Source organism: Pectobacterium cacticida, from assembly GCF_036885195.1.
GTDB lineage: Bacteria > Pseudomonadota > Gammaproteobacteria > Enterobacterales > Enterobacteriaceae > Pectobacterium > Pectobacterium cacticida.
In genome coordinates this window covers 1,787,816-2,710,561 of the sequence record NZ_CP133656.1, presented here as the reverse complement: position 1 = coordinate 2,710,561, position 922,746 = coordinate 1,787,816, and the positions used below count along the sequence as shown (strand labels likewise).

The 922,746-nt window shown below is 50.7% G+C and carries 783 protein-coding genes, 11 tRNA genes, 1 other RNA gene, 30 pseudogenes, 2 riboswitches and 3 other annotated features (2 of these 830 only partly in view); of the genes and pseudogenes, 441 read left to right on the top strand and 384 right to left on the bottom strand.

Features of this window, described 5'->3' with window-relative positions:
• On the bottom strand, nt 1-220 hold the beginning of the coding sequence (gene dgcN / locus RFN81_RS12520; protein ID WP_264496156.1) for an N-acetyltransferase DgcN. Its footprint begins 782 nt before the window's first position; only the first 220 of its 1,002 coding nucleotides appear in the window; the start codon lies at nt 218-220; its stop codon lies off the left edge, out of view.
• Between the two features lie 675 nt (nt 221-895).
• Here dgcN and RFN81_RS12515 point away from each other — a divergent pair.
• The 6 genes from RFN81_RS12515 (at nt 896) to RFN81_RS12490 (ending at nt 7,816) form a co-directional block, all read left to right on the top strand.
• Entirely contained in the window at nt 896-2,002 is a 1,107-nt protein-coding gene (locus RFN81_RS12515; RefSeq protein WP_378929207.1) for an ABC transporter substrate-binding protein, read from the top strand.
• A gap of 24 nt (nt 2,003-2,026) precedes the next feature.
• Nucleotides 2,027-2,926 (top strand): branched-chain amino acid ABC transporter permease, encoded by a 900-nt coding sequence (locus tag RFN81_RS12510; protein ID WP_264496154.1) that lies wholly within the window; start codon nt 2,027-2,029, stop codon nt 2,924-2,926.
• Nucleotides 2,926-3,975, top strand: coding sequence for a branched-chain amino acid ABC transporter permease (locus RFN81_RS12505; protein WP_264496153.1), 1,050 nt, complete (start codon nt 2,926-2,928; stop codon nt 3,973-3,975). The genes RFN81_RS12510 and RFN81_RS12505 overlap by 1 nt, the downstream gene beginning before the upstream one ends.
• Entirely contained in the window at nt 3,962-4,744 is a 783-nt protein-coding gene (locus RFN81_RS12500) for an ABC transporter ATP-binding protein (RefSeq protein WP_264496152.1), read from the top strand. Before RFN81_RS12505 ends, RFN81_RS12500 begins: the two co-directional genes overlap by 14 nt.
• Nucleotides 4,737-5,432: an ABC transporter ATP-binding protein gene (locus tag RFN81_RS12495; protein ID WP_264496151.1), complete on the top strand. Its 696-nt coding sequence runs from the start codon at nt 4,737-4,739 to the stop codon at nt 5,430-5,432. The genes RFN81_RS12500 and RFN81_RS12495 overlap by 8 nt, the downstream gene beginning before the upstream one ends.
• Nucleotides 5,433-6,145: 713 nt before the next feature.
• The gene (locus tag RFN81_RS12490; protein WP_264496150.1) at nt 6,146-7,816 is read left to right on the top strand and encodes a methyl-accepting chemotaxis protein; all 1,671 of its coding nucleotides are present in this window, start codon (nt 6,146-6,148) and stop codon (nt 7,814-7,816) included.
• A 178-nt stretch (nt 7,817-7,994) separates the two neighbouring features.
• On the opposite strand, the gene ybfE is transcribed toward RFN81_RS12490, so the two are convergent.
• Nucleotides 7,995-8,279, bottom strand: a complete 285-nt coding sequence (gene ybfE, locus RFN81_RS12485; RefSeq protein WP_264496149.1) for a LexA regulated protein — start codon at nt 8,277-8,279, stop codon at nt 7,995-7,997.
• A 290-nt stretch (nt 8,280-8,569) separates the two neighbouring features.
• Entirely contained in the window at nt 8,570-9,337 is a 768-nt protein-coding gene (gene ybfF, locus RFN81_RS12480) for an esterase (RefSeq protein WP_264496148.1), read from the bottom strand.
• A gap of 275 nt (nt 9,338-9,612) precedes the next feature.
• Here ybfF and seqA point away from each other — a divergent pair, with 275 nt between their 5' ends.
• Both seqA and pgm read left to right on the top strand, forming a co-directional pair.
• Nucleotides 9,613-10,131, top strand: coding sequence for a replication initiation negative regulator SeqA (gene seqA, locus RFN81_RS12475; RefSeq protein ID WP_264496147.1), 519 nt, complete (start codon nt 9,613-9,615; stop codon nt 10,129-10,131).
• A gap of 67 nt (nt 10,132-10,198) precedes the next feature.
• Nucleotides 10,199-11,842 (top strand): phosphoglucomutase (alpha-D-glucose-1,6-bisphosphate-dependent), encoded by a 1,644-nt coding sequence (gene pgm / locus RFN81_RS12470; RefSeq protein WP_264496146.1) that lies wholly within the window; start codon nt 10,199-10,201, stop codon nt 11,840-11,842.
• A 201-nt stretch (nt 11,843-12,043) separates the two neighbouring features.
• On the opposite strand, the gene RFN81_RS12465 is transcribed toward pgm, so the two are convergent.
• The 4 genes from RFN81_RS12465 to RFN81_RS12450 form a co-directional block, all read right to left on the bottom strand.
• Nucleotides 12,044-12,472: an EamA family transporter gene (locus RFN81_RS12465; protein ID WP_264496145.1), complete on the bottom strand. Its 429-nt coding sequence runs from the start codon at nt 12,470-12,472 to the stop codon at nt 12,044-12,046.
• A 161-nt stretch (nt 12,473-12,633) separates the two neighbouring features.
• Nucleotides 12,634-14,289, bottom strand: a complete 1,656-nt coding sequence (locus tag RFN81_RS12460; protein ID WP_264496144.1) for an ABC transporter permease — start codon at nt 14,287-14,289, stop codon at nt 12,634-12,636.
• A gap of 199 nt (nt 14,290-14,488) precedes the next feature.
• Nucleotides 14,489-15,469: an ABC transporter substrate-binding protein gene (locus RFN81_RS12455; RefSeq protein WP_264496143.1), complete on the bottom strand. Its 981-nt coding sequence runs from the start codon at nt 15,467-15,469 to the stop codon at nt 14,489-14,491.
• Between the two features lie 17 nt (nt 15,470-15,486).
• Nucleotides 15,487-16,179 carry an ABC transporter ATP-binding protein gene (locus RFN81_RS12450; protein WP_264498959.1) on the bottom strand — a complete coding sequence of 231 codons (693 nt, stop codon included), beginning with the start codon at nt 16,177-16,179 and terminating at the stop codon, nt 15,487-15,489.
• 411 nt (nt 16,180-16,590) lie between these two features.
• Here RFN81_RS12450 and RFN81_RS12445 point away from each other — a divergent pair, with 411 nt between their 5' ends.
• The 8 genes from RFN81_RS12445 (at nt 16,591) to nei (ending at nt 23,755) form a co-directional block, all read left to right on the top strand.
• Nucleotides 16,591-17,550, top strand: coding sequence for a YbgA family protein (locus RFN81_RS12445; RefSeq protein WP_264496142.1), 960 nt, complete (start codon nt 16,591-16,593; stop codon nt 17,548-17,550).
• 18 nt (nt 17,551-17,568) lie between these two features.
• Nucleotides 17,569-19,029, top strand: coding sequence for a deoxyribodipyrimidine photo-lyase (phrB, locus tag RFN81_RS12440; RefSeq protein WP_264496141.1), 1,461 nt, complete (start codon nt 17,569-17,571; stop codon nt 19,027-19,029).
• The gene (locus RFN81_RS12435) at nt 19,022-19,765 is read left to right on the top strand and encodes a type 2 GTP cyclohydrolase I (protein ID WP_264496140.1); all 744 of its coding nucleotides are present in this window, start codon (nt 19,022-19,024) and stop codon (nt 19,763-19,765) included. The genes phrB and RFN81_RS12435 overlap by 8 nt, the downstream gene beginning before the upstream one ends.
• 156 nt (nt 19,766-19,921) lie before the next feature.
• Complete coding sequence (gene pxpB, locus RFN81_RS12430) at nt 19,922-20,575, top strand: 5-oxoprolinase subunit PxpB (protein ID WP_264498958.1); 654 nt, start codon at nt 19,922-19,924, stop codon at nt 20,573-20,575.
• Nucleotides 20,569-21,513 carry a 5-oxoprolinase subunit PxpC gene (pxpC, locus tag RFN81_RS12425; RefSeq protein ID WP_264496139.1) on the top strand — a complete coding sequence of 315 codons (945 nt, stop codon included), beginning with the start codon at nt 20,569-20,571 and terminating at the stop codon, nt 21,511-21,513. The genes pxpB and pxpC overlap by 7 nt, the downstream gene beginning before the upstream one ends.
• A complete protein-coding gene (gene pxpA / locus RFN81_RS12420) occupies nt 21,503-22,240 on the top strand; it encodes a 5-oxoprolinase subunit PxpA (protein ID WP_264496138.1) in 738 nt (245 codons plus the stop codon). The genes pxpC and pxpA overlap by 11 nt, the downstream gene beginning before the upstream one ends.
• Nucleotides 22,241-22,266: 26 nt before the next feature.
• Nucleotides 22,267-22,914, top strand: a complete 648-nt coding sequence (gene pcp, locus RFN81_RS12415; protein WP_264496137.1) for a pyroglutamyl-peptidase I — start codon at nt 22,267-22,269, stop codon at nt 22,912-22,914.
• A gap of 49 nt (nt 22,915-22,963) precedes the next feature.
• Nucleotides 22,964-23,755, top strand: a complete 792-nt coding sequence (gene nei / locus RFN81_RS12410) for an endonuclease VIII (protein WP_264496136.1) — start codon at nt 22,964-22,966, stop codon at nt 23,753-23,755.
• A 58-nt stretch (nt 23,756-23,813) separates the two neighbouring features.
• Here nei and RFN81_RS12405 read toward each other — a convergent pair whose 3' ends face one another.
• Both RFN81_RS12405 and RFN81_RS12400 read right to left on the bottom strand, forming a co-directional pair.
• Complete coding sequence (locus RFN81_RS12405; RefSeq protein ID WP_264496135.1) at nt 23,814-25,100, bottom strand: citrate synthase; 1,287 nt, start codon at nt 25,098-25,100, stop codon at nt 23,814-23,816.
• 51 nt (nt 25,101-25,151) lie between these two features.
• Nucleotides 25,152-25,337: a hypothetical protein gene (locus RFN81_RS12400; protein ID WP_264496134.1), complete on the bottom strand. Its 186-nt coding sequence runs from the start codon at nt 25,335-25,337 to the stop codon at nt 25,152-25,154.
• Between the two features lie 426 nt (nt 25,338-25,763).
• On the opposite strand from RFN81_RS12400, the gene sdhC reads away from it, so the two are divergent.
• The 33 genes and pseudogenes from sdhC (at nt 25,764) to aroG (ending at nt 59,074) form a co-directional block, all read left to right on the top strand.
• Nucleotides 25,764-26,153 (top strand): succinate dehydrogenase cytochrome b556 subunit, encoded by a 390-nt coding sequence (gene sdhC / locus RFN81_RS12395; RefSeq protein WP_264496133.1) that lies wholly within the window; start codon nt 25,764-25,766, stop codon nt 26,151-26,153.
• Complete coding sequence (gene sdhD, locus RFN81_RS12390; RefSeq protein WP_264496132.1) at nt 26,147-26,494, top strand: succinate dehydrogenase membrane anchor subunit; 348 nt, start codon at nt 26,147-26,149, stop codon at nt 26,492-26,494. The genes sdhC and sdhD overlap by 7 nt, the downstream gene beginning before the upstream one ends.
• On the top strand, nt 26,494-28,260 hold the full coding sequence (sdhA, locus tag RFN81_RS12385; RefSeq protein WP_264496131.1) for a succinate dehydrogenase flavoprotein subunit: 1,767 nt from the start codon (nt 26,494-26,496) through the stop codon (nt 28,258-28,260). Before sdhD ends, sdhA begins: the two co-directional genes overlap by 1 nt.
• Nucleotides 28,261-28,276: 16 nt before the next feature.
• Nucleotides 28,277-28,993: a succinate dehydrogenase iron-sulfur subunit gene (locus RFN81_RS12380; RefSeq protein WP_264496130.1), complete on the top strand. Its 717-nt coding sequence runs from the start codon at nt 28,277-28,279 to the stop codon at nt 28,991-28,993.
• Between the two features lie 270 nt (nt 28,994-29,263).
• Nucleotides 29,264-32,071, top strand: a complete 2,808-nt coding sequence (gene sucA / locus RFN81_RS12375) for a 2-oxoglutarate dehydrogenase E1 component (RefSeq protein WP_264498957.1) — start codon at nt 29,264-29,266, stop codon at nt 32,069-32,071.
• Nucleotides 32,072-32,086: 15 nt separating this feature from the next.
• Nucleotides 32,087-33,313, top strand: a complete 1,227-nt coding sequence (gene odhB, locus RFN81_RS12370; RefSeq protein WP_264496129.1) for a 2-oxoglutarate dehydrogenase complex dihydrolipoyllysine-residue succinyltransferase — start codon at nt 32,087-32,089, stop codon at nt 33,311-33,313.
• 192 nt (nt 33,314-33,505) lie between these two features.
• Nucleotides 33,506-34,672 (top strand): ADP-forming succinate--CoA ligase subunit beta, encoded by a 1,167-nt coding sequence (gene sucC, locus RFN81_RS12365; protein WP_264496128.1) that lies wholly within the window; start codon nt 33,506-33,508, stop codon nt 34,670-34,672.
• Nucleotides 34,672-35,544 carry a succinate--CoA ligase subunit alpha gene (gene sucD, locus RFN81_RS12360; protein ID WP_264496127.1) on the top strand — a complete coding sequence of 291 codons (873 nt, stop codon included), beginning with the start codon at nt 34,672-34,674 and terminating at the stop codon, nt 35,542-35,544. Before sucC ends, sucD begins: the two co-directional genes overlap by 1 nt.
• A 711-nt stretch (nt 35,545-36,255) precedes the next feature.
• Nucleotides 36,256-37,824, top strand: coding sequence for a cytochrome ubiquinol oxidase subunit I (cydA, locus tag RFN81_RS12355; RefSeq protein WP_264496126.1), 1,569 nt, complete (start codon nt 36,256-36,258; stop codon nt 37,822-37,824).
• Nucleotides 37,825-37,837: 13 nt separating this feature from the next.
• The gene (cydB, locus tag RFN81_RS12350; RefSeq protein WP_264496125.1) at nt 37,838-38,977 is read left to right on the top strand and encodes a cytochrome d ubiquinol oxidase subunit II; all 1,140 of its coding nucleotides are present in this window, start codon (nt 37,838-37,840) and stop codon (nt 38,975-38,977) included.
• Between the two features lie 16 nt (nt 38,978-38,993).
• Nucleotides 38,994-39,110, top strand: coding sequence for a cytochrome bd-I oxidase subunit CydX (cydX, locus tag RFN81_RS12345; protein ID WP_015839522.1), 117 nt, complete (start codon nt 38,994-38,996; stop codon nt 39,108-39,110).
• Nucleotides 39,107-39,400: a cyd operon protein YbgE gene (gene ybgE / locus RFN81_RS12340; RefSeq protein WP_264496124.1), complete on the top strand. Its 294-nt coding sequence runs from the start codon at nt 39,107-39,109 to the stop codon at nt 39,398-39,400. The genes cydX and ybgE overlap by 4 nt, the downstream gene beginning before the upstream one ends.
• Nucleotides 39,401-39,538: 138 nt before the next feature.
• Complete coding sequence (gene ybgC / locus RFN81_RS12335) at nt 39,539-39,943, top strand: tol-pal system-associated acyl-CoA thioesterase (RefSeq protein WP_264496123.1); 405 nt, start codon at nt 39,539-39,541, stop codon at nt 39,941-39,943.
• Nucleotides 39,940-40,626 carry a Tol-Pal system protein TolQ gene (gene tolQ, locus RFN81_RS12330; RefSeq protein ID WP_264496122.1) on the top strand — a complete coding sequence of 229 codons (687 nt, stop codon included), beginning with the start codon at nt 39,940-39,942 and terminating at the stop codon, nt 40,624-40,626. The genes ybgC and tolQ overlap by 4 nt, the downstream gene beginning before the upstream one ends.
• A 12-nt stretch (nt 40,627-40,638) precedes the next feature.
• Nucleotides 40,639-41,064: a colicin uptake protein TolR gene (gene tolR, locus RFN81_RS12325; protein WP_264496121.1), complete on the top strand. Its 426-nt coding sequence runs from the start codon at nt 40,639-40,641 to the stop codon at nt 41,062-41,064.
• A 64-nt stretch (nt 41,065-41,128) separates the two neighbouring features.
• Nucleotides 41,129-42,301: a cell envelope integrity protein TolA gene (tolA, locus tag RFN81_RS12320; protein ID WP_264496120.1), complete on the top strand. Its 1,173-nt coding sequence runs from the start codon at nt 41,129-41,131 to the stop codon at nt 42,299-42,301.
• Between the two features lie 138 nt (nt 42,302-42,439).
• Nucleotides 42,440-43,732 (top strand): Tol-Pal system beta propeller repeat protein TolB, encoded by a 1,293-nt coding sequence (gene tolB, locus RFN81_RS12315; protein WP_264496119.1) that lies wholly within the window; start codon nt 42,440-42,442, stop codon nt 43,730-43,732.
• Between the two features lie 40 nt (nt 43,733-43,772).
• Entirely contained in the window at nt 43,773-44,282 is a 510-nt protein-coding gene (gene pal / locus RFN81_RS12310; protein WP_264496118.1) for a peptidoglycan-associated lipoprotein Pal, read from the top strand.
• A gap of 9 nt (nt 44,283-44,291) precedes the next feature.
• Nucleotides 44,292-45,059 (top strand): cell division protein CpoB, encoded by a 768-nt coding sequence (gene cpoB, locus RFN81_RS12305; protein WP_264496117.1) that lies wholly within the window; start codon nt 44,292-44,294, stop codon nt 45,057-45,059.
• A 175-nt stretch (nt 45,060-45,234) separates the two neighbouring features.
• Nucleotides 45,235-45,310, top strand: a tRNA-Lys gene (locus tag RFN81_RS12300).
• Between the two features lie 51 nt (nt 45,311-45,361).
• Nucleotides 45,362-45,437 (top strand) — tRNA-Lys (locus tag RFN81_RS12295).
• Nucleotides 45,438-45,488: 51 nt separating this feature from the next.
• Nucleotides 45,489-45,564, top strand: a tRNA-Lys gene (locus RFN81_RS12290).
• Nucleotides 45,565-46,404: 840 nt separating this feature from the next.
• Nucleotides 46,405-47,481 carry a 3-isopropylmalate dehydrogenase gene (gene leuB / locus RFN81_RS12285; RefSeq protein ID WP_264496116.1) on the top strand — a complete coding sequence of 359 codons (1,077 nt, stop codon included), beginning with the start codon at nt 46,405-46,407 and terminating at the stop codon, nt 47,479-47,481.
• Nucleotides 47,482-47,516: 35 nt separating this feature from the next.
• The gene (locus RFN81_RS12280) at nt 47,517-48,665 is read left to right on the top strand and encodes an aconitase family protein (RefSeq protein WP_264496115.1); all 1,149 of its coding nucleotides are present in this window, start codon (nt 47,517-47,519) and stop codon (nt 48,663-48,665) included.
• Nucleotides 48,666-48,685: 20 nt separating this feature from the next.
• Nucleotides 48,686-49,198 carry a 3-isopropylmalate dehydratase gene (locus tag RFN81_RS12275; protein WP_264496114.1) on the top strand — a complete coding sequence of 171 codons (513 nt, stop codon included), beginning with the start codon at nt 48,686-48,688 and terminating at the stop codon, nt 49,196-49,198.
• A 2-nt stretch (nt 49,199-49,200) separates the two neighbouring features.
• Nucleotides 49,201-50,463 (top strand): annotated as a pseudogene (locus RFN81_RS12270) (3-isopropylmalate dehydratase large subunit).
• Between the two features lie 27 nt (nt 50,464-50,490).
• Complete coding sequence (locus RFN81_RS12265; RefSeq protein ID WP_264496113.1) at nt 50,491-51,771, top strand: 2-hydroxycarboxylate transporter family protein; 1,281 nt, start codon at nt 50,491-50,493, stop codon at nt 51,769-51,771.
• A 25-nt stretch (nt 51,772-51,796) separates the two neighbouring features.
• Nucleotides 51,797-52,783 carry a D-isomer specific 2-hydroxyacid dehydrogenase family protein gene (locus tag RFN81_RS12260; protein ID WP_264496112.1) on the top strand — a complete coding sequence of 329 codons (987 nt, stop codon included), beginning with the start codon at nt 51,797-51,799 and terminating at the stop codon, nt 52,781-52,783.
• A 537-nt stretch (nt 52,784-53,320) separates the two neighbouring features.
• On the top strand, nt 53,321-54,340 hold the full coding sequence (locus tag RFN81_RS12255; RefSeq protein WP_264496111.1) for a LacI family DNA-binding transcriptional regulator: 1,020 nt from the start codon (nt 53,321-53,323) through the stop codon (nt 54,338-54,340).
• A 494-nt stretch (nt 54,341-54,834) separates the two neighbouring features.
• On the top strand, nt 54,835-55,551 hold the full coding sequence (locus RFN81_RS12250; RefSeq protein WP_264496110.1) for a DUF554 domain-containing protein: 717 nt from the start codon (nt 54,835-54,837) through the stop codon (nt 55,549-55,551).
• Nucleotides 55,552-55,862: 311 nt separating this feature from the next.
• Entirely contained in the window at nt 55,863-56,924 is a 1,062-nt protein-coding gene (gene nadA, locus RFN81_RS12245; protein ID WP_264496109.1) for a quinolinate synthase NadA, read from the top strand.
• A 53-nt stretch (nt 56,925-56,977) separates the two neighbouring features.
• Entirely contained in the window at nt 56,978-57,697 is a 720-nt protein-coding gene (gene pnuC, locus RFN81_RS12240) for a nicotinamide riboside transporter PnuC (RefSeq protein ID WP_264496108.1), read from the top strand.
• A gap of 321 nt (nt 57,698-58,018) precedes the next feature.
• A complete protein-coding gene (aroG, locus tag RFN81_RS12235) occupies nt 58,019-59,074 on the top strand; it encodes a 3-deoxy-7-phosphoheptulonate synthase AroG (RefSeq protein WP_264496107.1) in 1,056 nt (351 codons plus the stop codon).
• An 88-nt stretch (nt 59,075-59,162) separates the two neighbouring features.
• Here aroG and gpmA read toward each other — a convergent pair whose 3' ends face one another.
• The 10 genes from gpmA to modE all read right to left on the bottom strand — a co-directional run bounded on the left by gpmA (nt 59,163) and on the right by modE (nt 71,668).
• Entirely contained in the window at nt 59,163-59,915 is a 753-nt protein-coding gene (gene gpmA / locus RFN81_RS12230) for a 2,3-diphosphoglycerate-dependent phosphoglycerate mutase (protein ID WP_264496106.1), read from the bottom strand.
• Nucleotides 59,916-60,052: 137 nt separating this feature from the next.
• Nucleotides 60,053-63,190 carry an efflux RND transporter permease subunit gene (locus RFN81_RS12225; protein WP_264496105.1) on the bottom strand — a complete coding sequence of 1,046 codons (3,138 nt, stop codon included), beginning with the start codon at nt 63,188-63,190 and terminating at the stop codon, nt 60,053-60,055.
• On the bottom strand, nt 63,187-64,674 hold the full coding sequence (locus RFN81_RS12220; RefSeq protein WP_264496104.1) for an efflux RND transporter periplasmic adaptor subunit: 1,488 nt from the start codon (nt 64,672-64,674) through the stop codon (nt 63,187-63,189). The genes RFN81_RS12225 and RFN81_RS12220 overlap by 4 nt, the downstream gene beginning before the upstream one ends.
• Nucleotides 64,671-65,930: a TolC family protein gene (locus RFN81_RS12215; protein WP_264496103.1), complete on the bottom strand. Its 1,260-nt coding sequence runs from the start codon at nt 65,928-65,930 to the stop codon at nt 64,671-64,673. The genes RFN81_RS12220 and RFN81_RS12215 overlap by 4 nt, the downstream gene beginning before the upstream one ends.
• 12 nt (nt 65,931-65,942) lie before the next feature.
• Nucleotides 65,943-66,296, bottom strand: a complete 354-nt coding sequence (locus tag RFN81_RS12210; RefSeq protein ID WP_264496102.1) for a copper-binding protein — start codon at nt 66,294-66,296, stop codon at nt 65,943-65,945.
• 75 nt (nt 66,297-66,371) lie between these two features.
• On the bottom strand, nt 66,372-66,824 hold the full coding sequence (locus RFN81_RS12205) for a hypothetical protein (RefSeq protein WP_264496101.1): 453 nt from the start codon (nt 66,822-66,824) through the stop codon (nt 66,372-66,374).
• Between the two features lie 152 nt (nt 66,825-66,976).
• Complete coding sequence (gene galM, locus RFN81_RS12200; RefSeq protein ID WP_264496100.1) at nt 66,977-68,020, bottom strand: galactose-1-epimerase; 1,044 nt, start codon at nt 68,018-68,020, stop codon at nt 66,977-66,979.
• A 126-nt stretch (nt 68,021-68,146) separates the two neighbouring features.
• The gene (galE, locus tag RFN81_RS12195; protein WP_264496099.1) at nt 68,147-69,160 is read right to left on the bottom strand and encodes a UDP-glucose 4-epimerase GalE; all 1,014 of its coding nucleotides are present in this window, start codon (nt 69,158-69,160) and stop codon (nt 68,147-68,149) included.
• Between the two features lie 196 nt (nt 69,161-69,356).
• The gene (gene modF, locus RFN81_RS12190) at nt 69,357-70,835 is read right to left on the bottom strand and encodes a molybdate ABC transporter ATP-binding protein ModF (RefSeq protein WP_264496098.1); all 1,479 of its coding nucleotides are present in this window, start codon (nt 70,833-70,835) and stop codon (nt 69,357-69,359) included.
• A 41-nt stretch (nt 70,836-70,876) separates the two neighbouring features.
• Entirely contained in the window at nt 70,877-71,668 is a 792-nt protein-coding gene (gene modE / locus RFN81_RS12185) for a molybdenum-dependent transcriptional regulator (protein WP_264498956.1), read from the bottom strand.
• A 198-nt stretch (nt 71,669-71,866) separates the two neighbouring features.
• Between modE and RFN81_RS12180 the strand changes: the two genes are divergently transcribed.
• The 4 genes from RFN81_RS12180 to modC all read left to right on the top strand — a co-directional run bounded on the left by RFN81_RS12180 (nt 71,867) and on the right by modC (nt 74,694).
• Nucleotides 71,867-72,016 (top strand): AcrZ family multidrug efflux pump-associated protein, encoded by a 150-nt coding sequence (locus tag RFN81_RS12180; RefSeq protein ID WP_264496097.1) that lies wholly within the window; start codon nt 71,867-71,869, stop codon nt 72,014-72,016.
• A gap of 160 nt (nt 72,017-72,176) precedes the next feature.
• Nucleotides 72,177-72,947 carry a molybdate ABC transporter substrate-binding protein gene (modA, locus tag RFN81_RS12175; protein WP_264496096.1) on the top strand — a complete coding sequence of 257 codons (771 nt, stop codon included), beginning with the start codon at nt 72,177-72,179 and terminating at the stop codon, nt 72,945-72,947.
• Nucleotides 72,947-73,636, top strand: coding sequence for a molybdate ABC transporter permease subunit (gene modB / locus RFN81_RS12170; protein ID WP_264498955.1), 690 nt, complete (start codon nt 72,947-72,949; stop codon nt 73,634-73,636). The genes modA and modB overlap by 1 nt, the downstream gene beginning before the upstream one ends.
• Nucleotides 73,636-74,694, top strand: coding sequence for a molybdenum ABC transporter ATP-binding protein ModC (modC, locus tag RFN81_RS12165; protein WP_264498954.1), 1,059 nt, complete (start codon nt 73,636-73,638; stop codon nt 74,692-74,694). Before modB ends, modC begins: the two co-directional genes overlap by 1 nt.
• 129 nt (nt 74,695-74,823) lie before the next feature.
• Here the strand turns inward: modC and RFN81_RS12160 are convergent, their stop codons facing one another.
• Nucleotides 74,824-75,645: a pyridoxal phosphatase gene (locus RFN81_RS12160; protein ID WP_264496095.1), complete on the bottom strand. Its 822-nt coding sequence runs from the start codon at nt 75,643-75,645 to the stop codon at nt 74,824-74,826.
• A gap of 255 nt (nt 75,646-75,900) precedes the next feature.
• Between RFN81_RS12160 and RFN81_RS12155 the strand changes: the two genes are divergently transcribed.
• Together RFN81_RS12155 and RFN81_RS12150 are read left to right on the top strand one after the other, a co-directional pair.
• A tRNA-Ser gene (locus RFN81_RS12155) sits at nt 75,901-75,988 on the top strand.
• Nucleotides 75,989-76,157: 169 nt separating this feature from the next.
• A pseudogene (locus RFN81_RS12150) lies at nt 76,158-76,579 on the top strand (IS1 family transposase); the annotation flags it as partial.
• Between the two features lie 41 nt (nt 76,580-76,620).
• Here the strand turns inward: RFN81_RS12150 and RFN81_RS12145 are convergent.
• The gene (locus RFN81_RS12145) at nt 76,621-76,932 is read right to left on the bottom strand and encodes a hypothetical protein (RefSeq protein ID WP_264496094.1); all 312 of its coding nucleotides are present in this window, start codon (nt 76,930-76,932) and stop codon (nt 76,621-76,623) included.
• Nucleotides 76,933-77,008: 76 nt separating this feature from the next.
• Nucleotides 77,009-77,769: pseudogene (locus RFN81_RS12140) on the bottom strand (tyrosine-type recombinase/integrase); the annotation flags it as partial.
• Nucleotides 77,770-78,055: 286 nt separating this feature from the next.
• Here RFN81_RS12140 and RFN81_RS12135 point away from each other — a divergent pair.
• From RFN81_RS12135 to RFN81_RS12120, 4 genes and pseudogenes are all read left to right on the top strand, one after another.
• Complete coding sequence (locus RFN81_RS12135; RefSeq protein WP_264496093.1) at nt 78,056-78,214, top strand: hypothetical protein; 159 nt, start codon at nt 78,056-78,058, stop codon at nt 78,212-78,214.
• A 131-nt stretch (nt 78,215-78,345) separates the two neighbouring features.
• Nucleotides 78,346-79,701 (top strand): annotated as a pseudogene (locus tag RFN81_RS12130) (methyl-accepting chemotaxis protein); the annotation flags it as partial.
• Nucleotides 79,702-80,158: 457 nt separating this feature from the next.
• Nucleotides 80,159-82,081, top strand: coding sequence for a putative bifunctional diguanylate cyclase/phosphodiesterase (locus RFN81_RS12125; protein WP_264496091.1), 1,923 nt, complete (start codon nt 80,159-80,161; stop codon nt 82,079-82,081).
• A 96-nt stretch (nt 82,082-82,177) separates the two neighbouring features.
• Nucleotides 82,178-83,023, top strand: a pseudogene (locus RFN81_RS12120) (IS5 family transposase).
• 277 nt (nt 83,024-83,300) lie between these two features.
• On the opposite strand, the gene RFN81_RS12115 reads toward RFN81_RS12120, so the two are convergent.
• Entirely contained in the window at nt 83,301-83,522 is a 222-nt protein-coding gene (locus tag RFN81_RS12115; RefSeq protein ID WP_264496090.1) for a hypothetical protein, read from the bottom strand.
• Between the two features lie 361 nt (nt 83,523-83,883).
• Between RFN81_RS12115 and RFN81_RS12110 the strand changes: the two genes are divergently transcribed.
• Nucleotides 83,884-84,369: an Hcp family type VI secretion system effector gene (locus tag RFN81_RS12110; protein ID WP_014699424.1), complete on the top strand. Its 486-nt coding sequence runs from the start codon at nt 83,884-83,886 to the stop codon at nt 84,367-84,369.
• Between the two features lie 439 nt (nt 84,370-84,808).
• On the opposite strand, the gene RFN81_RS12105 is transcribed toward RFN81_RS12110, so the two are convergent.
• The 4 genes and pseudogenes from RFN81_RS12105 to RFN81_RS12090 all read right to left on the bottom strand — a co-directional run bounded on the left by RFN81_RS12105 (nt 84,809) and on the right by RFN81_RS12090 (nt 87,966).
• Complete coding sequence (locus RFN81_RS12105; protein WP_264496089.1) at nt 84,809-85,441, bottom strand: hypothetical protein; 633 nt, start codon at nt 85,439-85,441, stop codon at nt 84,809-84,811.
• A 249-nt stretch (nt 85,442-85,690) separates the two neighbouring features.
• Nucleotides 85,691-86,701 (bottom strand): annotated as a pseudogene (locus RFN81_RS12100) (tyrosine-type recombinase/integrase).
• Between the two features lie 179 nt (nt 86,702-86,880).
• Nucleotides 86,881-86,955 (bottom strand) — tRNA-Arg (locus RFN81_RS12095).
• A gap of 138 nt (nt 86,956-87,093) precedes the next feature.
• A complete protein-coding gene (locus RFN81_RS12090) occupies nt 87,094-87,966 on the bottom strand; it encodes a formate/nitrite transporter family protein (RefSeq protein WP_264496088.1) in 873 nt (290 codons plus the stop codon).
• A 351-nt stretch (nt 87,967-88,317) separates the two neighbouring features.
• Between RFN81_RS12090 and mlaA the strand changes: the two genes are divergently transcribed.
• Together mlaA and mqo are read left to right on the top strand one after the other, a co-directional pair.
• Entirely contained in the window at nt 88,318-89,079 is a 762-nt protein-coding gene (gene mlaA, locus RFN81_RS12085; protein ID WP_264496087.1) for a phospholipid-binding lipoprotein MlaA, read from the top strand.
• 378 nt (nt 89,080-89,457) lie between these two features.
• Nucleotides 89,458-91,059 (top strand): malate dehydrogenase (quinone), encoded by a 1,602-nt coding sequence (gene mqo / locus RFN81_RS12080; RefSeq protein ID WP_264496086.1) that lies wholly within the window; start codon nt 89,458-89,460, stop codon nt 91,057-91,059.
• Between the two features lie 180 nt (nt 91,060-91,239).
• Here mqo and fadL read toward each other — a convergent pair whose 3' ends face one another.
• Nucleotides 91,240-92,523 carry a long-chain fatty acid transporter FadL gene (fadL, locus tag RFN81_RS12075; protein ID WP_264496085.1) on the bottom strand — a complete coding sequence of 428 codons (1,284 nt, stop codon included), beginning with the start codon at nt 92,521-92,523 and terminating at the stop codon, nt 91,240-91,242.
• A 384-nt stretch (nt 92,524-92,907) separates the two neighbouring features.
• Between fadL and RFN81_RS12070 the strand changes: the two genes are divergently transcribed.
• Nucleotides 92,908-93,204 (top strand): YfcZ/YiiS family protein, encoded by a 297-nt coding sequence (locus tag RFN81_RS12070; protein ID WP_264496084.1) that lies wholly within the window; start codon nt 92,908-92,910, stop codon nt 93,202-93,204.
• A 54-nt stretch (nt 93,205-93,258) separates the two neighbouring features.
• Here the strand turns inward: RFN81_RS12070 and RFN81_RS12065 are convergent, their stop codons facing one another.
• From RFN81_RS12065 to RFN81_RS12050, 4 genes are all read right to left on the bottom strand, one after another.
• Nucleotides 93,259-93,909: a fimbrial biogenesis chaperone gene (locus RFN81_RS12065; RefSeq protein ID WP_264496083.1), complete on the bottom strand. Its 651-nt coding sequence runs from the start codon at nt 93,907-93,909 to the stop codon at nt 93,259-93,261.
• Nucleotides 93,910-93,930: 21 nt separating this feature from the next.
• Nucleotides 93,931-94,467, bottom strand: a complete 537-nt coding sequence (locus tag RFN81_RS12060) for a spore coat U domain-containing protein (RefSeq protein ID WP_319800204.1) — start codon at nt 94,465-94,467, stop codon at nt 93,931-93,933.
• Between the two features lie 80 nt (nt 94,468-94,547).
• Nucleotides 94,548-95,096: a Csu type fimbrial protein gene (locus RFN81_RS12055; protein WP_264496081.1), complete on the bottom strand. Its 549-nt coding sequence runs from the start codon at nt 95,094-95,096 to the stop codon at nt 94,548-94,550.
• A 739-nt stretch (nt 95,097-95,835) separates the two neighbouring features.
• Nucleotides 95,836-95,976 (bottom strand): hypothetical protein, encoded by a 141-nt coding sequence (locus tag RFN81_RS12050; RefSeq protein ID WP_264496080.1) that lies wholly within the window; start codon nt 95,974-95,976, stop codon nt 95,836-95,838.
• A gap of 17 nt (nt 95,977-95,993) precedes the next feature.
• Between RFN81_RS12050 and sixA the strand changes: the two genes are divergently transcribed.
• Nucleotides 95,994-96,476 carry a phosphohistidine phosphatase SixA gene (gene sixA, locus RFN81_RS12045; protein WP_264496079.1) on the top strand — a complete coding sequence of 161 codons (483 nt, stop codon included), beginning with the start codon at nt 95,994-95,996 and terminating at the stop codon, nt 96,474-96,476.
• Nucleotides 96,477-96,548: 72 nt separating this feature from the next.
• Here the strand turns inward: sixA and smrB are convergent, their stop codons facing one another.
• Nucleotides 96,549-97,091 carry an endonuclease SmrB gene (smrB, locus tag RFN81_RS12040; RefSeq protein WP_264496078.1) on the bottom strand — a complete coding sequence of 181 codons (543 nt, stop codon included), beginning with the start codon at nt 97,089-97,091 and terminating at the stop codon, nt 96,549-96,551.
• A gap of 212 nt (nt 97,092-97,303) precedes the next feature.
• Here smrB and prmB point away from each other — a divergent pair, with 212 nt between their 5' ends.
• The 6 genes from prmB (at nt 97,304) to RFN81_RS12010 (ending at nt 101,940) form a co-directional block, all read left to right on the top strand.
• On the top strand, nt 97,304-98,236 hold the full coding sequence (gene prmB / locus RFN81_RS12035) for a 50S ribosomal protein L3 N(5)-glutamine methyltransferase (protein WP_264496077.1): 933 nt from the start codon (nt 97,304-97,306) through the stop codon (nt 98,234-98,236).
• 84 nt (nt 98,237-98,320) lie between these two features.
• Nucleotides 98,321-99,406, top strand: coding sequence for a chorismate synthase (gene aroC, locus RFN81_RS12030; RefSeq protein WP_264496076.1), 1,086 nt, complete (start codon nt 98,321-98,323; stop codon nt 99,404-99,406).
• 4 nt (nt 99,407-99,410) lie between these two features.
• Entirely contained in the window at nt 99,411-100,256 is an 846-nt protein-coding gene (gene mepA, locus RFN81_RS12025) for a penicillin-insensitive murein endopeptidase (protein WP_264496075.1), read from the top strand.
• 9 nt (nt 100,257-100,265) lie between these two features.
• Nucleotides 100,266-101,066 carry a sulfite exporter TauE/SafE family protein gene (locus RFN81_RS12020; protein ID WP_264496074.1) on the top strand — a complete coding sequence of 267 codons (801 nt, stop codon included), beginning with the start codon at nt 100,266-100,268 and terminating at the stop codon, nt 101,064-101,066.
• A 14-nt stretch (nt 101,067-101,080) separates the two neighbouring features.
• A complete protein-coding gene (locus RFN81_RS12015) occupies nt 101,081-101,626 on the top strand; it encodes an elongation factor P hydroxylase (RefSeq protein ID WP_264498953.1) in 546 nt (181 codons plus the stop codon).
• A 32-nt stretch (nt 101,627-101,658) separates the two neighbouring features.
• Complete coding sequence (locus RFN81_RS12010; protein ID WP_264496073.1) at nt 101,659-101,940, top strand: YfcL family protein; 282 nt, start codon at nt 101,659-101,661, stop codon at nt 101,938-101,940.
• A 66-nt stretch (nt 101,941-102,006) separates the two neighbouring features.
• Here the strand turns inward: RFN81_RS12010 and mnmC are convergent, their stop codons facing one another.
• On the bottom strand, nt 102,007-104,034 hold the full coding sequence (gene mnmC, locus RFN81_RS12005) for a bifunctional tRNA (5-methylaminomethyl-2-thiouridine)(34)-methyltransferase MnmD/FAD-dependent 5-carboxymethylaminomethyl-2-thiouridine(34) oxidoreductase MnmC (protein WP_338539428.1): 2,028 nt from the start codon (nt 104,032-104,034) through the stop codon (nt 102,007-102,009).
• Nucleotides 104,035-104,205: 171 nt separating this feature from the next.
• Between mnmC and fabB the strand changes: the two genes are divergently transcribed.
• The gene (gene fabB / locus RFN81_RS12000) at nt 104,206-105,423 is read left to right on the top strand and encodes a beta-ketoacyl-ACP synthase I (RefSeq protein WP_264496071.1); all 1,218 of its coding nucleotides are present in this window, start codon (nt 104,206-104,208) and stop codon (nt 105,421-105,423) included.
• A 93-nt stretch (nt 105,424-105,516) separates the two neighbouring features.
• On the opposite strand, the gene flk is transcribed toward fabB, so the two are convergent.
• Complete coding sequence (flk, locus tag RFN81_RS11995) at nt 105,517-106,782, bottom strand: flagella biosynthesis regulator Flk (RefSeq protein ID WP_264496070.1); 1,266 nt, start codon at nt 106,780-106,782, stop codon at nt 105,517-105,519.
• A gap of 134 nt (nt 106,783-106,916) precedes the next feature.
• Nucleotides 106,917-107,795, bottom strand: coding sequence for a DMT family transporter (locus RFN81_RS11990; RefSeq protein ID WP_264496069.1), 879 nt, complete (start codon nt 107,793-107,795; stop codon nt 106,917-106,919).
• 323 nt (nt 107,796-108,118) lie between these two features.
• On the opposite strand from RFN81_RS11990, the gene pdxB reads away from it, so the two are divergent.
• The 14 genes from pdxB to hisP all read left to right on the top strand — a co-directional run bounded on the left by pdxB (nt 108,119) and on the right by hisP (nt 121,777).
• Nucleotides 108,119-109,255, top strand: coding sequence for a 4-phosphoerythronate dehydrogenase PdxB (gene pdxB, locus RFN81_RS11985; protein WP_264496068.1), 1,137 nt, complete (start codon nt 108,119-108,121; stop codon nt 109,253-109,255).
• A 108-nt stretch (nt 109,256-109,363) separates the two neighbouring features.
• Nucleotides 109,364-110,374 (top strand): aspartate-semialdehyde dehydrogenase, encoded by a 1,011-nt coding sequence (locus tag RFN81_RS11980; RefSeq protein ID WP_264496067.1) that lies wholly within the window; start codon nt 109,364-109,366, stop codon nt 110,372-110,374.
• A gap of 44 nt (nt 110,375-110,418) precedes the next feature.
• Nucleotides 110,419-111,225, top strand: a complete 807-nt coding sequence (gene truA / locus RFN81_RS11975) for a tRNA pseudouridine(38-40) synthase TruA (RefSeq protein WP_264498952.1) — start codon at nt 110,419-110,421, stop codon at nt 111,223-111,225.
• Between the two features lie 337 nt (nt 111,226-111,562).
• A complete protein-coding gene (locus RFN81_RS11970; RefSeq protein ID WP_264498951.1) occupies nt 111,563-112,225 on the top strand; it encodes a DedA family protein in 663 nt (220 codons plus the stop codon).
• Nucleotides 112,226-112,449: 224 nt separating this feature from the next.
• On the top strand, nt 112,450-113,364 hold the full coding sequence (accD, locus tag RFN81_RS11965; RefSeq protein ID WP_264496066.1) for an acetyl-CoA carboxylase, carboxyltransferase subunit beta: 915 nt from the start codon (nt 112,450-112,452) through the stop codon (nt 113,362-113,364).
• Between the two features lie 111 nt (nt 113,365-113,475).
• A complete protein-coding gene (gene folC / locus RFN81_RS11960; protein WP_264496065.1) occupies nt 113,476-114,744 on the top strand; it encodes a bifunctional tetrahydrofolate synthase/dihydrofolate synthase in 1,269 nt (422 codons plus the stop codon).
• The gene (gene dedD / locus RFN81_RS11955) at nt 114,734-115,447 is read left to right on the top strand and encodes a cell division protein DedD (RefSeq protein ID WP_264496064.1); all 714 of its coding nucleotides are present in this window, start codon (nt 114,734-114,736) and stop codon (nt 115,445-115,447) included. Before folC ends, dedD begins: the two co-directional genes overlap by 11 nt.
• A gap of 91 nt (nt 115,448-115,538) precedes the next feature.
• Nucleotides 115,539-116,039 (top strand): colicin V production protein, encoded by a 501-nt coding sequence (gene cvpA / locus RFN81_RS11950; RefSeq protein WP_264496063.1) that lies wholly within the window; start codon nt 115,539-115,541, stop codon nt 116,037-116,039.
• 21 nt (nt 116,040-116,060) lie between these two features.
• A complete protein-coding gene (purF, locus tag RFN81_RS11945; protein WP_264496062.1) occupies nt 116,061-117,578 on the top strand; it encodes an amidophosphoribosyltransferase in 1,518 nt (505 codons plus the stop codon).
• 154 nt (nt 117,579-117,732) lie between these two features.
• Nucleotides 117,733-118,305 (top strand): UbiX family flavin prenyltransferase, encoded by a 573-nt coding sequence (locus RFN81_RS11940; RefSeq protein ID WP_264496061.1) that lies wholly within the window; start codon nt 117,733-117,735, stop codon nt 118,303-118,305.
• Between the two features lie 388 nt (nt 118,306-118,693).
• Nucleotides 118,694-119,473 (top strand): lysine/arginine/ornithine ABC transporter substrate-binding protein, encoded by a 780-nt coding sequence (locus RFN81_RS11935; protein ID WP_264496060.1) that lies wholly within the window; start codon nt 118,694-118,696, stop codon nt 119,471-119,473.
• A 116-nt stretch (nt 119,474-119,589) separates the two neighbouring features.
• On the top strand, nt 119,590-120,279 hold the full coding sequence (locus RFN81_RS11930) for a histidine ABC transporter permease HisQ (protein WP_264496059.1): 690 nt from the start codon (nt 119,590-119,592) through the stop codon (nt 120,277-120,279).
• The gene (locus RFN81_RS11925; RefSeq protein WP_264496058.1) at nt 120,272-120,988 is read left to right on the top strand and encodes an ABC transporter permease; all 717 of its coding nucleotides are present in this window, start codon (nt 120,272-120,274) and stop codon (nt 120,986-120,988) included. The genes RFN81_RS11930 and RFN81_RS11925 overlap by 8 nt, the downstream gene beginning before the upstream one ends.
• A gap of 15 nt (nt 120,989-121,003) precedes the next feature.
• The gene (hisP, locus tag RFN81_RS11920) at nt 121,004-121,777 is read left to right on the top strand and encodes a histidine ABC transporter ATP-binding protein HisP (RefSeq protein WP_264496057.1); all 774 of its coding nucleotides are present in this window, start codon (nt 121,004-121,006) and stop codon (nt 121,775-121,777) included.
• Between the two features lie 44 nt (nt 121,778-121,821).
• Here the strand turns inward: hisP and RFN81_RS11915 are convergent, their stop codons facing one another.
• Nucleotides 121,822-122,727 (bottom strand): TIGR01777 family oxidoreductase, encoded by a 906-nt coding sequence (locus tag RFN81_RS11915; RefSeq protein ID WP_264496056.1) that lies wholly within the window; start codon nt 122,725-122,727, stop codon nt 121,822-121,824.
• Nucleotides 122,728-123,064: 337 nt separating this feature from the next.
• Here RFN81_RS11915 and yfcE point away from each other — a divergent pair, with 337 nt between their 5' ends.
• Both yfcE and yfcD read left to right on the top strand, forming a co-directional pair.
• Nucleotides 123,065-123,616, top strand: a complete 552-nt coding sequence (gene yfcE / locus RFN81_RS11910) for a phosphodiesterase (RefSeq protein WP_264496055.1) — start codon at nt 123,065-123,067, stop codon at nt 123,614-123,616.
• Nucleotides 123,617-123,755: 139 nt separating this feature from the next.
• Nucleotides 123,756-124,403: an NUDIX hydrolase YfcD gene (gene yfcD / locus RFN81_RS11905; protein WP_264496054.1), complete on the top strand. Its 648-nt coding sequence runs from the start codon at nt 123,756-123,758 to the stop codon at nt 124,401-124,403.
• A gap of 137 nt (nt 124,404-124,540) precedes the next feature.
• Here the strand turns inward: yfcD and pta are convergent, their stop codons facing one another.
• Both pta and ackA read right to left on the bottom strand, forming a co-directional pair.
• Entirely contained in the window at nt 124,541-126,679 is a 2,139-nt protein-coding gene (pta, locus tag RFN81_RS11900) for a phosphate acetyltransferase (protein ID WP_264496053.1), read from the bottom strand.
• A gap of 79 nt (nt 126,680-126,758) precedes the next feature.
• The gene (gene ackA, locus RFN81_RS11895; protein ID WP_264496052.1) at nt 126,759-127,961 is read right to left on the bottom strand and encodes an acetate kinase; all 1,203 of its coding nucleotides are present in this window, start codon (nt 127,959-127,961) and stop codon (nt 126,759-126,761) included.
• A 320-nt stretch (nt 127,962-128,281) separates the two neighbouring features.
• Between ackA and yfbV the strand changes: the two genes are divergently transcribed.
• The 4 genes from yfbV to RFN81_RS11875 all read left to right on the top strand — a co-directional run bounded on the left by yfbV (nt 128,282) and on the right by RFN81_RS11875 (nt 132,295).
• Nucleotides 128,282-128,737 (top strand): terminus macrodomain insulation protein YfbV, encoded by a 456-nt coding sequence (gene yfbV, locus RFN81_RS11890; RefSeq protein ID WP_264496051.1) that lies wholly within the window; start codon nt 128,282-128,284, stop codon nt 128,735-128,737.
• Between the two features lie 168 nt (nt 128,738-128,905).
• Nucleotides 128,906-129,400, top strand: a complete 495-nt coding sequence (locus RFN81_RS11885) for a YfbU family protein (protein WP_264496050.1) — start codon at nt 128,906-128,908, stop codon at nt 129,398-129,400.
• A gap of 20 nt (nt 129,401-129,420) precedes the next feature.
• On the top strand, nt 129,421-130,077 hold the full coding sequence (locus RFN81_RS11880; protein WP_264496049.1) for a sugar phosphatase: 657 nt from the start codon (nt 129,421-129,423) through the stop codon (nt 130,075-130,077).
• Between the two features lie 385 nt (nt 130,078-130,462).
• Complete coding sequence (locus RFN81_RS11875; protein ID WP_264498950.1) at nt 130,463-132,295, top strand: SLC13 family permease; 1,833 nt, start codon at nt 130,463-130,465, stop codon at nt 132,293-132,295.
• A gap of 19 nt (nt 132,296-132,314) precedes the next feature.
• On the opposite strand, the gene yfbR is transcribed toward RFN81_RS11875, so the two are convergent.
• Both yfbR and RFN81_RS11865 read right to left on the bottom strand, forming a co-directional pair.
• Nucleotides 132,315-132,914 (bottom strand): 5'-deoxynucleotidase, encoded by a 600-nt coding sequence (yfbR, locus tag RFN81_RS11870; protein ID WP_264496048.1) that lies wholly within the window; start codon nt 132,912-132,914, stop codon nt 132,315-132,317.
• Nucleotides 132,915-133,055: 141 nt separating this feature from the next.
• Nucleotides 133,056-134,270 carry a pyridoxal phosphate-dependent aminotransferase gene (locus tag RFN81_RS11865; protein WP_264496047.1) on the bottom strand — a complete coding sequence of 405 codons (1,215 nt, stop codon included), beginning with the start codon at nt 134,268-134,270 and terminating at the stop codon, nt 133,056-133,058.
• Between the two features lie 495 nt (nt 134,271-134,765).
• Here RFN81_RS11865 and lrhA point away from each other — a divergent pair, with 495 nt between their 5' ends.
• From lrhA to elaB, 16 genes are all read left to right on the top strand, one after another.
• Entirely contained in the window at nt 134,766-135,701 is a 936-nt protein-coding gene (gene lrhA, locus RFN81_RS11860; protein WP_264496046.1) for a transcriptional regulator LrhA, read from the top strand.
• Between the two features lie 63 nt (nt 135,702-135,764).
• Nucleotides 135,765-136,043, top strand: a complete 279-nt coding sequence (locus tag RFN81_RS11855) for a hypothetical protein (protein ID WP_264496045.1) — start codon at nt 135,765-135,767, stop codon at nt 136,041-136,043.
• A 341-nt stretch (nt 136,044-136,384) separates the two neighbouring features.
• Nucleotides 136,385-136,825 (top strand): NADH-quinone oxidoreductase subunit A, encoded by a 441-nt coding sequence (locus RFN81_RS11850; protein ID WP_264496044.1) that lies wholly within the window; start codon nt 136,385-136,387, stop codon nt 136,823-136,825.
• Between the two features lie 17 nt (nt 136,826-136,842).
• Nucleotides 136,843-137,517 (top strand): NuoB/complex I 20 kDa subunit family protein, encoded by a 675-nt coding sequence (locus RFN81_RS11845; RefSeq protein ID WP_005969846.1) that lies wholly within the window; start codon nt 136,843-136,845, stop codon nt 137,515-137,517.
• Between the two features lie 98 nt (nt 137,518-137,615).
• Nucleotides 137,616-139,415, top strand: a complete 1,800-nt coding sequence (gene nuoC, locus RFN81_RS11840) for an NADH-quinone oxidoreductase subunit C/D (RefSeq protein ID WP_264496043.1) — start codon at nt 137,616-137,618, stop codon at nt 139,413-139,415.
• A gap of 2 nt (nt 139,416-139,417) precedes the next feature.
• Nucleotides 139,418-139,978, top strand: a complete 561-nt coding sequence (gene nuoE / locus RFN81_RS11835; RefSeq protein ID WP_264496042.1) for an NADH-quinone oxidoreductase subunit NuoE — start codon at nt 139,418-139,420, stop codon at nt 139,976-139,978.
• Nucleotides 139,975-141,324: an NADH-quinone oxidoreductase subunit NuoF gene (gene nuoF, locus RFN81_RS11830; protein ID WP_264496041.1), complete on the top strand. Its 1,350-nt coding sequence runs from the start codon at nt 139,975-139,977 to the stop codon at nt 141,322-141,324. Before nuoE ends, nuoF begins: the two co-directional genes overlap by 4 nt.
• A 181-nt stretch (nt 141,325-141,505) precedes the next feature.
• Nucleotides 141,506-144,232: an NADH-quinone oxidoreductase subunit NuoG gene (gene nuoG / locus RFN81_RS11825; RefSeq protein ID WP_264496040.1), complete on the top strand. Its 2,727-nt coding sequence runs from the start codon at nt 141,506-141,508 to the stop codon at nt 144,230-144,232.
• The gene (gene nuoH / locus RFN81_RS11820; protein ID WP_264496039.1) at nt 144,229-145,203 is read left to right on the top strand and encodes an NADH-quinone oxidoreductase subunit NuoH; all 975 of its coding nucleotides are present in this window, start codon (nt 144,229-144,231) and stop codon (nt 145,201-145,203) included. Before nuoG ends, nuoH begins: the two co-directional genes overlap by 4 nt.
• Before the next feature lie 17 nt (nt 145,204-145,220).
• Complete coding sequence (gene nuoI / locus RFN81_RS11815) at nt 145,221-145,763, top strand: NADH-quinone oxidoreductase subunit NuoI (RefSeq protein WP_264496038.1); 543 nt, start codon at nt 145,221-145,223, stop codon at nt 145,761-145,763.
• A 9-nt stretch (nt 145,764-145,772) separates the two neighbouring features.
• On the top strand, nt 145,773-146,333 hold the full coding sequence (nuoJ, locus tag RFN81_RS11810; protein ID WP_264496037.1) for an NADH-quinone oxidoreductase subunit J: 561 nt from the start codon (nt 145,773-145,775) through the stop codon (nt 146,331-146,333).
• Nucleotides 146,330-146,632, top strand: a complete 303-nt coding sequence (gene nuoK / locus RFN81_RS11805; RefSeq protein ID WP_264496036.1) for an NADH-quinone oxidoreductase subunit NuoK — start codon at nt 146,330-146,332, stop codon at nt 146,630-146,632. Before nuoJ ends, nuoK begins: the two co-directional genes overlap by 4 nt.
• The gene (gene nuoL, locus RFN81_RS11800) at nt 146,629-148,476 is read left to right on the top strand and encodes an NADH-quinone oxidoreductase subunit L (protein ID WP_264496035.1); all 1,848 of its coding nucleotides are present in this window, start codon (nt 146,629-146,631) and stop codon (nt 148,474-148,476) included. Before nuoK ends, nuoL begins: the two co-directional genes overlap by 4 nt.
• Nucleotides 148,477-148,570: 94 nt before the next feature.
• On the top strand, nt 148,571-150,106 hold the full coding sequence (nuoM, locus tag RFN81_RS11795) for an NADH-quinone oxidoreductase subunit M (protein WP_264496034.1): 1,536 nt from the start codon (nt 148,571-148,573) through the stop codon (nt 150,104-150,106).
• Nucleotides 150,107-150,112: 6 nt separating this feature from the next.
• Nucleotides 150,113-151,570 (top strand): NADH-quinone oxidoreductase subunit NuoN, encoded by a 1,458-nt coding sequence (gene nuoN / locus RFN81_RS11790; protein ID WP_264496033.1) that lies wholly within the window; start codon nt 150,113-150,115, stop codon nt 151,568-151,570.
• A 191-nt stretch (nt 151,571-151,761) separates the two neighbouring features.
• Nucleotides 151,762-152,073 (top strand): stress response protein ElaB, encoded by a 312-nt coding sequence (gene elaB / locus RFN81_RS11785; protein WP_264496032.1) that lies wholly within the window; start codon nt 151,762-151,764, stop codon nt 152,071-152,073.
• 436 nt (nt 152,074-152,509) lie between these two features.
• On the opposite strand, the gene RFN81_RS11780 is transcribed toward elaB, so the two are convergent.
• Both RFN81_RS11780 and RFN81_RS11775 read right to left on the bottom strand, forming a co-directional pair.
• Nucleotides 152,510-153,076, bottom strand: coding sequence for a GNAT family N-acetyltransferase (locus tag RFN81_RS11780; RefSeq protein WP_264496031.1), 567 nt, complete (start codon nt 153,074-153,076; stop codon nt 152,510-152,512).
• An 11-nt stretch (nt 153,077-153,087) separates the two neighbouring features.
• The gene (locus tag RFN81_RS11775) at nt 153,088-153,984 is read right to left on the bottom strand and encodes a PhzF family phenazine biosynthesis protein (RefSeq protein WP_264496030.1); all 897 of its coding nucleotides are present in this window, start codon (nt 153,982-153,984) and stop codon (nt 153,088-153,090) included.
• A gap of 117 nt (nt 153,985-154,101) precedes the next feature.
• On the opposite strand from RFN81_RS11775, the gene RFN81_RS11770 reads away from it, so the two are divergent.
• Both RFN81_RS11770 and RFN81_RS11765 read left to right on the top strand, forming a co-directional pair.
• Complete coding sequence (locus RFN81_RS11770; protein WP_264496029.1) at nt 154,102-155,694, top strand: ABC-F family ATPase; 1,593 nt, start codon at nt 154,102-154,104, stop codon at nt 155,692-155,694.
• Between the two features lie 123 nt (nt 155,695-155,817).
• Nucleotides 155,818-156,051 carry a hypothetical protein gene (locus tag RFN81_RS11765; RefSeq protein WP_264496028.1) on the top strand — a complete coding sequence of 78 codons (234 nt, stop codon included), beginning with the start codon at nt 155,818-155,820 and terminating at the stop codon, nt 156,049-156,051.
• A 156-nt stretch (nt 156,052-156,207) separates the two neighbouring features.
• Here the strand turns inward: RFN81_RS11765 and RFN81_RS11760 are convergent, their stop codons facing one another.
• Both RFN81_RS11760 and RFN81_RS11755 read right to left on the bottom strand, forming a co-directional pair.
• Nucleotides 156,208-156,417, bottom strand: a complete 210-nt coding sequence (locus tag RFN81_RS11760) for a hypothetical protein (RefSeq protein WP_264496027.1) — start codon at nt 156,415-156,417, stop codon at nt 156,208-156,210.
• Nucleotides 156,418-156,485: 68 nt separating this feature from the next.
• Nucleotides 156,486-157,022 (bottom strand): annotated as a pseudogene (locus RFN81_RS11755) (TetR/AcrR family transcriptional regulator); the annotation flags it as partial.
• 87 nt (nt 157,023-157,109) lie between these two features.
• On the opposite strand from RFN81_RS11755, the gene RFN81_RS11750 reads away from it, so the two are divergent.
• Complete coding sequence (locus RFN81_RS11750) at nt 157,110-158,141, top strand: NADP-dependent oxidoreductase (RefSeq protein WP_264496026.1); 1,032 nt, start codon at nt 157,110-157,112, stop codon at nt 158,139-158,141.
• 436 nt (nt 158,142-158,577) lie between these two features.
• On the opposite strand, the gene RFN81_RS11745 is transcribed toward RFN81_RS11750, so the two are convergent.
• Nucleotides 158,578-158,712, bottom strand: a complete 135-nt coding sequence (locus RFN81_RS11745) for a hypothetical protein (RefSeq protein ID WP_264496025.1) — start codon at nt 158,710-158,712, stop codon at nt 158,578-158,580.
• Nucleotides 158,713-158,789: 77 nt separating this feature from the next.
• A complete protein-coding gene (locus tag RFN81_RS11740) occupies nt 158,790-159,197 on the bottom strand; it encodes a TonB-dependent receptor plug domain-containing protein (RefSeq protein ID WP_264496024.1) in 408 nt (135 codons plus the stop codon).
• A gap of 407 nt (nt 159,198-159,604) precedes the next feature.
• Here RFN81_RS11740 and hutW point away from each other — a divergent pair, with 407 nt between their 5' ends.
• The 7 genes from hutW (at nt 159,605) to fdhE (ending at nt 167,565) form a co-directional block, all read left to right on the top strand.
• Entirely contained in the window at nt 159,605-160,936 is a 1,332-nt protein-coding gene (hutW, locus tag RFN81_RS11735) for a heme anaerobic degradation radical SAM methyltransferase ChuW/HutW (protein WP_264496023.1), read from the top strand.
• Complete coding sequence (gene hutX / locus RFN81_RS11730) at nt 160,933-161,427, top strand: heme utilization cystosolic carrier protein HutX (RefSeq protein ID WP_264496022.1); 495 nt, start codon at nt 160,933-160,935, stop codon at nt 161,425-161,427. Before hutW ends, hutX begins: the two co-directional genes overlap by 4 nt.
• Entirely contained in the window at nt 161,424-162,053 is a 630-nt protein-coding gene (locus tag RFN81_RS11725) for an NAD(P)H-binding protein (protein ID WP_264496021.1), read from the top strand. The genes hutX and RFN81_RS11725 overlap by 4 nt, the downstream gene beginning before the upstream one ends.
• 151 nt (nt 162,054-162,204) lie before the next feature.
• Entirely contained in the window at nt 162,205-162,681 is a 477-nt protein-coding gene (locus RFN81_RS11720) for a YlaC family protein (RefSeq protein WP_319800178.1), read from the top strand.
• Between the two features lie 388 nt (nt 162,682-163,069).
• Entirely contained in the window at nt 163,070-165,499 is a 2,430-nt protein-coding gene (locus RFN81_RS11715; protein ID WP_264496019.1) for a membrane-bound PQQ-dependent dehydrogenase, glucose/quinate/shikimate family, read from the top strand.
• A gap of 227 nt (nt 165,500-165,726) precedes the next feature.
• Nucleotides 165,727-166,455, top strand: a complete 729-nt coding sequence (locus RFN81_RS11710; protein ID WP_264496018.1) for a glutamine amidotransferase — start codon at nt 165,727-165,729, stop codon at nt 166,453-166,455.
• A 180-nt stretch (nt 166,456-166,635) separates the two neighbouring features.
• A complete protein-coding gene (gene fdhE, locus RFN81_RS11705; RefSeq protein ID WP_264496017.1) occupies nt 166,636-167,565 on the top strand; it encodes a formate dehydrogenase accessory protein FdhE in 930 nt (309 codons plus the stop codon).
• A 57-nt stretch (nt 167,566-167,622) separates the two neighbouring features.
• On the opposite strand, the gene RFN81_RS11700 is transcribed toward fdhE, so the two are convergent.
• Both RFN81_RS11700 and RFN81_RS11695 read right to left on the bottom strand, forming a co-directional pair.
• A complete protein-coding gene (locus tag RFN81_RS11700) occupies nt 167,623-167,943 on the bottom strand; it encodes a DUF202 domain-containing protein (RefSeq protein WP_264496016.1) in 321 nt (106 codons plus the stop codon).
• A 3-nt stretch (nt 167,944-167,946) separates the two neighbouring features.
• Nucleotides 167,947-168,312, bottom strand: a complete 366-nt coding sequence (locus tag RFN81_RS11695) for a YidH family protein (RefSeq protein ID WP_264496015.1) — start codon at nt 168,310-168,312, stop codon at nt 167,947-167,949.
• A 181-nt stretch (nt 168,313-168,493) separates the two neighbouring features.
• Between RFN81_RS11695 and RFN81_RS11690 the strand changes: the two genes are divergently transcribed.
• The 8 genes and pseudogenes from RFN81_RS11690 to RFN81_RS18775 all read left to right on the top strand — a co-directional run.
• A complete protein-coding gene (locus tag RFN81_RS11690; RefSeq protein ID WP_264496014.1) occupies nt 168,494-169,783 on the top strand; it encodes a nitrate regulatory protein in 1,290 nt (429 codons plus the stop codon).
• Nucleotides 169,784-170,262: 479 nt separating this feature from the next.
• Entirely contained in the window at nt 170,263-171,552 is a 1,290-nt protein-coding gene (locus tag RFN81_RS11685) for a CmpA/NrtA family ABC transporter substrate-binding protein (RefSeq protein ID WP_264496013.1), read from the top strand.
• 12 nt (nt 171,553-171,564) lie between these two features.
• Nucleotides 171,565-172,470, top strand: coding sequence for a nitrate ABC transporter permease (gene ntrB / locus RFN81_RS11680; RefSeq protein ID WP_264498949.1), 906 nt, complete (start codon nt 171,565-171,567; stop codon nt 172,468-172,470).
• Nucleotides 172,471-172,480: 10 nt separating this feature from the next.
• Nucleotides 172,481-173,275: an ABC transporter ATP-binding protein gene (locus RFN81_RS11675; protein ID WP_264496012.1), complete on the top strand. Its 795-nt coding sequence runs from the start codon at nt 172,481-172,483 to the stop codon at nt 173,273-173,275.
• A gap of 16 nt (nt 173,276-173,291) precedes the next feature.
• Nucleotides 173,292-173,417: a hypothetical protein gene (locus RFN81_RS11670; protein WP_264496011.1), complete on the top strand. Its 126-nt coding sequence runs from the start codon at nt 173,292-173,294 to the stop codon at nt 173,415-173,417.
• A pseudogene (nirB, locus tag RFN81_RS11665) lies at nt 173,395-176,385 on the top strand (nitrite reductase large subunit NirB); the annotation flags it as partial. The gene RFN81_RS11670 and the pseudogene nirB, both read left to right, overlap by 23 nt.
• 118 nt (nt 176,386-176,503) lie before the next feature.
• The gene (gene cobA / locus RFN81_RS11660) at nt 176,504-177,337 is read left to right on the top strand and encodes a uroporphyrinogen-III C-methyltransferase (RefSeq protein WP_264496009.1); all 834 of its coding nucleotides are present in this window, start codon (nt 176,504-176,506) and stop codon (nt 177,335-177,337) included.
• A 24-nt stretch (nt 177,338-177,361) separates the two neighbouring features.
• Nucleotides 177,362-177,610 (top strand): annotated as a pseudogene (locus tag RFN81_RS18775) (transposase); the annotation flags it as partial.
• Between the two features lie 144 nt (nt 177,611-177,754).
• Here the strand turns inward: RFN81_RS18775 and RFN81_RS11650 are convergent.
• The 9 genes from RFN81_RS11650 to RFN81_RS11610 all read right to left on the bottom strand — a co-directional run bounded on the left by RFN81_RS11650 (nt 177,755) and on the right by RFN81_RS11610 (nt 187,232).
• Nucleotides 177,755-178,219, bottom strand: a complete 465-nt coding sequence (locus RFN81_RS11650; RefSeq protein ID WP_264496007.1) for a DUF1456 family protein — start codon at nt 178,217-178,219, stop codon at nt 177,755-177,757.
• Between the two features lie 141 nt (nt 178,220-178,360).
• Nucleotides 178,361-179,764, bottom strand: a complete 1,404-nt coding sequence (locus RFN81_RS11645; RefSeq protein ID WP_264496006.1) for an EmmdR/YeeO family multidrug/toxin efflux MATE transporter — start codon at nt 179,762-179,764, stop codon at nt 178,361-178,363.
• 372 nt (nt 179,765-180,136) lie between these two features.
• Nucleotides 180,137-181,117: a mannonate dehydratase gene (locus tag RFN81_RS11640; RefSeq protein ID WP_264496005.1), complete on the bottom strand. Its 981-nt coding sequence runs from the start codon at nt 181,115-181,117 to the stop codon at nt 180,137-180,139.
• Between the two features lie 38 nt (nt 181,118-181,155).
• On the bottom strand, nt 181,156-181,893 hold the full coding sequence (locus tag RFN81_RS11635) for an ABC transporter ATP-binding protein (protein WP_264496004.1): 738 nt from the start codon (nt 181,891-181,893) through the stop codon (nt 181,156-181,158).
• Nucleotides 181,890-182,738: an ABC transporter ATP-binding protein gene (locus tag RFN81_RS11630; RefSeq protein WP_264496003.1), complete on the bottom strand. Its 849-nt coding sequence runs from the start codon at nt 182,736-182,738 to the stop codon at nt 181,890-181,892. Before RFN81_RS11630 ends, RFN81_RS11635 begins: the two co-directional genes overlap by 4 nt.
• Nucleotides 182,725-183,606, bottom strand: coding sequence for an ABC transporter permease (locus RFN81_RS11625; RefSeq protein ID WP_264498948.1), 882 nt, complete (start codon nt 183,604-183,606; stop codon nt 182,725-182,727). Before RFN81_RS11625 ends, RFN81_RS11630 begins: the two co-directional genes overlap by 14 nt.
• 14 nt (nt 183,607-183,620) lie before the next feature.
• Nucleotides 183,621-184,649: an ABC transporter permease gene (locus tag RFN81_RS11620; RefSeq protein ID WP_264496002.1), complete on the bottom strand. Its 1,029-nt coding sequence runs from the start codon at nt 184,647-184,649 to the stop codon at nt 183,621-183,623.
• A gap of 14 nt (nt 184,650-184,663) precedes the next feature.
• Complete coding sequence (locus RFN81_RS11615; RefSeq protein WP_264496001.1) at nt 184,664-186,259, bottom strand: ABC transporter substrate-binding protein; 1,596 nt, start codon at nt 186,257-186,259, stop codon at nt 184,664-184,666.
• Nucleotides 186,243-187,232 carry an N-acetylglucosamine kinase gene (locus RFN81_RS11610; RefSeq protein WP_264496000.1) on the bottom strand — a complete coding sequence of 330 codons (990 nt, stop codon included), beginning with the start codon at nt 187,230-187,232 and terminating at the stop codon, nt 186,243-186,245. Before RFN81_RS11610 ends, RFN81_RS11615 begins: the two co-directional genes overlap by 17 nt.
• A 208-nt stretch (nt 187,233-187,440) precedes the next feature.
• On the opposite strand from RFN81_RS11610, the gene RFN81_RS11605 reads away from it, so the two are divergent.
• Nucleotides 187,441-188,631: an ROK family protein gene (locus RFN81_RS11605; protein ID WP_264495999.1), complete on the top strand. Its 1,191-nt coding sequence runs from the start codon at nt 187,441-187,443 to the stop codon at nt 188,629-188,631.
• A gap of 30 nt (nt 188,632-188,661) precedes the next feature.
• Here the strand turns inward: RFN81_RS11605 and btsR are convergent, their stop codons facing one another.
• Nucleotides 188,662-189,378 carry a two-component system response regulator BtsR gene (gene btsR / locus RFN81_RS11600; RefSeq protein WP_264495998.1) on the bottom strand — a complete coding sequence of 239 codons (717 nt, stop codon included), beginning with the start codon at nt 189,376-189,378 and terminating at the stop codon, nt 188,662-188,664.
• 242 nt (nt 189,379-189,620) lie between these two features.
• On the opposite strand from btsR, the gene RFN81_RS11595 reads away from it, so the two are divergent.
• Both RFN81_RS11595 and tyrA read left to right on the top strand, forming a co-directional pair.
• Entirely contained in the window at nt 189,621-190,694 is a 1,074-nt protein-coding gene (locus tag RFN81_RS11595) for a 3-deoxy-7-phosphoheptulonate synthase (RefSeq protein WP_264495997.1), read from the top strand.
• A 6-nt stretch (nt 190,695-190,700) separates the two neighbouring features.
• On the top strand, nt 190,701-191,822 hold the full coding sequence (gene tyrA, locus RFN81_RS11590) for a bifunctional chorismate mutase/prephenate dehydrogenase (RefSeq protein WP_264495996.1): 1,122 nt from the start codon (nt 190,701-190,703) through the stop codon (nt 191,820-191,822).
• A 75-nt stretch (nt 191,823-191,897) separates the two neighbouring features.
• Here tyrA and pheA read toward each other — a convergent pair whose 3' ends face one another.
• The 3 genes from pheA to RFN81_RS11575 all read right to left on the bottom strand — a co-directional run bounded on the left by pheA (nt 191,898) and on the right by RFN81_RS11575 (nt 194,190).
• The gene (pheA, locus tag RFN81_RS11585; protein WP_264495995.1) at nt 191,898-193,058 is read right to left on the bottom strand and encodes a bifunctional chorismate mutase/prephenate dehydratase; all 1,161 of its coding nucleotides are present in this window, start codon (nt 193,056-193,058) and stop codon (nt 191,898-191,900) included.
• A gap of 28 nt (nt 193,059-193,086) precedes the next feature.
• Nucleotides 193,087-193,207: a sequence feature (Phe leader region), on the bottom strand.
• A 301-nt stretch (nt 193,208-193,508) separates the two neighbouring features.
• Complete coding sequence (locus RFN81_RS11580; protein WP_264495994.1) at nt 193,509-193,847, bottom strand: DUF1869 domain-containing protein; 339 nt, start codon at nt 193,845-193,847, stop codon at nt 193,509-193,511.
• A gap of 10 nt (nt 193,848-193,857) precedes the next feature.
• Entirely contained in the window at nt 193,858-194,190 is a 333-nt protein-coding gene (locus tag RFN81_RS11575) for a DUF1971 domain-containing protein (protein WP_264495993.1), read from the bottom strand.
• Nucleotides 194,191-194,651: 461 nt separating this feature from the next.
• Here RFN81_RS11575 and RFN81_RS11570 point away from each other — a divergent pair, with 461 nt between their 5' ends.
• Nucleotides 194,652-195,074, top strand: coding sequence for a DoxX family protein (locus tag RFN81_RS11570; protein ID WP_264495992.1), 423 nt, complete (start codon nt 194,652-194,654; stop codon nt 195,072-195,074).
• A gap of 258 nt (nt 195,075-195,332) precedes the next feature.
• Complete coding sequence (gene cysS, locus RFN81_RS11565) at nt 195,333-196,718, top strand: cysteine--tRNA ligase (RefSeq protein ID WP_264495991.1); 1,386 nt, start codon at nt 195,333-195,335, stop codon at nt 196,716-196,718.
• Between the two features lie 120 nt (nt 196,719-196,838).
• Here cysS and ybcJ read toward each other — a convergent pair whose 3' ends face one another.
• The 4 genes from ybcJ to RFN81_RS11545 form a co-directional block, all read right to left on the bottom strand.
• Nucleotides 196,839-197,051 carry a ribosome-associated protein YbcJ gene (gene ybcJ / locus RFN81_RS11560; RefSeq protein ID WP_264498947.1) on the bottom strand — a complete coding sequence of 71 codons (213 nt, stop codon included), beginning with the start codon at nt 197,049-197,051 and terminating at the stop codon, nt 196,839-196,841.
• Nucleotides 197,052-197,085: 34 nt separating this feature from the next.
• Nucleotides 197,086-197,949, bottom strand: a complete 864-nt coding sequence (gene folD, locus RFN81_RS11555) for a bifunctional methylenetetrahydrofolate dehydrogenase/methenyltetrahydrofolate cyclohydrolase FolD (protein ID WP_264495990.1) — start codon at nt 197,947-197,949, stop codon at nt 197,086-197,088.
• Nucleotides 197,950-198,205: 256 nt separating this feature from the next.
• Nucleotides 198,206-199,228, bottom strand: coding sequence for a sugar kinase (locus RFN81_RS11550; RefSeq protein ID WP_264495989.1), 1,023 nt, complete (start codon nt 199,226-199,228; stop codon nt 198,206-198,208).
• Between the two features lie 532 nt (nt 199,229-199,760).
• Entirely contained in the window at nt 199,761-200,474 is a 714-nt protein-coding gene (locus RFN81_RS11545) for a 4'-phosphopantetheinyl transferase family protein (protein WP_264495988.1), read from the bottom strand.
• Nucleotides 200,475-200,880: 406 nt separating this feature from the next.
• Between RFN81_RS11545 and RFN81_RS11540 the strand changes: the two genes are divergently transcribed.
• From RFN81_RS11540 to RFN81_RS11440, 21 genes and pseudogenes are all read left to right on the top strand, one after another.
• Nucleotides 200,881-210,459 carry a non-ribosomal peptide synthetase gene (locus RFN81_RS11540; protein ID WP_264495987.1) on the top strand — a complete coding sequence of 3,193 codons (9,579 nt, stop codon included), beginning with the start codon at nt 200,881-200,883 and terminating at the stop codon, nt 210,457-210,459.
• Nucleotides 210,456-215,873, top strand: coding sequence for a non-ribosomal peptide synthetase (locus RFN81_RS11535; RefSeq protein WP_264495986.1), 5,418 nt, complete (start codon nt 210,456-210,458; stop codon nt 215,871-215,873). The genes RFN81_RS11540 and RFN81_RS11535 overlap by 4 nt, the downstream gene beginning before the upstream one ends.
• A complete protein-coding gene (locus tag RFN81_RS11530) occupies nt 215,873-217,000 on the top strand; it encodes a saccharopine dehydrogenase NADP-binding domain-containing protein (RefSeq protein WP_264495985.1) in 1,128 nt (375 codons plus the stop codon). Before RFN81_RS11535 ends, RFN81_RS11530 begins: the two co-directional genes overlap by 1 nt.
• Nucleotides 216,997-218,088, top strand: coding sequence for a Gfo/Idh/MocA family oxidoreductase (locus RFN81_RS11525; protein ID WP_264495984.1), 1,092 nt, complete (start codon nt 216,997-216,999; stop codon nt 218,086-218,088). Before RFN81_RS11530 ends, RFN81_RS11525 begins: the two co-directional genes overlap by 4 nt.
• Nucleotides 218,085-218,849: a thioesterase II family protein gene (locus RFN81_RS11520; protein ID WP_264495983.1), complete on the top strand. Its 765-nt coding sequence runs from the start codon at nt 218,085-218,087 to the stop codon at nt 218,847-218,849. The genes RFN81_RS11525 and RFN81_RS11520 overlap by 4 nt, the downstream gene beginning before the upstream one ends.
• Nucleotides 218,850-218,852: 3 nt before the next feature.
• Complete coding sequence (locus RFN81_RS11515) at nt 218,853-219,557, top strand: class I SAM-dependent methyltransferase (protein WP_264495982.1); 705 nt, start codon at nt 218,853-218,855, stop codon at nt 219,555-219,557.
• Nucleotides 219,550-221,154 carry a (2,3-dihydroxybenzoyl)adenylate synthase gene (locus RFN81_RS11510; protein ID WP_264495981.1) on the top strand — a complete coding sequence of 535 codons (1,605 nt, stop codon included), beginning with the start codon at nt 219,550-219,552 and terminating at the stop codon, nt 221,152-221,154. The genes RFN81_RS11515 and RFN81_RS11510 overlap by 8 nt, the downstream gene beginning before the upstream one ends.
• A 15-nt stretch (nt 221,155-221,169) precedes the next feature.
• Nucleotides 221,170-222,486, top strand: a complete 1,317-nt coding sequence (locus RFN81_RS11505; RefSeq protein WP_338539426.1) for a salicylate synthase — start codon at nt 221,170-221,172, stop codon at nt 222,484-222,486.
• A gap of 296 nt (nt 222,487-222,782) precedes the next feature.
• Nucleotides 222,783-223,730 carry a helix-turn-helix transcriptional regulator gene (locus RFN81_RS11500; protein ID WP_264495979.1) on the top strand — a complete coding sequence of 316 codons (948 nt, stop codon included), beginning with the start codon at nt 222,783-222,785 and terminating at the stop codon, nt 223,728-223,730.
• A gap of 131 nt (nt 223,731-223,861) precedes the next feature.
• On the top strand, nt 223,862-226,060 hold the full coding sequence (locus tag RFN81_RS11495; RefSeq protein ID WP_264495978.1) for a TonB-dependent receptor: 2,199 nt from the start codon (nt 223,862-223,864) through the stop codon (nt 226,058-226,060).
• A 57-nt stretch (nt 226,061-226,117) separates the two neighbouring features.
• Nucleotides 226,118-227,197: pseudogene (locus RFN81_RS11490) on the top strand (ABC transporter substrate-binding protein); the annotation flags it as partial.
• Between the two features lie 404 nt (nt 227,198-227,601).
• Nucleotides 227,602-228,549: an ABC transporter permease gene (locus tag RFN81_RS11485; protein ID WP_264495976.1), complete on the top strand. Its 948-nt coding sequence runs from the start codon at nt 227,602-227,604 to the stop codon at nt 228,547-228,549.
• Nucleotides 228,546-229,298 carry an ABC transporter permease gene (locus RFN81_RS11480; protein ID WP_264495975.1) on the top strand — a complete coding sequence of 251 codons (753 nt, stop codon included), beginning with the start codon at nt 228,546-228,548 and terminating at the stop codon, nt 229,296-229,298. The genes RFN81_RS11485 and RFN81_RS11480 overlap by 4 nt, the downstream gene beginning before the upstream one ends.
• Nucleotides 229,298-230,773, top strand: coding sequence for an ABC transporter ATP-binding protein (locus RFN81_RS11475; protein ID WP_264495974.1), 1,476 nt, complete (start codon nt 229,298-229,300; stop codon nt 230,771-230,773). The genes RFN81_RS11480 and RFN81_RS11475 overlap by 1 nt, the downstream gene beginning before the upstream one ends.
• Nucleotides 230,751-232,514 carry an ABC transporter ATP-binding protein gene (locus tag RFN81_RS11470; RefSeq protein WP_264495973.1) on the top strand — a complete coding sequence of 588 codons (1,764 nt, stop codon included), beginning with the start codon at nt 230,751-230,753 and terminating at the stop codon, nt 232,512-232,514. The genes RFN81_RS11475 and RFN81_RS11470 overlap by 23 nt, the downstream gene beginning before the upstream one ends.
• Nucleotides 232,505-234,241 carry an ABC transporter ATP-binding protein gene (locus RFN81_RS11465; RefSeq protein ID WP_264495972.1) on the top strand — a complete coding sequence of 579 codons (1,737 nt, stop codon included), beginning with the start codon at nt 232,505-232,507 and terminating at the stop codon, nt 234,239-234,241. The genes RFN81_RS11470 and RFN81_RS11465 overlap by 10 nt, the downstream gene beginning before the upstream one ends.
• A 15-nt stretch (nt 234,242-234,256) precedes the next feature.
• Nucleotides 234,257-235,540, top strand: a complete 1,284-nt coding sequence (locus tag RFN81_RS11460) for a cytochrome P450 (RefSeq protein ID WP_264495971.1) — start codon at nt 234,257-234,259, stop codon at nt 235,538-235,540.
• A 178-nt stretch (nt 235,541-235,718) separates the two neighbouring features.
• Nucleotides 235,719-235,868 (top strand): annotated as a pseudogene (locus tag RFN81_RS11455) (IS630 family transposase); the annotation flags it as partial.
• Nucleotides 235,869-236,116: 248 nt separating this feature from the next.
• Nucleotides 236,117-236,359, top strand: a complete 243-nt coding sequence (locus tag RFN81_RS11450) for a hypothetical protein (RefSeq protein ID WP_264495970.1) — start codon at nt 236,117-236,119, stop codon at nt 236,357-236,359.
• Nucleotides 236,331-236,729, top strand: a complete 399-nt coding sequence (locus tag RFN81_RS11445; RefSeq protein ID WP_264495969.1) for a hypothetical protein — start codon at nt 236,331-236,333, stop codon at nt 236,727-236,729. The genes RFN81_RS11450 and RFN81_RS11445 overlap by 29 nt, the downstream gene beginning before the upstream one ends.
• An 81-nt stretch (nt 236,730-236,810) precedes the next feature.
• The gene (locus tag RFN81_RS11440; protein ID WP_264495968.1) at nt 236,811-237,332 is read left to right on the top strand and encodes a GNAT family N-acetyltransferase; all 522 of its coding nucleotides are present in this window, start codon (nt 236,811-236,813) and stop codon (nt 237,330-237,332) included.
• A 206-nt stretch (nt 237,333-237,538) separates the two neighbouring features.
• Here RFN81_RS11440 and RFN81_RS11435 read toward each other — a convergent pair whose 3' ends face one another.
• Together RFN81_RS11435 and RFN81_RS11430 are read right to left on the bottom strand one after the other, a co-directional pair.
• Nucleotides 237,539-238,729 carry a hypothetical protein gene (locus RFN81_RS11435; protein ID WP_264495967.1) on the bottom strand — a complete coding sequence of 397 codons (1,191 nt, stop codon included), beginning with the start codon at nt 238,727-238,729 and terminating at the stop codon, nt 237,539-237,541.
• A gap of 290 nt (nt 238,730-239,019) precedes the next feature.
• Nucleotides 239,020-239,517, bottom strand: a pseudogene (locus RFN81_RS11430) (IS256 family transposase); the annotation flags it as partial.
• Nucleotides 239,518-239,992: 475 nt separating this feature from the next.
• Between RFN81_RS11430 and RFN81_RS11425 the strand changes: the two are divergent.
• The 5 genes from RFN81_RS11425 to RFN81_RS11405 all read left to right on the top strand — a co-directional run bounded on the left by RFN81_RS11425 (nt 239,993) and on the right by RFN81_RS11405 (nt 244,075).
• Complete coding sequence (locus tag RFN81_RS11425; protein WP_264495966.1) at nt 239,993-241,642, top strand: S-type pyocin domain-containing protein; 1,650 nt, start codon at nt 239,993-239,995, stop codon at nt 241,640-241,642.
• A 2-nt stretch (nt 241,643-241,644) separates the two neighbouring features.
• A complete protein-coding gene (locus tag RFN81_RS11420) occupies nt 241,645-242,154 on the top strand; it encodes an Imm15 family immunity protein (RefSeq protein ID WP_264495965.1) in 510 nt (169 codons plus the stop codon).
• A 163-nt stretch (nt 242,155-242,317) separates the two neighbouring features.
• Nucleotides 242,318-242,515 carry a CPCC family cysteine-rich protein gene (locus tag RFN81_RS11415; protein WP_264495964.1) on the top strand — a complete coding sequence of 66 codons (198 nt, stop codon included), beginning with the start codon at nt 242,318-242,320 and terminating at the stop codon, nt 242,513-242,515.
• Nucleotides 242,516-242,532: 17 nt separating this feature from the next.
• Nucleotides 242,533-242,742, top strand: a complete 210-nt coding sequence (locus tag RFN81_RS11410; RefSeq protein ID WP_264495963.1) for a DUF4926 domain-containing protein — start codon at nt 242,533-242,535, stop codon at nt 242,740-242,742.
• 124 nt (nt 242,743-242,866) lie between these two features.
• Complete coding sequence (locus RFN81_RS11405) at nt 242,867-244,075, top strand: IS256 family transposase (RefSeq protein ID WP_264495962.1); 1,209 nt, start codon at nt 242,867-242,869, stop codon at nt 244,073-244,075.
• Between the two features lie 139 nt (nt 244,076-244,214).
• On the opposite strand, the gene RFN81_RS11400 is transcribed toward RFN81_RS11405, so the two are convergent.
• Complete coding sequence (locus tag RFN81_RS11400; protein WP_264495961.1) at nt 244,215-244,394, bottom strand: hypothetical protein; 180 nt, start codon at nt 244,392-244,394, stop codon at nt 244,215-244,217.
• Between the two features lie 555 nt (nt 244,395-244,949).
• Between RFN81_RS11400 and RFN81_RS11395 the strand changes: the two genes are divergently transcribed.
• Complete coding sequence (locus RFN81_RS11395; protein WP_264495960.1) at nt 244,950-245,759, top strand: hypothetical protein; 810 nt, start codon at nt 244,950-244,952, stop codon at nt 245,757-245,759.
• A gap of 120 nt (nt 245,760-245,879) precedes the next feature.
• Here the strand turns inward: RFN81_RS11395 and RFN81_RS11390 are convergent.
• The 9 genes and pseudogenes from RFN81_RS11390 to RFN81_RS11350 form a co-directional block, all read right to left on the bottom strand.
• Nucleotides 245,880-247,092: pseudogene (locus tag RFN81_RS11390) on the bottom strand (tyrosine-type recombinase/integrase).
• Nucleotides 247,093-247,271: 179 nt separating this feature from the next.
• A tRNA-Asn gene (locus RFN81_RS11385) sits at nt 247,272-247,347 on the bottom strand.
• Between the two features lie 275 nt (nt 247,348-247,622).
• Nucleotides 247,623-248,681, bottom strand: coding sequence for a ferric ABC transporter ATP-binding protein (gene fbpC / locus RFN81_RS11380; protein ID WP_264495959.1), 1,059 nt, complete (start codon nt 248,679-248,681; stop codon nt 247,623-247,625).
• Nucleotides 248,682-248,686: 5 nt separating this feature from the next.
• Nucleotides 248,687-250,765, bottom strand: a complete 2,079-nt coding sequence (locus tag RFN81_RS11375) for an ABC transporter permease (RefSeq protein WP_264495958.1) — start codon at nt 250,763-250,765, stop codon at nt 248,687-248,689.
• Nucleotides 250,766-250,946: 181 nt separating this feature from the next.
• Nucleotides 250,947-251,978, bottom strand: coding sequence for an ABC transporter substrate-binding protein (locus RFN81_RS11370; RefSeq protein WP_264495957.1), 1,032 nt, complete (start codon nt 251,976-251,978; stop codon nt 250,947-250,949).
• Between the two features lie 37 nt (nt 251,979-252,015).
• Nucleotides 252,016-253,341: an MFS transporter family glucose-6-phosphate receptor UhpC gene (gene uhpC, locus RFN81_RS11365; RefSeq protein WP_264495956.1), complete on the bottom strand. Its 1,326-nt coding sequence runs from the start codon at nt 253,339-253,341 to the stop codon at nt 252,016-252,018.
• 89 nt (nt 253,342-253,430) lie between these two features.
• A complete protein-coding gene (locus tag RFN81_RS11360; protein WP_264495955.1) occupies nt 253,431-255,008 on the bottom strand; it encodes an MASE1 domain-containing sensor histidine kinase in 1,578 nt (525 codons plus the stop codon).
• A gap of 3 nt (nt 255,009-255,011) precedes the next feature.
• Complete coding sequence (locus RFN81_RS11355; protein WP_264495954.1) at nt 255,012-255,641, bottom strand: response regulator transcription factor; 630 nt, start codon at nt 255,639-255,641, stop codon at nt 255,012-255,014.
• 346 nt (nt 255,642-255,987) lie between these two features.
• Nucleotides 255,988-256,704 (bottom strand): aspartate/glutamate racemase family protein, encoded by a 717-nt coding sequence (locus tag RFN81_RS11350; RefSeq protein WP_264495953.1) that lies wholly within the window; start codon nt 256,702-256,704, stop codon nt 255,988-255,990.
• 201 nt (nt 256,705-256,905) lie between these two features.
• On the opposite strand from RFN81_RS11350, the gene hypT reads away from it, so the two are divergent.
• Complete coding sequence (gene hypT, locus RFN81_RS11345) at nt 256,906-257,805, top strand: hypochlorite stress DNA-binding transcriptional regulator HypT (protein ID WP_264495952.1); 900 nt, start codon at nt 256,906-256,908, stop codon at nt 257,803-257,805.
• A gap of 74 nt (nt 257,806-257,879) precedes the next feature.
• On the opposite strand, the gene RFN81_RS11340 is transcribed toward hypT, so the two are convergent.
• The 3 genes from RFN81_RS11340 to RFN81_RS11330 form a co-directional block, all read right to left on the bottom strand.
• Nucleotides 257,880-259,184 carry a dicarboxylate/amino acid:cation symporter gene (locus tag RFN81_RS11340; protein ID WP_264495951.1) on the bottom strand — a complete coding sequence of 435 codons (1,305 nt, stop codon included), beginning with the start codon at nt 259,182-259,184 and terminating at the stop codon, nt 257,880-257,882.
• A gap of 517 nt (nt 259,185-259,701) precedes the next feature.
• Entirely contained in the window at nt 259,702-261,852 is a 2,151-nt protein-coding gene (gene fdhF, locus RFN81_RS11335) for a formate dehydrogenase subunit alpha (RefSeq protein ID WP_264495950.1), read from the bottom strand.
• A gap of 196 nt (nt 261,853-262,048) precedes the next feature.
• Nucleotides 262,049-262,294 (bottom strand): hypothetical protein, encoded by a 246-nt coding sequence (locus tag RFN81_RS11330; protein WP_264495949.1) that lies wholly within the window; start codon nt 262,292-262,294, stop codon nt 262,049-262,051.
• A 64-nt stretch (nt 262,295-262,358) separates the two neighbouring features.
• Between RFN81_RS11330 and RFN81_RS11325 the strand changes: the two genes are divergently transcribed.
• The 8 genes from RFN81_RS11325 to RFN81_RS11290 all read left to right on the top strand — a co-directional run bounded on the left by RFN81_RS11325 (nt 262,359) and on the right by RFN81_RS11290 (nt 272,225).
• Complete coding sequence (locus RFN81_RS11325; protein ID WP_264495948.1) at nt 262,359-264,038, top strand: methyl-accepting chemotaxis protein; 1,680 nt, start codon at nt 262,359-262,361, stop codon at nt 264,036-264,038.
• A gap of 461 nt (nt 264,039-264,499) precedes the next feature.
• Nucleotides 264,500-266,398, top strand: a complete 1,899-nt coding sequence (locus RFN81_RS11320) for an FTR1 family iron permease (protein WP_264495947.1) — start codon at nt 264,500-264,502, stop codon at nt 266,396-266,398.
• A 127-nt stretch (nt 266,399-266,525) separates the two neighbouring features.
• Nucleotides 266,526-267,053: an iron transporter gene (locus tag RFN81_RS11315; protein ID WP_264495946.1), complete on the top strand. Its 528-nt coding sequence runs from the start codon at nt 266,526-266,528 to the stop codon at nt 267,051-267,053.
• Between the two features lie 148 nt (nt 267,054-267,201).
• Nucleotides 267,202-268,599, top strand: coding sequence for a Fe-S-containing protein (locus RFN81_RS11310; RefSeq protein WP_264495945.1), 1,398 nt, complete (start codon nt 267,202-267,204; stop codon nt 268,597-268,599).
• Between the two features lie 2 nt (nt 268,600-268,601).
• Complete coding sequence (locus RFN81_RS11305; protein ID WP_264495944.1) at nt 268,602-269,891, top strand: ABC transporter permease; 1,290 nt, start codon at nt 268,602-268,604, stop codon at nt 269,889-269,891.
• Nucleotides 269,881-271,020: an ABC transporter permease gene (locus RFN81_RS11300; RefSeq protein ID WP_319800176.1), complete on the top strand. Its 1,140-nt coding sequence runs from the start codon at nt 269,881-269,883 to the stop codon at nt 271,018-271,020. Before RFN81_RS11305 ends, RFN81_RS11300 begins: the two co-directional genes overlap by 11 nt.
• A gap of 4 nt (nt 271,021-271,024) precedes the next feature.
• Nucleotides 271,025-271,741: an ABC transporter ATP-binding protein gene (locus RFN81_RS11295; protein ID WP_264495942.1), complete on the top strand. Its 717-nt coding sequence runs from the start codon at nt 271,025-271,027 to the stop codon at nt 271,739-271,741.
• On the top strand, nt 271,728-272,225 hold the full coding sequence (locus RFN81_RS11290; RefSeq protein WP_264495941.1) for a TlpA family protein disulfide reductase: 498 nt from the start codon (nt 271,728-271,730) through the stop codon (nt 272,223-272,225). Before RFN81_RS11295 ends, RFN81_RS11290 begins: the two co-directional genes overlap by 14 nt.
• A 35-nt stretch (nt 272,226-272,260) precedes the next feature.
• Here RFN81_RS11290 and RFN81_RS11285 read toward each other — a convergent pair whose 3' ends face one another.
• Nucleotides 272,261-273,238, bottom strand: a complete 978-nt coding sequence (locus RFN81_RS11285) for a DMT family transporter (protein ID WP_264495940.1) — start codon at nt 273,236-273,238, stop codon at nt 272,261-272,263.
• A 369-nt stretch (nt 273,239-273,607) separates the two neighbouring features.
• On the opposite strand from RFN81_RS11285, the gene cbl reads away from it, so the two are divergent.
• A complete protein-coding gene (gene cbl / locus RFN81_RS11280; RefSeq protein ID WP_264495939.1) occupies nt 273,608-274,561 on the top strand; it encodes an HTH-type transcriptional regulator Cbl in 954 nt (317 codons plus the stop codon).
• A 118-nt stretch (nt 274,562-274,679) separates the two neighbouring features.
• Here the strand turns inward: cbl and RFN81_RS11275 are convergent, their stop codons facing one another.
• Both RFN81_RS11275 and RFN81_RS11270 read right to left on the bottom strand, forming a co-directional pair.
• Nucleotides 274,680-275,783: an iron-containing alcohol dehydrogenase family protein gene (locus RFN81_RS11275; protein WP_264495938.1), complete on the bottom strand. Its 1,104-nt coding sequence runs from the start codon at nt 275,781-275,783 to the stop codon at nt 274,680-274,682.
• A 117-nt stretch (nt 275,784-275,900) separates the two neighbouring features.
• Nucleotides 275,901-276,272: pseudogene (locus tag RFN81_RS11270) on the bottom strand (ABC transporter permease); the annotation flags it as partial.
• Here RFN81_RS11270 and RFN81_RS11265 point away from each other — a divergent pair.
• Together RFN81_RS11265 and RFN81_RS11260 are read left to right on the top strand one after the other, a co-directional pair.
• Nucleotides 276,268-277,056, top strand: a pseudogene (locus RFN81_RS11265) (D-cysteine desulfhydrase family protein); the annotation flags it as partial. The pseudogenes RFN81_RS11270 and RFN81_RS11265 sit on opposite strands and share 5 nt — an antisense overlap.
• Nucleotides 277,053-277,769, top strand: a complete 717-nt coding sequence (locus RFN81_RS11260; protein ID WP_264495937.1) for an aspartate/glutamate racemase family protein — start codon at nt 277,053-277,055, stop codon at nt 277,767-277,769. The pseudogene RFN81_RS11265 and the gene RFN81_RS11260, both read left to right, overlap by 4 nt.
• A 151-nt stretch (nt 277,770-277,920) precedes the next feature.
• On the opposite strand, the gene RFN81_RS11255 is transcribed toward RFN81_RS11260, so the two are convergent.
• From RFN81_RS11255 to RFN81_RS11220, 8 genes are all read right to left on the bottom strand, one after another.
• A complete protein-coding gene (locus RFN81_RS11255; RefSeq protein WP_264495936.1) occupies nt 277,921-279,261 on the bottom strand; it encodes an anaerobic C4-dicarboxylate transporter in 1,341 nt (446 codons plus the stop codon).
• A gap of 522 nt (nt 279,262-279,783) precedes the next feature.
• Complete coding sequence (locus tag RFN81_RS11250) at nt 279,784-281,139, bottom strand: TolC family outer membrane protein (protein WP_264495935.1); 1,356 nt, start codon at nt 281,137-281,139, stop codon at nt 279,784-279,786.
• 2 nt (nt 281,140-281,141) lie between these two features.
• The gene (locus tag RFN81_RS11245) at nt 281,142-282,500 is read right to left on the bottom strand and encodes an HlyD family type I secretion periplasmic adaptor subunit (protein WP_264495934.1); all 1,359 of its coding nucleotides are present in this window, start codon (nt 282,498-282,500) and stop codon (nt 281,142-281,144) included.
• A 65-nt stretch (nt 282,501-282,565) separates the two neighbouring features.
• Entirely contained in the window at nt 282,566-284,416 is a 1,851-nt protein-coding gene (locus RFN81_RS11240) for a type I secretion system permease/ATPase (RefSeq protein ID WP_264495933.1), read from the bottom strand.
• Nucleotides 284,417-284,585: 169 nt separating this feature from the next.
• Nucleotides 284,586-285,206: a heme acquisition protein HasA gene (locus RFN81_RS11235; protein WP_264495932.1), complete on the bottom strand. Its 621-nt coding sequence runs from the start codon at nt 285,204-285,206 to the stop codon at nt 284,586-284,588.
• A 117-nt stretch (nt 285,207-285,323) separates the two neighbouring features.
• Nucleotides 285,324-288,002, bottom strand: coding sequence for a TonB-dependent receptor (locus RFN81_RS11230; RefSeq protein ID WP_264495931.1), 2,679 nt, complete (start codon nt 288,000-288,002; stop codon nt 285,324-285,326).
• A 255-nt stretch (nt 288,003-288,257) separates the two neighbouring features.
• Nucleotides 288,258-289,211 (bottom strand): FecR family protein, encoded by a 954-nt coding sequence (locus tag RFN81_RS11225; RefSeq protein ID WP_264495930.1) that lies wholly within the window; start codon nt 289,209-289,211, stop codon nt 288,258-288,260.
• Nucleotides 289,212-289,310: 99 nt separating this feature from the next.
• Nucleotides 289,311-289,820 (bottom strand): RNA polymerase sigma factor, encoded by a 510-nt coding sequence (locus RFN81_RS11220; RefSeq protein ID WP_264495929.1) that lies wholly within the window; start codon nt 289,818-289,820, stop codon nt 289,311-289,313.
• Between the two features lie 262 nt (nt 289,821-290,082).
• Between RFN81_RS11220 and RFN81_RS11215 the strand changes: the two genes are divergently transcribed.
• The 4 genes from RFN81_RS11215 (at nt 290,083) to proP (ending at nt 295,449) form a co-directional block, all read left to right on the top strand.
• On the top strand, nt 290,083-290,250 hold the full coding sequence (locus tag RFN81_RS11215; RefSeq protein ID WP_264495928.1) for a hypothetical protein: 168 nt from the start codon (nt 290,083-290,085) through the stop codon (nt 290,248-290,250).
• A gap of 102 nt (nt 290,251-290,352) precedes the next feature.
• The gene (gene patD / locus RFN81_RS11210; protein WP_264495927.1) at nt 290,353-291,777 is read left to right on the top strand and encodes an aminobutyraldehyde dehydrogenase; all 1,425 of its coding nucleotides are present in this window, start codon (nt 290,353-290,355) and stop codon (nt 291,775-291,777) included.
• Between the two features lie 290 nt (nt 291,778-292,067).
• Nucleotides 292,068-293,477, top strand: a complete 1,410-nt coding sequence (ygjG, locus tag RFN81_RS11205) for a putrescine aminotransferase (RefSeq protein ID WP_264495926.1) — start codon at nt 292,068-292,070, stop codon at nt 293,475-293,477.
• Between the two features lie 469 nt (nt 293,478-293,946).
• Nucleotides 293,947-295,449 carry a glycine betaine/L-proline transporter ProP gene (gene proP, locus RFN81_RS11200; RefSeq protein WP_264495925.1) on the top strand — a complete coding sequence of 501 codons (1,503 nt, stop codon included), beginning with the start codon at nt 293,947-293,949 and terminating at the stop codon, nt 295,447-295,449.
• 59 nt (nt 295,450-295,508) lie between these two features.
• On the opposite strand, the gene RFN81_RS11195 is transcribed toward proP, so the two are convergent.
• The 10 genes and pseudogenes from RFN81_RS11195 to RFN81_RS11150 form a co-directional block, all read right to left on the bottom strand.
• On the bottom strand, nt 295,509-296,963 hold the full coding sequence (locus RFN81_RS11195) for an AMP nucleosidase (RefSeq protein ID WP_264495924.1): 1,455 nt from the start codon (nt 296,961-296,963) through the stop codon (nt 295,509-295,511).
• Nucleotides 296,964-297,121: 158 nt separating this feature from the next.
• Entirely contained in the window at nt 297,122-298,900 is a 1,779-nt protein-coding gene (locus RFN81_RS11190; protein WP_264495923.1) for an ABC transporter permease subunit, read from the bottom strand.
• Between the two features lie 38 nt (nt 298,901-298,938).
• Nucleotides 298,939-300,450, bottom strand: a complete 1,512-nt coding sequence (locus RFN81_RS11185) for an ABC transporter substrate-binding protein (protein WP_264495922.1) — start codon at nt 300,448-300,450, stop codon at nt 298,939-298,941.
• 10 nt (nt 300,451-300,460) lie between these two features.
• Entirely contained in the window at nt 300,461-301,708 is a 1,248-nt protein-coding gene (locus tag RFN81_RS11180; RefSeq protein WP_264495921.1) for an MDR family MFS transporter, read from the bottom strand.
• 81 nt (nt 301,709-301,789) lie between these two features.
• Complete coding sequence (locus RFN81_RS11175; RefSeq protein ID WP_264495920.1) at nt 301,790-302,626, bottom strand: ABC transporter ATP-binding protein; 837 nt, start codon at nt 302,624-302,626, stop codon at nt 301,790-301,792.
• Nucleotides 302,623-303,450 carry an ABC transporter ATP-binding protein gene (locus RFN81_RS11170; RefSeq protein ID WP_264498946.1) on the bottom strand — a complete coding sequence of 276 codons (828 nt, stop codon included), beginning with the start codon at nt 303,448-303,450 and terminating at the stop codon, nt 302,623-302,625. The genes RFN81_RS11175 and RFN81_RS11170 overlap by 4 nt, the downstream gene beginning before the upstream one ends.
• 183 nt (nt 303,451-303,633) lie before the next feature.
• Nucleotides 303,634-304,029 (bottom strand): annotated as a pseudogene (locus tag RFN81_RS11165) (transposase); the annotation flags it as partial.
• 383 nt (nt 304,030-304,412) lie between these two features.
• The gene (locus RFN81_RS11160) at nt 304,413-306,203 is read right to left on the bottom strand and encodes an aryl-sulfate sulfotransferase (protein WP_264495919.1); all 1,791 of its coding nucleotides are present in this window, start codon (nt 306,201-306,203) and stop codon (nt 304,413-304,415) included.
• A 16-nt stretch (nt 306,204-306,219) separates the two neighbouring features.
• Nucleotides 306,220-307,029 carry an ABC transporter ATP-binding protein gene (locus RFN81_RS11155; RefSeq protein ID WP_264495918.1) on the bottom strand — a complete coding sequence of 270 codons (810 nt, stop codon included), beginning with the start codon at nt 307,027-307,029 and terminating at the stop codon, nt 306,220-306,222.
• Complete coding sequence (locus tag RFN81_RS11150; RefSeq protein ID WP_264495917.1) at nt 307,026-308,639, bottom strand: ABC transporter permease; 1,614 nt, start codon at nt 308,637-308,639, stop codon at nt 307,026-307,028. The genes RFN81_RS11155 and RFN81_RS11150 overlap by 4 nt, the downstream gene beginning before the upstream one ends.
• Nucleotides 308,640-308,876: 237 nt before the next feature.
• On the opposite strand from RFN81_RS11150, the gene RFN81_RS11145 reads away from it, so the two are divergent.
• Nucleotides 308,877-310,022, top strand: coding sequence for an ABC transporter substrate-binding protein (locus tag RFN81_RS11145; RefSeq protein ID WP_264495916.1), 1,146 nt, complete (start codon nt 308,877-308,879; stop codon nt 310,020-310,022).
• 12 nt (nt 310,023-310,034) lie between these two features.
• Here RFN81_RS11145 and RFN81_RS11140 read toward each other — a convergent pair whose 3' ends face one another.
• Both RFN81_RS11140 and RFN81_RS11135 read right to left on the bottom strand, forming a co-directional pair.
• Nucleotides 310,035-310,973, bottom strand: coding sequence for a LysR family transcriptional regulator (locus tag RFN81_RS11140; protein WP_264495915.1), 939 nt, complete (start codon nt 310,971-310,973; stop codon nt 310,035-310,037).
• Between the two features lie 197 nt (nt 310,974-311,170).
• Complete coding sequence (locus RFN81_RS11135) at nt 311,171-311,908, bottom strand: LuxR family transcriptional regulator (RefSeq protein WP_264495914.1); 738 nt, start codon at nt 311,906-311,908, stop codon at nt 311,171-311,173.
• A gap of 957 nt (nt 311,909-312,865) precedes the next feature.
• Here RFN81_RS11135 and RFN81_RS11130 point away from each other — a divergent pair.
• The gene (locus RFN81_RS11130; protein WP_264495913.1) at nt 312,866-313,837 is read left to right on the top strand and encodes a chemotaxis protein; all 972 of its coding nucleotides are present in this window, start codon (nt 312,866-312,868) and stop codon (nt 313,835-313,837) included.
• 127 nt (nt 313,838-313,964) lie between these two features.
• On the opposite strand, the gene yghU is transcribed toward RFN81_RS11130, so the two are convergent.
• Nucleotides 313,965-314,804 (bottom strand): glutathione-dependent disulfide-bond oxidoreductase, encoded by an 840-nt coding sequence (gene yghU, locus RFN81_RS11125; RefSeq protein WP_264495912.1) that lies wholly within the window; start codon nt 314,802-314,804, stop codon nt 313,965-313,967.
• 180 nt (nt 314,805-314,984) lie between these two features.
• On the opposite strand from yghU, the gene RFN81_RS11120 reads away from it, so the two are divergent.
• Together RFN81_RS11120 and RFN81_RS11115 are read left to right on the top strand one after the other, a co-directional pair.
• Nucleotides 314,985-315,467 carry a cold-shock protein gene (locus RFN81_RS11120; RefSeq protein ID WP_264498945.1) on the top strand — a complete coding sequence of 161 codons (483 nt, stop codon included), beginning with the start codon at nt 314,985-314,987 and terminating at the stop codon, nt 315,465-315,467.
• Nucleotides 315,468-315,529: 62 nt separating this feature from the next.
• Nucleotides 315,530-316,069: a DUF2058 domain-containing protein gene (locus RFN81_RS11115; RefSeq protein ID WP_264495911.1), complete on the top strand. Its 540-nt coding sequence runs from the start codon at nt 315,530-315,532 to the stop codon at nt 316,067-316,069.
• Between the two features lie 99 nt (nt 316,070-316,168).
• Here RFN81_RS11115 and RFN81_RS11110 read toward each other — a convergent pair whose 3' ends face one another.
• The 3 genes from RFN81_RS11110 to RFN81_RS11100 form a co-directional block, all read right to left on the bottom strand.
• Nucleotides 316,169-316,714, bottom strand: coding sequence for a LuxR C-terminal-related transcriptional regulator (locus tag RFN81_RS11110; protein ID WP_264495910.1), 546 nt, complete (start codon nt 316,712-316,714; stop codon nt 316,169-316,171).
• Nucleotides 316,715-317,046: 332 nt separating this feature from the next.
• The gene (locus RFN81_RS11105; RefSeq protein ID WP_264495909.1) at nt 317,047-317,265 is read right to left on the bottom strand and encodes a KTSC domain-containing protein; all 219 of its coding nucleotides are present in this window, start codon (nt 317,263-317,265) and stop codon (nt 317,047-317,049) included.
• A gap of 274 nt (nt 317,266-317,539) precedes the next feature.
• Complete coding sequence (locus RFN81_RS11100; protein ID WP_264495908.1) at nt 317,540-318,955, bottom strand: diguanylate cyclase; 1,416 nt, start codon at nt 318,953-318,955, stop codon at nt 317,540-317,542.
• 350 nt (nt 318,956-319,305) lie between these two features.
• On the opposite strand from RFN81_RS11100, the gene dsrB reads away from it, so the two are divergent.
• Nucleotides 319,306-319,518, top strand: a complete 213-nt coding sequence (dsrB, locus tag RFN81_RS11095) for a protein DsrB (protein WP_264495907.1) — start codon at nt 319,306-319,308, stop codon at nt 319,516-319,518.
• Between the two features lie 56 nt (nt 319,519-319,574).
• Here the strand turns inward: dsrB and RFN81_RS11090 are convergent, their stop codons facing one another.
• Nucleotides 319,575-321,287, bottom strand: coding sequence for a methyl-accepting chemotaxis protein (locus RFN81_RS11090; protein WP_264495906.1), 1,713 nt, complete (start codon nt 321,285-321,287; stop codon nt 319,575-319,577).
• 1,147 nt (nt 321,288-322,434) lie between these two features.
• Between RFN81_RS11090 and flhD the strand changes: the two genes are divergently transcribed.
• From flhD to RFN81_RS11020, 14 genes are all read left to right on the top strand, one after another.
• On the top strand, nt 322,435-322,785 hold the full coding sequence (gene flhD / locus RFN81_RS11085; RefSeq protein WP_264495905.1) for a flagellar transcriptional regulator FlhD: 351 nt from the start codon (nt 322,435-322,437) through the stop codon (nt 322,783-322,785).
• A 2-nt stretch (nt 322,786-322,787) separates the two neighbouring features.
• Nucleotides 322,788-323,366, top strand: a complete 579-nt coding sequence (gene flhC, locus RFN81_RS11080) for a flagellar transcriptional regulator FlhC (protein WP_264495904.1) — start codon at nt 322,788-322,790, stop codon at nt 323,364-323,366.
• A 137-nt stretch (nt 323,367-323,503) separates the two neighbouring features.
• Nucleotides 323,504-324,391: a flagellar motor stator protein MotA gene (gene motA / locus RFN81_RS11075; RefSeq protein ID WP_264495903.1), complete on the top strand. Its 888-nt coding sequence runs from the start codon at nt 323,504-323,506 to the stop codon at nt 324,389-324,391.
• Complete coding sequence (gene motB, locus RFN81_RS11070) at nt 324,388-325,437, top strand: flagellar motor protein MotB (protein ID WP_264495902.1); 1,050 nt, start codon at nt 324,388-324,390, stop codon at nt 325,435-325,437. Before motA ends, motB begins: the two co-directional genes overlap by 4 nt.
• Before the next feature lie 39 nt (nt 325,438-325,476).
• A complete protein-coding gene (cheA, locus tag RFN81_RS11065) occupies nt 325,477-327,474 on the top strand; it encodes a chemotaxis protein CheA (protein WP_264495901.1) in 1,998 nt (665 codons plus the stop codon).
• Between the two features lie 32 nt (nt 327,475-327,506).
• A complete protein-coding gene (gene cheW / locus RFN81_RS11060; RefSeq protein WP_264495900.1) occupies nt 327,507-328,004 on the top strand; it encodes a chemotaxis protein CheW in 498 nt (165 codons plus the stop codon).
• 134 nt (nt 328,005-328,138) lie between these two features.
• A complete protein-coding gene (locus RFN81_RS11055; protein ID WP_264495899.1) occupies nt 328,139-329,824 on the top strand; it encodes a methyl-accepting chemotaxis protein in 1,686 nt (561 codons plus the stop codon).
• Between the two features lie 335 nt (nt 329,825-330,159).
• Nucleotides 330,160-331,032: a protein-glutamate O-methyltransferase CheR gene (cheR, locus tag RFN81_RS11050; protein WP_264495898.1), complete on the top strand. Its 873-nt coding sequence runs from the start codon at nt 330,160-330,162 to the stop codon at nt 331,030-331,032.
• Entirely contained in the window at nt 331,032-332,084 is a 1,053-nt protein-coding gene (locus RFN81_RS11045; RefSeq protein ID WP_264495897.1) for a protein-glutamate methylesterase/protein-glutamine glutaminase, read from the top strand. The genes cheR and RFN81_RS11045 overlap by 1 nt, the downstream gene beginning before the upstream one ends.
• A 36-nt stretch (nt 332,085-332,120) precedes the next feature.
• Entirely contained in the window at nt 332,121-332,510 is a 390-nt protein-coding gene (gene cheY, locus RFN81_RS11040) for a chemotaxis response regulator CheY (RefSeq protein ID WP_264495896.1), read from the top strand.
• A 9-nt stretch (nt 332,511-332,519) separates the two neighbouring features.
• Nucleotides 332,520-333,164, top strand: coding sequence for a protein phosphatase CheZ (cheZ, locus tag RFN81_RS11035; RefSeq protein WP_264495895.1), 645 nt, complete (start codon nt 332,520-332,522; stop codon nt 333,162-333,164).
• 232 nt (nt 333,165-333,396) lie between these two features.
• Nucleotides 333,397-334,548, top strand: coding sequence for a flagellar biosynthesis protein FlhB (gene flhB, locus RFN81_RS11030; protein ID WP_264495894.1), 1,152 nt, complete (start codon nt 333,397-333,399; stop codon nt 334,546-334,548).
• Entirely contained in the window at nt 334,541-336,625 is a 2,085-nt protein-coding gene (gene flhA, locus RFN81_RS11025) for a flagellar biosynthesis protein FlhA (protein ID WP_264495893.1), read from the top strand. Before flhB ends, flhA begins: the two co-directional genes overlap by 8 nt.
• Nucleotides 336,622-337,041 (top strand): flagellar protein FlhE, encoded by a 420-nt coding sequence (locus RFN81_RS11020; protein ID WP_264495892.1) that lies wholly within the window; start codon nt 336,622-336,624, stop codon nt 337,039-337,041. Before flhA ends, RFN81_RS11020 begins: the two co-directional genes overlap by 4 nt.
• Before the next feature lie 60 nt (nt 337,042-337,101).
• Here the strand turns inward: RFN81_RS11020 and RFN81_RS11015 are convergent, their stop codons facing one another.
• The 3 genes from RFN81_RS11015 to flgA form a co-directional block, all read right to left on the bottom strand.
• A complete protein-coding gene (locus RFN81_RS11015; RefSeq protein ID WP_264495891.1) occupies nt 337,102-337,536 on the bottom strand; it encodes a flagella synthesis protein FlgN in 435 nt (144 codons plus the stop codon).
• Between the two features lie 5 nt (nt 337,537-337,541).
• Nucleotides 337,542-337,832, bottom strand: a complete 291-nt coding sequence (flgM, locus tag RFN81_RS11010) for a flagellar biosynthesis anti-sigma factor FlgM (RefSeq protein ID WP_264495890.1) — start codon at nt 337,830-337,832, stop codon at nt 337,542-337,544.
• A 140-nt stretch (nt 337,833-337,972) separates the two neighbouring features.
• Nucleotides 337,973-338,647, bottom strand: coding sequence for a flagellar basal body P-ring formation chaperone FlgA (gene flgA / locus RFN81_RS11005; RefSeq protein WP_264495889.1), 675 nt, complete (start codon nt 338,645-338,647; stop codon nt 337,973-337,975).
• A 179-nt stretch (nt 338,648-338,826) separates the two neighbouring features.
• Here flgA and flgB point away from each other — a divergent pair, with 179 nt between their 5' ends.
• The 11 genes from flgB to flgL all read left to right on the top strand — a co-directional run bounded on the left by flgB (nt 338,827) and on the right by flgL (nt 349,046).
• The gene (gene flgB / locus RFN81_RS11000) at nt 338,827-339,243 is read left to right on the top strand and encodes a flagellar basal body rod protein FlgB (RefSeq protein ID WP_264495888.1); all 417 of its coding nucleotides are present in this window, start codon (nt 338,827-338,829) and stop codon (nt 339,241-339,243) included.
• Nucleotides 339,244-339,276: 33 nt separating this feature from the next.
• The gene (gene flgC, locus RFN81_RS10995; protein ID WP_264495887.1) at nt 339,277-339,681 is read left to right on the top strand and encodes a flagellar basal body rod protein FlgC; all 405 of its coding nucleotides are present in this window, start codon (nt 339,277-339,279) and stop codon (nt 339,679-339,681) included.
• Nucleotides 339,682-339,696: 15 nt separating this feature from the next.
• Nucleotides 339,697-340,371 carry a flagellar hook assembly protein FlgD gene (gene flgD, locus RFN81_RS10990; protein WP_264495886.1) on the top strand — a complete coding sequence of 225 codons (675 nt, stop codon included), beginning with the start codon at nt 339,697-339,699 and terminating at the stop codon, nt 340,369-340,371.
• A gap of 74 nt (nt 340,372-340,445) precedes the next feature.
• Nucleotides 340,446-341,663: a flagellar hook protein FlgE gene (gene flgE / locus RFN81_RS10985; RefSeq protein WP_264495885.1), complete on the top strand. Its 1,218-nt coding sequence runs from the start codon at nt 340,446-340,448 to the stop codon at nt 341,661-341,663.
• A gap of 21 nt (nt 341,664-341,684) precedes the next feature.
• Nucleotides 341,685-342,440: a flagellar basal body rod protein FlgF gene (locus RFN81_RS10980; RefSeq protein WP_264495884.1), complete on the top strand. Its 756-nt coding sequence runs from the start codon at nt 341,685-341,687 to the stop codon at nt 342,438-342,440.
• Nucleotides 342,441-342,467: 27 nt separating this feature from the next.
• Complete coding sequence (flgG, locus tag RFN81_RS10975; RefSeq protein WP_264495883.1) at nt 342,468-343,250, top strand: flagellar basal-body rod protein FlgG; 783 nt, start codon at nt 342,468-342,470, stop codon at nt 343,248-343,250.
• Between the two features lie 172 nt (nt 343,251-343,422).
• Entirely contained in the window at nt 343,423-344,136 is a 714-nt protein-coding gene (gene flgH, locus RFN81_RS10970) for a flagellar basal body L-ring protein FlgH (protein WP_264498944.1), read from the top strand.
• Between the two features lie 16 nt (nt 344,137-344,152).
• Nucleotides 344,153-345,268 carry a flagellar basal body P-ring protein FlgI gene (locus tag RFN81_RS10965; protein ID WP_264495882.1) on the top strand — a complete coding sequence of 372 codons (1,116 nt, stop codon included), beginning with the start codon at nt 344,153-344,155 and terminating at the stop codon, nt 345,266-345,268.
• Nucleotides 345,268-346,230: a flagellar assembly peptidoglycan hydrolase FlgJ gene (gene flgJ, locus RFN81_RS10960; RefSeq protein WP_264495881.1), complete on the top strand. Its 963-nt coding sequence runs from the start codon at nt 345,268-345,270 to the stop codon at nt 346,228-346,230. Before RFN81_RS10965 ends, flgJ begins: the two co-directional genes overlap by 1 nt.
• 124 nt (nt 346,231-346,354) lie before the next feature.
• Nucleotides 346,355-348,061, top strand: a complete 1,707-nt coding sequence (gene flgK, locus RFN81_RS10955) for a flagellar hook-associated protein FlgK (RefSeq protein WP_264495880.1) — start codon at nt 346,355-346,357, stop codon at nt 348,059-348,061.
• A 31-nt stretch (nt 348,062-348,092) separates the two neighbouring features.
• Nucleotides 348,093-349,046: a flagellar hook-associated protein FlgL gene (gene flgL, locus RFN81_RS10950; protein WP_264495879.1), complete on the top strand. Its 954-nt coding sequence runs from the start codon at nt 348,093-348,095 to the stop codon at nt 349,044-349,046.
• A gap of 235 nt (nt 349,047-349,281) precedes the next feature.
• Here the strand turns inward: flgL and fliR are convergent, their stop codons facing one another.
• The 13 genes from fliR to fliF all read right to left on the bottom strand — a co-directional run bounded on the left by fliR (nt 349,282) and on the right by fliF (nt 360,170).
• Nucleotides 349,282-350,067 carry a flagellar biosynthetic protein FliR gene (gene fliR / locus RFN81_RS10945; protein WP_264495878.1) on the bottom strand — a complete coding sequence of 262 codons (786 nt, stop codon included), beginning with the start codon at nt 350,065-350,067 and terminating at the stop codon, nt 349,282-349,284.
• Between the two features lie 2 nt (nt 350,068-350,069).
• On the bottom strand, nt 350,070-350,339 hold the full coding sequence (fliQ, locus tag RFN81_RS10940; protein WP_264495877.1) for a flagellar biosynthesis protein FliQ: 270 nt from the start codon (nt 350,337-350,339) through the stop codon (nt 350,070-350,072).
• A gap of 19 nt (nt 350,340-350,358) precedes the next feature.
• On the bottom strand, nt 350,359-351,135 hold the full coding sequence (fliP, locus tag RFN81_RS10935) for a flagellar type III secretion system pore protein FliP (protein WP_264495876.1): 777 nt from the start codon (nt 351,133-351,135) through the stop codon (nt 350,359-350,361).
• Entirely contained in the window at nt 351,132-351,566 is a 435-nt protein-coding gene (gene fliO / locus RFN81_RS10930; RefSeq protein WP_264495875.1) for a flagellar biosynthetic protein FliO, read from the bottom strand. Before fliO ends, fliP begins: the two co-directional genes overlap by 4 nt.
• The gene (gene fliN / locus RFN81_RS10925) at nt 351,566-351,979 is read right to left on the bottom strand and encodes a flagellar motor switch protein FliN (RefSeq protein WP_264495874.1); all 414 of its coding nucleotides are present in this window, start codon (nt 351,977-351,979) and stop codon (nt 351,566-351,568) included. Before fliN ends, fliO begins: the two co-directional genes overlap by 1 nt.
• Nucleotides 351,972-352,985: a flagellar motor switch protein FliM gene (gene fliM / locus RFN81_RS10920; RefSeq protein WP_264495873.1), complete on the bottom strand. Its 1,014-nt coding sequence runs from the start codon at nt 352,983-352,985 to the stop codon at nt 351,972-351,974. Before fliM ends, fliN begins: the two co-directional genes overlap by 8 nt.
• Before the next feature lie 5 nt (nt 352,986-352,990).
• Entirely contained in the window at nt 352,991-353,467 is a 477-nt protein-coding gene (fliL, locus tag RFN81_RS10915; protein WP_264495872.1) for a flagellar basal body-associated protein FliL, read from the bottom strand.
• A gap of 154 nt (nt 353,468-353,621) precedes the next feature.
• Entirely contained in the window at nt 353,622-354,923 is a 1,302-nt protein-coding gene (locus RFN81_RS10910) for a flagellar hook-length control protein FliK (RefSeq protein WP_264495871.1), read from the bottom strand.
• Nucleotides 354,920-355,366 carry a flagellar export protein FliJ gene (fliJ, locus tag RFN81_RS10905; RefSeq protein WP_264495870.1) on the bottom strand — a complete coding sequence of 149 codons (447 nt, stop codon included), beginning with the start codon at nt 355,364-355,366 and terminating at the stop codon, nt 354,920-354,922. The genes RFN81_RS10910 and fliJ overlap by 4 nt, the downstream gene beginning before the upstream one ends.
• 8 nt (nt 355,367-355,374) lie before the next feature.
• Nucleotides 355,375-356,745, bottom strand: a complete 1,371-nt coding sequence (gene fliI / locus RFN81_RS10900) for a flagellar protein export ATPase FliI (RefSeq protein WP_264498943.1) — start codon at nt 356,743-356,745, stop codon at nt 355,375-355,377.
• Entirely contained in the window at nt 356,745-357,476 is a 732-nt protein-coding gene (gene fliH, locus RFN81_RS10895) for a flagellar assembly protein FliH (RefSeq protein ID WP_264495869.1), read from the bottom strand. Before fliH ends, fliI begins: the two co-directional genes overlap by 1 nt.
• Nucleotides 357,469-358,464 carry a flagellar motor switch protein FliG gene (gene fliG, locus RFN81_RS10890; RefSeq protein WP_264498942.1) on the bottom strand — a complete coding sequence of 332 codons (996 nt, stop codon included), beginning with the start codon at nt 358,462-358,464 and terminating at the stop codon, nt 357,469-357,471. The genes fliH and fliG overlap by 8 nt, the downstream gene beginning before the upstream one ends.
• Nucleotides 358,458-360,170, bottom strand: a complete 1,713-nt coding sequence (gene fliF, locus RFN81_RS10885) for a flagellar basal-body MS-ring/collar protein FliF (RefSeq protein ID WP_264495868.1) — start codon at nt 360,168-360,170, stop codon at nt 358,458-358,460. The genes fliG and fliF overlap by 7 nt, the downstream gene beginning before the upstream one ends.
• Before the next feature lie 256 nt (nt 360,171-360,426).
• Between fliF and fliE the strand changes: the two genes are divergently transcribed.
• Nucleotides 360,427-360,741 (top strand): flagellar hook-basal body complex protein FliE, encoded by a 315-nt coding sequence (gene fliE / locus RFN81_RS10880; RefSeq protein ID WP_264495867.1) that lies wholly within the window; start codon nt 360,427-360,429, stop codon nt 360,739-360,741.
• Between the two features lie 188 nt (nt 360,742-360,929).
• Here fliE and fliT read toward each other — a convergent pair whose 3' ends face one another.
• The 3 genes from fliT to fliD are packed head-to-tail and all read right to left on the bottom strand — an operon-like array spanning nt 360,930 to nt 363,123.
• The gene (gene fliT, locus RFN81_RS10875; RefSeq protein WP_264495866.1) at nt 360,930-361,298 is read right to left on the bottom strand and encodes a flagella biosynthesis regulatory protein FliT; all 369 of its coding nucleotides are present in this window, start codon (nt 361,296-361,298) and stop codon (nt 360,930-360,932) included.
• The gene (gene fliS / locus RFN81_RS10870) at nt 361,298-361,708 is read right to left on the bottom strand and encodes a flagellar export chaperone FliS (protein WP_264495865.1); all 411 of its coding nucleotides are present in this window, start codon (nt 361,706-361,708) and stop codon (nt 361,298-361,300) included. The genes fliT and fliS overlap by 1 nt, the downstream gene beginning before the upstream one ends.
• Before the next feature lie 26 nt (nt 361,709-361,734).
• Entirely contained in the window at nt 361,735-363,123 is a 1,389-nt protein-coding gene (fliD, locus tag RFN81_RS10865) for a flagellar filament capping protein FliD (protein WP_264495864.1), read from the bottom strand.
• Nucleotides 363,124-363,408: 285 nt separating this feature from the next.
• Between fliD and RFN81_RS10860 the strand changes: the two genes are divergently transcribed.
• From RFN81_RS10860 to RFN81_RS10750, 25 genes and pseudogenes are all read left to right on the top strand, one after another.
• Nucleotides 363,409-364,296: a flagellin gene (locus RFN81_RS10860; RefSeq protein ID WP_264495863.1), complete on the top strand. Its 888-nt coding sequence runs from the start codon at nt 363,409-363,411 to the stop codon at nt 364,294-364,296.
• Nucleotides 364,297-364,324: 28 nt separating this feature from the next.
• The gene (locus RFN81_RS10855; RefSeq protein ID WP_319800175.1) at nt 364,325-365,212 is read left to right on the top strand and encodes a flagellin; all 888 of its coding nucleotides are present in this window, start codon (nt 364,325-364,327) and stop codon (nt 365,210-365,212) included.
• A 28-nt stretch (nt 365,213-365,240) separates the two neighbouring features.
• Entirely contained in the window at nt 365,241-366,143 is a 903-nt protein-coding gene (locus RFN81_RS10850; protein ID WP_319800174.1) for a flagellin, read from the top strand.
• 249 nt (nt 366,144-366,392) lie between these two features.
• Nucleotides 366,393-370,076: a glycosyltransferase gene (locus tag RFN81_RS10845; protein ID WP_264495862.1), complete on the top strand. Its 3,684-nt coding sequence runs from the start codon at nt 366,393-366,395 to the stop codon at nt 370,074-370,076.
• Between the two features lie 143 nt (nt 370,077-370,219).
• Nucleotides 370,220-373,720 carry a glycosyltransferase gene (locus RFN81_RS10840; RefSeq protein ID WP_264495861.1) on the top strand — a complete coding sequence of 1,167 codons (3,501 nt, stop codon included), beginning with the start codon at nt 370,220-370,222 and terminating at the stop codon, nt 373,718-373,720.
• Nucleotides 373,721-373,745: 25 nt separating this feature from the next.
• Nucleotides 373,746-374,903: a DegT/DnrJ/EryC1/StrS family aminotransferase gene (locus tag RFN81_RS10835; RefSeq protein WP_264495860.1), complete on the top strand. Its 1,158-nt coding sequence runs from the start codon at nt 373,746-373,748 to the stop codon at nt 374,901-374,903.
• Nucleotides 374,900-375,547 (top strand): NeuD/PglB/VioB family sugar acetyltransferase, encoded by a 648-nt coding sequence (locus RFN81_RS10830; RefSeq protein ID WP_264495859.1) that lies wholly within the window; start codon nt 374,900-374,902, stop codon nt 375,545-375,547. Before RFN81_RS10835 ends, RFN81_RS10830 begins: the two co-directional genes overlap by 4 nt.
• Before the next feature lie 43 nt (nt 375,548-375,590).
• Nucleotides 375,591-376,682, top strand: a complete 1,092-nt coding sequence (locus tag RFN81_RS10825; RefSeq protein ID WP_264495858.1) for an FkbM family methyltransferase — start codon at nt 375,591-375,593, stop codon at nt 376,680-376,682.
• Nucleotides 376,683-376,712: 30 nt separating this feature from the next.
• Entirely contained in the window at nt 376,713-376,949 is a 237-nt protein-coding gene (locus tag RFN81_RS10820; protein WP_264495857.1) for an acyl carrier protein, read from the top strand.
• A gap of 9 nt (nt 376,950-376,958) precedes the next feature.
• Nucleotides 376,959-377,702: an SDR family NAD(P)-dependent oxidoreductase gene (locus RFN81_RS10815; protein ID WP_264495856.1), complete on the top strand. Its 744-nt coding sequence runs from the start codon at nt 376,959-376,961 to the stop codon at nt 377,700-377,702.
• A 15-nt stretch (nt 377,703-377,717) separates the two neighbouring features.
• Nucleotides 377,718-378,461: an SDR family NAD(P)-dependent oxidoreductase gene (locus RFN81_RS10810; protein WP_264495855.1), complete on the top strand. Its 744-nt coding sequence runs from the start codon at nt 377,718-377,720 to the stop codon at nt 378,459-378,461.
• Entirely contained in the window at nt 378,458-379,285 is an 828-nt protein-coding gene (locus RFN81_RS10805) for a transketolase (protein ID WP_264495854.1), read from the top strand. Before RFN81_RS10810 ends, RFN81_RS10805 begins: the two co-directional genes overlap by 4 nt.
• A complete protein-coding gene (locus RFN81_RS10800; protein WP_264495853.1) occupies nt 379,279-380,244 on the top strand; it encodes a transketolase family protein in 966 nt (321 codons plus the stop codon). The genes RFN81_RS10805 and RFN81_RS10800 overlap by 7 nt, the downstream gene beginning before the upstream one ends.
• 8 nt (nt 380,245-380,252) lie before the next feature.
• Nucleotides 380,253-381,665, top strand: coding sequence for an AMP-binding protein (locus RFN81_RS10795; protein ID WP_264495852.1), 1,413 nt, complete (start codon nt 380,253-380,255; stop codon nt 381,663-381,665).
• Entirely contained in the window at nt 381,652-382,734 is a 1,083-nt protein-coding gene (locus RFN81_RS10790; protein WP_264495851.1) for an acyl-protein synthetase, read from the top strand. Before RFN81_RS10795 ends, RFN81_RS10790 begins: the two co-directional genes overlap by 14 nt.
• The gene (locus tag RFN81_RS10785; protein WP_264495850.1) at nt 382,718-383,920 is read left to right on the top strand and encodes an acyl-CoA reductase; all 1,203 of its coding nucleotides are present in this window, start codon (nt 382,718-382,720) and stop codon (nt 383,918-383,920) included. Before RFN81_RS10790 ends, RFN81_RS10785 begins: the two co-directional genes overlap by 17 nt.
• A gap of 75 nt (nt 383,921-383,995) precedes the next feature.
• Entirely contained in the window at nt 383,996-384,835 is an 840-nt protein-coding gene (locus RFN81_RS10780; protein WP_264495849.1) for a class I SAM-dependent methyltransferase, read from the top strand.
• Nucleotides 384,836-385,017: 182 nt separating this feature from the next.
• On the top strand, nt 385,018-385,515 hold the full coding sequence (locus RFN81_RS18770) for a transposase (protein WP_378928429.1): 498 nt from the start codon (nt 385,018-385,020) through the stop codon (nt 385,513-385,515).
• The gene (locus RFN81_RS18765) at nt 385,512-385,649 is read left to right on the top strand and encodes a hypothetical protein (RefSeq protein ID WP_378928427.1); all 138 of its coding nucleotides are present in this window, start codon (nt 385,512-385,514) and stop codon (nt 385,647-385,649) included. The genes RFN81_RS18770 and RFN81_RS18765 overlap by 4 nt, the downstream gene beginning before the upstream one ends.
• Nucleotides 385,650-385,685: 36 nt before the next feature.
• Entirely contained in the window at nt 385,686-386,462 is a 777-nt protein-coding gene (locus tag RFN81_RS18760) for a transposase (protein ID WP_378928425.1), read from the top strand.
• A 113-nt stretch (nt 386,463-386,575) separates the two neighbouring features.
• Nucleotides 386,576-387,372: pseudogene (locus tag RFN81_RS10770) on the top strand (IS5 family transposase).
• Between the two features lie 621 nt (nt 387,373-387,993).
• Nucleotides 387,994-388,590 (top strand): hypothetical protein, encoded by a 597-nt coding sequence (locus RFN81_RS10765; protein ID WP_264495847.1) that lies wholly within the window; start codon nt 387,994-387,996, stop codon nt 388,588-388,590.
• Between the two features lie 711 nt (nt 388,591-389,301).
• Nucleotides 389,302-389,502: a hypothetical protein gene (locus tag RFN81_RS10760; protein ID WP_264495846.1), complete on the top strand. Its 201-nt coding sequence runs from the start codon at nt 389,302-389,304 to the stop codon at nt 389,500-389,502.
• Complete coding sequence (gene tnpB / locus RFN81_RS10755) at nt 389,496-389,831, top strand: IS66 family insertion sequence element accessory protein TnpB (protein WP_264495845.1); 336 nt, start codon at nt 389,496-389,498, stop codon at nt 389,829-389,831. Before RFN81_RS10760 ends, tnpB begins: the two co-directional genes overlap by 7 nt.
• A gap of 167 nt (nt 389,832-389,998) precedes the next feature.
• Nucleotides 389,999-390,619 carry a flagellin gene (locus tag RFN81_RS10750; protein ID WP_264495844.1) on the top strand — a complete coding sequence of 207 codons (621 nt, stop codon included), beginning with the start codon at nt 389,999-390,001 and terminating at the stop codon, nt 390,617-390,619.
• A 95-nt stretch (nt 390,620-390,714) separates the two neighbouring features.
• Here the strand turns inward: RFN81_RS10750 and RFN81_RS10745 are convergent.
• Nucleotides 390,715-391,406 (bottom strand): annotated as a pseudogene (locus tag RFN81_RS10745) (IS1 family transposase); the annotation flags it as partial.
• A gap of 166 nt (nt 391,407-391,572) precedes the next feature.
• Here RFN81_RS10745 and RFN81_RS18755 point away from each other — a divergent pair.
• A pseudogene (locus tag RFN81_RS18755) lies at nt 391,573-391,980 on the top strand (flagellin FliC); the annotation flags it as partial.
• Between the two features lie 1,001 nt (nt 391,981-392,981).
• On the opposite strand, the gene RFN81_RS10735 reads toward RFN81_RS18755, so the two are convergent.
• Together RFN81_RS10735 and RFN81_RS10730 are read right to left on the bottom strand one after the other, a co-directional pair.
• A tRNA-Ser gene (locus RFN81_RS10735) sits at nt 392,982-393,071 on the bottom strand.
• 204 nt (nt 393,072-393,275) lie between these two features.
• A complete protein-coding gene (locus tag RFN81_RS10730) occupies nt 393,276-393,914 on the bottom strand; it encodes an RpiB/LacA/LacB family sugar-phosphate isomerase (RefSeq protein ID WP_264495842.1) in 639 nt (212 codons plus the stop codon).
• Nucleotides 393,915-394,293: 379 nt separating this feature from the next.
• Between RFN81_RS10730 and RFN81_RS10725 the strand changes: the two genes are divergently transcribed.
• Complete coding sequence (locus RFN81_RS10725; RefSeq protein ID WP_264495841.1) at nt 394,294-394,944, top strand: tellurite resistance TerB family protein; 651 nt, start codon at nt 394,294-394,296, stop codon at nt 394,942-394,944.
• 83 nt (nt 394,945-395,027) lie between these two features.
• Here the strand turns inward: RFN81_RS10725 and fabA are convergent, their stop codons facing one another.
• Nucleotides 395,028-395,546, bottom strand: coding sequence for a bifunctional 3-hydroxydecanoyl-ACP dehydratase/trans-2-decenoyl-ACP isomerase (gene fabA, locus RFN81_RS10720; protein ID WP_264495840.1), 519 nt, complete (start codon nt 395,544-395,546; stop codon nt 395,028-395,030).
• A 91-nt stretch (nt 395,547-395,637) separates the two neighbouring features.
• The gene (locus RFN81_RS10715) at nt 395,638-397,407 is read right to left on the bottom strand and encodes a Lon protease family protein (protein ID WP_264495839.1); all 1,770 of its coding nucleotides are present in this window, start codon (nt 397,405-397,407) and stop codon (nt 395,638-395,640) included.
• Between the two features lie 165 nt (nt 397,408-397,572).
• On the opposite strand from RFN81_RS10715, the gene matP reads away from it, so the two are divergent.
• Nucleotides 397,573-398,031: a macrodomain Ter protein MatP gene (matP, locus tag RFN81_RS10710; RefSeq protein WP_264495838.1), complete on the top strand. Its 459-nt coding sequence runs from the start codon at nt 397,573-397,575 to the stop codon at nt 398,029-398,031.
• 75 nt (nt 398,032-398,106) lie between these two features.
• Here the strand turns inward: matP and ompA are convergent, their stop codons facing one another.
• Both ompA and sulA read right to left on the bottom strand, forming a co-directional pair.
• On the bottom strand, nt 398,107-399,186 hold the full coding sequence (gene ompA, locus RFN81_RS10705) for a porin OmpA (protein WP_264495837.1): 1,080 nt from the start codon (nt 399,184-399,186) through the stop codon (nt 398,107-398,109).
• Between the two features lie 363 nt (nt 399,187-399,549).
• Nucleotides 399,550-400,056: an SOS-induced cell division inhibitor SulA gene (sulA, locus tag RFN81_RS10700; protein ID WP_264495836.1), complete on the bottom strand. Its 507-nt coding sequence runs from the start codon at nt 400,054-400,056 to the stop codon at nt 399,550-399,552.
• A gap of 224 nt (nt 400,057-400,280) precedes the next feature.
• Here sulA and RFN81_RS10695 point away from each other — a divergent pair, with 224 nt between their 5' ends.
• On the top strand, nt 400,281-400,901 hold the full coding sequence (locus tag RFN81_RS10695) for a TfoX/Sxy family DNA transformation protein (protein ID WP_264495835.1): 621 nt from the start codon (nt 400,281-400,283) through the stop codon (nt 400,899-400,901).
• A gap of 16 nt (nt 400,902-400,917) precedes the next feature.
• Here RFN81_RS10695 and yccS read toward each other — a convergent pair whose 3' ends face one another.
• On the bottom strand, nt 400,918-403,053 hold the full coding sequence (gene yccS, locus RFN81_RS10690) for a YccS family putative transporter (RefSeq protein ID WP_264495834.1): 2,136 nt from the start codon (nt 403,051-403,053) through the stop codon (nt 400,918-400,920).
• Nucleotides 403,054-403,073: 20 nt separating this feature from the next.
• Nucleotides 403,074-403,520 carry a YccF domain-containing protein gene (locus RFN81_RS10685; protein WP_264495833.1) on the bottom strand — a complete coding sequence of 149 codons (447 nt, stop codon included), beginning with the start codon at nt 403,518-403,520 and terminating at the stop codon, nt 403,074-403,076.
• Between the two features lie 194 nt (nt 403,521-403,714).
• Between RFN81_RS10685 and helD the strand changes: the two genes are divergently transcribed.
• The gene (gene helD / locus RFN81_RS10680) at nt 403,715-405,769 is read left to right on the top strand and encodes a DNA helicase IV (RefSeq protein ID WP_264495832.1); all 2,055 of its coding nucleotides are present in this window, start codon (nt 403,715-403,717) and stop codon (nt 405,767-405,769) included.
• Nucleotides 405,770-405,860: 91 nt separating this feature from the next.
• Here the strand turns inward: helD and RFN81_RS10675 are convergent, their stop codons facing one another.
• Both RFN81_RS10675 and RFN81_RS10670 read right to left on the bottom strand, forming a co-directional pair.
• Entirely contained in the window at nt 405,861-406,319 is a 459-nt protein-coding gene (locus RFN81_RS10675; protein ID WP_264495831.1) for a methylglyoxal synthase, read from the bottom strand.
• 137 nt (nt 406,320-406,456) lie between these two features.
• Complete coding sequence (locus tag RFN81_RS10670; RefSeq protein WP_264495830.1) at nt 406,457-406,981, bottom strand: DUF2057 family protein; 525 nt, start codon at nt 406,979-406,981, stop codon at nt 406,457-406,459.
• A gap of 339 nt (nt 406,982-407,320) precedes the next feature.
• Here RFN81_RS10670 and RFN81_RS10665 point away from each other — a divergent pair, with 339 nt between their 5' ends.
• Nucleotides 407,321-407,734, top strand: a complete 414-nt coding sequence (locus RFN81_RS10665; RefSeq protein ID WP_264495829.1) for a CoA-binding protein — start codon at nt 407,321-407,323, stop codon at nt 407,732-407,734.
• Between the two features lie 62 nt (nt 407,735-407,796).
• Here RFN81_RS10665 and hspQ read toward each other — a convergent pair whose 3' ends face one another.
• Nucleotides 407,797-408,105: a heat shock protein HspQ gene (gene hspQ, locus RFN81_RS10660; protein WP_264495828.1), complete on the bottom strand. Its 309-nt coding sequence runs from the start codon at nt 408,103-408,105 to the stop codon at nt 407,797-407,799.
• A gap of 210 nt (nt 408,106-408,315) precedes the next feature.
• On the opposite strand from hspQ, the gene yccX reads away from it, so the two are divergent.
• Nucleotides 408,316-408,594 (top strand): acylphosphatase, encoded by a 279-nt coding sequence (gene yccX / locus RFN81_RS10655; protein WP_264495827.1) that lies wholly within the window; start codon nt 408,316-408,318, stop codon nt 408,592-408,594.
• 12 nt (nt 408,595-408,606) lie between these two features.
• Here the strand turns inward: yccX and tusE are convergent, their stop codons facing one another.
• Together tusE and yccA are read right to left on the bottom strand one after the other, a co-directional pair.
• A complete protein-coding gene (gene tusE, locus RFN81_RS10650; protein WP_264495826.1) occupies nt 408,607-408,936 on the bottom strand; it encodes a sulfurtransferase TusE in 330 nt (109 codons plus the stop codon).
• A gap of 131 nt (nt 408,937-409,067) precedes the next feature.
• Complete coding sequence (gene yccA, locus RFN81_RS10645) at nt 409,068-409,727, bottom strand: FtsH protease modulator YccA (protein ID WP_264495825.1); 660 nt, start codon at nt 409,725-409,727, stop codon at nt 409,068-409,070.
• A 301-nt stretch (nt 409,728-410,028) separates the two neighbouring features.
• On the opposite strand from yccA, the gene RFN81_RS10640 reads away from it, so the two are divergent.
• The 20 genes from RFN81_RS10640 to RFN81_RS10545 all read left to right on the top strand — a co-directional run bounded on the left by RFN81_RS10640 (nt 410,029) and on the right by RFN81_RS10545 (nt 429,775).
• Nucleotides 410,029-410,116 (top strand) — tRNA-Ser (locus RFN81_RS10640).
• Nucleotides 410,117-410,506: 390 nt separating this feature from the next.
• Nucleotides 410,507-411,382 carry a nitrogenase iron protein gene (gene nifH, locus RFN81_RS10635; RefSeq protein WP_264495824.1) on the top strand — a complete coding sequence of 292 codons (876 nt, stop codon included), beginning with the start codon at nt 410,507-410,509 and terminating at the stop codon, nt 411,380-411,382.
• A gap of 74 nt (nt 411,383-411,456) precedes the next feature.
• Nucleotides 411,457-412,905 carry a nitrogenase molybdenum-iron protein alpha chain gene (gene nifD, locus RFN81_RS10630; protein WP_264495823.1) on the top strand — a complete coding sequence of 483 codons (1,449 nt, stop codon included), beginning with the start codon at nt 411,457-411,459 and terminating at the stop codon, nt 412,903-412,905.
• Nucleotides 412,906-412,961: 56 nt separating this feature from the next.
• Nucleotides 412,962-414,530: a nitrogenase molybdenum-iron protein subunit beta gene (nifK, locus tag RFN81_RS10625; RefSeq protein WP_264495822.1), complete on the top strand. Its 1,569-nt coding sequence runs from the start codon at nt 412,962-412,964 to the stop codon at nt 414,528-414,530.
• A gap of 75 nt (nt 414,531-414,605) precedes the next feature.
• The gene (gene nifT, locus RFN81_RS10620) at nt 414,606-414,821 is read left to right on the top strand and encodes a putative nitrogen fixation protein NifT (protein ID WP_264495821.1); all 216 of its coding nucleotides are present in this window, start codon (nt 414,606-414,608) and stop codon (nt 414,819-414,821) included.
• 14 nt (nt 414,822-414,835) lie between these two features.
• The gene (locus RFN81_RS10615; protein ID WP_264495820.1) at nt 414,836-415,510 is read left to right on the top strand and encodes a NifB/NifX family molybdenum-iron cluster-binding protein; all 675 of its coding nucleotides are present in this window, start codon (nt 414,836-414,838) and stop codon (nt 415,508-415,510) included.
• A gap of 170 nt (nt 415,511-415,680) precedes the next feature.
• Nucleotides 415,681-417,054 (top strand): nitrogenase iron-molybdenum cofactor biosynthesis protein NifE, encoded by a 1,374-nt coding sequence (gene nifE, locus RFN81_RS10610; protein WP_264495819.1) that lies wholly within the window; start codon nt 415,681-415,683, stop codon nt 417,052-417,054.
• 50 nt (nt 417,055-417,104) lie between these two features.
• Nucleotides 417,105-418,490: a nitrogenase iron-molybdenum cofactor biosynthesis protein NifN gene (gene nifN, locus RFN81_RS10605; protein WP_264495818.1), complete on the top strand. Its 1,386-nt coding sequence runs from the start codon at nt 417,105-417,107 to the stop codon at nt 418,488-418,490.
• The gene (locus tag RFN81_RS10600) at nt 418,477-418,932 is read left to right on the top strand and encodes a NifB/NifX family molybdenum-iron cluster-binding protein (protein ID WP_264495817.1); all 456 of its coding nucleotides are present in this window, start codon (nt 418,477-418,479) and stop codon (nt 418,930-418,932) included. Before nifN ends, RFN81_RS10600 begins: the two co-directional genes overlap by 14 nt.
• A gap of 162 nt (nt 418,933-419,094) precedes the next feature.
• Nucleotides 419,095-419,430, top strand: coding sequence for a hypothetical protein (locus RFN81_RS10595; RefSeq protein WP_264495816.1), 336 nt, complete (start codon nt 419,095-419,097; stop codon nt 419,428-419,430).
• Between the two features lie 16 nt (nt 419,431-419,446).
• Nucleotides 419,447-420,274, top strand: a complete 828-nt coding sequence (gene nifU, locus RFN81_RS10590) for a Fe-S cluster assembly protein NifU (RefSeq protein WP_264495815.1) — start codon at nt 419,447-419,449, stop codon at nt 420,272-420,274.
• 59 nt (nt 420,275-420,333) lie between these two features.
• On the top strand, nt 420,334-421,539 hold the full coding sequence (nifS, locus tag RFN81_RS10585) for a cysteine desulfurase NifS (RefSeq protein ID WP_264495814.1): 1,206 nt from the start codon (nt 420,334-420,336) through the stop codon (nt 421,537-421,539).
• Between the two features lie 14 nt (nt 421,540-421,553).
• Nucleotides 421,554-422,756 carry a homocitrate synthase gene (gene nifV / locus RFN81_RS10580; RefSeq protein ID WP_264495813.1) on the top strand — a complete coding sequence of 401 codons (1,203 nt, stop codon included), beginning with the start codon at nt 421,554-421,556 and terminating at the stop codon, nt 422,754-422,756.
• 1 nt (nt 422,757) lies between these two features.
• Nucleotides 422,758-423,096 (top strand): nitrogenase-stabilizing/protective protein NifW, encoded by a 339-nt coding sequence (locus tag RFN81_RS10575; RefSeq protein ID WP_264495812.1) that lies wholly within the window; start codon nt 422,758-422,760, stop codon nt 423,094-423,096.
• On the top strand, nt 423,093-423,536 hold the full coding sequence (locus RFN81_RS10570) for a nitrogen fixation protein NifZ (protein WP_264495811.1): 444 nt from the start codon (nt 423,093-423,095) through the stop codon (nt 423,534-423,536). The genes RFN81_RS10575 and RFN81_RS10570 overlap by 4 nt, the downstream gene beginning before the upstream one ends.
• A complete protein-coding gene (gene nifM / locus RFN81_RS10565; RefSeq protein ID WP_264495810.1) occupies nt 423,533-424,327 on the top strand; it encodes a nitrogen fixation protein NifM in 795 nt (264 codons plus the stop codon). The genes RFN81_RS10570 and nifM overlap by 4 nt, the downstream gene beginning before the upstream one ends.
• A gap of 303 nt (nt 424,328-424,630) precedes the next feature.
• Nucleotides 424,631-426,118 (top strand): nitrogen fixation negative regulator NifL, encoded by a 1,488-nt coding sequence (gene nifL, locus RFN81_RS10560; RefSeq protein WP_264495809.1) that lies wholly within the window; start codon nt 424,631-424,633, stop codon nt 426,116-426,118.
• Entirely contained in the window at nt 426,115-427,671 is a 1,557-nt protein-coding gene (nifA, locus tag RFN81_RS10555) for a nif-specific transcriptional activator NifA (RefSeq protein ID WP_264495808.1), read from the top strand. Before nifL ends, nifA begins: the two co-directional genes overlap by 4 nt.
• A gap of 194 nt (nt 427,672-427,865) precedes the next feature.
• On the top strand, nt 427,866-429,260 hold the full coding sequence (gene nifB / locus RFN81_RS10550) for a nitrogenase cofactor biosynthesis protein NifB (RefSeq protein WP_264495807.1): 1,395 nt from the start codon (nt 427,866-427,868) through the stop codon (nt 429,258-429,260).
• Entirely contained in the window at nt 429,260-429,775 is a 516-nt protein-coding gene (locus RFN81_RS10545) for a nitrogen fixation protein NifQ (protein WP_264495806.1), read from the top strand. Before nifB ends, RFN81_RS10545 begins: the two co-directional genes overlap by 1 nt.
• Nucleotides 429,776-429,911: 136 nt before the next feature.
• On the opposite strand, the gene RFN81_RS10540 is transcribed toward RFN81_RS10545, so the two are convergent.
• The 8 genes and pseudogenes from RFN81_RS10540 to RFN81_RS10505 form a co-directional block, all read right to left on the bottom strand.
• A complete protein-coding gene (locus RFN81_RS10540) occupies nt 429,912-430,445 on the bottom strand; it encodes a flavodoxin (protein ID WP_264495805.1) in 534 nt (177 codons plus the stop codon).
• 64 nt (nt 430,446-430,509) lie between these two features.
• Nucleotides 430,510-434,034, bottom strand: coding sequence for a pyruvate:ferredoxin (flavodoxin) oxidoreductase (gene nifJ / locus RFN81_RS10535; protein ID WP_264495804.1), 3,525 nt, complete (start codon nt 434,032-434,034; stop codon nt 430,510-430,512).
• A gap of 383 nt (nt 434,035-434,417) precedes the next feature.
• Nucleotides 434,418-435,215, bottom strand: coding sequence for an N-formylglutamate deformylase (gene hutG, locus RFN81_RS10530; protein ID WP_264495803.1), 798 nt, complete (start codon nt 435,213-435,215; stop codon nt 434,418-434,420).
• 3 nt (nt 435,216-435,218) lie between these two features.
• Nucleotides 435,219-436,597, bottom strand: a pseudogene (locus tag RFN81_RS10525) (formimidoylglutamate deiminase).
• A 31-nt stretch (nt 436,598-436,628) separates the two neighbouring features.
• On the bottom strand, nt 436,629-437,405 hold the full coding sequence (locus RFN81_RS10520; RefSeq protein ID WP_264495801.1) for an amino acid ABC transporter ATP-binding protein: 777 nt from the start codon (nt 437,403-437,405) through the stop codon (nt 436,629-436,631).
• A complete protein-coding gene (locus tag RFN81_RS10515; protein ID WP_264495800.1) occupies nt 437,405-438,076 on the bottom strand; it encodes an amino acid ABC transporter permease in 672 nt (223 codons plus the stop codon). The genes RFN81_RS10520 and RFN81_RS10515 overlap by 1 nt, the downstream gene beginning before the upstream one ends.
• Before the next feature lie 38 nt (nt 438,077-438,114).
• A complete protein-coding gene (locus RFN81_RS10510) occupies nt 438,115-438,867 on the bottom strand; it encodes a transporter substrate-binding domain-containing protein (protein WP_264495799.1) in 753 nt (250 codons plus the stop codon).
• A 5-nt stretch (nt 438,868-438,872) separates the two neighbouring features.
• Nucleotides 438,873-439,667 (bottom strand): IclR family transcriptional regulator, encoded by a 795-nt coding sequence (locus RFN81_RS10505; protein WP_264495798.1) that lies wholly within the window; start codon nt 439,665-439,667, stop codon nt 438,873-438,875.
• Between the two features lie 375 nt (nt 439,668-440,042).
• Here RFN81_RS10505 and RFN81_RS10500 point away from each other — a divergent pair, with 375 nt between their 5' ends.
• Nucleotides 440,043-440,780: a phosphatase gene (locus tag RFN81_RS10500; RefSeq protein ID WP_264495797.1), complete on the top strand. Its 738-nt coding sequence runs from the start codon at nt 440,043-440,045 to the stop codon at nt 440,778-440,780.
• Nucleotides 440,781-440,808: 28 nt separating this feature from the next.
• Nucleotides 440,809-441,390 (top strand): TorD/DmsD family molecular chaperone, encoded by a 582-nt coding sequence (locus RFN81_RS10495; RefSeq protein WP_264495796.1) that lies wholly within the window; start codon nt 440,809-440,811, stop codon nt 441,388-441,390.
• A gap of 54 nt (nt 441,391-441,444) precedes the next feature.
• On the opposite strand, the gene RFN81_RS10490 is transcribed toward RFN81_RS10495, so the two are convergent.
• Together RFN81_RS10490 and mdtH are read right to left on the bottom strand one after the other, a co-directional pair.
• Entirely contained in the window at nt 441,445-442,011 is a 567-nt protein-coding gene (locus RFN81_RS10490; protein WP_264495795.1) for a lipoprotein, read from the bottom strand.
• Nucleotides 442,012-442,227: 216 nt separating this feature from the next.
• Nucleotides 442,228-443,433, bottom strand: coding sequence for a multidrug efflux MFS transporter MdtH (mdtH, locus tag RFN81_RS10485; protein WP_264495794.1), 1,206 nt, complete (start codon nt 443,431-443,433; stop codon nt 442,228-442,230).
• 314 nt (nt 443,434-443,747) lie between these two features.
• Here mdtH and rimJ point away from each other — a divergent pair, with 314 nt between their 5' ends.
• Nucleotides 443,748-444,332, top strand: a complete 585-nt coding sequence (gene rimJ / locus RFN81_RS10480) for a ribosomal protein S5-alanine N-acetyltransferase (RefSeq protein ID WP_264495793.1) — start codon at nt 443,748-443,750, stop codon at nt 444,330-444,332.
• A gap of 137 nt (nt 444,333-444,469) precedes the next feature.
• Nucleotides 444,470-446,005, top strand: coding sequence for a murein biosynthesis integral membrane protein MurJ (gene murJ / locus RFN81_RS10475; protein WP_264495792.1), 1,536 nt, complete (start codon nt 444,470-444,472; stop codon nt 446,003-446,005).
• A 93-nt stretch (nt 446,006-446,098) separates the two neighbouring features.
• On the opposite strand, the gene argS is transcribed toward murJ, so the two are convergent.
• Nucleotides 446,099-447,829, bottom strand: coding sequence for an arginine--tRNA ligase (gene argS, locus RFN81_RS10470; RefSeq protein WP_264495791.1), 1,731 nt, complete (start codon nt 447,827-447,829; stop codon nt 446,099-446,101).
• Between the two features lie 658 nt (nt 447,830-448,487).
• Between argS and RFN81_RS10465 the strand changes: the two genes are divergently transcribed.
• Together RFN81_RS10465 and cutC are read left to right on the top strand one after the other, a co-directional pair.
• The gene (locus RFN81_RS10465; protein ID WP_264495790.1) at nt 448,488-449,036 is read left to right on the top strand and encodes a VOC family protein; all 549 of its coding nucleotides are present in this window, start codon (nt 448,488-448,490) and stop codon (nt 449,034-449,036) included.
• Between the two features lie 283 nt (nt 449,037-449,319).
• Nucleotides 449,320-450,078: a copper homeostasis protein CutC gene (cutC, locus tag RFN81_RS10460; protein WP_264495789.1), complete on the top strand. Its 759-nt coding sequence runs from the start codon at nt 449,320-449,322 to the stop codon at nt 450,076-450,078.
• 205 nt (nt 450,079-450,283) lie between these two features.
• Here the strand turns inward: cutC and cmoB are convergent, their stop codons facing one another.
• From cmoB to RFN81_RS10435, 5 genes are all read right to left on the bottom strand, one after another.
• Nucleotides 450,284-451,267 (bottom strand): tRNA 5-methoxyuridine(34)/uridine 5-oxyacetic acid(34) synthase CmoB, encoded by a 984-nt coding sequence (cmoB, locus tag RFN81_RS10455; RefSeq protein ID WP_264495788.1) that lies wholly within the window; start codon nt 451,265-451,267, stop codon nt 450,284-450,286.
• The gene (gene cmoA, locus RFN81_RS10450) at nt 451,264-452,007 is read right to left on the bottom strand and encodes a carboxy-S-adenosyl-L-methionine synthase CmoA (protein ID WP_264495787.1); all 744 of its coding nucleotides are present in this window, start codon (nt 452,005-452,007) and stop codon (nt 451,264-451,266) included. The genes cmoB and cmoA overlap by 4 nt, the downstream gene beginning before the upstream one ends.
• A 122-nt stretch (nt 452,008-452,129) precedes the next feature.
• On the bottom strand, nt 452,130-452,525 hold the full coding sequence (locus tag RFN81_RS10445) for an MAPEG family protein (RefSeq protein WP_264495786.1): 396 nt from the start codon (nt 452,523-452,525) through the stop codon (nt 452,130-452,132).
• Nucleotides 452,526-452,677: 152 nt separating this feature from the next.
• Nucleotides 452,678-453,490: a DUF72 domain-containing protein gene (locus RFN81_RS10440; RefSeq protein WP_264495785.1), complete on the bottom strand. Its 813-nt coding sequence runs from the start codon at nt 453,488-453,490 to the stop codon at nt 452,678-452,680.
• A gap of 90 nt (nt 453,491-453,580) precedes the next feature.
• Complete coding sequence (locus tag RFN81_RS10435; RefSeq protein ID WP_264495784.1) at nt 453,581-454,798, bottom strand: EAL and HDOD domain-containing protein; 1,218 nt, start codon at nt 454,796-454,798, stop codon at nt 453,581-453,583.
• Between the two features lie 528 nt (nt 454,799-455,326).
• On the opposite strand from RFN81_RS10435, the gene aspS reads away from it, so the two are divergent.
• The 6 genes from aspS (at nt 455,327) to ruvB (ending at nt 460,640) form a co-directional block, all read left to right on the top strand.
• Complete coding sequence (aspS, locus tag RFN81_RS10430; protein ID WP_264495783.1) at nt 455,327-457,123, top strand: aspartate--tRNA ligase; 1,797 nt, start codon at nt 455,327-455,329, stop codon at nt 457,121-457,123.
• Nucleotides 457,101-457,568 (top strand): dihydroneopterin triphosphate diphosphatase, encoded by a 468-nt coding sequence (nudB, locus tag RFN81_RS10425; RefSeq protein ID WP_264495782.1) that lies wholly within the window; start codon nt 457,101-457,103, stop codon nt 457,566-457,568. Before aspS ends, nudB begins: the two co-directional genes overlap by 23 nt.
• 22 nt (nt 457,569-457,590) lie before the next feature.
• Complete coding sequence (locus tag RFN81_RS10420) at nt 457,591-458,334, top strand: YebC/PmpR family DNA-binding transcriptional regulator (protein WP_264495781.1); 744 nt, start codon at nt 457,591-457,593, stop codon at nt 458,332-458,334.
• A 63-nt stretch (nt 458,335-458,397) separates the two neighbouring features.
• On the top strand, nt 458,398-458,919 hold the full coding sequence (ruvC, locus tag RFN81_RS10415; RefSeq protein WP_264495780.1) for a crossover junction endodeoxyribonuclease RuvC: 522 nt from the start codon (nt 458,398-458,400) through the stop codon (nt 458,917-458,919).
• A 91-nt stretch (nt 458,920-459,010) separates the two neighbouring features.
• Entirely contained in the window at nt 459,011-459,628 is a 618-nt protein-coding gene (gene ruvA / locus RFN81_RS10410; RefSeq protein WP_264495779.1) for a Holliday junction branch migration protein RuvA, read from the top strand.
• Between the two features lie 7 nt (nt 459,629-459,635).
• Nucleotides 459,636-460,640, top strand: a complete 1,005-nt coding sequence (gene ruvB, locus RFN81_RS10405; RefSeq protein ID WP_264495778.1) for a Holliday junction branch migration DNA helicase RuvB — start codon at nt 459,636-459,638, stop codon at nt 460,638-460,640.
• Between the two features lie 77 nt (nt 460,641-460,717).
• Here the strand turns inward: ruvB and znuB are convergent, their stop codons facing one another.
• Nucleotides 460,718-461,503 (bottom strand): zinc ABC transporter permease subunit ZnuB, encoded by a 786-nt coding sequence (gene znuB / locus RFN81_RS10400; protein WP_264495777.1) that lies wholly within the window; start codon nt 461,501-461,503, stop codon nt 460,718-460,720.
• Complete coding sequence (gene znuC / locus RFN81_RS10395) at nt 461,500-462,258, bottom strand: zinc ABC transporter ATP-binding protein ZnuC (RefSeq protein ID WP_264495776.1); 759 nt, start codon at nt 462,256-462,258, stop codon at nt 461,500-461,502. Before znuC ends, znuB begins: the two co-directional genes overlap by 4 nt.
• A 76-nt stretch (nt 462,259-462,334) precedes the next feature.
• Here znuC and znuA point away from each other — a divergent pair, with 76 nt between their 5' ends.
• From znuA to lpxM, 3 genes are all read left to right on the top strand, one after another.
• Nucleotides 462,335-463,339 (top strand): zinc ABC transporter substrate-binding protein ZnuA, encoded by a 1,005-nt coding sequence (gene znuA, locus RFN81_RS10390; RefSeq protein ID WP_264495775.1) that lies wholly within the window; start codon nt 462,335-462,337, stop codon nt 463,337-463,339.
• Nucleotides 463,340-463,351: 12 nt separating this feature from the next.
• A complete protein-coding gene (mepM, locus tag RFN81_RS10385) occupies nt 463,352-464,674 on the top strand; it encodes a murein DD-endopeptidase MepM (RefSeq protein WP_264495774.1) in 1,323 nt (440 codons plus the stop codon).
• A 155-nt stretch (nt 464,675-464,829) separates the two neighbouring features.
• Nucleotides 464,830-465,801, top strand: a complete 972-nt coding sequence (gene lpxM / locus RFN81_RS10380; protein ID WP_264495773.1) for a lauroyl-Kdo(2)-lipid IV(A) myristoyltransferase — start codon at nt 464,830-464,832, stop codon at nt 465,799-465,801.
• 300 nt (nt 465,802-466,101) lie between these two features.
• On the opposite strand, the gene pyk is transcribed toward lpxM, so the two are convergent.
• Complete coding sequence (pyk, locus tag RFN81_RS10375) at nt 466,102-467,544, bottom strand: pyruvate kinase (RefSeq protein ID WP_264495772.1); 1,443 nt, start codon at nt 467,542-467,544, stop codon at nt 466,102-466,104.
• A gap of 252 nt (nt 467,545-467,796) precedes the next feature.
• Nucleotides 467,797-468,669: a MurR/RpiR family transcriptional regulator gene (locus RFN81_RS10370; RefSeq protein ID WP_264495771.1), complete on the bottom strand. Its 873-nt coding sequence runs from the start codon at nt 468,667-468,669 to the stop codon at nt 467,797-467,799.
• 380 nt (nt 468,670-469,049) lie between these two features.
• On the opposite strand from RFN81_RS10370, the gene zwf reads away from it, so the two are divergent.
• The gene (zwf, locus tag RFN81_RS10365; protein WP_264495770.1) at nt 469,050-470,525 is read left to right on the top strand and encodes a glucose-6-phosphate dehydrogenase; all 1,476 of its coding nucleotides are present in this window, start codon (nt 469,050-469,052) and stop codon (nt 470,523-470,525) included.
• 167 nt (nt 470,526-470,692) lie between these two features.
• Nucleotides 470,693-471,334 (top strand): bifunctional 4-hydroxy-2-oxoglutarate aldolase/2-dehydro-3-deoxy-phosphogluconate aldolase, encoded by a 642-nt coding sequence (locus RFN81_RS10360; RefSeq protein WP_264495769.1) that lies wholly within the window; start codon nt 470,693-470,695, stop codon nt 471,332-471,334.
• A gap of 85 nt (nt 471,335-471,419) precedes the next feature.
• Here RFN81_RS10360 and purT read toward each other — a convergent pair whose 3' ends face one another.
• Nucleotides 471,420-472,598, bottom strand: coding sequence for a formate-dependent phosphoribosylglycinamide formyltransferase (gene purT / locus RFN81_RS10355; RefSeq protein ID WP_264495768.1), 1,179 nt, complete (start codon nt 472,596-472,598; stop codon nt 471,420-471,422).
• Nucleotides 472,599-472,794: 196 nt separating this feature from the next.
• Between purT and RFN81_RS10350 the strand changes: the two genes are divergently transcribed.
• A complete protein-coding gene (locus RFN81_RS10350) occupies nt 472,795-474,849 on the top strand; it encodes a S9 family peptidase (RefSeq protein ID WP_264498939.1) in 2,055 nt (684 codons plus the stop codon).
• Between the two features lie 355 nt (nt 474,850-475,204).
• On the opposite strand, the gene RFN81_RS10345 is transcribed toward RFN81_RS10350, so the two are convergent.
• Nucleotides 475,205-475,435 (bottom strand): DNA polymerase III subunit theta, encoded by a 231-nt coding sequence (locus RFN81_RS10345; protein WP_264495767.1) that lies wholly within the window; start codon nt 475,433-475,435, stop codon nt 475,205-475,207.
• 362 nt (nt 475,436-475,797) lie between these two features.
• On the opposite strand from RFN81_RS10345, the gene ftnA reads away from it, so the two are divergent.
• The 5 genes from ftnA to RFN81_RS10320 all read left to right on the top strand — a co-directional run bounded on the left by ftnA (nt 475,798) and on the right by RFN81_RS10320 (nt 479,647).
• Nucleotides 475,798-476,304 carry a non-heme ferritin gene (gene ftnA, locus RFN81_RS10340; protein ID WP_264495766.1) on the top strand — a complete coding sequence of 169 codons (507 nt, stop codon included), beginning with the start codon at nt 475,798-475,800 and terminating at the stop codon, nt 476,302-476,304.
• A 277-nt stretch (nt 476,305-476,581) separates the two neighbouring features.
• The gene (locus RFN81_RS10335; protein WP_264495765.1) at nt 476,582-476,947 is read left to right on the top strand and encodes a YebY family protein; all 366 of its coding nucleotides are present in this window, start codon (nt 476,582-476,584) and stop codon (nt 476,945-476,947) included.
• Between the two features lie 378 nt (nt 476,948-477,325).
• Entirely contained in the window at nt 477,326-477,580 is a 255-nt protein-coding gene (locus RFN81_RS10330; RefSeq protein WP_264495764.1) for a hypothetical protein, read from the top strand.
• 464 nt (nt 477,581-478,044) lie between these two features.
• Nucleotides 478,045-478,257 carry a transcription antiterminator/RNA stability regulator CspE gene (gene cspE / locus RFN81_RS10325; RefSeq protein WP_264495763.1) on the top strand — a complete coding sequence of 71 codons (213 nt, stop codon included), beginning with the start codon at nt 478,045-478,047 and terminating at the stop codon, nt 478,255-478,257.
• A gap of 322 nt (nt 478,258-478,579) precedes the next feature.
• Complete coding sequence (locus tag RFN81_RS10320) at nt 478,580-479,647, top strand: malate/lactate/ureidoglycolate dehydrogenase (RefSeq protein WP_264495762.1); 1,068 nt, start codon at nt 478,580-478,582, stop codon at nt 479,645-479,647.
• 214 nt (nt 479,648-479,861) lie between these two features.
• On the opposite strand, the gene RFN81_RS10315 is transcribed toward RFN81_RS10320, so the two are convergent.
• Together RFN81_RS10315 and rsmF are read right to left on the bottom strand one after the other, a co-directional pair.
• Complete coding sequence (locus RFN81_RS10315) at nt 479,862-480,053, bottom strand: YebW family protein (RefSeq protein WP_264495761.1); 192 nt, start codon at nt 480,051-480,053, stop codon at nt 479,862-479,864.
• Between the two features lie 124 nt (nt 480,054-480,177).
• Nucleotides 480,178-481,632, bottom strand: a complete 1,455-nt coding sequence (gene rsmF / locus RFN81_RS10310) for a 16S rRNA (cytosine(1407)-C(5))-methyltransferase RsmF (RefSeq protein ID WP_264495760.1) — start codon at nt 481,630-481,632, stop codon at nt 480,178-480,180.
• Nucleotides 481,633-481,998: 366 nt separating this feature from the next.
• Here rsmF and RFN81_RS10305 point away from each other — a divergent pair, with 366 nt between their 5' ends.
• The 3 genes from RFN81_RS10305 to prc all read left to right on the top strand — a co-directional run bounded on the left by RFN81_RS10305 (nt 481,999) and on the right by prc (nt 485,359).
• Nucleotides 481,999-482,505, top strand: coding sequence for a GAF domain-containing protein (locus RFN81_RS10305; protein WP_264495759.1), 507 nt, complete (start codon nt 481,999-482,001; stop codon nt 482,503-482,505).
• Between the two features lie 84 nt (nt 482,506-482,589).
• Nucleotides 482,590-483,324 carry an RNA chaperone ProQ gene (gene proQ / locus RFN81_RS10300; RefSeq protein ID WP_264495758.1) on the top strand — a complete coding sequence of 245 codons (735 nt, stop codon included), beginning with the start codon at nt 482,590-482,592 and terminating at the stop codon, nt 483,322-483,324.
• Between the two features lie 19 nt (nt 483,325-483,343).
• Nucleotides 483,344-485,359, top strand: a complete 2,016-nt coding sequence (gene prc, locus RFN81_RS10295) for a carboxy terminal-processing peptidase (protein ID WP_264495757.1) — start codon at nt 483,344-483,346, stop codon at nt 485,357-485,359.
• Between the two features lie 168 nt (nt 485,360-485,527).
• Here prc and potD read toward each other — a convergent pair whose 3' ends face one another.
• From potD to potA, 4 genes are all read right to left on the bottom strand, one after another.
• Nucleotides 485,528-486,571 (bottom strand): spermidine/putrescine ABC transporter substrate-binding protein PotD, encoded by a 1,044-nt coding sequence (potD, locus tag RFN81_RS10290; protein WP_264495756.1) that lies wholly within the window; start codon nt 486,569-486,571, stop codon nt 485,528-485,530.
• A 93-nt stretch (nt 486,572-486,664) separates the two neighbouring features.
• Nucleotides 486,665-487,441, bottom strand: a complete 777-nt coding sequence (potC, locus tag RFN81_RS10285; RefSeq protein WP_264495755.1) for a spermidine/putrescine ABC transporter permease PotC — start codon at nt 487,439-487,441, stop codon at nt 486,665-486,667.
• On the bottom strand, nt 487,438-488,298 hold the full coding sequence (potB, locus tag RFN81_RS10280; RefSeq protein ID WP_264495754.1) for a spermidine/putrescine ABC transporter permease PotB: 861 nt from the start codon (nt 488,296-488,298) through the stop codon (nt 487,438-487,440). The genes potC and potB overlap by 4 nt, the downstream gene beginning before the upstream one ends.
• Nucleotides 488,282-489,397 (bottom strand): spermidine/putrescine ABC transporter ATP-binding protein PotA, encoded by a 1,116-nt coding sequence (potA, locus tag RFN81_RS10275; protein ID WP_264495753.1) that lies wholly within the window; start codon nt 489,395-489,397, stop codon nt 488,282-488,284. Before potA ends, potB begins: the two co-directional genes overlap by 17 nt.
• A gap of 380 nt (nt 489,398-489,777) precedes the next feature.
• Here potA and pepT point away from each other — a divergent pair, with 380 nt between their 5' ends.
• On the top strand, nt 489,778-491,010 hold the full coding sequence (gene pepT, locus RFN81_RS10270; protein WP_264495752.1) for a peptidase T: 1,233 nt from the start codon (nt 489,778-489,780) through the stop codon (nt 491,008-491,010).
• A 78-nt stretch (nt 491,011-491,088) separates the two neighbouring features.
• On the opposite strand, the gene RFN81_RS10265 is transcribed toward pepT, so the two are convergent.
• The 8 genes from RFN81_RS10265 to rluE all read right to left on the bottom strand — a co-directional run bounded on the left by RFN81_RS10265 (nt 491,089) and on the right by rluE (nt 499,115).
• On the bottom strand, nt 491,089-492,210 hold the full coding sequence (locus tag RFN81_RS10265; protein WP_264495751.1) for a cupin domain-containing protein: 1,122 nt from the start codon (nt 492,208-492,210) through the stop codon (nt 491,089-491,091).
• Between the two features lie 134 nt (nt 492,211-492,344).
• Nucleotides 492,345-493,799 carry a two-component system sensor histidine kinase PhoQ gene (gene phoQ, locus RFN81_RS10260; RefSeq protein WP_264495750.1) on the bottom strand — a complete coding sequence of 485 codons (1,455 nt, stop codon included), beginning with the start codon at nt 493,797-493,799 and terminating at the stop codon, nt 492,345-492,347.
• A complete protein-coding gene (gene phoP, locus RFN81_RS10255) occupies nt 493,796-494,485 on the bottom strand; it encodes a two-component system response regulator PhoP (RefSeq protein ID WP_264495749.1) in 690 nt (229 codons plus the stop codon). Before phoP ends, phoQ begins: the two co-directional genes overlap by 4 nt.
• Before the next feature lie 228 nt (nt 494,486-494,713).
• Nucleotides 494,714-496,084, bottom strand: coding sequence for an adenylosuccinate lyase (gene purB, locus RFN81_RS10250; RefSeq protein WP_264495748.1), 1,371 nt, complete (start codon nt 496,082-496,084; stop codon nt 494,714-494,716).
• Between the two features lie 82 nt (nt 496,085-496,166).
• The gene (gene hflD, locus RFN81_RS10245) at nt 496,167-496,805 is read right to left on the bottom strand and encodes a high frequency lysogenization protein HflD (protein ID WP_264495747.1); all 639 of its coding nucleotides are present in this window, start codon (nt 496,803-496,805) and stop codon (nt 496,167-496,169) included.
• Nucleotides 496,806-496,807: 2 nt separating this feature from the next.
• A complete protein-coding gene (gene mnmA / locus RFN81_RS10240; RefSeq protein WP_264495746.1) occupies nt 496,808-497,914 on the bottom strand; it encodes a tRNA 2-thiouridine(34) synthase MnmA in 1,107 nt (368 codons plus the stop codon).
• 135 nt (nt 497,915-498,049) lie between these two features.
• A complete protein-coding gene (locus RFN81_RS10235; RefSeq protein ID WP_264495745.1) occupies nt 498,050-498,496 on the bottom strand; it encodes an NUDIX domain-containing protein in 447 nt (148 codons plus the stop codon).
• Entirely contained in the window at nt 498,489-499,115 is a 627-nt protein-coding gene (gene rluE, locus RFN81_RS10230) for a 23S rRNA pseudouridine(2457) synthase RluE (RefSeq protein ID WP_264498938.1), read from the bottom strand. Before rluE ends, RFN81_RS10235 begins: the two co-directional genes overlap by 8 nt.
• A gap of 131 nt (nt 499,116-499,246) precedes the next feature.
• On the opposite strand from rluE, the gene icd reads away from it, so the two are divergent.
• A complete protein-coding gene (icd, locus tag RFN81_RS10225; protein WP_264495744.1) occupies nt 499,247-500,500 on the top strand; it encodes an NADP-dependent isocitrate dehydrogenase in 1,254 nt (417 codons plus the stop codon).
• Nucleotides 500,501-500,944: 444 nt separating this feature from the next.
• Here icd and RFN81_RS10220 read toward each other — a convergent pair whose 3' ends face one another.
• Complete coding sequence (locus RFN81_RS10220; protein WP_264495743.1) at nt 500,945-501,298, bottom strand: YebF family protein; 354 nt, start codon at nt 501,296-501,298, stop codon at nt 500,945-500,947.
• Between the two features lie 174 nt (nt 501,299-501,472).
• A pseudogene (locus RFN81_RS10215) lies at nt 501,473-501,609 on the bottom strand (IS5 family transposase); the annotation flags it as partial.
• A gap of 382 nt (nt 501,610-501,991) precedes the next feature.
• On the opposite strand from RFN81_RS10215, the gene RFN81_RS10210 reads away from it, so the two are divergent.
• The 8 genes and pseudogenes from RFN81_RS10210 to kdgR all read left to right on the top strand — a co-directional run bounded on the left by RFN81_RS10210 (nt 501,992) and on the right by kdgR (nt 512,512).
• Nucleotides 501,992-502,249, top strand: coding sequence for a hypothetical protein (locus RFN81_RS10210; RefSeq protein ID WP_264495742.1), 258 nt, complete (start codon nt 501,992-501,994; stop codon nt 502,247-502,249).
• Nucleotides 502,250-502,603: 354 nt separating this feature from the next.
• On the top strand, nt 502,604-504,772 hold the full coding sequence (locus RFN81_RS10205) for a sensor domain-containing phosphodiesterase (protein WP_264495741.1): 2,169 nt from the start codon (nt 502,604-502,606) through the stop codon (nt 504,770-504,772).
• 150 nt (nt 504,773-504,922) lie between these two features.
• Complete coding sequence (locus tag RFN81_RS10200) at nt 504,923-506,665, top strand: sensor histidine kinase (protein ID WP_264495740.1); 1,743 nt, start codon at nt 504,923-504,925, stop codon at nt 506,663-506,665.
• Nucleotides 506,662-507,411 (top strand): LytR/AlgR family response regulator transcription factor, encoded by a 750-nt coding sequence (locus tag RFN81_RS10195; RefSeq protein ID WP_264495739.1) that lies wholly within the window; start codon nt 506,662-506,664, stop codon nt 507,409-507,411. Before RFN81_RS10200 ends, RFN81_RS10195 begins: the two co-directional genes overlap by 4 nt.
• 182 nt (nt 507,412-507,593) lie before the next feature.
• A pseudogene (locus RFN81_RS10190) lies at nt 507,594-508,818 on the top strand (L-lactate MFS transporter).
• A 298-nt stretch (nt 508,819-509,116) separates the two neighbouring features.
• Nucleotides 509,117-509,998, top strand: a complete 882-nt coding sequence (gene htpX / locus RFN81_RS10185) for a protease HtpX (protein WP_264495738.1) — start codon at nt 509,117-509,119, stop codon at nt 509,996-509,998.
• Nucleotides 509,999-510,346: 348 nt separating this feature from the next.
• On the top strand, nt 510,347-511,513 hold the full coding sequence (ogl, locus tag RFN81_RS10180; protein ID WP_264495737.1) for an oligogalacturonate lyase: 1,167 nt from the start codon (nt 510,347-510,349) through the stop codon (nt 511,511-511,513).
• Nucleotides 511,514-511,720: 207 nt separating this feature from the next.
• Nucleotides 511,721-512,512, top strand: coding sequence for a DNA-binding transcriptional regulator KdgR (gene kdgR, locus RFN81_RS10175; protein ID WP_264495736.1), 792 nt, complete (start codon nt 511,721-511,723; stop codon nt 512,510-512,512).
• A gap of 251 nt (nt 512,513-512,763) precedes the next feature.
• On the opposite strand, the gene RFN81_RS10170 is transcribed toward kdgR, so the two are convergent.
• A complete protein-coding gene (locus RFN81_RS10170; RefSeq protein WP_264495735.1) occupies nt 512,764-513,597 on the bottom strand; it encodes an AraC family transcriptional regulator in 834 nt (277 codons plus the stop codon).
• A gap of 232 nt (nt 513,598-513,829) precedes the next feature.
• On the opposite strand from RFN81_RS10170, the gene RFN81_RS10165 reads away from it, so the two are divergent.
• The 10 genes from RFN81_RS10165 (at nt 513,830) to ihfA (ending at nt 522,487) form a co-directional block, all read left to right on the top strand.
• The gene (locus RFN81_RS10165; RefSeq protein ID WP_264495734.1) at nt 513,830-514,459 is read left to right on the top strand and encodes an FMN-dependent NADH-azoreductase; all 630 of its coding nucleotides are present in this window, start codon (nt 513,830-513,832) and stop codon (nt 514,457-514,459) included.
• 302 nt (nt 514,460-514,761) lie between these two features.
• Nucleotides 514,762-515,022, top strand: a complete 261-nt coding sequence (locus RFN81_RS10160; protein WP_378928391.1) for a YebO family protein — start codon at nt 514,762-514,764, stop codon at nt 515,020-515,022.
• A gap of 311 nt (nt 515,023-515,333) precedes the next feature.
• Nucleotides 515,334-517,262 carry a threonine--tRNA ligase gene (gene thrS / locus RFN81_RS10155; protein WP_338539422.1) on the top strand — a complete coding sequence of 643 codons (1,929 nt, stop codon included), beginning with the start codon at nt 515,334-515,336 and terminating at the stop codon, nt 517,260-517,262.
• Between the two features lie 2 nt (nt 517,263-517,264).
• On the top strand, nt 517,265-517,807 hold the full coding sequence (gene infC, locus RFN81_RS10150) for a translation initiation factor IF-3 (RefSeq protein ID WP_107170606.1): 543 nt from the start codon (nt 517,265-517,267) through the stop codon (nt 517,805-517,807).
• A gap of 92 nt (nt 517,808-517,899) precedes the next feature.
• Complete coding sequence (rpmI, locus tag RFN81_RS10145) at nt 517,900-518,097, top strand: 50S ribosomal protein L35 (RefSeq protein WP_264495732.1); 198 nt, start codon at nt 517,900-517,902, stop codon at nt 518,095-518,097.
• Nucleotides 518,098-518,139: 42 nt separating this feature from the next.
• Nucleotides 518,140-518,496: a 50S ribosomal protein L20 gene (gene rplT, locus RFN81_RS10140; protein ID WP_005968887.1), complete on the top strand. Its 357-nt coding sequence runs from the start codon at nt 518,140-518,142 to the stop codon at nt 518,494-518,496.
• Nucleotides 518,497-518,588: 92 nt separating this feature from the next.
• Nucleotides 518,589-518,712, top strand: a sequence feature (Phe leader region).
• Nucleotides 518,594-518,638 (top strand): pheST operon leader peptide PheM, encoded by a 45-nt coding sequence (gene pheM, locus RFN81_RS10135; RefSeq protein ID WP_106120997.1) that lies wholly within the window; start codon nt 518,594-518,596, stop codon nt 518,636-518,638. Its footprint overlaps the feature before it by 45 nt.
• 88 nt (nt 518,713-518,800) lie before the next feature.
• Nucleotides 518,801-519,784 carry a phenylalanine--tRNA ligase subunit alpha gene (gene pheS, locus RFN81_RS10130; protein ID WP_264495731.1) on the top strand — a complete coding sequence of 328 codons (984 nt, stop codon included), beginning with the start codon at nt 518,801-518,803 and terminating at the stop codon, nt 519,782-519,784.
• 14 nt (nt 519,785-519,798) lie between these two features.
• A complete protein-coding gene (pheT, locus tag RFN81_RS10125) occupies nt 519,799-522,186 on the top strand; it encodes a phenylalanine--tRNA ligase subunit beta (protein ID WP_264495730.1) in 2,388 nt (795 codons plus the stop codon).
• 4 nt (nt 522,187-522,190) lie between these two features.
• Nucleotides 522,191-522,487 carry an integration host factor subunit alpha gene (gene ihfA / locus RFN81_RS10120; RefSeq protein WP_009112984.1) on the top strand — a complete coding sequence of 99 codons (297 nt, stop codon included), beginning with the start codon at nt 522,191-522,193 and terminating at the stop codon, nt 522,485-522,487.
• Between the two features lie 60 nt (nt 522,488-522,547).
• Here ihfA and RFN81_RS10115 read toward each other — a convergent pair whose 3' ends face one another.
• The 4 genes from RFN81_RS10115 to nadE form a co-directional block, all read right to left on the bottom strand.
• Entirely contained in the window at nt 522,548-522,958 is a 411-nt protein-coding gene (locus tag RFN81_RS10115; protein WP_264495729.1) for a nitrous oxide-stimulated promoter family protein, read from the bottom strand.
• A gap of 136 nt (nt 522,959-523,094) precedes the next feature.
• Nucleotides 523,095-524,813 carry an ABC transporter ATP-binding protein gene (locus RFN81_RS10110; protein ID WP_264495728.1) on the bottom strand — a complete coding sequence of 573 codons (1,719 nt, stop codon included), beginning with the start codon at nt 524,811-524,813 and terminating at the stop codon, nt 523,095-523,097.
• Between the two features lie 126 nt (nt 524,814-524,939).
• Nucleotides 524,940-525,827, bottom strand: coding sequence for an aromatic amino acid DMT transporter YddG (gene yddG / locus RFN81_RS10105; RefSeq protein ID WP_264495727.1), 888 nt, complete (start codon nt 525,825-525,827; stop codon nt 524,940-524,942).
• Between the two features lie 83 nt (nt 525,828-525,910).
• Nucleotides 525,911-526,735 carry an ammonia-dependent NAD(+) synthetase gene (nadE, locus tag RFN81_RS10100; RefSeq protein ID WP_264495726.1) on the bottom strand — a complete coding sequence of 275 codons (825 nt, stop codon included), beginning with the start codon at nt 526,733-526,735 and terminating at the stop codon, nt 525,911-525,913.
• Nucleotides 526,736-526,960: 225 nt separating this feature from the next.
• On the opposite strand from nadE, the gene osmE reads away from it, so the two are divergent.
• Entirely contained in the window at nt 526,961-527,290 is a 330-nt protein-coding gene (osmE, locus tag RFN81_RS10095) for an osmotically-inducible lipoprotein OsmE (protein WP_264495725.1), read from the top strand.
• Nucleotides 527,291-527,371: 81 nt separating this feature from the next.
• Here the strand turns inward: osmE and RFN81_RS10090 are convergent, their stop codons facing one another.
• The 10 genes from RFN81_RS10090 to kduD form a co-directional block, all read right to left on the bottom strand.
• The gene (locus RFN81_RS10090; protein WP_264495724.1) at nt 527,372-528,766 is read right to left on the bottom strand and encodes an L-cystine transporter; all 1,395 of its coding nucleotides are present in this window, start codon (nt 528,764-528,766) and stop codon (nt 527,372-527,374) included.
• A gap of 169 nt (nt 528,767-528,935) precedes the next feature.
• Nucleotides 528,936-529,511, bottom strand: coding sequence for a metal-dependent hydrolase (locus RFN81_RS10085; RefSeq protein ID WP_264495723.1), 576 nt, complete (start codon nt 529,509-529,511; stop codon nt 528,936-528,938).
• A 109-nt stretch (nt 529,512-529,620) separates the two neighbouring features.
• A complete protein-coding gene (gene paeX / locus RFN81_RS10080) occupies nt 529,621-530,583 on the bottom strand; it encodes a pectin acetylesterase PaeX (protein WP_264495722.1) in 963 nt (320 codons plus the stop codon).
• Nucleotides 530,584-530,900: 317 nt separating this feature from the next.
• Nucleotides 530,901-531,623 (bottom strand): oligogalacturonate-specific porin KdgM family protein, encoded by a 723-nt coding sequence (locus RFN81_RS10075; RefSeq protein WP_264498936.1) that lies wholly within the window; start codon nt 531,621-531,623, stop codon nt 530,901-530,903.
• 271 nt (nt 531,624-531,894) lie between these two features.
• Nucleotides 531,895-533,184: an ABC transporter substrate-binding protein gene (locus tag RFN81_RS10070; RefSeq protein WP_264495721.1), complete on the bottom strand. Its 1,290-nt coding sequence runs from the start codon at nt 533,182-533,184 to the stop codon at nt 531,895-531,897.
• Between the two features lie 12 nt (nt 533,185-533,196).
• Nucleotides 533,197-534,324: an ABC transporter ATP-binding protein gene (locus tag RFN81_RS10065; RefSeq protein WP_264495720.1), complete on the bottom strand. Its 1,128-nt coding sequence runs from the start codon at nt 534,322-534,324 to the stop codon at nt 533,197-533,199.
• A 13-nt stretch (nt 534,325-534,337) separates the two neighbouring features.
• Nucleotides 534,338-535,243, bottom strand: a complete 906-nt coding sequence (locus RFN81_RS10060) for a carbohydrate ABC transporter permease (protein ID WP_264495719.1) — start codon at nt 535,241-535,243, stop codon at nt 534,338-534,340.
• Entirely contained in the window at nt 535,236-536,126 is an 891-nt protein-coding gene (locus tag RFN81_RS10055; RefSeq protein WP_264495718.1) for a carbohydrate ABC transporter permease, read from the bottom strand. The genes RFN81_RS10060 and RFN81_RS10055 overlap by 8 nt, the downstream gene beginning before the upstream one ends.
• Nucleotides 536,127-536,172: 46 nt before the next feature.
• Complete coding sequence (pelW, locus tag RFN81_RS10050; RefSeq protein ID WP_264495717.1) at nt 536,173-537,804, bottom strand: pectate disaccharide-lyase PelW; 1,632 nt, start codon at nt 537,802-537,804, stop codon at nt 536,173-536,175.
• A 272-nt stretch (nt 537,805-538,076) separates the two neighbouring features.
• Nucleotides 538,077-538,838: a 2-dehydro-3-deoxy-D-gluconate 5-dehydrogenase KduD gene (gene kduD, locus RFN81_RS10045; RefSeq protein WP_264495716.1), complete on the bottom strand. Its 762-nt coding sequence runs from the start codon at nt 538,836-538,838 to the stop codon at nt 538,077-538,079.
• A gap of 601 nt (nt 538,839-539,439) precedes the next feature.
• On the opposite strand from kduD, the gene RFN81_RS10035 reads away from it, so the two are divergent.
• A complete protein-coding gene (locus RFN81_RS10035) occupies nt 539,440-539,772 on the top strand; it encodes a cupin domain-containing protein (protein ID WP_264495715.1) in 333 nt (110 codons plus the stop codon).
• Nucleotides 539,773-539,846: 74 nt separating this feature from the next.
• Here the strand turns inward: RFN81_RS10035 and hxpB are convergent, their stop codons facing one another.
• Nucleotides 539,847-540,518 carry a hexitol phosphatase HxpB gene (gene hxpB / locus RFN81_RS10030; RefSeq protein WP_264495714.1) on the bottom strand — a complete coding sequence of 224 codons (672 nt, stop codon included), beginning with the start codon at nt 540,516-540,518 and terminating at the stop codon, nt 539,847-539,849.
• 223 nt (nt 540,519-540,741) lie between these two features.
• On the opposite strand from hxpB, the gene RFN81_RS10025 reads away from it, so the two are divergent.
• Entirely contained in the window at nt 540,742-541,290 is a 549-nt protein-coding gene (locus RFN81_RS10025; RefSeq protein ID WP_264495713.1) for a YniB family protein, read from the top strand.
• A gap of 49 nt (nt 541,291-541,339) precedes the next feature.
• Here RFN81_RS10025 and RFN81_RS10020 read toward each other — a convergent pair whose 3' ends face one another.
• The 5 genes from RFN81_RS10020 to RFN81_RS10000 all read right to left on the bottom strand — a co-directional run bounded on the left by RFN81_RS10020 (nt 541,340) and on the right by RFN81_RS10000 (nt 545,992).
• Nucleotides 541,340-542,200, bottom strand: coding sequence for a fructosamine kinase family protein (locus RFN81_RS10020; RefSeq protein ID WP_264495712.1), 861 nt, complete (start codon nt 542,198-542,200; stop codon nt 541,340-541,342).
• Nucleotides 542,201-542,473: 273 nt separating this feature from the next.
• Nucleotides 542,474-543,301, bottom strand: coding sequence for a metal ABC transporter permease (locus tag RFN81_RS10015; protein WP_264498935.1), 828 nt, complete (start codon nt 543,299-543,301; stop codon nt 542,474-542,476).
• Nucleotides 543,302-543,327: 26 nt separating this feature from the next.
• Complete coding sequence (locus tag RFN81_RS10010) at nt 543,328-544,191, bottom strand: metal ABC transporter permease (protein ID WP_264495711.1); 864 nt, start codon at nt 544,189-544,191, stop codon at nt 543,328-543,330.
• Entirely contained in the window at nt 544,191-545,081 is an 891-nt protein-coding gene (locus RFN81_RS10005; protein ID WP_264495710.1) for a manganese/iron ABC transporter ATP-binding protein, read from the bottom strand. Before RFN81_RS10005 ends, RFN81_RS10010 begins: the two co-directional genes overlap by 1 nt.
• Nucleotides 545,078-545,992 (bottom strand): metal ABC transporter substrate-binding protein, encoded by a 915-nt coding sequence (locus RFN81_RS10000; RefSeq protein WP_264495709.1) that lies wholly within the window; start codon nt 545,990-545,992, stop codon nt 545,078-545,080. The genes RFN81_RS10005 and RFN81_RS10000 overlap by 4 nt, the downstream gene beginning before the upstream one ends.
• A 948-nt stretch (nt 545,993-546,940) precedes the next feature.
• Here RFN81_RS10000 and RFN81_RS18750 point away from each other — a divergent pair.
• From RFN81_RS18750 to rlmA, 3 genes are all read left to right on the top strand, one after another.
• Nucleotides 546,941-547,075 carry a DUF2627 domain-containing protein gene (locus tag RFN81_RS18750; protein ID WP_334585370.1) on the top strand — a complete coding sequence of 45 codons (135 nt, stop codon included), beginning with the start codon at nt 546,941-546,943 and terminating at the stop codon, nt 547,073-547,075.
• 46 nt (nt 547,076-547,121) lie between these two features.
• On the top strand, nt 547,122-547,331 hold the full coding sequence (gene cspE, locus RFN81_RS09995) for a transcription antiterminator/RNA stability regulator CspE (RefSeq protein ID WP_005968829.1): 210 nt from the start codon (nt 547,122-547,124) through the stop codon (nt 547,329-547,331).
• A gap of 106 nt (nt 547,332-547,437) precedes the next feature.
• Entirely contained in the window at nt 547,438-548,268 is an 831-nt protein-coding gene (gene rlmA, locus RFN81_RS09990) for a 23S rRNA (guanine(745)-N(1))-methyltransferase (RefSeq protein WP_264495708.1), read from the top strand.
• A gap of 123 nt (nt 548,269-548,391) precedes the next feature.
• Here the strand turns inward: rlmA and mntP are convergent, their stop codons facing one another.
• The 5 genes from mntP to manX all read right to left on the bottom strand — a co-directional run bounded on the left by mntP (nt 548,392) and on the right by manX (nt 552,695).
• Nucleotides 548,392-548,964, bottom strand: coding sequence for a manganese efflux pump MntP (mntP, locus tag RFN81_RS09985; protein ID WP_264495707.1), 573 nt, complete (start codon nt 548,962-548,964; stop codon nt 548,392-548,394).
• Between the two features lie 426 nt (nt 548,965-549,390).
• Nucleotides 549,391-549,849, bottom strand: a complete 459-nt coding sequence (locus tag RFN81_RS09980) for a DUF986 family protein (RefSeq protein WP_264495706.1) — start codon at nt 549,847-549,849, stop codon at nt 549,391-549,393.
• A gap of 70 nt (nt 549,850-549,919) precedes the next feature.
• Nucleotides 549,920-550,762, bottom strand: coding sequence for a PTS mannose transporter subunit IID (locus RFN81_RS09975; RefSeq protein ID WP_264495705.1), 843 nt, complete (start codon nt 550,760-550,762; stop codon nt 549,920-549,922).
• A 14-nt stretch (nt 550,763-550,776) separates the two neighbouring features.
• On the bottom strand, nt 550,777-551,574 hold the full coding sequence (locus RFN81_RS09970; protein WP_264495704.1) for a PTS mannose/fructose/sorbose transporter subunit IIC: 798 nt from the start codon (nt 551,572-551,574) through the stop codon (nt 550,777-550,779).
• A gap of 155 nt (nt 551,575-551,729) precedes the next feature.
• Nucleotides 551,730-552,695, bottom strand: coding sequence for a PTS mannose transporter subunit IIAB (gene manX / locus RFN81_RS09965; protein ID WP_264495703.1), 966 nt, complete (start codon nt 552,693-552,695; stop codon nt 551,730-551,732).
• 565 nt (nt 552,696-553,260) lie between these two features.
• On the opposite strand from manX, the gene RFN81_RS09960 reads away from it, so the two are divergent.
• On the top strand, nt 553,261-554,820 hold the full coding sequence (locus RFN81_RS09960) for a TerC family protein (protein WP_264495702.1): 1,560 nt from the start codon (nt 553,261-553,263) through the stop codon (nt 554,818-554,820).
• Between the two features lie 164 nt (nt 554,821-554,984).
• Here RFN81_RS09960 and RFN81_RS09955 read toward each other — a convergent pair whose 3' ends face one another.
• Both RFN81_RS09955 and pabB read right to left on the bottom strand, forming a co-directional pair.
• Nucleotides 554,985-555,575: a CoA pyrophosphatase gene (locus tag RFN81_RS09955; RefSeq protein WP_264495701.1), complete on the bottom strand. Its 591-nt coding sequence runs from the start codon at nt 555,573-555,575 to the stop codon at nt 554,985-554,987.
• A gap of 5 nt (nt 555,576-555,580) precedes the next feature.
• Nucleotides 555,581-557,011 carry an aminodeoxychorismate synthase component 1 gene (gene pabB / locus RFN81_RS09950; RefSeq protein WP_264495700.1) on the bottom strand — a complete coding sequence of 477 codons (1,431 nt, stop codon included), beginning with the start codon at nt 557,009-557,011 and terminating at the stop codon, nt 555,581-555,583.
• Nucleotides 557,012-557,150: 139 nt separating this feature from the next.
• On the opposite strand from pabB, the gene RFN81_RS09945 reads away from it, so the two are divergent.
• The 6 genes from RFN81_RS09945 to rnd all read left to right on the top strand — a co-directional run bounded on the left by RFN81_RS09945 (nt 557,151) and on the right by rnd (nt 564,138).
• The gene (locus tag RFN81_RS09945) at nt 557,151-557,393 is read left to right on the top strand and encodes a YoaH family protein (RefSeq protein WP_264495699.1); all 243 of its coding nucleotides are present in this window, start codon (nt 557,151-557,153) and stop codon (nt 557,391-557,393) included.
• A 113-nt stretch (nt 557,394-557,506) separates the two neighbouring features.
• Nucleotides 557,507-559,426 carry an ATP-dependent DNA helicase gene (locus tag RFN81_RS09940; RefSeq protein WP_264495698.1) on the top strand — a complete coding sequence of 640 codons (1,920 nt, stop codon included), beginning with the start codon at nt 557,507-557,509 and terminating at the stop codon, nt 559,424-559,426.
• Between the two features lie 95 nt (nt 559,427-559,521).
• Nucleotides 559,522-560,223 (top strand): tRNA (adenosine(37)-N6)-threonylcarbamoyltransferase complex dimerization subunit type 1 TsaB, encoded by a 702-nt coding sequence (tsaB, locus tag RFN81_RS09935; protein WP_264495697.1) that lies wholly within the window; start codon nt 559,522-559,524, stop codon nt 560,221-560,223.
• A 99-nt stretch (nt 560,224-560,322) separates the two neighbouring features.
• Nucleotides 560,323-560,949, top strand: coding sequence for a Slp family lipoprotein (locus RFN81_RS09930; RefSeq protein WP_264495696.1), 627 nt, complete (start codon nt 560,323-560,325; stop codon nt 560,947-560,949).
• A gap of 207 nt (nt 560,950-561,156) precedes the next feature.
• Nucleotides 561,157-562,875, top strand: coding sequence for a long-chain-fatty-acid--CoA ligase FadD (fadD, locus tag RFN81_RS09925; RefSeq protein WP_264495695.1), 1,719 nt, complete (start codon nt 561,157-561,159; stop codon nt 562,873-562,875).
• A 138-nt stretch (nt 562,876-563,013) separates the two neighbouring features.
• Nucleotides 563,014-564,138 carry a ribonuclease D gene (rnd, locus tag RFN81_RS09920; protein ID WP_264495694.1) on the top strand — a complete coding sequence of 375 codons (1,125 nt, stop codon included), beginning with the start codon at nt 563,014-563,016 and terminating at the stop codon, nt 564,136-564,138.
• Between the two features lie 206 nt (nt 564,139-564,344).
• Here rnd and minE read toward each other — a convergent pair whose 3' ends face one another.
• From minE to minC, 3 genes are read right to left on the bottom strand one after another with little or no spacing between them, the layout of a single operon-like run.
• Complete coding sequence (gene minE / locus RFN81_RS09915) at nt 564,345-564,614, bottom strand: cell division topological specificity factor MinE (protein WP_264495693.1); 270 nt, start codon at nt 564,612-564,614, stop codon at nt 564,345-564,347.
• Between the two features lie 3 nt (nt 564,615-564,617).
• Entirely contained in the window at nt 564,618-565,430 is an 813-nt protein-coding gene (gene minD, locus RFN81_RS09910) for a septum site-determining protein MinD (protein ID WP_264495692.1), read from the bottom strand.
• A 20-nt stretch (nt 565,431-565,450) separates the two neighbouring features.
• Nucleotides 565,451-566,137 (bottom strand): septum site-determining protein MinC, encoded by a 687-nt coding sequence (minC, locus tag RFN81_RS09905; RefSeq protein WP_264495691.1) that lies wholly within the window; start codon nt 566,135-566,137, stop codon nt 565,451-565,453.
• 136 nt (nt 566,138-566,273) lie between these two features.
• On the opposite strand from minC, the gene RFN81_RS09900 reads away from it, so the two are divergent.
• The 4 genes from RFN81_RS09900 (at nt 566,274) to RFN81_RS09885 (ending at nt 568,433) form a co-directional block, all read left to right on the top strand.
• Nucleotides 566,274-566,543 (top strand): YcgL domain-containing protein, encoded by a 270-nt coding sequence (locus RFN81_RS09900; protein WP_264495690.1) that lies wholly within the window; start codon nt 566,274-566,276, stop codon nt 566,541-566,543.
• A gap of 326 nt (nt 566,544-566,869) precedes the next feature.
• Nucleotides 566,870-567,526 carry a fumarylacetoacetate hydrolase family protein gene (locus RFN81_RS09895; RefSeq protein ID WP_264495689.1) on the top strand — a complete coding sequence of 219 codons (657 nt, stop codon included), beginning with the start codon at nt 566,870-566,872 and terminating at the stop codon, nt 567,524-567,526.
• Nucleotides 567,527-567,626: 100 nt separating this feature from the next.
• Complete coding sequence (locus tag RFN81_RS09890; RefSeq protein WP_264495688.1) at nt 567,627-568,073, top strand: YcgN family cysteine cluster protein; 447 nt, start codon at nt 567,627-567,629, stop codon at nt 568,071-568,073.
• A 162-nt stretch (nt 568,074-568,235) separates the two neighbouring features.
• Nucleotides 568,236-568,433, top strand: a complete 198-nt coding sequence (locus RFN81_RS09885) for a DNA polymerase III subunit theta (RefSeq protein ID WP_264495687.1) — start codon at nt 568,236-568,238, stop codon at nt 568,431-568,433.
• A 64-nt stretch (nt 568,434-568,497) separates the two neighbouring features.
• Here RFN81_RS09885 and dsbB read toward each other — a convergent pair whose 3' ends face one another.
• Both dsbB and nhaB read right to left on the bottom strand, forming a co-directional pair.
• The gene (gene dsbB, locus RFN81_RS09880) at nt 568,498-569,028 is read right to left on the bottom strand and encodes a disulfide bond formation protein DsbB (RefSeq protein ID WP_264495686.1); all 531 of its coding nucleotides are present in this window, start codon (nt 569,026-569,028) and stop codon (nt 568,498-568,500) included.
• A gap of 255 nt (nt 569,029-569,283) precedes the next feature.
• A pseudogene (gene nhaB / locus RFN81_RS09875) lies at nt 569,284-569,642 on the bottom strand (sodium/proton antiporter); the annotation flags it as partial.
• A gap of 227 nt (nt 569,643-569,869) precedes the next feature.
• Here nhaB and fadR point away from each other — a divergent pair.
• Nucleotides 569,870-570,589: a fatty acid metabolism transcriptional regulator FadR gene (gene fadR, locus RFN81_RS09870; protein WP_264495685.1), complete on the top strand. Its 720-nt coding sequence runs from the start codon at nt 569,870-569,872 to the stop codon at nt 570,587-570,589.
• Between the two features lie 96 nt (nt 570,590-570,685).
• Here fadR and RFN81_RS09865 read toward each other — a convergent pair whose 3' ends face one another.
• The 5 genes from RFN81_RS09865 to yeaG all read right to left on the bottom strand — a co-directional run bounded on the left by RFN81_RS09865 (nt 570,686) and on the right by yeaG (nt 577,513).
• The gene (locus tag RFN81_RS09865; RefSeq protein ID WP_264495684.1) at nt 570,686-572,224 is read right to left on the bottom strand and encodes a SpoVR family protein; all 1,539 of its coding nucleotides are present in this window, start codon (nt 572,222-572,224) and stop codon (nt 570,686-570,688) included.
• A 138-nt stretch (nt 572,225-572,362) separates the two neighbouring features.
• Nucleotides 572,363-573,562 carry a multidrug effflux MFS transporter gene (locus tag RFN81_RS09860; RefSeq protein ID WP_264495683.1) on the bottom strand — a complete coding sequence of 400 codons (1,200 nt, stop codon included), beginning with the start codon at nt 573,560-573,562 and terminating at the stop codon, nt 572,363-572,365.
• A gap of 173 nt (nt 573,563-573,735) precedes the next feature.
• Nucleotides 573,736-574,146, bottom strand: a complete 411-nt coding sequence (locus RFN81_RS09855) for a hemerythrin domain-containing protein (RefSeq protein WP_264495682.1) — start codon at nt 574,144-574,146, stop codon at nt 573,736-573,738.
• A 121-nt stretch (nt 574,147-574,267) separates the two neighbouring features.
• Entirely contained in the window at nt 574,268-575,542 is a 1,275-nt protein-coding gene (locus RFN81_RS09850) for a YeaH/YhbH family protein (RefSeq protein WP_264495681.1), read from the bottom strand.
• 36 nt (nt 575,543-575,578) lie between these two features.
• The gene (gene yeaG / locus RFN81_RS09845; protein ID WP_264495680.1) at nt 575,579-577,513 is read right to left on the bottom strand and encodes a protein kinase YeaG; all 1,935 of its coding nucleotides are present in this window, start codon (nt 577,511-577,513) and stop codon (nt 575,579-575,581) included.
• A 447-nt stretch (nt 577,514-577,960) separates the two neighbouring features.
• Between yeaG and RFN81_RS09840 the strand changes: the two genes are divergently transcribed.
• Together RFN81_RS09840 and RFN81_RS09835 are read left to right on the top strand one after the other, a co-directional pair.
• Nucleotides 577,961-578,710, top strand: a complete 750-nt coding sequence (locus RFN81_RS09840; RefSeq protein ID WP_319800173.1) for a MipA/OmpV family protein — start codon at nt 577,961-577,963, stop codon at nt 578,708-578,710.
• Nucleotides 578,711-578,826: 116 nt separating this feature from the next.
• A complete protein-coding gene (locus tag RFN81_RS09835) occupies nt 578,827-579,714 on the top strand; it encodes an aldo/keto reductase (protein ID WP_264495679.1) in 888 nt (295 codons plus the stop codon).
• Between the two features lie 64 nt (nt 579,715-579,778).
• On the opposite strand, the gene RFN81_RS09830 is transcribed toward RFN81_RS09835, so the two are convergent.
• Nucleotides 579,779-580,648 (bottom strand): D-hexose-6-phosphate mutarotase, encoded by an 870-nt coding sequence (locus RFN81_RS09830; RefSeq protein WP_264495678.1) that lies wholly within the window; start codon nt 580,646-580,648, stop codon nt 579,779-579,781.
• A 104-nt stretch (nt 580,649-580,752) separates the two neighbouring features.
• The gene (gene gapA / locus RFN81_RS09825) at nt 580,753-581,748 is read right to left on the bottom strand and encodes a glyceraldehyde-3-phosphate dehydrogenase (protein WP_264495677.1); all 996 of its coding nucleotides are present in this window, start codon (nt 581,746-581,748) and stop codon (nt 580,753-580,755) included.
• 350 nt (nt 581,749-582,098) lie between these two features.
• On the opposite strand from gapA, the gene msrB reads away from it, so the two are divergent.
• Nucleotides 582,099-582,518 carry a peptide-methionine (R)-S-oxide reductase MsrB gene (gene msrB / locus RFN81_RS09820; RefSeq protein WP_264495676.1) on the top strand — a complete coding sequence of 140 codons (420 nt, stop codon included), beginning with the start codon at nt 582,099-582,101 and terminating at the stop codon, nt 582,516-582,518.
• Between the two features lie 133 nt (nt 582,519-582,651).
• Nucleotides 582,652-582,930, top strand: a complete 279-nt coding sequence (locus RFN81_RS09815; protein WP_264498933.1) for a YeaC family protein — start codon at nt 582,652-582,654, stop codon at nt 582,928-582,930.
• A gap of 37 nt (nt 582,931-582,967) precedes the next feature.
• On the opposite strand, the gene pncA is transcribed toward RFN81_RS09815, so the two are convergent.
• Both pncA and sppA read right to left on the bottom strand, forming a co-directional pair.
• The gene (gene pncA / locus RFN81_RS09810; protein WP_264495675.1) at nt 582,968-583,615 is read right to left on the bottom strand and encodes a bifunctional nicotinamidase/pyrazinamidase; all 648 of its coding nucleotides are present in this window, start codon (nt 583,613-583,615) and stop codon (nt 582,968-582,970) included.
• Nucleotides 583,616-583,707: 92 nt separating this feature from the next.
• Nucleotides 583,708-585,558, bottom strand: coding sequence for a signal peptide peptidase SppA (gene sppA, locus RFN81_RS09805; protein ID WP_264495674.1), 1,851 nt, complete (start codon nt 585,556-585,558; stop codon nt 583,708-583,710).
• Nucleotides 585,559-585,831: 273 nt separating this feature from the next.
• On the opposite strand from sppA, the gene RFN81_RS09800 reads away from it, so the two are divergent.
• The 3 genes from RFN81_RS09800 to RFN81_RS09790 all read left to right on the top strand — a co-directional run bounded on the left by RFN81_RS09800 (nt 585,832) and on the right by RFN81_RS09790 (nt 588,692).
• Nucleotides 585,832-586,383, top strand: a complete 552-nt coding sequence (locus RFN81_RS09800) for an NAD(P)H nitroreductase (protein WP_264495673.1) — start codon at nt 585,832-585,834, stop codon at nt 586,381-586,383.
• Between the two features lie 93 nt (nt 586,384-586,476).
• Nucleotides 586,477-588,399, top strand: coding sequence for a DNA topoisomerase III (locus tag RFN81_RS09795; RefSeq protein ID WP_264495672.1), 1,923 nt, complete (start codon nt 586,477-586,479; stop codon nt 588,397-588,399).
• Nucleotides 588,399-588,692 carry a YnjH family protein gene (locus tag RFN81_RS09790; protein ID WP_264495671.1) on the top strand — a complete coding sequence of 98 codons (294 nt, stop codon included), beginning with the start codon at nt 588,399-588,401 and terminating at the stop codon, nt 588,690-588,692. The genes RFN81_RS09795 and RFN81_RS09790 overlap by 1 nt, the downstream gene beginning before the upstream one ends.
• A 114-nt stretch (nt 588,693-588,806) precedes the next feature.
• On the opposite strand, the gene xthA is transcribed toward RFN81_RS09790, so the two are convergent.
• Entirely contained in the window at nt 588,807-589,613 is an 807-nt protein-coding gene (xthA, locus tag RFN81_RS09785) for an exodeoxyribonuclease III (RefSeq protein ID WP_264495670.1), read from the bottom strand.
• Nucleotides 589,614-589,906: 293 nt separating this feature from the next.
• Nucleotides 589,907-590,001, top strand: a riboswitch (glycine riboswitch).
• Between the two features lie 21 nt (nt 590,002-590,022).
• Here xthA and RFN81_RS09780 point away from each other — a divergent pair.
• Nucleotides 590,023-590,649, top strand: coding sequence for a trimeric intracellular cation channel family protein (locus RFN81_RS09780; protein WP_264495669.1), 627 nt, complete (start codon nt 590,023-590,025; stop codon nt 590,647-590,649).
• A 110-nt stretch (nt 590,650-590,759) separates the two neighbouring features.
• Here the strand turns inward: RFN81_RS09780 and RFN81_RS09775 are convergent.
• The 4 genes from RFN81_RS09775 to RFN81_RS09760 all read right to left on the bottom strand — a co-directional run bounded on the left by RFN81_RS09775 (nt 590,760) and on the right by RFN81_RS09760 (nt 592,566).
• A non-coding RNA gene (locus RFN81_RS09775) (RtT sRNA) lies at nt 590,760-590,889 on the bottom strand.
• Between the two features lie 43 nt (nt 590,890-590,932).
• Nucleotides 590,933-591,017 (bottom strand) — tRNA-Tyr (locus tag RFN81_RS09770).
• Between the two features lie 152 nt (nt 591,018-591,169).
• On the bottom strand, nt 591,170-592,018 hold the full coding sequence (gene purU, locus RFN81_RS09765) for a formyltetrahydrofolate deformylase (RefSeq protein WP_264495668.1): 849 nt from the start codon (nt 592,016-592,018) through the stop codon (nt 591,170-591,172).
• An 80-nt stretch (nt 592,019-592,098) separates the two neighbouring features.
• Complete coding sequence (locus RFN81_RS09760; RefSeq protein ID WP_264495667.1) at nt 592,099-592,566, bottom strand: YchJ family protein; 468 nt, start codon at nt 592,564-592,566, stop codon at nt 592,099-592,101.
• 128 nt (nt 592,567-592,694) lie between these two features.
• Between RFN81_RS09760 and rssA the strand changes: the two genes are divergently transcribed.
• From rssA to galU, 3 genes are all read left to right on the top strand, one after another.
• On the top strand, nt 592,695-593,600 hold the full coding sequence (gene rssA / locus RFN81_RS09755; protein WP_264495666.1) for a patatin-like phospholipase RssA: 906 nt from the start codon (nt 592,695-592,697) through the stop codon (nt 593,598-593,600).
• A gap of 112 nt (nt 593,601-593,712) precedes the next feature.
• Nucleotides 593,713-594,729, top strand: coding sequence for a two-component system response regulator RssB (rssB, locus tag RFN81_RS09750; protein WP_264495665.1), 1,017 nt, complete (start codon nt 593,713-593,715; stop codon nt 594,727-594,729).
• A 204-nt stretch (nt 594,730-594,933) separates the two neighbouring features.
• Nucleotides 594,934-595,845 (top strand): UTP--glucose-1-phosphate uridylyltransferase GalU, encoded by a 912-nt coding sequence (gene galU, locus RFN81_RS09745; RefSeq protein WP_264495664.1) that lies wholly within the window; start codon nt 594,934-594,936, stop codon nt 595,843-595,845.
• A gap of 144 nt (nt 595,846-595,989) precedes the next feature.
• Here galU and hns read toward each other — a convergent pair whose 3' ends face one another.
• Nucleotides 595,990-596,397, bottom strand: coding sequence for a histone-like nucleoid-structuring protein H-NS (hns, locus tag RFN81_RS09740; protein WP_264495663.1), 408 nt, complete (start codon nt 596,395-596,397; stop codon nt 595,990-595,992).
• A 394-nt stretch (nt 596,398-596,791) separates the two neighbouring features.
• On the opposite strand from hns, the gene RFN81_RS09735 reads away from it, so the two are divergent.
• Entirely contained in the window at nt 596,792-597,388 is a 597-nt protein-coding gene (locus tag RFN81_RS09735) for a thymidine kinase (protein WP_264495662.1), read from the top strand.
• A gap of 140 nt (nt 597,389-597,528) precedes the next feature.
• Here the strand turns inward: RFN81_RS09735 and adhE are convergent, their stop codons facing one another.
• Nucleotides 597,529-600,204 (bottom strand): bifunctional acetaldehyde-CoA/alcohol dehydrogenase, encoded by a 2,676-nt coding sequence (adhE, locus tag RFN81_RS09730; RefSeq protein WP_264495661.1) that lies wholly within the window; start codon nt 600,202-600,204, stop codon nt 597,529-597,531.
• Nucleotides 600,205-601,212: 1,008 nt separating this feature from the next.
• Between adhE and oppA the strand changes: the two genes are divergently transcribed.
• The 5 genes and pseudogenes from oppA (at nt 601,213) to oppF (ending at nt 606,778) form a co-directional block, all read left to right on the top strand.
• Complete coding sequence (oppA, locus tag RFN81_RS09725; protein ID WP_264495660.1) at nt 601,213-602,850, top strand: oligopeptide ABC transporter substrate-binding protein OppA; 1,638 nt, start codon at nt 601,213-601,215, stop codon at nt 602,848-602,850.
• A 54-nt stretch (nt 602,851-602,904) separates the two neighbouring features.
• Nucleotides 602,905-603,825 carry an oligopeptide ABC transporter permease OppB gene (gene oppB, locus RFN81_RS09720; protein ID WP_264495659.1) on the top strand — a complete coding sequence of 307 codons (921 nt, stop codon included), beginning with the start codon at nt 602,905-602,907 and terminating at the stop codon, nt 603,823-603,825.
• Nucleotides 603,826-603,836: 11 nt separating this feature from the next.
• Entirely contained in the window at nt 603,837-604,745 is a 909-nt protein-coding gene (oppC, locus tag RFN81_RS09715; RefSeq protein ID WP_264495658.1) for an oligopeptide ABC transporter permease OppC, read from the top strand.
• Nucleotides 604,746-604,756: 11 nt separating this feature from the next.
• Nucleotides 604,757-605,753, top strand: a pseudogene (locus RFN81_RS18745) (ABC transporter ATP-binding protein).
• Nucleotides 605,750-606,778 (top strand): murein tripeptide/oligopeptide ABC transporter ATP binding protein OppF, encoded by a 1,029-nt coding sequence (oppF, locus tag RFN81_RS09700; protein WP_264495656.1) that lies wholly within the window; start codon nt 605,750-605,752, stop codon nt 606,776-606,778. Before RFN81_RS18745 ends, oppF begins: the two are co-directional and overlap by 4 nt.
• 205 nt (nt 606,779-606,983) lie before the next feature.
• Here the strand turns inward: oppF and RFN81_RS09695 are convergent, their stop codons facing one another.
• Both RFN81_RS09695 and cls read right to left on the bottom strand, forming a co-directional pair.
• Nucleotides 606,984-607,307 carry an HI1450 family dsDNA-mimic protein gene (locus tag RFN81_RS09695; RefSeq protein ID WP_264495655.1) on the bottom strand — a complete coding sequence of 108 codons (324 nt, stop codon included), beginning with the start codon at nt 607,305-607,307 and terminating at the stop codon, nt 606,984-606,986.
• Nucleotides 607,308-607,396: 89 nt separating this feature from the next.
• Complete coding sequence (gene cls, locus RFN81_RS09690) at nt 607,397-608,857, bottom strand: cardiolipin synthase (protein WP_264495654.1); 1,461 nt, start codon at nt 608,855-608,857, stop codon at nt 607,397-607,399.
• Nucleotides 608,858-609,119: 262 nt separating this feature from the next.
• Here cls and RFN81_RS09685 point away from each other — a divergent pair, with 262 nt between their 5' ends.
• Complete coding sequence (locus RFN81_RS09685) at nt 609,120-609,296, top strand: YciY family protein (RefSeq protein ID WP_264498931.1); 177 nt, start codon at nt 609,120-609,122, stop codon at nt 609,294-609,296.
• A 70-nt stretch (nt 609,297-609,366) separates the two neighbouring features.
• Here the strand turns inward: RFN81_RS09685 and RFN81_RS09680 are convergent, their stop codons facing one another.
• Together RFN81_RS09680 and RFN81_RS09675 are read right to left on the bottom strand one after the other, a co-directional pair.
• On the bottom strand, nt 609,367-611,040 hold the full coding sequence (locus tag RFN81_RS09680; RefSeq protein ID WP_264495653.1) for a Tar ligand binding domain-containing protein: 1,674 nt from the start codon (nt 611,038-611,040) through the stop codon (nt 609,367-609,369).
• A 127-nt stretch (nt 611,041-611,167) separates the two neighbouring features.
• The gene (locus RFN81_RS09675) at nt 611,168-611,464 is read right to left on the bottom strand and encodes a YciI family protein (RefSeq protein WP_264495652.1); all 297 of its coding nucleotides are present in this window, start codon (nt 611,462-611,464) and stop codon (nt 611,168-611,170) included.
• A 245-nt stretch (nt 611,465-611,709) separates the two neighbouring features.
• Here RFN81_RS09675 and RFN81_RS09670 point away from each other — a divergent pair, with 245 nt between their 5' ends.
• A complete protein-coding gene (locus tag RFN81_RS09670) occupies nt 611,710-612,501 on the top strand; it encodes an energy transducer TonB (RefSeq protein WP_264495651.1) in 792 nt (263 codons plus the stop codon).
• A 125-nt stretch (nt 612,502-612,626) separates the two neighbouring features.
• Here RFN81_RS09670 and yciA read toward each other — a convergent pair whose 3' ends face one another.
• From yciA to RFN81_RS09650, 4 genes are all read right to left on the bottom strand, one after another.
• Nucleotides 612,627-613,049, bottom strand: coding sequence for an acyl-CoA thioester hydrolase YciA (gene yciA, locus RFN81_RS09665; protein WP_264495650.1), 423 nt, complete (start codon nt 613,047-613,049; stop codon nt 612,627-612,629).
• A gap of 118 nt (nt 613,050-613,167) precedes the next feature.
• Complete coding sequence (locus RFN81_RS09660) at nt 613,168-613,734, bottom strand: septation protein A (protein ID WP_264495649.1); 567 nt, start codon at nt 613,732-613,734, stop codon at nt 613,168-613,170.
• 195 nt (nt 613,735-613,929) lie between these two features.
• Nucleotides 613,930-614,682: a YciC family protein gene (locus RFN81_RS09655; protein WP_264495648.1), complete on the bottom strand. Its 753-nt coding sequence runs from the start codon at nt 614,680-614,682 to the stop codon at nt 613,930-613,932.
• 57 nt (nt 614,683-614,739) lie between these two features.
• Entirely contained in the window at nt 614,740-615,144 is a 405-nt protein-coding gene (locus RFN81_RS09650) for a YkgJ family cysteine cluster protein (RefSeq protein WP_264495647.1), read from the bottom strand.
• 272 nt (nt 615,145-615,416) lie between these two features.
• On the opposite strand from RFN81_RS09650, the gene ompW reads away from it, so the two are divergent.
• A complete protein-coding gene (ompW, locus tag RFN81_RS09645; RefSeq protein WP_264495646.1) occupies nt 615,417-616,052 on the top strand; it encodes an outer membrane protein OmpW in 636 nt (211 codons plus the stop codon).
• Between the two features lie 156 nt (nt 616,053-616,208).
• Here the strand turns inward: ompW and trpA are convergent, their stop codons facing one another.
• The 6 genes and pseudogenes from trpA to RFN81_RS09620 form a co-directional block, all read right to left on the bottom strand.
• Complete coding sequence (gene trpA, locus RFN81_RS09640; RefSeq protein ID WP_264495645.1) at nt 616,209-617,015, bottom strand: tryptophan synthase subunit alpha; 807 nt, start codon at nt 617,013-617,015, stop codon at nt 616,209-616,211.
• A complete protein-coding gene (gene trpB / locus RFN81_RS09635) occupies nt 617,015-618,205 on the bottom strand; it encodes a tryptophan synthase subunit beta (protein ID WP_264495644.1) in 1,191 nt (396 codons plus the stop codon). The genes trpA and trpB overlap by 1 nt, the downstream gene beginning before the upstream one ends.
• Before the next feature lie 16 nt (nt 618,206-618,221).
• Nucleotides 618,222-619,589 carry a bifunctional indole-3-glycerol-phosphate synthase TrpC/phosphoribosylanthranilate isomerase TrpF gene (gene trpCF / locus RFN81_RS09630; protein ID WP_264495643.1) on the bottom strand — a complete coding sequence of 456 codons (1,368 nt, stop codon included), beginning with the start codon at nt 619,587-619,589 and terminating at the stop codon, nt 618,222-618,224.
• Nucleotides 619,590-619,595: 6 nt separating this feature from the next.
• Nucleotides 619,596-620,591, bottom strand: a pseudogene (gene trpD, locus RFN81_RS18740) (anthranilate phosphoribosyltransferase); the annotation flags it as partial.
• 75 nt (nt 620,592-620,666) lie between these two features.
• Nucleotides 620,667-621,238, bottom strand: a pseudogene (locus tag RFN81_RS18735) (glutamine amidotransferase-related protein); the annotation flags it as partial.
• Complete coding sequence (locus tag RFN81_RS09620; protein WP_264495642.1) at nt 621,238-622,800, bottom strand: anthranilate synthase component 1; 1,563 nt, start codon at nt 622,798-622,800, stop codon at nt 621,238-621,240. The gene RFN81_RS09620 and the pseudogene RFN81_RS18735, both read right to left, overlap by 1 nt.
• Before the next feature lie 30 nt (nt 622,801-622,830).
• Nucleotides 622,831-622,935 (bottom strand) — a sequence feature (Trp leader region).
• 211 nt (nt 622,936-623,146) lie between these two features.
• On the opposite strand from RFN81_RS09620, the gene rnm reads away from it, so the two are divergent.
• The 3 genes from rnm to rluB all read left to right on the top strand — a co-directional run bounded on the left by rnm (nt 623,147) and on the right by rluB (nt 625,848).
• Entirely contained in the window at nt 623,147-624,019 is an 873-nt protein-coding gene (gene rnm / locus RFN81_RS09615) for an RNase RNM (protein WP_319800172.1), read from the top strand.
• 134 nt (nt 624,020-624,153) lie between these two features.
• Nucleotides 624,154-624,774: an L-threonylcarbamoyladenylate synthase gene (locus RFN81_RS09610; protein WP_264495640.1), complete on the top strand. Its 621-nt coding sequence runs from the start codon at nt 624,154-624,156 to the stop codon at nt 624,772-624,774.
• Between the two features lie 189 nt (nt 624,775-624,963).
• Nucleotides 624,964-625,848 (top strand): 23S rRNA pseudouridine(2605) synthase RluB, encoded by an 885-nt coding sequence (gene rluB / locus RFN81_RS09605; protein ID WP_264495639.1) that lies wholly within the window; start codon nt 624,964-624,966, stop codon nt 625,846-625,848.
• A 42-nt stretch (nt 625,849-625,890) separates the two neighbouring features.
• Here the strand turns inward: rluB and cobO are convergent, their stop codons facing one another.
• Nucleotides 625,891-626,481: a cob(I)yrinic acid a,c-diamide adenosyltransferase gene (gene cobO, locus RFN81_RS09600; RefSeq protein WP_264498930.1), complete on the bottom strand. Its 591-nt coding sequence runs from the start codon at nt 626,479-626,481 to the stop codon at nt 625,891-625,893.
• Between the two features lie 18 nt (nt 626,482-626,499).
• Nucleotides 626,500-627,261 (bottom strand): YciK family oxidoreductase, encoded by a 762-nt coding sequence (locus RFN81_RS09595; RefSeq protein ID WP_264495638.1) that lies wholly within the window; start codon nt 627,259-627,261, stop codon nt 626,500-626,502.
• A gap of 366 nt (nt 627,262-627,627) precedes the next feature.
• Between RFN81_RS09595 and sohB the strand changes: the two genes are divergently transcribed.
• Entirely contained in the window at nt 627,628-628,674 is a 1,047-nt protein-coding gene (sohB, locus tag RFN81_RS09590; protein ID WP_264495637.1) for a protease SohB, read from the top strand.
• A 51-nt stretch (nt 628,675-628,725) separates the two neighbouring features.
• Here the strand turns inward: sohB and RFN81_RS09585 are convergent, their stop codons facing one another.
• A complete protein-coding gene (locus RFN81_RS09585; RefSeq protein ID WP_264495636.1) occupies nt 628,726-628,995 on the bottom strand; it encodes a YciN family protein in 270 nt (89 codons plus the stop codon).
• A 373-nt stretch (nt 628,996-629,368) separates the two neighbouring features.
• Between RFN81_RS09585 and topA the strand changes: the two genes are divergently transcribed.
• Both topA and cysB read left to right on the top strand, forming a co-directional pair.
• Nucleotides 629,369-631,966: a type I DNA topoisomerase gene (gene topA / locus RFN81_RS09580; protein WP_264495635.1), complete on the top strand. Its 2,598-nt coding sequence runs from the start codon at nt 629,369-629,371 to the stop codon at nt 631,964-631,966.
• Between the two features lie 254 nt (nt 631,967-632,220).
• Nucleotides 632,221-633,195, top strand: a complete 975-nt coding sequence (gene cysB / locus RFN81_RS09575; RefSeq protein ID WP_264495634.1) for an HTH-type transcriptional regulator CysB — start codon at nt 632,221-632,223, stop codon at nt 633,193-633,195.
• Here cysB and nth read toward each other — a convergent pair.
• The 8 genes from nth to ydgT all read right to left on the bottom strand — a co-directional run bounded on the left by nth (nt 633,176) and on the right by ydgT (nt 639,804).
• A complete protein-coding gene (gene nth, locus RFN81_RS09570) occupies nt 633,176-633,826 on the bottom strand; it encodes an endonuclease III (RefSeq protein WP_264495633.1) in 651 nt (216 codons plus the stop codon). The genes cysB and nth overlap by 20 nt on opposite strands.
• Nucleotides 633,823-634,530 carry an electron transport complex subunit E gene (locus tag RFN81_RS09565; RefSeq protein WP_264495632.1) on the bottom strand — a complete coding sequence of 236 codons (708 nt, stop codon included), beginning with the start codon at nt 634,528-634,530 and terminating at the stop codon, nt 633,823-633,825. Before RFN81_RS09565 ends, nth begins: the two co-directional genes overlap by 4 nt.
• A complete protein-coding gene (gene rsxG / locus RFN81_RS09560) occupies nt 634,527-635,156 on the bottom strand; it encodes an electron transport complex subunit RsxG (RefSeq protein WP_264495631.1) in 630 nt (209 codons plus the stop codon). The genes RFN81_RS09565 and rsxG overlap by 4 nt, the downstream gene beginning before the upstream one ends.
• A 10-nt stretch (nt 635,157-635,166) precedes the next feature.
• Nucleotides 635,167-636,222 (bottom strand): electron transport complex subunit RsxD, encoded by a 1,056-nt coding sequence (rsxD, locus tag RFN81_RS09555; RefSeq protein WP_264495630.1) that lies wholly within the window; start codon nt 636,220-636,222, stop codon nt 635,167-635,169.
• Nucleotides 636,223-638,220, bottom strand: a complete 1,998-nt coding sequence (gene rsxC, locus RFN81_RS09550; RefSeq protein WP_264495629.1) for an electron transport complex subunit RsxC — start codon at nt 638,218-638,220, stop codon at nt 636,223-636,225.
• Entirely contained in the window at nt 638,213-638,791 is a 579-nt protein-coding gene (gene rsxB / locus RFN81_RS09545; protein ID WP_264498929.1) for an electron transport complex subunit RsxB, read from the bottom strand. The genes rsxC and rsxB overlap by 8 nt, the downstream gene beginning before the upstream one ends.
• Nucleotides 638,788-639,369 (bottom strand): electron transport complex subunit RsxA, encoded by a 582-nt coding sequence (gene rsxA / locus RFN81_RS09540; protein ID WP_264495628.1) that lies wholly within the window; start codon nt 639,367-639,369, stop codon nt 638,788-638,790. The genes rsxB and rsxA overlap by 4 nt, the downstream gene beginning before the upstream one ends.
• 219 nt (nt 639,370-639,588) lie before the next feature.
• Nucleotides 639,589-639,804, bottom strand: a complete 216-nt coding sequence (gene ydgT, locus RFN81_RS09535; protein ID WP_264495627.1) for a transcription modulator YdgT — start codon at nt 639,802-639,804, stop codon at nt 639,589-639,591.
• Between the two features lie 329 nt (nt 639,805-640,133).
• Between ydgT and RFN81_RS09530 the strand changes: the two genes are divergently transcribed.
• Together RFN81_RS09530 and RFN81_RS09525 are read left to right on the top strand one after the other, a co-directional pair.
• On the top strand, nt 640,134-641,180 hold the full coding sequence (locus RFN81_RS09530; protein ID WP_264495626.1) for an oxidoreductase: 1,047 nt from the start codon (nt 640,134-640,136) through the stop codon (nt 641,178-641,180).
• Nucleotides 641,181-641,292: 112 nt separating this feature from the next.
• Nucleotides 641,293-642,285 carry a bile acid:sodium symporter family protein gene (locus RFN81_RS09525; protein ID WP_264495625.1) on the top strand — a complete coding sequence of 331 codons (993 nt, stop codon included), beginning with the start codon at nt 641,293-641,295 and terminating at the stop codon, nt 642,283-642,285.
• Nucleotides 642,286-642,418: 133 nt separating this feature from the next.
• On the opposite strand, the gene RFN81_RS09520 is transcribed toward RFN81_RS09525, so the two are convergent.
• The 3 genes from RFN81_RS09520 to manA form a co-directional block, all read right to left on the bottom strand.
• Entirely contained in the window at nt 642,419-643,396 is a 978-nt protein-coding gene (locus RFN81_RS09520; protein WP_264495624.1) for an arsenic resistance protein, read from the bottom strand.
• A gap of 119 nt (nt 643,397-643,515) precedes the next feature.
• Nucleotides 643,516-645,066 carry a YdgA family protein gene (locus RFN81_RS09515; RefSeq protein ID WP_264495623.1) on the bottom strand — a complete coding sequence of 517 codons (1,551 nt, stop codon included), beginning with the start codon at nt 645,064-645,066 and terminating at the stop codon, nt 643,516-643,518.
• Nucleotides 645,067-645,151: 85 nt separating this feature from the next.
• Nucleotides 645,152-646,324 (bottom strand): mannose-6-phosphate isomerase, encoded by a 1,173-nt coding sequence (manA, locus tag RFN81_RS09510; RefSeq protein WP_264495622.1) that lies wholly within the window; start codon nt 646,322-646,324, stop codon nt 645,152-645,154.
• Between the two features lie 242 nt (nt 646,325-646,566).
• On the opposite strand from manA, the gene fumC reads away from it, so the two are divergent.
• Nucleotides 646,567-647,964, top strand: coding sequence for a class II fumarate hydratase (gene fumC / locus RFN81_RS09505; RefSeq protein WP_264495621.1), 1,398 nt, complete (start codon nt 646,567-646,569; stop codon nt 647,962-647,964).
• A 256-nt stretch (nt 647,965-648,220) separates the two neighbouring features.
• A complete protein-coding gene (gene tnpA, locus RFN81_RS09500; RefSeq protein WP_039509114.1) occupies nt 648,221-648,658 on the top strand; it encodes an IS200/IS605 family transposase in 438 nt (145 codons plus the stop codon).
• An 83-nt stretch (nt 648,659-648,741) separates the two neighbouring features.
• Here the strand turns inward: tnpA and tus are convergent, their stop codons facing one another.
• Together tus and RFN81_RS09490 are read right to left on the bottom strand one after the other, a co-directional pair.
• The gene (tus, locus tag RFN81_RS09495; protein WP_264495620.1) at nt 648,742-649,677 is read right to left on the bottom strand and encodes a DNA replication terminus site-binding protein; all 936 of its coding nucleotides are present in this window, start codon (nt 649,675-649,677) and stop codon (nt 648,742-648,744) included.
• A 162-nt stretch (nt 649,678-649,839) separates the two neighbouring features.
• Nucleotides 649,840-651,108, bottom strand: coding sequence for an MFS transporter (locus RFN81_RS09490; RefSeq protein WP_264495619.1), 1,269 nt, complete (start codon nt 651,106-651,108; stop codon nt 649,840-649,842).
• A 113-nt stretch (nt 651,109-651,221) separates the two neighbouring features.
• On the opposite strand from RFN81_RS09490, the gene RFN81_RS09485 reads away from it, so the two are divergent.
• From RFN81_RS09485 to bioD, 3 genes are all read left to right on the top strand, one after another.
• Nucleotides 651,222-652,118, top strand: coding sequence for a LysR family transcriptional regulator (locus tag RFN81_RS09485; protein ID WP_264498835.1), 897 nt, complete (start codon nt 651,222-651,224; stop codon nt 652,116-652,118).
• A 178-nt stretch (nt 652,119-652,296) separates the two neighbouring features.
• Nucleotides 652,297-653,514 carry a sugar metabolism global transcriptional regulator Mlc gene (gene mlc, locus RFN81_RS09480; RefSeq protein WP_264498834.1) on the top strand — a complete coding sequence of 406 codons (1,218 nt, stop codon included), beginning with the start codon at nt 652,297-652,299 and terminating at the stop codon, nt 653,512-653,514.
• A gap of 133 nt (nt 653,515-653,647) precedes the next feature.
• Complete coding sequence (bioD, locus tag RFN81_RS09475) at nt 653,648-654,313, top strand: dethiobiotin synthase (protein WP_264498833.1); 666 nt, start codon at nt 653,648-653,650, stop codon at nt 654,311-654,313.
• Nucleotides 654,314-654,423: 110 nt separating this feature from the next.
• Here bioD and RFN81_RS09470 read toward each other — a convergent pair whose 3' ends face one another.
• The 6 genes from RFN81_RS09470 to RFN81_RS09445 all read right to left on the bottom strand — a co-directional run bounded on the left by RFN81_RS09470 (nt 654,424) and on the right by RFN81_RS09445 (nt 660,130).
• Complete coding sequence (locus RFN81_RS09470; RefSeq protein ID WP_264498832.1) at nt 654,424-654,717, bottom strand: DUF1161 domain-containing protein; 294 nt, start codon at nt 654,715-654,717, stop codon at nt 654,424-654,426.
• 186 nt (nt 654,718-654,903) lie between these two features.
• A complete protein-coding gene (locus tag RFN81_RS09465) occupies nt 654,904-655,254 on the bottom strand; it encodes a DUF1283 family protein (protein ID WP_264498831.1) in 351 nt (116 codons plus the stop codon).
• 320 nt (nt 655,255-655,574) lie between these two features.
• Nucleotides 655,575-656,324: a bifunctional NADP-dependent 3-hydroxy acid dehydrogenase/3-hydroxypropionate dehydrogenase YdfG gene (ydfG, locus tag RFN81_RS09460; RefSeq protein ID WP_264498830.1), complete on the bottom strand. Its 750-nt coding sequence runs from the start codon at nt 656,322-656,324 to the stop codon at nt 655,575-655,577.
• A gap of 254 nt (nt 656,325-656,578) precedes the next feature.
• Complete coding sequence (locus tag RFN81_RS09455) at nt 656,579-657,763, bottom strand: pyridoxal phosphate-dependent aminotransferase (RefSeq protein WP_264498829.1); 1,185 nt, start codon at nt 657,761-657,763, stop codon at nt 656,579-656,581.
• Nucleotides 657,764-658,057: 294 nt separating this feature from the next.
• Nucleotides 658,058-659,275 (bottom strand): glycosyl transferase, encoded by a 1,218-nt coding sequence (locus RFN81_RS09450; protein WP_264498928.1) that lies wholly within the window; start codon nt 659,273-659,275, stop codon nt 658,058-658,060.
• Nucleotides 659,276-659,305: 30 nt separating this feature from the next.
• Complete coding sequence (locus tag RFN81_RS09445; protein ID WP_264498828.1) at nt 659,306-660,130, bottom strand: mannosyl-3-phosphoglycerate phosphatase-related protein; 825 nt, start codon at nt 660,128-660,130, stop codon at nt 659,306-659,308.
• Between the two features lie 193 nt (nt 660,131-660,323).
• Between RFN81_RS09445 and pptA the strand changes: the two genes are divergently transcribed.
• On the top strand, nt 660,324-660,554 hold the full coding sequence (pptA, locus tag RFN81_RS09440) for a tautomerase PptA (RefSeq protein ID WP_338539458.1): 231 nt from the start codon (nt 660,324-660,326) through the stop codon (nt 660,552-660,554).
• An 86-nt stretch (nt 660,555-660,640) separates the two neighbouring features.
• Here the strand turns inward: pptA and RFN81_RS09435 are convergent, their stop codons facing one another.
• The 4 genes from RFN81_RS09435 to RFN81_RS09420 form a co-directional block, all read right to left on the bottom strand.
• Nucleotides 660,641-662,113 (bottom strand): pyridoxal phosphate-dependent decarboxylase family protein, encoded by a 1,473-nt coding sequence (locus tag RFN81_RS09435; RefSeq protein ID WP_264498826.1) that lies wholly within the window; start codon nt 662,111-662,113, stop codon nt 660,641-660,643.
• 18 nt (nt 662,114-662,131) lie between these two features.
• On the bottom strand, nt 662,132-663,517 hold the full coding sequence (locus RFN81_RS09430; RefSeq protein WP_264498825.1) for a diaminobutyrate--2-oxoglutarate transaminase: 1,386 nt from the start codon (nt 663,515-663,517) through the stop codon (nt 662,132-662,134).
• A 266-nt stretch (nt 663,518-663,783) separates the two neighbouring features.
• A complete protein-coding gene (locus RFN81_RS09425; protein WP_264498824.1) occupies nt 663,784-665,070 on the bottom strand; it encodes a glycoside hydrolase family 10 protein in 1,287 nt (428 codons plus the stop codon).
• Nucleotides 665,071-665,075: 5 nt separating this feature from the next.
• On the bottom strand, nt 665,076-665,363 hold the full coding sequence (locus RFN81_RS09420) for a VF530 family protein (protein ID WP_264498823.1): 288 nt from the start codon (nt 665,361-665,363) through the stop codon (nt 665,076-665,078).
• Between the two features lie 197 nt (nt 665,364-665,560).
• Between RFN81_RS09420 and yjjJ the strand changes: the two genes are divergently transcribed.
• A complete protein-coding gene (gene yjjJ, locus RFN81_RS09415) occupies nt 665,561-666,865 on the top strand; it encodes a type II toxin-antitoxin system HipA family toxin YjjJ (RefSeq protein ID WP_264498822.1) in 1,305 nt (434 codons plus the stop codon).
• Nucleotides 666,866-666,969: 104 nt separating this feature from the next.
• Here yjjJ and RFN81_RS09410 read toward each other — a convergent pair whose 3' ends face one another.
• The 4 genes from RFN81_RS09410 to fhuE all read right to left on the bottom strand — a co-directional run bounded on the left by RFN81_RS09410 (nt 666,970) and on the right by fhuE (nt 671,521).
• Nucleotides 666,970-667,356: a type II toxin-antitoxin system death-on-curing family toxin gene (locus tag RFN81_RS09410; protein ID WP_264498821.1), complete on the bottom strand. Its 387-nt coding sequence runs from the start codon at nt 667,354-667,356 to the stop codon at nt 666,970-666,972.
• Nucleotides 667,353-667,574 carry a type II toxin-antitoxin system Phd/YefM family antitoxin gene (locus RFN81_RS09405; protein ID WP_142501959.1) on the bottom strand — a complete coding sequence of 74 codons (222 nt, stop codon included), beginning with the start codon at nt 667,572-667,574 and terminating at the stop codon, nt 667,353-667,355. Before RFN81_RS09405 ends, RFN81_RS09410 begins: the two co-directional genes overlap by 4 nt.
• A 525-nt stretch (nt 667,575-668,099) precedes the next feature.
• Nucleotides 668,100-669,107 (bottom strand): hypothetical protein, encoded by a 1,008-nt coding sequence (locus tag RFN81_RS09400; RefSeq protein WP_264498820.1) that lies wholly within the window; start codon nt 669,105-669,107, stop codon nt 668,100-668,102.
• A gap of 230 nt (nt 669,108-669,337) precedes the next feature.
• Nucleotides 669,338-671,521 (bottom strand): ferric-rhodotorulic acid/ferric-coprogen receptor FhuE, encoded by a 2,184-nt coding sequence (fhuE, locus tag RFN81_RS09395; RefSeq protein ID WP_264498819.1) that lies wholly within the window; start codon nt 671,519-671,521, stop codon nt 669,338-669,340.
• A gap of 378 nt (nt 671,522-671,899) precedes the next feature.
• Here fhuE and RFN81_RS09390 point away from each other — a divergent pair, with 378 nt between their 5' ends.
• From RFN81_RS09390 to RFN81_RS09375, 4 genes and pseudogenes are all read left to right on the top strand, one after another.
• Nucleotides 671,900-672,589, top strand: coding sequence for an expansin EXLX1 family cellulose-binding protein (locus tag RFN81_RS09390; RefSeq protein WP_264498818.1), 690 nt, complete (start codon nt 671,900-671,902; stop codon nt 672,587-672,589).
• Between the two features lie 290 nt (nt 672,590-672,879).
• Entirely contained in the window at nt 672,880-674,304 is a 1,425-nt protein-coding gene (locus RFN81_RS09385) for an SrfA family protein (protein WP_264498817.1), read from the top strand.
• A gap of 2 nt (nt 674,305-674,306) precedes the next feature.
• A pseudogene (locus RFN81_RS09380) lies at nt 674,307-677,295 on the top strand (virulence factor SrfB).
• On the top strand, nt 677,292-679,736 hold the full coding sequence (locus tag RFN81_RS09375) for a putative virulence factor (protein ID WP_264498816.1): 2,445 nt from the start codon (nt 677,292-677,294) through the stop codon (nt 679,734-679,736). Before RFN81_RS09380 ends, RFN81_RS09375 begins: the two are co-directional and overlap by 4 nt.
• A gap of 185 nt (nt 679,737-679,921) precedes the next feature.
• Here the strand turns inward: RFN81_RS09375 and RFN81_RS09370 are convergent, their stop codons facing one another.
• Nucleotides 679,922-681,217, bottom strand: coding sequence for a Gfo/Idh/MocA family oxidoreductase (locus tag RFN81_RS09370; RefSeq protein ID WP_264498815.1), 1,296 nt, complete (start codon nt 681,215-681,217; stop codon nt 679,922-679,924).
• Between the two features lie 84 nt (nt 681,218-681,301).
• On the opposite strand from RFN81_RS09370, the gene RFN81_RS09365 reads away from it, so the two are divergent.
• The 4 genes from RFN81_RS09365 (at nt 681,302) to uspE (ending at nt 684,314) form a co-directional block, all read left to right on the top strand.
• On the top strand, nt 681,302-681,511 hold the full coding sequence (locus tag RFN81_RS09365; protein WP_264498814.1) for a hypothetical protein: 210 nt from the start codon (nt 681,302-681,304) through the stop codon (nt 681,509-681,511).
• A gap of 91 nt (nt 681,512-681,602) precedes the next feature.
• A complete protein-coding gene (gene ogt / locus RFN81_RS09360) occupies nt 681,603-682,136 on the top strand; it encodes a methylated-DNA--[protein]-cysteine S-methyltransferase (RefSeq protein WP_264498813.1) in 534 nt (177 codons plus the stop codon).
• A gap of 269 nt (nt 682,137-682,405) precedes the next feature.
• On the top strand, nt 682,406-683,152 hold the full coding sequence (gene fnr / locus RFN81_RS09355) for a fumarate/nitrate reduction transcriptional regulator Fnr (RefSeq protein ID WP_264498812.1): 747 nt from the start codon (nt 682,406-682,408) through the stop codon (nt 683,150-683,152).
• 211 nt (nt 683,153-683,363) lie between these two features.
• Complete coding sequence (uspE, locus tag RFN81_RS09350) at nt 683,364-684,314, top strand: universal stress protein UspE (protein WP_264498811.1); 951 nt, start codon at nt 683,364-683,366, stop codon at nt 684,312-684,314.
• Nucleotides 684,315-684,451: 137 nt separating this feature from the next.
• On the opposite strand, the gene pntB is transcribed toward uspE, so the two are convergent.
• Together pntB and pntA are read right to left on the bottom strand one after the other, a co-directional pair.
• Complete coding sequence (gene pntB, locus RFN81_RS09345) at nt 684,452-685,840, bottom strand: Re/Si-specific NAD(P)(+) transhydrogenase subunit beta (RefSeq protein ID WP_264498810.1); 1,389 nt, start codon at nt 685,838-685,840, stop codon at nt 684,452-684,454.
• A 10-nt stretch (nt 685,841-685,850) separates the two neighbouring features.
• Complete coding sequence (pntA, locus tag RFN81_RS09340) at nt 685,851-687,380, bottom strand: Re/Si-specific NAD(P)(+) transhydrogenase subunit alpha (RefSeq protein ID WP_264498809.1); 1,530 nt, start codon at nt 687,378-687,380, stop codon at nt 685,851-685,853.
• Nucleotides 687,381-687,951: 571 nt separating this feature from the next.
• On the opposite strand from pntA, the gene ydgH reads away from it, so the two are divergent.
• Entirely contained in the window at nt 687,952-688,905 is a 954-nt protein-coding gene (ydgH, locus tag RFN81_RS09335; RefSeq protein WP_264498808.1) for a DUF1471 family protein YdgH, read from the top strand.
• 73 nt (nt 688,906-688,978) lie between these two features.
• Here ydgH and kdsA read toward each other — a convergent pair whose 3' ends face one another.
• Genes kdsA through hemA form a run of 6 tightly spaced genes read right to left on the bottom strand, consistent with a single transcriptional unit; the run spans nt 688,979 to nt 694,330 of the window.
• Entirely contained in the window at nt 688,979-689,833 is an 855-nt protein-coding gene (gene kdsA / locus RFN81_RS09330; RefSeq protein ID WP_264498807.1) for a 3-deoxy-8-phosphooctulonate synthase, read from the bottom strand.
• A gap of 56 nt (nt 689,834-689,889) precedes the next feature.
• Entirely contained in the window at nt 689,890-690,699 is an 810-nt protein-coding gene (gene sirB1, locus RFN81_RS09325) for an invasion regulator SirB1 (RefSeq protein WP_264498806.1), read from the bottom strand.
• Nucleotides 690,700-690,701: 2 nt separating this feature from the next.
• Nucleotides 690,702-691,097: a SirB2 family protein gene (locus tag RFN81_RS09320; RefSeq protein ID WP_264498927.1), complete on the bottom strand. Its 396-nt coding sequence runs from the start codon at nt 691,095-691,097 to the stop codon at nt 690,702-690,704.
• Nucleotides 691,098-691,112: 15 nt separating this feature from the next.
• Nucleotides 691,113-691,958, bottom strand: coding sequence for a peptide chain release factor N(5)-glutamine methyltransferase (prmC, locus tag RFN81_RS09315; protein ID WP_264498805.1), 846 nt, complete (start codon nt 691,956-691,958; stop codon nt 691,113-691,115).
• The gene (gene prfA / locus RFN81_RS09310; protein ID WP_264498804.1) at nt 691,958-693,040 is read right to left on the bottom strand and encodes a peptide chain release factor 1; all 1,083 of its coding nucleotides are present in this window, start codon (nt 693,038-693,040) and stop codon (nt 691,958-691,960) included. Before prfA ends, prmC begins: the two co-directional genes overlap by 1 nt.
• 33 nt (nt 693,041-693,073) lie before the next feature.
• On the bottom strand, nt 693,074-694,330 hold the full coding sequence (gene hemA, locus RFN81_RS09305) for a glutamyl-tRNA reductase (RefSeq protein WP_264498803.1): 1,257 nt from the start codon (nt 694,328-694,330) through the stop codon (nt 693,074-693,076).
• 232 nt (nt 694,331-694,562) lie between these two features.
• Here hemA and lolB point away from each other — a divergent pair, with 232 nt between their 5' ends.
• The 3 genes from lolB to prs all read left to right on the top strand — a co-directional run bounded on the left by lolB (nt 694,563) and on the right by prs (nt 697,147).
• Nucleotides 694,563-695,186, top strand: a complete 624-nt coding sequence (gene lolB, locus RFN81_RS09300; protein ID WP_264498802.1) for a lipoprotein insertase outer membrane protein LolB — start codon at nt 694,563-694,565, stop codon at nt 695,184-695,186.
• Nucleotides 695,187-695,189: 3 nt separating this feature from the next.
• Complete coding sequence (gene ispE / locus RFN81_RS09295) at nt 695,190-696,062, top strand: 4-(cytidine 5'-diphospho)-2-C-methyl-D-erythritol kinase (protein ID WP_264498801.1); 873 nt, start codon at nt 695,190-695,192, stop codon at nt 696,060-696,062.
• Nucleotides 696,063-696,199: 137 nt separating this feature from the next.
• The gene (prs, locus tag RFN81_RS09290; protein ID WP_264498800.1) at nt 696,200-697,147 is read left to right on the top strand and encodes a ribose-phosphate diphosphokinase; all 948 of its coding nucleotides are present in this window, start codon (nt 696,200-696,202) and stop codon (nt 697,145-697,147) included.
• A 128-nt stretch (nt 697,148-697,275) separates the two neighbouring features.
• On the opposite strand, the gene ychH is transcribed toward prs, so the two are convergent.
• Nucleotides 697,276-697,545 carry a stress-induced protein YchH gene (gene ychH / locus RFN81_RS09285; RefSeq protein ID WP_264498799.1) on the bottom strand — a complete coding sequence of 90 codons (270 nt, stop codon included), beginning with the start codon at nt 697,543-697,545 and terminating at the stop codon, nt 697,276-697,278.
• 323 nt (nt 697,546-697,868) lie between these two features.
• Here ychH and pth point away from each other — a divergent pair, with 323 nt between their 5' ends.
• Together pth and ychF are read left to right on the top strand one after the other, a co-directional pair.
• On the top strand, nt 697,869-698,456 hold the full coding sequence (gene pth / locus RFN81_RS09280; RefSeq protein WP_264498798.1) for an aminoacyl-tRNA hydrolase: 588 nt from the start codon (nt 697,869-697,871) through the stop codon (nt 698,454-698,456).
• 129 nt (nt 698,457-698,585) lie between these two features.
• On the top strand, nt 698,586-699,680 hold the full coding sequence (gene ychF, locus RFN81_RS09275; RefSeq protein WP_264498797.1) for a redox-regulated ATPase YchF: 1,095 nt from the start codon (nt 698,586-698,588) through the stop codon (nt 699,678-699,680).
• Nucleotides 699,681-699,867: 187 nt separating this feature from the next.
• Here the strand turns inward: ychF and RFN81_RS09270 are convergent, their stop codons facing one another.
• From RFN81_RS09270 to RFN81_RS09260, 3 genes are all read right to left on the bottom strand, one after another.
• On the bottom strand, nt 699,868-705,783 hold the full coding sequence (locus RFN81_RS09270) for a DUF3320 domain-containing protein (protein ID WP_264498796.1): 5,916 nt from the start codon (nt 705,781-705,783) through the stop codon (nt 699,868-699,870).
• A 756-nt stretch (nt 705,784-706,539) separates the two neighbouring features.
• Nucleotides 706,540-707,934 (bottom strand): amidase, encoded by a 1,395-nt coding sequence (locus RFN81_RS09265; RefSeq protein ID WP_264498795.1) that lies wholly within the window; start codon nt 707,932-707,934, stop codon nt 706,540-706,542.
• On the bottom strand, nt 707,934-708,719 hold the full coding sequence (locus RFN81_RS09260) for an MBL fold metallo-hydrolase (protein WP_264498926.1): 786 nt from the start codon (nt 708,717-708,719) through the stop codon (nt 707,934-707,936). Before RFN81_RS09260 ends, RFN81_RS09265 begins: the two co-directional genes overlap by 1 nt.
• A gap of 180 nt (nt 708,720-708,899) precedes the next feature.
• Here RFN81_RS09260 and RFN81_RS09255 point away from each other — a divergent pair, with 180 nt between their 5' ends.
• On the top strand, nt 708,900-709,820 hold the full coding sequence (locus RFN81_RS09255) for a LysR family transcriptional regulator (protein ID WP_264498925.1): 921 nt from the start codon (nt 708,900-708,902) through the stop codon (nt 709,818-709,820).
• Nucleotides 709,821-710,689: 869 nt separating this feature from the next.
• The gene (locus tag RFN81_RS09245) at nt 710,690-711,697 is read left to right on the top strand and encodes a DMT family transporter (protein WP_264498794.1); all 1,008 of its coding nucleotides are present in this window, start codon (nt 710,690-710,692) and stop codon (nt 711,695-711,697) included.
• Nucleotides 711,698-711,819: 122 nt separating this feature from the next.
• Here RFN81_RS09245 and urtE read toward each other — a convergent pair whose 3' ends face one another.
• The 8 genes from urtE to atzF form a co-directional block, all read right to left on the bottom strand.
• Complete coding sequence (gene urtE / locus RFN81_RS09240) at nt 711,820-712,518, bottom strand: urea ABC transporter ATP-binding subunit UrtE (protein WP_264498793.1); 699 nt, start codon at nt 712,516-712,518, stop codon at nt 711,820-711,822.
• 1 nt (nt 712,519) lies between these two features.
• Complete coding sequence (gene urtD, locus RFN81_RS09235) at nt 712,520-713,341, bottom strand: urea ABC transporter ATP-binding protein UrtD (RefSeq protein WP_264498792.1); 822 nt, start codon at nt 713,339-713,341, stop codon at nt 712,520-712,522.
• Nucleotides 713,334-714,410, bottom strand: coding sequence for an urea ABC transporter permease subunit UrtC (gene urtC, locus RFN81_RS09230; RefSeq protein ID WP_264498791.1), 1,077 nt, complete (start codon nt 714,408-714,410; stop codon nt 713,334-713,336). The genes urtD and urtC overlap by 8 nt, the downstream gene beginning before the upstream one ends.
• Entirely contained in the window at nt 714,410-715,999 is a 1,590-nt protein-coding gene (gene urtB, locus RFN81_RS09225) for an urea ABC transporter permease subunit UrtB (RefSeq protein ID WP_264498790.1), read from the bottom strand. Before urtB ends, urtC begins: the two co-directional genes overlap by 1 nt.
• A 50-nt stretch (nt 716,000-716,049) precedes the next feature.
• Nucleotides 716,050-717,318: an urea ABC transporter substrate-binding protein gene (urtA, locus tag RFN81_RS09220; RefSeq protein WP_264498789.1), complete on the bottom strand. Its 1,269-nt coding sequence runs from the start codon at nt 717,316-717,318 to the stop codon at nt 716,050-716,052.
• Between the two features lie 11 nt (nt 717,319-717,329).
• Nucleotides 717,330-718,088 carry a GntR family transcriptional regulator gene (locus RFN81_RS09215; RefSeq protein ID WP_264498924.1) on the bottom strand — a complete coding sequence of 253 codons (759 nt, stop codon included), beginning with the start codon at nt 718,086-718,088 and terminating at the stop codon, nt 717,330-717,332.
• 106 nt (nt 718,089-718,194) lie between these two features.
• Nucleotides 718,195-721,809 carry an urea carboxylase gene (uca, locus tag RFN81_RS09210; protein ID WP_264498788.1) on the bottom strand — a complete coding sequence of 1,205 codons (3,615 nt, stop codon included), beginning with the start codon at nt 721,807-721,809 and terminating at the stop codon, nt 718,195-718,197.
• Nucleotides 721,802-723,604: an allophanate hydrolase gene (gene atzF, locus RFN81_RS09205; RefSeq protein ID WP_264498787.1), complete on the bottom strand. Its 1,803-nt coding sequence runs from the start codon at nt 723,602-723,604 to the stop codon at nt 721,802-721,804. Before atzF ends, uca (RFN81_RS09210) begins: the two co-directional genes overlap by 8 nt.
• A gap of 834 nt (nt 723,605-724,438) precedes the next feature.
• Here atzF and RFN81_RS09200 point away from each other — a divergent pair.
• The 4 genes from RFN81_RS09200 (at nt 724,439) to RFN81_RS09185 (ending at nt 728,192) form a co-directional block, all read left to right on the top strand.
• A complete protein-coding gene (locus RFN81_RS09200) occupies nt 724,439-725,257 on the top strand; it encodes an oligogalacturonate-specific porin KdgM family protein (protein ID WP_264498786.1) in 819 nt (272 codons plus the stop codon).
• Between the two features lie 132 nt (nt 725,258-725,389).
• Nucleotides 725,390-726,142, top strand: coding sequence for an oligogalacturonate-specific porin KdgM family protein (locus RFN81_RS09195; RefSeq protein ID WP_264498785.1), 753 nt, complete (start codon nt 725,390-725,392; stop codon nt 726,140-726,142).
• An 84-nt stretch (nt 726,143-726,226) separates the two neighbouring features.
• Entirely contained in the window at nt 726,227-727,933 is a 1,707-nt protein-coding gene (locus RFN81_RS09190; protein WP_264498784.1) for a pectate lyase, read from the top strand.
• A gap of 67 nt (nt 727,934-728,000) precedes the next feature.
• Complete coding sequence (locus tag RFN81_RS09185) at nt 728,001-728,192, top strand: type I toxin-antitoxin system SymE family toxin (RefSeq protein WP_264498783.1); 192 nt, start codon at nt 728,001-728,003, stop codon at nt 728,190-728,192.
• Between the two features lie 51 nt (nt 728,193-728,243).
• Here RFN81_RS09185 and RFN81_RS09180 read toward each other — a convergent pair whose 3' ends face one another.
• The 3 genes from RFN81_RS09180 to RFN81_RS09170 are packed head-to-tail and all read right to left on the bottom strand — an operon-like array spanning nt 728,244 to nt 745,195.
• On the bottom strand, nt 728,244-728,501 hold the full coding sequence (locus tag RFN81_RS09180) for a hypothetical protein (RefSeq protein WP_264498782.1): 258 nt from the start codon (nt 728,499-728,501) through the stop codon (nt 728,244-728,246).
• The gene (locus tag RFN81_RS09175; protein ID WP_338539457.1) at nt 728,488-743,472 is read right to left on the bottom strand and encodes a hemagglutinin repeat-containing protein; all 14,985 of its coding nucleotides are present in this window, start codon (nt 743,470-743,472) and stop codon (nt 728,488-728,490) included. Before RFN81_RS09175 ends, RFN81_RS09180 begins: the two co-directional genes overlap by 14 nt.
• A 58-nt stretch (nt 743,473-743,530) precedes the next feature.
• Complete coding sequence (locus tag RFN81_RS09170; protein ID WP_264498780.1) at nt 743,531-745,195, bottom strand: ShlB/FhaC/HecB family hemolysin secretion/activation protein; 1,665 nt, start codon at nt 745,193-745,195, stop codon at nt 743,531-743,533.
• 330 nt (nt 745,196-745,525) lie between these two features.
• Here RFN81_RS09170 and RFN81_RS09165 point away from each other — a divergent pair, with 330 nt between their 5' ends.
• A complete protein-coding gene (locus RFN81_RS09165; protein ID WP_264498779.1) occupies nt 745,526-746,191 on the top strand; it encodes a GntR family transcriptional regulator in 666 nt (221 codons plus the stop codon).
• Between the two features lie 9 nt (nt 746,192-746,200).
• Here the strand turns inward: RFN81_RS09165 and RFN81_RS09160 are convergent, their stop codons facing one another.
• The 13 genes from RFN81_RS09160 to RFN81_RS09100 form a co-directional block, all read right to left on the bottom strand.
• Nucleotides 746,201-746,623 (bottom strand): type III secretion system chaperone, encoded by a 423-nt coding sequence (locus tag RFN81_RS09160; protein WP_264498778.1) that lies wholly within the window; start codon nt 746,621-746,623, stop codon nt 746,201-746,203.
• Nucleotides 746,624-746,658: 35 nt separating this feature from the next.
• Nucleotides 746,659-751,542: an AvrE-family type 3 secretion system effector gene (locus RFN81_RS09155; RefSeq protein ID WP_264498777.1), complete on the bottom strand. Its 4,884-nt coding sequence runs from the start codon at nt 751,540-751,542 to the stop codon at nt 746,659-746,661.
• 204 nt (nt 751,543-751,746) lie between these two features.
• A complete protein-coding gene (locus RFN81_RS09150; RefSeq protein WP_319800198.1) occupies nt 751,747-752,805 on the bottom strand; it encodes a type III secretion protein HrpN in 1,059 nt (352 codons plus the stop codon).
• A gap of 144 nt (nt 752,806-752,949) precedes the next feature.
• Nucleotides 752,950-753,297 carry a type III secretion protein gene (locus RFN81_RS09145; protein WP_264498776.1) on the bottom strand — a complete coding sequence of 116 codons (348 nt, stop codon included), beginning with the start codon at nt 753,295-753,297 and terminating at the stop codon, nt 752,950-752,952.
• Nucleotides 753,290-753,481, bottom strand: coding sequence for an HrpT family type III secretion system protein (gene hrpT, locus RFN81_RS09140; protein ID WP_015840420.1), 192 nt, complete (start codon nt 753,479-753,481; stop codon nt 753,290-753,292). The genes RFN81_RS09145 and hrpT overlap by 8 nt, the downstream gene beginning before the upstream one ends.
• Nucleotides 753,482-753,618: 137 nt before the next feature.
• Nucleotides 753,619-755,688, bottom strand: coding sequence for a type III secretion system outer membrane ring subunit SctC (gene sctC, locus RFN81_RS09135; RefSeq protein ID WP_264498775.1), 2,070 nt, complete (start codon nt 755,686-755,688; stop codon nt 753,619-753,621).
• Nucleotides 755,681-756,115, bottom strand: a complete 435-nt coding sequence (locus RFN81_RS09130) for a type III secretion system chaperone (protein WP_264498774.1) — start codon at nt 756,113-756,115, stop codon at nt 755,681-755,683. The genes sctC and RFN81_RS09130 overlap by 8 nt, the downstream gene beginning before the upstream one ends.
• Nucleotides 756,102-756,326 (bottom strand): type III secretion protein HrpF, encoded by a 225-nt coding sequence (locus tag RFN81_RS09125; protein ID WP_264498773.1) that lies wholly within the window; start codon nt 756,324-756,326, stop codon nt 756,102-756,104. Before RFN81_RS09125 ends, RFN81_RS09130 begins: the two co-directional genes overlap by 14 nt.
• Before the next feature lie 139 nt (nt 756,327-756,465).
• Nucleotides 756,466-757,065: a type III secretion system stator protein SctL gene (gene sctL, locus RFN81_RS09120; RefSeq protein WP_264498772.1), complete on the bottom strand. Its 600-nt coding sequence runs from the start codon at nt 757,063-757,065 to the stop codon at nt 756,466-756,468.
• A 36-nt stretch (nt 757,066-757,101) separates the two neighbouring features.
• On the bottom strand, nt 757,102-757,734 hold the full coding sequence (locus RFN81_RS09115; RefSeq protein ID WP_264498771.1) for a type III secretion protein: 633 nt from the start codon (nt 757,732-757,734) through the stop codon (nt 757,102-757,104).
• Nucleotides 757,731-758,498, bottom strand: a complete 768-nt coding sequence (gene sctJ / locus RFN81_RS09110; RefSeq protein WP_264498770.1) for a type III secretion system inner membrane ring lipoprotein SctJ — start codon at nt 758,496-758,498, stop codon at nt 757,731-757,733. Before sctJ ends, RFN81_RS09115 begins: the two co-directional genes overlap by 4 nt.
• 6 nt (nt 758,499-758,504) lie before the next feature.
• Nucleotides 758,505-758,876 carry an EscI/YscI/HrpB family type III secretion system inner rod protein gene (locus RFN81_RS09105; protein WP_264498769.1) on the bottom strand — a complete coding sequence of 124 codons (372 nt, stop codon included), beginning with the start codon at nt 758,874-758,876 and terminating at the stop codon, nt 758,505-758,507.
• Between the two features lie 66 nt (nt 758,877-758,942).
• Entirely contained in the window at nt 758,943-759,149 is a 207-nt protein-coding gene (locus RFN81_RS09100; RefSeq protein WP_009112561.1) for an Hrp pili protein HrpA, read from the bottom strand.
• Nucleotides 759,150-759,513: 364 nt separating this feature from the next.
• Here RFN81_RS09100 and RFN81_RS09095 point away from each other — a divergent pair, with 364 nt between their 5' ends.
• Nucleotides 759,514-761,094, top strand: coding sequence for an EAL domain-containing protein (locus RFN81_RS09095; protein ID WP_264498768.1), 1,581 nt, complete (start codon nt 759,514-759,516; stop codon nt 761,092-761,094).
• An 81-nt stretch (nt 761,095-761,175) separates the two neighbouring features.
• Here RFN81_RS09095 and RFN81_RS09090 read toward each other — a convergent pair whose 3' ends face one another.
• The 4 genes from RFN81_RS09090 to RFN81_RS09075 all read right to left on the bottom strand — a co-directional run bounded on the left by RFN81_RS09090 (nt 761,176) and on the right by RFN81_RS09075 (nt 765,521).
• Nucleotides 761,176-762,231: a sigma 54-interacting transcriptional regulator gene (locus tag RFN81_RS09090; RefSeq protein WP_264498767.1), complete on the bottom strand. Its 1,056-nt coding sequence runs from the start codon at nt 762,229-762,231 to the stop codon at nt 761,176-761,178.
• A 366-nt stretch (nt 762,232-762,597) separates the two neighbouring features.
• A complete protein-coding gene (locus RFN81_RS09085; RefSeq protein ID WP_264498766.1) occupies nt 762,598-763,239 on the bottom strand; it encodes a response regulator transcription factor in 642 nt (213 codons plus the stop codon).
• 36 nt (nt 763,240-763,275) lie between these two features.
• Nucleotides 763,276-764,745, bottom strand: a complete 1,470-nt coding sequence (locus RFN81_RS09080) for a PAS domain-containing sensor histidine kinase (protein WP_264498765.1) — start codon at nt 764,743-764,745, stop codon at nt 763,276-763,278.
• A gap of 242 nt (nt 764,746-764,987) precedes the next feature.
• On the bottom strand, nt 764,988-765,521 hold the full coding sequence (locus tag RFN81_RS09075; RefSeq protein WP_264498764.1) for an RNA polymerase sigma factor: 534 nt from the start codon (nt 765,519-765,521) through the stop codon (nt 764,988-764,990).
• A gap of 329 nt (nt 765,522-765,850) precedes the next feature.
• Here RFN81_RS09075 and sctW point away from each other — a divergent pair, with 329 nt between their 5' ends.
• Genes sctW through sctU form a run of 11 tightly spaced genes read left to right on the top strand, consistent with a single transcriptional unit; the run spans nt 765,851 to nt 776,407 of the window.
• Nucleotides 765,851-767,059 carry a type III secretion system gatekeeper subunit SctW gene (sctW, locus tag RFN81_RS09070; protein ID WP_264498763.1) on the top strand — a complete coding sequence of 403 codons (1,209 nt, stop codon included), beginning with the start codon at nt 765,851-765,853 and terminating at the stop codon, nt 767,057-767,059.
• Entirely contained in the window at nt 767,056-769,158 is a 2,103-nt protein-coding gene (gene sctV / locus RFN81_RS09065; protein WP_264498762.1) for a type III secretion system export apparatus subunit SctV, read from the top strand. Before sctW ends, sctV begins: the two co-directional genes overlap by 4 nt.
• Before the next feature lie 9 nt (nt 769,159-769,167).
• Nucleotides 769,168-770,097, top strand: coding sequence for an FHA domain-containing protein (locus RFN81_RS09060; protein WP_264498761.1), 930 nt, complete (start codon nt 769,168-769,170; stop codon nt 770,095-770,097).
• Nucleotides 770,097-771,464 carry a type III secretion system ATPase SctN gene (gene sctN / locus RFN81_RS09055; RefSeq protein ID WP_264498760.1) on the top strand — a complete coding sequence of 456 codons (1,368 nt, stop codon included), beginning with the start codon at nt 770,097-770,099 and terminating at the stop codon, nt 771,462-771,464. The genes RFN81_RS09060 and sctN overlap by 1 nt, the downstream gene beginning before the upstream one ends.
• Nucleotides 771,454-771,891, top strand: a complete 438-nt coding sequence (locus RFN81_RS09050) for a type III secretion protein (protein WP_264498759.1) — start codon at nt 771,454-771,456, stop codon at nt 771,889-771,891. The genes sctN and RFN81_RS09050 overlap by 11 nt, the downstream gene beginning before the upstream one ends.
• Complete coding sequence (locus RFN81_RS09045; protein ID WP_264498758.1) at nt 771,888-772,433, top strand: type III secretion system HrpP C-terminal domain-containing protein; 546 nt, start codon at nt 771,888-771,890, stop codon at nt 772,431-772,433. Before RFN81_RS09050 ends, RFN81_RS09045 begins: the two co-directional genes overlap by 4 nt.
• Nucleotides 772,430-773,590, top strand: a complete 1,161-nt coding sequence (sctQ, locus tag RFN81_RS09040; RefSeq protein ID WP_264498757.1) for a type III secretion system cytoplasmic ring protein SctQ — start codon at nt 772,430-772,432, stop codon at nt 773,588-773,590. Before RFN81_RS09045 ends, sctQ begins: the two co-directional genes overlap by 4 nt.
• Nucleotides 773,587-774,240, top strand: coding sequence for a type III secretion system export apparatus subunit SctR (gene sctR / locus RFN81_RS09035; RefSeq protein ID WP_264498756.1), 654 nt, complete (start codon nt 773,587-773,589; stop codon nt 774,238-774,240). Before sctQ ends, sctR begins: the two co-directional genes overlap by 4 nt.
• Before the next feature lie 7 nt (nt 774,241-774,247).
• Entirely contained in the window at nt 774,248-774,508 is a 261-nt protein-coding gene (sctS, locus tag RFN81_RS09030; protein ID WP_015840440.1) for a type III secretion system export apparatus subunit SctS, read from the top strand.
• A 6-nt stretch (nt 774,509-774,514) separates the two neighbouring features.
• Entirely contained in the window at nt 774,515-775,315 is an 801-nt protein-coding gene (gene sctT, locus RFN81_RS09025) for a type III secretion system export apparatus subunit SctT (RefSeq protein WP_264498755.1), read from the top strand.
• Between the two features lie 12 nt (nt 775,316-775,327).
• Nucleotides 775,328-776,407: a type III secretion system export apparatus subunit SctU gene (gene sctU / locus RFN81_RS09020; RefSeq protein ID WP_264498754.1), complete on the top strand. Its 1,080-nt coding sequence runs from the start codon at nt 775,328-775,330 to the stop codon at nt 776,405-776,407.
• Between the two features lie 10 nt (nt 776,408-776,417).
• On the opposite strand, the gene RFN81_RS09015 is transcribed toward sctU, so the two are convergent.
• On the bottom strand, nt 776,418-777,344 hold the full coding sequence (locus tag RFN81_RS09015) for a LysR family transcriptional regulator (protein ID WP_264498753.1): 927 nt from the start codon (nt 777,342-777,344) through the stop codon (nt 776,418-776,420).
• A gap of 143 nt (nt 777,345-777,487) precedes the next feature.
• Here RFN81_RS09015 and RFN81_RS09010 point away from each other — a divergent pair, with 143 nt between their 5' ends.
• From RFN81_RS09010 to RFN81_RS08995, 4 genes are all read left to right on the top strand, one after another.
• The gene (locus RFN81_RS09010) at nt 777,488-778,906 is read left to right on the top strand and encodes a M20 family metallopeptidase (protein ID WP_264498752.1); all 1,419 of its coding nucleotides are present in this window, start codon (nt 777,488-777,490) and stop codon (nt 778,904-778,906) included.
• A gap of 267 nt (nt 778,907-779,173) precedes the next feature.
• Nucleotides 779,174-779,449 carry a formaldehyde-responsive transcriptional repressor FrmR gene (gene frmR, locus RFN81_RS09005; RefSeq protein WP_264498751.1) on the top strand — a complete coding sequence of 92 codons (276 nt, stop codon included), beginning with the start codon at nt 779,174-779,176 and terminating at the stop codon, nt 779,447-779,449.
• A 34-nt stretch (nt 779,450-779,483) separates the two neighbouring features.
• Nucleotides 779,484-780,593, top strand: coding sequence for an S-(hydroxymethyl)glutathione dehydrogenase (gene frmA, locus RFN81_RS09000; RefSeq protein WP_264498750.1), 1,110 nt, complete (start codon nt 779,484-779,486; stop codon nt 780,591-780,593).
• A gap of 46 nt (nt 780,594-780,639) precedes the next feature.
• Nucleotides 780,640-781,038: a VOC family protein gene (locus RFN81_RS08995; RefSeq protein WP_264498749.1), complete on the top strand. Its 399-nt coding sequence runs from the start codon at nt 780,640-780,642 to the stop codon at nt 781,036-781,038.
• Nucleotides 781,039-781,146: 108 nt separating this feature from the next.
• Here the strand turns inward: RFN81_RS08995 and RFN81_RS08990 are convergent, their stop codons facing one another.
• The 12 genes from RFN81_RS08990 to RFN81_RS08935 form a co-directional block, all read right to left on the bottom strand.
• Nucleotides 781,147-781,971 carry a MetQ/NlpA family ABC transporter substrate-binding protein gene (locus tag RFN81_RS08990; protein WP_264498748.1) on the bottom strand — a complete coding sequence of 275 codons (825 nt, stop codon included), beginning with the start codon at nt 781,969-781,971 and terminating at the stop codon, nt 781,147-781,149.
• 166 nt (nt 781,972-782,137) lie between these two features.
• Nucleotides 782,138-783,250 carry an o-succinylbenzoate synthase gene (gene menC, locus RFN81_RS08985; protein WP_264498747.1) on the bottom strand — a complete coding sequence of 371 codons (1,113 nt, stop codon included), beginning with the start codon at nt 783,248-783,250 and terminating at the stop codon, nt 782,138-782,140.
• 38 nt (nt 783,251-783,288) lie between these two features.
• Nucleotides 783,289-783,948, bottom strand: a complete 660-nt coding sequence (locus RFN81_RS08980) for a methionine ABC transporter permease (RefSeq protein WP_264498746.1) — start codon at nt 783,946-783,948, stop codon at nt 783,289-783,291.
• On the bottom strand, nt 783,941-784,963 hold the full coding sequence (locus tag RFN81_RS08975; protein WP_264498745.1) for a methionine ABC transporter ATP-binding protein: 1,023 nt from the start codon (nt 784,961-784,963) through the stop codon (nt 783,941-783,943). The genes RFN81_RS08980 and RFN81_RS08975 overlap by 8 nt, the downstream gene beginning before the upstream one ends.
• 363 nt (nt 784,964-785,326) lie before the next feature.
• A complete protein-coding gene (locus RFN81_RS08970) occupies nt 785,327-786,616 on the bottom strand; it encodes an aspartate aminotransferase family protein (protein WP_264498744.1) in 1,290 nt (429 codons plus the stop codon).
• Nucleotides 786,616-787,737 (bottom strand): phosphotransferase, encoded by a 1,122-nt coding sequence (locus tag RFN81_RS08965; RefSeq protein ID WP_264498743.1) that lies wholly within the window; start codon nt 787,735-787,737, stop codon nt 786,616-786,618. The genes RFN81_RS08970 and RFN81_RS08965 overlap by 1 nt, the downstream gene beginning before the upstream one ends.
• Nucleotides 787,730-788,464 carry an SDR family NAD(P)-dependent oxidoreductase gene (locus tag RFN81_RS08960; protein WP_264498742.1) on the bottom strand — a complete coding sequence of 245 codons (735 nt, stop codon included), beginning with the start codon at nt 788,462-788,464 and terminating at the stop codon, nt 787,730-787,732. The genes RFN81_RS08965 and RFN81_RS08960 overlap by 8 nt, the downstream gene beginning before the upstream one ends.
• Nucleotides 788,465-788,654: 190 nt before the next feature.
• The gene (locus RFN81_RS08955) at nt 788,655-789,473 is read right to left on the bottom strand and encodes an ABC transporter permease (RefSeq protein WP_264498741.1); all 819 of its coding nucleotides are present in this window, start codon (nt 789,471-789,473) and stop codon (nt 788,655-788,657) included.
• A gap of 36 nt (nt 789,474-789,509) precedes the next feature.
• Nucleotides 789,510-790,778 carry an ABC transporter permease gene (locus RFN81_RS08950; protein WP_264498740.1) on the bottom strand — a complete coding sequence of 423 codons (1,269 nt, stop codon included), beginning with the start codon at nt 790,776-790,778 and terminating at the stop codon, nt 789,510-789,512.
• Between the two features lie 42 nt (nt 790,779-790,820).
• Nucleotides 790,821-791,837, bottom strand: a complete 1,017-nt coding sequence (locus tag RFN81_RS08945) for an ABC transporter substrate-binding protein (RefSeq protein ID WP_378929180.1) — start codon at nt 791,835-791,837, stop codon at nt 790,821-790,823.
• 415 nt (nt 791,838-792,252) lie between these two features.
• Nucleotides 792,253-793,725 carry an NAD-dependent succinate-semialdehyde dehydrogenase gene (locus RFN81_RS08940; protein ID WP_264498738.1) on the bottom strand — a complete coding sequence of 491 codons (1,473 nt, stop codon included), beginning with the start codon at nt 793,723-793,725 and terminating at the stop codon, nt 792,253-792,255.
• A gap of 10 nt (nt 793,726-793,735) precedes the next feature.
• On the bottom strand, nt 793,736-795,001 hold the full coding sequence (locus RFN81_RS08935; protein WP_264498737.1) for a 4-aminobutyrate--2-oxoglutarate transaminase: 1,266 nt from the start codon (nt 794,999-795,001) through the stop codon (nt 793,736-793,738).
• A gap of 149 nt (nt 795,002-795,150) precedes the next feature.
• Between RFN81_RS08935 and RFN81_RS08930 the strand changes: the two genes are divergently transcribed.
• Nucleotides 795,151-796,644, top strand: a complete 1,494-nt coding sequence (locus RFN81_RS08930; RefSeq protein WP_264498736.1) for a PLP-dependent aminotransferase family protein — start codon at nt 795,151-795,153, stop codon at nt 796,642-796,644.
• Between the two features lie 190 nt (nt 796,645-796,834).
• The gene (locus tag RFN81_RS08925; RefSeq protein ID WP_264498735.1) at nt 796,835-797,929 is read left to right on the top strand and encodes an ABC transporter ATP-binding protein; all 1,095 of its coding nucleotides are present in this window, start codon (nt 796,835-796,837) and stop codon (nt 797,927-797,929) included.
• 69 nt (nt 797,930-797,998) lie between these two features.
• Here the strand turns inward: RFN81_RS08925 and RFN81_RS08920 are convergent, their stop codons facing one another.
• From RFN81_RS08920 to RFN81_RS08880, 9 genes are all read right to left on the bottom strand, one after another.
• On the bottom strand, nt 797,999-798,247 hold the full coding sequence (locus tag RFN81_RS08920) for a GlsB/YeaQ/YmgE family stress response membrane protein (protein WP_264498734.1): 249 nt from the start codon (nt 798,245-798,247) through the stop codon (nt 797,999-798,001).
• Between the two features lie 137 nt (nt 798,248-798,384).
• On the bottom strand, nt 798,385-799,227 hold the full coding sequence (gene cho, locus RFN81_RS08915) for an excinuclease Cho (RefSeq protein WP_264498922.1): 843 nt from the start codon (nt 799,225-799,227) through the stop codon (nt 798,385-798,387).
• On the bottom strand, nt 799,227-800,492 hold the full coding sequence (gene umuC, locus RFN81_RS08910; RefSeq protein ID WP_264498733.1) for a translesion error-prone DNA polymerase V subunit UmuC: 1,266 nt from the start codon (nt 800,490-800,492) through the stop codon (nt 799,227-799,229). The genes cho and umuC overlap by 1 nt, the downstream gene beginning before the upstream one ends.
• Nucleotides 800,492-800,911: a translesion error-prone DNA polymerase V autoproteolytic subunit gene (umuD, locus tag RFN81_RS08905; protein WP_264498732.1), complete on the bottom strand. Its 420-nt coding sequence runs from the start codon at nt 800,909-800,911 to the stop codon at nt 800,492-800,494. The genes umuC and umuD overlap by 1 nt, the downstream gene beginning before the upstream one ends.
• A gap of 273 nt (nt 800,912-801,184) precedes the next feature.
• A complete protein-coding gene (gene narI, locus RFN81_RS08900; RefSeq protein WP_264498921.1) occupies nt 801,185-801,862 on the bottom strand; it encodes a respiratory nitrate reductase subunit gamma in 678 nt (225 codons plus the stop codon).
• 26 nt (nt 801,863-801,888) lie between these two features.
• Nucleotides 801,889-802,608, bottom strand: coding sequence for a nitrate reductase molybdenum cofactor assembly chaperone (gene narJ / locus RFN81_RS08895; protein WP_264498731.1), 720 nt, complete (start codon nt 802,606-802,608; stop codon nt 801,889-801,891).
• Nucleotides 802,601-804,166, bottom strand: coding sequence for a nitrate reductase subunit beta (narH, locus tag RFN81_RS08890; protein WP_264498730.1), 1,566 nt, complete (start codon nt 804,164-804,166; stop codon nt 802,601-802,603). Before narH ends, narJ begins: the two co-directional genes overlap by 8 nt.
• Nucleotides 804,166-807,942 carry a nitrate reductase subunit alpha gene (locus RFN81_RS08885; RefSeq protein ID WP_264498729.1) on the bottom strand — a complete coding sequence of 1,259 codons (3,777 nt, stop codon included), beginning with the start codon at nt 807,940-807,942 and terminating at the stop codon, nt 804,166-804,168. Before RFN81_RS08885 ends, narH begins: the two co-directional genes overlap by 1 nt.
• 712 nt (nt 807,943-808,654) lie before the next feature.
• Nucleotides 808,655-810,043 carry a NarK family nitrate/nitrite MFS transporter gene (locus RFN81_RS08880; protein ID WP_264498920.1) on the bottom strand — a complete coding sequence of 463 codons (1,389 nt, stop codon included), beginning with the start codon at nt 810,041-810,043 and terminating at the stop codon, nt 808,655-808,657.
• 332 nt (nt 810,044-810,375) lie between these two features.
• Between RFN81_RS08880 and narX the strand changes: the two are divergent.
• From narX to RFN81_RS08860, 4 genes and pseudogenes are all read left to right on the top strand, one after another.
• A pseudogene (gene narX, locus RFN81_RS08875) lies at nt 810,376-812,185 on the top strand (nitrate/nitrite two-component system sensor histidine kinase NarX).
• Entirely contained in the window at nt 812,178-812,828 is a 651-nt protein-coding gene (gene narL, locus RFN81_RS08870; RefSeq protein WP_264498728.1) for a two-component system response regulator NarL, read from the top strand. Before narX ends, narL begins: the two are co-directional and overlap by 8 nt.
• A gap of 277 nt (nt 812,829-813,105) precedes the next feature.
• The gene (locus RFN81_RS08865; protein WP_264498727.1) at nt 813,106-814,374 is read left to right on the top strand and encodes an acyltransferase family protein; all 1,269 of its coding nucleotides are present in this window, start codon (nt 813,106-813,108) and stop codon (nt 814,372-814,374) included.
• A 293-nt stretch (nt 814,375-814,667) separates the two neighbouring features.
• Nucleotides 814,668-815,711, top strand: coding sequence for a DUF481 domain-containing protein (locus tag RFN81_RS08860; protein ID WP_264498726.1), 1,044 nt, complete (start codon nt 814,668-814,670; stop codon nt 815,709-815,711).
• Between the two features lie 95 nt (nt 815,712-815,806).
• On the opposite strand, the gene RFN81_RS08855 is transcribed toward RFN81_RS08860, so the two are convergent.
• The gene (locus RFN81_RS08855) at nt 815,807-816,487 is read right to left on the bottom strand and encodes a gamma-glutamylcyclotransferase (protein WP_264498725.1); all 681 of its coding nucleotides are present in this window, start codon (nt 816,485-816,487) and stop codon (nt 815,807-815,809) included.
• Between the two features lie 290 nt (nt 816,488-816,777).
• Between RFN81_RS08855 and RFN81_RS08850 the strand changes: the two genes are divergently transcribed.
• The 3 genes from RFN81_RS08850 to dauA all read left to right on the top strand — a co-directional run bounded on the left by RFN81_RS08850 (nt 816,778) and on the right by dauA (nt 820,873).
• Nucleotides 816,778-817,578: a siderophore-interacting protein gene (locus RFN81_RS08850; RefSeq protein ID WP_264498724.1), complete on the top strand. Its 801-nt coding sequence runs from the start codon at nt 816,778-816,780 to the stop codon at nt 817,576-817,578.
• 331 nt (nt 817,579-817,909) lie between these two features.
• On the top strand, nt 817,910-819,004 hold the full coding sequence (gene chaA, locus RFN81_RS08845) for a sodium-potassium/proton antiporter ChaA (RefSeq protein ID WP_264498723.1): 1,095 nt from the start codon (nt 817,910-817,912) through the stop codon (nt 819,002-819,004).
• Between the two features lie 165 nt (nt 819,005-819,169).
• On the top strand, nt 819,170-820,873 hold the full coding sequence (dauA, locus tag RFN81_RS08840; RefSeq protein WP_264498722.1) for a C4-dicarboxylic acid transporter DauA: 1,704 nt from the start codon (nt 819,170-819,172) through the stop codon (nt 820,871-820,873).
• A gap of 32 nt (nt 820,874-820,905) precedes the next feature.
• On the opposite strand, the gene RFN81_RS08835 is transcribed toward dauA, so the two are convergent.
• Nucleotides 820,906-821,316 (bottom strand): hypothetical protein, encoded by a 411-nt coding sequence (locus RFN81_RS08835; RefSeq protein ID WP_264498721.1) that lies wholly within the window; start codon nt 821,314-821,316, stop codon nt 820,906-820,908.
• 254 nt (nt 821,317-821,570) lie between these two features.
• Here RFN81_RS08835 and rstA point away from each other — a divergent pair, with 254 nt between their 5' ends.
• The 3 genes from rstA to asr all read left to right on the top strand — a co-directional run bounded on the left by rstA (nt 821,571) and on the right by asr (nt 824,003).
• Complete coding sequence (gene rstA, locus RFN81_RS08830; protein WP_264498720.1) at nt 821,571-822,308, top strand: two-component system response regulator RstA; 738 nt, start codon at nt 821,571-821,573, stop codon at nt 822,306-822,308.
• Entirely contained in the window at nt 822,305-823,612 is a 1,308-nt protein-coding gene (gene rstB, locus RFN81_RS08825; protein ID WP_264498719.1) for a two-component system sensor histidine kinase RstB, read from the top strand. The genes rstA and rstB overlap by 4 nt, the downstream gene beginning before the upstream one ends.
• 154 nt (nt 823,613-823,766) lie before the next feature.
• The gene (asr, locus tag RFN81_RS08820; RefSeq protein WP_264498718.1) at nt 823,767-824,003 is read left to right on the top strand and encodes an acid resistance repetitive basic protein Asr; all 237 of its coding nucleotides are present in this window, start codon (nt 823,767-823,769) and stop codon (nt 824,001-824,003) included.
• Nucleotides 824,004-824,243: 240 nt separating this feature from the next.
• On the opposite strand, the gene hrpA is transcribed toward asr, so the two are convergent.
• Nucleotides 824,244-828,131 (bottom strand): ATP-dependent RNA helicase HrpA, encoded by a 3,888-nt coding sequence (hrpA, locus tag RFN81_RS08815; protein WP_264498717.1) that lies wholly within the window; start codon nt 828,129-828,131, stop codon nt 824,244-824,246.
• Between the two features lie 311 nt (nt 828,132-828,442).
• Between hrpA and RFN81_RS08810 the strand changes: the two genes are divergently transcribed.
• From RFN81_RS08810 to RFN81_RS08800, 3 genes are all read left to right on the top strand, one after another.
• Entirely contained in the window at nt 828,443-829,048 is a 606-nt protein-coding gene (locus RFN81_RS08810; RefSeq protein WP_264498716.1) for an FMN-dependent NADH-azoreductase, read from the top strand.
• 542 nt (nt 829,049-829,590) lie between these two features.
• Nucleotides 829,591-831,144, top strand: coding sequence for a methyl-accepting chemotaxis protein (locus tag RFN81_RS08805; protein WP_264498715.1), 1,554 nt, complete (start codon nt 829,591-829,593; stop codon nt 831,142-831,144).
• A 111-nt stretch (nt 831,145-831,255) separates the two neighbouring features.
• Nucleotides 831,256-832,248, top strand: coding sequence for a 2-hydroxyacid dehydrogenase (locus tag RFN81_RS08800; RefSeq protein WP_264498714.1), 993 nt, complete (start codon nt 831,256-831,258; stop codon nt 832,246-832,248).
• Nucleotides 832,249-832,282: 34 nt separating this feature from the next.
• Here the strand turns inward: RFN81_RS08800 and RFN81_RS08795 are convergent, their stop codons facing one another.
• Nucleotides 832,283-832,570 (bottom strand): DUF333 domain-containing protein, encoded by a 288-nt coding sequence (locus RFN81_RS08795; protein WP_264498713.1) that lies wholly within the window; start codon nt 832,568-832,570, stop codon nt 832,283-832,285.
• A gap of 221 nt (nt 832,571-832,791) precedes the next feature.
• Nucleotides 832,792-833,715, bottom strand: a complete 924-nt coding sequence (locus RFN81_RS08790; protein WP_264498712.1) for a GntR family transcriptional regulator — start codon at nt 833,713-833,715, stop codon at nt 832,792-832,794.
• A gap of 151 nt (nt 833,716-833,866) precedes the next feature.
• Between RFN81_RS08790 and RFN81_RS08785 the strand changes: the two genes are divergently transcribed.
• From RFN81_RS08785 to RFN81_RS08775, 3 genes are all read left to right on the top strand, one after another.
• The gene (locus tag RFN81_RS08785) at nt 833,867-834,880 is read left to right on the top strand and encodes a zinc-binding alcohol dehydrogenase family protein (protein WP_264498711.1); all 1,014 of its coding nucleotides are present in this window, start codon (nt 833,867-833,869) and stop codon (nt 834,878-834,880) included.
• Nucleotides 834,881-834,938: 58 nt separating this feature from the next.
• A complete protein-coding gene (locus RFN81_RS08780; protein ID WP_264498710.1) occupies nt 834,939-836,225 on the top strand; it encodes an ABC transporter substrate-binding protein in 1,287 nt (428 codons plus the stop codon).
• A 101-nt stretch (nt 836,226-836,326) separates the two neighbouring features.
• A complete protein-coding gene (locus RFN81_RS08775; RefSeq protein WP_264498709.1) occupies nt 836,327-837,442 on the top strand; it encodes a glycoside hydrolase family 88/105 protein in 1,116 nt (371 codons plus the stop codon).
• Here RFN81_RS08775 and RFN81_RS18730 read toward each other — a convergent pair.
• Nucleotides 837,391-837,669: a hypothetical protein gene (locus RFN81_RS18730; protein WP_378929175.1), complete on the bottom strand. Its 279-nt coding sequence runs from the start codon at nt 837,667-837,669 to the stop codon at nt 837,391-837,393. The genes RFN81_RS08775 and RFN81_RS18730 overlap by 52 nt on opposite strands.
• A gap of 50 nt (nt 837,670-837,719) precedes the next feature.
• On the opposite strand from RFN81_RS18730, the pseudogene RFN81_RS08770 reads away from it, so the two are divergent.
• Both RFN81_RS08770 and ttcA read left to right on the top strand, forming a co-directional pair.
• A pseudogene (locus RFN81_RS08770) lies at nt 837,720-837,989 on the top strand (tyrosine-type recombinase/integrase); the annotation flags it as partial.
• Nucleotides 837,990-838,037: 48 nt separating this feature from the next.
• Nucleotides 838,038-838,973: a tRNA 2-thiocytidine(32) synthetase TtcA gene (gene ttcA, locus RFN81_RS08765; protein ID WP_264498708.1), complete on the top strand. Its 936-nt coding sequence runs from the start codon at nt 838,038-838,040 to the stop codon at nt 838,971-838,973.
• 375 nt (nt 838,974-839,348) lie between these two features.
• Here ttcA and zntB read toward each other — a convergent pair whose 3' ends face one another.
• Nucleotides 839,349-840,332, bottom strand: coding sequence for a zinc transporter ZntB (gene zntB, locus RFN81_RS08760; RefSeq protein ID WP_264498707.1), 984 nt, complete (start codon nt 840,330-840,332; stop codon nt 839,349-839,351).
• Nucleotides 840,333-840,438: 106 nt separating this feature from the next.
• Complete coding sequence (locus RFN81_RS08755; protein WP_264498706.1) at nt 840,439-842,055, bottom strand: peptide ABC transporter substrate-binding protein; 1,617 nt, start codon at nt 842,053-842,055, stop codon at nt 840,439-840,441.
• A 294-nt stretch (nt 842,056-842,349) separates the two neighbouring features.
• On the opposite strand from RFN81_RS08755, the gene tpx reads away from it, so the two are divergent.
• Nucleotides 842,350-842,853, top strand: coding sequence for a thiol peroxidase (tpx, locus tag RFN81_RS08750; RefSeq protein ID WP_264498705.1), 504 nt, complete (start codon nt 842,350-842,352; stop codon nt 842,851-842,853).
• Nucleotides 842,854-842,926: 73 nt separating this feature from the next.
• Here the strand turns inward: tpx and RFN81_RS08745 are convergent, their stop codons facing one another.
• The 8 genes from RFN81_RS08745 to pspA form a co-directional block, all read right to left on the bottom strand.
• Nucleotides 842,927-843,535, bottom strand: coding sequence for a glutathione S-transferase family protein (locus RFN81_RS08745; protein ID WP_264498704.1), 609 nt, complete (start codon nt 843,533-843,535; stop codon nt 842,927-842,929).
• 273 nt (nt 843,536-843,808) lie between these two features.
• A complete protein-coding gene (gene tyrR / locus RFN81_RS08740; protein WP_264498703.1) occupies nt 843,809-845,377 on the bottom strand; it encodes a transcriptional regulator TyrR in 1,569 nt (522 codons plus the stop codon).
• Between the two features lie 136 nt (nt 845,378-845,513).
• Nucleotides 845,514-847,058 carry a M20/M25/M40 family metallo-hydrolase gene (locus tag RFN81_RS08735; RefSeq protein ID WP_264498702.1) on the bottom strand — a complete coding sequence of 515 codons (1,545 nt, stop codon included), beginning with the start codon at nt 847,056-847,058 and terminating at the stop codon, nt 845,514-845,516.
• Between the two features lie 140 nt (nt 847,059-847,198).
• Complete coding sequence (locus RFN81_RS08730) at nt 847,199-848,242, bottom strand: YcjF family protein (protein ID WP_264498701.1); 1,044 nt, start codon at nt 848,240-848,242, stop codon at nt 847,199-847,201.
• Nucleotides 848,239-849,636 (bottom strand): YcjX family protein, encoded by a 1,398-nt coding sequence (locus RFN81_RS08725; RefSeq protein WP_264498700.1) that lies wholly within the window; start codon nt 849,634-849,636, stop codon nt 848,239-848,241. Before RFN81_RS08725 ends, RFN81_RS08730 begins: the two co-directional genes overlap by 4 nt.
• Before the next feature lie 137 nt (nt 849,637-849,773).
• A complete protein-coding gene (pspC, locus tag RFN81_RS08720; protein WP_264498919.1) occupies nt 849,774-850,139 on the bottom strand; it encodes an envelope stress response membrane protein PspC in 366 nt (121 codons plus the stop codon).
• Nucleotides 850,139-850,363, bottom strand: coding sequence for an envelope stress response membrane protein PspB (gene pspB, locus RFN81_RS08715; RefSeq protein WP_264498699.1), 225 nt, complete (start codon nt 850,361-850,363; stop codon nt 850,139-850,141). Before pspB ends, pspC begins: the two co-directional genes overlap by 1 nt.
• Before the next feature lie 89 nt (nt 850,364-850,452).
• On the bottom strand, nt 850,453-851,118 hold the full coding sequence (gene pspA, locus RFN81_RS08710; protein WP_264498698.1) for a phage shock protein PspA: 666 nt from the start codon (nt 851,116-851,118) through the stop codon (nt 850,453-850,455).
• Between the two features lie 224 nt (nt 851,119-851,342).
• Between pspA and pspF the strand changes: the two genes are divergently transcribed.
• Nucleotides 851,343-852,332: a phage shock protein operon transcriptional activator gene (gene pspF, locus RFN81_RS08705; RefSeq protein WP_264498697.1), complete on the top strand. Its 990-nt coding sequence runs from the start codon at nt 851,343-851,345 to the stop codon at nt 852,330-852,332.
• A gap of 70 nt (nt 852,333-852,402) precedes the next feature.
• Here the strand turns inward: pspF and RFN81_RS18725 are convergent, their stop codons facing one another.
• Complete coding sequence (locus RFN81_RS18725) at nt 852,403-852,849, bottom strand: cellulose binding domain-containing protein (RefSeq protein WP_378929172.1); 447 nt, start codon at nt 852,847-852,849, stop codon at nt 852,403-852,405.
• A gap of 204 nt (nt 852,850-853,053) precedes the next feature.
• Nucleotides 853,054-853,926 (bottom strand): annotated as a pseudogene (locus RFN81_RS18720) (glycoside hydrolase family 5 protein); the annotation flags it as partial.
• Between the two features lie 488 nt (nt 853,927-854,414).
• Between RFN81_RS18720 and sapA the strand changes: the two are divergent.
• The 6 genes from sapA to fabI all read left to right on the top strand — a co-directional run bounded on the left by sapA (nt 854,415) and on the right by fabI (nt 860,724).
• Nucleotides 854,415-856,103, top strand: a complete 1,689-nt coding sequence (gene sapA / locus RFN81_RS08695) for an ABC transporter substrate-binding protein SapA (RefSeq protein ID WP_264498696.1) — start codon at nt 854,415-854,417, stop codon at nt 856,101-856,103.
• Entirely contained in the window at nt 856,100-857,065 is a 966-nt protein-coding gene (gene sapB / locus RFN81_RS08690) for a putrescine export ABC transporter permease SapB (RefSeq protein WP_264498695.1), read from the top strand. Before sapA ends, sapB begins: the two co-directional genes overlap by 4 nt.
• Entirely contained in the window at nt 857,052-857,942 is an 891-nt protein-coding gene (gene sapC, locus RFN81_RS08685; RefSeq protein ID WP_264498694.1) for a putrescine export ABC transporter permease SapC, read from the top strand. Before sapB ends, sapC begins: the two co-directional genes overlap by 14 nt.
• Before the next feature lie 16 nt (nt 857,943-857,958).
• Nucleotides 857,959-858,951 carry a putrescine export ABC transporter ATP-binding protein SapD gene (gene sapD, locus RFN81_RS08680; protein ID WP_264498693.1) on the top strand — a complete coding sequence of 331 codons (993 nt, stop codon included), beginning with the start codon at nt 857,959-857,961 and terminating at the stop codon, nt 858,949-858,951.
• Complete coding sequence (gene sapF, locus RFN81_RS08675) at nt 858,951-859,766, top strand: putrescine export ABC transporter ATP-binding protein SapF (RefSeq protein WP_264498692.1); 816 nt, start codon at nt 858,951-858,953, stop codon at nt 859,764-859,766. Before sapD ends, sapF begins: the two co-directional genes overlap by 1 nt.
• A 169-nt stretch (nt 859,767-859,935) precedes the next feature.
• Entirely contained in the window at nt 859,936-860,724 is a 789-nt protein-coding gene (gene fabI / locus RFN81_RS08670) for an enoyl-ACP reductase FabI (RefSeq protein ID WP_264498691.1), read from the top strand.
• 52 nt (nt 860,725-860,776) lie between these two features.
• Here fabI and RFN81_RS08665 read toward each other — a convergent pair whose 3' ends face one another.
• Both RFN81_RS08665 and RFN81_RS08660 read right to left on the bottom strand, forming a co-directional pair.
• Nucleotides 860,777-863,152 carry a glycoside hydrolase family 31 protein gene (locus tag RFN81_RS08665; RefSeq protein WP_264498690.1) on the bottom strand — a complete coding sequence of 792 codons (2,376 nt, stop codon included), beginning with the start codon at nt 863,150-863,152 and terminating at the stop codon, nt 860,777-860,779.
• Nucleotides 863,153-863,187: 35 nt separating this feature from the next.
• Nucleotides 863,188-864,498, bottom strand: a complete 1,311-nt coding sequence (locus tag RFN81_RS08660) for an MFS transporter (protein WP_264498689.1) — start codon at nt 864,496-864,498, stop codon at nt 863,188-863,190.
• Between the two features lie 313 nt (nt 864,499-864,811).
• On the opposite strand from RFN81_RS08660, the gene RFN81_RS08655 reads away from it, so the two are divergent.
• A complete protein-coding gene (locus RFN81_RS08655; RefSeq protein WP_264498688.1) occupies nt 864,812-865,882 on the top strand; it encodes a LacI family DNA-binding transcriptional regulator in 1,071 nt (356 codons plus the stop codon).
• Here RFN81_RS08655 and RFN81_RS08650 read toward each other — a convergent pair.
• Nucleotides 865,873-866,775, bottom strand: coding sequence for a LysR family transcriptional regulator (locus tag RFN81_RS08650; protein ID WP_264498687.1), 903 nt, complete (start codon nt 866,773-866,775; stop codon nt 865,873-865,875). The two genes, RFN81_RS08655 and RFN81_RS08650, sit on opposite strands and share 10 nt — an antisense overlap.
• A 179-nt stretch (nt 866,776-866,954) precedes the next feature.
• Between RFN81_RS08650 and RFN81_RS08645 the strand changes: the two genes are divergently transcribed.
• The 3 genes from RFN81_RS08645 to RFN81_RS08635 all read left to right on the top strand — a co-directional run bounded on the left by RFN81_RS08645 (nt 866,955) and on the right by RFN81_RS08635 (nt 873,767).
• Nucleotides 866,955-869,267 carry an FdhF/YdeP family oxidoreductase gene (locus RFN81_RS08645; RefSeq protein ID WP_264498686.1) on the top strand — a complete coding sequence of 771 codons (2,313 nt, stop codon included), beginning with the start codon at nt 866,955-866,957 and terminating at the stop codon, nt 869,265-869,267.
• Between the two features lie 233 nt (nt 869,268-869,500).
• Nucleotides 869,501-871,435: an exoribonuclease II gene (locus tag RFN81_RS08640; RefSeq protein WP_264498685.1), complete on the top strand. Its 1,935-nt coding sequence runs from the start codon at nt 869,501-869,503 to the stop codon at nt 871,433-871,435.
• 268 nt (nt 871,436-871,703) lie between these two features.
• Complete coding sequence (locus RFN81_RS08635; protein ID WP_264498684.1) at nt 871,704-873,767, top strand: carbon starvation CstA family protein; 2,064 nt, start codon at nt 871,704-871,706, stop codon at nt 873,765-873,767.
• 262 nt (nt 873,768-874,029) lie between these two features.
• Here RFN81_RS08635 and yciH read toward each other — a convergent pair whose 3' ends face one another.
• The 5 genes from yciH to pgpB all read right to left on the bottom strand — a co-directional run bounded on the left by yciH (nt 874,030) and on the right by pgpB (nt 877,812).
• Entirely contained in the window at nt 874,030-874,359 is a 330-nt protein-coding gene (gene yciH, locus RFN81_RS08630; protein ID WP_264498683.1) for a stress response translation initiation inhibitor YciH, read from the bottom strand.
• Nucleotides 874,356-875,096: an orotidine-5'-phosphate decarboxylase gene (gene pyrF / locus RFN81_RS08625; protein ID WP_264498682.1), complete on the bottom strand. Its 741-nt coding sequence runs from the start codon at nt 875,094-875,096 to the stop codon at nt 874,356-874,358. The genes yciH and pyrF overlap by 4 nt, the downstream gene beginning before the upstream one ends.
• Nucleotides 875,097-875,287: 191 nt before the next feature.
• Complete coding sequence (lapB, locus tag RFN81_RS08620; RefSeq protein WP_264498681.1) at nt 875,288-876,457, bottom strand: lipopolysaccharide assembly protein LapB; 1,170 nt, start codon at nt 876,455-876,457, stop codon at nt 875,288-875,290.
• A 12-nt stretch (nt 876,458-876,469) separates the two neighbouring features.
• Nucleotides 876,470-876,775, bottom strand: coding sequence for a LapA family protein (locus RFN81_RS08615; protein ID WP_264498680.1), 306 nt, complete (start codon nt 876,773-876,775; stop codon nt 876,470-876,472).
• 257 nt (nt 876,776-877,032) lie between these two features.
• Nucleotides 877,033-877,812, bottom strand: coding sequence for a phosphatidylglycerophosphatase B (gene pgpB, locus RFN81_RS08610; RefSeq protein WP_264498679.1), 780 nt, complete (start codon nt 877,810-877,812; stop codon nt 877,033-877,035).
• A 258-nt stretch (nt 877,813-878,070) separates the two neighbouring features.
• On the opposite strand from pgpB, the gene ribA reads away from it, so the two are divergent.
• The gene (ribA, locus tag RFN81_RS08605) at nt 878,071-878,664 is read left to right on the top strand and encodes a GTP cyclohydrolase II (RefSeq protein ID WP_264498678.1); all 594 of its coding nucleotides are present in this window, start codon (nt 878,071-878,073) and stop codon (nt 878,662-878,664) included.
• Nucleotides 878,665-878,804: 140 nt separating this feature from the next.
• Here the strand turns inward: ribA and acnA are convergent, their stop codons facing one another.
• Nucleotides 878,805-881,477, bottom strand: a complete 2,673-nt coding sequence (acnA, locus tag RFN81_RS08600) for an aconitate hydratase AcnA (RefSeq protein WP_264498677.1) — start codon at nt 881,475-881,477, stop codon at nt 878,805-878,807.
• A 334-nt stretch (nt 881,478-881,811) separates the two neighbouring features.
• On the opposite strand from acnA, the gene gstA reads away from it, so the two are divergent.
• Nucleotides 881,812-882,420 carry a glutathione transferase GstA gene (gene gstA, locus RFN81_RS08595; protein WP_264498676.1) on the top strand — a complete coding sequence of 203 codons (609 nt, stop codon included), beginning with the start codon at nt 881,812-881,814 and terminating at the stop codon, nt 882,418-882,420.
• Between the two features lie 105 nt (nt 882,421-882,525).
• On the opposite strand, the gene pdxY is transcribed toward gstA, so the two are convergent.
• The 5 genes from pdxY to anmK all read right to left on the bottom strand — a co-directional run bounded on the left by pdxY (nt 882,526) and on the right by anmK (nt 887,277).
• Nucleotides 882,526-883,383 (bottom strand): pyridoxal kinase PdxY, encoded by an 858-nt coding sequence (gene pdxY / locus RFN81_RS08590; RefSeq protein WP_264498675.1) that lies wholly within the window; start codon nt 883,381-883,383, stop codon nt 882,526-882,528.
• 82 nt (nt 883,384-883,465) lie between these two features.
• Nucleotides 883,466-884,743 carry a tyrosine--tRNA ligase gene (gene tyrS, locus RFN81_RS08585; RefSeq protein ID WP_264498674.1) on the bottom strand — a complete coding sequence of 426 codons (1,278 nt, stop codon included), beginning with the start codon at nt 884,741-884,743 and terminating at the stop codon, nt 883,466-883,468.
• A 219-nt stretch (nt 884,744-884,962) separates the two neighbouring features.
• Nucleotides 884,963-885,646, bottom strand: coding sequence for a pyridoxamine 5'-phosphate oxidase (gene pdxH / locus RFN81_RS08580; RefSeq protein WP_264498673.1), 684 nt, complete (start codon nt 885,644-885,646; stop codon nt 884,963-884,965).
• 104 nt (nt 885,647-885,750) lie between these two features.
• A complete protein-coding gene (locus RFN81_RS08575) occupies nt 885,751-886,068 on the bottom strand; it encodes an MliC family protein (RefSeq protein ID WP_264498672.1) in 318 nt (105 codons plus the stop codon).
• Between the two features lie 96 nt (nt 886,069-886,164).
• Nucleotides 886,165-887,277, bottom strand: a complete 1,113-nt coding sequence (gene anmK / locus RFN81_RS08570) for an anhydro-N-acetylmuramic acid kinase (protein WP_264498671.1) — start codon at nt 887,275-887,277, stop codon at nt 886,165-886,167.
• Nucleotides 887,278-887,611: 334 nt separating this feature from the next.
• On the opposite strand from anmK, the gene RFN81_RS08565 reads away from it, so the two are divergent.
• Entirely contained in the window at nt 887,612-888,079 is a 468-nt protein-coding gene (locus tag RFN81_RS08565; RefSeq protein WP_264498670.1) for a glycine zipper 2TM domain-containing protein, read from the top strand.
• Between the two features lie 133 nt (nt 888,080-888,212).
• On the opposite strand, the gene slyA is transcribed toward RFN81_RS08565, so the two are convergent.
• Together slyA and RFN81_RS08555 are read right to left on the bottom strand one after the other, a co-directional pair.
• On the bottom strand, nt 888,213-888,650 hold the full coding sequence (slyA, locus tag RFN81_RS08560; protein WP_264498669.1) for a transcriptional regulator SlyA: 438 nt from the start codon (nt 888,648-888,650) through the stop codon (nt 888,213-888,215).
• 228 nt (nt 888,651-888,878) lie between these two features.
• Nucleotides 888,879-889,118, bottom strand: a complete 240-nt coding sequence (locus RFN81_RS08555) for a DUF1289 domain-containing protein (protein ID WP_264498668.1) — start codon at nt 889,116-889,118, stop codon at nt 888,879-888,881.
• Nucleotides 889,119-889,406: 288 nt separating this feature from the next.
• Here RFN81_RS08555 and gloA point away from each other — a divergent pair, with 288 nt between their 5' ends.
• Nucleotides 889,407-889,814, top strand: a complete 408-nt coding sequence (gloA, locus tag RFN81_RS08550; protein ID WP_264498667.1) for a lactoylglutathione lyase — start codon at nt 889,407-889,409, stop codon at nt 889,812-889,814.
• A gap of 148 nt (nt 889,815-889,962) precedes the next feature.
• Entirely contained in the window at nt 889,963-890,634 is a 672-nt protein-coding gene (rnt, locus tag RFN81_RS08545; RefSeq protein ID WP_264498666.1) for a ribonuclease T, read from the top strand.
• A gap of 101 nt (nt 890,635-890,735) precedes the next feature.
• Here the strand turns inward: rnt and RFN81_RS08540 are convergent, their stop codons facing one another.
• Nucleotides 890,736-891,086: a Grx4 family monothiol glutaredoxin gene (locus tag RFN81_RS08540; protein WP_264498665.1), complete on the bottom strand. Its 351-nt coding sequence runs from the start codon at nt 891,084-891,086 to the stop codon at nt 890,736-890,738.
• Nucleotides 891,087-891,414: 328 nt separating this feature from the next.
• Here RFN81_RS08540 and RFN81_RS08535 point away from each other — a divergent pair, with 328 nt between their 5' ends.
• Complete coding sequence (locus tag RFN81_RS08535) at nt 891,415-892,266, top strand: C40 family peptidase (protein ID WP_264498664.1); 852 nt, start codon at nt 891,415-891,417, stop codon at nt 892,264-892,266.
• A gap of 92 nt (nt 892,267-892,358) precedes the next feature.
• Here RFN81_RS08535 and RFN81_RS08530 read toward each other — a convergent pair whose 3' ends face one another.
• Nucleotides 892,359-892,448 carry a YnhF family membrane protein gene (locus tag RFN81_RS08530; RefSeq protein WP_264498663.1) on the bottom strand — a complete coding sequence of 30 codons (90 nt, stop codon included), beginning with the start codon at nt 892,446-892,448 and terminating at the stop codon, nt 892,359-892,361.
• 369 nt (nt 892,449-892,817) lie between these two features.
• Between RFN81_RS08530 and purR the strand changes: the two genes are divergently transcribed.
• Both purR and cfa read left to right on the top strand, forming a co-directional pair.
• Nucleotides 892,818-893,843 (top strand): HTH-type transcriptional repressor PurR, encoded by a 1,026-nt coding sequence (purR, locus tag RFN81_RS08525; RefSeq protein WP_264498662.1) that lies wholly within the window; start codon nt 892,818-892,820, stop codon nt 893,841-893,843.
• A gap of 215 nt (nt 893,844-894,058) precedes the next feature.
• Complete coding sequence (gene cfa / locus RFN81_RS08520; protein WP_264498917.1) at nt 894,059-895,210, top strand: cyclopropane fatty acyl phospholipid synthase; 1,152 nt, start codon at nt 894,059-894,061, stop codon at nt 895,208-895,210.
• A gap of 64 nt (nt 895,211-895,274) precedes the next feature.
• On the opposite strand, the gene RFN81_RS08515 is transcribed toward cfa, so the two are convergent.
• Nucleotides 895,275-895,910 carry a riboflavin synthase subunit alpha gene (locus tag RFN81_RS08515; protein WP_264498661.1) on the bottom strand — a complete coding sequence of 212 codons (636 nt, stop codon included), beginning with the start codon at nt 895,908-895,910 and terminating at the stop codon, nt 895,275-895,277.
• A gap of 234 nt (nt 895,911-896,144) precedes the next feature.
• On the opposite strand from RFN81_RS08515, the gene RFN81_RS08510 reads away from it, so the two are divergent.
• Nucleotides 896,145-897,518 (top strand): MATE family efflux transporter, encoded by a 1,374-nt coding sequence (locus tag RFN81_RS08510; RefSeq protein WP_264498660.1) that lies wholly within the window; start codon nt 896,145-896,147, stop codon nt 897,516-897,518.
• A 263-nt stretch (nt 897,519-897,781) separates the two neighbouring features.
• Nucleotides 897,782-897,858 (top strand) — tRNA-Val (locus RFN81_RS08505).
• 34 nt (nt 897,859-897,892) lie between these two features.
• Here the strand turns inward: RFN81_RS08505 and uca (RFN81_RS08500) are convergent.
• The 7 genes from uca (RFN81_RS08500) to katG all read right to left on the bottom strand — a co-directional run bounded on the left by uca (RFN81_RS08500) (nt 897,893) and on the right by katG (nt 908,491).
• Nucleotides 897,893-901,522 carry an urea carboxylase gene (uca, locus tag RFN81_RS08500; RefSeq protein WP_264498659.1) on the bottom strand — a complete coding sequence of 1,210 codons (3,630 nt, stop codon included), beginning with the start codon at nt 901,520-901,522 and terminating at the stop codon, nt 897,893-897,895.
• Nucleotides 901,523-901,759: 237 nt separating this feature from the next.
• Entirely contained in the window at nt 901,760-902,395 is a 636-nt protein-coding gene (locus RFN81_RS08495) for an urea amidolyase associated protein UAAP2 (protein ID WP_264498657.1), read from the bottom strand.
• Nucleotides 902,396-902,406: 11 nt separating this feature from the next.
• Nucleotides 902,407-903,141, bottom strand: coding sequence for an urea amidolyase associated protein UAAP1 (locus tag RFN81_RS08490; RefSeq protein WP_264498916.1), 735 nt, complete (start codon nt 903,139-903,141; stop codon nt 902,407-902,409).
• Between the two features lie 13 nt (nt 903,142-903,154).
• Nucleotides 903,155-903,946: an ABC transporter ATP-binding protein gene (locus RFN81_RS08485; RefSeq protein ID WP_264498656.1), complete on the bottom strand. Its 792-nt coding sequence runs from the start codon at nt 903,944-903,946 to the stop codon at nt 903,155-903,157.
• A complete protein-coding gene (locus RFN81_RS08480; protein WP_264498655.1) occupies nt 903,943-904,758 on the bottom strand; it encodes an ABC transporter permease in 816 nt (271 codons plus the stop codon). Before RFN81_RS08480 ends, RFN81_RS08485 begins: the two co-directional genes overlap by 4 nt.
• Nucleotides 904,759-904,781: 23 nt before the next feature.
• Complete coding sequence (locus RFN81_RS08475; protein WP_264498654.1) at nt 904,782-905,840, bottom strand: putative urea ABC transporter substrate-binding protein; 1,059 nt, start codon at nt 905,838-905,840, stop codon at nt 904,782-904,784.
• 61 nt (nt 905,841-905,901) lie between these two features.
• Nucleotides 905,902-906,003, bottom strand: a riboswitch (guanidine-I (ykkC/yxkD leader).
• A gap of 313 nt (nt 906,004-906,316) precedes the next feature.
• Entirely contained in the window at nt 906,317-908,491 is a 2,175-nt protein-coding gene (katG, locus tag RFN81_RS08470) for a catalase/peroxidase HPI (RefSeq protein WP_264498653.1), read from the bottom strand.
• Nucleotides 908,492-908,997: 506 nt separating this feature from the next.
• Between katG and RFN81_RS08465 the strand changes: the two genes are divergently transcribed.
• From RFN81_RS08465 to RFN81_RS08435, 7 genes are all read left to right on the top strand, one after another.
• Nucleotides 908,998-909,074 (top strand) — tRNA-Val (locus RFN81_RS08465).
• A 407-nt stretch (nt 909,075-909,481) separates the two neighbouring features.
• Nucleotides 909,482-910,522 (top strand): FHA domain-containing protein, encoded by a 1,041-nt coding sequence (locus RFN81_RS08460; protein ID WP_264498652.1) that lies wholly within the window; start codon nt 909,482-909,484, stop codon nt 910,520-910,522.
• Between the two features lie 493 nt (nt 910,523-911,015).
• The gene (locus RFN81_RS08455; RefSeq protein WP_264498651.1) at nt 911,016-911,960 is read left to right on the top strand and encodes a hypothetical protein; all 945 of its coding nucleotides are present in this window, start codon (nt 911,016-911,018) and stop codon (nt 911,958-911,960) included.
• 65 nt (nt 911,961-912,025) lie between these two features.
• On the top strand, nt 912,026-913,147 hold the full coding sequence (locus RFN81_RS08450) for a phosphotransferase family protein (RefSeq protein WP_264498650.1): 1,122 nt from the start codon (nt 912,026-912,028) through the stop codon (nt 913,145-913,147).
• Nucleotides 913,137-914,213 (top strand): T3SS effector HopA1 family protein, encoded by a 1,077-nt coding sequence (locus tag RFN81_RS08445; RefSeq protein WP_264498649.1) that lies wholly within the window; start codon nt 913,137-913,139, stop codon nt 914,211-914,213. Before RFN81_RS08450 ends, RFN81_RS08445 begins: the two co-directional genes overlap by 11 nt.
• Nucleotides 914,210-915,451, top strand: a complete 1,242-nt coding sequence (locus RFN81_RS08440) for a lanthionine synthetase LanC family protein (RefSeq protein WP_264498648.1) — start codon at nt 914,210-914,212, stop codon at nt 915,449-915,451. The genes RFN81_RS08445 and RFN81_RS08440 overlap by 4 nt, the downstream gene beginning before the upstream one ends.
• Before the next feature lie 25 nt (nt 915,452-915,476).
• Entirely contained in the window at nt 915,477-917,111 is a 1,635-nt protein-coding gene (locus RFN81_RS08435; protein WP_264498647.1) for a S53 family peptidase, read from the top strand.
• Nucleotides 917,112-917,346: 235 nt separating this feature from the next.
• Here RFN81_RS08435 and RFN81_RS08430 read toward each other — a convergent pair whose 3' ends face one another.
• The 4 genes from RFN81_RS08430 to bglF form a co-directional block, all read right to left on the bottom strand.
• Entirely contained in the window at nt 917,347-918,525 is a 1,179-nt protein-coding gene (locus RFN81_RS08430) for an alpha/beta hydrolase-fold protein (protein ID WP_264498646.1), read from the bottom strand.
• A gap of 71 nt (nt 918,526-918,596) precedes the next feature.
• Nucleotides 918,597-920,216, bottom strand: coding sequence for a carbohydrate porin (locus RFN81_RS08425; RefSeq protein ID WP_264498645.1), 1,620 nt, complete (start codon nt 920,214-920,216; stop codon nt 918,597-918,599).
• A gap of 166 nt (nt 920,217-920,382) precedes the next feature.
• A complete protein-coding gene (locus RFN81_RS08420; protein WP_319800197.1) occupies nt 920,383-921,777 on the bottom strand; it encodes a 6-phospho-beta-glucosidase in 1,395 nt (464 codons plus the stop codon).
• Between the two features lie 32 nt (nt 921,778-921,809).
• On the bottom strand, nt 921,810-922,746 hold the 3' portion of the coding sequence (gene bglF, locus RFN81_RS08415; RefSeq protein WP_264498643.1) for a PTS beta-glucoside transporter subunit IIABC. The gene runs 947 nt beyond the window's last position; only the last 937 of its 1,884 coding nucleotides appear in the window; its start codon lies beyond the right edge, outside the window — the gene reads right to left on this strand; it ends in the stop codon at nt 921,810-921,812.

Sequence of the window (922,746 nt, the reverse complement as noted above, 5' to 3'; positions counted from 1 at the left end):
CGCCACGGTTAGCGACGCCGACAACCAACGTTTTGGCGCCAGCTTTCGCAGCCGTTTCAATATCCATATCGGTGAGATGACAATCAGCATGGCAATTCGCCATACGATACTGCCCAACACAATATTCCGGGTGCCACTGTTTAATCCCATCGGCTACTTTCGCTGCCAGTTGATCGTGTGCGTCACCCAGAAAAAGCAGATAGGGCTTTTGAATATTCATTATTTATCCCCCTCAGGATAAAGATAAAAATAAATTAACGAAGAGATAACGATTCCGAAAGAATTAAATAATCGATTAACTGCTTATGCAGCATATCAAGGGTTTTATTATTGTCAATAGGCCTGTTGATAGGCGTTATTTACCATGTTTATCGCAATTAACCAGTTTTTTATTCTGTTGACGGTAATAAATAAAACGCTTATGAAAATATTAATCTTCAAATCGGCACACTTAAGTTCGTGGCTCCTGAAATTTAATCACGATAATATGATCTTATCACTGTTCACGCACTATCAGAGCGCGATGCACTATTTTAGCGCGCCAAAGTGGTGCTATTAATGCGGGGAAATCTATAAGAATAATGGATGAGCATATTTTAATTAATGGATGTAAGGTGATTCTCGTTATCAATGATAATGATAGTTAAAAATAACTCTGTCTTGGCAAAAGAGTTATTCATAAATCCATATTAATAGCCTGCTTTTATGTTACGGCGGATATATCCGGAAAATACATGAGTAAGGCAGCAGGGCAACAACAGCGCATCGCAAGCAAAATGTACCGGTCAATTTTATCAGATCGGGCGCATCAGTATTCAGTATTACGCGGTATTTCCTTAATTAACTGACGGACGGTGAGGTAACAATGAAGCATATTTGTGGGAAAGTCTCTTTGCTGGCAGTGTTGGTTTCCGGGCTAACTGGCGTACAGAGTGCGACGGCAGCAGAGATTAAAATTGGCGTTGTGTTGCCCTTAAGTGGCGCGCTCAGCGGTTACGGTCAGCCTTCGCAAAAAGGGCTGGAGCTGATCCAAAGCATCACTCCAACGTTGAAAAATGGCGACACCATTAAACTGATCGTCATTGATGACAAGAGCGACAAGGTGGAGGCGGCCAACGCGATGCAGCGTTTGGTCTCCAGCGACAAAGTGGATGCCGTGATTGGTGAGGTTACTTCAGGCAACACACTGGCAATGGTAAAAATTGCCGATGACAGTAAAACCCCGCTGGTCTCTCCGACCGCCACCAACGACCGCGTGACGCGCAACCATCCTTATGTCAGCCGTGTCTGTTTCTCCGACAGCTTCCAGGGCGTGGTTGGCGCAAACCTCGCATCACGCGACCTGAACGCGAAGACCGCCGCTATCGTTTATGACAGCAGCAACGATTATTCCGTGGGGCTGGCGAAAGCATTCCGCACCCAGTTCCTGAAAAACGGCGGCACGATTCCTATCGAAGTGCAGGCGCCGTCCGGTAGCAAAGATTTTAAAGCCCAACTCTCCAGCGTGAAGGCCAAAAACGTCGACATGATTTATATGCCGATTTACTACACCGAAGGCGCACTGATTGCCGTTCAGGCGAAGCAGTTGGGGTTGAGCAAGCCAGTCGTGGGCGGCGATGGTCTGGCAGCCGATCCGGTGTTCTTTGAGGTAGGAAAAGATGCGGTTAATGGCTACATGACCACTGATTACTACTCACCAAACGCTAAAGAACAAACACCGGCAGGCGCAGCGTTCATCAAAGCCTGGGAAGAAAAATACCAAACACCTACTCACACCTGGGGAGCAATGACGGCAGATGCTTACAACGTCATTGTTAATGCGATGAATCAGTGTACCGATGCCAAAGATCGTGTTTGTGTGAACGAAAAAATCCGAGCTACGAAAGATTTTCAGGGGGTGACGGGCGCACTGACCCTGAAAGACGGTGATGCGGTGCGTAGTGCGGTGATCAACGAAGTGAAAGACGGGCAGTTGACATTCAAAACCGTAGTCAATCCATAGTCTGCAACAGAGGTTAATTATTATATGGATGGCGCTATTTTTCTCCAGCAGGTCGTCAATGGCATGAGCTTAGGCGGTATGTACGCGCTAATCGCCATTGGCTATACCATGGTGTATGGCGTCCTGCGTCTGATCAACTTCGCCCATGCGGATGTGATGATGGTCGGGGCGTTTGCGACGCTATTTTTGTTTTCATCCCTTGCGCTGCCCTTCGGGGCGGCTATTTTACTGACGCTGGCTCTGTGCGGTCTATTAGGTATGTTCATTGACCGGGTAGCATATCGTCCTCTGCGGCAGGCATCGAAAATTTCGATGCTGATCACGGCTATTGGTGTCAGCTTTTTCCTGGAAAATCTGTTTAACGTGCTGTTCGGCGGTAGCTCACGCTTCTTTGAGGCCCCAGGCTGGTTTAACGAAACGCTGGCTTTCGGTCAGATCATCATTACCAATGTAGCGTGGGTCGTTCCGCTGATTACTGTGCTATTGCTGTTGGCGATCCTCTGGTTGCTCTACCGTACCCGCTACGGCATGGCAATCCGCGCGGTGGCCTTTGACGTCAATACGGTGCGACTGATGGGCATTGATGCCAACCGCATCATCTCGCTGGTCTTTGCATTGGGCAGCAGTCTTGCCGCATTGGGCGGCGTCTTTTATGCCATCAGTTACCCGACCATCGATCCACTAATGGGGGTGTTAATTGGCTTGAAAGCCTTTGCCGCCGCAGTTTTGGGAGGTATTGGTAGCGTCACTGGCGCGGTTCTGGGCGGGTTTATCCTCGGCTTTACCGAAGTGGTCGCCGTCGCCATTTATCCAGAGCTCGGCGGCTATAAGGACGCGTTTGCCTTTATGTTTTTGATTCTGGTTTTATTGTTCCGCCCGGTAGGCATCATGGGTGACGAACGTTTGGAAAGGAGCCGCTTCTAATGTTTAACGCTTCAACCACGCTTGGCGCTCAGGGGCGAAATCTGGCGATCATTGCCGTCACTGTGGCGCTGCTTGTCGGAATCAATCTGCTCTTTAATGACTACGTTATTCGGGTTATCAGTACCGTATTTGTCTTTATGATTCTGGCCGTTAGCTACAACCTGATTAACGGCGTTACCGGCCAGCTCTCACTGGAGCCGAACGGCTTTGTTGCTGTAGGCGCCTATGTCACCGCGATTTTTATCTTATCTTCCGAAAGTAAGCTGGATATGTATGAAATGGCTGCGCCCAGCGATTTTGTTTTGATGCTACATGCCAGTTTTCTGCCCGCACTGCTGATCAGTGGTCTGTGTGCCGCCGTGCTCGCGGTGTGTCTGGCCTTTCCGGTCTTCCGGGTGCGCGGCGACTATCTGGCGATTGTGACGCTGGGATTCGGTTTTATTATCAAGATCCTCGCCATCAATAACCCGCAAATCACCAATGGGGCAATTGGGCTGAACGACATACCCCAGCAGCCGCATCTGCTCTTTTGGTGTGGGATCACAGCGTTACTGGCGACCGGCATGATCTTGCAACTGGTGTGGTCTAAATATGGTCGAATGATGAAAGCCATTCGTGATGATGAAGATGCGGCCATTGCGATGGGCGTCAACACCTTCAAAATTAAAACCTGCGCCTTTGCCACCAGCGCCTTCTTTGAAGGGATTGGCGGTGGCTTACTGGCGTCATTACTGACCACCATCGCACCGGGGTTGTTTGACTTTATGCTCACGTTTCAACTGCTAATCATTATTGTGCTCGGCGGACTGGGCAGCACCACCGGTGCGCTATTGGGCACCATCGTTGTAGTAGGGAGCGGCGAGTGGTTGCGCTTTCTCGATCAACCGTTGTCGATGTTTGGCTACGATCTAGGGGCTTATCCAGGTCTACGTATGGTGGTTTTCTCCTTGCTGTTGTTGCTGATCATGTTGTTTGCCCGTGAAGGGTTGCTTGGTAAGAAGGAAATCTGGCAGGTTCGTTTCGGGAGGCATCGCCATGACAGCCAATAAAGCTATCCTTGAGGTGCAGGATATCGTTATGCAATTCGGTGGATTACGCGCCATCGACAACGTGAGCTTTCACGTAGAGGAGGCCGAAATATTTGGCCTGATTGGCCCAAATGGCGCGGGGAAAACCACATTATTTAACGTTATCACCGCCAACTATAAGCCAACCAGCGGAAATGTGGTGCTGGATGGGAAATCAGTCAAAGGGCTAAAACCCAACAATGTGGTGAACGCCGGCATTGCACGAACCTTCCAGAATATCCGCCTGTTTAACTCAATGACCGTGTTAGAAAATGTGATGGTCGGCCTTGATCACGCCAGCCGCTATTCGCTATTGGAAGCAGCGCTGCACATTGGTCGCTACTTCCCGGCGGAAAGAGCCGCCAAAGCAAAAGCGATGGCGCTTCTGGAATACATCGGCATCGCTCAATATGCCACCACGCAGGCCACTAATCTGAGCTATGGCAATCAGCGTAAGGTTGAGATCGCTCGTGCGCTGGCAACCGGGCCAAAGCTGTTGCTGCTGGACGAACCTGCCGCAGGGATGAACCCCAAAGAGACGGAAGATCTGGCCAGCCTGATATTTCGCATGCGTCAGGATTATCAACTGAGTGTGCTGCTTATTGAGCATGACATGCCGTTCGTTAACGCGCTGTGTGAGCGAGTGATGGTGTTGGAATATGGCAAACCCTTGTTTAGCGGGTTGATGTCCGAGGCGATTCAACATCCGGAGGTGATCTCCGCCTACTTGGGAGACGTGAGTTATGCTTAGCGCCCGTGAGCTGAAAGTGTTTTATGGCGTCATTCAGGGGCTGAAGGGCGTAGATATTGAGATTAAGGACCGGGAAATAGTCACACTGATTGGCAGTAATGGGGCGGGGAAAACGTCCACCCTGAACGGCATCATTAATCTGGTGCGATCCACTGGCACGGTTAATTTTCTCAATGAAGATATTTCGCGTAGCCAGACGCATCATATCGTGCGCAAGGGGTTAGCATTGGTGCCTGAAGGGAGAAAAATTTTTACCAATCTGACCATCGAAGAAAATCTGCGGATGGGGGCGTATAACAATCTGGCCAGCTTTACGCGCTTGCGCGATCGGATGTTCGGTTTATTTCCGCGCCTGAAGGAGCGCCGTAAGCAGATGGCGGGAACCATGAGCGGTGGTGAGCAACAGATGCTGGCCATTGCCCGTGCGCTGATGAGCGAGCCGGTACTGCTCATGCTTGATGAGCCAAGCCTGGGGCTAGCGCCAAAGATTGTCGGTGAGTTGTTTAGCACGATTCGCCAACTGCGTAAGGAGAACATCACCATATTGCTGGTTGAGCAAAACGCTACGGCGGCGCTGACCATTGCCGACCGGGCTTATGTATTGGAAAATGGGAAGATAGTGCTCACAGGGACAGCGCAGGACGTGCTCGCCAACCCGGAAGTGAAGAAGATGTACCTCGGGGGATGACTCCGAATGGAAGATAAGAGGCGTTGGGGCCGCCGGTGCCCCATCCCGCTGATGCTGCTAGCTTATTTGGTCCACATTTCTCTTTATGATGAATTTTTAGCTTTTTCCAGATGCAGATAATGACAGCCGCGTTTCATTTTCATGTAGAGATCTTTATTTTTAAAATCAATACCATTTGTAATTAAAGGCAACCTTCTGTTTATAAGAGATTAAAGCGACTGCCCAATATGTTACGTGTCATCATAATAATGACGTGTATTAACGATAACATCTTATCCATCATCAAACGGCCACATTTCTTAAATACCCCCCCGCCTAAAAATAGCGCATAAACAATAAATGAATTTTTACTATTTTATTGATTTTTAGATTAAATTCATTCGCCATGGCTACTGTCTGGGGATCTCTCCGTGCCAACGATCGCAAGGGAATAAAAGCAAGGCCATTCCGCCTGTGATTTTCCGAATAATCGCCCACAGCGCATTAAAAAAGCGCGATGGGTTCTCATTATGAACATTTGTATCGACAAATAGCGTCGGGACGCTAAATATTCTGTGCGCTCAGCCGATGAGTTAGCATAGTTTTTACTTTTTTGTCCTGATGCGTATGGATGCCGAGGGAAAGTAACCCTTATTCATGGTGTGGATTTTCTGGTTCATATCGGTTGATTAGTAATGAAAACTTTTAACCATCTTCCTGATTTGGAGTGAGCAATGAGACTAATAAAAAATATTGCCATCAGAACCGCTATGCTGTGGGTGCTGGGCGTTTTTTGCGTCATTTGGGGGGGCGTATCGCTATACACCTTGTTCTCTTTTAAAGAGATGACGACAACCTCAAAGACCAGCACCCTGCTGGTTCAGAATATGAATGTTATTAGCCAGGGAAACGATCAGTACTTTCGTATGGTAACCCGTTTAGCGCGTGCTGTTGAGGCTCGCCGTATCGGTGACATGGCAACTGCAGATAAAGAGCAGGCCTCTTCATTGGTTGCCCTGGATAATTTAAAGTCAGGTTTGGCGGCGTTTAATACGCTCGATCATGCGGGAGTGGATACCGCGTTGGTTGAAGCTGTTAGCCGTGATTGGCGGAATCTGATTGCCCAAGGGGTAGATCCGCTGTACCAAAATGCCGCAGCCAATGCGTTTGAAGACTACCAGAATCAGGCTAAAAATATTGTGCCGCCGCTGAGCCGCCAGTTTGGCGCGTCAGCATCCGCCTTCAGCAAGGCTAGCGCGGAGAAGTTTGAGGCAGCGGGTATCCGTTTCGGGCACCTCACCACGACGGGACAGAACATTTTATTCAGCGGGTTGGCGCTCGGCCTGATAATGCTGTTTCTGACCGATCGCTATCTGGTGGTCTATATGGTTCGTCCGTTAAATAGCCTGCGCGACCACTTTCGCGTGATTGCTTCCGGCCATCTGGGTAAGCCGATCCCAGACATGGGTAACAATTGTGTTGGCCGCCTGTTCCCGCTACTGCGCGACATGCAGGGGAGCCTTGCCAGCACGGTAAGTACGATTAGGAACAGCGCGGACTCTATCTATCAGGGAGCCTCTGAGATTGCGTCCGGTAACAACGATCTATCATCGCGTACCGAAGAACAAGCATCTGCGCTGGAAGAAACCGCAGCCAGCATGGAGCAACTCACGGCAACGGTGAAACAGAACGCAGAAAACGCCAATCATGCCAGCAAACTGGCATTACAAGCCTCGACAACGGCGAAAAAGGGAGGCGGCATCGTTGATGACGTAGTGAAAACAATGGCCGAGATCTCCGGTAGTTCGCGGAAGATCGCCGAAATTACTACGGTGATAAACGGGATCGCGTTTCAGACTAATATTCTGGCATTGAATGCGGCGGTAGAAGCGGCGCGCGCGGGTGAGCAGGGGCGTGGGTTTGCCGTGGTGGCGGGAGAGGTGCGTAGTCTGGCGCAGCGTAGCGCACAGGCGGCGAAGGAGATTGAAGGGCTGATTTCCGAGTCGGTGCGCTGTGTCGATACCGGTTCTCATTTGGTCGGCGATGCGGGCAATACCATGCGGGATATTGTGCAGGCGGTGACCAACGTGACGGATATTATGGGGGAAATTGCCTCGGCCTCGGAAGAACAAAGCAAGGGGATCGCACAGGTAGCCCAGGCGGTAGCGGAAATGGACAATGTGACGCAGCAAAATGCCGCGTTGGTGGAGCAGGCTTCATCGGCGGCTTTATCGCTCGAAGAGCAAGCTGCGGTGCTAAATCAGGCGGTATCGCTGTTCCAGCTGTCTGAATATCAATCCACTCAGCCAGCCGTAGCGGCAAAACCGACGCAGAAAGTGCGGGCACTAGTTTCTCGTGTTGGTAAGGCGCCAACGGCGAGTAACGAAAATTGGGAAACCTTCTAACTATATCGTCATATCGTCATATCGTCATACCGCCATCATGATGACCGTCGGGTGATACAAAAGAAGAGCGCGGTATTCGTCCGGAACGGTAGGTTTAATGTTGAATGAACATCAGGCGGCACCAAAGGGGGCCGCCTGAGAGGGAAATGCTGCGATATGTGACTGTGCCCACCTCTGTCTATTCGCGTTGCTGTTCAGCTAATTGCGCCAATAGCATCTCTTCAATTAATTCGCTGCGGCTAATATTACGCGCTTCAGCCAGGCTGTTCAGGATATTGACGGCGTCACTATTGATCTTTAATTCGACTCGGCGCAGGCCTCGCACTTTATCGCGACGTAACTGATTCCGCTTGTTAATTCTGAGTTGTTCATCGCGCGTGAGCGGGTTGGTCTTGGGCCGACCCGGACGACGCTCGTCGGCGAAGAGATCCAGTGTGGTGCGATCCGTTTGTTCTTTTGCCATAAGTAATGATACTGCAAGGTATTCGAACTCAAATACACCGCGCTACCCGATTTGTTCAACGTCTAAAACCGATGCCCATTCCACCTCTTAAAGAAGGGGTGAGTGACGATTCTGAGAATGCGCAACTGTCGGAAAAACAAAGCGTGCATTTTGTGATGTGGTTACAATGCTTGCGGCTAAATCAACCGTTCTACCGCCGCCAATGCGCGCCATCATACCCTAGCTATGCCAGCGGCGACAATGGTTTACTACCGGCGAGCTCATTGATCCGCCCGTGGACGGATCAATGATTAGTTCGTGTCCAGAAATCGGTGGATGGCGCGCAAAACCGCGTCGGGCTTTTCCGAATGGACCCAGTGACCGGCACCGCTAACGACATGCGCACGCGCCGCCGGGAACTGGCGTAACAGCGCATCGCGGTAGCGGTCGTCAAGATAAGGAGAATTGCCGCCACGAATGAACAATATTGGCCCATCCCAGGAAGGGATCTCTTGCCAGCCAACAATATTGTCGTACTCGTCCCACAGAACCGGTACGTTAAAGCGCCACTCGCCGTGTTGGAAGGATTTCAGCAAAAACTGTATCACGCCTTCTTCCTTTATATACTGCCGCATGAGCGCTGCCGCTTCGCTACGTGATGACAAGCCCGCTTCCGTGACAGCCCGTAACGCGGCGAAAATAGTGTCATGGCGACGCACCTGATAGTCGACGGGGGCAATATCAATCGCCACCAACTTGCCCAGCCGTTCGGGAATCATGGCACTGAGCGCCATCGCGACTTTCCCGCCCATAGAGTGACCAATAACGCTCACGCGCGCGATATTGAGCTCATCAAGTAGCGTGATGACATCCTGCGCCATTGCGGAATAGTTCATCTGGGGTGAACGGGGTGATAAGCCATGGTTACGTAAATCGATTTGCAGGATGTCATGCGTATGTTGTAAATCCCGCCCTAATACGCCAAGGTTATCCAGTGTGCCGAAAAGGCCATGGATCAGGACGATCGGGAGATTATTTGTGGGCTGATGCGCATAAAGCCTGCGATGATTCAATTTCATGGTGAAGTTCATTCAGAGAGACGTGGGCTTAGGGTATCATGACTTCAGGATCAATGTTGCCGCCAAAGGGATGGGTGCCGTGAGCGAAAGAGATATGAAAGGCATTGGGGCAAAGTCTGACTTTTGCTATTGTCCCATTATGCCGCTGTTCGATCATTGTTGAACGCCTGTATAATCCTTTTGATTTGAGTCATTTACCCATAGGCATCGGTTACAGAAGGATGATGTCCCTGTAACGGGTACGAAAATGGGTAAGAAAACAGCACTGGACAAAGATGAAAACTATTGAAGTCGACGAAGAGCTTTATCGTTACATTGCCAGCCACACACAGCATATCGGCGAGAGCGCATCGGATATTTTACGACGTATGCTGAAATTTACCGCTGGTCAGCCTGTGGTGGAGAATGCGGTAACGTCGCCGTCTGCTGTGTCGCCAAGCCCGCGCGATCGGGTCCGGACTTTACGCGAGCTGTTGCTCTCGGATGAATACGCGGAGCAGAATAAGGCGATCAACCGCTTTATGCTGGTTTTATCCACGTTATATACCTTATCACCGCAGGAATTTGCTGCCGCAACGGAGTCCCTTCATGGTCGCACTCGCATTTATTTCGCGGGCGATCAGCAAACGTTGCTCCAGCATGGTACACACACGAAACCCAAACACATCCCCGGCACGCCATACTGGGTCATTACCAACACCAATACGGGGCGTAAACGTAGTATGGTTGAACACATCATGCTGGCAATGCAGTTCCCTGCGGAACTGACAGAGAAAGTGTGCGGAACTATCTGATTATTCATCAACTCGTTATCTAACATATCAACTACTTATCTAACAACAGCGTTAGGGAGAAGCGCCAATGGCTAATCACCCAAGGGCCGGACATCCTGCCCAGCAGAGCGATTTGATTAACGTGGCACAGTTAACGTCACAGTATTATGTGCTACGCCCGGAAGTGGGCAATGCCGCGCATGCGGTGAAATTTGGCACTTCGGGCCATCGCGGTAGTGCGGGACGTCATAGCTTTAATGAGTCGCATATTCTGGCCATTGTACAAGCAATTGCTGAGGAGCGTAAAAAACAGGGTATCAGCGGCCCGTGCTATGTGGGTAAAGATACCCACGCACTCTCCGAGCCGGCGTTTATTTCCGTTCTGGAAGTGTTGGCTGCCAATGGCGTTGATGTCATTGTGCAGTTGGATAACGGTTTTACGCCGACACCTGCCGTATCTAACGCGATTTTGGTTCACAACCGTCAAGGCGGCGCGCTGGCGGACGGCATTGTGATCACGCCGTCTCACAACCCGCCGGAAGATGGTGGCATTAAATATAATCCGCCAAACGGTGGCCCGGCAGATACCAACCTCACCAGCGTGATTGAGAAGCGAGCGAATGCCCTGTTGGCGGATGAACTGCGTGACGTGAAACGCATTACGCTGGATCAGGCGTGGAAAAGCGGACATATCCACGAAAAGGATCTGGTTCAACCGTATGTCGAAGGGCTGGCGAGTGTGGTGGACATGGCGGCGATTCAATGTGCCGGTCTGAAACTGGGTGTCGACCCGCTGGGGGGTTCCGGTATCGCCTACTGGCAGCGTATCGCCGAGCATTACCAGCTTGAGCTGACGCTGGTGAACGATGCAGTCGATCAGACATTCCGCTTTATGTCGCTGGATCACGACGGCGTGATTCGAATGGACTGCTCGTCAACATTCGCTATGGCCGGTTTGCTGGCGCTACGTGATAAATTTGATCTGGCGTTTGCCAACGATCCCGATTATGACCGTCACGGTATTGTTACACCCGCAGGACTAATGAACCCGAACCACTATCTGGCGGTGGCGATCGATTATCTGTTCCAGCATCGTCCACAGTGGGGGCAATCTGTCGCGGTCGGTAAAACGCTGGTGTCGAGCGCGATGATCGATCGCGTGGTCGCCGATTTGGGGCGCAAACTGGTGGAAGTGCCGGTGGGCTTTAAATGGTTTGTGGATGGCCTGCATGACGGTAGCCTGGGTTTCGGTGGCGAAGAGAGCGCGGGGGCGTCGTTCCTGCGTTTTGATGGTACGCCGTGGTCGACGGACAAAGACGGTATCATTCTGTGTTTGCTGGCGGCGGAAATTACGGCGGTTACGGGGAAAAATCCGCAGCAGCACTATGATGCGCTGGCGCAGCGCTTTGGCGCGCCGAGCTACAATCGTATCCAGGCTTCCGCGACGTCGACGCAAAAAGCCGCACTGTCCAAATTATCGCCGGAACAGGTGTCGGCCAGCACGCTGGCGGGCGATCCCATTACGGCTCGTCTGACCGCCGCGCCGGGTAATGGCGCCTCGATTGGCGGGCTGAAGGTGATGACGGAAAATGGCTGGTTTGCCGCGCGTCCTTCCGGTACGGAAGATGCTTACAAGATTTACTGCGAAAGTTTCCTCGGGGTGGAACACCGCGAGCGCATTGAGAAAGAAGCGGTAGAGATTGTCAGTGCGGTACTCGCAACGGCGAAATAAGTGAAAAGGCGCTGTTTGCAGCGCCTCAGACGATTAACAAACCTATTCGCAGCATGAAAACGGGAGTAACGGAATAGAAGAGTAAAGCGTTTGCGCCAGGGATGGCGCAATCCGAGCGCACAGGGATGTGTTTACAGCGTCTTTACGATCTATCCGTTACTACCGCTCAGAGGTTTTATCAGCAGCCTTTGTAGAATAGGTTTATCCCAACGCGACCAGTAGCGCACCTGCGGAAATCAGCGCAACACCGACGCCAGCCAGCAGCGAAATTTTTTCTCCCAGCAATATGAAGGCCAGAATGACGGCGAATACGACGCTGAGTTTATCGATCGGGGCGACCTGCGCGACGTTACCGTTCTTTAGCGCGACAAAGTAGAACAGCCATGACAACGCGCCCGCGACACCGCTGAGCACAATGAATAACAGCGCTTTTTTATTGGCGATAACCTCACCGACCAGCGTCAGCTTACCCTGAGCAACCACGACGCCCACTAAAAAAAGCGCCATGATAACGGCACGAATTGCGGTCGCCGTATTAGCATCCAAATTTTGTAAACCAATCTTGCCAAAGATGGCGACCATCGCGGCGCAAACCGCAGACAGCAAGGCGTAAATTAACCAACTACTCATGACAACGAATCCCTGAAAAAATGGCAGGTGCGTACCGCAGGGGAAATCTCTACGGACATCGCCTGATACCGTGCGGTAATTTTACGGCATAAAACGATAACCGATAGCGGTTTTCGTTAAAGAGGGCGATGTCCAGGCGATGTCATTTCAGTTTTCGACGCTTACTGGGCTTTGCGCGCATGAAACCGTAACGCCAGCAACATCACCGATAGGCTGATAAACACCGCGACGCTCGCCATCGCCATGCCAGCGCCGACGGAACCTTGCTCAAACTGACGCCAAACGAAAATGGATACCGTTTGTACGCCGGCAGGTGAGAGCAAGAGTGATGTCACTAATTCACGGGAAGCGACGGCAAAGACCAACATCATGGCTGCCAGCAGACTGGGGAAGACCAGCGGAAAAACGATCAATCGTAATGCTGCCATGGCGTTAGCACCGTGCACGCGTGCTGCGGATTCCAGATTACTGCCGATTTGCGCTAATGCCGCGCTGCTGTAGCGCACAGGATAGGGCAGCAACAGGCAACTGTACGACAGCAGCAAAATTCCCCAGGTGTTATAAGGCGTGATCGGCCAGAAGCTTTGGTTCCAGGCAAGGATCAGGCCCACTCCGACTACAATCCCCGGCAGCGCGGCGGGTAGTATTGATAATCCATCCAGTATGGCGGCACCCCGAATGCGTTTGGCAACCACCAACCAGGCGGTAAGAAAACCGATCATCCCTGTCAGTAAGGCGCTGCCGACCGCCAACCCCAGACTGGTCGTCAATGCAGGAAACGCTTCATTGTTGCGATCGATCAACATGGCGAAATGCTGCCAGGTTAAATTTTGCCACGAAATCGAGCTGGAAATGGTGGCAGAGAACGCCGTAATCAGCATAGAGGCCAGTGGGATCCCCACGGCCAGCAGCCCGACAACACTAAACAGCACTAATACCGGCCAGCGCCATATGCCTAATGGGCGAGTGACAATGGCGGCGGGTTTGCCAGTGGTGGTTTCGACATTACTCCCGGCGACCATCGCCCGCTGTAGGGTAAAGGCGCAGAGCGCGATAGCGACGAGCAGCAAAGAGAGCACCGCCGAACCGGAGAGGTCGATCGGCCAGTCCGCCAGACGTTGTTCAATATTGGTCGTCAGTACCTGAATACCGGCTCGCGATCCGAGTGCGGCGGGGATGCCATATTCCTCAATTGCCAGCGTGAAGGCGAGAAGCAAGCTGGCCGCTGTCGCCGGCAGAGAAAGCGGCAATGTGATGCGTAAAAACGCCTGCCAGCCGCTAGCTCCGTGCACGCGAGCGACATCGGCAAGGCGATTCCCGCTGGCAGCCATACTGCGTGAAACGGCAAAATAAACCACCGGAAAGGTGTTTAGCGTCATGATGCCCACCATGCCGGGCAATGAGAACAGGGCGTCTCCCAGTTCAATGGGGAGGATCTGTTCTGCATAACCTCTGGGTTGTAGCGCCAGCATCCAAGACAGTCCGGCGATGTAGGGGGGAATTAAAAAAGGAATGAGGAACAGCAAATCCCAAAATTTTGCCCAGGGCAGCGCAAATAAGCCACGCAACGCACCGAGCGGAATGGCTATCACCGCACAACAACCGGCTACACCCAAGCCAAGCAGTAATGTATTTTTTAACAATGCAAACAGGTGAACTTGCGAAAACACAACGGCAAATGCCGAAAACGGGTTTGCCAGAGAGCCTGAACCTAAATCAGGGAAAATTGCCTGTAGTACAACAAACAATAAGGGAATGCCAACCAGGGTAAAAAGCACCGCGACCGTCAGTAGCGGCAGTAAAGCAAACTTGTCCATCGGATACTCCAGCCTTGCTGACGTTCGTCAGCAAGGCGTTATCTATACTCGTTATATTTCAAGCGGTATGGGCACTCACTGGGTTGCTCAATCCCTCCATGGATTCATGAATTCTTTGCGTAAGAATATCGTGTGATGTAAAACGCGAACGTTTGGCCTACCGCTCGAACTATCCAGGGTATGTCATGATTGAACAGGTTTAGCGCTGACCAAATAGGGCGGCAAAGCGATTGAGCACGGCAGCACGAGACGCTGAAGCGCTATCGCCTTCTGGCAGCAATGTCAGGTTTTTAAACAGCGGGCGTTTAGCGGCAATGTCTTGACGTGCGGGCATCAGCCAGGCATCCGCCACGGCTTTCTGGCCTTCATCCGATAACATGTAGTTGATGAAATCTTTTGCCTGCTGTGGGTTTTTGCTGCTTTTCATGATCATCATCGGACGCGGGGCAATGACCGTCCCGCTCGCCGGAAAAATCACTTTGATCGATTCTCCAGATGCCATCCTGCCGTAGGAAACGTAATCCACGGCACCAAAAACGGCGGCTTTCGCGCCTTGTAAAACCGGTGTCAAAGCCTGCGCATTTGGACCGGCGATGATCATGCCATTGGCTTTTAAGCGATCGAACATGTCCCAGGCTTTCTCTTTTTCTGCATTTTGCAAACCAATTAACAGATCGAGCGAGGCACCGGACAGCGCGGGATCGGGGGTGGTAACCTTGTCTTTAAATTCGGGCCGGGTGAGATCGTTCCAATCTTTGGGTTCTGGTGTACCGCTCTTACTGTTCCAGACTATCCCCAGAGCGGAAATTCCCTGTGCCACGTAGAAAGGCGTTTTGAACTGTGCTGGTACGGTGGCCGCATTGGGACTCGTGAATTCCAACAGCCAGCCACGCTGCTGCAAATCGGTCGCCGTATCCCAAGAGGCCGAAATCAGGACATCTGCGCGTGGGTTGGCTTGTTCGGCTTCCAGTCTGGCCATGACCTTACCGGTTGTGGCCTGAAAAACATCGACTTTCACGCCCGTTTGCTTTTCATAACCCGCGGCCAGTTTTTTCGCCAGTGCTCCCGGCCCGGCGGTGTACAGTGTCAGAGCGTGTGCATTACCTGCAACAGCCGCTAATGAGAGAGCGATACCCATAATGATGCCTCGTTGGTTCATGGTAAATCGTGTGTTTTTCATTGCATTTTTCCCCAAAGTTAATGTGTGGTGATATCAGTAATATGGCCTTGCGACATATGGACAGTACGGTGCGCCAAAATCTTGGCTTCGCCTCTATCGTGAGTGACATACACGGCGGTAGTGCCAAGATGACGTAAGAGTGACGCCATCTCCTGGCAAAGTGATTCGCGGAGATCCCGATCGAGGTTGGATAGCGGTTCATCAAAAAGCAGGATGTGCGGTTCCGCGATGATGGCGCGTGCTAGTGCGACGCGTTGCTGCTGACCACCGGATAAATCGGCTGGTTTTCGATCGGCAAACTCAGCCAGACCTACGCGCTTGAGGGTAACGTCGACCCGTTGGCGACGGATGTCGCGCGGCACTTTTCTCATCAGTAGTGGGAATGCGACGTTTTGTGCCACCGTCATATGTGGCCACAGCGCATAGTCCTGAAATACCATGCCAAGATGACGTTGCTCAGGGGGGAGGGATAACTGATGCCCGGCAACCTGTTGGTCACCAAAATGAATGGTGCCTGCATCTGGCCGCAGTAGCCCAGCCAATAACTTTAGCAACGTGCTTTTGCCGCAACCGGACGGCCCCAACAACGCCAGGATAGTACCTTTCGGCACCGTGAGGCTGATGTCATCGAGTACCGTCTTCCCGGAAAATGCATGGGATAACTTGTCGATGGTAATTGCGGCGGGCGCGACCTGTTCATTCGTGGACATCATCACCTCCGCGCCATACAGGTAAGGGGTATCCACACTGATATCGATTGATTGGACGAGCGTCTTCTGGCGGCCTGATGGAAGGCCGCAGCGAAGCATCCCGCCAGTAAAGCAGGGGAAAAAACATGGGGTATCCTCTTTGGGACTCTATATCGGAACGAAAATTGTAGTGGAGGAATAAGGCGGTTTGATGACAGCGCAAACGCCTGCCATCACGTACGCGTTGGTGGCGGTCTCTTATCCGTGGAAAAATACCTTACTGGCGTGGCATCACCCATCAATCTTATGATTTATTACTCTATTTTGCACAACAGCGACACAGAATGATGATGAAATCCGCTATGCTGAACAAAAGCTTTTCACACAGGTAACCGCATTTGCCGCTCAAGTATGATGGGGATAGGAGAAATCATGACGCGTATACGCATTCCAGTCGGCCTTAGCGGCAGTTTGCTTGATGACCCTGAACAGGATGATGGCGGAAATAAGCATGTGGAGGGGGCAACGAAATCCGCGATGCCTTATCTACGTTTCGAACCTGTTAGCCCGGAAATAGCGTTGGGGGGATCGGTGTTCCGTTCATCGCCTACGCAGAGACGAACCAGAGAAAGCCCAATTAGGCTGCGTATGCGCCAGGGCGCGATGCAACATGTCACGCAGTATGCGTCGGCACTCTCCACAGAAAAAATCGGCCAGCTTCGGCACTTATGCGGGTATATCCTCTGTGACACAACATCGGGGGACGACAGCGCGGATGTGGCATGTGGTGATAGTGTGCCCAAAAAAGCGCCTAAAAAAGGGATGGATCTTTTTATACGAGCGTTGGCGCAGCACATGCCGTGGCTCCCGATCGGCGAGGAGAGGCACCTGCGCCGTCCCGAAGTATGGGAACATTTCATTGAACGTGTGTGTGCGCTACATGAACTGAATCAGCTCTGGCAACATGATCTGAGCCGCGGCGCGCTTATTGCCTTTCATAGTCGCTATAAATTACTGCTATTGGCGCATTCCCAGCCGCAATACCGTGAACTGGGGCCATTCGTTGCAAGGATTGATCGGTGGGCATCGCTGGAAGAGTACGTTATTGAATATCGCGCACGTCTGATGACGCTGTTATCGACGCCGCCGACACGGCGCAATCATACTAATGTGCTGATGCATGTACAGGGTTACTTCCGTCGTCAGTTAAACACACAGCAGCGGCAGGAATTGGCGCAACGCATTGATTGTTATCGACGGGGGTTACAACCGCTATCGGCACCGATCGCCTTGCTAAGGCAGTACATGGCGCAATATCCCGACGCCTATCTGGCGCAGCAACGTTATTTTTCACCCTATCTGGAAACGTTGCGCCTGTGCGATGGAAACTAGCTTAAGCCGAGGTATTTCATGACCACGCACGTTGTTTGGCTGCGCAATGACTTACGCATTACCGATAATCTGGCGCTGTACTCGGCCTGTCAGGATCCACATGCCACCGTGCTGGCCGTCTTTATCGCGACGCCGACACAGTGGGCTCGGCACGATATGGCACCGCGTCAGGCGACCTTTCTATTGCAAAATCTGCTGGCGGTTCAGCAAGCGCTGGCCGAGAAGGGCATCCCGTTGCATTACCACGAAAGTACTGACTTTGCCGCAGCGGTTGACTGGCTGATCGCGTTTTGCGCACGACAGCAGGCCACCGATCTTTTCTATAACTACCAATATGAGGTTAACGAGCGCCTACGTGATAAGCAGGTGAGCGATCGGCTCGCCGATCGTGTGGCGTGTCACGCTTATCATGACAGCCTGTTGCTGCCGCCGGGCAGTGTGCTAACGGGCAGTGGCGAGATGTATAAAGTGTTCACGCCATTTCGTCAGGCGTTTATCCAGCGATTATTGGCGACGGACACCTCCTGTGTTCCAGCACCGGACGCACGCGGCGAACCGATCCATACGCTGGCCTGCATTACCTTCAGTTATCCGCAGCGCGAAGTAGATGGCGCTGCCTTCCCCTGTGGTGAGCGTGCGGCGTTGCAGCAACTGCGCCGTTTTTGCCGCGAGCAGGTACAGGATTACGCTCGGCAGCGGGACTTCCCGGCGTTGTCCGGCACCAGCAAATTGTCGCCCTATCTGGCTTTGGGTGTCCTATCGCCGCGTCAATGTGTTAACCGACTACGTACCGAATGCCCCGATGTGCTGGAACGGCGTGACAGCGGGGCGTTTATCTGGTTTAGCGAACTGGTTTGGCGTGAATTTTACCGGCATCTTATCGTGGCCTGGCCACGCCTGTGTCAACATCAGCCGTTCATCGCATGGACACAGCGGGTGGAATGGCGAAACGCGCCAGCGGATTTAGCCGCCTGGCAGCAGGGTAAAACCGGCTATCCGATCGTAGATGCCGCGATGCGGCAATTGAATGAAACAGGCTGGATGCATAATCGTCTGCGTATGATCTGCGCCAGTTTTCTCGTTAAGGATTTACTGATCGATTGGCGTGAAGGGGAGCGCTACTTTATGTCGCAATTGTTGGATGGCGATTTGGCGGCTAACAACGGCGGCTGGCAGTGGGCGGCATCCACAGGAACGGATGCGGCGCCTTATTTTCGCATTTTTAACCCGACCACGCAGGGGGAGCGATTCGATCCTGAAGGCCGCTTTATTCGCCGCTGGTTACCTGAACTGGCAGCGGTGCCGGATAGCGATATTCACCATCCCCATCGCTGGGCTGACAAACACCAGTATAAACTGGATTATCCGCTGCCCATCGTCGAGCACAAAACGGCGCGCCAGAATACGCTGGCGGCGTTTGAAGCGGCAAAAAATAGTGGCATGAATAACGATAGTGAAGAGAAAAGTAAGTATGCGTAATACAGAATTGGAAAGCGTGATTAACGAAAAACTGAATTCAGCGTGTTTTCAGGACTATGCACCGAACGGTTTGCAGGTTGAGGGGCGAGAAGAGGTAAAACGAATTGTGACGGGCGTTACCGCCTCTCAGGCGCTATTGGATGCCGCCGTCGCAAAGCAGGCCGATGCGATTCTGGTTCACCACGGTTACTTTTGGAAGAATGAACCGCAGATTGTCTGTGGGATGAAGCGTAACCGACTGAAAACATTACTGCTAAATGATATCAATCTCTATGGTTACCATCTGCCGTTAGATGCACACCCTGAATTAGGAAACAATGCCCGCTTGGCGGCACTGCTGGAAATTCAAACGCAGGGGATGATCGATCCGCTGGTGCCGTACGGTGAGTTGGCGCATCCCATGACGGCGGATGCTTTTTGTCGCCGTGTGGAAAAGCGTTTGGGGCGGCGTGTGCTGCATTGTGGGGATAATGCACCGCAACAGATACAGCGCGTAGCCTGGTGTACCGGCGGGGGGCAGAGTTTTATCGAGCAGGCGGCCCGTTTTGGCGTTGATGCGTTTATTACCGGTGAAGTGTCTGAGCAAACGATCCACATCGCTCGCGAAATGGGGGTGCACTTCTTCGCTGCCGGGCATCATGCGACCGAACGCGGCGGTGTTCAGGCATTAGGGGAATGGTTAGCAGAACAATATGGTTTTGACGTGATATTTATTGATATTCCTAATCCGGCGTGACGGGGTGAGCAGGGGCGTGCCGAGCAAGAATAGGGCCGTTTTTTTTGCTATTGGCATCATTGTTGCTTAACTCTTAATAAGAAAACCTATCGGTAAGCAGCGCTTATCATTTAGCCCTGTTCACCACGACGAAAGAACGCAATGTGGGAGGAAAGATTGCAACAGGCACGGTGTTATCTTCTGGGCGAGAGGGCGGTCGTTTTGGAACTGGAACCGCCCATGTCGCTGGAGAGCCAGCAGCGGATATGGGGGCTTGCCGAGCGTCTGAACCGCCATGAAGCGGTGCTGGAGGCGATTCCGGGTATGAACAATCTGACGGTGTTGTTGGCTAGCCCACAACAGGAGCAGGTCGCCATTGAGCGTTTACAACACTGGTGGGCAGAGAGTGAATCACGCGTGTTCGATCCGCGAAATATCACGATTCCCGTTGTGTATGGCGGGGAGGCAGGGCCAGATTTAACTGAAGTCGCCGCACACAGCGGCCTGACTGTGCGTCAGGTTGTAGAGGCTCATACGGCGGTGCAATACGTGGTTTACTTTTTGGGGTTTCAACCGGGTTTTGCCTACCTTGGCGGATTGAATGAGACTTTACACATGCCGCGTCGTGCCGAACCCCGACTGCGTGTTCCAGCCGGTTCGGTTGGGATTGGCGGTGCGCAAACAGGGATTTATCCGCTCGCGACGCCGGGTGGCTGGCAGTTGATTGGGCGTACCGCGTTGACGCTTTTCAACCCACAAACGATGCCCCCTACGCTGCTACGTCCTGGCGATAATGTTCGGTTTTTGCCACAGCGGGAGGGAATATGCTGAAAGTTATCCATGCCGGATTGCACACGTCAGTGCAGGATGGCGGCCGCGTGGGATTTCGTCGTTTAGGCATTAGCCAGTCAGGCGCGCTCGATCTGCCTGCGTTTAAAATGGCTAATCTGTTGGTGGGCAACGAGGAAAATGCTGCGGCATTAGAAATTACGCTGGGTAAGTTTACGGCAACTTTTACGTCAGCCCGCTGGATAGCGTTAACCGGCGCAGACAGTCACGCTGAGCTCGATGGAAAGCCGCTCTGGACCGGCTGGCGTTTTGCTGTGAAACCGGGGCAAACATTGAAAATGCGTATGCCGCGCAACGGTATGCGCAGCTATCTGGCGCTGTCTGGCGGGGTGGATGTCCCAGAAGCACTAGGTTCGCGCAGTACCGATTTAAAAGCTGGATTTGGCGGATTTAACGGGCGTTTGCTCATGGATGGCGATGAACTTCCGCTGGGAACGCCGACGCGTGAACTGACAGGCGAAGTCGGCATTAAGCAGTTACTGTTCGGCAATCGCGTGCGTGCATTACCGGGGCCGGAGTATCAGGAATTTAGCGAAGCGACGCAGGCGCGGTTTTGGCAAACGTCGTGGCAATTGAGTCCGCAGAGTAACCGTATGGGCTATCGACTGTTGGGCGCAGAGCTACAGCGAACCGCATCGTCGGGGAATAAGCCACGCGAGTTGCCATCGCACGGGCTGTTGCCGGGCGTGGTGCAGGTTCCGCACAACGGGCATCCAATTGTGCTGTTGGCGGATGCGCAAACCACCGGCGGTTATCCGCGTATTGCCAGCGTGATCGACGCTGACATGTTTCATTTGGCGCAGATTCGTCTGGGCGAACCGATACATTTTATCCGTTGCACGCTGGCGCAGGCGCAGAAAGCGGCCGAAGACCAGCGGCGTTACCTTGAGCAACTAGCGTGGAGGCTGAATGACTATTGATCTGAATGCCGATTTGGGGGAGGGAAGCCCGCATGACGAAGCGCTGCTGAAGCTGGTGTCGTCCGCCAACATTGCGTGCGGGTTTCATGCCGGTGATGCGCAAACCATGCGTCAGTCGGTCCGTTGGGGAATGGGATACGGTGTGGCATTGGGAGCCCATCCAAGTTTTCTCGATCGTGAAAATTTTGGCCGCAAAGCGATGACGGTGCCTGTGGAAATTGTCTTTGCGCAAGTCGTGTATCAACTGGGCGCGCTCGCGGCGATTGTTGCTGCTGAAGGCGGGAGGCTGTCCCATGTAAAGCCGCATGGTATGCTTTACAATCAGGCGGCCAGTGAACCCGCGCTGGCCGATGCAATAGCTAAAGCAGTGAAGGCCGTTAATCCCGCGTTGCGTCTGGTCGGGCTGGCAGGCAGCGAATTGATCCGCGCAGGCAAACGGCTGGGATTAGAGACCCGTCAGGAAGTGTTCGCCGATCGCTGCTACCTTCCCGATGGGACGCTAGTGCCACGCTCTCAGTCCGGGGCGCTGATTAACAGCGATGAATTGGCGCTGGCGCAGGCGCTGGAAATGATTCAGCGCCAGCGCGTCAGAGCCATTGACGGTACGTGGATAAAAGTGCAAGCAGATACCGTGTGTCTTCACGGGGATGGGCCACATGCGCTGCTGTTCGCCCGCAAGCTGCGCAACTGTTTTAGCGAACACCAAATAGCCGTGGTTGCGGCATAAATGATTTCGTATCACGGGGATAATCGATGAAAACCGTTTTAATTACGGCGTTTGAACCTTTTGAAGATGAAACGATTAATCCCTCTTGGGAAGCGGTAAAAGGGCTCCATCAGCGAGAAGTCGCCGGGGCGCGTGTGGTGGCTTGCCGCTTATCGTGCGTCTTTGATTTGTCACTGGATCAGCTTTATCGTGCGATAGCGGAATGGCAACCGGAAGTGGTGATCGCGCTGGGGCAGGCGGGCGGTCGTGCTGATATTACTGTGGAGCGTGTCGCGATTAATATTAATGATGCCCGGATTGCGGATAACCGCGGCAACCAGCCGATTGACACGCCGGTGGTGGAAACGGGGCCGGCGGCGTATTTCTCGACATTGCCGGTAAAAGCGATGGTGCAGGCACTGCGCACGGCCGGTATCCCCGCGTCTGTGTCGCAAACCGCAGGGACGTTTGTGTGTAACCATGTGATGTATGGGCTTCTGCATCATCTGCATCAGCAGGGCGATGCCATTCGCGGTGGATTTGTTCATATTCCCTATGCGCCGGAACAGGCCGCGCGACACCCCGGTGAACCCAGTATGCCAACGTCGTTAGTGACGGCGGCGCTGGAAGTCATGATTAAGCAGGTGCTGGTTCAGCAGGTTGATGTCGCTGTCACTGGCGGGGCATTACATTAGTTGAGTGGATTGCTCTATCATAGCGCGTCTGATTTTAAGGGAGTTGGAGATGCCGGAAGGGCCGGAAATTCGCCGGGCGGCCGATAAGTTGGTTGAGGCCATTGTAGGCAAAACGCTGACGCGAGTTTGGTTTGCGTTTCCCGCGTTAAAGCCTTACGAGAATGAACTGATCGGGCAACAGGTGCGGCAGATTGAAACGCGTGGCAAGGCGCTGCTGACTTACTTTAGTAACGATCGGGTGCTGTATAGCCATAACCAATTGTATGGCGTGTGGCGCGTGGTGAAGGCCGGTGACTCGCCAGAGACAAAGCGAGATTTGCGCCTTCGGCTGGAAACGCAGGATCGTGCCATTCTGCTCTATAGCGCATCGGATATTGCCATGCTGACGCGGGATACGCTGGCAACCCATCCCTTCTTGCAACGTATCGGCCCTGATGTTCTGGATGACTCGCTGACGCCAGAACTGGTATCTGCGCGTTTGCTTCTCCCGCGTTTTCGTCGTCGTCAGTTTGCTGGGCTGCTATTGGATCAGGCTTTTCTTGCTGGATTAGGGAATTACCTGCGCGCCGAGATTCTCTGGCAGGCACAGTTGGCGCCGCGACATACTGCGGCACAGTTGAATGAGGAACAGTTGCAGACGTTGAGTCACGCGCTGTTGGACATTCCCCGGCTGTCCTACCGTACGCGAGGCGCGGTTGATGAGAACCGCCATCACGGGGCGATTTTTTCATTCAAGGTTTTTCATCGTGCGGGGGAGCGCTGTGAGCGCTGCGGCGGCATCATTGAAAAAACGATGCTGTCATCTCGCCCATTTTATTGGTGCCCGCGGTGCCAGCAATAATTTGCCTCGCTGAGACAGTATAAAGGCCGGAAATTCCGGCCTTTATCTATGTTGACTCTTAATCGTGTTTTAGCTGAGAGGTGAAGTCGCGTCTGTCGTAGCCGGTGTACAACTGGCGTGGACGCGCTATTTTAATGCCTTCATCATGCATTTCACTCCAGTGCGCGATCCACCCTACGGTGCGCGCCATCGCGAAGATAACGGTAAACATGGTGGATGGAATCCCCATGGCCTTCAAGATGATGCCAGAGTAGAAGTCCACATTCGGATACAGTTTCTTCTCGATGAAATAGGGATCGTTTAGCGCGATACGCTCCAACTCCATCGCCACTTCTAGCAGGTCGTCTTTTCTGCCAAGTTCTTTCAGCACTTCATGGCAGGTTTCACGCATTACCTTGGCACGCGGGTCGTGGTTCTTGTACACGCGGTGACCAAAGCCCATTAGTCGGAAAGCATCATTTTTATCTTTTGCGCGTTTGATAAATGCCGGAATATGTTCCACGCTGCTAATCTCTTCCAACATCCGCAGACACGCCTCGTTCGCACCACCGTGCGCCGGCCCCCATAATGAGGCGATACCCGCGGCGATGCACGCAAACGGGTTAGCGCCAGATGAACCGGCGGTCCGAACGGTTGAGGTAGAGGCATTTTGCTCGTGATCGGCATGCAGGATCAGAATGCGATCCATCGCGCGTTCCAGTATCGGGTTCACAACGTATTCTTCACAAGGCGTGGAGAACATCATGTGCAGGAAATTACCGGCATAAGACAGGTTGTTTCGTGGGTAAACAAAGGGTTGACCCAGTGAATATTTGTAACACATCGCTGCAACGGTCGGCATTTTTGATAGCAGACGATAGGCAGCAATTTCACGGTGGCGTTCGATGCTAATATCCAGCGAATCATGATAAAACGCCGCCAGAGCTCCCGTGACGCCGCATAAAACCGCCATAGGGTGTGAATCGCGGCGAAATCCGTGGAACAAGCGAGTAATTTGCTCATGGATCATCGTGTGGCGAGTCACGATGGTTTTAAAGGTTTCATATTGTTCCGGCGTTGGCGCTTCGCCGTACAGCAGAATGTAACAGACTTCAAGATAAGTCGAATTTTCAGCAAGTTGGTCTATGGGGAAACCGCGATGCAGCAAGATGCCTTCATCGCCGTCAATATAGGTAATCTTTGATTCGCAAGAGGCGGTAGAGGTAAAACCGGGATCAAACGTGAAGTAGCCTTTTGAACCGAGCGGCCGAATATCAATTTCATCATGCCCTAGCGTGCCGGATAGGACGTCAAGCTCAATGGGATCCTTACCGTCTAGGGTAAGTATTGCTTTTTTATCAGCCATTTATAGTCTCCTTAGCGCTCTAATTTTAAAATTTTTACTGAAGATATACCGTCATGCCTGCGCACCGGACAACAGTAATGGCCGATGGAACTCTGTGGTGACACGTGAGTCAATAGGGTACAGAGTAAAGCGGATAGCCGCTTTCAGGATGAAAAATGTGTTCTTCAGGTAATTGACCATCTCCAGATAATTAACAATCTCCAGGTAAAAATCGCACTCTGAATAGATTGTAGCCATTACCTCTGACTTTACGTGGACTATTCTCACTGTTACATAAGTTACGCCAGTGTGGAAGTACCGCCGTGTGCTTTAACACATTGCGAGGAATTCATTCCCCTATTTGTAATTTAAATGTTTCACATTTGTCAAATTAGATAATTGATTTTGTACGGTTTGTGAAATTAGTGATCTAAATCACTGTTCCGGGTAAATGTCACCAAACGGTTTGTGTGGGAATTGTAATGATAATGTGAAATACCTATACTGTTTTCAGGTCTCCGGGATCACCCTGCGGTAGGAGCACCCAGCATGAAGGGACTATGCGCGGTTTAGACAGCGGAATGTCGAGGTTTGAGCGCGTATCACACACCCTTTAAGGGCTGCTACTTTCATGCTGTCTGACCTCACATCAGGTCCGGAGGAAGAAACAATAATAAAAGCTGTGTGGGCAAATCTGTGAAAAAACAAAGACCTGTCAATCTGGAATTGCAGACGATCCAGTTTCCCGTTACTGCGATAGCATCCATTCTTCACCGCGTCTCCGGCGTTATCACCTTTGTTGCTATTGGTATCTTACTGTGGCTGTTAGGGACTTCTCTTTCCTCAGAAGAAGGGTTTCTTCGCGTCGCGGCGCTGCTGGACAGCATCATAGTCAAGTTCATCGTTTGGGGTATTCTCGTTGCGCTCATCTATCACATTATTGGTGGTTTACGTCACCTATTGATGGATTTCGGCTATATAGAAGAAGACCTTGCTACCGGTAAGCGTTCTGCAACGCTCTCCTTTGTTATTACTGTCGTGCTTTCAATTTTGGCTGGAGTCCTCGTATGGTAAGCAATGCTTCTGCATTAGGACGCAATGGTGTACACGATTGGTTACTTATTCGCGCTTCCGCCATCGTCATCTTCCTTTATGTCATTTATATTACTGCCTTTATCGCTATAGCGGGTGACATTACGTATGAGATTTGGCGTGGTTTTTTTTCGCTGGCCCTCACTAAAGTATTCACGCTGTTAACGTTATTTTCCATTCTGGTCCATGCCTGGATAGGGATGTGGCAAGTGTTGACCGACTACATTAAACCGCTGGCCTTACGCCTGATCTTACAGTTAGCGATTGTCGTCGCGTTGTTGGTGTATGTCATTTATGGAACTATTGTGGTGTGGGGGGCGTGATGAATTTGCCAGTCAGAGAGTTTGATGCCGTGGTGGTTGGCGCAGGCGGCGCAGGTATGCGCGCCGCATTGCAAATCTCCCAAATGGGTTCGTCCTGTGCCCTGCTATCGAAAGTGTTTCCAACGCGTTCTCACACCGTGTCCGCGCAAGGCGGTATTACCGTTGCGTTGGGTAACACTCACGAGGACAACTGGGAATGGCATATGTATGACACCGTAAAAGGGTCAGATTATATTGGCGATCAGGATGCCATTGAATATATGTGTAAAACTGGCCCGGAAGCGATTCTAGAGCTGGAACACATGGGATTACCGTTTTCCCGTCTGGACGATGGCCGCATTTATCAGCGCCCGTTTGGCGGGCAATCGAAGAATTTTGGCGGCGAGCAGGCCGCGCGTACTGCTGCTGCCGCTGACCGTACTGGTCACGCGTTATTGCATACGTTGTATCAGCAGAACCTGAAAAACCATACGACGATTTTCTCCGAATGGTACGCCCTCGATCTGGTGAAAAATCAGGATGGCGCAGTCGTTGGATGTACGGCGATCTGTATCGAAACGGGGGAGGTCGTCTACTTCAAAGCGAAAGCGACCGTGCTGGCGACCGGCGGAGCGGGTCGAATTTATCAGTCGACAACCAATGCGCACATTAATACCGGTGATGGCGTTGGTATGGCATTGCGTGCCGGTGTTCCGCTTCAGGATATGGAAATGTGGCAGTTCCATCCTACTGGAATCGCGGGGGCGGGTGTGCTGGTCACCGAAGGGTGCCGTGGTGAAGGCGGCTATTTGCTGAATAAACATGGTGAACGCTTCATGGAACGTTACGCGCCAAACGCGAAAGATTTGGCCGGACGCGACGTGGTCGCCCGTTCCATTATGATCGAGATTCGCGAAGGCCGCGGTTGTGAAGGCCCGTGGGGGCCACACGCCAAGCTGAAGTTGGATCATCTGGGTAAAGACGTTCTGGAATCCCGTCTGCCGGGCATTTTGGAGCTGTCTCGCACATTTGCTCACGTCGATCCGGTGAAAGAGCCGATACCGGTTATTCCAACCTGCCACTATATGATGGGCGGTATTCCGACCAAAGTCAGCGGTCAGGCGCTAACGGTGAATGACAAAGGCGAGGATGTCGTGATCCCTGGGCTGTTTGCTGTGGGTGAAATCGCCTGTGTCTCGGTTCATGGCGCTAACCGTCTGGGCGGCAACTCTCTGCTGGATCTGGTGGTTTTTGGCCGCTCGGCAGGAATGCATTTACAGGAATCATTAGAAGAACAGGGCGTAAGCCGCGATGCCAGCGACTCAGATATTGAGGCATCGCTCGATCGTCTGAATCGCTGGAATAACACCCGTTCCGGAGAAGATCCGGTCGAAATTCGTAAAGCGCTCCAATCTTGTATGCAGCACAACTTCTCCGTGTTCCGTGAAGGCGAAGCGATGGCGAAAGGGTTAGAAGAGCTGAAAGTCATTCGTGAACGCCTGAAAAATGCGCGTCTGGATGACACTTCAAGCGAATTTAACACCCAGCGTATTGAGTGTCTGGAACTGGATAACTTGATGGAAACCGCCTACGCAACAGCCGTGTCGGCCAACTTCCGTACCGAAAGCCGGGGCGCGCACAGCCGCTTCGACTATCCAGAACGCGATGATGAGAATTGGCTATGCCATTCGTTGTATCTGCCGCAAACCGACAGTATGACGCGGCGTAAGGTCAACATGCAGCCTACATTGCGTCCGGCGTTCCCACCCAAAGTACGCACTTATTAATAGCGGAGAGCAAACGATGAAAGTCGAATTTTCTATTTATCGTTACAACCCGGATGTTGACGATGCTCCGCGGATGCAGGATTACCAATTAGAGGCGGAAGAAGGCCGCGACATGATGCTGTTGGATGCGCTGATCCTGTTAAAGGAACAGGATCCCACGCTGTCATTTCGGCGTTCCTGCCGTGAGGGCGTGTGTGGATCTGATGGTGTGAATATGAACGGTAAAAACGGGTTGGCCTGTATTACCCCGGTTTCCGCCCTACGCCGAGGGAACCGCCCGATTGTTATCCGTCCTTTACCTGGATTACCGGTGGTGCGTGATTTGGTTGTAGACATGGGGCAATTCTATGCTCAATATGAGAAAATAAAGCCTTACCTGTTGAATAATGGGAAAAATCCACCCGCGCGTGAGCATCTGCAATCGCCGGATCAACGTGCTAAGCTGGATGGATTATACGAGTGTATCATGTGCGCCTGCTGTTCAACGTCCTGCCCATCGTTTTGGTGGAACCCAGACAAGTTTGTCGGGCCGGCGGGGTTGCTGGCGGCTTACCGTTTCCTGATCGACAGCCGCGATACGGAAACTCAACCGCGCCTGGACAATCTGGATGATGCGTTTAGCGTTTTCCGCTGCCACGGCATTATGAACTGCGTTAACGTATGCCCGAAAGGGCTGAATCCGACAAAGGCTATTGGGCATATTAAATCGATGTTATTGCATCGCAGCGCATAACCGTGTGCCAATAACAACATGTTGTCGCATAAAGATTAAGTAGTTAAACAGGCGTCTCCCTCTAAAGTCTCTATGCTTCAGAGGGAGCACAGGAAGCCTTTAAAAACTGGCTTGCGCGTCAGAACCGGTTTTTAAAGGTTCCTTAGGAGCGAGAGAAGCTCTGGGGACTTAACGCTCGATAAATGAACTGTTTATATCAAGACGATATACAGGCACGAATGACATGTTAACCACGGCGAAAACTGAAGCTTATTAGCTTAAGGGATCATGATGCAGAACGGCGCAATGAAGGCCTGGCTGGATTCCTCCTATTTGGCGGGTGCGAATCAGTCCTACATAGAGCAACTCTATGAAGATTTTTTAACCGATCCTGACTCGATCGAACATAGCTGGCGCACGATCTTCCAGCAATTGCCTACGAGTGGGGTCAAACCGGATCAACTCCATTCTAAAACGCGTGAATACTTCCGCCGCCTGGCAAAGGATACCTCGCGTTTTACCTCGTCAGTCACCGACCCCGATATTGACGCTAAGCAGGTCAAGGTGTTGCAACTGATCAATGCGTTCCGTTTTCGTGGTCATCAGCAAGCCAATCTGGACCCGATTTTCCTGCGCCCTCAGGAACCCGTTGCCGAGCTGGATCTGGCCTACCATAACTTGACGCAGGATGATTTGGAAGAATCCTTCAATGTGGGGTCCTTCGCCGCTGGCAAAGACACCATGAAACTGAAAGATTTGTATGCGGCTTTAAAGCGTACGTATTGTGGTTCCGTTGGTGCGGAATACATGCACATCACCAGTACGGAAGAGAAGCGCTGGATTCAACAGCGTATCGAGTCGGTAACGGGGCAATATACCTTTACGGTAGAAGAAAAACGCCGTTTCCTTAAAGAACTCACGGCGGCGGAAGGGTTAGAACGTTATCTGGGTGCCAAATATCCCGGTGCCAAGCGTTTCTCACTGGAAGGCGGCGATGCGCTGGTCCCAATGCTGAAAGAACTGATTCGTCATGCTGGCTCGAATGGCACCCGCGAAGTGGTCTTGGGGATGGCGCACCGTGGTCGTCTTAATGTCCTGGTCAACGTATTGGGTAAGAAGCCACGGGATCTGTTTGACGAATTTTCCGGAAAGCATAAAGAACATCTCGGCACCGGCGATGTGAAATATCACCAGGGGTTCTCCTCTGAATTTGAAACCGCTGGCGGGTTGGTGCATTTAGCGTTGGCGTTCAACCCATCGCATCTGGAGATCGTCAGTCCGGTTGTTACCGGTTCGGTACGAGCGCGCCTCGATCGTCTGAACAGTCAGAGTGGTCCACGAGTGTTGCCGATTACCATTCACGGTGATGCGGCAATTAGCGGTCAGGGAGTGGTGCAGGAATTGTTGAACATGTCGACGGTGCGCGGCTATGAAGTGGGCGGCACGCTGCGGATTGTCATCAATAACCGCATCGGCTTTACTACTTCTCATCCGCTGGATATCCGTTCTACCGAATACTGTACCGATATTGGCAAAATGGTACAGGCGCCGATTTTTCACGTTAATGCGGATGATCCGGAAGCGGTGGCGTTTGTTACGCGCCTGGCATTGGATTTCCGCAATACCTTTAAACGTGATGTCTTTGTCGATCTTATCTGTTACCGCCGCCATGGGCATAATGAAGCTGATGAGCCTAGCGCTACGCAGCCAATGATGTATCAGAAAATCAAAAAGCATCCGACGCCGCGTAAAGTCTACGCCGATCGGTTAGAGCAGGAGAAGGTGGTCACGTTGGGCGACGCCACCGAAATGGTTAATCTATACCGCGATGCACTGGATTCTGGCGAATGTGTGGTGGAAGAATGGCGTGAAATGAATATGCAGTCCTTCACTTGGACGCCATATCTGAACCATGAGTGGGATGAATCTTATCCACACGCAGTGGAAATGAAGCGTTTACAGGAACTGGCGAAGCGTATCAGCGAAATACCGGAAGGCATTGAGGTTCATCCGCGAGTCGCTAAAGTTTATGCCGATCGCGCTGAAATGGCCGCTGGCAACAAACTGTTCGACTGGGGCGGAGCGGAAATGCTGGCCTATGCTACGTTGGTTGATGAAGGAATCCCCATTCGCCTGTCTGGTGAGGACACCGGTCGTGGCACGTTCTTCCACCGGCATGCCGTCGTGCATAATCAAAAAAATGGCTCCAGCTACACACCATTAAATCATGTGCATAACGCGCAGGGCGCGTTTAACGTCTGGGATTCTGTGTTATCTGAAGAAGCGGTTCTGGCATTTGAATATGGTTATGCGACAGCAGAACCGCGCACGTTGACTATTTGGGAAGCGCAGTTTGGTGACTTCGCGAACGGTGCCCAGGTGGTGATCGACCAATTCATCAGTTCCGGTGAACAGAAGTGGGGCCGGATGTGCGGATTGGTAATGCTGTTGCCGCATGGTTACGAAGGCCAGGGGCCAGAGCACTCCTCCGCCAGATTGGAGCGATATCTTCAATTGTGCGCGGAGCAAAATATGCAGGTTTGTATTCCGTCAACGCCAGCTCAGGTGTATCACATGCTGCGCCGTCAGGCGCTACGTGGAATGCGTCGTCCGCTGGTGGTCATGTCGCCGAAATCCCTCTTGCGCCATCCGCGGGCGGTTTCTTCACTGGAAGAGCTGGCGAATGGTTCCTTCCAGCCCGCAATTGGTGAAATAGAAGCGTTGGATCCGGCTGCCGTGAAGCGCGTCGTGCTTTGTTCTGGTAAGGTTTATTATGATTTGCTGGAGCAGCGCCGTAAGAATGAGCAAAAAGATGTTGCGATCGTGCGTATCGAGCAACTTTATCCGTTCCCGCATCAGGCTGTTCAGGCGGTACTGGAGCCTTTTGCCCATGTCCACGATTTCGTATGGTGCCAGGAAGAACCGCTGAATCAGGGATCCTGGTATTGCAGTCAGCACCATTTCCGTGAAGTCATTCCGTTTGGGGCGTCTTTACGTTATGCCGGGCGTCCGGCGTCTGCCTCACCTGCCGTTGGCTATATGTCCGTACACCAGAAACAGCAGAAAGCTCTGGTTGATGACGCGCTGAACGTTGATTAAATAAAAGGATAGATAATGAGTAGCGTAGATATTCATGTACCCGATCTGCCAGAATCCGTTGCCGACGCCACGGTTGCTACCTGGCATAAAAAACCCGGTGATAGCGTTGAACGTGACGACGTGCTGGTTGAGATCGAGACTGATAAAGTGGTGCTGGAAGTCCCGGCCTCAGAAGCGGGCATTTTAGATGCGGTGTTGGAAGAAGAAGGCGCAACGGTGACGTCTCGACAGTTACTGGGACGTATTCGTCGTGGTGATAGCTCCGGTCAAGAAACCAGTGAGAAATCACAGAGTAAAGAATCTACACCGGCGCAACGTTATACCGCCGGTCTGGAAGAAGAGAGCAGCGACGCACTCAGTCCGGCGATTCGTCGACTGATTGCCGAGCACGATCTGGATGCGTCAGCGATCAAAGGCAGTGGGGTCGGTGGGCGTATTACTCGTGAAGACGTGGACAAACATTTAGCCGCGCATAAAAAGGCGGCTGGTGAGTCAAGTACATCTGAAGAATCCGTAGCGACGCCTGCCCCCGCGTTGGGCGCGCGTAGTGAAAAACGCGTTCCGATGACGCGGTTACGTAAGCGCGTCGCCGAACGTTTGCTGGAAGCGAAAAATAGCACGGCGATGTTGACGACGTTCAACGAAGTCAACATGAAACCCATTATGGATTTGCGCAAACAATATGGTGAAGCCTTTGAAAAGCGTCATGGCGTGCGCCTGGGTTTCATGTCTTTCTATATTAAAGCCGTCGTCGAAGCGCTGAAACGTTACCCTGAAGTGAATGCGTCTATTGATGGCGAAGACGTGGTTTATCACAACTATTTCGATGTCAGTATTGCGGTCTCCACCCCGCGTGGTTTGGTTACCCCGGTATTGCGCGATGTGGACGCGCTAGGCATGGCTGACATCGAAAAGCGCATCAAAGAACTGGCCGTGAAAGGCCGCGATGGCAAACTGACGGTCGAAGAACTGCTGGGCGGCAACTTTACGATCACCAACGGGGGCGTTTTTGGCTCGCTGATGTCAACGCCAATCATCAATCCGCCTCAAAGTGCGATCTTGGGAATGCATGCAATTAAAGATCGCCCTATGGCAGTAGATGGCCAGGTCGTTATCCTGCCGATGATGTATCTGGCGCTGTCTTACGACCACCGTCTGGTCGACGGTCGTGAGTCTGTCGGCTTTCTGGTGACGGTGAAAGACATGCTGGAAGATCCGGCGCGTCTATTGTTAGACGTGTAATCGAACAGTGATTTTGGGCGGGCATCCTAATGGTTTTCCGCTCAATTAATCCTCCAAACGTATGCTATGCAGGCCGCGCTGTCTCGGCGGCATTTGCCATATATCAGATGGTTAATGGTTTTTTCCACCAGAAGATTGGGGGAAAGGCAAACCGGCCGTTGGCTAATCTTTACACCTAAATGGATAAACATCATGAATTTACATGAATATCAGGCAAAACAGCTCTTTGCTCGATATGGGTTACCGGCACCGATCGGTTATGCCTGTAGCACGCCGCGAGAAGCGGAAGAGGCGGCGTCCAAAATTGGCGCAGGCCCGTGGGTCGTAAAATGTCAGGTTCACGCCGGTGGTCGCGGTAAAGCGGGTGGCGTAAAAGTGGTCAGCAACAAAGAAGACATTCGTGCCTTTGCTGAAAACTGGTTGGGTAAAAATCTCGTTACTTATCAAACGGACGCCCAGGGGCAACCGGTTCATCAGATCCTGGTTGAAGCCGCTACGGATATTGACAAAGAACTTTATCTGGGCGCGGTGGTTGATCGCAGTACGCGCCGAGTCGTGTTCATGGCCTCTACCGAAGGTGGCGTGGAAATTGAAAAAGTCGCGGCAGAGACGCCAGAGTTGATCCACAAAGCGGCGATTGATCCCCTGGTCGGCCCGCAGCCTTACCAAGGCCGGGAGCTAGCCTTCAAACTGGGCTTGAGCGGGAAACAGGTCGCCCAGTTCAGTAAAATTTTCATGGGACTGGCGACATTGTTCCTTGAGCGCGATCTGGCGCTGGTAGAAATTAACCCACTGGTTATCACAACGCAGGGCGACCTGGTGTGTCTGGACGGTAAGCTGAGCGCGGATGGCAATGCGCTGTTCCGCCAACCTGAATTGCGTGAGATGTGCGACCCAACGCAGGAAGATCCCCGAGAAGCGCATGCGGCCCAATGGGAACTAAATTATGTCGCATTGGACGGCAATATCGGCTGTATGGTGAATGGCGCGGGTCTGGCAATGGGCACGATGGACATCGTGAAGTTGTACGGCGGCTCTCCAGCCAACTTTCTTGATGTGGGCGGTGGCGCGACGAAAGAACGCGTGACGGAAGCCTTCAAAATCATTCTGTCTGATGACAAAGTAAAAGCTGTTTTCGTTAACATTTTTGGCGGTATCGTGCGTTGTGATCTGATCGCCGACGGTATCATCGGAGCGGTGGCCGAAGTCGGCGTCAATGTACCTGTGGTAGTCCGCCTGGAAGGAAATAATGCAGAACTGGGCGCCAAGAAATTGGCGGATAGTGGCCTGAATATTATTGCTGCTACCAGCCTGACCGATGCCGCTCAGCGAGTGGTTGCCGCAGTGGAGGGAAAATAATGTCCATTCTGATCAATAAAAATACCAAAGTTATCTGTCAGGGGTTTACCGGTAGTCAGGGGACATTTCACTCAGAGCAAGCGCTGGCGTATGGTACGCAACTTGTGGGGGGCGTAACGCCGGGAAAAGGTGGTACGCAACATCTGGGGTTACCGGTATTTAATACGGTGCGCGAGGCAGTAGAAGTAACGGGCGCGACGGCATCCGTTATCTACGTGCCGGCACCGTTCTGTAAAGACTCCATTTTGGAGGCCATAGACGCCGGCATTGAATTGATCATCTGTATTACCGAGGGCATCCCGACGTTGGATATGTTGACGGTGAAGGTAAAACTTGAACAAAGTGGCGTGCGGATGATCGGCCCGAATTGCCCAGGCGTAATCACGCCGGGCGAATGTAAGATCGGGATTATGCCTGGCCATATTCACCTGCCAGGTAATGTGGGAATTGTTTCTCGTTCAGGTACGCTAACTTACGAAGCCGTAAAGCAAACCACTGATGCCGGGCTAGGGCAATCCAGTTGCGTTGGTATCGGCGGAGACCCGATTCCTGGGGCTAATTTCATCGATATCCTTAGATTGTTTGAAGACGATCCACAGACGGAAGCCATCGTTATGATCGGCGAAATTGGTGGCACGGCGGAAGAAGAAGCGGCTGCGTACATAAAAGATCACGTGACGAAGCCCGTTGTTGGCTACATTGCAGGAGTGACTGCGCCTAAAGGTAAACGTATGGGGCACGCTGGCGCAATTATCGCTGGAGGCAAAGGGACTGCTGACGATAAATTTGCGGCATTAGAAGCGGCAGGCGTTAAAACCGTGCGTAGCCTAGCGGATATCGGCGATGCGGTAAAAGCAGCCTTGGCGAAATAATCGACTATTGCCGTACGCACATTAGCCACCCTTGGGTGGCTTTTTTTATAGTCTGTCAGTCATGATGTGAGTGCGATGACTGAGCGAAGTGCAATGGTGTGGGCATGACCAAGCCTGATAAAGTCGTAAAATACGATAAACTAAACAGAAAAAACAATAATCAACTGGTTGGCGATCGTGTGTAAACAATGAAATTTCAAAGTAAAAAATATATTACCGAATTAATTTTAATTAAACGCAAAAATCACACTATATTAACAATGGGTGCAATAAAAATATTAATGTAACGCTTCTATCACGAAGGAAACATTAAATTGTTTTAGATCAAAAAACGCCTCTGGATATAATTTTCGAAATAGGCTTAAATTGCGCGAGGTCAATTATCGGCTTCCATGTCCTCTGGCGCGAAAGTTGATATGAAGCCAAAAACCTAGTCCAGGTCACGTAAAAACCTATTTATTGTGGGGGATTGCAGGCGTAATATGTGGCTACCCTCTAATGAGGTACGTGAGTTGTAATACTTGTGATTTATCTTGAGCTTGCTATCAGGGTGCAGCAATGTCATAGCCCTGATCCGCAGTATTTGTAATGTTTGTTACAGCCGATGTTAAAGCAATTTCTGTTGTGTTCTTTTGGGTGTAATGGCCGGATGTTTGGCAGCTTGTCAGCGTTTGCAAGCTAATCCCTTCCTGCGAGGAGCAAGGAGTCAAAATGTTTGATGTAGTCGAACTGTCTCGTTTACAGTTTGCCTTAACCGCAATGTACCATTTTCTATTCGTGCCATTAACGCTGGGGATGGCGTTTCTGCTGGCGATTATGGAAACGGTATATGTGCTGTCCGGCAAACAAATCTATAAAGATATGACCAAATTCTGGGGTAAGTTATTTGCGATTAACTTTGCTCTGGGTGTGGCTACCGGGTTGACCATGGAGTTTCAATTCGGGACCAACTGGTCGTATTTCTCTCACTACGTCGGGGATATTTTCGGGGCGCCGTTGGCGATTGAAGGCCTGATGGCGTTCTTCCTGGAATCGACCTTTGTTGGCTTATTCTTCTTCGGTTGGGACCGTTTAGGAAAAGTGCAGCACATGGCCGTCACCTGGCTGGTTGCGCTGGGCTCCAATTTCTCGGCGTTGTGGATTTTGGTTGCCAATGGTTGGATGCAAAACCCTATCGCATCGGATTTCAATTTTGAAACTATGCGTATGGAAATGGTGAGCTTTGCCGATTTGGTGCTTAACCCGGTAGCGCAGGTGAAATTTGTTCACACGGTGGCGGCGGGTTACTGTACTGGTGCAATGTTTATTCTGGGCATTAGTTCATACTATCTGCTGAAAGGTCGCGATATTGCCTTTGCCAAGCGCTCATTTGCTATTGCGGCAAGCTTCGGCATGGCAGCGGTTCTGTCCGTTATCGTACTGGGTGATGAATCCGGATATGAAATGGGTGACGTACAGAAGACCAAACTCGCGGCAATTGAAGCCGAATGGGAAACGCAGCCCGCGCCGGCATCGTTCACTCTATTTGGTATCCCGAATCAAGACACGATGGAGAATAACTACGCTATTAAGATCCCGTATGCCTTGGGACTGATTGCGACGCGTTCTACCGATAAAGAAGTCACGGGCCTCAAAGAACTCATGGCGATGCATGAAGTCCGCATTCGCAATGGGATGAAAGCCTACCAACTGTTGGAAGAATTACGTTCAGGCAATACTGACCCGGCAGTGAAAGCGGCATTCGAACAGTCTAAGCAGGATCTTGGGTATGGGTTACTACTGAAACGTTATACGCAGACGGTGTCTGATGCCTCAGAAACTCAGATCAAACAAGCGGTTAAAGATTCTATCCCCCGCGTTGCGCCGCTCTATTTCTCGTTCCGTATCATGGTAGGTTGCGGCATGCTGATGCTGCTGATCATCGGGCTGTCTTTCTGGACTGTCTTGCGTGGAAAAATTGGCCAAAAACGCTGGTTACACCGCGTCGCCCTATACGGTATTCCGCTACCGTGGATTGCCATTGAAGCGGGTTGGTTTGTGGCGGAGTACGGCCGTCAACCGTGGGCCATCGGCGAAATTCTGCCAACGGCGGTTGCAACTTCATCCCTGACAGCAGGGGATATTCTGTTCTCAATGGCGCTGATCTGTGGTCTGTATACGCTCTTCCTGGTGGCAGAAACGTATCTGATGTTCAAATATGCGCGTTTGGGGCCAAGTAGTCTAAAAACTGGCCGCTACCATTTTGAACAACCTATCGCGGTTGCGCAGGAAGCACGGTAAACAGGAGTCCACTATGTTTGAATATGAAGTATTACGGTTTATCTGGTGGCTGTTGATCGGCATTCTGCTGATTGGCTTCGCCATCACTGATGGTTTTGATATGGGCGTGGGCATTCTGGTGCGTCTAATTGGACGTGGTGATACCGAGCGTCGTGTTATGATTAACAGCATTGCGCCTCATTGGGACGGGAACCAGGTCTGGTTGATTACAGCAGGTGGCGCATTATTTGCTGCCTGGCCAATGGTTTACGCCGCGGCTTTTTCCGGTTTCTATATCGCCATGATCCTGGTGCTGGCTTCGCTGTTCTTCCGTCCTGTCGGCTTCGACTATCGTTCAAAAATTGAAGATCCGCGCTGGCGTGGCATGTGGGACTGGGGCATCTTCATTGGTAGCTTTGTCCCTCCAGTGGTTATTGGCGTAGCGTTTGGCAACCTGTTGCAGGGAGTGCCGTTCCATGTCGATGAATATCTACGCTTATACTACACCGGAAACTTCTTCCAACTGCTGAACCCGTTCGGCCTGTTGGCTGGAGTGGTGAGTTTAACGATGATTCTTACACAGGGCGCAACCTACCTGATGATGAGAACCACTGGCGATCTGCATGTGCGTGCAAAATCAGCCGCGCAACTGTCCGCGTTAGTGATGATGGTGGCATTTCTTCTGGCTGGCGTGTGGGTAGTTTATGGTATCGATGGTTACGTTGTGACGTCCGCGATCAATACCGCGGCTGAATCTAACCCATTGCATAAAGAAGTCGCTCACCAGGCAGGTGCCTGGCTGATCAACTTTAATAATCATCCGGTATTGTGGGCTATTCCTGCGCTTGGCGTCATATTGCCTGTGCTGACTATCCTGATGGCGCGGGCAGAGAAAGGGGCATGGGCATTTCTCTTCTCTTCTCTGACTATCGCCTGTGTGATTCTAACAGCCGGCATCGCCATGTTTCCGTTCATCATGCCATCGATCACCGTGCCGAATGTTAGTTTGACGATATGGGATGCGACATCGAGCCTGTTGACGTTGAAAGTCATGACCGTGGTGGCGATTATATTTGTGCCCATCGTGCTTTCTTACACGGCATGGTGTTACTACAAGATGTTTGGTCGCATCACCAAAGCGCAGATTGAGCAAAACTCTCACTCTATGTACTAAGTAAGGAGCTTAATTTATGTGGTATTTTGCCTGGATACTCGGAACGCTTCTTGCTTGCTCCCTGGGGATTATCACGGCCCTGGCGCTTGAGCAGAGTGAAGCAAGCAAAGCGGCTGAAGAAGATAAGCAATGAGCGATCTGGCTGATAAGCTTTATCGCCTGATGGACAAGAGCCCGTTGAGGGCTCTTTCCCTTATTCTAGCGCTACTGCTGGCCGGCTGTGTCTTTTGGGATCCGTCTCGTTTTGCTGCACGGACCAGTGAACTCGCGGTTTGGCAGAGCCTTTTGCTGATTTGGGCCGTCTGCGCGGGTGTGGTTCATGGCGTGGGTTTTCGGCCCCAACGTCTGCTATGGCGCTCTGTTTTCGCACCGTTTCCCGCCTTTGTGATGCTGTGCGCAGGATTGTATTATTTCTTCGGTTAAAATGGCCTTCTATTCCATCTGGTTATGGGTTGTTTACAACCCATAATTATTTTCTTTCTACTGACACAATCCATTCCAAACCTCATTTCTCTTGCGTATAGTAGCGGTGTTTCGTTGTATTTGTGGAATGTAGATAGAGTGAACAATTCTTTGTTTTGTTGGCCTGTGCGTGTCTATTATGAGGACACTGACGCTGGTGGCGTGGTCTATCACGCCCGCTATATCGCCTTCTATGAGCGAGCGCGGACAGAGATGTTACGCCAGCGTGGCTTTGATCAAAGCGCCCTGTTGGAACAACATATGGCATTCGTTGTACGCCATATGGCAGTTGATTATTTTTCTCCGGCACGCCTGGACGATTTACTCAACGTAGAGAGTGAAATCACAGTGGTACGCGGCGCTTCACTTACGTTTTCTCAGCGTATTCTTAATTCCCATGGCGATCTGTTAAGCCAGGCCGACGTATTGATCGCTTGTGTCGATCCACACCATATGAAGCCTATCGCGCTTCCTAAGTCTATTGTCGCGGAGTTTAAGCAGTGACTGACATGAACATTTTTGATTTGTTTCTGAAGGCAAGCCTTCTGGTAAAACTAATCATGCTGATTTTAATCTGTTTTTCAATTGCATCCTGGGCGATCATCATTCAACGAACCCGAATTCTAAATTCAGCCACGCGTGAGGCGGATGCATTTGAAGATAAATTCTGGTCAGGCATAGAACTTTCACGCTTGTATCAGGAAAGTCAAACGCGTCGTGATTCTTTGGCTGGATCGGAACAAATCTTCTATTCTGGCTTCAAAGAGTTTGCCCGTTTGCATCGTGCCAATAGCCATGCGCCGGAAGCTGTGGTGGAAGGCGCTTCGCGTGCTATGCGTATTTCTATGAATCGTGAATTGGAAATGCTTGAGACCCATATCCCGTTTTTAGGCACAGTCGGCTCTATTAGCCCTTATATCGGGTTATTTGGGACAGTGTGGGGGATCATGCACGCCTTCATTGCGCTAGGCGCGGTAAAGCAGGCCACGTTGCAAATGGTCGCACCGGGGATTGCCGAGGCGTTGATTGCGACGGCGATTGGTTTGTTTGCCGCTATTCCAGCGGTTATGGCGTATAACCGACTGAATCTGCGAGTGAATAAACTGGAGCAGCATTACGACAATTTTATGGAAGAATTCATCGCTATCCTGCATCGTCAGGCGTTCTCCAGTGACAATAGCAAGTAAGCGGGGGAGATCATGGCACGAGTACGTAGAGGCCGTCGCGAGCTGAAATCTGAGATCAATATCGTTCCGCTCTTGGACGTGCTGTTAGTCTTGTTGCTGATTTTTATGGCAACCGCTCCCATTATTACGCAGAGTGTCGAGGTGGATCTGCCGGATGCGACCGACTCAAAAACAGTTTCGAGCAATGATAATCCGCCCGTAATTGTCGAGGTTTCAGGTATAGGCCAATATAGCCTGGTTGTTGAACAAAACCGTATGGAGCAACTCCCTGCAGAGCAGGTAATTGCTGAGGCGCAATCACGATTGTCAGCCAATCCCAAAACGGTCTTTTTGATTGGTGGAGCAAAAGATGTTCCTTATGATGAGATCATTAAGGCGTTGAATCTATTGCACCAGGCTGGTGTAAAATCGGTTGGTTTGATGACACAGCCTATTTAAATGAATACGTCTCGGTCATGATCGTTGAGCCTATTTCTGGCAACACTGTTTTTGGGAATCGCTTGTGCTAAAGGCAAACGAACAAAACGATAAGCTGAAACGCGCCGTTATTATCTCGGTGGTTTTGCACGTCCTACTGATTGCTTTACTGCTTTGGAGTTCATCGACGCAAACGATGGATGCCAGCGGGGGCGGCGGAGGGTCGTCGATTGATGCTGTCATGGTCGATCCTAGCGCGGTGGTCGAGCAATATAATCGTCAACAGCAGCAGCAAACCGCTGCAAAACGAGCTGAACAATTGCGTCAAAAACAAGCGGAACGTCAGGCGGAAGAACTTCAGCAAAAACAAGCCGCTGAGCAACAACGCCTGAAGGCGTTGGAAAAGGAGCGTCTGCAAGCGCAGGAAGAAGCGAAAAAGCAAGCTCAGGAACAAGCAGAGCAGCGTAAGCAAGCTGAAGCGGCGGCTCAGCAGGCAAAGGAGCAACAGAAACAGGCCGAAGCGGCGGCGGCTAAAGCGAAGGCTGAAGCAGAACAGCAGGCGAAGGCCGCGGCAGAAGCCAAAAAGAAAGCAGAAGAGGAAGTGAAGAAGCAAGCTGCTGCGGCCGCGGCTGCCAAGAAGCAGGCGGAAGAGATTGCTAAGCAAAAAGCCGAGGCTGATGCGGCGAAAAAGGCAGCAGAAGCCGCGAAAGCGGAGGCGGCAAAAGCGGCAAAAGAGGCTGAACAAGCTAAACAAAAAGCGGCTGCTGAAGCAGCTAAGCAAAAGGCTGAAGCAGAAGCCGCGAAGAAAGCACAAGCCGCAGCGGCGGCTAAAAAAGCGGCTGAAGAGAAAAGGAAAGCCGCTGATGCCGCCGATCAGGCGAGTACGGTGGATGATTTGTTGGGCGGGTTGGCATCATCGAAAAATGCGCCGAAGTCTGGCGGCGGTGCGCCAGCAGGTGCAGGGAGTAATAAAAAGAGTGGCGCATCAGGGGCGGCGCTGGATAGCTATGGCAGTCAGATCCGATCTGCTATTCAGAGCAAGTTTTATGATTGGCAGCTTTACAAAGGGCGTACCTGCACATTACGGATTAAGCTAGCATCAGACGGGTTGTTGATTGACGTCACGGCTGAAGGCGGCGATCCGGCGTTATGTCAGGCGGCCATTGCGGCCGCTAAACAGGCCAGGATACCGAAGCCACCGAGTGCTGAGGTTTACGAGGCTTTCAAAAATGCGCCGATAGATTTTAAACCACAGTAACCGAGCTGTTTACCCAATGGCTTTAAGATTATTACGATGGTAAACGAGCCAGGTTATGTTGTTTCGTTGACGTTGGTTTGTTCTTGTTAAATGTCTGCTGATTTATCGTAGACGGCGCGTCTGGATATGGGAGATGAGATGAAGCAAGTACTAAAAGTTGCATTAAGCTTTTTGATGCTTTGGGCAGCGGCGCTGCACGCGGAAGTCCGTATAGAGATTACCCAGGGGGTAGACTCTGCACGCCCCATCGGAGTGGTTCCTTTTAAATGGGCGGGAGCGGGTGCAGCGCCTGAAGACATCGGCGGTATCGTCGGTGCTGATTTGCGTAATAGCGGTAAGTTCAATCCCATTGATGCCAGTCGCATGCCACAGCAACCCGCTACAGCATCTGAAGTGACGCCTGCTGCATGGACGGCGCTGGGGATTGATGCGGTGGTGGTTGGTCAGGTTCAACCCAGCGCCGATGGTAGCTACTTGGTTTCTTACCAACTCGTTGATACATCGGGTAGCCCAGGAAGCGTTCTGTCTCAGAACCAGTTTAAAGTCACTAAGCAATGGTTGCGCTATGCCGCGCATACGGCCAGTGATGAGGTATTTGAAAAGCTAACAGGCATTAAGGGGGCCTTCCGTACTCGAATCGCTTACGTTGTCCAGACTAACGGTGGCCAATTCCCTTATGAATTACGTGTAGCAGACTATGACGGTTTTAACCAATTTGTGGTGCATCGTTCACCACAGCCGCTAATGTCTCCGGCCTGGTCTCCTGACGGTAGTAAACTCGCCTATGTTACCTTCGAAAGCGGTCGTTCGGCGCTGGTTATTCAGACGCTGGCAAATGGCGCGATTCGTCAGGTTGCCTCCTTCCCACGGCACAATGGCGCGCCTGCGTTTTCTCCTGATGGCAGCAAACTCGCGTTTGCGCTGTCTAAAACCGGCAGCCTAAATTTGTACGTTATGGATATTGCTTCTGGTCAGATTCGTCAGGTAACCGATGGTCGTAGCAACAACACTGAACCGAGTTGGTTCCCCGATAGCCAGACGCTGTCCTACACCTCAGACCAGGCGGGGCGTCCTCAGGTTTATAAAATCAATGTTAATGGCGGCGCTCCACAGCGCTTGACCTGGGAAGGCTCCCAGAATCAGGATGCTGAAGTGAGTGCTGACGGGAAGTTTTTGGTCATGGTGAGCTCTAATGGTGGTGCTCAGCATATTGCCAAATTGGATCTGGTAACGGGGGCCGTACAAGTATTGACGGGCACGTTCCTGGACGAAACGCCAAGTATCGCACCGAATGGCACGATGGTAATCTATAGCTCTAAACAAGGGCTGGGATCTGTGCTACAGCTGGTTTCGACCGATGGGCGTTTCAAAGCGCGTCTTCCGGCAACTGATGGACAGGTTAAATTCCCTGCCTGGTCGCCGTATCTATAAGTACAGATATGTACAATAAACTCGTCAAAGGACATAAGAAATGCAATTCAATAAAGTGCTGAAAGGCCTGATGTTGGCTCTGCCGGTACTGGCAGTGGCCGCTTGTAGCTCTAACAAGAATGCGGACAATGATCAATCTTCCATGGGGGCTGGCAGCAATGGCATGATGGACGGTGGCAATGCGTCATCTTCTGAGCAGGCACGTTTGCAGGTGCAAGAACTACAGCGCAACAATATCGTTTACTTCGGCCTCGATAAGTACGATGTTAGCTCTGAGTTCGCTCAGATGCTGGATGCGCACGCTGCATTCCTGCGTAGCAACCCGTCTTACAAAGTGACCATTGAAGGTCATGCGGATGAACGCGGTACGCCGGAGTACAACATTGCCTTGGGTGAACGTCGCGCGAATGCGGTACAGATGTATCTGCAGGGCAAAGGCGTGTCTTCCGATCAGATCTCTATCGTTTCTTACGGTAAAGAGAAACCCGCCGTTCTCGGCCATGACGAAGCGGCTTATGCCAAAAACCGTCGTGCCGTCTTGGTATATTAAGAGAATCGCATGAGCAGTAACTTCAGACATCATCTGTTGGGTCTGTCGTTGCTGATTGGCGTAGCGGCCCCCTGGGCCGCTACTGCCCAAGCGCCAATCAGCAGTGTCGGATCAGGTTCGGTCGAAAACCGTGTCACTCAATTAGAGCGTATCTCTAACGCTCACAGCCAGCTTTTAACGCAACTTCAGCAGCAGATTTCTGATAATCAGCGTGATATTGATAACCTCCGTGGGCAGATTCAGGAAAATCAGTATCAACTGAACCAGATCGTTGAACGACAGAAGCAGATCTATCAGCAAATCGATGGATTAAGTTTACCGTCCTCTGCGGCACCGGCGGCAGACGGAAGTTCGCCTGCTACTGGTAATGCAGGTGCCGCCAACGCAGTGACCCCGAGTACCGGAGATGTAAATGCTGATTATAATGCCGCTGTCGCGTTAGTATTGGAAAAAAAACAATACGATCAGGCAATTACCGCGTTTCAGGCTTTCGTCAAGAAGTACCCGGATTCTACTTATCAACCCAATGCCAACTATTGGCTTGGTCAGTTGAATTACAACAAGGGGAAAAAGGATGATGCAGCATACTATTTCGCCAATGTTGTCAAAAACTACCCTAAATCGCCAAAAAGCGCTGAGGCATTGTTGAAGGTTGGGGTAATCATGCAGGAGAAAGGCCAGGTAGATAAGGCTAAGGCCGTTTATCAACAGGTGGTAAAAATGTACCCCAATACGGAAAGTGCCAAGCAAGCACAAAAACGTTTATCGGCCTCGTGATTCCCTTTGAACTGGCATAAGAATTGTGCATTGTGTGTAATTCTTATGCTTGAATGTCTTAAGAGTAAGCAACTAAACGGTTTTTTTAGAAAATAGGTTGCGCCGAAAATTAAAATCAGTAATATGTGCCGCCGTTGCCGGGGCAAATAGTAAGACATAGTTGCAGCATGAGATTGGGTCGTTAGCTCAGTTGGTAGAGCAGTTGACTTTTAATCAATTGGTCGCAGGTTCGAATCCTGCACGACCCACCAATTCTAAATGCCGCCGTCATCCTCATCAATATCTACGTAATTCCGCATTGCGGGTCGTTAGCTCAGTTGGTAGAGCAGTTGACTTTTAATCAATTGGTCGCAGGTTCGAATCCTGCACGACCCACCAATTCTAAATGCCGCCGTCGTACTCATCAATATCTACGCAATTCCGCATTGCGGGTCGTTAGCTCAGTTGGTAGAGCAGTTGACTTTTAATCAATTGGTCGCAGGTTCGAATCCTGCACGACCCACCAATTTATCTTCCTATGGCGTCTTATTGAGTCCGGGGAAGGAAGAAAACCGTATCACTGTCAACAGGATACGGTTTTTTTTCGTCTAAATGCGCGCTATCTCATACCGGGGAAGCCGGAGCTGATGGGCCTACGCTACTGATGGCGAAAAATGTTGAGGCCCATTTTTGAGCTTAGGGCTGAAACACACTCCAGAAAAAGAATAGTGCGCCACTTCATGGTTGTCCTTTTATGCTGATACCTAAGGCGTAACCTTATGCCTGTTCTTCCCCGTCCCGAATCCGTCTCAGAAGTTCAGACTGAACACCTGTCTTGTTGGTAGGGGCTTGGTCCAAAAAAGCAAGAGCAGGAAGAGGTAGAGCGGGAATGGTTGCCGATATACGACGATTATCCGGTCAGAACGGCTACCAGTAGTGGTATCGCGAGTTTATACACGTATCTCCTCAATGGGGACGCCTGTTGCCGCAATGGCAGCATTTGACCTTTGTACGCCAAGCAGAGGCCACCGACGCCATATAACGGACGAATGATCGTGAATTTTCCCGTCAGGGCGTATTCAGACGAACCGCGAGCATCGTCGTCACTGGCGCTGAGAAGGGCAACAAATTGGTATCGTATAGACTCTGGGCGATACCATGCTGAATGATGTTACTCGCGCATGAGTGTAATAATCTGGCGCCATCGCGAAAGAAAGATCCTTAAAGTGTGATAGATGTCTCAAATAATTAAACGGTAGAAACATAGAATGCCGCCATAGTACAACGTTGTACTACATCTGACGTATTAGATAGCGATCAAATTGAGTTCTTTACCTTCGCTGTTCAAAAAAAGGGGTGATTCCTAATGAAGTTTAATATAGCGACAATATCTGGTGATGGCATAGGTCCTGAAATCATGCAGGAAGCAATAAAAATTCTTGACAAAACCGGAAAGAAATGCAATCACCAGTTTGTTTTTACTGATTGCTGTGCCGGAGGTGTTTCTATTGAAAAATATGGTGAGCCATTAACTGATGAGAATTTTAAAATATGCCAAAAAAGTGACGCTATATTATTAGGAAATATTGGTGGTAGTAAATGGCAAGATCAGCCCATTGAAAAAAGGCCAGAAAGAGTCCTTTTTAGGCTAAGAGGTGAACTTGGGATGAGCGTAAATATCAGACCCATATTCACGAATGATGAACTAAGTTATTTATCTCCTCTAAAGAAAGAAATAATAGAAAAAAAAATAAACATCGTCGTCGTGAGAGATGTAACCGGGGGAAGCTTACCATCAGAGAAATACAGCGGAACCGGAAAATATGGTCGAGAAGCATTTGATAAAGAATATTATAATGAAAGCATAATTTCTGAAACAGCATCGTGGGCATTTGAAATAGCACAAAAAAGAAATAAAAAGGTTACCAGTTTTGATAAAGCGAATGGCTTAATTAGCTCATTTCTATGGCGAACAGTTACCAGTGAAAAATCCAAACAATTCCCCAATGTCACATTGAATCATATGTTCGTCGATAATGGAGCAATGGATCTGACAAAAAACGCACATGAATATGATGTCATTGTTGCTCCAAATATTTTTGGCGACATAATTTCGGATGAACTAACAGGCCTGGTTGGTACGCTGGGTATTTTGCCTGCTGCGACGCTAGGGAAAAATAAGAAGGGAATGTTTGAACCTAATCAGTTACATAATACAAATTACAGCATAATAGGGAAAAACATAGCAAACCCAATAGGATTGATTTTATCCACGGCCCTGATGTTGCGTTATTCATTTAATTTAGAGTCTGAAGCCTCTAAAATTGAAAATGCAGTCGAAAGAGCACTAAAGGAGGGATATGCCACTCAGGATATTTATACACAAGGAAAGCAATTAGTTGGAACAAAAGAAATGGGTAACATAATTGCTGACTATATTTAGATTATTCTAATAAACTAACTGGAAGAGAATATATAATGTCAAAGATAGAAAAAATATTGCACGGGCAATCCGGACAGTCTGTAAAAATAAAACCTGATTGGACCGTAATCAACGATGGAATCAGTCATGAAGCAATTGATGTTATTAACAACATAGATCATGTCTTTAATAATAAAAAAACTATCATTGTAATAGATCATGACGTCCCAGCAGGTAACTCTGACAGTTCAATTATTTTTCAGAAACTGGTTGCTTTTTCCAAAAAACATGGTGTCGAATTCATTCAGGCAAAAGGCATTACATATGTGGTAATGCTGGAATCCTATGTTGAGAAAAACAATATTATTGTATCATGCGGGAATCATAACTCTATTTATGGTTCATCCGGAGCGTTGGGTCTTAAGGTAAATTCAGAGACTCTTCTAAAGATACTTGAAACAGGAGAGTATGAACTAAAGATTCCTGAAACAGTATTAGTTAAATTTCAGGGAGAGTTGCCAGTTGGGATATCTGCAATAGATGTTTTTATTAATCTGTTAGGTAAAATTGATAGTAAATTAGTTGACGGGAAATCACTAGAATTTACAGGAGAGTCATTTTTAAAACTTACTCAACATGATAAAAAAGTATTATTTAGCATGGCAACAAGAACGGGCGCATTGACTTCTCTTGAAAATGAAATCCCAGAGGGTAAGTACTATGATGAAATTATTTTTGATCTGAATAAAGTAGAACCAGTGGTTGCTTTACCTGTTGAAGATCAAAAAGTCACTACCTTTAAATACGAAAAAATAACTGCACTAAACTCTTTAGAATTTGATGTGGGTTTTATAGGCGGATATACAGGTGGTTATATTGAGGATTTGCGTCTAGCCGCTGAATTAATGAAAAATAAAAAAATAGCATTAGGATTCCGATTGAACATATGTCCAGCATCAAGTCAAATCTATTTGCAGGCTATGGATGAAGGATTGCTGGATATCTTCATTAATTTTGGTGCGCAAATTCTTGCTCCTAGCGACCGCAATATTACCCTGTATGGAGCCGGGGTTGTCGGTCCAAAGGAAAAAGTAATTACGACAGGTAGCTATAATTTTTCAGGATGTCTGGGTTCGGATGACGCTTCTGTATATATAGCCTCCGTTAGATCAGTAGTTAACGCTGCATTGACAAAACACATTTAAAACATCTAGAGGGTATGACAATGGATAAGCAGTTTAAAGGTAGGATATGGAAGATGGGTGACGATATTGATACTGATACTATCATTCCAGGAAGAAGGGGAACAATCCCCACATTAGAAGAAATGAGTAAATATGCATTTGAATTATTGAGACCAGAATTTTCCAAAAATTCAAAAGACGGTGACATTATTATAGCTGGGAAAAATTTTGGTTGCGGATCTTCACGAGAACAAGCCCCAGCAGTTATTGCTGCGAACGGTGTAAAGATAATTATTGCCAAAAGTTTTGCAAGGATTTTTTTCAGAAATGGATTTAACAAGGGGTTATTATTAATAGAATGCGATGATGTTCAGGATTATTGTGGTGATGGTGATGTTTGTGAAGTGGAAATAAATAAATGTGTACGGGTGAATGGGAAAGAATTTCCAATTAAAACAATCCCGGATAATTTATTTAAAATTGTTGAGGATGGTGGATTAATTGAAAGCACCAAAAAGAGAAATTTAATGCTTAAAAATAGAGAGGTTAAATAATCATGGGACACACAATCGTAGAAAAGATCCTGATGAAAAACGCGGGATTAGAAAAAGTGAACGTTGGTGACATTGTAATTAGTAAACCAGATATGTTTATGGTACATGATATTTACACTCCGTATCTATATGAAGCATTAGAAGAGATGGAAACTGAGGAACTAGATGATCCTGAGAAAGTAACTATTATGTTCGATCACTGCTTACCTACCGCAGTACCCGGTAACGATACACATCACTATAGAGCGGGTATTGAACTGAGTAAAAAATACGGTATATCAAAATTACATATCGGAGAGGGGATATGTCATACATTGATGCATGAATATCGTTATGCTAGGCCTGGTTGTGTTGTTACCGCAACTGATAGTCATACCACAACATATGGTGGGGCTGGCTGTTTTTGCACCGGTATTGGTACCGCCGAAATGGCTGCTGCACTGACAACGGGTGAATTATGGTTTAAAGTACCGGCTGCAATTAAAGTTATATTGCATGGGCGATTCAAAAAAGGCGTATATGCAAAAGATTTAATTGAAAAAATTATCGGTGATATCAAGGCTGATGGCGCTTAATATAAGTCACTTGAATTTGTTGGATCAGGTGTTCAAGACTTAAGCATGTCAGCAAGATTCACCGTTGCTAATATGGGATTAGAAGCCGGTGCCAAATGTGCATTATTTATCGCAGATGAACAAACTGCTGATTACTATAATATCGACTATGAAGATATTAAATGGATTAAACCTGATGATGATGCTGAGTATGAAAAAACGTTAGAATATTATTTGGATGAAATTGAGCCATCACTTTCATGCCCTCAAGGCGTAGATAATGTGCATGCGATTAAAAACATACTTGGTAAAAAAATTGATGAAGTCTACCTTGGATCATGCACGAATGGTAGCTTGGAAGATTTAGCTGTAGCAGCGAGTATATTAAAAGGAAAGAAAGTCGCACCGTATTTGAAATTCATTGTCGTGCCAGCCAGTAACCAGGTATTCAAGGATGCGATTAAAAAAGGCTATATCAGGACATTTATTGAAGCCGGGGGTGTCGTATCTCATCCTGCGTGTGCTCTTTGTTGCGGTATGCCCTATGGATTATTGGCTGACGATGAGATTATTTTAAGTACCGCAAACCGTAACTTTATTGGTCGAATGGGTACAAAAAAATCTTTGATTTATCTTGGTTCACCGGCTGTTGCTGCTGCATCGGCATTAACTGGGGTAATCTCGGATCCCCGTGAGTTACCTGAATATTAAAATAGCAGCCGTTAAAAGGATCGACCTATGTTTACCAATATTAAAATTGGTGGAATGCCCGCCAAATATTTTATTATTTTTGCAGTCGTAGTCTTACTGGCGACATATACTGGAACGTTGAATAAAGATATTGTAGGTACAATCGCCTTTCTACTTGTTTGTGGTGGTTTTTTTGCTTATATAGGAAAAATAATTCCTATCTTTGGGAGTTATATGGGGGGGGCTGTACTACTACCATTATTCGGTGGTTCGATTTTGGTCTATTTTGGTTTAATTCCAGAGTTTTTAAAAGGAAATGTTGCTAGTCTTATGTCCTCCGGGGCCGTGAATTTATTCATTGCCGCTATTATTGTTGGATCAATTCTTAGCATGAATCAAAAAATGCTGGTTTCAGTTACTGTGAGATTGCTTCCCTGCATTCTTGTTTCTTTATTATTCGCAGTAATATTTATGTTTATGGGATGCCTGGCGACAGGTAAAACAGTACTGGATGGGCTCTTTATGGTCGGTTTGCCAAATTATACCGGTGGTTCTGCCGGGGCCCTGGTAATTGTACCAACCATATACAGCGAATTCTTTAATGAATCTGTCGGGAGCTTCGCAGGGCGACTTATCGTTTTCATGAATATATCAAACCTGATATGCGTTATTTTTTCAGGATTGCTTAATCGTTTGGGGAAATCAAAACCAGAATTAACCGGAAACGGTGTTCTAATAAAGAACCATGGAACTTCTTTCGAAAAATCGGAAAAAGAAAACCATGCTATGGATACTAACTTAACGAAATTAGGGACGGGTTTACTGGTTTCTACTGTTTTTTTAATAGTCGGTAACATGTTGCAATATTTAGTCCCGCAACTCAACTTCATTGCTTGGTCTGCAATATTGGTTGTCTTTGTGAAGGCTTTAGGACTGTTGGATGATCAAATCTGTCGGTGTAGTGAATATTGGCAAAGTTTTATGGTGGGTAATTTTTTGCCCGTTTTGATTACTGCAGTAGGCATATCATCCCTTGATTTTTATCAGTTGGCATCTTACTTTACCCTAAGTAACTTTTTAATCATCTTCTTGGGTGTAATAGGTTCAATGATTGGCTCTCTTTTGTGTGCGCGATTTTTCAATTTTTATCCTATTGACTCAATGCTTGCGGTTGGTGTGCAAATGGGGACAGTCGGAGGAAGCGGGGCCGTGGCCACGCTTTCAACTGCTGAACGTATGAGCTTAATGCCATTTGCTATTATCTCTAATAGAATCGGTGGTGCTTTGGTAGTAATATTAATTAATCTGGTTATCCCTTATTTTATTTGATTTATGTTATGGGCGGATTCTTAAGATGAACAAAATAGCTTTTTTTGATGCGCGGAACGATGAACAGATACTATTAGACAAGTTTCAGGAGGAAATGAAAATTGATATCATTAAAATCCCTGAGAAACTATCTGAACATAATGCTCATCTTGCTAAAGGTACTTTAGCTGTTTCTGTTCCTGGTAGTAATGTTGTCAATGATAACGCATTATTGTCATTGAGTAGAAACGGTATTAAATATTTATCAATCAGAAGTGCGGGATATAATAATATTGATATTTATGCCGCTCGTAAGTATGGGATTCGTATTTCTAATGTAAGCTACTCCCCCAATAGCGTTGCTGATTATACTGTGATGCTAATTTTAATGAGTGTCAGAAAAATAAAACAAATAATATCAAGAAATGATGTGCAAGATTATACGTTAACGGGTCTTCAGGGAAGAGAAATGAAGAATTTAACCGTTGGTATTATCGGCACAGGTAAGATAGGAGAAATTGTTGCAAAAAATCTTTCTGGTTTTGGATGCAAATTAGTTGCTTTTGATTTGTATCCAAAAGACTCCCTACAGGGGTTCACCGAGTACGTTTCACTTGATGAATTACTGACTAAAAGTGATGTGATTACCTTACATCTTCCGCTTGATAATAATAGCCATCATCTGATCAATAAAGAAACAATAAATAAAATGAAAGATGGTGTCGTTATAATTAACTGTGGACGTGGTCAGTTAATCGATACTGAAGCACTTATCGATAGTATGGAAACAGGGAAAGTTGGAGCCGTCGGGTTGGATGTGATTGAAAATGAGCTTGATATCTTTCATAAGGACCATCGCTGTAACATCCTTACCAATCGTCAACTATCTGTACTAAGAGCATTTCCTAATGCCATTATTTCACCCCATGCATCCTTCTACACAGATCAAGCAGTAAGAGACATGGTTGAAATTTCATTAAAATCACTCATCTCTTTTGTTACGTCTGGCAAGAGTCCTTGGGAGTTAACTTAAAATGTAAAAAACTGTCCATTATGGAATATTTTTCTTAATAGCGCAGTATTGATGACATATAGCAGCAATAATTCTTTTGCTGCTATTAAAGTTGAGAGGTTTTTTTAATCCCCATTTATAATAAAAAACTCAAATCAATGCATTCCTATACTTACTATTACCATAATAATCGCCTATATAAAAACAGAGGGTTAACATTTCAGAATCAATGGGGCTATTTTTGACGACCTTATCTTACCGTTCTGCCGGGAAGGGGTATCTAGAGGTATTGCTATAACCTCTGGTACCAGCCCAAATTCGCGACAAACTCAGCACAGCAGAGGTTCTCTATGTTCTCATTATCAATCAATGTATTAAATCAGTTCATGGTTGCAGGGCTGGAAACCATCTTACATAAGATAAGCATGAATAACAGCTGATGCTCAGCTTACGCTCGCCTCGCTCGCTATCCCCTAGTTGCGTCTATATAGAAAAGTAGAGGAAAATATCTTCTCTTTCTGCTATTTTAATGGAAAATGTGCAGATACTAAAACGATTATGACTACTCTTAAAGATGTTGCTAAACTTGCGAATGTATCACTCTCAACCGTTTCTATTATTGTTAATGGCAAACAAGAGGCTAGGAAAATAAGTCCAGAGACGTGTGAAAAGGTCATCAACGCGATCCGCACTCTTGGATATGTTCCGAATTTGAATGCGCGGAAAATTAGATACTCTGAAAGAAGTCGGCCTAAACTCGTGCTATTTTGGCCTTTTGATAGCCGTACAAATATTCTTTCTTCCTTACTTACAGAGATTCATTTGCAACTACATAAGACTGAGTTTAATTTTGAATTGGTTATTCAAACTTATGATAATGATAAGATCGAGCAGAGTATACAGGAAATAATTAAAGATTCTTGTAATGGTATTATAGTTGCAGGTGCATCTCATAAAGATATTGAGTGTCTAGAGTCGGTGAAAATAAACTCCCCCGTAATTTTAATTAACCGTGATTCAAAAAAATACTCTATGGTATATGTGGACCCACATGAAATAGCTTCAAGTGCTATAGATGTATTAAAGAAAAAAAATATAACTGACATAGTAATCGTTGGTATAAAAAATAGTTTTATTGCTTCAAATCAGCGAACTAAAATTTTTATGGAATACTGTGAGAGTGAAGGGATAACTATAAAAAACAATCACTTTATTCGTGCCCATAATTCCTTTGATGATGGCATAAATATTGCTAAAGAGTATTTGAGGTTGTCTAATAGGCCTAAAACAATTTTTTGTGAATCTGATATTGTCGCATCAGGGATGATTTATCATTTCAATAAGGTAGGGATTGATCTTCCTGATGAGGTTTTCATGCTTGCGATTGGCACTGTGGGTGGAGTTTTAACTAAATATCTTCTTCGAGATATAACAGTTATTGAAGTGCCTGCAGATAAAATTGCCAGAGCCATCGTTAATGTGTTTATTAATAAATTTCAGTCGAAAGATATTTTATCTCCAGTTAGAAGGAAAGTTTCACCAGAAATCCATATCGTAGGTTCCTGTTCCGAGGGGTGAATGGCGGGACAGTTTATTTAACATTAATCTATTTAATATTGAAGTGCCAATACAAATGGCAGACGGCTGTTCAGTTTAGTGATATATATCTAATGACCCGGATTGTCAAAAAATACGGAATCCTGCTCAAAGCATTAGGCATTTACTATGCTCAGTATAAAATCATAACTGACTCAAGATCTTCCTGAATTGGCTACTCAGTGGGAAAACTCGTTTACATGAGCAACATCGAAAGCTCTCGAGTAGCCAAGTGCTATGCCCATGGCGATAAACTTCATCACAGTACTGCGAGGGAAATGAGCAATTCCGATAGCGATGGAAACCTCAAATTGCGTAGCGTCCCAGAAAAATCTATCGATTGAAGGTATTGCTCGTTAATTACGACAATAAATAAAATGCAATATAGCTATAGTTGACCTTGTGTTCAGCATGGCCGAGCACTTATTCTCTCGAATTCCGATATATTCATGGTATCGTCTGGTTTAGGAAGAAATATGATTGGTCCGTTGATAAATGGTGCTGCTATCTTAATCGGTAGTGGATTGGGTATTGCTTTACGTCGTTTTATCCCTCAACGCTTACAGGATGGTCTTCCACCTGCATTTGCCATGGTTTCTATTGCCATGGGGGTAACTTTGGTAGTGAAAGTCCAGCAGTTGCCTGCGGTGGCGTTGGCTATCGTGGTTGGCGTAGCGTTAGGTGAGTTACTGCGTATGGAATCTGGCGTGCAGTGGGCCGGCATGAAGATTCAGAAAGGATTGAACCGCTTGCTGCCGACGCAGGCCCACCACCTGCCGCAGGATGTCTATAACCAGAACTTTACCGCGTTAATCGTTCTATTTTGTGCTAGTGGAACAGGCGTGGTTGGTGCCTTGACGGAAGGGTTAACCGGTGATTATCAGCTACTGATTATCAAATCGGTTTTGGATATTTTCACTGCGCTCATTTTTTCTATCTCGCTTGGTCTTGCTGTGATGTCAATTGCGATACCGCAGATCATAGTCCAGACGCTGTTATTCTTCTCAGCAAAGCTGATCATGCCCTTTATGACGGCAATAACGATGAGCGATTTCACCGCTTGCGGTGGTGTGATAATGATTGCTGTTGGACTAAGAATTGCACAGATAAAATTGTTTGCGGTAGTGAATTTCCTGCCCGCGCTGATACTGGTTATACCCATTTCACTGTACTGGCATCGTCTTTTTGCCTAAATGGTCGCGGTAACTGTGCGGCTGACAATTGAGTGCCAGTCGCCAGGTTTTATCTTTTAATCGATTGATAACGTTGTCATTCTTGTTTCATTAGTGATCGGCCTTTCCTCAGCGCTATTGCTCTTGCCTGTTATGCCTACTCAATAAGGCTTTCTTCTCGCGTTTTCTATTGTTGTTTCGCAGATAGTAAACTTAAGCGAAAAAAGTCGCGACTCTGCCGATTTTTTTCGGTATTTTGTTTAGGATAAAAAACATTGGGGCTGAATGAATATTCGGCATTGCAACCTAAGCCGTCATCGCGGAAAACAATAATGAGCGTCCTTTTTGATAGCAATGAGACCATTTACCCGTTTCCACCGAAGCCAAAGTCCTTATCGGCTGATGAAAAGCAGCACTATCGTCGCAAAATAAAAACGCTGTTGCGGGAAAGAAACGCCGTGATAGTCGCGCACTATTATACCGATCCTGAAATTCAGGCGCTGGCGGAAGAAACTGGCGGCTGTGTGGCGGATTCACTGGAAATGGCGCGATTTGGCAGTACCAGTTCGGCTTCGACACTATTAGTAGCCGGCGTTCGTTTTATGGGGGAGACGGCTAAGATACTCAATCCGGAAAAGACGATTCTGATGCCTACTTTGGAGGCTGAGTGCTCACTTGATCTCGGCTGTCCCGTCGATGCGTTCAGTCACTTTTGTGATACACACCCAGATCGAACAGTAGTGGTCTATGCTAATACCTCTGCGGCGGTAAAAGCGCGTGCGGACTGGGTTGTTACATCGAGCATCGCGGTGGAGCTGATCGACTATTTGGATAGTCGAGGAGAAAAAATTATTTGGGCGCCGGACCGCCATCTGGGAAGCTATGTACAAAAGCAGACGGGGGCAGATGTCTTGTGCTGGCAAGGCGCATGTATCGTACATGATGAATTTAAAACGCAGTCGCTTAGACATATGAAGATGTTACACCCCGATGCGGCAATATTGGTTCATCCCGAATCGCCACGGAGCGTGGTAGAACTGGCTGACGCGGTGGGATCGACCAGCCAATTGATTCAGGCGGCGAAGACGCTGCCACAGCGGGAACTGATAGTGGCGACCGATCGCGGTATTTTTTACAAGATGCAGCAGGCTTGCCCTGAGAAAATATTGCTGGAAGCACCTACTGCGGGTGAAGGCGCTACCTGCCGTAGTTGCGCCCACTGCCCATGGATGGCAATGAATGGCCTGGAAGCCATTGCTAATGGGCTGGATCAAGGCGGTGAAATGCATGAGATTCACGTTGATGCCGCTTTGCGGGAAGGGGCATTAATTCCACTCAATCGCATGCTGAATTTTGCGACGTCATTAAAATTACAGCTAAAAGGGAATGCCTGAATTCAGGACATTTTAATATCAACTGCGTCCCGTAGTGGAAACTGGGTGGTGAGATGGATTTTTTAAGTACCAGTAATATATTAGTGCACATTCCCCTGGGTGACGGTGGATATGATCTTTCCTGGATAGAAGCGATAGGGACATTATTTGGTTTGCTGTGTATCTGGTTAGCGAGCCAGGAAAAAACCATCAACTATTTGTTTGGGCTGATTAATGTCACGCTGTTTGCCGTGATTTTTTTCCAGATTCAGCTTTATGCCAGCCTATTGCTGCAAATTTTCTTTTTTGCCGCCAATATCTATGGTTGGTTCGCTTGGTCGCGTAAGACGGATTCGCAGGAAGCTGAGCTACGTATTCGCTGGCTACCGATGCCAAAGCTGATTGGGTGGTCGCTTGCGTGTATTGTGGCGATTGGTCTGATGACATTCTACATTGATACGGTATTTGCATTTCTGACACGTATCGCCGTTTTGGGTATGCAGGCGACGGGGTTAGCGGTGGAGATGCCCCGTCTCCAGCCTGATGCGTTCCCATTCTGGGATTCTGCCATGATGGTATTGTCAATTGTGGCAATGATTCTGATGACACGTAAATATGTCGAAAATTGGTTGCTGTGGGTGGTGATCGATGTGATCAGCGTCGTGATCTTCGCTTATCAGGGGGTGTATGCGATGGCAGTTGAGTACGCAATTCTGACGTTGATCGCGTTGAACGGCTCTTGGCTATGGATTAAGAGCGCACGTGAAAAAACCGACAGGGTGGCTGCAAGTTAGGGGCGATCCTTATGCCTACTGGTGGTGATGAGCAATTCTGCATTGTGTTCACTCAGAGGTTAAAACACGCAGAGATCATCATCACCGCGTTGGCGTGACATCTGTACTACGTGGTTCAATTGTTGGTAATAATCGATGAAATAAAAGCATCAGGGGCATTTGATCGCGCAAATTCCGTCGATTTCAGCGCTACGATTCCATTCGCTTGACATATAATAGTCCATCTTCATTATGAAATACCCCGTGTCTTCGGCTACCCGCACCGCGGAGCTATGTGTATTGGATAGGGTGACATACCGCTTCGGAATCGATGGATTATTTATGAATTACCAAAATGATGATTTAAGAATTAAAGAAATTAACGAACTTTTGCCGCCGGTTGCTTTGCTAGAGAAGTTTCCAGCTACGGAGAAAGCCGCAGAAACGGTATCGTTAGCACGCGCTGCCGTTCATAATATTCTTAGCGGTAATGATGACCGGCTGCTAGTCGTGATTGGCCCTTGTTCGATTCACGATCCAAAAGCGGCGAAAGAGTATGCCGCGCGTTTACTTGCGCTGCGTAATGCATTGAGTGACGATCTGGAAGTGATCATGCGGGTTTATTTTGAAAAACCCCGCACGACCATTGGCTGGAAGGGCCTCATCAACGATCCTCACATGGATAATAGTTTCCAAATTAACGACGGTCTACGTATTGCGCGCAGCCTGCTGTTAGACATTAATGATATGGGTTTACCCGCCGCCGGGGAGTTCCTGGATATGATCACGCCGCAATATTTGGCTGATTTGATGAGCTGGGGTGCTATCGGCGCGCGTACCACCGAATCTCAGGTACACCGTGAATTGGCGTCAGGCTTGTCATGTCCGGTCGGTTTTAAAAACGGTACAGATGGTACAATTAAGGTCGCGATTGACGCCATCAAGGCCGCTGGCGCACCGCATTGTTTCTTGTCTGTCACTAAATGGGGCCATTCGGCTATCGTAAACACCAGCGGTAATCACGATTGTCACATCATTTTGCGTGGCGGTAAAACGCCAAATTATAGCGCAGAGCATGTTAAAGACGTGAAACTGGGGCTGGAAAAGGCCGGTCTTCCCCCGCAGGTGATGATTGATTTCAGTCATGCGAACAGCAGTAAGCAGTTCAAAAAGCAGATGGATGTTTGCACCGATGTCAGCGGGCAGATTGCGCGGGGTGAAAAATCGATTATCGGTGTGATGGTGGAAAGCCATCTGGTTGAAGGCAACCAAAGCCTGGAAAGCGGTGAACCTCTGGTCTATGGCCGCAGCGTGACGGATGCATGCATTGGCTGGGAAGATACCGAATCTCTGTTGCGTCAGTTGGCGGCAGCGGTGCGCGAGCGCCGCAGTAAGTAGTTATAGGTAGTTATAATCAGTCGGGAACCATTAAATGGCGAGCAGAACGCTCGCCATAGAAATATCACAACGCTTTTCTTATTCAGAACTACTTTGCTTTACCCTGATTCGCTACTGCCGCCGCCTTTGCAGCGATTTCATCGGCGTTGCCCAGATAGTAATGCTTGATAGGTTTGAAGTTTTCGTCGAACTCGTAAACCAGTGGTACGCCTGTCGGGATATTGAGTTCCAGAATTTCATCTTCGCCCATATTATCCAGGTATTTAACCAGCGCGCGCAGCGAATTGCCGTGAGCGGCAATGATAACGCGTTCACCACGCTTGATACGCGGCAGGATGGTTTCGTTCCAGTAAGGCACAACACGTTCAATAGTCAGCGCCAGGCTTTCTGTTAGCGGTAACTCTTTTTCACTCAGTGAAGCGTAACGCGGATCGTGACCAGGGAAACGTTCATCATCGCGCGTCAACTCCGGCGGCGTAACCGCGAAGCCGCGGCGCCACTGTTTTACCTGTTCGTCACCGTATTTCTCAGCCGTTTCGGCTTTATTCAAGCCTTGCAACGCACCGTAATGGCGCTCGTTCAGTTTCCAGCACTTTTCAACTGGCAACCAGGCTTGATCCAGCTCGTCCAGTATGCTCCACAGTGTATGAATGGCGCGTTTCAGCACAGAGGTATAAGCGAAATCGAATGAAAATCCTTCTTCTTTCAGCAGCTTACCCGCGGCTTTGGCTTCTGAACGGCCTTTTTCGGACAGATCAACATCGTACCAACCCGTGAAGCGATTTTCATTGTTCCACTGGCTCTCACCGTGTCTTACCAGTACCAGCTTAGTTACAGCCATAGCTAAACTCCTTCCTATCCTAAGATTTCTGTGAAAACTGGGTTCATTATAGGGGCGGAGAACGGTGATGGGCAATCGATAGTCGAGAGCCCGCGTGATTTATCCGCAGGTTATTTGCGTAAAATCACGCATTGGCTTTACCGTTTCAGCAAGTCGTCATCCCTTTGGTGCAATATGAGATAAACCGCTGGGATGACTAGCATCGATAGGATAGGAGCACTGACCATCCCGCCTAACATCGGCGCGGCAATCCGCCGCATGATTTCGGCACCGCTCCCATCGCCCCACATGATGGGTAGTAGCCCCGCGATAATCGTTGCCACGGTCATCATTTTCGGGCGGACCCGCAGCACCGCGCCTTCGTGGATCGCATCCATTAGCTGTTGGCGTGTTAGCGCCTGCCCCAACATGCGATGTTTTTCTACCGCATGATTGAGGTACAGTAACATGATGATGCCAAATTCCGCTGATACCCCTGCCAGCGCAATAAAGCCCACGGCACCGGCTACAGAAAGATTATAGCCGAGGAGATAAAGCAACCAGACGCCGCCAATCAGCGCAAAAGGTAACGTTGCCATTATCAGCAAAGCATCTTTGATACGATTAAAGGTGACATAGAGCAGCACAAAAATAATGAGCAGCGTAAAGGGTACGACAACTTTCATTTTCTCTGTAGCGCGTTCCAGATATTCAAACTGACCGGACCAACTTAACGAAACACCTTCCGGCAACACAACCCGCTGCGCGACCGTCTGCTGCATGTCTTTGACGGCGGATTTAAGATCGCGGCCGCGTAGATCGACATAAATCCAGTCCGACAAGCGGCTATTTTCGCTTTTCAACATTGGGGGGCCTTCGCTAACGCGAATATCGGCTAGCTCAGCCAGCACGACTCTGCTGCCATTAGTGGTCACAATAGGAAGATCGCGCAATTTTTGTAGCGAATCGCGTAATTCACGCGGGTAACGAATATTGATGGGATAACGCTGACGACCTTCAATGGTTTCACCGGTATTTTGCCCGCCAATAAGTGTCGCGACCAGCGATTGAAGTTCCTCGACGGATACGCCATAACGTGCGGCGCGCTGGCGGTCAATAGCGATATCAATATAGCGCCCGCCAGCTAGTCGCTCCGCCAGTACTGAGGTCACGCCCGGAACCTGTTTTATCACCTGCTCAATTTGAGCGGCCGTCTGTTGAATATCTTCCAGGTTGTCGCCGTTAACTTTAATCCCCACCGGGCTTTTAATACCGGTCGCCAGCATATCCAGGCGATTGCGAATCGGGGGAACCCATACGTTGGCGATGCCAGGCAGGTCAACGGTACGATCCAATTCAGCCACCAGTTTGTCCATAGTCATGCCATCACGCCACCGATCGCGCGGCTTCAGCCTAATGGTGCTTTCAAACATGGTCAGCGGGGCAGGGTCAGTTGCCGTATCGGCACGGCCAGCTTTGCCAAAAACCGATGCGACTTCGGGCACGGTTTTAATCAATCGGTCCGTTTGTTGCAGCAGTCGGCCTGCTTCGCGTACGGAAATGCCAGGCAGGGTAGAGGGCATATACAGCAGATCGCCTTCATCCAGCGGCGGCATAAACTCGCTTCCCAAACGGCTGAGTGGAAATAGCGTCAGCAGCAATAGCAAGACGGAAACCAACAGCGTGGTCTTGGGATAGTTCAGCACTTTTTGCAGCACGGGATGATAAAGTGCGATAAGCCAACGGTTAATGGGGTTTTCCTGCTCGTCCGGTATTCGTCCGCGCACGAAATATCCCATTAGCACGGGCACCAGCGTAATACCTAATCCTGCGGCGACGGCCATGGCGTACGTTTTGGTAAAGGCCAGTGGTGAGAACAGGCGGCCTTCCTGCGCCTCCAGTGAGAACACCGGCACAAATGACAGCGTAATGATCAGCAGGCTGCAAAACAGCGCAGGTCCCACTTCTACCGCCGCCCGTTCTGCTAACTGCCACCATTCATTTTTTTGCGGCTGTTTTCCTGGATTTTCATGTCGCCATTGTTCAATAACTTTGTGCATGTTCTCTATCATCACGATGGCGGCATCCACCATTGCGCCGATGGCGATAGCAATACCGCCCAACGACATAATGTTAGCGTTCACCCCTTGATAGCGCATGATGATAAACGCGCCCAAGATCCCCAGAGGCAGGCTGATAATCGCCACCAGCGCAGAGCGAAAGTGAAATAGGAATAGCGCGCAGATGATGGCGACGACAACAAACTCCTCCAGTAGTTTGACGCTAAGGGTGTCGATAGCGTGTTCAATCAGCTGTGCGCGATCGTAGGTTGGAACGATCTCTACGCCTGCGGGCAGGCTCCGTTGTATTTCCTGTAGTCGTGCTTTGACGGCATGCAGCGTATTCAGCGCGTTTTTACCATAGCGCATAATAATGATGCCACCCGCTACTTCGCCTTCGCCATTCAGTTCGGCGATGCCGCGTCGCATCTCCGGGCCTTCTCTGAGTGTGGCGATATCCTGTAACAGCACGGGAATACCGTCACGGATGGTGATGATAACGTGATTAAAGTCATGCGCCGTTTTCAGGTAACCAGCGGTGCGTACCATGTATTCGGCTTCTCCCAACTCTAGCACGGAGCCGCCATCTTCCTGATTCGCCGCCTGAACGGCGCTGACAATTTGCTGATGGGTGATGTTCTGGGCCCGCATTCGTTCTGGATCGACGACGATTTGATATTGTTTGACCATGCCGCCTACGCTGGCGACTTCCGCTACATCGGGAATGGTTTTCAGCTCATATTTCAGCAGCCAGTCCTGCAAGCCGCGCAGATCGGCCAGACTGTGTCTACCGCTACGATCAACCAGAGCATATTCGTAGATCCAGCCTACGCCAGTGGCATCCGGGCCGAGCGCGGTTTTCGCCTCGTTGGGCAGGCTGGATTGCACTTGACTGAGCGACTCCAGTACGCGAGAACGCGCCCAGTACGGATCGGTGCCATCTGCAAATAGCACATAGATGTAGGCATCACCGAACATGGAAAAGCCGCGGACCGTTTTGGCACCCGGAACGGAAAGCATGGTGGTCGTCAGTGGATAGGTCACCTGATTTTCCACCACCTGTGGCGCTTTTCCTGGATAGCTGACGCGGATGATGACCTGAACATCAGATAAATCAGGTAGCGCATCCAGCGGCGTCTTTTGCAAGGAAAGTAAACCCCATGCTGCCATTAGCAGTGCAGCCAATAAAACCAATAGGCGGTTTTTGAGCGACCAGCGAATCACATAGGCGATCATAAGTGGCCTCCGTGTTCGGCATGCGGATTATCCGCAGGCAAAAAACGCAGAACATGTATTCCGCTGTCGTCTATGTTGAACTGGAAACTGACTGTGCTGCCGATTCCTACACCTTGTGGCAGCCCTCCAGACGGCAGTGTGAAATCCATCGTCATCGGCGACCAATTGAGTGCCGGAACGGCCTCATGCGCAATAGTGACCTGATTTCCATCTATCGCTATGATCTCGCCCTGTGTTTGATAGCTAACGATGTTGGCCGCCGATGCGTCAGCTAACATGGAGGGAAGCGCGCTGCGTAGGCTGGCTTCGGAATCAATCAGGAATTGACCAGAAGTCACCACATGATCGCCTTCTTTCAGCCCATCAATGATTTCCACCCAATTCCCCAACGATGCGCCAACGGTGACGTTACGTGGCGTGAAATACCCATCGCCGTCGCTGAGTAATACTCGATTCTGGCTACCGCTGATTAACAATGCTTCCAGCGGGATCGCGAGCCGTGGCTCAGTCTGGGCATGAGAAAACTGTACGGTCAGATACATGCCAGGTTTGAGTTGCTGTTGCGGGTTGTCCAATATCACACGCGCTTTTAATGTGCGTGTCGCGCTATTTAACGTGGGCAACAGTTCACTGACTGTGCCGTGGAAGGTTTTACCCGGCCAGGCGCTGCTGATGGCGCTGATTTTGCTACCGACCGATAGTTGCGCCGCCTGCGCCTCAGGGTAATCAACCTCTACCCAAATGGGATCCAGGCTGGCAAGTTCGAACAACGGTTGGGCCGGGCTTAGCTGCATCCCCTGCCGCACCGCCAACGTATTAACGTAGCCATCTTTCGGCGCGGTAATCGTAATCCTATCCTGCGCTTTGCCACTACGTTCTATCTGACGAATAATCGCTTCCGGCATGAAGAGCAACGTCAGCCTCTGACGTGCCGACTGGGTCAGTGCGTCATCGCCTAGTTGTCGTACCGCCAAATATTCACGCTGCGCCGCCGCCCAGGTCGGGTTCCACAACGTAGCGAGCGTCTCGCCTTTCTTGACCTGCTGTTGCTGTGCATTGACTCTGAGCTTCTCGACGATGCCGCCGCTCGGCGCCACCAAAGTGTATAACTCGCGTTCATTGATCGTGACGGTGCCGTAGCCTGTGCGGCTATCTGCAAGTACGCGCATTTCCGCACGCGCGGTGCGAACGCCAAGATTCTGCTGCTGACGGGCGCTGACGGTGATACCGCCGTCATCCTGTGCTTCATCGGCATAGCGGGGCACCAGTTGCATATCCATAAAAGGCGATTTTCCCGGCTTGTCGAAACGTTTATCCGGCACCATCGGGTCGTACCAATAGAGGACGGTACGTTCCGGTGCGGTGGTCGGGGCGGAGAGCGACATTTGCCGTTTGCCAACCCGGTAGCCCAGCATTGCCGCACTGAGAATAACCAGTATCATCAGGCTAAATATCAGTGATTTTTTTGTAATGATGTTGTTCATCGCGCAGGGCTTCCTTGTGGCGTCAGATAGTGGATGGCGGCCCAATACTGGGCCATCTCTCGCGTGGTATCCTGAACCGCAATCCGGCTTTCGAGCAGTGCCCGACGCGCATTCAGTACGGCGGAAAGCGTGCTGCTGCCGGATTGATATTGCGCTTGAATCAGTTTGATACGCTGCTGTTGAAGGGGAAGGATCTCGTGGTTTAGGCGTTGCCAGCGTGACCGAGCGGCTTGATATTGCGCGATCAGCGCATCGAGCTGCGCCCGATGCTCTCGTTCGATGAGTAATACTTTGTCGCGGGCTTCCATATTGCGCGATACGTCTGCGGCGTAGTCTTTATCCTGACGCCGGGATTTGAACAGCGGCAGATCGACCGTCACCATCATACCCGCCATATCGTCGTAATCATCTCCGCGTTTCGCGTAATAGACTTCAACATCAACATTGGGAATCGCGGCAGCGGCCGACTGTGCGGAACGCGCCTGTGCTAATTCGGCTTCACGCTGCGCCTGTTGCATTTCGGGATGCCGATGAATGGCATGGCTTAGTTCATCCGGTGACGCGGGAAGCCGTTCAATGCTGGGAAGCTTGCCGCTGATTTTGATATCAGCCATGCCGGTAAGCTGGACCAGTCTGGCATGTGCGATGTGCGCATCCCGTTCGACATCGGTCTGTTTGTCCTGCATGGTTGCCAAGGTCAGCCGGGCGTCCAGTACGTTACTCGCCTCACTACCTGCCGCCACCCTCGCTTTTTGCACAGCGATCTGCCGCTGGCTTTCTGCAACCAGCGCCGTTACCTCATTAAGTGTTTGGCGTAAGAGCGCTAGATCCAGCCATGCCTGAGCGGTTTCACGTTGCAGACGGGCACGAATAGTGTCGCTATTACTTTGTCGCACATTGGCTGCGACGCGGATAGCCTGCGCTTTGCTATCCCGTTTACGGCTGCTGACATAGGTTTGCATGATGCCAATACGCTGCATGGTCATGCCTTCCCGCGAAAGGCGTCTACCATTGTTGCCGCCTAATGGCAGGTTTTCGACGCCAAATTTTAGTTTGGGATCGGGGAGTTGCGTGGCAGCGTCGGCCATGTTCTGTAGCGCGTTAATCTGGTGCTGATTGGCTGACAGATCGGCGGAGTAACGTTCCGCCGCCTGTAAGGCCTGTTCCAGACTTAGATCTGCCGCAAAAATGGCGGCAGGCCACCACAGCAACATCGCCAGACACGCGCGCAAGGCGACGCATTTGGATAATGTCATAATGTGCTCCGGTTAAGGCTGCTGTGGTGTAATCGTCGTCAGGGTATAGCCGTCAGCGTGCTGGATAAAGCTGAATGAGACAGACGTATTGACGGGGAGAGGCGTTATTTCGTCACGGGACGGCAGGGTAAAAACCATCGTCATGGCGGGCCATTTTAGCGCGGCAATGGGCGCATGGGCGATCGTGACGCTGTTGGTATCCCATTTCTTTATCATGCCGTTGCTCTGATAAATGGCCGCTGTGGTGGCCAGAGATTGGGTATGCGCCATCGCGTGATGCTGGTGGTCGTTTGCCCATACGGGAAGTATGAAGGAAGAGACGAAGAAAAACAGGCTGCTGATAATAGCCGAGTAAGTGATACGCATAAGAATAACCCTAATGAAAGTAATTGATAAACATCATGTTGCGCTCGCTGAGGCGAGTGTTATCAATCGTGAGGGCTATTCTCGGAAGCGGCAGAAGCGGATCTCGGCCGGAGGGCCAACCGCGGGGGGCGATAACCAGACATTATCTGCCTGATTCAGCATGGCTGGACCATTCGCTAACACCAGTTCGCCGCTAACTGGCAACGCCAATAACGCTAGCGAACCACTATCCTGTTTCACACTATCCGGCACGCAGTGCTTTTCACATAAAGACGTTTGCTGGTCGGCGGCGTATGACATTTTCGCCGTAGGATGCGTGTGAGAGGATAATGGCTGAACGTCGGCCTGTTGCAGATGTGCCTGATGCTGGATAGCCGGAGATGCCTGACTGAAGGACATCTCACAATGATGACCTGCGATAGCCAGTTGTGCATTCAGGAAAAGCCAACAAAGCCCCAATAACCATCCCCATCGGCCTTTATAGCGCAGATGGTGAATGAGTAATGGAGAGCGTGGCAATGAGGACATGGCATTCCCTTACTTGGACATTACCAGAGTGTAAGCGCTCGAATAGGCGGTGGGCAAGTATGGAATGACAATGTTTTGTTAAACGGTCTTGTAACTTGGCAGATAGAACTCTGCCAATGTTATCAGTTAGTTAACTTTATTTAAGGGTAGGGTTATTTGATGAGAAACTGGTACGTGGTTTCCGAGCGATAAACCTTCCCCGGTTTTAGCCAGCAGTCGGGCTGTGGCCAGTCTGGGTGATTTGGGCTGTCCGGCAGGAATTCGCTTTCCAGTGCGACACCCGCATAGTTTTCATACTGACCACCATCGCGTGAAGGGGTGCCGGCCAGAAAGTTACCACTATAGAGTTGCAGGGCGGGAGCGCTGGTGAAAACACGCATCAGCACGCGGCCATCAGACGACCACAGATTGGCCGCCGGGCTATCGCTGGCACTGCAGTGACTGTGCAATAAGTAGGCGTGATCGTAGCCGCCGACGGCCAACTGATCGCCGTCGCGCAGGAAATCCTCCGCCAGTGTTTTCGGCTGACGGAAATCCATACCGGTCGCGTTTACCGGCGTTAAATCAGCGTTGGGAATGCCGGCGCTATTGACAGGTAGATAATAGTCGGCAAAGAGCTGCAACTGGTGTTTGCGAACGTCAGTCTGAACGCCATCGAGATTGAAGTACGCATGATTAGTCAGACACACGGGACAGGCTTTCTCCACGGTAGCCTGATATAAGATCGCTAACGCATTGTGTTCTGTCAGCGTGTAGGTGACCTGCACGCTGAGACGCCCTGGGTAACCTTGATCGCCATCCGGTGAATGCAGTTGGTAAGTCACCTGCGAGGCATCCTGACTTGTCATTCGCCAGCGACGGGTGTGGAAGCCTTCAGGCCCGCCGTGTAACTGGTGTTCATCCTGATTTGGCACCAAATGAAAGGTTTCACCTTCCCGATGCAAAGTGGCATTGGCAATGCGGTTAGCATAGCGGCCAATCGATGCGCCGAGATATGCGCTTTGGCGCGGATACTGATCAGGCGCGCAACCCAATAGCACTTCACGCGCCCCACCCTCCGCCAACGGGATTTCGCAGGAAAGCCAAGTGGCACCCCAATCCATCAGGCACACGCGCATGCCTGCCTGATTCTGCAAGGTCGTTAATTGAAATGGCTGACCATCGGGTGCCAGCGTATCACGACTTCCATTCAACATGACTTGCTCCTGTAAAGGCTCGACAAGATAGAAGTGATTGCCTGAGGTGTATAAGATCGGAGAAGGGCGCCGAAAGCAGCTTCGCCGCCATTCTCCGATACATCACTTGATGTGAAAACCCCATATTTATTCGTAGCCGTTGGGATGGCTGGACTGCCAGCGCCAGGTATCTTGGGCCATTTCTTGCAATGAACGAGTGACTTTCCAGTTAAGGTCTTTGGCCGCACGTTCGGCATCTGCCCAGTAAGCGGGCAAATCGCCCTGACGACGTGGCGCGAAATGGTATGGCAATGGTTTGCCACAGGCCTGGCTAAAGGCTTCTACGACTTGCAGTACGCTGTAACCGATACCTGCGCCCAGATTATAAATATGAACACCGGGGCGATTTTGCAGGGTATTCATTGCGGCAATATGGCCGTCTGCCAAATCGACAACGTGAATGTAATCCCTCACTCCCGTGCCATCAACGGTAGGATAATCGTTACCAAAAATGGCCAGAGATTCGCGACGGCCTACGGCAACTTGAGCAATATATGGCATCAGGTTATTGGGGATACCCTGCGGATCTTCGCCCATTTCCCCCGATGGATGCGCACCAACCGGATTAAAATAACGCAGCAGCGTTACACTCCACTCAGGTTCTGCGTGTTGTAAGTCTTGCAGGATTTGCTCAACCATCAATTTACTGCGGCCATAAGGGCTGGAAGGGTTTCCGGTTGGAAAACTTTCCTGATAGGGGATGCGCGGTTGATCGCCGTAAACAGTGGCGGAAGAACTAAAGATCAGGTTCTTTACGCCTGCTTTTTTCATCGCTTCAACCAGTACCAATGTACCGTGGACATTATTATCATAATAACTGATCGGTTCGCGTACTGATTCCCCTACCGCCTTTAAGCCAGCAAAATGGATAACGGAATCAATAACATGTTTAGCGAAGATTTCGTCAAGCAGTGCATTGTCGCGAATATCTCCCTGATAAAAAATGGGCGTTTTGTGGGTTAAACGCGCAATGGTTTTAACAACGCTGGCTTTGCTGTTGCACAAGTTATCAAGAATGATGGGAGTATGCCCCGCCTCCAGCAGTTGCACGCAAGTATGACTGCCTATGTAACCGCTACCACCCGTAACAAGAACGTTCATAATGACCCCTATTGATCGCAATACTGCAAAATAACATGGCTAAAGGCTGAAAAAGGTGATCTGTAGCGAAAATTTGCCTCTGTCAGCGATGGTTTTTTGAGGAATAAAACACACTGAAATAGTGAATATAGTCTAAATCAGCCTAGCTTTATCCTCACTATATTATTAAGTGGTAACGTTATCACTTTGTTCTGGGTCATGATTTACATAACTCATCAATCTGATAGCGATAGATACCGTTATGAGGAATGAAAGTGAGTCGGTGCGTGATGCATTCAGGGGCATCTTCGGCATGGTGAGACACAAAAAGTAGTTGCGTCTCGCCTTCGCCAATCAGGATATCCAGCCAGCGCCGCACCAACTGCCGATTAAGCGGATCAAGCCCTTGCAAAGGTTCATCGAGAATAAGTAGCGTGGGGTGCTTGACTAACGCACGAGCTATTAATGCCAAACGCTGCTGGCCCCAGGAGAGTGACTGAAAGGGCGAATCGGCAATCGCGCCACTCAGCCCAAGCAGGGTAAGCCACTGTTCGGTCAGGTGACGTTGACGGTCGGAGACGGCCTGATAAATACCGATAGAATCAAAGAAACCGGAGAGAATAACATTGCGCACGCTGGTGCTCACGCGATAATCCAGATGGAGGCTACTGCTGACATAGCCGATGTGGCGTTTGATATCCCAGATCGTTTCGCCACTGCCGCGCTTACGACCAAATAACGTAAGATCGTTACTGTAACCTTGTGGATGGTCGCCAGTGATTAGGCTCAACAGCGTCGATTTCCCCGCGCCATTGGGCCCGACAATCTGCCAATGCTGACCGGGTAGCACCTCCCAGGTTAGATTGTGCAGAATGGGGCGATCGTTGTACTGCACTACGCCGTCGCGCAGTAAAATGCGGGCCTCGTCGGCAGGTAGCGTTGCGTATTTCAGGGGATCTTCTGCTTCAGGCAGCGAGCTCCCCGCGAGCTTTTCACTAAACGCGAGTTGGGCCACCAGTGCTTCAGAAAGGATGGCGTCACGTTCACCCACACGGGTTAACGTACAGTCGGCCAGCACACCGACATAGTTAATAAAATCTGGGATATCATCAAAGCGATTAAGAATAAGCACCAGCGTATAGCCTGCGTTGGCCAGTTTTCGTAGCTCACTGGCTAGTTGCTGGCGGGAAGCGACATCCAGCCCGTCAAACGGCTCATCGAGAATCAGCAGATCGGGTTCTGGCATTAACGCCTGACACAGCATCGTCTTGCGCGATTCACCCGTAGAAAGGTATTTAAAACGACGGTCCAGCAGATGGGTAATACCAAATTGGCTTGCTAACTGGTGGCAACGCACGGGATCCTTATGGTTATCCTGAATCACCTCTGCGGTTGTGCGACCGGCGTCATCTTCGCCCTCGCTCAGCAGATCGGTATTGTTGCGCTGCCACTCCTCAGAAACCAATTTTTGCAATTGTTCAAACGACAGTCGAACGGGCCGCTGAAACGTACAAATTCGTTCACCGTACATGAGCGGCAGCTCACCGGATAAAGCACGCGCTAGTGCCGATTTACCACTTCCATTTGCGCCGACAAAAGCCCAACACTGGTTTTTATTAAGTATCAGTTCGTCCAGGCGCAGCGTGCGGGTATCGCTGAGACGACACACCCCTTGTGTGATTTTTAACAATGACATTTTTAATCCTTCGTCAGTCCGACGGTAACACTAAAGCGATGTTAACAGAGCGTGGCAATGATGACGCGATCGGCATTGAAACATGCCTTTACCTCCGTCCCCGGTTGCAATTTTTGCTGCTCAAGGCAGGTATTAGGCACGATGGCGCATAAGGTTTCTTCTCCCGCCAGCGTGATGAGTAATTCGCTGTTTTCCACCCCGTGCTGAATGCTCTGAATTTGCCCTGCCAAGACATTATCGGCGGCGGGTGCTGCCGACGTCGCAGCGTAAACTTCGATCCACGGCGCTTTTATCAGTGCCAGCACATCTTTACCTTTTTGCAATTGCAGACGTTCGGCACTTTGTTGTGTGAGTAGCGTGCGGATCGTTGTTTTACCATTGGCGAGTAAAATATCCAGGTGTTGTTGTACGTGTTCTTCACCACGTGCGAGCACGGTTCCAAAAAACTGGTTGCGCGCACTGGTTTGCAATGAGAAACGCGCGATAGCTGCCAGCAGGCTATCCAACGGCAACCCCTCTTCCTGTAAGACATCAAACGCTTTTTGCTGAATTTGCGCGAGCAAATCGTAGAGTTGGAGAAGGCGTTCGCCATAGCGTGTTAGCACTGCGCCGCCACCGCCTTTGCCCCCGGTCATGCGTTCAACAATGGTTTTCTCGGCGAGTTGATTCATCTCGTTGATGGCATCCCATGCGCTCTTATAGCTGATTCCCGCCAGTTTTGCCCCTTGGCTGATTGAGCCGGTATGACGAATTTGTTTAAGTAATTCAATGCGACGTGAGTCGGCGAATAAACGTTGTTGGAGTTTTAGCGTAAGAAGAATTTCAGCCTGCATGGTGAGGGCGCCGTTGGTGATTTTAATTTGCTTTATTGTCGCCATTTTTTTCATCAGGGGCAAATCGCACAAATAGGCGTACTATTTCCTCTTGCTGCGGTAAACTGAACGACGGTTACAACGATTCTGGTTTACCATAAAATAGCGCATTGAACGGGCTATAATAATGGTGGCCGTTGCAATTTAAGTGAGGTTAGCATGTTGGAGTTGTTAAAAAGCCTGCTATTCGCAGTTGCCATGGTTCCTGTAATGATGGTGGTCATTATGGGGGCGATTTACTGCCTGGGTGAACTGTTTAACGTATTGTCTCGCATCGGCCACGCTGATGACCAACGCGCAAAAAATTAGTATCGATATAAAATCCTTTTCTGCTCGTTCTACCTAATGTCCGGTTTTTACCGGACATCGTTTTTCTACCCCCTCGGCATCTACCCCTTTAAAGCGCATGACACTGTCTGATAATTCGTTATATTATTATTTACACAACGAAAGGCACGAGGGGATAAAAATGAAGCAACACTGGTTAAAATGGGTAGCCGCGCTGGCATTCAGTGCCGCAATTGCATTGCCTGCAGTGGCAAAAGACAAGGTCACGGTCTTTGCCGCCGCCTCGCTGACGAATGCGTTGCAAGATATTGCCACACAATATCAAAAGGAGAAAAACGTTGCCGTCGTGGCCTCTTACGCATCATCTTCCACGCTGGCGCGCCAGATTGAACAAGGCGCGCCTGCCGATTTGTTCATTTCCGCCGATCAGCAGTGGATGGACTATGCGCAGGATAAGCATCTGATGGATACCACGACGCGCTACACCCTGTTGGGCAATGAACTGGTGGTGATCGCGCCGAAGACGAGCGCCCAGAAAAATGTCAACATTGATGACAAAACCGATTGGAAAAATCTATTGAAGGGCGGGCGTTTGGCTGTAGGTGACCCGGATCATGTACCTGCCGGCATCTACGCTAAGGAAGCTTTACAGCATCTGAAAGTTTGGGACGAACTTTCTCCGCTGATGGCGCGCGCTAACAACGTACGCGCGGCCATGGCGCTGGTAGAACGTGAAGAGGCGCCGTTGGGGATTGTTTATGGGTCTGACGCGGTGGCTAGTGATAAAGTTAAGGTCATAGGCACGTTCCCGGCAACGAGCCACAAGCCGGTGGAATATCCGATGGCGATTGTGAAATCACGTAATAATGCTGCAGTTAATGATTTTTATAATTACCTTAAAACGCCGGAAGCAGCCGCCGTATTTAAACGTTACGGCTTCGCGCCTCGCTAATTATGCTGAGTGAGTACGAATGGCAGGCGATTGAGCTGAGCCTCCGGGTTTCCGTCATGGCTGTGGCATGCAGTTTACCGTTTGGGATAGTGGTGGCGTGGGTGTTGGTACGCTGCCGGTTCCCTGGTAAATCCCTGTTGGATAGTGTTATTCATCTCCCCCTGGTGCTACCACCCGTGGTTATCGGCTATCTGCTCTTGATTGCGATGGGGAGGCGTGGCGTCATCGGGTCCTGGCTCTATGATTGGTTCGGCTTCAGCTTCAGTTTTAGTTGGCGCGGTGCAGCATTGGCGTCGGCGATAGTCGCGTTTCCATTGATGGTCAGGGCCATTCGGTTGTCTCTCGATGCCGTCGATAGGAATCTGGAACAGGCCGCCAGAACACTGGGGGCCTCGCCTTGGCGCGTGTTTTTCACTATCACATTACCACTCTCTTTTCCCGGCATTGTGGTGGGAACGGTACTGGCCTTTGCCCGATCGCTGGGGGAGTTTGGCGCGACGATTACGTTTGTTTCCAATATTCCCGGTGAAACCCGCACTATCCCGCTGGCGATGTATACGTTGATTGAAACACCCGGCGCGGAGGCTGATGCCGCCAGACTCTGCATCATCGCGATTGTCTTGTCGCTTGGGGCGCTGTTGGCATCGGAATGGTTAACAAACTGGAGCCGCAAGCGGTTGGGGGGATAATGCTGCAACTCGATTTTCATCAGCAACTGGGCAGTCTTAACCTCAGCGTTCAGTCTGAACTGCCCGCAAACGGCATTACTGCTATTTTCGGCGTATCCGGAGCAGGGAAAACATCGCTAATCAATGCGGTGGTTGGTCTGACTCGTCCGGATGGCGGGCGAATTGTGCTTAATAATCATGTCTTGGTGGATACGCAGCAGCGTATTTTTCTACCGCCTGAAAAGCGCAGAATTGGCTATGTGTTTCAGGATGCGCGCCTGTTTCCCCACTACCGAGTGAGCGGTAATTTACGTTACGGTATGGCGGAAACGATGGCGTCGCAGTTTGGCGAGATTATTGATTTACTGGGTATCGAACCATTATTGAATCGTTATCCGCGCACATTATCCGGTGGAGAAAAACAGCGTATCGCTATTGGCCGAGCATTGCTGACGGCGCCGGAGTTGTTGCTGATGGATGAACCGCTAGCGTCGCTGGATCTACCAAGAAAGCGTGAATTGTTACCTTATCTGGAGCGGTTGGCGAAAGAAGTCAATATCCCGATTTTGTATGTTAGCCATAGTCTGGAAGAGATTGTCCGGCTCGCCGATTGCGTGGTGGTGCTTGATAAAGGCAAGGTAATCGCGCAGGGGGAGTTGGCGGATGTGTGGGCCAGTAGCGCGCTTCGTCCCTGGCTGCCGAAAGAGGAACAGAGCAGTATTCTGAACGTGCGCGTATTAGGTCAGCATGAACGCTATGCGATGACGGCGCTAGCACTAGGTGACCAACAAATATGGGTTGGGAAGGTTGCGCTGCCGCAAGATACGCTATTACGCATTCGGGTAAATGCGGCGGATGTCTCATTGGCACTTGCGCCGCCGAAACGGAGCAGCATCCGTAACGTGCTGTGCGCCAGCGTAGTGGAGTGCCTCGATGTTGGTGAACAGGTTGAAGTTAAATTAGCGGTAGGCCAACAAACGCTGTGGTCGCGTATCACACCGTGGGCGCGAGACGATCTCGCGCTTCACGCAGGGCAGGTTGTCTACGCGCAGGTTAAAAGCGTCTCCATTACGGCGTAACTACGCGGCTTAAAGCGGTGCATATTATCACAGGGGATAAATCGGCACGTTTAGCGATGGTCTGGTCAGTATGTGGTAACGTCGCCGAACGTCAGACGCGGTCATGACCGCGCCATTATTTGTTGCCGATCATGCCAGAACGCGGCTATGAATGATCTCTGCGATGCCGGGTTCCTCATTGCTGCCAATCACCAAATCGGCGCGAGCTTTGATTTCATCGGCGCTGTTGCCCATGGCAACACCCAGGCCTGCGCCTTCCAACATACTAATATCATTAAAGTTATCGCCGAACGCCACGACCTCCTTCATGTCGATGCCTTGTTCGCTCAGCCATTGCTGGAGTAGTTTGCCTTTGCTGTTGCCTGTTTGAGCAATATCAACTTGATCCTGCCAAGACCACTCGCAGGCTAATCCTAGCTGTTTCTCAACTTCAATTGCAAAACGCTGTAACGTGGGGATATCGGTGTGCGTAGTTGCGAATTTCCAGATTGCGCGTGAAACTTCTGTCTGATGTACCAGGTCTTCTACTTGAGCAAAGCGAGGGCGCTGTTGCTCTGGCAGGCTAGCGGCCCACGCCTGTGTACGGACGACGTGTCCGGTAGAATATTGATAATACATATCGTCATCGGCATACATCAGCCCATGAATGTTGGACGCCTCAAGCAATGCGATGACATCTTTAGCTTGTGTAGCAGACAGTGGATTTGTATGTGATGCCCGACATTGCAAATAGTCATAAACATAGGTTCCGTTACAACAAATTGCCGGTGTATCCAATTGTAATCCCTGATAAAAGGGATGGATCGCGGAGTGGTGTCGCCCGGTAACGATCATCACTTGTATGCCTTGCTGGCGGGCCAGCGTGAGCGCACTAATGGATTCGGGAAGTATTTTTTTCTGTTGATTCAAAAGGGTGCCATCAAGATCAAGTGCAATTACTCGGTAGGTCATTGTCGTCTCGTCAATAAAATGAGGGGTCAATGCGTCTACGATAAAGTACGCAGCGGAAAATGGACAGTCACCATGAAATAAACGTGTCTCTCGTTGAGGTAAACACGCTGGATTCCAAACCGTGGCACGAAGAGACGATACTGAGGATATTGCCTGTTTTCTGCGCTTTCAACGCGTTATCATCTATTTTTTAAGCAGTTGAGCATTGTGTATCTTTACAATATGCGGCGCACTGTTTATAGTGCGCGTCATTGCGGAGGAGTGGCCGAGTGGTTGAAGGCACCGGTCTTGAAAACCGGCGACGCGAAAGTGTTCTAGAGTTCGAATCTCTACTCCTCCGCCAACCATATAATAGAATCAATAAGTTATAAGTGAATTTTGGTTCTACCCTGCATAAAGTGCAGCATAAAAGCTTTCTTAACTGGAAGTTTTTTTGTTTTTGACCTATCTGTTTTTTCTTCTAATTTCCCCTGATTATCAACCCATCTCCTCTTATCCATATCGTTAAAAATACCTCTTTACCCGTTGCTCACGCCGATATTGCCCTTATCTGCGAACTCGATGAGCAATGGAGCTTTGTTGGCAGCAAAGCGCAGCAACACTGGCTCTGGTACGCTTATAACACGAAAACAGGCGGCGTACTGGCCTACGCCTTCGGCCCGCGTACCGATGAAACGTGTCGGGAGCTGCTGGGGTTGTTGACCCCCTCACCATCGGCATGCTCACCAGCGATAACTGGGGTAGCTATGCCAGAGAAGTTCCGAAGGATAAGCACCTCACAGGCAAGATTTTTACGCAACGCATTGAACGTAATAACCTGACGCTCCGCGCCCGCATTAAACGGCTGGCTTGTAAAACGGTTTGCTTTTCACGCTCGGTTGAAATCCACGAAAAAGTCATCGGTTCCCTCATCGAAAAGTACATGTTCTATTAATTGGATGCATCACCGTTTTTCCCATGTAGCTATCACTATACTTACAATGGCTTAATAGCCTGAACTTCATGCTGAAAAACATAAGGATCAGATAAAAAGCAAAATTTATCATCTTCAGGGTAGGTTACGGCGATATGATAATCCTCACCAGCAAAAGCCTTAACCGCATCAATATCAGTCCAATAAGTCGCAAGAAAAAAATGTTCCCAGTTCCCCTGGGTGACTCGCTTAACATAAGCGCCCTGATTACCGGTTATGCCTTGCGAATGTGTGACACCTGTTAATTGAAGATGAGTTGCAAAACCTTCTGCGTGCTCCAGTGGCACACAACCATGCCATGTTCTTACTATCATTGCCGACTCCTGTCGCAGTAAAGTCAATAAATTAATTAGATAAACAAATAACGGGTAAGAATTATCATCGTCCCCGCTATACCTCTGGAAAGCCTTTATTCATACAATAACACTCATCCATCAGCGCCACCCGTTTAGGCCATAATGTCCCGCAACTGATAAGCGGCTTCTGCTTTGTCTGCCAATTGGTGTGCCAACGCATGCTCGATAACTTCGCGTTGGTATGAGGTGGTTTCTCCCGCCCAATCACGGAAGGTGGATCTAAAGCCGTGCTGCGTTAGTCCTGTATGTCCCATCCGTTTTAACACAGCTAGTAACGACATATCGGAAAGTTGTCCACCTCGAGGCGCAGAGAATACAACGTTGTTATCTGCAAACCGAGGCAATTCCTTAAGGTCAGTCATGAATGTGCCAATTTCTCTGTAAGGCAACGCTGCATAGATGTTTTGGGATTTGTACTTTGCTAGGTATGGGGAGAAGGGGTTTTAACATTCCTTTCCATGCTGCGGGGTTATCACCTTCGCAGTATTCTTTGGCTTTGGCGTAGTCCAACACAACCTCAATGCGTCCACGAAGACGGCTTGCCGTTTCATTTTGGGTTAACTATATCGGTTCCAGTATGGTTAAAACATGGGCTTTTGTTATTTTGCTAACGACTTTTTGACCAATAAATGGATAAGAATAGGTTTCCAGCGTAGAACGCCACTGCGCGATATGTTTCTGGTTTTTGAGTTCTTTAGTCTTGATTTTGATAACTTCTTCTTCAGCACATTTGGCAAAAGTCCTTTTCTTGTATGCCAGTTTTTCCTGTTGTGCTCTGGAGGCGCGCTTTTCCTCGCATATGTCAGCTCGCATACTTTCATTGGGTTGATCTTTTTTTTCTAAAAAATATCGATGCTATGGTTGTATCTATCGTATGCTGTTGAAATTAATGAGAACTGAGTCTATCAAATCGAATTTAGCGATCGATAAATTACCTATGATAGTCATTTTCTATCGTGGTTTATTTATCGATCGTTATAATCGATGTGACATATTCATAACGGAAGATCAATAATTTGTAACTAATTACACGTGTCATAACACATTTTTATGTTAATACATGTTTTAAAGGGTACATGATATGTCCCGTTATGCTGGCATTGATGCATTTTTGGCCATGAAAGAAATTGGCTGGCGTTTTGATGCTTCTCTTCATTTACGTTCTATAAATGACGGATTTCATCCTACCTCACGCTTGCCGATAAGCGGACTGGGCAAGGCTAACGGTAAGTATACTTAATATACCGTTTAATACATTAGCAATATTTACGATAATAATTTTGTATAAAAAATAAGCAATAAAGGAAATATGGCAATCAATGTTTTGAAAAGACAGAGAGCACAGCAATGAATATTTTGAATTGGGGAATAGGGAAGCGACTTGGATCTGGTTTCGGAATTTTGTGTTTGATGCTGATTCTTGTAGGAGGTATTTCTATTTTCTCTCTCTCTACGCTAAAAGATACAGCGTCAATGATTGTACAGAATGAATATCCTCTGACAGTAACTGGGAATGAAGTTATCCGGCAAGTCAACGCCAATTATATCGCGACGAGTCAGATGTTGTTGAGTCGCAAAATTGAGATGAGACAGAAGCGAGCGGAAGCCTTAAAAAACGGCTTAGCCAAAAATAATATTCTATTTGAAAAATTAAAATCTGATACTGCTGGTGATGCCAAAGCAGCTGAACTTCTTGCCAATATAGATGAAGTCCGTAGCAGATCCCTGCAATTGATTAACCAAATTATCTCCTTGCGGGAGAATGACCGTGATGGCGCATTGGATATTTATTTTGGTGAAGCTTTTGTGGTCCAGGAGCAATTATTGCAGTTAGTGTCCGCTTTTATTGAGTACTGTGACAACCGGATGATAGCGGCCGATCAGGATATGTCGGATCGCTACATTTCCACGCTTTGGGAAATGGGCGTTATCATCTTGATCAGTATTTCGCTAGGAATTATAACCGCCCTTGTCATTACTCGTAGTGTAGTACGCCCGGTAATGGTTGCATTGGATGGCATTGAGGCCACCGGCCGTGGCGATATGACGACGCAATTTAAGGATAAATACCATCAAGATGAGACTGGACGCTTATTGTCTGGCCTTAAGATCACAGTTCATAATATCAGTAAAATACTGCATCAGATCAGAGATAGTGCCGCTGCGGTATCGAGTGCTGCATCACAAATTGCAGCGGGTAATCAGGATTTGTCCTCCCGAACGGAGGAACAGGCAAGCGCTTTAGAAGAGACTGCGTCAGCATTGGAGCAACTGACAGCCACGGTAGAAAATACGGCCGCTAACGCTCGTCAGGCACAAATGCGAGTCGTCGACGGCGGAGCAATTGTAAAACGTAATAATGAAATCATGTCCCTAACAGTACATCAGATGGCGGGTATCCACCAATCCTCGCAGAAGATGGCTGATATTATCACTGTGATTGAATCTATTGCCTTCCAAACAAACATACTTGCGTTAAACGCGGCAGTGGAAGCCGCGCGTGCGGGTGAGACTGGGCGTGGTTTTGCCGTGGTGGCAGGAGAAGTGCGTAACTTGGCACAAAAAAGTGCAATAGCCGCTAAGGATATTAAGGCATTAATTGATGAATCTGTTGCGCAGGCCAAAGCGGGTAGGGATTTAATCGAAAAGGCTGGTACGGCAATGCATGAGATGTCAGTTAACGCTGAAAGCGTGGAGCAGATTATTAATGAAATCGCACAGGCGGCTCGTGAGCAGAGTGATGGTATACGCCAGATCAATCAGGCTGTTGGTCAGATTGACACCATGACGCAACAAAATGCGGCTTTAGTTGAAGAATCAGCCAGCGCTGCGCAATCGATGTCTGACCAGGCTGTGGCAATGGAGGCGTTGGTCGGCTCATTTAGGTTGGATAATCAGGATAAGAACCGCTTTGTTGATCAAATACCACCAACAGAAAATAGAGTTAAGCTGGCTTTCATTAACCAGCCACAGCCCCGTAAATTAGACATGATAGAAAAGCGTAAAGAGAACTAAAAATTGCTCTAATATTTTGTTTGAAATTTGGCCGTTTATAATGTGTTTTTAACATTATTTACGTTTAAAAAAAATTAAAGGCCGTAGATGTAAAATACTACGGTTAAGAAAAATATTAAATACACATTGACCTGTTAATTTGAAGTGATTGCTAGAATCAGGGGGCCGTATGTATAAAGGGGATAGTGATTTTTCGCATGAAGTAACCCATAAGAAAATTATCTTTCTTTATAAAAACCTGTTATTCGGTGTCGGAATTTCATTGATTGCGAGCGTAGTGATTTTTTTAGAGTTTGGGAAAAATCATAATGGGGAAAGTATTTGGTTTTTTACGCTCATTTCCGTTTTGGTAGCCAGATTGTGTAGACAGAGAATCTGGAACAGTAAGCATAAGTTAAAGACCGAGATAATAAAAGAGCTTTTTATCTTTAGACTTGGTGTTATGACTACGGCATTACTGTGGTCAATATATTTCCTGTTATCTCACAAATATTTTGATATATATGAGGTGACATTCTCGATGATTATTATCGCTATATTGACAGGCAGTGCGGCTGTAGTGTTGGCAAGCGATAAGTTTATTTCTATTACTTATACCATAACACTCTTAATCCCCTATTCATTATTGTTACTTATGGATGAACGGCAACAATATAATAGACTTGGCGAGCTAGGTATTTTCTTTTCCTTAGTGATGATTTTGGTAACGATAAAATCAGCGAATTCTATGATATCATCAATAGAATTGAAATATGAATATAAAGGTCTACTTCGTAATTTGGAAAATGAAGTTAAAAAAAGGACAAAAAAGATATATTATCTTACCCAACATGATTCATTAACACATCTTTTAAATAGAGCCTATTTTATAGAAAAATCTGAAAACATATTGAAATATAATTATAAAAATCAATATTACCTGTTTTTTATTGATCTTAATGATTTTAAATATGTTAATGATAATTTTGGCCATTTGACGGGAGATGCCTTGCTTAAGAATCTTGCTAGCAGGTTCAGGAAAAAATTATCGTCTACGTGTCTCATCTGTCGGTGGGGAGGCGATGAATTTATTATTCTTAGTGAGTTTCACAGTGAGCAAGATCTGGATGAAATGGTGCAACAGATTTTTTTACTGATAGAAGAGACATTCTATATAAAAAATAACGTTTTTGAGATTAGTGCCTCGATTGGTATATCGCAATATCCAGCGTTTTCTCGGGACATTCACTCGCTAATCTTACAGGCTGATATGGCAATGTACCATGCAAAATTTAGTAATAATAGAAAATATTTATTATTTAATAAAAGCATGATGGATGAATCTGTATATAAATATAAGTTGAGTTCTAAGCTAAAAACGGCGATTGAGAAAAAACAATTATCCATTATGTTTCAACCCATATTAAATGTTAAAGAAAATAAGTTTGATTCGGCTGAAATTTTACTCCGTTGGCATATAGATGGAGAGTCGATTCCCCCTGATGTTTTTATTCCATTGGCGGAACAGACTGGAGATATAAATAAAATTGGTTTGTGGGTTCTGGAAACCGCGATCATTCATGCTAGAGAATTGGATGAAATAGGAATATCCATTAGTATATGCGTAAATGTATCAGCTATTCAATTCAAAGAAAGTTACTTCCTTGATGCCGTTTTCTGTTATCTCAGGAAGTTTGATTTCCCTTCAAATAGATTGAAGATTGAATTAACAGAATCGGTTTTTTCAGATAGTAATGAGAAGGTATTCAGTTCGATAAAATCGCTTCAGAAACAAGGCGTTAAAATATCTATTGATGATTTTGGAACTGGGTACTCTTCATTATCTCTGGTACAGAATTTAAATGTAGATACAGTTAAAATTGACAAATCATTCATCTCTGAGATTGATAGAACAGGGCTCAATATTGTTCAGGCTGTAATGGTTATTTCAAACGGATTTGGATTTAATGTTGTAGCCGAAGGTGTGGAGGAATTACACCAAATGGAGATATTGGCGTCTATGGGGGTCCCATACCTTCAGGGATACCTGTTTTGTAAACCAATTCCTTTTACTGAGTTTATCTCTTTCATGAAAGAGCACCCATTAAATTAGCCCTGCAAGCATTTCCTGGGACTTGGGGCTAGGGTGTGTCCCGTAACTGTTTTTGTACAATCGGGGACATGATTTCACCACAAAAGGTTCTTTCATTTGGCTCGTTACGATTTCCCCGATGAAGCATGGACGCTGATTTCTCCTATGCTGCCGCCTGAAAGGGGTTCTTCCAAAGGCGGTCGTCCTTACTTTGCGCATAGGCGTGTCATGAATGGTATATTCTGGATGCTTTGCTCCGGTGCGCCGTAGCGGGATTTACCTGAGCGTTATGGTCATTGGAAAACCATTTACAACCGCTTTAACCGGTGGCCTAAAACCGGAGTGATGAACAGTATTTTCAATAAATTACTTCAGATTTTGGACGAAAAATCGCTGATTGACTGGGATGTTATCGCGCTGGATGGCAGTAACGTTCACGCCCTGAAAGCAGCAGCCGGTGCAAAAAAAAAACATCCCGATGAACTCGAGGACCATGGGCTGGGTCGCTCTCGCGGCGGCTTTGGCAACAAAATCCATTTGGTGACAGATGGCACAGGGTTACCACTAAGTTTTTGTTTGAGCGGCGGACAAGCTCACGAAAGCCAGTATGCGGAAACGTTGCTTAACCGGGTCGGGGTCATCCGAAAAAGTGGGTACTTGAAATCGCGCCCGAAAGCAGTGCTGGCGGATGAAGGTTACTCAAGTGGAAGAATTCGCATTCATTTGAAAATAAAAGGGATAAAAGCGGTTATCCCGTTTAAATCAAATGAGAAAGCCAGTCGTGACAGACGTCGGTGCCTCAATACGGGCTTGTATAAAAAACGCAATGTCGTGGAGCGTTGCTTTGCGATATTGAAAGAAAATCGTCGTATTGCGACACGCTCGGAAAAAACAGCCAGAAACTACCTGAGCATGTTAAAGCTGGGGGCGATCAGGTTATTTTTGAAACGGTTGTTAAGTTAAGGGACACAGCCTAGTATCGTTTAATCCAGAGCGTAAAGTGGTTACTAAAGCAGTGCGAATGGCTACGTAAAAATCAGACAGGGCGACAGATATCTTGACAGTTACCGCATATCAAAAACAGGCAGATACACAATTTAAATTACAGTCTCAAGGTAGGATAAAACCAGCCTCCCTAATTTTTTAATTATAGCTCAGACTTGATCTAATAGATTCCGGCTATCCGTCAGATCATATCTGGCTTAAATTCCTCTCAGCTTGGTTGCGTATTATTTTGTTTTTAGGTGTAGTCAAAAACAACACATCCATTTCCTGATGCGGCAATTGATTTAAGATCTAGGACTGACTTACCTTGCAAGTTCTTAAGAACTATTCTAGCTTGTTTTCCTGAAGCAGAAGCTGCAATACTTTTTAAATCTAGTACAGAAAATGGCCTTGCATCTAGAACCATTCCACCGCCTGATGCCGCGATACTTTTTAGATCTAATACAGAAAGTGACATATATACTCCTTTCTTAGATTACACATAATATGATTTTTGTGGGGTGTTTTTTCTCTTTACGTAAGGCGAAAAACGATGATACAGGTTTTTTCATCAGTTGTTAACATCTTAGAATAAGAAGATCACTTGTAAAACTATTTCATCAAATATGTTTGTCATGTTGAAAGCTATTTCCAAAAATCATTAGTGCTATTTCGTTCTCAGTCAACGGGGAACGTCCATCATAGTTTACGAATGAGCAAATCGACTCGCTGAGTTCTTTGATATCCATATCATCCTAATTATTATTTTTGCATCAATGGTCTTGAGTATTCATTAACGATAATATGCAAAACGCAAAACCATTGAAAAGGAAATTTATATGGCTAATTACGCATACATGACTATCGAAGGTAAATCACAGGGATTGATTTCTGAGGGTTGCTCCACATTAGAATCTATCGGCAACCGATATCAGGCAGGGCATACCGATGAAATCATGATTTTAGCTTTTAACCATATGATGAGTAATGACGGTCATGCCGTCCATAACCCGATCACCCTGGTAAAACCTATCGATAAGTCAACGCCGTTACTGGCAATGGCATTGAACGAACAAGAGAAGGTCAAAGTGTTGCTCGATTTTTACCGCACCACGCAACATGCCAAGCAAGAGAAGTTTTTCTCTATTCAGATCAATGATGGGCTCATATCAGATATCAACCTCGTCATGCCTAATATCATCGATGATGGTGCTGGCCTGATATTGGAGCATATCTCTATCAGGTATAAAGATGTGACATGGACGCACCACAAAGCCGGAACGTCTGGTTATGCATTGTGGGAAATGACGAAATTCATGAATTAAACAAGTGCAGGGGAGACCCTGCATTCATTTTTCATCAATCCATGTGAAGAACTTCCCCAATCCGAAGCAGACTTCGATGGCGATGATGAGATGAATGGTCTTTCATTCCACGGAGCATATCCAACCAATAAAATATAGATGATTTAAAGAAAGGATATGCTGAAAAGAGCAAATATGATGTTTTTAAATAAGAAATACGCCGATTTTTTAAACATTCTCAGTATAATTGACTCATGTTCATTTTTTATCAAACCAGTCAGATAATTTCCCTAGCCCAATGAAAATGGAAACGGCAATAATTAAATGGACTGTTTTTTCACTCCAGGGGGCATACCCAACAAATAGAATATAACAAATCCAAAAGAAGCATATGCTGAAAAGAAACATAGTTATGTTGTTTAATATGAAAATAAATGCCTTTTTTATAAAGGTAGTCATATCACTTAATCCTGTATTCTATTTTATCAATTAATCGATTAAACATGCCATTACCATAAACTCTCTTCATCTTTATCGCTTCTGTTAGTGGTTCAACATATTCCTCAAACAGGAAGAAAAGAAAATCTAAATCATCTCTTCTCAATTCTGAATATACTTCAGGATTATGGCTCCTCAAATACATTGAACGATATATTGACCGTTTCGCCATTCCACCAAGCAACAAAATATAATATACCGTGCCAGTAGATACTTTTGGTGCATTGCCGATTCTCTTCGCTATTTGAAAAACAGCTTGTGAAACAAGCATACTACCCGCGACCGAGCCTACTGCTTTATGATAAATTGCTTCTTTTTGAGATTCAGAGGCATTCCGATTAAAGACCTTAAATATTCTTTTTATCGCCTCGATGATTTTTTCTCTTGATACAATTCCTCGATGAATCGCTTTTATTAATCTTTCCATTTCTCGTGATTTGGCATACCGTGTATCCGTATCAATAAAATCATAGGCCAGATAGCCAAAATTCTTACCTATCTCTGATATTCCAGACCCCATCCCTTCATAAAAATCCGTAGTGGTTAGCATCTTCACTATACGGTCAGCCAGTTCATCCAGATTTGCTTCAGTCATTGTTATTCCATCCGTGAATTACAAGATTACTTAGCTTAGATTGTAGTGTAATCGCTCAATGAGCGGAATACATTCTTATTACATTAATAGGTTGGTAAGTATTTTATTAAAGGAAGAGATTTTTTAAGGTAGTAGTAAGCGGACACGTTAGCCTGGACAGTGACTTAAAAAACTTGTCGTTTAAAAACTGAGAATGCAAAGCAATGAACCGAGGTGATAATACAATTTAGCCATCCTTGGCCGTAAAATCTATCCTTTCTGCGCAAACTCAAAGGGCCTAACTACGCCATTGCGGTTGGCATCCAGGAAATCAGCCCACCATTGCAGCATCAGCTTACGCTCATCGAGATGTTCAGCCTGATGAATGTAGGCCGCCCGTACATTATTACGTTCCTGATGTCCCATCTGACGTTCAACGGCATCCTTTGACCATAATCCTGATTCAATCAGGGAACTACATGCCATTGTGCGGAAACCATGTCCACAAACTTCGGTTTTAGTGTCATATCCCATTACCCGTAAGGCTTTATTAATGGTGTTTTCACTGATGGGTTTATCTGCGTGACTAAAACCAATAAAAACCAGTTTGCGCTCACCACTGATAGCATGCAGTACTTTGAGGATAACAATAACCTGCTTGCTTAATGGCACCAAACGCGGTGTCTTCATTTTCGAACCACGATTGGAAAACTTAACGTTTTTTAGGGGCTCTCGCTTCGCAGGAAAAGTCCATAACGCATAATTGCTGTGATGCGTTGTTGCAAGCGAGAAGCCACTTCCAGATGTCCGGTTTTTTCTGCATTCTTAGCGGGGATTAACAGATCGCGGGTTTTAAGCGTTGCGATATTTTTTTGCCCGATAATTGGGAATACGTGCGTTGTCAGGCTATTGATAATCAGTGTCCGATGCCCCTCAGACCCGGTTTTATTGCTGGCATGCCAGCTTCTGGCAACAGTTTCAAAGGTGAGTAAACCTTTCTCTTCAACCTTTAACATTTTCCGCTTTTCTCTTTTCACCTGGATCAATGTTATTGGCAATCTGTTGTCTGGCTTCGTCTCTTCTGCGACGGGCTTCTGTTAAAGAAACCGCAGGATAGACGCCTAATGCCAACATTTTTTGCTTACCTGCAAAACGGTATTGCAAACGCCAGTATTTAGATCCGTTAGATTGGACCAGAAGGTGCATACCATTTCCGTCAGTCAGTTTGACGGACTTCTCAGCCGGTTTCGCATTTCTGACCTTTGCCTCAGGGAGTGCGATAGCAAATCTCCCACAGTGATGGTATCTGCATTATCGAACTTACCATGCCAACATTTATACCAACAAAACAGCGTGGATGCCGGTAAAACTAAGTAGAGCTAAGTAGACTAGCTTGTTGTATTAACTTGATGAATAGAATGGGAAAAATAGACTTTGATGGACGTTCGTGGGCGAGATTCTGGTGTCCCCGACTGGAATCGAACCAGTAACTAGCCCTTAGGAGGGGCTTGTTATATCCGTTTAACTACGGGGACGTAAAGCCCGGTCATTATACGCATTTTTGCTCTGTGGATAAGCACTTAACGACGCGTTTGCTCAAAGTGTCGCCAATTAATCGCTTACGCGTGTTTTTTGCTGTTAGTCCTATGGGATTTTGGCCGCATGGCATGGAATCAATAGTGCATGTCGCTACGGATTTGGGCATGACTAATGAGGGCGAAGATAAAGGTGCCGCCGATAATATTCCCCGCTAATGTGGGCAAGGCAAAGGGCCAAATGAAGGCTTGCCAGGAGATTTGTCCAATAAATACCAGATAGAAAATCTCTGAGGCACCGGCCACAATATGGGTAAGATGACTGAAAGCAATCATCCATGTCATGATAATAATGATCCACAGTTTGGCTGAACCGGCGCGAGGTAGCATCCAGACCATGGTGGCTATAATCCAGCCGGAAATAATCGCGTTAGCGAACATTTCAGTTGGTGAATTGTTCATGACCTTCATAGCAATGTCCACTAATGCTCTTTGCGTAGCGCTATCAAAAACGGGCATATAGCTAAAGGCGAGTGCTGCCAGTGCGGTGCCGACGAGGTTACCAGCCAGCACGACAAGCCATAACCGACCAAGAAGCAAAAAATTGCGGCACGTCGGCTTATGCATAATGGGAAGCACAGCAGTGACGGTGTTCTCAGTAAACAATTGCTGACGCGCCATAATGACGATGACAAAACCGATGGTATAACCGAAGCACTCCACTAAAAAAGCGCCGGGAACGTCAACCAGGTGTTGATGAAGCATGCCAACGGCCATAAATGATGTGCCCATAGAAATTCCCGCGGCAATCGCTGACCACAGTAATGCCAGCGCATCGCGTTCCAGCTCTTTTTGCCCCTCCTGACGAATTTCTTCGTGGATCGCAGCGGCTGGCGAGGGCAAATGCGCCTCATTAACATCTATGTTGGCCCCTTGCGCGTTTTCTTCACTTTCAACGGCAATGTTCCGTTCTTCTTGCTGGGGTTGACTGAACTTTGGCGATGGATTCATAAGCGCTCTCTACCTCTATGGTCCGGTCTGTTGGCTGTTGACGGAGGGTGCGAGGCACTAGGCATTATGCGCCCCAATCGTTTTCTATGAGTAAGTGTAGTCAGTGTTTTGATAAAGCTAAGAGGGATAAAAATGCTGTACTACCCTTTACACTGGAGAGAATCGCCTTAAGCGGGAGAATGGCAACCCTATGAAAATGCTGTCATGCATATGCTAACGTAGCGGTGGAACAATAAAATGTTACACTGTTGGTTGAAATCCCATCTTGGTCGCCCTGCCTAAATAGGCTGGCATTGGGAATACCCATTGTGGGTCGCGGGTATAGCACACGATAACTCAGGGAGAACAGATATGAATTACCGCCTGAATGGGGTGGTGTTAGCCAGTATGTTACTTATCGGTTGCACCAGTTCCGGGGATCGCGTTCAAGAGGGGCGCTCCGATCCGCTTGAGGGCTTTAACCGCACCATGTTCAGCTTCAACTATAACGTGCTGGATCCTTATGTTGTACGTCCGGCGGCGGTTGCCTGGCGTGATTATGTGCCAACACCCGCGCGTAACGGGCTGGGGAATTTCTTTAGTAATCTGGAAGAGCCAGCAACGATGGTGAACTATTTCGTTGAAGGCAAGCCGTATAAAGCGATGATCCACTTTAACCGTTTTTTCCTGAATACGTTACTCGGGATGGGGGGGCTAATTGACGTAGCCTCAATGGCGAATCCGAAGCTGGCAAAAGAAGAATCGCGTCGCTTTGGTAGTACATTAGGCCATTATGGCGTGGGATATGGTCCTTATGTGGTGATGCCGGGCTACGGTAGTGTGACGCCGCGTGAAGATGGCGGTGCTGTTGTGGATACGCTATATCCCATGCTGAGTTATCTGACATTCTGGATGTCCGCTGGTAAGTGGGCGATAGAGGGGCTGGAAACACGAGCACAACTTTTAGATTCTGATGGCTTGTTGCGGAATTCTTCCGATCCATACCTGATGGTGCGCGAAGCCTACTTTCAGCGACATGATTTCCTCGCCAGCGATGGGAAAATTACCCCGCAGCAGAATCCAAATGCCGCAGCGATTGAAGACTCGCTCGACGAAATTGACGCAGCAAGATAGGAATGCACATCATCACCCATTCCACGGGCACTTGCGGGTGCCTTTTGCTTTTATAGAACATCGCTGCGTTTCTTTTTCCGTGACTAATCTGTGGTTTGCCACTTAAAAGTTGTGATACTGTTAAAGAATTATTATTTTATCGAAAAAATCACCCCATCAAGTAACAAAAATGTTACATCGTTCACTGCTAGTGAAGTCAACTAAGACTGGAATGCGTCAGGACAAGGTTATTTCGTAAGCTGGATGGTGGGCATAGGCGTCATAAGCATGATGCTTCTAACGGATGGCGGCACAGCCGGGTGTTAATAAATGTCTGAAATGCAATTTACCTGCACTTATAAAAGATTTACCTGCACTTATAAAAATAGAGACATAAGCATGAGAAAGCTATTGACTAAGTTCTTTTGCCTAAGTGTGGCGGTGAGTACGCCGCTGGCTCTGGCCGAAGAGACAGAAAAGGCAGAACACATTAACAAGACTGAAAAAGCAACCGATGTCGTACTGATTGGCGGGGGCATTATGAGCGCCACGCTAGGCGTCTATTTACAGGAACTACAGCCAGACTGGTCAATCGAGATGATTGAGCGCATGGACAACGTGGCGGAAGAGAGTTCTAACGGCTGGAATAATGCCGGTACGGGCCATTCGGCGTTCATGGAGCTTAACTACACGCCAGATAATCCCGATGGTTCAATTAATATCAGCAAAGCGCAGGAGATTACCGAGGCTTTTGAAATATCTCGTCAGTTTTGGGCTTATCAGGTGCAAAAAGGTGTGCTGAATAATCCGCATACTTTCATTAATAGCGTGCCACACATCAGTTTTGTCTGGGGAGATGAAAATACCGCTTTTCTTAAACGCCGCTATGAAGCGATGCAACACAGTACGCTTTATCGTGGCATGGTGTTTTCTGACGATCCTAATACCATCAAAACCTGGGCACCGCTGGTCATGGAAGGTCGTGATCCAACCCAGAAGGTGGCGGCAACCCTTATGCCTATCGGCACCGATGTAGATTACGGCGAGCTCACCCGTCAAATGATTGGTGCAATGAAAACTCACCCCAACTTTTCGTTACGCCTGAATTCGGAAGTGCGTGATATCAAGCGTAATGCGGATGATACCTGGAGTGTCAGCTACGTCGATCTGAAAAATGGGGGGGAGAAACGTGTCATCAAGGCGAAATACGTCTTTATTGGCGCGGGCGGCGCGGCGCTGCAATTGTTGCAAAAATCAGGAATTCCTGAAGCCGATCTTTACGGCGGGTTCCCGGTTGGCGGCGAGTTTCTGGTAACGGAAAACCCGGAAATGGTGAAGCGACACATGGCGAAAGTCTACGGTAAAGCGTCTGTGGGGGCGCCGCCGATGTCCGTTCCTCATTTGGATGCGAGGATCATTGATGGCAAGCCGGTCTTATTATTCGGGCCGTTCGCCACGTTTTCCAGTAAGTTTCTGAAAAATGGTTCGTTGTGGGATCTGGCCAGCTCTGTGACGTTGTCGAATATTTTGCCGATGGCGCATGTGGGGTTGGATAATTTCAATTTGGTGAAGTATCTGATTGGTCAGGTCATGATGGATGACGACGATCGTTTCGCCGCATTGCAGGAATATTTTCCTAATGCGAAACAAGAAGACTGGAAGCTCGCCATTGCCGGGCAACGTGTTCAAATTATTAAGAAAGATGACAAGAAAGGCGGCGTATTGAAGCTCGGGACTGAAATCGTCAGTTCGCAGGATGGGTCTATCGCGGCCTTGCTCGGCGCGTCTCCAGGGGCATCTACCGCGGCACCGATTATGCTGGGCCTATTGGAAAAGATGTTTAAGGATAACGTGACCACGCCGGAATGGCAGAGCAAGCTGAAAGCGATTATTCCATCTTACGGCCAGACGTTAGAAGGCAATGTAGCATTGACGAATAAAATACGACGCTATACCAGCAGTACGCTGGGGCTGGATTATATTGAGGTGACACCTGAGTAGTCTGGAATGCTGAGAAGGCCGCGCAAGCGGCTTTTTTTATGCCGATTAACATGCATCTACCTTATCAGGGGATAATAAAGCCGATGGATAAGCCCTCCGGCTTTATTATGTTTTGACTGTCTCCCGCATAACGAACGTGTTTATGAGGTACGCCGCAGGTCGGAGTGTGTCACGCGTTAATCAGAATGCATAATTGACATTCACGCCGTAGAGCCAGGCTTTACCTTTAGAAGTGAAGTCGTAGCGTGGTGATCCAGCAACATCGGCAATAGGTTCACTGATGTCGACTTGTTTACCGTGCATGTAGGATACCCCGACATCAACAGACGCTTTCTTGTTCAAGGAATAGGTAGTACCGGCGCTTAGCCAGAAACGATCCTGATCGGGGATAGAGATAGAGCGTTTATCGGCGGGGACCGGGCTATCATCAAATGCGATACCGCCGCGGAAAGTCCAGGTATCGTTGTGGTAATAAGTGGTGCCGAGTGCGAGCCGATAAGCATCCCGGAAGCTTTCATCCTTCTGGGACAGCGTTTGGCCGTGACTCCCCGTTGCTTTCAGTTCTTGGAATTGACTCCAACGGGTATAGGCCAGACTATAGTGGATCGCCCATTTAGCATGAACGCGGTGATAGGCTGAGGCTTCCCACATTTCTGGCAAATTCAGCGTCAGTTTACCGGGAATCGTCGCACCATCGGTGCCGACAGGGATACCCGGTGCGAGTCTTGGTCTGTCGCTATGATAATCGCCATTAAAGTCGAGTTTTACGTTTGAACGATAGGTAAAGCCAAGACGGTTATTTTCATCGACTTCGTACAAAAGCCCGGCGTTCCAGCCGTAACCCCACTCCTTTCCTTGCATGTTTACTAATTCGGAAGATGGTTGTAAACCGCCAGCAGCCAGTTCTCCTGCGCGGCGCTCAATTTTTGCATCGGCATAAACCGCATTAATGCCAAGGCCGAAGCTGAAATGTGGGGTCACACGGTAGGCGGCGCTCAGATTCAAGTTGGATGTCAACAGATCGGTCTTGCCGCCGATAGATCCGGCCGCATAGTTATTGTTGAACTCCGTTGCCAAGCCGTAGTTAGTGGTGGCGGAAGCCCCGATAGCCCAGTGTGCATTTAGCGGCATGATGACATGCAAATTCGGCACCCAGGCATGTGGTGCAATATTTTGGGCGCTGGTATTTTGCCCCGCTAGGGAGTTTTTTCCCTGAACATCAATATCCGGGTTGATATAGGTCACACCACCGGAAAAAGTCGGGCGCGTAAACCGAGTCAGGGTCGCCGGATTACGGCTGCCTGCGGTCGCATTGTCTGCAATAGCGCCTTCACCAGAAAACGCACGCCCCAGGCCTGATGATGAGTATTCATTGAGCTGAAAACCAGCGGCGGACGCATTTGCTGAAACCAGCGCTGCCGCTGTCGTTAGGGTAGCGAGTTTTAATAGGCTTTTTTGGCCCATAACTGGAACCTCTGGATATGATGATTGTTTAATGTTGTTACATGAAGTAACAAGGGACGCGCATTGTAGGGGGACGTACTCAACCTGACAACGCAGACCAGTTGCCAAAATAGAGATGATGAAGTCGTGGATGTCACAAAAAAGAAATTATTTTGTTTGGTAGATGATGCCGCTTATGTGGAACTGATTATTTTTTGGTTAGCTAATTGGCACGATTGTTACGCAACTTTCACACTCCCGTAACCATTAATGTGATTGATATCACTATAGTTACTGGCTGGCATGAAGTTCTGGTACATCGTCGTGAGGAGGGAGTAAAATAGGAAAAGAGTAAGAATGTTTTAACCGGATCCTAGCTCCCCCGCATTTTAAGAGGAAAGAAACATGTCGAACGTAATCAACAAATGCAGTGCTGAAGAAACCGCAGCCTGTTGCTGTGTCGATGTTGGCACAATTATGGATAATACGGATTGCACCGCGTCTTACAGTCGGGTTTTCGGCAATCGTTCCGATGCTGAGGCGACACTTGAGGCACTAACGAAAAAAGCGCGTGAGGTAGAATCAGAACCTTGTGAAATCACCAGTACGCTGGAAGAGGTAGACGGCGGTGTTAAATTGGATATTGATTTCACCTTTAGCTGTCAGGCTGAAACAATGATTTTCCAACTCGGCCTACGGTAATTTTGCATAGCAGGAGTTTTGTCAGGACTCCTGTTCAATGCCCGCTATCTTTTTCTAAGCGCGTTTCCCGAATTTTCCCCAGGGCTCTAACGCTAGAGATAACGATCTATCGATCAACCGCACCGTCACGCTAATTGATTGTGACGTTAATGGTGATGGTGTCTTTATATACGCCCTCAGGCTTGCTGGGTTGACTGGGGTTAATACGGGCAGCGTAGGTTCGGCATTGGCGCGTTGTTTTTCCGGCCGCGGATGTGTCCAGATGCCCTGACCATCGAGAAATAAGGGCAGTAGGTAGCGCATTTGGAATTGCAACCCCATCTGCGGCGTATCTTGTTGATAGGGAGAGGCGATCTCATCAATGATGATACGATAAGCTCGTTCAGTATTGGCTGGCGTAGGGGTGACGCGAATCAGACGTATCATATTGCGCTTACCGGGTTCCAGCGTCATGAACGGTGGTGTGGCAATGACATTGTTTTGTTCGGCATAACGATCGCGAAAATCGCTTTGCTTCCATGACATGATGCGAATTTGTAAACCGACTGACGTACTGCCTTTGTTCTCCAACCAGAGCGCCGAGCTGTTCTCATCGGCTTCAATGACCTGATAGATCGGCCAAACGAGGATAGAACTCGTGGCAAAGCATGCGGTGCCGGGTAAAAAAAACAGGGCCCAAATTAAAAACGTTATTTTCCTTTTCATCCTGTGTGCTTACTCTGTTTATTAATACGTCAGGCTGACGGTCACGTTATCCGTATAAACCCCTGCGGGGGGCAATGGCGAGCCGCCAAAATAGCGAGCATAGATAGTGTAAGTCTGGGGGGTAGAGGGAAAGGAGACGATACTCAGCGCCAGGCTCCCCATTCCCCATACCTGAGTGCGAGCGGCATCGCGATAAAGTTGGTAAGCGAGTAATCGCGTGCCTGCTGCATTTTTCAGATAACGCCGTGCGCTGCTGCCACCATTGGTTCCATAGTCGAGTTCAATCAGCGCGTTAATACCTGGCGTACAGCTTGCGATGATAGATCCTCCTCCGTTGGTACTGGCGATATCCAGATTTTCTACCGCGGCGCTCTGTGTTCCGAAGTCAAATGTGCCCATATTTGGCTGACTGTTTGTCACGCTAGTACCAAATACGCACCCCTTTTGTAGCGTGGCTTCGACGTCAAAAGTGCTGCTGACCGTGAGTGCCATTGTTACCACAGGGGTAACAAGGCCTATCAACGCGAGAGTAAAACGTAATATCAATGGCGAGTGCATTGTCATACCGATGTCAATGGCTCCCTTATTCGACTGATGGCTCGGAAAAGTCGGCAGAGGCGCATCTCGAACCGTAAACATCACCATTCAATGGTGGCGGTGACGGTATCGGTATAAGAACCGGCGGTTGGCGCAATAACAGTCTGGTCTGAGGGTAAAATACTGGCATAAACCGGGATTAACTGAGGGTTGCCTGTGGCCACAATGGCTATACCGCCGGTACTGGTGAGTGGGATTTCGGCGGTGCGGTTTGCATCACTGTATAAACGGTAGGGTACGTGATAGGTTCCCGTATCAGGCGCTAGCCTGCGCAGTGAATCCGTGGCGTTAGCGCCCGCGTCAATGTGTAACGCGGCGGGGGTGCCAACAGAACAGTTTACCGTTACGCCATTGCCGCCTGTACTGGTTGCCTGACTATTAATGGCATTGTCCAGGCCTGAGTGGGCGCCGAAATCGATGGTTCCCCACGTCGCCCCAGCTCCACCGCCATTGTTGACCGTGCAAGCGGCGGTAATGGTCAGAGAGAGGGGAATTTGCCCGGTAATCGTCACGCCATTGGCCGTATTAGTGAGACAGAATGACGTAAATAGCGCGCTCAAAATAGGGAGTATTATTGGTTTAGCCTTCATAATGACATCCTTAATATTCCACTTGCTTATTTTTATTAAAACTGTGTCTATGAATATACGTGGGTATTCATAAAGTTGTCGTCATCACGGATGACGCTGGCAATGAATCGGAATGCATCTTAATACCAGTATTATTATGACCTTATATTGGAGTGTTCTGATAAATAAAAATGGATTTTTTCATTCCTTACGGCTTCGCTAATCATCAATTGCTAAATATTAATGGCTTGTATTTAATTGTTTTTGTTGTATTTTTAAGTAGGAGTATAAACAAATGAGTAATTTATTTTATTTATAAAATTAAATTGTATAAATATAAAAATTTCATCAGTTGTTATTACCATGTCACGACTGCCTATAAATCTATGATCGAGTATGTTTTTATCGCTATAGCGTTATATTCTGTCCGCTTTCGGTTTATAAAAAAATAAATAATAGGCAGTAGAAAATCTAATTAAAGCAGTTTTAATAAAGATAGAAGCAGAGTAACTTTTTAACAATATCGCAAAATTAATATACCTTAAAAAAGTGGAAAATATCGATGCTGCTTTGATTTTTTGATATTTTATACTGAATATGGTGTTTTTCCTTGCCCTAAATTCTGTTTGTTGGCGAGCCAATAATGACGGTTTTAATCACTCTGCTACCTGCAGAAGTGCCATAGGGAAGTTCCCCCAGCCGATTTAACGGAAGGCAGGCAGATTAGGCGGCGATTTTATTTTTCCCTCGAAACCGGTTCTCAGATGCGTTTACATAGCGGGAAACTCAGGTAACCTACAGTAAACAACAGCGACTTCAATGCGAAGCGACCACGTTGCAGACAGGCGAGAATTGCAGCAAAGTTAATCCCTATACGTAATAGCGTATGATAATCCTTCATGAAAATAGCGGTGTAATATGCAAATTTTAATAATGCGTCATGGTGACGCGGTTCCTGATGCCGCGAGTGATGCCGCTCGGCCATTAAGCCAGGCTGGCCGTGACGAGTCCCGGTTAATGGCTAACTGGCTCAACGATCAACACGTCGATATTGAGCGTGTTTTAGTGAGCCCCTACCTACGCGCACAACAGACGTTGGACGTGGTGAAAGAGGCGCTGCCGCTGCCGGAAGAAGCCGATTGCTTGAGTGAGCTGACGCCCGGTGGGGATGCTCAGCTTGTGGGCTATTATTTGCAAACGCTGGCCAGAGAAGGCGTTGGGGCAGTGCTGGTGGTGTCGCATCTCCCGCTGGTGGGGTATCTGGTCGCTGAGTTATGCCGAAATGACACGGCGCCGATGTTTGCTACGTCAGCCATCGCCTGTGTGCAGGTCGATGCATCGACGGGTCACGGCACGCTTAACTGGCAAGTAAGCCCGGCACAGTTGACGACGAAACCCTGATTACGCATTGAGTCAATCAGATACAGCTCGTGTAAGGCGTTCAACGATTACGCCTTCGCGGTTGTCATGGACCTAATCAAGCGAAGGGGCCTCCAGCGCGACCAGGATTAATAGTGCGGCAGTGCCTCCGAACTCTTTTGGGGCTTGATGAAATGCCAATACGTCGGGGTGCTGCGCCAGCCAGAGCGGCGTTTGCTGTTTAAGAATATGTTTGCCGTGCCCGTGCATTACGCAAGCACAATAGACATGCTCCCGTCGGCATGCGGCAAGCAGCGCGCCTAATTCCTGTTTTGCCTGGCGTTGCGTCAGGCCGTGTAGATCCAGAAACAGCTCTGGCGAATAATCACCCCGTCGCAGTTTTTTCAACTCATAGTGGCTAACGCCGGGGCGCACATAGCGCGTCGGGCCTTCTGCGTCTAACTGTGGCTGAAATTCATCCGAAAAATAAAAACTGGCATCTACCTGCTCCTGCAATACCCGCTTGGCGGGCGGTTCACCAAGTTTTCTGCGCAGTGGTTGATGGGTATAGGTATCCTGACGCAATTTTTTTGTGCCAGCGATCGAACGATGAAAAAGCTGCAATTCATCGTCATTCAGGGAATATTTATTACTCATGTTTCATTCATCTTGCGTCAACATTACATCAGTTTACCTTGTGTCTTCGCTGTCGCTAAATAAAACTCTGTATCAGGTACGCTCGGTCGGTTGGTGCGCCCTAAAACCCCGGCCTTCAGGGCGGGGAGGGTGTCAAATCTGCTGATTTGTAGCGGGCTTCATGGCAAACTAAGCGCCACTTTCCCATCCAGCACCGTCTGCGGAGGACACCCTTGGACAAAATTTTCGTTGATGAAGCCGTCAGTGAACTTCATACCATTCAGGATATGTTGCGCTGGGCTGTCAGCCGGTTTAACGCCGCCAATGTCTATTATGGTCACGGGACGGATAATCCCTGGGATGAAGCGGTACAACTGGTATTGCCTAGCTTGTATCTGCCGCTCGACATTCCTGACGATATGTACACATCACGTTTGATTATCAGCGAGCGGCAACGCATCGTTGAGCGCGTTATCCGCCGCATCAATGAACGTATCCCGGTGGCGTATCTGACCAACAAAGCCTGGTTCTGCGGCTTAGAATTCTATGTTGATGAACGCGTTTTGGTGCCGCGCTCTCCCATCGGGGAGCTCATCAGTCACTATTTTGCCGAGCAACTGCCTAAAACGCCAAACCTAATTTTAGATCTGTGTACCGGCAGCGGCTGTATCGCTATTGCCTGTGCTCAGGCATTCCCTGAAGCGGAAGTCGATGCCGTGGATATTTCTGCCGAGGCGTTAGCCGTAGCCGAGATAAATATTCAACAGCACGGCCTGACGCATCGCGTAACGCCGATTCGATCTGACCTGTTCCGCGATCTACCGATGGTTCGCTATGATTTGATCGTGACTAACCCGCCGTATGTGGATGAAGAAGATATGGCCGATCTGCCGCAGGAATTTCGCTGCGAGCCTGAGCTGGGGCTGGCCGCCGGCAGTGACGGTTTAGATCTGGTGCGTCGTATTCTGGCTTGTGCGCCAGACTACCTTAATGATGACGGTGTGCTGATTTGCGAAGTGGGTAACAGCATGGTGCATCTGATCGATCAATATCCAGAGATTCCGTTCACCTGGCTGGAGTTTGATAACGGCGGCGACGGCGTGTTTATGCTAACGCGATCGCAACTGGTTGATTGCAGTGCGCACTTTAGCGCTTACCGTGCTTAAACGGTCATACCATTAGTCATGAGTCTTACCGTTTGAACACAGATCGACGGGAGATGAAAACAGAACAAAGGCGAAGGAGTTGTGATGGCAGGCAACAGTATTGGGCAATTTTTCCGTGTTACTACATTCGGCGAATCCCACGGTATCGCGCTCGGGTGTATTGTCGATGGCGTTCCGCCAGGTATTCCGCTCACGGAGGCGGATTTGCAACACGATTTAGATCGCCGCCGTCCGGGCACTTCCCGCTATACCACACCGCGTCGCGAGCCCGATCGGGTCAAGATTCTGTCCGGCGTTTTTGAGGGCGTAACAACAGGAACCAGTATTGGCCTGTTGATTGAAAACACCGATCAGCGCTCCCAGGATTATGGCGCGATTAAAGATGTTTTCCGTCCCGGCCACGCGGACTATACCTATGAGCAAAAATATGGCCTGCGCGATTACCGCGGCGGTGGTCGCTCTTCCGCTCGTGAAACCGCGATGCGTGTTGCCGCAGGGGCGATTGCGAAGAAATATCTGCAACAACAACATGGTGTGAAAGTGCGTGGTTATTTGGCGCAGATGGGGGAGGTCACTTGCGAGCTGAAAGATTGGGAACAGGTTGAGCAAAACCCGTTTTTCTGCCCGGATATCGACAAGCTGGACGCTTTGGATGAACTGATGCGAGCGCTGAAAAAAGAGGGCGACTCCATTGGCGCGAAGGTGAGCGTCGTGGCGGAATCTGTGCCTGCTGGGTTAGGCGAGCCGGTTTTTGACCGTCTGGATGCCGATTTGGCCCATGCGCTGATGAGCATTAACGCGGTGAAAGGCGTCGAAATTGGCGATGGTTTTGCCGTTGTCGCCAAACGCGGTAGCGAAAACCGGGACGAAATCACACCGGAGGGTTTCCAAAGCAACCATGCTGGCGGCGTTTTAGGCGGGATCAGTAGCGGCCAGGATATTGTCGCGCATCTGGCATTAAAGCCGACCTCCAGCATTATGGTGCCGGGGAAAACGATCAACCGTCAGGGTGAAGCGACGGAAATGGTGACGCGTGGGCGACACGACCCGTGCGTAGGCATTCGTGCGGTACCCATCGCTGAAGCCATGATGGCGATTGTGTTAATGGATCACCTGCTGCGCCAACGCGCACAGTGTGGGGATGTCAACAGTCAGGTTCCTCGCTGGTAAAACGATGAAACACGCGTACATTGGTATTCTCGCACTGTCGCTGAGCACGACACTTTGGTCGCATGCCGCATGGGCGAAGACGCCCTGGCAGGAGATCGCACATCCGGTTGCAGGTGCGCCGCAGTCGATCGGGAGTTTTTCCAATGGCTGTATCATTGGCGCCCAACCGTTGCCTTTACAATCGCCAGATTATCAGGTGATGCGTGTCGATCAACGGCGTTATTTCGGTCACCCCAATCTTTTGGCGTTTATTCAGCGCCTGAGCCGCGATGTTAAGCGCACAACGTCGGGTATTGTGTTGGTGGGCGATATGGGTATGCCTGTCGGCGGGCGTTTCAGCAGCGGTCATGCCAGCCATCAATCCGGGCTGGATGTCGACATCTGGTTGCAGTTGCCCAGGCAGCGTTGGAGTGAGCAACAGTTACTGAGGCCACAGCCAATCGATCTGGTGAAGGCCAACGGGCTTAGCGTCAATCCGCGTGTCTGGCGATCTGACGTCACCACCTTGATTAAAACCGCCGCATTAGACAGCAATGTGACGCGTATCTTCGTCAATCCGGCGATTAAAAAACAGCTTTGCGCCGAAGCGGGAGACGATCGCGATTGGCTGCGTAAAGTCCGCCCCTGGTTCGCGCATCGCGCACATATGCATGTGCGTCTGCGCTGTCCGGCGGAGAGCCTGGAGTGCCAGGATCAGATCGAACCGCCACCCGGTGACGGGTGTGGGGCAGAGCTAACCAGTTGGTTCCAGCCGAAGCAGCCAGGTGGTAAAGCGCCAGAGAAAACAACGCCGCCGCCATTGCCCGCCTCTTGTCAGGCCTTACTCGACAGACATTTTACTACGAGATAATAGATAACGATGGATGGGGTAGTCTTAGGCGCAGACATACTGTCATTACTGTTTTTTGTCGGCGCGTTAGCCGGATTTATTGATGCCATCGCGGGCGGGGGCGGGTTATTGACGATCCCGGCTTTACTGGCGGCAGGGTTATCCCCCGCGCAGGCGTTGGCAACGAATAAACTTCAGGGCGTAGGCGGATCTTTCTCCGCCAGCCTGTATTTCATCCGTCGGCGCGTCGTGAATTTGAGAGAACAGAAACTGGCCATTGCGCTAACGTTTGTCGGTTCCACGTTTGGTGCCTGGCTGATTCAGCAAATCCATGCCGATTTCCTGCGTCAACTGTTGCCGCTACTGATTATTGGGATTGGCCTCTATTTTTTATTGACGCCTAAAGTCGGTGATGAAGATCGGCAACGCCGTCTGTCGCCGCTGCCATTTGCACTCGTGGCCGGCGGTTGCGTCGGTTTTTATGACGGTTTTTTCGGCCCTGGCGCCGGTTCTTTCTACGCGCTGGCGTTTGTAACCTTAAACGGATTTAATCTGGCAAAAGCGACAGCCAATGCCAAGATCCTGAACGCGACCTCCAACTTTGGCGGGCTGCTGTTTTTTATACTTGGGGGAAAGGTGGTTTGGGTCGTCGGCGGCGTTATGTTGGTCGGGCAAATCCTCGGAGCACGGTTGGGCGCTAAAATGGTGATGACGAAGGGGCAAAAGCTGATTAGACCAATGCTGGTGCTGGTTTCGGCCACCATGAGCGGTAAGCTTATTTATGATAGCCACGGGCATGCGATCGCGGCCTGGCTGGGACAGTTTTTATGATGGCGACAGGAAACATGGCGATAACGCACCATTATCAACAACTCATTGACATTTTTAATGCGTGTTTTAGTGATGAATTCAATACCCGGTTGGTCAAGGGCGACGATGAACCGATCTATCTGCCGGCGGATGAGCAAGTCCCCTATCACCGGATCGTTTTTGCCCACGGTTTTTATGCCAGCGCGCTACACGAGATTTCTCACTGGTGCATTGCCGGTGAGCAGCGGCGCTTGCAGGTTGATTTCGGTTACTGGTATTGCCCTGATGGCCGCGATGCGGCGACGCAAAGCCAGTTTGAGGCGGTAGAAATCAAACCGCAGGCCTTTGACTGGCTGTTCTGTGTCGCTGCCGGTTTCCCGTTTAATGTCAGTTGCGACAACCTAAACGGCGACGCTGAACCGGATCGTATTGCATTCCAAAGACGCGTGCATGCGCAGGTGATGGAGTATCTGGAAGTCGGTATCCCCGCACGCCCGGCTCGCTTTATTCACGCGCTACAATCGTTTTACACTACGCCACCGCTGACGGCGGAACGCTTCCCCTATCCAGCCGATCTGTAATAAGTGGGAAGGGCAAAACTTGAGGATAAGAAATGATCGTAGAATTTGAAACGCGCATCTTGGCGCTAATTGATGACATGGTAGAGCACGCCAGCGATGATGAATTGTTTGCTGGCGGCTATTTACGTGGACATCTGACGGCGTCGGTCGCGGCAGCGGAAGCGGACGGAGAATATACGCTTGAAGCGCTGTATACGCGCGTGAGCGACAGTATTAAAAATGCCATCAAAAATGAACTGTCACCACCGGATCAGATTTTGGTTCACGGAATGTGGGAACGGTTGTTCGAACAGGCGCAAAGGAGTACACACTAATTCGATCTGCACTTGCTGTTAATCTGTCCGTGCTGACTCTCTGGAGCCAGCACCTCTGGTTCATTATTAATCTGGTGTAACGGGTTTACCTTTCAGCAGTTTTCTAACCCAAAAACGATTCGGATTCAGCGCCGCGAGCGTATCGCGATCGAGTGGCAGGGGTTCACCATATATCTGCGAAGCCAGAATTTCGGCCGCAAGTGGCGCGGAGCAGAGTCCGCGTGAGCCTAACGCGCCAATAATAAACAGATCTTGCCAATAGGGCGCATTGGGTACCGTGTCGGCGCGGTGTTGGGGATGCAAGCGTTCTTCATATTCCACCAACGTTTGTTGATAGTCTGGAACGGCTCCCAAGAGCGGCAGATGATCGCGCAGCGCGCAGCGAACGCCCTGCCGTGCTTGCGCGCCACTGACATCGATCGTTTTGGCCCACTCTGCATGGGGTAAGCAATTCAGCAGCCGTTGACGGTTCTCCTGCTGCTCTTCCTCCCGGTAATCACAGCGGGTTTCTCCCCGGACATAGCTTGCCCCGATACAGTGCGTCTGGTGGCGTGGGCTGACTGGCGTCAAATAACCGTCGTAGCACAGCACCTGCTTGAGCTGCCCTAATACCGGGGTGGTTGGAACGTGGCTGACTTGCCCGCGCACCGGGTAGGCGGGTAAATGCCGGGTTTGCGGCCAATCGGTAATCTTAAAACCATTTGCCAACACCACGACCGCATGATTCACCTGCTGTCCGGAACCGAGGACGAGCGCCCAGCCGTCTTGCATTTTTTTCAGTGTGGAGACAGTGGTATTCATCTTTACCGACAGACCGTTCTGCTGCGCTAGCTTTAACGCAGCGGCTGTTAGCTCTGCCGGACACAGCCAGCCGCCATCGGGGTAAGTGATGCCGTTTACATCGGTATTCAGGCCGCATAGATGTTTTAACTGCTGGGCATCCGCGCTCGCGACCAGCGCTTCCGGCCATGCGCCTTGCAGAATCTGTTCGATCTTACGCGCGCTTTTATCATCCCAGGCGAGTTGGCTAACACCACACCACTGGTGCTCAAATACTAAACCTTGTTGTGCCAGCGCCGTGTAACTGCGATGGGCAAAATCAAAAGCAAGGGAGAAAAAGCGGGATACTGCATCGTGCCGGTTATTCAGCAGAGGATACAGCGCGCCCTGACGATTACCAGAGGCTCCCGTGGCGGCCTGTGCTTCCGCACAGTAGAGCGTAACCCTTGCCCCACGCCGTTGCAGCGCCAGCGCGGTGAGCACGCTGGCGATACCGCCGCCGATAATCGCAATATCTTCGGTCGTGCTGGCCGCCGGGCGCGCATACCATGGTGTCTGCGAGGTGATGGGCCGCATGTCGGGAAGGATGCCGCTCAACATCTCGCGTTTCTGCCCGAACCCTTTGACTTTACTGACCTGAAATCCCGCCTGTTGCAGACCGCGGCGCACAAAGCCCGCGGCGGTAAAAGTGGCAAATGTGCCCTCTTTTCGACACAGCCGCGCCATTGCCTGAAACAGATTTTCCGTCCACATATCCGGATTTTTCGCGGGGGCAAAGCCGTCCAGAAACCAGGCATCGACCTGATGATTCATGGTGTCATCCAACTCAGGTAGCAATGTATTGACGTCACCAAACCACAGATCGAGCGTGATAGTGCCTTGCGCCAGAACCAAACGATGGCAGCCAGGCAGCGACAGCGGCCATTGACCACGCAGTTCATCCGCCAACTGAGCCAGTTTCGGCCAGCGGGCGTGTGCGGCAGCCAGATCGTGTTGATGCAACGGGAATTTTTCGAAGCTGATGAAATGCAGATGGCGCAGCACTGCCTGCGGCCGCTGTTGGCGAAAGTCGGCAAAGGCTTGCCACAGCGTGAGGAAATTCAACCCGGTACCAAAGCCAGTTTCAGCGACCACGCAAGTCGTTCGGGGATGCGTAACAAAACGTTCGGGAAGCTGATTGCCCTGTAAAAACACATAACGGGTTTCCGCTAACCCATCCTGATTCGAAAAATAGACGTCATCAAACTGTTGCGATACAGGTGTACCCTGCGCGTTCCAACGTAATGACGCCTGTTGGATGGGACGGTTGTTCACGGCAAAAGCTCATTATTCAGGTGATGGTGAGATTTTAACGAGCCGGATATCGCGGCGCAAATTTCGTAGTAATTTCACGGTAGTTCGGCTGATCGGACTTGTTCAGCTTACAACTGTACGCTAAAGTGCGAAGCGAAATCCCAAACTCTATAAGTGGAAAAGAGGTATTAAATGAAACGTGCAGTGATTACTGGCCTGGGGATCGTATCAAGCATCGGTAATAACCAGCAGGAAGTTCTGGCGTCATTGCGGGAAGGCCGCTCGGGTATTACTTTCTCTCAAGAGCTGAAAGATTCCGGCATGCGTAGTCACGTCTGGGGGAATGTCAAACTGGACACCACGGGCCTCATCGATCGCAAAGTTGTGCGTTTTATGAGTGATGCATCGATTTATGCCTACCTATCCATGGAGCAGGCGATTCAGGATTCCGGGCTTCCTGATGAGGTATACCAGAATAACCCACGTGTTGGCCTCATCGCCGGTTCAGGCGGTTCTGCGCGTTATCAGGTCTTTGGCGCTGACGCGATGCGTAGTCCGCGCGGCCTGAAAGCCGTTGGCCCTTATGTCGTCACCAAATCAATGGGATCTGCCGTTTCCGCCTGTCTGGCGACACCGTTTAAAATTCACGGCGTCAACTATTCAATTAGTTCGGCCTGCGCGACATCCGCGCACTGTATCGGCAATGCGGTTGAGCAGATCCAGATGGGCAAGCAGGATATCGTTTTTGCTGGCGGCGGTGAGGAACTGTGTTGGGAACTGGCCTGTGAGTTTGATGCTATGGGTGCGCTGTCGACCAAATATAATGAAACGCCGGAAAAAGCGTCCCGGACCTATGATGCCGATCGTGATGGTTTCGTGATTGCGGGCGGCGGTGGCATGGTGGTGGTAGAAGAATTGGAGCATGCGCTGGCGCGTGGCGCGCACATTTATGCAGAAGTCGTCGGTTACGGCGCAACCTCTGATGGTGCAGATATGGTTGCCCCATCGGGCGAAGGCGCGGTGCGTTGCATGAAAATGGCGATGCAGGACGTCGATACGCCGATCGATTACATCAACACGCACGGCACCTCTACGCCCGTGGGCGATGTGAAAGAGCTGTGGGCGATTCGTGAAGTCTTCGGCGACAAGGTTCCGCCGATTTCTGCGACCAAGGCGATGACAGGGCATTCGTTGGGGGCGGCTGGCGTTCAGGAAGCCATTTACTCGTTGCTAATGTTAGAGCACGGTTTTATTGCGCCAAGTATTAACATTGACACGCTGGACGAGCGTGCGGAAGGGATGAATATCATTACTGAAATGACCGAACGCGAATTGACGACGGTGATGTCTAACGGGTTTGGTTTCGGTGGCACCAATGCCGCGCTGGTCATGAGAAAACTCGCTATTTAATGGGGTTATCCCGCAGAGAAACAGAACCCCGCAGGCGCATGCCGCGGGGTTTTGTCTTTGAATAGCGGCTGTCATCGCCAGAGGCAATTGCCTCTAGAGTAGAATCCAGAGTAAAAATACCGCTACGCAGGCGCTAACAATCACCAGGAACATGGGTTTATGGAACAGGGGTTGCCAATTGAGCGGCAGCGATGCGATTAAGGGATTAAACAGCGGATGTAACGACGGTGAGACTGCATTCCAGTCCGCTTCCTGCGTTCGTTGGATACGCTGGGTAAACAGGAATGCTAATAGATCGCTAACCTGCATCGGCGTTAGTGGCGTATGCGTGTTGAGGGGAAAGCGATTCTGCGCGTAATCGATCAAAAGCTGCTGTTCTTGCGCCGTTAGCGGTTGGGGTAACAGCGCTTGTAACGGCGCGAGGGTGGGGGAAAGCAGAGCATTTTGCGTCGTTAGAGGCGGTAATGATGCCGTCGCTGAAGACAAATGCAGCGCTGCCGCATTTGGCGGGTTTGCCATATTAGCTGCGCTGGTTGGTGAGGGCGGTGGCGATCCCCCCGGTGGCCCTGCATTAGACGGTGTCGCTAATGTCGTCGGCGAGGTGGCGCGCAACAATAGCGATGTTTGTTGAAGCTCAATTTTCGCCTGTAGGAACTGTGTCAGCAAAGGCAGATGTTTTAACGGGATGGCGTCGCCAGGGCTAAGATTTTGCATCGACATCAGCGTGCTCCACACTTTTGTCGGTGATTCGCCAGTCTGAGACGCCAGGCGAGTGACGAGCTGATTCAAACCGCGTAATTCTAACGCAGAAAGAGGGCGATCGAGTGAGGCAGCAGCCTGAATGGTCTGCGTTGTGGTCGTGGTAGCGGGTACTGTCGACTGTGAAATCTGTCCGTTTTGCAGCAGCGTCACCACCTGCTGTAGCTGCGTTTTATTGAGAGAACTTAAGGTCGTGCTGCCGAATTGTTGTTGGATGAAATGACTTACCGCCTGGCGGTTGTTGCCCTGAGTCAGCATCTCCGTTAGACGTTGCAGTACCAACTGGCGCCCGTCATTACTCTGTGCCTGCGTAAGGCGCGCCTGGAGTATCTGTTCGGCAGGCCGATAGTGGCGAGCGAGCAGTTCGTTGTTGTCTGCTAGCCCAAGCCCGTGTTTCACCGTCGTCCAGACCTCTGCCGCTTTTGAGGTCGTCAGCGTGGCAATTTTAAGTACCAGATTTTCCAGCGTAGTACGCTGCGCCAGCGATAACGGTCGATCGCTTTTGGCCGAACCCGCAGTGTTCAAGGTTGACGATGTGGTTGCCGTTGTCGCGCCACGTTCTCCGGGCGCCGGGGCGCCGGGGCCACTGACAGGTTGCATATTAGTTATCCTCGCCGCCGTCATGATTAAGATAAATCATAGCAATCCTCGGTGATGACGGGTAGTCATGTTAAAACCCGTGCAAATCGGGTGCGCCATCATGTCGTCTTCCGTTAAGCCGAGCGGATGGCGGCTTAAGCGGTTCGCCCGAGTGGAATGCGCAACCGTTGGGCGAGAACCACGCCGAGTAGCGTAATGCCCCCACCAACCAGATGATAACGGTGCAGCGGCTCGTGCAATAGTCCTATCGCGATTATCGCCGTAAATATCGGCGTCAGGTTCATAAAAATGGCTGCCCGGCTAGCGCCCAGGCGCATTACCCCCTGAATCCATAGATAAGGCGCAATGATAGAGGCCATGATGCCAGCGAAAATCACTAACGGTAGATTTTGCGCATTGAGCTCGACATTGCTCGTCAGCAAAAAATTGGGGATGAGTAGCACCACGCCGAAGGCAATTTGTACATAAAGCGATACCCAATTGGGCAATGGGATGCTCCAGCGTTTAGTGAGTACGCCATATATGGCATAAGACAACGCGGCGCAAAACATCATCAATTCACCGGGGCCGATCCCCTGCGCCAGAATATGTTCGGGATGGCCTGCGCTAATCAGCCACACAATGCCCGCCAGCGACAGAAGACTACCGAGCACAATACCCAATGTGGGTGCTACGCGCAGCAACGGGATACTGAGCAGGACGGTCAGTAACGGCACCAGCGATCCCATAATCCCCATCATCACGGCGCTGATCGAGTGCGCCGCATAGTAGGCCAGACTTTGATACAGCACCATGCCGAGCGCTCCCAAGACCAGCAGTTTCCAGGCATGTTGACGAATGATAGCCGCCTGCCGTCGCAGACCTGGCAGCATGAACGGCGTCATAACCAGAAATGCCAGTAGCCAACGGTAAAAGGAAATCGCGGCGGGATCGATTACGCCGGTAGCGAGCTTATTGACGATGACATTAATTGACCAGATCAGGACAGCAATGGCGGGAAAGAGAGCATTCAATGTTAGGTTTCTCATCACAGAGTGAGCTGAAGGCGCACGGGTCGCCAGTCAGGGGATAAAATGGGCAGCGCTACGATGGTAAACAACATAGCAGAGGCGCATGGCGGCGAGCAACCTGCATGCCCGTTAATGAAACAGCCTTGTTATTATGCACTGAAAAGGTGACGGTTCCTGGTCGTCTATGATGAAAACCGCGTGAAGCACTATCGGTGCGTTTCGCCAGTGAAAACCGTCACGTTGCAATTGCCTTGGGCTTCCCCCTTATTCGGTGGCAAACTGTTTCCCCCACGTTTTGGGGCTGGCTTTAGGTATCGGAGAAAACAATGAAGATTCTGGTTGATGAGAATATGCCCTACGCCCACGCGCTGTTCAGCCGTCTTGGTGAGGTGGTGAGCGTGCCGGGGCGACCGTTGCCGCGCGAACTCTTGACTGGTGCTGAGGCATTAATGGTGCGCTCGGTAACAAAAGTGAACGCCGATCTGCTGTCTGGCTCGACGATCAAGTTTGTCGGTAGCGCGACGGCAGGCACCGACCATGTCGATGACGCCTGGCTCCGTGCCAATAATATTGCGTTTTCCGCGGCCCCGGGCTGCAATGCCATTGCCGTGGTTGAATATGTGTTTTCTTCTCTATTGATGTTGGCCGAACGCGATGGCTTTCACCTGCGTGATAAAACGGTCGGCATCGTCGGCGTGGGGAATGTTGGTCGGCGTCTGAATACGCGCTTGAAAGCGTGGGGCGTGAAAACGCTGCTGTGCGATCCGCCGCGCGCCGATCGTGGTGATGAGGAGGATTTCTTACCGCTGGAGACCTTGGTGCGCGATGCTGACATCTTGACGCTGCACACACCGCTGTATCTCGACGGCCCCTATCGCACTCATCATTTAGTCGATGCCGCTGTACTGGAAGCGCTGACGGACGGTCGGATTCTGATTAACGCCTGTCGTGGCCCGGTGGTGGACAATAATGCGCTACTGGCCGCGCTGCAACAGGGTAAGAAGCTTAGCGTTATTCTCGATGTATGGGAACCGGAACCGGCACTGTCGACGGAACTGCTGTCTCGCGTCGATATTGGTACGGCGCATATTGCCGGTTATACCCTGGAAGGGAAAGCGCGCGGTACGACGCAGGTGTTTGAAGCCTGGAGCGAGTTTATCGGTATGCCGCAGCGGGTAGCGCTTGCGTCGCTATTACCCAAGCCAGACTACGCCGAAGTGATGTTGACCGCGCCAGTGGATGAAGCGTTGCTCAAACGTCTGGTACATCTGGTGTATGATGTGCGCCGGGACGATGCGCAGTTGCGCCGTGTCGCGCATTTGGCCGGGGAATTCGACCGCCTGCGTAAGCATTATCAGGAGCGACGTGAATGGTCATCGCTCCATGTCGTCTGCGCCGATGCCGATAGCGCAGCGTGTCTGAACGCGCTCGGATTCACAGCTTCAGTACGGGACGTACGCTAGCGGCGTTCTGCGTGAGCATCACTTTTTTATTCGTGAACTGACAACGGTGTTGCTATCGTCTGTCCCATTCATGATTTATGTTTTATGCAAAATTTGGGAGAGAACCACATGTCTGACGGCTGGAATATTGCCCTGCTGGGCGCGACGGGCGCAGTAGGCACGGCGTTACTGGAGTTACTACAGGAACGTGAATTTCCTGTGGGCGAACTGTATCTGCTAGCCAGCGAACGTAGCGCGGGTGAAACCCTACGCTTTAACGGCAAGTCCTACCTGGTCAGCGATGCCGCAAATTTTGATTGGTCACAGGCGCAGTTGGCTTTTTTTGTCGCCGGGCAGGAGGCTAGCGCGCGCTATGCGGAAGAAGCCGGGGACGCGGGTTGTTTGGTGATTGACAGTAGTGGCCTGTTCGCATTGGAACCCGATGTGCCGTTGGTGGTGCCCGGCGTGAATGCCCACACGCTGGCGGACTATCGTAATCGAAATATTATCGCTGTAGCGGATAGTCTGACCAGCCAATTACTGACCGCGATTAAGCCGCTGACCGACGGTGCCGGGCTGTCGCGCCTGCATGTCGTCAATATGTTGTCCGTTTCCGCGCACGGTAAAGCGGCGATAGACGATCTAGCAGGGCAGAGCGCCCGGTTGCTAAATGGTATCCCGCCCGAAGGCGGCATTTTCCCAAAACAATTAGCGTTCAACCTATTGCCACTACTGCCAGATGAGGCAGGCAGCGTACGTGAAGAACGGCGTCTGGTGGAGCAGGTACGTAAGGTGTTACAGGATGATGGATTACCGATCTCTGTGACCTGTATCCAGTCCCCTGTGTTCTACGGTCACGCTCAGGTTGTTCATCTTGAGGCATTGCGCCCACTGTCTGCGGAAGAAGCGCGTGACGAATTACTTAATGCCGGAAATATTCAGGTTAGCGACGAACAAGATTATCCGACGCAGGTTGGTGATGCTTCCGGAAACGGGCAATTGAGCGTGGGCTGCCTGCGTAATGATTATGGCATCCCTGAATTGCTGCAATTTTGGTCGGTCGCTGATAATGCGCGTTTTGGCGGTGCGCAAATGGCGGTAGAAACGGCTGAGCATTTGGTGCGGGAGTATCTAGGGTAATGTCGGAAAGCACTCAAGCGGCGGCAGTCCCGGCTGGCGTTGTTATGAAGGACGGCGGCGCGCCGCTGAAAATCGCGTTGGGCATTGAATATGATGGTAGCCAGTATTATGGCTGGCAGCGCCAAAATGACGTCGCCAGCGTGCAAAACTGTCTTGAAAAGGCGCTGAGCAAAGTCGCTGATGAACCCATAGAAGTGTTTTGTGCCGGACGTACCGATGCTGGTGTACACAGTACGGGACAGGTGGTGCATTTTACCACGCACGCGATCAGAAAAGAGGCCGCCTGGACGATGGGCGTGAATGCGAATTTACCGTCAGATATCGCGGTGCGCTGGATGAAAACAGTGGATGACGATTTCCATGCGCGCTTTAGCGCAACGGCGCGTCGCTATCGCTATATCATCTATAATCATCGTTATCGGCCTGCGGTGCTCTCACATGGATTGACGCACTTTTATCACCCGTTGGATGCCGAACGGATGGAACGTGCCGCACAGTGCTTGCTGGGAGAGAATGACTTCACTTCGTTTCGGGCGGTGCAGTGCCAGTCACGCACGCCCTGGCGTAATGTAAATCATTTAAAGGTTATACGTCACGGCGACTATATCGTGGTAGATATTAAGGCCAATGCGTTTGTCCACCATATGGTGCGCAACATTGTTGGTAGCCTAATGGATGTGGGATGCGGCAATCGTCCCGAGTCGTGGATAGCGGAATTGTTGGCCGCCAAAGATCGTACACTGGCGGGCGTGACGGCCAGGGCTGAAGGGCTCTATTTAGTGGCCGTCGATTATCCCACGCGTTTTTCTATACCGCGGCCGACGTTGGGGCCGCTTTTTTTAGCTGACTAACATTTGTAGTAACAATACGTCTTTCCTGTGTCGCACGCTGCCGACTGGACAGAAACCATAAGGCCGTGCGCCATGCATATTAAGAGCCTATCCCAGTAGGCGTGATTGTCGCAGTCAGTTTGGTCACGGACAGCGCGCAGAAACCGGAGCGTACACGGAGTACGTGAGGATTTCGAGCACTGCCCAGGGCCAAAATGGCAAGTAAAATAGCCCTAATGGGATAGGCTCAAAGATAATGTTATTTAGTGAGCTATACGCAAGGCTACATGGATATTGCGGCTGCCTTGCGTATAGCGACGAAGTGCGATCGCTATAGACTTTGGGAGAAGATGTTGTGATGGATTTTATCCAGTTTATTATTGATTTTATTCTGCATATTGACGTTCATTTGGCGGAACTGGTTGCGCAATATGGTGTCTGGGTATATGCCATTTTGTTTTTGATTTTGTTTTGTGAAACTGGATTGGTCGTGACGCCGTTTCTACCAGGCGATTCGCTGCTGTTTGTCGCTGGAGCGTTGGCAGCGTTACCATCGAACGATCTGAACGTGCATACCATGGTGTTCTTAATGACCGTCGCCGCGATTACCGGGGATGCGGTAAATTACACCATTGGCCGATTGTTCGGCGAAAAGCTGTTCAGCAATCCGGAATCAAAGATTTTCCGCCGCAGCTATCTGGATAAAACACACGCGTTTTACGCACGCCACGGCGGAAAAACGATAATTCTGGCGCGTTTTGTTCCGATTGTGAGAACATTTGCGCCATTTGTCGCCGGAATGGGGCATATGAGCTACCGGCATTTTGCAGCGTATAATGTCATTGGTGCGCTATTGTGGGTGCTGTCTTTCTCCTATGCCGGCTATTTATTCGGCGATTTGCCCGTCGTGCAGGAAAATTTGAAACTACTCATTGTCGCGATTATCTTTCTCTCTATTCTACCGGGCATCATTGAGATTGTTCGTCACCGTAGAGCGGCCGCACGCGGCGATGTGAAATAAGTACCGTATGTTAACCTCCGGCTCGACCAATTTTTTATCCACAGTCTCGGAGCGTTATGGTTTAATGGACGGCATTTATGGTCTGTTTTTGAAAACATTCCCCGTTGCCGATGTCTGTGTATTGCGCTTGTCGCCAGATTTAGGCATTTTGCATTGGCAATGTTGTCTGGGAACAACATGAACAGCGGACTGGCGTTTGCCAGGTTCAAGCAGAAAGGTTATCAATGAGCTGGATTGAACGAATTCTTAACAAAAGTACTATCGCACCGACCCGTAAAGCTAACATTCCTGAAGGCGTCTGGACCAAATGTGATAGCTGCGGTCAGGTGCTTTATCGTGCTGAATTGGAGCGCAATTTGGAAGTTTGCCCAAAGTGCGATCACCATATGCGGCTTTCAGCGCGCGCGCGCTTACAGGCATTTCTGGATAATGAAAGCCTTGTCGAGTTGGGAAGTGAACTGGAACCGAAAGATATCCTGAAATTTCGGGATTCCAAGAAGTATAAAGATCGTCTGGTATCTGCGCAGAAACAGTCTAATGAGAAAGATGCGCTGGTCGTGATGAAAGGTACGCTATACGGTATGCCGATTGTTGCGGCGTCATTCGAGTTTGCTTTTATGGGCGGTTCAATGGCGTCTGTCGTCGGCGCGCGTTTTGTGCGCGCTGTCGAGCAGGCATTGGAAGACGGCTGCCCGCTGGTCTGTTTTTCCGCGAGTGGCGGTGCGCGTATGCAGGAAGCGTTGTTGTCGCTGATGCAAATGGCGAAAACCAGCGCTGCATTGGCTAAAATGCGAGCGCGTGGCTTACCGTATATCTCCGTACTGACCGATCCTACGATGGGGGGGGTTTCCGCGAGCCTGGCGATGCTAGGCGATCTCAATATTGCTGAACCCAAAGCGCTGATTGGTTTTGCTGGTCCACGCGTTATCGAACAAACCGTACGAGAGAAACTACCGCCGGGCTTCCAGCGCAGTGAATTCCTGATTGAAAAAGGCGCGATTGATATGATTGTGCGTCGACCGGAAATGCGCTACAAACTCGCCACGCTCCTTGCCAAATTGACGAATCGTCCTGAACCTGGCAATGATGATGTGGTTACCCGTAGCGATGCGTCACCCGAAGTTGAGGATGACGCATAATTGACACGCGAGTCAGAGCGCGTTGCATCCGAGTCAGAGCGCGTTGCATCCTACACGGCTGTCATATGCGCGCTCTGCCGATAATGAACCGTAAGCCAGTGAACGGGACTCATGAATACGACTCAACTACCTCAAGCCACGTCACCTTTGGTCACGTGGCTTCATTATCTTGAACATCTGCATGCTCAGGCCATTGATTTAGGTCTGGAACGCGTCAAACAGGTTGCCGAACACCTTCAATTACTACAGCCCGCCACCACGATTTTTACCGTTGCGGGGACAAACGGCAAGGGAACCACCTGTTGTGCGCTGGAATCTATTCTGTTAGCCGCCGGGCTACGGGTTGGCGTGTACAGTTCTCCCCATCTTATTCGCTATACCGAACGTGTTCGTATTCAAGGCAAGGAGTTGCCTGACGACCTGCATACTCAGGCGTTTGCCGATATCGAAGCAGGAAGGGGGGCGATATCCCTGACTTATTTTGAATTCGGTACGCTGGCGGCACTACAACTCTTCAAACAGGCGAATCTGGATGTCGTTATCCTGGAAGTCGGCTTGGGGGGACGTCTGGATGCGACCAATATCGTGGACGCAGATGTCGCCGTGGTTACCAGTATTGCGATTGATCACACCGACTGGCTCGGTCACGATCGTGAGAGCATTGGGCGTGAGAAAGCCGGAATATTTCGCCAGGATAAACCGGCCGTCGTAGGGGAACCGGATATGCCGGGTTCGATTGCCGATGTGGCTACCGAGAAAGGGGCGCGATTGCTGCGTCGTGGTCGAGACTGGGACTACTCCGTCCAGCGCGGTACGTGGAGTTGGCAAGATAAGCAACGTGAGTTGTCGCGGTTGCCATTACCGTCCATCCCGCTCCCGAATGCCGCCACTGCGCTGGCGGCATTGCATTACTCATCCCTCAATGTGAGTGAAGGCGCGATCCGGCAGGGGCTACAGCGTGCGACATTGCCAGGGCGTTTTCAGATAGTGCGGGAATCACCACGGCTGATTCTGGATGTTGCACATAATCCTCATGCGGCGGCCTATCTGGCAAAGCGTTTAGCTGAGCTACCTAAAGCTGGAAAGATACGAGCAGTGATTGGCATGTTGGTTGACAAAGATATTGCCGGTACGCTGAGTCACTTAACGCCCTTGGTCGATGTCTGGTACTGTGCGCCGCTGGAAGGGCCGCGCGGCGCAGCGGCAGAGCAAATCGCCGAACATCTGGCACGGAGTCAATCGTTTCCTGATGTCGTATCTGCCTGGCGACAAGCGACGCTGGACGCGGCAGATCGGGATATCATCATCGTGTGTGGATCGTTTCATACGGTAGCGCATGTGATGGCTGCGCTGGATGAGGAGGCGGCGAATGGCGAGTAAATTTCAAAATCGCCTGGTCGGTACGATTATTCTCGTCGCGCTGGGTGTGATCGTCTTACCCGGCCTACTGGACGGTAAGAAAAAGCACTACGAAGATGAGTTTGCCTCAATCCCGCTGATTCCCAAACCGGGTGACAGCACCGAGATGGAATCGCTGCCTGCGTTGAATCCTTCGTTGCCGAGTCTGCCACCCGAAGGGGCGCAAGCCGCGATGCAACAGGGCGCGCAAGCCGAAGCGTCCGAGGATAACGCGCCGGAACCGGCTACATTAATGCCGCCCCGTCCTCCGGCCGAAACGCCGGCTATAACAGCACCGCCTGTTGTGGTTGAACGCCAACCGAGCCAAATAGCCACGCCGAAGACTCAGCCAAAGCCAGAGGTGAAGCCAGAGATAAAACCAAAACCTGAGCCTAAAGCGGAAGTGAAGCCGGAAACCAGGCCGACGCCGCAAGCGCCAACCGCAGACGCTTATGTGGTGCAGCTTGGCGCATTAAAAAATGCGGATAAAGTCAATGAAATTGTCGCCAAATTACGCCTCTCTGGTTATAGCGCGTATACCGCACCGCCAACACCCGTTTCAGGCCAAATTACGCGTATTTATGTGGGGCCAGATGCCTCAAAGCAAAAGCTGCAAGCCTCGCTGGCAGACCTGAAACAACTGACCGGGTTAAGTGGGCAAGTGCGTAAACATACCGTCCGTTAACGCGGCGGAAATACGCTACGCAAACGTTTTCTTTTTCTGTTAGAATGCGCCGCGAACAGGATGATAGAGCGGCTTATCGATAGGATCGTTCATGGTTTGGGTTGATTACGTTATTATTGGCATCATCGGGTTTTCGGCGCTGGTTAGCCTGATCCGGGGGTTTGTTCGTGAAGCGCTATCGTTAGTCACTTGGGGTTGTGCTTTTTTTGTAGCCAGCCACTACTACACTTATCTCGCGGTTTATTTTACCCGTTTTGATGATGAACTGGTTCGTAACGGTATTGCCATTGCCATTCTGTTTATTGCGACGTTGATTGTGGGGGCCATCGTCAACTATGCGATTAGTTCGCTGGTTGAACGTACCGGATTATCTGGCACCGATCGCGTATTGGGCATTTGTTTCGGTGCGTTGCGCGGAGTACTGATCGTTTCCGCACTGCTATTCTTTCTGGATACCTTCACCGGTTTTTCACAAAGTGATGATTGGAAGCAGTCCCAGTTGATCCCGCAGTTCAGTTATATTATCAGGTGGTTTTTTGACTACCTGCAAAGCACGTCAAGTTTCTTGCCGCAGCATTTACCGCTGCGGTAGCGCTGATGAGGAAAAGACACCATGTGCGGTATTGTCGGTATCGCCGGTTTCACGCCGGTCAACCAGTCGATTTATGACGCGTTAACGGTGTTGCAACACCGTGGGCAGGATGCTGCAGGGATTGTGACCATTGATGCTTTTAATTGTTTTCGCCTGCGTAAGGCCAATGGTCTGGTAAAAGATGTGTTTGAAGCCCGGCACATGCAACGCTTACAGGGAAACATGGGGCTTGGTCATGTGCGTTATCCAACCGCGGGCAGTTCCAGCGCGTCGGAAGCACAGCCCTTTTATGTTAATTCTCCTTTTGGGATTACGTTGGCCCACAATGGTAACCTGACTAACGCTCACGAACTGCGTAAAAAACTGTTCGAACAGGAGCGTCGTCACGTCAACACCACGTCTGATTCCGAAGTTTTACTGAATATCTTCGCCAGAGAGTTAGACCGTTTCCAGCATTATCCGCTGGAAGCCGATAATATTTTTGCGGCTGTTGCCGCCACGCACCAGCAAATCCGCGGCGCTTATGCCTGTGTCGGTATGATTATCGGCCATGGTATGGTGGCTTTCCGCGATCCTAATGGGATTCGCCCTTTGGTGATTGGTAAGCGCGATCTGGACGATGGCCGCAGTGAATATATGGTGGCGTCTGAAAGCGTCGCGCTGGATACGCTGGGCTTCGAATTTTTACGTGATGTCGCGCCGGGAGAGGCGATCTACATTACGGAAAAAGGGCAGTTGTTTACCCGCCAGTGCGCAGAGAATCCAAAGAGCAATCCGTGCCTGTTTGAATATGTCTATTTCGCTCGCCCGGATTCTTTCATTGATAAAATCTCGGTTTATAGCGCACGCGTTCGCATGGGCCAGAAGCTCGGTGAAAAGATTGCGCGCCAGTGGGAAGACCTCGATATTGATGTTGTGATCCCCATTCCCGAGACGTCTTGTGATATTGCGCTGGAAATCGCGCGTATCATCAACAAGCCGTATCGACAGGGGTTTGTGAAGAACCGCTACGTTGGTCGTACCTTTATCATGCCGGGGCAACAGGCGCGTAAGAAATCAGTACGCCGTAAGTTGAATGCCAATCGTGCCGAGTTCCGCGATAAAAACGTACTGCTGGTGGATGACTCTATCGTACGCGGCACGACATCGGAGCAGATTGTCGAAATGGCGCGTGAAGCTGGTGCCAAACGGGTTTACCTGGCCTCCGCCGCACCGGAAATCCGCTTCCCTAATGTGTACGGCATTGATATGCCTAGCGTTAATGAATTGATCGCCCACGGTCGAGAAGTCGATGAAATCTGTAAACTTATCGGTGCCGATGCGCTGATTTTTCAGGACCTCGACGATCTGATCGATGCGGCGCGTGAAGATAATCCGGACATCACCCAGTTCGAATGCTCGGTGTTTAATGGAATTTACGTGACAAAAGATGTCGATCAACGCTATCTGGATTATCTGGAAGCCTTGCGTAATGATGACGCTAAGGCGTTGCGAGGCCAGAGCGAAGTTGAAGATCTGGAAATGCATAACGAAGGTTAACGTTTAGACGCTAAACTAGGCTTAATAAGGGGGGAAGACACGAATGTGCCTTCCTCCCTTGTCGTTTTCTTGCGTAAACTTTGCCTATACGGCACAGTTTAGTCAGATGATTTCTCCGCGTTTTTTCTTACGCGACGAGCCAGAGGCAGTATGAATGAAACGACTTATCGTAGGCATTTCCGGTGCCAGCGGCGTCATTTATGGTATCCGACTGTTACAGGTATTACAGGCGCTGGATGATATTGAAACGCATCTAATTATGAGCCAGGCGGCCCGGCAGACGCTGGCGCTGGAAACCGACTTTGGTCTGCGCGACGCACAGGCGCTGGCGGATGTCGTTTATGACACGCGCGATATCGCTGCTAGCGTATCATCGGGGTCGTTCAAAACGGCTGGGATGGTGATTCTGCCTTGTTCGATCAAAACCTTGTCCGGCATTGTGCACAGCTATAGCGACAATCTCTTAACCCGCGCAGCCGATGTCGTGCTCAAGGAGCGCCGCCCTTTGGTGCTGGGAGTGCGTGAAACACCGCTGCATCTGGGGCATTTACGGCTGATGACGACTGCCGTTGAATTGGGCGCGATCATCATGCCCCCCGTGCCCGCCTTTTATCATCGCCCAGAAAGTGTGCAGGATATTGTCGATCAGACGGTGAATCGTATCTTAGATCAGTTTGATATCAACCTACCGAAGGACCTTTTTATTCGTTGGCAAGGGGCGTCCTAGCAGGGACAGGGTCGCAGGCGTTAGTTTCCGCTCTATGGGCTGCTCAACGGGGTTGCCCTTTTTTTGTGCTTATTTATTGATTGGCACCAATAGGGTGCACCAGAGCCCTTAAAAGGTGCGTTTGAAGGTTCTATAGCTGGATATACTGCTTCTCTTCTATTGATGAAGGCCCGAACAATCATAGAGAAATATTTTAAAATCAAATTGTTACTCATTATTTATTTTGTGAGCTACCGATAGGGGTTTTACGGCACCGCAGAGTGGATTGTGGCATGAAATCTGCAATGCAATAGTGAATGTTAGAATACAAATAACAGGCGTATTGTTCATTTTTAAAGCAATAACGCACATTGATACTAACAACACTCAATTATGTAAGGGTAGCAATATGAAGAAACTGATTAAAGTTTTGCCGTTGGCACTTATTTTGGCCGCAGGCAGTGCAATGGCGGAAATCCCTAAGAATATTAAAATTGGCACCGATCCCACCTATGCTCCCTTTGAATCCAAAAACGCTAACGGCGAACTGGTCGGGTTTGATATCGATCTGGCAAAAGAGTTGTGCAAACGTATTCAGGCTAACTGTACCTTTGTGGAAAGTGATTTTGACGCGTTAATTCCTTCCCTCAAGGCTAAAAAAATTGATGCCATTATTTCTTCACTGTCCATCACCGAAAAACGCCAGCAGGAAATTGCTTTCACCGACAAACTGTATGCGGCTAATGCGCGTTTGATTGCGAAAAAAGGCGCGGGTATTGAACCCACGCTGGCATCTTTGGGCGGCAAGCGCGTTGGCGTGTTGCAGGCTTCAACGCAGGAAGCATTTGCCAATGCGCATTGGCAACCAAAAGGTGTAGAGATAGTTGCTTATCAAAATCAGGATCTCATTTATGCCGATCTACTCGCCGGACGTATTGACGCCGCTTTCCAGGATGAAGTAGCGGGCAGTGAAGGTTTCCTGAAACTTGATATGGGTAAAGACTATGCGTTTGCAGGCCCGGCGGTAAAAGACGATAAATATTTTGGTGTCGGAACAGGGATGGGGCTGCGTAAAGAGGATACCGAGCTGAAAGCGGCACTGGATAATGCCTTCAAGGCGATGCGTAGCGATGGGACTTACGATACTTTTGCGAAGAAATACTTCGATTTCGATGTCTATGGCGGCTGATGTCGCGATGACAAGCCTTGGTTTGCACATGGTGTAGCCGGATGGCTGGATAATACAGCGTAGGAGCAATCCTGCGTTGTGTTCGACAGAGGTCCTACTTTTAACGGATATCATTAATGCTTTACGGCTATTCCCAACTCATTCTGGATGGTGCCCTCATGACGCTGGAGTTGGCGGTAAGTTCGCTACTGCTGGCTTTGGTCATTGGTCTGATTGGCGCCTCCGCGAAATTATCTTCTAATCGTCTGTTGGCAGGGGGGTTCTCCTGCTATACCACGCTGATTCGCGGCATTCCCGACCTGGTGCTGATGCTGTTGATTTTTTACGGTTTGCAAATTGCCATTAATAGTGTGACGGAGTCGATCGGTCTGGCGCAGATCGATATTGATCCTTTGACTGCGGGTATCATTACGTTGGGCTTTATTTACGGTGCGTATTTCACGGAAACCTTTCGTGGGGCTTACCTGGCTGTGCCGCGTGGGCAAATCGAAGCCGCCGTTGCATTCGGTTTCTCTCCTATCAAAGTATTCCGGCGTATTTTGTTCCCATCCATGATGCGCTTTGCATTACCGGGCATCGGTAATAATTGGCAGGTGATCCTGAAGGCTACCGCGTTGGTGTCGTTGCTTGGCTTGAATGATGTGATTAAAGCGACCCAATTGGCAGGAAAGGGCGCGCATGAACCCTTCTATTTTGCGCTAGTCGCCGGGGCGATGTACCTGATTTTTACCACCGCGTCTAACGGTGTACTGTGGTGGCTGGAAAGGCATTACTCGCAGGGAGTCAAGAAAGTAAACTATGAGTGAGATCCTGCAACAGTATTGGCAGCCGCTTCTGTGGAGCGATGGATATCGCCTGACCGGGCTAGCGATGACGCTTTGGCTGCTGATTTCATCTGTGATCATCGGTGGGCTGATGGCGTTGCCGCTGGCCATTGCTCGCGTATCACCGAGACGGCGTTTCCGCCTTCCGGTCTGGTTATTTACTTATGTATTCCGTGGTACACCGCTCTATGTACAACTCCTGGTTTTTTACTCCGGTGTTTATAGTTTGGAAATTGTACGTGGAACCGATTTGTTAAATGCCTTTTTTCGCAGCGGGCTGAACTGCGCCATTTTGGCATTGGCGCTTAATACCTGTGCCTACACTACGGAGATTTTTGCGGGCGCTATCCGTGCCGTGCCGTATGGGGAAATTGAAGCGGCCAGAGCCTATGGCTTCTCTCGCTTTAAACAGTATCGCTGTATTATCTTACCGGGGGCATTGCGTATCGCACTGCCCGCCTACAGCAATGAGGTGATCTTGATGCTGCACTCGACGGCGCTGGCGTTTACCGTAACCGTCCCGGATATACTGAAGATCGCGCGCGATATTAATGCGGCAACCTATAAACCCTTTTATGCTTTTGGTATTGCGGCCATTATCTATCTGGCTATTTCATTCGTGCTAATTTGGCTGTTCAAAAGGGCTGAACGGCGCTGGCTACGTCATCTTCATACCCGTTCATCACACTAAATGCAGGAAAAGATCATGTCGAATAATAAACTGATGGTGACGGAACTGCATAAACGCTATGGTCAGCATGAGGTTCTTAAAGGGATTTCATTACAAGCGAAAGCGGGTGACGTTATTTCGATTATAGGATCGTCGGGCTCAGGAAAAAGTACCTTATTGCGCTGTATTAATTTTCTGGAAAAACCTTGTGAAGGGGCGATTTTTGTTAGCGATCAGGAAATTCGTATGGTGCGCGATACCGACGGACAACTGAAAGTTTTTGATAAAAAACAGCTCCAGATGTTGAGAACGCGTCTGACGATGGTATTTCAACACTTCAACCTGTGGAGCTTTATGACCGCGTTAGAAAACGTGATGGAAGCGCCAATTCAGGTATTAGGGCTCAGTAAAGCGGAAGCGCGCGAACGCGCCATGTTTTATCTGAATAAAGTGGGGATTACGGATTCTGCTCAGCAGAAATATCCATCTGATCTCTCTGGTGGTCAGCAGCAGCGCGTGTCGATTGCGCGAGCGTTGGCGATGGAGCCAGAGGTCTTGCTATTTGATGAGCCAACGTCGGCGCTTGATCCTGAATTAGTCGGCGAAGTGCTGCGCATCATGCAGCAACTCGCTGAGGAAGGAAAAACCATGGTGGTAGTGACGCATGAGATGGAATTTGCTCGTCATGTCTCCAGCCACGTTATCTTTTTACATCAAGGCGTAATTGAAGAAGAGGGTTCACCGGATCAGCTTTTCGGGAGCCCGAAGAGTGCGCGTTTGCAGCAATTTTTGTCCGGTGCGTTGAAGTAAATTCTGGGGCGAGGTAGTTATCCGGCACCGCGTTACGCATTGGGTCAGCTTGGTTTTTTGATGACGTCTTGTAAGGCGTCTTCCAGCTCAAGGAAGCGGAAATTAAAGCCCGCGGCCTTTAACCGCTGCGGGATGGCGCGTTGACCGCCCAGTACCAGCGTCGAGGCTTCTCCCATCAGCAATTTGATCGCAAAAGCGGGCGCTCGCAGAAATCCGGGCCGATCCAAGACGTGTGCCAGCGTGGCGGAAAATTGTTCATTATGAACCGGATAAGGAGAAACCATGTTAAAAGGGCCACGCAATTTTGGCTGGTCTAGCAGATAAATAATACCGTTTACCATGTCATCAATATGAATCCACGGCATATATTGCTTGCCCGAACCCATCGGCCCGCCGAGCCCAAGCCGGAAAATCGGCAGCATTTTTGCCAGTGCGCCGCCTTGCGCAGAGAGAACGATACCGGTACGTAGCAGGCAAACGCGCGTATTCGCGCTTTCAGCCGACTGTGCTAGTGCTTCCCAGCGGGCGCACAGATGATGTGTAAAGGTCTCGTTTGGCAGTTCATCTTCTGTGACCAGAGAAGCACCCTGATCGCCATAGAATCCGACCGCCGATCCTGAGATAAATAGGGTAGGAGGAGAACTGCTGGCTTTAATCAGGGCGGCGAGTTGTTCGGTAATCTCCCAACGACTCTGTGCCAGACGCTGCTTCTGCTGCGGCGTCCAGCGCTTATCGGCAATAGGTTCTCCCGCCAGATTGATGACGCCATCGACCCCATTTAGTGACGTCATATGGCTCAGCGTTGAGCAGTATTCCACACGATCGCCGAGAATACCTCGCGCACGTTCAGGATCGCGCGTTAATACGCAGATATCGTGGGAAAGTATCTGCAATCGTTGGATAAGATGGCGGCCAATAAGGCCCGTCCCACCGGTAATGAGTAGTTGCATTGTGCGCCCCCATACCTTAATGCCGCATGCTAACGTCGATCGTCGTACTGAATTGCCGGGCAAACAGAAGAATCTATTTCAATTGATAAAATTGTTATATTACGGTATGTCAGTTGAGTAATCAGCCCAGATAGCTCATTGTTGAATAAAGCATCCGCTATATATGAAAAATGAGCGCTGACGTAACGCGTTATACGATCTTTACCCCCAGCTTCCAGTGAACTTTGGTAGACTATTTCCGATACAAGACAAAAGTGTAGCCGATATTACGTAATTGATATAAACGGCTTTATTGAGATAACCACTATTGTTGATATAAATACTGTGGAGATAGACGATGAAGTTAATGTTTGCGTCCGATATACACGGTTCTCTTAGTGCGACGGAGCGCGTGTTAGCGATTTTTGAGCAATGTCGTGCCGACTGGCTCATTCTGCTGGGCGATTTTCTTAATCATGGTCCACGCAACCCCCTGCCGGAAAAATATCAGCCTGCGGAAGTCGCCGCGTGTCTGAACGCCTATGCCTCACGCATCATTGCCGTGCGGGGGAATTGCGATAGCGAAGTCGATCAGATGCTGTTGACCTTTCCCATTACGGCGTCGTGGCAGCAAGTACTGGTGCCGCAACATCGCTTTTTCCTGACGCACGGACATCTTTATCACCCCGACAATCTTCCCCCGTTAAATGCGGGAGATGTGTTGGTATACGGTCATACTCATATCCCGGTTGCTGAGCAACGTGGTGAGCACTATTTTTTCAACCCTGGCTCCGTGAGCTTACCAAAAGGAGGGTTCTCCGCCAGCTATGGCGTATTTGAACAAGATGAGCTGCGGGTTCTTCCTCTGCACGGTGGTGAGCCTATTGCGCAGGTCGCGATCAGACACTAAATTTACCTGTCTGGCGTACAGCGCTGACACCTTGTTTTAGCTTTGAATAATGGCAAGCTAACCGGGAATATTCACAGCAAAGATCGAGCATGTAAAACAGACGCACGTAGCAACGTGCCAACATTAAAGGGTTCAGAGGATGGTGGAACAACGTCAGGCAGCAGGCATAGAATGGGTCGATATCGTCAATGAAAACAACGAGGTCATAGCTCAAGCAAGCCGCCAGCAGATGCGCGCTCAGACGCTTCGTCACCGTGCTACATACATCGTGGTGCATGACGGTATGGGGAAAATTCTGGTACAGCGTCGGACAGAGACCAAAGACTTCTATCCCGGTTGGTTGGATGCAACGGCCGGCGGTGTGGTGCAAAGTGGCGAACAGATGCTGGAGTCCGCCCGTCGTGAAGCTGAAGAAGAGCTTGGTATCGCGGGTGTGCCGTTTGCGGAGCATGGCTTATTTTATTACGAAGGTGAGAATTGCCGGGTGTGGGGAGGGCTGTTTAGCTGTGTTACCCACGGGCCTTTTGCGCTTCAGGAAGAAGAGATAGAGGAAGTGAGTTGGCTAACGCCACAAGAGATTACCGCGCGCTGCGATGAATTCACGCCGGACTCACTGAAAGCACTGTCACTGTGGCTAACGCGTTATAGCGATCGGGAACACGGTAGGCCGATTTCACGTAAGCCGAGTGAAGACGCGAACGCCACGTTAATCCCGGGCTCTCATCATGCAAATGATCCGACTGAAAACGCTAGCGCTGGGATCGTGGACGCTGACGCTCGGAAATAACCCCGTACCAATCAGACAACAGACAATTTTCACGACGCCGCTATTTTATCCGTAGCGGTGTCTGCTGTTTTGTTTCTGTTAAATCTACATAATAAAAATGCCAGCCGGGAGGCTGGCATTAATGTCATCTGAAGCGTTTAAATCTGTGTTGCCTGAATGGCGGTTAGCGCGACGGTGTAAACGATATCGTCTACTAATGCGCCACGAGACAGGTCGTTAACCGGTTTGCGCATGCCTTGGAGCATAGGCCCGATGGAAATCAGGTCTGCAGAACGCTGTACGGCTTTGTACGTGGTATTACCGGTGTTCAAATCAGGGAAAATGAACACCGTTGCTTTACCCGCGACTGGCGAGTTTGGCGCTTTGGATTTTGCCACGTCAGCCATAATGGCGGCATCGTATTGCAGCGGGCCGTCAATAATCAGATCGGGCCGTTTCTGCTGTGCCAGATGGGTGGCTTCACGCACTTTTTCAACATCACTACCTGCTCCAGAGTTACCCGTGGAGTAGGAGATCATCGCAACACGTGGCTCGATGCCGAATGCCGCCGCGGAATCCGCCGATTGGATAGCAATTTCTGCCAATTGTTCAGCAGTTGGGTCCGGGTTGATGGCGCAGTCACCATAGACCAGAACCTGTTCTGGCAGCAGCATGAAGAACACAGAAGAGACCAATGAGCTGCCCGGTGCGGTTTTAATCAACTGCAACGGAGGACGAATAGTATTTGCCGTTGTGTGCACTGCGCCAGAAACCAATCCGTCGACTTCACCTTGTTCCAGCATCAAGGTACCAAGTACCACGTTGTCTTCGAGTTGTTCACGGGCAACAACTTCTGTCATACCCTTATTTTTACGTAACTCGACCAGACGCGGAACATAGCGTTCACGCACGGCTACCGGATCGACGATTTCGATGCCTTTGCCCAGTTCAACCCCTTGAGCGGCAGCGACGCGTTGAATCTCTTCCGGGTTACCGAGCAGCACACAATGCGCGATACCGCGCTCAGCGCAGATAGCGGCGGCTTTAACGGTACGCGGTTCATCGCCTTCAGGCAGCACGATGCGTTTGCCTGCTTTGCGCGCCAGTTCAGTAAGCTGATAGCGGAATGCTGGCGGAGACAAACGGCGTGAACGCTCAGACGCAGCGCTCAGTGAGTCGATCCACTGGGGATCGATATGGCGAGCGACATATTCCTGCACTAGCTCGACACGTTGGCGGTCGTCAGCAGGGACTTCCAAATTGAAGCTTTGCAGACTGAGTGACGTTTGCCAGGTGTTGGTATTAACCATAAACACCGGCAGGCCGGTCTGGAAGGCGCGTTCACAGAGTTTAGCCACGCTCGGATCCATTTCATAACCGCCAGTCAGCAGCAAGGCACCGATTTCGACGCCATTCATCGCGGCCAGGCAGGCGGCAACCAGCACATCAGGACGATCGGCGGAAGTTACCAGTAGTGACCCAGGGCGGAAATGTTCCAGCATATGGGGAATACTGCGAGCACAGAAAGTGACCGATTTCACACGGCGCGTTTGAATGTCGCCTTCGCTAATAATGCGGGCATTCAAGTGCTTCGCCATATCGATAGCGCGCGTTGCGATGAGATCGAAGCTCCAGGGAATGCAGCCTAGAACGGGTAGCGGGCTATTCGCGAACAGTTGCTTCGGATCGATGTTGGCTATGCTGGCTTTTGCGGAATCATCAAAAATCTCGGAGAGATCAGGGCGGGTTCGACCCTGCTCATCAACTGGCGCATTCAGTTTGTTAATAATCACGCCAGTGATGTTTTTGTTTTTACTGCCACCGAAGCTGGAGCGCGCCAATTCAATACGATCTTTTAGCTGTGCCGGCGAGTCATTACCCAGCGCCAGTACGAAAACGATTTCTGCGTTGAGCGTTTTAGCGATTTCATAGTTCAAGGCGTTAGCAAACTGATGCTTACGCGTAGGAACCAGACCTTCAACCAGCACGACTTCAGCGTCTTTCGTATTTTCGTGGTAGCGTGCGATGATTTCTTCCATTAGCACGTCTTGCTGGTTGGAACTCAGCAAGGCTTCAACGTGGCTTATGGCCAGCGGTTCAGCGGCGCTGATAGTGGAATTGGCACGAATAATGGTAGTCGTCTGGTCTGGCGCGTTGTCGCCGCCGCGCGGCTGGGCGATAGGCTTGAACACGCTCAGGCGAACACCTTTCTGTTCCATGGAACGAATAACACCAAGGCTGACGCTTGTCAGACCGACGCTGGTGCCAGTTGGGATCAATATGATTGTACGGGACACGGCTAAACCTCTTTGCGGTTGCTCGTTAGTCAAAACAACACCGTCAGCCTTGGCTGACGGTGTTAGGGAGTGATTTGTTTTACGCTGTCAGACGGTAAGCATCTTGAGCGATGACCAATTCTTCATTGGTCGGAATGACCAATGCCGGGCGGGAACCCTCTTTTGCAATGTTGCCGCCTTTACCGAAGCGCGCGGCCAAATTGCGTTCATGATCGACCTCGAAGCCCAGCAGCGCCAGTTTCTTCAATGTCAGTTCACGAACCATCGCCGCGTTTTCACCGATGCCACCCGTGAAGATTACCGCGTCAAGACGACCATCCATCAGTGCGCTGTAGGCGCCAATGTATTTAGCCAGGCGGTGGCAGTACACATTCATCGCGCGTTTAGCGTCTGCTTTCGTCTCGTAATTATCTTCAACGTAACGACAGTCGCTGGTGGCTTCCGTTAGACCCAGCAGACCGGATTCTTTCGTCAACAGTTTGTTGATGCTGGCGATATCCATGCCTAGTGCGTCATGCAGGTGAAAAACAATGGCGGGATCGATATCGCCAGAACGCGTTCCCATCACCAGCCCTTCCAGCGGTGTCAAACCCATTGAGGTGTCCACACATTCGCCGTTACGAATGGCCGTAACGGAACCACCGTTGCCCAGATGGCAGGTGATAACGTTCAATTCCTCTACGGGTTTATTCAGAACCTTAGCGGCTTCACGGGAAACAAAGTAGTGGCTGGTACCGTGAGCGCCATAACGGCGGATATGGTGTTCTTTGTACAGTTTGTACGGCAGTGCGTAAAGGTAAGACTCTTCCGGCATCGTTTGGTGGAATGCGGTGTCAAAAACAGCGACATTCTTCTTGGCCAAACGGGGGAAGGATTTCAATGCTTCTTCAATACCAATTAAGTGTGCAGGGTTGTGAAGCGGTGCAAAAGGGATAGAATCTTTGATACCCTGAAGAACATCGTCAGTAATGATCGCGGATTGGGTGAAGTTTTCACCGCCGTGAACGATACGGTGACCAATAGCCACCAGTTGAGCCGACAGCTCAGGTTTCTGAGACAGAATGGTGTTGACGATGAAATTCAGCGCTTCGCTGTGAGCCGCACCAGCACCCAGTTCGGCATCCTGTTTACCGCCGTCCATTTTCCATTTGATACGGGCTTCAGGCAGGTGGAAACACTCGGCTAAACCAGACAGGTACTCTTCTCCGTTAATCGCATCGATGATGGCGAATTTCAGGGATGAACTACCGCAGTTAAGAACCAGTACTAACTTACTCGACATGGAAGTACCTACTTGTTATACATGGTTAAAAATGCCATATAGCGTAGCGTATCCCGCCGCTGGCATTTATGATTAACATCATGTCTTGGCGTGATGCACAGGCACGATGATGAAAAAGGAACGATATTTATCATATGCCGCGAAGGGAATTATACTCCCTGTGTGCGGTCATACTACTTTTAGGTATATAGCGGCCAAGATGGCCGATTTAGGATACCGATAGCACAGGCTAAATACAAAATTTATTTTAACGCTATCAACTGGTGTTGTGTATTTATCCAAAAGTTTTATTTTTTATCTGTAAAGTTGAGGTGGTGGCTATGGCGACAAAACCAGACCGTAGAATTAGTTGGCTACAGCTACTCCAACGTGGGCAGCACTACATGAAAACGTGGCCAGAAGAAAAACAGCTGACGCCAGTGTTTCCTGAAAACCGCGTGGCGCGAGCGACGCGCTTCGGTATCCGCATCATGCCGCCATTGGCGGTATTTACCTTAACGTGGCAGATTGCGCTCGGTGGTCAGCTTGGGCCGGGCATTGCGACTGCGCTTTTTGCCTGTAGTCTGCCATTGCAGGGGCTATGGTGGCTTGGGCGTCGTTCTGTAACGCCTTTACCTCCTACGCTGGCAACCTGGTTCCATGAGATTCGTCATAAATTGACGGCGTCTGGTCAGGCTTTGGCCCCGTTGGAAGAACCACCAACTTATCAGTCTTTGGCGGATGTGCTGAAACGTGCGTTTAAGCAGCTTGATAAAACCTTTCTTGACGATCTGTGATCGGCGTCAGGCAGCGTGTGCGGCTTGCTGTCTATTTTGTTCTTTCCTCTGTTTCAAATCAAAGAAGCGGTGTCTATCGCTATCATGACACGATTCAGTATGCGATCCTGCAGCTCATACCTATTTAGCGATATTTGGCGTACACCAAAGAGGGTTCAGGAGAGCAACATGGAAATGACGAATGCCCAGAGGTTGATCCTTTCAAATCAATATAAAATGATGACAATGCTCGATCCAGATAATGCAGAGCGCTATCGTCGTTTACAAACCATCGTTGAGCGTGGTTACGGTTTGCAGATGCGCGAACTGGATCACGAGTTTAGTGAACTGACTGAAGAAGTCTGCCGCACTATTATTAACATCATGGAAATGCACCATGCTTTGCAGGTGTCTTGGGCCAATCTCAAAGACAAGCAAGAGTTGGATGAACGGCGTCTGGCCTTCCTGGGCTTTGATGCCGCAACAGAGGCACGTTATCTCGGTTTTGTGCGCTTCATGGTACATGTCGAGGGTCGCTATCCTCAATTTGATGCGGGTACCCATGGGTTTAACGCTCAGACAAAAATGTGGGAAAAATACAATAGAATGTTAGCTGTCTGGCAATCTTGTCCGCGTCAGTATCACTTGAGTGCGGTGGAGATCGCGCAGATCATCAATGCCTGATTAATAAGAAGGGGCTTTCTGTGGAGTGTAAAGGTTTTCTATTTGACCTTGATGGTACATTGGTCGATTCGCTGCCAGCGGTAGAGCGCGCGTGGACTCGCTGGGCACAAGATCACGGTATTGCGCCTCAGGACGTTCTGAATTTCATTCATGGCAAGCAGGCGATCACTTCTCTGCGTCATTTTCTTCAGGGTGAAAGTGAAGAAACGATTCAACAGGAATTTGTTGCGCTGGAGAAAGCCGAAGCCTCTGATACACAGGGTATCGTGGCGATGCCGGGCGCTAAGGCGTTGTTAGCGCGTTTGGATACGTTGGCCATCCCCTGGGCAATCGTGACTTCTGGCAGCGTGCCGATAGCCAGTGCGCGTCATGGCTGTAGCGATCTTCCGGCTCCGCGCGCCTTTATTACGGCGGAACAGGTTGCGAAAGGAAAACCGCACCCTGACGCCTATTTACTCGGTGCTCAGCAACTGGGGCTCAGGCCGGAAGATTGTGTGGTCGTTGAGGATGCGCCCGCCGGCGTGTTATCGGGTTTGGCGGCAGGCTGCAAGGTTATTGCAGTAAAGGCGCCAATAGATACGCCGAAGCTGGATCAGGTCGATATGATTCTTGATTCGCTTGAGCAATTAGAAATTGAGAAGTCGCCGAATGGCGCGAGGGTGTGCCTGCGCCAATAGGCAGTTGTAAAGCAATGATAAAACTGTGGCTAAACATGATCAAACCTCGCACTCGCGAGGTTTTTTTATGGCAGACTATTATCCGTCATGCTTCAAGCCGCATGGGCATTGGCTTCCCTTACTCACGCTAGTCACTGACTTGTGTAATCTCTTGGGAATTCGTGCGATTGCTGGATTACGAGATGGATAAATGAGCCTCGTCTTTGCGGGCTAACGCGTTGCGTTGTTTAAAACGTTTACGTTTTATCCTGCAACGCGAATCATTTAGGGTATACCAATGTCTGCCACCCTTTAGTCCACCGTTGCGCGGTGTTGAAAAATACGCTGGCATCGTTATGGCCTGCTTAATCCATATTTCAAAACCTGTTTTTTCGTCAGGGGAACCATCTTGAATAGCGAACTTCTCTGGGTCTTATTCCTATTGCTGCTCGCCATCGTACTGTTTACCACCAATAAGCTACGCATGGACGTCGTCGCGCTGTTGGTCATCATTGCGTTTGTACTGAGCGGAACGCTGACACTGTCTGAAGCGTTGATGGGGTTTAGCGATCCGAATGTGATTTTGATTGCAGCCCTATTTGTCATTGGCGAAGGGTTAGTACGAACCGGCGTCGCGTATCAGGTTGGCGATTGGCTGGTGCGGGTCGCGGGCAGTAGTGAGATGAAGATGCTAATCCTACTGATGGTCACAGTAGCGCTACTTGGGGCGTTCATGAGCTCCACTGGCGTCGTCGCTATCTTTATTCCGGTAGTGTTGAGTGTTTGCGCACGCATGAAAATTTCGCCGGGGAGGCTGCTGATGCCGCTAAGTTTCGCCGGTTTGATTAGCGGTATGATGACGCTAGTAGCGACACCACCGAACATGGTAGTCAGCAGTGAGTTAATGCGTGAAGGGGTTGCGGGTTTTAGCTTTTTCAGCGTCACGCCGATAGGGATAGTGGTGTTGTTGCTAGGAGTTGTATACATGATGGCAGCCCGTTATTGGCTTGGCGGTACAGAGACCGCAGAAAAAGAGGTATGGAAGAGACGCACGTTCCGAGATTTAATCCGTGACTATCGGCTGACGGGTAGGGCACGTCGGTTGGCGATCCGTCCCGGTTCGCCTTTTATTGGTCACCGGCTGGATGATTTGCATTTGCGCCAGCGCTTCGGGGCAAACATTGTTGGGATTGAACGCTGGCGTAAATTTCGTCGCGTTATGATCAGCGTGGCAGGCAACACCGAACTCCGCCTTAACGATGTTCTCCTGATCGATATGTCGGCATCGGAAGTGGATTTACGTGAGTTTTGCACCGAGCAGCGGCTTGAGCCGTTGATACTGCGCGGCGAGTATTTTTCTGAGCAGGCGCGTGATGTCGGGATGGCGGAAGTCTCTTTAATCCCTGATTCTGAATTGTTGGGCAAAACGCTATATGACGTTGGTTTCCGAAGCCGTTATGGCTTGAGTGTGGTAGGGATCCGGCGTGAGGGCGTTGCGATGGAGGGGATCCTCGCCGATGAGCCGCTCCAACTCGGCGACATCCTGCTGGTCATGGGGGACTGGCGCATGATTCGACAACTGCATACGCAGAAAAACGACTTCCTGTTGCTTAATCTTCCTGCCGAAGTGGATGACGTCGCCCCTGCGGTGAGTCAGGCTCCACATGCGCTATTTTGTCTGGCGCTGATGGTCGCGATGATGTTGACGGATGAAATACCGAATGCGGTTGCTGCGCTGATTGCCTGCTTACTCATGGGTAAATTTCGCTGCATCGATATGGAAAGCGCCTACCGGGCTATTCACTGGCCGAGCATTATTCTTATCGTCGGGATGATGCCATTTGCGTTGGCGTTGCAGCAAACCGGCGGAGTGGCACTGATTGTTAAAGGGTTAATGGATGTGGCTGGGGATGCCGGGCCGCATGTGATGCTGGTGTGTTTATTTGTCCTGTGTGCAACGATCGGCTTATTTATTTCCAATACCGCAACGGCGGTGCTGATGGCACCCATCGCCATTGCCGCGGCGAAGCAGATGGACGTATCGCCATATCCCTTTGCGATGATCATCGCCGTTGCCGCATCCGCCGCATTTATGACGCCGGTCTCGTCACCGGTGAATACGCTGGTACTGGGGCCGGGTGGTTATAAATTTGGGGACTTTGTACGCGTTGGCGTCCCATTTACCGTACTGGTGATGGTAGTCAGCGTGGTGATGGTGCCATGGCTATATCCATTTTGACGTTGTCAGCCCGGAGCAATTATAACGGCGAATCCTGGCTAATTTCGTCGAGCGAAAGGCTAAAGCTGGGAACAAAAACCGTCATGAAATAGTCCATTTCCGGGCTGTTCCGCTGTTTCAGGGTTTTTTCCAGCCGCGCCTTAGCCAAGGTGAATTCCGTATTGCCTGCCGATAATTCTTCCAGGCACTTCAGGTAAGCACAGAGCGCGTCGGCTTGTTTCACGATGGCGCGTTCTTCTGTGCCCATACTGTTCTCATCCAACAGTATTTGATAATCCTGCTGTAATTCCTCAGGTAACATATCGACCAACTTTTGTTGGGCTATCTTCTCAATTTTCTTATATTCATGGGCGATCTGCGCGTTGTAATACTTGATTGGCGTTGGCATATCGCCGGTCAATACCTCGCTGGCGTCATGGTACATCGCCAGTAACGCGATACGTTCGGCATTGAGGCTGCCCCCGAACTTACGGTTTTTGATGACCGCCAGCGCATGCGCGACAAAGGCGACCTGGAGGCTGTGCTCAGAGACATTTTCCGTTCGCACGTTGCGCATGAGCGGCCAACGGCTGATAAGTTTCAGGCGAGATAGGTGGGCAAAAAAGTGGCTCTGATTCATGGCGATCTCTCAGATTACAACGTAGTGAATATCAATACCGAGGGCATCTATTGTGGGCACTTGTCGGATGTTATGCAAATGGAGGTGGATGGTGCCAGGCGATGCTCTCCCGGCACGGGCAAGTACATAGTTGGTCACGGATTATTGGTGATAATGCCCTAGAAAACGGCCTAATTTGTGGATCGCCATGTCCAGTTCATCGATACGCGGCAGCGTCACGATGCGCACATGATCGGGGTCAGGCCAGTTAAACGCGGTTCCCTGAACCAGTAACACTTTCTCCTGTAACAGGAGGTCCAGCACCAATTTCTGGTCGTCGTGAATATTAAAACGTTTGGCATCAATGCGCGGGAACATATAGAGTGCGCCACGAGGCTTCACACACGACACGCCAGGGATCTGGTTGATCAGTTCCCAGGAGCGGTTGCGCTGCTCGTATAGGCGTCCGCCGGGTTGAATGAATTCACTGATGCTTTGGTAGCCGCCGAGAGCGGTTTGAATCGCATGTTGCATCGGCACATTAGCGCACAGGCGCATAGAGGCGAGCATCTCCAGCCCTTCGATATAGCCTTTTGCGTGTTTTTTCGGGCCGTTGAGTACCATCCAGCCTTGGCGGAAACCGGCGACGCGGTATGTCTTGGACAGACCATTAAATGTTATCGTCAGTAAATCTGGCGCGAGCGCGGCGATAGAATGGTGCTGCGCATCATCATAGAGAATTTTGTCGTAAATCTCGTCGGCAAAGATGATTAGGTTATGTTCGCGCGCAATAGCGACAATATCTAACAGTAGTGCTTTACTGTAGACGGTGCCGGTCGGATTATTCGGGTTGATGATGACAATACCGCGCGTATTTGGCGTAATCTTTTTACGGATATCATCGAGATCGGGAAACCAATCGGCAGACTCATCACAAAGATAGTGGACGGCGTTGCCGTTAGACAGAGAAACGGCAGCTGTCCAAAGCGGGTAGTCCGGCGCAGGAACCAGCATTTCATCGCCTGGATTAAGTAATGCCTGCATGGATTGCACGATGAGTTCGGAAACGCCGTTGCCAATGTAGACGTCTTCAACGGTTATATCGCGCATATCACGCGCCTGATAATGTTGTACGATGGCTTTACGTGCGGAATAGAGGCCTTTGGAATCACAGTAGCCTTGTGCTGTGGGCAGATTGCGAATGACATCAACGAGAATCTCGTCTGGGGCTTCGAAGCCGAAGGGCGCGGGGTTGCCAATGTTTAGCTTAAGGACTTTGTTGCCTTCTTCTTCGAGCCGCTTGGCTTCTTTTAAGACGGGGCCACGGATGTCATAGCATACGTTTTCAAGCTTTTGGGATTTCTCAATCGGAGACATAAATAGTACAAACCTTTTGCAGAGGGCACCTATTCCCATACGGAATAGCATATCCTGCTTAATGTACTCTTCCCAAAGTGCCTTTTGAAGAATGATTATTGCTTTTTCTACGAATGGTTGCGCATCTACACTATTAGGGTTGTGTACTCGTTAGGTGGTGCGATAAGGTAAAGGCGGATAGGCCATTAATATGGCAAGTTGCAAGCGCGTAATAGTACACGGATATGGTTCATAAATTTAAACCTGAATCAGGTGATTATTTTGCGGAGTAAAATAAAAGAAGGAGGTGTTATTGAATTTATAATTAAGACAATTCACCCGTTAATTACATGATGGTTACTTTGGAACCTCGATAAAGGTAACGAAAACATAAGTATTTTTTGCCCTTATCGTGCGTCTGCGATAGTGTCATTAAATGTCTCGGTCATTACCTGTACATGTAATAAAACACCAGGAATATCTTGTTAAAATTAAAATAGATAAGTGAAAAATCTTATGACCAGTGTAAATCGGCCCGTACTTAATCTCGACCTTGATTTACTAAGGACGTTTGTTGCTGTGGCGGATCTAAATACTTTTGCAGCAGCAGCAACGGCAGTAAATCGAACTCAATCGGCTGTGAGTCAACAGATGCAGCGATTGGAGCAACTTATCGGAAAGGAGCTTTTTGCCCGTCACGGGCGTAATAAATTGCTAACCGATCATGGTATCCAATTTCTGAGTTATGCTAGAAAAATACTACAATTCAATGATGAAGCCTGTATTTCATTAATGTATAGCGATATTCAAGGGGAGCTGACGATTGGCGCATCTGACGATACCGCGGATACTATCCTTCCTTATATTTTGCATCGAGTGACCGCTGCTTTCCCCAAACTATCCATCAATGTTAGCGTAAAGCGCAGCACTGAAATGGTGGAAATGTTGGATCAAGGGAAAATAGATCTAATCATTACGACCATCAATAATGCGGCGTTGCCTCATGTTTTATTACGTAGTTCCCCGACGCTATGGTTTTGCGCCGCAGATTATCCGTTCCGAGCGCAAGAGCCTGTGCCACTGGTTGTTTTGGATGAGCCAAGCCCTTTCCGAACCTTAGCGACGCAGCAGCTGACAGCCGCAGGTATCCCCTGGAGGATAGCTTATGTGGCCTCAACACTATCGGCTGTGCGTGCCGCAGTAAAGGCCGGTATGGGCATTACCGTTCGATCGGTAGAAATGATGAGTCCAGAGCTGCGGGTGTTAGGCGAAGAGGAAGGGTTGCCAAGATTGCCTGAAACACGTTATTTCCTTTGCCAGAATCCTAAGCAGGAAAATGAGCTGGCAACAGCAATTTTCAATGTGATTGAATCAGGGATACCCGCTCACATTGCATCTGCTTCTATACTAGCAAACGGTACGAGTGAAAGTGGTTTTTCACGCCGTCGTTAAGGGAACGAGCTAGTCATAGTAAGACGCCAAGCATCATATGGGGAGTGTAGGGATACACCCCGGATGATGGATAGTATCGGGTTTACTTGCGCCAGCAACGCCGTCACGCGCCAGGCATCTTATCCGTTTTTCTTACCTTTCTCGCTATCGTCAAAACATCAATCTCCGCAGGGTATACTGAGTTTTGTGTGTGTTTTTTTAAAACGACAGTCCGTATTTTTTAAAAAACGTTACGAAAAATGGGTAGTAATGACGTCAGCCGTTACCCTACTTTTTTTACTAACTAAAGAGGTAGAAATGTGTGCTGGATCAAAAAATACCCCTAATAACCCTATGGGGTAACAGGCATTTTCTGTGAAACTGGTATAGTAACCCGATAAATTAGTACTTGTGTTTGCTGCACACTGGTTAACAAGAATTGAGAACTGACTCGATTTAGCTGTGCCCCAGGACACAAAATGTTAACAAAACGGCGTGCATGTAAAGGGATGTACTGGTATTTTTAATAGGGTTGAAAAAAAGGTTACAAACTTAGGGGTTCAACCATACCAAGCAAGGCTTACCTGATACGTTTCCATGCTTTCTTGTGGTGATTAATCCTTCCTTTTAATCGATGTGGCGCATTAACTGCCAATAATAGAGCAGGAGTGTTACCCGCCACTTTTGATGAGTAAGCAAAGAGAATGTCAACAACGACTGAAATCCTCGCCCATCATTGGGCGTTTGCGCTATTCCTTATCATCGCCATCGGCCTGTGCATCTTCATGCTAACCGGCGGATTCCTACTGGGTGGGCGAGCCAGAGCCAGAGCTAAAAATGTTCCTTATGAATCCGGTATCGACTCAGTGGGTTCAGCACGCTTACGCCTGTCTGCTAAATTTTATCTTGTCGCCATGTTCTTCGTTATCTTCGACGTTGAAGCCCTCTATCTCTACGCTTGGGCTGTGTCTATCAAAGAAAGCGGCTGGATTGGCTTCATTGAAGCCACCATTTTTATTTTGGTGCTGTTGGCTGGTTTGATCTATCTGGTACGCGTTGGGGCACTCGACTGGACCCCGGTACGTTCCAAGAGGCAAGTGGTTAAATCAGACATCATCAACACTACCAACACTCATCCGCAGTAACAGCGAGGCATTTTAAGATGGACTATACGCTCACCCGCATAGAGCCGGACGGTGAGAATGACCGTTATCCCCTGCAACGTCAGGAGATCGTTTCCGACCCTCTGGAGCAACATGTTCACCGCAGTGTCTACATGGGCAAACTGGAACATGCGTTACACGACACGGTGAACTGGGGACGGCAAAACTCTCTGTGGCCGTACAACTTTGGCCTTTCCTGTTGCTACGTCGAGATGGTGACGTCATTTACCGCTGTTCATGACGTGGCGCGTTTTGGTGCTGAGGTTCTGCGTGCGTCGCCACGTCAGGCCGACTTCATGGTCGTCGCGGGAACCTGTTTTACTAAAATGGCCCCCGTGATTCAGCGTCTGTATGAGCAAATGCTTGAGCCTAAATGGGTTATCTCCATGGGGGCCTGTGCTAACTCCGGTGGTATGTACGATATCTATTCCGTCGTTCAGGGCGTAGATAAATTCCTGCCTGTTGATGTGTATATTCCGGGCTGCCCTCCGCGCCCCGAAGCCTACATGCAAGCGCTATTGCTGCTGAAAGAATCCATCGGTAAAGAACGCCGCCCTCTGTCATGGGTGGTAGGTGAACAGGGCGTTTACCGTGCCAATATGCAATCTGAGCGTGAACGCAAACGCGGCGAGCGAATCGCTGTGACTAACCTGCGTTCGCCAGATGAGATTTGACCTGTAGATGATAAATCCGGTGACCGTGTAATACCCCGATAATAGTGTGCGGTCATTATCAGCGACAGAAATAGCACATTTAATGTGGTGATTTATTTATGACAGATTTAACGACACACGATCTCGCCCAGCCAGGCTGGCAAACCCGCGATCATCTTAATGATCCGGTCATCGGCGAGCTGTGTAACCGTTTTGGGCCAGAAGCCTTTACTGTACAAGCAACCCGTACCGGTATTCCCGTGGTATGGGTGAAACGTGAGCAATTACTGGATGTTGTCGCATTCCTGAAAAAACAGCCGCAGCCTTATGTCATGCTGTTTGACCTGCACGGTATGGATGAGCGTTTGCGCACCCATCGAGAAGGTTTACCCGCCGCCGACTACTCCGTTTTTTACCACCTGATTTCCATCGAACGTAACCGCGACATTATGCTGAAAGTCGCGCTGAACGAGAGCGATCTACATGTATCAACGGTAACTAAGCTGTTTCCCAATGCTAACTGGTATGAGCGTGAAACGTGGGAAATGTTTGGCATTACGTTTGACGGCCACCCGCATTTGACGCGCATCATGATGCCGAAAACGTGGGAAGGGCATCCGTTACGTAAGGACTATCCCGCGCGCGCCACCGAATTCGATCCCTTTGTGCTGACCAAGCAGAAAGAGGATCTGGAAATGGAATCGTTGACGTTCAAACCGGAAGAGTGGGGAATGAAGCGCGGCACTGAAAATGAGGATTTTATGTTCCTCAACCTCGGTCCGAACCATCCCTCATCACACGGTGCTTTCCGTATTATCCTGCAATTGGATGGCGAAGAAATCGTCGACTGTGTGCCTGATGTGGGTTATCACCATCGTGGCGCGGAAAAGATGGGCGAGCGCCAGTCCTGGCACAGCTACATCCCTTATACCGACCGCATTGAATATCTCGGCGGTTGCGTTAACGAGATGCCGTATGTCCTTGCGGTGGAAAAATTGGCGGGCATCGAGGTGCCGGAGCGCGTTAAGACGATCCGCGTGATGCTGTCCGAACTGTTCCGCATTAACAGCCATCTTCTATATATCAGTACCTATATTCAGGATGTCGGGGCGATGACGCCGGTGTTTTTTGCCTTTACCGATCGCCAAAAAATTTACGATGTCGTTGAAGCGATTACCGGCTTCCGCATGCACCCGGCCTGGTTCCGTATCGGCGGGGTAGCACACGATTTGCCACGTGGCTGGGAGCGCCTGCTGCGCGAGTTTCTCGATTGGATGCCGGGCCGTCTGGATACTTATGTAAAAGCGGCGTTACAGAATACCATTTTAAAAGGCCGTACTCAGGGCGTTGCCGCCTATAACGCGAAAGAGGCGTTGGAGTGGGGCGTAACCGGTGCGGGTCTGCGTGCGACAGGTATCGGTTTTGACGTGCGTAAATGGCGCCCGTATTCCGGCTATGAAAACTTCGACTTTGATGTGCCTGTCGGCAATGGCATCAGCGATTGCTATAGCCGCGTGATGCTGAAAGTAGAAGAGCTGCGCCAAAGCCTGCGGATTCTGGAACAGTGTCTTAAGAATATGCCTGCGGGGCCATTTAAAGCGGATCATCCGCTGACGACGCCGCCACCCAAAGAGCGCACGTTGCAGCATATCGACACACTGATTAACCACTTCCTACAGGTCTCCTGGGGGCCGGTGATGCCAGCCAATGAATCATTCCAGATGGTAGAGGCGACGAAAGGCATTAACAGCTATTACCTGACCAGTGACGGCGGCACGATGAGCTACCGTACCCGTATTCGCACGCCGAGCTACGCTCACCTGCAACAGATTCCTTCTGTTATTCGCGGGTGTCTGGTATCCGATCTGATCGTTTACCTCGGCAGTATTGATTTCGTAATGTCAGATGTGGACCGCTAACTATGCATGATCAACATACTCTTGATAACAGCAAGCACGATCATATCGACGCGCAGGGCAATCCTAGCGCTGATGCGCTGACACAGGAAAACGCCTTTGTGTTAAGCGATGCCGAGCGTGACGCGATTGAGCACGAAAAACATCACTACGAAGATCCGCGAGCCGCATCAATTGAAGCGCTGAAAATTGTGCAGAAAGCACGCGGCTGGGTACCGGATGGCGCGATAACGGCGATTGCCGATGCCTTGGGCATCCCAGCCAGCGACGTGGAAGGCGTAGCAACGTTCTATAGTCAGATTTATCGTCAGCCGGTTGGGCGTCATATTATCCGCTACTGCGACAGTGTCGTGTGCCACATCAATGGCTATCAGGGCGTTCAGGCCGCGCTTGAGCGTAAGCTCAGTATTAAACCGGGACAGACGACGTTTGATGGCCGGTTTACGCTGCTGCCAACCTGCTGCCTCGGCAACTGTGACAAAGGGCCGTCAATGATGATTGACGACGATACTCACAGCCATGTGACGCCGGAAAGCATTGAATCGTTATTGGAGCAGTATCAATGAGTAAAAACATTGTTCTGACGGCTGAACAGCATCCGCTGACCTGGCGTTTACGCGCAGACAAACAGCCAGTATGGCTGGATGAATATCGCAGCAAAAACGGCTATGCCGCCGCGCAAAAGGCGTTAACGGGCATGGCGCAGGATGAAGTGGTCTCATTGGTTAAAGATGCAGGACTCAGAGGGCGCGGCGGCGCAGGCTTTTCGACTGGCTTGAAGTGGAGTCTGATGCCGAAAGACGAAAGCATGAACATCCGCTACCTGTTGTGTAACGCAGATGAGATGGAGCCAGGGACGTACAAAGACCGGTTGCTGATGGAGCAAGAACCCCATCTGCTGGTTGAAGGTATGTTAATCGGCGCGTTTGCGCTGAAAGCCTACCGCGGTTACATCTTCCTGCGCGGTGAATACATCGAGGCGGCGGTTCACTTGCGTCGCGCTATTGAGGAAGCGAAGGCCGCTGGCCTGCTGGGTAAGAATATCCTGGGTAGCGGGTTTGATTTCGAACTGTTCGTGCACACGGGCGCAGGACGTTATATCTGCGGCGAAGAAACGGCGCTGATTAACTCGCTGGAAGGCCGTCGTGCTAACCCTCGTTCGAAGCCGCCATTCCCTGCGTCTGCGGGTGTTTGGGGTAAACCAACCTGTGTCAATAACGTCGAGACGTTGTGTAACGTACCGGCGATCGTCGAGCACGGCGCAGCGTGGTATCAGGGGTTGTCCGCGGGTAAGAGTAAAGACGCCGGCACAAAACTGATGGGCTTCTCCGGTCGCGTTAAAAATCCTGGCCTGTGGGAGTTGCCGTTCGGCACGACGGCGCGTGAGATTTTGGAAGACTACGCGGGCGGTATGCGCGATGGTCTTAAGTTGAAAGCCTGGCAGCCGGGCGGCGCAGGAACGGATTTCCTGATGGAAAGCCATCTCGATCTCCCCATGGATTTTGAGCACATTGCCAAAGCCGGCAGCCGTATGGGGACAGCGCTGGCGATGGCTGTCGACCATGAAATCAATATGGTGTCGCTAACGCGTAATCTGGAAGAGTTCTTTGCCCGTGAATCCTGTGGCTGGTGCACACCGTGCCGTGATGGTTTGCCGTGGAGCGTGAAAATTCTGCGTGCGCTGGAAAAAGGGGAAGGCCAGCCTGGCGATATCGAAACGCTGGAACAGCTTTGCCGTTTCCTTGGGCCGGGTAACACTTTCTGTGCGCATGCACCCGGTGCGGTTGAACCATTGCAAAGCGCCATCAAGTATTTCCGGGAAGAATTCGAAGCGGGCATTGCGAAACAGTATTTAGGCAATCTGAAAGCGATAGGCGGTATCCAGCCTAACCTGTTGAAAGAGCGCTGGTAAGGCTATCGCTCAACGCGTGTGAGATGCAGTGAATGTATCCGCAGGGGGGCACCAATAAGCCCCCTTATAAACCGAATCTCTCTTAAGCCGCAGCCAACATCGTTGCGGTTTAAAGGATGAGGATATACAGAATTTTTGATTAGCTCGTGGCAACACGGGCCATTATGGAAGCATGCTGACTATGGCTACTATTCATGTAGACGGCAAAGAGTATGAAGTAAACGGAGCAGACAATCTTCTGGAAGCGTGTTTGTCTCTGGGGCTTGATATTCCTTACTTTTGCTGGCACCCCGCGCTCGGGAGCGTCGGCTCCTGCCGCCTCTGTGCGGTAAAACAGTATCAAAATGCCGAAGATACGCGCGGGCGTCTGGTGATGTCCTGTATGACACCCGCGACCGAAGGAACGTTCATCGCGATTGAAGATGAAGAAGCAAAACTATTTCGTAAGACGATAGTTGAGTTTCTGATGACCAATCACCCGCACGATTGCCCGGTGTGTGAGGAAGGCGGTAACTGTCACTTGCAGGATATGACGGTCATGACGGGGCAGAACTTCCGCCGCTATCGTTTTACCAAGCGGACTCACCGTAATCAGGAACTCGGCCCCTTCATTTCTCATGAAATGAACCGCTGTATTGCGTGCTACCGCTGCGTGCGTTACTACAAAGACTATGCGGATGGCAAAGATCTCGGCGTTTACGGCGCGCACGACAACGTCTACTTTGGCCGTCCGGAAGATGGCACGCTGGAAAGCGAGTTCTCCGGTAATCTGGTTGAAGTGTGTCCTACCGGTGTTTTCACCGATAAAACGCACTCCGAGCGCTACAATCGCAAATGGGACATGCAGTTTGCCCCAAGCGTCTGTCAGCAGTGCAGCGTCGGTTGTAATACCAGCCCTGGTGAACGCTATGGTGAACTGCGTCGCATCGAAAACCGTTTCAACGGGAGCGTAAACCACTATTTTCTCTGCGACCGTGGCCGCTTTGGTTATGGGTATGTCAACCTGAAAGATCGCCCCAAACAGCCTTTACAGCGCCGAGGTGATGACTGGATCGCGCTCAATGCCGAGCAGGCGCTGCAAGGCGCGGCGGATGTGCTGCGCCAGGCCAAGAAAACCATCGGCATTGGTTCTCCGCGTGCCAGCATTGAAAGCAATTTCGCATTACGTGAACTGGTCGGCGCAGAAAACTTCTATACCGGGATTGCGCAGGAAGAGCAAAATCGCCTGCAACTGATCCTGAAAGTGCTGCGCGAAAGCGGCGTGAGAACGCCGGCGCTGCGGGAGATCGAAAGCTACGATGCGGTTTTCATTCTGGGTGAAGATTTAACGCAAACGGGGGCGCGTATCGCACTGGCCGTGCGTCAGGCCGTTAAGGGTAAAGCCCGCGAAATGGCGGCGGCGCAGAAAGTAGCGGACTGGCAGATTGCGGCGATCATGAATATAGGTCAGCACGCTAAACATCCGCTGTTTGTGACTAACGTCGACAACACCCGTTTGGATGATATCGCCGCATGGAACTACCGTGCGCCGGTTGCCGATCAGGCACGTCTTGGGTTTGCTGTCGCGCATGGCATAGATAGCAGCGCCCCAGCCGTTGCCGATTTGGCAGCCGGTCTTGACCAAAAAGTCGATATCATCGTACAGGCGCTAGCCGGTGCCAAGAAACCGCTCATCATCTCTGGCACCAGTGCGGGCAGCGAAGAGGTGATCGCGGCGGCGGCAAACGTAGCTAAAGCGCTGAAAAATCGTGGCTCTGATGTGGGAATAACCTTTGTGGCCTCTGCGGCCAACAGCATCGGGTTGTCGATGATGGGGGGCGGTTCGCTTGATGATGCGCTAGCGCAGTTGGAAAGCGGCGAAGCCGACAGCGTAGTCGTGTTGGAAAACGATCTCTACCGTCATGCGCCAGTTGCTCGCGTTGATGCGGCGCTGGAAAAAGCGCAAAACCTGATTGTGGTTGACCATCAGCGTACCCGCATCATGGACAAGGCTAGCATCGTGCTGTCTGCCGCCAGTTTCGCTGAAAGCGACGGTACGCTGATTAATCAGGAAGGCCGCGCGCAGCGTTTCTTTCAGGTTTATGAACCTACCTACTACAACGAAAATGCTGTGATGCTGGAAAGCTGGCGCTGGCTACACTCGTTGTATATCACCTATAACAGCCGCAAGGTTGACTGGACGCAGTTAGATCACGTCATCGATGCTTGTGTCTCTGCGTTACCGCAATTGGCGGCGATCAAAGAGGCCGCACCGGATGCCTCGTTCCGTATCCGTGGCCAGAAGCTGGCGCGTTCACCGATCCGATCCAGCGGTCGCACCGCGATGCGTGCCAATATCAGCGTGCATGAACCGCGTCAGCCGGTCGATATAGACACCATGTTCGCCTTCTCGATGGAAGGGAACAACAGCCCGACCGCCAACCGTCAGCAGATTCCGTTTGCCTGGGCGCCAGGCTGGAACTCCCCGCAAGCCTGGAACAAATTCCAGGATGAAGTGGGTGGACATTTGCGTCATGGCGATCCCGGTGTGCGCATGATCGAAGCCGGCGAAGGTTCACTGGCGTATTTCGACAACATCCCAGCGGCTTTTGTCCCACAGGCGGGTCAATGGCGCGTTGCGCCCTATTATCACCTGTTTGGCAGTGATGAGATGTCACAGCGTTCCGACGTGATTCAGCAGCGTATGCCAGAGCCTTACGTGATGGTGAACCCGGCAGATGCGGCAACGTTGGGCGTGAACGCCGGTACATTGCTGGAGCTGACCTGTGCAGGACAGACGTTACGTCTGCCATTGCGCTTAAGTGAGGAATTGTGTCAGGGACAGGTTGGTTTACCGCTGGGCTTACCGGGTATCGCGCCGGTGCTGGCGGGTGCAACCGTTGAAAATCTGCGGGAGGCCGCACAATGAGTTGGTTAACACCGGAATTAACCGAGATTCTGATCACCGTCGGAAAAGCGATCGTGATTCTGCTGGTCGTCGTAACCTGTGGCGCCTTCATGAGTATGGGTGAACGTCGGCTGCTCGGTCTCTTCCAGGGGCGGTATGGGCCAAACCGGGTAGGGTGGGGCGGTTCATTACAGCTTGTCGCTGACATGATCAAAATGTTCTTCAAAGAAGACTGGGTGCCGAACTTTACCGATAAGGTGATCTTCACGTTGGCGCCGATGATCGCGTTCACATCAATGCTAATTGCCTTTGCGATCGTGCCGATCACCCCCACTTGGGGCGTTGCCGATCTGAACATCGGGATCCTGTTCTTCCTGATGATGGCGGGTTTAGCGGTTTACGCCGTGCTGTTTGCCGGTTGGTCGAGTAACAACAAATACTCACTGCTGGGGGCGGTCCGTGCTTCTGCGCAGACCGTGAGCTACGAAGTGTTCATCGGCCTGTCGCTGATGGGCGTTGTTGCTCAAGCGGGCTCGTTCAATATGCGTGACATCGTCGATTCTCAGGAGCACCTGTGGAACGTTATCCCGCAGTTCTTCGGCTTTATTACGTTTGCTATCGCAGGGGTGGCGGTGTGTCACCGTCACCCGTTTGACCAGCCCGAAGCTGAACAGGAACTGGCCGATGGTTACCATATTGAATACTCCGGTATGAAGTTCGGTCTGTTCTTCGTGGGCGAATATATTGGGATCGTGACCGTTTCTGCGCTGATAGTGACGTTGTTCTTCGGTGGCTGGCATGGCCCATTGCTGCCACCGTTTATCTGGTTTGCGTTGAAAACAGGCTTTTTCATGATGATGTTCATCCTGATTCGTGCGTCGTTACCCCGTCCGCGTTATGACCAGGTGATGGCTTTCGGCTGGAAAGTCTGTCTGCCGATAACGCTCTTGAATCTGCTGGCGACAGCGGCCGTCATTTTGTACAACGCTTAATAAGGGGTGAATAAACCATGACATTGAAAGAGTTAGTGGTTGGTTTCGGCACCCAGATACGCAGTATCTGTATGGTGGGATCGAACGCTTTTAAGAAGCGCGAAACCAGAATGTACCCGGAAGAACCCGTGAATCCGCCACCGCGCTACCGTGGCCGCATCGTGCTGACGCGCGATCCTGATGGTGATGAGCGTTGTGTCGCCTGCAACCTCTGTGCGGTCGCTTGTCCGGTTGGCTGTATTTCATTGCAGAAAGCGGAAACTAAAGATGGTCGCTGGTATCCCGAGTTCTTTCGTATCAACTTCTCACGCTGTATTTTCTGTGGTTTCTGCGAAGAGGCGTGTCCGACAACGGCTATCCAGTTGACGCCGGATTTCGAGATGGGCGACTACAAACGTCAGGATCTGGTGTACGAGAAAGAAGATCTGCTGATATCGGGGCCGGGTAAATATCCGGAATACAATTTCTACCGGATGGCGGGTATGGCAATCGATGGGAAAGACAAAGGTGAAGCGGAAAACGAAGCCAAACCCATTGATGTCAAAGGCCTGTTGCCCTAAGGAGTTAGCATGGAATTCGCTTTTTATACCACAGGTTTGATTGCGATATTGGCGACATTGCGCGTCATTACGCATACCAATCCTGTGCATGCATTGTTGTATATGGTCACCTCGCTGATGGCCATCGCGGGCGTCTTTTTCTCGCTGGGGGCTAATTTTGCCGGTGCGCTGAGTATCATCGTGTATGCGGGCGCCATCATGGTGCTGTTTGTGTTCGTCGTCATGATGCTCAACCTCGGTAATTCCGTCGAACAGCAAGAGCGGGATTGGCTAAAACCCGGCGTCTGGATTGGCCCAGGTATTCTTTCACTGGCGCTGCTGGTGATTGTCGTCAATGCGATCCTTAGCCTAAAAGAGCAGGGCATTACTGGCACGCCTGTTGAGGCGAAAGCCGTGGGTATCAGCCTGTTTGGGCCTTATGTTCTGGCCGTTGAGTTAGCGTCAATGCTGCTGCTGGCAGGATTGGTTGTCGCTTTCCATATCGGCCGAGAAGATAAACGTGGTGACGTTGTCAGTAAAGAAGGCGTGAACCAGGACGTTGAGAAAAAAATAACGGGGGAACGTGCATGATTCCGTTACAACATGGGTTGATCTTAGCCGCTATCCTGTTTGTTTTGGGGCTGACTGGTCTGTTAATTCGTCGTAACCTGCTGTTTATGTTGATTAGTCTCGAAATCATGATCAACGCCGCCGCGCTGGCCTTTGTTGTCGCGGGCAGTTACTGGCAGCAGCCGGATGGTCAGGTGATGTACATTCTGGCGATTACGCTGGCAGCGGCTGAGGCCAGTATTGGTCTGGCGCTATTGCTACAGATGTATCGTCGTCGCCACACCCTGAATATTGATACCGTCAGTGAGATGCGCGGATGAACTTACTCTATTTAACCATACTCTTTCCGCTGCTGGGCTTTCTGTTGCTGGCATTTTCCCGTGGTCGCTGGTCGGAAAATACGTCCGCAGCCGTCGGTGTTGGCTCGATTGGTCTGGCAGCGTTGGTTACCGCTTGGGTTGTGGTCGATTTCATGGGCCAACAGCATGGCGGCGTTACCTTCTTTAATCAGCATTTGTGGACATGGATGGCCGTGGGGAATTTCGACATCAGCGTCACGCTGACGCTCGATGGCCTTGCGGTGACGATGCTGTCCGTGGTGACGGGCGTCGGCTTCTTTATTCACCTGTTTGCCTCCTGGTACATGCGCGGAGAAGAGGGATATTCCCGTTTCTTCGCCTACACCAACCTGTTTATCGCCAGTATGGTCGTTCTGGTATTGGCGGATAACCTGTTGCTGATGTACCTCGGTTGGGAAGGCGTGGGGCTGTGCAGTTACTTGCTGATCGGTTTCTACTACACCAATCCGAAGAACGGTGCGGCGGCAATGAAGGCGTTCATCGTTACGCGTGTCGGTGACGTCTTTCTGGCTTTTGCTCTGTTCATTCTCTACAAAGAATTGGGTACGCTCAACTTCCGCGAACTGATGGTATTAGCGCCGCAGAAACTGGCTGAGGGTTCACCGGCAATCACCTGGGCTACGCTGATGTTGCTGGGTGGTGCGGTCGGTAAATCTGCACAGCTGCCGCTGCAAACCTGGCTGGCGGATGCGATGGCCGGTCCAACGCCGGTCTCTGCACTGATCCACGCCGCGACGATGGTTACCGCAGGGGTTTATCTGATTGCGCGTACCAATGGCCTGTTCCTGATGGCGCCGGATGTCCTGCATCTGGTGGGGATTGTGGGGGCGGTAACGCTGGTGCTGGCAGGTTTTGCCGCGCTGGTGCAAACCGACATCAAGCGCGTGCTGGCCTATTCCACCATGAGCCAGATTGGCTACATGTTCCTGGCACTCGGCGTTCAGGCATGGGATGCCGCGATTTTCCATCTGATGACGCATGCGTTCTTTAAAGCGCTGCTGTTCCTCTCTTCGGGATCGGTCATCCTGGCCTGCCACCATGAGCAGAACATCTTCAAGATGGGCGGCCTGCGTAAAACAATTCCGCTGGTTTATGTTTGTTTCCTGGTCGGGGGCGCGGCGCTGGCTGCCCTGCCGCTGGTTACCGCAGGCTTCTTCAGTAAAGACGAGATTCTGGCTGGCGCATGGGCCAATGGTCACATCAATCTGATGGTGGCTGGATTGGTCGGTGCCTTCATGACCTCGTTATACACGTTCCGCATGATTTTCATCGTGTTCCACGGTGAAGAGAAAATCAAGGCGCATGCAGGGAAAGGCCTTTCTCACCACTTACCGCTGGTTGTGCTGATGGTTCTGTCCACCTTTATTGGTGCGATGATTGTTCCGCCGTTGCACGGCGTACTGCCAGCGACGACAGAGCTTGAGCATAGTCAGGTGCTGACGCTGGAAATGACCTCTGGCGTGGTGGCGATTGCCGGTATTCTGCTTGCTGCTGTGCTGTGGCTGGGTAAACGCCAGGCGGTGAATCGCATCGCGCAGAGCGCGCCGGGTCGTTTCTTCTCGACCTGGTGGTTCCACGCATGGGGTTTCGACTGGTTGTACGACCATGTCTTTGTTAAACCGTATCTCTTCATCGCGAAACTATTACGGCGCGACCCATTGGATAGATTGATGACGATTCCGGCGATGGTTACCCGTTGGAGTAACCGAGGGTTGACGTTTAGCGAGAATGGTCAATTGCGTTGGTACGTTGCTTCGATGGGCATTGGCGCCGTCGTGGTGCTGGCCTTGCTATTGGTGGTGTAGGCATATCGGGTGACGTGCGAAGGGCAGAGCCTCCCATGAGGAGGCCCGCCACGGCAAGTTTTCAGATTTCTTTAATTTAGGGACACAAAACGCCATGCTACTACCTTGGCTAATTCTTCTCCCCTTTATCGGCGGTCTACTGTGCTGGCAGTCAGAGCGTTTAGGTACGAAAGTGCCGCGCTGGATAGCGTTGATTGCAATGGGGCTGACACTCGCGCTGTCTCTGCAACTGTGGTTGCAAGGCGGTTATTCACTGACCGCGCCAACAGGCGTGCCGCAATGGCAATCTGAGTTTTATGTGCCGTGGATCCCTCGCTTTGGCATCGGTATTCACCTCGCGCTGGATGGCCTGTCGCTGCTGATGGTGGTGCTGACGGGGTTGCTGGGCGTGCTGGCAATCCTGTGTTCGTGGAATGAGGAACAACGCAATCAGGGTTTTTTCCATCTGAATCTACTCTGGATTCTGGGCGCGGTCATCGGTGTGTTTGTCGCGATCGATATGTTCCTGTTCTTCTTCTTCTGGGAAATGATGCTGGTGCCAATGTACTTCCTGATTGCACTGTGGGGCCATAAAGGCTCTGACGGTAAAACACGGATTACAGCGGCGACCAAGTTCTTCATTTATACCCAGGCAAGCGGTCTGGTCATGCTGATTGCCATACTGGCGCTGGTCTTTGTGCATCACAATGCGACGGGTGTCTGGACGTTCAACTATGAAGACCTGCTGAAGACGCCAATGTCATATGGTGTTGAATATCTGCTGATGCTGGGCTTCTTCATCGCGTTTGCGGTAAAAATGCCGGTGGTGCCGTTGCATGGTTGGTTGCCGGATGCACACAGTCAGGCGCCAACGGCGGGTTCCGTTGACCTGGCGGGTATCCTGTTGAAGACGGCAGCCTATGGTTTGTTACGTTTCAGCCTGCCGTTGTTCCCGAACGCCTCACATGCCTTCGCGCCGATTGCGATGTGGCTGGGGGTGATTGGCATCTTTTACGGTGCCTGGCTGGCGTTTAAACAGACGGATATTAAACGCCTTATCGCTTACACCTCGGTGTCCCACATGGGCTTCGTGATGATTGCCATCTATTCCGGTAATCAATTGGCTTATCAAGGCGCAGTGATTCAGATGATTGCACACGGTCTGTCCGCGGCCGGTCTGTTTATTCTGTGCGGTCAACTGTACGAGCGTCTGCATACCCGCGACATGCGTGAAATGGGCGGCCTGTGGGCGCGTTTGAAATACTTGCCAGCGCTGTCGTTGTTCTTTGCCGTGGCGACGCTGGGCATGCCAGGAACGGGTAACTTTGTTGGCGAATTCATGATTCTGTTCGGCAGCTACCAGGTTGTGCCAGTGATTACGGTGATCTCAACCTTCGGTCTGGTATTTGCGTCAGTTTACTCATTGATCATGGTGCAGCGCGCTTACTACGGTGCGCCTAAATCTAATACGCCATTGAAAGGGATGTCGATCCGCGAATTGTCTATCGTGCTGCTGTTGGTGGTATTACTGGTGTTGTTGGGGGTTTACCCGCAACCGATTCTGGATACCTCCAATGCCGCGATGTCAAATATCCAGCAGTGGTTTATGTCGTCTGCTCCAGATTCAATTATTTCAACAACAAGGCCGTAATTCGCCATGACAATAACTCTTCAACAACTCATTGCGCTATCGCCGCTGTTGATCGTCGGATTGACGGTAGTGGTTGTGATGCTGTGCATTGCGTGGCGACGCAACCATTTTGTCAACGCAACCATGACGGTTATCGGCCTGAATATTGCGTTGCTGTCACTGTACTTTGTCGGCCAGGCTGGCCCAACGGACGTGACGCCGCTGCTGCGCGTCGATGGTTTTTCGATGTTCTATACCGGGCTGGTTTTGCTTGCGAGTCTGGCAACCAGCACGTTTGCCTACCCGTGGCTGCAAGGTTACCCGGACAACCGCGATGAATTCTATCTGCTGGTGCTTATCGCGACGCTGGGCGGTGTTTTACTGTCGAGTGCCAACCATCTGGCGTCGCTGTTCATCGGGATCGAGCTGCTTTCTCTGCCGCTCTTTGGGTTGATCGGCTACGCTTTCCGCCAGAAACGTTCGCTGGAAGCCAGTATTAAATATATGCTTCTGTCGGCGGCGGCGTCCTCTTTCCTCTTGTTTGGCATGGCGCTGATCTATGCCAAATCGGGTGATATGAGCTTTGCTAGCCTTGGTAACAGTCTGAGCGATGGCCACATTCAGGAACCGCTGCTGTTGGCTGGTCTGGGGATGATGATTGTCGGTTTGGGCTTCAAGCTGTCCTTGGCGCCGTTTCAACTGTGGACGCCTGATGTGTATCAGGGCGCGCCTGCGCCAGTATCCACCTTCCTGGCTACGGCGGGTAAAATTGCGGTTTTCGGTGCAGTGATGCGCTTGTTCCTGTATGCGCCGATGGCTGACAGCGAGTCTGTCAGAATCGTGCTGGGCGTTATCGCGCTCGCGTCGATCCTGTTCGGTAACGTGATGGCGGTATCGCAAACTAACATTAAACGTCTACTTGGTTACTCTTCCATCGCGCATCTGGGCTATTTGCTGGTTGCCCTGATCGCGGTTCAGAGCCATCAGTTGGCGTTGGAAACCGTCGGCGTGTATCTGGTCGGTTACCTGTTCAGCAGCCTGGGCGCATTCGGTGTGGTTAGCCTGATGTCCAGCCCGTACCGTGGCCCGGATGCCGATTCGCTATTCTCTTACCGTGGTTTGTTCTGGCATAAACCGATCCTGTCCGCAGTGATGACGGTGATGATGCTGTCGCTAGCGGGTATCCCTATGACGCTGGGCTTCTTCGGCAAATTTTATGTGCTGGCAGTGGGTGTGAATGCTGAACTGTGGTGGCTGACGGGGGCGGTAGTCCTGGGTAGCGCTATCGGTTTGTACTATTACCTGCGCGTGATGGTGAGCCTGTACTTATCGGCGCCTCAGCAGCGACAGCGTGATACGCCAAGCAACTGGGCCTTAACGGCAGGTGGGGTTGTTGTGTTGATCTCTTCTATTGCCGTGCTGTTCTTGGGTTTGTATCCGCAGCCGCTGATCGCTTTAGTGCAATTGGCGCAGCCGATGATGTAGCCACTACACGAATTAGGTTGTGTCATATAAAAGCGCCGTTGAGGAGAATTCGCGGCGCTTTTTTTATATCTGCAAAATACGTTTAGGAATGATCCGGTCTATTACCGTCGTAGATGCCGCGCAAAATTGTCTATAGTTAAAAGGATGACATTTTATAACTAATGACTTTTCATAACAGAAGGAAGCATTTTATGGCCGCGACAAAAAAACAGCCTGAAGAAATTCGTGTCGATGATGATTTAAAGCTTCTGTCAGAAACCCTAGATGAAGTGCTGCGCTATACGGGCGATCAGGCAGATGACGCCTATCAGGAATTGAAAAAAGGGGCGGAAAAGGCATTATCAGAAGTCAAAAAACGTCTTGGTGCCAATGACGGCTACTGCGCGCGTGCAAAGAAGGTTGCCGATAAAGCCGATGGCTATGTGCGTGACAATCCCTGGCACGGTATTGGTATTGGCGCTACCGTTGGTCTGGTATTAGGGTTGCTGCTGGCAAAGCGCTAGATTCACCGGCCGGTTAATAAAAAGCCATGTGAATGCGTTGTCATTCTTGTTATCGCTTTTGCCTCGGTGAGGATCCGAAAAAGTGGAATTGGGCAGATAAAACAAAAGCCGCCTATGAAAGGCGGCTTTTAAAAATTGTTTATATCAGCATTAGAACGGGCTGATGACGGATCCAATACGTTCGCAGTAACTGACATAAACATCTCCCATTTTTTTGAATAATTTGCTGATTTTACGAAATGTTTTCATCATCAGACTCCTCTAACGGATTAATTAAGTGTGATGTTCATCACGTTTTTAATGCTAGCGGAGATGAGATCGAATTTCAACTTTTTTGTGATGATGATCACAAAAAAGTTGTCGCGACAGTCAAGGGCGCGCGCCATCGATGCATCGTGTCACCAAGTGACAAATCCGGTCATGAAATGGTGTAGGTTCATCGTTTGACTGGATAATGATAAATATTCTGATCGAACCATTGCTCGCCAATCCGTTCAGCCGCTTTCTCCAGGTGATGAAAACGGAAGCCGAGCCGTTGGGCAACCGCGTTGCTGCGTGTGTTGGCGGTTGAGGCTTTGATGACACAGCGATCAACCAGATTTGCCTCGGCATAAGCTGTTATTAACGTGCTGACGGCCTGAGAAATGATGCCTTTACCTTCAAAGGCTTTGGCGAGCCAGTAGCCAATGACGCCCTCTTTATCCTGAATCGTATTGAAGGAGACGATGCCAGCCAGCGCGTTGTCCCAGCGGATAAGATACACGGCAGACGTCTTATCGAAGAAGGCCTTTCGATTGGCGCGAATGGTTTCACGTGTGTCATCGACGCTCTTGACGGAATCTGGCCAGGGTAACGTTTGCCGCAGACGAGCTTTTTCCTGCTGAATCAGAGAAAAAATTGCCTCGGCGTCACGCTCCTCCTGTATCGTTAGGCGCAGATGGGGCCGATGGCCTAGCTCATACAGTTTGTCTGCAAATAACGGATCTATAACCGGCGTTTCCATAAAACCTCTCCTTAGGCCTGTAAGGTGCCATCAACGATCGTGACACTGTGCCCGCCGATCCAGGGTTCATCGTTCAGATAAGTTACGGTAATCCGGCCATCGCAGTGTAGCATCGTGCCTTGTCGTGCCAGGTAGCTGAGTGGTGCGGTGACGTTATTGGTGGCGTGCTGCTGGCGAAGCAGCGCAGCCAGACAGGCATTAGCACTGCCGGTAACCGGATCTTCCTTGAGGTGACCGCCTTCGATGTAGAAAGCACGGACTTCATAGTCGGCTGGCGTCGCGTTATCGTGCGGGCCATAGATAGCGATACCGTTAGTCTGGCTGAGGTTTTGTACGGCCAGGAGCGCGTCGGCATCCGGTCTGATGTCCAGACAGGTGTCGGCGCTGTCGACGCGAATCACCAGCCAGCGAATGCCCATATGCACCGCGGTGGGCGGGTAGCGGTTATCGATAGCAGCACGATCAGAATCAGCCATGCCAAGCGTTTTTACCAGCAGTGGCATGTGCTCGTCGCCAAACGGAACCATCGTGGCCTGTGGCGCGTGAAAAGCCAGACTGCCATCGTCATGAAGATTGATCGGAACTAAGCCAACGCCGCACTGTTGCACTAACTGCCCTGGGGATTTCGGGCGCAATCCTTCTTCCAGCAGCGCATGCGCGGTGCCCAGCGTAGGGTGTCCGGCAAAGGGCATTTCCGATTCTGGCGTAAAAATGCGTACGTGGTAATCCGCCAAAGGATCGGTGGCTGGCAGAACAAACGTCGTTTCTGACAGGTTTGTCCAACGCGCGATATCCTGCATTTGCGCATCGGTTAATCCATTTGCTTCCAGAATGACGGCAAGCGGATTGCCCTTGAAGGGCTGCTGGGTAAAAACGTCGACCTGTTTGAAACGACGTACTATCGGCATCGCATTTCTCTCCTGTATGCGCTATCGCTTAAATATTACTCAAAACTAACCGCGATCCTGGCGCGCGCTTGTGGCATAATGCGCGCCAAATCACATTCCGACTCGAGTATAAGTGCTGTGTTAAGTACCAACAATATCACCATGCAGTTCGGCAGCAAGCCGTTGTTTGAAAACATTTCCGTTAAATTTGGCGGCGGCAACCGTTACGGTTTGATTGGCGCAAATGGCTGCGGTAAATCCACATTCATGAAGATTCTCGGTGGTGACCTGGTGCCGAGCGCCGGTAACGTCTTCCTCGATCCGAATGAGCGGCTGGGTAAACTGCGTCAGGATCAGTTTGCCTTTGAAAAATACAGCGTGCTGGATACCGTCATCATGGGCCACGGGGAACTGTGGGCGGTAAAAGAAGAACGCGATCGTATCTACTCATTGGCTGAAATGAGCGAAGAGGACGGCTACAAAGTTGCCGATCTGGAAGAGCAATATGGTGAGATGGATGGCTACAGCGCGGAATCTCGCGCTGGCGAACTATTACTGGGTGTTGGGATTCCCGTTGAGCAGCACTATGGTTTGATGAGTGAGATTGCTCCCGGTTGGAAACTGCGTGTCCTGCTGGCGCAAGCGCTGTTTGCCGATCCTGATATCCTGTTGCTCGACGAACCGACCAACAACCTGGATATCGATACGATCCGCTGGCTGGAGCAGGTGTTGAACGAACGGAACAGCACCATGATCATCATTTCGCATGACCGCCACTTCCTCAATATGGTTTGTACGCACATGGCGGATCTGGACTATGGCGAGTTGCGTATTTATCCCGGTAATTACGATGAATACATGACGGCCGCGACGCAGGCGCGCGAGCGTCTACTGGCCGATAACGCTAAGAAGAAAGCGCAAATTTCCGAACTGCAATCGTTCGTTAGCCGCTTTAGCGCCAATGCTTCCAAGTCTAAACAGGCGACATCGCGCGCGCGCCAGATCGATAAGATCCAACTGGAAGAGGTGAAAGCTTCCAGCCGTCAAAACCCGTTTATTCGTTTTGAGCAGGATAAGAAACTGTTCCGTAATGCGCTGGAAGTGGAGGCGCTAAGCAAAGGGTTTGACAACGGGCCACTCTTCAACAAATTGAACCTGATGGTGGAAGTGGGCGAAAAAGTTGCGGTTCTGGGCACGAATGGTATTGGTAAATCGACGCTGTTAAAAACGTTAGTCGGCGATCTTCAGCCAGACAGCGGCACCGTGAAGTGGTCGGAAAATGCCAAAATTGGCTACTACGCGCAGGATCATGAATACGAATTCGATGAAACGCTGACGGTGTTTGACTGGATGAGCCAGTGGAAGCAGGAAAAAGACGACGAGCAGGCGGTACGCAGCGTACTAGGTCGTTTATTGTTCAGCCAGGATGATATCAAGAAGAAAGTAAAAGTGTTATCCGGTGGCGAAAAAGGCCGCATGCTGTTTGGTAAGCTGATGATGCAGCGTCCTAACATTCTCATCATGGATGAACCAACCAATCACCTGGATATGGAATCCATTGAATCGTTAAACATGGCGTTGGAAATGTATGAGGGCACGTTGTTGTTCGTTTCTCACGATCGTGAGTTCGTTAGCTCGTTGGCGACCCGTATTCTGGAAATGACGCCAAATAAAGTGATCGATTTCACCGGTAACTATGAAGATTACCTGCGCAGTCAGGGGATTCAGTAAGTCAAGATATACAATAACCCAGGTTTTCAATAGCATTGTGTTACGGCCTCATTCTTGAGTCCGTAGTGTTCGGCTTCCTGTGCAAGTTCGCCCGCTTCGGCCTGCCCCTCGTCGGCGCAGACGGTGGATGCGCCGCTGGTGCGCGAATGCTGGGCCAACTTGGAATGCCGCGTCACCGTCGATGTCTGGGCACGGCGCTACAACCTGTGGGGGCTGGAGGTCCAGCGCATCTGGATTGACACTGCACGCATGAAAGTGCGGCTGATACATAATCAGGGCGATGGCCGTTTCAGTGTCGATGACGACACGCTCGACCTGGGCGAGCACATGATCAAGTGGTACTACTTTATGAGTTAGTGCTCCAGGTTTCTCGGGGACGTGTGTTCCCCCAATTCTTGCAAGCTAACTTGCACCGATACGGAAACCTGTGTAAGCGACCCAACCTTTGAAAGTGAATGCGCAGTAGAAAAGCTCGACGTCAGTGAATCCAGCTTCACGAAGCAAATCTACATCCTATTGCGGAGAAAGCACGGGCAACCGCTCTTTAATCGCTGCGATGCTGCCTTGAGCCCCTGTACCGAGTACCAAAATGCGGGCGTCAGCAGGGGCGTGTTCGGCCAGCAGTACGCCTGCCATCCTGTGCAGGTCGCGAAGGCCAAGCACAATCCTTGCCGTCCTTTCCGTATAGTCTGATCCGACTTTCGGATCGGAAAACGTGGTCATCGGCGTGGTTCTTGCTTCTCTTGCCTGGAAGCTGCGCTACCGAGTTGGCGACTCGGCTGGCGTCCAGCCAGGATGGCACTGGCAATCACGCTGAAAAGACGATCCGCACGAGGTGCATGTGAGGGCTGCTCACGCAGCCAGGCCAGCGCGGCAATCAGATCGAACAGTTCCGCACCATCAATATCCGCTCTCGCGCTGCCTTGCGCTTGCGCTCTGGCCAGCAGCGCAGCTCCTGCGATACGCAATTCGACGCATGACGCGTGCAACGCGGAGTCTTCATCCTCGATGGCCCCCATCATAGGCGCGATGACACCTCGATGGCTGTGTGCAAAAGTGATGACTTCCCGCACCCAGGACAGCAGCGCATCGTCTGGGTCCGATGCCGTTTCGAGTCGCCTGGCCTTTTCAGTGAGCAGAGCGAAGCTCGATCGCAACAGGGCTTCGAGCAACGCTTCGCGCGAGGGAAAGTGGCGATACAGCGTACCGAGCCCAACCTCCGCCCTGCGCGCGATATCACGCAACGAGACTTCCGCCCCCTGTTCGGCGAAGGCATCGCCCGCAACCGCCAGCAGACGGTCGTAATTCTTTTTTGCGTCGGATCGCATGTCTCTCCTTGTTAAACGGAGCAATGCTCCATATAATTGGAACACTATTCCGTTTATCGTATCTCATTCCTGACCAAGGAGAAAGTCATGTCACGCAACACCATGAAGGCTGTACGTCAGCACACATTCGGTGGCCCCGAAGTGCTTAACTATGAAGATGCGCCCATGCCCAGCCTCAGCCCCGGCGAAGTGCTCGTGCGTGTGCATGCCGTAGGGGTGAATCCCCCGGATTGGTACCTGCGCGAGGGCTACAAGATGCTGCCGCCCGAGTGGCGGCCGCAGATATCCTTTCCCGTGATTCTGGGGACGGATGTGTCAGGCGTGATCGTGGCGGTGGCCGATGATGTCACGGATTTCTCCGTGGGTGATGAGGTATATTCGATGATTCGGTTCCCCGAGTGGGCAGCGGGACGCAGCCAAGCCTATGCCGAGTACGTTAGCGTGCCAGTCTCGGACATCGCCCTCAAGCCGGCCGGCATCGACCATATCCATGCCGCTGCCGCCCCGATGTCGCTGCTGACCGCGTGGCAATTTCTGGTCGATGTTGGGCATGATGTGCCTAATCCGCTTCAGCCGTACCCGCATGTGCCCGTGCCGCTGGCCGGCAAGACGGTGCTCGTGAACGGTGCCGCTGGCGGCGTGGGGCACTTCGTCGTGCAAATCGCCAAGTTGAAGGGGGCTCGCGTCATTGCAGTCGCCTCCGGCAAACACGAAGCCGCCCTGCGTGGACTTGGTGCGGATGAATTCATCGACTACACGAAAACAAGGCCAGAGGAAGTCGTCCGTGATGTTGATCTCGTCGTCGATGCGGTGGGCGGCCCGGCCACAGGACGCTTCCTGCGCACGCTCAAGCGAGGCGGCACTTTGTTCCCCGTGTTCTCCTTGGGGTTTGCTGGTGCCAAAGACGCAGAACAATCAGATGTCACGGTGTCGTCGGTTCAGGTGCGTTCGAATGGCGCCCAGCTTGCTGAGCTTGCCAAGCTACTCAGTGCAGGAGACATTCGCGTGCTGCTCGATAGCACCTATCCGCTTGCCGAGGCGCGACAGGCGCATGAACGTGCGGCACAGGGGCATATTCAGGGCAAGATCGTGCTGACGGTGCAACATGAAGGTACCTAGCAAAGCAGCGCCGAAACAGGGCTGATGATGCTGGTTTGCGCTGGTCTTGTTTCCCCGAACGGGCACAGCCTTGGACTGCGGCTCTTCGTCCTGCATAACGGCTGCCAATCGGACTAAGATGCTTTGACGCACGGCGGCCGTTTGCAGTCAATCGTCACGGATGCAGTCCGCTCTGGCTTTCTATGGCGATGCTCTAATGCGGCTCTTAGCCCACAACGCCGCGACCTCGCCAGGCGGCCAGAGCTAAACCCTCGTGCCATATGGACTTCCGGTCATCAGGTTGTTTTCACTAAACGCATGACACCGGCCCTTTTTTGAGACAGCGTTCTGCAAAGACGAAATAGCGTTGAGCAATGGTCGTTTAGTCAGGATAAAATCCGTGGTTTAATGCTTCCACCGCTTCGGCGACGCGTGGCCCCATGCCCAATAAAATAGCCTAATCGAGGGCGATAATACGTTGGTTTTTCCAGGCGGCGGTTTGCGTCAACCCCGGTATTGCGGCCAGCGCGCCCACCCTGTTTTCCACACTTTGTGTGGTGACCACAACCACATCAAGATTTGCCGCTGCCATTGCCTCACCGCCGTAGATACGATACTGGCTATGCGTAGCAACATTTTCTCCGCCCGCCAGCGCGATCAGGCCATCGACTAATTCGGCCCGCCGCGTTGATAGGTGACTTCCTGCCCGTCAATTAATACTAATACGCGTGAGGCTTCTTCCCCGCGAATACGTATTTGTTTACGACCCGCTAAAGAACTATCGGTAATATCGACGCCGGGAATATCGCGTAGCGCTTCGGCAATTGAATCACCGGTAAATTTGCTCAGTTTTTCATTATCGATCACCTGCATTGTGACCGGGCTTTCCCATAAATTCTGTTCCGTTCTCCCTACACTCACCACGGTTATTTCATCATGGTTTATCGATGAGTGATTTTCCGCTGAATAACCCGTGTTGGTATGATTGATAAATGAATCGTTCGTGGCCGCATTGATGATGCTGCTATAAATAGCAGGCAGCATAAAGAGCGCCCGATAAGTCGTCTTTTTATTCATGTTATATCCATAAAAGTTAATGATTATCATTAACGTTATCATTCGATGGATTGGCGACAATAATCAAAATTGAGTAAATGTGTCAAATTGTGATCGGAATCACGCTTGTAATTAAATAATAGCTTGCAATATTTTTATGGTTATTAAATTAACGAATTTTAATGTATTGTTTTTTATTTTCATTTATTTAACATTTAAATGGCGTGAAGAGAATTAATGCTATGAAAATAATGAAATATTGCTGCGGCTGTTTCTAAGTAAAATATTAAATAAAATAAGTTAATTGGTTAATTTAAAGAGAAGGCACCGGAAAAATAATCGCTCGCCGCTATTCGGTCCGTCAGGTTGGTTGCTAAATAAAAATAATTATCATCTAATTTATTTTATTAATGATATGGGGGCCGCTGATGACTATTGATTTGACGCCGTATTATGCTGCACCTGGCGATCTGCCTTTTAGCGCCCGGCATATGGCTATGCCCTGGCGCAACCATGTGCCGCTTGCAGCAGAACACATTCCGGCCGGCTGGCAGGCGCTAAAGCAGCAGACAACACCCGCGCGTAAGCGCCTGCTCTACCTGCACATTCCCTTTTGCGCGACGCACTGCACCTTCTGCGGTTTTTATCAAAACAAACTGCGTGATGACAGCACGGCAAGCTATACCCGTTATCTGTTGCAGGAATTGGCGATGGAAGCAGACAGCCCATTGCACCAGTCGGCGCCGATTCACGCGGTTTACTTTGGCGGCGGCACGCCAACGGCGCTGGCGGCGCAGGAACTGTCGCAGATTATTCGGGCAATCCGCACTTCTCTGCCGCTGGCGCCGGACTGTGAAATCACGGTCGAAGGGCGGGCGATGGATTTTGACGATGCACGTATTGACGCCTGTCTGGATGCCGGGGCGAATCGGTTTTCTATTGGGATACAGACGTTTGATACGCGGATTCGTCAGCGTATGGCGCGTACCTCGGATAAACAACAATCGATTCGCTTCCTTGAGCGTCTGTGCGCGCGGGACAGGGCTGCGGTGGTGTGTGATTTGATGTTTGGCCTGCCGGACCAAACGCCAGACGTCTGGCGCGAAGATCTGGCCATTGTCAGCGATTTCCCCTTAGACGGCGTCGATCTCTACGCACTCAACCTGTTACCGACAACGCCGCTGGCGAAAGCCGCCGAAAACCAGCGTGTCACATTGCCCGATGTGGTAGCGCGACGTGATTTTTATCGGGCTGGCGCAGCGTTTTTGGCTGACGCTGGCTGGCACCAACTCAGCAATAGCCATTGGGCGCGCACCACGCGCGAGCGCAATCTGTACAACCTGCTGATTAAACAAGGCGCAGACTGCCTGGCGCTGGGGAGCGGAGCCGGCGGCAATATAAATGGGCAAGCCTACATGATGGAACGCAGTCTGGAACGCTATTACCAGCAAATCGATCAGGGGCAAAAGCCGATCATGGTGATGACACCGGCCAGTGCAACCGGGCCGTGGCAGCACCAGCTTCAGGCGGGCATAGAGGTTGGGCGCGTCAACCTGCTCCAGCTTACCGCGCATGCCCGTGAGCTACAGCCGCTACTTAGCCAGTGGCATCAGGCAGGGCTGACCTGCAACGATTCCACCTGCCTGCGCCTGACGAACGATGGCCGCTTCTGGGCGAATAACCTGATGCAGGCACTACAACAAATTATCCCCCAGCTCAATGCCGAAGCGCATAGGCACCAACCGGAGATGCAATCATGACACTGAATGAATTACTGGCGACCAACCCTGATGGCACCTTGGAAGAGATCGCCGAAAAATATAATACTACGTTATTTGCCGTCGTTGAGGCGTTGCCTGCTGCACAGCGTACATTGGTGGCGGGCGATCGTTTCGATTGGGTGTGGGATACCATTTCAACCTGGGGCGAGGTGACGCTTATTAGCCACACGGCGGATGCGATTCTGGAATTTAAAAGCGAGTTACCGACCGGCACGCACCGCCATGGCTACTTTAATTTACGGGGTAAAAATGGCTTGAGTGGGCACATTCGTGCCACGAATTGTCAGCACATTGCCTTTATCGAGCGTAAGTTCATGGGGATGGACACGGCGTCCGTAGTGTTCTTTAATGCCAACGGTGCCGCGATGTTTAAAATTTTTCTTGGGCGAGACAGCCATCGCCAATTGCTGAGCGCCCAAGTTGAGGCGTTTCGCACGTTGGCGCGTGAATTACAAGCAGAGCCGGTATGACATGGTTACTTTTTGGCGCGGGCAACGGGGTCGGTGCCTGTTTATTACAGCGCGCGATTGAGTGCGAGCAGGCGGTCGTACTCGTCTTGCGTAATCCTGAACAAGCTAAACACTGGCGTGAGCAGGGGATGACGGTGGTGGAAGGCGATGCCTGTGATCCGGAAATCATAGCGCAAGCCTGTCGTGTAGCCGGGCCATCTGCCATTGTGGTCTCGACGATGGGTGGCGGGGCGGTAAATTATCAGGGCCACCGCGCGGTGATCGATGGCGCAGAGCAGGCTGGCATTAAACGGATGCTGCTAGTGACCTCGCTGGGTTGTGGTGACAGTTGGTCGCTGTTATCGCCGCGCGCGAAAGCCACGTTTGGCTTAGCGGTACGCGAGAAGTCGCTGGCGGAATGCTGGTTGCAAAGCAGTACCTTGGATTATTGCATTGTACGCCCCGGTGGGCTGTTGGACGTGGTGGCGACGCACAATGCACGACTGACGCAAGGCGCGCCGACATTAGGGTTAGTGTCGCGCTGGGATGTGGCGCTGGCCGTTGATCAACTCCTGCAACAGCCCGTGTTTGGTAACCGCATTTACCATCTGGTCGATCCCGATCTCGTTATGCCTGCCATTCCCTAATCCCTGCCACACCGTGCGTTACGGTTGCCGGGGTTCCCTGCCCCGGCATTTAAAACGGCGATAATCAGCCGAAAACGGCATCTGTTATCTCTTATCCGTCTATGGTCTAATTGGCGTCAGCAGAGTGGTATTCCTACGCAGGATGATGATAATGGACGAAGTAAAACGCCTTCTGACCGAAGAAATCGAACGCATTAACCGAGAAGAAAAACGCGACAATAAAATACGTTTTAGCCGTAAATTCATGCGGTCCCATCCCTATTTATTTGCTGCGATGCTGGTGAGCTACCTGCCGGTGGCGTTTATTCTCTTCTATGCCCCTTATTTTGGTTTACCGTATCTGATCGGTTTTACCGTTTTTCTGCTGGTGATGACGCTGGCGCTCTCGGCCGATATTAACCCGACCTACCACTTTGAAGACATCGATGCCTTGGATTTACGCGTATGTTATAACGGCGAGTGGTTTACGATCCGTCACGTATCGCAGGACACGCTGGATCAGTTGCTACGCAATGCGCAGGTGCCGCCCGCGGTGAAAGCGGGGATAGAGAAAATTCAGCAGACCAAAGGCGAAGTTGATTTCTACGATATTTTCTCACTGGCTTATCGACAGCAGCCTTCAACCTGAAGAGACTAACAGCCGCGATTTTGTTTCGCTATAAGATCACGGTTGTTTATATTTTTCATTGTTTATTATCACCAGAAGAAATTTCTTATTCTCCATTCTCCCTTTCTTTCTGCACGGATCGTTGGTTGCGAGAACCGACATCCTTGCCGCATTCATGTTATGAAAAGTTTGTTTTTTTATTAATAAAATGCAATATGATGGTGACCTATTAAAAAGCATCTACGCTATGTAATGGGAAGAGAGTGATATATCCCGAATATTTATCTGGTTTATCAATCCTCACTCTTTTTTTTAACGTACTCACGTAATGCCTCCTTTTCCTCATCATGTGTCAGATATAGGGTCGATGATGTAAGGAAAAGGTGTGCTCATATTGATGGAATTTTCTATGGCAAAACCACTTGCGTCCAGATTGCAGCGTTTGTGGCTGTTGATCTTGGGCTTAATCATCACGGGGATAGGCGTTTTTTTCGTCTATTTTGGTATCAAACTGATGAATTTGGGAGGGAGTCCCTATTTTCTGATATCCGGCATAGCCTTGCTGGTATCCGGTGTTCTGATTTGGCGTAAAAGCGTCGTAGGCGCTTATGTGTATGCGGCCGTCTTATTGGGAACCGCCGTGTGGGCATTATGGGATGTGGGGCTTGATTTCTGGCCGCTGGTGTCACGTTTGCTCACGCTGGCAGGGATTGCCATACTGGTCGCGTTGTCACTACCGTTATTGCGTAATCGCGCAGGCGAACAACCCGGTTGGCGTGTCGCAGGGGGGGCGGCGGGGGCATTGGCGCTGGCCTTTGTTGCTACAGTAGGTGGGATGTTTGTTCCTCATGAGCCAGTGCCTTTTTCCGGTGCTCAACTGCCGTTAGTCCCGGTTAAACCCGGAGAAGAGCAGCGGAACTGGGCTCACTATGGCAACACGTCAGGCGGATCGCGCTTCGTGGCGTTAGATCAGATCACGCGTGATAACGTGAAAGATCTCCAGGTCGCATGGACATATCGTACCGGTGATGTGCCAGTAAGCCCGGGGGGTGGGGGGGCCGAGGATCAGGAGACGCCGTTGCAGGTGGGCAATCGGCTATTTCTTTGTACCCCGCATAACAACATCATTGCCGTGGATGCGACGAGCGGCAAACAGCTATGGAAAACGGAAATCGGCGCCCATCAGAAAAAGTGGATGCGCTGCCGGGGGCTAGCCTATTTTGACGTCACACAGCCGCTGGTGCAGCCGGAGTTGCCGGGTTCAACGCCCGTCAAACCCGTCTCAGTAGCGGCAGGCGCGGTTTGTCAGCGCCGTATTCTGATGAATAGCGTGACGCCGGAACTGATCGCGGTGGATGCGGACACCGGCGCGTTTTGTCCGGATTTCGGCACCAATGGTCGGGTCGATCTCAGTGCGCACATGGGTAAAGGGGGAGACACTGGCGAATATTATCCGACCTCAGCGCCAACGCTGGCGGGTACGACCATCGTTATCGGCGGTAGAGTGGCGGATAATGTCAGCCTCGATATGCCGGGCGGTGTCGTGCGCGGGTTTGATGTGATTACCGGTAAGCTACGCTGGGCGTTCGATCCCGGTCACCCGCAGGACACAACAGAACCCGCGCCGGGTCAGGATTATACGCGCTCCACGCCTAACGTCTGGGCGCCCATGTCCTACGATCCGCAGTCAAATACGGTATTTATGCCAACGGGAAGCGCCGCTATCGATTTATGGGGCGTCAAACGCAGCAGCCTGGATCGTGAATTTGGCGCGTCAATGGTCGCCGTGGATGCTTCAACGGGGCGAGTCAAGTGGGTTTATCAGACGGTTCACAATGATCTATGGGATTTTGATGTACCGATGCAGCCTTCGTTCGTTAATTTCCCCAGCGCAGATGGCAAAAGTGTTCCTGCGTTAGTGTTCGGCACTAAGGCCGGGCAACTGTTCGTTCTCGATCGTGCAACCGGCAAGCCATTGACGAAAGTTGAAGAAAGGAAGGTTGATCAGGGGGAGATTCCCGACGAGGTGTATTCGCCGACACAACCGGTTTCCGTTGGTATGCCGCAAATCGGCGCCGATGTCCTGAAAGAATCGGATATGTGGGGGGCGACGCCATTCGACCAACTGCTATGCCGTATCCACTTCAAGTCGAAACGCTACAACGGGTTATTTACGCCGCCGGGCCACGATCCGTCACTTAATCTGCCGGGCTCTTTAGGGGGCATGAACTGGGGCGGGCTATCTACCGATCCGGTAAACAACTATCTATTCGTGAACGACATGCGCGTAGGGCTAGAGGTGCAACTTGTCCCGACGTCAGCGGCAGATCGGGGTAAAAAAAGTGATGGCAACGAAGCTGCCAGTATCAATCGCCCGGTGCCGCTGGACGGCACGCCTTACTCGGTTAACGCCAAAGTGCGTTTTATGTCGCCAATCGAAATCCCTTGTCAGAAACCCCCTTACGGCACGTTGACCGCGGTAGATTTAACAACGCAGAAAATTGTCTGGCAGGTGCCGGTCGGTACGGTGAAGGATACCGGGCCATTCGGCATCAAGATGGGGTTGCCGATCCCGATTGGTATGCCAACCATTGGTGGTACGCTTGCTACACAGGGCGGTTTGGTGTTTATCGCCTCGACGCAGGATTACTATCTGCGCGCTTTTGATAGTTCGACCGGCAAGGAGGTATGGAAAGCCCGTTTGCCAGTAGGAAGCCAAGGTACGCCTATCAGCTATAAGTCGCCGATCGATGGTAAACAATATGTTGTTATCTCAGCCGGTGGCGCACGTAACTCACCGGATCGCGGTGATTATGTGATTGCCTATCGGCTACCGTGATAGTAAAAGCGCGGCAGTGCTATTGACATTGCGGTATTGCCGTTGACATTGTAGGCGTAAAGGCCATCGGTTATTACGGTGGCCTTTTACTTCCTCGCATGTAGGTTGGCCAGGCGGCGTACTACGTGAGTGCTATGTTCGTTGTGATGGCGGATGCCGTATGTTGTGGCCTTTACGTCGGGACGTTTTCTATACAAAGCAATTCTCCAATACGGGTGAACAGGACAATGAGCGAAAAGGTATTGTTGGTGATTCAGTTGGGGCAACCGCCGCAAGGGATTGCCGCGCAGGTGGGGCAACAAGGGGAATGGTTTTGCGATGCGGTACAGGGCCAGGGAAAAACGCAGCCAGTGCAGGTAGTGCGCCCCGATCTGGGTGAACCGTTACCGCCATTTGACGCGGTAGCGGCGGTGATTATCACCGGCTCATGGTCGATGGTTACCGATCGGCTGGAGTGGAGTGAATACACCGCAGGTTGGCTGCGAGAAGCATTCCACGCGGATGTCCCGCTATTGGGCGTCTGTTATGGACATCAACTGCTGGCCGATGCGCTGGGTGGTAAAGTGGGTGATAACCCGAACGGCAAGGAAGTCGGTGTTCAGGTGGTGACAACGAATGACGCCGCGGCGCAAGATCCCTTATTGCGTGATTTTCCACCGCAGTTCGGCGCTTACCTGACGCATCAACAATCTGTGTTGGAAGCGCCCGAAGGCGCGCAGGTGCTGGCAAGCTCACAGATGGACGGTTGCCAGATTATCCGTTATAGCGACAAGGTTCTGACCGTACAATTCCATCCTGAATTCAACGCTAACATCATGTGCGCGTGCCTGCGCCATAATGCAACGGCGCTGCGACAGGACGGTTACGATGTCGAACAGATGATGACCATCCCGCAAGAGCCGGTTTGGGCGCGTAAAATTCTACTGGATTTTGTACAACGTTACGCGGCGAAATAGGCTGTGAATTCGACCCAACGACCGCATCTAACGTAGCTAAATACCCATGTTAATGCGTTTATTTTTGCGATGTTTCATGCGATCCTGAGAGATAGTTTAGCGGTTGAGGCCGTTTCTCTCTGCCTCAACGCTTTCCCGCCTCTTATCGCCGAGACACCATAAATAACAGGAAAATCCCTGATGAGTATTCGCATTGTTCCTCAGGAACAGTTAGCCCAGAATGAAAAACGGGCGTCGGAAGGACATATTCCCCCACTGCTTTTCGCCAATCTAAAAAGTCTGTACAGCAGTCGCGCGGAGCGTCTGCGCCAGTTGGCTGAAAATCACCCGCTGGGGGATTATCTCACCTTCGCCGCAGGCGTGGTGGAGGCCCAGCAGAAGGTATTACACGATCATCCGTTACAGCGTGATCTTAGTCACGTGCTGGCCCAGTCCGGCGAACGCCCGCCGCTCGATATCGCGGTGTTCCCGCGTGATGCGCATTGGCTCACGTTACTGCGAGCGCTGATCGAAGAATTGAAACCGGGAGCCAGCGGGCAGGTTTTCTCTACGCTGGAGAACCTGGAAAAAACCTCGGAGCAGGAACTGGAAGAACAGGCGACGGCATTGCTGCAACATGAATTTCATGCTGAAAGCAATGATAAAGCCCCCTTCATCTGGGCGGCGCTATCACTGTTTTGGGCGCAAATGGCTAGCCTGTTGCCGGGTAAGGCGCGCGCCATTCCCGGCGAACATCGTCAATTCTGCCCGGTGTGTGGCAGCATTCCGGTGTCAGGCGTGGTGCAGTTAGGGTCGTCCAGCGGGCTACGTTACTTACACTGTAACCTGTGTGAGAGCGAATGGCATATGGTGCGGATAAAGTGCAGTAACTGTGAAGCCTCAAACGATCTTAATTATTGGTCGCTGGATAGTGAAAATGCCGCCATTAAAGCGGAAAGTTGCGGTTATTGCGGCACCTACCTGAAGCTGTTATATCAGGAAAAAGATCACCGAGTGGAAGCTGTCGCCGACGATCTGGCTTCGCTGGTGCTGGATGTGAAAATGGAAGAAGAAGGTTTTTCTCGCAGTAGCATTAATCCCTTTCTATTCCCGGAAAGTGCGATCGAATAATCCGCCTCATCGGTGAAGCGTCTTTGCGCTTCACCGTCTCCCTTAGCACATTGCGTATCACGCCACGCCGCTGAAATGTAGCAGTAGCACCAGTGCGGCGATCGCCGTTGACGCTGATGTGAGCACGATCAGCCCGTGGCTAAAGCGTGATAGCACCAACTGGCTATCGGCATCAAAGCGATAGCGTAACACCGCCAGCACCGACATCAAGGCGCAAACGCCTAACAGTAGACTGGCGATGACAAAAACGACACGGCTGTCGTCTGCGATTGCCAGACGAAAACATAATAGGCTATTGATAAGCATCACAAACAATGTACGCGACCAGGCCATACCGGTGCGCTGGGGCTGTAACCCTGGGTCGCGAGTCGTCGCCATGGGCTACCCGATCAGGATCATGGCGGCGAGCGCGAGGGCAATCAGCGTGATGAATAGCGTCACGATCGGCAGCATTAGCGTGTATGGCATATCGCTTTCCTGGCGCATGGCTTTCTCATTACTGACCCAGCGACGATAGGCCAGACTGCCAAGCAGCGCCGCACAAACGACCAGTAGCAGAGCCAGCCCCTGACGCAGCAGCGGATCGAGGTGTACGGTAAATTGGTCGATACCCACTGCGCCCGCGAGAAACGCCAGCGCGGTGCGAATCCATGCCAGAAAGGTACGCTCATTCGCTAATGAAAAGCGGTAATCCGGGGTTTTCCCCTGGCGCCACCACGGTGTCTTATCCTGTTTACCTAAGGTCATATCATCGTCTGATTTTAAGTTGAAAGGCGGTGTAGGTCAGTACGCAATGCCCGCATTCTAGCGATCTCTGCCGATTTCGTCTGCCACAAAAGTTGGCAAGATTAACGAAAACGGTTGCTACTGCCTGTCGCTGGCGCGCTAATTGCATATTTACGCGTGTGATTTTTTCAGGAGAGATGCTATGACGGCGGAGCCTTCAACGACCATTCGCTTTTTACTGGCTTCGCGTCAGTGTGAGCTCAACAGCCTGCGCTATCTGTTACAAAATGGCGAGTTAGTAGGGAAAATCAGCCAGCTTGTGCATTTATTACAGCGTGAACGAGGAACGTCCAACCTCTTTCTTTGTTCTAAGGGGCGATTTTTCACCGACGAATTGGCGCTACGTGAAAATGATGTGCAGGCGGCGCAAGCGCATTTGATGGCGCATCTGCTGGAGTTAGAAAAAATGACGGCGGAATTACCGCAGGCAAGCCGTCTGTTTAGCCGCGTGGCTAGTGTCGTTTATGCCTTGGGCCTCCTGCCTGCGTTACGCCTGCAGATCCGTCAGCGCAGGCTGCCTCAACCGCAAGCGATGACATTTTTCAATGACATCATCCGTAACCTGCTGGCGCTGGTGTTTGAAGTCTCGGATACGGCGGCCGATCCGGAGATCTCCCGTGCGCTGATTGCCATGTTCAGTTTTATGCAGGGTAAAGAACTGGCGGGGCAGGAACGTGCTATTGGCGCAGCGGCCTATGCCACGGGGAGTGTCGATGAGGAAATCCGGCAAAAGTTGCTGGATTTAATCGAACGGCAGGAGCGCTGTTTCGACACTTTTTGGAATTTTAGCGATGAGGAAAATCAGCAACGTTGGCAGGTTATTGCGGTAGATAGCGAGTTCGAACGCCTGCGCCGCATAATATGTACGCGCAGTCCGCTGGAAAAATTGTCTGAAGCCGATAGCCTGCATTGGTTTTCGATTGCCACGCGCCGCATCGATGAAATGAAACAAATAGAGGACGCGTTGGAGCAAGCACTGATGCAGCACTGCCGTACCCGCATCGCGGCGGCGGAAAAGGCATGCAGCGATCAGCGCGCCGATCTCGAAGAACTGATGGCGCAGCAGGAGAATACTGACCCCGGTTATTCGGTATTTATCGCCGGTCATGATGTAGAAGGTCAACATACGCAGCCCGGCTGGCTGCATAGCGACGGTGTCAGTCCACAGTTGGGGCGCTCGCTGTTATCACTGGTACAGCAACAATCTCGGCGCTTGCAGGCGTTGGATCATGAACTCACGGCGTTACGTGCCACGTTGAATGAAAGAAAACAGATCGATCGTGCCAAAGGGTTGCTGATGCAAATCCGCGGATTAAGTGAAGAAGAGGCCTACAGCACTCTGCGTCGCATGGCGATGAGCCAGAATAAAAAGCTGATTGATATCGCGACGGCGATGCTGTCGGTCGCTGATGTCTTCATCGATAACCCTTAAGAGGTATATGCACACAAACTGTGCGTGTTCTGCTTGCTAGCGGTGCAAGACGCCGTCTTGTGAGAGGGGACATCATGAAGTCACTGACGGAGTGGCGTGGTTTCTCGCGCAAAACCCACGGGTCACGGGGCGGCGACGATTGAGCGCCCCGTATCGGGCGCGTGCTATGGCGTAGCATAGAAATGGCAATATTCTCTGGCGCGGAATAATCCTCATAATTTACATGTGGTTACCGAAATTTCAGTTCACTTCTCGATTAAACAACCCCGCGCGATAATACGTAAAATTGTGATAGCTGGCACAAACCTTGCTTTAACTCACTAGCAACAACCTAACATTGATAATGCGTTTCGGGCCAATGGCGGTGCGAAAGGTGTTAATCGGATAACGGCGTCCATAAGCGTGCAGATTCAGCACGGGTTTATGGACGCCGTTTTTTTTACCCTCTAAAAAGCGTTTTATACGCAAAGGTGTCGTTGATGAGTGATTCCAAAACCAGTGATTCCAAAACCAGTGATTCCAAAACAAAGAGCATGACCGTCTCTCGCCGTCAATTTCTTTTGGGGAGCGCCGCATTGGGAGGCAGCCTAATGCTGTCTGGTGTGATGAATAGCGCCTGGGCGGCGGGTTCTGACGCGCCGGAGAAAAAGGAAATTCGGGTTGGCTTCATTCCGCTCACGGACTGCGCTTCCGTCGTCATGGCAGCCGTCAAAGGTTTCGATAAAAAATACGGCATTACTATCATACCCAGCAAAGAAGCCAGTTGGGCGGCGGTACGTGACAAACTGGTATCAGGTGAATTAGATGCCGCCCACATCCTGTACGGGCAACTGTACGGCCTGCAAATGGGGCTGTCAGGCGCGCAGAGCAACATGGCGTCACTGATGACCCTGAGTCAAAATGGACAAGGGATCACGCTGGCGAACCAACTGCGGTCAGACAATGTGACCGATCTCGCTGCACTACAAAAACATATCGCCGCCAGCCCGGCAGGCACCTACACCTTTGCACAAACCTTCCCGACTGGCACACACGCTATGTGGCTCTATTACTGGCTGGCCTCCGCCGGCATTCATCCACTGAATGACGTTCGCACCGTCGTGGTGCCGCCGCCGCAGATGGTGATGAATATGAAGATTGGCAACATGGTCGGTTATTGCGTCGGTGAACCGTGGAACCAGCGTGCCATCAGCGAAAAAATTGGTTTTACCGCCGCCACCTCGCAAGAAATTTGGCCGGATCACCCGGAAAAAGTATTGGGAACACGAGCCGACTGGGTGAGCGCCAACCCCCATAGCGCCCGCGCGCTGACCGCCGCGATCCTCGATGCCTCACGCTGGATAGATGCTTCAGATGACAACCGTCGCGAGACGGCAGGGGTGATTGCCGGACGCGCTTACATCAATGCCAAAGAAGCAACGATTGTCGGACGCATGCTCGGTCAGTACGAAAACGGTCTGGGAAAACGCTGGCAAGACGACCACGCGATGCGTTTCTACCACGACGGCGCCGTCAACTATCCCTATCTGTCCGACGGGATGTGGTTCCTCACACAGCATAAACGCTGGGGCTTACTGACCGCCGATCCAGACTATCTGGCCGTCGCGAAACAGGTAAATCGAATTGATATCTATAAACAGGCGGCGGAAACCGTAGGAAATGTACCGTTGCCGGGCAGCGACATGCGCAGCAGCGTGCTCATCGACGGTATCCGTTGGGATGGCAGCGATCCGGCGGGTTATGCCAACCGTTTTAGCGTGAAGAAATAGGCGAGGTCGATGATGAAAAACCAGGCACACAGTATTCCGATGACGGTGGATAACGCCGTGGAAACCACGCATGGCGCTGAAATTATGTCGCTGCCAACCAAACCGGCGACGCCTGCGAAAGTACCCGCTTTTACCCATCGCCCGGCGCTGCGTAAGCTGTTTCAGTCCTTTTTTGCCGCGGTGCTGGGGCTAGGGTTATTGGTCGCGGTCTGGCAAATCGCCGCGCTCAACAGCGACAATTTCCCGACACCATGGGCGACCTGGCTTGCCGCGCTCAGCCTGTTTGCCGATCCGTTTTATATTGCCGGGCCGAACGACCAGGGGATCGGTTGGAATGTTTTGGCGTCGCTGCAACGCGTGGGGATTGGCTTTGGACTGGCGGCGTTGGTTGGGATTCCCGCAGGCTTCCTGATTGGTCGTTTTACTTTTCTGGCCAATATGCTGAACCCCATTATTGCGCTGCTGCGTCCGGTCAGCCCACTGGCATGGCTGCCTATCGGGTTACTGCTGTTCCAACGTGCGGAACCCGCATCCACCTGGACTATTTTTATCTGTTCTATCTGGCCAATGATCCTCAATACCGCCGAAGGCGTGCGCCGTATTCCGCAGGATTACCTGAACGTGGCCCGCGTACTGAAACTCTCTGAATTCGCCATCATGCGTAAAATTTTGCTGCCTGCGGTGTTGCCTAACATTCTCACCGGCGTACGGCTGTCGATAGGCATTGCCTGGCTGGTGATTGTGGCAGCGGAAATGTTGACGGGCGGCGTTGGTATCGGCTTCTGGATTTGGAACGAATGGAACAACCTGAATGTGGAAAATATCATCATCGCCATCGTGGTGATTGGTGTGATCGGTCTGCTGCTGGAGCAGGGGCTGGTGTGGATTGCTAACCGTTTCAGCTATGACGATCGCTAAGGAGTCGACGATGCGTACAACCCCAATTATTCAAGTGCAGAAGGTGAGCCAGCGTTTTAACACCGCCAGCGGTGAGTTTCTGGCGCTGGATCAGGTAGATTTTGATATTCACACCGGTGAGACGATCAGCCTGATCGGCCATTCCGGCTGCGGTAAATCGACGTTATTGAACCTGATCGCCGGTCTGACGCTGCCGAGCAGCGGCGGCCTGCTGTGCGACAACCGTGAAATCGACGGGCCGGGGCCAGAGCGCGGCGTGGTGTTTCAGAACCATTCGCTGCTGCCGTGGCTGACCACGTATGAAAACGTGGCGTTGGCGGTACGCCAGGTCTTTCGCGGGCAGATGGACAAACGCGAAATGCATGAGTGGATCATGCACAACCTAGAACTGGTACACATGGAGCACGCGCAGCATAAGCGCCCGAATGAAATCTCCGGCGGGATGAAGCAGCGTGTGGGGATCGCCCGCGCGTTGGCGATGAAGCCGAAAGTGCTGTTAATGGATGAACCGTTCGGCGCGTTGGATGCGTTGACGCGCGCGCACCTCCAGGATGCTGTGATGGCGATCCAGCAGCGGTTGCACACCACGATTGTACTGATTACACACGATGTGGATGAGGCGGTGCTGCTGTCGGATCGTGTGCTGATGATGACCAACGGCCCGGCGGCGACGGTCGGTGAAATCATGACGGTCACGCTGGAACGCCCGCGTTCACGCATTGCGCTGGCCGACGATCCGCGTTACCACCAGTATCGCCAGCAGGTATTGCATTTCCTCTATGAAAAACAGCCTAAAGCCGCCTGATGGCAGGACGAGAACGATGATGAAACCGCATCTGATGGTGATTGGCAATGGGATGGCGAGCGCACGCTTCGTCGCGACGCGGCGACAACTTGCTGTGATGCGTTATTGGATCATTGCCGTTGTTTGGCCTTTCTTCTCCTGATTCTGACGTACGGTCTGAAGCTGTAAGGATTTCTGTCATGAGTAAACCTATTTTAGTGGTTGTCGGCCACGGTATGGTCGGTCACTATTTTCTTGAACAATTGGTCGAGCGCGAACTGCACCAGCATTATCACATCGTGGTTTTCGGTGAAGAACGGCATGAGGCTTACGATCGTGTCCATCTGTCTGAATATTTTTCCGGGCGCAGCGCCGCCTCGCTGTCTCTGGTAAAAGCGGGCTTTTTCGCCGAGAGCGGTATTGAATTGCGCCGTGGTTGCGAGATCGTGGCGATCGATCGCGAACGCCAGTGTGTGTGTGATGCGCAGGGTAGGGAAACCGCTTACGACAAGCTGGTGCTGGCGACGGGCTCTTATGCGTTTGTTCCGCCGATTCCCGGTAACACGCGTCCCGGCTGTCTGGTGTATCGCACGTTAGACGATCTGGACGCGATTGCGGCACAGGCGAAAAAAGCGACATCCGGCGTGGTGATTGGCGGCGGCTTGCTGGGGCTGGAGGCCGCCAACGCGCTGCGTCAATTGGGGCTGGAGACCCATGTGGTGGAGTTTGCGCCACGCCTGATGGCGGTACAGTTGGATGACGGCGGCGCCGCCATGCTGCGACGCAAGATTGATGCGCTGGGCGTACAGATTCACGTCAGCAAAGAAACACGGGAAATTACCGACGGCGAGCAGGCGTTGCATCGCCTCTGCTTTGCTGACGGCAGCGTACTGGAAACCGATTTGGTGCTGTTTTCCGCCGGGATTCGCCCGCGTGACAAACTGGCGGATAGTTGTGATTTAGCGAAGGGGCCCCGCGGCGGCATTGTGATTGATGACCATTGCCAAACCTCCGATAAGGCGATCTTCGCCATCGGCGAATGCGCGTTGTGGCAAGGCCAAATTTTTGGCCTTGTGGCGCCGGGCTACCAGATGGCGCGTAGCGTGGCCGATACGCTGGCGCAGCGCGACACGCCGTTTACCGGCGCAGACATGAGCACCAAGCTAAAACTCCTGGGCGTTGACGTGGCCTCAATTGGCGATGCGCACGGACGCACGGCGGGAAGCCAAAGCTACCAGTGGACGGACGGCCCGAACGAAATCTACAAAAAAATAGTGGTTTCCGCCGATGGTAAGCAGCTGTTAGGTGCCGTGCTGGTTGGCGACAGTAGCGATTACAGCACGCTGTTGCAAATGATGCTCAACGCGATGCCGTTGCCTGCACAGCCGGAAGGGCTGATTCTACCGGCGCGTTCTGGTGATGCGCCGAAAGGACTGGGCGTGGCGGCGTTACCGGCCAGCGCCCAGATCTGTTCCTGCCATAACGTCAGCAAAGGCGATATTTCGGCCGCGGTGGCAGGCGGTTGCAGCGAACTTGGCGCGCTAAAAACCTGCACTAAGGCGGGGACCGGCTGTGGCGGCTGTGTGCCGCTGCTTAAACAGGTGATGGAATATGAACTGACGCAGTTGGGCGTTGAGGTGAAAAAAGATGTTTGCGAGCACTTCGCCTATTCACGTCAGGAGCTATATCACCTGATCCGCGTGCATGAAATCCGTTCATTCGACAGCCTGCTTGAGCGTTATGGCCACGGGCTGGGCTGCGAAGTGTGTAAGCCGCTGGTGGGATCGATGCTGGCCTCTTGTTGGAATGATTACCTGTTACAGCCGCAGCATTTGCCATTACAGGACACCAACGATCGTTTCTTTGCCAATATCCAAAAAGATGGCACGTACTCCGTGGTACCGCGCATCCCAGCGGGAGAAATTACGCCAGCGGGGTTGATCGCTATCGGCCAGGTGGCGCAACGCTACAACCTATATACCAAGATCACTGGCGGCCAGCGGGTGGATTTATTCGGTGCGCGATTGGAACAACTGCCGGCGATCTGGCGTGAACTGATTGAAGCCGGATTCGAAACCGGCCATGCCTACGGCAAATCGTTGCGTACCGTAAAATCCTGCGTGGGATCGACCTGGTGCCGCTACGGCGTACAGGATTCCACCGGGTTGGCGATTCAACTGGAACACCGTTACAAAGGGCTGCGTTCGCCGCATAAGATCAAAATGGCGGTGTCTGGCTGCACCCGAGAGTGTGCAGAAGCGCAGAGTAAAGATATCGGCGTGATTGCCACAGATAAAGGTTGGAATCTCTACGTGTGCGGCAATGGCGGCATGAAGCCGCGCCATGCGGATCTCTTCGCCAGCGATCTGGATACCGCTACCCTGCTGCGTACCATCGACCGGGTCTTGATGTTCTATATCCGTACCGCCGATCGCCTGCAACGTACCAGTACCTGGATGGATAATCTGGAAGGTGGTATCGACTATTTGCGCCAGGTGATTCTGGAAGACAGCCTGCATATTGGCGAAGAATTGGATCAAGAGATGCAGCGTGTGGTGGAAACTTACCAGTGCGAATGGCATACCACACTGGAAAGCCCGGAACGTCTGGCATTGTTCCGCGGTTTTCTGAACAGCGATAGCCCGGATGAAGCGGTAGTGATGGTGCCAGAGCGTGGACAGATTCGCCCGGCACAGGATCATGAGAAAGCGGTATCGCCAGAACCGGTTGCGCTGAAGCCCACGGCACATGAAGCGGAATGGGTACGGGTGGCGACGCTGAGGGATATTCCGCGTTATGCCGGTATGGCAGCACGCCTTGGGCAACAGCAAATCGCGCTATTCCATCTGCCGGGTAGCGAGCAGCAGGTGTACGCGCTGGAGAATCATGAACCGGGCAGCGGGGCGAATGTGTTGGCGCGAGGGTTGATCGGTGATGTGGCGGGCGAAGCGGTGGTGATTTCTCCATTATATAAAAAACGCTTCAGGCTGAGGGATGGCGTAAGCCCGGACGATAGCACGTTGTCCGTGCGTGTCTGGCCGGTGCGCGTAGAAAACGACGAGATTTGGGTATGTAGTCAACCGCTAGCGGTGCCGGAACGTGCCGAACGGGCAGAGACGACTATGGCGTAAGCATCATGAACACACGTCTGTCGGACAACGTGCCCCTATTGTGGCGGCGGCGGGCGGCGATAACGGTTAATGAATTGGCAAAAATCAGGTTGAGCGCCACGGCGTAATGAGGTGTGACATGATGGCAATACAAGCAATATTGGCGCAGGGAGCGCGGCATCAACCCGTACTCGGCGGTGAAATCTGGCTCGTGGGCGCCGGGCCGGGCGATGCAGAATTGCTGACGCTGAAGGCGCTGCGGGCTATCCAGCAGGCCGATGTGGTGGTCTACGATCGGCTGGTTTCGGCCGAGATCATGGATGTCGTCCCGGAGCAGGCGCTGTGTATCGATGTCGGGAAAACGCGCGGTTGTCATCGCCTGTCACAGGATAAAATCAACCACTTGTTAGTCGAGTTGGCGCAGGCCGGGCAGCGGGTGATCCGTCTCAAGGGCGGCGACCCGTTTATTTTCGGTCGCGGCGGCGAAGAGATGGCGTATGCGCAGCAGGCTGGGATCGTGTGCCATGTCGTGCCGGGGATTACTGCCGCGACCGGCTGTGCGGCGGCGGTGGGGTTACCTCTGACGCATCGCGCTTGTGCACAATCGGTACGTTTCGTGACCGGGCATGCACAGCATGGCGAGCCGCAGTTAGACTGGCCAACGCTGGCGGATCCTCAGCAAACGCTGGTGTTTTATATGGGGTTAGGTCATAGCAGCCGACTATGCCAGCGTCTGATTGAACACGGGCTGTCGGGGCAGACACCGGTGGCGATTATCGAACGCGGTACGCAACCCGATCAGCGACTATTGGCCGCAACGCTGGCCACCTTACCAACCTTGCTGGCACGCTATCAGCCACAGTCGCCCAGCCTGCTGGTGGTCGGCGAGGTGGTGCGTTTCTGTCGCGATGCGGCATTGCGGGTTGATGCGATGCCGGCATGGCTGACGATGGAAAAACATGAGGTTGCCTGACGGTAACCGCTTCCGCTTTACCGTCAGCGCCGCTCGCTACTATTCTATATTGCACAAACGGGAAGCACGTCTAAACCCGCAGATTTCATGGCTGCTCTGGCTGCACCGCTATCAACGGGTCAGGAGGATATTATGCCAATTGCAGAACAATTGCAGAAAATGGGATTCGATGAAGGAATTCAACGCGGCATTCAGCAAGGTATTGAACAAGGAATGAAAAGCAGTGCCAGGCAGATTGCCCGAGAGTTATTGTTGACGGGTAAGATCACCTGACTTGATGATCACGATGTCGAACAACTGGTAACAGCGATGCTGCGTGAAAATAATCATTAAGGCCGTCATTAAAATCGAGCGTTGCAGATGCCTTCCACGGGATAAGGCTCCCAACGCCCGCGATGTTTTATCGGTGTGGCTAGTTCAGCCCTTACGCACCCGTGCGGTGAGCCCTTTAAGAAAGTAGCGGATAACTTGATCGCCACAGGTGCGGTAATTCTTGTGGTCAGGCGCGCGCATCATCGCGGTGATCTCCGGCAGCGAAATGCGGAAGTTCTGTTCCATTAAGATCGCCTGAATATCCTCCGTTTTAAGCGAGAACGCGACGCGTAGTTTTTTTAGGATAATATTATTCGTTATTTTTCGCTCAAACTGGGGGGCGGGTTGGTTTTCGCTCTTACCGCGCTTGTACTGAATCAGGCCATTAAGGAAATAACTCATCACGATATCGGGGCAAGGTTGATAACCTTCCTCTCCCTCTTTTTTAACGTAGCTCGCCAATTGCTGAGGCGGAACAGTCATCTCCATCAGCGCCAGGATCTTCAGCAAATGGTCATTATTCAGATTCAACATATAGCGCACGCTGCGCAGCACATCGTTATTCATCATGACGGAAGGTGTCTCACCGTTGGTTTTCGCACAAAGCGCACAGTATAAAGAGAATGCAGGAGAAATGCAGAAACGATCGTGGCGTAAGCGCAACGTTCCTTATATTCATCATAAGGGTCGCCATCGCTGCCACGATGGCCGTCATGGATTGGTGGGGGGACGATAGCGCCATAGCCAGCGTCCGCTCATCAGGCGACGGTAATAGAAGAACCCGCGGACAATCCAGTCGAAGAACATGCCCATCCAAACACCAATCACGCCAAAACCGAGCATCACGCCGAGGATGTAGCCTGCGATAACCCGACACCCCCACATGCCCGCCATCGCGACCCACATGGTATAACTGGCGTCTTTTGCACCCTTCAGCCCGGCAGGCAGCACCCAGGATGCCGCCCAAATGGGCATAAATAGGGCATTCAGCCACAGAAGATGTTTGGCCACCTCGATAACGTCTGGCTCATTGGTATACAGCGAGGCTAAAAAGCCGGCGCTAGGCACTGACAGCAGGGCGAGCACGCATAGCCCAATATTGGATAACCAGAATATGTGTTTTAGCTGGCGTGTGGACTGCATGATCTGGCCCTTTCCTAACCGTGTGCCGACAATGATCGTGGCGGCGGAACCCAGTGAATTACCGGGAAGGTTAATCAACGTGGCGATGGAGAAAGCGATGAAATTTCCGGCGATGACTTCGGTTCCCATACCGGCGACGAAACGCTGGGTGATCAGTTTACCGATGTTAAACATCACGGATTCGATGCTGGCGGGAACGCCAATACTCAGAACCTCATAAAGGATCGCCCAGGTAAAGGGGGCAAAGTAAGATTTGAAGCGAATACGCAATGCGCCGTTGAAGCCATGCATCAGTGTTAGAATAACGAACAGGGCGCCAAGGTAACGTGAAATAGTAATGCCGATGCCTGCACCGATAAAACCGAAGCCCTCCCAGGAAAAAGCGCCATAAATTAGCAGGCTACTGATGGCGATATTGAGGATATTCATCCCAATATTGATGACCATGGGTAACTTGGTATTACCCGCGCCCCGCAGTGCGCCGCAGCCGACTAGCGCAACCGCGACCGCGGGATACCCCCACACTGTCCAGCGGAGGAACGTCAGCGCCAGCGCTTTAACCTGTTCGTCGGCCTGCCCGGCAATGAGATCGATAATTACCGACCCGGCGAATTCCACCAGTGCGACGAGTAGAAACGATGTCAAAACCAGTAGTGACATTGACTGACGCGCGGCTGAACGCGCCTGCTTTCTATTTCGTTGCCCCAGGCTGAACGCGACAACGACGGCGGTGCCTAACGCGACGGCGGTAAAGAAAGCGATAATGACCATATTAAAACTGTCCGCCAGACCGACGGCCGCCATCGCTTCTTTCCCCAACCAACTCACCAGGAAGGTACTGAACACGCCCATGAGAACAACACAAAGCCCTTCAATAAAAATGGGGAAAGCGAGCGGTGAGATTTCTCTCCAGAAGAGTACACGGTTGGAGTAACGCTTTTTATACCAGTCGGTATCGGTTAGTTTTTTCATCAAACGTTCTTGGCGGTTTCTCTAGGTTTCTCAGCCGGTATAGCACACAATGTCGCTCGCACATCATGTTGTTTGAGCGTGAAATTCTGTCTCATTAGGTGCAATTGCGGGAACAGATATATTTTTTAAAATGACGTTCCTATTACAGAGTATCAGCCACTAACTTGATGTCCAGTCTGGATTGCTTTCCCGCATAACAATTGTCGTCAATGAGGAGATTGGTGAGAGCCGTAGTAAATAAATGTGTTAGGCGCCAGCGGGACGGTAAAAGATATCAACGCTCATCACCGTATCAATCGGAAGAAGCCATGGAACCGGTATTCGGCTTCCGTGAGCCGAATACCGAGCAGGTTCGGTATTGTCGTTTCCTGCCTACAAATGCCCTGATGCCATTGCTTCTAGTAACGCGGTAATATAGCCATAGCAATAGCCAAACGCGACACCAACGGGATCGCGGCCGCTTATCGTCGGTACATGATCGGGCATAATCATCCATGGATAGCCGACTTCGCGGTAGATTTTCAACGACTGCACCATGTCCATATCGCCTTCGTCAGGGAAACGCTCCATAAAGGAGAGTTTGCCGCCGCTGATATTACGGAAATGGACGTTGAAGATTTTCTGTCTCGAACCGAACCAGCGAATAATATCGCCGATCTCCTCACGAGGATGATCCAGCATTTCGGCGATAGATCCCTGGCAAAAATTCAGACCGTGGTATGGGCTTTCATGCATCATCACAAATTTTTTCAAACCCTCGACGGTACCCAACACACGAGTGACGCCTTTATAACCGGGCGGAGTATAAGGATCGTGCGGATGACAGGCCAGACGTACACGGTGGCTTTCGGCAACCGGTACCACGCGTTCCAAGAAATAGTCGATACGTTCCCAGTTTTCTTCCTCAGACAGTTGTCCGGCAAGGCCGGGGGCTGCGTGGGGATCGGCTTTATCCCAGCGCCAGGCTTCATTAAGCGATCCACCGCGTCCGCGCTCCATTTCGGTACGTGGAATGCCAATTAGATTAAGGTTGTACTTAGCGGCAGGAATTCCCGCCTTACCGATATTCTCAATCATCTGGCACACGCTATCGATCTGACGATCGCGATCGGGACCGGCCAGTAGGATATCTGGATAAGTCGCTTCTTCGACCGGGCGTGATGACATTGGCAACTGGATCATATCCAGCACCAGACCAAAACTTTCGACTTTTTCGCGGTGACGGACAATATCTTCAAAAGTCCAACTGGCGGGATTGCCGTCAGGATCGGCGCAAATATGTTTAATGCCGAGCTGTGCCCAGACGCGAAAATCATCGTCATCGCGGGCGTCTACTTGTGTGCCGAGGTACATACCGCAGGTCTCCTTATGGATAGAGGTCAATACGCCGATTACAGCAGACTGGCTTCAAATAATAGGCGCGAATAGTCGTGATGGGTGTGGCCTTGACGCAGATCGTCTTTAGTCAGATCGTCTACGAAGACGCCCGCTTTCATTACGAGCACGCGATCGCACATATGCGCGATAACGCTAAGGTCATGACTCACCAGGACATATGTCAGATGGCGTGCGTCCTTGATATCACTGAGAAGGTTCAATACTTCTGCCTGCACGGAGACATCCAGCGCTGAGGTGGGTTCATCGAGCAGTAGGATTTCTGGTTGTAGCATCAGCGCACGCGCGATGGCGACGCGTTGCCGCTGGCCGCCGGAAAGCTGATGTGGGAAACGCTCGGCAAACGTTGTCGGCAGCCCGACTTGTGTCAGCGCGTCGGCCACCCGATCCCAGCCATGACCCAATTTCATGGCGCGGATCGGCTCAGCCAGTATCCGGCTAATCCGGTGGCGAGGATGGATGGAACCGAATGGGTCCTGAAAAATCATCTGTGTCAGCAACATTTGTTCACGGGTACGGATCTTGTCGACGGCGACGTCGGCAAGCTGGATCGCCCCCGTCCAATGCTTATCTAACCCAGCCAATGATCGCAGCAATGTTGATTTACCACAGCCGGATTCGCCAATAATACCTAGCGTTTCCCCTTTTTTAACCGAGAATGACACTTCGCGAACAACATGCTTCATGGCATTCTCGTGACCAAACGACACGCTAAGGTTATGTACGTCAATCATGATTTCACCTCGTGAAGGTCGATGGCGTGGCGATCGAGGGTATTGAGCCGGGCGACCGGCGAGCGGGGGTCAGGCATTGCGGCAATCAGACCGCGCGTATAGGGATGTTGTGCCTCGTCAAGACGCGTTAGCGTTTCGACAATTCTGCCCTGATACATGACGATGATACGTTCGCAAAAGGCGGCGATCATACGGATGTCGTGGCTGATCAGCATTAGGCCCGCCTGGTTTTCCCGCACCAGCTCATCCAGAAGCGTCAGTACATCGCCACGCACGCTAACGTCAAGCGCCGAGGTGGGCTCATCGGCGATAACCATGCGCGGCTTCGCCAGTAGCATCATGGCAATCATGACGCGTTGCCCCATTCCGCCGGAAATCTGGTGAGGGTAAAGCGCCATTGTGCGCTCAATGTCGCCGATACGCACTTTAGCCAGCATCTCCGCCGCTAGCGCTAGCGCCTGGCGTTTATTAACGGATAAATGCAAGATTGCCGCCTCGGCAACCTGTTTACCGATGGGCAGTACCGGATTAAGCGAATAGCGTGGGTCCTGCATAATCAGCGCCATCCGATTGCCGCGCAGGGCGCGCAACTGGCGCTCCTTTTTATCCAGCAACGATGCGCCTTCGAAGGTAAGAACGTCGGCCTGAATACGGCCAATAGGTGGTAAGAGCCGCATGATCGCGCGCCCCAGCGTCGATTTTCCAGAACCAGATTCGCCCACAATTCCCAGTCGCTCTGCACGTAATGTCAGGCTGACACTATCGACGGCCGGTTTATCCGACTGTCCGAAAAAGACGGACAGGTTTTGTACGTTCAAAAGAAGATGGTTATCAAGAGCGGCCATGACGAGGATCCAGAAGGTCGCGCAGCGTGTCGCCGACGAGGTTAAAGACAAGGCTGGTGATGAGGATGGCGATCCCCGGCATCACCGCTACCCACCAGTGATCCAACATAAATTTCCTGCCGCTTGAAATCATTGCTCCCCACTCCGGCGTGGGCGGTTGTGCGCCGAGGCCAAGAAACCCCAGCGCCGCCGCCGTCAGGATAATTCCGGCCATGTTCAGCGTCAGGCGCACGATAACGGAAGGAATACACATTGGCGCGATATACAAAAACAGCAGTCGCAGGGGCGACGCACCGTACAGGCGTGCCGCAGCCACATAATCCGTGTGACGTACGATGAGTGCTTCGGCTCTGGCAAGACGTGCAATCGGCGGCCAACTAGTTAGTGAAATGGCGACAATCGCCGTCTCTAACCCGGCACCTAAGGCGGCAGCAAAAGCCAGCGCCAGAATCAGAGAGGGAAAAGAGAGTACGATATCAGTAAAGCGCATCAGAATCGTATCGGTTCTGCCACCGACAAAGCCGGAGACGACACCGATAATCAGGCCAATCGGGCCGACAATTAGCGAAACCGCTAAAACCGTTGCGATGGTAATTCGCGCGCCGAAGATTAGGCGAGAGAAAATATCGCGGCCAAACTCATCGGTTCCTGCCAGATGCGCCAGACTGGGCGGCAAAAAAGCGGCTTTCAGATTCTGCGTGACTGGATCGTATGGAGCCAGCCACGGCGCAAAAATTGCGCAAATCAGCAAAATAAACAGAATAACAAAACCCACTAATCCCAGGGGTTCGCGCACTAATTTGGCCCAGAAACCGAGCAACCCAACTTTCAATCCTTTTAATATTTCCGACGCATTCCTTTGGTTCATCAAGTCTTGTGCGTTCATACCGACACCTCTCGCGTGCGAGGATCCAGGATCAGATAGGCCAAATCCGAGATGAAATTCAGCAGCATAAAAATTGCGCCAATGATCAGCGTACCTGCGAGGATGGCATTCATATCGCCGATCATCAGCGCGTTGGTCATGTACTGCCCGATGCCCGGCCAAGAAAAGACGATTTCTGTTACCACCGCCCCTTCTAAAAGGTTGCCATAGGAGATCGCCAGCACGGTGATTAACTGTACGGAAATGTTGGGCAGCAGATGATGAATCACAATGCGCGTACTGGACGCGCCTTTCGCTCGTGCGGCGACGACGTAATCCTGATTAAGCTGTTCCAGTGTAAAGCTACGCGTCATACGCGTGATGTAAGCCATCGCCGAATAAGCCAGGATGCAGGCGGGGAGAATAATGTGATGCGCCGCATTCCAAAATGTCTCAGTATCTCCCTCCAGTAGACTGTCGAGCAGGAGCAAACCTGTTCTTGGTTCAACGATGCCGTCAAGGTAGGTATCCACACGACCAGGCCCACCTACCCAGGCCAGCGTCGCATAGAAAATCACCAGCCCTACGACACCGAACCAAAATACGGGTATTGAACTGCCAACTAGCGAGATCACCCGTGCGCACTGGTCAATCCAGGTGTCGCGATAAAATGCGGCCAGCATTCCTAGCGGCACCCCGATGACTGTTGAGATAATAACGGCGAAGGTGGCCAGTTCAAATGTTGCCGGAAATGCCTGTGCTAAATCTTTGGTTACCGGGTTTCCGGTGAGGATCGCGGTGCCCATATCGCCCTGAAGCAGGGAGGTGAGATAAATCCAGAATTGTTGGTAGAGGGGCAGATCCAGGCCAAGCTTTTGCCGCATGGCCTCAAACGCTGCCGGGTCCGCTAACTCGCCCACCACTGCGCCAACGGGATCATTGGGGAGCACCCGACCGATAATAAAGGTCACCACCAGCAGCGCGAACAAACTGACGATCAGTTGTTGCAGCCGATTGATGATTCCCCGTAGCGTGAATTCCTTCATGATCCCCGCCTCTCTTATTGGGTCTTGGTGACGTGCTCCAGCCGGTTGAGCGACCAGAGATTGGTGTTATAACCCTTCACTTTGTTCTGCAAGACGATAGGGGCGAAGGACTCAAACATTGGCAATACGGCGGGTTTTTCAGCAATGAATTTTTCCTGAAGCGTTTTAATTAACGCTGCGCGTTTGGCCGGATCGCGTTCGCTGCTAGCTTGGTTACGCAAAGCGTTGAGCTCCGGGATATCCCATGCTGAACGCCAGACGAAATTACCCGCATTCTTTGCCTCCAGGCGGTTATCCGGGTTGGTAACGAAGTCATTCATTGCCCCTAGGGCATTTGGCATAATCGCCGTAGCCTGCGGCAGTAGAAGATCAAAATCACGAGCGCGGTGCGCCGAGACGATATCCGCTCCGTTGCCTTGTTTGATCTCAATACGAATGCCGATTTGCGCAAGGTTGGCCTGGAGTGCAGTGGCGATATCGACACGTGGCGGTTGAGCGATCGTTTTCAGAGTGAGGGTAAAGCCATTGGGATAACCCGCTTCCGTCAGCAGTTGTCGTGCTTTTTCCGGCTGGAATGACCAGTCTGGATTGGCAATCGCCCCCTCCCAGTCTTCCGGTACTGGCACATTGCGCTGGCGACCATACGGCCCCAGAATAGTATTGGCGATACCTTGGTAATCAATGCCGTAAGCGATGGCTTCGCGGACCAATGGATTATTAAGAGGTTTATGAGAGGCGTTCATGGCCAACACGTAAAATCCGCCGATCTTGACTTGTTCTACCTTAAAGGCGTGATTCGTAATGAAGGACTTAACGTCTGGCGCGGTGAGGGCATTAGCGATATCGACATCGCCTCTCTCCAGCATCAGCCGTGCGGTCTGACTTTCCGGCACATGGCGCATAATTACGCGCTGCATCGCCGGAGTTTCACCCCAGAAGGCGTTGTTTGCTTCAAGGATGACCGTATCGTTAGGTACCCAGCGGCGTAGTGTGAAAGGGCCAGAACCTGCGACGTGATTCCGTAACCATGCATTGCCATAATCGTTATGATCGATATGCTTTTTGACCTCGATGCTATCCACCACGCTGGAAATGCCCATCGCTAGGCGATAGAGCAAGTCTTCGGCCGTGACGTTATCGGTCAGATCGATACGGAACGTTTTTGTATCAATAACATTAATTAGCGAGTCGATATTATCCGCCGTATAGCCCGCACTTTTATAATAGGCTGACGCGGATTGATTAAGCTTCAACAGACGAGTTAGCGAGAATGCGACATCTTGTGCCGTTACTGGATTGCCGGAGGAAAATTTCGCAGGACGCAAATGAAATGTGATGCCAGTATCATCAATGTCCCATTTTTCGGCTAGCTGAGGTTTAATGGCGTTTTTATCGGCATCATCAGCATACACCAGCCGATCGTAAACCGCCGCCAGCACTTCCTGCGTTTTGGGTTCTGTTCCCTGCTGAGGATCGACCGACAGAATCTGGGCCAGTGATGTGGCTATTACCAGTTGATTATTGGGTGTTACTGCGTGGGTCGGCGCTATAAGGGCGAGATTAACGGCGAATACCACACCGGCGAACAACGTGCTACTGAATGCTCTCATCGGATGTTCTCCACTTTAATGAAGAGGCGGTTTGGGTCGCAGCCAAGGTAGGGCAGAGCATTCCCTGTTGCGACGTGAGGTAAAGATCTCGTGCGAGATTGAGCGCGCCTGTAACTGGCGGGTCGCGTAGCAGCGCTGTTTCGGTGGTATCACCCACCAAACGATGTACTTCCCGGTTAAAGGCGTTAAACAATAAGGGCTGGCTAACAATCACGCCGCCAGCGCATACCACCGTGCTTACATCACCCCCTCTTTCTTTCAATAACGCGACTTGCCCTGCCAGCACGCGCGCGTGGTGTTCGATGATATTCAGTGCGCGCACCGAGCCTTTTTTCGCAAAATCAAAGACTAGCGAGGCCGCTTTCGCCCATACACGTGGTTCAGTTGTCGAAAAGACGTATTCCAGACTGTGGGGATGATCGAGAGAAAACCAGGCCAGAAAATCATCGATAAAGGGATCGTGGTCACCGCGATCGTAAGCGTCTAACGCCGCTTTTGCTGCATCTCTGACAATGCCTGCCGCGCCGCCTTCATCACCAAAAATCCAGCCCCAGCCACCGACGGTTAGTGCTTTATCACCGACTGTCGCGGTAACAGACGATCCGGTACCTGCTATCAGGCCGGTGCCAGACGTCTTACCGTAAGCTAGGATGAGCAAATGAGAATCGTTGAGTACGCGCACCAACGGGTAACGTGCGGCAAGCGGCGCACTGAGCATTGCTTCTTGTTCAGGTGTGTCGTTGCCGTGTACTCCCGCTACAACGGCGACTGCCATACCGTACGCGCCTGTCGCTGTCTCTACCAGTTCCAATAACGTGCTAGCACGTTGCTGAACGCTCAGGTTTGCCCAGCCCGTGCTTTCATATACATGGTCTAATAACAGTTTACCGTCGCTGACGGACGCTACCTGAATATGTGTTTTACTGCCTCCGGCATCGATCCCGACAAGGAGGGGCCGCTCATTACCACTCATTTTTATTGATTCCTTACGCCTGCATACCGTTTAGGGAAGGGAAAGCCGATTGCTAACTTACGCCCTGGGATCGGCGATAAAAGGTTGCAGTCGCTAAGATAATGTTTAATTTATATATTAAAATTACCGACTTTTATAATTGGGTCAAGCGCTATTATTGTGAAATACATAGCATTTATTTATATTTAAATGACTCAAGGAGACAGACATGAATACAGGCAATGAACCCGCGCTGACAGAGGTGGCACAGGCAGTTTTCGCCTGTCTACTCGGATTAGGTGAAGCGACTCGAAAACAACTAGCAGAAGGAACTGGTTTCAGTTTTCCCTCCGTTACCGTGGCGCTCGCCGAACTTGCAGCGAGCAATTATGTTTGTGAACTACGGCGTGAACAGGGGGCGCGCGGGCGCGCCACAATTGTGTATGGTGTCAGCGAGGACGCTGGCTGGGTGCTGGGTGTCGATATCGGTTCCACACAAATTAGCTATGTTGGCCGAGCGCTGAATGGTAAATGTGTTGGTAGCGGTAGCATCAAACGCAATAACTCTCTCGAGCACCCTGGTGCATTGGCTGGTGGATTGCTTGCCCGCGCCGCCGCTCTTGTGGCATTAGATGCCGCGCCGCTGGCGGTGACTGTTGCAGTAAATAAGGAAGTGCCTCGTCAGCTTTCTCATCCTCATCGCCCGCGATCTCCTGCACTAGATATCGCCGAAACGTTTGTCGCGAGTTGCGGACTGCCTTCTAACACGCCATTCATTCTGGAAAATAATGTCAACTGCGCAACAGTGGCTGAATTTCAGCAAGGATTGATGCGTGGTCATGATGATGCCGCTTATATGCAAATTGGCGTGGGTATTGGGCTGGGTTTTTTTGCGGATGGTATGTTAATTCGGGGAGGGCATGGATATAGCGGGGAATTAGCCCAGATTCCGATCTCCTGGAGTCACGCACGGGTTTCCGATCCTGATGCCATTGAGCAACGTTATGGTTCCTCTGGTTTGATGGAAAGGGCCGCGGAATGTTTTCTGAAGAACGACACAAGCCCGCCTGCCTCGCCAGAGGCGCTTTTTGCACTTGGTGCCACAGGGCATGCGTTAGCGCAAGCCCTGATGCTAGAACATAGCGTGGCGCTTGGCCGAATTGCCGCCACTGCGGCCACTATTTTAGACCCAAGTATTTTTGTTCTGGGGGGGGGATTATCCCGCAATCCGGTGTTTGCTCAGATGATTGCCGATGAGTTTACGAAGCGGAATAAGGAGACGCGTATTGAAATATCACAGATGGGCTCTGACGCGACGGTGGAAGGCGCCTGTTTTCTGGCGCGTGATTTTGCGATGGTGCAACTCGTTTCGCGGTATCATCGGGCGATATGTGCCCGACCCACGTTATTACCTGGTTGAATATCGATCGTGCTTGCTAATGCATGACTATCAGGCGATGCCCAGTTTTTCTTTAAGTAATTTAAGGTAGCGACGACTGACCGGTATGTGTTTTCCCGTATGGGTTAACACTTCTGCCGCACCGTTTTCCATTAGCTGGATTTCTTTTAGTTGTTCGGTGTTAACCATATATTGACGATGGCAGCGGACGAAGGGCGTTTTCTCTTCCAGCGTTTTCAACGAAAGTTGAGTATAGCCAGACTGGCTGACACCGACGACATGCACGCCGCTGAGCTCCGAACAAAGGTATTCAACTTCCTCAATCTTGAGTAAGAAAATACGGTTATGTCCATTACAGGGAATATGGCGGAGCAGCGGTTCTGAAATTGATTGTACATTTTTATTTACACTCGTGCCTCGGCGCAGCCGGTTTAGCGTTTTGCCTAATCGCTGTGCGTCCAACGGTTTAAGTAAATAGTCATAAGCATGCTCCTCAAATGCCCTTACGGCATATTCATCATAGGCTGTGACGAAAACCACGTAAGGCATATTTTCTGGGTCGAGCATGGCAACCAACTCTAATCCGCTGATTTTGGGCATTTGTATATCCAGAAAAATAACATCTGGCTGTAGTCGATGAATTGCGGGTATGGCCTCCAGCGCATTGCTACACTGCGCGATAATCGTAATATCTGGTTCATTTTCCAGCAGCAAGCTGAGTTCTTCTCGCGCCAGTTGCTCGTCATCTATAATTATAGCTTTTAGCATTCTTCCCCCTTATTAGCGTGATTCTACCATTATTAATGCTGGAGAGAGGTAGGGTTATGTCGCACCAATATTGTCAGATATCCCTCCCGCTTTTAGTAATACGCTAATGGTAATTTTTATTTACAGTGGGTGGATTGAAATCTTTACGGTTCGTGTTAAGGTGTGTACATCATGCGTCGATTGTACCGATAACAACAGATACAGACGGCGGCGAACATACCGCACTTTTCAGGAATGGGAACATGCAAAAAGATTCACTTAATAATATTAATATTCGGGCGGAGCAGGTGTTGATTACCCCTGACGAACTAAAAGCTAAATTTCCGCTTAACGATGCCGATCGGCGCGCTATTGCGCAGGCCAGATCCGCTATTGCGGATATTATTCATGGTCGAGATGATCGATTGTTAGTGGTCTGCGGGCCTTGCTCTATCCATGATACCGATGCCGCGTTGGAATATGCTCGCCGCCTCCAGTCGCTCGCCACTGAATTGAACGATCGGCTTTATATTGTGATGCGGGTGTACTTTGAAAAACCACGAACCACCGTGGGCTGGAAAGGGCTCATTAACGACCCGTTCATGGATGGATCATTTGATGTGGAAGCCGGTCTGCATATTGCGCGCGGCTTGCTGTTAGATTTAGTCAAAATGGGGCTGCCATTAGCGACAGAGGCGCTCGATCCAAATAATCCACAGTATTTAGGCGACTTGTTTAGTTGGTCGGCTATCGGGGCCAGAACCACCGAATCACAAACACATCGTGAGATGGCTTCCGGCTTATCCATGCCTGTCGGGTTCAAGAATGGTACGGATGGCAGCCTGGGAACGGCGATCAATGCCATGAAGGCGGCGTCAATGCCGCATCGCTTTGTTGGCATTAACCAAACTGGCCAGGTCTGCCTGCTGCAAACGCAGGGGAACCACGATGGTCATGTCATTTTGCGTGGAGGCAAAACACCTAATTATAGTGCGCAGGACGTCGCCGAATGTGAAAAACAGATGCAGGATGCGGGACTGAAACCGGCGCTGATGATAGATTGTAGTCATGGTAATTCGAATAAAGACTATCGCCGTCAACCGCTTGTTGTCGATGCCGTGATGGAACAAATCAAGGCGGGGAATCGCTCTATTATTGGATTGATGCTGGAAAGCCACCTTCACGAAGGGAATCAGTCTTCAGAACAGCCGCGTTCAGACATGCGCTATGGTGTATCGGTAACGGATGCCTGTATCAGTTGGGAAAGTACAGAGGCGCTGCTGCGTTCCGTTCATCAAGAACTGGATGCCGCACGGGGAAAACATTCAGGAGAGTAATACGCTATGGTAGCTGAACTGACCGCATTACGAGATCAGATAGATGAGGTCGATAAGGCGCTGGTTGCGCTGTTATCACGCCGGTTGCATTTAGTGGCTGAAGTAGGGGAAGTGAAGAGCCGCTATGGCCTTCCCATTTATGCGCCCGATCGTGAAGCGGCTATGCTCAGTTCACGGCGTAAAGAGGCGGAAGCGATGGGGGTTCCGCCCGATCTCATCGAGGACATTCTGCGGCGTACCATGCGCGAGTCCTACACCAGCGAAAACGACAAAGGCTTTAAAACGTTGTGTCCGCAATTGCGCCCGGTTGTCATCATCGGCGGGCGGGGCCAAATGGGGCGCTTGTTTGAAAAAATGCTGACGCTATCGGGATATCAGGTAAAGATCCTGGAGCAGGAGGACTGGCCGCGCGCGCAAGAACTGCTGTCGGATGCAGGAATGGTCATAGTCAGTGTGCCTATTCATGTCACTGAGCAGGTGATTGCGCGGCTTCCCTCGTTGCCAGCCGACTGTATTCTGGTCGATCTGGCCTCGGTAAAAAATGGCCCGCTTCAGGCGATGCTGGCGGCGCATAGCGGCCCGGTGCTGGGCCTTCATCCTATGTTTGGCCCCGACAGTGGTAGCCTTGCCAAACAGGTTGTCGTCTATTGCGATGGGCGTCAGCCGGAAGCATACCAATGGTTATTGGAACAAATTCAGGTCTGGGGCGCTCGTCTGCATCGCATTAGTGCGATCGAACACGATCAAAACATGATGTTCATTCAAGCGCTGCGCCACTTTGCAACATTCGCCTATGGCGTACATTTAGCAGAAGAAAATGTAGAGATCGAACAGCTATTGACTCTGTCATCCCCTATTTATCGTCTGGAGTTGATCATGGTCGGGCGCCTATTTGCGCAGGACCCACAGCTTTATGCCGATATTATTATGTATTCAGAGGATAATCTGGCGCTGATTAAGCGTTACTACCAGCGTTTTGGTGAAGCAATAGCGTTATTGGAGCAGACGGATAAAGCTGGGTTTATTAACAGTTTCAAGAAAGTGGAACATTGGTTTGGCGACTATGCCAAACGCTTTCAGGCGGAAAGCCGGGTATTGTTGCGCCAGGCTAACGATATCCGTCAATAGTGAACATGATATTTATGTATTAAAAAAACCATCCCGATCAACATTGGGATGGTTTTTCATCATCGCTTCATTTCATTATTCGTTCACATCGATAGGTACAACATTTTCACTGGGGTAACACCCCAACACTTTGAGCGATCGCGTGATGGCGGTTAGTCCTTTTAACGCTTTCTGCATGCTCTCGCTGCGCAGGTTGGCCTGTACGTCCAGATAAAACATCTCTTCCCACGGGTTACCGTTTATCGGTCTGGATTCCAGTTTAGTCATCACGATACCGTTGTCACGCAACACCAGTAGTGCTTCCACCAGCGCGCCTGACTGCTGACCGGTGGCCATAATAAGCGTGGTTTTCGCCGGAACTTGCTCGGTCACCTCGATAGGTTTACGCGCTAACACGATGAAACGAGTGATATTTTGTGCTTGGTTCGCCAGATCGTGTTCCAATACCTGTAGCTGGTAAAGTTGGCCTCCGGCCTCGCTGCCGAGCGCTGCTGCTTTTGGTGAGTTGAGTATCGCGATCTTTTCCATCGCCGCTGCCGTGCTTTCACAATACTCAATCTTCCAGTGCGGGAAACGATTGATAAAATGGCTACACTGCTGGAACGGCTGTGGATGGCTGTAGACGGTTTCGATCTGTGCCAGTGACGTTTCGGTGGCAACCAGGACACAGTGGTTTATTGGGAGCGTTAATTCACCAACGATAGATAACCCCGTGTGCTGTAACAGATCGTAGACATCGTTGATCGAACCAGAACTGGTATTTTCAATCGGCAAGACACCATAATCTGCCTGGCCGGTTTCCACCATGCTAAAGATGTCCTGAAATTTCTGGCAACCACATTCGATAAGGTGTTCGACGTGTCGTGCCGCATATTGGCGCGCGGCAAGATGGGAATATGAACCTTTTGGTCCGAGAAACGCGATACGCGCAGAAGGTGACGTTGCTTGGTTGAGATGATGCTGTAACAAGGCTTGCTGTGTCAGTACTGAATCTTCAATGATGAGTTGGAACAGGCGGGTAATGTAATGACCATCAAGGTGATATTTTTTCCCTGCGGCCGTCAGCTTGTTTAACAAATCACGCTCACGCTCTTTATCACGGATAGGACGATGTGAATGGAGTTTACAGCGGGCGACATCCAACGCTAATTCTCGCCTTTGTGCCAATAATTCAATTAATTGCAAATCCAGCGCGCTGATGCGTTCTCGCAGTGCCAGTAATGGATTGTCTGTCATGATGCGGTTACCTGCCTTAGGCTCTTATATAAAAAAAGCCTCCTGGTTCAGGAGGCTTTTTTGTTCGTCTTCGTATTCTTACGACAAATCGCCTCCCAACTCAGGGGAAGGTAAAGAAGAATACCAAGAAGAACCGATGATTTGTCATGTTTGCTTGGGAAGAAATTCAGATTCAGTAGACGTAAGGTAACTGTTGCCTTTTCCTTCTGTCAATACAAAATCGCCATACCTGATTTTAAAACGCGCTATAAAGGGTAGGGCAACTTATTGCGCGGAGTACCATAAGGCGGTACACGGATCGTTCTTCAACGATTATTTTATCGTTGAGGGACACAGTCCGAAATTCGTGCTCGGAAGTTCCTGTAACGTCAAGAGCCTACGCCTGTGACCCTGTTTCATAATATCTGTCCGACGGGGAAAACCCGGTTTTAACGGTAAAACCTTGCTCTTTTACCAACCGCAGACGTTGGTTTCTTCATCGGCATCATAACCTCGCACGATATTAACCAGTTCTTTTACGGCTTCGGCCGACGCCGTTTTATCGTGCAACGCTTCTACGGAGGGGAGGGCTTTATCGACGGATACGCCATTATTGTTGTTGGTTACCGTGAGCATAAAACCTTTTTTATTTTCGCCGCTCAGCGATAGTTCGTTAAGCAACTCATTTACTGCACTCGCCGCAAAATCGGGTACATAAAATGCCATTGGTTTAAGATAAGTTTTCTCTGCTTTTTGGTTATTATCTCGATTTAGCAGAGTCAATGCATAGCCTTTATTTTCACTTGTCATTATGTTTACCTCAACCTTCTATCAGAATTTTTGGATCGACATAAAAATCCACATTGAATAACGTATCATCCGTTAATGCTTCGATTCTGTGCCATTTCTCTGGAGGAAACACACCAAATTGTCCAGCCTCAATGGTCAATGTCTCGACCTGTTCGGGACTGGTCTCATCGGCGTAGCCATAATAGCGAATGACCCCTTGCATCACACATAAACGCGGGTAAACACCTTGACGCGTGCCGGCATCCAAATGACGCTGCCAAATAGAGGCCGGCGCGGTTTCTTTTGTCCAAAATGGTGTTGTCCGGGTATGAACATAATTCGCTGGTATTACAATTCGTTGCATAGTTTAACCTCATATTTTACCGCGCCATGGATCAGGGCGTGATGAAAGAAGTAATATGATGCATATCATATACCTCTTTTAAATTTTGTGAATAATTTTCTATTCGTTAACACCAACATGGGTAACTTATGTTTATTGATGAGCAGTTATGAATGAAATGTTGCGACCCTATGGGGGCAATACGCTTCGTAATTGTATTTGTTTTGATCTATATAGTCCTACGCGATTTCGACTTACTACTGGTAGAGACTGGAGTACTACAATTGAAGCAAGGCTAGATAACTATTGCGTTGTATGAATAAATTGATGAAAAACCTAATGTACAGATGATTTATTTGAATGATTTTTTTGTTGTTCTAGATCAAGATTTCGCATTTTCAACGTATTCTTTTTTTGTGACTCAGATTAATCTGAGTACCATTCTCATTACCGACAAATACCTCTAAATGGATAGGTGAATCATGCTGGATAGTATTAATCGTCTGTTAGATAAACCGGATCTTGGCAAATTGCTCTTGCGTGTATCTTTCAGTGTTTTGATGTTGTTCCATGGATGGCATAAATTGCACGGCGGGATAGGTTTTATTAAATTAATGTTGGCCAATATTGGTCTACCTTCATTTATCGGTTATGGCGTTTATATCGGCGAAATCATTATACCGATCATGATGATACTCGGCATTTTAACTCGTCCCTCTGCCCTGATTTTTTCCTTTACGATGTTTGTTGCCGCACTGCTGGTCCACTCTGATAACTTCTTCTCTTTGGAAAAAACTGGCGCGTGGGCCGTTGAAAGCGCTGCCGTCTTCTTCTTCGCGGGTTTGGCGATCGCGTTGCTCGGCTGTGGAAAATACTCGGTGATGACGAATCCACGCTGGCGCTGAATGCTTTCGGTCCGTTGCGCTCTTGTTGCGTGTAACGCCAATGCAAAATGACCTGGTTTTTCCGGGTCGTTTTGTTTTTATCCTTCATCTTGCCGATTCCGTCTTCTTAACCTTGCAATACAGTAGGGTTCAGGTTTCAATACGCCATTAGGTATCAACCCCTTGATGCCCTGATATTATCAATCGCAGCCGTAACCTAGCGTGTGAATGCTGTGCGCTATTGAAGATGCTTTTTTATAAAATTAGTGGAATGCCCTGATGCTAAAGATTTTTAATACCCTGAGTCGCCAAAAAGAGGAATTCAAACCTATCCACGCTGGTCAAGTGGGTATGTATGTCTGTGGCATCACCGTTTATGACCTGTGTCATATCGGTCACGGGCGTACCTTCGTCGCGTTTGATGTGGTGGCGCGTTATTTGCGGTATTTGGGATTCTCACTGAAATATGTGCGTAATATCACTGATATTGACGATAAAATTATTAAACGTGCGGCTGAAAATGGGGAATCCTGCGACCAACTAACGAACCGCATGATTGCAGAGATGCATGCCGATTTTGATGCCTTGAATATTCTGCGCCCGGACGTGGAACCGCGCGCGACGCATCACATTGCCGATATTATCGCCATGGTAGAAACGCTGATTGCGCGCCGCCATGCTTATGTAGCGAGTAATGGGGATGTGATGTTTTCCGTAGATACCGCTCCGGGCTACGGTATTTTATCGCGTCAGGATTTGGAGCAATTGCAAGCGGGTGCTCGCGTTGAAATTGCCGAAGTTAAGCGCAACCCGATGGATTTTGTGCTATGGAAAATGTCCAAACCGGGTGAGCCATGCTGGCCATCTCCGTGGGGAGAGGGGCGCCCTGGCTGGCATATTGAATGTTCGGCCATGAACAGTCAGCAACTCGGTGAGCACTTTGATATTCACGGCGGCGGCTCAGATTTAATGTTCCCCCATCATGAAAACGAGATCGCGCAATCCTGCTGCGCGCACGATGGCCCTTACGTGAATTACTGGATGCACTCCGGTATGGTGATGGTCGATCGCGAAAAAATGTCAAAATCACTCAATAACTTCTTCACCGTGCGTGACGTACTCGCCTATTACGATCCGGAAACCGTGCGTTACTTCCTGATGTCGGGCCACTATCGTAGCCAGTTAAACTATAGTGAAGATAATCTGAAACAGGCTCGCGCATCGTTAGAGCGGCTCTATACCGCGCTGCGGGGAACGAATCCGCAAGCCGCCCCACAGGGGGGAGACGAGTTTGAAGTGCGTTTTCGCGAAGCGATGGATGATGATTTCAACACGCCGGAAGCTTATTCGGTGCTGTTTGATATGGCGCGTGAAGTGAATCGTCTCAAAGCCGAAGACCAGCAGGCAGCGGATCATCTGGCATCGGTACTTCGTAAACTCGCTGGAGTACTTGGCCTGCTGGCGCAAGATCCTGAAACATTTCTGCAAAACAGCGTGCAGGCGGATAACGATGAAGTGAAAGAAATCGAAGCGCTGATCCAACAACGTAAGGATGCTCGCGCAGCGAAGGACTGGGCATTGGCGGATCGGGCGCGCGATCGACTGAATGAAATGGGGATCGTGCTGGAAGATGGCCCCCAGGGCACGAGTTGGCGCAGGAAATAACGCTTATTCTTCCGCAGTAAAACCGCCCGCAGTTTTCACGTTACGGGCGGTTTTACTTTCATCGCGCGTTTGTTTGTACTACTTATTATTTGTTTGTACTACTTATTTGTAGTTTAAACGCTATTCGTCAATTTTTACCGTATCGCCGTTAAATTGGATCGTTTGCCCAGCGACGATTTTACAGCGTTTGCGCGTTTCTATCTGACCATCAACGGTCACATCACCCGCCGCGATGGCCAGCTTGGCCGCCGCGCCACTCTCACTCCAGCCCAGCAATTTTAACAAGGCGCACAGTTCCACATACGGGTGTTTATCAAGATGAAAAGTTGTCATAAATTCCTGCTTGTCTGTTTTGTCCTGACAGCCGTTATTCGGCTTGGTCATGATATGTTTCACAGGCATGTAATGTATTTTGAATGAGCGTCGCTACGGTCATAGGGCCAACGCCACCAGGAACCGGGCTGATGTAAGATGCCCTCTCACGCGCGGTTTCAAATTCTACATCACCGACCACCTTGCCGCTTTCCAGACGGTTGATTCCCACGTCCAGTACAATCGCGCCTGGTTTGATCCATTCGCCAGGAATGAAACCGGGTTTCCCCACCGCAACAACCAGGAGATCGGCATTTTCAACGTGGTGGCGCAGGTTTTTGGTGAAACGGTGCGTGACGGTGGTTGTGCAGCCGGCCAGTAGCAACTCCAGGCTCATTGGGCGCCCTACAATATTAGATGCCCCAACCACAACGGCATTCAGCCCGCAGGTGGCGATATGATAACGTTCCAACAAGGTAATAATACCGCGTGGCGTACAGGCCCGTAGCTGCGGTGCGCGTTGACACAGACGGCCTACATTGTAGGGATGGAAGCCATCTACATCTTTGTCCGGCGCGATACGCTCGATCACTTTGGTATTATCGATGCCTTCCGGTAACGGCAGTTGGACCAGAATGCCGTCAATGGTTGGATCGGCATTAAGCTGGTCAATCAGTGTTAACAGTGCAGATTCAGTGGTCGTGGCGGGTAGATCATAAGAGCAAGAGATGAAACCGACCTCCTCACACACCCGACGTTTGCTGGCGACATAAATTTGTGACGCCGGATTCTCACCGACCAGTACAACCGCCAGGCCCGGCGCGCGTTTCCCTTCTGCTAAACGTTGTGCGACGCGCGCAGTAACTTCATCTTTGACCTGCTGCGCAATCGTTTTACCATCAATAATTGTTGCTGCCATCTGAGATACGACCCATCAATTTAAAATAGCGGAGATGATGGCTATTTTGTCAGAAGCCGTGCGTGCTGTCAGGCATTGCATCAACAATAAGTGTCAGTATTTTGTTGTGCTAGCGATGGTGTGTGGAGTCTAATCGGGCTCAATAGCCAACGGCGTAGGCCGTCGCACACGGCGACGGCGTTATTCCTTATAGTAAACCCGCGTATCCCAAATAACCCACTGCATTGCATTAAGCTATCGGGATCATGCTGGGCGTTCAGCGACTCAGGCTCGCGCCGCCTCCCTTTTTCATCACGGAACGAATGTCAGATTCCTGTACCAGATTGAGGTCGCCACTGATAGTGAGCTTCAATACGCTAGCGGCAATTGCAAAATCAATGGTCTCTTGCGCATCAAACTGATGAAGAAGGCCATGCATTAAACCGGCGCCGAAAGCATCACCCGCAGCAACCCCTTCCATGACATGGACGTTATAGCGGTTAGTTTCATGGAATTTACCATCTTGCAGCAATAATCCCATCCATTGGCTATCTTCAACCGACCGAATGTTGCGCAGCACGCTGGCGACAACTTTACAGCCGGGATAACGACGCGTTACTTCCTGCATGCCTTGTTTAAACGCTTCGATCTGATCGATGCCGCGTGACATATCGCCGTCAAACGCCTTGATACCTAATGTGGCCTCAAAATCTTCATCGTTGGCGATACACACCGTCACGTAATTCATCAGCTTGGACATCACGACCTGCGCCCGTTCCGGCGACCACATTTTGCCGCGGTAATTCATATCGCAGATCACAGGAATGTCGTGCTCGCGGCAGTAAACGCAGGCCGATGTCACCGCCTGTTCCAGCTCCGCCGAAATGGACGGCGTGATGCCGGAAAAATAGAAGTAATCGACGTCACTAAAAATAGCGTCCCAGTCAAATTCCGTCTGCTTTACTTCCGCGAACGCACTACCCGCGCGGTCATAGACCACGTTGGTCGAACGCACGCTGGCGCCTTTTTCAAAGAAATAGATCCCAAGGCGATGGCCGCCGCGCAACACTTTCGATGTATCGACGCCATATTTACGTAACGTAGAAAGCGCGGTGTCGCCCAATAGGTTAGGCGGTAGTTTCGTCAGATACGCGGCATCATTGCCCAGTAATGCCAGAGACACCGCGACATTCGCTTCTGCGCCGCCGTATGTGGCTTCAAAAAGATCGGACTGAAGAATGCGATTATTACCTTGCGGTTTCAATCGCAACATTATTTCCCCAAATGTTAACACTTTCATTTCATTTACCTTTCTCCGATTGAGTATCGTCTATCATGCAGAAAAAGATAAAATTAAAAAAGCGTTTCACTCTCGAATACTCATAACAATGCGAGACGGTACGCGAGTTTTAACAATTGCCCTACTGGAATAGGCCCTAAGTGAGTAAACTCTCGGAAGCTTATCCTGTACGAGTCATAGTGTTACCTGTGGCGCAGTGAACAACCGCAGCGATAACCGTCTCGAAACGCGAAAATCAATTCGCTGAAAAGCGGCAGTTGGCTAAACAGGTTGATGAGCTGTCTGTCGGGCGTTGCTGAAACGGCATACGCTGTGTGGCAGTATGAGCACGATTACAATCGCTGATGTTGCCACAGTTTGTGTCGCGATCTTAGCCCGAAACAGTTTGAAAACCAGGATCTCGTTAGGGCTGAGTCCATATTACGTAGGTGGGATCATCCTTTTTTATATTCATCTATCTTATTGGTGCAATAAGGGTTTTATTATTAATGTTTGTCATTAGTATTAAATCGGATGAGCCTATCTACTATTATTAGTAAATAATAGTAACGACTTTGTCCTTATCGAGTTGATAATAACCGGTGCACTGGAATCCGGCAGGTAGCGCGGGCGTCAGGGCGTGAGTCAGCTGTATACTGAAGGTTTGATTGCGCGTGCATATATTAGTGATTATAGCGCTTTCAAAACCGAAAAATTTTCTCACCTGGGGATATAGCGCCTTGTAGAAGCTTTCTTTTGCCGAAAATGTAATGTGTAATGCAATATTATAATCAATTCTAGTTCCCGCCATGAATTTTCGCTCACTTTCTTGAGCGATCGTCTCGGCTATTTCGCTAAGCGCTTCAGGGTTAAAATTCTCAATATCAACACCGAGAATGCATCGTTTATTTTTCGGGGAAATAACCACTATCGCACAGTGGTCTGTATGAGAAATAGAACCAAGCCATCCACCAGGCCATATTGGTGCACCTTCTGTGGATTGGGTTACCTGGGTATAAATTTGTTTTTCGTGTAATAGCGTTTGAGCTGCAAGACGCCCGCACAGATATTCGCAGCGACGCTTTGCTACCGCGGCGAAGAGCTTTTCTGGAAACTGAATTGAATGTTCTGTAAATAGTGCATCGCTATAGTTTCCTGTTTGAAACTCGATCTCACAAACACCTATTGAGGGTTCGCGAATAATATGGCCTATTTTATGTGAACGAATGAATTTGCTATTAGGTAATTTTTTTGTAAACACAAACATGATTAAAATCACACCATGATTGAAGCTGAAGATATATTCTATTTATGCTATACGAGCCCGTCAGGGTTAGCAATTTTATTATGGCTTAAAATATCAGGCGTCGGGCGCGGAAAATCAGCGCTTTTTCAAAGCAGCGCATTTATCGGGGAACGGGTGAACACTATCCATATAATAGAACCGGATATCCGGCGTTTTCAGCGCTGAGCGGGACGGTTTTGAATTTCATAACCTTTCTGAGTGAAGAGCACATATTCGATGCTGTTATTTGGCCCTTCGCATAGTCAAATGTCTTAAAGCATAACTTATAACGCATGACGGCGGACGGTGATTAAAACCAACATATCTCCTCATTAGCAAGGAAATAGCCGAAACCTGTTTTCGGCTATTGACAGGAGATATCACCACCATGAGTTCGCCAGAAGCGCTGTTAAAAAGTCTGTTAACCCGGCTGTTAGATGTGCCCTCAGAGCAGTTGCATGACGAAAGTGACTTAATCTGCCACGGCCTGGATTCGATGCGTACTATGCGTGCGGCCAGTGAACTGCGCCGCGCAGGTATCTCCGTCAGGTTTACCGAGCTAATTGGAAAAAGAACGCTGGCGGAATGGATTGCCATTGTGCGGGCGGCCAATAGCGTCACCGAGCCGCCAGCCATGCACGCCGACGCAGGCGAAGCCCCTTTTGAACTGGCGGCGATGCAACATGCCTTCTGGATCGGTCGCCAGGAGCAACAGCAACTTGGCGGGGTCTCTGCTCATTTTTATGCTGAGCTCGATGGGGCGGAGCTGGAGCCTGAGCGTCTTAATCTGGCATTTAAGCAGCTTATCGCCCGCCATCCAATGTTACGGATGCGTATCAATAGCGAAGGGTTACAGTACACTGTCGCGGCTTCAGATTGTCAGTTACAGGTGAATGACTTAACCGAACTCAGCGCCACGGAAGTGACGCTACAGTTGGAAAAATATCGTCAACGCTACACCCACCAGCGGCTGGATATTGACCAGGGCCAGACGATGATGCTGGCGCTGACGCGGCTGCCCGGACAGCGCAGCCGGCTGCATCTGGATCTGGATATGATCGCGGGTGACGCCGCCAGTCTGCGCATATTATTGCGCGAACTGGCCTCACTGTATGCCCAGCCCGACGCGCCCCTTCCTGAACTCCATTTCAGCTATCAGAGCTATCTTCGGCAAAAACGTGAAAACCAGCAAGCGCAGTGGCAGGAAGATCGCCGCTGGTGGCAGCAGCAATTAGCCGATTTGGCCGGTCCGCCCGCCTTACCGTTGCGCGCATCGAGCGCAGTTCCCTGTACTGAACGCAAACACTTCTTTCTCAATGAAGCTCAAAGTCAGAGGCTGTCACAGCTGAGTCAACGGGCTGGGCTGACCGTTCCGGCCGTGTTGGCAACGTTGTTTTCCGAGACAATTGGTTTGTGGAACGGGGCCGCCCCCTTCGTGCTTAACCTACCCGTATTTTCCCGCCACTCCGACCATCCCCAGGTCGATCTGCTGGTCGGTGATTTCTCCAGCTCGGTGCTAGTGACGATTGAGCCTGCCAGTCAGCCTGACTTTATCGCCCAGACGAGGAAATTACAGAGGCAACTGCATCAGGCAATGGCGCATTCGGCCTACAGTGGTGTTGAGGTGCTGCGCGATCTTGCCCGCCAGCAAAATGGCGAACAGGTACTGGCTCCGGTGGTTTTCACCAGCGCACTGGCGTTAGGTGAATTATATGAACCCTATGTCAGACAGACGCTGGGCGACCCGGTTTGGTCAATTTCGCAGGGGCCGCAGGTGTGGCTGGATGCCCAGGCCACCGAGTATCAGGGGGGGATCCTGCTGAACTGGGATTTCCGCGCCGACCTGTTCTTACCTCAGGTTATCGATGCGATGTTTGACTGGTTTCGTCAGCGTACGCTTCAGTTGCTGGAGGAGCCCGCCAACTGGCAGAAACCGCTTGCCACGCCGGTTCCGCTGGTGCCATTCCCACAGCCTGAAGTCCCTGTCGCATCGGGTATCCCGCTTCATCAGCGCTTTTTCCACCAGGCTCAACGGCGCCCCCGGGCGATTGCGCTGATGTGGGGGGATGAGCAGCAGCTGACCTATGGCGAGCTGGCGCATCAGGCATTATGCGTTGCCGGATATCTGCAGCAGCAGGGCGTGAAGGCAGGCGACTACGTTGCTATCAGCATGGGGAAGGGCATCGGTCAGGTCATCGCCGTGCTGGGTATTTTAGCCGTCGGCGCTACCTACGTCCCGTGTGGGATAGAGGTGCCGTTACAACGCCGCCAGCGGGTATATCAAACGGCTGACGTGCGGTGGGTATTGCGCGACGATCGGCCCGGTTGCCAGCCGTCATGGCCAGAAGGGGTGGCCGTGGTGCCGCTCAGCGCGGCCTTAGCCAGCCCGCCATTGCCGTCTTGCCTGCCGGTTTCGCCTCAGCAGGCCATGTACGCGATCTTTACATCCGGCTCGACGGGGACGCCAAAAGGTGTGGCCGTTTCACATGGTGCGGTGGCCAATACCATTGATGCCGTCGATGGCTTGTTCCGGTTCACGCCGGCGGATCGCACCATCTCGCTTTCTGAGCTGGATTTTGACCTGTCGGCTTACGATATCTTTGCCAGCCTGAGTCGTGGGGCAGGTCTGGTGGTGGTCGATGAATCCCAGCGCCGGGATGCCCACGCCTGGGTAGCATTGTTACAGCGCTGGCAAGTCACGATCATCAGTTGCGTTCCGGCGCTATTAGATATGATCCTTACCGCCGCGGCCGACACCCCCCTGCCATCGCTGCGTCTGGTGATGATGGGGGGCGACCGCATCCCGGCGGAGATGGCCTCGCGCTGGTGGTCGCTGACCGGGCAGGCGGCATTTGTCGGGCTGGGCGGGATGACGGAAGCGGCTATCCATTCAACGGTTTTTGTCCTGCAACCGGATGATACGCGATGGTCAGCAGTGCCTTTCGGGCAGCCGCTGGCAAATATGTATTGCCGTATCGTCGATGAGCGTGGTCGCGATTGCCCGGCCTGGGTCGGTGGCGAGCTGTGGGTTAGCGGACCCGGTCTGGCTCTGGGGTATCTGAAAGATCCTGTGCGTAGCGCGGAAAAGTTTGTTGAGCATGCTGGCCGCCGCTGGTATCGCAGCGGTGACCGGGTACGTTACTGGCCTGAAGGCATCATCGAATACATTGGACGCACCGATCAGCAGATTAAAATACGCGGCCACCGTATTGAATTGGGGGAGATTGAAACCGCGTTACTCAGCCATCCTCAGGTGCTTCAGGCAAGCGTTGGTATCGTATCGCCGGCGGCCAGACAGCTGTGCGCCAGCCTGGTAACGTTGCAACCCCTGAGCCATGCTACCTTGCGCAGCTGGTTACAGGCGCAGTTGCCAGCCTATGCCGTGCCGGAGCACTATCAGTTCCTTGCAGAAATGCCGCTGACGGCGAACGGTAAACTGGATCGTCGCGCATTGCAGGAGCAGGCAGAGCGGCAGTTGGCGAGCGCTGAACGGCAATTTCAGCCTCCCGAAGGGGAGATTGAGCAACAGGTCGCCGCCCTATGGCAGCAACTGCTGCAGGTTGCGCAGGTGGGGCGCGAGGACAATTTCTTCGTGCTGGGGGGCGACAGCCTGATCGCCACGCGCTTAATCGCCAGGATGCGTGAACAGAACCTGACCACGCCGCTGGCCGAACTCTTCGCCACGCCAACGCTGGCGGCATTTTGCAGCCATGTGCGACGCCAGCATCAGGTGCCTGACCAGACGCTTAGCGCCGATGAAGCCAATCGCTATCAACCGTTTCCGCTCAGCGATATCCAGCGTGCTTTCTGGATAGGTCGCTCCGGGGAAATGACGCTGGGGGCAGTAGGATCGCACTTCTACGTTGAATTCGACGGCCAGAATCTGGATGTCGTGCGGCTGGAGCAGGCCTGGCGTCAGCTGATGCTGCGTCATGACATGTTGCGCGTTCGCGTCACGGAGGACGGGCAGCAGCAGGTTGCGGAGCAGCTCCCCGCGTGGGCAATTGAACAACATTGGTTGAATGAAGATGCACAGGCTGAACTGGCAGCCCTGCGCGAAACGCTGTCGCATCAGGTTTATGATCCGTGTCAGTGGCCGTTGTTCGCCATCCATGTCGCCCATTATGCGCAGCGCCAGCGTTTATTCGTCAGTCTGGACAGCATGATGCTGGATGGTCGCAGCATCATGGTGCTGTTTACTGAATGGGATCGGCTGTATCGCGATCCTCGCTCCAGCTTGCCGGAACTGTCTATCCGCTACCGCGACTATTTATTACAAAGTCGGCCCGCCGCGGAACGCGAGCAGCAGGCGCAGGCATGGTGGCGGCGGCACCTCTCAACGTTACCGGAATGCCCCGCGCTGCCGCTGGCGGTCGCGCCTGAAACCCTGCAACAGCCGCGTTTCAGGCGCTGGAGTTATGCGTTATCTCCCGATCGCTGGCAACAGTTAAAGGCGGTGGCGAAAAGTTACGGCATTACGCCGAGCGTGGTGCTGGCTGCGGCCTATGGCGAAGTGCTGGCGCGTTGGAGCAACCAGACCGCGCTAGCTATCAACCTAACGATGTTTGATCGCCAACCGTGCCATCCGCAGATCAACCATGTGGTCGGTGATTTCGCTTCAATTTTGCTGTTGGGTTATCAAAGCAGCGCCGGAGGCGATTTTCTTGCTGCGGCCCGTTGCTTGCAGCAGCAGGAAGGGGCGGCTCTGGCGCAACGCGGCGTGTCCGGGATCTGGGTATTGCGCGAACTGGCCCGCCAGAAAGGTCAGACTATGGCCTCAATGCCGGTGGTGTTCACCAGCGTTATCGGGCTGGATAAAGACGCGTCGCTCGATCTTTCGGATGCCTTTCCCCAACCAATTTATGCCATCACGCAAACGCCGCAGGTGTGGCTGGACGCAAAAATCAGCGAGTCGCGCGGGTGCCTGCTGCTGGAGTGGGATGCGTTGGAAGCGTTATTCCCGGCGGGTATGATCGCGGCGATGTTCAACAGCTACTGTCAACTGGTGGCGCAATTAATCCAATGTGACTGGCGCCAGCCGGTAACGTTGCCATTACCGGAGAGTCAGCGCCAGGTACGTCGGCTCACCAATCAGACCGCGTTCTCCTTCCCGGATTCACGGCCGCTGTACCTGCGCGTCTTTGCCGAGGCCCATCAACATCCGGACGCCACCGCGCTGCTTTGGGGCCGGGAAGGACGGATGGATTACCGCACCCTGGCACAACAGGCGTTGGCGGTTGCGGGCTATCTACAGCAACAGGGGATACAACCCGGCGACAGAGTCGCTATCACCCATGCAAAAGGCCCCCAGCAAATTGTCGCGACGCTGGGCGTATTAGCGGCGGGGGGCTGCTATGTCCCTTCCGGCATCGGTTTACCGCAAGCGCGCCGCGCGATGGTCTATCGCGATGCCGGGGTAAAGCGAGTGCTGTGCGATGAAAACAGTTTGCATCAGCTCAGCTGGCCGCAGGGCGTAGCGGTAACCAGCCTGAGTGAGGCATTACAGGCGACACCTCTGGCCGCGCCCTGTGTTCAGCCTGCTGAGGCGGCGAAATACATTATCTTCACTTCCGGTTCAACTGGCACCCCTAAAGGGGTGGTGGTGAGTCATGGCGCGGTGGCGAACACCGTTGATGCCGTCGCGGCGCGGTTCGGCATCAGCGATAGCGATCGATCCATCACCCTGTCTGCCCTTGATTTCGATCTCTCAGCCTATGACATCTTTACCTTCCTTGGCTGCGGCGCTTCTTTGGTGGTGGTGGACGAGGCGGAGCGCCGTGATGCTGCCGCCTGGGTGGGGTTAATTAACCACTGGCAGGTCAGCGTCATCAGCGCTGTACCCGCGTTGATCGAGATGATTACCGTTGCGGCTCAGGCGCATGGACTCACTCAGGCGCTGCGTCTGGTGATGGTCGGGGGCGATCGTGTGGTACGTCAGTTGCCGCAGGATTTATGGCAACTGGCACCGCAGACGCGTTTTGTTTCCCTCGGCGGGATGACCGAGGCGGCAATTCACTCGACGTATTATGAGATCCAACCTGACGATCCCTGGTGGGCAACGGCGCCGTACGGCGTCCCGCTGGCGAATATGCAATGCCGAGTGGTGGACCAACAGGGAGATGATTGCCCGGACTGGGTCAAAGGCGAGCTGTGGGTCAGCGGGGCCGGCCTGGCGATGGGCTATCACGGTGATGAAAAGCGCAGCGCAGAGAAGTTTGTTGTGTGGCAGCAACGTCGCTGGTATCGCACCGGCGATATCGCCAGCTATCGTCCCAATGGCGTGCTGGAGTTCTTTGGCCGGGCCGATAATCAGGTTAAGATCCGTGGCCACCGCATTGAATTGGGCGAGGTGGAAGGCGCGCTCAGTCGTCTGCCGCAGGTGGAAAGCGCCGTGGCTGTGGTGTTAACCGGCCCAACGCGGCAGCTCGCGGCGGCGCTGGTGGCCTCTCGACCGATCGACCTGGCCGCGGTAAAACGCGCCGCACAGGACAGCCTGCCGGATTATGAGGTGCCTGAGCACCTGATTCAAATCAGCCAGATCCCGCTCACCGCCAATGGCAAAGTCGATCGTGAAACAATCAGCCGACAGATTGCGGAGCGGCTGGAGCAGGCAGCGCTTACCGATGAGCAACTGCCCATCAGCGGCGAGGCGGAGACTCTGCTGGCACAGTTGTGGCGTGAACTGCTGGCGGTGCCGCACGTTACCGCGAGCGATAATTTCTTCAGTCTTGGCGGCGACAGCCTGGTGGCAACCCGCCTGATGAGCCGACTGCAACAGGCGGGTTTCCGTGGGGCGCTCTCATCCCTGTTTAGCACCCCGGTGCTACGCCCGTTTGCTGCCAGCCTGAAACGTGAAGCAACGGTGCAGCAGCCGGTGTTAGTGCATGATGCGACCTGCCGCTACCAGCCCTTCCCGCTGACCGATGTGCAGCAGGCGTACTGGCTAGGCCGCCAGGAGGCGTTCACGCTCGGTAATATCGCGGCGCAGTGCTACAACGAATATGAACTGCCGGGTATGGACGTCGCGCGCATGGAGCAGGCATGGCATCAGCTGGTGCTGCGTCATGACATGCTACGGTGTCGCATCACCGCAGACGGCCAACAGCAGATTGTGCAGGAGGTGCCATTCTACCACTTCCGCCAGCATCATCTGGGCGCTGCTTCTTTGGATGAACGGCGTCAACAAATGGCGCGACAGAAACTCGCCCCCGACAGCGGGCGCCTTTACGACGTCGAGGTCATCCATTACGGCGATCGCCAGGTTCGGCTGGCCGTGCTGCTCGACAACCTGATTGTCGATGGCCTCAGCATGCTGACGCTGTTCACCGAACTGTTCCACTACTACCAGCATCCTGAGCAACCTTTGCCGCCGCTTGCCGTGGGGTTCCGCGATTACCAATGCCTGCGCCAGCGGCAGGGAACCTCCTCTGAATCCCTCCAATACTGGCAGCAGCGGCTGGCTTCGTTGCCTGCCGCGCCAGCGTTACCGACGCGGGTTGAACCGGAAACACTGACTCAGCCTGTATTCCGCCGCCTTCAGGCCAGACTGGCAACGTCGCAGTGGCAAAAGATCGTGCAACGGGCGCGTCAGGCGCAAATCACCCCCTCTGTGCTGCTGTTAACCTGCTTCTCCGAGACGTTGAGTCGCTGGAGCGGGCAGCGCTCGCTGGTGGTTAACATGACGCTGTTTGACCGCAAGCCGGTTCATCCTGATATCAACCGGATCATCGGCGACTTTACCTCGCTAATACTGGCTGAATACCACGCACGAGCGGATGAGAGCTGGCTCAGCCATGCCCAGCGGATGCAGGCGCAAATCTGGCGCGATCTGGATCATCAGGAGGTCTCCGCTGTTAGTGTGATGCGACAACTGGCTCAGCACCATGGCGGTGAAACGCGCGCGGTGCCGGTCGTATTCACCAGCATGCTCGGCGTAGCCGATGCGTTGGCGAAAGCCGCGCCCTGGCCCGATTTTACGTTGTCTCAGACGCCGCAGGTGTGGCTGGACCATCAGGTGATTGACCTCGAAGACGGCCTGCTACTGAGCTGGGATTATCTGGAGGAACTCTTCCCACCGCAGATGGTGGCGCAGATGTTTGCCAGCTATTGCTCGGCCTTGCAGTGGCTGGCCGACGAAGATTGGCAGCTACCGCCGCCGCGCCAGTTGCCACTTGCTCAACAGCGCGTTCGCGAGCGGATCAATGCCACAGCAGCACCGCAGCAGGGCCCGGCGCTGCTGCATCAGGGCTTTTTTGAGCAGGCGCGTCGTCACCCGCAGCGAATAGCACTGTGGGACGGGCAGAGCGGCGGCATTAGCTACGGCGAGCTGCGGGAAAGCGCGCTTGCGGCGGCGGCGGGGCTTAAGCAACAGGGGGTTAACGAAGGCGACTGCGTGGCGATAGGTCTGCCGCGCGGCGTTAATCAGATAGTAGCGGTGCTGGGCGTACTGGCGGCGGGGGCCGCGTATCTGCCCGTCAATGGCAAACATCCGTCCGCCAGGCAGGCATTGTTATGTCGCAAAGCACAGGCGAAGTTCGCCATTGGTCGCGTGGACGGCGCCACATCTCTTCCCCTTGAACAGCTACTCAATTGCACGCCGCTGCCTGAGCCAGAACTGCCCGATGCATCCAGTCTGGCTTACATCATTTTTACCTCCGGATCGACCGGTGAACCCAAAGGCGTGGAAGTTGAACACCGCAGCGTCAGTAATACTGTCGACGATATTTGTCAGCGTTACGCCATCCGCAGCCAGGATGTATTTTTGGGGGTAGCCGCGCTCGATTTTGATCTGTCGGTTTTCGATATCTTCGGCGCATTGGGCCAGGGCGCGCAGTTGGTGCTCAGCGCGGAAGAAGAATATCGCGATGCCGAGGGGTGGCTGGCGTTAATGCAGCAGCACCGGGTGAGCGTTTGGAACAGTGTCCCCACGCTGATGGAGATGACGCTCGAAATCGCGCAGTTGCGCGGCGGTGAATTACCGGCGCTGCGTCTGGCATTGCTGTCAGGCGATTGGGTCAGTCCAGATATTGCCGCCAGGTTGAAACGTATTGCTCCACTGTGCCAGACCATTGCGCTGGGGGGGGCAACGGAAGCCGCCATCTGGTCCAACGCCTGGGCGGTTCCAGACCGGCCGCCGCGCGACTGGACATCGGTTCCTTACGGGTTACCGCTGCGCAATCAGCAGTTCAGGGTGGTGGATGAACTGGGTTGCGATCTGCCGGACTGGGTGGCCGGGGAGCTATGGATTGGCGGGGTGGGGGTGGCGCGCGGGTACTGTGGCGATCGGCATCTGACCCAGGCCAGCTTTAGCGGCGACTACCCGCAGCGCTGGTATCGCACGGGCGACATGGGACGTTACCGCCCCGACGGCGTCCTCGAATTCCTCGGGCGACGCGATGGTCAGGTGAAGCTACGCGGCCACCGCATTGAGCTGGGCGAAATTGAACAGCAGTTACAGCGTTGTCCGGGGGTACGCCGTGCGGTGGTGGTACTCAAGGGGAGCGGCGTCAGCGCCAGCCTGCACGCCTTCTATGAGGGTGAGAGCACGCTCGACGCGGTGCAGCGCGGGCTGCGTAGCGTGTTGCCTGGCTGGGCGATCCCTGCGGCCATCATTTCGCTCAGCAGTTGGCCGCTCACCGCTAACGGCAAAATCGACCGCAAGGCGCTGGCGCAGCTCACCGTTCAAGCTGTGGAAACCGCGTTGTCCCAAGATGACCCTCACCAGCAGGCGCTGGCGGACATCTGGCAGCAGGTGCTGGGCACGCAGCCGGGCCATGCCAGCGAAAGCTTCTTCAGCGCTGGCGGTAATTCGCTACTGGGCACCCGCCTGGTAGCGCAAATCTGCAAACACTTCGGTATCCGTCTGACACTACGAGACTTTTTTGCTGACGCTACCCTCTCGGGCCTTTGCGCATCCGTCGAAAGGCATTTGGCTGACAAAAACAGTATGGAAGAAGGCTTATTGTGAAAATTTCTGACGTTATCGTACGACTGGAAACTCAGGGCATTGAACTGTGGCAGGAGGAGAACAATCTGCGCTTTCGCGCCCCCGCGGGCGTGATGACCGAAGCCATTATGCAGGAATTGCGCGACCATAAACCGGCCATCCTTGACTGGCTCAGGCAGCAGGAGAGCGGGGCAGTACTGCAAGCCGATCCCAATGCGCGTTTTGCCCCTTTCCCCTTAACGGAAGCGCAACAGGCCTATTTTGTCGGGCGTCATAGCGCGTTCGCGTTCGGCGGCGTCGCCTGTCGGGGATTTCTGGAAATTTGTTTTGAGCGGCCCGTCACGCCGGTGCAGATCAATCGGGCGTTTGATCAACTGATCGCTCGCCATGACATGTTGCGGGTGGTGATTGAGGAGGAGGGATACCAGCGCGTTTTGCCGCAGGTGCCGCCGTTCCAGCCGCAACAACACGAATGGCCAGACCTGCCCACCACAGAAATTGAGGCGCGTATCGCTGAGCTGCGCGAAGCGATGCTGGCTGCCCCGGCGGATTACCAGCGCTGGCCGCTTTTTGCCGCGGCCGCTATCTTCGCGGCAGGACAAACCCGCCTGCTGTTGTCGATTGAGCTGATCCTGGTGGATTCCGCCAGCCTTTATCTGCTGGTGGATGAACTGGATCAACTGCTGTTTGCGCCCGAGACGCTGTTGCCCGCGCCCGCGTTGGGTTTCCGTGACTATGTGATTGCCCGGCGCGCCGCGCGCCAGGGCGCACGCTACCGTAAGGCGCAGCAATATTGGCGGGAGCGCATCCCTGAGCTCCCCGGTGCTCCTTCCTTGCCGGTTAGCGCCGCCGCTGAGAAGGCCACATTTGTTCGTCGCCAGCTGCGCTTGTCCCATCAACAGCGTCAGCGCCTGAATCAGCTGGCCGCGAAGGCACAGGTGACGCTGAACGTGCTGCTGCTGGGGGCGTTCTCGCAGGTTATGAGGTTCTACAGCGACAGCCGCCACTTTACGCTCAATCTGCCCATTTTCCGCCGCGAGGGGCAGCATCGTGACCTTGAACGTGTGGTTGGGGATTTCACCTCCGTCACCCTGCTGGAGGTCGATCTGCGTGAGGATGAGGTGTTTGCCCGACAGTTGCTGACTCTCAATCAGCGCTTGTTTGCCGATCTCGACCATAGCGCGTTCTCAGGCCTTGAGGTGTTGAGTGAACTGTCGCGCCATCATGGTGAGGCGGTGCTGATGCCCATAGTGTTTACCAGCACGCTCGGCCAGGGGGAACGGGAGACCCCGGCGCGTTATCGTATCGAGCAGGGTTTAACCCAAACCCCACAGGTGCTGATTGACTGCCAGGTCACCGCCCAGCCCGATGGCATGATGCTGGCGTGGGACTCGCGCGAGGGGCTATTTCCCGAGCGGTTTATTGAGCACGCGTTTGATGCCTTCAGCGGGTTAATCCAGCGGCTGCTGGAGGAGGGTGAGTCTTGTCTTAACCAGCGTCAGCTGCTGACGCTGCCTGCGGCACAAGCCGCCGTTCGCCAACAGACTAACGCGGATAGCCAGCCAGATTTCGCCCGGCTGCTACAGCAGGGATTCCTCGATAAGGCGGAGCGGCAGCCGGATGCCATTGCGCTGTGGGACGATGAAGGGAGCCTGACTTACGGCGAGCTGGCCGCGCGGGCTTACGGACTGGCGGCGGATTTGCAGCGGGCGGGGCACGGTCCGGGCGAAACCGTCGCGGTGATGTGCGGGAAAGGGCGCGCCCATGCGCTCGCCCCTCTTGCTATCCTGATCAATGGCGGGTGCTATGTCCCGGTTGATACACAACAGCCCGCCCGCCGCCGGGAGGCGATTTTGCGTAACGCCGGGGTGCGGCTGGCAATCTGTGACGATCCTGAACAATTGCCTGAGGACGTCGTTCCGATTGCCTGGCGTACTGGAACTTCTGCAGGTGATTTCCAGCCGCGCAGAATCGGCCTCCATCAGCCTGCCTATATTATCTACACCTCCGGGTCGACCGGTGAACCGAAAGGCGTGGTCATCAACCACCATGCCGCCTGGAATACGATTGCCGATATCAATCGACGCTTTACGGTGAGCGCCCAGGATCGGGTCCTGGCGGTCGCTAACCTGAGTTTCGATCTGTCAGTGTACGATCTGTTTGGCGTGCTGGCGGCGGGCGGCACCCTGATCTATCCGCAGGAAACGAGAAAAGCTGACCCTTCACACTGGGCTGAATGCATCACGCAATATGGCGTCACGCTATGGAACAGCGTGCCAGCCCAGTTGCAGATGCTGGCCGATACGCAACACCTCCTGCCAACGCTACGCTTGGCGCTGGTATCCGGAGATTGGGTTCCACTCCAATTGCTGACACAACTGCGAGCCATTGCAGCCGATGCTCAACTGATAGCACTGGGCGGAGCGACTGAAGCGGCAATTTGGTCAGTATTCCATCCGGTCACGCACGTCGCGCCGTCGTGGCAGAGCATTCCGTATGGTAAACCGTTGGCCAATCAGCAACTGCATATTGTTGATGAGCGCCTGCGCGATCGTCCTGACTGGGTCAGCGGCGAGATCGCCATCAGTGGTGACGGGCTGGCGGATTGCTACTGGATGGACAACGAGAAGACCGCCGCGCGTTTTGTGACCCGCGATGACGGACTGCGCCTGTATTTGACCGGAGATCGGGGACGATACTGGCCAGATGGCAACATCGAGTTTCTCGGGCGAATCGATAACCAGGTCAAAATCCGCGGACACCGCGTTGAACTGGGGGAAATCGCTGCGACGATGCGCCAACATCCGGCTGTTGCCGATGCGGCCGTATGCCTGACGGAAGATCATGGCAACGTGCGTAATCTGCTGGGATTCGCGGAACTGGCGGCGGGCGATCAGCCCAGCAGTCGGCCGGCGATGGAAAATGCCCGGCTGCGTGCGCAGCATATTGAACAGCAGATTGATGGTGAAGCTTTTAGGGCATTAATGGCAGGGGCGGATCGCGTGGCGATTCTCGCGATGTCCGATCGCCTGCGTCAGGATGGCCTGTTCGCCACGACCGCTTCCCGTCACGCGCTGGAGGAGATCTATCAGGCGACCGGGGTGGCGGAGGTGCATCAGCGCCTGTTGCGCCGCTGGCTGGACGGATTGGTCAGCGCCGGTGCGCTCACCCAGGACGCACAGGGACGCTACGCAGACCTGATCCCCTGCGATGCGACCAGGTTACAACAGTGCTGGCGCGAGGTAGAACAGCTCGAACAGCGAGCCGGTTATGGCAGCCAGACGTTGCACTATATCCGCGTTTGCAGTAATTGCCTGAGCGGGCTGCTGCGTGGCGAAACCGATGTCCGCGGTATTCTGTTCCCGGAAGGCGAACTGTCGACCGCCCACGCGGCCTACCGGGATAACCTGGTCAGCCAGAGTATGAACGCGATCGTGATTGCGGCGATTACTGCGTTGGCGGCTTCCAGCGCCCGTCCGTTACGGGTGTTGGAAGTGGGGGCCGGCGTGGCGGGGACTGCCAGCGATTTGGTGCCTGCTCTGGCGCCCTGGCAGCCGGAATACTGGTTTACCGATCTGTCAGAGTTCTTCCTTGTTGAAGCGCGTAAGCTTTTCGCCCCTTACCCCTGGATGCACTACGGCATTTTTGACATGAATGTAGATGCCGGACGGCAGGGGATGGCGGCGAATAGCTTCGATGTGATCCTGTGCGCCAATGTGCTGCATAACGCCCGCAACGCCGGTGACGTGCTGGCGCAATTCTCCTCATTGCTGGCGCCCGGCGGTACGCTGGTGTTTATCGAGCCTTTCCGCCGTCATAACTACCCGCTGTTGGTTTCGATGGAGTTTTTCCCGGAACTGACGGGCTTTACCGATCTGCGTGCCGCCACCGATCAAACGTTCTTTACTCGCGAGCAGTGGCTTGACCTGCTGGCGCAGGCGGGGGCGACGATATCCGATTGCGCCCCGTTGGCGGAAAGCGCACTGTCTTGCTCCGGGCAAGGGGTATTTATCGCCCAGTTCAAAACGGACCGTGCCAGCCTCCGCCGCGATGAGCTGCGAGATTTTCTGCGCGATCGGCTACCGGGTTATATGGTGCCTACGCATTTACATCTGTTGGATCGTCTGCCGCGTACGGCTAACGGTAAAACCGATCGTCAGCGGTTGCTGAGCGCCGCGCCGCAGCCGCTGACCAAGGTGGAGCAGACAGGCAGCGGTAACGCCCCGCGCGATGCGCTGGAACAGCAGATTGCCGCCGTCTGGGCGGAAGTATTGGGCGTGGCGGACGTACAGCGCGATGCTGATTTTTATGCGCTGGGCGGCGATTCATTGCTGTTATCACGCATGATCGGACGTCTGCGCGCCCGGGTCGCGGCGGCGGCTCATTTCGAATGGGAAACCCTGCTGCGCCATCTGCTGCGGGAATCCACGGTGATGGCGCTGGCGGATTTGCTACGCAGCAGCGCGACACAGGGTGAGCAGCAACAGCAGCTTGCTCGCGCCGTGCTGGTTCCATTGTGGGGCCAGCAGGATTATCACCGCCACTGCTGCGTGCTGCTTCACGCCGGTACCGGCAATCTCCAGCCGTATCAGCATCTGCTGGCGAGCTTGGATAAGTCGCGATTTGCTCGTGGTGTTGGTCTCGAACTGCCCAGTCAGCAGGCGTTTATGGCGCTGGCGCCGCATGAGGCGTTGGTTACGCTGGCCGGTCACTATGCCGATGCGCTGTCAGCGCAGGGGGAAAGCTTCACGTTGCTGGGATATTGCCTTGGCGGCTTGCTGGCGGCGGAAATCGCCCGTCAGCTCAGCGAGCGCGGCAAAAACGTGCGCGAGCTGGTGGTCATCAGCGCGTATCAGCCGCCGCAGGTGGATGACGCGCGGTTGGTGGATTACGTGTTTGCCCGCGCGATAGGGGCAGACCTGGAGAAACTGGGGCTGCCGCAGGAGCCAGCGCTGGCCGCCGCCGTGAGCGCTATCCTGCAACGGACCCCACAGCGTATCGCCGAAGACGCATTTGATGGCCTCGACGGCCATCAGCAGGTCGTGCAGGCGCTGACGCGCTGGTTCCAGCAGCCGCAGGCCGTTCGCCTGCAAGCATTACAGACGACCAGCATGGCCCAGGGAGCCTATCATCAGGAGGATGAAGCCAGCGCGTTGTTTGCAAGCCGCTACGCGCTGTTCGGACACAGCATGGCGTCAGTGGGGCAATATCGCCCCGACCCCTGGTTTGGTAAAACCATTCTGGTGCGTAACCGTGAAAGCGATCCCCTCTTGCCCGGTACGCCCGGCGACGTCCACGACTATTGGCGCCGGCTATGCCTGGGTGAACTCATTGTTGAAGACACGCCCGGCGACCATTTTAGCTGCCTGGCTCGTCAGCATGCGCCGACCCTGGCTGCGCTGATCGCGCGCCACACCGTGCCGGGAGAAGCCTGATGAACGACAACATCATCGCGATACTCGGCGCCACCGGCGGCGCAGGGCGCTATGTCAGCTGCTGGCTGGCTCAGGCCGGATTCGCATTGCGGCTCGGCGGTCGCCGTCGCGATCCCTTACAGCAGTTGGCGACACGGCTGGATGCGGAAGCTCAGCCGGTGGATCTATGGCAGGAGGCGGCGCTTCGCGAGTTTTGCCGGGGTTGCGTCGCAGTGGTGAACTGCGCCGGTCCCTCCTATCAGGTGCTCGATCGGGTGGCGCGTGCTGCCGCCTCGGCGCATGCGCATTATGTGGATGTCTCAGGAGATGGCCCAGCGTGGCATCTGTTACAGCGGCAACCTGCTGGCGATCGGCACTGGATTGCGGTGCTCTCCGCCGGGATGTTGCCCGGGCTGGCGAATCTGATACCGGGCTGGATGAGCCAGCGTGCTGGCGGCGATCTGACGGTTTACAGCGGCGGTATTGAGCGGGTGAGCGGCGCGGCTGCCGCCGATCTGGTGCTGTCGTTAAATGAACAATGCAATGCGTTGCAGGACAGCGATTACTGGTACGGCGAGGCCGGTGCTGGCTGGCGGTTCGGCCGTCGCGCACGCCACGTTCTGTCAACGCAGCAGACGGATACGCTGGCGCATTTCACCGGTCATGTCACCTTACTGCCCTGGTTGAGCGCTGATGCCGAGCGGCTGGCACTGCGCCACCACCTCTCCGCCCTGAGCTGGTTCAACGTTTTCAGCGGCCAACGCCTGCGGGAAACGCTGATCGGGCTGCGCGGCAAGGTGGATGGCACTTCGCAGAGTCTCGCGCTGGCCCGCGCAGCGGTGGAGAAGGCTAGCGAAATCGATCTGGCGGGCCACGCCCCTTATTACCAGATGGTGTTTGACTGGCGGCAGGAGGGGGAGCGGCGTCGGCGCGTCGTGGTGCGCACGGACAGCAGCCTGGCGCTCACCGCCGCCACTGCCGTCAGTACCGTTCTGAGCCTGATGCGCGGCGAGATTGCGCCGGGCGTACATTTTGCCGATTGTGTATTGCGACCAGCGTCCGTGCTGGCTGATATCACACGGCTGCATGCAGGCACCCATATCAGCCAGTATCTGCCCGATATGCAGCCAGAGCAGGGGGCGATATGAGTCTCACCTCGACACCGCGCTGCCGCGCGATCGTATGTGGCACCAGCTTTGGCCGCTTTTATCTGCGCGCGCTGGCCAACAATCCGACGATTGAACTGGTCGGGATCCTTTCCAGCGGCTCTGCCGCGTCCGCGGGCTACGCCCGTGAGCTGAATATCGCGCACTACACCTCGGTGGCAAGTCTGCCAGCCGATATAGATCTTGCCTGTGTGGTGGTGAGGGCGGCCGTCTCCGGTGGCAAGGGCGCGGAAATCGCCTGTCAACTGTTATCGCGGGGCATTCACGTATTGCAGGAGCATCCGCTTCATCCTGACGAACTGGCCGATTGCCTGCGCACGGCGCACCGGCATCGCGTCCGTTTTGGCATCAATGCCTTCTACCCCTTTGTGGCCCCCATCCGTCGCTTTCTTGAGGCGGCCGAGATTTTGCGTCAGCGCCAGCCGGTGCAATACATTGAAGGCGTGTGCGGCGCGCAGGTTCTCTACCCGCTGCTGGATGTGATTGCGCGCGCGCTGGGCAAACTGCGCCCGGCGCAGTTGGAGCTGATGCAGCCCCGCCAGGTGGGACCTTATACCTGTCTGCACGGCAGTATCGGCGGCGTACCGCTGACGCTGCGCGTGCAAAACCAAATCCATCCGGCGGACGCCGACAACCACGCGCTATTGCTGCACCGCCTGACCATCACCGCCGAAAGCGGCGTACTGGCACTCGCGGATACCCACGGCCCGGCGATCTGGAGCCCCAGATTACATACCCATCGTGATGAAACCCATCGTCTGGTGCTGGAGGGCGAGGGGACAGAACGTTTATCGGCAACCAGTAGCACCCTTTTGCCCGGTAGCGAAGCCGTTAGCTTCAGAGAAATTTTCAACCAAGTGTGGCCGCAGGCCATTAATTGCGCGGTGGCGGATTTTCAGCGCTCTATCGACGCCCCTGCACTGGCGCAACAGCAGGTGCAATGGGCACTGGGCGTGACAGGATTCTGGCATCGGGTGTCATCGTTGCTGGGGCCGCCAGAACTGATCTACCCCGACACGCCGGTCGTCCTGCCGCTTATTGATCGGTTAATTGAGGAGACCACGCGATGAGCCAGCATTTTTTACGTTTTTATCAGCCCGCCCCTGCTGCGCCGTTGTTGTTGGTTTGCTTACCTCATGCCGGTGGAGCGGCCAGTACGTTTCGTCCGTGGCCTTACCTGTTTGATGCGTCGGAGGCGGAACTGGCAGTAGTGCAGTATCCGGGACGCGAGGACCGCTTCGCTGAGCCCTTCATCGACAATATGCCTGAGATGCTGACCGCCTTGCAGGAGGAATTGTTGCCACATCTGGCGGGGCGGCGTTTTGCCCTGTTCGGACACAGTATGGGCGGCGCCATCGCCCATGAGCTGGCGCAGTCACTGGCTGCCCACAGCCTGCATCCAGAACTGTTAATCGTCTCAGGCCGCCAACCGCCGGATTTTCATCCGCTGGATAGCCGCATTCATCTGGGTAGCGATCGGCAAATTATCGAGGAACTGCTGCGCCTCAGCGCCGATAACCAGACGCTGCGCGAACAACCAGATCTGGCGGAGTTACTGTTACCAGCGATCCGCAATGATTACCGACTGATTGAGAATTACCGCCCGCAGCCAGCGCGTTTGCTCACCTGCCCGATAGTGGTATTGAGCGGTGAAGGCGACAGTGAACTGCCCCTGTCGCAAGCCGAGGCCTGGGCGGCATACACCTCAGCTGAATGTATCGTGCATCGTTTTCCTGGCGATCACTTTTTTATTACCCATCAGCGTGCCGCCGTGGTGGCTTGCGTGCGGCAGGCATTACGGCAGTTCTCACCTCCGTTTAGTGAAGGATAGTCTATGGAAGATTTCTACTCGCCGGTCGCTGAGTTTTACGATCTGGTTGGTCGCGCGCACTCTGCAGGTGAAATCGCGCTGCGTGAATGGCTGTCGACATTCACCGATATTCACGACCCGGTGCTGGATATCGGCGCTGGCACCGGACGAACGGTGCTGGCGATAGCCGAAACCGTGCCGCTGGTGGATATTCTGGCGGTGGAGCCAGCCCCGGCCATGCGCGCGGTGCTGACCCATTGCGTGGCGCAAAGGCCGGAACTGCGGCGGCGCGTCACGATTATCCCGGACACGGTGGACAAGCTGCACCTGCCCGAGCGCCTGGGCGCGGTCGTCGCCTTCGGGGTGCTGGGACACCTGACGACGCCGGCGCGTCAGGCGCTGTGGTCAATATTGCTGCCGCGGCTGGCACCCGGCGCGCCGGTGTTCGTGGAGCTGCTGCCGGTCGAAAAACCGATGGTATTGCCGACGATGACGTTGGCCAGTGAAACGATCGGCCAGCGTCACTATCACGCGACCCTTGAGGGTGAGCCGGGACCCGACGACACCATGTTGCTGACTTCATGCTGGACGGTTAGCGGCGGCCCCTGCGCCACGCAGGTGATCCGTAACCGGAGCGTCTGGCATACCTTTGGTCTGGACGATCTTGCCCGCGAAACCGGGTTGCATGTGGAACGTCTGACCGCGCAGGCGGGGGTGCTGTATGTCTGAACCGATTGCCTCCCCCGATCATCGTATCCTGCCAGAGGAGATGCGCTGGCCGGCGGAGTTGGCCGAGCGTTATACGCAACGCGGCTACTGGCAGCCGGAAACGCTCGGCCAGTTGATTCTGCAATGGCGGCAGTATGGCGACCGCACCGCCCTGATCGAACCGGGCCGCAACTGGAGTTATCACCAGTTAATCAACCAGGCCTGTCGTTTCGCCGGTGAACTCCGGCAGCGAGGGATGCAAAGCGGGGAAACGGTCATTATTCAGTTGCCCAACGGGGCCGATTTTGTGGTGGCCTTGTTCGCGGCGATCCTCAACGGGGCGGTGCCCGTGCTGATGTTACCGGCTCACCGCCAGCGTGAAATCCTGCACGTGGTGGAGCTGGCGCAGGCGCGCTGGTTTCTGAGTGACGCCGAACAGGCGGGAATTGAGGCGCCGAGCCTGCGCGCTAAGGCACCCGCCTGTCATAGCCTGCTCTCAACGGCGGATCAGCGTTTTGCCGCCAGCCAGGCGCCGGCGATCGAGGCATTGCCTCCCGGCGATGCGCCCCAGCATATTGCTTTGCTGCTGCTTTCCGGCGGTACAACCGGCTTACCCAAGCTGATCCCCCGCACCCATGCCGATTATCACTACAACTTTCGCGCCAGCGCCGCGCTTTGCCATGTTCAGCCGGATGACCGTTACCTGGCCGTGCTTTCAATGGCGCATAACTTTCCCCTCGCCTGTCCGGGCATCCTCGGGATCTTTTCCCGCGGAGGCTGCGTGGTGGTCCCGGCCACCGTCGCCGCTGAGGATGCGTTTGACGCGATTCATCAGCACCGCGTGACGCTTACGGCGCTGGTCCCTTCGCTGGCAACGCTATGGCTGGACGCGGCGGAGTGGGAACAACCCGACCTTAGCTCATTGAGACTGGTTCAGGTGGGAGGCGCAAGGTTGGGCGCCGATACCGCTCGCCAGTTGTTGGCCCGGTGGGGATGCCAGCTACAGCAGGTATTTGGCATGGCGGAAGGGCTGCTGAACTACACGCGCCTGGATGACTCACCAGAGCTGATTACCACCACGCAGGGCCGACCGCTATGCGACGATGATGAGATCCGGGTGGTTGACGAGCAGGGCTCGCCGGTGAGGCGCGGGCAGGCTGGGGAATTGCTGGTTCGCGGGCCTTACACCATTCGCGGCTACTATCGCGCACCTGAACACAATCGTCAGGCGTTTGCCGCCGAAGGGTTCTACCGCAGCGGTGACCGGGTACAGCAGTTGCCCGGCGGCGCACTGCGGGTGGTGGGGCGAACCCGCGACACCATCAACCGCCACGGGGAGTTGGTCGCCGCCGATGACATCGAGGAGTGCCTACGGTCGCATCCGCTGGTACGCGACGTGACGGTGCTGGCGGATGCGGTCGGAGAGCAGCAGGAAGCGATTCATGCGGTCGTCATCGCTCATTCCCCGCTCACGCTGGCCGAGATGCGGGCGTTTCTGGAACAGCAACAGGTTGCGGCATTTAAATGGCCGGATCGGCTGACGCTGGTTGACGCTTTCCCGCTGACGCCGATTGGTAAAATCAATAAACAGGCGCTGGCGGCCCGGCTGGCGGTTTAACTTTCAGGAGTCAACATGACGGATACACGCACCGAACTTCGATTCAACCTGCCCGCGGATCGAACGCTGGCCGCGATTGTCAGCCTTATCAGGCAGAATCCGACGGAGGATTACTATGTCTATGAACGGCCGCCATGCTGGTATGTGGGCCTGGGTAAACGGGCGAGTTTAACCCTTTCACCTGACGGCTCGCAGGCAATCACCGAAAGCGAAGAGGGCTGTCAGACGACGCCCGTTATCTCGTCGCTGACGCATTACGCCCGCCAGTTCCATACGCAACATGCCAGCGCGGGACAACGTGTTTTCGGTATGGTTGGATTTAATTACGCGGCCTGTATTCGTGGGATCGCGTTTTCAGCTGGCGAGTGGCCACTGCTGTCTCTTATGGTGCCGCGTGATGAACTGGTTTTTGACGCGGGGGAAGTGACGATCCAGGCGCAGAGTGCTGACCAATGTCGGCGCCTCGCCCGGCAATTACAGGATGTTTCCCCCGTGCCGACTGACGGCGCGCCGCTGGTCGACCTGGGAGCACAGGGTAAAGACTATCGGAACATGGTGACACGCGCGCTTCAAGAAATCGCCGCCGGTGAATACAGCAAGGTGATTGTATCGCGCGCTCTGGCGCTTGCCGAGCGCATCGACATGCCGGCTACTCTCTGGCGCGGGAGAATAGCTAATACTCCGGCACGCAGTTTCCTGTTTCAGTATGGGGCGTTTGCCGCGACCGGTTTTAGCCCGGAGATGGTGGTGACGGTGGAGCGGGGCATCGTCACCAGCGAGCCTCTGGCTGGCACCCGAGCGCTATCCGGTTCGGCGGGTGAAGATGCTTACAATCGGGCAGAACTGCAAAGCGACAGCAAAGAGATTGTGGAACACGTTATCTCGGTCAAAGCGGCGATTGGGGAGCTCGAAACGCTGTGCGTGCGTGACTCGGTGGCGGTAACCGATCTGATGTCGGTACGCGAAAGGGGGAGTGTGCAACATCTGGGGTCTCAGGTGTGCGGCAAACTGGCGTTGGGCAGCGATGCCTGGGATGCTTTTGATGTGCTGTTCCCGGCGATCACCGCATCCGGTATCCCCAAGCTTCCGGCGCTGGCCGCCATCCTCCGCCTGGAGGCGGTGCCGCGTGAACTTTACTCCGGCGCGATACTGATGCTGGAAGGCGATCGATCGTTCGAAGCGGCGCTGGTTCTGCGCAGCGCATTTCAGGATGCACAGAGAAGCTGGATCCAGGCCGGAGCCGGGGTGATTGCTCAGTCGAACGCATTACGTGAGCTGACAGAGACTTGCGAGAAGCTTTCCAGCGTGGCGCCTTACCTGGTGGTGTCGTAGGCGAAGTGATAGACAGTGCCTGACTCAACTGGCTCGATATCTATTGGTATTTCCTGGTTAATTAACCTGTTGCGGATGCGCCCTCTCCGGCTGAGGAGGGCGCATCTGTAATGAGGCTATCATAGCGTCTGACCCGTTTGTTTGTGCATGGGTAAGTGTCAGGAAAGTACTATTTCTTGATAATGATTATTATTTACATATTTATAAACCTCAGTATGATGATTCCCTGAGCTTCGTTTCGGGAACTAAGTACCTGACGAGTTCGCCAGCCGGGTACTTACCAAAGAGGGTTTTTTATGCAATCCACTCACCAGTTACATTCTCTGCAGCAGTTAACCGATATGGCGCGCAAATGGGGCTACGACTATGAGCTGGCAAATACCAATCGCTCGGTTCGTCAGTCTGGCGAGTTTGAAGGGACAATCAAAACGCTCACGCTGCCCTATGGCGTCAACCTTTGTCTCAGTGAGTTGACCGCCAACGGTGACGATCATCGCTGCGGCACGTTTCACCATGGTTTAACTATTTTACTGATTCTTGATGGCGATGAACCTAATTATCATCTTGATGACGGCAGCCCGTTGTCGATAGAAAGGGGCATGGCGAAGGTAATTGCCACCAAAGATCGTATGCGCCTGTGGTGCCGTAATCCGCGCGGGCATCATTGCCGCAGCCTGGTGATTCAGGCGGTTCCGGATCGTATCAGCGATAAAGCGTTGGCGGATCAACTCGAACGTATTTTGCAACGTAACCATATCTTCAACTTAATCGTCCCGCAGTGCACCATCGATCGGGCTAATGAGATGTTTGGCTTTTGCGACAACTGCGTGATTGGTCGGCTACAGACCCATAGCTGCGTACTGGATCTTATGACCCAGGCGCTGCGCGCGGCGAAACCTAACTTACCTCAGGAGGAGGCACCGCATCGTGATGTGACGCGGATGCTGAAAGTGCGGAATAAGCTGGTCACTGAACTGGACTGCAACCATTGCCTGTGTGACCTGGCTCGTGATGTTGGCATCAGCGTCAGCGCACTGAAAAGTAAGTTCCAGGCGGTCATGGGGCAGTCGGTGTTTTCCTTCCTGCGCGACCAGCGCCTGACCCGTGCGCGTCAGGGATTGGAGTCTGAAGGATGGACGGTAAAGCAAGCCGCCTACTATGTGGGTTATCAGCATCCCAGTAATTTTTCTACGGCCTATCGCCGCAAATTTGGTATGCCCCCGCGCGACTCAGTCAGCCATTGACTGGCTGAAAACATAACTCATTTGGCTTTTTCCATAGCTGAGTTAACTAGGGTGTCGTATGACCACCCCCATATAATTGTGACGGATATAAACGATTTTTTTGTTTCTGTTTCAGCACAATGGGGATGGTCATGCGCACCAGTTCACACCAGTTTCGCTTCAAACAAAATCTGACGAACACGACTAAACCGCTCTGCCTGCTGTGCGGTTTGGCGATTTCAGTCCCGGCTTTTACCGCGGAACAAACCCCCGAGAGCAAAAAAGACGAAACCCTGGTGGTGACGGCCCGAAAGGTGAAAGAGGATCCGTTGAAAGTCCCAGTCAGCATGACCTTGTTCGATCGCCAGACGCTGGGCGATCGGCGCATTGATGATGTGGAGCACTTAATCCGAGACGTGCCAAACATCAGCTTCAGCTCACTGGGGGATATGCGCTCAACCTATATGTCGATCCGTGGGGTTGGGCCGATGGCTCAGCCGCTCGGCTTTGATGATACGTCGGTCGTGACCTATATCGATGGCGTGCCGCAACCGTCCTTCGGTTCGCATCTGCGTTTCCTGGATGTGGAACGGATTGAAGTCTTGCGCGGCCCGCAGGGCACGGTGTTTGGACGCAATGCGCAGGCGGGGGCGATAAACATCACCACGCGCCAGCCTGGCGATACCTTTGAAGGCACATTACGTGCGGAAGCGGGCCTGAACAGTGAATCCGAGAACGTGGGCCAGCTAACGGTTTCCGGGCCATTGATAGAGGACCGCCTGGGCGGGCGCTTCTCCGCCGCCTATTCCAACCTGGGCGCCGATGTGGATAACAACGCGCCGGGCGGCAAGCTGGGCAAGGTGGAAACCGGGGTGTTCCGCGGTTCGCTGGTCTTCACCCCCGACGATCGTACCCGCTTCGTGCTGACCGGCAACTACGAGCGGGACAACAACACGCCGTCAAACTTCATTCTCAAAAATGGCCCGAACTTCCCCACGGTAGATCTGGCTCCTAAAGGCTGGGTCGATCGCGAGATCTCCGGTCTGTCATTAACCGCCAGCCGTCAGCTTGATCGGATGCAGTTCACCTCCGTATCCGCGGTGAACCATTACGATTTTAAAAACCTGACCAATAACTCCGAGGCGCTGACCTATAGCAAAGTGTTCGGTATGCCGACGTCGGCGTTTATTCCAGCCACCGACTGGAGTACTTATGATGAAAGCCAGAACAGCCTGTATCAGGAGCTGCGCCTGAGTAGCCTCGATGACGCGGATATTGTCTGGGTCGGCGGCATCAACTATCTGCATGACAGCTACAAGCTGACCACCCAATATGATTCCGCGTTCTTCGCTTCCACCAACGGTACGCGTAACGGGGACTACACCACCAACAGCTATGCCGCCTTTGGCGAGGTGACGGTGCCGCTGTTTGGCTCCGAGAAACTGAAAGGGACGTTAGGCGGTCGCTACACCCATGACCGTAAAAGCTATGAATCGCTGTATCGTTCCAACGGTTTCCCCGGGACGGTGGCTTCCTTCAATCAAAGCGGGGTGCTGAATTACGACATGGTGACGGGCCGCGCGGCGCTGAGTTATGACCTGACCGATGACTCGACGATCTATACCAGCGTCGCACGCGGCGCGAAAAGCGGCGGTTTCCCTAATTTTACCAACAACGCGCCTAGCGGCGTGAAGGATGAGCCTTATAAGGATTCCTCCTCCTGGAGCTACGAGATCGGCAGCAAAAACCGTTTCCTGGACGGGCGTGCCGAACTGAACGCCTCGTTGTTCTATAACAGCGTAAAAGATGAAAACCTGTTCGCGCTGGATTCCGCCTCATTCACCTTCGTGCCGAAACCGATGGATACCCGTAGCTATGGTGTGGAGCTGGAAGGCTCGCTGCAACTGGCAGAGCACTGGAAGGTTAGCGGCGGGGCGGGTTATACCCATACGGAATTACGCAATGTTTCAGATGATGTCGCGGCCTCATCCGGCGCGCGCGATGGCAACCGGGTACCGGCGGTTCCGAAATTTAACACCAACCTGACGCTGCAATACTACGATTCTGCCGCCTGGCTGGGGCTGCCGGAAGCCAATATCTTCGCCCTGGCGCAGCATCAGTATGTCGGCAGTCGTGAAGCGGATGTTGGCAGCCATTTCAAGCTTGATGCCTACCAGCTTTACAACGCCAAGGTGGGTCTGGAGTTCTCCTCCTTTGAGGTCTATGTCTTTGGTCAAAACCTGTCGGATGAACGTCCGCAGTACATTGGTCTTTACTACGGACCAGGCAGCGAGGCGGTCACCGTTGGACATGGCCGCGTGTTGGGCGTCGGCACGCAAATAAAATTCTGATAAGCGCGGCGCCCGGATGGTGCTCGGGCGCATCATTCAGTTTACCCGGATGTAACTATGAAGAAATTACGCCTGATAAGGTGGCTGTTCCTGGGGGTGGCAATGGCGCTACCCCCCGCTCAGGCTGCCGCCGATCGTACTCTGCGGGTGGTGATGTTGGGTAGCCAGAGCGAAACGCTCGATTACGGGCGTGCGCAAACCTATTACCCCTGGGTGGTGAGCGGTAACGTCTGCGATGTGCTGGTGGCGGATAGGCAGGGCCGTCCCGACTATCAGCTGAGTCGCGCCATTACCCCCAATCAGGATGCCACGCGCTGGATTGTCTCACTGCGTTCCGGGGTGCGCTTTTCCGATGGATCGCCGTTGACCGCTGATGATGCGCTGGCGAGCCTGCGCTTTCTGGCTGCCTCTCCTGGTTTTGCCGGATTCTTCAGCGATGTCGATATGCAGGCCAGCCGCGTGGTGAATGCCGAAGCGCTGGAGCTGGTTCTTACCCGTCCGCGTGCCGATCTGGTCACCACCGTGCTGACCGCCGCCAGCATGGTATGGAAGCAGGGGCGGGGCGATGCGGCGATCCCGGTATGCAGCGGCCCGTATCAGATCACCTCTTTCAACGCGCAGAACGGGGCGCTGCTCAGCCGCAACCCTTACGCATGGCAGCCTGCGGCGTGGTTTGATCGCATTGAAATTCGCCCGCTGGCCGATGCCACGGCGCGGATAAACGCGCTGCTGAGCGGCGCGGCCGACTATGCCTTTGATATTCCGGTTAGTAGCGCCCGCAGTGTGGACGGACGTCAGGGCTGGCAAATCATCCGCAGCGGTGTGGCGAATGCCAGCGGTTATTACTTTGCCATGAATACCAGGGTCAAACCGTTTGACGACGTTGAGGTCCGGCAGGCGCTGAAAATGTTGGTCAACCGTCAGCAACTGCTTGATGTGGTTCTCGGCGGCTATGGCTATCGCGGGAATGACGTGTTCGGCCAGGGGCTCAGCGGTTTTGACAACCAGCTCCCTCAGCGACAGACCGATGCTGCCGAGGCGCAGGCGCTGCTGCGCAAAAAAGGGATCACGCAGCTAACCTTGCTGACCGCCGATCTGACTCCAGGGCTGAACGACGCGGCAGAATTGTTACGCCAGCAACTGGCCGACGTAGGCATTACCCTCAGGGTTGAGATGGTGGCCGCGGCTGATTATCTGGGGGATATTTCGCGTCTGCATCAGGCGCAGATGCTGTCGATGTACGCGTTAAATCGCCCCTTCCTGGCGGCGATCCCGATGCTGTTCGGTAATGACAACCCCTATAACTATGGCGGGTGGTATCCGGACGATTTTGCGGCAGGGGTAGAGCAGGCGCGTAAAACGCTCGATCCGCAGCGCCAACAACAGCAGCTCGACCAGTTACAACAACAGCTGTGGCAACAGGGGCCGTATTTGCTCTGGGGGTATCGCGATGGGCTTTCGGCGGCGGTGGCGGCCTTGCAGGGCGTTGAGCTCAATCAGGGGATCCCCCTGTTCCGCAGCGCTCGGATGGCGACCCGCCAATGATGGCCAGATTTGTCTTCTGGCGTGTGCTCAGCACTCTGCTGCTGCTGTGGCTGGCGAGCATGTTGATCTTCTTCACCCTGGCGCTGGCGCCCGGCGATGCCGCAGTGCAGGCACTGGGTGAACGCGCCACCCCGCAGGCGTTGCAGACGCTACGGCATCAGTTTGGTCTCGATCGGCCCGTCGCCGCAAGGTACTGGCAGTGGCTTAGCGGTATTCTGCGCGGCGATCCCGGCATCTCGTTGACCAGCCAACAACCGGTAGCCGATATTATCGCTCCCGCCGCACGGCGGAGCGGGCTGCTGGCGCTGCTGGCCGCCTGCGGGATGCTGCTGCTGGGAGGCACCGGTGGCGTACTGGCGGCAATCTATCGGGATCGCTGGCAGGACCGGCTGCTCTCATTTATCGCAATGAGCGGATTAAGCACCCCGGAATTTATTATTGCCACGCTGATGATCCTGTTGTTGGCGGTTGGGGCGGGGTGGTTCCCGGCGGTTTCCCTACTGCCGGCTTCCGGCAATATCAGCGACCAGTGGTCGATTCTGGTTCTCCCCGCGCTGACTCTGGCACTGATCGGCGGCTGTTATTTGCTGCGTATGATACGTGCCTCGCTGATAAGGCTGACTGCCGCGCCCAACATTCTTAGCGCCCGCCTTAACGGCGTGCGCGGGCTGACGCTGGTGGCCCGCCATTTGCTGCCTCAGGCCGCGGGGCCGCTGGCCCAATTATTTGCCGCCAGTTTACCCTACCTGATTGGCGGCGCCGTGGTGGTGGAACGCGTATTTGGCTTTCCCGGCCTCGGCGAGCTGCTGCTGACGGCGCTGAATACCCGTGATGCTATTTTGCTTCAGGGGGTGGCGATGCTGCTGGCGCTGATTACCGCCCTGTGTTGGTTCGCGGCGGATATCCTGGCGGTCTGGCTCGATCCCTGGCGGAGGCGCTCGTGAGAATCGTCGCTTTATTGATGATTGCCCTGATTATCTGTAGTCCGTGGCTGGCCCCCTATAACCCACAGCGTAGCCTCGGTCTGGCCTGGCAACTGCCGGATGAAAGACTGTGGCTGGGCAGCGATGGCCTGGGGCGGGATGTCTTGAGTCGTCTGCTGAGCGGCGGTCGCAATATTCTGTTGTTCCCTCTGTTGTGCGCACTGTGTTCCTCATTTTTAGGCAGTTTGTGTGCGCTGCTGCTGGTGGCTTTGCCCGATCGCGGGAGAAGGCTGGTGGTGTTACTGGACCCGCTGCTGTACATGCCCCCGCTGCTGGTACTGATCGGGGTGATCTATGCCTTTGGCAACGGGCAGGTCGCGCTGTTGATCGGGATGACGTTACTCAATATCCCTTTTACCCTGCGCTACGTACGTTCGCTGGCGGATCCCGTCCTCGATACCGGTTACGTTGAGGTCGCGCGTGCGGCAGGCGATGCGCTGCCGTTACTGCTATGGCGCGAAGTCCTGCCGGTGATTGTGCCCGGTATCCTGGCCGATGGGACAACCCGTTTAGTCGCGGCGATTTACCTGCTCGCCTCGGCCAGTTTTCTTGGTATCGCCACTCCCGGCGGGATCGACTGGGCGTCAATGGTGCGCGACGGGTTGCCCGGACTGATGCTAAACCCATGGGCGGCGCTGCTACCTGCGCTTGGTATCGCGCTGGTGGTGGTGGCCATCAGTTTGCAGACTGACCGCTGGAGCAAGGGCTGATGCGTTGGGTGGTGCAGGTTTCCGGCCTGACGATCCGCAACCCGCGGGGCGATGCGGTGTTGCAGGACATTAACTTTGAGCTGGCCGCGGGTGGTTCGCTGGCGCTGATTGGCGGCAGCGGGGCAGGGAAAAGTACCCTTGGGCGCGCGCTGTTGGGTGACCTGACCTCCGGGCAGCGCCATGCAGGCGGGCAGATTATCTGCTGCGGGTGCGAGGTATTGCAGGCGACGCCTCGCCAGCTTCGGCGGCTCAGATTCAGGCATACTGCCTGGCTTGGCCAGGACCCGGCACAGGAGCTGACGCCCGGTATGTCGGTGCGGCGTCAGCTTAATGAATTTCATCATGGTGATGCCAACGCCATTAGCGAGATGCTGGCTTCACTCGGATTGCCGCAGGATAACGCTTTCCTGCAACGTTTCCCCCACCAGCTTTCCGGCGGGCAGCGTCGTCGGGTCGCACTCGCTCGGGTGTTATTGAAGCGCCCGCAACTCCTCATTCTTGATGAGCCCTTCGCCGGATTAGATCGGCGACATCGTGAGCAGATGATGGCGGAACTGCGTCAGTTACAGCGGCAATATCGCTTTGCCCTGTTGCTGATCGGTCACCAACTCAGCGCCGTGGCAGAGATAGCGCAACGGATGCTGGTACTGCATAACGGGCAGCAGCTGGAATATGGCGACACCCGGCAGCTTTTTGTCGCCCCCCAAAGCCCGCTGCTGCGCGCGTGGCTGTCTCCTGTGACCTGGACGCGACCGGTAACCACTGAGGGTGAGCCACTGCTGCGGGTTGCGCACTGGCATCCAGGGGATTCGCGCCGGACCGCGTTGCCAGCGCTGAGTTTCGCTCTGCATCCGGGGCAGTGCCTTGCGGTCACCGGGCCATCCGGCATTGGCAAAAGCACCCTCGCACGATCGCTCGCGGGGCTAAATCCCCCCCATTTGGGCGCTATCACCCTTGGCGATCGCCCGCTGGCGAGCGATGTGCGCCGGCGCTCTCGCGAACAGCAGCGCGCCATCGCGCTGGTGCCTCAGGACCCAGCCCATTCGCTGCACCCGTTACGCAGTGTTGGACAACAGCTACAGCAGGCGCTCGATCGATACCGATTATCTCACCCGGGCAGCGTGGCCGCGCTGCTGCACCAGGTCGGACTGCCCGGCGATTACGCCCGCCGCTTGCCACGAGAGCTTTCTGGCGGCGAACAGCAGCGCGTGGCGCTGGCGCGGGCGCTGGCAGGTCAGCCGAGCGTGCTTATCTGCGATGAAGTGACCTCGGCGCTGGATGTGCTCAGCACCCGCACGATTTTGCAACTGCTGAGTCAGCTACTGACGCAGGGTCTGGCAGTGCTTTTTATTACCCATGATTTACCGGCAGCCAGACAGATTTGCACCGTAGGTCTGCATCTCAGCAGCGATGACGCTGATTCAGGCGCGGTGTTTGACAAGGAGATTTGTGATGACTTCAACATGCGAGACTGAACCTCGGCAGTCAGGACTATTGCGGCCGATTCGCGGCTGGATTGCACTGGCGGTAGTACTACAAGTGGGTTCATCGGCGCTGGTGTTGGCCCCGCTAATTGGCCTGACTGAACTGGCGCGGGTGCTGATGAGCGTGCAGGCAGATCGGGAGGCTATGGTCTGGCATATCGTGAAAATATCCGCTTTCTGCCTGGGCGGAGGATTGGCGTTGCGCGGGCTGGCCGATCTCACGACGCACCTCGCTGACAATGCGTTCTCCCTGTGGCTGCGCCGCCGGTTAGCGCGTCGTATGGCGCACGCGCCGCTCAGTTGGTTCAGCGCTAACAGCAGCGGCAGAATTAAGCAGGGTATGCAGGATGACGTGACCGCCATTCATCATCTGGTGGCGCACGCCTATCTGAATCTGGCTAACGCCGTTGCCACCCTGCTGTGCGTCTACGGCTACCTGCTGTTTATCGATTGGCGGATGACGCTGATTACCTTGATTCCGCTACCATTCTTTTTTCTGCTTTATCGCCAGATTATGCGTGCCAGTCAGGCCAAAATGGCGGAATACGGCCAGCAGCTGGAGCAGGTCAATCGCTCGGTGGTGGAGTTTGTCCAGGGCATTCCGGTGGTGAAAACCTTCGGCCAGCATGGCGTTGCGCATCAGGCATATCGCCGGGCGGTAGACAGCTTCCGCGATTTCTTTCTCGACTGGGTGCGCCCGCTGATCAAACCGGAAAGTCTCTCAGGGGTGATCATCGCGCCGATCACCTTGTTGCTGTTGGTGCTGGTTGGCGGCGTCACCTTTATTCATTTCGGCTGGATAGATATCTGGCAACTGCTGCCGTTTGCGGTGCTGGGGCTGGGGATCTCGGTGCCCATTGGTACATTAAGCAACAGCGCACAGTCACTGCAGATGGCGAAGGGGGCTTTTACCCGCCTGGCCGGGTTACTGGCTATCCCGCAACAAAAGGAGCCGGAACAGGTGATGCTCAATGTGGGCAACCAGGTGTATTTTGATCGCGTCAGTTTCAGCTACGGACCCGATCGCCAGATTCTGCATGACATATCGCTGAGGTTGGAACCCGGTACGGTAACGGCGCTGGTTGGCGCCTCCGGGGCGGGCAAATCAACGCTGGCGAAGTTACTCCTACGCTTTGCCGAACCCGACGCCGGCCGGATTCTGCTAGGGGGAGTCGATCTGGCGAATATCGCGACCGACCACCTCTATCGTCAGATTGGCTGTGTCTTTCAGGAGGTACGACTGCTGCGGCTCAGCATCAGAGACAACATTGCTCTGGGTCATCCGCAGGCCACCGATCGGCAAGTGATTGCCGCGGCGCAGGCAGCCAATATCCATCAACGCATTCTGCAATTGCCGCGCGGCTATCAGTCGATCTATGGCGAAGATGCCCGCCTGTCGGGCGGGGAAGCGCAGCGCCTGAGTATTGCCAGAGCGCTGCTCAAGGAGCCGCAGCTGCTGGTGCTGGATGAAGCGACGGCGCAGGCTGACGCCGAGTCGGAGGCCGCCATTCAGGACACGCTCTCCCGGCTCATTTCTCAACAGGGTAATCGCTCGCTGCTGGTGGTGGCTCACCGCCTCGCGACGGTGGTTAACGCCGATAATATCGTGGTGCTGGCACAGGGACGTATTGTGGAACAGGGAACGCATAGCCAACTGCTGGCTAACAAAGGGGAGTACGCCCGTCTGTGGCAGGCGCAGTTCTCACCATCGAAGGAGGCGGTATGCTGCTGACCCGTCTCTCGTTACTGCTGGGCAAAGATAACGCCAGGGTTCTGCAACATTACCTGATCCTGATGGTGCTTTTCTGCCTGGTGCAGGGGATGGCTTTTGCGATGGTTGTGCCGATCGTCAAGGCGCTATTGCAAGATGATATCACCCAGGCGACATGGTGGTTGTTGCCGCTCACGCTGGCTACGTTGCTCGCCTGGTATCTTAACTACGTTGCCTCGTTGGGCGGCTTCAAGGTAGCCATCGCGCTATTGAATACCTTACGTCACCGCATTGGCGACCATGTGGTGACGCTGCCGCTGGGCTGGTTCAGTCCCGCCAATACCAGCCAGCTTGGCGTGCTGCTCAGTCAGGGGGTGATGGAAATCCTGGGGCTGCCCGCCCATCAGTTAAGCCCGTTAATGCGCGCCACCTTGACGCCGCTGGTGGTGGTGGCGATTACCTTTTTCTTCGACTGGCGTATCGCGCTGATCGCGCTGGTGATTTTTCCGCTGGTGGCGCTGGTATACTGGTGGGCGGGCAGGCTGGGGCGCGCCGCGGACGAAGCCGTTCATCATGCCACGGCAGAAGCCAGCGAACGTATGCTTGAGTTTGCGCAGAACCAAATGGTGTTGCGCACTCACGGCTGCGGCGAACAAGGGCATGCCAATTTTGATGCGGCCTTAGTGGCACAAAATCGGGCCAGTAGACGCCAACTGTGGCTGGTGCTGCCGCCGTTACTGACGAACTCCTGGCTGGCGCAGCTCAGTTTTCTGACGTTGATGGCCAGTGTTGCCTGGCTGGGGCTGGCCGATAACGATCCGCAACAATTGGTCACGCTGCTGGCGCTGCTGGTGCTGATTAACCGGGTGATTGATCCCCTTTCCGAAGTGGCTGCCTATGGTGCCGGGATCCGTATGGCCTCTGCCCAAATGGATGCGGTGGAGCGGGTACTGGCTGAGCAACCGTTGCCACAGGCCGACGATCCGCAGCCATACAGCGGCGAGCCCAGTATTCAGCTCCATGACGTGACCTTTGGCTATCAACCCGAGCGTCCCATCTTGAAAAATGTGTCGGTTACGCTGCCCGCCAACACCACCACGGCGCTGGTGGGCCTCTCTGGCGCCGGTAAAACCACCCTTATGCGTTTGATCGCGCGCTTCTTCGATCCCGACAGCGGCAGTATTACGTTGGGGGGCACCGATCTGCGTCAGTTAAGCAGTCGCGAGCATATGTCACTAATCTCGCTAGTCTTTCAGGACAATTATCTATTCAGTGGCACCCTGTGGGAAAACGTATTGATTGGCAATCCGCACGCCGATGCGCAGGAAATTGCGCAGGTGGTCAGGCTGGCGCGGCTGGACGAGTTACTGCAACGTCTACCGGATGGCTGGCAAAGTCAGGTTGGCGAGGGCGGCGGCCTGCTTTCTGGCGGAGAACGCCAGCGTGTCGCCATCGCGCGCGCGTTGTTGAAAAACGCGCCGATATTGCTACTGGATGAGGCCACTGGCGCTCTTGATGCAGAGAATCAGTCCGCGATTGCCGCCGGGTTACAGTCTCTGCACCATCGTTGTACGTTGCTGGTCATTGCTCATCAGCTTTCGACCATCCAAAACGCTGACCAGATTCTGGTGCTGGATCGGCAGCACATTATCGAACAGGGCAACCATCAGCAATTACTGGCCGCAGGCGGTCGCTATGCCGATTTCTGGCAGGCGCGTAACCGTGCTGAAGGCTGGCGTCTGCAATAAATCGGGGAGGTAACGATGTCCGAAGCGATGATCAATAGTGAACAGGCCGCGCAGTATTGGCCGCTGCCTGGCGTGGATCTGACTAATCTGGACCTGTTTAGTCAAGGATTTCCACATCAGGTATTCACCGACCTGCGTCGCCACCACGGGGCACTGTTCCATCCTCGAACGGCGCTAACGCCCGATGGCGAAGGGTTTTGGGTGTTTACGCGCTATCACGACATTGCGGCCATCGCGAAGGACATCGACACCTTCTCCTCCGCCGGCGGCGGCGATCGGCAGGGTGGGGGCACCATGATTGAGGATTTGCCGCGAGAAATGGGGCCGGGATCGGTAATCAATATGATGGACGATCCGCGCCATAAGGCGCTGCGCAGATTGATTGGTCCAGCCATCACCAATGCGCGCGTAGCGGCGATGGAGGATATTCTGTTTGCCGCAGCAGGAGAAGCCGTACAGGCCGCGCTCCAGCAGGAACGTGTCGATTTCGTCTCGGCCATCGCGGCAGAGCTTCCGCTGTTTGCTATCGCCAGTTTAGTCGGTATCCCACACGACGATCGCCATCAGATTTTTGCGTGGATTAACGCCGTGCTCGACTATTCGGACCGTCAGTTGGGGGAAACCAGCATCAGTAGCCAGCAGGGAATGCAGAACTTTATGGCCTACGGACATAAGTTCGTCGAAGAAAAACGCCAGAACCCCGGCAGCGATATTGTGTCGCTGGCGGTGACAGGCGAGCTACCCAAAGGGCTGGGAAAACTGACGCCGCTGGAACAGTTGATGGTGTTCAGCGTGGTCATGGTGGCGGGGCTGGAAACCACGCGTAACGCCATTGCCGGCGGTATTCTGGCATTTATTCATCATCCGGAGCAGTGGCTGCGCCTGCAACAGGACCGGGGGCTGATGAATTCAGCGCTCGACGAAATACTGCGTTGGACTTCACCGACCCCCTATAATCGTCGTACGGCAACGCGCGATGTGATCATCGGCGATCGGCTGATTCGCCGAGGGGAGAAAGTCACGTTATGGTGGGCGTCGGCCAACCGGGATGATGCTTATTATGAGCAACCTTTTGCGTTCGACATTGGCCGCCAGAAAAATCTGCATATGGCATTTGGCGGCGGGGGACATAGCTGTCTTGGCGCCCAGCTGGCGAGGCTGGAAATGCGTGTTATTTTGCACCACCTGCTGGAACGGGTGGATGGCTTCAGGCTGGATAGCGATGTTAATTGGGTACGCAGCAATAAGCACACCGGGATTCGCAGTATGCCGGTACGGTTTGTTGGGATTCGTTTTTAAGGGATTTGTTGCCGTGTGTGGTGCAAGCGGAAAGAGGCAGAATAATCATCGCCGCAATGAGTAGTTTCTTCATGTTAAATAGCTGCGCGGAATAATAGATCACGTAAAAGGAACTCAGCCCGGATTGTGCGATCGGATCAATCGCCAAACCAACCAAAATCACCAACCGGACTGAGCGATATCGATCATAGCACCAATACCCCGCGGCGGACGACGCCTGATGCAGAAAGCTATTCATAAAACGCGCGATAAAAATCATGCCCGCAGACTCACGGCCATGCTGATGCTTCATCGGGGTGAACGGGTCAGCGATGTAGGAAGAACCTTAAATCAGTTCTTGTTCGTAACAAGAGTGAGATCATGCTCAGCAAGTGCTTGGAAATAAAATAGAGTATTAAGGTTTTAAATTAATTGACATTGAGAAATGTAAATAATAGCCTAAAATTTTATATAATCATTAGGATGTTATATGAAGAAAAAATTGTTTTGTCACTTATCCAGAAGAAAAAGAAGACGTCTTGTTATCGACTTGAAGAATAAAATTCGTAACGAAAAAAAGAGTACGGTGGAAAGTTTTTGAGTGATGTCTATTTTAATACTATAGATAAAAATGAAGGAAATAAAAGCACTCGCCATTGGGTAGATGCTTATTTCTCAAGTAAAAAGGATCCATCTATATTATGGAATGCGACTATCATCACTTGTTTACAGGACTTGGATGATAAAGCAAAACATCAAGCTTTTGAAGATGCCAGGAAAGGGTTAACAAAAGAAGAGTATCACGATAATTTTGAATCCCGAAACTATCCCTATTTTTGATAAAAAAGGAAAAATTTTTGTTCATAAGCAAGTGTTTAAGGAGCAAAATAGGAAAGTAGAATCTTCAGGACGAACCTATTACGAAGAGATCAATTATCAAAAAGAACAAAATATTAAAAACGGTATGTTTGATATTTATGAACGATATGAAATATACAAGGACTACGCATATGGTTTAGGATTAACCATTATTGCTAATGAAAAAAACTTAGATCAGGAAGCTGTTGAAAGAGCCATAGAGGGCTTTTACATGCGTGGCGAGATAGAATGGATTAACGATAAACCAGTTGATAAAGAAAAACTTGTAGAGCTTTACAATGATATTTTCAAAAAGACAAACAGAGAGGTTTATGAAATAAAAATTAATTAATTTTATTCCATTTTTAGACTATTAAATAGTATTTAATAAAAGAATCAAAAAATACGGTAAATATAGAGAAAAGGAGCACTTATGAAGATCATCACAGTCAGCCCTGAACATATTCCTGATATTCAAAAAATCTATGCGTGGCACGTTGTGAATGGTATTGCTACGTTTGAAACGATCCCTCCTACAATTGAACAGATGAAAAAACGGATGGCTAAATTCCAAGATTCTGGTACGCCGTGGCTTGTCGCGGAAATCGATGGCGTTGTTGCGGGCTATTGCTTCCTTGCTCTATATCATACTCGCTATGCTTATCGTTTCACACTTGAGGATTCGATCTACATTCATCCACAACAACTGGGAAAGGGTATCGGGAAAGCATTGCTCACCGAAGCTATTCAACAAGCAGAAGAGGCCGGATTTCGTCAGTTAGTTGCCGTTATTGGTAATAGTGAAAATCTTGGTTCTATTGCACTCCATCGCGCTCTCGGTTTTGAGCTTACAGGAACGTTGAAATCAGTCGGTTTTAAACACGGACGTTGGGTTGATACGGTTATCATGCAAAAGACGATTGGTGATGGGGATATGACTCTTCCAGAAAAATAAACTATCTGTATTGATGTTGAATTTTACTATTGGGACTAACCTGCACACAGGGCGGGATCCCACTTTGTCGATAAATCAACCAAAGATAACCTCGCTGCGAAAATCCTGAGAGCGTTTCAAAAATGATTTATCTGACAGATATCATCTTTGCGAATAACCAGCTAATAAACAAGCTAAACCTGAATTCCCTTTCCATTTATTGTTGTCTATTTTGTGGTTTCCACTTGTGGTAATTTTTCAAGTGTCAGCAGTTCCTGACCCTTTACCCTACGACATAGAGAAACCGCATCCTGAAGTTTGGCTCGAACATTGTCATCATAGTCGTTATCTAACACCTGGTAACTAAGGCTGTCTTTGTATGATTGAATGACATTTAGTGGGCAGATAAGGCGTATATCCCCAAGTGAATACATTTTCACTGCCTTAAGTAAATAATATTTACCATCAGAGGAGCGTACATTCTGCCAGGCTGAGTCCTTGAAATATTCAGCAGGATAGGCGGCCGTGGGTACGCCATAAACATAAGGACGCAAGTCCATTACTCCTGACGTCCTGAGAAACATAGTCAGTATCAGAGCTGGTACCATATGCACAAATAAACAAATGATGAATAGTATTCCTCCCATAATTCCTCCGGTGACCATCATCTGACGCAACAAGCTGGTGCGGGCTCTTAATCTGAGAAAAACAACCCCGGGAATAAGTGAAAAGATAATCAGAAATATGGATAAGGCTATAACAGTTAACGCTTGCCGGGTGTTACTTGTTCCTTCCGGAAATTCCAGCGTACGAAGAAACAACTCAAGAGGAAAAATATAAACACAGGCTGCCAGAGCGAAAAGTGCTGGCTGTAACAGATGCATGAAAAGAACCAACCTAACCTTCTTCCACTTATCCTCTCCGCTAATCTTTCTGCAGGTAATACGAACGTTGAACCACAGCGAAAACACAAAACTGCTCAGCCAGATAGTACCCAACTGAATATACACATTCTGTATTTCTTCTTTGCCGGTGTGGAGCGACAGAAAAAAATAGCCAAAAAATATTAGCACTGACAATAGCGAGGTCAGCAGGACAATTCTGATATTATTTTCTGTCAGCTCATCCCGCAGCCTGATTTCCTCCTGATTGTTGGAAATAAAGAGCCCTGTCAGTAATGAGGGCATAAATAACACTATGCAAAAGAGCAGCATGCTTAAGCAGGCGAACACCATCAGATAACTGAACAGCGATGAAAAAGAAACACTATCAAAAAAAAGTCCTGACTGCCCTATGCGCGCCAGATGAGCCCATATAAAAAACGTAGCAATAATAGTGGACGCCAACGCAGGTGTAAGGAGTGATAAAAGCCAGGCACGCAGCTTTCGAAGCATTTTTTTGTTTCTCTCGTTTTCCATACTCTAATTTCCATTCAGGGTTTAACATATGGTTTAACGTAAATGCCGGATATATTTAAGCGTTAACCCAGCGCCGTATGTAGCCATCAAGCCAGTGCTGGTACATGGGTGAGATGGAGCGCAGCCAGAGCGAATGCTGAACAGTCATCTTCCTTCAGTGTAATAAAGAAGTTACGCGAATAGAGATGACCTTGTAAATAATTCTGTGTAACTGCCACCGTATTAAAGGTGAGCGCTCAGGCGGTCACCGAACTCGATAATAAAACGGCTCATCGCCAGCCGCCAGTTCTGTATCGGCATGCTCCATTTTCGGCCAGCCACATGCCCAGCAGTTCTTTTTGGCCGTCGGTGTTGATGCCCAGCGCAAGGAATACCGCTTTATTGATGACACCGCTGCCACGACGAACTTTCACCACAATACAGTCAAGATAAACAATGGGATACAGTGAGTCTAACGGACGGTTTTGCCATTCAGTGACTTGCTCTTTAACGGCGTCGGTCACTTTAGATATCAGCGCAGGGGAGACATCGGCATCGTACATTTCTTTGAACGTGGCGACGATTTCCCGCGTGGTCATGCCTTTGGCATAGAGGGATAAAATCTGGCTGTCCATCTGCGTGATGCGAGTCTGATTTTTCTTTATAAACTGCGGTTCAAAGGTACTTTCACGGTCGCGTGGCGTGTTGATTTCAAGCTCGCCATCATCGCACAGCAGCGTTTTAGATGAATAACCATTGCGGGTATTCGAACCTGATTTTGGGGCATTTTTCTCGTGCCCGAGGTTGTCGTGGTCGCAAATCATCTTGACACTCATCGATATACCGGATGGATTAGCGCCAGTGATCTAAATAAAGTGGAAACCTGTGAAGTCGGAAAAAGGAATGATAGTATGACCGAAGAATATCGTCCTTATAGTTTATGGCGTGTGGAGAAAATAAAATATGGATAAATATTGTCTTTTATTAAAAGGTATTTTCAGTAATGATGTTTAAGTCCTGATATGTCTGTTATTCAGGTGGTTATAAAATTTCTGGATTTTATCGCCGTAGCACCAGTGTTTTATCCTTTCTGTTAGCTTAAGAAGGTTAAATATTTTTTGACAGGATTATGACTTAATAAAAGATAATCTCTTGGCCTAAATAAAAATCTCATTCATCAACGCTGTTTCTGCATTTGATAGAGCATTCAGGATTGAATCCCGTATTAATATCGCCCAGAATTCCGTTATCAAAGGAATAATTAACCGTCAAAGGAGAATGACCATGCCGGGTGCGGCTCGTCTTAACGATATAGGAAGCGGTCATGACTGCTTCCCGGAAACCCCGATAACCGAAGGCAGTCCAGATGTTATCATTAATGGTCAGCCTGCCGCCCGACAAGGCGATACGGTTCTGCTTCACGGTTGTCCCTGTCCCAATGCCCCACATGGTGTTCATTCCCGAAAAATCGCCGAAGGTTCACCGACCGTCATTATTAACGGTAAGCCCGCTGCGCGTATTGGGGATGGTATCAATTGCGGTGGCGTCATCATATCCGGCAGTGGCAACGTCATTATTGGTGATACACCGTATAAATCTCCCGTTCAGGAATGCGCGAAACAGGCGGTATTAAATCGCTCTCCGATATTGTCGCTGACGCCGATGCTGACAGTTGAGCCTGTTTTTGCCAAATCCTGTTTACGTGGCGCGGGTTGTACCGATGCGGGAAAGGAAGAGGAGCCACAGGGCAACATCGGGGAGATGAGTTTCTATGTCGCGGAGCCTGTTGGTAAGCCTATCACTCCAGATGATAAGCCGGGTGAAGTGAAACAGTATGTGCAGGCAGCGAAAAAGAAAGACACCTCTGCGGTTGCCTCCTCTAAATCATTTGCCGGAAAAAACGAACCGTTACCTCAGACCTCGCCCAGTGCGATTGGTAAGCCTCAAATTCCCCCGATGGAGCCGTGGTATCAGACAATATTCGGTTTGCTTGTGGGTAAAGCGGATGCTGCCATGTTGCCGCCACCTCCACAGGTGGTAATGGCAGGTACGGCAGCACAGGCGGGGACGACTGCTGCTGCGGGTGGCGCAGTGGCTCAGGCCAATCAGGATGCCGCAAAAGCACTGACACATCAGATGAAACGCCTGTCTGGTCCATCAATCTGGCAAGGCCAGTTGCAGATGGCGCAAAGTTTCTTGCTGATGGGCGCATTGATTCAGCAGCATCTGAAAGGTGAAAAAGACGATTTGCTGACCCCGGAAAGATTACTGGAAGTAGCGAAGAAACAGGGAACAGTTCCAAGTCGTGTGCGTTATCAGTGGGCGGAAGATGAGGAAACGGGCAGGCTGAAGGCGGTTGGCTACCACACCAGTATGGAAAGCGGTCGCGATCAGGTGCGTGTTAGATTACTGAAACATGATTTCCCCAATAACCGCTACGAGTTCTGGGAAGAGGGGGCAACCGGACCGACTATTTTATGGACACCGGATAATCCGGGGGTAGAATTACCCACAGATACGGCACACGGTGAACAGTCTGTTATTCCGTCAGCGGTACCGGGATTTGAAATTCCAGAGATGGATGATGTCAGTATTCTTGCGACGCCAATTCCGGACGAGAAGGATTTTCGGGATTACATTCTGGTGTTCCCTGAGAATGCGTTTCCACCGATTTATGTTTATCTGAGTAAGCCTCCCAAGGGGATTCAGGGATCGCCAAAAGACGCAAAAAATAAGATAAGAAAAGGTCAAGGGCCAAATGAAATCACACGCATTGATTCACCAGAATTGAGTGTTCCCGGTTCACAATGGCATGCTCATGGAAAGAATGGAGGGGCTGTAAATTTGGATGGTTCGATACATGATGGAGACCCAGAGTTTTCTAAAAAAACGTTGCAATGGCTTAAAGCGAATGGATGGGGTATAGGAGATTGAGTATGAAAAATGAATTTGATGCGGAATTAGAGTTTCTCATGGAAAAAGAGGAGTTAAATAATAGTTCTCTTTATCTTCGTCATTATCAAGATTTTGAAGAAATTCCTTTGTTCTCTCGCTTTGAAAATATTTCTTTCTTAGACTCATTGTCTTTTGATGAAAAGAACAAGATTTTGATAAAAAAAGGAATCGAACTCATTGACAATATCCTTGATTTAGTAAAGGGAACGTTATCTGGAAGTGATTTTTGTGATTATTTTTTATGTCTTACATTAACAGATATTGATGACTGTCATGAAATAAACTGTTTTACTCCTAATTTATTTATTTCAAGAAGGAAAACGTGGCTTCTTCACCACCTTAACCTAATTCAAAAAAATACAGCAGAAGAAAATTTGATTCAGGAGTATTTGAACTCTATGGAGATGAAAGGGTACACAGTACTTGTTTCATCCAGTTATTCAGAGGATAATAAGAGAATATATATAATGAGAAAGGTATTAAATAATTAGGGTTTATTTATTTGGTGTTTTTTTCTAATGATGTTGCATATGATAATTTGCTTTTTATTGTACGAAATCAGTGCTGGTGTGGTGATATATCCCGCAAGTGTAGCGATATTATTTAATAGCTATGTATAATAGGGGTTTTAATTTATAGGCAGGAGGTGTTGGAGTGACCAATGAATATAATTACCCCTGTCCATGCTGCGGTAAGCATGAATTTGAAGTGTTAGGTGAATATGATGTTTGCTCTAATTGTGGGTGGGAGGACGATCCTTTTCAGTCTAAAAATCCTGATAGAAGTGGAGCAAACAAGATGAGTTTAAATGAAGCTAGAGAAGCTTTTAGAAATGGTCGAAAAGTTAAATGATGTAATAGTAGAGATATATGGAGAGTTATTCTTTATTTGATGTTATTTCTTTAAAAAATGATCTTCCAGATGAAGGGTTGAAAAAAGGAATGCTAGGGGCTATTGTTCACATTTATAATGAGCCATCCCCTGCGTATGAGATAGAATTTTGCAATGATAATGGCGAGACACTGGCCTGTATCACATTAACACCAGACTGTTTCAGTAAGGTTGATTTTAAAAAGTAGTCTGATGATTTACTTGTTGAGATAAAAATCTCATAACGACGAACTGTAATCAAGAGACTGTAATTTAGATTGTGTATCTGCCTGTTTTTGATATGTTCACTCCAACAACAGAGACAGGCTAATTATGGACGAAAAGAAACTCAAAGCACTCGCTGCTGAACTGGCTAAAGGCCTTAAAACCGAAGCTGACCTGAATGCGTTTTCTCGTATGCTGACAAAGCTTACCGTCGAAACAGCACTCAATGCTGAGTTAACCGAGCACCTCGGGCACGAGAAAAATGCCCCAAAATCAGGCTCGAATACCCGCAACGGCTATTCATCTAAAACCCTGCTGTGCGATGACGGCGAGCTTGAAATCAACACGCCACGTGACCGTGAAAGCACCTTTGAACCGCAGTTAATAAAGAAAAATCAGACTCGCATCACGCAGATGGACAGCCAGATTTTATCCCTCTATGCCAAGGGCATGACCACGCGGGAAATTGTCGCCACGTTCAAAGAAATGTACGATGCCGATGTCTCTCCCACGCTGATATCTAAAGTGACCGACGCCGTTAAAGAGCAGGTTACTGCATGGCAAAACCGTCCGTTAGACTCACTGTATCCCATTGTTTATCTTGACTGTATTGTGGTGAAAGTTCGTGATGGCGGCAGTGTCATCAATAAAGCGGTGTTCCTTGCGCTGGGCATCAACACCGACGGTCAGAAAGAACTGCTGGGCATGTGGCTGGCGGAAAATGAAGGGGCGAAGTTCTGGTTGAACGTGCTGACAGAGCTTAAGAACCGGGGGCTTAAGGACATTCTCATTGCCTGCGTGGACGGTCTGAAGGGCTTCCCGGAGGCCATCAACAGCGTCTATCCGCAGACCCATATTCAGTTATGCATTATCCATATGGTACGCAATAGTCTGAAATACGTCTCATGGAAGGATTACAAAGCAGTCACCAGCGGGTTGAAAGCCGTGTATCAGGCACCGACAGAGGAAGCGGCGCTGATGGCGCTGGACAAATTCTCCGGCATCTGGGATGAGAAATACCCGCAAATCAGTAAGAGTTGGCGCACGCACTGGGAAAATCTCAATACATTCTTTGGCTACCCGCCCGATATCCGTAAGGCCATCTACACGACGAATGCCATCGAATCGTTGAACAGCGTCATCCGTCAGGCGATAAAGAAACGCAAAGTGTTCCCAACGGACGATTCGGTGCGGAAAGTGATTTATCTGGCGATCGAGTCGGCCTCGAAAAAATGGAGCATGCCGATACAGAACTGGCGGCTGGCGATGAGCCGTTTTATTATCGAGTTCGGTGACCGCCTGAGCGATCACCTTTAATACGGTGGCAGTTACACAGAATTATTTACAGGGTCGTAATCAAAAAAATTAAATATCAGCACAACAATCTGTATGTGCTGCTCAACTTCCCGCACAATTAAAATTGTGGCCTTAATGCGTTACCCCCATGGGTGTTTCCTTAGCCTACTGGAATCACTTCTGGCGTATGAAAAGTACGAGATAACAGATCAATCCGTTCCCAAAGAACGAAGATCAAAATCTCTTTTGCCTTGGGTTCATCCAGTTCAACAACGGCATAAATTAATGCCCGACACTGATCGATGATTTCCTCCAGTTCCAGAGGTGTGTTATCGAACATGATAAGCCTCCGTTGCTGGATGCTGAGTTGTGGCAAAAAAAGCAGTAGCCAGATGCAGATTTTCAGGAAGGGAATGGGTAAACTGACAGACAGCCATAGCGTTACTCCGTATAACGTTGAGGTTAGCCCTTGTCTGGTATTGCAGTACCTTGCAGGGGCGAAACGGGTGTTCAGGTTGTTTTTGTTAAGTACGTACCTGATTGGCTGCAATGTAAGGCTAGGATTGGTACTAGTCAATTACTAAGCGCGATACAAGAAAAACCTAAAGTTGATAAATTCCCGACCGATTAAATCCATAAGTTTCAAACTGCAAGAATGGTTGGAGTTTTTGCTTAATAATATTGGTTTTAATTTTCAAAATTAGCATGGTGATGCTAATATGTTAATTAGGTTTTTTCTAGGTATTTTTTTGCTTCATATTCTTCAAAAGAATAAATTTAATTCGCTATTAAAAAGAAATTTTCGCGCAGCGAAATTTTATGATAGATTGTAAATTCAATCAAAATGATAGTATTTTAGAGTGTAACGTCACTGATTTTTTAGAAGGAAATAAACATGACTGATGCATTACCTGATTTCAGAAACGAATCCGATCATGTGGCTTATTTTTTACTGAAAGATTTAGGCTATGAAGTTAATATAATCCCTCCGTCTGATAAAAAAGAAGCGGATTTTTCTATTGAGTTAAATGATCATTCAGCATTAGTTGAGGCTAAAATGAAGTTTGATGATAAAAATAAGGAGAATGAAAGAGAACGTGTTTTATCAGAAGGTGGGGTGTATATGGATTTAGCAACTCTTGGTCGAGACCGTTCTATGGCCAATATAATTAGTGATGCATCAAAACAGCTTTCATCATCAGCCATTGATAAACCACATGACTTCAAGATATTACTATTTATTGTAACAGGTATGAATCTTTCAGCTAAAATTGAAATGGCTTTTGATACATTATGCGGAACAACCAATATAATGGAGTCTGGCGGGAATGATCACTGCAAGAAATGCTATTTTTATAGAGAGTCGGAATTTAATAAAAGAAAAAATGAAATAGATGCTGCTATTATAGCTAGTGTTGTTAATGAGAATGTAACTCTGTTTGTGGTTCTTAACCCATTGTCAAATAATTATGCTGAGATAAAAAACTCTGGCATTCTTACTCCTTTCGGCAACGCTATCCGTGATCCTCTTGAAGAGGAAAAATCAAATAAGGCTTATATCCTTGATAAGGATATTCCAAAAATGAATCGACCAAGTCTAGCTGCTTATGATGATCCTCGGCTTCGATATTTAGAAGAAAAATATAAAACAGGAAAACTCATGGCTATGGATTTCCATGCTCCTGAGTTTTCAGTGCGGGTGTGATAATATTAATTATGCATATTTAAATATATTAAATTAGAGCTAATCTGACAGGTGTCTACTATTTATGCAGATATCTGTCAGATTGCATCTGTGGGGATGGAACATCAGCCATCCTTAGCCTTAAATCGCTCCTTTCTGCCCAAACTCAAACGGCCTCACCATACCGTTGCTGTTAGCATCCAGAAAATCAGCCCACCATTGCAGCATCAGGCGGCGTTGTTCAAGGTGTTTGGCCTTGTGGGTATAGGCAGCGCGAACGTTGTTCTTTTCCATGTGGCTCATTTGAACTTCAACCACATCTTCAGGCCAGATCCCTGATTCAATTAAGGCACTACACGCCAGCGTTCGGAAACCATGACCACACAGGTCGGTTTTGGTGTCATAGCCCATTTTACGCAGTGCTTTGTTGATGGTGTTTTCACTCATAGGCTTCATTGCATCATAACAGCCAGTCAGGATAAAGCCGTCATCACCGTTAACGTCATAGGTAAGGTCTTTTAGCTCTTCCAAAATGGCTAAGGCTTGGCTACACAAAGGAATATAGTGCTTTCTGCGCATTTTAGCACCACGGCCTGAATGCTTGATCCCTTCAATGGCCTCACGTTGTTCAGGGATAACCCACAAAGCGCTTTTAAAATCGATCTCTGACCATCGGGCAAAGCGGAGTTCACTGGAGCGAACAAAAATCAGTAGATTGAGTTTTATCGCAAGTTGCGTCAGCCTGCTACGGCCTTTATAGCCTTCAATGCGTTCCAGCAGAGTAGGTATTTCTTCCAGTTTGATAGCGGGGTGGTGTTCCGTCTGTGGCTTCTGAACTGCCCCTTCCAAATCATAGGCAGGGTTGAAACGGATCATCTTTTGCTGGACGGCATAGCGCATAATGGCAGTGGCATATTGCTTCACCCGCATAGCGATTTCCAGATAGCCCAGCTTCTCTATCTTTTTGATGGGAACCAGCAGATCGCCGGTATCCAGTTCAGCAATGTCTTTGTTGCCAATATCAGGGAACAGATAAGTTTCCAGCCGTGTCCAGACAGAACGCTGATAATCTTCCGACCATGTGGTTTTGGTGGCAAACCACTTTTGGCAACTGTTTTGAAAGCGCGGGTATTGTTACGTCGTTCCTGAACGATTTTGTTGTCAGCCTGTTTTTTGGCGCTGGGATCTACTCCTGTAGCTAACAGCTTTTTTGCTTCTTTTCGAAACGATAAGACAAGCGCCAGTATTTAGGCCCATTAGGATGCACTAACAGATGCATACCAAAGCCGTCTGTCAGCTTATATTCCTTCTCAAGAGACTTTGCATTTTTCACTGTGGAATCAGTAAGTAACATGACGGTTCCCTCCGATTGCTGGTAAAAACGAAATCGAACCAGCTTTACCCGTATTTTTACCAGCAAAAGGGTATGGCTTCGAGTGTTTTTGGGTGAACGAGGGCGAACCTGAAGAAGAGGATAACCAATTGATAAAAAGCAAAAAAGCAGACGTCAGTGAACGTCTGCTTTCTCTAAAATGGCTCCTCTGACTGGACTCGAACCAGTGACATACGGATTAACAGTCCGCCGTTCTACCGACTGAACTACAGAGGAATCGTGTGAACGGGGCGCATGATAGCGTTGGGCCTAAGGTATGTCAAAGCTGTAAATCTAAAATCGTGCTGTTCGGTGAGAGAATAGGCAATTTGTCGAAATTTTTTACGAGTTACGATGTTTTCTCGTGCGTTGTCGAGCGGGATAAGGATTTGGCCGTGCGCGTTTGTTCGTCGAGAGTGGCGTTGAGGCGGCTGAAACGGTAGCAGCCTCAACGCTGGTGTTGGCGGAAAGAAATATTGGCGCGGATACTTCAAGTATATAGTTGCCTATGTTTACTGTTCCGGTAGGGCGAACATACCGTAAGGATGAATTTGCAGAAAGTAACTGTCGCCCGGATTAGGTTGAAGCTGGATGGCATTAACCTGCAACAGCATCGACTGTCCGTGCCAGTCCACCTGCACTTCGTACTGTGGCCCCATGTAGGCAATCTGCGTGATCGTGCAGCGCTGGCTCTCCTCGCCCTGATGGCTGAGTGTGATGGCTTCCGGGCGAATACCGACGGTCGATTCGCTTAATCCGGTGGCAAAACCCTGCGGACGCGGAATGCGATAGCCATAGATGTTCACGCTGTCTGTCGTGACGGTAGCGGGGAAGATATTGGCATCGCCCATAAAGCTGGCCATGAAGCGGGAGGCGGGCTGGCGATAGAGTTCCTGCGGTGCGCCCAACTGCATGATTTTGCCTTTGTTCATCACCAGAACCATGTCCGATACGGCGAAGGCTTCGCTTTGGTCGTGCGTGACGTACAACGACGTGATATCGAATTGCTGCTGAAGCTCGCGGATTTTCTCGCGCATACTGCGGCGCAGATTAGCGTCGAGGTTACTCAGCGGTTCGTCGAACACCAGGACTTTCGGTTTAAGGATCAGCGCGCGCGCCAGAGCGACACGCTGTTGCTGGCCGCCAGAAATCTGGTCGACGTAGCGATCTTCAAACCCTTCCAGGTCGACCAGTGCCAGTGCTTCTTTAACGCGTTGATGGATTTCTGTCTTCGGGCGACCAAGCATTTTCAATCCGTAGCCGATGTTTTCTCCCAGAGAAAGGTGTGGGAAGAGGGCGTAAGACTGGAATACCATGCAGATATCACGCTGCTGGATTGAGCGCTCGGTGACGTCTTCGCCGTCAATGAAAATCTGCCCTCCCGTCGGTTTTTCGAGCCCGGCAACGGCACGGAGCACGGTGGTTTTGCCACAGCCAGAAGGCCCCAACAGCGTGACCATCTTTCCCTGTGGGATCGCCAGATTCAAATCTTCAATGACGGTGTTGTTGCCGAAACGTTTAGTGACGTGCTTCAGTTCAACAAAGTTTTTTTCAGTATTCAAGGTAATCACTCCGCTTAGTCACTATTCTTGGCTTTTGAGCGGGAAACCCGCGCCTCGCCGACTACATAATCGAACAGGAAAATAATGGCCAGCATGACCACAATCAGGATGGAACCGTAGGCAATCGCCATACCGTATTCGCCGTCTTCCACGCGGTTAAGAATGTAAGACGTGGCGACGCGGGTATCTGGCGTAACCAGGAAGATAATGGCGCTGACGGTGGTAATAGCGCGCACGAAGCTGTAAATCAGCGCGGATAAAATGGCCGGGCGCAACAGCGGGAGCAGAATATAGAAAACTGTGCGCATCGAGCCTGCACGCAGGCTAAGCGAAGCCTCGTCCAACGATTTATCCAACTGCCCCAGCCCGGCAATACCCGCACGGATACCGACCGGCACATTACGCATCACCATCGAAATGATGACAATCGCGGCTGTTCCCGTTAAGTACACGGGCGCGCCATTGAAGGCCAGAATATAAGATACGCCGGCAACGGTGCCTGGCACGGCAAAGCACAGCATGGTGGAGAACTCTATGACTTTCTTGCCGTAAAACTGTTGGCGCACCACGATATAGGCGATAAGCAATCCGAAGAGCGCGGTTATTGGTGCGGCAATGCCTGCGAACAACAGCGTATCCAGCAGGGAAGGCCATGCGCCGTCGCTAAATCCTTGTCCAAACAGCTTGCTGAAGTTCGCTAGCGTCAGGGTGTAATCCACGCCCCAGTTCACCGTAAAGCTGCCGTAGAAAATGCTACCGTATAGCAAAATATTAAAGGCTATCCAAACGTAGAGCAGAATGCAGACGAGCCACACCAGCGAAACGGGCAGCGGTTGGACATCACCACGATAGGATTTGCCGGAAATCGTGACGTAGGAGCGTTTGCCGATCCACAGATATTGCACGCAGAACACGGCCAGTGAGAACAGCAGTAGGATCACGCCGAGCGTACTGGCGGATTGATAATCCAACTGTGCGCCAGTGATGTAGAAGTAAATCTGGGTGGCGAGTACATCGAAGTTCCCCCCCAGCACCAGCGGATTACTGAAGTCAGCCAGTGACTGGACGATCACGATCAGGAATGAGTTAGCCAGCGCGGGTTTCAATAGTGGCAGAAGAATTCGTTGAAAGGTTTGATAGCGGTTGGCGCGCAGCGTGTATGACGCTTCCTCCAGCGATGGATGAATGGTCTTCATCGCGCCTTCGAGAATCATAAACGACATCGGCGTAAAGGCGAGCACCTGTGCCAGCCAAATCCCCGTAAAACCGTATAGCCAGTTGGTGTTGGTCAGGCCAAACCAGGCCACCATTAACTCGGTAACGTAACCGGAGCGGCCCATCATTAGTGTTACGCCTAACCCGACGACAAACGGCGGGGTAACGATAGGCAGGATGGAGAAAATGCGGCCGATAATCGCGGAGCGACGGGCGATACGCGAGGTATAGATGGCCAGCACCATACCGAAAAAAGTACAGCCAATACCGACGGCAACCGACAGCAAAAATGAGTTCCAGATCACCCGTAATATGTGGGTTTGACTCAGAATCTGCATGAATGCCAGCGGCGCGAATTCGCCACTGTCGTTGGTAAACATCGGGATAAAGATGGCGATGCTGGGATAAAGGATAAAGACGCCGATCAGCGCGATGATGCTGATGAGCGAGCCGATGACAAAGCGATCGCCACCCAGCCAGTCAAGCCTTGAGAGCGCTAGCGTAATAATCGCACTCAGTGCGATAAACAGTGCTATCGTGCCATAGCCCATGCCGCGCCCTTCGAGCGTGGCGCTGATGACCACGAAAAGCGCGCAGAGCAAGGCATACACCGCATCAAAACGGTGGCGGCCACGCTGTTCCCTGCCGGGCGTAAACAGCGGACGCGCAAGCAATCCCAGCGGGAGCAGAAACCACAGCAGGCTGATATTCAGGCTTGACCAGCTGTATGCGGCCAGCAGCTCATCGCGTGAGGCATCCAGCAGGCCGTAATCCAGGCTCCACGCTGGCAGCAGCAAAAATGTTGCCGCAATCAGCGCCAGCCACAGGAATATAGGATCCCGCTTAGGCGTCGGTGAAAGTGTGAGTATGTGTGACATAAGGTTCCCTGGTGCTTTATCGCGTTGTTTTATGAGATTGAATCGTCACAGGTATGGGTCGATGAATCATATTGGGTCATGGTCAATCAGCGGTGCTGAGAACACGGCGTTAAGCGAAATGCGAGCAAGCAGTCGCCGTGTTCCCGTTGTTTCTACAATCAATAAAAGGAATGAACCGCGCTTATTGCCCCATTTTTACTTCGTTAACCCATTTTGAAATCAACGCCTTACGCACATCTGCCGCGCCGTATTTGCCCATGTCGTAATTGATCAGTGTCAAATCCTGCAATTTCAGCGACAGGGGGGATGCTTCGGCGGTGGTATTAGTCAGAATCTGGTAGGACTGGCCTTTCTTCCAAGACAGTTCCTGTGCTTCTTTCGATAGCGCCCAATCAACAAACAGCTTGGCGTTATCCATATTGCGCGCGCCTTTCAGGATACTGACGCCGCCAATTTCGTAGCCGGTGCCTTCACATGGAGAGATAAGCGATAGCGGTGCGCCTTTCTCTTTTTCCAGCGAATAGTCATGCAGGAAGCCGATGCCGATGGCGGTTTCACCACGCGCGGCGTTGCGCGCTGGCGCAATACCCGATTTGGTGTACTGCGACACGTTGGCATTCAGTTTTTTCAGGTAATCAAATGCTTGATCCTGGCCCCAAAGCTGGGAGAAAGTCGCCAGCGCGGTATAGGCCGTACCGGAACTTTGTGGATCGGCGATCTGAATTTCACCCTTGTAGATGGGGTTGGTCAGGTCTTTCCAGCACTGTGGCACGGGCAGGTTTTTCTCTTTTAGCCGCTCGGTGTTGACGCCAAAGCCGAGAATGCCAACATAAACCGCAGATGAGTAGTTACCTTTGCGTTTGGCGGGATCGCGGAATTGCGGCATGATCTGATCGAGGTTTTTAGACTGATAGGGTTCCAGCAGATCCATTTCTCCAGCCTGAGATTGCGGATCCAGCGTACCGCCATACCAAACGTCAGCTTGAGGATTCTTCTTTTCCGCGTCGACTTTTGCCAAGGTACTGCCCGAGCCGTTACGGATAAAGGACGTTTTTACATCGTATTTCTCACCAAACGCTTTGGCTTCCGCCTCGCAGAAGGCGTTAGTGGCGCTACAGTAGATGACCAGACGTCCTTCGGCGCGAGCGGTGGTAGTCATAGAGGCAACGGTCAGCCCGGCGATGATAAGCGTCGTTAAGGTACAAAGTTTCATGGTATTTTCCTATGTTGATATCTATCTGTTGTTATAGCTATTTTGATGTCATCAAACGTTCCCGACGGCTGACGCCTGCCATTAGCAGCGGCATTAATAGCAGCCCAATGCAGGCAGATGCCAATGCGAGTAGAGTAAAAAAGCCCGACCATCCGTAGTGTTGCAACACCTGAGCGAGTGGCCAGCCCGCCAACGCTGCTCCCAGATAGGCAAACAACGCCAGAAATCCCGTCACCGTGCCTGCTGCGTCCTTATGGCTGTATTCCGTGGCAGCCAGACCGATCAACATTTGTGGTCCAAAAACAAAAAAACCGATACTGAAGAAACTGACGGCAAGTAATGCGTTGTGGTGAATCGGTGCCAGCCATAGCGCAGTCATGGTTAAGAACAGGCCGAAAGCAAACAGTAAAATCATTGGTGCGCGCTGACCACGAAACAGCAGATCGGATCCCCAGCCAGCAAACAATGCCCCCAGCAAACCACCCAGTTCAAACAGCGACAGTGTGGCGTTTGCACTGAGCAGGTTGTAACCGTGGCTTTCCGACAGCCAAATGTTTCCCCAGTCATTCAAGGCGATGCGAATCAGGTACACCAGAATGTAGGAAAAACCAAGCAGCCAGATCGTACGGTTACGCCAAATCACCTCGTACAGAATCTGGCGCATAGGCATGGGCGGGCTTTGTTGTTCCTGACGCAGTTCCAGCGCGTCGCGTCGCCATTGACCGACGCTTGGTAACCCTTGCTGTTGCGGTTTATCGCACAGTTGCCAACACAGCCACAGCCCAATTGCAATGCCGATGATACCGGGCACCAGCAGTGCCGACTGCCAACCCCATGTGGCGGCCAAATAGCCCGCCAGTAGAGGAACCACCGCGCCGCCGATGTTGATCGATGTATTCCAGCATCCCCACCATAGGCCGCGCTCATTACGCGAATACCAACTGCTCAACAGTCTGGCGCAAGGGGGCCAGCCCCAGCCCTGAAAGAAACCGTTCAATGCCCAGACAATTAACAAACCGGTGAGTGACTGGCAGTACATGAACAAAATGTTCAACACGCCGGTAATCATCAGCCCAACACCCATAAACCAACGCACCTGAGTGCGATCGCACACGATGCCGGAAATAAATTTTGACGCGCCATAGCAGAGGTAGAACAACGTTCCCAGCAGACCGATATCGCCTTTGCTTAGCCCTAACTCCAACTGCATCACCGGCATGACGAAGTTGATACTTTTACGTGTCAGGTAAAACGTGGCATACCCAATGACCATAGAAATCAGCAATCGCGGCCGCCAGTAGCGATAACGCTGGCTGATTTGAGTAGGTGAAAGCGGTCCCTTTGAAAACATGGCTGCCTGCATGGGATTCTCCGTTGCGTTGAAATAAGGGTAGGGCGCGGCAAATTAAAAAGGATGAGACAAGCTTTTAGTTAGCTAGGAATAATTCTTAGTTAGTCGTCGCTTTGTTTGAATTTTGCGGGCAGGTTCACGGTTATGTGTGTGCCCCGTGGCACAGTTAGCCCGTTGTCGACCACAGATTTTACCAACCAACTCCCGCCTAGCGCCTGGACGCGCTCTTCAATACCCCGTAGACCGAAGCTATCACTGACAGGCGCGCTATGGCTTTTCTGTATGAGGCCGACCCCATTATCAATCACATCGAGCATAATCAACTCGCTCTGCTGGCTAAGGCGGACGGTAATCTGTGTGGCGCAGGCGTGTTTATTAATATTGTTGAGTAATTCTTGTACCAGGCGATAAAGAGTAAGCAGCACCACCTCATCTCGGGGCGGCGAGGGAAGCTGATAATCTAGTTGAAATTGGATACCGCGGTCGGCGAAGGCAAATTCACCCGCCAGGTGATGCAGCGCTTTATCCAGTACCATCTCATCCAGCACCGGGGGGCGTAGCTGACGCAGAAGCTGGCGTGTTGTCTGGTGGATGCGTTGCGACAGTTCGCTAATTTGTCCGGCGGCACGTTGAGCTGCATCGGCAGGGGCACTGTGTTTTACCAGCATGGCCTGAATCTGAATGGCGGTAATGTTTTGGCCAATGTCATCGTGTAACTCACGGGCGATATCCTTACGCACCGCCTCTTCAGTATGAATAATGCGCTCCATCAACCGGCGCCGGGTTTTCAACTCCAGTTCCAGTTGATGACGATAGCGCTGGAGCCGCTGTGCTAGCTGTTGCTGACGGCTAATCGCGATCCCCAGCCCAATAGCGAGCAGGGCCTGTGTCGCGAGAAAAATCTCCAATTCACGCAGATCGCTAAAGGCGCCGCTGACTTGGCGAGTGGCGGTAATCATCAGGCTACCGAGTACGGCGGAGAGTACCCCGCCTTGCCAGCCGAATTTATATGCCATTACCACATTGGGTAGAAACACGAAGATCAGCAGTAGACGTTCCATTTCCGGGGTGAACGCCATTTGCAGGCAAACGCCGAGAGAGAAAAACAGTGAACACCAAATTAACAGTGAAGTACGTAGCGGCGGATCGGGGATTTCTTGTGCCAGTAGCGTCTGAAAGTGCTGCTGCTTAATGTATTCGTACAGCAAATAGACGAACGGGACGAGTAAGATGCCGCCGGTAAAGGTAGCCAGTAGCGTTTGTGTCGACGGCGACGCTAATCCGGGACCGATGACGAGACCGTGTAGTAGCGTGTTAAGCGTCAGTGCTGCCAGCAACAGTAGCAGTCGTTGCCAGTAAATCGTATGGCGATGCCAGATTTTATGAGTGATAACGGCCGACATCAGGCTTAAAAAAGGAGATAACAGTAATAAGGAGCGCACCATGAGCTGTTCGCTGATAAGCCAGATCTGGAGAGCAATTTCCGCAAGTAGCAAGGTCGCCCAGTATTTACGCGGTAGCAAAATCATTAATGCTAAGCGCAGCCCTTGTGGTAAGAGTAGCGTCGCCTGTTGGCCGTTATGGCTTAAATAGAAACTGATGGTCCATAGCGCTAGCCAGGTCAGGCTGTAGAAAAAAATCAGAAACAGCGTCATACCGATGATATGCAGGCGGCGCATGAGCTATTTTCCGGTCAGCAATTGGTGTTGTAGTGCGAAATGGACCAGCTCTATTGTGGATTCACACTGTAATTTACCGAGAATATTGGCGCGGTGAACATGAACCGTTTTATGGCTAAGATCGAGTTGTTCAGCGATACCTTTGACACTGATCCCATTGATCAGCAAGCCGAATATTTCCCGCTCGCGTGGTGTCAGCGCCTGTAACGCTTTTGGCGGCGTCTGCCGATGGCGGATGGCATGCAGTGCATCGGCGCACAGATACAGACCGCCGCTACTGACCATGCGCACGGCTTGCACTAACTCTTCCGGGCCGCAGCGCTTCGTGAGGTAGCCGCCCGCCCCAGCATCTAACGCGCTTTGTACAAAGGCGGTCGTGTCATAGATGCTCAGAATGATCGCGCGGAAATCGGGGCGTTGTTGACGCAGACGGGATAAGAGTGAAAGGCCGCTTTCATCTGGCATGGCGATATCGATGACGGCAACGTCAATCGACTGTTTGCGTAAATGCGGCCACGCCTGCGCCGCTGAGGCATATTGCCCAACGACCTGAATGTCATCTTCTAGCGCCAGTAGCTGTGCAAAGCCAGATCGTACAACGATGTGATCGTCAATCAAAGCCACATTAATCATGGTTCGCCGTGTCAATGCTATGTCATTAATTTGTCATAATGAGCGGGAAGTAGACGATGGGCAACAGCTGACAAGTAAAATGGAATCGACTTAACAAAATATCCTTCAGCTCGCCAACGCTGCCTATTATGGAAATCGCTGGTCGGGCGTGACTCTCCCCGTTAACCAAAGATCGCTGGCTCAGGGACAAATACACATTAAACAGGGATGGCACCCATGTCGCCTGATTATCTCGCTGCCTTTGGCGGCGTATGCGGAGGCGACATTTTCGCGATCGTCAAACTTATCCGCGTCGTTTCATGGGCAGTTACCGATGACGGCGCAAGAATAAATAATTGGGTATCGATCAAGCCGCAATCTCATTTCTGGGGTGGCGATGAAAATACCATTCGACTGTTTTTTTAATTAATTCCTCTGTCGCATCAACGTAATATTGCGGCGAGAATCTGACTTCTTGCTCCAAAATTAAGGGGAGTTCGGTACATCCTAATATAATTTTCTCAACGCCGGATGCTAATAAGCTTTCTTTTATTGGTAATAATTTATTGTAGGCGCCGATTATGTCACCAGATTTATAGGCATAAATACTGTCCATTACCTGATGTTGGTCAGTGTCATTCGGCGTATAGCATTCTATATTAAGCCGGAGTAAATTATCCTGATAAATTCTCGCCTTGACTGTCGCCGTTGTGGCCAATAAAGCGACGCGTGTCGTATTGGCGTTCTTAATTGCCTGACAAGTGACGTCAATGATACTGAGCATCTCTACATGACATTGCTGTTTTAATTCATTAAACCAATAATGCGCGGTATTGCATGGGATAATAATGCACTCCGCTCCCGCATCTTCGAGAATTTTCATATATTGCAGCATTTTTTTTAGCGGCGACGCACTGTGTTGAAGTATACATTTCGTTCTGTCGGGGATATCCGGAATCGAAACGGCAATCATTGGAATGTGGTCTTGATCTCGATACGCGGGCGTGTTCTTAATCAATTTTTGCATCGCATCAACGGTGGCGCCCGGCCCCATGCCGCCAAGAATCCCCACGAGGTTGTTCATGCTGTAAGTCCTGTAGCTATATGAAATTTATAATAATAATCGCATATCATCAGATAATGTGAATTGCTAAATTCCCATCTGCTATGTATGATTTGCATAACTATTAGCATCTCTATGCTTTTATTGGTTTTAGTCGTGATGGGACCCTGGCAGGGGAAAGAGAAAATAGGGCACGGAAGGCTCGCGCGCGAGGGCAAGGCGATGCTAAATAATATCGAAACCAAATGGCTTTATGACTTTATCGTGCTGGAAGAGCATCGAAGTTTTACGCTGGCGGCTGAGAAGCGGAATATTTCTCAATCTTCATTTAGCCGACGAATTCAGGCGTTGGAAGCAGCGATAGGGTTTGACATCTTCGATCGTAGCGCGCTGCCGCTACAGCTAACCGAACAAGGGCGGGTTTTTCATGCCTATATTCGCAATACGCTGGACGATTTGGAATATCAGCTTAATAAATTGCACGGCGGGGACAGCTATAAAAATAAGATCACCATTGCGGCCGCTCACTCGCTGTCCGTGTTTATCATGCCGGAGTTGTTAAAAGCGGTGCCGGATCCACAGGAAAAAATATTCTATGTGGAATCGATCGATGTCGATGAGGCGGTATTGAACCTGAAGGAAGGGCGTAGCGACTTCATCTTCTCATTCTACAATGAGGATTTGCTGGGGGAACCCTTTATGCACGAGAAGATATTGGAATCCCGTCTTTATCCAGTCTGTGCCTGCGACAGCGCAGGAAAACCGCTATTTGATGTGAGCGCTTCGTCAGTGCCATTACTCAATTATACCGAGACGAGTTATATGGGGCGTCAGGTTAGCCGTTATTTATCCGGTGTCGCTGGCGATAAATTTACGGTTAATTTTGTCTCTTCAATGAGCGACTTGCTTAAACGCATGACGAAAAAGGGGTATGGCATAGCTTGGTTGCCGGACTATTCGATTCAGGAAGAATTAAAAAATAACGAGCTAACCATCCTCGATATGGAAAATGCGGTCATTCACATGGGGGTTTATCTTTATCGTCTTGATGCGCGTCTGAACGTTGCTTCCGAGAAGTTCTGGCGTTATATGAAAGGCCTGTCATCGACGTCCGGCCTGTAAACGTGGAGGTATGACTGACGACATGAAAAACGGCGGCCCGCAGGCCGCCAGAAGAAAGCATGATTAGCGCAAGCTTAGCTATTTTGCGTCGTTTGCAGCGTTTCCTGATAGGCCATCACTTCGTCAGTCGTTTCTTCCTCATCATCATGGACATCTTTTTCCAGGCTAGCGACAACGGCGGTAGAGATACTGTTGCCGATAACGTTAGTGGCGGTACGCCCCATATCCAGGAACTGGTCGATACCGATAATCAGCAGAATCCCGGCTTCCGGCAGGCTGAACATCGGCAGCGTGGCGGCAACCACGACAACAGAGGCACGCGCGACGCCCGCCATTCCCTTGCTGGTGATCATCAGCGTCAGCAGAATCAGAATTTGCTGAGTGATACTCAGATCGATGTTGTATGCCTGAGCGATAAACAGGATGGCAAAGGACTGGTACATCATGGAGCCATCAAGGTTAAACGAATACCCGAGCGGCAGTACAAAGCTGGTGACTTTTTTCGGCACGCCGAATTTCGTGAGTGCTTCCATGGTTTTTGGATAGGCTGATTCACTGCTCGCGGTGGCGAAGGCCAGCATCGTTGGTTCACGAATCAGTTTAGCCAGCGTTACGATGGCTTTCCCCAGGAACAAATATCCGACCAGGAACAAAACGCACCATAGTACGGCCAGGCCGAAATAGAATTCTCCGATCAGTTTCCCGAAATCGTACAGTAGACCCAGGCCTTGCGTGCTTATGGCGGAAGCGATGGCAGCAAAGACCGCGATGGGAGCCAACGCCATCACGTAGTCAGTCACTCGGAACATCACTTTGGTCAACTCTTCGATCATAGAAATGATCGCCGTTGCCTGTTTGTTTTTACCTTTGACGTAAGCAAGGGCAGAGCCGAAAAACAGTGAGAACACCAGAATTTGCAGGATCTCATTGTTTGCCATCGCCTCGACAATGCTCTTCGGGAAGATATGGCTGATGAAACTTTTGAGCGTGAACCCGTCAGTATTCAGACCTGTCGCGACATGTTGTGCGGGGATGTCGAGATTCATGCCTGCGCCGGGCTGGAAAAGATTCGCTAAGAACATGCCGATAAGCAGGGAGATCAGCGATGCGCTGACAAACCAGATCATGGCCTTCAAACCAATACGACCAACGGCCGAAGAATTACCCCCCATACTGGCCAAGCCGGAAACCAGTGTCGCGAAGACCAGTGGCGCGATAATCATCTTGATCAGACGTAGGAAGATATCGGTAACCATGTTGAAATAAGACGCAATGTCTTTTGCTCGCTCGCCATCAAGATATTGGTGGCACGCCCAGCCGATTAATATCCCCAAGACGATGGCCAAAACTATCTGTACAAGTAACTTCTGCCTTTGCATATAAACCTCATATTGATGAATTGATTCAGACAACACATATTATTGCCGTGTATGGCCTGGTGTTTTTCTAAACACACCAGAGATTCACCCGCATTTATTATTGGCGTGTTGTTTCTGCCCGCAGATATTACAACGATTCTCCTTTTTTACCTTTTTTTTCTACGAATTGTCGTGCAATTGTGATCTTTGTCATACCGCATTCAACGCATGAATATGCCCCAGGGTGCGGGCGAAATATTTTATTTATTCATGGTTAAACAATAAGTTGTTATATTTTTGCCAATAGGGATTAATGGCGAAAGACGTCGAGTTTGCTGCGCTTACCGCGCGTGAGAATAGTAATTAACCGCGAGATGAATGGAACAAAAAAGAATCAATAATAAGGCGTAATGGGGAAAGCAGATCGGTTTCCCCAGAGGGTTAAATTAGTTTTTTAATTATTATAATCCATTGTGTAGGCGTCATCTTGAGGCGTGCCTGAGCCTTTACACCAGAAGCGGGACTCAGGCAAAACGCGTTAGTTGACGTTTTCTGCGACGCTCCGTAACCGATCTTTCAGTTGATGATACGCTAACTGCACGTATTCTTCCGCCGCCTGCTGATCGTCAATGGCGTCGAGCCTAACGGCGCAATGTTTGTATTCCGGCGTTTTGGATACCGGATCGAGATGATCTAACGTCAACTCGTTGCACGCACCGATCCACCATTGGTAAGTCATGTAGACGGCGCCCTTATTAATGCGCTCGCTAACCGCGACGCGGGAAATTACCTTGCCGCGTCGCGAGGCGATCCAAGCCAGTTGCCCATCGCGAATACCTAAACGTTCGGCATCATAAGGGCTGACCTGCACGTAACCGGGCTCATCGGCAAGCGTTTGTAACGCGGCGCAGTTACCCGTCATGGAACGGCAGGAGTAGTGGCCGACCTCGCGCACGGTACACAGCGCTAAGGGATAATCTTCATCAACCAGTTCCATTGGCGGCCGCCATTCCGCGGTAGATAACAGGGCCTTTCCGCCAGGACGATCGAAGCGATTTCCCGCATATAGCCATGGTGTTCCTGGGCTGTCTTCGGTGGGACATGGCCACGGGACATAGCCCAACCCCGCCATTTTTTCATAGGTAGCGCCGTAGTACAGCGGACAGAGTTGGCGCAGTTCATCCCAGATTTCCTGTGTGTTGTTGTAGTGCATCGGGTAACCGAGAGCGGTCGCCATCAGGCTGATGATTTCCCAATCGGGCTTGACGTCGCCCTGCGGTTCCACGGCTTTATAAAAGCGCTGAAATCCCCGATCTGCGGCGGTATAGACGCCTTCATGCTCGCCCCAGGAGGTAGCCGGTAGAATAACATCGGCAATGGCCGCCGTTTTGGTCATAAAGATGTCCTGCACGATGAGCAACTCAAGTTCATTGAACGCCTCACGCAACATAGACAGATCCGGCTCGGTTTGCAGGGGATCTTCGCCCATCACATAATTGGCTTTAATCTTCCCTTCTTTAATTTTGTGCGGGAGATCGGTCAGCGAGTAGCCAATGTTGGCTGAGAGTGTCGGCACGCCCCAGGCATTGGCGAATTTTGCCAGTACCGCTTTGTCTGTCACTTTTTGATAACCGGGGAACATATTGGGCAGTGCGCCCATATCGCAGGCCCCTTGTACATTATTCTGCCCACGCACGGGGCCGACACCCACGTTGGGACGCCCTAAATTACCGGTCAGCAGCGCGAGGCCGGAAAGCCCCTTGACGACATCGACGCCTTGTCCCCATTGCGTTACGCCCATTCCCCATAGAATGGTGGCGCTCGGCGCTGCGGCATACATCCGCATCGCATCGCGAATCAGTTTGGGTGACAATCCGGTAATATCGGCGACATATTCCGGCGTGTATTTGGCAACAACCTGACTGAATTCTTCGAAACCTTCGGTATGGCGGGCGACATACGCTTTGTCGTAGAGGCCTTCGTTGATCAGAATATGCGCGAAAGCATTGACCAGCGCCATGTTGGAGCCATTTTTCAAAGGCAGCCACAGATCGGCGATGCGGGCGGTTTCAATACGGCGTGGATCGCAGACGATGATTTTTGCGCCGCGTGCTTTGGCTTTGAGGATTCGGCGCGCCACGATAGGGTGTGAATCTGCGGCGTTGTAGCCAAAAATCAGGATGCAGTCGGTTTTTTCAATTTCACAAATAGAATTGCTCATGGCGCCGTTGCCCAGCGTGACTTGTAGCCCGGCAACCGATGGGCCGTGGCAGAGCCGGGCGCAGCAATCGACATTATTGTTTCCCGTAACGGCACGGGCGAATTTCTGCATGACATAATTGGTTTCATTGCCTGGGCCGCGTGACGAACCGGTGTGCATGATGGATTCGGCGCCGTACTTCTCTTTTATCGCTTTTAGCCGCGAACTGGCGAAGCCGATGGCTTCATCCCAGGAGACGGCTTCAAAAGGCGCGCCTTTCTGACGGCGAATCAGCGGCTTGGTCAAACGCGGCGTAAGGATTTTCGTATCATTGAGGAAATCCCAACCATAGTAGCCTTTCAGGCACAGTTCACCTTCGTTGGTAACGCCGTTTGCACCTTCCGCGCCGACGACTTTGCCGTTTTCTACCAATAGGTTAATTTTGCAGCCTGACCCGCAATACGGGCAGACGGTAAGCACTTTCTGCATATTTATTCTCCAATATAGGGTCTCGGATCGCAGGCACTGCATATCTGTGACTGCGCGTTGATGCAGTTTTAACCTCTGATAATCGCTGATAACGGAAAAGCGTTTACTGATCGTCGTCATGTCCGGCACGTTGCGCACGGCGACCTTTTAGCGCGTTTGTTTACGGGTAAATAACATTACTGCATATCCATGCTCTTTATCCGTTAATGCCTATACTGTTTTTGTCGGTATTAACGCGTGATGTCGCAAGTCCGGCGATGTACGTGGCATTGATCGTCAGATTGAAATCATGGGAACGACTACCGCAAGGAAGACTACAGATACTATTCATTGATTTTTCTAATTTCCCCGTTAAGGGAATGTGAATCAGGGAATTCCAGAACGCCAGTGAGATCGCGTGGGGGTAGGGCGCGGTGTCATGGGCGGCACCGTCATCAGGCAAAAATAGATACCTTTCCGATAGTGTATGCGGGCAGGGAATATTCGTTAACGTCGCGGAGTGAAATATGGAATTTCTAAAAAACGTCAGCATAAAAATAATGGTGCTGGCTATCGTGGTATTTCTGTTAGTGGCATGGGGTATTGCATCAGGATTCAGTATTTACTCGCTACAGCAGGCTTCAAACCTGCTGGATAAAAGCGAAATGCAGCGAAACACCTATTCTCATCTGGTCTATGGAACCGATCAATATTTGCGAACGGTAACGCGAATGGAAAGCGCAATGGCGTATTTACAGCGAAATGAGCCGGAAAAAGCCAAACAGGCATTGGAATTGTCGCAAGTTACATTGAGTCATACCAGAGACTCGCTGGAAAAGTTTCAGGCGGCAGAACACGTTGGCGTTAACCCTGCGACGGTAGAGGCGATAAATAATTCATGGCGCGCCTTGATGACTACCGCGATCGAGCCGATGAATGCAGCATTGCAACGCCAAGACGATGAGGGATTTCATCAGCTCTATCTCGACGTGTACCCCTCACTTAGTCAGACACTGGATGAATCTGTTAAGCGTTACGCGGACGATATTTCCTCTTCGACATTGATTTCAGGCATTAATGAACTCAATGCTCAAAATCGCAATGCGCTGATTGCGGTAATGATTATTGGCCTCGTCGTGTTGGTTTTCACCGAATACTATTTGAAAAATTATCTGGTTATTCCCATTGCGGTACTGAAATCCCATTTGGCACAGCTTACGGCAGGCCGCCTGGGGTGTGAACTGGCAGAGTTTGGTAGAAACTGTGCCGGGCGACTCATCCCCGATATCAAGCGGTTACAAAAGAGTTTGCGCGATACGGTGACCCTCATCCGGCAAAGTACGACAGAAATTAACAAAGGAACATCGAGTATTAAAGAAGGAAACGACAATCTTTCCAGCCGTACCGAGCAGCAGGCGGCGGCATTGCAGCAGACCGCCGCCAGTATGGAAGAGATAAGCGCGACGGTACAACAAACCGCCGATCACGTACATCAGGTACGTCAGTTGGCGAAAGCGGCAGCGGACATGGCGCAAAAAGGGGGAAGTATCAGCACCAACGTCATGCAGACCATGGACGGAATCAGCGATAGTTCACGACATATTTCCGATATCACCTCTGTAATTAATAGTATTGCTTTCCAAACTAACATTTTGGCACTCAATGCTGCGGTTGAGGCGGCGCGAGCCGGAGAACAAGGCCGCGGGTTTGCCGTGGTAGCCAGTGAGGTTCGCACACTGGCCCAGCGTAGTGCGCAAGCGGCGAAGGAAATTGAAGCGCTGATTGCTGACTCTGTTGAGCGCGTGGCGACCGGAGCCGATCAGGTACGGCAATCCGGTGAGGCGATGACGGCGATTATCGATGCGATTTCGCATGTAAACGACCTGATTGGCGAAATTGCGGCGGCTACGGACGAGCAAACGCGCGGTATTAGGCAGATTGCCCAGGCAGTACAAGAAATGGATAGCGTCACACAACAGAATGCACAGTTGGTGATGCAATCGGCTGAAGCGGCGGCGCGGTTGGATGAACAGAGCGGCGAGTTGTCTGAAATGGTGAATGTGTTTGATTTGGAGTCTAACGACGATGCGACGACGGCATTCACCCCAACGGCGGTTACGCCCACAGTGAATCGTACTGTGGGGCAAAGAGTAACGCCGCTGCTGTCAGTACAGCCTCGGGCTCAGGAGGGGTGGGAAAAATTCTAACCAACGCGAGTGGCATGACCCGCGTCGAGAAAAATTATTGCAGGTAATGCCTGATGGGGTGGACAGGTTCTCGTGTAAAGACATGATCCTGTTCGCCTCTGCGAGTGACTTGCTCGGTCGGGATGAGGCTCTGTAAATCTGCCTGAGGTATTGTAAATAAACGCTGTTTTATCTTGAACGATAACCAATGGTCAATCGAAATATAAAATAAATGGCATAATTATTGCTTTGTTATTTCCAATGGCCCTATTCATATTATTGATTGTTTTATAAGTCTATTCTCTCTTTTTTGTTAGGGTTATGTGTGTGCAATTGCGATCCTTATAGCAAAAAGAAAGCATGACGTACTTTTTTACAGAATATTTTTTGTATAGCCTCCGTTTTCATGATGTAAATCAATAAAGAGGATGGATTCGACGTTATAGTGAGAATAAATATCATTTAAATTCTCTCATAAACTTATGTCCATCTGGCGAAAAACACTTTTATTGCTGTGTTGGTTGTTTAGTTGTTCTGTGGCGGTTGCGGCAACAGATTACGCATCGTTTATTCAGGATATCGAAAACCGGCTGGATAAAACGGCGCAGCTCTATCAAGAGCAAAAAACAAGCGACGCCCGTACCGAAGTCCAAATGGCCTATTTCGAGGTTTTTGAAAACCTCGAAGGCCCCATCCGCATTAACATTTCAGCGCAGAAAAGTTATCAGTTAGAAGCTACATTCGGTGAAATCCGCCGCATGATTGGCGCTGGAAAACCGCTAGCCGAAGTACAGGCAAAAATTTCATGGTTAAAACGCGAACTGGATGCCGTGCTTCCTGTTCTTGAGGGCGGGCATAAGCTGGTTGCCGAAGAGCAGCATGGCGCTTACGACAATGCGGACATCGCGCCATACTGGCAGCAAAGCTTCCGAATCATTGATGACCAATTGGCGCAGGCCGTAAGCGAGTATCAGGCTGGCGAATACCAAAAAGCCAGTCAGAGCGTACAGCAAGCCCATTATCAGGGTTTTAAAAACTCAGAAATGGAAATGTCGGTCAGGCAGAACCGATCCGCACAGCAGGCGGCGTCAATCAATCAACAATTCTCCGCGTTGATTGCGTTAACGGGTCAGCCCGATCATCTAACGGAAGTCGCTTACCAGGTCACCACGCTATTACAGGACATTGAAGATGTATTGCCGGGGTTACCGACAACGCGTGACAGCCAGCAATTAACGCCCGAAGGTAACGCCGGGGCCGATGATGTGCCTGACGCCAACTGGGCGAAAGTGGCTGACGATATTAATCAGGCCATTGCCGCCGCGATAGCACAATACCGAGAGGGTGAAAATAAACCCGCTATTCTGGCGGTGCAGGATGCCTATTTCGATCTGTTCGAAGCCACCGGAATGGAGAACAAAATCGGCTCTCGCGACGCGGCCTTCAAATCGACGCTGGAAGGGTATTTCACGCGGTTGGTGAGTCTGATGAGCGCTAAACAACCTGTCGAGCAGTTGCAAGGGCAGGCCGACGCGTTGCAGCAGGAATTGACCAAGGCGGTCACCATGTTAGGCGACGGTGGTGAAACGCACTGGAGCCTGTTGCTGTACAGCCTGATGATTATTGTGCGTGAGGGGCTGGAAGCGTTACTGATAGTGGCGGCCATCGTGGCCTATCTGGTGAAAAACAACCAGCAGGACAAACTGTCGCTGATTCGCCAGTCAGTGTATGTCGCGCTGCTGTGCAGCGTGATTACGGCCGTTATCTTCCAACTGGTGTTCACGAACTCTGGCGCCAGCCGTGAATTGTTGGAGGGTATTACGATGCTGATTGCTGTGGTAATGCTGTTCTTCATGAGCTATTGGCTTTTGTCGAAAGTTGAAGCTCGGCACTGGAAGGCTTATCTGGAAGGCAAATTGTCCCACTCGCTAAACAGCGGATCCATGATTGGTCTGTGGTTGACCAGTTTTCTGGCCGTGTATCGCGAGGGGGCGGAGACGGTGTTGTTCTATTACGCGCTGGTAGGGGATGCCAGCAATACGGCTGGGCACTTCTCTATTCTGGCTGGGTTTGTCATTGGTTGTGTGATCTTACTCATCGCCTATCTCCTGATGCGTTACACCATTGTTAAGTTGCCCCTTAAACCCTTCTTCATGTTTACCGGTTGCTTTATGTATTTGATGGCATTTGTCTTTGCGGGTAAAGGCGTGCTGGAGCTGATTGAAGGCAAACTGTTTGAACCGACGCTGGTCATCGGTGCGCCGGAAATCAGCGGATTGGGTATTTATCCTTATGTGGAAACGCTGGTGCCGCAAGGAATATTAGTGGTGGCGGCATTAATCGCGCTGTGGGTGATGCGGCGCAGGACTTCTGACGCCTGAGCACATAAGACACGCAACATTAATGAATACTGAAAGCAATAAAGGCAATAAAAGCAAACATAACCATAATGCCCTGGCGCTTAGCGAAATAAGCAGGGGAACGACAGAAATAATGAGGATGGGTTTGATGAATATGCAAAAAAGTCTGATTGCAGCAGCTGTTATCACCGGTATTTTCACCGCGCCGGCCGCGCTGGCGTTTAAAGAATACCCCGCAGGCGAGCCTGTTTCCATGAACGAATTGGAAATCGCCGCTGTATACCTGCAACCTATTGACATGGAACCCCGTGGCATGGGGCTGCCAGCCGCGAAAGCAGACATCCATCTGGAAGCTGACATTCACGCGACTGAAGGGAATAAGAATGGTTTTGGTGCTGGTGAGTGGATGCCGTACCTGACGATCGCTTATACCTTGACCAACACGGATACCGGGGCGAAACAGGAAGGCACTTTCATGCCGATGGTCGCCAGCGATGGCCCGCACTATGGCGCGAATATCAAAATGATGGGCGTGGGTAATTACAAAGTGACATACCACATCGATCCGCCGTCCAAAGCCGGTATGCACCGCCACACCGATGGTGAAACCGGTGTGAGCCGCTGGTGGAAACCGTTTGATGTCAGCTTTGATTTCAAATATGTCGGCTTAGAATAAGATCTTCTGTCCGCGATGTTCTGTCGCGGACGTTTTTACGCTTCCGCGACGGCGTTATCACGGCCCACGGGGCGGAGATTTGTGGCCACGTGACATCACCAGATATCACGCCAGTCGATATGCCTGCAACCAGAAAGATGCCAGATATATGAGTTATTTCTTTATCACGACCCTCCAATCTTTCCTTCCGATCGCGTTGTTGCTGGGGCTGAATTGGAGTCATCGCCCGACGCCAGAGATTAGGCCGCTGGCCTGGGTCACACTGCTGGCGCTGATTGTCGGTACGCTCATTGGCGTTCATTTTCCTCAGGGGCAAGCGTTTCTACTTGGGTTTACGGTACTACAGGCGATCGCCTTAATCGTGTTTCTGATCGGCCAGTGCTTTTCTCACCCGCGTATGGGGTATCTCTGGCAAGCGGTACTGGTCGCGGGCGCTGCGGTATTGTGGGGCAATAACCCCAATTTGAGCGCACTAACGACTATCCATGTGGTTAACACCGATCTGCTGCTTAATTTCAGCGCCGTCGTCGTGGCGTTTGGCTGGCTGGTATTTTGTTCTGCGCTATGTGGCATGATTGTACGCCGCATTCGTCCTTTGCGTTGGCCGTTGTTGATGCTGCTGGTCGTCCTTTTGCTGTTGCCAATAAGCGGCAGTCTTTTACTCCTATTAATGAAATTACAGGTACTGGGGCTAACTAAACCCCGTCTAAGTTATGTCGCGCACGTGACCAATAGCGCGTACTTATTAAACTACCTCAGTGCCTTCGTCATGCTCATTGTAGCCGCCAGTTTGGCTTGGCCACTGTGGCATGCTCGCCGCGACATGCAGGCCGCACACGAGGCGATTAAAAAACGTAAAGCGACGGCGGGTTATCGTAATGTGCGCCGCACTCTACTGGCGACGGTATCGGCGCTGCTGGTTGTCGTCTGCGCCCAACTCTATTGGGATAAAATCGCCTCGCAGCCGCCGCGCCTATCAGAAGCTCAGCCCGTGACGCTGGCCGCCGATGGCAACGTACACATCCCTATTGAGCAAGTGCGTGATGGCAAGTTGCACCGTTTCGTGTGGATTGCTGATGATGGCAAGGCGGTGCGCTTTTTTGTCATTAATCGTTATCCTGACCGCCTGCGTTTAGGCGTGGTGTTTGACGCCTGCCTGCTGTGCGGCGATCAGGGTTATGTGATGGAAGGGAATCAGGTGATCTGTGTCGCCTGCGGTGTACATATTTTCATTCCCTCTATCGGTAAGGCTGGTGGTTGTAACCCGGTGCCGATTGAGGGCTGGCGTAGCGATGAGAAAGAATTGGTGATCGGTCGCGCTTCGCTGGCAGCGGGCACTAACTACTTCTCGACTGTCGTGGCGCTGGAGGTTATCGACCCCGTTGATGGCTCGAAACTCACCAATCTGAGCGCCGAACACCACTATCGCTACGGCGGCAAAACGTACTTCTTTTCGTCGGAAGCCAACTATAACCGTTTCCGTGAAAGCCCCGCTGACTTTGTCACGGGCAAAGCGGCGGCGAGCGAAGCGGCAGAGGAGCACTAATTATGCTGTGGCGATTGTTGCGCCAGTCCTGGCGTAGAAATATTCGGCGTAAATCACTGGCGGTATTGACCGTGTTTCTGGCCGCGGGGTTGATCTCCGCGCTGCTGGCGGTCTCCATTGATATCGGCGATAAAATGGCGCGCGAGATGAAATCCTATGGCGCGAATATTTTGATCGAGCCCGCCGGTCAGGCGGCGTTGCCCGCGCTATTTGGCGAACGCAGTAATCCATTGGAAGGGCAGGATTTCCTGGATGAAGCCGAACTGCCGAATATCAAGGATATCTTCTGGCGCAATAATATTGTTGGCTTTGCTCCGTTACTGAGTGGTGATGTCGAGATCAATGGGCAGCCGATTTCCGTACTCGGCACGTTCTTCTCGCAGCCCGTCGCCGTACCCGATGAAGAGGACTATCGCACTGGGCAGCTCACCGTCAGCCCATACTGGCAAGTTGCGGGGCAATGGCCGCAGGAACCCGTGACGGCACTATCCGCGGCGCAAACGCTGGTAGGAAAACAACTGGCCACTCAAATGGGGTGGCGCGTTGGCGATAAACTCATGCTGCACGGCGCAAAAGGCGATGCCACCGTTGAGGTGAGCGGTATCCTCAGTAGCGGCGGTGATGAAGAAAACCGACTGGTGATGCCGTTGGCGACGGTACAGTCGCTGTTAGGGTTGGCAGGGAAAATTCAGGCCATTCGCGTGTCGGCGCTGACCGTACCGGAAAATGAGCTGTCACGACGCGCGCGGGAAAATCTGGAAGCGTTGAATGCCGAAGAGTATGACCTGTGGTATTGCACCGCCTATGTTTCTTCGATTGCGCACCAGCTAGAAGAAGCGATTTCCGGTGCGGTGGTGCGTCCTATCTGGCAGGTCGCGGCCTCGGAAGGTGTGGTGATTGATAAGATCCAACTGCTTTTGGCGGTGGTGACATTTGCTGCGTTAATTGCCTCGGCGATGGGTATTGCGTCGTTAATGACCAGCACAATCATGGAACGTGCCAAAGAAATTGGGCTGATGAAGGCGTTAGGGGCACGGCAATGGCAGATTATGCTGCTGTTTTATCTTGAAGCGGCGCTGAGTGGTTTGGCTGGCGGTATTGCCGGTTGCGTCGCTGGATGGGGGCTGGCGAAAGCGATTGGATTGATGTTGTTTGACGTCCCGTTAAGCTTTGCCTGGATTGTTATCCCGTGCGTGCTGGTGATTTCTATGTTGATTGCCATTATTGGAACATGGTTCCCGGCGCGGCGTATCGCCCGGCTCTATCCGGTAGAGGTGCTCTATGGCCGTTAAAGGATGGACGGACAGCATGTTTTGGCGCCTGGTATTCCGCGCGCTACGGTTGCGGATGCAACGCGTTAGCGTGGTGTTTGCCGCGCTGATGGTTGGCGCGGCGATTGTAACGGCGATGTCGGCGGTCTATTTCGACATTAACGCAAAAATGAGCCAGGAACTGCGCACATTCGGTGCGAATTTCTACATTGGCCCGGCGCGCGGCAATACGATCCCGCTAAGCACTTTTCAGCCGATTATTGCTAACGCGCCTGCGGGGCTAATCAATGCCGCCAGTCCTTACCTGTACGGCATGGCGCGCACGGAACTGGAGAAAGTCGTGCTGATGGGCGTCAGGTTTGAGTCGTTACGCCAGTTGGTACCGTACTGGCAGGTTAAAGGCGGCTGGATTGGGGTAAGTTTCGATGACCGCAACGCGATGATCGGCGTGAAGTTGGCGGAACGCCTTAATGTTCACGTCGGCGATAGCATCACGTTGGTTAGTGACGGTGCGAAACAGCGATTACAGATTAAAGGCGTCGTGGAATCTGGCGAGGCGACGGATAGCATGCTAATCGTCAATCTGGAATTGGCGCAAAAGTGGCTGCATAAAGATGGCGTAATCAGTAATGCGCTGCTGAGCGTCACCAACGATTTAGGGCAGGTCGATCGTTTTGCATCTCAACTTCAGCAACAGTATCCGCAATTGGAGATTCGTCCAATCCTTAAAGTATCCGCATCGGAAGGCCAGGTATTGGATAAAATTAAAGGGTTGATGGGGCTGGTGTCGGCGGTGATTCTGGTGCTTTCGTCACTGTGTGTGAATACCACGCTGATGGCGATTGTCGGCGAACGCGCGCGTGAATTTGCCTTACAAAAGGCGCTGGGTGCGAGCGGACGCGACATTATTCGGCAGATGCTGGCGGAAACCGGCATCATCGCGCTCGCCGCGGTCGTGTGTGGTTCACTGCTCGGGTATCTGCTGGCCCAGGTATTGGGCATGGCGGTATTCAATGCCACGATTTCGCTGCGCTTGCCGGTGTTCCCGCTTACGCTGGTGCTGTCTTTACTGGTCGCTGCCGTAGCAGCGGTAGTCCCCACCCGGCGGGCGATTTATGTCGAACCGGCCAAAGTTTTGAAAGGAGAATAGTGCGATGTCGGTAGCGATAAACGATCGGGACAGCGGGCAGGCAACGGAGGCGGTGATTGAAACGCGCCAACTCTATAAGCGCTTTGGCCAGGTTACGGCGCTGGATAATATCAACATTCGTATCGCACGCGGTGAGTTTGTCGCCATTATGGGGGCATCCGGTTCCGGTAAAACCACGCTAATGAACATCCTCACCTGCCTGGATACGGTGAGCGAAGGCCAAGTATTGCTGGATGGCATCGATGCCGCCGCCCTCGATGAAGAAGGACGGCGTCAATTTCGTGCCGATAAAATCGGGCTGGTTTTTCAACAGTTCCACCTTATCCCGTTTCTAACGGCGTTAGAGAACGTGATGTTAGCGCAGCATTACCACAGCGTGGTCGATGAAGCGGCGGCGCAGCGCGTGCTGGATCAGGTTGGTTTGGCGCATCGTATGAATCACTTACCAAGCCAGCTTTCCGGCGGTGAACAGCAGCGTGTGTGTATCGCCCGTGCGTTGGTGAACGAGCCTCCGGTGATTTTCGCCGATGAACCGACGGGGAACCTGGACGAAGAGAACGAACAGCGCGTGCTGGATCTGCTCAACGATCTGCATCGACAGGGGCGAACCATCGTTATGGTGACGCATAACCCAGATCTGGGGCGGTTTGCTGACCGTATTATTCGTCTGCAACACGGTAAGTATTTTGGTGAAGAGGTGAATCATCATGAAATGGCGTAACGGTATTACGGCGCTTTGCCTGCTTGGGGCGGTGGCCCTGAGCGGTTGTAAGGAAGAACAGGTTAGCGTAGGGGCGCAAGCACCCGCGCTGGCCGCCTACGATCTGACAGGACAGCAGGTGGATCTGTCTCGCTGGCAGGGTAAAAGCGTCTATCTGAATTTCTGGTCGTCTGGCTGTGGCGGGTGCATGGTTGAAATGGGGGCGTTGGAGAAACTAAGCCAGCAATATGGCGATAAAGTGGTCGTGGTCGCGGTGAACACCGATCCGGATGGCGTGGATATCTCCGCTATGCTGGCGCACCACAGGGTGACCTATCCGGTGGTGCGCGATCAGTTAGGCATTACTAAAGAGCGTTATCAGGTTAGCGGTACGCCCACCTCATTTATCATTGATGCACAGGGTAAGGTAATCGATCAGCACCAGGGCGCCAGGGATGAAGCGCAACTCACCGCATTGTTTCAGCAATTGGTTCACCGGACATAACAACTCGTTTTCCTTGCTGCTTTTTCGGTATTGATTTATTCCGCCCGTGAAACCGGTATCTGAATGTCTACCACGACAGGTTCTGGTTTCACCCGCATGGCGGAAATCACGCCGACAATCAGGCAGGTAATCCCGCAAAGCGTCAACAGTGGCGGCCAGGATTGTCGAATGATGAAGGCATAGGCCAGCCCCGCCAGCGTTTCAAACACAATCAACGGCCCCACCAGCACTGTCGGCAGGCGTTGGCTGGCCTCATTCCAGAATAGCGTGCCAACCCACGAGCAAAACAGACCAATGGCGATCATAAGCGGAATGAACACGTCGGGGCGCGGGCCGAATGGCAGACTAAAAGCACGATCCGTCAGCGCCAGATGGCCGCATACCAGAATATATCCCAACAGCGCCAGCGGTAGCGTGACCAATCCTTGCGCCGTAGCCCAGGTGGTTGGCGTATGGCCTTTGTGGTCACGGAGCCAGCGGGCATTGCGCAGCGGATACCAGGTCCAGCACATCATGGCGCAAAACGCCATCGCAATACCGCTGGCATAGCGCCATAAATCGAATGGGACCGTGTTTCCTTGCAACTCGGCAATATTGACGCAAACCAGTCCTGCGGCAATCAGCGATAGTGAAGGAAGAAGGCGACGCCAGGCTACGCGACCGTCGTGCTGGCTATACAACAGGTTGGCGGTTACGGAAATCACGACGGGCAATGTACCGATAATCATCGTCGCAATGGGGGCGCCGGTACGCTGAATCGCACTGGCGAGTAGAAAATAGTACAGCAGGTTGCCAACAGCCGAGAGTTTTATGGCTTCCTGCCAGTCGCGGCGGGTGAGTTGGCGCAGGCGGCGGCGATCGAGCCACGCCAGCGGCAACGCTATCAGCCCAAAGGCCAGATAGCGCCCTGTGGATTGCAATGCGGCAGAATAATCCGGCACGAGCAACGGCCCAATAAAAATCAGGCCCCACATCAATCCGGCAGCAAGCGCAAATAAAATCCCTATCAACATGATAAACCTATTCGTGAGTAACCGTGCGTCGCGCCAGCCAGATATCGCGACGGAAAAGCGTGTAGGCGGCGGTGGTTGGTAGTATAGCGTGAGAAGCTATACCTGAAAGAAGAATAAAATCACCGCGGCCAATAGATCAGAAAAGCATAAATAATAGCGAAAGATTTGATTGGCGCAGAGGATAGTATCAACGTTAATTTTCCAACATATTGATATTGAATAATATGCTTATTTCGTTGTTCGCTAATTTGCTTTGGCGTAGGTATCGTTAGTATAAAAAAATATAATCAACTCCATTTGTTTATTTGTTTTAGCCCTCATTCCTTGGATCAATATTACAATCTGTAATAAAGCATAAGGGAGTGAAAGGTGAACTTTCAGCAACTAAAGATTATTCGTGAATCAGCGCGGTGCAACTACAATCTGACCGAGGTAGCGAATACGCTGTTTACCTCTCAATCCGGCGTGAGTCGCCATATCCGCGAGTTGGAAGAAGAACTGGGGATTGAAATCTTCATTCGTCGCGGTAAACGGCTGTTAGGTATGACCGAACCGGGAAAGGCGTTGCTGGTGGTGGCCGAGCGTATTCTGAATGATGCGGGCAATATTCGCCGATTGGCGAATGTGTTTACCAATAATGATACGGGCCAGTTGGTCATTGCAACCACGCATACGCAGGCGCGTTACAGCCTGCCACCGGTGATTAAAGCCTTCCGTTCGCTGTACCCACAGGTGCGTCTGGTGCTGAATCAGGGCACGCCAGATGAAATTGTCGCCATGCTGCACTCTGGTGAGGCCGACATCGGTATTGCCAGTGAACGGTTGATTAACGACCCTTCACTGGCGGCATTTTCTTATTATCGTTGGCACCATGCGATCATTGTTCCGGAGCAGCATCCTTTGGCACAAGAACCGGTAATTACGCTGGACATGCTTAATGCCGAACCGTTGATTACCTATCGACATGGGATCACCGGTCGTTCACGTATCGATCGCGCCTTCCAGTCGGTAGGGATGTCCCCGGATATTACCTTGAGTGCTCAGGATTCTGATGTGATTAAAACCTATGTCGAGCTAGGGCTAGGCGTGGGGATTGTGGCTGATATGTCTTATGATTCGGCGCGTGATAGGGGGCTGGTGCGGCTGAATGCCGAGCATCTCTTTGAGGCCAACACCGTTTGGTTGGGGCTAAAAAAGGGGCAGTTACAGCGTAACTATACCTGGAAATTTATTCAGTTGTGTAATACGGAACTGTCGCTGGACGAAATCAAAGACAAGGTGTTTTCGGATAACGATGAAGCGGTAAGCGATTACCAAATCTGAATTACGGTATTGTTTCCTAACCCGATACCCAGCCAGCAGGGAGAGTCCGGTAGTATTTGACATCGCCTATATAGCGGGTGCATCGAGTGATCGAGGCACCCGTTTTTTTAACCGATTCTCATGCCGCGTGGCTATTTTTTACGCCTGTTTCTAACGTTTGCGTGCGCCACAGCGCCTGTTGGATTCGTTCAGCATCCGTGGCGAAAGGTAGTCTTGAAGCAATTTTCGGTGCGATTTTCACATGCTGTGCGATCTCTTCCACCCGCTGTGGGCGCTCGTTCAGACCGAGGGCGCTTAGCGTTATCGGGCTGCCGTAGCGACGCAGTTGGGCGACGAGTTCTTCGCGGTCAGCGTCGTTATCGTGTTCCAGAAATGCCTGTGCGGCCAGACCAAAACCGACTTTCTCGCCATGCAGCCAGTCGTGCAGTTCCGGCAGGCGCGTCATGCTGTTGTGAATGGCATGGGCAACGCCGATGCGTGGCACCTCATCTTTCATACTGTTCGCGACGCCCGCCAGCGCGATAACGGCATCGATCACACGGCGCAGCGCCGGCGTGACCAAACCTAGCTCGTTATCTGCGATAGCCTGTTCGCCATAGGTATTAAATGTTTCCACAGCCAGTTTCGCCGCCTGTGCTTTAAGCGCTAATGCCAGCCCGTCGTCGCCGTGACGCAGATAAGGTTGGAATTCATACCACTTCGCCATCGCATCCACGATACCGGCTTTGAGATAACGCGAAGGGCTCTGAGCGATGATCTCGCTATCCACCAATACCCACACCGGTAATCGCGTCAGCGAAAAGGGGCCGTTGTGTGCGCCGCTGTCGCTGTATATCACGCTGATCGGTGACCAGGCGGCGCAGGTAGCGGCAATGGTGGGTACGGTAATGACGGGCAACTGTCCCACAATGTCGCCGACGGCTTTGGCGACATCCAGCACACGCCCGCCGCCAATGCCCAAAATCAGTTCTGCGTTGAAGGCGCGCGCCTGTGCGGTCAGCGCTTCTATCGCGGGTTTGGTGCAATCGCCCGGCAAAAATTCGACCTGATAGCGTAAGCCGTGTTCATTGAGGCTACGTTCGACAGCATCCGCCGTCGTTTTCCACGCCTGTGGGCTGGTAATAATCAGTATTGTGCTGGCATAGGGCGTTGCGTAGTCACCGACAGAACGAATGACGCCGTCACGATTTAGATAGGTTTGTGGCGCTTGTATTGCAATCATGCTCGCGATCTCTCATCTCTAGGTGAAAAGACAAATTAGTTGTAACAGCGACATCGAGCGCCGCAAAAGAACAATTCTGGCTATCAATGGCTAGACTTCGCATAACCAGAATGACGTTTAGCGCTGCATCCCCCAGCGTTTTACCGTGATCTTTTCGATGGTGGCAAACACCAGCCCTTCGACCAGCAGGCCGATGATGATGACGGACGCCAGTCCGGCGAAGACACGATCGGTATAAAGCTCATTACGATTCTGGAAGATATACCAGCCTAAACCACCGTTGCCGCTGGATGCGCCGAACACCAGCTCTGCGGCGATCAATGTGCGCCAGGCAAAGGCCCAACCGATCTTGAGCCCAGAAATAATCGACGGCAGCGCCGCAGGGATTAGGATGGCATTGATATAGCGAAAACCAGTCAAACCATAGTTGCGACCCGCCATGCGCAGCGTTTCCGAGACGCCAAGAAAACCGGAATAGGTGTTCAGTGCCCATGTGCGGCAAACCATCGCGGCAGCGGCCACGCTGGGATTAAAAACTAAAGTACTGCTGGAAAAGCGCGTTGAAGACTACGGCGAAGATTACCAGCGATCCGGCAATGTGCTGCTGGATAGTCTGCTGGGAGGGGAAATTATCGATCACTTGCCTGCGGGGACGGATATGCAGCAGGCGATGGAAGAACTTGCGGAATCGTTACGCAAAGACGGCTTTCGGCCTTACGTGATTCCCGGAGGGGGGTCTAACGCGATAGGGGCGTTGGGCTATGTCGCCTGTGCCGAAGAGTTGCTGTTTCAATCTAGCCAGCAGCGCTTGCGTATTGACCGCATCGTTCATGCCACCGGCAGTACAGGAACACAAGCCGGGCTGGTCGCTGGATTGACGGCAACACATAGCCAAATTCCGTTGTTAGGCGTTAGTGTCAGGGCGCCTAAAGCAAAACAGGAAGACGCTGTGTACGCGCTAGCGCAGCGTACTTGGCAACATTTGGGCATTACGGACGCGCTGCCGCGTAGTGCTGTCCAGGTGAACAGTGACTATGTGGGGAAAGGGTATGGTATTCCAACGGAAGGGACATTGGAGGCGCTCAGGCTAGTGGCGCAATTGGAAGGGATCTTGCTCGATCCGGTTTATTCCGGCAAAGGCATGGCGGGGCTGATCGATCTGATTCGTCAGGGACATTTCCGCGCCGATGAAAACATTGTCTTCATTCATACTGGTGGGTCAGCCGGGCTGTTTGGCTACCGTCAACTGTTTGAACAGACGGCCGCGCGATGAGTTCGCTGCTGATTGGGGTGCTGGGTGGCATGGGGCCGCTAGCGACAGTCGATCTGCTGCATAAAATCATTGAAGAAACACCGGCCGGCCGCGATCAGGATCATGTGCCGGTGGTCGCCTGGAATGTGCCGCAGATTCCAGACCGCCAATTGGCACTGGCAGGAACGGGCGAGACGCCATTACCGGCGCTATTGCATGCTATCCGGCAACTCAATCGTTTGTCGGTCAGCCACATTGTGGTGCCCTGTAATACCGCGCACTATTGGTTTGACTCACTGGCCGATGCGAGCCGCGCGCCGTTGATACATATCGCCGACGCAACGTTAAACGCCATCGACCAGTTAGACCAAACCGAAGATGTGCCACACAAGATTGGCTTGATAGCAACAGAGGGGACGCTTAAGGCTGGGTGGTATCAGCAGCGTTTCGCCGCGCATCTGGGGGCAGAAACCATCGTGCCAGATGAACAGCAAATGGCGTCATTCTTTGTGCCGGGGTGCTATGCGGTAAAACGTGGTGAATTAGCGCGCGGTGGCGAGTTGTTGGATCGGCTTGCGACGCAGTTGGTGGCGCGGGGGGCGGAACGCCTGGTGCTGGCCTGTACGGAAGTCCCGCCTGCGCTGGAGACGGTATCATCACGCTGGCGAGATATCAGTATCGATCCAACACGGGCGTTAGCGCAGGCTTGTGTTCGTATTTGGCTGCAAAGCTGACATCCTCCCCGCCCTGAAGGACGGGGTTTTACGGCACACCTGATAACGGCGTTTTGCAACATCGCTTGCCACGGCGTGAGGGGCGCGTAGCGGAGGCACGCTATAAAAACGCCGTCCATTGCTGGACGGCGTTTAGTGTTAGCGAACTGAATTACAGGAAACCGTACATTGCGGCGAACACCCAGCCAAAGATACAGGAGGTGGTTACGCCAATAAGCCCTGGAAGAATGAAGCTGTGGTTGATGACGAAGCGACCAATTCTGGTCGTACCGGAGCGGTCGAACTGGATGGCGGCCAGATCGCTTGGGTAGGTTGGCAGAATATAGTAACCATAGCAGGCAGGTGCAGACGCGACGATATAGGCCGGATCCACGCCGATTGCGAGCGCTACAGGAACAATGGCTGCCAGCGCGGCCGCCTGCGAGTTGACGAATTTGGACACGATCAGCAGGATAATGGCGTATGCCCAGGGGTAGACTTTCACCAACGACCCCAGCGTCGCCTTGATTTCATTGAGGTGAGCGCCGAACATCGTCTCTGCCATCCAGGCGATGCCGTATACCGCAACGATAGCGATCATCCCTGAACGGAACACTTCATTCTTTGAGATGGATGCCGGATTGGTTTTCGTCGCGATAATGATGAGGGCGCCGGAAAGCAACATAAACATCTGAATTACCAACACCATCGACAGCGGCTTACCAGAAAAAGCCGGACGCAGTTCCTCAACGGCGCCCAAAATGGCTACCGCTGCGATCGTCGCCAGAAAGATCCACATTGCTACCCAGTTACTGCGCGGCAGCTTTTTATCCAACAGCGTGGCCGTATCGCCATAAACGTACTGTTTGTTTTCGGGATCGGCGATGAATTTCTGAAAATCTTCATCCTTATCCAGATCCTTACCGCGGAACCAACTGAAAATCCCAATTGCCAATATACCTAACAGCGTAGAAGGGATAGTGATGGATAGCAGATCGAGGAACCCCAGGTGTTTGCCGTGAAACGTGAAGTTAGCCAGCATGGCAACCAGCGAGACCACGGCGACGGAAACCGGGCTGGCGATAATGCCCATTTGGGCACCGATTGAACTGGCCGCCATCGGCCTTTCAGGACGAATATTATTCTTGATGGCAACGTCATAAATAATGGGCAGGATGGTATACACCACATGTCCCGTACCGCATAGGATGGTCAATGTACAGGTGACAAACGGTGCAATAATTGAGACGTATTTGGGGTTACGCCGCAACATACGCTCCGCGATTTGCAGCATCACATCTAACCCGCCTGACGCCTGTAATGTTGCCGACGCGGCCACCACGGCGATGATGACCAACATGACGTCAACTGGCGGTTTACCCGGTTGTAATTTGAAAATAAAAACCAAAATAACCAGTCCAATCCCGCCTAATAAACCCAGCGCGATCCCGCCTTTTCTTGCCCCGTAGAAAAGGCAGATTAGGACGATGACTAATTGAACGATAAAATCCATAGTAGCCTCATTGCATTGCTTTGTAAGATAAAATGATAAATTAGAATTAAAATAGGTTAATTTTTACTGCGGGTACTATAGGGGCGGGGTGTTATTGCTTTTCTTGATCTAAGTCTATTAATTTTTTATCTGCTATCTATTTTATTACAATAAAAGATCTTGATCCCAATAATCGGACTTGTTTGGTTTATTTAGTTTTTTAACTGTAAGTTTATTTTTTTAATCGGGCTGCTGAATTTCCCTCTCGAATTTTGTTAATTTTTACGCGTTAAATGGTGCTTTTTGTTTTTATTTTGTTTTATTTATGTAATTTTATTGTGTTTTTTGTTTGGTTAATGTTGGTTTTTGAGAGTGAAAAATACGGAAACACCACGATTTTTTCTACCTCTAATGAAGTATTCTTTATATTTTATTGTTTTTAAATGATTAGTTAGGCGATGAAAAAATAATTTCTTTTTAAGAGATGACGTCAACATCAGACAACTGACGCCAGAAAAAATAAAAAGGAGTACGGTGGTGTCGTTATTTTTTTTCAAAATAGGTCGCTAATTGACGCAATATTTTTTCATCGACAGTACCCGCATAATAATGCAACTGTAGCCAAGCAGTCAGCCAGGTATAGCGCGCTTCAGTAAGATCACGGCGTGCGCCGTAAAGTTGCTGTTCGGCATTCAGGACATCAAGATTCACACGTTCTCCCCCTTGAACACTCTTTCGCGTGGCGGTGACCAGCGCCAGCGCCGATTTTTCCGCGAGCGCGTAAGCGCGGATTTTGGCCTGGCTGCTGGTGACCAGATTAAACTGGCGACGCAGTTCCGTCTCGATCGTCGCTGTCTGTTCGTCCTTTTGCCGCGCGGTTTGCAGGTAGCGCTCCTGTGCCTGACGCGTCTCGGCAGAAACACCGCCCCCGGCAAAAATTGGTACGCTGACGCGGATGCCAATCGATCGCGTATCGTATTTCTGGTTGTAACTGTTTTCGGTGTCCGACTGCGTATTACGCGTGCTGGCAACCAGTGTAACCTGCGGCAGATGACCCGCTCGATTTCGTTCAATACCGTATTTGGCCACGGCTAACGATTGATTGAGTGCTAATAGCTGTGCGTTGTGGCGTAGCGCTTGCGATTGCCAATGCTGATAGTTAGCGGGTTGAAGCGCCAGCGGCTGAAAATGTGGCGTTAACGTAGCAAGCCGATCCTCGCTAACGGGCACTCCCAGTAATGTTTCCAGTTCACGTCGGCTAATATCCAGATTGTCTTGCGCTTCGATAAGCTGCGCTTCCGTCAGGTTGACCCGCGCTTCAGTTTCCAGCATATCCGTACGGGTGCCTTCGCCTTGCTGAAAAAGACGTTGATTCAGTTGATATTGCTCGCGATAGGCGCGTTGCTGAGCTTGAACCAGTGCGATTTGTTCTTGGCTAAACAACACGTTGGTGTAGGCTTGAAACAGACGTACCAGCAACTGCTGGCTGGCATCGCGCAGTTGTTCATCTGCCAGCACAGCGCTGGCTTCCCCCTGCTGGTAGCGTGACCAGGCCGCATAATCGATCAGCGGCTGTTGTAAGGACAGGCTGGAAGCTCGGCTAGTGTAATCGCGATTTGACCGTTGACCACCTGCCGTTACCGTGGAGTCGTTACGTGAATGGCTGTAATCATAAGTGACTTTCGGCAATAGCCCGGCTCGCCCGATGTTTTTCTCTTCGCTGTCGGCATTACGCGCATGCACGGCAGCCTGAAAGGCCGGATCGTGGGTGAGCGCCAGCTGCCAGGCTTCCATTAATCCTAATGCCTGACTCGGTGCGCTATAGAGTAGCGAGAGAAAAAAAGAGACAGCATAGCAGCAGAGCATCGTCGCGTAATACATAGATGTCAGACGCAGCATGATTATTCCTCGGTCAGCGCCAGATGCAGGCGATCGGCAAGTGGTTTAAACAGATAGTTGAGCAGGGAACGTTCACCAGTGCGAATAAAGGCTTCTACCGGCATGCCGGGACGCACGTCCAATCCGGCGAGCTGTTGCTTGCCCTGTTCGTCGACCCGAATACGCAGTGCGTAATAGGGTTTTCCTGTCTGTTGTTCGATGAGTTGGTCGGCACCGATCAGGGCGACGATACCGGAAACGCGCGGCGTCGTACTTTGGTTAAATGCAGAAAAGAGTAATTCGACCGGTAGCCCGTTACTGACTCTATCCACCAGGGCAATAGGCAACTGCGCGTCAATCAAAAGCGGTTGTCCATCGGGAACGATCTCCATCAGCATTTGCCCGCTATTGACTACGCCGCCTTCGGTATGCAGCGATAGTCCGACCACTGTGCCGCTGACAGGAGCACGAATGTAGGTATTCTGGAGCTCGTACTCTGCTGTTTTCAAGCGCTGGGTCAGATCCTGTATCAAACGCTGTGTCTCGGTGAGTTGGGTGCGCACCTCTTTCTGGTATTCGTGCTGGCGTTGCTGGAGCCGCTGTTCCAATTCTACGACCTGCTGTTGGCTTTGTGCCTGATTATTGCGTTCCTGTGCGATTGCGCCCGCCAACTGGGCGGCCTGGCGTTCAACATCTAACAGACGATTACGAGGGATGTACCCCTCCTGCGCCAGCGGACGTAGTCCGCGCAATTGTTCGCTGATGATCTGGAATTGCAATTGACTGCTGGTTAGTAATGCTTGCGACCCCTGCGACTGCGCTTTTGCCCCGCTAATGGCAGCCTGCATTGCCGCACGTTCCTGTTGCAGCGCGGCGCGACGGCTGATGAAAAGCTGCTGCTGGGCGATCTGCATTTGTTGTGGGACGGTGCTGTGCAACGCTGTGGGGGCAGGGAAGACTATCGTACTCAGATCGTCGCGTTCCGCCCGCAGGCGCGCTTCGCTCGCGTGCGCCTCCTGAAGCTGGGTGACGAGATTGTCGCGCTGCGCCTGCGCGGGCGTTTGATCTAACGTGGCAAGAACTTGTCCGGCCCTCACACGGTCTCCATCCCGCACGGTAAGTGAAGCGATACGTCCGTTACTGACAGGCTGCACGGCTTTACGATTATCCGCGACAATGACCCGCCCGGACACGGCAACGCCTTTATCCAACGGCGCAATGCCAGCCCACAGCAGCAAACCACCAAAGCCGACAATCACCAGCCAGAGCCCTTGCTTTAAATAGCGCCTGGCATCGGTATGTAGCGGCAGCGCCTCAACATTATTCTCAACCTGGGTGAGGGGATCGGTTGGCGGTGATGTGACTTCGCGTAACGCGGACATAGTTATCCTCTTCTTTCCATTGATGTATTTATGGCGATAAGTTTTTGTTATTAGTACGCTAAACCTCATTTATCCGGAGCGGGGCGGCGTGGCGTCGGCGCGCTATACACCATGCTCAGCCCGGCGGAAGCGAGTCCCTTTGGGGTAGCGGCGTTGGCGGAGTCGGCTGTCTTAGCCGGGGTAGGATTGGCGCTGGCGGGTTTAGTTATCGGTTTGTTCGCAGAAGTATTGGCGCGCTGGAGTTCTTTCAGCACGTGCGCTGTTGCCCCGAAATACTGAATCTGTCCGGCGCGCAGAACGAGTAGCTTATTGGCGCAGGACAACAGAGCTGGCTTATGCGTGATCAGCACCTGCGTGCTTTTGGCTTTCTGCTGGGCGGCAATCGCGGCCAATAAGGCTTTCTCGCCGTCATCATCGAGGCTGGCATTGGGTTCATCCATCACAATCAGGCGTGGCTGGTTGTAAATGGCTCTGGCCAGGGCGATACGCTGCTTCTGACCGCCGGATAGCCCCGCCCCGCCTTCGCCTAGTTGGGTATCGTAGCCCTGCGGCAGCCGCAGAATCATCTCGTGAACGCCGGCGGTGATGGCGGCGGCAACGATCTTTTCTGCATCCGGGTGAGTAAAACGGGCAATGTTTTCGGCGATCGTCCCGCTGAAAAGTTGGACATCTTGCGGAAGATAGCCGATAAAGCGGCCTAAATCGCCTTTGTCCCATTGGTGCATATCGGCGCCGTCCAGCCTGATTTTGCCGCCGAGAGCGGGCATGGCGGCAACTAACAGGCGGGCGAGAGTGGATTTACCCGAACCAGAGGGCCCTAACACGCCGAGCACATCGCCGGGAAACAGCTCAAACGTGATATTGGCGAGTATGGGAGTACGCGTGTTGGGCGCGTTGGCGCTGAGCTGTTCTACCTGAAGTTTACCTTGCGGAGCGGGCAGAGACATGCCCGCGGCGCGTACTGGATGAGCATCGAGCAAACGGTTGACACGTTGCCAGGCAAGGCGTGCCTGCATCCACTGCTTCCAGACACCTATAATCTGATCGATCGGGCTAAGTACGCGGCTCACCAGAATGGAACCGGCAATCATCATGCCGGGTGTAATCTCACCGTTGACAGCCAGCAGCGCACCTAAACCCAGCATTAGTGACTGAAGCGCCAGCCGGGTACTCTTGGTTAGCGAGGTAATAGTGGCGCTTTTTTCGCTGGCGATGTTCTGATAATAGAGAAACGCCCGATGTTGCGTCAGCCAACGCTCACGCATCGCTTGCAACATGCCCATGGCTTCGATGGCGTCGGCGTTGCGCAGGTTAACGCTGGCTTGTTGCGTCGCCTGAACCGTAGTTTTAGCGGCTAAAGACAAAGGTTCGCGCGTGAGTTTTTGATTTAGCCAGGCCAGCGTAATCAGAATGATAGCCCCTGCTAGCGCCATCACGCCCAGCCAGGGATGCAGTAAGAAGATCACCAGCAGATACACCGGAAACCACGGCGCATCAAAGAAAGCGAACAGCGCATTCCCAGTCGCGAACTGGCGCAGGGCGGTCAGATCGTTTAAGGCTTGTCCGGCGCTCGCTGAGCCATTCCTGAGATTGCTTTCAAATGCTGCATTGAAGATCCGCTGATTCAGTCGCATATCCATCTGCGTACCGAGGCGAATCACCACGGCGCTGCGTACCCATTCCAGTAAACCCATCAATAAAAACAGCCCCAGCATGATGATCGTCAGCATCGCCAGCGTCATGGTGCTGCTGGCAGGCAAGACGCGATCATAGACCTGAAGCATATAAATTGCCGGCGCCAGCATCAGCAGATTGATCACCGCGCTGAACAGGCCAATTCCCCAGAATCCCTGACGGTAGGCAGCCAGTGCATCAATAATCTCCCGACCTGATGAAGCCGGATGGGATACAGTCATGGGATGTTCCTTCTTCAATAAATAGTGCGTCGTCGTTGGCCGTACTACTATTGACGCGGTTTTTCAGCCGTCCTTACAATGAGATAACCACTGCGGTGTTTGCGCTCACTTCACCGCAATGGTGTGCTTGCTATCAAACGGCTAAAAGCGTCATCTTTTAGCCGTTTTCTTATGCGGCCAGCAGATCGACGGTAGTATCGGCAACGCCGACGACGTCGACCACGGTATCGGCAGAAAGCGCAGCATCGGAGGCTGCTGTTGCGAAGCTCAGGCTATCCAGGCTGGCGTTAATATCGATACCTGCGTTAGTCAGCGCATCCAGCAGCGGCTGAACCTGGCCGCTCATCAGGCCGTAAATCACGTCATGAACGACACCGCGATCGCTCACGGTCAGATTGGCAACGTCTGTGGAGAGATCCAGTCCGCTGAAGGTGACTTCCGGCTCAGCAAGAGAGTACGTGGTGCCCGCGGTGGTGCCGCCTTGCAGGACGTTCCCGAAGGACAGGCTGTCCAGGTCGCCGTACAGCGTGTGGGCTGGAGGTGTGAAGAGGCTATAGGTCAGATCCCCGCCGGCAATGAGCGCGGAGAAATCGTTCTGCGTACTCGTGATCGCATATTGAGTACCGTCTATAAAGGTATCGCCGCCGTAAAAGCCCCCGGTATTATTGCCACCGACTTGTGTATTACCCGCGGTATGGTTAACGTCACCAAACGCTGCCGACCATTCAGTCAGGTAGCTGGCAATGCTGTAATTGGCATAGTAGGCATCGTAGGTAATTGCAAAACTCATAATAGATTCCTCATTAACTAACGATCTACAGGCACGGTCATCCGTGTCTGTCGTGAAAGAGGATGAGCCATCCCATCCCCTTTGTTTTCCTGCCTCCCGCGTGGGGAAACAGGGAAATTAGAATCGGTACTCCACGCCAGCCTGCACTGTTCTGCCCCGGCTTGGCGTGTAACCCAGTGATTCGCCATAGCTCACGATGTAAGTACGGTTAGCGATATTCTCGACGGAACCGCGTACCGTCAGGCTGTCGGTCAGACGATAGCTGGCGTACAGATCGTAAACCTCATATTTGGGCCAGTCGGCTAAATAGGCGGAGTTGGCCGGTGCGGCAGCATCCTGATAGCCGGGAGCGAAGCGCATCGTGACGCCCATATCCAGCTTGCGATCGAAGACTCGTGTCCCCAGCGTGACGGAACCGCGGTCGCCCGGCAGATAGGCCGCGTTGCTGAATAACAGCGTTTTCTGACAAGAGAAATCGCTAGCTGTGGTATCGACAGGCGTAGAGTAGTAGTTGCCTCTGGAACCGCCGACGGTCGTGACGCCGCCCATCCAGGCCACCGGCGCACAGAAATCGTTATTGCCGATCATGTGGGTGTAGGTGGCATCGACATATAAAAAGCCCGCGTCGTAATTAAGCTGGTATTCCATGCCGCGGAAGCGACTCTTCGCCAGATTGTTCTGGAACACGGAATTGCTGAGGGAATAGCCGTTATAGCCCGGTTTATTGCGAGCGCCGTTCAGGCTGATGTAGTTGTTGATCCGGGTGTCAAAATAGGACACTTTGCTGACCAGTCTGTCGCCATCAACGAGCAGATTAGGCTGCTGAATATTGAATCCGACCTCCCAGGCGCGAGAGCGTTCTGGCTTAAGGTTGGGGTTTGGATAGAGGTAATAGTTGCCTGCACTGTAGGTGCCGTTGGCAAAGGTTTCGCTGACTGATGGCGGACGCCAGGACAGGCCATAGCTGGTGAACAGCTGTAGCCATTCAACGCCGGGGCGGACGCCAGCAAACAGGGTGGGGGAAAGTTTGCCGTGTTCGTCATCGACATTCCAATCCTGCGTGGTGGTCACGAACGCGGGGCAACGTGCGATTGACCTTTCCTTACAGGGATCCGCGATAGTATAGGGAATTTCCCGATAGCTGATACTGGTGGTGCCGCGTAACCGGTAGCGGTCGTAACGCAGACCACCTTGCAGCGTTACCCATTCGTCGTAGGCGTAATTCAGGTTCGCGAACAGGCTGGCCATCGCACGGTTTCCCTCTGGGGTTGCGTTACTGGCCGTGCTATTGGTGCTGTCTGTCGTGATCTTGTCGTAATAGAAATCCAGTCCGTAGTCAGTTTTCAGATCGTGCGCGCCCTGCTGCCACAGCGTCGAGGTATTCTGCGCTTGGGCGCCGTACGTGCGTAGCCGCGTGCTTTCATGATAGGCACTGGTATTAGAGAGCGCATAGTTATCGGTGTCGTTATTGGTATCGGCGTAATAAATCTTGGCCTTAAAATCCAGCCAGCGCTGATCGTCCGGCTTCAAGCTGTAATCCAGCGCGGTACTGCGTGCCATAATCTCGCTGTGTCCGCTGGCTTTCCAACCCAGTTCGGTATTGGAAAGATTGGATAGCGTCCCTGCGTTTTCAGAAGAGGTTTGCGTTTGCATATAGCTGAGCTGGAAGCGCTGATTGGCAGGCTGATTCCAGCCGACTTTCGCCAGTCGCGAGTGCATGGTGTAGGCCGCGCTGGTCACTTTTTGATGCTTTAAGTTATTCGCCCACTCATTGTAATTAGTTGAATTTCCGGGAATACGGATATTACCGAGGTTGCCATCATTCCCCGGCCAGTAATCTCCCAAATGGCGCTCACTTGCCCCGACTAGAATATCCCCTGTTTCATTGCCTATCGCGAGAATTCCACTGCCAATAAAGTGGGTGCCATTATCGCCAGTACTTGCGTGTAGCTTACCGCCTAGCTCTTTACCTGGTGCCAGAAAATCGCTGGCGCTAGCAGTATTAAATGTTGCTACACCGCCTAGCGTTCCGGCGCTCCCCATGTTATTCGTCGCGCCTTTTTCAACCGTTACGCCGGAGAGTAGTTCGGAATCGATATACATCTGGCCGTTACGCTGACCATAACCCGTTTTCTGGAAATTCTGCCGCATGCCGTCGATATTCATATTGACGCGACCAAAATCCTGAATGCCGCGGATATTTACCGATAATGCGGGATCCTGCTGGCTGACGCTGGAGTAAACACCGGCAGACTGTTCCAGCAAATCGGCCGCGTGGCGCGCCGGACGGTTATCCATCTGTTCGCGCGAAATAACGCTGATGGCGCGTGGCTGTTCGTAGATCCAATCGCCGGGATTGGCGACGCTGACGGCGCGCACCGTTATCACATCGTTGACTTTAGCGGTATCGACGTTGACGGCTCGTGGGCGCAGGGTAATAACGCCATTGCTATCGATCGAAAAGTCGACCGGATTAATGCCGATCATCTTATTTAGCCCCTGCTCCGGGGTATAGCGTCCGTTAAGCGCGACTGACTGCATATTTTCCAGTCTGACGTCGGCAAAAAAGACCTGTAACCCTGCTTGTTCTGCGAAACGTAGTAAGGCGCTGCTTAGTGGTTGTGGATTGATGGAGAAAGCGACGCTCTGGCGAGCCGTCGCTTGAACGCCAGCGGCTGGCGTTTCTGCTTGCACGGACTGAAACGCGCCGGGCAACGAAAGCGCAATGCCGATGGCAAGAGATAGGGGATTAAGTTGTAACAATGCTTGATAGTGCTGTTGTGTGTCTTTAAACATGTCTCACCTGGTCTACCATTCATTCGATAGGTAAATGTCACCAAAATACAAAGGGTTAGTTGCCCTTTAATTCTTAATGGTAATGATAATAAAAATCATTACCCAAATAAGTAGACGGACGAGACGACGGAACCCGTAAAAAAATATTTAAATTTTTTCTAACGCGCGTTGCGACGTTGTGAATACAAAAAACAGGAGAGAGAGACAGCCACGCCTGAGCGGCATGGCAGATTGGGGAAGATAAGGGGGAAAAGATTAGTACAACAGCATGACGCCAGGGAGGGCGACGGTTTTGACGCCGAGTTCCGTGGTGATGGTGTGTAATGCGCCATCTAACTTACTCAGTGAAAAAATGCCGCTGACCTGACGTTGGCGCAGCGCGGAATTCGCGATAACGATGGTCCCCGCGCGATATTGATTGATACGTGCGACCACCGTGGCTAACGGTTGTTGATCAAAAATTAGCAGGCCGCGTCGCCAGTCGCCGCGTTCGCGGCTATTCCAGCCGGGGAGTCGCGCCATTCCTTGTTCGGAGTAACGCGCTGCCTGCTGCTCATCAAGCCGCAATGTTTGCCCGTTAGCCGTGACCTGAACGCTGTGCTCCACCACGCCGACGGTCGCTGTCTCCGCGGTGTTTTGCACCATAAACTGCGTACCGAGCGCTTGCGTTGTTCCCGACGCGGCATCGACCAGAAAAGGCCGTTTTTCCTGGGCGGTCGTTGGCGCGACGGTGAACCAGGCAGAGCCTTGTAGCAGCGTGACGCGTCGCGCTTGCGGCGTATAGGCGAGTGAGATAGCACTGCCCGCATCCATATCGACCCGACTGCCATCCGGGAGCGTCACATGTTTGACCTGATGCGCGGTATGGAAATCCGAGCGCAGCATGAGGATACCGTCTGAAATCCACGTCGTACCGATACTGAAACCCAGTAACAGCAAGGCCGCGATTTTCCACTGCGTCGCGCGATTGACGCGTTTGATGGGAAAGGTTGCTGGCGCTGGTGGTTGCAGCACTTGCCGTTGCTCGACGCTGAGCGACCCTAGCCCATGCCAGAGCCTCCCAGCCTGTTCCAATGCGTCGCGATGGCGTGGATCCAGTGCCAGCCAGTGCTGGAATGCCCGTTCTTGTTCATCATCCAGCGGCGCTTCAGCCAGGCGTATGGCCCATCGCGCGGCGTGCTGCTGGATGTCAGTGGGATAATCGTTCATGTTATAGGCCTGGAGTGTGTAGGGGCTCTAAATAGGTAGACGTTTGACGCCAATAAACCCGTAAATATATTGTGATTATTTCATGATAACAGCACTTTTTCATGAGGCACGGATCGTCATCATTGCCTGTAACGTCATGGCAAGATGCTTCTCCACGGTGCTGAGGGAAACGCCCAACTGCTGAGCAATTTGCGCCTGCGTCATGTGTTCAAACCGATGCAATTGAAAGATTAACTGCGTGCGTTCAGGCAGGGTTGCCAATATGTTAGCCAGACGCTCCAACTCCTGTTGGGCGATAGCCGTTTGATCGAGATGCGGTGTCGTCTCCGGTAGGCCTTCCTGCGCCGCCTCTATATCGTCAAAGGGGAGCGCCTGCCGCCAACGCTGCTGGTGACGGACATAATCGAGTAGTAAATTATTGGCTGTTTTATAGAGATACGCTTTCTTATCTTCTACATCATTCTGCTGCTCTAAGCGTTGCGCCAAGCGCAAAAAGCTCTCTTGTACCAGATCTGCCGCGATCTGAGTGTCACGCAGTTTATGATTGAGATAACGTTCTAACCGTTCTGCATAGTGGTTGAACAACATCCTGAGTTCAGACTCTGACATGCCAACGCCCCACCAGGTCATCTTCCCGCCGACTCTGCGGCAATCGCCCCCTATTTTTTACTGCATTATTCTCTGGCGGGGCGAGCCTGTCCGCTGACATCGACGGGACAAGGGCCTGGGCAAATAAATACGATGTAATTGATAATTATTATCACATATACCCAGGCGAAAAGCCGCGTTAAATCTTCTTCAGACTGACGGATTGTTACCATCGACTACACTTACTATTAGCAGACATATTATTTGATAGAGAGGAATGGCGATGACGACGAAGGATGATCCCAAAGACGTTACGGTGAGCGAAGGGTTAGCAAAGGTGCATGAGGCATCGGGTCAACTGACAGAAGAAGAGATCGACGCGCTGGCGGAGGAAGCGAAACGGGCCGCGGAACAGGCAAAGAAAATGCCGGACAATGATCCCGGCGTCTGATGTGCAATGGATGGGCCGAACGGTACGATGTGGCAGGTTTTTTGCAGGCCCCTGTTACAGAACGCCATGATAAATACGGCGATGACGCTGTAAGGAAAAGGTATGCACGACAAATTACTGATCGAAGGCAAGCTAGTCGCGGGAAAAGGCGAGAGGTTGGAGGTCGTTAACCCAGCAACGGGGGAATGTATTGCGGCTATTGCGCAAGCCGATTTGCACCAGGTTGATGCAGCCGTTCTGGCAGCAGAATCCGCGTTTGCTCACTGGCGGTACACGACGCCGAAAACACGCGCGACATTGCTATTACAGATTGCTGATGCGATCGAAGAAAATGCTGAGACCCTCGCCGAGCTTGAATCGCTAAACTGCGGTAAGCCGTATCACGCGGTACTTAACGATGAAATGCCTGCGGTAGTGGATGTGTTTCGCTTTTTTGCCGGCGCCGCGCGCTGTCTGAACGGTTCCGCTGCGGGGGAATATCTCGAAGGGCATACCTCGATGATCCGGCGCGATCCGGTTGGGGTGGTGGCATCTATTGCACCGTGGAATTATCCGCTAATGATGGCGTCCTGGAAACTGGCGCCTGCGCTGGCGGCGGGAAATTGCGTGGTGTTGAAACCGGCGGAGCAAACGCCGCTGACCACGTTTTATCTGGCGCATTTAGTGGCGCAGATAGTGCCTGCGGGCGTAGTCAATATTGTGTTTGGCCGCGGCGCGGATATCGGTGATGCGCTAACGGGGCATGAGAAAGTGAACATGGTGTCGCTGACCGGGTCGATTGCGACCGGCGCGCATATTCTTGCGCATACCGCCGCGAGTGTAAAACGAACGCATATGGAATTGGGCGGCAAAGCACCGGTGATTGTGTTCGACGATGCCGATATCGAGCAAGTGGTTGATGGGATCCGCAGTTTTGGCTTCTACAATGCCGGGCAGGACTGTACCGCCGCGTGTCGGCTCTATGTGCAGCGTGCCATCTACGATGAGGTTGTGGGGGCATTAGGCAACGCGGTCGCGACGCTAAAAATGGGCGATCCGCATGATGAAGCCACCGAACTCGGGCCGCTGATTACAGAATCGCAGTTGGCGCGCGTGGTTGGCTTTGTCGAACGCGCTAAAGCGCTGCCGCATATCACCGTTGTGACCGGGGGCGAACGCCTGAAGGGGAAGGGATTTTACTTCCAGCCTACCGTATTAGCGGGGGCGAAACAGGACGATGAGATCGTCCAGAAAGAAGTATTTGGGCCTGTCGTCTCCATTACGCTGTTCGACGATGAGGCGCAGGTAATGGATTGGGCTAATGCCTCGCATTACGGGTTGGCGTCGTCGGTCTGGACGCGCGATATCGGACGAGCGCATCGCCTGGCCGCGAGCCTGCAATATGGTTGTACCTGGGTGAATACCCACTTCATGTTGGTGAGCGAAATGCCGCACGGTGGGCAAAAGTTATCCGGCTATGGCAAGGATATGTCGATGTATGGGCTGGAAGATTACACCATCGTACGCCACATCATGATCCGACATTAAGACGATACGCCTACTGGGATAGGCTCTTAGTCGCAGTGGTTCGCCTCATAAAGGGGCGCGCTGGACGTTAGCGGGGCAGCACTTCATCTGGAGGTGATGTTGTAGATACTGATAATGGCTGTGAGACATAGTTAATCATCGCTATGACTCGCGTTTTATAAAAATAAATGTCTAATCCTATGCCTTAGATCGAAATTTAATATTTTATTTTATTTTTTGGCAGGCAAGTGGCGTGTCATGTGCATTAATTAAACTGGCATCGCGTGATGTCCGTTTACAAGGAGCACATTTTGTCCAGATCAAACGCCCACCTTAACCCGCTAGAGTGTACTCAGCAGGCATTGCATTGGATTCATAGTGACACGCTATCCCACGATGACATGGCGGCACTGAATCAAGAGGTCTTGAATTGTTTTCGTGAATATGTCAACCCAGGTTTTCTGGAATACCGAAAATCTGTCACCACCGGCGGCGATTATGCCGCCGTTGAATGGCGCGCCAGCGGCCCAAATACGTTAATTGATACCCAAGGAAATGAATATCTGGACTGCCTCGGCGGTTACGGCATTTTCAACATTGGGCATCGCAACCCAAATGTGCTTGCCGCCGTGGAGCGCCAACTCACCAAGCAACCGCTGCACAGCCAGGAACTGCTCGACCCACTGCGGGGACTATTAGCAAAAACGCTGGCGGCGCTGACGCCGGGCGATCTGAAATACAGTTTCTTTAGCAACAGTGGAACGGAAGCGGTCGAAGCCGCGCTTAAGCTGGCGAAGGCGTATCAATCTACTCGCGGTAAATATACTTTTATTGCCGCGACCGGCGCATTCCACGGGAAATCGTTAGGTGCGCTTTCCGCAACGGCTAAACCCGCCTTCCGTCGTCCTTTTATGCCGTTATTACCTGGCTTTCATCATGTGCCTTTCGGCGATATCAATGCCATGCGCAAGCAGGTTCAGCAATGCCAGAAGACTGGCGACGATGTTGCCGCCATTATCCTTGAACCGATTCAGGGAGAAGGCGGTGTGATTGTACCACCGGAAAATTACCTGCCAGCGGTTAGATCGCTATGCGATGAGATCGGGGCATTGCTGATTCTGGATGAGGTGCAAACGGGGATGGGGCGCACCGGTAAAATGTTCGCCTGTGAGCATTATGGTGTACAGCCCGATATCTTGTGTCTGGCGAAAGCCCTGGGCGGCGGCGTAATGCCGATTGGCGCGACGGTGGCAACGGAAGCGGTCTTCTCCGTACTGTTTGAAAACCCGTTTCTGCATACCACTACGTTCGGCGGTAATCCACTCGCTTGTGCGGCGGGGCTGGCGACGGTTAATGAGTTGCTGACGAAGAATTTACCGCAGCAGGCGGCAAAGCAGGGCGCGTTTTTGTTGCAGGGGCTCCAGCAATTAGCGGCCGAGTATCCTCAACTGATTGTTGAAGCGCGAGGAATGGGGCTATTGCAGGCGATTGAGTTCAGGAAAAATGAGATCGGGTACGCCTTCGCGCAAGAATTGTTCCATCGACACATCCTGGTCGCGGGCACGCTGAATAACGCGACAACCATCAGGATTGAGCCGCCGCTTACTATTACGCGTGAGCAATGTGTTCGCGTCCTGAAAGAGGCAAAAGAGGCGCTCAGGACACTGAATGGCTCGTTGCCAGACGCTAATAATAAAGTGAAGGAATATGCGGTAGAGTGAGAGACAACGTAACCCTATATCCGTATTCCATTAGCGTTAACTCAAAAAGCCAGTCTACATATGTTGACTGGCTTTTTCTCGCGAGCATGGCATGAGTGCCGTTCACCAGAACTGACCTCTGTGTCGATTTTCTATCAAGGTATTGTCTCGGCATGGCTATTTTAACCGTAATCCCAAAAATGATTATGCCGCGTAAGTAAAAACCCTACCGACAGCCATGTGATGATGTTGTCATAATGCTTAATCATTATTTTCTTTTGGTTATATCTCTGTCTGTTATTTAGGCATACGGCACCTTGAACCGTGCTTTTGGTTAAATTCTTCTATACTCCTTTTATATCGCACCAAGGTGTAATGAATATCACGATTAATAAATTGTGAATTCTTCAGGGTGCATTGGGCGTTAGCCGAGCATGAACGTGGTGGCCGCATGGTTAATAACAGGCCGTTTTGAGGAAAGGGAGAAAAAATGAGATTAAGAAAGAAGAAAATTGAGCCGATGAAAATTCAGGACATTACCATTATTGATAATGACAGGCTTAAGAAAGCGATTACCGCCGCGGCGTTAGGCAATGCGATGGAATGGTTTGATTTTGGCGTCTATGGGTTTGTGGCGTATGCGCTCGGGCAAGTTTTTTTCCCTGGTGCGGATCCCGGGGTGCAAATGATTGCCGCACTGGCAACCTTTTCTGTTCCTTTTTTAGTTCGTCCATTGGGCGGCATATTTTTTGGCGCGATGGGCGATAAATTCGGTCGCCAGAAAGTCTTATCAATTACTATTATTATCATGGCGGTAAGTACATTCTGTATCGGCTTGATTCCGTCCTATGATGCTATTGGTATTTGGGCTCCGATATTACTGTTGTTGGCAAAATTGGCACAGGGTTTTTCCGTCGGGGGAGAATATACCGGTGCGGCGGTTTTTGTTGCGGAATATTCCCCCGACAGGCGGCGCGGGTTTTTAGGAAGCTGGTTAGATTTCGGTTCCATTGCCGGTTTCGTGATGGGAGCAGGCGTCGTGGTGCTTATTTCTTCGATTGTCGGAGAAGAAAACTTTCTGGCATGGGGGTGGCGTATTCCATTCTTTATTGCCGCACCGCTCGGACTCATTGGTATTTACCTGCGCCATGCACTGGAAGAAACGCCAACATTTCAGCAGCATGTTGATACGATTGATAAAGAATCGCAAAATAGTCTCCAATCTGCCCCGAAGATCTCGTTGCGTGAAATTATCGTCAAGCAATGGAAAGGGTTACTGATCTGTATTGGCATGGTGATTGCCACCAATGTGACTTATTACATGCTGCTGACGTATATGCCAAGTTATCTCTCTCATAGTCTGCATTATTCTGAGGATCATGGGGTAATGATCATTATTGCCGTCATGATCGGCATGTTATTTGTGCAACCGGTTATGGGGTTAATGAGTGACCGCTATGGGCGTAAACCGTTTGTTATTGGCGGCAGTATTGGCCTGTTTCTGCTGTCAATTCCCAGTTTTATGTTGATTAATAGCGGTGTGATTGGGCTGATTTTCTGTGGGTTATTAGTATTGGCTGTGTTACTGAATTCGTTCACCGGGGTGATGGCCTCAACGCTTCCCGCACTTTTCCCTACGCATATTCGTTATAGTGCGTTGGCAACGTCATTTAATATTTCAGTGCTGGTGGCCGGTTTTACGCCAACGGCCGCAGCGTGGCTTGTTGAATCTACCGGTAATTTATATATGCCCGCATATTATTTGATGGTGATTGGGATAATCGGCTTGATAACAGGAATGTCAATGCGTGAAACGGCGAACCAACCGCTGAAAGGCGCTACGCCGGCAGCGTCAGATCGAACAGAGGCAAAAGAATTGTTACAAGAACAGTACGATAATATTGAACAGAAAATAGAGGAAATAGACGAGCAAATAGCTGAATTGGAGAAAAAAAGAAAACGGCTGACGGAACAGCATCCTGAGATTAATTAATAATAATGTCATGATAAATAAGCGCCGCAAAGACGGCGCTTATCGCTTGCGGAGCGTTGTTAGCGAAACGGCGGCTCGTTAAAGGTACGCAGCTTGCGCGAATGCAGCTTATCGCCTTCCGCGCGTAATCGTTCGATGGCGCAGATGCCAATCTGCAAATGTTCGGAGATTGCCCCCTCGTAGAAACGGTTCGCCTGTCCAGGCAGCTTGATTTCACCGTGCAATGGTTTATCTGAGACGCACAGCAGCGTGCCGTAAGGGACACGGAAGCGGTAACCTTGTGCGGCAATTGTCGCGCTTTCCATATCAACCGCGACAGCGCGGCTGAGATTAAATCGCAGGGCGGAAGCCGAATAGCGCAATTCCCAGTTACGATCGTCGGTGGTGACGACCGTACCGGTACGCAAGCGTTGTTTGACTTCTTCCCCCGGCATACCGCTAACCTGTTTGGTCGCATCATAAAGCGCACGCTGCACCTCGGCGATGCTGGGAATGGGGATATCCGGCGGTAACACAGCGTCCAGTACGTGATCGTCACGCAGGTAAGCGTGCGCCAACACATAATCGCCGATAGACTGGCTTTCGCGCAGGCCGCCGCAGTGGCCGATCATCAGCCACGCATGCGGGCGCATCACCGCGAGATGATCGCAGATGGTTTTGGCATTAGACGGCCCGACGCCGATATTAACCAGGGTAATGCCCTTTCCTTGCCGTGGAATCAAATGATAAGCGGGCATCTGATGCTTCTTCCAGGCCAGATCGGACACCGCTTGCTCAGGGTGCGGCGTGTCGGCGGTAATATAGATTCCCCCAGCGCAGGACAGCGCCTCGTAGGGGCTAGCAGGATCGGCGATCTGCGCACAAGCCCAACGCACAAACTCATCGACATAGCGGGTGTAGTTAGTGAAGAGAATGAACGGTTGGATATGTTCTACGGGCGTACCGGTATAGTGGCGCAGTCGCGCCAATGAAAAGTCGGTACGTAGCGCGTCGAAGTGCGACAAGGGGGTTGAGGTAGTCGCGTGATACAGACCATCGGCGGTCTCGTCGCCAATCTGTGACAGCTCCGTTGTTGGGAAATGTTTAGCGATGCTGGCGCTCATTGAACGATCGAGAACCAAATCGGAGCCGTCTAGCACGTAGGGGAATGGGATTTCCTGTTGCGATGGGCCGACACTGATGGTGACATCATAATCGTCTTTCAGCAGCGTCAATTGCTCCGCCAGATAAGCGCGAAGAAACGCGGGGCGAGTGATTGTGGTGGAATAGCCACCGGGGTGGGTGAAACGGCCATAGGCGCGAGGGCCTGGATGGTTTGTCGAATTGCCACCCCAACTAACACGCAAGGTTGGGTAGGAAAATAACCCTGCCGCACGCCTGTTGGCATCGGGTAGGGTGCCATCATTGATAAAATCCCCAATCGCGTCACGCAGCGCCGAAACGGCGTTATCGTATAGGGTTTCCAACCTATCCAGCGCTTGAGTGACGGTAAGACCGACGTCGCTGTTATGCATATTCTCTCCTTTAATCACGTTCTGCACATATTTACTTGTGTACTTCGGCAGAGGTTAGCTCACAGCGTAACTGAAGATGCACAGCCCCGCCATCGTGAAATCTAGCGGGGCTGTGGGCGTGAAGAGAAGAGAGCGTTGAGTCGGCATTACGCTATTGATTAATGCTTGTGGCGACCAGAGAGATGTGCTGCGCTCACGGCCAATATCGACAGCACGCCGAGTGCGGCCGCAGGTGCTAGCACACCCCAGAAGGCACGTTCGATATACGGCATGCCTTCTGCCAGCACGCGTCCCCATTCTGGTGTCGGCGGTGAGGCACCCAGGCCTAGGAAACCGAGCGATGCCAGCGCCAGCGCGATGCCGGGCAGTCGCAGCATGGCGTGACGAAAGAGTGGCCCAATCAGCGCAGGCAAAACATAAAACAGGCTGCGCCGTATCGGTCCCACGCCAAGGATTGGCAGCATGCGAATATAAGGGCGCGCATTAATTTCGGCGACCAGCGCCGCCGTGTGGGCCGCCAGCGGTGCCCAGCTCACGGCAATTACGGCAATCGCCGCGCCCGTTGCCGTCGGGCCATTAACGGCCGCAACCAGTAGTCCGGCAATCACCGGCGGTAGGGCATTGGTCACTTCGATCGGGCCAATGAACAGGCGTGGGAACAGCCCAACCAGCAGGCCTATGGCCAGACAGGCCAGCGATACGCCCAGCGCCAGCAGACAGGTTGTTAATGTCCCGTGCGCCACGCGCGCCAGCACATCGCGCCCCATCGCGTCCGCGCCAAAAGGCAATATAAATGACGGCGATTGCAGGCGCTGAAAAGCGGAAACATAGGGATCGCGCGGTAAGCCAGCAAACAATAGCAGCGCCAGTAATAGCACGCAGATAATCGGCAGCCAGATAGCATAGCGAGAGACGGCGTGCTCATGGGCTTGCGGCACCGGCATTGCGCCGCTTCGCAGCGCGCGTCCGAGAATCAACAGCCGCACGCCACTGGCGGCGATACCCGCCAGCGAAGCAATGAGTAACAGTATCACTATGCCGAGCTGTAAAGACGGCAAATCCTGTGCTGCCGCGGCGCCCAGCGTCGCGCGTCCCAAACCCGGAATGGCGAACACTTTTTCGACGGCAATGGCTCCGCCAGTCAGTGAGACCAATACTAGCCCGACGAGTGGCATGACGCTGGGCACTGTGCGTTTCAGTACCGCTAGCGCGATATGGCGACGATTCACTCCGGCTACGCTCCAGGTTGTTAACCAATTCTCGCTAAAGGTGGTGGAGAGTGCGTCGGCAATAATGCGGCCAAGGTAGCCGCCAGCCGGTATTCCGAGCGCCAGCGACGGCAGCACGGCGTAGTGTAAGCCCAGCCAGCCATAGGGTGGAAACCATTGTAACCAGACGGCACCGACGATCAGCAGAAATGACGCCAGCAGAAATTCAGGCAGTGCGGTAAATAAGGCGGCAAAGAGACCGCCTGAACGATGAATCTGACCGCGTAACCCTTGGCGAAACGTCGGAACGCACAGTACCGCAGCCAGTATGAAGGCCACCAAGGCCGAGGATGCCATTAGCGTGAGCGACACGCCCGTCGCCTGCAACATCCCCGGAAGCACGGGGCGGCCAGACACCCAGGAATGGCCCGCATCGCCGTGTAGCAGACCTGTCAGCCAGTTCAACAGCAGTTGCAGCGGGCCCTGATCCAGCCCGAGAGAGTGGCGGATGGCGTTAAGCGTTTCCGCCGTCGCTTCCTGATCGCCGGAACGGGCGCGTAGCAGTGCCAGCGCCGGATCCTGACCGGACAACCACGGCAATATGCCAATTAGCACGACGATCCCCGCCAGCGTCAGCAGTCGCGAAAACAGCGGGATCAGCACGCCGTATCGCGGGCGTTGCGCCTGGTTGAGGGTAGCACAGGTGCGGCAATATAGCGGTTCGCTCATAAACTCATCATCTTTCTGGTTGCTGGGCGTGTTACCCGTTATTTCGCATCGGTAGCAATATGCGTGGCGGCGTTAATCAGCGTGCGTTCACGCGGATCGCGTAGCGCGTCTCTTACCCGCGCGCTTTCCCCCTGAATGACGCGCTCATGCAGCATCGGAATCGCCGCATCGCTGGCAAGGATCAGATTTTCTGCTCGCATAATGGCCTGACGGCGTGCATCACCCGCAGGAATCGCCGCCGCTTTCTGTAACGCCTGATCGATTTCCGGGCGGCACAGTTGGGCGATATTGAACGACCCTGCGCAGGCGAAATCGCTGTACAGGTAAGCTACCGGGTCGCCGGAATCCAACACGGTGGCGCGGGATAAAATAAAGGCGTCAAACTTGCCCGCCAGCGCGTCGGACTCAATCTGCGCGTATTCACGTACTACCTGTTTTACCGTAAATCCGGCGGCGGTAAGCTGCTGTGCCAGATAGACCGCGACTTCAGGCAGTTCGGCGCGATCGCTGAAGGTGGCCAGCGTGATGGTCGCCCCCGCAGGCGTACCGGCTTTGACCGGATTCGCCACCGGCTGGCGTAGTTGCGCCGCCCACGGTAGCGCGGGGCCTAATAAGCCTTGTGCGACATCGGCACGTTGCTCATAGACGTTGTCCACCAGTTGTTGGCGATTGATGGCATCACGTACGGCGGCACGCATCGCAGGATCTTGCATTACACCTTGGCGCGTATTCAGATACAGCGTGTTGGTACGCGGCATCGGGACTTCATGCACCAGCGATTGGTCCAGCAGCGGTGCCTGAGAAACCGGAATGGCTTCAACAATGTCTGCCGTTCCGGTACGTAATGCCGCCGCACGTGCCGCACCGTCAGAGACAAAGCTGACGTCGATCCCGCTGGCCTGCGCTTTTTCACCCCAGTAGCCGTCGAATCTGTCTAACACTGCACTGCTGGTGCCCGTGACGCTACGCAGAACAAACGTGCCGCTTCCGGTGTTGATCGGATTGACCACGCCATTTTTACCGTATGCCGCGGTGGAGAGGATTGCCAACTGCGGGCTGGATAAGCGCTGGGGCAGCAGCGGATCGGCTTTAGCGGTGGAGACAATCACCGCGTTATCGCCATCGGCTTGTACCGTTAACTGCACGCCGTCCAGAATGCGCGGTTTGGGGGCGGCGGTGGACGCCACGGTGAGCGCATTAACCACCGTGGCGGCGTTTAACGTGGTGTTATCGTGAAAATGAACATTGGGACGCAGCTCAAAACGCCAGGATTTATCATCGATCTGCTGCCATGTTGTCGCTAACGCAGGCTGAGCTTCGCCGAGCTTGTCGAGCACCACTAGCGTTTCTGCCGTGCTCCAGCGGGACAGCTTAAAGGCATCATCGCTCAGCGGCGTCAGGCCGGAGCGCGGTGGTTGAAGCATCGCCAATTTAATGCGACCGTCAGCCTGTGTCGGCGTTTTTTCTTCCGTCTCATTGAAGCAACCGGAAAGCAGCAACGAAGCGGAAAGCAGGCAGGAGATCGACCACGGGTGATTACGAGGTTTCATCAAGTTGTCCTTAAATCTTGGTAATGGGAAGCGAGTTGAATGGGCGGCAGATGACAATCATCGCCAGCGAACTGCACAGCGGCACCGCGGCGAGCAGCACCCACGGAATAGCGGCCTGTGGTGACGGCGTCAGCGCACGGTCGAGTTGGCTACCGAGTACAACGTTGCCGACCAGAACAGCAATGCCGCCCATCGATGCCAGCGCGCCATAGTGCGCCCCCAGATTCTGGTTGTTGGCAAAACGCGGGATGAGATCCATGCCAACGGGGACGATTAACATCTGTCCCACTGTTAACAAGGTAATCAAGGAGATAGCCGGAAGTAGGCGCTGCCATCCTTCAGACGGTGTGCTGGAAGCAAACAGGGCGACACTGAGGAATGAGGCAGACAGCAGCGCGAAGCCCAATGGCAGCATGCGTGCTGCACCCACTCGGCGGGCAAAACGCGCCAGCGGAAGCTGCAATCCGATCACCAACAGCGAAGCCAGAACAAACAGCGGGCCGAGGTCTTTCTCACTGCTGCCGGAACGGTGCAGTTCAACCGGCAGCGCCAGATAGAGCTGGTTGTAGCTGAACAGATAAGCGCTGTAGGCAATGATGAAAGCAACAAAGCGTCTCTGACGGAAGGTTTCCCACCACGGGGCGATGTGTAATTCGCCCTGATTACGCTGCGTCGGCGGCAGGCTGAAAAACAGGACGATGAGCGCAATGACAAACACGACGGCGCCGGCGAGCGCCACGCGCTGGAATCCGTATCCGGCCAGTACCGAGCCCAGCAGGGGGCCCAACACCGCGCCTAGCTCACCGCAAATCGCAAACAGGGCGAACCACTCGGCGCGACTGCGTTTTCCCGCATTTTCACTTTGCGTGCCGGCTTGCGCCATTAAGGCCTCAATGGCGGGGGAGAACAGGGCTCCGCCGACGCCGGTCAGGCAGGCACCGAGAATAATTGGCCACAGCGAGTCGCCCAGCGCCAACAGGAGGTAGCCGCTGATGCGTACGACGCAGCCGCACAGGATAATTACGCGTGCGCCATAGCGGTCGGCCAGCGCGCCGCCGACTAAAAACATGCCCTGCTGAGAAAAGGTGCGTAAGCCGATTACCAGCCCGATAGCCCAGCCAGAAAGCCGCATGTCGTCGCGCAGGAAAATCGCCAGAAAGGGCACCACAGCATAAAAGCCAATGTTGAAAATTAACTGGCTGCCGAGTAGTAACGGGGGATAAGGTCGCGAAGCGCGATCGGCAATGAAGTTTGACATGCAATCATCCGTTTTAAACATCTCCGCGATGGGGCGCGGCGTTATTGACGTAGTGTTAAATATTGTTACCGGTGCCGCGCGCTAATAGCCTGACGTCGACAGCGCGGGTACGGCCTGCAACAGGCGGGCAGTGTGCGCCTGTTGCGGTGAGGCCAGTACCTCGGCGGTAGGACGATCTTCAATGATGCAGCCATCGTTCATGACCAGCATCCTGTCGCACAATCCGGCCAGGATGGAAATATCGTGCGATACCATTAGCAAACCCATCTTGTTTTGTTCGGTGATCTGTTGAAGCAGCGCCTTAATCTGTTCGCGCAACGGCAAATCCAGGCCGCTGACAGGCTCATCCGCCACTAAAAACGCGGGTTGGACCATCAGCGCTCGCGCCAGCGCGACACGTTGTGCCTGGCCGCCGGAAAGCTGCCCGGCGACATTGCTCAGAAGCGTGGTGCTCAACCCCACCTGATCCATGACTTCACGCAGGCGGGTCGAATGATTTTCATTGGCGCGCCAACTGCCATTAGCACTGAGCCGTTTCAGCGGCTCGGTGAGAAGATCGGCAACACGCTGGCGTGGCGCGAGCGAGCCTGCCGGATCCTGCGGAATATACTGGACGCGGCGGCGATACCAAATCAGCGAACGTACCGAGCCCGGCTTAATCAGGTTGCCGTCGCAGTACACGGAGCCACGCTCCGGCGCTTCAAGCGCCAACAGGGTTTTTAGCAGCGTGGATTTACCACAGCCGGAAGCGCCAACCAGCCCGACGCGTTCATGTTGTTGCATCGTCAGCGACAGATCGTGAAAAATCGCACCGGCAGGATCGATTTTTTGCCACGGTAAACACGATGTCTGGCGATAGCGGCTGACATGTTCGAGGCTTAAAAACGGTGTGGAAACCGCATGCAGGTGGTGGTTCATCCGGCGAGCGCTCCGGCAAGTGGTAAAGGCTGTTGCCTCGCGGTCGATAAAATATCATCAGCGCGACGGGCCGCCGCAACCAGACGGCGCGTGTAAGGATGTCGGGGCGTATTCAGCAACTGCCACATATCACCGGATTCGACGATCTGGCCGTTTTCCATCACCAGACCGCGTTGACAGAGTCGGGCGGCAACGGCGATATCATGCGTAATAAACAGCAGGGCGGGGGCATCCGGCTGCACGCTACGTTCCTGTAAGATCTGCAATACCTGCTGCTGAGTAATGACATCCAGCGCGGTAGTGGGCTCGTCAGCCACCAGCAGACGTGTCTTGCCGAGCAGCGCCAGGGTAATACAAATGCGCTGGCGCTGACCGCCGGACAATTCGGCAGGATAGCGCCGCAACAGGTTGGGAATGTCATCCATCTGCATGGCGCTAAGCAGTGCGGAAAGTTCGGCGGAAGAGCTCATTTTCAATGCCAGTGACAGCTGTTTTCCCAATGGCATAAGGGGATTCAGCGCCGTTGCCGAGTCCTGGAACACGGCAGAGGCGCGGCCAGTCTGCGGGCGGGCCTGCGCTTTCAATTGGCCCACCTCTTCGCCATTGACCCGAATGCTGCCGCTAATCGTGCAACCCGCTGGCAGCGTACCGATAACGGCTTTGGCGGTGAGGGATTTGCCCGAACCGGAGGCCCCGAGTAAACAGACACGTTCACCTTCGAACAGCGTAAAACTGACCTCGCTGACGTTGGTTTCTTTCCCTATAGACAGGCGAAGGTTCTCTACCTGAAGGATGGCGTCGGAGTGTCTGTTACAGTTAATCATGGTTAACGTATACGGTTGCTGTAAATTGATATGTAATAACATAACAAATTACAGCAAAATGATGCAAAGGAAATGTGATGCAGCGGGTATAAATTGGCACATCGATGCCGTCTTAATCGACAGCGTCGATAATGAAAGAGGGAGGAAGAATAATTGTAGAGAAGCGCGGACTAACTTTAGAGTTTACTCACTTGGTGAATCAATAAGCTGTGCCAGTTCCTCAGCGCTCAGTTGGGTAATCTCACTGACCTGTACAGGTTCCATACCGCTTAGCAGAAGCTGACGAGCAATGTTTCGGGCACTGGCTTTCATACCTTGCTCCATCCCACGCTGTATCCCCTGCTGCATGCCATGTTTGATGCCTTTTTCAAATCCGATTTTCTCAAGCTGCTGTGCGATGGTCATGATCGCCTCCCGATCCGTTGACAGAGATTGTGCGACAGCCTCAATAAACTCTGCTGGCTTTGAGGTATTGCCGCTCCGCGCGATGTAAAACAGTATCGCTCTTTTTTGTGGCAGCGGTACCTGCCAGCGCTCAAATAATAGGCCGATATCCTGTGCCAGTTCCAGCATATCTCGGTGTATCGCCGCCCTTTGATCACATTTCTATGAAGATTCAGAGATGGTTTCGTGCGCTGCACTGTTGCTATTCATCTTTGATACCGAACATGCGCCCGACTCAGGGCGCTCAGTTGCCGTCGCCCTGAGAACCCTGGCTTCCGGCTAAATTATGCCGCTGCGCGGTGCCATCGGTGCCCATGACCGCTAGTCAAGCCGCCAGTGACGCGCTCCCGGCGCGGTACTGGCTTTCGCGGCATCCATGCCGCTCACTCGGCGGCCACGTCCACCGCTGCATAATTTTTTAAGCCGGATATAAATCACCGCAAATTGAGGCATTTGTGCAAGAGGCGGTGGATGGATAGAGCGATCTCACTGGAAGCGAGATCGCATTTAGAGGGGAGTTAGCGTTGTGCGGCCAGCCACTGGCGTAGGCGTTCGGGTTGCTGTGCGCCGCTCAAGCGATCCCGTTCTCCACCCTTTTCGATCCATAGCAGGGTCGGCAATGTTCTGACCGCCAGTTGCTCCGCCAGCGCACTGTGACGATCGGCATCCAGATAATGGCTCGGCAAGTGGCGGTATGCCTCGTTATCCAGAATCGTTTCCAACTGGCGGTAGAGGCTTTTGCAGTGGACACAGCGTTCCGCGCCGACCAGCAGCAACTGTGGGCCTTGTTGGGCTGCCAGTTCAGGCCAGTCGTCAGCGGTCTGTGCAGCAAAACGCTCGCGGTTGACGACAAAGAGCTTCGGACTGCGTTTGAGGTCTTCGCTATCGGTTGCGACGCACAGGGCATCGCCGCTCTTTTGGTAAGGCCGTGTGCCCTCAATGCGCACCACGCTGGCGAAGCCGGGGGCGGCGGCGCCTGGTTGACGTAGTTGCGTGTTGTCGGGGGCGATCACTGGCGTTTCCTGTGGACGCGGCAACTGTGGTACCCACTCGTAGGGCACGCGATAGGCGCGATACACCATGTTGGTATTCACCGTTTTACCCCAGTAGGGAGAAATAAACTCCCAGACGATCTCGTGATCGACAGTGACTTCAAACAATCGACCGTTGGCGCCTTCGTTAATCAGCGTATTGCCGTTCGGCAGGCGCTGAATATTACTGATGTACGGGCTATAAAAACGGAACGCGTCGGTCGGGTGTGGGATGCCTGCTTCGTAGGGCGAATAGCGCCAGACAATATCCAGCGTTACCGGGTTGATTTCCAGCACGCGAGAATAGTCCCGCCAGGCGTTTTTCACGCCGTCGGCAGAGGCCGGATTGGGCGCGCCGTAGCCTGCCCAGCCGCCGTTATCAAACACCAGAATATTACCCGCGCCCGGCAAGCCTGCCGGGACCATATGCGCATGATGCTGGCCGATAATCCAGCCAAGATGTTTGAGTTCAGGCGTGTTGTAATTAGGACCAAGCTGCCAGACGATATTGCCACTCTGTTTGTCGATGATGGCGATGATGTTGGATTCGCGGGCGTCCCAGATAATGTTATCCGGGTGGAAACGGGTATCGCCCTGATCGAACCACGGGTTGGGGCCGAGTGCCGACATGGCGTTGATGTGCATCCAGTCGCCCATGCCGCCGCCGCTTTTGCGCAGGTTAGGATTGTTGTACAGCGCGGTTTTCGCATCGTCGTCAAAGCCCAACTCGTCAAAATGATCGCTGCAACGCCATTCCCATAAGATGTTACCTTCCCAGTCCACCTCAATGATAGTGTCGTCGAGCAGCAGTTTGTCGCTGATCCGTTCGTTATGCAGATTGGTATGCGCCAGCAGTAGCGTGTTGCCGCCAATCGACTGTGGCTCTTGTCCCGGTGCGTAATAGCCGACCGGGTTACCGCTGCGTTGGTAGTCATGATGGACGCGCGCCATCCATTCTGGCGGGAGATCGGGATCGGTAATGTGTTCATAGCCGTTGAATTTCCAGACGACGTTGCCGTCCCAATCCACCTGAATCAGATCGACCATGTCCTGCATGCCGTAGCGCGGATCGCGCTCACCGCTGTGCCCGAGGATGTAACCGCCGGGCAAAATTTTGTTGGGGAAACCTCGCAAGCCTTCCCACAGGCGTAGTTCGGTGCCGTTCATATCGACCAGTACCGCGCCGCGTTCCAGCGCCTGAAAGACGGTGTAGCCGCCCCAGGCTTTTTCCGGGTTGTAAATCGTCGTGCCGGTCGGATAGACGGAAGGGTGTCCCATAATGATGCTCCAGTATTTACGAGTTCAGAGAAGAGAAAGCGGCCGCGGTATCGTCGGGCTGGGTCAGCAGTGCGAGCAACTCGCTGCATTGCTGGTGAAAATCGTGGCTGTCACGCTGGCGCGGATGCGGCAGAGAAATTGTCGCAATCTGGCGGATACGACCTGGTCGCGGTGCCAGTACGACGACGCGATCGGCGAGATAGACGGCTTCTTCGACATCGTGGGTGACCAGCAGCGTGGTGGTGCCCTCGGCCTGATGAATACGGTGTAGCTCTTGCTGCATCTGCTGGCGCGTTAGGGCGTCCAGCGCGCCGAAAGGCTCATCCAGCATTAAGATGCGTGGATTGGCGACCAGACCCCGCGCGATCGCGACACGTTGCGCCATGCCGCCGGAGAGCTGGGCGGGTAGGGCGTCGGCAAAATCCTGCAAGTGCATAAGCTGAATAAAGTGGTCGATCAGGCGTTTCCGCGCTTTGCTATCGATCGCCTCATTCGCTAGCCCGAGCGCGATGTTTTGCCGTACCGTCAGCCACGGAAACAGGCGCGGTTCCTGAAACACCATGCCGCGCTCGCGTCCGATACCACGCACGGTTTGCCCTTCAACCAGCACGCGTCCCTGATAGTCGTTGTCCAGACCGACCAACATACGTAACAGCGTAGATTTGCCGCAGCCGCTGCTGCCGACAATGGCGACCAGCTCACCGCTGTAAATCGACAGAGAAAAATCCTCAATTACCGTCAGCGCTTCGCCCTGTACGCGAAACTGCTTACGCAAGCGATCGAACTGCACCACCGGTGGCGGCACTTCAAGGGGAGTGGATGTCATGCGATTTCTCCTGCGGAACGCCAACGCGTCATCCGCTGTTCCAGACCTAATCCAACGCGGTCGAATACCGCGCCTGTTAATCCAATCAACAGCATGCCGCTGATAATCAGGGGCATATCCAGTAACTGTTGGGCGTTGATCATCAGGCTGCCGATCCCCGTACCGGATGACATGAAATATTCCGCGCCGATGGTGCCAAGCCAGGCGTAAATCAGCGACAGACGAAAACCCGCGAAGATGGCGGGAGCAGCACCCGGCAGAATCAGCACCCTCAGACGGGTTGAGAGACGGAGCTGTAACACCTGTGCGACTTCCTGTAAGGCCAGCGAACGCTGGCGGATACCGCGGTGGCTGGCTACCAGCATAGGAAAGAAGGAAGCCAGAGCGACAAAGGTGATTTTCCCGGCTTCATCGTTGCCAACCCAGGCGGTCAGCAGCGGTAGCCAGGCAAACAGCGCGATCTGGCGTAGCGTCGCGACCGTGGGCGTAAAAAGGGCGTCGCTGGTGGCGTTTAGCCCCAGTAGTACGCCGCCTACGAGGCCAGCGATAATGCCGCATACCGCACCGGCGAGCGCACGAGTCAGGCTGGCCTGCATTGCCTCAGTAAGCGAACCGTCGCGGACGCCTTGCTGTAACATGTGCCACATGTCTGCGGGAGAGGGCAGGAGTAACGGATCGATCCAGCCAAAACGGCTAGCCTGTTGCCAGAGCAGCAGAAGCAGGAATGGGAAAACCAGCGCGGATAAACGGCGAGACGGCATAATGGTTAAGCGACTGAGCGGCGGATGTGGCCAGAAGACCAGACGACGTTCCAACTGATTGATTGTCCACTCCATCGTCAGCCCCGTCAGACCTATTACGGCGATGCAGACAAACACGATATCCAGTTGAAACAGTTGGCGTCCCCATACCAGCAGATAGCCAATGCCCTGAGACGACGCCAGCAGTTCGACCACAATCAGCGATAACCATGCCTGCGAAAGCGCCAGCCGTAAGCCGGTTAGCCAGGTGGGGAGTGCGGCGGGCAATATCAATTTGATGAGGCGCTGATGCCACGGCAGGCGCAGCGTGCGGGCGACTTCCTGTAGCGCATGCGGCACGTTGCGCACACCCGTTTGCGTATGCAACGTCACCGGGATAATTACCGCCTTGATGATGACCGCCAGTTTTAAGCCGTCATCAATGCCAAACAGCACCATAAATAGCGGGATCCAGCCCAGCGTCGGGATCTGTGCCAGCGCGTATACCGTCGGATGCAGCAGATGTTCGGCGCGGTGTGAGACCCCCATGAGCGCACCGAGCAGTGTTCCCGCCAGTAAGCCTGCCAGCAGACCGCTGGCTAATCGTTGCAGGCTGATAAAGAGCTGCGGCAGGAGATCGTTGTGCCAGAGTTCGACGGCGGTGTTAGCGACGACGTTGGGGGCAGGGAGAATCTGGGTAGGCATCCAGCCGTAGTGGGTGCTGATATACCACAGCGCCAGCAGCGCCAGCGGCACGATTAGTGGTACTACAAGCGGAACCATTATTGACGCGATAAGAGAATAGGTCCGTGCTGTCGGTAGAAGAGGCCAGACGTTCGCGTTTTTTTTCAGCAGTATCGACTTATTCATTTTATTCCACGAAAGCATCACGGTTGGATGAATAGGGAATAAAAAACAGGTTTTAGTCTTAAACGCCAATGCAATAAAGCGATGGTCACCGTGCAAGAAATGCATATGCGCCGCCCGTGCCCGCCCGCGCTGATTTATGCTTTTTTCCGCTGAACAAACCTGTAAATGTTATTTAAGCCTGATGCAGACGGTTCGTTAGTTTTCATGGCAGATGACACGAATATTGAGGAAAACCGTATGCACCAACCATCAATCCCATCGATAATGATTTTATCGGTAACCTTCTCTTCTCGCTGGCGGCAGGGGCTGCATAGATTCATTGGTTGTGCTTTGCTGATGAGCGCTGCGCTAATCGCATCGACCGTTCAGGCAAACGATGCGACCCCACAGGATGCACAGAAGCCGACAGAGATTCGCATTGGTTTGCCGGACCAAAGCGCGGGCAGTAAACCCTTTATCCGCGGGCCGTTGGGGTTGGCGCATATTCAAAAGCAACTGGAGAAAGAATTTGAACCGCAGGGCATCAAGATTCGATGGTCGTTCTTTAAAGGCGCGGGCCCGGCGATAAACGAGGCGCTGGCGAACAGGCAATTGGATGTGGTGTATTTGGGCGATCTGGCAGCCATTATTGGTCGGGCAGGGGGATTGCCGACACGGGTGCTGGTGGGATCGCGCGGCGCTAACTCTTACCTGGCGGCGACGCCGGAATCGGGTATTCAACGCATTGAGGATTTACGCGGTAAGCGGATTGCCGTCTACAAGGGAACGGCCGATCAGCTATCGTTTGAGCGCGCGATTAAAAGCGTTGGATTAAATGAGCGCGACGTGCGGGTCATCAATCTGGACTGGACGGCGGGCAAGGCCGCGTTGGCGGCCAGACGCGTGGATGCGGTATGGGGTGGTGTTTCTCTACTGGCGCTGCGTAAGCAGGGCATCAATATTGTAACCACCAGCCGGGCGCTGGGCTGGCCGAACACCACGCAGGCTGCGGTGCTGGCGACGCAGGACTTTATCGACCGCTATCCAGGCACGACGCAGCAACTGGTCAATGTGCTGGTGGACAATGCGCGGTGGATCGGCGAGGCGCAGCACCTGCCGGACTATACCGCGCTTATGGCAGAGCAGAGCCAGATCCCGCAGGCGATCTTTCAGGAAGAGCTGAAAGCGGAAGATCTCCCGTTTCAAAGCTCGCCACGTCTCGATCCGTTCCTGCTTAGCAGCTTGCAGGACAGCATAGAGCGGGCGAAAGCCGCCGGACTCATTCGCAACTCGTTTTCAGCCAGCGACTGGTTTGCTGGCGAGTTTGCCGATCGGGCATTGAAGGCCAAAGGACTGGCGTCAAATTGGCCGGTGTATGACGCTAGCGGCAATCCCGTGAAATAATCATGTAGGCGCTCACCGTGTTTGCACCGCTGAAGCGGGTGAGCGCAGTTTGTCCTGCGCCAGAATAGCGTCAATCATCAGTTCAGCCAGCGGTGGCAGCGTTCTCTGCAAACAGGTGACAATGCCGAAACGGGTTTGCATGTTTCTCCATTCCTGCAGTGTTCCCGTCAGCGGGATTTCTACCAATTGGTGGCTTAATCGTCCTAGTGCGAAGCCGTCCTCACTGGCGAAGCCGATAGCCTGTGTATGCCGCAGGATACTGAAGACGGAATAGATATGGTCACACTGAATCTGTGGACGATAATCGGGCTGGCGCGTTAAGGCGGCCAGCACCTTGCGCATACCGACGGGCATAAAAGGGGAAGCAAGCGGAAAGCGCAACAGATCGTCAGGCGTCACGGTTGCCTGCTGTGCCAGCGGGTGTGAAGAGTGGCAGATAAAGAAGCAGCGCTGCTGGTTTAATGGCTGCACGTGGAAATGGGTTTCCATTTCGGCCTGCCAGGTATCGGCAACGATAAAAGGCCATTCGTCGGCCAACAGTCGCTCACGCAGAGACTGCCAGTTATCCACGCTGTAGGTGACTCTGGCGCGTGGGCGCAGGGCATGGAAATGTGCGACCGCCTTGGGGATCAGCGTGGTAGAGGGGGCTGGGCCACAACCAAACGTCAGCTCACCTTCCTGCGCCTCGCTGATCTGCCGCATGTCGGCCATCAGTTCCCAAGACAACTCCTGCATGCGTCGGGCAAACGGCAACAGCGTATTACCTTGCCACGTCAGCGCAAAGCGACGGCTCTGACGATCGATAAGCGGATGCCCCATCGTTTGTTCCAGCGCCTGAATGCTGCGGCTGAATGCTGATTGCGACAGGCAGACCGCTTCCGCGGCCTGCACGAAACTCCCATGTTCGACTAGCGCAAGAAAATTGCGCAATTGCCGTAAATCCAGATGCATGTTGCAGCTACCTAACGTATCGATTTTCCCCACTTTTTAGGCGGAGGGCAGAGGGCAACGCAATGAATAAAAATGCATAAGTTATAGCGAATTGATTGTAATAAAATGGGTTACCCGCCAATGCATGATGACGTATAGCGTGGCGTAGGCTCCAATCTGCCGTTTAAGTGTACATGTCAGGGGAACGGTACGATGGCTTATAACGGTGCGGGTCTGATGAGTTGTAATTCTACGCCCAACCTGATGGCATGTTTGGCATTGAGCACGCCCAGTTTTTTGACTACGTTCCCGATATGAAATTTTACGATGCTGATTTTTATATCCAAAATTAATGCGATTTCGGGGTAAGTTTTTCCCATACTGGCCCAATAAAGAATTTCATTTTCACGCTGGGAAAAGATCGCTTTATCATTTTGTTTTCTGTTTTGAGGATTCTGTGTTATCTCTTTGTAAAGAGAGGTTATTTTTTCGTGAATGGTAATAAGCAACATTTGCAGTTTATCTTTATTATTCTCAATGACATTTTCAATATCTGTGGGGGAATGTTCCTCAAACATAATCGATAGCGTCGCCAGGTTGTTATTATTGTCATGCAAAACAAAAGTGTAGCCATTAATAATATCGTATTCTTTCGATAAATTGAAAATCTTGGAGAATTTCAATTTAGAGTTAATAACGATGTTATCTTCCCAGGAAAATGGCGCGACCTTATTTATTGCCGTCAAAATGACGGGGTCAATATGTTGATAATTATTTTCTTTGTAGGTGCTAACCCATTGCGATGGATAATTTGAGATAATCACGACCTGCGAAGGATTCTTTTTGTTCATGATCATGTAAGCGTACTTCACGTCGCCATACTGCTTTAACTTTCGTCCGAGGGCGTTCTTAATCGTGTTATTGATAATTTCGTTATCAGAGCAAAAAATAGACATGTTACGGCCTCAATAAAAGCGTGAAGATACTCATGATATAGGCAACCTATAAAAGTATAGTGTCAGCCTAGACCTAAGTCTAACTACTGTTACTTTATGATATCACTTATAATTTTCGCATGAACAGGGGTGATTACACAAATAGACAAGAAAAGAAGTGTTAGCTTAATTCTACAGAAAATATTGTTACAGACGTTCGCCAACCCAGGGATTTTCCCCAATTATCCCCCCTGTTCTGTTTATCCGTTTTAGGGCGCAGGCTACTCAACGCTGCGCCCTAAACAGTGATTCTTTGTTCGGATTTGGATCGCGCTTTCCTCCGCTTTACGTCGAAAATGCGTCATTTACTGCCGTACCGTCTTTGCCACCTTTTTGTTGATATTTGCCGATCGCATATCCTATTCGTCGTCTTGCCGTCTAACACCCTATCCCATTAGCGCTATTGTACTTGTCATTTGGCCCTGGGCAGTGCTCGAAATCCTCACGTATTGCGTGTACGCTCCAGTTTCAGCGCTCTAGCCGTAACCAAACTGGCTGGGCCAATTACGCCTACCGGGATAGTCTCTTAATGCTGGGTGGCATATGTCATCAACATTTTTCCCATTTAAGGCACCGAAACCGGGGCATTTTATGCATTGGCAGCGGTTTGGTCCCAATTTGGAATAAGGTGTTGGCCATTGCTGCCGATATTATGAATTCAGGGAATGCTATCTCGCTTTGAGGGATTCGAGCCAGCCGTATGTTGGAGAGGTTGGATGCCGTTTGCCAATCCGATGATTGCCATTGTTGGATGATGACATTGCCACAGATTGAAAATATTTGCGATTGGACGCTGGATAACATCGATAAACAGGGCTATCACATACAGAGAAGCGGTCGGATGTTGGTCTCAATTTGCTCACATCACGAATGTTGCCTGCTGATGATATAACGATAATGACTCATGCTGAGGAAAACATGAATAATTTTCAAAAAGATATTGATGAGAGAACAAACCTTACCTCTGCCAATAAATTTGAACTCTTATTGTTTCAACTGGGCAAATCACCGGATGGTGGCAAATCCGAACTATTTGGCATCAACGTTTTTAAGTTACGTGAAATCGTTCCAATGCCGGCGCTGACCAAAGCCGCAGGGATGAAATCGCCGATGCTGGGTATGGTTAATATTCGCGGGCAAATCATTCCAGTTATTGATCTCCCAGCCATTGTCGGCAGTATCCCACAAACCGGGTTGAACATTCTCCTTGTCACTGAATATGCGCGCAGTACGCAGGCGTTCGCTGTAGAATCGGTTGACGATATCGTTCGCCTGGAATGGAGTCAGGTTCTGGCGGCGGAAGCCGGTGTGAGTAGTACGTATATTACCAGTATTGCTCGCCTCGATAATGATAACGACAGCAACCGTCTGGCGCTGGTGCTGGATGTTGAGCAAATTTTGTTCGACATCATCCCCGGAGAGCGTGAAACCACGCTTAAGAACACAGAAGGTAACGTTTATTCTTACACGCCTGGTGCGGTGGCGGTCGTGGCGGAAGATTCCAAAGTCGCCCGTGCGCTGCTGGAGCAAGGTCTTAACCAGATGGGCATTCCGTTTAGTATGCACATCACCGGGCGGGAAGCCTGGAATAAGGTTCAACAATTGGCGCAGGAAGCACAATCGGAAGGCCGACCCGTTTCAGATAAAATTTCTCTGGTATTGACCGATTTAGAAATGCCCGAAATGGACGGATTTACGTTGACGAGAAATATTAAGCGTGAAGAATTCTTAAAACATATTCCCGTAGTCATTCACTCCTCTTTGTCGGGTAGCGCGAACGAAGATCATGTGCGTAATGTAGGCGCGGATGCTTATGTCGCGAAATTTGAGATCAACGAGTTGTCGACGGCGATCCAGACGGTGTTGGGTAAGGCCCAAGGGTCATACTGACGTTGACAGTATGCGTCCTCGCCATTCCACAGAGGTGAAGGCAAAGCCACTTTTTAGCGCAAGAGGATGTCTTTGACGGCGTTAGCGAAACCTTGTCAGAGTGCCGCCTGATTCAGGCGGCACAAGTTTAATCCAGATCGGATGCCTGATGGCGTTCGGCAACCTGTTCTGACGCGTCTCCCCAGGTACGGTTGACTTTACGCCCGCGAATCACCGCTGGTCGCGCGGCAATCTCATCAGCCCAGCGTTTTACATGGGTGTATTCGTGTGCGGACAGGAATTCCGCGGCGGAATATAGCGCATTTTGCACCAGGCCACCGTACCACGGCCAGGCGGCGATATCGGCAATGGTATAGCTATCGCCCGCCAGATAGCGGTTTTCTGCTAATTGGCGGTTGAGTACATCCAACTGGCGCTTGGTTTCCATGGTGAAACGGTTGATCGGATATTCCATTTTTTCCGGCGCGTAGGCGTAGAAGTGCCCGAACCCCCCGCCCACATAAGGGGCGGAACCCATTTGCCAGAACAGCCAATTTAAGGTTTCAGTGCGCGCGGCCAGATCGCTCGGCAGCAGCGCGCCAAATTTTTCGGCCAGATAGACCAGAATAGATCCCGATTCGAACACGCGGATCGGTTTATCGCCGCTCCGATCCAGCAATGCAGGGATCTTGGAGTTCGGGTTGACCTCGACAAAACCGCTGGAGAACTGATCCCCCTCACCGATCTTAATCAGCCAGGCATCGTACTCGGCCCCGGAATGGCCCAATGCGAGTAACTCCTCCAACATGATTGTCACTTTCACGCCGTTTGGCGTCGCCAGCGAGTAAAGCTGAAGCGGATGTTTACCTATGGGGAGCGCCTTTTCGTGCGTTGGGCCGGCTACTGGCCGGTTAATATGCGCGAAGGCACCGCCAGAGGTAGTGGGTTGCCAGACCTTAGGAGGCACGTAGGTTGATGATGTCGTCATTCAAAACTCCTTATACGGGCATGAAGTCATTACAGGGTGAGTAAACACCATACCAAACTCGCGACGCTACCCGATACAATTCTTAGCATCAAGATGTAAACCAAAGGCGTAGTCGGCGTCGGCATTGTGCTTTAAACTGCGCGTTGCAGCATTAGGTCGATAACCATTAAGTAGGCAGTTATAGCGATGAACGGAACGATCACCACGTGGTTTAAAGAGAAGGGCTTTGGATTTATCCATGATGAAAACGGCGATAACCGCTATTTTCACGTCATTAAGGTTACTAACCCCGAACTGATCAAGAAAAATGCGGCAGTCACCTTCGAACCGACCACGAATAGCAAGGGGCTGGCCGCCTATGCAGTGAAAGTCGTACCTGAAAGCAAATACATTTTTATCGCGGGCGAGCGCATTAAGCTTACGGCGATTAAGTCTTATCAAGTTTACTGCGAGGAGGTACCTGCCGAGGCTCATATCGATAAAGCACGCGCCGTATTATCTGTTGGGGGATTGATGAATAGTATCCGGCCAAAACCAACGGTAAAACCAGGGGAACGACGCTCACTGAAAAAGTTGGCGATCGTCACATTTCATGGGACGACATTTACCTTTTCTGAAGATGAAATTGACGTGGATGCCACGGTGAAGTTGCTCAGAACCTGAGAGAATACGGACCAAATAACCGATATTATGCTATTCATTATTCAACGGATTTAGGGACTAAGATGACAAAACTCTCGTTGCAAGAACAGATGTTAAAGGCCGGCTTAGTGAGCAGTAAAAAAATGGCTAAAGTTCAACGGACGGCCAAAAAATCACGCGTTCAGGCACGTGAAGCAAGGGCGGCGGTGGAAGAAAACAAAAAAGCGCAGCTTGAGCGCGATAAGTTATTAAACGGGCAACAAAAACAGGCTGCCTTATTAAGGGAGTATAAAGCGCAGGTGAAGCAACTCATTGAAATGAACCGTATCAACATTTCAAGAGGTGATATTAGCTTTAACTTTGCAGATAACAATTTAATTAAGAAAATAGATGTGGATAAATCGACGCAGGCTCAACTGATTAACGGGCGCCTTGCGATTGCTCGTTTGGCTGGGGAGAGTCGTGGAGAATATGAGTACGCCATTATTCCTGCAAGCGTAGCCGATAAGATCGCGCAGCGGGATGCGGACAGTATTGTATTAAATAGTGCGCTTAGCCAAGAGGCGCAAGATGAAGAAGATCCTTATGCTGATTTTAAAATACCGGATGATTTAATGTGGTAAGTCATCCTGTGAGGATAATCATGAAAGTCCGAAAGGGCTTTTCATGATCATGGCTATATGACGAAAATCATGTCAAACACTATCGGCATAAAAACTGCCTTACGCAACTTTGTTCATATAGATAACCTTTGGATGTTCAGTATCAAGCGCATTTTTTATCCGCATTATTTTAGCAATGAGCAAAAAAGTAAGTAGATCCTTTATGCCATATTTTCTATAAATGTTGTTCTTCATATTATTGGCAGTTTTATGTGTGATTGACATACGTTGAGCGATAGTTTTTATCGAAACACCGTCTAACCAATAGGCGAAAAATATTTTTTCGTTCGGTGATAAAGAAATTGTTTTTCCTTTTATTTCGTTGATCATGCCCATGGCGGACATCATCTTTTTAATCGTGATAATCGAAGCGTATTTCGATAATAAAAGTACGTTTTTTGTCACCATAATAGGCGCATGTCTACGGTTATTGAGAATAATGATAAACTTCCAATGAGTAGACGTAATTGTTTGAGTCAATCGCGCCATGTCGATACCGTACTCAATATCCAGAATCGCTATTGGTGAGTTATCGCAACTTATATTTTCCATGCAGGTGAAAGCGGCCGAGGTAAAAGGACAGCGGCTGAATACTTCAATGTTCATAGCGATAATGATTCAATAGCTTTATGGTTGGGGCTCCCGATGGAGCCATATTCCTGTTACCGTGCTCACAAGCATATTGGCTATCCGCTATTTGCGGCAGCACAACGGTGATGGGTTAAGACGACATGTTACGTTTGTACGGACAGAAGCTTATCATTCGTAGCGATCAAAAGATAATCGGTTTGATTGATCGATGCGATCGTTTCGATCGGTGCTACCGATCGAAGGTGTATGGATAAGTATTTGTGTAGCAGGCTAAAATAGGGTAAGTCGATAGCCTGCTCGTTTGGATCTTATTGGCGATTGGTGGGAGGATAAGTGCGGGTAGGCGTTTATCTAATTTTTCGACATAAAAATTTATCTTTTATCACGCCATCAAAGAAACGCCCTTTAGAGACGACGGCATCCGAAATAAACTTCTTATAGAGAGAGCTGGGTACGCCCACATACTGATAGATATCTTTATTACAAAATTCTATCTCAAGCGTACGCGCTTTGGCGTCATAGCCTATAGAATGAATGCGTGAAGATGAAACGGGCTGTCGCTGCAATTCTTGTTCCCCCTGCTAAGAATCAAATCAAACTATCAACGATTCGCGATAGCGTGTATTTGCACGAAAAATGTGCTTATTAATTGAATTTGTACCAAATTTCGGAGCGGTTAGGTTAGTAAAATCACTTGGTTTGGCGTTATGACGCTGCGAATTTGCTCAGTTGCTGGTATTTGCCGGTTTGATTAAAATGGATATCGAACCGGTAAAATACCATATTGGACTCGCCCACGAGACCCTCACCGGCATCACAAGCGACAACATTGAAACGTTATTAAGTTTCTGCCGCATACTCAATTCTGTTTCTTCCGTTGGCTTTGGCCTGATAGAGAGCATCGTCCGCCGCCTTTACCAAACATTCATAATCTGGATGGCCATTATATACGGCAATACCCGCGCTTACCGTAACAGTTAGGCTGGCGCCGTTTTGCAGATAAATAATGTGATCCTGAATCTTTTTTCTCAGCCGTTCGATGAGCGTGTAGGCGGCGACTTTGGGCGTTTCGATCAGTACGATCATGAATTCTTCACCGCCATAACGGAAAACATAGTCGCTATTTCTAGTACTTTCGTAAAGCACCTCCGCAACTTTTTTCAAGACAATATCACCCGCGGCGTGGCCATAGGTATCGTTGACAGCTTTAAAATAATCAATATCAATCATGGCAAGACTGAGTGACGCATTTGAGTGCATGGCCAGCGATATCTCATGCCGAAGGATGGTGGGTAGAAAGCGGCGGTTAAGGAGAAGGGTTAAGGTATCTTTGCCACTCTCTAATTTTTGTACTTCATCAAATAACGACCCGAGTAACGTGTTGATTTTGTAAATCCGGCTTCTCACAGCCTTAAGGAGCGGCGCGTAATCCTGTTGTTTTAGTAGCGATACCGTGTTGTAGCTGCGAATATATTCATCCGTTTCGGTTATAACCTCGGCAATGGTGATAATGCCCTGAATATTACTAAAACTGGTTTTACCCTTATGATTAAACCACAGGCCAAATTCGGAATCGCATAAATTCTGGATACTGGAAAGTGGCGTACCGGTAACTACGCTAAATATGAACGCGTTTTCCCAGTGCAGCAACGCGGCATTTTGCCGTTCCCTCTCCATACTGGCATTTTCCAGAATCGAAAATAGTCGATAGGATTCTTCATTTCTGGCGGCAATATCATGCGATTGAGAATATTTTTTATTCATTATCTCTATGGCAATATCTATTGAAATAGCAGCAAAACGCATCGCGTCAAAACACAGCGCCTTGTTCTCCGTAGCTTGGGATATTGCGGTATAGAGATGCCACTTGAGACGTCTGGCCCCGCGTTCAACGAGATCGATAGGAAGGTCGATACGAGCATGGATCTGACCAATTTTTTTTTGGTAATCGATCAGATCATTCAGTTGTTTCCCGGTATTTGTGAGAATGTCTGCAATCCATTTGCTCATCGCCCCATGAAGCCGATCGTGCACTTGCTGCGTTGAGAGAAAAAGGGTGGCTTCCCGATCTTTGAGCATGTAGCTATAAAATTCGTCAGCAAAGTAGGTGGCGCTTTGGTCGGAGATCTCACGTAGCAGATCAAAAGAATCCTGAGAGGTTATCGCTATCAGTTGCATCCACTCTGAAGCGATAATGAGGTCATAATCCAGTTCTCCGCTGTTCCTCTGGTCATAGATACTCGGTGATGCGTTCAATTTTTGATCTCTTTTTGCGAATATGTCAGAGGCATAAGGCGTGAAATATTTAGACCCTATCCCATTAGGGCTATTTTACTTGCCATTTTGGCCCTGGGCAGTGCTCGAAATCCTCACGTACTCCGTGTACGCTTCGGCTTCTGCGCGCAGTCCGTGGCCATACTAACTACGACAATGACGCCTACTGGGAAGGGCTCTTAATCGTACCTGCATTATCAAGACCTCGTGACAGCATGTGTCATAGGGCATGATAAAAAGTAAAATCGCCTATTTTTACAGGTACTATTAATGCCGTTGCAGTAGATGATAATTCTGTTTTTTTGATGTTAGAAGCTATTTTGGATAAATCTATGAAAGTTAGCGATCTGGTTACGGTTAAAACCGATGGGAATAAGCGCAGGGAAGGCGTGGTTCTGGCTGTAGAGACGTTTCAGGAAGGCACCATGTATTTGGTGGCGTTAGAGGATTACCCAGCAGGAATTTGGTTCTTCAACGAGTCTGACAGCCAAGATGGCACGTTTGTTGAGCCAAAGATATTGCCGGAAAAACGTGACGGGAATTGAGAAGTCGGCGAGCCCTGTCAGTTGAACAGGGGTCGCCGTAGTGAGTGGCGCTCGTATTAGAATGTTTCCCAGTTACCACTTTCTTCATTGGTCGTGCGGGGTAGGACCAGTGAAGGCGGCGTCTTCGCGGTAGGTCGGGTAGGCGTTGTTAACGTAGCGGATAACTGGCTTGACAGTTTAAATGTCGCCACCGCCTGGGTGAGGCGCGCAGCTTGTTCTTCCAACGATGCGGCGGCTGCGCTCGCTTCCTGAACCAGAGCCGCATTTTGCTGTGTCACGCTATCCATTTCTGAGATTGCCTGACCTACTTGAGAGATTCCCCTGCTTTGTTCATCAGACGCGGAGGCAATTTCCCCCATGATGTCAGTGACGTTCGTGATGGCATCAACAATCTCTTTCATGGTGTGGCCTGCATTATCTACCTGAACAGAACCACTATTGACCAGGCTGACGGATTCAGAAATCAGTGTCTCTATCTCCTTGGCTGCTTGCGCACTACGCTGCGCGAGGCTGCGAACCTCACTGGCGACGACCGCAAACCCACGACCTTGTTCTCCGGCTCTGGCCGCTTCAACTGCGGCATTCAGCGCGAGGATATTGGTTTGAAAAGCAATACTGTTAATAACATTGGTAATTTCAGATATTTTCTTAGAGCTCCCCGAAATACGGCTCATTGTGTTAACGACGTTTTCAACAATCTCACCACCCTGTTTGGCTTTTCCGGAGGCGTTTTCTGCGAGTTGGCTTGCATGATGGGCATTTTCCGAATTTTGTTTTACGGTTGCGGTCAATTGCTCCATGCTGGCCGCCGTCTCTTCAAGTGCGGCAGCCTGCTGCTCAGTTCGTGAGGAAAGATCTGTGTTACCGGATGAAATTTCCGTTGAGCCTTGATAAATCGAATCTGCGCTTTCTCGAACGGTCATCACCGTTGTCGCTAAAGAGGACTGCATTTGCTGAATGTTGCTGGCGAGTAGGCCAATTTCATTTTTGCCATAACGCTCCATTTCTTGCGTCAGATCGCCTTGTGCAATGCGTTGAATCCTTGCCACCAGTTGATGGATGGGTTTAATAAGAATTCCTCTCAGGAGCAGAAAGGTCAGAAGCGTCAAAATGATGGCTAGCACAAAACCACTTGCCATCAATGAATACCCGAGTAGGGTGTTTTTATGTGCGGTTTCATTTAATGCTTTCGCTCTTTGCGTACGATAAGCGACAGCCTCTAACAATAATTTATTATACGCCGAATCCAACACGCGAATTTCTTCGGATTCAAGGGTGATAACTTCTTCAAATAGCCCTTGTTTAGCCGCATTGAGCATTAACAGAATACCCTGGTTGACATAGGCATCGTAGGATTTACGCAAATCCTTGTCCAGCGCGGTGTCCTGTGGAGACTTAATCGAACGTTGTTCATAGACGAGGAATGATTGCTTAGACTGTTCCAGGCGCTGCCCAGCTTGTTTCAGATTGTCATTGAAGACTTGAGTATCGCCAATACGCGCCGCCGCCGCCGCCTGAATAAGCAACAGGCGTGCGCTGCGTAAATGGTTAGAACTGTTCGAGATACCCATCCGCGTATCGATCTCTTGTGTAATGTCGTTTAGTGATTGGTTGCTGCTCTGTAGAAAAACGGTGGATATACCGATAGATGCCGCAAAAAGCAACATAATACCGCCCAGAATAATGATGAATAGGGGAACTAGCCGTAAATTGCTCAGCAGACCAGAGGCGGTGTGCTGCTCAGACCCTGATGTTATTTTCATATCCATGCGCTCATTCTTAGATGATTTATGATTAACCATGCCACCGACGGTGGTTTTGGCGTTGAGATTTTCGCGTCTACATTAATGATAATTTATTAGCTAAACAACCAATATAAAAGATAATCGGCATATATTGAGAAACCTTAATCATACTCGGTGCGATCGCGATCACGTTTTAATGCTTTAAAAAGAAATCAGTAATACAGAATCATATAGATTGATGATGGACACATAATCTACAACTTCCTATATATTTTATTGTTTCCTGATGGCAAGGTATAGATATCAAATCTATATCCTAAAGGGTTTGCGTTGGAGTGAGTATATACTATTTGGCACTGATTTATTCCACGCTATTACTTAATTAATATATTCTGGTGCAACGCCTTAATTAATCTGAGTCCACACTTTGAATAGAAAAATAAACACGTTCTATAATCCTTTGGAAAGTTATGTGGCTTACCGCGTGTTGATTACTACCTACCTGTTGATCACTACACCCTTATCCTATTCATTAGGGGACAAAAATGACGGTTAACACCTCTGACGCTTAGCGTTTAGCTATTCTAATCGCTCACATCTGAAGTCATCGTCGCAATGATCTCGCAGTCTACATTCTTGGTTTTGCCGGAGGCGCCATCTACCTCAATGTAATTCACCTGTAAAATTATTGATATCTATCATTTAGATAGCAGTAAAATCGTTTTTTTTTCACTATTCACCCTGTGATTTCTTGCGCTAAGAGATGTCATTTTTGATTTAAAAATGACCAATTTAGTGCTTTGAGGGGTTAAGGGTTATAGGTAAACCTTTCGATTTTGTGATCTAGATCACACAATAGCCAAATTCATTCTTCAGTCGCGTTGTATATGCTACGAATAAGGCGGTACAGTTGCTCTGTTTTAGGATTAATCCTATGATTCGGTTGGGACGAATGTCGCGTGGGGTTAAAAGCAACGGATGAATGGATTCACAGCGTAGCAGCCGAGTAGTGATTGCCCGAATGGGGAATGATGAAGGAATGATAAAAGAGTACTCGCAATATCTGGCACCGAACTTTTTTTATGCCATCAATAGAGAGTGATTTTCGAACTGGGCGATATGATCATCACCATAACTTATGTTTTAAACATAGCCTGTCGGGATGGGAAATATGGGTACTTCTGAATTACTCAAACACATTTATGACATTAATTTGTCTTATTTGTTACTGGCACAACGGTTAATTAATGATGAAAAAGCTTCTGCAATGTTTCGTCTGGGAATTACTGATGAAATGGCGGATGTTTTGATGCAACTTACCTTACCGCAGATGGTGAAATTGGCAGAAACTAACCAATTGATATGCCATTTTCGTTTTGACGATCACAATACAATCAAAGTGTTGACTCAGGAATCACGTGTAGATGATTTGCAGCAAATCCATACGGGGATTTTGTTGTCGAGTCACCTATTACAACAGTTGACTTCGAAAGAAGAAAACCTGCCTAAAAAAAGGGCATAGTAATGGCGGAGAAAAGTATTGTTCAGGAGGCGAAAGATATCCAATTGGCAATGGAGCTCATTTCGCTTGGCGCGCGCTTGCAGATGTTAGAAAGTGAAACGCAGTTGAGCCGCGGACGTTTAATTAAACTGTATAAAGAATTGAGGGGTAGTCCGCCACCAAAAGGAATGCTACCGTTTTCAACGGACTGGTTTATGACCTGGGAACAGAATATTCACTCATCAATGTTCTACAATGCTTACAATTTTTTAATCAAGAATGGGCAGTGCACCGGCGTGGAAGCGGTTATTAAATCCTACCGGCTGTATCTTGAACAGTGTGCCCCGCAGAGCGATTCCCCCTTGTTGGCGTTGACGCGAGCCTGGACGCTGGTCCGGTTTGTTGATAGCGGTATGTTGCAATTGTCATCGTGTAATTCCTGCAAAGGAATGTTTATTACACATGCTCACCAACCCAAAAACAGTTTTGTTTGTAGTTTGTGTCAACCCCCATCCAGAGCGGTAAAAAGGCGTAAACTTTCGCAAAATCTTGCCGATATAGTACCTCAACTGCTGGATGAACAGGTAAAACACGCGGTCTGAGCCTGTAGCGATTTGTGAATCTATCACTGTTTGTTGTGTGTAAGGGCGGTGATAGGTTTTTCTTCAAGAGTGTCCCAGCTATGGCTCCGCAGTTTTATCTCACTTTCCGCCCACCTTCTTGATTATAAGGATTTTTTGTGCTGGTTATATTGGGTTATATCGTAATTGTGGCCTCGATACTCGGCGGTTATCTCATGGTCGGTGGGGCCTTGGGCGCGCTTTATCAACCCTCGGAGCTACTGATTATCGGTGGCGCGGCAATCGGCGCTTTCATCGTAGGTAACAATGGTAAGGCGATAAAAGCGACTCTGCGCGCATTACCGCTTTTGGTCAAAGGATCCAAGTACAATAAGGCCTTGTATATGGACCTTATGGCGTTGCTCTTTCGTCTAATGGCTAAATCCCGCCAGCAAGGGATGCTCTCTCTGGAATTTGATATCGATAATCCTCGCGAGAGTGAAATCTTCTCCAGCTATCCGAGAATTCTTGAGGACAGCAACATTGTTGAATTTATTACCGACTATTTGCGCTTGATGGTTAGCGGCAACATGAACGCGTTTGAGATTGAAACGCTGATGGATGAGGAGATCGAAACGATTGAGCATGAGAGCGAGATGCCTGCAACCAGCTTGACGCTAATGGGAGACGGTCTTCCGGCATTTGGTATTGTTGCCGCAGTCATGGGGGTTGTCCATTCACTGGCTTATGTCGACCGACCGGCCGCCGAGCTTGGTATGATGATCGCGCATGCCATGGTCGGGACTTTTTTGGGTATTCTCTTGGCCTACGGTTTTGTTTCGCCACTGGCTGCACTGTTACGACAAAAAAATGCTGAGAAAATAAAGGTCTTACAGTGCGCAAAAGTGACGTTACTGTCGAGTCTGAATGGGTATGCGCCGCAAATCGCCGTTGAATTTGGTCGCAAAACACTGTACTCCACGGAGCGGCCTTCCTTTAGCGAATTGGAAGAACATATTCGTCGAGTGAAATCACCGACTCAGCCTGCGTCGGACAGTAACGCATGAAACAACCACATCCCATTATTCGCAAGAAGCGTAAGTCTTGGCATGAACCGCACCACGGTGGTTCATGGAAGATCGCCTACGCTGATTTTATGACCGCAATGATGGCGCTGTTTCTTGTTATGTGGCTTATCTCAATTTCCACGCCAATGCAGTTAGCTCAAATTGCGGAGTATTTCCGTACACCGCTTAAGGTTGCATTAACCTCTGGCCCTAAATCCAGCGACAGTGAAAGCCCGATTCCAGGTGGGGGCGACGACCTGACCCAGCAAGATGGTGAGGAAAAAAAGGCTATTGAAACGGATAGTCAGGAAAAGAAACTGGACGAGCTTAGGCTCAACAAATTGCGAGAGCGACTGGATCAGCTCATTGAAGCCGATCCTCGACTCCGCGCGCTTCGCCCTCATCTCCTCATCGAAATGATCGATGAAGGCTTACGCATTCAAATCATCGATAGTCAAAATCGGCCAATGTTTAAAACCGGGAGCGCGCAGGTTGAACCGTACATGCGCGATATCCTGCGTGCGATAGCGCCAATTTTGAACGACTTTCCTAACAAGCTGAGTATTTCGGGCCATACCGATGATGTTCAATATACCACTGGGGAACGTGGTTACAGTAACTGGGAACTGTCCGCGGATCGCGCCAATGCATCACGCCGTGAGCTTATTTTTGGCGGACTGTCCGAGGGGAAAGTCCTACGCGTTGTGGGGATGGCGGCAACCATGAATCTCAAACAGGCGGCGGGTGGCAATGATGCGATTAACCGGCGTATCAGTTTGCTGGTGTTGAGCAGGCAGGCCCAAAGGGATATTGAACAAGAAAATGCGGAAAGTTCCGCCGTTGATATCGATAAAGCGGAAAATTTACAAAATATGGCATTTGATCAGTCTAAACCAACCGATCCGCCTGCCGAAACTAGTAATAATGCGAGTGGTAGTGGTGAGCAAACGCCGCAACCCACTCATGGTGTCCCTGCGCCAGAGCGTCAACAGCCAACCACTGCGTTGCCTGCTGCGCCCGACAGTCAGGCGACGCCTTCTCAATAAGCCGCGATTCACATCAGAGGTGACCACGTGAGCATGGACATGAGTGCTTTCTATCAAACTTTCTTTGATGAAGCAGATGAATTACTGGCTGATATGGAACAGCATTTGTTGTTGTTGGATCCGTCGGAGCCTGATACTGAGCAACTGAATGCGATTTTCCGCGCCGCGCACTCTATCAAAGGTGGCGCAGGCACATTCGGCTTTAAAGTTTTACAAGAAACCACACACATTCTAGAAAATTTACTCGACGGGGCGAGACGTGGAGAGATGCGTCTGAGCACTGATATCATCAACCTGTTTTTGGAAACAAAAGACATTATGCAGGATCAGTTGGACGCTTATAAAACCGCGCAGGAACCCAATGCCGAAAGCTTTGAGTATATCTGTCAGGCCTTGCGTCAGCTTGCTCTGGAGTCTAAAGCTGATGGCGGCGCGGCGCAGGCGGGAGCACCAGATGCGGCGTCTACCGTGGATAAGGCAGCAAATGCTGCCGGTACACGCGAAATGTGCATCACGTTAACCGGCTTGAAGGCTCAGGAAATCCCTCAGATGCTGGAGGAACTCGGTAATCTGGGGACGGTTAAAGATTCTCATCAGACTGATACGAGTTTAGACGTTACGTTGGAGACATCTGAGAGCGAGGACGACATCAGTGCAGTACTGTGTTTTGTCCTTGAGCCAGAGCAGATCAGCTTCAAGCCCGCGTCGGTCAGCCAACCCGCCGTTGTGGACGCGGCAGCGCCCACTGCCCAAAACGCACCGGCGGTGTCAGCGCCTATTGCGTCGCCCGTCGCGCCCATGGCAAAACCGCATGTTGCACCGGAAGGTGGGAAAAATAAGGTCAAAGCCGGTGATACCAGTATTCGGGTCGCGGTTGAAAAGGTTGATCAACTCATCAACCTCGTAGGCGAGTTAGTCATTACGCAATCGATGTTGGCTCAACGTTCGAGTGAACTCGACCCTGTTGCGCATGGCGACCTGCTCAATAGCATGGGGCAATTAGAACGTAATGCTCGCGACCTGCAAGAATCCGTGATGTCCATTCGTATGATGCCGATGGAGTACGTGTTTAGTCGCTTCCCGCGTTTGGTCCGCGATTTGGCGGCGAAATTAGGCAAGCAAGTCGAGCTCACGTTGATGGGAAGTTCGACGGAATTGGATAAGAGTTTGATCGAACGTATCATCGATCCATTAACGCACTTGGTACGCAACAGCCTCGATCATGGTATCGAACCTCCAGAAAAACGGGTCGCGGCCGGTAAATCCGCGGTAGGTAACCTAACACTTTCTGCTGAGCATCAAGGTGGTAATATTTGTATTGAGGTTATCGACGATGGCGCAGGCCTCAACCGTGAGAAAATTCTGGCTAAAGCTCAGGCTCAAGGTTTGGTCGTGAGTGATTCGATATCTGATGAAGAAGTTGGCATGTTGATTTTTGCGCCCGGTTTTTCCACCGCAGAAAAAGTGACCGATGTCTCTGGTCGTGGTGTGGGTATGGACGTAGTTAAGCGAAATATCCAGGAAATGGGCGGGCATGTCGAAATCCATTTTCAGGCAGGAAAAGGGACAACAATCAGGATCTTGTTACCGTTAACGTTAGCCATTCTCGATGGTATGTCCGTTAAAGTTAGTAATGAAGTCTTTATTTTGCCGCTTAATGCCGTAATGGAATCCTTGCAGCCTCAGCAGGAAGATTTGTATCCGCTGGCGGGAGGGGAGCGTGTACTGCAAGTTCGTGGTGAATATTTACCTCTTGTTGAGCTGTACCATATTTTTGATGTGGATGGCGCTAAAACCGATGCGACGCAAGGAATCGTCGTTATTCTGCAAAGCGCGGGTCGGCGTTATGCGCTATTGGTCGATCAATTGATTGGGCAACATCAAGTCGTTGTTAAAAATCTGGAAAGTAATTATCGCAAGGTGCCAGGTGTTTCAGCCGCGACGATTCTCGGTGATGGCAGTGTTGCACTGATAGTGGATGTTTCGGCATTACAAGCGCTTAATCGTGAAAAGCGTGTGGTTGAGACTGCGGCTTAATAAAATAGATCGTTAATAAAAAGGTGGAAAACATGACTGGACTTGCTAGCGTCACGAAATTGACCGGCGAAACCGAAGGACAGGAATTCCTGATTTTTACGCTGGGCGATGAAGAGTACGGCGTTGACATCCTAAAAGTTCAAGAAATCCGTGGTTATGATCAGGTTACGCGTATTGCCAACACACCGCCTTTCATTAAAGGGGTTACCAATCTACGCGGAGTCATTGTACCGATCGTTGATTTGCGTATCAAGTTTGCCAAACAAGATGTTGAATATAATGATAATACAGTAGTTATTGTATTAAATCTTGGTCAGCGTGTCGTCGGTATTGTTGTCGATGGCGTGTCTGATGTCCTGTCATTGACAGCGGAGCAAATCCGTCCTGCGCCGGAGTTCGCTGTGACCCTATCCACAGAGTATCTGACGGGGCTTGGGTCGTTAGGTGAGAGAATGCTCATTCTGGTTGATATCGAAAAACTGTTGAGCAGCGATGAAATGGCACTGGTTGATAATGTGTTGAAGTCTTAGCTCTTGGCCTTCTGGGGCTGCGTAAGCGGCCCCAAGAACCTTCCTGAGTTGTATTCCCGTTAGTCCAGAAATTCGTAAAGATATGCCAAATAGTGCCGATACCATCGGTGGTTGGTCTACTCAAAAGGCGTTGTATGTTTAACCGTATTAAAGTTGTTACAGGTTTGATGCTAGTATTAGTGTTGTTTGGAGCTCTTCAGCTTATTTCTGGTGGCTTATTCTTTCATGCATTAAAAACGGATAAGGATATCTTTAGCTCGACCCAGGTTATTAATCAAAAACGCTCTGAGTTGGATTCTGCCTGGTCGTATTTATTGCAGACGCGCAATACGCTTAACCGGGCTGGGACGCGTTTTGCACTTGATGCTAATGGCTCAGGGACTGGCGCCGATGGTAAAGCGTTGTTGGGTACAGCTGAAAAACAATTGGCGGTCGCTAATGATTTTTTCTCCCGCTATGAAAATGTGACGCAGGACGATCGTCTGGATAAGAATGTTACCCGTAGCGTGAAAGATAATTTTGTTGCACTAAATGGTGCATTGACTGAATTAATCCAATTTTTACACGCGGGAGAATTTAAGAAATTTATTGACCAACCGACACAAGGTTTTCAGGATAATTTTGAAAAAGCCTATTACGCTTATAAAGCAGAAAGCGATAGGCTCTACCAGGCCGGTATTGCGGAAAATGAAGCCGCTTATGATTCGTCGATCTGGATACTTATCTTCATGGTGGTGCTGGTTTTTGCGTTAGCCCTGATATCATGGGTTGGAATACAGCGGCTCCTCATTAAGCCTTTGAACAAGATCGTTGAGCATATTCTTCTTATCGCGAAAGGTGATTTGACCAAAACGAATGATTTTCGTAGTACGAATGAAATGGGTATTTTGGCCGACAGTATTCGCCATATGCAAAATGAATTTGTGTCAACGGTTAGCGCGGTTCGGCAAGGCGCTGATGCGATTTATACCGGCGCGTCAGAAATTAGCGCCGGGAATAACGATCTGTCATCACGTACCGAACAACAGGCTGCGTCGTTAGAAGAAACGGCCGCCAGTATGGAACAATTGACCGCAACTGTTAAGCTAAATGCCGAGAATGCTCGTCAGGCGAGTCAATTGGCGCTGAGTGCGTCTGAAACCGCGCAGAAAGGCGGGAAGGTCGTCGATAATGTGGTCAAAACTATGCACAATATCGCCGGTAGCTCGCAAAAAATCGCTGACATTACCAGCGTCATCGATGGTATTGCTTTTCAAACCAACATTCTTGCATTGAATGCTGCCGTTGAAGCGGCCAGGGCTGGGGAGCAGGGCCGCGGGTTTGCCGTTGTAGCAGGTGAAGTTCGCAATCTGGCACAGCGTAGTGCTCAGGCAGCGAAAGAAATTAAGAGCCTCATTGATGACTCAGTTAGTCGCGTTGACGAAGGGTCTGTACTGGTTGAAAGTGCAGGTGAAACGATGGAAGAGATCGTTAGTGCGGTGACTCGCGTGACAGACATTATGGGCGAAATCGCTTCAGCATCAGATGAGCAAAGCAAAGGTATCGATCAGGTCGGCCAAGCGGTGACGGAAATGGATCGCGTAACGCAACAAAACGCCTCGTTGGTTGAAGAATCTGCAACTGCGGCTATAGCGCTGGAAGAGCAGGCGAAAGCGTTGAGCCAGGCTGTAGCGGTGTTTCGTCTCTCTGAAAATGAACATTCTTTTAGAAAAACGTCGCCGGTCATGACAAATCCCAAAACGGAACTGTTGGCTCCAACAGCCAATAGCGTTAAAAAGGCAAAGGAAGCCGCATCTAATGATAATTGGGAGACCTTTTGACAAGCTGTCGTGTCGCTAGTCGATGAATATGGCACAGTAAGATATAGTTACTGAGTCAATGCCCGGCCACTTATGTATAGGTGGCCGGGAGATTGTTTTATTATCCGCCTCACTATTTAAAATGAAGGCAGATTAATAGCAATGAGAAGGAAAATGTTATTCGGTGGCTTGGCTCTATTTGTAGAACTTATCGGGGCAACCAAAATAAAATGTCAATACGCATCGCGATGTGTCGGGTAATTGGCGAATGATAATAAAACCTGCGTTAGCTGTTCGGTAAAGGAAAGTCAGATTGAAAAAAGCCATAGCAAAAAATGTTATTCGAGCGGTTTAATATGAAAAATACACCACCGCAAAACCGCCCTGAATCCGCCTCTATATTGACGCAGATGGTTGATCGTTTGCCATTGTCGGATACCCATTTCCGACGGATAAGCCAATTAATATACCAGCGTGCAGGCATTGTGCTGGCCGATCATAAGCGTGAAATGGTTTACAACCGCCTGGTCAGACGGTTACGTCTGCTTGGAATCAATGATTTCGGTCAATACTTAGCGCTCCTGGAGTCTGATCCCAACAGTGCTGAATGGCAGGCCTTTATTAATGCGTTAACCACAAATCTAACCGCTTTTTTCCGCGAAGCTCACCATTTCCCCATCCTGGCCGAACATGCAAAGAAACGTCCCAATGGCTATACAGTCTGGAGTACGGCGGCCTCAACCGGGGAAGAGCCTTATTCTTTGGCTATAACGCTTGCCGAGGCTTTAGGCAATAAAGCCAGCGGCTGTCAGGTATGGGCGAGTGACATAGATACTCAGGTGTTAGAGAAGGCCACGGCGGGAATCTATCGTCAGGAAGAGTTGCGTGCGCTTTCACCACAGCAACTTCAGCGGTTTTTTTTACGTGGCACGGGTCCGCACAGCGGTTTGGTTCGCGTCAGGCCTGAATTGGCCTCTATGGTGCATTTCCAACAACTTAACCTACTCGCGCCTGATTGGCCGGTTCCTGCGCCATTCGATGCTATTTTTTGTCGTAATATAATGATTTATTTCGATAAAGAAACTCAAGAGCGCATTCTGCGTCGATTCGTTCCGATGCTTAAACCGGGCGGGTTATTATTTGCCGGGCATTCAGAGAATTTCAGTCAAATCAGCCGCGAGTTTTATTTGCGCGGGCAAACTGTATACGGGCTGGCTAAGGAAAGATAATGAGCAAAATAAGAGTATTATGCGTTGATGACTCGGCCTTGATGAGGCAGATCATGACAGAAATTATTAATAGCCATCCTGATATGGAAGTGGTTGCGACGGCACCAGATCCTTTAGTCGCCCGTGATTTGATAAAAAAATTCAATCCTCAGGTATTGACCCTGGATGTTGAAATGCCCCGTATGGATGGGTTGGATTTTCTTGAAAAACTCATGCGCCTGCGTCCGATGCCTGTCGTTATGGTGTCGTCTCTGACGGGGAAGGGGTCTGAAATTACGTTGCGAGCTCTGGAACTTGGGGCAATCGATTTTGTCACCAAACCGCAGTTGGGCATTCGTGAAGGGATGTTGGCCTATAGCGAGTTAATTGCCGAAAAAATTCGCATGGCCGCTAAGGCGCGTCTGCCACAGCGAAGTAACATGACTGAGCCAACAAAAATTATTCAGCATGTCCCACTGCTCAGTAGTGAGAAGTTGATTGCGATCGGCGCGTCAACCGGCGGGACAGAGGCGATACGCCATGTGTTACAGCCCCTGCCGCCGACAAGCCCGGCATTACTGATTACACAGCATATGCCGCCAGGATTTACCAAGTCTTTCGCCGAACGATTAAATAAATTATGCCAAATTACGGTAAAGGAAGCAGAAGACGGGGAGCGTATCATCCCTGGGCACGCCTATATTGCGCCAGGGGCGCGCCATCTTGAATTGGCGCGTAGCGGGGCAAACTATCAGGTACGCCTGCATGACGGTTCTCCGGTTAATCGACATCGTCCGTCTGTTGATGTGTTATTTCGTTCGGTTGCCCAATACGCCGGGCGGAATGCTGTGGGCGTCATCCTCACTGGAATGGGGAATGATGGAGCGGCCGGCATGTTGGAACTCCATCAATCGGGGGCTTATACCCTGGCCCAAAATGAAGCAAGTTGTGTGGTTTTCGGAATGCCACGTGAAGCGATTGCTATGGGTGGCGTTGATGAAGTGGTGGATCTACACCAGGTGAGCCAGCGTATGTTGGCGCAAATCTCTGCCGGACAGGCATTACGTATATAGCAGCTCTCGGTGAGCAATAAACATTTAGGAGTAGGTATGGCCGATAAAGAACTCAGATTCCTGGTAGTGGATGATTTTTCGACAATGCGTCGGATTGTTCGTAATCTACTGAAAGAACTGGGGTTTAATAATGTAGAAGAGGCGGAAGATGGCGCGGATGCGCTGAATAAGCTTCGAGCGAATGCCTTTGATTTCGTGATCTCTGATTGGAACATGCCGAACATGGATGGTCTGGAACTTCTGCAGGCTATTCGTGCAGATGATGCGTTGTCGAAACTGCCCGTACTTATGGTTACAGCGGAAGCTAAGAAAGAAAATATTATCGCCGCAGCGCAAGCAGGTGCCAGCGGCTATGTAGTTAAACCATTTACAGCAGCAACCCTTGAAGAAAAACTGAACAAGATTTTCGAAAAATTGGGTATGTAAGGGGATCTTATGACGCCACATATGCCGTCCGTGAACGACACTGCTTCAGCCACCGAGATTATTTCGCGTATAGGTCAGCTAACGCGTATGCTGCGCGATAGCTTAAAAGAACTAGGTTTGGATACTGCTATAGCAGAAGCCGCCGAAGCTATTCCTGACGCTCGCGACCGTCTTGATTATGTTGTCCAGATGACTGCGCAGGCTGCGGAACGCGCGCTAAATTGCGTAGAAGCCTCACAACCACATCAGAACCAGCTGGAAGCTGGTGCCAACGCGTTGAAAACACGTTGGGATGCCTGGTTTGAAAATCCTATTGAGTTGGCTGAAGCGCGGGAACTCGTGACTGATACCCGGAGCTATCTTGCAGATGTGCCGCAGCATACCGCATTTACCAATGCCCAGTTGCTGGAAATTATGATGGCGCAAGATTTCCAGGACCTTACCGGTCAGGTGATCAAACGCATGATGGATGTTATTCAGGAAATCGAGAAACAACTGTTAATGGTATTGCTGGAAAACATTCCAGAAAAACCAGATGCGCCTAAGCGAGCCAATGATGGTTTGCTAAATGGCCCTCAGGTTGATAAAGATGCCACAGGAATCGTCGCCAATCAGGATCAGGTTGACGACCTTCTGGATAGCCTGGGCTTTTAATCATCGGGCTTCAAGCAAGAGGGGGCTTTCCCCTTCTTGAAACATCAATGTCCGCCGATGCGCTATTAATGATGAGTATTAATGGTCGTATTCGGCGGTTCTCTGTTATGTCTGTCGGACTATCCGCTAAAGAAGCATGCGTTTTTCTTGTTTTTCCAGCCATCAGTTTTTTTCGAATTTGTCATGCTAGGCAGCAAATTCCTATCCTAAAAGTCTTAACAGGGACACCGCCGTGGCTGAAGATAGCGATCTGGAGAAAACAGAAGCGCCCACTCCCCAAAAAGAGGAGAAAGCGCGAGATGAAGGCCAGATCCCACGGTCTCGAGAGCTGACTTCCGTTTTGATGATGGTTGCCGGGTTGGCTATCTTGTGGATAGGGGGCGATGCATTAGCGGGGAGATTGGCCAAAATTGTCTCACATTCACTGAATTTTAATTACGCAACAATAGGTGATGACACGCAAATGTTACGCCATGTCGGCGTGTTATTACGGCAGGCGGGAGCGGCGCTGATGCCGATCATGCTGGGGTCGGTGCTAGTCGCGTTATCTGCGCCAATACTGCTGGGCGGTATAGTATTTAGTTCCAAATCGTTAAAGGTTGACTTCAAAAAATTAGATCCCGTTTCTGGCCTGAAACGTTTATTTTCCTCCCAATCACTGGCTGAGCTCTTCAAAGCCATATTGAAATCAGTCGTGGTTGGGGTTATTGGCACCTTATTTCTGATTCATCACTGGCCAAGCATATTACATCTACTCTCTGAAGCGCCGGTTGACGCGTTGAGTAATGCGTTATGGTTGACCGTAATGTGCGGTTTTCTGATTATGATGGGGCTGGTTCCCATGGTCGCTTTTGATGTGTTCTGGCAAATATGGAGTCATATTAAAAAATTACGGATGACCAAACAGGAAATTCGTGATGAGCATAAACAGAGTGAAGGCGATCCCCATGTTAAAGGTCGTATTCGTCAGCAACAAAGGGCGATAGCGCAACGTAGAATGATGTCTGACGTCCCCAAGGCTGATGTAATAGTCACAAACCCGACACATTATGCCGTCGCTTTACGCTACGATGATAAAAAAATGAATGCGCCCAAAGTGTTGGCAAAAGGGGCAGGTGAGGTTGCTTTACGTATTCGCGAACTGGGAGTAGAACACCGCGTTCCTATTCTTGAAGCGCCGCCGCTGGCACGCGCGTTATTCCGTCACTCTGAGGTTGGCCAGCCTATTCCAGCCACGCTGTATGCGGCCGTTGCAGAAGTCTTAGCTTGGGTTTATCAACTGAAACGCTGGAAGCGGGAAGGTGGATTAATTCCTAGAAAACCGAAACACCTACCTGTGCCGGATGCACTGGATTTTGCTAAAGAGAAAACTACCGATGGCTAATTTGGCCGCTTTGCTTCGTCTACCAAGTAATATGAAAGGTACCCAATGGCAAATATTAGCCGGGCCAATACTGATCCTGCTGATACTTTCCATGATGGTATTGCCGTTGCCGCCATTCATTCTGGATCTGCTATTTACCTTTAACATCGCATTATCGATCATGGTGTTGCTGGTTGCGATGTTTACGCAACGAACATTGGAATTCGCTGCCTTTCCTACGATTCTACTGTTTTCCACGTTATTGCGCCTGTCACTCAACGTTGCTTCAACGCGTATTATTTTATTGGAAGGCCATACAGGCACAGCGGCGGCGGGGAAAGTCGTTGAGGCGTTTGGTCACTTCCTGGTCGGTGGGAATTTTGCCATAGGTATTGTGGTCTTTATTATCCTCGTCTTAATCAACTTTATGGTTATCACCAAAGGGGCCGGGCGTATTGCTGAAGTTGGCGCCCGCTTTGTGTTAGACGGTATGCCAGGCAAACAGATGGCGATTGATGCCGATCTCAATGCCGGGATAATTGGCGAAGAAGAAGCGAAAAAACGTCGTGCCGAGGTAACGCAAGAGTCAGATTTTTATGGCTCGATGGATGGCGCCAGTAAGTTCGTGCGTGGTGATGCTGTCGCAGGATTGATCATCATGGTCATTAATATTGTCGGTGGTTTAATCGTTGGTGTCGCACAGCACGGTATGCCAGTTGGCCAGGCGGCGGAGAGTTATACGCTGCTTACCATCGGTGATGGCCTGGTGGCACAAATTCCAGCGCTGATTATTTCTACCGCGGCAGGTGTCATTGTGACACGGGTCAGTACCGATCAGGATGTTGGCCAGCAGATGGTCACGCAATTGTTTAATAATCCGCGTGTCATGGTGCTGAGTGCGGCAGTGATTGGGCTTATTGGGTTAGTTCCCGGTATGCCTAATTTTGTCTTTCTACTGTTTACCGCCGCGTTATTGGGGCTTGCCTGGTGGATGCGAGGGGAGCAAACAAAAGTGCCGGTTATGCAGCCAGTACCGGCTTCAATGGAAAAACATCAGGTTGTTGAGGCTAGCTGGTCAGATGTACAACTAGAAGATCCATTGGGTATGGAGGTCGGTTATCGATTAATCCCCATGGTTGATGCACAACAAGATGGCGAACTATTGGGACGGATTCGAAGCATCAGAAAGAAATTTGCTCAGGAAATGGGATTTTTACCTCCTGTTGTTCATATCCGGGATAATTTAGAACTTCAACCTGCTAGTTATCGCATTTTAATGAAAGGGGTGGAGGTTGGAAAAGGTGAAGCGCATCCTGGACGGTGGATGGCAATCAATCCTGGCAATGCCATTGGTTCATTATCCGGCGATATTACTCAGGATCCGGCATTTGGGCTGCCGGCAGTCTGGATTGACAATGCCTTAAAAGAGCAGGCGCAGGCGCAAGGGTTTACGGTCGTAGAGGCCAGTACGGTCGTCGCGACACACTTGAACCATTTGATTGCCTTACATGCCAGTGAATTGTTTGGCAGACAGGAAGCACAGCAATTAATGGAGCGCGTCGCACAAGAAATGCCGCAATTGGCCGAAGATTTCATACCAGGTGTTGTTACCCTAACGACCTTGCACAAGGTTTTGCAAAATCTGTTAAGTGAGAAAGTATCGATTAGGGATATGCGCACCATTATGGAAACATTGGCGGAGCATGCGCCAGTGCAGCCGGATCCCTATGAGCTGACCACCGTTGTAAGGGTTGCTCTGGGTCGTGCTATTACCCAGCAATGGTTCCCTGGTGATGGAGAACTTCAAGTTATCGGGCTTGAAGGTTCATTGGAACGGCTGTTATTACAGGCGCTTCAGGGCGGTGGCGGTCTTGAACCCGGGCTTGCCGATCGTTTGTTGGAACAGGCCAGGCAAGCACTACAGAGGCAGGAAATGTTAGGGGCTCCCCCGGTTCTGTTGGTGAATCACGCTTTGCGTGGACTGCTTGCCCGCTTCCTGCATCGTAGCCTGCCAAACATGGCGGTGCTCTCTAATTTGGAAATAAGCGATCACCGTCAGATTCGTATGACATCAATGATCGGGGAAGCCCAACAATGAGGCTGATACTGTACTTTTGGGCCGTTGCGATGCTGGTAAACCCGCTGTATGCAATCGCCACTCCGGGAAGTTGGAACGGCAGTCAACCAGGGGTAAAACTTGATTATCGTGGTGAGATGGTGACAACATCGGCTTTTACCCCCAACGTGGCCGTTAAACCGGAAGAAACCATTACGACCATATACTGGCGCTATGTCGTTGACTCAAGGATACCGATAGGATTAGTGGTCAAACTCTGTTCACAATCGCCGCAGCGATGCATAGATCTTGGGGGAAGTGGCGATGGGCGAACTGAAGCGTTTAACGGTTTGGCAGCGGATAATGCGTTTCGTTTTGTTTACTATATTGAAGGGAAAGGACGAATTGATAACACCTTCAGCGTTAGAACAATAGATATTTCAGTGAACTATAAGTAATAGCGTCGACAGACTAAAAATGACTTAGAGCAATCATGGTTTGCTGGAATCTAAAGTGGTTCAGAACGTGATCTTTCGCCCCCCTACAGTTATCCCCTTTGACTGACCATCAGGGCCATATAGCCCCCCATGACGAGGTTTAAGTATATTGATTGCTTCATTCGTATACGCGATGTGTCGACTTAGCAGGAGGCCATTGTGAGTGTTCTGGTTATTCAGCCGTCGGGTTAATTCTTGCACCTGCTGCCAGCAAGAAAATAGTTTTTCACTACCTTCATAGGGAGCCTGCAGCTTCAGTGCGGTTTCGATATCATGACGACGCGTTTCCAGATGCTGCATTGTTGCCAATAAGGACGTTTTTTTCTCTGTCACCTGTTGCAGAGCGATACTATTAATATGCCCTGCGCAAAGTAACGTTTGCTCATTTGTCATAACCTCATCAAGGTCATGCAGGTTGTGCAACAATTTTTCCAGAATCGATAGCAGATTTTCCATAGAAATTAATTACCAGCCAAAAATTCCTGAGTGTCTTTTATCAATGCATCCGCAATCTTCCCGGCGTCTATCTTGAGTGAGCCGTCACGAATCGCTTGTTTCAAGATTTCAACACGATTCATGTCGATATCTTGCGTTCCCGGCTGCATTAATTTTGCCTGGGCGTCACTTAATTTAACCTGAGTTGCACTAACCTGCGCCTCAGACTGCTTACGTTTTGTTTTAACAACGTCGGCAGACTCGCGTTGTTGCACTTGACCAACCGGCTTAAGAGGCTGGGTGCGCTCAATACTCATAATACATCCCTCTTTTTTGAGGATAAATGGTTAACTGTCAATGGGTTATGTTGTATTCGCCACATTGCTGCTAAAGTTCACATCAGGGGCGGTAATAACACTGTCATTATCATCGGCAAACCTGCCGAAAGCTTTAGTCATTACTGTGGGATAACAACACTGCCATCTTCATCAATTGTCCCGCTAATTATTTGTCCTGTTGTCATCCTGACCCTGACCGATTGACCGATCGCCGCGTTATTCATTGCTTTCCCATCACTGTTAATCGTAAAACCCTCGCCTTGGGCGATAATTCGTACTGATTGGCCGGCCTTAACCGCCCAAGGGCGCCTAATCATTGAAGCAGTAATGATCTGGCCGGGAGTGAGATCGCGCAAAAGGATTGCTCCCTGAGCATCTTTTAACGTCAATATCGGGCGCGGCGGCAATAAATCGAGTCGCCCCTTTGTCAGGGTGATATCTGCAACGGTTAACGCCGTCCCTCGAACGATTGGCCGCGAGCTGGTGACATAGTCTCCTGTTACCTGCACTTCGGTTTGGATGAAGCGACGTTCTTGCCCGCAACGAACAGAGACGCTCACATTCCCCCACAGCTTGGTGTTACTAGGTAACGATATTTGGGGGGCTTCACACTGGGGCCACAGTTTTTTCGGCGACTTTATCACAACGTTAACCGTATTTGGACTGCCGTCGAAGCGTGAGGCGAAGAATTGATTGATTTGTGCAGATAAGTCGTGCGCGTAGGCAGAGTATGAGGTACAGGAGAGCAAGAAACACGCTGTCGCCAGATATGTGGAGTAATTGAGGGTTTTCATTCCAATTCAGCGCTCCTGACGCCAACAAAATCAGAAAAACAAGGAGAACGCATAAGTGTAACGATGTCTGGATAAGGTTAAGGCAATAAATAGCGCTGCATTTAGTGTCTATTCGTTCGATGGCGTAGTCATAATGAGAATTATCCTACCTACTCCAAATTCTAACTTGCGGAGGGAGCATGCTTGATAAATTAGACGCCTCGTTGCGGTTTCAGCAAGAAGCGTTGAACTTGCGTGCCCAGCGGCAGGAAATTCTGGCTGCAAATATTGCTAATGCAGATACACCGGGCTACCAGGCTAGAGATATCGACTTTGCCAGTCAACTCAGCAAAACGATTGAGCAAGGAAGAGCGAGCGGCACGGGTATAGCGCTGAAAACCACGTCGGTACGACACATCCCGGCACAGAGTTTTCGTCCACCGGATCTTGATTTGCTCTATCGCATTCCCGATCAACCAGCATTGGATGGTAATACGGTCGATATGGATCGGGAACGGACTAATTTTGCCGATAATAGCCTGAAATATCAAACCAGTTTGACCGTTCTGAGCGGGCAAATTAAAGGAATGATGTCGGTTTTACAGTCGGGTTCATGATCGTCGCGCGGTGAGATAAGAAGGTGAATATCCATGTCGTTGTTAAATATATTTGAAATTTCGGGTTCAGCGCTTTCAGCACAATCTCAGCGCTTAAATGTGAGCGCGAGTAATTTAGCGAACGCAGACAGTGTGACTGGGCCCGATGGCGAGCCATATCGCGCTAAGCAAGTCGTCTTTGAAGTGAATGCCGCGCCGGGACAAGCAACGGGCGGTGTACGTGTGGCCAATGTTATTGAAGACCCATCGCCCGCGCGTCTGGTCTATGAACCAGGGAATCCGTTAGCGGATGGACAAGGGTACGTTCGTATGCCGAATGTTGACCCTGTAGCGGAAATGGTCAACACCATCTCGGCGTCCCGCAGTTATCAGGCGAACGTTGAGGTTTTGAATACAACAAAATCGATGATGTTAAAGACCTTAACGATCGGGCAATAATCGGGAGACGAGTTAATGTCCATTACGACAAATGATACTTTTTCGGCAACAAAGACACAGACTGTTTCGCCAACGACCGCGGTAGAAAAGAACAGTAGTGCCGATCTGCAAAATCAGTTCCTAACCTTGTTGGTCGCACAGTTGAAGAATCAGGATCCAACGAACCCGATGAGCAACGATCAGCTTGTTAGCCAGCTTGCTCAGCTCAATACAGTGAGTGGCATTGAAAAACTGAATACCACTCTGGGTTCTATTTCCGGCCAAATCAATAACAACCAATCCATGCAGGCAACGACGCTGATTGGTCACAGTGTTATGGTGCCGGGGAAAGAAATTCTGGTTGGTAAAGAAACAAGCACGCCCTTTGGCGTTGAATTGGAAAAAGCGGCGGAAGTTGTCACCGTCACCGTCAATGATGCGTCAGGTAAAGCCGTTCGCACGATCGAGCTGGGGACGCTTTCTGCCGGTGTTCACTCATTCAACTGGGATAGTAAGCTTTCTGATGGCACGGTGGCGCCTGATGGAGCCTATACCTTCACCGTAGCAGCCAGCACGGGCGGTGCCCAGCAAGTTGTTCAGCCATTGAGCTATGCGGTGGTAAATAGTGTCGTTCGCGGCGATAGCGGTGCATTGCTGGATTTAGGATTGCGTGGCAGAGCCACGATGGATGATGTCAGACAGATTCTGTAACGCTATAAATTTCACAATATTCCGGTGAAGCGCATTACCGGAATATGACTTAATCAATTCATCTGGAGAACGACATGGGGTTTTCTCAGGCGGTCAGTGGGTTAAACGCAGCATCTAATAACTTGGATGTTATCGGTAATAACATCGCTAACTCAGCAACAGTGGGTTTTAAATCCGGTACTGTCACGTTTGCCGATATGTTTGCAGGCTCTAAAGTGGGTATGGGCGTAAAGGTTGCATCTGTATTGCAGGATTTCGGCAATGGTACTGTCACCTCCTCTTCACGAGATCTGGATGTTGCAATTAGCGGCGGTGGTTTTTACCGTCTGCAGGATACCAACGGCTCCGTCTATTACAGCCGTAATGGTCAATTCATGTTGAACGGTCGTAATATTGTTAATGCACAAGGTATGCAATTGACGGGTTACCCAGTAGCGGGGACGCCTCCAGTTGTTCAAACAGGGGCCGATCCCGTGCCGTTGACGATTCCTGATGGCGATATGTTGGCGAACCGTACGACAACTGCATCCATTAAAGCTAACCTGAACTCTTCAGACTCAATTCCAACAAACTCCTGGGCGACAACACCTGGTGGAGAAGGTACCTATAACAGCAAAACTGCACTAACAACCTATGACGGTCAGGGTAACGTGCATAACTACACGCTGTATTTTGTCAAAACGGGGGATAATACGTGGCAGACGTATGCGAAAGATGACGCAATTACCCCTGTTACTTATCAAAATGCTGGAACGCTGCATTTTGAAGCAAATGGTGCTTTAAGTTCCACTGGTGCCAATGCTCATACGCCTTTTACTATCAACATGACTGGGACGAATGGTGCGGCAGGGGGGACGTTTACTCTCGATTTGACGGGGAGCGTGCAGCAGAATACAGAATATAGCTATAAAAGCCCAACCCAGAACGGGTTCGCACCGGGATCACTAACGGGTTATACGATCAATGACGACGGTACGATCGAAGGTAGCTACAGTAATGGTCAGAAACAGGCGTTAGGACAAATTTTGCTAGCGAGTTTTGCCAATCCAGAAGGTTTATCGCCTGAAGGTGATAACGCGTGGTCTGAAACAGCGAGTTCAGGTCAGGCGGTTACTGGTTTGGCGGGCACAGGAAGCCTGGGTAAGCTGATAGGCAAGTCTACTGAAAGCTCGAATGTTGACCTAAGTAAACAACTCGTCGACATGATCGTTGCACAGCGCAATTACCAATCCAATGCGCAAACCATTAAAACGCAAGATTCTATCCTGCAAACATTGGTTAGCATGCGTTAATCATCTTAACGAGGGTTTGGCATGGATCACGCGATTTACACAGCAATGGGTGGTGCGAGCCAGTCATTGGAAAAGCAGGCGATTACAGCGAACAATCTGGCAAATGCCTCAACGCCAGGTTTCCGGGCACAGCTTGCCGCGTTGCGGGCTGTTCCGGTAAATGGATTAACAATGCCGACGCGTACGCTGGTGGTTGCTTCTACGCCTGGGGCTGATATGACCGAAGGCGTGATGAACTATACAGGCCGTGCGCTGGATGTCGCTTTACCGAAAGAGAGTTGGCTGGCGGTGCAAACGGCCGATGGTGGGGAAGCCTATACGCGTAATGGTAATATGGAAATCAATGCCGATGGGCAGTTAACTATCCAGGGGCGTATTGTGATGGGTGATGCTGGGCCGATTGATATTCCACCGCAGGCTCAAATCAGTATTTCTCCTGACGGTACGATTTCCACCCTTAATGCTGGCGATCCGCCAAATACCATAGCTCAGTTGGGGCGTTTAAAGTTGGTGAGAGCAACTGGGCAGGAGGTTGAGCGATCGGATGATGGGTTATTCCGTTTGACGCAGCAGGCGCAACAGCAACGTGGCAATATTCTGCCAAACGATCTCACCGTGCGTATTATGCCAGGCGTTATCGAAGGCAGTAATGTGAACACCGTTGATACGATGGTCGATATGATCGCCAATGCGCGTCGTTTTGAAATGCAGATGAAAGTCATTAGCAGCGTCGACGATAATGCACAACGTGCGAATCAGATATTAGCAATGGGCTAAGCGCCGTGTGCGCACAGGAGTAAATCAATGATCCGTTCTTTATGGATTGCTAAAACCGGCTTAAATGCGCAGCAAACCAATATGGACGTTATTTCCAATAACTTGGCAAACGTCAGCACTAATGGTTTCAAGCGTCAGCGTGCGGTATTTGAAGACTTGATGTACCAAACTATTCGTCAGCCTGGCGCTCAGTCTTCAGAGCAAACCATGTTACCGTCAGGCTTACAACTGGGTACTGGGGTGCGCCCGGTGTCAACGGAGCGCATCCATACTCAAGGGGCGTTTTCCGAGACGGGAAATTCGAAAGATGTGGCGATTAAAGGGCAGGGCTTTTTTCAGGTTCAGTTACCTGATGGAACAATCGCTTACACACGCGACGGCGCCTTCCAACTAGACGGTAATGGCCAGTTGGTGACCTCCAGCGGTTATCAAGTCCAGCCAGCGATAACCGTCCCAGCGAATGCGACGGAATTGAATATTGGTCGTGACGGTATTGTCAGCGTTAAATTGCAGGGGCAGGTGGCAACAAACCAGATCGGTCAGTTAACACTGACGACGTTTATTAACGATAGCGGTCTTGAAAGCATAGGGGAAAACCTCTATCTGGAAACGGCCAGTTCGGGCGCACCAAATGAAACGAACCCAGGCTTAAATGGTGCGGGTTTGCTATATCAGAAGTATGTTGAAACCTCGAATGTGAACGTAGCCGAGGAATTGGTATCAATGATACAGACGCAGCGTGCGTATGAAATCAACAGTAAGGCTATTTCTTCTTCTGATCAAATGCTGCAAAAGTTAACCCAGCTATAATAAGTCATCTGCTGGTTTCTATCGTGAGAACGGTATTTCTGCGACATGACATGAGTAGAGGCGTGTTTGCCGGGGGGGAGGGTAGCCATAAGCAACGATGTGGTGCGAGTACGGCGCTTATCTACCCCGCGAATAGGTAAATAGATTAATTAAGGCGATACCCGCAGTGATAATAAATGCAACGTCGGTTATCAAACCACACCGCTGGCCCTGTTTGTTGCCATTGAGCTTGATGTTAGCGCTTAGCGGTTGCGCCTATATTCCGCATGATAAGGTCGTCACTGGGCCTACGACAGCCCAGCCTGCTCCACCCGCGCTTGCTGGCCCAAATGGTTCGATATTTCAAACGGTGCAGCCCATGAATTATGGTTACCAACCGATGTTTGAAGATCGGCGTCCACGTAATGTTGGCGATACACTCACTATCGTGCTGCAAGAAAATGTCAGCGCCAGCAAAAGTTCTTCTGCTAACGCCAGCCGGGATGGTTCATCCACATTTGGCTTATCCACGACGCCACGTTATCTCGAAGGCCCACTCGGCAATAATCGAGCCGCACTTAATGCAACGGGAACCAACGAATTTTCTGGCCAGGGCGGCGCGAATGCGAACAATACATTCAGCGGCACTATCACCGTGACGGTAGGTCAAGTGCTGGCTAATGGCAACCTGCACGTAGTGGGTGAGAAACAAATCGCCATCAATCAGGGAACCGAATTTATCCGTTTCTCTGGCGTCGTTAACCCAAGAACCATTAGCGGAAACAATTCGGTGCCATCGACCCAGGTTGCGGATGCCCGAATCGAATATGTGGGTAATGGTTATATTAACGAAGCGCAAAACATGGGCTGGTTACAGCGGTTCTTCCTCAATGTTTCTCCGTTCTAAGCTAAAGAGGCCTGACATGCGGATTGGATTGCATCATTTTTTTACGGCACTGCTAACGCTATTGGCGCTAGTGATTCAACCTGCGTCGGCCGAGCGTATTCGCGATCTGGTTAATATACAGGGTGTACGGGGTAATGCGCTGATTGGGTATGGTCTAGTGGTGGGGTTGGATGGTTCCGGTGACCAAACCATGCAAACACCCTTTACGACGCAAAGCTTAACTAACATGCTTTCCCAGTTAGGGATAACCGTCCCGGCTGGTACTAATATGCAGTTGAAAAACGTGGCGGCGGTAATGGTAACGGCGGAATTACCCCCCTTTGGCCGTGCTGGCCAAAATATCGACGTGGTCGTTTCCTCACTGGGCAATGCGAAGAGTTTACGTGGTGGCACATTGCTGATGACTCCGCTGAAAGGGGTTGATAATCAGGTCTACGCCCTCGCTCAGGGGAATGTGCTAGTCGGTGGCGCGGGAGCCGCTGCCGGGGGCAGTAGCGTCCAGGTAAACCAGCTTGCCGGCGGGCGGATTAGCAACGGCGCCATTATTGAGCGGGAGTTACCCAGCACCTTCGGCACATCAAACACAATCATGTTGCAATTAAAGAATGATGATTTTTCGATGGCGCAGAAGGTCAGTGATGCGATAAACCGTGCCGGATACGGTGGGAGTGCGACACCGCTGGATTCAAGGACTATCCAGGTTCTTGCTCCACAGGGCAATAGTTCTCAAGTGCGTTTTCTGGCCAATATCCAAAATATCGACGTGAACGTTGGTATTCAGGATGCCAAAGTTATTATTAACTCTCGTACCGGATCTGTCGTGATGAATCGTGATGTCACGCTGGATAGTTGTGCTGTTGCCCAAGGCAATCTTTCCGTGACGATCAACCAGCAGGCCAATGTTAACCAGCCTAATACGCCTTTCGGTGGTGGACAGACTGTTGTTACGCCGCAAACCGAGATTGCGGTGCAGCAGGCAGGCGGTTCTTTACAACGCGTTAATTCTAGCGCCAACCTTAACAATGTTGTGCGTGCCTTGAACTCTCTGGGGGCGACGCCGATGGAGCTGATGTCTATTCTACAGGCGATGCAAAGCGCTGGCTGTTTACGTGCCAAACTGGAAATTATCTAATGAGCGATTTACAGACGCTGAATAATGCCGCCTTTGATGCGCAATCTCTAAATACGTTGAAGCGTGAAGTTTCAACGAACCCGCAAAGTAAAGCCGGGATTAGAGCGGTGGCACAGCAAATGGAGGGCGTATTTGTCCAATTGATGATGAAAAGTATGCGATCTGCGATACCGCAGGATGGCCTTTTCAACAGCGATCAGACGCGTTTGTATACCTCTATGTACGATCAGCAGATCGCTCAGGAGATTGCAACAAAAGGCAAAGGGCTCGGGCTCGCCGATGTCATGGTTGAGCAACTGAGCCGACAGTATCCCGAAATGACGGCGGCTAAAACACCGGTTCCTTCCGTGCCATTAACGTTCGATGGCGATGTACTCAAAAGTATGCCAACGGTTTCTGTCGAGCAAATGGTTCGTAAAGCCTTGCCCAAGCTACCTAATAAAGGGTCAGCCTTGCCGTTATCGACACATAATTTTGTGTCTCAGATTTCTTTGCCCGCGCAGATAGCCAGTCGGAGTAGCGGTATACCTCACCACCTTATTATTGCGCAGGCGGCACTTGAGTCCGGCTGGGGACAGCGTGAAATCACCACTGAAGATGGGCGACCGAGTCATAATCTATTTGGCATTAAAGCGGGCAGTAGTTGGAATGGCCCAACTACAGAGATCACAACGACCGAGTATGACCAGGGAGTGGCCAAAAAGGTCAAGGCCAGTTTCAGAGTTTATGACTCCTACATCGAGGCTATTGGTGACTATGTAAAATTATTGACCAATAACCCACGGTATGCTGCGGTAATGAATGCAGGCACGCCAGAGCAAGCTGCCTATGCGTTACAGAAAGCAGGTTATGCCACGGATCCACAGTATGCTCAAAAATTGATAAGCATGATCCAGCAAATGAAAAATTCTGGTGAGAAAGCCGTAAGGGCCTATACGCACGATTTAAGCCGTCTATTTTGATTTTTTATTCAAGATTTATACTTGCCGACCGATAAAATAACTAGCTTATGCAGCGAACTCGCTGCCATTAACTTTAACGTATTTGTGCAGAGCAAGAAAACCTGTGTAAAAGGAACAACATTTCATGTCCAATTTAATTAATACTGCGCTGAGTGGTTTAAAGGGTGCACAGGTTGCGCTGAGTACCGTGAGTAACAATATTAGCAATCAGGCCGTAGCTGGATATAGTCGACAAAATACACTGATTGAACAAGCTATCAGCAGCAGTACCTCGGCTGGGTACATTGGTAATGGCGTTAACGTGGTAAGCATCGATCGCCAATATAATGAATTTATTACCAATCAATTACGCGCTGCACAAACGACAAGCAGTTCGGTTACTGCATACTATGAACAGATCTCCAAAATCGATAATCTGCTTGCCAGCAATACGACGAGCCTTTCGACAACGATACAGGGATTCTTCTCCAATCTACAGAACCTTACGAGTAACGCTGGGGATTCTTCTACTCGTCAAACGGTGCTGGGGAAAGCGGAAGGGCTAGTCAACCAGTTTAAGGTAACAGATAAATATTTACGTGACATGGACAGTGGCCTGAATACGCAGATTCAAAGCTCGGTTGGTCAGATTAATTCGTATACTAATCAGATTGCTTCATTAAATAACGAAATTACACGTTTACTGGGCTCAAACGGTGGCACGATGCCAAATGATTTACTTGACCAGCGTGATCTGTTAGTCGATAAACTGAATACTCTTGTGGGGGTTGACGTCACTGTTCAGGATGGAACGGTTTATAATGTTGCATTAAAAAATGGAACTAATTTGGTTCAGGCTGGAACAAGTAACCAGCTGGTTGCAATAGGTTCGAGCAGCGATCCTGCTCGTCTAACTATCGGATATAAAGACCAAACAAATGATGTCACTCCGTTGAATGAGAAGTCATTAACTGGTGGTTCGTTGGGGGGCCTTCTTTCATTCCGTACTGAAACGCTGGATGAAACACGTAATCAGCTCGGGCAGCTCGCGTTGGCATTTGCCGACGCATTTAATGTCCAACATCAGCAAGGTTATGACCGTGATGGTGTTAAAGGCGGCGACTTTTTCTCTTTTGGTAAAGCGGTCGTTCTGAATGATAGCAAGAATGCTGGCAATGCCGTGTTAACGCCGTCTTACACCAATTCCAAAGATGTGCAGGCAACCAATTATTCGATCAAATACGATGGCGCTAACTGGCAAGTGACCCGTTTGTCTGACAATTCAAAATTCACGCCGGCAGTGACGACAGCGGGGACTCCTCCTGAGAGCAGCCTAAATTTTGATGGCATCAAAATGACGATTGCGGGTACGCCGGCTACAAACGATACTTTCCTGCTCAAACCGGTTAACGACGTAATTACCGATATGTCAGTGGCTATTTCCGATCCTAGTAAAATTGCTGCGGCGTCCGTGAAGCTTGATGATGCTGGCAATCCTGTAGTAGATGGAAGCGGTAATCCTGTGTTTGGTGGTGTTAGCGATAACACGAATGCTAAGGCGTTGCTTGCATTGCAAAATGAGAAAATTGTTGGCGGCAAGGCTAGTGTTTCCGGGGCATACGCCTCGTTGGTTGGCGCCATCGGTAACCAGACCAGCACACTGAAAATTAATAATACAGCGCAGGAAAATGTGGTTAAACAGTTAACGGCAGAGCAGCAGTCGATATCTGGTGTAAATCTGGATGAGGAATACGGCGACCTGGTGCGTTTTCAGCAATATTACATGGCGAATGCTCAGGTAATTAAAACGGCGCAATCCATATTCGATGCTTTGTTAGCGGCTCGCGGCTAGTTTGACCATTTAACCAAGAGGAATTAATACCATGCGTTTAAGCACCAGCATGATATATCAGCAAAACATGCAAGGCATTTTAAATGGTCAAGCCACGTGGCAGAAGACCGGTGAACAACTTTCGACCGGGAAGCGGGTTGTTAATCCCTCAGATGACCCGATTGCGGCGGCGAATGTCATTATGCTCGGTCAGTCTCAATCTGAAAATAGTCAATATACCTTAGCACGTACGTTCGCCAAACAAAGTATGTCTCTGGAAGAATCTATTCTTGGGAAAAGTATTAATACAATTACCAGTGCCATGACGGAAGTGATTAGCGGCGGTGGGATTAAGAGCGATGACGATCGACGATCGACGGCGACCGCGTTGCGCGGCATGAAGGCTGAATTATTGAATTTAGCCAACAGTACCGATGGTAATGGCAACTATATCTTTGCTGGCTATGAAACGGACAAAGCCCCTTTTATTGAGGGAGTAGCCGGTATTGAATATGTCGGCGGCAATGAGCCTATTTCACAGCGAGTTGACGCAGCACGAAATATGAACGTTAGCCATATCGGTTCCACGGTTTTTAATGGCACCACTGGCGATGCGAAAAAAGAACCTGATGGGAGAATACAATCCGATCTTTTTGAGACGCTGGATATTGCTATCAGTGCGCTCGAAACCCCGTTAGTGGATGCTGATGAGGCGACCAAGGCCAGCGTGGCGGCAGCGATGGATACCGCTAATCGTGGTTTACACAATGCGCTAAATAATATCTCTTCTGTTCGTGCAGAATTAGGTATACAGCTTAATGAAATTGATACGCTTGATTCTATTGGTAAGGATCGGGATGTCACGAATAAGACAACGCTGTCGCAATTACAAGATACCGATTGGTACGAGGCAATATCGTCTTATATTATGCAGCAGTCTTCTCTACAAGCCTCTTATACGGCTTTCCAAGATATGCAAAGTATGTCGTTATTTCAAATGAGATAGTAGGAGAGATTGGATTATCCGTCCTACTGAACGGTTAGGATACGCTTAAACCGGGCGTATTTTTTGGGCATGTCATTCTTTTTATATTGAATGACATGTCATTTTTTATTCCCTTTTACCAACCTTTCTCGAATCCTCTTTTCGAAAAAGCTAATGTTTTTTCCTCGTCAATGTAGTAAGAACATTGGCAATCAACTAAGTATGTAAATAAAAGAGCATTTTAGTGATCTAGGATTTAGGTACTCGATAGCTGGATAAGGATGTCAGCCAGTAAATCAAATACCTCTCCGAATAAACGTTCGGCAAAGGGAGGGATCAATGGAATTAATAAGCCTAACGTCATAATCCCTACGGTAAGGGTAATGGGAAAGCCGACAACGAAGATAGAAAGTTGAGGCGCCATACGGTTAAGCATACCAAGTGCCAAATTTATAATGAGTAACAGGGTGATAATCGGCAGTGCTAACATAAGGCCATTAATAAAAATTAACCCCCCCGCTTGTGCCAGGGATAAAAAAGCATGGCTGTTAAGTGGATTGCTACTCACGGGGAGGGTGTAAAAGCTATCTGCTAATAATGAAATCATCCAAAGATGTCCATCAAAAGTGAGGAATAATAAGATAGCGAGAAGGTTCAGAAACCGCGCGATGACCTGCATATTGGGGCCGCCAGTGGGATCGAAAAAGGTCGCAAAGGCGAGCCCCATCTGTAGGCCAATGAGCTCACCGGCGTGGCGAATCGCGGCAAAAGCTAATTGCATGGATAGCCCGAGTGTAACGCCGATAAGAATTTGTTGTATTAACAGCCAGATCCCCGCGGCAGAAAAAATGGGGGTCGTGTTTAACGGTAGATAAGGGGCGACGAGCAAGGTAATTAACACACCTAAACCAATTTTGACGCGGTTACCAATCGCTCTTTCATTGAAAACCGGCGCGGTGCTGATCAACGCCAGGATCCTGACAAAAGGCCAAAAAAATTGGCTGACCCAATTCATCATATCCCAACTATTAAATGTCAGCATGCTTACCCAATAATGTTAGGTAATTGGCCGAATAGCGTGCGCATATAATCCAGCATCAGGTTTAACATCCACGGGCCTGCGATGACCAAGGTGAAGAATACCGTCAGAATTTTGGGAATAAATGACAATGTCATTTCGTTTATCTGGGTTGCAGCTTGCAAGACGCTAATGGTTAAACCGCTAAGCAGCGCTGCTAATAACGGGGGGGCAGCCAGTGCTAATGCTATTTTCATGGCTTCATAGCCAAGTGCCATAACCGATTCTGGCGTCATCGTCGCATTCCTCCACTATCTAACTGTAAAAACTTTGGGCTAATGAACCAAGGAGCAATTGCCAGCCATCAACTAATACAAAAAGCATCAGCTTAAAGGGTAAGGAAATGGTAGCCGGAGGAACCATCATCATCCCAAGAGCCATCAGTACGCTTGCTACAACAAGATCGATGATGAGAAAAGGAATAAATATGGTAAAGCCAATCTGAAAAGCGGTTTTTAGCTCACTCGTCACGAATGCCGGGAGAAGTACGCGCATGGGGACCGCTTCAGGCCCTTGAATCTCTGGTATTTCAGCCAATCGGGTGAACAACGCGAGATCGGTTTCCCGTGTTTGTCGTAGCATAAACTCACGCACTGGCTCTGCGCCACGCTCAATGGCGACTTCCATGCTGATCTGATCCTGGCTGAAGGGGAGATAAGCCTCGTCATAAACTCGGTTGAATACCGGGGACATCACAAAAAAAGTGAGGAAAAGCGTTAAGCCTAACAGTACCTGGTTTGGTGGTGAGGTTGGCGTACCCAGTGCGTTACGTAGCAAGCTCAACACGATGATAATACGCGTGAAGCTGGTCATCATTAATAACGCGGCCGGAATGAACGTTAACGATGTGAGGAAAACCAGCGTTTGTACTGATAATGTCCAGCTTTGTCCACCGTTAGGTAGCGGTTGTGTCACTATGCCGGGAAGTTGGGCTGATACGGATGGCGCTAAAACCAACAAACTGATGGCCAGAATACAGCGCAACAGGCGAGGTAGGGCGATAATTTGCAAATAATTAGGCAAGGAACTCATTCCGACTTTTCCGGGCGCTTCAATACTTTCTTGAACAGTTGATTGAAATTCACCGACCTTAAGTCACCCGACGAATTGCTCTCGGTGGTGGATTTATCAGTGGTAGATTGTGCTGGGAGTGTATGCAGTTGAGTGATTTGTTGGGCTGTTACACCTAACACCAGCCAGGTCTTATCAACTTCGACAATAACGACACGTTCCCGCGGCCCTAATGAGCAGTGAGAAACCACTTTTAGCCACTTGTTTTGTTTGGTTTGTGGCGCAAAGCCCAGTTTTCGAACCAGCCAGGCAAGCAACAGAATAAATAGCAATATACCGACCAGCACGCTACCTACCTGGGTAAGTAGCGTGCTGCCAGTGAGTGGGGGCTCAGTAACCAGCGTCGATTGACTGGCTAGAGGCACCGAAGATGTAGCCGGATCGATTGCCATTAACGGCTCAGGCGGCGCATGCGTTCGGATGGTGTCATAATATCCGTAATTCGGACGCCATACTTATCGGACACGACGACGACTTCACCCTGAGCAATCAGATAGCCATTAATCAGGATATCAAGAGGTTCTCCCGCTAAGCCATCAAGTGCAACAACGGAACCCTGAGTAAGACGCAGCAGTTCCTTAATAGTCATCTTAGTTCGTCCCAACTCAACGGTGAGTTTGATGGGAATGTCCAGAATAAGATCGATGTCCTGCATGGCACCCAACGCATCATGGCCTTCCAACGACTTGAAAACGCCTTCCGTTGTCGCGGCCGGTTTTTCTGCAGCCTGTTGCTCGTTAAATGCATCAGCCCACAGATCGTCCACTGATTCCTTGTCGTCGGACGGTTTCTTGGTGTCACTCATGGGGCTGTTCCTCATTATCCAGAGAATTCAATATAGGGTTAATCAACTGTTCAACACGTAGGGCATATTGCCCGTTTAGCGTACCATATTGACTGATCAACACGGGCACGCCGTCAACATGTGCAATAATTTTTTCAGGTTTGTCGATGGGCAATACATCACCAGGTTTTAACTTCAGAATTTTAGATAATCGCAGTGGAATATCGACAAAATTGGCAACTAATTCCAATTCGGAATGTTGTACCTGCTTGGCTAAGGTGTCACGCCAGCTTTGATCTTCCTGTCGCGAATTTTCCAATGGCGGGTTTGCGAGCAGCTCGCGCAGCGGTTCGATCATCGAAAAAGGAATGCAAATATTAAATTCGCCAGTCAGTGAACCGATCTCGACATGAAACGGCGTCGTCACAACGATATCATTCGGTGACGTTGTGATATTGGTAAACTTAACCTGCATTTCTGAGCGCACATACTCGATATCAAGTTTATAGATGGCGTTCCAGGCCTCGCTATAGGCCTCCAGGGCCAAACGTAACATCCGTTTAACGACACGTTGCTCGGTATGTGTAAATTCACGCCCTTCTACTTTTGTCGGGAAACGTCCATCACCGCCAAAGAGGTTATCAACAGCAATAAATACCAGACTTGGTGAAAAGACGAATAAAGCCGTGCCGCGTAGCGGTTTCAGATGAATCAGATTCAGGTTTGTCGGCACAGGAAGATTCCTGGCAAACTCATGGTAAGGCTGAATTTTGATACCGCCAACGGTTATATCAGGGCTACGGCGCAATAGATTAAACAATCCCATCCGGAATTGACGCGCAAAGCGTTCATTAATGATTTCTAGCGCCTGCAAACGTTCACGAATGACACGCCGCTGTGTATTCGGATCGTAAGGCTTAACATCTCCATCCGTCTTTGACGCGGCATTAGCCTCTACGTCGCTATCGCCACTGTCACCGTTTAATAACGCATCAATTTCTGCTTGTGAAAGAATACTATCGCCCATAATAGTTACCGCAGTATAAAAGCAGTGAACAGAACATCAGTAACGACCTGATTCGGTTGACCTGGAACTAATGGCGGGCTCAGCACTTGCTTAATTTCTTCAATCAACTTCTGTTTACCTTGCTCATTAGCGAGTGCAACCGCGTCCTGACGCGAAAGTAACAACAGCAGTCTACTGCGAACCTCCGGCAAATAATTCGTCAACCGCGTACGTGTCGCTTCATCGGGTAAACGCAACGTGAAGCCAACATATAATACCCGGTCAGGATCATTATCCGCATTAACGAGATTCACGGTAAACGTATCCAGCGGCATAAAAACAGGCTCAGGAGGCGGCGGCTGTTGCTCCGCCAAAGCAGCGTTTTTCTGATTGAGTAGCCACCAGGCGGTACCCGCTGCCCCCGTCGCTGCGACAGCAACGATAATCAGTAGTATTAGCCAAATAGACCGTTTACGACCTGGTCGAACTTGCATATCAGACATAGCTAAAGAGAGTTCCCGTTACTTATCGATATTTATTACCAGAAAAACCGATAATAAATACATGCGTAATGTCGATGATTATCCTGCCTATCGCAATGTTCAATACAGAGAATAGGCGAAGAAAATCGTGTTAACTTATTCGTTTACTTTACTATCAGGCAAAGATATCAACGCCGTTTACCGACGATGTCATTGCTCTTAACGGTTCTGGTATATCCAATAACTCACCAGGGCTTTCCGCCGCAGGGCCAAATTGCTGTTGGTAAGAGGAATGGCGGCCATCGCTGTTATTATTATTTGTCATCTGCTGCTGCCAGGCTGAGGACTCGCTCCCAACGCTGCTCTGACCCAGGTTAATGCCGCTTTCGGCCATTGCATGGCGCAGGTGAGGCAGCGCGGCTTCTAACGCCGAGCGAACCTGGCTATTTGCTGAAGCCAGATGGATTTGCGCCTGATTATCATCCATCTTCAGACTAATATGTAGCGCCCCCAATTCCTGAGGATTCAGTCGCAGCTCTACGGTTTGTTGCCCATGCCGACTGAACATGATTATCTGCTGACCCAGCGCATCTTGCCATTGCGGTGAACCAAACGGTGCATTTAACTGAGCGTTGACAGGCTGAGGTAGGGGAGCGGAGCTCCCCACGGACGCCGGCTGAACGTGCATCGCCTGCACCGCCGATGGTGCGGTTTGAGACGCACCGCTACTTAAGGCAGCGATAGATTCAAGCGCATGGCGATCGCCAGTAAGCGAATGCGGGAGGGTAGACGTGAATTTCACCGCTTCATCGACAGACGCTGCCGCGTTCAATGGAGGCTGTTTGGCAGCATAATGCAGATCGCGTGAGGTATCAGCGTTTTTATCTGGCATGATTCTGGTATCGAGCAGGCTAGCCAGAGAGTCATGATTACTTTTCTCAGCCAAGGGAAGGCGTACCGATGAGAGAGCTTCATTTGTGCGCGAAGTATCAGTACGCTCCAGAGTCATTAGGCTGGTGGTACTGGCGGTTGGCGCAACGTAATGTTCAGCGCCAGAAGGGCGCGCAAGCGGTGTTGTCTGCAACATAGCCAGCAACGCCTGCATTGCTATGGTATCGTCAACCGTCTCGTCGCTCTCTTTTTTATCCAGACCTTTTAACGATGCCGATGTTGCAATTTCAGGGTTTGGTTCACCCTGAGAAATAACGGCTTCAGTTAATGCGCTAAATGAAGAGAGCAGGGCAGTGAGATCGTCTTGACTCAGTGAGGCGCCATCTTTGCCCAACGCGCGTAGCAGGGCTTCTCCCTCAACTTTATCAAAGGTTTTTTTCCCTGAGGCATCATCGGCAACTTGCGATAAACGTTTACTCAACAGATCGACAAAATCTTTCGGCAACTCGCCTTGTAACAAGGGGGAAGCAGAAGAACTGCTCGTATCGCTAACTACGGCAGTTAGGGGTGATGTGGACAGATTCATAATTCTGCTTTCCTCTGTGAGGCCCGTTGGGCAAATTCATCCATTTGCTTTTGTTCTATTTTATTTTCTCTGGCGAGTTGCCTCGTCAGTTCGCGATCTTGCAGTTTTTCAAATGCATTCAAACGCTGCTGTTTTTCCCGCCAGGTTTTCATGGCTAAGTCCAAACGCGATGTCCACTGTAAAAGCTGATGCCTATGCTGTGCAATGGCATTGTCCAGCGTTCGGATGAACTGCTGATAATTTTGCCAGCTATTATTCGCCATACCAACCGACATCGTCGAATTCAATTTTTGCCGATAGTCATCCTGGTAGCTTAACAACATATTGAGCTGCTGTTCTGCCTGCTGATGCGCCTGGCGCACTTGTCCTAGCTGACCTGCGGCTTTCTCAACCTCTTTCTGCGCCAGTTCGCGTAGTGTAACCAGCGGTGATGGAACTTTCATCGGCTCTCCTACTCGCTACGAGGGAAAATAGCATGCAATGCCTGGCAGGATTCCTCATAAGTACTTTGTTCAAACATACCCTGCTGCAAGAACGCTTCCAACTGCGGATAAAGCTGGATGGCTCTATCAAGCATAGGATCGCTACCGGCGGCATAAGCCCCCACACTGACTAAATCACGATTTCGTTGGTAACTGGATAACAACTGTTTAAATTGCCTGACGGAAGCATAATGGCCTTCATCTATCAGCGCTGTCATTGCACGACTAATCGATGCTTCAATATCGATGGCAGGATAATGTCCTGACTCGGCCAACTGTCGAGACAATACAATATGCCCATCCAGAATGGCACGCGCGGAATCGGCTATCGGATCCTGCTGGTCGTCGCCCTCTGTCAGTACAGTATAAAAGGCGGTGACCGATCCTCCGCCATGAATGCCATTTCCTGCGCGTTCTACCAATGCAGGCAATTTAGCAAAGACAGAAGGTGGATACCCTTTAGTCGCAGGCGGTTCGCCAATCGCTAGCGCGATTTCACGTTGAGCCATCGCATAACGCGTGAGCGAATCCATGATGAGTAAGACATGTTGCCCGCGATCGCGAAAATCTTCAGCAATGCGCGTGGCATAAGCCGCACCCTGCATCCTCAACAAGGGTGAAACATCTGCTGGCGCGGCGATCACCACGGCGCGAGCGCGCCCTTCAGTACCCAGGATATTTTCAATAAAATCTTTGACTTCTCGCCCACGCTCGCCGATCAGACCGACAACAATAATGTCAGCTTGAGTATAACGCGCCATCATTCCCAATAGCACACTTTTCCCTACGCCAGAACCCGCGAATAGCCCCATTCGTTGCCCGCGTCCCACCGTGAGTAGGGCATTGATTGCACGGACCCCCACATCCAGCACACTGTCGATAGGCGTTCTTTGCAAGGGGTTAATCGGCGGTGTGATCAGCGGCGCGCGATAGCCGGTATCCGGCGCAGGCAGACCATCCAGCGGCTTGGCGCTGCCATCCAATACGCGGCCAAGCAGCTCTGGGCCTAAGGGCAATTGTTTGCCATGACTACTACTGTCCTGGCCCGCCCGGGCATAAACACGGGCACCGGGGGTAATACCTTCAACATCTTCCAGCGGCATGAGAAAGAGTTTTTGTCCGTTAAACCCGACCACTTCACTTTCCACTTCCTCAACCTGAGCCCCGGTTTGGCGTTCGATAAGACAGGTGGCGCCTAAGGGCATATGTAACCCCGTCGCTTCTAATACCAAGCCCGTTGCCCGGGTCAGGCGGCCATAACGGCGCACCGACGGCGTGTCGCCAATCCGCTGCTCAACGGCGTCGAGAGAAGAAAGCCAGCGGCCGAGGCGTGCGGTCATCATAATTCTCCCGGCGCGGCTAGGCGGCAAAGCTCATGCCAACGTGTCGCCAGGCTGGCATCCAGATCGCCTTCTTCCGCACTGACTTTACAACCGCCAGGATGAAGTTGGCTATCGGCGAGTAATCGCCAACCGTGTAGGCTGAGCGTCGGCCCTAAATAGTGTTCGACCCGCTCCAGATCGTCAGGATGAACGCGCAATTGTGTTTTACCCGAAAACATCGGCTCCTGCTGAATCAATTGCTGTATCTGAGCAAGAAGCGCATTGCCATCGCATACGGGCGGCTGCCCGAGGATCTGCTTGGCGGCGGTTAACGCGAGCTGCATCAGGCGAGCCGGGATCACGCTGTCAAGCGCATCTAATGTCTGCTGAAATTCGCTGACCATCTGTTGCATCTGTTCAGTAAGCGGCTGCTGTTGCTGTAGACCCTCTTGCCGACCTTGCTGCTGCCCCTTGGCTAACCCTTCCTGATATCCGGCGTCATAGCCTTGTTGGTGCCCTTGGGCAAAACCGGCTTCTCTGGCCTGCTGAAGCGCCGCTTCACGTAAAGCGGCCAACTCATCCTCTGGCGAAGGAAGCACGTTCGCTTCGCTAACATGGGGAATCGTGTGCTCTACCGCCTCATCCCCATCCTCAGTCTGAGAGGCGGGGGCCGCGGGTGCAGAAATGGGCTCTGCCAGATCGTTAAGCTTCCAGGGTTGCCAGGCCAGCTCGTTGGGGGCATTAGACATAAGCATCCTCGCCGCCACCGATAATCATTTCGCCGCTGTCGGCCAGGCGACGGACAATAAGCAGAATGGCTTTCTGTTCGTTTTCGACCTGCGACATACGAACCGGGCCGCGCGTCGCGAGGTCATCACGCAGAATCTCTGCCGCACGCTGCGACATATTGCGCAGGAATTTCTCGCGCAACGGTTCGTCGGCGCCTTTCAATGCCAACAGCAACGACTCGGATTCGACTTCTTGCAGCAGACGTTGAATACTGCGATCGTCCACGTCCACCAGATTTTCGAACAGGAACATCTCGTCGATAATTTTCTGTGCCAGTTCGCCATCGAACTCACGCACAGCGTCGATAACCGCTTCTTCCTGCTGCGTTTTCATCAGGTTGATAATCTCGGCGGCAGTACGTACCCCACCCATCTTGCTGCGTTTGAGATTCTGTCCATCCAGCAATCCATTCAACACTTCGGTCAACTCCGCCAGAGCGGAAGGCTGGACACCGCCGAAAGTGGCGATACGCAGCATCACATCATTGCGTAGGCGCTCGTCAAACAGCGCTAAAATATCAGCGGCCTGAGCGCGTTTCAAATGCACCAAAATGGTGGCGATAATTTGCGGATGCTCATCGCGGATAAGGTCTGCGGCGACCTGTGGCTCCATAAAGTTGAGGGTTTCCATACCACTCGTCGAATCTCGGCTTTCGAAAATATCTTCTAACAGGCTAGAGGCTCGCTCTTCACCCAGCGCTTTGATCAGTACGGAACGAAGGTAATCGCTGGCATTCACGCTCAGTGCAGCATATTGCTCAGCGTCGGTCTCAAATTCTTTGAGAATTTCGAGCAACTGCTGCTGCGAAACCTGCCGCATGTTCGCCATGGCTGAACTGAGGTGTTGCACTTCTTTCGTTGAAAGGTGAGTAAATACTTCGGCCGCGCGATCTTCGCCGATGGTCATCAATAAGATAGCGCTTTTTTCCGTTCCCGTTAGACTCATAATTCGTTACTCATCCATTGGCGAATGACCAGCGCGACGACGCGCGGATCGTTCTCTGCCAGTTCACGTATGCGGTTACTTTGCATTTCTGCGTTGACGCGCTGCTGTGATTTCTGTTGCAGTTCGGCTTCCGAACTACTGAGGTTAACCACCACATCCTTATCTGCACTTTTAGCCAACGCTGCCGCCTGTGCGGCTTCCTGCAATTCGGCCCGTTTCTGCAACTGCGGACGTACCAGTTTACGCCACAGGATCCAGGCGACGATCAGGACCAGCAGCCAACGGCCCGCTTCCATCAGGAGGTCAAAGAATGTCGGTGTTTGCCAGAAGGGCAGTTCGCCAGAGCCGTTACTACTTTCTACGAACGGGGTATTAACGACATTTAAGGTATCACCGCGTTCGGCAGAAAACCCCATGGCTTCGCGTGCAACCGTTTCAATCTGATTGATCTGCGCTTCCGTCAAGGCGATTGGCGCGCCATCTTCTCCGGAAGGCAGATAGTTAACAATAATGGCGGCAGACAAACGCTTTACATTACCGGTGCTATGTTTGGTATGTAAAATCGTCTTGTCGACTTCATAGTTGGTGGTCGCATCATTACGAATATTGGACGTTTGGATAGCTGCATTGGCTTGCGTTCCCGTCGCCGCATTGTTTGCGTTTTGCTGACCAGCCTGATTGGCATTCGCGTTATTGTTTGCGTTGTTGGGGGGCGTAGCAATAGGCGCGGTAGGCGCAGGTGCAGGCTGATTAGACAACGCACCTGGGACACCACCTACATTTGGGCCGCCTCTTTGCTCACTTTGGCTAGTCTGCTGAGAACGAATGGCCGCCTTGTCTGGCGGCTGGTTCGGTTGATACTGCTCGTCCGTTTGTTCACGAGCAGAAAAATCAATCTGTGCGGTGACCTGAGCATGAACGTTACCAGCACCGACCATCGGCACGATAATCGACTCAATGCGGCGTTGGTACATCGCCTCTAGCTCGTTGCTATACTTCAACTGCGCCGCATTCAAATCACGACCGCTGCCACCAGCCTGAGTTAACAGGCGTCCGGTCTGATCGACGACGGTCACATTATCCGGCGGCAGCCCAGCGACGCTACTGGAAACCATATAAACGATGGCATTAATTTGGCCATCATCTAGCGCCCGCCCCGGTTGTAACGTCAATGTGACGGAAGAAGAGGGAGCTTTCTGCTCACGCACAAACAGCGATGGTTTGGGGATGGCCAGATGGACTCGCGCTTGCTGAACCGGGCCAAGTGTTTCGATCGTTCTGGACAGTTCGCCTTCCAGTGCGCGCTGATAATTAATCTGCTCACTGAATTGACTGATGCCAAACTTTTCCTTATCGAGCAATTCAAAGCCAACGGCACCACCTTTCGGCAACCCTAACTGAGCGAGACGGAGACGTGTCTCATAGACATTTTCGGCGGGAATCAATATCGCGCCGCCGTTTTCCGCAAAGCGATAAGGAATATTCAGTTTGGTTAATTCGCTGACGATTTCACCGCCGTCGCGGTCATTGATATTGCTATACAGCACCCGGTAATCGGGGCCTTTTGCCCACAAAACTAACGCCACGACGATGGCGATAGCGGCGGCGGCGGCGATTAATAGCGGGATCTTCGGATTGGCGCGTATCCGGTTGAGTATTTCGCCAACGCTATTTTTACCGCCAGCGGCACCGGCTAATGAGGCGTTCATACTCGATCTCTGCTTGGTTGTTGAACAATAAACTTAATGTTGTTACGTGACAAAACAGAACTCCCTGATTGCGCAAATCAAAAAAACATGTCGCCTGCATTTATCGGCATGCCATTATTTTCCGTAAAGGAAAAATTGATGCGCCGATAAGGTGGCATTTTTAACGTTAATTACGCCATTTAGACTAAATGTATTGTGTTAGGGTATCGCTGTCATAAATGTGTATAAAACCCAAACAGCACAGGTGAGAGAGATTATGTCGGTTCAAGGTATTGATAGCGTTTTACAGCAAATGCAGGTTAAAGCCTTGCAGGCCGCGGGTACGCCGATCGCCAGACCCGCGGTGGAGCCGGGGTTTGCCAGCGAATTGCGATCCGCGATCGACAAGATCAGCTCGACGCAACAGGCCGCTCGCACGCAGGCGGAGAAATTCACGTTGGGGGTGCCAGGCGTCGCCTTGAATGATGTGATGGTCGATCTGCAAAAATCCTCCATCAGCATGCAAATGGGCATTCAGGTGCGCAACAAACTGGTGTCGGCGTATCAGGAAGTGATGAATATGTCGGTGTGATTTTAGGCAGGGATACGGTCGCGTTGTTCATACCGAATGAAACTGCAATAGTGTAAAGTTTCAATTGTGGGCGGGTTAAGCATCGGATAGTTGACTTAACAGGGATGACGCGACGGTATATATACTATAGCTAGCCATGTCCAAACTTTTGTACGAACAGCCAAGCATGGATGGCGTTGATTAAGATACTATCTGTTACTCAAATCGCCAGGAAGCAAGCGGTGTTCGGCAAATTCGCCATAGGTGCTATTCACGTTTTGCTGAGCAACAGGATTTCTCATCAGTACGCTCAGTTCGTCCATTCGCTTATGCAGCCGTTCCTTTGTTTTTGACTCATTACTTAGAATTTCACTGAGTATTTGTCGAAAGTGTAATTTCATAACACTATCAATATTGGGTGGAATGGGAGTCTGAGTTAGCTTTTCTACCGATTGGACATAGGTAATTTCATGCTCGACCAATGCATCCCATTCCCCACTCATTGCTAAATGAAGAATTTTTTGACTCAGAGACAAAAGTTGTTGGTAATCTTTAAGAAGCTGGTGGGGTGTGGCCATTAACGGACTTCCTGCTCTGGGGTGTAATTAGGGCCAATCTGTCGCCAAGCGCCGGCAATATTTTCCAGTAAACTTTCTACTTCTTCTATTACTTTTACATCGTTATGCAGGTTGGCAATCAACAAACGTTGCGTCATGTAGTCGTACAAGGCAGACAGGTTCTCAACCAGTTCACCGCCACGTTCTTGATCCAACCCGGCTTTTAGCCCATTGTTGATAATGTTAATTGCCTTAGACAGCGCCATACCTTTCCCTGGAATATCGCCCTGTTCTATTAAGATACGTGCACGCACCATGGCACTGCGCGCGCCATCAAAAAGCATAACAATAAGTTGGTGAGGGCTGGCGCTCATCACGCTGCTTTCAAGACCTATTTGTGCATAGGCTTGGCTACCTTTCATGTTGTACATCGTGTTACCTGTTTTTTATCAGAGTGTTATAGACTAGAAAGCATGCCGGATAGACTTGACATCGTGCTGTTCATATTGGACATGGCTTTATCAAGATCGACAAACTGTTTCTGATAACGCGCAATCGTTTCTTCAATGCCATTACTAATACGCGTATATTGAGTATCCAATGATTTTAACGTTTTGTTAATACTATCTTCTTTATTCTTTATTGTTCCATCAACTGTATCAAGAACGTCTTTCAGATAACTGCGCGTTTGAGTGGCAAAACCGGTTTCATCATTATCACCAACGAAAAAAGCTTGCACTTTACCAGGTTCTTCTTTCAGTGCCTTATCGAGTTTAGTGTTATCTATTTCGAGTTTGCCTGTTTTAAAATTTTGTGTAATACCCAAGTCAGCTAAAATCTTAAATTCACCGCTGTCATGTTGGACCGTGGTTAATTGGGATTTGAGTTTGTTTTGGATTCCACGAACCGTTGAGTCGCCAATGAGGGCACCGTTCGTGGTAGATTGTTCTTCGCCTGCTTCGACCTTGGTATATTTAGTTTGTGTATCAATAGTATCCTGCAGCGCATTATAGGCATCAACCCATGCCTTGACGGCATTCTTCATACCAGAGATATCTTGATCGATAGTTAACGTTTCGGGCTTGTCAGATTCCGTTTTGGCCTGTAATGTCAGCGTTACACCTTCAAATGCATCATCAATAGTGTTACTTTGACGCTCGATTTCTATTCCGTTCGCCATGATAACAGAGTTTTGTGCAGCAACTTTTTCTTCTGTCTGGCCTAAAACGTTGCTACTGTCAGTCAAGGTGATTTCGCCTTGAGTACCGCTATCCCTAGCCGTTAACATCAGATAAAATTCATTGTCTTTTGCTTTGATGACGCTAGCCGTAACACCGCCATTTACTTTGTTAATCGCATCGCGAACGTCATTTAGGCTGGTTTCCCCACCCTTTATATCTATAGACAGTGACTTACCATTTGTCTGCGCAATTGTTAGTGTGGAATCTGTTGTGCTCAATGCTTCCGTCGCGCTGGATTTGGCCTCAGAGGTAATAGAATGGGCTTGTGCGAGGTGCAGCACTTCAATGCTATAGCTGCCTGCAACCGATTTGCTGCCGGTGGTCGCGGTAAACGCCTTATTGGTACTGGAGACTTTGGTATTCGTGATGCCGTCAATAGATCCGGTCACAACGCCAAAGGATTCAGACTTCGCCAATGCATTGTTCGCTGTATTTAGCTTATCCAAGGCGCTTTTAAGTGCGCTGACGCCAGTAAGCTGTGCTTTATAACTTTTTTGCTGTGTGGATATGGGGACTAATCGCTGATTTTCAGCTGTTCTTAGCTGTGTTAAGAGTGAGCTTAAATCCAGACCTGAACCTGCGCCTAATGCGGAAATACTTGCCATTAACGAATCCTTTTTAGAGAGAAAAATCTGCGCCATTACCTATCAGTAACGATTATTATCGGCAATAGTCAGAACAAGTTTAGTACTAAAACAACGCTAGTATTTATCCGTAAGGTCCCGAGCTAAAAGACAGCCGGTTTTTACTTGGATAATTCCTTTCTTACAGCCCGAATTCATTTCGGGTAAAAAAATTAAAGCTTCTGGAATGCGGGCCGATACATTTTAGCGACGGGAGAACCCCGTGGGTCTTACCCGAAAACTATATTTTTTAAAGGAACCGCTATTATGGCAGTGATTAATACAAACATTATGTCTCTGGTTACCCAGAACAACCTGAATAAATCGCAATCTTCACTGGGCACCGCAATCGAGCGTCTGTCGTCTGGTTTGCGTATCAATAGTGCCAAAGACGACGCGGCTGGCCAGGCGATTGCTAACCGCATGACGGCGCAGGTGAGAGGTTTGACCCAGGCGGCGCGTAATGCCAACGATGGTATTTCTCTGACGCAAACGGCAGAGGGTAACCTTAACGAAATCAACAATAACTTACAGCGTATCCGTGAGTTAGCGGTGCAGGCTGCCAGTGATACCAACGGTCAAACCGATCGGGGGTCAATCTACACTGAAATGAAGCAACGTCTAGATGAAATTGACCGTGTGGCTAGCTCGGCTTCGTTCAACGGTACGAACCTATTAGATGGTACTGCGAGTGGTGGCATCAACATTCAGGTGGGGGCAAACACCGGAGCCGATGAAGTTATTAAGATAGATTCTGGCGCGTTGGTCAACGCGAAGACTTCAGGCGGCTTGGCTTCAGGCGTGTCTACTGCTGTTGGAATGATTAGTGGAACAACAGCAACTGGTGTGGTAACTGGTATCGGTGGTTCTGGTGGGTTAGCACAAAAAATTGTCGAATCTGTAGATATTGCGCTAAAAGCGGTGGACACTGCTCGTAGTAATCTGGGGGCGATCCAAAACCGTTTTGAATCGACGATCACCAATGTGAATAACACCATCAATAACCTGTCTAACGCCCGAGGCCGGATTCAGGATGCGGATTATGCGGTGGAAGTGTCAAATATGACCAAAGCGAATATTCTGCAACAGGCGGGGACCTCCGTATTGTCGCAGGCGAATCAAGTTCCGCAGACAGTTCTCTCTCTGCTGCGTTAATGATAAATTTGATTAAGGAACCGCTATTATGGCAGTGATTAATACAAACATTATGTCTCTGGTTACCCAGAACAACCTGAATAAATCGCAATCTTCACTGGGCACCGCAATTGAGCGTCTGTCGTCTGGTTTGCGTATCAATAGTGCCAAAGACGACGCGGCTGGCCAGGCGATTGCTAACCGCATGACGGCGCAGGTAAGAGGTTTGACCCAGGCGGCGCGTAATGCCAATGATGGTATTTCTCTGACGCAAACGGCAGAGGGTAACCTGAACGAAATCAACAATAACTTACAGCGTATCCGTGAGTTAGCGGTGCAGGCTGCCAGTGATACCAATGGTGAAACCGATCGGGACTCAATCTACACTGAAATGAAACAACGTCTGGATGAAATTGACCGTGTGGCTGAGTCGGCATCGTTCAATGGCACGAATTTGTTAAATGGTTCGGCCAGCGGTGGTATCAATATTCAGGTCGGGGCAAACACTGGTGCCAATGAAGTTATTAAGATTGATTCTGGTGCGTTGGTGAATGCAACGACAGATTCAGGTAAGTCAGGTCTTGCTGCTGATGTATTGACTGCGGTTGAAGCCATTAAAGGTGGGACAGGTGCTTCAAGCATTGGTGGTTCTGGTGGATTGGCGCAAGATATTGTTGACGCTGTAGATACTGCGCTAAAAGCGGTGGATACTGCGCGTAGTAATCTGGGGGCGATCCAAAATCGTTTTGAATCGACGATCACCAATGTGAATAACACCATCAATAACCTGTCTAACGCCCGAGGCCGGATTCAGGATGCGGATTATGCGGTGGAAGTGTCAAACATGACCAAAGCGAATATTCTGCAACAGGCGGGGACCTCCGTATTGTCGCAGGCGAATCAGGTTCCGCAGACGGTTCTCTCTCTGCTGCGTTAATGATAAATTTGATTAAGGAACCGCTATTATGGCAGTGATTAATACAAACATTATGTCTCTGGTTACCCAGAACAACCTGAATAAATCGCAATCTTCATTGGGCACCGCAATTGAGCGTCTGTCGTCTGGTTTGCGTATCAATAGTGCGAAAGATGATGCGGCTGGCCAGGCGATTGCTAACCGCATGACGGCGCAGGTGAGAGGTTTGACTCAGGCGGCGCGTAACGCCAACGATGGTATTTCTCTGACGCAAACTGCAGAGGGTAACCTGAACGAAATCAACAATAACTTACAGCGTATCCGTGAGTTAGCGGTGCAGGCCGCCAATGATACCAACGGTCAAACCGATCGGGGGTCAATCTACACTGAAATGAAGCAACGTCTGGATGAAATTGACCGTGTGGCTAAGTCGGCATCGTTCAACGGTACGAATCTGTTGGATGGTTCTGCGAGTGATGGCATCAATATTCAAGTCGGGGCAAACACTGGTGCCAATGAAGTTATTGAGATTGATTCTGGCGCGTTGGTGAATGCAACGACAACTGCGGATTCTGGTCTGGCTTCAGGCGTGTCTACAGCGGTTGCTGCAATCAGCGGAACTGATGTGAAAAATATTGGCGGCACTTATGTTACTGGTACTCCTGCTAGTGGTTTAGCTCAAGGTATTGTCGCTGCCGTAGATGATGCATTGAAAGCGGTGGACACTGCACGTAGTAATCTGGGTGCGATTCAGAACCGTTTCGAATCGACGATAACCAATGTGAATAACACCATCAATAACCTATCTAACGCCCGAGGCCGGATTCAGGATGCAGATTATGCGGTGGAAGTGTCAAATATGACCAAAGCGAATATTTTGCAACAGGCGGGGACCTCCGTGTTATCGCAGGCGAATCAGGTTCCGCAAACAGTTCTATCTCTGCTACGTTAATGATAAATAAATAGCGCAATTATCAACCCGGCTCTATGCCGGGTTATATATGTCGATATCATAGGTATGTTGCATTTTTTATATAAAAAGAGAATCCGCTGCAATAAAATCTGTTATAGAAAAATGCTATTTTTTAGTACCAATGCTTTAAAAAACATGGATATTGTCTGGTTTATTTGCCGTTAGATTTGTTTTTTTTATCGTAAAATACCTTGTATTTATATCTCTTTCTACAAGGCACCTCTGCTTATGCCACACGTTTTTATCAGCACACTTCAGCTTACCGATTACAGAGATGATACGCTAGCTATGCTGAATCTGATTGGTGGATTTGTTGATAACGGTTGGCATGTTGATGTTTATTGCTACCAATATGCTGCTTGTGTAAAAGATTTAATAGGCAATAGGTTTTCTGATAAATCAGTTTTTGTCACTGATGACGTTAGTTATGTGTTTGATGGAAATTATGATTTATTATGGATTCAGTATTTTTCACTAAATACAAGTATGTTAGACAGATTAATTAATGGAGGTATTACAACAAATATTATATTTGATCATCAGTCCTTAGATAGTCGAGAGTCTGCATCCGCTGATATTATACTTGAAAACCGTTTATGTGACCGAGCATTAGTTACACTACCTCGGCTTACCGATTTTTTGAATAACAGTGGAATAGTCGACTCTTTGGCGTCTGTATTCCCACACGTCGTTCCTGATTCTTATTTCCCACTTGTTTCGTCTGCTCATAATAGCCGACCTAAAAAAATACTTATTGTGGTGGAAGAAACAACACCCATGCTCAACGCATTGATAAGTGAATTAGGCAAATTTTCGATCGTTTGTGAGATTTTGAGTCGTGAACAATGGGTCAATAATAAAGTCATTATCGATTTTGACGCTATTGTTGCAAATGGAATTATTGCTCAATGTGCGTTGTGTGCAGGAAGGCCAGCTTATCTGTATCAAGGTGATTTATTCATTGGATATATTACCAATGAGTTGCTAGAGGGAAATGTATTTCGTGAGGAAACGATAGGCAAATCACTTTCTGCAGAAGAAGTAGCATACAATATTTATCATGACTACGAGCAGGCTGTCGAATATATTCAACAGCGTGCGGGTTACTATAATAAATCCTGGCGGTTATCTAAAGCGCTACCATCATTATTAAACAGTTTACCAAGGCCTACGCTTAAAACGATAACCGATCAGGAACTGCAAAGACTTGCTCTTCATAACTTAACATTAAAAGATAAAACCAAGCCCTTCTATTCTGTAGATAAGTGGCTAGGTGAGCGTTTGATCAGCCCTGCTCGGCGTGATTTATTGCAAGCTTTTATTCATGCTTATCCTGAAACCGGTAATTTAAGTATCGCGGTGCTGGCACAATCAAACGACTATAATGCCATAGTTGCTTCATTAGCTAGTATTTATGAACAATTTTACTTGGCCAAGGAGGTCTATGTATTGACCTCTAATGATTTCATTTGTGCAGATGCTCCTGGGTCCGCCATATGGTTATCATCTGACCCAAATCAGAAAAGCCCACTAAATGATGTTCTGGCTAAAACATCGACATCCTACCTGATAGTTTTACGTGCTGGGGAACGTTTACTCCCGCATGCATCATTATTATTAGCAGAGCACCGCCTGCGTTTCCCTTCGGCAAGAGCCTTCTATTTTGACGAAGCGATTCTGAAAGAAGGAAAAGCAGAAAACCCAATGCTCAAACCTGAGTGTAATATTGATATGTTGCGCAGTTTTCCCTATATAGGACGTAACTTAGCTGTTGATGTATCAACTTTGCGCCAGCAAGGTATCATTCCTTCGATAGGCGAATTTCTAGAGCTGCATGATGTCGTTTGGCAAGTGATCGAGCAAGAAGGGCCACAAGCTATTAGGCATATTCCAGAAGTGCTGGTTTATACCACAGATCCATTATTCGATTGGTTGAACAGTGATAGTGTCATGCAGCACTATCCTGATATTATTCAACGCCATCTTTCTCGTTGTCATGTCGATGCTGTTGTTTCAAGACATTACGATGATGGGATATGTCGTATTCAATATCAACACGCAAATAAGCCGCTTGTTTCCATTATTATTCCTACGCGCGATCACCTACCGGTTATTAGCCGATGTATCGAAACACTGATGGAACGTACGCAATACCTCAACTATGAATTGTTAATCGTAGATAATCAGTCGACAGAAGCGGGAACTTGTCAATATTTAAGACAACTTGCTGCAATGGAATTAACACAGGTTCAAGTATTGTCGTGGCCACATCCGTTTAATTTTTCCGCTATTAATAATTTTGCTGCTCAAAAAGCAAAAGGCGATGTTCTACTTTTTCTTAATAATGATACCGAAATCACAAATGGGGATTGGTTGGATGCTCTATTAAATCATGCATTGCGCCCTGAGGTGGGCATCGTTGGGGCTAAACTACTGTTTGAGGATGGCCGTATACAGCACGGAGGTATTGTTTTAGGTATGAACGATAGTGCGGCAATTGCGTTTCAGGGCAAAAGCTCTGATTCGAAAGGCTATATGAATCGGCTATGTACTACCCACAACGTCAGCGCAGTTAGCGCAGCTTGCATGATGATGCGGCGTGATGTTTATGTTGAATTGGGTGGCTTTGATGAAGAACAGTATCCTGTTTACTTTGGCGATGTTGATCTTGCTCTGAAAGCACAGCAACAGGGCTATCTGGTTGTATGGACTCCCGATGCTCAAGTGATGCATTTAGGCGGAGCATCTCGCTTATTACAACAGCACTTTAAGTTGCCACCGTTACCGCAAAAGTCAGATATTGACTCACTCTATGAACGCTGGTTGCCGCAATTGGCAAATGATCCATGCTACCATCCGGCATACGGTAAATATGCACCTGGGTTTGCTTTGACACCGGAAATGGCAAGGTGTCACCGGGCGCTACCCGGGCGGCCTCTGCCTGTGATTATTGGGAGCCATAGTGATTGGCATGGATGCGGTCATTACCGTGTCATTTTCCCTTTTCAGGCATTAGAACGAGAGATGCTTATAGAGGGCGGGCTGAAGCATGGTGTACCCAAGCTGGTTGATGCTGTTGATATGGAACCCGATGTTGTAATTGTTCAATCAGCTGCTGGAGTCCAGACGCCGGAAATGGTGGCTCAGTATCGCAAATATACTCGTTCATCAATTGTTGCGGAATTCGATGACTACATTCTTAATATTCCTATCAATAGCGGTAATAGAAAAGCGTTCTCACAACAGTTAATTAAAAATTTCAGGAGATCGCTGGAATCTGTTGATTGGGTTGTGGTTTCTACTCCAGCCCTAGCTGAAGCCTATTCAGCGTACCATCCGGATATTCGTATTGCTTATAATCGGCTACCTGCGTCATGGTGGAAAGGCTTGACGAGCCTGCGTCAGCAAGGGCATAAACCCCGTGTGGGATGGGCTGGCGGAAGTAGCCATAAAGGTGACTTGGCTATTCTCCGCTCAGTGGTGAAAGCGCTTGAAGATGAAGTAGAATGGGTTTTCATGGGAATGAAACCTGAAGGAGTGAAATGTGAATTTCACGCAGGAGTTCCTATCGAATATTATCCACAGAAGACTGCTAGCTTAAATCTTGATCTGGCGCTTGTACCGTTAGAACATAATTTGTTTAATGAATGCAAAAGTAATTTGCGGCTCATGGAGTTAGGAGCCTGTGGAGTACCTGTAATTTGTACTGATATAGAGCCTTATCGCTGTGGGTTGCCAGTTACGCGTGTAGGTAATCGTTTTAAAGATTGGATGGATGCCATTCGTATGCATTTATCCGACATGGATGAGACCGCAAGAATGGGCGATCAACTGAGAGATGCTGTGTATAAAGATTGGATGCTGGAAGGCGATGGCTTGACAGATTGGCTACGGGCCTGGTTGCCGAAATAGCAAGATAGCGAAGTAACGCAACATAAGGATGATATAGCGCGTTGGTTGCTGAAGAGCCAAGGGCGGTAGCGTCCTTATTTTTTATAACAATTGTGTTTTTTTCGTTAATTGCGGATATGTGCGCTTGAATTTTTGGATAAACAATGGGAAAAAAATTTAAATATCCTTATGTAATTACTGCTCCTAGTTATATTGAATCTTCTCTTGGAGTTCAGGTAGTGCATCGTCTTTGCCATCTCATTAACGCTCATGGTGGTGAAGCATACATTATTTCTCCAGTAACTAATCCTGAATGGAACACGCCTCAATTAACTTCTGAAAAATTTAGCGAATATAAAGAATCTGGAAAAATATTTATCGCAGTTTATCCTGAAATAGTATCAGGTAACCCTTTGCAAGCGCCTATTTGTGTCCGATACATGCTGAATAGAGAAGGGGTTCTGAACGGTAATAGTATTAATGCAGGTGAGGAAGATCTTTTTTTCTTCTATCGACAGGAATTTGCTGAAAATGAAGCAAATGTGAATTTATTGACAATATCGACTTATGATTTGTCAGTGTTTTGTGATGATGTAAAAGAGAAAGATCTTGATATTTTGTATTTAAATCGGGTCCCACGCAGTTCTATCGATTTTTCGACATTACCTGAAAACATAATGGTTTTATCGATGGAACAGCCTTTATCACTGCATGAACTTGCTAGGGTTCTTAAACGTGGGCGTGTTTTGTATTCTTACGAATCGTCTGGTACCTGCGCATTAGCAGGATTATGTGGTTGTCCTGTAGTTGCAAGGGTTGCATTGGGATATGAAAAATATGCCATCACGGAGAATACCTCGAAAGATGTGGGTAATGCCGATTTTGCTTGGAATGATTCCCCGTATGAATTGGAACGAGTAAGAGCAACTCTTTACAGATATAAAGAGTTTTATGAAGGGCTAGAGAGTGTATCCAACCAGCAATTATTAACCTTTCTGAATATTACGCAAGATAAAGCACAGAATTATTATGATAATAGCTATGAAGAGAATGTAGTTGCATGGATTAAGCAGCAGGCACTTTCTCCAGAAAGAGTCTCTTTGGTTTTCAAAAGTATTAATAAATTAGTATCACCACAAACTATTTGTGTTTGCATCTATGACCATTCTAAATGTTGGCATGAAGTTTTAACGACATTAGAATCTTTATTGCCTGTGAAGCAGATGTATTCAAGATTAAATTGTATTATTTTTACTGATGAAGAATATACTATTTCTAAAGATTTTGAGTCTTGGGTTTCATTGTGTGGAAAAACAAAGCTAAGCGATGCAATAAAAAATATTGTGATAGATCAGTGTGTTGATTGGTTTCAGTACGTGAGAGCTGGTGTTACATTTATCACGGACGGAATTTTTTCTGCTATATGTTACTTGAACAAAATAAGTGAATATAGTGTTGTTTATCCTGATAAGATATTTATTAACGAAACTGGTGGATTAGAATCTGCTTTTTTGCCTGATTTTAGTATTGATTATTTTCTTGGTTTCCCTAGCGCATTTTTTGTTGGTTGCTACTTCCATAAAAGAATATTTAAAGACACTGTTTTCTGTAATGAGATTACTCCTGATTTTTTTGATTTCGATATTTTTATGAGGGTGATTACAGAAAAAGGGAATGAAAGTGTCGGCCATTTTTCTGAGCCTTTGTTAATCAGTGAATCAAAACAAGTGTTAGATAGTAGTAAAACTGAGCAATTGGTCAGTAACTATTTAAGTGCAAAGGGTTATATGAATGGTTTGATCTTACACAATGCTTCTGGTGGATGTAGGGTTATTTATGATCATAAGAAGGATTTGCCTAAAATTAGTATCGTTATCATCGATAATGGTAAGCTTAATATATTGCAGCGCTGTGTCATGGGAATATTGGAAAAATCTAAATATCCCCATTATGAAATTTTAGTTCTAAGTTGCTATGCTGGAATTGAAGAGAATCGCTACTGGCTGGAAGAAGTCAGTAAAATTGATCCCAACAGGATAAAAGTTATACTGTCTCCATATCAGAAAAGTCGCGCAAGACTTAACAATATCGCGGCCAATCAGGCATCTGGTGATTATTTACTCTTGCTTGATGTAGGGGTTTTCCCTGCACATGATGAATGGCTTGAAAATTTAGTCAATCATTGCCTGCGTGATGACGTAGGGTGTGTTGGCAGTAAAGTCATTAATCTAAATGAAAAAATTTATTCAGCAGGAATGGTTCTTGGGCTCAACGGTATAGGGGAAAGTCCTTTTATCGGAAGTCACTACTCGGCTCCAGGTTATATGCATCGTTTAGCAATAGAACAAAATTACAGTGCGCTTCCTTTATTATGTTTACTTATTAAGCGTTCTATTTACCAAGATGTTGGTGGAATAGATGAATCATTAACCGAGGGGTGTCTTGGTGATATCGATTTAAGTTTAAAAATCCGTGCGGCGGGTTATCTTATTGTTTGGACTCCTTACTCTATTGTTGCAACTGATTTATCTCCGGTAAAAAAAGACAGGAGCAACGAAACTTATTCAGAACAGGAGATGGGTATCTATTGTAAGTGGGGAGATGTTATTGCTAATGATCCTGCCTATAATAAGAACTTATCATTAGTCAAAGATTATAAAATAAAAAAGGATATCAGGCCGTACGGACTATCGCTAGAGCCTCAACCGTTACCTCGCGTAATGATATTTTCTGGTGATCGTAATCCCGTAGGAACATATCGGTTAGACGAGCCTTTTAATAAAATGCGATACAACGGAATGGTTGATGGAGCAGTGGCTTCAGAACCTACTGGCATCTCTGATTTTTTACAAATACAGCCTAATGTTGTCATTACTCAGAATCCTATTCGAAGTAGACAAATAGTTAATTTCAAATCAATAAAAGATTGTTTTTCTATTTATGATATGAATTATTTTGAATCAAATAATTTTGATGATGGTAAAAGTAAAAAAGAACACTTGAATAAAATAAAAGAGAGTTTAGCTTCTTTTGATAGGGTGATTGTCGGATCTGAAGTATTAGTTGAGAAATACGGCAGATTACATCACGATATTCGGGTTCTGCCTACATATTTACCTCATTACTGGAATGATCTTGCCATCACAGAGAAGGTAAGCGATAAGCCTCGAGTAGGGTGTATAACGTTAGATCTAAGTGGTGAAGATATTGAGTTGGTTTCTAATGTCATCCGTAATTTTTCTCGCCACGTTACATGGGTCTTTTTGGGAACTTGTCCTCTTAAACTGAAACCGTTTATTCATGAATATCATCGCTATCATGGTTTTAAATATTATCCTCAGCAGCTAGTTTCTCTCAATCTTGATTTTGCAATAGCACCGTTGGCTGATAATACTGCAAATCGATCGCGTAATAATATTCGCTTATTAGAGCTTGGTATATGTGGAATACCAGTTATATGCAGCGATGTTGTATGCTACAAAAGCAGACTTTCCGTTAACCCAGTGAAAAATAGATACAAGGACTGGTCTATGGCAATGAGCCAATATATCGATGATATTAATTCGGCCAGAACAGTTGGCGCTATGCTGAAACGTGAAGTTCAAGAAAACTGGATGCTTGATCAGAAAAATTTGGAAGTTATAAAGAAGATTTGGCTACCATGATAATTTATTATGTTAAGGGCTGTTTATGAAAAATGAAATATATGTCACCAGTCCACTGCTTCCTCCGCTTGAGGAATTTATTCCTTATTTAAAAGGAATATGGGAAAGCAAAAGGTTAACGAATGGTGGTCCTCTGCACGAACAACTTGAAGAAGAACTGGCAAAATACTTGGGAGTTAAGTATATCAGCCTTTTTTCAAATGGCACGTTGGCTCTATTGACTGCGTTGCAGACGTTGCGTATTACGGGTGAGGTCATCACTACCCCTTATTCCTTTGTTGCTACCTCACACTCGCTCTTGTGGAATGGGTTAAAACCCGTATTTGTCGATATTGATCCTCTTACATGTAATCTCGATCCTGATAAAATTGAGCAAGCCATTACCTCTTGTACCTCCGCTATTATGCCAGTGCATTGTTATGGTATCCCTTGCGATGTTGAGCAAATTCAAACGATAGCGGATAATTACGGATTAAAGGTTATTTATGATGCCGCTCATGCGTTTGGTGTAAAAAAAGCTGGTCACAGTGTTTTAAATCATGGTGATTTGTCTATCCTCAGTTTCCATGCGACAAAAGTTTTTAATACCTTTGAAGGTGGAGCGATTATCTGCCATGATGCAAAAACGAAAAAACGCATTGATTATTTGAAAAATTTCGGTTTTGCTGATGAACTAACGGTTGTGGCATCGGGAATTAATGGCAAAATGAATGAGATGCAAGCCGCGTTCGGTTTATTGCAGTTGCGGCATATTGACAGCGCACTTGCGCGGCGGCAAAAAATATATCAGCGCTATCATGATGGGTTAAAGGATGTTCCGGGTATCCGTCTGGCTAAGGCGCCGGATAATATCGTCTGGAACCATGCTTATTGTCCGCTATTTGTTGACAGCGAATTCCCATGTGGCCGCGATGAACTCTATAACATCATGAAAGAGAATGGAATTCTGACGCGCCGCTATTTTTATCCGTTGATCAGTTCGTTTCCCATGTATCGTGGTTTTGACAGCGCCAACCCGGCTAATTTGCCGGTGTCGCAGTCTGTGGCCGATGCCGTTCTTTGCCTGCCGATCCATGCCGACTTACAGGAAGATGAGCAGAATCGTGTGATTGATATTATTCTAGCGCAGGCCACTCGTGGTCTCTCGTCTATTGCGGGCGCAAACGTGAGGGAAGCGGTATGAAACTGGCTATTTATGGCGCGGGCGGATTGGGCAGAGAAGTATTAGTTTTGGCACAAACAATCAATGCCGACAAAAAATGCTGGGACGATTTCGTTTTTATTGATGATATTAATCCTGGGCGCGAGTTGAAAGGTTTTCCCGTTCTGGATTTTGACACGATAAAACAGATTGGCGACATTGAAGTGGTTATTGCTGTCGGCGAACCAGCGGTTAGAATGTTGTTGGCAGAAAAGGTACTGGCCGAACAGTTAGTGTTAGCGACATTAATTCATCCCGGCATTCGGCTTACGGCGTGCACGACCATAGGAAAAGGCGTAGTGGTGTGCGAGGGGGTGTTCGTTTCTTGCGACGTGACACTAGCGGATAATGTTTTTCTCCAGCCCAATTCCAGTGTGGGGCACGATGCCCGGATAGGCGAGCATAGCATTTTGTCCACCTATGCTACATTGGGCGGGAAATGCCAAATCGGTGCCAGAACGTTTATTGGCATGAGCACGGCGGTGAAAGAGAGCGTTACTGTCGGCGACGATACGATTATCGGCATGGGCGCGGTGGTGCTAGGTGATATTGAAAGCGACGTTATCGCGTTAGGGAACCCTGCCCGTGTGATGAGGAAAAATGAGAGTAAAAAAGTTTTTAAATAATTTCTCATTTTATTTTTAATATTCTATGTTAGAGGTGTTGGCTATGTTAGCTAAGATAATAGAAAAAAATAATAAAGATATGTACAGAGATATAGAAACGATTAAAAACAATAAATGTACTGTTGTATTGATAGGTGTGTCGCAATATTCACTTATGATGTTTTATTTTCTTCAAAAAAATGATGTGAAAGTCGATATTATTTCAGTAAATAAAAAATACCTCAACAAAGGGGACTCTTTTTTGGGAAAGGATATTATCCCATTAGAGGATGTGGTTAGTCGCCAAGAATGTTTTAATTACATCATCGGTTTCCAGCCAATTAACGATGATTTTTTTGAAATGATTTCATTAAATTCTAAATTTGTGTTCTTTTATGACATTCTAAATATAAATAATGTTAATGTTTCTTATAATTTCATAAAGGAAAATGAAGGTGAATTACAGTGGTTTTATGAAAGACTAAATGATGATTTGTCTAGGGGATCGTTAACAGCATTTATTAATCAACGTATTAGTTATAAAGCTGATTATTGTAAAAAAGTATATTCTGATAATATTTATTTCTTGGATTCCATTGTTGATTTCATGGACGATGAGGTTTTTGTGGATTGTGGCGCATATACTGGTGATACAATATTATCTTTTTTATCTAACTATAGAAAAAAAGGATTTTTGAAACCAAAGAAAGTGTATGGATTAGAACCTGATGAAAATAACTTTCAACAACTTACTACTACTATGGAAGGGTTCGATTTTTGTCAGGTGATTAATTCTGGTGTGTGGAGTGATAATGCAAGGATTAGTTTTCTAAAAGGAGAGGGGGAGTTATCAAGAATAGATTTTGAAAATAAATCTGACTTTATTGATGTCATCAGCATCGATTCTCTCTTAAACGGTGATAAAGCAACATTTATTAAAATGGATATAGAAGGGGCAGAGTTAGCTGCATTACGAGGCTCGGAGAATACTATCCGTAACTATAAGCCAAAATTAGCTATTAGCTTATATCATAAACCCGAAGATTTGATCGAAATACCATTCTATTTAAATAGTTTAAATCCGAATTATAAATTTTATCTGCGATGCCATCAACGTTACTTTTCTGTTGACATGGTATTGTATGCTATCATGTGATTTTAATATTTCTTCAATAAGGTAAAAACAATGAGTAATCTAGAAAAATATAATGGCATATTCATTGAGATATTTGGAGTTGCAGAAGATATACTGCCCGACTATAAATATCAGGATACCGCTTCATGGGATTCCGTCGGGCATATGACGATGATCGCCGCATTGGAAGAGTCCTTTGATATTATGATGGATACCGAAGACATCATCGATTTTTCCTCGTACGCCAAGGGAAAAGACATCCTGAAAAAATACAACGTTGAAATTTAAGGAAAACTTATGCTTCTGGCAGGAAAAAACGCGGTTATTACCGGATGCCTACAGGGCATAGGCCGAGCAACGCTGGAGACGTTCGCCAGTGAAGGGGCGAACGTCTTTGCTTGCTGTCAGACTGATGACGCTGAATTCAATAAATATGCTGTTGAATTATCCCAAAAATATAGTGTGGATATTATTCCCGTCCATTTTGATTTGCTAGATGAAGAGGCAATCAAAAAAGGCGCGGGCGTTATCCAGAAGAGTAAAAGACCGATTGATGTATTGGTAAACGTCGCTGGCGTTACGTTGGATGCCTTTTTCCATATGATCACGATGGAGAAAATGAAAAAAACATTTGCGATTAACTTTTTTTCTCAAATGTTTTTTACTCAGTATATAACTAAACTGATGCTCCGGCAGAAAAAGGGCAGTGTCATTAATGTGTCCAGTATTTCTGCATTGGACGGTAATCCGGGACAGCTTTCTTACGCTTCCTCTAAGGCGGCATTAATCGCGGCGACAAAGACGCTTTCCGCTGAACTGGCTCCGCAGGGCATTCGCGTCAACTCGGTGGCACCGGGCGTGATACAAACTTCGATGACGGCAAATCTGCCACAGGAGGCATTGGATCGCCAAATGGCGCGTTGCGAGCTGAAACGTCTCGGTTTGCCCGAAGAGGTGGCTAAAGCGATTCTTTATCTGGCGTCCGATGCGTCCAGCTATATCACGGGGCAAGTGGTGCGTATCGACGGCGGTATGGGCTGAAGATGAGGATCTCCTATGTTATTGCAAGGAAAAAACGTACTGATCACCGGAACCCGACGGGGGATGGGACGTGCGATGATTGACGCTTTCGCGGCTAATGGTGCGAATATTTACGCCCATGCCCGACAGGAAGATGCGGCATGGCTGGCAGAACTGCGGAACGTTGCAGAACGGCACCGGGTTGAAATCTGGCCGCTTTATTTTGATATGACGGATTACGCTGTGATGAAACAAGTTATTAAGCGTTTAATGGCGGATAAGCGGCCGATCGACGCTGTGATTAATAATGCGGGCATCACATTAAACGCGCTGTTTCAGATGACTAGTGAAGATGTGCTGAGAAAACAGTTTGAAGTGAATTTCTTCTCTGTTTTTCTGTTTACGCAATATATCGCTAAATTCATGGCCCGCCAGAAACACGGCAGTATCATTAATATTTCCTCCACGGCCGGAGAAGACGGCAATCCGGGTAAATCAGCGTATGGCGCATCCAAGGCTGCAGTGATTGCCATGACTAAATCCATCGCGGCCGAAATGGGCGAAATCGGCGTAAGGGCCAATTGTATCGCGCCGGGTATTACCGATACGGATATGCTGGATACCTTGCCCGCTCATATTCTTACAGAGACCAAAAACACGGCGGATTTACGCCGGGCGGGACTGCCGTCAGAAATAGCCGATACGGCGGTTTTCTTGGCGTCGGAACTGTCAAGTTACATTACTGGGCAGGTCATCCGCGTCGACGGAGGATTAAAATGAAGGGAGATCAAAAAACGCTGCTTCAAATGGCGCGAGATATTCGTAAAAGCATATTGCGCGTGGCTTACCTCGCACCGAGCGATGGCGTGCACATTTCTCCAGCGTTGTCCCTTGTCGATATTTTAACAGCGCTCTATGGTACTAAATTGCGTTATGAGCCGCACGATATCACCAATACCGAGCGCGATACCTTTATTTTAAGTAAAGGACATGGCGCGTTAGGTTTATATGCCGCGCTGTGTGAGTTCGGCATTATTAGTCGGGATGTATTGGATTCTTTTGAAATTAATGGTTCGCCACTCCAGGTTCATCCGACCAAATGTCATGAATTAGGCATTGATTTCTCCAGTGGAAGCCTGGCGCAGGGATTAGCGTTCGGCATCGGTCTTACGTTGAGTCGGCGTCTGAAAAAACAGCCCTGGCATGCCTATATTCTGGTCGGCGACGGCGAATGCAATGAAGGTGCGATATGGGAAGGCGCCTTCTTTGCCGCTCATCAGAAACTGGATACGCTGACCGTGATTGTCGATCGTAACGGCCTGCAGTCGGATGGCTTTACTCTGGAAATTATCAATCTGGATATTCCCGCGCTGTGGCGCGCGTGCGGCTGGGAGGTCGTCGAGTGTGATGGTAACGATCTGGACGCGCTGCTTGTCGCGCTGGATGCGCCTCACAATGGAAAACCGAAAGCGATTGTGGCGCACACGGTTAAAGGCAAAGGCGTTTCCTTTATGGAAAACAACAAGGAATATCATCGGAATCGGCTTTCAGAGCAGCAGTATCATGCCGCGATGGATGAACTGAATGGAGAAATGTCGTGTTAGTCATCAAACCTGCCACTATTCGCTCATGGTCGATGCTGGGTTCGCGCGGCACCTTTGGCGTGACCCTGCTGGAACTGGCGCAGCAACATGACAATCTCGTCGCTCTGTCGGCCGATCTGTGTAAATCATCCGGTCTAGCTCGTTTTAGCACAACCTACCCGGAGCGTTTTTTTAATGCGGGCATCGCCGAACAAAATATGGTGGGGATGGCGGCGGGGCTGGCAGCGGGGGGATTTGTGCCGTTCGTGACCTCGTTCGCCAATTTCCTGACGATGCGTGCGGGAGAGCAGGTGCGCCATAATCTGGGATATATGAATGAAAACGTGAAGCTGGTCGGGTTGGCTAGCGGCGTCGCCACCGGAATGTTCGGCGCGACGCATCACGGTATTGAAGATATCGCCGCTATTCGTTCTATCTCCAATATTACTATCCTCTCCCCGGCCGATTGCACTGAAACTGTGAAAATGACGGAAGCGGCATTAAAACACGACGGCCCGGTTTATTTGCGTCTTACCGGCAATATGCGGGCGCCCGTCGTTTACAAGGATGATTACGAACTGAAAATTGGGCAGGCCATCAATCTGCGCGAGGGCGACGACGTCTGCGTCGTGGCGACGGGCAGCATGGTGCACTTTGCGTTGAAAGCGTCGGAACTGCTGGCCAGGCGCGGCATCGACTGTACCGTTATTGACATGCACACGATTAAGCCGCTGGATACGGACATTCTTGATCGGCAGTTGGATAAAAAGCTGCTAGTGACCGTGGAGGAACATAGCGTTATCGGCGGATTGGGCAGCGCGGTTGCCGAGCATCTGGCAATGAAACGGCAACGACCGCCGCAGGTGATGCTGGGCATTCCGCAGGGATATCCTGATGCCGGTGATTATGCTTATCTGCTGGTGCAGTGCGGGCTGACGGCTGAACGCATCGCTGACGCAATTCAACGCCATTATGGATGACAGTAGCCATGTTTCTTAATTTGAATCAGCATGATCCAGTGGCGTTAGCCGCAATCGACGAGTATGGACGTTCGTTGAGCTATGGAGACCTGTGCTCCCAGGGACGTCGTCTGGCTGAACATATTCCCGCGGGGTCGCTGGTATTTTCTTTTTGCGAAAATACCTTTGGTTCGCTGATAGGTTATGTGGGTTTTCTGACGCATGGCATCATCCCCCTAATGCTGGATAAAAATCTGGACGAGGCGTTGTGCGAGCGTCTGATCGCCACTTATCGTCCCGGTTGGTTATGGCGTCCGCAAGGGCAAAACGGCCCGGAAAAGCAGGCGGTTTTTACGTTGGAAAATTATGAATTGGTGCCGACCGGTCTGGAACCTTATCCGCTTCATCCTGAATTGGCTCTGCTGGTATCGACATCCGGTTCTACGGGTAGTCCGCGCCTGGTGCGTCAGAGTTTGCGTAATATTTTAAGCAATGCGTCGAGTATTGCCGATTATCTGTCAATAGGCTGTCAGGAACGCCCGGTCGTGAATTTGCCGATGAACTATGTGTATGGGCTTTCTGTGATCAACAGTCACTTGCTTCAAGGTGCGACGCTGTTGTTAACGACGCGAAGCGTCATGCAGCGGGAATTCTGGTCATTTGTAAAAGAGCAGTCAGCGAGCTCTATCGCTGGCGTTCCTTATACTTACGAAATGTTGAAGAAACTGCGTTTCATGTCGATGAAACTGCCAGCATTAAAGACGTTAACGCAGGCTGGCGGGAAATTACCACCCGAATTACATCGAGAGTTTGCGCATTATGCGCGTGAAAACGGCAAAGCATTCATCGTCATGTATGGTGCGGCAGAGGCCACTTCTCGAATGGGATATTTGCCAGCGGAAAAATCGCTGGAAAAATATGGCAGCATGGGGAAACCGATTCCCGGCGGACGTTTCGTTATTATTGACGACCATGGCAATGAAATTGAAAAGGCTGGTGAGGTTGGGGAACTGGTTTATTTTGGGGAGAATGTTGCTTTAGGTTATGCCGAATGCGGTGATGATCTGCAAAAAGGCGATGACCGCGACGGATGTCTGCACACCGGAGATATGGTACAGCGCGATGAAGAGGGTTATTACTACGTCGTCGGTCGTAAAAAACGGTTTCTGAAAATTTTTGGTAACCGCATCGGGCTTGATGAAGTGGAAACCATGATTCGCACAGCGTTTCCTGATATGGGCTGCGCGTGCGGGGGAATAGACGATCGCCTGTATATTTTCATTACGGATGAAACGGTTGCTGATGACATCAAGCATTTCATGATGCAACGGACGCAGTTAAACCATACGGCTTTTCGTATAAAAACGCTGGCTGATATTCCTAAAAACAGTGCCGGGAAAATATTGTATTCCAAACTGGAAGCCTATTATGACCCGCTATGAAGACATTCTTAAGCTGCCGCCCTATTCTCTGGAGCGCAATGATAAACATGCGCTCATCATGGGAAGACTATTGGAATTAACCCAGCATCATTATTCTCATTGCCAACCATATCAACGTATTCTGGATGCACAGGGCATAAAAATCGATTCTATCCGCTCAGTTCAGGATATTCCTTTCCTGCCGGTTTCATTGTTTAAAGAGCTTGATTTATTAAGCGTGCCGGCTGAACAGGTGATAAAAACCATGACGTCGTCGGGCACCACGGGACAGGCAGTGTCGAAAATTTATCTGGATAAGGTCACCGCGACTCATCAGCAGAAAACATTGGTAAAAATTGTCAATGACTTTGCTGGTCCGGCGAGAATGCCTCTGCTGATTATCGACTCTCCCTCGGTAATGAAAAATCGTAATCTGTTTTCAGCAAGAGGTGCGGGAATTCTAGGTTTTTCTATATTTGGCGCGGACAGGGCCTATGCGTTGGACGATAATATGTTGCTCGATCTGGCCGCGATCATAGCCTTTTTAGATAAACACCGAGGGCGAACTATTATGCTTTTCGGTTTTACTTTTATGGTATGGCAACATTTTTATAAACAGTTATTATCTGCCAAAGAAAAGCTGGACTTATCTGATGGCCTCTTAATTCACGGCGGCGGCTGGAAAAAATTGCAGTCCGAAGCGGTTTCACCGTTGGATTTTGCCGATGCCCTGCATAACGTCTGCGGCATAAAGCGCGTTTATGATTATTACGGTATGGTGGAACAGACCGGCTGTATTTATATGCAGTGTGAAAAAGGACATCTGCATACCAGCATCTTCTCCGATATTATTATTCGTGATTACCGGGATTTTTCTGTCTGTCCGCACGGGCAGCGCGGTATTATTCAGGTTCTTTCCCTGCTTCCTGAATCTTATCCCGGTCACTCTCTGTTGACTGAAGACGAAGGCGTGATTTTAGGCGAAGATGATTGTCCGTGCGGCCGTTTGGGAAAATATTTCATGGTATCAGGACGTTTAAAGCGTGCCGAGTTGAGAGGATGCAGTGACACTTATGCAGAACAATTTTGACGGCATTTCATTTTTAGTCGGAAATGAATCCTTGATGCGAGATATGACCGATCGTCGCACGTTTAAGCCGTTCGATGAAAATGTCGTTGCATTTCTGGATAACTTCTCAAAGCGGCTATTTAACAACCCGTTATCTAAAGCCTGGCCTGATGTCATTAGTCTGGCTTTCTGGTGCCGAAAAAGTTCCGTATTACAAATGAAAAAGGCATATCCTGATTTGTCGAGGCGGATGGGGCGGGGATTGGCTTTTCATATTGCGCCGTCCAACGTAGCAGTGAATTTTGCTTATTCTCTGATTGTCGGCTTGTTAAGCGGCAATGCCAATATTGTCAGGGTGCCATCGCGGGATTTTCCTCAGGTGGCACTGATTTGTGATGAATTAAATGCTACTCTGCGTGAGCAGAACGCTATTTCCCCTTATATTTGTCTGGTGCGTTACGGCCGTGAAAAAGTGATTAACGATATTTTGTCAGGGTGGTGTCAGACTCGTTTGATCTGGGGCGGCGATGAGACTATTGCAACCATTCGCCAGTCGCAGTTGCCGCCTCGTGGTCTGGATCTGGCATTTGCCAACCGTTATTCTCTGGCGCTGATTGACGCCGGCAGCTATTTGTCCATGCCGGACAAACGGACGATTGCTGAACGTTTCTACAACGATACGTTTTTAACCGATCAAAATGCCTGCACTTCGCCTGGGCTGGTGGTATGGCTAGGAGAGCAAGCAGAGACGGAAAAAGCGCGTGCGCAATTCTGGTTAGAGTTTGAAACATTTTCCCAAGAAAGATATGAACTGCAAGCTGTGATGGCCGTACGGAAATTGACTCAATTCTGCACGCTTAGTGCATCGATGAATGGCATAAAAAAAGCATCTGATTCTCACAATTTGGTGTTCCGGGTTCTTCTGGATAAATTGGATGAGAGGACAATGGATCATAGTGGTTCTGGGGGATATTTTCTGGAATATCTGGCGCGTGATGTTGATGATATTTATCCTATTTGTAATAACAGTCGTTGTCAGACACTTTCTGTATTAGGTATTGATGTTACAAGAGTTGAGGAGTTTTTAGCGGACTACCAGCCAAAGGGAATCGATCGAGTTATTCCTATGGGACGGACGATGGAGTTTGGGCTTCAGTGGGATGGGTACGATTTGATTAATATACTGACTCGATGTGTAGTTATATAGAATAGTAAGAATAAGAACATTATGCGCGTAAATAACGCTAAGATATAATTACCCTATATTGAACGAGGAGCTATTATGCAATGTCCTGTTTGTGACAGTAAGATGTTTTTTTACTTTTTAAAGAAATTTAGTGTAAAAAACATTGAAAATGCAGAGTATCTAAAATGTCCCGTATGCCAGGTAGTTGTTTCCAAAACGCATTTCGAAATGACATCGACGGAATGGGAAGAGTTAAATGAAAAAATCCACAGCGGCTATCAGGGATTAGATTCTTCTGAAGATGATCCTAAGTGGTTGATGAGATTAGATGCTCAGAGTAAAGCGATCTCTCAATTATATAATGATGGAATACTGGAACGAGACCATATAAACGCAATCGACTATGGTTGCGGTGATGGGAAACTCGTTAAGCTGTTGGAGTCTGATAACATTCGCGTAGGTATGTATGATAAATATATGACGACGGCGATGTTGGAAAGAGATAATTCGCTCGCATATCTTCGTAATGAGGATGTGGAAGGGAAAATTTTTGACTTAGTGATAACCTGTTCCGTACTAGAGCACCTTAGATGTATTGATGACGTTAACGCTATTTTTGATTTGGTTGATAAAAGAAAAGGTATGTTTGCCTTTCATACTTTAATTTGTGAGGATGTGCCGCAAGATCCTGAATGGTTTTATTTGTCACCAGTACACTGCTTGTTTTTTACGAATAAAAGTATGAGTATTCTATTTGACAGATTCGAGTTTAAAGGTTGCCTCTATAATGTAGAAGCTCAAATGTGGTTTTTCATTTATAATGAATCGATGCTTGAACGATTTAAAAAATCTGCGCTTGGTAACGAATCACAATGGCTATTTTCAGACACGTTTATTGATTACTGGAAAGTAAAACCATATAGAAAACAGTTTTGAGTTTTGTGTCAGATGATTATTTTCTCCGTGCACATGAAGGATTCCGCTCATAGGATAGGCTTTGTTGAATAAACCGAACTTTCTTCCGAGAAACAGGAGCAGTGGGCTCCGCCCTCTGTCAGGATAGTTGTCGCGCTCTTTGTTAAACTTTCTTATTCACTCAGGGGCGTTTGGAGATCTGTATGCCTCGTTACTCCGATGAGCGACGTCAGGTCGTTGTGGCCAAGCTGTTACCACCCTACAACCAAAGCGTCGAAGACGTTGCCCGCGAGGAAGGCATTTCCTCAGCGACTGTTTATAAATGGCGCAAAGAAGCGCGCGCTGAAGGGCGCTGCCTGCCCGATGCCAGTAATCAAGGCACAGGGAGCTGGTCCTCACGTGACAAGTTTGCGGCGGTGATTGAAGCCGCTGCGATGAACACCGAAGAGGTCGCCGCCTATTGCTGTCAGCGAGGGCTCTATCCTGAGCAACTGCAACGCTGGCGACATGATTGTGAACAAGCGGCCAGCCTGTCCTGTGACGAGCGTCGTCGAGAAGCCGATGACGCCAAACAGCAGCGCAAGCGGATTAAAGCGCTGGAGCAAGAGCTGCAACGTAAAAACGCTGCACTGGCGGAGACGGCTGCACTGCTGACGCTGTCAAAAAAAGCACGGGCGATCTGGGGGGACGAGGAGTCATGATCAGCATCGAAGATCGCCAACATGCCGTGCAGCCGATCACTAATGCCTGTGAAGACGGTGCCACGCTAACGGCAGCCTGTGAGGTGCTCGGGATCTCGATCCGAACACACCAACGTTGGATACAGACGGGTTAAATTACGGCCGACAAACGCCCTTTTGCCGTACGCCCGGTGCCTGCTAATGCGCTGACTGTAGAAGAAGAGGCCGATATCCTGAAGCAGTGTCACCGGGATGCGTTTGCTGACCTGCCACCGGAGCAGATCGTTGTGCGGTTGATGGACGAAGAGCAGCGTTACATCGCATCTGTCTCCAGTTTTTATCGTGTGCTGCGCAAGCATGGTCAGCTGGCTCACCGCGGTCGAGCCAAAGCTCGTCAATCACAGCCTGCACCGACCACGCATACTGCAACAGCCCCTAACCAGGTCTGGTCGTGGGACTGTACCTGGCTCCCCGGTCCAGCCAAGGGGATCTACTATTATCTGGTGATGATCCTCGATATCTTCAGTCGCAAGGTGGTGGGCTGGGAGGCTTTGCTGGGAGAGTCCGCCGCCAACTCACGTACCGTCATTGAGCGGGCGGTGCTGGCCGAGAATATCGTGGGCCAACCGCTGGTGTTACACGCCGATAACGGTAGTCCCTTTAAAGGCGCGACCTTGCTGGAAAAGCTTCGGGCTCTACAGATCCAGCCATCGTTCAGTCGGCCGAGAGTGAGCAACGATAACGCGTTCTCCGAGGCCCTGTTCCGCACCTGCAAGTATGTGCCGAACTATCCTGCCAATGGCTTTGCTGATCTAACAGCAGCTCAGCACTGGGTACACGGCTTCGTGCAGTGGTACAACCATGAACATCGTCACAGTGCTATCCGCATGCACTCAATCTCGCCGCCCGAGCGGCACATCCTGAACGCTGGAACGGTGATACACGTAACTGGGAACCAGGGACATTAGGGTGTGTCCCGTAACTGTTTTTTGTACAATCGGGGACATGATTTCACTACAAAAGGTTCTTTCATTTGGCTCGTTACGATTTCCCTGATGAAGCATGGACGCTGATTTCTCCTATGCTGCCACCTGAAAGGGGTTCTTCCAAAGGCGGTCGTCCTTACTTTGCGCATAGGCGTGTCATGAATGGTATATTCTGGGTGCTTTGCTCCGGTGCGCCGTGGCGGGATTTACCTGAGCGTTATGGTCATTGGAAAACCATTTACAACCGCTTTAACCGGTGGTCCAAAACTGGAATAATGAACAGTATTTTCAATAAATTACTTCAGATTTTGGACGAAAAAGCGCCGATTGACAGGGGTGTTATCGCGCTGGATGGCAGTAACGTTCGCGCCCTGAAAGCAGCAGCCGGTGCAAAAAAAAACATCCCGATGAACTCGAGGACCATGGGCTGGGTCGCTCTCGCGGCGGCTTTGGCACCAAAATCCATTTGGCGACAGATGGCACAGGATTACCACTAAGTTTTTGTCTGAGCGGCGGACAAGCTCACGAAAGCCAGTATGCGGAAACGTTGCTTAACCGGGTCGGGGTCATCCGAAAAAGTGGGTACTTGAAATCGCGCCCGAAAGCAGTGCTGGCGGATAAAGGTTACTCAAGTGGAAGAATTCGCATTCATTTGAAAATAAAAGGGATAAAAGCGGTTATCCCGTTTAAATCAAATGAGAAAGCCAGTCGTGACAGACGTCGGTGCCTTAATACGGGCTTGTATAAAAAACGCAATGTCGTGGAGCGTTGCTTTGCGATATTGAAAGAAAATCGTCGTATTGCGACACGCTCGGAAAAAACAGCTAGAAACTACCTGAGCATGCTAAAGCTGGGGGCGATCAGGTTATTTTTGAAACGGTTGTTAAGTTAAGGGACACAGCCTAGTATCGTTGAATCCAGAGCGTAAGGTGGTTACTGAGGCAGTGCGAATGGTTGCATAAAAATCAGACAGGGCGACAGATATCTTGACAGTTACCGTTCTGGTGAAGACCAATGATGGCTGGAAAGCTAACTAAGAACTATTATAGAAAATAAATCATCCGATTCCCTCTCTGGCTGAGAAAGTCAGGAGGGGATTCACGTCTGGACTGCTGCCATGCATCAGTATGACATGAAACCTATCCGCAATAGTTCACTTCGGTGGTTATCTTTACTGATAATGCCATTCTTACACGAAGAATGTAATATTAATACCCTTCAATAAATCTGAGCTACATTTTATTATATAGACATGTTTTATATTTTTATTTATGTTTGGCTATTATCAGTAATGTAAAAATATATTTTTTATTGGCTAAAAAACTAGATGCTCAATGATGAAATTTAGCATGGCAATATTTGAACAAGCTATTATCGTTTTTTATAATACAGGATGCTATCTTAACTCAAATTTCATTCATCATTAACTTATTTAAGTTATATGGGTTTTAGATTGATTCATTAAGGATTTACTTATATAGTGGTCCTTTTTTATATGAGCGCAGGAGGAAGGATGAGCAGTAAAGATTTTGGAACAGTAAAAGAAACATTATTAGGATTTCTATCCGAAAAAAGTATCAAAGAAAAAATGTCTCATATTTTAGATAAAGGAACAAATGATTGGGAGAAGTGGTTCCAGATTGAATTCGAGTATTTTATTGAGCACTCGTTAGGGTATAGTGCTAAACGTGAAATTCGTGCTATTGCGGATAAGCGTCATCAGTCAGGTAGGCAACATATGTATGTTGACCTGATATTTAGAAAGAAAAATACGCGTACTGATCGTTTCATTTACCTTGAATTTAAACTAGCTAAAAATCCGACAACCTTAGTAAATAACATGTGGAAAGATATCGTTAAAAATTATGAAATAGTTCAATCCCATTTTACTAGCTCAGGAAGAAAACGCAGGTCTGTTTGGAGTATAGGATTTTATAGGAATTTTAATCCAACAACCTTAAAGAGGATAGGTGAAAGTTTGAGCGAAGAGTACTCTGAAAATTTTTATACTTATCATGAATCCATTTTTATGTGTAAATGCCGCGGTAAAAAGCATTCTGAGGAGTGTAATAAAATTGGTGTTATTATTATAGGTTCAGGTGCGGAGTAGTAGTTATTTATCTAAGAGGTCTAAATATACTTATTGCCAAATCTATTATGGCTAACAAGGATGTTTTCAATAATTTTATATGTTAAAGAATAAATGGTTTTCAATTTAGTATATGAGGAGGGTCTGTACAGGTTGTCTTTAAATTCTAAAAAATATAGTCGTATTGGATTGTCGGCTCATTTTCAATAATCTTTAGACTTATTTATAGTTAAATAGACAACTAATAAGATACTATTTATAGTATGATCAAGGCTATTATTCTAAAAGTATAAATGTAATGAAAAAAAAGTATATGCAAAGGATGATTTCATCGAACGATTGTTGACAGGATGGATTCTGACTAATCAGCGGTATGTAGAGTTATTGAGGCAGAAAGATTGTTGTTGGTGGTATAACGAAAGAACTAATGTCAGTGTGCTTGCAGGGGCTGCATGGTCAATGGGGCGGGCCGCAATTGAAGAATACCCTTCGAGCAAACTAATGAAGGGATCTCTTCAGGAAGATACTGACACCAGTAGAGGTCGTGTTGATCTATATATCACAAGCAACCATGATGATATTGCGATTGAAGCTAAACATGCGTGGTATCATCTTGATGATATAGTATCAGGCAATGAGACTGTTCTGTAAGCGTCCGGCGAACTCATATTGTTAACACAACTCTGCTGCCACATGCTGCCCTCATTCAATAAAATGAACCTGAGGTAAAATATGGCAAAACGCTATTCTCACCGTGAACGGCAACAGCATCACGACGACGCCACCGTCCCCGCAGCATTTATTCCTGCGCGCCGGGTTATGCCGGGAAATTACTACGCCGACACGGTGACGCTCAACCTCCCCAACGGCAGTTCGGTCAGTTGTCTTCCCGCCCAGTTACGGGCCGTGATGCAGGCTTTGTCCCTGTGTTAACGCCGCAACACATCTGGCTGGCGCGCGAGCCCGTCGATATGCGCCGGGGTATCGATACCCTGACCCAATACATTACCGACCACCTGCACCAACCCTGGCAAGGGGAAGCCGCTTTTGTCTTCTGCAACAAGGCGCACTCGCGTATCAAAGTCCTTCGCTGGGACAAACACGGTGTCTGGTTGTGTCTTCGCCGTCTTCATCAGGGCCATTTTATCTGGCCGAAACAGGGGGATGTCGCCTGGATGTTGTTGCCCGAACAGTTCGACTGGCTGATAAAAGGCATCGACTGGAAACGGGTAGACGGCCTGGATTTAACGCAACGGAAATAAAAATGAATGTGAATTAATGCATTGATTTTAAATGACAATAAATCTCTGTTTTGATAAAATGCCTGCATGGATATCGATTCGCTGTTGGCCTCACAAAACCCCGATGAACTGCGCTCCCTGGCGTTGAAATTACTTGCGGACCTTGGGAGGCGGTTTCTTATAACGGTATGACCATTACTTATAGCGGCGATGGGGATCGTTATGAAACAACGCCTAACGATGGCTCTGTCGGTGCGGCATCTCATGAACGCGTCCATATTGATCAAACGACAGAGACCCTGATTATCATGGTCATTGGGAAAGGATCATTTGAAGGGGTCGCAACGTGGGATAAGTTACCCACGCCCACACAATTACCACCACCGCCTCTACCGCCGGTAAGTACACCAACGGAGATTATCACCAGCGCCAACTATGGGGAAGAAATTCAGGCCGTGACTATCAGCCCAACCCCCTCGGACACCGAATCCCTAGGGTTGAAAGATGTCGGCTTAGATCCGATAGAGGAGGCTCGCAGAGCATTGGCTGCTTTTGATTCGGAGTTAGAAAAAATCAATGGCTATCGTGGCGAATACGGTAGCATGGTTAACCGTTTTGAATCTGTTCGCTCGAATTTGGCGCAGACATCAATCGCAGCGTCTACTGCGCGTTCCCGTATTTTGGATGCGGGTTATGCCCAAGAGGCTTCCGCGATGACGAAACAGCAAATTTTACAACAGGCATCATCAGCGGTGCTGGTTCAGGCTAATCAGGTGCCCGAAACGGTATTGACGCTGCTGCAGCGATAATGCTTGAAAATATAGATATAGAGCGAAATCTGTTAACAATAAAAAAGAAAAATATAATGGCTGATGCAATAACGATAAGGTAGTGCATCCAATGAGTAGAACATGTATTTTTCGATAAACGCTCCGATCACTTTTTCATAAAGCTCAATTGAGCGTGAGAAGCAGATTGTTTTACGAGTCAACCGCTTAATACGGGTGCGGAGCGTCAGGTTATTACGCTCAATGCGTTGGGTGAATATTTTACCGGTCAGATGCTTATCCTTCGGCACCTCTCGGCCATAGCTGCCCCAGTCGTCGCTGATGCTCATGCCGATGTTGAATGGTGTAAGCAGTGCCAGTAACTCCCGGTTGGTTTCATCGGTTCGGGGACCAAAAGTGTAGGCCAATACACCGCCTGTTTTGGTGTTATACGCGTATCAAGGCCAGTGCTGCCGGGCTTTACTGCCAACGAAGCGCCATTGCTCATCAAGTTCGCAGATAAGCGCCACGTCAGCATGGGCAACAGGCGAAGACGTTATTCGCTTTGGCGCGAGTTTTTTAAAATCAGGATAACGGTGTTAATACCAATTTTCAGTGTTCTGACGGTATCGCGAATCCCGGCACCATTGAAAGCCATTTCAGTGATCTTCTCTTTAATACCCGGCTTACGTGCTTCATAAGCATAAGTGAGCTGAAACACACGGCGGCAGTCGCGGCAACGAAATCTGTCATGGCCTTTAGGGTTCTAACCATGGAGGTAAACCTTAGCAGACTGACAACGGGGACAATGAACGTTAACACTGACCATGAGATAACCTCAAAATCCCGTACAATACATCAGAGTCAACTTAGAGGCATCACCGTCTCATTAACATTGCGATGGTTGAATTTTCTCCACACACTTTCCCTAATGTTTCACATCGTTACGCCGATAAGTAACCTAAGTTTTCTGAAAAATTTCGGAACGTGCTGTCATGCCGACCATCAATACCAATATTGCGTCGCTTATAGCGCAAAAAAACAGCAATAAATCGGCTTCCTCGCTAAGTTCAGCCATTGAACGCCTGTCCTCTGGTTACCGTATCAACGGCGCGAAAGATGACGCCGCCGGTCAGGCGATCGCTAATCGCTTGACGGCAAATATGCGTGGTCTGAATCAGGCGGTTCGTAATGCAGGTGATGGCGTTTCAATGTTGCGGACGGCAGAAGGCGTGCTTGATGAGATCAATAACCGCTTGCAACGTATTCGAGAACTCACGGTGCAAGGGTTGAATGATACTTATGTCGGTGATACAGGCGATAGTATTCAGGCCGAAATTAACCTTAATCTGAAAGAGATTGATCGTCTTAACCTATGGGCGTCTTTTAATGGTATTCCTCTACTCAATGGTAGCGGGGGAACGAAAGCGATCCAGGTTGGCGCGTATGACCATGAAACCGTGGATATCGACTTCGGGCCGCCGGGGTTCAGCGTACAAGAGATTGGATTGCTGGATATGACGGTACAAGGTGTACCGGGTAGGATCGCGCCAGTCTCCTCGCTAAGTGGTTCATCGAACCAGATCAATGTGGATGATTCGACATATACCACCGCCACCTATATTCCACTGGATAATAATCCTAATCTGGTGCGTGCCTCATATGGATCTAATCTAGTACAACTGGATGGCCCCAGTGGGCGGCTGATGAACGTTTCGATTAGCGCGTCACATGATACCGATACCCGCTTGAACAAGGTAAATTTGAGCGTCAGTGATGCTGTGGTGGACGTGACCGTAGGGGAGTTTATTTCGAATATCAATTATCGGGGTAGCAATGATATCGCCATGTTTCCAGTACCTAACGGCATTGTTCGTTCAGGTGGAAAATATTGGATTCAGCAACAGTTAAACGGTGGAGTTTGTTATACCGAGGCAGAATTAACGATTTATGGCGATCAAAACAAGGTGACGGCGAAGGCACTTTCCACTACCAAAGTGGCTCGGGAGGATATGCTAGCGAGTGTTTCCAATAGATTGCAATATGCGCCTTCAGTATCTAAAAATAACGCCGATTATAGCCTTACTCTGGATAGTACAGATGAAACCAGTAACGCCAACCTTGAATTAGTGCGTTTGGGGGGACGTTACTACGTTGAGGAACAAAGCTGGGGGCGATCAGGTTATTTTTGAAACGGTTGTTAAGTTAAGGGACACAGCCTAGAAATCCGAACGTGTAGATTAACAAAGGGAACGGATATGCTGTGCAGGGGATGAACCGACTACTCAGTAGGGGAGGTTTACTTCCGCAAACAGAAAAGTCCGCCGCAGCGGACTTTCTATATATTACTTTATGTAAAGCCAAACCACATGTAGAGCCGATTTTGCTGGCTTGGCTAAATGTATGGCGGTGAGGAAGGGATTCGAACCCTTGATACGTTTTCACGTATACACACTTTCCAGGCGTGCTCCTTCAGCCTCTCGGACACCTCACCGGGGGTTGCCTACAGGGGGCAACGGGGCGCTACTATAGGGAGTCATGCTGTTCTGGTCAAGCAGTATTTAGTGTGGCGAGTGCGTCTGGCTAAGCATTGAACGACAAAGAATCGCTGACGTAACGATAAAGCCAAAAGGTATGAAAAAAGCATAAAAAAACCACAGGTTGTAACAACCTGTGGTCTATGTCAGCGATAGGGCAATTATGCCAGCAGCGTTTTAATGTAGCTGGTCAAGGCTTCATCTTTACTGTTAGCGAAAAAGTATTCTTGGAATTTAGGGCCAGCGATGGCACCTTTAACCAAATCCTGATCCAGACCTTTCAAAATGGTGATCAGATCGTTATAGGTTACCGCTTTAACGGCATCCAGGATCTTCTTGTTACGTTGTTGAGGAACAACGCGATCGCTCGGATAACCTCTGCCACCTTCTTCTTTGAACAACTGGGTAAACATATTTTCCAGATTCAATTCCGCGCCCCAGCCAAAGCCTTTAGCGTAAGGTACGGAAACTGCATTACCATCGTTGATCTGTGAGAACAGGTAAGCATCAGATGGGTCAACAATCAGACCGCAAATAACGCCAGGGAAGGAGTTACAAGCCAGCATCGCGCCCTGGCCTGTGCCGCAACCGGTGACGACGAAATCAGCAGCGCCAGAGTTCAGCAGGATAGCTGCCAGAATACCATTCTGGATGTAGGTCAACTGTGCTGCATCTTCAACGGTGTATTGACCGTAGTTGTATACCGTGTGTCCCATTGGGGCCACCGCTTTGGTCAATGATTCAGCGATGATAGCGTTTTTAGCCGCCTGGCTGTTCTCATTTATCAGTGCAATTTTCATGTTCGTTCCTTTTTTGTGACGGACAAATACATTTTTTAAAACTGTATTTCAATTTAATGTGTGCAGTATACCGTTTCAAAAATAAAGCGCAAATCGTGCAAGCAAAGAATGCGGCACAGTCCATAAATTCGAGCGGGGCAAAATGAAGAAAAGCCAATATCGAGGGGATAACCGATCGAAAATGGTGCCATCACGCAGCGCGATCGGTAGGCGGTTATACATCTTCTGCATCTCAAGATATAGCATCTGCATAAATCGTAGAGAGAAGTGCGATTCATACTTTTCATTGTTATACATAATCTGACAAACAAACGCCTTTAGCCCCACTATTATGGAGGACGATACCATCAGTGATGCCACTTTTGCTTGAGGAACGAAAATGAATAATTGGCTGCAACAGCTTCAAGGATTATTAGGGTCTGGTAGCAAGCAGGAGAATCATCAAGGCGGAAAAAGCGGTAATTTCGGGGATATGCTAAAGCCCGCTGCGTTGGGGGGCTTGGCGGGCGTATTGTTGTCAAATAAATCCGCACGGAAAGTCATGGGCTCATTAGGTAAAAATGCCCTGATCATTGGCGGTAGCGCTGCGGCGGGTGTCATATTGTGGGATCAGTATAAGAAACGCGTTCGTGATGCACATCAGGACGATCCGCAGTTTGGTTCTCAGTCTTCATCTGAGAATAGTCGTGCTCGACGGTTGATTCAGGCTCTGGTATTTGCGGCTAAGAGTGATGGCCATATTGATGAGACTGAAAAACAGCGGATTGATGAAAATATCCAGCAATTGCAACTCGGCAATGAAGCACAGCGTTGGGTACAGGAAGCGATCGCACAGCCGCTGGATCCTGCGTTACTGGCCAGAGACGTAAAGAATGAAGAAGAGGCGCTTGAGCTCTACTTCCTAAGCTGTGCGGTCATTGATGTCGATCACTTCATGGAGAAAAGCTACCTAGATGCGCTAGCAACCGAATTGAAGATACCGCAAGACGTGCGGCAGTCGATCTCCAATGAGCTGAAACATCCAGCATAATCAGGCTCGTCGAAAAATCTGGAGCAGGTCAATAAGAAAGATGATGCGGGCGAAAATGCTTCGCCCGCGGTGCCACTTAGGCGTTAGAAAGCGCTAGCGTCTTTGAACAGACCGACTTTCAGTTCGTCGGCGGTATAGATCTGGCGACCATCAACGAGTACTTCGCCATCAGCAATCCCCATCACTAAACGACGATTGATCACGCGTTTGAAGTGGATACGGTAAGTCACTTTCTTCGCTGTCGGCAGAATTTGCCCAGCAAATTTAACCTCACCCACGCCGAGCGCCCGACCTTTGCCTTCTCCCCCTAACCATCCCAGGTAGAAGCCGACTAATTGCCACATGGCATCCAGACCAAGGCAACCTGGCATAACCGGATCGCCGATGAAATGGCAACCAAAGAACCACAGGTCAGGTGTGATATCCAATTCGGCTTCGACATAGCCTTTGCCATACTTACCGCCGTCTTCCGTCATCATTACGACGCGGTCCATCATTAGCATATTAGGTGCGGGTAACTGAGGGCCTTGCGGGCCAAACAGTTCACCTCGGCTGGAGGCAAGGAGGTCTTCTTTTGTATAGGATTCGCGTTTATCTACCATGGTCTCTGTAAGCCTTATTTTAATGAAGCACGCAGGTTAGCGTACACCTGTATGCTGGGCAAGTCTGTTGCGTCTGGTTGAACCAGTTGGTTTAACGAAAAAACCAAGGAAAACGTTTACGTTCTTGAGGAACAAGCTGTCCGATTCGCTCGCGGATTGCGGCCAACAAATTTGGCTGATGTTCGTCGTCATATGCACAGTTGGTCAACAGCGACAATGCTTCGGGAGCTGTCTCCACGGGGAAAAGATGGAATTTCCCTTCACGCACGGCATTAACAACATCGCCCTGTAGACAAAGATGGCGCAGGTTTGCCATGGGTAAAATCACGCCCTGAGAACCCGTTAACCCGCGGCGTAGGCAAACTTCAAAGAACCCTTCTATTTTCTCATTCACACCGCCGATTGGCTGCACATGACCGAATTGATCGACGGAGCCGGTAACGGCGAGCTGTTGATTGATCGGTCGTTGCGAGAGGGCGCTGACCAGCGCACACAATTCCGCCAATGAAGCGCTATCGCCATCAACTTCACTGTACGACTGCTCAAAGACCATCGAGACAGAGAAGGGAAATTGCTGGTCAAGTTCCAATTCTGTCATAAGAAGTGCCTGCATGATCATCATGCCCTTGGCGTGTAAATTGCCAGCGAGTTCTGCCTTGCGCTCAACGTCAGTGAATTCACCATCGCCAGCGTGAACGACACAGCTAATGCGCACGGGTTCACCAAAAGCAGCAGGGTGACCGGGGAACTCTAAGACAGAAAGTCCGTTGACCTGCCCGATGACATCGCCTTCCGTCTCGATCAATATTTGCCCTAATTCTATTTCATCTTGCATGCGTTCACGGAGATAGCCTTCGCGCCATTGGCGACCGGTAACGGCGTCAACCAAGGATTGCTCTGTGATTTTTCCGTCTCTTGCGTACAGCGACGCATATTTTAATTGACTAATTAACCACCGCGGACATAACGGTAAGTTTCCCTGATCGCCGCTGTAGCGTATCGCCAGGTTAACTAATGCTGGCCAGGCTGACGCATCGAGCCGCGGTAATAGGTTATCATTACATAATGCATTGATGTAGGCGCACCAGCGCGCCATGTCATCTGTTTCAATCAATGGCAATTGTGCCTCAAACTCGCCGTAAATAGCGTGTTCGGCTAACTCTGGCTCCATATCATGGATATCAGCCAGACTATCTCGATCGCCGAGAATAATCAGGCGGACATCCAGCGGCATTGAAGGGACTTCTATAGGGAGCGGTTTACGTTCATCGGGCGAAAGCCAACGAAAGACGCCCTCGGCCATAATCTGCTTCAAACGGAGCCACATCAGCGGTTGGGCCAGTAACGTTCTGGCAGACAGGATCAGCACCCCCCCGTTAACCTGATGAATAAGCCCTGGGTGCAAGGTGAGCTCATCGTGAAAATATCGTACGCAACCAAAAAGCTGTTCCGGTTCAATCCACTCCCGGTAGTCGCAATATTGTGTCGCTGCAAAATTATCTTGCGGCTGAGTGGCTGGCTCGATCCAGATATGGCGGCCCTCAATACGATAATTACTACCGTGTATTGCCTCGGCATCAGCCACGTTTGCACCGAGCGCTTGAGCGATGATTGCCATATATTCACTATTTTCCTGTGCTTTAAGCAGCATCAGGCGGGATGGCGAACGCGGATGGCAAAAGAGCATCAGGCTGTCAGCCAAACGTGGTTGGATACCAGAGAATTCGACTGGGGGAAGCTGGTCCGCTTGAGTAAAGAGTGTCTGATACGGGGTATTATTGGGCAGTAAATGCTGCCATGAGAGTCGGTTACTGGTCAAAGTATCAATGTAATCGTCTAAAGGAAAAGCGTGATTATACAAGAATAATATCAACTTCGCATAAGGAGAGTTATTTCTCCTCCATCTTTCGCAAGTTTGGCCCCAGACCACGTTTGTCGAACGTCTCAAAAGCTGTCAGAAAGCGGTCAATATGAGTGAAAGCTGCTATGCTTGACTTAACGTTACACGGTCACTGAAGCATTTAATATGAAATATCAACAATTAGAAAATCTTGAGTGCGGTTGGAAATGGATGTATTTGGTTAAAAAACACCGTGAGGGAGAAAAGATCACGCGTTTTTTAGAGCAAAGTGCTGCGGATGAGGCCGTAGAAGCTTTGTTTAAGGCTGAGAATCAGCCAATGAAAATAGTTGAGTGGATTGTACAATGTATGAATCCGGCGTTAGAAAATCGGATGAAGCAAACGATACGTGCGCGACGTAAACGTCATTTCAACGCGGAACATCAGCATACGCGTAAGAAATCGATCGACCTTGAATACCTAGTCTGGCAGCGACTCGCGGCTCTCGCACAGAGACGTGGTGTTACCTTGTCAGAAACGATTGTGCAATTAATTGAAGACGCGGAGCACAAAGAAAAATACGCTAACCAGATGCTACTGCTTAAACAGGATCTTAAATCAATGTTGAATAAAGATAAGCATTGAACGGCAATATATCCGCTTCTGGCTGATACGTAGACATAAAAAAACCTCGCCGAAGCGAGGTTTTTTCGTTGAAACTTAAGCCTGAGGCTGAGTTACAACATCTTTAATGCCTTTCACTTCAATCTCTACACGGCGGTCTGGTGCCAAGCAATCGATCAAAGCGGCACGAGGTTTCACGTTATCACACGTAGAACCGGTAACCGGCTGAGATTTACCCAGTCCACGGGCAGAGATTTTATCCGCAGGGATGCCCTTGGAGACCAGATAATCAACAACGCTCTGAGCACGTTTTTCAGACAAGCCCTGGTTGTATTGTTCGGAACCTAAACGGTCGGTGAAGCCCAGAACGACAACAGAACCATCTTTCGGATCCAGTGAGCTCAACTGAGTGTACAGTTGATCCAGTGATTGCTGACCTTCTGCTTTCAGAGTTGCTTTGTTGAAGTTGAACAGTACGTCAGATTTCAGCGTAAAGCGCTTGGTTTCGACGACTGGAGCTGGCGCGGGTGCCGGAGCAGCAACGGGTGCTACGCGGTCATCCTGACCAAAGCGATAAGACAGGCCAACACTCATCAACATGTTGTCAGGGCGCGCACCTACTGTACCTGCATCGCCAATGTTGCTCACCCATTGGTAGTCAACACGGGTAGCCCAGTTCTTGTCGATAGCATATTCAACACCGATGGCTGCCAACGGGGAGACGCCCGTATCGTCGTTGTTGAGATGAGTACCGCTCTTATCTGCATGGCTGTCTACACGCCATACCAGACCGCCTAAACGTGTATAAACGTCAAGATCGGGTAAAACCGGGTAGCTTAATTTCGCTGCCAGTTGGATGCCCTGAGCCTTAAGGCTAGCGCTGTCGGCAGTATTCGTATTAGAACCTGCATACTTCATACGGCCTAGCCAGTCATAACCCAATTCAAAGCCCAAGTAGGGGGTCGCTTGATAACCAAGGAACGCACCAGCACCTAACTTGCTTTTGATCGGGTTATTATTAACGCCCGTATAACCATTGCCGTAGAAGCCGGTATCATGGAACTGAGAAACACCTAATTTACCACCGGTATACCAGGTATTGTCTTTAGGAGCTGCTTGCGCCATAGTCGCGAAGCCAGCCAGTGCCACTGCAACTGCGATAGCTGTTTTTTTCATTTTTACGCCTCATTATCATCCAAATCGGTAATTAACCTGAAGAGCTAATAAACCTTTGGTTAAAATCCTTCGATTGGAGACTTTGCCCTTATTTATGACTCACTGTCAGTCAACTGACGTTATAAAAGAGCAACTCCATCGAGTTAAAGTCTACAACGTGATGAGAAAGTTACAAGTATGATGTGGATTGCACTATAAGAAAACCGCACGATTCATACATACTTGCTAACAAATAGCTGACACTTTTGACAGTTATTATGTCTTTAGTTTGTATCAAATATATGCCAAAAGCCCGCAGAATACGGCTCTGCGGCGATCGACAAAATGCATGCATTAAATGGGCTGAGAATATTCTTAATTTACTTAATGATACAATGCAGAATGAATTTTAAGGCTAGGAAATAGTCTATAGCCGCCATTACTTGCACTTTCCGTCCGCATAATAAAACCGTAGGTGTTTCCTGTCTTCGCTGCGTGCTGTAGCCGACACTTTTCTTCTTGTGTCAATTCGTGCTGCAGCCAACACAAAACGGCGCTGTAATTCCCTGTCAGCAAGGCTCTTTCCATGGCATCAACCGTAAATAGCGGACTGATATGGTGAAGTTGCACCATTTTTTCCAGCGGTAACCCCGATTGAAGTACCCAGGGACGGCTGAGTTTTCGCTGGGGCGAAAGCCACAATAGCCAGCGAGACTGCGTGCCTAGCTGACGCAAAAGCGGCAGTAATAGGTGCGTGATTATGGGTTGATCGGCGTTATACACGATTTCACTGATAATTCCGCCCGCAACAGCCGAAAGATCCGTCGCATGTCGATTAGGGGAAAACGAGGATGACTCGATATTGTGAGTGAGGATTGGTTGTGTGCGCATAATGAGTTCTACCCATAGTGTTACTGTATAAACATACAGTATCCCCTGCATGGATAAAAATCAACCCGATTTTTTTGAAAGCGCTTCGCATATTCCTCATGCAAGAGGCCGCAAATTCATTTTATGTTTGAAGCCACCTCTGTGCTGTGTTTAATTATTTGTTCCTGCAACAGATATTTTAAGTGTTTAGGGCGACACCATTTCAATACTAAAGGATGATGGCAATGAAGCAGTTATGCAAAAAAAGGATTTTGCAATCTCAGCAGTCTTTTTCGCCGCTGGGGGACATTACGTCGCGTTCCCAGTTTGGTGGCTACAGCATCGCAGCAAATAAAATAATTTTTGGCCTGGTATCGGAAGGAGAACTGTATCTTCGTGCCAGTAAGAAGGATGAAAAACAATTTCAACAACGTGATATGCCTCATTTGATTTATACCAAGCGAGGTGTCCCTGTGCCGCTGAACTACTATCTTGTCGATGAAACATTGTGGCAAGACCCTGAGCGGCTTTTACATTTTGCTCGTCTGGCGCTGATGGGCGCGCAGTATGATAAAGCGATCAGAAAAGCAAATGGGCGTTTAAAAGATCTCCCTAATCTTAATCACGATATTGAGCGCCTGTTATGGAAGGCTGGAATAAAGAATATTGACGAATTACAGCGTCATGGTGCGAAAAATAGCTATCTTGAGTTACGTAAAGTCCGGTCGAATCTGAGCGTCAACATCCTCTTAGCGCTTGCCGGTGCCATTTGCGGTACGCATCAGGCGGCCCTCCCACGCGTTATCCGTAATGAGCTTTTGGAGTGGTATAAAAACAATTCGGTTTCAAAAGGCCCCAAGCATTAAGCCACTCGGTTTTTTATTAATGACTCACGATGTCGCTTTTCAATTGTATGAGCTCTGGTAAAAGGTTAATCAGTAGGCCAACCTGTTGGATGATCAACGACTCTTGATTGTCTGAATCGGGAGATAGGGATTGGATGTCGGCGGTAAGACTTTTCAATCCCGATTCGATATCCAAACGGTCTTCTTCACCGCAGTGTAGTGCGTTATCAACATGGCATATGGCTTCGTCAAGTAATCGCAACGTTTCCGGCGCGGTAATTTTGTCGCGGTGTGCGCCGAGCGCGGAAATATAGCTTAGCAAGGTATGATTGAGACACATAAAACGGAATGCGCTGTCCAATTTGCTTCGGGTCGCATGGGGTTCCGAGGACATATTCGATACAACGGATGCCAGCTCCGCGTCACAGTTGTGTGCGTCACGGCGGGCGATGCGGTAATTCAGGCTATTATCCTTTCCCTGATGATACTGCTCCATAATCGCACTGAGATAACGGCAATTAGCATCCAATGTTTTGTTGATAACCGTTGAGAGATCGCGGAAACGCCAGTCCGGCCAGATAAAACTTACCGCCGCCCAGGCAATTCCGCACCCAATCAGCGTATCAATAATGCGTGGTACTGCAACCTCAAAGCCTTCGCCTAACAAGTTGAAACTAAGCAGAACAAGCAGCGTTATAAACATGGTTGCATGCGCGTATTGCACGTTGCGAAAGGCGAAAAATAGCACACCGCTAATGACGATTAACGTGAGTTGCCCCTCCAGCGAGGGAACAAAATAGAGTATGGGTAGACCGAGCAAGATACCGGTTAACGTCCCAACAATTCTCAACATTAGCCGCCGTCGAGTGGCGTTATAGTTGGGCTGACAAACAAACAGGCTGGTCAGTAGAATCCAGTAGCCGTGCTGCATGCCCGTTACCTGGATTAATGCATAGCCGCTACAGAGTAGTAGCGACATGCGAATCGCGTGGCGGAACAGCGCCGACTGCGGTGTCAGGTGTCGGCTAATGCGTAAGCGAATGTCGTTCCACCCCGTGATTTTGTCATCGGCCAGTGTGTTTTCAGGATTGTTTTCCTGTTCAATTGTTTGTTCGGATTCAATCGTTGCTAATTGGGCATCAATGGCGCGCAAATTATTTAACAAGTAGGTCAGCGCTTTAATTTGTGTGGCATCCGCCCTATTGTTGGCTGCGATACGCGCTATAGCGGATTCTAGGTGCACAAATGCCCGCTCAATACGGCCGTTATGCTGGTATTTCTGGTGTAGCAAAATGGATTGTGACAACTGCTGACAGGATTTGGCCTGCATGCTCAGAAGGCGTTGAAAGCGGAATAAGACGTCACTGTAACGTAACTTTTCCCGTAATTGCGGGTAGTGTACATGGGAAGAACTGGCGCGTTCGTGAATGTCTTGTGCAACAAAGTAGTAATGTAATGTTTGGCGCGTACCACGTTGGCCGCGATCGCCTCGTAAGCGTGTTAACAGGGAAGATTTCGCCTGATTTAGTGTTGCGACTAGCTGGCTGTTTGCCATCGCAACATCAATCAAAGGCGCGTCTGTTTCTTCTTCGATGTCGGGATCGAACAGATTAGCTTTGGCATCAAGATAATGGGCCAACTGCTGATAACATTGAGCGAGATTGTCCTGTAACGGTCGGATGGGGAATATAAGATGGCCCAACAGCGTAAGGACGTTGTACCAGGATGCGCCGATCAGTAGCATCATGGGTTGCTGATACCAGTTGTCGTAAAGCGATATTCCCAACATGGTATAAATCGCGATGAGCAGTGCGCCAAAGGCGATAGTGGCATAACGTTGCCCTAATGCGCCGAGCAGAATAAAGCCGCAGGTGGATATCGCCAGCCCAAATCCAAATAGCCACGGATAGGGAAAAAGCAGTTCGATCGAAACGGAAGCAACAAAAAAACAGGCCAGCGTAATGAATAAATTACGCAGTCGCCCAGTTAGACGATCGTCAAGATCGGTAAGCGCGGCAGCGACGACGCCAAGCGTGATGGGAATTGTCGATGTCGATTGACCTAACCACCAGGGCACGATAACCGCGCCACTAAGTGCGATAAAGATGCGAATGGTATACAGCCAGCTGCTGTTGTATATATAGCGGCGAATGCCTGGGGCAACGGTAAACAACGTTATATCCTTAAGTGCCTTTAGCGAAAATGACGGCGTGCCAAGTTTTCCCGCGCCGCCTGCGCCAATTCGACAGAAACGACACGGCGTCCTACTGGCCACAGCGCGATGGCAGCAATCTTGAAATTGGCGATGCCAACAGGTATGCCGATGATCGTAATGCATTGTGCAATACCCGTCATGATGTGTGACAGGCAAAGCCACCAGCCAAAGAAGATCAACCAGAAAATATTGAGTAGAGATCCGCCAGCGTTGAGGAGCACGTTCCTTTCCTCCGGGCGAAGTTCATCAACATGGATGGCTTCATTACCATAAGGCAGAAACGACAGCTTGGTGATCTCCCAACATGAGCGTGTTAGCGGCAATGTGAAAATGAGCAACGCGCTAACGACAGTTGCCAGAAACCAGGCAAAGGTGGTGAAAAACCCGCCTAATAGGAAATTAAGGATATTCAACACAGTACGCATAGCTTCTCCCATTCTTATTAGTCATGTCGATGATAAAAGAATTATCACACTAAGCATCAGGATATCCTAACCTGTTTTTAAGGCTAGAGCGTGAAGTCCCATAACGGGTAAACTAAGAAACAGGCTGACGACGAAAAATAGAGTTATAACCGCTCACCACGTATAACCTCTTACACAGTTATGGCGCAAACATCATGGAACTGAAATCTACCTCATTAGGCAAGCATCTGGCCCAGCATCCTTATAATCGGGTGCGGCTACTGAATGCCGGTGTCGAAGTCAGTGGGGATAAACATGAGTACCTGATCCCCTTTAATCAGTTGCTGAATATCCACTGCAAAAGAGGGTTGGTGTGGGGAGAGCTGGAGTTTGAATTACCAGCCGGAAAAGTGGTGCGCCTACATGGCACTGAGTGGCAGGAAACGCAGGCTTTTTACCGCCATCTTCTCAAATCCTGGCTTGACTGGAGTGAGGCGATGAGCGTGATCGGCGCTGAAGTATTGCAGCGCCAAAAGGATCATATTCAAATGTTAACGCAGCAGGATAAATGGTTCAGTCGGCAGGCGCTGTTAACATTGCAACAGGCTATTCGCGACGCTTTGTCGGCACTTCCCCTGCCAGTTTCTCGACTTGAAACCTTTGATAATTGCCGCATTAATTACCAGCTTTGCCTACGCTGGCTTGAACAAGGCGATGAGATGCGGAATGCGGCTAATCAGGCATGGGTAGAACGTACATTGCTGTCGGAAAACGCTTTCTTTGCCTCGGTGGAATGTGCGCCATTAAACCATTCGCAGAGTAAAGCGGTGATTAATGGCGAGGATGCGACGCTGGTGCTGGCGGGCGCGGGTAGTGGGAAAACCTCTGTGCTGGTGGCGCGGGCGGCTTGGTTAGTACATCGTCAGGAGGCGGCTCCCGAACAAATCCTGCTTCTGGCATTCGGTCGTAAAGCGGCGGAAGAAATGAATGAACGCATACAGGATCGTCTCCACACCGATGAGATTCAAGCAAAGACATTCCATGCGCTGGCGTTGCACATTATTCAGCAGTCTAGCCGTAAGACGCCAGTGATAAGTCAGCTAGAAAGTGATGCAAAACAGCGGTATGCGCTGCTGATTTCTCACTGGCAACAACAATGTAGCGAGAAAAAAACGCAGGCCAACGGATGGCGACGCTGGTTAACAGAAGAGCTGCAATGGGATGTGCCTGAGGGCGATTTTTGGAACGATGCGACATTAACAGCGCGGTTAGCAGGGCGCCTGGATCGCTGGTTGGCGTTGATGCGCATGCATGGCGGAAGCCAGAGTGACATGGTTGAGCAAGCGCCCGAATCATTACGCGCGATATTCCAGCAGCGTATTCGCCTGATGGCCCCGCTATTGAAAGCCTGGAAAAAAGCACTCAAAGAGGAAAATGCCGTCGATTTTTCTGGCCTCATTCATCAGGCCATCAACGCGTTAGATAAAAGACGCTTTGTTAGCCCCTGGAAGCACATTCTGGTCGATGAATTTCAGGATATTTCGCCACAGCGTGCGAGCCTGCTGGCGGCGCTGCGTCGGCAAAATAGTCGCACGTGTCTTTTTGCTGTGGGAGATGACTGGCAGGCCATTTACCGTTTCAGCGGTGCAGACATGACATTGACAACGGCATTTGAAGCGCACTTTGGCGTAGGGGAACAGTGTGCGTTAGATACAACTTATCGTTTTAATGAGCGTATTGGCAAAATAGCTAATGCCTTCATACAGCAAAATCCCTATCAACTAAAAAAACCGCTTAATAGCCTGCGCAAAGGAGACAAAAAAGCGGTGAGCATCCTCCCTCAGGAGCAGATAGAACCACTTCTCGATAAGTTAAGCGGATTTGTCAACGCTGATGAGCGCATTCTCGTACTCGCGCGTTATCACCATCTGCGACCTACTATTTTGGATAAAGCGGCCACCAAATGGCCGAACTTGCGCATAGATTTCATGACGGTGCATGCCAGCAAGGGGCAGCAGGCAGAATATGTAATTATTGTTGGTATGCATAAAGGTCAGGATGGGTTCCCGGCACCGGCAAGAGAATCCGTCATTGAGGCCGCGCTATTACCTGAACCCGAGGATTTTCCCGATGCGGAAGAGCGTCGTTTATTGTATGTAGCGCTGACGAGAGCGAAACACCGCGTTTGGTTGCTACAGGATGTCGCCAATCCATCGGTGTTTATTGAACAGTTGCATCGTTTAGGCGTGCCGATACAGCGTAAGCCGTGAAGGGATAAGCGAATAGGTGGCGTCGAGCGGCGGAGAAACCAACGTCGATGCTGCGGCACACGCTGGTTTCTGGTATCGCAATGAGTGTCGATTACTTCAAACGATCTTGTAGATAGCGTTGATAATCAGGGATGGTGATCTGCACGGGTTCTTTAAATAGCACAGAATTGATCAGAAAATCTGCCGTTGAGCGATTAGTGGCGACAGGAATATTCCACACGGTAGCCAGCCTGAGTAATGCTTTCACGTCAGGATCGTGTGGCACGGCGTTAAGAGGATCCCAAAAGAAGATCATCAAATCGATTTTACCTTCGGAAATCAGTGCGCCAACCTGCTGATCGCCCCCCATTGGCCCGCTCAGCATGCTTTTCACCGGAAGCCCCGTATTCATCTGGATTAAGTTACCCGTGGTGCCGGTCGCGTAAAGCGTGTGCGCTTTAAGTTGTTCTTTATTGGTTCCGACCCAATCCAACAGAGATTGTTTACAGTGATCATGCGCGACTAATGCAATATGTTTTTGCGCAGCGATAGTCCGAGTGGTGAACTCCATCGTAATGTCCTTCAATCTGGTGTAGTCAAATGAATGCCGAGATACGGATAGATTACGGAAACGCGGTTTCGGTGCAAAGCGATAAAAGCGCGAAATGGCGAACGGGTATCAAAAAGCAGAAGTGATTGCGCGTAAAATCACCAGGTTGCGGGCTCTGCCAGTGTTAAAGCAAAACGTGCAACCGCCGCTCCCTTAGCCGCAGCATTGTACTCTGCCATCTTTTGTTCTAAATCGCATCGCTCATCATCTGCAATGACAAATAAATCGGTACGTACGGGAATAAGTTGGTTTTTTTCATCAAACAATTGGTACTGGGGATGATCCGCAAAACGCCGACGCTCCTGACGCGTTTGCAGCGATGGTAGTTTAAACGATACCGATGTGATGTGCTCTGTACTAAATGTCGCTATAAAGGTTGAAGGGAAATAGCTTGTTGGCACTCCTGTTTTATCATCGGTGGTATCAACCACATTGAACAGAAGTTGGTGTTGTCCATTGCCCAGTTCGAGACTATCGGCACCTTTAAGCAGCGAGCCTGATATTTTTTGTCCGTCAACCATGAGGAGATTGATTTTCTGATTTAATTTCAGCGTCGTTGCCGCCATGGTTGGGGCACCGATCCCTGCCCAAAAAAGGCAAACGGTGATGAAACAGAATTTCATAATTTTCCCATATGGCACGTAATTCACGTATTGTTGAGGAATAGCCGGAATGTGTCAAAGGTTTCGATTGGAAACAGACAGTTGCAGCATCTTTCGCTCTACAGGACGCGAGGTATGCAGGCGTTCTTTTTGCCACTATTGGCGCTAAGATCCTATTCCATTATGGCTATTTTACTTGCCATTTTGGCCCTGGGCCGTGCTCGAAATCCTCACGTACTCCGTGTACGCTTCGGTTTCTGCGCGCTGTCCGTGACCAAACTGACGGCGACAATGATGCCTACTGGGATAGGCGCTAAGTATCCTACACTGTAGCCAATTATGCGAGAGAGGCCGAATAGCATGAATGACCGTGATATTGAATTTGTTTTGAAAACGGTAAAAACCATTGCGTTAGTGGGTGCAAGTGAGAAGCCATCTCGCCCAAGTCACCTCGTAATGGCGTATTTACTTGAACAAGGCTACCACGTTATTCCCGTAAGCCCCGCACTGGCCGGGCAGACGCTTTTAGGGCAAAAAGTCTATGCGAGTTTGGCAGATATCCCGGAGCCTGTTGATATGGTGGATGTCTTTCGTCAGCCGGAGGCGGCTTATGATGTCGCTAAAGATGCCATTGCTATTGGTGCTAAGGTTTTATGGCTACAAATCGGTGTGATCAATGCGCCAGCAGCAACGCTAGCTCGCGATGCTGGGTTAACCGTCGTGATGGATCGTTGCCCAAAAATTGAAATTCCTCGCCTGGGGCTTGAAACATAAGTGATGGACACATGGGCGATGCTGAATAGCACAGCATCGCCGATCCTTGCCATAAGGCATGACTAGTGGAGCATTTGTGGCGCGCGGCGTTGAATTGTAACGGCCAATTCGTTTAACGATGGATATTCATGCGCAGAAAGATTTTCTTTTACCAATTGCGCTTCGGCCAGATAAGTATGAATCGGTTGACCTCTGGCATCTTCCATCACAACGTGGTACCACGGTTCGGTTCGCGGTGCGTCATTACTGCTAATTTCTTCCCACGCGGGCTTCACTAATGAATATTCGGGATCGATGTCAATAATGACACCGGGAAACCCCAATAACTTATGACGTATTTGTTCCCCGATACCAAATTTACAAACGATCATATAAACCTCCTGGAAATAGATTACACTTTCTTCTCGCGGCGGATGGCATGGATGGCGGCATCCGGTGGTGCGCTTTAGCGCATATTTTCACGCGAGCTATTGCCAAAATATGACTGATTGAACACATCACTACTAATATGGGGCATATTTCTGAAGAAACAGCCCCAGTGATAAAATGTTTTTTAGTTTTTTGGAAAGAAAGGAGGGGGAGTGACAAAGATCGCGATAGTCGCCAATGTCTATGGCATCGTTCAAGGTGTGGGGTTTCGTTACAACACACAACACCAGGCCAGGCAGCTTGGGGTCGATGGATATGTTCGTAATTGCGATGATGGCAGCGTTGAGGTTGTTGCCAGCGGCGAAGCGCATTGCGTTGAGGCACTTATTGAATGGCTAAAGCAAGGCGGTCCGCGCGGCGCCAGCGTTGCTAAAGTGTTGGTTGAACCACATCACAACACGAATTATAACGGTTTCGCCATTCGCTATTGAAATCGAGAGCCGTCAGAGGCATTTAACCGGTTTGGGTAAACCCGCGATTTTTGTCGCCTGTTTTGCCGGCCCTTTAGGAAACAGTTTAAACAAGTAGCGGCTATTTCCCTTTTCTTCGCCGTACTTTTTCGCCATGGCTTTAACTAACATGCGTATCGCGGGCGACGTGTTGAACTCTTGGTAGAAATGGCGCACAAAACGGACGACCTCCCAATGAGGTTCGGTCAATACGATGCCTTCCTGTCCAGCTATCACTTCTGCGAGCGCTTCACTCCATACCGTGCTGTCCAAAAGGTAACCCTGCGCATCTGTAGCGATAACTCGCCCTTCAAACTCCAACATCTGCCCTCCGCCTCTCTTATGCCAGCCCGCATTCTAGCAAATTTTCTGATTACGCTGGAGTAAAAAAGCCCCCGTCAGTGGGGGCTATCTTTCGCATTTATCGCCAATGAAACTTATATCGCTAATAAAACTTAGTCGTTGCGCATAATGCCCAGAATACTCAACAGACTCACAAAGACGTTGTAAATCGAGACATACAGGCCGACCGTTGCCCGGATATAGTTGGTTTCGCCACCATGGATAATGTTACTGGTTTCCCACAAAATGGCGCCCGCAGAGAACAGAATAAACAACGCGCTGATTGCGAGATGTAAGGCCGGAATCTGTAGAAACAGGTTGGCGATGACAGCAACAATGAGCACCACGAATCCCGCCATCATCATGCCAGACAGGAAAGACATATCCTTACGTGTGGTTAATACATATGCTGAGCAGCAGAAGAATACTAACGCCGTACCGCCGAGCGCTAACATGATGATATCGCCAGCGCCAGAGGCAATGAGTGAGCTAAGGATAGGCCCCAGCGTATATCCCATAAAGCCTGTCAAGGCAAACGTTGCCAGAATCCCTGCCGGGCTATCCGCGAGTTTATATGTCAGGAACATGAGGCCATAAAACCCAACCAGCATAAGGATCAAACCAGGGGCAGGCAGGTTGAGTAGGGTGCTGGCCGTCGCGGTAACGGCGGAAAAACCCAGTGTCAGTGACAACAGGAAGTAAGTATTACGCAATACTTTATGCGTGCTTAGCAGCGAATTTTCGCGGGTAGAAGAAACTACAATACGATCCATATCAGCGACTCTCTCTTCAAAGTGCTATTATCCAATGTCAAAGAATAAATAGTTGCATAACGTTATTAAAGAGGGTTTACCCTTCTTTACTCGATCACCTTAGCCATGTCGTTTGCCCGTGCTTATGCATTGTCATTCAATTATGTATGGCGATGGTAAGGGTATCCCGTTGACCGGATGGTCATGCATTATTGCGTGGCGGCTTTTCGTTCAATCTTATTGCGTTAGATTGTTTTTCAGACAACTAAACGCCGTAGCGCTTTACAAGATCTTAGACGCTGTTTATAGTGCGCGTCATTGCGGAGGAGTGGCCGAGTGGTTGAAGGCACCGGTCTTGAAAACCGGCGACGCGAAAGTGTTCTAGAGTTCGAATCTCTACTCCTCCGCCAATCACTAAATAGATTCAAAGCGTTATAAGTGATTTTTGATTCTATCCTGCATAATGTGCAGCATAAAAGCTTCCTTAAAGGAGGCTTTTTTTTGGCCTAATGGCTAAAACCCTCATTTTTAATTCCATTCACTGCTTTTTGGCCCATCGCTGAAATGAATCGATTTCCAGTATCGATCGCGACTGCGCGATAGGTTTTTGCTCTCTTTCGACCCTGCCGTCCATTTGTTTGTTTTACAACAAACTGTGCGCAGATTGTTTTCTCTGCTTCTAGCATTGTCAGCTTATTAAATTTAAAACGCTTATTTTTCAATGAATTTGTGACCATGGCATCGTGGTACAAACACTGCAATAGCCTGTATGTCAACTGGACACTACAGGAGAGAAAACGATGGCAATGCGTCAATGTGCAATCTACGGGAAAGGGGGGATTGGAAAATCCACCACCACCCAAAATCTGGTCGCGGCTCTGGCCGAAATGAACAAAAAGGTCATGATCGTCGGCTGCGATCCTAAGGCTGACTCTACCCGCCTCATTCTGCATGCGAAAGCGCAGAATACCATCATGGAAATGGCTGCCGAAGTGGGTTCCGTAGAAGATCTTGAATTGGAAGATGTGATGCAAATCGGCTACGGCGGCGTACGTTGCGCGGAATCAGGCGGCCCTGAGCCCGGTGTAGGCTGTGCTGGTCGCGGGGTGATCACCGCCATCAACTTCCTTGAGGAAGAAGGCGCCTATGTGCCGGATCTGGATTTCGTGTTTTACGACGTATTGGGTGATGTGGTGTGCGGCGGTTTTGCAATGCCGATCCGCGAAAATAAAGCGCAGGAAATCTACATCGTATGTTCAGGCGAAATGATGGCGATGTATGCCGCCAACAACATTTCCAAGGGCATCGTGAAATACGCGAAATCGGGCAAAGTACGGCTAGCCGGTTTGATTTGCAACTCCCGCCAGACCGATCGCGAAGACGAACTGATTATTGCGCTGGCTGAAAAACTCGGCACGCAAATGATCCATTTCGTACCGCGTGACAACATTGTGCAGCGCGCTGAAATCCGCCGTATGACCGTCATCGAATACGACCCGACGTGTGCACAGGCCGATCAGTATCGTGCATTGGCAAACAAAATCGTCAACAACACCAAAATGGTAGTGCCGACACCGGTCACCATGGATGAGCTGGAAGCCCTGTTAATGGAATTCGGCATTTTGGAGGAAGAAGACCTGAGTATTGTTGGTCGTACCGCCGCCGAAGAGGCGTGATGTTTTTCCCTATATACCGAGATGCATAACCCTATGGGAATATGCACCCTTTTCAGGCAATCAGCGGAGTCTTTATGACCAGCGAAACACGCGAACGTAACGAGGCGTTGATCCAGGAAGTCCTGGAAATCTTCCCTGAGAAAGCACGTAAAGATCGTAAAAAACACATGATGACCACCGATCCGGCGATGGAATCAGTCGGTAAGTGTATCGTTTCAAACCGCAAATCTCAGCCGGGCGTGATGACCGTGCGCGGCTGTGCATACGCCGGTTCCAAAGGTGTGGTTTTTGGTCCAATAAAGGACATGGCGCACATTTCCCACGGCCCAATCGGCTGCGGCCAGTATTCTCGTGCCGGACGCCGCAACTATTACACCGGCTGGAGCGGGGTGAATAGTTTCGGCACCCTCAACTTCACCAGCGATTTCCAGGAGCGCGATATCGTGTTTGGCGGCGACAAAAAGCTCGACAAATTGATCGACGAACTGGAGATGTTGTTCCCGCTGACCAAAGGCATTTCGGTGCAGTCGGAATGCCCGGTCGGTCTGATCGGCGATGACATTTCTGCCGTCGCCAAAGCCAGCAGCGCCAAAATCGGTAAGCCGGTCGTGCCGGTTCGCTGCGAGGGGTTCCGCGGTGTGTCGCAATCGCTCGGTCACCACATCGCTAACGACGTTATCCGTGACTGGGTACTGGATAACCGCGAAGGTAATGAATTTGAAACCACGCCGTATGACGTCGCTATTATCGGCGACTACAACATCGGCGGTGACGCCTGGGCCTCTCGACTCCTGCTCGAAGAAATGGGGCTGCGTGTGGTGGCGCAGTGGTCCGGCGACGGCACGCTGGTAGAGATGGAAAATACCCCGAAAGTCGCGCTCAATCTGGTGCACTGCTACCGCTCAATGAACTACATCTCCCGCCATATGGAAGAAAAATACGGCATTCCATGGCTGGAATACAACTTCTTTGGTCCAACCAAAATTGCCGAATCATTGCGCGAAATCGCGGCGCGTTTTGATGAAACCATTCAGAAAAACGCCGAAGCAGTCATCGAAAAATATCAGACGCAAACACAGTCGGTGATCGACAAATATCGCTCGCGTCTGGAAGGAAAAAAGGTGCTGCTGTATCTCGGTGGTCTCCGTCCACGCCACATTATCGGAGCGTATGAAGATCTGGGGATGGAAATCATCGGTACCGGCTATGAATTCGGTCATAACGATGACTATGACCGTACCTTGCCGATGCTTAAAGAAGGCACCTTACTGTTCGATGATCTGAGCAGTTATGAGCTGGAAGCATTCGTAAAAGCGCTGAAACCCGATCTGATCGGATCAGGCATCAAAGAGAAATACATCTTCCAGAAGATGGGGGTGCCATTCCGCCAGATGCACTCCTGGGATTATTCTGGCCCTTATCATGGCTACGATGGCTTCGGTATTTTTGCCCGTGATATGGATATGACACTGAACAACCCGGGCTGGAGTCAACTTACCGCCCCCTGGTTGAAATCGGCCTGATTGAGGCTACCGACATTCCGTCAGTTCACCGATTTGTGGCGCGGAAGGAGAGACAAATGAGTCAAGATCTTGGTACCCCTAAACCCTGTTTCCCACTGTTCGAGCAGGATGAATATCAGAGTATGTTTTCCACCAAGCGCGCGCTGGAAGAAGCACACGGCGAGGCGAAAGTGCGGGAAGTGTTTGAATGGACCACCACGCAGGAATATCAGGAGCTCAATTTTTCGCGTAAAGCGCTGACGATTGACCCGGCGAAGGCTTGCCAACCGTTAGGCGCGGTGCTTTGTGCGCTGGGGTTTGCTAACACATTACCGTACGTTCACGGTTCGCAAGGCTGCGTGGCGTATTTTCGTACCTATTTTAACCGTCATTTTAAAGAGCCGGTACCCTGTGTCTCCGACTCTATGACCGAAGATGCCGCTGTTTTCGGCGGAAGTAACAACATGAATATCGGTTTGGAAAACGCCAGCGCGCTATACAAGCCGGATATCATTGCCGTTTCCACTACGTGTATGGCGGAAGTGATTGGTGACGACCTGCAGGCGTTTATCGCCAATGCCAAAAAAGACGGAGTTGTCGATGCTAACATGCCTATCCCATATGCCCATACACCGAGTTTTTTGGGCAGTCATGTCACCGGTTGGGACAATATGTTCGAAGGCTTTGCTCGCACCTTTACCACCGACACCACACGGGAATATCAGCCGGGCAAACTCGCTAAACTGAACATGGTGACTGGTTTTGAAACCTATCTCGGCAACTACCGGGTTATCCGCCGTATGATGGAGCAGATGGGCGTCGAATGCAGCATTTTATCCGACCCGTCGGAAGTGCTCGACACGCCGGCCGACGGGCATTACCGCATGTACGCCGGCGGCACCACGCAAACCGAAATGCGCGATGCGCCAGATGCCATTGACACCTTGCTGCTGCAACCGTGGCAGTTACAGAAGACCAAAAAAGTGGTGCAGGACGACTGGCATCAGCCGGGTACAGACGTCAGCGTACCGATTGGCCTGGCGGCGACCGACGCACTGCTGATGGCGGTCAGTCAACTGACCGGTAAACCGATAGCCGATGCCCTGGCGACTGAGCGCGGCCGCCTGGTGGACATGATGCTCGATTCCCACACCTGGCTGCACGGCAAGCGTTTTGGTTTGTATGGCGATCCGGATTTTGTGATGGGCATGACCGCGTTTTTGCTGGAACTGGGCTGTGAACCGACCACCATTCTCAGCCATAACGGCAATAAGCGCTGGCAGAAAGCCATGAAAAAAATGTTGGCCGATTCGCCTTACGGGCAGGATAGCGAAGTGTATGTGAACTGCGATCTGTGGCATTTCCGCTCATTGATGTTTACCCGTAAACCAGACTTTATGATCGGCAACTCGTACGGGAAATTCATTCAGCGCGACACCTTGGCTAAAGGCGAACAGTTTGAAGTGCCGCTGATCCGCATTGGTTTCCCGATTTTTGACCGGCATCATTTGCATCGTCAGACCACCTGGGGATACGAAGGGGCGATGAGCATTCTGACGCAACTGGTGAATGAGGTGCTCGAACAACTGGATCGTGAAACCATGAAGCTCGGCAAAACCGACTACAACTTCGACCTGATCCGCTAATACCCTCGCCCCGTTACTAAACTGTGCCGGGGCATTTCTCTTTACCGCCAGGGCGCGAGGCGCCGGGAGGGGCTAATGCCGATGGTTATTTTCCGGCTGCGTAATGACAGTCTTTATTGCTATATCGCGAAACAGGATCTGGAGGCCAAAGTGGTGCAACTGGAGCATAACCATCCGCAACAGTGGGGCGGACGTGTTTGTCTGGAAGGAGGAAAAGCCTTTTACGTGGAGCCTCAGCCGGGCATTCCGGCGTTTCCCGTCAGCCTGCGAGCAACCCGTTCAGCACTGTGAGAGGAGTAAATCCGATGTCAAAAGACGATCTGCTGTTCTGGCGTTTATTCGCCGTAGTGCAATTATTCCCGGAAATCCCACCGCCGGAGATTCTGGTCTGGCTGACACGGAATAGCCGGGAAGGTGATGACAATATCGGGCTAGCGCATTTACAGGGCATGAGCCTGGAAGAATTGGAGGCGACATTTCCAGGGGACGCCGGAAAAGTGACGATTGGCCGCTGGCAGTCGCTGATGAGTTGCCTGCAAGGGCAATTGCCACCGCATTTAAGCCTGATTGAGAATCGCCGCCAGCCGCAGCAGCTCAGGGTGGCTTTTTCATCTTTGGATGGCATCACGGTGAACGGCCATTTTGGGCAATCGCATCTGTTTTTTATTTATGCGTTCGACAGCGACGGGCCCTACCTGATGGCGCTACGCCGTACCCCGGTTTCAGCAGGCGGTGAAGAGTCTAATGAAATCCGCGCGCGGCTAATCAACGACTGTCATCTGTTGTTCTGTGAAGCCATTGGCGGGCCGGCGGCGGCGCGGATCATCCGCCATAATATTCATCCGGTCAAAGCGCTTCCCGGCGTAAGCATTGCGTCTCAGCTTGCGGCGCTGCAACGCATGCTGAATGAAAACATTCCGCCGTGGCTGGCGCGTCGGTTAGGCAAAAGTAATCCGCTGGAAAACCGTCTGTTCAGTTAACGTCCCTCTGCGGGGCGCGGTCTGCGCCCCGACATCCGTCGTCTCCTTTGTTTTCTTTGTGTCGTTTGTCATAAATACGACAAATAAATTCCCTTTAAAAACAGTGTATAACCCGCTGGCCTGCGCCTTGCAACATCCACTCGGATACTTATCTGTCATGAGAGGTTGCGATGAAGGCAAAAGAGATTCTGGCACTGATTGACGAGCCAGCCTGTGAGCATAATCACAAGGAGAAGCCGGGTTGCAGCCTGCCGAAACCGGGAGCGACGGCGGGCGGTTGTGCGTTTGACGGCGCGCAGATTGCGCTGTTGCCGGTTGCGGACGTTGCGCATCTGGTTCACGGCCCTATCGGCTGTACCGGCAGTTCATGGGATAACCGCGGCAGTCGCAGTTCTGGTCCTGCCATCAATCGCATGGGCTTTACCACCGACCTGAGCGAACAGGATGTGATCATGGGGCGCGGCGAGCGCCGCCTGTTTCACGCCGTGCAGCACATCGTTAGTCATTACCACCCGGCGGCGGTGTTTATTTACAACACCTGCGTACCGGCGATGGAAGGCGATGACGTCGAGGCCGTGTGCCGCGCGGCATCGACCGCCGCGGGCGTGCCAGTCATTGCCGTCGATGCCGCCGGTTTCTACGGCAGCAAAAATCTCGGTAACCGCATAGCCGGGGATGTGATGGTCAAAAAGGTGATTGGTCAGCGGGAACCGGCACCGTGGCCGGAAAATTCGTCGATCCCCGTTGGGCATCGTCACAGCATCAGCCTGATTGGCGAATTCAATATAGCTGGCGAATTCTGGCATGTGCTGCCGTTGCTTGATGAACTGGGGATCCGCGTGTTGTGTAGCCTGTCCGGCGACTCCCGATTTGCAGAAATTCAGACTATGCACCGTGGCGAAGCCAACATGCTGGTGTGCTCGCGGGCGCTGATCAACGTCGCCCGCAAAATGGAAGAACGTTATCAAATCCCCTGGTTTGAAGGCAGTTTTTACGGCATGCGTTCAATGGCCGATTCCCTGCGCACGCTAGCCGCATTGCTCAACGATCCGGACTTACAGGAACGTACCGAGCGTCTGATTGCGCGTGAGGAAGCCGCGACGAACCGTGCTCTCGCGCCTTACCGTGCAAGGCTCAGCGGACGCAAAGCATTGCTGTATACCGGCGGGGTGAAATCCTGGTCGGTGGTCTCGGCGTTACAGGATTTAGGTATCACGGTGGTGGCGACCGGCACGCGAAAATCGACCGAAGAGGACAAACAGCGCATTCGCGAACTGATGGGTGAAGATGTGCTGATGCTTGACGAAGGCAATGCCAGAACCCTGCTCGATACCCTCTATCGCTTCGGCGGCGACATCATGATCGCCGGGGGCCGCAACATGTATACCGCCTATAAAGCCCGTCTGCCGTTCCTGGATATCAATCAGGAGCGTGAGCATGCCTTTGCCGGTTATCACGGTTTGATCAATCTGGCAAAACAATTGTGCATCACTCTGGAAAGTCCGGTCTGGACGCAGGTCAACCGTCTGGCGCCGTGGCGTTGAACAGACCGACTGTCAGCGCTGTTTTGATTCATTGTGTTTGGAGACTGTGTATGGCCCAAATTCTGCGTAATACCAAACCGCTGGCCACCACGCCTATCAAAAGCGGGCAACCGCTTGGGGCGATTCTGGCGAGTCAGGGGCTGGAAAATTGCATCCCGCTGGTTCACGGCGCGCAAGGTTGCAGCGCGTTCGCTAAAGTTTTTTTTATCCAGCATTTTCACGATCCGATCCCGTTGCAGTCCACGGCGATGGAATCGACCACGACTATCATGGGCTCGGATGGCAACGTCAGCACGGCGCTAACCACGTTGTGTCAGCGCAGTAATCCGAAAGCCATTGTGATTTTGAGCACGGGACTGTCAGAAGCGCAGGGCAGTGATTTGTCGATGGCGCTGCGTGAATTTCGCGACAAAGAACCGCGCTTTAATGCCATCGCTATTCTGACCGTCAACACGCCGGATTTTTACGGCTCGCTGGAAAACGGCTACAGCGCGCTGATGGAAAGCGTGATCGCTCAGTGGGTGCCGGAAAAACCGCCGACCGGTATGCGTAACAAGCGCGTAAACCTGTTGGTCAGCCACCTGATGACGCCGGGGGATGTGGAGTTACTGCGCAGCTATGTCGACGCTTTTGGCCTGCAACCGGTGATCCTGCCGGATTTATCGCAGTCACTGGATGGACATCTGGCAAATGGCGATTTCCATCCGGTGACGCAGGGAGGCACACCGCAACGCCAGATTGAACAAATGGGACAAAGCCTGACCACTATCACGATTGGCAGTTCGCTTAATTGCGCCGCCAGCCTGATGGCAATGCGCAGCCGGGGGATGGCGCTAAACCTGCCGCACCTGATGACGCTGGAAAACACCGATCGCCTAATCGATCATTTGCATCAGGTTTCAGGCCGCGAGGTGCCAGCATGGATAGAGCGTCAGCGCGGCCAACTGCTGGACGCGATGATCGACTGCCATACCTGGCTGCAATCGCAGCGGATTGCGCTGGCGGCAGAAGCGGATTTGCTCGTGGCGTGGTGCGATTTCGCACAGAGTCAGGGGATGTGTATCGGGCCGGTGATTGCGCCGGTGAATCAACAGTCACTGGCCGGGCTGCCGGTTGAACAGGTGGCGATCGGCGATCTGGAAGATTTACAAACCCGGCTCGACAGCGACCCGGTGTCACTGCTGGTGGCAAACTCCCACGCCGCACCGCTCGCGGAAAAAAACGGTATCGCGCTGGTGCGTGCCGGTTTCCCGCTTTACGACCGCCTCGGCGCGTTCCGCCGCGTGCGACAGGGCTACGCGGGCATTCGCGACACCTTGTTCGAACTCGCCAACCTGATGCAGGAACGCCATCACATGCCGGCGGTGTATCACTCACCGCTCAAACAGGCGTTCTCGCTGAGTCCAGAAGCGGAGGTCAGCCATGAAGCGCACTAACCGTTATCTCAATACCGTCAGCACCACACAATGGCCGATGCAAGTGGCGTTCGCCAGTTCAGATTATCACCACGTCGACCAGCATTTTGGCGCCACCACGCGGCTGTTGGTGTACGGCGTGAAGCAGGATCGGGTGCAACTGCTTCGGGTCGCCGAATTCAGCGCCGAATCCGGCCATCAGCAGGAAAAAATAGCCTGCCGGATGGCCGCGCTGGAGGACTGCGTGACGCTCTATTGTCTGGCGATCGGTGATTCCGTTTTCCGTCAGTTGCTGGAAATTGGCGTGCGTGCAATCAAAGTACCGCAAGACACCGACATTGCCCATCTGCTCAAACAAACACAGCAACACTGGTCGGCGGCAGAACGTCAGGTGACGCGTCGCAGTCGTGACCCCGGCCGCTTCGACAAACTGTTGGCGGGGGACGAATGGCAGGAGGAATAGCGACCGTAAGTTTGTGTCATCAGTATGACAAACCTGACAAATATCGCGACATCGATGTGCCTTGTCCTCATTGCGAGAGAGACTATGTGATTGAAATTACATTAATAGTGTGACTGGCATCACAATTGCTCAGTAGTAAGGAATCCGTACGGAAGGCGACACATGATGGTAATTGAACCCGCTGTTTTTGACCGTTTGCTGGCGTTACAGCGACATCTGTCGCCGCAAGGGGGGCTGCGAATGACATTAGATGGTGACCCGTGTAGTGGCTGGAAGGTCGGGCTGCACTGGAGCGCGGCCTTCCAGCCGCGTGATCACGTAGAAATGATCAACGGATTATGTCTGCTGGCCGATCCGCTGCACTGGACGCTATTACAAAACGCCACGCTGTCTGCCGGTCGGCAGAACAACCGCGCCGGAGTACGCGTGGTATTGCCTGCGGTATCAGCCTGTCAGTGCGAAAGCGGCGGTTGTACGACATTACCCGAACAGGGCTAACAAAGGGGTTAAAGATATGTGGAATTATTCTGAGAAAGTGAAAGAGCATTTTTTTAATCCGCGTAACGCCAAAGTCGTGGATGAAGCGAATGCCATCGGTGATGTTGGCTCACTGAGTTGCGGCGACGCGCTGCGCCTGATGCTGAAAGTGGATCCTGAGACGGAAATTATCCTGGACGCCGGATTCCAGACCTTTGGCTGTGGCAGCGCCATAGCGTCATCCTCGGCGCTGACCGAACTGATTATCGGCCGCAGCCTCACGCAGGCACAGCAGGTGAGCAACCAGCAAATTGCCGACTATCTCGACGGCCTTCCACCGGAAAAAATGCACTGTTCAGTGATGGGACAGGAAGCGCTGCGTGCTGCCATCAAGCATTACCGAGGGGAAGCGCCGGATGAAGATCATGAAGAAGGTGCGCTTATCTGCAAATGTTTCGCCGTCGATGAAGCCCAGATCCGTCGCGCGGTGATCGCCAACGGCCTGACCACGCTTGAGGAGGTGATCAATTACACCAAAGCCGGCGGTGGTTGTACCTCATGCCATGAAAAAATCGAGCTGTGTCTGGAAGATATTCTCAAAGAACACCCGGCGAAAATAACGGTGGCGGCAAAAGTCAAGGATGAAAGCTGGCTGGCGGTAGAAGAAGTCGTGGCGTCGTTGCGTCCGCATATCAGGGCCGACGGCGGTGATATGTCGCTGGTGCGTGTCGACGGGCAGGAAGTCACCGTAGCGCTTTCAGGCAGTTGCAGTGGTTGCATGATGACAGACATGACGCTGGCCTGGCTGCAACAAAAACTGGTTGAGCGCATGGGCCGGTATATGCGCGTGGTTTGCGCCGCCTAGTCTGTGCCATCAGGTGTGCATAACACCATAACATCCGCCCGGTAATTAAGGAGCAGACAATGAAAAATGTGTATCTGGATAACAACGCCACTACCCGTATTGATCCGATGGTGCTGGAAGCGATGATGCCGTATCTGCGCGACTATTACGGCAATCCGTCCTCAATTCATGATTTCGGTGAGCCGTGCCGGGCAGGGCTAGAACGCGCCCGCGAACAGGTGGCGAGCCTGCTGGGCGCAGCGTATACCAGCGAAATTATTTTCACCTCCTGCGCCACCGAAGCCACGTCGACGGCTATTTACTCGGCTACGTCGCTGTTACCGGAGCGTCGCGAAATCATCACCACCGCCGTGGAACACCCGGCCACGCTCGCCGTGTGTGAACACCTTGAGCGTCAGGGGTATATCATCCACCGCATTGGTGTCACCGAGGAAGGTGCGCTGGATACCGCCCACTATTACGACGCGCTGAGTGAAAACGTCGCACTGGTCACTATGATGTGGGCCAACAACGAAACCGGCGTGCTGTTTCCTGTCGCCGAAATGGCGGCCGCAGCGCATGAACACGGCATTCTGTTCCACTGTGACGCGGTGCAGGCGGTGGGTAAAATACCGATCTCGTTGCGTGCCACCGATATCGATATGCTGTCGTGCTCGGCGCATAAAATCCACGGACCGAAGGGCTGCGGCTGTCTGTATCTGCGACGCAATACCCGCTTTCGTCCGCTGGTGCGCGGCGGCCATCAGGAACGCGGACGCCGTGCCGGAACCGAGAATATCGCCGGGATTGTCGGCATGGGCGCGGCCTGTGAACTGGCGGATGTGCATCTGCCCATGATGGCCACAGTACAGGAAATGCGTGACCAGCTGGAGGCAGGCCTGCTGAGCCGTATTCCCCACACCCTGTTGATGGGTGCAAACCAGCCGCGCACGCCGAATACCGTGAATATCGCGTTCGAATATATCGAAGGTGAGGCCATTTTGCTGTTGCTTAATCATTGTGGTATCGCGGCATCCAGCGGCAGTGCCTGCACGTCGGGTTCGCTCGAACCGTCGCACGTGATGCGTGCCATGAATATTCCTTATACCGCCGCACATGGCAGTATCCGTTTCTCCCTGTCCCGTTTTACCCGCGAAAGGGAAATCGAATGGACGATTGAGCAGATGCCGGACATTGTGGCTCGCCTACGTACGCTGTCCCCTTACTGGCAGCAGGATAAACCGCAAGTTGCTCAAGGTGGCCAATTTGCGCCGACCTACGGCTGAAACAGGAGGCGGCGATGGCGGTTGCAGAATCCCAACAAACCGGCGACGCCCGCAGGCCGCAGGCGGTCACTATCAATGACACCACTTTGCGCGATGGCGAGCAAAGCCCTGGCGTGGCATTTCGTGCCAGTGAAAAATTGGACATTGCGCGGGCGCTGGTGAATGCCGGGGTGATCGAGTTGGAGGCGGGGACACCAGCGATGGGTGAAGAAGAGTGCGTACGGCTGGCCATGTTGCGCAGACAACTGCCGGACACGGTGATGATGTCGTGGTGCCGGATGAATGCAGCAGACATTCACGACGCCGCGCGGGTGGGCATGGATTGGGTGAATATCTCGGTTCCGGCTTCCGATTTGTTGCGTGAGCAAAAGCTCCGCCAGCCGTGGCCTGCGGTGATTGCCTCACTTAAACCACTGGTGAAATTGGCGCGACGTCTGGGTATGCGAGTCAGTATGGGTTGCGAGGATGCTTCGCGTTCTGCCGATGAAATCCTGAAAATGCTGGCGGAAGTGGCGGCAGATATGGGCATTGAGCGAATGCGGTTTGCCGATACGCTGGGTATTCTCGACCCGTTCAGTACCTTTGCGCGTATTTCGGCGCTGCGTCGGCACTGGCATGGCGAACTGGAAATGCATGCACATAACGATCTGGGTATGGCTACCGCCAATACGCTGGCGGCAGTCAGGGCCGGGGCGACGCATGTCAACACGACCGTGCTCGGACTCGGCGAACGGGCAGGCAATGCGGCGCTGGAAAGCGTGACAATGTCACTTTCCCGCTGTCTGGGCCTTGACAGCGGTATTGATTTTACCGAGCTGCCGGAACTGTGCCGCATCGTTGCGGCAGCGGCAGGCAGAACCGTTGATGTACAGCATCCGCTGATCGGCGGGCAGGTTTTCACCCATGAATCGGGCCTGCATGTGGCGGCGCTGCTGCGCGATCCGCGCAGTTATCAGGGGATCGAACCTGCGCTGGTCGGGCGGGAGTTTACTCTGGTGCTGGGCAAACACTCCGGCCGTCAGGCTGTGAGCGGGATCTGCGCAAGGCTGGGCTATAGCCTTAACGAGAAACAAGTGCTGTCGATGTTGCACGAAGTGAAACGCTTTGCCGAGCACCTCAAACGCAATCCGAGTGAGGAGGAGGTGATCGCCATGTGCCAGATGCGCATGGAGGATCAGATCCTCTTTGACGAACACCTTCAGGCGCAGGGAGGCTGACATGGACTGGTTTACCCGAATTGACGGTGTGGATGAGCTGGAGTCAGCGCAGTCATTCTTCGATTTCTTCCAACTGGAGGCCGATCCGGTGCTATTACGCAGTCGCCATCTGCACATCATGGCGCAGTTTAACCGGCGTCTGACCGCCGCCGTGCCACTGCGTATTGTCGGTGACGCGGGAACTGAGCACGCTGACTGGCAATTGGCCAGGCGTCTATTGGCCGAAAGTTACCAGCATATCGTCGACGGGCCGCTGACCACGCAGTCCGGGCTGGCAGTGTATCAGCGGCATAACGGCAGCTTTATCGACTGGGGCGATTTGCTGGAGGTGAAGCCTTGAAACCAGCATTTGAAATAGACCAGCAGGTGCGAGTGACGCGCATTGTGCGTGATGACGGCACTTTTGCCGGTAAAACGCGCGGTGACTTACTGGTTCGCCGTGGCAGTCTGGGATACGTGCGGGAATGGGGCGTATTTCTGCAGGACACCATCGTGTATCAGGTGCATTTTCTTGACGTCGATCTGATTGTCGGTTGCCGCGAACAGGAACTGATCGCCGGTGACGCGCCGTGGCTGGCAGGCGCTTTTCAGTATGGCGACCGGGTCAGCTCACGTCACAGCCTGGTCATCCGTGGCGAAGTGGTGGTGTCGCCGGGGGGCACGGGGCGCGTGCTGGGGGGCGTGTCGCTGGACAGCGTTTTTCATTATCAGGTTTTGTTTGGGCAGCGGATATTTCAGGTGCCCGAAAAGGCTCTGATCCTTGAGGAAGAGCAGGCATGAGTATTCCTGTGTGGCAGCGCTACAGCCGCTGGAAACTGGCACAAAAGATGAATCTGAGTGAAGAAATCAGCCAGACGTCAGCGCAGTATTTGCAGTTTACCAAAGTCTGGCAGCGCCAACTGGCGATAGAAGAGGCGGTAGTGCAGGCGGCGCTGGCGAGATCTCTCAATATTGAACCGCAGTCGGTAGAGACGACACGACAGGCGCTGTCCGCCGAGCTGCCTGAACTGGAGCTGACGGCGAGCGAGACCGAAGAACTGGTGATACACCAGACGCTGTTGCGCGAACAGTTGAACTGGGTGCAGCAACAAGCGCCGCTGCCGGATGATGCACAGGTAGAGGCATGGTATCGCGGCAATGTACAGCATTTCGTCCGCCCTGAACAACGTTACACCCGCCATCTGTTACTGACCGTGGAGGGCAATTCACCGGCGGTGCGCGATCGGATTGAGGCCATCGCGCGCCGTTTGCGTGACGGATATGCCCCGTTTTCCCGCGAGGCGCTGCGCTATTCTCACTGCCCAAGTGCGATGAGCGGCGGTGTGCTTGGCTGGGTGGGCCGCGGCATTCTTTATCCGCAACTGGAAGAGGCGTTGTTTCGCCTTGAGGCCGGGCAACTCAGCACCGGGATTGAAACTGAGCTGGGCTGGCATTTACTGTTGTGCGAACAAATCCGCCTGCCGCAACCTTTGCCGAAAGCCGATGCTATAAAACGGGTGCGCCAGCAACTGACCCGACGCCAGCAGAAACAATATCAGCGCCAATGGTTGCAGCAGTTGATCAGCATCTGACCTTATACTTTCCTGCCAGATGTTGTCGGTTTTAGCGACCGAATTGCACAAAAATTGCTCATTCATGGCCTGTGCTGCCTTATAACGGCGCAGATGGCCCCTTTGTCTGGCCTGGCGCTGCGCCGCTGTCAGCCTGCTTTGCGACAAAAAACGATTAACGTTGCGTCTTAAACCTCAAAATACCCTGTTCAGATCAACTTTTGTTCAGATGAATCCGCGAAAGGCCTGCAAATTGCACGGTTATTTCGGGTGAATGTAGATGTGATTTGGATTCCGGCATAGTGCAATAAAGGAGAGAAAGACATGAGCATAACGGCGTTATCAGCATCATTTCCTGAGGGGAATATCGCCAGTCGCTTGTCGCTGCAACATCCTTCACTGTTTTATACCGTGGTTGAACAATCGTCGGTGGCGATTTCGCTGACCGATCCGCAGGCGCGCATTTGCTATGCCAATCCGGCATTTTGTCGCCTGACGGGATTTGCCCTTGAGACGCTGATGGGCGAAAACCACCGCCTGCTGGCCAGCCAACAGACGCCAAAAGCTATCTATGACGACATGTGGCGTACGTTATTGCAAGGCAAATCCTGGAGCGGCCAGTTAATCAACCGGCGCAATAACCGATCGCTGTATCTGGCGGATGTCACTATTACCCCCATTTTAGACGCCGACGGGCAGGTGGAGCATTACCTCGGCATGCACAAAGATATCAGCGAAAAATATGCGCTGGAACAGCGGTTACGCAATCACATCACCTTAATAACGGAAGTGCTGAATAATATTCCCGCCGCCGTGGTGGTGGTGGATGAGCAAGACAACGTGGTAATGGACAATCTGGCCTATAAAACCTTGTGTGCTGACTGTGGAGGTAAAGAACTGTTGGCCGAAATGGGCTACCCGCAACGCAAAGAGGAGCTGAACAGTGGTGAGTTGGTGCCGGTTCCGATGCGCGGCAACGTACGCTGGTTTTCTTTCGGTCAGTGGGCATTGCAGGGCGTCAATGAAGAGGCCAGCCGCTTCTTTACCAGCATTACCGCGCCGGGGAAGCTGATTGTGCTGACCGACTGCACCGATCAGCATCACCGTCAGTCGCAGGGTTATCTTGACCGTCTCAAGCAAAAACTCACCAATGGAAAATTACTGGCGGCTATCCGCGAATCGCTCGATGCGGCATTGATCCAGCTTAACGGGCCTATCAATATGCTGGCGGCGGCGCGCCGTCTTAACGGCGAAGAAGGCAATAATATGGCGCTGGAATATGCCTGGCGTGAAGGTGAGCAGGCAGTGAATAGGTTGCAAGCCTGCCGTCCATCGTTGGATTTTGAGCCGCAAGCCGAATGGTCGGTCAGTGAATTCTTTGACGATCTGAGTGCGTTATACGACAGCCATTTTCTCAGTGACGGCGAATTGCGCGCCGTTGCGACGCCGTCTGATTTGCAAGCTTTCGGGCAACGAACGCAAATCCTCACCGCGCTGAGCTTATGGATTGATCACACACTGTCACAAGCGCAGGCCATGCCGTCACTGATGCTGTCAATGAGCATTGTGGCCAGGCAGGATGAAGGCTGGCTGTGTTTTGACATTACCGATAACGTGCCGCGTAAGTTGGTGCGTTATGCCCGCCCGGAGGCGACATTTTCCCGTCCGGGGAATGGTATGGAACTGCGCCTTATCCAGACGCTGATCGCTCATCATCGGGGCGCGTTAGATCTCTCGGCCCGCCCCGATGGCTGCACCTCGCTGACGCTACGTCTACCGTTACAGCAGGCTATCACCGGAGGTTTACAATGACTCAGTTACCTACTGCGGACCCGGTTATCAGGCGTTTTGACCTATCTGCTCAGTTTACGGCGCTTTATCGCATTAGCGTGGCGCTGAGTCAGGAAAGCAATACCGGGCGCGCGCTGGCGGCGATCCTCGAAGTGCTGCACGATCATGCTTTTATGCAATACGGCATGGTGTGTCTGTTTGATAAAGAACGCAATGCGCTCTTTGTGGAGTCCCTGCACGGCATCGACGGCGAAAGGAAAAAAGAGACCCGCCATGTCCGTTACCGCATGGGGGAAGGCGTGATCGGCGCGGTGATGAGTCAGCGTCAGTCGCTGGTCTTACCGCGTATCTCAGACGATCAGCGTTTTCTCGATCGCCTGAATATTTATGATTACAGCCTGCCACTGATTGGGGTGCCGATTCCCGGTGCGGATAATCTACCTGCGGGTGTGCTGGTGGCACAGCCGATGGCGTTGCACGAAGACCGGCTGACGGCCAGTACGCGTTTCTTGGAAATGGTGGCGAATCTCATTAGCCAGCCATTGCGTTTCGCTACGCCACCGGAATCGTTACCTGCCCAGACGCCAGTGCGTTGCAGTGCTCCGCGCCAGTTTGGTTTCGATCAGATGGTCGGTAAAAGCCAGGCGATGCGCCAGACCATGGACATTTTACGTCAGGTTTCCAAGTGGGATACCACGGTATTGGTCCGGGGCGAAAGCGGCACAGGCAAGGAACTTATCGCCAACGCTATTCATTACAACTCGCCACGCGCGGCCGCGCCGTTTGTGAAATTCAACTGCGCCGCGCTGCCGGATAACCTGCTGGAAAGCGAACTGTTCGGCCATGAAAAAGGGGCCTTCACCGGCGCTATCCGCACCCGCAAAGGGCGCTTTGAACTGGCGGACGGCGGCACGTTATTTCTTGATGAAATCGGCGAATCGAGCGCATCGTTTCAGGCTAAGCTGTTGCGTATTTTGCAGGAAGGTGAAATGGAACGGGTCGGGGGCGACACCACGCTGAAAGTGGATGTGCGCATTATTGCCGCCACTAATCGTAATCTTGAGGAGGAAGTGCGTGCCGGGAATTTTCGCGAGGATCTGTATTATCGCCTGAATGTGATGCCGGTTTCGTTGCCGGCGTTGCGTGAACGTCTGGACGATATCGCCGAGCTGGCGCCGTTTCTGGTCAAAAAGATTGCGCTGCGTCAGGGGCGGGATCTGCGCATCAGCGACGGCGCGGTGCGTCTGCTGATGACCTACAGCTGGCCGGGCAATGTGCGTGAACTGGAAAACTGCCTTGAACGGGCCTCGGTAATGACCGATGAGGGGCTGATCGACCGCGACGTGATCCTGTTCAATCACCACGAATCCCCGGCGCTGTCCGCCAAACCCAGACCGCCTGTGGCGGCAGACGAAAGCTGGCTGGATCAGGATCTCGACGAACGTCAGCGGGTGATTGCGGCATTGGAAAAAACCGGTTGGGTGCAAGCTAAAGCGGCCAGATTACTGGGTATGACGCCGCGCCAGATTGCCTACCGCATTCAAATTATGGACATCAACATGCACCGCATCTGATCTGGTCTTCCTGTCATGGCGACGTGCCGACCTTGTTGCTTTTGAAACAATGTCGGCACAACGCCATAAATCTGACAAATAACCCCTGCGCATTCCCGATATAAGATGTTAATAAATCACGTTTTTTACTGTCTTCATCAACGGTATGTTCTTTGCAAATATGCAGAACCTTCTGCTGATTAAGGTTTACCGCTATGACATCCTGTCCCTCCTCTGCGGGTTGCGCCGGACAAGGCCAGCACCGTGTTAATAAACAACTGGCTCGTAAAGCGGCGCAGCACCCGTGTTATTCCGTCAGCGGACATCATCGCTTTGCCAGAATGCATCTGGCCGTTGCCCCAGCCTGTAATCTGCAATGCCATTACTGTAATCGGAAATACGATTGCAGTAATGAATCACGTCCTGGCGTCGTGTCGGAATTGTTGCTTCCCGAACAGGCGGTGGCCAAAGCCCGTCAGGTGGCAGCGGCGATCCCGCAACTTTCCGTGGTCGGCATCGCAGGGCCAGGCGATCCGCTGGCTAATATCGGTCGCACGTTCCAGACGCTCGAACTGCTGCGCCAGCAACTGCCGGATCTCAAACTGTGTCTTTCTACCAATGGCCTGATGCTGCCGGATGTGGTGGACCGACTGGTGGATATCGGTGTGGATCATGTCACGGTGACGATGAATGCGCTGGATCCGGCCGTGGCCGAAAAAATCTATGCCTGGTTGTGGTATGAAGGCGAACGATATACCGGGCGGATGGCGGCAGACCTGCTGATTGAACGTCAGGCTGAGGGCATCAGAAAGCTGATTGAAAAAGGCGTGCTGGTGAAAATCAACTCAGTGCTGATCCCAGGGATTAATGACCGGCATATGCAGGCGGTTAGCCAGCAGGCGAGCGAATGGGGCGCGTTTTTACATAACATTATGCCGCTGATTTCTCGTCCCGAACACGGGACCGTATTCGGGCTGAACGGGCAGCCGGAACCGGACGCCGACATGGTGGCCTCGGTGCGAAAAGCCTGCGGTATTTCGATGCCGCAGATGATGCACTGCCATCAGTGCCGCGCAGATGCCATCGGCATGCTGGGTGAAGATCGCAATGCGGCTTTCCCGCTGGCCTCCGTGCCGGTTAATCCGCCGCCTTACTTACCGGTGTTGCATCAGCGTGCACAGCTTCACGCAAGTATTGTATCGCAGGGCGAATCCGAAGAAGCGGACGCCTGTCTGGTGGCGGTGGCAACGTCGCAAGGGCAGGCTGTCGATCAGCACTTCGGTCACGCCGATCGTTTTACGCTGTACAGTCTGTCGGCGGCGGGCGTGATGCAGGTCGGGCAGCGTTTTACGCCCCGCTATTGCCGTTCGCCGGATGACTGCGAGCCGCAAGATGCCACGGAAAATATGGATGCCTTGCTGGCATTGCTGGCGGATGTTAAAGCGGTATTCTGCGCGCGCATAGGCCTGACGCCCTGGAAACGGCTGGAAGCGGCTGGCATCGAACCGCAGGTGGATGGCGCCTGGCAGTCGGTTGACACCGTGTTGGCGCAATGGTGGCAGCAACGAAAGCTAGCCCGGGGGGAAATCAGCATTCGCGGGGTGGCGTGATGAACGGCGCGCAAGGGTGGTTGCGCCGGTTGGTGTCATTGCATCTCGCTGGACGCTCGCATTTCCCGCCGCAGATGGGGCTGGATGATGCCGCCTGGCAGGCCTTGTTGCAATATACCGGACACACCGCGCCGATGCTGTCCACATGGCAACTCGAGCAGCAAAAACTGCTCGGGCTGCTGCAACAGACCCGAACCCGGGAACGTGAACAACTGGCGCGCTGGCTCTCACAGTCACAGGTGCCGGAGGCCGCACCGATGCATGCACTGATCGCCACGGCCTCGATGGGGTTTGATCATCTGTGGCAGGATCTTGGGCTGGATTCCCGCGCTGAACTGCGCGATCTGATGGCTGATTGCTTTCCTGAACTGGTCAGGCTTAATCATCAGAACATGCGTTGGAAAAAGTTCTTCTATCGCCAACAATGTATTGGGTCGCTGGGCGAAATCGTCTGTCGCTCGCCAAGCTGTAACGAATGCTGTGAATGGAACACCTGCTTTGCGCCGGAAGAATAGGCGTAGCGCCTCGGGTTCTGCGTATTTCACCCGCAATGACCAGAGCGAGTGAGCAAAAAATCGACTCCTGTCGATAGAACAAAACCAGCCAGACGGCTGGTTTTGTCTTTTTAGCGGAGGTGCCATCACCGGAGGGTCAGAGCACAGCCTGTTTGAGCACCCCCAACCACGCGTCAATGCGCTCCTCGGTCAGATCATACTGATTTTCCTGATCCAGTGGCAGGCCGACAAATTCATTGTTTTCCAGCAGTGCGGCGGAGAACGAGAATTTATAACCTTCACGTGGCCACTGACCTACAATGCGGGCACCACGCGAAATGGCGAGGTCATAGAGGATCCGCATTGCACTCACAAAATTTTTGGAATAATTAAGCTGATCGCCCAGCCCGAATAAGGCCACTGTTTTACCAGTCAGATCGGCTTCGGACAGCGTGCTGATGAACTCCAGCCAGGAGTTATACTGACAGCCGGTATCCACGCCTGGCAACTCGCCATCGCCCAGCGTTGGCGTACCCAGCAGCAATACCGGGTAGGATAAAAACTGTTCACGGGTTGCACGCCGGACATCCAGAGGCGCGTCGGCAATGCCGTCCAATTTCTGGTAGATAAGTTTTGCAACTTTTCTTGTTTGCCCTGTATCAGATCCAAAAAAAATACCGATGGTAGCCATAATTATCTCCTGATATATCAAACGCCTGTTAAAAGAGTGGACTAAGACAACGCGTCGTTTTCGCTCAGGATGACGCGAGTTTTTTATAACCTTCACGTCGTTCACGAGCATCGTCTTCCGTCTTTTTAAACAAAGACTCGGCAAATTCCGGATACAGCTTTTTCAATGACGAGTAGCGAACTTCGCCCGCCAGAAATTCCTGGAAATCCTCTTCTGGCTCATCAGAATCGAGGATGAACGGATTTTTACCTGCATCTTTCCGTTGCGGGTGATAGCGGTAATTTGCCCAATATCCCGCCTCGACAGCGCGTCTGGCTTCATGCTGACTGCGTCCCATACCAATACGCAAACCGTGATTGATACAGGCTGCATAAGCAATAATGAGGGAAGGTCCTGGATAGGCTTCGGCTTCAGCAATCGCCCGTATCGTCTGATTTCTGTCGGCTCCCATAGCGATTTGTGCGACATACACGTAGCCGTAACTCATCGCCATCATGCCCAGATCTTTCTTTCGGGTTTTCTTGCCATTGGCCGCAAATTGCGCAATGGCGGCCGCGGGCGTCGATTTAGACGACTGGCCGCCCGTGTTGGAATAGACCTCGGTATCAAATACCAGAACGTTGATATCCTTACCCGATGCCAGCACATGATCCAGCCCTCCGAAACCGATGTCATAGGCCCAGCCGTCACCACCAAAAATCCAGTGAGAACGTTTCGCCAAATAATCACGATGGGCATAGATATTGTCTATATATGGATTTTTTCCCGGCACTTGAGAAGCCAGAAGCGCCACCACTTTTTCTGCCCGTTCTCGGGTCCCTTCACCCCGATCTTTATTGGCCAGCCAGTCACTCAGGCAGTCTGCCAGTTCAGCGTCCAGTGGTGCTTCCGAGTCATGATTGAGCGCGGCCTTAACCTGTGTGGCGAGGGCATCACGAAGCGCATCCACGCCCAGCAGCATGCCAAGACCAAACTCGGCGTTATCTTCAAAAAGTGAGTTGGCCCAGGTTGGTCCATGCCCTTTGTGATTAGTGGTATAAGGAATAGAGGGTGCGCTTGCGCCCCAGATAGATGAGCAACCGGTGGCATTGGCAATCATCATTCTGTCGCCAAATAACTGAGTCACTAGCTTGGCGTAAGGCGTTTCACCACATCCCCCGCAGGCGCCGGAGAACTCCAGCAGGGGTTGTTCAAACTGGCTTCCTTTCACGGTGAATTTATTTTGCGGATTGGCTTTGGGTGTCAGGGTGAGCGCATGGTCCCACAGATCAATTTCATGCTCCTGAGATTCCAGCGATTGCATGGCCAGCGCCTTGCCTTTGACCGGGCAGACATCGGCGCAGTTACCACAACCAGAGCAATCGAGTGGAGAAATGGCGAGGCGATACCAGGCATCTTCTGCTCCGCTGGCCAGTATGGCGCTGAACCCTGCCGGTGCATTTTGTTTTTCTTCTTCAGAAATCAATACAGGGCGGATAGCCGCGTGAGGGCAGATAAAGGCACATTGGTTACATTGGGTACATTTATCCGGCTGCCACACGGGCACATTAATTGCCACACCGCGTTTTTCATAGGCCGCCGTGCCGGACGGAAAGGTGCCATCCTCGATGCCGGTAAACGTGCTGACGGGTAACGAATCGCCTTCCTGCCTATTCATCGGGATCAGAATATCTTTGATAAATGCAGGTAATGATTTAGACGATACAACATTGTCCTCCAGGTGGTTCCACGCCACCGGAACATTGACCTGCAACACAGACTCAAAACCGCTGTCCACCGCCAGATTATTCATATCGACCACCTTCTGGCCTTTATTACCGTATGTATGCTCAATGCTCTGTTTCAGGTATTCCACGGCCTGAGCCGGAGGAATGATGTCTGCCAGTTTGAAGAAAGCCGATTGCATGATCATATTAAAGCGCCCGCCCAGCCCCAGTTTCTGGGCGATCCCGATGGCATTGACGATATAAAACTGGATATTGTTTGCGGCTATATAGCGCTTCATGGCAACAGGCAGTTTTTCGTCTAGCTCCGCGACATCCCAGCTACAGTTGAGCAGGAAGGTTCCACCCGGTTTCAGCCCTGCCAGCAGGTGATATTTGTGAACGTAGGATTGTTGTGAGCACGAAATAAAATCCGCTTTATCGATTAAATACGGGGATTTGATCGGGCTATGACCGAAACGCAGATGCGACATCGTGACGCCACCGGACTTTTTAGAGTCATAAGCGAAGTAGGCCTGCGCGAACATGTCGGTGTTGTCGCCGATAATTTTGATGGCGCTTTTATTCGCCCCGACCGTCCCGTCTGAACCCAGTCCCCAGAATTTGCAGGCAGTCGTTCCGTTAGATGATGTATCAAGGCTACGGTCTGAGGGGGGCAATGAGGTGAAGGTGACATCGTCGTTGATCCCCACCGTAAAACCATCGCGCGGACGTTCAGACGCTAGGTTATTGAAGACGGACATAATGTGGGAAGGTAGAATATCTTTGCCGCCCAACGCATAGCGGCCGCCGACAATGACCGGACGCCAGTCGCTGTTATAGAACGCACTCTTCACATCGAGATACAGCGGTTCAGCCAGTGAACCGGGTTCTTTTGTCCGATCGAGAACGGCAATGTTGCTGACACTCTTCGGAATATATTTGAAAAAATGCGATAAAGAAAAAGGCCGATAAAGGTGGACGGTCAGCACGCCGACCTTTTCGCCGCAGGCATTGAGATAATCCACCGTTTCCTGAATGGTTTCGCATACCGATCCCATAGCAATAATCATCCGCACAGCATCCGGCGCACCGTAATAGTTGAACAGATGATACTCACGACCGGTAAGGGCGCTGATTTTCTCCATGTATGACTCCACCATTTCCGGCAGAGCCATGTAGAATTTATTTGATGCCTCACGCTCCTGGAAATAAATATCCGGGTTTTGTGCCGTACCCCGGATAACCGGATGGTCCGGATGTAAGGCATTCTGGCGAAAACGCGCCACGGCTTCCCGGTCCAGCAACGCGCCCAAATCTTCATAATCGAGCACTTCGATTTTCTGGATTTCGTGAGACGTACGGAAACCATCAAAGAAATTGATAAACGGGATACGCCCTTTTATGGCAGTCAGATGTGCCACTGCGGCAAGATCCATCACCTCCTGGACGCTGCTTTCTACCAGCATGGCGCAACCGGTCTGGCGAACAGCCATGACGTCCTGATGGTCACCAAAGATATTCAACGAATTGGTTGCCAGAGCACGCGCGCTGACATGAAAAACAGCGGGCAACAATTCACCCGCAATTTTGTACAGGTTCGGCGTCATTAATAATAACCCTTGCGAAGCGGTATAAGTGGTCGCCAGAGCGCCAGCCTGCAAGGCGCCGTGTATTGCCCCGGCGGCACCGGACTCGGACTGCATCTCGATGATTTTCACCGTCTGACCGAACAGGTTTTTTTTACCCTGTGCGGCCCATTCATCAACACTTTCTGCCATCGGAGTCGAAGGTGTAATAGGATAAATCGCGGTAACGTCCGTGAAGGCATAAGACACATAGGCCGCCGCCGTATTTCCGTCCATGGTCTTCATTTTTTTCGGCATGATTCTCTCTCCAACTCGATGTTGCTCAATTCAAGATTTGGTAAAGAGGTAAGCATGGGGCATGCCAAGCTGAAGATTTTGGTCAACGCTTTGATTTACTGCGCGTAGTTGCGATTGCGTGTCAGGCAGGGTTGTCGCCATTGACGGTTTCAGCACACATTTGTTAGCCACTTGTCGTTACGCTAACATTATTCACCGGAAATGGAGTCTGCGCGGCTGACAAACAGGATGTTTGTTCGGCGAGTAGCGCGCGAGTTTATTAACCGCCTGTTATGGAAACGTTCGGTTATTAGCGCTCGTTGTTTTCGCGTTAATGCGCGCAAGATGAAAAGTTGCAATCAGATCCTGTTAATGTTGGAGGGTCTGATTGCTTTTTCTATTTTCTAACGGGTAAACGCCAGTGCGTTTTGCAGCATCTCTTCCAGAATCCCCTGTAATGCTTGCGCTTGCTCTGCGCGCCACTCCCACGGCGGATTTTCATCCATGTAGGCGCTTTGAGCCAACTCCATTTGCAGGGCGTGAACCCCCTGTGCCGGCGCGGCATAATGGCGGGTAATGTACCCTCCCCGATATCGGCCATTTTCAACGGATGTCAATGAGGTACTTTTTCTGGCCACGGTTGCGATACGTGCTTGTAAATCAGGCGAACAACTGACGCCATCGTTAGTACCAATATTAAAGTCAGGTAATTTACCCTCGAAAAACTGTGGCAAAACAGAGCGGATTGAATGTGCATCCCATAATACGACCACGGGAAACTGTTGGCGCAGTTCGTTCAGGGTTTGCTGTACCTTATCGTGCCACGGTTGCCAGTAACGGCGGCGACGGTAGGCGATCTGCTGCGCATCAGGTTCGCACCCGGCGCGATAGATTGCGCCGCCGTCAAAGCGCGTTACCGGACACAGGCTAGTGGTGGCTTGCCCAGGATACAGCGACGCGTCATCCGGCGGGCGGTTCAAATCGACAACATAACGCGACCAGTTGGCCTGAAGTACTGATGCGCCAAGGGCTGTCGCAAATGCGTAGAGTTTTTCAATATGCCAATCGGTATCGGGCACGGTGAGCGCTTCGGGCGTCATCGTTTGCGCGATATCATCGGGGATTGCCGTCCCCACATGCGGCATGGTGATGAATAGCGGCGTGTTGCCGCGTTGAAAAAGGTAGTCAATAGGCTGAGACATACGTTATTCCTGTGGCAAGGTTGCAAGAATTTCCTGGCGAACGGCGGTGAGCGCCTGTGGTGAGTGACATGGCGTTGAGGCGCGTTCTATACCGGCGGTCCAGACGCGACGGATCGCCGAACGTCGGGAACTGGCGAATAGGTGTACCGCCAGTGCGCTTTCCGGTTTTCGCCCGGCGAGGAGTGGATGGTTGGCGTCCAGTTCGATAAAATCTGCCTGCTGGTGCAACTGAATGCCGGCAATCGGCCTGCCAGAGGCTTGCGCGCCCCCGTCAGCGCTTGACGATAGAGATAGCTGGCAACGTCTGGTTGCTGTTCATCACAACAAACGTTGCGCTCGCGGCGTAGCAGACGTTGTGAGTATTCCAATTGCAGCAGTTCCTCTGCCGCATTGACGGCGATATGACTGTCAGAGCCAATTCCCCAGCGGCCTGCATGCGCCTGCCAGCGCGTAAAGTCAAAGATACCATCGCCAAGATTGGCTTCGGTGGTGGGGCATAGCCCAATCACCGCGCCGGAGGCGGCCGCGCGGCGATACTCATCAGCATCCATATGCGTTGCGTGAATTAAACACCAGCGTTCGTCAACGGCGAAATTATCCAATAACCATGCAACTGGTCGCTTACCGCACCATGCCAGGCAGTCGTCGACTTCTTTAGTCTGTTCCGCCACATGAATATGCACGGGAGCCAGAGGATCGCTCTGATGAATATGGCTAAGTACTCGGCGTAAATCGTCAGGATTGACCGCGCGTAACGAGTGGGGAGCGATACCCAACGTCGCTCCCGCAGCTTGGCACAGAGGATAGAGTTGCCGCCAGGTCTGTAGAAATGCTTCGGCATCATGCGTAAAGCGGCGCTGATGTGGTTCCGCTGGCTTATTGCCGAACCCACTGGTTTGATACAGTACGGGCAGCAACGTCATGCCTATGCCACTATTTTGTGCCGCGCGCAGGAGCGCCTCGCTCATCGCGATAGCGTTGGGGTAGGGGTGTCCGTTGGGCTGATGATGAACGTAATGAAATTCGCATACGGAGGTATAGCCCGCGCTCAGCATCTCCTGATAAAGGTGAGTCGCGATAACGTAGAGCTGCGACGGAGTGATTTGTTGCGCAAAGGCGTACATCAGCTTACGCCAGCTCCAAAAACTGTCGGATGGGTGCTGGCGATACTCGGTTAACCCGGCGAAAACATGCTGGAAAGCATGAGAGTGCAGATTGGGCATCCCCGGGATCAGCCATTCCGCTATCTCAACTCCTGTTGGCAGAGGGGCATCCTGGACGATTTGCGTGATCATTCCGCGCTCATCCCAATGAATAAGGACATTCTGATGCCATCCTTGTGTAAGCCAAGCGTGGCGCGCGAAAAGCGATTTATTAGTCATAGTCATCTTCTGTCTGAATATTGATGTCGCGTTATTGACGCGTCAGCACCGCATTAAGGAACTTCTGCGTGCGCTCATGTTGTGGCGTATTGAAAATGTGTTCCGGTGGCCCGGATTCCACAATGCCGCCGCCATCCATCACGACTACGACATCGGCCATTTCACGCGCAAAGCCCATTTCGTGGGTCACAACCATCATCGTCATACCTTCGCGCGCCAGCATTTTCATCACATTGAGAACTTCGCCAACCAGTTCCGGGTCAAGGGCCGACGTGGGTTCATCGAAAAGCATCACTGAAGGCGACATTGCCAGCGCCCGGCTGATGGCGACGCGTTGCTTTTGTCCGCCGGATAAATTGCCCGGCATGGCATCCGCTTTCATGGCTAACCCGACTTTTTCCAACAGGGCTAAGGCATGGCGTCGCGCCGTGGCTTTATCCTTATTGCGCAACATAACTGGCGCAACGCAGAGATTGTCGAGTACCGAGAGATGGGGAAACAGGTTAAACGATTGAAAAACCATGCCGACATCTTTGCGTAATTCATTAAGCTGTTTCTCCGGCAGCGGTTTCCCCTTACTGATCAGCGGGCGGCCACACAGCGTAATATCGCCGCTTTCCGGAAGCTCAAGTCCGTTGCAGCAGCGTAAGAATGTGCTCTTGCCCGATCCGCTGGGGCCAATAATCACGATAACCTGCCCCGGCATAACGTCGAAATCAATGCCGTCCAGCACAACATGATCGCCATAGCTTTTCTTTAAACCGCGAATAGAGATTTGCGGTGAAGTCGTTGCCTCCGTCGCTAGCATTATTGAACCCCTCTTTGATGATGACGTTTTTCAAAATGGCGCAGCGTAATGACGGTAAATCCCGTCAGGATGAAGTAGATCACCGCAATAACGAGATACGTTTCGAGGTCGCGGTAGGTGTTGCTAATAATCGTATTCCCCTGCTGCATTACGTCGTGAATCGTAATAAGGGAAACAAGCGCTGAGTTTTTAATTAGCGCGATGAATTCATTACCCAGTGGAGGGAGCATTCTTACCAATGCCTGAGGCAAAATGATTTTGCGCATCGCCTGCTTTGCCGACATTCCCAACGAACGGGCCGCCTCGGTTTGTCCGCGATCCACAGACAATATCGCGCCGCGCACGATCTCTGAAATATAGGCGGCGGAATAAAGCCCAAGCCCAATAACGCCGCAAAAAAAGGAAGGTAAAAGAATGCCTAAACGCGGTAGGCCGTAATACCAGATAAAAAGTTGAACCAGTAATGGCGTTCCGCGAATAATCGCCACATAGGTGCTGGCCAGTCCATAAATAAATTTTCGCTGCGGGTTGATTCGCGCGACGCCAATAATCAAACCCAGCAGGCAACTTAACAGCAACGCGCATAGCGTTACTTCGATGGTGACCAGCGTGCCTGCCAATAACGTATCGCTACTGGCAAACACGGGGGCAAAGTTAAGGTCAAGGCTCATTCTTCTTCCTGTTATTCTGTGCGACTACGCGTGGATGTTTACTTTGTCTGGGCAGGAAACCACTTATCGAGCAGTTGCTGGTAGCTGCCGTCGGCCTTAAGCTGTTCCAGCGCCGTATTGATTTCGCCGACTAAGGCGGTCTCGTCCTTGCGCACGGCGATGCCGTATTCTTCGCTGGTTAGCGGGGTAGGGAGGATCTTCATGCCACCGCGCGTTCTGGCGTATTGATAGGCGGCGGGCTTACCGGTGACGGCCGCATCAACACGCCCAATACTGACCAGGTTGTACATCTGCTGGTTTTTCTCAACCTCCACCGTCTGCACCGCTGGCATGTGGGTTTTCAGCCACCCCACGGATTTGGTTCCAGTCTGTACGCTGACCTTTTTACCGTTTAAATCGTCTGCTTTCTGGATGCTGTTATTTCCTTCTTTCACCATCACCACTAAACCGCCAGCCAGATACGGCACGGTAAAATTAACCACCTGCTGGCGCTCCGGCGTGATGTAAATTGCAGAGATGGCAATATCCGCGCGACCAGAGGTAAGGCTGGGAATTAACCCTTTGAAATCGACATTAGTCCATTCGATGGGGCGATCCAGTTTTTTGGCGATGGCTTCCGTCAGCTCAATATCAAAGCCGGTCATCTTTTGGTTTTCCATATATTCCATTGGCGGAAACGTGGCATCAGTGACCGCTTTAATTGGCGTGCCTGCCGCGAGGCTCATTGCGGAGAAACCGCACAGGCTCATCGCAACGACGATATTTTTCATGGTGTGTTTTATGATTGTCATGGTGCTCACGCTCTCTGGTTAGTATTAAAAATAAAGGGGTGTTCCGCCTGAATGAAACGGTGAGTAATCTGGTCTGCGGCCAAACGGGTGGCCTGAATCAAGGACGCCTGACGATGGGCGGCGCGTAAGGACGGCGCCATCAGGCTGAGTACGCCAAGCAATCGTTTCTCATGGGTTAGAAGCGGAACGCTGACCCCCCACACGCCTTCATCGACCTCGCTGTCGCTAACGGCATAACCCTGCCGCACGATATGCTCTAATTCGTTCAGACGCTCGGCGCGTGTAAAGCCATCCGGCCAGGCCGTCGTCAGTACAGCCTGACGATGTGAGGATGGCAAATGGGCTAGCAGGCATTTTGCGGTGGCCCCGCGGTGCAGAGGCAGGCTACGTCCCTTTTCAAAGGAGCAGCGTAGTGCCTGCCGCGGTTCCAGCATGCTGATGCAGATAGCCTCATTTTGCATCGCCACGCTGACGGCGACCGTTTCCTGGGTTTCCTCACATAATGTCTGCATCGCTTGCTGGGCATGCTGCGCCAGCAAATTTACCGTATCGAAATTAATCGATAGCTGTAAGCAGGCTGGCCCCGGCGCGTACAGTTTTTCCGTTTCGAGAACGAACCCCCAGCGGCGTAGAGAGGCCAGAAGACGGTAGAGGGTGCTTTTGGTTAACCCGGAGGTAGCCATTAATTCATTCGCGCTAAGCGGCCGATTCGATCCGGCGATCAGCCGTAAAAGCATTAATACACGCTCCGACGTCGCGACCGTCTCTTCTGATTCCGCTGCGATAGTGAAGTTCTTCAACGCGCAAACCCTGCTTGGTGATTTGTAGATATCATGACTAAAGCAGCAAGCGTGCCATCTTTTAGGAATTCATTTCCCGTGATGTGGGAATGTTTTTAAAAACAAACAATAAATTGACCATTTAGGGGCAAAAAAACCCCTATGCTCATTCATTTCGGTGAGCGTTTGAACCATTGGGGAGCGCTGGGCTGCATCAAAGTGCATGATGTGCACTGATTTTGTGCGCGCATTTCAGGAGGGGAAGGAACAAAAAGCGGATAAAAATACACGGTGCTGGTCCCACCATGTTAATTATAGGTTACAAGGCGGCTTGCCCACTGCGGAATACCCCTGAAAATGGTATGCTGGGGCGTAAATGTTGCCTCAGGAGAACCTATGTACCCCGTCGATCTGCATATGCACACCGTTGCCAGTACCCATGCGTACAGCACTTTGCATGATTACATTGCTGAAGCCCAGCAGAAGAACATTCGCCTGTTTGCTATTACCGATCACGGCCCGGATATGGCTGATGCGCCCCATTACTGGCACTTTATGAATATGCGGGTATGGCCGCGTGTGGTCGAGGGTGTGGGTATCCTGCGCGGTATTGAAGCCAATATTAAAAATATTGCCGGCGATATTGACTGCACCGGCCCCATGCTGGAACAAATGGATGTGATTATCGCGGGGTTTCATGAACCGGTTTTTCCACCGCAGGACAAAGAGACACATACTGCGGCGATGATTGCGACCATGGCACGCGGCGACGTGCATATCATTAGCCATCCCGGTAACCCCAAGTTTCCCATCGATATCCGTGCGGTTGCTGAGGCGGCAGCAAAATACAATGTGGCGCTGGAATTGAATAACTCTTCTTTTATGCATTCCCGTGTTGGCAGCGAACCCAACTGTCGTGCGGTTGCCGAGGCGGTCCGTGATGCGGGCGGGGTGCTTTCCTTAGGCTCTGATTCTCATATCGCCTTCTCTCTGGGGGATTTCAGCCACTGCGAACGTATTTTACAGGAAGTTAATTTTCCGCAAGATCGCATATTAAATGTCAGCCCTCGTCGTGTGTTGGCGTTTCTTGAAATGCGCGGAATGCCACCTATCGCAGAATTTGCCGGGTTGTAATGCTGTTAAATAATCAATAGGGTTATGAATGAACGAATTTTCCGTTTTATGCCGCATATTAGGGACACTGTTTTATCGTCAGCCGCAGGATCCGCTGCTGATGCCGCTGTTTGCGTTGATCAAGGAAGGAAAACTGGCGCAGCAATGGCCGTTGGAGCAAGAAGCCTTGCTCGCGCGGTTACGCAAGGGGATAGATATGGCGGCAATGGCGGCTGATTATCAGGCGCTGTTTGATAGCCAAACGGGTTCGGTTTCACCCTGGCGTTCGGCGTATGAGACGGATGCCGATGACGCGGAAATTCGCCTCTTTTTACAGCAGCGCGGTATGCCGCTAAATAATAATGAGGGCGCTGTCGATCATTTCGGTCGCTTGTTGCTTGCGGCTTCATGGCTGGAAGACCAGTCACAAGATGATGAATCTGCCGCTCAAATAACGCTGTTTGAACGCTATCTCTTACCCTGGAGCGACCGCTTTCTCGGGAAAGTAGAAAGTCACGCCACCAGCGTATTTTATCGTACGCTAGCGATAATGTGCCGTGAGGCTCTGGAGGCTATGCGGGAGGAGTTGGCTGAATACCGTGAAGAAAACGAACCCGAAGCGCTAAAATAAGGGCGGAGGTGACGCTCGTATTCGCCGAGGTCACCCGCTATCGGCGAAGGGATCTTAGTCCGTAAACAGAATAACGATCTGGCCGGGCTTGACGTCGATGCCCTTTGCTACCTTCTTAACCAGCGATTGCGCCATACTTTTTTCCGCGTCCAGAACGTATGCTGGTTTTTGGTCAAAATAGCTTTTAAGCGATTGATTAAGGTAGGGGCTTAAGGTTTTCATCACCGCCTGCATTTTTTCCGGCTGTACGTGATAATCCACGAGTTCCATTTCTTTGAGGTAGATGGCTCCCTGCGAGTGATCAAACACGGGCTGAGCTTTTAGCGTTAGCGTCATCTGTGCCGTCTGATTTCCCAACAGCGAGGAGATATCGACGTTTGCTTTGCCTGTCAGCGTCACTTTTCCCGGTTCTGCGCGACCAATCTGGCTAGAGAGATCGCTCAAAACGATATGCGCATCAACGACACCCGGCACACCAAGCTGTTTCTGGTAATCATTATGTTTTTGCAGGTACTCATTGATTTCCTGCTCACTGAGCGTGAGTTGAGTCAGTTTATTACAGCCGCTAAGGGTAAATGCGAGCAGCACGGCAGTCGCCGTCATCCATCCTAATTTTCTCATTACTCTGACCTCTTGAGCCTACTAAATGGTGCGCGATCTCCATTTCAGTGAAATCACGCTTTAAACGAAGTTTATGCGCACGGCGATCTATGATGGGCTCTAGACACCCACCTTTAGCCTATCAGCCGTTGGGGGGATAGGCCGGGCTGCGTAGGATAGCACTGAAATCGGCGGATGGCTTTGCCAACGAAGTGGGCTGTATAGGACACCCGCGGACTAATGCCCACCGAGCATGGCAGGTTCAATGCGGCGTTGATTGAATTGCCAGTACAGCGCGGCTAACGTCAGGAACCCAATAGTACCTAGCATAAACCACGGGAGTTGGGGCTGATTCAACGTATGCCCGGTATCAAATAGCCAACCGCCGCCGCTATAGCCTATTGCCCCGCCGAGCGCAAGTCCAAGTCGGCTAAAGCCCATATAGCTGCCTCTGGCTCTGGCATCTGCCAGCGATGCACTCAACGTTTCGCGCGCGGGTTCAGCGATAATCGACCCCACATAGAACAGGCAAATAAGCATGAGTAAGGTTTGCAGGTCGGTTGCCATCCCGATAGGGAACATGCTGAGAGACATAATGAAAAGTCCCGCCATCAGACGCTGCTCCAGGCGGAAGCGTTTTTCACTCCAGCGGGCGATAGGGTACAACAGCGTAAGTGATAGTGTGGCTTCAATGGCATACATCCATTTCACCGCCGACGGCGTCCCGGCAAGCTCATTGACCATAATGGGTAACATCAGGAGCACCTGAACCGCCAGCATGTAGTAGCCGGTTAGCGTTAACACATACATGAGGAAACGACGGTCGCGAATGACGCGTGTCAGACCTTCCACTATTGGCGTTTTGATGGTCGAGATACGATAGGCTGGCAGCAGCCAGGCATTCAACATGGCGACCATCACGAAAATGACGGCGCCGGCCCAGCAAACCACCTTAAAATCGTACTGAAGTAGCCAACTGCCGATGAGGGCGCCAATCACGGCGCCGGCGTTGTCCTGCATCATTAACAGGGAATAAAAGCGACCACGTTCCTGTGGGCGAACTAACTTGATAACCAGCGCGGTCCGTGGCGGATCGAATAGCGTGCCACCAAGGCCGGATAATGCGCAAGACAGCCACAACAACCACGGTTCATCGGCGATTGCCATGAAGACAAAACCGGAAGCGCGTAGCAGCATGCCAATAATAATCATGGGTTTGGCGCCGAAACGATCGGCAATCGCTCCGCCGAAAATACCGAGACCTTGCTGAATAAGCTGGCGTAATCCCAATGCAATGCCGACTAATAATGCGGCCCAGCCGAGATCGTCAACAAAACGAATGGAAATAAGGGGAAAGACAACGAAGAATCCCAAAACGACCAACATATTATCGAGCAATAAAAAATATTTACCCAAGCTCCGAGCTTGCGACATCAGAGGCATGTTTCACCACAATGAAGAGAAGAGGAAAATAATAGACGCGGCTATTTTGTACCCTAATTCGAGATTGGTATAGCCCATTGGGGGATAATATTTTTTTATCGTCTTAATGATATTCGATCGACATATTGACGAAAAACTCAGGCATTTCAGAAGCGACTGCGCAATAACTCGGCAGCATGGGTTTTACGTCACCGAATTAATGTGGTTATAGTAAGGATTGGCGGGAATACCGATATTTTCTGCTTTTGTGCAATAGCCACATGGTTAGTGGCGATGAATTTTACTTATCGATAACACGCGAGGCAGGGGAAAGCATGTTTGGCTATCGTTCAACGCCGACAAGAGTGCAATTGACAACTGAGAGGCTGGTGGTACGCCTGGCCCATGAGCGCGATGCGTGGCGTTTGGCAGAATACTATTCTGAAAACCGTGATTTCCTCAAACCCTGGGAACCGGTGAGGGATGCCAGCCACTGTTATCCTTCTGGCTGGCAGGCGCGGTTGAGCGTCATTAATGATATGCATAAACAGGGCAGCGCCTTCTATTTTCTCCTGCTAGATCCGAATGAAAATGAGGTGTACGGCGTGGCTAATTTCAGCAATGTGCTGCGCGGATCGTTTTACGCATGCTATCTGGGCTATTCGCTGGGCCAAAAATGGCAGGGACAAGGGCTGATGTATGAAGCGTTACAGCCAGCAATACGTTATATGCAGCGCCAACAACGGATGCATCGCATCATGGCTAACTATATGCCGCACAATCAGCGCAGCGGGAATCTATTAGCGCGTCTGGGGTTTGAGCGCGAGGGGTATGCGAAGAATTATCTACTTATTGATGGTAAGTGGCAGGACCATGTATTAACGGCATTGACGTATGCGGAATGGAAGTCTCCACGCTAAGGAAAAGGCCGAAAAGTTCGATGGTTATGGCAATGTCCGGTGGCAATTATACGCGCAATGCGTAGACTAGTCGCACCTCGCTATCAGGATGGCCCAATGGGTCAATAATTGCGCCTGAATTGTTCAGAACATAATCGATGAATTTACTTAAATCACTGGCTGCCGTCAGTTCCATGACCATGTTATCGCGCGTGTTAGGGTTTGCGCGTGATGCGATCGTCGCCCGTATTTTTGGTGCGGGTATGGCGACAGATGCTTTCTTTGTGGCATTTAAGCTGCCCAACCTGCTCCGACGTATTTTTGCGGAAGGCGCATTTTCACAGGCTTTCATTCCTATTTTGGCCGAATACAAAAGCCAGCAGGGTGAGGAAGCCACGCGTACGTTTCTCGCTTACGTTTCGGGTATGCTGACGCTAATTTTGGCGTTGGTCACCGTGGCGGGGATGGTCGCGGCGCCCTGGGTGATTATGGTGACCGCGCCTGGCTTTGCCGCGACCCCTGAGCGCTTTACGCTTACGTCGGATCTATTGCGCGTCACCTTTCCTTACATCCTGCTAATTTCACTGACCTCTATGGTTGGTTCGATACTCAACACCTGGAACCGTTTTTCGGTACCTGCATTTGCGCCGACGCTGCTTAATGTGAGCATGATTGGCTTTTCGCTGTTTGCTGCCCCTTATTTTAACCCACCGGTGATGGCGCTGGCCTGGGCGGTATTGGTGGGGGGGATACTGCAACTCGGCTATCAGCTACCACATCTGAAAAAAATTGGCATGCTGGTTTTGCCGCGCCTGAAATGGCGTGACCCGAGTGTTTGGCGGGTTATAAAGCTGATGGGGCCTGCGGTTTTGGGGGTGTCGGTGAGTCAGGTTTCATTAATTATCAACACTATTTTCGCCTCATTCCTTAGCGAAGGCGCGGTATCGTGGATGTATTATGCCGATCGCCTGATGGAGTTTCCTTCGGGGGTGCTGGGTGTAGCATTAGGGACGATCTTGCTCCCGTCGTTAGCGAAGAGTTTTGCCAGCGGTAATAACGAGGAGTACTCGCGACTGATGGATTGGGGGTTACGCCTGTGTTTCTTGCTGGCGCTGCCGAGTGCGGTTGCCCTCGGGATCTTAGCTAAGCCGTTAACGGTATCGCTCTTTCAATATGGAAAATTTAGCGCTTTTGACGCGCTGATGACTCAGCGGGCGCTGATTGCCTACTCAGTCGGATTAATGGGGCTCATTGTCGTTAAGGTGCTCGTGCCCGGCTTTTATTCCCGGCAGGATATCAAAACGCCTGTGAAAATTGCGCTAGTGACGTTAGTCCTGACCCAAATCATGAATGTGATCTTTATCGGCCCGCTGCAACATGCTGGACTGGCGCTGTCCATCGGGCTGGCTTCCTGTCTGAATGCCGGATTGCTGTATTGGCAACTGCGTAAGCAGGCCATTTTCCAACCGCAACCGGGGTGGCGGCGTTTTCTGATTCGTCTGCTGGTTGCGGTTATGGTGATGTCGTTGGTTTTATTTGGCATGCTAGCGTGGATGCCAGCATGGGATGACGGCAATATGGCCATGCGAATCCTGCGTTTGTTGCTGGTTGTTGTCGCAGGGGCGGGGTCCTATTTCGCCACGTTGGCACTGTTGGGATTTCACCCCAGAGATTTTGCCCGCCGTGGTGTGTAAGCGCTTGACCGTGTAACGCAATAAAAAAAACGCCATGAGTGCAGTGACTCACGGCGTTTTTTAATAGGTTGCTGGAAGGCGGGGAGATGCTGATTACATCTTCTCGACGGTTTCGATCCCCAATGTATCCAGACCTTGTTTCAATGTTTTTGCCGTCAGCAGCGCCAGTTTAAGGCGGCTCTGGCGCACATCGTCACTGTCTGCATTGAGGATCGGGCAGTGCTCATAGAAACTGGAGAACAGACCCGCCAGATCGTATAAATAACTACACATCACGTGCGGCGTGCCATCACGGGCAACGGTAGTGATGGTTTCTTCGAATTGCAGCAAACGCGTCGCCAGCATGAATTCACGCTCATCGCTCAATATAATTGGCCGCGTTAAGCTGTCCTCCTTTATGCCAGCGCGTTTGAAAATAGAGACCACACGCGTATAGGCATATTGCATATACGGCGCGGTATTGCCTTCAAACGCCAACATGTTATCCCAATCGAAAATGTAGTCCGTGGTACGGTTCTTCGACAAGTCGGCGTATTTTATCGCACCGATCGAAACGACCTTCGCCAGGGCGGCCAATTCGTCGTCCGCCATCTGCGGGTTTTTCTCTGCAATGAGTTTCAGTGCGCGATCGTAAGCCTCATCCAGCAACTCAGACAATTTGATCGTCCCGCCAGCACGTGTTTTAAACGGCTTACCGTCTTTGCCTAGCATCATACCGAACATATGGTGTTCTAAACTGACAGAATCAGGAACATAGCCAGCTTTACGCACGATAGTCCAGGCCTGCATCAAGTGTTGATGCTGACGAGAATCGATGTAGTAAAGCACACGATCGGCATGCAGCGTTTCATAACGATATTTGGCGCAGGCGATATCCGTGGTGGTATAGAGGTAACCGCCATCCTTTTTCTGGATGATAACGCCCATCGGTTCTCCTTCCTTGTTTTTATATTCATCAAGGAAAACTACCGTCGCCCCTTCGCTTTCAACCGCTAAGCCTTTCGCCTTCAGATCGGCAACGATGCCCGGCAGCATGCTGTTATAGAGACTTTCCCCCATCACATCCTGCTTGGTCAGCGTGACATTAAGACGTTCGTAGTTGATCTGATTTTGCGTCATGGTGATGTCGACGAGTTTGCGCCACATCTGACGGCAATATTCGTCGCCACCCTGCAATTTCACAACGTAACGGCGTGCGCGTTCGGCGAAGTCGGCATCGCTGTCATAATGTTTTTTCGCTTCGCGATAGAATGCTTCCAGATCGGACAAGTCCATCTCGCTGGCATTCTCATTTTGTACCTTTTCCAGGTAGGCAATGAGCATACCGAACTGCGTTCCCCAGTCACCGACATGGTTGGCGCGAATAACATGATGCCCTACGAAGGACAGGGTTCTGGCGGCAGCGTCACCAATAATAGTCGAGCGGAGGTGGCCGACGTGCATTTCTTTCGCAACGTTAGGCGCGGAATAGTCAATGACGATCGTTTGTGGCGTAACAGGGGTTAACCCCAGTTTTGGTGCATTCAGAGCGTTCTCAACCTGGCTCGCTACCCACTGCTTATCGAGAAAAATATTAATAAATCCCGGGCCTGCGATTTCCGTTTTTTCCGCAATGCCGTCCAGGGCCAAAAGCTGCACCACTTTTTCGGCCAACTGTCGTGGTGGCATGCCGAGTTTTTTGGCTGCTGACATGACGCCATTGGCTTGATAATCACCAAACTGGGCCTTTGCCGACTGACGAACCTGAGCGTCGCTGTCTGTTGGCGCGCCTGCGGCGATTAACGCCTGGCTAACCTTTTCGGAGAGAAGAGCCTGAATATTCACCGGTTTACCTTAAATAAAAAATCAAGCCTTGCTTATACCATATTTGCCTTTCCTCGTCAGTAGACGGGGAAGGCAACGAAAGACATGGACGGGCAAAGCTGTTAGCAGTGAGGGCTAGCTACGATCGGAAGAGAAAGGTTTGGAAGGCGAACACGACAAAAGAAACTGCAATGTATAGTAGAATAACGCTAATTTAAAACGACGATCTTATTTAAAATAAACAGCTTAAGGTTTTCTGGAACGACTGTTGACACCGATTTTATGCGAGCCTCTGGTTTTAAAATGGCGAAAAATAGCATATGCCGCAATGGCAATCAGCACGATGGATATAATGAGTAAAACCATGGTGATATCTCTACGTTATTATTTGTTCCCTTAATTTATAGTTTTTTCTTTTTGCGTTCAATGGCGTGGGGCTTATTTAAGATTCCTCCCATGATTGATAGCGATAAGTAATGTGAATGCATGCTGAATAAAATATTGTTGGCGATTGAGCAAACAGTGGTATTAGTTAATCTTTAGCATTTAATCCTTATCGCGGGTTGTTTGCGAGTTGTAACGCAAGGGAAAATTCAATTAGCATGCGTTATGTATATGATATTCTCACTATGCCAAAAGCAGTTGGTAATAGGCGATGCGACGAGGAGATGCCCCCGAGATGTTACCCGATGATTTGAAAGCGGATTTAGTGCGTTTTGAGCGAGAGTTACAGGATTTCGCCGGTGTGTTACAACTGAATTTGAACGAATTTCACGCAGACCATATCTCATTGCGTTGCCATCAAAATACGACGGCGGAGCTGTGGCAGGCGGCCTTACTTCAGTCAGGTGCTTTGCTGTCTGAAAATCAGATTAATGGTCGGCCTATCCGTTTGTTTATCATGGATGATGCCATCTCAATCGGCCCCTGGAAGATAACCTGTGTCGAGTTACCCTGGCCGGGAGAGAAATATTATCCACACGAAGGGTGGGAGCATGTGGAACTGGTATTGCCTGGTGAGGCGCAAACGCTGTGTCAGCGCGCGCTGGCCTATTTATCTGATGATGCGTTACGCACACCGGGTATTAAAGTTGCCTGCCGTTCGCCGCACGGTGAAAAAGAGCGATTGCCTAATCCTACGTTGGCGGTGACGAATGGGAAAGTGACAATCAAATTTCATCCCTATGATATTCGCGAAGTTGTCGCGAGCGAAATGGCACCACAATGAAATAATGAATAAACCGCACCACGATAACCTGACATATAACATGGATTAGTGTGAGGGACATGCGTTTGTTGTTTTCACCCGTGTCTATTTATTTTTTACGGATAAGATTAATTAAATTGTGGTTCATATCATATTTATCGCGGCGATGAATGATGTTCGTTGTGACTTCCGTCTCCCCTCGATATGAAGGTGAATGTCATAGTGGTTACGTTAACGAGTGTAATGAATATGCTTTTTTTTGACACATAAGAAAAATAATTTGGCAATTAATGGAGAGGCAGCGATGGCGAAATTAGAAGTGTGCTGTTATAGCGTGGATTGTGCGATAACCGCTGCCCAGGCTGGGGCTGACAGGATTGAGCTTTGCGCGGGGCTGCGAGAAGGTGGGTTAACGCCCTCTTATGGCGTGCTGCGAGATGCATGCGAAAAAGTTGCCATTCCTGTGCATCCCATTGTGCGTCCGCGGGGGGGAGATTTTTGCTACAGCGCTACTGAGTTCGCCGCTATCAAATATGATATCGAACGCGTTCGTGAGATGGGGTTTCCCGGGGTGGTGGTTGGCGTGCTCAATGAGGAGGGGAATATTGATTTGCGCAAAATGCGTGAAATCATGGTGGCTGCGGAGGGAATGGCGGTGACGTTTCATCGCGCATTTGATCTGTGTCTTAATCCGTATATTGCGTTGGAACAGCTCACCGAGCTTGGTGTCGCGCGTATATTAACGTCGGGACAGCAGCAGACGGCGGAAAATGGATTGCGTTTATTATGTGAATTGACTCAGCTCAGCCGTGGCCCGGTGATTATGGCGGGCTCTGGTGTGCGGCTCACGAATCTGCAAAAATTTCAACAGGCCGGTATTCAGGAATTGCACAGTTCTGCCGGCCGATGGATGTCATCCCCCATGCGCTATCGCAAAATTGGCGTATCAATGTGTTCGGATACGGAATTGGACGAGTTCACCCAGTATTATGTCGATGGCGATGTGGTGGCGGCAATGAAGCAGGCCATCAGTGCCGAGGGCGAAATTCAGCGTGTGTCGTGAATCTGTCATGCTTTTAAGTCGCTGTTACGTCCTATATTGCGCCGCGTGATGCTGGTGCAAGCATGCTGGGAGGATATAGAGAAGACCTTTTTGCTCACTTCCAGATTGGCATCTTCCCACAGCACAGTGTTTTATCCTCTCAGGATCTTTGCCGACTATTCATAATAGCAGAATCGCTGTGGTCGTTATCCACAGCATGTTAGCGCTAACTTTCGATGTCAGGTTTGCGTGCAACCAATACTGCCCTGACCGGGGCAGGGTAGCCCTCTACCGTTTTAGACGGATCGTCAGCATCGAGAAATTCGGCCAGTGATTCCGTGATCATCCAGTCGGTGCGACGCTGTTCTTGCGTGGTGGTAGCACAGATATCGACAACCCGAACATCAATAAATCCGCATTTCTCCAGCCAGGTTTTTAACGCTGCCGCAGAAGGAATGAAATACACATTACGCATTTGCGCGTAACGTTCTCCCGGCACCAGCACCTGATGTTGATCGCCTTCAACCACCAGCGTTTCGAGCACCAATTCTCCTCCCGGCACGAGTTGATGCTTCAATTGCCATAGGTGATCGAGTGGAGAACGGCGGTGATATAGCACGCCCATAGAAAAAACGGTATCAAATGCGGCAAGATCGGGGAGTTGTTCGATGCCGAGTGGTAGAACGTGTGCCCGTTGATCGTTACCCAGCAGTTTTCGTACTGCTTCAAACTGACATAAAAAAAGCTGCATAGGATCGATACCAACAGCCATCGTAGCGCCTTCACCCACCATTCGCCATAAGTGATAGCCACTGCCGCAGCCGACATCCAATACCAGACGATTCTTCAGCGGACTAATATGCGGTAGTACGCGCTGCCACTTCCAGTCGGAACGCCATTCGGTATTGATCTCCACACCGTAAAGCGAAAAGGGGCCTTTACGCCAAGGCATTAGGTTGCGCAGCAGTTTTTCAATCCCCTCTCGCTGGCCGATTGAAATATCTGGCTCCCGACGTGCCGTAACGCCGTTATGCAAATCCAGAGACGTTGGTGTCAGGGATGGAAGATGTTCCAGAGTGTTAAACCAGAGTTTGAACTTCCCGTGTAGAGATTCCCGCTGCCAGGAACTGAGTTGCGGCGGTAACGTGTTGAGCCAGTGGCTAAGTGGGCTTTTTGCGATTTGCTGATAAAAATTGCCGAAATCAATCACGCCTTTTCCTCTGCTTTCACCGCGAGTAGCGAACCAAAATTAAAACATTGAAACCAAATCTCGCTATGCTCAAAGCCCGCGTTGGCCAACCGAGCCTTATGGGTTTCTACCGAGTCGGTCAGCATGACGTTCTCCAGCATGCTGCGCTTCTGACTAATTTCCAACTCGCTATAGCCATTAGCCCGTTTGAAATCGAGATGCATGTTAAACAGCAATTCACCGATGTTTTTATCGGCGAAATCGAACTTCTCCGAGAGAATAAGTACGCCGCCAGGATTTAACCCCTGATAAATACGGTCAATTAGCGCCTGACGCTGGGAAGGGGCCAAAAATTGCAGGGTAAAATTCAATACGACCATCGACGCGTTTTCGATATCAATATGCATAATATCGGCTTCTATAATGTCAACTGGCGTAGCGGAACGATAGGCATCGAGGTGGCTCTGACAACGTTTTATCATAGCCGGAGAATTGTCTACCGCGATAATTTTGCAGCCAGGCGCACGGATATGGCGTCGCATTGATAGGGTTGCGGCACCCAATGAACATCCAAGATCGTAGACATGGCTATCTGGGCGGACAAAGCGTTCCGCCACCATTCCAATCATGGAGATAATATTAGAATAACCTGGCACAGAGCGTTGAATCATGTCGGGAAAGACGTCGGCAACGCGTTCATCAAATGTCCAGTCACCTAAGTTGGCAATCGGCACGGAAAAAAGCATATCGCGGTTTGGCATAGCGAAAAGTATATTGAGAGTAACAAAGAGGCGCGCATTCTAGCAGAATACGCTATAGCGGCATACAGTGAGTTGCCAATACATAGATAGTGTTACTTAATATATTGGCGTGTGTCGCAGGTTTAATACAACGTGAAAACCAGATACCAGGGAAGGTAGTAGAGATTGGCTGCAACCATTAAAACTAAGGCGGCGTAAGTTGCCGCCATACCCGAACGCCGCCAACGAAACTCTCGGTGGTGAAGGCCGTAATAATGCATCAGACGGCCGACAATCAATAAGGCACCACAAAAATGGATCATGATAATAAGCGCGCCGTTCATTTCCATCAGCACCAGCAGAATAGCGGCGATAGGAATGTATTCCACCGCATTACCATGTACCCGGATTGCCGTCTGTAATTCATAAAAACCGCCGTCACCATAGGCTACGCGGTACTGCATCCTGAGTTTTACGACATCAATCGACAGCTTTATCAACAAGATTGCGCCAAGCACGATATAAAGCGCACTTACCATTTTTTACTCCGTGACCTGACCGAAAACGGCTTGCAGAATAATAGCTTTACCTAACGCCACTGTCGCCTCTAAAGACCACTTTTTTTAGCGGAAATGGCGTGCATAGTGGACTTCCTTATAACGAAATAAACTAACATATCGGTGTCTTAGGATTAAAACAGCGTTGTTTGCCGTGGCCAATCCGGCGGCGCGGGTAAAGTGGGGTCGATCTCGGTGAGTAAGGGCCATAATAGCTGTGCCAATGGCGGGGCATCGCCAATATCCGGTGTATGGATAAAAAAGTAGGGGGTTGCACCGGACCATTGAGGCAATTTGTTACGCCATGAATCGAACCAACGCAGATTTTCTTCCTGCGTCTCACTACCGATAAAGCGGATCAGCGGCTGCGTTGCGGTCAGCACGGCATGGACTGGCACGCGCGGCTTTTTACGCTGGGCTTCCCGTAACGCTGCGCTGTTTGGCGCGGCATGATGAACCGGCCGGCTGTCGAGGATCACGCGATTGACGCCGCGTTGTCGTAACCCACGATTTAGCGCTTGCTCCTCTTCGCCTTTGGCAAAAAACAAAGGGTGGCGCACTTCAACTCCGTAGTTAAAGCCTGACGGTAAAGCGGCGAGAAAATGCCACAGAACGGGCAAGTGAACAGGACTAAAAGCGGCGGGAAGCTGTAGCCACAATTGTCCGATACGATGCTCAATTGGTTTAATACATTGATAAAAAAGATCAACATCTTTATTACAATGTTGCAAGGCAGCCGTATGGCTGATTGCTGCGGGAAATTTGAAGCAAAAACGGAAATTATCGTGCGTCATATCGCGCCAGCGCCCGACAACCTCAGGTGAAGGCAAGGCGTAGAAGGTTGTATTACCTTCTACACTGGTAAAATAGCGGCTGTAGTCGGCAAGATCATTTAACCCCAACCGACGCCAGGCAGGATGCTGCCATTGCGGCAATCCAATATACATTGTTGCACCTTAACGTCATTGCATCTTAACAAGGTATCGGCAATTATCCCGTAATTTCCCAGCCAGCGCGAGTGAGCCGAGTTTCCTCGTTTATAATATCTCATCAGCCCATTGCGTTGCTTCCATAATCATAATAAAAAAGGTGCTCTCATCGATGCCCAATTGCGCCAAAATCGGCGCTAGCGCTTCCCATTCTTGCTGCTCATATTTAGCAATCAACGTCAGATACACGGCAAAGTCTCCCGAATGATCCAACAGGCTCTGGTTAATTTTTTCTGATAGTGCAATTTGCGACAGTAGCAACGGCATTGGCGCATCTAATACGGCATCAAGCAGCGACAATAAGCCGCATAAAAATGCTTCGGTCGTATCTTCCCCGGTATTATATGAAGCGTACAGTAACTCGAAAAATCTGGCGCGAATTAGGCTGGCACGATAGAGTTCGCCAGGTTTATTTTTATTGCAATGCGTTATGCTGATTAACGAGACGAAACGTTTTAGTTCTCGCGGACCAAGCAACATCGCCACAGAACGAAAAGGTATTGACGTTGTCGTGATGCCAAAACGAGTATGATATTTAATGTTGGTAATGTGGCGCATCAATTTATAATAAAGCGACAAATCGGCACAGACCAGTTCTTCTATCTTCGCATAGTCGATCTCCGGTTTATTGACCTCTCTCAGCAGCCTGATGGTATTATCGAAACGGCTAACCAATTTCTTCGATTGAATCATTTCTGGTCGGCTGAAAAAATATCCTTGGAAAAGGGAGATGCCCAGATTTTTACTGTGCAGGAATTGCTCATGCGTCTCCACTTTCTCGGCCAGATATTGTAAATTCGGCAGTGAAATTCTGTTGATAAAACGCTCAATGTCGCTGAAATTAGATCGATGCAAATCAAATTTGATGACATCAATGTAAGGCAAAAAGCGATCCCATTCCGGTGACATCGAAAAATCATCAAGGGCAATCTTGAAAGCTTTTCTTTTTAATTTTTTTACCGCGCTGAGCAGAGCATTGTCGGGGACTGCATTTTCAAGAATTTCGATAACTACCTTTTCGTGCGGCAGGACTTCCGCGTGGCCGTTAATCAGCATCTGATAAGGGAAATTAATATAATATGGTTTTTCTACGATATTTTTTGTTAATGGATTCGTCAGAAACTGATCCGAAATAAGCTGTGCGGTCGCAAATTCCGGACTGACATCAGGGAATTGATTGGTGACATCCATACGGAAAAGCAGTTCGTAGGCGACGGTTTGGCGGCGCAGGTTCAAAATAGGCTGGCGGGCGACAAAGGAATACATACTTGCTCTCCATGTAAACTACACACATTAGTTGATAATGGAAAAGCGCTTTTTTATTACGTCTTATAAACACAACGTGTGACTGAGCTATACTAGCAGATTTTAATAAAAGGGAAACGTGGTTTCCCTAAATCCCCATGCTCTGGATATTATCTTCTTTGTGCCAGCGCGCTGCCGCAGCGTGTTTTACTGCGACGTCAACGCCCAGAGAAGGCCAACGGCGGTATACTCACATTGCGCTGTTTCCCGACCACGCTTATGCAACAACGTAACGCGAACAAAAGAACATTATGTTAACCGGAAGAGACATTTCGTAAAAAGAGTAGGCGACTACGTCGCAGAGCGCTACCTTCATGCTTATCGTTCGGGCGAATATCCTTTATAATAACCGCCTTTTTTCACCGGGCACTAACCCAGAAAAATCATGCCGTACAGCGAAATTGCCTTTGTTTTTGCGTTGTGATCTACCGTGAAAAGTAATCCTCTGTAACAACGAGTGAGCTGACGGATGAGTAAAAGGACATCGTGATGCGTACTAATTATTGCGGGCAGTTGAATTCGTCCCATGTGGGCCAGGAAGTGACATTGTGCGGTTGGGTTAACCGCCGCCGCGATCTGGGTGGTTTGATTTTTATTGACATGCGTGACAGAGAAGGGCTGGTTCAGGTATTTTTTGACCCAGACCGCCAGGACGCATTTAAATTGGCGTCCGAGTTACGAAACGAGTTCTGCATCCAACTTACCGGCGTGGTTCGCGCGCGTCCTGAAAGCCAGGTTAATAAAGAGATGGCGACGGGGGAAGTGGAGGTTTTTGCCAGCGGGCTGACGATCATTAACCGTTCGGAAGCGTTACCGTTGGATTCGAACCAAACCAACACTGAAGAAGCCCGTCTGAAATATCGCTATCTGGATTTGCGTCGTCCCGAAATGGCGCAACGCCTGAAGGCGCGAGCACGTATTACCAGTTTTGTCCGTCGTTTTATGGATGACCATGGTTTTCTGGACATCGAAACACCAATGTTGACAAAAGCAACGCCTGAAGGCGCACGCGATTATTTGGTTCCGAGCCGTGTGCATAAAGGCAAATTTTATGCGTTGCCGCAGTCTCCTCAATTGTTTAAACAGTTGCTAATGATGTCCGGTTTTGATCGCTATTATCAGATCGTCAAATGTTTCCGTGACGAAGATTTACGTGCCGACAGGCAGCCGGAATTTACCCAAATTGATGTCGAAACCTCTTTCATGACCGCGCCGCAGGTGCGCGAAGTGATGGAGAAACTGGTGCGTGCGCTATGGCTGGATATTAAAGGCGTCGAACTGGGCGATTTCCCAATCATGACGTTTGCCGAAGCCATGCGTCGCTTCGGTTCCGACAAGCCTGATTTGCGTAATCCGCTGGAATTAATTGATGTCGCCGATCTGGTTAAAGACCTCGAATTCAAGGTGTTCTCTGGTCCGGCAAATGATGCTAAAGGTCGCGTTGCCGCTATCCGCGTCCCTGGCGGCGCACGACTAAGCCGTAAACAGATTGATGAATATGGCAAGTTTATTGAAATCTATGGCGCGAAAGGCCTTGCTTATATCAAGGTCAACGAGCTGGCTAAGGGCCTGGAAGGTGTTCAAAGTCCGGTAGCGAAATTTTTAAACGCTGACACGCTGTCTGCATTATTGGCGCGTACGGCGGCTCAGGATGGCGATATTCTGTTCTTCGGCGCGGACAGTGAGAAGGTGGTAACCGATGCATTGGGTGCGCTGCGTCTTAAGCTGGGGCGCGACCTTAACCTGACGGAAGACAATAGTTGGAAGCCGCTTTGGGTGGTCGATTTCCCGATGTTTGAAGACGATGGCGAAGGGGGGCTTACCGCGATGCACCATCCGTTTACCGCGCCGCGCGACATGCTGCCTTCAGAACTGGCTGCGAACCCCGCTTCGGCGATTGCCAACGCTTATGATATGGTGATTAATGGTTATGAAGTAGGCGGCGGTTCCGTGCGTATACACAACGGCGAGATGCAGCAAACGGTATTCGGCATTTTGGGCATTACCGAGCAAGAGCAGCGTGAGAAATTTGGTTTCTTATTGGATGCGCTAAAATATGGTACGCCACCACACGCCGGGCTGGCGTTTGGTCTTGACCGTTTAGTGATGTTGCTGACGGGCACCGATAATATTCGTGACGTTATTGCCTTCCCGAAAACGACGGCGGCAGCGTGTCTGATGACGGAGGCGCCAAACTTCGCCAACCCGGCTTCGCTGGAAGAGCTTGGCATTGCGGTAGCGGTGAAAGGGAAAGCGGCGCAGGATGGAAAATCCGACAACGAGTAAAAGAGTCTATAAGCGGCCTGTTTCGGTACTGGTTGTGATTTATGCCAGCGACACCGGACGGGTGCTGATGTTGCAGCGGCGTGACGATCCTGAATTCTGGCAATCGGTTACGGGTAGCATAGAAGAAGGGGAAAGCGCGTCGTATGCTGCACAGCGTGAAGTTAAAGAAGAAGTTAACATCGATATATCCGCAGAAGCGTTATCACTCTTTGACTGTCAGCGCTGTATTGAGTTTGAGCTATTCGCTCATTTGAGACATCGCTATGCGCCGGGAGTCACGCACAATACCGAGCATTGGTTTTGTCTGGCGTTACCTGCTGAGCGCGAGGTGCAATTATCCGAGCACCTGGCTTACCAGTGGCTTGATGTGCCGCGTGCGGCCCAGTTGACCAAGTCCTGGAGCAACCGGCAAGCGATTGAGGAATTTGTTATTTATCCGGCCTAACAGGCTTTTTTCGGAGATTTTTATGGCAGGTCATAGTAAGTGGGCTAACACAAAGCATCGTAAAGCAGCACAGGACGCTAAACGCGGTAAAATCTTTACCAAGATTATCCGTGAATTGGTTACCGCCGCCCGTCTGGGCGGTGGCGATCCAGGGTCTAACCCACGTCTGCGCGCCGCGATCGATAAAGCCCTGTCCAACAATATGACGCGCGATACGTTGAACCGCGCAATTGCCCGTGGTGTAGGGGGGGATGATGAAGCCAATATGGAAACCATCATCTATGAAGGTTATGGTCCGGGTGGTGCGGCAGTCATGGTGGAATGCCTCAGTGACAACCGTAATCGCACCGTTTCCGAAGTGCGTCACGCCTTTACTAAGACGGGCGGTAACTTGGGGACAGACGGTTCCGTATCGTACCTTTTCACGAAGAAAGGCGTCATTTCGTATGCCCCCGGTCTGGATGAAGACACGGTGATGGATGCTGCTTTAGAGGCCGGGGCAGATGATGTCGTGACCTATGACGACGGGGCGATTGACGTCTTTACGCCGTGGGAAACCTTTGGTGATGTGAAAGATGCGTTGGATGCGGCAGGCCTGAAAGCGGAATCAGCGGAAGTCGCGATGATTCCGTCGACCAAAGCGGAGTTGGATGCGGAAACGGCACCGAAGTTGATGCGTCTAATTGACATGTTGGAAGATTGCGACGATGTTCAAGAGGTTTACCACAACGGTGAGATCTCTGATGAGGTGGCCGACCTGCTTTAAAGGCAACTCGTTGATGCAAAATAGATATTGCGACTCAGAAGAGCGAATTGGCGGCGTGCTGCGATGACAATCATCGTCGGCATCGATCCTGGTTCGCGCGTAACGGGTTACGGTATTATCCGTCAACAGGGACGCCATCTGACCTATCTTGGTAGCGGCTGCATTCGTACCGTGGTGGATGATATGCCCACGCGGCTTAAGCTAATTTATGCCGGAGTCAGTGAAATCATTACGCAATTTCGCCCTGACTGCATGGCGATCGAGCAGGTTTTCATGGCGAAGAACCCGGATTCAGCGCTGAAGCTGGGTCAGGCTCGCGGCGTGGCTATTGTCGCCGGTGTTAATCAGGCGCTGCCCGTCTTCGAGTATGCGGCACGCTTGGTTAAGCAGACCGTGGTAGGTACGGGTGCGGCAGATAAAAAGCAGGTGCAACATATGGTGCGCGCGCTATTGAAATTATCGGCCAGCCCACAGGCGGATGCTGCCGATGCCTTGGCAATAGCCATTACGCACTGTCACTTTAACCAAAGTCTGCTGCGAACGGCAGAGGTGAAAGTGAGCCCATTGGCGGGAAGGCTGCGTTGAAACGGGAGGCTGGATATTCATCCAGCCTTTTTTATGCTATATACTCGTTATTTCTCGCTATTCATCTCCTATGTAAAAAAGGAAGTGCAACGTGATAGGTCGTCTCAGAGGCATAATTTTGGAGAAACAGCCGCCGCAGGTGTTGATTGAAGCTAACGGCGTGGGTTATGAAATCCATATGCCAATGACGTGCTTTTACGAACTCCCCGAGCTTAATCAGGAAACGATTATCTTTACCCATTTTGTTGTCCGTGAAGATGCGCAACTGTTGTTCGGCTTTAACGACAAGCAGGAGAGAGCCTTATTCCGCGAACTGATCAAAGTCAATGGCGTTGGGCCGAAGTTGGCGCTAGCGATCCTTTCCGGGATGTCAGCTACGCAGTTTGTCAGTGCGGTTGAGCGTGAAGAAATTGGTGCATTGATTAAACTCCCAGGCGTCGGTAAGAAAACCGCGGAAAGGCTGGTGGTTGAAATGAAAGATCGCTTCAAGGGCCTGAGCGGCGATCTCTTTAATCCAGTTAGCGATGTCCCGTTGTCATCGCCGACTACCGCTGACAGCCGTGTTAGCGATCCCGAAGCGGAAGCGGCCGCAGCATTGATAGCGCTGGGCTATAAACCTCAGGAAGCCAGCCGTATGATTTCCAAGGTTGCTCGACCTGAAACGGATTGTGAAACCCTGATTAGGGATGCGTTGCGCGCGGCGCTGTGAGGTATTGATGATAGAAGCCGATCGTTTAATTTCCGCTGATAGCGTTCCCGAAGAAGAATTCCTCGATCGGGCGATGCGGCCCAAATTGTTGAACGAATACGTGGGGCAGCCGCAAGTGCGTGAGCAGATGGAGATTTTTATCCAGGCTGCGCGTAAAAGAGGGGACGCACTGGATCATGTGTTAATATTTGGTCCCCCCGGTTTGGGTAAAACCACGCTGGCAAACATTGTGGCCAATGAGATGGGCGTGAATATGCGCACGACATCAGGCCCGGTGTTGGAAAAAGCGGGTGACCTTGCTGCGTTACTGACTAATCTCGAACCGCATGATGTGCTGTTCATTGATGAAATTCATCGTCTGTCTCCGGTGGTAGAAGAAGTGCTGTACCCCGCGATGGAAGACTATCAGTTGGATATTATGATCGGCGAAGGGCCTGCGGCTCGCTCGATTAAACTCGACCTGCCGCCTTTCACCCTGATTGGCGCAACGACGCGAGCAGGGTCGTTAACCTCGCCGCTGCGCGATCGCTTTGGTATCGTTCAGCGCTTAGAGTTTTATAACGTTGCCGATTTGCAGTATATCGTTGGTCGCAGCGCACAGTGCCTGGGGTTAGATTTAACACCCGAAGGTTCTCTTGAAGTTGCCCGTCGCGCACGAGGTACGCCGCGTATTGCCAACCGATTGTTACGTCGGGTGCGCGATTTTTCAGAAGTGAAATCACATGGGGCGATCACCGGCGAAGTTGCCACGCAAGCGCTGAATATGCTGGCGGTGGACACGGAAGGTTTTGATTACATGGATCGAAAACTGCTACTAGCGATTATTGATAAGTTTATGGGCGGCCCTGTTGGGCTGGACAATTTAGCCGCGGCGATTGGCGAAGAGCGCGAAACCATTGAAGATGTACTCGAGCCGTTTCTGATTCAGCAAGGGTTTATCCAGCGCACGCCGCGTGGACGAATGGCGACCCAGCATGCCTATCGGCATTTTGGCTTAACCCGTGAAGAATAATTGCATATTTCCTGTCATCTCTAAAATATCTCGCCCTGCCTAATTTGCATGTGGCAGGGCGTTTGGCGATGGTTTGACTAAACGGGTTGTCGCTTAAGCAGACTGATAATGAAAAGCAGTGAGGCGCAGAGAACCACCGACGGCCCCGCCGGGGTGTTGTAACTTGCTGAGAGTGCCAACCCGCCTGTCACGGCAAGGATGCCAATGATAATTGCCATGCTTGCCATTTGTTCTGGCGTTCTTGCAAAACGCCGGGCGCAGGCAGCGGGAATAATCAGCAATGAGGTGATGATCAACGCCCCGACAAATTTCATAGCAATGCCAATGGTGAGTGCAGTAGTCAGCATTAGCAGCAGCTTGGATCGAGATAGTTTCACCCCATCAACGTGTGCCAGTTCCGGGCTAATCGTCATAGAGAGCAGCGCACGCCAATGCCAACAAATCGTGATAACGACAGCGATGACACCGCCGCCGATAATCCATAAATCCTCAGTCGTGACAGAGAGTAAATCGCCAAACAGGTAGGCCATCAAATCGACACGCACGTTGTTCATTAGGCTAACGACGACTAATCCTAGCGATAAAGCGCTGTGTGCCATAATGCCAAGCAATGTATCGATGGCTAAATAAGGACGCCGCTCCAGCCACACAAGCCCGAGTGCCAGCATGAGCGTTACGGCGATAACAGCGGCGAATAAATTAATATTTAGCAACAAGCCGAAAGCAACACCGAGTAAGGACGCGTGCGCGAGTGTATCGCCGAAGTAAGACATCCTCCGCCAGACCACAAATGAGCCGAGTGGGCCAGCCGCTATTGCGAGAAAAACCCCCGCCAGCCAGCCAGGAAAAAGCAGTTCCATCATGCGTCGTTTCCACCTTGCTTTTTTAGAATGATGCGTCCTTTTAAATCGTGACGATGATTATGGTGATGGCGATAGATGGCTAGTTGTTCCGCCTCCCGAAGACCAAACATGGACAAAAATTCAGGATGAAGAGAAACGACATCAGGTGTACCAGAACAGCACACGTGCTGATTAAGGCACAAGACTTCATCCGTTTTTGCCATGACCAGATGCAGATCGTGTGAAACCATTAACACGCCACAATTGAATTCCTGCCGCAGTTGGTTAATGAGATCGTACAATACTAATTGTCCATTAACATCGACACCTTGTGTTGGTTCATCAAGAACCAACAATTGGGGGCGGTTGAGCAGCGCACGGGCTAGCAAAACACGTTGCGTTTCACCACCGGAAAGTTTTTGCATCGGTTGTTTTAACAGATGTGCAGCCTGCACGCGCTTAAGCGCCGGCAAAATATCCTGTTTCTTTACTCCGGGACGAAGTTGCATGAAGCGGCTGACGGTCAACGGCAGTGTGGCGTCCAGATGCAATTTTTGTGGCACATAGCCGATGCGCAAAGTGGGATCACGTACCAGCTCACCAGAAGTCGGAGTGAGTAGCCCCAAGACGACTCGCACCAGCGTTGATTTTCCTGCGCCATTAGGCCCCAATAGCGTCAGGATACGACCTGCCTCTAGGCTTAACGAGACATTTGACAAGATCTTTCGACGGCCAAATGTTACTGAAACTGTATTTAGTGATACCAATGTCGACATAGAATTGGGTTTTCATCAATCATGTGATGTTATAGTATAACGATTTTCGTCATGAAAATCGATAGGAACACGGTTAATGCAGCTATTTATTCAACCCCAAAAAGGCATTAAAAATGCGTTGATTGCCGGCGTGTTGCTGGCAAGCGTAATGTCTATCAGCACAGCGTCCGCAGCAATCATTACATCAATTCGTCCTCTAGGATTCATTGCATCAGCCATTGCCGATGGCGTCACGCCAACGGAGGTGTTATTACCGGATGGCGCATCGGCCCATGATTATGCCCTGCGCCCAACTGATGTCCAGCGTTTGCAGTCTGCCGATTTGGTGATATGGGTCGGGCCAAACATGGAAAATTTCCTCGAAAAGCCATTAATGGCAATCTCATCGACAAAACAGATCACGCTTTCGGCGCTGCCAGCGATCAAAGCAGAACTGCAAAAAGAGGCGAGCGACGAACACGGGCATAACCACGATCGTGAGGACGACGATCACGGCTCCGCGATGCAGGGTCATGACGAACATGAACACCAGGATGATGAGTATGAACACCATCATGGTGAGTACAATATGCACATTTGGCTGTCGCCGGAGATGGCAAAACAGGCGGCAATTGCCATTCATGCAAAATTATTGGAACTTATGCCTCAAAACAAGGACAAACTAGACGCAAATCTGCTTTATTTCACGGATAAAATCGCGCAAGCAGATGAAAAAATTGTTAAGATGCTAGCGCCTGTGCGGGGAAAAGGGTATTTCGTGTTTCATGATGCCTATGGCTACTTTGAGAAACACTATGGGTTAAGTTCATTAGGTTATTTCACCATAAACCCTGAAATCCAACCCGGTGCGCAGCGTTTACATCAAATACGAACACAGTTGGTTGAGCATAAAGCCGTATGCGTTTTCGCTGAACCACAATTCAGGCCAGCCGTTATTAATGCTGTTGCCAAAGGAACCGATGTACGCTCGGGTGTGCTCGATCCATTGGGAAGCAATATTGCTCTGGGCAGAGATAGTTATGCTAATTTCTTGCTACAACTATCGAACCAGTACGCGAGCTGTCTGGAGGATAAATCATGAGGATACGAATAAGTGCAGCAGATAGTCCGAACTATCGCTCTGGCGTATAATAGCTTACCTCGTCCCCACCGCGTGATGCTGGGGTCGCTTACCGTTGTGACATTGGCCGTTGCTGTTTGGCGGCCTTTTGTTTATCTCCATGTCGATGAGGCGCCAGCCATTGTGAAAGATATCGACCTGGAAAACAGTCAACTACGTACGTTAACGCCTGAAGCCAGTGAACCGATAGACCAACCCTCCCCGGATGACGTAATTCCACAAGATGAACTCGATGATAAGGTTGCCGATGTCAGCGGCGTCCATGAATATGTCGTGTCTACTGGCGATACCTTGAGCAGCATTTTGACGCAGTACGGCATTGACATTGCTGACGTTACCCAGCTTGCAGATCAGAACAAAGATCTACGCAATCTGAAAATCGGCCAGCAAATGTCTTGGGTCTTAGGAGAAAACGGCGAGCTGCAAAGCTTAACGTGGCAGACATCCCGTCGTGAAACGCGTATCTATGAACGCGTGGGTTCTGATTTTAAAGAGCGTATTGAAACACTAAAAGGTGAATGGCGTAATAGCGTTCTGATTGGTAGAGTCTCGGGTAGCTTTGTGAGTAGCGCGAAAAATGCGGGTCTGACCAGTACGGAAATTAGAGACGTGATTAAGGCGCTGCAATGGCAGTTAGATTTTCGTAAGTTGCGTAAGGACGATACCTTTTCTGCACTAATATCCCGTGAAATGCTTGATGGTAAAAGTGAACAAAGTGAACTGCTTGGCGTTCGCTTGAATACCGGCGGTAAGGATTACTACGCTATTCGTGCCGATGACGGTAAATTCTATGACCGTGAGGGTTCCGGCTTAGCGCGCGGTTTCATGCGATTCCCGACATTGAAACAATATCGTATTTCCTCTAACTTCAATCCACGTCGTATTAACCCGGTAACCGGGCGTATTGCACCGCATAAAGGTGTCGATTTCGCGATGCCAATAGGTTCACCGGTGTTGGCGGTTGGTGATGGGGAAGTTGTCATCGCCAAACGCAGTGGTACGGCAGGAAACTATGTGGCAATTCGTCATGGCCGACAGTACACCACGCGCTACATGCACATGCATCGTATCTTGGTTAAGCCTGGGCAGAAAGTAAAACGTGGCGATCGTATCGGACTCTCTGGTAACTCGGGGCGCTCAACGGGCCCACACCTACATTATGAGATCTGGATTAATCAGCAGGCGGTGAATCCGTTGACGGCAAAACTGCCACGATCGGAAGGATTGACTGGCAAAGAGCGGCGTGATTACCTGGCGCAGGTCAAAGAAGTTGTGCCACAACTCACGTTTGACTGATTTTTACTGACTGCATGTTATGCCGGTAGTTCGTTGCCGGCATTTTCATTTATTAAATTCTGAATATTTGCCATAAATCAGCGTTTTCTGCATCACGATGAGTGCGGAAGTGAATGCTAATTGGCGAGTGTGTGATTGAGTTAAAGAGTAGAGGTATGGAAAAAGAAAAAAAATCGAGTGCTGAATTTGTTCCGCAATTCCAACGCGCATTTTTTCATCCTCGCTATTGGGGGGTGTGGTTAGGTGTCGGTGCCATGGCTTGCGCCGCTTATATCCCAGCCCGATTACGAAACCCGGTTCTGGGAAGGGTGGGGCGTCTTGTCGGAAGAATATCGAAAGGGGCGCGGCGCCGTGCTCGTATAAACTTGCTGTACTGCATGCCAGAGTTATCAGAAGCGCAGCGTGAAGCCATCATCGATGACATGTTTGCTACCGCCCCACAGTCGATGATCATGATGGTGGAAGTAGGAATCCGTGACCCAAAGAAGATTGAAAAACAGGTTCGATGGCATGGTGAAGAGATTCTGAAGTGTATTAAGGAACAAAAGAAAAATGTGATATTTCTGGTTCCACACGGCTGGGGAGTTGATATTCCCGCGATGTTGTTGACTTCTCGCGGCCAACGAATGGCGGCGATGTTTCATAATCAAAAAAATGCGCTGGTAGATTATTGGTGGAATCGTTTGCGTCGTCGTTTTGGCGGGCGTATCCATGCGCGTAACGATGGGATTAAGCCGTTTATCAGCTCTGTGCGTTCCGGGTGCTGGGGCTATTATTTGCCCGATCAAGATCATGGCCCTGAACACAGCGAATTCGTTGATTTTTTTGCCACCTATAAAGCCACGCTACCCGCTATTGGGCGATTAATGAAAGTATGTCGCGCCGATATCGTACCGCTGTTTCCCGTTTATAACGCTAAAGATGGTTGCCTGGATGTGTTTATTCGCCCGCCAATGGATGATTTGGCAGAGGCCAATGATGCTTATATTGCGCGCCGTATGAATGAAGAAGTAGAAATATTGGTTAAGCCGAATCCTGAGCAATATACCTGGATTTTGAAGCTATTGAAGACGCGTAAGCCGGGTGAGATAGAACCCTATCGTCGGGATGATTTATACCGTAACTAGTTGGTCTTACCACGTGCGGACCCCAAAAGTGATTAAGACCTTACCCATTAGTGCTAATTTACCTGTTATTTTGGCCTTGGACAGCGCTCGAAATCCCCACGTGCTCCGTGTAGGTTCCGGTTTCTGCGCGCTGTCCGTGACCAAACAGACTGCGCTAATATGTCTACTGGAATGGATGCTAAGCCATAAGAAATTACATGGCGAAGATCTGGCCACAGCCTGATAAATAAAGCCGGACGAAATATCGTCCGGCTTTTTGCTGAGTCAAACTCTTGTAGTCACAGGCGATTAGATCCCGTGTTATTCCACGCGCAGAATACGAATGGTATTCGTCGTACCGACGGTGCTCATGATGTCACCCTGAGTAACGATAACGAGATCCCCAGACATCAGGAATCCTTTATCGCGCAGTTTAATTACGGCGTCATTCGCGGCAGCGACGCCATCGGTGTAGCTATCGAAATGTACGGGGGTAACGCCGCGATATAAAGCCGTCAAGTTTAGCGTTTGCTCATGGCGAGACATTGCAAAAATGGGCAGACCGGAACTGATGCGGGACATCATCAGCGCAGTGCGTCCTGATTCTGTCATGGCGATTAGTGCAGTGACTCCTTTCAGATGATTGGCGGCGTACATTGCAGACATCGCAATGGACTCTTCCGTATTATCGAATTCCACATCAAGGCGATGCTTGGACACATTGACGCTAGGGATTTTTTCTGCGCCTAAGCACACTTTTGCCATGGCCGCCACGGTTTCGGCCGGATATTGACCCGCGGCGGTTTCCGCTGACAGCATAACCGCATCGGTGCCATCTAATACCGCATTGGCGACGTCCATCACTTCGGCACGGGTTGGCATCGGATTAGTGATCATCGATTCCATCATCTGCGTAGCAGTGATGACTGCACGGTTCAACTGCCGGGCACGGCGGATGAGTTTTTTCTGAATCCCAACCAATTCGGGATCGCCGATTTCAACGCCCAAATCCCCTCGGGCAACCATGACCACGTCTGAAGCCAGAATAATATCATCCATAGCGGCATCAGAGCACACGGCTTCCGCGCGTTCTACTTTTGATACAATTTTGGCATTACAGCCAGCATCGCGAGCGAGGCGACGCGCATAATTGAGGTCTTCGCCGGTGTGCGGGAAAGAAACCGCCAGATAATCCACGCCAATTTTTGCGGCGGTAATGATATCGGCTTTGTCCTTTTCCGTCAGTGCTTCGGCAGACAAACCACCACCGAGCTTGTTAATGCCTTTATTATTAGATAACGGCCCACCCACGGTGACTTCGGTATAAACTTTTAACCCTTCGACCTGGAGGACTTTTAGCTGTACTCGACCATCATCCAGTAACAAGATATCGCCAGGCACCACATCGCTGGGCAACCCTTTGTAATCGATCCCAACCTTTTCTTTATCGCCTTCGCCTTTTGCTAAATTGGCATCCAGCAAGAATTTATCACCAACATTCAGGAATATTTTACCTTCTTTAAAGGTGGAAACCCGGATTTTAGGACCTTGAAGATCGCCGAGAATGGCGACGTGGCGACCGAGTTTTGCCGCGATTTCACGGACTTTGTTGGCGCGTAATTGGTGATCTTCTGCTGTGCCATGAGAAAAATTCATGCGTACTACGTTAGCGCCTGCGTTAATAATCTTTTCAAGATTGTTATCGCGGTCGGTAGCGGGCCCCAGGGTGGTGACAATCTTGGTTCTTCTGAGCCGTCTGGACATGTATAACTCCGTTCACTTATGAAGCTGTAGTGTTGCGATTAAGCGTCGGATAACGGTATAAAATATGCCGATACAAAACTGCGTTACCTGCGTTATCCGAACATCGAGTTGAGTCTGATTATCATACTGTACAGGTAATCCCCACCCGCTTGCTATGTGTCCACTCAGTGGCCATATCAAGAGAGGCGGGTAGATGATACCGCTCATTTTTCATAGATATAACTAAAAAACACAGCACAATGTAAAACTTAGTTATCGCCTGAAGGGATTCATTAACCCTGCGTCTTTATCAAAGCGTGATTCGCGCAGAGCCTCTTTAACCCGCTTTAGGTTATCACGAAATTTTTCTCCACGCCGTAGCGTGAACCCCGTTGCCAGAACATCGATCAGCGTCAACTGGGCGAGGCGCGACACCATCGGCATATAAACATCGGTATCTTCCGGCACATCAAGCCGTAACGCGAGCGAGGCTTCGTGCGCCAACGGAGTATCGTCTGAGGTGATGGCGATAACGGTCGCGTCGTTCTCGCGCGCCAGTTGCGCCATTTCGACCAGGCTTTTAGTTCTGCCGGTATGGGATATCAACACCACGACATCGCCGTCGCCGGAATTCATGCAGCTCATGCGCTGCATCACAATATCATCGAAATAGACGACAGGAATGTTGAAACGGAAAAATTTATTCATCGCATCATGTGCGACCGCGGCTGAAGCGCCCAGGCCAAAGAAAGAGATCTTTTTCGCCTGCGTCAGTAAATCTACGGCGCGGTTGACAGCCGCAATATCGAGGCTGGACTTTACCTGCTCCAGACCCGCCATAGCGGATTCAAATATTTTACTGGTATAGGCGTCAACGCCGTCATCTTCTTCAACGTTACGATTCACATAGGGCGTACCGTTTGCCAGACTTTGCGCCAAATGTAGTTTAAAATCAGGAAACCCTTTCGTTTCAAGGCGGCGACAGAAACGATTAACCGTAGGCTCGCTGACATCAGCCATTTGTGCCAAAGTGGCGATGCTGGAGTGAATGGCTGTCTGCGGCGCACTCAGGATCACTTCAGCAACTTTTCTTTCTGATTTGCTTAAGAGTTCCAAATGACTCTGGATTTTATCCAGCATATTCATACAACAAACGCCATGTAAGTTTTTTCCAATTTTAATGAAAGAGACAATTGGCATGTATAACGTGAAAAAAGAGAGCCGGGAAAATATACTACGACGCTGTTGCGGTTGGCAGAGGGCAACCCGCTAAGTGGCGTCTTTTTTACCAGAACATGACATGTGTCTAACTTTCAGAAAAGTAATCGATTGTCAGAAACGATTAAAAATTTCATTTTAGGGCGAATGCATAAATGATTTCGGCTGCTGCACAACGTAATTTATGTGTGATTCAAGCCTACACCCATTGCTCTTTAACGTTTCTATGATGGGTTTACTGGTTATAGTCAAAAAGAGTACATTATCGCTGTAATAAAATTACAGTATCCTGCAACGAGGAGATGAACATGGCGGTAACGTCAACAGCCCAGGCGTGCGATCTGGTTATTTTTGGTGCTAAAGGCGATCTGGCGCGTCGTAAATTGTTGCCTTCCCTGTACCAGTTGGAAAAAGCAGGCCACATTCACCCGGACACCAGAATTATAGGGGTAGGGCGTGCGGATTGGGATAAAGCTGAGTATATCCGCGTCGTGCGTGAAGCGCTTGACACCTTTATGAAAGAAGCCATAGACGATACGTTGTGGGAAAAGCTAAGCCGCCGGTTGGATTTCTGTAATCTGGATGTGGAAGACACCAAAGGTTTCACTCGGTTGGGTAAAATGCTTGACCAGGAAAACCGTACTACCATCAACTACTTCGCGATGCCGCCAAGTACATTCGGGGCAATTTGCAAAGGGCTAGGTACTGCGGGGCTAAATAAAGAACCCGCTCGCGTGGTAATGGAAAAACCGCTGGGTACCGATCTGGCGTCGTCGCGCGTCATTAACGATCAGGTGGCGGAGTTCTTCAATGAATGTCAGGTTTATCGGATTGACCACTATCTGGGTAAAGAAACCGTATTAAATCTGCTTGCGCTGCGTTTCGCCAACTCGCTTTTCTCTTCGAACTGGGATAACCGGACTATCGATCATGTGCAGATTACGGTAGCCGAAGAAGTCGGAATTGAAGGGCGCTGGGGCTATTTTGACAAAGCGGGTCAGATGCGCGACATGATTCAGAACCATCTGTTGCAGATTTTGACGATGATTGCAATGTCGCCGCCGTCCGATCTGACGACCGATCGTATTCGTGATGAAAAAGTGAAAGTGCTGCGTTCGCTTCGTCGTATCGATCGTTCCAATGTGCATGAAACGACCGTTCGTGGTCAGTATACGTCAGGCTTTGTTCAGGGGCATAAAGTGCCGGGCTACCTGGAAGAAGAGGGCGCAAACAAAAGCAGCAGTACGGAAACCTTTGTTGCGATCCGCGTCGATATTGATGATTGGCGCTGGTCGGGCGTGCCCTTCTACCTGCGCACCGGCAAACGTTTGCCGACAAAATGTTCAGAAGTGGTCGTGTACTTTAAAAATCCTGCGTTAAACCTGTTCCATGATTCTTACCAACAGCTGCCGCAGAATAAGCTGATCATCCGTTTACAGCCGGACGAAGGCGTGGAAATTCAGATTTTGAATAAAATACCGGGGTTAGAACATAAGCACCGCCTGCAAACGGTGAAACTGGATCTGAGCTTCTCGGAGACCTTTAATCAGCAGCATTTAGCGGATGCTTATGAGCGACTGTTGCTGGAAACGATGCGCGGGATTCAGGCGCTGTTCGTTCGCCGTGATGAAGTTGAGGAAGCCTGGAAATGGGTGGATTCCATCATGGAGGCCTGGGAGATGGACAACGATGCGCCTAAGCCGTATCAGGCAGGGAGCTGGGGGCCGGTAGCCTCCGTAGCGATGATCACCCGCGATGGCCGTTCCTGGAATGAGTTTGAGTAAGTTTTAATAATGTATCAGTAGTTGAGATGCCGTGCGGTGCCAGCATCTTTCCGCTTTTAATGTATGGCTAACGGTGCGGTCGGACATCTGCGGCAACGCAGATCCCTGTGGCAGGGGCGCGCTATATAATTAATGATGCCTTCGGGCATGACTGGAGATAATTTTTGATGAAAAACTGGAAAACGAGCGCGGAACAGATTTTGACAACAGGCCCGGTCGTTCCTGTGATTGTCGTCAATAAACTGGAACACGCGGTGCCCATGGCGAAAGCGTTAGTCGCGGGCGGTGTTCGCGTTCTGGAATTGACATTGCGTACCGACTGTGCCATTGACGCCATCCGCGCCATCGCGAAAGACGTTCCAGAGGCTATCGTGGGCGCGGGTACGGTAACTAACCCTGAGCAACTGGCGGCGGTCGTTGACGCTGGTGCGCAGTTTGCCATTAGCCCTGGTCTGACAGAGCCGTTGTTGAAGGCGGCGACGGCAGGCACTATCCCGTTGATTCCTGGTATCAGCACCGTCTCTGAATTGATGCTGGGTATGGATTACGGTCTGCGCGAATTCAAATTCTTCCCAGCGGAAGCCAACGGTGGCGTGAAGGCGCTGCAGGCGATCGCCGGGCCATTCGCTCAGATCCGTTTCTGCCCGACAGGCGGGATTACGCCCAAAAATTACCGCGACTACCTGGCGCTGAAAAGTGTGTTATGCGTTGGCGGCTCCTGGTTAGTGCCGAACGATGCATTGGAAAGCGGCGATTACGCGCGGATTACTGAATTGGCACGTGAGGCGGTAGCGGGCGCTAAAGCCTAAATTCACGTATACCATTGTGTAGGCCACTCATAGCGGGTGGCCTTTTTTATGATTAGCTGCGGTATCACACCTGCGATATCAGTTGTTAACCGCTGACCTTGACACCGGCGGCGACGCGTTTAGCTACGTCAACAGCATCGTCGATCGTTTCTGCCGTGGCCAACGCGACCCCCATACGACGTTTTCCACTGATGCTCGGTTTGCCAAACAGGCGTATTTGCGTATGCGGTAGTAGCGAATTTTCCAAGCCCTGATAGCACACGTTATTGCTTTCCAGTTCCGGAAGGATCACGGCGGATGCCGACGCGCCATATTGGCGAATTGCACCAATAGGTAGGCCGAGGAAGGCACGAACGTGCAGGGCGAACTCGGACAGATCCTGAGATATCATCGTGACCATACCGGTATCATGCGGGCGTGGGGAGACTTCACTAAAGATGACATCATCGCCACAGATGAAAAGCTCAACGCCGAACAGACCATAGCCGCCGAGTGCTTGCACCACGTCACTGGCGATCTTTTGGGCACGCTCAAGCGCCAGCGTACTCATCTGCTGCGGCTGCCAGGATTCACGATAATCACCATTTTCTTGGCGATGGCCAATAGGGGCGCAAAAATGGATACCGTCAACCGCATGAATGGTGAGTAACGTGATTTCAAAATCGAAATTCACCAGCCCTTCTACGATGACGCGTCCACCGCCAGCGCGTCCGCCCTGCTGAGCGTATCGCCACGCGGGCTCTAGCTGCTCAGCGGAGCGAATCAGGCTTTGCCCTTTGCCGGATGAACTCATGACTGGCTTAACGATGCACGGATAACCTATCGCTTCAACTGCCTGATGAAAGTTTGCTTCGCTGTCGGCAAAACGGTAGGTAGAGGTGGGTACACCGAGCGTTTCAGCCGCCAGACGGCGGATGCCTTCACGGTTCATCGTCAAGCGTGTGGCTTGTGCGCAAGGCACTACACGGTGCCCCTGCTTTTCCAGCGTGACCAGCATGTCGGTGGCAATGGCCTCGATTTCTGGCACGATGTAATCGGGGCGTTCGGCTTCAACCAGTGCTTTCAGCGCCTCACCATCTAACATATTGATAACGTGATAGCGATGCGCGACTTGCATAGCAGGCGCATCGGCATAGCGATCGACCGCGATCACTTCGAGCCCCAGACGCTGGCACTCAATCGCCACTTCTTTGCCTAATTCTCCGGATCCCAGCAGCATCACTCGTGTGGCGTCTGTGCGCAGAGCGGTTCCAATCGTTAACATAACCTATACCTGATCGGGTTGTGAAAAATGGCCGCAGTATAAACGAAAACGTTTGCGTCCGCATTATCAGGCCAGGGCATTGGAATGTGGTGCGCAAAGTGCATTTAGAGATGAGTTCGCAACTTGGCATAGCGAGGTAACCATGTCACTCTGCTTGCTGTGTGAATTTTATGTTTAGACAACGAGATCCGACGTGATGAAGACCCCGCAAGCTGATAAACGGCCTCATGTATTGAGCGCCCATGGCGATACACGTATCGATAATTACTATTGGCTACGCGATGATAAGCGTGCCGATCCGCAGGTATTAGCTTATCTGGAGCAGGAAAACGCCTATAGCGCTGCGATAATGGCTCCGCACGAAAAACGTAAGCGCGCGCTCTTTGATGAAATGGTTAATCGCCTTCCATCAACGGATATGTCTGTACCGTATATCAAAAAGGGCTATTGCTATCAAAGTCGCTATGAGCAGGGTAAGGAGTATGCGATCTACCTGCGCCAGCCCGAACAGGAAACCGGCGCGTGGGAAACGCTACTAGACGGAAATCAACGTGCGGAAGGGCATGAATTTTATAGCCTCGGGGCGCTTGAGGTGAGTCCTGATAACGCGCTGCTGGCACTTTCAGAAGATTTTTTATCTCGTCGGCAGTTCACGTTGCGCTTTCGCGACTTGATTCGGGGAGAATGGTTAGCGGAGGAAATCGAGAATGTCACCGCGGCTGCAGAATGGTCGGCAGATTCGAAGATGCTCTACTACGTAAGAAAACATGAGCATACGCTATTACCCTATCAAGTTTATCGTCATCGCGTGGGCAGCGACCCGGCACAGGATGAGCTGGTATACGAAGAGCAGGATGATACCTATTATGTAAGTCTAAGTAAGACGACATCAGAGCAATACATCACCATTTACCTTAGTAGCACCACAGCATCGGAGGTGTTGTTGCTCGACGCGTCGCTTCCCGATGCCGTGCCGCAGGTGTGTATTCCCCGCCGAAGAGATCACGAATACAGTATTGATCATTACCAAGGGCAATTTTATCTGCGATCGAATCGTGAAGGAAAAAACTTTGGTCTTTATCGTTCGCCTACACCTGATGAAAATGCGTTGGAAACCGTCATTGCACCAAGCAAGCACCGCGTATTAGAAGGGTTTGAGCTTTTTCGTGATTGGCTAGTCGTCGAAGAACGGGAACGCGGTTTGACCCGTTTACGTCAGATTCACTGGGATACGCGGCAAGAGAAAATGATCGCCTTTAACGATGCGAGTTATGTGACATGGCTGGCGTATAACCCGTCGCCCGAAACGGCATTAATGCGATATGGTTACTCATCGATGACCACGCCCAGCACGATCTATGCGTTAAACCTGGATACGGGCGAACAAGAGATATTAAAACAAACCGAAGTAAACCATTTTTCGGCGCAGGATTATCACAGCGAGCGTGTGTGGATTACGGTTAGAGACGGTGTCGATGTGCCCGTTTCCTTGGTTTATCATCGCGCGCATTTCAATCCGGGTAGGAATCCCATACTGGTCTACGGCTACGGTGCCTATGGCAATAGCATGGATCCGGATTTCAGCGTAAGTCGCCTGAGTCTGTTAGATCGAGGGTTTGTGTTTGCCTTAGCACATATTCGCGGGGGCAGTGAGCTTGGGCAGCAGTGGTACGACGATGGTCGTTTGCTCAATAAAATGCATTCTTTTACGGATTTTATCGATGTATCGCAGGCATTAATCGAAAAGGGGTATGGCGACCGGAGAAATATGTTTGCCATGGGCGGTAGCGCGGGAGGTTTGCTAATGGGCGCCGTGTTAAATATGGCGCCTGATATGTTTAAAGGCGTTGTTGCCCAAGTTCCATTTGTTGATGTATTAACAACCATGTTGGATGCGTCAATCCCGTTGACGACCGGTGAGTACGATGAATGGGGTAATCCAAATGAACTTACTTACTATAATTACATTAAACAATATAGCCCCTATGACGGTGTGACTGCGCAGCGTTATCCACATTTATTAGTAACAACTGGATTGCATGATTCCCAGGTACAGTACTGGGAACCCGCGAAGTGGGTGGCAAAATTACGAGAGGTTAAAACGGACGACCGATTAGTATTGTTATTTACCGATATGGATGCAGGCCACGGCGGAAAATCGGGACGTTTCAAGCGCTATGAGGATATTGCGCTGGAGTATACTTTCTTGTTGATGGTGTTAGAAGAAAGCATAACGGAAGATAACGAATAAAATCTGACGGCTACGCTACAACATACGAGGGTAAACCCACCGAAGGGTTTACCCTATCTGCATGGTTCATTACCAGAGTTATTGATACTCAGGTAATATCAACCTGCGATTTTTTTGCTTTTTTATCAGCACGTTTTTCAGCGGCCGTTTTTAAGGGCTTTTTCTTACTATTCTTTTTGCTATCCATTCCTTTACTCATATCTTGCCTCGCTTGATAAAAGGTAAGGTTGCCACTCCATTAACCTCCTGCGGGCGCTGACATGCAAGCATAAAATCATTCAACCCGTTTAATATGTTGATTTTAAATGATATTTAAACATAAGCAATCCATGTAACACCAGAGGCGAAGGTAGGGTTATTTTACCTTGGGTTCATAGGGTAAGCGAGAGAACTGCAAGGAGCGCTGACGATAAAACATGACGCGTTCGCGAAAGTAGTGGCGCAGATGCTCAGGCTGCTCTCTTTCAATGGCCTCTGGGATGACCGGCATATTGTAACGTTCCTTGAAGGCTACGCCCGACGCAGCTAAATCGACGTTAACTTTTTCCATCTCTTCCTTAGAGAGTTCGGCCAAATTATGACTCATGATACTTCCTCCTATGTTCATACACAGAGCAATGTGCAACGGTAAAGTAATGATGGGTAAATGGCAAGCGCTCAACCTATCATGGATATGATTATTATTATCATTATGTAGTAATAATCATTATAATATTTTTTATTGTGGCTATATTACATTTACTCAAAATCTTTTACGCTAATGAAAATGATTCGTAATTGTATATTGAGATTTTTTATTAAATAAATATGAATAAATAACGTAGGATGAAAGTATGCCTTAACAGATGGATCTCCAGGCTTTAAATTAGCGCGTTTTAGGTGTTTTTGATTTTATTTTTCAGGCATAATGCTCAATAGATTTCATCTGCTAATAAAAGAGGCGTTACTATGCTAAAAAAAGAAATGATTCAGAAGTTGAATGAACAACTGAATTTAGAGTTTTATTCTGCAAATTTGTATTTGCAGATGAGCGCGTGGTGCGGTGACAAAGGTTATGAAGGCGCATCGCGTTTTCTTAAGATGCATTCTCAGGAAGAAATGCAGCACATGCAGCGTCTGTTTGACTATTTGGATGATACCGGAAGTTTTCCCGTATTAGGCGCTATTGCGGCTCCGCCGGTTGATTTCGAGTCATTGACTGACGTGTTCAAATTAACCTATGAACACGAACAACTAATTACCGCCAAAATTAATGAGCTGGCGCATGCGGCAATGACGCAGCAAGACTATTCCACTTTTAATTTCCTGCAATGGTATGTTGCTGAGCAGCACGAGGAAGAGAAATTATTCCGTTCTATTCTAGATAAACTGGCGTTGGTCAATGCTAGTGAAGGTGGTTTGTTCTTCATCGATCAAGACTTGAAAAAAATGTCGGTTGCTGCACCAACGGCCTGACGACAAGCGACGCCCCTGCAAACCAGTACGCATGTGAATAACGCGGGATGAGGTTTTTATCCCGCCGTTTCTGCCACCAAATTACTTTTCTACCACTATCTCGCCATTAATTTTATTCTAGGCATGGTCTCGACTTCATCTTCCCCAGCCGCTATGATCGCAGTAGCCGTGATGTACAACCTTATGTTTTATAAGGTGTGCGCCTGCTTTTTCCTGATAATGGTAAAGACAAACGTGCCACGTATATCATCATCTGAATTCGCATGTAGAGAACACCATGATGAAGAAATTTTTGCTATCCGTTGTGCTTACATCATTTTCTGTCAATGCCTTTTCTGCTGCTAAACTGGTCACCATCAGCCGGCTACAATACGGCGATCGTTGGGCTTTCACGCGTGAAGAAGTTCAACTAATTTGTCGCCCTGGGCACGCATTATACGCATTACATACTGGGACGCTGATGCAATACCCATTAAATGACGTCGCCATTGCGCAGATGAAATCCGGCCAGGTGAATGCGCAGCCAATAGATGCTATCTGGTTAGATGATCCTGAACAGCCAGGACAGAAAAAAAGCCTTCAACCGTTTATCGAGCGTGCAGAGCAGCTGTGCCAGACTGATACGGTGCCGCAGCGTCACTAATACAGCTGCCCGCAATGCTCTTTGATTTTGCAATATACAAAAAGTGTGTAATTTGCTCCAATTTTAATAAGCACATGAAAATGTACACAATTTGATAGACGGCCTTTCCTAAGTAGCAGTATTTCTTATTGTATCCAGGTAGTTATCCGCTATTTGGTCTGATCTATGGCAGTTACTTCTGCGCAAAAGCCTATGCCCCTTACCATTGAATCCACGAATGCTCGTAAGGAATATCGGTACAGTGGGATTAATAGGTGAAGTGCGAGACTGGTAGCCGGAGAAAGAATTTATGAATATTTATGCCCGTCGGACACTTGCCAATATAAGATTTTATTGACTACATTTTATTGAATAGCGGTCAGTGTATTGTGAGGTTTGATGCTTTGGCTTGAACAAGGTTTATACGTAAGAATCCAGGAATTGGTTAATGGGCCTAGACCATTACCATCACATAGCGGTTTTTCCACGGATATCGCTTACCGCGTTCTTGGGTGTTTCAATCCATCAGAAACGTCGGATGCTTACTATATATTAGCGAATGATCGGGACGAAATATGGTTTATTTGTAATAGGCATGTCCGCGTCGTTAAAGTAGATGATATACGCAGAGATTTTCGGTATCGCTTGAATTGATATTTGTCAAATAGTTAGTTTTTTATAATAAGACAACGGTGTTATGGTCATTAAAATCCCTTAAATACAAAAGCCTGTTCATTTACAGGGGCTATTAGCGAACTGTTCCGCATCGTAGAGGGGCGTATCTCATTGCGTGCTGCCATAGGTCTCGTATCTTAACGAACAACAATTCACCGATCCTCTCTGGATCTGAATGTAGCAGGAATTCATCGCTCGCAGGTGGTGATCATTTATTCTTTGTACCGGGTTTTAAAATAAAGGCTTGCTAAAAAATGTTAGGCATGCGTTAATAGGTGGTCGGTTTGATTCGCAGACATAAAAAAGCAGTTTAGTAAAGCAGTTCTCATTTTCAAGAGTTATCCATAGATATCCCTTCTTTTGAGCCTTCTTATTGTTGCTAATGAATTTCTGTGCGCAGGCCATATTTGCCGGAAGGCGCTATAAAAAATAAGGTAATTTCTATGTCTGATAAAATGACTGGTTTAGTAAAATGGTTTGATGCTGGTAAAGGTTTTGGTTTTATTACTCCTGACAACGGTAGCAAAGATGTATTTGTACATTTTTCTGCTATCCAGAGCAATGATTTCAAAACTCTTGATGAAGGCCAGAAAGTTGAGTTCTCCATTGAAAATGGTCAGAAAGGTCCTTCAGCTGGCAACGTTGTTGCACTGTAATAAAGCCGCGCATTAACGTGATGCTTTTCTTGCTGAAACGATAGTTGCAATTTTTGCCAGAGTCGTTAAGAAAAGTATAATAAGCCCCTAGCCAAAAGCTAGGGGTTTTTTTGGTCTCATCAATCCTCATATTCAATTTGTAACTCCTTCTCCGTGTTAGTATTTCTCTCTAGTCTCGTATCAATGGTCACCTTTGGTCACTCTTTCTTTTTTGGCCAAAAAATAGCCAATGACATCATTTATTATTTGTTATGCCATTCGCGCCTGTTCCGCAGTAGGATGGATTCAATGAATACGCAATCAGAATAATAGAGGGAAAGATATGCAGATTTCAGTGAACCGTTTGATGGCGACGACGCAAAGTGTATTGCAAAAATTAGGATGTGAAGAAAGTGAGGCGCGTATTGTCACAGAACATCTCGTGGCAGCAAACCTGAAAGGGCATGATAGCCATGGGGTTGGGATGTTGCCACATTATGTGTCTTTTATTGAAAAAGGCATTATGCATCCGAATACGCCGGCGCGTTTGCTACGTGATAGCGGAGCGGTGTTGCAGTTCGCTGGCGACCGCGGTTTCGGTCAGCGGACAGGCAAAGAAGCAATGCAGGCGGCAATTGATCGCGTGAAAAAGACGGGCGTGTGTTTAATGACGCTATCCTCAACGTGCCATTTAGGGCGTATTGGCACCTATGGAGAAATGGCGGCGGAGGCTGGGCTAGTTTCGATACATTTTGTTAACGTTAATGACATCGATCCTATCGTCGCGCCTTGGTGTGGTAGTGACGCGCGTTTTGGCACAAACCCTATCTGCATCGCCTTTCCGCCAACGGCTCATAATGCTGCGTTTGTGTTGGATTTTGCAACCAGCATGGTGGCGTTAGGAAAGACACGGGTTGCCTATCTGGCAGGCAAAAAATTTGATGAAGAGGTAATGCTTGATTGCAACGGCGTTTCAACTAACGACCCGACAGTTATGTGGGAAGGCGATAAACACGGAGCTTTAAAGCCTATCGCCAAACATAAAGGTGGGGGGTTGATTTTAGCGGCAGAGATGTTGGCGGGTTTGCTTTCTGGCGGTGGGACTATTCAACCAGAAAATACGCGTGACGGGGCGATAATGAATAATATGACAACGATTGTTATCGACCCCGCCAGCCTGGTGTCGATGTCGTGGCTGCAAAAAGAGTATGACGCGATGCTGGAATACGTCCGATCTTCAACAGCGCCCGATCCGGCACAGCCTATTTTAATCGCAGGTGAGCCAGAACGTCGGTCTCTGGCGCAGCGTCATGCTGAAGGGATTTATCTGTCCGATCAGGAATGGCAGAAAATTGTGGAAGCGGGGATTACATTGGGAATGAACCCGGACGAATTTTCAAAAATAGCATAACGTTACGCCGAAGGGCTCAGGGTGGTAGGGTTACTACCCTGGGCTATCTTCATTGGGGCGTTAAGAACTAACCGGATTTGGGGCAGAATATTCGTCACGGATGCGTGAGGATTTCGAGCCCTGCCCAAGGCCAAAATAGCAAGTAAGATAGTCTTAATGGGATAGGTTCTAAGTATTACGCAGCGAATGTCGGCAAGGGTATCAGGTAAGTCAACTAGAAATCCGCGTACTCCTGAGCAGGGACCCAGAAGCCGTCAATATACTCCTCAATAGGAAAGCAGCCAGCGCGACGCAAGCGCTGTTCATCCATCGCGTGCAGACACTGCGCTTCCGTGTTGTAGGCGCCAATGACTAAATCATCACAGCCATGCCCGAGATAACACACAAATATCACTAACGCAAACATGCCGTTCTCCAGACATTACTGACGTTATTATCTGTCTTGATAATTGTAGATGAAAATTAGTGAGCAACGAGAAACCCCGTGATTCGTCAGGTGGTTTCATTGCCACCTGATACAGAGCAGGGCGCTATTTTTTAGCTATGGGCTGTGCGGAGAATGCACCATCCCGCACTAGGTCGCGAGGCAGGCCGTTTTTTATCCGGCTGTTAATGCGTTTGGCCAGACCGACAGGCGTGTTCCGATAGGTTAATACCAGTTCCTCCTTATCGGGAAGCGGTTCAGGGTAGCAATCTTTGCCTTGAAACCATGTAATGGCAAGACGATCTGTCAGTTCGTAGGCGTTGATCGCTTTTGGATCCGCCAGGGCGATAACCGCTTCATGTTGCCAGCGCAAGCCTTTGGGATAGCGTTCGGCAAGTTTAAGGCCAATACGTGAGAATTTGATATGACCAAAAGCGGAGGTTAATGCCGCAGGGAAAAGCCAAATCTCTCCATCACGCTGCCAGAGCTGAAGTAATGCCTCATCCCAATGCATACCTTGTTTATCTGCAGCCTGTCTGATCAACGCACTATCCTTGGCCGCGACAGGAGAGAAGGGAAATTTACCCACTTTATAGCCTGGGCGTGGCAGTGGCGGTACGCTGGCTGTTTTCCGCAACCGCGCGACGAAGAAGCCTTCACTATCATAAATCTGTGGGAATACGTGCAAGAAGCCTTCTCTCGTGGCGGCGCGGTCGGCATTGGGGAAAAGGCCGTTTAATGGCTCAAATTCCAATGCATCGGGAAATTGCGTCTGTAGCCAATGACAGACCTGCTGATTTTCCTGCATATTTAACGTGCAGGTGGAATAAATCATGATGCCACCAGGCTTAAGGGCATGAAATGCGCTCAAAATCAGGTCGCGCTGTGTAGCGGCCATACTAATAATGCTCTCTGGCGACCAGTGGTTTATCGCCATGGGATCTTTACGCACAACGCCTTCGCCAGAGCATGGGGCATCCAGCAGAATAGCGTCAAAATATTCCGGTAAAGCTGCACCAAAAACGCGCCCATCAAAGTGTGTTATTGCGGTGTTGCTGACTCCGCAGCGGCTAATATTAGCGTGTAATACTTTCACCCGACTGCCCGAATATTCGTTGGCGATAATGGCGCCCGCGTTGTTCATTTTCGCCGCAATTTGCGTCGTTTTGGAACCTGGTGCAGCCGCGACGTCCAAAATTGTTTCCAACCCATCGTTATGATGGAACAGGGCGCTGACGGGCAGCATGGAACTGGCTTCTTGGATGTAAAACAGCCCGCTCAAGTGTTCTAGCGTATTACCCAGTCGGGTGTTTTCCTCCTCGACATTCAGCAGCCAGAAACCTTCCTGACACCAGGGAATGGGTTCAAGCTCCCAGCCATAAGGCTGCACGAGCCGAAGAAAGGCATCGACGCTGATTTTTAAGGTATTAACGCGGATACTTCGGCGTAAAGGGCGTCGGCAGGCGGCAATAAAATCGTCCATTGATAGTGATGATGGCATGGTATCGCGCATAGCATCGAGGAATTCAGCTGGCAGGCTGGCTGGGGTAAATTTTGCCACGGGCAGGGTTCCGTACACGTTGTCTGGTCAAACAAGGGAGAAGAGCGGCGAAGTGTAACACGGATTTTTCATTGACGGTGTTGAAACGCCAGAACGGCGCTTGTCGCCGAGGTGAATATCGCGCGGATTCTTTGTGAAAAATGGCATCGGAGCACTCAAGCATAACCCAATGCCTTCGGTAATAAGGATAGCGTTGCGATTCACTATTCATATGTCAGCAGAAATAGCACGATATGCACGATAGCCGTATAGTTAAACAGACGATTCTCCGCGCGAACGCGGTAATCTTATGGCATGCTGTGGCTGATGTTAAAGCCGTTTATATGGGCACTTTCCGCTTTGTTTTGAAAAGACAACGATTATTGTATGAATAAACAAGAATTTTATCAGGATCTCATTCGCGATATGACATCGCTTATTGCGGATGAACAACGTTTTATCACGATTTTAGCCAACAGTAGTGCGTTGCTGTTTGAGCGTTTGGATGGGGTTAACTGGGCGGGTTTCTACCTATTGGACGACAATACGCTTTTCCTGGGGCCGTTTCAGGGTAAGGTCGCCTGCGTACGCATTCCCGTGGGTAAAGGCGTGTGTGGTACGGCAATCGCTGAAAATCGCGTCCAACGCGTGGATGATGTCCATGCGTTTCCCGGGCATATTGCCTGTGATGCCACGAGTAATGCGGAAATTGTGCTACCGCTTGTCGTTAACGGGCGACCAGTTGGCGTTCTGGATATTGACAGTACTCTCTACCAGCGTTTTGACGCGGATGATGAAGAAGGGCTGAAGGCCGTCGTTAGTGTACTTTGTACTCAACTGGAAGCGAGCGATATGATGACGTTCATCAATTCTCTCATGTTGAGACAAGGTTAACGTGGCAATTGCCGATGGCGTCATTATAATGGCGCCTGTTCATGCCTGCGCCGGTTGGCGAACCCGTTGTAATCAGGAAATTTCATGGAAAATCAACCTAAGTTGAACAGTAGTAAAGAAGTTATTGCTTTTTTGGCAGAGCGGTTCCCGCTTTGTTTCACCACAGAAGGTGAAACGCGCCCGTTAAAGATCGGTATTTTTCAGGATCTTGTTGAGCGCATCCCTGAAGAGGATAACGTCAGTAAAACGCAATTACGCTCGGCATTACGCCTTTATACGTCAAGTTGGCGCTATCTGTATGGCGTAAAGGTGGGGGCTCAACGCGTTGATCTGGATGGTAATCCGTGTGGTGAGTTAGAGCAGCAGCATGTTGATCATGCCCGCACGCAATTAGCAGAGGCGAAAGCGCGAGTCCAGGCCCAGCGTGCGGAGCAACAGGCGAAAAAACGTGAAGCAGCCGGAGAGTCGGCACCTGCGACACGCCCGCCTCGTCCTGCTCAGAAGCGTACGCCACGCCGTGAAGGTGCCAATACCCCATCTCGAAGCAACGCACCGCGGAAGCCTTCTTCCGGTCAATCTCAGTCTCCTGCTTCGCAATCCGCCAATGCGCGACCACGTCAGGCTAAGCCTGCTGGTAATGAGCGTCAGCGGGTAGCGGTTACGGATATTTCCAAACTGCAAATCGGTCAGGGAATCAAAGTCAGGGCTGGCAAAGATGCCATGGATGCTACCGTGCTTGAAATTGCTAAGGGTGAAGTCAGAGTACAGTTGGCTTCCGGATTGGCAATGATTGTGCGCGCAGAACATTTGCAGTTCTGATACGGAGGCCAACCTGGGCATGAACAATATCGTCAAAATAACCGCTATTGCAGGTTTACTGCTGGCGGGTTCGAGTTTTGCAAATGAAAATATAACGCGTGTCGAGCAGATCCCTCAGCTGCATCAGGAACCTCAACATGCGACGGTGAGTGACAGGGTGGTCTCACGTTTCCTGCGTTCGCATTATCGTCAGTTTATGTTGGATGCATCGTTCTCTGAGAAGATTTTCCAACGCTATCTCAATATGTTGGACTACAGCCACAATGTGCTGTTAGCCTCGGATGTCGCGCGTTTCGCCGGGCAGGAAGCTCAACTAGGCGACGCACTTAAATCCGGTCAATTGGCTGTCCCTTACGCATTATATAACTTAGCGCAGAAACGACGTTTTGAGCGTTTCCAGTATGCGCTCTCGCTGCTCAATAAGCCCATCGATCTGACGGGCAACGATACGTTTGAAGTTGACCGCAGTAAAGCGCCCTGGCCGCAGAGTGTGGCTGAGCTTAATCGACTGTGGGACGCCAAGGTAAAATATGACTGGCTTAATCTGAAACTCTCAGGTAAATCCGATAAAGATATTAAAGAAACGTTAACCAAGCGTTACCAGTTTGCTATCCGCCGTTTGGCGCAAAGCAACAGTGAAGATGTGTTTCAACTCATCATGAACGCCTTCGCACGGGAAATCGATCCGCATACCAGCTACCTATCACCGCGTAATACCGAACAGTTCAACACTGAAATGAGCTTGTCGCTTGAAGGTATTGGCGCCGTATTACAGATGGATGATGATTACACCGTGATTAATTCGCTGGTCCCTGGCGGGCCGGCAGCGAAGAGCAAAAATATTACCGTTGGCGATCGTGTGGTGGGCGTAGGACAAAGTGGTAAGCCAATGGTGGATGTCATCGGCTGGCGTTTGGATGACGTGGTCGCACTCATTAAAGGGCCAAAAGGGAGTAAGGTGCGCCTGGAAATCTTGCCAGCCGGTAAAGGAACCAAGACCCGCATTGTCACATTAACGCGCGAACACATTCGCCTTGAAGATCGTGCCGTTAAAATGTCGGTCAAAACGGTGGGTAAAGATAAAGTTGGCGTGTTGGATATTCCCGGTTTCTATGTTGGCCTGACTGATGATGTCAAAGTTCAACTCCAGAAATTGGAGAAACAGCACGTTAGCAGCATTGTCATTGACTTGCGAGCTAACGGCGGTGGGGCATTGACCGAAGCCGTGGGGCTTTCCGGCCTATTTATCCCGAGTGGCCCGATTGTGCAGGTGCGTGACAATAATGGCAAGGTGCGAGAGGACAGCGATACCGACGGTGTTGTGTATTACAAAGGTCCGCTAGTGGTGCTGGTTGATCGCTTCAGCGCCTCCGCTTCTGAAATTTTTGCGGCAGCAATGCAGGATTATGGTCGCGCACTGATTGTGGGGGAACCCACGTTTGGTAAAGGTACCGTACAACAGTATCGTTTGCTGAGTCGAATTTACGATCAGATGCTGCGTCCTGATTGGCCTGCGCTAGGTTCGGTGCAATACACTATTCAGAAATTTTATCGCATTAACGGCGGCAGTACCCAGATGAAAGGGGTGACGCCTGACGTAATGATGCCAACCGGTACTGAAACAGTGGATACCGGTGAAAAATTTGAAGATAACGCGCTGCCGTGGGACAGCATCAAGGCGGCTAACTACACCAAAAGCGGCGATCTTAGCGCACTGATTGGCAAGCTGAATGAGTTTCATCAGGAGCGCATTGCCAAAGATCCAGAGTTCCAATACATTGCGCAAGATATTGCGCATTACAACGCGACGAAGGATAAGCGCAATATCGTCTCACTCAATCTTGCGCTGCGCGAGAAAGAGAATAATGATGAGGAATCCGTGCGTTTGCAACGCGTTAATGAGCGGTTAGCGAGGGAAGGTAAAAAACCGTTAGCGTCGTTGGATGATTTGCCGAAAGATTATCAGGCGCCCGATCCTTATCTGGATGAAACGGTAAAAATCGCTCACGATTTGGCTCAGGAGCAGAAAGAGTAACGTTTCGCGCGCATTAGAAAGGTAAATAACAAGCGCCCTGTCGGATTAATCCAGCAGGGCGCTTTGCGTTGGCGGCGAATTACGTTGGTAGATAATTGCTGCCTGGGGAGCTAATGGCGTTTGCCCCGTATAGCGATAGGGCGCACGCGGTGCACCGCTGCCATCGTGTTAACGACCCGCTTTTAGCTGCTGAAAATAGGTTTCGTACAGTGTGCTGGCGCTGCCAACATCATTCTGCCATTCGCCTTTGGCGATGGTTTCGTCATCCGGGTATAGTGTTTTGTCTCCCGAAATTTCTGGTGGAAGTCGCTTTTTCGCCGCTAGATTCGGCGTTGGATAGCCGATAGTTTCCGCAACCTGCGCCGCCACTTCTGGACGTAACAGGAAGTCGATCAGTTTCATTGCGCCATCAACGTTTTTGGCGTTGGCGGGGATCGCCAAGCTGTCCATCCAGAAAATGCCGCCTTCTTTGGGCCAGATTACATCCAGCGGCGTACCCGCCTGACGTGCGACATAGGCAGAACCGTTCCATATCATCCCCAAGTTGACTTCACCTTCAATGAACGGATTGCCGGGGTTATCCGAGTTGAACGTTAACACGTTCGGCATTAAGGCTTGCAGTTCTTTGTAGGCTGCCTCGATCTCCTTTGGGTCGGTGGTATTGGCCGAGTAGCCGAGTTTACGTAGCGCAATTTGGAACACCTCACGCGCGTCGTCCGTGAGTAACAAACTATTTTTGTATTTCTTATCCCACAAATCTGCCCACCCCGTGACGCTGGCCGGATCAATGGCTTCATGATTAACACCAATTGCTGTTGCGCCCCAGATATAAGGCACCGAGTAGTCGTTGTTCGGATCAAAAGATTTATGTAGCAGATTAGGGTCGAGGTTGTGGAAATTGCTGAGCTTGCTGGTATCGATCTTTTGCAGCATGCCTTCTTTACTCATTTTGGAGATAAAATACGTTGATGGCACGATCAGATCGTAGGCGCCATCCTTATAGGTTTTCAATTTGGCATACATACTCTCATTGGACTCATAGGTCGAGTAGATCACCTTGATGCCGGTTTCTTTCGTGAACTGTTCCAATAGGCCCGGCGGCACATACTCGGTCCAGTTATAGAAATAGAGTGTTTTACCGTCGTTGGCATTGGCGGTGCTGACGCCAAATGCCAGCGTGCAGGCTGCCAATAGATGTGGCCACTTTTTCATTGTTTACCTCCTCATAAGTCCCAAAGGACATACCTGCCGATATCGACAGGTATGCAAATATAAATGTCATCATTCACTGCGTAAGCCGCCGCCTTATTTTCCGGTGCGATCGCGTAAAATGAGTTGGCTACTCAGCACCAGCACCAGCGATAAAACCAGTAAAATAGTTGCCAGTGCGTTGACTTCCGGCGAGACGCCGACCTTTACCATCGAGTAGATTTTTAACGGTAGGATTTCATACGCAGGCCCGGTGACAAAGGAGGACACCACCACGTCATCCATCGATAACGTAAAGCTGAGTAACCAACTGGCGGCGACCGCCGGCATGGCCAGCGGTAAAATAATTTTGCGTAAAATAATGACCTCGCTGGCACCTAAATCACGCGCAGCTTCCAACATTCGCACATCAAACCCCTTCAAACGCGAGTAAACCGTTACGACGACAAACGGCAGGCAAAAAGTGATGTGGGAAAACAGCAGCGACCAGAAGCCGAGTGAGATGCCCAGTAGCATGAAGAGCACCAGCAGAGAAATGGCCATCACAATATCGGGCGACATCATCACAACGAATAGCATACCGCCGACAAAAGGTTTACCGCGAAAACGATAGCGATACAGCGCAACCGCCGTTAAGGAACCAATCAGCGTGGCAAAAGTTGCGGAGAAAATAGCCATTGTCAACGAATGCTGTGCGGCCTGAAGCAGGCTGTCGTTGTTTATGAGCAGACGATACCAGTCTAGCGTAAACCCCTGCCAGTTGATGCCGAAGCGTGCCTGATTAAAGGAATTCACGATCAGAATAACGATCGGGATATACAGGTAAGCGTAAATGATGGACATCAATCCACCGCGCAGTACACGTCCGATCATTCCAGTTCTCCCTTCTTGTTGAGCATGCGCGCAGTGCGGTAGTAGATAAACAACAGCACACCCATGATCAGCGTTAGGCAAATGCTCGTGGCGGCGCCAAACGGCCAATCGCGAATATTGAGAAACTGGCTTTTAATTACATTGCCGATCAAGAGATTTTTGGCTCCGCCCATCAAGTCGGCGACGAAGAACAACCCCATAGCGGGTAATAGCACTAATAAACAGCCCGCAATGATTCCCGGCATCGTGAGCGGGATCACTACGCGAATAAAGGTTTGCCATTTATTGGCGCCTAAATCGCGTGCGGCTTCTAGATACGACTTATCCAGCTTCTCGATACTGGAGTAGAGCGGCAGGACCATAAAAGGCAGCAAAATATAAATCAGGCCGAGGATCACCGCTTCAGAAGTATACATAATCCGTATTGGGGTATCGATGAGACCAGTCCAAAGCAGGAATTCGTTCAGATGTCCTCGCGTGCTCAGGAAAATTTTCAGTCCATAAATACGGATCAGCGAATTAGTCCAGAACGGCACGATGAGTAAAAATAACATCAACGGCTGAATTCTCTTTGGTAAGCGCGCCAGAATAAATGCAAACGGATAGCCGAGTAGTAAACAGCAGAGCGTAGCGATAACCGCCATATTCAGCGAATGCAGCAACACTGAGGCATACAGTGGATCGATCAGTCGCGTATAGTTTTCCAGCGTAAAGACCAGACTGACGAAATGGGCATCATCGCGCGTGAGAAAACTGGTCGCGATAATCATCAGATTGGGCAGGAAAACAAATAACACCAGCCAGGATACGATGAGAGTAATAATCATGTTTTGAAAGCGTTTACGCGGCGTCTTCATCGTTAAGGACGACCTCCCAGCTTTCTACCCAAGTGACATCGACCTTCTGATTGAGTGAATGATCGAAATCGGGATCGTCTTCGTTGAAGAATTCGCTGACCATGACCATTTTGCCGTTTTCCAACTCGATGTTGGATTCCAGCGTCATACCTTTATAGTTGCGCTCACGCACATAACCCACCATGCCTTGCGCCTGCATGCCATCGCCTAGCTCTTCGACACGTAAATCTTCCGGGCGTAGCAATACGTTAAGGTGCTGACCAATGTGGACCGGAAAGTTGACGGCGATCGCACATTCGTGGCCTTCTACCCTGGCGCGAACCCGCTGTTCGTCAAGAGGCTCCAGCACCACGGCGTCGAAGATATTAATTTCGCCAATAAAACTGGCAACGAACAGATTTTTCGGTTCTTCGTAGATTTCACGCGGCGTGCCATCTTGCTCAATACGTCCTTCGCGCATGACTACGATGCGGTCAGACATAGTCAGCGCTTCTTCCTGATCGTGCGTGACGAAAATAAAGGTAATGCCCAGTTTACGTTGCAGCGCTTTGAGTTCGTTTTGCATCTGCTTACGTAGCTTGTAATCGAGCGCTGAAAGCGATTCGTCCAGCAGTAGCACTTTGGGCTGGTTAACCACAGCGCGGGCAATAGCGACGCGCTGTTGCTGACCGCCTGATAGCTGGTGGGGGCGGCGCTGCGCCAGCGCGTCAAGTTGCACCATTTTTAGCGCTTCCGTTACGCGTGGCGTAATCTCTGCGGCAGGTGTTTTCTGCATACGCAGGCCAAACGCTACGTTCTCGAACACGCTGAGGTGAGGAAACAACGCGTAGCTTTGGAACACGGTATTTACATGGCGTTGCTCCGCGGGTTGATGGGTAATATCTTGCTTTTCCAGCATAATATTGCCGCTATCGACCGCTTCCAGCCCGGCAATCAGACGCAGTACGGTGGTTTTCCCACAGCCGGAAGGGCCAAGGATCGTCAGAAACTCGCCGTTATTAATAGTGAGATTAAAGTGTGAAATGATGTCTTTGCCATCAAAGCCTTTATGGACGTTGATCAATTCAACGACCGGCACAGTCAGGGAGTTTTCTTTCATTAAGGTATAGCTCTATTCCTGATTCGGCAGATCGGCAACATGATTATTGCGATCGTACCAGGGTTATCACCTTTCAGACAGTGGGGGTGCAAGTAAGGGCGGCATTTTACGGGAAACGCAGCTTAACGCCAACTTACGTGACTGACTGGCGGCTAATGGATAAAAGAATAGCGGAGATCCCTTCAGTAAGGGAATATAACTGTTACTCCATTGTTTCTTAACGGTTTCAAGATTGAGGCGCGTATGGCGCTGCCACGGTGGCTTTTTAGCCTGAATTCTGGTCTCTCCCGCTGTTAAATAAGATAAAAACTGACCTGACGCAATATTTGCCAGAGTAGCGCTATCCATAATGCTTGTCAGGGTTCAGGGGGCATAAAAAGATGGATAAATTACTCGACAGGTTTTTGAATTACGTTTCGTTTGACACACAGTCTAAATCCGGCGTTCGCCAGGTACCGAGTACCGAGGGACAATGGAAGCTGGCGCGGGCGTTGCAACAAGAATTGTTGGAATTGGGATTTGAACAGGTCAGCCTAAGTAAACAGGGCTGCCTGATGGCGACGCTTCCCGCTAATGTTGCCTGGCCCGTTCCGGTTATCGGGTTTATTTCACACATGGATACGTCGCCGGAATTTAGCGGTAAAAATGTGAATCCGCAAATTTTGGAAAATTATCGCGGCGGTGATATTGCGCTTGGCGTAGGGGATGAAGTGTTGTCCCCCGTGATGTTCCCTGTGTTGCATCAGCTTCTGGGGCATACGCTAATTACGACAGATGGCAAAACGCTGTTGGGGGCGGATGATAAAGCGGGGATCGCAGAGATTATCACTGCGCTGGTGCGGCTTAAACAGAGCCACCTGCCGCATGGCGAAATTCGCCTTGCCTTTACGCCAGATGAAGAAATTGGTAAAGGTGCGCAGTTTTTTGATGTTGCAGCATTTAATGCTCAGTGGGCCTATACCGTGGATGGCGGGGGCGTCGGCGAATTAGAGTATGAGAATTTTAACGCTGCCTCGGTTCAAATAAAAATCGCGGGCAACAACGTGCATCCCGGTAGTGCAAAGGGCGTCATGGTCAACGCGTTAACGTTGGCGTCACGCTATCATCAACTCGTGCCAGAGAAAGAGTCACCGGAGCTGACGGAAGGCTATCAGGGCTTCTACCATCTTCATAGTATGAAAGGCACCGTTGAGCGAGCAGAGTTACACTATATTGTCCGGGATTTTGATCGCCATGGTTTTGAACAGCGTAAACAAACGATGCTGGATATAGCGGAAAAGGTTGGCGAAGGGCTGCACCCAGATTGTTATATTGAAGTCACGATTACCGACACATACTACAACATGCGTGAGCAGGTTGAGCAGCATCCACATATTATTGCGCTGGCACAGCAGGCAATGCAGGATTGCGGCATTGAGCCGAATATCAAACCGATCCGCGGCGGTACAGACGGCGCACACCTATCGTTTCAAGGGTTGCCGTGTCCGAATTTGTTTACGGGTGGCTATAACTATCACGGTAAACATGAATTTGTCACACTGGAAGGCATGGAACAAGCGGTCTCGGTGATTATGCGTATTGCCGAACTGACGGCGTTGCGCGCAAAGCCATAAGCGATGTATTTTCCACGGTGAACATGGCGGGACATGCCCGCCTTGGCATTATTCTGCTACTCGCCTCTAGCCGTGATATTAATCTACAAAGTACCAGTAACCATTGTTAACCAGCGCGGTGAGTTGTGCGAGGAAGGCGGGATCCTCTAGTGCTTCACCCAATAGTTGCGCATCAACGATTGGGTGCTCCGCCAGCGCCAATAGCGCAGCCTGGTGCGGAGTATCTAGTTTCTCGCCATTCACGAAGCCGCTATTCCCCACACAGATAACGCGGAGCCCCCCTAATCGACGCAGAGGATCTCCCTGTTGTAGGCATTCATACACTTCATTGGGTTGATAAGGGGGTTCTGGCGGAGAAAGGTCAAGTTCATGGCGCGACTGAGAAATGAATTCGCCAAACCAATTCTGGAAATGTTCAGGCTGTTGAACCAATTCCAACATCATTTTTTGCAGCGCATCCAGTTCCTGCGGCAATACGCTTGCGATACGCTCCCGAGATGGAATATCAGGATCGCTGTAGCGGTAACTACCGAGTTCGCGCGAGATGACGTAATCCGCAAAGCTACTGATCAACTCGCGGGCATTTGGCGCCCGGAACCCTACCGAATAATTCAGCGAGTTTTCTAATGAATAGCCATCGTGCGGGAAGCCCGGCGGAATATACAGAATATCGCCCGGTTCCAACTCGTCATCAATAATGGCGTCAAAGGGATCAACCTGAAGAAGGTCGGGATGAGGGCAGTGCTGTTTCATCGGTATTTTCTCACCGACGCGCCAGCGGCGGCGTCCTGTTCCCTGGATGATGAAAACATCATATTGATCCAGATGCGGCCCTACGCCGCCGCCAGGTACAGAAAATGAAATCATCAAATCATCCATACGCCAGTCCGGCAACCGGCGAAATGGCTGCATTAAGGCAGAGGAGGGTTCATGCCAATGATCGACCGCCTGTACCAGCAGCGACCATTGACTTTCTCCCAAATGATCGTAGCTTTCAAAAGGGCCGTGGCTGACCTGCCATCGTCCGTTCTGATGGCTGACTAAACGACTATCGACCTCATTTTCCAACGCCAGTCCGGCGAGTTCGTCTGGAGAAATGGGGTCGATAAAATGCGTAAAGCCGCCTTTGATCAACAGTGGACGCTTTTGCCAGTGGTTCGCTAAAAAATCCTGCCAGTCGAGATTAAGCTGATAGTCCATACTAGTTTCCAGAAACGCGTTTTGAGGAAATGACTGTTCTTGAAGACATGATTTTTATTGAAATAATCAGTATTTTAAAACAAGCCGCATTTTGGCAGTCAGTATAGCGGAAGCCTCACGTGCTGTACCGCCTTTTACCCCTCATTCTGACTCAGGTTCTGGCGAGAGAAAATAGCCTCGACGCGAGCGCCACCCAGCGCGCTGTCACTGATAAGGATCTCCCCCTGATACTGTTCGATGATGTCAACGGCGACCGCAAGGCCGATACCTTGTCCGGGGCGCATACGGTCGGCGCGCTGGCCACGCTGGAAGATGATTTCACGCTTGCTTTCGTGGATACCGGGACCATCGTCATCAATGATCAGGTGCAGCTTGTGATCGGAATATTGCACGCTGATTTCGACGAATTCCAGACAGTATTTACAGGCGTTATCAAGGATATTGCCTAATACTTCCATAAAATCATTCTTCTCACCCACGAAAGTCAGTTCCGGCGGAATATCCAACGTTAACACCACGCCTTTACGCTGGTAGACCTTATTGAGCGCGGAGCACAGGCCATCCAATAGTGCCGGAACCGAATGCACTTCACGTAGCAGAAGGGTATGTTCGGACCGCACGCTAGCGCGATGCAGGTAATAACCTATCTGCTGGGAGATGCGGCTAATCTGCGCCAGCATAATAGGCTCCGCCTGGTCGATGGTGATCTCTTTGCCGGTGCGCAACGCCCGCAAAGTAGTCTGTAAAACCGCCAACGGCGTTTTCAGGCTATGGGTGAGGTCGGTCAGCGTCGTGCGGTATTTGTGATAGCGCTGGCGTTCGTTATTCAACAAAATATTGAGGTTTTTCACCAAACTAAACAATTCACGCGGTGGTTTTTCATCTAACCGATCGCGTGTACCTTTCTCTAGCTCGGCAATCTGCCTGACCAGATGCTCAATAGGGCGCAGGCTCCAGTGGGCACCCAACCACAATAAAGGGAGCACCAATAGAAGGTTAGCGATCAGCACATAGCTAAACCACTCCCACACGACATCTTCTTGTTGTAGTTCCTGTGGGATACGGTCAATGACGACAATAGAGAGAGCAGGGAGGTGCTCGGTTTGCGGATAGACATTTACGGCAATGGAGTGCGTTAACGCATTGCTATGTGTACCGTTCAGCGCTCTCAGGCTGCTAAGAAGTAAGGTATGGCCCTTTAAAACCGCGCTGCTGGTATTGGTATCGGTGTCCAGTTCATGATAGGCCGTTTTATTAAGCCATTCCGGTTTTATCAGCGCTTCCAGTTCGGGAACATGCTTTTCGCGCCAGAGCACATTGCCGTGCTCGTCATAGATCAACACTAAAGTGGGAAAGTTGATGTCGACATCGGGCGGCATCACGATATGTAATTGATTATCACGCCATTGAGCAAGGCTATAGTAAAGGTTACTTTCCCCGCGTAGCAAACGAAATGAAGTTTTATCAAAATTGTTACTGTAGCCGATGATCGCGACGATACCATAGGCTAGCGACAGCGCCAGCACGATAGCCGCCGTCGCCAGTAGAAAACGAATCCGCAGAGAAAAGGGCGGCTTCTTATTATTCATACTGCGCATGGGGGCGTATTAATATCAAAGCGATATCCTTGCCCTCGCACCGTCGTGATCGCATCCGGCCCGCCAGCCTGCTGAATTTTTTTACGTAATCGCCCCATTAACACATCAATAGTGTGGCTCTCACGCAGTTCGGCATCGGGATATAACTGTAGCATCAGCGACTCTTTACTAACGACTTTTCCTTTATTGCGGACTAAGGTCTCGACAATCGTATATTCGAACGCGGTCAGCTTGATCGGAGATCCGTGGATCACCAGTTCGCGACGGGACAAATCGATCTCAAAGGGAGGTAGGCTAATAATTTGCGAGGCCAAACCACTATTACGCCGCATTAATGCCTGCAAGCGCGCAACCACTTCCTCCATATGGAAAGGTTTGGTCACGTAGTCATCCGCGCCGGCTTCCAGCACGGCAACTTTGTCCTGCCAGCCCTCGCGTGCGGTCAGTACCAAAATCGGGAGTTTGACCTGGTGAGATCGCCAACGTTTGATCATACTCATGCCGTCCTCGTCAGGTAATCCGAGGTCGACAATCGCAATGTCGGGTAGATTCTCGTGCAGAAAATAATCGGCTTCTTTGGCGTCGGACGCTGCGTCAACCTGATGCCCCATTTCGTTCATCTGAACGGTTAAATGGTGGCGGAGTAATACGTTATCTTCAACGACCAAAATCCGCATTGTTAACTCCTCTGTCGAATAGATAGACTCACCGTTATCGAAAGACGGTTATGCGTCCTATATTCCGGTCGTGCTCTTCTACATCACTATTATATGCAGAGAAAGCGGTTTAATTGATTTGTTAAATTATCCACAGAGAGAATAAACCGGGTGTAAACGGGCTGGAAATGCCAGAACACTGGCGAGCAAGAGGCCCGCCAGAGAGGACGATAAAGCGCTTGAACGCGGTTATTTCAGGTCATCGACCATGGCGATCGCACGGCCAATATAGTTGCCAGGCGTCATCGCTTTCAGGCGGGTTTTCTCCGCTTCAGGTAACTCCAGGCCATCGATAAATGCCTGAATGCCTGCGGCATCAACGCGTTTGCCGCGCGTCAAAGCTTTCAATTTTTCGTAAGGTTTTTCAATGCCATAGCGGCGCATCACCGTCTGGATGGGTTCGGCCAACACTTCCCAATTGTGATTCAGTTCCTCAGCCAGTCCATCGCGATTGACTTCCAGCTTACTGATACCTTTCATTGTGGCCTGATAGGCGATCAGCGCATAACCTACACCTACCCCAAGATTGCGCAACACGGTAGAGTCGGTGAGATCGCGCTGCCAACGGGAGACAGGAAGTTTGCTGGCGAGATGCCCCAAGACTGCGTTAGAAAGGCCTAGATTGCCTTCCGAATTCTCGAAGTCAATTGGGTTAACCTTATGTGGCATAGTGGATGAACCAATTTCACCCGCGATGGTTTTTTGTTTGAAGTGGTTTAATGCGATGTAGCCCCACATATCACGGTCAAAATCGATCAAAATCGTATTGAAACGCGCGATGCAATCGAACAGTTCGGCGATGTAATCATGCGGTTCGATCTGTGTGGTGTACGGGTTCCAGTGAATGCCCAGCGAGGTGACGAAGTTTTCGCTGAATTGGTGCCAGTCCACTTCTGGGTATGCCGCCAGGTGTGCGTTATAGTTACCGACGGCGCCATTAATTTTGCCCAGAATCTCAACCTGTTGCAGTTGACGATATTGGCGTTCCATACGGTAGGCCACGTTAGCGAACTCTTTACCGATGGTGGACGGCGTGGCGGGTTGTCCGTGTGTGCGGGAAAGCAGTGGAATATCACGATATTCTTGTGCCAGCGCTTTCAGCGCATCAATGATTTGGCGCCAGTGTGGCAGAATGACATCGCGGCGTGCGGTATCCAGCATCAACGCATGTGACAGGTTGTTAATATCTTCCGAAGTGCAGGCGAAATGAATGAATTCATTGACGGCATGCAGCGCAGGGACTGTGGCAACCTTTTCTTTCAAAAAGTATTCAACGGCTTTCACGTCGTGATTCGTGGTGCGCTCTATCGTTTTGATTCGCGCCGCGTCGTCTTCGCTGAATTCGGTGACAAGTTTATCGAGGAAAGCGTTTGCGTCCGCGTCAAATGCAGGAACTTCCTGGATCTCTGCACAGGCCGCTAGTTTTTGCAGCCAACGCACTTCAACCTGCACCCGGAATTTTAGCAAACCGAATTCGCTAAAAATCGTGCGCAATGTGCTGACTTTATCGCCGTAGCGTCCATCAATCGGGGAAACGGCGGTCAGTGAGGATAATTCCATCGCAAGCAACTCCTGAAATTGGTTTCAATAATAATTAATTTCAATAACAATTCATTTCAAAACTATTATGGCAACAATACCATTAAACGGACGGGCAACGCGCCAGGATCTGTTTCGCTTCCTTAACCAGCTGACCGCGCGAAAACATCAATTGCAGACGGCCACCGCCAATTTGCTGCCAGAGCACCGCTGAACGGATACCCGCCAGCAAGGTGGCGCGAACCTTAGCCTGAGCTTGACTGTTTTTCAGTACCTCCGGCGAACCGGTCACCTGAATACGCGGGCCTAACGTACTAATCACATCCACGTAAATGGCGGCCAGCGCGCTCACGATAGTGTCAGAAAGCAACTCGAAATGCTCCAACTGGCGTTCTAACTGACCAATACGCCGACCCAATTCATCAAGCGCGGAGGGCTTTGCTTTCAGTTTGCGCTCCAGTGCAATCAAACTAAACGTGTAACGTGAAAGTTCTGCGCCTGCACCTCTATTACTGCTGGTGTTGAGGATAGCTAATAATGTTTCCAGCCCTACTTTCAGGTTTTGCTCCGCATCGCCGTAAACGGCCAGCGTCGAGACTGGATTCACATTCAACACGCTGTTCAGCGAGGTATGCAGGGCGTCATGATTACAATTGCCCGTATGGGCCAATTGTTGAACTAAATAGGCCGATTGACATATGCCCGCTAACGCTAACGTAATCTCGTAATAATTCTTAGCCACGGTTACTCCTGTAAGCGTTCTTCGATGACGCCGCCACCAAGGCAAACATCGTCGAGATAAAATACGGCGGATTGGCCTGGTGTAACGGCGGAAACCGGCGTATCAAAACGCACGGTAAGGCGATCGTCGCCAAGCGGGGTGATGGTGCAGGGAATGTCAGCCTGACGATAACGGGTTTTCACCGTACACCGACATTCTGCGCGCAGTGGCTCACGGTCAACCCAATGTAATTGCTGCGCAATTAAACCATACGACATCAAGCGGGGGTGTTCGTGCCCTTGTGCGACATACAGAATATTGTTGGCGACATCTTTATCCACTACGTACCAGGGATCTTCGCCGCCGTCTTTAACGCCGCCGATCCCCAGTCCTTTGCGCTGCCCCAGCGTGTGGTACATCAGGCCCTGATGTTGCCCCATCGGTTTATTGTCATCGACGGACAATATTGGGCCGGGGCGCGCGGGCAGATAACGCGCCAGAAAATCAGTAAATTTGCGCTCGCCGATAAAGCAAATGCCGGTGGAATCTTTCTTTTTCGCCGTCGCCAGGTCGAGTTCTTCCGCAATTTTACGCACCTGCGGCTTTTCCAACTCGCCGACCGGAAACAGACTCTGCGCAATCTGTTGATGACTCAGTGTATAAAGAAAATAGCTCTGATCTTTATTGCCATCCAAACCACGCAGCAAGCGGCTTTTACCGTTAACATCATAACGACGCACGTAGTGACCCGTCGCGATATAGTCTGCGCCAAGATCCTCAGCGGCAAATTCCAGAAAGGCTTTGAATTTGATTTCTTTATTGCACAGGATATCGGGATTAGGCGTCCGGCCTGCCTTATATTCTGCAAGGAAATGTTCGAAAACGTTGTCCCAATATTCAGCGGCAAAATTGACGGTATGAAGTTCAATACCCAGTTTATCGCAAACGGCTTGCGCATCGGCGAGATCGGTGGCCGCTGAGCAATATTCCGTGCCGTCGTCCTCTTCCCAGTTTTTCATGAACAGGCCTTCAACATGATAGCCCTGTTGCTGTAACAGGTAAGCGGAAACGGAGGAATCAACACCGCCGGACATACCGACAATCACTTTTTTCTGGCTGTTATCTGACATGGAAGTCTCACGAACTGAATAGGCTGACGCAGTGATGCGAAAAACAAGCGGCGTATTTTAGCATGTAGAACCGTGCGCTGCATCGCTATTCCTGTCGTCGGACGGGTAGCACATTCGACAAGAATAACAAGATACCTAAAAAGGCCAGCGGAATGCGTCTAATACAGTTAATGGATAGCGTTCTGGCTGCTGATAACAGCGAATACTTTCTGCTACCAGCGGCGAACGAAGCTGACAGGAAGAAAGGATCTCATCGGCAGTCAGCCAGCGGCAGCACTCGATATCACTGTCATGCGGCTGGGTTGTGACCCGCTCAGGCAGATCGAGTACGAAGCAAAAGCGTAAAAACGGCGTATTATCTGGTGCAATCCACTGGTGCAGTCGCAAGAAACTGTGTGGTACGGCCTGAATACCGGTTTCTTCCCACAGCTCGCGGCTTGCCGCCTGAATCAGCGTTTCGTTGGCTTCCAGATGGCCGGCTGGTTGGTTCCATAATAACGTGTCGTCGATCAATTCTTCGACAACCAGAAAATGGCCTTCCGCCTGTACCACACTCGCTACGGTAACATGGGGTTTAAACATCAGTAATCTCCTTCCATTCTCCGGGCAACAAGTTTGCTACCGTCTGATTTGCCATACCGTATCGAATCAGACGTAACGTTGGATATCCAATATGCGCTGTCATTCGACGAACTTGCCGATTGCGCCCTTCATGCAGCGTGATTTTTAACCAGCATTCAGGAATGCTTTTACGCTGGCGAATAGGCGGATTACGTGGCCACAGCCAGTCAGGTTCGGGTACGATTTCCGCCCCTGCGGGCAGCGTTTTTCCGTCATTTAGATCCAGGCCATGACGAAAGCGCGCTAGCGCCGCTTCATCAGGAATGCCTTCTACCTGAACATAATATATTTTTACCGTTTTGCGCCTTGGTTGAGTGAGTTCAGCTTGAAGCCTGCCATCATTGGTGAGAACCATCAGGCCTTCGCTATCGCGATCCAGACGCCCGGCGGCATAAACACCGCTGATGGGAATGTAATCTTTCAGCGTGCGGCGACCGGCGTCATCAGTGAATTGTGGCAGGACATCGAAGGGCTTATTAAACAAAATGATTCGACGTGGCGCATTGTCAGGCGACCTTTTTCTGGCTGACTGCGTGTTGAATCGCTTAACTTTGTGATTTTTAACAGAGAATTTATTCATCATCTTTATCTTTGTGGACAATAAAAGCAGTATACTCGAAACGGTTTGCGATTGGCGCGGGCCAATTATTCAAGTAGTATTGACACGAATCTTACAAGTCATTAACAAAATTGCGCTCGAAGGAGAGGTTAATGGAAAGCAAAGTAGTGGTACCGGCAGAAGGCCAGAAAATCACGGTTGATGCTCAAGGTAAATTAGTGGTTCCCAGCCACCCGGTAATTCCCTTTATTGAAGGTGATGGCATCGGTGTCGATGTGACGCCAGCGATGATCGATGTTGTAAACGCTGCCGTGCAGAAAGCTTACCAGGGCAAGCGTGCGATTTCCTGGATGGAGATCTACACAGGAGAAAAGTCCACGCAGGTTTACGGTAAAGACGTCTGGCTACCGGATGAAACATTGGATTTGATCCGTGAATATCGTGTGGCAATTAAAGGCCCGCTGACGACGCCTGTCGGCGGAGGTATTCGTTCTCTGAACGTTGCGCTGCGCCAACAACTTGATCTGTATATCTGCCTGCGCCCGGTACGCTACTATGAAGGCACCCCCAGCCCGGTTAAACACCCCGAACTGACCGACATGGTAATCTTCCGTGAGAACGCCGAAGATATTTATGCGGGAATTGAGTGGAAAGCGGGTTCTGCTGAAGCCGACAAAGTGATCAAATTCCTGCGTGAAGAGATGGGCGTCAAGAAAATTCGCTTCCCTGAGCAGTGTGGCATTGGCGTAAAACCGTGTTCGGAAGAAGGGACAAAACGTCTGGTTCGTGCCGCTATTGAATATGCCATTGCCAACGATCGTGATTCCGTCACGCTCGTGCACAAAGGCAATATCATGAAGTTCACCGAAGGCGCATTTAAAGACTGGGGATACCAGTTGGCGCGCGAAGCATTCGGCGGTGAGCTAATTGATGGCGGCCCGTGGGTGAAGATCAAGAATCCGAATACTGGCAAAGAGATCGTGGTGAAAGACGTGATCGCCGACGCATTCTTACAGCAAATCCTACTGCGGCCTGCTGAATATGATGTGATTGCCTGTATGAACCTGAATGGTGATTATATTTCCGATGCGTTGGCCGCACAGGTTGGTGGCATCGGTATTGCTCCTGGCGCCAATATCGGTGATGAATGCGCACTATTTGAAGCAACGCACGGTACGGCACCGAAATATGCCGGGCAGGACAAGGTTAATCCAGGTTCCATTATTCTGTCGGCTGAAATGATGCTGCGCCACATGCAATGGTTCGAAGCCGCCGACCTGATTGTTAAGGGAATGGAAGGCGCGATCAAAAACAAGACCGTGACTTACGATTTCGAACGCCTGATGGAAGGCGCTAAGCTACGGAAATGTAGCGAGTTTGCGCAAGACATCATCGATAATATGTAATCTTACTGTTATCACATTGTTTGGCGGGGGCGCTTCGCTCTCGCTGATTATTAACATCGAAAAATTCATTCAGTAAAATCCCAGTAAAATGATTCAGTAAAATGGATTAAAAAACATCCACGTTAATTATTACCTTTTATCCTTTCTTGACCTGAATTGTGAACCAATCTTTACCGCGATTATCGTTATAGGCGTCTGTCTGATGCTGAGATTTATGCCCCAGCAAATGCCGAGAATAGTTATTTTGATCCAAACGCTGGCGTTTAATTCTTTTACGTGACCGCCCCACAATGCGATTGAATCGCTGAATCGCTGAATCGCTGAATCGCTGAATCGCTGAATCGCTGAATCTCGCCATCCGTCTGGCGATGCGTCGCTTTGTTATAGAGTTTGGTGGTTGCCTGAACGCTCACCTTTGATACGGTGGCAATTAGGCACAATTATTTATAGGGTCGCTGAATATTCAATGCCGCCTAGTCTGCAAATGAGCATGGCAACCATTTGGTGTTCTTCCAGTGGACCAGATACTGTCACATCTATACTATAAACATCTTCAGATATATATGAATTATCTTTATTGAACCTAATATCTGGTTTGGCCGTGCCAAGTCTATCCATTTGGAACTCTTTCCATCGCGGTATTCGATAACTAACCAGATCGCTTCTTACATTTTCAATAGCTTCTTCATAGGTGATTTCATCGCATGTCGGCCCCGAATGCCAACGATAATATCCGTAACCTAAGTCGGCAGCAGCAACCGCCAAAATACATAAGGCTGTTTTTAATTTCCATCCCATTGTCTTACCTTATGAAGATATATCAGCAGTAAATTATATGTTCACACACGAAAGTCAAGTCTGTGACGATGAGTAGGGCACTAAGGCAAAGTACGGTGGGAAAAGGTTGCTGGCCGATTATGCCGCTGCATACTCAGCAACGGGGATCCGAAGCCAAATACTAGGCTGTGTCCCTTAACTTAACAACCGTTTCAAAAATAATCTGATCGCCCCAGCTTTACCCTGCTCAGGTAGTTTCTGGCTGTTTTTTCCGAGCGTGTCGCAATACGACGATTTTCTTTCAATATCGCAAAGCAATGCTCCACGACATTGTGTTTTTATACAAGCTCTAGGCGTAGGCCAGTTGGAAAACACGTTTACGTGACTGATACCGATCGCCTTGTGAAGTACTACGGCTATTGGCGATAAATTTTATCTGAATGGCATCGGGGACAATAGCCGCTAACCGACCGGGGTGCTGTTCTGGCTGATAACATCGACTTTCTCTTTGTTGCCAGCAAAATTACTAATGCCTATTAACCACTCATAGCATTATCTTATGACTCTGCTGATTTGATTGAAACCTGTGCGTAATTTGATTCAGATCACGATTCTACTCTATGCATTTTGCTTTTATGAAAGCGTATTGGGGAAAGAGAACCAATAAAATTAATTTCATTAAGCATACGCATGACGGCGTGTCGCGGGGGATGTATGTCTGTAATTCGCACGTGTTTAAGTCTTTTTGGTGGTGATACGGTCATTGTTCGGTGCGCAAATAGTTTTGAAGTGCAAATGAGCAATAGTGGACAGGAAGCGTTGCCTGAAGAGAATCGCGTGTCATTGGATTCTATTTACTGCCATGCTGAAAATGAGGTGTATTTAACCGTTCCTTATACGGGAGTTTGGAACGTGGTAATACGAGCGAAAAATGAAACACCAGAACATTCAATAAGTTATTTCCCAGCTTGATAATTCCCAGTTGGCAATATTCTTAATATATTCACGATGGTTTTTATGCTCTCGTGATGTTCATAGAATATGCCAACTCCTTTCTTTTTTCTTCCTTCATTCAGCATGACGAACGTACTCCGCTTTAATTTAAATGCCTCTATATCAATATAGCGGGTCACTCTATTGTTATTATGTATTTTTCAAAAAGAGGATAGGGTTCGGATCTTTTGCCATACTTAACACTATGCACTAAGCATCGTGATTCGCGGTTTGAGCGATCGAGCCTGGTGCTTATCGCGATTTTTGCTGCAACAATTTGGTTTTATGGCTATTTTTTGAACTGGATATTTAATACGGTTGGAGGGGGAACCCATGAATCGAGCCCTAATAGGCAAAGATGAAGATGGGCGTCTTGCTGCGCTAAGTGAGTATGGCATTAAGAATGCGTTATACGATCCGAGTCTGAATAATCTGATTAGCCTGGCTGCGAACATATTTAGCGTCCCCATCGTTTTGGTGTCGTTAGTAGAGGCCGAACGTCAACTATTTGCCGCTAGCGTTGGCGTTTCTTTTTTTGAAACCCCGCGCGATATCGCTTTTTGTGCACATACGATCCTGCAAAAAGAGATCATGGTAGTACTTGATGCTCGTAAAGATGCGCGTTTTAAAAATAACCCCTTGGTGGTGGGGGCGCCTAACATCCGTTTTTATGCGGGGGGGTTATTAACAACATCCTCCGGGCATGCTATTGGCACATTATGCATTATCGATTTAAAGCCTAGGGCAGCATTCACCAAACGAGATGAGCGCAATTTACTGGACCTGGCCTCGTTAGTGATGGATAAGCTAGAAATACGGCGTCTTGATCTAGCGCGTAAGGCCAGTCAGGTGCGGTTCGAAAATATTGCCAATACCTCCCCTGATACTATTCTGTGTGTCAATGATAAGGGTCTGATTACCTTTTGGAACACCGCCGCGGAGCATATGTTGGAATACTCTGGAGAGGAAATTATCGGCCGCAGTATTAATACCCTCTTACCGGATGCCTTTATTGTTCAACTTAACCACCTAATTGCCGATCGTGACTCGCTCATGAAAGGGGTCACGTTGGAATTGAATGTACTGGCTAAAAACGGTAATCAGATGCCAGTTGAATTATCGGTTTCCATGTGGGAAGACAGCGGAAATATTAGCTATGGGGCAATATTACGGGATATTACAGAACGGAAGCGCAACGAAGAACGTCTTTTTTTGCTGGCGCATATGGATCCGTTAACCGGGTTGGCAAACCGAACGTTGCTAACCTCCCATTTGGAAATGGCGCTAAAGAGTAAACCGGCCGTTTGTATTATGATGATCGACCTGGACGGTTTTAAGGATGTGAATGATAGCCTGGGGCATGCTAGCGGGGATGAGATACTTGTGTCCGTCGCTGAAAAAATCAAGGGGGCGGTTCGATCAGATGATATCGTGGCTCGAATAGGGGGAGATGAGTTTGCGCTATTGTTTCCCGGGTTAAGTGATAAACGGGTGGCTGGAAAAATTGCCGAGAAAATTATTCATGAAATCTCACAGGCAATGATAATTAACGATCATCAGATTAATATTAGCGCTAGTATTGGCGTGGTGCTATATCCGCAATATGGGCCGACTGTACAGGATCTTTTGACCAGCGCGGATTTAGCGCTATATCAGGCAAAATCTCAGGGGCGAAATTGCTACCGTTTTTTTACGCGAGAAATGCTCGACGTCTTTAAGGCTAAACATGCATTCCAGCTCGAATTTGTGCGCGCCTATGAACAACATGAATTTGAGATGTTCTATCAGCCACAGGTAAAACTGGCTACACATGAGATCGTTGGAGCGGAAGCGCTACTGCGTTGGCGTCATCCGAAACGGGGGCTGCTAAGCCCGTCAACTTTCCTTAGCGCATTGGAAAATGGCCCGTGGGCGGAGCGAGTAGGTGATTGGATCGTTGAAACCGCTTGTCAGCAGGCAGCGCAGTGGTGTCAGTTGAGCAACGGCTATTTTCGCATCAGTATTAATCTTTTCAGTGCCCAGTTTCGTACCGGCATGTTAGCGGAAAAAATTATGACGACGCTTGCGCGCACCGGGTTGCAGCCAAGTTCGCTTGAGTTGGAGATTACGGAAAATATTATCCTGCGCTATGATGAAAATATGCTTGAACCATTAAAGGCTTTGCGTGACGCAGGAATTGGCATTGCTTTCGATGACTACGGCACTGGGTATGCATCGCTCAGTATGCTTAAAAATTATCCGGTAACCCGACTGAAGATTGATCAGAGCTTCGTGAGAAACATGTGTGAATCGCCATCGGACGCCGCGATAGTTCGAGCGATCCTATATCTTGGGAAGAGTTTTGGGCTGAATATCATTGCTGAAGGGGTAGAAACCATCGAGCAGAGCGAACGGCTACTGAGCAAAGGGTGTGAGGAGGCACAGGGATACCTGTTTGGGCATCCAATGTCTGCAGAAGCGTTTTCTCGGCTGTTAACGACGAGAAAATGTCTAAGCGTGTAAGTCTGTGCAATCTACGATAATCGAAATTCTACGCTTTCCAACGGGGAGCGTTTATATTCTGCACAACTCATCCTCTGAGTAAGCTAATTAGTGGAATCTCGATCACATTTTTTCTATAGTGCGGGTTTGTAATTCAGTACCGGATATCTCGTGCACGACATATTTGAAATGCTCCTTGCGGTCTTTGATCGCGCAGCCCTGATGTTGATCTGTCTGTTCTTTCTCACGAGGATGCGCCCGTTTCGCCAGTTGCTGCAAAAAGAGCAGCATTCGCCGAGAGAGCGTGCAACGGTAACGGCGATTTTTTCGCTGTTTGCATTGTTTGGTACCTATTCCGGCATAAATGTTGAAGGGTCGCTGGTAAACGTGCGTGTTATCGCCGTGATGTCCGGCGGTATTCTTTTCGGACCTTGGGTCGGAATCGCAACCGGCATTATTGCAGGAGTACACCGTTACGTAATTGATATGGATGGCATCACCTCCGTACCGTGTTTGATTACCAGTATTATCGCTGGCATCATTTCTGGCTATATCAATAAAAAAGTGAAAAAAGAACAGCAGTGGAGCATCGGGATTTTGGGGGGAATGCTGTGCGAGTCATTGACTATGTTGCTGGTGGTGGTTTGGGCGACACCGATAGCGTTAGGTTTGGATATCGTCTCTAAAATAGCCGTTCCGATGATTTTAGGCTCCATCTGTATTGGATTGATTGTATTGCTGGTACAGGGGGTTGCGAATGAAAAGGAAACGATTGCCGCTAGGCAGGCCAAACTGGCGTTGGATATAGCACACAAAACCTTGCCATATTTCCGTAATATTAATAGCGATTCACTAACAGCCATTTGCCAGATTATTCGTACTGAGATTAATGCTGATGCGGTAGCAATCACCAATACACAGCACATTCAGGCCTATGTGGGACTGGGGAGTGATAAGTATAATATCGGTCACGATATTATCAGTCCGATGACGCAACAGGCAATTCATGATGGAAAAATCATTATTAAAAATAATGATGAACAGCATCTCACGCCAGAAATTCATTCGATGATTGTTATTCCACTGTGGGAACATGGGCAGGTAACCGGTACGCTGAAAATTTATTATCGCCATGCACATAAAATTACCTATTCATTGCGTGTGATGGCCGTCGGTCTATCGCAAATTATGTCAACGCAAATTGAAGTATCTCGCACAGAACAATTGCGCGATATGGCAAACAAGGCAGAACTGAGAGCGCTGCAAAGTAAAATCAATCCGCACTTTCTTTTTAATGCACTGAATGCGATCTCTTCATCCATCCGTATAAACCCCGATACCGCGCGCCAGTTGGTGATTAACCTGTCGCGTTATTTACGTTATAACCTTGAGCTCAATGACGATGCGCTGATCGATATAAAGAAAGAGCTGTATCAAATTCAAGATTATATCGCGATTGAGAAGGCTAGATTTGGGGACAAATTGACGGTAATTTACGATATCGATGATGATATCGTTTATAAAATACCGAGCTTATTGATTCAACCGCTGGTTGAAAATGCGATAGTGCATGGCATTCAGCCGTGTAAAGGCAAGGGAACAGTGGTATTGTCGGTTAAGGATCAGGGCGATAGGCTATTGGTCGCGGTCAAGGATACGGGACATGGTATCAGTCAGGAAACGATGGATCGCGTGGCGCGCAATGAAGTACCGGGAAATAAAATAGGTTTGCTGAACGTACACCACAGAGTGCGTTTGCGCTATGGCGAAGGATTGCATATTCGGCGGTTAGAGCCTGGAACTGAAATTTATTTTTATATCCCACGGGAAGAGAGGACGCCGTCGGCTCTACCGGACACCATTAAGGTCCTTCATACGGTGTCTTCTACCACCGAAAATAGAGAGCTGTCATGAAAGCTATTATTGTTGAAGATGAGTTCCTTGCGCAACAGGAATTGAGTTACCTTATTCGTCAGCATAGTAAAATTACGATTGAAGCGGTATTTGATGACGGGTTAGATGTTCTGAAATATTTGCAAAATAATGAGGTCGATGCGATTTTTCTGGATATTAATATCCCCTCATTAGATGGCGTTTTGCTGGCACAAAACATTAGCAAGTTTGCGCATAAACCCTACATGATTTTTATCACAGCATACAAAGAACATGCGGTCGAGGCCTTTGAGGTTGAAGCCTTTGATTACATTCTTAAGCCATACCATGAATCACGTATCATCACTATGTTGCATAAGTTAGAGGCAGCATGGCTACAGCAGAAGAATGCCTCTGTGGCTGAAATAGGCGCACATGCCGGTGTCCCCAGGAGCGCGCAGCAAACGATAAATTTAATGAAAGATGAGCGGATTATCGTCACGGATATTAATAATATTTATTACGCTGCGGCGCAGGAGAAAGTCACGCTGGTGTACACGCGACGAGAGGAATTTATTATGCCGATGAATATTACAGAATTTTGTAACCGATTGCCTGAAGACTACTTCTTCCGCTGTCATCGCTCATACTGTGTTAATTTGACGAAAATTCGTGAAATTGTGCCGTGGTTTAACAACACTTATATTCTGCGATTAAACGATCTGGATTTCGAAGTCCCGGTAAGCCGAAGCAAAATAAAGGCATTTAGGTCATTGATGCGCCTTTAAAGGCGTTTCATTCCCCGTTTCAGGCATCTCATTCCCCATTCGATCATCCCCGCTCAGCCCCCTTGTATACTGGCGTCAGACCATAGTTGAGCGTGTTTTGACGGGTTTTTGTCACTCCACTTCAGCTTGTATTTTTAGCGCGCCGAGTGAATCGGGCCAATTTCGATGTAAGGGGAAAACCCATGACTACAAGATCTGTAAATCGGGGATGGATTGTCCTTGGCACTATTATCACCCAGATGGGGCTGGGTACAATCTACACTTGGAGTTTATTTAACCAGCCATTGGTAGATAAATTTGGTTGGACGCTGAGCTCTGTCGCGACAACCTTTTCCATCACCAGTTTCTGTCTGGCATTTGCCACACTGTTTGCCGGAAAATTTCAGGAGCGGATAGGCCTACGTCGGTTGACTATTATTGCCGGGATCGCGCTGGGGACGGGGCTGATAGCAAGTTCAGTCAGCCCGTCTTTGGCGTTGATCTATCTGCTGATGGGCGGTGTCGTGGGATTTGCCGACGGCACGGCTTACATAACCACGCTGTCTAATTTGATTAAATGGTTTCCTAATCGCAAAGGGCTGATTGCCGGGATTTCCGTTGGCGCATTTGGTACGGGAAGCCTGTTATTTAAATATGTTAACAGCTTTCTAATTGCGGAAGTCGGCGTTTCAGCCGCCTTTTTCTACTGGGGAATCATTGTGATGGCAATGATTTTGATTGGCGGTTCATTGCTTAAAGAACCTGCTGTCAGTGGGGTTCAGCAGACGATGTCTCAGGGGCAGTCACGAGATTTCTCTTTGGCCGAAATGCTGGCAACCAAAGAGTCGTATTTATTGTTTATTATCTTTTTTACCGCTTGCATGAGCGGGCTGTATTTAATTGGTATTGTGAAAGATATTGGTGTGCAAATGGCTGGCATGGATATAACGACGGCAGCCAACGCTGTCTCTGCAATTGCCATTTTTAATACCGTTGGCCGCATTATCCTTGGGGCGCTCTCCGATAATGTTGGGCGTATGCGGGTGGTCAGTTTTACGCTGTTTGTGACGATTCTCGCTGTTTCAGTGATGTCTTTCTTACCGTTAAATCCAATCCTTTTCTTTATTTGTGTTAGTGCGATAGCTTTTTGCTTTGGCGGTAATATTACTGTATTCCCAGCGATTGTCGGCGATTTTTTTTGGCCTGAAAAATCACAGCAAAAACTATGGCGTCATTTATCAGGGATTTGGCATCGGTGCGCTATCTGGTTCATTTATTGCCGCGCAGCTAGGCGGCTTTCAGGCCACATTTATGGCGATCATCGCCATGTCGATTGTTTCGTTGCTGATTACGCTATGGATTAAACCTCCAAAATATCAACCTATTAGTGATTCAATACGTGCTGATATGGTGCATGGACGAAGCTAAACTAAAAACGAACCAATCGTACTGCTAACGTGATTTTACGCCAGGTCATTAATATATGGCCTGGTGTAAAGTATTTGTTTCCCCGTTGACGCTCATCCGCCGCCTACGCTAGCTCGTATTATCGGTTGTCTCCGCAGGGCCAAAAAAAGCGAAAAGGCTGATTTCCCCTTAAAAAGTGTAAAGTTATGTGGTTTTAGTCACTGAAAAGTTAAGAATGCTTGAAAATGCCACGGCAACCCATACGATACGACGTAGATGTTGCAAACCTTATCTTTCTGCAAGAGGAAATTAGACCCTTATGATGCGTATTGCGCTTTTCCTGATCACCAACCTGGCGGTGATGTTGGTTTTTGGGCTAGTACTTAGCCTGACGGGAATTCAGTCCAGCAGTGTCCAGGGCTTAATGATAATGGCTGGGCTGTTTGGCTTTGGCGGTGCGTTTGTTTCGCTGCTGATGTCTAAATGGATGGCGTTACGGTCCGTTGGCGGTGAAGTGATTGAACAACCACGTAACGAAACGGAACGTTGGCTGGTGGAAACCGTTCGTGCGCAGGCACAACAAGTTGGCATCGCGATGCCACAGGTGGCTATCTACCATGCGCCCGACATTAATGCATTTGCAACTGGCGCCCGACGTGATGCTTCACTGGTCGCGGTAAGTACCGGTTTGCTGCAAAATATGAGCCGTGATGAAGCTGAAGCCGTTATTGCACATGAAATTAGCCATATTGCCAATGGCGACATGGTGACTATGACGTTGGTACAGGGTGTTGTGAATACCTTCGTCATCTTTATTTCTCGCCTTATCGCTCAGGTGGTTTCTGGCTTTCTATCAGGCAACCGCGATGAAGCGGAAAGCAGTAACGGGAATCCGCTGGTTTATTTTGCTGTGGCAACCGTATTGGAACTGGTGTTTGGTATTCTTGCCAGCATCATCACCATGTGGTTCTCACGTTATCGTGAATTCCATGCGGATGCAGGGTCAGCCAAGCTCGTAGGGCGTGAGAAAATGATTGCCGCTTTGCAACGTTTGAAGACCAGCTATGAACCGCAGGAAGAGAGTAGCATGATGGCTTTTTGTATTAATGGAAAATCGAAGTCGTTTAGCGAATTGTTTATGTCACACCCACCGTTGGATAAGCGTATTGCTGCGCTGCGTGCTGGCGATTACCTGAAATAATTGCTTAGATTTCTCTTCCCAAAGGCCCATTCGGGCCTTTGATATTTTTACGTCTGTTGATTCGGCCGCTCTGTATTTCTTCTGTTTACCCATTACTCGTTTTCACGATGCCGCAAACAGGTGGTGAAAATAGGTAGAATGTTTTATAAAATAAAACTACGATCACGGAAAAATGAAACATTGTTTCTATAATGCCGGTATAACAGGCGTCTCACGTCAGGTGGGATAGGGTTTCCTGAATAATGTGGCTCCGGGGCAGCTCGTTTTCACATGCTCAGAATATCCGCTTATCGAGGAGTAAGCACGTGCGACGTCAGATTCTTCATGACAAGTTCAAAGGATTTACAGATGGCCAAAGGTAACAAAATCCCCCTAACGTTTCATACCTATCAGGATGCAGCAACCGGAACTGAAGTTGTACGTTTAACCCCGCCCGATGTTATCTGTCATCGCAACTATTTCTACCAAAAATGTTTTTCTAATGATGGTAGTAAGCTGTTGTTTGGCGCAGCGTTTGATGGCCCATGGAACTATTATCTGCTGGATTTGAAGGCGCAAAGCGCCACACAGTTAACAGAGGGCAAAGGTGACAACACGTTCGGTGGATTTTTATCTCCGAATGATGATGCGCTGTATTATGTCAAGAATACCCGCGATTTGATGCGTGTTGACTTGGCCACATTGGAAGAAAAAACGATTTATCAGGTGCCGGACGATTGGGTTGGTTACGGTACCTGGGTGGCGAATTCCGATTGTACTAAAATGGTTGGTATAGAAATCAAGAAAGAAGACTGGAAGCCATTAACTGATTGGAAAAAATTCCAGGAATTCTACTTCACTAACCCATGCTGTCGTCTGATTCGCGTCGATTTAGTTACGGGTGAAGCGACGACGATTCTGCAGGAAAATCAGTGGTTAGGGCACCCCATTTACCGTCCAGGCGACGATAATACTGTCGCTTTCTGCCACGAAGGGCCGCATGATCTGGTGGATGCGCGTATGTGGTTCATCAACGAAGATGGCACGAATATGCGTAAGGTGAAAGAGCATGCAGAAGGTGAAAGTTGTACTCACGAATTCTGGGTACCAGATGGTTCTGCAATGATTTATGTTTCCTACCTCAAAGGTGATAACAATCGCTACATCCGTAGTATCGATCCCGTGACGCTGGAAGATCGCCAATTGCGTGTCATGCCGCCATGTTCCCATCTGATGAGCAATTATGATGGTACGCTGCTGGTTGGTGATGGTTCCGATGCGCCTGTTGATGTACAAGATGACGGTGGTTACAAAATCGAGAATGATCCGTTTCTTTATGTGTTTAACCTGAAAACCGGTAAAGAGCATCGTATTGCACAACACAATACCTCTTGGAAGGTGTTGGAAGGAGATCGTCAGGTGACTCATCCACATCCCTCTTTCACGCCGGATAATAAACAAGTCCTGTTTACCTCTGACGTCGATGGCAAGCCAGCGCTGTATCTGGCCAGGGTGCCTGATTCCGTCTGGAACTAATTAAGCTGGAAATCTGCGCCATATTTTATGGCGCAGGTCATTAACATATTTATTTACACAATATTGTCAGTCACGGTGAAGATTATTCTTCAGACTTCACCTAATTATTGTGTTACTCCATTGCCATAATCAAAGTGTTCCCTTTATACTAAAACCGTTGTTCTATTTTTTTTAAAACAAAAAATCCTGAGTAGGGTAACCACAAAAATGGCTATTGCAGATTTAGATAAACAACCCGATTCCGTGTCGTCCGTTTTAAAGGTCTTTGGCATTTTACAGGCATTAGGTGAAGAGAGAGAAATTGGCATTACTGAACTTTCTCAGCGTGTCATGATGTCTAAGAGTACTGTTTACCGCTTTCTTCAGACGATGAAGTCCTTGGGCTATGTTGCGCAGGAAGGTGAGTCAGAGAAATATTCTTTGACGCTTAAGTTATTTGAACTTGGCGCTAAGGCATTACAGAACGTAGATTTAATTCGCAGTGCGGATATTCAGATGCGCGAGTTGTCTGCGCTAACGCGGGAAACGATCCACCTCGGCGCACTGGATGAAGACAGCATCGTTTATGTTCATAAAATAGACTCGATGTACAACCTGCGTATGTATTCGCGTATTGGCCGCCGCAATCCGTTGCATAGTACCGCGATTGGTAAAGTATTGTTGGCATGGCGCGATCGCAGCGAAGTGGAAGAGATTCTGTCTACGGTTGAGTTCACGCAGAGCACGCCACATACGCTGTGTTCTGCTGACGATCTTCTTAAACAACTTGATGTTGTCCGTGGGCAAGGTTATGGCGAAGATAACGAAGAGCAGGAAGAAGGGTTACGTTGTATCGGCGTCCCGGTGTTTGACCGTTTTGGAGTAGTGATTGCGGGTCTCAGTATTTCTTTTCCAACGATTCGCTTTTCAGAAGAAAACAAACACGAATATGTTGCCATGTTACATACGGCCGCTAGAAATATCTCTGAGCAAATGGGTTACCACGATTACCCATTCTAATCGCGTTAAGGCCTGTCCTTTGATGGGCTTTACTGATAGCGCCAGCCCATGTTTATGCTGGTCTGGCTTGCGCGCTTTTATAGTGCGATTTGTGTCGGTTTCTTTCTCATGCAGTAAATGTGCCCATAACCTTCGATTTTACTCTCCCCATATAACTCGCAGATGCCCCTGATAAGTCGATCGGATTAGGTTGTGGTTTCTGATGTTTCGCCAATCTACTCGTTTAATCTCTTAATTTTTGCCATCGAGACTCATTCATTCGACATTGAAATGGCCGGTACGGGAAGATCCACTATATCCTTCATTCTTTGCGTTAAATATCTGGCGGGTGATTCGCCCACAGCTTTGCGAAACATAGTTATGAAACTACTGGCGCTTTCATAACCGAGTCTAAGGGCTACATTTTTGACACTGCTTCCGTTCATGAGCCATTGCAGTGAAAGTATAATGTGCAATTGACGGCGCCAGTCTCCAAAACTCAGGCCTACTTCATTCATTAGCCGTCGGCTCATGTTTCTTTCACTCATCCCGATACGCTGAGCCCATTCACTTTTGCTTGTTTTATCAGAAGGCATGGATAGTAACGTTGCTGCTAACTGTTGCAAACGGGGATCTTTCGGCAATGGGAAACTCAGTTCTTCTTTGGGCGCGCACACTATTTCATCGATAAGAGTCAGTATTAACCGCTCCTGTGCGCCACCGAGGGTATAAGTTGATGGAAATTGTACGGCTTTCAAGAGTAATTCGCGTAAAAGAGGGGAAACGGAAAGAGTGCAACAATCGGTTGGTAAGTCAGATATGCCTTCTGGTTGAATGTAAAAACAATAACATTTTGCATTACCTACACCGCTCACCGCATGAAGCGTTTTACCGGGGATCCATACCGCACATTGCGGCGGTACAATCCATACGCCATTTTCAGTTTTACAGTGAATAGCCCCCAGAACGGAATACAACAATTGCGCCTTTCTGTGGCGGTGGTTCTGCCCCCATTGCCATTGCGTATACTCACCGGTGTACGGTACAAGTCGTCTGTTAATACTATCTGGATGGACCTCATCGGAAGTACCTTTACGCTCAGACATTGCCGTAACTCACAAGGTGTGTCCTAAATGGAAAGTATTATGGCTAAGTTGCGCAATGCTGTCCACTTTGTACCTCGTTAGAATATAAAACCTTATGGCACTGCTATCGCTACAGCATGGCAACATGTTGGCATGTGTCGCAACAGGCGAAACATCCATCGATGCTTCTTTAATGATGTGGTGTGGGCTCAGAGATAAACCATAGTGAATTAACCTGCATTGGAATCAGAATATGAAATCGTTGCTTCTCATTAATAGCAGTGTGCGTCAATCGGGATCGATTACGAGACAACTGAGCGCAGAGTTTGTTGAAAAGTGGAGATCTGAGCATCCAGAGGGATCGGTTGTTGTGCGGGACCTTGCGTTAACCCCGGTACCTCATCTCTCAGAGCCAGTAATTAATGCCTTTTTTACCCCCGCAACACACCGTAGCCATGAAATGAATGTCGTTCTTAAAACCTCTGATGAACTCGTTGACGAGTTGCTTGCCGCTGACACTATTGTGATTGGTGCCCCTATGTATAACTTGGCAATCCCCTCTGGGCTCAAGGCATGGATTGATCATATTGCTCGGGCAGGACGTACATTTCAGTACAATGCTGTCGATCCTGAAGGATTGGTGCGTGGTAAAAAGGTGATTGTTTTCGTTTCTACAGGTGGAGATTTCAGCCAGCCTCCTGCGAATAAGAAAGATTTTGTCACGCCGTATATGCGTGCCATGCTGGCCTTTTTAGGAATGACGGATGTCACCTTTATCGTCGCCTCTGGCGTCGCTATGGGAGACGCCGCCTTGACCCGCGCCATTAAGCAGGGGCGAGCTAGGATTGAGGAAATTAGCGGGGGAAATTGTCCCTCAGAGTGAGACGCGAATGCGGCGCTCCCATTCTAATGCATGGACATAGGGGCGCCTGGACTTCAGCTTTTGTGCGTGTCATGGCAAAGCGATTTTAGCCTTCACCATTAAACTAGTCGATAAACAGACCACTTTCGTCACCTAAACAGTAAAATCATAAGATAATCATCGCGTTTAGTTCATGGCAATACGACCGTGCCACGCATTAGCACATGGTTGGAGACAAATGCCTTTGGGTATCGAACTTGGCTATGCCACGGTGTTAAGATAGCGACGGATTTCTATCATACGTGGTAATAAGTGGAGTCGTTGTGGACATAATGAAAGTTATTTTTATCTTGTTGATTGTGCTTCTGGCTGCACTGGTCTGGTTTTTTGTCAATCGGGCGAGTGTCAGGGCCAACGAGCAGGTAAAATTACTGCAAGAGATCGTCGAGCAGCAGCGCCAGCAGTTAGCCATACTGAAAAAATGTCGATTAATGGACACAGAGAAAAATGCGCCTGAATCGCTTGCTGACCCCGGTGATGATGATGTGGCACTTACGTTAAGCAGCGTTATCCCAGAACGTTAATGGCGTGAAAATGCTAAAACAGGGTTGCGTTAGCGTCAGAGCAAACTCAATAAATAGCCTAAGTTTTATTCATCCGGAACGGAAGTGATAAGGGCTCCAATCTGGCTTTAATACACAATTTATAAGGTGTATTATGACCCCCGATATTATCCATGTAATGCTGATGCATGTTTTTCAGCGTGTGCATCATGTGTATATATTTCGCAGAGTACAGAGAAATAGCATGGCTAACACTGTTGTTTTTTTAATTGAATCACGATTTTTGCATGTGAGCTTTCGTGCGGTTCACCACTGTAAATAAGGGAATTATAATGCCAGTCATCACCCTTCCTGACGGAAGTCAACGTCATTACGACCACGCTGTTTCTCCACTAGAAGTTGCGCTTGACATTGGTCCCGGTTTAGCAAAGGCCTGTATTGCTGGCCGAGTCAATGGCGAGTTGATCGATGCCAACGACAAAATCGATACCGATGCACAGTTAGCCATCATTACCGCTAAAGATGAAGCTGGTCTGGAGATTATTCGCCATTCCTGCGCACATTTACTGGGGCATGCGATCAAACAATTGTGGCCAGATACGAAAATGGCGATTGGCCCGGTCATCGATAATGGTTTCTACTATGACGTAGATATTGATCATACGCTGACGCAGGAAGACATCGAACTGCTTGAAAAGCGGATGCACGACCTCGCTAACACTGACTATGACGTCATCAAGAAGAAGGTTAGCTGGCAGGAAGCCCGTGATGTGTTCGCCGCCCGCGGTGAAACTTATAAAATGGCGATCCTGGATGAAAATATCGACCGCGACGATCGTCCTGGGCTGTATCATCATCAGGAATATGTCGACATGTGTCGTGGCCCGCATGTGCCGAATATGCGCTTCTGCCACCATTTTAAATTGCAGAAAACGTCAGGCGCTTATTGGCGTGGTGACAGTAAAAATAAAATGCTGCAACGTATCTATGGCACAGCATGGGCGGATAAAAAGCAGTTATCGGCCTACCTGCAACGCCTTGAAGAAGCGGCTAAGCGCGATCACCGTAAGATTGGCAAGCAGCTTGATCTGTACCATATGCAGGAAGAGGCGCCGGGTATGGTTTTCTGGCACAACGACGGCTGGACTATCTTCCGTGAGCTGGAAGCGTTTGTGCGTATGAAGTTGAAATCGTACCAGTATCAGGAAGTGAAGGGTCCATTTATGATGGATCGCGTATTGTGGGAAAAAACAGGCCACTGGGATAATTATAAAGAAGCAATGTTCACAACGTCGTCAGAGAACCGTGAATACTGCATTAAACCCATGAACTGCCCTGGACATGTTCAAATTTTCAATCAAGGATTGAAATCCTATCGCGATCTTCCGCTACGTATGGCTGAATTCGGTAGCTGCCATCGTAATGAACCTTCGGGCTCTCTGCATGGCTTAATGCGCGTGCGTGGTTTTACTCAGGATGATGCGCATATCTTCTGTACGGAAGAGCAAGTTCGTGATGAAGTGAACAATTGCATCAAAATGGTGTATGACATGTACAGCACCTTCGGTTTTGAAAAGATCGTGGTGAAATTGTCTACACGTCCTGAGAAACGCATCGGAAGCGATGAGATGTGGGATCGCGCTGAGGCCGATTTGGCGGCGGCGTTGACTGAAAATAATATTGAGTTTGCCTACCAGCCGGGTGAAGGGGCGTTTTACGGCCCGAAAATTGAGTTTACGCTGTATGACTGTTTGGATCGTGCGTGGCAGTGTGGTACGGTGCAGCTCGACTTTTCGCTACCAGGTCGATTGAACGCCTCTTACGTTGGTGAAAACAATGAACGCCTAGTGCCAGTGATGATTCATCGGGCTATTTTAGGTTCGATGGAGCGTTTCATCGGTATTCTGACCGAAGAGTTTGCCGGATCTTTCCCAACGTGGTTAGCGCCGGTGCAAGCGGTGATTATGAATATTACTGACAGCCAGTCAGATTATGTCAACGAATTGTCGCAAAAACTGCAAGAAGCAGGCATTCGGGTAAAAGCAGACTTGAGAAATGAGAAGATAGGCTTTAAAATCCGCGAACACACTTTACGGCGAGTTCCCTATATGCTCGTTTGTGGCGATAAAGAGGTAGAGGCAGGAAAGGTTGCTGTCCGCACACGTCGTGGCAAAGATTTAGGGAGCTTGGATGTCAGTGAAGTCATCAGTAAGCTGCAGCAAGAGATTCGCAGCCGTAGTCTTCATCAATTGGAGGTATAGGTATTAAAGGCGGAAAACGAGTTCAACCGGCGCGTCCTAATCGCATCAATAGAGAGATTCGCGCACATGAGGTACGCTTAACAGGCGTCGAAGGCGAACAGCTTGGCATCGTGAGTCTAAATGAAGCATTAGAAAAAGCCGAAGAAGCAGGTGTTGATTTAGTTGAAATCAGCCCGAACGCCGAGCCGCCGGTTTGCCGGATTATGGATTACGGCAAGTTCCTTTATGAGAAGAGTAAGGCCACAAAGGAACAGAAGAAAAAACAAAAAGTTATTCAGGTTAAGGAAATCAAATTCCGACCTGGTACAGATGATGGCGACTATCAGGTCAAACTACGCAACCTGGTTCGCTTTCTGGAAGATGGTGATAAAGCTAAAATCACACTGCGTTTCCGTGGTCGTGAAATGGCGCACCAACAGATTGGTATCGAAGTGCTTAACCGCGTTCGTGACGATCTAAGTGAACTGGCGGTCGTTGAGTCTTTCCCTTCAAAGATCGAAGGCCGTCAGATGATCATGGTGCTCGCACCGAAGAAGAAACAATAAGGCATTCAAGTAACAACGCCATATAGCAATGATTGTATGGCATTGTTCGCCTTATTGGTTCATTTAATTAACAATGCGAAGTGGAAATAAAAATGCCAAAGATTAAAACAGTACGTGGCGCCGCTAAACGCTTTAAGAAAACCGCCAGCGGTGGTTTTAAGCGCAAGCATGCTAACCTGCGTCATATTCTGACCAAAAAAGCGACTAAGCGTAAACGTCACCTGCGTCCGAAAGGTACAGTCTCCAAAGGAGATCTGGGTCTGGTTATCGCATGTCTGCCGTACGCATAAGTCATTTTTTTTAATTCAGAATAAGATGTTAGGAGAGAGCATATGGCTCGCGTAAAACGTGGTGTAGTTGCACGTGCACGTCACAAGAAAATACTGAAACAGGCGAAAGGCTACTACGGTGCCCGTTCGCGTGTTTATCGCGTTGCCTTTCAGGCAGTAATCAAAGCGGGTCAGTACGCTTATCGTGACCGTCGTCAACGTAAACGCCAATTCCGCCAATTGTGGATTGCACGTATTAATGCTGCGGCTCGTCAAAATGGCTTGTCTTACAGCAAATTCATCAACGGCCTGAAAAAAGCCTCTGTTGAAATTGACCGTAAGATTTTGGCCGATATCGCCGTATTCGACAAGTTAGCGTTTAGTGCGCTGGTCGAAAAAGCGAAAGCAGCGCTGGCGTAAGTCAGTTGAGAGAGGGAGCTTTTGCTCCCTTTTTTATCTTATTCTCCAAGTTATATTTATTTAACGCCGTATCGTTTACATAAAAGGTAACGCAAGTATGAATGCTGCTATTTTCCGTTTCTTTTTTTATTTTAGCGCCTGAATATAAGGGGCTCTGCGCGTAAGAAAAGAAACGAAAAGTTGCGCTTAAGCCTCCCTAAGGGAGGCTTTCTTGTTTATAATTACCGGTTTTTACTATGGTTTTTAGTAAAACAAATTCTTCAATCATGATTGTTGGCCGCATAGGCAGAAAAAGAGGAACACTATGCCACATCTCGCAGAACTGGTTGCTAAAGCCAGAACAGCTATAGAAGAGGCTCAGAATGTTGCCGCACTGGAAAATGTGCGCGTCGAATATTTGGGTAAAAAAGGTCACTTAACCCTTCAGATGACCTCGCTGCGCGAGTTGCCGGCTGAAGAACGTCCTGCTGCTGGCGCGGTGATTAACCAAGCTAAGCAAGATGTTCAGGATGCGTTGAATGCCCGTAAGTACAAGCTAGAGTCTGCTGAATTAAACGCACGTTTGGCGCAGGAAACCATTGATGTGACGTTACCGGGACGTACCGCTGAAAATGGCGGATTGCATCCGGTAACGCGTACTATCGATCGTATTGAAACCTTTTTTGGCGAGCTGGGTTTTTCCGTTGCCACCGGGCCGGAAATCGAAGACGACTATCACAACTTTGATGCGCTCAATATTCCAGATCATCATCCTGCGCGTGCTGACCACGATACATTCTGGTTCGATGCAACGCGGCTACTGCGTACACAGACTTCCGGTGTCCAGATTCGCACCATGGAAAAGCAGCGTCCTCCTATCCGCATCATTGCGCCGGGTCGTGTTTATCGTAACGATTATGACCAAACTCACACCCCCATGTTCCATCAAATGGAAGGATTGATCGTCGATAAGGGGATTAGTTTCACCAATCTCAAAGGGACGTTGCATGATTTTCTTCGTAACTTTTTTGAGGAAGATTTGCAAGTTCGCTTCCGACCCTCTTATTTCCCATTTACCGAGCCATCCGCAGAAGTAGATGTCATGGGTAAAAATGGTAAGTGGTTGGAAGTTTTAGGGTGCGGCATGGTTCACCCCAATGTCCTGCGTAATGTCGGTATCGATCCAGAAGTCTATTCAGGCTTCGCATTTGGTATGGGGATGGAACGTCTGACCATGTTGCGCTATGGCGTGACCGATTTGCGGGCATTCTTCGAAAACGATTTGCGTTTCCTCAAACAGTTTAAGTAAGGCGGGTATACATCATGAAATTCAGTGAACTCTGGCTGCGCGAATGGGTAAACCCGGCGGTCGACAGTGAAACGCTAGCTGAACAAATCACCATGGCAGGATTGGAAGTCGATGGCGTTGAACCTGTCGCAGGTGCCTTCCACGGTGTTGTTGTAGGTGAAGTTGTTGAATGTGGGCCACATCCGAACGCCGATAAACTGCGTGTGACGAAAGTAAATATTGGCGGCGAACGCTTATTGAATATCGTTTGTGGCGCACCAAACTGCCGTCAGGGGCTTAAAGTGGCGGTGGCAACAGTTGGTGCAGTATTACCCGGTGATTTCAAAATTAAAGCGGCCAAATTACGCGGCGAACCTTCTGAAGGCATGCTGTGTTCTTTTGCCGAATTGAAAATCTCTGAAGACCACGATGGGATTATTGAGTTACCAGCAACGTCTCCGATTGGCACTGATATTCGCGAGTATTTGCAACTGGATGATCACGCCATTGAGATTAGTGTGACGCCAAACCGCGCAGATTGCTTGGGCATTATCGGCATAGCGCGCGATGTGGCCGTGTTGAATCAACTGACATTAAAAGAACCGATAATTGAGCCAGTTGCCGCGACGATCGCGGATACCTTTCCCATTCAAGTCGATGTGCCTCAGGCATGTCCACGCTATTTGGGAAGAGTAGTGAAAGGCATCAACGTTAAGGCCGAGACTCCGCTGTGGATGCGAGAAAAACTACGGCGCAGTGGTATTCGTTCTATCGATCCGGTTGTTGATGTGACTAACTACGTCCTGCTGGAACTGGGTCAACCTATGCACGCGTTTGATCTTGACCGACTTAACGGCGGTATCACTGTGCGTATGGCGCAGGAAGGTGAAACCTTGACGCTGCTCGATGGCAGCGAAGCGACGCTAAATGCGGATACATTAGTTATTGCCGATCGGCAGCATGCGCTGGCGATGGGCGGTATCTTTGGTGGAGAGCATTCAGGTGTTAATGATGACACACGAAATGTTCTGCTAGAGTGCGCGTACTTTAATCCGCTGTCAATTACCGGGCGAGCGCGTCGCCATGGGCTGCACACCGATGCTTCCCATCGCTACGAGCGTGGCGTTGACCCCGCAGTGCAAAATAAGGCTATTGAACGCGCCACGCGCTTATTACTGGATATTTGCGGTGGTGAGGCCGGGCCAATCGTTGATGTGACCAGCGAAGTTGATTTGCCATCACGCGCGACGATAATGCTGCGTCGTGAAAAGTTGATTAAGCTGATTGGTCATGCGATCGCTGATGAGCAAGTTAGCGATATTTTGCGGCGTCTGGGATGTGACGTGGTGGAAATCGACGCTGGGTGGCAGGCGACGGCACCGAGCTGGCGCTTTGATATGGCAATTGAAGAGGATTTAGTGGAAGAGGTCGCGCGAATTTACGGCTATAACAACATTCCGAATATTCCGACTCAAGCGCCGTTGGTTATGACCTCGCATCGTGAGGCATCATTATCTCTAAAACGCGTGAAGACATTATTAGTCGATCGCGGCTATCAGGAAGCCATTACCTACAGCTTTGTCGATCCGAAAATTCAGGGGCTAATCCATCCTGACACCCTCTCTTTGCGCCTGCCAAGCCCGATTTCCGCAGAAATGTCGGTGATGCGTTTGTCGTTGTGGAGTGGTTTACTGGGGGCGGTTATCTATAACCAAAACCGTCAGCAAAATCGCCTGCGTCTGTTTGAAAGCGGCTTACGTTTTGTGCCAGATGCCGATGCCGACTTGGGGATTCGCCAGGATATGATGCTGGCCGGTGTGATTACCGGTACGCGATATGAGGAGCACTGGGATCTGGCGCGTCAGCCTGTAGACTTCTATGATTTAAAAGGTGATTTGGAAGCGATATTGGCATTGACAGGGAAATTGGCGGACGTTGAATTTAAGGCCGAAAATCATCCTGCATTGCATCCGGGGCAAAGCGCGGCTATTTATCTGTGTGAAGAACCAATTGGGTTTATCGGTGTGATTCATCCGGAACTGGAGCGCAAGCTGGATCTTAATGGGCGTACCGTGGTGTTCGAACTGTTGTGGGACAAAGTTGCGGACCGCGTATTGCCTGATGCGAGCAACATTTCTCGCTTCCCGGCTAACCGGCGCGATATTGCCGTTGTGGTCGCCGAAAACGTCTCGGCAGGCGATGTTTTAGCCGAGTGTAAGAAAGTTGGCGCAAATCAGTTAGTTGGCGTAAACTTATTCGATGTGTACCGAGGGAAGGGTGTAGCGGAAGGTTATAAGAGTTTAGCCATTAGCCTAACCCTACAAGATACCACGCGTACACTGGCAGAAGAGGAAATTGCCGCTACCGTTGCAGAATGTGTGGCGGCATTAAAACAGCGATTCCAAGCATCCTTGAGGGATTGAACCTATGGCGCTTACTAAAGCTGAGATGTCAGAATACCTGTTTGAGAAGCTCGGGCTGAGCAAACGGGATGCCAAAGAGCTAGTCGAGCTGTTTTTTGAAGAAGTTCGTCGCGCTTTGGAAAATGGCGAACAGGTCAAGTTGTCAGGTTTTGGCAATTTTGACTTGCGAGACAAAAACCAACGACCGGGACGTAACCCAAAAACTGGCGAAGATATTCCGATTACGGCGCGCCGTGTGGTCACGTTCCGTCCGGGGCAAAAGCTAAAAAGCAGGGTAGAGAACGCGTCTCCCAAAGAGTAATCGTTTCACTCCAAAAGGCCGCATAAGCGGCCTTTTCTTATCATATTCGCTTTATGTGCGCTATTTCGACGTCAGTTTATCAACCATTTGACTTACAGAGGTTTTTCCATCGGATGGAGTCTGTTTCGCTGCCGTTTTCTTCGGATAATCGGGTATAGGCCGGTGGTCGTCAATCAGGTGACGTATTGCCAGGATCGGGTGATGTAGCAGCATTCTTGGCCCCGACCAGCGCATAATCGCTTTAATGGCTTCCCGTCTTGCGGGTTGATAACAGTGGATAGGGCAATGTTTGCACGCGGGTTTATCTTCTCCGAAGTGGCAACGCTCCAACCGATTGATAGCATAGTTGAATAAATCGTGAAAGTGCGCATCACTGTCGGATTTAGGGTGATGCTTTTCATATAATTCGATCATCAGTCCGACAGTACGGATCTCCCGCTGTCGGTATTTTCCCAGGGGTTTTCTCGCCATGTTTGTAGTGTCCTGATGAAACGCTAATAGATGTATTTTATCTGCAATTTATAAAAAGAGAAACCACAGAGGTCGGCATCAACAGTAAAAAATCACAAGAAAAGGCGAGGTGGAACCTCGCCGAAGGGAGATGACCTCAAGCCAGGCCAAATTGCGCCTGATGTAATCTGGCATAGGTGCCACTTTGCGCCAGCAGTGCCTGATGGCTACCTTGCTCAATAATACTGCCGTTATCCACCACCACGATGCGCTCCGCATTTTGTATCGTTGCCAGACGGTGGGCAATGACCAATGTGGTTCGCCCAGCTGAGAGTTCGCTCAGCGACTGTTGTATTGCCTGCTCTGTCGCCGTATCTAACGCGGATGTCGCCTCGTCAAGGATCAGAATAGGGGGGTTTTTAAGAAAAATCCGCGCGATAGATAAGCGCTGTTTTTGTCCGCCTGATAGCTTGACACCGCGTTCGCCGACTACCGTATCTAATCCATCCGGTAGATTCCCAATCATTTCATCTAACCGCGCGCGTCGCGCGGCTGCCATGATTTCCTCATCGCTTGCATCCAATTTGCCATAGGCGATATTTTCCCGGATAGTGCCGCCGAATAAGAATACATCCTGCTGTACAATACCGATCTGGCTACGTAACGACGTCTGTGTCATCTGACGAATATCTATGCCATCAATGGTAATGCTTCCGCTGGTCAACTCGTAGAAGCGGGGAAGCAGAGAGCACAATGTCGTTTTGCCTGCCCCCGACGGGCCGACAAACGCCACGGTTTCCCCAGCATGTATTGATAGATCGATAGCGCGAAGGATAGGGCGATCCGAGGAATAGCCAAAGCTCACCTGATTAAATCGAATATTGCCTTTCAAGTGGCCGACATCTCGCGCGTCTGGCGCATCGGTAATCTCGGGAACCGTATCGATCAGTTGGGTAAAACGTTTGAAACCTGCGATTCCCTTGGGATAACTTTCCAGCACGGAGGTGATTTTAGCAACCGGACGGAAGAACACTTCAATCAGGAGTAAAAAGCCTATAAAACCGCCATAGCTGAGTTCGCCCTGAATGACATACCAAATACCTGCCAGCATGACAATGAGTTGGATAAGCCGAGTGCTGAGATAACTGAGCGTGATACTGGCGGTCATGATGCGATAAGCCTGCAACTTGGTCCGGCGGTAGTTTTCGTTATCGTTAGAAAACAGTTTCTTCTCATGATCTTCGTTGGCAAATGCCTTGACGACACGAATGCCGCCGACGCCTTCTTCAATGCGTGCGTTGAAGTTTCCTACTTGACCAAATAGCTGACGCCAGGTTTCGGTCATTCTGGCGCCGTAGCGACTCACGAGATAGGTCATGAAAGGCACGATAATCATCGTCAGCAGCGCCAGATTCAGATGAACTGTCGCCATCAGGATAAATGCCCCTATAAAAGTCATGACGGCGATAAAAAGATCCTCTGGGCCGTGATGCGCGACTTCACCGACCTCTTCGAGATCCTTCGTCACGTGGGTAATAATATGCCCGGTCTTCATATTATCATAATAGCGAAATGGCAAATTTTGCAGATGTTCAAAGGCTTGCCGCCGCATGTCGGTTTCAATGCTGACGCCCAATGCATGCCCCCAGTAGTTGACGACTGCCATCAACGCCGTATTCAGCAGATACACCGCCAGTAGCGCCACTGATGCTAATAGAATCAGTGACCAATCCTGGGCCGGTAGCAGTTTATCGATGAACGCTTTTATCGCCATCGGGAACCCTAATTCAAGCAGGCCGGCAATAATCGCGCAGCCAAAATCGAGCATGAACAACCCTTTATAAGGGGAATAGTATGAAAAAAAACGTCTTAACATGAGCCACTATTTTAGGTAACGAAATGTGGCGATGACTATAACAGGTTGGCGAGAGAAATGTGACCGTGCGGGAATGAAGGTTTTTATTATCTGCGCGCCGTTACGCAAAAAAGAAAATGAGGCGTATCAGCGTGCAGCAGGTCGACTCGCATACCAACAGAGCAGGGAGCCTGCAGTGACCAGAACGGCGCCTTGCCAGAATGAAATGGCGGGCGTGATACTGAGCCAGAGTGCAGTCAGTAAAGCGGAAAGTACGGGGGTAAAATAGGAGGCCGTTGCCAACAGCGTCAGATTACCGTACTGAATCCCCCAATTCCAGGCAGAATAGGCCAGTGCCGTAGATGCGCCCATGAAGAGCAGTTGCAGTGAGCTGGATAAGGTAAATGAAATTGCCCCTTCGGTACTGAAAATGTAATGCGTCCACAATACGAGAGCGGTGATAAAGAAGAACAGTGATACGCCATTTTTACCTTGGCCGTGGCGCCGGGCGATATTGCAGTAAAGCGCCCATGCCAGCGCCGCAGAAAATGCGAGGCTATAGGCCAAAGGGTTAGCGAGAATATTGTTCCATAGCAACGTCGGCGACCAGTCATTTTCCCCTTTCATTATCCATACAATGCCTGCCAAAGAGAGCATGAGGCCGGGCCAGAGCAGAAGGCGACTCTTTTGCCGATTAAAAAACAGAGAAAGAAATACGGTTAAACTGGGCCACAGATAGTTAATCATGCCTAATTCCATGGCCTGCGCTCGGCTGCTTGCTAATCCAATGGAAAGTGACAGAAAGACTTCATAGCTGACAAATAGCGTACCGCCGACAAGCAAATACACGCTGGGCTGCCTATCTACACGTGGCAGCCCATAAAAAACCAGGAGACACAGCGTGCTAACGGAGTAAATGAGTGCCGCGCCGCCAATAGGCCCGAACGATTCGGCCAGGCTGCGGATAAGCCCGATGGAGGTGCTCCAGAGAACAATTGCCAGTAAGCCAGAGAGTGTGGCACGCCGCGGTGTCATGTTTTTCCTTGGCAACAAGCCAGGTTATTAATAATAAATCGGACGCCATTTTCTGCGCCCGTTGATGTGTTTATTACGATCGGTTATCGCCAGAAGTCATCAAAAACGGTAACGGGAGGACGGCGTTTGTGCTCCGTTTTGCGATACCAGTTTTCAATAATCTCGGCTTCCTTCGCATCAATCTTTTTGCCTTCCAGATAATCGTCGATCTTCTCATAGGTAACACCCAGCGCGATTTCGTCGGGCAGAGAAGGGCGATCCTCTTCCAGGTCGGCGGTAGGCGCTTTGGTATAAAGGTGAGGAGGGCAGCCCAGTTCACGCAGTAGCGCTTTGCCCTGGCGTTTATTCAGTCGGAAAATTGGGTTGATGTCGGTGCCGCCATCGCCGTATTTGGTGAAAAAGCCGGTTACCGCCTCGGCGGCATGATCGGTGCCAACGACTAGGCCTGCATTCATGCTGGCGATGCTGTATTGCGCTTTCATTCTTTCCCTTGCTTTTTCATTTCCTTTGACAAAATCGGAAAGTGCTATCCCGATGGCGCGCAAGGTTGCTTCACTGGCATCAACTGCGGGTTTGATGTTAACGGTTAAAACACGATCCGGTTGAATAAAGGTAATGGCATCCTGGCAGTCAGCTTCATCAGCCTGAATGCCATAAGGTAGCCGAACCGCGATAAACTGATAGCGCGTATCCCCTGTTTCATCGCGTAATTCCGCGATCGCCATCTGACACAGTTTTCCCGTGAGCGTGGAATCCTGGCCGCCGCTGATGCCCAGAACGAGTGTCTTAATAAACGGGTGAGCATTCAGATAATTCTTTAAAAAATCAACGCTAACGCGGATCTCCTGAAGCGGATCGATACTGCTTTTAACGCCCAACGTAGTGATAATGTCCTGTTGTAATGACATGCCATCCCCTCCTGAACCTATTGATACTGAAACAAAAAATAGAGCGATTGCCAGAGTGTAAAACGAATTGGCATGAAGAAAAAGCATAAGCTGCCAGGTAGTCGTTTTCCCTATAGATAATCGGTTTCGACTATCGGTCAATATGTTACATATCGGTGCAATAATTTGAAAAAGAGGTTGTTGCCGACTAGCCTTAAAGCGGCACATTAATTATGAGGTGATGGAATGAAAAATAACAGATTATTACTCGCTATTGCGGCAGCAGGTGCGGTGATGTTAGCGGGATGCTCTACTTATAATAAGGTCGAAAGCTATGTCAATGAACCCGTAGTGAAAGACGTAAAAGTGGGTATGACGAAGCAGCAGGTTCACCAACTGGCGGGCAGCGGAATCGAAAAACGCATGGTGAATGCTAAGGGAACCTGTAGCGATTATGTGCTGAAAAATCGCGATGGCACGGCGCAGAACTATTTCGTTAGTTATGACGAGACCGGACATGTTCTGAATAAAGGTTTCCAGAGCTGTCAGGCTTACGATACCAATCCACAGCGTTAAGCTGTTGATGACAAGTCATTATTATTATATTAACGCCGACTGTCCGAACCGTCGGCGTTTTCTTCTAGCCGAATACAAGGACTAGCGGTGAGTTAACTCCGCGTCGTCCTGCGCATTGAAAACGGTTTTATCCGTCTGCTTCATTAATTGGCTGGTAACCGTACCCGCCGTCATCGACCCGCTGACGTTAAGCGCGGTGCGCCCCATATCAATCAGCGGTTCAATTGAAATCAATAGCGCGACGAGTGTCACCGGAAGACCCATTGCGGGTAAGACAATTAATGCGGCAAAGGTGGCTCCGCCGCCTACGCCAGCCACGCCGGCAGAACTAATGGTCACGATCCCGACCAGCGTCGCAACCCAGACCGGATCGAATGGGTTGATTCCGACCGTTGGTGCGACCATTACCGCCAGCATTGCTGGATATAGTCCGGCACAGCCGTTCTGTCCTATAGTTGTCCCGAAAGAAGCGGCAAAACTAGCGATGGACTGTGGAATACCAATGCGCCGTGTTTGCGCTTCAATGCTCAGCGGGATTGTTGCCGCGCTGGAACGACTGGTAAAGGCGAACGTCAGCACCGGCCAGACTTTACGATAGAAACGTGCCGGATTAATGCCGGTGAAAGAGAGGATTAGCGCATGGACGCCGAACATTATCGCCAGCCCCAGATAGGAGGCGACAACAAAACTACCCAGCTTGAGAATGTCCTGCAGGTTAGAACTGGCAACCATTTTGGTCATGAGCGCCATGACGCCGTAAGGGGTTAGTTTTATTACCAGCCGAACGAGTTTCATCACCCAGGATTGCAACGTATCAATAGCGGTTAAGACACGTTCACCTTTAACGCTATCATCCTTTAGTAACTGAAGCGCCGCTACCCCAAGGAATGCAGCAAAGATAACAATGCTAATGATAGAGGTTGGATTCGCCCCCGTTAATTCAGCAAACGGGTTTTTAGGGATAAATGAGAGAATAAGCTGTGGCACATTGAGATCGGCAACCTTATTCGCGTAATGGCTTTCAATTGCCGTCAATCGCGCGGTCTCCTGGGCGCCTTGCACCAGTCCGGTTGCCGTCAGGCCGAATAAATTCGTCACAAAAACGCCGACTAATGCAGCGATCAGCGTAGTGAACAACAAGGTAGAAAGCGTCAATACGCTGATTTTTCCCAATGACGAGGCGTTGTGCAGTTTGGCAACAGAGCTGAGGATGGAAATAAAGACTAGCGGCATGACGATCATTTGTAATAGCTGCACATAGCCATTTCCTACAATATTGACCCAGGATATAGACTGACTAATCACGGGGTTGTTATCGCCATAAATCAAATGCAATGCTGAACCAAAGATGACACCGACGACTAAGCCCAACAATACCTTTTTGGCCAGGCTCCAGGTGGGGTTGCGGCTGGCATAACCGAGTCCGAGTAATAATACGACAAATAACACAATATTTATGAGCAGCGGAAAATTCATCCGGCTTTTCTCCCTATCAATAAGCCACATCGCTTTGCTGCCAATGCCGTATATTTATCTGGATCAGCAGCAGTCGAGTTTTTTTGCGATAATAAATAACTACCACGCACAGGATAGCAGGTCTTTTATCAGGATGTTACCGAGACAACGTTGACGGTAAATAACCCGGTTATTTCAGGTAATGGGCGAGGTAGCTTTGCGCCGATTGCCAGAAGTAGGACAGCTGGCCATAAGTACAGCAATCCAAATTCTTTTGCGGCTGATATAGCGAAAAACCGATGCAGGCGAGACATAAAATGCGTTCCCATTGATTGCCTTTCTGGCTATTTACTAGCGGTAGACGGAAACGCCAGCGACAAGGCCAGAGAAGAGGAACGCCCGCGGGGGTTAACATGTCAGCGAGAATATGGCTTAAATAACCAACGATCATGGCATGATAGGCATCGGTTGGGATCGGCCACTCCGGCGGTAGACGCGTTTGGATAAAGAAAATACCCGTGGCGATGGCCAGTAGGCTATGTGTAAAACCACGATGGCCAAATAGGCGCGCAACCGGCACGGAAAGCCACTTCAGACGTTGTCCGAGGACAGATTTGGGGTGATCGATGTCCGGCAGCAGTGCGGTAAGAAGGGCACCGGGAATAATATGCCACCAGTCTCCGGTAGCCAGCGCAGGCGAAAGTTCAACTTTTTTAGCCAGAATTACGCAGGCAACAGAAAACAGCAGATGTCCTTCCGCAGTCATGAAGCATCTCAAATTTAAACTGTTATTTTATACAGTATAAGAGATTATCGCTGCCTGCGGAAGCCGTGACGCCGTAACGAGTTATTTCAATTGCGGCCAAATTAACGCTTTATGGCGTAATTTTCGCCGGTTGGCTGGTTGCGGGTAATGTGCGTAGCCAATTATCGAGAAGCTGGGGCCAGGTTGACGCTGGAAGGCCCTCGGTGCCACGCAGACCGAAACCATGACGCCCCTTTTCAAAGAGATGCATTTCGACTGGGATCTTCTTTCCCCGCAGTGCGTTAAACATCACCAGGCTATTATCTACCGGCACTGATGGATCATCGACCGCATGTACCAAAAATGTGGGCGGCGTTTGCGCGGTCACTTGCTTCTCAGGTGAATAACGCATCACCTGCGAGTCTGTCGGCTGTTCGCCGATTAACTGTTTACGCGATCCCAGGTGCGCAATATCGGCCTGCATTGAGATGACAGGGTACATCAACACCATGAAATCGGGGCGAGCGCTGACGCGATCAATAGCATCTATGGCAGGATAAATGGGCTGCGCGAATCGGGTACCAAGGCTGGCGGCAACATGTCCCCCGGCAGAGAACCCCATAATGCCAATGCGTTGAGGGTCAATATGCCATTTTGTGGCATTGGCTCTCAGTGTCCTTATGGCGCGTTGCGCATCGGCGAGAGGGGCATCGGCACCTTCCTGATGACCATCACCAGGCATACGGTAGGTCATCACAAAAAGCGTGTATCCTCGCTGGTTAAAAAATGGCGCCAGGTCACTCCCTTCTTTATCCAACACTACGCGCTGATAGGAACCGCCGGGGGTAACCAGCAGTGCCATGCCATTAGGGTTGTCTGCGGGATAAACGGTAATTTCGGGACGGCGAATGCCCATCGCCGCCCGGTCGGGTAACGCAGGATTGTTACTCCGTTCGATAACCTTCGGTTGTATGGATGAGGTCGCGGCACCCGGTGCTTCACCCTGGGGCCAGACAGGAAAAACAGGCTGGGCCTGGCTAAACCCATAAATAGACATCATCATGGCCCCAATGAGCAGAGAACGAACGATCATGATAGATTACCTGACAAAAAATAGAAGGAAACTATTAGATATTAAAAAAAGGTAGTCATTATTTCTGAGAAAAATGACTACCTTGAACCGCAGCTAGAACAATAAACAAACAACATTCACAGGTGAAGAGGGTAAATCAGACACAGCAAAGACTAAAATCGATTGAAAAATATTCTCTATAATATTGGACAATACACACAAAATAAAGAAACGTAATTATTTAATTTGCAGCAAATCTACTCATAGAAGGATGCTATTGGTCAACAGCATTTAACAATAACACCCATTTAATTAACTAATAAATAACCGGTGAATGATTAGAAACTATATTGTACACCGACACGAAAACGCGTTTGGCGATGATCTGATTTCCCACCCTCCGCAACGTTACCCAGCGCGGTGTAAGGTTTCCAGTTTTTGTCCCACTTATAAGAAAGTTTTACGTCATGGGTGAAATCATAATTATCATTATCATAGATTACTACTCCCGCCTTGGTGACTTTTTTATAATCTAATTCATAGTCAACCTGGAAATCTTTCAGGAATTTATAGCTAATAACGGACGTTAACTGATAACCTTTCTCAACAGAAGGGTCGCCGTTGGATTTACCAACATTCAGTCCACTATTTCTTTTGTAATACGGACGATAGCGTAAAGAAATAGACAGATCATCAGTAATCGCAGCTTTCCCGCGCAGGTAAGGGCGATAGTTATTTGAGGTAGAGCTTGAATCTAAGGAGAAACCTGGTTCGATTTGGAACGTTTTGTCGATTTTATAGACATAGCTGGCGACCACTTCAGTGCCGTTACTTACCGTTTCATGATATGGCTTATTCGGTGTACTGTCATTATTGGCCTGACGCCATTTTGCTTCAGCGGATAATCCAAAACCATTGGCAAAACGGTGTGACATGGATAAGCGGTCACGGTGATCGTTCTTCGGCGTATCTTTCATTTCATGACGGTAGTCAATAGTTACTGCCATTGCATTAACGCTAATTAATGACGTTACAGCCAGTGCGAGTAATTTAATTTTCATCATTATATTCCCTATCGGTTAGTACAGTGTTTAATACTTATTCTAAAAGCGCATTATAATTCCGAAAGACACATTGTTCTTTTGTGGCAGGAACTATTCTATTTATTAATAAATGGCTTTCTGTGATCGAGATCGTCTTGGGTAATAAAAAATAAAATGGAGTTTCAAGTTGTGAAGGCGATCGGGTTGAATAGGGCAGTTGTTTTAATTTATATGAAAAATCCCTGCCGGGGATTGGCAGGGATTAAGGGGAGGTAAATCGAATGCTATTTTATCTCATTGCACGTCTTAAAATACGTTCAGATTGACGTTGGAAGTATTTTGCCGCTTCTTCCACAGTTTTCTGACCATAGTCAATAGACTGGATGGCATCATTAAACAACGTGACGATTTGCGGATCGTCAAAATAAGGTGAAACCGGTACCTCGTGAGGCAATGTCAGCGCGAGTTTCAATCCTGATACCGCCGGCGCATCATCCTGGATAACGCCATCCGCAGTCAACTGAGCGACAGCCGCTTTACTTAACGGTACACCCCGTTCCAGCCCCAGAGCCTGAACGCCTTCCTTGCTATTTAGCAGGAAATTAATCAACTGAGCGGCTTCCTTAGGATGCTTGGTTGACTTGCCGATAGATAGCATCTGTGCAGGCTTGAAAAACAATCCGGCATCTTTCGCGCCGGGCAACATTGGATAGTTACCCAGCTCCAGTTTTGCTGGCGGTTGTAGATTATCGGAGTACTTAGTGATAGTGGAGTTCCACATGTATGTGCCTGACCATTCGCCAGTGATCCAGGGTTTCATTTCATACATGTTGCTCTTGCCATAAGAGGCATAGTATTTCGCATCAGGCATGACATGGGCGTCGATCAGTTTCTTATACATCCCAAAGAATTCATTCCATTGCGCTTCGCTATAGGAGAATTTTTGACTCTTCACATCAATAGCTGGAATATTGTACTTCTGCACCATGTACGAATTCAGTAGCGCCAGAGTATCCTGGTGTTCCAATACGATAGGGTAGTATTGGTCGCCCAGCTTTTCTTTGAATACCTTACCGGCATTCATCAGCTCATCCCAGGTTTTTGGATATTCCAGACCTGCTTTTTTCCAGGTTTCCGTGTTGTAATAAAAGACACGGGCAGTAACGGAAATCGGAATGCCGTTTAGCTTGCCGTTCACTGTCGTATTTTGCAGCTCTTTAGCGTCAAATTGTGTCAGATCCAGGGTGTCTTTCACTTTATTCAGATCGTAAAAACCATCACCATTTTTAGAGAAAATCGGCAACCAGTTCCAGTTAGTCTGCATGACATCAGGCTCTGTTTTACCGGCAATCTGCGTTGTCAAACGGGACAAGTGCCCATCCCATCCGGTGTATTCGGCTTTTACGGTAATATTAGGATGTTGCTTATGAAACTCCTCAATCGCTTTGAGCGTTTGCTGGTGACGGCTATTGCCGCCCCACCAGGACATCCTCAACTCAATCTGATCGGCTGCAAAAGATGGTGCCGCCAGCAATGCCAGAGATGAAGCTATTAACGTGTGTAGGATCGCTTTTTTCATCGGTTACTCCTGTTAAAGAGAAATATTTTTTTCTGTTTTTGCATCAAATATATGACATTTTTCCATGTCGAATTGGAAATATACCGGACGATGCAGTCCCTTCTCGATAATCAACCGTGCTTCGTCAGAAGGTACGCGGCTGGTTAATTCAAAGCCATTAACTTTGATGTACATGAAGAATTCATGCCCCATGTTTTCTACGCGAACCAGATCGCCCTGTGCATAGTGGTCTGCAAATGGCGTATCTGATACCGCGACGTATTCAGGACGAACGCCGAAAAATACGTCTTTGCCAACGTAATCACGAACTTTATTTTGTTTTTCAGCATTCAATACCAGTGCATTATTACCAACAGCCACGCCAATCTGACCATCTTTCTCAACCAGTTTGCACGGCTTGATATTCATTTCTGGCGAGCCAATAAAACCGGCAACGAACATGTTAACAGGGTAGTGGTACAGGTTATCTGGCGTATCAACCTGCATAATGTGACCCAGTTTCATCACGCAGATACGATCGCCCATGGTCATGGCCTCGGTCTGATCGTGCGTCACATATACCGTTGTTGCCGCTTTACCGCTTTTTTTCAGCTCTTTATGCAGGTCAGAAATACGGATTCGCATCGAAGCACGTAATTTAGCGTCCAAGTTAGATAAAGGTTCATCAAACAGAAAGACATCGGGTTTTTTCACGATAGCGCGGCCTACGGCCACACGTTGAGCCTGACCACCGGACAGTTGGCGTGGCAGACGATCCATCAAATCTTCCAACTCCAGGATCTTGGACGCTTCTTTCACCTGCGCTTCAATCTGGTCTTTAGGCATCTTGCTCAGCTTAAGGCCAAACGCCAGATTTTCTTTGACGGTCATGTGAGGGTAGAGCGCATAGTTCTGGAACACCATGGCAATCCCACGTTCCTTTGGCGCCAGATTATTAACCACGCGCTCACCGATGCGAACTTCACCGCCACTGATGGTTTCCAGACCTGCTAACATACGCAGTGTTGTTGATTTCGCACAACCGGATGGGCCGACGATAACCATGAATTCACCGTCTTTAATCGTTAGATCGATACCGTGAACCGCTTTGAAACCATTGGAGTAAACTTTTTCCAGCTTATTGAAAATAACTTCAGCCATGATAAATCCTCTATTAACCTTTAATTCCGCTGCTGGTCACGCCTTGTACGAAGTAACGCTGTGCCAGGAAGAAAACAATAATGGATGGCAGAATGGAGATGCTGGACATGGCCAGAATTTCATTCCACGGGGCGCCTTCAGTGACATCAATAGACATTTTCAGCGCCAGCGCGATGGGATACTTATCCACGCTATAGACATAAATCAGCGGACCGATAAAGTCGTTCATTGACCACATAAACTGGAACAATGCCACAGAGATGATGGCCGGTTTCAGAATCGGCACAACCACATACCACAGAACCTGGAAGGAGTTACACCCATCGATCTGAGCCGCTTCCTCCATATCACGAGGTACACCACGTAAGAACTGGATTAACATGAACACAAAGAAGCCTTGTGTTGCGAACGCCAGCGGCAGGTACAGTGGCAGATAGCTATCCAGCATGCCCATTTCACGGAACATGATGTATTGTGGAATCAATAACACGGTGCTTGGCAGCAGCATGGTGGTGATCAGCGTCGCGAACCAAAAACCTTTCCAGGGAATCTCGAAACGGGCGAAACCGTAAGCGACGATAGTGGAAGAGATTATGGTCAGGATGACTTTCGGAATCACATACTTGAAGGTGTTGATCATGTAGTGACCGAAATTGTATTCCGTCCCGGTTTTCCAGCCGTTAATGAAACCATCCCAGGTAGCATGGTCTGGCCATAAGCCCAGCGTGGTAAAGATCTCATGGTTCGGTTTGAACGATGCTGAGAACATCCACGCCAGTGGATATAGCATCAACAAACCAACAAACAGCAGTATCACGTAACGGATGGCGGCACTGAGTTTTTCTTTACGCAGCGTGCGTCGAACCTCAGCAGCAGCGACTTCTTGTGCTGTCGTCATATTTGAATGCATATCAGCCATTTTTTCCTCCTTTATCAGCGGAGTAGAACACCCAGTATTTCGACGACTTAAAGGAAATAGACGCAAATACCGCAACAACCAGGAACAGAACCCATGCTAATGCCGCACCGTAGCCCATATCGAAATACTTGAACGCCGTATCATAGATATAGAGCGAGAACAGGTAGGTATAGTGTGTTGGACCGCCGCCAGTAATGACGTAAGGCGCCGTAAACTCCTGGAATGCCTGAGTGGTCTGCATAATAAAGTTAAAGAAAATCACCGGTGTAATCAGCGGTACGGTGACTTTCAGGAACATTTGCCATTTAGATGCACCGTCGATCATGGCTGCTTCATATTGTGATTGCGGCACGTTCTGCAATGCAGCCAGGAAGATCACCATCGCGGAACCGAACTGCCATACACGCAATAGCGTAACCGACATCAGTGCCAGCGAAGGTTCGCCAAGCCAGTTAATAGCGTCAAAGCCTAATACGCCGAGGAAGTTATTGAGTAAACCATCGATGGCAAAGAGCGCGCGCCACAACACGGCGATAGCGACACTGCTTCCCAGAATAGAAGGCACATAGTAAGCCGTACGGAAGAAACCGATACCCCGTAATTTAAAATTAAGAACGAATGCTATTAACAGCGCGAATATTAATTTCAATGGAATGGTGAGAAATACATAGGCAAAAGTCACGCCCATCGATTTCCAAAAAAGATCATCCTCCATAAACATACGGTGATAATTCTCGATGCCCGTAAATTCAGGCGGATTCATCAAGTCATACTCAGTAAAACTGAGAATAAATGACGAAATAAAGGGGAAAGCGGTAAAAACTATCAGCCCTATAATATAGGGGGAGATATAGGCTAACCCCAGCATTCTGTTTTCATTCATAATGCTTACCTATTGATTAATTGTGAACTATTAAAAAAATATAAAATCAAGCTGTTAATAACTCTGGATAAATTAACTCCACGTCATAAACAATGCTATTTTCCCCATTAGTGTAAAAATCACCGTGAACATATCCACCTTGCGTCAAATACGGAGGAATATCGTTTAATTTGTTGCGACAGGCGGCAACGAAAGTCAGTAAAGCCAGCGGATAAATATCATCCAGACGAACATAACGATGCTGTGCAGAGCGAACGAACAAACCGCGATGGAAATGTTGTTCAAACAAAATGCTCGCTAACTGGGCGGCGTAATGTGCCCATGATTCGGATTGCAGCTGATCGGCCAGTTCGATGGCGGTTAACAGCAAAAGCGGGCTAGCGATGCGTTGAATATCTTCTTTATTGAGGCGCGTCAGCATAGTGTTAACTAAGGCGAGCAGATCCTCATCGCCGCTCAAGCGATAGGCGCGGATTAGCGGCAGTAAATAATCGCCTTCTAAAGCAAATGGTTTTAACTGTGTTCCCGCTTTGCCGTAATAGCCATCACGTTGAAAGCGATAGCCTGTCATGTCTTGCCCGTCGTTCCACATTGGACGCAACGTATTACTGGCGACGTCATAAGCGTATTGGTAATAATTTTTTAACCCTGAAATGACCCAACTCAACATTTCCGCATCAGGCTGCGTGCGCAGGATATCCAGCATTGCCAATGGGTTATCAACCAGCAGTGGGCGCATATCGCGAAAGAGCACGTTGGCTTCTCGTGCGATTTCGCCAAATTCCGGGCCAAATTGGCGCTGGGCGCGATCGCCAAACCAGGATTGTGTTTGGTTATCATCATCCGGTACTGGCTGACGTTGCCGCGGGGAACTGAATTGATACACTGGCATACCGGTTTCAGGATTACGCGCCAGAACATATTGGCGATAAAGGTGTTTTCCCCAGGCGGCTGCATCGCTATCACCGGTGTATTCGGCATACTTAAACGCCGCATAGATCAGATCCGTACCGGCGTTAACAAAGGTTAACCCTTTGGTCAATGGAAGAACGGGCCACGCCGCTGGATTAACAACATCATGACGCGCATGGCGAAAAACATCAGGATCGCGTTTTTTACTGTAATCGCCATGACGTCCCAGATCGAGAGAGGCCCAATCTTCAACGTGCGCGTTCCAGAACCCTTGCAAGAAATTCAGTGTCTTTTCTGCATTCACGCGGTGTAAGAGCGCGTAATAGGGCAAGTGGTGCTTTAATTCATGCACCTGAGCTTTAGACTCCGGCCCTTCGCTGGCCAGCGTGTCGAGATTAATAAAACGGTGACCACCCCAGTAAAAAAGGCCGCTATTATCATCCACAAAATGATCCAGAAAATAGTGGCTTTGGGCGATAGCGTGTTGCTGATAGCTATCGTTATCCGTTACTACGCTCATGGCACATAACGTTCTAAGCCAATTTTGCTGGCTGGCAAAATTAGAAATAGCCGCACTATGTCCATCCGGAAATTTCCACATTACTGGCGCATAAGTTTCTACATTAAAACCATCGGCCAATAACAAGGATGGATTATTTTGACTACGACCTTTTTCCAGCACGCAGGCAATATGGCTGTCTAGTGCGGCAACCCATTCATCGATTTGCGATTTTCTGCTGGTGTATACGTTTTCAAAAATACTCATGGAGTACCTTCTTATGGAACCGCATTAACAGTTCCTTATAAATAGAAACACTGTTTTGATTGATTATATTGCGCTATTAACGTTTCCGTCATGCACGCAATAGCGAAAGTGTGATCAAAGTCGGAACGTTGTTTTGATTTTTTTTAAGAAAGGATTTTGACAGGGAAAAGAATCACGAAAATAGAAATAACAACTTGAAAAACAAATAAAAAGCACAATAGAAATTGTGCTTTTATCTTAGGTTGGTTCAATTTTTCTAAGAATAATGACGCTTAGCGTGCCAACCAGCCGCCATCAACGGCAATAGTGTACCCATTGATATAGTCAGAAGCACTGGATGCCAGGAAGACGGATGGCCCCATCAGATCCTGCGGCAGGCCCCAGCGACCAGCGGGGATACGATCGAGAATGGCTTTATTACGTTCTTCATCAGCGCGCAGTTGCTGGGTATTGTTAGTTGCCATATATCCCGGTGCAATGGCGTTAACATTGATACCGTATTTGGCCCATTCGTTAGCTAACAGACGGGTTATGCCCATGACAGCGCTTTTTGATGCGGTGTAAGAGGGGACGCGAATACCACCCTGGAAGGATAACATCGAGGCAATATTGATAATCTTGCCGCCTTTGCCTTGCTTAATGAACTGGCGTGCGACGGTCTGAGACATAAAGAAAACACTCTTAATGTTCAGATTCATAACATCGTCCCAGTTTTTCTCGCTGAAATCGATCGCGTCTTCACGGCGGATGATACCCGCGTTGTTGACCAGAATGTCAACGTGACCAAATTCAGCGACGGCTTTCTCTACCAGACCAGCATGAGCAGAGATATTGCTCATGTCGGCGGTCAGGCTGAGGAATCGACGTCCCAATGCGGTCACTTTTTCGATAGTTTCTTTCGGTTCAACAATGTTGACACCGACGATGTCGCAACCGGCTTGCGCCAAACCGATTGCCATACCTTGACCTAACCCTGTATCACAACCCGTGATAAGCGCTACTTTACCTTGCAAATTAAAAGAATCTAAAATCATAGCTGTAATCTCTCTTTAAGCGACAATACTGAGTCGTTAGCTGTTACTGTAGGGAACACCGGTAATTCCGGTAGAAAGCGATTCACGTAACTCGCTAACCTTGACGTGATCCATGTCACAGAAACCTGATCCCCGTCAATTATGCCCCAGATGAAGGTGTAGCGTCTGGTGCTAACACCGGAATGTATCGACCAACGCAGTGCAGCTATCGTTTGCTCGATTTATACCTCGAGAATGGGGTACATAAGCTTGCCCCACCATAAGTAAAACGCCCCTTTTTCTGAACACATCAAGGTAGCGTTCCGGGTGAAAGCACCGGGCGAAACAAATGAAATTGCGTGGCAGTGACAACGACATTTATTCCCCTGCATGCCCGGTTCTTTCTTGTTAAACGGGATGATAGTTTGGATGAGATGCGAATTCAATAAAAATGAAATAATGTTTTATTTATTTCTTGAGGGGCGTCATGGTTTTGCTTATTTTATGTTTCTTCTGGTACTGATGTCGCTAAGATGTCGGAATCCCTAGACATACCCTTGTCGTCATGCACAATCGTTGACGCAATCCAAGGTATGGTAATAGACGTGTTAAAGGAGAGATCATGAGAAGATACTTTATTGACGATGAAACGCCGTGGGAAGTGTTGGGTGGCGGGATTAAACGTAAAATCATTACCTGGAGCGATGAGCTAATGATGGTTTGCGTGCACTTCGACAAAGGCGCTATTGGTACGCCTCACTTTCACGAGATTCACGATCAGATCGCCTATGTCGCGGCAGGCAGTTTTGAAGTTGTGATTGAAGGTGAAAAACGCATTCTGAAAAAGGGCGACGCCTATATGGCCGTCAAAAATGAGATGCATGGCGTCGTGTCATTGGAAGATGGCAGCGTGCTGATCGATACCTTTTCGCCAAAACGAGCGGATTTCCTGTAACCCGCTGACGCGTGGCCCTCTTATCTTGGTCACGCGTTCACATTACCCCATGTGGCACACGCTTAGCGTAGTATTTATGTGCCTGTGAGGTGTTCAGCGCTCAACGCTTCCAGCGAATCCAGTTTCTTGTCGGCTAATGCCCAACGTGCGTCAGTGCGTAACCCTGCGGGCGGGATCACGATCGAACGCATCCGTGCCGCTTTGGTGGCGATCATACCGTTCACCGAATCCTCTAGCGTAACGCATTGCGTTGGCGGGACGCCAAGTTTGGCCGCGGCATTCAAATACACTTCAGGGTGGGGCTTACTATACGGTAGCGCTTCGGCTGACATTAAAACATCGAAATAGTGATCCAGATTAAACATGCGTAGAACGTGCTGCTGCATATGGAGCGGAGAGGCTGAAGCCAGCCCAATGTTAAGATTCAGCGCCCGGCACAATTGTAGGGCATGTTCGACGCCGGGTAGAAGAGGCCGCCGTTCAGTAACAAGCTCAACGGCGCGTTCGATAATACGCCGGACAACCTCATGACGAGCGGGCGTTGGCCAGGGGGAGCGTTGGTACCAGAGATCAACAACCATATCAATACGTAAACCTAGTGTATCTTTCATTGAGTCTTGTAGCGAAGTATCGATGCCTAACGAGGCGATCACTTCCAATTCAGCCTTATCCCAAAGTGGTTCTGAATCAATCAGCAACCCATCCATATCGAAGATTGCTGCGCGTATTGTAGAATCACAGGACATATGACTGCCTCCGTCAGTAAAGCGTATTTAAGGGAAAACGGGTTAAGTAAGCTGGATAATGCTCAACACCTCGGCCCTACGGCGTGCGCTGGAGTCTCGTTACTATCGTGCTTTATCCGCCAGTGTGAGGGATAATCTATTGACTGTGCCTATACTTAAAGTAGGCTACTCGTCGTACTAAAACAAGACATTACCTATGTTGCGTCGCTAAGAAGGGGTTCTCATGACGTATCAACAGGCTGGTATTATTGCCATCGTCAAACGTATCGCGGGATGGATCCTTTTTATTCCAGCGCTACTTTCAACGTTGGTATCACTGGCTAGCTATCTTTACACATTTACTCAGAAAACACCGGGGATTGACGCTGTCCTTCTGGATTTTCTGCATTTGATGATCGATATGGTGCGCTTTAACACACCGTTTCTAAATCTTTTTTGGTATAACTCGCCAGTGCCCGATTTTACCCACTTTTTCAGTGCTGCAACACTGATGTTTTGGTTGATCTACGCTGTGATTTTTGTTGGTCTCGCGTTACAGGTTGCAGGGGCGCGGATGTCGCGTCAGGTAAAAGCCATAAAGGAAGGCATTGAAGATCAACTGATTCTGGAAAAGATGAAGGAAGGCGGTGGGAATTCGCGCGAGACGCTGGAATCTCGCGTCGTCGTTCCTGGTCATCCTTTTTTTGTGCAAATCTTCCCGCTTTATATTTTGCCGGTGATTATCGTGGGCATTGGGTATCTGGGATTACGCCTGCTTGGTTTCCCGGTTTGAAAGGGCGTCTGGCGCGATTCTTAGCGCCAGACGATGACGGATTGCCGAATTAGGGTAAAAGCTGCTGCTCAATAAGCTGCTGTGCTTCGACAATATGTTTGCCGCCAAAAAGATTGGCGCGGTTAAGCAGATAGTAAATTTGGTAGAGGGGCTGGCGATCGATGAAATTTTTATCCAGCGGCCATACGCTTTGGTAACCATCATAAAGCTGTGGAGGCAACGTGGGATAGCGTGGCAGCATGGCGAGGTCGCACTCTCTGTCGCCCCAATAGCAGGCCGGATCGAACAGATAACACCCATTATTGCTATTAGTACAATTATCCGGCCACAGGTCGCCGTGTAAGAGCGAAGGGGGTGGTTGGTGGCCGGAAAGGCGTTCCTCAGTGCGTGCGATCAGTGTGTCAATATGGCCAAAGTGCATGCCTTTTTCTGCCGCCAGCTGTAACTGCCATCCAATCCTTTGCTCGGCGAAAAAGGTTGCCCAGCGGCGCTGCCAACTGTTTGGCTGTGGCGTTGTGGAAAGATCGTTATCGAAATCCAAGCCAAATTGTGGTTGATCGCTCCACTGGTGCAGACGGGCTAACTGTTCGCCCAATCGCCATGCGCTGTGTGCGTCTAGCGGTTTGATAGGCAAATATTGCAGTAATAGGAAACTATGGTCGCGTGAGCTGCCAACGCCATAAACCTCAGGTACGCGGACTGTATTACTGCGTTTGAGTAAGTTGAGTTGATCGGCTTCAGCCGTGAATTTAGCCAACATGTCACGACTATCGCATTTTGCAAAAATGTCATGTTCGCCGTAGCGGACGTACCAGGCTGAGTGTATTTCGCCGCTGGATAATTCGCGGTAATCCTGAATAGTCGCCGTACCAAGATGTGCTGCCAACACTCGGCTAATTGCGTGCCACATAAGGTCATCCTCTCGCTAATGTTACCCGATACGATGCAGTCTATTGAGCGCTTATTTACGGTAACCTATTGCGTGCAATAAAAGTGGAATCCATCGCACACTGATAACCGATAGCTGAAGATAGCGATAAACCAGTATAGCCACGTATTCAAAAAACGCGTGAAAGAGGATGCGGTATCCTTTTACTCATCCGCATTATCAATGCTATGTACATCAAGCATGACATAACCGACGGCAGTGTCCGGTTATGTCATGCCAAAAGCGGCGGACGCATTAGTGCGCGTCAGTAACCGTTGTTGAGGCCACTCTACGGCGCTGTTTAAGCTGATGATAGGTCAACGCTACTGTGAAGAATAACGCCTGAACGATGACAATACAGGGGCCGGTTGCACCATCGATATAGAAACTGATTAAGGTGCCGGTAACGCAGGAAATGACGGAAACCAGCGTCGCGACAAGCACCATAAGCTCAAAGCGTTTACAAACCATAAAGGCAATAATTCCGGGGGCAATAAGCATCGCTATCACCAAAATAACACCGACGGCTTGTAAAGAAGCGACGATAGTCATCGCCAGCAGGCTCAGCAACCCATAGTGTAGCAACTTGACGGGAAGGCCAATGACGCGGGCATGATTAGGATCGAAGCAATACAGCATGAAATCTCGTCGTTTTAACAAGATGATCGCTAGTGTCACCCCGGCAATCAGTAATATTTGCGTCAGTTCCTGGCGGGTAATCCCTAATACATTGCCAAACAGAATATGGCTCAGATGCTGATCGGTATCAATGCGTGCAAACATCACCAGGCCCAGCGCGAACATACCGGAAAAGATAATTCCCATAACGGTATCTTCTTTGACCCGGCTATGTTCCTTAACATATCCCGTTGCTATGGCACAAAAAATACCAGAAGCGAAAGCGCCGATGACGAGTGGGATCCCCAGTAAAAAAGCGACGACGATGCCCGGCAATACGGCATGGGATATGGCATCGCCCATTAGCGACCAGCCTTTTAGCACCAGATAACACGATAACACCGCGCAGACCGTACCGGTAACAACGGCGGCAAGTAGCGCCCGCTGCATGAATGGATAGGCCATCGGCTCAAGAAGCCAGCTAATCAATGTCACAGCGCATCTCCCGATTGATCGCGTAGCCGCAGGCGACGTGATGCCAGTAAGCCATGTTTAGGGGCAAAGACAAACGCCAAGAGGAATACGACGGTTTGCAATGTGACAATGACGCCACCGGTTGCACCGTCAAGGAAAAAACTCAGATAGGCACCGACGGCGCTGGTGACCGCCCCTAAGGTAATCGCGATCACAATCATGCGGCCAAAACGATCGGTGAGCAGATAAGCGGTAGCACCGGGCGTAATGACCATCGCGATCACCAGAATAGCCCCGACGGTTTGCAATGCGGCGACAGTACAGGCACTCAGCAAGGTAAAGAACAAAATTTTCAGTTTTAAGGGGGAAAGGCCAACCGAACGAGCGTGGTTCTCATCAAAGAAGACGGCCAGCAGATCTTTCCATAACAGGCAGAGAATCACGAACGTCACGCCGATGATAATTTCAACTTGTAGAATGTCTTCATCGGCAATACCCAAAATGTTGCCGAAAATAATGGACTGGACATTAATCGACGTGGGATTGAGCGAAATAATCAGTAGACCGACGGCGAAAAACGTCGAGAAAATAAAACCAATAATGGCATCTTCGCGCAAGCGGGTAATGTGGCGAATTAACGTCATGGCCAGAGCGGCTAGCATGCCAGTAAAAAATGCGCCTGCGGCGTAGGGTAAACCTAATGCATACGCGCCTGCAACGCCCGGGACAACGGAATGGGACAGCGCATCGCCCATCAGCGACCAGCCTTTTAGCATCAAATAGGCCGAGAGAAAAGCGCATACGCCGCCAACGAGCGCACTGACCCAGATTGCCCTGACCATGTAGTTATAATGGAATGGCTGCAACAGAATATCGGTCATCAGGACGTTTTCTCCCCCGGTTTCCCACGCGAGGCCGGCGGGTCGCTCTTGGTCGACCCATAGAACACGGCAGGCCGTTCATCGTCAGTCAACACTGTCACCGAACGGACATCGTCGTCATCGTGAAGATGAGGGCCGCCGAGGTTGATATGACGTAAAACGCCGCCAAACGTTTTTTCCAAATTGCTTTGGGTAAAGGTGCTGTGTGTCGGCCCTGCGGCTAAGGCGGTACGATTGACCAGAATTACGTTGTCGCAAAATTCGGGAACGCTGCCAAGATTATGCGTCGCCACTAAGATCAAATGTCCTTCATCGCGCAGGGTTCGTAGCAGATCGATAATAGCGTTTTCTGTCTTGACATCAACACCGGTAAACGGCTCGTCAAGCAGTAACACGCTACCTTGCTGGGCCAATGCGCGAGCCAGGAAAACGCGTTTTTTCTGACCGCCGGATAACTCCCCGATTTGGCGATGTTGCAGCGTCGAAAGCCCGACGCGCTCCAGAGATTCCGCTACAATGGCACGATCTTGTTTGCTGGGTATACGTAGAAAATTCATTCTCCCGTAGCGGCCCATCATCACCACATCTGTGACCAGAACAGGGAAATTCCAATCCACCTCTTCCGTTTGTGGTACATAGGCAACCAGGTTCTGTTTTAGCGCATGGTAGATAGGCTGTTGATTCAGGAGGACTTGCCCGGAGGTTGGCTTAACCAACCCCATGATGCTTTTGAACAACGTCGATTTTCCGCTGCCATTCACGCCAACCAAGGCGCAAATCGTACCATCTGTCAGAGAAAAAGAGGCGTGACGAATGGCCTGATGTCCGTTGCTATAAGTCACCGACACATCGTTAACGTCTAAAGATTGTACGGTGCGAATGTGGTTCATTGATTAAATCCTTTAGCGATGGTTTCCACCGTCGTTTGTAACAGATCGATATAGGTTGGAACGGGGCCGTCAGCGGTAGACAGTGAATCCACATATAGGACACCGCCATATTTTGCGCCTGTTTCTCTACTGACCTGTTTCGCCGGTTTATCGGAAACGGTACTCTCACTGAATACGACGGGAATAGCCTTCTCGCGTACGGTATCAATCACTCGGCGTACCTGCTGGGGCGAGCCTTGTTCGTCAGCATTAATCGGCCAGAGGTACACCTCATTAAACTGGTAATCCTTTGCCAGATAACTGAATGCGCCTTCACTGGTGACTAACCAACGCTGCTGTTCTGGAATGCGGGAAAGGCGTTCGCGCAGTGGGGCATCCAGCGCTTTAATTTTTTCAGCGTAGGCTTTTGCGTTGCGATTGTAAATTTCCGCATTAGCTGGGTCGGCCTGAATCAAACCGTTACGTATATTATCGATGTAAATTAATGCGTTAGAAGGTGACATCCAGGCATGTGGATTGGGATTGCCATTATAAGCGCCTTCCCGGATAGGCAGTGGAGTAATCCCCTCCGTCACGACAACGGCTGGCACGTTTTTCACATTCTCGAAAAAACGGGTGAACCAGCGTTCTAGGTTCATACCGTTCCACAGTACTAACTGAGCAGACTGTGTTTTAACAATGTCGCGTGGCGTCGGTTGGTAGTCGTGAATTTCTGCACCGGGTTTAGTGATCGATTCAACCGTTGCGGCATCGCCTGCAATATTCTGTGCGATGTCTTGAATGATAGTAAAGGTGGTAATGACTTTAAGTTTTTCGGCCGCCTGAGCTGGAATTCCGATTAACATCAATAAGGTGAATAACAGTGCAGTTCGGTTGAACCGCTTAGATAAATGAGCATAGAAACCGATCATGTGGATATCCTTACAAAGCGTGAAAACACTATATGAGAATAATTATCAATATCATTTAAGTCAAGAGGCATAAAAATGCGGGACGTAGAGACTGAAGGGTATCTTGTGATATTGGCGACAGAGGCTAGCGGGTTCGACGGACGCACTTGCAAGGACAGAAAACGCATCATGCTCCTTAAGGTAACAAAAGTGTTTCTTTAATTTAATGAATCCTACTCAAGGTTACAATAAATGTCTAACGGTTGCGGTGAAACGTTGTTGCATCGTTTTTGCGTAAGCGATACCGATGGTGAAAAGCACACCAACGAGTAAGAGAAATGTTCTGAGGCCTTAAGAATGCGCCGATATCTGCCGATAAACGATAAGGAATGTGAGTCATGTCGCTATTTTATACAAGAAAGGATTAGCTGTAATATGAGTGCAAAATCAGAACGACGTTGGAAATTGGCGAGTTTGGTACTATTGGTTTTTTTAGTAGGGCTCATTGTATTGTTGATTCAGACGAGTTAATTCCTGAGTTTACGAAAGGTTAGATTGAAAATAGTTTCTATTATTGGATGGCATCCCTTGACGAGATAATGATGACATGAAAATGACAATCAATTTTCAATATTGATATAAGCGTGACCGATGGTAAGCCGGGAATGTGATATATCTATATCCTTCATTGAGAATTCTAAACATCATTTTTTGTTATGTAAGCAGGGATGCGATATCGGAAATGCGATGAGGGTCAAACATTTTTATCTTATTGAATAAAAATGGGTTTTGTTTTTTTAGCAGTGGGCATGGCTCACAAATATAAGTATTGGCGATACATCGTCGTGTATTACGGCCATAGGGATCAAATGAATGTGTGCTACGTATCATAATTGGTGAAAAAGGGCTTGCCATCGTTTTGAGAGTGTGTAATAACAAATATGGGTAAAACGAGGTACAGTTCTGTATATGAATGGCATTTTCAGTAAAGAAGAGTCAGGTACAACCGAAGAATCAGGTACAACCTTTAACGTTGCATGCTGCTTCTCTGCCGATCCTTATCTTAGTGCCTCAAGCAGTAACGACTTTGGTTTGTCTGTATAACGCCTATTGGGCGGTTTAAACAATTAAAGTGAAGGAAATATTTGAAATGGCAAAGATTAAAGGTCAGGTTAAGTGGTTCAACGAGTCTAAAGGTTTTGGTTTCATTACGCCTGCTGATGGCAGCAAAGATGTATTTGTTCACTTCTCTGCAATTCAAGGTAATGGTTTTAAAACCTTGGCCGAAGGTCAGAATGTAGAGTTCGAAATTCAGGATGGCCAGAAAGGTCCTTCCGCAGTAAACGTCACCGCGCTGTAATTTACCGTTTCGTTGCAGAACCCGCCATGGTGCGGGTTTTTTGTTATCTGCGTTTATTTGTCTCTGCACCGTCGTGCAGATGAGTCTAATGAGGAATAAGGTGCAGATGAGTTATCAGTGTCCGCTATGTCAGTCGCCTCTGGTAAGGCAACTGCGGCAATGGACGTGTGGTATACATAGTTTTGATTGCGCAAAAGAGGGATACGTTAATTTGCTGCCCGTGCAGTTTAAGCGCTCAAAACAACCGGGCGATAGCGCCGAAATGATGCAAGCGCGGCGCCGTTTTCTGGAGGCTGGTCATTATCAACCGTTACGTGATGCTGTGGCGCAACACCTTGAGCCTATTGTGCCGGATGATGCTACGGCATTGCTGGATATCGGTTGCGGAGAGGGATATTACACGGCGGCGTTAGCACGACGACTTCTATCGCACAAGGTAATGACAATATATGGGTTAGATGTTTCTAAGGCAGCAATACAGCGTGCGGCGAAGCGGTACAACAACGTTGAGTTTTGTGTCGCTTCCAGCCAGAGGCTGCCTTTTCAGGATCGTTCCCTTGATGCGGTTGTAAAAATTTATGCGCCCTGCAATGAAACCGAATTAAAACGCACGGTTAAGGTTGGAGGGTGGGTGATAACAGTATCGCCGGGCCCCAAGCATCTTTATCAATTAAAGGCAGAAGTTTACGATGATGTACATCTGCATCCAAGCAAAGATGAAGTGCTTTCTGGCTTTCAGCTTAAAGAGCTGCATCAACTTACTTACCCGATGCAGCTCGTCGGGCAGGAAGCGGCGGCTTTATTACAGATGACGCCTTTCGCCTGGCGGGCTAAGCCGGGGGTTCGCGAGCGGTTACAGGCAATGCCGGTGTTTACCTGCGAAACGGATTTCATCGTTCGTTTACATCAGCGCGTACTGCACGATGAGGTGATATAAACATAAGGAACAAAAACGGGCTATGAGATACTGTCTAGCCCGTTGAGATTAACGCTTTGTTTACCTGTAATAATTTGAACTGTACCAAGTCTGAGTATTGACCACGTACCTATGACCGATATATTAGGCAGCGTAGCCGAGATGCTCATACAGGATATTACAGCCGATACCGATCAGAACCAGCCCGCCGATGACTTCAGCTTTTTTACCGAGAATCGGGCCAATATAACGGCCTATCATCATTCCGAGTGTCACCATAATCATGGTGGCACAGCCAATCACCATCGCAGTATGAAAAATATTGACTTGAAGAAAAGCCAAACCGACGCCGATAGCCATCGCATCTAGACTGGTGGCGACGGCGGTACAAATTAGCAATGCCAAGCTATGATTTTTAACTTTCTCGCAGCGACAATCTGGGGTATTCCGAAGCCCTTCAACAACCATGCGGCCCCCAAGGATGGCTAACAGGATAAACGCAACCCAATGATCCCATTCGAGGATATATTGACTGGCAAAGAAACCGAGGGCCCAGCCGATAAGTGGCGTGATGGCCTCGATCGCGCCGAAAATGAGGCCAGTGCGGATGGCGTCACGAAAGCGAGGATTATGCAGGACGGCACCTTTACCTATTGACGCGGCGAAGGCATCCATGGACATACCAAATGCTAGGATCAGTGTTGCTGACAGATTCATTGTAAATAGCCTCGGCTGGACGATTAACCATATACACGTATATCGTCTCCAACCCGAACGACGATATTACGTGCCTATGGTCTCGCCTGCCAAATTGCCTCTGGCCGCCCGCACCACGTTTTATGTTCTTCAAAATAAGAGCGATAAAACGAGTATGTTGATACGAACATTTTTGATGACCCACTATGAATAGTGTTTATCAAAAATTGGCTACTCCCCAATGACGGCGCAACCTTATCATATTATTTATACGGTAAACAACACCAAAAATTTCAGGTGTTAATAATGCAATTGATAATTATTTTCATTTGACTGCGGTGGTAAAAATTTTGTGTAAAATAACGGCAATAAAATCAGGGGTAAAATACCGGAAGGATTGAGGTGTTAATTTGATGCTATTTATTATAGAGCGAAGGGAAAAGTACCTCATTGATTTTCAATCATAAAATTATATATCTTTTCTAAATCATCAAGCTGATTAACCTGTATCAATAAACGTCGTCTCTCAAGATCGATTGCGAGGACGCCATCTTCAGATAAATTCATATTTTTAATTCTGCTATAACAAATGAACGTATTAGCATAAAAAAAACCGGTCGATTTAAAAATCAGTTTTGGCCGGCGAATATAGGCGAGATAGCACGCCATAAAAGCCAGGGAAATTAAGAGATAGGTGGTGATGACAGCCCCATTATTTATCACGTTTTGATAAATAAGAATGCCGACTAAACCGATGAAAATTAGTGTGTCGAGACGGTTTACTCGCTTCAAAGGAACAAGAAGTCGTGTTTTCCCTTTACGCTTATCCATAATGAACTCGTCATAGACGGCATAGGAGAGTGCGAGCGCAATCAGCACCACCAGCGTGATATCCGTTATTGTCATCGTCAAAGGCCTTACCCATTTAAGCTTAGTGAATAAAAAGCCAGGCGATTTAACGCCTGGCTAACGAGGATTACACGCCTAGCAGCCCGATCCAGTATCCAAAGATACCAATCGCAAAGAAGCCCATGATGAGCCATAGCGCGTTTACTTTGCGCCGTAGTAACCACATACAGCCGAACGTTAACAATAGAGGAACAAGCCCAGGCATGAGTTGGTCAAGCACGGATTGCACCGTGGTCACCGTCGTTTCTCCATTCTGATTCGTCACGGTCGACACGACCATTGGAATATTGACATGAGTCCACTTATTGACCAAGGCTCCCATTACAAATAAGCCGAGGATAGACGCTGCTTCGGTCATTTTTTGCAGGAAGCCGCCGCCCATATCACTAACGATATCGATCCCCTTGCGATAACCATAGGCCACGCCATAGTAGCGGACCAATAGGCGAACCAGGTTAAACAGGACGAAGAAGAGGATCGGTCCTAACAAACTACCGCTCATCGCAATTCCTGCGCCCAGTGCGGCAAAGACAGGACGGGCAGTCCCCCAAAATATCGGGTCGCCGACTCCAGCCAGTGGCCCCATCAGACCGACCTTCAGGCCGTTTATCGCCGCATCGTCAATGGGGGCGCCATTCGCACGTTGTTCTTCCATGGCCATGGTAACACCCAGCACCGGGGCTGCTACGAAAGGATGGGTATTGAAGAACTCAAGATGGCGTTTTATCGCCTGTTTACGCTCGTCCGAATTTTCGGGATAAAGCCGACGGATCACGGGCACCATGGAAAAACAAAAACCGAGCGCCTGCATACGTTCAAAGTTCCAGGAACCCTGGAATAGGTTGGAGCGAATAAACACCGCGCGGATATCGCTATTAGTGAGTTTCTTGACGTTAGTATTTTCGATCATTTTTCCCACTCCCGTTAATCCAGTTCGTTATCAAGATCGTTGGCGCCTGAAGCAACGGGCTGACCTTGAACTTTGTTATATTTCGGGCTGAGCTGGATATACAGCACGGCCATCACAATCCCAATGACACCCAGCGCCACCAGGTTAAACTCGGTGAACGCGGCGGTAACGAAACCAAGATAGAAGAATGGCATCAGGTAACCCGCGCGCATCATATTAATGACCATTGCGTAGCCTACGACAACAATCATACCGCCGGCGATATTCAAGCCATTAGTCACAACCTCTGGGATAGCGTTCAGCATGGCGTGGACGGCGTCGGTGCCGACGGAGATCGCCACTATTACTGCCGGAATTGCGATACGCATGGCCTGTAGCAGCAGGGCGGACACGTGAATCCAACTGATGGCCCTCAGACTTCCTCGCTCAGCCGCGCTATCCGCCGCATGTTGGAAGGCAACGGTAATGGTACGTACAATGATGGTTAATACTTGCCCGGCTGCAGCCAGCGGAATTGCCAGCGCGATACCGGCACCGATTCCTTGACCCCCTGCAATAACCAGAATGGTTGAAATAATGGAGGCCAGCGCCGCATCTGGCGCGACGGCTGCGCCAATATTCATCCATCCTAAAGCGATCATCTCCAGTGTACCGCCGATAATGATCCCCGTTGTTAAATCACCCAGTATCGCACCTATCAGCGTACAGGCGACGAGCGGGCGGTGGAACTGGAATTCGTCGAGAATCGAGCCCATCCCCGAAACGCACGCGACGAGAAATATCAGCACAATTTGAAGCGTGGTAATCTCCATCGTACTTCTCCTATAAAATGTGTCTGAGTAAAAAATAAATTACCATCCCCGCGGTTATCCAATTTCAATACAGTGCCGAATTTGAAAATCGTCGGGTCTACAATGCTTGCTATTGTCATAATCGGGTTTAATAACATTTGTGGCCAGCGTAGATATCAGCGCGCCATTTTGTTAATTAAATCCATCATTTTAAGTCGACTATCGGATGAAACTTTTCGAACCTCCAATTCAATGCCGAGTTTATCTAACGCTTTAAACGCTTCGATGTCCTTCTCATCGATAGAGACGGCATTATTTACCTGAATTTTCCCCTGCTTAAATGCCATACCGCCAATATTGACTGAGGTAATATTTACGCCATTCTCGACCAAAGTTAATACGTCTGTTGGATTGGTGAACAGTAACATGACACGGTCAGCGGCATATTTCGGATTGTTATAAACACGAATGGCCTTAGCGACATCCACGACGTGAGCGGTAACCCCCGGTGGCGCAACCTGAGTCAATAACGTTTTGCGAACGTTATCGGCGGCGACTTCGTCGCTGACGACGATGATGCGTGAAACATTAGTTTCCTTCGTCCAGCGTGTGGCTACCTGCCCGTGAATTAATCGATCGTCAATGCGCGCCAGGCCAATTTTCATATGTTCGCCGGGATTGGCCGGCGTCAGAGGTGGATGCGCTTGGGCCGGGGAGGAGGGAGGCGGCACGATGTCGGCCGTTTTCTGATGTTTCAGTGCTTTTACGCCATCTCTACCGGCTTCCAGCGCGACAGACACCAGATCGACAAAAGAGGGATTATCGTCTCGCGCCATAAACGTTTCTGCGAGCATAGGGATGTTAACGCCTGTGACAACTTCATAGTTTTCTTTGTCCACGACAAGACGACTGGCCGCATTAAACGGGCTACCTCCCCAGGTATCAACGAGAAATAGTACGCCTTGTGAGGTGTCTAACTGTGAGAGTTTTTCCTGATATTTTTCTATCAATGTTTCGGCGTTTTCTCCGGGAACAAAATCTATCCAGGCGACATTGCTTTGTTCGCCCAGAATCATTTCCGCTGTCTTCAATAGCGGTCCCGCAGTGGCGCCGTGAGTGCATAACATGATTGCAATACTCATTTGCTACCTCTTCACGTTCACGATCAAAAGAGCCAAGGTGTCAGAAACCAGGGTTAGCGTTCGGCTAGGGAACGTTAACGGTCACGATACACGATAGGGGTATCGATAAAAAATTACCGCGGGTTCATGACAATCACTATGCTCTACCAGGTCGTCAGATAGGAAACTGTACCGACAGATTTATTTTAGTCATCGAAAAAATAAATAGTGTGATAGCGCTCTAATGCTGATCAGTTAATGAGGTTGCTTATCGCAGAGGAAACAGGGGAATGTGAACGGGTTATCGATACAAAACCGATCTAAGAAATTCTTTGTGAAAATTGGTAACAACCTGTTAGAGTAAATATCCCTTAAATTGCTTAGGAGCACTGGGCATCAGCCCTTCCCATGGACTGTCACCGACAAAACATTCTCTGTTTCTCCGCTAATGCTGGCGGTTTTTTATACTTAACGGGTCATGCTGGCCACGTTCAGAATCTCTCTGATTCACACCAATTCTTTTTATTACCATTCAATGTGGTTTGCGCATTGATGTCATCTGCTCGTTCATTTTCTGGAGTCTGACATGGAATTTTTGCTAGATCCTTCAATCTGGGCAGGTTTATTGACGCTGGTGGTACTTGAAATTGTTTTGGGTATCGACAATCTGGTGTTTATCGCCATTTTGGCGGATAAACTACCCCCCAAACAGCGAGATAAAGCCCGCATTATCGGTTTAAGCCTGGCGTTGTTAATGCGTCTGGGTCTGTTGTCTTTGATTTCCTGGATGGTCACCCTGACACGTCCACTTTTCAGCCTCGGTGATTTCAGCTTCTCTGGACGCGATCTCATCTTGTTATTCGGCGGTATGTTCCTCTTGTTTAAAGCAACGATGGAACTGCATGAACGGCTTGAGAATAAAACGCATGATGGCAATGGTAATCGTGCACACGCCAGTTTCTGGGCCGTGGTGGCGCAGATTGTGGTGCTGGATGCCGTGTTCTCGCTGGATGCGGTCATTACCGCCGTGGGAATGGTGGATCATTTGGGTGTGATGATGACCGCCGTGGTGATCGCGATGGGTGTCATGTTGCTCGCTTCCAAGCCGCTCACCAATTTTGTCAATGAACACCCAACGGTGGTTGTGCTGTGTCTCAGCTTCTTGCTGATGATTGGCCTAAGCCTGGTGGCGGAAGGTTTCGGCTTCCACATTCCTAAGGGTTACCTGTACGCCGCTATTGGTTTCTCTATCTTGATCGAGCTGTTTAACCAAATTTCCCGTCACAACTTTATGAAGCATCAATCACGCCGTCCCTTACGTGAGCGAACCGCAGAGGCAATTCTGCGCTTGATGGGAACGAGGAAAAATACAGACGACGTGGATGAAGATGAGCCGCAGGATAAACCCGCCACAGAGACTTTCGTCGACGAAGAACGCAATATGATCAGCGGCGTACTTACTTTAGCGTCGCGTTCGTTGCGCACGGTAATGACGCCGCGCACGGAAATCTCCTGGGTGGATAGCGAAAGTTCTGTTGAACAGATCCGGATGCAATTGCTGGATACGCCCCATAGCTTGTTCCCCGTTTGCCGGGGATCGCTGGATGAACTTATCGGTGTTGTTCGGGCTAAGGATCTGCTAGTCGCTCTTGAAACGCAGACTGATGTGGAAAGCTTTGCCGCGGCTAACCCGCCAATCGTCGTGCCGGAAACACTCGACGTGATTAATCTTTTGTCGGTTCTGCGTCGCGCGAAAGGCAGCCTGGTCATCGTCACTAATGAATTTGGGGTGGTGCAAGGGTTGGTGACGCCATTGGATGTGTTGGAAGCGATCGCCGGCGAATTTCCAGACGAAGATGAAACGCTGGAAATTATTCCAGATGGGGATGGCTGGTTAGTGAAGGGCGGAACGGATTTACATGCATTGCAGCAAGCGTTGGATTGTAACGATCTTGTTGATCCAAAAGAGGATTATGCCTCATTGGCAGGCCTCTTGTTAGCGCATTGTGATGAGTTCCCGAACGTTGGCGATACCATTGAACTTCACCACCTGCGTTTCCAAATTGTAGAAATATCTGAATACCGTATCGAACTGGTGCGGGTCGAACGTGTTGTAGACCAGGAAGAGGATGCCGAAGAGGCGTAATCGGACCGGGTGCTACATCATAAAAAGAGCGCTGCCAGGATTGGCAGCGCTCTTTTTCAATTTAAGCCATGCCATGCCCATTTCGATGTTGAGCAATGCTTACCACACGGTTCGCACTATTGGATGAAACCGGTCGTCTGACATTAATTAGCGTATGAAATCAGTTAGACGGATATCTGCAACGCAAGCTGGTGAATGATGGCGGCCGTGAGTCCCCAGACAAACTGCTGCCGATACCAGGAGAGGTAGACACGGTGGCGTTGTTGCTTTCGCTCAATGTCCAGCGGGTAATAACGCGTGAGCGTGAAGGCATCTTCCAACGGAATTTCAAACAGTTCGTCAACTTCATCTTCACTTGGGCGTAGACGGGTTTGCGCGTCGATAAGCCCAACGACAGGCGTGACCTGAAAGCCGCTGACGCTGTCCACTGGCGGTAGCACACCCAACACATGGACATTATCGGGGGGAATCGCAACTTCCTCCTGCGCTTCGCGCAGAGCGGTATCAATGATTGAACCATCGCTAATATCTGCAGCGCCGCCGGGAAAGGCGACCTGTCCGGCATGCTTACGCAGCGTCATTGAGCGTCTGGTCAGTAATAATGTGGGTACCGCGTGGCGCATAATCGGCACCAAAACCGCAGCCTGGCGCGATTGACTCACCGACTGGCGCGCCGCTACCGGGCGTTGTAACTGAAAACGAGTAATAAAATGATTCAGCGTAAACGTCGTAGGCGGCAAAGCTATCTCACTCATTTGTTTCATACCTGCGTTATTCGGGCGTTCTCCAATAGCGGGAGAATACGACCCACTTTATCAAACGTTTCCTGATATTCTGCTTGTTCGTTACTGTCTGCAACGATGCCGCCGCCTGCCCAACAATAAATCTTGCCGTTTTCGGTGAGCAATGTCCTGATGGTGATGTTGGTATCCATGGTTCCACATAGGCTGATATAACCGATACTGCCGCAATAGGCATTGCGGCGTTGGGGTTCTAACTCTTCAATGATTTGCATGGCTCGGATTTTGGGCGCACCAGTAATCGATCCTCCAGGAAAGCAGGCGCGCAGTAGCGTGGTAGCAGGACAATTTTCCGGTAGCCGGGCTTCAATGGCGCTAACCAGATGATGCACTGCGGGAAAAGGCTCGACAACAAACAATTCTGGTACGCGAACGCTACCCGGCGTCGCGACACGGCCGATATCATTGCGTAGTAGATCGACAATCATCAGGTTCTCAGCGCGGTCTTTTGGGGAATTGGCAAGCCGCACTCTCTGCTGTTCATCCGCTTCTGGATCGTCAAGACGCGGCAACGTACCTTTAATCGGCCGCGTCTGAATACGGCGATTTTCCAGCCAGAGAAAACGCTCCGGCGACACGCTGATCACGGTGTTTTCCGGCAGGCGGAGGAAGGCGGAAAAGGGCGCTTTATTTCCTGCCGATAATTGTAAAAATGCCTGCCACTCATCGCCAACATAATCGGCGGAAAAACGCTGCGCCAGATTGACCTGATAACAATCGCCCGCGTTGAGATATGCTTGTATTTTACGGAATTTTTCGCCGTAGGCGGCGCGTGACATATTCGCCTGCCAGTTGTCTGTAAGACTGAAGCGGTTTGGCGAGGTGCTAACGGGCGGGGTGCTTAACCAGTCGAGCCGGGCCTGAAGAGAGTGATGTGCGATCAACGTTAACGTTTTTCGGTAATGGTCGGCAACCAGCGCCCAATCATACAAACCAATCGCCATATCAGGCAGATTGATATCCCGTTCTGCCTGGGTCGGTAACGTTTCAATCTGACGTCCCAGATCATAGCCAAACAGGCCAAGCGCCCCCCCCTGAAACGGAAAGTCGGGATTGGCGGAGGTAACCAGCCCCAGCGCATCCAATTGCTGTTGCAGCAGGGAGAATGGATCGCCATCGACACAATGCGTGACACCGTCACGGGAAATTTCCGTCTTGCCGTCGCGGGTGCACAGCGTGACCCGCGGATCGGCCACCATTATATCGAAACGGTTATGCGGATGATCGGCAAACCCTGAATGGAGCAACATCGCCCACGGTTGCTGGGAAAAAGGAGCAAAACGTTCGAGCAAAACGTTCGGGTGATAAGGCAATGAGTGATAGAAGACGCTAGGGTCAGACGTGGTGACAAAAGCGTTTGCGGTGGTGTGGGTCGTATTGGCGTCAGTCATTTTTTCGTGTTGAGTCTATTATGATAGCGATCTTATTGAGCGCAGCGTACCACAAAGCAGAAATGCTGGTGTAGGGTGAAGCGGGCATGCGAAGATACGCGCGCGTTTGATCAACCAGGAAACCCTCTAGGAAAATAACATGATTGCAGGTATACCCGCACTAACGCACGAGGAGCAGCAAGAAGCCGTAGAGCGTATTCAGGAATTGATGTCTGAAGGCATGAGTAGCGGCCAGGCGATTGCAATCGTCGCGGAGGAAATCCGCAAACATCATCACGGTGATAATGTTGCGATGATGTTTGACGAAGACGATGACGACCTCGGCGACATCAACGATAGCGAACACTTTTTTGACGATGGTGAAGAGCCCGAAGAGCAGTAAATACACTTTCGCCTCATCGCGTGGTGGCTGTGCCATTTACGCTAGTTTGCGGAGATTTAGGCGTGCAGAGAGGCATCTTTTGCTGAAGCAGATCTTGGAGAAAGAGAGTCGGTGTGACGAACAAGCGAGTAATTGACGATTTTGCTAATGATGGCGCGCTGGCGAAAGCGATCGCAGGGTTTAAGCCACGTGATCCACAGCGGCAGATGGCGCAGGCGGTCATGCGCGCCATTGACGATAAAACGGCGCTAGTTGTGGAAGCGGGAACAGGAACCGGTAAAACCTATGCTTACCTTGCGCCAGCCTTACGCGCCAATAAAAAAGTCATTATCTCAACGGGGTCGAAAGCGTTACAGGATCAACTCTATAGCCGTGATTTGCCGACGATTGCACAAGCGCTCAACTATCAGGGCAAATTGGCGCTATTAAAGGGGCGCTCGAACTATCTCTGTCTGGAGCGGCTTGAACAGCAATCGCTGGGAGGCGGCGATCTCCCCGCGGAAACGCTGAGTGAACTAGTCAGATTACGTGGCTGGTCGTCGGAAACGACGGAGGGCGATATTGCGACCTGTGCGGGCGTAGCGGAAGACAGCGCCGTCTGGCCATTAGTGACAAGCACCAACGATAACTGTCTGGGCAGCGATTGCCCACGCTACAAAGAGTGCTTTGTGGTAAAAGCGCGCCGTAAGGCGATGGATGCCGATATCGTCGTGGTCAACCATCATCTGTATTTGGCCGATAGGGTGGTGAAGGAAACGGGTTTCGCAGAGCTGATTCCAGAAGGTGACGTTGTCATTTTTGATGAGGCCCATCAGATTCCGGATATCGCCAGCCAATATTTTGGCCAGCAACTCTCCAGCCGCCAACTGCTGGATCTGGCAAAAGATATTATTATTGCCTATCGCACAGAGGTTCGTGATGCGTCTCAACTACAAAAAAGCGCCGATCGCCTGACGCAAAGCACCCAGGATTTCCGGCTGGCCTTGGGCGAGCCGGGGTTTCGCGGCAACCTGCGCGATGTGCTGGGGCAGCCGACGCTCCAACGAGCCTTGGTATTGCTGGATGATGCATTGGAATTATGCTACGACGTAGCGAAATTGTCTCTTGGCCGTTCTGCGCTGTTGGATGCCGCTTTTGAACGCGCCACGCTCTATCGTAACCGCCTAAAACGGCTGAAGGATGTTCAGACGCCGGGTTACAGCTACTGGTATGAGTGCAATTCTCGTCATTTTGTATTGGCGCTGACGCCGTTGTCTGTTGCCGATCGTTTTCGTGAACTGCTCAAAGAGAAGCCCGCCGCGTGGATCTTTACCTCCGCGACACTGTCGGTTAATGACCAGCTTTGTCATTTCACCGATAGGCTGGGGCTGGATGACGCGCACTCACTCTTATTACCTAGCCCGTTTGATTATGCGCATCAGGCGTTGCTCTGCGTCCCCCGTCATTTACCGGAAACGCATCGTCCTGGCGCCGCGCTGAAGCTGGCGACCATGCTGAGCCCGTTGATTGAGGCTAATCAGGGGCGCTGTTTTATGCTCTGTACCTCACACCAGATGATGCGTGAACTGGCTGCGGCATTTCGCGCCACGTTGGCACTTCCGGTGCTATTGCAGGGGGAAACCGGCAAAGCACAGTTATTGTCGCAGTTTGTGTCGGCGGGCAATGCCTTATTAGTAGCGACCAGCAGCTTCTGGGAGGGTGTGGATGTGCGCGGCGATACGCTTTCCTGCGTTATTATTGACAAATTGCCCTTTACCTCACCCGATGATCCGCTATTAAAAGCGCGTATAGAAGATTGTCGCCTGCGTGGCGGAGAGCCTTTCGATGATGTGCAGGTGCCGGATGCGGTAATAACCCTAAAACAAGGTGTGGGCCGCCTCATTCGTGATGTCGATGATCGTGGGGTGATTGTTATTTGCGATAACAGATTGGTGACGCGCCCGTATGGAGCCGTCTTCCTTAATAGCTTACCGCCGGCGCCACGCACCCGTGATATTCGACAAGCGATTAACTTCCTGACGCAATCTCCTTGATTCCTTGGGATAGCGGGAGTAGATGGCTGCGGTGTGGTAGGGGGATATGCTATGCTAGAGGCCGTTAAGATTTATTTATCCTGCCTGAGGTTGGCATGTCTACGCGAATTCTAGCGCTTGATACCGCAACGGAAGCCTGTTCCGTTGCACTGTGGAATGAAGGCGAAATTCATTCTCTATTCGAAATTTGTCCCCGCGAACACACCCAGCGTATCCTGCCGATGGTTCAGCAGGTGCTCGCCGATAGCGGTCTGACGCTTAAACATCTTGATGCGTTGGCTTTTGGTCAAGGGCCGGGGAGTTTTACCGGTGTGCGCATTGGTATCGGTATTGCGCAAGGCTTGGCGCTGGGAGCGGATTTACCGCTAATCGGCGTGTCGTCTCTGGCGACAATGGCGCAGGGAGCCTTCCGTCTGACGCACGCGACGCGCGTGTTAGCGGCTATTGACGCAAGGATGGGGGAAGTTTACTGGGGCTGTTATCAGCGTGATGCGAATGGGGCCTGGCAGGGCGATGCCGAGGAAGCAGTATTGAAACCTGAGCAGGTGCAGGCGTTAGCCGCTTCGCTATCAGGCGAGTGGGCGACGGTGGGCACCGGATGGGAGACGTATCCTAATCTAGTAAATACATCTTCGTTGCTGTTAGCGGAAGGGAAAGTGCTCTTACCGCAGGCACTGGATATGCTGCCATTGGCCAATCAGCGCTGGCTGGCGGGCAAAGCGGTCAGTGTAGAGAGTGCGCAACCGCGTTATTTGCGTAATGAAGTGACCTGGAAAAAGTTGCCGGGGCGTGAGTAATGGAAATATAGGTTTTACTTAGAGTATACCAGCTATAAACAGCAACTTATTCGATGCTGAGTAGTCCAACTACGCAGATACCTGAAGAGAGGTTGTGCCATGCTTACACAGATAAAAAATGCGCCAATGAAAAGTTTACGCTTGAATCAGAAGCACGTTCGTCTTGGCATTGTGGCGGCGACGGTGATGCTGCTTTCTGGCTGTGTCACGGTGCCGGACGCCATTAAAGGAACATCGCCGACGCCGCAGGAGGATCTGGTCTGGGTGATGAATGCGCCGCAAATCTATGTCGGTCAGGAGTCGCGCTTTGGTGGAAGAGTGGTCAGCATTCGTAATGAAGCGAATAAAACGCGTTTGGAAATAGCCAGCATGCCGCTGGATAGCGGTGCGAAGCCGCTGTTGGACATGCCGTCAGAAGGGCGTTTTATCGCTTATGTAAATCGTTTTTTAGAGCCAGTAGATTTTAAAAATCGGCTGGTTACTGTCGTTGGCCCGATCGTTGGCACTGAACAGGGCGCAATTGGTAATAAACCTTATCGTTATGTCGTAGTGGATGCGCAAGGCTACAAACGCTGGAATGTTGTACAACGTCTGGCGATGCCGCCAGGTGGCTATGGGCCGTGGGGATGGCGTGCGGGTTACGGATACGGCTGGGGGCCGGGATGGTGGGGGTATGATGGGGGTTGGCTCGGCCCAGCCCGCATTGAAAACGTCGTCACGGAGTAACCCAGCTTATCAGGCTCTTTTTTGTCATCTACCCCGCTGGCGGGCGCATCATATTTTTGAAAACGATCAGGCGACGCAGGTTGCCTGATTTTTTTTGCATCGTAAATAAATGGGCGATCGCTCTCGCGACGTGAAGATTATTTGTTAGCAACTGATGTGATTAGGTTAAAATAATGTTGATTATTGTGTGCTGCCGAGGGCGACAACATGCCATTAAAGAAATATCTCAGGAGTAACGTCTTAGAAAAAATTTGGCTATCACGCTACCCGGTGGATGTTCCGGCGGAAATTGATCCGGATCGTTATTCATCGCTAATTGAAATGTTTGAAAATAGTGTAAAGCGTTATGCCGATCGCCCCGCATTTATTAATATGGGTGAGGTGATGACCTTTCGTCAATTGGACACGCGCAGCCGGGCATTTGCTGCCTATCTGCAAAATCAGCTTAAGTTGCAAAAAGGCGATCGCGTGGCGCTGATGATGCCCAATCTGCTGCAATATCCTATCGCATTGTTTGGCGCGTTGCGCGCGGGAATGGTGGTGGTTAACGTGAACCCCCTGTATACGCCGCCGGAATTGGTGCACCAATTAAAAGACAGCGGAGCAAACACGATAGTTATCGTGTCAAACTTTGCGCATACGCTGGAACATGTCATTCATGAAACCGCTGTTAAGCAGGTTATCCTAACCCATATGGGAGACCAACTCCCTACGATAAAAGGCATGCTCGTCAATGCTGTCGTAAAGTACATTAAACGACGGGTTCCCCGCTATCATCTACCGCAGGCGATACCCTTCCGCCGTGTTCTGCGGGAAGGGCAATATCAACCGTATAGTCGGCCCAATATAAACCATCAAGACCTGGCCTTTCTGCAATATACCGGCGGGACTACTGGTGTCGCTAAGGGAGCAATGCTTACACACCGTAATATGCTGGCCAATATTGAACAGATTAAAGGGGCTTACGGTGCGGTTCTGCAAGACGGTGAGGAACGGGTTGTTACGGCATTGCCGCTTTATCATATCTTTGCGCTCACGGTAAATGCGCTTCTATTCTTTGAATTAGGCGGAAGGAATTTGTTAATTACCAACCCCCGCGATATCCCTGCGCTTGTGAAAGAACTGAAACGGTTCCCATTTACGGTCATCACTGGCGTTAATACCCTATTTAACGCACTGCTCAATAATAAAGCATTCCACCAATTGGATTTCTCTACGTTACGTCTCTCTGTTGGCGGAGGGGCGCCGGTGCAACAAACCGTAGCAGAACGTTGGGAAAGAGCCACGGGGAAACATTTGTTGGAGGGGTATGGACTAACGGAGAGCGCGCCGCTGGTGTCGGGAAATCCATACGATCTTAAGCGCCATAGCGGTAGTATCGGGCTTCCTGTGCCGTCAACGGATGTCCGAATTATTGACGATGATGGCAATGACGTTGGCCCTGGCGAATCAGGAGAGTTGTGGGTGAGAGGGCCACAGGTCATGCAAGGATACTGGCAGCAACCCGCCGCAACGGAGGATGTATTAAAAGATGGCTGGCTGGCAACAGGTGACGTTGTCACGTCAGATGAGGAAGGATTTTTACGGATCGTCGATCGCAAAAAAGATATGATTCTGGTTTCCGGCTTTAATGTTTATCCGTCAGAAATTGAAGCCGTTATCAACCGCCATCCAGACGTATCCGAATCGGCCGCGATCGGCGTGGAACATGAGTCCACCGGTGAAGCGGTAAAAGCCTTTGTCGTGAGGCGCGGTGCCACATTAACCAAAGCCGCGCTGATTGGGTATTGTCGACAAAACTTGACCGGTTATAAAGTGCCTAAAGAGATCGAGTTTTGTGATGATTTGCCTAAATCCAACGTGGGTAAAATCCTGCGCCGCGAGCTACGCGATCGTATTCATCCCAGGGAAAATGACGCAGCCTGATAATTTTCCTCGAAAATGCCTGCCAGGCCGTCTAGGACACGATATGATGTTTTCGCGCTGGTTGATCCAGCGTTCTTTTTTAACGCGATACGGTCTTATTCCAGAATCGTAAGTAAAAACAATGAAGAGAATGACGTTTTGAATTATCAGTTGATCACGTCCGACACAGAGTTAGAACAGGTTTGTAACCAGGCGCGACGTTTTTCCCACGTGGCTTTGGACACCGAGTTTGTCAGAACACGTACTTATTATCCGCAACTAGGGCTGATTCAATTATTCGATGGCGATCGGCTTTCACTAATTGACCCGTTAACAGTGACAAATTGGTCACCTTTCCAGGCACTCCTGCAAGACGAGCAGGTTAAAAAATTCTTGCATGCGGGTAGCGAAGATCTGGAGGTGTTTCTTAATGCGTTTGGCGTAGTGCCATCGCCTTTTATTGATACGCAAATTCTGGCTGCCTTTTTAGGCAAACCGCTCTCCTATGGCTTTGCCGCGCTGGTGGCCGACTATACCGGGATCATGCTGGATAAGAGCGAGTCGAGAACCGACTGGCTGGCGCGACCGCTGAGTGAAAAACAGTGCGATTATGCCGCCGCCGATGTGTTTTACCTGTTGCCGGTGGCCACCCAACTGGAGGCCGATACGCAAGCCGCAGGGTGGATGCGAGCCGCGCTTGATGAGTGCCTTCAGCTTTGTTCGAGGAAGCAGGATATCTTGTCGCCGATGTTAGCCTATCGCGAATTCGGTAACGCCTGGCAGTTACGGGGACGACAGCTGGCTTGCCTTCAACGTTTGGCTGAATGGCGTTTGCGTAAAGCCCGTGAGCGGGATAGTGCAGTCAATTTTGTCGTGCGTGAAGAAAACCTATTGCAGGTGGCGCGTTTTCTGCCTACATCGCTGGGGGAACTGAGTTCACTCGGGTTGAGCGGTCCGGAAATTCGTTACCATGGGAAAACGCTATTGGACTGCGTCGCTGAAACCGAAGCGCTGAATGAGTCCGATTTCCCCCCGCCGGTGATTAACCTGATTGATTATCCTGGCTATAAAATTGTCTTTAAAGCGATCAAGTCGTTGGTACAGCGCGTGAGCGTACAGAGTGGTTTATCCACCGAGTTATTGGCATCACGGCGGCAAATTAATCGCTTGCTCAGTTGGCACTGGAAATTGAATGGTCAGGATGCAGGTATACCAGAGATGTTATCCGGGTGGCGCGGGGAATTATATGGCGATGAATTGCGTGAGATCATACAGGGTTATTAACGGCCTATGACACATTTTTCCGTTATGCCTTATTTGCAAGAAAAAGCAGCCATGAAAAGCGGTCAATGGAATGAGGAAAATACCGTAGAATAAAATTTGAATCTGGTTAAATATACAGCCATTCCGTTGAATGAGGGGTGCCTGTCATTTGACGTATGGCGAATCAATATCTCCTGCATCATCGCAGGAGATATCACAGCAGAAAATTATTTTGGCGTTTCCTCTGCTTCGGGTAACGTCACGTTCAATTCGAGAACGGAAATATCATCACCTTTTTGTTCGAGCTGAACCGTTACCATTTCTGGATCGATCTGGACATATTTACAGATGACTTCAAGAATATCGCGTTTTAATTGTGGTAGATAATGGGGTTCACTGTCTCCACGGCGCCGCTCCGCGACAATAATTTGCAGCCGTTCCTTGGCAATATTGGCCGTGTTTTTTTTGCGGGACAGAAAAAAGTCGAGTAAAGCCATAATTTATCCCCCAAAAAGTCGTTTAAGGAAGCCCTTCTTCTCTTCTTCAACAAAACGGAAAGGCCGCTCTTCACCAAGCAGGCGCTCGACGGTATCGGCATAGGCTTTTCCGGCATCGGATTCGGTATCCAGAATGACGGGCTCGCCCTGGTTGGATGCCCTGAGTACGGATTGATCTTCTGGAATCACCCCTACCAGTGGAATGCGTAAAATATCAAGGACATCTTCCATGCTCAGCATGTCACCACGGCTAACACGCCCCGGATTGTAACGCGTCAATAGCAGATGCTCTTTAATTGGTTCTTCTGAACGTTCCGCCCGGCGTGATTTTGAGGATAAAATACCAAGTATGCGGTCGGAATCGCGCACGGAAGAAACTTCCGGATTGGTGGTGATAATCGCTTCGTCAGCAAAATAGAGCGCCATCAATGCTCCGGTTTCGATCCCCGCGGGTGAGTCACACACGATAAAATCGAACGCCATGTCGCTCAACGTGTTAAGCACTTTTTCAACGCCATCATACGTTAATGCTTCTTTATCACGCGTTTGTGATGCGGGTAAAATGTAGAGGTTGTCTGTTCTCTTATCTTTAATGAGTGCCTGATTTAGTGTGGCATCGCCTTGAATGACATTCACAAAATCATATACCACGCGGCGTTCACAGCCCATGATCAGGTCGAGATTACGTAAACCAATGTCAAAATCGATGACAACCGTCTTTTTTCCTTTCTGGGCTAAACCGGTAGCAATGGCCGCGCTTGATGTGGTCTTGCCAACGCCCCCTTTACCCGATGTAACAACAATGATGCGTGCCATAAATGTTTCCTTGGGAGATTTTAGTCTAGAGGTTTTATCGTTAGAACATTATCCAACTGGTTCAGGCTGACTCGTGCTGGCTGCCCAAGATAGGCTTCAGGAATCTGGTCGCTCAGCCAGTAACGACCCGCGATAGAGACAAGCTCGGCGGCCAGGTGTGTACAAAATATCTGACTGTGAACATCGCCAGAGACGCCAGCGAGCGCTCGGCCGCGCATCATACCGTAAACATGAATATGACCATCGGCAATCACTTCAGCCCCCGCACTGACGCTATTCATCACGATTAAGTCACAGTTCCGCGCGTAAATCTGTTGGCCAGAGCGTACCGGCGTGCTGATCACTTTCGTTTTAACCGCAGCGGGAAGCGGAATGACTAGATCTGCCACCTGGCGTTGTGTTTTGCCTTCGTTCAGTAGAGGAAGACCGGCCTGCGTAATGGCTTTCTTTAAGGCATCATCGGTGCATCCGCTAACGCCAACAACATGAAGGCTAGTTGAGGCGATAGCCTGCTGTAATTTTATCCAATCAGTCTGCGCTGTTAATGCTGCGACATTAATGACAACAGGCGCATTTTTCAGGAAAGCGGGCGCTTGCTCTATTTTTTCCTGCAATGCCTGATAAATTACCTCTGGTTGGGAATCATACAAATGAACAACCGATAAGGTAAAACTGCTGCCTTTTAACTCTATTGGCGTTTGTGACATCTATCCTGACTCAGTTTCAGCATCTTTTAATCCCCAGAGTAGCATTTAAGGCATGATATTCCAGAGCGCTGTAAGCATGTTATAGTTACAATTATATACAGGCAAGATGGCATTCCCATCAAATAGAGTAAAAAAAATGTTTTGTGTGATCTATCGAAGCCCGAAACGCGATCAAACCTATCTTTATGTTGAGAAAAAAGACGATTTTTCACGGGTGCCTGATGCATTAATGAAAAGTTTCGGCGCGCCCCAGTTAGCCATGGTATTAACCTTGGATAAGCGCAAAAAACTGGCGAATGCCGATATTGAAAAAGTAAAACTGGCGTTGCAGGAACAGGGGTTTTATCTGCAAGTGCCGCCACCAGTAGAGAGCTTATTATCCACGTCAACGTCAGCGCGAAAATAAACCCAGGGCATCTTTTTCAGATAAAACCGAAAACCTCATGGGAGGCGAAATATCGTGTTCATTTATATCTCATCACGTATGGGAGATATTCACCCGTCATCCCCCTGTGTCAAAATTTAATGGATTCTTTTTAGGATGGCACTGCGCGTCTTCTTCAGGCCAGGCGATCGTCAGGCTGACGCCCCTAAATCTGTTGGGCGAACCCGTGTAGCGATGATATAACGATGGGTTTGCACCGCCGTGTTTTGTATCGTAGGTTTCCGTTGAAGAGCCTTATGACACGGTGAAGAGAGCACTAACCCAACAGACAGGGCAGGAGAGTAATCATGTATCAACATAGAGACTGGCAGGGCGCACTACTGGATTTCCCGGTAAATAAGGTGGTTTGCGTCGGAAGTAACTACTCAGAACATATCAAAGAAATGGGCAGTGCCACGCCGAGTGAGCCAGTATTATTTATCAAACCAGAGACTGCGCTGTGTGATTTACGTCAGCCAGTCGCTATTCCTAACAATATGGGTGCCGTTCACCATGAAGTCGAGTTGGCCGTGCTGATTGGCACGCCGTTGAAGCAAGCGAACGAAGAGCGCGTCGCACGGGCCATTGCCGGTTATGGCGTGGCATTGGATCTGACGTTGCGAGATTTGCAGGCCGAATTCAAGAAAAAAGGCCAACCGTGGGAAAAAGCGAAAGCTTTTGATGGTTCCTGCCCAATTTCTGGTTTTATTCCTGTTGCCGAATTTGGCGACCCGCAACAAACCGATTTAGGCGTAAAAGTGAATGATGAAGTCCGTCAGCAGGGGAATACGCGTGATATGATCACACCGATTCTGCCGCTGATTGCCTACATGAGCCGCTTCTTTACGCTGCGTGCGGGCGATATCATTTTGACGGGGACACCTAAGGGCGTTGGCCCGATTCTGTCTGGCGATATGTTGACGATCACGATAAATGATCGAACGTTGAGCACACGCGTTATCTAATGCTCCAGCTGCCCGTGTACAACGATGGGCAGCGATATATTCCCTTCGAATCCGCTAGAATTACGCATTTTTATTCATAAACGAAGTAAGTGGAAGGAACATGACTGAACGCCCTTTTTGGCAGCAAAAAACGCTGTCTGAGATGTCTGACGCTGAATGGGAATCGTTGTGTGATGGTTGCGGTCAGTGCTGTTTACATAAATTGATCGACGAGGATACTGAGGAAATTTACTTTACCAACGTTGCCTGCAATCAATTAAATATTAAAAGCTGTCAGTGTCGTAACTACGAAAAACGCTTCGAATATGAGCCGGACTGTATCAAACTGACGCGCGAAAATTTGTTAACGTTTAATTGGTTACCGAAGACCTGTGCTTACCGATTGGTTCATGAGCGTGAGGATTTACCAGCATGGCATCCGCTCATCAGCGGTTCTAAGGCCGCTATGCACCGGGAACGAATTTCTGTACGTCATATTGCTGTGCGTGAAAGTGAGGTCGTTGACTGGCAAGCGCATATACTCAACAAGCCGGAGTGGGCGGAATAGTTTGGCGGCGTCGCCCACTCGCGGTTAAAACCGAACGATCATCTGTTTATTTTGCCGATCATGTCACACTTTATCCGTGAGAAATGTGCTGCTGTTACCCTTTTAAATCGCTGCGTGTTGTATAATTTTAAAACAGTTAAACCAGCGAAGTAGGGGGAAGGCGTGATCAACTTTGAGAAAATCATTCTTGAATATAGCGAGCAATACACTGACTTTGCTGCCTCCACCATTGCTTTCATGGAAAGTCAGCAAAAAAAGATCGACGTAGAGGAAATCTCGCGAAGAATTCCACAGGAAAAGCGGCGTTTTTTCAGCGAACGCTTAGGCCATTATCGCGATATTTATAGGCCACAACAGTGACGGTGGCAATGTTGTGTGATGCAAGCGTCCTAAAGCCCGATGTTGCCATCGGGCTTTTTCGATCTCAACGACTGAAGAGGTCACGGCGCTTAGGACGTAAAAATTGAGTAATCAAAACCAGTACGGCAATCAACAGGTAAGCGGCGAAAATACCGACCAACCATTGCGGCATTTCCAGCGATAGGAAGGACCACTGGCGCTCAGAACAGTCCCCAGTTGCATTGAAAATACCGGGGAGCCATTGGTTCAATGGCAGCCATGACGGGAAACTGACGAAGAAATCGCAGGTGTTAAACGGGGATGGATGCAACAAAATGTCAGTATGCTTCCATGCTAACAGAAGACCTTCGTAGGCGCTGTAGATCCAGAGCAGGATGGCTGGATAACGCAGCGGTGTCGTCGGCGCGATGGCACCGATTATTCCGGCAGCAAACACGCCCCACAGTGCGCAGCGTTGATAGATACACAGCACACAGGGTTTTAACAGCATAACGTGCTGAAAATATAGCGCGACCAGTTCTAATGCCAAGGCAGTAAACGCCAGTAACAGCCACGCCCCACGCCCACGTGAGCAACGATTAAGGAATCGCAACATAAAAATATTCCCTGCTAAACATGATTGAAGCAGCAGTGTAAACCGTTCAGGCTTCACTGCCATCCTTTCACTACGCAAAATGTAACGGTGTACTTATTTAATGCTGTAATGTCATTTTATCTACCGAGACTACTATACACGATCGCGATTATGCGTGATTGTCCGGTATGGTCAAATCGGGTAAAGAAATCCAGTGATTATTTATCATGAAATCGGTAAATGGCATTAGCGTCAACTCAATGTGTAGTGACCCCATCTAGTAAACACAAATAGCAACAGTTGCTTCATCAAGTAGATACCGGCCACCATAAACACCAGCTACATATTGACATCAATTTTTCCTATTACTTCACACCACATCTGCCCTGAGCTGATCATTTCAATCATTATGGCTTGGAGCGCGCCGACCGCCGGGTTGGAGCGGATAACCTTTTAACGCCATGGCTAACGTAAAAATAAATTCTACGACTACTTATCAACCAGCCCCAAATGGGCTACAAACAAAGAAGAGCAGCGAGTTAATGAGTAGGAAGTAAAAATAGGGAGTTTTCCCCGTCTGGCGCGAGTCCCCGGAAATTTTTTAACTGCGTCCGGTGCAGTGAGATGGCGAACATGATGGATAATCAATCCTTTTTTGTGAGCATAGGTTGTCGGTTTTTTCATACTGTAAAAACTTTACAAACGATTGGGAGCCAATGGCTACACACGGTGGAAGGGCGGTTTACCGGCACGATTTTCAGGGAAAGGGCCAGCTAACTGAGCGCGGCGCTATATCATGATTCTATCGTCTGGTATTATGATTTGAGTTTTTCAGCAATCACCGCTACGGATTATCACACTCATGGTTATAAAGTCGCAAAGTCCGGCTGGATTCGCGGAAGAATATATCATCGAAAGTATATGGAATAATCGTTTTCCTCCTGGCTCTATTTTGCCCGCAGAAAGAGAGCTTTCCGAACTGATTGGCGTGACACGAACAACCCTGCGAGAGGTGCTCCAACGCCTGGCTCGCGATGGCTGGCTAACCATACAGCATGGGAAACCCACAAAAATTAATAATTTCTGGGAAACCTCCGGGCTGAATATTCTGGAAACGCTGGCGCGCCTCGATCACGACAGCGTGCCGCAATTGATCGATAACCTGCTTGCTGTACGCACGAATATCGCCGCTATTTTTATCCGAACCGCGTTACGCAATAACCCGGAAAAAGTGGGGGACGTGCTGCGCGACGCTCGGGTGGTCGACGACAGTGCGGACGCTTTTGCGCAACTTGACTACAACGTATTTCGCGGTTTGGCTTTTGCTTCCGGCAACCCGATTTATGGCCTGATCTTAAATGGTCTTAAAGGATTATATATTCGCGTCGGACGGTATTATTTTTCCAACCTTGAGGCGCGTAAGCTGGCGGTGGAATTTTATGGTCGATTAGACGCGCTACGCCGTGAAGGGACTTATGATCGGGTAATGGATATCGTCCGACATTATGGGAAAGAAAGCGGGGCGCTTTGGCAAAGTATGCAAAACGCCATGCCACGAGATATTGCGGATGTGCGTCGTTAAACGCATTGGCGCATCATGGATTGATCGTTTTAAGCGGATTCAGAGAAGCGAGAATCCGCAGGTAGGCCACTTCTTTTCGTAATGGAACGGTTTCCGTCACGGTGATAGCGTTTTGCGCGGCGGGCAGCGTTCAGTGAGTTCAACGCTACCGTCCGGGCTGACCTGTTCCAGATAAACGTCAAATCCCCACAGGCGGTGAACGTGTTTCATCACTTCCTGTCTGCTCTTATCCAGAGGGGCGCGATTGTGGGGAACATAGCGTAATGTCAACGCTCGATTGCCGCGCAAGTCCACATTCCAAACCTGAATGTTCGGTTCTAAATGACTCAAATTATACTGCGCAGAAAGCTCCTGCCGGATAATACGATAGCCTTCTTCGTCATGAATCGCCGCAATTTCCAGATAGTTATTCTGGTCATCATCCAGCACCGTAAATAACCGAAAGTCACGCATTACTTTGGGTGATAGAAATTGGCTGATGAAACTTTCGTCCTTGAAGTTTTGCATGGCAAAATGCAATGTATCCAGCCAGTCTTTACCGGCAATATCGGGGAACCAGTAGCGATCTTCCTGTGTCGGCGATTGACAAATACGCTTAATGTCCTGAAACATGGCGAAGCCGAGCGCATACGGGTTAATACCACTGTAGTACGGGCTATTGTAGGGCGGTTGGTAGATAACATTCGTATGGCTATGCAGGAATTCCAGCATAAAACGCTCGGTTATCCGGCCTTCATCATAGAGGTGATTCAGAATGGTGTAGTGCCAGAATGTGGCCCAACCTTCGTTCATTACCTGGGTCTGCTTCTGCGGATAAAAATATTGGCTGACTTTTCTCACGATACGCAGAATTTCACGCTGCCACGGCTCCAGCAGCGGCGCATTTTTTTCCATAAAGTAGAGCAAATTTTCCTGTGGCTCTTGTGGAAAACGCTTGGCCTGTTCTGCCGGCGCGTCCTGCTCGCGCCGTGGTAAGGTTTTCCACAGATCGTTAACCTGACTTTGCAGATAGGCCTCCCGGCTTTTCTGGCGCGATCTTTCCTCTTCCAGCGAAATTTTCTGCGGGCGTTTATAGCGATCTACGCCATAGTTCATTAGCGCATGACAAGAATCCAGCAGGCGTTCCACCTCATCCACACCATAACGCTCTTCACACTGCGCAATATACTGTCGGGCGAACAGCAAGTAATCAATAATCGAACTGGCATCGGTCCAACTGCGAAACAGATAATTACCTTTGAAGAAAGAGTTATGTCCGTAGCAGGCATGTGCCATTACCAACGCCTGCATGGGCAGCGTGTTCTCCTCCATCAAATACGCAATACAGGGATCGGAATTGATAACGATCTCGTATGCGAGCCCCTGTTGCCCTTGTTTATAACGCTGTTCGGTTTCGATAAATTTTTTCCCGAACGACCAATGTGTGTAGTTGATTGGCATTCCTATGCTGGAATAAGCGTCCATCATTTGTTCTGAAGTAATAACTTCAATCTGGTGAGGATATGTCTCCAGACGATAAGATTTCGCCACTCGATCAATTTCATCGAGGTAAACTTGCAATAACTCAAATGTCCAGTCCGGTCCATCACTCAGGCGTAGTGTTTTTTTAACCTGATTATCCATCGATATAGCCATCTGCGCGCCCCCTACGTGACTCACCTGCACGCAATCATGCAGATATCATTAATCGTAGCCCAATATGACAACATTGATGAGAAAATGGTGACATTGGTCATCACTACGCGGGGTAGCGTAGTGATGCTTTTTTCTAAGCTATTGCGACGGCAGCGATGTAATGCTGCCTTTGTGGTGTCGAGTGAGAAGGCGAGCGCGTATCGCTAGCAGCGCGGCACTGAGCATGACCAGCGCAAGTGATATCTTGGATGGTAAAGGGAGCGCCATGGCCACCAGCCCCAACCCAGCGCCGCCAGCCATTTGCACAAACCCTACCAGCGCCGATGCAATTCCTGCCTCGTTGGAATACGGTTCCAGCGCATAACTGGTGGCGGGGCCGATCAAAAAGGCCAGACCGGCACAGGCCAGCGCGACGGGCACCATATAGGCGGGCCAGGTATCTTGTAGCGCAGTGGGTAGGAGAACGACGCCGCCAAGTAGTGAAAGGCAGCCCATACCCATGAGTATACTGCCGATAGTCAGACAGTAGGGGCGGCCTACTTTACGGATAATACGGTTTGCCAGATAACTCACGAGCATGATCCAAAAACCGTTTGCGCCGAAGGCGATCGAAAAGGCCAATGGCGTGAGCTGCGCCTGATTCATTAATACGACGGGGGAGAAGGTGACATAGGTTAAAGCCATTCCCATGGCGCCGGCGTTAACAGAGGCGAACCCGCGAAATTGGCGATCGGATAACAAGCGAGCGTATTGACGTAGTGGTAAACCATGCACGGGTAGCGTGGAATCCGGTCGGGTTTCAGGCAGAAAACGAAGGCTGAGCGCCAGTACCGCTGTGCTATACCCGACGAGAAACCAAAATGGGGCCCGCCAATTGAAGGCTTCAGCCAACAGCCCGCCTAATAGCGGTGCCAGCGCAGGCACGATATTCAGTGTACCGTTAAGAAAACCATAGGCTTTCGCTGCTTCATCACCGTTCAGTGTGTCGCGCACGCTGCTAAAAATAGCGACGGCGGTACAACACACCGCCATGCCTTGTAACAGGCGGGAAAGAATAAACAGTGTGGCGTTAGTGGCGAGCGCAGCGATGATTGCGCCAATGAGATAAAGGATGATGCCAACCAACGCTATTGGGCGCCGTCCATATTTGTCTACCAGCGGCCCGGCCAGGAGCTGACCTAACCCCATGACCAAAATAAACAGCGCGACGGTGGATTGAATCAGCGCTTCAGGGCTGTTCAGTGCCACAGCAATGGCAGGAATAAGCGGCAAATAGATATCAATGCCCAGAGGGCCGAGTAACACCAGCGTTAAGAGAATCAGCACTAATCGTTGCATAACTAATATAGGTATCTGCATTGATGGGGCCGACAGGGTAATGCGCTGGCCGGTGTAAAGGAAGTGTTATATTTGTGACAAGGGCACAAATGGGCGTTTGTGTGGTAGCAGCGCTCTTGCCTCTGGCAGAACGGATCGCCACCTTTCAGCAGTTCACCGTCCTTGGGTCAGGTTCAGGCCGTTTCAATGCGGGGATAAAAGTCATGATTCTCGCGTTGCATGCGCTCATAGACCTTACGTAACACGTTATTGGCCTCGGCCCGGAATTCTCCATCATGGTCAATCAACTGTGCCGCCGTGTTCCAACGTCGAGAAAACGCCTCATAATCTGCGGCGATAGTTTGCATTTCATCCTGATAGTATTGGCTCATTCTCGCTAACTGGGCGTCATTGCTGCGCTGGAGCGAGGGGTAAAGTACGCGATCTTCTGCGGCAAGATGCAGTTTGATGGTTGAGCTCATGGCAATGATGGCGCGAGCAATATCAGCGGCGTTTTCTGTGACGCCGGCCTGTGTCAGGCGACGTAACGTCGCAATATTTGCGAGAATGTCGGCATGCTGCTGTTTAAATTTGTCAATGTTCATAAACGGCTCTCTGTACTGAAATAATGCTATAAAAATGCATTATAAATACATGTTTATATAAAAGCATCAACAGTGAGTTATCAGCCAGATAATCAGTAGATAACTGGCTAATAAATGCCCACTAATTCCCTAGGGTTTGTTTATGGAACAGTTCACGGAAGACCGGATAGATATCATCCTGCTCGCGAATATGTTGCATTGCGAAGTTATCGAACGTATTACGTAACGTTTCATATTCGCGCCAAAGCGTTTGATGTGAACGTCGGGTAATTTCGATATAGCTATAGTAGCGTACTCTCGGTAAAAGGCGGTTCGCCAGTATCTGGCGGCACAGGGGGGAATCATCGGCCCAGTTATCGCCATCCGATGCCTGTGCTGCATAAACGTTCCACTGTTCAGGGTCGTAACGCTCATGCATGACCTCCTCCATAAGCTTTAATGCACTTGAAACAATAGTGCCGCCGGTTTCTTGAGAGTAGAAGAACTCCTGTTCATCCACTTCCTTAGCCTGCGTATGGTGGCGAATATAAACCACATCCACGTTTTTATAATTTCTGCTGAGGAAGAGATACAGGAGAATATAAAAGCGTTTCGCCATGTCCTTCGTTGCTTGATCCATCGACCCTGATACATCCATCAAACAGAACATTACCGCCTGGCTTGAGGGTTCAGCCCGGCGCTCATAATTCTTGTAGCGCAAGTCAAACGTATCAATAAAAGGCACGCGGGCGATTTTCTGACGTAGGTCGGCGATTGCCTGGCGCAACCGTTCCTCCTCCAATAATTGTACGGGTTCGCTATGGGCCAATTGCGCGAGGGTTTCTTCCAGTTCATGCAGCGTGCGGCGTTTACCCGCAGTCATCGCCATGCGGCGTGCCAGTGAGTTTTGTAGCGACCGCACCACGCTGATATTGGCTGGAACCCCGTTAGCGGTATAGCCTGCACGATGGGTTTTATATTCGCTCATCTGCTGATGCTGCGTTTTTTTAAGGTTTGGCAGCGCCAGATCTTCGAACAACAAATCCAGATACTCATCTTTGGAGATCTGAAAAACAAATTCGTCTTCGCCTTCGCCATCTTGACTGGCGTCCCCCTGTCCGGCCCCTCCGCCGCCACCTCCTTGTGGCCGCTCAATTTTATCGTTCTGTACGAAATGATCGTTACCAGGATGAACGCGATGGCGACGTCCCCCACGCCCCTGGTGGAACATGGGTTCGTTAATGTCGGCATTAGGGATAGACACCGACTCACCGCTTTCAATGTCGGTCACCGAACGCTTATTAATGGCCTCGGAAATCGACTGTTTTATTTGTGACTTATAGCGGCGTAGAAAGCGTTGGCGATTTACCGCGCTTTTATTCTTGCCGTTTAGCCGCCTGTCAATAAAATAAGCCATGTTCCCTCCCACTGCTGTTGCCAGCCTCGTACGTCATTACGATGATTTCCTCACCCGTAGGTACCACTCGCATAGCAAACGCACCTGCTTCCGGGTATACCCTTTTTCCATCATACGATCGACGAAGTCATCATGTTTTTTCTGTTCGTCGGTGGAAGTCTTGGTATTGAACGATATCACCGGCAGTAGCTCTTCCGTGTTGGAGAACATTTTCTTCTCGATAACCGTGCGCAGTTTTTCGTAGCTGGTCCAGTTGGGGTTCCGTCCGCTGTGATTTGCGCGAGCACGGAGTACGAAGTTTACTATCTCGTTGCGGAAGTCTTTTGGGTTACTGATCCCCGCGGGTTTCTCGATCTTTTCCAACTCGGCATTCAGCGATTCACGGTCAAACAGTTGGCCGGTGTCCAGATCGCGGTACTCCTGATCCTGAATCCAGAAATCCGCATAGGTAACATAACGATCGAAAATGTTTTGCCCGTATTCGGAATAGGATTCGAGGTAGGCCGTTTGAATCTCTTTACCGATAAATTCGGCATACTTAGGTATCAAGTAGCCTTTCAAGTGTTCCAGATATTTCTCTGCCTGTTCTTGCGGGAACTGTTCGCGCTCGATTTGCTGCTCCAATACATAGAACAGGTGTACCGGGTTGGCGGCTACTTCGCCGTGATCGAAGTTAAAGACACGAGACAGGATCTTAAAAGCAAAGCGCGTCGACAGGCCGTTCATTCCTTCATCCACACCGGCGTAATCGCGGTACTCCTGATAGGATTTCGCTTTGGGGTCGGTATCTTTCAGGCTCTCCCCGTCATAAACCCGCATCTTAGAGTAGATGCTGGAGTTTTCCGGTTCTTTCAGGCGCGATAAAATCGAGAAGCGGGCCAGCGTTTCCAGCGTGCCGGGGGCGCAGGGCGCATGCGCTAGTTCACTGTGATTCAACAGCTTATCGTATATTTTGACCTCTTCGGAAACGCGTAGGCAATAGGGGACTTTGACGATGTAGACGCGATCGAGAAATGCTTCATTGTTCTTATTATTGCGGAATTGCACCCACTCGGATTCATTGGAATGCGCCAGAATAATCCCGTTAAAGGGGAGGGCGGCAATACCCTCGGTTCCGTTATAGTTACCTTCCTGCGTGGCGGTCAGCAGTGGGTGGAGCACCTTGATCGGCGCCTTAAACATTTCAACGAATTCCATAATGCCCTGATTCGCACGGCACAGTGCGCCAGAATAGCCGTAGGCATCGGGATCATTCTGTGCAAAATGCTCCAACTTGCGGATATCGACCTTACCGACCAGGGCTGAAATATCCTGATTGTTCTCATCACCCGGTTCGGTTTTCGCGATCCCTATTTGCGCCAGAATGGATGGCCATACTTTGACGACGCTGAATTGGGTGATATCTCCGCCGAATTCCTGAAGGCGCTTCGCTGCCCAGGGTGACATGATGGTGCCGAGATAGCGTCGTGGAATCGCATACTCTTTCTCTAATATCGCTGCATCTTCCTGTGGGTTAAACAGGCAAAGAGGGTGGTCATTGACCGGGCTACGTTCACCATTCGCACTGAGGACGTAAATGGGAACACGCTGCATAAGTGCTTTCAGGCGTTCCGCCAGAGACGATTTCCCGCCGCCCACAGGCCCGAGCAAATATAGGATCTGTTTCTTCTCTTCTAATCCCTGAGCGGCATGCCTTAGGTAAGAAACAATTTGTTCTATCGCCTCCTCCATCCCGTAAAATTCTTCAAAGGCCGGATAGCGAGCGATAATCCGGTTCGAGAATAGGCGCGATAGTCGCGAATCCTGGGCGGTATCCACCATTACGGGTTCACCGATAGCGGTTAACAATCTTTCTGCAGCGTTGGCATAGGCAGTGCGATCCTTCGCACAGATGTTAAGGAATTCCTGCAGAGTAAACGCTTCGTCCTTGGCAGCGTCATAGCGCTGACGGTAGTGATCAAATAGGTTCATAGCGATGCCCGTCCTTCGTCGATTAGCATAGATTAAGAGAGCGCGTAGAATATAGGCCTATTAATATTGCCCTCTGGAAGAAGACTGTTTCTTAGCCCAGCAACCCTCATGCCAACTTACAGCATCAGAGTATTGTGATTTAATTCATACAAGCTGGACGGGAAATGTCACCTTCTATAATTAAGCGTAGTTTGCATTCGTAAAATTGCCTCTCGTCCTCGGACATATTTTTAAGATATTTCAAGGACTCACTTTCAGAAAAACCCGTGTAACATTATAGAGAATCAGCGTTTGGCCTTAAATGCGCTGCCTATTCCGCTGTCACGGAGGTGAAAATCATCGATGGGTAGGTTATTCATTCATGCTATTTTTATATAGCCCAAACGTAAATGTGTGTAATTAACTATCATGTTTCATAATAATTATCTGTTATAGGAAATAGAAACTGTGAAAAGAATGCAACTCTCTAGGCTAGCTGCACTACTATTGGGCCTTGGCCTGCTGCCTTCAGTCTATGCCGACGGTGTATCGCTGGGCCTTGGCGCTGTGGGTTCAAATTCCATCTACCGTGGTGTTGATAATGATGTCTATCCGCTTCCTGTACTGAATTATGAAAGTGAAAAATTTTATTTCCGTGGATTAGGGGGCGGGTACTACCTATGGAATGAAGGAGCAAATCGACTCTCTTTAACGGCTTACTATCTGCCTTTGGGTTTTAAACCCGGAGATAGCGACGATCCGCGCATGAAGCAGTTAGATAAACGCCGCGGGACGTTAATGGCGGGGGCGGCCTATCGGCATATTGCCGATTGGGGGGAAATCCGTACCGTGCTGGCAGGCGATACGCTGGATTACAGCAACGGCTTCGCGTGGGATACCGCTTATCTTTACCGTTTCTCAATGGGAGATTTGAGTATCACACCGGGTATTGGCGCGACCTGGTTCAGCGAAAACATGAACCAATATTATTATGGCGTTAGCGGCAAAGAGTCCGCGCGCTCCGGTTTTAATCAGTATAAACCGGGTGATGGTTGGGCACCGTATCTTGAGCTGAGTGCTGGATATAAGATCAATGCTCAGTGGAGCGCCTGGGCCGTTGGCCGCTACACGCGGTTGTCTGACGAGACGAAAGATAGCCCAATTGTTGATAGCAATCATAGCGTCTTAATGAGTGCTGGCGTCAGCTATCGTTTCTGATTGAATGCCTGCACATAGTGCACTTGCCGTACAATAATGGGGTGATGTCACCCCATTTGCACGTTTATAGTGCGCTAAAAGCTATGCTACGGTGATCATCAATAAGGGAGGTGCGCATGACAAAAACTTTCGGTATTTCCAACGCAGCCCATACGCCCAAAACGATTCGTTTTCCCGATGGCACTCGTGTCCCGGCCATCGGCCAGGGAACATGGTTCATGGGTGAAGATGCGCTGATGAAAGCGCAAGAGGTGGCGGCGTTGCAGGCCGGTCTCGATCTCGGGCTATCGGTGATTGACACGGCTGAAATGTATGCGGACGGCGGGGCAGAGCGGGTGGTCGGCGAAGCAATACGCGGACGTCGTGACAGCGTGTATCTGGTATCCAAAGTTTACCCGCATAACGCAGGCGGCGATAAAGCAATACAGGCGTGTGAACGCAGCCTGAAACGATTGCAAACGGATCATATCGATCTTTATCTATTGCACTGGCGCGGGACTATTCCATTAGTCGATACGATCATCGCCATGGAGCGATTGCAGCAGGCAGGTAAAATCGGCCAGTGGGGCGTGTCTAATTTCGATCTAAATGACATGCAGGCGCTATGGTCATTACAGGGAGGGAAGCGCTGTATGACGAATCAGGTGCTATACCATTTGGCGTCGCGCGGTATTGAATTTGATTTGTTACCGTGGTGTCAGCAACAGTCGCTTCCCGTGATGGCATACTGCCCGCTGGCGCAGGCGGGGCGGCTGCGTGAGGGACTGTTTTCACATCCGCTGGTGAATCACATGGCGCGTGAAAAAGGCATCACGCCCGCTCAACTCTTATTAGCTTGGGTTATTCGTCAGCCGGGGGTGATTGCGATCCCTAAAGCGAGTTCCGTTGCGCATGTTCAGGAAAATGCGAAGGCCCTAGGGGTGATGCTCTCGATGGAGGATTGCGCGCAGTTAGATCAGGCTTTTCCGCCGCCGACGCACAAACTGCGGCTGGATGTGGTATAGAGGCAAACAAACGCAGGATCAAGGGGGCGGGAAGCGGCCCCCGATGAACGTAGAAAAATCGAGATTATTTTTTAATGCGAATTACCGTTGCCAGGCGCGCTGGCGCTTTTGTTGCTGCCTCAAAGGGTTGACCGATCCGAGCGGTTTCCACACATACAAACGTTTTATACCCGTCGTCTGGCATATCGCTAATAGTACGCGAGAGTGCTGCACCAGGGTTCCACGCGACGACATCGCTATGATGCTCATGGTGAATTTCAATGACGCGTTTCAGCCCTGCGTCATGAATCACGCTGGTCTCCTGCGGCTGGGTATAAATACGGTCAGTACGATCGGTGAACACCAGATCGCCTTGCTGAGACGCCTGTTTGCCCCCATCGACTTTATCAATGTAGGAATCGCCCAGACCCGCAATGCGAATATCGCTGATATCGCCGATGTTGAAATAGGTGTGTAGCGCGCTGGTAATGCGATAATCGCCATGCGCTTCCAGTTCAATACCGCATTCCTTACCCAGCTTGAAGCGGGCAATAAGCGTAAATTCATGCGGCCAACTCTGACGCGTTTCTTCATTGTCGCGCAGCGTGAATGTGAGTTGTACGCCATGCCGATCCTCACTGTGGGCGGTGAATTCCCATGGCAACAGGCGGGCAAAACCATGGTTAGGTTCTGCGAAGGGGCCAAACCATGGGAAACAAATCGGTATCCCACCACGGATTGCGACGTGGTGAGTAAAAGGCGAATTGTCACTTAACCAGAGCACGGGTTCTTCGTTCGTCGGTTGCCAGCTGAGCAGGTGCGCACCTTGTAATGCGACAGCAGCACGAACTTCTGGGTGCTCAACGACGATAATCGGTAATTGGCCCAACTGACGTTGACTCAGCGTCTCGTTGATCTGTTTGGTGATGGGGAGCGAGAAAAGGGTGTTATGCATGATAAGGCCTTTTTTGATTTTTTTCGTTGTAAAACAAATCTGCAATTAATAATAAAAAAGGGCGACATCGCGTCGCCCTTTTTTCACCGAATCATCGCCGACGCTTATTTTGCAATGTGCGCGATCAGATCCAGGACTTTGTTTGAGTAACCTGTTTCATTGTCATACCAGGAAACCAGTTTCACAAAGTTGTCGCTCAGTGCGATACCGGCTTTGGCATCAAACACTGATGTCAGTGTTTCACCGTTGAAATCGGTAGAAACAACGTCGTCTTCAGTGTAACCCAGTACGCCTTTCAACTCACCTTCAGAGGCAGCTTTGATTGCGGCACAAATTTCTTTGTAAGACGCTGGTTTTTCCAGACGCGCTGTCAGGTCAACAACCGATACGTTAGGCGTAGGAACGCGGAACGCCATACCTGTCAGTTTACCGTTCAGTTCAGGGATGACTTTACCTACGGCTTTCGCTGCGCCAGTAGAAGAAGGGATGATGTTCTGAGACGCACCGCGGCCGCCACGCCAGTCTTTATGAGACGGGCCATCAACGGTTTTCTGCGTTGCAGTGGTCGCGTGAACGGTCGTCATTAGCGCTTCAACGATGCCGAAGTTATCGTTAATCACTTTTGCCAGCGGAGCAAGGCAGTTAGTGGTGCAAGACGCGTTAGACACGATGTCCTGGCCGGCGTAAGTTTTGTGGTTAACGCCCATTACGAACATTGGCGTATTGTCTTTGGAAGGCCCTGTCAGAACGACTTTTTTCGCGCCAGCAGCGATGTGTTTACGCGCAGTTTCGTCAGTCAGGAACAGGCCGGTCGCTTCAGCAACGATATCGACGTTGGCTTCGTTCCATTTCAGATTGGCAGGATCGCGTTCTGCGGTAACACGGATGGTTTTACCGTTAACAATCAGGTGGCCATCTTTAACGTCAACGGTGCCGTTGAAACGACCATGTGTGGAATCGTACTTCAGCATGTACGCCATGTAATTCGCATCTAACAGATCGTTAATTGCAACAATCTCGATGTCAGAACGTTCTTGCGCGGCGCGGAAAACAATACGGCCGATACGGCCAAAACCGTTGATACCTACTTTGATAGTCATATATTCCACCAGCTATTGGTTTGTGAATAGTGAGTAAAAGGGTTGGTTGTAAAATTACAAAAACCTTGCTGAGCGTCAAGCGGAATCGTGTCAATAGTTGCGGTAAGTCAAACCTATGACTAATCCTTGTACGAAAACCGATTGAACCTGTAACTTAGTAACATCTAAGACTGATATTGGGGCGAAACGTATCATATAAAGCCCATGTGTTCTCTATATGTGATGCATGTCACAATTAAAGGCTCATGCTTAAAACATGCAGAGGATTAAGTGATAACAGTCTACCAGATTGTTAAGCTCTTGTTATAATCGACAGCCTAACGAATTGATGCTCCAGCTGTGAGACTTTCATGATTAACGACTCTGCTACACCAACACCTTCCGATGATACAGAATTGACTGAGATGCAGCGCTATGTCACTCAGCAACGCGGTACGGAACCCGCATTTTCAGGCAAGCTACTGCATAACAAACGCACCGGCATCTATCACTGCCTGTGTTGTCAGGCCCCACTATTTTATTCCGATAGCAAATATGATTCAGGTTGCGGTTGGCCAAGTTTTGATCGGCCTGTTGCCATTGATGCCATTCGCTATCTGGAAGACGATTCGCACAATATGCGTCGTATTGAGATTCGCTGTGGGCAGTGCGATGCGCATCTGGGCCATGTCTTCCCTGATGGCCCCCCAACCACTGGCGAACGTTATTGTGTTAATTCCGCCTCGCTGAGCTTTATCGACAAGGCGAATGGCGAGCGCATTGATGGATAAGCTTTAAACGATTCAGCCATTCTTATGAAAATACAAATGTTATGAGAATGCAAATGTTGCGATATGCCATGAATATCTGGACTATAATCGTTGCGCGAGTAAAGCGCTGTATTTTCTTGGAGCAGAAATGGGTATGGAACTCAATGAGTTGATTGACGCCATGACGCCAACCATTTACCAACGGATAGTGACGGCCGTGGAACTGGGTAAATGGCCGGATGGGGTCGCATTGACGCCTGAACAGAAAGAGAACTGTCTGCAAATGGTTATGCTGTGGCAGGCTCGCCATAATACGCAGGCTGAACACATGACGATTGGCACTGATGGTGAAATTGTGCTGAAGAGCAAGCAGGAACTAAAGCGTCAATTTACGCAAGCCGATGCGATTGTTAGGCTAAAGCCAGATGCATAAACGGCATATTTAACCCGGCGACGCCCGTTACCGATAATCAGCGGATTGACGGTAGAGTGGCAAGGAACCGCGTTATATCTGTTAGTATTGCCCCCCGCTGCGCCATCTCTTGTAGTGCCGCATCGCTGTCGTTAGGTAAGAGGTTTACACCACGACAGCCATCTACCAGCACCTCGGTGTGGTATCCCAAGTCTATGGCATCTAACACGCTGAACTTTACGCAATAATCTGTTGCCAGCCCCATTATCGTCAGATGGGTAATCTGGTGAGCGCGTAGCCATGCATCCAGATCGGTTTTAACCCGATGTCCGTTATCGAAAAAAGCGCTATAGCTGTCAACCTCAGGCTGAGTCCCTTTTCGCACAATCCACTGAATGGCAGACCGATGTAATGCCGGATGGAGGTCTGCGCCTGCTGTGTGCTGTACGCAGTGAACGGGCCACCATACCTGCGGTAATCCATTTAATTCACCGGTATCGCCGATGCTGGCATGTGCATTAGCAGCAAAACTACCGTGATTAGCAGGATGCCAATCCTGACTGGCGATTATCGTAACGCCTGCCGCCTCGCAGGCATCAATGGCACGGTTGGCAATATCAATAACGCGATCGCCCTCCTTAACGGCCAATGAACCACCAGGACAAAAATCATTTTGCAAATCAATCAGTAGCAGTGCTTTTTTCATGGACAGCTCCGTGATGGATCGAGGTACAGTGATAAATCAAACCCAATCACCATCAGCAATAATGACGATGATTGAGCCAATTAATATGAATATTAGCGAACGTCCCCACAGGGGAGGCAAAATGCATATCGATTTTGCGGATCGTTGAAATTATTCATGAGGGAAGGTTGTGCGCGCACCACCTCCGCCAACTGTGCAACCGGTGCGGGCAACATGGATTGAACGGCAACAGGTAATAATGCATAAACTGAGGCATTCACCTGATTCAACATCGTATCGAACAGACCCGGCGATTCGGCATACCAATTCAATTGATATTGATCCAGCTTCGCCAGTTTAGCGGCTAATTTCACTGCATCATCAAAATCACCTAGCTGATCGACCAGGCCATTTTCTTTCGCATCGCTACCCACCCAAACGTGCCCTTGAGCGATTTTATCGATTTGCTCCGGCGTTTTTTTACGCGACTGTGCCACAATATCAATGAAATTTTTATAGCCACGTTCAATACTTAGCTGCATCATCTGTGAAAACTCCGGAGGCAGCGACTTGGTGATAGACAGATCGGCCAATGGAGAAGTGGCTATGCCATCGGTGTGGACGCCAAGACTTTCCAATGAATTTTCAAACGTAGTAATTACGCCAAAAATACCGATGGAGCCGGTTAACGTAGCAGCGCTGGAGATTATCGCGTTCGCTGGCGTGGAGATCCAGTACCCTCCTGATGCCGCCATTCCTCCCATGGAAACCACAATAGGCTTGCCTGCCGAGCGAAATGCCATCAATTCCGAGCGAATCTGTTCCGAGGCTGTAACACTACCGCCGGGACTATTGACGCGCAGTATCAGCGCTTTTATTTTGGGATCGAGTCGGGCGGCGCGAATCTGTGCGGCCGTGGTAGCACCGCCGACCATTCCTGGTGCTTCCGGCCCGTCAATGATGGCTCCGTTGGCAAAGATAACCGCAATCTGATTAGCGTTTTGCCCCTGCGGTTTAAGCGCGTAGTCGTAGATGCTGGTGGAATTATAATTATTTTTTTGGCTATTCCAGCCAAAGACTTTAATCAGTGATTGTTCCGTCTCGGAGTGTGATGCGACGACATCGACCAGCTTATTATCTAACGCATAGCGAGCGGTATCGCCCTGAACGGCCTGTAAACCGGCAATTATACCTGCTGCGCCGGGGAAGAGTTGCTGCGGCGTGATCTGGCGATTAGCGGAGACGGTGTTTAAATACTGTTGCCATAGTGCGTTAACCCAGCGTCCATCCGCATCACGGGCGGCTGGTGACATATCGTCACGCAAATACGGTTCTACGGCGGATTTATAGGTTCCCACCCGGAAGATGTGGGTGGTGACTTTCAGTTTGTCGAGGAGGGACTTGAAGTAGAGATTATTGGTGGCGAAACCGTGCAGATCAACACTTCCCTGTGGCGTTAATGACACGGTATTAGCAAAACTGGCTAAATAATATTGCGCCTGACTGTAGCTGTCACCGATGGCATAAATAGGCTTACCGCTGTCACGAAATTCACGCAGTGCCTTGCCAATATACTGAAGGGAGGGTTGGTCGGCGCCGGTAAAATCGCTGAGATCCAGCACCATACCCGTGATGTTGTCATCTCCCTTTGCCTGACGGATGCCGTCGACAATATCAAACAGTGAGTTTTCCTGACGTCGATTGCTCGATGCGCCGAAGAATTCGCGCCCTAATTGACGTAGCTTGTTATTAACCGTCGGTTTATCAACCACCACACCCGAGAGATCGACGAGTAACGCCCCCTTCGTGGCCGGTTCCGGCGTCGATTTTACTTGCAAGTAAATTCCAACGCCGACAAAAAGTAACGCGATAAGGAAAAGGTTAAGAATAAATTCCCTGATGAAATTGAGTAGACGCCATGTCCACGTAAACAATCTGCTAAAAATTCGCCACAGTGTGCGCATGATATCTCCATGAACGGGTAAAACAGCGTGTGCCCTGAGGCTCCCCTTTGCCTCAGACAAAGGATGAAGCATTAGGTATGCTAATATCCTAAAGAGCGGACAGTGAAAAGTCAGCATTAAATCGCCATAGAATCATACACCGCCGGGGTTATCTTGTAACAAAACTTCTACTTGTGCTAACGTGGCCCGCGATGTTGCGGTGCACCCCTTTCTCTCATTGAAATGGGGTGTGGCTAGGAACAATAAATAATATTGTCAGACTGGGGATACATAATGGATGCGCTTGAATTGCTAGTGAATCGTCGTTCGGCCGCGCGCCTTACCGCACCGGCACCTAAAGGTGACGCACTGGAAAACATCATCCGCGCCGGTATGCGCGCGCCGGATCACGGTGGCATGCAGCCATGGCGCTTTTTTTTGATTGAAAATGACGGCTTAGATCGCTTTAGTGCCTTATTGGCGCGAGCGGCGCAGCTGGAAAATCTGGATGAAGCCGGTATCAATAAGGCGCGTCAGGCACCTTACCGGGCACCGTTGATTATCACCGTGGTGGCGCATTGTGAAGACAATCCGAAAGTCCCTCGCTGGGAGCAAATTGTGTCCGCCGGCTGTGCCGTTCAGGCTATGCAAATGGCCGCCGTGGCGCAAGGGTTTAATGGCATCTGGCGTAGCGGTGCCTGGACGCATAATACGTTGGTACGTGAGGCATTTGGTTGTCGGGAACAGGATGAAATCGTTGGTTTTCTTTATCTGGGAACGCCACAACTCAAGGCTTCGACCACGGTCGCGCCCTGTGCCACTGAAGCGTTCGTGCGTCACTTCTGATCGTTTTCGTTGAGTAATATTGTTTTTATCCATTTTACTATCCACTTTCCCGCCCATCGCGCGGGACTTGTCCAGTCTGCTTAATGGTGAATAATGCGACTCTTTATTGCCGAAAAGCCTAGCCTAGCGCGGGCAATTGCAGACGTATTACCCAAACCGCATCGGCGAGGCGATGGCTTTATCGCCTGTGGTCAGCATGATGTTGTCACATGGTGCGTAGGGCACCTTTTGGAGCAGGCGCAGCCAGAGGTCTATGATGCGGGATACGCGCGCTGGTCCCTAGCCGATCTCCCTATTATTCCGCAACAATGGCGATTGCAACCGAGAGCCTCGGTGAGTAAACAACTCAGCACCATAAAAAAACTTCTCAATGAGGCCACAGAGGTGGTTCACGCTGGCGATCCAGATCGGGAAGGGCAATTGCTTGTGGATGAGGTATTGGAATACCTTGCGCTTTCAGAAGAGAAACGCCAAAAAGCGCGCCGCTGTTTGATCAACGATCTCAACCCGCAGGCGGTCGAACGCGCGGTGTCCCGCCTGCGTGAAAACAGGGAGTTCATTCCGCTCTGCGTATCGGCATTGGCGCGTTCTCGTGCTGATTGGCTTTACGGTATTAATATGACTCGCGCCTACACGTTATTAGGCCGCAGCGCCGGCTATGACGGCGTGCTATCGGTCGGCCGCGTACAAACACCCGTGCTGGGGCTGGTGGTACGGCGCGATGAAGAGATCGAAAACTTTGTTCCCAAGGATTACTTTGAAGTAAAGGCGCATATCGTGACGCCTGCCGATGAACGTTTTGTCGCGCTTTGGCAGCCCAGCGAGTCTTGTGAGCCTTATCAGGACGAAGAAGGGCGTTTACTACATCGAGCGCTGGCAGAACATGTCGTCAAACGTATTGAAGGCCAGCCGGCAGTCGTTATCAACTACAATGACAAACGGGAATCGGAAATCGCGCCGCTGCCTTATTCGCTCTCAGCGTTACAGATTGAGGCGGCTAAACGCTTCGGGCTGAGTGCACAGCAGGTGCTGGACGTATGCCAGAAACTGTATGAAACGCATAAATTGATTACCTATCCGCGTTCTGACTGCCGCTACCTGCCAGAGGAGCATTTTGCCGGGCGCCATGCCGTTTTAAACGCCATATCCGTCCACCAGCCTGACTTGTTGCCTCAGCCGGTAATGGATGCAGATCGGCGTAATCGCTGCTGGAACGACGGTAAAGTCGATGCCCACCACGCAATCATTCCTACCGCCCGTAGCGCGCGTGTCTCACTGACGGAAAACGAGCGCAATGTGTATGGTTTAGTTGCGCGGCAGTACCTCATGCAGTTCTGTCCAGACGCGGTGTTCCGTAAATGCGAGATTGAACTGGATATCGCAGGCGGTAAATTCATTGCTAAAGCACGCTTTCTGGCGGAAGCCGGTTGGCGCACGCTGTTGGGGGGTAAAGAACGGGACGAAGAGAACGAAGGCACGCCGTTGCCTGTCGTGGCAAAAGGGGACGCGCTACTGTGTGAACGTGCTGAGGTGGTTGAGCGACAGACCCAGCCGCCGCGACCGTTCACCGATGCGACACTGCTTTCGGCGATGACCGGGATTGCTCGTTTTGTGCAAGATAAAGCGCTGAAGAAAATACTGCGAGCGACCGATGGTTTAGGTACAGAGGCAACGCGTGCGGGCATCATCGAATTACTGTTTAAGCGTACATTTCTGTTTAAGAAAGCGCGTTACATTCATGCGAGTGAAGCTGGGCGCGCATTAATACATTCCTTGCCGGACAGCGCGGTGCATCCCGACATGACGGCGCATTGGGAGGCTACACTCACTAAGATCAGCGAGAAACAATGTCGCTATCAGGATTTTATGCAACCGCTGACGAACAGCTTACATACGTTGATTCAGCAGGCAAAACAACAGGGTACACAGAGTGCGTTCAAAGGGCTTACTACGCCGCCAGCAGGGGCTTCCAAACGACGTAAGGCTCGAACGACGAAAACCAAGGGGTCAAAGTGATGAAATCGTTAGTGTCTTTCTGTTTCGCCAGTGTGATGTTACTGCCGATGTTGGCGCAGGCAAATCGTGGTGGGGCGGATATTGTCGTTCCCGTGCCATCGGAAGTGTGGGGTACCGCCACGACGGTCCGCGAACAAAGCAATAACTGTCTACGTTGTTGCGTATATGAAAACCGTAATTATTCAGAAGGGGCGGTGATAAAAGCCGAAGGGGTTGTGCTGCAATGCATGCGAGACAAACAGACGCTGGGAACGAATAACTTAATATGGCAGGTGCTCAAGCCATCGCCCTAAATAACGTGGCTGAGTCTATCCCCGCCGAAGCCTTCATTTTCAGCGGGGTGCGGTGCGCGCTCTCAGTGTGAATTTGCTACCTCTTGCCCTATACGCGTTCTAAAACGGCACACGTTACAATGCAAACTGCGCCCAGATAGGAGCGTGGTCGGAAGGTTTTTCCATACCTCGAATCGCGTAGTCAATACCGGTTGCAACGCAGCGTTCAGCCAGGAACGTGCTGGCGAGAATCAAGTCGATACGCAGGCCCCGGTTGTCATCAAATCCAGAAGAGCGATAGTCGAACCACGAGAAGCGATCGTTGCTGTCGGGGTTAGCGGCACGAAAGGTGTCGACAAGCCCCCAGCCTTGCAAACGCGCCATCCATTCTCGTTCTTCGGGCAGGAAAGAACATTTACCGGTGCGCAACCAACGTTTACGATTCGCTTCGCCGATGCCGATATCCAGATCGGTGGGGCTGATATTGACATCACCCATCACTATCAATGGTTGCGTGGGGCTGTGGTGCTGTTCCAGATAGTGTTGCAGGTCCTGATAAAAACGCATCTTGGCCGGGAATTTCACCGGGTGATCCCGGCTTTCGCCTTGGGGGAAGTAACCATTAACAACGGTGAAAGTCCCGTGTTCGGTCGTAAAGTCGGCCATGATAATGCGCCGCTGGGCATCGGCTTCATCTGTCGGAAAACCGCGGCGTACCGCAATAGGCGGGGTTTTACACAGAAGTGCGACACCGTAGTGACCCTTTTGTCCGTGATAATAAACATGGTAGCCATATTGGCTAACGTCGTCTAACGGGAACATGTCATCGTGGACTTTGGTTTCTTGCAACCCGATGACATCCGGTTGGTGCTGTTCAATAATGGCGGCCAACTGATGAGGGCGCGCCCGCAGGCCATTGATATTAAAAGATACAACTTTCATGTTCGCTGCCATTAACTAAAAAATGTGGCCAAATGGTAGCAGAAAACGGAACCCGTCGTCACGGTGAGGCTTCATGGCCGTTTCACGTAGCGAGCTGGCGCACTGTGGCCTCAGCGGTTGTTGGTGAAGTAGATGAAAATGATTGAAATAAGCTTCACTTATATTCAGTTGAACTTAGCGCTTGTCGGCCGCTATACTGCGCTCCTCGCAGGAGAGAGAGCGGTCATGAAATGACGCTCCGCCGAAGGCGCAAACTCCCATAATCGCTCAGGCTACCCTAACTGCGAATTCCATTAGCGCCAACTGGAGAGAGGTTGCGATGCAACCCACCGAAGGGGCAAGCAGCTCTGCTGCGTAACTCTCAGGTAAAGCGGACAGAGGGAGTGGCACATTTCACAGGATAACTTGTGTGCTGACTTACATCTATCTGATAGCCATTACGGCGGAAGGTATGTCTGGGGCGCTCGCCGCCGGACGACGCAATATGGATATTTTTGGCGTAGGCATGATAGCGTTCATTACCGCGCTTGGCGGCGGCACCGTACGCGATATTCTCCTCGGTAATTATCCCATCGGCTGGACGCAACATTCCGGCTATATTTATCTCACCATCGGTGCTGGTCTTTTTACGATTATCGTTGCGCGCGTTATGCATCATTTACATCGCTTCTTTCTGGTGCTGGATGCCATGGGGTTAATCGCTTTTACCATTATTGGCTGCAATGTGGCGCTAAAACTACATTATTCGTTAACCGTAGTCGTGATGGCGGGCATTGTCACAGGCATATTTGGTGGCATCTTGCGTGATATCTTTTGCAATCGCACGCCAATGGTATTGAAAAAAGAGCTGTATGCCTGCGTTTCACTTTTGGTTGCCCTGTTATATCTGGGGCTAAAGTCGCTTAATATCGATCACGATATTAACCTGTTAGCGTCCTTTACTATCGGCCTGGCTGTGCGATTGGCGGCTATTCGCTGGTCATGGCAACTCCCGGTTTTTTCGTATGTTCCTGGGCGTTGGAAAGGGAGGGAATAAACTCTATTTGTCTGCGGTTTTGTCGAACCTTGGTCGAAGGTTCTCACCTTCCCCTGATGAGGATCTGATGCTTTGGCGTTGGGATGATGTTAGGAGATGCTGCGTTGAGATGGTGGTGGGGGAAGGATAACTCGGTGCTTCGCACCTCACCCTTCGGGTCAACGCTACGCGTTGCTCAAAACCGTACCGGTTTTGTCGAACCTTGGTCGAAGGTTCTCACCTTCCCCCAATGAGGATCTGATGCTTTAGCGTTGGGATGACGTTCGGAGATGCTGTATTGAAATGGTGGTGGGGGAAGGATTCGAACCTTCGAAGTCTGTGACGGCAGATTTACAGTCTGCTCCCTTTGGCCGCTCGGGAACCCCACCACTGGCCTTACTGCGAGAGGTTTTCCCTCAAGCGGGGCGCATCATATCAGATGCCGCGCCCCTGTAAAGTGGTATGTATCTAAAACTAATACACTTGCCGTTTTTTTATTCTGTTCGCCGTATCCTTATCCAAAAAAGGATCGCCCCAGCGATTACAGAATAATCGTGCGGTTTCCATAGACAAAAACACGTAGCGCCAGTACCCGGTACAGCGCGCGGCTCAGAACATTTTTCTCGACGTCACGACCAGCACGCATCATGTCATCTGCAGAGTATGTGTGATCGACGTGAATGACATCCTGCATGATGATGGGGCCTTCATCCAGACTATCGTTGACATAGTGCGCTGTTGCGCCGATGAGTTTTACGCCGCGTTCGTAAGCTTGATGATACGGGCGAGCGCCGATGAAGGCTGGTAAGAATGAATGGTGAATATTAATCACCTGATTGGGAAAATGTTGAACAAACGCTGGTGTCAGAACCCGCATATACTTTGCGAGCACCACGTAATCGGGTTGGTATTGGTCTATCTGCGCGATCATTCGCTGATCGTGCTCTTCTCGCGTTAGCCCTTCGTGGCTAACCAGGTGGAAAGGAATATCGAATCGCTCGACTAAACTCTGCAACGTGTCGTGGTTGCCGATCACCGCCGCTATTTCTACATCCAGGCCACCATAAGCGCTTTTCATTAGCAGATCACCCAGACAATGGGCCTCTTTCGTCACCAGAACGACAATACGACGACGGCCTACGGCAATTAATTCACGAGAAGACCCTTCAGGAAGCGCACCGTCTAAGTCGGCTAACAGTGTACTGTCGTTGAAAATACCTTCCAACTCGGTTCGCATGAAAAAGCGCCCCGTACGATGATCGACGAATTCAGTGTTTTGCACGATGTTCAGTTCGTGCTTGTAACAAATATTGGTAATTTTCGCGATGAGCCCTTTTGCATCAGGACAAATGGTTCTTAATACTTTTCTTTGTATATTTGGGGATTGCATGAGCGGGTGGATCCTGTCCAAAGCTAGAATAACGGCCTAATGATAACGCAGCGGTAAGGCCGCGTGGGCAACTGCCTGTGTTATTGTCCACAGCATTTTTTGTATTTTCTGCCGGAATCGCACGGGCAGGGTTCATTTCTGCCGGTCTGTATATGAACGCCGTCTATATAGTACCAGCGATTATGTTGACGAAGGAAGCGTGAGCGCTCCCGCATCAATTCGGTTCGTTGCCTGTCGACATCCGATAAATAGCGGGCGGCAAATTCCACATAATGCTCATTGGCCGTTTGACCGGGAGATGTTGCCAGTATAGTGAGGCCAAGCCATTGCGTATTCTGGCTGCTCTCAGCGAGAGAGGCGCGCCATTTCTCAGGGTTGAGATCAGGGTGCCAGGTCGCAATGAGATAATCGACATCCTGTTTGACGTAAGCGGTATAGCGCGATCGCATTAATATGACTGGATCAGCCGCTGTTGCGGCATGGGCGAGGTAGGGTTGACAGCATGCGTTATACTGCAATCCACTGCAACAAGGGCAAGATTCTGACACGATGTCTCCTGAAGAAAACTTAATATAAAAACTGATGGAGAATAAACGGATCTCTATGCAGGATGCATATGTTACCTAACAAACTCTGCGCGTAGCAATGTGCACTAGAATGAAGACGGGTGGTACTCATGCGGCGGAAAAAAATTGGTGTAGCCTTGGGATCTGGGGCTGCAAAGGGGTGGGCGCATATTGGAGTGCTGAATGCGCTGACAGAAATGGGGATTGTGGTTGATGTGGTGGCCGGTTGTTCAATTGGCGCGCTGGTGGGGGCGGCTTATGCGACGGATCAATTGACCTCGATGGAGCGTTGGGTAAGAGCCTTCAGCTACTGGGATGTGATCCGGTTGATGGACCTTTCCTGGCAACGCGGCAGTTTGTTACGCGGCGATCGTGTATTTAATAGTGTTAAGAATTTGTTACAAATAACGCAGATTGAAGACTGTAAAATCAAATATGGTGTGGTAACGACAAACCTCAGCACAGGGCGTGAACTCTGGTTGACAAAGGGTGATTTACATCAGGCTATGCGGGCGTCTTGCAGTATGCCTGGCCTGTTATCCCCTGTTAGATTCAATGATTACTGGCTGGTCGACGGTGCGGTGGTTAATCCTGTCCCTGTCTCTTTGGCGCGAGCGATGGGGTCTGACATCGTAATCGCTGTGGATCTACAGCACGATGCGAGCCTTAATCACCACGATTTACTGTCGATAAAACCGATGTCGTCCAGCATTAATGCGAAAAATGTTCCGCACGGTTGGCGCAGTAAAATTCGTGAACGACTACGGCGAGGCCATCGGTCATCAGTAGAAAACACGCCAACGGCGATGGAAATAATGAGTACCTCGATCCAGATTTTGGAAAATCGGTTAACGATGACAAGAATGGCGGGCGATCCTCCCGATGTGCTGCTGCGGCCACGTTGCCCTCAGATTGCTACACTTGACTTTCACCGGGCGCAGGAGGCGATTGAGGCGGGATATAAAGCGGTAGAGAAAATGCGCGATGAGTTGTTACCGCTTGTGGAAAGAACATAACGCGCGCATGTGCACAAGCGAAAACTTATGCAGAGGCATACAAGCCTGATGTTTCATCTGTCTGTGCGCTAGAGCAGATGTGATTATCCGGTGTTTGACGTAAGGGGTACAGATGGAACAACCACTAGCGGGTAAGCGTATTTTGGTCATTGATGATGAGGCTGTTTTTCGATCAGTGCTCGCTGGTTATCTGGTTTCTCTTGGCGCGCAGGTTCAGGAGGCGATTAACGGTGTGGACGCATTCACTATTCTTGAGCATGAGCGACCCGATTTGATCATCTGCGATCTGGAAATGCCGACGATGGGGGGGATCGAATTCCTTGAGCGTCTGCGGATGAAGGACAGCGTTACGCCTATCTTGATCGTCTCGGCGACGAGCCAAATGGCGGACATTGCTAAAGTCCTTCGTCTTGGCGTTCAGGATGTGTTGCTAAAACCGATTCGAGACTACACGCGTTTACGTGAAGTGGTCATGTCCTGTCTCTACCCTGGCCTGTTCACCTCGCCGTTGAATGAAGTAGAACAATTGATGCAAGACATGGATTCGTTTAAACAGTCACCGGAAGCGGTAACCAAATTGCTTGCTCAGCTACAGCCGCCTGTACAGCAAACACTTGCTCACTGTCGCGTCAATTATCGACAGTTGACGGTGGCAGAGCAACCGGGATTAGTGCTGGATATGGCCGCGCTGTCGGAGGACGATTTGGGGTTCTACTGTCTTGATGTTACCCAGGGTGTCAATAATAACGGGGCATTGGCCGCGTTGCTGCTTCGAACGTTATTCAATGGATTACTCCAGGAACATTTGGCCGATCGCCAACACCGCTTACCACACCTACCTGCATTATTAAAGCAGGTAAACCAACTACTGCGTCATGCGGGCTTAGACGGACGTTTTCCCTTGCTTGTTGGGTATTACCATCGGACGCTGAAACAGCTAATACTGGTTTCTGCCGGGTTAAGTGCGATGCTAAGTGTGAATGAACAACAGATTGCGCTAAATAGCGGCCTTCCCTTAGGCACGTTGGATGACGCCTATCTCAACCAACTGCATTATTCGTGTGAGGCATGGCAATGTCAGGTATGGGGGCGTGGCGGTCGCTTACGGCTGATGCTGACGACAAAATAGTCTCCAGGGAAAAACGTCGCTCGCGCTGGGAAATACCACGCTCTCGGTATTAATTGTAATTCCCTATTAGATAGGGAGTTATCTTAATTTGATTGCATGACCATGTTGGGGCAAGCGTATGCTGATTAAAATCGTTATACTCTTTCGATTATGCTGACGGGATAAATAAAGTTCATTATTTGAACGGTATATAAGAGGCTGTTTATGTCTATTGTGAATAAAAAAGTAAAAAAAGCGGTCATACCTGTTGCTGGGCTAGGGACGCGCATGCTACCTGCCACCAAAACCATTCCTAAAGAAATGTTGCCATTGGTTGATAAGCCGCTAATCCAATATGTTGTCAATGAGTGTATTGCCGCAGGGATTAATGAAATTATTCTCGTCACACACTCTTCCAAAAATTCCATCGAAAACCATTTCGATACCAGTTTTGAACTGGAAGCCATACTGGAAAAACGTGTAAAACGGCAATTGTTGGAAGAAGTGCAATCTATCTGTCCAAAGCATGTCACCATTATGCAAGTGCGACAGGGATTAGCTAAAGGTCTCGGCCATGCGGTGTTGTGCGCGCATCCGCTCGTGGGAGATGAGCCTGTTGCGGTAATTCTCCCGGATGTGATTATTGATGAATACGCATCCGATCTGAAAAAAGATAATCTGAGTGAAATGTTGCAACGTTTTTCTGCAACAGGTCATAGCCAGATTATGGTAGAACCGGTTGAAAATGTCAGTAGCTATGGTGTGGTTGATTGCAAAGGCGTGGAATTAAAAGCGGGAGACAGTGTCCCGATGGTGGGCGTGGTAGAAAAACCGAAAGCCTCAGAGGCACCCTCTAATTTAGCTGTCGTTGGCCGTTATGTCCTTTCCGCGAATATTTGGTCTCTGTTGGAAAAAACACCACCCGGTGCAGGAAATGAGATCCAATTAACCGATGCGATTGCTATGTTGATGGAAAAAGAAACGGTAGAGGCGTACCACCTGAAAGGCGTGAGCCATGACTGTGGCAATAAATTAGGCTATATGCAGGCATTCGTGGAATATGGCTTACGACATGAGGGGTTAGGCAAGGAATTTGCCCAATGGTTACAGGAAACGATTAACACTGATGGAAAATAACACACTGCCGTTTTATTACTCGCTATTTATCTGAATACTAAAGGCGGTTAGTGCGAAGTTTGTCTATTTCCCACCATGAAATGGTCTCCAAAGAAAACCCCTGATAACTATCAGGGGTTTTTTGTATTCAGTATTACTACAGCATCACAGCAGGAAATCTTCTAAAGATTTACCTTGTTCTTCAATAGCCTTCTTGATTACTGCTGGCGTACGGCCCTGGCCAGTCCAGGTTCTAACTTCGCCATTTTCGTCCGTATATTGATATTTGGGCGGGCGCGCTGCGCGTTTACTTTTACTGGCAATTTTCACGGAACCAGACGATTGCAATAATTCGTTCGGATCAATACCATCGGCAATCAGCATTTCACGATATTGTTGCAATTTACGCGCACGTTCTTCAACTTCAGCTTGGAACTGACTATCTTCTTCGCGGCGTTCATTTACCACGACTTCCAGTTTTTCCAGCATTTCCTCTAAAGTTTCCAGGCTACACTCCCTTGCCTGGGCACGCAGAGTACGGATGTTGTTAAGAATCTTTAGTGCTTCGCTCATTGTGATAATCTCAAATTAATATTATTGGTGGCGTGTGGTGTGATAATAGAGTGCTATTTTCTATTCTGCAATAGTCAACTTTGTAAGTTTGTTAAAAATACCATTTTTAAAACCGGTTTCACCGCGTATGTTACATAAATATAAATATGCTTCTGTTATCAGGAAATACTTTGGTAATCCTATTTTTTACCCGAAAAGCAGGGGAAATAGCATATTGAAATTACATCCTTGTTATAAGGAATGTTTATATCTTTTATCATGATACGCAGTTACTGACGATTGTTAACGCATGAGATGCGCCGCGGATGAACACATTGCGCCCAGTGAAGTTTGGTTGTTAAAATACACTTTTGCGACATGAAAAATGATTTAGCCTGCTTTAGTGGAGTGGCGAGTGGCCCAACTTTATTTTTATTATTCTGCAATGAATGCGGGGAAATCGACCGCGCTACTACAGTCGTCCTATAACTACCAGGAACGCGGTATGCGCACGCTAATATTCACTGCGGAAATAGATAATCGAGGCGGCGTGGGTGTAGTGAATTCGCGCATTGGCCTTTCTTCCCCGGCATTATTGTTTAACCCGCAAACCTCCTTATTTGGATTGCTAGAGAAGGAACATCGCACTCAGCCAGTTGATTGCGTATTAATTGATGAGTGTCAGTTTTTAACTCGAGAGCAGGTTAGTGAACTCTCCGACGTCGTGGATCAATTAGATATCCCGGTGTTATGTTACGGGCTGCGCACTGATTTTCGTGGGGATTTGTTTTCCGGTAGCCATTATTTATTAGCGTGGGCCGATAAGCTTATTGAGTTAAAAACGGTCTGTCATTGCGGGCGCAAGGCCAACTGTGTTTTGCGACTGGACGCACAGGGTAATGCCGTTCTTGAGGGCGAGCAAGTCGTCATTGGCGGCAATGAGCGCTATGTTTCCGTTTGCCGTAAGCATTATAAAATTGCGTTAGGGTTGACCCGTAACCTCGGGGAGTAAGAACGTAAAATTCCTGGCGGGGGCGGCGAATAATGGAGTTGCCTTGCGAGTTTATCCTTTAGGTACGCCAACAAAAATGCCCAACCATAACAGGGTTGGGCATCGTCGAGAATGTAGACTAAGACGCTTCGGTGTGTCGCTTAATGTGCCGCTTTTTTGGCCGTTTTAGTCGCTTTTGCCTCAGTGTCAATCGCTTCTGTTTTCGGTTCCTCGGAGAATTTACGGCCGTAGTAAGTGTCCAATAGAATCTGCTTCAACTCGGAAATCAGAGGATAACGCGGGTTAGCCCCAGTGCACTGATCGTCAAATGCATCTTCTGATAGCTTGTCGACCTTAGCCAGGAAATCAGCCTCTTGAACACCGGCTTCACGAATGGACGCCGGGATCCCCAACTCAGTCTTCATTTCTTCCAGCCAGCCCAACAATTTCTCGATTTTTTGTGCAGTGCGATCGCCCGGCGCGCTCAAGCCTAAATGGTCGGCTATTTCAGCATAACGACGACGCGCCTGTGGACGGTCATACTGGCTGAACGTTGTCTGCTTGGTCGGGTTATCATTCGCGTTATAGCGAATAACATTGGCAATGAGCATTGCGTTAGCCAGCCCATGAGGGATGTGGAACTCCGAGCCAAGTTTGTGGGCCATAGAGTGGCAGACGCCGAGGAAGGCGTTGGCAAACGCGATACCTGCGATTGTTGCGGCATTGTGCACGCGCTCACGGGCAACCGGGTTTTTCGCCCCATCGCGGTAGCTGGCTGGCAGATTTTCTTTCAGCAGCTTCAACGCTTGTAAGGCTTGCCCGTCAGAGTATTCGTTTGCTAGTACTGAAACATAGGCTTCCAATGCGTGGGTTACCGCATCAAGCCCGCCAAAGGCGCACAGTGATTTCGGCATGTTCATCACGAGATTCGCATCGACAATCGCCATATCCGGCGTTAACGCATAATCTGCTAATGGATATTTCTGCCCGGTAGCATCGTCGGTGACTACCGCAAACGGGGTGACTTCAGAACCCGTACCCGAGGTGGTGGTAATTGCCACCAGTTTGGCTTTGACGCCCATCTTGGGAAATTTGTAGATTCGTTTACGGATGTCCATAAAACGCAATGCCAGTTCTTCAAAGTGCGTCGTAGGGTGTTCATACATGACCCACATAATCTTCGCCGCGTCCATTGGAGAACCACCGCCCAGCGCAATAATCACATCCGGTTTGAAAGAATGCATTTGCTCTGCGCCTTTGCGCACGATGCTCAATGTAGGATCGGCTTCTACTTCAAAGAAGACTTCGGTTTCAATCCCGTTGTGTTTCAATACGGAAATCACCTGATCGACATAGCCATTATTGAACAGGAAACGGTCTGTAACGATAAACGCACGTTTTGCGCCGTCGGTCGCGACTTCTTCAAGCGCGATAGGCAGCGATCCACGACGAAAATAAATAGACTTGGGAAGTTTATGCCACAACATATTTTCTGCTCGCTTGGCTACCGTTTTTTTGTTGATCAAATGTTTCGGACCCACGTTCTCAGAAATGGAATTTCCGCCCCAGGAGCCGCAACCCAACGTTAGAGATGGCGCGAGTTTGAAATTGTAGAGGTCGCCAATTCCCCCTTGTGACGCCGGCGTGTTGATCAGAATTCGGGCAGTTTTCATCACATTACCGAACTGAGTCACGCGTTCTCGCTGGTTGTCCTGATCGGTATACAAACAGGATGTGTGACCAATGCCGCCCATTGCGACCAGCTTTTCCGCCTTGGATACGGCATCGTTGAAATCTTTCGCGCGATACATCGCTAGCGTCGGCGACAATTTTTCATGGGCAAAGGGTTCGGATTCATCGACAGCCGTGACTTCCCCGATCAATACCTTGGTGTTTGCCGGGACGATGATGCCAGCCATTTCTGCAATTTTGGGTGCCGCCTGGCCTACAATGTCGGCATTGAGTGAGCCATTTTTCAGCAAAATATTTTGTACGGCATGTAACTCCTTGCCTTTCAACATGTAGCCGCCATGGGTAGCAAAACGTTCGCGCACGGCGTCATAAACGCTATCTACCACGATCACTGACTGTTCTGATGCACAGATAACGCCGTTATCGAAGGTTTTTGACATCAGAATGGATGCGACGGCGCGCTTGATATCTGCCGTTTCATCAATAACAACCGGCGTATTACCGGCACCGACGCCGATAGCCGGTTTGCCTGAACTGTATGCGGCCTTCACCATACCTGGGCCACCGGTTGCCAGAATCAGGTTGATATCGGGATGGTGCATCAACTGGTTGGATAATTCGACAGAAGGTTGATCGATCCAGCCGATAATATCCTTCGGTGCCCCTGCTGCAATTGCCGCTTGCAGAACAATGTCTGCTGCTTTATTCGTCGCATTTTTGGCGCGAGGGTGAGGGGAGAAGATAATCCCGTTACGGGTCTTCAGGCTGATCAGCGCTTTAAAAATTGCAGTAGATGTGGGGTTGGTTGTAGGAACAATGCCGCAAATCAAGCCGATAGGCTCGGCAATGGTGATGGTGCCGAAGGTATCGTCAGTGGAGAGAATCCCACAGGTTTTTTCATCCTGGTAGGCGTTATAAATGTATTCCGAGGCGAAGTGGTTTTTGATGACTTTATCTTCCACAATCCCCATACCGGACTCGGCCACCGCCATTTTTGCCAGCGGGATACGCGCATCCGACGCAGCGAGTGCGGCGGCGCGGAAGATGTTATCTACCTGTTCCTGCGTATAGGTGGCAAATTCCTGCTGTGCCTTTTTTACTCTTTCGACCAGTGCGTTAAGTTCAGCCACGTTAGTTACGGCCATAATGCTCTCCTGATAAAGGTTAAACTCTTTCAGTCAATCGTCCGCCGGAAAAAACAGTATAGATAAAGGTATGACTTAACACGTATCTACCTAATCGTCCTTACTCGACGCCATTGACTCAAAGAGCTCATTACCTGTGGCTACAGCATGTTTGTCGCTTTTTAAAGCACAGTAACTTTCTGTATCGAAAATTTTTAAAAAAATGTTTTAAAAAATCGTAATTTTAAGATGTTTTATGCGTCTGCTGATGTATGTGATGAGCATACCTATTTGTGGGTGTGGTTATTGTGATCTATATCGTGTTTTTTTGAAGCTGACACCATTCAGCATGGTGTTTTTGATAGTAATTCTCATTCATATCACAATGCTGATAATAGTAACGTCTCAACGGCTCGATATGCAGTCATTCGGTGAAGGCGGTGAGCTGAGTCGATCCCCTATAGAAAACGCTAGACATGTTCAGTGCTTATCAATGGAGCGCGCTTTTTAACCAAATTAATTCTTTTTTTGGTCATGGCAACGAAAGGCTCGATATATTTATCGCGGCCAATTGGCAATACAATTGTTAAAATAATTACATTTTGTGAAGCGATAGCATGAAATGACATAAAGTAAGCATCCTTTTTATACTGTGTGGATGCTAATATTCGCGACAATATTTTTTGTTTACGTTTAAAAAATAGCCATGCTTATGAAGAAGTTGCACGTTTAAAATAAAATTTGTTTTTTATCATGTGGTTAATTAATTCTGTTGCTGTTTGTTGTTAGACGCCTCTCTAACGAGGATAAAGATAATTACGTAACATGGATGTAAAAATATTGGCGAATGGGCCTGTATTTGATAGCGTCTAAGCGTGTCCAATCCTGTATAGGTAATCTATAAAATAAATTTATGGATTATCTTTGCATGGGGTGTGAGCCGAATCGATTAACCTTTCCCGGCAGGGACGAAATTCAGGGATCGTTGCCGCAGTAACTAACACGACTATTTCACAGGAGATGAAAATAATGACCAACATCACAACGAAAAATAGAATCGCTGCCGCTATTATTGCGGCGTTAAGTAGCTCAATGGTTGTATCCGCTTTTGCCGCCACGGTTCCAGCAGGCGTTCAGTTAGCAGAAAAACAGGAGTTAGTGCGTAACAATGGTGCTGAGGTCGCTTCGCTCGATCCACATAAAATCGAAGGCGTACCCGAGTCCAACGTATCGCATGATCTGTTAGAAGGTCTGGTCATTTCCGACGTTAATGGCAAAACTGTTCCTGGCGTCGCAGAAAGTTGGGATAACAAAGATTTTAAAGTGTGGACGTTCCACCTGCGTAAAAATGCCAAATGGTCAAACGGCGAGCCGGTTACTGCGCAGGATTTCGTCTATAGTTGGCAACGTTTGGCCGATCCGAAAACGGCCTCGCCTTATGCCAGTTATCTGCAATATGGTCATCTGGTTAATATTGATGACATTATCGCCGGTAAAAAATCCCCCGATACGCTAGGGGTGAAAGCGCTGGATGACCATACCTTTCAGGTGACGCTCTCCGAAGCGGTACCTTACTTCTATAAACTCCCCATTTACCCAGCCATGTCGCCCGTCAATAAAACTGCTATCGAGAAATTTGGTGATAAATGGACTCAGCCGCAAAACTGGGTCGGTAATGGCGCCTACACGCTGAAAGATTGGGTGGTTAATGAGAAACTGGTGCTGGAAAGGAACCCCTATTATTGGGATAACGCGCATACGGTGATCGATAAAGTGACCTATCTGCCGATTGCCTCTGAAGTGACCGACGTCAACCGCTATCGCAGCGGTGAAATCGATATGACCTATAACAACCTGCCAATCGAGCTCTTTCAAAAATTAAAGAAAGACATTCCGAATGAGGTGAAGGTCAATCCGTACTTGTGCACCTATTATTACGAAATCAATAATCAGAAGCCCCCATTTAATGATGTGCGCGTGCGTACTGCGCTGCGTCTGGGGCTGAGCCAGGATATTCTGACCAACAAGGTGAAAAATCAGGGTGATACGCCTGCTTACGGTTTTGTGCCGCCGTATATCGATGGTTTTAAGGCACAAGTGCCTGAATGGTTTACCTGGCCGCAGGCGAAGCGTAACGAAGAAGCGAAGAAATTGCTGGCGGCAGCGGGTTATACCGCGGACAAGCCGCTGACGTTGAGCCTGTTGTACAACACCTCCGATCTGCATAAGAAGATGGCGATCGCGGCGGCTTCCCTCTGGAAACAGAATATCGGCGTGGACGTTAAGCTGGTCAATCAGGAATGGAAAACCTTCCTCAGCACCCGTCATCAAGGGAGTTACGATATCGCGCGTGCAGGCTGGTGTGCGGACTATAACGAACCGTCAACCTTCCTGAACAGTATGCTGTCAGACAGCAGCAGTAATACCTCGCACTATAAAAGCAAGGCATTTGATGCGCTGGTGGCTAAATCCTTACAGGTGAAAACTGACGAGGAACGTGCCGCAGTTTATCAGCAGGCGGAATCCTTGCTGGACAAAGACGCTGTCACCATTCCCGTTTATTACTATGCCAATACCAGACTGGTGAAACCGTATGTTGGTGGATTAACCGGTAACGATCCGCTGGATAATATTCACGTAAAAGATCTTTACATCATTAAACACTAATAATAATGGCTGGCGCATACACGCCGTGTCGCCAGCCTTTTATAGGTACGGGCAATGCTAAAATTTATTCTTCGTCGCTGTCTGGAGGCGATCCCAACACTATTCATCCTGATTACCATTTCGTTTTTTATGATGCGCTTGGCGCCAGGCAGCCCTTTTACCGGCGAGCGTAATTTGCCGCCGGAAGTGATGGCGAATATCGAAGCCAAATATCATCTTAACGATCCCATCCTGACGCAATATGGTCATTATCTATTGCAATTGGGGAAGGGGGATTTCGGTCCTTCTTTTAAATACAAAGACTATTCCGTTAATGATTTGGTGGCGTCATCGTTTCCCGTTTCCGCGAAGTTGGGGGCTGCCGCCTTCATTCTGGCTCTTGTTTGCGGCGTGAGCGCGGGTGTTATTGCTGCGCTGAAACAGAATACGAAATGGGATTATACCGTCATGGGCTTTGCGATGACGGGGGTGGTGATTCCCAGCTTTGTCGTCGCGCCGTTACTGGTGCTGATTTTCGCTATTACGCTGCGTTGGTTACCCGGCGGCGGTTGGAACGAGGGCGCGGCAAAATACATGGTGTTACCGATGGTGGCGCTGTCGTTGTCTTATATCGCCAGCATCGCGCGTATCACCCGAGGATCGATGATCGAGGTTTTACACGCTAACTTCATCCGCACCGCGCGCGCCAAAGGGTTGCCGATGCATCGTATCGTACTGAAACATGCGCTGAAGCCTGCATTGCTGCCGGTGCTTTCCTATATGGGGCCCGCCTTTGTGGGGATTATTACCGGTTCTATGGTGATTGAAACCATCTTTGGCTTGCCGGGTATTGGGCAGCTGTTCGTTAACGGCGCGCTGAACCGCGATTATTCGCTGGTTCTCAGCCTGACGATTTTAGTCGGCGGTTTAACTATTCTCTTCAATGCGATCATTGACGTGCTCTACGCGGTTATCGATCCAAAAATCCGTTATTAAGTGGGGATGCTATGTTTTGGCAGCGAAAAAACGTTGAAGCGTTAGAGAACTTCACCGAACAGACAGAGATTGCGGGGCGCAGCCTGTGGCAGGATGCGCGTCTGCGCTTTATCCATAACCGTGCGGCATTGGCTAGCCTGTTTATTTTGGCGGTGATTACTGTATTTGTAATTTTGGCCCCCCAATTATCGGCTTTTAATTATGCGGACACCGATTGGAATATGATGTCAGCCGCGCCTGATATTGCCTCCGGCCATTATTTCGGCACGGATTCTTCCGGGCGCGATTTGCTGGTTCGTGTCGCCATCGGCGGGCGCGTTTCCCTGATGGTTGGTGTGGCGGCGGCGCTCGTGGCCGTGATCGTCGGAACGCTATATGGCGCGTTGTCTGGCTATCTGGGCGGAAAAGTTGATTCCGTCATGATGCGCCTGCTGGAGATCCTCAACTCGTTCCCCTTTATGTTTTTCGTCATCTTGTTAGTCACCTTTTTCGGGCAGAATATGTTCTTGATATTCGTGGCGATTGGCATGGTGTCCTGGTTGGATATGGCGCGTATTGTACGTGGTCAAACGCTGAGCCTGAAGCGCAAGGAATTCATCGAAGCCGCAAGGGTTTCCGGCGTTTCCACGCGGGGTATCGTGCTGCGCCACATCGTGCCGAATGTGCTGGGTGTGGTGGTGGTTTACGCTTCTTTGCTGGTGCCAAGCATGATTCTTTTCGAATCCTTCCTCAGCTTCCTGGGGCTAGGGACACAGGAACCGTTAAGCAGTTGGGGAGCGTTATTGAATGATGGCGCGAATTCAATGGAAGTGTCGCCGTGGTTACTGTTTTATCCGGCGGCGTTTCTGGTTGTCACGCTGTTTTGTTTTAACTTTATCGGTGATGGCCTGCGCGACGCCCTCGACCCGAAAGATCGCTGAGGAACACCACGATGAACACGATTGATGTATCTGGCTCGCAGGATGTGCTGCTGCATGTTCAGGATCTGCGGGTTACGTTTAAAACGCAGGACGGGGACGTTACGGCAGTCAATGACCTGAATTTTACACTTCACGCGGGTGAAACGTTGGGGATTGTGGGGGAGTCAGGCTCTGGAAAATCGCAAACCGCGTTTGCATTAATGGGATTGCTGGCCAGTAATGGGCGTATTGGCGGTTCCGCGCGTTTTCATGGTAAAGAAATTCTTAATCTGCCGGAGAATCAGCTTAATAAACTGCGGGCAGAAGAAATGAGTATTATTTTCCAGGATCCGATGACGTCTCTCAATCCCTATATGCGCGTTGGCGAACAACTGATGGAAGTGCTGATGTTACATAAAGGCATGAGCAAGCGTGACGCGTTCGAGGCCTCGGTCAGCATGCTGGACGCGGTTAAAATGCCGGAGGCGCGTAAGCGTATGAAGATGTATCCGCACGAATTTTCGGGGGGGGATGCGCCAGCGCGTGATGATTGCGATGGCGCTGCTATGCCGCCCGAAACTGCTGATTGCCGATGAACCGACAACGGCACTGGATGTCACGGTTCAGGCACAGATTATGACGCTGCTCAATGAGCTGAAACGCGAATTTAATACGGCAATCATCATGATCACTCACGATCTGGGGGTTGTCGCCGGGATTTGCGACAAAGTGCTGGTAATGTACGCCGGGCGCACCATGGAGTATGGCACCGCACGGGATGTTTTCTATCATCCGAGTCACCCCTATTCCATTGGCCTGCTGAATGCCGTGCCGCGTTTGGATGCGGAAGATGAGGTGCTGGCGACTATACCGGGTAATCCACCAAACCTGCTACGTTTGCCTAAAGGGTGTCCATTCCAACCTCGTTGCCCGTTTTCAATCGCGGCGTGCCATCGTGCGCCGGTGCTGGAATCATTTGGTGATGACCGCTTACGCGCCTGCTTTAGAGCGGTTGAGGAGATAGCATGAACCAGCAGGATGATAAAAAAGTGCTGTTAGAAGTGGACGATCTGAAAGTTCACTTTGAGGTTAGGGATGATAAGCAGTGGTTCTGGCAGCCGCCGAAAAAGCTGAAGGCGGTTGATGGCGTTACGTTACGTTTATACGAAGGTGAAACGCTCGGCATCGTCGGCGAATCCGGCTGCGGCAAGTCGACGCTGGCTCGCGCCATTATCGGGTTGGTTAAAGCCACCGATGGGCATGTCACCTGGTTGGGCAAAGATCTGCTGCGCATGAATGCCGATCAGTGGCGCGCCGCGCGTAGCGATATTCAGATGATATTTCAGGATCCGTTGGCATCGCTGAATCCGCGTATGAACATTGGCGAAATTATTGCGGAGCCGTTGCATGTTTATCACCCTGAGTTGGATCGACAGACGGTGAAAGAACGCGTGAAGGCGATGATGCTGAAGGTCGGGCTGCTGCCGAGCCTGATTAATCGCTATCCGCATGAGTTCTCCGGCGGTCAGTGTCAGCGCATCGGCATTGCGCGCGCGCTAATTTTGGCACCCAAACTGATCATCTGCGATGAACCCGTTTCCGCATTGGATGTGTCGATTCAGGCTCAAGTCGTTAACCTATTGCGTCAGTTACAACGTGAAATGCGCTTGTCATTGATTTTTATCGCCCACGACTTATCAGTGGTGAAGCACATTTCCGACCGTGTGTTGGTGATGTATCTGGGCCATGCCGTGGAATTAGGCCGCTACGATCGGGTCTATCAAAATCCGCAGCACCCGTATACGCGAGCGCTGATGTCTGCGGTGCCTATTCCCGATCCCGATCGGGAACGCAACAAGCAGATACAATTATTAGACGGGGATTTGCCTTCGCCTATCGATCCGCCATCGGGCTGCGTGTTTTGCACCCGCTGTCCAATAGTCGGCCCTGAGTGTATGAAAACCCGGCCTTTGTTAGAGGGAAGTTTTACGCACGCCGTCTCGTGTCTGAAGGTTGATCCGGCGGCATTGCTACCGGTTTCGCCGGTGCAATAACGCGCCATCGGGGAAACGGTTAAACAGTCTCTTCTGAGATTAAACAGTGTCTTCTGAGAAGATAAAGCCGTTCCCCTAAGCATAGGTTTGGGGGAAACAGGGTGATGAGGCTCCAGCAGAGATGCCTCGTGCCGTGCTTTCCCCCGGTATCTCAGTCTTTAAACGGTAAGCATGACGCCAGTGGAGGGCGCCTTTTTAAGATAATTTACTCTTTCCACAGAATGTGGCAAAGCTTGTGGTTTTTTTCCCGGCAAATTAACACGCGCGCAAAAATATCAGTGATCTCTTCACCATCCTGTTCAGCCAATCCAATGACCACTTCCGCAAAGAAATCGGGATTGAGGTCGAAATCAACGTGATCTGCCCAGTCTTCCGCGGGATCGAATAATTCTGCGCCGCCGCGTTCTTCGAATTGCAGGTTGAACAGTAGAATATCGGCCGGATCGAGATTATCCGCGGCCAATTCCAAAAAGATGTCGTATGCCTGCTCCAACGCTTCGTCTTCGGTCAGGCGATTATTCAAATCCATAAAACGCTTCCTGTAAATTCCCAATGGCCTTATTAAAACACGGGGAAACACGTACCCCAAAGCAATTCACGTCATAGCCGCGGGTCACGTTATAGCAACGGGCTGAAAAAGTAGAATAATCGCTCGACGATACGTTGCCAATAAGGGCGAGTTTGCCACTGTGCCGCGTTTAATAAGCGAGAGCGGGCAATATAGTCCTCCTGTACGCAGGCTAAATCCCCCCCGAACCCGGCATCGTCAATGACCAGCGTAATTTCGAAATTCAGCCATAGGCTACGCATATCCAAATTCACGGTGCCCACCAGGCTAAGTTGACCGTCGACCAATACGCTTTTGGTGTGCAGCAAACCGCCCTCGAACTGATAAATTTTGACGCCCGCGTCCAGTAGTTCCGCGAAAAAGGCGCGGCTGGCCCAGCCGACCAGGACTGAGTCATTTTTATACGGCACAATAATGCTGACATCGACGCCGCGTTGAGCAGCGGTACAGATGGCGTGCAACAGATCGTCGCTGGGCACGAAGTAGGGGGTGGTCATGATCAGTTGTTTGCGCGCTGAATAAACTGATGTCAACAGCGCCTGATGAATCATCTCTTCAGGATAGCCGGGGCCGGAAGCAATAACCTGAATCGTGTGGCCGCTCTCCTGTTCGAAAGGCATTACGTTAACATCCGGCGGCGGCGGGAGAAGGCGTTTACCGGTCTCCATTTCCCAATCGCAGCAAAAAATAATCCCCAAGGTGGTGGCGACGGGCCCTTCAATACGCGCCATTAGGTCAATCCACTGGCCGACCCCCGCGTCCTGTTTGAATAAACGCGGATCGACCATATTCATACTGCCGGTATACGCAATGCGGTTGTCGATTAAAATAATTTTACGGTGCTGCCGCAGATCCATCCGGCGCAGAAATACGCGTAACAAACTCACTTTCAACGCTTCAACCACCTCAATACCGGCGGTGCGCATGAGTTCGGGATACTGTTGGCGGAAAAATTGCACACTGCCCGCAGAGTCCAGCAGGATTCGGCAGTGTACGCCACGCCGCGCCGCCGCGATCAGCGACGAGGTGACGCGATCGACCAACCCGCCAGCCTGCCAGATGTAGAACACCATTTCGATGTTGTTGTGTGCAAGTTCGATATCACGCAACAGCGCCTTAATCGTGTCATCAAAAGTGGTCATCAATTGCAATTGATTGCCTTTAACGCCGCCAATGCCTTGTCGCCTTTCACACAGTTGAAATAATGCGCGAGCGACTTCACTGTTCTCCGTCGCGAAAATACGGCGATACTCTTTTAGTTCGCGTAACCACTTTGCGGTTGATGGCCACATCTTTCGCGCGCGTTCCGCACGACGTTTACCCAGATGGAGTTCGCCAAACGAGAGATAAGCGACAATACCCACCAGTGGCAGGATATAAATCACTAATAACCACGCCATTGCAGAAGGCACCGCTCTACGTTTCATCAGAATACGTAAGGTCACCCCTGCAATCAGTAGCCAATAGCTAAACACCAGTAACCAGCTTATTACGGTATAGAATGTCGTCATAACAACAGCACAGTTCCCTTCGGCGGCGAATGAGCAAAGTGTACGCATAGATTGATAAAAGGGGAAATGCCTTTCCCCGGATGTAGCGTTATCGCGTCGTGCGTGTTATTTGGCGACGGCGCTGCACAGCCTCGTGGGCGGTTCTTTGTACCCAGTCAATTAGGGCTGTTTGTCAAAGAGAAGCGTGTAGACGACAATCGGCGATTGTCGTCATATCGCAGGAGTATATAATGGCGACGCAAGTATTAATAAGAGTCGCATGATGAAACGTAGTCGGAATGAAGTGGGCCGCTGGCGGATGTTGCGTCAGGTTCAGCGTAGAAGAAGTCGGTGGTTGGAGGCCCAGTCTCGCACTTACCGCCATATCCGCTCTGCCCGTTATTTGCAACAAAAGCACAAACGGCGGGCACTGCTGTATGCTGTAGCCTATGAGTGGTAAGTCAGTGGAAGATAGCGGCCTGAAGCCGGGCCGCTATCCTTTTACCTTATTGGGCTGATTTTCTATTGGCTCAACCCATTACCGGAAGGCGCGGCGTCTTCGTTTCCCGATCGGCGATTGGCTTCGTCTCTTCCTCCTGAGAGGGAAGAATGAACAGCGATACGGAAGCCTTTAGATTCTCTGCTTGCCCCAGGAGCGATGAGAACGTGTGAGCGGAAGCCTCCACCTGGCCTGCATTTTCTCTCACCGTATCATTGAGCGTACTAAGCCGTGCGGTAACCTCATGAATACTATCATTTTGCTGATGCGATATTTCTGCTATTTCGCTCAGGAAGGTTCCGGTGCCTTTGGCGGTTTGGATAATATTCTGTAAGCTGTCGTTAAGTTTATTCACGAGTCGTGTTCCGGCGGTGACGCTGTTATCGGAATCGCGGATCAGGACATTAATGCTCTGTGCAGACTGGCTACTCTGTGAGGCCAGTGTGCCGACTTCTCGTGCGACGACGGCGAAACCTCGTCCCAGCGCGCCAGCGCGAGCCGCCTCAATGGCGGCATTAAGCGACAAAATATGTGTCTGAAACGCAACGTTCTCGATCATCCCAATGGCTTCCGTCATTTCACGTGTCCTGCCAGCGATATCTGACATCGCCGCTTTGACATCATTCATCATCGTCTCGCCCTGCGCGGCAATCTTGCTGGTATCTTCCGCGTGCAAATTGGCTTGCTGCGTATGCTGGGTATGGCGGGCGAGGTGTTGGCTCAGTTGAATAACGTGCTCCGTAGTGACTTTCAGCTCGTGTGACTGACGATTTGCCTGCTCGGAAAGCCGATGATTATCTGTCGCAACCCGATCCACCTGCGTGACCATATTCTCAACGCCCTGGCGCACCTGATTGACTAACGTAACCAGACCTTCCTGCATTTGTCTGACGCTGGCACTAAGTTGTTCGACTTCCCGCGTGCCGCGTGTCTCGGTATTGACTGAATGTGACAGATCGCCTGCCGCAATCCGTGTTAAATGGGTGATGATATGTGTCAGTGGGCGAATAATAACGCGATTAACACCAATCCAGACGGCGATAGCGATCGCCAATAAAACGCATAGCACCGTGATAAAAATTGTTTTGGCTTGGTTAAGCGAGGAAAGAAATTGCTGCCCATGCTGTTTTTGTAACGTATCCGTATCTTGCAGATAGCGTGAGTATTTTTGGGCGAAATCACTTTGATAGGCCTGAACCGGAACGGCAAAGAAAATATCGATCTGATTCGTGGTTTTTATCCCCTGAGCCAGTTCAACAAGCCCCGCATAGAGTTGGTTGTAGCTCTTTTTCAAATCGATAAATGCCTGCGTGTCGGCCTCGGTTGCTGAACCGGCATCTAGCAACTGGTAATGTGCCTGCGCCTGTTTTAGCGACACTTCGGCTTCATCCATCAGGCTGTGCCAACTGCCTTCAGACCCGGTTTCTTTATCTACCAGCAGATAAATGCCAGCGCGATTGAGTTTATCACTGGCATTCATCACCTCCATGCGGGCGTTATCCATCAGAGCCTGTTGCTGACGCAAGCTTTCATTCGCGGCAATATCCTGACGAACCTGCGTCATGGTTTGAGAAATGACAGTAATGGAAACCAATTGCAGTAAAGAAAATAACCCGATGATCAAGAATAATCCGGAGAGAATACTGAGGCGATGACGGCGGCGGAGAGTAGCAATTCCGTTTCGCAAAATCGCAGGCATTAACATGAATGTTGACCCTCTATATAGGAATAGCTGCCAAACTATCATTGTTAAATGACTAAAATATTTCAGTTTTTGTAAGATGTGCCGGCCACAATTTAGCAACATATTATGGCCAGTATTGATGAAACCGCTAAAATACTCTCTTAAACGGTTTTACGCTGACGTGTTTATAGACGTCGGCTGCGATATAAGGGTCAGAATCCGCCCATGCTATCGCCTCCTCCAGCGAGGCGAATTCGGCAACAATCAGTGAACCACTAAAACCGGCCTGACCGGGATCTTCACTGTCAATCGCCGGTAACGGCCCGGCGGTAATTAATCGCCCCTGATCGCGCAATGCCTGTAAACGGGCCAGATGATCCTGCCTAACAGACAGGCGATTGGCTAATGAATTAGCCTTATCTTCTGCATAAATAACGTAGAGCATAGTGACCTCATAAATTGTTAGATGTCAGGGGGTAGCGTACATGTCTATAGATTTTAAGCCACCAGCGCCTAGGCGGGGATAGTCGCTCGCCACCCATAATACGTGATGTTTTATCATCACAATAGATTGATTTATGAGAATAAAACCCTACTGTTTTTATTTTTACGGCAATTCCTTCGGTTATTATTGAATATGATTGCTATTTGCATTTAAACTTGAGCGGCATAAGAGGATAAAGACAGACCATGCCGCAAAAAAAATTTTTTTTGACTCGTCGTTACTCATGGCCATTCTTGCTTTCTGCCGGTTTTCATGGATCGCTGATTGCAGGCTTGCTATTCGCATCATTTAATAATTCAATCGAGTTACCGCAGGAATCAAAACCTATTAGTGTGGTAATGGTAAACCCTGCGGCCTTTGAAGCGGCACCCGCGCCTAAATCGGCGCCTGAAACCGAGCCAGTAAAGCAGCCTGAACCGGCTCCTGAGCCAGTTCAGCCACCAGAGCCTGAACCAGAACCAGAACCTATCCCGGAGCCGGAACCCGTTCCGCAGCCGGTTCCCATTCCATTGCCGGAACCTAAGCCGAAACCAAAACCGAAACCCGCCCCCAAATCGGTGAAGAAGGTAGAGCAGGCGAAGCCTGTTAAACGTGAACCCGCGGTTAAAAAACAGCCGCCGTCCCCGTTTACCAGTGATGAACCCGCGCGCAATGTCACTAATGCGCCGATTAAGCAGGCTCCCGCGCCAAGCGCGAATACGCAATCAAGTGGGCCACGCCCATTGAGTCGTACGCAGCCACAATATCCGGCGCGAGCGTTTTCTCTGCGTATTGAAGGCCGGGTAAAAATGCAATTTGATGTCGACCCATCCGGGCGTGTTGATAATGTACGCGTGCTTTCCGCTGAACCGCGCAATATGTTTGAACGTGATATTAAACGCGCTATGCGCAAATGGCGCTATGAGGCGGGCAAGCCAGGTAAAGATTTAGTCGTGACTATTGTCTTTAAGATAGACGGTGGGGCAGCAGTGGAGTAATCCATATTAGGGAGAAAAAGAACAGGGATGTCGCAATTGTTTGACGACATCCCGTTCTTTTGGCTTTCTAAGCGGTAGGTTTTGTTTTGTTGATGCCCGCAGGCGTTTGCGCAGGGGTGAAAAGGTTACTCACTTAGCGTGAAGTGGCTTTTACCCGCAGGCAGTTCGCGCGAATGGCCTTCATCATCGACTGCGACGTATGTGAATAGCGCTTCGGTCGCCCGATAACGCTGACCAATCGGTGCGGTCGCGACTTTCTTAATCCACACTTCAATATTGACGTTAATTGAACTCCGGCCCGTACGTAAGCAACGCGCATAACAGCAAACCACATCGCCTACGGCGACCGGTTTCAAGAACGACATGCCGTCTACTCGCACGGTCACCACACGCCCTTCGGCTATCTCTTTCGCAAGAATTGCGCCGCCCATATCCATTTGTGACATCAGCCACCCGCCGAAAATATCACCGTTTGCGTTGGTGTCGGCAGGCATGGCCATCGTACGAAGAACTAACTCACCCTGGGGTAACTCATTTTGCGTGCTCATTTTACAATCAGCCAAGTCGGTTAAATAAAGCCTACCCACCAGTAAAAGCGGCTCTGCTGACGGGTACAAAAGATATCTATTGCCTTATAATCGGCTTAATACACATAGCATATCGTCATTATTGCTGTTCGCTTTTTCCCTCTTTTTCCTTTTCCGGATCATTAGGCAAGTGGCGATAAATGTAGAAGCCACAAAGTAAGGTAAACATCAGCGTGGCGGCCGTCAAACCGAAAACTTTGAAATTCACCCAGACGCTTTGTGGCAACCAGAACGCGATATAAACATTAGCGATACCGCATGCCAGAAAGAATATTGCCCAGGCAAGATTTAATTTTCCCCAGACGGGCGACGGCAAAGCTAACTCTTTCCCTAGCATTTTTTGAATCAGGGTTTGTTTCATAATGAATTGACTAAATAGCAGTGCGGCGGCAAACAGCGCGTAGATAATGGTCACTTTCCATTTAATAAACAAATCGTTATGAAAAATAAGCGTCAACGAACCGAAAACGACCACCATAGCGAAGGTGATCAGCGTCATTTTCTCTATTTTTCGATACAAAACCCACGTTATTGCGAGAGACAACGCCGTTGCCGCAATTAGCGCGCCCGATGCGATATAGATGTCATAGAGCTTGTAGGCTGCAAAAAAGACGACCAACGGTATAAAATCCAGAAGTTGCTTCATTATATCAATCCATCACTCATAGTATCGTAACCCTCTCTACCAAGAGTTACCCGGTAACCTGCATCATTATCCTTCATTGTGGAACACCATTCCCAAAATAGTGTAATAATTTGCAGAAAATTACGCTTGGGCCAGCGCGAATATCACGCGTGGCGCGTCACAATCGTAACGTGGCGACGGTGACGCGAACGCAGGTTAAGCGCGTAACAACATATAGAGGCGGAACAGATAAATCAGCAAGATAGCGGAAATCAGGTTGCTTAACCCGTTTAATACCACGCCTAACACGGTAGGTGAGGAGATTGGTAGCTTGGACACCACCAGCAAAATAGCGACTTTCGCTAACAGCCATGTGATAACGGCGGGCGCGGTGGCTCGCATGTTGCCATAGGCTAATTTAGCGCTTGTTTTCATCGCGCTGAAAATCCCGCTTTTTTCCGTGACGACAATAACGGGAGACAAGCTAAGTGCGATAGCAAAAAGTACGCCAGGGATGATCAGTAGCATCATACCGAGCTGTATGAGTAGCGTGCATAACAGAATCAGTAATAGCAGGCGCAGTAAAAAAGGTGCTGATGCACCGATAGCACGCAGCGCGCTGGTGCGTTGTCCCTCTGAGACCAATTGGATCAACATCAGAATGCCGCCGGTCAGCAGCACATTGCCAACCAATTCGGCGAATACGCTTGCCGCCGACATTTTCAGTAACACGCTTTGTTGCTCCGGCGTCATCTGTTGGATCAAGTCCATCAGGCTGGATTCGACAGACGATGACAGATCGCTGCTCGTGCTGCTCAGAATCCGTAACTCATCGACAGAGGGCGACAAGGCATGGCTCAATATGACAGCAATGAATGCTGTTAACAGCGACAGCATTAAAATGCTGATGAACTGGTTACGGGTAAAATTCATTGTGTCACGGTACAACGTGTTAGCCGTGATAGGCATGGAAGCTCCTTGAGAAAGACTAATCGACAGAAAGGACTTAACACATGATTGTACCTGTTAATCCGTGTTGTGGCACCCCGGCGACGACATGACACATTTTTGCCCGCCAGTATTACCGGAATCCGCCAGAAGGGGCGCCAAAGGCGGCAAGCCGTAGCTTGCCCGTGCCCGGTCGCAGGCCTCATTGATCTGCCCATTCTCGCCTGATGGCATAAACTCGCGGCACGGTGAAGGGCGATTATCATAAATCGCGCACCTAACGGCATCGCCAATGCGGCCTTCCAGCGCCTGACAACGGGGTTTTTTGCTATTTGTGCCCGCCATGCAGCACAGAAATGGCGTCAGTGGTTCGGTAAGTTGCGAAGGCACCAACCCGCCACCGTCATCCGCTTCCGCCCAATAGAAAGACACTCTGAAGAAACCGCAGCATGCGCCGCAGTGCATACAAACGTTATCGCTCATGTGATGACTAACTGGCTCTAATTCACGTTAATGAAAATAAAATTTACCGCTGAATGCGGCGACATGGTAATGCAATTTGCCACACGGGCATTTTATGTTCGTTATTTGGTTTTTGATCTAAATCAATATTAGGAATATTAATCAGTTAGTAATAAATGATTCAATGCAATTCGGGCGTTAAAACGTTAAGAGATGTGATCTGGGTTAAAACAAAAATACCTACTTAGGGTTATATTCCGCTCGAAATTTAAACCCTGTGAATGGAGTGGGTAATGAAAAAGACAGCTTTCTTATTGTTGGCAACGGCGCTGGTGCCGGCGTTGGCGCAGGCGCATCAAGCGGGTGATTTTATTGTACGCGCTGGCACCGCGACAGTTCGTCCGGTTGAAAGTTCGGATAATGTATTGGGTAGCCTGGGATCATTCCAGGTCAATAACAATACTCAACTAGGACTAACCTTTAGCTACATGGTGACGGATAATATTGGTGTTGAATTGCTTGCCGCGACCCCGTTTAACCATAAAGTGGGCTTGAGAAGCACAGGGACGATTGCCGAGGTGAAACACCTGCCCCCGACACTGGTTGCCCAGTACTATTTTGGTGAACGGGAAGATAAATTGCGCCCCTATTTGGGGGTAGGGCTAAATTACACACTGTTCTTTGATGAGAAATTCAATGATACGGGGAAAGGCGCTGGATTAAGCGATCTGAGCCTGAAAAATTCATGGGGGGTTGCCGCACAGGCTGGGTTAGATTACAACCTGGATAAAAACTGGCTACTTAACATGTCGGTATGGTGGATGGATATCGATACCGATGTGAAGTTTAACGCCGGTAACGATCGACAAAATGTGCATACTCGTCTCGATCCGTGGGCCTTCATGTTTGGCGTAGGCTATCGGTTCTGATTGCCTATTTTATTGTGCCAACCATTATCAGAAATAAAAAACGGCGAGTTTTTAGCTTCGCCGTTTTACACAGAGCAAACAAATCGATAAAAGGAACGCTACTTATAGCGTAGGGGCTATTTCTTACCCTGTTCCGATAGCGACCTCACACATGCGTTACAAACGTGTAGCCGCTTTCATATTCTTCACAAAATCATGTAACTCCGCCAACATCGTATCCGGTTGATGACGGTTTTTTTCTATAATCCTCACGATAGCTGAGCCAGATATGGCACCTGCAGCGCCGGATGCTAGCGTCTCTTGCACCTGAGCGGGTTCAGAAATGCCAAAACCTTGTAGCGGTGGGGCGGCATGGTAGGCATTAAGCTTGGCAACCAGATGGTTCAGCGGCAGCTGAGCACGTTTCTCCGTGCCAGTCACGCCCGCGCGCGAAACCAGATAGGTATAGCCACGGCCATAAGAGGCAATCTCGCGCAACAGTTCATCATCAGCATTCGGTGGACAGATGAAGATAGGCGCAATACCGTGTCGCAGCGCAGCGGTGCGAAAAGGCGCTGATTCCTCCACCGGAACATCCGCCACTAACACCGAATCGACGCCGACCTGCGCACAGCGCTGATAGAATGCGTCAATGCCATTGCTAAAGACCAGATTGGCATACATTAGCAGACCAATCGGGATGTCTGGATACTGCTGACGTATACTCGCCAACATATCGAAACAGCGCGCGGGTGTAACGCCTGCGGCGAATGCGCGTAAATTAGCGTCCTGAATGGTCGGGCCATCCGCTAAGGGATCGGAGAACGGCACGCCCAATTCCAGCGCATCGGCACCGGCTGAAATCAACGTATCGATAATTTTCAGCGATTGCTTTGGGGAGGGGTCGCCTAAGGTAACAAAGGGGACGAACGCACCTTCTTTTTTCTCTGACAGACGTGTAAATAGCTGCTGATAACGCTCCATTAGATCTCTCCCCGCTCTTGCAAAATATCGTACACGCTAAAGATGTCTTTATCACCGCGACCGGACAAATTAACGACTAATAGTTGTTCCTTTTCCGGCTCCGCCTTAATCATCTTTAAGGCATAAGCCAGCGCGTGGGACGATTCTAGCGCGGGGATAATGCCTTCACTGCGGCAGAGCGTTTGGAAGGCGTCCAATGCCTCATCATCAGTAATCGACACATAATCTGCGCGCCCGATGCTGTTCAGGTAGGCGTGCTGCGGCCCGACAGAGGGGAAATCCAACCCGGCGGAAATAGAATAGGACTCTTCAATTTGTCCGTCGGAGGTTTGCATCATAGGGGACTTCATGCCGAAATAGATGCCGACGCGTCCATGCTTTAACGGTGCGCCGTGCTGGCCGGTTGCAATGCCTAACCCCCCAGGTTCAACGCCAATCAAGCGGACATTCGCCTCATCGATGAAATCCGCGAACATGCCGATCGCGTTGGATCCGCCGCCAACACAGGCTAGCACCGCATCGGGCAAACGGCCTTCTTTTTCCAGAATCTGCGCCTTCGTCTCTTCACCGATCATGCGCTGAAATTCTCTGACGATAGTCGGGTAAGGATGCGGGCCAGCCGCCGTTCCTAGCAGATAGTGCGCAGTCTCATAGCTGCCTGACCAGTCACGCAGCGCCTCGTTACAGGCATCTTTCAGCGTAGAGGAGCCGCTATGTACCGGAATCACCTCGGCCCCCATCAGGCGCATACGGAAGACATTCGGTGACTGGCGTTCAACGTCCTTCGCACCCATATAAATGCGACATTTCAAACCGAGTAGCGCGCACGCCAGCGCCGCTGCCACGCCGTGTTGACCCGCACCGGTTTCGGCGATAATTTCGCTTTTACCCATGCGTTTAGCTAATAAAGCCTGTCCAAGCACCTGATTGGTTTTGTGCGCGCCGCCGTGCAGTAAATCTTCGCGCTTTAGGTACAGTCTGGTTTTCGTCCCCGCCGTCAGGTTTTGGCATAAGGTTAACGCCGTCGGGCGGCCCGCATAATTTTTTAATAAATCGGCAAATTCAGCCTGAAAGGCAGGATCTTGTTGTGCACTGACGAAGGCCTCTTCCAATTGATGTAAGGCCGGGATGAGGATCTGCGGAACGAACTGCCCGCCAAATTCGCCGAAATAAGGGTTAAGTAATGTCATCGTTTTCCCGTCTGTTTTAGTATTGTGGCTGGTGCAATATCGCAAAAACCGCCGCAATTTTATGTAAATCTTTTTTTCCCGGTTCGCTTTCCACCCCGGAATTGAAGTCCAGCCCTGCACAACCCTGTTGTGCTGCGAGGGCGCAGTTATCGCTGTTCAGACCACCGGCTAACAGCACGTTTTCCAGCGACTGATTAGTCAGTAATGACCAATCGAACGTTTTTCCGCTGCCGCCCTGACCGTTGTCAAATACGTAGCGGTCAACGTGAGTGAAGTTGCGCTCTGGTAGCACATCCGCGATGCTCAGTGCTTTCCAAATCTGGCAGGCCGGCGGTAAACGTTGGCGTAGCTGGTCGATGGTTTGTTGATTTTCATCGCCGTGCAGTTGCACTGCCGCTAACTGCAATCGTGTCGCAACATCGACGATATGGTCGATTGGTGCGTGACGAAACACGCCGACGTAGCGCAGCGGGGCGCCCGCCATGATGGCGAGCGCCTGTTCAACGTCAACCTGACGCGGAGAATCTGCGACGAAAATCAACCCGCCGTACAGCGCGCCGGCTTGATAAGCCGCCTGTGCGTCGGCGGCGCGTGTTAGCCCGCACACTTTATTTTCGCCAAAAATAACGCGACGTACCGCGCTATTCAGGTCGGGTTCAGACATCAATGAACTGCCGATCAAGAAGCCTTGGGCAAAGGCGCTGAGTTCACGAATCTGCGCATGGTTGTTGATGCCGGATTCGCTGATCACCGTGACGCTGGCGGGTAAACGCGGTGCCAGCGTGCGGGTTCGGTTGAGGTCAATCGAGAGATCGCGCAGATTGCGATTGTTAATGCCGACCACGCGCGCCTCAAGTTGGATCGCACGCTGTAGCTCTTCTTCGTTGCTGACTTCCGTTAACACGCCCAACTTCAGACTATGCGCCACCTCGGCCAGTTGTCGGTACTGCGTGTCATCTAACACAGACAACATCAGCAAAATAGCATCAGCCTGATAGTAGCGTGCCAGATAGATCTGGTAGGGCGTAATAATAAAGTCTTTGCACAACACCGGCTGATGAACTGCCGCGCTGACCTGGGGCAGAAAGGCAAAATCGCCCTGAAAATATTTCTCATCGGTTAACACAGAAATGGCGGACGCATAACTCTTATAGACCTTGGCAATGGCGATTGGGTCAAAATCATCGCGGATCAGCCCTTTTGACGGCGAGGCTTTCTTGCACTCCAGAATAAAGGCAGGCCTGTTCTGTTTCAACGCCTGATAAAAGTCGCGTTGGCTGGGAACAATCTCATGTTGAAAAGAGGCCAGCGGCTGCACTTTCTCTCGTTCCGCAACCCAGCGCGCTTTATCACGCACAATGTTATGTAATACGGTGTCCTGCATGGTGGGTTATCCTCTGGCAGACAGGGCAATAACACGCTGATAAGCCTGCCCGCTATGAATGATTTCAAGTGCCTGTTGCGCATTCTGGCGCAGATCTTCTTGCCCGAACAGCCTCATCAGCAAGGCAACGTTGGCGGCAACTGCTGCCGCCTGCGCACGTTCACCTTTACCTTGTAGTAGAGAGGCCAGAATGTCACGGTTTTCTTCCGGTGTACCGCCTTGTAATGCCGACAGCGGATAAGTCTCCAGACCAAAATCGCGGTGCGTCAGTTGGTAGGTTTCAATTGTCCCGTTATTCAACTCGGCTACCTGCGTTGGTGCATGGATCGCGACTTCATCCATTCCGCCACCGTGGACAACCGCCGCACGCTGGTAGCCCAGTACCTTCAGCGTTTCGGCGATGGGGCGAACTAATTCAGGACTGTAAACGCCGATCAATGCCAGTGGTGGCCGGGCTGGATTCACTAACGGCCCCAATACGTTGAAGACGGTGCGCGTTTTGAGCTGCTGGCGCACTGGCATGGCATGACGAAAGCCCAGATGATACTGCGGGGCGAACAGGAAACACACGCCTAAATCATCCAGCGCCTGGCGAGCGTCCTGGGCGCTCATATCCAGTTTGATGCCAAAAGCGGCGAGCAGATCGGAGGAACCCGAACGACTGGACACGCTGCGGTTACCATGCTTGGCGATTTTCAGCCCGCAACTGGCGGCGACAAAAGCACTGGCCGTTGAGATATTGATGCTATTGGTGCCATCGCCGCCGGTCCCGACGATGTCGGCAAATAAATAATCAGGACGTGGAAACGGTTGTGCATCGGCCAATAACGCCGCGGCTGCGCCAGCGATTTCATCGGGGTGCTCGCCGCGCACTTTCATGCTAATCAACGCGGCGGCCAATTGGCTGTCTTTGAGTTCGCCGCGGATAACCGCGCCAAATAGCGCCTGGCTTTCCTGACGGCTGATGGGTTCGGCTTGATATAATTTTTCCAGTATGTTTTGCATAATAAATCCGTTCTGAGCTGTAGATGATTTTGGCGTTATAGCGTGTTGCACCAATGTATCCCGTATTAGGCCAGCGCCCATGCCAGCGTTTGTTCCAGTAACCGAGCGCCATGGGTGGTCAGGATCGACTCTGGGTGGAATTGAAAACCGCAAACTCGGTCGGCATCGTTACGCACCGCCATCACCATCGTGTCGATATGGGCGTTAACGGTCAGCGTAGCCGGAATGCAACTGCCAACCAGCGAGTGATAACGAGCCACCGGTAACGGATGCGGCAAGTCGCTGAACATGGCGCAGCCATCGTGGTCGATGACTGATGCCTTGCCATGCAGGATTTCTCCGGCCTGACCGACATGACCGCCGTAAGCTTCCACAATGGCCTGATGGCCGAGGCAAATACCGATAATGGGCAATTTACCGCGTAAGCGCTGTAACAGTTCCGGCATACAGCCTGCGGCTGCCGGGGTGCCGGGGCCGGGAGAGAGCATCAGAATCGGGGTTTCCATTTGCTGTAAGTGCGTGATGATGACGTCGGCGGGCAAATGGTTACGATAAATGACAACCTGATGACCGCTGGCGCGTAGCTGATCCACCAGGTTGTAGGTGAACGAGTCGATATTATCGAGTAGCAGAATGTCGGCCATCAGAAGATCTCCTTTGCATGATGCGCGGTGGCGATAGCGCGCAGGACGGCGCGCGCCTTATTGCGCGTTTCGTCAGCTTCCGCCTGAGGGTTGGAATCCAGCACGACGCCAGCGCCAGCCTGAACGGTAGCAATGCCATCTTCGACATAAGCGGAGCGAATGACGATGCACGTATCCAAATCGCCATGTGCGGTAAAGTAGCCGACCGCGCCGCCGTAGCTACCGCGTCGGGTTTTTTCACTCTCGGCAATCAATTGCATCGCCCTGACTTTCGGTGCGCCGCTGAGCGTACCCATATTCATGCAGGCGCGATAGGCGTGCAGGACGTCCAAATCTTCACGTAGCGTGCCGACGACACGCGACACCAGATGCATGACGAAGGAGTAGCGGTCAACCTTGGTCAAATCCGCCACGTAACGGCTGCCCGGCTGGCAGATACGCGCCAGATCGTTACGGGCCAAATCAACCAGCATCAGGTGTTCTGCCAGTTCTTTATGGTCGGTTCGCATTTCCAATTCGATGCGGCTGTCGAGATCGCGATCCAGCGTTCCATCGGCCCGGCGACCACGCGGGCGTGTACCGGCAATGGGATAGATTTCGATTTGACGGGTATCGGCATCGTATTTCAGCGAACTCTCCGGTGACGCGCCGAATAGCGTAAAATCCTGATCCTGCATGTAAAACATGTAAGGGCTAGGGTTGTTATCTTTCAGCGTTTGGTAGGCGGCAAGTGGTGAAGGGCAAGGCAGGGAAAAACGACGCGATGGGACGACTTGAAAAATTTCGCCCACGCGAATGGCTTCCTGCATGTGGCTGACCACCGCGCCAAAAGCTTCGTCGCTTTGATTACAGCTTAACGTCATGTTTTCGATAGATTGGCGCGGGAGTATTGGCGCGGGCTGGAGTAGCTGATCCTGTAATTGCGAGAGACGTTGCTGTAGCCGCTGTCTTTCGTGGTGATTGGGCGTAAACAGGCTGGCTTGCAGCGTGGTCACCTGCTTTTGGTGGTCAAGCACCAGCAGCGTTTCTGCCAGATAAAAACAAAAATCCGGGCAACGCTGATCCTGGCTTAGCGCGGGCAAGGTTTCAAATCCAGCCACCAAATCGTAGGCAAATAGCCCGCCGAGGAACATGGCCTCACGCTCATCGGGGGGGCAGGCGACCAGTGTCAGGATCTGGCGTAAGGCATCAAACACGGACAGTGAGCGCAGGCGCGCGTCTTCGTCTTGCTGGGTATCGGCCAGTGGGAAAGTCAGTTCCCGCCCGTTAGGACGCGGTTGATTGATGACTTCGCGAGGTAATGCGTCGTCCAGAAGGGGCAGCAGGCTAGCGCCATTGGCGCTTAAAGCCTGAATGGAAACCTGTTGACCGAGCGCGGTGATGCGTAGAGCGCTATCGATGATTAATAGGCTTTTCAGGTTTTCCTTGCTATCGATCTCAGCCGACTCTAATAGCAATGTCGCCGCTCTGTCGCCGCAGAGTTGGAGGAAGAGGGTACTTGGGTCGTTGCGGTAAACGGCTTCGGTACGCAGCAATTCCAGTTTAGGTTGTGTTGTTTGCATTTTGCTACCCGCTAAATGTGTGTCCATCAAATAAAAAAACCCGCTACGTTAAGCGGGTCTTGGAATATCTGCATGTGTGACAACAGCGATGCGTGATCAGTCCACCCGCGATAGGGAGGAGTGCCACCAACCATGCTTCATCGTTTTTTGCATTGCCATTATCATTATCTCGCTATTTCTGTTCAGATTACTGCGCTGAGCCTGTGTACTAGTTAACTGGTTCGTTGACGAAATGTCAACACCTTCGATAGGATTATTTTATTACCCAGAAAAATGGCGGGCATTACCCTTTACTTATGATTAATGGCATCATGCGGCCTTCACCTTATTATCGATGGACAGGGTTGTGCCAGAAGACTCTCAATTAGTAACACCATTCCCACTTTATGACTTACATAGCCACACAACGGCATCCGATGGGCTGTTAACGCCAACGGCACTCGTCTGTCGGGCCGTCGACATGCGGGTAAACGTGCTGGCCATCACCGATCACGATACGATCGGCGGTCTTGCAGAAGCGCAACAGACCATTGCGCAGCAAGCGCTGCCGTTGCGGCTGATTCCGGGGGTGGAGATCTCCACGCTGTGGGAAAACCATGAGATCCATATTGTTGGGCTAGGCGTGGAGGTCGCGCATCCGGCGTTAACTGGATTACTGCAACAGCAGGCGGATAACCGACTGCGTCGGGCAGAACAGATTGCCGTCCGGTTGGAAAAATCGCGTATTCCCGATGCGCTGGCAGGCGCACAGCGTATGGCGACCGGGGGGCAGATCACGCGAGCGCATTTCGCTCGTTATTTGATTGAATTAGGTATCGCGGCGAATATGAATCAGGTCTTTAAAAAGTATTTAGCAAAGGGGAAGACGGGCTATGTGCCGCCGCAATGGTGTAGTATTCCGCAAGCAATAGACGCGATTCATCAATCCGGTGGCGTGTCGGTTTTAGCGCACCCGGGGCGCTATGATCTGACAGCTAAATGGCTAAAACGCCTGATAGCGACGTTTGCAGAAGGTGGGGGCATTGCAATGGAAGTGGCCCAGTGCCAACAGGCACCAGAGGAACGTGCGCAGCTTGGTCGTTATGCGCGCGATGCCAATTTACTGGCGTCGCAAGGTTCAGATTTCCATCTGCCGTGCGCCTGGATTGAGTTAGGGCGTAAACTGTGGCTCCCTGCCGGTGTCGACCCCGTGTGGCATCATCCATTATTGGCACAATAAGCGCGCATTGCTGTGTACGCCATAACGTATGAAATACCATTTTTTGCCGCTGTCTCGTTCTATAATAACGCATTGCAGCTTGACGCGGGAAGGAACGAGCAAACCGCGAAATGTCAGAGAGTAGAGGTAAAGTCATGAGCCAGTTTTTCTATATTCATCCGCAGAATCCACAACCGCGATTGATTGCGCAATCGGTGGAAGTTTTGCAAAAAGGCGGGGTGATCGTTTATCCAACGGATTCCGGCTATGCATTGGGCTGTATGGTCGGTGAAAAAAACGCGCTTGAGCGCATTTGTCGGATTCGCGATTTGGGTAACGATCATAACTTCACCTTGGTGTGTCGCGATTTGTCCGAGTTATCGACGTATGCCCATGTGGATAACGCCGCCTTCCGCTTAATCAAAAATAATACGCCGGGTAACTATACTTTTATTCTGAAAGCCACGAAGGAAGTCCCCCGGCGCTTAATGAATGAAAAGCGTAAAACCATCGGTCTGCGCGTGCCATCGAATCCGATTGCACTGGATTTGCTCGCTGCGCTCAATGAGCCATTAATGTCGACGACACTGATGCTACCCGGCAATGATTTCGCCGAATCCGATCCAGATGAGATTCAGGAAAGATTAGGCAAACGCGTGGATTTGGTTATTCACGGCGGTTCGATTGGCCAGCAGCCAACGACTGTGATCGACCTGACTGATGCCTCACCGCGCGTCGTCCGCGAGGGCACGGGCGATATCACGCCATTTTTGTAAGCGCGTCGATACGTTATAACGATGTGCGATAACATAACGATACAAAAACAATAGCGATACAAATGGTACGCAGGCAGGTATAATCGCGCGGTTGTTAGAGACTACGAATGATTTTTATATAACCTGCTGATTTTAATAGTGGTTATGATTTTCCCTGACGCCTGGGAAGGCGACATTAGAGGTTGCTCAATGAGCGAAAAGTTACAAAAAGTTCTGGCGCGCGCCGGACATGGCTCACGCCGCGAAATTGAAGGTATTATTCAGGCCGGGCGTGTTAGCGTCGATGGTAAAATAGCCACATTGGGCGATCGCGTTGATGTGACGAAAGCCACCAAAATTCGTATTGATGGTCATCTCGTTAGCGTAAAAGAAACGGAAGAAACGGTGTGCCGTGTCCTGATGTACTACAAACCGGAAGGTGAGTTGTGTACTCGCAGCGATCCTGATGGTCGGCCTACGGTATTTGATCGCCTGCCAAAAATTCAGGGGTCTCGCTGGATCGCGGTAGGGCGCCTTGATGTGAATACATCTGGTCTTCTGCTCTTTACGACTGACGGTGAGCTTGCAAATCGCCTGATGCACCCCAGCCATGAGGTTGAGCGTGAGTATGCCGTGCGGGTCTTTGGCGAAGTTAATGACGAAAAGATCAAACAATTAAGTAAAGGCATTTCATTGGAAGATGGCCCGGCGTCGTTCCGTACTATCCGCTATCAGGGAGGCGAAGGCCTGAATCAGTGGTATAACGTAACCTTGACGGAAGGGCGTAACCGCGAAGTTCGCCGTCTGTGGGAGGCGGTAGGTGTTCAGGTTAGCCGCCTGATCCGTGTGCGTTACGGGGATATTACCTTACCGAAAGGCATTCCTCGCGGCGGTTGGGCCGAAATGCCGTTGGAACAGTTGAACTATCTGCGTGAATTAGTGCAACTTCCGCCAGAAACCATATCGAAATTGCCTGTCGAGCGCGAGCGCCGTCGGGTCAAGGCGAACCAGATCCGTCGCGCGGTAAAACGCCATAGCCAGATCAACAATGCGCCAGCCCGCCGCTCGTCGCCAAAGCCGAAACGCAACGGCTGATCTTGTTCCTAAACGACTTACGGGCAGTCGACTCTGCCCGTCCTACCAGTCAATGCCTTGCTGTGCCTGAATACCGCTATCAAACGCGTGCTTTACCGCGCGCATCTCCGTCACGGTATCGGCCATATCCAGTATATCGCGGTGACAACCTCGACCTGTAATGATCACCGTTTGCCCAGTCGGACGTTGTTTGATTGCTGTGACAACGTCACGTAATGGTAAATAATCGTAGCTAAGCATATACGTCAGTTCATCTAATACGACGAGATCTAGCTGGGGATCGGCCAGCATGCGTTTGCCATGCTGCCAGACACGTTGCGCCGCATCCCCATCTATCTGACGATTCTGCGTCTCCCAGGTAAAACCCGTCGCCATGACCTGAAATTCCACACCGTGCTGTTGAAGCAACTGCTTCTCACCGTTTGGCCATTCCCCTTTGATAAATTGGATCACGCCAGCGCGTAAACCGTGGCCGATCGCCCGAGTGACGGTGCCAAATGCCGCGGTGGTTTTTCCTTTCCCGTTGCCCGTAAATACGATCAGGATACCGCGTGTTTCATGCGCGGCAGCAATGCGGGCATCGACTCTTTCTTTCAGGCGCTGTTGGCGTTGCTGGTGCCGTTCATCGTGCATATTGTGTGTGCTCATCTTTTATTCGGCGGGACCGGCTTTTCTGCTCGGCTGTGCATCAAAACTCATTCCTGTCTTGCGGCGGCTGTCGTCACCCATCAGGTAGAGATACAGTGGCATGATGTCTGCCGGTGTTTTTAGCTTCATCGGATCTTCCTGGGGGAACGCCGATGCCCGCATGGCCGTTCGTGTCCCGCCAGGGTTAATACAATTCACGCGTAGATTCTGTGAACGATATTCCTCAGCCAACACTTGCATCATGCCTTCAGTGGCGAATTTAGACACGGAATAGGCGCCCCAGCCTGCGCGACCTTGGCGGCCGACACTGGAACTGGTGAACACCAGAGACGGGCTGGGAGATTGCAATAATAATGGCAGCAGTGCCTGCGTTAGCATAAATGTGGCGTTAATGTTGACTTGCATCACCTGATGCCAGATTTCCGGGGTTTGTTGCGCTATCGGGGCAATTTCTCCGAGTAGGCCAGCATTATGGAGAACACCATCCAGTCGCGGAACGACCTGCGCCAGTTCCTCAGACAACTGAAAGCACTGCGCGGAGGACAACGTCAGCAGATCGCAGACAACAACCTGTGGCGTAACCCCCTGTTCCTGAACGATCTGCTGCTTGACCGCTTGCAGCTTACTCTCTGTCCGGCCTAATAAAATGACCTGTGCGCCATAACGAGCGTACGTCAGTGCGGCTTCCCGACCGATACCATCGCCTGCGCCGGTAACCAGAATGATGCGGTTTTGCAGTAAATCAATTTTAGGTTGGTAATGCACGGTGTGTTCCTCTTATCGCGGCACATCTTATCGCGGTACATCACCGCGTCGCATTAATGCGTAAATCTGCCGTCGTGCTTACCGTGTCGGCGATGCCTGACATCGCGGGCGGCACGCCGTAAGACGACGGCGGTGCAGGAGAATGGGGGTGTTATGCCTCAAATGCGGTAAGTTTTCAATGAGACGACCTCCATTTATCCCGCCGCTGTTTTAAAAAACAGCAATAAGCATACAAAGCGCAGGAATAACATCGCCATATTGCTAGCCATCAGTTAGGTTATAGAAAGGGAATGACGCATGGCGTCAACGTCATCGTCGGTGAGAGAACCAACATTAATGAATACCCAATGAATGAGGACGGTGTTTGTGGAATTTCTTTCTTTATACGGTTTATTTCTGGCTAAAGTGCTTACCCTTGTGGTGGCCGTGGGGGCGTTAGTTGTTCTGATTTTTGGTATGACACAGCGTAAGCGTCAACATAAGGGTGAGTTACAGGTCACCAACCTGGGGGAGCAATATCAGGAAATGCAGCGTGAAATGCAGACGGCCTGTATGAGCGATACCGAGCGTAAGCTGTTATTGAAACAAGAAAAGAAGAAAGAGAAAGAAACCGCGAAGCAAGAAAAGCAACGCGCTAAGCGCGGCGAAGAGAAAAGTCGTAAACCGTGTCTGTATGTGCTCGATTTCAATGGCAGTATGGACGCGGGCGAAGTCAGTTCATTGCGGGAAGAGATTTCGGCCGTTCTGGCTGTAGCAAAACCACAAGACGAAGTCTTACTGCGCCTCGAAAGTCCTGGCGGCGTCGTGCACGGTTACGGGCTGGCGGCTTCACAATTACAGCGTTTGCGTCAGGGCGGCGTACGCCTGACCGTTGCGGTGGATAAAGTGGCGGCCAGCGGCGGTTATATGATGGCTTGTGTTGCCGATCGCATTGTCGCGGCCCCTTTTGCGATAGTGGGGTCTATCGGTGTTGTGGCGCAGATTCCTAATTTCCATCGTTTATTAAAAAACAAGGATATTGACGTTGAATTGCACACCGCGGGTGAGTTTAAGCGCACGTTAACGCTCTTCGGTGAAAATACCGAACAGGGGCGCGAGAAATTCCGTGAAGATCTTAATGTGACGCATCGGCTATTTAAGGACTTTGTCCAACAGATGCGCCCCTCGCTGGACATTGATGCGGTAGCGACGGGAGAGCATTGGTTTGGTACACAGGCCAAAGCGCTGGGGTTAGTTGATGCTATTGGCACAAGTGACGATCTATTGATTGCAGAGATGGCCAGCCATGAAGTTCTCAATGTTCGCTATACACGACGTAAACGCCTATTGGATCGCCTAACCGGAAGCGCTGGTGATACCGCAGAACGGTTAATGTTGCGCTGGTGGCAACGCGGGTCGAAACCGTTATTGTAAACAACGCCGCATGATGTGAGGCACCAGCCCGCTCAACGCGGGCTGGTGTCGTTAATCTACCAAATAATATTTTTCGGATAATACATGAGCAAGATGTTTGAACATGTTAAATACGGCGGTGCTTTTTAACGTCGGCATTCCTGCCTCATCGAGAAAAAACTCACCGCGAAAAACTAACACGCCATTTTTTTGTTCTACGCCATCAGCGACCATACCATGTAAATAATCATCGTGATGTTTAATGATATCATTGGCCTCAGCTAATAAATTTTGGCGATCGATGGGGCGTTTTTCTACGTTACCCTGATATTCAAATGACATGATTTATACTCCTGTACTCACTCTTGAAAAAGCGGGTTGTTGCACTATATCAATCAATAGCATCAATCAATAATATCAGCAGCACTATACACCTCAGTGACGCAGCTTCAACCGCTGTACCTAAGCCAAGGGTACTGCGATGCGGTTTCAGCGTAAAGGGTAAAATGATGATGCAAAGTGACGATCTTTGAAGGGGTTACCGACCGATATTCGATGTGGTGGAAAGCAGGGAAAACGGTTTTTCTCTGTTAATTAAGTTGCGCGTCAACATTTATCAGGTAGAGTGTGGGACTTTGTGCAGTGAGTCGATTTCGTATCGGGATGCTCCGAAAAATATCTGATTTTCAGAAGAATTCAGCAGGTAATAGTACATATGGGTAAAGCTCTCGTTATCGTCGAGTCCCCGGCAAAAGCCAAAACGATCAATAAGTATTTAGGCAATGACTACGTGGTCAAATCCAGCGTCGGTCATGTGCGCGATTTGCCGACCAGTGGCTCAGTCAGTAAAAAGAGCGCGGACTCAACGAAAGATAAAATCAAAAAGAAAGTCAAAAAGGATGAAAAAACCGCCCTGGTAAATCGCATGGGCGTCGATCCTTATCATGGCTGGAAGGCTAATTACGAAATTCTGCCGGGTAAGGAGAAGGTCGTTTCCGAACTTAAAACGCTGGCAGAAAAAGCCGATCATATCTACCTCGCGACCGACCTTGACCGCGAAGGGGAAGCTATCGCTTGGCATTTGCGGGAAATTATCGGTGGCGAAGACGCGCGTTTTAGCCGCGTGGTATTTAACGAAATTACAAAAAATGCGATTAAACAGGCATTTGAAAAACCAGATACGCTAAATATAGATCGCGTTAATGCACAGCAGGCGCGCCGGTTTATGGATCGCGTAGTGGGTTACATGGTCTCGCCGCTGCTGTGGAAAAAAATTGCCCGCGGCTTATCTGCCGGGCGTGTGCAATCGGTGGCGGTGCGTTTGGTTGTCGATCGCGAACGTGAAATCAAGGCGTTCGTGCCGGAAGAATATTGGGAATTGCACGCCGATTTGCTGGCGAACAGTGACGTCCAATTACAAATGCAAGTGACGCACTACAACGGCAAACCGTTTAAACCGGTGAACAAAGCGCAAACACAGGCGGCAATTAGCCTGCTTGAAAATGCGCGTTACGTGGTTGCCAACCGCGAAGATAAACCCACCAGCAGTAAACCCAGTGCACCATTCATTACCTCGACGCTCCAGCAGGCGGCCAGTACCCGTCTTGGTTTTGGTGTGAAAAAAACCATGATGATGGCGCAGCGTCTGTATGAAGCGGGCTACATTACTTATATGCGTACCGATTCGACGAACCTCAGTCAGGATGCTTTGACGATGGTTCGTAGCTATATTGACGAGACGTACGGGAAACGCTATTTGCCAGCGTCGGCGAACCTCTATAGCAGTAAAGAGAATTCACAGGAAGCGCACGAAGCGATACGCCCGTCGGATGTCAGCGTGCTGGCTGATAGCCTGAAAGATATGGAAGCCGATGCGCAAAAACTGTATCAATTAATTTGGCGTCAGTTCGTCGCCTGTCAAATGACGCCTGCGCAATACGACTCCACCACGTTAATCGTCGAGGCCGCAGATTATCAGTTGCGGGCCAAAGGGCGCACGTTACGTTTCGACGGTTGGACGAAGGTCATGCCCGCGCTGCGTAAAAATGATGAAGATCGTACGTTGCCAAGCGTTGCCGTAGGCGAGGCGCTTTCTTTGCAAAAATTGCTGCCGCGCCAACACTTCACTAAACCGCCTGCACGTTACAGTGATGCCTCTTTGGTAAAAGAGTTGGAAAAACGTGGCATTGGGCGTCCGTCCACCTATGCGTCGATCATCTCAACCATTCAGGATCGCGGCTATGTCCGGGTGGAGAACCGTCGCTTCTACGCCGAGAAGATGGGTGAAATCGTTACCGATAGGCTGGAAGAAAATTTCCGCGAACTCATGAATTACGATTTCACCGCGCGGATGGAAAGTCAGCTCGATCAGGTCGCCAATAATCAAGCCGAATGGAAAGCCGTATTGGATGAGTTCTTCAAGGAATTCAGCCAACAGCTAGAAAAGGCAGAGCAGGATCCTGAAGAGGGCGGCATGCGCCCGAACACCATGGTGTTAACCAGTATTGATTGCCCAACGTGCTCGCGCAAAATGGGGATTCGTACCGCCAGTACCGGGGTATTTCTGGGGTGCTCCGGTTATGCGTTGCCGCCAAAAGAGCGCTGTAAGACCACGATTAACCTGATACCAGAAAATGAAGTTCTTAACGTGCTGGAAGGCGACGATGCGGAAACTAACGCACTGCGCGCCCGTCGCCGCTGTGTAAAATGCGGCACCGCGATGGACAGTTACCTGATCGATAATCAGCGTAAACTTCACGTTTGCGGTAATAACCCTTCCTGTGACGGGTATGAGATTGAAACCGGTGAATTCCGCATTAAGGGCTATGACGGCCCAATTGTGGAGTGCGATAAATGCGGGGCCGAGATGCACCTCAAAATGGGGCGTTTCGGTAAGTACATGGCATGTACCAATGAGAGTTGTACGAACACCCGCAAGATATTACGCAACGGCGAGGTTGCGCCACCGAAGGAAGATCCGGTGCCATTGCCTGAACTCCCTTGTGAAAAGTCTGATGCCTATTTCGTTCTGCGTGATGGCGCAGCTGGGGTTTTCCTTGCTGCTAACACGTTTCCGAAATCCCGAGAAACGCGGGCGCCATTGGTAGAGGAACTGGTGCGATTCAAAGATCGTCTTCCTGAAAAATTGCGCTATTTGGCCGAAGCTCCGGTGATGGATAAAGACGGCAATAAAACGCTGGTGCGTTTTAGCCGCAAGACCAAGCAGCAATATATTTCATCGGAGAAAGAGGGCAAAGCAACAGGCTGGTCGGCATTTTATATTGATGGCAAGTGGGTCGAAGGAAAGAAATAGCCTCATTATGCCGTCAGGCGTATAAATGGAGATTATCGTTGCAGTAGGCCAGCCATCAGGCTGGCTTTTTCGATTTAAGAAACGTGATAAAGTGATAATAGTTATATAAAAATAATTTTTATGATTAAATGGCATTAATTGTCGGAGATAGATGCCTTGCGACATAAGCGCTATCGATCGCGATACAATAAAATCAGACGTCATTAAACGTTGCGACATGCCTTGCGCATACTTAATTGGGAATGGGATATATTATGAAACTACAACAGCTTCGTTATATTGTTGAAGTTGTTAATCACAACCTGAACGTGTCTTCCACCGCAGAAGGATTGTACACTTCTCAGCCAGGGATCAGTAAACAGGTTCGCATGCTGGAGGATGAGTTGGGCATTCAAATTTTTGCCCGTAGTGGAAAACATCTGACACAGGTGACGCCCGCTGGACAGGAAGTCATTCGCATTGCGCGTGAGGTTCTGTCAAAAGTTGATGCAATCAAAGCCGTTGCTGGAGAGCACACCTATCCCGATAAAGGTTCGCTATATGTAGCAACTACGCATACACAGGCGCGCTATGCGCTGCCAAGTGTAATCAAAGGTTTTATCGATCGTTACCCTCGTGTGTCACTGCATATGCATCAGGGATCGCCGACGCAAATTGCGGAAGCCGTGGCAAAAGGATCGGCGGATTTTGCTATCGCGACCGAAGCGCTGCATTTGTACGACGATCTGGTCATGCTGCCATGCTATCACTGGAATCGTGCGGTAGTCGTAAAACCCGACCATCCTTTGGCTTCCCAAACCGACATCACTATCGAAGAGTTGGCGGCTTATCCTATTGTCACCTACACTTTTGGCTTTACGGGGCGCTCAGAGTTAGACACGGCATTTAACCGCGCAGGACTAACGCCACGTATTGTTTTCACCGCCACGGATGCTGATGTCATCAAGACGTATGTACGTTTAGGTTTGGGTGTAGGGGTGATCGCGAATATGGCGGTCGATCCGCAAACAGAAACCGATCTCGTCACTCTCAATGCCAACAGCATTTTCAACTACAGTACGACGAAAATTGGCTTTCGGCGGAGTACGTTTCTACGTAGTTACATGTACGATTTCATCCAGCGGTTTGCTCCACATCTCACTAGGGATGTTGTCGATTCCGCCGTAGCATTACGTTCAAATGATGAGATTGAGGCGATGTTTAAAGACGTCACATTGCCGGTGAAGTAATCGGCGTCTTTGCGCCAAATTCGCATAAATCTTCAATCAGGCAGGAGCCACAGCGTGGTTTGCGGGCGACACAGGTGTAACGGCCGTGCAGGATTAACCAGTGATGACAATCGACTTTAAATTCTGCTGGAACAACTTTCAGCAGTTTTTCCTCTACCTGCTCGACGGTTTTACCTGGCGCGAATCCCGTGCGGTTGCTGACGCGAAAGATATGGGTATCCACGGCAATCGTCGGCCAGCCGAAAGCCGTATTTAACACGACATTGGCCGTTTTCCGCCCGACGCCCGGCAAGGCTTCCAGCGCGTCGCGATCTTCAGGAACCTGCCCTTGATGTTTTTCCAGCAACAGGCGGCAGGTCTTGATGATGTTTTCCGCTTTGCTATTAAACAATCCGATGGTTCGAATGTAATCTTTAACGCCGTCTACGCCGAGTGCGAGTAAGGCTTCAGGCGTGTTGGCGATAGGGAAGAGCTTGGCCGTAGCCTTGTTGACACTGACATCAGTCGCTTGAGCGGAAAGCAGGACCGCGATAAGCAGTTCAAAGGGCGAGTTGAAATGCAATTCCGTTGTTGGATGCGGGTTATTGGCGCGTAAACGCGTTAATATTTCAATCCGTTTAGCCTTGTTCACAGTGATTCCCCTACAGCGCCAGGCGTGGCGGCCGTTTTTCCCTTGTCTGTTACTGCGCTTGCGCGGCGCTGTTTCATTTTTTCATCAATCACGTATTTCACCGCGAGCAGCAGACCCAAACCAATAAAAGCGCCCGGCGGTAGCATCGCCAGTAGAAAAGGGGTATCGAGGTGCATAACGTCGATGTGGAGAACCTTGGCCCAACTACCCAGCAGTAAATCGGCACCATCGAACAGCGTACCGTTACCCAGTATTTCACGTAAAGATCCGAGTACTACCAGTGCACTAGTCGCCCCCAGACCCATTGCCAGACCGTCAATAGCGGAAGGGAAGATGGCATTTTTGGAGGCAAAGGCTTCTGCTCGACCGATAACGATACAGTTTGTGACAATCAATGGAATAAAAATACCCAGAGACTGATATAGCCCGTAAGCATAGGCGTTAATCAACATTTGTACGGTGCTGACCACTGAGGCGATGATCATCACGTAGATAGGAATGCGAATTTCCGTTGGCACCCAACGACGTAGTGCGGAAACGGCGATGTTGGTACAGGTTAGAACCAGGGTAGTTGCCAATCCTAATCCCAGCGCGTTGGTTGCTGTTGATGACACGGCTAATAATGGGCAGAGGCCGAGCAGTTGCACCAGTGCTGAATTGTTTTTCCACAACCCATTGATGAACAGCGCTTTGGTTTGACTCATTGATCTTCTCCGCAGGCAGATAGCGAGTTGAGTTTTGCTGGCAACGTTTGTAGGAAAAGCGTGCTGCGTTTTATGCTATGGATGACGGCCCGTGGCGTGATGGTGGCCCCGGTAAATTGGTCAAACATACCGCCGTCTTTTTTTACCGCCCAACGTGCGTCATGCTCACCTTGTACTGTTAGCCCATTAAACCGCGTGATCCAGTCAGAAATCCGTACGTCGATTTTATCCCCCAGCCCTGGGGTTTCATGGTGTTCAAGAACGCGGACGCCGAGTACTTTGCCATGAAAATCGGCGCCAATCAGCAGTTTAATCGCGCCAGAATACCCATCCGGAGCTGTGCTTTCGAGTGCAGCGGCAACCGGTTCCCCATCCCGTCGGGCAATGAAAATGCGGTGCGGTGCGGATGACCCTAACGCTGGGTCAGTGACAACGTAACATTCTTTTTGCATATCACTATTATATAATTCGGCAGGGACAACCTGGTCGAACAACATTTTTTGCTGCAACACCGCCTGATGCGCGATGGTCGGCTCCGTCAACCTATTTACTACCGCCGTGACGGCAGTGGTGAAGGCGGCAAACAGCGCCAGCGTGGTCGCATGGCGGCGCATGGTCGTTAGCATGGGCGTCTCCTTACCGATGGTGGCCATAAGCGCGTGGCTTGGTGTAGTAGTCGATCAGCGGCACGGTAATGTTCGCGAGCAAAACGGCAAAGGCGACACCGTCTGGGTAACCGCCGTAGGTACGAATTAGCCAGACCAGCAACCCAATCAATGCGCCAAAAATCAGGCGTCCTCGGTTTGTGGTTGATGCCGTGACCGGATCGGTGGCAATAAAAAAGGCTCCAAGCATTGTCGCCCCAGAAAATAGATGTAGGCCCGGCGATGCGAATTGCTCAGGCGCAATCGCCCAGCTTAACGAGGCGCAGCAGATCAGTGTTAAGAGGAAACTGACCGGAATATGCCAGCGAATAACGCCACGTGCTAATAAAAATATCCCGCCAATGAGGAAGCCGATATTCACCCATTGCCAGCCAATACCCGAGAGAGAGTGGGCGAAAATCGGCTGCTGCAAGATATCTGTGGCTGTCTGACCGGAACGTAAACTGGTTTTGAACGTATCAAGCGGAGTTGCCTGGCTTACACCATCGGCGTTCTGCATTAACTGTTGCATCGTGTATCCATCAGGCGTGTATCCAGTAAAAATCATGGTAACGGCATCATGGAAATTGAGAGGGATGGTTTGCAGCGCGGTAGGCGGCAACCAGCTCGTCATTTGAACCGGAAAGGAGATAAGCAAGACCACATAACCAATCATTGCAGGATTAAAAGGATTTTGCCCCAGCCCGCCGTACAACTGCTTGGCGATAATAATAGCGAAGGCGGTCGCCATGACAACCATCCACCAGGGGGTTAGTGGCGGTAGGCTAGCGCCAAGTAGTACGGCGGTTAATAGCGCGGAATTATCGGACAGCGTTGTACGAACGGTGAATCGCCTAAGTGACAACGTCACGCCTTCTGTAATAAGCGCTGTGGCCGACGCCAACCCGATTTGGATAAGGTTACCGAAACCGAAAAAAAAGACTTGCGCCAGTATGCCGGGCAGGCACGCCAAAATGACCAACAGCATAATGTGCTGTGTGGTCTGCTGGTTATGTGTGAACGGTGAACTCGCTATTCTAAAAGCCATTTATTCCTCTTGATATGATGTTGCCTGCTGAGCGGCTTTACGCGCTTTGACGCGAGCGATGGCGGCGGCAACGGCGGCCTTGCGCGGATCTTCCGCCGCTGGCGCATTGTCGGCAGCGATGGAATCTGGCTCAGTGTGAGAAGCGGGAAGCGTGGCCGAATCCTCGTTTACGGCAAGCTGCTGAGCGGCTTTACGCGCTTTGACGCGAGCGATGGCGGCGGCAACGGCGGCCTTGCGCGGATCTTCCGCCGCTGGCGCATTGACGGCAGCGATGGAATCTGGTTCATTATGAGAAGCGGGAAGCGCGGCCGAGTCCTCGTTTGCTGCAAGCTGCTGGGCGGCTTTTCGTGCTTTGACGCGGGCAAGGGCCGCAGCGACAGCGGCTTTCCGTGGATCAATCTTGTCAGCGATCAACTCGGCTGTAGCGGATTGTTGCGGCTCGTCGATAATGGCGGAAGGCGGTAAACCGGTCTCGTTGCTGGCGGCTTGTTTACGACGCACGCGTTCCAACGCGGCCTGAACCGCCTCTTTATCGCGCGCGGGTACACCAACCGCTGCCTGCCGATGTCGCAATTCGCGAGCGGCCTTTTCGCGCGCCAAACGCGCCTGTTTAGCCTCAAAACGTTCTTTAGCCTGTGCAGCGCGTTGCGCGTCTTCATCAATGGCTCTTATTTCGGCTTTTTCCTGACGATAGTATTGCACCAACGGAATATTGCTGGGACATACATAGGCGCAGGCGCCGCATTCAATACAGTCAAACAAATGATGGTTGCGGGCTTTCTCGTGTTCCTGCCCACGGCTGAACCAATAAAGTTGCTGTGGCAAAAGGCCTGCGGGACAGGCATCGGCGCATTGGCTACAGCGGATACAGGATTGTTCCTCAGCCACGGGGCCCATTTCCGTATGTGATGGTGCGAGCAGGCAGTTGCTAATTTTGACGATAGGGACATCCAGTGACGGCAGCGTAAACCCCATCAGCGGACCGCCCATGATAACCATGGGTTGCCTATCGACGTGGAATCCCCCTTGCTTCAGCAGGTGGCGGACGGGCGTACCCAGTCTGGCCCACACGTTACCGGGCCGGCGTATTGCTTCCCCGGTCAGCGTCACCACGCGCTCGGTAAGCGGTTCGCCGTCGATTACGGCACGTTTGATGGCGAAGACCGTACCGATGTTTTGCATCAGAACGCCAATGGTGGCGGAGTGTTTACCGAACGGGACTTCTTTGCCGGTTAGAATCTTGGTGAGTTGCTTGGCGCCCCCGGACGGATACTTAGTGGGAATGACGCGCAGCTGCATATCGTTGCGCTTCCCCATGGCCACACGTATAGCGGCAATCGCCTCTGGTTTATTGTCTTCGATGCCGATGAGTATACGTTGAGGTCGCAGTAGAAAAGACAAGATCTCGATCCCTTGAATAATGTCATCTGCGCACTCTTGCATGAGCCGATCGTCGGCAGTGATATAGGGTTCACATTCCGCCCCGTTGATTATCAGCGTTTCAATTCCATGCATCCCGCCTTGTAACTTGGCGGCGGTGGGGAAACCCGCGCCGCCTAGCCCCGCGATCCCGGCCTGATGCAGATGGTCGAGCAGGCGCTCAACGCTTTGCGCGCGGTAATCGGTAACAGGCTGACGTTCGCACCAGCGATCCTCGCCATCCGGCTCGATAATGACACTGAGTTCGGACAATCCTGAAGGATGCGCCGTCATGTGCGGGCGAATGGCGACCACTATTCCCGATGTCGGTGCATGCACGGGCAGGGCGCGGCCTTTACCGCGCGTTAACGGCTGCCCACGCAACACGCTATCACCAACACTGACAGCGATCTCACCTTCTGGCCCAAGATGCTGCTTGAGCGGAATAATGAACTGTTCTGGCAACGGCATGTGCCGTAGTGGCGTACGACTGGATTGTATCTTCATTTCCGGCGGATGAATGCCGCCGTCGAAATCCCAGATCCTGTCTTTTTTAAAGGCGGAAAACAGCTTAAGCATGTTGTTCTACTTGAATAACGCGTACTGGAATCGTATCGAGATCCCATTTCCAATTGGCGGGAGTCGGCGCGATAGGCCGTAATTCGATACAGTCCGTAGGGCAAGGAGAAACGCAGAGGTCGCAGCCAGTGCATAAGTCACTGACCACGGTATGTACCGCTTTGGTACTGCCGATGATGGCATCAACCGGGCAGGCTTGAATACATTTTGTGCAACCGATGCAGTTGCTCTCATCGATCCAGGCAACGTGTCGCGCCGGAGACTGAACGTCGGCATCGCCTTCTAGCGGTTGTGGCTCGATGTTGAGCTTTTCGGCCAGTTTTAACATCATCGCTTCGCCGCCAGGGCCGCATTTATTAATGCTTTCACCTTGCAACGCGACCGCTTCGGCATAAGGGCGACAGCCTGGGTAACCACACTGACCGCACTGACTTTGCGGCAACATGGCTTCCACTTCTTCCACAATGGGATCGTCTTCGACCTTAAACCGGCGCGAGGCATAGCCGAGCACCAGCCCGAACGCCAGCGCGAGGGTGCTTAATGCGACTATAGCAACCCAGATATTCATCAGAATTTCACCAAACCGGCAAAGCCCATAAATGCCAGCGACATGAGACCGGCAGTGATCAGCGCGATAGAAGAACCGCGAAACGGCGCAGGAACATTCGACACGGCCAGTCGTTCCCGAATAGCGGCAAAGAGTACCATGACCAGGGAAAAACCCGCTGCGCCGCCGAAACCATAAATGGTCGATTGCAGGAAACCATGTGACAAATTAATGTTTAGCAATACGACGCCAAGTACGGCACAGTTAGTCGTGATCAGCGGCAAGAAAATGCCGAGCAGACGGTATAGCTCCGGGCTGACTTTACGCACGAACATCTCGGAAAATTGCACCACCACGGCGAGCACTAATATGAATGCCATCGTGCGCAAATAGAGAATGTCGAGCGGAACCAGAATAAATTCGTTGATCAGCCAGGAAAACATCGATCCGATCGTCATCACGAAGGTGGTCGCCATTCCCATGCCAATCGCTGTCTCAAGTTTTTTGGAAACGCCCATAAAGGGGCACAGGCCAAGAAACTTCACTAAGACGAAATTATTTACCAGAAGGATGCTTACAAAGAGCAATGCGTATTCGGTCATCACGGTGCCTACAAAATAAAACCAGACTATTATCAGGTATTGTCGGCATTTCGACAACATACCCAAAGTAGGGTTATTGTCGTCCCTTGAAAGGGGAAAAGGGGTGGCGTTTCTCGGTCGGAAGAACGCCAGCCTGTTACGCAAAACGCGTTTTAGCTCATCGCCTGGGTAGAAATTATTGCATAATTATTCTTTTAAGCGACAGATAGCCATTTGTTATTACTGAACGTGATGCCAGACGTATTTAGGCACATGGCCAAGATCAAACAAACGTCCGCCCGCTGCCAATTCTGCCCGTCGATGGTCAGCTGCGCGATACATGTTGATGATTTCCTGACTATCTGTCAGTGAATAATTAAGGTGATCAAAGAGCCTTTCCAAGCTTTCTGTTGAATTTACTTTCCTGAATTTAAGCAAGTAATCATAAACGGTCATGGTGAAGTGAGCTAATAGTTATGTGGTTAAGATGACTAAGTATATTCAAGTCGGAACGCCTGTCTAGAGGTGCAGAGTAATAAATCATGCTTATTTTTCAACAACAAACTAATTTTTCAACAACAGATTAAGGGAGATAAATAACGGAATAGCAGGGATAGTAGCTGTTAATTGAGAGAAAGTTATAAAAGTCGCAAAAATAGTGACCACGCTAAACGCATAACGGCAATGACCGCGGTGTTCTTTCTAATCGTTGTCTACGCGCGAGTACATCCCGGGTATATACTGAACGGGATTTATAATGTCAACGCATGCTAAGGGGCATCGTCATGAGTGAGACCATTCGTGTTGGGTTGCTAGGTTACGGCTATGCCAGCAAAACATTCCATGCGCCACTGATTGCCGGTACAGCCGGGATGACGCTGGCGGCAGTGTCCAGCAGTCGTGCTGATAAAGTGCATGAGGATTGGGCTAATTTACGCGTCGAGAGTGCGCCCCAGGCATTATTCAACGATCCCGATATCGATCTCATTGTCATTCCTACACCAAATGATACCCATTACCCGTTGGCGAAACAGGCATTGGAGGCGGGTAAACATGTCATTGTCGATAAACCTTTCACGCTGACGTTATCACAAGCGCATGAGCTGCGGGCTGTCGCTGAACATGTTGGGAAAGTCTTGTCCGTTTTTCATAACCGCCGCTGGGATAGCGATTTCCTGACGCTTAAACACCTGTTATCTACCGGTGCGTTGGGAGATGTGGTGTATATGGAATCGCATTTTGACCGCTTTCGGCCTGAAGTGCGCCAGCGTTGGCGCGAGGACGGCAGTGAAGGCAGTGGGATTTGGTACGATCTTGGGCCGCACTTACTGGATCAAGCACTCCAACTTTTCGGTTTACCGGTAGCCATCCAGGTAGACATGGCGCAACTCCGGCCTGGCAGTAAAGCCATTGATTATTTTCATGCGACGCTGATTTATCCGCAGCGCAGAGTGGTGCTGCACGCCAGTATGTTGGTTGCCGCAGAGGCGGCGCGTTTTATTGTGCACGGCACGCGCGGCAGCTTTGTCAAATATGGTCTCGATCCGCAGGAAGAACGTCTGAAAGCGGGTGAACGTCCGCCTCTGGCGGATTGGGGGCAAGATAAACGTGACGGCGTTTTGACGTTGTCACGCGATGGCATTACGACTGAGCAAACTATCACGACGCTACCGGGCGACTATCCCGCATATTATGCTGCCGTGTGCGCGGCGTTGTTGGGTAAAGGGGAAAATCCGGTCAGCGTACATCAGGCCATTCAGGTCATGGAACTAATCGAACTTGGGCTGCTCTCGCATGTGCAGAAAAAGGCGCTCACACTAAAAAATAGCTAGATTTACCTCTCGTTATTCCAGATAGTTAACGGTCTGTTTAAATGGGCGATCTTAGGATCGCCCGTATTGTTAGCGTGTATAGATGATAATGGCTTAGGGGAAGGTATCAGGCATGGGGTGGTTACAGCGATTACGCATTGATAAGTTTTTATTGGTACTGATTTTGGTTGTACTGACAGCATCGATACTGCCAGCACAGGGTGGAACGAAGGTTTTTTTTGAATATCTGACGACAGCGGCGATTGCCTTGCTGTTTTTTATGCATGGCGCGAAGCTGTCGCGTGAAGCGATTACCTCAGGGATGGGGCACTGGCGTTTGCATCTGGTGGTGTTTGCCAGTACGTTTATTCTCTTTCCGCTATTGGGCATGGGCATGAGTGTGCTGTCGCCCGTGGTATTAACACCGACGCTGTATCTTGGCTTTCTCTACCTGTGCGCCTTACCTGCAACCGTACAATCGGCGATTGCGTATACCTCGATGGCTGGCGGTAACGTGGCCGCCGCGATTTGCAGTGCATCGGCCTCCAGTATTTTGGGGGTATTTCTCTCACCCATTTTGGTTGGTTTATTGATGCACACGCAGGGTGGTGAGACGGATACGCTACATGCTATCGGTTCTATCATCATGCAACTGATGGTGCCTTTCGTCATTGGGCACCTGTCGCGCCCGCTGATCGCCGGATGGGTCGAGCGGCACCGTAAACTGATTAATATTACTGACCGGACATCGATACTGTTAGTGGTATATGTGGCATTCAGCGAAGCGGTGGTCGAGGGGATTTGGGGACAAATTAACGGTTGGTCATTGTTGGCGGTGGTGGGGTGTTCGCTAGTACTGCTGGCTATCGTGCTGGTGGTGAATACGCTGGTTGCCCGCAAGCTCGGTTTTACTACTGCCGATGAAATCACCATCGTTTTCTGTGGCTCGAAGAAGAGCCTGGCAAATGGGATACCGATGGCCAATGTGCTATTTCCCGCCGCGGCCGTTGGGGCAATGGTGCTGCCACTGATGATTTTCCACCAAATTCAGTTGATGGTGTGTGCCGCGCTGGCGCAACGCTATGCCAAACGGTTACATAAGGAAGCGGAAACGTCCCATCAATAAAAAACACGGTATTTCCTTTACTCACAGCGCCCTCGGTTGTTAATTGACCGAGGGCGCTGCGCAAGTAGAGGGAACGATCATCTGCTGGTTGTCTCGCGTGAGCTCTCCAAAATCCTGTTGCCAGCGCTATCGATTACGATTTTAAGGTCTCGTTCCTTGGCATATGCAATCTGGGAAGAACCCGGATGTAAATAAGCTCACTGAGCAGTTCCACTAGCGTTTGGCAAACGATAACGGCAGGAAGCAGCGGGAGCGCACCCGGAATCGCCAACGCCAGCGGCAGGATAACCAGCGAATTGCGCGTGCTGGCGCTAAAGGCGACGGCCCGTCCGCTCGCTGAGTCTACCCCGAACACGCGGCCCGTTAACCACCCTAGACATGGCGCGAGTAGCGCGAAGAGAATGTAAAACGGCACGGCGAGCAAAACCCATTCCCAGGTGGTACGAAGCTGCGGAATGATAGCCGCGACCACGATAAACAGAACCAACGCCGTCGCCGGCACCGGAAGATAGCCCAATGCGTCCGCCACTTTTGCCACCAAGCTCTGGCGTGCCGCAATCCACTGTACCAGCGCCGCCAGTGCGAGCGGCAGGGCGATGAGCCTAATAAACGCGTCGATAAAGGGACCATAGACAATGAGATCGGCGGCGTCATGGTCGAGAAATAGCGTCAGGTAAAGGGGCAAGGCCAACATTTGCAACATGAGTAAAAGCGGCGTCGCGGCTAACAGACGAGTGGCATCTGCCCGCCCCAGATGCGCAAATGTGACCACGTAATCGATACACGGCGCAAGCAACACCATGAGAATACCTAGCTTTACCAGTGGATCTGCGGGGAGAAAAAACGACATCGCGGCGACGAGCAGGGGAATGACGATAAAGTTGGCCGTGAGCAGCGCGCCGATGAATCTGGATGGCATGAGACCTTTACCGATGGTCGTCAATGGAACTTGCAGAAACGTGAGAAACAGCATTAGCGCTAACGCCGGATTAATGGCGACATCCCACGATACGGTTTCCGGTAATATGCTGGCCGTAGCAACCGCAGCTATCACGGCGATGGCATATAATGCGGCCTGATGAGCGTCAAGAAAGGTTTTGAACGTAGACATAATCTCTATACAGGGAATATCAAGAAGCTGTGGCAGAAAACGGTGGCTGCCAGGGCCGCCACCGGGCGTTTCAATGTACCGAACTGTTTAATCCAGTTGCGCCAATTTTCCGTTGTAAATCATTGCGCTGGGGGAACCATAGGGGCTTGTTGCGCGTCAGGTTGTGATGTTTCTTGCTCTTGCGCTGGAAGAGAAAAATAAGGGGCAATGAAATCGGCTAACGAGACGTTGTTACCGTTAAAATTAACTTGACCGTCAGTGTAGTGTAGCGAGCTGGTAATCGCGTTATCTTTCGTCACGCTTATCTGATTCATCTGGCCGATGTCCGCGATCAGCTTAGCCTGCTGCTGCGCCGTAGACATCGCTTGCTTATATTCTTCATCGTTAGCGGGTTTCGCTCGCGACTGTACCATTAACTCTGCCAGCATATCGAGCGGAACCTTGAGCGTCGCATCGAGTTTTTTGACCGACTGACGGATGATTTTTTCTTCATCTGATACCGTGGCGTTAACGGCGTTGTCCGTGTTTTGCAACGGATCGGTTAAGTTTAACGCCAGCGTGAATGTGCCTTCGCCTTTACTGTTTTTCCAGCTAATCGGGGCAATTTCAATGGTAGGATTGCCTTTTAGCAACTGCGGCAAGTATTGCCGTGCCGTCAGGGCAATCTCATTTTGATAAGTATCAGGATCTATCGTGGTAGGATCTTGCAACAGTTTCTGCACGTTGTTTTGGTAGGCGGTGAGGAACTGCCTGGTGCTGGCGCCATCCAGTTGCGAGAGGGACACATTAATATTTCCCGCTCCCAGATTACGATCGCCGATCATTAACGATCCTAGCGAGACTACCAGGTTACCCGCCAGGTTTTTATCATCTTCCGTGACGCGGCTTTGCAGTGATAAATTGTTGACGGTAACGGGATCGTCGCCTTCAACGGCAAACGTCAGCGTTTTCAATGACAGGTCGCTATTGCCAAGATCCAGATCGAATTTACCTTTTTGATTGTTTCCTTTAATAATGAAGTCACTGACATCAAGGCGTTCGGTTTGACCCCAGGCGTTTTTTCTCTCCATTTTCATGCTAGCGATGGCGGTATCCAACCTGCTGCTACGCAGATCGTGACCGATATCCAACTCGGCTTGCGCTCCGCTAAAGAAGACGCTTTGCTCTGGCGATTGCTGGTCGATGGGGGCCAACGTCACAAGTGATGTGGTATCACCGCTATAGGCGATACGGGTTTCGGCCGTCACGACGGGGTTGTTCTTAGTGAGTTCAAACCAGGATTGGACGGCCGGCGTGTTGGCCAACTCACTATGGACTGACGCCATTGCCGGAGCAATGTTGAACGTCTTAAGTTGCGCCAGTGGGAATGGGCCGTGAGACACGGTCTCATTGAAGACAATTTCCTCACCTGGCGCGAGGAGTTGTGCGCCCTTGGCCGTGCCATCCGCCTGTAAAACATAGGCCAATGTGCTACTGAATATGCCACCCTGGTAGTCGCGATAGACGACCTTCAATCCGGCATTGGGATAACGTTGCTTGAGTTGGGTGTTCAGCGTATCGGTGAAATCATCAATATGTTGCGCCAATTGTTTGCCAGTGTACCAGGATGCACCGGTCCAAACGACACCCAGAGCAACGATAATGCCTACGGCGACTAACGACTTTTTCATTCTTATTCATCCTTTAGTAAAAAAATGCGTGTTCTAACGCAAACGCCGATCGCTTTCTTCAAGGCGCGTCGGTGTACAGAATCCATCATTGGTTAAACACGCGCGCGAGACGCCCTTGTCCCTCAATAGTGATGGGTGATTCGCTGGCACAAACAAAGCCGGATTCTCCGGGACGCAGTACAAGCTGCTGTCCATCTTTTCTCAGTACAGCATGGCCGTCGATACAAAAGACGATCGCGGCGCTGTTCTGGTTGAGCGTTTGCGGAATTTTCCCCAGTTCGTGCAGCGAAAAAGCAAAATCATCCACAGGAATAGGGAAATTTAGCATATTACCCTGACGATGCGGCATCATCAGCAGTTGATTTGCTGGCTTGGCCTCAAAGATAACATTATCGAGCAGTTCTGGAATATCAATGTATTTTGGCGTTAATCCGGCGCGCAGCACATTATCTGAATTCGCCATCACTTCAAGTGCCACGCCTTGCAGATAGGCATGCGGTGTTTGCGCAAACAGGAACATCGCTTCGCCAGGCTGAAGCGTAATGACATTGAGTAGCAAAGGCGAAAATAGCCCATTATCTTCGGGATAGTTATGTGTAATCGCACGGATTGTGGCCCAGGGTTCATCATCCTGACTGTTCAATGCGGCTTTCAACACACCGAGTGCCCGGGATTTTTGCTCGCCTTCCATATTCAGTAGGTTAGCGAATAACATCGCGAGTCGCTTGGTATCCGGCTGCTGTAAGAACGCCGCGATTGACGGGTGAGCGCTAGCAACCGGTGTCAGTAGACGCGCAATTTCAGATAATTCCCGGAATCCATTCATGGCCTGAAAAGGGGTTAATGCGTAGACAAGCTCCGGCTTGTGATTAGCATCTTTGTAGTTCCTCTCAGGCGCATTCAGCGCGATACCAGCGGCATTTTCCTTCGCAAACCCCTGTTCTGCCGCTAATTTATTAGGGTGAACCTGAATCGATAGCGGCTGTTCCGCGCATAACACCTTAAAGAGAAAAGGCAATTCGCCAAAACGTTGTGCGATCGTCGCGCCCAGATAGGCAGATGGGTCTTCCGCTATCGCCTCGCGTAGGTTACGGATGTTGCCTTTTTCATCAACAAGCGCCGAACTACTTTTGGGGTGCGCGCCCATCCAAAGTTCAGCCATCGGTAAATTTTCTGGATTATCAATCCCATATAGCTCAGTTAACGCGTGTTTACTGCCCCAGGCATAGTGTTGGATGCAGTTGAGCATTTTTTGCATGTCGGCTTCCCGCTATTCCATTAATTGTTAATCTATGTAATTTTGAATGTTAATTACTTGTGTGATTCTGACGGCGTTGAACTTCTTCGTTTCATGGTAATGTTTTATGTAGCGTGATACCAGACAGTGTTAGTCGGCCAGTAAGTGAGTTTGACATTAAGCGTTATCGGGTGAGATAGCGTCATTTAAGCAATGTGAATCAAAATTTCTACTCGTTAAACGTGTATTTAAGAGGATTAGTCATGAGCCCGACTCGTAGTGAAAAAGATTCAATGGGGCCAATCGCGGTGCCCGCTGAACGGTTATGGGGTGCACAAACGCAGCGATCGCTGGAACACTTTCGTATTTCTGAGGAGAAGATGCCGCGAGCGTTGATTTTTGCGCTGGCACAAACTAAGCGTGCCGCCGCGCGCGTTAACATGGATCTTTCGCTTCTGCCTGCCGATCGCGGCAATGCGATCATTCAGGCCGCGGATGAAGTATTAGCCGGCAAACATGCCGGAGAATTTCCATTAGCCATATGGCAAACGGGATCGGGCACGCAAAGTAATATGAATATGAATGAGGTGTTGGCTAACCGCGCCAGTGAATTGCTGGGAGGAGAGCGGGGCAACAACCGCATGGTGCACCCTAACGATGATGTCAATAAAAGCCAGAGTTCCAACGACGTATTCCCAACGGCTATGCATGTGGCGGCGGTGGTCGCGCTCAACGAGCATCTGATCCCTGAATTGAAAGCGCTGTACGCGACGTTAGTCGCCAAAGCCGAGCGGTTTAAAGATATTGTCAAGATCGGGCGAACGCATTTACAGGATGCGACCCCCCTGACACTAGGGCAGGAAATTTCCGGCTGGGCGGCGATGTTGCAGCATAATCTGAAGCACATCGAAAACAGTGTGCCTCACTTGTGTGAACTCGCCCTGGGGGGAACCGCCGTGGGGACGGGGTTAAATACGCATCCTGAATATGCAGTACGTGTAGCGCAAGAACTGGCCACGCTCACTGGTCAACCGTTTGTTTCAGCACCGAATAAATTTGAAGCATTGGCTACCTGCGATGCATTAGTACACGCACACGGTGCGTTAAAAGGGCTGGCGGCATCGTTAATGAAAATCGCGAACGATGTGCGTTGGCTGGCTTCCGGGCCGCGCTGTGGTATCGGTGAGTTAAGCATCCCTGAAAATGAGCCGGGGAGTTCTATTATGCCGGGGAAGGTCAATCCAACCCAATGTGAAGCATTAACGATGCTGTGTTGTCAGGTTATGGGCAACGATGTCGCAGTGAATATCGGCGGCGCGTCCGGTAATTTTGAACTGAATGTATATCGTCCTTTGGTCATTCATAACGTTCTGCAATCGGTGCGGCTGCTGGCCGATGGTATGAAGAGCTTTAATGTGCACTGTGCGGTAGGCATTGAACCGAATCGAGATCGCATTAATCAGCTACTGAATGAGTCGCTGATGCTGGTAACGGCGTTGAATACGCATATCGGCTATGACAAAGCCGCTGAAATTGCTAAAAAGGCGCACAAAGAAGGGTTGACGTTAAAAGCGTCGGCGCTCGCACTGAACTATCTTACCGAAGCCCAGTTTGATGAATGGGTTCGGCCAGAGCAGATGGTAGGCAGCCTGAAAGTATAGTGGCGCCGACATCAGCGTGTAATCACAAAGCCTGCCGATAGCGTGCTACTCGCACGCTTTTCTTATGGCTTTAGCCAGTTTAAGACGCGTTAGAGTCTTAAACATAAAACCACCCGCTATGCGGGTGGTTATGATTGCTAACTAAAAACCACGTCCTGTGGACGTGGTTATCGGCTTGGTTTTGGCTCTGCCTGTAAAAACCTACCCATGCCAAAATCCCTATCTGTTGTCCCCACAACTGATAAGGAGATTAAACATGAGCAGGTTTCAAAAAGCTTCCCACGTGCTGTGGCATTGTCAATATCATATCGTTTGGACACCTAAATGTCGCTTCCGAATACTAAAGGGTAATGTAGGCAAAGAAGTCTATCGACAAATCTGGATCCTAAGTGAACAGCTAAAAATTCAGATAGTTGAATTAAATGTGCAAATAGATCATGTGCATCTGTTGGTAAAAATACCGCCGAAGCTATCGGTATCAGAAGTAATGGGTCACCTTAAAGGAAGAACAGCGATAAGGTTATTCAGTAAATTTCCTTACCTGCGTAAGCATAAATTATGGGGAAATCACTTCTGGGCGAAAGGTTACTGTGTGGACACCGTAGGTGTGAACTCAGAGATGATTCGTAAATATGTAAAGTATCAAGAAAAACATGAAGTAGAAGAGAAACAACTATCACTTCATGAACTGTGAAGAGAGGGCTCTAGGAGTCCGAACTTAGTACGCCCCTCTGGGGCGAAATCAAAGCCGCCTTCTATGAAGGCGGATTTTTACTGTTATTCCGGCGCATCGGTATAGAGATGCAAACGCGGGATGACCAGACGAAGTGCGGCGGCTTGCGGTTTATGCCTATGCTTGATGTTATTAGCGTCATAGGGATGGAGCTCGCCGATAATTGGCACATTGCTGCCTGTTTCCTGTTGGCAAAGCACAAGTAGCGGGGACGGGCAGGGGTGCTGAACCTGTTTCTGTTGTTCGGCATACCAGACGCGGGCGATAGGCTGCACTTTTACCGGCCGTTTTATCTTCAACACGGCATTATCCGGTAACTTTAATATGGCGTTTATTTCCTGTTCTATCTGCTCTGCCCGTGGCGCTTTGCTATATGGGGCGGTCTGTGTCGCCGCATGTAGGCTTTTGGTCAGCTTCTCCAGTAATTCCACCCGTGTCATTGTCTTGATGATGTTTTTATTCGCCCAGCCGAAACGGACGGAGGCGGGGTTAGTTATCAGCGTCAACGAACGATAAGCGTTAAGCGTAATCAATCCTTTCAGATGCATGTGGACGAATTCGAAACGCTGCTCTGGCGCCAATTCTGCTTCGACAGTAATAATGTGCTCTAGCGTTTTTTTTAGTCGGTTAATCTCGCCTACCAGTGCGTTCGCTTGCTGATACTCTGCCTCGTTGACGGCAAAACAGAGCGCCCCTGGCAATCGCACGGCGCTTTTACTGCTGAGCGTTTCTGGATAGTGATGAATAAATAGACGCTGAAAATGACGTAAGCCGCGTTCGCAGGCCGCTTGTCCAACATACTGTGTGACAGGGATATGCTCGATAGGATCATGCTCCGTTCCTTTTTCGATAGCGGGAAGCGCATAAACGCGGCCGGCCAACAAGCGGTAGGTTGAAAATTGCCGTTGCAGGAGCGCGAGTTTCTCTTCTAACGACTGAAAACAGCGGTTCATCCGTTCGATTAATGTGTAGCGATTCATTAGCTAAAACTCATTAGTTACAACATACTCATGTTTGTACAAAACAAACTCCACCTTAGCAATAGTGTTAATCCTCACTTTCCAGCAGGTAAAAAGGTTGGAAGAATAGCGGGGAAGCGCCCTGAACACATGGCGTTTCCCTGAATTCTGTCGTTATCTTTCTTAAAGACGGTGTTTGAGTACCAGGCTGACGCCCAGGGCGATAACTAGGAGGGTGCTCAGAAAACAAGTGATGCCCATCCAGCCAAATGCGTACCAGAAAAATCCGCCGATAGTCCCAGCCAGACTCGATCCCAGGTAGTAAGAAAAAAGATACATGGAGGAGGCCTGTCCTTTGGCACGTCTCGCGCGTTGACCAATCCAACTGCTCGCCACCGAATGCGCAGCGAAGAAACCGGCGGTAAACAGCATCATTCCGATAAAGATGGCAAATAATGGCGCCAACGCCGTGATTCCCAACCCTGTTAACATAAGAAGGATAGCGCTACTTAGCACTGGGCCACGCCCGAAGCGGGATGTTAATGCACCGGCTTTCGGAGAACTATAACTACCGGTGAGATAGACCACAGAAAGCAAGCCGACCAACGCCTGACTTAGAAGATAGGGGGGAGCCAAAAGGCGATAGCCAATATAGTTAAATAGGGTAACAAAAGCACCCATTAACAGAAAACCTTCCAAAAACAGCAGCGGTAAACCTGCATCATGCCAGTGCAATTTGCTATTAAGTAGCAGCGTTTTCGGGCGCAAGGAGCCCGGACGAAAATGACGTGACTCAGGCAGAATACGCCAAAAGGTTATTGCCGCAATAAGCGCCAGTACGCCTATGGTGCCAACAGCAATCCGCCACGGGAAATAATCGGTCACAACCCCGCTGACCAGACGCCCGCTCATGCCGCCAATTGAATTCCCGCTAATATAGAGTCCCATTGAAAATGCCAACACGCTGGGATGAATTTCTTCACTTAAGTAACTCATGGCCACGGCCGCCACACCGCTGAGAGACAGACCTATCATCGCACGCATGATCAAGACGCCGTTCCAACTGGTCATCATTGCGCAGACCACCGTACAGATGGCAGCCAGCATCATCGACACTACCATCACATTTTTACGACCAATCGTATCGGAAAGGGGGCCAGTAAACAGCAATCCCAAAGCCAACATTGCCGTGGAAACAGAAAGCGACAAACTACTGGCCGCAGGGGAAATGCCGAAATCCTGCGACAGCAGCGGCAATAAGGGTTGAACACAATACAGCAAAGCGAATGTTGCTAACCCGGCGGAAAACAGCGCCAATGTGACGCGCATAAATTGCGGTGTACCACGCGTAATAAACGGGGTTTTCCCTGACGGTGTCGGGGCAGCGTCATCTGTACCTTCGGCCGTAGGAAGAGGCCAGTGATGTGGTACAGAAGATGGCAGGTTACTCACAGTAATTCCTTAGCGAAAAGGGCAATCAAGAATGAAATGACAGTGAGACGATCATAAAAGCGTGATATTGTTTTGTATAATATATTAATAATCATGATTGATATTTATAAAATATGAATATTGAACTTCGTCACCTTCGTTATTTTATTGCGGTCGCTGAAGAACTGCATTTTGGGCGGGCCGCCGAAAGATTACGCATTTCGCAGCCGCCATTAAGCCAGCAGATTCAGCTACTGGAGGCACAGGTGGGGGCAAAACTTCTGGCGCGTAACAATCGCAATGTCCAGCTCACACCGGCAGGCGCTATGTTCTTAAAAGAAGCCTGGTCGATTATCACTCAGGTTGAGCAAGCGGCAGAGCGAGCTTCACGTATCGAACGTGGCGAAATAGGAGAACTCACCGTCGGTTTTACGTCCTCTGCGCCATTCATCAAAAAGATCTCTAACAGCCTGTTGCGGTTTCGTCAAAACTACCCGGAAGTCCATATTCAGATGATTGAACTTAACACTAAGCAGCAAATTGAACCGCTGCTAAATGGTAAGATCGACATCAGTATTATGCGCAACAATCCACTCCCCGACGCGTTGGATCACCAGTTGCTATTGCGTGAACCGTTAATCGCTGTGGTACAAGAATCCCACCCATTAGCTCAGCAGGCTCTGGAAAGGGCGATTAGCATTACACAACTGGCTAACGAGCCATTCGTTTTCTTTGCGCGCGCGGTGGGTACCGCATTGTACGATGACACGCTGACGCTACTAAAACGCTACGGCATCAGCCCTTACATTACACAAGAAGTCGGTGAGGCGATGACCATTGTCGGGTTGGTGTCAGCTGGCTTGGGCGTGTCCATTTTGCCGGCGTCATTTTCGCGCATCCGGGTTGATGGTGTGAAATATTTACGACTGCAAGAAGAAGACGCGACGACGGAAGTCTGGCTGGTTACGGCACGACATCATCCGCAAAGTGTGGCGGCCAATGTGCTGGTATCGCTGATGCTGAACCAATAAGCGTTAAATATGCGGACTAAATCACATAACGAATCAAATATTTGACGGTTTTAATGAAAAGTCCCACCATGTGCGCAGTTTTTTTATTTTGCAGCGTGAAAATAGTCGAATTGCAAGAAGAGAGATTCATGTTTAACCGCAGTGCCAGCAATAGTGCGAATGCGTAGGAGCTAGGTTTGTGATTGCCGACGGTCAACCAGGACACATCGATCAAATTAAACAAATGAATGCCGGGGCGGTATATCGACTAATCGATAAGTACGGCCCGATATCGCGTATCGAACTCTCCAAATGCGCTCAACTTGCGCCAGCCAGTATCACGAAAATTGTTCGCGAACTGCTGGAAGCGCATCTGGTCCAAGAAACGGAATATCAGGACATTGGGAGCCGAGGACGCCCCGCGATCGGTCTGGTTCTGGATACTGAGGCATGGCATTATCTTTCCGTGCGCATTAGCCACAATATCATTTCATTGGCGCTACGCGATCTCAGCAGTAAGCTCGTGGTGGAAGATGATGTCCCGCTCCCTGCCTCCGCGCCTCAACCGCTCCTTGAGCGTATTCTGATAGAGATCGATCAGTTTTTTATCCGTCACCAACGACGCCTGGAACGATTAACCGCCATTGCAATTACCGCACCGGGTATCATCGATGGCGCCAAAGGTGTTATTCATCGGATGCCGTTTTATGACATTGAGGACATGGCAATAGGCCCAGTGCTGGAACAGCGTACCGGGCTGCCGGTTTATTTGCAGCACGATATTTGCGCCTGGACGATGGCTGAAGCGCTGTTCGGGGCATCGCACGGTTGCCAAAATGTGATTCAGGTGGTGATCGATCATAACGTTGGCGTCGGTGTGATTACCGGTGGGCGTATCCTGCACGCTGGCAGTCGCAATCTGGTCGAAATCGGGCACACTCAGGTCGATCCCTATGGCAAACGTTGCTATTGCGGCAATCATGGCTGTCTGGAAACGGTAGCCAGTACGGAAAATATGCTGGAATTAGCGCAACAGCGTATGAATACGTCGATGAGTTCGCTTTTGCACGCTTCACCGCTAAATGTTGAGAATCTGTGCGACGCGGCGCTTAAGGGCGATGCTTTGGCCAGAGATATCATTAACGGTGTTGGCAATAATGTCGGACGCATTGTCGCGATTATGGTGAATCTTTTTAATCCCGATAAAATTCTGGTGGGCTCACCTTTGAATAAAGCCGCCACCATTTTGCATCCCGCCATCCTTGGCTGTATTCAGCAGCAGTCATTCCCACCTTATAGCCATAACATTCAGGTAGAAGCGACTCGATTCTACAATCAAGGCACGATGCCCGGTGCCGCGCTGGTAAAAGACGCACTCTACAATGGTTCTCTATTGGTTAAATTGCTACAAGGGTGATTGTGAGCAGATAGAGCTACAAAACATTGCGCTAACGCAAATTGCCTGAATGAGGCATAGCCTAGACTTGCACGCTTGGAAAGCATTTTGGCAGTGCTTGTTTTTGGGGATTCAGGTGGTCTGGGGTTATTCCATGTTGAAACGTATCTTTGTCACGGGTACGGATACTGCCGTTGGCAAAACGGTGGTGTCCAAGGCGCTACTGCAAAAACTGGCGTTGGCAAATAAAACCGTAGCGGGCTATAAACCGATAGCAAAAGGGTGCAAAGAGACGGAGGCCGGTCTGCGTAATAAAGACGCACTGCTGTTACAGGCGGCCTCCACGCTGGATTTGCCTTATAACATGGTTAATCCCATCGCACTGCTAGAAGATGAAATTAGCATCAGTGAAGGGAGCATCGATTATTGTGCGATGACGCAGGGATTACAGCACATGACCGAGATGGCCGATGTCGTGGTGGTAGAAGGAACGGGAGGGTGGCGCACCATCATGAACGATTTACGGCCGTATTCAGAATGGGTTGTACAGGAACAGTTGCCAGTAGTTCTGGTTGTCGGCATTAAGCTGGGCTGTATCAGCCATGCGCTGCTGACGGCGCAAGCGATCATCAATGATGGATTGCCGCTAGTCGGCTGGGTTGCTAACCGGATTAATCCTGGGCTGGCAAATTATGCGGAAGTGATTAACGTGTTACGCAGAAAAATACCCGCGCCACAGTTGGGTGAACTACCTTATTTACCGCGCGCAGAACAACGCGATCTCTCATCATATATCGATCTTACCGCTATTGGCGATTAAGACACTATCCCATTAGGCTATGTTACGTGCCATTTTGTGGTTCCGGGCAGTGCTCGTTAAAAGGCGCTGAGCGCCTTTTAACGTTGTCCTAAGGATTAACGGCCTAAAGGTTACGGCATAGTTGTTGGTTCACTTTCACCTGTCGTTGAAGCAGAATTGGCATCGTTCTCGATATGGCGGGTATAGACGATCTTGTGAGAATCATTCTCGCAGTGACCGACTACCTGACCGCCAGCCTGATCTACTTGGTCATTCGGTACAATATCCAACGTAAAACCGGATTCGGGAACGCCGTTGGCCATTATTTTTTGAGCAATATCTTCTTTCACGCTCTCGCAAGATGCTTGTGCAGCTAACGGAGCGACCATGAATAACGCGGCACCCAAAATGGCGATCTTTTGCATCTTTTGATCCTTTTCTGTGAAATGTCTCTTTGAGTATATCAAATGATGAAAATAACGCGAAAAGGGCACTGTGTTGCACCTCTACGCTATAGCCTTCATCGTTAAATTCTGCGGCGTATTACTCAAGGTGGGCGAATTCGAAGTAAAAGGGGAACCCACGCCATAAAGCGTGGGGACATATTAAGGTTAAGGTGTGACCGGACGGCCGGTACGACGATCGAGGCAACGTTCGGTTGTGCTTTCCCAGTAGGCGTTGACATTAAAACTGGCATTGCACTTTTCGCGCCCATCAATGGCCTTTTCGGTTTTATCGAATTCTTTCTCAACGCGGCTATTAATTTTGTTACGCAGCGAGTGGGTTGAATCCCACTGTTCTTTACTTTGGCGTGCGGCTTCTTTTGATAGCGCGCTATCACCAGAGTCGATAATCACATGGCGCGTATCTGCTCGGGCGGCAGGTTGCCCCATAACGGAAACGATAACCAGCGAAAGCGGGATAAAAGCCCGGATAAACGAAGTAAAGGAGTAATGATTCATGTTTCACCTTAACAAAACGAATGATAAAAACCGACGCCTATGTTGCAGAGCACTCAACATACACGGTAAGCGATAGACAATAAACAGCGACTGCCGTTCACTACCATCTTCATGCATTGAGCCAAATGGAGAGTGCTTTTAACCAAGAGTATATCGCCCCAGCTTCAACGGCTCTATAACAACGGTGAAGCACCACGTTGTAAGAAATGCGGCCTTATAGAAAGGCATAAAATAGCATCCATGCTATGTAGACCCCATCCCATTGGGGCTATTTTACTTGCCAATTACGTCCACTGGGATGGGCCTTTAGCAGTGCGCGATCAACTTTCTCGATGTACGCACAAACCAGCAAAGGATTGGCTAACCGGCATCATCTCCAGTGAGTTGATGTTAACGTGCGCGGGCAGGGTCGCAACCCAAAAAACGGCTTCGGACACATCTTCTGCCGTCAGCGGCGTTGTGTTGCCATAGGTTTGACTGACTTTTTCATCATTGCCTTTAAAACGTACGGACGAGAACTCGGTTCCGCCAACCAGACCGGGTTCAATATTCGTCACGCGAATCTGGGTGCCAAACAGGTCGGCGCGTAACCCCAGACTGAACTGGCGGACAAAAGCTTTAGTTGCACCGTATACATTACCGCCTGCATATGGCCAATTCCCCGCGGTAGAACCGATATTTATCACGTGGCCGACATTACGCTCCACCATCGCAGGGAGTAGCGCGCGCGTCATGTACACCAAACCTTTATTATTGGTTTCGATCATATTTTCCCAGTCGTCAACTGACGCCTGATGTGCCGGTTCCAGCCCCAACGCTAACCCGGCGTTGTTCACCAGCACGTCAATCGCTCGCCATTCGGCTGGCAGTGTAGCAACGGCCTGTTCAATCGCCTTACGATCGCGAACGTCCAGTTTTAAGGGGTATAGTGCTTCACCGAGCTCCGCTTTTAGCGCTTCCAGGCGTTCCTGACGGCGACCTGTCGCAATCACTTTGTGACCCGCACCGATAAATTTACGTGTAATTGACTCACCAAACCCCGCCGTCGCGCCCGTAACAAAAATAATCATGCTCATATTCTCCCTGACTCGTTTCATGTCTATTGTCGCCTAAAAGGCATGGGTTCATTTAGCCGTGCAATTTTCTACTGGTCAAGCGTTACCCTGGTTTTCAAGACAGAGGTCAGATATCTAACAATTATGAGTTCAAAACTATGAAATATGAGTTCAAACCTAGGGAAGCCACGCCTGTGCAGGTATTAAGGAAATAAAAGGCCGGATGTCCGCGTTGTTACAACGTAACAACGCGGTATTGTATAGAAAGATTAAATCCAATTTTTGTGACGGAATGCACGCATGGTATCGGCAACCCACTGCATTTCCTGTGGCGTGCCTAACGAGATACGACACCAGTTAGTTGCTGGCGGGAAAGCGCGCCCGATTAGCACGCCTGCCTCTGCCATGTGCTGTTGGTAATCTTTGAGTGGCACCATCAACTGATGAAAAACAAAATTACCTTCTGATGGCAAGTAAGGCAATTTCAGCTCATCCAACACGTTGAGTAAAATTTGGCGCGAGAGATCATTACTCTTTTTACTGTAGGTAATGAATGCTGCATCATCCATAGACGCGAGCGCAGCATCAACACCAGGGAAATTGATTTTTTCCCCCGCGACATACCTTCCCATCATCGCAATGACCGTAGGATGCGCGACGGCATAACCCACACGCATCCCGGCCATAGCATGTATTTTGGAAAACGTTTTGAGCAGGATAATGTTATCCGCCCCCTGAGCAATCATTGGCGAAATCGAACGAAAACGCGGATCATTCACAAACTCCGCATAGGCTTCATCGACAATAAACATTGTATTGGCAGGTCTGCTGGCAATCCATGGCTCGATTAAATCCGCAGGCGTAATCGTGCCCGTTGGGTTGTTAGGATTTACCAGATAAACGATAGAAGGGCCGCTGTAATTGGCAACGGCTGCTTTTAATCCTTCAAGATCAAATGCCCAGTTATCAAGCATTTTAACTTTAGTCACCTTAATTCCAGCAATGTTGGCAAAGTGCTCGCCATCACCGTAGGTCAGCTCAGGAATAACCAGTTGGGCATCCAAAGTCGCATAGGCTTCAATGGCCGCCCGGATACCTTCTGACGATCCCGCGGTTAACAAAATCGACGGCGCTGCAACCTGGTGATGCGATGCCAGTTTATTGCCAAGTTGCAAAATCTCCTTCTTCGCGTAGCGATTAGCTTTTACGACCGCGTCACGTGCGGCGGCTTGCGCCTTAGGCGACATGCCTAATGGATTTTCGTTGAAATTGATACGGATGGGGCGATCGACCGACGGCGGTGTAAATGCCTGATTTTCAGGCTGAGTTCCCGCAAAAACGCGTGAACTTAAGCCGGTCGTGACGGCGGCCGTCCCTAACAAAGCGCCAGAAAGTTTTAATAATGCTCTGCGTTTCGGGTTTAACACCTCGTTTCCATTAGTTAAAAAATTCATCTAAATACTCTCCTTAGTTTCATAGTGGCAGAAGAGCTAAAGCATAAAGTGCGCCAATTTTCTTTATCAGTTTATTTCCTTTAAGTTGTAAAAGAGAGGGAAGACGCTACATTACGCCGCATTTTCCCGTATGACAGGATGTATTCTCTTTTTCTATAGTGATTTACTGTAAAAAAATTAATTCATTCATCCTGAAATCAAATTAATGGGATTGCCATTAATGAAGAAGGAGAGATCCACCATGACACATAGAATGATGCATCATGATGCGTTTGCGCTATGAGGTCGCGGAAATCATTCGTCCTGATTATCGGCTTCCACTGCAGCGTATAAGCGGTCAAGAATGTCGGGGAAAGCCGACTGTACGCGATTCCAACTCGGTACAAAAGGTTTGTCGCCGGGGCTGTCGCTATAGTCATGGCCTGATAAGGTAATGACGTCAGAAAATAATTCCACCGCCGATTCTTCCTTATGTCGATCAAAGCTTAAACCATTCATACGCGCATCATGCTCGAAGGCATCAATCATATCCAGCGCGGTACGATAGTAGGTCGCGCGTAGAACGCGGAAAGAATCCGTAGTAATGTTGACGCCAAGGATCGCCAGCTTACGATAGAGCGCCTTGGTAATATCCATTGCCATGCGCTGCAAGCCTGCGTTGGGATCGTCTTCAGACATAGGCTGATGTTTATGATCATAGCGATCGGCAATATCGACCTGGCAGATACGGCGGGTTGCTGTTCCGCGATGAATCTCAGACAGGACGCCGATTTCCAATCCCCAGTCACTAGGGATTCGCAGGTTATCAAGGATAGCGGTGCGCATGGCAAATTCACCGGAAAGGGGGTAGCGGAAACTGCGCATGTAATCCAGATAGTCAGAATGCCCGTAAACCTTTTGCAGCGATTTCAGTAACGGATAGACCAATAAACGCCCCACGCGGCCGTTCAATTGTCCCTCAGCGACACGCGCGTAATAACCTTTACAGAAATCGTAACCAAAGTGCGGATTTGCCACGGGGTAGAACAGACGGGCAAGCATAGCACGATCATAAGTGACAATGTCACAATCGTGTAAGGCGACGCAGGTAGAGCGACGTGACGCGAGCGTATAGCCGACACAAAACCAGACATTGCGCCCCTTGCCTGGCTCCTGCGGTGCCAGCGATTGTTCTGCCAGTTCGTCACTGAGCGCTTTTAATCGTGGGCCATCGTTCCACAGAATTCGGTGACGTTGCGGTAATCGAGAAAAAAACTGGCGGGCGTACAAAAACTGTTGTCTATCGGCACGATCCAGACCGATTACAATCTCACCCAAATAGGAAACCTGGGACAGCTGATCGATAATGTGACTCAGCGCCGGGCCTTCCAGTTCAGAATACAGCGAGGGTAGAATCAGTCCCATCGTGTTTTGCCCGGAAAATACCTGTAGTTCATACTCCAGCTCTTCCGTGCTGCGCTGTGTAAGGTTGTGAAGGTTAGTAATAATGCCATCTTGATAAAATTCGCTCATCATATACTCCCATGCTATCTGGCTTTGGGTTCACGCCGAGAAATAACGCTTACCAATAAAATGTTGCAATCCTTCAGTCCATCCCTGAGGCCCAGAATTCTGCGTACAATACTGCTCACCGCGAAAGGATTCCGGCAGGCTAACAATTTGATGCGTTTTGCCCTTAATTAACACGGCATAGTCTGCTTCGCTTAACAGCGACACATCGTTAGGGCCATCGCCGAGGGCGAGCGTTTTGACGGAATGTCCATATTTCTCCTTATACTGTTTTTTTATCCAGTTGGCCATGCGGCCCTTACTCGTTTGTGCGCTCATCACGTGGTAAAAGCGCCCACCTTGCGTCAGAGAGAAACCCGCCTGCGCCAGTTGTTCACGGAATGCGGGCAACTTATCAGGGTCATCCAGCCAACGTAGAGGTTCAGAGGCCTCACGCCGTAGAGCAAGTTCCGCTGCTTGTGCCGTTAGCCCTGTCATTTCAGCGAGTTCTACGCTGTTCATATCGCCAAATCCCTGGAAACGGAAGCCGGATGAACGCAGTTGTATTAACTGATGACGGATAGCGGAGTAGGGAGCGCCACCGCTTTTTTTCGGATAATCTGGGTGAGATCGCCAGGCCGTTGGCAATATGGCCATCGCGCCATTTTCCGCAATATAGGGATAGTCTTCTAGCTCAAGCGCTGTACGCAAGGGTTCGACCTCAGTAGCGGTTTTGCTCGTGGTAATGATGACCGGAATCTCCTCGTCTGCGAGTCGCCTCAGCCACGGTTGGGCGGCATCCCAACGATAAGTGTCATGATCAAGCAACGATCCGTCGAGATCGCTAAAAATAATCAGTTTTGTCTTGCAAATTGGCATAGGTTCTCCATGTTTTATCGTGGATAAACAGAGAGTAACGATGGGCGATTAACGTTAATCAGAAAGGGCAAGATGTATCAGTGAGGTATTATTTTCATGATAGTAGCGGACGTGACTACCTGCACGCGCTAAGTTTAGGTGATAATGCGCACTTTCACCAATAGCGTAATACTCTGACTAAAAGGACAACCCCATGCCGCATATCGATGCCAAATATTTTCCCAGGAACCTGTCTGAAGAGGAGAAAAGAGCCGTTGCTGAAGATCTTGCGGCGGTGCTTAAGCATCACTTTGGTTCTTCTAACGACGCACTTTCTGTCGCGCTGCATGAAATTCCGCCCGAACGCTGGAAGGACGAGGTTTACGATCCCTTTATCAAGCCGCACTTGGCAACATTGGCAAAAAAACCGGGATATTCGTATTAAATTAATGTCTTATGATAGTAAGTAATGAAAAGCCGATAATCGGTGAGATCAGCGGCTTTTCACTTTGCCTAATAGGTCGTGCGGCGTTACGCAACCAACAGCGATTGCGCGGTGCTTTCAACCAGCGTGAGTAGAACTTTTACATCCTCCAGCGTCACCGTTGGATTTAGTAACGTCAGTTTCAGGCAGGTAACGCCATTAAACTCGGTGACGCCTACGTTAGCGCGTCCCGACATCAGCAGTGCATCGCCGATGCGTTGGTTAAGTAGCCCAATGTCCACACTCTCCGCCGCTGTTTGCGGCTGCGGCCGATAGCGGAACAACACGCTTGCCAACTGTGGCGGCATTATTAATTCCAATGCGGCGTGTCCCTCCAGATACTCAGCCACCTGCTGCGCCAGTGTAATACCGTGATCGATGATTGCGGCATACTGCTGCTGGCCTAACGCTTCCAGCCCCATCCACAGTTTCAGCGCATCAAACCGTCGCGTTGTCTGTAAAGATTTCGACACCAGATTGGGAACCCCTTGCGCTTCATCAAACGCCGAGTTGAGGTAAGCGGCCTGATAACGCATCAGCTCATAGTGACGGGCCTCTTTCAACAAGAATGCGCCACAGCTAATCGTCTGGAAGAACTGTTTATGAAAGTCTAATGTGATGGAATCCGCCAGCTCAATACCGTCCAGAGCATCACGATATTTTTCGGACAGCAGTAGAGCCCCCCCCCAGGCGGCATCGACATGTAGCCAAATCTCGTGTTCTGCGGCCAGTGTCGCGATGGCGCGTAGCGGATCGATCGCGCCGGCATCCGTTGTTCCGGCCGTGGCGACAATCGCCATAATCCGATTGCCGTTAGCGTTGGCCTGCGCCACTTTTTCGGTGAGATCGTTAAGATCCATACGCGCAAAACGATCGGTTTTCACTTGGGTCACGCATTGAAAACCGAGCCCCAACAACGCCATGTTCTTTTGCACCGAAAAATGGGCATTTTCGGAACAGAACACTTTCACTTTGGTTAGATCGCCTACCAACCCATCGTGCTGGATGGCGTGCCCTTGACGGGCAAAAAAGGCATCGCGTGCCAGCATGAGTCCCATTAGATTACTCTGGGTGCCGCCGCTAGTGAATACGCCCGCATCGCCAGATGGGTAGCCGACTTGTGTACGCAGCCATTCGATCAGCTTCATTTCGATAATGGTCGCCGACGGACTTTGATCCCAGGAGTCCATACTTTGATTGGTGGCGTTAATCAGCACTTCCGCTGCCTGGCTAACGACCAGACTTGGGCAGTGCAGATGCGCTATGCACTGCGGATGGTGCACTGACACGCTATCCTTTAAAAAATACTCAATAGCTCGCGCAATGGCCTCCTGATTACCCAGCCCCTGAGGCGTAAAGTTCAAAGAGATACGCTCACGCAATTCAGCAACCGATTTCCCCTGATACATTTCAGGTTGTTGAAGCCATTGCATCACGGCCTGGCTACTCTGCGTAATCGCGTCCCGATAGGCCTCGATGCTTGGCGCCGAGGCACTCAGAATCGGATTTAATTTTGCCATGACAGTGCTCCGTTCCACTTAAACAGGCTTAACGCCAGCGGAGAGCAGGGCGTTTTCAAATTTATCCAGGAAGATCTCTAATTCAGCATTGCTGATCAATAGAGAAGGAAGCAGGCGCAGAACACAGCCGTTACGACCGCCACGTTCCAGAATCAGCCCCGATTCAAAACATTTTTTCTGTAACAGGGCGGATAACTCGCCATCATAGGGGTAGCAGCCCATGTGATCTGGTGTCTCGTCAGGTTTGACTATCTCAATCCCGATCATTAATCCTAAACCACGAACGTGGCCAATCACCGGATAACGTTGTTGCAACTCAATAAGTTTGGCTTTCAGCCATTCACCTTGCTCGGCAACTTTGTCCGCCACTCGATGGTCTTTAAGATATTTCAACGTTGTCAGGCCCGTGGCCATCGCCAACTGGTTGCCGCGAAACGTTCCCGTATGATGACCCGGCGCCCAGGCATCAAAAGGTTTCTTAATGCCCAATACAGCCAAAGGTAAACCGCCACCGACGGCTTTGGACATCACAATGATATCGGGCTCAATACCGGCGTGTTCAAAGGCAAAGAATTTACCCGTGCGCGCAAAACCGGCTTGCACTTCATCGACGATGAGCAGGATACCGTGTTCCCTGGTCACTCGGCGGATGCATTGTAGCCATTCGGCGGGCGCTGGATTCACGCCGCCTTCGCCCTGGACCGCTTCCAGAATGACCGCTGCCGGTTTGCGCACGCCGCTCTCAACGTCATTAATCAGGTTTTCAAAATAGTAGCTTAAGGCCTTAACGCCTGCATCACCGCCAATCCCCAATGGGCAGCGGTACTGATGCGGATAAGGCATAAAGTGAACTTCTGGCATCATGCCGTTGACCGCTTCTTTCGGTGACAGATTACCCGTTACTGACAACGCGCCATGCGTCATGCCGTGGTAGCCGCCGGAGAAACTGATGACCCCGGAACGACCGGTATATTTTTTCGCTAGTTTGAGCGCAGCCTCAACGGCATCGGCGCCGGAAGGACCGGTAAACTGGAGGCAGTATTCTTTTCCCTGACCGGGTAATAAAGAAAGCAGATATTCTGAGAACCGGTCTTTTAACGGTGTGGTGAGGTCAAGCGTATGTAACGGCAAGCCGCTGGTAATGACATGTTGGATGCTTTGCAGCACGTCAGGATGATTGTGCCCAAGCGCCAGCGCCCCCGCGCCAGCCAGACAATCAAGATATTGCTTATTTTCTACATCCGTAATCCACACGCCTTCGGCTTTCGCGATTGCTAAAGGCAATTTGCGTGGATAACTCCTTACGTTTGATTCAAATTCAGCCTGTCGCGCCAAATAGGTTTCATTGTTGCCGATTAATGTATTCGCACCTACACTGTCAATACGGACTTTATCCGTCATCATATCTCTCCTACAACCGTGTGTTTTGGAACACACCGCTGAATAAATGAATTAAAAACTACGCTATAAAAAGCGCCGCCAATATAGAGTTTTTCAGCCAACGACTCAATGATTTATTTTATTTACAATTTTTTATTTTTAAACATAAAAATCAATTGGTTATTCTTATTTGCAGACATCATTGTAGGCACGGTTATTTTACATGCTGATTAAATCGGCAAAAAATTTTAAGATTTCTTATATGTAGAAAGGGTAAATAAATACCCGTGCTATTTTCCCCAGCGACTTTTGAGATAGCGCACCGCGTCTTGAGTCTGTGGCTGATTAAGATAGTCCTCGCGAAATAGAATCGTGCCGTTAACTTGTGGCAGGGATTCATTTAAATCGATCTGTTTTTTCAACTCCGCCACTCCGCCGCCAACCGCCCAGTCCGGCTCACTTTTTGAAGGTTCACCCACTTTGTACAGCGCAACGCCAATATAAAGCCGCGTATTCGTCGGTTTCACCACATCCGCCCACCATTTCGCAAGTACATCATAGCGCGCCGCATCACGCGCAAATGGCCAATATAGCTGCGGAGCGATGTAATCCAATAACCCTTGTTGCACCCACTGACGGGTATCGGCATACGCCTCATCGTAAGCGGCGGCGCCGCGTGTGTCGGAACCTGCCGCATCGTGAGAGCGATTGCGCCATACCCCTGCGGGGCTGACGCCAAATTCAATCGCTGGTTTCAACTGCTTAATTGTGTGCGACACCTGTGCAATCAATTGCAGAGTATTGTGTCGCCGCCAATCCGCTTTTGTGGTGAATCCCTGTCCGTATTTTTTAAAGGTTTCATTGTCATTTAAAATAGAAGCAGGTGATTCGGCATAGAAATAGTCGTCAAACTGCACTCCGTCAATGGGGTAGCGACTAACCACTTCGGCGACAATGCGGGTAATCCAATGCCGAACTTCCGGTATACCCGGATCGAGCACAAAGCGATTGCTGGCCGTGCGGATCCAGTCACGGTGTAAAACAAATACGCTCGCTGGATGCTGTGACAACGTGCGATTTAGCGCCTTCACCGTGGCAGGCTGAGTGTTAACCGTTACGCGGTAAGGATTAAACCAGGCATGCACTTTTATGCCGCGTTTGTGCGCTTCTTCCAGCATAAACTGGAGTGGGTCATAGCCAGGATCTTCGCCAATCTTACCGGTTAACATATCCGACCAGGGCAATATGGCAGAGCGCCATAATGCAGTGCCGTCCGGTTTAACCTGGAAAAACACGGTGTTAATGCCAAGACGTTGCAACTTATCGAGTTTAGCCCTCAGCGCATCTTGCTGCTGGGTCATACGCACGACAGGATTGCGAATATTAACTGATGATATCGGTGGCCAGTCGAGACGAGAGACGGTCGCGAGCCAGACGCCCCGCATCGGTTCCTGACGCTTATCGAATGTCACCGACGGCGTTACAGGGGAGGGCGGCGTAACTAGCGAGCCTGGCGGTTTAGATGCGCAACTAACAAGTAGTAGCGCCGCAGCAACAAGAACGACGTTTTTTTTCACGTTGTTTAGCGCTTGTTGATACGGGAATGCGCCCAGGAATCAACGGCAAACTTATCGTTTTCTCCGGGCGCTGTGCTAGCCAGCGTATCCCGATATAACGCTTCAACTTCAGCTCTCGCCCAGGGCGTGCGACGCAAAAATGTTAAACTGGATTTCACGCTTGGGTCGTTCTTAAAGCAATTGATATTAATGAGTTTGCTCAGTTGAACCCAGCCAAAACGGGCAACCAGCGCGTTGACTTGCATTTCAAGCGTGACGCCGTGCAAGGGATCGTTAGAAATATGCGCAGCCATGATGTGATATCCGACGGTTTTACATGTGTTACTCAGGATTGTGCATGACGTAGTGGAAGGTTACAAGAAAGCGGTGCGTGGCACTAAAACGACACCTCGCTCGCGCATCATCCTGCCCAATGACACACTGGATAATAACTGATAAAATATCTATTCGTTTACCTATTCATTAATCTATTCATGAAGCGATTAACTCAATGAGCAGCCGATCGGACAGAATACGCCAATTGCTACGTAATGGCCCCATGGCTGCGAGCCAACTAACTAATATAATGGATATTAGCCAGCCTACAGTTTCACGCGCTTTAAAGGAACTGGGTGATGATGTTATCCGAATCGGCGCTGGACCATCTATTCAATATGCTTTGCGCGATACTTATCGCGGGTTTAATTCCGCACCGATTTATCGCATCAACGAAAACGGTCAAATAAAATCATTGGGTGAACTCATTCCAGTTCATCCCGCCGGATTTGTCATGGCGCAGGCTGATAATGTGTATCGCCATAGCGACGGGTTGCCATGGTGGTTATTTGACATGCGACCACAAGGATATCTTGGACGCGCGTATGCATCGACCTATGCATCCGAGCTTGGCTTGTCGCCAAATCCAGAAGACTGGGCAGACGCTGATATTATTAAAGCCTTGTTAGCGCATGGGCATGATGCTGTAGGCAACTTATTAATAGGGGAGAGGGCAAGAAACCAATTCCTGGAGATGCCGCTACCGACCCCCGTCGATCGCGCGACGCATTTTACCACGCTCGCGTTGGCAGCCAGTTCCGGTGAAGCGCCGGGTTCATCTGCCGGAGGTGAACAACCGAAATTCTGCACCTATACAGAACGTGGCCATGTACTAGTGAAATTTACGGCTTTGGACGACAACCCCGTTAGCGAACGTTGGCGCGATCTGTTACAGGCCGAACATCTGGCGTTAAAAGTGCTCGGCGTCGAAACAGAAGTCTTTGATTTTAGTGGGCAGCGTTTCCTTGAGATCCCCCGGTTTGACCGTGTAGGCCCGCTCGGTCGAATCGGTCTCTTTTCTTTACGGGCGCTAGAGGCGGAATTTGTCGGGAAAGCGAGGGAGGCCTGGCCGATTTTAGTTAATGAGCTCATTAAGCAGGGATATATCCATCCTGATGCCGCCATTGAGACGGCTCGGCTTTGGGCGTTTGGCATGCTGATTGGCAATACCGACATGCACCACGGCAATCTGTCGTTCATCAGTAGCCACGGTCGTCCATACCGCCTTGCGCCAGCTTACGACATCCTGCCAATGGGTTTCGCGCCTAAATCAGGTGGCGAAATAGTGAATACACTGCGGCCAGCGACGCTACTTGACGTTATTAGCGGGGAAATCTGGCGGGAAGCGTTGGAACTGGCAGAGCACTTCTTCGCTTTAGTCCGCGATTGTCGTTGCTTCTCTGCCAATTTTACCCCATGTATTACGGCATTACGTCACCACCTTGACGAGGTTACGTCGCGTATATCGCGCCTGGGATAACGATCCGATGCCGCTAAGAAGTCACTTAAGAAAGAGTGTGATACTAACACTCACTGTAGAGCCACAAAATGATAACGGCACATGAGTAGGGGGCATTTCTTTCATTAATTCCCGGAATTATCCACTCGTTCACGTAAACACTGCGCCAACTGGTCGACCGATTTTTCGCCGGTAGCCGCTTCGACCGTCAGATTTTCCAGCGAGTTATCAACGTCACGAATACGGATGCCATTGCGCCAAAGAAAGGTCATGGTAACGAAAAATGCAGTGCGTTTATTACCATCATGAAAGATGTGACCGCGGGCGATGGCAACCCAGTAGGTCGCCGCCAGTTCAAATAGGGCAGTAACGCCTTCGTAGTGAACACGATTCTGCACGCGATAAATCAGCGCCTGTGCTCTGCCGGGGTCAGCCAGACCTGCCACACCGGGAAAACGTTGCAAAATTCGATCGTGAAAGGCAATGACTTCCTGCGCACTGACCCAAATCATCGGTCAGTCAGCGCCTTGATTGTGTGCTCATGCCGTTGCATGATGGCATCAAATTCCGCGTCAAGTTTGGCATTTTGATAGGCCTCGAAGGCTGCTTTGCTGATAAGCACGGCAGCGCTCCCGTCGCGACGGGTGATTTCAACCGGCTCACCATTTAACGCGGTATCCAGTACCGTGGAAATATTGGCTCTGGCCTGTGTGGAGGTGTAGGTTTGCATAGCTCTCTCCTGAGATGTACGAATGAAGTGTACATCTCAATTGTACATTACCTTGGTGCTAATGTGTATGTCCATATCACTGACGATAAACTCACAATCACCTACGTAACATCAGACAACCAGCTTTCCGCCGACAATTGGGATGCTGCCGGCGAAATACTCCCATGTCAGCATTATGACGACTTGTGTAACTCCCGAATCACATGCACGGCCAGCAGACTTTCCACCGGAATGACCGTATTGATTTTTACCGCTTTGACGATTTCAATCAGCGACAGGGTATTCTGCGCCAGTTGATCACGAAGCTCACTGACTTCAATTTAACATAATATACATTATGCGAACCAAGGTAAGGATTGGCGAGAACTGACGTTCCCGATGCTGTCATTGGTCACAGACCGTTATCCACTGGCCCAAGACATCTTTTAAGCAATGCTGGCATAAATCCAGTTTCAGCCGATGGCCGTCACCAAAAATAGAACTTTATTTAGGAGAGCATTTCACTCTCTCCTTATTGAAAGGGATTCAAAAAAATCGCTTTACCTTCCCGCCTTCTTCATCCCACACCCAGGTGACTTCTTTACCATACCTTATTCTATTAGCAGGTACAGCTTCGTCAGCTACATACTCAATTACAAATGATTCATAATCATTTTTATTTGATTTTACTTGCTCTTCAACAAGCACCTTGAAATTAGTGTTAAGGTCATTAACCCCATACTGGATTAATGAAAGGTCTTTCAGGTTTTGTATGTATGATGGAATTAATATCCATGTTGGCGGATGAGAAGCATACAAATAATATTCAGATATTATTTCTTGATAGGTGGTTTTCCCTAGTTTTTTTATTAATTCCAATATTATTATTTCATTCTTATCTAACCCGCGATCGGCTCTCGGAAGGTTATCAAATATGGCTTCTAATAAATTTGAAAACCAACCTTCAGATCTGCAGTGCCGGGAATAAAAGTCATATGCTTTATCAAGTTGATCTGAAATTAACCATCCCCACAATTTTCTCGACGCCAAGATTAAATCGGACTTGTTGGAAATTAAAGTAACCTTTAAATCATCAAAATCATTCAGCTCTTCACCTGCAATACGTCCATCAAAATAAAAAATATTCAGACTATCAAGCGGGTAGTTTGGCGTGGAGTTTATTGCATTTAATAAAAAAAGCAACGTAGCTTGCGAGCCACTGCTCCTATCAAACCAGATATCTATATCAATATCGTTTGATATCGCATGGGAAATAGACAGAAAGTCTGTGATGTTTTTTTCGTCATGATCGAAAACCTTCAGGGTTTTAAATGTTTCTGGCTTTTCTATTCTCAATTCCTTTTTTCTTATAAAAAATAATTCGTTTGCTTCTTCATTTACTAGAGGTTCATATATCAAGTCGGGTTCAAAAATAACAAAAACCATACTTCCCTTATCATATTTACTACTAACGGTGGTATTATTTTTATTTGCAACCAGTGCCTTAAACAAACCCGCAGATGACGCATCAGGCATAACAATAATTTTTTTCATATAGAGCCCCTCCCATTGAAACATTAGCATCATTGAATAAACGATTGAGAGAGCATTTTCCTTCAACAAAATCGCCTAAAGGATAGAAATAGTTCCACAGAGCATTTTTAGCTGGGGGCCTGTTAGCCCCGCAGACATTAGCATAAGCTCAGCCCACACTGATCATATGAATCACCTACCCTGGGATGGCTATATGAAAATGCCCTGTTGCCAGGGCATTGTTATCAGGCTTAGAAGCTGTAGTTTGCAGAGAAAGAGATATTGCGTGGTTCACCATATACGGTGTTTCTGCCAACATTGATATTGTAGGTTTTGTCAAAGAGGTTGTTCAGATTGGCCTGGACGGAAAGTTGTTTCGTTATGCGATAGCGGCCGAACAGATTGACCAAGGCATAACTCCCCTGTTCAGCATACAGCGTGCTCGAGCCATTAGGTCCAGCAACGTTATCCCAAGTATGTGTCTGCCAGTTAACGCCGCCGCCAACGGTAATATCCTGAAGCATAGGCAGACGATAGCTGGTAAACAGTTTCAGTGAAGTTCTTGGCTGGGTCGTATTCAGCCCGGCGCCTTCTCCATCCTTAGCAATATAACGGGTCGCACCGAATGTCATCTGCAAATTATCGGTCACCGCACCATTGATCTCAAACTCAATACCTTTGCTGACCGTGCCATCCTGCTCATAGTAGGCATAATCATTACTGCCCGGAACCAGAGCATAATCTGTTGCGCCAAGATGATCCTGCTCAATACGGAACACTGCCAGCGAGGCGGTCACCCGGCTGTTATTCCAGTCTCCTTTGATCCCCGTCTCGTAGCTTTTGCCGATAACGGGCGAAAGATAAGCGCCGCTGGCATTACGATAAGTCTGGGGCTTAAAGATTGACGTATAACTGGCGTAAGCAGAGTAAGTATCATTGATGTCATACACGAGCCCAGAATATGGCGTGATATTATTTTTTTCAGTATGTTGTGTCAGTGTGTCGGCACTATATTTTGTATAGCGGGCACCAACAATAAGGTGCAGAGGATCGGCTAGAGAGAACCGTGTAGCCATATAGGCTGACTTCTGATGGATGGTGTTGTCCTGTGCCAAGGTCTGGGCACTCCACTTGGGTTCCGGATAATTACCCCAGTTATTAAAATCTCCCACCTCTGCTGAAGTAAAACTGGTTGATGTCCCGATATACCGATCGTTCTGGCGAATATATGACACACCGGCCATCATCGTATGCTGCCGTCCAAACAGCTCATAGGGGCCGCTAACATAGGCATCAATGGCGTTTTCTTTGCGCTTGGCAGTGTTATAACCCGTCCCACCTAACAGGTCATAGCCCACGTAGGGGCCAACACCAATACCCGTCGTTTTATCGAAGTAACCATCAATGTACAGTAGCTTGCTGTCCATAGTAGCTTCTGTATGTGTACCGCTTAGGTTGAACTGCCAACCATTATCAAAATGCTGTTTAAGAGTGGCAAAGACTTTCTTCGAATCACTATCGTTATACGCCCAATCTGGTGAAATGTTGGTGCGTCGATCATAACGGGTTTTGCTGCCATCGAGGTAGAAGGTTGGCAATCCCCCCCAGGTTGCACCAGCAATGTGGGTTTCTTGGTAATCATATCCAACGGAAAAGGTGGTGGAGTCAGTCAGGTCTGCATCTATTACGCCATACAGGAATTTCTTTTGACTGCGGTAATGATCCAGCCAACTGTCACCGTCCTGATAACCGGCCACAATGCGTCCCCGCACATTTCCGGATTCAGTAAGAGGAGCAGAAAGATCGGCAACATAACGCTGCTTATTCCAACTGCCATAACTGGCGGAAAGATTGCCTACGAATGCTTTACTGTCCGCACGCTTACGGATCATATTTATCGACGCAGCTGGGCTGCCTGCACCGGTCATCAGGCCGGTAGCGCCACGAACCACTTCGATGCGATCATAGATCGCGGTATCAGATAGCGTGTCACCGATATTCCAGTCTTGTTCTATCAGGGCAGGAACACCATCAATTTGATAGTTATCAATTAAAAATCCGCGTGAGTAAAAATTGCTGCGGTTAGCACCTGAATTAAATTCGGTAATGCCGGTCGTATTTTTCAGGACATCATTCAGCGTATCCAACTGCTGATCCTGGAAACGCTGTTTACTAATGATAGTGACAGATTGCGGAATGTCGCGCTGAACCATCGGCATTTTGGTCCCTGCTGAAGTGACGGGCACATTGTAATCATTGGCCTGAGTATCACTCCCGTTCTGAGTTCTGGCATGTACCGTAATGGTCTCATCTTGCTGAGTCTCAGAGGCAAATGAAGTCGATGGAAACAAAGCAACAGTCATACATGTTGCCAGCAGCGAGCGTGTAAGTTTTGGTTTTCGGGCTGTTTTGCCCGTTAATGGCGTGAAAGACATTGTTTTTCCTGATGGTCAATAAAAGTCCCCATAATCAATACTGCTTAAGGGGAGGTGTCGCGCTTGTTGCTGCATCCAGTAAGTGCAAATGAGGATTATACTCATTGCTATTAGCGTGTAAACAACGCGAATCTTTGGTGCCAACCGCAATAGAGCCCGCCCTTCCCTCAGTCTGGTTCAGAAAATAAAACCGATAAAAACCATGTTTATAAGAAACAATGAATAGCTATATTTCAGCACTTCTAGAATCCTAAATTCTCAAAATAAATTTATCGCCATGCCTTTCTTATTATCACTAATTAATGGTAATGTTTTTTTGCTGTTCTTATCTTTGCAATTACCCAGACTATTACTCTTGAATCATATTGGATGTGAAACATGAATAAAGTAACCCTATTAACCTTATCTACATTATGTATTATTCCGCTAATTAATACTGCCCATGCTCAGTGGGAATTAGACGATATCTGTTATGGGTATGCTACCGCGACGGGTTCAGGCTACCAGGGTGGCGCACTTCTGCTAGACCCTATCCCGCAGAATATGGAAATTGCGGCGTTAAACCCGAATCAGTTGAATTATCGTGGCGTTAGAACGTCATTAGCTGGTGCTTACTTAAAAGTGAATGGGCCTAAAGGCAGTACGGTCGTTTATGTTACTGACCTCTATCCTGAAGGCGGTGATTGCGCCTTAGATCTATCATTTAATGCTTTTGAAAAAATAGGCGATCTAAGAGATGGAATAATTAATATAGATTGGACATTGATCGAAGCGCCGGTAAAAGGTAACGTTATTTACCGTATAAAAGAAGGGTCAAACCCCTATTGGGCGGCGGTACAATTCAGGAATACAAAATACCCGGTAATCGAGATGAAATATTGGCGTGACAATCAGTGGATTGCGGCACAAAAAACCGATTACAACCACTTTATTATTGAACACGTCGGTATGAACGATATTCCGATTGAATTCACTGATGTAAAAGGCAATGTTCTAAGTGATACTTTGCCGCCGATGTCACAAAGTACGTCATCCGCTTACCTGATCACGGGCAACGTCCAGCTTTAATAGCCGTAGCCGAGGGGCATAGCGATTATAATGTCATGCTCCTAAGCGCCATGGGCACTTGCGACAGTCGCTGATGCCCATGATTTGCCCATATCGTTGCGTTCTGGCCCCCACGTTACCTGCCCGGCAGTTGAATTCCGCCTGTCTACCTTTTTGATTGCCCAAATATTTGTCAGTTTTATCACTTCTTTACGCGTTTGATTCGCCATCACTCGCACTACAGTATACCCTGTCGCAGATTGTATTCTCTTTTCTGCTTTAGGCATTATTACAAAAAAGGTCTTAATTGCGTGGCAAGATTATTTTTACGTAGTGGACGTTTGGATGATTTTCTGGCGCTGGGCGAAAACGGGCAGCCAGTTTACACATCAGCCCTTCAACTGCGAGAAACGTTGCGTCTCAGAAAACAGCAACAGATTGCCGATTGTCTGGCGATACCTCAAGCTAACGAGGATGGCGATCGTATTGACTGGTATTCGCCGATTGATGGGCAAGTTACTTCCTGGATTGCCGCGAGTGAAGAAGCGCGAGAAAAAGCGTTAGCGCTGCTGGAAACCTATCAAGCCACCGTGGATGACATTAGCGAACGCGCACAACAGTCGGATAAAGCCGGACAAAAACTTTTTGGCGTGCTACTGGCGAAAGCCATACAGTTCCCAGGGGCGAATCACGTCTATTTGGTTGATGGTAAACCGGTTTTAACGTTCTGGGGTTTCGTTAACCTCGATAAAAAATCGCGCCTCGATGCATTAGATTGCCTACGCCCGATGATCAAAGAGGTGACGCCACCCTTAAGTGCTGCCGATCAGGTCTTAACCCCATCGCGTACCGCGGACACACCAGCCCCCCAGACTATCACTTTGCCCGAACCGGTAGACCCGACGCCAGCGTCGATAGCCACGGTGCCTGCCGAACCGTCACAAACGCCCTTCTTCCGCCTATGGTGGCTAGTGCCTGCGATTGCGCTGATCGCTATTTTGTTATTGCAGATACGCGGCTGCGTTTCAGATCAACATGACCAGCCCATCGCTGACGACGCGGTTATGGTCAAACCGGAGAAGCGCGTCTTGTCTTCTTCCGTGTCGCAAGAATCGGTACCCCAGCAGGCCAGTACACCGGTCGCGCCCATTGCCGAAAAACAGCATGAGCAAGCGGCTGCACCTGTTCTCCCTGCTCCCGAGCCAGTCATTCCCGCGCCGCCACCTATCGATGTCAAGCCAGCAGAAGCTACGGTAATTGCCGAAGCAAATGTACCAGAGAAAGTTAAGGCGCCAGAGAAGCCGTCAACGGAACCCACCGTAGCACCGGTGCCAGCGACGACAGCGAGCAAAGAAGCGCTTGTTATGCCCGCCGAGTCGGTAAAAATCGGTTCAGTCGCCTTTTTAAACGGCAATTGGCACGTCAATATTGATGGCAAAGCGCCGGTGGTCGGTAAGCCGCCTAGCCTGCGCTACCAGATTAAAAATGGCAAAGGGACAGCCCGTATCACCCACGGTGACGGCGTCACTTGTCGCGCCCAAATTGAGGCTGGATTAATGAGTTCCGGTAATCTGATTATTAATAGTCGCTCTAGCGCCCGCTGTTCCGATAATTCCCGCTTCCAAATGCCGGAATTGGTCTGTAAGCAAGGCGCTTCCGGCGCAGCGGCGGAATGTATTGGTCGGTATAACGCAGACACCGTTTTTCCGATGACGATAACGCGCGAGAGTAAATAATCATGCTAGCGACGATGACCGATTATAAACAACGCCTCACACTGATTCAGGATAGCGGCATCCAGTTTCTGGATTTTGCCCTCACGCCGCTATTGCCGGCGACGCCAGTCAACAGTTATGTGCGAAAAAGCGCCAATGGCCCTTTACTACGTGTGCTACATGATGCTCGTACAGAAAAATTTCTTCTGCCGTCTGTCAATGGCATGCCGCCGGAAGTGGTAAAACCTGAGCTAAGTATTGCGCTGGAACAATCGCTAAAGCTGCTGGATAAAATCTGGCTACCGCTGCCCTTCTTCCGCTTCAATCCACCACGTACGTTTATAGGGGGGGCCGGACAATTGGGCGCGAATGCAGATTCTGGCGCTTGATACTCCGGATCAGGATGGCAACACTCACCGCATTTGTCTGGCGTTCGATACTAAAACTTATCCAGAGGGGCATGAATATGAGTTACTCGCGCCCAATGCTAATGACATTAAGACCGGCGGGAGTTTTGCGTTAGCCTATCACAGCGATGAACTTGGTGAATTCCTTGATCAAACCTGGGTCGATGGCTGGTTGCGTGAGGTATTTACCCAGCGCGTACAAACGCTGGAGAAGCGTGATCCTCATGAGGTGAAAGCGGCGCTCAGAGGGTTTGAATATCAGGCGCACTATCTCAACGTGCTGGATATGCTGGGTAATCAGCTCGATGTGCCGGAAATTCGTATTAATACCAGCACTTTGCAAGAACCTGTGGTCAAGGTTGATCTGATATTGGATGTGGGAAACTCACATACCTGCGGCATTCTGGTTGAAGACCATGCTGACGAAAGCAATGGTCTAAAGCAGACTTATGAGTTGCAATTGCGCGATCTTAGCCACCCGCACTATCTGTATAACGAATTGTTTGAAAGTCGAGTCGAATTTTCACAGGCCAAGTTTGGTAAAGAAAATTTCTCTGTCGAAAGCGGGCGCGATGACGCTTTCCTCTGGCCATCGATCGCCCGCGTCGGGCGTGAGGCCTGCCATATGGCGCTGCGGCGTCAGGGTACGGAAGGGTCGAGTGGTATTTCCAGCCCGCGTCGCTACCTGTGGGACGAAGAGAGCTATGCCCCAGGCTGGCGTTTCAGCCAGATGGATGCACACTCGCAAACCGAACCGTTAGCGACGGCTATGCCCCTAACCATTATGCTGAATGATGAGGGCCAGCCGCTTTACAACCAACCGTTGGATGAGCGTTTGCCGGTGTTCTCGCCGCACTATAGCCGTAGCTCGCTAATGACCTTCATGCTATCTGAACTACTGGCGCAGGCACTAATGCAGATGAACAGCGCGGCCCAGCGAATGAAAATGATCCACAGCGCCGCGCCACGTCAATTGCGTAACATCATTCTGACGTTGCCTTCGGCGATGCCGAAGCCGGAGCGCGAGATCTTCCGCCGCCGTATGCATGAAGCGATTGCCCTGGTCTGGAAAGCGATGGGCTGGCACCCAATGGACGAAGATTTTACAACCGAGGCGGATAAGCAACTGAGCCGGGTTCCTGTGCCTGATGTACAGATCGAATGGGATGAGGCCACGTGCGGCCAGATGGTCTACCTGTATAACGAAGCGCAAGTCAACTTTGGGGGCCGTGCGGAAGATTTCTTTGCCAGCATGGCGCGCCCGGATAAAGTGCTCGATGAGGGCGAAACCGCAGGCAAAACGCTGCGTATTGCCTCTATCGACATTGGCGGCGGCACCACCGATCTCGCGATTACGCAATATCGGCTCGATGACGGCGTCGGTAATAACGTTAAAATCATTCCCCAACTCCTATTCCGCGAAGGTTTCAAGGTCGCCGGCGATGATATCTTGCTGGATGTCATCCAGCTTTATATTTTGCCCGCATTACAGACCGCGTTGAAAACGGCAGGTATGGCTAACCCGGATGTGCTGATGGGGAAACTGTTCGGCAATGAAGGTCGGATGGATGCGCAGCTTACGCTACGCCAGCAGGTGACGTTACAGCTATTCATTCCCATCGGTCGTGCGATTCTGGAAGCCTATGAGCACTTTGATCCGCTGGATACCAGTGCCGAGATCGAATCCACCTTCGGCGAATTGCTGGAACAGGCACCAACGGAAAACGTGTTGGAATATATCAATACGGAAATACAACGTGAATTGCCGGAAAACGATAGCGTATTTACGATTTTACAGGTGCCGCTTATCTTAAAATTGAGCAAACTGCACGGCGAATTCCTGTCTAACCAGATGAATATCACCAAAAATTTGCGCCTGATGTCTGAGGTGGTGTCGCTGTATTCCTGTGATGTTTTGCTCCTGACCGGCCGCCCTTCACGTTTTCCTGGCATTCAGGCGCTATTCCGTCATTTGCAACCGCTCCCGATTAATCGGATGTTATCGCTGGATGGGTATCATACCAATGACTGGTATCCCTTTAATAAACGCGGGCGTATCGATAACCCGAAATCCACCGCAGCCGTTGGTGCGATGCTCTGCCTGCTGGCGCTCGATCTGCGTTTACCGGGTTTCTACTTTAAGGTCGGTGATTTTCAGCCCTACTCGACAGTGCGCTACCTTGGCATGATGGATAACAATAACGCCTTGACGCTCGATAATGTGTATTACAGCGATATCGATTTGGATGCGCCTGATTTTGAACTTGATCCACAACAGCGCTTTCAGGTACGTGGTTCTCTCTGCCTCGGATTCCGCCAGTTGGACAATGAGCGCTGGCCTGCCTCATCACTCTATATGTTATCAATTGTCGATCCGGATTTGGCCCGTAACGTCGCTGGCGATAGCCAATTGTATGTTCGGCTGGCGGTGACGAAAAGTGACGATCGGGATAGCCCCGAGCGCTTCGAGATTGCTGATGCAGTACTGGGAGACGGCACCCGCGTTCCACTCCATCACCTGCGACTCAAATTGAACACATTATCCGCTAACGGTTCAGGAGCGACCCATTATTGGATCGATAGTGGGAGTGTATTTAAAAAATGAAACGATTAACGCCTAAACAGTTTTCTACTCAGCTTCACTCTCGGTTACAGTCCATCGCGCTAGGGAGTGAACAGGCCATCGACTGGGTAGAAACCACTCGCCAAAATGCACCACGTCTGGATATCGAAGCCGATCGTCTGATCGTAAAATTGCGCCGTAACCGGAACAAAGCGCAGCATCTCGCCGATGTCGTCCTAAAGGACATTGCCATCGGCTTTTTTGGTCTGTCTCAAGCGGGTAAATGCTATCTGATTTCGTCGCTGGCCGGGGGTGAAAACGGTACACTTGAAACCTCGTTTGAAGGCCAACAACTGAATGTTACCGAACACATTGCCCCACCAGATCGGCCGACTTCACTTGTCATTCGCTATAGTCGGCAATCGGGAGTAAAGAACAAATCTTTTCCCGTGCAGTTGCAACTACTCAGCGAGCTGGATATTGGCAAAATCATGGCCAGCGCGTATTTAAACGACCTCAATCAAGAGGCCGAGTTTGAAGAGCTGGATGAACGCTACATCGCCGAGCACGTTAACACGCTGTTGATGCATCGCCAGCCTGATCACGTTGAAGGAATGACCCGTGATGATGTTGTCGCGCTTTGGGACTATCTCGTGCGTCACGATGCTAAGCGGCAAAAACAGTTAGAGGCGCAGTTCTGGCCGGTGGCGATGGAATTAGCCCCCTACCTCACCGTTGACGATCGCGCCCAGCTATTCTCCTTATTATGGGGAGAATCGCCTTCCCTGAGCGCCGCTTATCGGCATTTCAGCCATACGTTGCAACACTTATCAAGCGCACTTAAGCTGCTAGTACCACTGCAAACACTCGTAGATGATGCACTAAGCCCGGTGAAGGGATTAATTGACGGTTCCGCATTGGAACGCCTGCACTGCACCGACGATCCCAGTGTGCTGGTGCGACCGATTCACAATGGTCGAGCAGGGAAAACAACGGAGCTTTCGCTGGCAGAATTAACCATGCTAACGGCAGAACTGTTGATCCCTTTGCACTCATCGCCGAAAGAGGCACTCTTCGAGCAGGTTGATGTATTGGATTTCCCCGGTTTTGGCGACGTCAATGAAGCACAGTACGATCCACCCGCCACGGCCTATTCTCTGGCGCAAACGCTATTACGTGCAAAGCGCGCCTATCTGCTAGAACGCTATACCGATAAGCACGAAATGAATGTGCTGATGGTATGCAGCGCTGCGGGTGCGCGGAGCGGTGTCAAAGCCGTCGGTAAAGCATTGGATCATTGGGTTAAGCAGACTCAGGGCGAGAATGCACAGGTGCGTAGCCACCGTAAGCCGGGGTTGATTTGGGCCGTGACGCGTTACGATCGCCGTGTCACGCATGGACAGCATTACGATGCCGCGGTACAGCGCTATGTGGGTAACCCTGGCGACACGTGGGGAACCATGCTGGCGATGGACAAGCGCGGTGTCGCGCGTATGGCGAGCTGGCTGGGTACTGAAGTCCACCGTGAAGTCAAACTTGGGCGCATTAGTGAACAGCTTAACGAGCTTCAGCGCGAGCTCAGTGATAATTTGCTGGGTAACTGGTATCTGCCCGCTGATGTTGACGATCCAGCGGAAAAACAGCGTATCGCAGAAACCTTACTCAAATCGCTTCAAACCCGCACCGGCGTGCATGGCGAACTGTTAGAACGGCTTCTTCCCGCACGCGATGAACTCCGCCGTCTATACCTGCATCAGCAAGAGGCCAGCTATGGCGATCTTCACGCCGAGGTTGACGATCAGTTAGCGTCATCAGTAGGGCGCGATCAATTTGGTATCGGAATTGAAATCGATCTGTTTGCCGATGAGCCGGACGCGATTGACCAGCCTCCCCTCCCTATTTCCCCCGATCACGGCTATGAGGCTGATTATGCGCATCGTGTTTATCGTTACTGGATTAACCACTTACGCAATTTGCCGGAAAATGCGCCGCTCATTGGCCTACTCAACGTACCAAAATCAACGGTCGAAATGCTGGTTGAAGAATTGATAACGGGCAGTATCCGTTTGCGGATAGAAGATGCCCTGGTCGATATGCTGGTCGATAGTGAACCGCTGGGCATCAACCGGGAAAATAAAGCCGATCGCCAGGTTTCACGCGTGCTCACCATCCTCGGCGATTTTGTCGCCTGGCTTGGTTTCCAGCAACTTGATGAATCCCTGCGCCCGGCCAGCCGTATCAACCGCGGACAGCCTATTTTTGCTAAGCCCGAAAAACAGGCGGTAAGTTTTGGCGCGTCGCAACGCCTGACCAAGTTGTCACTGACGCCTATCAACAATACGGCATTCTACATCTATGACTGGCTCGTTGGGCTGAATGAAATGATTATCCAGAACGCTGGCTATTCTGCTGCACGTGAAGTCAATGCGGAGCAACGTGAGCAATTAGGCGCGATTCTGAACCTTATTAAACCCACTGAATAAAGTTTTATTATGGTGGCAGCGATGTTGAGGGGCTAACTAAGACTGAGAGATACGATGCCATATTACAAAGAATATGGCATCGTCAACAGTAGTCAGCGGTTTCCACCGGTCTGATCGCAGGCAGTCAGGCCAGCACTACGGGAGCGGAAGACTTTCTGCCCGAATAATTCAGGCTGATATGGTGATTAATTTCCCCTTTTCAGATCTACCGCCAGATCGCTGATTTTTACCGGCAATTCGGTACGTAGCGAGCGATTGGCTGCAATACCGGTTAAAATAGACATCGCGCCATCACGGTAGTCCGCCGCGCGATGTAATGGATCGGGTTCAGGCGTACCAAAGAGATCGTTTAACATGACCCGATCGCCGCCGCCGTGCCCACCCGCTTTAAACTCGACAGGGACGCTATACGGTTCGTTGAACATGGGGTAAACCTTTATTTCGCATTCATTCAGCGCCCCTTCATCTTCTTTCTTTCCGCCGCCATTTACGTAAGATTTTTCTACCAGTTTCATTTCTAACCGGCCTTTACTGCCATTAAACACCACATTCAACCCTTCCCAGGGTAAATATGCATTGAGGGAGTAAGTCATGATGGCCTTATTTTTATAACGTACGACTACACCCAAGACATCCTCAATATTGATACCGTCATCGAACACGCTCTTATCCCGGAAATAACCATCTTCATGTTCGGCGTCTAAATACAGTGCCGTAAGTTGTTCGCTTTGATTCATATGTAGTGCAAAAGGATCATTTTCCGCCGCGGCGCTATTATGGGAGCGTGAATAGAACGTAGTAACCCCACGTTCTTCAGCATTAGCTTTACCGTAAAAACGTAAATCACCCTGTGCATAAACCGTTTCAGGTTCGCTATTCAGCCAAAAATTTACCAGATCAAAATGATGTGTTGATTTATGCACGAGCAGCCCGCCACTGTTACGTTTATCACGATGCCAACGACGGAAATAATCAGCGCCATGTTCGGTATTTAGCAACCACTCGAAATGTATAGAATAAACTTCGCCAATCAAACCGGCAGCCAGCAGTTCACGAACTTTACTATGATGTGGCGCATAGCGATAATTAAAGGTCACACGTAATTTGCGTCCAGTACGTTGAATTGCATCAATAATCGCCTGACATTTTTCTTCATCGATGGTCATCGGTTTTTCACTGATAACATCACAGCCTAATTCCATCGCCCGGATAATATATTGATGATGCGTCCGATCGATAGATGTCACGATAACAATATCGGGCTTAGTTTCCGCAATCATCTGTTCAAACTGCTCAGCATGATAGGTCGGCACAATATCGTGCCCATATTTATGAATAATTTTATTGGCGTAATTCATTCGCGTCTGGTTGGTATCGCAAAAAGCCACAAATTGCCCTTGATCACTGTAGTCCCTCGCAATCGATTCCAGATAAAGGCCCGCTCGGCCTCCTGTCCCCACGACGGCATATTTCTTTTTCATTCTGTGTACTTCCTCTCAATAGTGTTGAGTACATGCCTAGTGATTCGCGCATAACATTGGGTGCGAAAAACATGAGTAAACTGAATGGCGTTACCGTTTGATTCTATTACCAATTTCGGGTGCTATTGGTCTCTTGCCAGCCACATGGAACGGGCGATTCCTGATGCGTTTTGGCATCAACGATGTAGCACAGTGTATTTGTCTACTTCACTATCTTATCAGGCCGGAGAATATGCCGGGTTAATCGGCGGTGGCTATCGTGATGCCACTCTCTTTTTTTACCTTATCATGTGATGTTTCTCACATTTTGTTGCCAATCTGTCCGGCGCTACTGGATAATCAGCGCGTCACTCATAACCATGCGAATAACGCAGAAGGAATCGTTATGCAGATTTTTTTTCAGGATACTCTGGCAACGCCGCTTGGCGAGTTGTTGATTCTGGCTGACAAGGATGATCGGTTACGTGCCGTTGAATGGTGCGAGTATGAGGACGCGTTATTTCGCTCACTCAAGCGCCGCTACCGCAATGATCCCTTTTCATTGCAGACTAGCCATAACCCTGGCGGGTTGACGGACTGCCTGCGCCGCTATTTTGAGGGCGAATTAACAATTATTGATACGCTGCCGGTTGCTTTTGTGGGCACCGAATTTCAGCGGCAAGTGTGGCAGGCATTACGCCACATACCCTGTGGCGAGATTACGACCTATGGCGAACTCGCGGCGCAATTGGGACGACCTGGCGCTGCACGCGCCGTCGGCATGGCAAACGGCTCAAACCCAGTCAGCATTGTGGTGCCATGCCACCGTGTGATTGGGACCGGCGGTGCGCTAACCGGTTACGCGGGTGGCATTCAGCGTAAGCAATGGCTATTAACTCATGAAGGGTATTTACCGCGTCAAAAAAGTTTGCCGATATAATGAGTTGGCATTCCTCGAACGACGTACTTTTTAACGGATAGTTAATCGTTATAAGCGACTTGGTTTATCAACATTTACCACTTAGTAACATTGGTAAACCAAATTATTATCTTAGAACCTATTTTATTTAAGCGGAACTTTTCTCAATAAATTCGAATTATTATGGTTAGTTCACTATTTATTGGCCTGTTCCCGTGATTATCGGTCTTATCACAATCGATAAAAGCTGTTAAAATTGACCAATATCAATTATTGCCTGAGCAAAGCCTATGATCCCGGAAAAGCGCATTATCCGACGCATCCAGTCTGGCGGGTGTGCAATCCACTGTCAGGATTGCAGTATCAGTCAGCTATGTATCCCTTTCACTCTCAATGAACATGAGCTCGATCAGCTCGACAACATCATCGAGAGGAAAAAGCCTATCCAGAAAGGGCAAGCACTATTTAAAGCGGGCGATGAATTGAGGTCGCTGTACGCTATTCGCTCGGGTACGATAAAAAGCTATACCATCACAGAGCAAGGTGATGAGCAGATTACAGGTTTTCATCTCGCGGGTGATTTAGTGGGTTTCGATGCGATTGGCACCGCGCAACACCCGAGTTTTGCTCAGGCACTGGAAACATCAATGGTGTGCGAAATTCCTTTCGAGACGCTAGACGATCTCTCAGGGAAAATGCCCAACCTGCGTCAGCAGATGATGCGCCTGATGAGCGGTGAAATTCGTGGCGATCAGGATATGATTTTGCTGTTATCAAAAAAGAACGCTGAAGAGCGTCTTGCGGCGTTCATCTATAATCTTTCGCGCCGTTTCGCTCAACGCGGTTTTTCTCCGCGAGAATTTCGTTTAACAATGACACGTGGTGATATTGGTAACTACCTGGGGCTGACCGTTGAAACGATTAGCCGCTTGTTGGGGCGTTTCCAGAAGAGTGGTACGTTAGCGGTTAAAGGAAAATACATCACGATCGAGAATATTGAGGCGCTTTCCGAACTCGCTGGCTCCTCACGTAAGTAATGCATTGACGTTGCGTTCCTTTTTCGTATCGCAACGTCAACCTTCCCCATCTCCTCCTGGCACTCCCATGATTTTTCTATTTTGTGTTTCGACGGTGCATCCCTGTTGTTCAAGATGATTAAGCTGTTCAAGATGATTAAGTTGTCCAAAATGATTACGTTGCGGTACTCTTGATTGACAGACTGTAAAGAAACGGCTGTTTGGAGGAACTATGGCAAAGTATCAGAACTTACTGGTAGCTATTGACCCAGATCAGGATGACCAACCAGCGCTGCGTCGGGCGGTTTATCTTGTTCAGCGGCTTGGTGGCCGTATCAAGGCGTTCCTGCCGATTTACGATTTCTCTTATGAGATGACTACCCTGCTTTCTCCCGATGATAGAGTTGAAATGCGTCAGGGCGTTATCGAACAACGGACAGCCTGGATCGCGGAACAGTGTAAATACTATCTTGAAGCCGGTGTCCCAATTGAAATAAAAGTGGTATGGCACAATAAGCCTTTTGAGGCCATTATTCGGGAAGTCATTTCCGGGCAGCATGACCTGCTGTTGAAAATGGCGCATCAGCACGATCGACTGGAAGCCGTTATCTTTACGCCAACCGACTGGCAACTTTTGCGTAAATGCCCTTGCCCGGTGTGGATGGTTAAAGATCAACCCTGGCCAACAGAGGGGCGAGCGCTGGTCGCCGTCAATTTAGCCAGTGAAGACCCTTATCACGACCCACTGAATATCAAACTGGTCTCTGAAACGCTCGATCTGGCGCAGCACGTCGATCATACTGAAGTGCATCTGGTTGGCGCTTATCCCGTGACGCCTATCAATATCGCCATTGAACTGCCCGATTTTGATCCCAGCGTATATAACGATGCCATTCGTGGGCAACATCTCATCGCGATGAAGGCGTTACGGCAGAAATTTGGTCTGGATGAACGGGTAACGCATGTAGAAAAAGGTTTGCCTGAAGAAGTGATTCCCGATCTGGCAGAACACTTACAGGCCGGCGTGGTGGTTTTAGGGTCGCTTGGGAGAACCGGCCTCTCGGCAGCTTTTATTGGCAATACCGTTGAGCACGTAATTGATCATTTGAAGTGTGATCTTCTGGCGATCAAGCCGGATGACTTTGTTTCGCCGATTACGCTGGAAGACGACGAAAACAACTGATGCTTCTCCTATGGAGTTCCGTGCGTAATGCCAAGATGCTTTCACGCTATCCTTGGCGATGGTGTACATAGGCACTAATGAGGATCTAAAAAGGGGCGATATTCGCCCCTTGGTCATTTTTCACTACCCACTAATGCTTACAGCGCTTTCAAAATCGCCTCAACGCTATCTTTCGCATCACCAAACAGCATTTGCGTATTCTCTTTAAAGAACAGCGGGTTTTGTACGCCAGCGTAACCGGTATTCATGGAACGCTTAAACACGATGACATTTTGCGCTTTCCACACTTCCAGAACTGGCATGCCTGCAATCGGGCTGTGCGGATCTTCTTGTGCCGCCGGGTTAACGGTGTCATTCGCGCCAATCACCAGCACGGTATCGGTATCGGCGAAATCGTCATTAATTTCATCCATTTCCAATACGATGTCATAAGGGACTTTCGCTTCGGCCAGCAGGACATTCATATGACCGGGCAACCGCCCTGCTACCGGATGAATACCAAAGCGAACGTTAATACCACGCGCCCGCAATTTTGCGGTGATGTCATGCACAGGGTATTGTGCCTGCGCTACCGCCATGCCATACCCGGGCGTGATGATGACAGAGGTTGAATTCTTGAGTAAATCAGCCACTTCTTCCGCTGACGCCTCGCGATATTCTCCGATTTCCTCACTCTCTGCTGAGGAAACGCCGTCCGTACCAAAACCACCGGCAATCACACTGATAAAGGAGCGATTCATCGCTTTACACATGATGTAAGACAGGATTGCACCGGACGAGCCAACCAATGCCCCCGTGACGATCAGCAAGTCATTGCTCAGCATGAAGCCCGCCGCTGCCGCTGCCCAACCGGAATAGGAGTTAAGCATGGAAACAACAACCGGCATATCCGCGCCGCCAATCGATGCCACCAGATGCCAGCCAAATACGAGTGCGATGGCTGTCATCAGAATTAACGCCAATACCTGCAACGCCACGCTCCCTGTATTAACGAAAACCAGCAGCAACAGGAAGGAGACTACTAGCGCCGCCAGATTCATTTTATGGCGATGAGGTAGCATCAGTGGTTTGGACGAAATTTTACCGCGCAGTTTACCGAACGCGACCACCGAACCGGTGAACGTTACCGCACCGATGAAAATACCCAAAAAGACTTCCGTCAAATGGATATTAACCATTACCGGGTCGGTAATTTCACCATGATCGAGGAAACTATTAAAGCCGACCAACACTGCCGCCAGCCCCACAAAACTGTGGAGAATGGCAACCAGTTCCGGCATTTCGGTCATTTCTACCTTACGCGCCAGATAAACGCCGATTGATCCCCCTATCGCCATCGCGACAATAATCCAACCGACATTGCCAGAATCCGGCCCCAGAATTGTCGCGATCAGCGCAAGCGCCATCCCGCAAATGCCAAAGATATTTCCTTGCTGCGACGTTTCGTGCTTGGACAATCCGGCCAAACTAAAAATAAAGAGAATTGCGGCAACAATGTATGCAGCAGTTACCAATCCACCAGACATGTGTTACCCCTTAGTTTTTACGGAACATTTTCAGCATACGCTGAGTCACGGTGAAGCCACCAAAAATATTGATGCTGGCGATCAATACGGCGATGAAGGAGAAAAACGATACCCATCCGCCGTGCCCGATCTGCAACAATGCCCCGACAACAATGATGCCTGATATCGCGTTAGTGACCGACATCAACGGCGTGTGTAAAGCATGACTGACATTCCACACCACGTAGTACCCCACCACGCAAGACAATGCAAAAACGGTAAAGTGAGACAAAAATTCTTTCGGGGCCGCGTCAGCCAGCCAGCCAAACAGCACAATGGCGATCGCCAAAATCACGTATTTTTTCCACGGCGATGCAGGTTTGACATCTTCCTTCACCGCCTGAGGTGCGGGTTTAGCCTGCTGAGGTTGCGCGGAAACCTGTATCGGCGGTGCAGGCCAGGTAATTTCACCGTCTTTAACGACGGTCACGCCACGGATCACCGTATCGTCAAAGTCGATATTGATTTCGCCGTTTTTCTCTTTACAGAGTAGTTTCAGCAAGTTAACCAGGTTAGTACCGTAAAGTTGTGAAGATTGTGTTGGCAAGCGGCTTGGCAAATCGGTGTAACCGATAATTTTGACGCCATTTTCCGTCACGGTCACATGGTCGGCGACGGTCAGTTCACAGTTGCCCCCCGTTTGCGCCGCTAAATCGACAATGACGCTGCCCGGCTTCATGCTCAGCACCATCTCTTTAGTGATGAGGCGCGGTGCCGGTTTGCCAGGAATTAACGCGGTAGTGACGATAATATCGACGTCTTTGGCCTGTGCGGCAAACAGCTCCATTTCGGCTTTGATAAACGCGTCGGACATGACCTTAGCATAGCCGTCGCCGCTGCCGGCTTCTTCTTGAAAGTCGAGTTCGAGGAACTCGGCTCCCATGCTTTTCACCTGCTCTTTAACCTCAGGGCGAGTATCGAAAGCGCGAACGATCGCGCCTAGGCTACCCGCTGCACCGATGGCGGCTAAACCCGCGACCCCGGCACCGATAACCATGACTTTGGCAGGCGGAACCTTACCAGCGGCTGTTATCTGTCCGGTAAAGAAGCGGCCAAATTCATGGGCGGCCTCGACGATGGCACGATAACCGGCGATGTTAGCCATTGAACTGAGCGCATCTAATGACTGCGCTCGCGAAATACGTGGCACGGAATCCATCGCCATCACCGTTACCTGACGAGCGGCCAGTTTCTCCAACAACGTTGGATTCTGCGCTGGCCAGATAAAGCTGACGATCGTACTACCCGCGCGTGTCAATTCGATTTCATCATCCTGCGGCGCATTCACCTTTAGAATGATATCGGCCTGCCAGACTTCAGCGCTATCAACGATCAACGCGCCAGCTTCTTCATATGCCGCATCGTCAAAACTCGCCAATTTTCCCGCTTCACGCTCTATCGTGACCACAAAACCGAGTTTTAGCAGTTGTTCAACCGTTTTCGGCGTCGCTGCTACACGGGCTTCATTGGCCAAGCGTTCTTTTGGTACACCAATACGCATGCTGATACCCTTTTCGCTTATTTTTAACGAAGGTTATTATTCTCACCCTATTCTGTTATTTGATTTCGCCGAGACTTATTCGCTCAGTATCCCGCATATAGCGATAGAAAGAGCGGCTTATTATCTTCTTGCCCCACGCGTTTAAAGCGCGTCTTACTGCCTGCAGGCGAACTCATTTATAACGTACTGAAAATGTAATCGATGATCCATAAATAAAATGAATTTCACATAAAAGACGCGTTATTACGGCCTATATAGGCCATTCGTGGTCAAAAATCATGCTTTTACCTATCCCTTGTAGCACTATTTCAGACCTATTTTTAAGGGCTATTTCACAAAAATGATGTGTTACAAGGTTGTTAATTGTATAAATCATATAAATATCCCTTATGACAGAAAAACAATCATTAAGCGTTATTATCAGTACTTTTCTTGTTGCTAACCGAATCTTTAGCATTCTTAGTGAGACTGAAAATGCTAAAGCACAAGAATTTATTCCGTGCGATAATCGGCTTTATTCCACATTCCTCTTTAAATCATTCGAGTTTGCAGGAAAGCGAAAGGATCTTTTATGAAGCTGAAGGTTACTATCATTGCATCTACATTGTTTCTCTCCCTCTCGGCATTTTCTGCTGAGGCCGCGCAGGAGCTTACGCCTCAGCAAGCCGCCGCGCTGAAGCCCTTTGAGCGAATTACATTTAAGGGACGTTTTAGCGCAATCAATGAAGCCGTTGAAGCCGCATCTAAACGCGCTGATAAATTGGGCGCGGAATCGTTTTACGTTCAATCCATGATCGATGACAATTCAGGGGATTACTGGAATGTCACCGTTGACCTGTACCATAAAGACGCGCCTAAGGCGCAGCAGGATAAGACCTATCGCATGGTTCATGGCGTAAAAGAATTGCCTAAAGCGGTCGCCTATACGTTGGAGCCCTACGATACTGTCACGGTGAATGGCTTATTCAGCACCCAGCTCGATCTCATCGACGCGATTGCAAAAGCAGCAAAAGAGAAGCATGCCGATGCGTTTTACATCGTACGCCAGATTGATGTGAACTCGAATAGCACCAATCAACGCGCAACCGCATTTATCTATAAAGCCGACGCGCCAAAGCGTCAACTTCAACGCCCTGATGCGATACCCGCTGATTCTGATGCGGGTCGCGCCGCATTGGCTGCCGGTGGTGCTGAAGCCGCAAAGGTCGAAATACCTGGAGTGGCTTACTCTGACAGCCCTAGTCGTAGCGTGGGTAACTTCTTTGAGACGCAGTCTTCAAAAGGCGGACGTTACACGGTAACGTTATCGGATGGCACACAAATTCAGGAACTAAATAATGCCACCGCAGCACAAATGGTGCCATTCGATTCTATCCAATTTCGTGGCAATTACGCCAATGGCACTCAGATATCAGAAGCTGTTGCCAAACGTGCTGGCGAGAAAGGCGCTAAGTACTACCACATCACCAGACAGTGGGAAGGCAAGGGCAACAACGTTACGATCAGTGCCGATCTCTATAAATAACATTTTGCATATTGGTACGCCATCACAAAAAACCCGCAATCTCTGCGGGTTTTTTTATGTTATAGAGACACGATTATTTACTGGTATCCAGTGGCGGGAAGCTTTTTACCAGATCGTCAATCGCTTTAATCTGCTGTAAAAACGGCTCTAATTTATCCAGTGGGAGCGCCGATGGACCGTCACACTTTGCGTTAGCCGGATCGGGGTGAGCTTCAATGAATAATCCGGCTAAGCCTACGGCCATACCGGCGCGCGCCAGTTCAGTCACCTGACCCCGCCGACCACTAGAGGCGGCGCCAAACGGGTCGCGACACTGTAGCGCGTGGGTAACATCAAAAATAACTGGCGCACCGTTGGAAACTTGCTTCATGACATTAAAGCCCAACATGTCGACAACTAAATTGTCATAACCGAAGTTACTACCGCGGTCACAGAGGATGATTTGATCATTACCGCCTTCAATAAACTTGTCGACGATATTTCCCATTTGTCCCGGACTGACGAATTGCGGTTTTTTAACGTTAATGACCGATCCGGTTTTCGCCATCGCTTCTACCAAATCAGTTTGCCGCGCTAGGAATGCAGGAAGCTGAATCACATCAACGACATCGGCAACGGGCTGCGCTTGAAAAGATTCATGCACATCCGTAATGATCTTTACGCCAAAGGCTTGTTTTAGCTCCTGAAATATCTTCATTCCCTCTTCCAGGCCTGGCCCGCGATAAGAATGAATAGAAGAGCGGTTCGCTTTATCGAAAGATGCCTTGAACACGTAGGGAATGCCCAATTTCTGCGTGACCTTAACGTAATGTTCACAGATACGCATCGCCAGATCGCGTGATTCAAGAACATTCATGCCGCCAAACAGGACAAAAGGCAGATTATTGGCGACCGGGATATCCCCTATCTTTACCACTTTATTCGTCATACTTTTACCTTCATATCGGGAAATAAACTTATAGTGCATCACTGCCAAACACGTTGTTAATGCAAGACGATGTGTTTTTGTTCTATCGAGTGAATCTGGACTTTTATCATTTCACTCACCGGATCTTCCGGGCACTGTTCAACGAAATAGTTAAGGTCCGATACCGCAATATGGTCGCAATCCAATTGAGCATAAATCAAACCACGATCGCGGATTTCATAGGGGTCATCGGGATCGAATTGTAACACCGCCTCACTGGCCCTTAACGCCAATTCCATCTGTTTCTCTTCCATTAGCGCCACTTTCAACGTATCAAGCAATTTACGCACGATCAGCACGTTTTCCGCTTCGTCCAGGTCTTCATCCAGTAAACGCGTTGAGGGTCCGATGTTCCCTTTCAACCAAACTTCCAACACATGCTCACTCAAGGTATCGCCATTAAGCGGATTAATCAGCCACATTTCTTCATCAAGCCAGTCGGCTCGCAAAATCAATTGCGTCGGGAAAATGACCGGCATCAGCGGCAGTCCGAGTTCATTGGCGATATGCAGGAAGATGATACCCAGCGAGACGGGCATGCCTTGACGGGATTCCAGGACATGATCCAGCCATAAGGCATCAGACAGGCGATAAACGCCGCCTGCCCCGCCGAATCCCCATGTGCGATAAAACAGTTCAATCAGCTTTTCGAGTTGAAGATCTTGCTCAAGATCGGCGGGAATAGCGGCTCTGGCGCTCTCAACCAACTGTTGCAGATTTTGCCGCACATCCTGAGCGGGAAAGTCGCGGCGAATAGCCTGTGAAACCAACACAACACCATCACTTAGCAGTGACTGGTTGAATTCAAAATCAGCAATAGCATTCATAATTATTCCATCAGCAACGGTAACTGAGTCAGTGACAAAAGCACGACCGCACCATAGCATAGTAATGCAGATACAAACGCCAGCCAGCGCACGCGCCAGCTACGAGGGCGTTTCCCCAAGGCAACGACGCCGAGAAGAATATAAATAATAACGCCAAACAGTTTTTCCGTCAGCCAGCTTTGTCCAGGCATAAACGGATACGTATGGCTTAGCATGATTAAACCAATACCGCTGATTAATAACAAGGTGTCGTTAATATGCGGTAGAATTTTCACCCAGCGTTGTTGCAATAACGGCGAGCGCCGACATAGCCAGAAAAAACGGATAACAAACAGGATGATACTGAGGCTAACAGTCGCCAAATGTAGACATATTGTGGCCAGGTAAAATACTATCACGTCCATAGCTTCTTCCTAATCATTGATGCGGTTTTGCCAACATCCTAACGACACGCGATCGTTGCCACCATAATCTTGACAAGTTTCTATTTGAGAAAACCCTCGCGCTTGCAATAACTGACGCACCGCCTCGGCCTGTTGCCAACCGTGTTCCAGCAGCAACCAACCTCCGGTATCTAAATAATGCGGCGCAGATTCAATAATCGTGCGTAAATCGGCTATGCCGTTATCGGCGGCAATAAGCGCGCTAGCTGGCTCAAACCGGACATCGCCCTGTGATAAGTGCTCATCCGCGGCATCAATATAGGGTGGGTTACTGACAATAAGCGTGAAGCGATCGGCTCCAAGCGGTGAATACCAACTACCGGACAAAAAACAGACATTGCCCAGTCCCAATCGTTGGGCATTTTTTAGCGCAAGCCCGACGGCCTCCGGTTGGATGTCAATGCCAATGATATGGCAATCGTGTCGTTCACTCGCCAATGCCAGAGCGATCGCTCCGGTCCCTGTGCCGAGGTCCAGCACGCGACATGGCGTTTGAGGTAAACGCCGCAGTGCTTGCTCAACCAGACATTCAGTATCGGGACGAGGGATCAGCGTTGCAGGCGACACGGCCAACGGCAGCGACCAAAACTCACGCTCACCGATCAAATAGGCGATAGGCACACCTTGCTCGCGACGCGCCAGGAGCGCTGCCAACTGCCGTTGCTCAGCGCTGTTTAGTGTGGTTTCACCAAATGCCAGCAAGAATGTACGGGGTTTTCCAGTGACAAAACCCAGCAGAATTTCCGCATCACGCTTCGGACTTTCACTCGCTGCGAGTCGTGCTTGCGCTAAGATTAACCACGCCTGATACGTCATTATTCCTGCTCGGACAATGCAGCTAGTTGGTCTGCCTGATATTCTTGTATGACAGGTTGTATCAACGCGTCCAATTTACCTTCCATCACTTCATCCAACCGATAAAGCGTCAGGTTAATACGGTGATCGGTCACCCTTCCCTGCGGAAAATTATAAGTGCGAATGCGATCGGAACGATCGCCGCTCCCAAGTAAATTACGGCGGGTTGACGCTTCTTCCTGCTGGCGTTTTTGGATTTCAGCGGCGCGAATCCGCGCCCCTAACACCGACAGCGCTTTGGCCTTGTTTTTGTGTTGAGAGCGCTCGTCCTGACATTCAACAACAATACCTGTGGGTAAATGGGTAATACGAATGGCAGAATCGGTCGTGTTCACGTGCTGTCCACCCGCACCAGAAGAACGGAAGGTGTCAATGCGTAAATCAGCCGGGTTGATTTCCGGTAGCTCGGCTTCCGGCACCTCCGCCATTACCGCGACCGTACAAGCCGATGTATGAATCCGCCCCTGTGATTCCGTAGCGGGAACACGTTGCACGCGATGACCGCCTGATTCGAACTTCAACTGTCCGTATACTCCGTCACCGGAAATCTTGGCGATGACCTCTTTGTAGCCACCATGCTCGCCCTCACTGGCGCTCATCACCTCGACGCGCCAGCGGCGTGATTCAGCGTAGCGTCCGTACATACGGAATAGATCACCAGCAAAAATCGCCGCTTCATCCCCGCCCGTACCTGCGCGGATCTCCAGAAAACAGCCGCGCTCATCATCGGGATCTCGTGGTAGCAATAGTAGCTGAAGCTGTTGTTCCAACGCGTCAATCGTTGCCTTGCTTTCTTTCAATTCTTCCTGAGCCAGGTCACGCATTTCAGGATCGTCCAGCATCATTTCTGCGGTTTGCTGATCCGCTTTCGCCTGCTGCCATTGCTGAAAACAGCGGGTAATATCCGTGAGTTGGGCATATTCTCGCGATAATGCGCGAAAGCGATCCATATCGGCAATGACGCTCGGTTCACCGAGTAACGCCTGGACTTCTTCATGGCGTTCTTGTAACGCGTCCAGTTTAGCAACAATAGAAGGCTTCATGCGGGCGGTTAAATCCTGTAATTGAGATGAATGCTAGTCCAGCCCAAGGCTGTCACGTAAAATTTGTAACCGATTTTGGTCGCCGTCACGAGCGGCTTGTTGAAGAGATTTGGTCGGTGCGTGAATCAAGCGATTGGTTAAACGATGTGTCAATTCTTGAATCACCGCCTCAGCGTCATGACCTTGTTGAATCGCGGCTAGCGCTTTCGCTGTCATTTCCGCACGCAATTCCTCCGCCTGCGCGCGATAATCGCGAATGGTTTCCACCGCAGACTGCGCGCGCAACCAGGCCATAAAATCGGCGCTTTCCTGCTGTACGATAGATTCGGCCTGCACTGCCGCCGCTTTACGTTGCGCGAGATTGTGCTGAATGATCGCGTGTAGATCGTCCACGCTATAAAGGTAAACATTCGGCAATTTGCCTACTTCCGGTTCAATATCTCGCGGAACCGCAATATCCACCATTAATATTGGTTGATTTCGCCTGGCCTTCAGCGTCCGTTCCATCATCCCTTTTCCGATTATCGGCAAGGTACTTGCCGTTGAACTTATCACAATATCTGCCTGAACCAGATGCGCGTCCAATTCGGCTAACGTGATAACGTCTGCGCCCACTTCCGTAGCCAGCGCCTGCGCGCGCTCGCGGGTTCGATTTGCTATCACCATTTTTTTAACGTTATGCTGACGAAGGTGTCGCGCAACCAATTCGATGGTTTCGCCCGCCCCCACCAATAGCACGGTAATCTCAGCCAGCGATTCAAAAATCTGCCGCGCTAGCGTACACGCAGCAAACGCCACCGACACCGCGCTTGCACCGATATCCGTTTCCGTTCGAACACGCTTGGCCACGGTAAAGGATTTCTGGAACAATCGTTCCAATTCGCTGGAGAGAGAATGACCGCGCTGTGATTCGGCAAAGGCCTTTTTTACTTGCCCCAGGATTTGCGGTTCGCCGAGCACCAGCGAATCCAGACCGCTGGCGACCCGCATTAGATGGCTAACGGCAGCATTATCCTGGAGCCAATACAGGCTCTTGTTGACCTCATCAGGATGTAACTGGTGATATTTACACAGCCAGCGAATCAATTGTTCACGCTGATTCTCCCGCTCTTCGACACTAAGATAGAGCTCAGTGCGATTGCAGGTAGACAGCACTACGCCGCCCTGCACCAGCGGTTGCTGGAGCAGGCTGTCAAGGGCCTCTCCGAGTTTCTCTGGCGAAAACACCACGCGTTCACGCAGAGAAACCGGTGCGGTTTTGTGATTAATACCAAGCGCAAGCAGGGTCATTAGGCTGTTTCTGAGTAATACCGGTGTTAGTATGGATTTCGTTTGAGCCGCATTCTACTTGATGCCGGGAGGCAAGAAAAGCGACGGCATGCGATACACCCCGTCTGAGGTATCTCTTTTACAATAAAAACACAAAGCGTCATTAACGAATAACAATGATTGACGCCGGGCGGTAAGCTGGTTAGCGTGGCATATTATTACGATCACCGTTCATTTACAGGATACGATCGACATGCCAACCAGAACCGTCCGATGCCTGCGTTTACTGCCTTTAGCCAGCCTTTTACTGGCTGCCTGTAGCGTTCACCAGCCACCCCAAACAGGGAAAAGTCCTGCCTCCCCGGAATGGCAACAGCATCAGCAGAAGGTGCAACAGCTCAGTCAGTACCAGGCGCGCGGCGCTTTTGCCTATTTCTCCGAGAGGAAAAGAGTATCAGCTAATTTCTTTTGGCAAGATACGCCGCCGCAGCGTTACCGACTGCTACTGACCAACCCGCTTGGGAGTACCGAATTAGAGTTACAGGCACAGCCTGACGGCGTACAGATCACCGACAATCAAGGTAAGCGCTATGTGGGAAAAGATGCCGAATACATGATTCAGCAGCTGACCGGCATGGCTATCCCATTAAATAATCTGCGTCAATGGATCTTAGGCATACCCGGCGATGCGACTGAATTTACGCTGGACGATCGCTATCTGCTGAACACGATCAGCTATCATCAGGGCAAGCAGCGCTGGCATGTCACCTATCAAAGCTACGATATGGCGCTATCGCCTCCGCTGCCAACCAGCCTGGAGTTAGTTCAGGGTGAACAGCGAATTAAGCTAAAAATGAATAACTGGGTGGTTAAATAAGCGATGCAACCAACCGTTCTTGATACCTGGCCTGCGCCAGCCAAACTCAATCTGTTCCTTTATATTACAGGCCAGAGAGCGGATGGCTATCATCTGCTGCAAACGCTATTCCAGTTTCTGGATTACGGCGACACGCTGACGATTCAGCCGCGTAGCGACGATCGGATCATCCTGCATACCCCCGTAGACGGCGTCGACAACGAACACAACCTGATTGTTTGTGCCGCCCGTTTATTGCAAGAATACAGCGAACGTCATGCAATTCGACCTACCCGGTTTGGTGCGGATATCCGCATCGAAAAACGCCTGCCGATGGGCGGCGGGCTTGGCGGTGGCTCGTCGAATGCCGCGACAGTGTTGGTCGCACTTAACCATCTGTGGCAAACCGGGCTAAACATAGATACGCTGGCCGAGTTGGGGTTAACGTTGGGCGCTGATGTCCCCGTATTTATACGAGGACACGCCGCCTTTGCCGAAGGCATTGGCGAGCAGTTAACCCCCGCGGATCCACCGGAGAAATGGTATTTGGTCGCTCATCCAGGTGTTAATATTGCCACACCGTTAGTATTCGCCGATCCTGAACTGAAGCGTAACTCGCCGCGTCGTGATTTAGCATCATTACTAAACCAGACCTTCGTCAATGATTGTGAAGCTATCGTAAGAAAACGTTTTCCTGAGGTTGAACAGCGACTTTCATGGCTGTTAGAATACGCCCCGGCGCGCCTGACTGGAACGGGAGCTTGTGTGTTTGCAGAGTTTGACACCGAGTTCGCCGCCCGACAGGTGCTTGACCAGGCCCCGGAATGGCTAAACGGCTTTGTCGCGCGAGGTGTCAACCTCTCTCCGTTACAACGTAAACTTTCCGGGCAACTTTAGGTTTTGCTACACCCCGGTTGCCGCGAGGCCATCCTGTAGTGAACTTAATTCATACACCCGTATGCATATTGTGCCTGTTGTTCTTCCCTGCCTGACAGGTGCAGTATTTCTCTGGACGCAAGCCTGAGGTTCTTCTCGTGCCTGATATGAAGCTTTTTGCTGGTAACGCCATCCCGGAACTAGCACAACGTATTGCCAACCGTTTGTACACTAGCCTTGGCGACGCCGCTGTCGGTCGTTTTAGCGATGGCGAAGTCAGCGTGCAAATCAATGAAAATGTACGCGGTGGTGATATTTTCATCATCCAGTCCACCTGTGCACCCACCAATGACAACCTCATGGAATTAGTTGTCATGGTTGATGCTCTGCGTCGCGCTTCGGCGGGGCGCATTACCGCAGTTATCCCCTACTTTGGTTATGCTCGTCAGGATCGACGCGTGCGTTCCGCACGTGTGCCGATCACTGCAAAAGTGGTTGCCGACTTTCTGTCTAGCGTTGGCGTTGACCGCGTTTTGACCGTTGACCTCCATGCTGAGCAGATTCAGGGCTTCTTCGATGTGCCAGTAGATAATGTATTCGGTAGCCCTATCCTGTTGGAAGACATGTTGCAACAGAGTCTGGAAAACCCCATCGTCGTCTCTCCCGATATCGGTGGCGTAGTGCGTGCCCGCGCAATCGCTAAACTGCTGAACGATACCGACATGGCGATCATCGACAAACGACGCCCGCGCGCTAACGTTTCTCAGGTGATGCACATCATCGGTGATGTTGCCGGCCGTGACTGTGTATTAGTAGATGATATGATCGACACTGGCGGCACACTGTGTAAAGCAGCTGAAGCGCTGAAAGAACGTGGGGCTAAACGGGTATTTGCTTATGCAACACACCCGATTTTCTCTGGTAATGCTTACGAAAACATTAAAAGCTCGCTCATTGATGAAGTGATTGTCTGCGATACCATTCCGTTGTCAGAAAAAATCTGCTCATTGCCGAATGTTCGCACATTAACACTGTCCGGTATGTTGGCCGAAGCGATTCGTCGTATCAGTAACGAAGAATCTATTTCTGCTATGTTTGAGCATTAATTATTGCTAGCCAGAGATTGGCAAACAATGATAAGCCACTCAGTGACGAGTGGCTTATTTCTGTCACAAAAAAGCCGATATAGCGCAGCTACACCGGCTCCAACATTCAATCTTCATTTAAGTAAAAATTATGAGTGACGCTGGCGGCGACAGCGTTTGTCAAAGTGTTTAACCCACCAATAACGATCGGCGACTTCCTCACGGCCGCTAATACGCGCCCCGACCAACCAAAATATGGCACCGGAAAAAATGCCGACCAGATCGACATAAGTCATATATTCAGGGACATTTAACTTAGGGAACTGGCTGGCGATGGAGAAACCAATTCCGCCGACCATCAGAATCATACCGAGGCCCATCAGGACATTACCTAAAACTGTCATGTTTTTGCGTTTCATCTGCCACCTCCAGAGTCATTCTGTGGATGAACCCGTTCGCTAATCATTTCATCTCGTTTATTTATTTCTAATTGTTGCTGCGATTATAGACAATTATTCCATTAGAGGGTTGCGGGGGGGATCACAGATAATGGGAATGATTAATCTTTTTTTAGGTTTGCCTTAAAAAGGCAAAAACGATTAACCATCATATCGCCAGGCAGATAGCGATATGTTTACATTTTAGCGGCGGAATTTTGCTATCCGTCATACGGTGTGTAAACTAGCGGCTTCGTTTATCACGCGACCTACATTACGTCTATACACGTCATCTGGAATATACCGTGAGCAGCATTAAATTAATTGTCGGCCTGGCAAACCCCGGAGCTGAATATGCCGCCACCCGCCATAATGCGGGCGCCTGGTTTGTTGAGCGTTTAGCGGTGTCGTGCCGCCAAATGTTAAAAGAAGAGAGCAAGTTTTTTGGTTATACCTCCCGTTTGAATCTGGCTGGGCAGGATGTACGCCTATTGATCCCCACGACGTTTATGAACCTGAGTGGGAAAGCCGTCGCGGCAATGGCTACCTTCTACCGTATCCAGCCTGATGAAATTCTGGTCGCGCACGATGAGCTAGATTTATTACCCGGGGTCGTCAAATTGAAACAGGGTGGCGGACACGGCGGACACAACGGGCTTAAAGACATTATCAGTAAATTGGGTAATAACCCTAATTTCCATCGGTTGCGCATCGGCATTGGCCATCCAGGAGATAAAAGCAAAGTAGTTGGCTTTGTGCTGGGCAAGCCGCCAACGAGCGAGCAGACGTTGATCGACGATGCAATTGAGGAGGCGGTGCGCTGCACCGAAATCCTAATGAAAGAAGGCATGATAAAGGCCATGAATCGCTTGCATACTTTCAAAGCCGTATAATCTGGTCAGAATACGGATGGCGGATCGAGATAAAACGCCATTCCGTGTATAATCGGCCCTAATATTTCCATTCAGGCAGGTGATATAACATAATTACCTGATTAATAAGTTATTTAAGGTGCTATAAACATGGGATTCAAATGCGGTATTGTTGGGCTGCCTAATGTTGGTAAATCCACTCTGTTCAACGCGTTGACCAAAGCGGGCATCGAAGCGGCTAATTTCCCGTTTTGTACCATCGAGCCGAATACCGGCGTCGTGCCAATGCCCGATCCGCGTCTGGATAAGTTGGCTGAGATTGTCAAACCTCAGCGTATCCTGCCAACCACGATGGAATTTGTCGATATTGCCGGTCTGGTAAAAGGCGCGTCCAAAGGGGAAGGTTTGGGTAACCAGTTCCTGACCAATATCCGTGAAACGGAAGCTATCGGCCACGTCGTACGCTGCTTCGAGAACGACAACATCATCCACGTCAACAATAAAGTTGACCCGGCCGATGATATAGAGGTGATCAACACCGAACTGGCGTTGTCTGACCTTGACACCTGTGAACGCGCCATTCATCGCGTACAGAAAAGAGCCAAAGGTGGCGATAAGGATGCTAAAGCCGAGCTGGCCGCGCTGGAAAAATGCCTGCCGCAGTTGGAAAACGCCGGTATGCTACGTGCATTGAAAACCCTGACCGACGAAGATAAAGCCGCCATCAAATACCTGAGCTTCCTGACCCTGAAGCCAACTATGTATATCGCCAACGTGAACGAAGACGGTTTCGAGAATAACCCCTATCTCGATAAAGTACGTGAAATCGCCGCCGCTGAAGGTTCTGTCGTCGTAGCCGTTTGTGCCGCTGTCGAATCCGATATTGCGGAGCTGGATGATGAAGAACGCGAAGAGTTTATGGCTGAATTAGGTCTGGAAGAACCAGGGCTGAACCGCGTGATCCGTGCCGGTTATGAACTGCTGAACCTGCAAACCTACTTCACCGCTGGCGTAAAAGAAGTACGTGCTTGGACCATCCCCGTTGGCGCAACAGCACCACAAGCGGCGGGTAAAATCCACACCGATTTTGAAAAAGGTTTTATCCGCGCGCAGACCATTTCCTACGAAGACTTTATTACCTATAAAGGTGAACAAGGCGCAAAGGAAGCAGGGAAAATGCGTTCTGAAGGGAAAGACTACATCGTTAAAGATGGCGACGTAATGAACTTCCTGTTCAACGTCTAATTCGCTTCTCTTGTCCTATGCGATCTCACTGCATCGCATGAAGACCAATAAACCCTTTAAAATCCACGCAGTTGCGTGGATTTTTGCTTCCATCGCGTCTCACGTTATCTCATGGCAGCGCAGTCCAAAATGAGTACGGGAATGATGTCCGGTAAACATAATCCTCTACATCTACCGGTTTCCCGAATTAGGCATCCAGAGGATAAGCTCGCATCACCGCTTCGATTCGCTCTCGGGCACTACTTGTGACCCGTTTAAATCCGAAGCTTTTAGCAATTTCGGCCGCTTTATCCTCGCCATGGACTTTATCCACCATGGGCACGATCTCCTCATAAGCGATTTCATTCATAGAACGCATATCATCATCTGACTCAGGGAAACGTGCTATATGCCAACTTTCACTTTGTTGCTGGGAAATCCAGACAAAATCTCCGTCAATTTTGTCTGCTTTGATGAAGTGATGTTTGTCGATAATCTCCAGCACGCGAGTCCTGATTAACCGCCCTGCTCGGCCAAAGCCATGGAGGCGCGCAATACGCTGTATCAGCAAGGAATCCAGTATCGGTGCCTCCTGCTCAAGCGTATGAGTAATTAATTGGCGCAATGTATCCTCATACTCATCGGTGTAGAAGTGTTCAGCATCGATCATTGATGTAAACGCAGAGAAATCAGTCTGCCGGTAGACAAAGCGATCGCTAGCCGGAGCATCTGACATGCTGTCGAATTCCTGCGCGATTTTACGCTCGTAGGTGGCAGACTCGTCATTAGCTGCGGCAACGGCGACCATCTCATTTGGCGAATCATAAAGGGTATCGTTAATTTCCTCACTGGTTGACAATGAAGTCAGCTCTTCTGCGTTACTCTTCTGTTCATCATCGCACTCAATAGTATCAGCTTCCCTGACGGCATTTTTCTCGACAAGCTGACTTTCAAGCGCTCGCGATGCTTCCAACAATGCGTCTATCTCGGCATGAAGGCGTTCAAGTGAGCCTTGTTTATCAATCCACCAATCAGTGGACCACACCCGCACAAGTTTCCAGCCTAAACCACGCAAAATCGCACTACGAACTTTGTCTCTATCTCTGGCGGTTGCAGCACTGTGGTAGCTTGCGCCATCGCACTCCACCCCGACGAGATAATCTCCAGGATGATCAGGATGTACAATTCCTAGATCGATACGAAAACGTGACACACCGATTTGTGGCACAACATTCCATCCTTTCTGACGCAATCCATTAGCGACCGCTTCCTCAAAGGGAGATTCATATCCCCCCAGAGAGCCTTTAATCGCCTGTGCCAAAGCGATCGGCCCCCGCTGGGCAAATTCAATGAAGTGTTTGAGGTCTTGCACCGCACGCGCACTGGTGCGGTTGAGATCAATCAAAGATGGATCGAACGACGTGAAAAGCAGCATCTCACACCTTGCACGCGTGATAGCTACATTCAAGCGGCGCCATCCCCCCTCTTTATTTAACGGACCAAAGTTCATCGACATGGTATTGGCATCTGCGGCGGTTGGCCCATAGCAGATACCCAGCATGATAAGATCACGCTCGTCTCCCTGTACGGTTTCCAAATTTTTTACTATCACCGGTTCTGCTAAATCTTCTTGGAAATAAGGCTCAATGGCTGGGTTCTGCTGTCGCGCCTTATCCAGAAGATCGGAAATGAGTTTCTGCTGTTCAGCATTTAACGTGATAATGCCGATTGAGCGCCCCGATTTAATGAATTCCGGATCGGTCAGACGCTTAACGGTTTCCGCAACAATAGCTTCAGCTTCTGCCTGATTATGTCGCCCCTTGCCTTTAGCATAAATACCGTCAACTTTGCGCCACTCCACCATGCTCGATTTTGTTTGAGCAGCAGGGAACGTGATAAGGCTACTGTCGTAATAGCTGTGATTAGAAAAAGCAATCAAACTTTCATGACGACTACGGTAATGCCAGCTCAAGCGATGGTTGTAAATACCCGCAGCAAGGCATTCATCCAGAATACTTTCCATGTCTCCTTCTGTGTCATCCTCTGTATCCGTCTCGCCTCGGCCAAAGAAGTTGGTAGGCGGCATTTGACGTGGGTCACCAGCAATCACCACCTGTTTACCTCTAGCAATAGACCCCACCGCATCCCACGGCGTAATTTGAGACGCTTCGTCAAAGATAACCAGGTCGAACTGAGATTGATTGGCTGGGAGATATTGCGCTATTGATAATGGACTCATTAGCATACAAGGTGCCAAGGTTGACATGGCGTTTCCCATTTCTGTTGCTAATTGTCGAATAGGCTTATGTCGGCGAGATTTTTGCAGTTCGTGTTTTAGTACGCCATAGCCGCCGATTTTCCCCACATCATTCTTTGGCGGGATATGTCCACACAGTTTCGCTCGAATGTAGCGCACCGCCAATTGAGATAATCGCTCATCCTGCTTACGGTATGCCTCAATATCACTCATATGTTCTGCGGGTACGAAATTACGCAAAAGCGGTTCGGTATCGATTACCCATGCTGCGAACCAACGCGCGTAGGCGGTCTCAAAAATATCAACAACCTGGCCTTCTGGAATTTCCTTTCTTACCATGGCTTCCGCCAGCGGTTGTAGACCAATCGCATTGGCTTCATCTCGCACACGGCACCAGTCGCACCACGATTTAAGCGCTGCTGGTTTGTTAACAATACCCACCGCGGTATCACGCAATAGCGTAATCTCATTTTCACTGGAGGTCTGATGGCCTATCAGCGTGCTAAAACGGGCCGCCGTGTTGTCGAAATCAGTGATGGCAGATTTAAGATGTGCCAAACGAATTGCAAGATTTCCCTCTTTGTCCAATAAGTCATTAGAATCGACAATCAAAGTGGAAACCGCAGCGCGCAGTTCTGCGAGATGCGACGCGGAAGTAGCCATCGCACTCATCATCGTACGAATGCGTTCGGATAGCGACAAGGCCTGTGCTAGTCGTGTCAAATCACTATTTCGGCTATCCCAGCCAGGTATATCCTGTACATCGGCAGAGCACCCCTCTAGTGCAGAGATAAGCGCTTTTATCCTTCTAAGCGTTATGAGATCGCGAGCCACATCAGGGCTGCCTGACGTTCCGCCTTGCGTTGCTAAATCAGCAGTGACTTTCTTTTTCGCCATCGAGGAAAAGAACCAAAGCTTTTTCTCCGCCAGCTTCCAGTCATGTTCAAGTTGTTCAAGATTAATGCGGTTATAAAGTTCAGCGGTGTAGGTGACGGAAAGATTTTTCTCCTCCGTTCGGAACGCGTCAACCAGTTCCATGGCACGCTGTGCTGTACTTATCTTCGTCGCTACGTTGGGTGAAAACATGAATCGGAGATCAACATTATGCGCCGTTAGCAATAAGCTCACGAATTCAATCAATTTATTGATTTCACGTAGCCCAGTGCTAACCGCTGTCAAATGCGTGATATCCTGGACGTCGCGGAGCCCGGACGCTACATTATCTATGCTTTTGGGTACTTCATGCGCAAGGGCGACCAGACTTTCCTGCCATCCGTTTGACCACTCGGCACGAGAGATGTAACCGAAGACGCCATCCAATTCTCTTGCTGTCCGGCTATTGAGATCGAGTCGACGCGCAACATCACGAAATCGAGTCATCTCATCCCGATCATGTTGGGTGCCAGCTGGCCACTGCATTTTGGGGGTAGCCTCATCAGCATCACGAATGACTCGCCCTATCGCCTGATGAACGGTAAGCCCATTTGGCCAAATCTTATGCAGGACGCTAACAACACCATTTAGCTTATCGCGTAAACGCTGCGCTTCCTGCCCCTCTGCCAACCATTCATCTGCTGAAAGGACATCCCTTGTGTCCCATGCGCGCTCAAGTTGCTTTAAGAAATCTACTTTTGAGGTTTTACTTGAATGAAGTTCAACGCAAAATTCCCCCAATCCCTTTTCTTCAAGACGACGATACACCACGTCCAGCGCGGCCCTTTTTTCGGCAACAAACAAGACCCGCCGACCTAACGCAAGATTATGTGCGATCATATTCGCGATCGTCTGGGATTTACCCGTTCCAGGTGGGCCATCAAGGACGAAGTTTTTTCCATTAGCCGAAGCAGCAATTGCAGCAATCTGCGAAGAGTCAGCAGGCAGAGGCAAAAACAACTCCGTCGCTTTTACCTTACTGTCCAAATCCTGCGCGGACACAAACTCACCATCCGATGCCAGCATCTCGCCACCGCTACCGCGTTCGAGGAGACATCTTACGACTGCGTTTTGCATTAGCTGAGCAGACCGATCGACCAGATCTTTCCACATCAGATATTTGGCAAATGAGAACGTGCCTATGACCAGCTCCGGGACAACTTCAAAACCAGGAATATCTCTTACTGCACGCCTGACCGTATTCCAAATACCTGGTACGTCAATCCCGCTTCCATCGGTTGGTAACTCACCGTCGAGCCCGGGAATTGATAATGAGAAATCATGGCGAAGTAGCTCAAGGAGGGTAAGATTAAAACGTGGTTCATCCTCCAACATACGCATCGTGACGCCAGATAAGGCACTTTTGCGCTCAAGCTGGATAGGCAGCAGAATCAATGGTGCTGAATAGACTCGAGGTTCATCGGCACTTTTTTTCCATTTCAGAAAACCAATCGCCAGAAAGAGCGTATTTGATCCCCCCTCGTCTATGTCGTTGCGCGCTTTTCGATAGAGTTCAACGAGTAACGCCTCGAGTTTTTCCTTTACCTCTGCCGCGAGTACTTCGCCGCGTAACAATACATCACGCGCATACTCATCATAGATATTTTCACTATTTTGCTGCTGATAAAGCTCTGCATCCCGCCCCGCTGATTCAAGGTTTGGCATGGGAACGATACGTATGCGTTTACCTTCCGCTAATTTATCTTCTAACGCAGCCGGGTCTGGGCAAAGTAATCTCACACTTTTCGATTTTGCTGGCAGATGGAGAAGCCTATTGCGGGTTGTGAGATCAAGCAGCTTTCGCTGCCATACAGCGAGTTTCCCCGCAGGGGCGCTTGACGTTTCGTTCGGTAGGTCCGCATCAAATGAAGGAAGGTTCGGTGCTTCTTCTAATGCTTCGTTCATAGTGTCAGAGACATCGTCTCGTCGTGTTACCCCCTCTTGTGGCTTCATTTCTGTCAGCGCAAGTGGACGAATACGTTGCATCCTTGCTCTGCGAATATCCACAGCCACAATAAAATCATGATCTGTCAGTTGGCTTCTTGCGGTTTCAATAGCCTGAGTGAATGTTGGCACAATCGGTTTTGTTACCAGTGTCGTTTCAAAAACAACCATTTCCTGCAAATCAATCCGTTTACGAATTGCAGAAACATCTTCGGTAAGCAGAGTAGAGAACTCCTGAGGTTGCAGCCATACCCCAACAAAAGCATGCCCTTCAGTAAACACAACAACCGGGTTCATTCCCAATTGCTCGATAGCAGCAGCAAACAGTAATGCGCTGTCCAGGCAGGTGGCAACCATGCCATCTAATATCGCTGAGGGGGTACGAATCTTCTGCCCTTGAGTTTCAAAACTGGCAGGGGGAAGCGCGTAACTCAGTTTCAAACTGCCTATTGCCGACCATAATGCAGAAGTAAGCTCCCAGCTACGTCTTCTAGATTCAGCCGTATATCCATCAAGTGAATCTTTTTTACCTGCTCGGCGTAATACATCTGATGTTGTCTTTAACACTTTATCGACGGCAATATCATTCGGCATAACAAAAGTGGCGATTAATTCGGACATCCCGACACCGCCCCACTCGTTTTTCGCCAAAACTTCGATGGGATAGCTCGCAGTAGTCAGCGTTGTATCATTACCAGTTAGTGTCAGGATTAACTCACCTCTGACACTTTCAGATAAAGAGAAAAGGTAATCCGCATTTAGGCGCACATCACGGTCTGAAATATCAAATTCATCACCGCGTGTTAGCCGGTCTAAATGCCAGGTTTTAGGTTCCAGGAAAGAAGGTGACGACGTTAATGTGAGAGTCAGGTTTTCAAAATCGGTTTCACTACCATTATTTATTTTTAACTCACGTACAATAGGCACGGCATTCTGATGTGACGCGAAACCAACCTTGCTGGTGAAGATCGCGGCCAATGTGATACTCATCACAATCTCCTATACATCTGTGTAGTCATAAGAACAGCCAAGGCTACTGACCCCGCTTAATAACATGAAGAAATAAAAAAATACTTCTGTATGCAGTATGCTTAGCAAGATCTGCTGATGGCGTATCAGAATAGTTTCACTTAGGATGTCACAGTATTTTTATGATTTCACTCACTTTACTCAAAGTAAGACATCATCATGCTACTAATGAATATTATAATGTTTTATCTGCATACGGCCGTTTTAAATGGATAATTATCCTAGGTTAGCAATAAAATAATTGCCTTAAGAAATTATATTCTGTTGCTGCTGATATCTGCATCTGGTCGTTCCCACTGAGAAAACAACCTGGCCGCTTCCCTTTTGTCGCGCTGACGTCGCTGTCCATTAGCGGATTGATGCTGGTATTTGTCGCCGCCCCGGCATTCCAGGATTATCAGGGGCCTATTATGTTAATTTTTATAATAGTAATGGGCTGGATATTATTTGCGGTCAGGATGGTGAGGAAGGGGGGGGATAAACCTTAGGGAGGTTTAGCTATATCGCATTAATAACATTAAAACTTATGCGATGAGAGCGTTAGAAATTCTGTATCATTCCAGTCATATGCTCAGAAAAAGGGTTGACCCATGTTCCACCCCTTCGATTTCGACAACGCGCTAAAAGCACTCCATGCCGATCAGGCTCTGACCGGCAAAGAGGGTATCTTAACTCCGTTAATCAAACAGTTAACCTAAGCGGCCCTGACCGCAGGACTCAACGCCTTGGTGATAAAAAATGTGGCGTGGTTAGCCCCGGATAATTGAGTAGCGATTGCCAGTGTGCGGCAGCATGCATGAGCAACGGTACCTGCCCCCTGCGGACTAGCAGTTCGAGACCAACCGGAAATCCCTCTTTGGAAAATCCCACCGGCAGGCTCAGGGCGGGCATACCGGTCACGGCCGCCAGCAGCCCGTGGCTGCCCGACTGCATTTCGCCGTGTCTGACCGGATTCTCTCCGACCACTGGGTAAACCAGAAGATTAATCTTCTGTTGAGTGAATAACGCGTCCAATCGTTTACGGAGCTTTTCCTGACGGACTTTCGCTTCTTCATAACCTTTGTCTGTGCGACCAGGATGTTGTGCGCGGGTAGTGAACACCTTCTCCAGTTGTGGATGGTACAAGCCTGAAGTCAGGATATCCGACAGGGTAAGAAATCGGGCACCGGTACGGGCGGCCAAGTCATCTGCCAGCGCTTCAGCAAATTCGAAAGCAATAACATTGGCAGCATCGACCTGTTCTGTCAGCCCTTCAACCTCTACCCTGCATAATGAAACGCCCTTTTCTGTCAGTGAATTCAACACAGTCTTTACCACGATACTGACGCTGTTTTCCCCTTCTACCCATCCGGCCACATAGCCCGCCCGAATCCTGTCCTGAAGCGGCGGAAATTTTGTACCGCTCAATATTTCCATAACACGCGGAAGATCGCTGGCGTATCGTACCAGTGGGCCAGAGGTATCCTGAGTGGGTGATAGTGGGACAATCCCGGACAGGGAGATCGTACCTGTTTCTGGGCGAAGCCCCGTTACGCCATTAAATGAGGCTGGGATACGAACTGAGCCAGCCGTGTCGGTACCAATTGCCAGAGGCACGTAGCCCACCGCAACGGCCACGGCGGAACCGCTGCTTGAACCGCCAGCGGTATATCCCGGCACCAGGGCGTTTTGTGTAAAACCAGAAAACGATGATGCCCCCGTAATCCCCGCCGCCAGCTCATGCATGGCTGTTTTACCTATAATTATTGCCCCCTCGCGCCGCAGCGCAGCGACAATCTCGGCATCTTCTGTTGCCACAATGCCCGCGAGCGCCAGTGAACCCGCAGTGGTTGGCCAGCCTGCGACATCAATATTGTCTTTCACCAGCACGGGAATGCCTTCCAGTTTGCCGATTTTCTGCTGCCTTTGACGCCGGGCATCACTTAGTTTTGCACACTCAATAGCCTGTTTTTCAAAAAGCCAGGTTATGGCATGCCAGGCAGGTCCGGACTTATCCTGCTGGCGAATCATTGAAAGTGAATGTTCCGTAAGATCAACAGAGGTAGTTTCCCCGCTGTCAAGCCAGGATAATAATGTTTCGAGTGTGGTCTGCCGATAATCAATCGGTTTCATTATTGACCTCCGGCTTCAATCCAATGAAATTTCCAGGTCTTGTCGCCTCTCACTTTGCCACAAGACTCCCCGCTGAAATGAGAACTAAACCAGAGCGCATCATTTTCGAGACACCATGCTATCCCCTGACGCCGGGATTTTTCTGCCTGCCGGGGATCACCGCAAAAAACTGAATTCCACTCCGGATGTTCAAACTGAAGCGGTGAATGCATAATGTCCCCGGCAAAAAATGCAGATTCTCCGCCAGAGGATAAAATTAATGAGGCATGGTCAGGACTGTGACCCGGTGTAGGCATATATTTTATGCAATCAGCAAAAACCGGCTGTGCGGCGACATCTATCGTCTCAAGAAGTCCTGCCTCTATAACAGGCAACAGGCTGTCGAGCCATAAACTTTGATAGTGATCACTGTTTTTTATCAACGTCAGCTCCTTTTCAGAGCAGATATAACGCGCATTAGGAAACATCGGCACCCAGCGATTATCGTGCTGAACGGTATTCCAGCCCACATGATCGATATGCACATGCGTAATTAATACCATAGTCACATCTTCCGGCTTAATTCCAGTCGCCAGAAAGTTTTCCAAATAAGGCGTATTTAAATTATGGAAGAAGGCATTATGGGCGCGATCGCGGCCATTCCCTGTCCCGGTATCAATGACAATAATATCGTCTGGGGTACGCACTACCCAACTGTGTATCGAAAGAGAGACTGGATTGCGGGCCTCTTCAATGCTCAACTCCCGGCTATAACCAGGAAATAAATCTGATGCCGGCATTGTCATTTCGCGCTCTGGCACTTTAAAAACCGTGCAGTCTCCTACCCGGTAAACTGGATTACTATTTTGCACGTTTTCCTCCTGTTGTTTTGCTGTACGAACGCTAATGCGCTGGTACAGGGTTGATTTAGTGGGATGAAGTTAAGTATGCTGGCGGGATGAATAACATTCAAATTGATTATCATGATTAAGAAAATCATTGAAAACGATTTTAGTCGAATAGATTTGAATCTGATGACGGTATTTATGGTGTTATACCGGGAGGCGAGTGTAACCCGTACCGCTGCAATTCTTCATCTGGGGCAGCCAGCAATCAGCGGTGCACTGAAAAGGTTACGTGAAATGTTCAAAGACCCTTTGTTTGTCCGAAGTGTAAAAGGGATGTTACCAACGCCGCGTGCCGAGTTGCTGATGAAAAATATGCAGCCCTTAATGGAAGAGTTGCATGCGGTACTGTTTGATGCCCCGACCTTTTCTCCTGAGACAGCAAACCAAACCTTCCGTCTTGGGATGAGTGACTGGGCAGAACACTGGCTAATGCCGATGCTGCTGCCTGAAATAATGCATGAAGCACCTGGTGTGGAGTTTCATATTATTGCTACAGACCCTTATCAGGTTCGCCAGTTGCTGGACGAAGAGAATGTTGACATAGCAGTATCACTGAATAAACAGACTACTGGCGAAATGCTCAGCGAGTCGGTTATGTCCATGGGGTTTTGCACACTTTGGTCAGAGCAGCAGATCGCCTTTAACGGACCGTTAACGGTGAATGAGTTTATCGCTTATGAGCATTTGCTGGTTTCTTATCGTGAAGCGAACCGCAGCGAAATAGACAGACAGCTTGCCAACCATGGAATGCAACGGCGCGTGCGTTATGTTTCGCCACATTTTTCATCTTTTCCGTTGATGTTAATGAGCATGCCTGTTTTCGCCACCGTACCTGAAGGGCTGGCCAGGCGCTGGCAACAGCATTTTGATTTACAGACAAGTGAAGTGCCTGTAACGTGCCAGCCATTTACTCTGTGCCTTTTAAGACACCGACGCCGGGCAGAGGACCCGGCGCTGAACTGGCTGATGACGAAATTACGAAAAATAATGCAGACATAACCCCAGGGCAAAAGCAGCGCCTGAAATGTCCAGGAAACCTACGTGAAAGTCAACGAAAGGTAGGTTTATCTGGTTGCAGGCCGTCGACAGCAGGGCCTGCACTAATGATTTTTACCTCTCTTCATGCCGTCACATCAAAGCCACATATCGCTTCATGGGTAAACCGCATAATCGCATCTGAATCGATTACCGATTCGCAGGGGGGTCAATCACGGTTTCTCATCTTCCGAGCCGCGTTAAGCAGCATGCCCTCAGTGGCACTGACAAATAACGCTTTGTTGAACATGCTGCGTCATCCTTTTAACACAGCGCTGGCTGTAGGTCGCCCAAGCTATTATAGCCGCAGGGCGGAGAATGACGCTGCGCTCTTCAAACATCACCATGTGCACCACGAGTAAATTAAGATCAATGCGAGCAAAATCATCTGAATTAATGATTGTGATTATTTTAATCAATTTCACTAAAAAATGAAGTTGAGTATAATTATGTTTTTCTAAGCGGGAAAGCCGTTATAAATAAGCGGTAATTACATAATCAGTAATATCGGTAATATAGTGATCGGGTAAAATTAAAATAACCGTTGAGCAATGTCAGGTTGAGAAAATAACGTCGCAGACATTCTTTTCCCCTTATATTTTGGCAGGAGTATGATCTCACGGATTCATGAATATTTGGCAACCAAAATGAATATTTTACGGTTAATGTTTTTATAAACAATTTATATCGAAAGTTATGCCGCATTGACGGCCAAGGGGCTGGAAAAGATCCCAACTGCGAATGTGAAATGCCACTTGCGTATCTCGACTCTGCTGATATTTCTGCAACGGATACCAGAGGCACCTTTTTTCTGAGAGCAACTGAAGGTCGAAATGTTTGACAACATGGAAAACAAAACCGTGCCCGAGGAAGCAAAACGCGCTCCCACGGGTAGTACGATGCGCACAGGCATTGCCTATGGTGTACTGGCAGTTCTGGGCTGGGCAATCTTTAACGTGAGTTCAAAGGCTGCTCTGAGTCACGGCTTTTTGCCTAACGATCTTACGATGATGCGCTACGGCGTTTCGGGGCTGTTCTGCATTCCATTGCTCTGGCGCGCCGGGCTCAGTAACGCGGGAGGTTTGGGCTGGCCACGTGCAATTCTTCTGGCGTTTGCAGCCGGGCCCCTGTTTGGACAGTTGGTCAACATGGCGGTGCCTATTGCGCCGCTGTCTCACACCTCCATCATGGTGCCCGCTGTTTCAATGCTTGGTGGTATGGTGACCGGTCACTTCATACTGAAGGAGCGAGTTTCCGCTCAATGCTGGATCGGAGCTACAGTTATGGGGGGTGGGCTGCTATGGTTGATGATTCAGGGAGGTGGCGGCCAGCCGATGCCCAGAGCATGGGCTGGAGACTTACTTTTTGTCTTAGCTGGCTTTCTCTGGACCGCTTACACATTAATGCTTAGGCACTGGAATGTGGATCCTGTCTCTTCAGTGGCTGTAGTCAATGTTTTATCTGGCTTTGCTTATCTTCCGATATATCTCATCACCGGGCACGGGCAACCTCCCCACGTCAGCCTTGGCTGGTTTGCCGGGACAGCAGTACTTCAGGGTATTGTCGCCGCGCTATTAACAGTGTACGCATATGCTAGATCGGTTCAGATCCTGGGAGCATCGCGGGCGGTAGTACTGCCGGCGATGGTTCCCCCCGTCGCACTTATCATCGGCGCGGTTACAATTCACGATATTCCCACCAGGCTTCAGGTCGCCGCTGTCGCCATCGCAATGATTGGGTTCATGGGCGCTGTGGGTGCCTGGCCCGCTGTTATTCGGGGGTTGAATAGTCTCAGCCATACCGCCCACAGTATGATATCACGCCGGAAATGGCGACGCTGAACCAGCACCGACATCTGCGCCTGTTATCCATTCGTACAGCGACTGCATCAGCGGGATGGTTCTCCGGTAAATGACGTCTCAGAGCACCGCCGTCTATCTCTCCCGCGCTTTCGGGTTACCCTTTAAATCGCGACCAGCCCACGCACGCCGTCTTGCTCCATGGTGTCGCCCCGCCCCCGCTGTATGATTTCCCCTCGCGACATCACCAAATAGCTATCGGCCAGTTCGGCGGCAAAATCGTAAAATTGCTCAACCAGCAGGATTGCCATATCGCCACGCTGCGCCAGTTGGCGAATTACCGCGCCGATCTCTTTAATCACCGAGGGCTGTATTCCTTCCGTGGGTTCATCGAGAATCAGCAACTGCGGTTTGCAGGCCAACGCGCGCCCAATCGCGAGTTGCTGTTGCTGCCCGCCGGATAAATCGCCGCCACGTCGTTGTTTCATCTCATCCAACACCGGGAAAAGCTGGTAGATCTCATCGGGCACCTGCCGCGCTAGCTTGCCCGAAAAGCGTGACAGCCCCATCAGCAAATTCTCTTCCACCGTCAGGCGAGGAAAAATTTCTCGCCCTTGCGGTACGTAGGCAATACCTGCCTGCACACGCTGATGAGGTTTTCGTGCATTAATCGTGTCACCCTGCCAGCGAATCGTGCCGGATTTAGCGGGGATCAATCCCATCAGACATTTCAACAGCGTGGTTTTCCCCACGCCGTTACGACCTAATAGGCAGGTAATCTCGCCATGTTTTACCTCAAACGATAGACCACGCAAAATGTGGCTACCGCCGTAATATTGATTCAGTTCAGCAATTTCTAACATATTAGCGCCCCAGATAAACCTCAATCACCTGCTCATTCGCCTGAACGGCTTGCAGCGATCCTTCCGCCAGCACCTGCCCCTGATGGAGTACGGTAACGCGATCGGCGATACTTTCGACAAAGCCCATGTCGTGTTCCACCACCATCAGCGAGTGCTTGCCAGCCAGACCGCGGAACAGTTCAGCGGTATAGGCGGTTTCCGCATCTGTCATCCCGGCGGCTGGCTCATCAAGCAGCAACAGATGCGGTTCCTGTACCAGTAGCATGCCAATTTCGAGGAATTGCTTTTGTCCATGCGACAATAGCCCCGCCGGTCGCTGCCGTTCGTGAGCGAGGCGTAACAGCGCGAGCGTGTCATCAATGCGGTCACGTTGTTCGCTGTTCAGCCTGGCGCGCAGGCTTGCCCATACCGATTTGTCGGTTTTCAGTGCAATTTCAAGGTTTTCAAACACCGTCAGCGCTTCAAATACGGTCGGTTTTTGGAATTTTCGACCAATGCCCGCACGGGCTATCTCGACGGATGATAAGGTCGACAGATCGGTAAACTGATCGTAAAACACCTTGCCGCTATCCGGTCGCGTTTTACCAGTGATGACATCCATCAACGTGGTTTTCCCCGCCCCGTTGGGGCCAATAACGCAACGCAGTTCCCCTACGCCAATTTGCAACGAGAGATCGGTCAGCGCCCGGAAACCGTCAAAACTCACGTTAATCTTATCGAGTTGCAACACCGGATCGGTTTGGCGCCGATGACGATCCGAAGGATGTCGCAGGGCAAACTGCGGGGGTGACGCCACGGATGATTCAGCGATTGTCTCAGTCATGTTTCTTCCTCGTCAGCAATCCAATCACGCCACGCGGCAAAAACAGCGTGACGAGAATAAACATCAACCCCAAAAAGAACAGCCAGTACTCGGGAAAGGCCACGGTAAACCAACTCTTCGCCCCGTTGACGATACCCGCACCAAGCAATGGCCCTATCAGCGTTCCGCGTCCTCCCAGCGCCACCCAAATGGCGGCCTCGATCGAGTTGGTCGGCGACATTTCGCTGGGATTAATGATCCCCACCTGGGGCACATACAGCGCCCCGGCCAACCCACACAGCACGGCGGAAAGCGTCCAGACAAACAGTTTGAATCCTTTCGGATCGTAACCGCAGAACATCAAACGGTTCTCCGCGTCACGCACGGCCGTTAATACACGACCAAATTTGCTGCGCGCCAACGCCAATCCGACTAGCAGGCTAACGGCCAGCAACAGCACGGTGGCGACGAACAGGCCGACGCGGGTTCCCGTGGCCGTGATCGGAAACCCCAGCAGCGAGGTAAAGCCCGTGAATCCGTTATTGCCGCCAAAGCCGGTTTCGTTACGGAAGAACAGCAACATTCCCGCGTAGGTTAGCGCCTGCGTCATAATCGAGAAATAGACGCCCTTGATCTTGGAGCGAAAGGCGAACCAGCCGAACACCAATGCCAGCACGCCTGGCACCAGAATAATCAGACATAATGCCCAGGCGAAGTGCTGTGTTCCCGCCCAGAACCACGGTAAATCCGTCCATGACAGAAATGACATAAATGCGGGCATCCCTTCTCCAGCGGCCTGCCGCATCAGGTACATGCCCATCGCATAGCCGCCCAACGCGAAAAATAGGCCGTGGCCCAGTGACAGCAGGCCCGCGTAGCCCCAGACCAGATCCAGCGCGACCGCGACGATCGCGTAGCACAAAATTTTGCCGATCAACGTCAGCGTATACGTTGACAGCGCCAGAGGGTGCGTCGGAGGCAACAGCGCGAAAAATGGCAGCAATAACAAGGCGACAAAAATAGCCGCTCCCAAGCCAAACATCAGTTTCGGCGCGCGTTGCGTCAGCGTTATCGTTATGGGTTGCGTCATTAGTCAATCACCCGTCCTTTCAATGCAAACAGCCCCTGTGGCCGTTTCTGAATAAACAACACGATCAGTACCAGAATGACAATTTTGCCCAACACCGCGCCAATCTGTGGTTCCAGCACTTTGTTAAGCATGCCAAGACTGAATGCCGCCACTACCGTCCCGGCAAGCTGACCAACGCCGCCCAGCACCACAACGAGGAAGGAGTCAATAATGTAACCCTGCCCCAGTTCCGGCCCGACGTTGCCTAGCTGTGACAACGCCACCCCGCCTAATCCAGCGATACCGGAACCCAGCCCGAAGGCCAGCATATCCACGCGTCCGGTCGGCACGCCGCAACAGTCGGCCATCGCTCGGTTTTGTGTCACGGCGCGTACATTCATGCCCAGCCGCGTTTTGTTGAGCAATAACCAGGTAACCAGTAGTACACCAAGCACGAACAGGATTACCGCGATGCGGTTATACGGCAATATCAGATTGGGTAATATCCGCAGCCCGCCGGACAACCATGCCGGATTGGCGACCTCCAGGTTCTGTGTCCCGAACAGCACGCGCACCAATTGGATCAACATCAGGCTAATCCCCCAGGTTGCCAACAGGGTTTCCAGTGGTCGGCCATATAAATGGCGGATCACCATGCGCTCCAACGCCATCCCGATCGCGGCGGTGATAAAGAAGGCGACGGGCAGCGCCAGCAATGGATAATAGGCCAGCCAGCCGGGCGCAAACTGCTGGCACAGCGACTGCACCAGCCAGGTCGCATACGCGCCGAGCATCAGCATTTCGCCATGCGCCATGTTGATGACGCCCAATAATCCATAGGTGATCGCCAGCCCCAACGCCGCCAGTAGCAAAATGGAGCCGAGCGACAGCCCGGTGAATGCTTGCCCCAGCCAATCGCCGACGATCAAACTTTGCTTAATCTGATCCAGGCTCTCCTGTGCCGCCGCCCGCACGCCGGTGTCCGGTTCGTTCTGCGCCTGAGTTAAGGGTTGTAACCGTGCCTGCATTTGCGGATCGCCGGTTTGCCCTAATTGTTTAACCGCGTTAAGACGCACCTGCGGATCGGGATTGCTTAGCTGACGCGTTGCAATCGCCACCGCTAGCGCCTCACGTACCTGCGCCTCTTTTTCCACCTTCAGGCGCTGCTCCAGTAGTGGTAGCTGTTCCGCGCTATTCCCCGACTGCAACTGCTGTACCGCATTCAGTCGCGTTGCCACATCATCACTGACAAGCTGATGTGCGGCCAGCGCACTGGCCGCCAGAACCCGGAGGCGATTATTCATAAACAGTTTTTTTGTCGAGCCGACGGGTTCCGCCCGATCGCCCAGTGGCACTACCGTGCCCCGCTCATCCATAAACGGCTGCCGGTTCTGATCGAGCACTATCGATTCGTCACGCAGTGCCTGTAACAATGGCAACCGTGCCGGATCTGGCGCGACGGCCCACTGTTGTAACATTTCCGCCTGCTGCGTGCGGCTGGCCGCGGCGAAATCGACGGCCGGGTTAGCCAGCGCCAGTTGAGGAAGCATCAGGCATAGCACCAGCCAAAATAGAGAGAATGGACGACCCATCATCGCAATACCCGCCATATAAGAGAAAGAAGCCCCGCCCAATAGGATGGACGGGGGTGAGACAACGGTTACTGTGCCGCTTTTATCGGATGATCGGGTTTCTTATCATTTCCAGCGATATACGGGCTCCACGGTTGCGCGCGTACCGGTTGCTCTGTCTGCCAGACGACATTGAACTGACCGTTTTCCTCGATCTCGCCAATCATCACGGGTTTGTGCAAATGATGGTTGGTGCTGTCCATGGTCAACGTGAAGCCATCGGGTGCGGCAAAGGTTTGCCCCGCCATCGCGGCACGAACTTTATCCACATCCGTAGTACCGGCTTTTTCTACTGCCTGCGCCCACATATGAATACCCACATAGGTGGCTTCCATCGGGTCGTTAGTTACCACCGTATCGGCGTTAGGGAGATTTTTTGCCTTGGCATAGGCTTTATAGGCCGCCACAAATTGAGCGTTCGTGGGGTTATCGATGGATTCGAAGTAGTTCCACGCGGCTAAATGGCCCACCAGCGGTTTGGTATCAATCCCGCGTAGTTCTTCTTCGCCGACTGAGAAGGCGACCACTGGCACATCGGTAGCCTTAATCCCCTGATTCGCCAACTCCTTATAGAACGGCACGTTGGAATCACCGTTGATCGTGGAAACCACCGCCGTTTTGCCGCCCGTCGAGAATTTTTTGATATCCGCGACGATGGTCTGGTAATCGCTGTGACCAAACGGCGTGTAGACTTCCTCGATATCTTTGTCCTGTACCCCCTTCGCATGTAGGAACGCACGCAGGATCTTGTTCGTGGTGCGCGGGTAGACATAGTCAGTCCCCAGAAGGAAGAAGCGCTTTGCCGCCCCGCCGTCTTCACTCATCAGGTATTCCACAGCGGGGATTGCCTGTTGATTCGGCGCCGCCCCGGTGTAGAACACGTTCGGCGACATTTCTTCGCCTTCATATTGCACCGGATAGAATAGCAACCCGTTCAGTTCCTCGAATACCGGCAGAACCGATTTACGCGACACGGATGTCCAACAGCCGAAAACTACCGCTGCTTTATCCTGTGTCAGCAATTGGCGCGCTTTTTCGGCAAATAGCGGCCAGTTTGACGCTGGATCGACCACCACAGGTTCCAGTTTTTTACCCAGTACGCCGCCTTTCGCATTGATCTCATCAATGGTCATCAGCGCGACATCCTTTAGCGGCGTTTCAGAAATCGCCATCGTACCCGACAGCGAATGCATGATACCGACTTTAATGGTTTCCGCCGCCTGTACGCTCCAGGCCAACCCCATGCCCACTACCGTCGCGGAAAGCGCAAAAACTTTTAATAATGAACGTCTTTTCATTTATTAGCCCTTTAGTCGTGTTGTGTGAGTTTGCTTTTATGAAATGCGTCGGGTAAAACCGACCTAGAGGGAACCGATTGCGGCCGAGCCTGCTGTAGCATATGCAAGGTGATCTTCCTGACTTCGGCCTTACTATCGGCAATATGATCGGTCAAAATGCGCTGTGCCTCCTCAGTGTGTTGTTGCAATATCGCCAGCAGAATACGGGCGTGTTCTTTGTAGGTCGCATCGATACGATCCTCACGGGTAAAATCGAGCCGCCGAATAATACGGATCTTCTCTGTCAGTTCACCGTGCACTCGCGCCATCTCGCTGTTGCCTGCGGCCGCCACTAAGCCTCGGTGAAATTCTTCATCGTGGCGGGACACCACGTTGCCATCATCCAAACGAGGCGCTTCAATCCAGAAGCGATTCAGATCGGCCAACAATGTGGTGCAATGGCTCGGTGGCATGCCGCATAACCGTCGGATCGCCTCGCACTCCAGCACAATACGAAAGTCATACAGCTCCTCGAAATAGGCGAAATCAAACGCCCGCACCTGCCAGCCGCTGCGAAAATAAACTTCGACATAGCCTTCACGCTCCAGCCAAAACAGTGCCTGACGCACAGGGGTACGGCTAACCGACATCCGTTCGGCAATTTCATTTTCACTAAAGCGATCGCCCGGCATCAGGCGAAAGTCGAAAATGTCATTTTTCAGCGTTTGGTATACGCGTTCCGCCAGCGCCTCAGGGCGACCTTTGCTACGCTTCTGTGTGCCTGCTCGCATCATGTTCTCCGTGTCGTTATGGCATTCATGTCGTCCGTAAACACCTTCGCGGGCGGACGACAGCTGTCCCTGCCGCCGTTATTCCGGCCACCATTCGTTATTCCCGTTATTCCAGCCACAGTAAGGTTTCACCTGGGCTGACCGGTCGACCCGGCTGGCAACCGATGCGTTTCACCCGACCCGATCGCGGTGCGGCGATCGTCAATTCCATTTTCATGGCTTCGACAATGATGAGCGGCTGTCCGGCTTCAATGTCATCCCCTGCGTGCACCAGGATTTTCCAGATATTGCCATTCATATCCGCATTGATCGGGAAAGCGTCGTCGTCCTCCTCTACCGGCGCGAGTGGCGTTATCTCCGGCACCGGGTTGTCTTCTTCCTGTTGCCACAGCGCCACTTCCGTTGCAAACGCGGTGGATTGACGCTGGCGGAAAGCGGCAATATCGTCGGCCTGTTCCACCAGGAAACGGGAGTGCTCGGCAAAATCAAAAGTGGATTCTTCAATGCGGATCGTGGCGCGCCCTTCGCGGAAATCTTCACGCAGCGTCGTCAGCTCGGCTTCGCTTACTGGATAGAAACGCACCTGATCGAAGAAGCGCAGCAGCCACGGTTCACCCGCGAGGAATTGGTCATTTTTGAGGAATTTGTTCCAAATCGGCAGGGTGCGTCCGACCAGTTGATAGCCGCCTGGCGAATCCATGCCGTAGATACACATGTACATGCCGCCGATACCGACCGTCCCTTCGGCCGTAAAGGTGCGCGCCGGATTGTATTTGGAACTCAGCAGGCGGTGGCGCGGATCGATTGGGACGGCGCAAGGCGCGCCGAGATAGACGTCGCCCAGCCCCAGAATCAGATAGCTGGCGTCAAAAATGATGTCGCGCACGTCATCGCGGCTGGGTAACCCATTAATCCGCTGAATAAAATCGACATTATTCGGTAGCCACGGCGCACTGGCGCGGACGGTTTCGCGATAGCGTTCCACCGCGCCCAGTGTAGCGCTGTCTTCAAACGCCATCGGCAAATGGACAATGCGCGACGGCACCTTCATCTGGCTGACATCGCCAAGCTGACTTTCCAGATGGAGCAATAGGTCTAATAACGCACGCTGACGAATCACCTGGCTGTCGTAACGCACCTGTAACGACCGCACGCCGGGCGAGAGTTCTGCGATGCCTGCCGTTTCCGACGCGCGGATCGCCATCATAAGCAGGTGAACACGCAACCGCAGCGCCAGATCCAGCACATTTTCGCCATACTCGATCAGAATATAGTTATCCCCGGCCTGACGGTAGACGGCGGCGGGCGTCGTGGCGGTCGCGGGAATGGCCGCCAGTATGGTGGCTGAACCGTGCGCTGTCGACGCCAGCGAAGGGGCGTCAAACGTCGGCGTCTGTACCACGTTCAGCGTGGCAATGCTGGTCGACTGCGCCTGTTCTAATGCCAGCGCTTCATCCGCACTGATGGGATGAAAACGGATACGATCGCCGGGTTTGACCTGACCGACTTTCCACAGCTCGGCCTTGGCAATGGTGACCGGGCAGACAAATCCCCCCAGACTCGGCCCGTCGCGCGTAAGGATCACCGGGAAATCGCCGGTAAAGTTGATTGCGCCAATCGCGTATTCGCAGTCGTGTACGTTCGACGGATGCAGACCCGCTTCACCGCCGTTTTCCCGTGTCCAGGTCGGTTTCGGCCCAACCAGCCGCACACCCAATCGGTTCGAGTTGTAATGTACCTGCCATTCCGCCGCGAAGAACTCATCAATAGCGGCGTGGGTAAAGAAATCCGGTGCGCCGTGCGGGCCGTAGAGCACACCGATGCGCCAGTCGTTGCCATATTGAGGAATCAACGCGGGATCGACAGCTTGCGGGGCACTCACGGGCGCTGGCGTGGTGCAGGCAGGCAGCGCGGGCTGAGAAATCGCCAGCTTATCCGCTACGCGCAGCGTGCGTCCGGCATGACCGCCAAATTCGCCGAGTGCGAAGGTCGAGCGGCTACCGAGATACTGCGGCACATCAATGCCGTTACGCACCGCCAGATAGGTGCGGCAGCCGGACTGCGCGCGCCCTAGCGTCAGCGTTTGTCCGGCTTTGATTGTGACGGGCTGCCAGTATGGCACCGCTTCGCCATCGAGGGTTGTCGGACAATCGGCGCCCGTCAGCGCAATCACGGCATCACAATGGAAGCGCAGCGTCGGCCCTTGCAGCGTAAATTCCAGCCCGGCTGCCACGTCATCATTACCGACAATACGGTTTGCCAGGCGGAAGGCGAGATCGTCCATCGGGCCGGACGGCGGTACGCCAATATCCCAATACCCCAGGCGGCCAGGATAATCCTGTACACTGCTCCAGGTGCCGGGTTGGATCACTTCAATGACTGAGGCTGACGGCGTAAAGCTGTCGAGCATGCGCGTCCAAACCGTGCCATGCTGAAAGGCGTCGGTGGCAATAATCTGCCGCAAATAATCCAGATTAGTAGCAATCCCATGCAAGCGAGTGGCATTCAGCGCCTGTTGCATCTTCGCCAGCGCCAGTTCACGGGTTGGCGCGTGGACAATCAGTTTGGCGATCATCGGATCGTAATACGCCGATACTTCGGAACCGGTACTGACCCAACCGTCGACCCGCACCCCATCGGGAAATGCCACTTCGGTCAAAACGCCGGGGCTGGGCTGAAAGTTTTTCAGCGGATCTTCCGCATAAATACGCACTTCGATCGCCGCGCCGCGCGGAGCCTGCATGAGTTTTTCCCAGTCCAGCGGTTCATCCGCCGCGACGCGCAGCATACATTCGACCAAATCCAGCCCGGTAACGCACTCCGTCACAGGGTGCTCCACCTGCAAACGCGTATTTACTTCAAGGAAAAAGAACGCATCGCGTTCAGCATCGTAGATATACTCCACCGTTCCCGCGCTGCGATAGCTGACCAGTTCACCCAGTTTCACCGCTGAAGCGAGCAGCGCCGCGCGTGTGGCGTCTGGCAGATGTGGCGCTGGCGTTTCTTCCACGACCTTCTGATTACGCCGTTGCAATGAGCAATCGCGTTCGCCCAGCGCCACGACACGGCCCTTACCATCGCCAAAAATCTGCACTTCGACATGACGCGCCCGATCGATGCAGCGTTCGAGGAAAACGCCCGCGTCGCTGAAAAATTGTTCGCCCAAGCGACGCACACTCTCCCAGGCCGTCCGCAGCGCCGTCGCGTCCGCACAGCGCGTCAGGCCAATGCCGCCGCCACCGGCAGTGCTTTTCAGCATCACCGGATAACCGATATCCTCTGCGGCGGCTAATGCTTCCTCTAACGACGCCAGTAGCGGCGTTCCCGGCGTCATGGGGACACCGGCGGCGGCCGCTAATTCACGCGCGCGGTGCTTCAAACCAAATTCGCCAAGTTGTTGCGCGGTTGGCCCAATAAACACGATACCGGCTTTCTCACAGGCGGCGGCAAACGGAAGACTTTCAGACAGAAAGCCGTATCCCGGCCAGATGGCCTCAGCCCCACTCTGCTGCGCGGCGGCCAGTACTTTATCGATGCATAAATAGCTATCGCTCGCTTTTTCGCCTCCCAGCGCGATGGCTATATCTGCGTCCTTAACGTGCGGCGCATTTTTGTCAGCATCGGAATAAATCGCCACGCTGGCAATCCCCATACGCTTCAGCGTGCGTATGGCCCGACAGGCGATTTCACCCCGGTTAGCAATCAATACCGTCTTAAACATGAGATGCCTCCTGATGCGCCAGCCAGTTGCGCCAGCCGCCGAATTCCGTGATATCCACGGCGTCGCTCAGCGCCGCCGGTTCGCAAATAAAGCCTTTAACCTGCCGTCCGTCGGCGAGTGTCAACGTGCCAATCCCTAATGGCGCGGGGATTTCCGCCACAAATTCGCCAAAACGCGCCAATGGGATGTCCCACAGTTCGACGATAATCGCCGCGCCATCACCACTTTTCGCTAAACCGGGTTTCGCCGGTTGCGTATTGGCCAGTGCATACAGGCGATAGTTCGCCGCCGTGTGCGTTTCTTCGACAAAGACGGCATCACGCTGGGTCAGTTGATGGTTGAGCGGCATCCCCGTCAGGTGCGCACCGACCACCGCCAGACGAACGTGTAACGCCGAAGGCGGCAAGGCGGCGGGTTCGGCGGGTAATGGTTTACCCGTGGCCCCCAGCGTGAGCGCCAACTGGGCCTGCCAACGCTGGCCAAAACTGGCTAATGCGCGGTCATGCCAGGCGGGCGCGAGCAACGTGATACCCGCAGGCAAACCATCGGCACGGAATGGGGCGGGCAGCGCCAGCGCCGAGAGATCGGCCAGATTGGTAAAGTTGGTATAAGTTCCCAACTGGGAGTTGTAGCGCACCGGTTCCCGTTTTATTGCCTCTAGCGTATGGATCGTCGGCGACGTCGGTACGACTAACGCATCGAACGCGGCCAACGTTTGCTGGATCTGCCGCGCCAGCTCGGCACGTAAGTACTCCGCCTTAAACGTTTCTACTGCGCTAAAGCGTTCACCGTTCGCCACAATGCCGTGTACCACCGGGTCCATGTTTTCCGGCTGTTGCAGTATGTCCCCTACAGCCACCGTGCGTTCTGCCACCCAGGGGCCTTGATAAAGTTGTTCGGCGAGTTGTGTGAAAATACTGAAATCAATAGGGTGTAGCGTCGCGCCCGACGCTTCCAATGCGACCAACGCCTGTTGCCAGGCCGATTGCGCGATATCGTCGGCAAAGAAAGTGGGATCGCTGGGAATGGCAAAACGTGGCTTTGCTGGCAATGCCGCAGGGGTATTGGCCGGATGGCGGCGAGAATAAGCATCGGTTGCATCGTATCCGCCCGCCAGTTCAGCAACGGTAAAGGCGTCTTCTACCGTCAAAGCAAAGACGGAGATGGTGTCATTGAGACGACACGCCGGTACGACGCCGCTGGCCGATAGCCAGCCTTTGGTCGGTTTTAACCCGACAACATTGTTAAACCCGGCAGGCACACGCCCCGACCCGGCGGTGTCTGTGCCTAATGAAAACGCCACCAGCCCCCGCGCCAGCACCGACGCCGACCCAGAGCTGGAACCGCCGCTGATGTAGTCGGCATTAAAGGTATTGGGCACGGCCCCAAACGGTGAGCGCGTCCCTACCAGGCCGGTCGCAAACTGATCGAGATTAGTTTTGCCGATAACCACTGCCCCAGCCGCTTTTAACCGGGCTACCGCCGTCGCATCCTGAGTTGCCTGATAGGTAAATGCCGGGCACGCCGCACTCGTCGGCCAGCCAGCGACATCAATATTATCCTTTACCGCAAAGGGAACGCCGAACAACGGCAGCGACGCGGGATTGTCCCGATACCGAGGTAAAAGTTCGGTAAGCTGTGCCTGTAGTTGCGCGGGCGTGGCTAGCGCGATCCATGCTGGATCGTCCTTTGACAAGCTGGCGAGCAGCGCGCCCAGTGTTTCACTAACACGGTCGGCATGTTGCTGGTAATACTGTTTCCACTCCTGAAGCGTAAGCCCTGTCATTCTCGACATAGTATGAATCCCAACTGGTATACAAGATTGAATTCATCTAAGCGAAATGCGTGCCAAAATTTATATTATTGATTTACATAATATTTAGTTAATTTGGTTCATCGCTATGCACAATAGAGGAACAATCGTGCGTCATTGCGGGGCATGAAGACACGCGATCTGCATTATTTGAGTACGAAAAGATGTGTAGAGCTGATTCCACACAGGAACGTGAGTAGGTTATGTTCGCCGTAAGCCGACCACTGAAGCTGGGTTGCTTATCTATACTTTATGATGCAGCGCAGCCAATCCCGTCTAATATCGACATCCCTATGAATCAATAACGCGAATAATAGGTCAATAAACACCCAAGCACCGATCATTAACCATTTCCCAGAATACGTGGTGCCACTTAAAATTTTGCGACCGAGGGCTATATTGCCGCCCGTTTTATCGAATTAAATAAGTGCATTAAGTAATGTCATAAAATTTTCATAAGTAACCAAATGTGTGATCTGGCTAAATGAAACAGTGTTTCTCTTTGGTCATACTATGCAGAATCTCATAGCTGATATTTAAGGGAAAATCAAAACACCAGAAAAATTCCAGCAATAGAATATTGCAATCGGGATCATTTATTCATGATACCTGAACGCCGCTCAAATAAAATAATATAATGAATGGTCTATGCATTAATTAATTCTGAGCTATCAGGGTTACCCCCTACCTGACATTAATTAATGGCGTTAACACCATGTTCAATGGTTCTATTTTTACGTCAAGAAAATAATACCTATCGGATTTAAGGATAGAGAATACCTACGCCTATAGTTTATTTAAAAAGAGATTTAAATAATGAAAACATACACACGTAATCTACTTATGGTTTGTGCCGGGTTCACGCCGTTCCTTGTTCAGGCACAAACCGATGGTAAAACCACCTTTCAATATGAACATAATTGGAAGACGGAAGATCGCCGCCACTCAGATTCCATCAAGTTGATTCACAAAAAGACAAACGGTTGGTCATATGAAGTCAAATTTAGTACGGCGGCGGGCGGAAATAGCAACTACGACGTGGCCTATGATGATATGCAGGGCGGCTCTGGCGGGATGGTGATAGGTAAGGACCTTAAGCTGAGCAAAGCCGCAACCTTGACGCCGAGCTTTGAATTCTCTATCGGTAACGCCAGCATGATGTACCAACCTGGTCTGAAATACAGTTATCGCATTCATCGCAACTGGTCTACCTACGGTCGCTACCGATATGAATATAAGAAACCTTCGCGCAGTTCACGTTATTCAACGATTTCCACATCGGACAAATATGGTCATGCTGGCGAAACCTATTTATCAAAATCCGACACGGGACGCCATCGTTTGGATGCAGGGATAACCTATTCAGGAATTAATAATATCAATCTGACCTACGTTTTTAACTATTATATCGGCGAAAACACCACGAAATCGTATAAATATAGCAAGGGCGAATTCACGGAAAGAGAATACGCATTGTACGATAACGGTAAAACGGACTATGAGCATCAGTTCAAAGTTCAATATAAGTTAAACAAGAAGCTAACTCCTTACATTGAGTATGATGATATTAATAAATCCAGCACATCATCAAGCCGTCAGGGGAAAATCAAAGTTGGTTTAAACTACGTTTTCTAAAAAACACAGAGTTTTATAAAACATACGCACTCTATTACATATCGCGTTGATGAAAAAATAAATTTGCGCGCGGAATTTTGTATGTCAGCGCACAGTTTTCATCATAAACGAACACTATTAATGGTATCCATCATGAAAAAACGCTACCTTGTGGCCGGTATTCTTTTTGCCCAAATTTATGCTATTTCCGCCTCTGCTTCTGATACCAAACTCAGCTATGAACATAGCTGGGGAACCATGAACCGCTACCATGGTGATCAAGTCGGCATGCGGCATTTTATGGACAACGGCCTGTACGTCGGTGTTGAGTTGAATTTTTATAATAAGAATAAAGATCTGACCATCGATGATGTCGTCTCAAATTCTTATGCATTTTATACCGGATTTGCCTACAACCTAACGCCAGAATTAACCCTGACGCCCAATCTGGAAGCACGTTTCTATTCCGGTGGCACCAGCGGCGACGGAACTGTAGGTGACATTGGCGCGAGCCAGACTTCAGGAGCTCGCTATACGCCAGGATTGAAATTGACCTGGGCGATAACGGATACGTCGGATCTTCATGCGCAATATCGCTATGACCTGAGAAAGATCACGCGTAGCAAGCGCAAGAGCGCGGACGATGACACGCATCGCCATCGCTATGAAGCGGGTATTGCCTATAAGGGGTTCAACAATTTCACGCTAGCGTATAACGCTTATTACTACCACGCGGATTATGTTCTGCAAAACGACAAAAAGCATGATTATCAGCAGGATTTCGACGTGTTTTACACTATTAACGCCAATTGGACAGCATACGTAGGCGTTGAGGATGTCGCCAGCGGTCGGGATGTAAAATCTCGTGAAGGGAAAGGAAAAGTCGGCTTTACCTACACGTTTTAGTTTCGGTTTATGACCACGCCTTACTTATCGGGATCCGGTTAATCAAACGGGATCCTTTTACTAAAGTGATTACAGGTAACCAAAATGAATAAATTTGTGCTGTCGATTCTTGCGGGGTTGGTCGCTTTACACGCCAACGCCGCAGCGCCCGACCGTCTGTCTATCGTCAATGAATATGTTGATAATGTGCTGGCAAAGGCCGGAGACCATTATCACGGCCAATCACCTACGCCGCTGCTGGCTGATGGCGTCGATCCACGCACGGGCAAACCGCTAGAGTGGATCTTTCCCGATGGACGCAAGGCCGTGTTATCCAACTTTTCTGCTCAGCAGAATCTGATGCGGGTGTTGGTTGGGCTAAGTAACCTCAGCGGCAACCCTGCCTATAAACAGCGCGCTGAAGCGATAGTGAAATACCATTTCCAGCACTATCAGGACAACAGCGGCCTGTTGATTTGGGGCGGACATCGCTTCGTAGATTTAAAGACGCTACAGCCGGAAGGCCCGAGTGAAAAAGAGATGGTGCATGAGCTGAAAAATGCCTATCCCTACTACGATTTGATGTTCAGCGTTGATAAAGAAGCCACCGCGCGCTTTATTCGCGGTTTCTGGAATGCGCATGTTTATGACTGGAAGGTGATGGAAACCAGCCGCCACGGTAAATATGGGCAGAAAATGGGCGCGCTCTGGGAGAGTCCATTTGAGCAACAACCCCCCTTCTTCGCCACTAAAGGCCTCAGTTTCCTGAATGCCGGCAATGATCTGATCTATTCCGCCTCGCTGTTGTACAACTACAATAAAGAAGACGGCGCATTGGTTTGGGCAAAGCGTTTGGCACAGCAATATGTTCTGCCACGAGATAAGGTAACCGGGCTTGGCGTGTATCAATTTACCCAACCGCTGAAACGCGATGAAACTACCGACGATGCCAATACGCATTCTAAATATGGCGACCGCGCGCAGCGTCAGTTTGGCCCCGAATTCGGCCCTGCCGCGCTGGAAGGCAATATGATGCTGAAAGGACGCACCAGCACGATCTATTCCGAAAATGCGCTGATGCAGCTCCAGTTGGGTAAAGATTTGGGCCCAGATGGCAAAGAACTGCTGAAATGGACGACCGATGGCCTGAAGGCTTTTGCTAAATATGCCTACAACGCGTCCGACAACACGTTCCGCCCCATGCTGGCTAACGGCAAAGATCTTTCCAACTATGTATTACCGCGCGACGGTTACTACGGTAAAAAAGGCACTGTCCTCAAACCTTATCCTGCCGATAACACATTCCTGCTGTCGTATGCGCGCGCCTATACGGTTTTACCAGACATGGAACTGTGGCGCGTCGCTCGCGGCATTGCCCGGGCACAGGGGCTGGGTGAGCTAGGCTCTGCGCCAGGGAAAGACGTCAACGTGGATCTCACCACCAAGAACAATGACCCTTACGCGCTATTCGCGCTGCTGGATCTATATCAGGCCAGCAAGGTGAAAGATTACCTATCGTTGGCGGAAAAAGTGGGCGATAACATTATCCGTACGCGTTATACCCATGGCTTCTTCATGGATAGTTCCAATAGACAGTACGCGAATATCGATACCATTGAGCCTTATGCCCTACTGGCGCTGGAAGCGACGGTGCGCAATCAGCCACAGTCTGTTGCCCCGTTCCTGAATGGTGCCGGTTTCACCGAAGGCGGCTACCGCATGGAAGATGGCTCAACGCGCGTTTCCACGCGGGACAACGAGCTTTTCTTGTTGAATGTCGGTGAGGTATTGAAGCCTAACAACAAGAAATAATTGGTAATCTGTCACATGCCAATGGTGGTTGACTGCCATTGGCATAACGAACCCGCCACACCCAAGCATGATAACGCCTGAAGGTCGGCTATTCAGCCGCCGTCATGCCGACCGCAACAATATGACGCGCTATTACCGCCGCAGTCCCAGCCTGCACCTTATAGGCAACTGGCTGGAAGCCGCGGGATTTGCGACCGATACCCCGGTCGTTATCACCGTTGAACAGGGGCAACTGGTGATACGCATTGTGGCTGAATGACAGGCAAAAAAATCCCGGCCTGTTTTAAGGCCGGGGATTTCGTTATAGGGATTATTTGGCTGGCTTTTTTCCAGCCTTACGCTCTTGTAGCTTGGCTTTTATCCAGATACCGAAGCCAAGTATTAAACCGCCCACAATCCCTTTTCTGAAAGCGTCAGAGAAAGCTTCTTTCCAATCAAAATAAAATATATCTATTTTAAAATAAACAATTACTGATGCCAGTAGATAAGCGATTACTACAGCAACAAACAATATGCTTACACACAAGAAAAGTAGTTTAACCAAAACCTTAATGTTAATTTTTTCCATTTTTCTCGCCAGCATTATCAAGTTTATTTTTAACTTTATTGCCGGTAGCCTCTCCTACAATTGAACCTGTAGCTGATCCAATGATTTCAGCGCTACCTTCTTTAATAACAGGTTTTAGTTGCTCAGTTGCCGCTTTGCCAATACCGCCACCGAATATAGAACCAACTCCTGCTCCAATAGTTGAGTTAGTCGGATCTTCCCCCTTAATACTGCTGCCAATTGCTGCACCGCCCATATTGATAGGTGTTGAGGCTATAATACCTTTCCCCGTCGTTGCTGCTGCTGTTACCCCAGCCATAATCGCATCAACGTAACTGAACGGATCTTTTCCGGTGAGCTGAACACCAGTATTAACCCCCACACCAATCGCTGCATTAGCCGCCATACCTTTCACAGTAACCCCCAGCACACTGCCTACAAGTATAGTAGGTGCATCGCCTATACTGGCATTAGATCTGTGATAGCCCCAAGTGTTCATGATTGTCTGAGCCTTAGACATGGCTTCAGAGTCAGGGTTACGTTTCATGTAATCCTGTCCAGAGAGCAAACCTTTGACCAATTCCTGCGAAACAGCGGAACCGTACTCCTTCTCCATCTCAGACGCATAAACACGCAGATAACCCGCCAGTTCAGCCTGCTCAGCACTACTCATCTGTGAAGGGTCTCTGGTAAATTTATCCACCAGTGCATCACTACGTTTATCGGCGTTTTCCAGCTTAATCAGCTCATTAGCGGTCGCTAATGTCTTATCACCGTTCTTAATTTTCTCAACAGCCTTATCGAGTTTGTCTGAAGAAGTTGCACCGAGGAAATTATTCTCCACCGCATTACGCCCGGACTGTGCGCCGCTGGTGGCGGAGGCGGTGCTGTTACCAGCCAGACCCGATACCAGCCCGGCGGCCAGCGTCGAGAGCGCGCTGACCGACTGCTTTTCCGCTTCCGTCAGGTCGTTCGCCGTCTTGCCGGGATATTGTGCGGCCATAATCGCACGGGCGGCCAGTTCACCGCTGGAGGCACCAATCGCCCCCGCTGCCGTATCCTGACCCGACAGTTGCGCAACCACCGCACCCACCACCGCGTGCGCCATCGCGTTGGCCGCGATATCCGACGCCGTGATTTTGCTCTCGTCCTTCGGTAGCGTGGCGTCTTTCACCCGTTGTGCCAGATACGGCGACGCACCGCTGGCTATCGCTTTCTGAATGTCCCCGCCCGCCAGAGCCTGTATCGCCGCCGTCGCCGCCTGTGCCGCACGCTGGAAGTCGCTCCCCGTGCCGTATTTCTGCATCTCGGCCTTGTAGGTCGGTGATTCCGTCAGCGCCTTTTTATAGACTTCCCATTCCTGCGCCGAATCCCCCTCTTGCGGACGTTTGACGGTGGCATCGCCCTTGGCCTCTGCGGCTTTCTGCGCCTTCAGCTTGCCTTCCGTGCGCACGATATCCATCACCTGCGCGCCGATTTCACCAATCAGCTGCGCCTGTTTCAGGCGTTTCTGCTCTTTCTCTTTGTTAAAGATCGGGCTGAGCGCGTTGTTCGCGTGCTCAACGTCACGGCTCAGCGTGGCGATATCCTGCACCTGCTTCGCCGTATCCCGCAGCAGCAGGGTACCGTCACTCACCGCCGCATAGGTGGTGCTGGACGCATTCCCGTGGCTCCCCAGCGCCATCAGCGCCGACGGCACGTTCATCGCCAGCGTCGACAGTATACTGCCGTTCAGGGACGGACTGGCGCTGAACCCGGCGCCGCTGTGCTCCACCTTGAGCTCGGCTTTATTGTTGAGCCCGCTCCACCCCAGCGTCCCCGTTTCCAGCCGGTTTTTCTCGGCGCTGGCAGTGGAGCCAATAACCGCAGCGTCAAGCTGGGTATGCTCCCCGGCCTTTATACCAAATCCGTCTTTACCGGCAAAGAGCCCCGTCTGCTGCTGCACGTTGTCGTAATTGCTGTGCATTTTGTCTTTGCTGAGGCTGATATAGCCGCTGCCACCCCCGCCGCCCCAGGTAAAGCTGCCGCCCGCCGACCCGCTCACCTGTTTGGAATCATAGCGGTCGCTGTCTTGCTGACTTTGCAGCAGCAGGTTACGCCCGGCGTCAACATCGATGCGCCCGCCGCTCACCTGCGCGCCGGTCAGCCGCGTGTCGCGCTCGCTTTTCAGCGTGACGTGGTTACCCGCATCCACCGTGGTTTCGGACCAGGTGTTGCCCGTGCCGGTTTCACGTCCTTTCGCCGCATTGACATTGGCGAAAATACTGAGCCCCGTGTTGCCGTTGCTTAAGCCCAGGCTGACGCCGATATTGCCGCCACTACTGCTGTTTTTACCGCGGATATCCTCGCTGTTGCGGGCGGAATGCAGGTGGATATCCTGCGCCGCGTTCATCAGGACATCCCCACCCGCCTTAAGCTGGCTGCCCGCGACCGTGATATCCCCGGTGCGCGATTCGATACCGATATCCCCGGCCGCATTCAGCGTCGAGCCAAAGCTCTGCTTCTGCTCGCTGGTCTGGCTGGAGCGTGAGTTCTGCGCCCCGAGCGAAATGCTGACGCCGACAAAAGACGCCTCCCCCTTGTTGTTCAACTCGGACTGGCTGCCCTGATAGGCCTGATACCCCGACAGCCCGGCCTTCATGCCCTGCAGCAGCGCCAGCCGGCCATCGCTTTCACTTTTCGCCGCCTGAATGCTCTGCACCGCGCTGTTGAGCGCCGAGCCCACCACGCCGGACAGCGCTACGGTCAGCCCCGCGCTTTTCTGCTCAAACTCTTGCTGCTGCTTGCGCGTGTCATAGCCCGGGTCGAGGGTCACATTGTTGCCCTGCAGGAGAATGTCCTTCCCGGCCACCATATCGGTGCCGCTGATCGTGACAGCGTTCCCGGCCTTCACCGTCACCGAGTCGGTCGTACTGCCAAGGGTGCTGATACTCTGGCTTTGTGTCGCCGCCTGATCGCGCAGTTTCTGGCTTGCCGAGGTTGAACCGATGGTAAAACCAATACCGCCGCCGCTGAACAGGCCGCTTTTTTTCTTGCTGTGCTCCTCATAGTTCTGGTAGTTCTCTACGCTGGCGGCGGTATTGACGTCGTTGTTCGCCAGCAGCGTGACCTGCTTGTCGCCGACCACCGAGGAGCCCTGCAGGTTGATATCCTGATTGGCTGCCAACGTGACGCCGTCACCCGATAACAGGCTGCCTTTTTCATCGGTCTGCAACGTTTCCTGCAGCGTATGCGTCACCGTCTTCGAGAAAGCCTTTTTCTTGACCTTCGTTTCTTCAAAGAAGGTGTGCTGCGTTTCCGTCGCCGACAGCAGGTTGATATTGTTACCTGCCTGCGCCGTTACCGCGCCGCTCGCCACGCCCTGTGCCGCCTGTAGGTTGATATCTCTGCCCGCCTGCAGGTTCAGACCTTTTCCAGCCGTCAGCTCCGTACTTTGCTGGGTGATGTTTTGCTGCCAGTCGGCGTGACGGTTCCACCAATTGCCGCTGTAGGTTTCTTCGCTTTCGGACAGCAGATTCAGATCGCGTCCGGCTGCCAGTGTTGCATTGCCTTTGGCGTTCAGGCTGGCTGCTTCGGACAACACGTCCCGTCCCGCCACCAGATTCAACTCGCCGCCGCTCAGGAGCTGGCTGTTTGACACGTCCTGCGTGCGGCGCAGTGAAGTCCTGCCCCTTCCTATATCCACAAAATTGTTCGTCAGTGTCAATGACTCCATCGCCACATTGCCTTTGGCGTTCAGCGCCATGTCCTGCCCGGCGCTGAGCGTGGCCGCCACGTTGCGGATATCCTTGCCCGCGCTGAGCGTCAGGCTGTTGCCCGACACGATGTCTGCGGTTTTGCCCACTTCGGTAAAGACAAGAGAACCAACTCTGCTAAGTGAAGCGTTAGGCTGTGCTGCCTGAAAATTGCGGCTTTCCGTCCGGTTGATGATGTCGCCGTTAATGCTGGCGAGCTGCAGCGTATTACCTTCAATCTGGCTGCCGCTGTTGGTGATGTTGTTGAGCGCCACCAGATTCAGGCCGCCGTCTGACTTAATCAGCCCGCCTTCGTGGTTATCAATCCTGTCGCCGCTGGCTATCGCCAGCACGTCGACCGCCCTGAGCGTGCCGCTGTTGGTAACGCTGCCGCCGGCGTTCAGCTCGACCCTGTTCGCGACAATCGCGCTGCCTTGCAGGTTGCTTTTATCCGCCTGCGCCAGATACAGCTTCGGTGCCAGTACGGTCTGCCCGTTGACCTCGATATTTTCCCACCAGACCAGGCTCTGGCTGAGGTTAGCGACCTGATCCGGCGTCAGGCTGACGCCTAGTTGCAGGTTCATGCCTTTCTGCGCCGCCGCCGCGTTATCCAGCAGCATTTGCATCTGTGACAAGTCAGATCCCATACCATCCAGATAACGCCGTCCGCTCTGTTTCAATACCGCCTGGCTGATATAGCGGGTATCAAACTCCGCATCGCCGAGGAAACGATAATCGTGATCCGCATCCAGATTCAGCTTGTCCAGCAGGTAGGACGAGCCCAGCACTCGCTCGGTCTGCGTCCACTGCGAGCGCGTCTCAACCGGCACCACCGTTGACGGCTGCTGCCCCAACAGCGTCTGCAAATCGCTGAACAGCGCATTGTCGACCTGCCCCAACTGTTCCAGTTTCGGGTTGGTATGGATCAGGTAGCGGCTGTCGGCATTCGGGTCGACCACCAGCAGCCCGTTATTGCTGGTCGGCAGCGGGTACTCGGCAAGCGGGTTGGTGCTCAGGTTTTGTAGGCCATTGCCAATGGCGCTCAGCAAGTCAGCGGCAGAAAGCGGTGGCTTCACAGCAGTAGCCCCGTCTGGAAGGCTGTCTGCACTCACTGTCGGTTTCAGCGCTTCCACCGACACCGGGCCCGGTGTCGCCAGTGTGGCAGGGGTGCCCACCGTGCCCGCAACCGTGATGCTCGCCGCTGTGTTGTTCACGCTAACCGGCGTCAGGCTTTTGCCTGCATCGGGCCGCTGGCCTGTCGACGTCAGCGCAACCGCATCGGGGTTGTTGACGTGACCAGAAGCAGAAGTCGGTAACACCACGGCATCGCCGGTATTCAGCGTCAGCGGCCCGGCAGTATTCGGTGCTGCGATAGTCGCCGTGATGTTGTCCGCCTGCGCCCCCGCCTGCAGTGCGGTGCTCGCCTGCGGCGTCAGCGTGACCGCTTTGCCTGTCGCCGCCACGCCTGCGGCATTGCCCGCCAACGTTGCCTGCCCACCGCCAGCTTTGGTGACGTCAACCGCCCCGGCATTAAACGACGAATCCTGACTGACCAGCTGGCGCGTGGTCTGCTTCTGCAACGGTGACAGCGTAGTGATGGCATCCAGCACCGGTTTGGTGGCCGCTGGCATAAATCCGCCACTGCCCGGCTGCAGCGTGGTATTGCTGATATCCTGTTTGAAATCGGCGGTAATGGTGCCGCCCGCCTGAATTAAGGCGTTATAGCTTTCGCCAACGGTTTTTTCGGTGGTTGGAGAACCGGATAATATGTACGATAAATGTTCAGGTAACGCACCAATCGCTGTTGATTTCTGACTCTGGCCCGAATAAATATACGTTAAATACTGCTTTAGCTCGCCTGCTTGATATGATTCATTCTTAAAAGAATTCCCTTTTAGGAAAATATCTTTAGATGAAATAACCTTCGAAGCTTTATTGTCTAACTTGTTTGCTGATAAGAATAAATATCCGCCCGATAGTAATACCCCTTCATTTCCCTTTGTTATAACACTAATAGAAGTATTCCCAGACAAAACTTTTTTAGTAATAGCCGAGTTTCTAGGAACGTATTTATAAAAAGTGGTTACCTCTTCAATCCATTGCCACGTGCCAGCAGTGCCACGCACTGTACCTGGGGCGAGGGTTCTAAAAATTTGCTTTTCTATGTCAATCCCATATTCTCCATTATTAAACCAGCTTAAAGGGATATTGACATTCGTCAATCCAATCCAAGAAGGCCTACCATTTATAGGATATTCACTTTCCGTCACCACCAGTCCCTCACGCTGATTGGTCAGCGTGCCGGTATTAATGGTGATATCGCCGGACTGGGTTTCAATGGTGCCGGAACTATTGAGCAGCGAGGTGCTGGCGTTGCCTTGTGCATCGCGCTGCACCCACATGTTATTGCCCGCCAGAATGGTGCCGAACACGTTGGTCAGCGAATCCGACAGCAGGCGCATATTGCCGCCCGCATACAGCATGCTGCTGTTGTGCAACACGCTGCCGGCCTGCACCAGCAGGTCGCCCGTGGTACCAATCAGCCCTTTGTTATTCAGCGTGTTATCACTCACCAGCGTCAGATTATCACCCGCCTGCACGCTGCCCGCCTCCAGCTGTACGATATCCTTTGCGCTGAGGCGCGATTCCCCACCGCCTGCCAGAATGCGGCCCTGATTGGTCAGCGTGCCGGTGCTGGTCAGCTGGACGGATTGGCCCTGCAGGGTACCACGCTGATCGAGGTCGCCCGCCACGTTCAGCGTCAGCTGTCGACCGGCGGCCATGCTCTGGGTGAAGGTCAGCGGCCCGGTAATGTCGGCACTCAGGTTGCCCAGCGCCACCAGTTGCCCGTCCTGCTGCAGCTCTTGCGTTTTCAGGCGCAGGTCCTGCGCGCTGTAGAGCTTCGCCCCCTGACGGTTAATCAGCCGCTGCGTCTGCAGTGCCAGTTGTGTCAGGCCCAGCAGCGTGCCGTGGTTGTCGAGTTCATCGGCGATAATCTCCAGTTCGCCCGCCTGTACCAGCCCGTTATTCACCCATTGCGGGATTTTCAGCGTCAGTTTGTCCTGCGCCATCAGGCTGCCCTGCTGGATCAACTGAGTTGTGTTTACGGTCAGCCCGCGCCCCTGCAGCCAGCCGTGGTTCTCGACCGCCGCTGATTTCAACGTCGTGGTGCCGTCAGACAGCAGTTGCCCGGCCTGCTGGTTGACGATGCGCTCTGCTGCATCCAGTTGCAATGCCGCGGTGCCCTGCGCCGTGCCGCCGTTGATGACGGTATTCCCCGTCAGTGTGGTGTTAACGGCTTTGATTTCTCCCTGATTAGCCAGCGCCGCCGCCTGCACGTTCAGCGTGCCGTCGCTGCTCAGACGTGCCTGCGAGGTATTGGTAAACTGACGGGAGGCCGTCGCATTAAGCGCGCTATTGCCACGCAACGTACCGTGGTTAGTGAGTTCATCTGCACCTAGCGTCAGCGTGCGACCCTGTATCTGTCCACGGTTGAGGATGTCATGCGCCGTCAGGCTCAGGTCACCGCCGCTGACCAGTTGGCTGCCCTGTGCGCCCTGATACGTTCCGCTCAGTTGCAACGTCCCGCGCTGCACGCCCAGCAGATTGCCCTGTTGTTCGAGGTCACGGGCGGTCAGTTGTAACGCGTCCGACTGCCACAGTCCCTGATTGCGCAACACGCCGGTTGTGAGTTCGCCCGTGCCGCCGCTGAGCAGTCGCCCTGTCGCCAGATTATCAACACGGTCAGTGAGATTCAGCGTAAAGCCGCCGACGCCCGTCAGCGTGCCGCTGTTTTCCAACGTCTTACCGGTTACTGTTACTGCGCCCTGCGAGAACAGTTCTCCCTGGTTGTTGAGTGCGTCGCCGTTGAGCGACAGACCGCTCAGCCCTGCCACCGTGCCATGGTTGTCGAACGTGTTGCCGTTCAGCAATAGCGTACCCGCCTGCCATAAACCGGCATTGTCCGCCCGTGTGGCATGCAGTGTCGCGACGCCGTTGCTGAGCAACTGGCTGCTTTTATCGCCGACATAGCGCAGCACATCCAGCAGACGCAGCGCGTCGGTACCCTGAATGTGACCCTGATTGTCTATCTCGCGGGCGCCCAGTTGCAGGTCATTCGCCTGCAGCGTACCGGCATTGCGCAGCGCAGCGCTGTCGAGGCGGCCTGCGCCGTTGGTCAGCAACTCGCCACCGGCACGGTTAAGCAGCTCATCACGGTTGGTGACTGTCAGGCCATTACTTCCCAGCACCCGCCCGCTGTTATCCAGCGTGGTGGTGGTCAGGCTCAGCGTGTCTGCCGCTATCTCACCGCTCTGCGTTAGACGGTCAGCCGTGATAACAGCCTCACCGTCGCTTAGCAAACGTGATTGTGCATTCCCCTGATAGGTTCCCGGCAAATCAAGCCGCAGCCCGTCCTGACCGAGCAGCGTGCCGCCGTTTGTCAGATCGTTTGCCAACAGTTCCAGCGTCTTGCCCTGCCAGAATCCGTCGTTAATGACCGTGCCCGCCTGCGCCTGCAGGGCCCCGTTGGTCAGCAGTTGACCCGCACTGCCGACTGTCAGGCCGTCACGCAGCTCCAGCGTGAGGCCGCGTTCACCGATGACCGTGCCGGTGTTGCTGAACGCACTTCCGTTTAGCGCCAGCGTCCGGCTTTCCCAGCGCCCGCTGTTGTTCAGTTGATTGCCGCGCAGCGTCAGGGTGTCGGCGGTATGCAGCAGGCCTGCCCCCTGATAGTCGCCATTGAGCGACAGCGCCCCGTCGGCAATCACGTTGCCTGTGTTGTTTATCGCACCGCCGTCGAGCGTCATCTTACCCACGCCGGACACGGTGCCCTGATTATCGAGCTGGCTGGCGCTCAGTTGTGTGTCGCCGCCGGAGAGCAGCGTGCCCTGATTGGTTAACCGGCTGGCAGGGTTGGTACGGTCCAGCATGATGGCTAACCCGTGGTCTCCCTGCATCCGCCCGCGGTTGGTCAGTTGCTGCGCCTCTAACGTCAGGTTGTCTGCCTGCCAGTCGCCGTCGTTTACCGCCGTTGCCGCACGCAGTACCGCGACGCCCTGCGACAGCAGTTTCGCGTCCTGCTGATTGTTCAGTGTGTTATGTGTTGTCAGCGACAACGCATCGAGACCAAAGATCTGTCCACGGTTGGTCAGGTCAGTGGCCTGCAGCGTGATGTCGCCCGCCTGCCACTGCCCCTGATTATCAACCTGATCCGCCGTCAGCGTACTGCTGCCCTGACTCAGCCATTTCCCCTGATTACGGGCTGTCCCCGCAATCGCCAGCGTCAGCGCATCCACGCCCAGCATCTTGCCGTGGTTATCCAGCGTCTGCGCGTCCACCTTCAGCGCCCTCGCTTCCAGCGTCCCCTGCTGATCGATATGGTTTGCCACGATACCCAACGTAGTGCTGCCGCTGATAAGCCCGCGATTATCCAGCGTATTGCGCAAATCAAATTGCAGATCGTCCGCACCCAGCACCTGACCGTAATTCAGCACGCCCGCCGCGGTGATACCGATGCGCGGGCTGGTGAGGTCACCGGTGTTGGTCAGGGTGCCGTCCAGCGTCAGTTGCAGACTGCGCGTGCCGTTGATCTGACCATCGTTAGTGAGATCGTTGGCGGTGATGGCAAGCGCCTGGCTGTTCAGCGTTCCCTGATTGTCGAGGTGATTGCCGAGCAGGAACGTTAACCCGTTCACGCCTGTCATCGTGCCGTGGTTAAACACGTCATTGGCGTTGAGCGTCAGCGCATTACTGCTGATGTCACGGGTGTTATTCAGCGTTCCGTTCAGCCCCAGGGACAGGCTGTCAATACCGGTGAGCGTGCCGCGGTTGGTCAGGTCGTTCGCGTTCAACGTCACTGCCGCCCCGTACAGCATGCCGGTATTGTTGAGGTTCTGGTTTACCGTAATCCCCAGTTGGTCAAGGCCGTTGATTTTCCCGCTATTGTCGAGGCTGCCTGCCTGCGCGGTCAGGTGATAGCTGCTCAGCGCCCCCTGATTGGTTAAGGCGTCACCCAGCGTCAGTTGAAGACCGTTCACGCCGGTGATCTCACCCGCGTTGGTCAGCGTGCGGGCAGCAATATCGGCACGCTTGCTCCACAGTGTGCCCTGATTGTCTACATCACCGTTTGCCAGCATCACCGTCAGCGATGTATCACCCTGAATGTGACCGGCGTTGGTCAGTTTCTGCGTCTCCAGCGTCAGGCTATCCGCCTGCCATTCACCGTCATTGCTCACCTCGGCCGCGTTCAGCACTGCCAGCCCCTGCGTGAGCAACTTGCCATTTTGCGCATTGTCCAGACGGTTTTTCGCCGTCAGCGACAGCGATGATAGCCCCAGCAGCTGCCCGGCATTCTGGACGTCATCGCCCGTCAGTGTCAGCGTTTTCGCCTGCCACTGGCCTGTATTCTCAAGCCGGCTGGCGGTCAGCGAGCTGTCGCCCTGACTCAGCCACTTCCCGCTGTTGCGCGCCGTGGTGTTAATCGACAGCGTCAATTCGTCCATGCCCAGCATCGTGCCCTGGTTATCCAGGGTGTTCGCCTGCACCTGCAACCGACGGCTTTCCAGTGAACCCGACTGCTCGACCTGATCCGCCTCCAGTTGTACCCGCTGGCTGCCGCTAATCAGGCCGCTGTTGTGCAAACCTTCTTGCAACGTCAGATACAGGTCGTCACCGGAGAGTTCCCCCTGATTAAATAGGCCAGTCGCCGACAGCCCCAGCGTCGCCCCGTAGAGTTCGCCCTGATTGGTCAGGCGGTCAGCAAGGGTCAACTGCAGCGCATCAATCCCGGCAATTTCGCCGCCGTTAAACAGGGTATCCGCCGTGATATCGATCCGCTGCCCCAGCAGCGTGCCCTGATTCTCCAGCGTGAGCCCCTGCAACTGAATGGCGTTCGCCTGCCAGCGCCCGCGGTTGGTGAGCGTGGTGCCGGACCAGTCCAGCCGCCCGTCGGTCTGCAGCGTCCCGCTGCCCTGATAACCACCCGTCAGCGACAGGGATGTCAGGGCGACCACGGCACCGTCATTCTGGATCGTGTTGCCCGTCAGGGTTGCCGTGCTGTTACCGGAAAGCGAGCCCTGATTGGTGATTTGTGCGGCATGCAGCTGCAGGTCACCGCCCGACGCCAGCGTGCCGCTGTTGTCCAGTACACCGTCGCCCGCCCCACCTCCCTGAGGTGGAGATGAGGCGTTGAGTTGCTGAATATCTGCCGCCAGCGACAGCGCCATCGGCAGGAATGAACGCTGACGCGCGGCACTTACGGGCGCAACGGTGACGCTAAGCTCACGGTCGGTCAGCACCCGTCCCGTATTGATGAAACGTTCGGCCTGCAGCGTCAGGTTATCCGCCAGCCACTCGCCGTGGTTCTTCGCTTTAGCAGCCTGTAACACCGCCGCCCCCTGCGTGAGCAGTTTGCCGGTTTGTTGGTTTGCCAGCCCGCCCTGTGCCGTTACCGACAGCGCCTGAATACCGAGCAGTTTCCCGGCATTGGTCACATCATCCGCTTCCAGCGTGAGGTTTCCGGCCTGCATCAGCCCGCGGTTATCGATGCTCTGCGCGGTCACCGTTGCGTTGCCCTGCGTCAGCAGATTGCTGTCGTTGGAAAAATTACCGGCAATCGACAATGTCAGCGCGTCCACGCCCAGCGTTTTGCCCTGATTGGTTAGCGAGGCGGCGTCCAGCGTGACGCTTTTCCCTTCCAGCGTACCGCCCTGTCTGACGTTACCGGCTGTCACCGCCACAGACTGACTGCCGCTGATGACGCCCGTGTTATCCAGCAACTCGGCGGTGTTCAGTTGCAGGGTATTGATGCCCTGCATGTCGCCGCGGTTGTTCACCTCCGCCGCCGCAACCGACAGGTTGTCGCTGCGTAGCGTGCCGAGATTATTCAGGCTGTCGCCAAGCGACAGCGTTAGCGTATCGACACCCGTGATGTCACCGTGGTTAACCAGACGCTCCGCAGAAAGCGCAACCGTGTTACCCAGCACCGCGCCCTGATTGGTAAAGTGCTTCCCTTGCAGGGACAGCGCCCGGCTTTCCCAATGCCCGCCGTTAACCAGCGTATCGCCCTCCAGCGTCAGGGTGCCCGCCGTGTTCAGCAGGCCACGGCCCTGATAGTCGCCGTACAGCGACAGCCCTGTTGCCGCAACCAGACGACCGTCGTTTATCAGCGACGTGCCCGTCAGTGTCGCGTGGCCCTGGCTGGAGAGCGTGCCCGGATTCTCCATCAGGCGTGCAAACAGCGTGGCGTCCCCGCCTGTGTTCAACGAGCCACGGTTGATTAGCGTCCCTGTGCCGCCAGTCGTTGGCAGTGTCAGGAGCAAGGCGTCATCCCCCTGGATCTGGCCATCATTGGTGAGATTATTCGCCGTCAGCGTCAGGGTTTTCGCCTGCCAGTCTCCGGCATTAACAGCCTCCGCCGCCGTGAGCACCGCCGCGCCCTGAGACAGCAGTTTCCCCGCCTGCCGGTTGGTCAGCCCGCTGGCCGCCGTCAGCGCCAGTGAGGACACGCCGAAGATGTTTCCCGCGTTATCCAGTTCATCCACCTGCAGCGTGACATTTTTTGCCTGCAACGTTCCCTGATTATCGAACCGTTTAGCCGTGGTGCTGCTATCACTCTCACTCAGCAGTGTTCCTTGATTAGCCAGATTGCCGTTCAGGAAGATCGACAGGTTAGTGATACCGCTGACCGTGCCACTGTTGTCGAGGGACGTACCGTCTGCCGTCAGGGTTAGCGCCTGCAGCGTGCCCCGGTTCTCGGACTTTGCCGCCTGAAGATGCAGCGACTCTCCGCTGAGCCAGTCGCCACTATTGGTAAAGGTATCGGCGACGGTCAGGTTTAACGCACCCCGCGCTTGTGCCTGTCCGCTGCTTGTAAGAGTATTGGCCTGAAGGGTCAAATTATTTCCTTGCAACGCCCCGGCCTGTCTGACGACATCGCTGTGAATGGTCCAGTTGCCCGCCGTCAACAAGCTGCCGCGGTTGTCCAGATGGGCGGCGGTAACCTGTCCGTCGCCGGTAAGACTGGTTTTCCCCGCGTTGAGCCAGCGTTCGGCATTCAGCAGGAACTGCTGCGCCTGAATGGCACCGTCGGTCTCGGCCAGTCCGGCGTTCACCGTCAGGTCCGTGCCAGCCAGCAGCGAGCCGGTCGCGGATTGCGTTAGCGCACGCGTGGCCTTAAGCTGCAGCGCGTTGTCAGCCTGCAACGTTCCCTGATTGGCAAGCGTACCGGTGTGTAGTTGTAAATTAGAGGCGGTGAACGTACCGTCATTGCTAAGGCGGTCAGCGGTGACCTGCAGGGTATTGCCAGCCTGCATCAGGCCGAGGTTATCCAGCGAGTCACCTAACGTCAGCGCCAGTTTTTCCCCCGCGCTGAGCGTGCCGCGGTTCACCAGACTACCGCCGTGCAGCGCCAGTATCTGTCGCGCATTGATAGCACCGTGGTTTTCTGCTGTCTGGCTGCTCAGGTCGAGTGCGTTCGCGGTCACCTCGCCCTGACTGGTGAAGTTGTCAGCTTGTGCGGTCAACGTCGCGGCCTGTAGTGTGCCACCGTTGGTGATGCTGTCGGCCAGTAAAAACAGCTGATTTTCCGTCAGGATGTTGCCCTGATTGTTCAGCACCGTTTGCAGCTCAAGCCTCACGTCACTGCGGGCGCTGATCAATCCGCTGTTGTCCAGACGCCGTGCGTTAACCGTCAACCGCTCGGCCGCCGCCAGCGTGCCGCGGTTCGTCATGTCGCCGCCGCTGAACGTCAGCGCCTGCCGCGCGGCGATATCCCCCCCGTTATCCAGCGCATCCAACGTCAGCGCGAGGGTTTTCCCCGCCAGCGTACCGCGCTGCACCAGACGTCTTCCCTCAACGGTGAGCACATTACCGGCGGTCAGATTTCCTTGCCAATCGCCCTGCTGCGTGACGCGTACCGTGGCGTTGTTTTTTGCCTGCAGTTGGGTGCTGCCAGTACTGGTAAGAGTCTTCGCCTCCAGCCGCACATCCTCAGCGCTCGCGCTGCCCGCCAGCGATACCGTGTCGCCGCGCACATTGAGCACCGACGCTGCCCTGATGCCACTTGCCGCATTCTGCTGCAGAGACTGGCCCGCGTTGACCGTCACCTTACCGGCAGTAAGCTGGGCGGCATCAAGCGTGACAGCGTCACCGTTAAGGGATAATTGATTGGCGGATTTGACAGTGCCCTGCGCATCGACACCCGCGCTGATGGCACTGTTTTGCGCCTTCAGCGCCCCGTCTGTCTGGAGAGCGATATCCTGCCCGGCACGCAGCGTGTCGTCCTGCAGCGTGATCTCCTGTTTGGCGTTCAGCCTCAGCGCATCACCCGCCTGCTGCTTGCCTCGTAGCGCTAGCGAGTCCGCGTCCGCCTGTATATTCCCCTGCGCCACCGTATCGCCGAGGCTGAGCTTGCCGTTGGCCGACAGCGTGATATCCCCGCTGCGCGCACTGAGATTGCCAAGGTTGACGCCCACGCCCTTATCGCTGGAAATCAGCTTGATGCGGTTGGTGTACATCCCGCCTAGTGCGCCCGTGTCGAGCGCAACTTTCACGCCGTCGCCCGCTGTGTGCGCGGTGACTGTACCATTGGCATCGACCTGATTAGCACCGAGCACAATCTGCGCATCATTAGCATTCAACCCGGCGTTAATCTGCGCGGTACGGGCTATCAGGCTGAGGTAGTCACTCTTGCTCGCATCCAGCCCCTGCCCGGTCAGCGTGATATCGCCGCGGGTCACGTCGATATGCTGCAGGTTTCCCTGCGCATCCAACTGCGGTTTGCCGGTAGTCAGCGTCACCTGCGGGGTATTGATAAAACCGCAGCCGTCGCAGGTGATGCCGTTCGGGTTGGCCACGATGACGCTGGCCTGCTTGCCGCCGACCTCAAGGTAGCCCGCCAGCGTACTGCGGTTGGTGGACACCACTTCGTTGATAATGGCGTCGGCGGCTTTACCTTTCAGGTTCGGGTTGTTCTGGATCAACCCGCCAAGCTGGGTGGGATTGAGCTGTGCCGTACCGTTATTCAGGATCAGACCGGGTTTATCGACGTTAAAATCCTGGTATTGGTTGTGGGAGATTCCCGCGCTGTTTGGCGTGGCGATATTGATGACCGGGACGCCGTTACCGGCCTGATCCAGCGCGGTGTTGCCCGTCGCGACCTGCACGCCCGCGGCCATGGCTGGCAGCAACGGCTGAAACGCAATCAGGTGGATCAGCGTGTACGCCAGCAGGCGCTGTGTGGTTTTTACTGGTTTCATCCCTGATCCCCCGGTCTTAATGATGCACAATTAACAACGAAACATTAAAAATGAATAATTAAAAAGACAGCCCAACGCGGTAATACACCACGGCACTATCCGGTTTTAGCCAGTCGGGGTGTGCCAACGGCCAGCCAACCGTGATTTGTTGTGAGAGATATTGATTCGCGACGCCAGCCCCTACCGCTGCGCCCCACAGCGTACCTGCGGTTTCGCTTTCAGCTTTCTGTGAGAAAAGATGCCCGCCGTCCACCGCCGCCGTCAGGGTAACGCTGCCCAACAGCGGCAGCTGCACAGCCCGCCAGTTGAGCTCGTTGCGCCAGTAACCGCCACGATTGCCTGAGAGATACTGCTCTTTAAAGCCCCGTACGGAAGTTTCCCCACCCAGCGTGACCTGTTCACCGCCATACAGGCGCTGCGGTGAATACTGGCCATAGAGGTTGGTGAGGTAATGGAGGTTATCAGTGATCGGATAGTAATAACTCGCGGCCAGCGTCACTTTGTTGAATTCGGCACGCAGCGCATCATCAGATTTGCCTTCATCGCTTTCCGCGCCGAACCAGCGCGTTCCCCGGCTGTAAGCAGGGTTGAACGTCGCCAGCCCGCCCCACAGTTTCTGACTGTGATTGATGCCGATAATCGCGCTGCTGAGTTTACGGCTGCTGGATTGCAACAAAACGTCGTTTAGGTAGTTCTGCCCGATACGGTGCGACATGCCCGCCGAGAGACTGGTTTTCATGTCACCATTGCGGAATATCACGCGTGACAGCGTGATGCGATGCGTCTGGCTATTCCCCGTTGAATGCCAGAGAAAATCCCGGTTGATGAAATCGTTACGGTAACGGCTTTGAGAATAGTCGTAGCTGAGCGTCCAGTAACCATAGGGTAACGACAACCCCGCATGCAGACTTTCGACATTGCTACTATCGCGAAATTCGCTGCTGTGCCCACCGTTGATAAACCACTGGTCGGCCAACCCCAGCACGTTATCCGCCCACAGGCCGCCGTTTAACTGCCGTTCCCCGGTACTTTTTTCCCCGCTATTATCGAAACTGATATTCGCCGTTAGCGGAATCTGCTTTTTACTGGTCAGGTTGACGATGGAATAACCGGGCTGGCTGCCGGGCTGAATTTCTATGCTCACCTGCTGCGTCGGCATACGGTTGAGCTGTTCCATGCCCTGTTCAATATCCCTGAGATTGAGAATTTCGCCTTCCAACCCAGGGAAAACCTGCTTTAATGCCCACGTTGATTGGTTATTAATATTAATAGATTCGAGGCGACCTTCCAGAATATCGATCTGCAATACGCCGCCAGAAAGATCCTGCTCAGTAATAAACGCACGACTGGTAATATAGCCCCGTTCGATATACCAATTACTGACGTCATGAATCAGCTGATTTATATCATTAACATTAATACAACGATTAATATAATCTTTATTTAACTTTTTCTTATCTCTTTCACGCAGCAGCGAGCTATTGCGATATTGAATATCTTTAATGAAAAAACAGTGTCCGGCATTGCTTGACGCAATAGAATTCACCGTCGTTTGTGGCTGATGTAATTGCAATAAGGAATTGCGCTGCTGTCGGGATTGATCGATCACCTCGGCCTGGCGTTGCTGAATGTTATTTCGGTCTGCCGGATTAAGCGGCGCGGAAAATACGGTATAGGAAAATAGCGCAGGCATGATAATAATCAGCCTGAAAAAACCACGCATGGTTTCATCCCTGATGATAATAATTTTTTGTCATAGTAGTGTCGTTAATTACCTAGCTCAATATGTCAGGTAATATATAATTTTATGGTAACGAATTTGCGTTAAGTCGGGATAAAATATCTCCCTAACCAATAATTTCAGGCCCATTACATCTCGTCATACAATACTGTACACTTCATGACCTTTTTTTGTCGATACGTCAACCGGCAAACACCACCCCATAGCGTTTTTGATGCATCATATTGTATATTAGCACCTCATCGCCGTAGGTTATTACGGCACTCATCTCTATTTATCTCACCACGTTGTACAGTGCGCTCTGGGGGAACAGTGAATTATCCAATTGGGCAAATCAACCACAGTTATCTGGGTTCCAGCGTTTACACGATGCTGCGCGAGGCATTAATTACCGGTCAATTCAAACCGGACGATCGCCTGAGAATACGCGAGCTTGCCGCTCAGGTAGGCACCAGCGTCACCCCAGTGCGGGATGCGATCCTGCAACTGGCGAAGGAACAGGCGCTGGTGCTCAAAACGCCGCGTGATATCCGCGTTCCCCAGTTGACCGAAGCGCAATTTATCGAGATTCGCACATTACGGTTGTCGCTGGAAGGCACGGGAGCCGAGCAGGCTGCTGAAAACATTACGCCGAAGATGCTGGAGCAGATTGAAGAGAATATTCGCCAGAATCGTCTGGCGATTGACGAGAAAAATCTACGCGAAGCGCTGCGGTTAAATAGCGAGTTTCACCTGTTTCTGGCGCAGGCCGCGCGTATGCCGCTGTTGACGCAGTTTATCGGCAGCTTGTGGATGCGCACCGGCCCGCTGATTGCACAGGCCTATGCGCATTTTTCCGAGCAGATGGCGATCGAACATCATGAAGATGTCCTCGCGGCGCTACAACAGCACGATACCCGTGCCGCTCGACAGGCCATTCAAGCCGATATTCTGGACGGAAGTACAACGATGCTGGACTTTATTGCGATAGAACAATAGTTTATCCCATTATGCCGCCGTGAGTCGTGGTAACAAGCCGCGAATCAGCAGTCGGGTTTCTTTTGCCTGACTGATAAACGCGGGCAGCAGCGCGGTAAAGCCGGATTCATCAAGCGATTCTGCGGTGTGCTGAGTGCACAAACGCAGCGTTGAATTCTCATCCAGCGCCAGCCAGCAGCCTTTCATCGCCGCCATTTCAAAGTTGAGCATCAGCATGAGTTGGTAAACCGCCGCGCTAACGTCCCCCTGAAATCGTATCACATCGCTGTGTAACAGCAGCACGCTGCTGCTGGCGGGGACCTCTAACACCACCGCTTCCTGTCCGTCAGATTCGCGTAGCGCACAGATGCCGTCCTGCAAACTCAGTTGACTACGACTGAGCGAACCGTAATGGCGCAATAGGCGAGTAATATGCTGTTGTGTGGGGGTCATCCTGTTCTCCTTTAATCACCATGTGTTATTGACGATCAGCTGTTAAGTTGCAAGCCTTCCTGCTGTAACTGCCGCAAAGCGTTGGCGGTAGCCGGACTGGCTTTAGCTATTTCGCCGCTCAGTTTGTAGCTTTGCGGTACGTTTTGATCCTGCCCGTAACTGAAGCTGACGCTACCGAGCAGTTTATTCATGCTGACGCCCGCGCTGCTTGAGGCGTTAACGATGATCGCTGGGGTATTGAACCCTTCGCTCTTCTTTACCGTCTGCGAGACATCAATGCTGGCGAGACGTAAATTACTGCCGTCTTTAAACAGCGCGATGATGTCATCTTTACCGTGTGTTTTGTCCTTAATGCCCTTCTCAATCTTCTCCCGCACATCGTCTTTCAGCTCCAGAACAACCGTCACCGACGCTCTGTCGTTATCCTGCAAGCGGCTCACGATATCCTTCAGTGCGGGATTGTCCGCAATCAGTCGATTAATGCGATCGGCATTGCTCGGCGGCAGCGAAGAAAACAAATGATTGCCGATGACCTGGAACAGCCCGTTTTCCGTCAATTTGCTGAGATTGGTGTAGGATGTCGTGTGTTTAACGCTGTCCAGTGTGGCGCCGTCGCGTCGCGCAACATCCTGCCGCACGTTCAGCTTTTTCAGGCTCATCAATCCCTGATGCTGATCGTCAGTTTTTGCCGTTTTATCCGCAAAGTGCTCATTCAGGATGGCTAATTGATCGTCCGGATCCGCTATTTTTTTCACACCGTCAATCAAAAGCTGGCTGGCCGGATCGCTGAACGCGGAGCTCAGCGTTTTGGTCAGGGAATCGATGTCCTTTTTTTCCAGCGGTTCGGCTTTCTTCAAGCCCAGGCTGATCGACTGGTTAGTGCGTGAGTCTGCCGCCACATTCACCCCGATGCTGGCCGAGGTGAAGAACGGGACAGAGCCATCCGACGTCGTTCTGGAAGCACCGGCGCTCAGGGTCGCGTTTGCCCCCATCGCGGCCTGATTCATGAAACGCAGGCGATTGTCGGATTCCGTGTAGGTTGAGGATTTTTCACCTTGTGCAACGCTGGACGAACTGGTGGCTGACAGCACATTGGCGCTAGCCGTCAAGCCAACGGATCCGCGCAGCGTGGCGCTGGTTGGCTCTGCACCTTTTCCCGTCAGGTTTATACCGCCGCGTAGCTCCAGCGCCGCGTTGCTATCCAGATTGAAGCTAACCGTTTTACCGGCCTTCACGCTGTGCTGCTCCCCTTTATCCAGCAAGGCCAGCGGGTTGATCGTGCCGCTCGACAGGCCGTCAATAAAACCTGGCAGTTCTTCTTCGCTAAGGGTGAAATTCAGGGCGTTTTGCTGCGCCATTTGCAGGCTGGCGGATACGCCGAATGAGGCGCGAACATCCGGTGCAAAGCTGTGTTTGCTATTAATACCCTGCGTCATCTGTTCCGTGGTTTTCCCTGTCAGATACTGGCTGACGTCATACCCACCGGAGAAGCTCACTTTACCGGTGATGCCACCTGAGCGCTCGAAGGCGACATTGATGCCGTTTTCACCGCGAGAAAAACTCAGATTGTAATTCCGTTCCCCGCTGACACCGCCGCCCGGCACCGGAGGAAAAGGTAATGGCGTACCGCTGACCGCAAACGACATGGATGCTCCGCCGCCATAGGTTCGATTAAAGGCGATGCTTTCGTTGCTATCCAATGACAGGATGGTCGCCTTCATTTTATCAATCATGTCCGTCTGGTTGGCCGCCTGCATCACGGTTTTCGACGTTACGCTGACGGCATTCTCTTCTTTCCTAAACGCCTTCATAAAGGTTTTCACCGAATCATAATCCGCTTCCAGCGCCTTATGGTTGGTGAAGCCCATGTCAGTCATCTTCTTCACTGGGTTTTCGCCGTAGTCCCCCTGACGCAGTGCGTTAAGCTCTTTCATCATCGAGGCCAGTTCTTTTTCACCTGGCGATGTGCCGGATAATGCATCAATGCGATCGGTCAGCTTGTGCAAATCCCCCATCACTAAGATATCCAGCACTAGCCGCGTTTTCGCCAGCGACAAGGCGTCACTGGTATCCCGATGCTGTCCAAACCCGTCGCTATTCGGCTTTTGAGCGATCGGCGTTTTGCTGTCTACAAAGGCTTTGAGCAGCGCGCCAGCCGTACTCGTTTTCGATGAAGGGTTACTTTCCATTGCCGCCAGCAGTATCGGGGCCAGATCTTTTTCTCTGCCGTGCACGCTGGCAGGCTTGCCTTCCGTGTTTATGACACCGTTATCGTTCACCACGCCCTGTTGCCTGCCAATAAGCAGGGCAGCTTTGGCCGAGCTGCTTTCCAGTTCGGTATGGAACTGTTTGAGCAAGTTCACCAATGGTTTCCCTTTCTCGCCCAGATCCAGCTTATCTATCTTACTTTCCAGATCCATCGCCGCGTTCTGGGGCTGGCCCGTCGTGGCATCCAGTTTTTTCAGTAACTCAGTCTGCATGTCGTAAACGGGCTTCAGTCCTTCACGCCCGTTGATCTGGTGCTGAACATGATCAGCAAAGGTTTTTAACGGCCGGGGGACGTCCATAGAGAACGAGACAACATGCGCTCTGAGCAAATCTGACAGCTTGCTTTTCACCTGCTGTGACTCTTCGCCGGTTTTACCCAGAACCTGTACATCGGCTTTTACCGTGACCCCGGTCAACGCTATCTTCGCCCCTTTTGTCGCGACATCAAGCCGACCAAACACTGTTTCTGCGGCACGCGCTTCCGCGGGTAATGGCGCTTCCCCTTTCGGTACAGTCGTTTTCCACGCGTTGCCTTGCAGGGTATGGATCTCATGATCGTCATGCGCCACCTGCAAATGATGCTGCGCATCCGTGCCCAGCGAATTGACTTTCCCCTCAATCGGCGTCTTCACCGGTTGCCATTGGGCAGTGTCATGATTAGCCGCATTTTGCCAGTCGGCCTTCGGCAGTTGGAAAAGCTGCCCGTCTTTGTTCAAGGCGAAGAGCGTCTGCTGGTGATCCAGCGTGATGTCCTGGATCTCACCGGATAACCCATTCTTAGGCAACGCCAGCGGTGGCGCGGCGAGTTTATCCGTTCCCGGTTTGATCTGGTGGAAATGCAGATCGCCCTGTTTATCGACGACAATAAATTTATTGCGGTTGAGCACTGCCATCGCCGATACACCGTCGTCCTTAGCGATCCCAGGAAGCGCCGCGCCCGCAGACGGCATCATACGCACCTGCGGCAGCGCAAAAGCCGTGTTGTCGCCGTGCGTAAACGAGCCGGATTTCTGATTGATGGACAGCGGCGTGATTTCACCGTCTTTCAGCGTGTAAGCCTGATTGTCTAGCCCGCGCTTCAGTTGGCTGGCTTCGACGCTGGACGCTTCCCAGTTTTGGGTATTGCCATTATAGAAATGGACTTTGCCGTCCTGTAATCCGATTTTCCCTAGTCGTCCCAGATCTAAGGTGTCTTTCGCTACGGGAGCTGTTGTCGTCAGTCCCAGTTTGTTATCGACGACCAGACTGTCGCTCAGGTTCCACCCCGGCGTTGGCGACAGCCCATTTTGTCCCAAAGAAGCGACGTGTTTTTGTCCCTGACGATCGGTGGCGAGCGCCTGCGGACGGCCGAGTTCATCATGGGCAAATCCAGTAATACGATGGTCGTTGCCCAGCACCGCATTCAATTCCGGCGTACTGACCGGGGTTAATGTAACGTGGTGTTCACCTGTTTCAGGCCGCGGTGCATGGTAAAGTTTGCCGTCATTATCGGCAATCAGCAGATGTTCTGCGGTTAACCCCACTGCTTTCGCATACACCGGCTCGCCATTGTTCTGCTTGAGTTCCACCGGCTGCGGCGCGGCATCCAATGCGTTCATCAGATGCAGTTGCGTAAGGTGATCCTGCTCGGTCAGCACGGCCGATTGTCCATTCTGATTGGCGGAGAACGACGTAATCTTACCGCTGAACGTGGCTGACTCCGTTCCCGCCGAAAGATTACTCAGCGTGTGATCATCTTTAACCGCATACAGTTTCCCATCCCCCTGCCGGGATAACTGGCTATGCGGAACATCGCTGCTTTGCTGCCAGATACCAAACTCGGTGTTTAGCGCAAAAAGTTTGCCGTCATGCAGGCGCAATTGCTCGCCCGCGCCTGAAGCTAAATCAGGCTGTCGATGAATACCGGTCAAGAGCTCATGGTTCATGCGCCCAGATAGCGGCACGTTGGTGGATTCACCCGCTTTTGTTTGTAGGGAGATATAGTCTGGCGTGGATTCCAGCTTTACGCTACCTGCGCCCGATTTGCCCGTCGGCATCGCGCTACGACCGCTGCTGTGAAATGCGATATGCTGAGCTTCATTGCTTTGAATTACGAACAATCGCCCTGATTTATCGACTAGCGCATGCTGCTGCATATCCTTATTTTCATGGTGGGCAACGAACGGCTGGCTATTTTTCCCGATGGTCTGTTGTAACAATGTGGTCAGCGCCTCCGGCAAGCCTTTGCCGAACTGAAGCTTACCGTGGCTGTCCAACGTGATATCAGATTTAGCCGCAGGTGGCGCAGCACTGTTACTGCTGATTTTGCTCTCAGCCGCCGCGGTGAAGGCAAAACGCGGCAGGCTCTGGATAGGGCCGCCTGACGTCAGTGAATCGCGCGATGGACGCGGTAAGGCCTTCTCCATGACTTCCGATGAAAATAATTTGCGTAAGGTAGTTGAACGCGCGGCCTGACTCTTCACCTGGCTGCTGCTTCCCTGCTCCAGCTCGGGTGGCCTATTTTTATCATGCAAGCCTTGCTGAATCAGGGATTGTGCGCCTTTTTGGCTTGCACTGGTGCTACTGCCCTGCGATAACGATGTTTTAGCTAATGTAGCTGGTGCAATCTCCGAAATGGACAGACCAGGCTGAACATGCTGGATTTTCTGCATAACGAGTTCCAAAGATGATGAGGTGAACGTATCGGTTAAGTGGTCATTTTCCCCTTCTGGTTCCCATCATTTTTCTCTTCCCTGACGGGGAACCACATCACGCCGCCCTTCACTTAATACGCAACAGACGTAAGCCTGTTAATAACCCATAGCAAGGGAGCAGTGCTTCCGCCCTGCTCCCTATCTTCTTTTCGTTTTTTTGTTTTAGCTGGCGAGCTTTTGCAGCCCCATATTGACGATGCGGTCACCAATCATGGCTGCATCAATACCCAGAGAGGCGCCACCATTGCCGCGCGCATTCAGGTTGGTATTGCCGGTATCACCTGCGACCGCACTCTTGATCATACCCACAGCCTTCATGAATTTATCCATGCTGCCTTTGGTCATGCCGTCGTCATCCGGTTTGCTCAGCGCTTTCGCCCAGGATTTGTCATCCTGCTTCGCCGTCTGCCAGTTATCTTTCTGATATTCCGGCTTGCCGAAGACTTCAGGATATTGATCCATAAACTGACCAATTTCTTTCGCCATCGCCCGATCTTCTTTATCCACGAAGTAACGAGTCGGGCTGTCATTGTGTGTGCTGATGTTGTTCAACTCCTGCAAACCGGCCTTTTGCCCAACGCTCATTCCCAGTGTGCTGCCCAGTTGATTGAAAGCGCCAGCGCCACTCAAACCCTGCAAACCGTTGTTACCCAGTTGCAGCGGTGAAGTTTGCCCTTTCGCCTGACTCAGGCCGTTGCCCAGAATGGCGGACAGCGCATCGTTAACGCCTTGGGTATAGGCAGAAATTTCCGATGACGCTGGCTGCTTGTTGCCGAAAAGTCCACCCTGTTGTTGCGACATGCCGCCGCCCAGCAGATCTTCCAGAGCGCTAAACAACAGGCTGCCCATCATGGCCGATGGATTCATGGCATTCATACCAGCACCCAGCGCCCCGCCCAAGCCACTGCCCAGTGCGCTACCGAGGCTGCTGCCAAGACCGCCACCCAGTCCTCCGCCCAACAAACCGCCACCTAATCCACCCAAGCTGCTGCCCAAACCGCCGAACCCACCGACTAGGCCGCTACCCATCAGGCTGCCCATGAACATCATGGTTGTCATAATATCGGACAGCTGCTCTGCGATGTTGCTGCGCTGGCCACCAGACGCCGACTGCGACGACGAACCGCCCTGTCGTGAAGACTGAGATTGAAATAAATCGCTGTTACCACCCGCCTTGATCGTGATTTGTAGAGAGGTTCCGCCACCAAGAGAATTAAGCATAATGTTTCCTTAATGAATAAATGGGTTATGAAAGCGCCAATGGATGTGCGGTCAGCCCGCGTAATTGTGACACTCACCCATTAAGTGATTTTCTTGCCTGCGCGGTTCCCGTCTGATGCATAAAACGCCTGACTTTTTCACCCTTCATCGTGGCGGCAGACCCGCCAGACGCCACAGTTCATCGATCGCCGTGAACGACTCATTTAATGTGGATAACGTGCGGCGTAAGCACAGATGTTGCTGTTCATCCAGACTCAGGCTACAGGCTGGCAGCGCATCAGCGTCCAGAAAACGACGTTGTAATATTTGCCGCAACATACCGGGATAATGGTGGGTCGGCGCCAACGCTAAGACGAGCGCGACCGGCCGCGCGGGGACCGCCGTAAACCACAGTGTGACGCCCGGCTGTACGACCCAGCAGGCCGTCGGTGTGGTTTTCAGCGCCATAAGAAAATCATGCCGATTGTCGAATACCGCCGCTACCTCACTCATCCACGCTAACCCTGCTGTAATCTGCCGGGCCGCTCCGCAGATCGGGCTGCCACCAGATGATGAGCTGCCGCGTTTCCGGCTGCGGACGACAAGTGACCGAGGCACAGTTGGCTACCTGCCGCGGTGCATTACAGGCGCTCAGCAGGAGTGCTATCAGCGCGATAGACAGTGCTTTGTAGTTCATGAAAATGTCCTTTATTAGCTTGGGCAATTAACGAGACGAGTGGGCTGACACATCGACCTTGCCCTCCCAGCTTTCCACTTTCACAGGAGGCGTTCGGGAGGGGCAAATGTCCTGCGGGCATCAGCCCACGCGACCGTTTATCGGGATGTCAGCACATGACGCCGGGCGGTCTGAGACGCTAGCGCAGGTTGCAACGCCAGAAACACCTCGCTGGATTCCCCCGGCGCCAGCGTTGTTTTGGGCCATGCGGCTACCGCAAGCGTACGGCTACTGGCACAGGCGGCTTCATCAAAACGCTGCGGCTGCGTTCCGCCATTGCGCACAACGCCGACGCTCAGGCGCACCTGACCGTTGTCGTACCACTGATAGCGAGCGCTGTCGTAGATCAAGCCTGATTGTGAGCGACACACCTCGCTCAATCGCGCACCGTTGCTGACAGTCTTAAATCCGGCGGGAAGCTCACGGCTGGCCAGATCGCGAAAGGCGCCTTCAATCAGGCTATAGAGATCCGTTTTACCGTTGCGCTGCGCGACGCGATTCATCGCACCGTTCAACTGCTGGCGATTGGCGGGGGAAACATAGCGAGTGGGATCGGTTTGATCGCCGACAAGGTGCGGCGTCAGGATGAACAGGCGTTCACGGCGAGAGACTTCGTGACGCGTCGAGGTAAACAGTTTCCCCAACAGCGGAATATCCCCAAGGATCGGAATGCGCCGATCGCGATCGCCGCTCTCCTCGACGTGGAAACCACCCAACACCAGGGCACGGTTCTCACCAATCAGTGCCTGCGTGCTGACAGTGCCCCGTTTCACGCCCGACGCTTCACCTTCGCGCCCCGTCTCAACCTGACCATCTTCGATATCGATAACTAACTGGATGCTGCGCTGTGCGCCTTCGCCGATCACACGCGGCGTCACCTGCAGGCTAGTACCCGCAGTCACCGGTTGAATGTCTGCAACACGTTCGCCCGTCGCAGTGATAAACGCCGTCCGGCTGAAATCGACAATCGCGGGCTGATTTTCCAACGTCAGTACGGAAGGATTCGCGACAATGGAGGCCGTTCCTTCCCCTTCCAGCGCCTGAATATCGGCGAAGAAACGTTTGAAATCGCTGACAAACAGGGTGCTTCGCCCCATCATCATGGTGCTGCCCGCGCTTACATTGCCGAGCTGCGCCTGCCAATTCGCTTCCAGCCGTGACAGAGCGGTACGGTCCACATCCAGAATAATGGCATCAATGTTGACCAGATTTTGCGGCACATCGATTTGGTCGACGAGCTGCTGATACTCCGCCCGACGTTTTTCATCATCCCGAATCAACAACGCGTTATTGCGTACATCGGCAGAAATCTTGCCGCTTAGCGTCTCGCGGTTCGATGTATCCCCACGGTGACCCGGATTATTACGAGTTGCCAGCCGGGTCATCAGCGAACGCGTACTGTCCCGCATCGCTTCCATCCCCGCATCCGGTTGCACAGGCATCGGTCCCGATGCGCCCGCCGGTGCCACACGCTGACCATCCATCAACTCATTAAGAATGGTCGCAACGCCGGGAATGGTGACCTTCTGATCGCGATATTGCAGCGTCCGGTCGGATACCGAGGCATAGCGCAAAGGGAAAATCATGACCTTACGCCGTTCGTCCTGTTTTTCCCGCTGCTGGCTGAAATTACGGATCAGATCGATATACGCCTGCGGGCCGGTGACCAGCACCACGCCTTCTTCCGGTAACTCCCCCCAGCCGAAGCGCGCATCGAGCAATCCGATACCACTGAGCGCCTGTTTAATATCAGGCGCGGCATCCGGGGAAATCTCCAGACGCACCGATGCCTGTTCGTCCTGCGGGCTGACGTACAATGTGTTGTTATACACAAACCACTGGAAACGGTGCTCCAACGCCAGCCTGTCGAGAAACAGCACGGGGGTCTCCGCCCGAATTTTCGCCGTGACGTCATTGTCAGCAATGTTGCCCAGCACCAAATCTACGCCGTGACTGTTGGCAAAATCCGTCAGAATCGTAGACAGCGGTGTTTGTTCGGCAGAATAGGCGTACGCCCCCTTGTTCCAGTCGGCTGGCGTGGCGGCGTGCGCCAGCGAAATTACCCCATTCATAGGGATAATCCCCATTAGCAGCACCGCCCAGCAAAACCAGCGATAGACCGCCAGCAAAATGCGATATGAGCGATGATGCATCAATCCCTTACGCATGTCGTTCTCCTTGCAAAAAAGCCAGCGTGTTCAGATTCAATGGAGCGGAAACGGGCGCCTTTGCGCGCGGCGTAAGCATGCTTAGCCAGACGTCCCGTTGATTAAGTAGGGTTTCCAGGCTGCGGCAGATCTGCATGACATCATCAGCGTCGGGCCTCATCCATAGCCAGAGTTGTTCATCCTGTGCCGAGAGCGACAGGATGGCGGTGTCATCCTGAAACTGGGCGTGGGCGGCATCGGCCAGTTGCAATGCTCGTGTTAGCATCGACTCATCCGGCAACGTGCGCAGCGGAATGACCGCGCGGCACGCCACGCCCGATGACTGCCGCACTATCGCCACCGCGCCGCCGTCAATCTCCAGCTTCAACATCGACGTTCCTCCGTTTAGCCACCGCTCCAGCATCACGGTCAACTCAGTTGAAGTCATTGATGATAGCCTTTGCCAGACCGTGTTTAACGCTCAACAACTGCCCGACAGCCCAACTGGCATTAGAATAATCCATGCTGGCCTCAAAAAAGGCGTAGCTATCCGCCTGACTGGCGCCGCCTTCGGCAACATTCAGCGCAATATCATCCAGTTGTTTCTGCGAATCGACCAGATGCGCGTCAAGACGACGCTGGATTGAGTTAAGGGACATCGCGCGCTCTCCTCATAAAGTAGTTTTCTCACAACACAGGTTTTGGTCGTTGACTTAAAATCGGCCATTGACCTGATAGTGAGTGGTTAACCCCGGCGAGCAGTTCCCCTTGTCAATCGCTATTTTGTCAGCCGCAGCGTCACATCGCGGTAGGATACTCTGGCGGCATGAGCTGTTTTACCGCCTGCGGCCAGCTCAGCGACATCACGCCATGTGCCGTAATCAGCTTCATGGCATCGTTATCCAACGCTTCGTCGCTGGCAAGACGCCATTCCAGATGCGCATGGGCATCCAGCCAATGCTGCACATCGGCAAGCTGGGCAGGATGGCAGTACAGCGTTCCCCGGCTTTCCCCCTGCTGTTGCTTCAGCAACTGCCGCAGTAAGGCGTGATGGCGCGACGGCGCAGGTGTTTTATCCAGCACGTGCGCCAGCGCATCGCGCAGTAGCTGTCCGGCTTGCGTAATCATGGCCTGTTCCATCTGCATTCGGTCTTGCCGAACACCCTGCAACAACACATTTGCCTGCTGCCAGAATTCTGCTTCTGCCTGTTCTACGGCTTGCGCACACAGCATTCGGGCACGTTCGTGCGCTTGCGCCACGATCGTATCGGCCTGCGCATTGGCTTCTTCCCAAAGTGTCCGACTGCGCCGATGTGCCGCAATCCGCTCCGCCGGAATAATTGCCGTTTCATCCCGACTGGCGCCGGGTAATGTCACAAACGTTTTCGTCGTCAGCATGCTTCGTCCTTAGCAAAATAAATAAAAATGAGGGGATTATGCTGACATCGATGCTTTCCAGATCAGGGCATCGCACAGCGCATTGAGTCTGGCGGCAGGCAATGGCGCCGCCGAGATAGGATGATGATCGGGCCAATCGCGCGGATAGAGCAGCCGTAGACGTGACCAGCACGCTTCACCATAGCGAAGACGCAGTAGCAACAACGCATCCTGATAGCTGGTTGCAGAGGACTCCGACAGCAATGGCGCGGAAGATGACGCAGAAAAGGTGATCCCCGCCGGTAACCATAAGCCCGGCCGCAATGCCTTTGCCAACCGCCCACACCATATGCCTTCGGCATCAGCGCGATCCGGGTTACGTATGGGCTGGCAAACCCGCGCCATCAAGCGTAATACCGTTTCCCGCTGTGCGGTATCCAGCTTGCCCATCTGCATGAGTGAAGCTTGCGGATCCGGCGGCAACCTCGGTGGCAGAGAGAAATGGCGATGAAGCTGTTCGGCGTTCACATGCAACCAGTCGCGGCGCTGCGGCGACACGGGTAGCGCAACCTTCCCGCTCCACCAACTGGGATCGGCTTGTAACAGGCAGTCCTCTGCCCACCAGGTCAGCCAGGCAAGCGGTGTGAGATCGTCCGACTCATGCCGTTGGCTCTGCACTTGTGTGGTCATTGTGACGACGGCTCCCCCGCTTTTTTCTGCTGCCATTGGCGCAGGTAAGGCATGCCTACGCGCCAGCCTAACAGACCGACCAGTAGTAGGCCGAACAGCCCCGTACTCCACTGCCAGCGTCGCATCTCATCCGGCGTGAACGTGAGTGGCCCCAGCGTAACAACCGGGATCGTATCCTGATACGGCGCTGCCGGAACAAAGACGATCGCCAGCTCTTTATCATCCTTGCCGGACAGACCGGGGATGCTGCTGGCCACCATTCGGCGGATGCGCGGTTCCATCCCATCCGGATCCAGTTCAGCACTATATTTGATAAACACCGCTGCCGAGGCAGGCTGAACCGGCTCGCCGGGGGCGATACGCTCCGGCAGCACCACGTGAACCCGCGCCACCAGCACGCCATCGATCTGCGCCAGCGTTGCTTCCACTTCCTGCGATAAAGCATAGATATAGCGGGCGCGCTCTTCCAAGGGCGTCGATATCACCCCACTTTTCTGAAACACCTCGCCCAGATTCGTCCGCGATTGCTTCGGTAAGCCCGCCGCATTAAGAATATTGACGGCACGTTCCATGTTTTTTGCGTCGATCACAAGCGTAACGCCGGTTTTATCAACCCGTTTCTCCGCGCCGATCTGATAACGGCCAAGCATCGAAATCACTTCGTTGGCATCGTTCTCCGACAGCCCGCGATTCAGCTCAATCGGCTCGCCGCAGCCAGCTAATAGCCCAATCAGCAGAAGAAACACTCGCTTATCGATTTTCATAGGCCGCTACTGTAAGTTGGTGAGTTTTTCCAGACTCTGAACACTTTTCGCCACCAGTTTGGCGCTCAGCAGACTCTCCAGATAGAATGAGGACAGCGTTCGGGTTGCATCCAGCACATCCTTTGGATTATTGGAGCGCATCGACTGGCTGACGTCGCGTTCGGCGGATTTAAAGATCCCGTTAAGCCCTTGTGATTTTTCCGCCAGCGCGCCGAGCCACTGGCTATTACTGCTTTCTGCCGTCATTGGTGCCGACGACAGCGCCGCGCTGAACCAGGACACATCCTGATTCGTGGCGGAAAAGGAAAAAGACGTGCCGTTGTCCGCCGGCGGCGCATCCCCCGGCTGAGACAGCGTACTGCTATGATTAATTTTCATGGTGTGGATTCCATCACGGATGGATAAAATAAAGCCGGAGCAAAGCTCCGGCTCGTTGACTCATAATCAGAACTGGATTGCTTTTGCCGCTTTCTGCCCAGAGTTGAGTGATTTAGATGCAGAATCCATCTGACCATCCAGAATGGAGTTTTCCGTATCCAGCGCAATTTTCTGAGCCTGAGCGCCTGCTGCACGCGTCAGAGAACCAGCCATCGCGGTATCCAGAGTCTGAGAAGCCGCCTGAGATGCAACCTGAGAAAGTCCTAAAGCCATGATATATCTCCAAATATAATGAATGTTTACGATGGTGAACTGTCATGCTGTACATACAGTCATCTTGTTCATTCATTAAGTGGAAGAGCGGGTCAGTGAGTTCCAGCAGAAAGGAAATTCTTTCGGAAATAACATCATTCTGTAGACAAGAACAGTGTGAGGGGCAGAACTAGCCTAGTTTTCGCTGCGTTTCCGGCCGTTAGTCATCGTAGTTTTTCTTTTAAAATAAGAAAAAAAGTTATTGCCTTACCGAAAGATCGTAAGTTATTCCCAATTTGCAGGAACATTTTACCTGTGTAACTGGCAAGGATGCGATATCTAAACCTATGCCATACTATTCTCGTCACGCTGCCAGATGGTCGCCATGCTCACCTTAAGTACCAACACCGGATTGTGGTTTAGACTTGTTTTGATTTCGTTTGCCAGCGCTTTGCTGGCGCTGCTTGTTGGGCAGGGCATTTTAGCCAGGCTGGAACAGACGCAGTTGCAACACTATAGTCAGGACGTCCTCGATCAGGGAGTCGCCGTCGCGAATGAAGGTCGGGAAACCATCAATCGGGTGCTGACGCTGAATAACACGCCTTGTTCCAACGCCGATCTGAAAGAGTTACGTCTGATCTCCTTTTACTCTGTTTATCTGCGCGATATCGGGCGTATCAAGGACAACTATCTCATCTGCTCCGCAGGCTGGGGGATTCTCAACCCACCGATTTATCTGCTACCACCTAACCTGACAACGCCAGAGGGCGTGCAACTATGGACGGCGATGAAAAACGTGGTTGATCCACGCATTACCGCCGATATGGCCAGCATGAACGATGTCGTCACGATTACCGCCGCCGCTGCATTTAGCCGTTTCGTTCATCCGCCTGCTGAATACAACGCCATGTTGATAACGCGCAACCTGAGTCATATCTATCAGACCTTTGGCGATATCGATCTCTCGGCGTTCAGGCAGACACAGCAGCAGAATAACGCGTGGCTGACTATGGGAAAACGCAAGACATTTTTCTGTGCGACAAATCAGGATATCTGCGTACTGGCTCAGTTAGATTCTGCGGGTATCCTGTATCGTCCGTGGTATATCATCACCGCCCTGCTTTTTGTCGGAGCGCTCATCGGCGCCAGTTTTACCCTGTCCTATCAACTCTACGACGATCGGCATCAGGCTTTGCCATCACAGCTTAAACGCGCAATCAAACACCAGCGACTGCATGTACATTATCAGCCGCTGATTAGCCTGCCACAGCGCGCGATTATTGGTGTAGAGGCGCTGGCGCGTTGGAAGAATGAGCGTGGTGATAATGTCTCGCCTGAGCTTTTTATCGGTATTGCTGAAGAAATAGGCTATTCCTCCGAGCTAACCCGCATCATCACGCGTCAGGCGCTGCGAGACATGCAGCCATACCTCACGCAGGAACCGTCCTTTCTTCTTAGCATTAATCTGTCTGTGTCTGACATTGTTTCGCCTGATTATCACCATTTCCTGAAGCAGTTGTGTGACGAACTGGGGATAGACAAAACACGTATCATGTTAGAACTGACTGAGCAGTCGAGCACATCCCACAAGGCGCTGGCAGATGGCCTTGAGGCCTTACGCCGTTCGGGCTATAAGGTCGCGCTTGATGATTTCGGTACGGGATATTCCAACCTTGACTATCTGAGCCATTTACCGTTCGATATGATCAAGATCGACAAGATTTTTGTCGGCGCCATCGGTACCGACTCAGTGAATGCCGCTATGGCAGATCTGCTATTCACCCTGGTCAAAAAACTGGACGTCCCTGTGATTATCGAAGGGGTAGAGACTCGTGAACAAGCCGCCTACGTTCTGCAACATTGCCCATCGGCGATTATTCAAGGATGGTATTTCAGTCGGGCGGTGGCATTGCACGATCTACCGGACATCCATCACTATCCGTGCCCGCCGATAGAAATGGTGTAGCCAAAAACAGTGTAAATAGAAACAGCGCAACCTGAACGTTGACCTGGGTATCCCGACAGGTCAACGTTCGATATTCAGCCCTCATGCCTGACAGGCTTCCCCGCCCCCGGCGCACATCTCTCGCACCGTCACATTCAGCACTTTCAGTCGATGATAGAGTGTCCGCTTGGGGATCCCCAGTTCCGCAATCACTTCGTCAATGCAGTGGCCGTGGCGGCGCAGCGCATCCTGAATCAGAAATTTTTCAATTCGCTTTAACCGATCTTTGAGTTGCAAAGGACGCGGGTGCAGCAGCGGCTGAATTTCAGCCAAGGGCGACAGCCCCATTGTCCAGCGCTCCGCTGCCGCCTTCAGTTCACGAATATTGCCTGGCCAACTGTGGGTCAGCAGCTGCTCGTAAATGTCTGCCGTCATCGGTGGTGGCGTCATTTTCAGACGCACCGCCGCTTCCTGACTAAAACGTTGAAACAACGGCAGAATGAGATCGCTACGAGAACGCAGCGTCGGCAGTTGAATCTTGACCGTATCAAGACGGAAATAGAGATCGCGTCGAAACAGCCCTTTTTCCACTAATTGCAGCAAAGGCGTTTGCGTCGCCACAATCACACGCATATCCACGGGCGTAAACTGAGTGCTTCCCAACCGCTTTACGCCGCGGCTTTCCAGCACGCGTAGCATCTTGGCTTGTAGCGTCATCGGCATACTGTCGATCTCATCCAGAAACAGAATCCCCCTATCCGCACTTTCCAGATAGCCCGCGCGGGAGCGGTTCGCGCCGGTATAAGCGCCCGACACCACGCCGAATAGTTCGCTTTCAGCCAGATTTTCAGGTACGGCGGCGCAGTTCACCGCCACCAGTGGGCCGCTGCATCGGGACAGCCGATGAATGCGATTCGCCAGCGTATCTTTTCCCGTACCGGTTTCACCTTCCAGCACGATATCGACATTAAGGGGAGCAATAACATTGATGATTGGCGACAACGATGAGTGAATATCATCGGCCATAGACGGGGATGATTCCGACAGCGGCAGGGAAGAGTCTAATGATGACCGAAAGTCCGCTGATGACGCCTTCTCTACGGGTGAATGATCGAATGATGAATTGTGCTGTCTGTCCTGACGGTAATGATTATTCATTGACTACTCCTAGAGCCCAAACGGGCTAACTGACTGCCTTCCATAACGTGGATTCCACCGAAAATCCGTGGCGTTTCTCCGCATAACGCACACTGATTTCATCACCGGCGGAACGATGACAAGCATTACCGCCATTGAATAATGAAACCATCAGGCATCGCTGAACATCAGGTAGGAATTCCAGAGCAATTTGTAGGGAAATACCTACAAAAAACGATAAAAACAAGAAAAAACAGCCCATTATCATTTAATTAATACGCAGGAAAGCGAAAGGATATCGTTAGGAAATGGTAAGCCTCAGTAAAGGGATTCAGCGACGGTTGAATCCCTTTTATCTGTTCTCCTTTTCACGGCGAATTCCCACTGCTAGGGAATTAGCTTCTTACTCACAACATATTTCACGATCTCCACATTGGTACTGAACTGCATTTTTTCCATCAGACGCGCCTTATGAGTGCTGACCGTTTTATTGCTGATCGCTAGCTCATTGGCGATGGCATTGATGCCCATCCCCTGCGCAAACATAATCATGATCTGATGCTCTCTGGGCGTCAGTACATCGTGTTCGGCTCTGCCCCCCTCCGCGTAGTTGGAAAACACCAGTTGCTCGGCAATTGTGTGGTCGATATAGCGAGCCCCCTGCGCCACACGGCGGATCGCCGATAGCAGGGCTTCCGGGTCCTTATCTTTGGTGATGTAACCTCTGGCGCCGCTCTTCAGCGCATGCTGTGCAATCTGCGCTTCGCTGTACATACTGAGCACCAGAATCGGCAGATGCGGATGTTGCGCCACCACGCGTGAAATCAATGCTTCACCGCTGATACCGGGCATCGACATATCCAGCAGCAGCAAATCGGGCTTCACGCTGCGCAGTTGTGCCAGTACCTGAGCGCCATTTCCGGCTTCGGCGACGACGCTCAGCGACGCATCCAGCGCGAAGATCTGCTTGAGCCCTTCACGCATGATGACGTGATCGTCTGCGATCATTAAACGTATTGGTTTGCCCATCGCTCATTTCTTCCTTTTGTTGTTCTTATCCCGCGATTAACGGGTATCGCCATTTTTAGGAAACGTTAACTGCACCAGCGTGCCTTTACCGGGCTCACTTTCAATCACGACTTCGCCTCCCAGCATCCGCCCTCGTTCTTTCATACTCATAAGCCCGAAAGCGTTTTTATTTTTAGCCTGGGAATCAAAACCTTTGCCGTTGTCTTTGATGCACAGCACCACACAGTCTGGCTGATTATCCAGCGTAATGCGTACCTGGGTAGCGCCGGCGTAGCGCGCGACGTTAGTTAACGACTCCTGCACGACGCGGAATGCTGCTGTGGTGCTTTCGTCATTGAGCGCCAGCGGTTCCCCCAGCGTTCGTAGCAGACAGGTGGCGCTATAGTGCCGGTTAAATTCGTCGCACAGCCACTCCAACGCAGGTGTAAGCCCCATATTCAACACATTCGGTCTGAGCCGGGTCGACACATTACGCACCACCTGAATCGTTTGGTCAGCCAACTGCATCAGCTTTTGCAAATGCGCCTGCATGTCAGGATTTTCCTTGGCGAAACATAAGCGCATCAGCGACAGGCTCATGCGGATCGTGGTCAAATGCTGCCCCAGCTCATCGTGAATTTCCTGCGCGATATGCTTACGTTCTTCCTCACGCGATATCTCACGCTGGCGTGCCAGCAAACGCAGTTGCATATGCGAATCAGCCAGTTTTTTCTCCGCATAGCGCATCGCGGTAATATCTCGCCCTACGGCCAGAATCGACACCAGCGCGCCATGCTGGTCAAACTCCGGCACACAGCGAATATGGTGAATACTTTGATAGCGCTGATCGCCTTTCCCCCGCGACTCCATCACTTCACCTTCTGCGCTGCTGCGGGTATAAACCACCTGATGCACCAGCTGTTCCATGCGGATTGCACACACTACTCCGGGCATCAACTCCGTAATCATACGGCCCCGAAGTTGCTCTATGGTGAAATCCAGATGTTTTAAACTGGCCGCGTTGGCGTACAGGCAATTCAGGTTGGGATCGAAGCGAATAATCAAATCCGGCGTGTTCTCAACCAGCGCGCGAAATTCCTGCTCTCGCGCGTAGGCTAACTGTTCAATATGTTTACGTTCCCTGATATCTCTGACGACACACATGCTGTAGCTACGTCCTCTGTGTTGGAAATGTGTGAGATTAACTTCTACGGGAATAGCCATGCCTGAGCGGGTGATGTGTCGGGTTTCAAACGTGGTAGCCACGTCTGATTCGCACTCCTGCGGCCGGTCCGGTGACCGATGATCGGCGCTCCAGAACGGGTCGATATCGACAACGCTAAGATGCATGAATTCCGTAATGCTGTAACCCAGCGTCTGGCTGGCGGCCTCATTGACATAACAAAAACGCTGATCTTCATTGACGATATAAATCGCGTCCTTGATGCGACCAAATGCAAAATCCACCAATTCCAGCTCGAGAGCCTTGATCTTTTGATCGGAACGTAACGGTTGGATGAACATCATTGCCATCTCCTTATTTTGAATTAAGACACGTGTGCTGCCACCCGCCGTGCAGGTAGCACGATACGGCGTCTCAACATTCCAGAAGATGGACAGGAAACCCTGCAACAGCATAGATGCGACCTGATATCACGGCGTGCGACCCACTCACTGAGCGGCAACCGCCACCTTGAGCAAGGCGGTTGCCATAGCAGTCAGTGAAGTACGGTAGGTGCAGGTTCGCCGTTTCGTCCCGTGAAATGCCGTCAGGACTCAACGGCCTGACGGATCACCCCTCGAGCACGAGACAGCCTTGACCGCACCGTACCGATGGGGATCTCCAACTGCAACGCAAGATCCTGATAACTGGCATCGGTATCCAGCAACTGCATCAGCATCTGACGGGTATCCTCAGGCAACGAGACGATGGCATCCATGGCGCGTTTCAATGCCCCTTGACTCTCAGCGATCGCGCTGGGATCGAGATCTATCGCAATATGCTCCAGCATCTCATCACCCATTTCCTGAGCGCGCTGCCGTGCCTGCTTGAAATAGTTGCGAACCAGATTGAGGGCAATACCAAATACCCATGTCTCCGGCCGCGATGCTCCCGCAAATTTATCCTGATGTTTGAGCACTTCCAGGTAGGTCATTTGCTGTAAATCCTCAACGTCGTCATGGTTGCTAACGCGCTTGCGGATGAAGTTATGCAATTTCTTTCCGTGTTGACGAAACACCTGCTCCCAATCGACAGCGAGCGCCGGGGTCGGTTCGATGTGTTTCAGGGTTGACATATCCATTTGCTGACTCTCCGTTGTTGTGCCCCATTGGCAAAAACGGAAGAGCAAGCCTTGTGCCAGCCCGGAATTATCTTTATTGCATTGATTTTTAATAAGTTATTTTTTTTAAATTGCCTATTATCGTGCCACTTTTTGCCAGCGAACACAGCACGGAATTGCAAGTTGCTGCAATCAGTAAAACGGCAGTTCACCTAATCCGCCATCAAATTCAGCCTACTCCGATGACTTCACGCTGGGGAACCCATCCTTTTCAGCGTCCACACAGCAATACATGCATATTGCCGCACGTTCACACCACGACACGTAGCCGACTTATTCAGGATGAAACCATGATCAAAATGCCGACCGTTCCTCCCTCTAGCAACGCCCTGCCGCGCCCCGTCGTCGCGAATGATGACCTCGTGCCACAGGCCGCGGTGCAGCAGCCCCCTTATCACCATGCGTCTCCCGGCTCGCCGTTATCTACCTCAATGGAAGAGGTCGCGATGGCGTTTGGCGAGCAGGCTGAGCGGAGAAGTAAATCGCTGAACCGGCGCCAAATCGCCCAGCAGCCAGAAGCCCGCGCGACTGCTAATGTCGAACGAATTGAGAAGCTGACGGAACTGCTAAGGATGCTGGAAAACCCGTCGCAAAGTACGCTCGACCAGCAGTTGAGCCGCATGCGCGATCTGCTGATGCAGAAAGGGTCGCCGTCTCTTGATGCCGTTCTGGAAGCTGCAGGCAACGATCCGGCGCGGGGCGATATCCTGCTGCGCCACATCCGGCAGCAATCTGTCCAGCAGCCAGAATTGGCAGCGGCGGCAGAGGATGCGTTACAGCAGTTGCATCAAGAGAAAGGGCCAGAAGTCCGAGCGGGTCTGAATACCGCGACGGCCATTGCATTGTTTAGCACCCAGCCGGAACAGAAACAGGCGATGCGCGATCTGTACTATCAGAAAATCGTGCATCAGCAATCGGCCAGCGCGCTGCTGGACTCTCTTTTGGAACGCTTTGATGCCGCAACATTCTCCATTGGGCTGCGCACGTTGCAGCGCGCGCTGGCGGCGGATATCGCCTCGCTGACGCCTTCTATTTCGAAAGCCGTTCTTCGCAAGATGCTGAGCAACCTCAATGATTCCCGCCACCTGAGCCATACGCTGTCATCCAGTCAGGCGCTGCTCACGCGACTGGCGAACAAAATGCCAGCTTTTACCCTCAGTGCCGTGGATCTGACCCGCCGTTTGATTGGCCTGAGCGCTAACGGCGCCTATTCCCGCGACCTGCATAATCTCGGTCGGGAAGTCGCCGGGACACAGGTTCAGCATCAGGCGATGTTTTTCAGCGCCCTGCTGCCGCTCGTCAGCGATCTGCCGCATCCGCTGTGGCGGGACGATAAAAACCGGCAAACGGCGCTCCAACTGATACGCGGCATGATTGGCGATATCGCCCAATACGAAAAGCAAGAGGCCCATAATTCTCAGCATAACGAACGGGCACCGCGTGACGCCGCATCGCCGCAAAAACAGGGCGCGCGCGACGCGGATAAGGAGCAGCCATGAATCTGCTGATTACCTGGCTGAACCGTATTGCGCTGAGCGCGATGCAGCGCTCTGAAGTCGTTGGCGCGGTCATCGTGATGTCTATCGTTTTCATGATGATCATCCCACTGCCTACCGGGCTGATCGATGTGCTCATCGCGCTTAACATCTGCGCTTCTTCTTTGCTGATCGTGCTGGCGATGTATCTGCCCAAGCCGCTGGCCTTCTCGACATTTCCCGCGGTGCTGTTGTTGACCACCATGTTCCGATTGGCGATCTCCATTTCCACCACACGCCAAATCCTGCTCCAGCAAGACGGCGGCCATATCGTTGAGGCTTTCGGTAACTACGTGGTAGGCGGGAATCTGGCGGTCGGTCTGGTTATCTTTCTGATTCTGACGGTGGTGAATTTTCTGGTGATCACCAAAGGCTCCGAGCGCGTAGCCGAGGTAGCGGCACGTTTCACGCTGGATGCGATGCCCGGCAAACAGATGTCCATCGACAGCGATCTGCGTGCCGGGCTGATCGAAGCCCATCAGGCGCGGCAGCGACGCGAAAATCTGGCGAAAGAGAGCCAACTGTTCGGGGCGATGGACGGCGCGATGAAATTCGTCAAAGGCGATGCCATTGCGTCGCTGGTTATCGTGTTCATCAACATGATCGGCGGTTTCGCCATCGGCGTGTTGCAGCACAATATGGCCGCGACCGATGCCATGCACGTTTATTCCGTTCTGACTATCGGCGATGGACTGATCGCCCAGATCCCGGCGCTACTGATATCGCTGACTGCGGGAATGATCATCACCCGCGTCTCAGCCGATGGGCAAAAAGTGGATGCCAATATTGGTCGGGAAATTGCGGAACAGCTCACTAGCCAGCCCAAAGCGTGGATCATCTCCTCCATCGGCATGTTTGGCTTTGCGCTACTGCCGGGGATGCCGACGCTGGTGTTTATCGCTATCAGTCTGGCGTCACTCGGCAGTGGTCTGTTTCAGGTTTGGCGCATCAAGCAGCAAGGCCAGTTGGATGCCAGCCAGTCGGAGGCGGACAACATGCCAGCCGAACAGAACGGCTATCAGGATCTGCGGCGTTTCAACCCCACGCGCGCCTATTTGCTGCTGTTTCATCCCATCTGGCAAGGACAGCCGTCGGCGACGGCGCTGGTGCAGAATATCCGCCGTCTGCGTAACAAACTGGTCTATCGTTTCGGTTTTACGTTGCCGTCTTTTGATATCGAATTCAGCGATCGGCTGGCAGAGGATGAGTTTCAGTTTTGCGTCTATGAAATTCCTTACGTGAAAGCCACCTTTGTCACCGATCGGCTGGCTGTCGCCAGTGCTGCCGTTGCACAAATTGATACCACGCTTGCCATGCCGGGTTCCACACTGCGGGATGAAGGCCAATGGCTCTGGCTGCCGTTGGCTCATGTTGCGCAGCAGCCCGACGACGTGCCGCGCTGGACAGCGGATGAGCTGATTCTGGCGCGTATGGAGCAGGCCATTCATCGTACCGGTTCACAATTCATCGGCCTACAGGAAACCAAATCCATTCTGTCCTGGCTAGAGAGCGAACAGCCAGAATTGGCGCAGGAACTACAGCGCATCATGCCGCTCTCGCGTTTCGCCAGCGTGCTGCAACGGCTGGCATCCGAACGCGTACCGCTTCGATCGGTGCGCCCCATCGCCGAGGCGCTGATCGAAGTCGGCCAGCATGAGCGGGATACGCTGGCGCTGACCGACTACGTGCGTTTGGCGCTTAAATCGCACATCTGCCACCAGTACAGCGATGAAAACAGCCTTGCTGTCTGGCTACTGACGCCGGAAAGCGAAGAGCTACTGCGTGATGCGCTGCGCCAGACGCAGAACGAAACCTTCTTCGCCCTGACACAGGACTACGCCTCAACGCTGCTCAGCCAACTGCGGCAGGCATTTCCGCCGTTCTCGTCGCCGCGCAGTCTGGTGCTGGTGGCGCAGGATCTACGCAGTCCGCTGCGTACGCTGCTGCAAGACGAATTTCACCACGTTCCGGTGTTGTCCTTCACCGAGCTGGAATCCACCCTGTCGATCAACATCATTGGGTATCTCGATCTTTACGACTCCCCCGACCCCTTTAGCGCATAGGAACACACCATGTTTGAATTACGCGTGCTGACTGGTTTACATCGCGGCGCGGCGCTGCCGCTTTGTGGAAACGCCTGGCGTATCGGTGCAGCCGATGATGCCGATCTCGTGCTCTATGATCCCGGCATAGCGGCTGACCATGCCCAGTTGGAGAAGACCGCTGACGGCTGGACGCTCAGCGCACAGGATGGTGCGTTATGCAATGCGGAGGGCCATTCCGTCGAACGGATTGATGCCTTGCCCCTCGGCACGCCCTTTGCGCTGGGGCAGATTTGGCTCTGCATTGCCGCAGCGGATACCCCCTGGCCCGACGACAGCGAAACGCCTCCGACCGCAGAAGAAGATGCCCACCCTGTGGAACCATCCGCCGACGAACCGCCAGTTTATACCGCGGCGCCTATTCCTACGGCCTCGCCACGCCTGCCGCTGTGGGCCAAGGCCAGCTATCTGCTGCTTGGCGCGTTGCTGCTGGTGATGGTAGGCAGTTGGCAACTACAGGAGAGCGTCGCGATGCCTGCCGCCCCGCCGCCGCAGGATACCCGGAAACCGCTCAGCACGCTGCCACAGCTAGAAAGCACGCTGCGCATCATGTTGCAGGAGCGGGAACTGAACGCGGCCGTGAAAGTGGCGGCGTATCAGGATCGCGTCACGCTCACCGGACAATTAACGCCGGACGATCAAAAAAAGCTGGAACGGATGCTCGCCCAACTCCACCAACGTTATAGAACCGCGCTGTCCGTGAATAACCGGACGCAGCTGAAAACGGAGCAACTGCCGTTTCAGATCGTTCAGGTGACGAGCGGGTCGCAGGCGAATGTCGTCACGGCAGATGGCCAACGCTTTTTCATCGGTGATGAGATCGACAATCTGCGTCTGGTGAAAATTGATGAGCACCAGATTGAATTCAGCGGCAGACAACAAATAACGGTGAACTGGTAATGCAGACACAACCTTCTTCTTTTCCCCTGCTCGATCAGTGGGTCGCACGGCAGCGCCAGCATTTGGCAGGCTATGCGCCCGTAGAGAAAAAAGGCCGCGTCATGGCCGTCAGCGGCATTTTACTGGAGTGCAGTCTGCCGCAGGCGCGCATTGGCGACCTGTGCTGGGTGGCACGCCAGGACGACAGCCAGATGATGGCCGAAGTTGTAGGGTTTAGCCCAGAGAACACCTTTCTCTCGGCGCTCGGGGCGCTGGACGGCATCGCTCAGGGGGCCACCGTGACGCCGCTGTATCAGCCGCACTGCATTCAGGTGTCGGAGCGTTTGCTGGGCAGCGTGCTGGACGGGTTTGGGCGGGCGCTGGAGGACGACGGCGAGAGCGCGTTTGTCGAACCCGGTCAGGCTACAGGCCGCACGCAGCCGGTGCTGGGCGATGCCCCGCCGCCGACCTCTCGCCCACGTATCAGTCAGCCGCTCCCCACCGGGTTGCGCGCCATCGATGGCCTGCTAACCATCGGTCAGGGGCAACGCGTCGGCATCTTCGCTGGCGCGGGCTGCGGCAAAACCACACTACTGGCCGAACTGGCGCGTAATACGCCGTGCGACGCCATTGTTTTCGGGTTGATTGGCGAACGTGGCCGGGAACTGCGCGAGTTTCTCGATCATGAACTGGACGATGCGCTGCGCAGTCGTACCGTGCTGGTGTGTTCCACCTCCGACCGAAGCAGCATGGAACGCGCGCGCGCGGCGTTCACCGCCACGGCTATCGCCGAGGCTTACCGCGCCGAGGGCCGTCAGGTGCTGCTGATTATTGATTCCCTGACGCGTTTCGCTCGTGCCCAGCGCGAAATCGGTCTGGCACTTGGGGAACCGCAGGGGCGCGGCGGGCTGCCGCCGTCGGTTTATACGCTGCTACCGCGTTTGGTCGAACGCGCGGGACAAACGGAAGACGGTGCCATCACCGCGCTCTATTCCGTGCTGATTGAACAGGATTCCATGAACGACCCGGTCGCCGACGAAGTCCGTTCATTGATTGACGGGCACATCGTGCTCGCCCGACGCCTGGCGGAACAGGGGCACTATCCGGCTATCGATGTACTGGCCAGCCTGAGCCGCACCATGAGCAACGTCGTAGATATCGATCACATCCGTAACGCGGGCAGCGTACGGCGCCTGATGGCCGCGTACAAACAGGTTGAGATGCTAATTCGCCTCGGCGAATACCAGCCCGGCCATGATGTGCTGACCGATTCCGCCGTCAACGCCCATGCAGAAATCACGCAGTTCCTGCGTCAGTCAATGCGTGAACCGATGCCTTATGGCGTGATTCAGCAACAGCTCGCCGGAGTCAGCCGCTATGCCCCATAACATCGAACATGATGCCGAATTACAGACCCTGTTGAATCTGCTGATGCCGATACGCCGTCAACGCTTAAGCCGCAGCGAGCGCCATCAGCGGCAGGAAGAACGGCAGTTGATCCGGACTGCAGAGCAGCAGCGGCGTCATCAGCACCAGGTCGACGCGCTGCGACAAGCCAGCCTGACGCAGCGCGACCAGTTTGTCCGAGACACTCAGGGGCGCCGTCAAACGCTGGAAAACCTGAAAAAGCGCCTTGCCGCCGAACAGCGCTTACTCGGCGAGATAGCGGCAGAGGCGCAACAGGTACAGGCCACACAACAGCAACATCACGATCGGCAGCGCCAGGTTGATCTCGCCCAGAAGGCCACTCGCCAGTGCCAGAAGGCGGTGGAGAAACTGGAATATCTGCTGACGTTACCTCAGGAGCACGTATGAATAACCGACAGATTGCGTCACCCGAATCTACGGCGACGCAGAACGCGCAGGCCGTACTGCACGGTAAATCCTCTCGCGCAGAGGGCTCACAGCATGATCCACAACCCGATCCACAACATAGCGATTTCTGGGAAGCCTTCACATTTTCAGATAGCTTTGAAGACGCGTTCTATCAGGATACGCCTGCTGTTTTATCACCGGGTGGCGCTCTCAATGCCCCCTTGCCGTTGCAGACTGACGCGTCGGACAACCCACAATATGTGACGCCGTCACCGTGGCAACCACTGCAATGTGAACTGATTGATGCAATGGACAACATCTGCGCCCCACCATTTGCCTTTAGCCTGCAACTGCCGCAGTTGGGCGATATCGATGTGCGCTTAGCCGCTCTGGTACCGCGCGGCTGGGATATTTCTCTGCGTTTTAGCCGGGAAAGCTACCACCAGTTAAAAGATCGGCGTGAAGCCTGCCGCCATTCGCTCGCCAGCGCGCTGGATTGCCCGATAAACCTGCGTTTTGACGCCAGGGAGTATGAGCGATGAGTTCACATTCCCCACACATTCGACCATTGACACTACCGACCTTGCGTACGCAGCACGCCCATATCCGCTCGATGCTGGCCACTGGGTTAGTGCTGCCGTTTATTCGCGATGGGGCCGAGGGCCGACTGCATCTTCAACTGACGAACGAATGCGTGCTGGCAGAGGAATCGTTCTCTGCACAACCACACGACTGGCGTAGCGATATCGGCGATATCTCACTGACCGATCCGTTCCCGGTGCTCAGCCTGCTGTCGGACTGCCCGCTGCTACCGCTATCTGAAGACAATGATGCGGCACAGGAGTGGTACTGGACGCTCTACAACCAGTCACTCAATCCCGTCCTGCGCGCGCTCGTCGGCGAGATTTATCCGCTGGGTATGAGTCATGAAACGCCGCACGGCATGGGTGCCGCACTCTCTGCCTGGCTTAGTGTTAGCTGGAATGGCATTACCGCACGCAGCCGGATGCAGGCCGCTGACGCCGTCTGGCTGGCATTGTTTTCTCGCGCAGGCTGGCACCGTCAGCGCCGTACACTCCCCGGAGGAATGACGATCGCTTTGCCAATCATACTGGCTGATGCCGTAGTGCCGCTGCCCGCGTTACACCATTTGCGTACGGGTGACCTCATTCTACCCAACCGTCCCTGGTTTACCCCCGCGGGAGAAGGAACATTGTCATCCGGCACGCTGCGACTGCATGGCACATTACAGCTCACCGCGCACGCACCCTATACCTTTACCATTACCGACATGGAGACTCTCACAATGCCCTCGCCTGCTACCGATACAATGTTCGCCGCTCCCCATTCAGATGCAGCGGCATTTCCATTCACACAGGAAGGTGACAACGTCACCGAAAGTTTGCCACCGCTACCGGTTACTTTACACCTTCGCTGCGGTAGCCTGACGATGACGCTAACGGAATTGCAACACCTTGCCAGCGGCAGCGTGTTCACGCTGCGCGACGTGGTGCCGGGACAAGCCTGGCTCTATTACGGCGATATCGCGCTGGCAAGCGGCGATCTGGTCGATGTGGAAGGCCGACTGGGGCTACAGATTACCCACCGCTTTACTGCGCAGACACGTTTTTCCGCATCAACACAAAGTCTGCCGGCAGTGGATGAGGATCACGCCGCCGATTCGGAGCTGGCACCATGACCTCCGGCGCGTTCGACCCGTTGATGTTTGCGCTCTTTCTGGGCGCACTCTCCCTAATTCCACTGATGATGATTGCCTGTACCTGCTTTCTGAAGATTGCCATTGTGCTGTTGATCACCCGCAACGCCATTGGCGTACAACAGGTACCGCCCAATATGGCGCTATACGGCATCGCGCTCGCGGCAACGCTGTTTGTGATGGCGCCGGTCTTTCAGGACATCACCAAGCGCGTGCAGGAAAAGCCGCTGGATATGACTGATATCACGTCGCTTCAGGACAGCGTGACCTACGGTCTGGAACCGCTGCAAACCTTTATGTCGCACAACGTTGATCCGGATATTCTCACCCATTTGCATGAGAACAGCCTGCAAATGTGGCCCGCATCGCTATCCGAAAAGGTGAATACGCAAAATCTGCTGCTGGTGATCCCGGCTTTTGTATTATCGGAGCTACAGGCCGGGTTCAAAATCGGCTTCCTGATTTATATCCCGTTTATCGTCATTGACCTTATCGTCTCCAACGTGCTGCTGGCGCTGGGGATGCAGATGGTCGCGCCAATGACGCTGTCGCTGCCGTTAAAGCTGCTGCTGTTCGTGCTGGTGAACGGTTGGACGCGGTTACTTGACGGCCTATTTTACAGCTATCTGTGAGGCCGAGATGGAAATAATCACGCTTTTCCGTCAGGCCATGGTGATGGTCGTGTTGCTCTCGGCGCCGCCTCTGCTAGTTGCGGTGATCGTCGGCGTGCTGATCTCGCTGCTACAGGCAGTGATGCAGTTACAGGATCAAACGCTGCCCTTCGCCGTCAAGCTGATTTCCGTCGGGCTGGCGCTGGCGCTCTGCGGACGCTGGATTGGCGTAGAACTGATGCAGTTGGCCATTACTGCGTTCAACATGATTGCACAGACCGGGGTATAAGTTCGCATGATCGCCACCATTCAGCACATTTACGACTTTATCATCGCCATTACGCTCGGCATTGCCCGGCTGTATCCCTGCTTTATTCTGGTGCCGGTTTTTTCACTCAACGTGCTGAAAGGCATGATACGCAACGCGGTGGTGATTTCCCTGACGCTACTGCCTGCTCCCATCGTGCAACAGCAGCTCCTGCTGACGCCGCTATCCTGGCCGATGCTGCCCGGCCTGCTGTTGAAAGAGATGATTGTCGGGCTGCTCCTCGCATTGATTCTGGCGATGCCGTTCTGGCTGTTTGAATCCGTCGGTGCCCTGTTCGATAACCAGCGCGGCGCGTTGATGGGCGGTCAGCTCAACCCTGCGCTGGGCTCGGATGCCACGCCGCTAGGTCATTTGCTGAAACAGACCCTGATTCTGCTGCTGATTATTGGTATCGGCCTGAAAGGGCTAACGCAGTTGCTATGGGACAGCTACCAGATCTGGCCGGTACTGTCCTGGTTGCCCGCGCCGGGCGAACAAGGGTTTAAGGTCTACCTCGACCTGCTGGCCGATACCTTCACCCATTTAGTGGTGTACGCCGGGCCGCTGGTGGCGCTACTGCTGCTGTTGGAATTCAGTATTGCGCTACTCAGTCTGTATAGCCCACAGCTTCAAGTCTTCGTCCTCTCTATTCCGGCTAAGTGTCTGGTCGGGATGGCGTTTTTCATCGTCTACCTGCCGGTGTTGCAGTATCTGGGCGACGACAGACTGAAGGGACTACCGGATCTAAAGCACCTGCTCCCACTACTTTTTACGGCACCAAGCAGTTAATCAGGCGGAATCATGAGCGAGAAAACGGAACAGCCCACAGATAAAAAGCTGGAAGACGCGCGCCGTAAAGGAGAGGTTGGACAAAGTCAGGATGTGCCCAAGCTGCTGATCTGCGTTGGTCTACTGGAATGCGTGTTGGCATTAGCAGACAGCACAATGGGGAAACTCCAGATGCTGGTGCAACTGCCGCTACAACGACTGGATGCGCCGTTTGCGCAGGTGGCGAAAGAAGTCTTGCACGACGCCGCCGTGCTAGCAGGCACACTCTGCCTGTTAGCCGCCGCGATTGCCGTATTGCTGCGTATAGTGGGCGGCTGGATCCAGTATGGTCCGCTGTTTGCGCCTGAAGCGCTGAAGCTCGATCTCAATCGACTGAACCCGATTAACCAGTTTAAGCAGATGTTTTCGATGCGCAAGCTGGTGGAAATGCTGACCAATATCCTGAAAGCCGTAGTGATCGGTACGGTCTTTTATAAAGTGGTGGTGCCGGAACTGGAAGCGCTGGTCGAATTGGCCTACGGCGATCTCTACGGTTTCTGGCAAGGGGTTAAAGCGCTGCTGACGCGCATTGAACGCACCACGCTGACGGCGTTGTTGGTACTGTCTGCACTGGATTTCGGCCTGCAAAAGTATTTTTTTCTCAAGCAACAGCGTATGAGCCATGAGGATTTACGTAACGAACACAAGGACTCTGAAGGCGATCCCCACATGAAAGGCCATCGTAAGTCGCTGGCGCACGAACTGATGAACGAACCCGCCGCCCCGCGCCCCAAAGCCAAAGTTGAAGACGCCGATATGCTGCTGGTTAACCCAACACACTATGCGGTGGGACTTTACTATCGTCCCGGCAAAACGCCGTTACCGCGGATCCTGTTTAAGGGGGAAGATAGTGCGGCGCAGGAACTTATCGCTCAGGCGAAAAAAGCAGACATTCCGGTGATTCGCTTCATCTGGCTGACCCGTACGCTATATCGCACTACCCCGGAGGGCCAGTACATTCCGCGCGAAACGCTTCAGGCCGTAGCGCAGGTGTATCGCGTCCTGCGCCAGCTCGAAGACGAGCAAAAACGCGACATTATCGAGATGGAGTGAAAGCGGATCTTTAGCTTTCCGCTACCTGACTCAGATAATGCGCCTCCCCCTGGCGCAGTTCCGCGATCATAAAATCGAGAAAAGCCTGCTGTTGGATCGTATGGGGTTTGCCCGCCAGCGTTTGAATCTGGAGTGAACGTTGGTCAAGTTGCTTAATATTCAGCGGTTTAAGGCACATTGACGCCTGCAAGCATTGATACATTACGGAATAGAAACTACAGGCGGTGACGGCTCCTGGGGTATTCATCGCATAGTTATAGAGTGTAGTAAAATTATTGCAGCACAGTGTCGGCTCCAGGAAAGTGCCGTTCATGCGGCATGAGAGATCAAACAGTTGGCGTAACGTGGTAGAGGGTTCCGGCAGCGCTAGCGGAAAGGGATGCAAATCAGCCAGTTGAACCGATTGCTGCGCCAGCGGATGTCCCGTCGACATGAGTAGCATCAATGGCGCAGGCAGTGCCAGTTCCACATTCACACCCTGTTCGGGCGCCAGTGCGAACTGTAACGCGATGTCCACTTCACCATTACGGATCATCTGAGATACCTGCATCGCCGAGTCCACTTTTAATGCAAAGGTGGTATCCGGGTCGTACTGGCGAAAACGGGCAAACAGTGTCGGTAGCAGATCGAACGCCATTCCCTCTGTGCAACCAATGCGCAATAATGCCCGACGACTCGCCTTCAACCCCTGAATCTCCGCGATAGCGGCATCCATATCCATCATGCTCTTGCGAACATGATTCTCCAGAATACGTCCGGCATCGTTTAATATCATACCGCGCGCATGGCGCTCAAATAGCGGCACACCAATACGCTCCTCCAAACGTTGAATCTGGCGGCTAATTGCTGAAACGGCAACAAACAGGTGTTGACTGGCGGCGCTGAGTGAACCCGTCGTAGCCACCACTAAAAAATATCGAATCTCGGTACTGTGCATTGCAATATTCCTTTCCGGTCTCGCAGAGAGATTGACAGGTTTATATTAAAAGCAAAGCTTGATTGCAATTTTTATTATTGTTGCAAAGCTTGTTTTTTCCTTAAATATCGGCAACTTCGGCTCTCTATATCGCAAGGAAAGGCATGACTCGTGCAGACCTCATTCGTACCGCCTATGAACGTTTCGATCGCGGAGAATTTAAACAAACGCTGGCTCGACGTATCGCGCATGCCAGCGAGAGCCAGAAGCACGACAACCTCGATGCCTTGCACCGCTACCTGATCGAGGAAATTCAGCCTGCATTGTTGGCGATGGGGTTCAGCGTAAAACGACTTGCTTCGCCGGATGAACATCATCCCCCTTTTCTGCTGGCAGAACGCCTTGAAGATCCCACACTACCGACCGTGCTGTCGTATGGGCACGGCGATGTGGTTTTCGGTGATGAAGACAACTGGCGTACCGGACTGTCGCCCTGGACATTAGTAGAAGAAGGCGACCATTGGTACGGACGGGGCAGCGCCGATAATAAAGGTCAGCACACTATTAACCTGATGGCGCTGGAACAGGTGTATCAGGCGCGGGGTCAGCGCTTAGGGTTTAACTGTAAATTGCTCTTTGAAATGGGCGAAGAAATAGGATCGCCAGGGCTGTCCGCAGTATGTCAGCAGCACCAGCAGGCGCTCAAGGCCGATATCTTTATCGCCTCAGACGGGCCGCGCCTTCATGCAGCGCGTCCGACGCTGTTCCTCGGTTCTCGCGGCTGCGTGAATTTTCGCTTGCGTATCAAAGCCCGCGAACAGGCCTACCATTCCGGCAACTGGGGAGGGCTGCTGAGCAATCCGGGCACACAGCTGGCAAACGTTATCGCCAGTCTGGTGGATGGGCAAGGCCGGATCAGGATTGATGCCCTGCTGCCTCCGCCGTTAACACCGGCGCTGCGTGAAATTTTCAGTACCCTTGACCCCGCGGGCAATGAGAGCGATCCGGCCATTGATGAATCTTGGGGAGCCGCTGGCCTCACACCGGCCGAGCGGCTATTTGGCTGGAATACGCTGGAAGTCTTGTCCTTCATAACCGGCAACCCGCACAAGCCAGTGAACGCGATCCCCGCGGAAGCCACCGCTATTTGTCAACTGCGCTTTGTCGTCGGCACCGATTGGCAGCATTTGAAGCAGATCGTGCGTCAACATCTCGATGATCATGGTTTCAAACAGGTCGAGATTGAAGTCCTAAACACCTCACCCGCGACGCGCTTTAATCCAGAAGATCCACTGGTCAACTGGGCGCTAACCTTGATGGAACAAATCAGTGGCAAACCGCCCGCGTTACTACCGAATCTAGGCGGTTCATTACCTAATGATGTGTTCGCCGACATTCTTGGCCTGCCGACCCTATGGATCCCGCATTCCTATCCGGCGTGTGGACAACATGCGGTTAACGAGCATCTGCTAAAATCTGTTGCTCGTGAAGGGCTGGCGATCATGACTGGCCTATTCTGGGAGCTAGCAGAGCAAGGACAGGCGCGGTTAGCGGAACACCGGAAGTACAAGCGCCAGAAATAAGATTGGCTTTCCACGCATACGGTATAAAAGTGGCCACATTTGACGGCCACTTCACCGCATCAACACGCACGCCGCCCTTGCCTGCCCTTCATCATAAAATCGCATTGACTTACGTCTACACATTCGCCCGTTTCCCTTCCCCTACTTACACTCTAACCATTGTCAGGCATTTTCACCATTTCCGTGCTATATACTATAGGGGAGTATCCCTTGACACAGCAATATATACTCCCCTATAGTATATGGAATGAGACGTGAGGTAGCAGAATGCCCAGCACCCCTGGAGAAAAAAAGAAAGTTCTTACCCGAGTTCGCCGTATTCGCGGCCAAATCGATGCGCTAGAGAGAGCGCTGGAAAATGGGGCCGAATGTCGGGCGATTCTTCAGCAAATAGCGGCTGTTCGCGGGGCCGCTAACGGCTTAATGGCCGAAGTGCTTGAGAGCCACATTAGAGAAACATTTGACAAGAATGACAGTTACAGCCACGAAGTCAGCAAATCTGTTGACGATACCATTGAACTGGTTCGTGCTTATCTAAAATAACGGATACCACGAACAGACCGAGGAGAAGAGACAAATGAAATCACGTGCAGCCGTTGCATTTGCGCCAGGTAAACCCCTGGAGATCGTTGAAATTGATGTTGCTCCGCCTAAAAAAGGTGAAGTGCTGATTAAAAATACGCATACAGGTGTCTGCCATACCGATGCCTTTACCCTTTCCGGCAGCGATCCCGAGGGGGTTTTCCCCGTGGTGCTAGGCCATGAAGGCGCCGGGATTGTGGTTGAAGTTGGTGAAGGTGTGACCAGCGTTAAACCTGGCGATCACGTTATTCCCCTGTACACCGCAGAATGTGGGGAATGTGAATTCTGCCAATCGGGTAAAACCAACCTCTGTGTTGCCGTTCGCGAGACGCAGGGTAAAGGTTTGATGCCTGATGGCACAACCCGTTTCTCTTACAATGGCCAACCACTGTACCACTACATGGGATGCTCGACGTTCAGTGAGTACACCGTTGTGGCGGAAGTCTCTCTGGCCAAAATTAATCCAGAGGCAAATCACGAACACGTATGTCTGCTGGGATGTGGCGTAACCACCGGGATTGGTGCTGTCCATAACACGGCTAAAGTGCAACCCGGCGATTCGGTAGCGATTTTTGGCTTAGGCGCCATTGGTCTGGCTGCGGTCCAGGGCGCTCGCCAGGCGAAAGCGGGACGTATCATCGCGATTGATACCAACCCAGGAAAATTTGAGTTGGCGCGCAAGTTTGGCGCAACTGATTGTATTAATCCGAATGACTACGACAAACCCATTAAAGACGTCCTGCTGGATATCAATAAATGGGGGATCGACCATACTTTTGAATGTATCGGTAACGTAAACGTGATGCGCGCGGCGTTGGAAAGCGCTCACCGCGGATGGGGTCAGTCGGTGATCATCGGTGTAGCAGGCGCAGGGCAGGAAATCTCGACGCGTCCGTTCCAATTAGTTACCGGCCGCGTATGGAAGGGCTCAGCCTTTGGTGGCGTTAAAGGCCGTACTCAGTTACCGGGTATGGTTGAAGATGCAATGAAAGGAGACATCGAACTCGAACCTTTCGTTACGCATACGATGACGCTGGACAAAATCAATGACGCTTTTGAGCTAATGCACGAAGGCAAATCCATCCGCACGGTAATTCACTACTAATCCGTCGGATGCGAAATTTTATTCACCTAATCTAAGGATATTCATCATGGCAACACCTGTTATTTCTGGCGACGGTATTTTCTCGCATGTATTCATCGGTGCCACCGATGTGGAAAAATCCACCGCATTCTATGATGCGGTACTTGGGAAGCTGGGTATCAAAAATCTCGGACCATTCGGAAGCGGCTGGGTGCTTTACGGTCGTGACAAACCCGCATTCATTATTGCCCGTCCGGGTAATGGTGAGGCGCCTTCCAGCAACGGCATCACGATTGGGTTTGCGGCGTCCAGCACGGAAGAAGTTGATGCCTTCCATGCAGCTGGCTTAGCGCACGGCGGTTCAGATGAGGGCCAACCTGGCCCACGCGGTCACTTGCCAGGCGCCTATGCGGCTTACCTGCGCGATCCGGCTGGCAACAAAATCACCGCCTACACGTTCCTGTAATCGCGGTATAGCCTTTCTCCCCTGACGACGGTCAGGGGAGAAAGACATTATTTTTGCCCGATTTGGTAATCACCTATTCACTCGCACCAAACGCCTTTCCGCAGACGCTTATTCTGACTTCGCTTTTTGGTTCATCCATTCGGGCTTCTGAAACGCATGGAACATGGTGTTTTTGTCCGAGAAGAACGCGGCGAACTCCGGAGATTGAACGGCAGCCTTCAGATCCTGAGCAAAGGGCTTATCGGCATCTTCCGCTCTTACAACAATCATGTTTTTCAGGTCTTCCGGTAATACATCCAGTTGAACAGCGTCAGATAATTTCAGTCCGGAGGCAATGGCGAAATTGGCATTGATCAACGACCCCGTGACGCCGCCCAGCGCACGCGGTAGCTGTGCCGCTTCCAGCGGTTTAAAAACCAACCCTTTAGGGTTTTCTGTAATATCCCGCAGTGAAGCTTTAGTCGGCGTAATGTTTGGATTAATCTTGATCAAACCATATTTTTGCAAAAAGTCTAACGACCGCGCCAGGTTGGATGGGTCGTTTGGCAAGGTAATAATGTCACCGGCTTTTAGTTCATCAAGCGAGCGAACTTTATGGGAGTAAAAGCCCATGCTCGCCGTCGGTACGGTAATGACTTCCGCTAATTTTAACCCTTTATCTGCGCTGAACCGGTCAAGATAACGGCGGTTCTGGAACAGATTGGCGTCGATACTTTTATTGGCCAGTGCCAGGTTAGGTTGAATGTAATCGCTGAACTCCCGCACTCTCACATCGTAGCCCTTTTTCACCATTTCAGGTTTGATCGCTTTCGTCACCATATCACCATACGGCCCCGGCGATACCCCGATGGTAATTTCTTTGCCTGCGTCTGCCGCATAAGCCTGGGAGATCCCCAGCGCCAGCATGAGTGGAATGAGTTTTTTCAATTGCATCGTGGCGTTCCTGTCTGATTTTTGTCGGTGTTAGCCGTTTGCTAACGGCATTCTCGTTATGTCGCGCAGCGGCACACGGTTAAAACCGAGAGCAACAGCGTTATTCCCTGGTGCTGAATAACGCTTAACTGCCTGTGGTACTCATTTAAAAATTTATTTCAAAGGGTCATAACAGAAATGTTTCTTGGCCGTAGCAGTATTTGTCATACAATTCCGGATTAATATCGAAGCCAATACCCGGTTTGTTTGGCACAGCAACGCAACTGTCGTTATCCAATTCGACAAACGGCAGCATAAAGTCTGCCTGCCAGTAGCGGGACGAAGGGGGAATATCGTGCGCGTAGATAAAATTCGGTAGCGTAGATACCGCGATGTTATGCGCTTTACCGACCGCCGTATCCAGCATACCGCCGCACCACACGGGAATATTATGTTCCTGACAATAGTCATGAATCAGTTTAGTTTCGGTAATGCCGCCCACGCGGGCAACTTTAATATTGATGATTTTGGCGCTGCCCAATTCGATGGCTTTCCGGGCATCGTCTACCGAGGCAATACTCTCATCCAGACAGATCGGCGTATTTATTGCCGCCTGAAGTTTGCGATGATCGATAATATCGTCATGCGCCAGTGGCTGTTCAATCATTAACAGGTTAAATTTGTCAATGCGCTTAAAGAAATCTATGTCATCCAGCGTATAGGCAGAATTAGCATCCACCATTAGCGTGATATCGCCAAACGCCTGACGTAAAGCCAGAATATAGTCATAATCTTTCCCCGGCTTAATCTTTATCTTAATGCGCTTATAACCATCTTTTAGGAAAGCGTCGACCACACTGACGAGTTTATCCGGCGTTTCCTGAATACCGATACTCACACCGGCCTCAACCTTATCACGCACCCCACCGAGCAATTGATGCAATGGTACGCCTTTAAGTTTCGCATAGGCGTCCCAAATACCGCCTTCGATGGCAGCTTTAGCGCAATTATTGCGTTTAACCGGCGCGAAAATATCGCGGACGTGTGATGGATGATCGATATTGCCAGCCTGCTTAATCATCGGGATGAGAAAGTCACGCATAATATGCCACGCGGTAACGTTAGTTTCTTCGTTATAAAATGGCAAAGAAATGGCTGAACAATCACCGTAACCAATTTGCCCGCCCGCGTGAACCTCTACGATGGAAAAGTGTTTCTCCGTCTGCGTCGCAAAACTGGTGGTAAAGGGCGTTTTTAGCGCCATTTTCATTTTTCGTAATACAATTTTGTCTATTTTCATGACATCTTTTTGCCCTGAATATCCGATGTTGCGATGAATTAGCGACGCTCGCGTTTGTTCGCCCACCGAGAGAGTCTGTCTCCCAGCGTTTGCACGACCTGAACCAGCACGACCAGCGCAATGACCGTCACGATCATGACTTCGGTTTCATAACGGTAATAGCCGAAACGGATTGCCAAATCGCCGACACCGCCGCCGCCGACGATGCCCGCCATCGCCGAATAACCGATGAGGCTGACCAGGGTAATTGTCAGTCCGCGCAATAATCCGGCTAACGCTTCCGGCAATAATACCGTAGCGATGATGCGCGTCGGACTCGCGCCAAAGGCTTCAGCCGCTTCGACAATCCCAGGATCGACTTCACGTAATGCGGAATCCACCAAACGGGCATAAAAAGCGATCGCCGCGACTGACATTGGCACCGACGCCGCAACCGGCCCAATAGTATTACCGAGCAACAATTGTGTGAGTGGCAGTAGCAGTACCAGAAGAATGACAAAGGGGATCGAACGGATAATATTGACCAGAATAGTCGAGAGCAGATAGATAAAACGGTTCTGCCAGAATAAATGACGATCGGTCACATAAATTGCGATACCCAGCGGCAGGCCCAATACCACCGCACAGAGCGTTGAAATACACACCATTGTGAAGGTTTCGCCAAAAGCGAAGACCAATTCACCCGCTAACTCAGTCATTGATGACCTCCACCCCAAAAGTATTCTGTCGAATATAAGCAATCGCGGCTGCGAGATTATCCGCCGCAGGATCGTCACGATAGGAAATCTGCGCGATAATATGTCCCAATGCCCGATCGTTAATGTATTCAATATTGCCGTGCAGAATATTTATCGCGACCTGAAACCGTTGTGCAACATCGGATAAGATAGGCTGCTCCACGGAGTCATCGGCGAAAAGTATTTTCAGCAATACACCTTTATTATTTTTCTTGAAGCGTTCAGGTAATTCAATCGGGCTGGTATGACTCACCAATTGTTTAGTGTAAGGATGCTGAGGCGCGGAAAATACGCTGAAGACATCGCCCTCTTCTACGATATTCCCGCCTGTCATCACCGCCATACGCTGACAAATACTTTTAATCACGCTCATCTCATGAGATATCAGAACGATGGTGATACCCAGCCGAACGTTAATACTTTTCAGCAATGCCAGAATAGACGCCGATGTCTCTAAATCCAATGCTGAGGTCGGTTCATCACACAACAGCACTTCAGGGTGGTTAGCGATAGCGCGGGCAATCCCCACACGCTGTTTTTGCCCCCCGCTCAACTGCGCCGGATAGGACATCCCTTTATCTTGCAGCCCGACGAGCGCCAGAATTTCTGGCACGCGCGATGCAATTTCATCTTTATGTTTACCCGCCGCCCGCAGGCTGAAGGCCACGTTGTCATAAACATTACGTGTATGCATAAGATTAAAATGCTGGAATATCATACCGATTCGCTGCCGATGCTGACGCAGTTCACGCCCGGACGCATTGCTAATCAGCGTATCGCCCAGAAACACGCGGCCTTCGGTCGGCCGCTGTAATAAATTGATTGTGCGCAACAGCGTGCTCTTCCCCGCGCCGCTGGTGCCGACGATGCCAAAAACTTCACCCTGTTGAATGGTCAGGTTGACGTTGTTTACCGCCCTTGACGGTGCATCTTTCCCTGCGGAAAAATCAACGCTCACGTTTTCTAACCGAATCATTACCTGGCTCACTCCTGCTATGGCTAACTGTTTATCGACACACGCCAACGTATGCCCGTTTGATGTAAGAAACCCCTGGTGTGCGGGTAAGATTATTTCGTATTAGCGGGCAGAGCATCTATCTCTGCAGACCGTTTTACACGGAATGTTGGGCGAGGATAGGCTTATCATTATCTTTTACGTTGAGGAATAACCGGGCTAATTACGTCTGTCATTTAAGTTGTAATTTAATAATTTTTTATAAATCAATCAGATACAAAAAACATCAGTTCGTTTAAAGTAGAGAGAAATGTGCTTTGCGTCAATGATAAAAAAAACAAATCACCCTTCTGTTTTTTAGAACCACGTTTATGCTTTTTTGTTCTATCCCCGACAGGCTGTGAGTACGTCGCGTAGCGTCGTTAAAAATATATCGGCGTGTTCTTCCTGAAACACCAGCGGCGGACGAATTTTCAGCACGTTTGCAGCGGGCCCGGTAGTGCTAATCAGTACGCCACGCTGACGCATCGCGTTCACTATCTGCGCAGCGGGTTCTTTTGCAGGCGTTTTACTTTCACGATGACTGACCAATTCCACGCCGATAAACAGGCCGTACGCCCGAATGTCGCCTATCAGGGGAAAATTCAACGCGAGTTGCTGTAGCCCTTGTCGCAGATAGTTGCCAACCCGCTGGGCATTTTGCTGCAACTGTTCTTCTCGGATAACCCGCAGTACGGCGTGGGCCGCCTCACAGGACACCGGATTGCCGCCAAACGTATTAAAATAGCGAACATCGCGACCGAAGGCATCGAATAATGTGGAACGCCCTACCAACCCGGCAATCGGGTGACCATTGCCCATCGGCTTTCCTAAACTAACCAAATCCGGAACGATGCCGTGACGCGCGAACCCCCACATTGATGTACCAGTGCGTCCAAACCCCGGCTGTACTTCATCTGCAATAAACAGCCCGCCCGCCTGACGAACCAGTGCCGCCGCCTGCGCCATTTCACCTTCTGGCGCACAGAACACCCCATCGCTGGAAAAAATTGTATCCGCAAGCAGCGCGGCAGGACGAATACCTTCCTGTTGCATTTGCGCCAACGCTTCACGAACGCTGGTAAGGAATGCGCCGGGCTGGCGATACGTGTCAGGGGCGTCGATCAGCTTCACATGGCTACCGCGCGCAACGCCTTCCCCCAGCGACGGCGACAACGCTGCCAACGCGCTGGTCACGCCGTGATATGCCCAGCGGGTCACCATAACCCCCGTCCCTCCCGTCACATGCCGAGCGATGCGCAATGCCAAATCGTTAGCCTCACTTCCCGTACACGTTAGCATCACATTATTCAATTCGGCGGGAAATTCGCTCAGAAGATCCTCCGCAAAATCGACGATCGCCGGATGTAGATAACGCGTATGCGTATTGAGCTGAGCGCTCTGACGCGCTATCGCTTCAACCACCGCAGGGTGACAATGCCCGACCGATGCGACATTATTGTAAACATCCAGGTAACGCTTTCCCTGATGGTCAAACAACCACACGCCCTCGCCACGAACCACGTGCAGCGGTTCTTGATAAAACAGGCGATAGCCGCTACCCAAGACTCGTTGACGACGCGCCAGCAAATCCTCTGTCGAGGTGCTTTCAGACCCCATTGTTCTCTGATTCATTATTTGTTCTCCGAGCAAGCCTGTTGTAGGCGATCGATAAATTGCGCCTGCGGATAAGTAGCAATACGCTGCAAACTATGCCAACAGCGCGGCACGTTACGCAGCAGATACTCGCGGTTATCGGGGTAGCGTGATGCCCGCCACTGCGCAATAGTCAGCGTTAGCGCCAGTCGAGTCGTTATCAGGTCAGGCAACAGCGCAATCTCTTCCGGTGCGAGCGGGAGGCAGTGATGATAAGCCGCCATAAATGGCACGATATGCTCCAATAGATCATGCCCGGCGCCAGTTTGGTAGGCCAACGCCGTCGCCACTTCGCAAATTAATGGGGCAAATATCGCATCGCCAAAGTCGATAATACCGGTAACTCGCACCGGGTCGTTCTCCCCAACCAGCACATTGTGAGGATTCAGATCGTTATGAATGACTTGACGGCGTAACGTCGACAATTTCGGGGTGATATCACTGTCATAATGATCAAACACACGTCGCAGAGACTGGTACTGTTCGGGATCGGCTATAAATTTGAGGTAAGGCCGTACCTGTTCAGCGCGGCTAATATCCCACAGGAGTGAGCGATTTGCCGCCGGGTGCGTAAAGCGGCGCAACGCGCTATCCAACTGCGCAAGCGTAGCGCCTAACTGCGCCATCAATGCCGCTGTAGGCGTACATGAAGATTGCGGCACGCCTGCCAGATAGCTCACCAACCGCACGCGCAGACGCACGCCATCAATCTCTACACTGGTCTCCGCTCTCCCCTCGCGTGTCGGCCTAATCCGTGGCACGGGTAAGTCAGGTACTTGACAGGCAAGGTGTAACAGTAACGCGGTTTGAAAATGACTGACGACGGCAGGTTCTGCCGCGTTGACGACTTTCAACATGTAGCGTTCACACGGCGTCACCGTCAGGCAGAAATTCACATCGCGTTCACCCTGAAGTAAGGTTATGTGCCCAGATAAGCCATATTCTTGCTGCGCAATGGCTAATGCCTGCTGGCAAGAGACCTGCGGCGCGGCCTGTGTCATTAACACATCGTCATCTTGTGAAGACGCGGTAAAAGTGGGCGGATTGGACGCCAGGAACGGGGACGCAGAACCCGGTGTAGAAAGCCGATGATCAGACATGCTGTCCTCCATTGACGTGAATTTCCGCGCCATTGACATAAGAAGCGCCGGATGTGCAGAGAAAATAGATCAGGCTGGCCACCTCTTCCGGCTTGCCCAGGCGTCGCATCGGCACTTGCTGTTCGATGATAGCGCCCGTGCCGGGAGACAAAATCGACGTTTCAATTTCGCCCGGCGCGATGGCGTTCACCCGCACGCCATGCGGGCCAAAATCAAACGCCATTTCCCGCGTCAGTGCAGACAGTGCCGCTTTTGAGGTGGCATAGGCTGCGCCCGCAAAGGGGTGAACGCGCGATCCCGCGATCGACGTGACATTAATCACACAGCCCTGTGATGCTTTTAGCTCGTCAAATAACCCATTTGCCAGTAGCGCACACGAAAAGAGGTTGACGTTAAAGACGCGTAGCCAGGTCGCATAATCGGTGTCGCATACCCCCAGGCGCTGCCCGTTTTCCCCTTTTGGCGAGATCCCCGCGTTATCGACTAATGCATCCAGGCGTCCCCCCAGTTTTTCCTTAATCTGCGGCAACGTCTGTTGCAGGCTATCGATGTCTTCCAAATCAAGATGTATATGATTGAGCAATTTTTCTGCCCACGGACACTCTTCCGCCCAATTCTGGCGCGATGCGGTAAAGATCCGCCACCCTGCCGCGTGGAAATGTTTCACGGTGGCATGGCCGATCCCCCGGCTGGCACCCGTCAGCAAGAGTGTTTTTTGTGCCGTCATACCGAACCTCCTTCACCTTTTATTTGTAACGCGTCAAATGGTGTTTGATGCATCATAAATTAATTTTTAAAAAAAGCTGAAAAATTTTTCAGCAACGTCTCGTCTTTTTATGGCCTACAGGATCTCAAAGAGAAAACGCCTTCTTTGCAGGCATCAAGGGCGGCGGCAACTGAGCCGCCCTTGCGCGATCTTAACTTCTCCCCCGTAAACGCTCGGAGCGACGGCGCAATATTTCCATTACGATCAGCAGGATAAGCGCGGCGGCTACCATCATGCTGGCAGCGGCGGCTATCGTTGGGTCGAGGTTTTCCCGGATACCCGCAAACATTTGTAATGGCAGCGTGCGCTGGCGTGGGCTGGCAAGGAACAGCGTGACGATCACCTCATCAAACGACGTGGCAAAGGCAAAGAGCGCCCCGGAAAACACGCCTGGCGCAATCAACGGAAATGTTACTTTGCGAAAAGCCAGCAGTGGCGAAGCGCCCAGGCTAGCCGCCGCGCGTGTCAGATTATGATCGTAATTCTTCAATACCGCCGTGACCGTAATCACCACGAACGGCACACCCAGCATCGCATGGGCTAATACCAGTCCCAGATAGCTGTTCAGCAGTGACAGCTTGGCAAAGAAGAAAAACATCCCTACTGCGACAATCACCACCGGTGCAATCATCGGTGAAATCAATACCGCCATCACCAGTGATTTGCCGCGAAACTCTCCACGGACGAGCCCGACAGAAGCTAATACGCCGAGCACTGTCGCCAGCAGCGTCGCCAACGGCGCAATCAACAAACTATTCCCTAATGCGCCCAGCCACTCGCTGGAGCTAAAAAACTCACGATACCAACGCAGGGAAAATCCCGATAGCGGATAACTCAGGAATGAGCCTGCATTAAATGAGAGCGGCACGATCACCAGCACCGGTACGATTAAAAACAACAGCATCGCTGCGCCGTAGAAATTAAAGAACGTGTTCCACAGGCGGATAACCACCGCACCCTGTTGTCTCATTTGTTCTCTCCTCATATAAAATGACGAATCTTGTGCTTAGTGCGCGGCGGCTTCCGCGTTAGTACGCGTCACGCGGATATACACCACGTACAACAGCGTCACGATAATGAGCAGTTGTGTTCCCAGTGCGGCGGCCATTCCCCAATTCATGGTGGTATTGGTGAAGAAGGCGACAAAATAGCTCAGCATCTGATCGCTCGGCCCCCCTAATAGCGCAGGCGTAATGTAGTAGCCAATCGCCATCATGAAGACCAGTAGCGCACCGGCGGTCACTCCCGCGTAAGTTTGCGGTACATAAACTCGCCAGAAAGCGATAAACGGATGTGCTCCTAGTGAGATTGCCGCGCGTACATAGTTCGGAGAAATCCCTTTCATCACCGCGTATAACGGCAAGATAAAGAACGGTAATAGGATATGGGTCATGGAGATATAAACGCCGAGGCGATTGAATACCAGCACCAGCGGCTCATCGATAATACCGATGTGCAGCAGTGAACGATTGATCAACCCGCCAGACTGCAACAGCACAATCCAGCTTGCGGTTCGCACGATTAATGAAGTCCAGAACGGCAATAAGACCAGGATAAGCAGCAGGTTGGCCCGGTTAGACGGCTGTTTTGCCAACCAATACGCCAGTGGATACCCCAACCCTACGCACAATAGCGTTACCACCCCCGCCATGAGTAAGGTACGCAGCAGTACATCGACATACAGCGCCTGATGTGCGGGTTGTGGGACGATTTGTTGCGTTGTCGCGTCAACTTTATGGTCAAATACCGCCAACAGGTAATAGCTGGTAAAGGGGCGCGCCGCACGATCGAGGGTTTGCCAGGTCGACAACGCTCCCCACATTGGCTGTTCATGTATGAGTTGACCGCGCACATCATTGCTGCCCTCGACCGGCAGTTTACGCAATGTGCGGGTAATCAGCGTACGGTATTCCGACCCTTCATACCCTAATCGTTTGGTAATCGTCCCCACTTTGCCGCTGCTGCGTGCCGCGCGTAAATCGCTGACCAGCGCCTGAAACACCGTTTCATCCGGCACTTCGCTACCGGACCATTGCCGCAGTGCGGCGATGGTTTTCGGCATATTGTCGCGTAGTTCCGGGTTGGCAACACTTTTTCCCAAAATTGAGGTGATCGGGAATAGAAAACTCACCACGATAAACAGAAACAGTGGCGCAATCAGCAGCAGAGAGCGTTTCTTATAGGCTTTCTGCGCGATCCGCAGTTGCTGCTTCAGCGTCAGGTTTTCCTGATGCCCACCAGGCGGTACAGCGGTAACGACTTCGTGCTGAGACATAGGCGGTTTCTCCATCATCACATATCATTACTCACGGTGGCTTTATTGCGCGGCCCAGGCGTTAAAACGTTGTTCCAGTTCTTCACCATGATCGATCCAAAATTCCGTGTCTACCTGCAACGCCTGCGCCAAATTATCCGGCGCGGTCGGTAGATCGGCGACGACCGCGGGGGCCAGCATACTGATGGTTTTGACATTCGTTGGGCCATAGGGAATGTTTTCAGCGAACACCTTCTGGTTTTCCGGCTGGTTGGCAAACGCGATGAATTGTTCCGCCAGCGCCTTGTGTTTGGAGCCTTTGACAATGGCCCAGCTATCTAGATCATAAATGCTATCAGCCCAGACAATCTTAAAGTCATGCCCTTCTTTCTGCGCCGCCGTGACGCGGCCATTATAGGCTGACGTCATCACGACATCGCCCGACACCAGCCATTGAAGCGGTTGTGCGCCGGATTCCCACCACTGAATCGTAGGTTTGATCTGATCCAATTTTTTAAAGGCGCGATCGACGCCTTCTGGCGTCGCCAGCACGGTATAGAGATCGTCTCGTTTTACACCATCGGCCAATAGTGCGATTTCCAGCGTAAATTTGGCGCTTTTGCGCAACGCGCGTTTCCCTGGATAGGTTTTGACATCCCAAAAATCGGCCCAGCTTTTCGGCGCCTGTTTCAGTTTCTGGGCGTTATAGGTTAAGACGGTAGACCACAGAAAAATCCCCGCACCGCACTCGCTGACCGCACCGTTGACAAACTGGGATTGATCGCCCAACTTTGACCAGTCTAGTGGTTCAAAAAGCCCCTCATTACAGCCCCGCATCAGTTCGGGACTTTCAACCTCCACGACGTCCCACCCTACCTGACCGGTTTCCACCATGGCGCGGATCCGCGCCATTTCGCCGTTATACTCGCCGGCTTCCACTGTGCCTTTGCCTGCTGCGGCGAACGGTTGGTAAAAGGCCTTATCCTGCGCATCTTTGTTCAGGCCGCCGAAAGAAATCACCGTAACGGATTCCGCCTGTGCCTGACAGGCCATCATTACCAGAAAGGATGCCGCCGCCATTTTTTTCACTGCTGAACGGTTAGGAAAGCTTTTCACGTTGAAGGTGTTGTTAAGTATGAACATGGTTTCGCTCCTGAGGTGTTAGCCAATAGTCAGTAAGGTCAAATACGAATCGCGATTTATATTTCGTTACTTGATGCATCATGCATCAATAATGTTTTGCTCAAAAATATGAGCATAAATTGTGCCAATTAAAAATTTTTATTGATGTTTTGCTGCCGTAGCGCGGGAAACGGTGGTGAGTGACTTCAGAGATTATTGACCGTTCTATCGCTGATGACGCGCCGCTCTTTTTGTTGTGTTATGGTGCAATCCCGCGTTAGCTTGCACCACCCAGACGCATTGCGCGTCGGTTGCACGCATGGCGACATCGCCTATCGCCATGCGTAGCTTGTCCACTCGCGGGACGAACGCTTTATTGAGATAACTCAATACACAGGTATTTCATTTCCAGATACTCTTCGATCCCTATACGCGATCCTTCGCGCCCCAACCCCGACTGTTTCACCCCGCCGAACGGCGCGACTTCGTTTGATATCAAACCCGTATTGATGCCAACCATGCCGTAGTCCAACGCCTCCGGCACCCGCCATTGACGTACCGCATCACGCGTATAAACATAGGCAGCCAGCCCAAATTCGGTATCATTCGCCATCGCAATGACCTCCGCTTCGTCATTAAAGCGGAACAGCGGAGCCACTGGACCAAAGGTCTCTTCACGGGCGAATCGCATTTCGCGAGTCACGCCGCCTATCACCGTGGGGGTAAAAAACGTTCCGCCCTTTTCGTGGCGTTTCCCTCCCAGTAGTAACGTTGCGCCGCGTGACAACGCATCGGCGATATGTTGCTCAACTTTAGTGACCGCGTCATTATCGATCAGCGGGCCCTGCGTCACTCCCGGTTGCGTACCCTCGCCGACGTTGAGCGTGCGCACTTCCTCAAGCAGTCGTTCGACCAGCAGCGGATAAATTCCGCTCTGCACATAGATTCGGTTGGCACAGACGCAAGTTTGCCCGCTATTGCGGAACTTGGAAGCCATAATTCCCTTCACGGCCTGATCGACATCGGCATCATCGAATACGATAAACGGCGCATTGCCGCCCAATTCCAGGGACAACTTTTTCACCGTTGGCGCGCTCTGCGCCATCAGGATTCGGCCCACTTCCGTCGATCCGGTAAAGCTTAACTTGCGCACCACTGGACTATCGCACAGTACCTTACCGACCGATTGCGCATCGCCGACGATAACTTGCAACACGCCGCGGGGAATCCCCGCCTGTTGTGCCAATTCTGCCAGCGCCAGCGCGGTAAACGGCGTTTGTTCGGCGGGCTTAACGATCATCGTGCACCCTGCCGCCAGCGCAGGACCGGCTTTGCGAGTAATCATCGCTGCCGGGAAATTCCACGGCGTAATTGCCGCACAGACGCCGATAGGCTGTTTAATGACCAATAGACGCTGTTGACCCTGCGGCGATTGCAACACGCTGCCCTCAATGCGTTTAGCTTCTTCCGCAAACCATTCAATAAAACTGGCGGCATAGGCGATTTCGCCGCGCGCTTCTGCCAGCGGTTTCCCCTGTTCCGCCGTTAGTAGCACCGCTAAATCATCCTGATTGTCGATAATCAGACGCCCCCACGCCTGTAACAACGCAGCGCGTGCTTTCCCCGTCGTCCTACGCCATTCAACCAGCGCCCGCTCGGCGGCAGTAATCGCCTGCTCTGTTTGTGACACTGTCACTAGCGGTACGGTTCCCAGCACCTCGCCTGTCGCCGGATTGGTAACCTCCAGATGTTCACCGTTCTCGCTATCCAGCCATGCACCGTCAATCAGGCAGCGCTGACGAAATAGGGTTTGTTGTTTCAGTAAAATAGGGAGTTTCTGTTGCATAGTGTCTCTTCTATTGCGTTAAAACACGGGTCAGAATGTTCATCGCCTCACTGAACTGAGCGTCAGGGATGGTGAGTGGATACAGGAAACGGATCACGTTGCCATGCACTCCACAGGTTAGCAGCAATAAGCCCGACGCTAACGCGTTTTGCTGAAATTGACGGGTTATCTCTGCCGACGGTTTCCCGGTATGCGGATCGTTAAATTCAGCCGCCACCATTGAACCCTGAGCTCGAATCGCTACCAGTGCCGGGCACTGTGCTTTTACCTTTTCCAACGTTTCCACCAATGCGGCACCCAGACGCTGTGCCCGCTGGCACAAATTTTCTTCCTCAATCACATCCAATACCGCCAGCGCGGAAGCCACCGCCAGTGGGTTTCCCGCATAAGTACCGCCTAGCCCGCCCGGCGCCGGCGCATCCATCACCTCCGCTCGTCCGACTACACCGGAGATCGGGAAGCCACCACCCAGGCTTTTCGCCATCGTGATCAGATCGGCCTTCTCCGTATAATACTCCATCGCAAACAGCTTACCGGTGCGGGCAAAGCCCGTTTGTACTTCATCAGCAATCAACAAAATACCGTGCTCATCACATAGCTTGCGTAACCCGCTGATGAAATCCGGGGGCGCAATGTTAAAACCCCCTTCGCCCTGCACAGGCTCCAGTAGAATGGCCGCGACTTGATCGGCGGCAATATCGCTATGCATCAGACGGTCAATACTTTCCAGCGCTTGCTCAACCGTAACCCCGTGCTGTTCACTGGGATAAAGCGCGTGGAAAATGGAACCGGGGAATGGCCCAAATCCAGTAGAGTAAGGCGCGACTTTGCCGGTTAGCGTCATGGTCAGCAGCGTACGGCCGTGAAACGCCGCACTAAAGGCGATGACGCCGGGACGTTTGGTATAAGCGCGCGCAATTTTCACCGCATTTTCTACCGCTTCCGCGCCGGTAGTAAAAAACGTGGTCTTTGCCGCGCCATTAATCGGCGCTAGCGCATTAATGCGCTCGGCCAGCGCAACATAGCTGGCGTAAGGCACGACCTGATAAGAGGTATGAGTAAAGCGCGCTAACTGTTCATGCACCGCCGCCATCACTTTTGGGTGACGGTGGCCAGTGTTCAATACGGCAATCCCCGCAGAGAAATCGATAAATTCTCGCCCTTCAATGTCCCACAATGTGCTGTTTTCCGCCCTGTCAGCATAAAAGTCACACATCACGCCCACACCTCGCGGCGTGGCAGCCTGACGACGTTGGTTTAGTTCACTATTATTCATATCTGCTCCGGTATCCCAAACATATCCACTCGTATAAAAACGATGATAAGTCGTTGCAAGATGGTAGGTTGTTGAAAAACGATATTGTCATTTAGACGCTAGATGGTTCTATAATCCAGTGCCAATTTTGAATATTTGAAGGATCCACTTTGCGCTCACTTCTGACCGATTTACTGCATCAGCGTTTGGCTGTTCAACGCGATGGGGCGTTAAATAAACGGTTGTATGACTGCATCCGACTGGCGATTCTTGATGGCGCAATTACCGCAGGCGAACGTCTGCCGTCGTCGCGCGATGTGGCACAGCAGCTCTCGCTATCGCGTAATACCGTGCTCGCGGCTTACGAACAGTTACTGGCAGAAGGCTACATCGATACCCGTAAAGGCAGCGGCACTTTCGTTACCGCTCAGATCCCCGACGGTAATATGCCGGCGGTGAATCGCGATAGTGCGGGTGAAATACGCGAACCGATGCGTGAGATCTCGCGCCGCGGCCTGCATCTGCTGGGATATTCGGGAGCATCGGCGCGGCAATGGGGCGCGTTTATGCCGGGTATCCCGGACATCGCCAGCTTTCCGCACGATCTGTGGCGGCGCATTCAGACGCGCCTGACGCGACGCGTTCGCCCCGAACAGTTGTCCTATTCGCCGATTGGCGGCTGCCCGGAGCTGCAATTGGCGCTGGTCGATTATCTGCGTGTCGCACGTTCAGTAGAATGTAAACCGGAGCAAATTCTGATTACCGAAGGCACGCACCAGGCGATGGATTTACTGGCCAAAATGCTATGTGACCCTGGCGATCTGGCATGGATTGAAGATCCCTGCTATTGGGGGATTCGCAATGTTCTGACGATTAATGGCCTGCGTATTGCCCCTAATCACGTTGATGAACAAGGGCTGGTTCCGCCGAAGACGTTCTCGCCTGACAACGTCCCTCGTTTAATTTGTGTGACACCGTCACATCAATATCCACTGGGTGTTGTCATGAGTCTGGCGCGGCGTCAACGTCTGTTGGCGCTGGCACAGGAGCATGGGTGTTGGGTCGTGGAAGATGATTATGATAGCGAATTTCGTTTTTCCGGCAACCCGATCCCAGCCCTGCAAGGGCTACAGGCACAATCGCCGGTGATCTACATCGGGACATTTAGCAAAACGCTCTACCCTGGGCTGCGTGTCAGTTACATGGTGCTGCCGCCGCGACTGGCTGCATCGTTGAAGACCGCGCATGCCGAACTCTATCGCGGCGGACACTGGCTAACGCAGGCGACGCTCGCACAGTTCATCCGCGAAGGACTCTACGCCGCGCATATTCGCCGCATGCGCCTGCTCTACGCGCGCCGACGCGCATTGTTAACATCGTTAATTGAACAGCATCTGGGGGCGGATTACGTTGGAGACAGCAGCAACGCTGGGCTGCATATGCTGCTCAGCCTGCCGCCTCACATCGATGATGTTGTGCTGAGCGCGGCCATTATACGCCGCGGCGTGATGGTCAAGCCGCTGTCGAGCTACTACCTGCAACCCACGCAACAGCGCGGTTTATTACTGGGCTACGCCAGTGTAGAAGAGGACGTAATGACACAGGCATTCTTAGTGGTTGTATCCTGTATCCACGCGCTGGAATCACATCATCTCAATGTTTAATGGTCACTTGATTTAACGTGAGGCATTCGCACCACCCTGATGCTTTTAATTAACACGCCAATCCATCATGGTGCATTCGTCTCGCTGTGCGCAGACGCGTTACCGCATAGCGCTACGCTGTTCTTCTCTCGGTAAATACCCGGCATGGTTTATGCATTCAATGGATTACAAAGACTGCCGGAGAGTGAAAATGAGAACCTATGTCAGCTTTAGGAATGTGCAGAAGACCTACGACGGCGACCGCCTGATCGTCAAAAATCTCAATCTGGATATTCAGGAAGGTGAATTTCTAACCCTGCTGGGGCCTTCTGGATCAGGGAAAACCACCAGCTTGATGATGCTGGCCGGGTTTGAAAATCCGACACAGGGCGAAATCCTATTACGTGACGCGCCGCTGCATCATCTGCCGCCACACCAGCGTGACATCGGCATGGTGTTTCAGAACTATGCCCTCTTTCCTCATATGACCGTTGCGGAAAATCTGGCCTTTCCACTCTCCATTCGCCGCCTTAACCGCGTAGATATCAAGGAAAAAGTGGATCGGGTATTGGATCGCGTAAAACTTACCAGTCTGGCCGATCGCTATCCGGCCCAGATGTCCGGCGGTCAGCAACAGCGTGTGGCGCTGGCGCGTGCGCTGGTTTTCGAACCGAAACTGGTATTGATGGATGAGCCTTTAGGGGCGTTGGACAAGCAGCTTCGTGAACATATGCAGTTAGAAATTAAGGAATTACATGAATCTCTTGCGTTAACCGTAGTTTATGTCACGCACGATCAGAGCGAAGCGATGACGATGTCCAACCGTGTCGCCGTCTTTAATGATGGCATTATCCAGCAAATGGATAGTCCCAGCGATCTCTACGAGAAACCGGAAAATGCCTTTGTCGCCCAGTTTATTGGGGAAAACAATACGTTGATCGCCACGCGTGCCGAGGCGGAAGGCGCATTCTATCGAGCAACATTGGATGATGGCACGTCGCTGCGCGCGCTAAAAGTACGCCCCAGCTCACAGGGTAGGAAAATTACGCTCTGTATCCGCCCCGAGCGTATCCACGTCAACGCCGAGCACCTCGATAGCAACATGCAACAGGTTAAGGCTCGGATTCAACAGTTCATTTATTTGGGCGATCACGTCAGAATGATGACCGAAGTGGCTGGGCAGCCGCAGTTCATGGTGAAACTCCCCGCCAGCGAGATCCAACCGCACTGGAAGGCGGGTACCGAAGTCACCCTGTCATGGCAACCTGAGCACCTGCGCGCGCTGGATAGCGTGATAACACACTGAGCCAACAACACGATTAAGATAAAGTAGAGAAAGGATGTTGCCCCCTAAGCAGGGGCAACGGGTGAAGCATTAATCACGCACTTTACGGTAGATCCACAGAACCACGATCGCACCAACGATGGCTACGATGAAGCTACCGAAGTTAAACCCATCCACCCGACCAAACCCGAAGAAAGTGCTGATGTAGCCGCCGACAACAGCCCCCACTATCCCGAGCAAAATCGTCATTATCACACCACCGCCATCTTTACCGGGCATAATCCACTTAGCTAAAATCCCCGCGATCAAACCAAAAATCACCCAGGACAGAATACCCATAATAACCTCGCTTTATTTCATCATACCTATGGACCCAAACGCCAATCCTTGACAGATAAGACGCGAATTCAAGTATAGTTAAGGTTTCCATAAACGCCTGACAGATAGTAAAGAAAATCTGATGCGTCATTCCTGTGTCATTCATCAAGCGGGATGATCTCCACGCTACCGCTGACGATCGGTTTACATAAGATCTTATAACCGTCGCTGTCAAAATTTGCGGCAACGCGCTTTAACGCGGCGACGTCTGACAACTGCGCGACCGTTCCCAGATAAAACCAGTTATGAATAATGTGATAATCCGTCTTCACCTGGCGATGTTCTTTGATTGCAATACGACCAGGATAAGCCCAACAGTTTAGCTTCATGGCATTGAGCCGGAGCGCTAGCCTATGGTGATGTTCCGAGATGGATTCTTTGCCACAGCAGGCGCCCGCACATTTTTTTAATGCATGACGAAAACACGCTCTGCCAGCGGGCAAATGTTCTACGCCCAATAGACCTAAACAGAGCTTTTCTTCATCAGCCATAATTTTTAGGGCGTTTATCGCGGCACGACGATGGCTGAACAACCCATAAAGCCCAGGCGTCGTGGAAAAATCGACATCTTTGGCGTACACCACGTCAACCCGCGCTGCGGTTAAACGGAGCGAACAGAGCTGGCGAGCGCGTCGCAGCCGTTTGTTAAACAGCGGTGCCTGCTGTTTGATCATCTGCGCTTCCAAAAGTAACGCCCCGATCTCCCCCGCCGTTTCAATAAAGCTAATGTGTCGTGTTTGCCTGAGCAGCCTGGCTTCTTTGCGTGTACGCATGTGTGACAATACGCGTGCGCGGATATTGATACTTTTACCGATATACAGCGGCAACGTTTCGCTGTCACCGTGAAAGATATAAACACCGGGCACGGCCGGCAGCCCATCCACTTCGGTGCGCAGATGTTCTGGATACTCATAGCGATCCGGTATTTTTTCCGGCAGCATCATGATTTAACAACCCTTAAATCGTCCATCCGCGTGGTGTACGCAGGCGAAAGCCGTTCTCGTTTCATTGACCAACTCGGATTAATACCTTGACCGGCAAACCAGATCTTCCCTTTGCCCGAATGATTGATGCGATCAATTGTTGCCATCAAACTGGCACTGTTCGTCATAGGTTTCGCCGCATCAAACAGATCTAATTGCGCCACACCCTGGGGATAAAAATCGGATAGCACCACACCGGCCTTACAGTAGCGATAGCCTGGCTTCCAGAGCCGCGCCAGCGCCTCAATCGCCCGTGCAATAATGTCACGGGTATCGTTGGTCGGCGTGGATGTCACACATGTCGCCTGATTACTATAGTATTCTCCGTGGGGAACATGAGGACTGGTACGGATAAAAACGGAAATCTGGCGGCAAAACTGTTCCTCATGGCGTAATTTCTCCGCTGCGCGTTCGGCATAACGACAAACCGCCTGATGCAGGTGCGTATAGTCCGTAATGCGCGAACTAAATGAGCGGGAACAGAGTATCTGCTGCTTGGCTGGCGGTAAGGCCTCAATGTCCAGACAAGGCTGCCCGCGCAATTCGCGTACCGTCCGTTCAACCACCACGCTGAAGTGCTTTCTAATATAGGCAAGATCGGTGCGAGCCAGCGCCAATGCCGTATCGATGCCCATCGTTTCCATCTGGCGCGCCAGTCGGCGGCCAATGCCCCAGACTTCGCCAACGGGCGTCATTGCCAGCAGCTTTTCCTGGCGTTCAGGGTTGGATAAATCCACCACGCCGTGTGTTTTACGCCAGGTTTTTGCCGCATGATTGGCTAATTTGGCTAACGTCTTGGTCGGCGCAATACCCACACCCACGGGTAAATGTGCTTCACGCTTTATGCGCGTTTTAATCTGCTGCCCAACGTCCTCAAGCGAGGTACGCCACGCGACGCCGGATAAATGCAAAAAAGCCTCATCAATGCTGTAGATCTCTACCGCAGGCGCCATCTCTTCCAAAATACTCATCACGCGCGCCGACATATCCGCGTAAAGCGCATAATTAGAGGAAAAAACCACAATATTATGCCGACGAATCAGTTCGTCGATCTGAAAGAATGGCACCCCCATTTTTACGCCCAGCGCTTTCGCTTCATGAGAACGGGCAATCACACATCCATCATTGTTACTAAGCACAATGACCGGCTTATGCGCCAAATCCGGGCGAAAAACCTTTTCGCAACTGGCATAAAAGGTATTCACATCAACGAGGGCGTACATTATCGAGTCGCATGAATAACGTAAGTGACGACGCCAAAAATAGCGAGACTCTCGCGGTCTTTAATTGGAATCGGTGTATAGGCAGCGTTCATCGGCACTAGCGCCAACGTAGGGGTTACCTGTAGCCGTTTGATGGTGAACTCGCCATCCAGCGCGGCAATCACAATATCGCCATGACGCGCCTGCAATGCACTATCGACCACGGCCAGATCGCCATCGTGAATTCCCCCTTCCACCATCGAGTGACCAGCAACTCGTACAAAATAGGTTGCCGAAGGATGCCGAACACACACGCTATTCAAATCGATACGCTGTTCAACATAATCATTCGCCGGGCTGGGGAATCCCGCAGGCACCGCAGCGGCATAAAGATTTAGCGCCTGCTTATCTGGGCAGGGCTCAGGAAGATATCGTTTCATTTCTCTGTTCGCCTCTCGGCACGGCAATATAACTGTATTTTTATACAGTATAAAAAACGATCGCCAATAGTGCAATGGACAAAATTCACTGCCCGCGTTGAGCCGTAACGGTGTGCGCTTTCCTTACGTAAGGCGATAGCGCCAATAAATTTTCGATGAAATGAGTAATGGTCGGAGACGTTAAATTGGCGAGGGTAAGTAAATAAGCGGAATGTCAATAAACGCCAAACAAGCGCGGTGGCGTCGTGCTAACGCCACCGTGTTACATCACGCCTAACGGCGATTACGTACAAGTTGGTAGCGACGTGTCAGGTATTCCACCGGCGCACTCCAGATGTGTACCAGACGGCAGAACGGGAACAGGACAAACAGCGTTAACCCCAATACGATGTGCAACTTGTAGATCAACGCCACCCCCGCCAGATGTGCTGATGCCCCCCCTTGGAAGAACGCCACGCTTTGCGCCCAACCGACCAGTTTCAGCATTTCACTGCCATCCATATGCTGTGCCGAAAAAGGGATGGTCAGAAGCCCTAAGCCCGCCTGGATCACCAGCAACGACAGGATAAGAATATCGCCGACGCTGGACGTGGCACGAACGCGCGGATTAGTCAGCCGACGTTTTAATAACAGCACGCCACCGACAAACGTCAGCAAGCCTGCCGCTCCGCCGCCGAACATCGCCATTTTCTGTTTGACGTCCATTGGCAGGAAGGCTTCGTACATCCAGTGCGGCGTCAGCATGCCGAGGAAATGCCCGGCAAGGACACCCAGGATCCCCAGATGGAACAGGTTAGACGCCAGACGCATCCCTTTCTTATCCAGCATTTGGCTCGACCCGGCACGCCAACTGTATTGACCATAGTCATAGCGCACCCAGCTACCAATCAGGAAAATCGCCATCGCCAGGTAAGGATAGATGTCAAAAAAGAATATATTGCTGAAGTTTATAAAAGAAGAGTTCGTGATTGCACTCATTAGCGTTGCCCTCCCGCCGATGTCGCGTCAAGATTCAAATATTGCGGCACCACCGCGCCAGCAAAACGGCGTTGGTGTTGCGTTTGCTGGGCCGATGCGCAGCCTTCTTCGCCGAGGAATTTAACCTGCTCCTCTTCCCACACGGCATCCAGCGCCTGCGGCGTATCATCACGCGCTTCCCCTGCCACCTTAGACGTGACATCGTCACTTTTCAGGTCACTACCGGACAGTGCCAGCAGCAGATCGAACAGCACGGCATAGCGACTATCGCGTTGCTGCAAACGCGCCCCAATCAATGCCAGAATCGGCGCGATGTCGAGTAACCCCGCGCGGCTTTGCGCGGGTTCCAGACGAGAAAGGTACTCAAGGTACAGCGGCAGGTAGTCCGGTAGCTCACGGCAATCCAGCGCCAACCCGGCATCGTCATAGTGCTGCATCAGGTCAACCATTGCCTGACCACGGTCGCGCGACTCACCGTGAACGTGCTCGAACAGCAGCAGCGACGTTGCCCGACCGCGGTCAAACAGCCCGCTGTACTCTGCTTGCATGTCTAACAAATCCCTGTCACACAAGGTATTGATGAACTGTATCAATTGGCGGCGTGCAAGCGGCGACAAGGCATCGGCCTGCGCTGCCGCGTCGATCAACTCACCCCGGTTTTCCCACAGCTCGCTATCGGGATAGTCCAATAGGCGGGCAATAATCCGCAGGCTAATCATGGTTCGTCTCCTGCATGATTTTGCTGTTCATATCGCGCGTCTTGCTGCTGACATCAATGGCGTCAATACGCTTACTATTGAACAGGTTGAATTTGGTATCGCTGCCGTGACACCCATCACCAAAGCTGAAGCCGCAACCTTTACTTTCCGGAAACGCGTCACGCGCCAGCTCACGATGGCTTGAAGGGATCACGAAACGATCTTCGTAGTTGGCAATCGCCAGATAGCGGTACATTTCCTGCGCCTGCGCTTCCGTCAGTCCAACCTGTTCCAGCGCACGGGTATCGATCTTACCCTCTACGCTTTCCGCACGTTTGTAGTGACGCATCGCCAGCATACGTTTCAGCGCCAGTAAGACTGGCTCGGTATCTCCTGCGGTTAGCAGGTTTGCCAGATATTGCACCGGGATACGCAGGCTTTCGACGTCCGGCAGGACGCCAGTGTGCGCCAATTGCCCCGCATCGGCGGCAGACTGGATCGGTGATAACGGCGGCACGTACCACACCATCGGCAACGTGCGGTATTCCGGGTGCAGCGGCAGCGCCAGCTTCCAGTCCATTGCCATTTTGTACACCGGCGACCGCTGCGCCGCTTCAATAACGCTGTTGGGAATACCGTCTTTCAGCGCTTGTTCAATGACTTTCGGGTCATGCGGGTCAAGGAACACATCCAACTGGCTCTGGTACAGATCTTGCTCATTTTCCGCCGAGGCCGCTTGTTCGATGCGGTCGGCATCATAGAGCAGCACGCCTAGATAGCGGATACGACCGACGCAGGTTTCTGAGCAGAGCGTCGGCTGGCCGCTTTCAATGCGCGGGTAGCAGAAAATACATTTTTCCGATTTGCCGCTCTTCCAGTTGAAGTAGATTTTCTTGTACGGGCAACCGGTCAGGCACATACGCCAGCCGCGGCATTTGTCCTGATCGATCAGGACGATACCGTCTTCAGCGCGTTTGTAGATCGCGCCGCTCGGACAGGTGGCCACGCACGCCGGGTTCAGGCAGTGTTCGCACAGGCGCGGCAAATACATCATGAAGGTATTTTCGAACTGGCCGTACATCGCTTTCTGCATATGCGCAAAGTTTTTATCTTTGGCGCGTACGCTGAATTCGCCTCCCAGATCGTCTTCCCAGTTCGGGCCATTCTCGATTTTCTTCATCCGCTGACCGGTAATCAGCGAACGTGGACGGGCGACGGGTTGGTGCTTCCCTTCCGGCGCTTTACACAGGTTCTGATAATCGTAATCGAACGGTTCATAGTAATCGTCGAGCCCCGGTACGTCGGGGTTAGCGAAGATTTTGGACAATACGCTGACGCGATTCCCCATGCGCGGTTCAAGCTTGCCGCTGATTTTACGGATCCAACCGCCCTGCCATTTTTCCTGATCTTCCCAGGCATGCGGATAGCCGACGCCCGGCTTGGTTTCGACGTTGTTGAACCAGGCGTATTCCATCCCTTCACGGCTGGTCCAAACATTTTTACAGCTAACGGAGCAGGTATGACAGCCGATGCATTTGTCCAGATTCAGCACCATGCCCACTTGTGAACGAATTTTCATCAGGCTTTCTCCTGCTGTACCGCTTTCTGTACTGTTTGTTGCTGAACATCGTCCTGGCCTTCATCGTCCAGCCAGTCGATACGTTTCATTTTACGAACGACGACGAACTCATCGCGGTTCGACCCAACGGTGCCATAGTAGTTAAAGCCATAGGCCAGTTGAGCATAGCCGCCGATCATATGGGTGGGTTTCGGCGTGATACGGGTCACCGAGTTGTGAATACCGCCGCGCTGCTGGGTGATTTCCGATCCCGGCAGGTTAATAATGCGTTCCTGCGCGTGGTACATCATGGTCATGCCCGCCGGTACACGCTGGCTGACCACCGCCCGCGCCGTCAGCGCGCCGTTAGCGTTGAATGCTTCTACCCAGTCGTTATCCGCAATACCTAAATCGCTGGCATCCTGTTCGCTCAGCCAGATAATCGGGCCGCCACGCCCCAGCGTCAGCATCAACAGGTTGTCGCTGTAGGTGGAGTGAATACCCCATTTCTGGTGCGGCGTGAGGAAGTTCAGCGCCTTTTCCGGGTTGCCGTTAGGTTTCTGGTTCATTACCGGCGCCGCTGCACGGGTGTCGACTGGCGGGCGGTAGACCAGCAGGCTTTCGCCGAAAGCGCGCATCCACTCATGGTCTTGATACAACTGCTGGCGACCGGAGAGCGTCCGCCACGGAATCCGCTCATGAACGTTGGTATAACAGGCGTTATAGGAAACATGTTCGTCTTCCAGCCCCGACCAGGTCGGGCTGGAGATAATCTTGCGCGGCTGCGCCTGGATATCGCGGAAGCGAATTTTCTCGTCTTCTTTATTTAGTGCCAGGTGCGTGTGATCGCGTCCGGTAAATTTACCCAGCGCTTGCCACGCTTTTACCGCCACCTGACCGTTGGTTTCCGGCGCCAGAGACAGAATCACTTCCGCCGCGTCGATCGCCGTTTCAATCTGCGGACGCCCCGCCGCCGCGCCATCTGCTTTGGTGTAGTTCAGCTTTTTCAGAAAATCGACTTCGGTCTGCGTGTTCCAACCGATGCCTTTACCCCCGTTGCCCAGTTTGTCCATCAATGGACCGAGCGAGGTGAAACGTTCGTACAGGTTCGGATAATCACGCTCCACCACCATTAGATGCGGCGCGGTTTTGCCCGGAATCAGATCGCATTCGCCTTTTTTCCAGTCCTCCACGCCGAACGGCTGCGCCATTTCTGCCGTAGAGTCGTGTTGGATCGGCAACGTCACCAGATCGGTTTCCTGCCCCAGATGCCCTTGACACACGCGGGAGAAGGCTTTCGCGATACCTTTGTAGATTTCCCAGTCGCTTTTGGAATCCCATGCGGGATCGACGGCGGCAGACAGCGGGTGAATAAACGGATGCATATCCGAGGTATTCATGTCGTCTTTTTCATACCAGGTTGCCGTCGGTAGCACGATGTCGGAGTACAAGCAGGTGCTGGACATACGGAAATCAAGCGTCACCACCAGATCCAGTTTGCCTTCAACGCCCCGATCGCGCCATTCCACTTCTTCCGGCTTCACGCTGCCCGCCGTCCCCAAATCTTGCCCCTGAATACCGTGCTCCGTCCCCAGCAGGTACTTCAGCATGTATTCGTGGCCTTTACCGGAGGAGCCCAGCAGGTTGGAACGCCAGATGAATAGATTTCGCGGATAGTTTTGCGGGCTATCTGGCTGTTCTGCGGCAAACCTGATGTCACCGGATTTCAAGGCGGCTACGGTATAATCCTGCGGCGTCATACCGGCGGCACGCGCCTTTTCCGCAATATTCAGTGGGTTAACGTTCAGTTGCGGCGCAGACGGCAGCCAACCCATACGTTCGGCTCGCACGTTAAAATCAATCATACTGCCGCTAAAGCGGGATTTGTCCGCCAAGGGGGACAACAGTTCCTGCGGCGTGACGGTTTCATAACGCCACTGGCTGGAATGGTTGTAGAAGAACGAGGTACTGTTCATATGGCGCGGCGGACGCTGCCAGTCCAGACCAAACGCCAGCGGCATCCAGCCCGTTTGCGGACGTAGTTTTTCTTGTCCGACGTAGTGCGCCCAACCACCACCGCTCTGACCAACACAACCGCAGAAAATCAGCATGTTAATGATGCCGCGGTAGTTCATGTCCATGTGATACCAGTGATTGATGCCGGCCCCCACAATAACCATCGAACGACCGTGGGTTTTATCCGCGTTATCGGCGAATTCACGCGCAATACGAATAATGTTCTGGCGGGAAACGCCCGTGATTTCTTCCGCCCAGGCGGGACTGTACGCTTTGACATCGTCATAATCACGCGCGCAGTTTTCATCGTCCAGACCGCGATCCAGGCCATAGTTCGCCATGGTCAGGTCATACACGCTGGCAACCAGCGCTTCGCTACCGTCGGCCAGCGTCAAACGCTTAACCGGCAGTTTGTGCAGCAGAATGTCTTGCAGCTCGACGTTGTTGAAATGCTCGCTGACCGCGCCGCCAAAATAGGGGAAGCCGACATCAACCACATCGTCGTGCGCCCCCAGCAGGCTCAAGCGTAGCTTCACTTCTTCACCGCTCAGACCGTCGCGCTGTTCCAGGTTCCATTTGCCCTGATCGCCCCAACGGTAGCCGATCGACCCTTGCGGTGCCGTCAGGTTGCCGCTTTCATCGTCAATCGCGATGGTTTTCCACTGCGGATTGTTGTCCTGACCGAGATTGTCTACCAGATCGGCGGCACGTAGCAGTCGACCCGCCGCGTAGTAGCCGTCTTCGCGCGGCTCCAACAGCACCAGCATCGGTAAATCCGTATATTGCCGCACGTACTCGCTGAAATATGGACTTGGTTTGTCGAGATGAAACTCTTTGAGAATGACGTGGCCCATTGCCAACGCCATCGCGCTGTCGGTGCCCTGTTTCGGGTTCAGCCACTGATCGCACAGCTTGGCGATTTCCGCGTAATCCGGCGTGACCGCCACGGTTTTAGTGCCTTTGTAGCGGACTTCCGTAAAGAAGTGAGCATCCGGGGTACGGGTTTGCGGAACGTTAGAACCCCAGGCAATGATGTAAGAGGAGTTATACCAGTCGGCAGACTCCGGTACGTCAGTTTGTTCGCCCCACGTCATCGGTGACGCAGGCGGCAAGTCACAGTACCAGTCGTAGAAGCTCAGGCACACCCCGCCGAGCAGAGAGAGGTAACGCGCGCCCGCGGCGTAGGACACCATCGACATTGCCGGAATCGGCGAGAATCCAACAATACGATCCGGGCCATAAGTCTTGGCGGTGTAAACGTTAGAAGCGGCGATCAGTTCGTTGACCTCGTTCCAGTCAGAACGGACGAACCCACCACGGCCACGAATTTGTTTGTAGTATTGGGTTTTTTCGGGGTCGTTGACAATAGATGCCCAGGCATCCACCGGATCGCTGTGCGTTAATTTCGCTTCACGCCACAATTTCAACAAGCGCTTACGCATCATTGGATATTTTAGGCGGTTGGCGCTGTAGAGATACCAGGAATAGCTAGCGCCGCGCGGGCAACCACGTGGCTCATGGTTGGGCAAGTCCGGTCGGGTACGCGGATAGTCAGTCTGCTGTGTTTCCCAGGTCACCAGACCATTTTTCACATAAATCTTCCAGCTACATGAACCGGTGCAGTTTACCCCGTGGGTCGAACGCACGATCTTGTCATGTTGCCAGCGGCTGCGATAGCCGTCTTCCCAGTCGCGATTGGTATTGAGGGTCTGCCCGTGACCATTAGAAAACGGTTCGCCCCGTTGTTTGAAGTAACGTAACCGGTCAAGAAATTTGCTCATCCGGACTCTCCTGCTGCGAAGCCTGCTGGCTCCTGTCGTTATGAAATGCTCGTAGCAGATAGTTATTTTGCTAACGACACATCGCTCAAATTGGCGCTAGGGTAGCCAGCAACCGCGCCGCCAAACTTGATAACGATCAAGAGTGTCCCCGGTGAAAAACGGAGTACGTCATTAACTACCACTAAAGAATTATTCTTTTAAAATAATTCAAGTAGTTGATTTATAATCATAAAAATAAAACCATTGGTTTTGTGTTTATACCGAATTCATACACACGACTATTTAGAGGTAGTAGGCGGAAAGCGACGAAAAATCGTGCGAATTCAGTAAAGGGGGGACGCTGGATGCAGCGTGAAAAAAACGCCTCCCCGAAAAGGAGGAGGCGTCGTAGTCACATTTTTATGTTTTATGCAGGTATTGCGAATATTTCGTGCGCGACAACACTGTCATTTTCATGCTACTTCGTAGCACGCGCACGACAAGGAGCGCTCAATTGCCGCGCTCCTTGACCTGTGGCTATTTGGCGCTAATTGTGTCGCTACGCGATACCTTCGGCGTTCGTGGCTGCAATTCGGGCCACCAGTGACGCGTTCCCGACGCGGCACTGGTTTTCGTCGCATCCATGCGCCTCACCCGGCAACCACGCCCACCTCAGCACAATTTTTTACGCCGGGAAAAACGAAGGCAGAGAATATTTCGGAAATGTAGGCCGCTAGCTTTGCTTTCTGGCATAAAACAGCCAGGTCACCAGAATGCATACCACGTAACACACGACAAACACCTTCATCGCCCCGGTGGGAGAGCCGGTTAGCTCCAGCGACATGCCGAAGGCTTGCGGAATGAAGAACCCGCCGATAGCGCCAATGGCCGAAATAAAGCCCAATGCAGCGGCCGTGTCCGTTGCGGCCGCACGCTGTGCGTCAGCCTCGCTCCCGCCCTGCGATTTCACCCGATCCGCGGTAATTTTGCGAAAGATGATCGCGATCATCTGGAAGGTTGAGCCACTCCCCAACCCCGCCGTCAGGAATAACGCCATAAAGATGGCGAAGAACATCCCAAATGATCCCGCTGAATGCGCACTGGGTAACGGCAGAAAAAGTAGCACCGAGAAAATGGCCATCAGGACGAAGTTAATCAGCGTGACTCTGACGCCGCCAAAACGGTCTGACAACATGCCGCCTACCGGTCGTGCCAACGCCCCCAGTAGCGGCCCAAAGAACGCATAGTAGAGAATGACGATGTCTGGAAACTGCGTTTTGGACAGCATACTGAAACCGGCGGAGAAACCGATAAATGAGCCAAAGGTGGAGAGATACAAAAAACTCAACACCCAAAGGTGCATTTGTTTAAGTACCGGTAACTGTTCACGAATTGAGGCATTCGCCGTTGAAAGATCGTTCATGCCAAACCAGGCGGCGATAGAGGCGATCACCAAAAGCGGGACCCATATCCAGGCCGCGTGGTGCAGCCAGATCTGTTGCCCATCGGGTTGAACTACGCCGTTGCCGGAGAACCCCAACATCGGCAGAAAAATCACCACCGGCACCAGCAACTGCATAACGCTCACGCCGAGGTTACCTAATCCGCCATTAATGCCGAGCGCGCTGCCCTGGCGTGCTTTGGGAAAGAAGAAACTGATATTGGCCATGCTCGATGCGAAATTCGCGCCAGCGAAACCGCACAGCAGGGAAATCGTGACGAAAACGCGATAAGACGTTTGCGGATCCTGTACGGCAAACCCAAGCCAGACACACGGAATAACCAGAATGAGGGTACTTAGCGTCGTCCAACGACGTCCCCCAACCAGCGGGATAACGAAAGCGTATGGAACACGCAACAGCGCACCGGAAACGGAAGGTAGTGCGGTCAGTAAAAAGAGCTGATCGGTAGAGAAACGAAAGCCAACTTTGTTGAGATTAACGGCCACCGTACTAAAAATCATCCAGACACAAAACGATAACAGCAGGCATGGTACTGAGATCCAAAGATTGCGCTGGGCTATCCGCTGGCCGCCGGCGTGCCATAATTGCGGGTTTTCAGGATCCCACTCTCTAATCAATGTGCTTTGTGATAGCTTTTCGGGCGATGAAGGCTGCGTCATAAAAACCTCGATAAATAAGAACGCGGTAGAATTAAGGCGCAACATTAGGGATTACCTCACAGGTAAAGTTGATGTAAATCAACGCGCTGTCAGGTAAAAAAACCAGGTAAAAATAACCACACTCCTTAATGAGTAAGGAAAATGAAAAAATAAGCAACGGTAATTCAATCTGTTATATCGCCATTTTTCGCTCCGCAATATCCCCTTTTAAGCAAAGGATATTAAGTAGTACTTATTAGTAGGTATAGGGTTATCACGTAGGATCGGGAAAAATGCCAACAGGGTTATCCTTCCCGGTATGGATTTTCTACTCCTCCAGCAGAGGTCGCTGTATGTTGAAACGTTTCCTGCTGCCGCTGTCGCTCGTCAATCAGGTTGCACTATTGATGCTGTTACTCGGTTTGCTGGGTATTGCCGGTATGTCGGTTTCCAGTTGGATGTCACAAAGTATCCAAGGAAATGCGCATGCCATTAATAAAGCAGGGTCACTGCGTATGCAGAGCTACCGTTTGCTCTCAATGGTGCCGCTTTCCGCCGAGAATGAAGCCTACCTACAAGAACTGGAAGATGATGAAATCAGCAGCGACCTCCAGCAGGCGGTACGCCGGGAGGGGCTTAGCGAGCAATTCACCGCGCTGCGTATTTTCTGGCTGGGAAACCTGCGACCCCATTTACAGCAAGCGGGGCACCCTGACGACGCCGCTAGCGATGTCGCCCTTTTCGTGCAGCAACTGGACGATTTGGTTTCCGCCATCGATCATAAAACGGAACAGCGCCTGGTAATGGTCACACTGGTGCAACGCGCCTTTATCGGGCATCATGTGCATTCTGTTGGTCGCCACTTTCTTTTATCTGCGTCGCCGCTTGTTAACCCCGTGGCGACAGTTAGTGTCGATGGCGCAAGCCATCGGCCACGGCGATTTCACCCAACGCATCGCCATTAGCGGACACGACGAAATGAGCACGCTGGGACAGGTGTTGAACAGTATGTCGGATGAACTCTCCGCTATGTATCACAGTCTGGAACAGCGCGTGGCTGAGAAGACGGCCGATCTTCAGCAGAAGAACGATTTACTTTCATTTCTTTACCGCGCGAGCCGACGCCTTCATACCGGCGAACCGCTGTGCAATCGTGTGATGCCGATTCTGAACGAATTGCCCTCCCTGACGCCGCTGCGCAATATCCAATTACGCTTATATGAAGAAAATAGTCAGGAACAGTTGCATCAAGTGAGTAATGCTTGTCAGGCTGCGCCAGATTATGGCCCGGGTAACGACAATGAACACGGCGAATGGCAAACGACACGGGATGAGACACCGGGAGAAGCGCACTGTTGGGATCTGGAAGACCAACACGGACGGTACGGCGTGGTGTTGGCGACGCTGGCGGAGAATAATACGCTGAGCCGCGATCAGAATCAGTTACTGAAAACGTTGTTAGAACAATTAACCAGTACGCTGGCGCTGGATCGTCAAGCCAACCATCAACAGCAGTTGATGTTGATGGAAGAGCGCGCCACGATCGCCCGTGAACTTCATGATTCTATTGCACAATCGCTTTCTTGCCTGAAAATTCAGGTGAGTTGTTTGCAAATGCAGAGCGGGGATTTACCGCCTGCGTCGCAACAGCTATTAACGGAAATGCGTGAAGAATTGAACACGGCCTATCGCCAATTACGTGAATTACTGACGACCTTCCGTTTGAAACTTTCCGAGTCCGGTTTACTGGCGGCGCTGCGCGCGTCGGTGGATGAATTCAGCAAACGGCTCGGTTATCCCATTGGGTTGCACTACCGTCTGCCGCCGCAGTCGGTCTCTGCCCATCAGGGGATTCATGTCCTGCAAATTGTGCGGGAAGCGCTGAGTAATATTTATAAACATGCGCAGGCCACGCAGGTCGATATCACGCTGCAACGTCGCGCAGATTATATAGAACTGAGCGTGACGGATAATGGCATCGGAATTTCTGATGATGCCAGCCGCGCCAATCACTATGGCTTAATTATTATGCGCGACCGTGCACGAGGTTTGCACGGCGAGTGCGTTGTTCGACGCCGGCCATCGGGGGGCACTGAAGTGAATGTCAGCTTTCTCTCCGAATACCGCCCCTCGTCGCCATTAACAGGAGATATTCATGATTAACGAAGATGCCGCCACCCTACTGCTGATTGACGATCACCCGATGTTACGTAATGGCGTTAAGCAACTGATCAGTATGGACCCGGAATTGCAGGTGGCCGGTGAAGCAAGTCACGGTGAACAGGGGGTCGAGTTAGCGGAACAGCTCGATCCTGATTTGATCTTGCTCGATTTGAACATGCCTGGCATGAACGGGCTGGAAACGTTAACTCGCCTTCGGGAAAAATCGCTATCGGGCCGCATCGTCGTTTTTAGCGTGTCTAATCATGAAGATGACGTAGTTAACGCCTTGAAAAATGGTGCCGATGGCTATCTATTGAAAGATATGGAGCCGGAAGATTTATTGGCGGCGCTGCATCAGGCGGCGTCAGGGAAAATGGTACTCAGTGAAACGCTGACGCCGATCCTGGCCGCTAGCCTGCGGGAAAATCGCCACAGCAGCGATCGCGATATTCAACAGCTTACGCCGCGCGAACGCGATATCTTGAAGCTATTAGCGCAGGGATTATCCAACAAGGTGATCGCGCGTAAACTCACCATCACAGAAAGCACCGTTAAAGTTCATGTTAAACATCTGTTAAAAAAGATGAAGCTCAAATCACGCGTTGAAGCCGCCGTTTGGGTGTTGCAGGAAAAAGTCATTTAATCACGCGTTGACATCCTCCCCGCCCTAAAAGACGGGGTTTTACGGCGCACCTGATAAAAAAGCACACGTTAGCAAGAACCATCCCAGACGATCCTCGCGCGGGCGAGGATCGCGCCCGTAACAGAGAAAAACCGCTATGCTTGTGCGCTCTCTCAACGGCGGTTAAACCATCGCGCTGTTTATAGCCATTATCCTAATCCATGTTGCGCTGCTCTCGTTTAGACTGCTCTGTAATTTCATTTCTATTTTTACATCACGTTTACATCGAGGGACCACCATGAAGAAGGTCAATAAGGAGCGATTTATCGGCCTGGAATGGTTACGATTTTTGCTCGGATGCTATGTAATGATTTATCACACGATCCATGTTTATCCCCAGCGCGCACGGATTCCCTTTTTGAGCGAGTTCACCAGCATGGGCTTCTTTGCCACCAGTACATTCTTCGTGCTGTCTGGCTTTCTGCTCGCGCATGTTTACATCAAGGACGGGCGCCTACGTGAACCGGCTCGTCAATTCTGGGCCAAACGTCTCTTTAATCTCTACCCTATTCATATTATTGCGCTACTGTCCTCTATTGCCGTTGTCACGTTGATGCAGTGGCTGGCCATCCCCCCGGAAGGGCAGGTTGCCAGCGCGCGTTTCGTTATCTATGACTCTAACGACCCTAACGTGGACCCCGAAACGCTGCGCCATTACATGACAAATACACAGTTGGCGTTCAACGGGTTATTACAGGTGCTGATGTTACAGGCATGGAACCCTTACTTCCTGACCTTCAATGCCCCATTATGGTCACTTTCTACCCTATTCTTTTTCTACCTGACTTTTCCCCTTCTCGCTCCACGACTGATGAACAGTCGTCATCCATGGCTATGGATGGGCATTATTTGCTTGCTATACCTCGTGCCGCCGGTTTGGGTGATCTGGCAGCAGCAGTTTGGCATTCCGTATACCGGGCTTTTGCAGCGTGGGCCGCTCTTCCGTCTGCCGGAATTTCTGGCAGGCATTTTGGGCTATGCGCTGTTTCGTCATTATCGTCAGCAGGGGCGTCCACCGCTGACGACCGGCCAGCGCTATGCGCTCGCGCTCTTTATCGGCGTGAATTTCCTTGTCGCAACCTGGTTGTTTACCCACGGTGAAGCCTACTGGTACTTTCTGCTGCACAACGGGTTGTTGCTGCCTGCTCAGGTTGGTTTAGTGTGTCTCAGCGCGCTGGCGAGTGACCCAAACAGCGCGTGGCTGCGCCATTGGTCGCCTCGCTTGGGTGCGGCGTCGCTGTCTATCTTTGCGCTGCATGTGCCGCTCTTCAATTTATTCCGAACACTGGAACAATTGGTGCGCGGCAACCCGCTGGCCTGTTTCAGCGCTTGGGACCAATGTATTGCCGCCGCAGGCCAGGTACAACTGTCTGTAATCGGCTATATCACTTTCCTGTTAACTACCGTCGTGCTCTGCGTTCTCTTTCAGGAGCAGATAGTGTTCCGCATAAAAACATTCCTGGCCGCGCGTTTTCTTAGCCGTAATATGCCTCCGCGCACTGCGTAATAAGCGACATCCACACATTTCAGGCCGGAGGTTTTCCCCCGGTCTGAGGGCCTTCCCAGAGCGCGCGCCTTGTTATGAGTCTGCCGCACACGTGGCTACCATTGCTTTATAGCGGATTATCATCAACAGTCGTGTTTATAACTATTTACATTCTAATCAATGATCGTTTTCGAGTAGAGCATCGCCACGATTCCTGTTAATGTTTTCCGTCCCGGCTAAACCGGTTCGTTACAACGGCTGTACGTCTTTGACGGACATCTCAATACCTGTCACCACGGTTTATTTAAGCAACAATGACACTATCCAAACACGCAATCTCCTCCCTCAGTCTGGCTATCGCGCTCTCCGCTGGCATAACACCAAGCCAAGCTGACACCATTTGGCTGGACAATGGCGACAAGCTAACAGGGAAAATCACGCTGCTTGACGGCAATAAACTCTTTATCGATACCGACTATGCAGGCGCTATTTCTGTGGCCTGGGACAAGGTGAAAACCTTTGAATCCGATCATGGTCTGGTCATTCAAGGCGAACGCTATAAGAAAGGTATCCTGTATCCAAGCGTAAAACCGGGTGAAAACCGCGCTATTGTCGCTAGCCCATCGCTCGCTAACGATGCTGACGGGCCGCAAATAATGCCGCTTACCCAAATCACCTCCATTGTGGCGCAGAAGCCGCTGGTGACCGATTTTGCCTGGACGGGTAATATCGACGCCGGCATGGCGCATAAGAAAAGCTCGACGGAAACCGATAACTACGACGTGACATTGAACACCAAAGCGCGTCACGATACCTGGCGTCACAATCTGGATGCCAGCTATCATTTGGCTAAGGAGGACAACGTCGAGAGCACCAAAAACGTGGCGGGTGAATATGCGCTGGATAAATTCGTGGATGAGAACTGGTTTTGGCAAGGCCGTTATCAGTACAAACGCGATTGGATCGAAAGCATTAAAACCAACCGCTCTTTCGGTCTCGGCCCAGGCTACCAGTTCTGGGACAATGACCTGGGCGCGTTTTCACTGACATCGCTGGTCAACTCGCAGACCTTTGTGTACCGCGATCGGGATGATGATGATGATTTCTACTCCGGGGCGTTGAAATGGGCCTACAACCGTTATCTGTTCAGCAAATCCATTGAAACGTTCACCACCGGTGAACTTGGGCGCTCATTTGATAGCACCACGCCCATCTATCTGAAAGCCGATGCAGGTTTACGCTTCAAATTGACCGACTGGTCTTCTGTACTGATGAAAGTATCGCGAACCCGTATCGAAAGTAATCAGGGGAATGTTAACGACACGCTGTACACCATGGGCGTTGGCGTCGGCTGGTAATACCGTTATTCGCCTTGCGTTAAGGTAAGTCACGGTATAGGTGAACGGCGATATCGTCGTTCACCGCCTGCCTTACACTCATGAGACCATGATTGTCAGCTTCCCTCGGCCGCAGAACCCGACTGTTGCAGGGCGCGAACCTGTTGAGCCAACTCACTAATACTTTCATCTTCCGCGCCGTGGTGTTCCAACGCCTGCTCAAGGGCAAACAAATATTGTGCATTGGTGCCCAGCGGCCCATGCGCCCGCGCAATCAACGGGGCGACGTGCTGACTATCGATGTCATGCTCACTGAGGGGGTGTTCCGGTTCGGAAACAAACACCAGCGCCGTCAGTGGCAGACCGTTCTGACGTTGCACCTCGCACCAAAGTGGGCGATAGCAACCCGTTAACATTTCGCGCTTCCACAACAACTCCAGGTCTTCATGCAATGAGTTTTCCGGCAGACGAAAAGCCAGCCCTGTCGTTTGCCCCCCAGGTCGTAACGCCAGCATCCGCCCCGGTTGATTAACCGTACCTCGGCCAATCGTGAGACGCAGGCTAAAGGCGCGCTGCCACCCCACCAGCGTTGCCAGACAGGTCTCTTCAGCCTCAAAAACCGGATTCCACATGAGTGACCCGTAACCAAAAACCCAAATAGGACAACGATTTGGCCGTAACGCTAACGTCTTTTCCAGTGAAGCGGCTCGTTGTTGTGGCGTAAGCAGTAAGGTTTCTTCAATACATCCAAAGGATGTTCTACAATCGGCTTTCTGTAAAAAATCACGTGTTAACACTACCTCATCCCCCTCAACCTTACTCTTTTCTGCTCAGCGCGTGTCTTGCGTCTCCCTCACTAACAACTGTGCTGCTGGCCCACTTTTACAGCACTATTATTCTTGAGGTTATTCATTTATGGCCTTGCGATCAAGTTTGATTTGCATCACAAAAAATGGAAAATTTAGTGATAGGAAGCCACCGCTATCCCCCCCCGCATAATCACAGCCAAGCCCCGAAGGATCATGATCGATTCCTGATAGTATCGGCCTGATTTGCAATCAACAATCACTATCCACGGAGAGACTGAATGGCAATGCCACGACAACCTGTTTTAGTCCAGGTTAAACAGATCCATGATATTTCGCCGCACTTACGCTGCATAACCTTTCATCATGATGCAGTAAGCCACTTTCCAGCCGAACGATATGGTGCACATATCAAGCTATTTCTACCGCAAGCTGGACAACAAAAACCGGTTTTACCGGCTATCGGTGAACGCGGGCCGCTTTGGCCAGAAGGCGCCGCACGCCCTATCGTTCGCACCTATAGTATCCGCGCACTACGCCCAGAAGAAGGCGAACTGGATATCGTCTTTGCTCTACATAACCACGCCGGACCTGCGGTGACCTTTGCGCGCCATGCCCGCCCCGGCGACTGGGTCGGTATTTCCCAACCCGGTGGCCCTAACCCGATGCTGCCGCCCGCGGCCGCTTATTATCTGGCCGCCGATCCGTCGTCGCTACCCGCGCTAATGGCGCTGTTAGAGAACCTCCCTGACGATGCACAAGGGCACGCGGTTATCCGCGTTGATGATGAAGCCGATAAGCTCAATATCGACAGGCCATCCGGGCTTCAGTTGCATTGGATCGTCGGCGGGACGGACGCTACCGATAAGCTGTTGCACTTTTTCCAGGCGCTTCCGTCGCTAGAACAGGCGTTTTACTGGCTGGCGGGTGAGGATCGTATTGTGGTTCAACTTCGTCGCCATGTACGCCGTGAACGTAACATAGAGCGAAATCAGATGTATGCAGTGCCTTATTGGCGAGAAGGGTTAAATGAAGAGGATTATCATCATAAACGCCACGATATTATGGATAACCCTGACTGATAATATAAAAAAATGCATTTTAAATTAAATTGATAGGAAGATAATGTGCATATATTCCCTTCCTATCATATAAAATCAGCCCAAATGCGTAAAAATCCGTAAAACTCTCAACATCACCCCAACAATCTGTTATCATATTGTTGGTTTTGTTACCTTATAACTACTTTTTAATCACCTTTTGCTATTTATTGTTTGCCATGAACCGTGACAAAAGGTTTATGACCTGGATAAATGGTTTTATGCCCTGAATATTCGAGTTGGCGCGATGTCAGCCCGAAGTATGCCGGGATATTTTGCCGTATCATCCCTCTGGATAAGGAGCGCTCCTGCAATGAAGTCCCATACTGAGGTGGCTAAAACGCGCCACCATGAATATTCACTCATTTTTCCTGTCATTGCCCTGACGGTGCTCTCCCTGTGGGGCAGTTCACACGATTTTATCGCTATTCTCGGTATTAATGCGCTTGCGTTGGCAGGGATACTTTTCAGCGCATTCAGCGTGGTGCGCCATGCTGACGTACTCGCTCACCGTCTGGGTGAGCCCTATGGTTCCTTGATTCTCAGTCTGTCCGTCGTCATTCTAGAGGTAAGTCTAATTTCCGCATTAATGGCCACCGGTGATGCTGGCCCGGATCTGATGCGCGATACGCTCTATTCTATTATTGTGATCGTGACGGGGGGGTTGGTCGGTTTTGCCCTCTTGCTCGGCGGTCATAAATTCGCCACACAGTATGTTAACCTCAGCGGCATCAAGCAGTACTTGATGGCGATCTTTCCGCTGGCGGTGATTGTCCTGGTTTTTCCCAGCGCCCTGCCTGAAGGTAATTTTAGCGTTGCGCAATCACTGATTGTCGCCGCGATTTCTGCGGCGATGTATGTTGTTTTCCTGCTGATTCAAACGCGCACGCATCAAAGCCTGTTTGTGTATGAACACGAAGACGAAGGCGATGATGTTCACCATGGAAAACCTTCCGCCCACAGTTCACTGTGGCATACCGGTTGGTTGTTGGTTCACCTGATTGCCGTTATCGCAGTCACCAAGATGAACTCCATGCCGCTGGAAACGCTATTGACCGCAATGAACGCGCCGACGCAATTTACCGGCTTCCTGGTCGCGTTATTAATCCTCTCGCCTGAGGGGCTGGGAGCAATCCGTGCCGTTTTGAAAAATCAGGTTCAGCGTGCCATGAATCTGTTTTTCGGCTCGGTATTGGCCACTATTTCACTGACGGTTCCCACTGTCACTATCATCGCTATGCTGACGGGCCGCACGCTGAATTTCGGCTTGGATATGCCGCACATTGTCGTGATGTTGTCTGTGCTCGTGCTGTGCCACATTACGTTTTCCACCGGGAGAACCAATGTGTTAAGCGGTAGCGCGCACCTGGCGCTCTTTGCCGCCTATTTAATCACCATCACGCTGTAACCCTCGCTTGCCGCCGCGGTTTTCTCCGCGGCAGCCTCGTAAAACGCCACTTCTCTTGATGTAACTCTGGATTTTCTGCTCGCGTCCGGCGTATCGTAATGCGATCGTCGACGGACCGGCTGGCCCGCCATATTGATTTACTTCCTTACTTTGGTTTCTGCTTAGATGAAAACGCACGGAATTAACGGCATCAGGCCGTTCAGCGCGCTGGTTGACGCGTGCTGGCGCGAGAAATATACGTTACATCGTTTTACCCAAGATATTATCGCAGGTGTGACCGTTGGCATTATCGCTATACCGCTGGCAATGGCGTTGGCGATTGCCAGCGGTGTTCCGCCGCAATACGGACTGTACACCTCGGCCATTGCCGGGATCGTCATCGCCATCAGCGGCGGTTCACGCTACAGCGTGTCGGGCCCAACCGCCGCCTTCGTCGTTATTTTGTATCCGGTATCGCAACAGTTTGGCTTATCTGGCCTGTTGGTTGCGACCTTACTTTCCGGTGTGTTTTTGTTACTGATGGGGCTGTGCCGTTTCGGCCGCCTGATTGAGTATATTCCGCTTTCCGTAACACTGGGATTCACATCAGGGATCGCCATTACCATCGCGACGATGCAAATCAAAGATTTTTTCGGCTTGCAGATGGCGGTGGTGCCCGAACATTACGCAGAAAAAGTGGTGGCGTTGGCGCAATCGCTGCCGACCATGCATCTTGCCGATACGCTAATTGGCGCCACGACGCTACTGGTTCTGATTATCTGGCCCAAATTCGGCATTCGTCTGCCGGGTCATTTGCCCGCGCTGCTGGCCGGCGTCGCAGTAATGGGGATCATGTCATTATTGGGTGAAGATGTTGCCACGATTGGTTCTCGATTCAGTTATATGTTGGCGGATGGTTCGCACGGGCAAGGCATCCCACCTATCCTCCCGCAGCTTGTTCTGCCGTGGGATATTCCGTCACCGGATGGGAAGACCATGACGCTGAATTGGCAAAGCATTTCCGCCCTGCTGCCAGCGGCATTTTCCATGGCGATGCTTGGCGCGATAGAATCTCTGTTGTGCGCGGTCGTATTGGACGGCATGACAGGCAAAAAACATAACTCCAACGCGGAGCTTATGGGCCAGGGGTTCGGGAATATCCTTGCGCCATTTTTTGGCGGTATTACCGCAACTGCCGCCATTGCCCGTTCCGCCGCCAATGTGCGGGCGGGCGCCACGTCGCCGATCTCCGCCGTGGTTCATGCGCTACTGGTGATACTGGCGTTGCTGATATTGGCGCCGTTACTGTCATATTTGCCGCTGGCGGCCATGGCCTCGCTGCTGTTGATCGTCGCCTGGAATATGAGCGAAGCGCATAAGGTAATAGATCTGCTACGTCACGGCCCGAAAGACGATATTATCGTGATGCTGCTCTGTATGTCGCTAACCGTGCTGTTCGATATGGTGATCGCGATTACCGTCGGTATTGTGTTGGCCTCTTTGCTCTTCATGCGGCGTATCGCGCAGATGACTCGCCTGAGCGAATTGCCGGACACCCAAATACCGGATCATTTGGTGCTACGCGTTAACGGCCCGCTGTTTTTCGCCGCGGCGGAACGCATCTTCAGCGATCTCGCCGTGCGTAGTGAAGGGTATCAGACGATTATTTTACAGTGGGATGCGGTGCCCATGCTGGATGCCGGTGGGCTCAATGCATTTTTGCGCTTTAGTGAGACATTGCCTGACGGAAAACAGCTCATCATTACCGACATCCCCTTCCAGCCATTAAAAACATTGGCACGGGCAAAAGTTCACCCGATTGAAGGGCGGCTCAGCTTCCATAGCTCATTAGCGCAGGCGCTTGACGCAGCGACGGCACGCTCGGTTTAGCCGAATGCCATGCGGGTTCCGCCGTGGTTATACTACACGGCGGGTACATTGACGCGAACCGATAGCCTTTCGCCTTGTAACGTCAACCCCACTGCGACATCACATTCACTACTAATGGTATCCAATTGCTTATCCGTCAGCGAATAAGGCAGTTGGATATCAAACGCAGTTAACCCCTGCTGATGAGCGAGGGTAATCAACCTGATGATATTGGTTTCATCACTCACTTGTGTCGAAAGGACTTGCAGCGCGAGCATCTTAAATCGCTCTTTCGGCGCCCGCTGACGGGATGGCGCCATCTTGATCACCATGCCAAAAATTGGCATCACGCCATACATTGCATCGACAAAACGCCAGCGTTTCTCGCACAGCGCGGCAAGATAATCCGTATAATCCAGACAAAGCCGCTCTTCGACGTGCGTAGACCCGGGGGAATTTCCCATACTCCCTTTTCTCCTCGTCGTCAGGAGATCGGCTGTGCTCGCCCCTGACGAATACAAAACCCTAACCTATATGATGGTTAATTCAGGTATATTGTCACGGTTCGCCCCCCTTTGACTAGCGGGTTGAGAAGACCTCATGGTGATAACGTTTTCTTCTGCTGGCGAGACAGTCGTTAGCGGCGGCACACCGCGTTTAAGTCGGCTTTATGCAAAGGTTCACGCTACCGGCAAGTAAGATGGGATGACGTTGAGATATGTATAAAATTGCTTTCATAGAAGACGATACCGAGGTTGGCAAATTAATTTCAGCTTACCTCGGTAAGCATGATATCGACGTGCTGGTTGAGGCACGAGGCGATCGGGCATTGGCGTTTATAGCACAGCATCAACCCGACTTAGTGCTGTTGGATATTATGCTGCCGGGTAAAGACGGCATGACGATTTGTCAGGAATTACGGCCTCAGTATCGCGGCCCGATCGTATTGCTAACCTCGCTGGATAGCGATATGAATCATATTCTGGCGCTGGAAATGGGTGCAGACGATTATATTTTGAAAACGACGCCGCCAGCGGTGTTGCTGGCGCGACTGCGTTTGCATTTACGTCAATACGCCACCGTGCCGCAGGCCGTGGCGGAAAATAGCGCGGGCATGACGTTGCAGGTGCATAAGCCCCTGCACTTCGGCCTACTCTGCATCGACCCGGTCAATCGTGAAGTGACATTGGGGCACGAACAGATCGTCTTGTCTACGGCCGATTTTGATTTGCTCTGGCAATTGGCAACGCATGCGGGCCAGATTATGGATCGCGATGCGCTGCTCAGGAACTTACGCGGCGTCACCTATAACGGCACAGATCGCAGCATTGATGTCGCGATTTCCCGATTGCGTAAAAAGCTGTATGACGACCCGTTGGAGCCGTTTCGCATCAAAACGGTGCGTAATAAAGGGTATCTATTTGCCCCCAACACCTGGGAGAACGTCACGCGATGAGAAAGTTGTTCGTCCAGTTTTTTCTATTGTTGTTTACCTGCTTTGTCGTTATGACGCTGCTCGTCGGGCTGGTTTATAAGGTGACCGCCGAGCGCGCCGGTCGTCAATCGATGGACGACCTCATGAAAAGTTCGCTGTATCTCATTCGTAATGAGTTACGCGCAATCCCTCCGCGCGAGTGGCATAAAACGATTAACCGGCTTGATCTAAACCTGTCGTTCAAATTACGCATTGAACCGATGAGCAAATATGCGTTAACCCCCGGCAATCGGCAACGGCTGACACACGGAGAGATTATCGCGCTGGATGATGAATACACCTTTATCCAGCGCATTCCCCGTAGCCACTATGTCCTCGCTGTCGGCCCCATTCCCTACTTGTTTTTCCTGCACGAAATACGGTTGCTGGATTTACTCTTGGTCATGTTGATTGGGCTGTCGCTGGCGCTGCCGGTTTTCCTATGGATGCGGCCACATTGGCAAGCCATGTTAAAACTGGAGAATGCGGCCCAGCGTCTGGGAGATGGTCACCTGGAGGAGCGTATTCACTTTGATAGCACCTCTAGCCTGCAACGGCTCGGCATTGCTTTCAATCGAATGGCCGACAACCTTAACCAGTTGATCGATAGCAAAAAAAGGTTGATTGATAATATCGCACATGAGCTTCGTACGCCGTTGGTCAGGCTGCGCTATCGCCTGGCCATGAGCGACAATCTGACGGAAAATGAACAACTGGCGTTAAATCGGGATATTGGTCAACTGGAAGCGCTGATTGACGAGTTACTGACCTATGCCAGGCTAGACCGCCCACAGGTGGCGTTACATCTCACCGATGTTGATATTTTCGCCTGGCTACAGGCAAAAGTGGATGATTTCAGGCTGACTTACCCGGATAAACACCTCGCGCTGGAGATGCCGCCTGCGACACAGGTTGGCGCACTCGATTTGCGGCTGATGGATCGCGTACTTAATAATCTGATCGGCAATGGGTTACGTTTCTGTCGCAGCCGAGTGCACATTAGCCTGACATCCGATGCCGCGCGCACCGCGTGTTTGCAAGTCGAAGATGATGGTCCCGGTATCGCGCCCGAAAACCGGGAAAATATCTTTGAACCGTTCACGCGTCTGGAAGCCGGGATCGAAAACAGCGGCGGCGGATGCGGACTTGGTTTGGCGATTGTTCACGCCATCGCGCGGGCTTATAACGGCACGATTACCGTGGATGAAAGCCCGCTCGGCGGCGCACGTTTCCGGTTTTGCTGGCCGATAAAGGCCGCAGTAACACCGGCAGCCCCCCGCGAGTGAACATACGGCGGTGATCCCGCTATTGCCCTTTTTTCAGATGTACATTCGGTTACACGCCGAAACCAATCACCCACTGAAGCCTCGCGTGATTTCTCTTATTCTCTCTTTACCGGCCCTAGTCAGGGCAACGGAATGAGATAATGAGGAAATGATGATGAATAAAGTACTTGTGATGATCGCTGGCGCGGCACTGGGTTTGTCTTCCGCTGCGTTTGCTGCCGACAGTGCAACCAACGCGCCTGCGCAACCGTCCGCAACGATGACATCCCCTGCGCCAAGCAAAGCCGTACACCATAAAAGAGCGATGAATAAGAACGCAGAACACCAACATTCGGCAGCTAAAAAGCACGCGAAGAAAGCGAAACCAGCGACCCAGTCGCCAGCCGCGTAATCAGGCATCTGGCGCCTTCCTCACCCGGAAGGCGCTACTTCCGACTTGTCGATATTCACGCCAATAACGTGTTTTTTAAAAAACTATTTATCAGCGTGTTAATCCACTTAGGAACGGGACAGAAATGCGTCAGTACTCATTTGAAATTATATTATCCCTCGTTCTGCTCTGCGGCCTCATTACCCTGGTTTTTTTTCTCTAGTATCCTACTTGCGCTATTCCGCGGTCATCGCGTAAGCCTTACGCTTCTATTTGCTCCATTGCCTGCAATACGCGTTTGTCCGAGATCGGAAACGGCGTTCCTAACTGTTGAGCAAAATAGCTAACGCGTAACTCCTCAAGCATCCAGCGAACCGCTTTCACATCGTCATCATCACGACGCTCAGCCGGTAGTGTGTTCCACCACTGTTGCCACGCTTGTTGAACCTGCTGCACTTTTAGCATCTGCGCCCGGTCGCGATGAGCATCCTGGGCCAATTTATCCAACCGCCGCTCTATTGCTTGTAGATAACGCAGCACATCCGGCAGACGTCGCCAACCGTTGTCGGTGACAAAACCGCGGAACACCAGGCCGTTCATCTGTTGCTTGATGTCGCTTAACGCCAGCGCCAGCGCGATATCGACACGCCCTTTCAGACGCTTATTGATAGAGAATACCGTTGTCAGAATCACTTCAACCTGTTTGGCGATATCTACCACGGTATCATTTAGCTCCGCACGCACTTTTTCATGCAACTGCTGAAAGGCTTGTTCTTGCCAGACCGGGCCACCGGATAATTCAACCAGTTTATCCACCGCACAGGCGATGCAATCGTCAATGAGATCGAGCACCTTGCCATACGGGTTGAAATAGAGGCCAAGTTTCGCCTTATTCGGCAATTTTTCATGCAGATATTTAATCGGCGACGGGATATTGAGCAGCAACAACCGGCGTAACCCTTGCTGCATCGCCTGTTGTTGCTGATGCGGAGTATCAAAGAGGCGAATCGCTACGCTGTCCTTCTCATCCACTAACGCCGGATAAGCCTTGACCGAATAGCCACCGCGTTTTTGTTCATAACAATCCGGCAGCGAGCCAAAACTCCAGACATGCAGACCGCGCTGCTCCAGCCCATCGTCTGCCACGGATGACAAGGTTTGCTGTACCTTTTCTTTGAGCTGCGCTTTCAGTGCATTCAGGTCTTTGCTTTCCCGCAATATGCGGTTTTTCTCGTCAACAACGCGAAAAGTGATTTTTAGATGATCGGGCACCTGATCCCACTGCCACGCATCACGCGGCACCGTAACGCCCGTCATCAGCCGCAATTCACGCTCCAGCGCATCCAATAACCCTTTTTCCAAAGGCGTAACTCGTGCCAGAAACGCCTCGGCATAGTTTGGCGCAGGGACAAAGTTACGGCGTAACGGTTTGGGTAAGGATTTAATCAGCGCGATGATCAGTTCGCGACGCACACCGGGAATCTGCCACTCGAAGCCCTCTTCGCGCACTTGATTGAGAATAGGCAGCGGAATATGTACCGTGACGCCATCCGCATCTGCACCCGGCTCAAACTGATAGGTTAAACGCAATTTCAGGCCACCCTGATGCCAGAAATTCGGATAATCCAGCGCGCTTACTTTCCCCGCGCCGTCTTTAATCAACATGCTTTTTTCAAAATTAAGCAGGTCGGGATTATCCCGGCTGGCATCTTTCCACCACCGATCAAAATGACGCGACGAGATAATATCGCGCGGCAAACGCCGATCGTAGAAAGCGAACAGCGTTTCGTCATCCACCAAAATGTCACGGCGGCGCGATTTGTGTTCTAAATCTTCCACTTCCGCCAGCAACTTAAGGTTAGCGCGAAAAAAGGCGTGACGCGTTTGCCAATCCCCTTCCACCAGCGCGTGGCGGATGAACATTTCGCGTGCGAGTGTCGGATCGATTGCGCTGTAATTCACCTTACGCGCAGCGACAATTGGCAGCCCGAAAAGCGTCACCTTCTCCTGCGCCATCACGGTGCCCTGCGCTTTCTCCCAATGCGGATCGCTATAGCTGCGTTTTATCAGATGCGGGGCCAGCGGTTCTATCCACTCCGGTTCAATACGCGCGGCAATGCGCCCCCATAAACGGCTGGTTTCCACCAGTTCGGCGACCATTGTCCACTTAGGCGGTTTTTTGAATAACCCTGAACCGGGAAAAATGGCGAACCGCGCGTTACGCGCACCGCTATATTCCTGCTTATCAATATCTTTCTGACCAATATGTGATAACAGGCCGGTGAGCAGCGCACAGTGGATGCTCAGATAGTCGGCGGGTTCGCTGTTAACCGGTAGCCGTAGCTCTTTCACCACCTGACGTAGTTGCGTGTAGATATCCTGCCATTCACGCACACGCAGATAGTTGAGAAAATCCACACGGCACTGTCGGCGGAACTGGCCGGCGGACAGCGTTTTTTGCTGTTCTCGCAGATAATCCCACAGTTTGACAAAGGCCAGAAAATCGGAGTCTTTATCGGCAAAGCGGCGATGCTTTTCATCCGCGGCCTGCTTCTTATCCAACGGCCTTTCACGTGGATCCTGGATCGACAGCGCCGCAGTGATGATCATCACTTCACGCACGCAGCCGGTTTTCCGTGCTTCCAATACCATTCGCGCCAGCCGCGGATCAATCGGTAACTGCGCCAGTTGTTGCCCCAGCGGCGTCAGGCGATAATGCCCATTCTCCGCCAGCGTAATTGCACCCAGTTCTTCCAGTAATTGAACGCCGTCCTGAATATTGCGCTTGTCCGGCGCATCAACAAAGGGGAACGCGGCGATATCGCCGAGCCCCAACGAGGTCATTTGCAAAATAACGGAAGCTAAATTGGTGCGGAGAATTTCAGGATCGGTAAATTCAGGCCGCGACAGAAAATCCTGCTCGGAATACAGGCGAATGCATACCCCGGCGGCAACGCGGCCACAGCGCCCTTTACGCTGATTCGCTGACGCCTGTGAGATAGGCTCAATCGGCAGGCGCTGAACCTTAGTTCGGAAACTGTAGCGGCTGATACGCGCGGTACCGGGGTCGATCACATAGCGGATCCCTGGAACGGTGAGTGACGTTTCCGCTACGTTGGTCGCCAGCACGATACGGCGGCCATGATGTGATTGAAAAACGCGATTTTGTTCCTGATTCGACAAACGGGCGTACAGCGGGAGTATTTCGGTATGCGGCAATTCGAGACGAGCCAGCGCCTCGGCCGTGTCGCGAATTTCGCGTTCTCCGCTCATGAACACCAGGATATCGCCCGGCCCTTCACGCGTCAGTTCATCCACGGCATCAAAAATCGCCTGTAATTGATCGCGCTCGCTGTCATCGGCATCTTCCACCACGGGGCGATACCGCACATCGACAGGATAAGTTCGCCCAGACACTTCAATGATCGGCGCATGGTTAAAATGGCGCGAGAAGCGCTGCGGGTCGATAGTCGCCGAGGTAATAATTACTTTCAAATCAGGACGTTTTGGCAACAATTGGCGCAAATAGCCCATGATAAAATCAATATTCAGGCTGCGTTCATGCGCTTCATCGATGATCAGCGTGTCGTACTGCAATAGCAGGCGATCCTGCTGAATTTCCGCCAGTAGAATCCCGTCGGTCATCAGCTTAATCAGGGTATTGTCACTGACCTGATCGTTAAAACGCACCTTATATCCCACACTGCTACCCAGCGGCGTGTCCAACTCGGTTGCAATACGGTCGGCTACGGTTCTTGCCGCCAGACGACGCGGTTGTGTGTGACCAATCAACCCTTGTACGCCACGCCCCAGTTCGAGACAAATTTTCGGCAACTGCGTAGTCTTGCCCGATCCCGTCTCGCCCGCAACGATAATCACCTGATGATGGCGCAACGCCTCAAGAATCTCGTCCTTTTTCTGGCTCACGGGAAGCTGTTCAGGGTAGAGAATCGCCGGACGACTTGCCCGCCGATTCTCTACTTTCTGCCGCGCCGTTGCGATTTCCCCCTCAATTTCCTGCGCGATGGCGGCCAAAGCCTGCGGATTGCTAACTTTGGCGGCCCCTTGCAAACGGCGGCGCAGACGTTGACTATCGCGAAGCATTAGCTCACTTAACTGCGTAGATAATGCACTGAGAGGTGATTTCACGTTGCTCTTCCTTAATTATTTCTTTAACGCATTTCGGGGCGATATTCATCACCCTATCTGGCGCGATAGCGCCTCATTAAACACCGACTAACGGGATTTTCAGTCTAAGGCCTGTTATAGGGCGTAAAGAGTATCACATCGCGATAAAGGGCTCTAACCACCTGGTGAAAACCGATTCAAGAATTATTTTGTTCAATAAAATAGAATGAAGGCTTCGAATATTTGCACTTTTCAGTATCCAACATGGCGCATAAGATGTGAGGCTCAAAAGGCATATGTCACGCCGACATTGAACATTAAAGGAATTGGCAATGAGCAAAGTATTGGTTTTAAAATCAAGTATTCTGGCTGGGTTCTCTCAGTCAAACCAACTGGCCGATCATTTCACGGCAGAGTGGCAGTCTGCACACCCGAATGATAGCGTTACCGTACGCGATCTGGCTGCTCAGCCGATCCCGGTTCTTGATGGCGAATTAGTGGGCGCATTGCGTCCCTCTGATGCCGCGCTAACCGCACGTCAGCAAGAAGCGTTGAAACTGTCCGATGAATTAATCGCTGAGTTACAGGCGCATGACATCATCGTCATTACGGCGCCAATGTATAATTTCAACATCCCCACTCAGTTAAAAAACTATTTTGATCTGGTGGCACGCGCTGGCGTGACGTTCCGCTACACAGAGCAAGGTCCCGAAGGTTTGGTGAAAGGCAAACGCGCTATCGTCTTAACCACCCGTGGCGGCATCCATAAAGACGCCCCAAGCGACCTGCTGACGCCTTACTTACGCCTCTTCCTCGGTTTCCTTGGACTGACCGACGTTGAATTTGTATTTGCGGAAGGTTATGGCTATGGCCCAGAGGCTGCTCAGAAAGCAACCGAAGCGGCGAAAGCACAGATATCTCAGCTAGCCACCGCATAACCTATCATTCCTGCGTTACTGACTTTGCCATTAATATTGATGTGTTAATTTAATGATTGCGTGCCTTTTGGCACGCGTTTTTTCCACCATCCGCCCGATATTTCATGCCATTACATGGCTACGTGACCATACTTATACGCCCGCGTGGACCGACCGGTCACCTAACAGGCAATCTGGCCGTTCGACAACATACTCTTTGGTCATATCCCCGATAAATCATCATCATTCACCCCTGCTATTAATTTCATTCCTTAAAATATGCTATCTACAGTGCAAATCTACAAACTCATAATATACTCAATAAGGATAGGCTGCGGAGCAGCAATGGGAGCTTACCGGTAACCCTAACTGGAGGCTATGCCAACGAAAGGAAATAACACAAAAAATTGCGCTATTTTGATTAGTCGAGTCGCTTGCTATTTTATCAATCGTTAACAGTTTTAAGAATAGCGCCGTTAATTGAAAATGACGCCTTGCTTTTCAATTAGCGAATGGATCTAAAGTATCACGTTTATACTTGCCTACACTTAAAGGATAAATAAATGCGTAAGAATTTTCCTGTCAGTGATATCCAGTATTTATTAGATGAAAAAGCGAAGCTAATGTCGGTGACGACTACTGATAGTCATATCACTTATGCAAATGACGATTTTATTGAAGCCAGCGGTTATAACTTTGAAGAGATACTCCATCAACCTCACAATATCGTGCGCCACCCGGACATGCCGTCGCCAGTGTTTGCCGACATGTGGGCAACGCTAAAGGCAGGGAAAATCTGGACTGGCATCGTCAAAAATCGGCGTAAGAATGGTGATTATTATTGGGTTAAAGCCAGTACGACGCCACTGATGAAGGATGGTAAAATAACAGGATATATGTCGGTGCGGACGCGCGTCTCACCGGAAGAAGCTCGCCAGGCTGAAACACTTTATCGTCAACTGAATGAGAACACATTAAAAAACCGACGACTCTTTCAAGGATTGCTGATTTATAAAGGGCAATTAAAATGGCTTAACCTATTTAACGTTATACCCGTGCGTTGGCGAATAAGAAGCTATCTATTTCTTTTTATGCTCTGTGCGTTATTATTTTTACTTACTACTATGCCGTTCACCATGCCTCTTCTCATTTTCATTTTAGCGCTATTCGCCGGTGCGATAATCACCAGTGAATTATTGGTTCAGCACCTGGCCAAGCCTTTGGAAAAAATTCTGCAACAGGCCATTAATTCCGCCTCCGGTCAAGCGGACAACACCTTTCAACTTAACCGCGTGGATGAAATAGGAATGTTATTACGTGCGGTTAATCAATCTGGCATGAATTTTCGAACCTTTGTCGATGATGTCAACGGTAAATTGGCTGAACTGCGTCACGCCTGTAGCGATATTGCCGCAGGGAACCACACATTAAGTCAGCGCTGTGAAGACACCGCGCAAAGTTTGCAATCTACGGCATCCTCGATGGAAGAGCTTATGGCCACGATTCAAAGCAATGCTTCGGCATCACAACTGGCAACGCGCTGCGCAAATGATGCTAATCAGGCCGTTGATGCCGGGGAGAAAGCGGTTAATCAGGTCACCGATACCATGGCGGTGATGACACGCTCCAGTAAAGAAATTACCGATATCATTAGCGTGTTGGATAATTTGGCCTTCCAGACCAACATTCTGGCGCTCAATGCGGCAGTAGAAGCGGCTCATGCCGGCGAACAGGGGAAAAGTTTCTCCGTCGTGGCGGCAGAAGTTCGCTCTCTGGCGCAGCGTAGCGCCGCTGCCGCCAAAGATATTGCAGAAATTATCGACACCACGATCGCAAATATTCACGCCAGCGATAAGCTAGCCAATCATACCAGTCAGTCAATGAACAATATATTGACCCAGGTGCAACAGGTTACGCAGTTGGTGAACCAAATCAGCCTGGCGACGCAAGAGCAATCACAAGGAGTGAGCCAGATAAACTCAGCGGTGAATAATATTGATGAACTAACGCGTCAGAATACCATTTTAGCGGCACACTCCAGTTCTGCCGTGAATAGTCTGGAACAGCAGATCGCGACAATGTCTGACGCGGTGTCGGTTTTCAGTACCTCGCGCTAATCCTGAACCGCTTCCTACTCAATACCAAACCGTTATTGTCAGTCAGGTAACGGTTTGTCGCCGCCCTATTTTCTGATAGCTTAATCTGAGGATTTTTCGGAGAAACTATCAATGAAAGTGGCAATTTACAGCACGAAGCAATATGACCGTAAATACCTGGAACAGGTCAATCAGCAGTTTGGCTTTAATCTGGAGTTTTTTGATTTCATGCTGACATCGCGCACGGCCAAAACAGCCGAGGGCTGTCAGGCTGTTTGTATCTTTGTGAACGATGACGGTAGCCGCGAAGTATTAACGGAACTGGCGGAGATGGGCATTACCATGCTGGCACTGCGTTGCGCGGGCTTCAACAACGTCGATTTAGTCGCCGCCAAGGAGTTAGGTATCAGCGTAGTACGCGTTCCCGCCTATTCTCCCGAAGCCGTCGCCGAGCACACCGTCGGCCTAATGCTGACATTGAATCGTCGCATTCATCGCGCCTATCAACGCACGCGTGACGCAAATTTTTCATTGGAAGGGCTGATTGGTTTCAATATGCACGGACGGACGGCGGGTATTATCGGTACGGGTAAAATCGGCGTTGCCACAATGCGCATCCTAAAGGGCTTTGGTATGCGTTTATTGGCTTTCGACCCTTATCCCAACCCACAGGCCTTGGAATTAGGGGCAGAGTATGTGGATTTAACCACGCTGTACGCCAATGCCGACGTTATATCCCTGCATTGCCCACTAACGCCGGAAAACCATCACTTGCTGAATCAGGCAGCCTTTGCGCAAATGAAAAATGGCGTCATGATCGTGAATACCAGCCGTGGCGGACTGATCGACTCACAGGCGGCAATCGACGCGTTGAAACAACAGAAGATCGGCGCGCTGGGCATGGACGTTTATGAAAACGAGCGCGACCTTTTCTTCGCCGACAAATCCAACGATGTCATACAGGATGATGTCTTCCGCCGTTTATCCGCATGCCACAACGTGCTGTTTACCGGGCACCAGGCGTTCCTGACCGAAGAAGCCTTGATCAGCATTTCGCAAACCACGCTACAGAACCTGAAAGAACTCAGCCAGAATATGCCCTGCGCAAATCAGGTTACTGTTTAAGTCATCCCCGCGGCAGTATCCACTGCCGCCATATTCATCCTGCCGGGCAAGTCCCATCCATTAGCGCTTGCGTGCTACAGCGCTTGCCGTTTGCTAACTGGCAGGCGCTCTCGCTCGCGCCATCAAGCTGCCGGTAAAGAGCCACAGTCCCACCGATCAGCATACAGTTGACATCAACTGGCGAACTACTTTTCAATAACACCACCGCCTGATCATCCTGTTGTGCCGCGTCTTGCGATACCACGGCGGCGTTTTCGCTATGATGCGTGCATCCTGCCAGCAGCAGTGCGGCGACGGTAACTAAGCCTGATAATAATTTCATGTTTCCCTCGGTTCGGGTGAATAGAGGATCTGACGCGGCGTAGGGTAACAACGCCCGACGTTGTGATTTTTTCAGATAAAGACTATATCCATCACGTCGCTCGTCGGCAACTGCCGCCATCATGCAGATTGCCCAGCATGAGAATTATGTTGAATCAACGCAACTGCGGCCCATACCTGCGACCGTTTTCCCGACGCCATTACCTCAGTTCGGTAGAACGGTCAGGACGCCGCGTGAGTCGGCGACGCTTTCCGTTCCATGGAATCGATCATCGATTGCTTCGCCGTATCCAAATGTCGGCGCAGTTCACGCATCGCGAGTAAGTCGTTGCGGCACAGCATTGCGCTTAGCAATGCCAGATGCTCTTCTACCGCCAGCGTATTACGCTGTTTAAGCGCGCGCTCATCCCATTGATAATGGAAATGGAACACCACCGAGATAATCTCGCTCATCTGGTCGAAAAACGGATTATCGGCCGCAGAAATAATTAGTTGGTGTAAGCGCTGATCAAGCGGCGAAAAAAGGCGGTAGTACTCCTGAATATGATTGCGCAATTCACGGTGCCGCTCCAATAACTCTTTCACGGTGATCCAGCGCGGGTCATGGTCAGGTAAATTCATAAAAGCATTTAGCGCGTGTGTTTCCAGCATTTCGCGGAGCTCAAACAGCTTTTCGGCATAGGCCTGATCGAACTGCTTCATACGCCAGTAACCCCGACGCAGACTTTCAATCAGATCGTAACGTGAGAAACGCAGCAGAAACTCGCGCACAACCACTGGCCTTACCCTACACTGACGCGCGAGTTGCAGTTCAGTAAAGGCATCGCCCGGCACGATCTGGCGTTGGTTAATCATATGATAAAAACGCGCTTCAAACAGTGCCGTCTGTCCTTCCAGCGTTTCGGCAATCACATCAAACCCATCACATCCTTCCGGCTTGCGTGCAATATGGTATTTACTGCCTACTCTTACCACGATGCCGCGTTCAGCCAGATAGTTCAACGTGTGCATCACGGTGGTACGGCTAATGTTAAACACTTCAGCCAATACCGCCTGCGAGGGCAATGGCGAAACCAGCGCCCCCTGATTCATCGCATCAATAAACTGGTTGATCACATGTTGACGCAAGGTTGGTGGGCGACTCATACAAATCCTTCTACAGTTTTTTATTCATTAAAAACCGATTAAGAACCAAAGTCAGTGTGATTTATCACATTACTGAAAACATTCCGCAACATCGTTGCATGTTTTAGTAAAAAATAAACTCACCAAACAAAATAAATATAGAGAATAAATAATGAAAACCCTTATTTGTCGAGAACCAACATGCTTTGAATATAAAGAACGCCCAGTGCCGACACCAGCGGAAAATGAAGTCTTATTAAAAGTCAAAACGATCGGTATCTGTGGTACCGATATTCATGCATGGGCTGGTAAACAACCTTTTTTTAATTATCCCCGCGTGCTAGGCCATGAAATCTGTGGCGTCATTGTGGCTATCGGTAATAAAGTTACTCATTTTAGTGTTGGCCAACAGGCTGCCGTTATTCCTTATCTTTCTTGCAATCGATGTAGCGCCTGTTTTGATCATCGACCAAACTGCTGTGAAAATATCTCAGTCATTGGTGTACACCAAGATGGCGGCATGGTGGAATACATCACTGTACCAGAAAGCAATGTTCTATTGGCCGAAGGGATTACACCGGCTGCCGCCGCGCTAATTGAGCCTTTCGCCATAAGCGCACACGCTATCCGTCGCGCTGAATGTCAGCCGGAAGATAACGTATTAGTGGTCGGCGGCGGCCCGATAGGGCTGGGCATCGCCGCCATTGGAATAGCCGACGGCGTGAATCTCGTTCTAGCCGATACGCAAGCAGAGCGCCGATTACACGCCCATCAACGACTAAGCATTGCAGTACTAGATCCCACCGATCCGCAGTTTGAACGACAGTTACGTGCCAGCTTTCAGGGTGAGTTGCCCAATAAAGTGATTGATGCCACTGGCAATGAATTCGCCATGAACAACAGTGTCAATCTTATTCGTCATGGCGGGCACATTATTTTCGTCGGCTTATTTAAAGGAAATCTTTCATTTTCCGATCCTGACTTTCATAAAAAGGAAACAACGATGAAAGGCAGTCGGAATGCCACCCATGAGGATTTTGCCAAAGTAGCAAGATTGATGCGTGAAGGGAAAATAGACGCGAAAATGATGCTAAGTCATCGATTTAACTTTTCATCATTGGCGGAAATTTATGAAACACAAATAGTAAATAATAAAAATCTGTTAAAAGCAGTTGTGGAATTCTAGTTTCACTCAGCAAAAATAACGTATGAATGCCCTACCCTACAAATATAATGAGGTTGTTATGAAAATAAAATTCCTGCCTTTATGTTTCGCCGTGAGTTTTGCCATAACCGGGATCGCTGGCGCACAAGCACAAACCAAAGAATTGCGTTTTTCCTGGTGGGGCGGTAACCAACGTCATCAGGCAACGATGGCCGCGATTGCTGCATTTGAAAAAGCGCATCCGGATATTAAGATAAAGTCAGAGCCTGCTGGTTGGGATGGCTATCTCTCGAAATTAACAACGCAATTGGCAGGCAACACTGAACCAGACGTGATGCAAACCAACTGGAACTGGCTCGTATTATTTTCTAAAAATGGCAACGGCTTCTACAATCTTTATCATGCCAAAGAGATAGATTTAACACAATTTTCCCCGCAGGCGCTTAAAATGACCAGCGTCGACAATAAGCTTAACGCCATCCCTGTCGCCATGACCGGGCGCTCCATGTATTACAACCCAGTGCTGTGGCAAAAAGCAGGTCTAAATTATCCCACTACCTGGGATGACATGTTGGCCGCCGGACCGGTTTTTAAACAGCAATTGGGGGATGATTACTACCCATTCGTCCTTGCCCACCATGACACCACCATCATGACGTTTCTGAATTCATACATGGTTCAGAAATACAACAAAACCATGATCGATGATAAAACTCAATCTTTTACGTTTACACCGCAAGAGTGGCTGGACTACTTTGGGATGTATAAAAAATTGGTAGATGGGCACGTTATCCCAAACATGAGGTTCTTCGCATCCTATGGAAAAGCCAACGCCTGGGAAATCCCCAACTGGCTGGAAGGCAAAATTGGTGGAGTGCATACCTGGAGCACCGATAATACCTTCTCTGGTAGCCTAAAAGCACCTGCCACATTAGAAGTTGGCCCCTATCCAACGCTGCCGGGCGCTAAAGACAGCGGCATATTCTATAAACCGGCCATGGCATTTTCCATCGGCAAAAATACCCGTTATCCGCAAGAATCCGCCCAGTTGATCAACTTCCTGCTCAATGAGCGCGAAGGGATTAATGCCATGGGGCTGCAACGCGGTGTGCCGCTGAGTCAGGCCGCTCGCCAACAACTCACAATGGTGGGCACGCTTAACACGACACAATTGTCAGCGCAGGGGCTAAAACAGGTGGAATCGTTGCGCGGCACGATAATGCCCTCCCCTTATATGGAGAACCCGCAATTGCTAGCCGCTTTCCTTGAGCACTTACAAAAATACGATTACGGCCAGATGACGTTGGAAGAGATAGCACAATCATTCCCAAAAGCGGGACAACGTATCTTGAAAAAAATTATGTAATACCGTTAGTTATGCCATGCGCTCATCTAGCGTTAGGGCATTCAGTAAGGGGTAACCCGTTTATTCTGTCACTCTGCTATTTGTATACATGTGAGAAAACTATGCACGCTACTGACACTACGCACGCAGACATAAAAAACATCGAAGGCCGCTATAACGACATTTATCAAAAACTTGAGTTGCTATTCAATGAGATTATTACCATTCGCACAGATGATGCCGCCTTAAAACGGCAGAAGGTGATCGCTTCAGATCTTTCGATTGAAAATTGGGACTGGTCGCAAGGCGTAGGAATCTACGGTGTCTGGCGGCTTCATCAAGTGACAGGTGAACAACGTTATCTGGACTATATACTGGCATGGTATCAACGCCGGTTGGCAGAAGGATTGCCGGAGAAGAACATTAATCGCATGGCGCCGATGTTAACACTAGCAACGATGAGCGTTGTCAACGACACGCACGAACACGAAGCGCTCATCAACGAATATGCGCACTGGATCGAACATCAACTGCCTCGCACCCAGGAAAACGGCTTCACCCACTGTACCAGTGACCATCCCAATGAAGAACAACTCTGGGTCGATACGCTATTTATGAGTGGCTTGTTCTATGCGCGCGCTGGTATCTACCTCGGTAAACCGGCCTACCTGGATGAAATAAGCTATCAGTTTCTGCTGCATATCAAATACCTAATTGACAGAGAGACTGGGCTATGGATGCACGGCTGGAATTTTACCGGCGATGGCAATTATGGCAAGGCGCTGTGGGGACGTGGCAACGGATGGGCGGCCATTAGCACCGTCGATTTTCTTGAAATGCTGGATAATAAAGATGCCAGCTATCAGATGATTCTCAGTACCTTCCGCCGTCAGGCCGATGCCGCCCTGCGTTATCAGGATGTCAGCGGTATGTGGCGCACCTTACTCGATCAGCCAGATAGTTATCTCGAAGCCTCAGGCACCGCCGGTTTCACCTATGCGTTGTTGAAAGGCATACGGCTCGGTCTGCTCGATGAGCGCTATCGCGCCGCCGCCTGGAACGGCGTCAATGCCTTGCTGAGCCGCATCAACCCACAGGGAGAAGTGGCAGATGTATCAGCCGGAACCTCGGTGGGGTTCGACCTCGATCACTATCGTAAGATTGCCATCAAACAGCGCACCTATGGTCAGTCGCTCACCATGCTTGCATTAACAGAGGCATTAGCAGTATTAGCGTAAATTTCACTACCTCGTGGCGCATCAGATCGCCATGAGGTTTTCTCACAACGGCCTCGCCCTACACACGCTATCTTCAGTAATTTACTGCTTATTTTGAAAGTCTTACAGAAGCCCCTATGTTTTGTGCCATCTTTATTTCCCCGACTAATGCGAGGATCATCCACCCGTTCAGGATCGTTTTTGTCACTAACCTGAACGGCTTCACCCGCCTTATCATTAGACGCAATATATTTTCCAGATTCATCATGGGCAGAAGCAGAATCATTTCTATCTAAAAAATCATGAACAAAAAATTAGCTGCTCCCTCCCGTCTATCGGGCAATTGTGGAATGCCGCGGTAAAACGATCTGGTATTCGTCGTCGTAATCCGTACCATACGCGCCATACTTATGCTTGCTGGTTACTCTCGGCAGGTGCAAACCCTTCGTTTATTGCGAACCAAATGGGGCATGAGAACGCGCAAATGGTGTGTGAAATCTATGAGAAATGGATTGGAGACATGAATGAAGATTACGTTAGCATGCTGAATCGGAAACTCGCGCTGTGAATCGTTTTGCCCCTTTGGTGCCCCTTACGGGTGTAGGAATAAGATAAAATGTCAGAAAATCAAAAAATTAACCAAAAACAACAATACAATCTCAATAAATTGCAAAAACGCCTGCGACGTAACGTCGGCGAAGCCATTGCGGATTTCAATATGGTTGAAGAAGGCGACCGCATTATGGTTTGCCTGTCCGGTGGAAAAGACAGTTTCACTATGCTGGAGATTTTGCGAAATCTGCAACAAAGCGCACCCGTTAATTTTTCTCTGGTTGCCGTAAATTTGGATCAGAAGCAGCCGGGTTTTCCGGAGCATGTCCTGCCTCAATATCTTGCTAACCTCGGCGTGGAATATAAGATCGTCGAAGAAAATACCTATGGGATTGTCAAAGATAAGATCCCGGAAGGCAAAACCACGTGTTCCCTGTGTTCACGCCTGCGCCGCGGTATTTTGTACCGGACCGCGACAGAGCTTGGCGCGACCAAAATTGCGCTTGGTCACCACCGCGACGATATTTTGCAAACATTGTTCCTGAACATGTTCTACGGTGGAAAGTTGAAAGGCATGCCGCCTAAGCTAATGAGCGATGACGGTAAGCATATCGTTATCCGCCCTCTTGCCTATTGTCGGGAAAAAGATATCGAACGTTTTGCCGAAGCCAGACAGTACCCGATTATTCCCTGTAACCTGTGCGGATCGCAGCCTAATCTGCAACGTCAGGTGATTAAGGACATGCTGCGTGACTGGGATAAGCGCTACCCTGGTCGTATCGAGACCATGTTCAGCGCCATGCAAAATGTGGTTCCCTCTCATCTTGCCGATCGGGCGCTATTTGATTTCAAAGGTATTCATCACGGTAGCGAGGTGATTGATGGTGGCGATCTGGCTTTTGATCGAGACGATCTTCCTTTACAGCCTGTTGGTTGGCAGCAGGAAGAGGATGACGACGCGTCATCGCTCGTGCGTCTCGATGTGGTAGAAGTCAAATAGCACATCATTGTCGCCACGAATAGCCTTCTCGCTCCGCATAATCAGGTAATCAGCGCGAAGATCACCTGGTGCCCGAATCCACCACTATCGTCTGTACAACAGGCGATATGGCATGGTAGTAAAGTCAAATCGAGGAATAAAAAAAAAGCCGACAAACTGTCGGCATGGTGTGAATCAATTGTGCTATGCAGTAATTCAAAAAAGGAAGTAAGACAATATGGAGCGCAACGCCCATCGCTTGACGTTGCATTCACCTGCGGGAATGATAGTGCCGTACTATAAGGTCAAAAATGTTGATATCGCTCAATTTACGCGTGCTTTTTTAGCCATTGCTGGCAGTTTGTGAGCTTTTACGCATTTACTTACCGTAAACCGCTAAAGCCATTTACTGCGCTTTAACCACCATGCAACGCCGCCAACCAGAATTACCAACATCAGACAAAAAGCATAAAACCCAAATGGCGCATCGCCGCCAGGGATTCCCCCTAAATTGACGCCAAATAATCCGGTTAGGAACGTCGTCGGTAAAAAAATCATCGCTAATAGCGACATCGTATAGGTACGGCGGTTCATGGCCTCAGTCATCAACGCGGTGGTTTCATCCGAGAGCACCGTAGTGCGCGCGATGCTGGCATCCAGATCTTCAAGCCCTCGCCCTAAACGATCGGCTATTTCCTGCATTCTGCGACGGTCATCATCCTGCATACAAGGCAATTTTTCCCCCGAAATTCGGGAGAATACATCGCGCTGGGGCGTCATATAGCGACGTAACACGATAAGCTGCTTGCGAATCAACGCCAGTTCGCCGCGCGGGGGAGTTTTTTGTTCCAGTAAGTCTTCTTCCAGATCGATGATTTTCTCATGTAAATCATCAATAAACTCGCTGGTATGATCGGTCAACAATTCTGCGATGGACACGAGCCAGCTTCCACTATCTGTCGGGCCATGCCCCTCTTTAAAGTCGCTAAGCATATCGTCGATAGCCTGAACTTTGCGCCGTCGGGTAGAAATGATCAGCTTATTGGTAATAAATACGCGAAGGGCGACCAGTTGATCGGGCCGTGCGTCGCTATTGAGATTAATGCTTCGGAGCGTGATAAGTGTCCCCTCTCCGAGACGAGTTACCCTAGGTCGAAGACTTTCCCCCGATAAGGCATCGCGCGCGCTATCCGGCACCAGCGTCGTGTTATTCAGCCATCGTGCGCTGGCCGGCAGCGTTGAATCCAGGTGCAGCCAGCAAGTTTGCGCGCTGTTCATTTCGCCTAGATCGTTTATGGGAATGATGCCGCCTTTCCCATCCAACTGATAAGCATGAATCGCCCCGCTAGGCTGTAACGCTTTTTCAGCAAAAGAGTTCACATGTAGTCTCCGACGGTGTTTGGTTATAAGAGCCTGTTGTTATTAAGCCAGCTCCGCACTCAACCAGCCGACGCCCCGAAGCGTTATCGCGGCGCAGTCGATACCGCTAATGCTTTTCAATATAAAGGCGATGGCTGTATGCCACATCTTCGGGATTGGCAATCGGATACCCCTTTACCCACGGTTTAATGAGGCGTCCATTGGTATATTGATAGATCGGGGCAATCGGCGCTTCCTCCAGCAAGAGTTGTTCAGCGCGGTTATAATCGGCATTCAACGCCTGAGCATCGGTCTGATTGCCCGCCTCATCCAGTACACGATCGTAATTGGCGTTTTTAAAACGCGCAATATTGCCGCTATGGTGTGAGGTCAGCAGCGAGAGAAATGTCGATGGTTCGTTATAGTCGCCGATCCACGATGCCCGCACGACGTCAAAATTACCGCTATTACGGCTGTCGATATAGGTTTGCCACTCTTGATTGACGAGACGAACCTTTACGCCTAGCGTCTTTTTCCACATGGATGCCACGGCGATCGCGACCTTTTGGTGACTTTCGGCGGTGTTATAGAGCAGCGACAATTTCAGCGGATGGTTTGGACCATAGCCCGCAGCGGCCATCAGCGCTTTTGCCTGCGCATTCAATTCTTCCTGAGAATACTGCTGTAACTGGCTTTCGTCCGGATTGAATCCCGCTGTGACATCCGGCGTAAAATGCCAGGCCGGTTTTTCCCCCGTCCCCAGCACTTTTTCTGCAATGATTCGACGATCGATAGCGTATGAGAGCGCTTTCCGCACACGGGCATCGTTGGTCGGCGCACGCTGCGTATTAAACGCATAATAATAGGTGCCAAGCTGTTCCGGCGTATAAACCTGACCGGGTAGATCTTTTAGCAGCTTTTGATACATATTTTTCGGAAATGATTCGGTGATATCAATGTCCCCGGACAAATAGCGCTTCGTCGCATTCGATTCCTGATTGATCGGCACGAAGGTCACTTTTGTCAGCACCGTGTGTGCGTTATCCCAATAATATGGATTCTGCACGAGCACCAGTTTTTCATTTACGACACGTTGATCCAGTTTAAATGCGCCATTGCCAACCAGGTTGCCCGGTTTTGTCCAGTTCTTGCCAAATTTCTCTACCGTAGCCTGATGCACCGGAAACAGGCTGAAGTTGGCTGTCAGGCTAACAAAATAGGGGACGGGTTTGCTGAGTTGCACTTTCAACGTATGATCATCCACGGCTGTCACGCCAAGTTGTTCGGCAGGCAGCTTGCCTGCGAGAATTTGTTCGGCATTCTGAAGCCCAGCGAGTCGGGCGAACCAGGCAAACGACGCGCTGTTTTCAGGCGCAACTAAACGCCGCCAACTGTAGACAAAATCCTTTGCCGTCACCGGATCGCCGTTAGACCAGCGGGCATTATCGCGCAGGGTAAAAATAAACGTGCGGTTATCGGTCGTCCGCCAACGTAACGCAACGCCCGGAATACTGTTTCCTTTGGCGTCCTGGTTGACGAGGCCTTCAAACAGATCGCGAGCTACCTGGGCTTCCGGTAATCCAACGGCTTTAATTGGGTCAAGAGACACGGGTTCATCTTTAATGTGGCGGACAATTTCCTGTTTATCAGCCAAAATGGTTCCCGCAGGAACCGATGCCGCGATGGCTGTATTCGCCATCGCGGCTATCAACGCGGCATAGCCCAGAGAATACCCGTAGTGCATGATGATTAGCCTAAAAACCTAATGAAATGATTCACTATCATAGTCAAAAAGTCGCGCTATCATCCAGCGTTCTCCCCGTAATATGTCAGTTCGCATCGCGTTTTCGTGTTTTTTATCGTAACGCGCTAACCATCGCGAACGGGAAAACCGCTGATTCAAAGCCCGCAAAGAAAACCCGGTGTCTGATTATTAAGGTACGCGGTTAACAATTTTAATCGTGATTTTAATACCAATGTTGCTAATGTTGCCCTAAACTGAGCGACGTGTTAATCACCTGTAATTAAGGACGCAAACATGTCACAGACCGTACATTTTCAAGGCAATCCTGTGTCAGTAGCAGGGTCTTTCCCTGCCAAAGGAAGTAAAGCCCCGGCATTCACACTGGTGGCTAAAGACCTGTCTGATACGTCACTCAGCCACTATGCTGGCAAGCGTAAAATCCTAAACATTTTCCCAAGCATTGATACCGGCGTATGTGCCGCATCCGTGCGCAAATTCAATCAGCTGGCGTCTGAGCTGGATAACACCGTTGTTCTGTGTATTTCTTCCGATCTGCCATTTGCGCAGTCTCGCTTTTGCGGTGCCGAAGGCTTAAACAATGTCGTGGTATTGTCTACCCTGCGAGGCAACGAATTTAAAGAGAATTACGGTGTCGCCATTGCTGATGGCGCACTAAAAGGTCTGACTGCCCGCGCCGTTGTCGTGTTGGATGAAAACGACAACGTACTGCATAGCGAACTGGTGAATGAGATCACCACGGAGCCAGACTATGACGCCGCGCTGGCGGTTCTGAAATAAGTTATTCTGTCGGTTATCTATACTGACAATCAATAAGAAACGGCTGCTAACGCAGCCGTTTCTTATTGAAGCATTAACTAAGTGGGTACTTCTTAAATGCCGCCTGATTTTCGAAAACGTCGGCGACCGCCTTAATCGTTTCAAATTCATCGGCGTTAACGATATGGGGGATTTTGGACTGAATAAATGTCCAAATAACGGTACTGGTGACAGCAACCTGATCGACCACCTCGTTAGCTGAACGCGCTTCCAGCAACGTGTTCCATTCCCGGCAGGCTGCCAGCAATTGTAGGGTGATACGCTCTATCCATGGATTATGTTGTTTTTCCGCCGGGCGCAGATTATGTTCATACACGTTTTGTACGGCTTTCTCCGAGGCGGCGAGGATAAAACCCAGCGCCTGAAGATCGTTTGCCAGCGCATCCGGCGCCACGGGCAGCAATTTCCGTTCAGGAGCAGCCCCAGCCTCGAAATAATTCAGTATCAGTGAGGAATCCATCAAACGTGTTCCCTTATCCAGAACCAACGTTGGTGCTTTTACCACAGGGTTGATTCGGGAAAATTCCTCAAATGCGCGGAAGACCGATAGCGGCTCGATTTCAAAAGCAACGCCATAAAGTTCCAGGGAGACCGCTACGCGACGTACATAAGGAGAATCCATCGTGCCAATCAGCTTTATCATAATTCCTGTTTTCCTATCTATGTGAAAGAACGCGTCATTGAAGATAATGAACCGACATTACAATAAATTCGATATGGAGAATATCATCAGTATGTAACGGTCAGTGTGAGTATTACTGACATATTGGTCGGTTGCCGTTCATAAGATCAAATTTACTAATGAGTTGTCGGGCTGGCGTCAGTTGCCAGTAGCGGAAGAAAGTAACGGTTAACAGAAAACAAAAAGCCTGCTTCTCAAGCAGGCTTCAGATTACTGACACAGCCGCATTGTTATTTACTGCTCGTCATCCCCTGCCGCTTTACGCTGGCTTAGCCCGTACTCCCGCAGTTTGTTGGCGATCGCCGTGTGTGACACGCCCAGTCGTTTCGCTAATTTGCGTGTGCTTGGGTAGGATTGGTAAAGACGGCTCAACACTGAGCGCTCAAAACGCTTATTGATGTCATCCAATGATCCATCAAGCAAGGTTTCATCTCGTAACGCGTCAGTCGAAAACGTAGGGAGATCGATATCCTGCATACGTAGTTCGTTACCTTCTAACTGCGTTAACGCACGATAAATAGCATTTCTTAACTGCCGAACGTTACCCGGCCAGCCGTATCGAGGCAGGAAATGCGCCACCTCTGCCGAGAAGGTAGGTCGCGCAATTCCCTGTTCCTCGGCAAAACGTGCCGCGAAGCGTGCGGCCAACGGCATAATATCCGCCGGACGTTCAGACAGCGGCGGTAATATCAATGTAAGCACATTGAGACGATAATAAAGATCCTCACGGAATTCACCGCGCTGTACTAGCTCCAGCAAATTCTTTTTGGTTGCGCAAATGACTCGCACATCCACGTGGACCTCATGATCTTCGCCCACGCGGCGGAATGTTCCGTCATTCAAAAAGCGCAGTAACTTGGTCTGCATTTGCGGCGACATTTCCCCGACTTCATCTAACAGCACTGAACCGCCGTTCGCCTGTTCAAAGAAGCCTTTTTTACCTTCCTGCGCATTTGGGTAGGCGCCCGGCGCATGCCCGAACAATTCACTTTCCATGACATCATCGGGTAGCGCTGCACAGTTCAGCGCCAGGAAAGGATGCTGCCCGCGCGGCCCGCGCAGATGGCACGCGCGCGCCAACATATCCTTCCCCGTCCCCGTATCGCCCACAATCAATAACGGCGCATCCAGCATCGCCAGCTTACGTGCCTGTTCAACTACCTGGCGCATTTGGGGGCTTACAGCAACGATTTGCTCGAAAGCATACTCATCGTTTACGGTATGATCCTGTAACTGTCGACTCATGCGAGCAGTCGATTTCAATATCACTAACGCGCCAGCAATAATCTTGTTATCGACATCATCTTCCAGGTGGATCGCCATCATTTCCAACAAAAAATCCTGCCCACGAATGACTACTGGCCTCGTGAAGACGACATCCTGCGCTTCTAACCTCTTGGCGAAATCGATACCGGGGATCAGAGCGTCAATGGTTAACGTCTTAATGTCTTCTGCCGATTGCTCAAACAGTGCCAACGTGGCGGAATTACACAGCGTTGGCTTTCCCGCCATATCCAGCGTAAAGACGGGTTCAGGCATGGCGTCCACGAGCGTATTCAGCGCCCGCTGCTCGCGTTCAAACGGCATAAACGCCACGGTGCGTACATCGCTCACGCTGTCAATGCGGCGGATCTCCGTCATCAGCAGGCGAAAATCGTCAGAATCAAGAGCAGCAAAGTTAAGATAAACTCGGCCACCAGGGACTATTTCGATACCACGTAAATCAATATTACGTGAGGCAAGCAGATCCAACAGTTCGCGGACCATACCAATGCGGTCTTCACAAATCACTTCCAGATGCATCAACGTCTACCTTTCTCAAGAGACTCGCTATGGCGATTATTAGTGATAATACCCTTTCGTTTACGGCGGATGAAGTCAGGTGGCAGCCTAAGTTGACACATCTGTACGTTTTTCCCACTTTTATAATGATTCGCCGTTAAGACAACGGCGTTGTCGCCATCGCCACAATGGTTCGAATACCTTCCAGATAGTTACCGAGACGTAAGTTCTCATCGAAACTATGCTGATTATTATCGGCATTCACCAACGGAACAATCACATAAGGCACCTTCAGCACACTGACAGCACCACTCATCGGCAGCGTACCGCCCATCATTCTATTTTTCTCCGGTATAATGCCTCGTGGCGCGGCGGTGGTAGCCACGGCCCAGCGCCCTAACGGCGAGTCCATTTCGGTTCTGGCAGCTTGGGAACTACTCGGATAAGCCATCAGATGAAGTGAAATCAGATGCGGATATCGTTCACGTTCATCTGCTGTAGGCGACTCTCCCGCGATAATATGGAAGCCTTTCTCGGTAATATACTGGCGTAATAAAGCGTATCGCTCCTCTGGCGGCGTCTCCGGAACGGTACGGATATTCAGGCTAGCGGTCGCGGTTGCGGGAATAGCGTTGGCGGCGTTCTTTCCGGTACCTCCGGCGTTGAGGCCGAGGATATCCAGCGAAGGATACTGCAACGCTTCTGCAGCGTTATCTGCAACTTTGTCTAACTGTGCAACGCCAAAACGCTGTTCCAGCGCCCCCGGCGGCGGCGCGGTCTGTGCAACCTGTTGCTTGTCACTATTGCTGAGGGTGACGCGATCATAATAGCCGGGGATCGTTACCCTGCCGTTCGCATCTTTCATACTGGCTAGCAATGTCACCAGTTTTTGCACCGGGTTCGAAATCACATTGCCATAGCCTCCGCTATGTGCCGCGGCATTCGCCCCGAAAACCGTCATATCGATCTGAATTGACCCACGATTGCCAAAATTGATGCCAGGACGATTACTGGACGGCATCGCGCCGTCATAAATCACCATACCATCGCTTTTCAACAGCGAACGGTGTTCGGCCATCACCGTTGTCAGGCTGGGAGACCCTTTTTCCTCTTCGGCGTCCAGCAATACTTTAATATTAATAGCTGGTTCAACACCCTGATCTTTCATCGCATCCATCGCAGCAAGAAACATCATGATTGGCCCTTTGTCATCGGCCGACGCGCGGGCATAAAGACGCCATTCTGGGTTAATCGCACCTTTCAGCAAACGTGATTCAGGCAGTGTGCGCCATTTACCATTGGCCTCTTTTTCCTTCAACACGGGCTGCCATGGCGGAGTCTGCCATTGAGCCGGATATACGGGTTGCCCGTCAAAGTGCATATAAAACAAGATGGTTTTACGATCGGCTGTTGGCGTACCCCACTCAGCATACACCAACGGTTTATTACCGTTCGCCAACGTTTTGGTCGTAAAGCCGCGCTTCTGAAAAGCCTTTTCCAGCCAGTCGGCATTACGCTGAATATCCGAGGGGACGGAAGCATCATTCGGCAACGTCAATAATTCGAGATATTCAGGAAAGCTATTCTGTGCGTAGCGTTCAGCCTCGGCAGGTGTCAAAACGTGTTGTGCGTAGGCAGGAAAACAAAGCATCACTGTCGACAGGCACAGTGTCGACAGCGTCATATTTTTACCGGAGATCATAAAAAAACATCCTGTTATATAAAAAGGAGAAACCTTATCCTACACAGGATTATTGAACAACGGTACTCAAGCGCAGGCTGCATCCCTTTCGAACAAGAGCAAAAGCCAATAGCGACCCACTCTACCCCGCGCCCTCACGACTAACGCCTTTTTTGCAGCGTTTCTTTTACCTGGGTAACCAATTCACGACGAAAATCGCCAAGACGCGGTTTGTCATCCAGCCACGGCAGCGGGCGGCATAGCTCCATCGCTTTAATCCCCAGACGCGCGGTCAGTAAGCCTGCGCCTATACCCTGCGCGGCACGGGCCGATAAACGGGCAGCAAGATCTTGCGACATCCAGTCCATACCAATTTCCCGCACCAGCTCAGATGCGCCGGCAAAGGCGATGTTAACCAGTACCAATCGGAACAGGCGAATACGGCTGAAATAGCCCAGTTCGATGCCATACAGCGCGGCAATACGATTAATCAGGCGTAGATTGCGCCAGGCGATAAATGCCATATCCACCAGCGCTAATGGGCTGACGGCGATCATTAACGTCGATTCCGCCGCCGAACGGCTGATCTCTCGCCGCGCCTGTGTATCGAGTACCGGTTGGACCAAATGCGCGTAAAGCTCCAGCACTTCGCGATCGTTGTGGGTCTCATGGAGTGAAGCCTGCCAACGCTGCAATGCGGGATGACCGCTATCCAACCCCGCCTGACGCGCCAGTTTTTCACAGAATTCGCGCCCCTTCCCTACGCCATGACTATGTAGCAGTTCGCGTGCCACATCGCGTTCTTCCGCACGTTCCCGCAGGCGGTAGAGTCTCCGCCACTCAACGACCAGCGACCCCACGCCAGCCGCCACGATCAGGCTTCCGGCAGTTATCGCCCCCAGTGCGATCCAATCCTGCTGGATCCAGGCGTTATGCAATGACTGCGCGCCTTGTGCCAGCACACTAACGCCAAACAATGTGGCGCCAGCCATTACCATGCGTCGCCACAGGCTACGTTTTGGGCGTAGCGCTATACTGACCGCCGCTTCTGCCGCCCCCTCTTCGGGCAAATCGTCTTCGCGGCTGACCGGAGAAAAAGGCGTGCCGCTCTGCTCATCAAACGCTATCCCTGGGCGTAGCGGCGACGGAGAGGCTTGAGGTGATACATCGGCAAATGTGACGCGTGGTTTAAGACCTTCACTCATCGCAATTTATCCTTTAACAAAAAGTCCATGACCGTATCCAGCCGGATATGCGGCAGTGGCGTATCTACCGGCATTTCACGCGGACGAAATTCATCGAAATGAAAGCCCTGTGTTTGCCAGAATGTGGCGCTCGGTAAACGGGCGGGCACCTCACCGGGGTACACGGTCAACGGCTGACCGTCGCTGAGCCGATGCCCTTTTAGCGCCGGGATTTTCTGTCCCTGATGATCGACCACTCCGCTCTGCGTAGATTGAATGGATGCTATGCCCTCACAGCGCATCTCAATGCCTTCAAACGCGGCGTTTTGCCAGGCTTCTTGCACCAGTTGCTGAAGCAAAGACACTAAATTGGCATGCTGATCGGCGGTAATGTGATCCGCTTTACTCGCCGCAAACATCAGTTTATCGATACAAGGAGAGAACAGCCGCCGAAACAGCGTACGTTTGCCGTAATGAAAACTTTGCATTAATTGCGTCAGCGCCAGACGCATATCATTGAATGCATGAACACCGTGGTTAAGCGGTTGCAGGCAGTCAACCAACACGATCTGTCGATCGAAACGCACGAAATGATCTTTATAAAACCCTTTGACCACCGATTGACAGTAATACTCAAAACGTTTGCGCAACATGCCAATATTGGTTTTTTCATCCGCCTGCGCCAGTTTAGCTTCACCAATTTGCGTCACCTGCGGCCAGGGGAAGAATTGCAACACTGGCGCCCCAGCCAGATCGCCGGGCAGGACAAACCGTCCAGGCTGAATAAAGTGCAACCCTTCCTGCTTACAACGGTGCAGATAATCGGTATAGGACTGCGCGACGTCGGCTAATTGATTTTCATCCGCTGGCGCCAGCGGATCGATGTTCTCACATTGCGCCAGCCAGGGTTTCGCCCATGCGGCGCGATCGCCTTGCAACAGGCCACTCATTTGCTGCGACCAGCTTAAATAGTTTTGTTCCAGCAGCGGTAGATCGAGTAGCCACTCGCCGGGATAATCGACAATTTCCAGATAGAGCGTTGAGGTGTCTTTAAAGTGACGCAGCAGTGATTCTCTGGAACGGTAACGCAGCGCCAGACGAATCTCACTTACGCCGCGCGTCGGCGTCGGCCAGGATGGCGGCGAACCATACAACGCCGCCATCCCTTCATCATAGGCAAAGCGCGGTACGCCCAGATCGCGCTGAGGCACGCGCTTTACCCCCAGCAAACGCTCCTCACGCACGGGGGAAAACATCGGCAACTGCGCGCCACTGTGAAGCGTTAATAATTGATTGACGAACGCGGTAATAAACGCGGTTTTGCCACTACGACTTAACCCGGTAACAGCTAGGCGCAGGTGGCGATCCACGCTGCGATTGACCAGTGCGTTAAATTCGTTCTGTAGTCGACTCATTAAAGGGCTTGTCACTCCGTTGGTTACGAAACGTATTCAGCCTACGGCATAGATGGTGGAGAAATATACACGACGCTACCCACGGGGATAACGCCGACGATGCGAAACTGCATGGATAAGTTATAGCTGATAATCGGTTATAGGTGGCGAAAGCGGTTCTGAACGCCGAAGGTATCCGAGGTGACATAGCGTTCAATATTGCGCAAGCGCTGTTCGCTAGCCTGTAATGCCGCATCCACTTCATTCAATAGTTGACTTGGCGTCTGGACGGCATTCTCGTCGTTGAATCGCATTCCCGCCGGTGCCGGATCGAGCACGAACGTCAGGACAAGGTAAGCGGCAATAGTAAAGAAAAACAGGCCAAAAAACATTGACAGCACCACGATGATCCGCACAAGTTTCACCGGTACGTCGAAATAACGCGCTAACCCAGCGCACACCCCTTTCAACATGCCTTCTTCAGGAAGGCGGTATAAGGTTTTACCTGACCATGTATTTTTCATCACGATTTTCTCCAGTCCGGGTGTTCCGCATCCAGAATGTCTTCCAGCGCGCTGATACGTTCCCGCATCTGGTTAGACTCTTCTGTTAATCGAGCTAGGCGCTGCATATCGTTTTGTCCCAGTTGAGCACTGTCTTTACGCTGACTGTAATGTAGCCAAAGCCATATCGGCGCCACAAATAACATAAAAATGGTCAGCGGAATGGCAAGAAACAACGCACTCATTATGTCTCCTTAGTTTTATTCATACGCCTTATGGTGGCTGCCGTTTGCTCTCGGCAGCGCATCCAATAATGTTTTTACGTACGCGTTGGTTACTCTGCTGGCTTAACTTTAGCTTTAAGCGCCGCCAATTGCGCGCTGATTTCATCGTCCGCTTTCAATTCGGCAAACTGCTGATCCAATGATTTTTGTTTCCCCAGCCCGTGGCTTTCCGCTTCAGCTTCCATCGTATCGATGCGACGCTCGAACTGATCGAAACGTGCCATAGCCTCGTCGAGTTTTCCACTATCCAACTGGCGCCGTACATCCCGCGACGACGCTGCCGCCTGATGACGCAATGTCAGTGCCTGCTGACGCGCCCGCGTTTCACTCAATTTATTTTCCAGCTCGCCGATTTCACGCTTCATGCGATCCAGTGTTTCATCTACGCTGTCAGCCTCATGCTGCAATAACGCAATTAAATCGGTCAGTTTTTGTTTCTCAATTAGCGCCGCGCGGGCCAGATCGTCTTTATCTTTACGCAGTGCCAGTTCCGCTTTTTCCTGCCACTGTTCCTGCTGACCAAACGCTTGTTCAATACGGCGGGCTATCTGTTTCTTTTCTGCCAGCGCCCGCGCCGAGGTTGAACGGACTTCAACTAACGTGTCCTCCATTTCCTGGATCATCAACCGTACCAATTTCTGCGGATCTTCCGCTTTATCCAGTAAAGAATTGATATTAGCGTTCACGATGTCGGCAAAACGAGAAAAAATACCCATAATTACATCCTCTTCATGATTTTCAGCGTCTGATTACGCCGGATTAGTCACTGTGTCTGGCTACGCCGGCCACAATCTCATGAGTGATATATCAATAAACGTGCCAATGTTTAAATAAACATAAGTGATTGATAATTAATGATTAGATAATTTTGACTATTTTCTTGCTTCCGCTAGATTAGTCAAATAGACGAAATATTAGTAAAAATCACAGAGTGATCATCATGCATCAGGAAAATGAAAACCTACTGGGCGAGGACAATCGCTTTTTAGAAGTCCTTGAACAAGTGTCGCAACTGGCCCAACTGAATAAGCCCGTATTGGTGATCGGCGAACGCGGCACTGGCAAAGAGCTCATCGCCAGCCGACTACACTATCTTTCACCGCGTTGGCAAGGGCCGTTCGTGTCCCTTAACTGCGCCGCGCTCAATGAAAATTTACTCGATTCTGAGCTCTTTGGTCATGAAGCTGGCGCCTTTACCGGGGCACAAAAACGCCATCTGGGGCGTTTTGAGCGCGCCGATGGCGGTACGCTATTCTTAGATGAATTGGCTACCGCGCCGATGCTGGTGCAGGAAAAACTTCTGCGGGTGATTGAATATGGCGTGTTAGAGCGCGTCGGCGGCAGAGATCAATTGCAGGTTGATGTGCGTCTGGTGTGCGCCACCAATGACGATCTGCCCGCGCTGGCTGCCAACGGGAAATTCCGCGCAGACCTCCTCGATCGCCTGGCTTTCGATGTCGTGCTGCTTCCACCGTTGCGCGAACGTCAACAGGATATTATGTTGCTGGCTAATCACTTTGCGATACAAATGTGCCGAGAATTACATCTGCCGCTGTTTCCCGGCTTTACGCCCGCGGCCTGCGATACACTATTGCATTACCCTTGGCCTGGTAATATTCGCGAGTTAAAAAACGTCGTTGAACGCTCGGTATATCGTCATGGCAACAGCGAACTGCCCCTTGATGCTATCATTCTCGATCCTTTCCGCCGTTCCACCTCCACCGCTATGCAAATGCCGCCGCAGACAAGCGGCCAGCCAAATTTGCCGTTGGACATGAAAACGTGGTTGCGAGAACAAGAGAAAAGCTTAATCGATCGGGCGTTAAAACAGGCGAAATATAACCAGCGCAGGGCCGCAGAACTGCTGGGATTAACCTATCACCAGCTGCGTGGATTGCTAAAAAAACACGACATTGCGGTAAATGCGTAAAAGATAAGAGTGAAAAAGCGGGCGAACACGCGCCCGCTGCTTTAAAGGATGAATAAGCGAATAACGTAGATTAGGGTTCAACGCCCCATATCAACGTGCCTTTATCATGCACGGTTATTTTATCCCAGTTGGTATAGCTTGTGACATTGGCACCGTATGAATAATCATTCGTTTCATTAACGTTGCTCCAATCACCAGCGTGCATACGCACCTGCACTTCCCCGGTTTCCGCGCCAGGCTGTAGGACACCAGCGCCATTGGCAAAAGTGACCAGAACATAGCGATTGGCGTTATTGGTGCTAGCCACAGGGGTTCCCGTGCTGGTCACAATATTGTTAGGGCCGACATTCGCCCAATCAATAAAGAGATTAGCGCCCGGTTTACCATCATCATGGAAGTAATAACGCACTTGCAGATCGCTCAGTTTGATCGGCGCGTTTCCGGTGTTTTTGATGTTGAACGCCATGCGAATCGCATCATCGAACGGGTTATTGTCCACATTACGGTATTGCAACACGACGTTACCCGGTGTGCCGCTGCCGGGTTGTGAGGGTTCCGTTGGTGTTGTAGGTGTTCCACCGTCGCCATTGCCAAGACCTGCGCCCGCCCGTATCTGCGCCCTAACGAACTTCCCGGATGCGGACAGATTGTGTTCCTGCCATCCCCCCGATTTGCTCGCTCCCGGCGCCAGCGCCGCAGACGCCTCAGGCTTATCCGTCAACGACCAGTTTACCCAACTAACGCCGCGGTTATTGAGGAAATCAATCCAGGCCTGCGATTCCGGGAGAAACGGCCCGCCGTTACCGGAAGCATCACTTGTCCCCCATTCACTGACGAATATTGCGGCACCGCGACTTTGCGCATAATCAATGCGATCGCGCAAGAACTGCCCATGCGTCCCGGCATAAAAATGCAGTGCATACAGGGTGTTCGGGTCGGGTAACGGATTATCCGCGGCGTCATGGATATCCTGACTCCAGGTGCCGGTACCCACGATAATAAGGTTATCAGGATCTTTGCTGCGGATCGTCTGCGTCACCTCTAACGCATAGGGCCGAATCTGCCCATTCCACGTCACGCCGCCGTTGGGTTCATTGGCAATTTCATAAATCACATTTGGCGAATTGCCATACAACCCAGCCATTTCGGCAAAAAAGGTTTTAGCCTGCGCTTTATAAATATTGGGGTCATTATCCGATAAGATGTGCCAATCGATAATAATGTAGACGCCGAGACTTTGCGCCGCAGCAACAGCCTCTTTTACCTTATTGGCAAGAGAAGGATTGGAAATGTAACCATTATCTGCCGTATACATGGCGACACGGAAAACGTTAATCCCCCAGTCATCACGCAGCCATTTCATCGCATCTTTGTTTACAAAGTCGCCAAACCATTGCAAACCATGCGAACTGATTCCGCGTAGCTGTACCCTTTTCCCTTGCTTATCCACCAGTCGTCCATTTTCGATGGATAACTGCCCGTGCGTTTCCACCGGCGTCGCGCATAATGCGGAGAAACTGAGCGATATCCCCAGTACCGTTGTTGCTACACCTAACGTCAATTTCCTGACGATGGAATTCCTTCTTATCCACATAGATTTTATCTCCATTATGCCCCCCTCCATGATCTCGGGTATAAGCATAATAAGGGAGATTCATCCATCTGCAAATAATTAAAAAACATAAAACCATTTGATTTTATTAATTATTTTACCAAAAATAGCAAGCAGAGTAAGCATTGGGAAGCGTTGTTTTTTGGGGATAAAAAAAAGCCAGCTCGTAGGCTGGCTAAAATAATACTGGAAGCAATGTGAGCAATGTCGTGCTCTCCTTCAGTACCTGCGATAAGCCACTGTAGAAGTGCGAAAATGATGATAATAGTTATCAGTATCATCTGTAAAGCACTTTGTTGAGAATTTTTCTCATTTCCATGCAAAATATAGGGTTCTTGTCCGCATGACGCGCGCCGATAGCAACGCGCCTTTAACGGTTGTAAAGTCGCCAGATGCACACAACAAGAGTGGGGAGGATACCAAGAGTGCGATACACTCTATCCATAACTGTATTGACTGAAAAATCCCGTATGTTCGGAAAAACCTGTTTCGCACTGATATTTCTTTGGCTGGCGTTGCCAGCGCTGGCCAGTTCCGCGCCAGCGCCAGCGCCGTCAACTGCACCGGAAAATATTCGCCAGACCGGGTTTGTCTATTGTGTTAATGATGTCCTGAACACCTTTAATCCCCAGATGGCGCGTAGCGGTGTCACCATCGATACGCTGGCGGCACAACTTTACGATCGCCTATTAGACGTCGATCCTTATACCTATCGATTGATGCCGGAACTGGCACAACGTTGGGAGGTGTTGGACAATGGCGCGACATATCGTTTCTCGTTGCGCCGCGATGTCCCCTTTCAACACACGGCTTGGTTCGCGCCGACCCGCAATATGAATGCTGATGACGTCATCTTTAGTTTCCAGCGCATGCTGGATGAAAAACACCCGTATCATGATGTCAACGGCGGTGACTATCCCTATTTTGATAGTCTGCAATTCGCCTCTGCGGTGCAAAGTATTCGTAAGTTAGGCGAATACAGTATTGAAATCCGCCTGCATCGTCCGGACGCGTCTTTCTTGTGGCATCTGGCTACGCATTATGCCCCCATTCTGTCCGCAGAATACGCACAGCGCCTGGCAAAGGAGGGAAAGAAAGAACTGTTAGATCGGGAACCCGTGGGCACCGGGCCTTACATGGTGAACGAATACCGTAGCGGGCAATATATTCGGCTAACGCGCAACGCTGCCTATTGGCGCGGCGTACCTCGCATGCGGCAAGTGGTGGTCGATCTCGGCGCCGGCGGTACGGGCCGCTTGTCCAAATTATTGACGGGGGAATGTGATGTCCTCGCCTACCCGGCCGCCAGTCAGTTAACGACCCTGCGTAACGATCCGCGGTTGCGGCTTTCCTTGCGTCCCGGTATGAACGTCGCCTATCTGGCCTTCAATGTGCGTAAACCGCCATTAAACGACCGCCGAGTACGTGAGGCCATCGCGCTGGCGATCAACAACGATAGGCTGATGCAGTCGATCTACTACGGTACGGCAGAAACCGCCGCCTCTATTTTACCGCGCGCGTCCTGGGCCTACGATAGCGAATCCCAGATTACAGAATATAATCCGCAGAAGGCGCGCAAACGCTTAGCGGAGTTAGGACTGACTAATTTACATCTTCGCCTGTGGGTGCCCAGCGCATCACAGTCTTATAATCCTAGCCCACTGAAAACGGCGGAACTGATCCAAGCCGATCTCGCTCAGATTGGCGTCACGGTGACCATCGTTCCAGTGGAAGGGCGTTTTCAGGAGGCGCGATTAATGGAACTCAGCCATGATTTAACCTTGGCCGGGTGGGCAACGGACAGTAACGATCCGGATAGTTTCTTTCGTCCCTTGCTCAGTTGCGCAGCCATTCGTTCCCAGAGCAACTATGCTCATTGGTGCGATCCCGCTTTTGACGCAGTATTACAAAATGCGCTTTCATCACAGCACCTCGCTAAGCGAATTGATTATTATCGGCAGGCGCAGCGTATTCTGGCGGAACAGCTCCCCGTATTACCGCTCGCCTCATCATTACGGCTACTCGCCTATCGCTATGATATGAAAGGGCTGGTGCTAAGCCCCTTCGGCAACGCCTCATTCGCGGGCGTATTCCGCGAGGATCAACCGGCGTCACCGACATCCGCTGCACCGGAAATCGTGGAGGGAGCACAGCCGTGATTATCTTTACATTACGACGTATGGCACTACTGCTGGTGACGTTGTCACTTCTTACTTTTATTGGCTTTAGCTTAAGTTACTATACGCCTCACGCGCCACTTAGCGGCGCCGGGTTATTTGATGCCTACTCCTTTTATCTCTCAAGCCTGTTACAGGGAGATTTTGGCCGTTCCAGCATTAACGGGCAGGCTATCAATGCGTTGTTGAAAGAGGTGTTACCTGCCACTATTGAACTTTGCCTGTTAGCGTTTACGCTCTCGTTGTTGATCGGTATTCCTTTAGGCATTATCGCAGGCGTGATGCAGAACCGCGGCGCAGACATTGTGATCAGCACGCTTGCGCTCATCGGTTTTTCCTTGCCGGTCTTCTGGTTGGCATTGCTATTGACGCTATTTTTCTCGTTGTATCTCGGCTGGCTGCCGGTATCAGGCCGTTTCGATTTGCTCTATCAGGTGAAAACGGTGACCGGATTTGCGCTGATTGACGCTTGGCTATCCGATTCCCCCCACCGCAGCGACATGATTGTGAGCGCTATCCGCCACCTCATTCTGCCAGTGACCGTATTGGCCGTCGGGCCGACGACGGAAGTCATTCGTCTGATGCGCATTAGCACAACGGAAATTATCGGCAAAAATTATATTAAAGCGGCGGCAACGCGCGGGCTATCGCGCTTCACGATCATCCGCCGACATTTAATTCATAACGCTTTACCGCCGATTATCCCTAAACTCGGTTTACAATTTTCTACCATGTTGACGCTGACGATGATGACCGAGGTCGTATTTAACTGGCCTGGCATCGGCCGCTGGTTGGTTAATGCAATTCGTCAACAGGATTATGCCTCAATTTCTGCTGGCGTCATGGTGGTCGGCGCCATGGTTATCACCGTCAATGTTCTATCTGATATTTGGGGAGCGATGGCAAACCCATTAAAACATAAGGAATGGTATGCCCTTCGATAACGTATATAGCGAAAAACGGGTACCAAGCCGACTGAGCGATACCTGGCGGATATTTTATCAAGATAAGCTAGCAATGATTGGGCTTTACGGTTTTCTTATTTTGATTGGCCTGTGTCTATTCGGTAAATTCCTTGCGCCTTATGAAGTCGATCAACAATTTCTGGGCTATCAGTTGTTACCGCCATCCTGGTCTCGCTATGGCGAAGTGTCGTTCTTTCTCGGCACTGATGATTTAGGGCGCGACTTACTCAGTCGCCTGTTGAACGGTGCCGCGCCGACCGTAGGCGCAGCGCTCATTGTCACTTACGCCGCGGCATTATGTGGCATTGTGTTAGGCGTCTTTGCCGGGGTCACACACGGCCTGCGTTCTGCCATGCTTAACCACATTCTGGACACGTTACTGTCTATTCCGTCGCTACTGCTGGCCATCGTGCTGATCGCTTTTATCGGCCCCAAGCTTGAACACGCGATGCTCGCCGTCTGGCTGGCGCTGCTACCCCGTATGGTGCGCACCGTATACAGCGCTGTACACGATGAAATGGACGAAGAGTATGTTATCGCAGCCCGTCTCGATGGCGCGTCGACGTTCTATCTTGTCTGGAACATCGTGCTGCCGAACATTGCCGCGCTGCTGGTCTCAGAATTTACCCGTGCGCTATCTATCGCTATTTTGGATATCGCCGCGTTAGGGTTTCTCAATCTGGGCGCTCAATTGCCGACAACCGAATGGGGCGCCCTGCTCGGCAACTCTCTGGAATTGGTCTATGCTGCCCCGTGGACCGTGATGTTGCCCGGCGCGGCGATCGCACTGAGCGTGTTAATCGTTAATCTGCTCGGCGACGGTCTTCGTCGCGCGTTAGTCGCGGAAACGGAATAAGAGGCGACGACGTCCTATGCCATTACTTGATATCCGAAATCTGACAATCGAATTTCTCACCGCTGACGGTGCCGTAAAAGCCGTCGATCGCGTAAGTATGACGCTAAGTGAAGGCGAAATTCGCGGGCTGGTAGGCGAATCCGGCTCAGGTAAAAGTCTGATTGCCAAAGCCATCTGTGGCATCACCAAAGAGAACTGGCGCGTGACCGCCGATCGCTTTCGCTTCAACGATGTTGATTTACTGCAACTGTCGCCGCGCGAACGACGCAAAGTTGTCGGTCATAACGTCTCAATGATCTTCCAGGAACCGCAATCCTGTCTCGACCCTTCCGAAAGTATTGGCCGGCAGCTCATTCAAGCCATACCAGGCTGGACCTATAAAGGACGCTGGTGGCAACGGGTTAACTGGCGTAAACGACGCGCTATCGAACTACTGCATCGCGTCGGGATTAAGGATCATCGCGATATTATGCGCAGTTATCCCTATGAACTCAGTGACGGTGAGTGCCAGAAGGTCATGATCGCTATCGCTCTGGCCAACCAACCGCGTCTTCTGATTGCCGATGAGCCCACTAACGCGATGGAATCCACCACTCAGGCACAGATTTTCCGCCTGCTATCGCGCCTGAACCAAAATAACAACACCACGATTCTGCTCATTAGTCATGACCTGCAAACGATGAGCAAATGGGCAGACCGAATTAATGTGCTCTACTGTGGACAAACGGTAGAAAGCGCGACCAGTGAAGATCTGATCGCCATGCCGCATCACCCCTATACTCAGGCGCTGATTCGCTCCATGCCCGATTTTGGTCGTGCTCTGCCGCACAAAGGGCGGTTAAATACGTTGAATGGCGCGATCCCCTCGTTAGAGCATCTGCCCATCGGCTGCCGTCTCGGCCCCCGCTGCCCGTATTCGCAAAAACAGTGCATGCAAACCCCGCCATTGCGCTCGGCCAAGAACCATTTATATGCCTGCCATTTTCCGCTCAACATGGAGGAAGCGTAATGGTTGAGATGCTACTTGAGGCCCGGAACCTGACCAAAACGTTCCGCTACCGAACCGGGCTGTTTCGCCGCCAGCATGTTGAAGCGGTAAAATCCGTGAGTTTTACGCTACGAGAGCGGCAAACGCTTGCCATTATCGGTGAAAACGGTTCAGGGAAATCGACGCTGGCGAAAATGCTGGCGGGCATGATCGCGCCGACATCCGGCGAACTGGTCATTGACGATCATCCGTTGCACTACGGCGATTACCGCTATCGCAGCCAACGTATCCGCATGATCTTTCAGGACGCCAGCAATGCGCTTAATCCGCGTCAGCGTATTGGCCAATTGCTCGATGTCCCGTTGCGGTTAAACACTGATCTGAGCGCTGAAGAACGGGAGAAGGCGATTAATCAGGTTCTGCATCAGGTTGGGCTACGCGCCGATCATGCTTATTACTATCCACATGCGCTTGCTCCGGGGCAAAAACAGCGTGTCGGCCTAGCGCGGGCGCTGATTTTACAGCCCAAAGTGATCGTGGCTGATGAAGCGCTGGCCTCGCTGGATATGACTATGCGATCGCAGATCATCAATCTCATGCTGGAGCTACAGGAAAAGCACGGCATCTCTTATATTTATGTGACACAGCATCTGGGGATGATGAAGCACATCAGCGATCAGATTTTGGTCATGCAGGATGGCGAAGTCGTTGAACGCGGCAGCACCGCCGATGTTCTGGCCTCTCCGCTACACGACCTGACAAAGCGGTTAATTGCCAGCCACTTCGGTGAAGCGCTCAGCGCCGATGCCTGGCGACGCGACGGGGTACAACCTTAATCACCGTGCTCTGCGACAGCATGCCACCTTTGATACCGGAAGGTGGACAGAGTACCGCTACCGCCCCCGACATGGTAGAATTGCGCGGTTTATTCACCTCGCTCGCCACTTGCCGCTTATCAGCGATAGAGTGGCGTTCGCAGCAACAATGATCACAAGGATTACTGCTATGGGTTTTCTTACCGGTAAGCGCATTCTGGTAACAGGCGTTGCCAGCAACCGTTCTATTGCCTACGGTATTGCACAAGCAATGCAGCGTGAAGGTGCCGAATTGGCCTTCACTTATCAAAACGACAAATTAAAATCACGCGTTGAAGGCTTTGCCAGTGAACTGGGTTCCAGCATCGTTTTGCCCTGTGACGTCGCTGAAGATGCCAGCATTGCAGCACTGTTTACCGAACTGGCTGGCGTATGGCCGACCTTCGATGGTTTTGTCCACTCGATCGCATATGCGCCGGGCGACCAACTCGATGGCGACTACGTCGATGCCGTGACCCGCGAGGGTTTTAGTATCGCCCATGATATCAGCTCTTACAGTTTCGTCGCGATGGCAAAAGCCTGCCGCAAAATGCTGAATCCAAATTCAGCGCTGGTGACGTTGACCTATCTGGGCGCTGAACGTGCGATCCCGAACTACAATGTGATGGGTTTGGCAAAAGCGTCTCTGGAAGCCAACGTGCGTTATATGGCGAACGCGATGGGCGCGCAGGGCGTGCGCGTGAATGCTATTTCTGCGGGTCCGATTCGTACTCTGGCGGCTTCTGGCATCAAAGACTTCAAGAAAATGCTCTCTCATTGCGAAGCGGTAACGCCAATCCGTCGTGTGGTCACCATTGAAGATGTGGGCAACTCCGCGGCATTCCTGTGTTCCGATTTGGCGGCCGGTATCTCCGGCGAAGTCCTACACGTCGATGGCGGTTTTAGCATCGCCGCCATGAACGAACTGGAATTGAAATAAGTCCGAAAAGTAGCCTACACAAAAGTAGGCTACTTGCTGAAGTCGCGCCGCGCTATATCGTTGATGGGCGCTGATATATCGTTGTATGCTTGCCATTGATATATAGCTGACGATGTTCGTTTGCGGGTAAGCGCAGCGTCGCATGTTGCCAGGCGGGTTGATAACGCCCTTCCGCAGTGAATGTCACATCAATCCGCCGGTTATCGGCACGGATTTCCCAGCGTAGCCACAGCGCGTTTCCTTCCTGCCATTGCCATGTTTCCCCATCATCTTCAAATAGCAGTCCACTATCCGCGCCGCCTGCGGTGGGTGGAAACAGTAAAAAATCACGCTGCACATCTTCCTGCGAATTCACATACGCCGTGCGTCCTGACAGCGGGATCATCGCCCCAGCGCGAACCAAAAGCGGGAGCCGCTCCAACGGCGCATCCAGCACGATCGTTTGTCCACCGCTGAACCATTGACCGGAATAAAAATCATACCAGCCCGACGTATTTACTGGCAGATACACCGGTCGCTGTCGTTGCCCCGGTTCAACTACGCTAGCGACCAGAATGTCTCGGCCTAACATAAAATCATCGTTTTCTTCTAGCGTCGCGCTATCCTGCTCATGATCGAGGAACGTTGGGCGCAGCATCGGCTCATCGTCAGCGCTAGCCTGCCACAATAAGGTGTAGAAATACGGCAGCAAACGATAGCGAAGTTCGATGGCGCTGCGTATCGCGGGGGTTACCGCTGGATACATCCACGGTTCATTCACCGTGTGATCGTCGTTCCAGGAATGGATGGTAAAACGCGGGTGCATCACACCATTTTGCACCCAACGCACAAAAAGCTCGGCATCGGGTTTGTCGCCGGAGAAGCCGCCAACGTCATGATCAACGTTATACAAACCGGATAGGCTCATCCCTATTCCCATTCGGGTGTTGTAGCGGAGCGTCTGCCAGTTGGTACGATTGTCGCCACTCCAGGTTTGTACGTAGCGCTGCATTCCTGCACAACCGGAGCGAGAAATCAAATAAGGGCGGCGCGTCGGAGCGAAGCGCTGCTGCGCTTCTAACGAGGCACGCATCATTAACAACGGCATTAACGGACGAATATGTTTAATTGCCATGGTTGTGCCAAACCCATGACAACGGGCTTCGCCATCCCAAACTTCATATTCGTTATTATCATTCCACGTCGAGTCAATCCCTTTCTCCAGCAATTGCCGAGTGACATTTTCTTGCCACCACGCGACCGTTTCCGGGTTGGTAAAATCCAGGTGCGAACCTTCATCGTCCCAAAAACTCGAGCGTTCTGGCGCATCGGATTCGGAATCCTGAATAAACAACCCTTTTGCGGCGACATCTTTATATTGCGGATGATCGTGCAGTAAACAAGGTTTGATATTGGCCGCTAGCCTGAGCCCCGCATCGTGGAAAGCCTGAGACAGCGCCTCTGGCTGAGGGACTTTGTCGTAATTCCAGTTAAACACATAACGCTTCTGGTTAATTGACGTGTAACCTGACGAAAGTTGAAACGAATCACACGGGATCTGGTGCTCATGGCACAAGGCAATAAACTTCATCAATTGCTGCTGTGCATCGGGTGCATCGGTGTAATGCATGGTAGAACCGCTATAGCCCAGGCTCCACTTTGGCCCGAAAAGGGTTTTACCCGTCAGGCGCACAAAGGCTTTTGTCACATCCAGCACGCGCGGCCCAATAAACAGGTAATAATCGAGATCGCCCGCCTCAGCCTGATAGCGACGATAGGCCAGATGGTAATTATCGATTTCATTTCCAAGATCGAACCAGGTTGTACTTAGATTATCGTAAAACAGACCAAAGCTAACGTCCTGGCGTCGGGTAATGGTAAACGGTATATGCTTATAGAGCGGATCGGTACTTGCGGCGTTGTAACCCATCGCGTCTAAATTACGAAATTCAAATCGGCGTCCGGTACGTTCAAGATCGCCCGCTTTTTCCCCCAGCCCATAATAACGCTCTGTCGGGAAACGACGCTGATAATGCGCAACACCATCGCCATGAGGATTTAAAAGATAGGCGCTGGTCGGCCTGTCGGCGGCGAACATCTGCCACTCGCCTTGTTCATCGCGATATTCCCAGGCCAGCCACAGCGGCTGATGAATGGTAATCCTCATCTGCGCCGTGCTGATGCGCAGGGCATCGTCCAGTGTTTCCAATACAAATCCCGGCAGACTAAACCCCTCACAGCTTTCGCGGTCACGTCCCGCCCAGGGAACATCTTGCTGTGGCGCGATACTCCAGGTGCGGTTCAACGCTAATTCGCCATGCGGTTTAACCAGTACGCGAGCGAGCATTGGCTCTAGCACATATAAACGGAAAACATGTTTGCCATCTACCAATAATTCAACGTAATTAGCGGTCCGATCGCGAAATACCCAATTTTTCAGCGTTTTCATACAGCGTCCTTTTCAGGAAAAAAATAAACATACCGTTACGCCTGAGGACGTGCTTTCTCACGACGTTCAGCAATGAAGGCGATCAGGAAGATGGCGCCAATCAAATCAAAGAATCCCATCGCTATAAATAGCGGGTTAAACCCGATTTTATCGGCGGTGACGCCGATCAATAGCGAAAACAAGAAGCTGGCAATCCAGGCAAACGAACCACGCATCCCGTTTACCGTAGCCATCTGTCCTTTATCAAACGATTCCACGACCAGCGCGCTCAGCATGCAGGAAATCACCTGATGGCCGAATCCACCAATGGAAATGAGTAAGATTGCCATCCACGGGTCTTTGCTAAGCGCGACTAATGCCAGCGATAACATAAGAAACGCCCCCGTAACCGAGCTGGCCACAATCGAGTTGACGCGTGAACAGCCGAACCAGCGGACATAAAGCCGAGTGAGGTAGCCACTGGCGATGCTGCCGAGATCGGCGGCAAGGAACGGTAACCAGGCAAACATCGCTATTTGTTTAAGATCCATTCCGCGCTCATTCGCCAGATAAAGCGGAACCCAAAAACTAAGCACCGCCCATGCGGGTTCCGCCATAAAGGCCGGAATGGCGATACCGTAAAAACGCTTATTTTTTGAAACCGTTTTCAGTGCGGTGAAAAACGGCAACTTGACGGGCGGGGCCTCATTGTCCTGGCGGATAAAATCCAACTCTTCACGACTTAAATTCGGGTGATCTTCCGGGCTATGGTAGAACAGCCACCATAGAATAACCCACAGCATCGCTAGCACGCCGGTAAACATAAATGCCCCTTGCCACCCAAGATAGGCATGCGCGACGACAATTATCGGCGGCGCTAGCATCGCCCCGACAGAAAACCCAACGCCAGCCCAACCCGCCGCAATCGGGCGTTCCTTTTTAGGGAACCACTCGCCCAGGGTTTTAGCATTCGCCGGGGTCGCCGCCGCCTCTGATGCCCCCATAAAGAAACGCAGGATCGCCAAGTGTAACCAGCTCCCCGCACCCGCATGGAGGATACACATCAACGCCCAAATTGAGGCGCAGATCAGAAACCCCATTTTTAGCCCGATGACATCGATTAACCAACCGCATAACGGCTGAAACAGGGTATACGCCAGTTGGAATGCGCCGACAATCCAGGAATATTGCTCAGTGGTAATACCCATACTGGTTTTCAATTCCGGCGCCAGAATGCCGAGCGAATTACGCGTAATGTAATTGACGGTTACGCCGAGCAAAAACAGGCCTAGCATCCACCAACGTAGGTTTCTGAAGGTTCGTTTGCCTTTGGTTGCGATGGAGGACGCATTGATATCTAGACTCATGATGTCTCCTTTACAGGAAGGTAGGGTTACCGTGTTCCGATCACACAGCGGCTTACGCACACAGATGCTTGTCGCCCAATATATTTTTTATGTTGTTGTATTAATGGAAAAAGTATTTGTTATTACAACCATGAAACGGAATTGGTTGACCAAAATGAGAGTAGAACAATTGAAAAGCGCGGAATACTCACTTTTTTGAAAAATTTTTCATGATAGGGTCGAAATAACGGCGAAAACGCGTCTCGCCCGGTGAGATAAGGCGATAAGCGATAATGAAAAATGTGTCATTTCCAAAAGTGAACGAGATCACAAAATGAAAGGAAACCTGAAAATACGCGAAATTGCGCAGCGAACCGGTTACTCGAACAGCACTGTTTCACGCGTGCTATCTGGTCAGTCCAATACCAGTGAACAGGCAAAGGCGAGTATTCTAAACTGTGCCCGCCAATGTGGTGTACTTACAGAACTCGCCAATGGTCGTCTGCTCTTGAACGGGGTAACGATCTTCGCCCCGTCGCGCGCATTCGATCTTCGTTCTGATATCTATTATCACAAAGTGGTACAGAGCATCATTGATGCGCTGAAACCACACGATGTGCGCGTTAGGTACTGCGGGTTGGAAGAAAACGACAGTGACGCAACACTATTTCTAAACAAAATACGCGAACCGTCCACGGAAGCCGCATTACTTATCGGCATAGACGATCCCTATATTCACGCGCTGGCAGCAGACAGTGGTAAACCGTGCATATTGATTAACGCTATCGACCGTAAAATGCGATTACCCAGCGTAGCGCCAGCACATCGATTAATTGGCGAATTTTCCGCCCACTATCTTTTCGAGCAGGGACACCATTCGGTACTCACGCTACTATGCCCCCGACGTTACACGATGGAACTGCGTCTGGAGGGTATCCGAGATGCTTATTTGCAGCATAATTTGCCATTTTCCTCCGGGAGCAACTGGCTTCCATTGGATAATTTCAGCTCGACGAAAGCAGAAGAGGCGATGACCACTTACTTATCCCACCACCCGCCGGATAAATGGCCGACGGCAATTCTGGCGGGCGGCGATTTTATCGCCGTCGGTGCGGTAGATGCCTTATATAAGGCTGGATTACGCGTCCCTCAGGATATGTCAGTGATGAGTATGGACGGCTTCAATCTAGCAGCGATTCACGACATGCCGCTAACCTCGGTTCATGTCCCGCGCGAAGCTCTGGGTGAAGAAGCGATCAGGCAGCTGCAATATCGGTTGATCCGCCCTGATGCCGCTATAAGCAACGTACTGCTCAACGGCACTCTCGTCGTTCGCGCGTCAGTGAGACGATGGCGCACCAGCAAATCGGTGGCGCCAGTACAGAGCGAGCGCCTTTACGACTGATCCCGTAACCACTGCTGTGCCGCATCAAATACGTTCTGCGCCAGCGGCGTCACTTTACCCGCCTCTGCCACGACGACAGCCGCACGGCGGCGCATTGGCGGCAATTGCAACGGTCGTAGCATTAACGCCGGCGTCATTTCCGGGATCAGGCTACCGTGAGGAACAATGCCACATCCTAACCCAACGTAAACGCTTTGGATGAGCTGTAAAACGGATGCACTTTCCACTTTAATGCGCGGCAAAATACCTCTCTCATTAAAATGGCTGTCCAGATAACGACGGAAATAGCGGCTAGGTTCAGCCAAACAGAGCGGTATTTCGGCAAGAGCATCAAGCGCCAGCGGCTCGTCTCCGGCAAACTGGGGAAAGTGATGGGGATGAAACAGGAGGTCGACACCTTGTTCCGCTAAGGGTGTCACCTGAAAATGCAGTTCTTGCAGCGTCGAAAATGTAAAAAAGCCGATCCCGATATCCACCGAATGCGCATTTAACGCTTCTAGTAATTGATCGGCGCTAAACAGCGAGATTTGAAAGTCTAATTGCGGGTAAATTTGGTTGACCGCCGCCAGCAGGTTTGATAATGCAATGCTGCTTTGCGGCACGGCCCCAACACGCAAGACACCGCTGACGCCACGTTTCAACGATGCCACTTCGCGCTTCAGCCCCTGATAAACGGAAACGATCTCCCGCGCCCAGGCTAAGACGCGTTCGCCTTCTGCCGTAAACCCCTCAAAATTGTTACCGCGGTTGATTAACGGCAGATCCAGCTCGCGCTCCAAGTTCTTTAGGCGCATAGAGAGCGTAGGTTGGCTGACAAAACTGGCTTCCGCTGCCCGCCCAAAATGGCGTTCTTTCTCCAGATTGCACAGGTATTGCAGTTGCTTAATATCCATCGTCAGACTCTGTAATTAGTAAGCGGTCAGTATACCCCAAAATAACGATAAACCGCCTCTATCCCACCATAGCCGTATTTGATTAGACGAGATCGCTAATGGCCTCTACACTTTCGTTAAAAGCAAATATTTAAAATATTGTTCACATAAAAAAAACATTATCACCTGCGGATTAATCTATGAAATTCAAACCATCTATCAAGCCATACCGCAATGCGGCTGGCGGTTGGGGTTCGTTGGAAGCCACCACGCGTTTCGTCCTCGACAGTAAGCAAGCATTTAAAAATATCCGAAATTTGCTGCGGGTCAACAAATCGAAAGGGTTTGACTGCCCCGGTTGCGCCTGGGGCGATGATAACAGCAGCACGTTCAGTTTCTGCGAAAATGGCGCCAAAGCAGTAAGTTGGGAAGCGACTCGCAAAGCGGTCGATTTAGATTTTTTCGCCGCCCATAGCGTGTCCACTCTCCGTCAACAAAGCGACTATTTCCTGGAGTATCAGGGGCGGTTAACGCACCCTATGCGCTATGACCGCGCCAGCGATCGCTACGTGCCCATTGACTGGGATGCGGCGTTTGCCCTGATTGCTCATCACATCAATAATATGGAGCATGCTAATCAGATCGAGCTCTATACCTCTGGACGCGCCAGTAATGAAGCGTCTTATCTTTATCAACTTTTTGGCCGTATGCTGGGGACGAACAATTTCCCCGACTGCTCGAATATGTGTCATGAAGCTAGCGGAATTGGCCTGAAACAGAGCATTGGCGTGGGAAAAGGCACTATCCGTCTGGATGATTTTGAATACGCCGACGCGATTTTCGTTTTCGGTCAAAATCCCGGCACCAATCATCCACGCATGCTGCACAGCCTGCGTCACGCTGCCGATCGTGGCGCACATATCGTCTCTTTCAACACGCTGCGCGAACGTGGATTGGAACGCTTTGCCAACCCGCAGAACCCGCTGGAGCTACTCACGCCGTTGTCCGGCACCATCAGCGAAACTTATTTGCAACCCAATCTTGGCGGAGATATGGCCGCCGTGCGCGGTATGGTCAAAGCGCTGCTGGAAACGCATCGCCAGCGCCTGTCTGATGGAGAGCCGGGATTATTCGACCAGGCTTTTCTATCCGCGCACACTGAGCAGGTAGACGAGTATCTGGCCGTCGTGGATGCCACCACGTGGCAGCAGATTGAACAACAGTCAGGTCTGACAGAAGCGCAACTGCGTTACGTCGCGGCAATTTATCAACAATCGCCGCGTGTGATTTGTACCTGGGCGATGGGGATTACCCAGCATAAACACTCCGTGGCCACCGTGCGGGAAATCGTGAATCTGCAATTGCTGTTTGGTCAGTTAGGCAAACCGGGAGCGGGGCTGTGTCCGGTTCGCGGCCACAGTAACGTACAGGGCAACCGCACCATGGGGATCGATGAGAAACCCACGCGCGCGTTTCTCGACCGGCTGGCAGCGCACTATGATTTCACGCCACCATATGCACCCGGCCACAATACCGTTGAAGCGCTCGAAGCCATGTTGCGTGACGAGGTCAAAGTGCTTATCGCGCTAGGGGGGAATCTTGCCGCTGCCGCGCCGGATTCTGCACGTACCGAGGAAGCGCTGAGCCGTTGCGATTTGACGGTACACATCAGTACCAAGCTTAACCGCAGCCATTTAATTACCGGCAAGGTCGATGCGTTGATTCTGCCAACCCTGGGTCGCACCGATCTCGATATGCAGGCCAGCGGCCCACAGTTTATCACCGTGGAAGATTCCTTCAGCATGGTGCACGCATCACAGGGCGTCGGGCAGCCGCTCTCACCGTTACAACGTTCAGAAACCGCCATTGTATGCGGCATAGCCAATGCGGTTCTGGGTAAGGATAAACTCGACTGGCTGGCGCTGGCCGATGATTATTCACGCATTCGCGACCATATCGCCGCTACCATTCCGGGCTTTACCGATTTCAACGCTAACTGCGATCTGCCAGGCGGATTCTATCTTGGCAATGCCGCCGCTGAATTACGCTTCAACACGCCTACCGGAAAAGCGCAATTCAGCCATGCCGCACTGCCCGAGACGCTTTTCCCGCAGCTTCAAGGTAGCGAGGTTCCTTTCACGCTGCAAACGTTGCGTTCGCACGACCAGTACAACACCACCATTTATGGGCTGGACGATCGCTATCGCGGCGTATATGGGCAGCGCGAAGTGCTGTTCATGCACCCGGAGGATATTGCGGCGCTTGGGCTAGAGGATGGCGATTTAGTCGATATCGAAACGTTATGGAACGATGGTATTACCCGTGTCGTCAACGGCTTCAAGCTGGTGAGTTACGCAATCCCGCGTGGAAATTTGGCAGCCTATTACCCGGAAACCAACCCGCTAGTGCCGCTGTCCAGTTTTGGGGACGAAACGTATACGCCGACATCGAAGTCGGTGCCCGTTAGCGTGCGGCGGAGTACTCAGAAAGCACCGCTGTTACGTATCGCCTAGGCAGTTATCTAGCCAATATTCGCTAACAACATTATTGCGCCCTGCCGTATCACCTGTTGTCGTGAATACGGCGGGCGTTTGTTACAAGAGGCGCGCTGACTCGGCTCAGGCGGCGCACCGTTCGCTGTCGTGGCGGGACGCGACATTCCCCGATTATTCTTGCCGCCAGCACCCGATTCGAGTAAAACTGTGAACCGCTAATTGAGCCACTCACAACCCTATTTCTGGACGCTATGTTTCAAGATAACCCGCTGCTTGCACAGCTAAAACAGCAACTTCACTCCCAGACACCGCGTGTTGAAGGTGTCGTCAAAGGCACCGACAAAGGATTTGGCTTTCTTGAAACTGACGGTCAAAAAAGCTATTTCATTCCCCCGCCGCACATGAAAAAGGTCATGCATGGCGACCGGATTACCGCCACATTACATACAGAGAAAGAGCGAGAGCTGGTTGAGCCGGAAACGCTGATCGAACCCTTTCTAACCCGATTCGTTGGGCGTGTTCATAAAAAAGACGACCGATTGTCTATCACGCCCGATCACCCGCTACTTAAAGATGCCATTCCCTGCCGGGCCGCGCGCGATGTTACGCACCCATTTCAAGACGGCGATTGGGCGGTGGCAGAGATGCGACGTCACCCGTTAAAGGGCGATCGTGGGTTTCATGCAGAGTTGATACACTATATTACGACCGGCGATGATCCGTTGGCTCCGTGGTGGGTGACGTTGTCACGTCACAATCTGGAGCGAGCGGCCCCGGAAGTCGCGGCGACAGAACGTCACGACGGCGAACTCATCCGAGAAGACCTAACCGCGCTCTGTTTTGTCACTATTGATAGCGCCAGTACCGAAGATATGGATGATGCGCTGTACGTGCAGGACAACGGTGACGGTTCATTGCAACTCACGGTAGCGATTGCCGATCCGACCGCCTACGTTGAGGCAGGCAGCGAATTAGACAATATTGCACGGCAGCGCGCTTTTACTAACTACCTGCCCGGATTCAACATTCCGATGCTGCCGCGTCCGCTATCGGATGATATTTGCTCGCTGCATCCCAATGTACGCCGCCCTGCCCTTGCCTGTCGCGTAACGGTTGCGTCCGACGGGTCATTGGGTGAGGATATTCATTTTTTCGCTGCCTGGATCGAATCCAAGGCCAAGTTAGTCTATGACGATGTCTCCGACTGGCTGGAAGAACAAGGCAATTGGCGGCCGCAGAATGACGCTATCGCGCAACAACTTCGCTTATTGCATCGTCTTTGTCTGGCGCGCAGTGAGTGGCGTACCGCGCACGCGCTGGTGTTTAAAGAACGCCCAGATTACCGTTTCTTGCTGGGTGAAAAAGGTGATGTGCTGGATATCGTAGTTGAGCATCGCCGCATTGCCAACCGCATCGTGGAAGAGGCCATGGTTGCCGCCAATGTCTGTGCGGCCAAGGTACTACGTGACCGACTAGGCTTTGGTATTTATAACGTTCATAACGGCTTCGATCCGGCATCGGTTGAACAAGCGGTTGCTGTCCTGGATACCCACGGTATTCATGCTGACGCGCAGACGTTGTTGACGCTGGACGGTTTTTGCCAGTTACGTCGTGAACTGGATGCGCAGCCGACTCAATTCCTGGATAGCCGTATCCGCCGCTTTCAATCTTTTGCCGAGGTGAGCACTCTGCCGGGGCCGCACTTCGGTCTGGGCCTGGAAGCTTATGCCACCTGGACATCGCCTATACGTAAATATGGCGACATGATAAACCATCGTTTACTGAAAGCGGTTATTACCGGGCAAGCAGCGGAAAAGCCTCAAGACAGTATCACGGCGCATCTTGCCGAACGGCGTCGGCTTAATCGCATGGCTGAACGTGACGTCAGTGACTGGCTCTACGCCCGCTACCTCAGCGACAAAGCAGGGACTAATATTCGCTTCAGCGCGGAAATTATTGACGTTACGCGCGGCGGTCTGCGTATTCGCCTATTGGATAACGGTGCCGTCGCATTTATTCCGTCTTCCTTTATTCACGCCGTGCGCGATGAGCTGGTGTGTAGCCAGGAAATGGGCACGCTCGCGGTAAAAGGCGAGATCGTTTATCGTCAGGGAGATACGTTAGACATCGTTATCGCGGAAGTACGTCAGGAAACCCGCAGCATCGTGGCAAAACCAGCCGCCTAATTTGGCTGGATGTTTCAGGCGGGCGTTCTATTCGCCCGCACATTGGTATCCCGCACATTGGCATAATGCCGTCAGACTTTAGCGCTCACATCTAAACGAAACGGATTTTTACATTGAGCGTTTAATCGCCCCTTTAAATTTACTTACATAAAGTAACGTTCGCTCACATTTTCTTATCGGCCTGCTTCTCTTCGGCGGCAAACTCACTATTGTTAAATGGCATTAACACTCGCGCTACCCCCGTTTCTAAATTACGAAGGAGTGTGTCATGAATAATGTCAAAAGCATGGTGATTTGGCTGCTCGTCGGCCTGGCGGGCGCGTTTGCGTTCGCCACGCTGGCGCTCAGTCGTGGCGAACACGTCAATGCTGTATGGCTGGTGATTGCCGCGGTATCGTGTTACAGCATCGCCTATCGGTTTTATAGCCTGTTTATCGCTAAAAAAGTATTCGAACTCGACGATCGCCGGCTGACTCCGGCTGAGCGTCATAATGACGGCTTGGATTACGTGCCCACCAATAAATGGGTCTTGTTTGGCCACCATTTCGCGGCTATCGCCGGAGCCGGTCCGCTGGTCGGGCCCATCCTTGCCGCGCAAATGGGTTTTCTTCCCGGCACGATCTGGATCTTGGTCGGGGTCATGCTAGCTGGCGCGGTACAGGATTTTTTGGTGCTATTTATCTCCACGCGGCGTGACGGCCGTTCTCTGGGGGAAATGGCAAAACAGGAGTTGGGGTCGTTCGCGGGGATTATCACCATGCTTGGTGCGCTAGGCGTGATGATTATCATTCTTTCGGCATTAGCGTTGGTCGTCGTAAAAGCCCTGGCGGAGAGCCCGTGGGGGTTGTTTACCATCGCTGCGACCATCCCTATCGCGCTCTTTATGGGCGTTTACATGCGCTTTTTACGACCGGGTAAAATTGCCGAAGTGTCTATCATTGGCTTTGTGCTCATGATGCTGGCAATTGTTTACGGCGGTAATATCGCCGCGCATCCTTACTGGGGACCATTCTTCACTCTCAAAGGCACATCACTTACCTGGGTACTGGTTATTTACGGCTTTGTGGCTTCCGTTCTGCCCGTCTGGCTCCTGTTGGCTCCGCGTGATTACCTCTCTACTTTCCTGAAAATCGGCGTCATTATCGGCCTGGCATTCGGCATCGTATTCGCCATGCCGGAAATGAAAATGCCCGCGGTTTCCCGATTTATCGACGGCAGCGGCCCGGTTTTCTCTGGTTCTCTATTCCCATTTCTCTTTATTACCATTGCCTGCGGCGCAATTTCTGGCTTCCATGCGCTGGTTTCCAGCGGCACCACGCCGAAATTGGTTGAACGTGAAAGTCATATCCGTTTCATCGGATATGGCGCCATGTTAATGGAATCCTTTGTGGCTATCATGGCGCTTATTTGTGCCTCGGTTATCGAGCCGGGCGTCTACTTTGCGATGAATTCTCCCGCTGCACTGATTGGCACCACGGTAGAAAGCGCATCGTTAGCCATTAATAACTGGGGATTCGTGATTACCCCTCAGGAATTGAGTGCGATAGCGAACGATGTTGGCGAAGCCTCGATTCTGTCCCGCGCCGGTGGTGCGCCAACCTTCGCCGTGGGCATGGCATATATCATCACCGAAATCTTTAATAGCCGAGCGATGATGGCATTCTGGTATCACTTTGCCATCCTGTTTGAAGCACTATTCATCTTAACCGCTGTCGATGCGGGAACGCGCGCCTGCCGCTTCATGGTGCAGGATTTGGTCGGTATTGCGATACCGAAATTAGCGAATAGCCATTCCTGGCTGGGAAATCTGGCTGGCACTACAGTGGCCGTCGCAGGCTGGGGATTCTTCGTATACCAAGGGGTTATCGACCCTCTTGGCGGGATCAATACGCTCTGGCCGTTATTTGGCATCGGTAATCAGATGCTGGCGTCAATGGCATTGATTCTTGGCACCGTGGTGCTATTTAAGATGAAGAAACAACGCTATGCCTGGGTGACGATCCTCCCCACTATTTGGCTGTTTATTACCTCAATGACGGCGGGTTGGCAAAAGATATTCCATGACAATCCCAGTATTGGTTTTTTGGCGCAAGCGAAACGCTTCGCGGCGGGTATAGAACAGAACACACTCATTGCACCGGCAAAATCGATTAAAGATATGGAAACGATCGTTTTCAGCAACCAGATTAACGCCGCACTGTGCGGGTTTTTCATGCTGGTCGCGGTAACGATGCTGATTTCCGCGTTCTTTGTCATTCGTCGGGCGCTGAGCAGCAAGGTTCCAACGGCAAAAGAAAGCCCCATTATTTGGCGGGACGGCGCTCAACCCTAAACTGCCCCGCCGCATGATCTTCAATTCCTCTCATGCGGCGGGAAGGAAAATGCACTATAACCATTACGCCAGTGGCAAAGGCTCCTGGCCGTTCAACGACTTTCAAGCGCGACCGGAATATCGCCGTTGGTGCGGAGCTGTTAGCGATAAGAGGGACCATTGGACGGTGCGGCTATTGGAGGACTGATTGGCCACCGGGTTAATTAATAGCGAACTTTCGCAGCAGGTCACAGGAATTAACCTGCTGCACTGTAGCCATGTGTTAGCCACCGGCCAGCTTAACCGTCAACCCTTTCGCTTCTAAAAGCTGTTTTAGCAAGTCACGCTTGTCCCCCTGGATTTCGATCGTCCCGTCTTTAACGGCACCACCGCTACCACACTTTTTCTTTAACTCTGTAGCCAGTTTGTCCAGGGCGGCATCGTCAAGATCGAGGCCGCTAATTAGGCAGACGCCCTTCCCTTTACGCCCATGCGTTTGCCGCTGGATACGCACGATACCATCTCCTTTTGGTCGGTCTACCCGTGGTTGCTCCTGCTTAATACGTCCTGTTTCCGTCGAGTAAACCAAAGGGTGATTATGCTTGTCACTCATGATGCCGTACCTAACAACGACGTTCGAATCTCACGCAATGTCCGCGCTGGATCGGGCGATTGGGTAATCGGGCGTCCAATGACCATATAATCGACGCCTGCCTGCTGTGCCTGAACCGGCGTCATAATACGGCGTTGATCGCCAGCCTCGCTACCAAGCGGACGGATGCCCGGCGTGACCAAGGTGAACGCTGTCCCACACACCTGCTTTAATCGCAATGCTTCGTGCGCGGAACACACTACGCCATCCAGCCCGCTATTATGCGTGAGCACGGCTAACCTTTCTGCTTGCTCCGCCGGGCTAAGGCTAATCCCAAGCCCACGCAGGTCATCTTCATTCATACTGGTTAGCACAGTCACGGCAATCAATAACGGCGCGTCCTTCCCGAAGGGTACCAGCGCCTCTTTTGCGGCTATCATCATGCGCGCCCCGCCGCTAGCGTGAACATTCACCATCCATACGCCGAGATCGGCGGCGGCCGCAACGGCGTGAGCCACGGTGTTTGGGATATCATGAAATTTCAGATCGAGAAAGACATCAAAACCACGCTGTTGGAGCGTCTGCACAAACGATGGGCCGAATAAGGTAAACATCTCTTTTCCCACCTTTAAACGGCAGTCTTGTGGATCGATTCGATCAACAAACGACAGTGCGGCCTGTTGGCTAGCATAGTCCAATGCGACCACGATCGGTGAAGATACCGTCGGCTTTTGTTGCTGTAGATTCGTGTTTGTCATGTGTCACTCAGTATCTTGCAAGCCTAATTTACCGCCGCATTCTACATGCCCCGCTGAGGAAATCCCAGCGACCTAAAGACGAGTGCAATTAAAGATGCCTGCTGGAACCGTATTGATATAAAAACCACATGTATGTTGTAACTAATGTAGGAATGATTTATCTCTTGCTGTTGATGATGCGTTGTTGATGATTATTGCCCGTCAAGCCCACGTATAGGTTTAATACTTGCCCACGACTTGCAAGAGGGGCATTGCCAATAGAGCGATTGCGAAGTAAAGCCACATTTACGGCAGCGATAGCGGGGTTTGGTACGGATTTGTTCGCCCACCATATCGCGTAACACCACCAGACTTTCTTTTGCCCGCCCATCTTCCGCTTCGTGCAGATGAAAATCCATCAGACGGTGAAACACGCGCATTGTCGGGTGCCGTTGAAGCTGGCGATTGATATAAACTTGAGCGACATCGGCCCCCTCTTCTCTTTCGAGGATATCGGCTAACATCAGCTCCGCTGTCGCCCCGGTATTCTCTTCAACACAGCGCTTGAGAAAATCCGCCCAGTCTTGCGGCTTATCCAACATTTGATAGCACTCTTGTAGCATCGGCAAGGTTTCACTCACCAATTCTTTATCCTGTTCGAGTACCTGTCGCAATACTTCCGCCGCACGCAAATAATCCTGTCGCGCCATGTAGATGCGCCCCATCATAATGGATGCGCGAGCGCACTGATTATCTGCCGCAAATCCTTTTTTCAGCAGCATTAATGCCTTGTCCAAATCGTCACTGCCCATCGCCAACAGCGCCAGCTCACAATAAAAATGGGCGATTTCGATGCGAAGCGAATCCTTCCCCATCTTAAGCAATTTTTCCGCAACATCGATCGCCGCCTGCCAGTCGCTAGTCGCCTGATAGATCTGCAATAACTGCTGTAAGGCGCTGTGCCGGAAATCCTCTTCGTCTACCAGTTGGTTAAAAATTTCCTCGGCTCGATCATAGAGTCCAGCGGACATATAGTCCCGCCCCAGTTGCTGCACAGCGAGAAGCCGCTGTTCAAACGTTAACGATGCACTCTCCGTTAGCGCCTGATGGATACGAATTGCGCGATCAACCTCTCCGCGTGAACGGAACAAGTTACCGAGCGTGAGATGGGCTTCAAAAGTGTTGCTATCATCCTTAAGCATATCAAGAAATAACTCAACGGCCTTGTCTTGCTGGTTGGATAACAGAAAATTGACCCCGGCGACATATTCGCGGGATAAGCGGTTAGACTCCTGATCTTTGTCCTGCTGCGCACTCCTGCGGCCCATGTACCAACCGTACGCGGCGGCCACGGGCAGCAACAGAAACAGCAGTTCTAACATAGAGAGAATTCCTTAGTGGGTTACCGTCGGCACTGACGCTACATTCTCCTCAGTAGAGGTAGAAAGCTGCTGTTCCAAGCGTTTAATTTTACGTTGTGCTCGACCAAGCGCGATGCGTTGACGCAGATAAAACAGACCACAGATAATCCAGCCGAGGATGAAGCCCAGCGCAAAGAGCGTAGCAAGCAGCGTGGAAATACGATAATTTCCCTGCGCCAGTAGGTAATTAAATGCCACAACCTGATCGTTGTGCGCACCCAATGTGACAGAAATGATGAATATCGCCAGCACGAGTAAAAAAATCAGCAAATATTTCACATTTTCCTTCCTGTGATATCCATTAATCAGATGAATGATGCCAAATCTTGGCGGCAAACCCTACTAAACTACCATGCCCGTCCCAGACAGGGAAAGGCTGAACCGCATTTCGTGGTGGATACACACTGACTCATTTAGTCTACATAAGATCAAAGTGACAATAGCATGCCGACGGAACTTTGCAGAAAACCGCAATAAATGTGGCGGCAATGCAACGTACCGCCGATGAAAACCCATAGCAAAAAAACAACGATACATTATGATGCGGATTTATCCTTGCCTACACCATTAATCGCTGGATTCTGGATTTCTTTGTGTTGGAGCGAGAGTGGACCGCACCAACGCTGCGCCAGTGCCGTTGCCACGATGACCAACAGCCAGCTAATCAATGTGGCCACGACCAGATCCTGCGGCCAATGCATACCGAGCGCCAGACGGCTCCCCATAACGCCACTGGCCCAAAGCATAAGGATCACTACCGTTTTATAATGGCGACGCGCCCACAGCAACCCTACCCCTAATAGTGCCCAGGTCGCGGCAAACATAGTGTGTCCAGAGGGAAATGCAAAACCGGTCTCAAACTGCCAGTGATTGCGTAACCAGGGTGGAATCAACGTTTGATCCTGCAATTGCGTTTTCACTAATTCCGCTCGCGCCTTGCGCGGCAGCGAATAGAAGTAACTGTCGTCAATCTGATGATGTTTTTCTAACCAAATAACATAGGGCCTTGATTCCTGATACCACGCTTTTAGCGCCGATTTTATGCCCTGCCCCAGCAGCACGGTAATCAACATAATCACCAACACGCCAAGCGCGGGCTTCAGGCGAAAACGCAAACACCAGAGGAACCAGATGCTTAACACCAGACTCGCGAGTATTCCCCACGGTGAGGTCACGGTTTCCGTTACCCAAAAGAGGGCGTATAACCAGAGGCCATCATTCCCCGGCTGCCACTGCCAGCCACTCATCCAGATAATGATTGGCATAATCAGCAATAGCAGCGCACCAATGGTCGTCCGCTTGGCGATTTCATACATAATTTATTCCCATAATTCAGCATGATGGTTTGCAACAAACTATTTACAATACTATCAGAAAATCTGACACAGACCGTCAGTATGACGTAAAATGGCGCCCGTTTCTGTCAACACACCTGAAACCAAATTGTGGTCGCTATGTTGTAATTCACTATTTTTGACGTTCTTGGACAGGCTTTTTAGCTGGTCAAGCGGGATGGGTCGCAGTAGGATCCGCCCCCAGCATTTTTTTTGAATTCGGCTTTTTTGGAGAAAAGTATGCAGCTAAAACGGGTGGCGGAAGCCAAATTACCCACCGCGTGGGGCGATTTTCTGATGGTCGGTTTTGAAGAAATCGCCACAGGCCACGATCATCTCGCTCTGGTTTATGGTGATATTTCCGGTCCGGTTCCCGTGCTTGCCCGTGTACATTCCGAGTGCTTGACAGGAGATGCGTTATTTAGCTTGCGCTGTGACTGTGGTTTCCAATTAGAGGCCGCCTTGCGCCACATTGCCGAAGAGGGACGAGGCGTGCTGTTATATCACCGCCAGGAAGGCCGTAATATTGGGTTGCTCAATAAAATACGCGCGTACGCGTTGCAGGATTTAGGCGCCGACACGGTAGAAGCCAACCATCAGCTTGGATTTGCTGCCGACGAACGAGATTTCACCCTGTGTGCCGACATGTTTAAGTTGTTAGAAGTAGATGAAGTTCGTCTATTAACCAACAACCCGCAAAAAGTCAAAATACTCAATGAAGCCGGTATCAATATCGTCGAACGTGTACCTTTGATTGTCGGGCGCAATCCCAAAAACGAACGTTACCTGGCAACCAAGGCCTCTAAAATGGGGCATATGTTGGATATAAAATAACGCATTAGCTTCTCAGAATCATCGAACCATTAGCTACAACCGTTCACGATTTGCCCGTAGTTTGGGGGAGCTTCCGTAGAAGAAAATGGCTGGTACACGGAAAACGTGCACCAGCGCGTTAGGCGTCGACGAAAGGGGTACTACAGCATATTACGAATAACGTAATGTAAAATACCGTCATTCTGGTAGTAGGTCAGTTCGTTGCGCGTATCGATGCGGCAACGTGTTGTAATCGTTTGCGTCTTACCCTCAACATCCGTAATGTCTACCTCAACCAGCGATCCAGGCGTCAGTTGGTTTAACCCCGTAATTGAAATGTGTTCATCCCCGGTGAGTTGCAACGTTTTACGCGTTACGCCATCAGGAAATTCGAGCGGCAGAATTCCCATGCCAATCAGGTTTGAACGATGAATACGCTCGAATGATTCAGCAATGACGACACGAACCCCCAACAAACGCGGGCCCTTGGCTGCCCAATCGCGGCTCGAACCAGACCCATATTCTTTACCCGCCACCAATGCCAGTGGGACGCCGGCTTCCTTATAGCGCATTGCCGCATCGTAGATGGTCATTTCGTCTTGGGAGGGAATATGACGGGTATAGCCGCCTTCTTTACCCGGCACCATCTCATTACGAATACGGATATTGGCAAAGGTTCCACGCATCATTACCTCATGGTTACCTCGCCGAGAACCGTAAGAGTTAAACGCGGCGCTTTCGACGCCTCGCGCCAATAGATAGCGCCCCGCGGGGCTATCCTGCTTGATATTGCCTGCCGGTGAGATATGGTCAGTGGTGACCGAATCCCCCAACATCGCCAGGATACGCGCCTTATGGATATCTTTAACCGGTTCGGGCGTTTTGCCCATATCCAGAAAGAAAGGCGTCTGGCGAATATAAGTCGAGTCTGTCGGCCATTGATAGGTGGGATTGTCATCGATTTCAATCTCGCGCCATTCTTGCGTCCCTTCAAATACCGCTGCATATTGCTGATGAAACATATCCGCAGTGACATTCAATACCGCGCTCGCAACCACCTCGGCTGATGGCCAGATATCCTTCAAATAAACAGGATTTCCATCACCATCTTCACCCAGTGGGTCTTGTGTCAGATCGACATTCATGTTTCCGGCCAACGCGTAGGCGACGACTAAGGGCGGTGAAGCCAACCAGTTGGTCTTCACCAACGGGTGAATTCGGCCTTCGAAGTTCCGGTTACCAGACAATACCGCGCCGACGGTTAAATCACCCTCTTTGATTGCATTTTCAATCGCCTCCGGCAATGGACCGGAGTTACCAATACAGGTGGTGCAGCCATACCCCACCAGATTGAACCCCAGTTCATCAAGATATGGCATTAATCCCGCTTTTTCATAGTAATCAGTAACCACCCGTGAACCTGGCGCCAACGACGTTTTCACCCACGGCTTAGTTTTCAGACCACGCGCTACCGCATTTTTTGCCAGTAAGCCCGCCGCCATTAGCACGCTGGGATTAGACGTATTGGTACAAGAGGTAATGGCAGCAATCACCACCGCCCCTTGCTGTAAACGATGGGTCTCACCTGCTAAAGTGAATGTTTTATAATCAGTACGTGCCTTTATCGAACCAACCTCTAATACTCTGCTAGCGTTAAAGGCTTCTGGCACCTTGGCTAAAGGGACGCGATCCTGTGGGCGTTTTGGCCCCGCAAGGCTGGTTTCCACTGTGGCCAGATCCAATGCGAGTTGGCTGGTAAATACCGGTTCATCGCCGCTATTTCGCCACAGCCCCTGGCATTTGCTATAGGCCTCCACTAGGGCGATCTGTGCTTCTGTTCGGTTGGTTAAGCGCAGGTAGTCGAGCGTAATTTGGTCGATAGGAAAGAATCCGCAGGTCGCACCATATTCCGGTGCCATATTGGCGATAGTCGCTCGGTCTGCCAGCGGCAATGTATCCAGACCATCACCATAAAATTCCACAAACTTCCCTACTACGCCGTGTTTACGTAACATCTGAGTAATAGTCAGCACCAGATCGGTCGCCGTGATGCCTTCTCGCATCTTGCCGCTTAATTTCACCCCAACGACATCGGGGATTAACATCGAAATCGGCTGTCCTAACATGGCAGCTTCAGCTTCTATTCCGCCCACGCCCCAGCCGAGCACACCTAAACCATTAATCATGGTGGTGTGCGAATCGGTTCCCACCAGCGTATCAGGGTAGGCAAATTGTTTATCGCCTTGCTCTTCATGCCAGATTGTCTTAGCGAGATATTCCAAATTCACCTGATGGCAAATTCCAGTCCCCGGCGGTACAACGCGGAAGTGGCTAAAGGCATGTTGCCCCCAACGCAAAAAGGCATAGCGTTCATGATTGCGAGCCATTTCCAACTGCGTATTATCTTTTAGCGCCTGTCGATCGCCAAAACGATCGACCGTAACGGAGTGATCTATTACCAGGTCGACCGGTGACAGTGGATTAACCCTGTTAACATCCCCCCCCAGTCGTTTTACCGCTTCGCGCATCGCAGCCAGATCGACCACGGCAGGCACGCCGGTAAAGTCCTGCATTAGGACGCGTGCAGGGCGATAGGCGATTTCCCGCTCGACATGCCCCGTTTTTAGCCAGTCAGCGACCGCCTGAAGGTCGTCCTGCTGGACGGTGTCGCCATCCAGATGGCGTAATAAATTCTCCAAGAGAACCTTAAGCGATTTTGGTAGGTTAGCAATATTGCCGAGCACCTGTGCCGCCTTTGGCAAACTGTAGTAATGGTAAACCTGTTGCTTAACGGTCAATGTATCCAAACAGATATCACGAAGGTGTGATGGCATATGTCCTCCCAAATCAACTCGCTATTCATTAGCGTGTCTCGGACACGCAAAGAATAACCTGCCATATATTGCGGTCTTATTTAAAGATAACACAAACAAAAAATAACGTTTTTGCAACAAAGCAATATGACGTGGAAATGGGAATTTGATAAACCTATCAGAGGATAGCCCGACTGGAGTAACCCGACAAAAAACAGGTAATGTGGCGGTAGGAGGCGTATTTTGTAAGGTACCTCACACTCTACAGTGACGATTTGTTGTAGAAGAGTATAGGGCTAATCAACAATCATCAGCGTATGTGTTGATGGAAAAATAATAATAGAAAGGGGTTTTCATGAAGCTGTTTTATCAGGCGGAAAGCAGTTCTCTCTTTACACATATCGTTTTGATCGAGTCCAAACTGGAATTCAAGCTGGAGAAGGTTAATCTACGCACTAAAAAAACCGAGCGTGGAACCGACTATATGCTTATTAACCCCAAAGGAATGGTGCCTGCGCTAGCGTTGGACGATGGTTCTATCCTCACAGAGGGCGTTGCCATAGCCGAATATATTGCGGATTTGGTTCCCCACTGCAACCTCATTGCCCCTACCGGCAGTATGGCGCGTTATCATACGATTGAGTGGCTAAATTACATTTCTGCCGAATTGCATAAAACTTTTACGCCTCTCTTTCGACCCGGCACGCCAGAAACTTACAAAGCGCTGCTGATAGAGTATTTGCAAGTTAAATTCCGCTATCTGAATATCGTACTGAGTGAACAGAGTTATCTGGTCGCCAACCGTTTCAGTATTGCCGATGCTTATCTATTTACTGTCATGCGCTGGGCCCAGTCGCTAAAATTAGATATGTTTCGCTACCCTGCGTTGGCGGCTTATCTCGATCATATTGCCGAGCGCCCCTCTGTCGTTACCGCACTCAAAGTTGAAAGGTTGAAAGGTTGAAAGGTTGAAAGGTTGATGACGCGACAGCACGCCCCCGTTTTTGAGGCGTGCTTAATTTAACCGCGCTTAGTTCAATTATGTTTTATTTAACTATGTTTTGTTTAACTACAGGCGAACCGCTTGGAAATGATGACGCGGGTTGGCAATACCCTCCTGAGCGGCAACGAGCTGTAGTTCGTACTCATTCATTTCCTTAGTCATCAGCATGACATCATAGACAGCAGCCGTGGTATGCTCCAGCGCCTTATCCAAGGCGACACCTTTGAGCAAATTCACCAATAAGAGTCCGCTGGTGAGATCGCCCACCCCGACGGGCTGACGTTCAAATTCTACCAGCGGGCGGCTAATGAGCCAGGCATCCGTTGGCGTCACTAACAACATTTCGAAGCTATCGGCCCGTGTGGCAGCCCGGCTAAGATGCTTCACAAGTACAACCTTCGGCCCTTTTTCACACAGTTTACGCGCTGTCTCTACGGCTTCCGCCACGTTATGCACGGTTTGGTCGCCTAGCAGCTCTAATTCGGGGAGATTCGGCGCGATAATATCAGCCGCGAGTAACGATTGCTGACAGTGGAAATCAGACACGCCAGGCGCAACAATACAGCCTTTTTCCGGCGTACCCATAACCGGATCGCAGAAATACAGTGCCTCAGGGTTGGCTGCTTTCACCTGTCTGACGATATCCAAAATATGCGCCCCCTGCTCCGCGGAGCCGATATAACCGCTCAGCACCGCATCACAGGTCTTGAGTTTGCCAATATCGGCGATACCCTGCACGACTTCAGTCAGATGGCTGGCGGGCATGACACACCCTGTCCAGTGACCGTATTGGGTATGGTTCGAGAATTGCACCGTATTCAGCGGCCAAACGTTTGCGCCCATCCGACGCATCGGAAATTCAGCCGCGCTATTACCGGCATGACCAAAGACGACATGTGATTGGATGGAAAGTATATTTTTCATTAGATACGACTCAACCCTACCCGCGCCTGCGCGCTTCTAACTACAAGGAAAAAGGGAGTAAATACTCCCTTAACGGTACTGCTTATGCTTTCCAGCAAATCAGACAATAATGCTTTTTACCACGGCGCAGTAACGTATAGCGCTCAAACAAACGGTCGGAAGCACTAAAGGTATATTCAGGATTGGCCTGTTTTTCACCGTTAATCGTCACTGCATTTGAGGCGATCATCGTGCGAGCCTGACCACGCGATGGCACGAGTCCGGCGCTGACCAGCGCCTGTTGTAAATCGGCGCCGTTTTCCAATTCGACAATCGGCATACCATCCTGCGCCAGTTGGGCAAAGTCGTCCTGCGTCATCGCCTGCAACGTACCAGAGAATAGGCTTTGCGTAATGCGCCTTGCCGCCTCCAGGCCGGATTCACCGTGGACCATGCGGGTCACTTCTTCTGCCAGCACGTATTGAGCGCGTGGCGCCTTACCGCTGTTTTTGTCTTCTTCTTCCAGCGCATCGATGTCTTCAAGACTCATGAACGTGAAGAACTTAAGGAAACGATAGACATCGGCATCTGCCGTATTGATCCAGAATTGGTAGAATTTATAAGGGCTGGTCTTACTGGCATCCAGCCAGATTGCCCCCCCTTCTGTTTTACCGAATTTCGTTCCGTCGGATTTCGTGATCAACGGTACCGTTAAGCCATAAACCTGTTTTTGATTCATGCGGCGTGTCAAATCGATACCCGACGTGATATTGCCCCATTGATCAGAACCGCCGATTTGCAGTTCGACGCCGTGTATTTTGTTCAGCGAAACAAAGTCATATCCCTGTAACAGGTTGTAGGAAAACTCCGTGAATGAGATACCAACGTCATCACGATTCAGACGCTGTTTGACAGCCTCTTTGTTAATCATCTGATTAACGGAGAAATACTTACCAATATCACGCAAAAAATCCAACACGTTCATGCTGCCGAACCAATCGTAGTTATTGGCAGCAATCGCGCTGTTCTGACCACAGTCGAAATCCAAAAATGGAGAAACCTGATGGCGAATTTTGTCACTCCATTCCTTCACCGTTTCTGAGGTATTCAACTTACGCTCTGTCGCTTTAAAGCTCGGATCGCCAATAAGCCCCGTGGCCCCCCCCACTAATGCAACCGGTTTGTGGCCCGCTAGTTGAAAGCGTTTCAGGCAAAGCAGCGGCACCAGATGCCCCAAATGCAAGCTGTCGGCGGTGGGATCGAAGCCGCAATACAGCGCAATTGGCCCTTGCGCCAGCCGCTCTGCTAACGCACCTTCGTCTGTCACCTGCGCTATTAGGCCGCGCGCTTGCAGTTGTTTAATCAGGTTACTACTCGCCATCGAAAACTCCATTTGTCTCTAAAAGTCTGCCAAATCCCAATCGGGACGATGCATACGCTGTGATAAATGCGCTACATACCCGCCTGACGCTACGCGATGATTTCATCAGCCTCAGACCTGGCATCAGAAACCATGAGCATCATGCGGATGTAGCGTGAAACCTCATAGAATAAGGTGCTGGTGAGAGGAGCGCCAGCCTTTAACACGGAATAGTGATGATTAGGGTGCTAGACGATCGATCTGCCATCCCGTCTCCTGACGCTGATAGAAAAAGCGGTCATGCAAGCGATGCTCCCCGCCTTGCCAAAATTCCATAGTATCGATCGCGACACGGAACCCGCCCCAGAAGCTCGGCAAAGGGACTTCACCCTCGTGAAATTTTTGCTTTAACTCAAGAAATTTGCCTTCCAGGACACCACGCGCAGAAATTCGGCTGGATTGCTGAGATACCCATGCGCCGATCTGGCTATCTTTTGGACGGCTATGGAAATACTTCAGCACGTCAAGCATCGGTAACTTCTCCACGCGCCCCTGGACGATCACCTGACGCTCCAGCATATGCCAGGGAAACAGCAGGCTAACGCGAGGATTGTGGTCTAAATGCCGCGCTTTGCGGCTGCCCATGTTGGTATAAAACACCATGCCTTTTTCATCATAGTGCTTAAGTAATACAATGCGCTGGTAGGGTTGCCCGTCCTCATCGACAGTCGCAACGGACATCGCGGTAGGATCGGCCAGTTTCGCGTCACAGGCTTGCTTCAACCAGCGGGTAAATAAATCTAGCGGATTAGTGGGTAAATCGTGACGACGGAGCCCGCCGCGCGTGTATTCGCGGCGAATAGCGGCGATGTCGTCGGGTTGAAAAGGAGGAGTGTCGCCGGAGAGAGAACGTTCCTGGGTCATAATTTCCTACTGTCGCAATATCGGGCCAGCATGGGCAAAAACTCATTCTGCTCCCGCCCCGGAAAAATCGCAATCGCCAGCGCGACAGCCGCGTCTGGCGTCGTTTATCGCGGCGTCAGCACACAATCATCTACGATCACGCGCTCGCCCCGTTGGATAAATGCACTATCGCCTTTGCTCCAGAAGGTATAAGTACCGTTACTATATCTTGCACCAGACGCGGATACGGTTTGAAGCAGCTTTAAGTACTCCCCGTCTAATAGAAAACTCACCTGAGCGGGCGCTTCGCCGCCCTGCTGTAGCGTTACAGTCAGTGGCATAGTGCCACACTGGTAGTGCAGTGTTTCTACCGTTTGCTTACGATCAAAATAGCTGCACCCGCTCAGCAGAATCAGCGTTGTCGCAATCAGTAGCGGTTTCATTTATGCCTCCCTCGTTCCGGTTAATGGCCGCAATTCTCGCCGTGGCACATTTGAGTTTAACAGGAGAGCCTGCATAACCCCCTCGGCAAACTCCGATTAATCCACGTTGGCGGGATAAATCGCACCTAATACCGTTGCCTGACTCGCTCCTGTAACCGAAGGCAGATTTCCCGGCAACCCCGATAACGTCCGTGACGCTAACCAGGCAAAGGCTAACGCCTCCATATCATTGCCGCTCACGCCCATCTCATCGGTTGTATTCACCTCAATACCTGGCAATAGCGCGGAGAGTCGCGCCATAATGAGTGGATTATGCGCACCACCACCACAGACCAATAAACGCTCGCATCCGCCGACCAGTAGTACCTGTTCAGCAATGCTTACAGCCGTCAACTCAACCAGCGTCGCCTGCACATCCTGCGGAGCTATTGGCGGCTGTTGTGCCAGAATGTTTTCCAACCAGCTCAGATTAAAATACTCACGTCCGGTACTTTTGGGGGATGGTAGCGAAAAGTAGGGATCAGCCAGCATCCGGCGTAATAGTCGAGAATTCACCCGACCACTCATCGCCCATTTTGCATCTTTATCATATGGCTGCGCGCGGCATCGCCAAATCCAGGCATCCATTAACATATTGCCGGGACCGGTGTCATACCCACGCACCGGCGCAGTCGGCACTAACAGCGACAAATTTGCGATACCACCAATGTTGAGCACGATCCGACGCTCAACAGGGTGCAATAGCAGTGCATGATGGAATGATGGCACTAACGGCGCACCTTGCCCGCCATATGCTAAATCCCTGCGGCGGAAATCTCCCACCGTGGTAATGCCCGTCAAAGCGGCGACCCGGTTATTATCACCAATCTGTAAGGTACAGGGGGCATCCCCAGTAGGCTCATGCCACACGGTTTGTCCATGGCAACCAATAGCCGTGATATCCTGAGGCTCCAATCCCGCACCTTTAAGCAGTTCACGCACCGCCTCGGCAAATAAAATCCCCAGACGCGTATCTAACTGCCCCAGCGCCGATAATGTTACTGCCTGCCCCTGGCACATCGCCAAGATGGCCGTTTTGATATTCAGAGGCATGGGGTGACTATAGCTGGCCTGCTGGGCTACCGTATGCTCATCAATCGCGGCGAGTACGACATCTACGCCATCAAGACTGGTGCCGGACATCACGCCGATATATCTGCCAGATCTCATTATTTGCCTTCACTCTGTGGGATAAAAATACGAACCACGACCATTACACCAAAAATAAAAATAACACGTTAACACACTGAATTATTAAATTTTTTGCGTTTTTTCCTGCAAGGATCACCTGTCTCAACACAACTGATCGATAATTTTTGCTACAAAAATGCCCTTTTTCATGAGCATTACCACTCTGTTTATACGCAATTTAAGTGCATTATTGTATCCTGAGAAAGAGTAATAAGAGTGGCATGCTACACTTAGCCAGACCATAATTTATGGGTAAAACGCGTCGGCCGAGGCTGAGCCAGCCCGACATATTCGCTATTGAGGAGTTTATATTATGATGAAGCGTTTACTTGTGGTGACCCTTGCCGGTATCACGTTGGCTGGGTGCGCTAATACCAGTACGCTGTCAGGTGACGTATACAGCGCATCAGAAGCGAAACAGGTGCAATCAGTAACCTACGGCACAATAGTTTCCATGCGTCCGGTTCAAATTCAGGCCGGGGATGATGCAAACGTTATTGGTGCGCTAGGGGGAGCCGTGCTGGGGGGATTCCTGGGCAATACGATTGGCGGTGGTTCGGGTCGTAGTCTGGCGACCGCGGCAGGTGCGGTTGCAGGAGGCGTAGCTGGCCAAAGCGCTACGGGTGCATTGAACCGTACACAGGGCGTGGAGCTGGAAATTCGTCGTGATGACGGTAGCACCATTATGGTCGTGCAGAAACAGGGCGATACGCGATTCAGCGTAGGCCAACGCGTTGCAATGGCTAGCAATGGCCGCAGCATCACTGTCTCTCCACGCTAATCATTATGTGACGATCGCCGCTCCCCGTGCGATCGTCACAATAAATTATTATCTCCCGGAACAGATATCCAATATTAGATAAGGCTAATATCTTACCGGGATTTCATTGCCACCCGCGTGATCTCAAAAATAATTACGCTTGCTCTTCATGCAATGCCAATATATTTTTCTCAAGACGCGAGACCAACAGCGCTAATTCATCCACTTGCTCCGGCGTAATACCAAATAAGACTTCATTACGTGTATGACTAATTACATCATTGACTGCCTGAATTATTGGCTCTGCCGATTCCGTCAACATAATACGTTTTACCCGACGGTCGTGCGCACACACGTGACGAGTGATTAACCCCTTTTCCTCAAGCTGATCCAAAGTACGAACTAATGAAGGCTGCTCAATCCCTATCGCCTTAGCCAATTGAATCTGCGACTGGCCTGGAGGTAAATGGTATATATTATGTAACGTGACCCAATGTGTTTGAGTCAATTCAAGTGGTTTTAATCGATGATCGACCAGTGCGCGCCATACACGCACCAGACGAGCTAAATCAGATCCTAATGGCAATTCCATCACATCTCCTTTTGTTAGCACGCTTCGTTACATCCCTGGATTGCAATCAACTCTGATTTATAAGAATAAAAATGACATTATTATGATAAAAAACGGAAACCTAATAACAGCGGATTCTATCAAATAAATGCCCTTTGAAAATGATCTTAGGCCGATTTTATTCAATCACACGCTCTTGCGTTGCTTAAACAAAATTTCATATAAGTCGATTACCTAAGACAAAATTATCTAGAACAACGATGGCTGACGGGATTCCACTGGTGGATCGGTTTTGTCTGAACGCAGTGACCGTTTCATCCTCTGCCGACACAAACGCAGCACATCCTGTTTCTGCGCATCACTCATTTGGCTCCAGCTAAAACGCTCGTTACGGTTACGAAAACAACCATAACAATAGCCACGCTTATCCAGCTGACAAATACCACGGCATGGATTGGAGACAGCAAAGAGTTCAAGTTGCTCTGGCACAACACCTCCCTCAACAACCCTATTATTGAAGCCTTGTTCTTTACTGCTGGCAAGCCAAAATTAACGCTCACAATGAAAATAATTAGGTAATCATTGTAATAACTAGCGATTTTTTATAAACCGTCCAACCATACAGTACAATACGCCCATGTGCGCTCCCCCCCTGCTAGTAGGGTTTTAGCACAAACGCCAGCTGCGTGTCTCATTTTTAGCGTTATCCTAACGCTTGGATTCGGTAGCCTCTCAACGCTATACTTTCTGTTTGTTACACTGTTTAACGAGGACACTATGCGCTTACTCCACACTATGCTGCGCGTTGGCAATTTACAACGCTCTATTGATTTCTATACCCAAGTTCTGGGAATGCGTCTATTGCGTACCAGCGAGAATACGGAATATAAATACACGCTGGCTTTTGTTGGTTATACCGAAGAAAGCGAAGGGGCGGTAATTGAACTGACCTACAACTGGGGCGTCGAGCATTATGAGCTGGGTAACGCCTTTGGCCATATCGCGTTGGGCGTTGACGATGTTGCCGCGACCTGTGAGCGTATCCGTCAAGCGGGAGGCAAGGTGACGCGCGAAGCGGGTCCGGTGAAAGGCGGCACGACGATTATCGCCTTCATCGAAGATCCTGATGGCTATAAAATAGAATTAATCGAAAATACACATGCTGGAAACGGCATAGGGCGCTAATAGCTCACCAACTACAGGTGCTGCACTGGCACCTGTTCTTCCCTCCTTTCGCTGTAACTACCCCGCTGGATATGGTAACGAGCTTACTGCATCTCTAGCCGAAATTTGCCATAATGCGAGTTGCATTTTGCTAACAACTAAGAGACAAATGGCTGATAAACGTGTTCTAAACGCCCTGTGCGATCGTTTTCGTGGATTTTACCCGGTGGTGATTGATGTAGAGACTGCCGGATTTAATGCGAAAACGGATGCCTTACTGGAAGTCGCGGCAGTAACATTAACGATGGATCATGAGGGTTGGTTACAGCCAGATGAAACGTTACATTTTCACGTCGAACCCTTCGAAGGCGCCATTCTGGAACCTGCGGCGCTGGCGTTCAACGGTATTGACCCTACCAACCCGCTCCGCGGGGCGGTTAGTGAATATGACGCGTTGCATGAAATATTCAAAGTCGTGCGCAAAGGTATCAAAGATCAGGGTTGCAACCGTGCCATTATTGTGGCGCATAATGCTACCTTCGATCACAGTTTTGTCATGGCCGCTGCCGCGCGTTGTAACCTGAAACGTAACCCATTCCATCCCTTCGCCACATTCGATACCGCCGCGCTCAGCGGGCTGGTTTTAGGCCAAACCGTGCTTGCAAAAGCCTGTATTGCTGCCGGCATTGCCTTTGATTCCAGTCAGGCACATTCCGCGTTATATGACACTAATCAGACGGCATTACTATTTTGTGAATTGGTTAACCGCTGGAAACGTTTGGGGGGATGGCCCATTTCCGTTGAAGACAATGCGCAGGAAAACGCGCCAGCCGAAGGTTAAAATGATAGGAAAAGCAAATTTAAAAACAGGTGTCCGTGGACACCTGTTGTGCGCTTACGCCATAACCCGCTTTAATACCTTCACCTTACGTAGCGAAGCTACTATTCTTGATCGGCCTGCTGTGCTTTATATTTATCCGCAGTTTCTTTAATGAGTTGCTGCAACTCACCGTGCTGAAACATTTCTACCACGATATCACAACCACCGATCAGTTCGCCGTCAACCCACAGTTGCGGAAATGTCGGCCAGTTCGCGTATTTCGGCAGTTCAGCCCGGATATCCGGGTTCTGTAGAATATCGACATAAGCGAAGCGCTCTCCGCAGGCTGACAAAGCTTGTACAGTCTGGGCGGAAAAACCGCAACTTGGCAATTTGGGTGAGCCTTTCATGTACAGTAGAATCGGGTTCTCAGCAATTTGGCGCTGAATTTTTTCAATTGTCGGTGTCGTCATCTTCTTGCTTCCTTAACCTATAGAATGGCTAACACGCAAAAACGCTAGCCAGAATCGCCGTCAAACAAGTATGACGGCAACTTCATTCACTGTCATTGTACCGATGCCAGCATCCACAAAAAAACGCCATTTTTTATAGGGGTATTCCCTATAGGGGATGCTTTATGGTCAGTCTAACGGTGCTGAAAAATCTATCAGGCAAACAACTATTAACCTTTTTTCACGTTTTTATATGAATAAAGCGGACATACCCACTTTTTTATATCGTCACTTTCAGGAATACTGGTTGTATTGTGCAGATTAAGGATTTTGTGCGGCCATCATCATTATGCGTCTGTTTATTACTCTTTTTATCATATTTTTCAGCAATCTGTCCCTGAATGTCGCTCAGGCGGCACCACATAGTTCGCATTCTGCATCTAAAAAAAGCCCCGTCGAAGAAACCAATAAGAAACACCGTCAGACCAAGATCAACGCGAAATCTCCAACGCCAATAAAAAGCAAAAAAAGCGAATCCGCCACTGTCAGTAAGAAAACGTCAGCGCGTAGTATGCGCAACGCAACGGTTAAAAAAACACCGCGGATGCAAAGTGGTACCCCAGCGCTCGTAAAAAAGAATCTTAAAAAACCAGGATATGGAAAAACAAGGCAGCGAGTCGCACAGAACAGCGCTAAAACCAAGTTGAAAAAGCCGTTGTATAAAGGAAAGCTGATTAAACCCTCGCCCGTAACCGGGAAAGGAATGGCGCTCAGCGCGGCGCATAAAAAACGGTATCAGCATGCTAAAGCCACGGCCATGAATAAGTTGATGAGCCAGATAGGCAAACCATACCGCTGGGGCGGGAGCTCTCCCTTTACCGGGTTCGATTGTAGCGGGTTGGTTTATTATGCTTACAAAGATGTCGTCAAAATTCAAATTCCCCGTACGGCAAACGAGATGTACCACCTTCGTGATGCCGCCCCCATTAAAAAGAGCGAACTTGAGCGGGGCGATCTGGTCTTTTTCCGTATCAATAACCGTAATACCGTCGACCACGTAGGCGTTTATTTGGGGGATGGCAAATTTATTCAATCACCACGTACAGGTTCGGATATACGAATCAGTAAGCTGAGCGCGGATTATTGGCAGGAACACTATGTTGGCGCTCGTCGCGTCGTCACACCACAGACCATACGTTGACGAACATATACAGGCGCAAATAAGCACCCTCTTTCAGGCACGTCTCATACTTCACGTGCCTGAATACCTTCCCGGCAAGGTGCATCATTCGATTAATTCAGTATCGCAATAAAACTAAACGTGATGATCAATACCAACGACCCCACGGTTGCCAACAAAGACATCTTCAAATTCGTATCCATAATTACTCCTTTAGTCAACGGGTTTCATCTGCAAAACGCCCCTAATGTGTAGCTGGAGCGATGTAGCCGTAAATACGACAGGCCAACGGACGATCCTGATTCTTTCATAATTCTAACGAAAAATCTCGGATGAACCGCTCGCTAATAGTATATTAATCCTTTCACTTTAATGATAAATCGGACACAATCCGCTGCTTACGAACACGCTGCGTATCCGTCGAAAAACGTCAACCCAGACCCCTTCGATATAACATTCGGTATTCTCCTTCTTAAATCCTGTTTTTAGCTTAGGGGAAGAACATTTAACGTAGGCAAACGATTAACAATATACTTCCGTCTGTAACGGGTAAGTTCAGGAGTTATTTTTAGATGGCAACGATTAAAGACGTGGCAAAACGTGCTGGCGTTTCTACCACAACCGTATCGCATGTGATCAATAAAACACGTTTCGTCGCCGAAGAGACCAAGGCCGCCGTGAGATCGGCGATCAAAGAATTGCACTATTCACCCAGCGCCGTCGCCCGAAGCCTCAAAGTCAATCACACTAAATCTATTGGCTTACTGGCGACCTCCAATGAAGCGCCCTACTTCGCCGAAATCATTGAGGCGGTTGAAAACAGTTGCTATGCCAAAGGCTACACCCTGATATTGTGCAATTCACATAACAATATCGTCAAACAACGCGCCTATCTCTCTATGTTGGCGCAAAAACGTGTTGATGGTCTGTTAGTGATGTGCGCTGAATACCCTCCTGAACTACTTGCCATGCTGAAAGATTACCGCGGCATCCCAATGGTTGTGATGGATTGGGAGCAGATGCACAGTGGTTTCACCGATACGATCATTGATAACGCCTTTGAAGGCGGTTATATGGCAGGTCGCTACCTGATTGAACGTGGGCACCGCGATATTGGCGCCATCCCCGGCGTTAAGGAACGTCATACCGGAAGAGGACGCCACCTCGGTTTTTTAAAAGCACTAAAGGAAGCCAACATTGCTGTACGCGAAGAGTGGATTGTACAGGGCGATTTCGAACCCGAATCCGGATATAAAGCGATGCACCAAATTCTCGCACAAAAACAGCGTCCAACGGCCATATTCTGCGGTGGAGATATCATGGCGATGGGCGCTATCTGCGCGGCGGATGAGCTGGGGCTGCACGTGCCACAAGATATTTCGGTGATCGGGTATGATAACGTGCGCCACGCGCGTTTCTTTACTCCGGCATTGACCACCATCCATCAACCCAAGGAGCGCCTTGGGCAATCGGCATTCGCCATGTTATTAGATCGTATTACCAGTAAGCGAGAAGATGCACACGTCATCGAAGTGCATCCAACGCTGATTGAACGCCGTTCGGTTGCCGACGGCCCCTACATCGACTATCGTCGTTAGTCACACTACGCGGCTCAAAAGATCGCTCTTGCTCCAACGTGCCCCCCTCATCGCTTCAGCCAAACTTCTTGTATGCTGGCTGAAGTCGTTCTAAATTGAATATTCCATTTCTTTTCTCAAATGACTGCCGACCCATCGGTTGCGATAAGTACTGTCCACGTATGTTTGACGATACTTTACTATGTGAATTATAGGCGAAATGTTGAGGAGACATGATGAGTTTACCTTATACAGAAGAGCGGGATAACGATACTGCGCCCTGGTTTAACATCGTGCAGGACATACTGGCCAAAGCAGATATTACGATCAACGGCTCACGTCCTTTTGATATACAAGTAACAAATCCCCATTTCTTTAAACGGGTTTTACGCGAAGGATCGCTGGGGCTGGGAGAAAGTTACATGGAAGGATGGTGGGAATGCGACAGGCTGGATATGTTTTCCCATCGCGCTCTACGTGCAGGCTTGGACAACAAATTGCCTATGCGAATGAGCGACCTCACGCGGGTTGCTCTCTCCCGGGTTATGAATTTCCAATCCCGTCGACGTGCTCAGGTCGTTGGTAAAGTCCATTACGATTTAGGCAACGATCTTTTTACTCTTATGCTGGACCCTTATATGCAATATTCCTGCGGTTATTGGAAGCAGGCGCAAACGCTAGAACAGGCCCAGGAAGATAAGCTCGCCATGATATGTGAAAAACTCCAGCTAAAACCGGGGATGACGTTGCTGGATATCGGCTGCGGCTGGGGTGGCCTTGCCGCCTTTGCAGCGCGACACTACGGCGTGTCGGTTTATGGCGTTACCATATCTAAAGAACAGCAACTATTGGCACAACAGCGCTGCCAGGATTTAGACGTGACGATTAAGCAACAGGATTACCGCGATCTGAATCAGCAATTTGACCGCATCGTATCAGTAGGGATGTTTGAACATGTGGGGCCGCGTAATTATGACCACTATTTCCGCATTGTACGACGCAATTTAAAACCTAACGGACTGTTTTTACTTCATACTATTGGTTCCAATAAAACTGATTCACGCGTCGATCCCTGGATTAATAAATATATTTTCCCTAACGGCTGCATCCCTTCTGTACAGCATATTGCGCAGGCGAGTGAGCCATATATGGTGATGGAGGACTGGCATAATTTCGGTGCCGATTACGATCGTACATTAATGGCATGGCATGAACGTTTTCAGCAAAACTGGTCTCAGCTTTCTACACGTTATCCAGAGCGCTTCCGCCGGATGTTCAGCTATTATTTGAATATGTGCGCGGGTGCCTTCAGAGCCAGGAACCTTCAGCTCTGGCAAGTCGTATTCAGCTTGAATGGTATAGAAGGTGGGTTACGCGTGCCGCGGTAACAGGGACTGAGAGGGAAACCGGACGATATGATTCGTCCGGCCTTGCGCCGTTAGCCGTGCATCCCTAAATTTCTTTTCCAACCTCATGCGCCGGCTTGCTGGCTAATACCCGTTCTACCGTATCCACAACGGCCTGCGTCTGCGGATCGATTTCGATGTTAACGCGATCCCCCAAACGTTTACGTCCCAGCGTGGTGCGGTTCAACGTTTCAGGGATTAAGTGTACGCAGAAACGCCCGCGAGTGACTTCTCCCACCGTCAAGCTGATACCATCGATCCCGATAAATCCCTTATACAATACATATTTTGTCAGTGCCTCATCGGACAGACGAAACCAAATCTGGTGATTGTTTTCTGAAACCTGAATCTTCACCACTTCCGCCGTACACATGATATGACCCGACATCACATGCCCGCCGATCTCATCACCAAATTTAGCGGCTCGCTCAAGATTCACGATATCGCCTTCATGAATATCACCCAGATTTGTGAGTCGCAGCGTTTCTTTCATCAGATCAAAGCTGACGCGATCGTCGTTAATTGCGGTTACCGTCAGGCAGCAGCCATTATGCGCAACCGAAGCCCCTGGCGCTAATCCTGGCAGAAGATGTGACGGAAAATGGAGCGTGTGGGTTCGAAAATTGGCTTTTTCTTCAATTGACACCACCGGCGCGGTGCCCTGTACAATACCGGTGAACATACGGTTTGCCTCTTAAAAATAAAGAAATGACAATGCCAGTGTGCCCGATATTCTGTGAAAAACCAAACCGGTAATGGTATTTGTCCGCGCGCTCTACAGCACTGCCTGGCAAAAGAATATATTGCCCTCCAATGCTGCTTTGCATCCGTTAAATCGATACAATAACGTCCTTTTTATTCTAAGCTATTTTCACCTCTGGGCTTTTTATTCCGCCGTCATTCAAGGAAGGTATTCGTGCAACAGTATCTGGCAGAAGCGCGTAAATTATTGGCGCTCGCTATTCCTGTCATTATTGCGCAAGTGTCCCAAACATCAATGGGTGTGGTCGACACGATTATGGCTGGCGCCTACAGCGCCACCGATATGGCCGCCGTTGCTGTGGGAACCTCTATCTGGCTACCTGCGATCCTTTTTGGTCATGGTCTGCTTTTAGCGTTAACCCCCGTCGTCGCGCAGCTCAATGGGTCTGGCAGACGCGAACGTATTTCCCATCAGGTTCAGCAGTCTTTCATCCTGGCTGCCGTGCTCTCGGTGATAACGATGTGGGCACTGTATCAAGGAGAATTCATCATTAATCTGATGAGCGCCGATTCCCCTGAGTTGGCGGCAAAAGCCATCGGTTATCTACACGCGTTGCTATGGGGTGTTCCCGGTTATCTGTTTTATCAGGTGTTACGCTGTCAGTGTGAAGGGCTGTCCAAAACCTACCCCGGCATGACGATCGGGTTCATTGGCCTCGTTATCAATATTCCGATCAATTACATCTTTATTCACGGCAAATTTGGCATGCCCGAACTGGGCGGTGTGGGCTGCGGCGTCGCTACCGCCTCGGTCTACTGGATCATGATGTTATTGATGTTGATATATACGCGTCACGCGTCCTGGCTACGCGATATTCGCCGTCATCGATCAGCATTCCGCCCGGATGTTGCGGCATTGAAACGCCAGTTTAACCTCGGTTTGCCTATTGCGTTAGCGCTGCTTTTTGAAGTCACGCTGTTTGCCGTCGTGGCGCTCTTGGTCTTGCCGCTTGGCGTTGTTGATGTGGCTGGCCACCAAATTGCGCTAAATTTCAGTTCACTTATGTTCGTCCTTCCGCTTTCAGTTGGCGTGGCAACCACGATCCGCGTCGGACATCGGTTAGGAGAAGGTTCCGTTGATAATGCGAGAATCGCCTCGCACACCGGTATCATGACGGGGATCGCGTTAGCGACCTGCACAGCCATTTTCACCATTCTGCTACGCGAGCCAATCGCCCGGCTTTATAATCAGGATCCGCAAGTTGTGGCGATGGCATCACATCTCATGCTGTTTGCGGCTATTTATCAAATTTCCGACGCCGTCCAGACCATCGGCAGCGGCGTCTTACGCGGCTATAAAGATACCCGATCTATTTTCTATATTACCTTCACCGCATACTGGGTCCTGGGGTTGCCGAGCGGCTACCTGTTGGCGTTGACGGACATGATCGTACCACAGATGGGGCCTGCGGGTTTCTGGTGTGGCTTTATCATTGGCCTGACGGCGTCGGCGATAATGATGGTAACGCGGATTCGTTTCCTTCAACGCCAACCGGCGGATCGTATTTTGGCCCGGGCCGCGCGGTAGATAGCCTGAGAACCTGTTTCCTACTCGACGGCATATGTGCGAAATCGTGCACGTGAAATTATACAAATCGCCACGGCGTTACCGCACGGTAGCGCCGCAGACTGCCTGAAGAAGAAGGCCTGACGTTGAAAAAAACGGCAAACTGGAGACAAGTTCAGCACTCCCTTCGGGAAACGCATAAAATTGTATTATTCTCCTTGCCAGTTTTTCTCCCGCTCGCTACTATTTTCCCGCTGCCAAACGGGTAGCCCTGCATTATCGATGCGTTCATAGCTCAGTTGGTTAGAGCACCACCTTGACATGGTGGGGGTCGTTGGTTCGAGTCCAATTGAACGCACCACTTCTTTTAGTGATTCCCCATTATTGACCTCAATTCAACTGTGCATTCTATCTTTAGCACGTTCTACTGGATCATCGATCACCACCACGTACTGCCCGGCACGCACGGATGAACCCGGCTGGCAGAGAATTTCCCGTACTGTGCCACGCTGAGGCGACACAATCGGAATCTCCATCTTCATTGATTCAAGGATCATCAAGGTGTCTCCTTCTGCTACCGTCTTACCTACTTCCGTCGTGACCTGCCAGAGATTGCCCGATATCGGACTTTCTACACCGACCTGCCCCGGCAGAATGACCCTATCACTTGCTGACTCGCTCACCTCGTCAACACTCTCCGCGACCGCTTGCCCGGCAATACGCCAGCGCTCGCGTTCTTCATCAAACGCGGCACGTTGGCGTGTGCGGAATGCTTCAATGCCTTCTTCCTCCCGCGCCAGAAAATCCTGATAGGCGCTTAGCGCGAGTTCACTATGTTCAATGCGCAGCGGATAGCGTCCTAGCGGGAAATCCCGTCGGATAGACAATAGCTCATCTGCTGACACAGGAAAGAAACGAATTTGGTCGAAGAAGCGCAGCAACCACGGCTTGCCATCAAAAGCATCAACACCGCGATAACGATCCCACATTTGCAATGTACGACCAACAAACTGATAGCCGCCCGGCCCTTCCATGCCGTAGACGCATAAGTAAGCGCCGCCAATGCCTACCGAGTTTTCCGCCGTCCAGGTGCGCGCCGGGTTGTATTTGGTGGTGACTAAACGGTGACGGGGATCCAACGGCGTCGCCACCGGTGCACCGAGGTAGACATCACCGAGCCCCATGACCAGGTAACTGGCGTCGAAAACCGTGCGATACACCTCATCGAGATTCTCCAACGCATTCATGCGACGGATAAATTCGAGATTACTCGGGCACCATGGCGCATCGTGACGTACCGTCGTCATGTATTTCTCAATCGCCAGTTGGCAGGCGGGATCGTCCCAAGATAGCGGTAGATACACCACCCGTGACGGCACGGACAGATTTTGCCGTGCGCAAACATCCTGCCACAGCGAGGTAAGCACATCTAATAGATACGACAGTGGCAGCACCTCGGGATGATAATGTACCTGCAACGAACGGATGCCAGGCGTCACGTCAATAATACCGTTAAGCGTCCGCTGTTCCAGCGCCAGCATCAGCCCATGAACGCGAAAACGCAGCGCGACATCCAATTCTGCCGCGCCCACTTCCAAGAGCAAGTGCGTATCGCCGGACAACCGCGCCACCAGACGCTTATCTGCCTCACCGATAGCCAATACCACTGGCGAAATCAGCGCCGTGGGCGACCAGTCAACCGCAATTGGCATAAGTTGCTCAACCTCGGAATGGCGCGCCTGTGACAGTGCACGCGCCGTCGTGAGATCGACAGGAATAAAACGCACGCGATCGCCCGCCTTCAATTGCCCCAATGCCCAGAGGTCAGCTTCTATTACCGTTACCGGACAAACAAATCCCCCCAAGCTAGGGCCATCCGGCCCCAGAATCACCGGCATATCCCCGGTGAAATCCACGGCGCCTACGGCATAAGGATTGTCATGAATGTTGGAGGGATGTAGTCCGGCCTCGCCGCCGCTATCACGCGCCCATTCTGGCTTAGGCCCAATCAGGCGCACCCCCGTGCGGCTGGAGTTAAAGTGGACTTCCCAGTCGGTCGAGAGGAAGGTTTCCATGTAGGCAGGTGTAAAATACTCCGGCGCAGCATGCGGGCCGTAAATTACGCGCAGTTCACGGACCGAAGATAATACGGTTCGCAATGCCTCCGGCAAACTATCACCGATGTGCCGATCGGTAAGTGGAGCAAGATGCAATACATCACCCGCCCGTAGCGCCCTTCCGGCATGACCACCAAACTGCCCCAGCGTGAAAGTACTTTTGCTACCGAGATAATCCGGTACGTCGATCCCACCGCGCAAGCAAAGGTAGCTTCGAACGCCTGGGCCTTGCACCTTTCCGATACGCAGCGTCGCGCCGGAAGGTATCGCAAAGACCCTATCCATTGAGACAGACTGCCCATCCAGCTCGATAGCGATTGCCGCGCCGGTAACCACCGCGACCGCCTCGGTGTTAAAGCGCAACGTTGGCCCGTTCATCGTGATTTCCAGCGCCACCGTACCGACCGGATTTCCCAGCAGCCGGTTGCCTAAACGTAATGCGCGGTCGTCCATCGGCCCCGATGGCGGCACGCCGACCGACCAATATCCGCATCGTCCGGGATAATCCTGTAGGGTAGTCTGCGTACCCGCGCTCACTACCTCACAGGTTGTCGCCTGATAGACCAACGTATCCAAGCAGCGCGTCCACGGTTGCCCGCTGGCGAATGGTTTTGCCGCCAGAATCTGGCGGAGATAATCACGGTTATGTTCTACACCGTAGAGCCGCGTATCCGCTAATGCCTCATCCAGCGCGGTTATCGCCTGCGCTCGCGTTGCTGTACAGACGATGATCTTCGCCAGCATCGGGTCGAAAAACGAGGGTATCTCGCATCCTGCCGTGACCCAGGTATCAATGCGCAGCCGCTTTCCGTCTGCGGTGGGGAACGCCACTTCCGTCAATAATCCCGGCGAGGGTTGGAACTGTTTTCCCGGATCTTCAGCATACAGTCGAGCCTGAATCGCATGTCCCTGCGGGACAAGGCCCTGCGCCAGCTCGCGCAGTGGTGGCAAATCCCCTGCCGCCAGCGTGATCATCCAGCGTACCAAATCCACGCCCCAAACTTGCTCCGTCACGCCGTGTTCCACCTGCAAGCGCGTATTGACTTCAAGAAAGTAAAAACGATCGGTCGCACTGTCATAGACGAACTCTACCGTTCCGGCACTGCGATAATTCACGGCCTGCGCCAGACTGATTGCCGCTGCGCATAACGCGTCAGCGACACCCTCGGGTAAATTGGGCGCCGGGGTTTCTTCAATCACTTTCTGATTACGACGTTGTACAGAGCAATCCCGAACGCCCAACGCCAGCACGTCGCCCTGACCATCGCCAAAGATCTGTACCTCTAAATGGCGCGCGCGTTCGATATACTTTTCGATAAAAACACCGGCATCGCTGAAATTGTTCTGTCCCAACCGTTTTACCGTGGCAAATGCCTCTGACAGCTCCGGCGCGCTGTAGCAGACGCGCATGCCGATGCCCCCACCGCCCGCGGTGCTTTTAAGCATCACCGGATAACCGATTGCCGCCGCTGCATCAAGCGCGTTCTCAAGATCTTCCAGTAATTCCGTCCCTTCCAGTAATGGGACATGATGCTTTTTCGCCAATGCGCGCGCCGTATGTTTTAAACCGAATACCCGCAACTGTTCTGGGGTCGGCCCCACGAAGGCAATCTGCGCGGCTTCACAGGCTTCGGCAAATGCGGCGTTCTCGGACAAAAAACCGTATCCAGGATGAATGGCCTGTGCCCCGCTGCGCTGCGCCGCTGCGATGATTTTTGCGATATCCAGGTAGGTATGTGCCGCCGCGCCCTCTCCCAGGCTAATGGCTTCGTCTGCCTGTTGAACATGCAGGCTACTGATATCGGCATCGGAATAGACCGCAATGCCACGGACGTTCATTTCACGCAACGAACGTAAGATGCGGCACGCAATCGCACCACGGTTAGCAATCAGAAGTGTATCGAACATATGCCAGACTCATGCAAGGGCGGGTCGTCCCGCCAAAATGCGATCCGCAGGATGGTCGTCCATCGCGGTAACAGTCAGGAGGTATAGAAACGGGTTAATCCGATAGGGTGCGTAGTGCGCCGTTCGTCCGGGCGCGAGGTAACGGCAAACAATAGCGATTAGCCCTGGCTGCAAATGCACTCACCAGCCACGCCTTTGTCCTCTGCCAGCGTGCGTTTTCATGCCCTTGCGCCAATCTCAATTCCATATGAGTACCTCGGCCGGTGTCGGATTCCAGCCATTACACGGGTTATTTAACTGCGGGCAGTTGGAAATCAACACGATGACATCCGTTTCAGCGCGCAGTTCTACGTATTTTCCCGGCGCGGAAATACCGTCTTCAAAGGTCAGCCCACCTTCCGCCGTCACCGGTACATTCATAAAGAAGTTGATGTTTGCGCCAATATCCTTTTTGTTCAAACGCCCATCGTGCAAACAGGCGCACAGGAAGTTGTCGCGACAGCTATGCATGTAACGACGGTCGAGTGCGTAACGTACCGTGTTGCTTTCCTGCGCGCAGGCACCGCCCAGCGTGTCGTGACGACCACAGGTGTCGGCGACAATCGTCAGCAGCGGATTGCCCAGATTGGAATACAGCACGCTGCCGGTCGTCAGGTAGACGCTGTTTTGACGACGTAGCGTACGCTGCGGATCGTAGCGTTCACGCGGGTCACTGGCGCGGTAAAACAGCGTATCCACCGCCTGATTGCCTTCCAAATCCAGCAGCCGCAGCGTCTGGCCCTGTTTGACCTCAAACAGATGCGGTTCCCCGGCAGGGATCACATGGCGGTAGACCGCATCCTCAACGGATTTATTGCTGGCAGTTAACGTCATATTCGGCCTCCTCACAGGCAAAAACGTTCGGTATTGTAAAGTGCGCGTGCATTCTCCTCACGGAACTCACGGCAGTACTGGGCAACATCGTCCCCTTCCGCGCGACGGCGAGCGAGTGCGACCGGACGCGGCGCATACGTCGGGTTAGGATCCATCGGGTGTTGCAACGCGGTAAGCACCACGAGCGTATCCATCGGCGCGTAGAGCTCGACGTAATCGCCTGCCTGAGAATGGTTGGCGTGAAAATGAAACTGCCCATGTTCATCCACGGTCACCTTGCTAAACAGGTTAATGGTCATGAGCAGATCTTGCAGATTGAGATTCCATTTCCCCATTTCGACGAGCAGGTTATCCATGCCGTTACGGAAAAAGCCATTTCGCAGCTCTTGATAGCGCCCCTCGCCGTATTTTTCATGCACTTCCTGCGCATTAAGCACACCGCCAAAGCTGTCGTGCCAGCCGCAGGTGTCGGCAATCATTGCTGCCAGTACACGACCCATATCGGAATAGAGACAATGCCCTACCGTCAATCTGGCGGTATGTTGTCCTTTCAGCGTATCCGGTAGATTCAAACGTTCGCTGAGCTGATTGGCGTTAAATAACAGCAGGCTAACATTACCGCCGCCTTCAACATCAGTGATACGTAGAATCTGTCCACGCTTGAGGATCAAGGAGGTATGACCGCCTCCCGGTACTTGTTCTTCGTCAAACACGGTGTCATCCGTCAGTGTGGGTATCGCTGTCATCATAGAAAACTCCTTAAAGAGAGGAAATTGCCGGGCTGACCGCTGGAGACTGCGGCATAAGCGCGCGCTGGCGCGTCGCGAGACGTTCCTGATTAAGCGGAATGTCATAGGTAATGCGTGCGCCATAGGCCTCTGGCGCATGGGGGTCAACGCGCACTTTGTCGAACACCAACAGGCGGGTGCCAAGGTGAAACCCTTCCGGTAAATCGTGGGTGACCATAAAGACGGTTAACTGTGTTTCACGCCACAGTTCCAACAATAAAATGTGCATGTCAGCGCGAATGCCGGGATCGAGCGCGCCGAACGGCTCATCAAGCAACAGAATGCGCGGCTGAACAATAAACGCTTGTGCAATCGCTAATCGCTGCTGCATTCCGCCAGAAAGCTGATTCGGATATTTATGCATCGCATGTTCAAGCCCAACGCGTTTGAGCATCTCAGCGGCCCGTTCCCGCATCGCCTGTTTACGCTTGCCGAAAAGCCGACCTAGCCACGGCGAACAAGGAATTTCCAGCCCGATCGCTACATTTTCCAGCACGGTAAGGTGCGGGAACACCGAATAGCGTTGAAATACGACGCCGCGACTGACATCTGGTTCTGCGGGCAGTCTCTTTCCATCAAGCCGCAACTCACCATGGCTGGGCGTTTCCTGTCCTAATAGCAAGCGCAGAAAAGTAGATTTTCCACAGCCCGACGCCCCCACCATCGTGCAAAACGTCCCTTCCTCAACGTTCAGATTAAGCCGTTCCAGCACCACGTGGTCGCCGTATTTCTGCCAGACGTTATCGATCTCGATAAAACTCATGCTTTACTTTCCTCTGACCACGGAAACCAACGGCGGTGCAGCCAGCGCAGCGCCATATCCATCAGCCACGCTAGCAGCGTGATCCACGCGACATAAGGCAAGATCACGTCCATCGCCATATAGCGACGCACCAGAAAGATGCGGTAACCCAACCCTGCGGTTGCCGAAATTGCTTCAGCAGAAATCAGGAACAGCCATGCGCTGCCTAACATCAGCCGTAGTGAAATTAACAGTCGCGATAGCAGTTGCGGCAGAATGACGCGTAGCACCACCACCCAACTGTTCGCGCCCAACGTCTGTGCTTTAATTAACGTTTCCTGCGGTATATTCCGTGCTCGCAACTCAAGGTCACGCGCCAACATCGGGGTAACGCCAATGACAATCAGCATGACTTTTGATAGTTCATCCAGCCCAAAGACTATGAAAAGAATGGGAAGGATAGCCAATGGCGGGATCATCGAAATGACTGTCATCAATGGTGAAAGCGAAGCGCGAAAGAGTGGAAAAGCGCCAGCCGCAATGCCGAATAACAAACTCAGCAGGCTGGCGACCCCCAACCCTAGCGCAAGGCGCACCAGACTGGCCTGAGTATCCAGCCAGAATAGATAATCACCGCTGCGTTTATCCTCGGTAAACGCCAGACGCTGAATGGCCTCGGCCATTTGCCCAAAACCTGGCAAGAGTTTGTCATTCGGGTTGGCTTCTAGCCGTAGTGCCGATCCGATTAGGTACAACACTAACAGTAGGACAAACGGTAGCAAGACAAGCGATAGCCGTCCGCCACGGCTGGGGATGCGATTGATCAGGCGCAAGGTTCGTTCTCCAGAGTGTCGGTTCAGAGTTTATTTTCTGCGGCCAAACGCACGAAGGTGTCGTCAAAACGCAGTTTCACATTGGCACGATCGCCCAACGTGACCTGACCAGGGAATGTCATACCAATGAAATCAGCGCTCTGCGCGCCAGCACCGAGCAACCCTTTTTCAAAGGAGAAATTCGCAACGCGCTTCATCATGTTAGGCAGATCCGGGTTGGTCAGAAACGCCAGATTGTCTTGCGCTGAATAGAAAAGATGGGTGGTTTTCAACTGGGCCTGATAGCGGGTTACATCTGTGCCAGAGGCGGCTGCCATTGCTTCCAGCGCGGGTTTATCGCCCGCCTTCATCAGCGCCATCATTTCAAACCAGGCGCCGGTCAGCGCTTTCCCCAGCGCCGGATTGTCCTGTAACGTCTGCGTATTCACGACCATCATATCGATCAGTTCGCCGGGGATCTGGCCTGATTGAAACACTTCCGTCGTATTTGGTTGACTTTTGATTGCCGAAAGCTGCGGGTTCCAGGCGACGACGGCCTGTACGCTATCGGTTGCAAAAGCGGCGACAATATCGGCATCCGAAGTGTTAACGACGGTGACATCCCGTTCGCGTAGCCCCACGGTTTCCAGGCCGCGCACCAATAGATAATGGGATACGGAAAGTTCCGGCAGGTTAATCTTCATTCCACGCAAATCACCCAGCGTTTTCCCTTTACCTTTGACGACAATACCGTCATTTCCTGCGGAAAAACTGCCGAGCAATAATGCGGTAGTATCTACGCCGCCGGCTGCTGGGATGGTCAACGCATCCATGTTCGTCATCGTACAGCCATCAAACTGCCCGGCCGTATATTGATTGATCGATTCGACATAATCGTTAAGTTGAGTCACCTTAATTTTGATGCCGTATTTATCAGCCCATTTATCGATAATGCCCTGCGTGCCAATAAAACCCCACGGCATCCACCCGGCATAGATGGTCCAGCAGACGTTGAATTGTGTTTTAGGCGCGGCCTGAGAAGGGAGACTCAGTAAGGCTGAAAGACTGAGGGCGCAAACGCCCAGTAAACGAGATAGGTTCATGCCAGACCTCCGGTTGAGTAGGAAAAAAAAACGGGAACAGCGCGACACCATGGGTGTTGCTGTCTCCCGGGTTTTTGTCCCGCCGTGTAACCTCAACTGGAGGTCGCCAGCTCTCGGACCAGACACCCATATTGCATGGATCGGAACCCTAGCCAGCTATTCAAATTGTTCAGCGCCCTATATGGTGCTGTTCCAAATGAATAAAAGCAAAATACATGCCAATCATAAAAATACGGCTGTCGCGGTTGTCTAGCAGAAAATAAACGCTACGCTCGCGCCATATCGGTGCATCGTGGCGCCAATATGCCTCAAGATAGTGCGAAGAAGGTAAGCCTCCCGCTTTATTGGCGGGAGGCCGGAAAGGTATGCAGATGTTAAGGGGGCTGTCATCAACTTCAGGCAATACTCAGGCCCATGGTGAAGCTTACTCCCCACACGGCACAAAAAACCGCGAGGGGAGAGATAACACCTTTATCCTAAGCGACGAGATCGAAGCGATCCGCATTCATCACTTTTACCCAGGCAGCGATAAAGTCATTCACGAATTTCTCTTTACCGTCATCCTGAGCGTAAACCTCAGCATAGGCGCGCAGGATGGAATTGGATCCGAAGACCAGATCCAGACGCGTGGCCGTCCATTTGACTTCACCGGTTTTACGATCGCGAATTTCATAAAGATCTTTGCGGTAGGGCTTCCATGTGTATTTCATATCAGTCAGGTTGACAAAAAAATCATTGGTTAGCACACCTTCACGATCGGTAAACACACCGTGCTTGGCCCCACCATAGTTGCAGCCCAACACGCGCAAGCCCCCCACCAAAACCGTCATTTCTTTCGCGGTCAATCCCATTAACTGGGTTCGATCGAGCATCAATTCTTCCGGGCTTACGGCATAGTCCTGCTTAAGCCAGTTACGGTAACCATCATGGATTGGTTCAAGAACATCAAAAGACGCAGCGTCAGTCTGTGCATCGCTAGCGTCCCCGCGCCCTGGCGTAAACGGCACGATGATATTCATGCCTGCGGCCCTCGCCGCTTTTTCAATCCCGACATTCCCCGCTAGCACAAGGGTATCGGCAACGCTGACGCCCATTGAGGTAGCAATATCTTCCAGTACGGTGACAACCCGCGCCAACCGCTCAGGTTCATTCCCGACCCAATCTTTCTGTGGAGCGAGGCGAATGCGCGCCCCGTTGGCACCACCGCGCTTATCGGAACCTCGGAACGTTCGGGCGCTGTCCCAGGCAGTACTCACCAGATCGCTAATAGAAAGGCCACTTGCCGCAATGCGTGCTTTAACCCCAGCGACATCATAATCGGTGCGGCCTGCCGGAACCGGATCCTGCCACAGTAAATCCTCCTGCGGTACATCCGGACCGAAATAGCGCGTTTTGGGGCCCATATCGCGATGTGTCAGCTTAAACCACGCTCGCGCAAATACTTCAGAGAAATAGGCCTGATCCTGATAGAAACGCTCAGAAATCTTGCGATACTCGGGGTCCATTTTCAGCGCCATGTCGGCATCTGTCATCATTGGGTTGTAGCGAATAGTCGCGTCTTCGACATCTACCGGTTTATCTTCTTTCCTGATGCTAACGGGTTCCCACTGCCACGCCCCCGCTGGGCTTTTTTTCAATTCCCATTCGTGATTCAACAGCATATGGAAGAACCCGTTATCCCAGCGCGTTGGATGTGTTGTCCAGGCCCCTTCCAGCCCGCTAGTGACAGTGTAACGCCCCTTCCCTGAACCGGTGGGATTGCGCCACCCTAACCCCTGTTCGGTCACATCGGCCGCTTCCGGCGCTGCCCCTAGCAGACTCGCATCACCATTACCGTGGGTTTTCCCTACCGTATGGCCGCCCGCCGTCAACGCTACGGTCTCTTCATCATTCATCGCCATTCGGGCAAACGTCACGCGCATATCCTGCGCGGTACGCAGCGGATCGGGGTTGCCATCGACACCTTCCGGGTTCACATAAATCAGCCCCATCTGTACGGCTGCCAGCGGATTTTCCAATGAGGTTCGATCGTCGCTGCCATAACGCCCCGTGCTTTTGGCCAGCCACGTTTTCTCGGAACCCCAGTAAATGTCTTTTTCCGGGTGCCAGATATCCTCCCGCCCAAAAGCGAACCCAAAGATTTTCAATCCCATAGATTCGTAAGCAATCGTCCCTGCCAGAATAATCAGATCTGCCCAACTAATTTTATTGCCGTATTTCTTCTTGATTGGCCACAGCAGACGGCGGGCTTTATCCAGACTGACATTATCCGGCCAGGAGTTGAGCGGCGCAAAGCGCTGATTACCGGTTCCGCCGCCGCCGCGCCCATCGGCAGTACGATACGACCCCGCCGAATGCCAGGCCATACGAATCATCAACCCACCGTAATGACCCCAATCCGCCGGCCACCACTCCTGGCTATCGGTCATCAATGCATGCAAATCTTGTTTAAGAGCGTCAATATCGAGAGTTTTCAAGGCATCACGATAGTTGAAATCGCTGCCTAGCGGGTTTGTCTTGGTATCATGTTGATGAAGAATGTCGAGATTGAGGGCATTTGGCCACCAATCGGTGTTTGATGAGCCAGCGGAAGTATTTCCGCCGTGCATAACCGGACACTTCCCGGCAGATTTCATTTTATTCTCGTCCATTATTTTCCCTGTACATTGCCTTTATTACTGAACAAGAAGGTGTAGCGCGATCGTAGCCCTGTAATATCGCTATCGACCCCTTAGTGCCGCCTTCCTCTTGGTGAAAGACAATGCCAGAATGTGCCTATACGACATAATCGTATAGACTAACTTCTGTGATAGTTTTAGCTGATTGAAATTTGGAAAAAGTGATTTTTATCCTATCGCCGAGTTTTTATCGCTCATCCCATTAGCGATGATAGCGCTACTTAATGGCAGTCCCTTTTTGTGAGATCGGTATGCTCGCGGCCGAAACCCTACAAAACTCCCCCGGCATAACGACATATTTTGCTTCTAACGCGACATTCTGCGATGAAATAGGCTAAACATTCGACACTTAAAAGAAGATCACGAACAAAGCACTTGCCACCGACGCCAGAGCCGTCCATAATAGCGCCCATTCCAAGCACTGGAATGAAGAAAATCAAGTTAATCAAAACGTTACTGATTAAATGCTTTTCTCCTGTACGACCGTAGCTCAGTTGGTTAGAGCACCACCTTGACATGGTGGGGGTCGGTGGTTCGAGTCCACTCGGTCGTACCAATTCATGTTCTAATCTATTTCTCACGCCCGTGAGTTAATGAATGTGGATTGACCTCTTCCTATCTATTTCTCGATGAATTCCGTCAAAATTAATTCTATTCTAAACTAGGATTAGGTCTTTATTGAGCATCTGCTGTGTAGATTCAACGAGCCAATCGATAGGCTTACCTTGTTAAAACAAAGCGCTACAACTCATATTTTCTGCGTATATTAATTGTTAGTACGCTATACGATATGGCGATAGCAAAAAATAGATCCTATCTGCTATAGTTCCTTAAAAAGGAAAGGATAGAGGATATTGTGCAATGAGATATTAACCTGTTTCTATATATTCTGAATGCGCACTTTATAATCCACATTGATAAAACACTAACTATTGCCTTCGTTAATAATTGGGACTTGCCATCATGAATAATTTCATCATTTCCCTCCTAAGAAATCAATCTAATATTTTTTTAAATAAAGCGGCGTCATTATATGACACTATTACTATTAATGGAATCGATGAGAAAGGTGGAACAATACGCTCATCCAATGGATATTGGATTTATCTGCGACATTTTCATACCTTTGGCCGTTCAAAAAACTGTCATAGCATATTTATGCACACAGATATATCTTATACTCACTTCATTATTTTCTGGAAAAAAAACAAGTGGTACATACAAGATGTAAGCAAAAATGGGACATGGCTCAACGGGAAAAGATTAATCAAAGACAAACCCCATCCACTCAAGAAATTAGATACTATAATTCCATCATCAAACACTGATGAAAAATTCGTTATGACCAGCGATCTTCAGCCCTGTGACATATTGATAAGCGTTATTCCTCACATTCTACCTATTTATTTAAAAAAACCGCTCACGGTTATCTCTGACACCTGTTTCTTTCTCTATGACCAAAATGGTTGGAACGTTAATACCTCTGATGAAAGCAAAGAAAAAATCTATGTCATTCAAGATGGTGAAGTTATTAAGCTCTTTAACAATCACTACTATTTGCAGTCAGAACGGGAGACGTCGAGTCAGGACAGACGCATCGCGCCACGCTCCATTGATGAATTAACATTTTGCTTTTACGTGTCTGAAGACGAAGAGGATATTCAACTCCAAATTACCGATTCTGAGCAATCTATAACATTGAAAGGAGAGCGCCTCCAGAATCAACTGTACCTTCTACTTCATCTGGCAAGAAAGTCGATGGCTGACCATTTGCAAGGCTATGCCCAGCCTCATCGTGGGTGGTATGATTTAAATTCACTCTCTAAAGCGCTGGGTATAAAACCGAATAACACTCGAATTCGGGTACACAGATTACGCCATCGTTTGTGTGATGCAGTTAATTTCAGCGGAATTGACGCTTGCCAGATATTACAAATAAAAGATGCCTCCGTCCGTATTTACTCATCACAAATAACGATTATTAAAGGCGGAAAGGTGGAGTAAGAAAATTATCACTCAGCATAAAAGGCAGAGGTTTCACCTCTCTAGAATTAACGATTCACTGCTTACAGTGTTGACATCGTCGACTAAAAAAATCTATAACATCTAATTATGACAATATTATAACAATCTCGTGAACAATATTTTTGCAACCATTAAAACATTAACAAATAAATGATTATCTTTCGATGTAATTGTTACGATAGAAAAAACCGCACCTTAAAGACAAAGAAGCGGGTTTTTAAATTCATGACTAACTGAAAGGTGTTTTATTCTAATCAAAAACAAATAGTTAATTATCACGATATCGTTTTGTGTAATCGCGTGTAATAGCGATATGAAATACTGCGGCTAATATGAACATGCACTGGTCATATGCGAGATAGCAATATACATATGCAGCATAGCCCAGTGTAAAAAAACCACTTACTGCACGTCGCCAAACAATGACAGTAAGTGGTTTGTGTTACTCACAAAACGCATGAGGAACAAATCAATGTTTACTTACTTTCCGCCAGTTTGTCCAGCTAACACGGCGAATAATCAGACAAACCAAGATCAAACATTTCTCAGTCTTCCTGGTTGTGTACAAACAGGACAAACGGCCTGTTGCAACAATGATGCTGCACAGGCTCAGTTCCCAACACTGAGTATCAAATGTGCACAGGTGACAACGGGTCTGCTGACGAAAATTGTAGGCTGTAATGGTGGCGCGCAAGCGCAAACCTACTTCCCGTCTATTGGCCATTGCGCCGCAGCGCAGGCTCCTGCTCAGGCACAGTTCCCAACGCTGAGCATGCAATGTGTAACAGCAACAACGGGTATACTGACACAAATTGTGGGCTGTAATGGGGGGATACAGGCGCAAACCTATTTCCCGTCCATTGGTCATTGTGCAGCCGCTCAGGCTCCTGCTCAGGCGCAATTCCCTACGTTAAGCATGCAATGTCTAACGGTAACAACGGGTATACTGACACAAATTGTGGGCTGTAATGGGGGGGTACAGGCGCAAACCTATTTCCCGTCCATTGGTCATTGCGCAGCCGCTCAGGCTCCGGCGCAACCGCAAACTCTGCCACCTCCTCCACCGATTACTAATCCTCAGGATTGCGGCGTGAGCTGGAACTGCGGCGCTCAGGCACAAACCTATTTCCCATCCATCGGAAGCTGTGCCGCGGCTCAGGCTCCTGCTCAGGCACAAACCTTCTTCCCGACGATAGGCATCACAACTCAGTTGCTGACGCAGATTGTAGGCTGTAATGGTGGCGCACAGGCGCAAACCTATTTTCCATCCATCGGAAGCTGTGCCGCAGCTCAGACGACTACCCAGGCTCAAACATCACCACCAATTACCAATCCCCAGGATTGCGGTGTGAGCTGGAACTGCAGTACGAAACAGCCTAACGCACAGACCTATTTCCCATCGATCGGTTCTTGTTAATTCTGGCTGAGCCCTCATCACCGGTGAATTATCGCCGGTGATTTTACCCCTGAAAGGAGGCCATCATGCGCTTAACGCTACACAATCTCGCTCATTTTCTCGCCGATAATGGTTTTTTACATCCTGAATATTTGGTCGGTGGCCACTATAAAGTCGTTCAGCGCCAAAGCAGGAATAGTATTTTCCAGGTTTTTTTAGATAATAATCCGACTGGATTGTTTGTTAAGCAGCTTTTGTCTTCGGATCAACAAAATGCCTATTTAATGCAGAAAGATGCAACCGTGCATTGCCTGATCCAACAAACCGATATTTTGCCAAAAATGCGTTCTTTTATTCCGAACTATTATGGCTATGAATTAGGTAATCATGTTTTTGTCACCGAATTTTTCCCCGGAGCGACGAGCCTTCATGAGTTTATTACGCAAAGAAAATCCATCGATCAGGAAGAACTGTCACAGATGGCCATCATTCTGGCTACTTTGCATAAAGATCTCAGCGAAGAAATAGAAAGAAATCCCGGTCTGAATTTTTTCAATCGACAGCCCCCGTGGATTATGCTATTTGGCGACAGAGATAATCCCCAAATAAAGAACTCTCAACAGCACCTCGGCCCCATCGATGCGCTTATTCGTCAACAGCCGAATATTCCACAACTTCTGGAAGAACTACGCTACTTCTGGTCAGGAAATATCCTGATTCATGGTGATATTAAATTGATCAATTTTATTCGCGTCGATGCCAAAAGCCCCTGCACCTTAAAATTGATCGATTGGGAAATCGCAGATATTGGCGATCCGATGTGGGATGTTGCTGGCCTTTTGCAGAGCTTTTTAACGCTGTGGGTCTTCTCACAAAACCCTAACCCAATGCTGCAAAACCAGCCTCAACCCGGCATGGAGTTTTTAACCTGGGAATATACGTTGTCTGCCTGCCAATTCTTTTGGCTTAGCTACTGCAAGGCACGCGACACCGTCAATCCTGATTCTGCGCTTAACAGTCCGGAAAACAGGAGGAAACTCATTCACTACACCGCCGCCAGAATGCTGCAAACCGCATTTGAGTCCAATATTACGAAAACGGAATTACAGCTCCCAAGTAATCGCATTGTACAGATGGTGATACAAATGATCGCCTCCCCCCAAGCGTGGGCCACTCAGATTCTGGGAGCACTCACCCATGAACTTTGAACAACAGCTAAAACAACTCTCGGAACGTGTCCACGTAACCGGTACAGACAGTTATCAGATTGACGGGAAGGCTCATACGGTGTTCCACAACTATGCCTGGAGCGAATATAGCGGTCCGTTAAATCTGTTTGGGCATAACCATACCCATGATGTACAACAGCGAAAACAATTACTGGAATCGCAGCTTAGCGTGGCGCTTTATACAAAGATCTACTGTGGCATTCCAGATGATAAGAAATTACTAAATTTGCCTACATGTAATGAACGTGAAATTTTCATGCAGACATTAAGTTCGGCCAACGCCTCTCAGGAGACTCCCGATCAAAACTGGAGAATTTATCATGTTGATGCCCAAGGTGTATGGACAGAAAAGAACGGTAAACTACGGCAGGCCTATCCAAATAGCTTTATTCCCGCCACCCCCAACGCGCCATTAGTCATTAATCAATACATTCACTTTCTTCGACAAAAAGAAAATCGCCATATTCAGCAGGTTTTTTATTATGTTCATAGCAACCACTATATGGAACACGATGCGCCACAGGTCCGAATCTACTGGAATATAATGCCGGAAGGTGCTGCGTCACTTGTCGCCATGATTACTGAAGTATTAAATGCTCATCATATTGCATTTAATTTTAAATGCCTGAACCATCCCGATTTATATCATCGAGCAGATAGTGCCGTGCTGTACCTCGAAAAACGCTATTTTGACTATACGTTGCGGGTATTAAAGCCCCATATTCCAACGTTAGAAAAATATCTGCTCGACACACTCCCACTATTTACCCAAGCCATTAGCAAGGGCATTTCTTTCGCAGAAGATCCGGGGAATGGCCAGAGTTTCGGTATGCATCGTTGCCAGCTCATCGCCAAAGGATTGTTAACCGCGTATGAAAAAAAGCAGATACACGGTTCTTCTCTGACAGCAGACCAAATGAATCTGGCTTGTATCGTTGACGAATTCAATAACAAAGGCATCGCGATAGGCCGCCTGCATCTCAACCCCAATACGATGAGTTTACCCGTGGATGTTAGTGAAAAACAGAAGGAGTCTGCATTATGAAAAATGTGCAATACCTGAATGCAGCGGAGAGTATAGGCAAGCATCTCCAACGGGAATGCTTCTGTTTTGACAACCGGAGTAATTGGCAAGGTTCTATCGTTGATGCCATTAATGGTCAATTCCAGGTCGTCACGCGTACCTTTGATGCCTCGCTGTATAATGGCCTTTCCGGTATTGCGTTATTTTTGGCCGAACTGTACCGACAGAAACCCGATCCTATTTTGTTCGAAACGCTTACTTCAACCATTAACTCTATACAGCATATGTTGGAGCAACCCCACCAGCTTAACGTATTTAGTCTGCATGCCGGACAGTTAGGTGTCGCGTGGGCAATGTGGCGAATTGGCACAATCCTCGATCGGCCCGACTGGAAAGCGCAGGGGCTTAATTTACTGCAACACATCCATGCGCTGCCCATTCCTGATAATGAACTTGATGTTATTGGTGGTGCCGCAGGAGCTATCCCGGCGCTACTTAAAATCTATCAGGCTGAGGACGATGATCGCTGGCTGGCATGTGCTGTACGGTTGGGCGATTTTTTATTAAGCAAAGCGAAAAAAACACCCACCACATACTTTTGGGTTACCTCAGGTAATGAACGCGGTTTAACGGGCTATTCTCATGGCGCGGCCGGTTTTGGGCTGGCCTTGATTGAGCTGGGAGTGATAACACGCCGAGATATTTACCTTAATGCCGGGCTTCAGGCTTTTAACTATGAACGTGAAAACTTCAACCCTCAGCATCAAAATTGGCCTGATTTACGTTCGATGTATCGCACACCGCAGTTTAATACCATGTGGTGCCATGGCGCACCTGGGGTCGCACTCTCTCGCCTACGTGCCTGGCAGTTATTGAACGAACCGACATTATTGCAGGAAGCGTTAGTCGGCTTGACGACAACATCTCAGCAACTGCTGCAACAGCTAAGCACACACCCTGAACAGATTAATTTTAGCCTATGCCACGGTGGTGCTGGCAATAGCGAAATTCTCCTCATGGGCGCGGCCTGCTTACAGCGAGCGGACTTTGCCGAATTAGCCCATCAAGTTGCCTCTCTAGGCATTCAAACGTATCAGCTAACGCAAACCCCCTGGCCAAGCGGCGTTTTTGACCCCAGTGGTGTGGGCGAACCCGGTAAAGAAACTCCAGGGTTAATGTTAGGTCTAGCGGGAACAGGGCTGTATTACCTGCGTTTATTTGATCCCGAGAGAGTGGAAACCGTGCTGCACATCCATTAACGCGTCACATAGAGGAATGAAAACGATGAATAGCTATACCGATGATTTCTTTCAAACGCTCCCTCCTACCGCCGTTTATCTGTCAGATGCAGATAGTAATGCTGAGCTGACGTTAACCTTTCATCTCGCGCCAGATATTCATGAAAATACGCTCAGGTCTACTATCGATCTCAGTAGTATTCATCCGAAAAAGCGCCAGTACCTAGCTGCTTCCGACCTTAAACAACGCTCTACGGCAAATGACTATGCTATCCAGCGAGTGATTGAGTTTACAAAGCAGGCTGGAGTGAAAACGGTAAGCAGCAACGCTGACACCCTTGAAGTGACAGTCACTGGCACCATAAAGCAATTTTCTCAATTATTTAGCGTTTCTTTCCATATTTATCAGGATGAGAACGGCAACCCATTTCTGGCCTATCATGGACCTATCCAACTGCCAGATGATTTACGGGCAAGAGTTACCGGCATCGACGGGTTAAATATGGGTTTACAGGCTGGATACGTTCCTTCCAAACGCTTAAAAATGCTGCCGACGGTGGAGGACGACTCCCCCGTAAAGCTTTTTATCCAAAAACCCAAAAATCTGACTGATTTTGGCGGTGTCCAGGAGCAACAGCAGCAATTAGTGGGATATTCGCCGCAAGAACTTACGGCACAATATCACTTTCCCAATAATCAAGGTGAAGGACAAACGGTAGGGATCATTGCGCTTGGGGGAACCTTTAACCCCAGCGATTTCGCTACTTTCTGTACCCTATTCCAGCTTGAAAAGCCTGAAGTGCAGGTTGTAGGAACCGAACCCTGGCAACCACCTCAATCAAAACTCATTAACAACTTAGAAATTAACATGGATGTACAAATGGTTGCGGGAATAGTGCCCAAAGCCAAAATAGTTGTGTACTATGCCAAATCCTTTCCAGACGGATTCCGCGCTGTATTGAATGACACAGAAAATAAGGTGAGCGTCATCAGCACTAGTTGGGCTAACGGTGAAAGCAATGTTTCTCAGGCAGAAAAAGTACAGTCGGCGATGCTGCTTCAGCAACTTAGCCTACGTGGTATTACGGTTCTCGCCGCATCGGGAGATTATGGTGTTTATCAAGTTGGCTCCAATAATAAAGTAGTAGGGGTCAATCTTCCCGCGGCCTATGATTCCGTGATTGCCTGCGGCGGCACCGATCTGTTTCGTAATGGAAATGAACAGGTTTGGCATGAAAATACCAATGCTTCCGGAGGAGGATTCAGCGTCATGTCACCTGCACCGGCATACCAGCACAACGCGTTATCAAACTACTTCCGCCAATATCCCATGTATACAAAAAACGCCTGCGCGACACCCGACCTGTCGGTGAATGCCAGCGGGCGTAACTACACAACGATGATCTTCAATGGCAAACCGTTTCCCGCCGCAGGGACAAGCGCCGCGACCCCGATTATTGCTGGTCTGATTGCTCGCTTGAATTCGGCACTCTCATACCGCGTTGGCAATATCAACAGCTTTTTGTACCAGCTTATAGGGTCAAACGCCTTTAGCAGTAACATCCCCGGCACCAACGGACTACCAGCAGCACTTGGCTGGGATCCCTGTACTGGATTAGGGTCGCCAAATGGCGTCAATTTATTGAATATAATAAAACAAACAGAGGGTTACTGGGAATAACGATCCCGAACACCGCAGTAAACAGCCCTCTGCTGACAATCCGATACGCTTGCCAGCAAACGTGCAAGCGTATCGGTTCTTAGTTAATGATAAGAAACTGGGTTTATCTCGGGTCTTTAGTTAAGTCGACACGGATCGCTATTTAGTGCTTTTTTCCATAGGCCAGCACCAACTTGGCGTAAAAAGCCTCCCGCGTGAATCGGACATGCGATGGCTCAGCCCATAGTACGACGAACTATTTAAAAAGCTTTTGAACAAATTCGGCGTAAGCCGGCCGCCAGACATCCATCTCATGACCGAGATTCGGATAATGGCGATAGTCAAACCGAATATTTTTCTGCTCCAGCGTGGTTTTCAACCCCGCAATATCCTTACCGGTAATATTATCGGTTTCACCAATCACAACCGTAAAGTTATTCAGTTGCTGGTTAATCTGCTCAGGGCGGTTAAGCTGTGCGGCAACGGCCTCATTGGGCACTGTTTCGGTAGTTACACCGCTAAATGTTGCCAGCCAACCAAAATGATCCAAGTGACTCAGGCCGGAGACCAGCGCCTGATAACCCCCCTGAGAAAGACCAGCCAATGCTCTGCCGTTCGCGTCCCGACGCACGTTAAAACGTTTGCCGATTTCGGGAATAATGTCATGGATCAATTCCCTATCCGCTGCCAGTGCGTTACGCGGGTAGAACACCTTGCGCCGCTCCTGCGGTGGATAGTCTTCCGGGATGATGCCGGGAACATCCGTTTCCGTATCCGGAATGACAACCAGCATTGGCTCAATCTTTTTCTCCGCCAGCAGGTTATCCATCATTTGTGGTATCCGCCCTTGCACCACGGCCGATGCTCCCGTATCGCCGAAGCCATGATAGAAGTAGAGTACCGGCAGCGGTTTTGACGATGCGCTATAGCCCGGCGGCGTCCAGACATACATCTGTCGTTCTGATTTCAAGCTATTGGAATGATAGGTCACCATTCTTAGCTCACCATGCGGCACCTGACGTACATCCAGAATGCTACCCGGTACCAGAATCAAACTCGTATTCACCTGGCGCTGTGGTTTAGTAAACGCGGTGCCGGTATCAATAGTACGAAAACCATCCACGCTGAAAAAATATTCATAGAGGTTCGGTGCCAGCGCCGACGTTTTGAACGACCATGTGCCAGATTCATCTTTCTTCATCGCATGGGACACGATGCTTTCGGGTGTCGAACCAGTAAAAACACTAACCTGTTTGGCCGTAGGGGCAAACAGGCGAAAAGTGATACTGTTATCCGCGTTAACGCCCGTGACATAGTGACTCACAGGAATTGTCGCCGCAGGCATAATAGGGAAATCTGCGGGCAAAGGTGAGCTATTCACGGATGAACTCAACGCCATAGCCGCAATAAGGTATGTTAGAGGGGATATCTTCATTGTTGTTCCTTTTGTTATGCATGATAACTATCAGAAAGCTTTACTCAAAATAATAATGCTTAAAATAAGCTTTACCACCAGACTTCGGCTTGAACACCAAGCGTGAATTGGTCCTTTTTACTATCTGGGAAGGTGAATTTTGATATCTCGTTGTCAAGTATTTTGAGATAAGTACCATAAAAGCGAATTTCCGGGCGGGAATTAAACAAGCTGGTATCAACTTTTAATGCATGATAAAGCGTCGTTTTATAGGCTGTCTCTTTATAATTCACGCCTGATTTATTTTTATTGTTTTGCGTAAACCACCCTAACTCAACCCCCGTTTGATTGTAATGGTCCCAAATATACGCAGGGCGAATCACCGTGCGCACACTTTCATAATCACTGTTGGGCCCCGTTTCATAACTATAAATATCATTACCCTTTGAGTACACTAATGCATTACCGACAATAATGCGGTCACCCAAGTACATTTCACCTTGCGAAATGACTCTTATCGCGGTGCCATTGGTATGATCGCCATAGTAATAACCATTATAACCCATAAATGGACTCGCGCCGGAGTAGCGGGAAAAACTACTGGCAAACGAATTATTTGCCGCCTGCACGGTAAATTCATTAAACCCGCCATGATTCAAATCTTGGCGTAATATCGCCGCTGACATCCAGGCATCTTTTAATTGAAAATAGGTATTATTTTTTTCATTATCTTTCTGCGTATCGGTCTTGTTTGCGATGGCGTATTTTCCCATCAGCGATAACGTTGCGCCCTGCCACAAAGGAATCCCCTTATAACGCAGGTCGATAGAGTTCGTATTCATCTGCGTTTTAGCGAGCAAATCTCTTGAATAGACATCAAGGTCTTCCCGGGTAAGCGAAAGGTCAAGTTTACCGACCCCCGCCGCCAGATTTTCAATCCCAACCCCGGCCCCTGAATCAGTACGGATACTTTTCCAATCCAACATTTGGATTTCATACACGGGGAGCGCATGTTTTCCAACCCAGAAATCGGCTTCCGGCGCAAAAGGCAAAAAACCCTTTGTTGTCAAATAAATATCAGAAAATTGCAATTTATTTTCATTGGCGCTATCGTCGCCAAACCAACCGGCGCTATAAGACTGCCCGACATTGCCGTCCAATTTAATGATGGCCTGAGCCGTTTTCCCATCATTGTTATAAACGCGTTGTTTAAGGAATAGATCAAACCACCCGGTATGTTCATTGCCAAAGCGCCCCAGTGATCCAATGGCATAGGATTTAGGCGACCCTGTTGACCCGGTCGCCCATCCCGATCTTAAGTAGCCTGAATAGGTGAAACCGATATCATCTTTAACGTATTTAGACAGCGCATCCAACGTTAACGTTTGCTGCTGCGGTACCTCATTCACGGTATTATGTTGCCCACCGGCAACGACGGCGTTAGTGGTCGGCGACGACTCGACGGTAATACTCTCTTTACCTGTTAATGCCTTTTGACGCGCTATTGGCGTTTTGGGGCGATTCTCCACTATCATCTTATATTGCTTCAATTCATTTTTAGTGGATTGTAATTCGGCTTTATTCTCCGCCAATGCTTTCTCCAATAAAGCCACTCGTTCCTCGATGGTCAATGTTGCCGCCATCGCATCGCAAGATAAAAATGCCGTCGCTATTAATAATGTCATTCTCTTTATAGGGAATTTTTTACGCATGATTGTTATCCGAGTAGGTACATTTAGGTTTAGTTATAACGAATTTAACGCAAAATTTTTTCTTATGTTAATTACAAAGATAGCCATTTTAAAAATTTAAAAAATATTTACGCTCATTACCAACGCGGTTAATAATGAGCGAATAGTCTATAAACGATAGGCCTATTTATTTAAGTGTCTCGCCATTAGATGAAATAACGTCTTTGTACCAATAAAAGCTTTTCTTACGTCGACGCTCTAATGTTCCGTTCCCCTCATCATCACGATCGACATAGATGAAACCGTAGCGTTTCGACATTTCGGCTTTTGATGCGCTAACAAGATCGATAGGCCCCCAACAGGTATAACCCAAGACGTCAACACCGTCCTCTAACGCTTCACCTACTTGGTACAGATGATCGTTCAGGTATTTGATGCGATAATCGTCATTAATACTGCCATCGCTTTCCAGTTTATCTTTGGCACCTAAACCGTTTTCTACAATAAATAGCGGTTTTTGATAACGGTCGTATAGATAGTTCAGCAAATAACGCAACCCCACCGGATCGATCTGCCAGCCCCACTCTGAGCTTTCCAGATGCGGATTCGGCACCATGTTCAAAATATTACCGCGGGCTTTCTGGTTCACTTCTTCATCGGTGGTCACACAGCCCGTCATGTAATAGCTGAAAGAAATGAAATCAACGGTTGCCTTCAGTGACTGGCGGTCATCTTCCGTTACCGCCAGCGTAATCCCATGTTGTGCAAAGAAACGCTTCATATACGCCGGATAGTATCCTCGGACTTGAACATCGCCAAAGAACAACCAGTCGCGGTTCTGTTGCATTGTTTCCATAACATCCGCGGGCTTACAGGTTAACGGATAGAACATGGAACCCAGCATCATGTTGCCAATTTTGGCATCAGGGATGATGTCATGACACGCTCTCACCGCTTTAGCACTCGCGACGAGCTGGTGATGAATCGCCTGATAAATATCTTGCTTACTACTCTCGTTAGGTAAACCGATTCCTGTAAATGGTGCATGTAACGCGCAGTTGATTTCGTTAAACGTCAGCCAATATTTCACTTTGTCTTTATAGCGCTGAAATACCGTGCGCGCGTAACGCTCGAAGAAGGTAATCGTTTCGCGGCTTCCCCAGCCGCCGTAATTCTTCACCAAACCATAGGGCATTTCATAATGGGACAGCGTCACCAACGGCTGAATACCGTATTTTGCCATTTCATCAAACAGGCGATCGTAAAATGCCAACCCCGCCTCATTCGGCTGAGTTTCATCACCCTGCGGGAAAATACGCGTCCAGGCAATTGAGATTCTCAGACATTTGAAGCCCATTTCAGCAAAAAGCGCGATATCTTCAGGATAGCGATGATAAAAATCGATCGCGATATCTTTAATACTGCTATCTCCTGGTACGCGCGTGACAATTTCGCCGAAAATGCCGTGTGGCTGTAAATCGGAGGTTGATAGCCCTTTACCGTCCGTTAGGTAAGCACCTTCAACCTGATTGGCTGCGATAGCGCCGCCCCACAAGAATGTTTTTGGAAACTGATGACGCATTTTTCTCTCCCTACGGGTCATAAAATGTAATTTCAGCGGATTAATGCCAGTAATGCCTCCTGCTCCCGCACGGTGTTGCCGCACGCAGGCAGGACATCAACGTAATCGTCGCTATTAGTGATAATAACGGGCGTCGTCGTATCGTAACCGGCTTTCTCAATAGCCAGATAATCGAACTCAACCAGGAGATCGCCGCGCTTCACGACATCTCCGGTTTTAACATGTGCGGTGAAATATTGACCATTTAGCTTGACCGTATCGATGCCAATGTGAATTAGCACTTCAATGCCCTCTTCCGATTCAAGCCCGATGGCATGCTGCGTTTTAAATAACGAAATCACCGTGCCATCCACCGGGGAGACAGCGCGGCCAGAGCGTGGTTTAATCGCGATACCTTGCCCCAGCAAACCGCTCGCGAAGGTCTCATCGTCAACCTGCGTTAATGGCAGGGTTTCGCCCGCGATCGGACTCGTAACAGAAAGCTGGCGCGTAGAAGTCGTGACTGGCGGTTCAGACATGTTCTGCTCACTCCCCTCCATAACCTTCTCCTCCTTAATCCCGAAGAGGTAACTGGCGAGTGTGGAAAAGAGAAACGCGATGAATGTGCCGATGATAGCGCCCCAAACAGTGCTATCCATCCCAGTTGGCGGGATCATTTGCGTGAATGCGAAAATACTGGGTAAACCGAAAGAATATTGTGTCGCCCCGAAATAACCGGCGATGCCACCACCTAATGCCCCACCGATGCAGCCAAAAATAAACGGCCGACGCAGAGGGAGGTTCACACCATAGATCGACGGTTCAGTAATGCCGAAGACGCCCGCCGGGAAAGCCGAACCGGCAATCCCTTTTAGCTTCATGTCTCGGGTTCTCAGAGATACGCCCAACGAGGCGCCCGCCTGCGCCAGCACCGCTGGCGTTAGCACAGCCATCAGCGTATCGCTACCCAGTGCGCTGAAGTTGTTGATC

Bases quoted from the DNA above. Each gene is read 5' to 3' on its own strand.
- RFN81_RS11440 (WP_264495968.1), top strand. From the start codon at position 236,811: ATGAAGATCATCACAGTCAGCCCTGAACATATTCCTGATATTCAAAAA.
- pgm (WP_264496146.1), top strand. From the start codon at position 10,199: ATGGCTAATCACCCAAGGGCCGGACATCCTGCCCAGCAGAGCGATTTG.
- RFN81_RS11695 (WP_264496015.1), bottom strand. From the start codon at position 168,312: ATGACCTTAGGTAAACAGGATAAGACACCGTGGTGGCGCCAGGGGAAA.
- xthA (WP_264495670.1), bottom strand. From the start codon at position 589,613: ATGAAAGTTGTATCTTTTAATATCAATGGCCTGCGGGCGCGCCCTCAT.
- sctW (WP_264498763.1), top strand. From the start codon at position 765,851: ATGATCAAAATGCCGACCGTTCCTCCCTCTAGCAACGCCCTGCCGCGC.
- RFN81_RS09470 (WP_264498832.1), bottom strand. From the start codon at position 654,717: ATGCAAAAGATCGCCATTTTGGGTGCCGCGTTATTCATGGTCGCTCCG.
- pntB (WP_264498810.1), bottom strand. From the start codon at position 685,840: ATGTCTGGTGGATTGGTAACTGCTGCATACATTGTTGCCGCAATTCTC.
- RFN81_RS09445 (WP_264498828.1), bottom strand. From the start codon at position 660,130: ATGCCAATTTGCAAGACAAAACTGATTATTTTTAGCGATCTCGACGGA.
- RFN81_RS09850 (WP_264495681.1), bottom strand. From the start codon at position 575,542: ATGGCTTATTTTATTGACAGGCGGCTAAACGGCAAGAATAAAAGCGCG.
- murJ (WP_264495792.1), top strand. From the start codon at position 444,470: ATGAATTTACTTAAATCACTGGCTGCCGTCAGTTCCATGACCATGTTA.
- ybcJ (WP_264498947.1), bottom strand. From the start codon at position 197,051: ATGACAACTTTTCATCTTGATAAACACCCGTATGTGGAACTGTGCGCC.
- flk (WP_264496070.1), bottom strand. From the start codon at position 106,782: ATGCAACCTGTCAGTGGCCCCGGCGCCCCGGCGCCCGGAGAACGTGGC.
- ybfF (WP_264496148.1), bottom strand. From the start codon at position 9,337: ATGAAATTGAATCATCGCAGGCTTTATGCGCATCAGCCCACAAATAAT.
- nuoH (WP_264496039.1), top strand. From the start codon at position 144,229: ATGAGTTGGTTAACACCGGAATTAACCGAGATTCTGATCACCGTCGGA.
- tyrR (WP_264498703.1), bottom strand. From the start codon at position 845,377: ATGCATCTGGAAGTGATTTGTGAAGACCGCATTGGTATGGTCCGCGAA.
- pspC (WP_264498919.1), bottom strand. From the start codon at position 850,139: ATGAAAAATACATGGTCAGGTAAAACCTTATACCGCCTTCCTGAAGAA.
- sppA (WP_264495674.1), bottom strand. From the start codon at position 585,558: ATGCGCACACTGTGGCGAATTTTTAGCAGATTGTTTACGTGGACATGG.
- tyrA (WP_264495996.1), top strand. From the start codon at position 190,701: ATGGTAGCTGAACTGACCGCATTACGAGATCAGATAGATGAGGTCGAT.
- RFN81_RS10220 (WP_264495743.1), bottom strand. From the start codon at position 501,298: ATGGGATGGAAATTAAAAACAGCCTTATGTATTTTGGCGGTTGCTGCT.
- RFN81_RS10435 (WP_264495784.1), bottom strand. From the start codon at position 454,798: ATGTATTCCTTTGTCGCCCGCCAGCCTATTTTGAACCTGCGCCGCCAA.
- RFN81_RS11885 (WP_264496050.1), top strand. From the start codon at position 128,906: ATGGAAATGACGAATGCCCAGAGGTTGATCCTTTCAAATCAATATAAA.
- sctS (WP_015840440.1), top strand. From the start codon at position 774,248: ATGGAAATAATCACGCTTTTCCGTCAGGCCATGGTGATGGTCGTGTTG.
- nifD (WP_264495823.1), top strand. From the start codon at position 411,457: ATGACCAGCGAAACACGCGAACGTAACGAGGCGTTGATCCAGGAAGTC.
- RFN81_RS12465 (WP_264496145.1), bottom strand. From the start codon at position 12,472: ATGAGTAGTTGGTTAATTTACGCCTTGCTGTCTGCGGTTTGCGCCGCG.
- mdtH (WP_264495794.1), bottom strand. From the start codon at position 443,433: ATGCCTCTGATGTCGCAAGCTCGGAGCTTGGGTAAATATTTTTTATTG.
- RFN81_RS12205 (WP_264496101.1), bottom strand. From the start codon at position 66,824: ATGTCCTCATTGCCACGCTCTCCATTACTCATTCACCATCTGCGCTAT.
- RFN81_RS10575 (WP_264495812.1), top strand. From the start codon at position 422,758: ATGGACTGGTTTACCCGAATTGACGGTGTGGATGAGCTGGAGTCAGCG.
- patD (WP_264495927.1), top strand. From the start codon at position 290,353: ATGCACGACAAATTACTGATCGAAGGCAAGCTAGTCGCGGGAAAAGGC.
- RFN81_RS11325 (WP_264495948.1), top strand. From the start codon at position 262,359: ATGGAATTTCTAAAAAACGTCAGCATAAAAATAATGGTGCTGGCTATC.
- sctL (WP_264498772.1), bottom strand. From the start codon at position 757,065: ATGCTGACGACGAAAACGTTTGTGACATTACCCGGCGCCAGTCGGGAT.
- rssB (WP_264495665.1), top strand. From the start codon at position 593,713: ATGGAACAACCACTAGCGGGTAAGCGTATTTTGGTCATTGATGATGAG.
- RFN81_RS11510 (WP_264495981.1), top strand. From the start codon at position 219,550: ATGTCTGAACCGATTGCCTCCCCCGATCATCGTATCCTGCCAGAGGAG.
- RFN81_RS10495 (WP_264495796.1), top strand. From the start codon at position 440,809: ATGAACGAATTTTCCGTTTTATGCCGCATATTAGGGACACTGTTTTAT.
- urtD (WP_264498792.1), bottom strand. From the start codon at position 713,341: ATGACTGAGACAATCGCTGAATCATCCGTGGCGTCACCCCCGCAGTTT.
- hemA (WP_264498803.1), bottom strand. From the start codon at position 694,330: ATGACCCTGCTTGCGCTTGGTATTAATCACAAAACCGCACCGGTTTCT.
- yeaG (WP_264495680.1), bottom strand. From the start codon at position 577,513: ATGAACCTATTTGATCACTACCGTCAGCGCTATGACGCTGCCAAGGAC.
- cheR (WP_264495898.1), top strand. From the start codon at position 330,160: ATGAAAAATACACCACCGCAAAACCGCCCTGAATCCGCCTCTATATTG.
- RFN81_RS08755 (WP_264498706.1), bottom strand. From the start codon at position 842,055: ATGCACTACGGGTATTCTCTGGGCTATGCCGCGTTGATAGCCGCGATG.
- yfcE (WP_264496055.1), top strand. From the start codon at position 123,065: ATGAAGTTAATGTTTGCGTCCGATATACACGGTTCTCTTAGTGCGACG.
- RFN81_RS11685 (WP_264496013.1), top strand. From the start codon at position 170,263: ATGAGTGATTCCAAAACCAGTGATTCCAAAACCAGTGATTCCAAAACA.
- RFN81_RS10810 (WP_264495855.1), top strand. From the start codon at position 377,718: ATGTTATTGCAAGGAAAAAACGTACTGATCACCGGAACCCGACGGGGG.
- pabB (WP_264495700.1), bottom strand. From the start codon at position 557,011: ATGACTGACGCCAATACGACCCACACCACCGCAAACGCTTTTGTCACC.
- RFN81_RS08640 (WP_264498685.1), top strand. From the start codon at position 869,501: ATGTTTCAAGATAACCCGCTGCTTGCACAGCTAAAACAGCAACTTCAC.
- RFN81_RS11045 (WP_264495897.1), top strand. From the start codon at position 331,032: ATGAGCAAAATAAGAGTATTATGCGTTGATGACTCGGCCTTGATGAGG.
- modF (WP_264496098.1), bottom strand. From the start codon at position 70,835: ATGTCATTGTTAAAAATCACACAAGGGGTGTGTCGTCTCAGCGATACC.
- tyrS (WP_264498674.1), bottom strand. From the start codon at position 884,743: ATGGCGAGTAGTAACCTGATTAAACAACTGCAAGCGCGCGGCCTAATA.
- RFN81_RS11465 (WP_264495972.1), top strand. From the start codon at position 232,505: ATGCTGCTGACCCGTCTCTCGTTACTGCTGGGCAAAGATAACGCCAGG.
- RFN81_RS11520 (WP_264495983.1), top strand. From the start codon at position 218,085: ATGAGCCAGCATTTTTTACGTTTTTATCAGCCCGCCCCTGCTGCGCCG.
- RFN81_RS11285 (WP_264495940.1), bottom strand. From the start codon at position 273,238: ATGTTGATAGGGATTTTATTTGCGCTTGCTGCCGGATTGATGTGGGGC.
- RFN81_RS10420 (WP_264495781.1), top strand. From the start codon at position 457,591: ATGGCAGGTCATAGTAAGTGGGCTAACACAAAGCATCGTAAAGCAGCA.
- RFN81_RS08920 (WP_264498734.1), bottom strand. From the start codon at position 798,247: ATGGGTATTCTGTCCTGGGTGATTTTTGGTTTGATCGCGGGGATTTTA.
- cvpA (WP_264496063.1), top strand. From the start codon at position 115,539: ATGGTTTGGGTTGATTACGTTATTATTGGCATCATCGGGTTTTCGGCG.
- sucC (WP_264496128.1), top strand. From the start codon at position 33,506: ATGAATTTACATGAATATCAGGCAAAACAGCTCTTTGCTCGATATGGG.
- cysS (WP_264495991.1), top strand. From the start codon at position 195,333: ATGCTAAAGATTTTTAATACCCTGAGTCGCCAAAAAGAGGAATTCAAA.
- urtC (WP_264498791.1), bottom strand. From the start codon at position 714,410: ATGACGCAACCCATAACGATAACGCTGACGCAACGCGCGCCGAAACTG.
- trpA (WP_264495645.1), bottom strand. From the start codon at position 617,015: ATGGAGCGTTATCAGCAGCTATTTACACGTCTGTCAGAGAAAAAAGAA.
- nadA (WP_264496109.1), top strand. From the start codon at position 55,863: ATGAGCGTCCTTTTTGATAGCAATGAGACCATTTACCCGTTTCCACCG.
- RFN81_RS09660 (WP_264495649.1), bottom strand. From the start codon at position 613,734: ATGAAGCAACTTCTGGATTTTATACCGTTGGTCGTCTTTTTTGCAGCC.
- pxpA (WP_264496138.1), top strand. From the start codon at position 21,503: ATGACTATTGATCTGAATGCCGATTTGGGGGAGGGAAGCCCGCATGAC.
- RFN81_RS10195 (WP_264495739.1), top strand. From the start codon at position 506,662: ATGAAAGCTATTATTGTTGAAGATGAGTTCCTTGCGCAACAGGAATTG.
- RFN81_RS11155 (WP_264495918.1), bottom strand. From the start codon at position 307,029: ATGACATCCACTCCCCTTGAAGTGCCGCCACCGGTGGTGCAGTTCGAT.
- fliR (WP_264495878.1), bottom strand. From the start codon at position 350,067: ATGCTGACATTTAATAGTTGGGATATGATGAATTGGGTCAGCCAATTT.
- RFN81_RS10595 (WP_264495816.1), top strand. From the start codon at position 419,095: ATGATGGTAATTGAACCCGCTGTTTTTGACCGTTTGCTGGCGTTACAG.
- RFN81_RS08440 (WP_264498648.1), top strand. From the start codon at position 914,210: ATGAAAAATGTGCAATACCTGAATGCAGCGGAGAGTATAGGCAAGCAT.
- ispE (WP_264498801.1), top strand. From the start codon at position 695,190: ATGCAACCAACCGTTCTTGATACCTGGCCTGCGCCAGCCAAACTCAAT.
- RFN81_RS08425 (WP_264498645.1), bottom strand. From the start codon at position 920,216: ATGCGTAAAAAATTCCCTATAAAGAGAATGACATTATTAATAGCGACG.
- modC (WP_264498954.1), top strand. From the start codon at position 73,636: ATGCTGCAACTCGATTTTCATCAGCAACTGGGCAGTCTTAACCTCAGC.
- RFN81_RS11255 (WP_264495936.1), bottom strand. From the start codon at position 279,261: ATGGATTTTATCGTTCAATTAGTCATCGTCCTAATCTGCCTTTTCTAC.
- RFN81_RS11400 (WP_264495961.1), bottom strand. From the start codon at position 244,394: ATGTTCGATAACACACCTCTGGAACTGGAGGAAATCATCGATCAGTGT.
- RFN81_RS11305 (WP_264495944.1), top strand. From the start codon at position 268,602: ATGCTGTGGCGATTGTTGCGCCAGTCCTGGCGTAGAAATATTCGGCGT.
- cobA (WP_264496009.1), top strand. From the start codon at position 176,504: ATGATGGCAATACAAGCAATATTGGCGCAGGGAGCGCGGCATCAACCC.
- RFN81_RS10090 (WP_264495724.1), bottom strand. From the start codon at position 528,766: ATGAATTTTCCGCTGCTCATAAATATTGTGTTATTTGTCGTATTATTA.
- flgE (WP_264495885.1), top strand. From the start codon at position 340,446: ATGGGGTTTTCTCAGGCGGTCAGTGGGTTAAACGCAGCATCTAATAAC.
- modA (WP_264496096.1), top strand. From the start codon at position 72,177: ATGAAGCAACACTGGTTAAAATGGGTAGCCGCGCTGGCATTCAGTGCC.
- fhuE (WP_264498819.1), bottom strand. From the start codon at position 671,521: ATGTCTTTCACGCCATTAACGGGCAAAACAGCCCGAAAACCAAAACTT.
- sctR (WP_264498756.1), top strand. From the start codon at position 773,587: ATGACCTCCGGCGCGTTCGACCCGTTGATGTTTGCGCTCTTTCTGGGC.
- RFN81_RS10855 (WP_319800175.1), top strand. From the start codon at position 364,325: ATGGCAGTGATTAATACAAACATTATGTCTCTGGTTACCCAGAACAAC.
- RFN81_RS09960 (WP_264495702.1), top strand. From the start codon at position 553,261: ATGGAATTTTTGCTAGATCCTTCAATCTGGGCAGGTTTATTGACGCTG.
- sctV (WP_264498762.1), top strand. From the start codon at position 767,056: ATGAATCTGCTGATTACCTGGCTGAACCGTATTGCGCTGAGCGCGATG.
- ybgE (WP_264496124.1), top strand. From the start codon at position 39,107: ATGAGCGATCTGGCTGATAAGCTTTATCGCCTGATGGACAAGAGCCCG.
- RFN81_RS11020 (WP_264495892.1), top strand. From the start codon at position 336,622: ATGAGGCTGATACTGTACTTTTGGGCCGTTGCGATGCTGGTAAACCCG.
- RFN81_RS11435 (WP_264495967.1), bottom strand. From the start codon at position 238,729: ATGGAAAACGAGAGAAACAAAAAAATGCTTCGAAAGCTGCGTGCCTGG.
- RFN81_RS11185 (WP_264495922.1), bottom strand. From the start codon at position 300,450: ATGAAACCTCGTAATCACCCGTGGTCGATCTCCTGCCTGCTTTCCGCT.
- RFN81_RS08810 (WP_264498716.1), top strand. From the start codon at position 828,443: ATGAGCAAAGTATTGGTTTTAAAATCAAGTATTCTGGCTGGGTTCTCT.
- RFN81_RS11645 (WP_264496006.1), bottom strand. From the start codon at position 179,764: ATGAAAAAACTAACCGATACCGACTGGTATAAAAAGCGTTACTCCAAC.
- RFN81_RS09245 (WP_264498794.1), top strand. From the start codon at position 710,690: ATGTTTGACAACATGGAAAACAAAACCGTGCCCGAGGAAGCAAAACGC.
- RFN81_RS09900 (WP_264495690.1), top strand. From the start codon at position 566,274: ATGTTTTGTGTGATCTATCGAAGCCCGAAACGCGATCAAACCTATCTT.
- RFN81_RS08495 (WP_264498657.1), bottom strand. From the start codon at position 902,395: ATGACGTTAACTGCCAGCAATAAATCCGTTGAGGATGCGGTCTACCGC.
- ruvC (WP_264495780.1), top strand. From the start codon at position 458,398: ATGACAATCATCGTCGGCATCGATCCTGGTTCGCGCGTAACGGGTTAC.
- rnt (WP_264498666.1), top strand. From the start codon at position 889,963: ATGGCTGATAAACGTGTTCTAAACGCCCTGTGCGATCGTTTTCGTGGA.
- fliI (WP_264498943.1), bottom strand. From the start codon at position 356,745: ATGACCGCACGCCTCGGCCGCTGGCTTTCTTCTCTCGACGCCGTTGAG.
- fliT (WP_264495866.1), bottom strand. From the start codon at position 361,298: ATGGCCACACCCCACCAGCTTCTTAAAGATTACCAACAACTTTTGTCT.
- RFN81_RS09145 (WP_264498776.1), bottom strand. From the start codon at position 753,297: ATGAGTGAGGTAGCGGCGGTATTCGACAATCGGCATGATTTTCTTATG.
- RFN81_RS12015 (WP_264498953.1), top strand. From the start codon at position 101,081: ATGGCGATAACGCACCATTATCAACAACTCATTGACATTTTTAATGCG.
- RFN81_RS09010 (WP_264498752.1), top strand. From the start codon at position 777,488: ATGACTCGTGCAGACCTCATTCGTACCGCCTATGAACGTTTCGATCGC.
- RFN81_RS10350 (WP_264498939.1), top strand. From the start codon at position 472,795: ATGAAGACCCCGCAAGCTGATAAACGGCCTCATGTATTGAGCGCCCAT.
- kdgR (WP_264495736.1), top strand. From the start codon at position 511,721: ATGGCTATTGCAGATTTAGATAAACAACCCGATTCCGTGTCGTCCGTT.
- galU (WP_264495664.1), top strand. From the start codon at position 594,934: ATGTCTATTGTGAATAAAAAAGTAAAAAAAGCGGTCATACCTGTTGCT.
- RFN81_RS10790 (WP_264495851.1), top strand. From the start codon at position 381,652: ATGACCCGCTATGAAGACATTCTTAAGCTGCCGCCCTATTCTCTGGAG.
- pdxY (WP_264498675.1), bottom strand. From the start codon at position 883,383: ATGAAAAATATACTTTCCATCCAATCACATGTCGTCTTTGGTCATGCC.
- RFN81_RS11620 (WP_264496002.1), bottom strand. From the start codon at position 184,649: ATGAAGGAATTCACGCTACGGGGAATCATCAATCGGCTGCAACAACTG.
- RFN81_RS09565 (WP_264495632.1), bottom strand. From the start codon at position 634,530: ATGAGTCAAACCAAAGCGCTGTTCATCAATGGGTTGTGGAAAAACAAT.
- prmC (WP_264498805.1), bottom strand. From the start codon at position 691,958: ATGACGTATCAGGCGTGGTTAATCTTAGCGCAAGCACGACTCGCAGCG.
- dedD (WP_264496064.1), top strand. From the start codon at position 114,734: ATGGCGAGTAAATTTCAAAATCGCCTGGTCGGTACGATTATTCTCGTC.
- rssA (WP_264495666.1), top strand. From the start codon at position 592,695: ATGCGGCGGAAAAAAATTGGTGTAGCCTTGGGATCTGGGGCTGCAAAG.
- RFN81_RS11775 (WP_264496030.1), bottom strand. From the start codon at position 153,984: ATGCCGATAGTACGTCGTTTCAAACAGGTCGACGTTTTTACCCAGCAG.
- RFN81_RS11110 (WP_264495910.1), bottom strand. From the start codon at position 316,714: ATGAACATTGAAGTATTCAGCCGCTGTCCTTTTACCTCGGCCGCTTTC.
- tpx (WP_264498705.1), top strand. From the start codon at position 842,350: ATGTCACAGACCGTACATTTTCAAGGCAATCCTGTGTCAGTAGCAGGG.
- hutX (WP_264496022.1), top strand. From the start codon at position 160,933: ATGACACTGAATGAATTACTGGCGACCAACCCTGATGGCACCTTGGAA.
- nifU (WP_264495815.1), top strand. From the start codon at position 419,447: ATGTGGAATTATTCTGAGAAAGTGAAAGAGCATTTTTTTAATCCGCGT.
- sirB1 (WP_264498806.1), bottom strand. From the start codon at position 690,699: ATGAATGCTATTGCTGATTTTGAATTCAACCAGTCACTGCTAAGTGAT.
- helD (WP_264495832.1), top strand. From the start codon at position 403,715: ATGGAACTGAAATCTACCTCATTAGGCAAGCATCTGGCCCAGCATCCT.
- ybfE (WP_264496149.1), bottom strand. From the start codon at position 8,279: ATGGCAAAAGAACAAACGGATCGCACCACACTGGATCTCTTCGCCGAC.
- RFN81_RS11690 (WP_264496014.1), top strand. From the start codon at position 168,494: ATGACGGCGGAGCCTTCAACGACCATTCGCTTTTTACTGGCTTCGCGT.
- RFN81_RS09975 (WP_264495705.1), bottom strand. From the start codon at position 550,762: ATGATCGAAAATACTAACGTCAAGAAACTCACTAATAGCGATATCCGC.
- RFN81_RS08885 (WP_264498729.1), bottom strand. From the start codon at position 807,942: ATGAGCAAATTTCTTGACCGGTTACGTTACTTCAAACAACGGGGCGAA.
- RFN81_RS11250 (WP_264495935.1), bottom strand. From the start codon at position 281,139: ATGCTGCGTCTGACATCTATGTATTACGCGACGATGCTCTGCTGCTAT.
- RFN81_RS11850 (WP_264496044.1), top strand. From the start codon at position 136,385: ATGTCAACAACGACTGAAATCCTCGCCCATCATTGGGCGTTTGCGCTA.
- RFN81_RS10370 (WP_264495771.1), bottom strand. From the start codon at position 468,669: ATGAATATGCTGGATAAAATCCAGAGTCATTTGGAACTCTTAAGCAAA.
- uca (WP_264498659.1), bottom strand. From the start codon at position 901,522: ATGTTCGATACACTTCTGATTGCTAACCGTGGTGCGATTGCGTGCCGC.
- mntP (WP_264495707.1), bottom strand. From the start codon at position 548,964: ATGAATCTGTCAGCAACACTGATCCTAGCATTTGGTATGTCCATGGAT.
- nifT (WP_264495821.1), top strand. From the start codon at position 414,606: ATGCCGATGGTTATTTTCCGGCTGCGTAATGACAGTCTTTATTGCTAT.
- sdhA (WP_264496131.1), top strand. From the start codon at position 26,494: ATGAATTTGCCAGTCAGAGAGTTTGATGCCGTGGTGGTTGGCGCAGGC.
- RFN81_RS10600 (WP_264495817.1), top strand. From the start codon at position 418,477: ATGAAGCGCACTAACCGTTATCTCAATACCGTCAGCACCACACAATGG.
- sapD (WP_264498693.1), top strand. From the start codon at position 857,959: ATGCCATTACTTGATATCCGAAATCTGACAATCGAATTTCTCACCGCT.
- RFN81_RS10965 (WP_264495882.1), top strand. From the start codon at position 344,153: ATGCGGATTGGATTGCATCATTTTTTTACGGCACTGCTAACGCTATTG.
- yfbV (WP_264496051.1), top strand. From the start codon at position 128,282: ATGGCGACAAAACCAGACCGTAGAATTAGTTGGCTACAGCTACTCCAA.
- pheS (WP_264495731.1), top strand. From the start codon at position 518,801: ATGCCACATCTCGCAGAACTGGTTGCTAAAGCCAGAACAGCTATAGAA.
- RFN81_RS08975 (WP_264498745.1), bottom strand. From the start codon at position 784,963: ATGATTCGGTTAGAAAACGTGAGCGTTGATTTTTCCGCAGGGAAAGAT.
- ychH (WP_264498799.1), bottom strand. From the start codon at position 697,545: ATGAAACGCAAAAACATGACAGTTTTAGGTAATGTCCTGATGGGCCTC.
- RFN81_RS10005 (WP_264495710.1), bottom strand. From the start codon at position 545,081: ATGAACCACATTCGCACCGTACAATCTTTAGACGTTAACGATGTGTCG.
- frmA (WP_264498750.1), top strand. From the start codon at position 779,484: ATGAAATCACGTGCAGCCGTTGCATTTGCGCCAGGTAAACCCCTGGAG.
- RFN81_RS10360 (WP_264495769.1), top strand. From the start codon at position 470,693: ATGAAAAACTGGAAAACGAGCGCGGAACAGATTTTGACAACAGGCCCG.
- RFN81_RS09435 (WP_264498826.1), bottom strand. From the start codon at position 662,113: ATGGCAAAATTAAATCCGATTCTGAGTGCCTCGGCGCCAAGCATCGAG.
- RFN81_RS12275 (WP_264496114.1), top strand. From the start codon at position 48,686: ATGGATAAGCAGTTTAAAGGTAGGATATGGAAGATGGGTGACGATATT.
- RFN81_RS09080 (WP_264498765.1), bottom strand. From the start codon at position 764,745: ATGATGTTCATCCAACCGTTACGTTCCGATCAAAAGATCAAGGCTCTC.
- RFN81_RS12020 (WP_264496074.1), top strand. From the start codon at position 100,266: ATGGATGGGGTAGTCTTAGGCGCAGACATACTGTCATTACTGTTTTTT.
- RFN81_RS09160 (WP_264498778.1), bottom strand. From the start codon at position 746,623: ATGACCCCCACACAACAGCATATTACTCGCCTATTGCGCCATTACGGT.
- ttcA (WP_264498708.1), top strand. From the start codon at position 838,038: ATGTCAGAAAATCAAAAAATTAACCAAAAACAACAATACAATCTCAAT.
- RFN81_RS12110 (WP_014699424.1), top strand. From the start codon at position 83,884: ATGGCTAATTACGCATACATGACTATCGAAGGTAAATCACAGGGATTG.
- nuoF (WP_264496041.1), top strand. From the start codon at position 139,975: ATGAGTAAAAACATTGTTCTGACGGCTGAACAGCATCCGCTGACCTGG.
- paeX (WP_264495722.1), bottom strand. From the start codon at position 530,583: ATGATCGTTCGTTCTCTGCTCATTGGGGCCATGATGATGTCTATTTAT.
- RFN81_RS09180 (WP_264498782.1), bottom strand. From the start codon at position 728,501: ATGGAAAAAATTAACATTAAGGTTTTGGTTAAACTACTTTTCTTGTGT.
- purR (WP_264498662.1), top strand. From the start codon at position 892,818: ATGGCAACGATTAAAGACGTGGCAAAACGTGCTGGCGTTTCTACCACA.
- hisP (WP_264496057.1), top strand. From the start codon at position 121,004: ATGTCGAATAATAAACTGATGGTGACGGAACTGCATAAACGCTATGGT.
- RFN81_RS09465 (WP_264498831.1), bottom strand. From the start codon at position 655,254: ATGAATCATTACTCCTTTACTTCGTTTATCCGGGCTTTTATCCCGCTT.
- RFN81_RS11915 (WP_264496056.1), bottom strand. From the start codon at position 122,727: ATGCAACTACTCATTACCGGTGGGACGGGCCTTATTGGCCGCCATCTT.
- sapA (WP_264498696.1), top strand. From the start codon at position 854,415: ATGTTCGGAAAAACCTGTTTCGCACTGATATTTCTTTGGCTGGCGTTG.
- RFN81_RS10515 (WP_264495800.1), bottom strand. From the start codon at position 438,076: ATGAGCCTTGACCTTAACTTTGCCCCCGTGTTTGCCAGTAGCGATACG.
- RFN81_RS11290 (WP_264495941.1), top strand. From the start codon at position 271,728: ATGAAATGGCGTAACGGTATTACGGCGCTTTGCCTGCTTGGGGCGGTG.
- pgpB (WP_264498679.1), bottom strand. From the start codon at position 877,812: ATGTATGAAATCGCCAAGCGGACGACCATTGGTGCGCTGCTATTGCTG.
- RFN81_RS11340 (WP_264495951.1), bottom strand. From the start codon at position 259,184: ATGCAAAGGCAGAAGTTACTTGTACAGATAGTTTTGGCCATCGTCTTG.
- minD (WP_264495692.1), bottom strand. From the start codon at position 565,430: ATGGCACGCATCATTGTTGTTACATCGGGTAAAGGGGGCGTTGGCAAG.
- potA (WP_264495753.1), bottom strand. From the start codon at position 489,397: ATGAAAGAAAACTCCCTGACTGTGCCGGTCGTTGAATTGATCAACGTC.
- RFN81_RS10335 (WP_264495765.1), top strand. From the start codon at position 476,582: ATGATGAAGAAATTTTTGCTATCCGTTGTGCTTACATCATTTTCTGTC.
- minC (WP_264495691.1), bottom strand. From the start codon at position 566,137: ATGTCACAAACGCCAATAGAGTTAAAAGGCAGCAGTTTTACCTTATCG.
- ntrB (WP_264498949.1), top strand. From the start codon at position 171,565: ATGAAAAACCAGGCACACAGTATTCCGATGACGGTGGATAACGCCGTG.
- rluB (WP_264495639.1), top strand. From the start codon at position 624,964: ATGAGCGAAAAGTTACAAAAAGTTCTGGCGCGCGCCGGACATGGCTCA.
- RFN81_RS12250 (WP_264496110.1), top strand. From the start codon at position 54,835: ATGATTGGTCCGTTGATAAATGGTGCTGCTATCTTAATCGGTAGTGGA.
- RFN81_RS11485 (WP_264495976.1), top strand. From the start codon at position 227,602: ATGATGGCCAGATTTGTCTTCTGGCGTGTGCTCAGCACTCTGCTGCTG.
- nifH (WP_264495824.1), top strand. From the start codon at position 410,507: ATGGCAATGCGTCAATGTGCAATCTACGGGAAAGGGGGGATTGGAAAA.
- flgM (WP_264495890.1), bottom strand. From the start codon at position 337,832: ATGAGTATTGAGCGCACCCAGCCTCTTAAGCCGGTTGGTCAAGTGCAA.
- RFN81_RS09175 (WP_338539457.1), bottom strand. From the start codon at position 743,472: ATGAAACCAGTAAAAACCACACAGCGCCTGCTGGCGTACACGCTGATC.
- ftnA (WP_264495766.1), top strand. From the start codon at position 475,798: ATGCTAAAAAAAGAAATGATTCAGAAGTTGAATGAACAACTGAATTTA.
- potB (WP_264495754.1), bottom strand. From the start codon at position 488,298: ATGAAGACGCCGCGTAAACGCTTTCAAAACATGATTATTACTCTCATC.
- ruvB (WP_264495778.1), top strand. From the start codon at position 459,636: ATGATAGAAGCCGATCGTTTAATTTCCGCTGATAGCGTTCCCGAAGAA.
- znuB (WP_264495777.1), bottom strand. From the start codon at position 461,503: ATGATGGAACTGCTTTTTCCTGGCTGGCTGGCGGGGGTTTTTCTCGCA.
- folD (WP_264495990.1), bottom strand. From the start codon at position 197,949: ATGGCAGCAACAATTATTGATGGTAAAACGATTGCGCAGCAGGTCAAA.
- pspA (WP_264498698.1), bottom strand. From the start codon at position 851,118: ATGGGTATTTTTTCTCGTTTTGCCGACATCGTGAACGCTAATATCAAT.
- cheY (WP_264495896.1), top strand. From the start codon at position 332,121: ATGGCCGATAAAGAACTCAGATTCCTGGTAGTGGATGATTTTTCGACA.
- RFN81_RS11605 (WP_264495999.1), top strand. From the start codon at position 187,441: ATGAATACAGGCAATGAACCCGCGCTGACAGAGGTGGCACAGGCAGTT.
- sixA (WP_264496079.1), top strand. From the start codon at position 95,994: ATGCAAATTTTAATAATGCGTCATGGTGACGCGGTTCCTGATGCCGCG.
- purU (WP_264495668.1), bottom strand. From the start codon at position 592,018: ATGCAATCCCCAAATATACAAAGAAAAGTATTAAGAACCATTTGTCCT.
- purT (WP_264495768.1), bottom strand. From the start codon at position 472,598: ATGTTAACGATTGGAACCGCTCTGCGCACAGACGCCACACGAGTGATG.
- RFN81_RS11425 (WP_264495966.1), top strand. From the start codon at position 239,993: ATGCCGGGTGCGGCTCGTCTTAACGATATAGGAAGCGGTCATGACTGC.
- RFN81_RS11275 (WP_264495938.1), bottom strand. From the start codon at position 275,783: ATGATTGCAATACAAGCGCCACAAACCTATCTAAATCGTGACGGCGTC.
- htpX (WP_264495738.1), top strand. From the start codon at position 509,117: ATGATGCGTATTGCGCTTTTCCTGATCACCAACCTGGCGGTGATGTTG.
- hxpB (WP_264495714.1), bottom strand. From the start codon at position 540,518: ATGTCCTGTGATTCTACAATACGCGCAGCAATCTTCGATATGGATGGG.
- RFN81_RS09485 (WP_264498835.1), top strand. From the start codon at position 651,222: ATGAATATTGAACTTCGTCACCTTCGTTATTTTATTGCGGTCGCTGAA.
- zwf (WP_264495770.1), top strand. From the start codon at position 469,050: ATGGCGGTAACGTCAACAGCCCAGGCGTGCGATCTGGTTATTTTTGGT.
- RFN81_RS18770 (WP_378928429.1), top strand. From the start codon at position 385,018: ATGCCTCGTTACTCCGATGAGCGACGTCAGGTCGTTGTGGCCAAGCTG.
- yfbR (WP_264496048.1), bottom strand. From the start codon at position 132,914: ATGAATCAGAGCCACTTTTTTGCCCACCTATCTCGCCTGAAACTTATC.
- fliF (WP_264495868.1), bottom strand. From the start codon at position 360,170: ATGAACGCCTCATTAGCCGGTGCCGCTGGCGGTAAAAATAGCGTTGGC.
- phrB (WP_264496141.1), top strand. From the start codon at position 17,569: ATGACCACGCACGTTGTTTGGCTGCGCAATGACTTACGCATTACCGAT.
- RFN81_RS11640 (WP_264496005.1), bottom strand. From the start codon at position 181,117: ATGTACCTCGGCACACAAGTAGACGCCCGCGATGACGATGATTTTCGC.
- RFN81_RS12050 (WP_264496080.1), bottom strand. From the start codon at position 95,976: ATGAAGGATTATCATACGCTATTACGTATAGGGATTAACTTTGCTGCA.
- RFN81_RS08785 (WP_264498711.1), top strand. From the start codon at position 833,867: ATGAAAACCCTTATTTGTCGAGAACCAACATGCTTTGAATATAAAGAA.
- RFN81_RS11865 (WP_264496047.1), bottom strand. From the start codon at position 134,270: ATGTCTCCGATTGAGAAATCCCAAAAGCTTGAAAACGTATGCTATGAC.
- RFN81_RS12265 (WP_264496113.1), top strand. From the start codon at position 50,491: ATGTTTACCAATATTAAAATTGGTGGAATGCCCGCCAAATATTTTATT.
- RFN81_RS10860 (WP_264495863.1), top strand. From the start codon at position 363,409: ATGGCAGTGATTAATACAAACATTATGTCTCTGGTTACCCAGAACAAC.
- RFN81_RS11235 (WP_264495932.1), bottom strand. From the start codon at position 285,206: ATGAGTTTTGCAATTACCTACGATGCCTACTATGCCAATTACAGCATT.
- RFN81_RS09675 (WP_264495652.1), bottom strand. From the start codon at position 611,464: ATGCTCTACGTTATTTATGCAGAAGATAAGGCTAATTCATTAGCCAAT.
- manA (WP_264495622.1), bottom strand. From the start codon at position 646,324: ATGCAAAAAATGCTCAACTGCATCCAACACTATGCCTGGGGCAGTAAA.
- RFN81_RS11130 (WP_264495913.1), top strand. From the start codon at position 312,866: ATGAATAATTTTCAAAAAGATATTGATGAGAGAACAAACCTTACCTCT.
- flgA (WP_264495889.1), bottom strand. From the start codon at position 338,647: ATGAAAACCCTCAATTACTCCACATATCTGGCGACAGCGTGTTTCTTG.
- minE (WP_264495693.1), bottom strand. From the start codon at position 564,614: ATGGCTTTACTCGACTTTTTTCTGTCCCGCAAAAAAAACACGGCCAAT.
- RFN81_RS08430 (WP_264498646.1), bottom strand. From the start codon at position 918,525: ATGAAGATATCCCCTCTAACATACCTTATTGCGGCTATGGCGTTGAGT.
- RFN81_RS08645 (WP_264498686.1), top strand. From the start codon at position 866,955: ATGAAATTCAAACCATCTATCAAGCCATACCGCAATGCGGCTGGCGGT.
- RFN81_RS08530 (WP_264498663.1), bottom strand. From the start codon at position 892,448: ATGGATACGAATTTGAAGATGTCTTTGTTGGCAACCGTGGGGTCGTTG.
- leuB (WP_264496116.1), top strand. From the start codon at position 46,405: ATGAAGTTTAATATAGCGACAATATCTGGTGATGGCATAGGTCCTGAA.
- purB (WP_264495748.1), bottom strand. From the start codon at position 496,084: ATGGAATTATCCTCACTGACCGCCGTTTCCCCGATTGATGGACGCTAC.
- RFN81_RS10235 (WP_264495745.1), bottom strand. From the start codon at position 498,496: ATGTTTAAACCCCATGTTACCGTAGCGAGTGTGGTACAGGCGGAAGGC.
- RFN81_RS09970 (WP_264495704.1), bottom strand. From the start codon at position 551,574: ATGGAGATTACCACGCTTCAAATTGTGCTGATATTTCTCGTCGCGTGC.
- urtE (WP_264498793.1), bottom strand. From the start codon at position 712,518: ATGTTAGAAATTGCTGAACTGAATCAATATTACGGCGGTAGCCACATT.
- msrB (WP_264495676.1), top strand. From the start codon at position 582,099: ATGATTAACGACTCTGCTACACCAACACCTTCCGATGATACAGAATTG.
- cobO (WP_264498930.1), bottom strand. From the start codon at position 626,481: ATGCACGATGAACGGCACCAGCAACGCCAACAGCGCCTGAAAGAAAGA.
- RFN81_RS12460 (WP_264496144.1), bottom strand. From the start codon at position 14,289: ATGGACAAGTTTGCTTTACTGCCGCTACTGACGGTCGCGGTGCTTTTT.
- RFN81_RS11725 (WP_264496021.1), top strand. From the start codon at position 161,424: ATGACATGGTTACTTTTTGGCGCGGGCAACGGGGTCGGTGCCTGTTTA.
- RFN81_RS10805 (WP_264495854.1), top strand. From the start codon at position 378,458: ATGAAGGGAGATCAAAAAACGCTGCTTCAAATGGCGCGAGATATTCGT.
- RFN81_RS08565 (WP_264498670.1), top strand. From the start codon at position 887,612: ATGATGAAGCGTTTACTTGTGGTGACCCTTGCCGGTATCACGTTGGCT.
- RFN81_RS09515 (WP_264495623.1), bottom strand. From the start codon at position 645,066: ATGAAAAAGTCGTTAGTCGCCGTAGGCATTATCGTTGCTCTGGGTGTC.
- RFN81_RS11930 (WP_264496059.1), top strand. From the start codon at position 119,590: ATGCTTTACGGCTATTCCCAACTCATTCTGGATGGTGCCCTCATGACG.
- hspQ (WP_264495828.1), bottom strand. From the start codon at position 408,105: ATGATCGTTTGTAAATTTGGTATCGGGGAACAAATACGTCATAAGTTA.
- elaB (WP_264496032.1), top strand. From the start codon at position 151,762: ATGGCCGCGACAAAAAAACAGCCTGAAGAAATTCGTGTCGATGATGAT.
- RFN81_RS10070 (WP_264495721.1), bottom strand. From the start codon at position 533,184: ATGAAAAAAGCGATCCTACACACGTTAATAGCTTCATCTCTGGCATTG.
- RFN81_RS10765 (WP_264495847.1), top strand. From the start codon at position 387,994: ATGAGCAGTAAAGATTTTGGAACAGTAAAAGAAACATTATTAGGATTT.
- flgG (WP_264495883.1), top strand. From the start codon at position 342,468: ATGATCCGTTCTTTATGGATTGCTAAAACCGGCTTAAATGCGCAGCAA.
- RFN81_RS11625 (WP_264498948.1), bottom strand. From the start codon at position 183,606: ATGAACCAAAGGAATGCGTCGGAAATATTAAAAGGATTGAAAGTTGGG.
- RFN81_RS10545 (WP_264495806.1), top strand. From the start codon at position 429,260: ATGAACGGCGCGCAAGGGTGGTTGCGCCGGTTGGTGTCATTGCATCTC.
- RFN81_RS09830 (WP_264495678.1), bottom strand. From the start codon at position 580,648: ATGCATAACACCCTTTTCTCGCTCCCCATCACCAAACAGATCAACGAG.
- RFN81_RS09060 (WP_264498761.1), top strand. From the start codon at position 769,168: ATGTTTGAATTACGCGTGCTGACTGGTTTACATCGCGGCGCGGCGCTG.
- potC (WP_264495755.1), bottom strand. From the start codon at position 487,441: ATGATCGGACGTGTACTGCGCGGTGGATTGATGTCCATCATTTACGCT.
- fdhF (WP_264495950.1), bottom strand. From the start codon at position 261,852: ATGCAGAAAGTGCTTACCGTCTGCCCGTATTGCGGGTCAGGCTGCAAA.
- pelW (WP_264495717.1), bottom strand. From the start codon at position 537,804: ATGAGTATTTTTGAAAACGTATACACCAGCAGAAAATCGCAAATCGAT.
- RFN81_RS11395 (WP_264495960.1), top strand. From the start codon at position 244,950: ATGACTGATGCATTACCTGATTTCAGAAACGAATCCGATCATGTGGCT.
- RFN81_RS09815 (WP_264498933.1), top strand. From the start codon at position 582,652: ATGGAACTCAATGAGTTGATTGACGCCATGACGCCAACCATTTACCAA.
- nifB (WP_264495807.1), top strand. From the start codon at position 427,866: ATGACATCCTGTCCCTCCTCTGCGGGTTGCGCCGGACAAGGCCAGCAC.
- RFN81_RS12450 (WP_264498959.1), bottom strand. From the start codon at position 16,179: ATGTCCACGAATGAACAGGTCGCGCCCGCCGCAATTACCATCGACAAG.
- fliQ (WP_264495877.1), bottom strand. From the start codon at position 350,339: ATGACGCCAGAATCGGTTATGGCACTTGGCTATGAAGCCATGAAAATA.
- RFN81_RS11630 (WP_264496003.1), bottom strand. From the start codon at position 182,738: ATGGCCGCTCTTGATAACCATCTTCTTTTGAACGTACAAAACCTGTCC.
- RFN81_RS08735 (WP_264498702.1), bottom strand. From the start codon at position 847,058: ATGATCTCCGGTAAAAATATGACGCTGTCGACACTGTGCCTGTCGACA.
- urtB (WP_264498790.1), bottom strand. From the start codon at position 715,999: ATGGCGGGTATTGCGATGATGGGTCGTCCATTCTCTCTATTTTGGCTG.
- RFN81_RS11670 (WP_264496011.1), top strand. From the start codon at position 173,292: ATGATGAAACCGCATCTGATGGTGATTGGCAATGGGATGGCGAGCGCA.
- anmK (WP_264498671.1), bottom strand. From the start codon at position 887,277: ATGAGATCTGGCAGATATATCGGCGTGATGTCCGGCACCAGTCTTGAT.
- oppF (WP_264495656.1), top strand. From the start codon at position 605,750: ATGAACCAGCAGGATGATAAAAAAGTGCTGTTAGAAGTGGACGATCTG.
- RFN81_RS08940 (WP_264498738.1), bottom strand. From the start codon at position 793,725: ATGCAACAGAAACTCCCTATTTTACTGAAACAACAAACCCTATTTCGT.
- RFN81_RS09610 (WP_264495640.1), top strand. From the start codon at position 624,154: ATGAGCCAGTTTTTCTATATTCATCCGCAGAATCCACAACCGCGATTG.
- RFN81_RS10665 (WP_264495829.1), top strand. From the start codon at position 407,321: ATGAATGACCGTGATATTGAATTTGTTTTGAAAACGGTAAAAACCATT.
- RFN81_RS09200 (WP_264498786.1), top strand. From the start codon at position 724,439: ATGAAAACATACACACGTAATCTACTTATGGTTTGTGCCGGGTTCACG.
- RFN81_RS10320 (WP_264495762.1), top strand. From the start codon at position 478,580: ATGCAGATTTCAGTGAACCGTTTGATGGCGACGACGCAAAGTGTATTG.
- RFN81_RS08860 (WP_264498726.1), top strand. From the start codon at position 814,668: ATGACACTATCCAAACACGCAATCTCCTCCCTCAGTCTGGCTATCGCG.
- ribA (WP_264498678.1), top strand. From the start codon at position 878,071: ATGCAGCTAAAACGGGTGGCGGAAGCCAAATTACCCACCGCGTGGGGC.
- rlmA (WP_264495708.1), top strand. From the start codon at position 547,438: ATGAGTTATCAGTGTCCGCTATGTCAGTCGCCTCTGGTAAGGCAACTG.
- RFN81_RS10060 (WP_264495719.1), bottom strand. From the start codon at position 535,243: ATGGCTGATATGCATTCAAATATGACGACAGCACAAGAAGTCGCTGCT.
- nuoC (WP_264496043.1), top strand. From the start codon at position 137,616: ATGACAGATTTAACGACACACGATCTCGCCCAGCCAGGCTGGCAAACC.
- flgJ (WP_264495881.1), top strand. From the start codon at position 345,268: ATGAGCGATTTACAGACGCTGAATAATGCCGCCTTTGATGCGCAATCT.
- RFN81_RS12125 (WP_264496091.1), top strand. From the start codon at position 80,159: ATGTATAAAGGGGATAGTGATTTTTCGCATGAAGTAACCCATAAGAAA.
- RFN81_RS08775 (WP_264498709.1), top strand. From the start codon at position 836,327: ATGCACGCTACTGACACTACGCACGCAGACATAAAAAACATCGAAGGC.
- fadD (WP_264495695.1), top strand. From the start codon at position 561,157: ATGCCATTAAAGAAATATCTCAGGAGTAACGTCTTAGAAAAAATTTGG.
- znuC (WP_264495776.1), bottom strand. From the start codon at position 462,258: ATGTCGACATTGGTATCACTAAATACAGTTTCAGTAACATTTGGCCGT.
- yghU (WP_264495912.1), bottom strand. From the start codon at position 314,804: ATGACGACATCATCAACCTACGTGCCTCCTAAGGTCTGGCAACCCACT.
- RFN81_RS08980 (WP_264498746.1), bottom strand. From the start codon at position 783,948: ATGACTGAGTTAGCGGGTGAATTGGTCTTCGCTTTTGGCGAAACCTTC.
- RFN81_RS12160 (WP_264496095.1), bottom strand. From the start codon at position 75,645: ATGACCTACCGAGTAATTGCACTTGATCTTGATGGCACCCTTTTGAAT.
- RFN81_RS10825 (WP_264495858.1), top strand. From the start codon at position 375,591: ATGTTAGCTAAGATAATAGAAAAAAATAATAAAGATATGTACAGAGAT.
- oppC (WP_264495658.1), top strand. From the start codon at position 603,837: ATGTTTTGGCAGCGAAAAAACGTTGAAGCGTTAGAGAACTTCACCGAA.
- RFN81_RS09390 (WP_264498818.1), top strand. From the start codon at position 671,900: ATGAATAAAGTAACCCTATTAACCTTATCTACATTATGTATTATTCCG.
- RFN81_RS09685 (WP_264498931.1), top strand. From the start codon at position 609,120: ATGAAACGTAGTCGGAATGAAGTGGGCCGCTGGCGGATGTTGCGTCAG.
- RFN81_RS11260 (WP_264495937.1), top strand. From the start codon at position 277,053: ATGAGTTCGCTGCTGATTGGGGTGCTGGGTGGCATGGGGCCGCTAGCG.
- phoP (WP_264495749.1), bottom strand. From the start codon at position 494,485: ATGCGGATTTTGGTCGTTGAAGATAACGTATTACTCCGCCACCATTTA.
- tus (WP_264495620.1), bottom strand. From the start codon at position 649,677: ATGAATCGCTACACATTAATCGAACGGATGAACCGCTGTTTTCAGTCG.
- uspE (WP_264498811.1), top strand. From the start codon at position 683,364: ATGGCAAAGTATCAGAACTTACTGGTAGCTATTGACCCAGATCAGGAT.
- RFN81_RS12400 (WP_264496134.1), bottom strand. From the start codon at position 25,337: ATGGCTACAATCTATTCAGAGTGCGATTTTTACCTGGAGATTGTTAAT.
- RFN81_RS08935 (WP_264498737.1), bottom strand. From the start codon at position 795,001: ATGAATAATAGTGAACTAAACCAACGTCGTCAGGCTGCCACGCCGCGA.
- RFN81_RS11935 (WP_264496060.1), top strand. From the start codon at position 118,694: ATGAAGAAACTGATTAAAGTTTTGCCGTTGGCACTTATTTTGGCCGCA.
- RFN81_RS11635 (WP_264496004.1), bottom strand. From the start codon at position 181,893: ATGATTGACGTACATAACCTTAGCGTGTCGTTTGGTCACGAGAATGCC.
- RFN81_RS11170 (WP_264498946.1), bottom strand. From the start codon at position 303,450: ATGATTAACTGTAACAGACACTCCGACGCCATCCTTCAGGTAGAGAAC.
- cls (WP_264495654.1), bottom strand. From the start codon at position 608,857: ATGACGACATTCTATACCGTAATAAGCTGGTTACTGGTGTTTAGCTAT.
- ychF (WP_264498797.1), top strand. From the start codon at position 698,586: ATGGGATTCAAATGCGGTATTGTTGGGCTGCCTAATGTTGGTAAATCC.
- RFN81_RS10750 (WP_264495844.1), top strand. From the start codon at position 389,999: ATGACCATTACTTATAGCGGCGATGGGGATCGTTATGAAACAACGCCT.
- hutG (WP_264495803.1), bottom strand. From the start codon at position 435,215: ATGTCTCAGCCTATTGACTACCTTTTTCAACGCGGCAACACGCCGCTA.
- RFN81_RS11580 (WP_264495994.1), bottom strand. From the start codon at position 193,847: ATGACAAGTGAAAATAAAGGCTATGCATTGACTCTGCTAAATCGAGAT.
- tolB (WP_264496119.1), top strand. From the start codon at position 42,440: ATGAAGCAAGTACTAAAAGTTGCATTAAGCTTTTTGATGCTTTGGGCA.
- RFN81_RS11650 (WP_264496007.1), bottom strand. From the start codon at position 178,219: ATGATGAATAACGATGTGCTGCGCAGCGTGCGCTATATGTTGAATCTG.
- znuA (WP_264495775.1), top strand. From the start codon at position 462,335: ATGCAGCTATTTATTCAACCCCAAAAAGGCATTAAAAATGCGTTGATT.
- aroC (WP_264496076.1), top strand. From the start codon at position 98,321: ATGGCAGGCAACAGTATTGGGCAATTTTTCCGTGTTACTACATTCGGC.
- proP (WP_264495925.1), top strand. From the start codon at position 293,947: ATGAGATTAAGAAAGAAGAAAATTGAGCCGATGAAAATTCAGGACATT.
- aroG (WP_264496107.1), top strand. From the start codon at position 58,019: ATGAATTACCAAAATGATGATTTAAGAATTAAAGAAATTAACGAACTT.
- RFN81_RS12280 (WP_264496115.1), top strand. From the start codon at position 47,517: ATGTCAAAGATAGAAAAAATATTGCACGGGCAATCCGGACAGTCTGTA.
- sctN (WP_264498760.1), top strand. From the start codon at position 770,097: ATGCAGACACAACCTTCTTCTTTTCCCCTGCTCGATCAGTGGGTCGCA.
- gapA (WP_264495677.1), bottom strand. From the start codon at position 581,748: ATGACTATCAAAGTAGGTATCAACGGTTTTGGCCGTATCGGCCGTATT.
- RFN81_RS12215 (WP_264496103.1), bottom strand. From the start codon at position 65,930: ATGACATTATCCAAATGCGTCGCCTTGCGCGCGTGTCTGGCGATGTTG.
- RFN81_RS10115 (WP_264495729.1), bottom strand. From the start codon at position 522,958: ATGGCGAGAAAACCCCTGGGAAAATACCGACAGCGGGAGATCCGTACT.
- RFN81_RS10520 (WP_264495801.1), bottom strand. From the start codon at position 437,405: ATGCTAGCGACGGAGGCAACGACTTCACCGCAAATCTCTATTCGCGGT.
- fadL (WP_264496085.1), bottom strand. From the start codon at position 92,523: ATGGGCCAAAAAAGCCTATTAAAACTCGCTACCCTAACGACAGCGGCA.
- cho (WP_264498922.1), bottom strand. From the start codon at position 799,227: ATGCTGCCGGAAAAAATACCGGATCGCTATGAGTATCCAGAACATCTG.
- RFN81_RS11525 (WP_264495984.1), top strand. From the start codon at position 216,997: ATGAGTCTCACCTCGACACCGCGCTGCCGCGCGATCGTATGTGGCACC.
- nuoE (WP_264496042.1), top strand. From the start codon at position 139,418: ATGCATGATCAACATACTCTTGATAACAGCAAGCACGATCATATCGAC.
- menC (WP_264498747.1), bottom strand. From the start codon at position 783,250: ATGAAAATAGACAAAATTGTATTACGAAAAATGAAAATGGCGCTAAAA.
- RFN81_RS11140 (WP_264495915.1), bottom strand. From the start codon at position 310,973: ATGCATCTGGATTTACGGCAATTGCGCAATTTTCTTGCGCTAGTCGAA.
- yciH (WP_264498683.1), bottom strand. From the start codon at position 874,359: ATGAGTGACAAGCATAATCACCCTTTGGTTTACTCGACGGAAACAGGA.
- RFN81_RS08970 (WP_264498744.1), bottom strand. From the start codon at position 786,616: ATGAATCAGAGAACAATGGGGTCTGAAAGCACCTCGACAGAGGATTTG.
- RFN81_RS08540 (WP_264498665.1), bottom strand. From the start codon at position 891,086: ATGACGACACCGACAATTGAAAAAATTCAGCGCCAAATTGCTGAGAAC.
- RFN81_RS10675 (WP_264495831.1), bottom strand. From the start codon at position 406,319: ATGGAGTTCACCACTCGGACTATCGCTGCGCAAAAACATATTGCATTA.
- cydB (WP_264496125.1), top strand. From the start codon at position 37,838: ATGTTTGAATATGAAGTATTACGGTTTATCTGGTGGCTGTTGATCGGC.
- RFN81_RS10210 (WP_264495742.1), top strand. From the start codon at position 501,992: ATGTCTGTAATTCGCACGTGTTTAAGTCTTTTTGGTGGTGATACGGTC.
- RFN81_RS12090 (WP_264496088.1), bottom strand. From the start codon at position 87,966: ATGAATCCATCGCCAAAGTTCAGTCAACCCCAGCAAGAAGAACGGAAC.
- RFN81_RS11500 (WP_264495979.1), top strand. From the start codon at position 222,783: ATGCAATCCACTCACCAGTTACATTCTCTGCAGCAGTTAACCGATATG.
- RFN81_RS12065 (WP_264496083.1), bottom strand. From the start codon at position 93,909: ATGAAAAGGAAAATAACGTTTTTAATTTGGGCCCTGTTTTTTTTACCC.
- RFN81_RS08660 (WP_264498689.1), bottom strand. From the start codon at position 864,498: ATGAGTCTAGATATCAATGCGTCCTCCATCGCAACCAAAGGCAAACGA.
- RFN81_RS10760 (WP_264495846.1), top strand. From the start codon at position 389,302: ATGGCAAAACGCTATTCTCACCGTGAACGGCAACAGCATCACGACGAC.
- RFN81_RS09450 (WP_264498928.1), bottom strand. From the start codon at position 659,275: ATGAGCGAATTTTATCAAGATGGCATTATTACTAACCTTCACAACCTT.
- mepA (WP_264496075.1), top strand. From the start codon at position 99,411: ATGAAACACGCGTACATTGGTATTCTCGCACTGTCGCTGAGCACGACA.
- rstA (WP_264498720.1), top strand. From the start codon at position 821,571: ATGTATAAAATTGCTTTCATAGAAGACGATACCGAGGTTGGCAAATTA.
- RFN81_RS11175 (WP_264495920.1), bottom strand. From the start codon at position 302,626: ATGAACCACCACCTGCATGCGGTTTCCACACCGTTTTTAAGCCTCGAA.
- RFN81_RS08475 (WP_264498654.1), bottom strand. From the start codon at position 905,840: ATGAACCTATCTCGTTTACTGGGCGTTTGCGCCCTCAGTCTTTCAGCC.
- RFN81_RS10840 (WP_264495861.1), top strand. From the start codon at position 370,220: ATGGGAAAAAAATTTAAATATCCTTATGTAATTACTGCTCCTAGTTAT.
- RFN81_RS10510 (WP_264495799.1), bottom strand. From the start codon at position 438,867: ATGACAATCATAAAACACACCATGAAAAATATCGTCGTTGCGATGAGC.
- lolB (WP_264498802.1), top strand. From the start codon at position 694,563: ATGCCAACCAGAACCGTCCGATGCCTGCGTTTACTGCCTTTAGCCAGC.
- cpoB (WP_264496117.1), top strand. From the start codon at position 44,292: ATGAGCAGTAACTTCAGACATCATCTGTTGGGTCTGTCGTTGCTGATT.
- RFN81_RS08745 (WP_264498704.1), bottom strand. From the start codon at position 843,535: ATGATAAAGCTGATTGGCACGATGGATTCTCCTTATGTACGTCGCGTA.
- pyrF (WP_264498682.1), bottom strand. From the start codon at position 875,096: ATGACAAACACGAATCTACAGCAACAAAAGCCGACGGTATCTTCACCG.
- RFN81_RS09045 (WP_264498758.1), top strand. From the start codon at position 771,888: ATGAATAACCGACAGATTGCGTCACCCGAATCTACGGCGACGCAGAAC.
- flgD (WP_264495886.1), top strand. From the start codon at position 339,697: ATGTCCATTACGACAAATGATACTTTTTCGGCAACAAAGACACAGACT.
- sucD (WP_264496127.1), top strand. From the start codon at position 34,672: ATGTCCATTCTGATCAATAAAAATACCAAAGTTATCTGTCAGGGGTTT.
- trpB (WP_264495644.1), bottom strand. From the start codon at position 618,205: ATGACATTACTTAACCCTTATTTCGGCGAATTTGGCGGGCAGTTCGTT.
- fnr (WP_264498812.1), top strand. From the start codon at position 682,406: ATGATCCCGGAAAAGCGCATTATCCGACGCATCCAGTCTGGCGGGTGT.
- RFN81_RS11970 (WP_264498951.1), top strand. From the start codon at position 111,563: ATGGATTTTATCCAGTTTATTATTGATTTTATTCTGCATATTGACGTT.
- RFN81_RS11115 (WP_264495911.1), top strand. From the start codon at position 315,530: ATGACAAAACTCTCGTTGCAAGAACAGATGTTAAAGGCCGGCTTAGTG.
- RFN81_RS10795 (WP_264495852.1), top strand. From the start codon at position 380,253: ATGTTTCTTAATTTGAATCAGCATGATCCAGTGGCGTTAGCCGCAATC.
- tusE (WP_264495826.1), bottom strand. From the start codon at position 408,936: ATGTTGGAGTTTGAAGGGCGAGTTATCGCTACAGATGCGCAGGGTTAC.
- nudB (WP_264495782.1), top strand. From the start codon at position 457,101: ATGGAAAATCCGACAACGAGTAAAAGAGTCTATAAGCGGCCTGTTTCG.
- RFN81_RS10305 (WP_264495759.1), top strand. From the start codon at position 481,999: ATGAATAAACAAGAATTTTATCAGGATCTCATTCGCGATATGACATCG.
- RFN81_RS11310 (WP_264495945.1), top strand. From the start codon at position 267,202: ATGAGTTATTTCTTTATCACGACCCTCCAATCTTTCCTTCCGATCGCG.
- fliM (WP_264495873.1), bottom strand. From the start codon at position 352,985: ATGGGCGATAGTATTCTTTCACAAGCAGAAATTGATGCGTTATTAAAC.
- pdxB (WP_264496068.1), top strand. From the start codon at position 108,119: ATGAAGATTCTGGTTGATGAGAATATGCCCTACGCCCACGCGCTGTTC.
- RFN81_RS09525 (WP_264495625.1), top strand. From the start codon at position 641,293: ATGGGGTGGTTACAGCGATTACGCATTGATAAGTTTTTATTGGTACTG.
- pspF (WP_264498697.1), top strand. From the start codon at position 851,343: ATGCATCAGGAAAATGAAAACCTACTGGGCGAGGACAATCGCTTTTTA.
- RFN81_RS10065 (WP_264495720.1), bottom strand. From the start codon at position 534,324: ATGGCTGAAGTTATTTTCAATAAGCTGGAAAAAGTTTACTCCAATGGT.
- dsbB (WP_264495686.1), bottom strand. From the start codon at position 569,028: ATGTTGCGATTCCTTAATCGTTGCTCACGTGGGCGTGGGGCGTGGCTG.
- RFN81_RS09455 (WP_264498829.1), bottom strand. From the start codon at position 657,763: ATGAATTTTTTAACTAATGGAAACGAGGTGTTAAACCCGAAACGCAGA.
- sctQ (WP_264498757.1), top strand. From the start codon at position 772,430: ATGAGTTCACATTCCCCACACATTCGACCATTGACACTACCGACCTTG.
- RFN81_RS08965 (WP_264498743.1), bottom strand. From the start codon at position 787,737: ATGTCTGATCATCGGCTTTCTACACCGGGTTCTGCGTCCCCGTTCCTG.
- hns (WP_264495663.1), bottom strand. From the start codon at position 596,397: ATGAGCGAAGCACTAAAGATTCTTAACAACATCCGTACTCTGCGTGCC.
- RFN81_RS09680 (WP_264495653.1), bottom strand. From the start codon at position 611,040: ATGTTAATGCCTGCGATTTTGCGAAACGGAATTGCTACTCTCCGCCGC.
- RFN81_RS09115 (WP_264498771.1), bottom strand. From the start codon at position 757,734: ATGACCACACAAGTGCAGAGCCAACGGCATGAGTCGGACGATCTCACA.
- RFN81_RS09530 (WP_264495626.1), top strand. From the start codon at position 640,134: ATGAGTGAGACCATTCGTGTTGGGTTGCTAGGTTACGGCTATGCCAGC.
- RFN81_RS11245 (WP_264495934.1), bottom strand. From the start codon at position 282,500: ATGTCCGCGTTACGCGAAGTCACATCACCGCCAACCGATCCCCTCACC.
- rstB (WP_264498719.1), top strand. From the start codon at position 822,305: ATGAGAAAGTTGTTCGTCCAGTTTTTTCTATTGTTGTTTACCTGCTTT.
- RFN81_RS09855 (WP_264495682.1), bottom strand. From the start codon at position 574,146: ATGAACATTGACAAATTTAAACAGCAGCATGCCGACATTCTCGCAAAT.
- RFN81_RS09955 (WP_264495701.1), bottom strand. From the start codon at position 555,575: ATGAGTGAGATAGCTTTGCCGCCTACGACGTTTACGCTGAATCATTTT.
- chaA (WP_264498723.1), top strand. From the start codon at position 817,910: ATGAAGTCCCATACTGAGGTGGCTAAAACGCGCCACCATGAATATTCA.
- RFN81_RS11355 (WP_264495954.1), bottom strand. From the start codon at position 255,641: ATGATTAATGTGGCTTTGATTGACGATCACATCGTTGTACGATCTGGC.
- RFN81_RS11360 (WP_264495955.1), bottom strand. From the start codon at position 255,008: ATGCGCCGCCTGCATATCATCGGTATGACGCTGTTTCTGATTTTTTTC.
- RFN81_RS09930 (WP_264495696.1), top strand. From the start codon at position 560,323: ATGCTTACACAGATAAAAAATGCGCCAATGAAAAGTTTACGCTTGAAT.
- RFN81_RS09655 (WP_264495648.1), bottom strand. From the start codon at position 614,682: ATGCCTATCACGGCTAACACGTTGTACCGTGACACAATGAATTTTACC.
- flgK (WP_264495880.1), top strand. From the start codon at position 346,355: ATGTCCAATTTAATTAATACTGCGCTGAGTGGTTTAAAGGGTGCACAG.
- oppB (WP_264495659.1), top strand. From the start codon at position 602,905: ATGCTAAAATTTATTCTTCGTCGCTGTCTGGAGGCGATCCCAACACTA.
- nuoG (WP_264496040.1), top strand. From the start codon at position 141,506: ATGGCTACTATTCATGTAGACGGCAAAGAGTATGAAGTAAACGGAGCA.
- RFN81_RS11215 (WP_264495928.1), top strand. From the start codon at position 290,083: ATGACGACGAAGGATGATCCCAAAGACGTTACGGTGAGCGAAGGGTTA.
- seqA (WP_264496147.1), top strand. From the start codon at position 9,613: ATGAAAACTATTGAAGTCGACGAAGAGCTTTATCGTTACATTGCCAGC.
- manX (WP_264495703.1), bottom strand. From the start codon at position 552,695: ATGAGTATTGCAATCATGTTATGCACTCACGGCGCCACTGCGGGACCG.
- RFN81_RS09585 (WP_264495636.1), bottom strand. From the start codon at position 628,995: ATGTCATTTGAATATCAGGGTAACGTAGAAAAACGCCCCATCGATCGC.
- RFN81_RS10820 (WP_264495857.1), top strand. From the start codon at position 376,713: ATGAGTAATCTAGAAAAATATAATGGCATATTCATTGAGATATTTGGA.
- RFN81_RS12010 (WP_264496073.1), top strand. From the start codon at position 101,659: ATGATCGTAGAATTTGAAACGCGCATCTTGGCGCTAATTGATGACATG.
- RFN81_RS11495 (WP_264495978.1), top strand. From the start codon at position 223,862: ATGCGCACCAGTTCACACCAGTTTCGCTTCAAACAAAATCTGACGAAC.
- RFN81_RS10170 (WP_264495735.1), bottom strand. From the start codon at position 513,597: ATGTCTGAGCGTAAAGGTACTTCCGATGAGGTCCATCCAGATAGTATT.
- RFN81_RS08455 (WP_264498651.1), top strand. From the start codon at position 911,016: ATGTTTACTTACTTTCCGCCAGTTTGTCCAGCTAACACGGCGAATAAT.
- kdsA (WP_264498807.1), bottom strand. From the start codon at position 689,833: ATGACGAATAAAGTGGTAAAGATAGGGGATATCCCGGTCGCCAATAAT.
- RFN81_RS10785 (WP_264495850.1), top strand. From the start codon at position 382,718: ATGCAGAACAATTTTGACGGCATTTCATTTTTAGTCGGAAATGAATCC.
- fliJ (WP_264495870.1), bottom strand. From the start codon at position 355,366: ATGAAAGTTCCATCACCGCTGGTTACACTACGCGAACTGGCGCAGAAA.
- folC (WP_264496065.1), top strand. From the start codon at position 113,476: ATGAATACGACTCAACTACCTCAAGCCACGTCACCTTTGGTCACGTGG.
- RFN81_RS09410 (WP_264498821.1), bottom strand. From the start codon at position 667,356: ATGATTTGGGTCAGTGCGCAGGAAGTCATTGCCTTTCACGATCGAATT.
- RFN81_RS09800 (WP_264495673.1), top strand. From the start codon at position 585,832: ATGGATGCGCTTGAATTGCTAGTGAATCGTCGTTCGGCCGCGCGCCTT.
- narL (WP_264498728.1), top strand. From the start codon at position 812,178: ATGATTAACGAAGATGCCGCCACCCTACTGCTGATTGACGATCACCCG.
- RFN81_RS09155 (WP_264498777.1), bottom strand. From the start codon at position 751,542: ATGCAGAAAATCCAGCATGTTCAGCCTGGTCTGTCCATTTCGGAGATT.
- RFN81_RS11530 (WP_264495985.1), top strand. From the start codon at position 215,873: ATGAACGACAACATCATCGCGATACTCGGCGCCACCGGCGGCGCAGGG.
- RFN81_RS11375 (WP_264495958.1), bottom strand. From the start codon at position 250,765: ATGTCACACATACTCACACTTTCACCGACGCCTAAGCGGGATCCTATA.
- RFN81_RS09100 (WP_009112561.1), bottom strand. From the start codon at position 759,149: ATGGCTTTAGGACTTTCTCAGGTTGCATCTCAGGCGGCTTCTCAGACT.
- nifK (WP_264495822.1), top strand. From the start codon at position 412,962: ATGAGTCAAGATCTTGGTACCCCTAAACCCTGTTTCCCACTGTTCGAG.
- phoQ (WP_264495750.1), bottom strand. From the start codon at position 493,799: ATGAATAATAAGAAGCCGCCCTTTTCTCTGCGGATTCGTTTTCTACTG.
- rsxD (WP_264495630.1), bottom strand. From the start codon at position 636,222: ATGGCTTTTAGAATAGCGAGTTCACCGTTCACACATAACCAGCAGACC.
- umuD (WP_264498732.1), bottom strand. From the start codon at position 800,911: ATGAAACGATATCTTCCTGAGCCCTGCCCAGATAAGCAGGCGCTAAAT.
- cutC (WP_264495789.1), top strand. From the start codon at position 449,320: ATGGCGAAATTAGAAGTGTGCTGTTATAGCGTGGATTGTGCGATAACC.
- sucA (WP_264498957.1), top strand. From the start codon at position 29,264: ATGCAGAACGGCGCAATGAAGGCCTGGCTGGATTCCTCCTATTTGGCG.
- RFN81_RS12405 (WP_264496135.1), bottom strand. From the start codon at position 25,100: ATGGCTGATAAAAAAGCAATACTTACCCTAGACGGTAAGGATCCCATT.
- RFN81_RS08780 (WP_264498710.1), top strand. From the start codon at position 834,939: ATGAAAATAAAATTCCTGCCTTTATGTTTCGCCGTGAGTTTTGCCATA.
- fliL (WP_264495872.1), bottom strand. From the start codon at position 353,467: ATGTCTGATATGCAAGTTCGACCAGGTCGTAAACGGTCTATTTGGCTA.
- ihfA (WP_009112984.1), top strand. From the start codon at position 522,191: ATGGCGCTTACTAAAGCTGAGATGTCAGAATACCTGTTTGAGAAGCTC.
- lpxM (WP_264495773.1), top strand. From the start codon at position 464,830: ATGGAAAAAGAAAAAAAATCGAGTGCTGAATTTGTTCCGCAATTCCAA.
- RFN81_RS09170 (WP_264498780.1), bottom strand. From the start codon at position 745,195: ATGCGTGGTTTTTTCAGGCTGATTATTATCATGCCTGCGCTATTTTCC.
- sdhD (WP_264496132.1), top strand. From the start codon at position 26,147: ATGGTAAGCAATGCTTCTGCATTAGGACGCAATGGTGTACACGATTGG.
- RFN81_RS12380 (WP_264496130.1), top strand. From the start codon at position 28,277: ATGAAAGTCGAATTTTCTATTTATCGTTACAACCCGGATGTTGACGAT.
- RFN81_RS09215 (WP_264498924.1), bottom strand. From the start codon at position 718,088: ATGCGAGCAGGCACACAGAAGCGTAGCAAAGGTCGCCCTGAGGCGCTG.
- ydfG (WP_264498830.1), bottom strand. From the start codon at position 656,324: ATGATTATTTTTGTTACGGGCGCGACGGCGGGGTTTGGTGAGTCAATT.
- RFN81_RS11740 (WP_264496024.1), bottom strand. From the start codon at position 159,197: ATGAATAAAAAGACGACTTATCGGGCGCTCTTTATGCTGCCTGCTATT.
- btsR (WP_264495998.1), bottom strand. From the start codon at position 189,378: ATGCTAAAAGCTATAATTATAGATGACGAGCAACTGGCGCGAGAAGAA.
- RFN81_RS10085 (WP_264495723.1), bottom strand. From the start codon at position 529,511: ATGACTGCGGAAGGACATCTGCTGTTTTCTGTTGCCTGCGTAATTCTG.
- galM (WP_264496100.1), bottom strand. From the start codon at position 68,020: ATGTTGAATGGAAGTCGTGATACGCTGGCACCCGATGGTCAGCCATTT.
- RFN81_RS10725 (WP_264495841.1), top strand. From the start codon at position 394,294: ATGAATAATTGGCTGCAACAGCTTCAAGGATTATTAGGGTCTGGTAGC.
- RFN81_RS12455 (WP_264496143.1), bottom strand. From the start codon at position 15,469: ATGAAAAACACACGATTTACCATGAACCAACGAGGCATCATTATGGGT.
- RFN81_RS12260 (WP_264496112.1), top strand. From the start codon at position 51,797: ATGAACAAAATAGCTTTTTTTGATGCGCGGAACGATGAACAGATACTA.
- sctU (WP_264498754.1), top strand. From the start codon at position 775,328: ATGAGCGAGAAAACGGAACAGCCCACAGATAAAAAGCTGGAAGACGCG.
- yccA (WP_264495825.1), bottom strand. From the start codon at position 409,727: ATGGATCGTATTGTAGTTTCTTCTACCCGCGAAAATTCGCTGCTAAGC.
- RFN81_RS10815 (WP_264495856.1), top strand. From the start codon at position 376,959: ATGCTTCTGGCAGGAAAAAACGCGGTTATTACCGGATGCCTACAGGGC.
- nuoL (WP_264496035.1), top strand. From the start codon at position 146,629: ATGAACTTACTCTATTTAACCATACTCTTTCCGCTGCTGGGCTTTCTG.
- mlaA (WP_264496087.1), top strand. From the start codon at position 88,318: ATGAATTACCGCCTGAATGGGGTGGTGTTAGCCAGTATGTTACTTATC.
- flgL (WP_264495879.1), top strand. From the start codon at position 348,093: ATGCGTTTAAGCACCAGCATGATATATCAGCAAAACATGCAAGGCATT.
- RFN81_RS10540 (WP_264495805.1), bottom strand. From the start codon at position 430,445: ATGGCTACCATCGGTATTTTTTTTGGATCTGATACAGGGCAAACAAGA.
- pspB (WP_264498699.1), bottom strand. From the start codon at position 850,363: ATGAGTGCGTTGTTTCTTGCCATTCCGCTGACCATTTTTATGTTATTT.
- RFN81_RS11855 (WP_264496045.1), top strand. From the start codon at position 135,765: ATGATGGATAGTATCGGGTTTACTTGCGCCAGCAACGCCGTCACGCGC.
- RFN81_RS12115 (WP_264496090.1), bottom strand. From the start codon at position 83,522: ATGTCACTTTCTGTATTAGATCTAAAAAGTATCGCGGCATCAGGCGGT.
- nifA (WP_264495808.1), top strand. From the start codon at position 426,115: ATGACTCAGTTACCTACTGCGGACCCGGTTATCAGGCGTTTTGACCTA.
- RFN81_RS08795 (WP_264498713.1), bottom strand. From the start codon at position 832,570: ATGAAATTATTATCAGGCTTAGTTACCGTCGCCGCACTGCTGCTGGCA.
- RFN81_RS11760 (WP_264496027.1), bottom strand. From the start codon at position 156,417: ATGACCACGTTTTCCGATCCGAAAGTCGGATCAGACTATACGGAAAGG.
- fliE (WP_264495867.1), top strand. From the start codon at position 360,427: ATGTCGGTTCAAGGTATTGATAGCGTTTTACAGCAAATGCAGGTTAAA.
- RFN81_RS08665 (WP_264498690.1), bottom strand. From the start codon at position 863,152: ATGAAAACGCTGAAAAATTGGGTATTTCGCGATCGGACCGCTAATTAC.
- uhpC (WP_264495956.1), bottom strand. From the start codon at position 253,341: ATGCAGGCAGCCATGTTTTCAAAGGGACCGCTTTCACCTACTCAAATC.
- RFN81_RS11190 (WP_264495923.1), bottom strand. From the start codon at position 298,900: ATGAGCGAACCGCTATATTGCCGCACCTGTGCTACCCTCAACCAGGCG.
- RFN81_RS09980 (WP_264495706.1), bottom strand. From the start codon at position 549,849: ATGACAATAACGGATATCACGCTGGTGGTGCTGATTGCGCTCGCACTC.
- ompA (WP_264495837.1), bottom strand. From the start codon at position 399,186: ATGAAAAAAACAGCTATCGCAGTTGCAGTGGCACTGGCTGGCTTCGCG.
- RFN81_RS08925 (WP_264498735.1), top strand. From the start codon at position 796,835: ATGAGAACCTATGTCAGCTTTAGGAATGTGCAGAAGACCTACGACGGC.
- RFN81_RS11745 (WP_264496025.1), bottom strand. From the start codon at position 158,712: ATGGCAGCGGCAAATCTTGATGTGGTTGTGGTCACCACACAAAGTGTG.
- RFN81_RS11675 (WP_264496012.1), top strand. From the start codon at position 172,481: ATGCGTACAACCCCAATTATTCAAGTGCAGAAGGTGAGCCAGCGTTTT.
- RFN81_RS09185 (WP_264498783.1), top strand. From the start codon at position 728,001: ATGATAACGCCTGAAGGTCGGCTATTCAGCCGCCGTCATGCCGACCGC.
- RFN81_RS11925 (WP_264496058.1), top strand. From the start codon at position 120,272: ATGAGTGAGATCCTGCAACAGTATTGGCAGCCGCTTCTGTGGAGCGAT.
- RFN81_RS08850 (WP_264498724.1), top strand. From the start codon at position 816,778: ATGGCAATGCCACGACAACCTGTTTTAGTCCAGGTTAAACAGATCCAT.
- RFN81_RS12505 (WP_264496153.1), top strand. From the start codon at position 2,926: ATGTTTAACGCTTCAACCACGCTTGGCGCTCAGGGGCGAAATCTGGCG.
- nifJ (WP_264495804.1), bottom strand. From the start codon at position 434,034: ATGCCGAAAAAAATGAAGACCATGGACGGAAATACGGCGGCGGCCTAT.
- RFN81_RS09365 (WP_264498814.1), top strand. From the start codon at position 681,302: ATGGCGTTACCGTTTGATTCTATTACCAATTTCGGGTGCTATTGGTCT.
- RFN81_RS10615 (WP_264495820.1), top strand. From the start codon at position 414,836: ATGTCAAAAGACGATCTGCTGTTCTGGCGTTTATTCGCCGTAGTGCAA.
- RFN81_RS08950 (WP_264498740.1), bottom strand. From the start codon at position 790,778: ATGTCTCAGCACGAAGTCGTTACCGCTGTACCGCCTGGTGGGCATCAG.
- RFN81_RS09130 (WP_264498774.1), bottom strand. From the start codon at position 756,115: ATGACTTCAACTGAGTTGACCGTGATGCTGGAGCGGTGGCTAAACGGA.
- sctJ (WP_264498770.1), bottom strand. From the start codon at position 758,498: ATGAAAATCGATAAGCGAGTGTTTCTTCTGCTGATTGGGCTATTAGCT.
- RFN81_RS12105 (WP_264496089.1), bottom strand. From the start codon at position 85,441: ATGACTGAAGCAAATCTGGATGAACTGGCTGACCGTATAGTGAAGATG.
- yddG (WP_264495727.1), bottom strand. From the start codon at position 525,827: ATGACACCGCGGCGTGCCACACTCTCTGGCTTACTGGCAATTGTTCTC.
- RFN81_RS08865 (WP_264498727.1), top strand. From the start codon at position 813,106: ATGAAGAAGGTCAATAAGGAGCGATTTATCGGCCTGGAATGGTTACGA.
- RFN81_RS11980 (WP_264496067.1), top strand. From the start codon at position 109,364: ATGTCTGACGGCTGGAATATTGCCCTGCTGGGCGCGACGGGCGCAGTA.
- ackA (WP_264496052.1), bottom strand. From the start codon at position 127,961: ATGTCGAGTAAGTTAGTACTGGTTCTTAACTGCGGTAGTTCATCCCTG.
- RFN81_RS11545 (WP_264495988.1), bottom strand. From the start codon at position 200,474: ATGTTTGTGTTTACAAAAAAATTACCTAATAGCAAATTCATTCGTTCA.
- pheT (WP_264495730.1), top strand. From the start codon at position 519,799: ATGAAATTCAGTGAACTCTGGCTGCGCGAATGGGTAAACCCGGCGGTC.
- pnuC (WP_264496108.1), top strand. From the start codon at position 56,978: ATGGATTTTTTAAGTACCAGTAATATATTAGTGCACATTCCCCTGGGT.
- nuoK (WP_264496036.1), top strand. From the start codon at position 146,330: ATGATTCCGTTACAACATGGGTTGATCTTAGCCGCTATCCTGTTTGTT.
- RFN81_RS11350 (WP_264495953.1), bottom strand. From the start codon at position 256,704: ATGAACAACCTCGTGGGGATTCTTGGCGGCATGGGGCCGGGCGCCACC.
- RFN81_RS09015 (WP_264498753.1), bottom strand. From the start codon at position 777,344: ATGCACAGTACCGAGATTCGATATTTTTTAGTGGTGGCTACGACGGGT.
- RFN81_RS08655 (WP_264498688.1), top strand. From the start codon at position 864,812: ATGAAAGGAAACCTGAAAATACGCGAAATTGCGCAGCGAACCGGTTAC.
- RFN81_RS11845 (WP_005969846.1), top strand. From the start codon at position 136,843: ATGGACTATACGCTCACCCGCATAGAGCCGGACGGTGAGAATGACCGT.
- RFN81_RS11220 (WP_264495929.1), bottom strand. From the start codon at position 289,820: ATGTCAGAGTCTGAACTCAGGATGTTGTTCAACCACTATGCAGAACGG.
- RFN81_RS09190 (WP_264498784.1), top strand. From the start codon at position 726,227: ATGAATAAATTTGTGCTGTCGATTCTTGCGGGGTTGGTCGCTTTACAC.
- RFN81_RS11420 (WP_264495965.1), top strand. From the start codon at position 241,645: ATGAAAAATGAATTTGATGCGGAATTAGAGTTTCTCATGGAAAAAGAG.
- RFN81_RS11570 (WP_264495992.1), top strand. From the start codon at position 194,652: ATGCTGGATAGTATTAATCGTCTGTTAGATAAACCGGATCTTGGCAAA.
- adhE (WP_264495661.1), bottom strand. From the start codon at position 600,204: ATGGCCGTAACTAACGTGGCTGAACTTAACGCACTGGTCGAAAGAGTA.
- RFN81_RS09265 (WP_264498795.1), bottom strand. From the start codon at position 707,934: ATGAAACCGATTGATTATCGGCAGACCACACTCGAAACATTATTATCC.
- RFN81_RS08650 (WP_264498687.1), bottom strand. From the start codon at position 866,775: ATGGATATTAAGCAACTGCAATACCTGTGCAATCTGGAGAAAGAACGC.
- RFN81_RS11750 (WP_264496026.1), top strand. From the start codon at position 157,110: ATGTCACGCAACACCATGAAGGCTGTACGTCAGCACACATTCGGTGGC.
- RFN81_RS10490 (WP_264495795.1), bottom strand. From the start codon at position 442,011: ATGAGAAAATTAGGATGGATGACGGCGACTGCCGTGCTGCTCGCATTT.
- gloA (WP_264498667.1), top strand. From the start codon at position 889,407: ATGCGCTTACTCCACACTATGCTGCGCGTTGGCAATTTACAACGCTCT.
- gpmA (WP_264496106.1), bottom strand. From the start codon at position 59,915: ATGGCTGTAACTAAGCTGGTACTGGTAAGACACGGTGAGAGCCAGTGG.
- rsxC (WP_264495629.1), bottom strand. From the start codon at position 638,220: ATGCTTAAGCTGTTTTCCGCCTTTAAAAAAGACAGGATCTGGGATTTC.
- RFN81_RS10035 (WP_264495715.1), top strand. From the start codon at position 539,440: ATGAGAAGATACTTTATTGACGATGAAACGCCGTGGGAAGTGTTGGGT.
- RFN81_RS10465 (WP_264495790.1), top strand. From the start codon at position 448,488: ATGTTACCCGATGATTTGAAAGCGGATTTAGTGCGTTTTGAGCGAGAG.
- truA (WP_264498952.1), top strand. From the start codon at position 110,419: ATGAAGGACGGCGGCGCGCCGCTGAAAATCGCGTTGGGCATTGAATAT.
- matP (WP_264495838.1), top strand. From the start codon at position 397,573: ATGAAATATCAACAATTAGAAAATCTTGAGTGCGGTTGGAAATGGATG.
- RFN81_RS08725 (WP_264498700.1), bottom strand. From the start codon at position 849,636: ATGAGTCGACTACAGAACGAATTTAACGCACTGGTCAATCGCAGCGTG.
- RFN81_RS09795 (WP_264495672.1), top strand. From the start codon at position 586,477: ATGCGACTCTTTATTGCCGAAAAGCCTAGCCTAGCGCGGGCAATTGCA.
- RFN81_RS11475 (WP_264495974.1), top strand. From the start codon at position 229,298: ATGCGTTGGGTGGTGCAGGTTTCCGGCCTGACGATCCGCAACCCGCGG.
- RFN81_RS11180 (WP_264495921.1), bottom strand. From the start codon at position 301,708: ATGTCAAACTTCATTGCCGATCGCGCTTCGCGACCTTATCCCCCGTTA.
- RFN81_RS11940 (WP_264496061.1), top strand. From the start codon at position 117,733: ATGAAACGACTTATCGTAGGCATTTCCGGTGCCAGCGGCGTCATTTAT.
- fliO (WP_264495875.1), bottom strand. From the start codon at position 351,566: ATGGCAATCGATCCGGCTACATCTTCGGTGCCTCTAGCCAGTCAATCG.
- RFN81_RS10010 (WP_264495711.1), bottom strand. From the start codon at position 544,191: ATGACCGATATTCTGTTGCAGCCATTCCATTATAACTACATGGTCAGG.
- RFN81_RS10695 (WP_264495835.1), top strand. From the start codon at position 400,281: ATGAAGCAGTTATGCAAAAAAAGGATTTTGCAATCTCAGCAGTCTTTT.
- RFN81_RS12255 (WP_264496111.1), top strand. From the start codon at position 53,321: ATGACTACTCTTAAAGATGTTGCTAAACTTGCGAATGTATCACTCTCA.
- RFN81_RS09860 (WP_264495683.1), bottom strand. From the start codon at position 573,562: ATGCAACGATTAGTGCTGATTCTCTTAACGCTGGTGTTACTCGGCCCT.
- RFN81_RS10730 (WP_264495842.1), bottom strand. From the start codon at position 393,914: ATGAAAATTGCACTGATAAATGAGAACAGCCAGGCGGCTAAAAACGCT.
- oppA (WP_264495660.1), top strand. From the start codon at position 601,213: ATGACCAACATCACAACGAAAAATAGAATCGCTGCCGCTATTATTGCG.
- pncA (WP_264495675.1), bottom strand. From the start codon at position 583,615: ATGAAAAAAGCACTGCTACTGATTGATTTGCAAAATGATTTTTGTCCT.
- RFN81_RS18750 (WP_334585370.1), top strand. From the start codon at position 546,941: ATGAATGGCATTTTCAGTAAAGAAGAGTCAGGTACAACCGAAGAATCA.
- RFN81_RS09790 (WP_264495671.1), top strand. From the start codon at position 588,399: ATGAAATCGTTAGTGTCTTTCTGTTTCGCCAGTGTGATGTTACTGCCG.
- osmE (WP_264495725.1), top strand. From the start codon at position 526,961: ATGAAAAATAACAGATTATTACTCGCTATTGCGGCAGCAGGTGCGGTG.
- RFN81_RS09430 (WP_264498825.1), bottom strand. From the start codon at position 663,517: ATGATGACGGATAAAGTCCGTATTGACAGTGTAGGTGCGAATACATTA.
- RFN81_RS10830 (WP_264495859.1), top strand. From the start codon at position 374,900: ATGAAACTGGCTATTTATGGCGCGGGCGGATTGGGCAGAGAAGTATTA.
- RFN81_RS10330 (WP_264495764.1), top strand. From the start codon at position 477,326: ATGCTTTGGCTTGAACAAGGTTTATACGTAAGAATCCAGGAATTGGTT.
- RFN81_RS09620 (WP_264495642.1), bottom strand. From the start codon at position 622,800: ATGCAAACAACACAACCTAAACTGGAATTGCTGCGTACCGAAGCCGTT.
- RFN81_RS12180 (WP_264496097.1), top strand. From the start codon at position 71,867: ATGTTGGAGTTGTTAAAAAGCCTGCTATTCGCAGTTGCCATGGTTCCT.
- RFN81_RS09405 (WP_142501959.1), bottom strand. From the start codon at position 667,574: ATGCAAACCTACACCTCCACACAGGCCAGAGCCAATATTTCCACGGTA.
- ogt (WP_264498813.1), top strand. From the start codon at position 681,603: ATGCAGATTTTTTTTCAGGATACTCTGGCAACGCCGCTTGGCGAGTTG.
- RFN81_RS11295 (WP_264495942.1), top strand. From the start codon at position 271,025: ATGTCGGTAGCGATAAACGATCGGGACAGCGGGCAGGCAACGGAGGCG.
- RFN81_RS11055 (WP_264495899.1), top strand. From the start codon at position 328,139: ATGTTTAACCGTATTAAAGTTGTTACAGGTTTGATGCTAGTATTAGTG.
- modE (WP_264498956.1), bottom strand. From the start codon at position 71,668: ATGCAGGCTGAAATTCTTCTTACGCTAAAACTCCAACAACGTTTATTC.
- frmR (WP_264498751.1), top strand. From the start codon at position 779,174: ATGCCCAGCACCCCTGGAGAAAAAAAGAAAGTTCTTACCCGAGTTCGC.
- RFN81_RS12500 (WP_264496152.1), top strand. From the start codon at position 3,962: ATGACAGCCAATAAAGCTATCCTTGAGGTGCAGGATATCGTTATGCAA.
- RFN81_RS12135 (WP_264496093.1), top strand. From the start codon at position 78,056: ATGTCCCGTTATGCTGGCATTGATGCATTTTTGGCCATGAAAGAAATT.
- rsxG (WP_264495631.1), bottom strand. From the start codon at position 635,156: ATGCTAACGACCATGCGCCGCCATGCGACCACGCTGGCGCTGTTTGCC.
- RFN81_RS10015 (WP_264498935.1), bottom strand. From the start codon at position 543,301: ATGGCCTATCCATTCATGCAGCGGGCGCTACTTGCCGCCGTTGTTACC.
- sapC (WP_264498694.1), top strand. From the start codon at position 857,052: ATGCCCTTCGATAACGTATATAGCGAAAAACGGGTACCAAGCCGACTG.
- RFN81_RS08635 (WP_264498684.1), top strand. From the start codon at position 871,704: ATGAATAATGTCAAAAGCATGGTGATTTGGCTGCTCGTCGGCCTGGCG.
- yfcD (WP_264496054.1), top strand. From the start codon at position 123,756: ATGGTGGAACAACGTCAGGCAGCAGGCATAGAATGGGTCGATATCGTC.
- RFN81_RS08575 (WP_264498672.1), bottom strand. From the start codon at position 886,068: ATGAAACCGCTACTGATTGCGACAACGCTGATTCTGCTGAGCGGGTGC.
- RFN81_RS09195 (WP_264498785.1), top strand. From the start codon at position 725,390: ATGAAAAAACGCTACCTTGTGGCCGGTATTCTTTTTGCCCAAATTTAT.
- pptA (WP_338539458.1), top strand. From the start codon at position 660,324: ATGCCGCATATCGATGCCAAATATTTTCCCAGGAACCTGTCTGAAGAG.
- RFN81_RS11240 (WP_264495933.1), bottom strand. From the start codon at position 284,416: ATGACTGTATCCCATCCGGCTTCATCAGGTCGGGAGATTATTGATGCA.
- RFN81_RS09105 (WP_264498769.1), bottom strand. From the start codon at position 758,876: ATGAAAATTAATCATAGCAGTACGCTGTCTCAGCCGGGGGATGCGCCG.
- RFN81_RS11410 (WP_264495963.1), top strand. From the start codon at position 242,533: ATGGAGAGTTATTCTTTATTTGATGTTATTTCTTTAAAAAATGATCTT.
- RFN81_RS11610 (WP_264496000.1), bottom strand. From the start codon at position 187,232: ATGAGTGGTAATGAGCGGCCCCTCCTTGTCGGGATCGATGCCGGAGGC.
- RFN81_RS10315 (WP_264495761.1), bottom strand. From the start codon at position 480,053: ATGTTTGCGTTAGTGATATTTGTGTGTTATCTCGGGCATGGCTGTGAT.
- fabA (WP_264495840.1), bottom strand. From the start codon at position 395,546: ATGGTAGATAAACGCGAATCCTATACAAAAGAAGACCTCCTTGCCTCC.
- mnmA (WP_264495746.1), bottom strand. From the start codon at position 497,914: ATGTCAGATAACAGCCAGAAAAAAGTGATTGTCGGTATGTCCGGCGGT.
- RFN81_RS10025 (WP_264495713.1), top strand. From the start codon at position 540,742: ATGACGTATCAACAGGCTGGTATTATTGCCATCGTCAAACGTATCGCG.
- acnA (WP_264498677.1), bottom strand. From the start codon at position 881,477: ATGCCATCACACCTTCGTGATATCTGTTTGGATACATTGACCGTTAAG.
- fabI (WP_264498691.1), top strand. From the start codon at position 859,936: ATGGGTTTTCTTACCGGTAAGCGCATTCTGGTAACAGGCGTTGCCAGC.
- nifE (WP_264495819.1), top strand. From the start codon at position 415,681: ATGAAGGCAAAAGAGATTCTGGCACTGATTGACGAGCCAGCCTGTGAG.
- RFN81_RS10265 (WP_264495751.1), bottom strand. From the start codon at position 492,210: ATGGACTATCAGCTTAATCTCGACTGGCAGGATTTTTTAGCGAACCAC.
- RFN81_RS11715 (WP_264496019.1), top strand. From the start codon at position 163,070: ATGGCAAAACCACTTGCGTCCAGATTGCAGCGTTTGTGGCTGTTGATC.
- RFN81_RS12510 (WP_264496154.1), top strand. From the start codon at position 2,027: ATGGATGGCGCTATTTTTCTCCAGCAGGTCGTCAATGGCATGAGCTTA.
- RFN81_RS09095 (WP_264498768.1), top strand. From the start codon at position 759,514: ATGCTCACCTTAAGTACCAACACCGGATTGTGGTTTAGACTTGTTTTG.
- fdhE (WP_264496017.1), top strand. From the start codon at position 166,636: ATGAGTATTCGCATTGTTCCTCAGGAACAGTTAGCCCAGAATGAAAAA.
- RFN81_RS09150 (WP_319800198.1), bottom strand. From the start codon at position 752,805: ATGCTTAATTCTCTTGGTGGCGGAACCTCTCTACAAATCACGATCAAG.
- cspE (WP_264495763.1), top strand. From the start codon at position 478,045: ATGTCTGATAAAATGACTGGTTTAGTAAAATGGTTTGATGCTGGTAAA.
- RFN81_RS08835 (WP_264498721.1), bottom strand. From the start codon at position 821,316: ATGGGAAATTCCCCCGGGTCTACGCACGTCGAAGAGCGGCTTTGTCTG.
- cheW (WP_264495900.1), top strand. From the start codon at position 327,507: ATGACTGGACTTGCTAGCGTCACGAAATTGACCGGCGAAACCGAAGGA.
- rpmI (WP_264495732.1), top strand. From the start codon at position 517,900: ATGCCAAAGATTAAAACAGTACGTGGCGCCGCTAAACGCTTTAAGAAA.
- trpCF (WP_264495643.1), bottom strand. From the start codon at position 619,589: ATGCAGGACACCGTATTACATAACATTGTGCGTGATAAAGCGCGCTGG.
- RFN81_RS09075 (WP_264498764.1), bottom strand. From the start codon at position 765,521: ATGGATATGTCAACCCTGAAACACATCGAACCGACCCCGGCGCTCGCT.
- RFN81_RS09400 (WP_264498820.1), bottom strand. From the start codon at position 669,107: ATGAAAAAAATTATTGTTATGCCTGATGCGTCATCTGCGGGTTTGTTT.
- RFN81_RS11700 (WP_264496016.1), bottom strand. From the start codon at position 167,943: ATGGCGACGACTCGCGACCCAGGGTTACAGCCCCAGCGCACCGGTATG.
- RFN81_RS11515 (WP_264495982.1), top strand. From the start codon at position 218,853: ATGGAAGATTTCTACTCGCCGGTCGCTGAGTTTTACGATCTGGTTGGT.
- ogl (WP_264495737.1), top strand. From the start codon at position 510,347: ATGGCCAAAGGTAACAAAATCCCCCTAACGTTTCATACCTATCAGGAT.
- RFN81_RS11550 (WP_264495989.1), bottom strand. From the start codon at position 199,228: ATGAAAGTGTTAACATTTGGGGAAATAATGTTGCGATTGAAACCGCAA.
- proQ (WP_264495758.1), top strand. From the start codon at position 482,590: ATGGAAAATCAACCTAAGTTGAACAGTAGTAAAGAAGTTATTGCTTTT.
- fliP (WP_264495876.1), bottom strand. From the start codon at position 351,135: ATGAGTTCCTTGCCTAATTATTTGCAAATTATCGCCCTACCTCGCCTG.
- RFN81_RS10205 (WP_264495741.1), top strand. From the start codon at position 502,604: ATGAATCGAGCCCTAATAGGCAAAGATGAAGATGGGCGTCTTGCTGCG.
- pheA (WP_264495995.1), bottom strand. From the start codon at position 193,058: ATGACAGACAATCCATTACTGGCACTGCGAGAACGCATCAGCGCGCTG.
- pyk (WP_264495772.1), bottom strand. From the start codon at position 467,544: ATGTCCAGACGGCTCAGAAGAACCAAGATTGTCACCACCCTGGGGCCC.
- cheA (WP_264495901.1), top strand. From the start codon at position 325,477: ATGAGTGCTTTCTATCAAACTTTCTTTGATGAAGCAGATGAATTACTG.
- RFN81_RS10110 (WP_264495728.1), bottom strand. From the start codon at position 524,813: ATGTTAAGACGTTTTTTTTCATACTATTCCCCTTATAAAGGGTTGTTC.
- RFN81_RS12210 (WP_264496102.1), bottom strand. From the start codon at position 66,296: ATGCGTATCACTTACTCGGCTATTATCAGCAGCCTGTTTTTCTTCGTC.
- galE (WP_264496099.1), bottom strand. From the start codon at position 69,160: ATGAACGTTCTTGTTACGGGTGGTAGCGGTTACATAGGCAGTCATACT.
- accD (WP_264496066.1), top strand. From the start codon at position 112,450: ATGAGCTGGATTGAACGAATTCTTAACAAAAGTACTATCGCACCGACC.
- rluE (WP_264498938.1), bottom strand. From the start codon at position 499,115: ATGAATAAATTCTCTGTTAAAAATCACAAAGTTAAGCGATTCAACACG.
- RFN81_RS12060 (WP_319800204.1), bottom strand. From the start codon at position 94,467: ATGCACTCGCCATTGATATTACGTTTTACTCTCGCGTTGATAGGCCTT.
- hypT (WP_264495952.1), top strand. From the start codon at position 256,906: ATGCTAAATAATATCGAAACCAAATGGCTTTATGACTTTATCGTGCTG.
- RFN81_RS08880 (WP_264498920.1), bottom strand. From the start codon at position 810,043: ATGACGCAGCCTTCATCGCCCGAAAAGCTATCACAAAGCACATTGATT.
- smrB (WP_264496078.1), bottom strand. From the start codon at position 97,091: ATGAGTAATAAATATTCCCTGAATGACGATGAATTGCAGCTTTTTCAT.
- narH (WP_264498730.1), bottom strand. From the start codon at position 804,166: ATGAAAATTCGTTCACAAGTGGGCATGGTGCTGAATCTGGACAAATGC.
- RFN81_RS11150 (WP_264495917.1), bottom strand. From the start codon at position 308,639: ATGAATAAGTCGATACTGCTGAAAAAAAACGCGAACGTCTGGCCTCTT.
- pcp (WP_264496137.1), top strand. From the start codon at position 22,267: ATGAAAACCGTTTTAATTACGGCGTTTGAACCTTTTGAAGATGAAACG.
- RFN81_RS10980 (WP_264495884.1), top strand. From the start codon at position 341,685: ATGGATCACGCGATTTACACAGCAATGGGTGGTGCGAGCCAGTCATTG.
- ompW (WP_264495646.1), top strand. From the start codon at position 615,417: ATGAAAAAGACAGCTTTCTTATTGTTGGCAACGGCGCTGGTGCCGGCG.
- asr (WP_264498718.1), top strand. From the start codon at position 823,767: ATGAATAAAGTACTTGTGATGATCGCTGGCGCGGCACTGGGTTTGTCT.
- RFN81_RS08490 (WP_264498916.1), bottom strand. From the start codon at position 903,141: ATGACAGCGATACCCACACTGACGGATGACACCGTGTTTGACGAAGAA.
- RFN81_RS08445 (WP_264498649.1), top strand. From the start codon at position 913,137: ATGAACTTTGAACAACAGCTAAAACAACTCTCGGAACGTGTCCACGTA.
- nadE (WP_264495726.1), bottom strand. From the start codon at position 526,735: ATGTCATTACAACAGGACATTATCACTACGTTGGGCGTTAAAAGCAGT.
- potD (WP_264495756.1), bottom strand. From the start codon at position 486,571: ATGAAAAAGTGGCCACATCTATTGGCAGCCTGCACGCTGGCATTTGGC.
- nifV (WP_264495813.1), top strand. From the start codon at position 421,554: ATGGCGGTTGCAGAATCCCAACAAACCGGCGACGCCCGCAGGCCGCAG.
- RFN81_RS08420 (WP_319800197.1), bottom strand. From the start codon at position 921,777: ATGCGTCATCAGTTTCCAAAAACATTCTTGTGGGGCGGCGCTATCGCA.
- RFN81_RS09420 (WP_264498823.1), bottom strand. From the start codon at position 665,363: ATGGCTGCGCATATTTCTAACGATCCCTTGCACGGCGTCACGCTTGAA.
- nifM (WP_264495810.1), top strand. From the start codon at position 423,533: ATGAGTATTCCTGTGTGGCAGCGCTACAGCCGCTGGAAACTGGCACAA.
- RFN81_RS10440 (WP_264495785.1), bottom strand. From the start codon at position 453,490: ATGTATATTGGATTGCCGCAATGGCAGCATCCTGCCTGGCGTCGGTTG.
- nuoJ (WP_264496037.1), top strand. From the start codon at position 145,773: ATGGAATTCGCTTTTTATACCACAGGTTTGATTGCGATATTGGCGACA.
- RFN81_RS09125 (WP_264498773.1), bottom strand. From the start codon at position 756,326: ATGTCCCTTAACTCAATCCAGCGTCGTCTTGACGCGCATCTGGTCGAT.
- purF (WP_264496062.1), top strand. From the start codon at position 116,061: ATGTGCGGTATTGTCGGTATCGCCGGTTTCACGCCGGTCAACCAGTCG.
- RFN81_RS12495 (WP_264496151.1), top strand. From the start codon at position 4,737: ATGCTTAGCGCCCGTGAGCTGAAAGTGTTTTATGGCGTCATTCAGGGG.
- RFN81_RS09695 (WP_264495655.1), bottom strand. From the start codon at position 607,307: ATGGATTTGAATAATCGCCTGACCGAAGACGAAGCGTTGGAGCAGGCA.
- bioD (WP_264498833.1), top strand. From the start codon at position 653,648: ATGTTGAAACGTATCTTTGTCACGGGTACGGATACTGCCGTTGGCAAA.
- flhD (WP_264495905.1), top strand. From the start codon at position 322,435: ATGGGTACTTCTGAATTACTCAAACACATTTATGACATTAATTTGTCT.
- fabB (WP_264496071.1), top strand. From the start codon at position 104,206: ATGAAACGTGCAGTGATTACTGGCCTGGGGATCGTATCAAGCATCGGT.
- rsxA (WP_264495628.1), bottom strand. From the start codon at position 639,369: ATGACCGAATACGCATTGCTCTTTGTAAGCATCCTTCTGGTAAATAAT.
- RFN81_RS11470 (WP_264495973.1), top strand. From the start codon at position 230,751: ATGACTTCAACATGCGAGACTGAACCTCGGCAGTCAGGACTATTGCGG.
- sctC (WP_264498775.1), bottom strand. From the start codon at position 755,688: ATGCGTAAGGGATTGATGCATCATCGCTCATATCGCATTTTGCTGGCG.
- topA (WP_264495635.1), top strand. From the start codon at position 629,369: ATGGGTAAAGCTCTCGTTATCGTCGAGTCCCCGGCAAAAGCCAAAACG.
- RFN81_RS11015 (WP_264495891.1), bottom strand. From the start codon at position 337,536: ATGGAAAATCTGCTATCGATTCTGGAAAAATTGTTGCACAACCTGCAT.
- atzF (WP_264498787.1), bottom strand. From the start codon at position 723,604: ATGTCGAGAATGACAGGGCTTACGCTTCAGGAGTGGAAACAGTATTAC.
- RFN81_RS11090 (WP_264495906.1), bottom strand. From the start codon at position 321,287: ATGGATATGAAAATAACATCAGGGTCTGAGCAGCACACCGCCTCTGGT.
- RFN81_RS11160 (WP_264495919.1), bottom strand. From the start codon at position 306,203: ATGGGACACCCTTCCGTCTATCCGACCGGCACGACGATTTACAACCCG.
- slyA (WP_264498669.1), bottom strand. From the start codon at position 888,650: ATGGAATTGCCATTAGGATCTGATTTAGCTCGTCTGGTGCGTGTATGG.
- fliN (WP_264495874.1), bottom strand. From the start codon at position 351,979: ATGAGTGACACCAAGAAACCGTCCGACGACAAGGAATCAGTGGACGAT.
- RFN81_RS10075 (WP_264498936.1), bottom strand. From the start codon at position 531,623: ATGAAAATTAAATTACTCGCACTGGCTGTAACGTCATTAATTAGCGTT.
- RFN81_RS11615 (WP_264496001.1), bottom strand. From the start codon at position 186,259: ATGAGAGCATTCAGTAGCACGTTGTTCGCCGGTGTGGTATTCGCCGTT.
- flhC (WP_264495904.1), top strand. From the start codon at position 322,788: ATGGCGGAGAAAAGTATTGTTCAGGAGGCGAAAGATATCCAATTGGCA.
- dsrB (WP_264495907.1), top strand. From the start codon at position 319,306: ATGAAAGTTAGCGATCTGGTTACGGTTAAAACCGATGGGAATAAGCGC.
- RFN81_RS11780 (WP_264496031.1), bottom strand. From the start codon at position 153,076: ATGGAAACGCCGGTTATAGATCCGTTATTTGCAGACAAACTGTATGAG.
- RFN81_RS11460 (WP_264495971.1), top strand. From the start codon at position 234,257: ATGTCCGAAGCGATGATCAATAGTGAACAGGCCGCGCAGTATTGGCCG.
- RFN81_RS11320 (WP_264495947.1), top strand. From the start codon at position 264,500: ATGTCCATCTGGCGAAAAACACTTTTATTGCTGTGTTGGTTGTTTAGT.
- RFN81_RS11540 (WP_264495987.1), top strand. From the start codon at position 200,881: ATGAGTTCGCCAGAAGCGCTGTTAAAAAGTCTGTTAACCCGGCTGTTA.
- pal (WP_264496118.1), top strand. From the start codon at position 43,773: ATGCAATTCAATAAAGTGCTGAAAGGCCTGATGTTGGCTCTGCCGGTA.
- cydA (WP_264496126.1), top strand. From the start codon at position 36,256: ATGTTTGATGTAGTCGAACTGTCTCGTTTACAGTTTGCCTTAACCGCA.
- RFN81_RS10020 (WP_264495712.1), bottom strand. From the start codon at position 542,200: ATGTGGCACGCAATTAGCCGAGTGTTGGCAGCACATCTTGGTACGGCG.
- RFN81_RS08945 (WP_378929180.1), bottom strand. From the start codon at position 791,837: ATGGCGGCGGCATCCTTTCTGGTAATGATGGCCTGTCAGGCACAGGCG.
- RFN81_RS12070 (WP_264496084.1), top strand. From the start codon at position 92,908: ATGTCGAACGTAATCAACAAATGCAGTGCTGAAGAAACCGCAGCCTGT.
- RFN81_RS09370 (WP_264498815.1), bottom strand. From the start codon at position 681,217: ATGAAAAAGAAATATGCCGTCGTGGGGACAGGAGGCCGAGCGGGCCTT.
- RFN81_RS08515 (WP_264498661.1), bottom strand. From the start codon at position 895,910: ATGTTCACCGGTATTGTACAGGGCACCGCGCCGGTGGTGTCAATTGAA.
- RFN81_RS12220 (WP_264496104.1), bottom strand. From the start codon at position 64,674: ATGAACAACATCATTACAAAAAAATCACTGATATTTAGCCTGATGATA.
- RFN81_RS08800 (WP_264498714.1), top strand. From the start codon at position 831,256: ATGAAAGTGGCAATTTACAGCACGAAGCAATATGACCGTAAATACCTG.
- RFN81_RS18765 (WP_378928427.1), top strand. From the start codon at position 385,512: ATGATCAGCATCGAAGATCGCCAACATGCCGTGCAGCCGATCACTAAT.
- RFN81_RS11230 (WP_264495931.1), bottom strand. From the start codon at position 288,002: ATGTTTAAAGACACACAACAGCACTATCAAGCATTGTTACAACTTAAT.
- cmoA (WP_264495787.1), bottom strand. From the start codon at position 452,007: ATGCCAAACCGCGATATGCTTTTTTCCGTGCCGATTGCCAACTTAGGT.
- RFN81_RS08805 (WP_264498715.1), top strand. From the start codon at position 829,591: ATGCGTAAGAATTTTCCTGTCAGTGATATCCAGTATTTATTAGATGAA.
- RFN81_RS11135 (WP_264495914.1), bottom strand. From the start codon at position 311,908: ATGTCTATTTTTTGCTCTGATAACGAAATTATCAATAACACGATTAAG.
- sapF (WP_264498692.1), top strand. From the start codon at position 858,951: ATGGTTGAGATGCTACTTGAGGCCCGGAACCTGACCAAAACGTTCCGC.
- RFN81_RS11145 (WP_264495916.1), top strand. From the start codon at position 308,877: ATGCACCAACCATCAATCCCATCGATAATGATTTTATCGGTAACCTTC.
- flgC (WP_264495887.1), top strand. From the start codon at position 339,277: ATGTCGTTGTTAAATATATTTGAAATTTCGGGTTCAGCGCTTTCAGCA.
- RFN81_RS10685 (WP_264495833.1), bottom strand. From the start codon at position 403,520: ATGCGTACTGTGTTGAATATCCTTAATTTCCTATTAGGCGGGTTTTTC.
- RFN81_RS09835 (WP_264495679.1), top strand. From the start codon at position 578,827: ATGACAAAAACTTTCGGTATTTCCAACGCAGCCCATACGCCCAAAACG.
- tsaB (WP_264495697.1), top strand. From the start codon at position 559,522: ATGTCTACGCGAATTCTAGCGCTTGATACCGCAACGGAAGCCTGTTCC.
- RFN81_RS09670 (WP_264495651.1), top strand. From the start codon at position 611,710: ATGCCGCAAAAAAAATTTTTTTTGACTCGTCGTTACTCATGGCCATTC.
- RFN81_RS08485 (WP_264498656.1), bottom strand. From the start codon at position 903,946: ATGAGTTTTATCGAGATCGATAACGTCTGGCAGAAATACGGCGACCAC.
- RFN81_RS12055 (WP_264496081.1), bottom strand. From the start codon at position 95,096: ATGAAGGCTAAACCAATAATACTCCCTATTTTGAGCGCGCTATTTACG.
- RFN81_RS11300 (WP_319800176.1), top strand. From the start codon at position 269,881: ATGGCCGTTAAAGGATGGACGGACAGCATGTTTTGGCGCCTGGTATTC.
- lrhA (WP_264496046.1), top strand. From the start codon at position 134,766: ATGACCAGTGTAAATCGGCCCGTACTTAATCTCGACCTTGATTTACTA.
- prc (WP_264495757.1), top strand. From the start codon at position 483,344: ATGAACAATATCGTCAAAATAACCGCTATTGCAGGTTTACTGCTGGCG.
- RFN81_RS09520 (WP_264495624.1), bottom strand. From the start codon at position 643,396: ATGTCTACGTTCAAAACCTTTCTTGACGCTCATCAGGCCGCATTATAT.
- tolR (WP_264496121.1), top strand. From the start codon at position 40,639: ATGGCACGAGTACGTAGAGGCCGTCGCGAGCTGAAATCTGAGATCAAT.
- RFN81_RS11195 (WP_264495924.1), bottom strand. From the start codon at position 296,963: ATGCATAACAGCGACGTCGGTCTTACCGTCACTCAAGCGCTGGATAGG.
- RFN81_RS11315 (WP_264495946.1), top strand. From the start codon at position 266,526: ATGAATATGCAAAAAAGTCTGATTGCAGCAGCTGTTATCACCGGTATT.
- RFN81_RS11595 (WP_264495997.1), top strand. From the start codon at position 189,621: ATGCAAAAAGATTCACTTAATAATATTAATATTCGGGCGGAGCAGGTG.
- nuoN (WP_264496033.1), top strand. From the start codon at position 150,113: ATGACAATAACTCTTCAACAACTCATTGCGCTATCGCCGCTGTTGATC.
- RFN81_RS09895 (WP_264495689.1), top strand. From the start codon at position 566,870: ATGTATCAACATAGAGACTGGCAGGGCGCACTACTGGATTTCCCGGTA.
- hutW (WP_264496023.1), top strand. From the start codon at position 159,605: ATGACTATTGATTTGACGCCGTATTATGCTGCACCTGGCGATCTGCCT.
- tnpA (WP_039509114.1), top strand. From the start codon at position 648,221: ATGAGCAGGTTTCAAAAAGCTTCCCACGTGCTGTGGCATTGTCAATAT.
- hrpT (WP_015840420.1), bottom strand. From the start codon at position 753,481: ATGAACTACAAAGCACTGTCTATCGCGCTGATAGCACTCCTGCTGAGC.
- pepT (WP_264495752.1), top strand. From the start codon at position 489,778: ATGGATAAATTACTCGACAGGTTTTTGAATTACGTTTCGTTTGACACA.
- RFN81_RS10670 (WP_264495830.1), bottom strand. From the start codon at position 406,981: ATGAAATTCTGTTTCATCACCGTTTGCCTTTTTTGGGCAGGGATCGGT.
- RFN81_RS10780 (WP_264495849.1), top strand. From the start codon at position 383,996: ATGCAATGTCCTGTTTGTGACAGTAAGATGTTTTTTTACTTTTTAAAG.
- fumC (WP_264495621.1), top strand. From the start codon at position 646,567: ATGAGCCCGACTCGTAGTGAAAAAGATTCAATGGGGCCAATCGCGGTG.
- RFN81_RS12435 (WP_264496140.1), top strand. From the start codon at position 19,022: ATGCGTAATACAGAATTGGAAAGCGTGATTAACGAAAAACTGAATTCA.
- RFN81_RS11225 (WP_264495930.1), bottom strand. From the start codon at position 289,211: ATGAACGATTATCCCACTGACATCCAGCAGCACGCCGCGCGATGGGCC.
- RFN81_RS10000 (WP_264495709.1), bottom strand. From the start codon at position 545,992: ATGATCGGTTTCTATGCTCATTTATCTAAGCGGTTCAACCGAACTGCA.
- RFN81_RS10445 (WP_264495786.1), bottom strand. From the start codon at position 452,525: ATGGTAAGTGCGCTTTATATCGTGCTTGGCGCAATCTTGTTGATAAAG.
- uca (WP_264498788.1), bottom strand. From the start codon at position 721,809: ATGTTTAAGACGGTATTGATTGCTAACCGGGGTGAAATCGCCTGTCGG.
- RFN81_RS10345 (WP_264495767.1), bottom strand. From the start codon at position 475,435: ATGAGTCATAATTTGGCCGAACTCTCTAAGGAAGAGATGGAAAAAGTT.
- RFN81_RS09090 (WP_264498767.1), bottom strand. From the start codon at position 762,231: ATGAATAATCATTACCGTCAGGACAGACAGCACAATTCATCATTCGAT.
- thrS (WP_338539422.1), top strand. From the start codon at position 515,334: ATGCCAGTCATCACCCTTCCTGACGGAAGTCAACGTCATTACGACCAC.
- cydX (WP_015839522.1), top strand. From the start codon at position 38,994: ATGTGGTATTTTGCCTGGATACTCGGAACGCTTCTTGCTTGCTCCCTG.
- sctT (WP_264498755.1), top strand. From the start codon at position 774,515: ATGATCGCCACCATTCAGCACATTTACGACTTTATCATCGCCATTACG.
- RFN81_RS12145 (WP_264496094.1), bottom strand. From the start codon at position 76,932: ATGATAGTAAGAACATGGCATGGTTGTGTGCCACTGGAGCACGCAGAA.
- cheZ (WP_264495895.1), top strand. From the start codon at position 332,520: ATGACGCCACATATGCCGTCCGTGAACGACACTGCTTCAGCCACCGAG.
- yciA (WP_264495650.1), bottom strand. From the start codon at position 613,049: ATGAGCACGCAAAATGAGTTACCCCAGGGTGAGTTAGTTCTTCGTACG.
- nifN (WP_264495818.1), top strand. From the start codon at position 417,105: ATGGCCCAAATTCTGCGTAATACCAAACCGCTGGCCACCACGCCTATC.
- RFN81_RS12445 (WP_264496142.1), top strand. From the start codon at position 16,591: ATGACGCGTATACGCATTCCAGTCGGCCTTAGCGGCAGTTTGCTTGAT.
- RFN81_RS11720 (WP_319800178.1), top strand. From the start codon at position 162,205: ATGGACGAAGTAAAACGCCTTCTGACCGAAGAAATCGAACGCATTAAC.
- gstA (WP_264498676.1), top strand. From the start codon at position 881,812: ATGAAGCTGTTTTATCAGGCGGAAAGCAGTTCTCTCTTTACACATATC.
- RFN81_RS10055 (WP_264495718.1), bottom strand. From the start codon at position 536,126: ATGAATGAAAACAGAATGCTGGGGTTAGCCTATATCTCCCCCTATATT.
- aspS (WP_264495783.1), top strand. From the start codon at position 455,327: ATGCGTACTAATTATTGCGGGCAGTTGAATTCGTCCCATGTGGGCCAG.
- RFN81_RS09085 (WP_264498766.1), bottom strand. From the start codon at position 763,239: ATGGGCAAACCAATACGTTTAATGATCGCAGACGATCACGTCATCATG.
- cysB (WP_264495634.1), top strand. From the start codon at position 632,221: ATGAAACTACAACAGCTTCGTTATATTGTTGAAGTTGTTAATCACAAC.
- RFN81_RS09865 (WP_264495684.1), bottom strand. From the start codon at position 572,224: ATGGCTATATCGATGGATAATCAGGTTAAAAAAACACTACGCCTGAGT.
- RFN81_RS09260 (WP_264498926.1), bottom strand. From the start codon at position 708,719: ATGACAATGCCGGCATCAGATTTATTTCCTGGTTATAGCCGGGAGTTG.
- sulA (WP_264495836.1), bottom strand. From the start codon at position 400,056: ATGCGCACACAACCAATCCTCACTCACAATATCGAGTCATCCTCGTTT.
- RFN81_RS08990 (WP_264498748.1), bottom strand. From the start codon at position 781,971: ATGCAATTGAAAAAACTCATTCCACTCATGCTGGCGCTGGGGATCTCC.
- RFN81_RS09945 (WP_264495699.1), top strand. From the start codon at position 557,151: ATGATTGCAGGTATACCCGCACTAACGCACGAGGAGCAGCAAGAAGCC.
- RFN81_RS08955 (WP_264498741.1), bottom strand. From the start codon at position 789,473: ATGAGACAACAGGGTGCGGTGGTTATCCGCCTGTGGAACACGTTCTTT.
- RFN81_RS11575 (WP_264495993.1), bottom strand. From the start codon at position 194,190: ATGCAACGAATTGTAATACCAGCGAATTATGTTCATACCCGGACAACA.
- mqo (WP_264496086.1), top strand. From the start codon at position 89,458: ATGAGAAAGCTATTGACTAAGTTCTTTTGCCTAAGTGTGGCGGTGAGT.
- RFN81_RS08790 (WP_264498712.1), bottom strand. From the start codon at position 833,715: ATGAGTCGCCCACCAACCTTGCGTCAACATGTGATCAACCAGTTTATT.
- lapB (WP_264498681.1), bottom strand. From the start codon at position 876,457: ATGTTAGAACTGCTGTTTCTGTTGCTGCCCGTGGCCGCCGCGTACGGT.
- RFN81_RS11505 (WP_338539426.1), top strand. From the start codon at position 221,170: ATGACGGATACACGCACCGAACTTCGATTCAACCTGCCCGCGGATCGA.
- RFN81_RS12225 (WP_264496105.1), bottom strand. From the start codon at position 63,190: ATGATCGCCTATGTGATTCGCTGGTCGCTCAAAAACCGCCTATTGGTT.
- RFN81_RS10850 (WP_319800174.1), top strand. From the start codon at position 365,241: ATGGCAGTGATTAATACAAACATTATGTCTCTGGTTACCCAGAACAAC.
- RFN81_RS08435 (WP_264498647.1), top strand. From the start codon at position 915,477: ATGAATAGCTATACCGATGATTTCTTTCAAACGCTCCCTCCTACCGCC.
- yjjJ (WP_264498822.1), top strand. From the start codon at position 665,561: ATGAGCAGCCGATCGGACAGAATACGCCAATTGCTACGTAATGGCCCC.
- RFN81_RS10910 (WP_264495871.1), bottom strand. From the start codon at position 354,923: ATGAATCTGTCCACATCACCCCTAACTGCCGTAGTTAGCGATACGAGC.
- RFN81_RS08730 (WP_264498701.1), bottom strand. From the start codon at position 848,242: ATGAGTGAAGGTCTTAAACCACGCGTCACATTTGCCGATGTATCACCT.
- RFN81_RS08460 (WP_264498652.1), top strand. From the start codon at position 909,482: ATGAATAATTTCATCATTTCCCTCCTAAGAAATCAATCTAATATTTTT.
- nifS (WP_264495814.1), top strand. From the start codon at position 420,334: ATGAAAAATGTGTATCTGGATAACAACGCCACTACCCGTATTGATCCG.
- RFN81_RS08960 (WP_264498742.1), bottom strand. From the start codon at position 788,464: ATGACGGCACAAAAAACACTCTTGCTGACGGGTGCCAGCCGGGGGATC.
- nuoM (WP_264496034.1), top strand. From the start codon at position 148,571: ATGCTACTACCTTGGCTAATTCTTCTCCCCTTTATCGGCGGTCTACTG.
- motB (WP_264495902.1), top strand. From the start codon at position 324,388: ATGAAACAACCACATCCCATTATTCGCAAGAAGCGTAAGTCTTGGCAT.
- RFN81_RS08450 (WP_264498650.1), top strand. From the start codon at position 912,026: ATGCGCTTAACGCTACACAATCTCGCTCATTTTCTCGCCGATAATGGT.
- pxpC (WP_264496139.1), top strand. From the start codon at position 20,569: ATGCTGAAAGTTATCCATGCCGGATTGCACACGTCAGTGCAGGATGGC.
- fliS (WP_264495865.1), bottom strand. From the start codon at position 361,708: ATGTACAACATGAAAGGTAGCCAAGCCTATGCACAAATAGGTCTTGAA.
- RFN81_RS12490 (WP_264496150.1), top strand. From the start codon at position 6,146: ATGAGACTAATAAAAAATATTGCCATCAGAACCGCTATGCTGTGGGTG.
- RFN81_RS09650 (WP_264495647.1), bottom strand. From the start codon at position 615,144: ATGAGCGATAACGTTTGTATGCACTGCGGCGCATGCTGCGGTTTCTTC.
- RFN81_RS11405 (WP_264495962.1), top strand. From the start codon at position 242,867: ATGGACGAAAAGAAACTCAAAGCACTCGCTGCTGAACTGGCTAAAGGC.
- rimJ (WP_264495793.1), top strand. From the start codon at position 443,748: ATGTTTGGCTATCGTTCAACGCCGACAAGAGTGCAATTGACAACTGAG.
- cspE (WP_005968829.1), top strand. From the start codon at position 547,122: ATGGCAAAGATTAAAGGTCAGGTTAAGTGGTTCAACGAGTCTAAAGGT.
- flhA (WP_264495893.1), top strand. From the start codon at position 334,541: ATGGCTAATTTGGCCGCTTTGCTTCGTCTACCAAGTAATATGAAAGGT.
- RFN81_RS11370 (WP_264495957.1), bottom strand. From the start codon at position 251,978: ATGAAACTTTGTACCTTAACGACGCTTATCATCGCCGGGCTGACCGTT.
- RFN81_RS11710 (WP_264496018.1), top strand. From the start codon at position 165,727: ATGAGCGAAAAGGTATTGTTGGTGATTCAGTTGGGGCAACCGCCGCAA.
- pntA (WP_264498809.1), bottom strand. From the start codon at position 687,380: ATGCGTATTGGTGTACCAAAAGAACGCTTGGCCAATGAAGCCCGTGTA.
- cfa (WP_264498917.1), top strand. From the start codon at position 894,059: ATGAGTTTACCTTATACAGAAGAGCGGGATAACGATACTGCGCCCTGG.
- fliH (WP_264495869.1), bottom strand. From the start codon at position 357,476: ATGTCTAATGCCCCCAACGAGCTGGCCTGGCAACCCTGGAAGCTTAAC.
- katG (WP_264498653.1), bottom strand. From the start codon at position 908,491: ATGGACGAGAATAAAATGAAATCTGCCGGGAAGTGTCCGGTTATGCAC.
- RFN81_RS09270 (WP_264498796.1), bottom strand. From the start codon at position 705,783: ATGAGTATCACATTGGCCGCGATCTTCACCAGCAAGGTTGGTTTCGCG.
- rplT (WP_005968887.1), top strand. From the start codon at position 518,140: ATGGCTCGCGTAAAACGTGGTGTAGTTGCACGTGCACGTCACAAGAAA.
- ydgH (WP_264498808.1), top strand. From the start codon at position 687,952: ATGAAGCTGAAGGTTACTATCATTGCATCTACATTGTTTCTCTCCCTC.
- RFN81_RS09375 (WP_264498816.1), top strand. From the start codon at position 677,292: ATGAAACGATTAACGCCTAAACAGTTTTCTACTCAGCTTCACTCTCGG.
- urtA (WP_264498789.1), bottom strand. From the start codon at position 717,318: ATGAAAAGACGTTCATTATTAAAAGTTTTTGCGCTTTCCGCGACGGTA.
- RFN81_RS10165 (WP_264495734.1), top strand. From the start codon at position 513,830: ATGAAATCGTTGCTTCTCATTAATAGCAGTGTGCGTCAATCGGGATCG.
- RFN81_RS09890 (WP_264495688.1), top strand. From the start codon at position 567,627: ATGACTGAACGCCCTTTTTGGCAGCAAAAAACGCTGTCTGAGATGTCT.
- narJ (WP_264498731.1), bottom strand. From the start codon at position 802,608: ATGATTAGCCTGCGGATTATTGCCCGCCTATTGGACTATCCCGATAGC.
- RFN81_RS09050 (WP_264498759.1), top strand. From the start codon at position 771,454: ATGCCCCATAACATCGAACATGATGCCGAATTACAGACCCTGTTGAAT.
- dauA (WP_264498722.1), top strand. From the start codon at position 819,170: ATGAAAACGCACGGAATTAACGGCATCAGGCCGTTCAGCGCGCTGGTT.
- fliD (WP_264495864.1), bottom strand. From the start codon at position 363,123: ATGGCAAGTATTTCCGCATTAGGCGCAGGTTCAGGTCTGGATTTAAGC.
- umuC (WP_264498733.1), bottom strand. From the start codon at position 800,492: ATGTACGCCCTCGTTGATGTGAATACCTTTTATGCCAGTTGCGAAAAG.
- RFN81_RS08995 (WP_264498749.1), top strand. From the start codon at position 780,640: ATGGCAACACCTGTTATTTCTGGCGACGGTATTTTCTCGCATGTATTC.
- fadR (WP_264495685.1), top strand. From the start codon at position 569,870: ATGGTTATAAAGTCGCAAAGTCCGGCTGGATTCGCGGAAGAATATATC.
- kduD (WP_264495716.1), bottom strand. From the start codon at position 538,838: ATGATTTTAGATTCTTTTAATTTGCAAGGTAAAGTAGCGCTTATCACG.
- odhB (WP_264496129.1), top strand. From the start codon at position 32,087: ATGAGTAGCGTAGATATTCATGTACCCGATCTGCCAGAATCCGTTGCC.
- RFN81_RS10845 (WP_264495862.1), top strand. From the start codon at position 366,393: ATGCCACACGTTTTTATCAGCACACTTCAGCTTACCGATTACAGAGAT.
- nei (WP_264496136.1), top strand. From the start codon at position 22,964: ATGCCGGAAGGGCCGGAAATTCGCCGGGCGGCCGATAAGTTGGTTGAG.
- icd (WP_264495744.1), top strand. From the start codon at position 499,247: ATGGAAAGCAAAGTAGTGGTACCGGCAGAAGGCCAGAAAATCACGGTT.
- nuoI (WP_264496038.1), top strand. From the start codon at position 145,221: ATGACATTGAAAGAGTTAGTGGTTGGTTTCGGCACCCAGATACGCAGT.
- prfA (WP_264498804.1), bottom strand. From the start codon at position 693,040: ATGAAGCCTTCTATTGTTGCTAAACTGGACGCGTTACAAGAACGCCAT.
- pdxH (WP_264498673.1), bottom strand. From the start codon at position 885,646: ATGACCCAGGAACGTTCTCTCTCCGGCGACACTCCTCCTTTTCAACCC.
- RFN81_RS10500 (WP_264495797.1), top strand. From the start codon at position 440,043: ATGTACCCCGTCGATCTGCATATGCACACCGTTGCCAGTACCCATGCG.
- RFN81_RS08535 (WP_264498664.1), top strand. From the start codon at position 891,415: ATGCGTCTGTTTATTACTCTTTTTATCATATTTTTCAGCAATCTGTCC.
- nifL (WP_264495809.1), top strand. From the start codon at position 424,631: ATGAGCATAACGGCGTTATCAGCATCATTTCCTGAGGGGAATATCGCC.
- flgB (WP_264495888.1), top strand. From the start codon at position 338,827: ATGCTTGATAAATTAGACGCCTCGTTGCGGTTTCAGCAAGAAGCGTTG.
- ydgT (WP_264495627.1), bottom strand. From the start codon at position 639,804: ATGACCGTTTATGATTACTTGCTTAAATTCAGGAAAGTAAATTCAACA.
- RFN81_RS10835 (WP_264495860.1), top strand. From the start codon at position 373,746: ATGAAAAATGAAATATATGTCACCAGTCCACTGCTTCCTCCGCTTGAG.